This window comes from Dietzia sp. Alg238-R159 (assembly GCF_900537145.1).
GTDB classification, from domain to species: domain Bacteria; phylum Actinomycetota; class Actinomycetes; order Mycobacteriales; family Mycobacteriaceae; genus Dietzia; species Dietzia kunjamensis.
Genome location: NZ_UNRI01000001.1, coordinates 342,714 through 1,010,848, shown reverse-complemented (window position 1 = coordinate 1,010,848; position 668,135 = coordinate 342,714). Strand labels below are relative to the sequence as shown.

General features: G+C 71.0%; 621 protein-coding genes, 8 tRNA genes, 1 rRNA gene, 12 pseudogenes and 1 riboswitch (1 of these 643 only partly in view). Of the genes and pseudogenes, 236 read left to right on the top strand and 406 right to left on the bottom strand.

The features are described 5' to 3' along the window. The 21 genes from G6R20_RS04730 to infC all read right to left on the bottom strand — a co-directional run. A 16S ribosomal RNA gene (locus G6R20_RS04730) occupies positions 1-113 on the bottom strand; the annotation flags it as partial. A gap of 546 nt (positions 114-659) precedes the next feature. After that, positions 660-1,931: a tyrosine--tRNA ligase gene (tyrS, locus tag G6R20_RS04725; protein WP_163375670.1), complete on the bottom strand. Its 1,272-nt coding sequence runs from the start codon at positions 1,929-1,931 to the stop codon at positions 660-662. A gap of 15 nt (positions 1,932-1,946) precedes the next feature. Next, a complete protein-coding gene (locus G6R20_RS04720; protein ID WP_119193437.1) occupies positions 1,947-2,573 on the bottom strand; it encodes a DNA-3-methyladenine glycosylase in 627 nt (208 codons plus the stop codon). A gap of 56 nt (positions 2,574-2,629) precedes the next feature. Beyond that, the gene (locus tag G6R20_RS04715; protein WP_067714095.1) at positions 2,630-2,851 is read right to left on the bottom strand and encodes a Trm112 family protein; all 222 of its coding nucleotides are present in this window, start codon (positions 2,849-2,851) and stop codon (positions 2,630-2,632) included. Positions 2,852-2,856: 5 nt separating this feature from the next. Then, positions 2,857-4,296 (bottom strand): argininosuccinate lyase, encoded by a 1,440-nt coding sequence (gene argH / locus G6R20_RS04710; protein ID WP_163375669.1) that lies wholly within the window; start codon positions 4,294-4,296, stop codon positions 2,857-2,859. Next, entirely contained in the window at positions 4,293-5,492 is a 1,200-nt protein-coding gene (locus G6R20_RS04705; RefSeq protein ID WP_067714089.1) for an argininosuccinate synthase, read from the bottom strand. Before G6R20_RS04705 ends, argH begins: the two co-directional genes overlap by 4 nt. A 57-nt stretch (positions 5,493-5,549) precedes the next feature. Further along, the gene (locus G6R20_RS04700; RefSeq protein WP_082923787.1) at positions 5,550-6,047 is read right to left on the bottom strand and encodes an arginine repressor; all 498 of its coding nucleotides are present in this window, start codon (positions 6,045-6,047) and stop codon (positions 5,550-5,552) included. Continuing rightward, a complete protein-coding gene (argF, locus tag G6R20_RS04695) occupies positions 6,044-7,021 on the bottom strand; it encodes an ornithine carbamoyltransferase (protein WP_119193436.1) in 978 nt (325 codons plus the stop codon). The genes G6R20_RS04700 and argF overlap by 4 nt, the downstream gene beginning before the upstream one ends. Then, positions 7,018-8,259 (bottom strand): acetylornithine transaminase, encoded by a 1,242-nt coding sequence (locus G6R20_RS04690; RefSeq protein ID WP_132063237.1) that lies wholly within the window; start codon positions 8,257-8,259, stop codon positions 7,018-7,020. The genes argF and G6R20_RS04690 overlap by 4 nt, the downstream gene beginning before the upstream one ends. Then, on the bottom strand, positions 8,256-9,191 hold the full coding sequence (gene argB / locus G6R20_RS04685) for an acetylglutamate kinase (RefSeq protein WP_067714080.1): 936 nt from the start codon (positions 9,189-9,191) through the stop codon (positions 8,256-8,258). The genes G6R20_RS04690 and argB overlap by 4 nt, the downstream gene beginning before the upstream one ends. A 1-nt stretch (position 9,192) precedes the next feature. Further along, on the bottom strand, positions 9,193-9,669 hold the full coding sequence (locus G6R20_RS04680) for a hypothetical protein (protein WP_069390102.1): 477 nt from the start codon (positions 9,667-9,669) through the stop codon (positions 9,193-9,195). Continuing rightward, positions 9,666-10,703, bottom strand: a complete 1,038-nt coding sequence (argC, locus tag G6R20_RS04675) for an N-acetyl-gamma-glutamyl-phosphate reductase (protein ID WP_096905562.1) — start codon at positions 10,701-10,703, stop codon at positions 9,666-9,668. Before argC ends, G6R20_RS04680 begins: the two co-directional genes overlap by 4 nt. A 112-nt stretch (positions 10,704-10,815) precedes the next feature. Further along, entirely contained in the window at positions 10,816-11,595 is a 780-nt protein-coding gene (locus G6R20_RS04670) for a DUF2786 domain-containing protein (protein ID WP_163375668.1), read from the bottom strand. Positions 11,596-11,686: 91 nt separating this feature from the next. Next, positions 11,687-12,526: a bifunctional hydroxymethylpyrimidine kinase/phosphomethylpyrimidine kinase gene (thiD, locus tag G6R20_RS04665; protein WP_067714077.1), complete on the bottom strand. Its 840-nt coding sequence runs from the start codon at positions 12,524-12,526 to the stop codon at positions 11,687-11,689. Next, positions 12,519-15,038 (bottom strand): phenylalanine--tRNA ligase subunit beta, encoded by a 2,520-nt coding sequence (gene pheT / locus G6R20_RS04660; RefSeq protein ID WP_163375667.1) that lies wholly within the window; start codon positions 15,036-15,038, stop codon positions 12,519-12,521. The genes thiD and pheT overlap by 8 nt, the downstream gene beginning before the upstream one ends. A gap of 43 nt (positions 15,039-15,081) precedes the next feature. After that, complete coding sequence (gene pheS, locus G6R20_RS04655) at positions 15,082-16,131, bottom strand: phenylalanine--tRNA ligase subunit alpha (RefSeq protein ID WP_163375666.1); 1,050 nt, start codon at positions 16,129-16,131, stop codon at positions 15,082-15,084. A gap of 119 nt (positions 16,132-16,250) precedes the next feature. Beyond that, on the bottom strand, positions 16,251-17,912 hold the full coding sequence (locus tag G6R20_RS04650) for an ABC-F family ATP-binding cassette domain-containing protein (RefSeq protein WP_096905564.1): 1,662 nt from the start codon (positions 17,910-17,912) through the stop codon (positions 16,251-16,253). Next, positions 17,909-18,772 (bottom strand): RNA methyltransferase, encoded by an 864-nt coding sequence (locus G6R20_RS04645; protein WP_067714052.1) that lies wholly within the window; start codon positions 18,770-18,772, stop codon positions 17,909-17,911. Before G6R20_RS04645 ends, G6R20_RS04650 begins: the two co-directional genes overlap by 4 nt. Positions 18,773-18,782: 10 nt before the next feature. Next, on the bottom strand, positions 18,783-19,163 hold the full coding sequence (rplT, locus tag G6R20_RS04640) for a 50S ribosomal protein L20 (protein ID WP_007630820.1): 381 nt from the start codon (positions 19,161-19,163) through the stop codon (positions 18,783-18,785). 69 nt (positions 19,164-19,232) lie between these two features. Then, a complete protein-coding gene (rpmI, locus tag G6R20_RS04635; RefSeq protein WP_007630819.1) occupies positions 19,233-19,427 on the bottom strand; it encodes a 50S ribosomal protein L35 in 195 nt (64 codons plus the stop codon). Positions 19,428-19,519: 92 nt separating this feature from the next. Next, complete coding sequence (gene infC, locus G6R20_RS04630; RefSeq protein WP_082923789.1) at positions 19,520-20,104, bottom strand: translation initiation factor IF-3; 585 nt, start codon at positions 20,102-20,104, stop codon at positions 19,520-19,522. A gap of 353 nt (positions 20,105-20,457) precedes the next feature. On the opposite strand from infC, the gene G6R20_RS04625 reads away from it, so the two are divergent. Further along, positions 20,458-20,859: a DUF1844 domain-containing protein gene (locus tag G6R20_RS04625; protein WP_163375665.1), complete on the top strand. Its 402-nt coding sequence runs from the start codon at positions 20,458-20,460 to the stop codon at positions 20,857-20,859. Positions 20,860-20,952: 93 nt separating this feature from the next. On the opposite strand, the gene uvrA is transcribed toward G6R20_RS04625, so the two are convergent. Then, positions 20,953-24,033 carry an excinuclease ABC subunit UvrA gene (gene uvrA, locus G6R20_RS04620; RefSeq protein WP_163375664.1) on the bottom strand — a complete coding sequence of 1,027 codons (3,081 nt, stop codon included), beginning with the start codon at positions 24,031-24,033 and terminating at the stop codon, positions 20,953-20,955. Positions 24,034-24,181: 148 nt separating this feature from the next. Here uvrA and G6R20_RS04615 point away from each other — a divergent pair, with 148 nt between their 5' ends. From G6R20_RS04615 to G6R20_RS04600, 4 genes are all read left to right on the top strand, one after another. Next, positions 24,182-24,883 carry an MBL fold metallo-hydrolase gene (locus tag G6R20_RS04615; RefSeq protein ID WP_096905567.1) on the top strand — a complete coding sequence of 234 codons (702 nt, stop codon included), beginning with the start codon at positions 24,182-24,184 and terminating at the stop codon, positions 24,881-24,883. A 195-nt stretch (positions 24,884-25,078) separates the two neighbouring features. Next, complete coding sequence (locus G6R20_RS04610) at positions 25,079-26,146, top strand: DoxX family protein (RefSeq protein WP_096905568.1); 1,068 nt, start codon at positions 25,079-25,081, stop codon at positions 26,144-26,146. Between the two features lie 167 nt (positions 26,147-26,313). Next, positions 26,314-28,707 carry an ATP-binding domain-containing protein gene (locus G6R20_RS04605; RefSeq protein WP_163375663.1) on the top strand — a complete coding sequence of 798 codons (2,394 nt, stop codon included), beginning with the start codon at positions 26,314-26,316 and terminating at the stop codon, positions 28,705-28,707. Beyond that, a complete protein-coding gene (locus G6R20_RS04600; RefSeq protein WP_240341260.1) occupies positions 28,704-29,123 on the top strand; it encodes a DUF732 domain-containing protein in 420 nt (139 codons plus the stop codon). The genes G6R20_RS04605 and G6R20_RS04600 overlap by 4 nt, the downstream gene beginning before the upstream one ends. Before the next feature lie 39 nt (positions 29,124-29,162). Here the strand turns inward: G6R20_RS04600 and G6R20_RS04595 are convergent, their stop codons facing one another. Both G6R20_RS04595 and uvrB read right to left on the bottom strand, forming a co-directional pair. Then, positions 29,163-29,612, bottom strand: coding sequence for a universal stress protein (locus G6R20_RS04595; protein WP_069390259.1), 450 nt, complete (start codon positions 29,610-29,612; stop codon positions 29,163-29,165). Between the two features lie 90 nt (positions 29,613-29,702). Then, entirely contained in the window at positions 29,703-31,832 is a 2,130-nt protein-coding gene (gene uvrB, locus G6R20_RS04590; protein ID WP_120285892.1) for an excinuclease ABC subunit UvrB, read from the bottom strand. 126 nt (positions 31,833-31,958) lie between these two features. On the opposite strand from uvrB, the gene G6R20_RS04585 reads away from it, so the two are divergent. Next, positions 31,959-33,383 (top strand): DUF4185 domain-containing protein, encoded by a 1,425-nt coding sequence (locus tag G6R20_RS04585; RefSeq protein ID WP_119191808.1) that lies wholly within the window; start codon positions 31,959-31,961, stop codon positions 33,381-33,383. A gap of 1 nt (position 33,384) precedes the next feature. Then, positions 33,385-34,941, top strand: a complete 1,557-nt coding sequence (locus tag G6R20_RS04580; RefSeq protein WP_119191809.1) for a DUF4185 domain-containing protein — start codon at positions 33,385-33,387, stop codon at positions 34,939-34,941. A 43-nt stretch (positions 34,942-34,984) separates the two neighbouring features. Here the strand turns inward: G6R20_RS04580 and coaE are convergent, their stop codons facing one another. Further along, entirely contained in the window at positions 34,985-36,073 is a 1,089-nt protein-coding gene (gene coaE, locus G6R20_RS04575) for a dephospho-CoA kinase (RefSeq protein ID WP_096905573.1), read from the bottom strand. Positions 36,074-36,174: 101 nt separating this feature from the next. Here coaE and G6R20_RS04570 point away from each other — a divergent pair, with 101 nt between their 5' ends. Next, complete coding sequence (locus G6R20_RS04570; RefSeq protein ID WP_143337688.1) at positions 36,175-37,728, top strand: DUF4185 domain-containing protein; 1,554 nt, start codon at positions 36,175-36,177, stop codon at positions 37,726-37,728. Between the two features lie 358 nt (positions 37,729-38,086). Here the strand turns inward: G6R20_RS04570 and rpsA are convergent, their stop codons facing one another. Next, positions 38,087-39,562, bottom strand: a complete 1,476-nt coding sequence (rpsA, locus tag G6R20_RS04565; RefSeq protein WP_067714021.1) for a 30S ribosomal protein S1 — start codon at positions 39,560-39,562, stop codon at positions 38,087-38,089. A gap of 142 nt (positions 39,563-39,704) precedes the next feature. Here rpsA and G6R20_RS04560 point away from each other — a divergent pair, with 142 nt between their 5' ends. After that, positions 39,705-40,457, top strand: coding sequence for a class I SAM-dependent methyltransferase (locus tag G6R20_RS04560; protein ID WP_235027857.1), 753 nt, complete (start codon positions 39,705-39,707; stop codon positions 40,455-40,457). Positions 40,458-40,486: 29 nt separating this feature from the next. On the opposite strand, the gene G6R20_RS04555 is transcribed toward G6R20_RS04560, so the two are convergent. The 4 genes from G6R20_RS04555 to polA form a co-directional block, all read right to left on the bottom strand. Next, positions 40,487-41,248 carry an amino acid ABC transporter ATP-binding protein gene (locus G6R20_RS04555; protein WP_119191810.1) on the bottom strand — a complete coding sequence of 254 codons (762 nt, stop codon included), beginning with the start codon at positions 41,246-41,248 and terminating at the stop codon, positions 40,487-40,489. Then, positions 41,245-42,228: an amino acid ABC transporter permease gene (locus tag G6R20_RS04550; protein WP_119191811.1), complete on the bottom strand. Its 984-nt coding sequence runs from the start codon at positions 42,226-42,228 to the stop codon at positions 41,245-41,247. The genes G6R20_RS04555 and G6R20_RS04550 overlap by 4 nt, the downstream gene beginning before the upstream one ends. An 11-nt stretch (positions 42,229-42,239) precedes the next feature. Next, positions 42,240-43,142 carry an ABC transporter substrate-binding protein gene (locus G6R20_RS04545; protein ID WP_119191812.1) on the bottom strand — a complete coding sequence of 301 codons (903 nt, stop codon included), beginning with the start codon at positions 43,140-43,142 and terminating at the stop codon, positions 42,240-42,242. A gap of 86 nt (positions 43,143-43,228) precedes the next feature. After that, on the bottom strand, positions 43,229-46,021 hold the full coding sequence (gene polA / locus G6R20_RS04540; protein WP_163375662.1) for a DNA polymerase I: 2,793 nt from the start codon (positions 46,019-46,021) through the stop codon (positions 43,229-43,231). Between the two features lie 79 nt (positions 46,022-46,100). Between polA and G6R20_RS04535 the strand changes: the two genes are divergently transcribed. The 3 genes from G6R20_RS04535 (at position 46,101) to G6R20_RS04525 (ending at position 48,618) form a co-directional block, all read left to right on the top strand. Continuing rightward, positions 46,101-46,177 (top strand) — tRNA-Leu (locus G6R20_RS04535). Positions 46,178-46,324: 147 nt separating this feature from the next. Further along, the gene (locus G6R20_RS04530; protein ID WP_163375661.1) at positions 46,325-46,795 is read left to right on the top strand and encodes a MarR family transcriptional regulator; all 471 of its coding nucleotides are present in this window, start codon (positions 46,325-46,327) and stop codon (positions 46,793-46,795) included. Beyond that, entirely contained in the window at positions 46,792-48,618 is a 1,827-nt protein-coding gene (locus tag G6R20_RS04525; protein WP_240341259.1) for an MDR family MFS transporter, read from the top strand. The genes G6R20_RS04530 and G6R20_RS04525 overlap by 4 nt, the downstream gene beginning before the upstream one ends. Before the next feature lie 67 nt (positions 48,619-48,685). On the opposite strand, the gene G6R20_RS04520 is transcribed toward G6R20_RS04525, so the two are convergent. From G6R20_RS04520 to G6R20_RS04395, 26 genes are all read right to left on the bottom strand, one after another. Then, positions 48,686-49,135, bottom strand: coding sequence for an SRPBCC family protein (locus G6R20_RS04520; RefSeq protein ID WP_163375660.1), 450 nt, complete (start codon positions 49,133-49,135; stop codon positions 48,686-48,688). A gap of 81 nt (positions 49,136-49,216) precedes the next feature. Then, positions 49,217-51,964 carry a cation-translocating P-type ATPase gene (locus G6R20_RS04515; protein ID WP_163375659.1) on the bottom strand — a complete coding sequence of 916 codons (2,748 nt, stop codon included), beginning with the start codon at positions 51,962-51,964 and terminating at the stop codon, positions 49,217-49,219. A gap of 66 nt (positions 51,965-52,030) precedes the next feature. Continuing rightward, the gene (locus tag G6R20_RS04510) at positions 52,031-52,690 is read right to left on the bottom strand and encodes an MBL fold metallo-hydrolase (protein WP_205475720.1); all 660 of its coding nucleotides are present in this window, start codon (positions 52,688-52,690) and stop codon (positions 52,031-52,033) included. Next, complete coding sequence (locus tag G6R20_RS04505) at positions 52,687-53,772, bottom strand: S-(hydroxymethyl)mycothiol dehydrogenase (protein WP_163375658.1); 1,086 nt, start codon at positions 53,770-53,772, stop codon at positions 52,687-52,689. Before G6R20_RS04505 ends, G6R20_RS04510 begins: the two co-directional genes overlap by 4 nt. 139 nt (positions 53,773-53,911) lie before the next feature. After that, positions 53,912-54,625, bottom strand: coding sequence for a M23 family metallopeptidase (locus G6R20_RS04500; protein WP_163375657.1), 714 nt, complete (start codon positions 54,623-54,625; stop codon positions 53,912-53,914). 206 nt (positions 54,626-54,831) lie between these two features. Further along, a complete protein-coding gene (gene pyk, locus G6R20_RS04495) occupies positions 54,832-56,250 on the bottom strand; it encodes a pyruvate kinase (RefSeq protein ID WP_163375656.1) in 1,419 nt (472 codons plus the stop codon). Between the two features lie 46 nt (positions 56,251-56,296). Next, the gene (gene lgt / locus G6R20_RS04490; protein WP_163375655.1) at positions 56,297-57,205 is read right to left on the bottom strand and encodes a prolipoprotein diacylglyceryl transferase; all 909 of its coding nucleotides are present in this window, start codon (positions 57,203-57,205) and stop codon (positions 56,297-56,299) included. Next, positions 57,202-57,993, bottom strand: a complete 792-nt coding sequence (trpA, locus tag G6R20_RS04485; protein ID WP_163375654.1) for a tryptophan synthase subunit alpha — start codon at positions 57,991-57,993, stop codon at positions 57,202-57,204. The genes lgt and trpA overlap by 4 nt, the downstream gene beginning before the upstream one ends. Next, on the bottom strand, positions 57,990-59,285 hold the full coding sequence (trpB, locus tag G6R20_RS04480; RefSeq protein ID WP_163375733.1) for a tryptophan synthase subunit beta: 1,296 nt from the start codon (positions 59,283-59,285) through the stop codon (positions 57,990-57,992). The genes trpA and trpB overlap by 4 nt, the downstream gene beginning before the upstream one ends. A 66-nt stretch (positions 59,286-59,351) precedes the next feature. Further along, positions 59,352-60,164, bottom strand: a complete 813-nt coding sequence (trpC, locus tag G6R20_RS04475) for an indole-3-glycerol phosphate synthase TrpC (RefSeq protein ID WP_163375653.1) — start codon at positions 60,162-60,164, stop codon at positions 59,352-59,354. A gap of 95 nt (positions 60,165-60,259) precedes the next feature. After that, the gene (locus G6R20_RS04470) at positions 60,260-60,907 is read right to left on the bottom strand and encodes a TIGR02234 family membrane protein (RefSeq protein ID WP_240341258.1); all 648 of its coding nucleotides are present in this window, start codon (positions 60,905-60,907) and stop codon (positions 60,260-60,262) included. Next, positions 60,904-62,445 (bottom strand): anthranilate synthase component I, encoded by a 1,542-nt coding sequence (locus G6R20_RS04465; protein WP_163375652.1) that lies wholly within the window; start codon positions 62,443-62,445, stop codon positions 60,904-60,906. The genes G6R20_RS04470 and G6R20_RS04465 overlap by 4 nt, the downstream gene beginning before the upstream one ends. After that, positions 62,442-62,621, bottom strand: coding sequence for a tautomerase family protein (locus tag G6R20_RS04460; RefSeq protein ID WP_163375651.1), 180 nt, complete (start codon positions 62,619-62,621; stop codon positions 62,442-62,444). Before G6R20_RS04460 ends, G6R20_RS04465 begins: the two co-directional genes overlap by 4 nt. Before the next feature lie 5 nt (positions 62,622-62,626). After that, positions 62,627-62,980, bottom strand: coding sequence for a phosphoribosyl-AMP cyclohydrolase (gene hisI, locus G6R20_RS04455; RefSeq protein WP_163375650.1), 354 nt, complete (start codon positions 62,978-62,980; stop codon positions 62,627-62,629). Beyond that, positions 62,977-63,750 (bottom strand): imidazole glycerol phosphate synthase subunit HisF, encoded by a 774-nt coding sequence (gene hisF / locus G6R20_RS04450; protein ID WP_163375649.1) that lies wholly within the window; start codon positions 63,748-63,750, stop codon positions 62,977-62,979. Before hisF ends, hisI begins: the two co-directional genes overlap by 4 nt. Before the next feature lie 7 nt (positions 63,751-63,757). After that, positions 63,758-64,672 (bottom strand): inositol monophosphatase family protein, encoded by a 915-nt coding sequence (locus G6R20_RS04445; protein ID WP_163375648.1) that lies wholly within the window; start codon positions 64,670-64,672, stop codon positions 63,758-63,760. A gap of 66 nt (positions 64,673-64,738) precedes the next feature. After that, positions 64,739-65,494 (bottom strand): bifunctional 1-(5-phosphoribosyl)-5-((5-phosphoribosylamino)methylideneamino)imidazole-4-carboxamide isomerase/phosphoribosylanthranilate isomerase PriA, encoded by a 756-nt coding sequence (gene priA, locus G6R20_RS04440; protein WP_163375647.1) that lies wholly within the window; start codon positions 65,492-65,494, stop codon positions 64,739-64,741. After that, positions 65,494-65,745 carry a hypothetical protein gene (locus G6R20_RS04435; protein ID WP_163375646.1) on the bottom strand — a complete coding sequence of 84 codons (252 nt, stop codon included), beginning with the start codon at positions 65,743-65,745 and terminating at the stop codon, positions 65,494-65,496. The genes priA and G6R20_RS04435 overlap by 1 nt, the downstream gene beginning before the upstream one ends. A 22-nt stretch (positions 65,746-65,767) precedes the next feature. Continuing rightward, positions 65,768-66,436, bottom strand: a complete 669-nt coding sequence (gene hisH, locus G6R20_RS04430; RefSeq protein ID WP_163375645.1) for an imidazole glycerol phosphate synthase subunit HisH — start codon at positions 66,434-66,436, stop codon at positions 65,768-65,770. Beyond that, a complete protein-coding gene (locus G6R20_RS04425; protein WP_163375644.1) occupies positions 66,433-67,680 on the bottom strand; it encodes an MFS transporter in 1,248 nt (415 codons plus the stop codon). Before G6R20_RS04425 ends, hisH begins: the two co-directional genes overlap by 4 nt. Positions 67,681-67,687: 7 nt before the next feature. Next, on the bottom strand, positions 67,688-68,311 hold the full coding sequence (hisB, locus tag G6R20_RS04420) for an imidazoleglycerol-phosphate dehydratase HisB (protein ID WP_163375643.1): 624 nt from the start codon (positions 68,309-68,311) through the stop codon (positions 67,688-67,690). Further along, complete coding sequence (locus G6R20_RS04415; protein ID WP_163375642.1) at positions 68,308-69,447, bottom strand: histidinol-phosphate transaminase; 1,140 nt, start codon at positions 69,445-69,447, stop codon at positions 68,308-68,310. Before G6R20_RS04415 ends, hisB begins: the two co-directional genes overlap by 4 nt. Then, positions 69,444-70,784: a histidinol dehydrogenase gene (hisD, locus tag G6R20_RS04410; protein ID WP_159148056.1), complete on the bottom strand. Its 1,341-nt coding sequence runs from the start codon at positions 70,782-70,784 to the stop codon at positions 69,444-69,446. Before hisD ends, G6R20_RS04415 begins: the two co-directional genes overlap by 4 nt. 20 nt (positions 70,785-70,804) lie before the next feature. Further along, positions 70,805-71,035, bottom strand: coding sequence for a hypothetical protein (locus tag G6R20_RS04405; RefSeq protein WP_119191832.1), 231 nt, complete (start codon positions 71,033-71,035; stop codon positions 70,805-70,807). A gap of 29 nt (positions 71,036-71,064) precedes the next feature. Next, positions 71,065-72,000 carry a hypothetical protein gene (locus G6R20_RS04400; protein WP_163375641.1) on the bottom strand — a complete coding sequence of 312 codons (936 nt, stop codon included), beginning with the start codon at positions 71,998-72,000 and terminating at the stop codon, positions 71,065-71,067. Beyond that, complete coding sequence (locus tag G6R20_RS04395; RefSeq protein ID WP_163375640.1) at positions 72,000-72,626, bottom strand: hypothetical protein; 627 nt, start codon at positions 72,624-72,626, stop codon at positions 72,000-72,002. Before G6R20_RS04395 ends, G6R20_RS04400 begins: the two co-directional genes overlap by 1 nt. A gap of 230 nt (positions 72,627-72,856) precedes the next feature. On the opposite strand from G6R20_RS04395, the gene G6R20_RS04390 reads away from it, so the two are divergent. Next, the gene (locus G6R20_RS04390) at positions 72,857-74,377 is read left to right on the top strand and encodes a lamin tail domain-containing protein (protein ID WP_163375639.1); all 1,521 of its coding nucleotides are present in this window, start codon (positions 72,857-72,859) and stop codon (positions 74,375-74,377) included. Positions 74,378-74,499: 122 nt separating this feature from the next. Then, a complete protein-coding gene (locus G6R20_RS04385) occupies positions 74,500-74,958 on the top strand; it encodes an Hsp20/alpha crystallin family protein (protein WP_119191836.1) in 459 nt (152 codons plus the stop codon). Positions 74,959-75,041: 83 nt separating this feature from the next. Here G6R20_RS04385 and G6R20_RS04380 read toward each other — a convergent pair whose 3' ends face one another. From G6R20_RS04380 to G6R20_RS04370, 3 genes are read right to left on the bottom strand one after another with little or no spacing between them, the layout of a single operon-like run. After that, the gene (locus G6R20_RS04380) at positions 75,042-76,652 is read right to left on the bottom strand and encodes an NERD domain-containing protein (protein WP_163375638.1); all 1,611 of its coding nucleotides are present in this window, start codon (positions 76,650-76,652) and stop codon (positions 75,042-75,044) included. A 59-nt stretch (positions 76,653-76,711) separates the two neighbouring features. Beyond that, positions 76,712-77,401 (bottom strand): class I SAM-dependent methyltransferase, encoded by a 690-nt coding sequence (locus tag G6R20_RS04375; protein ID WP_163375637.1) that lies wholly within the window; start codon positions 77,399-77,401, stop codon positions 76,712-76,714. After that, positions 77,385-78,338, bottom strand: coding sequence for an NAD(P)/FAD-dependent oxidoreductase (locus tag G6R20_RS04370; protein WP_163375636.1), 954 nt, complete (start codon positions 78,336-78,338; stop codon positions 77,385-77,387). The genes G6R20_RS04375 and G6R20_RS04370 overlap by 17 nt, the downstream gene beginning before the upstream one ends. Positions 78,339-78,447: 109 nt before the next feature. Here G6R20_RS04370 and G6R20_RS04365 point away from each other — a divergent pair, with 109 nt between their 5' ends. Continuing rightward, a complete protein-coding gene (locus G6R20_RS04365; RefSeq protein ID WP_120285857.1) occupies positions 78,448-79,032 on the top strand; it encodes an XRE family transcriptional regulator in 585 nt (194 codons plus the stop codon). A 100-nt stretch (positions 79,033-79,132) separates the two neighbouring features. Here G6R20_RS04365 and G6R20_RS04360 read toward each other — a convergent pair whose 3' ends face one another. Then, positions 79,133-80,392 carry a hypothetical protein gene (locus tag G6R20_RS04360; RefSeq protein WP_163375635.1) on the bottom strand — a complete coding sequence of 420 codons (1,260 nt, stop codon included), beginning with the start codon at positions 80,390-80,392 and terminating at the stop codon, positions 79,133-79,135. A gap of 164 nt (positions 80,393-80,556) precedes the next feature. Between G6R20_RS04360 and G6R20_RS04355 the strand changes: the two genes are divergently transcribed. Genes G6R20_RS04355 through G6R20_RS04320 form a run of 8 tightly spaced genes read left to right on the top strand, consistent with a single transcriptional unit; the run spans position 80,557 to position 89,964 of the window. Then, positions 80,557-81,144 carry a biotin transporter BioY gene (locus G6R20_RS04355; protein WP_067713928.1) on the top strand — a complete coding sequence of 196 codons (588 nt, stop codon included), beginning with the start codon at positions 80,557-80,559 and terminating at the stop codon, positions 81,142-81,144. Then, positions 81,141-81,845: an ABC transporter ATP-binding protein gene (locus tag G6R20_RS04350; RefSeq protein WP_159148818.1), complete on the top strand. Its 705-nt coding sequence runs from the start codon at positions 81,141-81,143 to the stop codon at positions 81,843-81,845. The genes G6R20_RS04355 and G6R20_RS04350 overlap by 4 nt, the downstream gene beginning before the upstream one ends. Further along, positions 81,846-82,445 carry an energy-coupling factor transporter transmembrane protein EcfT gene (locus tag G6R20_RS04345; protein ID WP_163375634.1) on the top strand — a complete coding sequence of 200 codons (600 nt, stop codon included), beginning with the start codon at positions 81,846-81,848 and terminating at the stop codon, positions 82,443-82,445. It begins immediately after the preceding gene. A 58-nt stretch (positions 82,446-82,503) separates the two neighbouring features. Next, positions 82,504-83,991, top strand: coding sequence for a DUF3375 domain-containing protein (locus G6R20_RS04340; protein WP_163375633.1), 1,488 nt, complete (start codon positions 82,504-82,506; stop codon positions 83,989-83,991). Continuing rightward, positions 83,991-84,680, top strand: a complete 690-nt coding sequence (locus G6R20_RS04335; RefSeq protein WP_163375632.1) for a DUF4194 domain-containing protein — start codon at positions 83,991-83,993, stop codon at positions 84,678-84,680. Before G6R20_RS04340 ends, G6R20_RS04335 begins: the two co-directional genes overlap by 1 nt. Beyond that, on the top strand, positions 84,677-87,997 hold the full coding sequence (locus G6R20_RS04330) for an ATP-binding protein (RefSeq protein WP_163375631.1): 3,321 nt from the start codon (positions 84,677-84,679) through the stop codon (positions 87,995-87,997). The genes G6R20_RS04335 and G6R20_RS04330 overlap by 4 nt, the downstream gene beginning before the upstream one ends. Before the next feature lies 1 nt (position 87,998). Beyond that, entirely contained in the window at positions 87,999-89,204 is a 1,206-nt protein-coding gene (locus G6R20_RS04325) for a Wadjet anti-phage system protein JetD domain-containing protein (RefSeq protein WP_119191846.1), read from the top strand. 16 nt (positions 89,205-89,220) lie between these two features. Beyond that, positions 89,221-89,964 carry a phosphodiesterase gene (locus G6R20_RS04320; protein ID WP_067713922.1) on the top strand — a complete coding sequence of 248 codons (744 nt, stop codon included), beginning with the start codon at positions 89,221-89,223 and terminating at the stop codon, positions 89,962-89,964. Positions 89,965-89,970: 6 nt separating this feature from the next. On the opposite strand, the gene G6R20_RS04315 is transcribed toward G6R20_RS04320, so the two are convergent. Genes G6R20_RS04315 through G6R20_RS04295 form a run of 5 tightly spaced genes read right to left on the bottom strand, consistent with a single transcriptional unit; the run spans position 89,971 to position 95,123 of the window. Beyond that, complete coding sequence (locus G6R20_RS04315) at positions 89,971-90,909, bottom strand: siderophore-interacting protein (RefSeq protein WP_096905605.1); 939 nt, start codon at positions 90,907-90,909, stop codon at positions 89,971-89,973. Beyond that, positions 90,906-91,787, bottom strand: a complete 882-nt coding sequence (locus G6R20_RS04310; protein WP_096905606.1) for an ABC transporter ATP-binding protein — start codon at positions 91,785-91,787, stop codon at positions 90,906-90,908. Before G6R20_RS04310 ends, G6R20_RS04315 begins: the two co-directional genes overlap by 4 nt. Continuing rightward, complete coding sequence (locus G6R20_RS04305) at positions 91,787-92,878, bottom strand: iron ABC transporter permease (RefSeq protein ID WP_240341257.1); 1,092 nt, start codon at positions 92,876-92,878, stop codon at positions 91,787-91,789. The genes G6R20_RS04310 and G6R20_RS04305 overlap by 1 nt, the downstream gene beginning before the upstream one ends. Then, positions 92,875-94,011: an iron ABC transporter permease gene (locus G6R20_RS04300; protein WP_163375630.1), complete on the bottom strand. Its 1,137-nt coding sequence runs from the start codon at positions 94,009-94,011 to the stop codon at positions 92,875-92,877. Before G6R20_RS04300 ends, G6R20_RS04305 begins: the two co-directional genes overlap by 4 nt. Positions 94,012-94,016: 5 nt before the next feature. Then, complete coding sequence (locus G6R20_RS04295) at positions 94,017-95,123, bottom strand: iron-siderophore ABC transporter substrate-binding protein (protein WP_163375629.1); 1,107 nt, start codon at positions 95,121-95,123, stop codon at positions 94,017-94,019. Positions 95,124-95,377: 254 nt separating this feature from the next. Here G6R20_RS04295 and G6R20_RS04290 point away from each other — a divergent pair, with 254 nt between their 5' ends. From G6R20_RS04290 to G6R20_RS04275, 5 genes and pseudogenes are all read left to right on the top strand, one after another. Further along, positions 95,378-96,934: a pyridoxal-dependent decarboxylase gene (locus G6R20_RS04290; RefSeq protein WP_163375628.1), complete on the top strand. Its 1,557-nt coding sequence runs from the start codon at positions 95,378-95,380 to the stop codon at positions 96,932-96,934. Next, entirely contained in the window at positions 96,931-98,322 is a 1,392-nt protein-coding gene (locus G6R20_RS04285) for a SidA/IucD/PvdA family monooxygenase (protein WP_163375627.1), read from the top strand. Before G6R20_RS04290 ends, G6R20_RS04285 begins: the two co-directional genes overlap by 4 nt. Continuing rightward, positions 98,319-98,555 (top strand): annotated as a pseudogene (locus G6R20_RS19100) (hypothetical protein); the annotation flags it as partial. The gene G6R20_RS04285 and the pseudogene G6R20_RS19100, both read left to right, overlap by 4 nt. A 25-nt stretch (positions 98,556-98,580) precedes the next feature. Continuing rightward, positions 98,581-100,911: a GNAT family N-acetyltransferase gene (locus tag G6R20_RS04280; protein WP_240341256.1), complete on the top strand. Its 2,331-nt coding sequence runs from the start codon at positions 98,581-98,583 to the stop codon at positions 100,909-100,911. After that, the gene (locus G6R20_RS04275) at positions 100,908-101,294 is read left to right on the top strand and encodes an MmcQ/YjbR family DNA-binding protein (RefSeq protein WP_163375626.1); all 387 of its coding nucleotides are present in this window, start codon (positions 100,908-100,910) and stop codon (positions 101,292-101,294) included. Before G6R20_RS04280 ends, G6R20_RS04275 begins: the two co-directional genes overlap by 4 nt. Before the next feature lie 94 nt (positions 101,295-101,388). On the opposite strand, the gene G6R20_RS04270 is transcribed toward G6R20_RS04275, so the two are convergent. After that, positions 101,389-101,907 carry a hypothetical protein gene (locus G6R20_RS04270; RefSeq protein WP_163375625.1) on the bottom strand — a complete coding sequence of 173 codons (519 nt, stop codon included), beginning with the start codon at positions 101,905-101,907 and terminating at the stop codon, positions 101,389-101,391. A gap of 375 nt (positions 101,908-102,282) precedes the next feature. Here G6R20_RS04270 and G6R20_RS04265 point away from each other — a divergent pair, with 375 nt between their 5' ends. Next, positions 102,283-104,019, top strand: a complete 1,737-nt coding sequence (locus G6R20_RS04265) for an HNH endonuclease signature motif containing protein (protein ID WP_163375624.1) — start codon at positions 102,283-102,285, stop codon at positions 104,017-104,019. 68 nt (positions 104,020-104,087) lie between these two features. Here G6R20_RS04265 and G6R20_RS04260 read toward each other — a convergent pair whose 3' ends face one another. The 4 genes from G6R20_RS04260 to G6R20_RS04245 all read right to left on the bottom strand — a co-directional run bounded on the left by G6R20_RS04260 (position 104,088) and on the right by G6R20_RS04245 (position 111,488). Next, complete coding sequence (locus G6R20_RS04260) at positions 104,088-104,843, bottom strand: SDR family oxidoreductase (RefSeq protein WP_069389274.1); 756 nt, start codon at positions 104,841-104,843, stop codon at positions 104,088-104,090. After that, positions 104,840-105,715, bottom strand: coding sequence for a DNA-formamidopyrimidine glycosylase family protein (locus G6R20_RS04255; protein ID WP_069389275.1), 876 nt, complete (start codon positions 105,713-105,715; stop codon positions 104,840-104,842). The genes G6R20_RS04260 and G6R20_RS04255 overlap by 4 nt, the downstream gene beginning before the upstream one ends. A 3-nt stretch (positions 105,716-105,718) precedes the next feature. Then, on the bottom strand, positions 105,719-106,630 hold the full coding sequence (locus tag G6R20_RS04250) for a cation diffusion facilitator family transporter (RefSeq protein WP_163375623.1): 912 nt from the start codon (positions 106,628-106,630) through the stop codon (positions 105,719-105,721). 94 nt (positions 106,631-106,724) lie between these two features. Further along, entirely contained in the window at positions 106,725-111,488 is a 4,764-nt protein-coding gene (locus G6R20_RS04245) for an ATP-dependent helicase (protein ID WP_163375622.1), read from the bottom strand. 66 nt (positions 111,489-111,554) lie between these two features. Here G6R20_RS04245 and G6R20_RS04240 point away from each other — a divergent pair, with 66 nt between their 5' ends. From G6R20_RS04240 to G6R20_RS04230, 3 genes are read left to right on the top strand one after another with little or no spacing between them, the layout of a single operon-like run. Then, positions 111,555-112,304, top strand: a complete 750-nt coding sequence (locus G6R20_RS04240; protein ID WP_163375621.1) for a 3'(2'),5'-bisphosphate nucleotidase CysQ — start codon at positions 111,555-111,557, stop codon at positions 112,302-112,304. 28 nt (positions 112,305-112,332) lie between these two features. Next, complete coding sequence (locus tag G6R20_RS04235; RefSeq protein WP_163375620.1) at positions 112,333-113,133, top strand: thymidylate synthase; 801 nt, start codon at positions 112,333-112,335, stop codon at positions 113,131-113,133. 17 nt (positions 113,134-113,150) lie between these two features. Then, complete coding sequence (locus G6R20_RS04230) at positions 113,151-113,666, top strand: dihydrofolate reductase (RefSeq protein ID WP_163375619.1); 516 nt, start codon at positions 113,151-113,153, stop codon at positions 113,664-113,666. On the opposite strand, the gene G6R20_RS04225 is transcribed toward G6R20_RS04230, so the two are convergent. The 14 genes from G6R20_RS04225 to mftA form a co-directional block, all read right to left on the bottom strand. Continuing rightward, positions 113,663-114,301, bottom strand: coding sequence for a DUF1707 domain-containing protein (locus G6R20_RS04225; RefSeq protein WP_163375618.1), 639 nt, complete (start codon positions 114,299-114,301; stop codon positions 113,663-113,665). The two genes, G6R20_RS04230 and G6R20_RS04225, sit on opposite strands and share 4 nt — an antisense overlap. A gap of 13 nt (positions 114,302-114,314) precedes the next feature. Beyond that, a complete protein-coding gene (locus G6R20_RS04220) occupies positions 114,315-114,701 on the bottom strand; it encodes a DUF302 domain-containing protein (RefSeq protein ID WP_163375617.1) in 387 nt (128 codons plus the stop codon). 88 nt (positions 114,702-114,789) lie between these two features. Next, complete coding sequence (locus G6R20_RS04215; RefSeq protein ID WP_007631132.1) at positions 114,790-115,050, bottom strand: metal-sensitive transcriptional regulator; 261 nt, start codon at positions 115,048-115,050, stop codon at positions 114,790-114,792. A gap of 209 nt (positions 115,051-115,259) precedes the next feature. Next, a complete protein-coding gene (locus tag G6R20_RS04210; RefSeq protein WP_163375616.1) occupies positions 115,260-116,381 on the bottom strand; it encodes an NDMA-dependent alcohol dehydrogenase in 1,122 nt (373 codons plus the stop codon). A 159-nt stretch (positions 116,382-116,540) separates the two neighbouring features. Continuing rightward, positions 116,541-116,924 (bottom strand): thioredoxin, encoded by a 384-nt coding sequence (trxA, locus tag G6R20_RS04205; protein ID WP_069388609.1) that lies wholly within the window; start codon positions 116,922-116,924, stop codon positions 116,541-116,543. 181 nt (positions 116,925-117,105) lie between these two features. Continuing rightward, complete coding sequence (locus G6R20_RS04200) at positions 117,106-118,023, bottom strand: alpha/beta hydrolase (protein WP_163375615.1); 918 nt, start codon at positions 118,021-118,023, stop codon at positions 117,106-117,108. A 57-nt stretch (positions 118,024-118,080) separates the two neighbouring features. Continuing rightward, positions 118,081-119,352 carry a mycofactocin system GMC family oxidoreductase MftG gene (gene mftG, locus G6R20_RS04195; RefSeq protein ID WP_240341255.1) on the bottom strand — a complete coding sequence of 424 codons (1,272 nt, stop codon included), beginning with the start codon at positions 119,350-119,352 and terminating at the stop codon, positions 118,081-118,083. After that, a complete protein-coding gene (gene mftF / locus G6R20_RS04190; protein WP_163375614.1) occupies positions 119,349-120,836 on the bottom strand; it encodes a mycofactocin biosynthesis glycosyltransferase MftF in 1,488 nt (495 codons plus the stop codon). Before mftF ends, mftG begins: the two co-directional genes overlap by 4 nt. Continuing rightward, entirely contained in the window at positions 120,833-121,522 is a 690-nt protein-coding gene (mftE, locus tag G6R20_RS04185; protein WP_163375613.1) for a mycofactocin biosynthesis peptidyl-dipeptidase MftE, read from the bottom strand. Before mftE ends, mftF begins: the two co-directional genes overlap by 4 nt. Positions 121,523-121,528: 6 nt before the next feature. Then, the gene (locus G6R20_RS04180; RefSeq protein ID WP_067716570.1) at positions 121,529-122,344 is read right to left on the bottom strand and encodes a mycofactocin-coupled SDR family oxidoreductase; all 816 of its coding nucleotides are present in this window, start codon (positions 122,342-122,344) and stop codon (positions 121,529-121,531) included. A 34-nt stretch (positions 122,345-122,378) separates the two neighbouring features. Continuing rightward, a complete protein-coding gene (gene mftD, locus G6R20_RS04175; RefSeq protein WP_067716572.1) occupies positions 122,379-123,602 on the bottom strand; it encodes a pre-mycofactocin synthase MftD in 1,224 nt (407 codons plus the stop codon). 102 nt (positions 123,603-123,704) lie between these two features. Further along, on the bottom strand, positions 123,705-124,961 hold the full coding sequence (mftC, locus tag G6R20_RS04170; RefSeq protein WP_119193248.1) for a mycofactocin radical SAM maturase: 1,257 nt from the start codon (positions 124,959-124,961) through the stop codon (positions 123,705-123,707). Continuing rightward, entirely contained in the window at positions 124,958-125,284 is a 327-nt protein-coding gene (gene mftB, locus G6R20_RS04165) for a mycofactocin biosynthesis chaperone MftB (protein ID WP_067716578.1), read from the bottom strand. The genes mftC and mftB overlap by 4 nt, the downstream gene beginning before the upstream one ends. Before the next feature lies 1 nt (position 125,285). Continuing rightward, complete coding sequence (gene mftA / locus G6R20_RS04160) at positions 125,286-125,372, bottom strand: mycofactocin precursor MftA (protein WP_067716580.1); 87 nt, start codon at positions 125,370-125,372, stop codon at positions 125,286-125,288. Positions 125,373-125,485: 113 nt separating this feature from the next. On the opposite strand from mftA, the gene mftR reads away from it, so the two are divergent. Both mftR and G6R20_RS04150 read left to right on the top strand, forming a co-directional pair. Further along, positions 125,486-126,124 (top strand): mycofactocin system transcriptional regulator, encoded by a 639-nt coding sequence (gene mftR / locus G6R20_RS04155; RefSeq protein ID WP_240341254.1) that lies wholly within the window; start codon positions 125,486-125,488, stop codon positions 126,122-126,124. Between the two features lie 26 nt (positions 126,125-126,150). Beyond that, positions 126,151-126,663: a hotdog fold domain-containing protein gene (locus G6R20_RS04150; RefSeq protein WP_163375612.1), complete on the top strand. Its 513-nt coding sequence runs from the start codon at positions 126,151-126,153 to the stop codon at positions 126,661-126,663. Between the two features lie 51 nt (positions 126,664-126,714). Here G6R20_RS04150 and G6R20_RS04145 read toward each other — a convergent pair whose 3' ends face one another. Then, positions 126,715-127,581 carry an ABC transporter permease gene (locus tag G6R20_RS04145; protein ID WP_069390277.1) on the bottom strand — a complete coding sequence of 289 codons (867 nt, stop codon included), beginning with the start codon at positions 127,579-127,581 and terminating at the stop codon, positions 126,715-126,717. Continuing rightward, positions 127,578-128,570, bottom strand: coding sequence for an ATP-binding cassette domain-containing protein (locus G6R20_RS04140; protein WP_069390276.1), 993 nt, complete (start codon positions 128,568-128,570; stop codon positions 127,578-127,580). The genes G6R20_RS04145 and G6R20_RS04140 overlap by 4 nt, the downstream gene beginning before the upstream one ends. Before the next feature lie 134 nt (positions 128,571-128,704). Between G6R20_RS04140 and G6R20_RS04135 the strand changes: the two genes are divergently transcribed. Together G6R20_RS04135 and G6R20_RS04130 are read left to right on the top strand one after the other, a co-directional pair. Next, entirely contained in the window at positions 128,705-129,100 is a 396-nt protein-coding gene (locus G6R20_RS04135; RefSeq protein ID WP_069390275.1) for a VOC family protein, read from the top strand. 109 nt (positions 129,101-129,209) lie between these two features. After that, positions 129,210-130,031: a CoA ester lyase gene (locus tag G6R20_RS04130; protein WP_082923926.1), complete on the top strand. Its 822-nt coding sequence runs from the start codon at positions 129,210-129,212 to the stop codon at positions 130,029-130,031. 84 nt (positions 130,032-130,115) lie between these two features. Here the strand turns inward: G6R20_RS04130 and G6R20_RS04125 are convergent, their stop codons facing one another. The 5 genes and pseudogenes from G6R20_RS04125 to eccCa form a co-directional block, all read right to left on the bottom strand. After that, on the bottom strand, positions 130,116-131,474 hold the full coding sequence (locus G6R20_RS04125; RefSeq protein ID WP_067716599.1) for an NAD-dependent succinate-semialdehyde dehydrogenase: 1,359 nt from the start codon (positions 131,472-131,474) through the stop codon (positions 130,116-130,118). A 165-nt stretch (positions 131,475-131,639) separates the two neighbouring features. Beyond that, a complete protein-coding gene (locus G6R20_RS04120; protein WP_067716601.1) occupies positions 131,640-131,933 on the bottom strand; it encodes a WXG100 family type VII secretion target in 294 nt (97 codons plus the stop codon). A gap of 43 nt (positions 131,934-131,976) precedes the next feature. Then, entirely contained in the window at positions 131,977-132,297 is a 321-nt protein-coding gene (locus tag G6R20_RS04115) for a WXG100 family type VII secretion target (protein WP_067716986.1), read from the bottom strand. Between the two features lie 153 nt (positions 132,298-132,450). Then, positions 132,451-133,272, bottom strand: coding sequence for a hypothetical protein (locus G6R20_RS04110; protein ID WP_069390274.1), 822 nt, complete (start codon positions 133,270-133,272; stop codon positions 132,451-132,453). Next, positions 133,269-137,343: pseudogene (gene eccCa, locus G6R20_RS04105) on the bottom strand (type VII secretion protein EccCa). The gene G6R20_RS04110 and the pseudogene eccCa overlap by 4 nt, the downstream one beginning before the upstream one ends. A gap of 187 nt (positions 137,344-137,530) precedes the next feature. Between eccCa and eccD the strand changes: the two are divergent. Together eccD and mycP are read left to right on the top strand one after the other, a co-directional pair. Beyond that, on the top strand, positions 137,531-139,048 hold the full coding sequence (gene eccD / locus G6R20_RS04100; protein ID WP_163375611.1) for a type VII secretion integral membrane protein EccD: 1,518 nt from the start codon (positions 137,531-137,533) through the stop codon (positions 139,046-139,048). Then, the gene (gene mycP, locus G6R20_RS04095; RefSeq protein WP_163375610.1) at positions 139,045-140,475 is read left to right on the top strand and encodes a type VII secretion-associated serine protease mycosin; all 1,431 of its coding nucleotides are present in this window, start codon (positions 139,045-139,047) and stop codon (positions 140,473-140,475) included. Before eccD ends, mycP begins: the two co-directional genes overlap by 4 nt. A gap of 9 nt (positions 140,476-140,484) precedes the next feature. Here mycP and eccB read toward each other — a convergent pair whose 3' ends face one another. Further along, on the bottom strand, positions 140,485-141,927 hold the full coding sequence (eccB, locus tag G6R20_RS04090) for a type VII secretion protein EccB (RefSeq protein ID WP_163375609.1): 1,443 nt from the start codon (positions 141,925-141,927) through the stop codon (positions 140,485-140,487). Between the two features lie 148 nt (positions 141,928-142,075). On the opposite strand from eccB, the gene G6R20_RS04085 reads away from it, so the two are divergent. Beyond that, on the top strand, positions 142,076-143,740 hold the full coding sequence (locus G6R20_RS04085) for a type VII secretion protein EccE (protein ID WP_096907069.1): 1,665 nt from the start codon (positions 142,076-142,078) through the stop codon (positions 143,738-143,740). Here the strand turns inward: G6R20_RS04085 and G6R20_RS04080 are convergent. Beyond that, entirely contained in the window at positions 143,694-144,779 is a 1,086-nt protein-coding gene (locus G6R20_RS04080) for a DUF695 domain-containing protein (protein ID WP_096907068.1), read from the bottom strand. The genes G6R20_RS04085 and G6R20_RS04080 overlap by 47 nt on opposite strands. 164 nt (positions 144,780-144,943) lie before the next feature. Here G6R20_RS04080 and G6R20_RS04075 point away from each other — a divergent pair, with 164 nt between their 5' ends. Then, positions 144,944-146,104, top strand: a complete 1,161-nt coding sequence (locus G6R20_RS04075) for an NAD(P)H-binding protein (RefSeq protein WP_096907067.1) — start codon at positions 144,944-144,946, stop codon at positions 146,102-146,104. Beyond that, positions 146,101-146,820, top strand: coding sequence for a CPBP family intramembrane glutamic endopeptidase (locus G6R20_RS04070; protein ID WP_240341253.1), 720 nt, complete (start codon positions 146,101-146,103; stop codon positions 146,818-146,820). The genes G6R20_RS04075 and G6R20_RS04070 overlap by 4 nt, the downstream gene beginning before the upstream one ends. Here G6R20_RS04070 and truA read toward each other — a convergent pair. Further along, entirely contained in the window at positions 146,817-147,755 is a 939-nt protein-coding gene (gene truA / locus G6R20_RS04065; RefSeq protein WP_163375608.1) for a tRNA pseudouridine(38-40) synthase TruA, read from the bottom strand. The genes G6R20_RS04070 and truA overlap by 4 nt on opposite strands. A 77-nt stretch (positions 147,756-147,832) precedes the next feature. Here truA and G6R20_RS04060 point away from each other — a divergent pair, with 77 nt between their 5' ends. Then, positions 147,833-148,774, top strand: coding sequence for an SGNH/GDSL hydrolase family protein (locus tag G6R20_RS04060; RefSeq protein ID WP_096907065.1), 942 nt, complete (start codon positions 147,833-147,835; stop codon positions 148,772-148,774). A gap of 140 nt (positions 148,775-148,914) precedes the next feature. On the opposite strand, the gene rplQ is transcribed toward G6R20_RS04060, so the two are convergent. The 31 genes from rplQ to rpsJ form a co-directional block, all read right to left on the bottom strand. Then, positions 148,915-149,511, bottom strand: coding sequence for a 50S ribosomal protein L17 (gene rplQ / locus G6R20_RS04055; RefSeq protein ID WP_067716624.1), 597 nt, complete (start codon positions 149,509-149,511; stop codon positions 148,915-148,917). A 34-nt stretch (positions 149,512-149,545) separates the two neighbouring features. Then, the gene (locus tag G6R20_RS04050) at positions 149,546-150,580 is read right to left on the bottom strand and encodes a DNA-directed RNA polymerase subunit alpha (RefSeq protein WP_067716627.1); all 1,035 of its coding nucleotides are present in this window, start codon (positions 150,578-150,580) and stop codon (positions 149,546-149,548) included. A gap of 106 nt (positions 150,581-150,686) precedes the next feature. Continuing rightward, a complete protein-coding gene (gene rpsD / locus G6R20_RS04045; protein ID WP_067716630.1) occupies positions 150,687-151,292 on the bottom strand; it encodes a 30S ribosomal protein S4 in 606 nt (201 codons plus the stop codon). A gap of 22 nt (positions 151,293-151,314) precedes the next feature. Continuing rightward, a complete protein-coding gene (rpsK, locus tag G6R20_RS04040) occupies positions 151,315-151,722 on the bottom strand; it encodes a 30S ribosomal protein S11 (protein ID WP_067716633.1) in 408 nt (135 codons plus the stop codon). Next, complete coding sequence (gene rpsM / locus G6R20_RS04035) at positions 151,722-152,090, bottom strand: 30S ribosomal protein S13 (RefSeq protein ID WP_067716635.1); 369 nt, start codon at positions 152,088-152,090, stop codon at positions 151,722-151,724. The genes rpsK and rpsM overlap by 1 nt, the downstream gene beginning before the upstream one ends. Before the next feature lie 166 nt (positions 152,091-152,256). Next, entirely contained in the window at positions 152,257-152,478 is a 222-nt protein-coding gene (gene infA, locus G6R20_RS04030; protein ID WP_005140011.1) for a translation initiation factor IF-1, read from the bottom strand. A gap of 171 nt (positions 152,479-152,649) precedes the next feature. Next, entirely contained in the window at positions 152,650-153,930 is a 1,281-nt protein-coding gene (locus tag G6R20_RS04025; RefSeq protein ID WP_163375607.1) for a lipase family protein, read from the bottom strand. Positions 153,931-154,049: 119 nt separating this feature from the next. After that, a complete protein-coding gene (gene map / locus G6R20_RS04020; RefSeq protein ID WP_163375606.1) occupies positions 154,050-154,853 on the bottom strand; it encodes a type I methionyl aminopeptidase in 804 nt (267 codons plus the stop codon). 8 nt (positions 154,854-154,861) lie between these two features. Next, on the bottom strand, positions 154,862-155,407 hold the full coding sequence (locus tag G6R20_RS04015; RefSeq protein ID WP_069388736.1) for an adenylate kinase: 546 nt from the start codon (positions 155,405-155,407) through the stop codon (positions 154,862-154,864). A gap of 48 nt (positions 155,408-155,455) precedes the next feature. Then, positions 155,456-156,778, bottom strand: a complete 1,323-nt coding sequence (gene secY / locus G6R20_RS04010) for a preprotein translocase subunit SecY (protein ID WP_067716644.1) — start codon at positions 156,776-156,778, stop codon at positions 155,456-155,458. Between the two features lie 205 nt (positions 156,779-156,983). Continuing rightward, positions 156,984-157,433, bottom strand: coding sequence for a 50S ribosomal protein L15 (rplO, locus tag G6R20_RS04005; protein ID WP_067716646.1), 450 nt, complete (start codon positions 157,431-157,433; stop codon positions 156,984-156,986). A 2-nt stretch (positions 157,434-157,435) separates the two neighbouring features. Then, on the bottom strand, positions 157,436-157,618 hold the full coding sequence (rpmD, locus tag G6R20_RS04000; RefSeq protein ID WP_067716649.1) for a 50S ribosomal protein L30: 183 nt from the start codon (positions 157,616-157,618) through the stop codon (positions 157,436-157,438). Between the two features lie 2 nt (positions 157,619-157,620). After that, positions 157,621-158,277, bottom strand: a complete 657-nt coding sequence (gene rpsE / locus G6R20_RS03995; RefSeq protein WP_067716652.1) for a 30S ribosomal protein S5 — start codon at positions 158,275-158,277, stop codon at positions 157,621-157,623. 43 nt (positions 158,278-158,320) lie between these two features. Continuing rightward, positions 158,321-158,716 (bottom strand): 50S ribosomal protein L18, encoded by a 396-nt coding sequence (gene rplR / locus G6R20_RS03990; protein WP_067716997.1) that lies wholly within the window; start codon positions 158,714-158,716, stop codon positions 158,321-158,323. Between the two features lie 2 nt (positions 158,717-158,718). Beyond that, positions 158,719-159,255: a 50S ribosomal protein L6 gene (gene rplF / locus G6R20_RS03985; protein WP_067716654.1), complete on the bottom strand. Its 537-nt coding sequence runs from the start codon at positions 159,253-159,255 to the stop codon at positions 158,719-158,721. Positions 159,256-159,267: 12 nt separating this feature from the next. Next, positions 159,268-159,666: a 30S ribosomal protein S8 gene (gene rpsH / locus G6R20_RS03980; RefSeq protein ID WP_067716657.1), complete on the bottom strand. Its 399-nt coding sequence runs from the start codon at positions 159,664-159,666 to the stop codon at positions 159,268-159,270. A 273-nt stretch (positions 159,667-159,939) separates the two neighbouring features. Next, positions 159,940-160,512 (bottom strand): 50S ribosomal protein L5, encoded by a 573-nt coding sequence (gene rplE / locus G6R20_RS03975; RefSeq protein WP_067716660.1) that lies wholly within the window; start codon positions 160,510-160,512, stop codon positions 159,940-159,942. A gap of 2 nt (positions 160,513-160,514) precedes the next feature. Beyond that, positions 160,515-160,829, bottom strand: a complete 315-nt coding sequence (rplX, locus tag G6R20_RS03970) for a 50S ribosomal protein L24 (protein WP_007628110.1) — start codon at positions 160,827-160,829, stop codon at positions 160,515-160,517. 1 nt (position 160,830) lies between these two features. Beyond that, entirely contained in the window at positions 160,831-161,199 is a 369-nt protein-coding gene (gene rplN / locus G6R20_RS03965; protein WP_007628112.1) for a 50S ribosomal protein L14, read from the bottom strand. Positions 161,200-161,342: 143 nt separating this feature from the next. After that, positions 161,343-162,398 (bottom strand): alpha/beta hydrolase family protein, encoded by a 1,056-nt coding sequence (locus G6R20_RS03960; protein WP_240341252.1) that lies wholly within the window; start codon positions 162,396-162,398, stop codon positions 161,343-161,345. 526 nt (positions 162,399-162,924) lie between these two features. Next, entirely contained in the window at positions 162,925-163,221 is a 297-nt protein-coding gene (gene rpsQ, locus G6R20_RS03955; protein ID WP_172812145.1) for a 30S ribosomal protein S17, read from the bottom strand. Further along, complete coding sequence (rpmC, locus tag G6R20_RS03950; RefSeq protein WP_017838199.1) at positions 163,218-163,448, bottom strand: 50S ribosomal protein L29; 231 nt, start codon at positions 163,446-163,448, stop codon at positions 163,218-163,220. The genes rpsQ and rpmC overlap by 4 nt, the downstream gene beginning before the upstream one ends. Further along, positions 163,448-163,864, bottom strand: a complete 417-nt coding sequence (gene rplP / locus G6R20_RS03945; protein WP_010541175.1) for a 50S ribosomal protein L16 — start codon at positions 163,862-163,864, stop codon at positions 163,448-163,450. Before rplP ends, rpmC begins: the two co-directional genes overlap by 1 nt. A gap of 2 nt (positions 163,865-163,866) precedes the next feature. Beyond that, positions 163,867-164,700 carry a 30S ribosomal protein S3 gene (gene rpsC / locus G6R20_RS03940; RefSeq protein ID WP_067716670.1) on the bottom strand — a complete coding sequence of 278 codons (834 nt, stop codon included), beginning with the start codon at positions 164,698-164,700 and terminating at the stop codon, positions 163,867-163,869. Next, positions 164,701-165,138, bottom strand: a complete 438-nt coding sequence (gene rplV, locus G6R20_RS03935) for a 50S ribosomal protein L22 (protein ID WP_163375605.1) — start codon at positions 165,136-165,138, stop codon at positions 164,701-164,703. Further along, complete coding sequence (rpsS, locus tag G6R20_RS03930; protein ID WP_007628126.1) at positions 165,135-165,416, bottom strand: 30S ribosomal protein S19; 282 nt, start codon at positions 165,414-165,416, stop codon at positions 165,135-165,137. Before rpsS ends, rplV begins: the two co-directional genes overlap by 4 nt. Positions 165,417-165,430: 14 nt before the next feature. After that, entirely contained in the window at positions 165,431-166,267 is an 837-nt protein-coding gene (gene rplB / locus G6R20_RS03925) for a 50S ribosomal protein L2 (RefSeq protein ID WP_067716676.1), read from the bottom strand. 31 nt (positions 166,268-166,298) lie between these two features. Then, positions 166,299-166,601, bottom strand: coding sequence for a 50S ribosomal protein L23 (gene rplW / locus G6R20_RS03920; protein ID WP_067716678.1), 303 nt, complete (start codon positions 166,599-166,601; stop codon positions 166,299-166,301). Beyond that, a complete protein-coding gene (gene rplD, locus G6R20_RS03915; protein ID WP_067716681.1) occupies positions 166,598-167,287 on the bottom strand; it encodes a 50S ribosomal protein L4 in 690 nt (229 codons plus the stop codon). The genes rplW and rplD overlap by 4 nt, the downstream gene beginning before the upstream one ends. Beyond that, positions 167,284-167,949 carry a 50S ribosomal protein L3 gene (gene rplC, locus G6R20_RS03910; RefSeq protein WP_067716684.1) on the bottom strand — a complete coding sequence of 222 codons (666 nt, stop codon included), beginning with the start codon at positions 167,947-167,949 and terminating at the stop codon, positions 167,284-167,286. The genes rplD and rplC overlap by 4 nt, the downstream gene beginning before the upstream one ends. A 52-nt stretch (positions 167,950-168,001) precedes the next feature. Then, on the bottom strand, positions 168,002-168,307 hold the full coding sequence (rpsJ, locus tag G6R20_RS03905) for a 30S ribosomal protein S10 (RefSeq protein WP_003938093.1): 306 nt from the start codon (positions 168,305-168,307) through the stop codon (positions 168,002-168,004). Between the two features lie 552 nt (positions 168,308-168,859). Here rpsJ and G6R20_RS03900 point away from each other — a divergent pair. Beyond that, positions 168,860-169,132: a hypothetical protein gene (locus tag G6R20_RS03900; RefSeq protein ID WP_069388740.1), complete on the top strand. Its 273-nt coding sequence runs from the start codon at positions 168,860-168,862 to the stop codon at positions 169,130-169,132. Positions 169,133-169,311: 179 nt separating this feature from the next. Here G6R20_RS03900 and tuf read toward each other — a convergent pair whose 3' ends face one another. The 13 genes from tuf to G6R20_RS03835 all read right to left on the bottom strand — a co-directional run bounded on the left by tuf (position 169,312) and on the right by G6R20_RS03835 (position 185,372). Further along, positions 169,312-170,502 carry an elongation factor Tu gene (tuf, locus tag G6R20_RS03895; RefSeq protein ID WP_067716691.1) on the bottom strand — a complete coding sequence of 397 codons (1,191 nt, stop codon included), beginning with the start codon at positions 170,500-170,502 and terminating at the stop codon, positions 169,312-169,314. A 175-nt stretch (positions 170,503-170,677) separates the two neighbouring features. Further along, a complete protein-coding gene (gene fusA / locus G6R20_RS03890) occupies positions 170,678-172,789 on the bottom strand; it encodes an elongation factor G (RefSeq protein WP_067716694.1) in 2,112 nt (703 codons plus the stop codon). Between the two features lie 195 nt (positions 172,790-172,984). After that, positions 172,985-173,455: a 30S ribosomal protein S7 gene (gene rpsG / locus G6R20_RS03885; protein WP_067716696.1), complete on the bottom strand. Its 471-nt coding sequence runs from the start codon at positions 173,453-173,455 to the stop codon at positions 172,985-172,987. Continuing rightward, entirely contained in the window at positions 173,455-173,826 is a 372-nt protein-coding gene (rpsL, locus tag G6R20_RS03880; RefSeq protein ID WP_010541164.1) for a 30S ribosomal protein S12, read from the bottom strand. The genes rpsG and rpsL overlap by 1 nt, the downstream gene beginning before the upstream one ends. A 199-nt stretch (positions 173,827-174,025) precedes the next feature. Then, positions 174,026-174,676, bottom strand: a complete 651-nt coding sequence (locus G6R20_RS03875) for a TetR/AcrR family transcriptional regulator (protein ID WP_067716699.1) — start codon at positions 174,674-174,676, stop codon at positions 174,026-174,028. 11 nt (positions 174,677-174,687) lie between these two features. Beyond that, positions 174,688-175,821 (bottom strand): NDMA-dependent alcohol dehydrogenase, encoded by a 1,134-nt coding sequence (locus G6R20_RS03870; RefSeq protein ID WP_069388741.1) that lies wholly within the window; start codon positions 175,819-175,821, stop codon positions 174,688-174,690. A 78-nt stretch (positions 175,822-175,899) separates the two neighbouring features. Next, positions 175,900-176,697 carry an enoyl-CoA hydratase family protein gene (locus G6R20_RS03865; RefSeq protein WP_069388742.1) on the bottom strand — a complete coding sequence of 266 codons (798 nt, stop codon included), beginning with the start codon at positions 176,695-176,697 and terminating at the stop codon, positions 175,900-175,902. 1 nt (position 176,698) lies between these two features. Continuing rightward, complete coding sequence (locus G6R20_RS03860; protein ID WP_119193299.1) at positions 176,699-177,880, bottom strand: acyl-CoA dehydrogenase family protein; 1,182 nt, start codon at positions 177,878-177,880, stop codon at positions 176,699-176,701. Next, positions 177,877-179,928 (bottom strand): biotin carboxylase N-terminal domain-containing protein, encoded by a 2,052-nt coding sequence (locus G6R20_RS03855; RefSeq protein WP_069388744.1) that lies wholly within the window; start codon positions 179,926-179,928, stop codon positions 177,877-177,879. Before G6R20_RS03855 ends, G6R20_RS03860 begins: the two co-directional genes overlap by 4 nt. Before the next feature lie 11 nt (positions 179,929-179,939). Further along, positions 179,940-181,538 (bottom strand): carboxyl transferase domain-containing protein, encoded by a 1,599-nt coding sequence (locus tag G6R20_RS03850; protein ID WP_067716709.1) that lies wholly within the window; start codon positions 181,536-181,538, stop codon positions 179,940-179,942. Further along, complete coding sequence (locus G6R20_RS03845; protein WP_082923930.1) at positions 181,535-182,737, bottom strand: acyl-CoA dehydrogenase family protein; 1,203 nt, start codon at positions 182,735-182,737, stop codon at positions 181,535-181,537. Before G6R20_RS03845 ends, G6R20_RS03850 begins: the two co-directional genes overlap by 4 nt. After that, positions 182,734-184,557 carry an acyclic terpene utilization AtuA family protein gene (locus tag G6R20_RS03840; RefSeq protein WP_067716712.1) on the bottom strand — a complete coding sequence of 608 codons (1,824 nt, stop codon included), beginning with the start codon at positions 184,555-184,557 and terminating at the stop codon, positions 182,734-182,736. Before G6R20_RS03840 ends, G6R20_RS03845 begins: the two co-directional genes overlap by 4 nt. Continuing rightward, positions 184,554-185,372 (bottom strand): TIGR03084 family metal-binding protein, encoded by an 819-nt coding sequence (locus G6R20_RS03835; RefSeq protein WP_067716716.1) that lies wholly within the window; start codon positions 185,370-185,372, stop codon positions 184,554-184,556. Before G6R20_RS03835 ends, G6R20_RS03840 begins: the two co-directional genes overlap by 4 nt. 135 nt (positions 185,373-185,507) lie before the next feature. Between G6R20_RS03835 and G6R20_RS03830 the strand changes: the two genes are divergently transcribed. Continuing rightward, positions 185,508-187,115 (top strand): class I adenylate-forming enzyme family protein, encoded by a 1,608-nt coding sequence (locus tag G6R20_RS03830; RefSeq protein WP_083249509.1) that lies wholly within the window; start codon positions 185,508-185,510, stop codon positions 187,113-187,115. Positions 187,116-187,125: 10 nt separating this feature from the next. On the opposite strand, the gene G6R20_RS03825 is transcribed toward G6R20_RS03830, so the two are convergent. Both G6R20_RS03825 and G6R20_RS03820 read right to left on the bottom strand, forming a co-directional pair. After that, positions 187,126-188,535 (bottom strand): acyclic terpene utilization AtuA family protein, encoded by a 1,410-nt coding sequence (locus tag G6R20_RS03825; RefSeq protein WP_067716721.1) that lies wholly within the window; start codon positions 188,533-188,535, stop codon positions 187,126-187,128. Positions 188,536-188,571: 36 nt separating this feature from the next. After that, positions 188,572-190,122 (bottom strand): succinate CoA transferase, encoded by a 1,551-nt coding sequence (locus G6R20_RS03820; RefSeq protein ID WP_163375604.1) that lies wholly within the window; start codon positions 190,120-190,122, stop codon positions 188,572-188,574. Between the two features lie 158 nt (positions 190,123-190,280). Between G6R20_RS03820 and G6R20_RS03815 the strand changes: the two genes are divergently transcribed. Further along, the gene (locus G6R20_RS03815; protein WP_163375603.1) at positions 190,281-190,787 is read left to right on the top strand and encodes a MarR family transcriptional regulator; all 507 of its coding nucleotides are present in this window, start codon (positions 190,281-190,283) and stop codon (positions 190,785-190,787) included. Positions 190,788-190,935: 148 nt separating this feature from the next. Here G6R20_RS03815 and G6R20_RS03810 read toward each other — a convergent pair whose 3' ends face one another. The 11 genes and pseudogenes from G6R20_RS03810 to G6R20_RS03760 form a co-directional block, all read right to left on the bottom strand. Next, positions 190,936-192,369, bottom strand: a complete 1,434-nt coding sequence (locus G6R20_RS03810) for an MFS transporter (protein WP_163375602.1) — start codon at positions 192,367-192,369, stop codon at positions 190,936-190,938. Positions 192,370-192,506: 137 nt separating this feature from the next. Beyond that, positions 192,507-193,478, bottom strand: coding sequence for an NAD-dependent epimerase/dehydratase family protein (locus G6R20_RS03805; RefSeq protein WP_163375601.1), 972 nt, complete (start codon positions 193,476-193,478; stop codon positions 192,507-192,509). Beyond that, complete coding sequence (locus G6R20_RS03800) at positions 193,475-194,560, bottom strand: glycosyltransferase family 9 protein (protein ID WP_240341251.1); 1,086 nt, start codon at positions 194,558-194,560, stop codon at positions 193,475-193,477. Before G6R20_RS03800 ends, G6R20_RS03805 begins: the two co-directional genes overlap by 4 nt. Then, the gene (locus G6R20_RS03795; RefSeq protein ID WP_163375600.1) at positions 194,550-195,923 is read right to left on the bottom strand and encodes a PfkB family carbohydrate kinase; all 1,374 of its coding nucleotides are present in this window, start codon (positions 195,921-195,923) and stop codon (positions 194,550-194,552) included. Before G6R20_RS03795 ends, G6R20_RS03800 begins: the two co-directional genes overlap by 11 nt. After that, entirely contained in the window at positions 195,913-197,742 is a 1,830-nt protein-coding gene (locus G6R20_RS03790; protein ID WP_163375599.1) for a glycosyltransferase, read from the bottom strand. Before G6R20_RS03790 ends, G6R20_RS03795 begins: the two co-directional genes overlap by 11 nt. Continuing rightward, a complete protein-coding gene (locus tag G6R20_RS03785) occupies positions 197,739-198,710 on the bottom strand; it encodes a glycosyltransferase (RefSeq protein ID WP_163375598.1) in 972 nt (323 codons plus the stop codon). The genes G6R20_RS03790 and G6R20_RS03785 overlap by 4 nt, the downstream gene beginning before the upstream one ends. After that, positions 198,698-199,795, bottom strand: coding sequence for a glycosyltransferase family 9 protein (locus tag G6R20_RS03780; protein WP_163375597.1), 1,098 nt, complete (start codon positions 199,793-199,795; stop codon positions 198,698-198,700). The genes G6R20_RS03785 and G6R20_RS03780 overlap by 13 nt, the downstream gene beginning before the upstream one ends. Further along, entirely contained in the window at positions 199,795-201,414 is a 1,620-nt protein-coding gene (locus tag G6R20_RS03775) for an HAD-IIIA family hydrolase (protein ID WP_163375596.1), read from the bottom strand. Before G6R20_RS03775 ends, G6R20_RS03780 begins: the two co-directional genes overlap by 1 nt. After that, positions 201,411-203,049 (bottom strand): annotated as a pseudogene (locus G6R20_RS03770) (carbamoyltransferase C-terminal domain-containing protein). Before G6R20_RS03770 ends, G6R20_RS03775 begins: the two are co-directional and overlap by 4 nt. A 52-nt stretch (positions 203,050-203,101) precedes the next feature. After that, positions 203,102-204,022, bottom strand: coding sequence for a glycosyltransferase (locus G6R20_RS03765; protein WP_240341250.1), 921 nt, complete (start codon positions 204,020-204,022; stop codon positions 203,102-203,104). Beyond that, positions 204,019-204,879, bottom strand: a complete 861-nt coding sequence (locus G6R20_RS03760; RefSeq protein ID WP_163375595.1) for a glycosyltransferase — start codon at positions 204,877-204,879, stop codon at positions 204,019-204,021. The genes G6R20_RS03765 and G6R20_RS03760 overlap by 4 nt, the downstream gene beginning before the upstream one ends. A 65-nt stretch (positions 204,880-204,944) precedes the next feature. Between G6R20_RS03760 and G6R20_RS03755 the strand changes: the two genes are divergently transcribed. Both G6R20_RS03755 and G6R20_RS03750 read left to right on the top strand, forming a co-directional pair. Then, a complete protein-coding gene (locus G6R20_RS03755) occupies positions 204,945-205,865 on the top strand; it encodes a polysaccharide pyruvyl transferase family protein (protein ID WP_163375594.1) in 921 nt (306 codons plus the stop codon). A gap of 51 nt (positions 205,866-205,916) precedes the next feature. After that, entirely contained in the window at positions 205,917-207,224 is a 1,308-nt protein-coding gene (locus tag G6R20_RS03750) for a cytochrome P450 (protein ID WP_163375593.1), read from the top strand. A gap of 48 nt (positions 207,225-207,272) precedes the next feature. Here G6R20_RS03750 and G6R20_RS03745 read toward each other — a convergent pair whose 3' ends face one another. The 4 genes from G6R20_RS03745 to G6R20_RS03730 are packed head-to-tail and all read right to left on the bottom strand — an operon-like array spanning position 207,273 to position 211,778. After that, positions 207,273-208,136, bottom strand: a complete 864-nt coding sequence (locus G6R20_RS03745; RefSeq protein WP_163375592.1) for a LuxR C-terminal-related transcriptional regulator — start codon at positions 208,134-208,136, stop codon at positions 207,273-207,275. 25 nt (positions 208,137-208,161) lie between these two features. Further along, positions 208,162-209,058, bottom strand: coding sequence for a 3-hydroxyisobutyrate dehydrogenase (gene mmsB / locus G6R20_RS03740; protein WP_163375591.1), 897 nt, complete (start codon positions 209,056-209,058; stop codon positions 208,162-208,164). Between the two features lie 2 nt (positions 209,059-209,060). After that, positions 209,061-210,224 carry an acyl-CoA dehydrogenase family protein gene (locus tag G6R20_RS03735; protein WP_163375590.1) on the bottom strand — a complete coding sequence of 388 codons (1,164 nt, stop codon included), beginning with the start codon at positions 210,222-210,224 and terminating at the stop codon, positions 209,061-209,063. A gap of 27 nt (positions 210,225-210,251) precedes the next feature. Then, positions 210,252-211,778, bottom strand: coding sequence for a CoA-acylating methylmalonate-semialdehyde dehydrogenase (locus G6R20_RS03730; RefSeq protein ID WP_069388529.1), 1,527 nt, complete (start codon positions 211,776-211,778; stop codon positions 210,252-210,254). A gap of 206 nt (positions 211,779-211,984) precedes the next feature. Between G6R20_RS03730 and G6R20_RS03725 the strand changes: the two genes are divergently transcribed. After that, the gene (locus tag G6R20_RS03725) at positions 211,985-213,721 is read left to right on the top strand and encodes an AMP-binding protein (protein WP_163375589.1); all 1,737 of its coding nucleotides are present in this window, start codon (positions 211,985-211,987) and stop codon (positions 213,719-213,721) included. 111 nt (positions 213,722-213,832) lie between these two features. Here G6R20_RS03725 and G6R20_RS03720 read toward each other — a convergent pair whose 3' ends face one another. The 3 genes from G6R20_RS03720 to G6R20_RS03710 are packed head-to-tail and all read right to left on the bottom strand — an operon-like array spanning position 213,833 to position 217,477. Further along, positions 213,833-214,708, bottom strand: coding sequence for an SDR family oxidoreductase (locus G6R20_RS03720; RefSeq protein WP_132063012.1), 876 nt, complete (start codon positions 214,706-214,708; stop codon positions 213,833-213,835). Next, on the bottom strand, positions 214,705-216,345 hold the full coding sequence (locus tag G6R20_RS03715; protein WP_163375588.1) for an AMP-binding protein: 1,641 nt from the start codon (positions 216,343-216,345) through the stop codon (positions 214,705-214,707). The genes G6R20_RS03720 and G6R20_RS03715 overlap by 4 nt, the downstream gene beginning before the upstream one ends. A 58-nt stretch (positions 216,346-216,403) precedes the next feature. Further along, positions 216,404-217,477 (bottom strand): hypothetical protein, encoded by a 1,074-nt coding sequence (locus tag G6R20_RS03710; RefSeq protein ID WP_240341249.1) that lies wholly within the window; start codon positions 217,475-217,477, stop codon positions 216,404-216,406. On the opposite strand from G6R20_RS03710, the pseudogene G6R20_RS18630 reads away from it, so the two are divergent. After that, positions 217,465-217,557 (top strand): annotated as a pseudogene (locus G6R20_RS18630) (IS5/IS1182 family transposase); the annotation flags it as partial. The gene G6R20_RS03710 and the pseudogene G6R20_RS18630 sit on opposite strands and share 13 nt — an antisense overlap. A 126-nt stretch (positions 217,558-217,683) precedes the next feature. On the opposite strand, the gene G6R20_RS03705 reads toward G6R20_RS18630, so the two are convergent. The 7 genes and pseudogenes from G6R20_RS03705 to G6R20_RS03675 all read right to left on the bottom strand — a co-directional run bounded on the left by G6R20_RS03705 (position 217,684) and on the right by G6R20_RS03675 (position 223,109). After that, positions 217,684-218,259, bottom strand: a complete 576-nt coding sequence (locus G6R20_RS03705) for a nuclear transport factor 2 family protein (protein WP_067716750.1) — start codon at positions 218,257-218,259, stop codon at positions 217,684-217,686. Between the two features lies 1 nt (position 218,260). Further along, positions 218,261-218,494 (bottom strand): ferredoxin, encoded by a 234-nt coding sequence (locus G6R20_RS03700; RefSeq protein WP_067717007.1) that lies wholly within the window; start codon positions 218,492-218,494, stop codon positions 218,261-218,263. Between the two features lie 17 nt (positions 218,495-218,511). After that, positions 218,512-219,809: pseudogene (locus G6R20_RS03695) on the bottom strand (cytochrome P450). A gap of 92 nt (positions 219,810-219,901) precedes the next feature. Further along, positions 219,902-220,696: an SDR family oxidoreductase gene (locus G6R20_RS03690; RefSeq protein ID WP_069388926.1), complete on the bottom strand. Its 795-nt coding sequence runs from the start codon at positions 220,694-220,696 to the stop codon at positions 219,902-219,904. Next, positions 220,696-221,679 (bottom strand): annotated as a pseudogene (locus G6R20_RS03685) (cytochrome P450); the annotation flags it as partial. The pseudogene G6R20_RS03685 and the gene G6R20_RS03690, both read right to left, overlap by 1 nt. A gap of 612 nt (positions 221,680-222,291) precedes the next feature. Continuing rightward, positions 222,292-222,528, bottom strand: a pseudogene (locus G6R20_RS03680) (cytochrome P450); the annotation flags it as partial. An 8-nt stretch (positions 222,529-222,536) separates the two neighbouring features. Further along, entirely contained in the window at positions 222,537-223,109 is a 573-nt protein-coding gene (locus G6R20_RS03675) for a TetR family transcriptional regulator (protein WP_069389549.1), read from the bottom strand. Positions 223,110-223,261: 152 nt separating this feature from the next. On the opposite strand from G6R20_RS03675, the pseudogene G6R20_RS03670 reads away from it, so the two are divergent. The 5 genes and pseudogenes from G6R20_RS03670 (at position 223,262) to G6R20_RS03650 (ending at position 227,708) form a co-directional block, all read left to right on the top strand. Further along, positions 223,262-224,706 (top strand): annotated as a pseudogene (locus G6R20_RS03670) (aldehyde dehydrogenase). Positions 224,707-224,872: 166 nt separating this feature from the next. Continuing rightward, the gene (locus G6R20_RS03665) at positions 224,873-225,625 is read left to right on the top strand and encodes an SDR family oxidoreductase (RefSeq protein WP_163375587.1); all 753 of its coding nucleotides are present in this window, start codon (positions 224,873-224,875) and stop codon (positions 225,623-225,625) included. Next, a complete protein-coding gene (locus tag G6R20_RS03660; protein WP_163375586.1) occupies positions 225,622-226,629 on the top strand; it encodes an NAD(P)-dependent oxidoreductase in 1,008 nt (335 codons plus the stop codon). The genes G6R20_RS03665 and G6R20_RS03660 overlap by 4 nt, the downstream gene beginning before the upstream one ends. Then, a complete protein-coding gene (locus G6R20_RS03655) occupies positions 226,626-227,024 on the top strand; it encodes a carboxymuconolactone decarboxylase family protein (protein ID WP_240341248.1) in 399 nt (132 codons plus the stop codon). Before G6R20_RS03660 ends, G6R20_RS03655 begins: the two co-directional genes overlap by 4 nt. Before the next feature lie 24 nt (positions 227,025-227,048). Next, positions 227,049-227,708, top strand: a complete 660-nt coding sequence (locus G6R20_RS03650) for a class I SAM-dependent methyltransferase (RefSeq protein WP_163375585.1) — start codon at positions 227,049-227,051, stop codon at positions 227,706-227,708. 144 nt (positions 227,709-227,852) lie between these two features. Here the strand turns inward: G6R20_RS03650 and G6R20_RS03645 are convergent, their stop codons facing one another. Continuing rightward, positions 227,853-229,871, bottom strand: coding sequence for a VWA domain-containing protein (locus G6R20_RS03645; protein ID WP_163375584.1), 2,019 nt, complete (start codon positions 229,869-229,871; stop codon positions 227,853-227,855). 44 nt (positions 229,872-229,915) lie between these two features. Next, positions 229,916-231,313: a sigma 54-interacting transcriptional regulator gene (locus tag G6R20_RS03640; protein ID WP_067716772.1), complete on the bottom strand. Its 1,398-nt coding sequence runs from the start codon at positions 231,311-231,313 to the stop codon at positions 229,916-229,918. Positions 231,314-231,368: 55 nt separating this feature from the next. Here G6R20_RS03640 and G6R20_RS03635 point away from each other — a divergent pair, with 55 nt between their 5' ends. Continuing rightward, positions 231,369-231,785, top strand: coding sequence for a YccF domain-containing protein (locus tag G6R20_RS03635; protein WP_069389572.1), 417 nt, complete (start codon positions 231,369-231,371; stop codon positions 231,783-231,785). A gap of 53 nt (positions 231,786-231,838) precedes the next feature. Here the strand turns inward: G6R20_RS03635 and G6R20_RS03630 are convergent, their stop codons facing one another. The 23 genes from G6R20_RS03630 to rplJ form a co-directional block, all read right to left on the bottom strand. Then, entirely contained in the window at positions 231,839-232,294 is a 456-nt protein-coding gene (locus tag G6R20_RS03630) for a carboxymuconolactone decarboxylase family protein (protein WP_069389553.1), read from the bottom strand. A 1-nt stretch (position 232,295) separates the two neighbouring features. Continuing rightward, complete coding sequence (locus G6R20_RS03625) at positions 232,296-232,649, bottom strand: GNAT family N-acetyltransferase (protein WP_119192174.1); 354 nt, start codon at positions 232,647-232,649, stop codon at positions 232,296-232,298. A gap of 13 nt (positions 232,650-232,662) precedes the next feature. Continuing rightward, positions 232,663-233,709, bottom strand: coding sequence for a pirin family protein (locus G6R20_RS03620; protein ID WP_163375583.1), 1,047 nt, complete (start codon positions 233,707-233,709; stop codon positions 232,663-232,665). Beyond that, on the bottom strand, positions 233,706-234,599 hold the full coding sequence (locus tag G6R20_RS03615) for an SDR family NAD(P)-dependent oxidoreductase (protein WP_163375582.1): 894 nt from the start codon (positions 234,597-234,599) through the stop codon (positions 233,706-233,708). Before G6R20_RS03615 ends, G6R20_RS03620 begins: the two co-directional genes overlap by 4 nt. A gap of 59 nt (positions 234,600-234,658) precedes the next feature. Further along, complete coding sequence (locus tag G6R20_RS03610; RefSeq protein ID WP_069389557.1) at positions 234,659-235,516, bottom strand: LLM class F420-dependent oxidoreductase; 858 nt, start codon at positions 235,514-235,516, stop codon at positions 234,659-234,661. Between the two features lie 79 nt (positions 235,517-235,595). Next, a complete protein-coding gene (locus tag G6R20_RS03605) occupies positions 235,596-236,726 on the bottom strand; it encodes a prenyltransferase (protein ID WP_069389558.1) in 1,131 nt (376 codons plus the stop codon). Positions 236,727-236,732: 6 nt separating this feature from the next. Next, positions 236,733-237,452 (bottom strand): class I SAM-dependent methyltransferase, encoded by a 720-nt coding sequence (locus G6R20_RS03600; protein WP_119192178.1) that lies wholly within the window; start codon positions 237,450-237,452, stop codon positions 236,733-236,735. Beyond that, complete coding sequence (locus tag G6R20_RS03595) at positions 237,439-238,818, bottom strand: glycosyltransferase family 4 protein (RefSeq protein ID WP_119192179.1); 1,380 nt, start codon at positions 238,816-238,818, stop codon at positions 237,439-237,441. The genes G6R20_RS03600 and G6R20_RS03595 overlap by 14 nt, the downstream gene beginning before the upstream one ends. Before the next feature lie 200 nt (positions 238,819-239,018). Next, the gene (locus G6R20_RS03590; protein WP_069389560.1) at positions 239,019-242,978 is read right to left on the bottom strand and encodes a DNA-directed RNA polymerase subunit beta'; all 3,960 of its coding nucleotides are present in this window, start codon (positions 242,976-242,978) and stop codon (positions 239,019-239,021) included. Positions 242,979-243,102: 124 nt separating this feature from the next. Continuing rightward, the gene (locus G6R20_RS03585) at positions 243,103-246,609 is read right to left on the bottom strand and encodes a DNA-directed RNA polymerase subunit beta (protein WP_067716798.1); all 3,507 of its coding nucleotides are present in this window, start codon (positions 246,607-246,609) and stop codon (positions 243,103-243,105) included. A gap of 435 nt (positions 246,610-247,044) precedes the next feature. Continuing rightward, entirely contained in the window at positions 247,045-247,737 is a 693-nt protein-coding gene (locus G6R20_RS03580) for a hypothetical protein (protein WP_163375580.1), read from the bottom strand. 19 nt (positions 247,738-247,756) lie between these two features. Continuing rightward, a complete protein-coding gene (locus G6R20_RS03575) occupies positions 247,757-248,419 on the bottom strand; it encodes a hypothetical protein (RefSeq protein ID WP_187701019.1) in 663 nt (220 codons plus the stop codon). Positions 248,420-248,472: 53 nt separating this feature from the next. Then, complete coding sequence (locus tag G6R20_RS03570) at positions 248,473-249,717, bottom strand: MCE family protein (RefSeq protein WP_163375578.1); 1,245 nt, start codon at positions 249,715-249,717, stop codon at positions 248,473-248,475. Beyond that, positions 249,714-250,970, bottom strand: a complete 1,257-nt coding sequence (locus tag G6R20_RS03565; protein WP_163375577.1) for an MCE family protein — start codon at positions 250,968-250,970, stop codon at positions 249,714-249,716. Before G6R20_RS03565 ends, G6R20_RS03570 begins: the two co-directional genes overlap by 4 nt. Next, positions 250,967-252,196, bottom strand: a complete 1,230-nt coding sequence (locus G6R20_RS03560; protein ID WP_096907029.1) for an MCE family protein — start codon at positions 252,194-252,196, stop codon at positions 250,967-250,969. Before G6R20_RS03560 ends, G6R20_RS03565 begins: the two co-directional genes overlap by 4 nt. Next, the gene (locus G6R20_RS03555; RefSeq protein ID WP_163375576.1) at positions 252,196-253,218 is read right to left on the bottom strand and encodes an MCE family protein; all 1,023 of its coding nucleotides are present in this window, start codon (positions 253,216-253,218) and stop codon (positions 252,196-252,198) included. The genes G6R20_RS03560 and G6R20_RS03555 overlap by 1 nt, the downstream gene beginning before the upstream one ends. Continuing rightward, a complete protein-coding gene (locus G6R20_RS03550; RefSeq protein ID WP_063971831.1) occupies positions 253,215-254,306 on the bottom strand; it encodes an MCE family protein in 1,092 nt (363 codons plus the stop codon). Before G6R20_RS03550 ends, G6R20_RS03555 begins: the two co-directional genes overlap by 4 nt. Beyond that, positions 254,303-255,739: an MCE family protein gene (locus tag G6R20_RS03545; protein WP_159149058.1), complete on the bottom strand. Its 1,437-nt coding sequence runs from the start codon at positions 255,737-255,739 to the stop codon at positions 254,303-254,305. The genes G6R20_RS03550 and G6R20_RS03545 overlap by 4 nt, the downstream gene beginning before the upstream one ends. Next, the gene (locus G6R20_RS03540) at positions 255,736-256,593 is read right to left on the bottom strand and encodes an ABC transporter permease (protein ID WP_007631815.1); all 858 of its coding nucleotides are present in this window, start codon (positions 256,591-256,593) and stop codon (positions 255,736-255,738) included. The genes G6R20_RS03545 and G6R20_RS03540 overlap by 4 nt, the downstream gene beginning before the upstream one ends. Next, positions 256,593-257,381: an ABC transporter permease gene (locus tag G6R20_RS03535; RefSeq protein WP_205475716.1), complete on the bottom strand. Its 789-nt coding sequence runs from the start codon at positions 257,379-257,381 to the stop codon at positions 256,593-256,595. The genes G6R20_RS03540 and G6R20_RS03535 overlap by 1 nt, the downstream gene beginning before the upstream one ends. A 68-nt stretch (positions 257,382-257,449) precedes the next feature. After that, a complete protein-coding gene (locus G6R20_RS03530; RefSeq protein WP_096907023.1) occupies positions 257,450-258,550 on the bottom strand; it encodes an ATP-binding cassette domain-containing protein in 1,101 nt (366 codons plus the stop codon). Positions 258,551-258,766: 216 nt separating this feature from the next. Further along, positions 258,767-259,153: a 50S ribosomal protein L7/L12 gene (gene rplL / locus G6R20_RS03525; protein ID WP_007631805.1), complete on the bottom strand. Its 387-nt coding sequence runs from the start codon at positions 259,151-259,153 to the stop codon at positions 258,767-258,769. Positions 259,154-259,212: 59 nt separating this feature from the next. Then, entirely contained in the window at positions 259,213-259,725 is a 513-nt protein-coding gene (gene rplJ / locus G6R20_RS03520) for a 50S ribosomal protein L10 (protein ID WP_007631803.1), read from the bottom strand. Between the two features lie 345 nt (positions 259,726-260,070). On the opposite strand from rplJ, the gene G6R20_RS03515 reads away from it, so the two are divergent. Further along, positions 260,071-261,057 (top strand): diacylglycerol kinase family protein, encoded by a 987-nt coding sequence (locus G6R20_RS03515; RefSeq protein ID WP_119192185.1) that lies wholly within the window; start codon positions 260,071-260,073, stop codon positions 261,055-261,057. Positions 261,058-261,085: 28 nt separating this feature from the next. Here G6R20_RS03515 and G6R20_RS03510 read toward each other — a convergent pair whose 3' ends face one another. Beyond that, positions 261,086-261,676, bottom strand: coding sequence for a TetR/AcrR family transcriptional regulator (locus G6R20_RS03510; protein WP_119192186.1), 591 nt, complete (start codon positions 261,674-261,676; stop codon positions 261,086-261,088). A 39-nt stretch (positions 261,677-261,715) separates the two neighbouring features. Then, positions 261,716-262,558 carry a lipase gene (locus G6R20_RS03505; RefSeq protein WP_163375574.1) on the bottom strand — a complete coding sequence of 281 codons (843 nt, stop codon included), beginning with the start codon at positions 262,556-262,558 and terminating at the stop codon, positions 261,716-261,718. A 101-nt stretch (positions 262,559-262,659) separates the two neighbouring features. Between G6R20_RS03505 and G6R20_RS03500 the strand changes: the two genes are divergently transcribed. The 8 genes from G6R20_RS03500 to G6R20_RS03465 all read left to right on the top strand — a co-directional run bounded on the left by G6R20_RS03500 (position 262,660) and on the right by G6R20_RS03465 (position 273,038). Continuing rightward, positions 262,660-264,597 carry a multicopper oxidase domain-containing protein gene (locus tag G6R20_RS03500; protein ID WP_240341247.1) on the top strand — a complete coding sequence of 646 codons (1,938 nt, stop codon included), beginning with the start codon at positions 262,660-262,662 and terminating at the stop codon, positions 264,595-264,597. Continuing rightward, positions 264,597-265,763 (top strand): alpha/beta hydrolase, encoded by a 1,167-nt coding sequence (locus tag G6R20_RS03495; protein ID WP_163375573.1) that lies wholly within the window; start codon positions 264,597-264,599, stop codon positions 265,761-265,763. The genes G6R20_RS03500 and G6R20_RS03495 overlap by 1 nt, the downstream gene beginning before the upstream one ends. Continuing rightward, the gene (locus G6R20_RS03490; protein WP_163375572.1) at positions 265,760-267,082 is read left to right on the top strand and encodes an oxygenase MpaB family protein; all 1,323 of its coding nucleotides are present in this window, start codon (positions 265,760-265,762) and stop codon (positions 267,080-267,082) included. Before G6R20_RS03495 ends, G6R20_RS03490 begins: the two co-directional genes overlap by 4 nt. Positions 267,083-267,181: 99 nt before the next feature. Further along, positions 267,182-268,252, top strand: coding sequence for a lipocalin-like domain-containing protein (locus G6R20_RS03485; protein WP_163375571.1), 1,071 nt, complete (start codon positions 267,182-267,184; stop codon positions 268,250-268,252). Continuing rightward, entirely contained in the window at positions 268,249-269,574 is a 1,326-nt protein-coding gene (gene hmgA / locus G6R20_RS03480; RefSeq protein ID WP_163375570.1) for a homogentisate 1,2-dioxygenase, read from the top strand. Before G6R20_RS03485 ends, hmgA begins: the two co-directional genes overlap by 4 nt. Before the next feature lie 90 nt (positions 269,575-269,664). After that, positions 269,665-271,143: an aldehyde dehydrogenase family protein gene (locus G6R20_RS03475; RefSeq protein ID WP_163375569.1), complete on the top strand. Its 1,479-nt coding sequence runs from the start codon at positions 269,665-269,667 to the stop codon at positions 271,141-271,143. 94 nt (positions 271,144-271,237) lie between these two features. Next, positions 271,238-272,416, top strand: a complete 1,179-nt coding sequence (locus G6R20_RS03470; RefSeq protein WP_163375725.1) for a CoA transferase — start codon at positions 271,238-271,240, stop codon at positions 272,414-272,416. Continuing rightward, positions 272,406-273,038, top strand: coding sequence for a hypothetical protein (locus G6R20_RS03465; protein ID WP_163375568.1), 633 nt, complete (start codon positions 272,406-272,408; stop codon positions 273,036-273,038). The genes G6R20_RS03470 and G6R20_RS03465 overlap by 11 nt, the downstream gene beginning before the upstream one ends. 8 nt (positions 273,039-273,046) lie before the next feature. Here G6R20_RS03465 and G6R20_RS03460 read toward each other — a convergent pair whose 3' ends face one another. Beyond that, positions 273,047-273,982, bottom strand: a complete 936-nt coding sequence (locus tag G6R20_RS03460; RefSeq protein WP_163375567.1) for a hydroxymethylglutaryl-CoA lyase — start codon at positions 273,980-273,982, stop codon at positions 273,047-273,049. A gap of 41 nt (positions 273,983-274,023) precedes the next feature. Here G6R20_RS03460 and G6R20_RS03455 point away from each other — a divergent pair, with 41 nt between their 5' ends. Beyond that, entirely contained in the window at positions 274,024-274,518 is a 495-nt protein-coding gene (locus G6R20_RS03455) for a hypothetical protein (protein ID WP_163375566.1), read from the top strand. Positions 274,519-274,622: 104 nt separating this feature from the next. Here the strand turns inward: G6R20_RS03455 and G6R20_RS03450 are convergent, their stop codons facing one another. The 10 genes and pseudogenes from G6R20_RS03450 to hadA form a co-directional block, all read right to left on the bottom strand. Next, positions 274,623-275,945 carry an MlaD family protein gene (locus G6R20_RS03450; RefSeq protein WP_163375565.1) on the bottom strand — a complete coding sequence of 441 codons (1,323 nt, stop codon included), beginning with the start codon at positions 275,943-275,945 and terminating at the stop codon, positions 274,623-274,625. 17 nt (positions 275,946-275,962) lie between these two features. After that, positions 275,963-277,159: an MCE family protein gene (locus G6R20_RS03445; RefSeq protein WP_240341246.1), complete on the bottom strand. Its 1,197-nt coding sequence runs from the start codon at positions 277,157-277,159 to the stop codon at positions 275,963-275,965. After that, positions 277,156-277,935: an MCE family protein gene (locus G6R20_RS03440; RefSeq protein WP_163375564.1), complete on the bottom strand. Its 780-nt coding sequence runs from the start codon at positions 277,933-277,935 to the stop codon at positions 277,156-277,158. The genes G6R20_RS03445 and G6R20_RS03440 overlap by 4 nt, the downstream gene beginning before the upstream one ends. Before the next feature lie 472 nt (positions 277,936-278,407). Next, positions 278,408-279,136, bottom strand: a complete 729-nt coding sequence (gene rplA, locus G6R20_RS03435) for a 50S ribosomal protein L1 (protein ID WP_163375563.1) — start codon at positions 279,134-279,136, stop codon at positions 278,408-278,410. 91 nt (positions 279,137-279,227) lie between these two features. Next, positions 279,228-279,662, bottom strand: coding sequence for a 50S ribosomal protein L11 (rplK, locus tag G6R20_RS03430; protein ID WP_154830598.1), 435 nt, complete (start codon positions 279,660-279,662; stop codon positions 279,228-279,230). 250 nt (positions 279,663-279,912) lie between these two features. Then, on the bottom strand, positions 279,913-280,899 hold the full coding sequence (gene nusG / locus G6R20_RS03425) for a transcription termination/antitermination protein NusG (RefSeq protein ID WP_205475715.1): 987 nt from the start codon (positions 280,897-280,899) through the stop codon (positions 279,913-279,915). A 63-nt stretch (positions 280,900-280,962) separates the two neighbouring features. Then, positions 280,963-281,130 (bottom strand): annotated as a pseudogene (gene secE, locus G6R20_RS19095) (preprotein translocase subunit SecE); the annotation flags it as partial. Positions 281,131-281,340: 210 nt separating this feature from the next. Further along, positions 281,341-281,413 (bottom strand) — tRNA-Trp (locus G6R20_RS03415). Positions 281,414-281,577: 164 nt separating this feature from the next. Continuing rightward, positions 281,578-282,060, bottom strand: a complete 483-nt coding sequence (locus G6R20_RS03410; protein ID WP_163375561.1) for a MaoC/PaaZ C-terminal domain-containing protein — start codon at positions 282,058-282,060, stop codon at positions 281,578-281,580. Further along, positions 282,057-282,458: a (3R)-hydroxyacyl-ACP dehydratase subunit HadA gene (hadA, locus tag G6R20_RS03405; protein ID WP_096907011.1), complete on the bottom strand. Its 402-nt coding sequence runs from the start codon at positions 282,456-282,458 to the stop codon at positions 282,057-282,059. Before hadA ends, G6R20_RS03410 begins: the two co-directional genes overlap by 4 nt. 94 nt (positions 282,459-282,552) lie before the next feature. Here hadA and G6R20_RS03400 point away from each other — a divergent pair, with 94 nt between their 5' ends. The 6 genes from G6R20_RS03400 (at position 282,553) to G6R20_RS03375 (ending at position 289,175) form a co-directional block, all read left to right on the top strand. Then, positions 282,553-284,283, top strand: a complete 1,731-nt coding sequence (locus G6R20_RS03400; protein ID WP_240341245.1) for an acetolactate synthase — start codon at positions 282,553-282,555, stop codon at positions 284,281-284,283. Between the two features lie 6 nt (positions 284,284-284,289). Then, entirely contained in the window at positions 284,290-285,810 is a 1,521-nt protein-coding gene (locus tag G6R20_RS03395) for a molybdopterin-dependent oxidoreductase (RefSeq protein WP_067716827.1), read from the top strand. Between the two features lies 1 nt (position 285,811). Next, positions 285,812-286,075, top strand: coding sequence for a hypothetical protein (locus G6R20_RS03390; protein WP_067716829.1), 264 nt, complete (start codon positions 285,812-285,814; stop codon positions 286,073-286,075). A 12-nt stretch (positions 286,076-286,087) separates the two neighbouring features. After that, complete coding sequence (locus G6R20_RS03385) at positions 286,088-286,828, top strand: Crp/Fnr family transcriptional regulator (protein ID WP_082923936.1); 741 nt, start codon at positions 286,088-286,090, stop codon at positions 286,826-286,828. Between the two features lie 136 nt (positions 286,829-286,964). After that, the gene (locus G6R20_RS03380; RefSeq protein WP_067716832.1) at positions 286,965-287,201 is read left to right on the top strand and encodes a heavy-metal-associated domain-containing protein; all 237 of its coding nucleotides are present in this window, start codon (positions 286,965-286,967) and stop codon (positions 287,199-287,201) included. 48 nt (positions 287,202-287,249) lie between these two features. Further along, positions 287,250-289,175 carry a cation-translocating P-type ATPase gene (locus G6R20_RS03375; protein WP_240341276.1) on the top strand — a complete coding sequence of 642 codons (1,926 nt, stop codon included), beginning with the start codon at positions 287,250-287,252 and terminating at the stop codon, positions 289,173-289,175. Between the two features lie 76 nt (positions 289,176-289,251). On the opposite strand, the gene G6R20_RS03370 is transcribed toward G6R20_RS03375, so the two are convergent. Next, positions 289,252-289,325: transfer RNA gene (locus tag G6R20_RS03370), tRNA-Met, on the bottom strand. A 42-nt stretch (positions 289,326-289,367) separates the two neighbouring features. Beyond that, a tRNA-Thr gene (locus G6R20_RS03365) sits at positions 289,368-289,440 on the bottom strand. A gap of 131 nt (positions 289,441-289,571) precedes the next feature. On the opposite strand from G6R20_RS03365, the gene G6R20_RS03360 reads away from it, so the two are divergent. Next, positions 289,572-290,306: a glycosyltransferase family 2 protein gene (locus tag G6R20_RS03360; RefSeq protein WP_163375559.1), complete on the top strand. Its 735-nt coding sequence runs from the start codon at positions 289,572-289,574 to the stop codon at positions 290,304-290,306. A 42-nt stretch (positions 290,307-290,348) separates the two neighbouring features. Here the strand turns inward: G6R20_RS03360 and G6R20_RS03355 are convergent, their stop codons facing one another. The 6 genes from G6R20_RS03355 to G6R20_RS03330 form a co-directional block, all read right to left on the bottom strand. Continuing rightward, positions 290,349-291,647 carry a prenyltransferase gene (locus G6R20_RS03355; protein WP_346010022.1) on the bottom strand — a complete coding sequence of 433 codons (1,299 nt, stop codon included), beginning with the start codon at positions 291,645-291,647 and terminating at the stop codon, positions 290,349-290,351. Continuing rightward, the gene (locus tag G6R20_RS03350; RefSeq protein ID WP_240341244.1) at positions 291,644-292,081 is read right to left on the bottom strand and encodes a lycopene cyclase domain-containing protein; all 438 of its coding nucleotides are present in this window, start codon (positions 292,079-292,081) and stop codon (positions 291,644-291,646) included. Before G6R20_RS03350 ends, G6R20_RS03355 begins: the two co-directional genes overlap by 4 nt. After that, positions 292,078-293,760, bottom strand: coding sequence for a phytoene desaturase family protein (gene crtI, locus G6R20_RS03345; protein WP_163375558.1), 1,683 nt, complete (start codon positions 293,758-293,760; stop codon positions 292,078-292,080). The genes G6R20_RS03350 and crtI overlap by 4 nt, the downstream gene beginning before the upstream one ends. After that, on the bottom strand, positions 293,757-294,650 hold the full coding sequence (locus G6R20_RS03340) for a squalene/phytoene synthase family protein (RefSeq protein WP_163375557.1): 894 nt from the start codon (positions 294,648-294,650) through the stop codon (positions 293,757-293,759). The genes crtI and G6R20_RS03340 overlap by 4 nt, the downstream gene beginning before the upstream one ends. After that, positions 294,647-295,681 carry a polyprenyl synthetase family protein gene (locus tag G6R20_RS03335; RefSeq protein ID WP_240341243.1) on the bottom strand — a complete coding sequence of 345 codons (1,035 nt, stop codon included), beginning with the start codon at positions 295,679-295,681 and terminating at the stop codon, positions 294,647-294,649. Before G6R20_RS03335 ends, G6R20_RS03340 begins: the two co-directional genes overlap by 4 nt. 198 nt (positions 295,682-295,879) lie before the next feature. Continuing rightward, positions 295,880-295,961 (bottom strand) — tRNA-Tyr (locus G6R20_RS03330). A gap of 193 nt (positions 295,962-296,154) precedes the next feature. On the opposite strand from G6R20_RS03330, the gene G6R20_RS03325 reads away from it, so the two are divergent. Genes G6R20_RS03325 through G6R20_RS03310 form a run of 4 tightly spaced genes read left to right on the top strand, consistent with a single transcriptional unit; the run spans position 296,155 to position 299,455 of the window. Next, a complete protein-coding gene (locus tag G6R20_RS03325; RefSeq protein ID WP_067716850.1) occupies positions 296,155-296,649 on the top strand; it encodes a YajQ family cyclic di-GMP-binding protein in 495 nt (164 codons plus the stop codon). A 34-nt stretch (positions 296,650-296,683) separates the two neighbouring features. Then, on the top strand, positions 296,684-297,445 hold the full coding sequence (gene modA / locus G6R20_RS03320; protein WP_240341242.1) for a molybdate ABC transporter substrate-binding protein: 762 nt from the start codon (positions 296,684-296,686) through the stop codon (positions 297,443-297,445). Between the two features lie 53 nt (positions 297,446-297,498). Further along, positions 297,499-298,236 carry an ABC transporter permease gene (locus tag G6R20_RS03315; RefSeq protein WP_240341274.1) on the top strand — a complete coding sequence of 246 codons (738 nt, stop codon included), beginning with the start codon at positions 297,499-297,501 and terminating at the stop codon, positions 298,234-298,236. Then, positions 298,229-299,455, top strand: coding sequence for an ABC transporter ATP-binding protein (locus tag G6R20_RS03310; RefSeq protein ID WP_163375554.1), 1,227 nt, complete (start codon positions 298,229-298,231; stop codon positions 299,453-299,455). The genes G6R20_RS03315 and G6R20_RS03310 overlap by 8 nt, the downstream gene beginning before the upstream one ends. Positions 299,456-299,626: 171 nt before the next feature. Here the strand turns inward: G6R20_RS03310 and G6R20_RS03305 are convergent, their stop codons facing one another. Further along, entirely contained in the window at positions 299,627-300,673 is a 1,047-nt protein-coding gene (locus tag G6R20_RS03305) for a polyprenyl synthetase family protein (protein WP_132063049.1), read from the bottom strand. A 145-nt stretch (positions 300,674-300,818) separates the two neighbouring features. On the opposite strand from G6R20_RS03305, the gene G6R20_RS03300 reads away from it, so the two are divergent. Further along, positions 300,819-302,129 carry a geranylgeranyl reductase family protein gene (locus G6R20_RS03300; RefSeq protein ID WP_163375553.1) on the top strand — a complete coding sequence of 437 codons (1,311 nt, stop codon included), beginning with the start codon at positions 300,819-300,821 and terminating at the stop codon, positions 302,127-302,129. Positions 302,130-302,195: 66 nt separating this feature from the next. On the opposite strand, the gene G6R20_RS03295 is transcribed toward G6R20_RS03300, so the two are convergent. The 5 genes and pseudogenes from G6R20_RS03295 to G6R20_RS03275 all read right to left on the bottom strand — a co-directional run bounded on the left by G6R20_RS03295 (position 302,196) and on the right by G6R20_RS03275 (position 307,544). Further along, positions 302,196-302,885, bottom strand: coding sequence for a demethylmenaquinone methyltransferase (locus tag G6R20_RS03295; RefSeq protein ID WP_163375552.1), 690 nt, complete (start codon positions 302,883-302,885; stop codon positions 302,196-302,198). Positions 302,886-303,072: 187 nt separating this feature from the next. Next, positions 303,073-304,263: pseudogene (locus tag G6R20_RS03290) on the bottom strand (glycosyltransferase family 1 protein); the annotation flags it as partial. 37 nt (positions 304,264-304,300) lie between these two features. Then, positions 304,301-304,786, bottom strand: coding sequence for a DUF3592 domain-containing protein (locus tag G6R20_RS03285; protein WP_163375550.1), 486 nt, complete (start codon positions 304,784-304,786; stop codon positions 304,301-304,303). After that, positions 304,783-306,534, bottom strand: a complete 1,752-nt coding sequence (menD, locus tag G6R20_RS03280) for a 2-succinyl-5-enolpyruvyl-6-hydroxy-3-cyclohexene-1-carboxylic-acid synthase (RefSeq protein WP_163375549.1) — start codon at positions 306,532-306,534, stop codon at positions 304,783-304,785. The genes G6R20_RS03285 and menD overlap by 4 nt, the downstream gene beginning before the upstream one ends. Positions 306,535-306,545: 11 nt before the next feature. After that, positions 306,546-307,544: a YafY family protein gene (locus tag G6R20_RS03275; protein WP_163375548.1), complete on the bottom strand. Its 999-nt coding sequence runs from the start codon at positions 307,542-307,544 to the stop codon at positions 306,546-306,548. Between the two features lie 107 nt (positions 307,545-307,651). Between G6R20_RS03275 and G6R20_RS03270 the strand changes: the two genes are divergently transcribed. Both G6R20_RS03270 and G6R20_RS03265 read left to right on the top strand, forming a co-directional pair. Beyond that, positions 307,652-308,209: a DinB family protein gene (locus G6R20_RS03270; RefSeq protein WP_163375719.1), complete on the top strand. Its 558-nt coding sequence runs from the start codon at positions 307,652-307,654 to the stop codon at positions 308,207-308,209. 80 nt (positions 308,210-308,289) lie between these two features. After that, positions 308,290-308,907 carry a DUF664 domain-containing protein gene (locus G6R20_RS03265; protein ID WP_163375547.1) on the top strand — a complete coding sequence of 206 codons (618 nt, stop codon included), beginning with the start codon at positions 308,290-308,292 and terminating at the stop codon, positions 308,905-308,907. Between the two features lie 71 nt (positions 308,908-308,978). Here G6R20_RS03265 and G6R20_RS03260 read toward each other — a convergent pair whose 3' ends face one another. Then, positions 308,979-310,469 carry a WS/DGAT domain-containing protein gene (locus G6R20_RS03260; protein WP_163375546.1) on the bottom strand — a complete coding sequence of 497 codons (1,491 nt, stop codon included), beginning with the start codon at positions 310,467-310,469 and terminating at the stop codon, positions 308,979-308,981. A 159-nt stretch (positions 310,470-310,628) separates the two neighbouring features. On the opposite strand from G6R20_RS03260, the gene G6R20_RS03255 reads away from it, so the two are divergent. Together G6R20_RS03255 and G6R20_RS03250 are read left to right on the top strand one after the other, a co-directional pair. Continuing rightward, positions 310,629-311,219 (top strand): flavin reductase family protein, encoded by a 591-nt coding sequence (locus G6R20_RS03255; RefSeq protein ID WP_163375545.1) that lies wholly within the window; start codon positions 310,629-310,631, stop codon positions 311,217-311,219. Between the two features lie 467 nt (positions 311,220-311,686). Further along, positions 311,687-312,643 carry a hypothetical protein gene (locus G6R20_RS03250; RefSeq protein ID WP_163375544.1) on the top strand — a complete coding sequence of 319 codons (957 nt, stop codon included), beginning with the start codon at positions 311,687-311,689 and terminating at the stop codon, positions 312,641-312,643. 283 nt (positions 312,644-312,926) lie between these two features. Here the strand turns inward: G6R20_RS03250 and G6R20_RS03245 are convergent, their stop codons facing one another. Continuing rightward, the gene (locus G6R20_RS03245; RefSeq protein WP_132063065.1) at positions 312,927-314,021 is read right to left on the bottom strand and encodes an o-succinylbenzoate synthase; all 1,095 of its coding nucleotides are present in this window, start codon (positions 314,019-314,021) and stop codon (positions 312,927-312,929) included. A 23-nt stretch (positions 314,022-314,044) separates the two neighbouring features. Here G6R20_RS03245 and G6R20_RS03240 point away from each other — a divergent pair, with 23 nt between their 5' ends. From G6R20_RS03240 to G6R20_RS03215, 6 genes are all read left to right on the top strand, one after another. Beyond that, positions 314,045-315,031, top strand: a complete 987-nt coding sequence (locus tag G6R20_RS03240) for a 1,4-dihydroxy-2-naphthoyl-CoA synthase (RefSeq protein WP_069390162.1) — start codon at positions 314,045-314,047, stop codon at positions 315,029-315,031. A gap of 36 nt (positions 315,032-315,067) precedes the next feature. After that, positions 315,068-317,500, top strand: a complete 2,433-nt coding sequence (locus G6R20_RS03235; RefSeq protein WP_132063067.1) for a DEAD/DEAH box helicase family protein — start codon at positions 315,068-315,070, stop codon at positions 317,498-317,500. A gap of 84 nt (positions 317,501-317,584) precedes the next feature. After that, on the top strand, positions 317,585-318,184 hold the full coding sequence (locus tag G6R20_RS03230; RefSeq protein ID WP_067716886.1) for a type IV toxin-antitoxin system AbiEi family antitoxin domain-containing protein: 600 nt from the start codon (positions 317,585-317,587) through the stop codon (positions 318,182-318,184). Further along, positions 318,177-319,037, top strand: coding sequence for a nucleotidyl transferase AbiEii/AbiGii toxin family protein (locus tag G6R20_RS03225; protein ID WP_163375543.1), 861 nt, complete (start codon positions 318,177-318,179; stop codon positions 319,035-319,037). Before G6R20_RS03230 ends, G6R20_RS03225 begins: the two co-directional genes overlap by 8 nt. Beyond that, positions 319,034-320,524, top strand: a complete 1,491-nt coding sequence (locus tag G6R20_RS03220) for an N-6 DNA methylase (protein ID WP_067716891.1) — start codon at positions 319,034-319,036, stop codon at positions 320,522-320,524. The genes G6R20_RS03225 and G6R20_RS03220 overlap by 4 nt, the downstream gene beginning before the upstream one ends. After that, the gene (locus G6R20_RS03215) at positions 320,521-321,675 is read left to right on the top strand and encodes a restriction endonuclease subunit S (protein ID WP_132063071.1); all 1,155 of its coding nucleotides are present in this window, start codon (positions 320,521-320,523) and stop codon (positions 321,673-321,675) included. Before G6R20_RS03220 ends, G6R20_RS03215 begins: the two co-directional genes overlap by 4 nt. On the opposite strand, the gene radC is transcribed toward G6R20_RS03215, so the two are convergent. Beyond that, complete coding sequence (radC, locus tag G6R20_RS03210; protein WP_067716893.1) at positions 321,659-322,327, bottom strand: DNA repair protein RadC; 669 nt, start codon at positions 322,325-322,327, stop codon at positions 321,659-321,661. The genes G6R20_RS03215 and radC overlap by 17 nt on opposite strands. Before the next feature lie 452 nt (positions 322,328-322,779). Here radC and G6R20_RS03205 point away from each other — a divergent pair, with 452 nt between their 5' ends. Together G6R20_RS03205 and G6R20_RS03200 are read left to right on the top strand one after the other, a co-directional pair. Continuing rightward, positions 322,780-324,048 (top strand): AMP-binding protein, encoded by a 1,269-nt coding sequence (locus G6R20_RS03205; RefSeq protein WP_132063073.1) that lies wholly within the window; start codon positions 322,780-322,782, stop codon positions 324,046-324,048. Further along, complete coding sequence (locus G6R20_RS03200) at positions 324,045-325,004, top strand: 1,4-dihydroxy-2-naphthoate polyprenyltransferase (RefSeq protein ID WP_227022222.1); 960 nt, start codon at positions 324,045-324,047, stop codon at positions 325,002-325,004. Before G6R20_RS03205 ends, G6R20_RS03200 begins: the two co-directional genes overlap by 4 nt. 178 nt (positions 325,005-325,182) lie before the next feature. Here the strand turns inward: G6R20_RS03200 and G6R20_RS18450 are convergent, their stop codons facing one another. The 4 genes from G6R20_RS18450 to G6R20_RS03180 all read right to left on the bottom strand — a co-directional run bounded on the left by G6R20_RS18450 (position 325,183) and on the right by G6R20_RS03180 (position 329,632). Continuing rightward, positions 325,183-325,818: a hypothetical protein gene (locus G6R20_RS18450; protein ID WP_067716899.1), complete on the bottom strand. Its 636-nt coding sequence runs from the start codon at positions 325,816-325,818 to the stop codon at positions 325,183-325,185. Between the two features lie 150 nt (positions 325,819-325,968). After that, on the bottom strand, positions 325,969-327,321 hold the full coding sequence (locus G6R20_RS03190; RefSeq protein WP_167492394.1) for a hypothetical protein: 1,353 nt from the start codon (positions 327,319-327,321) through the stop codon (positions 325,969-325,971). Between the two features lie 271 nt (positions 327,322-327,592). Next, a complete protein-coding gene (locus tag G6R20_RS03185) occupies positions 327,593-328,435 on the bottom strand; it encodes a hypothetical protein (RefSeq protein WP_163375542.1) in 843 nt (280 codons plus the stop codon). Positions 328,436-328,570: 135 nt separating this feature from the next. Next, positions 328,571-329,632, bottom strand: a complete 1,062-nt coding sequence (locus G6R20_RS03180) for a hypothetical protein (RefSeq protein WP_163375541.1) — start codon at positions 329,630-329,632, stop codon at positions 328,571-328,573. 174 nt (positions 329,633-329,806) lie between these two features. On the opposite strand from G6R20_RS03180, the gene G6R20_RS03175 reads away from it, so the two are divergent. The 3 genes from G6R20_RS03175 to G6R20_RS03165 all read left to right on the top strand — a co-directional run bounded on the left by G6R20_RS03175 (position 329,807) and on the right by G6R20_RS03165 (position 334,134). Further along, positions 329,807-330,562, top strand: coding sequence for an ABC transporter ATP-binding protein (locus G6R20_RS03175; RefSeq protein WP_163375540.1), 756 nt, complete (start codon positions 329,807-329,809; stop codon positions 330,560-330,562). Beyond that, a complete protein-coding gene (locus G6R20_RS03170) occupies positions 330,559-333,159 on the top strand; it encodes an ABC transporter permease (RefSeq protein ID WP_163375539.1) in 2,601 nt (866 codons plus the stop codon). The genes G6R20_RS03175 and G6R20_RS03170 overlap by 4 nt, the downstream gene beginning before the upstream one ends. A 93-nt stretch (positions 333,160-333,252) precedes the next feature. Then, on the top strand, positions 333,253-334,134 hold the full coding sequence (locus G6R20_RS03165; protein WP_205475714.1) for a hypothetical protein: 882 nt from the start codon (positions 333,253-333,255) through the stop codon (positions 334,132-334,134). 58 nt (positions 334,135-334,192) lie between these two features. Here the strand turns inward: G6R20_RS03165 and G6R20_RS03160 are convergent, their stop codons facing one another. Then, positions 334,193-334,543: a DUF4229 domain-containing protein gene (locus G6R20_RS03160; protein ID WP_082923944.1), complete on the bottom strand. Its 351-nt coding sequence runs from the start codon at positions 334,541-334,543 to the stop codon at positions 334,193-334,195. Positions 334,544-334,582: 39 nt separating this feature from the next. Between G6R20_RS03160 and G6R20_RS18445 the strand changes: the two genes are divergently transcribed. Continuing rightward, positions 334,583-334,744, top strand: coding sequence for a hypothetical protein (locus G6R20_RS18445; protein WP_167457827.1), 162 nt, complete (start codon positions 334,583-334,585; stop codon positions 334,742-334,744). A gap of 72 nt (positions 334,745-334,816) precedes the next feature. Here G6R20_RS18445 and G6R20_RS03155 read toward each other — a convergent pair whose 3' ends face one another. The 6 genes from G6R20_RS03155 to G6R20_RS03135 all read right to left on the bottom strand — a co-directional run bounded on the left by G6R20_RS03155 (position 334,817) and on the right by G6R20_RS03135 (position 338,617). Then, entirely contained in the window at positions 334,817-335,341 is a 525-nt protein-coding gene (locus G6R20_RS03155) for a protein-tyrosine-phosphatase (protein WP_067716922.1), read from the bottom strand. A 27-nt stretch (positions 335,342-335,368) separates the two neighbouring features. Next, a complete protein-coding gene (locus G6R20_RS03150; protein ID WP_067716924.1) occupies positions 335,369-336,145 on the bottom strand; it encodes an enoyl-CoA hydratase in 777 nt (258 codons plus the stop codon). A gap of 179 nt (positions 336,146-336,324) precedes the next feature. Continuing rightward, positions 336,325-336,459, bottom strand: coding sequence for a hypothetical protein (locus tag G6R20_RS18975; protein WP_256385633.1), 135 nt, complete (start codon positions 336,457-336,459; stop codon positions 336,325-336,327). 55 nt (positions 336,460-336,514) lie between these two features. Continuing rightward, the gene (gene rfbC / locus G6R20_RS03145; protein WP_067716927.1) at positions 336,515-337,174 is read right to left on the bottom strand and encodes a dTDP-4-dehydrorhamnose 3,5-epimerase; all 660 of its coding nucleotides are present in this window, start codon (positions 337,172-337,174) and stop codon (positions 336,515-336,517) included. A gap of 64 nt (positions 337,175-337,238) precedes the next feature. Beyond that, the gene (locus tag G6R20_RS03140; RefSeq protein ID WP_163375538.1) at positions 337,239-337,790 is read right to left on the bottom strand and encodes an LpqN/LpqT family lipoprotein; all 552 of its coding nucleotides are present in this window, start codon (positions 337,788-337,790) and stop codon (positions 337,239-337,241) included. A gap of 20 nt (positions 337,791-337,810) precedes the next feature. After that, positions 337,811-338,617 (bottom strand): SDR family oxidoreductase, encoded by an 807-nt coding sequence (locus G6R20_RS03135; protein WP_082923945.1) that lies wholly within the window; start codon positions 338,615-338,617, stop codon positions 337,811-337,813. A gap of 247 nt (positions 338,618-338,864) precedes the next feature. On the opposite strand from G6R20_RS03135, the gene G6R20_RS03130 reads away from it, so the two are divergent. Next, complete coding sequence (locus G6R20_RS03130; protein ID WP_067716932.1) at positions 338,865-339,692, top strand: oxygenase MpaB family protein; 828 nt, start codon at positions 338,865-338,867, stop codon at positions 339,690-339,692. Between the two features lie 36 nt (positions 339,693-339,728). Here the strand turns inward: G6R20_RS03130 and G6R20_RS03125 are convergent, their stop codons facing one another. The 7 genes from G6R20_RS03125 to G6R20_RS03095 all read right to left on the bottom strand — a co-directional run bounded on the left by G6R20_RS03125 (position 339,729) and on the right by G6R20_RS03095 (position 346,322). After that, entirely contained in the window at positions 339,729-340,292 is a 564-nt protein-coding gene (locus tag G6R20_RS03125) for a YdcF family protein (protein ID WP_067716934.1), read from the bottom strand. After that, complete coding sequence (rfbD, locus tag G6R20_RS03120; protein ID WP_172812144.1) at positions 340,289-341,275, bottom strand: dTDP-4-dehydrorhamnose reductase; 987 nt, start codon at positions 341,273-341,275, stop codon at positions 340,289-340,291. The genes G6R20_RS03125 and rfbD overlap by 4 nt, the downstream gene beginning before the upstream one ends. Continuing rightward, positions 341,272-342,153, bottom strand: coding sequence for a glucose-1-phosphate thymidylyltransferase RfbA (gene rfbA / locus G6R20_RS03115; protein ID WP_120284220.1), 882 nt, complete (start codon positions 342,151-342,153; stop codon positions 341,272-341,274). Before rfbA ends, rfbD begins: the two co-directional genes overlap by 4 nt. Then, positions 342,150-343,202: a dTDP-glucose 4,6-dehydratase gene (rfbB, locus tag G6R20_RS03110; RefSeq protein ID WP_163375537.1), complete on the bottom strand. Its 1,053-nt coding sequence runs from the start codon at positions 343,200-343,202 to the stop codon at positions 342,150-342,152. The genes rfbA and rfbB overlap by 4 nt, the downstream gene beginning before the upstream one ends. A 10-nt stretch (positions 343,203-343,212) precedes the next feature. Next, positions 343,213-344,097, bottom strand: coding sequence for a hypothetical protein (locus G6R20_RS03105; RefSeq protein WP_163375536.1), 885 nt, complete (start codon positions 344,095-344,097; stop codon positions 343,213-343,215). A gap of 29 nt (positions 344,098-344,126) precedes the next feature. After that, positions 344,127-345,170, bottom strand: coding sequence for a YihY/virulence factor BrkB family protein (locus G6R20_RS03100; RefSeq protein WP_240341241.1), 1,044 nt, complete (start codon positions 345,168-345,170; stop codon positions 344,127-344,129). A 78-nt stretch (positions 345,171-345,248) separates the two neighbouring features. After that, positions 345,249-346,322: a YihY/virulence factor BrkB family protein gene (locus G6R20_RS03095; RefSeq protein ID WP_163375535.1), complete on the bottom strand. Its 1,074-nt coding sequence runs from the start codon at positions 346,320-346,322 to the stop codon at positions 345,249-345,251. A 168-nt stretch (positions 346,323-346,490) separates the two neighbouring features. On the opposite strand from G6R20_RS03095, the gene G6R20_RS03090 reads away from it, so the two are divergent. Both G6R20_RS03090 and G6R20_RS03085 read left to right on the top strand, forming a co-directional pair. After that, positions 346,491-346,886, top strand: coding sequence for a hypothetical protein (locus tag G6R20_RS03090; RefSeq protein WP_119192591.1), 396 nt, complete (start codon positions 346,491-346,493; stop codon positions 346,884-346,886). A gap of 213 nt (positions 346,887-347,099) precedes the next feature. Next, positions 347,100-348,224 carry an NAD-dependent epimerase/dehydratase family protein gene (locus G6R20_RS03085; protein WP_240341240.1) on the top strand — a complete coding sequence of 375 codons (1,125 nt, stop codon included), beginning with the start codon at positions 347,100-347,102 and terminating at the stop codon, positions 348,222-348,224. Positions 348,225-348,276: 52 nt separating this feature from the next. Here G6R20_RS03085 and G6R20_RS03080 read toward each other — a convergent pair whose 3' ends face one another. Further along, positions 348,277-349,104 (bottom strand): 3'(2'),5'-bisphosphate nucleotidase CysQ, encoded by an 828-nt coding sequence (locus tag G6R20_RS03080; protein WP_163375534.1) that lies wholly within the window; start codon positions 349,102-349,104, stop codon positions 348,277-348,279. A gap of 43 nt (positions 349,105-349,147) precedes the next feature. Beyond that, positions 349,148-349,363: a hypothetical protein gene (locus tag G6R20_RS03075; protein ID WP_067716955.1), complete on the bottom strand. Its 216-nt coding sequence runs from the start codon at positions 349,361-349,363 to the stop codon at positions 349,148-349,150. Between the two features lie 249 nt (positions 349,364-349,612). On the opposite strand from G6R20_RS03075, the gene G6R20_RS03070 reads away from it, so the two are divergent. Together G6R20_RS03070 and G6R20_RS03065 are read left to right on the top strand one after the other, a co-directional pair. Beyond that, the gene (locus tag G6R20_RS03070) at positions 349,613-350,554 is read left to right on the top strand and encodes a sulfite exporter TauE/SafE family protein (protein ID WP_240341272.1); all 942 of its coding nucleotides are present in this window, start codon (positions 349,613-349,615) and stop codon (positions 350,552-350,554) included. Between the two features lie 46 nt (positions 350,555-350,600). Next, complete coding sequence (locus G6R20_RS03065; RefSeq protein WP_163375533.1) at positions 350,601-351,083, top strand: Rrf2 family transcriptional regulator; 483 nt, start codon at positions 350,601-350,603, stop codon at positions 351,081-351,083. Between the two features lie 40 nt (positions 351,084-351,123). On the opposite strand, the gene G6R20_RS03060 is transcribed toward G6R20_RS03065, so the two are convergent. The 4 genes from G6R20_RS03060 to cysD form a co-directional block, all read right to left on the bottom strand. Then, positions 351,124-352,392: a cation:proton antiporter gene (locus tag G6R20_RS03060; protein WP_240341239.1), complete on the bottom strand. Its 1,269-nt coding sequence runs from the start codon at positions 352,390-352,392 to the stop codon at positions 351,124-351,126. An 81-nt stretch (positions 352,393-352,473) separates the two neighbouring features. After that, a complete protein-coding gene (locus G6R20_RS03055) occupies positions 352,474-353,391 on the bottom strand; it encodes a sulfite exporter TauE/SafE family protein (protein ID WP_163375532.1) in 918 nt (305 codons plus the stop codon). A 4-nt stretch (positions 353,392-353,395) separates the two neighbouring features. After that, a complete protein-coding gene (gene cysN / locus G6R20_RS03050) occupies positions 353,396-355,324 on the bottom strand; it encodes a sulfate adenylyltransferase subunit CysN (protein WP_163375531.1) in 1,929 nt (642 codons plus the stop codon). Further along, complete coding sequence (cysD, locus tag G6R20_RS03045; protein ID WP_067716962.1) at positions 355,324-356,241, bottom strand: sulfate adenylyltransferase subunit CysD; 918 nt, start codon at positions 356,239-356,241, stop codon at positions 355,324-355,326. Before cysD ends, cysN begins: the two co-directional genes overlap by 1 nt. A gap of 165 nt (positions 356,242-356,406) precedes the next feature. Here cysD and G6R20_RS03040 point away from each other — a divergent pair, with 165 nt between their 5' ends. The 4 genes from G6R20_RS03040 (at position 356,407) to G6R20_RS03025 (ending at position 362,131) form a co-directional block, all read left to right on the top strand. After that, entirely contained in the window at positions 356,407-357,345 is a 939-nt protein-coding gene (locus G6R20_RS03040; RefSeq protein ID WP_163375530.1) for a helix-turn-helix domain-containing protein, read from the top strand. 161 nt (positions 357,346-357,506) lie between these two features. Beyond that, positions 357,507-359,213 (top strand): helix-turn-helix domain-containing protein, encoded by a 1,707-nt coding sequence (locus G6R20_RS03035; protein WP_163375529.1) that lies wholly within the window; start codon positions 357,507-357,509, stop codon positions 359,211-359,213. Between the two features lie 156 nt (positions 359,214-359,369). Further along, the gene (locus G6R20_RS03030; protein WP_163375528.1) at positions 359,370-360,899 is read left to right on the top strand and encodes an aldehyde dehydrogenase family protein; all 1,530 of its coding nucleotides are present in this window, start codon (positions 359,370-359,372) and stop codon (positions 360,897-360,899) included. Positions 360,900-361,018: 119 nt separating this feature from the next. Beyond that, positions 361,019-362,131: an NDMA-dependent alcohol dehydrogenase gene (locus G6R20_RS03025; protein WP_163375527.1), complete on the top strand. Its 1,113-nt coding sequence runs from the start codon at positions 361,019-361,021 to the stop codon at positions 362,129-362,131. A gap of 505 nt (positions 362,132-362,636) precedes the next feature. On the opposite strand, the gene G6R20_RS03020 is transcribed toward G6R20_RS03025, so the two are convergent. Then, positions 362,637-363,560, bottom strand: coding sequence for an SDR family oxidoreductase (locus tag G6R20_RS03020; RefSeq protein WP_163375526.1), 924 nt, complete (start codon positions 363,558-363,560; stop codon positions 362,637-362,639). Between the two features lie 133 nt (positions 363,561-363,693). Between G6R20_RS03020 and G6R20_RS03015 the strand changes: the two genes are divergently transcribed. After that, entirely contained in the window at positions 363,694-363,918 is a 225-nt protein-coding gene (locus tag G6R20_RS03015; RefSeq protein ID WP_067716967.1) for a hypothetical protein, read from the top strand. A 73-nt stretch (positions 363,919-363,991) separates the two neighbouring features. Here the strand turns inward: G6R20_RS03015 and G6R20_RS03010 are convergent, their stop codons facing one another. From G6R20_RS03010 to G6R20_RS03000, 3 genes are all read right to left on the bottom strand, one after another. Next, a complete protein-coding gene (locus G6R20_RS03010) occupies positions 363,992-364,462 on the bottom strand; it encodes a hypothetical protein (RefSeq protein WP_163375525.1) in 471 nt (156 codons plus the stop codon). 75 nt (positions 364,463-364,537) lie between these two features. Then, positions 364,538-364,903 (bottom strand): hypothetical protein, encoded by a 366-nt coding sequence (locus G6R20_RS03005; RefSeq protein ID WP_163375524.1) that lies wholly within the window; start codon positions 364,901-364,903, stop codon positions 364,538-364,540. A gap of 53 nt (positions 364,904-364,956) precedes the next feature. Then, a complete protein-coding gene (locus G6R20_RS03000; protein ID WP_163375523.1) occupies positions 364,957-365,721 on the bottom strand; it encodes a 3-oxoacyl-ACP reductase in 765 nt (254 codons plus the stop codon). A gap of 85 nt (positions 365,722-365,806) precedes the next feature. Then, positions 365,807-365,904: riboswitch (TPP riboswitch) on the bottom strand. Positions 365,905-365,915: 11 nt separating this feature from the next. On the opposite strand from G6R20_RS03000, the gene G6R20_RS02995 reads away from it, so the two are divergent. Then, positions 365,916-366,104 carry a hypothetical protein gene (locus G6R20_RS02995; RefSeq protein ID WP_205475712.1) on the top strand — a complete coding sequence of 63 codons (189 nt, stop codon included), beginning with the start codon at positions 365,916-365,918 and terminating at the stop codon, positions 366,102-366,104. 57 nt (positions 366,105-366,161) lie between these two features. Here the strand turns inward: G6R20_RS02995 and G6R20_RS02990 are convergent. Then, positions 366,162-366,424, bottom strand: a pseudogene (locus G6R20_RS02990) (glucose-6-phosphate dehydrogenase (coenzyme-F420)); the annotation flags it as partial. 17 nt (positions 366,425-366,441) lie between these two features. Between G6R20_RS02990 and G6R20_RS02985 the strand changes: the two are divergent. Then, positions 366,442-366,840 carry a hypothetical protein gene (locus G6R20_RS02985; RefSeq protein ID WP_163375714.1) on the top strand — a complete coding sequence of 133 codons (399 nt, stop codon included), beginning with the start codon at positions 366,442-366,444 and terminating at the stop codon, positions 366,838-366,840. Here G6R20_RS02985 and G6R20_RS02980 read toward each other — a convergent pair. Together G6R20_RS02980 and G6R20_RS02975 are read right to left on the bottom strand one after the other, a co-directional pair. Then, positions 366,837-367,313: an SRPBCC family protein gene (locus tag G6R20_RS02980; protein WP_096906955.1), complete on the bottom strand. Its 477-nt coding sequence runs from the start codon at positions 367,311-367,313 to the stop codon at positions 366,837-366,839. The two genes, G6R20_RS02985 and G6R20_RS02980, sit on opposite strands and share 4 nt — an antisense overlap. A gap of 79 nt (positions 367,314-367,392) precedes the next feature. Continuing rightward, positions 367,393-367,587: a hypothetical protein gene (locus G6R20_RS02975; RefSeq protein ID WP_067718194.1), complete on the bottom strand. Its 195-nt coding sequence runs from the start codon at positions 367,585-367,587 to the stop codon at positions 367,393-367,395. A 59-nt stretch (positions 367,588-367,646) separates the two neighbouring features. Between G6R20_RS02975 and G6R20_RS02970 the strand changes: the two genes are divergently transcribed. Next, positions 367,647-367,946, top strand: a complete 300-nt coding sequence (locus tag G6R20_RS02970; RefSeq protein WP_163375522.1) for an EthD family reductase — start codon at positions 367,647-367,649, stop codon at positions 367,944-367,946. A 22-nt stretch (positions 367,947-367,968) separates the two neighbouring features. Here G6R20_RS02970 and G6R20_RS02965 read toward each other — a convergent pair whose 3' ends face one another. Further along, positions 367,969-368,370 carry a hypothetical protein gene (locus G6R20_RS02965; protein ID WP_163375521.1) on the bottom strand — a complete coding sequence of 134 codons (402 nt, stop codon included), beginning with the start codon at positions 368,368-368,370 and terminating at the stop codon, positions 367,969-367,971. A gap of 21 nt (positions 368,371-368,391) precedes the next feature. On the opposite strand from G6R20_RS02965, the gene G6R20_RS02960 reads away from it, so the two are divergent. From G6R20_RS02960 to G6R20_RS02950, 3 genes are read left to right on the top strand one after another with little or no spacing between them, the layout of a single operon-like run. After that, entirely contained in the window at positions 368,392-369,348 is a 957-nt protein-coding gene (locus tag G6R20_RS02960) for an aspartate dehydrogenase domain-containing protein (RefSeq protein ID WP_163375520.1), read from the top strand. 32 nt (positions 369,349-369,380) lie between these two features. Then, entirely contained in the window at positions 369,381-369,647 is a 267-nt protein-coding gene (locus G6R20_RS02955; protein ID WP_067716453.1) for a hypothetical protein, read from the top strand. A 4-nt stretch (positions 369,648-369,651) separates the two neighbouring features. After that, the gene (locus tag G6R20_RS02950) at positions 369,652-370,836 is read left to right on the top strand and encodes an FAD-dependent oxidoreductase (protein WP_163375519.1); all 1,185 of its coding nucleotides are present in this window, start codon (positions 369,652-369,654) and stop codon (positions 370,834-370,836) included. 25 nt (positions 370,837-370,861) lie between these two features. On the opposite strand, the gene G6R20_RS02945 is transcribed toward G6R20_RS02950, so the two are convergent. Next, positions 370,862-373,165 (bottom strand): arylsulfatase, encoded by a 2,304-nt coding sequence (locus G6R20_RS02945; RefSeq protein WP_205475729.1) that lies wholly within the window; start codon positions 373,163-373,165, stop codon positions 370,862-370,864. 86 nt (positions 373,166-373,251) lie between these two features. Next, positions 373,252-374,151 carry a TauD/TfdA family dioxygenase gene (locus G6R20_RS02940; RefSeq protein ID WP_163375517.1) on the bottom strand — a complete coding sequence of 300 codons (900 nt, stop codon included), beginning with the start codon at positions 374,149-374,151 and terminating at the stop codon, positions 373,252-373,254. Positions 374,152-374,264: 113 nt separating this feature from the next. Here G6R20_RS02940 and G6R20_RS02935 point away from each other — a divergent pair, with 113 nt between their 5' ends. Further along, complete coding sequence (locus G6R20_RS02935; RefSeq protein ID WP_119192604.1) at positions 374,265-374,849, top strand: helix-turn-helix domain-containing protein; 585 nt, start codon at positions 374,265-374,267, stop codon at positions 374,847-374,849. Further along, complete coding sequence (locus G6R20_RS02930; RefSeq protein ID WP_163375516.1) at positions 374,846-375,814, top strand: formylglycine-generating enzyme family protein; 969 nt, start codon at positions 374,846-374,848, stop codon at positions 375,812-375,814. Before G6R20_RS02935 ends, G6R20_RS02930 begins: the two co-directional genes overlap by 4 nt. On the opposite strand, the gene G6R20_RS02925 is transcribed toward G6R20_RS02930, so the two are convergent. Together G6R20_RS02925 and G6R20_RS02920 are read right to left on the bottom strand one after the other, a co-directional pair. Then, positions 375,770-376,474: a TetR family transcriptional regulator gene (locus G6R20_RS02925; RefSeq protein WP_163375515.1), complete on the bottom strand. Its 705-nt coding sequence runs from the start codon at positions 376,472-376,474 to the stop codon at positions 375,770-375,772. The genes G6R20_RS02930 and G6R20_RS02925 overlap by 45 nt on opposite strands. A gap of 69 nt (positions 376,475-376,543) precedes the next feature. After that, positions 376,544-377,026, bottom strand: coding sequence for an ABC transporter permease (locus G6R20_RS02920; RefSeq protein ID WP_240341270.1), 483 nt, complete (start codon positions 377,024-377,026; stop codon positions 376,544-376,546). 60 nt (positions 377,027-377,086) lie between these two features. Here G6R20_RS02920 and G6R20_RS02915 point away from each other — a divergent pair, with 60 nt between their 5' ends. Together G6R20_RS02915 and G6R20_RS02910 are read left to right on the top strand one after the other, a co-directional pair. Further along, the gene (locus G6R20_RS02915) at positions 377,087-377,509 is read left to right on the top strand and encodes a hypothetical protein (RefSeq protein ID WP_205475711.1); all 423 of its coding nucleotides are present in this window, start codon (positions 377,087-377,089) and stop codon (positions 377,507-377,509) included. Between the two features lie 149 nt (positions 377,510-377,658). Beyond that, the gene (locus tag G6R20_RS02910; protein WP_163375514.1) at positions 377,659-379,260 is read left to right on the top strand and encodes an ABC transporter substrate-binding protein; all 1,602 of its coding nucleotides are present in this window, start codon (positions 377,659-377,661) and stop codon (positions 379,258-379,260) included. A gap of 130 nt (positions 379,261-379,390) precedes the next feature. On the opposite strand, the gene G6R20_RS02905 is transcribed toward G6R20_RS02910, so the two are convergent. The 10 genes from G6R20_RS02905 to G6R20_RS02860 form a co-directional block, all read right to left on the bottom strand. After that, positions 379,391-381,661, bottom strand: coding sequence for a S9 family peptidase (locus G6R20_RS02905; protein ID WP_132064008.1), 2,271 nt, complete (start codon positions 381,659-381,661; stop codon positions 379,391-379,393). Further along, complete coding sequence (locus tag G6R20_RS02900) at positions 381,658-382,551, bottom strand: phosphoribosylaminoimidazolesuccinocarboxamide synthase (protein WP_159148578.1); 894 nt, start codon at positions 382,549-382,551, stop codon at positions 381,658-381,660. Before G6R20_RS02900 ends, G6R20_RS02905 begins: the two co-directional genes overlap by 4 nt. A gap of 70 nt (positions 382,552-382,621) precedes the next feature. Then, the gene (locus tag G6R20_RS02895) at positions 382,622-383,485 is read right to left on the bottom strand and encodes an alpha/beta hydrolase (RefSeq protein WP_132064009.1); all 864 of its coding nucleotides are present in this window, start codon (positions 383,483-383,485) and stop codon (positions 382,622-382,624) included. Positions 383,486-383,553: 68 nt separating this feature from the next. Next, on the bottom strand, positions 383,554-383,751 hold the full coding sequence (locus G6R20_RS02890) for a hypothetical protein (RefSeq protein WP_132064010.1): 198 nt from the start codon (positions 383,749-383,751) through the stop codon (positions 383,554-383,556). Between the two features lie 99 nt (positions 383,752-383,850). Further along, positions 383,851-385,290, bottom strand: a complete 1,440-nt coding sequence (purB, locus tag G6R20_RS02885) for an adenylosuccinate lyase (RefSeq protein WP_163375513.1) — start codon at positions 385,288-385,290, stop codon at positions 383,851-383,853. 22 nt (positions 385,291-385,312) lie between these two features. After that, complete coding sequence (locus G6R20_RS02880; protein ID WP_156776009.1) at positions 385,313-385,456, bottom strand: hypothetical protein; 144 nt, start codon at positions 385,454-385,456, stop codon at positions 385,313-385,315. Positions 385,457-385,523: 67 nt separating this feature from the next. Further along, positions 385,524-386,699 carry an aminotransferase class I/II-fold pyridoxal phosphate-dependent enzyme gene (locus tag G6R20_RS02875; protein WP_163375512.1) on the bottom strand — a complete coding sequence of 392 codons (1,176 nt, stop codon included), beginning with the start codon at positions 386,697-386,699 and terminating at the stop codon, positions 385,524-385,526. 29 nt (positions 386,700-386,728) lie between these two features. Next, on the bottom strand, positions 386,729-388,414 hold the full coding sequence (locus tag G6R20_RS02870; RefSeq protein WP_240341238.1) for a DASS family sodium-coupled anion symporter: 1,686 nt from the start codon (positions 388,412-388,414) through the stop codon (positions 386,729-386,731). Positions 388,415-388,503: 89 nt separating this feature from the next. Further along, complete coding sequence (locus tag G6R20_RS02865; RefSeq protein ID WP_163375511.1) at positions 388,504-389,979, bottom strand: family 43 glycosylhydrolase; 1,476 nt, start codon at positions 389,977-389,979, stop codon at positions 388,504-388,506. Positions 389,980-390,093: 114 nt separating this feature from the next. Beyond that, positions 390,094-391,725, bottom strand: a complete 1,632-nt coding sequence (locus tag G6R20_RS02860) for an AMP-binding protein (protein ID WP_163375510.1) — start codon at positions 391,723-391,725, stop codon at positions 390,094-390,096. A 164-nt stretch (positions 391,726-391,889) separates the two neighbouring features. Here G6R20_RS02860 and G6R20_RS02855 point away from each other — a divergent pair, with 164 nt between their 5' ends. Both G6R20_RS02855 and idi read left to right on the top strand, forming a co-directional pair. After that, complete coding sequence (locus G6R20_RS02855; RefSeq protein ID WP_163375509.1) at positions 391,890-393,041, top strand: acyl-CoA dehydrogenase family protein; 1,152 nt, start codon at positions 391,890-391,892, stop codon at positions 393,039-393,041. Positions 393,042-393,124: 83 nt separating this feature from the next. After that, positions 393,125-393,709: an isopentenyl-diphosphate Delta-isomerase gene (idi, locus tag G6R20_RS02850; protein ID WP_163375508.1), complete on the top strand. Its 585-nt coding sequence runs from the start codon at positions 393,125-393,127 to the stop codon at positions 393,707-393,709. Between the two features lie 14 nt (positions 393,710-393,723). On the opposite strand, the gene purD is transcribed toward idi, so the two are convergent. Both purD and G6R20_RS02840 read right to left on the bottom strand, forming a co-directional pair. Then, positions 393,724-394,980, bottom strand: coding sequence for a phosphoribosylamine--glycine ligase (gene purD, locus G6R20_RS02845; RefSeq protein ID WP_119191921.1), 1,257 nt, complete (start codon positions 394,978-394,980; stop codon positions 393,724-393,726). 58 nt (positions 394,981-395,038) lie between these two features. Then, positions 395,039-395,743: a TetR family transcriptional regulator gene (locus G6R20_RS02840; RefSeq protein WP_194307179.1), complete on the bottom strand. Its 705-nt coding sequence runs from the start codon at positions 395,741-395,743 to the stop codon at positions 395,039-395,041. 126 nt (positions 395,744-395,869) lie between these two features. Here G6R20_RS02840 and G6R20_RS02835 point away from each other — a divergent pair, with 126 nt between their 5' ends. Beyond that, positions 395,870-396,298 carry an HIT family protein gene (locus tag G6R20_RS02835; protein ID WP_067711927.1) on the top strand — a complete coding sequence of 143 codons (429 nt, stop codon included), beginning with the start codon at positions 395,870-395,872 and terminating at the stop codon, positions 396,296-396,298. 60 nt (positions 396,299-396,358) lie between these two features. Here the strand turns inward: G6R20_RS02835 and G6R20_RS02830 are convergent, their stop codons facing one another. The 3 genes from G6R20_RS02830 to G6R20_RS02820 all read right to left on the bottom strand — a co-directional run bounded on the left by G6R20_RS02830 (position 396,359) and on the right by G6R20_RS02820 (position 397,393). Next, the gene (locus G6R20_RS02830; RefSeq protein WP_227022412.1) at positions 396,359-396,751 is read right to left on the bottom strand and encodes a nuclear transport factor 2 family protein; all 393 of its coding nucleotides are present in this window, start codon (positions 396,749-396,751) and stop codon (positions 396,359-396,361) included. A 16-nt stretch (positions 396,752-396,767) separates the two neighbouring features. Beyond that, the gene (locus G6R20_RS02825) at positions 396,768-397,142 is read right to left on the bottom strand and encodes a nuclear transport factor 2 family protein (RefSeq protein ID WP_132064016.1); all 375 of its coding nucleotides are present in this window, start codon (positions 397,140-397,142) and stop codon (positions 396,768-396,770) included. Positions 397,143-397,320: 178 nt separating this feature from the next. Further along, a tRNA-Thr gene (locus G6R20_RS02820) sits at positions 397,321-397,393 on the bottom strand. Between the two features lie 77 nt (positions 397,394-397,470). Between G6R20_RS02820 and G6R20_RS02815 the strand changes: the two genes are divergently transcribed. The 3 genes from G6R20_RS02815 (at position 397,471) to G6R20_RS02805 (ending at position 400,589) form a co-directional block, all read left to right on the top strand. Beyond that, positions 397,471-398,853, top strand: coding sequence for a threonine/serine exporter family protein (locus tag G6R20_RS02815; RefSeq protein ID WP_235027713.1), 1,383 nt, complete (start codon positions 397,471-397,473; stop codon positions 398,851-398,853). Between the two features lie 70 nt (positions 398,854-398,923). Beyond that, a complete protein-coding gene (locus tag G6R20_RS02810) occupies positions 398,924-399,106 on the top strand; it encodes a hypothetical protein (RefSeq protein ID WP_067711921.1) in 183 nt (60 codons plus the stop codon). Positions 399,107-399,140: 34 nt separating this feature from the next. Beyond that, entirely contained in the window at positions 399,141-400,589 is a 1,449-nt protein-coding gene (locus G6R20_RS02805) for a trehalose-6-phosphate synthase (RefSeq protein ID WP_159147686.1), read from the top strand. A gap of 81 nt (positions 400,590-400,670) precedes the next feature. Here the strand turns inward: G6R20_RS02805 and G6R20_RS02800 are convergent, their stop codons facing one another. From G6R20_RS02800 to G6R20_RS02745, 12 genes are all read right to left on the bottom strand, one after another. After that, entirely contained in the window at positions 400,671-401,444 is a 774-nt protein-coding gene (locus G6R20_RS02800) for a hypothetical protein (protein WP_067711917.1), read from the bottom strand. Then, positions 401,441-401,983 (bottom strand): hypothetical protein, encoded by a 543-nt coding sequence (locus G6R20_RS02795; RefSeq protein WP_067711915.1) that lies wholly within the window; start codon positions 401,981-401,983, stop codon positions 401,441-401,443. The genes G6R20_RS02800 and G6R20_RS02795 overlap by 4 nt, the downstream gene beginning before the upstream one ends. Further along, a complete protein-coding gene (locus G6R20_RS02790) occupies positions 401,983-403,401 on the bottom strand; it encodes an MlaD family protein (protein WP_067711912.1) in 1,419 nt (472 codons plus the stop codon). The genes G6R20_RS02795 and G6R20_RS02790 overlap by 1 nt, the downstream gene beginning before the upstream one ends. Then, complete coding sequence (locus G6R20_RS02785; RefSeq protein WP_067711909.1) at positions 403,398-404,603, bottom strand: MCE family protein; 1,206 nt, start codon at positions 404,601-404,603, stop codon at positions 403,398-403,400. The genes G6R20_RS02790 and G6R20_RS02785 overlap by 4 nt, the downstream gene beginning before the upstream one ends. Further along, the gene (locus G6R20_RS02780) at positions 404,604-405,869 is read right to left on the bottom strand and encodes an MCE family protein (protein WP_067711906.1); all 1,266 of its coding nucleotides are present in this window, start codon (positions 405,867-405,869) and stop codon (positions 404,604-404,606) included. Beyond that, entirely contained in the window at positions 405,866-407,014 is a 1,149-nt protein-coding gene (locus tag G6R20_RS02775) for an MCE family protein (RefSeq protein ID WP_067711903.1), read from the bottom strand. Before G6R20_RS02775 ends, G6R20_RS02780 begins: the two co-directional genes overlap by 4 nt. Further along, entirely contained in the window at positions 407,007-408,062 is a 1,056-nt protein-coding gene (locus G6R20_RS02770; protein ID WP_159148560.1) for an MCE family protein, read from the bottom strand. Before G6R20_RS02770 ends, G6R20_RS02775 begins: the two co-directional genes overlap by 8 nt. Next, complete coding sequence (locus G6R20_RS02765; protein WP_067711900.1) at positions 408,059-409,297, bottom strand: MCE family protein; 1,239 nt, start codon at positions 409,295-409,297, stop codon at positions 408,059-408,061. Before G6R20_RS02765 ends, G6R20_RS02770 begins: the two co-directional genes overlap by 4 nt. Positions 409,298-409,306: 9 nt before the next feature. Beyond that, positions 409,307-410,158 (bottom strand): ABC transporter permease, encoded by an 852-nt coding sequence (locus G6R20_RS02760; RefSeq protein WP_067711897.1) that lies wholly within the window; start codon positions 410,156-410,158, stop codon positions 409,307-409,309. A gap of 1 nt (position 410,159) precedes the next feature. Further along, complete coding sequence (locus G6R20_RS02755) at positions 410,160-410,924, bottom strand: ABC transporter permease (RefSeq protein WP_067711895.1); 765 nt, start codon at positions 410,922-410,924, stop codon at positions 410,160-410,162. Positions 410,925-411,159: 235 nt separating this feature from the next. Next, entirely contained in the window at positions 411,160-412,077 is a 918-nt protein-coding gene (locus G6R20_RS02750; protein ID WP_163375507.1) for a 3-oxoacyl-ACP reductase, read from the bottom strand. Positions 412,078-412,085: 8 nt separating this feature from the next. Next, positions 412,086-412,280 (bottom strand): ferredoxin, encoded by a 195-nt coding sequence (locus G6R20_RS02745; protein ID WP_067712138.1) that lies wholly within the window; start codon positions 412,278-412,280, stop codon positions 412,086-412,088. A 107-nt stretch (positions 412,281-412,387) separates the two neighbouring features. On the opposite strand from G6R20_RS02745, the gene G6R20_RS02740 reads away from it, so the two are divergent. From G6R20_RS02740 to G6R20_RS02725, 4 genes are read left to right on the top strand one after another with little or no spacing between them, the layout of a single operon-like run. After that, on the top strand, positions 412,388-413,650 hold the full coding sequence (locus G6R20_RS02740) for an acyl-CoA dehydrogenase family protein (protein ID WP_096906017.1): 1,263 nt from the start codon (positions 412,388-412,390) through the stop codon (positions 413,648-413,650). 1 nt (position 413,651) lies between these two features. Continuing rightward, the gene (locus G6R20_RS02735) at positions 413,652-414,722 is read left to right on the top strand and encodes an acyl-CoA dehydrogenase (protein WP_163375506.1); all 1,071 of its coding nucleotides are present in this window, start codon (positions 413,652-413,654) and stop codon (positions 414,720-414,722) included. Continuing rightward, a complete protein-coding gene (locus G6R20_RS02730) occupies positions 414,719-416,395 on the top strand; it encodes an AMP-binding protein (protein WP_163375505.1) in 1,677 nt (558 codons plus the stop codon). Before G6R20_RS02735 ends, G6R20_RS02730 begins: the two co-directional genes overlap by 4 nt. Positions 416,396-416,416: 21 nt before the next feature. Beyond that, on the top strand, positions 416,417-417,148 hold the full coding sequence (locus tag G6R20_RS02725; protein ID WP_181694273.1) for a hemolysin III family protein: 732 nt from the start codon (positions 416,417-416,419) through the stop codon (positions 417,146-417,148). 128 nt (positions 417,149-417,276) lie between these two features. On the opposite strand, the gene G6R20_RS02720 is transcribed toward G6R20_RS02725, so the two are convergent. Beyond that, on the bottom strand, positions 417,277-418,383 hold the full coding sequence (locus G6R20_RS02720) for a nitronate monooxygenase family protein (RefSeq protein ID WP_173674834.1): 1,107 nt from the start codon (positions 418,381-418,383) through the stop codon (positions 417,277-417,279). 2 nt (positions 418,384-418,385) lie between these two features. Then, entirely contained in the window at positions 418,386-420,023 is a 1,638-nt protein-coding gene (locus tag G6R20_RS02715; protein ID WP_163375504.1) for an acyl-CoA synthetase, read from the bottom strand. A gap of 82 nt (positions 420,024-420,105) precedes the next feature. Between G6R20_RS02715 and G6R20_RS02710 the strand changes: the two genes are divergently transcribed. From G6R20_RS02710 to G6R20_RS02690, 5 genes are all read left to right on the top strand, one after another. Next, complete coding sequence (locus G6R20_RS02710; protein ID WP_163375503.1) at positions 420,106-420,912, top strand: crotonase/enoyl-CoA hydratase family protein; 807 nt, start codon at positions 420,106-420,108, stop codon at positions 420,910-420,912. A 92-nt stretch (positions 420,913-421,004) separates the two neighbouring features. After that, positions 421,005-421,358 (top strand): response regulator, encoded by a 354-nt coding sequence (locus G6R20_RS02705; RefSeq protein WP_205475710.1) that lies wholly within the window; start codon positions 421,005-421,007, stop codon positions 421,356-421,358. A gap of 16 nt (positions 421,359-421,374) precedes the next feature. Further along, entirely contained in the window at positions 421,375-422,619 is a 1,245-nt protein-coding gene (locus tag G6R20_RS02700) for a HEAT repeat domain-containing protein (RefSeq protein ID WP_163375501.1), read from the top strand. Beyond that, the gene (locus tag G6R20_RS02695) at positions 422,616-424,058 is read left to right on the top strand and encodes a glycosyltransferase family 2 protein (RefSeq protein WP_163375500.1); all 1,443 of its coding nucleotides are present in this window, start codon (positions 422,616-422,618) and stop codon (positions 424,056-424,058) included. Before G6R20_RS02700 ends, G6R20_RS02695 begins: the two co-directional genes overlap by 4 nt. Further along, a complete protein-coding gene (locus tag G6R20_RS02690) occupies positions 424,055-425,659 on the top strand; it encodes a HAMP domain-containing sensor histidine kinase (protein ID WP_159148064.1) in 1,605 nt (534 codons plus the stop codon). The genes G6R20_RS02695 and G6R20_RS02690 overlap by 4 nt, the downstream gene beginning before the upstream one ends. Here the strand turns inward: G6R20_RS02690 and G6R20_RS02685 are convergent. Both G6R20_RS02685 and G6R20_RS02680 read right to left on the bottom strand, forming a co-directional pair. Further along, positions 425,649-427,109: an aldehyde dehydrogenase family protein gene (locus tag G6R20_RS02685; protein ID WP_163375499.1), complete on the bottom strand. Its 1,461-nt coding sequence runs from the start codon at positions 427,107-427,109 to the stop codon at positions 425,649-425,651. The genes G6R20_RS02690 and G6R20_RS02685 overlap by 11 nt on opposite strands. Positions 427,110-427,182: 73 nt before the next feature. Next, positions 427,183-428,787 (bottom strand): acyl-CoA synthetase, encoded by a 1,605-nt coding sequence (locus G6R20_RS02680; RefSeq protein ID WP_205475708.1) that lies wholly within the window; start codon positions 428,785-428,787, stop codon positions 427,183-427,185. Between the two features lie 94 nt (positions 428,788-428,881). Between G6R20_RS02680 and G6R20_RS02675 the strand changes: the two genes are divergently transcribed. Both G6R20_RS02675 and G6R20_RS02670 read left to right on the top strand, forming a co-directional pair. After that, positions 428,882-429,685 carry a DUF1707 domain-containing protein gene (locus G6R20_RS02675; RefSeq protein ID WP_163375498.1) on the top strand — a complete coding sequence of 268 codons (804 nt, stop codon included), beginning with the start codon at positions 428,882-428,884 and terminating at the stop codon, positions 429,683-429,685. Continuing rightward, positions 429,682-430,617, top strand: coding sequence for a DUF1707 domain-containing protein (locus tag G6R20_RS02670; RefSeq protein ID WP_163375497.1), 936 nt, complete (start codon positions 429,682-429,684; stop codon positions 430,615-430,617). Before G6R20_RS02675 ends, G6R20_RS02670 begins: the two co-directional genes overlap by 4 nt. Positions 430,618-430,636: 19 nt before the next feature. On the opposite strand, the gene G6R20_RS02665 is transcribed toward G6R20_RS02670, so the two are convergent. Continuing rightward, positions 430,637-431,671 carry an LLM class F420-dependent oxidoreductase gene (locus tag G6R20_RS02665; protein WP_163375496.1) on the bottom strand — a complete coding sequence of 345 codons (1,035 nt, stop codon included), beginning with the start codon at positions 431,669-431,671 and terminating at the stop codon, positions 430,637-430,639. 105 nt (positions 431,672-431,776) lie between these two features. On the opposite strand from G6R20_RS02665, the gene G6R20_RS02660 reads away from it, so the two are divergent. From G6R20_RS02660 to G6R20_RS02640, 5 genes are read left to right on the top strand one after another with little or no spacing between them, the layout of a single operon-like run. Then, positions 431,777-432,796: an OB-fold nucleic acid binding domain-containing protein gene (locus G6R20_RS02660; RefSeq protein WP_240341237.1), complete on the top strand. Its 1,020-nt coding sequence runs from the start codon at positions 431,777-431,779 to the stop codon at positions 432,794-432,796. A 12-nt stretch (positions 432,797-432,808) separates the two neighbouring features. Further along, entirely contained in the window at positions 432,809-433,870 is a 1,062-nt protein-coding gene (locus G6R20_RS02655; RefSeq protein WP_163375495.1) for a thiolase domain-containing protein, read from the top strand. Further along, on the top strand, positions 433,867-435,075 hold the full coding sequence (locus tag G6R20_RS02650) for a thiolase domain-containing protein (protein ID WP_163375494.1): 1,209 nt from the start codon (positions 433,867-433,869) through the stop codon (positions 435,073-435,075). Before G6R20_RS02655 ends, G6R20_RS02650 begins: the two co-directional genes overlap by 4 nt. Beyond that, complete coding sequence (locus G6R20_RS02645; RefSeq protein WP_163375493.1) at positions 435,072-435,590, top strand: nuclear transport factor 2 family protein; 519 nt, start codon at positions 435,072-435,074, stop codon at positions 435,588-435,590. Before G6R20_RS02650 ends, G6R20_RS02645 begins: the two co-directional genes overlap by 4 nt. A gap of 1 nt (position 435,591) precedes the next feature. After that, complete coding sequence (locus tag G6R20_RS02640) at positions 435,592-436,497, top strand: TIGR03619 family F420-dependent LLM class oxidoreductase (RefSeq protein WP_163375492.1); 906 nt, start codon at positions 435,592-435,594, stop codon at positions 436,495-436,497. A gap of 31 nt (positions 436,498-436,528) precedes the next feature. On the opposite strand, the gene G6R20_RS02635 is transcribed toward G6R20_RS02640, so the two are convergent. Then, positions 436,529-437,545: an alpha/beta hydrolase gene (locus tag G6R20_RS02635; RefSeq protein ID WP_163375491.1), complete on the bottom strand. Its 1,017-nt coding sequence runs from the start codon at positions 437,543-437,545 to the stop codon at positions 436,529-436,531. Positions 437,546-437,731: 186 nt separating this feature from the next. Further along, positions 437,732-438,976: a cytochrome P450 gene (locus tag G6R20_RS02630; protein WP_096906029.1), complete on the bottom strand. Its 1,245-nt coding sequence runs from the start codon at positions 438,974-438,976 to the stop codon at positions 437,732-437,734. A 243-nt stretch (positions 438,977-439,219) separates the two neighbouring features. Here G6R20_RS02630 and G6R20_RS02625 point away from each other — a divergent pair, with 243 nt between their 5' ends. From G6R20_RS02625 to G6R20_RS02610, 4 genes are all read left to right on the top strand, one after another. After that, positions 439,220-440,386, top strand: coding sequence for a steroid 3-ketoacyl-CoA thiolase (locus G6R20_RS02625; protein ID WP_163375490.1), 1,167 nt, complete (start codon positions 439,220-439,222; stop codon positions 440,384-440,386). A gap of 1 nt (position 440,387) precedes the next feature. After that, on the top strand, positions 440,388-440,972 hold the full coding sequence (locus G6R20_RS02620; protein ID WP_096906030.1) for a GNAT family N-acetyltransferase: 585 nt from the start codon (positions 440,388-440,390) through the stop codon (positions 440,970-440,972). A gap of 68 nt (positions 440,973-441,040) precedes the next feature. Further along, a complete protein-coding gene (locus tag G6R20_RS02615) occupies positions 441,041-441,478 on the top strand; it encodes a nitroreductase family deazaflavin-dependent oxidoreductase (protein WP_275898233.1) in 438 nt (145 codons plus the stop codon). Positions 441,479-441,782: 304 nt separating this feature from the next. Next, positions 441,783-443,222, top strand: coding sequence for a hypothetical protein (locus tag G6R20_RS02610; RefSeq protein WP_163375489.1), 1,440 nt, complete (start codon positions 441,783-441,785; stop codon positions 443,220-443,222). A 79-nt stretch (positions 443,223-443,301) separates the two neighbouring features. Here G6R20_RS02610 and G6R20_RS02605 read toward each other — a convergent pair whose 3' ends face one another. Both G6R20_RS02605 and G6R20_RS02600 read right to left on the bottom strand, forming a co-directional pair. Further along, complete coding sequence (locus G6R20_RS02605) at positions 443,302-444,219, bottom strand: SDR family oxidoreductase (protein WP_120284548.1); 918 nt, start codon at positions 444,217-444,219, stop codon at positions 443,302-443,304. 25 nt (positions 444,220-444,244) lie between these two features. Beyond that, a complete protein-coding gene (locus G6R20_RS02600) occupies positions 444,245-445,018 on the bottom strand; it encodes an SDR family oxidoreductase (RefSeq protein WP_163375488.1) in 774 nt (257 codons plus the stop codon). A gap of 76 nt (positions 445,019-445,094) precedes the next feature. Here G6R20_RS02600 and G6R20_RS02595 point away from each other — a divergent pair, with 76 nt between their 5' ends. The 5 genes from G6R20_RS02595 (at position 445,095) to G6R20_RS02575 (ending at position 449,496) form a co-directional block, all read left to right on the top strand. Further along, complete coding sequence (locus G6R20_RS02595) at positions 445,095-445,889, top strand: enoyl-CoA hydratase family protein (protein WP_109148489.1); 795 nt, start codon at positions 445,095-445,097, stop codon at positions 445,887-445,889. Then, positions 445,886-446,815, top strand: coding sequence for a CoA transferase subunit A (locus tag G6R20_RS02590; protein ID WP_163375487.1), 930 nt, complete (start codon positions 445,886-445,888; stop codon positions 446,813-446,815). The genes G6R20_RS02595 and G6R20_RS02590 overlap by 4 nt, the downstream gene beginning before the upstream one ends. Next, complete coding sequence (locus tag G6R20_RS02585) at positions 446,815-447,600, top strand: CoA-transferase (protein ID WP_163375486.1); 786 nt, start codon at positions 446,815-446,817, stop codon at positions 447,598-447,600. The genes G6R20_RS02590 and G6R20_RS02585 overlap by 1 nt, the downstream gene beginning before the upstream one ends. Further along, positions 447,597-448,679 (top strand): nitronate monooxygenase, encoded by a 1,083-nt coding sequence (locus G6R20_RS02580; RefSeq protein WP_067711823.1) that lies wholly within the window; start codon positions 447,597-447,599, stop codon positions 448,677-448,679. The genes G6R20_RS02585 and G6R20_RS02580 overlap by 4 nt, the downstream gene beginning before the upstream one ends. A gap of 154 nt (positions 448,680-448,833) precedes the next feature. Next, a complete protein-coding gene (locus G6R20_RS02575; RefSeq protein WP_163375485.1) occupies positions 448,834-449,496 on the top strand; it encodes a hypothetical protein in 663 nt (220 codons plus the stop codon). Between the two features lie 88 nt (positions 449,497-449,584). On the opposite strand, the gene G6R20_RS02570 is transcribed toward G6R20_RS02575, so the two are convergent. From G6R20_RS02570 to G6R20_RS02555, 4 genes are all read right to left on the bottom strand, one after another. Then, positions 449,585-450,754, bottom strand: coding sequence for an acetyl-CoA C-acetyltransferase (locus G6R20_RS02570; RefSeq protein WP_096906037.1), 1,170 nt, complete (start codon positions 450,752-450,754; stop codon positions 449,585-449,587). Positions 450,755-450,781: 27 nt separating this feature from the next. Then, positions 450,782-451,363, bottom strand: a complete 582-nt coding sequence (locus G6R20_RS02565; protein ID WP_163375484.1) for a TetR/AcrR family transcriptional regulator — start codon at positions 451,361-451,363, stop codon at positions 450,782-450,784. A 109-nt stretch (positions 451,364-451,472) separates the two neighbouring features. Next, the gene (locus G6R20_RS02560) at positions 451,473-451,643 is read right to left on the bottom strand and encodes a hypothetical protein (RefSeq protein WP_163375483.1); all 171 of its coding nucleotides are present in this window, start codon (positions 451,641-451,643) and stop codon (positions 451,473-451,475) included. A gap of 21 nt (positions 451,644-451,664) precedes the next feature. Beyond that, a complete protein-coding gene (locus tag G6R20_RS02555) occupies positions 451,665-451,844 on the bottom strand; it encodes a hypothetical protein (protein WP_067711812.1) in 180 nt (59 codons plus the stop codon). Positions 451,845-451,995: 151 nt separating this feature from the next. On the opposite strand from G6R20_RS02555, the gene G6R20_RS02550 reads away from it, so the two are divergent. Beyond that, a complete protein-coding gene (locus G6R20_RS02550) occupies positions 451,996-452,826 on the top strand; it encodes a hypothetical protein (protein WP_163375482.1) in 831 nt (276 codons plus the stop codon). Between the two features lie 12 nt (positions 452,827-452,838). Here G6R20_RS02550 and G6R20_RS02545 read toward each other — a convergent pair whose 3' ends face one another. Both G6R20_RS02545 and G6R20_RS02540 read right to left on the bottom strand, forming a co-directional pair. Beyond that, positions 452,839-453,645, bottom strand: a complete 807-nt coding sequence (locus G6R20_RS02545) for an SDR family oxidoreductase (protein ID WP_163375481.1) — start codon at positions 453,643-453,645, stop codon at positions 452,839-452,841. Further along, positions 453,642-454,889 (bottom strand): acyl-CoA dehydrogenase family protein, encoded by a 1,248-nt coding sequence (locus G6R20_RS02540; RefSeq protein ID WP_154828939.1) that lies wholly within the window; start codon positions 454,887-454,889, stop codon positions 453,642-453,644. The genes G6R20_RS02545 and G6R20_RS02540 overlap by 4 nt, the downstream gene beginning before the upstream one ends. A gap of 78 nt (positions 454,890-454,967) precedes the next feature. Here G6R20_RS02540 and G6R20_RS02535 point away from each other — a divergent pair, with 78 nt between their 5' ends. The 3 genes from G6R20_RS02535 to G6R20_RS02525 are packed head-to-tail and all read left to right on the top strand — an operon-like array spanning position 454,968 to position 458,252. Continuing rightward, complete coding sequence (locus G6R20_RS02535) at positions 454,968-455,822, top strand: mycofactocin-coupled SDR family oxidoreductase (RefSeq protein ID WP_061227410.1); 855 nt, start codon at positions 454,968-454,970, stop codon at positions 455,820-455,822. A 40-nt stretch (positions 455,823-455,862) separates the two neighbouring features. After that, the gene (locus tag G6R20_RS02530) at positions 455,863-457,488 is read left to right on the top strand and encodes an AMP-binding protein (RefSeq protein WP_163375480.1); all 1,626 of its coding nucleotides are present in this window, start codon (positions 455,863-455,865) and stop codon (positions 457,486-457,488) included. Then, on the top strand, positions 457,485-458,252 hold the full coding sequence (locus G6R20_RS02525; RefSeq protein ID WP_163375479.1) for an SDR family oxidoreductase: 768 nt from the start codon (positions 457,485-457,487) through the stop codon (positions 458,250-458,252). The genes G6R20_RS02530 and G6R20_RS02525 overlap by 4 nt, the downstream gene beginning before the upstream one ends. 33 nt (positions 458,253-458,285) lie before the next feature. On the opposite strand, the gene G6R20_RS02520 is transcribed toward G6R20_RS02525, so the two are convergent. Beyond that, entirely contained in the window at positions 458,286-459,071 is a 786-nt protein-coding gene (locus G6R20_RS02520; protein ID WP_163375478.1) for a vWA domain-containing protein, read from the bottom strand. Positions 459,072-459,328: 257 nt separating this feature from the next. Between G6R20_RS02520 and G6R20_RS02515 the strand changes: the two genes are divergently transcribed. Genes G6R20_RS02515 through G6R20_RS02495 form a run of 5 tightly spaced genes read left to right on the top strand, consistent with a single transcriptional unit; the run spans position 459,329 to position 464,499 of the window. After that, entirely contained in the window at positions 459,329-460,276 is a 948-nt protein-coding gene (locus tag G6R20_RS02515) for an enoyl-CoA hydratase (protein WP_154828948.1), read from the top strand. 4 nt (positions 460,277-460,280) lie between these two features. After that, positions 460,281-461,450 (top strand): acyl-CoA dehydrogenase family protein, encoded by a 1,170-nt coding sequence (locus G6R20_RS02510; protein WP_163375477.1) that lies wholly within the window; start codon positions 460,281-460,283, stop codon positions 461,448-461,450. Between the two features lie 18 nt (positions 461,451-461,468). Further along, positions 461,469-462,494 (top strand): acyl-CoA dehydrogenase family protein, encoded by a 1,026-nt coding sequence (locus tag G6R20_RS02505; RefSeq protein WP_163375476.1) that lies wholly within the window; start codon positions 461,469-461,471, stop codon positions 462,492-462,494. Then, complete coding sequence (locus G6R20_RS02500) at positions 462,491-463,654, top strand: acyl-CoA dehydrogenase family protein (protein WP_163375475.1); 1,164 nt, start codon at positions 462,491-462,493, stop codon at positions 463,652-463,654. The genes G6R20_RS02505 and G6R20_RS02500 overlap by 4 nt, the downstream gene beginning before the upstream one ends. A 23-nt stretch (positions 463,655-463,677) precedes the next feature. Beyond that, positions 463,678-464,499, top strand: coding sequence for an inositol monophosphatase family protein (locus G6R20_RS02495; protein WP_163375474.1), 822 nt, complete (start codon positions 463,678-463,680; stop codon positions 464,497-464,499). Here the strand turns inward: G6R20_RS02495 and G6R20_RS02490 are convergent. The 5 genes from G6R20_RS02490 to hsaA are packed head-to-tail and all read right to left on the bottom strand — an operon-like array spanning position 464,496 to position 469,624. Then, positions 464,496-465,692, bottom strand: a complete 1,197-nt coding sequence (locus tag G6R20_RS02490) for a sulfotransferase (protein WP_163375473.1) — start codon at positions 465,690-465,692, stop codon at positions 464,496-464,498. The genes G6R20_RS02495 and G6R20_RS02490 overlap by 4 nt on opposite strands. Continuing rightward, positions 465,689-466,873 (bottom strand): hypothetical protein, encoded by a 1,185-nt coding sequence (locus G6R20_RS02485; protein WP_163375472.1) that lies wholly within the window; start codon positions 466,871-466,873, stop codon positions 465,689-465,691. Before G6R20_RS02485 ends, G6R20_RS02490 begins: the two co-directional genes overlap by 4 nt. Then, complete coding sequence (gene hsaB, locus G6R20_RS02480; protein ID WP_159147715.1) at positions 466,870-467,454, bottom strand: 3-hydroxy-9,10-secoandrosta-1,3,5(10)-triene-9,17-dione monooxygenase reductase subunit; 585 nt, start codon at positions 467,452-467,454, stop codon at positions 466,870-466,872. Before hsaB ends, G6R20_RS02485 begins: the two co-directional genes overlap by 4 nt. Before the next feature lie 60 nt (positions 467,455-467,514). Beyond that, a complete protein-coding gene (hsaC, locus tag G6R20_RS02475) occupies positions 467,515-468,417 on the bottom strand; it encodes an iron-dependent extradiol dioxygenase HsaC (RefSeq protein WP_154828961.1) in 903 nt (300 codons plus the stop codon). 31 nt (positions 468,418-468,448) lie between these two features. After that, entirely contained in the window at positions 468,449-469,624 is a 1,176-nt protein-coding gene (gene hsaA / locus G6R20_RS02470) for a 3-hydroxy-9,10-secoandrosta-1,3,5(10)-triene-9,17-dione monooxygenase oxygenase subunit (RefSeq protein WP_119192656.1), read from the bottom strand. 187 nt (positions 469,625-469,811) lie between these two features. Here hsaA and G6R20_RS02465 point away from each other — a divergent pair, with 187 nt between their 5' ends. From G6R20_RS02465 to G6R20_RS02450, 4 genes are all read left to right on the top strand, one after another. Next, on the top strand, positions 469,812-471,035 hold the full coding sequence (locus tag G6R20_RS02465; protein ID WP_119192655.1) for a Rieske 2Fe-2S domain-containing protein: 1,224 nt from the start codon (positions 469,812-469,814) through the stop codon (positions 471,033-471,035). Further along, entirely contained in the window at positions 471,035-471,430 is a 396-nt protein-coding gene (locus tag G6R20_RS02460) for a hypothetical protein (RefSeq protein WP_119192654.1), read from the top strand. Before G6R20_RS02465 ends, G6R20_RS02460 begins: the two co-directional genes overlap by 1 nt. 115 nt (positions 471,431-471,545) lie before the next feature. Further along, entirely contained in the window at positions 471,546-472,607 is a 1,062-nt protein-coding gene (locus G6R20_RS02455; protein WP_119192653.1) for a ferredoxin--NADP reductase, read from the top strand. A gap of 40 nt (positions 472,608-472,647) precedes the next feature. Next, complete coding sequence (locus tag G6R20_RS02450) at positions 472,648-473,166, top strand: flavodoxin domain-containing protein (RefSeq protein ID WP_119192652.1); 519 nt, start codon at positions 472,648-472,650, stop codon at positions 473,164-473,166. 60 nt (positions 473,167-473,226) lie between these two features. Here the strand turns inward: G6R20_RS02450 and dmpG are convergent, their stop codons facing one another. From dmpG to G6R20_RS02435, 3 genes are all read right to left on the bottom strand, one after another. Further along, positions 473,227-474,291, bottom strand: a complete 1,065-nt coding sequence (gene dmpG / locus G6R20_RS02445) for a 4-hydroxy-2-oxovalerate aldolase (RefSeq protein WP_159147725.1) — start codon at positions 474,289-474,291, stop codon at positions 473,227-473,229. Positions 474,292-474,296: 5 nt separating this feature from the next. Next, entirely contained in the window at positions 474,297-475,214 is a 918-nt protein-coding gene (locus G6R20_RS02440) for an acetaldehyde dehydrogenase (acetylating) (RefSeq protein ID WP_163375471.1), read from the bottom strand. 89 nt (positions 475,215-475,303) lie between these two features. Beyond that, positions 475,304-476,851: an HNH endonuclease signature motif containing protein gene (locus G6R20_RS02435; protein WP_163375470.1), complete on the bottom strand. Its 1,548-nt coding sequence runs from the start codon at positions 476,849-476,851 to the stop codon at positions 475,304-475,306. 113 nt (positions 476,852-476,964) lie between these two features. On the opposite strand from G6R20_RS02435, the gene G6R20_RS02430 reads away from it, so the two are divergent. Further along, positions 476,965-477,729, top strand: a complete 765-nt coding sequence (locus G6R20_RS02430; RefSeq protein WP_096906066.1) for an IclR family transcriptional regulator — start codon at positions 476,965-476,967, stop codon at positions 477,727-477,729. Here G6R20_RS02430 and G6R20_RS02425 read toward each other — a convergent pair. Next, positions 477,726-478,511: a 2-keto-4-pentenoate hydratase gene (locus G6R20_RS02425; RefSeq protein WP_159147564.1), complete on the bottom strand. Its 786-nt coding sequence runs from the start codon at positions 478,509-478,511 to the stop codon at positions 477,726-477,728. The genes G6R20_RS02430 and G6R20_RS02425 overlap by 4 nt on opposite strands. Before the next feature lie 51 nt (positions 478,512-478,562). Here G6R20_RS02425 and kstD point away from each other — a divergent pair, with 51 nt between their 5' ends. Further along, entirely contained in the window at positions 478,563-480,293 is a 1,731-nt protein-coding gene (gene kstD / locus G6R20_RS02420; protein ID WP_096906068.1) for a 3-oxosteroid 1-dehydrogenase, read from the top strand. A 1-nt stretch (position 480,294) separates the two neighbouring features. Further along, entirely contained in the window at positions 480,295-481,155 is an 861-nt protein-coding gene (locus tag G6R20_RS02415; protein WP_096906069.1) for a MaoC/PaaZ C-terminal domain-containing protein, read from the top strand. A 19-nt stretch (positions 481,156-481,174) separates the two neighbouring features. On the opposite strand, the gene G6R20_RS02410 is transcribed toward G6R20_RS02415, so the two are convergent. Genes G6R20_RS02410 through G6R20_RS02400 form a run of 3 tightly spaced genes read right to left on the bottom strand, consistent with a single transcriptional unit; the run spans position 481,175 to position 482,821 of the window. After that, a complete protein-coding gene (locus tag G6R20_RS02410) occupies positions 481,175-482,218 on the bottom strand; it encodes an LLM class F420-dependent oxidoreductase (protein WP_119192647.1) in 1,044 nt (347 codons plus the stop codon). Positions 482,219-482,228: 10 nt separating this feature from the next. Continuing rightward, entirely contained in the window at positions 482,229-482,573 is a 345-nt protein-coding gene (locus G6R20_RS02405; protein WP_119192646.1) for a hypothetical protein, read from the bottom strand. Further along, positions 482,570-482,821 (bottom strand): hypothetical protein, encoded by a 252-nt coding sequence (locus G6R20_RS02400; protein ID WP_119192645.1) that lies wholly within the window; start codon positions 482,819-482,821, stop codon positions 482,570-482,572. The genes G6R20_RS02405 and G6R20_RS02400 overlap by 4 nt, the downstream gene beginning before the upstream one ends. A 34-nt stretch (positions 482,822-482,855) precedes the next feature. On the opposite strand from G6R20_RS02400, the gene treS reads away from it, so the two are divergent. Both treS and G6R20_RS02390 read left to right on the top strand, forming a co-directional pair. Further along, positions 482,856-484,655 (top strand): maltose alpha-D-glucosyltransferase, encoded by a 1,800-nt coding sequence (treS, locus tag G6R20_RS02395; protein ID WP_163375469.1) that lies wholly within the window; start codon positions 482,856-482,858, stop codon positions 484,653-484,655. After that, positions 484,652-486,037 (top strand): hypothetical protein, encoded by a 1,386-nt coding sequence (locus G6R20_RS02390; protein WP_163375468.1) that lies wholly within the window; start codon positions 484,652-484,654, stop codon positions 486,035-486,037. The genes treS and G6R20_RS02390 overlap by 4 nt, the downstream gene beginning before the upstream one ends. Positions 486,038-486,098: 61 nt before the next feature. Here G6R20_RS02390 and G6R20_RS02385 read toward each other — a convergent pair whose 3' ends face one another. Continuing rightward, positions 486,099-487,751, bottom strand: coding sequence for an AMP-binding protein (locus tag G6R20_RS02385; RefSeq protein WP_163375467.1), 1,653 nt, complete (start codon positions 487,749-487,751; stop codon positions 486,099-486,101). Positions 487,752-487,941: 190 nt separating this feature from the next. Here G6R20_RS02385 and G6R20_RS02380 point away from each other — a divergent pair, with 190 nt between their 5' ends. After that, positions 487,942-489,024, top strand: a complete 1,083-nt coding sequence (locus G6R20_RS02380) for an alpha/beta hydrolase (protein WP_163375466.1) — start codon at positions 487,942-487,944, stop codon at positions 489,022-489,024. A gap of 51 nt (positions 489,025-489,075) precedes the next feature. On the opposite strand, the gene G6R20_RS02375 is transcribed toward G6R20_RS02380, so the two are convergent. The 6 genes and pseudogenes from G6R20_RS02375 to G6R20_RS02355 all read right to left on the bottom strand — a co-directional run bounded on the left by G6R20_RS02375 (position 489,076) and on the right by G6R20_RS02355 (position 496,401). Next, positions 489,076-490,248 (bottom strand): lipid-transfer protein, encoded by a 1,173-nt coding sequence (locus tag G6R20_RS02375; protein WP_163375465.1) that lies wholly within the window; start codon positions 490,246-490,248, stop codon positions 489,076-489,078. After that, positions 490,248-490,685, bottom strand: coding sequence for a MaoC family dehydratase (locus tag G6R20_RS02370; RefSeq protein WP_120284621.1), 438 nt, complete (start codon positions 490,683-490,685; stop codon positions 490,248-490,250). Before G6R20_RS02370 ends, G6R20_RS02375 begins: the two co-directional genes overlap by 1 nt. Next, a complete protein-coding gene (locus G6R20_RS02365) occupies positions 490,682-491,791 on the bottom strand; it encodes a bifunctional MaoC family dehydratase N-terminal/OB-fold nucleic acid binding domain-containing protein (protein ID WP_163375464.1) in 1,110 nt (369 codons plus the stop codon). Before G6R20_RS02365 ends, G6R20_RS02370 begins: the two co-directional genes overlap by 4 nt. Before the next feature lie 33 nt (positions 491,792-491,824). Then, positions 491,825-492,988 carry an acyl-CoA dehydrogenase family protein gene (locus G6R20_RS19090; protein WP_325768604.1) on the bottom strand — a complete coding sequence of 388 codons (1,164 nt, stop codon included), beginning with the start codon at positions 492,986-492,988 and terminating at the stop codon, positions 491,825-491,827. A 105-nt stretch (positions 492,989-493,093) separates the two neighbouring features. Beyond that, a pseudogene (locus tag G6R20_RS19085) lies at positions 493,094-494,074 on the bottom strand (acyl-CoA dehydrogenase family protein); the annotation flags it as partial. 155 nt (positions 494,075-494,229) lie between these two features. Further along, positions 494,230-496,401, bottom strand: a complete 2,172-nt coding sequence (locus tag G6R20_RS02355) for an acyl-CoA dehydrogenase (RefSeq protein ID WP_159147962.1) — start codon at positions 496,399-496,401, stop codon at positions 494,230-494,232. A 202-nt stretch (positions 496,402-496,603) separates the two neighbouring features. On the opposite strand from G6R20_RS02355, the gene kstR reads away from it, so the two are divergent. After that, entirely contained in the window at positions 496,604-497,341 is a 738-nt protein-coding gene (kstR, locus tag G6R20_RS02350; protein ID WP_159147960.1) for a cholesterol catabolism transcriptional regulator KstR, read from the top strand. 168 nt (positions 497,342-497,509) lie between these two features. Here kstR and G6R20_RS02345 read toward each other — a convergent pair whose 3' ends face one another. Beyond that, complete coding sequence (locus G6R20_RS02345; RefSeq protein ID WP_159147952.1) at positions 497,510-498,748, bottom strand: Glu/Leu/Phe/Val dehydrogenase dimerization domain-containing protein; 1,239 nt, start codon at positions 498,746-498,748, stop codon at positions 497,510-497,512. Positions 498,749-498,901: 153 nt separating this feature from the next. Here G6R20_RS02345 and G6R20_RS02340 point away from each other — a divergent pair, with 153 nt between their 5' ends. After that, on the top strand, positions 498,902-499,813 hold the full coding sequence (locus G6R20_RS02340; RefSeq protein WP_067711690.1) for a LysR family transcriptional regulator: 912 nt from the start codon (positions 498,902-498,904) through the stop codon (positions 499,811-499,813). 56 nt (positions 499,814-499,869) lie between these two features. Here the strand turns inward: G6R20_RS02340 and thpD are convergent, their stop codons facing one another. Both thpD and G6R20_RS02330 read right to left on the bottom strand, forming a co-directional pair. After that, positions 499,870-500,733 (bottom strand): ectoine hydroxylase, encoded by an 864-nt coding sequence (gene thpD / locus G6R20_RS02335; RefSeq protein WP_159147950.1) that lies wholly within the window; start codon positions 500,731-500,733, stop codon positions 499,870-499,872. Positions 500,734-500,844: 111 nt separating this feature from the next. Continuing rightward, positions 500,845-501,849 carry a D-2-hydroxyacid dehydrogenase gene (locus G6R20_RS02330; protein ID WP_096906083.1) on the bottom strand — a complete coding sequence of 335 codons (1,005 nt, stop codon included), beginning with the start codon at positions 501,847-501,849 and terminating at the stop codon, positions 500,845-500,847. Positions 501,850-501,936: 87 nt separating this feature from the next. On the opposite strand from G6R20_RS02330, the gene G6R20_RS02325 reads away from it, so the two are divergent. The 3 genes from G6R20_RS02325 to G6R20_RS02315 are packed head-to-tail and all read left to right on the top strand — an operon-like array spanning position 501,937 to position 507,730. Then, positions 501,937-503,226, top strand: coding sequence for an aspartate aminotransferase family protein (locus G6R20_RS02325; protein ID WP_096906084.1), 1,290 nt, complete (start codon positions 501,937-501,939; stop codon positions 503,224-503,226). Next, the gene (locus G6R20_RS02320) at positions 503,223-506,270 is read left to right on the top strand and encodes an FAD-binding and (Fe-S)-binding domain-containing protein (protein WP_240341236.1); all 3,048 of its coding nucleotides are present in this window, start codon (positions 503,223-503,225) and stop codon (positions 506,268-506,270) included. Before G6R20_RS02325 ends, G6R20_RS02320 begins: the two co-directional genes overlap by 4 nt. Further along, positions 506,267-507,730, top strand: a complete 1,464-nt coding sequence (locus G6R20_RS02315) for an NAD-dependent succinate-semialdehyde dehydrogenase (RefSeq protein ID WP_163375461.1) — start codon at positions 506,267-506,269, stop codon at positions 507,728-507,730. The genes G6R20_RS02320 and G6R20_RS02315 overlap by 4 nt, the downstream gene beginning before the upstream one ends. A gap of 33 nt (positions 507,731-507,763) precedes the next feature. Here G6R20_RS02315 and G6R20_RS02310 read toward each other — a convergent pair whose 3' ends face one another. Further along, positions 507,764-508,036, bottom strand: coding sequence for a WhiB family transcriptional regulator (locus G6R20_RS02310; protein ID WP_240341269.1), 273 nt, complete (start codon positions 508,034-508,036; stop codon positions 507,764-507,766). A gap of 97 nt (positions 508,037-508,133) precedes the next feature. On the opposite strand from G6R20_RS02310, the gene G6R20_RS02305 reads away from it, so the two are divergent. Next, a complete protein-coding gene (locus G6R20_RS02305; protein WP_096906087.1) occupies positions 508,134-508,748 on the top strand; it encodes a response regulator transcription factor in 615 nt (204 codons plus the stop codon). A 29-nt stretch (positions 508,749-508,777) separates the two neighbouring features. Here G6R20_RS02305 and G6R20_RS02300 read toward each other — a convergent pair whose 3' ends face one another. The 6 genes from G6R20_RS02300 to ehuB all read right to left on the bottom strand — a co-directional run bounded on the left by G6R20_RS02300 (position 508,778) and on the right by ehuB (position 514,069). Further along, the gene (locus tag G6R20_RS02300; protein WP_069388851.1) at positions 508,778-509,446 is read right to left on the bottom strand and encodes a GntR family transcriptional regulator; all 669 of its coding nucleotides are present in this window, start codon (positions 509,444-509,446) and stop codon (positions 508,778-508,780) included. After that, positions 509,443-510,918, bottom strand: a complete 1,476-nt coding sequence (locus G6R20_RS02295; protein ID WP_163375460.1) for an amidase — start codon at positions 510,916-510,918, stop codon at positions 509,443-509,445. Before G6R20_RS02295 ends, G6R20_RS02300 begins: the two co-directional genes overlap by 4 nt. Positions 510,919-511,004: 86 nt before the next feature. Then, positions 511,005-511,766, bottom strand: coding sequence for an ectoine/hydroxyectoine ABC transporter ATP-binding protein EhuA (gene ehuA / locus G6R20_RS02290; protein ID WP_163375708.1), 762 nt, complete (start codon positions 511,764-511,766; stop codon positions 511,005-511,007). 49 nt (positions 511,767-511,815) lie between these two features. Then, positions 511,816-512,460, bottom strand: a complete 645-nt coding sequence (gene ehuD, locus G6R20_RS02285; RefSeq protein ID WP_069388849.1) for an ectoine/hydroxyectoine ABC transporter permease subunit EhuD — start codon at positions 512,458-512,460, stop codon at positions 511,816-511,818. Next, complete coding sequence (ehuC, locus tag G6R20_RS02280) at positions 512,457-513,188, bottom strand: ectoine/hydroxyectoine ABC transporter permease subunit EhuC (RefSeq protein WP_067711660.1); 732 nt, start codon at positions 513,186-513,188, stop codon at positions 512,457-512,459. Before ehuC ends, ehuD begins: the two co-directional genes overlap by 4 nt. Positions 513,189-513,217: 29 nt before the next feature. After that, the gene (gene ehuB, locus G6R20_RS02275; protein ID WP_205475706.1) at positions 513,218-514,069 is read right to left on the bottom strand and encodes an ectoine/hydroxyectoine ABC transporter substrate-binding protein EhuB; all 852 of its coding nucleotides are present in this window, start codon (positions 514,067-514,069) and stop codon (positions 513,218-513,220) included. Between the two features lie 229 nt (positions 514,070-514,298). On the opposite strand from ehuB, the gene otsB reads away from it, so the two are divergent. The 5 genes from otsB (at position 514,299) to G6R20_RS02250 (ending at position 519,000) form a co-directional block, all read left to right on the top strand. After that, on the top strand, positions 514,299-515,057 hold the full coding sequence (otsB, locus tag G6R20_RS02270) for a trehalose-phosphatase (protein WP_132062723.1): 759 nt from the start codon (positions 514,299-514,301) through the stop codon (positions 515,055-515,057). A gap of 83 nt (positions 515,058-515,140) precedes the next feature. Beyond that, positions 515,141-516,178: a zinc ABC transporter substrate-binding protein gene (locus G6R20_RS02265; protein ID WP_163375459.1), complete on the top strand. Its 1,038-nt coding sequence runs from the start codon at positions 515,141-515,143 to the stop codon at positions 516,176-516,178. A gap of 52 nt (positions 516,179-516,230) precedes the next feature. After that, complete coding sequence (locus G6R20_RS02260; protein ID WP_240341268.1) at positions 516,231-517,070, top strand: ATP-binding cassette domain-containing protein; 840 nt, start codon at positions 516,231-516,233, stop codon at positions 517,068-517,070. Further along, on the top strand, positions 517,070-517,918 hold the full coding sequence (locus G6R20_RS02255; RefSeq protein WP_096906094.1) for a metal ABC transporter permease: 849 nt from the start codon (positions 517,070-517,072) through the stop codon (positions 517,916-517,918). Before G6R20_RS02260 ends, G6R20_RS02255 begins: the two co-directional genes overlap by 1 nt. After that, positions 517,915-519,000 carry a phosphotransferase gene (locus G6R20_RS02250; RefSeq protein ID WP_163375457.1) on the top strand — a complete coding sequence of 362 codons (1,086 nt, stop codon included), beginning with the start codon at positions 517,915-517,917 and terminating at the stop codon, positions 518,998-519,000. The genes G6R20_RS02255 and G6R20_RS02250 overlap by 4 nt, the downstream gene beginning before the upstream one ends. Positions 519,001-519,293: 293 nt before the next feature. Here the strand turns inward: G6R20_RS02250 and rlmB are convergent, their stop codons facing one another. Genes rlmB through G6R20_RS02225 form a run of 5 tightly spaced genes read right to left on the bottom strand, consistent with a single transcriptional unit; the run spans position 519,294 to position 523,510 of the window. Then, entirely contained in the window at positions 519,294-520,262 is a 969-nt protein-coding gene (gene rlmB / locus G6R20_RS02245) for a 23S rRNA (guanosine(2251)-2'-O)-methyltransferase RlmB (RefSeq protein WP_069390413.1), read from the bottom strand. 1 nt (position 520,263) lies between these two features. Further along, positions 520,264-521,700 carry a cysteine--tRNA ligase gene (gene cysS / locus G6R20_RS02240; protein ID WP_163375456.1) on the bottom strand — a complete coding sequence of 479 codons (1,437 nt, stop codon included), beginning with the start codon at positions 521,698-521,700 and terminating at the stop codon, positions 520,264-520,266. 28 nt (positions 521,701-521,728) lie between these two features. Further along, a complete protein-coding gene (ispF, locus tag G6R20_RS02235; RefSeq protein WP_069390411.1) occupies positions 521,729-522,211 on the bottom strand; it encodes a 2-C-methyl-D-erythritol 2,4-cyclodiphosphate synthase in 483 nt (160 codons plus the stop codon). Further along, complete coding sequence (gene ispD / locus G6R20_RS02230; RefSeq protein WP_235027740.1) at positions 522,208-522,999, bottom strand: 2-C-methyl-D-erythritol 4-phosphate cytidylyltransferase; 792 nt, start codon at positions 522,997-522,999, stop codon at positions 522,208-522,210. The genes ispF and ispD overlap by 4 nt, the downstream gene beginning before the upstream one ends. A 16-nt stretch (positions 523,000-523,015) precedes the next feature. Next, positions 523,016-523,510 carry a CarD family transcriptional regulator gene (locus G6R20_RS02225; protein ID WP_067711635.1) on the bottom strand — a complete coding sequence of 165 codons (495 nt, stop codon included), beginning with the start codon at positions 523,508-523,510 and terminating at the stop codon, positions 523,016-523,018. Between the two features lie 197 nt (positions 523,511-523,707). Here G6R20_RS02225 and G6R20_RS02220 point away from each other — a divergent pair, with 197 nt between their 5' ends. Next, positions 523,708-524,280 (top strand): hypothetical protein, encoded by a 573-nt coding sequence (locus G6R20_RS02220; protein ID WP_067711632.1) that lies wholly within the window; start codon positions 523,708-523,710, stop codon positions 524,278-524,280. A 52-nt stretch (positions 524,281-524,332) separates the two neighbouring features. Beyond that, complete coding sequence (gene disA / locus G6R20_RS02215; protein WP_067711629.1) at positions 524,333-525,391, top strand: DNA integrity scanning diadenylate cyclase DisA; 1,059 nt, start codon at positions 524,333-524,335, stop codon at positions 525,389-525,391. A 49-nt stretch (positions 525,392-525,440) separates the two neighbouring features. Here disA and G6R20_RS02210 read toward each other — a convergent pair whose 3' ends face one another. Then, positions 525,441-526,100: a hypothetical protein gene (locus G6R20_RS02210; RefSeq protein ID WP_119193387.1), complete on the bottom strand. Its 660-nt coding sequence runs from the start codon at positions 526,098-526,100 to the stop codon at positions 525,441-525,443. 99 nt (positions 526,101-526,199) lie between these two features. Next, positions 526,200-526,853, bottom strand: coding sequence for a carbonic anhydrase (locus G6R20_RS02205; protein ID WP_119193388.1), 654 nt, complete (start codon positions 526,851-526,853; stop codon positions 526,200-526,202). A gap of 38 nt (positions 526,854-526,891) precedes the next feature. Here G6R20_RS02205 and G6R20_RS02200 point away from each other — a divergent pair, with 38 nt between their 5' ends. Both G6R20_RS02200 and G6R20_RS02195 read left to right on the top strand, forming a co-directional pair. Continuing rightward, positions 526,892-527,761 carry an A/G-specific adenine glycosylase gene (locus tag G6R20_RS02200; RefSeq protein WP_163375455.1) on the top strand — a complete coding sequence of 290 codons (870 nt, stop codon included), beginning with the start codon at positions 526,892-526,894 and terminating at the stop codon, positions 527,759-527,761. 23 nt (positions 527,762-527,784) lie between these two features. Next, on the top strand, positions 527,785-528,093 hold the full coding sequence (locus G6R20_RS02195) for an antibiotic biosynthesis monooxygenase (RefSeq protein ID WP_067711618.1): 309 nt from the start codon (positions 527,785-527,787) through the stop codon (positions 528,091-528,093). Between the two features lie 162 nt (positions 528,094-528,255). Here G6R20_RS02195 and G6R20_RS02190 read toward each other — a convergent pair whose 3' ends face one another. After that, on the bottom strand, positions 528,256-530,910 hold the full coding sequence (locus G6R20_RS02190) for an ATP-dependent Clp protease ATP-binding subunit (protein ID WP_069389253.1): 2,655 nt from the start codon (positions 530,908-530,910) through the stop codon (positions 528,256-528,258). A gap of 217 nt (positions 530,911-531,127) precedes the next feature. On the opposite strand from G6R20_RS02190, the gene hrpB reads away from it, so the two are divergent. The 3 genes from hrpB (at position 531,128) to G6R20_RS02175 (ending at position 535,065) form a co-directional block, all read left to right on the top strand. Further along, a complete protein-coding gene (hrpB, locus tag G6R20_RS02185) occupies positions 531,128-533,743 on the top strand; it encodes an ATP-dependent helicase HrpB (protein ID WP_163375454.1) in 2,616 nt (871 codons plus the stop codon). Positions 533,744-533,838: 95 nt separating this feature from the next. Continuing rightward, on the top strand, positions 533,839-534,390 hold the full coding sequence (locus tag G6R20_RS02180; protein ID WP_069389613.1) for a hypothetical protein: 552 nt from the start codon (positions 533,839-533,841) through the stop codon (positions 534,388-534,390). 216 nt (positions 534,391-534,606) lie between these two features. After that, positions 534,607-535,065 (top strand): hypothetical protein, encoded by a 459-nt coding sequence (locus G6R20_RS02175; RefSeq protein ID WP_240341235.1) that lies wholly within the window; start codon positions 534,607-534,609, stop codon positions 535,063-535,065. Between the two features lie 10 nt (positions 535,066-535,075). On the opposite strand, the gene G6R20_RS02170 is transcribed toward G6R20_RS02175, so the two are convergent. Further along, on the bottom strand, positions 535,076-535,708 hold the full coding sequence (locus G6R20_RS02170; protein WP_143337705.1) for a L,D-transpeptidase: 633 nt from the start codon (positions 535,706-535,708) through the stop codon (positions 535,076-535,078). Positions 535,709-535,866: 158 nt separating this feature from the next. On the opposite strand from G6R20_RS02170, the gene G6R20_RS02165 reads away from it, so the two are divergent. Continuing rightward, complete coding sequence (locus tag G6R20_RS02165) at positions 535,867-536,604, top strand: L,D-transpeptidase (protein ID WP_096906101.1); 738 nt, start codon at positions 535,867-535,869, stop codon at positions 536,602-536,604. A 70-nt stretch (positions 536,605-536,674) separates the two neighbouring features. Next, complete coding sequence (locus tag G6R20_RS02160) at positions 536,675-537,322, top strand: DUF1801 domain-containing protein (RefSeq protein ID WP_096907355.1); 648 nt, start codon at positions 536,675-536,677, stop codon at positions 537,320-537,322. Positions 537,323-537,371: 49 nt separating this feature from the next. On the opposite strand, the gene lysS is transcribed toward G6R20_RS02160, so the two are convergent. The 3 genes from lysS to G6R20_RS02145 all read right to left on the bottom strand — a co-directional run bounded on the left by lysS (position 537,372) and on the right by G6R20_RS02145 (position 540,506). Next, positions 537,372-539,006: a lysine--tRNA ligase gene (lysS, locus tag G6R20_RS02155; protein WP_163375453.1), complete on the bottom strand. Its 1,635-nt coding sequence runs from the start codon at positions 539,004-539,006 to the stop codon at positions 537,372-537,374. Between the two features lie 62 nt (positions 539,007-539,068). After that, positions 539,069-540,001 (bottom strand): glutaminase A, encoded by a 933-nt coding sequence (glsA, locus tag G6R20_RS02150; RefSeq protein ID WP_069388838.1) that lies wholly within the window; start codon positions 539,999-540,001, stop codon positions 539,069-539,071. A 49-nt stretch (positions 540,002-540,050) separates the two neighbouring features. Further along, the gene (locus G6R20_RS02145; protein ID WP_163375452.1) at positions 540,051-540,506 is read right to left on the bottom strand and encodes a rhodanese-like domain-containing protein; all 456 of its coding nucleotides are present in this window, start codon (positions 540,504-540,506) and stop codon (positions 540,051-540,053) included. Between the two features lie 289 nt (positions 540,507-540,795). Here G6R20_RS02145 and ygiD point away from each other — a divergent pair, with 289 nt between their 5' ends. Beyond that, the gene (ygiD, locus tag G6R20_RS02140; protein WP_069388836.1) at positions 540,796-541,596 is read left to right on the top strand and encodes a 4,5-DOPA dioxygenase extradiol; all 801 of its coding nucleotides are present in this window, start codon (positions 540,796-540,798) and stop codon (positions 541,594-541,596) included. A gap of 251 nt (positions 541,597-541,847) precedes the next feature. Here ygiD and G6R20_RS02135 read toward each other — a convergent pair whose 3' ends face one another. From G6R20_RS02135 to ftsH, 11 genes are all read right to left on the bottom strand, one after another. Then, positions 541,848-542,618: a type III pantothenate kinase gene (locus G6R20_RS02135; RefSeq protein WP_067711588.1), complete on the bottom strand. Its 771-nt coding sequence runs from the start codon at positions 542,616-542,618 to the stop codon at positions 541,848-541,850. Positions 542,619-542,634: 16 nt separating this feature from the next. Further along, on the bottom strand, positions 542,635-543,060 hold the full coding sequence (gene panD / locus G6R20_RS02130; RefSeq protein WP_067711586.1) for an aspartate 1-decarboxylase: 426 nt from the start codon (positions 543,058-543,060) through the stop codon (positions 542,635-542,637). Next, positions 543,061-544,047: a pantoate--beta-alanine ligase gene (panC, locus tag G6R20_RS02125; protein ID WP_069388835.1), complete on the bottom strand. Its 987-nt coding sequence runs from the start codon at positions 544,045-544,047 to the stop codon at positions 543,061-543,063. Further along, positions 544,044-544,997, bottom strand: coding sequence for a DUF2520 domain-containing protein (locus G6R20_RS02120; protein ID WP_069388834.1), 954 nt, complete (start codon positions 544,995-544,997; stop codon positions 544,044-544,046). The genes panC and G6R20_RS02120 overlap by 4 nt, the downstream gene beginning before the upstream one ends. Before the next feature lie 159 nt (positions 544,998-545,156). Further along, positions 545,157-546,401, bottom strand: a complete 1,245-nt coding sequence (locus G6R20_RS02115) for a DUF6779 domain-containing protein (protein ID WP_205475705.1) — start codon at positions 546,399-546,401, stop codon at positions 545,157-545,159. Positions 546,402-546,501: 100 nt separating this feature from the next. Next, positions 546,502-546,978, bottom strand: a complete 477-nt coding sequence (locus G6R20_RS02110) for a DUF3180 domain-containing protein (RefSeq protein ID WP_163375451.1) — start codon at positions 546,976-546,978, stop codon at positions 546,502-546,504. After that, the gene (gene folK / locus G6R20_RS02105) at positions 546,975-547,505 is read right to left on the bottom strand and encodes a 2-amino-4-hydroxy-6-hydroxymethyldihydropteridine diphosphokinase (protein ID WP_205475700.1); all 531 of its coding nucleotides are present in this window, start codon (positions 547,503-547,505) and stop codon (positions 546,975-546,977) included. Before folK ends, G6R20_RS02110 begins: the two co-directional genes overlap by 4 nt. Further along, positions 547,502-547,909, bottom strand: a complete 408-nt coding sequence (gene folB, locus G6R20_RS02100; protein ID WP_069389588.1) for a dihydroneopterin aldolase — start codon at positions 547,907-547,909, stop codon at positions 547,502-547,504. The genes folK and folB overlap by 4 nt, the downstream gene beginning before the upstream one ends. Then, on the bottom strand, positions 547,909-548,727 hold the full coding sequence (folP, locus tag G6R20_RS02095; protein WP_163375706.1) for a dihydropteroate synthase: 819 nt from the start codon (positions 548,725-548,727) through the stop codon (positions 547,909-547,911). Before folP ends, folB begins: the two co-directional genes overlap by 1 nt. Before the next feature lie 41 nt (positions 548,728-548,768). Then, positions 548,769-549,392 carry a GTP cyclohydrolase I FolE gene (folE, locus tag G6R20_RS02090; RefSeq protein WP_069389722.1) on the bottom strand — a complete coding sequence of 208 codons (624 nt, stop codon included), beginning with the start codon at positions 549,390-549,392 and terminating at the stop codon, positions 548,769-548,771. A gap of 34 nt (positions 549,393-549,426) precedes the next feature. Continuing rightward, positions 549,427-551,958: an ATP-dependent zinc metalloprotease FtsH gene (gene ftsH / locus G6R20_RS02085; RefSeq protein ID WP_163375450.1), complete on the bottom strand. Its 2,532-nt coding sequence runs from the start codon at positions 551,956-551,958 to the stop codon at positions 549,427-549,429. Positions 551,959-552,104: 146 nt separating this feature from the next. Between ftsH and G6R20_RS02080 the strand changes: the two genes are divergently transcribed. Beyond that, positions 552,105-553,439: an amidase family protein gene (locus G6R20_RS02080; RefSeq protein ID WP_275898229.1), complete on the top strand. Its 1,335-nt coding sequence runs from the start codon at positions 552,105-552,107 to the stop codon at positions 553,437-553,439. Between the two features lie 38 nt (positions 553,440-553,477). Here G6R20_RS02080 and G6R20_RS02075 read toward each other — a convergent pair whose 3' ends face one another. From G6R20_RS02075 to dacB, 6 genes are all read right to left on the bottom strand, one after another. Next, the gene (locus G6R20_RS02075) at positions 553,478-553,714 is read right to left on the bottom strand and encodes a DUF1059 domain-containing protein (protein ID WP_069389306.1); all 237 of its coding nucleotides are present in this window, start codon (positions 553,712-553,714) and stop codon (positions 553,478-553,480) included. An 87-nt stretch (positions 553,715-553,801) separates the two neighbouring features. Next, entirely contained in the window at positions 553,802-554,638 is an 837-nt protein-coding gene (locus G6R20_RS02070) for a sigma-70 family RNA polymerase sigma factor (RefSeq protein WP_119192895.1), read from the bottom strand. Positions 554,639-554,646: 8 nt separating this feature from the next. Next, entirely contained in the window at positions 554,647-556,188 is a 1,542-nt protein-coding gene (locus G6R20_RS02065; protein ID WP_069389308.1) for an acyl-CoA synthetase, read from the bottom strand. A gap of 70 nt (positions 556,189-556,258) precedes the next feature. Then, a complete protein-coding gene (gene hpt / locus G6R20_RS02060; protein WP_067711558.1) occupies positions 556,259-556,816 on the bottom strand; it encodes a hypoxanthine phosphoribosyltransferase in 558 nt (185 codons plus the stop codon). Further along, positions 556,817-557,788 (bottom strand): tRNA lysidine(34) synthetase TilS, encoded by a 972-nt coding sequence (tilS, locus tag G6R20_RS02055; RefSeq protein WP_163375704.1) that lies wholly within the window; start codon positions 557,786-557,788, stop codon positions 556,817-556,819. 73 nt (positions 557,789-557,861) lie between these two features. After that, on the bottom strand, positions 557,862-559,256 hold the full coding sequence (gene dacB, locus G6R20_RS02050; RefSeq protein WP_240341233.1) for a D-alanyl-D-alanine carboxypeptidase/D-alanyl-D-alanine-endopeptidase: 1,395 nt from the start codon (positions 559,254-559,256) through the stop codon (positions 557,862-557,864). 218 nt (positions 559,257-559,474) lie between these two features. Here dacB and G6R20_RS02045 point away from each other — a divergent pair, with 218 nt between their 5' ends. Further along, on the top strand, positions 559,475-559,987 hold the full coding sequence (locus tag G6R20_RS02045; RefSeq protein WP_067711556.1) for an inorganic diphosphatase: 513 nt from the start codon (positions 559,475-559,477) through the stop codon (positions 559,985-559,987). A 207-nt stretch (positions 559,988-560,194) separates the two neighbouring features. Here G6R20_RS02045 and G6R20_RS02040 read toward each other — a convergent pair whose 3' ends face one another. From G6R20_RS02040 to G6R20_RS02030, 3 genes are all read right to left on the bottom strand, one after another. Beyond that, positions 560,195-561,058 (bottom strand): crotonase/enoyl-CoA hydratase family protein, encoded by an 864-nt coding sequence (locus tag G6R20_RS02040; protein ID WP_082923654.1) that lies wholly within the window; start codon positions 561,056-561,058, stop codon positions 560,195-560,197. A 23-nt stretch (positions 561,059-561,081) separates the two neighbouring features. Next, positions 561,082-561,303: a PspC domain-containing protein gene (locus G6R20_RS02035; protein WP_067711554.1), complete on the bottom strand. Its 222-nt coding sequence runs from the start codon at positions 561,301-561,303 to the stop codon at positions 561,082-561,084. Between the two features lie 146 nt (positions 561,304-561,449). Continuing rightward, positions 561,450-562,322, bottom strand: coding sequence for an SDR family oxidoreductase (locus tag G6R20_RS02030; protein WP_163375449.1), 873 nt, complete (start codon positions 562,320-562,322; stop codon positions 561,450-561,452). Between the two features lie 67 nt (positions 562,323-562,389). On the opposite strand from G6R20_RS02030, the gene G6R20_RS02025 reads away from it, so the two are divergent. Then, positions 562,390-566,238: a Pls/PosA family non-ribosomal peptide synthetase gene (locus G6R20_RS02025; protein WP_163375448.1), complete on the top strand. Its 3,849-nt coding sequence runs from the start codon at positions 562,390-562,392 to the stop codon at positions 566,236-566,238. A 13-nt stretch (positions 566,239-566,251) separates the two neighbouring features. Here G6R20_RS02025 and G6R20_RS02020 read toward each other — a convergent pair whose 3' ends face one another. Together G6R20_RS02020 and G6R20_RS02015 are read right to left on the bottom strand one after the other, a co-directional pair. Continuing rightward, positions 566,252-566,662, bottom strand: a complete 411-nt coding sequence (locus G6R20_RS02020; RefSeq protein ID WP_240341232.1) for a transcriptional regulator — start codon at positions 566,660-566,662, stop codon at positions 566,252-566,254. Beyond that, positions 566,659-567,108: a hypothetical protein gene (locus G6R20_RS02015; RefSeq protein ID WP_163375447.1), complete on the bottom strand. Its 450-nt coding sequence runs from the start codon at positions 567,106-567,108 to the stop codon at positions 566,659-566,661. The genes G6R20_RS02020 and G6R20_RS02015 overlap by 4 nt, the downstream gene beginning before the upstream one ends. A 166-nt stretch (positions 567,109-567,274) precedes the next feature. Here G6R20_RS02015 and G6R20_RS02010 point away from each other — a divergent pair, with 166 nt between their 5' ends. From G6R20_RS02010 to G6R20_RS02000, 3 genes are read left to right on the top strand one after another with little or no spacing between them, the layout of a single operon-like run. Beyond that, positions 567,275-568,672 (top strand): M1 family metallopeptidase, encoded by a 1,398-nt coding sequence (locus tag G6R20_RS02010; protein WP_240341267.1) that lies wholly within the window; start codon positions 567,275-567,277, stop codon positions 568,670-568,672. Then, positions 568,650-569,951: a polysaccharide biosynthesis protein gene (locus G6R20_RS02005; protein WP_163375445.1), complete on the top strand. Its 1,302-nt coding sequence runs from the start codon at positions 568,650-568,652 to the stop codon at positions 569,949-569,951. Before G6R20_RS02010 ends, G6R20_RS02005 begins: the two co-directional genes overlap by 23 nt. After that, positions 569,948-571,924: an arabinofuranosyltransferase gene (locus tag G6R20_RS02000; RefSeq protein ID WP_163375444.1), complete on the top strand. Its 1,977-nt coding sequence runs from the start codon at positions 569,948-569,950 to the stop codon at positions 571,922-571,924. Before G6R20_RS02005 ends, G6R20_RS02000 begins: the two co-directional genes overlap by 4 nt. 59 nt (positions 571,925-571,983) lie before the next feature. Here the strand turns inward: G6R20_RS02000 and G6R20_RS01995 are convergent, their stop codons facing one another. Both G6R20_RS01995 and G6R20_RS01990 read right to left on the bottom strand, forming a co-directional pair. After that, entirely contained in the window at positions 571,984-572,331 is a 348-nt protein-coding gene (locus tag G6R20_RS01995; RefSeq protein ID WP_163375443.1) for a hypothetical protein, read from the bottom strand. Between the two features lie 7 nt (positions 572,332-572,338). Next, positions 572,339-573,235, bottom strand: coding sequence for a glycosyltransferase family 2 protein (locus tag G6R20_RS01990; RefSeq protein ID WP_119192901.1), 897 nt, complete (start codon positions 573,233-573,235; stop codon positions 572,339-572,341). Positions 573,236-573,298: 63 nt separating this feature from the next. Here G6R20_RS01990 and G6R20_RS01985 point away from each other — a divergent pair, with 63 nt between their 5' ends. Genes G6R20_RS01985 through G6R20_RS01965 form a run of 5 tightly spaced genes read left to right on the top strand, consistent with a single transcriptional unit; the run spans position 573,299 to position 577,251 of the window. Continuing rightward, positions 573,299-574,051, top strand: a complete 753-nt coding sequence (locus G6R20_RS01985) for a glycosyltransferase family 2 protein (RefSeq protein ID WP_163375442.1) — start codon at positions 573,299-573,301, stop codon at positions 574,049-574,051. Next, positions 574,048-574,437, top strand: coding sequence for a DUF2304 domain-containing protein (locus G6R20_RS01980; RefSeq protein WP_069389183.1), 390 nt, complete (start codon positions 574,048-574,050; stop codon positions 574,435-574,437). Before G6R20_RS01985 ends, G6R20_RS01980 begins: the two co-directional genes overlap by 4 nt. Before the next feature lie 8 nt (positions 574,438-574,445). Next, positions 574,446-574,787, top strand: coding sequence for a hypothetical protein (locus tag G6R20_RS01975; protein ID WP_119192903.1), 342 nt, complete (start codon positions 574,446-574,448; stop codon positions 574,785-574,787). After that, on the top strand, positions 574,784-576,448 hold the full coding sequence (locus G6R20_RS01970) for an alpha/beta hydrolase (protein WP_163375441.1): 1,665 nt from the start codon (positions 574,784-574,786) through the stop codon (positions 576,446-576,448). Before G6R20_RS01975 ends, G6R20_RS01970 begins: the two co-directional genes overlap by 4 nt. 11 nt (positions 576,449-576,459) lie before the next feature. After that, complete coding sequence (locus G6R20_RS01965; protein WP_163375440.1) at positions 576,460-577,251, top strand: hypothetical protein; 792 nt, start codon at positions 576,460-576,462, stop codon at positions 577,249-577,251. Positions 577,252-577,272: 21 nt separating this feature from the next. On the opposite strand, the gene G6R20_RS01960 is transcribed toward G6R20_RS01965, so the two are convergent. From G6R20_RS01960 to G6R20_RS01950, 3 genes are all read right to left on the bottom strand, one after another. After that, complete coding sequence (locus G6R20_RS01960) at positions 577,273-578,211, bottom strand: SDR family NAD(P)-dependent oxidoreductase (RefSeq protein ID WP_119193525.1); 939 nt, start codon at positions 578,209-578,211, stop codon at positions 577,273-577,275. Between the two features lie 93 nt (positions 578,212-578,304). Continuing rightward, the gene (locus tag G6R20_RS01955) at positions 578,305-580,488 is read right to left on the bottom strand and encodes a DUF6541 family protein (protein ID WP_205475698.1); all 2,184 of its coding nucleotides are present in this window, start codon (positions 580,486-580,488) and stop codon (positions 578,305-578,307) included. Positions 580,489-580,624: 136 nt separating this feature from the next. Continuing rightward, a complete protein-coding gene (locus tag G6R20_RS01950) occupies positions 580,625-582,619 on the bottom strand; it encodes a hypothetical protein (protein ID WP_240341231.1) in 1,995 nt (664 codons plus the stop codon). Between the two features lie 374 nt (positions 582,620-582,993). Between G6R20_RS01950 and G6R20_RS19080 the strand changes: the two genes are divergently transcribed. Continuing rightward, positions 582,994-583,839, top strand: a complete 846-nt coding sequence (locus G6R20_RS19080; protein ID WP_163375439.1) for an HNH endonuclease family protein — start codon at positions 582,994-582,996, stop codon at positions 583,837-583,839. A gap of 45 nt (positions 583,840-583,884) precedes the next feature. On the opposite strand, the gene G6R20_RS01940 is transcribed toward G6R20_RS19080, so the two are convergent. The 6 genes from G6R20_RS01940 to G6R20_RS01915 form a co-directional block, all read right to left on the bottom strand. Further along, positions 583,885-584,757, bottom strand: coding sequence for a hypothetical protein (locus tag G6R20_RS01940; RefSeq protein ID WP_067711504.1), 873 nt, complete (start codon positions 584,755-584,757; stop codon positions 583,885-583,887). A 73-nt stretch (positions 584,758-584,830) separates the two neighbouring features. Then, positions 584,831-585,919 carry an acyl-CoA dehydrogenase family protein gene (locus G6R20_RS01935; protein ID WP_346010028.1) on the bottom strand — a complete coding sequence of 363 codons (1,089 nt, stop codon included), beginning with the start codon at positions 585,917-585,919 and terminating at the stop codon, positions 584,831-584,833. Between the two features lie 92 nt (positions 585,920-586,011). Next, positions 586,012-587,175 carry an acyl-CoA dehydrogenase family protein gene (locus tag G6R20_RS01930; RefSeq protein WP_163375437.1) on the bottom strand — a complete coding sequence of 388 codons (1,164 nt, stop codon included), beginning with the start codon at positions 587,173-587,175 and terminating at the stop codon, positions 586,012-586,014. An 8-nt stretch (positions 587,176-587,183) separates the two neighbouring features. After that, positions 587,184-587,987, bottom strand: a complete 804-nt coding sequence (locus G6R20_RS01925) for a crotonase/enoyl-CoA hydratase family protein (protein WP_163375436.1) — start codon at positions 587,985-587,987, stop codon at positions 587,184-587,186. A 202-nt stretch (positions 587,988-588,189) separates the two neighbouring features. After that, positions 588,190-588,265 (bottom strand) — tRNA-Thr (locus G6R20_RS01920). A gap of 75 nt (positions 588,266-588,340) precedes the next feature. Next, on the bottom strand, positions 588,341-589,555 hold the full coding sequence (locus tag G6R20_RS01915; protein WP_163375699.1) for a DNA polymerase III subunit delta': 1,215 nt from the start codon (positions 589,553-589,555) through the stop codon (positions 588,341-588,343). A gap of 73 nt (positions 589,556-589,628) precedes the next feature. On the opposite strand from G6R20_RS01915, the gene G6R20_RS01910 reads away from it, so the two are divergent. After that, complete coding sequence (locus G6R20_RS01910; protein ID WP_163375435.1) at positions 589,629-591,200, top strand: adenylate/guanylate cyclase domain-containing protein; 1,572 nt, start codon at positions 589,629-589,631, stop codon at positions 591,198-591,200. A gap of 10 nt (positions 591,201-591,210) precedes the next feature. Here the strand turns inward: G6R20_RS01910 and topA are convergent, their stop codons facing one another. Next, complete coding sequence (topA, locus tag G6R20_RS01905) at positions 591,211-594,189, bottom strand: type I DNA topoisomerase (RefSeq protein WP_163375434.1); 2,979 nt, start codon at positions 594,187-594,189, stop codon at positions 591,211-591,213. A gap of 135 nt (positions 594,190-594,324) precedes the next feature. Then, positions 594,325-596,028 (bottom strand): alpha/beta fold hydrolase, encoded by a 1,704-nt coding sequence (locus tag G6R20_RS01900; RefSeq protein WP_163375433.1) that lies wholly within the window; start codon positions 596,026-596,028, stop codon positions 594,325-594,327. A 243-nt stretch (positions 596,029-596,271) separates the two neighbouring features. Between G6R20_RS01900 and G6R20_RS01895 the strand changes: the two genes are divergently transcribed. Together G6R20_RS01895 and G6R20_RS01890 are read left to right on the top strand one after the other, a co-directional pair. Further along, on the top strand, positions 596,272-598,275 hold the full coding sequence (locus G6R20_RS01895; RefSeq protein WP_163375432.1) for a 2-oxoacid:acceptor oxidoreductase subunit alpha: 2,004 nt from the start codon (positions 596,272-596,274) through the stop codon (positions 598,273-598,275). A 24-nt stretch (positions 598,276-598,299) separates the two neighbouring features. Further along, positions 598,300-599,370 carry a 2-oxoacid:ferredoxin oxidoreductase subunit beta gene (locus G6R20_RS01890; protein WP_163375431.1) on the top strand — a complete coding sequence of 357 codons (1,071 nt, stop codon included), beginning with the start codon at positions 598,300-598,302 and terminating at the stop codon, positions 599,368-599,370. Positions 599,371-599,437: 67 nt separating this feature from the next. Here the strand turns inward: G6R20_RS01890 and G6R20_RS01885 are convergent, their stop codons facing one another. The 3 genes from G6R20_RS01885 to G6R20_RS01875 form a co-directional block, all read right to left on the bottom strand. Beyond that, positions 599,438-600,223, bottom strand: a complete 786-nt coding sequence (locus tag G6R20_RS01885) for an NRDE family protein (protein WP_163375430.1) — start codon at positions 600,221-600,223, stop codon at positions 599,438-599,440. Positions 600,224-600,370: 147 nt separating this feature from the next. Further along, positions 600,371-600,976 carry a hypothetical protein gene (locus G6R20_RS01880; RefSeq protein WP_205475696.1) on the bottom strand — a complete coding sequence of 202 codons (606 nt, stop codon included), beginning with the start codon at positions 600,974-600,976 and terminating at the stop codon, positions 600,371-600,373. A gap of 88 nt (positions 600,977-601,064) precedes the next feature. Then, positions 601,065-601,268 (bottom strand): cold-shock protein, encoded by a 204-nt coding sequence (locus tag G6R20_RS01875; RefSeq protein ID WP_067711447.1) that lies wholly within the window; start codon positions 601,266-601,268, stop codon positions 601,065-601,067. A 199-nt stretch (positions 601,269-601,467) separates the two neighbouring features. On the opposite strand from G6R20_RS01875, the gene G6R20_RS01870 reads away from it, so the two are divergent. Next, positions 601,468-603,840, top strand: coding sequence for a DEAD/DEAH box helicase (locus G6R20_RS01870; RefSeq protein WP_163375428.1), 2,373 nt, complete (start codon positions 601,468-601,470; stop codon positions 603,838-603,840). A gap of 4 nt (positions 603,841-603,844) precedes the next feature. Here the strand turns inward: G6R20_RS01870 and G6R20_RS01865 are convergent, their stop codons facing one another. From G6R20_RS01865 to G6R20_RS01835, 7 genes are all read right to left on the bottom strand, one after another. Further along, positions 603,845-604,213 carry an Rv3654c family TadE-like protein gene (locus G6R20_RS01865; RefSeq protein ID WP_346010019.1) on the bottom strand — a complete coding sequence of 123 codons (369 nt, stop codon included), beginning with the start codon at positions 604,211-604,213 and terminating at the stop codon, positions 603,845-603,847. 32 nt (positions 604,214-604,245) lie between these two features. Beyond that, on the bottom strand, positions 604,246-604,605 hold the full coding sequence (locus G6R20_RS01860) for a TadE family type IV pilus minor pilin (protein ID WP_163375427.1): 360 nt from the start codon (positions 604,603-604,605) through the stop codon (positions 604,246-604,248). Then, the gene (locus G6R20_RS01855) at positions 604,605-604,805 is read right to left on the bottom strand and encodes a DUF4244 domain-containing protein (protein WP_096907364.1); all 201 of its coding nucleotides are present in this window, start codon (positions 604,803-604,805) and stop codon (positions 604,605-604,607) included. The genes G6R20_RS01860 and G6R20_RS01855 overlap by 1 nt, the downstream gene beginning before the upstream one ends. 153 nt (positions 604,806-604,958) lie before the next feature. Further along, the gene (locus tag G6R20_RS01850; RefSeq protein ID WP_163375425.1) at positions 604,959-605,621 is read right to left on the bottom strand and encodes a type II secretion system F family protein; all 663 of its coding nucleotides are present in this window, start codon (positions 605,619-605,621) and stop codon (positions 604,959-604,961) included. After that, the gene (locus tag G6R20_RS01845; protein WP_163375424.1) at positions 605,618-606,493 is read right to left on the bottom strand and encodes a type II secretion system F family protein; all 876 of its coding nucleotides are present in this window, start codon (positions 606,491-606,493) and stop codon (positions 605,618-605,620) included. The genes G6R20_RS01850 and G6R20_RS01845 overlap by 4 nt, the downstream gene beginning before the upstream one ends. After that, a complete protein-coding gene (locus tag G6R20_RS01840) occupies positions 606,490-607,674 on the bottom strand; it encodes a TadA family conjugal transfer-associated ATPase (RefSeq protein ID WP_163375423.1) in 1,185 nt (394 codons plus the stop codon). The genes G6R20_RS01845 and G6R20_RS01840 overlap by 4 nt, the downstream gene beginning before the upstream one ends. Beyond that, on the bottom strand, positions 607,664-608,677 hold the full coding sequence (locus G6R20_RS01835) for a chromosome partitioning protein (RefSeq protein WP_163375422.1): 1,014 nt from the start codon (positions 608,675-608,677) through the stop codon (positions 607,664-607,666). Before G6R20_RS01835 ends, G6R20_RS01840 begins: the two co-directional genes overlap by 11 nt. A 317-nt stretch (positions 608,678-608,994) precedes the next feature. Here G6R20_RS01835 and G6R20_RS01830 point away from each other — a divergent pair, with 317 nt between their 5' ends. Then, positions 608,995-609,828: an HAD-IB family hydrolase gene (locus G6R20_RS01830; protein WP_163375421.1), complete on the top strand. Its 834-nt coding sequence runs from the start codon at positions 608,995-608,997 to the stop codon at positions 609,826-609,828. A gap of 462 nt (positions 609,829-610,290) precedes the next feature. Here G6R20_RS01830 and G6R20_RS01825 read toward each other — a convergent pair whose 3' ends face one another. Beyond that, positions 610,291-611,049 carry an oxidoreductase gene (locus G6R20_RS01825; protein ID WP_163375420.1) on the bottom strand — a complete coding sequence of 253 codons (759 nt, stop codon included), beginning with the start codon at positions 611,047-611,049 and terminating at the stop codon, positions 610,291-610,293. 143 nt (positions 611,050-611,192) lie between these two features. Here G6R20_RS01825 and G6R20_RS01820 point away from each other — a divergent pair, with 143 nt between their 5' ends. The 4 genes from G6R20_RS01820 to G6R20_RS01805 all read left to right on the top strand — a co-directional run bounded on the left by G6R20_RS01820 (position 611,193) and on the right by G6R20_RS01805 (position 615,722). Next, a complete protein-coding gene (locus G6R20_RS01820) occupies positions 611,193-612,038 on the top strand; it encodes a PRC-barrel domain-containing protein (protein ID WP_163375419.1) in 846 nt (281 codons plus the stop codon). A 155-nt stretch (positions 612,039-612,193) separates the two neighbouring features. Then, on the top strand, positions 612,194-614,161 hold the full coding sequence (acs, locus tag G6R20_RS01815) for an acetate--CoA ligase (RefSeq protein WP_119193268.1): 1,968 nt from the start codon (positions 612,194-612,196) through the stop codon (positions 614,159-614,161). Between the two features lie 80 nt (positions 614,162-614,241). Next, positions 614,242-614,757 (top strand): phage holin family protein, encoded by a 516-nt coding sequence (locus G6R20_RS01810; protein WP_067711418.1) that lies wholly within the window; start codon positions 614,242-614,244, stop codon positions 614,755-614,757. Further along, positions 614,751-615,722, top strand: coding sequence for an alpha/beta hydrolase (locus G6R20_RS01805; protein ID WP_346010027.1), 972 nt, complete (start codon positions 614,751-614,753; stop codon positions 615,720-615,722). The genes G6R20_RS01810 and G6R20_RS01805 overlap by 7 nt, the downstream gene beginning before the upstream one ends. Positions 615,723-615,762: 40 nt before the next feature. Here G6R20_RS01805 and G6R20_RS01800 read toward each other — a convergent pair whose 3' ends face one another. Genes G6R20_RS01800 through nth form a run of 4 tightly spaced genes read right to left on the bottom strand, consistent with a single transcriptional unit; the run spans position 615,763 to position 619,383 of the window. After that, complete coding sequence (locus G6R20_RS01800; protein WP_067711414.1) at positions 615,763-616,962, bottom strand: MarP family serine protease; 1,200 nt, start codon at positions 616,960-616,962, stop codon at positions 615,763-615,765. Further along, positions 616,959-617,930 carry a CoA pyrophosphatase gene (locus G6R20_RS01795; protein ID WP_240341229.1) on the bottom strand — a complete coding sequence of 324 codons (972 nt, stop codon included), beginning with the start codon at positions 617,928-617,930 and terminating at the stop codon, positions 616,959-616,961. Before G6R20_RS01795 ends, G6R20_RS01800 begins: the two co-directional genes overlap by 4 nt. Further along, the gene (locus tag G6R20_RS01790; RefSeq protein ID WP_163375418.1) at positions 617,927-618,595 is read right to left on the bottom strand and encodes a redoxin family protein; all 669 of its coding nucleotides are present in this window, start codon (positions 618,593-618,595) and stop codon (positions 617,927-617,929) included. Before G6R20_RS01790 ends, G6R20_RS01795 begins: the two co-directional genes overlap by 4 nt. Then, on the bottom strand, positions 618,592-619,383 hold the full coding sequence (nth, locus tag G6R20_RS01785; protein ID WP_240341228.1) for an endonuclease III: 792 nt from the start codon (positions 619,381-619,383) through the stop codon (positions 618,592-618,594). The genes G6R20_RS01790 and nth overlap by 4 nt, the downstream gene beginning before the upstream one ends. Positions 619,384-619,707: 324 nt before the next feature. On the opposite strand from nth, the gene G6R20_RS01780 reads away from it, so the two are divergent. Further along, complete coding sequence (locus G6R20_RS01780) at positions 619,708-620,412, top strand: Crp/Fnr family transcriptional regulator (protein WP_096906152.1); 705 nt, start codon at positions 619,708-619,710, stop codon at positions 620,410-620,412. A gap of 150 nt (positions 620,413-620,562) precedes the next feature. Here G6R20_RS01780 and G6R20_RS01775 read toward each other — a convergent pair whose 3' ends face one another. The 4 genes from G6R20_RS01775 to G6R20_RS01760 form a co-directional block, all read right to left on the bottom strand. Next, positions 620,563-621,537 (bottom strand): hypothetical protein, encoded by a 975-nt coding sequence (locus G6R20_RS01775; protein ID WP_163375417.1) that lies wholly within the window; start codon positions 621,535-621,537, stop codon positions 620,563-620,565. A 275-nt stretch (positions 621,538-621,812) separates the two neighbouring features. Next, the gene (locus G6R20_RS01770) at positions 621,813-622,685 is read right to left on the bottom strand and encodes an MBL fold metallo-hydrolase (protein ID WP_163375416.1); all 873 of its coding nucleotides are present in this window, start codon (positions 622,683-622,685) and stop codon (positions 621,813-621,815) included. Positions 622,686-622,690: 5 nt separating this feature from the next. Continuing rightward, positions 622,691-623,170 (bottom strand): RidA family protein, encoded by a 480-nt coding sequence (locus tag G6R20_RS01765; RefSeq protein ID WP_096906155.1) that lies wholly within the window; start codon positions 623,168-623,170, stop codon positions 622,691-622,693. Further along, positions 623,170-623,340 (bottom strand): DUF4177 domain-containing protein, encoded by a 171-nt coding sequence (locus tag G6R20_RS01760; protein ID WP_096906156.1) that lies wholly within the window; start codon positions 623,338-623,340, stop codon positions 623,170-623,172. Before G6R20_RS01760 ends, G6R20_RS01765 begins: the two co-directional genes overlap by 1 nt. A 66-nt stretch (positions 623,341-623,406) precedes the next feature. Between G6R20_RS01760 and G6R20_RS01755 the strand changes: the two genes are divergently transcribed. Together G6R20_RS01755 and G6R20_RS01750 are read left to right on the top strand one after the other, a co-directional pair. Then, positions 623,407-624,462 carry an ArsA-related P-loop ATPase gene (locus tag G6R20_RS01755; RefSeq protein ID WP_096907367.1) on the top strand — a complete coding sequence of 352 codons (1,056 nt, stop codon included), beginning with the start codon at positions 623,407-623,409 and terminating at the stop codon, positions 624,460-624,462. Position 624,463: 1 nt separating this feature from the next. Next, on the top strand, positions 624,464-625,573 hold the full coding sequence (locus tag G6R20_RS01750; RefSeq protein WP_067716252.1) for an ArsA-related P-loop ATPase: 1,110 nt from the start codon (positions 624,464-624,466) through the stop codon (positions 625,571-625,573). An 89-nt stretch (positions 625,574-625,662) separates the two neighbouring features. Here G6R20_RS01750 and G6R20_RS01745 read toward each other — a convergent pair whose 3' ends face one another. Next, entirely contained in the window at positions 625,663-626,040 is a 378-nt protein-coding gene (locus tag G6R20_RS01745; protein WP_187352252.1) for a WhiB family transcriptional regulator, read from the bottom strand. A 268-nt stretch (positions 626,041-626,308) separates the two neighbouring features. Here G6R20_RS01745 and G6R20_RS01740 point away from each other — a divergent pair, with 268 nt between their 5' ends. From G6R20_RS01740 to G6R20_RS01725, 4 genes are all read left to right on the top strand, one after another. Continuing rightward, on the top strand, positions 626,309-628,690 hold the full coding sequence (locus G6R20_RS01740) for a transglycosylase domain-containing protein (RefSeq protein WP_163375693.1): 2,382 nt from the start codon (positions 626,309-626,311) through the stop codon (positions 628,688-628,690). 28 nt (positions 628,691-628,718) lie between these two features. Next, the gene (locus G6R20_RS01735; RefSeq protein WP_069389392.1) at positions 628,719-629,702 is read left to right on the top strand and encodes a metallophosphoesterase; all 984 of its coding nucleotides are present in this window, start codon (positions 628,719-628,721) and stop codon (positions 629,700-629,702) included. A 52-nt stretch (positions 629,703-629,754) separates the two neighbouring features. After that, a tRNA-Pro gene (locus tag G6R20_RS01730) sits at positions 629,755-629,828 on the top strand. A gap of 160 nt (positions 629,829-629,988) precedes the next feature. Continuing rightward, the gene (locus tag G6R20_RS01725) at positions 629,989-632,082 is read left to right on the top strand and encodes an acyl-CoA dehydrogenase (RefSeq protein WP_096906158.1); all 2,094 of its coding nucleotides are present in this window, start codon (positions 629,989-629,991) and stop codon (positions 632,080-632,082) included. Between the two features lie 111 nt (positions 632,083-632,193). Here the strand turns inward: G6R20_RS01725 and G6R20_RS01720 are convergent, their stop codons facing one another. Further along, entirely contained in the window at positions 632,194-633,651 is a 1,458-nt protein-coding gene (locus tag G6R20_RS01720; protein ID WP_163375415.1) for a hypothetical protein, read from the bottom strand. A 137-nt stretch (positions 633,652-633,788) separates the two neighbouring features. Between G6R20_RS01720 and mbhE the strand changes: the two genes are divergently transcribed. From mbhE to G6R20_RS01675, 9 genes are all read left to right on the top strand, one after another. After that, a complete protein-coding gene (gene mbhE / locus G6R20_RS01715) occupies positions 633,789-636,863 on the top strand; it encodes a hydrogen gas-evolving membrane-bound hydrogenase subunit E (protein ID WP_163375414.1) in 3,075 nt (1,024 codons plus the stop codon). Next, positions 636,860-637,192, top strand: a complete 333-nt coding sequence (locus G6R20_RS01710) for a cation:proton antiporter subunit C (RefSeq protein WP_067716236.1) — start codon at positions 636,860-636,862, stop codon at positions 637,190-637,192. Before mbhE ends, G6R20_RS01710 begins: the two co-directional genes overlap by 4 nt. Beyond that, positions 637,189-638,781: a proton-conducting transporter membrane subunit gene (locus G6R20_RS01705; protein ID WP_069390352.1), complete on the top strand. Its 1,593-nt coding sequence runs from the start codon at positions 637,189-637,191 to the stop codon at positions 638,779-638,781. The genes G6R20_RS01710 and G6R20_RS01705 overlap by 4 nt, the downstream gene beginning before the upstream one ends. Beyond that, the gene (locus tag G6R20_RS01700; protein ID WP_163375413.1) at positions 638,778-639,110 is read left to right on the top strand and encodes a Na+/H+ antiporter subunit E; all 333 of its coding nucleotides are present in this window, start codon (positions 638,778-638,780) and stop codon (positions 639,108-639,110) included. The genes G6R20_RS01705 and G6R20_RS01700 overlap by 4 nt, the downstream gene beginning before the upstream one ends. Then, positions 639,107-639,379: a monovalent cation/H+ antiporter complex subunit F gene (locus G6R20_RS01695; protein ID WP_067716228.1), complete on the top strand. Its 273-nt coding sequence runs from the start codon at positions 639,107-639,109 to the stop codon at positions 639,377-639,379. The genes G6R20_RS01700 and G6R20_RS01695 overlap by 4 nt, the downstream gene beginning before the upstream one ends. A gap of 5 nt (positions 639,380-639,384) precedes the next feature. Then, positions 639,385-639,741, top strand: a complete 357-nt coding sequence (locus G6R20_RS01690) for a monovalent cation/H(+) antiporter subunit G (RefSeq protein WP_067716225.1) — start codon at positions 639,385-639,387, stop codon at positions 639,739-639,741. After that, complete coding sequence (gene mgtE, locus G6R20_RS01685; protein ID WP_163375412.1) at positions 639,738-641,123, top strand: magnesium transporter; 1,386 nt, start codon at positions 639,738-639,740, stop codon at positions 641,121-641,123. Before G6R20_RS01690 ends, mgtE begins: the two co-directional genes overlap by 4 nt. Positions 641,124-641,293: 170 nt before the next feature. Next, entirely contained in the window at positions 641,294-642,424 is a 1,131-nt protein-coding gene (locus G6R20_RS01680) for a TIGR03857 family LLM class F420-dependent oxidoreductase (protein WP_163375411.1), read from the top strand. Further along, a complete protein-coding gene (locus G6R20_RS01675) occupies positions 642,417-643,478 on the top strand; it encodes a phosphotransferase (protein WP_069390347.1) in 1,062 nt (353 codons plus the stop codon). The genes G6R20_RS01680 and G6R20_RS01675 overlap by 8 nt, the downstream gene beginning before the upstream one ends. A 118-nt stretch (positions 643,479-643,596) precedes the next feature. Here G6R20_RS01675 and G6R20_RS01670 read toward each other — a convergent pair whose 3' ends face one another. Next, a complete protein-coding gene (locus tag G6R20_RS01670) occupies positions 643,597-645,123 on the bottom strand; it encodes a catalase (RefSeq protein ID WP_082923904.1) in 1,527 nt (508 codons plus the stop codon). A gap of 69 nt (positions 645,124-645,192) precedes the next feature. Continuing rightward, positions 645,193-645,633, bottom strand: coding sequence for a Fur family transcriptional regulator (locus G6R20_RS01665; RefSeq protein WP_069390346.1), 441 nt, complete (start codon positions 645,631-645,633; stop codon positions 645,193-645,195). 225 nt (positions 645,634-645,858) lie between these two features. On the opposite strand from G6R20_RS01665, the gene G6R20_RS01660 reads away from it, so the two are divergent. Then, complete coding sequence (locus G6R20_RS01660) at positions 645,859-646,713, top strand: universal stress protein (protein WP_067716215.1); 855 nt, start codon at positions 645,859-645,861, stop codon at positions 646,711-646,713. Positions 646,714-646,940: 227 nt separating this feature from the next. Here the strand turns inward: G6R20_RS01660 and G6R20_RS01655 are convergent, their stop codons facing one another. After that, a complete protein-coding gene (locus G6R20_RS01655; protein ID WP_240341227.1) occupies positions 646,941-648,599 on the bottom strand; it encodes a hypothetical protein in 1,659 nt (552 codons plus the stop codon). 114 nt (positions 648,600-648,713) lie between these two features. Here G6R20_RS01655 and G6R20_RS01650 point away from each other — a divergent pair, with 114 nt between their 5' ends. Together G6R20_RS01650 and G6R20_RS18440 are read left to right on the top strand one after the other, a co-directional pair. Then, positions 648,714-649,634 carry a class E sortase gene (locus G6R20_RS01650; protein WP_163375410.1) on the top strand — a complete coding sequence of 307 codons (921 nt, stop codon included), beginning with the start codon at positions 648,714-648,716 and terminating at the stop codon, positions 649,632-649,634. A 4-nt stretch (positions 649,635-649,638) separates the two neighbouring features. Beyond that, a complete protein-coding gene (locus tag G6R20_RS18440; RefSeq protein WP_172812140.1) occupies positions 649,639-649,791 on the top strand; it encodes a hypothetical protein in 153 nt (50 codons plus the stop codon). Between the two features lie 57 nt (positions 649,792-649,848). On the opposite strand, the gene G6R20_RS01645 is transcribed toward G6R20_RS18440, so the two are convergent. Beyond that, the gene (locus G6R20_RS01645; RefSeq protein ID WP_240341226.1) at positions 649,849-650,640 is read right to left on the bottom strand and encodes a SurA N-terminal domain-containing protein; all 792 of its coding nucleotides are present in this window, start codon (positions 650,638-650,640) and stop codon (positions 649,849-649,851) included. Positions 650,641-650,789: 149 nt separating this feature from the next. Then, on the bottom strand, positions 650,790-651,929 hold the full coding sequence (locus G6R20_RS01640) for a hypothetical protein (RefSeq protein ID WP_163375409.1): 1,140 nt from the start codon (positions 651,927-651,929) through the stop codon (positions 650,790-650,792). 106 nt (positions 651,930-652,035) lie between these two features. On the opposite strand from G6R20_RS01640, the gene G6R20_RS01635 reads away from it, so the two are divergent. After that, positions 652,036-653,685: an MFS transporter gene (locus tag G6R20_RS01635; RefSeq protein WP_067716266.1), complete on the top strand. Its 1,650-nt coding sequence runs from the start codon at positions 652,036-652,038 to the stop codon at positions 653,683-653,685. A gap of 50 nt (positions 653,686-653,735) precedes the next feature. Here G6R20_RS01635 and G6R20_RS01630 read toward each other — a convergent pair whose 3' ends face one another. After that, positions 653,736-654,068 carry a cupin domain-containing protein gene (locus tag G6R20_RS01630; RefSeq protein ID WP_067716210.1) on the bottom strand — a complete coding sequence of 111 codons (333 nt, stop codon included), beginning with the start codon at positions 654,066-654,068 and terminating at the stop codon, positions 653,736-653,738. A 74-nt stretch (positions 654,069-654,142) separates the two neighbouring features. After that, the gene (locus G6R20_RS01625) at positions 654,143-656,206 is read right to left on the bottom strand and encodes an NADPH-dependent 2,4-dienoyl-CoA reductase (RefSeq protein WP_163375408.1); all 2,064 of its coding nucleotides are present in this window, start codon (positions 656,204-656,206) and stop codon (positions 654,143-654,145) included. A gap of 332 nt (positions 656,207-656,538) precedes the next feature. Between G6R20_RS01625 and G6R20_RS01620 the strand changes: the two genes are divergently transcribed. The 3 genes from G6R20_RS01620 to G6R20_RS01610 all read left to right on the top strand — a co-directional run bounded on the left by G6R20_RS01620 (position 656,539) and on the right by G6R20_RS01610 (position 658,720). After that, on the top strand, positions 656,539-657,090 hold the full coding sequence (locus tag G6R20_RS01620) for a CAP domain-containing protein (RefSeq protein WP_067716204.1): 552 nt from the start codon (positions 656,539-656,541) through the stop codon (positions 657,088-657,090). Positions 657,091-657,343: 253 nt separating this feature from the next. After that, a complete protein-coding gene (locus G6R20_RS01615) occupies positions 657,344-657,988 on the top strand; it encodes a CAP domain-containing protein (protein ID WP_163375407.1) in 645 nt (214 codons plus the stop codon). Positions 657,989-658,150: 162 nt separating this feature from the next. Beyond that, positions 658,151-658,720 (top strand): CAP domain-containing protein, encoded by a 570-nt coding sequence (locus G6R20_RS01610; RefSeq protein ID WP_163375406.1) that lies wholly within the window; start codon positions 658,151-658,153, stop codon positions 658,718-658,720. A gap of 43 nt (positions 658,721-658,763) precedes the next feature. On the opposite strand, the gene G6R20_RS01605 is transcribed toward G6R20_RS01610, so the two are convergent. Then, positions 658,764-659,300 (bottom strand): TetR family transcriptional regulator, encoded by a 537-nt coding sequence (locus tag G6R20_RS01605; protein ID WP_119193052.1) that lies wholly within the window; start codon positions 659,298-659,300, stop codon positions 658,764-658,766. 106 nt (positions 659,301-659,406) lie between these two features. Here G6R20_RS01605 and bioB point away from each other — a divergent pair, with 106 nt between their 5' ends. The 4 genes from bioB to G6R20_RS01585 all read left to right on the top strand — a co-directional run bounded on the left by bioB (position 659,407) and on the right by G6R20_RS01585 (position 663,938). Then, entirely contained in the window at positions 659,407-660,558 is a 1,152-nt protein-coding gene (gene bioB / locus G6R20_RS01600) for a biotin synthase BioB (RefSeq protein ID WP_163375405.1), read from the top strand. Between the two features lie 91 nt (positions 660,559-660,649). Next, positions 660,650-661,954: an adenosylmethionine--8-amino-7-oxononanoate transaminase gene (locus tag G6R20_RS01595; RefSeq protein WP_163375690.1), complete on the top strand. Its 1,305-nt coding sequence runs from the start codon at positions 660,650-660,652 to the stop codon at positions 661,952-661,954. Further along, positions 661,951-663,150, top strand: coding sequence for an 8-amino-7-oxononanoate synthase (locus G6R20_RS01590; protein ID WP_163375404.1), 1,200 nt, complete (start codon positions 661,951-661,953; stop codon positions 663,148-663,150). Before G6R20_RS01595 ends, G6R20_RS01590 begins: the two co-directional genes overlap by 4 nt. After that, complete coding sequence (locus G6R20_RS01585; RefSeq protein ID WP_163375403.1) at positions 663,147-663,938, top strand: dethiobiotin synthase; 792 nt, start codon at positions 663,147-663,149, stop codon at positions 663,936-663,938. The genes G6R20_RS01590 and G6R20_RS01585 overlap by 4 nt, the downstream gene beginning before the upstream one ends. On the opposite strand, the gene G6R20_RS01580 is transcribed toward G6R20_RS01585, so the two are convergent. After that, complete coding sequence (locus tag G6R20_RS01580; protein ID WP_163375402.1) at positions 663,916-664,854, bottom strand: acyl-ACP thioesterase domain-containing protein; 939 nt, start codon at positions 664,852-664,854, stop codon at positions 663,916-663,918. The genes G6R20_RS01585 and G6R20_RS01580 overlap by 23 nt on opposite strands. Positions 664,855-665,055: 201 nt before the next feature. Here G6R20_RS01580 and G6R20_RS01575 point away from each other — a divergent pair, with 201 nt between their 5' ends. From G6R20_RS01575 to G6R20_RS01565, 3 genes are all read left to right on the top strand, one after another. Beyond that, positions 665,056-665,865 (top strand): phosphatase PAP2 family protein, encoded by an 810-nt coding sequence (locus tag G6R20_RS01575; RefSeq protein ID WP_163375401.1) that lies wholly within the window; start codon positions 665,056-665,058, stop codon positions 665,863-665,865. A gap of 110 nt (positions 665,866-665,975) precedes the next feature. Continuing rightward, positions 665,976-666,164 carry an antitoxin VbhA family protein gene (locus tag G6R20_RS01570; protein WP_067716182.1) on the top strand — a complete coding sequence of 63 codons (189 nt, stop codon included), beginning with the start codon at positions 665,976-665,978 and terminating at the stop codon, positions 666,162-666,164. 16 nt (positions 666,165-666,180) lie between these two features. Then, on the top strand, positions 666,181-666,885 hold the full coding sequence (locus G6R20_RS01565; protein WP_119193054.1) for a Fic family protein: 705 nt from the start codon (positions 666,181-666,183) through the stop codon (positions 666,883-666,885). 53 nt (positions 666,886-666,938) lie between these two features. Here the strand turns inward: G6R20_RS01565 and G6R20_RS01560 are convergent, their stop codons facing one another. Continuing rightward, positions 666,939-667,289: a metalloregulator ArsR/SmtB family transcription factor gene (locus G6R20_RS01560; RefSeq protein WP_069390034.1), complete on the bottom strand. Its 351-nt coding sequence runs from the start codon at positions 667,287-667,289 to the stop codon at positions 666,939-666,941. A gap of 97 nt (positions 667,290-667,386) precedes the next feature. On the opposite strand from G6R20_RS01560, the gene arsB reads away from it, so the two are divergent. Further along, positions 667,387-668,135: the 5' portion of an ACR3 family arsenite efflux transporter gene (gene arsB, locus G6R20_RS01555; protein WP_163375400.1), read on the top strand. Its footprint extends 364 nt past the window's final position; 749 of the gene's 1,113 nt are visible here — the first part of the coding sequence; its start codon is at positions 667,387-667,389; the stop codon falls past the right edge of the window.

Here is a 668,135-nt window from a genome sequence, read left to right as displayed (position 1 = left end):
GTTACTCACCCGTTCGCCACTCGTGTACCCCCGAAGGGGCCTTACCGTTCGACTTGCATGTGTTAAGCACGCCGCCAGCGTTCGTCCTGAGCCAGGATCAAACTCTCCATAAAAGCTTCTCAGCACTACGAAAAGCACAATCCAAGCAAAAACAAACCAAAAACTGGCTGTTCAAACAAAAACGCGACCCCCACGACAGGGATGTGAAAGGGTCGCAACCAAACAAAAAATTTGGCACTATCACAAACAAAACACACTGTTGAGTTCTCAAACAACACCCACACACCGTCTCCACGGGGCTGTTCGCCTCGCTTCACCCGGGGTGATCTCCGCTGCCCTCCCGAGGAGGGCAACTCCACCAGCGTAACAGGCCTACGTTCCGATTCACAATCCGGTCGCTTTCCCGCCTCGCGGCGCCGCAGCCACTCTCTCGAGGGCAACTTCTCTATCCTAGCTATCCGGTCGCACCGAGTCAAACCGGCGAGATCTTCCTGCTGTTCGGAGCCCGTCTCCTCGGCGTCCCCGGCTTCTCGGCCCGGGCCGCTCTCGGCGACTTCCAATAAGCTACGCAGACGTGAACGGAAACGCAAACCCGCAGGTAGACCCCCGGAAATGCCAAAGGCGCCGGGTTCACCGGCGCCTTCAACGATCTTCCAGACTCAGTGAATCCTGACCCCGGCGAAGTTCTTCTTCCCCCGGCGGAGCACCAGCCATGAACCATGGAGGAGATCGGGGGCCGTCGGCGTCCATTCCGGATCCGAGACGCGCTCGTTGTTGACGTACGCGCCGCCCTCCCCGATCGCACGCCGCGCCGCCCCCCTGCTGTCGCAGAGACCGGAGGCCACCAGGAGATCGACGATCGTGGCGGGCTCACCGTGAGCGATCTCGACAGCGCCGGCATCCTCCAGCGACGCCGCGAGCGTCGCCTCGTCGAGGCCGGCCAACTCTCCCCTGCCGAAGAGTGCCTGCGCTGCGGCCTGGACGGACTCGGTCGCGGCGACCCCGTGCACCAGGGTGGTCATCTCCTCGGCGAGTCGCTTCTGCGCGGCCCGCATGTGCGGCTTCTCCCGGGTGAGTTCCTCGAGCTCGTCGATCTCCTCCCTACCGAGGAAGGAGAACCACCGCAGGTACCGCACCACATCGGCATCGGCGGTGTTGAGGAAGTACTGGTACCAGGTGTACGGGCTCGTCATCGCGGGATCGAGCCACAGACTCCCGCCTCCGGTCGACTTCCCGAACTTCTTCCCGTCCGATGAGGTCACCAGGGGAACGGTCATCGCGTGCACGGATTCCCCGTCGACCCGGCGGTTCAGATCGACACCGCCGACGATGTTGCCCCACTGATCGGACCCCCCGAGCTGCAGCGTGCACCCCATGTTGCGGCGCAACTGCAGGAAGTCGTTGGCCTGCAGGAGCATGTACGAGAACTCGGTGAAGGAGATCCCCTCCCCCTCCAGCCGACGCTTGACCGTGTCCCGACCCAGCATCGTGTTCAGCGAGAAGTGCTTGCCGACGTCGCGGAGGAACTCGATCACCGTCATGTGGCCGGTCCACTGCATGTTGTTGACGACCCGCGCCCCCGCGGGCCCCTCGGTGAGGTCGACGAACCGCTCGAGCTGACCGGCGATCCGTTCGGTCCACTCCGCCACGGTGTCGGACGTGTTCATGACCCGCTCCCCCACGTCGCGGGGGTCACCGATCATGCCGGTGGCACCGCCTGCCAGAACGATCGGCCGGTGTCCGGCCAACTGGAACCGGCGCAGGGTCAGTAGCGGGATGAGGTGACCGGCGTGCAGGCTCGGCCCGGTCGGGTCGAACCCGCAGTAGAGCGACACGGCGCCCTCGTCGAGGTGCGCCCGGAGCGCGTCGAGATCGGTCGACTGGGCGATCAGCCCGCGCCACTGCAGTTCATCGAGGATGTTGTTGGTCACGACGGACATTGTCCCTCACTCGGCGTGTCCGGCCACCACGGGGCGGGTCAGCTGCGGGGCCCGTGGGCTGCGTCGGTACGCGGAGACCTCCCGCGCGCCGGCCACCCAGAACCTCCACGGGCGGTCCGCTTCGCGGGAGACCCCGACCCTCGGACCGGACCTGATGTGGTGGCCGGGGAGCGGGTCCGGGCGGAAGTGGACCGACGACGACGAGTCGAGCACGTCGATGCCCCTCATCGTGAGGTCGATGCCCAGGGTGCTGCCGAGATTGCCGGGTCCGCGGGCGGCCCGCTCGGCCGGGACGCCGGGCCGGCGGGAGTCCACGATCTCGTGGCCGCCGGCGATGCGGGCCGCCCGGAGCAGTACTCCCCCGCCCTCCCCGGCGGGCCGGCACGTGATGTTCACGCACTGGTGGATCCCGTGGCTCAGGTAGACGTACAGATGACCGGCGTCCCCGAACATGACCTCGTTCCGGGGGGTGGGGCCCGGCCAGGTGTGAGCGGCCGCGTCGGGAAAGCGGGATTCCGGTGGCCCGCCGTAGGCCTCGACCTCCATGATCCTCACCGAGACCGCGCCGTGGGTCAGGATCCCTCCGAGCAGAGCCCGGGCCGCGGTGTCAGGCGATGACTCCCGCAGCAGCAACCGGAACCGATCGGTATCGGTGCCGACGGCGGGGCCTGTCCGGTCGTCCGGGGAACTCACCCCTCGGTGCCTCCACCTGCCAGGGCGACCAGCTCTGCGTGCTCGGCGTCGTCCACCTGCCGGGATTCGTCGACCAGCAGCACGGGGATGCCGTCGTCGATCCGGTAGGCCCGGCGCAGACGCGGGTTGTACAGCGTCTCCGATCCCGCGAGCAGGAGCGGGCCCTTGTCCTCGGGGCAGGCGAGGATCTCGAGCAGACGTGCGTCGATGACGGACATGGCGCTCACCCTACCCAGCCCGCGAACTCGTCGCGGATCTCGCCCAGCCGCCTGCGCTGCGCGGCCACCGCCTCGCCCGCGGTGCCGCCCCGGGCGTTCCTCGACGCGATCGAACCGGTGACGGTGAGGACCTCGCGCACCTCGGGCGTCAGCGCGGGGTCCACGGCCGCCAACTCGTCGTCGTCCAACTCGTCGAGCCCCACACCGCGGTTCTCGGCCACACGGACGCACTCCCCCGCCGCCTCGTGGGCGACCCGGAACGGGACGCCCTGCCGGACCATCCACTCCGCGATGTCGGTGGCCAGGGTGAACCCGGCGGGAGCGAGCTCGGCGAGCCGCTCCGGATGGAACTCCAGAGTGGCCACGAGACCGGCCATGGCCGGCAGCAACAGATCCAGCTGCGCCACCGAGTCGAAGACCGGTTCCTTGTCCTCCTGCAGATCGCGGTTGTAGGCCAGCGGTTGCGCCTTGAGGGTCGCCAGCAGGCCGGTCAGGTTACCGATCAGTCGACCGGTCTTCCCGCGCATCAACTCCGCCACGTCAGGGTTCTTCTTCTGCGGCATGATCGAGCTGCCCGTCGACCACTCGTCCGCCAACGTCACGTACCCGAACTCGGGCGTGGACCAGGCGATGATCTCCTCCGCCAGGCGGGACAGGTCGACCGCGATCTGCGCCAGCACGTACGACGCCTCGGCGGCGAAATCGCGGGAGCTCGTGGCGTCGATCGAGTTGTCGGCCGCCCGGTCGAAACCGAGCTCGGCGGCGATCGCGTCCGGGTCCAACCCCAACGACGACCCCGCCAGCGCACCCGATCCGTACGGCGACACCGCCAGACGACGGTCGAGATCACGGATCCTGTCCAGATCGCGCAGCAACGGCTGGGCGTGCGCGAGCAACTGGTGGGCGAGCAGGACCGGCTGCGCGGCCTGGAAGTGCGTCTTGCCCGGCATCACCGTCTCGGGGTGGGCGTCCGCCTGGCCGACGAGCGAGTCGACCACATCGAGGACCCCCGCCGCGACCGCCCGCACGGCGTCGCGGAGCCACATGCGGAACAGGGTCGCCACCTGGTCGTTGCGCGACCGGCCCGCTCGCAGCCGGCCCCCCACCTCGGGCCCCACCCGCTCGATCAGGCCGCGCTCGAGGGCGCCGTGCACGTCCTCATCGGACTCCGCCGGGACGAACGCCCCCGAATCGACGTCCGCGGCGAGGCGATCCAACCCGTCGAGCATGGCGTCCAGGTCGGGACCGGTGAGCAGACCCGCACGGTGCAGAACCCGGGCGTGGGCCTTGGACGCGCGGATGTCGTACGGGGCCAGCTCCCAGTCGAAGTGGGTGGACTTGCTCAGCGCGGCCATGGCCTCCGACGGCCCGCCGGAGAACCGACCTCCCCACAGGGAGCCCGTGTTGGTGCCGTGGCGCCCGGAGTCGCCCTGCTCCGCACTCACAGGCCGAGGTCCCGCTTGGCGGCGATCTTGGAGCTCAGGCCGTGCAGGTTGACGAAGCCCTTCGCGTAGCTCTGGTCGAACGAGTCGCCCTCGTCGTAGGTGGCGAGGTTGAAGTCGTAGAGCGAGGAGTCGGAACGACGGCCGTTGACGGTGATCGAGCCGCCGTGCAGGACCATCCGGATGTCGCCCGACACGTGCTGCTGCGTGTTGTCGATGAAGGCGTCCAGGGCGTACTTGAGCGGCGAGAACCACAGACCGTCGTAGACCGCGTTGGACCAGGTGTCGGACACGCCGGACTTGTACCGGGCGAGCTCACGCTCGAGGGTGACGTCCTCGAGTGCCTTATGGGCGGTGATGAGGATCATGGCGCCCGGCGCCTCGTAGACCTCGCGACTCTTGATGCCCACCAGGCGGTCCTCGACCATGTCGAGGCGCCCGACGCCCTGCGCGCCGCCGCGACGGTTGAGCTCCTCGATCGCTTCGAGCACGCTCACCTTGCGGCCGTCGATCGCGACCGGCACGCCCTCGGAGAAGGTCACCGTGACCTCGTCGGGGGCGGCGAAGTTGATGGTCGGGTCCTCGGTGTAGTCGTAGACGTCCTTGGTCGGGGCGTTCCACAGATCCTCGAGGAAGCCCGTTTCCACCGCACGGCCCCAGACGTTCTGGTCGATGGAGAACGGCGACTTCTTGGTGACGTTGATCGGGATCTCGTTCCGCTCGGCGAACTCGATGGCCTTCTCACGGGTCCAGGCGTAGTCACGGACCGGCGCGATCACGTCGAGGTCCGGCGCGAGCGCCCCGAAACCGACCTCGAAGCGGACCTGGTCGTTGCCCTTACCCGTGCAGCCGTGCGCCACGGAGGTCCCGCCGTGCATCTTGGCCGCGGTGACCAGGTGCTTGACGATGAGCGGACGCGAGATCGCCGAGACCAGCGGGTACTCGCGCATGTACAGGCCGTTGGCCTTGATCGTGGGAGCGCAGTAGTCATCGGCGAACTCGTCGCGGGCGTCCACGACCACCGACTCCACGGCTCCGCAGTCCAGCGCGCGCTGCCGGATGACGTCCATGTCCTCACCACCCTGACCGAGGTCGATGGCGACGGCGACGACCTCGGCACCGGTCTCCTGACCGATCCAGCTGATGGCGACGGAGGTATCGAGTCCGCCGGAGTAGGCGAGGACGACGCGATCGGACATGGTGTTCTCCTTGATGTGTGGGGTCTGTTCGGGGTGGTTCGGTGTGCGCGGGGCCGGTCAGATCTGGCGCCGTGCCAGTCCGGCCAGTCGGTCGGCGAGTTCAGCTCCGGTGACGGGTTCGCGGGCCATCACGAATATGGTGTCATCCCCCGCGATGGTCCCGACGACGTCATCCAGATTGGCCCGGTCGAGGGCACTGGCGAGGAAGTTGGCCGCCCCGGGAGGAGTGCGCAGGACCGCGATGTTGGCACTGTGGTCGGCGGACACGAGCAGGTCCGCGATCAGCCTGCCCAGGCGGTCCGTCCCACCGGGGATTCCCGGCACGTGGCTGCCGTCCTCGGGGATCACGTAGCGGCCGGCGCCTCCGTCGGCGGCGCGGAGCTTCACGGCGCCGAGTTCGTCCAGGTCCCGGCTGAGGGTAGCCACCGCCACGGCGATACCCTCCTGCGCCAACGCCTCGGCGAGCTCGGTCTGACTGCGCACCGGTCGGCGACGCAGGATCTCCGTGATCCGGGCGTGCCGGGCCGTCCTGCTGACGCTGCCGACGGCGGTCACGATCGCTCCAGTAGCCAGACCAGAAGCGCCTTCTGGGCGTGGAGTCGGTTCTCGGCCTCGTCGAAGACTCGGCTGTGGGGGCCGTCGATCACCTCGGCGGCGATCTCCTTGTCCCGGTAGGCGGGCAGGCAGTGCAGCACGATGACGTCGTCCGAGGCCCTGGCCACCGACGCCCGGTCCAGCTGGTAGTCGGCGAGGTCCCGCAGTCGCTGCGTGGCCGAGTCCTCCATGCCCATCGAGACCCAGGTGTCGGTGATGAGGACGTCGGCGCCGTCGACAGCCCGGTCGACGTCCGTCGTGATGGTCACCGAACCACCGGTCTCCGCGGCGATCCGCTCGGCGTCGGCGACCACCTGACCGGTGGGTTGATACCCCTCGGGGGCCGCGATGGTGATGTGCATACCCGCGGTCGCGAACCCGAGGAGGTAGGAGTGGCCCATATTGTTGGCCCCGTCCCCCAGGTACACCGCCCGGAGTCCCTCGGTGCGGCCGAAGTTCTCCCGGATGGTGAGCAGGTCGGCCAGGATCTGGCACGGATGGAACTCGTCGCTCAGGGCGTTGACGACGGGAACGTCCGCGTGGGCGGCGAGTTCTACGAGGCCGTCCTGGGAGTAGGTGCGCCACACGATCGCCTCGACGTAGCGCGACATCACCCGGGCGGTGTCGGAGAGGGTCTCCCCCTTGCCCATCTGGGTGGAGCCGGACTCGACGACGATGGCGTTCCCGCCCAGTTCCGCGATCCCGGCGTCGAACGAGAACCGGGTGCGGGTGGAGGTCTTGTCGAAGATGACCGCGACAGACCGCGGGCCCTCCAGGGGTCGGGCGGAGAACGGCTCGGCCTTGAGCTTCAACCCGAGGTCCAGGACTTCGGCCTGCTCGGCGGGGCTGAGGTCGTCGTCGCGGAGGAAGTGACGGACCGCAGGGGTGGAGGTCGCGGTCGACGCGGTCGATGAGCTGACGGTCGGGCCGGTCATGACGAGGACTCCTTCTGGGCTGCGATGGTGGACGACGCGGTGTCGAGGATCCCGGGCAGCGCGGACACGAACTCGGCGACCTGCTGTTCGGTGAGGATGAGCGGTGGTGCGAGGCGGACCACGTCCGCCGTGGTGGCACCCACCAGGTACCCGGCTCCGCGCGCCGCCTCCTCCACCGCCTTGGCGGCGGGCGCGGTGAGCACGATCCCGAGCAGGAGGCCCCGTCCACGCACGTGGTCGACCAGTGGGTGGTCGAGGCACTCGATCTCGGCGGCGATGATCTTGCCGAGGCGGTCGACGTGTGCCACGAGGTCATCGGACTCGATCGTGTCGAGTACGGCGAGAGCGGCGGCGCACGAGATCGGGTTACCGCCGAAGGTGGTGCCGTGCTGCCCGGCGGTGAGTAGTTCGCCCGCGGCGCCGACGCCGAGGCACGCGCCGATCGGCAGGCCACCACCGAGCCCCTTCGCGAGGGTGATCACGTCGGGCACGACCCCGGCCTTGCGGCAGGCGAACATCGCACCGGTACGGGCGATCCCCGTCTGGACCTCGTCCACGATCATGAGGACGCCGTGCTCGGTGCACAGGGCGCGCACGTCGGCGAGGAACCCCTCGGGGGGCTCGACGACGCCGCCCTCGCCCTGGAGCGGCTCGATGATGACGGCGGCCGTCTCGCCCGGAGCCAGCTCCACCAGCGTGGTCAGGGCGTCGATGTCGCCGTAGGGGAAGAACTCGACCCCGGGTGGCATGGGCTCGAACGGCGCGCGCTTGGCGGGCTGGCCCGTCATCGCCAACGCCCCCATCGTCCGTCCGTGGAAGCCGTTCTCCGCTGCCAGGATGCGGGACCGGCCCGTCCGGCGGGCGATCTTGAACGCGGCCTCGTTGGCCTCGGCTCCCGAGTTGCAGAAGAAGGCCCGTACCGGCTGGTCCACCGCCAAGAGGGACTCGAGGCGTTCGGCCAGCTCGACCACCCTGGGGTGGACGTACAGATTGGAGATGTGCCCGAGTTCGGCGACCTGGCGACTGACCGCGTCGACCACGGCCGGGTGGCCGTGTCCGAGGGAGTTCACGGCGATCCCGCCGAGCAGGTCGACGTACTCACGACCGTCGGCGCCCGTGAGCGTCGCGCCACTGCCCGAGACCAGCTCGAGCGGCGGGGTGCCGTAGTTGCGCATCAGCGCGTCGTCCCACCGCGCGGTGAGGGTCGGGGTGTCGGTGACGGTGTGCGTGTCGTTCATTTCTCGACTCCTGCCGGCGACCTGGTTTCGTGGTGGCCCTCGGTGACCATCGTCCCGATGCCCCCTTCGGTGAGGATCTCGAGCAACACCGAGTGTTCGACGCGGCCGTCGATGACGTGGGCTGCGTGCACCCCGCCCCGGACCGCCCGCAGACAGGCCTCCATCTTGGGAACCATCCCGCTCTCGAGGGACGGGAGGAGCCGCTCGAGTGGTTCGGTACCGAGATGCGTCACGAGGGACGAGCGGTCCGGCCAGTCGGTGTACAGCCCCTCGACGTCGGTCAGGACGATCAGCTTCTCCGCACCCAGGGCCGCTGCGAGCGCCCCGGCCGCGGAGTCGGCGTTGATGTTGTGCACGGTTCCGTCGGAGTCGGGCGCGATGGTCGACACGACGGGGATCCTGCCCGCCTCGATGAGGTCGAGGACGGCCCGCGGGTCGACGGACTGCACATCGCCGACCAGGCCGATGTCGGTGGGTTCCCCGTCGACCATCGCTGTCCGGCGAACCGCGGTGAACAGTCCCGCGTCCTCTCCGGAGATCCCGACCGCGTAGGGGCCGTGGGCGTTGATCAGACCGACGAGCTCGCGTCCGACCTGGCCGAACAGCACCATGCGGACGATGTCCATGACCTCGGGGGTGGTGACCCGGAACCCGCCGCGGAACTCGCCCTCCATGCCCAGACGACCGAGCATGGAGGTGATCTGCGGCCCGCCCCCGTGGACCACCACGGGCTTGAGCCCGCAGGTGCGCAGGAACACCATGTCCGCCGCGAAAGCCGCTTTGAGGTCGTCGTCCACCATGGCGTTACCGCCGTACTTGACCACGACGATCTTGTCGTGGAACTTCTGCAGCCACGGCAGCGCCTCGGCGAGCACGTGCGCGCGGACGAACGGCGTCAGCTGCGTGGAGCCGTCGTTCATCTCGGTGGTCATGTCAGGCCTCTCCGGGCTGGTCGGGAATGGTCAGGGCGAGTCGGACGTCCGCGCCACCGCGGTGTCGGAAACGGAACTCGGCTCCGTCCGCCGTCGGTGCGGGTTCCGGCCACGGCGCGTGATCGGTGTCAGGCCGGAAGACGAGCACCTCGATCGGGCCGGCCTCGACACCCGATCTCGAGCTGACGAACCGGGCGACGTTCTCGGCGACCTCGTGCGCGGCCGTGAAGTCCGCGCCGGGGTCTCCGACGCCGGGGCCGTCGAGCAGGACGACCGCGCGGGTGGACGGGATCTCGGCGCTCAGGGTGCTCCACCGCAGTTCCACCGCGTCCGCCCCGTCACCGTGGACGTTGAGGATGCCGGTCGAGCCGGCGGGGGCGACCCAGAACATCGCATGGGTTCCCTCCGGGGCCCACCACATCTCGAGACCGTGGACCCGGCCTCTGGAGGTGGCGCCCGCCAGGGCGTCCGCGGTCACGGGGCCAGGCCGACGGTGCTGAGTCCGGCGGTCTCGGGGAGTCCGAGCGCGAGGTTCATCGACTGGATCGCGCCCCCGGCGGTGCCCTTGGCGAGGTTGTCGATCGCCGCGGTGAACACCGCGCGGCCGGCGCGCTCGTCGACCTCGATGCCGAGTTGCACCGCATTGGATCCGAGCACGGAGGCGGTCATGGGCTGCACGCCCGCGGGCAGGACGTGGACGAACGGCTCGTCTCCGAACGCCTCGGCGTACACCGCCCGGAGCTCCCCGGCGGTCGCGGTCGTGGGCGCCACCGCGGTGGTGAGGATGCCGCGGGCCATGGGGGCGAGAACCGGGGTGAAGCTCACCGACACCTCCGCGTCGGTGACCGCACGAAGGTTCTGGGTGATCTCGGGCGTGTGCCGGTGGGTGGTCACGCCGTACGCCTTGGCCGAGCCCATGACCTCCGCGGCGAGCATCGGGACCTTGGCGGCCTTGCCTGCGCCCGACGCTCCGGTCACGGAGACGATCGTGATGGCGGAGGCGTCGACGAGGCCGGCCGCGACGGCCGGGAACAGCGCGAGCGTGGCGCCCGTGGGGAAGCACCCCGGGACCGCGACGCGGCGGGTGGACCGCAGCGCCTCACGCGCCCCGGGGAGCTCCGGGAGACCGTACGGCCAGGTACCGGAGTGCTCGGAGCCGTAGTACGCCGTCCAGTCCTCTGCGTCCACCAGTCGGAAGTCCGCCCCGAGGTCGACGACGAGGACGTCCGGCCCCAGTTGCTCGGCGATCGCCGCGGAATGCCCGTGGGGCAACCCCAGCACCACGACGTCGTGGCCTTCGAGCGTCTCCGCCTCGGTCTCCGCGAGGGCGCGGTCGGCGAGGGGCAGCAGGTGCGGGTGGTGCTCCCCGAGCGTCTGTCCGGCGCTCGACCCGGCGGCGAGCGTGCCGATCTTTAACTCCCCCGCCGCATAGGACGGGTGCCCGAGTAGGAGTCGGAGGAATTCCCCGCCCGCGTAACCCGAAGCACCTGCGACCGCCACCGTGATTGCCATACGCACGAGTATGCACCACTTTGCAATGTTTTGCATCTCCCCCGGCGAGCCGCGCCCCTTGCCCCGCCCCCCGCCGTCCGACGCCCCGCCGCCCGGCGCCCCGCGTGCGGGGTCAGGCCCCGATCTGCCGGCGGCCGCCCGTGAAGCGGCGCTGGCCGAGATCCACCGAGCCACCGACCCGACGCCCCTCCTCGATCCCGGACGTACCGACCCGCCTGCGGGCACCGCGGACGGCGGTCGGGAAGCGCCGACGGAGTTCGGTCTCCGCCCGCTGCGAGTCGGACCGCAGGACGAGCCCGGCGCCCGCGGCGTCCCGGCTCTCGGCCACCGCGCCCCGCTCGGCGGCCTCCAGTCTCCGCCCCACCTCGAAGGCGAAACCGGTCATGAACGACTTGCGGTGGGTGACCGCGGAGACACCCGGGGAGGGCCGCTGTCTGGCCGCTGCGGCGAGCATGACCCCGGTGAGGGCCCCGGCGAGCATGCCCACCCGCTCGACGTGGCGGCGAACCCCCACGATGTGCACGACCCGGGTGCCGTCGCCGCGGGCGGACGTGACGGCCCGGCAGTGCATCGCGGCGGCGAGGGCGGCCACCAGTCCCACCTGGTCGGGTTGATAGCTCCCGGAGATCACGTGGTCGATGACCGCCACCTCGGCGGCGGTATCCGGACCGGTCCGCGCGAGCGCCTCGTCGACGCCGTACTTGGCGAGCAGGGCGTAGGCACGCTCGAGCAGGACCTCGGCCTCGGGCGTGCCCGCCACGCTCTCGGCTTTGGCGAAGAGTTTGCGGACCCTGTCCAACGCCTTCTCTGACGAGGGGGGCCCGGCGCCCTCGTGCCCGTCCTGCGATCGGGTCTGCGAGGTGTTGTGGGAGGTGTTGTGGGAGGTGTTCACTGTCTGCTCCTGATCGTCTCGGCCGTTCGGCGGAACCGATACTCGCACAGGTGTACGACACAGTCGGTGCGGACGGCCGCGCCGTCCCAGGTCAGCGGTGCAGGAACCAAGTGTGGTCGAGCGGGCCGGAACCGCGGCCGACCTCCAGGGTGAGACCGCCGTGGAGGGCCCCGTCGATCCACGGGCGGACGCGGCGGTAGGCCGCCTCCCAGTCCCTCTCCCCCACCCGCGCGGTGGCCAGCGCCGAGGACAACGAACACCCGGTGCCGTGCGTGTGCGGGGTGTCGACGCGGACGAACGGCAGACGCAGCGTCGTGCGTCGGTCCCCCTCGGACTCCACCAGCACGTCCTCCGCACTGCCGTCGTCCAGATCGCCCGTGGTGGCGAGCACCGCGCAGCCGGTCTGCTCGTGCACGAGCTCGGCCTGCCCGACGATCGTCTCGATGTGCTCCGCGGGCTCGCCGCCACACAGCACCGCGAGTTCGGGGACATTGGGCGTCACCAGGTCCGCCAGCGGGACGAGGTCCCGCAGCATCCGCGCCGCGTCCTCACTGGCCAGCCGGCCTCCGGTGGTGGCCACCATCACCGGGTCGAGGACGACGTGGGGTGGACGACGACGACGAAGCCAGTCGCCGACCGCCTCCACCAGAGCGGCCTCACCGAGCATGCCGATCTTGACGGCGTCGATCGTCACGTCATTGGCGACGGCGTCGAGCTGGGCGATCACGTCGTCGACGGGCACGGCGTGCACCCCGGTCACCCCGACGGTGTTCTGGATCGTGACCGCGGTGACGGCACCCATTCCGTACCCGCCCATCGCGGCGACGGCCTTGGTGTCGGCGAGCAGCCCGGCGCCGCCGGACGGGTCCGTGCCCGCGATGCACAGGACCCGCGGCACCCGTGCACCGGCGGGGCGTCGGCCGTCAGCCACGCAGGCTCGCCCCCACGGCCTTCTCCGCCGCCTCGACGGCGGCCGTGCGCCATGCGCTCGCCTCGTCCTCCGTGAGGGTGCGGTCGTCGGCACGGAACGTCAACGCGTAGGCGAGGGACTTACGCCCGTCCCCGAGCTGGGCGCCGGTGTAGACGTCGAACAGTCGCGCGCTCTCGAGCAGCTCCCCGCCTCCCGAGCGGAGTGCAGCCTCGACCTGCGCAGCGGGCACGGCCACGTCCACGACGAGCGCCACATCCTGGTTCACGGGCGGGAACGGCGAGATGGTCGGGGCCGGCAGCACCTCCCGGGCGCCGATCGCGTTGAGGTCCAGTTCGACCGCGCACGTGCGCGCCGGGAGCCCGAGCCGCTCGCACGCCGCGGGGTGTAGCTCACCGGCGTGACCGACCACCACGATCTCACCCGGCCCGGCGTCGCGGTCGCCACCATCGACCAGGACCTCCACGCAGCGACCCGGGTGCCACGGTGCGCGCTCGGCCGCCCGCACCTCGACCTCGGCCCCGAGGGCCCGCCCGACGATCCTCGCCGCCTCCACCGCGTCGAGGGCGTCGGCCTCCCGGCCGGGGCCGAAGTGCCCGCCCGGCTCGCGCCTACCGGTGTAGAGGGCTGCCACGTGGAACGGCTGGTCGGGCAGCGACGCCGCCAGGCTGTCCCGCTCCTGCGGGGTCGGCTCCCGATCGACCGGCAGTATGTCGACCCCGGACGTCGTCGGCGTCCGGAAGGACACCTGCGCGACCGAGAAGAGCGCGAGGTCGCGGGCCCCGCGCGTGATGTTCCGGCGGGCGATCTCGGCCAGCGAGGGCAGCAGCGTGGTGGCCAGATGAGCCTTGTCGCTCTCGAGGGGATTGACCACGGCCATGGTGCTGCGGCGCTCGTCGTCGTCGTCAAGTCCCATGGCGTCGAACACCGACGGGTCACAGAACGGCGACGTGAGCACCTCGACGTGCCCGGCCGCCGCCAGGGCGTGCCCCACGGCACGGCGGCCGCGCTGGAACGCGGTGAGTCCGCGACCGGCGGGCGCGGTGGGCAGCACCGACGGGATGTTCTCCAGTCCCTCCAGGCGAAGCACCTCCTCGACCAGATCCGCGGGCAGGGTCAGGTCGGGGCGCCATGCCGGGGCGGTCACCTCCAGCAACACAGCGTCATCGCCGGCGACGGTGCACCCGATCTGCTCCAGACGGCGGCGCGTGGTCCCCGCCGGATACCCGACCCCCGCCACCCGCGAGGGGCGCTCGGGACCGAACGCGATCGTCGGCATCACGGGCGCCGAGCCGACGTCCGTGAGAGAGGCCTCCACGGAGCCACCCGTGATCTCGGCGAGCAGGGTGGCCGCGCGGTCCAACGCCGCGATCGACGCGGCGGCGTCGACCCCACGCTCGTAACGCTTGCCCGCCTCGCTGGGGAGCTTGTGGCGGCGGATGGTCCGGAACACCGCGAGGGTGTCCCACACGGCGGCCTCGAGCAGGACGTCGGTCGTGTCGTCGGAGACCTCCGTGCTCGCACCGCCCATGACGCCCGCCAACGAGATCGGGCCGCGGTCGTCGCAGATGACGACGTCCTCGGGATCGAGCGTGCGCTCGACGTCGTCGAGGGTCGTGAGGGCCTCCCCCGCGCGAGCCCGACGGACGACGAGCCCGCCCTGCAGGCGCCCCGCGTCGAACGCGTGCATGGGATGACCCAGCTCGAGCATGACGTAGTTGGTGACGTCGACGGCCGGGGAGATCGGCCGCACGCCCGAGAGCAGCAGGCGGCGCGCCATCCACCACGGGGTCCGCGCGGACGGGTCGACTCCGGTGACCCGGCGCAGGGCGAACCGCTGGGCACCGGACTCGGCGGTCACCTCGAGCGGCCAGGCCTCCTTCTCCGACGGCAGCCCGAGCTCGACCGCCGGGTCGGCGAAATCCAGGTCGAACCCGCACGCCAGCTCGCGGGCCAGACCACGGGCCGACAGGCAGTAGCCACGGTCCGGCGTCACGTTGAGTTCGATCACGGTGTCCCGCTCGCCGGCACCCGCGGCCAACACCGGGCCGGCGGGGTCCCCGGGCTCGGCGGTGCCCTCGGCGAGGACGATGATCCCGCTGTGGTCGGAGCCGATCCCCAGCTCGGAGGCCGAACAGATCATGCCCTCACTCGGCTTGCCGTAGGTCTTGCGCTTGCCGATCTCGAACCCGCCCGGCAGGACGGTGCCCGGTAGGGCGACGACGACCAGGTCGCCTTCCGCGAAGTTGCGGGCGCCGCACACGATCTGCTGCGGCTCGTCACCGCCCACGTCGACCAGACAGAAGCGGATGGGTTTCTTGAAGCCCTCCAGCTCCTCGATGGTGCTGACACGGCCGATGGTGAGCGGGCCGTCGATCTCGGGCAACTGCTCCGGTTCACCCTCCACCTCGAGGCCGACGCGCACGAAACCGGCGTCGAGCTCGGCCGGGCTGACGGACCAGCCGTCGTTGGCCCGCTGCAGGATCTCGGTCAGCCAGGACTGCGCAATTCGCACTGTGGGGTCCTTCGTCTTCTGGGGTGGGGGTGGATGCGGCGGGTCAGGAGCGGATGCCGAACGGCAGGGAGAAGCGAACGTCGCCCTCCACCATGTCGCGCATGTCGGACAGGCCGTTGCGGAACTGCAGGGTGCGCTCCAGGCCCATGCCGAACGCGAAGCCCGAGTACTCCTCGGGGTCGATGCCGCAGGCCGTCAGCACGTTGGGGTGCACCATTCCGCAGCCGCCCCACTCGACCCAGCCGGCGCCGCCCTTCTTGCGCGGGAACCACACGTCGACCTCGGCGGAGGGCTCGGTGAACGGGAAGTAGTTGGGCCGCATCCGGGTGCGGGTCTCCGGACCGAACAGGGCGCGGGCGAACGCGTCGAGCGCGCCGCGCAGGTGCGCCATGGTCAGCCCCTTGTCGATCGCCAGGCCCTCGACCTGGTGGAACACCGGGGTGTGGGTGGCGTCGAGTTCATCGGTGCGGAACGTGCGGCCCGGGCAGGCCACGTAGATCGGCGGTTCCCGGTCGAGCATGGTGCGGATCTGCACCGGCGAGGTGTGGGTGCGCAACACCTGCCGGCTGCCCTCGGGCGCGATGTGGAAGGTGTCCTGGAGGGTGCGCGCCGGGTGGTCGGGAAGGAAGTTGAGCGCATCGAAGTTGTAGTGCTCCGCCTCGACCTCGGGCCCCTCGGTGATCTCCCACCCCATTGCGACGAACACGTCCGCGACCTGCTCGGTGATGATCGTGATGGGGTGCTGCGCGCCCACCGGCGCGCGCCCCGACGGGACCGTCAGGTCGAGCGTCTCGGCCACGAGGACGGCGGCGTCCCGCTCGGCCTGCAGTTCGGCCAGGCGGGAGTCATACGCCTGCTGGACCCGGGTCCGTGCCACGTTGACGGCCTTGCCCGCGGACGCCTTCTGCTCCTTGGGGAGAGAGCCGAGGGTACGACGACCCAGGGCGATGGGGCTGCGGTCACCGAGGTGCGCCGTCTTGGCGGCGGCCAGCGCCTCGAGATCCGCCGCGGCGGCGAACGCGGCCTCGGCGTCCGCGGAGTACCGCGCCAGCGACTCCTCGTCGATCTGGACCTCGCCTGTGTCTTCGCTCACCGGTGCCCTCGTCCTCCCCGTCACGGCGGACTTCCGTCGACCGCCCCGCATCGGGGCCAAGACTAGTCGATCCCCGGTTCCGCCCCCGCTCCCCCCGGCGATGGCCGGGGGGAGCCGCGTCAGTGTCGTTCCCGCACCGACCCGGCGTCGACCAGCAGCTCGCGGGTCGCGCGGAAGGCGTCCCGCATCCGCCGGTCGTGGGTGATGAGCAGGACCGTGCCGCCGAACGCGTCCACGGCCTGCTCGAGTTGCTCGATCGCCGGCAGGTCCAGATGGTTGGTCGGCTCGTCCAGCACCAGCAGGTTCACCCCGCGCTGCTGCAGGAGGGCCAGCGCGGCACGGGTCCGCTCCCCCGGTGACAGTGACGCGCAGGCGCGGGCGACGTGCTCTCCACCGAGCCCGAACTTGGCGAGCAGGGTGCGGGCCTCGGTGGGGTCGAGGCCGGCCGGGTCGGCGGCGACGCAGAACGTGTCCAGCAGCGGGTCCGGCCCGCCGAACTCCGTCCGTGCCTGGTCCACCGTCCCGGGCTGGACCCCCGACCCGACGGTCGCGCGGCCCGAGTCGACCGCCCGCTCCCCGGTGATCGCGGCGAGCAGCGTGGTCTTGCCCGAGCCGTTGGAGCCGCTGATGAGGATTCGGTCCCCGGCATCGATCTGCAGGGTCACCGGGCCGAGGACGAAGTCGCCGCGGCGCACGACGGCCTCGGCGAGCACGGCCACCACGGAACCGGAGCGGGGCGCCGTCGCGATCTCCATCTGGAGCTCCCACTCCTTGCGCGGTTCGGCGACCACCTCGAGGCGTTCCATCGCCCGCTCGGACTGGGAGATCTTGGCGGCCTGCTTCTCGGAGCGCTGGCCCGCCCGGTTCCGGATGTGCTTGTCGCGCTCCGCGTCCTTTCCGCCGGTCTTGCGCATCGTGTTGCGCACGCCCTTGTCCAGCCAGGATTTCTGTGTCTGCACGCGGTCCTTCAGCTGATCGACCCGGCCCGCGTACTCCTCGTAGGCGTCGCGGGCCCGTTGCCGTGCCAGCGCCCGTTCGGCGAGGTATGCCTCGTAGCCGCCGTCGAAGACGGCGATCTGCTGCTGGGCCGAGTCCAGTTCGACGATGCCGGTGACGCACCTGGCCAGGAACTCGCGGTCGTGGCTGACCACCACCATCGGGCGCCGTTCGGCCTGCATGAAATCCTCGAGGACGGCCAACCCCGCCAGGTCGAGGTCGTTGGTGGGCTCGTCCAGCAGCAGGATGTCGTACTGGCTGAGCAGCACGGCGCCGAGGTTCACGCGGGCGGCCTGCCCTCCCGACAGCGCCGACATCGGCAGGTCCGGGACCGTGTCGTCCAGCCCCAGCCGGGCTGCGGTGACGGGGATCCGCTCGTCGAGGTCGCCACCGCCGAGCGCCAACCAGCGCTCCAGGGCGTCCCCGTAGGCGTCGGCGGCCGAGTCGGAATCCGCCATCTGCCCTGCCAGCGCGTTCATCCGCTCGAGCGCGTCCGCGACGCCGGTGACGCGGTGCAGGAAGTCGCGGACCACCTCGTCGTCGTCGCGCTCCACCTCCTGTCGGAGGAGCCCGACCGTGGCGTCCGGCGGGCTGAGGGTGAGCTGTCCCGTCATCTCGGCGACGGGGTCGCCGGCCAGCGCGTGGAGGAGAGTGGACTTTCCGGCGCCGTTAGGTCCGGTGAGGCCCCAGACGTCTCCGGGTTCGACGACGAGGTCGAGCCCGTCGAACAGGGTCCGCGCCCCGCGGGTGGCGCCGAATCCGCGGGCGGTGAGGGTCGCGGTCATGATCCCGCCAGCAGCCGGGCGCTCGTGTGGAGGCAGATGGAGGCGGCGGTGACGATGTTCAGGCTCTCGGCCCTTCCACGGATGGGGATACGGACGCGGAGATCCGCGCGCGCGGCGAGGTGCTCGGGCACCCCGTGGGCCTCGTTGCCGAAGATCCACGCGGTCGGCTCGGCGAGGGCCTCGTCCGCCCGCTCGACGTCCACTTCGCCGTGGGCATCGGCGACCGCCACCTGCAGTCCCGCCCGGTGCGCCCGGTCGATCAGGTGGTCCTCGGCGATCCGCCGCACGACCGGGAGATGGAACAGGCTGCCGGCGGACGCCCGGACCGCCTTGGGGTTCTCCGGGTCGGCCGCCCCCTCGGTGAGCCAGACCGCGTCGGCCCCGAGCGCGTCCGCGACGCGGACCAGGGTGCCGACGTTGCCGGGTTCGGACAGCGCCTGGCCGACGGCGACCAACCGGGGCTGCGGTTCGGTCCCGGACGCGGGCCCGTCGGCGACGGGATCCCCGGTCGCCGTGCGCGCCACGGCGCGGCACAACGCGACGATGCCCGTGGGGGTGACCGTGTCCGAGAGTCCCTTCAGGGCCCGGTCGGTCGCCACGGACACCGGGATCCCGGCGGAACGGGCCGCGTCGACCAGGCCGGCGAACCGGTCGAGTGCGTCGGCGGTGCAGAAGATCTCGACCGCGACGCCGGTGGCCACCGCCGCCTCGACCGAGTTGGTCCCCTCGGCGAGGAACCGGCCGGCCTCACGCCTGGCGGCGGCGCGGTGGAGCTTGGATGCGGAAACGACCCGCGGGGTCCGTTCGGTGAACGGATCCGCGGGTCGTCCCGTGCCCTGTGCGGGCGGAGTGTTCGTCAATTCGCGGGTGTCAGGCAGCCGGAGCGTTGACGTCGGCCGGCAGCGCCTTGCGCGCGACCTCGACCAGCGCCGTGAAGGCGGCCGGGTCGGTGACGGCGAGGTCCGCGAGGACCTTGCGGTCGACCTCGACGCCGGCGAGCTTGAGGCCCTGGACGAAGCGGTTGTACGTCATGTCGTTGGCGCGGGCCGCGGCGTTGATGCGGGAGATCCACAGCTTGCGGAAGTCGCCCTTGCGCGCACGACGATCGCGGTAGCTGTAGGTCATCGAGTGGAGCATCTGCTCCTTAGCCTTGCGGTACAGCCGCGAGCGCTGTCCGCGGTAGCCCTTGGTGGACTCGAGTACGGTCCGACGCTTCTTCTGGGCGTTGACTGCCCTCTTCACGCGTGCCACTGATCAATCCTCACTGGTTTGGGTCGGTCGCTCGTGGGCGACCGGAAGTTTCTTCGAAGGTGGGAGGGCTCAGAGCCCGAGAAGCCGCTTGATGCGGGGGACGTCGGCCGGGGCGACATCCGTACGGCCGTCGAGGCGACGGGTGCGCTTGGTGGGCTTCTTCTCCATGATGTGGCGACGGTTGGCCTGCTGGCGGACCAGCTTGCCGGTTCCGGTCTTCCGGAAGCGCTTGGCGGTGCCCTTGTGGGTCTTCATCTTCGGCATGATCGGTCTTCCTCACATGGTTCGTCCCGGAAGGCCCGGTGGGACCTCGGGTGTGCGGACGTCGGGCGTCCGTGGTCTGGGCGGCGGAGGGCCTATTCGGAAGCGGGGTCCGTGACCTTGGACTCCTGCGCCTTGGCGCGGGTCTTGGCGCCCTTGTGGGGGGCGACGACCATGGTCATGTTGCGGCCGTCCTGCTTGGCGCTGGTCTCCACGTATCCGTACTCGGTGATGTCGTCCGCCAGGCGCTGGAGCAGACGGAAGCCCAGCTCGGGACGGGACTGCTCACGTCCGCGGAACATGATCGTGACCTTGACCTTGGAGCCCTTCTCCAGGAAACGGACGACGTTCCCCTTCTTGGTCTCGTAGTCGTGGGTATCGATCTTCGGACGAAGCTTCTGCTCCTTGACCACGGTCTGCTGCTGGTTCTTCCGCGACTCGCGCTCTTTCTGCGCCGCCTCGTACTTGAACTTTCCGTAGTCCATGATCTTGCAGACCGGCGGGCGCGCGGTGGGCGCGACCTCGACGAGGTCCAGATCGGCCTCCAGGGCCAGACGAAGTGCATCCTCGACGCGAACGATCCCCACCTGCTCGCCCCCGGGGCCGACGAGTCGGACTTCGGGGACACGGATTCGTTCGTTGATACGTGCTTCGGCGCTGATGGGCCCTCCTCGGTAGATGGTGCTCTGTCACGACCACTGGCGCGGTCGCGCATCCGCCCTCGAGGGACCCCGGGCCGCACCGGGTACACCGGTGAAACCGAGAAGGCCCCACGGCAGGGATGCCGGGGGCCTCTCACTCCTCACCCGTCGACGACGAGACGTCCGCGATCGCTCGCGGCCCCTCGTCGGGGTGGTGACCATCAAACTGCCTTCCGGCGTCGGATGGTGGGAGATCGGGCTCCTCTTGGACGATGGAACCCACTACGTAGTGGGTTCCCACAGTCGAGAGTTGACTGTACCAGTAGCCGGCGTTGCCCCCAAACCGGTGGCTGGCGACACGATATCGACCGGTCCGTGGGACAGTGTTCGGCATGACCACCGACCAGCCCGCCTCCACCGACCAGGCCGCCGCCGAGAACCTGCTCGAGGGGCACCTCGACGCCCGCGAGGTCGAGGTCGTCGATCTGGCGGACGTCTCCGCACAGGAGATCATCTTCCGTTCGATCGTCGTCCTCATGAGTGCCGCTGCCGAGAAACTGGGGCTCTCCGACGACGACCCCTCTGCCAGCCCGCGGTTGGATCTCGACGAGTCCCGCAAACTCATCACGGCCCTCGCCGGCCTGGTGGCCGGGTCGGCCGAATACCTGGGGCCGCAGGCCCGGGTCGTCAAGGACGGCCTACAGGGGCTGCAGCGCGCGTTCCGCGAGGCCAGCGCGTACCCCGATGAGCCCGGCGAGGGCCCCGGCGAGAAGTTCACCGGCCCTGTCTACTGACCGCGCCGCCTCCTGACCGCGCCGCCTCCTGACGGCGCCGCGCTGACCCGACGGGCCCCGGCCCGGGGATTGCCGCCCCGGGCCGGGAAGCCGTCAGCGTAGGGCGCGCGCCTTACGCGCTGCCTTCGCAGCGGTCTTCTTGGCCGTCGCGGACGCCGCTGACCCCGCCTCGGCGGTCTTCTCGGCCTGCTTCTTCGAGGACTGGTTCGTCGTGGCGACAGCCTTCTTCGTCGGTGACTTCCTCGCCGACGCCTTCTTCCCCGTCGTCTGCTCGGTGACCTCGGTCGCAGTCGGGGCCTCGGCCTCCCCGTCGGCCACGCCGGGGAGCACTTCGGCAAGGAAACGGCCGGTGTGGCTCCCGGGTACGGTCGCCACCTGCTCCGGGGTGCCTTCAGCCACGACCGAGCCGCCCCCGGCACCGCCCTCGGGCCCCATGTCGATAACCCAGTCGGCGCTCTTGATCACGTCGAGGTTGTGCTCGATCACGATGACCGTGTTGCCCTTGTCCACCAACCCCTGGATGACCAACAGCAGTTTGGTGATGTCCTCGAAGTGCAGACCGGTGGTCGGCTCGTCGAGGATGTACACCGTCCGCCCGCTCGAGCGCTTCTGCAGTTCGGCGGCCAGTTTGACGCGCTGGGCCTCACCACCCGAGAGGGTCGGGGCGGGCTGACCCAACCGCACGTATCCGAGCCCCACCTCGGTGAGGGTCTGGAGGTAGCGATGGATCGAGGTGATCGGTTCGAAGAACTCGCTCGCCTCCTCGATGGGCATGTCCAGCACCTCGGCGATGGTCTTGCCCTTGTAGTGCACTTCTAGGGTCTCGCGGTTGTACCGCGCCCCGTGGCACACCTCGCACGGCACGTAGACGTCCGGCAGGAAGTTCATCTCGATCTTCAACGTCCCGTCACCCTGGCAGGCCTCGCAGCGCCCACCCTTGACATTGAACGAGAACCGGCCCTGCTTGTACCCGCGGACCTTGGCCTCGGTGGTGGCGGCGAAGAGGGTGCGGATCTTGTCGAACACGCCGGTGTAGGTGGCGGGGTTGGAGCGCGGGGTACGACCGATCGGCGACTGGTCCACCTGGACGAGCTTGTCGAACCCGTCCACGCCGTCGATCCGGGAGTGCCGGCCGGGCACCTGCCGGGCCCGGTTGAGCTGATTGGCCAGCGAGGTCGCGAGGATGTCGTTGACCAGAGTGGACTTGCCCGAGCCGGAGACGCCGGTGACCGCGCACAGCACGCCGCCGGGGAAGACCACGTCGACGTTCTTGAGGTTGTTCTCCCGGGCGCCCTTCACGTGCAGACGCTTGTCGGGGCTCGGAGCGCGCCGCTTGTCCGGGATGGCGATCTGACGACGCCCGGCGAGGTAGTCGCCGGTCAGCGATTCGGAGGCAGCCAGGAGCCCCTCGTAGTCGCCCGAGTGCACGACCCGGCCCCCGTGCTCACCGGCGAGCGGCCCGATGTCGACGATCCAGTCCGCCGAGCGGATGGTGTCCTCGTCGTGCTCCACCACCAGGAGCGTGTTGCCGAGGTCGCGCAGCCGGACGAGGGTGTCGATCAGTCGCCGGTTGTCCCGCTGGTGCAGGCCGATGGACGGCTCGTCCAGGACGTAGAGGACGCCCGCGAGGCCCGACCCGATCTGCGTGGCCAGGCGGATCCGCTGGGCCTCGCCGCCCGACAGGCTGCCGGCGACGCGGTCGAGCGACAGATAGTCCAGCCCCACGTCGAGCAGGAAGCCCATCCGTGCCTGGATCTCCTTGAGGACACGACCGGCGATCATTGCCTGGCGCGGGTCGAGTTCGAGCCCGTCCAGGAACGCAGCGCAGTCCTCCACGGACATACGGCTGATGTCGGCGATCGAGCGCTCCATGCCCCCGGGCCCGGCGAGGGTGACGGCGAGGATCTCCGGCTTGAGCCTCGTGCCGTCGCATCCCGGGCACGGGACCTCGCGCATGTAGCCCTGGTAGCGCTCCTTCTGCGATTCCGATTCGGTCTGGTCCAGGCGACGCTTGAGGAACGACATCACGCCCTCGAACTTCGCGTCGTAGGTCCGGACGCGGCCGAACCGATTGCGGTACTGTACCCGGACCTTGGTGGGGGCGCCCCCCATCACGGCCTTGCGCACCTTCGCGGGCAGGTCCTGCCACGGGGTGCGGAGGTCGAAGCCCATGTCCCCGGCCAGGCCGGTCAGCAACTGCTGGAAATAGTCGGCGCTCTGGCCACCCGACCATGGTGCGATCGCGCCGTCGGCGAGAGACCGCTCGGGGTCCGGGACGACCAGGTCCGGATCCACCTCCAGGTGGGAACCGAGACCGTCGCACACGGGGCAGGCCCCGTAGGGGTTGTTGAACGAGAACGCGCGGGGCTCCATGTCGTCCAGCGCGATCGGGTGCCCGTTCGGGCAGGCCATGTGCTCGGAGAACCTGCGGTGCCGGGCGGGATCGGAGTCGTCGAGGTCGACGTACTCGATCACGATCACGCCATCCGCCAGCCCCAGGGCGGTCTCCACGGAGTCGGTGAGCCGCTGCCGTGAGGACGGCTTCGCCGCCAGCCGGTCCACGACCACCTCGATGTCGTGCTTCTCCTGCTTCTTCAGGACGGGCGGCTCGGCGAGCGTGTGCAGCTCTCCGTCCACCCGCACGCGGCTGTAACCGTCGGCGGCGAGCTGGGCGAAGAGGTCGACGAACTCACCCTTGCGTGTCCGGACGACGGGGGCGAGCACCTGGAACCGTGCACCCTCCTCGCCCTCCAGGATCTGGTCGACGATCTGCTGTGGGGTCTGGCGGGAGATCACCTCCCCACAGGTGGGACAGTGCGGGACCCCGGCGCGGGCGTAGAGCAGGCGCAGATAGTCGTGCACCTCGGTGATGGTGCCGACGGTCGAGCGGGGATTGCGGTTGGTCGACTTCTGGTCGATCGACACGGCCGGGGACAGTCCCTCGATGAAGTCGACGTCCGGCTTGTCCATCTGCCCGAGGAACATCCTGGCGTAGGAGGACAGCGACTCGACGTAGCGGCGCTGGCCCTCGGCGAAGATGGTGTCGAACGCCAGCGAGGACTTGCCGGACCCTGACAGTCCGGTGAACACGATCAGCGAATCGCGGGGGACGTCGATGTCCACGCCCTTGAGGTTGTGCTCCCGTGCGCCGCGGACGACCAGACGGTCCACCATGGGTTCTCCTTCCGAGTCGGGAGGCCGCCACGTCTCCGTGGCGAAAGCCGCACCTGCCGCATGGCTGCCGTTCCCGCAGACGAAGGTACCAACGTAGTACGACACGCTTCCGGCCACCGACCGCGCCCGACGTCGGTAGCCTGCCGTTATGTCGAATCCCACCGAGTCACTACCCGACCGCATCACCCTCACCGAGGGCTACTCCGGCCGTACCGGAGGCCGACTGACCGGCGAGCGCTGGACCGTGGGCCCCGCCCGACTGACCAAGATCTCGGTCGGCGAGATGGACAACAACGTCTACGTGATCGAGTCGACCGCGACGGGCGACGTACTGCTCGTCGACGCCGCCAACGACGCGCCGCAGCTGATCTCCCATCTGAGGGACCGCGCACCCGGGGTCAAGGAGGTGCTCACCACGCACCTCCACGCCGATCACTGGATCGGTCTCGCCGAGACGGTCGCCGCCCTCGGCCTGACCACCATCGCCTCCCCCGGCGACGCCGGGGGCATCGACGTCCCCACCGACCGACATGTCGCGCACGGGGACGAGCTCGTGGTCGGCGACCTCCGGCTGGCGGTGATCGGCCTGCGGGGTCACACTCCGGACGGCATCGCACTCGTCCTGCGCACCGACGCGGGCACCCACCTGTTCTCCGGGGACTCCCTCTTCCCCGGCGGCCCCGGGAAGACCGGTTCGGAAGCCGACTTCGCCTCGCTGATGGACGACCTCGAGGCCCGGGTCTTCGACGTCCTCGATGACGACGTCGTGGTCCATCCCGGACACGGGGACGACACCACCATCGGTGCCGAGCGATCGCATCTGGGCGAGTGGCGGGAGCGCGGGTGGTGACCGCGACGGGGGTCCTGTCCCCGTCGCCCTGTGGGCCGACATCCAATCGTTATCAAACCGCCACCGTGTGCGATCGCCGCAGCACACTCCCCCGGTGACGGTCCGTCGACGGGTAGCCCCGGATCGCGACCGGAGGCGCCCTCACCGGGTTCGGACTAGGTTCGACCACGCACTCCCACCTATCCAGGAGGAACGATGATCCGACGACTCGCACGACCCATGCTCGCCACGGTGTTCGTCATCGACGGCGTTGAGACGCTTCGCAATCCGCAGGCCCATGTCGCCGACGCGGCGCCGCTCGTCGACAAGGCCACCCCGCTGATGGAGAAGGGCGAGCAGGCGGTGAACGACACGGTCTCCGCATCGGTGCCGCCCGTCCCCAAGGACACCGAGACGCTCGTCAAGGCGCTCGCCGGGGTCAAGATCGGCGCGGGCGTCCTGTTCGCGCTGGGCAAGGCCCCCCGCCTTTCGGCGCTCGCGCTCACCGCCGCCCACGTGCCCTCGACCGTCAGCCGCCACGCGTTCTGGATGGAGTCCGACAAGGACGCCCGCAGTCGCAAGACCACCGGTCTGGCGACCGACGTGGCGCTCCTAGGCGGGCTCATCCTCGCCTCGGTCGACACCGCCGGACAGCCCGGGGTGGCCTGGCGCGCCCGGAAGGCCGGCGACAAGATGGCCGCGAAGCTGCCCGGGGCGAAGGCCGAGTCCGCGGCCGCCGGTGCGGCGCTCGCCGGTGTCGCACACACCGTGGCCGATCAGGCGCGTGGCGCGGCGGACGCCGTGCGCGACAAGGCTCCCGAGGTGGCCGACACCGTGCGGGCGAAGGCCCCGGAGGTCGCCGATCAGGTGCGTGACCAGGCGTCCGGCTTCGCTGGGGTCGTGCGTGACACCGCGCCGGTGGTCGCCGCTCGCGTGCGGGATCGCGCGGCCACCGCCCGGGAGCAGGCCGCCCCGATCGCCGCGCAGGTCCGCGAGCAGGCGGGCGCCGCGGCCCACGCAGCGGCCGACGAGGCCCGGCCCTACACCGCGCAGGTCCGCGACCAGGCCGGTGTCGCCACCCGACTCGCCGCGGTCCGGGCCGAGGAGGCCCGCAAGGCCGCGCAGGCCAAGAAGAAGGACGCCCGCAAGAAGGCGACCCGCGCCGGCAAGGACGCCAGGAAGAAGTCCGCCCGGTTCGAGAAGGAGGCGGGCAAGAAGGCCTCCGAGGCCAAGAAGATGACGGACGAGGTCCGCGCGAAGGCCGCCGACGTCATCCGTCCCTGACGACCGGGGCGGGCCACCGCCCCCGGACTACCGCCGGCGGCCACACCGCCTCCCGACGACCCCGCCCCCACCCGGGCGGGGTCGTCGTCGTCTGAGCACCCGTCGCGGTTCCCGGTAGCCTGGTCATCCTGCCCGAACCGACCACGCAGACCCCGGAAGGAGCGCCCGTGACGGGACACGACGCCGTCGACGAGGAACAACGTCACCTCGGCCGCCTCCTCGACCGCCTCGAGGAGTTGCGGGCGGACACGCGTGCGCGCCTGGACGCCGTCCTGCGCGGGTCGGGCGGCACCCCGCAGGCGCGGTCGGAACGGGAGTCGTTCGCCCGGCTCTACACCTCCGAGCTCGCGGCGTTCAGCGCCGCCAACTTGGGCCTGTACTTCGGCCGGTTGGACATGGGGGACGGCGAGGTACGTCGGATCGGGCGCGTGGGTCTCCGCGACGACGACGACGACCTCACGACGCTGCTCCTCGACTGGCGCGCCGACCACAGCCGGCCCTTCTACCTGGCGACGACCGCCCGGCCGGAGGGCGCTCACCGGCGCCGCCACCTGCGGACGATCGGTCGCCGGGTGATCGGGATCCACGACGAGTACCTCACGGCCCCGCAAGACGGTGAGGTCCCCGAGGACCACGACGACGTGGTGGGCGAGTCCGCCCTGCTCGAGGCGCTGGACACCGCCCGTTCCGCCCACATGACGGACATCGTGGCCACCATCCAGCGGGAGCAGGACGAGATCATCCGCAACCCGCACTCCGGCGTCCTGGTGGTCCAGGGCGGCCCGGGTACCGGAAAGACCGCCGTGGCGCTGCACCGCGCCGCCTACCTCCTCTACACGCACCGGCAGCGGTTGGACCGCAGCGGTGTGCTCATCGTCGGACCCAATGCGCGGTTCCTCGACTACATCGCGCGCGTGCTGCCGTCCCTCGGCGAGTCGGGGGTGGTCCTGCGGACGCTCGCCGATCTCTATCCGGGCGTCCGGGCGACCGGACCGGAGACACTGCGCGGCGAGGAGGTCAAGGGCTCCGGCGAGATGGTGGGAATCCTCAAGGCCGCGGTGCGGGCCCGCCAGCTCGCCCCGGAGGCCGACGTCGTGGTGCGGGTCGAGGGACACGAACTGACACTGACCCCGGCGACGGTGCGGGCGGCGAGAGGGCGCGGACGGATGACCCGGCGACCCCACAACCAGTCCCGCGACGCGTTCGCGACGCGGATCATCGACGCCCTCACCGAGCAGTACGTCTCCGCACTCACCGACCCGGTCGGGCGGGCGGAGGACGAGGCATGGTCACCGGACGGCGACGGTGTCGGCGACCTCGGCGACGCCGCCCGCCCCCTGTTGGACGCGGATGACCGCGCGGAACTCCGCCGGGAGGTCGAGGCCTCCCGCGAGGTCGCCGAGGCGATCGACGGGTGGTGGCCGGTGCTACGGCCCGAGCAACTCCTCGCCGACCTGCTGTCGAGCCGCGACCGGATCGCCGAGGCGGCGGGTGACTACGTCGCGGAGGACCAGGATGCGCTCTTCCGGGAAAACGGCGCCGCGTTCTCGGTGGCGGATGTACCGCTGCTGGACGAGCTCGCCGAACTCCTCGGCGAGGACCCGACCGCCGATGGCAGTGAGGCGGACCGCGCGTGGGCGGAGCAGGTCCGACAGGCGGAGGAGGCTCTCGAGATCCTCACGGGTTCGGCCGTGCAGGACATCGAGGACGACCTCGATCCGGAGGTGCTCATGGCCTACGACGTCGTCGACGCCGAGTCCCTGGCCCGCCGTCACAGCGAGGACTCCGATCTCACCGTGGGCGACCGGGCCGGCGCGGACCGGACGTGGGCGTTCGGGCACGTGATCGTCGACGAGGCGCAGGAGCTGTCCACCATGGCGTGGCGGGTGCTCATGCGCCGCTCCCCCAACCGGTGGATGACCCTCGTCGGTGACGTCGCCCAGACCTCGAGCCCGGCGGGCATCGACTCGTGGGCCGATGCCCTGTCGCCGTATGTGGACGACCGGTGGGTGCTGTCCGAGCTGACCGTGAACTACCGCACCCCGGAGACGATCTCCGCCGTGGCGGAGCTGCTGCTCGCCGAGATCGACCCGGCCGCGTCGTCGCCGCGGACGGTGCGCGCGGGGCGACGGCCGGTCGCGTGGCTCGAGCCGGACGGTCGGTCGGTGGCGCAGGCGGTCGCCGAGGAGGTCGCGGCGGTGCCGTCGGAGCGGGCGGTGGCGGTGCTGCTGCCCGATCCCGGCGGCGACGAGGACTCCCGAGGAGACGACGACGAGCTCGGCGGTGTCGGCTATCCCGCGGTCCACGAGGCTGCCGAACTGGCCCGGCCGGGCACATCGGTGTTGCCGCTGGCGTTGGCCAAGGGGCTGGAGTTCGACGTGGTCGTGGTGGTGGACCCCGAACGCGTCCTGGCGCGCTCGCCCCAGGGGATGCAGGACCTGTACGTCGGCGCCACCCGGGCGACACAGGAACTCATCCTGGTCCAGCCCGGCGGCTTCGGCCCGCTACTCTCGGGTATACGGGACCGTCTCGATGACAGCGCACAGGAGCCCACCGCATGACCCACACCCGATCCCGCGTGCTGGCGGCCTCGGCCCTCATCGCGGTCGCGGCGGCCGGCGGGTGCGGCACCCGGGCGGAGGCCCCGGTCGACAGCGTGTCCGCCGTCGCGGAGCCCCGACCCGTGACCTCCGCACAGACCGCGGCCCGGGACAGGCCCGACCCGCGCACCGACGACGAGCAGGAGTTCCTCGCAGAACTGTCCGGATTCGGCCTCCCCACCGAGATGACCGCCGTCACCACCATCGAGGTGGGCGCCGGCATCTGCGGGGGGATCGCCGACGGCGCGGACGACGAGACGATCCTCGAACGAATCCGCCCGCTCACCAGCGCGATCGCGGCGCAGGACCCGGACCTCGACACCGCCGAGGTGGGTCGGGCGATCGTCGATGCGAGCCGGACCCACCTCTGCCACTGACCCCGGCGGCCGGGTGGGGCGCCGGGTTCGGCGCGCGGTCTAGGTGGTGTGGACGATGAGCACGTCGCAGGTCGCGCGTCGTGCGGCGTCGGCGGGTACGGACCCGAGCAGCCGGCCCGTCAGGGAGTTGAGTCCCTTGTTGCCCACCACGAGGAGGTCGGCCCCCACGTCGTCGGCCAGCTTGATGAGCGATTCGACGGGCGCCCCCTTCACGGTGCGCGCCTCGATCTTGGTCGCTCCGGCCTTCTGGGCCCGGTCCCTGGCGCCGCGGACGATGTCCTCGGCAGGATTGTCCCCGCGGATCTGGTAGGCGTCGTCACCGAGCTGATCCGCGGCCTGGCTGACCGAACGCGGATCGGCGGGCACGTAGGCGCAGGCGATCACGAGGTCCGCCGAGGCGTCGGCGGCCAGCTGCGCGGCGCGATCGACGGCGCGGTAGGACGACTCGGAACCGTCGGTTCCCACCACCACTCTGGTGTAGGCGCTCATTTGCTTCCTCTCCTAGGGAACACGTTTCACCCAGAGTAGTCCGAGGACGCCGCCGACGGGCGGGGTAAACGCGGGAAAAAGCGGCCCAGGTTAGTCGACCCCGGCCTCACGCATCCCCTTGAGTTCCTTACGCAGTTCGGCGATCTCGTCCCGGAGCCTCCCCGCAAGCTCGAATCTCAGGTCGGTGGCCGCGGACATCATCTGCTCGGTCATCTCCTCGATGAGCTTCTCCAGCTCCTTTCGGGGTCGCGCCGACCCGTCGGCCGCCCGGGCGCCCACGAGCTCCGGTCGTGCCCTGGGATCCGCGTCGTCCCCGTGTTCCTCTCCGACCCGGTCGAGGATGTCGGCGATCTTCCTGCGGAGCGGCTGCGGGTCGATGCCGTGCTCGGTGTTGTACGCGACCTGCTTCTCACGCCTGCGATCGGTCTCGTCGATGGCCTGCCGCATGGCCTCGGTGACCGAGTCCGCGTACATGTGGACCTCACCGGAGACGTTGCGGGCCGCACGGCCGATTGTCTGGATGAGCGAGGTGGCCGAGCGGAGGAAACCCTGCTTGTCGGCGTCCAGGATCGCCACGAGCGAGACCTCCGGCAGGTCCAGTCCCTCCCGGAGCAAGTTGATGCCGACCAGGACGTCGTACTCCCCGCGCCGGAGATCCCGGAGCAGCTCCACCCGCTGGAGGGTGTCGATCTCCGAGTGGAGGTACCGAACCCGTATCCCCAACTCGAGCAGGTAGTCCGTGAGGTCCTCCGACATCTTCTTGGTCAGCGTGGTCACCAACACCCGCTCGTCGCGTTCGGCGCGCTGACGGATCTCCCCGATCAGGTCGTCGATCTGCCCCTTGGTGGGCTTGACCACGATCTTCGGGTCGACGAGCCCGGTCGGCCGGATGACCTGTTCGACGAACTCCCCACCGGCGCGCCCCATCTCGTAGGGGCCGGGCGTGGCGGAGAGGTAGACGGTCTGACCCACCCGGCCGGAGAACTCCTCCCAGGTCAGGGGACGGTTGTCCAGGGCGGACGGCAGGCGGAACCCGAAGTCGACGAGATTGCGTTTGCGGGAGGCGTCGCCCTCGTACATGGCGCCGATCTGCGGCACGGTCACGTGGGACTCGTCGATCACCGTGAGGAAGTCCTCGGGGAAGTAGTCGATGAGCGTGGCCGGCGAACTGCCCGCCGGCCGACCGTCGATGTGCCGCGAGTAGTTCTCGATACCGGAGCAGAAGCCCACCTGCTGCATCATCTCGATGTCGTAGGACGTCCTCATGCGCAGCCGCTGCGCCTCGAGCAGTTTGCCCTGGTTCTCCAGCTCCGCCAGGCGCTCCTCCAGCTCGGCCTCGATGGAGGCGATCGCCTTGGCCATCCTCTCGGGACCGGCGACGTAGTGGGTGGCCGGGAAGATCCGCACCTCGTCGACCCTGCGCACGACGTCACCGGTCAGCGGGTGGATGTAGTACAGCGCGTCGATCTCGTCCCCGAAGAACTCGATGCGAACAGCGAGTTCCTCGTAGGTGGGGATGATGTCGACGGTGTCGCCCTTCGCCCGGAACGTGCCCCGGGTCATGGACACGTCGTTGCGCTCGTACTGGACATCCACGAGCAGCCGGAGCAACTGGTCGCGGTCGACCTCCTGCCCGACGGCCAGCGCCACCGACCTGTCGAGGTAGGACTGGGGTGTGCCGAGACCGTAGATGCACGAGACCGAACTGACGACGACGACGTCGCGCCTGGACAACAGGGACGACGTCGCGGAGTGCCGGAGCCTCTCCACGTCGTCGTTGATGGACGAGTCCTTCTCGATGAAGGTGTCCGTCTGGGCGATATACGCCTCCGGTTGGTAGTAGTCGTAGTAGGAGACGAAGTACTCGACCGCGTTGTTGGGCAGCATCTCGCGCAACTCGTTGGCCAGCTGCGCGGCGAGCGTCTTGTTGGGCGCCATCACCAGGGTCGGCCGCTGCACCTTCTCGATGAGCCAGGCGGTGGTCGCCGACTTGCCGGTGCCGGTCGCACCGAGCAGTACGACGTCGCGCTCCCCGCGTGCGAGGCGTTCGGTCAGTTCCGCGATCGCCGTGGGCTGGTCGCCCGACGGGGTGAACTCACTGACGACCTCGAAGCGGGTCGCACTTCGTTCGACATCGCCGATCGGTCGGAACTCCGAGTACGAGAGCACTGTCGGGTCGGCGGGGACCCCGTCGTCGGGGATCTCTGTCGCGAAAGCCATACCACCAGCGTACGAGCAGCCGTTCACCCCCGCCCACCGGTGTCGCCGCAGCGGATGTCAGGGGTGCCAACTACCGTAGGAGTGAGCAGCCCCTCACCGTCCCTGTCATGTCGTCTGGAGAACCCCATGGCCCGCAGCCCACTTCGTCGTCGTACCGCCCGCCCTGACGACGCGCGTCGGCCGATCACGGCGGTCGCCGCCGCCTCTCTCGCGGCGGGGGCCCTCACCCTCCTCGCACCGGTCGCCACGGCCGCACCGTGTGACCCGTGGCCCCCGGCCGGCGGCACCGCGGGCGGGTCGGGCTCCCTCTCGGGGTCTCTGGGGGCGCCCACGTCCGCGCCCGCCACCCCGTGGGCCGACGGCGGGAACGGGTACATCCCGGTTCTCCGGGGCCGGACCACCACGGTCGAGTTGCTGACGGGACCCACCAGCCCCAACGACACGGTAGACAGATTCGGCATCTCCGGCACCGACCTGGGAATCCTCTGGGACAACGGCGACGCCTCGGATCCGCAGATGATGATGGCCCTCGGGGACACGATGGGCGACTGTGACGAGCCCGGTGACCAGTGGCGCAGCAACATCCTCTTCCGATCCGGCGACCGCACACTGAACGACGGGATGCGCATCACCGACGCGCCGATGGAGCGGCCCGGGATGGCGAAGTCGATCCTCCCCCGCACCGGCCACCCCGACGAGACCACGGTGATCCCCACCGCCGGCGTCGAGGTGGGCGGCACCCAGTACCTGCGGTACATGTCCGTTGAACGGTGGGGCTCGCCCGGCGAGTGGACCACCAACTACTCCGCTCTCGCCCGGTCGACGGACAACGGCGAGAACTGGGTCCCCGTACGCGATACCGCCCGGCGGGGTACCGCACCGATGCCCCTCCCGGTCGACCTGGGCCCGGAGTCCACCACCCACACCGCCGGGCAGATGAGCGCGTTCCTCAAGCACGACGGGTACGTCTACGAGTACCTCACACCGTCCGGTCGGAGCGGGTCCGCACGGCTCGCGCGGGTCCCCGAGAACCGGATCGAGGAGATGGCGGCCTACCGCTTCTGGGACGGCGGCGACTGGGTCGTCGATCACCGCGACGCCGTGCCGGTGCTCGGCGCTCCGACGGTCAACTCGGCCGTGAGCGAGTTGTCGGTGTCCTGGAGTGCGCACCTGGGTCGCTTCATCGCGTTGTACAACAACCGCGCCAACAACATCGTCATGGCCCAGTCCGCCACCCCTTGGGGCCCGTGGTCGGGTGAGGACATCCTGCTCTCGTACCAGCACGTCCCGACCCTCTACGGCGCCTTCGTCCACCCGTGGAGCCCCGCCGTGGAGACTCGCGGCGAGGACCTGTACTTCACCATGTCCACCTGGGACGCCTACAACGTCTTCCTCATGAGGACCGACCTCACCCAGATCCCGCCGCGGACCCTTCCCGACGCCCGGTCGCGGATGCGGACGACCGACGACAGCTGGACCCGCAACACCCCGGACCCGGCGGACACCGGCGAGACCGTCCTGGTCGAGCGTCGGCCCATCCCGGAGGCGTGACATGACCCGACCTCTCCCCCGCCGCCTGAGCTCGGTCGTCGTCGCGTCGATCACGGCCGCCGCGTCGGTCGTGACCCTCGGCACGGTCGGAGCCGGAACCGCCGCTGCCGGCCCGTGCAGCGAGATGTTCGGCAACTTCGGTTCCCTGCTGGAGAACCGGACCGGGGCCGGTATGGGCACCGGTTCCCTCGGTTCGCTCGGGTCCTCCGGTGGCTCCGGGTCGCTGGGCTCCGCCTCCCGCGCGCTGGGCTCCGCCGACCGTTCGGGATCGCTGGTCCAGCAGTTGGAGACCGGCTCCCTGGGCAACGGTTTATCCGGCTCGCTCGATCCGATGATCGGGTCGGTCTACGGGATGCCCCCGTGGATCACCGGAGAGGAGGGCACGGTACCCGTCCTGCGTGGACCCACCCGGTTCGAACAGCTCGTCACCGGGCCCACGAGTCCCGGCGATTCCGTCAACCGGTTCGGCGTGGCCGGAACGGACCTGGGCATCATGTGGGACAACGGTGATCCCGCCGACCCACAGGTCCTGATGGCGTTCGGCGACACGATGGGCGACTGCACGGTGCCCGGCAACCAGTGGCGTTCCAACGTCCTGTTCCGCTCCGCCGACACCGATCTGACCGATGGCATCACCATCGATTCCGCCGCCATGGGAACCGACGGTCTCGCCAAGTCGCTGGTCCCGCGGTCGGGGCTGCCCGGTGAGGTCACGATCATCCCGACCTCGGGCATCTCCGTCGAGGGTGTCCAGTACCTGCGGTTCATGTCCGTGGCCCACTGGGGCCAACCCGGATCGTGGACCACCAACTACTCGGGGATGGCGTACTCGACGGACAACGGCGAGAACTGGGCCGTCGTCCCCTCTCTGGCCCGCCCCATCACCGACACGGTCCCCCTCGGCGCCGGAGCCCCGGCCGTGGATCCTGCGTGGCGCGGCTCCCAGATGAGCTCGTTCCTCAAGACGGACACGCACCTGTACGAGTACCTCACCCCCTCCGGGCGACAGGGCGGGGCGGTCGTCGCACGCGTTCCGCTCGCCGGTTCCCCGACCGCGGACGAGCTCGACGGATCCGCCACCCCGCCCGCCGCGGGCGTCCTCGCCCCCGAGGCGTACGAGTACTGGAACGGCTCGGCATGGGTGTCCGATGTCGGCGCCGCCGAGCGGGTCCTGCCCGCCCCGGCGAGCGAGATATCGACCATGTACAACGAGTACCTCGGGAAGTACACCGCGATGTACTCACAGGGGTACGACTCGGTGGTCCTCCGCACCGCCGACCGCCCCGAGGGGCCGTGGAGTTCCGCCACCACGCTGGTGGACTATTCGGTGCTGCCCGGCGTCTACGGGGCGTTCATGCACCCGTGGGCGCAGGGCGAGGACCTCTACTACCTCGTCACCACCTGGAACGCCTACAACGTCTTCCTCGTGCGCACCCGGCTGTCGGAGGTGTTCCCCGACCCGAACCTGCGCCGGGCCAGCTCTCAGCCGGCGCCGACCGAGGTCGTGCGACAGGTGCCGGTCTCCGAGCTGGTCGACGGGGTGGTCCCGACCGAGTGAGACCCGGCCGGGGGCGGGGCTGCGGACCCGCCCCCGGTCGGCGCTACCGCCCCCGCAGCACGGCCTCGCTCAGGGTGCGCTCCCACTGACGCGTCTCCTCGCGGTCCGCGCGACGCAGGATCTCCGCGTACTCGGCCCGTGCGTCGGGGTCCGCGCCGATCACCTCGGCCATGAGTAGCGAGAACTCGTGCTCGGGGTCGTCCTCTGCCAGGATCGACACCTCCAGCGGCCTGGCGGGGTCGCACCAGTGCAGCAACGGCCGTTCGCTCGACCGATCACGCACGTATCCCGCCTCGGTGAGCGTGCGCAGGGCGACCTCGACCGCTGCCGCGTCCCGCACCGTCACCTGCAGATCGATGACGTCGGGCGCGTCCAGTCCCTCGACCGCGGTCGGACCGACGTGGTCGATCCGGGTGGCGATCTTCCCCACCACGTGACGCAGGCGCCCGCACGCCCGCTCCGCCTCGCCTGCCCACTCGGGCCGGAACGGGACGACGGTGCGGTCGCCCACCACGGGGGTCCCGGTGCGCAGGTTGTGCTCGAACGGGCGGAGGCGGACCTCGACCAGGGCGCTGGTGAGGTCCACGGCGGTCTGCCGGTCCCCGGAGTTGTCGATCACCACGTCCGCGGCGGCCCGGCGGGCCTCATCGGTGGCCTGCCTCGACATGCGGGCGCGGGCGTCGTCCTCCGGCATCCCCCGGAACTCCACCAACCGCTGCAACCGGATCTCCTCCGGGGTGTCTACGACGATCACCAGGTGGTAGCCGGGTGTCATCCCGCCCTCCACGAGGAGCGGCATGTCGTGCACGACGATCGCGTCCTCCGGCGCCGAGCCGAACAGCTCGGCGGTCCGCTCCCCGATCAGCGGATGGGTGATGGCGTTGAGGGCCGCGGTCCGCTCCGCGTCGACGAAGGCGCGGGCGGCGAGGGCGGCGCGGTCGAGTGCACCGTCCGGCCCCAGGATGTCCTCGCCGAATTCGGCGACGAGCATCGCCAACCCGGGGGAACCCGGTTCGACGACCTCGCGGGCGATGAGGTCCGCGTCCACGATCACCGCCCCCGCCTCCGCGAGCACCGCCGTCACCGTCGACTTGCCGGCACCGATCCCACCGGTCAGACCCACCATCAGCATGACGTGGAGTCTAGGTGACCGAAAGGCGTGCCGGTCCGAGCGACGTAGGTAAGGTCTCACGTGTGAACCGGATTAACTCTGTGCCACGTCTGCTCTCTGCGTTGCCTCTCGTTGTAGCACTGGCGATCACGGTGGCTCCCGCCCACGCAGCCGCCCAGTCCGCAGACTCCACGGGTTCCACCAGTTTCACCGGTTCCTCCGGGTCGACCGGATCGACCGGGTCCTCGGGCTCGACAGGCTCACTGCTCGGCGAGAGCGGTCCTTGCAACAGCTTCTTCGGGAACATCCCCCCGGGTTCCCTCGGCCCCTTCCCCGTCACCGGATCGCTCGCGAACGCGACCAACTCGGTGCTCGACGCCACCGCATCCTCGGTTCGCCGATTCCCCCGATGGGTCACCGGGGCCGACGGCACCATCCCGGTCCTCAAGGGCGCCACGTCCGTACGCCAGCTGGTTACCGGGCCGACCAGCCCCGCGAAGACCGACGAGCTGTACGACATCCACGGCACAGACCTCGGGATCACCTTCACCCACGATGGCGAGACCATGGCCCTGTTCGGCGACACCTTCGGAGACTGCACTCCCACAGACAACCAGTGGCGCTCCAACGTCATGCTCGCCACCGCCGGCGGGAGCCCCGAGAACGGGATGGACGTCCTCAGGGCGGTCCCCTCCGATCCACAAGGGAAGGCCACGGCACTCGTCCAGGGTGCGCACCAGTCCAACGGGGCCGGCGAGGTCACCGTCATCCCGACCGCCGCGATCAGCACCGGTGATGACATGTACATGCGGGTCATGTCCGTGCGGGACTGGAACGCGCCTGGCGGCTGGAACACCAACTACTCCGCACTGGTGAAGTCCACGGACGACGGCGAATCGTGGACGGTGCTCACCGAGACGATGCGGCGCGTCACGGATTTCACCGGATGGAACCCGACAGTTCAGTTCGAACCCGCTCCGGACAGCGAGACCCTGCCGCCGGTGGACGGAGACCGCTGGTACGGGGCGCAGATGAGTGCGTTCCTCCTCGACGCTGGTCATCTCTATGAGTACGTGACCCCGTCCGGTCGTCAGGGTCCTGCGATGCTCACTCGGGTTCCGATCGGGCAGATCGAGGACCCCGCCGCGTACGAGTGGTACGCGGGTCCAGGCGCGGGCTGGACCGACGAGCCGACCGGGTACGACGTCATCCCGGCACGCGTCGAGGAACTCTCGGTACAGTACAACGAGCACCTGGACAAGTACATCGCCGTGACGCCCTCGCCGACGGGCGTCGTCTCCATGCGGGTGTCGGAGAGCCCCTGGGGACCGTGGTCCGAGCCCCAGACCATCGTCGATCGAAGCATGTTCCCGAACGGCTACGCCCCGATGATCCATCCCTTCACCACGGACAACGACAGCCGGTACCTGTACTACACGCTCTCCACCTGGGACGCGTACAACGTCTTCCTACTTCGCACCGACCTCGACGAGTTCGACTTCGCCGCTCCGGACGCGGACCCCCGGACCACCGTGGAGTCCCGTGTCACGGTCAGTACTGCGGCGGAGTCCGGAGCCATCGACGACCGCGGTGTGATCGACGAGGAGCGCCTCGAGGAGATCGCGGAGGTCGAGCCCGCCGTCGCCGAGCCGATCGTCGAACCGCCCGGTCGTTGATCGATCGCTGCGCGCCACTCCCGCGTGTCGGGCACACCCCCGCCGACGCCCGTGAGTCCTCGGGGATGCGAGGCAGGGTGGTCACCGCCCCGATCTCACCCGCTCCGACATCCACCGCGATGACCCCGGGAGCGGGACGGTCGGTGCGGGCGGCCTCCTCGCCCCCGGCATGACGCGCCACCAGCCAAACCCGGGAGCTCGCATCGCCAAGGGTGCTCACCCGTCCGGCGCGCAAGGCGGCACTTCCGCACTGCGCACGTCACAGACCGGCCACCGCCACCGGAGCGCACCGGGGATAGACGGAGCGGCCCCGCACCGGATACCGGTGCGGGGCCGCTCTCAGATGCCTACTGTGCGATCACTCGCCTCCGGCGAGCTTCGCGCGCAGGGCGGCCAGCTGCTCGTCCGAGGCCAGCGAACCGCCGGTGGACTCGGCCGGAGCGGCCTCCGCCGCAGCCGGACGCGACGACGGGGTGGACTCCGACGAGTAGTTGGTCGGGGCGGCCTCGGCGGCCTCCGCAGCAGCGGCCCGACCCTTCTCGATCTGGGCCGTGTGCATCTTGTGGCGACGCTCGGCCTCCGCGTAGCGGTTCTCCCACTCCTCGCGCTGCTTCTCGAAGCCCTCGAGCCACTCGTTGGTCTCGGGATCGAAGCCCTCGGGGAAGATGTAGTTGCCGGCCTCGTCGTAGCTGTCGGCCATGCCGTACTTCGACGGGTCGAACTCCTCAGCATAGTCCTCGTCCGCCTGCTTGAGCGAGAGCGAGATACGACGACGGTCGAGGTCGATGTCGATGACCTTGACCATGGCGTCGTCGTTGACCGTGACGACCTGGTCCGGGACCTCGACGTGGCGCTCGGCCAGCTCCGAGATGTGGACCAGGCCCTCGATGCCCTCGTCGACACGCACGAAGGCGCCGAACGGCACGAGCTTGGTGACCTTGCCCGGGACGATCTGACCGATCGCGTGGGTCCGGGCGAAGTGCCGCCACGGATCCTCCTGCGTGGCCTTGAGCGACAGCGAGACGCGCTCGCGGTCCAGGTCGACGTCGAGGACCTCGACGGTGACCTCCTGGCCCACCTCGACGACCTCGGACGGGTGATCGATGTGCTTCCAGGACAGCTCGGAGACGTGGACGAGACCGTCGACCCCGCCGAGGTCCACGAAGGCACCGAAGTTGACGATCGAGGACACGACGCCCTTGCGGACCTGGCCCTTCTGCAGCTGGTGCAGGAACTCGGAGCGCACGGCCGACTGGGTCTGCTCGAGCCATGCACGGCGCGAGAGCACCACGTTGTTGCGGTTCTTGTCCAGCTCGATGATCTTGGCCTCGAGCTCCTGACCCACATAGGGCAGGAGGTCACGGACGCGGCGCATCTCCACCAGCGAGGCGGGGAGGAAGCCACGGAGACCGATGTCGAGGATGAGGCCACCCTTGACGACCTCGATGACGGTGCCCTTGACGGCCTCGTCCTTCTCCTTGAGCTCCTCGATCGTGCCCCAGGCGCGCTCGTACTGTGCGCGCTTCTTGGACAGGATCAGACGGCCGTCCTTGTCCTCCTTGGTCAGGACCAGGGCCTCGACCTCATCGCCCACCTCGACGACCTCACCCGGGTCGACATCGTGCTTGATGGAGAGCTCGCGCGAGGGGATAACGCCCTCGGTCTTGTAGCCGATGTCGAGCAGGACCTCGTCACGATCGACCTTGACGATCGTGCCCTCGACGATGTCACCATCGTTGAAGTACTTGATCGTGGCGTCGATGGCGGCGAGGAAGTCCTCAGCGGAGCCGATGTCGTTGACGGCTACCTGCGGGGACGTGGTGTTGGTGGTCATATGGTGGGGTGCTCCGGAGTGGATAGGAATCGTAGCGGACGGGAAGAAAGCGAGCGCGTACGCACGCGACCGTCAACTGTACGCTTCACACGTGACGTCCACAAACCCCCCAGGACATGGAGAGTCGGTCCGAGCCTCACGGATGTGGTGGGACTCGGAGGCGACGGATTACCACCATCACCACGGCGAGTTCCTCGGCGCCCACTCCGCCGACGGCGAGTTCGTCTGGTGCCCCGAGGGCCTGCACGAAGGTGACTGGCACCTGCTCGGTGACCTGGAGGGCCGCGACGTGCTCGAGATCGGGTCGGGGTCGGCTCCGTGCTCCCGGTGGATCGCCGGCCGGGGCGCCCGTGCCGTGGCCGTCGACCTCTCGGCCGGGATGCTCCGTGTGGGGGCTGAGGCTGCGAGCCGGGCGACGGGCCCGGCGGCGACCGTACCCCTGATCCAGGCCGACGCCGGCCGGCTGCCGTTCGCGGACGGCAGTTTCGATGTCGCGTTTTCGGCGTTCGGAGCCATCCCGTTCGTGGCGGACTCCGCGGGCGTGATGGCGGAGGCGGCGCGCGTCCTGCGACCGGGCGGCCGGTTCGTCTTCTCGGTCAACCACCCCATGCGGTGGATCTTCCGCGACGATCCGGGCCCGGAGGGTCTACTGGCCGTGTTCCCCTACTTCGACCGCTCGCCGTACACCGAGTACGACGACGGCGAGCTGACCTATGTCGAGCACCACAGGACGGTGGGCGACCGGATCCGCGAACTGGTCGCCGCCGGGTTCGTGGTGCAGGACCTCATCGAGCCGGAGTGGCCGGAGTGGCTGGACCGGGAGTGGGGGCAATGGAGCCCGCTGCGTGGCGGGATCTTCCCCGGCACGGCGATCTTCGTGGCCACGCTCTCCTGACCCACCCTCTCGCCGGACCCGCCCCGGCGTCACAGGATCTTGGACAGGAAGTCCTTGGTCCGTTGGTGGGACGGCGAGGTGAGAACGTCCGCGGGTGTGCCGGACTCCACCACGACACCGTCGTCCATGAACGCCACCGTGTCGGCGACCTCCCGGGCGAACCCCATCTCGTGGGTGACCACGACCATGGTCATCCCCGCGTCCGCGAGATCGCGCATCACGCCGAGGACCTCCCCGACCAGCTCGGGGTCGAGGGCCGAGGTCGGCTCGTCGAACAGCATCAGTTTGGGGTCCATGGCCAGGGCCCGGGCGATCGCCACGCGCTGCTGCTGCCCGCCGGACAGCTGGGCCGGGTAGGCATCGGCCTTGGCGGCGAGACCCACCTTCGCGAGCAGGCCGCGGGCCCGCTCGGTGGCCTCCCCACGCGACTGGCCCTTGACCAACATCGGCGCCTCGATGACGTTCTCGAGGGCGGTGCGGTGGAGGAACAGATTGAAGTGCTGGAACACCATGCCGATGTCCCGTCGCTGGCGGGCGGCCTGCTTCGGGGAGATCTCGTAGAGCTTGTCACCCTTCTCCCGGTAGCCCACCAGCTCGCCGTCGACGTAGAGCCTGCCGGCGTCGACCCGCTCCAGGTGGTTGATGCACCGGAGGAAGGTGGACTTGCCCGATCCGGAGGGCCCCACCAGGCACAGCACCTCACCGGCGGCGACCTCGAGGTCGATGCCCTTGAGGACGCGCAGCGACCCGAAGTTTTTACAGACCTGCTCGGCCCTGACCATCGACGTCATGCCAGCCCTCCCGACTGATCGGTGCCCTTGACAGCGGCGAGGGCGGACGGCGTGAGCCCGTCCGCATCGGCGAGTGCGCGCAGTTGCCGGCCGGTGAGCCTCCGGGTGGCGCCGCGGGAGAAGCGCTTCTCGAGGTAGTGCTGACCCACCATGAGCACGCTGGTGATGACCAGGTACCACGTGGCGGCCACCAGCAGCAGCGGGATGGGCTGGAAGTTGACGCCGGAGATGTCGCGCGCCTGCCCGTAGAGCTCACCGGAGAACGGGATCGCCACGACGAGTGAGGTGGTCTTGAGCATCGAGATGAACTCGTTGCCCGTCGGCGGGATGATGACCCGCATCGCCTGCGGCAGGATGGTCCGACGCATCGTCTGGCCCCACGTCATCCCCAGCGCGGTCGAGGCCTCGGCCTGCCCCTCGGGAACCGACGAGATGCCCGCGCGGACGATCTCCGCCATGTACGCGGCCTCGTTCATGGCCAGGCCCACCACGGCCAGCCAGAACGCCGAGTACAGGACCATCGTGTCGTCGAACCGGACGAACTGCAGGTCGGTGAACGGGATCCCGAACTGTATCTGGCGGTACAGGGTGAAGATCAGGCCCCAGAACAGCAGCTGCACGTAGATCGGCGTCCCGCGGAAGATCCACAAGTACACCCAGGCGACTGCTTTGAGCACGGGGTTGCTGCTCATCCGCATCACCGAGAGGATAACGCCGAGAACCACGGCGAGGATCATCGACAGCAGCGTCAGCGCGATCGTGTAGAACACGGCCATGCCGAACCTGGTGTCGAACAGGTAGCGGGCGTAGGTGTCCCACCCGTAGGCCGGGTTGGTCGCCGCGCCCCAGATGAACAGGAACACCAGGACCAGTACGACGGTCGCCGACACCCAGCGCCACGGGTGCCGGAGAGGCACCGCCCGGATCGGTTCCGGGGCCTCCGCCGCGGGGGCGTCCGCCCCCTTCTGCGCGGTACTCACCTACCGGTCACTCAGCCCTTCCGGATCTCGGCGTCATCGATGAGACCGGCCTCGAGGCCCCAGTTCTGGGCGATCGTCTCGAAGTCGCCGGTCTCGATGAGCTTGTCGGCGGCAGCCTCGAGGGCGGCGGCGAGTTCCGAGTCCTTGCGGACGGGCCAGCCGTAGGGGGCGGAGTCGAACACATCGCCGACGAGCTGCATCTTGCCCTCGGACTGCTTGACCGCGTAGGCGGAGATGGGCGAGTCGGCGGACATCGCGTCGACCTTGCCGAGCGCCACGGCGGTCGAGGCCTCGTCCTGGGAATCGAATTGGATCTTCTCGATCGCGGGCTTCCCGGCCGCGACGCAGGCCTCGCTGCGGGCGGGCACGTCCTCCTGGTCGGAGACCGTGGTCCGCTGGACGGCGACGTTCAGGCCGCAGGCGTCATCGGGGTCGACGTCGTTGCCGGCGGCGGCTGCCCACTGGATGCCGGCCTCGAAGTAGGTGACGAAGTCGACGGTCTGGAGCCGCTCGTCGTTGACGGTGAACGACGAGGCTCCCATGTCCATGGTGCCGCCCTCGATCGCCGGGATGATCTTCTCGAAGTCGGACTCGCGGAACTCCGCGCGAAGCCCCATCAGCTGGGCGGCGGCGGTCAATACGTCAATGTCGAAGCCGACGATCTCGCCGCTCTCGTTCTTGAACTCGTTGGGCGCGTACGGCGGATTGGTGCCGATCACGATGGCGCCCTTGTCCCGGATCTCGGCCGGGACGAGCGCGGCGATCTCCTCGTCGGTCTCGAGAGACACCTCGTCACGAGGCTCCCCGGAGTCCTGCGGTCCCTCGGTGTTGGTGGTGCAACCGGTCAGCGCGAGGGCCGCGGTGGCGGTCAGGACCATGGCGGCGCGCAGTCCGCGCCGGGAGGTGAGCGTCATGGGGTGCCCTTTCAGGCGTCGTGGAGCCGAATCTGAAATGAACTTAGGGTACAGGTCGGCTGCCGCCCGGGAGGTCAACGGGACGCTCAGTGCGCCGCCGAGTCCCAGTCCGGACCGGTTCCGGTCGAGACATCCAACGGGACGTCGAGCTCGATGGCCGAGTACATGCGGTCCACGACCAGGTCCCGGACCTCGTCGAGTTCGCCCTCCGCCACCTCGAGCACGAGTTCGTCGTGGACCTGGAGCAGAAGGCGGCTCTTCAGCCGCCGTTCGGTGAGGTCCGCGTCGACCTTGAGCATGGCCGCCTTGATGATGTCGGCGGCCGTGCCCTGGATGGGTGCGTTGAGCGCGGCACGTTCGGCGTTCTCCCGCTTGAGCCGGTTGTCCGAGTTGAGCTCGGGCAGGTAGCGACGCCGCCCGAACAGTGTCTCCGTGTAGCCGTCTCGGCGGGCCTGTTCGACCACTGCGCGCAGGTAGTCGCGCACGCCGCCGAAGCGGGAAAAGTAGGCCTCCATCTGATCCTTGGCCTCACCCTGGCTGATCCCGAGCTGGGCGGCGAGGCCGAACGCGCTGAGCCCGTAGGCCAGCCCGTAGCTCATGGCCTTGACCCGGCGACGGAGCTCCGGGGTCACCTCGTCGATCGGCACGCCGAACGCGCGCGAGCCGACGAACGAGTGCAGGTCCTCCCCTGTCCGGAACGCCTCGATGAGCCCGGCGTCGCCGGACAGGTGTGCCATCACCCGCATCTCGATCTGGCTGTAGTCGGCGGTGAGAAGACAGTCGTAGCCCTCACCCACGACGAACGATTCGCGGATTCGTCGACCGTCCTCGGTGCGCACGGGGATGTTCTGCAGATTGGGGTCCGTCGAGGAAAGCCGGCCGGTCGCGGCCACGGTCTGGTTGAACGTGGTGTGGATACGCCCGTCGTCACCGATGGTCTTGATGAGCCCCTCGACCGTCGTCCGCATCTTGGTGGTCTCGCGGTGCAGCAGCAGTGCCTCGAGGAACGCCCGACCCGGGGTGTCCCCCGTCTCCTTGGCGAGCAGTTCCTCGAGGGCCTTGGCGTCGGTCGTGTACCCGGTCTTGGTCTTCTTGGTCTTGGGCATACCGAGGGTCTCGAACAGCACCACCTGGAGCTGCTTGGGTGAGCCCAGGTTGATCTGTTCCCCGCCGATCGCGGCGTAGGCCGCGTCGGCAGCCTGCCGACCGCGGTCGGCGAAGTCGTCCCGCAGCCCGTCCAGGGCGCCACCGTCCACCGCGATGCCGATCGACTCCATCCGCGCCAGCACCGGTACGAGCGGCAGTTCCATCTCGGCCATCAGGCGCGCCCCGTGCACCTGCTCCAGTTCCACGTCCAGCCGCTCCGCGAGATCGACCACCGCGCGGGCGCGGGTCGCGGCGGCGTCGGCGTTCTTCTGTTCCGCCTCGGCGTCATCGACCTCGTCGAGCAGGGACAGTTGCTTGTCCCCCACCTCCGCCTCGGGCAGTTCGCGCCGCAGGTGACGCTGGAACAGTTCCGCCAGGCCGTAACTGCGCTGGCCGGGCCGCACCAGGTAGGCCGCCAGGGCCACGTCCATGGTCACCCCGCCCAACCGGAACTCGCGCCCCATCAGCGCGTGGGTGGCCGCCTTGGCGTCGTGGACCGCCTTGTGCACCGCGTCGTCGGCCAGCCAGTCCCGGAGGGCCTGCTCGTCGTCGGGTCCGAGTGTCGCCAGATCGAGGTGCCCGGAGGCGCCGCCGGCGGCGGCGATGGTGATCGTCTGCGCGTCGCCCGCGCCGGGTCGGGAGGGTCCGACGACGACGAGGCCGTGCCGCTGCCCGGCCGGCGCATGGGCTGCGAGCCAGTCGGAGACCTCGCCGGCGTGCAGGACCGAGGCCTGCTCCAGTTCCACCTCCGCTGCCGGCGCGGGGGAACCCTCCGGCAGGAACGCCGTGAGGAATCGATCGCGAGCCTGCGGCCCGAACTCCAGCCGGTCGAACAGTGCGTTGACGTCAGCGCGCTCCGGGGTCGCCCGGACGAGGTCGCCGATCCCGACGCCGAGGTCCAGGTCGCGGGTGAGCTCGGTGATCCGGCGGTTGAGCTGGACCTGGGGTAGGTGCTCGCGGAAGCTCTCTCCGACCTTGCCCTTGATCTCGTCCGCGTGCGCGATGAGTTCGGAGAGGGTGCCGTACTGGGTGATCCACTTGGCGGCGGTCTTGTCGCCGACCTTGGGCACACCCGGGAGGTTGTCTGAGGTGTCGCCCCGCAGCGCGGCGACGTCCGGGTACTGGGTGGGCGTCACCCCGTATTTCGCCTCGACCGATTCGGGCGTGAACCGGGCGAGTTCGGAGACGCCCTTGACCGGATAGAGGACGGTGACCTCGTCCGTCACCAGTTGCAGGGCGTCGCGGTCCCCGGTGCAGATCAGCGTCTCGGCGACGCCCGCGTGGGTGGCGAGGGTGGCGATGATGTCGTCGGCCTCGTGCCCTTCCAGGGACAGGGTCCGCACGCCCAGTGCCGCCAGCGCCTCCTGGATGAGCTCGACCTGCCCCTTGAACTCCTCGGGCGCGGCCGAACGGGTCGACTTGTACTCCGGGTACTCCGCCGTGCGGTGCAGCGTCGCCCGCGAGACGTCGAACGCCACGGCCAGATGCGTGGGCTCCTCCTCGGTCACCAGGTTGGCCACCATCGACAGGAAGCCGTACACGGCGTTGGTGTGTTGGCCGGAGGCCGTGGAGAAGTTCTCTGCCGGCAGCGCGTAGAACGCGCGGAACGCGAGCGAGTGCCCGTCCAGGAGCAGCAGGCGGGTCGGCCCCTCCCCCGCGGTGGCCCCGGAAGCGGCGCCGGGTCCGGTGCCGGGGGTGGTGCTGGCTTCTGCGGTCTTACTCGTGGTGCTCACAGGGCCACTCTAGGGTGGGCGTCGGACAGAAGCTCATCGGTCGTCGGTTAGACTTCCGGACCAGCGGTTCGCCGCGTTCGCCCCCGTAGCCCAATTGGCAGAGGCAACGGATTCAAAACCCGTCCAGTGTCGGTTCGAGTCCGACCGGGGGCACCACATCCCGAGCGAGGTCGGACCCGCTCGCGTTCCCCTCATCACGCTTCACCGCCCTCTCCCCTCCACCCCGCAGCCCACCCGGTGGCGCGATGGTGCGCTCCGCGCGTAATGTTTGCTTGCTGCAAGCAACCGAAGCGAGGGGTGGGCATGCCGATAGACGCGGAACGCGGCGGGCGAGTGGTGGTGGACCTGTCGCGGGTGGTCAAACTCCTTCGTGCGGTGAACCTCTCGGTCCCCAGCTACGACGAGGCCGTCGAACCGACCGCCCATCCGCTCCTGTTCGCCATCCATGACGGCCCCGCCCGGGTCACCGATCTGGCCGCGCGGATCCACACCGACGTGTCGGTGGTGAGCCGCCAGGTCAGCCAGCTCGAGAGCCGCGGCCTCATCACCAAGGTCCCCGACCCCGATGACGGGCGCGCCAGCCTCGTCACGCTCACCTCCGCGGGCGCCGAGCTCATCTCCCGGGTCCTCGACAGCAGCGGGGAGTGGATGGCCGGCCTCCTCCGGGACTGGACACCGGACCAGGCGGACACCTTCATCTCGGACCTGCGCCGACTCGCCGATTCCCTCCACACCGAACTCTGCTCCCTCACGTCCGCCGAGGAGAGCCGATGACCACCGCCAAGACCTCCACGGCGCTCGCAGGCGAGGACGGCGAGTTCACGCACCGTCAGATCCTCGTGATCCTCGCCGGGCTCATGTCCGCGATGTTCCTGGCCAGCCTGGATCAGACGATCGTGAGCACCGCGATCCGGACCATCGCCGACGACCTCCAGGGCCTCGACGCCCAGGCATGGGTCACCACCGCCTATCTCATGACGTCCACGATCTCGACGCCCCTGTACGGCAAGCTCTCGGACATCTACGGACGCAAGCCGTTCTTCGTGATCGGCATCGTGATCTTCGTGTTCGGCTCTTTGCTGTGCACGCTCGCCACCTCGATGTACATGCTCGCCGTCTTCCGCGGCATCCAGGGACTGGGTGCCGGCGCACTGATGTCCCTGGCGCTCGCGATCATCGGCGACATCATCCCGCCCCGTGACCGCGCCAAGTACCAGGGCTACATGCTGGCGGTCTTCGCGTCGTCGTCGGTCCTCGGGCCGGTGATCGGCGGGTTCTTCGCCGGGGCGGACACGATCTTCGGCATCGACGGGTGGCGCTGGATCTTCCTCATCAACATCCCCATCGGCGCGGTGGCGCTGACCCTCGTGATGATCACCCTCAACGTCAAGAACGTCCGGGTCGATCATCGCGTGGACTGGGCGGGGGCCGCCGCGATCGTCGTCGGTCTGGTACCTCTCCTGCTGGTGGCCGAGCAGGGCAACACCTGGGGGTGGGGTTCCACCGCCGCCCTCGGCTGCTACGTCGTCGGGCTGGCCGGCATCGGGCTCTTCCTCCTCGTCGAGGCCCGCGCGGGCGACCAGGCCCTCATCCCGCTCCGCCTGTTCCGCGACCGCACCTTCGCGATCGTCACGGTCGGCGGCGTGATCGTGGGTATGGCCATGTTCGGCGGCATGATGACGCTGCCGCTGTACATGCAGATCGTGCACGGCGCCGACCCCATGGAGTCCGGGCTCATGATGCTCCCGCTGGTCGCGGGGATGATGGGTGCCTCGATCGTGTCGGGCCAGCTCATCTCCAGGACCGGCCGTGTCCGCGAGTTCCCGATATTCGGAACGGCGGTGGCCGCTGCCGGCCTGTTCCTGCTGTGGACGATCGATGCCGACACGTCGCTGACGCTGGTGATGGTCTACATGCTGGTGCTGGGCATCGGGCTCGGCAACTGCATGCAGCCGCTCACCCTCATAGTCCAGAACGCCGTGAGTCCCCGCGAGATCGGAGTGGCCACCGCCTCGGCGACCTTCTTCCGCCAACTCGGCGGTACCGCCGGCGTCGCGGTGTTCCTGTCCATCCTGTTCAGCCGCGTCGGCGGCTCCATCTCCGGCCAACTCGAGCAGGCCGCCGCCGACGGTAGTCTCGCCCGCGGCGTTCAGGAGGGCCTCACCGATCCCGCACTGCAGCGGGATCCCGACGCGTACGGGATCGTCCGGGCCCTCGCCGACCCCACCACCGGCGCGGGGGCACTGGAGACGGTCACCAAGGATTCCTCGGTGATCAACCGGCTTCCCGAGCTGGTGGCGCATCCCTTCGAGCAGGGTTACGCGCTGAGCATGTCCGAGATCTACCTGGTGGCCGGCATCCTCGCCGTGGCCGCCTCGGTGATCCTGGCGTTCATGCCGCAGATCGTGCTCCGGACCGGCTCCGCGCAGGCCGAGGCCGCCCGCGAGGCGGCCGCCGCGGCCGCGCCCACGGGGACCGACGCCGACGCCGCCGAGGCCGCCACCGGAACCGACGCGTCACCGACCCCGACGGGAAAGGGGACGACGACGAGGACCGCCCCGGCGGATCGATCGCGGTCGGCCGAGCGAACGGACTGAGCCCGGTCGGCTGGGCTGAGCCCGGTCGGCTGGGCTGAGCTCGAGCGGGCGGACGGAGCCCGGTCGGCTATCCCTCGACGTCGTCCTTGAGGTTGGTCAGCAGGGCGTGCTGGATGCGCTTGAGACCGGCCGGAGCGAAGGTCCGCTCGAAGAAGCCGCCGACACCCCCGGCGCCGTCCCACGACGTCGTCATCTCGACGAGCGAGCCCCCTGTCGCCTCGCGCACCGTGTAGGTGGTGGCCATGGACGAATTCTCGTCTTCTTCCACCAGCGACCAGTGGGCGGCGGCGTCATCCACGGTGACGTTGGCCTTGACGTCCCGGTTGCGCTTCTTGGTGGCCTGGAGATTCCAGGCGGCGACGGTGCCGTCTCCCTGCCCGCCCTGGATCAGACGGTAGGCGCTGAACTGCTCGGGTTGGATGCGGGGGCGGACCTGCGCGTAATCGGCGATCGCCGCGCTCACGGCCTCGACGGGCGCCTCGATGACGATGGTGTTGCTGGCGGTGACCCTGGCCATGATGATGACTCCTCCTCGTCGGTCCGACCGTGTCGCGCCCGCTACCTGACGCGGTGGTGGCGGCGCCCTCGGGTGGGCGCGTCAGACCACGTCCATCCTGCCCGACACACCGGCCCGTCGCGTACGCCATCTCGCGCCGGCCTTGCGCAGTTCCTCCAGCCAGAGGATCGACGACGCCACCGCGGTGGCCAGCAGCCATTCGTCGGCGCGGAGCGAGGTGGTGTCGAAGACGCCCTGCAGGAACGGCACCTGGACCACCGCGATCAGCAGCAGCGGCACCGCGCCCAGCGCGACCCAGATCGGGGCGTTGTGCGCCATGTCGCGAGAGAACACCGAGCCGTGGTCGGATCGAACATTCATCAGGTTGAACACCTGGAAGAAGACGAACGTCGCGTACGCCAACGTGGTGGCGAACAGCGGTTCCCCTGCTCGATCGGGGAACACCGCCTCGGCGGACGCCAGCACGAGCAGGGTACCCACGGCCATCACGACGCCCAGCCAGAGGATCCGCACCAAGCGCGTCAGAGTGAGGATCTGTTCGCCGGCCGGACGCGGAGGCCTGCGCATGGCATCCTTCTCCACCGGCTCGACACCCAGGGCCATCGCCGGCGGGCCGTCCATGACGATGTTGACCAACAAGACCTGCAGCGCGGTGAACGGCACCGTCGCCAGCCCCAACAGACCACTCGCCAAGAAGACGATCACGAACGCCCACGCGGTGGTGAGCTGGAACTTCACGAACTTGACGATGTTGTCGTAGATCCCCCGCCCCTGCCGCACCGCGGAGACGATCGTCGAGAAGTTGTCGTCGGTGAGCACCATGTCCGCCGCGCCCTTGGACACGTCGGTACCGGTGATCCCCATGGCGATCCCGATGTCGGCCTGACGCAGGGCGGGCGCATCGTTCACACCGTCTCCCGTCATCGCCACCACGTCCCCGTCAGCCTGGAGGGCCCGCACCATCCGGATCTTGTGCTCGGGGGTCACGCGGGCCAGCACGCCGAGGCGAGCGGCCCGGGCGGACAGCTCCTCGGCGTCGATGCGGTCCAGTTCGACACCGCTCACCGCCTCCCCGCCGATACCGAGGTCGCGGGCGATGGCCGAGGCCGTGACCAGGTGGTCTCCGGTGATCATGTGCACCGAGATGCCCGCCTGGTGGGCGATGCGTATCGACTCGGCGGCGCGTGGCCGCGGTGGGTCGACGATCCCCAGCACCGCGAGCACTGTCAGGTCGCGGACCTCGCCGAGCAGAGAGTCCTCGTCGGGTGGTCCGTCACCGTCGCCGAAAGGCCGGGCGGCCACGAGCAGCGTGCGCAGGCCGGACGCGGCGAGCCCCTCCGTGTCCGCGCGCAACGCTCCACGCCGCTCGTCGTCGAGCTCCACCGCCGTCGCCCCGTCCCAGACGTGCGTGGCGCGAGGCAGGACGGCACCGGTGGCACCCTTGACGTGGAGGACGAGGTCTCCACCCGGTGCGCGGTTGACCGTCGCCATGAACTTGTACGCCGAGTCGAACGGGACCTGGGCCACCCGCGGACGGGCGGCGCGCAGCCCCTCGACGTCGATCCCGCACTTGGTCGCCGCCACCAACAGTGCGCCCTCGGTCGGATCTCCGACCAGTCGCCCGTCGTCGATGATCGCGTCGTTGCACAGCGACATTGCCACCGCGGCCCGCCTCAGGTCCGGTACGACGTCCGGGTCGGACGAGAGGACGGCCCCGGACCCGCCGTATCCGGTCCCGGTCACGGAGTATGACCCGCCACCCGCGACGATCCGCGTCACGGTCATCTCGTTGAGGGTCAGGGTGCCGGTCTTGTCCGTGGCGATGTGACTCGTCGACCCGAGGGTCTCGACGGCTGCGAGGTTCTTGATGATCGCGCCCTCACGGGCGAGGCGAGAGGCACCCATGGCGAGCGTGAACGCCACGACCGCCGTGAGCCCCTCCGGAATCGTGGCCACGGCCAGGGAGACCGCGGACAGGAGCATGTCCTCCCAGGTCTGACCACGGACGAGCCCGATCACCAGGACCAGGCCCACCACGACCAGTGCGATCGCGGTGAGGACGCGCGCGAGCGCCCCGATCCGCTTCTGCAGCGGGGTCTGCCCGGGCGCCGCCCCGCTGAGCAGGTCGGCGATAGCGCCCATCTCGGTGTGTTCGCCGGTGCCGGTCACCACCAGGCGGGCCCGGCCGCGGGTGACCTCCGTGTTCATGAACACCATGCTCGAGCGGTCGCCCAGCGGTGCATCGACGTCCTCCACCGCCTGAGGGGACTTGTCGACGGGGACCGACTCCCCTGTCAACGACGACTCGGCCACCTGCACCCTCGACCCGGCGAGCACCCTGCCGTCGGCGGGCACACGGTCCCCGGATTCCACCACCACGATGTCGCCCGGCACGAGATCGCTGCTGTCGACCTCGATCTCCACGCCGTCCCGCACGACCCGACTGCGGGGAACCGACATGTCGCGCAACGCCGCGAGACCGGCCTCCGCGCGGGTCTCCTGGACGTAGTTGAGGATCGTGTTGAGCACTACCACCAGCAGGATGACCACCGGGGTCTCCCACTCCCGGGAGACCCCCGCGCTCACCACCGCTGCCACTGCGAGCACGAGGATCATCGGGTCCGCCAACAGCCTCGCCACCCGCCGCAACGCGGACACCGGCGCGGCGTCGGGCATCGTGTTGGGCCCGTGCCCGGCCAGGCGCTCCCCCGCCTCGGTACTGCTGAGCCCGCCCGGGCCCGTTCCGAGACGGGAGAGCACCTCCTCCGGCGGGAGGGCGTGCCACGGCGTGGGTGTACCGGACTCCGCTGCCGACCTCGTCGTCGTCATCTCCCCGGTCCTCCCACCCCACCGGCCCGGGCCGCACCGGTCCGGGTCGCGACCACCACCGCGGTGTCAGTGCCCGCGGGCGATCCACTCCTCCAGGTGCGGGGACTCGTCCCCGACCTTCGTCCCGTCACCGTGGCCGGTGTGCACCAAGGTCTCCGCGGGCAGCGTGAGGATGCGCTCGCGGATGGAGGTGATGATGGTCGGGAAATCCGAGTACGACCGGCCCGTCGCGCCCGGACCGCCGGAGAACAGGGTGTCGCCGGAGAACAGCACGCCCGCCTCGGGAACGTGGAACACGCAGGATCCCGGTGAGTGCCCCGGCGTGTTCATCACCTCGACGCGGGTACCCGCGATCTCGAGCCGCTGCCCGTCCTCCAGATCACCGTGGGAGACCGTGGGATGGGTCTCGTCCCACAGCATCTGATCACCCGGGTGCACCAGGATCGGCGCATCCAACTTCTCCGACAGCTCCGGTGCCACGGTGATGTGGTCGTTGTGGGCGTGCGAGCACAGGATGCCCTTGACCTTGCGGCCCGCCACCGCATCGATGATCGGCTGCGCGGAGTGGGCCGCGTCGATCACGAACACCTCGGAGTCGTCCCCGAGGATCCAGATGTTGTTGTCCACCTCCCACTCGCCGCCGTCGAGCGCGAAGATCCCGCTCGTCACGACCTTCTCGATACGCAGACCACCGGCAGTGCCGGCGCTGGTGTGGATCTCGCTCACAACGTCACCACCGATCGGAGGACGGACCCGGACTTCATGGCGTCGAACGCCGCCTCGACGGCGTCGATGCCGATTCGCTCGGTGACGAACTTCTCCAGCGGGAGTCGACCCTGCAGGTGCAGGTCGACGAGCATCGGGAAATCACGCTCGGGCAGGCAGTCGCCGTACCAGGACGACTTGAGCGAACCACCGCGGCCGAAGAAGTCCAGCAGCGGCAACTCCAACCTCATCTCCGGCGTGGGCACGCCCACCAGGACCACGGTCCCGGCGAGATCCCGCGCGTAGAAGGCCTGCTCGTACGTCTCCGGCCGACCGACGGCGTCGATCACGACGTCGGCCCCGAAGCCACCCGTGAGCTCCTGGATCGCGGCCACCGGATCGGTCGAGGTCGAGTTGACCGCGTGGGTCGCCCCGAAGTCCTTCGCCCACTCGAGCTTGGTGTCGTCGATGTCCACCGCGATGATCGTCGACGCGCCCGCGAGCCGGGCGCCCACGACCGCGGCGACGCCGACGCCACCACAGCCGATGACGGCGACGGACTGACCGCGGCTGACCTGACCGGTGTTGACGGCCGCACCGAGGCCGGCCATGACGCCGCAGCCGAGCAGCCCCGCCACGGCCGGGTCGGCGGCCGGGTCGACCTTGGTGCACTGACCCTCGTGGACGAGGGTCTTGTCGATGAACGCGCCGATCCCCAGGGCGGGGGTGAGCTCGGTGCCGTCCGTCAGCGTCATCTTCTGCGAAGCGTTGTGGGTGGCGAAGCAGTACTGCTGCTGACCCCTCTTGCATGCCCGGCACTCGCCGCACACGGCGCGCCAGTTGAGGACGACGAAGTCGCCCTCCGCCACGTGCGTGACCCGATCCCCGATGGTCTCGACGATGCCCGCGGCCTCGTGGCCGAGCAGGAACGGGTACTCGTCGTTGATCCCGCCGTCCCGGTACGCCAGGTCCGTATGGCAGACGCCGCACGCCTGCACCCGCACGATCACATCGTTCGGTCCGGGATCGGGGACGACGACGTCGACCAACTCGACCTCGGACCCCTTGCTGCGGGCGATGACGCCCTTGACGGTCTGCGACATGGATCGCCTCTCGACTGTTGGTGGATTCTCTCGACCCACTGTGTCAGAAACGCCCGACACGTGGCCGGACAACGCGGCGCGCCCCGCCTCCTCGAGGGGAGACGGGGCGCGACGTGCGTGGCGGGTGGCCGGCGACCGATCAGACGGCGACGCCGTTGGCGCGCAGCCACGGCACGGGATCGATCCACTGGCCGGCCGGGTTGCGGACGCCGAAGTGCAGGTGCGGACCGGTGGAGTAGCCGCGGTTGCCGACCGTTCCGATGACCTGGCCGGCGTTGACGCGCTGGCCGACCGCGACGTAGTTCTTGTCGTTGTGGCCGTACTCGAGCAGGTGCCCGTCGTCGGTCTGGATGCGGATCCACAGACCGTAACCGGAGGCCGGGCCGGCCGCGACGACGGTGCCGGACTTGGCGGCGAACATCGGGGTGCCGATCGGCGCACCGAAGTCCGTGCCGTTGTGGAAGGTGCCCCAGCGGGGGCCGAAGCCGGAGGTGATGGGCCCGTAGGTCGGGGCGTGGCCGCCGCCGATCGCCGGGATACCGAGCGAGCCGAAGACGGCCGGGTCGATGGCGTACTCGCGCAGCTGGTCCTCGGTCAAGCCGATTCCCTGGATGACGCCCTGCGCCATCTCGGCGAGCTGGTCCGCGTTGACGTCCGCGGACTGGGCGGAGGCGACGGGGGCCGCGGCCATGGCCAGGCCTCCCGAGAGGGCGGCGCCCGCGACGGTGCCGGCCACGATGCGGCCCATGTGGGTCGAGCGGGCCGCGCGGTGGCGCCCGGCGGTCGCGCCGGAGCCCTCGACACCGAGTCGATCGGCGAGCTCGGCGAAGGGAATGCGAGTGGCGTCGGACATCAGGGAACCTCAGAGACTGGAAAGCGGGTGAAGCAGGGACGTGACCGGCTTCCCCGGTCGACTCCAAGAAGGTAACAGAAGTGTCTCGGCCCTGTCACGTCAAAAGCACGAAAGAATACGAAAGCGCCGGTGAGCGGGGTGCTCACCGGCGCCGCGACTTCGTTACCTGACGGTGATCAGGCGAAGTCGGTGTCGCAGTTGCTACTTCAGTGGTCGACCTCGCCCATCCGGTGGACGAGGATGAAGTTGGTCGATCCCTCGACGCCCGGCACGTTCCCCGCGACGAGCACGATCAGGTCGTCCTCGTTGTACCCGTCGAGCGGGAGCAGCATCTCGTCGGTCACCTTGACGATCTCGGCGGTCTCGGTGATGCGGTCGGTGAGGAAGGTCTCGGTCCCCCACGTCAGGGCGAGCTGACTACGGATACGCGGATCGCTGGTGATCGCGATGAGCGGAAGGTGGCTGTGCAGCCGGGCCAGCCGCCGCACCGTGTCCCCGGTCGAGGTGACCGCGACGAGCGCCTTCGCCCCCAGCCGCTCACCGATCTCCCGGGCCGAGGCCGAGATGACACCCCTCTTGGTCCGCGGGACGTGCACCAGTTCGGGCGCGGCCGTGGAGTCCGACTCCACCGCGAGCGCGATCGACGACATGGTCCGCACGGTCTCGATCGGGTACTTGCCCACCGAGGTCTCGCCCGACAGCATCACCGCGTCCGCCCCGTCGAGGACGGCGTTCGCCACATCGGACGCCTCGGCCCGGGTGGGCCGGGAGTTCGTGATCATCGACTCGAGCATCTGGGTGGCCACGATCACCGGCTTCGCGTTCTCGCGCGCGATCTGGATGGCGCGCTTCTGGACCAGCGGCACCTCCTGCAGCGGCAGCTCCACACCCAGATCACCCCGGGCCACCATGATGGCGTCGAACGCCAGGACGATCGACTCGAGGTTCTTGACGGCCTCCGGCTTCTCGAGCTTGGCGATGACGGGCACGTGGATCCCCATCTCGTCCATCACCTCGTGCACGAGTTCGACGTCCGCCGGCGACCGCACGAACGACAGGGCGATGAAGTCCACCCCCAGGTCGAGGGCGAAACGCAGGTCGGCGATGTCCTTCTCGCTCAACGCGGGGACGGAGACGTTCATCCCGGGGAGGGAGACGCCCTTGTTGTTGGAGACCGTGCCGCCCTCGGTGACGACACAGTGGACGTCGTCCCCGTCGACCTGTTCGACGGTGAGTCCGATGTTGCCGTCGTCGACCAGCAGCCGATCGCCCGGGCGGGCGTCGTTCGCCAGCCCCTTGTAGGTGGTGGAGACGCGGTCCTTGGTGCCCTCCACCTCCGCGACGGTGATGACGACACGGTCACCCTCGACCCACTCGTGCTTGCCCTCGATGAAGCGGCCGAGTCGGATCTTGGGGCCCTGCAGGTCCGCGAGGACGCCGACGGCCCTGCCGGACTCGTCGGAGGCCTTGCGGACCCACCGGTAGTTGGCCTCGTGGTCGGCGTGCTCTCCGTGGCTGAAGTTGAGGCGGGCGACATCCATCCCCGCGTCGACCAGCTCGCGGATTCCCTCCTCGGAGGCGACGGCGGGACCCAGGGTGCAGACGATCTTGGTACGACGATTCACTCCACCCAATCTAGTCCCCTCGACCGGCCGCCCGGTTAACCCGAGGTCAACGACCGGCCAACGGGGGTGCGTCGCCGGCGGAACCGCCCGATGCCGTGTCGTCCACACCGTCGTCGGGGGCCCGCAGCTCGGACGGCTCCTCGCGACCGCGGCGCGCCCGCCAGAGGTACACCAGTGCGCCGAGCATGACGACCAGCGAGACGATGGTGTTGATGCGCAGTCCGAACACCTCGGTGGCGGCGTCCGCGCGCAGCAGCTCCACCCAGAAGCGTCCGAAGCAGTACAACGCCACGTAGAGCGCGAAGAGCCGACCGTGGCCGAGTCGGAACCGTCTGTCGACGAGCACCAACACGAGCGCGACCAACACGTTCCACAGGAGTTCGTACAGGAACGTCGGATGGACGGTCGCCAGGACCTGGCCGGTCGACCGCCCGATGGTCTCGGAATACCCGTAGGACTCGTCGTAACGCTGGTAGATCTCCAGCGCCCAGGGCACGTCCGTCTCGCGACCGTAGAGTTCCTGGTTGAAGTAGTTGCCGAGTCGGCCGATCCCCTGCGCCAGCACGACGCCGGGCGCGATCGAGTCGCCCAGGGCGCCCAGTGCCCGGATCCCCTGTTGGCGCAGCCCGATGTAGGCGCCGAGAGCACCGAATGCGACGGCACCCCAGATCCCCAGGCCGCCGTCCCAGATCTTCAGCGCATCAACCGGGTTGCGCCCCTCCCCGAAGTACCGGTACCAATCCGTGGCGACGTGGTACACGCGGCCGCCGATCAGACCGAACGGGATGGCCCACAGTGCCGTGTCGAGCACGACCCCGGCGCGACCCCCGCGGGCGACCCAGCGCTTCTCTCCCCACCAGATGGCGATGACGATGCCGAGGATGATCCACAGGGCGTACGCGCGCAGAGGGAACGGCCCGAGCTCCCACACCCCCTGGGGAGGGCTGGGGATCACGAGCCCGCCCCGGGACGACGGACGCCCTCCGCCAGCTCGGCGGTCAGTCGCCTCAGGGAGTCCAGTCCCTCGGTCGCCGCCGTGATGAGCGCCGACCCGACGATCACGCCGTCGGCGTAGGAGGCGATCTCGGCCGCCTGGTCGCCGTTGCGGACCCCGAGTCCGACCCCGCAGGCGAGGTCGGAGACCTCGCGGACGCGCTCGGTGAGGATCCGGGGCGCGTCCGAGACGACGTCGCGGGCGCCGGTGACCCCCATGACCGCCTGGACGTAGACGAAACCGCCCGTGTGGGAGAGCGTCATCGCGAGGCGCTCGGGGGTCGACGACGGGGCGACGAGGAACACCCGGTCGATGCCGTGGGCGTCCGACGCGGCGATCCAGTCGTCGGCCTCGTCCGGGATGAGGTCCGGCGTGATGACGCCGGTCCCGCCGGCGGCGGCGAGGTCCGCCGCGAAACGGTCGACGCCGTACTGCAGCACCGGGTTCCAATACGTCATCACCACGGGCACCGCCCCGGCCTCGGCGACGGCGCGTACCACCTCGAAGGTGTCCGCGACGCGGAACCCGGCCTCGAGTGCGGTGTCGGCGGCGGCCTGGATGGTCGGCCCGTCCATCATGGGGTCGGAATAGGGGATGCCGACCTCGACGATGTCGCACCCGCCCTCGACCATCGCGCGCACGGCGTCGATCGATCCCTCGACAGTCGGGTAGCCGGCCGGGTAGTACCCGATGAGTGCGGCCCGGTTCTCGCCCCGGCACCGCTCGAACACGTCACTGAGAACGCTCATCCCTCGACTCCCCCGTCCGCGTACTCGCCCTCGCCGTCGTCGGCGCCCTGGCTCGAATCCACCCCGGCCTCGGGCGGGGTCCCCCCGTCCAACAGGCCGAACCACCGGGCGGCGGTGTCGACGTCCTTGTCGCCACGACCCGAGACGTTGACCAGGATCAGCCCCACGCCCTCCGCGGCGAGCTGCGCGGCGCCGGCGATCGCGTGAGCCGACTCGATCGCGGGGATGATGCCCTCGGTGCGGCACAACTGTGCGAACGCATCCATGGCCTGGGTATCCGTGATCGGGCGGTACTCGGCCCGCCCGATCTCGGCCAGGCGCGAATGCTCGGGCCCGACACCCGGGTAGTCCAGGCCGGCCGAGATCGAGTGGGACTCGATCGTCTGCCCGTCGGTGTCCTGCATGAGATGGGCGTACGACCCCTGGAAGACGCCCGGTGTACCGGCGTTGACGGTCGCCGCGGTACGTCCGGACTCCACGCCGTCGCCCCCGGCCTCGCAGCCGACGAGACGGACCGACTCGTCCCCGAGGAACGGGTGGAACAGGCCGATCGCGTTGGAGCCGCCGCCGACGCACGCCACGGCGGCGTCCGGCAGGCGCCCGGCCTGCTCGAGGATCTGCACCCGGGCCTCCGCACCGACGATGCGCTGGAAGTCGCGGACCATGGTCGGGAAGGGGTGCGGCCCGGCCGCGGTACCGAAGGCATAGTAGGTGTCGTCCGCGTGGGCGACCCAGTCCCGCATGGCCTCGTTGATCGCGTCCTTGAGTGTGGCCGAGCCGATCTCCACGGCCTCCACCTCGGCACCGAGCAGGCGCATCCGGGCGACGTTGAGCGCCTGCCTGCGCACGTCCACCGCGCCCATGTAGACCTTGCACTCCAGGCCGAGGAGGGCGCAGGCGGTGGCGGTGGCCACACCGTGTTGGCCGGCACCGGTCTCCGCGATCACCCGCTTCTTGCCCATCCGCTGCGCGAGCAGCGCCTGGCCGAGGACGTTGTTGATCTTGTGGGAGCCCGTGTGGTTGAGATCCTCACGCTTGAGGAAGACCCGCGCACCGATCTCCGCACCGAACCGCTTCGCCTCGTACAACGGCGACGGCCGGCCCGAGTAGTGACGCTGCAGCCGGTCGAGCTCGTCGAGGTAGTCCTCGTCGGCCCTGGCCTTGGCATAGGCGTCGGTCACCTCGTCGACCACCGCCATCAGCGCCTCGGGGACGTACCGGCCGCCGAACGGCCCCCAGTGGCCCCGTTGGTCGGGCTCATGTCCGGTGGTGGACCGGAGCACCTCTCCCATGGTGGGCAGTGACGGAAAATCCTTGGAGTTCACGCCCCCAGTCTGCCGGAAGCCCGCGGCCCCGGCCTAGCGGGGTCCTTGCGGGCAGGACGGGTGGGCACCGGCCGTGGCCAGGGCGTTGCAGGCCGCCCGCGGGTCGCCCTGCGTCACCAGTCCCTCGCCCACGAGCACGGCGTCCGCCCCGACGCTGGCGTACGCCAGGAGGTCCGAGGCGTCCCGGACCCCGGACTCGGCGATCTTGACGACGTCGGACGGAAGCCCCGGCGCGATCCTGGAGAACACGTCCCTGTCGACCTCGAGTGTCTTGAGGTTGCGGGCGTTGACACCGATGACCGTGGCGCCGGCTTCCAGCGCGCGGTCGGCCTCCTCCTCGGTATGGACCTCCACCAGAGCCGTCATACCCAACGACTCCGTGCGATCGAGGAGCGACACCAGGGCGTCCTGCTCGAGCGCGGCCACGATCAGCAGGATCAGATCCGCGCCGTGCGCCCGCGCCTCGTGGATCTGGTATGGCCCCACCACGAAGTCCTTCCGCAGGACCGGGATGTCGACCGCGCGTCGGACCGCGTCGAGATCTGCCAGGCTGCCGTGGAAACGGCGCTCCTCGGTGAGGCACGAGATGATGCGCGCCCCGCCCTCCTCGTACATCCGGGCAAGGACCGCGGGGTCGGGGATCTCGGCCAGGGCACCCTTGGACGGGCTGGCCCTCTTGACCTCGGCGATGACGCCCACTCCGGGGTCGCGCAGCACCTTGAGCGCGTCGAGTGGGTCCGGCGCCGACTGGGCCGCCTGCTTCACCGCCGCCATATCGATGACGGCCTCACGGGCCGCGACGTCCTCACGGACCCCGTCGAGAATCGAGTCGAGCACGGTACCCACCGTGACCTCCCTCTGCAGTCGTAGGGCGGAAAGTGTGATCGAGATCAACAATAGAGGTCCCGGCCGGGGTTCCCGAATCGGGACCCCCGACCCGGTCAGCCGGTCGGATCCCGTCCGTCGTCCAGTTCCTGCCACAGATCCCGCCCGGCGTCGTCCTCCGGGCCCGGTCCGGTCGCCGCACTCTCCCGCCGGGCCGCCGGGGTCACGTACCGGTCGTCGCGGCGCACCGGACGGGCCGGATTGACGAGGACGACGATCCCCGCCGCCAGCAGGGCGACGGCCCCCGCGCCGGTGATCACGGGTCCCGCGGGCCGGGTCGACAACTCGATGATCTCCGACCACTGCGGGATCGCCTCCGCGCCCTCGGAACCCGGCCCGGCATCGGTCCGGGCCAGGCCCTCGTCACTCGTGATCACCGAGTGGACCCGGTCGGCGTCGACCTCCCCCACCGACATCACCATCAGGCCCCCGGCGGCCACGCCGAGAAGTGCGATGACGGCGCCCACCGCGCGGGCGGCGGCGCCGCGGACCAGAGCCACCGCGGCGACCGCCGCCAGGGCGCCCAGCGCGAGCGGGACGAGAGCGGGTTGCCAGTCCGCGCCGGTCAGGGCCCGCCGAGCCTGTCCCGATTGGTCGTTGAAGGCCTCCACGTCGAGCCACACCATCCGCGAGGCGACCCACAGCAGGGCCGCCCCCACGAGCAACAGGACGACCGGAACCAGGAGACGGGAGCGCTGGGTCACCGGCTCCGCCCCGCGTCGCGCAGCGTCTCCGCGGCGGCGACGGCCCGCAGGACCGCCATCGCCTTGTTGCGGCACTCGGCATCCTCCGAGGTCGCCACCGAGTCGGCGACGATCCCGGCACCCGCTTGGACATAGGCCGTGCCGTCCTTGATCACTGCCGACCGGATCGCGATGGCCTGGTCGGTGTTTCCGGCGAAGTCGACGTAGCCCACCACTCCCCCGTAGACGCCGCGTCGCGTGTCCTCGAGGTCCTCGATGATCTGCAGCGCACGGGGCTTGGGCGACCCGGACAGCGTGCCCGCCGGGAAACACGCGGTCACCGCGTCGATGCCGGTCTGCCCCTCGGCCAGTCGACCGGTCACCGTCGACACCAGGTGCATGACGTGGCTGTAGCGCTCGACCTGACGGAACTCCGTCACCTCCACCGTGCCCGGCACGCAGACCCGGCCGAGGTCGTTGCGGCCGAGATCGACCAGCATCAGATGTTCGGCGTTCTCCTTGGCGTCGTCCACCAGGTCCTTGCCGAGCAGGATGTCGTGCTCGTCGTCGTCGCCCCTCGGCCTGGTCCCCGCGATCGGATGGGTCGTCGCCACACCGTCCTTGACGGTCACCAACGCCTCGGGGCTCGATCCCACGATGGTGAAGGCGGTCCCGCCGAAACCGTCCTCCCCGCTCCCGTCCGGGATCGTCATGAGGAACATGTACGGGCTCGGGTTGGTGGTGCGCAGGATCCGATAGACGTCCCGCGGGGAGGCCTGGGTGTCGACCTCGAACCGCTGACTGAGGACCACCTGGAAGGCCTCGCCCGAGTAGATCTGTTCGATGATGTCTGCGACCCGCGAGTGGTAGGTCTCCTCATCCGTGCAGCGACGTACGTCTGGAGCCGGGGTGTCGAACACGCTCACCCCGCCCGCGCCGGGCGCGGCGAGTCGCGCCGTCATGGAGTCGACCCGGGCCACCGCGTCCGCGTAGGCCTCACCGACCCGCTCGTCGCTGCCGTCCCAGTTCACCGCATTGGCGATGAGATGGATCCGGCCCTCGTGATGGTCGAAGGCCGCCAGGTCAGTGGCGAGCAGCTGGACGAGCTCCGGCACCTGCAGGTCGTCCACCGTGTCCGGTTCGATCCGCTCGAGTCGACGCACGATGTCGTACCCGAGGTAACCCACCATCCCCGACGTCAACGGGGGCAGACCCGGGATCTGATCGGTCCGCAACAGGTCGAGTGTCCTCCGGAGCGCGTCCAGCGGGTCACCGCCGGTGGGCGCACCCGCCGGCACGTGGCCCCACCACGTGGCCTCCCCCGCGTCGTCGACGGTCAGCGCGGCGGCCGCGCCACAACCGATGAAGGACCACCGCGACCAGGAGCGTCCGTGCTCGGCCGACTCCAGGAGGAAGGTGCCCGGCCGGTCCCCGGCGAGCTTGATGTACGCGGACAGCGGCGTCTCGGAGTCCGCCAGGACCGTGCGCACCACCGGCACGACCCGGTGCCCCGCGGCGAGCGCGCGGAACTGTTCGAACGTCGTGGTCTCGGTGCTCATCCGAGGGCCTTGCCGCCGATCCCGAAGGAATCACGCGGCATGTCGTTGACGTGGACCCACACTTTCGCCGGGTCCTTGCCCGAGGCCTCCGCGTACGCGGCCGTGACGGCCTCGATGACGCGGGCCTTGTCCGCCGCGGCCATCCCGTCGAGCTGGTTGATCTGGATGAAGGGCACGCCGATCAGTCCTCTCCGAGCAGGGTTGCGGTGTCGAAACAGCTGGTGGTGCCGTTGTGGCAGGCCGCCCCGGTCTGGTCGACGTGGAGCAGGACGGCGTCGCCGTCGCAATCGATCTCCACACGACGCACGTGCTGGACGTGGCCGGAGGTCTCCCCCTTGACCCACCGCTGACCCCGCGAGCGGGAGTAGTACACACCCCGCCGGGTCGCCAGGGTCTCGGCGAGGGCCGCGTCGTCCATCCACGCCATCATGAGCACCCGGCCCGAGGTGGCGTCCTGCACGACCGCGGCGACCAGCCCGTCGACGTTGCGGGACAGCCGCTCGGCGATGGAACGGTCCAGGACGTGAGTGCTCATCGGACCGTGATCCCCTCGGCCGCGAGCGCCGACTTCACATCACCGATGGTCATCTCACCGAAGTGGAAGACACTGGCGGCGAGGACGGCGTCGGCCCCGGCGTGGACCGCCGGAGCGAAGTGCTCCACCGCGCCGGCCCCGCCCGAGGCGATGACGGGGATGGACACGGCCTCACGGACCGCCCGCACCATCGCCAGGTCGAAACCCGCCTTGGTGCCGTCGGCGTCCATCGAGTTGAGCAGGATCTCACCCACACCGAGGTCCTGGCCCCGCCTGGCCCACTCGACGGCGTCGATCCCGGTCCCACGACGACCGCCGTGGGTGGTGACCTCCCAGCCGGACGGGGTGGGCTCGGACCCCTCGGGCACGGTGCGCGCGTCCACCGACAGGACGATGCACTGCGAGCCGAAGCGGCGACTGAGCTCGCCGAGGAGCTCGGGACGGGCGATCGCGGCGGTGTTGACGCTGACCTTGTCCGCACCCGCCCGCAGGAGCTGGTTGACGTCCTCCTCGGTCCGCACCCCACCTCCGACGGTGAGCGGGATGAAGATCTGCTCGGCGGTGCGCCTGACCACGTCGATCATGGTGCTGCGTCCCGACGACGACGCGGTGACGTCGAGGAAGGTGAGTTCGTCGGCACCCTGCTCGTCGTAGGCGGCCGCCAGTTCGACGGGATCTCCCGCATCCCGGAGGTCGAGGAAGTTGACGCCCTTGACCACGCGGCCGGCGTCCACGTCGAGACACGGGATGACCCTGGTTGCGAGTGTCATGACCCGGTCACCGCCCGTTCTGGAGCCACGGACGGGGGCTCTCGGGTTCCGGAGTGGCGCGACGTCGCCCCGCCTCGAAGAAGTTGCTCGGCTCGCCGAGCTGTCGGATGGTGTCGAGGACCTCGGCGTGGGCCCGCGGGCCCGCGACGAGGATGGACTGGGAGTCGGTGGACCAGGGCTCCCCCGCGAGGTCCGTGACCACACCACCCGCGGCGCGGACGTGGGAGGCGCCGGCCGCGTTGTCCCAGGCGAGGTTGCCGAAGCTGACCGCGGCGGACAGCCTGCCCGACGCGACGAACGACAGATCGACCCCGGTGGAGCCGAACTTCCGGGTCCGTGCGGCGTCGAGCGTGAGCTGCTCGAAGACCTCGCGTCGATAGGCCGGCGGGTAGGTCGTACGCGCACCGGTGTTGAGCGACCCCAGTCCCAGGGCGACGTCGCGGATGGAGACGTCGGGGATCCGTGCGACCTCCTCACCGTTCTCCTTGAGCGGTCCGCCCGCGACGGAGGTGAACGTCAACCCCAGCAGCGGCAGCCACGTCAGGCCGAGCACCGGCTGGCGCTCGTGGACCAGCGAGACCAGGATGCCGGCGGTGGGGATACCGAGGGAGTAGTTGGCGGTGCCGTCGACGGGGTCGACGACCCACAGGGTGCCCTCGTTCACGGGCGGACCGCCGTACTCCTCGCCGTGCACCTCGAGCCCGGTCCCCTCCCGCAGCGCCTCCGAGATCCGGCGCTCCAGCTCCAGGTCCAGTTCGGTGGCGAAGTCGTTGCGCGAGCCCTTGTTCTGGATGCCCTGCGCCCCCACCCCCTCGACGAAGCGGGGCGTCACCTCATCGAGGACGCGCGTCGCCAGCGCGAGGGCCTCGGCCGGGTCGACGGGGAGGTCCGTCGGCAGGGTGTTTCCGGTCTGATCGTCCATCTCGGGCCTCCTGCTCGAGGTCATGCGGGGTCGGGAAGCTGCCAGGGGGGTGACGGCGTCGTGGAGTCAGCGGCGGCTGACGGCGGCGAGCGCCTCGGGGAGGGTGAACCTGCCCGCGTAGAGGGCCTTGCCCACGATCGCCCCCTCCACGCCCTGTGGCACCAGCGAGGCGATGGCCTCGAGATCCGCGACCGACGAGACGCCGCCCGACGCCACCACGGGGGCGTTGGTGGCCGCGCACACTTGCGAGAGCATCTCCAGGTTGGGTCCGTTGAGCATGCCGTCCTTGGAGACGTCGGTGACGACGTACCGGGCGCAGCCGTCCTTGTCCAGACGTTCGAGGACCTCCCAGAGGTTGCCACCGTCGGAAACCCATCCACGACCGCGCAACCTGGGCTCGCCGTCGACCACCCGCACATCGAGGCCCACCGCGATGCGGTCACCGTGACGGGCGATGGCCGAGGCACACCACTCCGGGTTCTCCAGCGCGGCCGTCCCGAGGTTCACGCGGGCGCACCCGGTGGCCAGGGCGGCCTCGAGCGAGTCGTCGTCGCGGATACCACCGGACATCTCGACCCTGACGTCGAGCGCCCCCACGACCTCGGCGAGCAGGTCCCGGTTCGACCCCCGACCGAAAGCGGCGTCGAGATCCACCAGGTGGACCCATTCCGCGCCGTCCCGCTGCCACTGCAGAGCCGCGTCCAGCGGGGCACCGTAGGACGTCTCGGTCCCGGCCTCCCCCTGGACGAGACGGACGGCCTGACCGTCGGCGACGTCGACGGCGGGAAGGAGTTCGAGGTAATTGGCGTTGGTCACGGCCATCAGCCTAGTCCGTCGTCACCGGCGTGCTCCGCCTGCCCGCCGGGCTCCTCGCCGTACTCGGCGCGGATCGCGCGATCGGTGATGCGGTTGGACACCAGGCCCATCGCGACGATCGACAGGATCACGCCGACCAGCGCGACGAGAGCCTTGCCGGCCGGCGGCACGGGCAGGAGGGCCACCGCGAGCGCGGTCAGGGCGAGACCCGACACCCCCGCCCCCGCGACTCCCAGGGCGAGCTGGGCGAAGGACACCGGGGCGGGGTCCCGAGAGCCGTCAACGGCGGACAGAACGAATCCAGTTCTCGAGCAGATGCAGTCCGGCATCGCCCGACTTCTCGGGGTGGAACTGGGTGGCGGACAAGGGCCCGTTCTCCACCGCGGCGATGAACCTCGTGCCGTGTTCGGCCCAGGTGACGTCCGGGGCACGGAGGTGGTCCGACGGCTCCATCTCCCAGCGCTGCACGCCGTACGAGTGGACGAAGTAGAAGCGTTCGTCAGCGGGCATGCCCGCGAACAACACCGATTCCGACGGCGCCTCGACGGTGTTCCACCCCATGTGCGGCAGCACGGGTGCGTCCAGCCTCTCCACCACGCCGGGCCACTCACCGCATCCGGGAACACCGGGCGAACCCTCGTGCTCACCGTCCGAGAACTCGGTGCCCCGATCGAACATGACCTGCATTCCCACGCAGATCCCCAGAACGGGGCGACCACCGGCGAGACGCTCTCCGATGATCCGCGGTCCCTTGACCGCCTCGAGGCCCTTCATGCACGCCGCGAACGCGCCGACCCCGGGGACGACCAACGCCTCGGCCTCGGTGGCGACGCGGGGGTCCGACGTGAGTTCGACCCGGGCGCCGACCCGCTCGAGCGCACGATGCGCCGAACGCAGGTTTCCGGAGCCGTAGTCCAGGAGTGCCACCCGCGTCGCCGAATTCGTCATTGGTCCACCTTATCGCCGGGGTCGTTCGGGGTCAGATCGCGCGTGGGTCTCGTACGCCGGGCACCCACCGCCGCAGGGCCGCCCACCGCGAGGACGACCCCCGCCGCGACGGTGAACAGCACGACGTAGCCGAAGCCCGCGAGCCCGCCCATGACCACGGAGCCGAGACCGGTTCCGGCGTCGAAGGAGATGTTCCACGACGCGGACGCCGTCCCCAGTCGCGAGCGCGGCATCCGCTCGAACGACGCCACCAGGGCCTCGTTCTGTACAGCACCGAACCCGAGGCCGAAGACGACGGTCGGGACGAGGAACCACCACGGGTTCACCTCCATCGTCAACAACCCGGCGATGCCGAGCATTCCGAGTGCCGCGACACCGAGGCCCGGCCAGACCAGCGACCCCGGGCCACGCCGGTCCGAGATGAGGCCGGCGACGGTGCGTCCGACGATGACACCGACGCCCAGCAGTCCGAGCCCGACGCCGGCGACGACAGCGCCGCTACCGGAGACCAGGGAATCCAACGCCGGCGACAGGAACGACGCCGCCGCCCCGTAGGGCAGGGTCACCGCCACCATGACGAGGAACGGGCCCGCGAGGAGGAGCACGACCTGCTTGGTACCGAGCGTCGACCGGTCCGTCTCCCCCGGTGGGCTCGGGTAGACGTGGGGCAGTCGCGCCGCGGCGACCAGGCCGACGACGCCGAACGCGGTGGCGGCCCAGGCCACCGTCGGCAGCCCGAGGAGGTCGAGCAGCCACAGTCCGACCGGCAGGAAGATCGCTTCGGAGATGCCCACGGCGAGACCGATCAGCGACGTGGCCCGACCGAGCATGCCGGGCGGGGCGAGCTCGGCCACGAGGGCGGAACCGGCGACGGTCATCATGCCGAACCCCGCACCGCGCACGCCGCTGATCGCCAACACCGCGATCGGGTTGTCGGAGAGGGCGAGCAGTCCCGAGGGCAGTCCGAGCAGGGAGCTGCCGATCCCCAGGACCCAGCGATAACCGATCGCACTCGTGACACGCGGGGTGGCGAGCTGGAACAGGACGGTCACCGTCATGAACACGCCGGTGGTGGCGCCGGCCACGAACTCGGTGCCGCCTCCGCGGACAACGGCGAGCGGTACCACCGGCAGCAGGAGGGAGAAGCCCCCGAACGCGAGCAGGACCAGGACGAACGCGGCCGCGACGCCGGGGGTGCGGGCCAGCGTCGAGAACGCCCCCGGCGTGGCGACGCGCGGGGTCACGCCGGCATCACAGCGCGCCCTTTGTCGACGGGATTCCGGTGATCCTCGGATCCGGTTCGACGGCTGCGCGCAGCGCCCGCGCCACCGCCTTGTACTCGGCCTCGGTGATGTGGTGCGGATCGCGGCCGTAGTGCACGCGGACATGCAGCGCGATCCGGGCGTTGTAGGCGAGGGTCTCGAACACGTGGCGGTTGAGGACCGTGCCGTAGGGCGCGCTGGCATGGCCGATGACCACGTATCCGATCATCAACTCCGGCTCACCGGTGTGCACGAAGTAGGGCCGCCCGGAGACGTCGACGACGGCCTCCGCGAGAGTCTCGTCCATCGGCAGCGAGCACTGGCCGAAGCGTCGGATGCCGCGCTTGTCGCCGAGGGCCTGCGCGAGGGCCTGCCCCAGGACGATCGACGTGTCCTCCACCGTGTGGTGTGCCTCGATCTCGCTGTCACCCGTCGCGCGCACGGTGAGGTCGAAGGCGCCGTGTTGGCCGAAGGCCGTGAGCATGTGGTCGAAGAACGGCACCCCGGTCGAGATGTCGGTCCGGCCGGTCCCGTCGAGGTCGATCTCCACGACGATCGACGACTCCTTGGTCGTCCTCTCGACCCGTCCCCGCCGCGCGGTCTGTTCACTCATCGCTTCTCCTCGGTTCCGGTCTCGATCTCCTCGGCCGCCAGTGCGGCGCTCACCTGCAACAGCTGATCGTTCTCGTGCTCGAGCCCGATGGTCGCACGAAGTCGACCCGGGATGCCCACGTCGCGGATCAGGACGCCCGCGTCCAGGTATCGCTGCCAGGCGCGCCCCGCGTCGACGAACGGCCCGTAGAGCACGAAGTTGGCCTCACTGGGAAGTACCTCGTACCCCTGTTCCTCCAGCCCGGCGGTGACGCGCTTGCGTTCCTCGGCGAGGAGCGCGACGGAGGCGAGTGTCTCGTCGGCGTGCCGGAGAGCTGCCCGGGCGGCGGCCTGCGCGATCATCGACAGGTGGTACGGCAGCCGCACGAGCAACACCGCCTCGACGAAGGACGGGTCGGCCGCGAAGTACCCGAGCCTGCCGCCGGCGAAGGCGAACGCCTTGCTCATCGTCCGCGACACGACGAGCGTGGCCGGGTAGTCGGCGAGCAGGGTGCAGGCGCTCGGGGAGGGCGAGAACTCCGCGTACGCCTCGTCCACCACCACGATGCCGGGCGCGGCGTCGAGCAGGCGGCGCAGGTCGTCGAGGTCGACCACGTGCCCTGTGGGGTTGTTGGGCGTGGTGACGAACACGACGTCCGGCCGGTGCTCCCCTATTGCCGCCACCGCGGCGTCGATGTCGATGGACAGGTCGGGCCCGCGGTCCACCGGGATCCACTCGGTGTCGGTACCGGCCGCGAGGATCGGGTGCATCGAGTAGCTGGGGACGAAGCCCATGGCGCTGCGCCCGGGCCCGCCGAACGCCTGCAGGAGCTGCTGCAGGATCTCGTTGGACCCGTTGGCGGCCCACACCATGTCGGTGTCGAGGTCCGCGCCGGTCTGCCGGGTCAGGTACGCGGCGAGATCACCCCGCAACGCGACGGCGTCACGGTCGGGATAGCGGTTGAGGTCTTCGGCGGCAGCGGCGACGGCGCCGGCGATGCCGGCGACCAGTTCCGCGCTGGGCGGGTGTGGGTTCTCGTTTGTGTTGAGCTGTACGGGGACCTCGAGTTGCGGGGCCCCGTAGGCGCTCTGGCCGCGGAGATTCTCCCGCAGCGGGAGGGCGCCGAGCCCGACTCCGGGACGTGGGGAATCGGTCATCGTCCGTCCTCTCCCGTGCCGAGGTCCTCGAACCGGGCCCGTACGGCCTCACCGTGCGCGGGCAGCCGCTCGGCGTCAGCGAGTGCGACTACGGTCGGCGCGATCTCCTTGAGGGCGGCCTGGTCGTAGTCGACGACATGGATTCCCCGGAGGAAGGTCTGCACGCTCAACCCCGACGAGTGTCGCGCCGTGCCGGACGTGGGCAGGACGTGGTTAGACCCCGCCGCGTAGTCCCCGAGCGGGACGGGCGAGTAGGCGCCCACGAAGATCGCGCCGGCGTTGCGCACGCGGGCGGCGTCGGCCGCGGAATCGCGGGTCTGGACCTCGAGGTGCTCGGCCGCGTAGGCGTCGACCACCCGCAGGCCGGCCTCGATATCGTCCACCAGGACGATGCCCGACTGCGGCCCCTCGAGCGCCTCGCGCACCCGGTCCGAGTTGAGGGTCACCTCGTAGCGCGCCTCGATCTCACGGTCCACGGCGTCCGCCAACGTTTCGGAGTGGGTGACCAGGACGCTCGCAGCGTTCGGGTCGTGCTCCGCCTGGCTGATGAGGTCGTACGCGACGTGGACCGGGTCGGCGGTGTCATCCGCGAGGATGGCGATCTCGGTGGGGCCCGCCTCGGAGTCGATGCCCACGACGCTGCGGCACAGGCGCTTGGCGGCGGTGACGTACACGTTGCCGGGGCCGGTGACCATGTCGACGGGCTCGAGAACGGAGTCATCCGTGTCCTGACCGCCGTAGGCGAGCAACGCCACGGCCTGGGCACCACCCACCGCCCAGACCTCCTCAACCCCGAGCAGTGAGCACGCGGCGAGAATGGTCGGGTGCGGCCAGCCACCGAAATCCGCCTGGGGCGGAGAGGCCACTGCCAGCGACCCGACCCCGGCGACCTGAGCCGGCACGACGTTCATGATCACGCTGGAGGGGTAGACGGCTTTACCGCCGGGAACGTAGAGGCCCACGCGTTCGACCGGCACCCAGCGCTCGGTGACGAACCCCCCGGGGGCGACCTCGGTGACGGTGTCACCGCGGCGCTGCGCGGAGTGGACGATGCGAGCACGACGGATCGCCTCCGACAGCGCGGCCCGGATGTCCGGGTCCAACTCGTCGACCGCCCGGGCGATGACCTCGGCCGGAACCCGGACCGACGCCGGACGGACCGAATCGAACGTCTCGCCGTACTCGAGTGCCGCCGGGGCCCCGTGCTCGCGGATCGCCTCGACCACCGGGCGGACGGTGTCGACGACAGAGTCGACGTCGGCGGCGCCGCGCGGGAGGGTGCGACGCAACTCGGCGGTGCCGAGACTGCGACCGCGCAGGTCGATGCGGGAGAGCATGGTGTGGCCTTTCCTTCGGGTCACGGGACGGCGACCACCCGGTCGACGGCCCTGACCCAGTCTAGGTGCGGCTGCCACGGCGACATCGTCACGCCACCCTCGCGGGTGTTGCCGGACCCGGCCTCCGCGTAAGGGCCCTGGTCGACCGCGCCGGGATTCGCCTGCTGTCGATACTGCTCACCCGCAAGCACTACGAGGTCGGGAGCGACGAACCGACAGGCGACCTTGTCTTCTTTCGTGTCGGTCGCCACGGTCGTGACAAGGCTCCCGCACGTGCGGGTCAGCAGGCTCCGCCCGGGATCGAGGGCAGCAGCGGCGCGAGGGCGTCCGCCATCGTCGACAGGTCCGCCGTCCCGGCCTCGAAGGACGGAGCATCGACCGCTATCGCGACGGCCACGTCCCCTCCGGCGCCCGGCACGATCCCGAACTGGCGGACCAGGTATCCGCCGCTCTCCCCCGGGCCCCAGCCGCCTTTGGACCGGGCCCCGGGGATCCGACCGAGACCCCAGCGCTGATCGGGCGAGACCTGGCCCATGAGCTCCAGGACCCGCCCGGCGGACCGCACGCAGGGCAGCCGACCACCGAAGCGGGCCTGATCGGTCAGCGCCCACCGGGTCTGACCGAAGACCGAATACTCCGCACGGGCCCGGACCGCCGGCACCTGTGTGGTGACGTCCCCGCCGTCGACCAGGACCGCCCCCACGGCCGAGGCCGCGGCGGTTCCGCCGCCGAGCGCGTTCCACAGCTGCTCGGCGGCCTGGTTGTCCGAGAGAGTGATCGCGGTGGCCGCATTCTCGAGCGCCTGCGGGTCGGTGCGGGCCACCGCGACGGCCAGCGGGACCTTGATGGTCGACCACGCCACACCCGTCCTCCACTCGCCCGCCGTCTGAACGTCCCCTCCGCCGACCGGCGACACGGCGATACCGGCGGTGCCGGACACCCCTTCGACAACCGAGGACAGGTCGATCGGCGCGCTCGGTGCCGGCGGGACGGCGGTGGGGGCCGCCGGCGGGGTGTCCGCGCGGACCTCCGGCGCTCCGACCCCGCCCTGCACGGGTGGCGGTGGCGCCCCGGTCACGGTGGCCACCGTCTCGGTGACGACCAGGACGGCCCGCTGCGCACCATCGGTCGCGCCGAGGGGGGAGCAGGCCCCCGCCGCGGCCGCTGTCGCGGCCGTGGCCGCCACGACCGCGCGCCTCCAGCGTAGCGGCACCATCAGTAGATGTAGACCACGGCGTTGTTGCCGCCGGTGCAGGTCACCACGTCTCCACCGGAACACGACATGGTGTATACCTCGCCGGTCACCGGACTGTAGGCGTCCAGGACCATCGGCGCGCCGTTGCCACCCGCCAGCAGGTATTCCGCCCACACGGACAGGGCGAACTCGCAGGAGGTGGCATTCGAACCCACCGCCGATCGCGAGTAGGCACCGTCTTCCGCGTTGGAGCATTCATACGAGCCGGACGGCGACGCCGGTCGCGCCGGTTGCACCGGTTGAGCGGGTCGAGCGGGTTGGACGGTGGGCTGGGCCGGGGACTCCGGCGCGGTGGCTGTCACCGAGACGGTGGAGGTCACCGGCGCTGCCGAGTCCTGTGTGAACCTCGGCACCACCAGGAAGACCGTGGCGATGACCAGCCCGATCAGGAGCATGGCACCGACGGTCAGGGCCACGATCGCGACCGGGGACATCCCCTGCTTACGTGGCGGGGCGCCGTAGTCCCCGTAGCCGCTCGATCCGTAGCCGCCGGCACCGTACCCGCCCGTTCCGTGCCCTGGCTGCTGGACGGCCCTGAACTCCGACGTGGGCGGCCCGTCCCATCCGGGGGGAGGATTCTGTGTCATGTCGCAGCTCCAGTCACCGGATCCGGCAGTCGCAGGATCCTAATCTGAAGGTGAGTTTATCGAGATACCCCGGTTTGACGAGGGTATATCGGGCCGACCACCCCACGTTCGGGAACGGCCTGTCAGGGAGTGTTCAGCTCCCCGCCATGATCCGGCAAGCCCCCGGGCACGGGACACTCGTACGGTTCCGTGGTCACTCACCCGCGCCTGAAGCCCAGGAAAGGCCACACATGCGCTCACGCACCCTCCTCTCCGGTGCCCTCTCGACACTCCTCGCCGCCGGTGCAACGGTCGGACTGCCCACGGTCTCCGCCGCCGCACCCGCACCCGCGGCGACCGCCGCGGACATCGTCATCAACGAGGTCGAGTCCAACGGCGACCCGGTCGGTGACTGGGTCGAGCTCGCCAACCTCGACACCGATCAGGACCTCGACATCTCCGGCTGGACGCTCATCGACGGCGACCCCACGCACGACCCGATCGTGTTCCCCTCCGGTACCACCATTGAGTCCGGCGGTTACCGGTCCTTCTACACGGACGTGGACCCGGATTACTTCGGGCTGGGCGGGAACGACTCGGTGACCCTGCGCAACGCCGACGGCAACCTGGTCGATTCCACGACCTGGTCCGGCCACGCGGCCGTCACCTGGGGTCGCATCCCCGACATGACGGGCGACTTCGCCGTCACCGGCGAGTCCACCCGCGACGCGCGGAATGTCGCGGCGGTCGCGCAGGAGCCGATCGTGACGTCTCTGTGGCCCTTCGACCCCCTGACCGTCTCCCCGGCCGCCCTCGGTGGCGATTTCGCCGAGGACGACATGTCCGGGGTCGACATCGCGGCCGACGGCACCGCGTACGTCGTGAACAACGGCACCGGCGCGCTCTACGTCCTCGACTACGACCGCGCAGCAGGCACGTACTCGCTCGCGCGGACCTTCGTGCTCCGGTACCCCGACGGCTCGGGGCTGCCCGACGCCGAGGGCGTGACCGTGGGCTCGGACGGCGCGATCTACGTGGCCACCGAGCGCAACAACAACGCCGGCGGCACCAGCCGCCCGTCGGTCCTGCGCTTCGACCTCCCCGCCGACCGCGACTCCGGCACGCTCGCCGCCACCGATGAGTACTCCCTCTCCTCCCTCACCGGGCAGGTCGGCGCGAACGGCGGCCTCGAAGCCATTGAGTTCCTCCCCGAAGCATGGGGAGGTGCGTTCGCCGTGGGTGTCGAGGGCACGGGCAAGGTCCATTTCGTCCAGTTCGGCGAGGCCGGAGCGGTCACGGAGTTGCAGACCTTCACGTCGCCGTTCCAGGGTGTGATGGCGCTCGATCACGACGAAACGTCCGGCACCCTCCGGGTCCTCTGCGACGAGGTCTGCGAGGGGCGCTCGATCGAGATGACCTTCGACGGGACCGGGTTCGTCACCGACGGCACTCTCTACGCCCGCCCGGCCGGGATGGCCAACCTCGCCAACGAGGGCTTCGCCGCCCACCGCGAGACCGTCGAGTGCACCGTCGGTGACGCTCAGGGAATCGCCGAGCGGGTCCGATTCCTGTGGGCCGACGACGCCGCCGCCGACGGTGCCGGCCTCCGCACGGCCGTCACCGCGCCCGGGGAGTGCCTGGAGGGTGACGACGACGAGGACGGCGGCCTGCTCGACCCGGGCGCCCTGCTCGGTTCGCTCGAGGGCCTCGGGATCGACACCGGTTCGGTCGCCGATCTGCTTCCGGCACTGCCCGCCCTCCCAGTGGGTTGAGCCCAGAGGACTCAATCAAGAAATCTGGCCTGAGTCGGGAATACTCAACTACGACCCGCGGTTGAACCGAGTGCGACCCGGAGATGCCGGGAGCGCCCCGACCAGTCCTGAAGGAGACCATCATGGCCACCAGCACCCGTTTCGATCCGTTCCGTGAGCTCGATCGCCTCCTGGGCGAGGGGCTCCGCAGCGCCACCGCCTCGACTTCCCTACCGATGGACCTCTACAAGGAGGGCGATCGCTTCGTCGGGCTCATCGATATGCCGGGGGTCGACCCCTCCACCATCGACATCGACGTGGAGGACCGCACCCTCACCGTCCGCGCCGAGCGGCGGGCGCCTGCCGAGGGTGACGCCCAGTGGCTCATGCACGAGCGGCAGTCGGGGACCTTCGCCCGGCAGCTCGCCATGGGCAAGGGCCTGGCGACCGACAAGATCGAGGCCGACTACACCGACGGGGTCCTGCGCCTGGTGATCCCCGTGGCCGAAGAGGCCCAGCCGCGCAAGATCGCCGTCTCGCACGGCAACCAGAGGTCCGAACAGGCCGAGCTCGTCGAGGGCGAGACCGACCTCGGGAGCTGATCCACCACTCCGTCGCGCCCCGGCCGCCCCGGCCGCCCCGGCCTCCCCTCGAGGCCGGGGCGGCCGGTGTCGTCCGCGAGAGCTCAGGTGTCGATCTCCCCCACCACCACGAGTACGTCCGTCGCCCGAGACAGCCCCACGTAGATGCGCTCGCGGAGGCGGTCGATGCCCTCGTAGCTGTTGCACACCAGGACCACGGCGCGTCGTTCGAGACCCTTGAAGCCGAGGACGTGACCGTAGAAGATGTCCTCGCCGTCCCAGAACGTCTCCCAGTAGGCGTCGTTGCCGTCCTCCTGGAGCTCGACCTGCATGGGGTGACGCGAGCCGATGGTCAGCAACGCCACGTCGCGGGGCTCCCACCCCTCGTCGAGCAGTCGCATCGCCTCGTCGTCTCCCACCGCGACGGGATCGGCGCCCTCCGGCACCTCCACGTAACGGACGGCGGGACCGGTGCCGCCGCGCAACTCCATGCGCTGACCCACCAGCGGCATGAACGCGCTGGCGATCTGCCGCGTATTGCGCAGGTTGTGGTCCAGCACGAGCGGTACGAGGTCCACGGGCGGGCGGCCGGCACGCTCGAACACTCTCTGGCCCGCGTCGCCGACGATCATGAGCCGACCGTTCTCCCTGTCGCGCAGCGCTCCGACGACCGGCTGCCACCAACTGTCGGCGAAGTCCTGGGCCTCGTCGACGATCACGGCGTCGAATCGCTTGCCGTCGGGCAGTTCGTCTGCCAGGTCGGACATCAACCCGGGCAGATCCTCCTCCCACCACCGCACCGTCTCCGTGGACCGAATCCGCTCGTCCGGGCCCACCGGCGCGCCCCACTCGACGCCCAGGGCGTGGAACTCACCGACGTACGCGGGTCGTTCCCGGCGCTTCCATCCGCTGGTGACCCGCTTGAGGTAGCTGGCCAGCCCGTGCGAGTAGCAGATCAATGCGACGCGCTGCCCGTCCCTTGACAACCGTCGAGCCTGTTCCAGCGCCAGATAGGTCTTACCGCTGCCCGCGCCGCCCCGGATCTCCACCCGCGGCAGGGCGTCGACCGCCCGCAGGAGCACCGACTGTTCACGGGTGAGCGCGTCGGCGATGTCGGCGTTCTCGGCCGCGCGGGCCACCACGTCGCGCTGGGGTAGCCCCCGACCTCCGAGGATCTCGGACAGCCGGTCGACGGTGTCCGCGGACAGGAACGGACGGTCAGCCGGGCCCGAGTCACGGGCCAACCGGAAAGCGATCATCGCGAGGTCGTCGAGCTGATCGCGGTCCACGATCCGGTCGCGCGGGATCTCCGGCATCGCGAAGTCCGCGGGGATCGAGGCGTTCGGGAACACCAGCATGTGGGTCCAGCGCTGGAGCTGATCCGGCCACCGCGGATCCTCACTGACGTACCCGCGCAACGCGTAGAGGGCGTCGCGGCACTGGGCGACCGGGTCGATGGTGACCTTCTTGGTGCCGCTGCCCTGAACCCACCGGCCGTCCTCGATCGCGATCTGCCCGGCCTTGACCTCGATCGCCACGATCCCCGCGCCGGGCATCGCCACGAGGATGTCGACCTCGTGTTCCTTCTCGTATGTGGACACCCGCTGACCCACGACGATCAGGCTGTCGTCGGAGAGCTGGTCGCGGAGGAGGTCGACCACCTTCTCCTCGGTGGGATGTCCGTAGACGGGGTGAGCGGGGATGACACGGGCCATGTATAAGAACTACCTTCGCCACCGTCGCGCGGGTCGGCCACACGCCGCGACCCACCGCCTCAGGGCCTCCTGGTGGCTGTGACGACGACGTCGTGGACCGTCACGGGCGCGCCGCCGCGGCCCGGCATCTCGCGCGAGGTTTCCTCGGCCGCGACGATCTCCCACCGGTCGGCCTCGAGCCGCGCGGTGACGGACGCCGCGGTGACACCGGCCTCTGCCGGCGGATGGGCGCCGCGATCGTGCCCGGCGTGGGTCACGTGCCCGCCGTGCCGCCCATGCCCGGCGTCGTTCAGGTGCCCGACGATGAGCAGCGTGCCGCGAGGGGCGACCCAGCTGGCGAGCCGCTCGTAGAAGTCCAGCTGCGGAATCGCCGGGTTGGCATAATAGGTGGTGACCAGGTCGTACCGCGCCGGAGGCTCCCAAGCCGAGAGGTCCGCCTCCACCCACGACACCCGGCCGGACAGCCCGAGCTCCGCCGAGCGCCGGGCGGCGATCGTCAACGCCTCCGCGGCGATGTCCGCCCCGGTGACCTGCCAGCCCTGCGAGGCCAGCCAGAGCGCTTCGGTCCCGGCGCCGCAGCCCGCCTCGAGCGCGGTCCCGGGGACGAGGCGGGAGACCTCCCGGATCAGGTGCGGGTTCGGGGGGTTCGCGGCCATCGCGGCCGGGCGGTCACCGTCGTCGTCTCCGACGCTGCCGCCGGCACCCGCCCAGATGTCGTCCCAGTAGGCGCGGTCAAACTCGTGTGCCATCGCGCACCTCGATCGCCTTCTCGAGGTCGGCCATGATCAGCGAGGCGTTGATCTGCTGCGCGGCGCGGGCCCCCTGGGCGGCGGCGGCTCCGACCTGCGCCATGAGATCGGCGCAGTTGCCCGCGGCCCACACCCCCGGCACCGGGGTGGTGCCCATCTCGTCGGTCGGGATGACCGTGCCGACCGGGTGATCGACCGCCTCCAGACCGATGGCCGCATACGGCTCGACCCCGACCGTCAACCGGGTGGCCACCACCACGGCGTCCAGATCGATCACCTCGTCGTCGTCGACCTCCACGCCGACCACCCGCCCACCGTCGGCCGCCACTCCCGAGATCCTTCGCTCCTCGATCGGGATGCCCAGGGCGGCCAGGGAGACCCGGTCCTGCTCGTCGATCGGGCGACCGCCGCTGAAGTACGTGATGTCCCGGCTCCACTGGTGGAACAGCATGGCCTGGTGCGCGGACATCGGATGGGTCCCCAGGATGCCGATCCGCTGGTCGCGCACCTCCCAACCGTGGCAATACGGGCAGTGCAGGACGCCGCGCCCCCACTGCTCGCGGACCCCGGGGATGTCGGGGAGTTCATCGCTCACCCCGGTCGCGATGAGCAGTGTGCGGGTGGGCAGCACCGAACCGTTGCGCAGGATGACGTCGAAGCCGTGCGCGGCCGTGCGGGTGTCCACGACCTCGCCGTCGATGACCTCGCCGTCGTACCGTCCGACCTCCGCGCGGCCTCGCGCGAGCAGGTCCGACGGGCTCACCCCGTCCAGGGCGAGCAGCCCGTGGACACCCTCGGCGGGAGCGTTGCGCGGCTCGCCGGCGTCCACCACCGTCACCCGACGGCGGGCGCGGGCCGACGTCAGCGCGGCGCTCAGGCCGGCCGCCCCGCCACCGACCACCACCACATCCCGCAGTTCCCGATCGTCCGAGTCCATCTGTCGACCTCCGCTCTCCGGGCCACCGGTTCCGGGCCTCGTCCCCCTCGACGATGGTCCCTTCACCCAGATGTCGCAACTAACCTTGCCGCTCTGGCAAACTCGGGGCATGACCGATCCGACCGCCCGCACCCTCGACGCGGTGGGTTCGCGGCTGAGGGCCCTCCGGCAACGCCGCGACCTCACCCTGACCGCCCTGGCGGAGTCCACCGGCATCTCCACCAGCACGCTGTCGCGACTCGAGTCCGGGCAGCGCCGACCCACCCTCGAACTGCTGCTGCCGCTGGCGCGGGCACACGGCGTCACCCTGGATCAGCTCGTCGACGCCCCGCCGACCGGTGACCCGCGGGTGACGCTGCAGCCGATCGCCACCGACCACGGCGCGACCGTGATCCCGTTGTCGCGCCGACCGGGTGGGATCCAGGCGTACAAGTTCGTGCTCCCCACGGGGAGTGACGACGACGAGCCCCACCTCCACGTCCACGAGGGCTACGACTGGGTGTTCGTCCTGGACGGCAGGCTCCGACTGGTCCTCGGCGAGCACGATCTCGTCCTCACGCCGGGCGAGGCGGCCGAGTTCGACACCCGCACCCCGCACTGGTTCGGCGCCACGAGCGCCGGCCCGGTGGAGTTCCTCAGCCTGGTGGGCCGGCAGGGCGAGCGGGCGCACATCCGGGCGGCACCGGCCCGGTGATCTTCGCGACACGATGTCAGCATCGTGTCGGGCACGAGGGCGAGGGGCGGTTCCGAGCAGGCGAGTCGGTCGCCCTGCCGGGAGTTGTGATCGCCCTCCCCTACCGCCCCGGGACGACCGCCCACCCCGTGGTCATCTGACCGGCGAACTCCGGCAGACGCACCAGGATCCGGTTCTGCTCGGCACGGGGACGGAAACCCACGTCGAGATACCGCGGCGCCTCGTCGGGGCGGTCGCGGACGAGCGAGCGGTACGCCGGCACCAGGTCCTGTTCGATGTACTCCCACCGGGGTACGCGGTCGGCCCAGTTGAAGGCCGGGAGCGGCGTGTGGGCGACCACCGGCTGACCGCCCACCTCCGCGCGGACCGAGAGTGGTCGGAACTGCCCCAGCGTGCGGGCGCCCGGGATGTCGGGCGCCCCGCCGACGGTGGTGATGTAGGTGAGAACCCGGCCGACGTCGCCGCGACCGGAGGCGGTGGCATCCCACTGGTCGGCGATGATCTGGTTCTGCTCCCGGGACGCCATCCGCAGCAGCGCCTCGGACAGGCCGTCGGGGGATCCCTCGTCGAGCATCCGCCAGGATTCCAGCGCATAGTCGTCGTACGCACCTCCCGCGGCGAGTTCCTCGACCGCGGGCAGGCCCCCCGCGGCGTAGGCCTGGTGCACCGGGATCATGTCCGTGAATATGTGCCGCTGCATGACGAGGAGTCGGTGCAGGTACCAGTCCACGTCGGGTTGCCGCAGTGTGGGGCCGACCGTGGCCAGCAGCCGGACGTCGCGCGGCATCTCGCGGGCCACCTCCCACGGCAGCCCGGCCATCGCTCCCCCGACCCCGCGCCCCGCCTCGTACACCCCGGGAACGGTGAGCACCCCGCCGACGTCGTCGAGGTCCCAGAACCCGGCGGCGAACGACATCCCCGCGAGCCCGGCCATCCCGGCCCACCAGTACCCGTCGTGGGAGTTGTACAGGCGCAGGTAGTTGACGTACACCTTGTCGACCGTGTCGAGGTTAGCCGCCAACCCCCGGGCGGGTTCCCACTGCTCCAGGTCGATGTCGGCGTTCTCCGCCCCCACCGCCAACCAGTACTGGCGCGCCAGGGTCGAGTACCTCTCCGGAGCGACACGGGCCGCCCTCACGACGTCGAGCGCGGCCCGGAGCTCGGCCACGTCGGTGGTCATCCCGGTGGAGACGCCGCCCGCCATTTCGCCGTCGGCGTTGTCGGCCGGGACATCGAGGTAGACCGAATACGGCGTGGCACCGGCGGTCGTCCGCGAGTGGACGACGGACACCACCGTGAGCATGAGAGCGGCGAGCAGTGCGACGGTGAGGGCTCCGAATCCGTCTGGTGCTCGACCCATGACGCACCCCCCCACTCGCCCGACTGTGATCTGGGTCACTTTATGCGGCATCCCTCCGGCCGGCGACCGCACGCGCCGGAGCCCGATGAGGCCATCCGACGTGACACGCGCGACAATGGACCGGATCAGGCTGTCGAGCAGCACCCGCGGAGCCAAGGAGTCCAGTGAGCACCACCGTCGACCGGGCCCCGGCCCGTAGCGCCACCCGAGACCTCGCCCAGATCGCGGTGTTCGCCGCTCTCATCGTGGTGCTGGGCCTGCCCGGCCAGATCAGCATCGGTTCGGCGGGTGTGCCCATCACCCTGCAGACGCTCGGCGTGATGCTCGCCGGCTCACTGCTCGGCTGGCGCAAGGGCGCCCTGTCGGTGCTCGCGGTCATGGTCATCGGTCTCGCGCTGCCCGTCCTCGCGGGCGGCCGCACGACCCTGACCTCGCTGGCCGGCCCCACCGCGGGCTTCCTCATCGGCTGGATCCCGGCGGTGATCGTGATCGGTCTGCTCACCGCGTGGATCATGCCGCGCTACCGGCTCGTCCCGGGACTGCTCATCAACATCCTCGGCGGCATCGTCGTCATCTATGCCGTCGGGGTGGCCGGCATGTTGCTCCGCACCGAACTGACGCTCGGCGGTGCGATCGCCGCCAACACGGTGTTCCTGCCGGGTGACCTCGTCAAGGCGGTCGTCACGGCGATCGTCGCGACGCAGGTCCACAAGGCACGTCCCGGCCTGATCGCGCCGCTGCGCCGGAAGTGACCAGCACGGAGATCCGCTTCGACGGGGTCGGCCACACCTACGGTGACCGGACCGTCCTCGCCGACGTCGACCTGACCCTCACCGAGCGACGCATCGGGATCGTCGGCGTCAACGGCGGCGGCAAGTCGACGCTCGCTCGGATGATCAACGGTCTCGTGGTCCCCACCACCGGGACGGTCACCGTCGACGGCCTCGACACCCGCCGCAAGGGCGCGGCGATCCGCCGCCGTGTGGGCTTCTGCTTCACCGATCCGGACACCCAGATCGTCATGCCGACCGTGGAGGAGGACGTCGACTTCTCCCTGCGCCGGTCGGGTCTGAACCGGGAGGAGCGACGACGACGAGTCGCGCAGGTGCTCGAGACCTACGGCCTGGCCGGCCATGCCGAACATCCGTGCCACCTCCTCTCCGGGGGCCAGAAGCAGTTGCTGGCCCTGGCCGCGGTGTTGGTGATCGAACCCGCCGTGGTGGTCGCCGACGAGCCCACGACCCTGCTGGATCTGCGCAACCGGGCGCTGGTCGCCGAGACGTTCGCCGGGTTGGAGCAGCAGCTCGTGGTGGTGACGCACGACCTGGACCTCGTCGCCGACTTCGACCGCGTGCTGGTCGTCGACGGCGGTCGCGTCGTGATCGACGACGCCCCCCGCCCCGCGCTGGCGGGCTACCGGCGGATCGCGCTGGATTCGGGGCCGGGGGCCTAGGTGTTCGCCACCTATCAACCGGGGAACTCGCTCCTGCACCGACTGCCGGCGGGGTGGAAGATCCTGCTGGTGTGCGTGCTCATCCTCGTCGCCACCCTGGCGATACGCGAGCCCTGGCACGTGCTGCCCGCCCTGGGGGTGACCGCGGTCCTCTACGCGATCGGACGGATCCGTCCGCGAGCGGCGTGGGACCAGGTCCGCCCGGTGCTGCCGATGCTCGTCGCGATCCTGGTACTCCAGTGGATCGTCGCCGACCTCGACACCGCCCTGCGGGTCTGCGGCGCCCTGCTGGTCGCCATCACCGTGGCGGGCCTCGTCGCCCTGACCACGCGGGTCTCGGACATGCTCGACGCCGTCACGCGGGCCGCCCAGCCGCTGCGGCACGTCGGTGTCTCACCGGACCGGATCGCACTGGTGTTGGTACTGACCATCCGCGCCATCCCCCTGCTCGCGCGTCGGCTTCGCCAGGTCACCGAGGCCCGCAAGGCCCGTGGCCTGGGCATGTCGATCCGCGCGCTCGTCGTGCCGACCGTGCTCGGCGCCCTCACCACCGCCGACCAGTTGGGCGACTCGTTGGCCGCCCGGGGCGTGGACGACTGATCACCTCCGGCGCCACCTCAGGACGAGTGGTGTCGGTGTCGCGTGCCACCATGAACTCGTGTCCGCACTCGCGCGCTACCTCGCGTTCTCCCGCCTCGGCGCCGAGTCGCCTGCTCTGGCGCTGCTGCGGAGCCAGCTGTGGCCGTTGATCGTCGCGGTACTGAGTGAGGTGTTCGAGGGATCGTCCAGGCGTGTCCCCTCGTCCGAGTTCTACGAGTTCCTGGACCGGACACTGACCGCCGTACGCGATGTCGGCACGGAGGCCCCCGGCACTGCACAGTCCTATGTGCGTACCTGGGTGGACGCCGGATGGATGCTCCGCCGGCCGGGGACTGCCGCGACGGGTGAGACGCTCGAGCCCACCCAGGCCGCGCTGGTGGTGATGGACTTCCTGGACGGCTTGCAGACGCCACGGCGCGGGCTGACCGTGTCCCGGGTGGAGACACTCACCCGGCAGTTGGAGGATCTCGCCCGCGAGACCGATCCTTCGGTCCAGGGCAGATTGGCCGCCCTCCACCGCGAACGGGACCGTATCGATGCCGCCATCGCCCGTGTGGAGGAGGGTGAGGTGGATCTCGCGGGCCCGGAACGGGTCGCGGAGAAGGTGTCGGAGATCCTTCGGGGGGCGGACGACATCCCCGCGGACTTCGCCCGCGTCCGCGCTGAATTCGACTCACTCAACCAGGATCTTCGACGTCGTCTCCTCGACCAGGACGGTGCCCGCGGCGACGTCCTCGACGCAGTCTTCGGCGGGGTCGACCTCATCGGTGACTCCGAGGCCGGCCGTAGCTTCTCGTCCTTCTACTCGGTACTGCTCGATCCCGAGCGCTCCGCCTCCGTCGACACCTGGATCGACGACATCCTGAGTCGGCAGCAGGTCACGGACCTTCCGGCGCCCGCCCGACGCGGCCTCCGCGGACTGTTCGATGAGATGGAGACCGCTGGCGCCGAAGTCAACGGGGTGCTCACCTCTCTGTCACGCAGCCTGCGACACTTCGTCACCACCGACGCCTACGTGGAGCACCGGCGGATGCTGGCCCTCATCCGGTCCGCTCGCGCCTCCGCGGCCGAGGCCAGCACCGCACGGGCCGTACGGCCGAACACTAGGATGTCCGTGCCGCTGCGCCGGATCGGCATGTCGGTCCGCTCGGTCGGGGCGCTTCGCCTGCGGAACCCGGGCGAGGAACGAGTTGCCACGGAGGTCACGCACCACGACGAGGGGTCGGCGGACCTCGGAGCGCTCACCGCTCTCGTACGCGCCTCGGAGATCGACGAGACCGAGCTTCGCGCGCACGTGCGCGACGTGGTGACGAGGCGTGGCCCGTCATCGATTGCCACGATTCTGAGCGAACACCCGGCCACCCAGGGAGTCGCCAGTATCGTCGGGCTGGTGAATCTGGCCATGGCCAGACGGTCCACGGCCCCTCCCGGTGAGGCGGCTGCGACCGAAACCGTCAGGTGGACTAGTGGCTCCGATGCCGTCCGCAGCGCCCGGATCCCCACACTGGTCTTCACGGCCGATCACGTACTGGAGGACGACCTGTGATGACCCCCGACGTGGGCGGCTCCGACGTTCCACCCGACATCGAACAGGTCGAGCAGGGATTGTGGCCCGGCGATACCGGGACGCTGTCCTTCGCCTCCCGACGAGCGCTGGCCAGGCTGCTCACCGGCCCGCTGGTCCACGCCCACCGCCAACCGGAGATCTGGGCGGCAGTGATCTCCGACGAGCCCGCCCTCCGGTCGCGGCTGGCGGACGTGTTCCTCGACCTCGTGCTGGACCACGACGCCGGGATCGCGTTCACCCGGCAGGTCGACACCGGCGGCCGGGTCGAGGTTCCCGCTGTGCTGCGAACGGAGACTCTGTCCCATATGGACACCGTCCTGCTCCTGCACCTGCGGTCCGAATTGTCGGTGGCGCAGCCGGGCGAGCGGGTGATCGTGGATCGAGAGGACGTCGCCGAACAGATCGACGTCTATCGCTCGGTCATCGACTCGGACCGGACCCGGTACACGCGCAAGTTCGACGCCTCCTGGAATCGGCTCAAGTCCTACTCGCTGCTGTCCGACACCGAAACCGAGAACCGCGCGGAGGTCTCCCCCGTGCTCCGTCACCTGTTCGACGCCGACGTGGTCGCAGGGATCCGCGAAGAGTACCGTGCCCTGATCGAGGCGCGCGACGGGTCTGACGACCAGGACGAGACGTTGTTCGACGACGACGAGGGGCATCAATGATGACTGAGGCTCTGCAGCTGTCCGGCGCGCCCGAACACCCCGCCCAGATGCGGCTGTCGCGGATCCAGGTGTGCAACTGGGGAACTCTCGACGGCTACCACGACGTGAAGGTGCCCAGGAAAGGATTCCTCGTCACCGGCGGGTCCGGCTCCGGCAAGTCCACCCTCATCGACGCCGTCTCCGCCGTACTCGTGCCGCCGGCGAACCTGCGGTTCAACGCCGCCGCCCAAGAGGAAGCCGGGCGGGGCTCGGGACGGACCCTGGTGTCCTATATCCGCGGTGCCTGGCGGCGGGGTGCCGACGCCGAGTCGGGTGACCTCGCGTCGGTCTACCTGCGGCCCAAGGCCACGTTCTCTGCGATCGCCCTGACCTACTCGGACGGCACGGGGCACAGCGTCACCCTGCTTCTGATGCTCTACCTCCGCTCCGGAGACAACTCCGCGACCGGGGTCAAGCGTCTGCACGGGATCGGCGAACACCCGTCCGACCAGCCGCTCGAGCTCCCGGACCTGTTCGGTTACCTCCGCAGCGGTATCGACAAGCGCGCGCTGAAACGCGAGATGTCGCACGTGCGGTTCCACGACAGCTACTCCGCGTTCGCGTCAGCGTTCCGGCGCCGCCTCGGCATCGCCTCCGAGTCGGCCCAGCTCCTACTGCACCGGACCCTGTCCGCGAAGTCCCTGTCCAGCCTCGACCAGCTCTTCCGCGACTTCATGCTGGACGTCCCGGGCACCTTCGCCGTCGCGGACCGCGCGGTGGAGCAGTTCGCGGAGCTTCGCCAGGCGCACCGGTCGGTCGTCGACGTCCGCGACCAGATCGCGCACCTCAGTCCGCTGGCGGATCTCAAGGTGTCGAGAGACCGGTTCCGAGACCGGGCCGCCGAGCTGCACGCCGAGAGCGAGTCCTTCCCCGCGGTCCAGGCCGCCGTCACGACGGAGCTGGTCGAGGAGGAACTCCGCGCAGCCCGTGGGGCACTGGTGGCCGCGGAGGCCACCGTGGCCTCCGCCCGCGACCGTCTCGACGCGGAGCGGCTGATGACCGAGGATCTCCGCGCCCGGCTCAGGGGCAGCGCCGGCGCTGGCCGCGACGAGCTCGCCCGAGAGCTGGGCCACGCCCGCGACCGCGCCGCCGACATCTCGGCACGGCGCGAGCGGGCCGCGGCGGACCTCGGGCGCCTCGGAGCGTCTCTCCCGTCAACCGCCGAGGACTTCGCGGAATTGCTCGCGGATCTCGAGCGGGAGGAGGCGGACCAGGAGGCCGAGCGGGAACGCGACCGAGCGACCCTGCGCGACGTGGCCGGTTCTCTCAACGAAGAGCAACGCTCGCTGGACCTGGCGCAGGCGCAGCTGACCGCTCTCCTCCGTCACCGGTCGAACATCGACTCCCGGTTGTTGGCCGCCCGGGAGCTCATCTGCGAGGCCGCGGGCGTCAGCGCCCGCGAGCTACCCTTCGCGGGCGAGCTCCTCGACGTGCCGCCCGAGCATTCCCGCTGGCGGCCCGCCATCGAGCGGGTCCTGTCCGGATTCGCCCGCACGATGCTCGTCCCCGATCACCTGTACGTCCGGGTCGCCGCCGCAGTCGACTCGATCCACCTCGGGGCACGTCTGGTGTACGAGGTGGTCGACCACGGCGACGACTCCGCGGCGCGGCGCAGCGGGCCGGACAGTCTGGTCCGGAAGGTCCGGCCGGCCCGCGGGCCGTTTCTTCACTGGCTCAACCGCCGGCTCGCCACAGAGTTCGACGTCGCCTGCGTACAGACCGCGGCCGAGCTACAGGACCACCCCAGGGCCGTCACTCTGAACGGCCTGATCCGGCGCGGCGCCAGGTACGAGAAGGACGACCGGCGGCGGATCGACGACCCGGCGGCCTTCCAGCTGGGCAGCATGGACGATGCCAAGGTCGAGGCCCTCACCGCGCTCCGCGACGAGATCTCGGCACGTATCGAGGCTCATGAGCGCCGGTGGAGCACGCTCGACACCCGCGACGCCGAACGTCGCGCCCGCGGTCGCGCGGCCTCCGCACTCATGGGGCTGCGGTGGGAGGACATCGACTCGACGACCGCGCAGCAGCGCGCCGAGGCCGCCCACGATCGTCTGGAGCGGTGGCGTCAGGAGCACCCCGAGGTCGCCGAGATGGAACGTGCACTGCGTACTGCCGAGGAGGACCAGACGCGCGCCCAGGACCACTACGACTCCGCTACCGGCCACCGTGCCGTGGCCGCGAGCATCGTGGTGGCCCTGGAGAACCGGCTCGCCGAGCTCGCCCGTCAGGCCATATCCGAGCTCGACGAGGCGGCGGCCCGCCGGATCCGCGAACGGCTGTCGACCGCGACCCGCCGCCTGAACGCGGACAACGTCCAGGACATCTGCCAGCTCACCGAGCGCGCGATCGCCACCGAGCAGGCGTCCACTGCGGCGGATCTGCAACGTGTCACGCGACGGATCGACACGATCCTCGCCTCGTACCTGGAACTCTGGCCGGCGAAGAAGTCGGACCTCAGGCCGGATTCGGAGTTCGTCGGCGAAGCCGTCGAGTGGCTCGTCCAGCTGCGGCGCGACCGACTGGCCGAGTTCGAGGACCGCTTCCTGGGGCTCATCGGTGACATGCAGACCCGCAACCTGGGTGAGCTCGCCCGCCGCATCCGCCGCGCACGCTCGGAGATCGAGACCAAGATCGGGCCCGTCAACGACTCCCTGCGACGGTCCGAGTTCCAATCCGGCCGGTGGCTGCAGATCCAGGTACGCGATCGACGCTCCGCGACCGTCACGGACTTCCTCGGTGATCTCGAGAAGGCGGTGTCCGGTGCCCTCGACAAGCGAACCGTCGACGCCGCCGAGGCCGGTTTCGCGGTCATGTCCAGGATCCTGGACCGACTCGGTTCGGCCGAGGCGGGCGACCAGCACTGGAGGAAGACGGTGCTCGACACGAGGCGGCACGTGGGCTTCATCGGCGTCGAGGTCGACGAGTCCGGGGCAGCCACCAACTACCACGACTCGTCCTCGGGGCTCTCGGGCGGACAGGCCCAGAAGCTGGTGTTCTTCTGCCTCGCCGCCGCGCTGCGGTTCCAGCTGGCGGAGGTCGACGACGACGTGCCCCGCTACGGGACCGTCGTCCTGGACGAGGCGTTCGACCGGGCCGACCCCGACTACACCCGGCGCGCGATGGACGTGTTCACCGACTTCGGGTTCCACATGGTCCTGGCGACCCCGCTCAAGCTGCTCCAGACCCTGGAGCCATATATCGGGGGCCTGGTAGTGGTGGGGAACGAGGACGGCAGTCGGTCCCGGATCGAACGAGTCACCTGGGACCGGGGCTGACATGACCGCCCGGACGTCGCCACGTTCACCCGACGACCTCGTACGTGCCTGCGCCACCCGATTCAACCGCCGCTACCGCGATTGGATCGCGCACCCTGGTGAGGGAACCGCCGACGTCGTTCGCGTCACCACCGCGGCCCCTACCGCGACGCGAGCCGCCGAGGACCCCTCCCGCACCTCGGAGTGGATCGAGAGGTGGCGGGACGTCGAATCCGGCTGCGACGGTCCCGATGTGCGCGTCACCTGGGCGGACCGCCGACTGCCCGGGTTCGGGCTGGTCGCCCTCCCCCAGAGCGCCGAGGTCCGAGGCGCCGACGCGATCGCTCGGATCGCCGGGCAGTCCGACCGATGGAAGGAATTACGCCGCCGGGCCGGAGACGTGCTGAAGCTCGGTCCCGACCCCGAAGCGCTCGGGCGTGCCGCGGCCGCCACGGCCCCCCTCTGGGAGAAGCTTGCCGACCGGGACATGGAGCGACTGCTCGCCGTGTGTCGATGGGTGCTCGAGCATCCCACCGAGGGGCTGCGAGCTCGCGAAGTCGCGGTTCCCGGCGTCGACACCAAGTGGATCGAAACCCGCATCAGTCTGGTCGAGCAGCTCGTCGACGCCGCCCGGTCGGGTCGCGACAGCGCAGCGCACGACGAATCGACGATCGTCTCCGGGCTGGGACTCAAACGCTCCGACCTCCGCGTCCGGATGCGGATCCTCGACCCCGCGATCCCCTTTCCGCTGCGCGATGTGGAGAGCCCGGTCGATCAGCTGGCCGAGCTCTGGAACGACGGAACGGGACCGCAACACCTCGTCGTCGTCGAGAATCTCACCACGTTCCTCGCCCTCCCGCCTCTACCCGGCGCCGTCGCACTGTTCGGGCGGGGATTCGCAGTCGACGCTGTCGCAGCGCTGCCCTGGGCCCTGACCGCTCGCATCATCTACTGGGGCGACCTCGATTCGCACGGGTTCGCGATCCTCGACCGACTCAGACACCACGCCCCCGACGCGGTTAGTGCACTCATGGATGTCGACACGTTCTCCGCCTGGCGACAGTTCGCCGTGACCGACCCCAGGCCCACCCGTGCTGCGCCCACGCGGCTCACCCCGGACGAATCCGCTGCGCTCGAGGAATTGACAATCGCCGGGGACCTCCGACTCGAGCAGGAACGAATCCCCTGGGACTGGGCCATATCGCACCTCCGCGCAGCCTGGGAGTGACCCGTATCGTGGGGCCATGTCCCGACGCACCCGGAATGCCGGCCGCGACGACGCCGCAGCGAGCTCTCCAGCCGAGCCTTCTTCCCCCCGGTCCTCCGCTCTCGTGCCCACCACGACGGAGTCGAAGGAGGTCGCGCTGCGCTCGGCCCCGCTGTCCAGCCTGGCCGGGTCCGCGTTCGGCGCCGTGGCCGCGGTGGCGCGACTCGCGCGCCCGAAGGCGCTGCACCCCAAGGGTGTGATCGCCGAGGCCACGCTGAGCGTGACCGGGGTCGGTCGCACGGGGTCGTCCCTGCTGGACGTGACGGGCCGCTGGCCGGCGACGATCCGGTTCTCCCGCGCGGTGGGGCTGCCGGACGCGGTGCCCGATATCGGCGGGATGGCCGTCCGCATCCACGCCGAGAGGCCGGTGGACATCCTGCTGGCCAGCACCGGCACGGGCCCGCTGAGCCGGTACGTCCTCACCACGGGCTGGCGCACGATGGGCCGCACCATGACGTCCATGTTCCCGGTGCTCATCGCCGGTCGCCCGCTCCTCCTGGCCGCGATCCCCACCGGCGACGGCGGCACGTGGACCCTGCAGCACGCCACACCGCTCGGCAAGTGGAAGACGCTGGGCCGGATCACGGTGGACTCGTGGGAGGACGACGACGAGAACCTCCACTTCGATCCGATCGGGAACCGTCTGCCCGGGTCGCGCTACCCGAATGTCCTCAGGGCGCTGCGGGACCCGTCGTACCCGCCCGCCGACCGCGGCGCCTAGGGCCGATCAGCACTCCGCGGCGCCGCGCCGCCAGTACCCCATGAACGCCACGGCCTCCTTGGGCACCCCGGCGGCGTCCACGGCGAGGCGGCGCATGGCACGGACGAGCCCCGCCTCTCCGGCGAGGAATACATACGGCTGGCCGGCGGAGACGGCGGTCGCCGGCTGCCACTCGCGCTCCGCGGGTCGGCGCCCACCCAGGACGGTCCGCACGCACTCGTCGCCGAGGTCCAGCACGCCCGCCAGCCGACGGGCCACCGCGGTGCCGGGCTCCCCCTCCCTCGGCAGCACCGTGACGAAGTCGGGAGCACTCTCTGCCAATGCCACGGCATCGCGGTGGGTGGGCACCTCAACGATGATCTGTACCCGACGCCGCGTCACCGAGCCGGCTGTGGCCCGTTCCGCGGCGAGTTCCTCGGCGATCGCCAGCAGCGCCGGCGCGGCGGTCTCGTCACCGGCGCACACGACACGCTCGGCGCGGCCGGGCGCCCAGGCCGCCCACGGCGCGTGCCCGCGCCCGGGTCCGGCGATGTGCACGGTGTCGCCCGGACGTACGGACCGCGCCCAGGCGGATCCCGGCCCCTCGTCGCCCCCGGGGTGGACAACCATGTCCACCGTCAGTGCGGGAACATGTTCCCCGTCCAGTTCGACGGTGTCCGCGCGGCGGACGGTGTAGGTGCGCATCCAGCCACGTTCGGCCTCGGGCAGAGCGAGCCAGTCGCGGATCGCGTCGGCGTCGGGGATCGCTCCGCCGCCACCCGGCGGGGGCACGATGACCTTGATGTAGGCATCCCGGACGGTGCCCGGGTCGACCACGTCGGCGGACCACCGCAACAGGCCGGGCCCGGCCACCACGAGGCGGACGAACGACTCCCCCAGCAGACGGGCGTCGATGACGCGGGTCTCCGAGACGACGATCGGTGCCTCTACGGCTATAGCGGTCATGTGGTCCCCTTTCGTCGTCCCCGGGGCAGCACCACGGGGTGGCCGGTGGCCGGATCGGTGATGATGTCGGCGTCCAGGTCGAACACGCGACGCAAGGTCTCCTGGGTGATCACCTGATCGGGCGGGCCCGCGGCGACCACGCCGCCTTCGGCGACCGCCACCAGGTGATCGGCCACCCGCGCGGCCAGGCTGAGTTCGTGCAGCACCGCCACCACGGTGCGGCGGCCGGTGCCGTGGTCGCGGTGGCCGGCCGGCAGCGGCAGGTCGCGTACGAGATCCAGGACGTCGAGCTGGTGCGCCAGGTCGAGGAACGAGCACGGTTCGTCGAGCAGGAGGGTGGGAGTGGCCTGGGCCAGAACGAGTGCGACCCAGACGCGTTGCCGTTGGCCGCCGGACAGCTCGTCGACCCGCCGGTGGGCGAATTCGGCGGTGCCGGTCATCGCCAGCGCCTCGGCGACGGCCGTGTCGTCGTCGTCGCCCCCTCCCCACCACCGACGGTGTGGGTGCCGGCCGCGCGCGACGAGCTCGGCCACGGTGAGTCCCTCCGGCACCAGCGGGGACTGCGGCAGGAACGCCACGGACCGCGCGTGCTCGCGGGCACGGACCTCGGACAACAGATGGCCGTCGGTCTCGATCGACCCGGACAGCGGGCGCAGCTGACGCCCCAGGGCCCGCAGGATCGTGGACTTGCCACAGCCGTTGGCACCGATGAGCACGGTGGTCCGTCCCGCGGGGAGGTCCAGGTCGAGGTCGCGGATAACCGGGGCGGCACCGTAGCCCAGGGTCAGGCCGCGCAAGCGGAAGGCCGGTTCGGGTTCGGGGCCGAGGTCCATGGGCAGGGCCGGGGTCACGGACGCGACGGGCGCGGGGATGCTCATCAGGCCGCCTTTCTCGAACGCAGGAGGATCCACAGCATGGCGGGGGCGCCCAGTGCGCCGGTCACCACGCCGGTGGGCAGGTCGACCGTCCCCAACGCCTCTGAGGCCACGATGTCCGCGGCCACGACGATCACGGCCCCGGTCAACGCGGCCGCCCCGATGCGTGGGCGTCCGCGGCCGAGCGCAGCGGCGACGGGAGTGGACAGCAGGGCGACGAAGGCGAGCGGGCCGGCCACCGCCGTCGCGGCGGCGGCGAGCAGACTCCCCACCCCCAGAGCGGCAGCACGGGCGGGGACCGGGCGGGACCCGAGGCCGACGGCGAGCTCGGGCCCCAGCTCGGCGGGCCGGAGCGCGGCGTGCAGCCACATCCCCGGCGGGAGCAGGACCACCAGCGCGACGGCGAGCCAGGCGATGCGCTCCCCCGACGCCCCGGACAGCGACCCGACGGTCCACACGGCCGCTTCCTGGGCTCCGGTCAGCGGAAGTCGGGCGATGAGCTGGGTGACCACCGCGGTGCCGAGGGCGGCAACGGCCACACCGCCGAGCAGGAAGCGTTGGCCGACGATCCCGGTGCGCCGGCCGGCGGAGGCCGCCAGGACGATCGCGAGCGCGACGGCGGAGCCCAGCAGCGCGGCGGGTACGACCCCCACGCCGCGCAGCCCCCACAGCGCCATCCCGGCCACGGCCCCGGCGGAGGCGCCGTGGGAGATCCCGAGAATGTCGGGGCTGGCCAGGGGATTGCCGAGGACGCGTCGGAACAGCGCGCCGGACGCGCCGAACGCCAGGCCGGCGAGCGCACCGAGGACCGCACGCGGCAGCTTGTCCTCCATCACCACGAACGTGGCGCCGGGGATCGTCGCCCCGCCGAGGATGGCGATGAAGTCGGGGATGGTCACCGTGTAGCGACCCAGCAGCACGCGAACCGCCATCACCGTCACCAGCGCGACCGCGAGGCCGACGACGACGAGGCCCGCATGCCTGCGGCGGCGGGACGACAGGTGGCTGACGATCTGCTCGGTCTCGGCGAGCTCGGTGTGGGTCGAGGCGCCACTGGCGGGGCCGGCCGTTCGGTCGAGGACGTCGGGGCTCACGAGCCGCCCACCCCCCGGTTCGCGCGGAGCAGGGCGATGAGGAACGGCACACCGATCGCCACGGTCATCACCCCGACGGCGATCTCCCCGGGCGGGGCGACCACACGCCCGACCGTGTCCGCGAACAGCAGGACCACCGGCCCCACGATCACTGACAGGCCCAGGACGACGCGGTTGCCCACCCCCACCAGCCGCCGCAGCAGGTGCGGCACGAGCAGTCCGAGGAAGGCGATGGGGCCGGCGAGCGCGGTAGCGACCCCGGACAGGATCACCACACCTGCCAGAACCACGGCGCGCCCGACGACGGGTCCCACTCCCAGCCCGCGGGCCAGGTCGTCGCCGAGCGCGAGGGCGTCGAGGGTGGCCGCGCCGGCCAGGACGAGGGCGAGCCCCAGCAGGATGAACGGCGCGGCGGCACCGATCTCGGGTGCGGACGCGCGGGCCACCGAGCCCAGGCCCCAGAAGCGGAACCGGTCGAGGACCCCGGGAAGGGCGATGACCAGCGAGGAGGTCACCGCGGTACACCCTGCGGTGACGGCGGCCCCGGCGAGGACGAGTCCGGTGCCCGAGTCGGCTCCGAGTCGGCCGGCGCCGACCACCAGCATGCCCGCGGCCAGGGAACCGACGACCGCGAACAACGCGACGGCGGACGGGCCGGCGGCCGGCGCGAGGGCCAGCCCCAGCACCACGCCGAGCGCGGCGCCCGCGGTGAGCCCGAGCAGGCCCGGGTCGCCGAGCGGATTGCGGGTGGCGCCCTGGAGCCCGGCGCCCGCCACAGCAAGCGCGGCCCCCACGAGGATCGCGGTGATCGTGCGGGGAACCCGGGCGGCCACCACCACCTCGTCCATCCCGGTACCCGAACCGGGGGCGAGGGTGGCCATGAGGTCACCGGCGAACACCTGCGACGGGAGCGCCGCCAACACCGACCACACCACCGTCGGGTCGACGGATCGCGCTCCCACGAACAGCGAGAGTGCCACGCCCGCGACGAGCAACGTCGACGAGGCCACCGTGCCGATCACGACACGGTGGCGCCGCTGCACGGTCGGTACGGCCGGCACCGCCGACCCACCCGCCGACCCGCCCGCCGGGAGGACAGGCGGGTCGGCGGTGCTCGTCGCGGGGCTGGTCACGCTTCTCAGGCCTGCTCTGCCGCCGCGATGATGTCGGGCACGACGTTCTCCAGCGCCCACGGCAGGCTCAGCGGCGACGAGGCGGAGATCGAGAGCACCTGCTGCTCGTCGGTCTGGACGACCATCCGCCCGGCCTCGACCGCGGGGATGCGCCCGAGCAGCGGGTCGGACTCGATGGCCTCGCGGACCTCCGGGGAGGTGGCGTAGGTGACGAGGATGTCGGACACCAGCTCGTCGGCGCGCTCGGGTGACCAGGTCACCGCGAACTCCTCGGGCGAGCCGCTCGAGGCCTCGGCGACGACCGGCGCCTGGACCATCCCGAGCTGCTCGAGGAAGCGGGGGCGGTTGTCGACGTCGGTGAAGGCGTAGATCTTCTCCGCCGCGTCGGGGTCGACGGTGCCGTAGATGAAGGTCGTGTCGCGGATTCCCGGGTTGTCCGAGGCGACCTGATCGATCTGCCCCTCGACGTCCGTGATGAGCTCCTCGGCGGCCTCGGAACGACCGAGGGCCTCGCCGATCAGCCGGGTTGAGTCCTGCCACGCGGTGCCGAACGCGACGTCGCCCTCCGGCATCGCGATGGTGGGGGCGATCTTCGAGAGGGTCTCGTACTCCTCTGCGGTCATCCCGGAGTAGACACCCAGGATGAGATCCGGCTCGAGGGCGGCGATCGCCTCGGTGTTGATTCCGTCGGTCTCGGAGTACAGCGTCGGCATGTCACCGCCGACCTCCTCCAGCTCCGCGTCGAACCAGTCGGTGGACCCGTTCGCGTTGGCGCCGAACGAGTTGCGGGGCATCCCCACCGGAACCACGCCCAACGCCAGGGAGACGTCGGCGTTGACCCAGGAGATGGTGGCCACCCGCTGGGGCGCCTCCGGGATCTCGGTCTCGCCGTAGGCGTGCGCGATGGTGCGGGGGAACTCGCCCTGCCGCTCGACCTCGCCTCCCGCGCCGGCGTCCCCGCCGTCGCCGACGGCGCCGGTCGAGCACCCGGCCAGCACGGCCAGGAGCGCCGCGAAGGCCGCGAGGGCCACGAGGACCGCCCGGGCCCGAGGGAGCGCGGGGCCGTCAGGTCCGTCGAGCGTCAGCCGGGATCGTGTAGCGGGTGCGGTCATGGGGTCTCCGTCTGGTGTGGAACGTCGCCCGGCCCGAAACCGACCCAGGCGACTTAGGCTTGGCTTACCTTGGTGGGCGTCACCGTAGCGGGAGCCGGACCCTCAACGCAACAGCTACGTCAAAGATTTCCACTTCACCTGTCCCGCAACGTGATTCATGTCACTCTGCTGTTGTTTAGGCAAGCCTACCCTGCATAGCGTTCGGTCGCGCCACTGTCCCCGAGTAGGTCGGAGTACCCGTGAACGATCCATTGTTGAGCAGCCGGAACCGGGAGGCCCACGCCGCCGCCCTGGCTGCCGCGACCGCCGAGGTGAGCCGGTATCTCGACGGTCGGACCACGCCGCGCTCGTCCGCGTCGCCCTCGACGTTGGAAGCGCAGACCGCCGCCGTCGATCTCGCCGCACCGCTGGGCACGCTGGACAGGGCACTCGAGGAGGTCCGGGAGCTCTACCTCGACCACGCCGTCGGCTACCACCACCCGCGCTACCTCGCCCACCTCAACTGCCCGATCACCATCCCGGCGGTCGCCGCCGAGGCACTCGCGACATCGGTCAATACGGCTGTGGAGACCTGGGACCAGGGAGCGTCGGCGTGTCTGATCGAACAGAGGCTCATCGACTGGGTCACCGGGCTCATCGGTTTCGACGCCAGTGATCTCAACGCCATTGCTTTCGACGCCAGTGATCTCGACGCCACCCACCGCCCGGACGGCGTCTTCACCACCGGCGGTACCGCCTCCAACCTGCAGGGCCTGTTCACCGCCCGCGAGGACCGCCTCTCCCGACACGGCCCCGGGCGCCGGGGGGCGGAGCGGGACACGGACCGCGGCGCCCGACTGACCCGCCTGCGCATCGTCACCGGCGAACACGCCCACCTCAGCGTGGTCAAGGCGGCCCGCCTGCTGGGACTCTCGCCGGATGCGGTCATCACCCTGCCCGGAGACGGCGACCGGATGGACCCCGCGACCCTGGACCGCACCCTGTCCGCGCTGGCCGACGCCGGGGACGAGGTCGCGGCCGTCGTCGCGCTGGCCGGCACGACCGACCACGGCGCGATCGACCCGCTGCGGGCGGTCGGTGGGGTCTGTCGCGACCACGACGTCTGGCTACACGTGGACGCCGCGTACGGCGGCGGGCTCCTGGTCTCCCCGACGCGCCGGGGCCTGCTCGACGGGATCGAGCTCGCCGACTCGGTGACCGTGGACTTCCACAAGACGTTCTTCCTGCCGGTGGCCGCCTCGGCGCTGCTGCTGCGCGACGGTTCGGGCTTCCGCCACTCCACCGTGAGCGCCGACTACCTCAACCCCACCGACGGCGACGACCACGCCGTGGACAAGTCCCTGCAGACCACCCGCCGTTTCGACGCCCTCAAACTGTGGATGACGCTCCGCGTGCTGGGCGCTGACGGAATCGGCCGTCTGCTCGACGAGGCGATCGACGTGGCCGCCCGGATCGGCCGGACGATCGAGGCCGACCCGGAATTCGAGTTGGTGCGGCGCCCCGCCCTGTCGACGGTGCTCTTCCGGCCCCGGCCCGCGGTGACCGCGCCCGACCGTCCCGTCACCGACAGCGCACTCACTGACGACGAGGCCGACGCCCTCGTGCGCCCCGTCCGCGACGCGCTGTTCGCGGAGGGGCGCTCGCTCGTCGCGTCGACGGTCGTGGACGGCCGGCCCTGTCTCAAGCTGACGGTCCTCGATCCGAACCTCGAAGACGAGGACGTGGCCGTCGTGCTGACGGACGTCCGCGACGCCGCTCGCTACCTCGCCGAGGGGATACGCGAGGCCACGACCGCGGGGGTGCTGACGTGAGCACTGACCTGGGCTCCTCCCGTGTGCACGACCTGCTCGGCGTCGGTATCGGCCCGTTCAACCTGGGCCTGGCGTGCCTGGCCGAGCCGCTGGGTCTGGACGCGGTGTTCCTCGATTCCCGCGACGGTTTCGCCTGGCACCACGGACTCATGTTCGACGACGCGACCATCCAGGTGCCGTTCCTCGCCGACCTGGTCACGTTGGCGGACCCGACCTCGCCGTATTCGTTCCTCGCCTACCTCAAGCAGGTCGGGCGTCTGTACCCGTTCTACATCCGTGAGAATTTCCAGCCGCTGCGCGCCGAATACGACGCCTACTGCCGGTGGGCTGCCGAGCGGGTGCGCGGCCTGCGCTGGGGGCGGGAGGTGGTCGACGTCCGACGGGAAGACCAGGGACGAGAGGGACCGGGCGACGACGACGAGGCCCCCGTCTACCGTGTCACCGCCCTCACCCGCGAGGGCACCGAGACCTATCGCGCCCGCCACCTGGTGCTGGGGATCGGCACGACCCCGTGGTCGCCGATCGACACGGGACTGCTCGACGGTGGCGGCACGGTGGCTCTCCACGCCTCCGACTACCTGCACCGGCGGGAGGACCTGCTCTCGCTGGGGTCGGTGACCGTGGTGGGCAGTGGCCAATCGGCCGCGGAGATCTACCACGACCTGCTCTCCGCCGCCGCCGGCGACGGGCCGCGCGTCGACTGGCTGACGCGCTCGCCGCGGTTCTTCCCGATGGAGTACACCAAGCTCACACTCGAGATGACCTCGCCCGAGTACATCGACCATTTCCACGACCTGCCCCCGGACCAGCGCGACCGGATGCTGCGCGAGCAGCGTTCGTTGTACAAGGGCATCGACGCCGAGTTGATCAACCAGATCCATGATCTGCTCTACCGCCGTTCGGTCCAGGGCCTGGACACCGGGCTGCTGGCCGCCGCCACGGCCCTCGACGGTGCCCGCCGGGAGGCCGACCCCGCCACCGGCACCGGCCCCGCCACCGCCTCCGGCGCTGCCCTGCGCCTGGACCTGCACTGCACCGACACCGGCAGGCAGTGGACCCATCACACGGAGGGACTCGTCCTCGCGACGGGCTACTCCCCCACGCCGCCGCGGTTCCTCGACGGGATCGCCGAGGAGATCGACAGGGACGGCCGCGGGCGCTACCGGGTGGCCCGTGATCACACCGTCGACCGCGCACACTCCTTCATCCATGTCCAGAACGCGGAGGAACACACCCACGGGCTCACCGCCCCGGACCTGGGCATGGGAGCGATGCGCAACAGCATCATCCTGCGCGGGATCTGCGGCCGCGAGGTCTACCCGATCGAGTCGTCGATCGCGTTCCAGCAGTTCGGCGCCCCGACCGCCCGGCACCAGGAGGCACGATGAACACCACCGCCCCCACCCACACCAGCACCGTCCACACCGGCACCGTCCACACACCCGCCGGGTTGGTCACCCTGGAACCACTGGCCCTCGACCACGACACCGTCCGCACCCTGCACGCATGGCTCGACCATCCCGGTTCCGCCTACTGGGGTATGCGGGGTACCACCCCGGCGCAGGTCGAGGAGTTCCTCACCGACTGGTCGGCGAGCCCGCACCGGTCGGTGCACATGGTGCGCATCGACGGTCTACGTGTGGGCCTTGCCGTGTTCTACGACCCTGCCGTCGTCGAAACTCGACGGCCGGTACCCGCACGAGCCGGGCGACCTCGGGATGCACCTGCTCGTCGCGCCCACCCGCACGCCGGTCCCCGGCACGTCCGCGGCCGTGATGGGGGCCATCTGCTCGACCGCGTTCGAGGTGCCGCTGTTCGGCGCCCCGGCCCGCCGGGTGGTGGTGGAGCCCGACATCCGGAACACCGCCGTGCACCGGCTCAACGCCCGCGCCGGCTTCCGCGAGGACGGCCCCGTCGACCTGCCCGACAAGACGGCGCTGCTCTCCATCTGTAGTGCCGAGGCGTTCCGCGAGTCGGAGATCGGCCGGACGGCGACGCCGGTCTCGTCGTCGTCACCCCCGGTCACACCGCCACCCCACGCCCACCTCACCGGTCACGCCATGCGCCGCGCGCACCGCCACCTCTGCGCCAAGGCGCTGGCCGAGTTCTCCCACGAGCGGCTCCTCGCGCCCACCCGCTCCACTCACACCGGCGTCGGCCCGGACACCTACGAAGTGCGCGCCGGCGGCGAACGGTGGACGTTCCGCGCGCGGGTGCTGCCGTTGGAGCACTGGGCAATCGACGAGGCCTCGCTGCGCCGCGAGGTCGACGGTGTCCCGGCCGAGCCGGACGCGCAGGAGCTGATCCTCACCCTCGCGCCGCACCTGGGGATCCCCGGGTCGCTCGTGGGCATCTACCTGGAGGAGATCGCGGCCACGCTCGGCTCGGCGGCGTTCTGCCTGCATCACCGCGATCGCCCCGCACAACAGCTGGCGGAGGCGGGCCTGCAGGAGGTCGAGGGCGCGATGACCGAGGGTCATCCCGGGTTCGTCGCCAACAACGGCCGCGTGGGCCTGGGTCTGTCCGACCGTCACCGTTACACGCCCGAAGCCCCGTCGACCGTCCGGCTGGTGTGGCTGGCAGCCCGCCGCGGCCTGAGCCACCTGGCCACCGTCACGGGCCTCGACGAGCGCGACCACTACGCGCGCGAGTTCGGCACCGAGGCGCTCGTACGGTGCGATGACCGGCTGCGCTCACTGGGCCTCGACCCCGCCGACTACCGCCTCCTGCCCGTACACCCCTGGCAGTGGCAGCACGAGGTCGCGGTGGCGTTCGCCCCCGATCTCGCGCGCCACGACCTGGTCCACCTGGGCGAATCCGACAGCGAGTACCGGCCACAGCAGTCCGTCCGCACCTTCTTCGACGTGACCCACCCCGAGCGCGGCTACGTCAAGACCGCCCTCGCCGTGCAGAACATGGGGTTCACCCGCGGCCTGTCGCCGAAGTACATGCGCGACACCCCGGCCGTCAACGACTGGGTGGCCGGGGTCGTCGCCTCGGATCCGGTGTTGCGCGCGCTGGATTTCCAGATCCTGCGGGAGGTCGCCGCCGTGGGCTACACCGGCGACGCCTACCACCGGGCGGCCGCGGCCGGGATCTCGGACGAGGGGCCGCACACCAAGATGATCGCGGCCCTGTGGCGCGAGAGCCCCGTTTCGCGGCTGGCCCCCGGAGAACGTGCCGTCACGCTGGCCTCGATGCTGCACGTGGACCTGCACGGGCGGTCCCTCGCCGTCGAGCACCTCGAGCGGTCGGGCCTGGACGCCCGCACCTGGCTCCGGGCGCTGCTCGACGCCTACGTGCTGCCCGTCGCGAGGTGCCTGCTCGTGCACGGGCTGGTCTTCATGCCGCACGGTGAGAACGTGATCGTGGTGATGGGCCCCGACCACACCGTGCGCCGGGCGCTGTTCAAGGACATCGGCGAGGAGGTCGCCGTGGTGCGTGACCGGCCTCTGCCCTCTGGGCTCGAGCGGATCCGCCACGTGGTGGACGCGGAGACAGCCGCACTGAGCGTCCACACCGACGTCATGGACGGGGTGCTGCGCCACCTCGCCTCGATCCTCGACGTCGCCGGGGTGCTCGAGGCGGATCAGTTCTGGGACGAGACGCGGCAGTGCCTGGAGACCCTGGCTCCCGGCGGCGGCCGCGGCGGCGAGGGTCGCGGCGGCGAGGGGCACAACGGCGAGGACCACGACGGCGGGGACTACGACGGCCGGGTGCACGACGGCGAGGTGCACCGTCCCACCTGGGAGGCGCTGTTCGCTCCGCGGTTCAAGCACTCGTGTCTCAACCGCCTGCAGTTGCGTAATACGCGGCAGATGGTCGACCTGACCGATCAGGCCGGGTCATTGCAGTTCGCGGGGACGCTCGCCAACCCGCTCGTCTCCCGGCTGGTCCGGGACGACGACACGCCGGGCGAACCGCAGCGTCCCCCTCGCCCGGGCGCAGAGCCGGCGACGGTAGCGTCGACGGCATGAACGGACGGGAACTCCAGAAGTGCGCGGCGATGCGCGCCCGCGAACTGCCCGCGTCGACTCTGGAGTTCCCGTTCGGGCCGGACTTCGATGTGTTCAAGGTCCGCGGGAAGATGTTCATGTTCCACGCGGTCGTCAACGGCGAGGGTCAGGTGATCCTCAAGGCACTGCCGTCGGACTCAATGGCCCTGCGCGATGCGCACGCCGACATCACGCCCGGGTACCACATGAACAAGCGGCATTGGATCTCGCTGCACCCCGGCGGCACGCTGACCGCGGACATGGTTTCCGAGCTGGTCACCGAGTCCTACCGACTCGTGGTGTCGGGCCTACCCCTGGCGCAGCAGCCCGTCGAACCGCACGCCTTCGGGCGCCAGCAGCGTTAGGTAGGCCGACGCCCACCACCCGGATCGACCCCGCCCCTTAGCCAGGGCCTTGGGGTTGGAGTCCGGGCGCGGGGCGCGGGGCGCGGAAGCCGCCTCAGTTCTCCGGAGTCAGCGCGGCCTCGGAGACAGAACCCAGTCGATCACCCACGGACCCCTCCACCGACTCTGTGGCGGACCCGGTGTCAATCTGATCCTCGAGCGACGCGCCGACCAGCGGCACGCCGGACACCACCGCGCCGACGGAACCCTGGACGTCTCCCTCGAGCAGCGCATCCGCCGACTCGGCGACCGGGTTGAGGACCATGCAGATGACTCCCACCGGAACCTGCAACGGCACGCCCATCAGGTTGGCGGCAGCGCCGGCCGCCGAACCGAGATTGCACACGAGGGTGGCGGTGGAACCCAGCGGTCCGGAGGCGTAACCGGGCAGAGAACCTGTAACGGAACCGGGCAGCAGCTCGCCAGCCTCGCCGAGATAGCCCCCCTCGGTCTCCGATGCTCCCGGGAGGGAGTCGGAGCCGGTGGCTTCCGAAGTCTGGGCGGCGGCGGCCCCCGTAGAGAAGACGAGGAGCGCGGCGGCCACGGCTCCGGCACAGGTGATGGTCTTGGTCATGGAACGCCTCCGAGTTTGGGTCTACGGGGCATCCACCCCAAGCAATCAAGAAGAGTGGATCATACATTTCGCTGAAATGGGCGATCGGTGATTGCAATTCAATGGATAGGCCAGAAGCGGAAAAAACCCTTGCTTGTTCGAATGCGTGTGCGTATCATAGAACACAGATTCGATACCAGGTAGCCGGACGGTCAGGGGGTGGAGCACATGGGCGGAAACGCAGACGCCGCGGCCGGTGGCCCGTCCCCGTTTGGTGGCTCGCCCTCGTCTGGTGGCTCGCCCTCGTCTGGTGGCTCGCCCTCGTTTGGTGGCGGCGCCGGTTCCGCGGCGCCCGTGTCGCTGTCGGGGTTGCGGGCGGCGGCGCGGGAGGGGTGGATGGGCGAGAATCGTGCGGCGGCGCGCCGGTTCGTGGCCTGTTACGAGTTGTTTGTCGAATGCCAGCGTCGGGAGGAGTCCGGGGCGGGCGGCGGTGAGTGTCGGCCCGGTCATGCGGTRCTCGATCCGATCGATGTCGCGGCCGGGTACGTGGTGTCGGCGATGGCGATCTCGACGGGCCGGGCCGAACGGATGATCACCTTCGCCCTCGATCTGCACCTGCGGTATCCGGCGATCCTGTCCGCGATGGCGCAGGGGCGGCTGGATCTGCAGGCTGCGAATATCCTGGCCTCGCAGATGGCCACCGTCCACGTCGATGTGCTCGAGGCGGTGCAGCGGCAGGTCGTCGAGGAGTATCTCGCCGCGATCGAGGGCGGGGTGCGCCTTGGTGAGAAAGCCATCCGCGGCAACGTCGATGCGATCATCGCCCGCTACGACGCGAACGGGATCCGCTTGCGCCGTCAGGAAGCGGCCCGCACCCGCGGGGTGCGGTTCCATAAGGGCGTCGATGGCATGTCCAGTGTCTCGGCGATCCTGGCCACCGAGGAAGCAGCCGTCCTGGCAGAGGCCCTCGACCAGCGCGTGAAAGACCACAAGTACGCCGACGCCCAAGCCGCCGCCAACACCCAAGCCGAGACCGACACCGCGGGCGCTGGGACTGGCGGCGCGACCACTGGCCACGGCACTGGCGCTGATGAGGTTGAGGATTACTCGATCGCCGAGCGTCGCGCCGACGCCCTGATGTCCCTGGTGTGCGGCGATCCCGGCCTAGCCGGCACCCCGGCCCGCCCCGGCCGGCCCGGCGCGCCGGGTGCCGGGGTGGCGTTGCGGCCGAAGGTCACCGTCATCGCCACCGGCAACACCGCCCGCGACGCCGGCGGCGCCCGAGTGGAGTTCACCCGCACCGGCCAGGCCGCCCTGCAGGCCCTGCTCGACATGCTCGCCACCAGCGACGGAGCCACCTTCGAGCCCATCGATCCGCGCATCGGGGCCGCCGATGACGCCCGCGCCGCCCTGAAATACCGGCCCGGTGCCCAGTTGGCCCGCCGGATCCGGCTGCGCGATGGCACCTGTCGCCACCCCGGCTGTGCGATCCCGGCCGAGGCCTGTGATCTGGATCATGTGGTGCCGTTCGATCAGGCCGACCCCCAGCGGGGCGGGCACACCATCGAGGGCAACCTCGCCGCAATGTGCCGGCGCCATCACCGGTTCAAGACCTTCTCGGACTGGATCTACGACCTGCAGCCCGACGGCACCCTGCTGGTGCGCACCCCGGACGGTTCGACCATGCTCACCCGACCCTCCGGCCCACTGGCCGAGTACCGGCGTGAACAGGCCCGCGCCGAGACCGAGGCGTGGACCCGGCAGCAACGCCGCAGCCCCGGGCCCACCGGTGACGAGAAGGCCGACGCGGAGCCGACGTTCTGGTCGCGCCGCGCGGCCCGCCACCGCACCGAACGCCGCAACGCCGAACGCGCCCGCACCTTTGACCCCACCCCACCCGCGCCCGGCACGGGGACGGGCACCGGGAACGGCACGAGCACAGGCGGCGCCGGTTCCAGCGCCGCCGCGGCCGAGGACGCCACGCCCGAGAAAGCCACCCCCGCCAGCGCCACCCCTGAGAGCGCCAGCCGCTGGTGGGCCCGCAACAAGCCCCACCACAGCGACATCGAAAAAGGCATCCGCGCCCTACTCCACGAACGCCTCGACGAACTCATCGACCCGCCACCCTTCTGACACCACGAGGGCCGCGCCGGGCATGACGGCGCGGCCCTCGTCGGCGCCCGGGTGGGGCCACCAGTGGGTCAGACGAAGCGGCGGCTGATCTTCTCGGGCAGGAGCGTGAGCAGCGGCCCGATCGCCTTCCACGGCTTGGCGGGAACCAGCGCGCGGGTGGGCTCGGCGTCGATCGTCTTGACCAGCGCGTCGACGCCCTCGTCGAACTCGGTCATCAACGCGGTCTTCACCGACCGGTTGATGTCCGTGCGGATATACCCCGGGAGAATGTCCGTCACCTTGATCCGGCTGCCCGCACTGTCCAGCTCGGCGTAGAGACCCTGCGCCAGGGCCGAGACGAACGCCTTGGTCGCGCCGTAGGTGTTCTGCGCCTTCGGCATGCCGCGCAACGAACTCACCGACGAGATGAACACCAGGTGCCCCTCACCCCGGGTGAAGAGCCGCTCCATCGCCGCCTCGGCCTGGTTCAGCGTCCCCACCACGTTCACCATGGCGGTCTCCCGGTTGGCGTGTGCCTTCCCCGTGCCGATCGAGGCGCCCTTGCCCAGCCCGGCGTTGAGTACGAACCGGTCGATGCCGCCGAGCTCGGCGTCCAGCTCGCCGAACACCCGCTCCACCGCGTCACCGTCAGCCACATCGAGCTCGCGGACCGCCACCGTGATCGAGGGATTCGCCGCCAGCAGTTCGGCTCGGAGCTCCTCCAGGCGGTCCAGGCGCCGCGCGCACAGCGCGAGGTTCTTCTCCTGCGCGGCCCAGCGGCGGGCCATTCCCTCCCCGAGGCCAGAGCTGGCACCGGTGATCAGAATCGTTTTGCGGTCGGTCACGAGTTCTCCTCCGTTGGCGATGCGCCCAGTGTGGCACGACGCGGCTGGCAGGACGGGCAACGGTAGGCGATGCGATCCAGGGAGTCGCTCGGTTCGTCCGGGTCCGCGAGTCCTCCGAGACGGAACGTCTCCACCTCGGTCCCGCACCGGCGGCACGGCTTGCCGTCGCGGCCGTACACCCACAGCTCGCGCCCGCGCCGGGTGTCGCCGGTCGTCACCCGGACTGTGCGGTCGGCGTTGGCCACCAGCATCCGCCGCGCCAGTGTGACCATCGCACGGAGGTCCGGCACGACCTCGACCGGATCCCGCGGGTCCACCCCGCGCAGGAAACACAGCTCCGCCCGGTAGACGGTCCCGATCCCGGCCAGATTGCGCTGGTCGAGCAACGCCTCGCCGATCGTACGAGTGGGTCGCTCGCTGATCCTCCGCACGACCTCGTCTGTGCTCGTCACCGGGTCCCAATCCGCGCTGAGGAGATCGGGCCCGAGGTGGCTGACGGCGCGGTCGGCCTCGGCGGGGGTCAGTGCGCGGAGCAGTCCGAGTTCCGTGCCCACCACCTCGACGTCACCGGCACGCAGGAGCAGCCGGACGGTGTGCGCGGGGAACCGCCACCGGTCCCCCGCACGCAGGACGTGGATGCGGCCCTCCATCTTGAGGTGGATGTGGAGGGTGACGGGGTCACGGCCCTCATCGTCGGGGCCGACGACGACGAAGAGGTGCTTCCCCCGGGACCGGGCCGTCACCACCGACCTGCCCGCGAGATCGACGGCGGCGAATCTCGGTACACGGAGCTCGCTCCTGTCCAGGGTGCGGCCGGCGAGGGCCTCGCGGACCCGCGCCGCAGCCCGGTGCACCGAATCACCCTCGGGCACGGTTCACCACCCCAGTTCGCGGCAACCGACGACCCCGGCGGTCTCGATCTGCACCGTCACGTGCTCGATCCCGTGCTCTTCCAGGAGGACGCGCCGAGCCTCGCCGAGCACCTCTGAGTGATCTGCGACCGGGTCGACCACCAGGTGCACGGTACCCACGTCCATTCCCGAGGTCAGTGTCCACAGGTGCAGGTCATGGACCTCCTCGACGTCACGCAGGGCTCCGAGCTGGGCCTCCACCTCCACCGGATCGACGCCGGCGGGCGCGTGCTGGGCGAGGACGGCGACCACCTGCCGTCCGAGCGCCACCGCCCGCACCACGATGAACACGGCGATCGCCACCGCGACCACCAGATCCCACACCGTCGACCCGGTCGCCCGCATGAGCAGCGCCGCCACGATCACCCCGACGGAGCCTGCCGCATCGGCGAGCACCTCGAGGTACGCGCCACGCACTGCCAGGCTTTCGCCGGACCCGCCGCGCAACAACAGCAGGGAGATGACGTTGACCACGAGCCCGAGCGCGCCGACGACGAGCATCGTCCCGGCGTCGACGGAGGAGTCGGAGCCGAGCCGACCGACCGCCTCGATCAGGACGTACACGCCCATGCCGAGCATGATGAGCACCGCCAGGCCGGAGGCGAAGATCTCCACGCGGTAGTGGCCGAACGTCCGGCGGCCTGATGCGTCGGGCCTGGTGGCGACCACCGTGGCCAGGAGGGCCGCGCCAAGTGCCACCACGTCCGCGCCCATGTGGCCGGCGTCGGAGAGGAGGGCGAGGGAGCCGGAGACCAGGCCGGCGACCAGTTCGACCCCGAAGAACGCCGCCGTCAGGGCGAACGCACCCCCGAGGCGCGCCCGGTATCGCCCACCGGCGTGGCCGGAGGGACGACCATGGGAATGGCCCGCACCCATTCGACAACACCCCTTCCAACACATGCACTAATGCGCATACTCTAACTATTCGCCGCGGCCGACTCAAGATTTGGCCAACTCAAGATTCGGACGTTCAGCGGCGGATCCGCAGCCCCTTGGGAGTGATGCCGAAACCGGCGGCCTCGAACGCCGCGGCATGGGACGAGGTGTGGACGGGCTCGCCACCGAGGGTGGTGACGGTGAGCGCGCCGACCGCGCCGGACTTCACGGTTCCGGCGAGCGCCGTCGCAGCGGCCGGGACGGCACCGGCGCGGTCGTCGAGGACCAGCACGGTTCGCCCGCCGCGTTCGACGAACAGCACACACACGCCGTCGACCAGCACCACCAGAGCTCCCGCCTTGCGACCGGGGCGGTGTCCGGACCCGTTCCCCGTGCCCTCGCCACCCGCGGCCCCGTCACCGGTCGTGCGTGCGGAGGGCCAGGGCAGAGCCGCCCCGTAGGGGTTGGCGGGGTCGGTCGCGGCGAGGACCCGAACGGCGGGCTCGTCCGCACCGGATGGCCAGTGGGCGTCGTCCGCGGTGTCGTCGAACGTCCGCAGCCGGTCGATGGTGTTGCCGGCGGCGAACTGGGCGGCTCCGAGGCCGTCGACGAAGTACCCGCGCCGACAGCGGCCCGAGTCCTCCATCTGCGCCAGTACCTTGTACACGGCCGCGAACCCGCCGGGGATCTCCTCGGCCTCCACCGCGCCCCGGGTGACCACACCATGACGCAGTAGCAATGTCTCGGCCCAGGCGTGAGCACGCAGCGTCGCGTCGGTGACCGGCTCCGGCACCAGCGACCAGCGGCCGGCGAGCACGGGGGGCGTCCTCGTCCCCGCGGCGACGGCGCCGTTCAGTTGGGCCATGGTCGTCCTGCCCAGCCGGGCACGGCGGGGCCGGGCGAAGGTCCGGGACGAACGGTGCGCGGTCCCCGACCCCGACGAACCACCGCCGGCCAACACCGCGCGCAGCGGCGCGAGGGTGTCATTGGTGACCACCCCGTCCCACACGAGGTCCCACAGTGCGTCGCGGACCGCGGCCTCGGTGATGGGTGGCACGGGGTCGGTGGGCACGGGGTCTGTAGGCGCGGTGTCGGTGGGCACGGTGTCGGCCGCGTCTTTCACCTTGGCGACGATGTCGCGGTAGAACAGGGCGCCGCCGCGCAGGGAATCGACGACGGCGAGGTGGACCGGCCCCTCCGGCTGCGGTCGATCGAGGGGCAGGGTCGCACCGGCCGAATCCGCCGGGTGCAGGGAGACCCAGCCGTCGCGTGAGCCCGCCCGACCGCGCCCGCTCCAGATGACCTCTCCCCCGGCCAGGAGTTCGTCGAGCATCGTCGGCGAGTAGTCCCGCACCCGGGGCGCCAGGATCAGCGGTTCGAGAGCGGAGGCGGGCAGCGCGAGGCCGTCGAGTTGCTCGATCACGGCGAGAACCCCGTCCACGCCTGACTCGGCGCCTGACTCGGCGCCGGCCGCTGTGCCCGCACCTGCTCCGCTGCCGAGGCTCTGCCAGCCGGGCAGGAAGCGACCCAGCGCGGAGTGCGAGACCGGCTCGATCTGCGAGCGCAGTGCGGCCAGCGAGCGGCGACGGATGTGCCGTAGGACCTCGGCGTCGCACCACTCGGGGCCCGTCGCGCCCGGACGGAACTCGCCGGCCATCAGCACCCCGGAGGACGTGAGTCGATCGAGAACGCCGCGGGCGACGGCCACCCCGAGCCCGAAACGCTCGGCGACCGCGTCGACGGTGAACGGGCCGTGGGTACGCGCATAGCGCCTGATGAGCTCACCGAGCGGGTCGGTGACATCGCCGAGGAACGCCGACGGCACCCCGGGCGGCGGAGGGACACCCAGTCCATCGCGGAGCCGGGACACGTCTTCGACGCCGGCCCACCACGTCCGGCCGGAATGTTCGACGGTGACCACGCGCCACGCCTCGGCCAGGGACGCGAGCCAGGCGGGGGCGGCGTCGGGGTCGGCGGACCGGTCCGCGACCTCCTCCACCGTGAGCGGGCCGAGAAGCCGCAGGAGATCGACCACGGCCTCGGCGTCTCGGGCCGCGCGATCGGGCTCGAGGTGCTGCAGCCGCCGTTCGATCGAGTCCAGGACCTCGATGTCGAGCAGCTCGCGCAACTCGACGCGACCGAGGAGCTGCCCGAGCAGCGACGGGTCGATCGCAAGCGCCGCCGCCCGTTTCTCCGCCAACGGGGAGTCGCCCTCGTAGAGGAATGCCCCGACGTAGTCGAACAGCAGCGACTGCGCGAACGGCGAGGCACTGGGTGTGTCCACCTCGACGATCCGCACGGTCCGCGACTCGATCTCGGTCAGGATCCGCTCGAGCGCGGGGACGTCGTAGACGTCCTGCAGACACTCGCGCACCGCCTCGAGGATCATCGGGAAGTCCGGGTAGCGGCGCGCGACGTCGAGCAACTGCGCCGACTTCTGCCGCTGCTGCCACAATGGCGCCCGCCGGCCGGGGTCGAGCCGAGGGAACAGCAGGGCGCGCGCGGAACACTCACGGAAGCGGGAGGCGAACAGTGCGGACCCGCCAACGTGCCGGGTGACCAGGTCCACCGCCTCCTCGGCCCCGATGGCGAACGTCTCGGCTCCCGGGCGTGCGCTCACCTCGCCGTCGTCGCCCATGTCCGGTACCCGGAGGATGATGCCGTCGTCGGACACCACCGGCACCGCGTCGAATCCGTGCGCGGCGGCGAGCCGGGCGCGCACGGCCTCCGCCCACGGCCAGTGCACCCGCGCCCCGAACGGCGAGTGGAGCACCACCCGCCAGTCGCCGACCTCGTCACGGAAACGCTCCACGACGAGCGTGGTGTCACTGGGTACATGACCGGTGGCCTCGCGCTGTTCGGTCAGGAAGCGCCGGAGATTGGTCGCGGCGTTGGCGTCCAGGCCGGCGGCGTCCAGCCGGGCGGTGGCCTCCGCGTCCGTGCCGCCCCCGACCTCCCGCAGGAAACCGCCCAGCGCGCGGCCGAGCTCGGCGGGCCGACCCTGGTCGTCACCGAGCCAGAACGGCAGCCGACCGGTGCCGCCGGGCGCGGGGGTGACCAGCACCCGGTCGTGGGTGATCTCCTCGACGCGCCAGCTCGAGGCCCCGAGCGCGAACACGTCACCGACGCGGGACTCGTAGACCATCTCCTCGTCCAGCTCCCCGACGCGGGTGGCCTTCTCCCCCACCATGAACACGCCGAACAGTCCTCGGTCCGGGATCGTGCCGCCCGAGGTGACGGCCAGCCGCTGGGCGCCGGGGCGGCCGGTGAGCGTCCCCGCGTCGCGGTCCCAGACCAGGCGCGGACGCAGTTCCGCGAAGTCGGCCGAGGGGTACTTGCCGGCGAGCATGTCCAGCGTGGCCTCGAACGCCGACCGCGGCAGCCCCTGGTAGGGAGCGGTGCGCCGGACGGCCGAGAACCACTCCTCCACGTCGATCGACTCCAGCGCACACGCCGCCACCGTCTGCTGGGCCAGGACGTCGAGGGGGTTGCCGACGACCGACAACTCCTCGATCGCACCGGCGAGCATGCGCTCGACGGTCACGGCGCTGTGGACCAGGTCCGCACGATGCTTGGGGAACACCACCGCCCGGGAGACCTCACCGACCTGGTGACCGGCACGGCCGACGCGCTGCAGCCCCGACGCCACCGACGGCGGTGACTCGACCTGCACCACCAGGTCCACCGACCCCATGTCGATGCCCAACTCGAGGGACGAGGTGGCCACCACCGCCCGGAGCCGGCCCGACTTCAACGCGTCCTCGATGAGCGCCCGGCGCTCCTTGGACACCGACCCGTGGTGCGCCATCGCCAATTCCGGCGGTGCGCCCCGCGTGACCTCCGAGGGCACCATCACCTGCGCGGGCGGCCGGGCCGGGGGTTCGGGCAGCGACCCGGGGTCGGTGCCCTCCGCGTAGATCTCGTTGAGTCGGGCGGTGAGCCGTTCGGCCAGGCGACGGGAGTTGACGAAGACGATCGTCGAGCGGTGCGCGGTGACCAGGTCCACCAACTGCCGCTCGACGTGTGGCCAGATCGATCCCTGCCCCGGCGTGCCCGGTGGCGCGGAGACATCCGGGGCGGCCGAGGACAGGTCGGTCATGTCCTCCACCGGGACCCGCACGGACAGCTCGAAGCTCTTGTCCGACCGCGGCGCCACCACGGTGACCGGGCGCTCACCCGCCAGGAAGCGGGCCACCTCGGAGTGCGGCCGGACCGTCGCCGACAACCCCACCCGCTGCGCGGGCGCGTCGAGCAGCTCGTCCAGACGCTCGAGGCTCAGCGCGAGGTGCGCCCCGCGTTTGCTGCCGGCGACCGCGTGGATCTCGTCGATGATGACCGTGTCCACGTCCGTCAGGGTCTCGCGGGCGGCCGAGGTCAGGAGCAGGAACAGCGACTCGGGCGTGGTGACCAGGATGTGCGGTGGCCTGGCCCGCTGGCGGCGTCGCTCGTCCGGCGGGGTGTCACCGGTCCGGATCCCCACGGTCACCTCCGGCGTCTCCGTGCCCAGCGCCGCGGCCTCCCGGGCGATCCCCGCCAGCGGAGCCCGGAGGTTGCGCTCGACGTCCACGGCCAGCGCCTTGAGGGGGGAGATGTAGAGGACACGGGTGCCGGGGCCGGACGCGCGGGCACTCCCGGCCGCACTGCCCGGGTCGGGTTCGGCCGGGCCCAGGAGCAGTCCGTCGAGCGCGGCGAGGAACGCCGACAGCGTCTTGCCCGAGCCCGTCGGTGCGACGACCAGGGTGTGGGCGCCCCCGGCGAGGGCCGCCCACGCACCGGACTGCGCGGCGGTGGGCGCGCCGAACGCACCACGGAACCAGGAGGCGGTGGCCGGGTGGAACCGGTCCAGGGCGACGGACATGAACACATGATGTCGTACGGCTACGACACACGCCGTGACACGGACGTGGCTCCGTAGAGTGTGCCCATGCGCGATCTCGACGACCACGACCTGGCTTCCCACCTCGCCACCGGCATCGGGGACATCGTCCGGGGCACCCGCGCGGGCGGCCTGCTGCACGGACGTTCGCTCGCGCGTGTGGCGAACGACGTCGCCGAGGACTGGACCGGCGAGGTACTCGCCGTGCACCGACCGGACGACGGGATCCTCTCGGAGGGGGTCGCCGACGATCGCAGCCGCCTCGCCAGGTCACGGGTGTGGATCATCGACGTGATCGACGGCACCAAGGAGTTCTCCACCGGCCGGTCGGACTGGTCGGTCCACGTCGCGCTCGTCGTCGACGGCCGGCCCACCGTCGCCGCCGTCGGACTCCCCGACGCGGGCCGGGTGTTCCGGTCAGACCAGGTCGACTACGTCGACGGCCCGAGTTCGGGGGCCATGGTGATCAGTCGAAACAACCCGCCCGCCGGGATCCACGAGGTCGCCGACGAGCTCGGGCTGCACGTGCGGCCGATGGGGTCGGCCGGCGCCAAGATGCTCTCCGTCCTGCTCGGGGACGCCGACGTCTACCTCCACGCCGGCGGGCAGAACGAGTGGGACCAGGCGGCGCCCGTCGGCGTGGCGCTCGCCGCCGGCCTGCACGCCTCCCGGATCGACGGGTCGCCCCTCGAGTTCAACAAGTCGGACACCTACTCCCCGGACATCCTCGTGTGCCGCCCCGACCTCACGGAGAAGGTGCTGGCCGTCACGGCGGGGCACCCGGTCTGGACGGCGTGACCGGACCGCTTGAGTAGACTTCAGCCCCATGACCGTCCCCACCCCGTACGAGGACCTGCTCCGGTTGGTCCTGGAGCAGGGCACCCCCAAGGCGGACCGCACCGGCACGGGCACACGCAGCCTGTTCGGCCACCAGCTGCGCTACGACCTCGCGCAGGGGTTTCCGCTGATCACCACCAAGCGCGTGCACTTCAAGTCAGTGGCCTACGAGCTGCTGTGGTTCCTGCGCGGCGACTCGAACATCGGGTGGCTGCGCGAGAACGGTGTGACGATCTGGGACGAGTGGGCGGACTCCGACGGCGAGCTGGGGCCCGTCTACGGGGTGCAGTGGCGCTCGTGGCCGACCCCCGACGGCGCTCACATCGACCAGATCGCCGCGGCGGTGGAGTTGCTGAGGACCGACCCGGACTCGCGGCGCAACATCGTCTCCGCGTGGAACGTCAGCGAGTTGTCGGAGATGGCCCTGCCGCCCTGCCACCTGCTGTTCCAGTTCTACGTGGCCGACGGCAAGCTCAGCTGTCAGCTGTACCAGCGCAGCGCCGACCTCTTCCTGGGCGTGCCGTTCAACATCGCCTCCTATTCCCTGCTCACCCACATGATTGCGCAGCAGGTGGGTCTCGAAGTGGGTGAGTTCATCTGGACCGGCGGCGACTGTCACATCTACGACAACCACGTCGAGCAGGTCCGCACACAGCTCTCGCGGGAGCCGTACCCCTACCCCGAGCTGCGGCTGAACCGCGCCCCGTCGATCTTCGACTACACCTTCGAGGATTTCGAGGTCGTCGGCTACGAGCACCACCCGGGCATCAAGGCCCCGGTCGCGGTCTGATCCGGCGGACGACTGCGGTGACCGTGCGGATGGTGTGGGCGCAGGCCCGCGGCGGGGTGATCGGTGACGGCCGAGACATGCCGTGGCACATCCCCGAGGACCTCGCGTTCTTCAAGCAGGCCACCGTCGGGCGTCCCGTGGTGATGGGCCGCGCGACGTGGGACTCGATCCCGGAGCGGTTGCGCCCCCTGCCCGGCCGTCGCAACGTCGTGTGCACGCGGGACGCCGACTGGTCGGCCGACGGCGCGGAACGCGCCGGGTCCGTGGAGCGCGCCCTGGAACTCGCGGGCCCGGAGGCCGCGGTGATGGGCGGCGGCCAGATCTACGCCGCGGCGCTGTCCGCCGCGGACGAGTGTCTGGTGACCGAGATCGACGCCGAGGCGCCGGGCACCGTGCTGGCGCCCGAACTGGACGACGCCTGGGAATTGGTCGAGGTCGGCGAATGGATCACCGATCCACGGAGTCGGGTCGAGGGGTACGACGACGAGGTGCGGCACCGGCACACCGTGTGGCGTCGCCGGAGAATCTCCTAGAACCACTTCCAGGTCTTGGGGATCTTCTCCCCCGCGGCGAGGATCTTGATCTTCGTGCCCGCCATGAACCCGTTGATCTCGATGTCCAGGTGGGGACCGCCGTGGACGTCGTAGCGCCCCTCGTCGATCTTCAGCTCGCTCATGGTCCGGTTGCCGGTGATCGACACCGAGACCCCGGGCGGGAGAAGGATCTTGGCGTTGGCGCCCCACAGATCCAGTTGGAGGTGGGTGCGCGGGCGGTCGACGACGGCCTCTCGGGCGTCGAGGTAGATCTCACCCAGCCACGACGTCAGTCGGTAGTCGTCCGGCAGCATCCAGCGGCCCTCGCGCTTGAGGGTGTCGAAGACGGAGGTCCTCTTCTGGCTCTCGTCCACGGTGATCGCACTGCCGGGACGGGTGGCCGGCGGCGCGGAATGCACCGGGCCGACCGGCGCCGGTCGGGCGTGCTGTGCCGGGCCGGGCCGGTCGGCGGGGAGACCGCTCAGCGCCACCTCGAGTTCCGCGGGGCAGGTCGCGGCCCAGATCTTGGCCGCTCGGTCCGAGAACTCGGCGAGCGACAACTCACCTCGCCCCACCATCGCCTCGAGGCGCCGCTGGGCCAGGGTCCGTGGGTCGTTGTCCTGCTCCGGGCTCATGCCCCCAGGTTACTCAGCGCGTGAGGTCCTTCATCATCGAGCGCATGTCGGTGGTCAGTTCGTCGGCGAGGTCCTGCAGGCCACCGGAGACGACCTGCGAGAGGAGATCCGGGTTCTGGGCCTCGATCACGCAGCCGCCGCCGGACTCGCGGATCACCACATTGCACGGGATCATCAGGGCGACGTCCTTGCTCACGTCGAACGCCTTCCCCGCGAACCCGGGATTGCAGGCGCCGAGGATGAGGACACGCTCGATGTCCTTGTCGATCTTGTTCTTCAGGGTGGCCGTGAGGTCGATCTCGTGGAGGATCCCGAACCCGCGGTCGGCGAGCGCGGCCCGGGTCGCCTCCACCGCCTCGTCGAACTCCATCTCCGTGAACGTGCCGATTCCGATGTCCATGTCGACTACCTCCGGTGTCGTCGGTTCTGTTCTTGTCGGATCTGGTCTCCGGTGTCGTCCCCCAGCCTGCCACGGGGCCGACCGGTGGTCAGGCGAGCGAGAGGAACAGCTTCTCGAGCTCGGGCAGGTCGACCCCGTCCGCGCCGGGCTCGCCGTCGCGGGTGATGCACTCCTGGATGTTCTCGCTGATGATCTTGAACCCCGCACGGTCCAGTGCCTTGGACACCGCCGCGAGTTGGGTGACGATCTCCTTGCACGAGCGTTCCTGCTCGACCATGTCGATCACCGCGTTGAGCTGGCCGCGCGCGCGGCGCAACCTGTTGAGGACCTGCTGCCTGGGCTCGGACACTGCTTTTGCGGACACAGCTTTGTCGGACACAGCTTTGTCGGACACTGCCCGCTCGGATTCTGACATCGTCGTCCCTCTCGTGGATCACTGATGGTCTCGAATGATGAAGGCGGACTGACGCGAGACCCCCGTGGGTCCACCGGATGCCTCCAGTGTACCCGCGGGGGTATATTTTCGCGAGTGCCGGTTCGGTCCGGCCCAGCTGACGGTCAGTCGTCGTGGACGATGATCCCGCGGACCATGCCCTCGCCGCCGCGCTCCATGATCTCGTAGCCCTCGTTGACCTGGTCGAGGGTGAAGCGGTGCGTGATGAGCTCGTCCAGCTTGAGCTGCTTCTCGTCCCACAGGCGCAGGATGTTGGGGATGTCGTGGAAGGCGTTGGCGGAGCCGAAGAGCGAGCCCTTGATGACCTTCTCGTACTGCGAGACGAACAGGCCGGGCAGGGAGATCGACTGGTTGTCGAGGCCACCCATCGAGGTGAGTACGACGACGCCGCGCTTGCCGACCATGTCGGTCGCGTCGGCGGTGACCTTCGCGTCGGCCACGCCGATGGTGATGATGGCCTTCTCCGCCATCGTGCCCCAGGTCAGACCCGGCAGCTCGGCCTTGGCCTCCTCGACGTCCGTGTAGACGTGGGTGGCGCCGAACTCCTTGGCCTTGGCCAGCTTGGACTCGTCGGTGTCGATGGCGAGGATGAACCGGGCGCCCGCGTGCTTGGCGCCCTGGATGGCGTTGATGCCGATGCCACCGATACCGAACACGACGACGGTGTCGCCGGCCCGGACGTCGGCGGAGTAGACGGCGGAACCCCAGCCGGTGGTGACGCCACAACCCACCAGGGCCGCGACCTCGAAGGGTATCCAGTCCTGGACCTTGACCACCGAGTTCATGTTGGCCACGGTGTACTGCGAGAACGTACCCAGGGTGCACATGGCACCGGCGGTCTCGCCGTTGTCCAGTGCGAACGGGTAGCGGCCGTCGGCCATCTCACCGATGGTGCCGTTGAGGCCACCGTCGCAGAGGTTGGTCATCCCGCGCGCGCAGGCCGAACACTTGCCACAGGCGGGGATGAACGACCCCACCACGTGGTCGCCGGGCTGAACGTGGGTGACGCCGTCACCGACCGCCTCGACGACGCCCGCACCCTCGTGGCCGCCGACGATCGGCAGGCGACCCGGCAGGTCGCCGCTGGTGATGTGCAGGTCCGAGTGGCAGAGGCCGGCGACCTTCCACTTGACGAGCACCTCGCCGAAGTTGGGTCCGTCGAGCTCGGCCTCGACGATCTCGAACGGCTTGCCGAGCTCTCGGGCGATGGCGGCCTTGGTCTTCATTGAACTCCCTCCGGGCGCGACGGGGTGAAGCCCGCCACTGGAACGTGTTCTAGCAACGTTAGCCCCATGGGTGAAACCTGTGGGGTGGTTACTGGAACGTGTTCCGGTGGGACCTCGCCGCCGCCGTCGTCCCGTCAGTTCAGTGGGCCGGCCCGCCGATCAGGGCTGCGCGTCGCCCTGCTGCGCCTGCGCGTCCTCGACGGCCTTGCGGACCTCGTCCATGTCGAGCCCCTTGATCTGCTCGACCAGGTCGTCCAGCGCCTGCTCCGGGATGGCGCCCGAGTGGCGGAACACCGCGATTCCCTCGCGGAACGCCATGAGCGTCGGGATGGATTGGATCTGCAGCATCGCTCCGAGCTGCTGCTCTGCGTCGGTGTCCACCTTGGCGAAGGTCAGCTCGGGGTTCTTGCCCGAGACCTTCTCGTAGACCGGACCGAACGCCTTGCACGGGCCACACCACTCGGCCCAGAAGTCCACCAGGACGATGTCGTTCTCGGTGACGGTCTTCTCGAACTCGGCGGTCGTGATGTCGACGGTGCTCATACGAATGCCCTCCTAGCGCGGACGGGGCGACTCTCGTCCCGTCTCGTTACGCCGCCAGCCTACGGACAGCCCGCGCCGGCGACGACCTTCCGCGACAATCCATACCTATGGGGGTATGAATACCGCGCGTAGTCAGTGACAACGTCGCCGGAGGCGGGTTATTCCCCGCTCCCCCCGGACCTCACGCCTCCCGGCGGGGCGGCGAGTCGAGGACCTCGGCGAGGAACTTCTCCAGCTGGTCGAGGAAGACCGCGTTGTCGTCTCCCGCGACCATGTGTCCGGCGTCGGGCACCTCCATGGTGTACGCGTGCGGGAGCAGCTCGCGCAGGTGTCGCACCGACTCGTCACTGACGATGTCCGACGCCGAGCCCCGGATCAGCAGGGTCGGCTGGGTGATGTGCGGGACGAGGTCCTCGAAAAAGGCGTTGCCGAGTTCCGCGTTGACGGCCGAGGCACCGCCGGCGAAGCGGGGGTCCCAGTGCCAGTGCCACCGTCCGTCCTCTCGCAGCCGGAGGTTCTTGCGCAGGCCCTCGGGATTCGGCGGCCGCTTGCGCTGCGGCTGGTAGGCGGCGATCGCGTCGGCGGCCTCCTCGAGACTGGCGAACCCGTCGAACCCGGAGCGCATGAACTCCCCGACCCGCTCGACCCCCTTGGCTTCGAGCTTCGGGGTGACGTCCACCAGGACGAGCGCACGGGCGACGTCCTTGCCGGTGCCCAGCGAGAGCATCGCGGTCATCCCGCCGAGGGACGCGCCGACGATCACCGGGCGTCGGGAGGGGAACCGCTCGGCGACGATCGCCTCGAGGTCCGCGGCCAGCCGGTGGATGTCGTAGTCACCCTCCGGATCCCAGTCGCTGTCCCCGTGACCGCGGGCGTCCATCGCGGTGACCCTGTACCCCTCCCCCGACAGCCGGCGGGCGGCGCGGCTCCACGCGTGACGGGTCTGCGCACCCCCGTGCAGCATGAGGATCTCCTCGACCGGGTCGAGTGAGTCACCCGCCGGATCCACCGGCTCCCACACCTCGCCGACCAGCGTGACACCGCCGTCGCGTTCCACCGTGAACTGCCGCGGTTCGCAGATCGTCTCGGTACTCGACATGTACGGGCCTCCCGGGATGGCGCCCACCCCATCGGTGGAACGTGTTCTCGTGCCGTTCTACCACGCCCGCTCGGCGATCACCCGCGTAGCAAGGTCCTCGGCCACCGCGAGGACCGTGTAGTACGGGCCGCACCGCGGCAGCGAGGGCAGCGCCGACGCATCGGCCACCCGCAGCCCCTGCACCCCCAGGACTCCTCCGGAGTCGTCGAGCACCTCCCCGATCCGCGCGGTGCCGGCCAGGTGCTGCGAGGTCGAGACCGTGACGTCCCCGTCCAGGCCCATCCGCTCCGCCACCATCGCGGCGGCCCCGGCGAGGACGGCCGAGTCGTGCGGATCGTCGGGCAGGTGCACGGTCCCGTCGTCGCCGATCCGGCCACGACCGACCGGGTTCATCAGTGCGACCCCGATCCGGTGCGGCGCCGGCCCCAGGCCGGGGATGACGTGGTGCAGGGGGACGGCGTAGGGACGGATCTCGACCTCGGCCTCCGCGGCAAGCTGCAGTCGGACGACATGGGAGAGCAGGGGCGGCAGCCCCCCGGGTGTGGCCGGGCCGGGGCTCGGGTACCGGTCCCGACCCGACAGGACGTCCGCGGGCAGGTCCAGCAGCAGCTCCGGATGCTCCTGCACCCCGTGGCCGACCGGGTGTCCGGTGGACGGTCCGATCCCGGACCCCGTCAGCAGGGCGGCCGTCCCGATCGCCCCCGCACACAGCACCACCTGTCGGGCACCGATCTCCTCGTCGTCGTCGAGCACCACGCCGTCACACCGTCCGGCGACGCGCCCGCCCTCCCACCGGAGCGACCGAACCTGCGCCCCGGTGCGCACCCGGGCCCCCGCGCCGGACGGGTCCCAGGCGTCGAACGCGGTCACGCGCCGCGGGCCCCGGCGCGCCTGGCCGATCGCGGACACGCGGCCGGGGAACGCGGCGGCCACCCGCGCGGCGACCGACCCCATCGGCGCCAGGCCGGGTCGGAGGCGCTCGGCGGCGCGGGCCAGTCCCGCCGCGTACCGCCGCGGCCAGTCCGGACCCCACTCCGCGAGGTCCGCCGGTCGCGCCGGGGCGCAGTAGCCCCCGTTGACCGCTCCGGACCCGCCGAGGGTGCGGCCGCGGGGCAGGTCGAGAGTCGCCTCGCCGAGAGTGGCGCGATGGCGGGCGACGACCTGCGACCCTGGTCCCACGTCGAGCAGGCCCGCGCGCGGCGAGGCGCTCGCGGTGCCGGACTCAAGCAGGAGGACGTCGGCACCGGCCTCGGCGAGGCGGCGGGCCATCACGCAGCCGGCCGGGCCCGCACCGACCACCACCACGTCGGCCCGCGCGCCGCCGCTCACCGCGTGACGTCCGGTCGCAGTGCGTCGAGCGAGCGCGCGGCCCACGCCGACCGCCACACGCCGACACCGTAGGCCAGGTCGTCGAGGCGATGGAGCAGGACGTGCCCGAGGGGCTCGTCGATCGGCAGCCGTCCGGGTTCCCGGGCGGTCCACCAGTGCCAGAGGCCCTCGGCCACCGCCGCGGTGAGGAGACGGTGGCGCAGCCCGCGTGCCACCTGGGAACGGGACATGGCGGTGGCGGCGAGCGCGGCCGCCGTGACCGGCCAATACGGGCGAAGTAGTGCCTGCGGGAGCTGACGGACCGACGCCCCGGCGCCCCGGGCGACCAACCCGGCGGCCGCGCGACCGTCCCCGGTGAGGCCGCGGGTCCGCCACCACGACCTCCCGATCGCACCGGCCGCGAGCAGCGACCCCACCGGCGTGGCGCTCCACACCCCGATCGCCACGGCGAGGGACCACGGTGCGGCCACCGCGGGCGCCACGGCGGCCCCGTGGCGGTCGGCGAGCGGCGCCGCTCCACGCCCGTAGAACGCGCGCCGCGCCACCACCGCGCCGAGCGAGGTGCGATGCCGGTGGGCCACGCGGGCGGCCGGCTCGTAGCGGAGATGGATTCCCGCGGCATCGGTGCGCCAGCACAGGTCCACGTCCTCGGCGACGTGCATGCGTTCGTCGAACGGGCCGATTCCCCCGCCCTCGGGAGGGGGCGGCAACCGGTCGGGTCGTACCGCGAGCGCCGCGCTGGGGACGTACGCCACCCGTGTGCGGGGTCGGACCCTCGCCGGCTCGGGGCCCATGTCCAACGCGGAGCGGGCCGTCTCGTACCCGCGTACCCAGAACCGCCCCGGTTCGGCGGCCACGATGCGGGGCGCGACCGCGGCGACCCGGGGGTCGTCGAGGCGGGCGAGCAGGACGTCGAGCCACCCGGGCAGCGGGATCACATCGGCGTCGAGGTAGACCACCACCTGCGCCCCGGCCCCGACGGCCGCGGCGGTGCCCGCGTTGCGGGCGGCGGCGGGTCCCCTCGACTCATCGTGGCGCAGGACCGTGGTGGCGGCCGGGGTGACGGAGGTGGTCAGGGAGGCGGAGGTGGTCAGAGAGTCGGAGGTGGTCAGGGGCGGCGTGGAGCCGTCGTCGACGACGACGAGGTGCAGTCCGCGGGCGAGTTCCGGCTCGAGCGCCTTCGAGAGCGCGGCGACCCCGGCGGCGTCGTCACGGACGGGGACCACCACCGCGACGGCCGCCAGCGGACGGGTGCCCGTCGCGGTGCCGGCGGGGTGGGCCATCCCCCGGTCGGTGAGGGCACGCGCGAGGGCCGCACCCGCGGGAGTGTCGGTGGCGACCGTCTCGCCGCCGTCCAGGAGAGCCGACACGGCCGGCGACGGCGTGATCAGGGTGACCGGGTCGCCACCCAGCACCCGCACGACGTCGCCACGGCGCAACACCCGGGTGCGACGATCGAGCAGAACGTGGGGGACCTCGCTCATCGCAGCATCCCGTCCTCCCCCGGCCGCCAGCGTCCGAGGCGGCCGCGGGCGTCGGCGAGCAGCGCCTCCCACAGGCGCCGGCCCTCGTCGGCGGAGGCGGTGGTGGGGTCGCCCAGCACCCCGTTCGGGCTCACCGCCGCGACGCCACCCTCGCGGAGGGCGGGCAGGATCCGCGGCAACGGTTCGACACAGCCGGGCGCGGCGAGGTCGACCCGGACGAGGTCGGGGTGCAGATGCAGCAGGAGCGAGGTCTCGGCGTGACCGGCGTGGGTGTCCGTGGGGTCCTCGCTGGTGCGGCAGGGCAGCCAGGCGGCGTCGCGGCCCTCGTAGCGGAGCCGGGGTACCGCGACGCGCAGTGCGTCGATGTTGCCTCCGTGCCCGTTGACCACGACGAGCCGGTCCGCCCAGGCGCTCACCGACCGGCCGAGCTCGATGATCGTCCCGGCGAGGGCCTCGGTGCCGATCGACACGGTCCAGTCAAACGCCTGGTGCTCCCCGCTCGCACCGTAGGCGAGGCCGGGGAGCACACGGACGTCACCGGGGGCGAGGGCGCGGGCGGTCGCGGTGGCCAGGAGGGTGTCCGTCTCCGGCGGCAGGTGCGGGCCGTGTTGCTCGGTCGCCCCGAGAGGCAGCACCGCGACCACTCCCGCACCGGCCCGGCCGGTCGCGCCGATCGCGCCCGTCACGTCGGGTCAGACCTTGATCGCGCCCATGTCGACGGTGAAGGTCGAGGCGGTGATGGTCCGCGAGGCGTCCGAGGCGAGGAACATCACCGAGTCCGAGATGTCGTCGGTGGTGGCCATGCCCATCCCCAGGATCGGCGTGAAGTGCGGCAGGAACTGCGGCATGGTGTTGAACACCTCGAGCGCGTCGGGGTCCTCCGCGCCCATCGGCGTCTGGACACCGTAGGGGTGGATCGTGTTGACCCGGATACCGTGCTCGCCGAGCTCCTTCGCCGCGGTCTGGGCCAGGCCCACCACGCCGTACTTGGACGCCGAGTAGGGCGACTGCACCGGCATGGCCTTGAGACCGGCCACCGAGCTCACCAGGATGATCGACCCGCCGTTACCGGCGGAGAGCATGTGCGGGATCGCCGCACGCAGCGTCTTCCAGTACCCCGTGAGGTTGATGTCGAGGGTGTCCTGCCACTGCTGCTCGTCGAGCTCCCAGACCTTGCCCCAGTTGCAGATGCCCGCGTTGGCGATCACCACGTCCAGGCGGCCACCGAAGCGCTCCACGCCGCGGGCCACGAGGGCCTGCTGGAACGCCAGGTCGCGGACGTCACCGACCTCGGCGAGGATCTCCCCTCCCTCGGCCTCCACGCGCTCGATGGTGGTGGCCAGGTCGTCCTCGGTGGCGGCCCGGTACTTCACGTACTCGGACGGCGAGTCACACAGGTCCAGGCCGATGATCCTGGCGCCCTCGCGCGCGAAGCGGATCGCGTGCTTGCGGCCCTGGCCGCGGGCCACACCGGTGATGTAGACGACCTTGCCGTCGAAATCTCCCATTACAGGGGGGGTCCTTCTCTTCCGTGGTGGTGGGTCAGACGCCGAGACGGCGCATGAAGTCGTCGGGGATGACGTAGTCGTCGCGGTTCAGCTCGGAGATCGAGGACTTGCTCAGCCCGATGAGGCTCGAGTCGAGTCCGGAACGCATGATGTCGAGGACGTTCTCCACTCCCGCCTGGCCGTTGGCCCCGAGCCCCCACAGGTACGCGCGACCGATCATCACGGCCCGGGCACCGAGCGCGAGTGCCTTGGCCACGTCCGAACCGCGACGGATGCCGCCGTCGAGCAGGACCTCTACCTGATCGCCCACCTCGTCGGCGATCGGCGCGAGGCACCGGATGGACGCCGGGGTGGCGTCGAGGTTGTTGCCGCCGTGGTTGGAGACGGAGATCGCGGTGACCCCGGCGTCGACGGCCCGCTTGGCGTCGTCGACCCGGGTGATGCCCTTGAGCATGACCGGTCCGTCGTAGTTCTCCACGACCCAGGCGATGTCCTCCCACGTGGCCGGCGGGGTGCCCATCCACTCGCCGTAGGCACCGAAGAACGTCGGGCCCATCTCGCCCTTGCCCACCAGGTTGGGGGTCGTCAGATCGGGGAACCGCTTGTTGACCACCACGTCGCGGGCCCATTCGGCGGCCCAGCGGGGACGCACGGCGATCTGCGGGGCGAGGGTGATCATGGCCCTGGCGTCGAGCTTCTCCGGGATGGCCGGGCTGCCCCAGTCACGGCCCATCGAGAACGACCAGTCGGTGGTGAGGATGACGCCCGCCGCCCCGGCGGCCTTGGCGCGCTCCAGCCGCTCCAGCACCTTCTCCTTGCCGCCGAGCCAGTACACCTGGAAGAAGGTCTGCGGGTTGGCCGCGATGACCTCCTCGATCGGCTTGGACGCGAACGAGCTCAGTCCCATCGCCGTGCCGCGGGCGGCCGCGGCGCGGGCCACGTCCACCTCGCCGTCCGGCGTGACGGCCTGGACGCCGGTCGGCGAGATCATCACCGGCAGGCTGATGGGCTGGCCCATCACCGTGGTGGCCATCTCGCGGTCCTGCTTGGCGCCGATCACGTGGGGCTTGGGCTCGAGCTCGGTGAAGGCGTCCATGTTGTCGCGGATGGTCACCCCCGCTTCGCTTCCGCCGACGAGCGCCATGTACACGCTCTTGGGCAGCTTCTTCTTCGCGCGGCGCTGGGCCTCCGCGACCGACTCGAACCACGGGTTCTGGCGCCAGGGGTTGGCCTCGGCGATCTTCGACAGGCGGGACACGGTGGTGGGTGCTCCTTCTAGGGGGTTCGTCCGGGCTAGCGGGGTTCGTCCGGGCCAGCGGGGTTCGTGGGGGCTAGCGGGGTTCGTTTGGGCGGGCCGGTTTCAGATCGGGGACTCGTCGCACAGGCTGGTGGGCCGGCGCGGTGGTGTCGTGACGAGGGTCAGCGGCACCGGGCCGGTGGGCTGCTTACGCGCCGCGAGTCCCATGGGCCGGGTGTGGTCCTGCGACGGGTCGGGGATGCTGCGCTCAGCCGCGAGCAGTCCCTCTCCGTACCCCTGGACGCACTCGGGGTCCGGGCCGTCCATCGGCAGCCCGGTGAAGAACTTGGCCGCCATGCAGCCACCCCGGCAACTGTCATAGAAGTCGCAGGACGCACACGCCCCGGCCGACTGCGGCTCGCGCAGCTCACGGAACAACTCCGAGGTCTGCCACACCGTCTCGAACCCGCCGTCGGCGACGACGTTGCCGGCGAGGAACTCCTCGTGGATGGCGAACGGACAGGCGTAGACGTCGCCGATCGGGTCGATCAGGCACACCACACGGCCGGCACCGCACAGGTTGAGCCCGGGAAGCGAGCCCTGGCCTTCACCGAACGCCGACAGGTGGAAGAAGCTGTCACCCGTGAGCACGTCGGAGCCGTTCGCGACCAGCCAGTCGTACAGGTCCCTCTGCTGCTCGGGCAGCGGGTGCAGGTCGTCCCACACGTCGGCGCCGCGGCCCGACGGGCGCAGGCGGGTGATGCGCAGGGTCGCGTCGTACTTGTCGGCCAGCGCCTTGAACTCGTCCAGCTGGGTGACGTTCTCGCGCGTCACCACCACCGAGATCTTGGCGTCGGTGAAGCCGGCGTCCTTGAGGTTCTGCAGCGCACGGCAGGCCATGTCGAAGGACCCCGGGCCGCGGACCGCGTCGTTGACCTCCGCGGTCGCACCGTCGATGGAGATCTGGACGTCCACGTAGTCGCTCGCGGCCAGGCGCCTGGCGACCTTCTCGTCGATACGGACACCGTTGGTGGAGAACTTCACGCCCACCTGGTGGCTGGTGGCGTAGTCGACCAGCTCCCAGAAATCGGAGCGGACCGTCGGCTCGCCTCCGCCGATGTTGACGTAGAAGACCTGCATCTTCTGCAGCTCGTCGATGATCGCCTTGCACTGCTCGGTGCTGAGCTCGCGCGGGTCACGGCGACCGGAGGAGCTCAGGCAGTGCACGCAGGCGAGGTTGCAGGCGTAGGTGAGTTCCCAGGTCAGGCAGATCGGCGCGTCGAGCCCGCGCTCGAACTGGTCGACGAGGCGGCCGACGGGCGCCGGAGCAGTGGTGGTCGCGGTGGACGCCGTTGCGGGACGGTCGAGCATGCTGGTCATGAGGTCTCCTCGATCATGCGCGAGGCGGCGAGCTGGCCGAGCGCGTGCAGGTACAGCCGCGCTGTCGCCGGATCATCGATCGACACCCCGGCGGCGGCACAGGCGGCGCGCGCAGTGGGGTGGTCGGCGAGGGTGCGGACCACCTCGACGATGGTCGGCGACTTGAGGAAGCTGAGCTTGCGGGTGTGGAAGTGGTAGAGCAGTGCCCCGAACGGCTCGGGCCGGAGCGCCACCCCGGGGTGCAGGCGCCAGCCGGCGTCGAGGTCGAATTCCGCCGGGGCGGCTGACTGCTCGGCGTCGGCCGGCGCTGCTGCGGAGGTCATCTCAGTAGACCCCACACATGCCGTCGATGGAGACCTCCTCGATGAGGGCCTCCTCCAGCACGACCTCGGTGTTCTGCGTGTTCTCCATGACGTGTCCTCTCGTCTGGCACTCCGGCGACATCCCACCGGTTTCCGGTGAGATCTGCATCATATTGGCACTTAGTGCCAGTGGCAAGGGTCACTCATCTAGGCTCTCGTGTCATGGGAATGCCGGAACTGCCCGGAACCGGGACACAGCCCCCGGGACGTCGGCCGTCGACCACGCGCGCCTCCATCGTCGACGTGGCCCTCGACCTGTTCGCCCGGCAGGGCTACGACGCGACCAGCGTCGACCAGATCGCCGAGGCCGCGCACATCTCCCGCCGCACGCTGTTCCGCTATTTCCCCGGCAAGGCCGCCATCGCCTGGGGCGAGTTCGACGAGCAGATCGACCTCATGCTGGAGTACCTCGCCGACGTGCCCGAGCAGACGCCACTGCGCGACGCCCTCGCCGACGCACTCATCGCGTTCAACACGTTCCCCCGCGAGCAGACGGAGGCGCACCGACTACGGATGCGCCTCCTGCTCGGCGTGGACGAACTGCAGGCGCACTCGACCCTCGTGTACGCCGACTGGCGCCGGGCCGTGGCCGGGTTCGTCGCCGCCAGGCTCGGCCAGGCGGTGGACGATCTCGTGCCCGCCGCGACCGCGCACGCCGCGCTGGGGATCGGGCTGTCGGCCTACCGCCTGTGGGTGGCCGAGCCCGGAGCCGACCAGGATCGCCTCCACGAGCTCCTGCGTCACGGGACACAGATCCTCGCCCGAGAGGACGCGTTCGAGCCCAGTGGGCGACCGCGCTGAACTTACCGGCGGGTAACCTCGTCGTCGTGACCGACTCCGACACCTCCCCCACCCACCACGCCGACACCTCCACCTACCGGCTGTGGAAGACCGCCACCCGGCTCCCGTTCGGCTCCCGCCTGTTCAGCGCGGCGGTGAGCCTCAAGGCCCCGTACTTCCGCACGGCGTACCCGCACGTCGTCGAACTCCGACCGGGCCGCTGCGTCGTCCGCGGACCCGGCTGGTGGGGCAACCGCAACCACATCGGCACCTTCCACGTGATCGCGGCGTGCAACCTCGCCGAGATGGCCATGGGCATGCTCGCCGGGGCCACGGTTCCCACCACCCACCGATGGATCCCCGTCGGGATGAACGTGCGCTACCCCGCCATGTCGACCGGCGGCATGACCGTCACCGCCGAGTGGACGGACATGCCGGACTTCTCGACTTTCACCAGCGGACAGGACGTCGAGGTCCCGCTGACGTTCGTCGACGACGCCGGGGTCGAGCCCATCACCGGCTCGATCACCATCCGCGTCTCGCCCGGGAAGAAGCGCTGAGACGGTACCGGCTCTCCCGTCGGCGGGCTCGTCGGCGGGCTGACCGGCGCGCTAATCGCGGGTGCGGGCGTCGAAGGCCTTGATCGCTATCGGGGCGATCACCACCGTCAGGCCGACGATCCACAACAGTGACGCCAGCACCGGGTGCTGCAACGGCAGGGCGGCGTCCGGACCGACCGCCGGAGCGTTCCCCCAGAGCTCACGCATCGCCTGCACGACCGAGGAGAGCGGGTTCCACTCCGCGATCGCCCGCAACCACACGGGCATCGACTCCGGCGGGGCGAAGGTGTTGGCGACGAACGTGATGGGGAACGTCGTGGTGAACATGACGCCGTTCACCGCCTCGATCGTCTTGAGCCTCGAGCCCACGACGATGCCGATCCAGATCATGACGAAGCCGAAGCCCAGCAGGATGAGGTACCCCAGCAGCGCGTCGAGGAGCCCGCTGCGGATCCTCCACCCCACGATGAGGCCCGTCAGCGACATGACGACCACGCCGATCGAGGAGTGGATGAGGCTGGACGCACTGCGCGCGATGAGGATCGACGATCGCTGGATGGGCAGCGTCCGGAAGCGGTCGATGATCCCCTTGTTGAGGTCGTTGCACAGCCCGGAGGCCACGACGAACGACGAGAACGCCATGGTCTGCGCCATGATCCCCGGCAGCAGCCACTCCCGGTAGTCCCCGCTGCCCGCCACGGCGATCGCACCGCCGAAGACGAACGCGAACAGCAGGACGAACATCACCGGCTGGATGGTGACGTCGGCGAGGTTCTCCGGCTGGCGCCTGATGTGGAAGAGGTTGCGGCGCACCAGCGCGGAGATCTGCCGGCCGAACGAGGGCCCGTCGGGACGGACCGGGACGGAGAAGTGCTCCCGCTCGGGGGACGTGGTGGCGGGGTCGGCGACGGTGCTCATACCCGGGTCTCCTGATCGGTGGTGTCGGTCTGCGGGTCCTCCGCTTTGCGGCCCGTGAGGGAGAGGAAGACGTCGTCGAGGCTCGGCCGTTGCAGGCCGATGTCGTCGAGCTCGATACCCGCCTCGGTGAAGTCCGCCGCGATCGCGGCCAGGGCCGAGACCCCCTCCGACGGCGCGGTGAGACGGCGCGCGTCCCGGTCGACGTGCAGATCCTCGATGCGCCCCGCCAGGACGCGGGCGGCCTCGTCCACGTCGTCCGGTCGGGACACCGTCACCACCAGGCTCGCCGCGCCCGAACGGTCCTTGAGCTGCAACGGCGTCCCGTCGGCGATGACGCTGCCGTGGTCGATGACGATCACCCGGTCGGCCAGCTGGTCGGCCTCGTCGAGGTACTGCGTGGTCAGCAGCAACGTCGTGCCGTCCCGCACGAGGCCCCGCAGGACGTCCCATAGTTCATTGCGCGACCGCGGGTCGAGCCCCGTGGTCGGCTCGTCCAGGAACAACACGGGCGGGGCGGCGACGAGGCTCGCCGCGAGGTCGAGCCGACGCCGCATTCCGCCGGAGTAGCTCTTCGCGACCCTGGTGGCGGCGTCGGCCAGGGAGAACTTCTCGAGCAGTTCGTCCGCGCGCGCCTTGACCGCCCTCTTGGGCAGGCCGTAGAGGTCGCCGATGAGGCGGAGGTTCTCGCGCCCGGTGAGCAACTCGTCCACCGTCGCCGACTGGGCCGTCAGCCCCATCGCCTTGCGGACCTGCGCCGGCTCACGCAGCACATCGTGCCCGGCGACCCGGGCGGTTCCCGAGGTCGGCGGGCTCAGCGTGGTCATCATCCGGATGGTGGTCGTCTTGCCGGAGCCGTTGGGGCCGAGCAGCCCGAGGACGGTTCCGGTGGGGACCGTGAACGAGATGTCGTCCACGGCGGTGAAATCACCGAAGCGCTTCACGAGGTGCTCTGCTTCTATCGCAGGCGCGGAGGAGGATCGGGTGCTCACCTAGAAAGGGTGTCCCCCGCCCGCGTCCGAGTCAACACTCACCGCTCGCTTTGCGGACAGTTCCTGTCAGCAATGGGCTCCGGCGGGCCCCGGAGCGGATGCCGACGGACGCCTGCCGACCTACCGTGGGGAGTATGCCGCGCATCACAGTGACCTCCGTCCACGTCGACGACCAGACCCGCGCACTGGCCTTCTACACAGAGGTCCTGGGCTTCGTGATCAAGCACGATCTCCCGGCCGGGGACTTCCGCTGGCTGACGGTGGTGGACCCGGGCGACCCGGGTGGCACGCAGCTGCTGCTCGAGCCCGACCAGCACCCGGCGGCGCGCGCGTACGCCACCGCCCTGCACGCCGACGGCATCCCGGCCGCGCAGTTCGAGGTGGACGACATCCACCGGGCCCACGACGAACTGAAGGAGCGGGGCGCCCGGATCGTGCAACCCCCCACCGAGATGGGCCCGGTGTGGGCACTGGTCCTCGACGACACCTGCGGCAACCTGATCCAGCTGGTCACCGCACCCGCGATGTGAGAGTCGTTCCCGCATGCGCCCGCCGGGGGCGCCCGGCGTATCGTGGGGAGGTTGCCAGCGCGATCGTCGCCGCCTCACGACCAAAGGATGACCGGAACCCATGAGCCCCATGTCGACCATCCCACCGACCATCGCCCGTTCGTGGCTGCTGCTGCCCGCGGACAAGTCCGAGCGCTTCGACGCCGCCGTCAACTCGGAGATGGACGTGGTGGTCCTCGACGTGGAAGACGGGTGTCGGCAGTCCGAGAAGGAACGGGCCCGTCGTGAGGTCCGTCAGTGGCTCGAGGCCGGGAACCACGCGTGGATCCGCATCAACGACGTCCGGTCCCCCGAATGGGAGAAGGACCTCATGGCGCTCGGGCACTGCCCCGGGCTGGACGGCGTGATGCTGGCCAAGACCGAGAACGCCGAGCACGTCTCCCTCACTGCCGCGCGTCTGGCCGAGAACACCCCGATCGTCGCGCTGGTGGAGTCGGCCGACGGTCTCGCCCAGGCCGCCGAGATCGCCAAGTCCGAGCAGGTGGTGCGGCTGGCGTTCGGCGTCGGTGACTTCCGTCGCGACACGGGCATCGGGTCGTCGCAGATCGCACTGGCGTACACGCGCTCGCAGTTCGTGGTGGCCAGCCGGATCGCGCGCGTGGCCCCGCCCATCGACGGGCCGACCATCTCCAATGACACGCAGGTCCTCAAGGACGCCGCCGAGCACGCGGTCGAGATGGGCATGACCGGCAAGCTGTGCCTCCGCGTGGACCAGGCCCCCTACATCAACGAGGTTCTCTCCCCCTCCGCGGCCGACGTCTCGTGGGCCGAGTCCGTGATCGATGAGCTCGGTCCCGGCGGTGAGCGCGCCCGCGACGGCGCCGACCTGCCGCGCCTGGCCCGGGCCCAGAAGATCGCGCGACTCGCGCAGGCGTACGCCGGGGCTCGCTGACGCGACCTCGCGCGCGAACAGGGCCCCGGCTGCGTTGTGCAGCCGGGGCCCTGTCGTCGTTCGCGGGGTGGGCGTGTTGCCGGGTCAGTGCACCCGCTGGAGCCGGACGTTGGCGAACTCGGTCAGTCCCCAGCGGCCGAGCTCGCGGCCGTAGCCCGAACGCTTGACGCCGCCGAACGGCAGGCCGGGCATCGTCGTGCCGTGTTCGTTGACGTAGGCCATCCCCACCTCGAGCCGCTCGGCCACCTCGGAGGCGCGGTCGACGTCGGTTCCCCACACCGAGCCGGACAGACCGAACGGGGTGTCGTTGGCGATCCGCACGGCCTCGTCGACGGAGTCGTAGCCGTACACCATGGCGACGGGGCCGAAGATCTCCTCGCGGTAGGCGTCCATCTCCGGGGTGATGTCGGTGAGGACGGCGGGCTGCATGAATGCGCCGGGGCGATCGATCGCCGCGCCGCCCGTGACGAGCGTCGCCCCCTGCTCCGCGGCGCGCTGGACCTGCTCGACCACGCCGTCGCGCGCGTCCTCGGAGGACAGCGGGCCCAGCTCGGTGCCCTCGTCGGCGGCGGGCCCGACGGCCAGTTCCTCGTAGAGGTTCTTCAGCCGCCCGACGAAGTCGTCCTTCATCTGCGCGGGCACGAAGATCCGCTTGGGCGAGTTGCAGGCCTGCCCGCAGTTCGACAGCCGCGCCCGGCCCACGGTCTCGACCAGTTCGTCGAGGTCGTCGGCGTCCAGGACGACGAGCGGGTCCGAGCCGCCGAGCTCCAGGACGCTGGGCTTGAGGTTCTTCGCGGCGACGGTGGCCACCGCGGCGCCGGCGCCCTCGCTGCCGGTGAGGGAGACGCCCTTGATCCTGGGGTCGGCGATCATCTCGGCCACCGTGTCACTGGAGGCGTACACGTTGACGTAGGCGTCCTCGGGGAGGCCGGCTCCGCGCTGGACCTTCTCGATCGCCGCCGACGAGCGGGCGCAGATGCTCGCGTGCTTGAGCACGATGGTGTTGCCCAGCAGCAGGTTGGGCGCCGCGAACCGGGCCACCTGGTAGTAGGGGTAGTTCCACGGCATGATGCCGACCAGCGGGCCGACCGGCTCGTAGGTCACCCGGTTGAGGCGGGCGTCCGGCACATCGAGGGTGTCGGACTCGAGCAGCGCGGGACCGTGCTCGCCGTACCAGCGGTAGATCGACGCCGCGAGGGCCACCTCGCCGCGGGCCTGCGCGGGGAGCTTGCCCATCTCGGTGGTGATCGCCTTGCCGAGCTCCTCTTGGTGCTCCTCGAAGGCGTCGGCGATCGCCAGGAGGATCCGTGCCCGCTCGGACACCTCCGTCGCGCGCCAGGCGGTGAACCCCTCGGTGACGGTGCTCAGGATGGCGTCGACGTCCTCGGTCTGCTCGTACTCGCGGTCGGTCCGGCCGGTCGACGGATCGTGCGTGACGTACATGCGGTCCCCCTTCGTGTGGCGTTCTCCACGTGGCGTTCACCGGGATCGTTCCCGGGTCGTGCCGCGACGGTAGGACGCCCGCGGGCCGGACGCATCCGGTCGACACGCCACGACCCCGCCGTCGTCGCGGGACGTCGGCGGGGTCGGGGTGCCCGTCGAGCCGGTTCAGCCCCAGCCCTGGGCGGCGCGACGATCGGCGTCGGCCATACCCTGATTGCCCTGGCCGGCGGCGCGGGAGATCTCGGCGAGCATCGACTGGAGCGCGGCCGCGGCCTGATCCCAGTCGTTCTGGTGCGCCTGGTAGGCGACGGCGGCGTCGCCCTCCCACTCGGCGACCAGCGGTGCGAGGTAGGCCTTGAGATCGTCGAGAGTGGTGCGCAGGTTGACCGAGGCCTGCGTGACCTGGCCGACGAGTGCCTCGATCGGGCCGTGGTTGTAGGTGATCTGTCCTGAGGTCATGGGGGTACCCTTCCGGTGCTGGCGGTGCTGGCGGTGCTGGTGGTCAGAGGTTGAGAGGCCCGGCGGCGCCGGCGCGGTTGATGAGCGCGGCCGAATCCTGGTCCGCTGCGTCGAACGATGTGCTGTTGGTGCGCATCGTCTCCGAGATCCCCGCCAGCGCGGTGTTGAGCTTGGTGCTCTGCTGCTGCCATTCGGTCATGATCTGGGTGAAGCGGGCCTGCGCGGCGCCCCTCCACACCGAGCCGCCGAGTTGGGACACCGAGTCCCGCACGGTGCCGAGCAGGCGGTCGATCTCCAGGTTCACGTCGTCGACCCTCCTGGCCGCGGTGTCCATGGTCCCGATGTGGGTGTTGAACCCGGTCATCTCGTCCTCCACTGTGGTCGGTGCGGAATCCCCTTCTGGGTCCGTCACAGTGTTCGACGCGCCCGTGGGGCGGTTCGGTTCCGCAGGATCGGTAAAAACTCGTCCGTCCCGCTCGTGTCCGGGCCGCCCGCGCGGTCCGGTCACGCGACCCGGTCACGCGGTCGCGTACAGGCGCCACGCCGCCTCGACCGGTGAGATCGCGGGGACCACGAAGGACAGCAGTCGGGCCCGGTCGCAGGCGTCCACGACGCGCTCGGCGAGGCGACCGCGCACCAGCACCTCGGTCGACCCGGTGCCCGCCTCACGCCGGCGACGGCGCACCTCGGCGACGGCGTCGAGGACCCGCGGCACCTCATCGTCGACCGCGGTGTCGCGACAGGGGTCCCGCCGGTGCACCACGGCCCGGTCGACGAGTACGAGTCCGCCACGGGTCCGCTCGACGAGTCCCACGGTGGTCCGCGTGCGGCAGGACTCCACGCAGAGCGCCCACCGTGCGGAGGACGACGGCAGGGCCTCGGCGGTGACCAGCGCGGACCTGACCACGTGGGCGGTGACCCCCGCGCCGTGGGCGGCGCCGACGAGCCGCGTGGTGCGGCTGGTCCCCCAGTCGGTGGGTACGACCAGCACCACGGCGTCGCCCTCGCGGGCCCCTCCCCACCGCAGTGCCCGGGTCACGGGGGCACCGAGGAGTTCTGAGACCGGGACCGACAGGCCCGCGACCTCGACGCGGTCACGGTGGGCGTGCGCGACCGGATCGGCCAGGCAGCGGTCCGGGAAGCGGCCGGCGGCGACCTCCACGCGGGCGGAGCACTCGAGGCGATCGCCCCCCGGCGGGAGCGCCGAGCCGTCCAACCCGGCGAGCACCGATGCCGGAGCGACCACCGGGGACAGCACCGCGGAGGCGGACGCCGCCGCCACCGTCAGCCCCGAGCAGGACAGGTCGACGGCCAGGGTCGCCGCCCGCGTGTCGGTCACACCTCGCCGCCCTGTCCCGGCTCGGACAGGGCGGTCTGCACCAGCCGGACGCCGCCGTCGCGGGTGATGAGTCGGCCCCGGCCCGCCGGCAGCGGCCACGGCCGGATACCGCCGAGCAGTGGGCCCTCCTCCCGACTGCCGGACATGAGGAACCCGGCCCCGCCGAGATCCCGGATGCGGGCGACGAACGGGTCGAACATCGCCCGCGACGCCCCGGCGCTGCGCCGTGCCAGGACCACCGTCAGACCGATGTCGCGGGCGTGGGGCAGGAACCGGGTGAGCGGTTGCAGCGGGTTGCCCCCGCCGGTGATGACCAGATCGAGGTCGTCGACGAGCAGGTGGATCCGCGGGCCGCTCCACCACGACCGCGCCCGCAGTTCCTCCGGGGTGACGTCGGCGCCCGGCATGCGCTCGTCGAGGACGCGGACGAGGTGCTCGACCATCGGGGCCAGGGCGGTCTCGGTGGGCGCGTACCCCGCGAGGTGGTCTCCCTTGATCTCGCCGAGCATGGTGCGTCGGTAGTCGACCACGATGAGTCTGGCGTGCTCGGGGCCGTTTCCGGCCACCAGTCCGCGAGCCAGCGACCGCAGCAGCGAGGTCTTGCCGCATTCGGAGTCACCGAGTACCAGCATCAGCGGGTCGCCCTCGAGGTCGGCGTAGACCGCCGTGAGGTCGGCCTCGTCCACCCCGAGCGGGACCCGGGTGCGGCGTCCGTCCGGGCCGGGGCGCGACAGACTCGCCAGCTGCGAGTACGGGAGCACCTCCGGTAGCATCCGGACCGGCGCCGCGGCGACGTCGCCCACCCGCGCCCGCCACCTGCGCGCGAGATGGCGGGACGCCTCGGCGGTCGCGTCGGCCATGCCGTCCGCGTCGACCCGCCCGTCGAGGCGGGGCTGGTGGACGAGCATGTGGTGACGGTCCGGCGTGAGCCCGCGGCCCGGGGCGGCGGGCACGGTCATCGCGGCCCGCCGATCGATCATCGAGTCGGTGGGATCCCCCAGTCGCAGTTCGACCCGGGTGCCGAGGGCGTCACGCAACGCCGGTCGGAGGTCCGCCCACCTGGACGCGGACAGCACCACGTGGATCCCGTAGGACAGCCCGTCCGCGGCCAGCCCCAGCACGGTCTGCTCGAGATCCTCGAACTCGGTGCGCAGGGCCTGCCAGCCGTCGATCACCAGGAGCACGTCGGGGTACTCCGCCACAGGGCGGCCGTCCCGGTCGACCACCCGGCGCCGCGCCTGGTCGACGGAGGCCACGCCGTCCTCGCGGAACGCGGTCTCGCGGCGACGGCGCTCGGCGTCCACCTCGGCGATCGTGCGGCGGATCTTCTCGTCCTCACCACGACGGGCGACCCCGCCGACGTGGGGCAGGTCCGCGACCGACTGCAGCGCCCCGCCACCCAGGTCCACGACGTACACCGACAGGCGGCCGGGGTCGTTCGTGGCCGCCGCGGACAGCACGAGCGTGCACAGCGTGGTCGACTTGCCGGATCGCGTCCCGCCCACCACGGCGACGTTGCCGTCCGCCCCAGAGGTCCGCGTGCCAGATGGCGCGGCGCTGTTCGAACGGCAGGTCCACCTCGGCCAGCGGGAACCTCAGGCGGGCCGGCCGACCGGCCGTCGGGGTCGCTCCGGAGCCCTCGGGTCCGGCCCCGGCGCGCTCGTCCGTCGGTTCGGTACCCACCGCGGCGTCGAGCGGCGCCCCCTCCCCGAGCGGCGCCAGCCACACCTCGTGCGCGGGCCTGCCGTGCCCGGCGAGTCGCCCCACCAGGACCTCGAGGAGGCTCGCGGACCCGTCGGCGGGCCCCTCGTCCGCGGCGCCGGAGGACGGGCGCGCCTCGTCGTCGACCCCGGACGCCGCCGGAGTAGGGGCCGGCACGGGCATGTACCAGGACGTGAACGGGCGGACCGCCGCGCGGGCGACCGGTGCGGCCACCGACGACCCGTCGAGTCGGCGGTCCTTCCGGTACGGCCCGGAGACGAAGGCGGCGTCGAAGCGCACCGGGTCGCCGGCGTCCACTTTGAGGTACCCGACGCCCGGGGTGGCGGGGAGGTGGTAGGCATCGGTGACCCCGAGAACCGTGCGCGACTCGGTGGCGGAGAACGTCTTGAGCGCGATCCGGTAGGACAGGTGGCTGTCCAACCCGCGCAGCCGCCCCTCCTCGAGCCGCTGCGACGCGAGAAGCAGGTGGATGTGCAGGCTGCGGCCCAGGCGACCGATGGTGAGGAACAGTTCCGCGAACTCGGGTTTGGACGACAGGAGTTCCGAGAACTCGTCGACCACGATCACCAGCGCCGGGAGCGGTTCGAGCGGGGCTCCTTTGGCACGGGCGGCCTCGTACTGGCCGACGCCTCCGTAGTTGCCCGCGGCACGCAGCACCTCCTGGCGGCGGGTGAGCTCGCCCTCGAGCGCGTCGCGCATCCGGTCGACCATGGTGATCTCGGCCTGGAGGTTGGTGATGACGGCGGCGACGTGCGCGAGCGACTCCAGCCCGAGGAACGTGGCACCGCCCTTGAAGTCCACCAGGACGAGGTTGAGCGAGTCCGGGTCGTGGGTGGCGACCAGGCCCAGCACGAGGGTGCGCAGGAACTCGGACTTCCCCGAACCCGTCGCGCCGATGCACAGACCGTGCGGTCCCATGCCTCCGTGCGCGGCCTCCTTGAGGTCCAACTCGACGGGGGCACCGTCCGGGCTGACCCCCACCGGCACGCGCAGCCGGTCGCGTTCGCCGCGCCGCCGCCACGCCACCGCGGGATCGACCTGAGTGGCCACGCCGATGCCCAGCAGGTCCGGAAGCCCGGGCGCGCGGCGGGTCGTGGTGGAGCCGTCGGCGTGGGTCACCGTGTCGGCGGGTCGGTACCGGGACAGGGCCATGGCCAACCGCTCGGCCTCCGGCGGGCTCATCGCGTCGACCCGAGCGATGTCCTCGTCCCCGGCCTCGGTGCGAACGCGGGCCACTCGGTCGTCGTCGACTCGGATGCACAGGCCGCGGCGCAGCGCGAGGTCGCGCAGCTGCCCCGCGCGGCTGCCGGAGACCTCCAGCACCGTGACCCCGTCCAGACCGTGCTCCGCCAGGAGACGTTCGGCGCCGGTGACGCCCACACCGTCGACGACGACGACGAGGTGCGCCCGTCCCGACACGACCGGGGCACTCGGCGAGAACGCCGCACGGTCGGAGATGTCCGTCCCCAGCATCGACTCCACCCCGGCGAGCGAGAACTCGGTGAGCCGGACCCCCCCGCCGCCGTCGGTGTAGTCGGGGTGTTCGTGGTGCGGGAGCCACTTGAGCCACTCCCAGGCCTCACGGGCGTCGCCCTCACTCGCGGCGACCGCGACCCGGACCCGGTCGGGCCCGTGGGCCACGACGAGCCCGGCGATCATCGCGCGTACCGCGGAACGCACCACCTCCACCTCACCGTCGAGCGACAGCGCGGCGAACGCGCGCAGCTCCAGCGCCACGGGCAGGTCGTCGACCACCGAGTGCACGCGGACGAAGCGGCGCATGCTCACCACCGAGACCGGTTCCAGGTCGTCGACCGGCCCGGTGTCGGGCGCGTCCAGCCGGGTCGCCAGTGCCTGACGGCCCGGGCCCACCCGGATGGTGAGGTCCTCGGGATCCGACTCGTCGCGTTCCCACATCCGGGGGGTGCCCACCAACGCGGGTAGCTCCACCGGATCCGGGTGACGCCACAGGGCGGCGGCGCGCTGGGCGGACGCGGTCGCCCGCACGGTGTCGCGGGTCTGGCCGAGGTAGCGAAGGTAGTCCTTCCGCAGTTCGTCGGTCTCGGAGGTCTTGTTTCCGCCGCCCAGCGTCCCCGCGAGCATGCCGACGGCGGAGACCGCCATCATCACCGGGAAGAGCATGAACATGGGATTGCGCATCATGCTGGTGCGCATCATCACCACGACCATGCCGCCCACCGCCACCACCAGCACGATCGGCAGGATGATCTGGACGAGGGGCCGGGGCGTGGGCCGGGGCAGTGCGGGCGGTGCCTGCAACGCCAGCTCCCCGCCGGGCATCGCCGGCGCGTCGAGCTTCTCCGCACGGGTGAACACCACATCACCCATGAACGTCACCCGTGCACGTCACCAGTGATCGATCCCTTCGCTCCCGCCGGGCGTCACCCCGCCGCCGGGAGATGGCGTCCCCACGAGCGCCCGTCCGACCCGACAATATCGGCGTATCGGATGGCGATGTTAGGGCAGTACACGTCCTGACGGGGACACCATCCGGGCGGGATCGGGAGGATCTGGAGTGTCGCAACGCAGTGGGATCCGGGAGGCCGCGGCGGGCGTCGAACCCCTGGACCAGCGTCGGGTGTCGATCGTGTGCCGCTCCACCCGGGTGGACCTGAGTCTGCCCGCCCACCTCGAGTTGGTCGCGGTGATCCCCGAGGTCGTGGACCTGATCCGGGAGCACATCCGCGCGGTCGCCGGTCCGGCCTCCGGCGTCGATGTCGACGCCCGGATGGGCGGCGACACCGGCGGGTCCTGGCAGCTCTCCCGACTCGCCGGCGGGCCCCTGGCGGTCTCGGAGACGCTCGCGCAGCAGCGGGTGCACGACGGGGAGATCCTCGTCCTCGACCACCGCCCCGTCCCGACGCCGGCGCCGCTCTTCGACGACGTCCTGCAGGGTCTCACCGAACCGGACGTGGCTCGCTCCCCCACCTGGGACCGGCGCGACGCGGTCACCACCGCGACCGCGACGGCGGCGGTGGTGGCGGCTGCGGCCACGGTGGCGCTGGTGCGCCAGTGGACGACCGGAGGCGGGCCCGCGGTCCCCCTGGTCGCGCTCCTGGCCGCCCTGCTCGGCCTGGCGGCCGTGGTGGCTCTGCGCCGCACCCCGGCGCCCGGCGCGGCCCACGCGGTCGCGGGGGCGTGCGCGGTCGGGTTCACCGTGCTGGCCGGCGCCACCGTCGGGGGCCCGCCCGGCGGGGCCGGCCACCTCGTGGGCGGGCTGGCCGCCGGAGCGGTCCTCGCGGGCGTCCTCCGGTGGACCGTGTTCCGCCCGGGTCCGCACACGTACGCCACGGGCGCCGGTTACCTGGCCGCGGCCGTCTCACTGGCGGCCGGGGCGGTCGGCTCGACGGTGGTCGCCACGACCCGCGTCCCGGCCGCGGCGGCGGGAGCCGGGGCCGTCCTCGTCGCGCTCGTGTTGCTCACCGCCGCGCCGCGGATCGCGGTCTGGGCCGCCCGGATCCCCATCCCGCCCGTGCCCGCCCCCGGCGAGGACGTCGAGGCCGGGGACCTCGAGGAGATCGACCACGACGTGCGGGGCCGGGCCGGCGGGCCCCTGCCGACCCCGGACGTGCTGCGGCACCGGTTCCACACCTCGCGCTCATGGCTCACCGGCCTGCTGGCGGCGGCGGGGGCGGTCTGCACCATCGGGTCGCTCACGTCCCTGACCGGGAACGCCGGTGCGACCCGCTGGGCGGCACCGCTCGCATTGGTCCTCATCGTCGTCCTGGTGCTGCGCGGCCTCGGCTACGCGGACCGCGTACACACCGCCGTGCTGCTCGCGTCCGCGCTCGTCCTCACCGCCGGGGTACTGGTGGGCGCGGGGATCACCGTCGCGTCCCCGGTGGGCGTGGTGGTGCCGGCGGCCGTCGCGGTGGCGGCGGCGGTCGTGGTGGCCGCCTCGGTGGTACCCCACGTCGACCTCTCGCCCGCCGCCCTGCGGGCCGTGGGCGTGATCGAGGCGATCGGGATCTGCGTGGTCGTCCCCCTCGCCGTGGGCGCGATGGAGGTCTACTCGCTCGTCCGGCAGCGATGAGGATCCGACGCACCTCCGACACGAGCGGGGGCGGGCCCGGGTCCCGCGCCGCGCACAGTGCAGCCGCGCCCGGGGCCGCCGCCGTACTGCTGGTCGCCGTCCTCGCCGGGCCGCTCTCCGGGGCGCCCGTCGCGGCCGCACTGGAGCCCCCGGCGATCGATGGACCGGTCCCGGCGGCCACCGGGCTCGACGCCGGCCCCCTGCGCCTGGACGGCCCCTGCCGGACCACCGCGGCCTTCCTCGATCCCGGGGTGTCGCCCCCGTCCGCCACGGCGGCCGAGCTGGGCGGGGCCTGGATCCACGGCCGCGGCGAGGGGCAGGTCGTGGCCGTGATCGACACCGGCGTCAACCCCGGTCCACGCCTTCCCCGGGTACGGGGCGCCGGCGACGTGGTCCCCGGTCGCGACGGCACCGAGGACTGCGACGCACACGGCACCCTGGTGGCGGGAGTGCTCGCCGCCACCGAGGACGAGACCGGACACTCGGGGGTCGCGCCCGGGGTCGAGATCGTCTCCATCCGCCAGTCCAGCAGCGTTCTGCGCCCCGAGGCCCGTGACCGGAGCCGCGGACCGGACGGCCCGACCGTCGGTGCCGGGGTCGGCACGCTGTCCTCCCTGGCCCGCGCGATCCGGGCCGCCGTCGATGCGGGCGCGGACGTCATCAACATCTCCGAGGTGGCGTGCGTGCCGGCCGGCACGGTGCTCGCCGACGCGACCCTCGGCGGCGCGATCCGCTATGCCGCCGTGGACCACGACGTGGTGCTGGTCGCCGCCGCCGGCAACGTCGGCGACGCGTGCGGGGACCAGAACCCCGGTGCCGCCGACCCCTCGGTTCCGGGCGACGACGGCTGGGGCGACGTGGTCACCGTCGCCTCCCCCGCCTGGTACGACGAGCACGTCCTCACCGTCGCCGGCGTCGACGCCGACGGCGCCCCCGCCGACTTCTCCCTGCGCGGCCCGTGGGTGGACGTCGCCGCGCCGGCAGTGGGCCTGCGGTCCGTCGGTGCGGACGGGGCCGGGGTGTCCGACGTCGTGGTGGCCGGGGACGGGTCGCGCACGCCCGTCACCGGGACCAGCTTCGCCGCGCCGTTCGTCGCCGGCACCGCCGCGTTGGTCCGGCAGGCCCACCCCGGGCTCACGGCACGCCAGGTGATCGCGCGGATCGAGAACACCGCGATCCCCGCCGCCGGCGGGCACGACTTCGCGGTGGGGCACGGAGTGGTCGACCCCGTGGCGGCGGTGACGGGGGTTCGCAGGATCGGACGCCCCGCGCCCGCGACCACCGCGATCGCCGCACCCCCGGCCGAGCCGGGCCCTCCGGGTGCCGGCGTCGGCGCGGCCGTGGCGGCGGGTTCTCTCGCTCTGGGAACGATCGCCCTCGTCGTCGTCCTACTCCGGCCCCGCGACGACCGGGACACCCGGGCCTGACCCCGCGGGTCACCCGGCCGCGGTGGCCTGTCCCACGACCTCCGCGTCGACACCGTCGCGAGCGACCAGCGCCGCCCCGCGATCCAGGCGCGGCCCGGCCGGGAGCCGGTCGAGGACACCCCCGTCCACCGGCACCGGCGTCCCGCCCAGTCCCAGCATGGCGGCGGTCGGGGCGTCGGGGACGTCGAACCTCACGCCGGTGTCGGAGACGATGGTCGTCACGGCACTGCGTGTGGTCGTGCCGCGGCCCGTCGCCGCCACCAGTAGCCCGCCACCCGGGATTCCCACCGCGTCCACCGCGGGCCCGCCCCCGTCGGCCCCGGCCACCTCCCGCACGTCGCCCGGGCCCGGGGCGGTCGCCCCCGCCACGAGCGTGACGCGACGCGTGGCGGAGTCCCTGCTGCCCCCGTCGCGGACGCACAGCACCGGTGAGCCGGCGGTGTCCAACACCGTCGGGCGCCGGCCCGGGAACGCCTCGGTGTCCAGCGCGACCGACCTCGGCACACCCATTCGGTCCGGCGGCACCCTGACGACCGACCCGACCGTCGACGTCGACCGGATGACGTCCGCCAGCACGGGCCCCACCTCCTGTACCCCGTCCGCCAGAGCCACGTGGGTGCGCGTGCCGGTGGCCGTGTCGACGGTGAACACCTGCCCGATCCGGAGCCCGTCCAGGCCGTAGTCCACCGGCTCACCGGCCATGTCGATCACCGGGCGACGCACCGGGTCGACCTCGGGCAGCGGATCCACCAGCGCCGCCGTGACCGGGCGCGGGTCGACCCCGGCCAGGCCGAGGATCGACAGCAGGTCCCCGTCCTCCAGATCGATCCGCGCGCGGGTGCCGTCGCGCAACAGCCAGCCGGTCCCGTCCTGATCGGCCAACACGACCTCGTCGGCGCCCGTGTCCCGGCCCGGCCCGGCCTCCTCGCGGGCGACGATGCTCGTGGCCGTGACGCGCGGGCGTCCGCGCTCGGCGTCGGCCACCTCGTCACACACCGTCCACGACACGGCGGCCGCGGCACCGGCGTCGCGGTGGGCGGGCAACGCGGACGGTGCCCCGGGGATGCCGAGCAGTCCGCCCCGCGGCGTGCCCGCGACGTCGGAGTCGCGCACGGTGCGGGGCTCCGCGGGCTCACCCAGAACGAGCCGCGCCGACGCGAGATTGTGGACGGGGTGGACGGTCTCGCCGGCGCGGACGTACATCTGACCGGAGTCCCGTCCCACCATGATCGTCGTGGCGCCGACGTCCGGGGCGGGGTCGAGCAGCGCCAGCACCGCGGCCCCGGCGACCCCGATGACGGCGCCGACCACACCCACCGTCAGTCCGGTGGTCTGGCGTTTGAGGGGGTCGTGCAGCATCCGGACATCGCGGGCGACCACGGCATGCCGGGCCCGGCGGGTGAGGAAACGGTGTCCGTCCACCTGCGCCCTGGTCGTCGGTTTGAGCGGCACGGCCCCGGCTCCCTCCCCCGATGTGACACCACCGCGACCGGGGGCACCGGGGGTAGGGTACGCCACGATCCGGCCCCCGTGGCCGGTCTTCCGAGGCCGCCGACCGGGCGCGGCCGGGGTGTCGCGGGCGTCGCGGAGGGGCGGGGATATGACGGCGGTTCCGACCTTCGCGGGACTGTCGGCCGTCCTCCTCACGACACTCGTGCTCACCGTGGTGTGTCCGCCGTCCTGGCAACCATGGGTGCAGTTCCTCGTGGCCGCGCTGGTGGCCGCCGTGATCACCGCGCGGCGCGCTGGGCGGCCACTGGTGGCGCGCGAGCGGGCCCCGCGGCGGCGGTCCGTGGACGTGGTGGACCTCGTCGCCCCCGACCGATCGACCGTTGGGTGCGTCGAGGGTGACCGGGTCGTCACCACGGCCGTCGAGATCTCGGCTGGCGCGCTCGTGGCCACCGAGGTGGGGCACGACGACCCGGCCGACCACCGCGGCGTCCGCCTGCCCCTGGCCGTCGTGGCGCGACAACTCGACCAGGGTGGGGTGGTCCTGGAGGGGATCGACGTGGTGGTCGACGGTCGCCGTGCGGCGGACGGCGACGACGGCGAGGTCTACGACTCCCTGGTCGGGCCGCTGGCTCTGATCTCGCACCGGCGCGTGCACCTCCTGGTGCGGTTCGATCTGGCCCGGCTGGCGACGGGGACGGGTTCTGCCTCGTGGACCGCGGGAGCGGGCGCCTTGCTGGAGCAGGTGGTCGCGGTGGCCACGGAGCGGCTGCGGCGCGCACTGGTCCACCACGGGGTGCCGTGCCGCGTCCTCGACGCCGCCGAGCTCGCCGAGGTCTACCTGGACGCCGAGGCCGACCCGGGGCCCGGGACGGGGCTGGTGGTCCGGCCGTCGGCGGATCCACGGGCCGTGATCGACGGGCTCACCGCCGTCCGGGCGGCCCGCCTCACCGAGGTCGTCCGGTTGCGACGGGTGGAGGGGCGCGACGACGTGGTGGACATGGTCACCACGGTGGGCCTGGCCGGGGTGTCGGAGCGGGGGGTGGCGGGTGGGATCCCGCCGACCGCCACCGCCGCCTGCCACCCGCTCCCGTCGGGGCGGGTGTCGCCCGTACCCGGCGAGACCCTGCCCGATGCGATCGCCGGATCCCTCGCCCGGCGGGCGGTCGACGATCTCTCCGACCTCGCTCCGCCCGCCCACGGCTGCGGCCAGATCCTCGGCGCGACCCGCACCGGCGCCGCAGCCGCCATCCAGCTCGCCGGCCCCCACCTGCGGTCGGTGCTGCTCGCCGCCCGGCCCGCCGTCTGCCGGCAGGTCGCGTTCCGCGCGGTCGCGGCCGGGTACCGGGTGGCCGTGGTGACCGATGTCCCCGACCGGTGGAGCCCGCTGACCGCGATCGGTGACGAGACCCGCTACCGGATCGTCGACCCCGATTCCTCCGACGTGGGTGCCCCTGTCGACGCCGTGATGTGGGACGTCGACGGCCCGCTGACGGAGGGCAGGATCGACGCGCTCGCCGGGCCGGGCGGCCCGGATGTCACCCCGCCCACCGTCATCCGGGTGGACGCCGACTGGGAGCTGCGCGGCACCAGCCGCCTGTCCTCGGCCGCCGCGACACCCGATCTCGTCCTGGACGGTCGGATCGACGGGTGGATCTCCGTGGAGCCGCGGGACGGCGAACCCCGCCGCGTCTCGGTCGTGGCGGGGCCGGGCGAGGACCCGTTCGTCGGGCCGCTCGCGTCACCGGACGGTAGCGCGACAGACGGTCTCACACCCTCAGGTGCTGCACCTTCCGCCACCCCGGATCATCGGTGACGGTGACGGACACCTCGCCCTGGTCCCACCCGGACGCGGCCACCCGCAGCTGCTCGTGCGCCGGGGTGGTGGAGTCCACGTAGAAGTGCAGGAGGCGACGGCCGTCGCAGCTCTCCGCTCCGACGCATTCCCCGTTGCCCTCGAGGCGCTCGACCAGGTGGTCCTCCAGGTCCCGTAGGCCCGGCAGGGACAGGGACCCGGGCAACCCGCCGTCCTCTACATCCGTATACGGGACGTGGACCGCGACGTGGCGGTCGAACTCCGGCGCCGACAGCGCGACCAGCGGGACCCGGACCACGGCCACGAGCGGTCCGCGGCCCGTCTCCCCGTGGAGGATCTGCCACGCCGGGTCGCCCAGCTCATCGGTGTTGTCCGCCGCGAGCTCGCAGAGGATCTCCGGCAGTTCCCAGAGCGGGACCGCCTCGATGCCGGGCGCGGTGGCGTTGGCCCGGATCAGTCCGACCCAGGTCTCCACCTGCTCCTCTCCGCACAGCGCGTCCAGCAGCAGGTATGCGGCGATCCCCAGGTCCGCGCCGGACAGCCCGGTGAACGCCGGGTGGTGCACGGTGACGTCGGCGCGGGACAGGCCCAGGTCCACCACCACCTCCGCCTGGTCGAAATCCAGCCGGTGGTCCCGGAAGTACATCGCGCAGCCCCGCACGGGCTCGCGCAGGTCGGCGAAGGACCACGACTCATCGGCGTCCGGCGCCGCCGCCAGCCACCGGCGCGCGGCACCACGCAGCTCGGGGACCCCGGCCGCGGTAACGGTGAGGCGGTGCGGTCCGCCCTCACGAGCCGGGACGAACTCCCACGACAGTCGCGGGTCGATGGCCTCGATGAGCGAGGTGATCTCCGGAACCACCCGGCGGGCGTCACCCGAGTCGAGCGCTGCCGTCGCGCGGCGCCTGCCGCCCTCGGCCCACCATCGCCAGAAGGTGGTCACGGCCCGGTCCGACCGCAGCCGGGCCGTCTCGACACGGACGCCGGAGAAGTCCAGCGACCGCGAGAGCTGCCGGGGTCGCGCCGCTCGAATCGCCATCTGTTCTCCTCCCGTCACCGCGGTCCTCGTGAACATGTCTCCACCCCAGTATCCGGATAACCCGACGATCGTGCCCGCGCCGACACACCCGCCGGGTGCCGAGCGGGCACTCCCGGGGCCTGAAGCGGGTGCGCCTGCGCGCCCACGCTGGCAGTGTCGTGGGTATGACCACCCCACATGATCTGGCCCGGCTCTCCTCCGGTACGCCCGAGGGCACGGAGCCGACGCGGCGGCCCGGCCCGCAGCTCCGTCCCGGCCACGACGGCCGGAGCGGCCCGCGGGTGCTCGTGATCGGCGCGACCGGGTACATCGGGTCGCGTCTCGTTCCCCGGCTACTGGCCGACGGCGCCGAGGTATCCGTGCTGGCCCGGACGCCGAAGCGCCTCGACGACGTGCCGTGGCGCGACGAGGTGACCATCCACTCCGGCGGCCTCGGGGACGCCGACGCGCTGCGCTCCGCCCTGCGCGACGTCGACGTCGCCTGTCACCTCGTGCACTCGATGGGTGACTCCAAGGACTTCGAGCGGGAGGAGCACGAGACCACCGAGGCGTTCGTCCGGGCCGCCGAGGAGGCGGGCATCGAGCGCATCGTCCACCTGTCCGGCCTCCACCCGGAGGACGAGACGGACCTCTCCCCGCACCTGCGCTCCCGAGCCGACGTCGCCCGGATCATGCTGGAGTCCACCGTTCCCGCGCTCGTGATCCAGGCCGGTGTCGTGATCGGGTCGGGCTCCGCCTCGTTCGAGATGATCCGCCACCTCACCACCCGCTTGCCGGGGATGGTCACGCCCAAGTGGGTCAGCAACCGGATCCAACCCATCGCCGTGCGCGACGTGGTGCACTACCTCGCCGCGGCCACCACGGTGCCCCTGGAGGGCGACCTCGCCCGCGGACGGGCCATCGACGTGGGCGGCCCGGACGTGCTGACGTACGGCCAGATGATGCAGATCTACGCCGAGGAGGCCGGCCTGCGCCGCCGCCTCATGGTCCCGGTCCCCGTCCTCACGCCCAAGCTGTCCTCCCTGTGGATGGGACTGGTCACCCCGCTCGAGCCCGGCCTGGCCAAGCCCCTGGTGGAGTCGCTGCGCTGCGAGGCCGTGGTGCTGGTCGACGACGCCGACGAGGTGCTCGGACCCCCACCCGGCGGGCGGACCAGCTACCGGGACGCGCTTCGCGAGGCCCTGCGTGTCCCCCACGGCCCGGCCCGCCCGCCGCTGTGGGACGGGGCCGACCCGCTGGACGATCCCGCGCGCCTGCTGCCCTCGGACGCCGACTGGGCCGGGGTCCGCCCGCCCACCATCGGGCGTGTGCGCGGCGGGCGATGAGCGACCAGCGAGAGGCGCCCGCCTCGCCCACCCACCGGTACCTGCGGGCGCTGCGATCGGGCGAGATGGACACCGCGCCCTCGCGGCCGGGCCGGAGGCGTGTCCTCGTCGTCGTCGTCACCCTCGTCGTCGGCGCGGCGGTGAACGCGTGGGCGCTACGGATACCCGCCGGCGACGCCATGTTCTACCCCGCCACCGCACTGCTGGCCGCGGTGTGGCTCGGCGGGGCGTTCGCCTCCGGGCCGATCCGGGTGGGCTGCGAGCCGTACCGGCCCCGCCGGCCCGTCCTGTCGTCGGTGCTCACCGCCGCCGCGCTCGCCGTGGTGTTCTGCCTCGGCGGGCTCGTGGTGGCGAGGATCGAGCCGCTGCGCGACCCCGTCGACGCCCTGCTCGACCACGCCACCGTGGGCAACCTCGTCCTGGTGGCACTCCTCACCGCGGTCAACGGCGTCGCCGAGGAGTGCTTCCACCGCGGCGCCGTGTACTCGGCCGTCGCCAACCTGCGGCCCATCCTCACGACGACGGTGATCTACGCGACCGTCACCGCCACCGCGGGGATCCCACTCCTCGTCCTCGCGGCCGTCATCCTGGGACTGGTCACCGCCGTCCAGCGGCGGGCCACCGGCGGAGTGCTGGGCCCGGCGATCACCCACGTGGCGTGGTCGATGGTCATGCTGTTCGCCCTGGGCCCGATCCTCGACGCGGCGCCGGTCTAGTCCCCACAGCAGCCCGCGCCGGACCCCGTCCCGGACGCCGCGCCCGGCCCGGCTCCGTCATCGGTGCCCGCCGCCCCGCCCAGCCCCGGCCGCACCTCGCGGGTGACGAGGTTGCGCGCCGCCAGGTCGTCGTCAGCCGGGTAGTCCACCCCCACCAGGGCGAGTCCGCACGCCGGCGCGACCGGAACCGCGGATGACCGCTCGGTCTCGGTGAGCAGCCCGCTGATCCAGTCGGGGCTGCGCCGGCCCTCCCCCACGGCCATCACGGCGCCCACGAGGCTGCGCACCATCGACCAGCAGAACGCGTCCGCACTCACCGACGCCGTCCACACCTCGGCGGCCCCCGGCGCGTCCTCGCCGCGCGGGTCCGGCTCGGCACGCCAGTCGAAGCGTTGCAGCTCACGGATGGTGGTGGCGCCCTCCCGGCGACGGCAGAACGCGGCGAAGTCGTGTAGCCCCAGCAGCCGTTCGGACGCGTCGCGGACCGCGTCGAGGTCGGCGCCGCGCTGCCAGGCGGCGGTGTCGCGGGCGCGGGTCGGCTCGGGCCCCCACGGCGCCGTGGTGAGGCGGTACTCGTAGTGCCGGCGCAGCGCGGAGAACCGGGCGTCGAACGCGTCCGGGACCCACCGGGCGTCCATCACCGCGATGTCCGCCGGCAGTAGCCGCGCGAGCCGACACACGAGCGCCTCGGGGCGTCCCTCCAGCGAGCGCTGGTCCAGCCACTGCGGGTCCACGTCGAGATGGCACACCTGCGCTCGCGCGTGCACCCCGGCGTCGGTGCGACCGGCGACCGTGAGGACGACGGGATTGCGCAGGATCTTCGCGAGTTCGGCCTCGAGCACCCCGCACACGGTCCTCAGCCCGGGCTGGCGCGCCCAGCCGGAGAAATCGGTGCCGTCGTAGGCGACGTCCAGGCGGATCCGGCGAATGCTCACGGCCTACAGACGCTAGACCACCGCCGCGCGTGCCCGCCACACCGCCCGCCGCGGGCCGTTCCGGCACGATGGGGACCATGTCCACGTCCCCGTCCCCGTCCCCTTACCGCGCCGCGCTCCTCGCCGTCGGCGCGGCCGTCGCCCTCGCCCTGTCCTCCTGTGCCCCCGGCGACGACGACGAGGCCCCGCCCGCCGCGGCCGGTGCCGCCGCCACCGGCACCACCACCACCGACACCACCAGTACCGACACCGCCAGCGAGGCCGGGCCGGCGATCGGGAGATACGTGGCGCTGGGCGACTCGTTCGCCGCCCTGGGCCCGACCGGCGCCCCCACGAGCGGGCCGGCGGGGTGCCTGCGTTCGTCGCTCAACTACCCGTCGGTGCTCGCCGAGCAGCTGGACGTCGCCGAGTTCGTGGACGTCACGTGTGGCGGCGCGAGGACCGTGGACATGACGGTGCCCCAGATCGCGCAGACACCACCGCAGTTCGATGCCCTCACCGCGGACACCGACCTGGTGACGCTCTCCATCGGCGGCAACGACATCGGGTTCGGCGCGATCGCCGGGTGCGTGGTGCAGACGCCCAGGGCCACCGACGGGGCGCCGTGTCGCGAGCGGTTGGACGCGGGGGTCTCGTCGTCACTCGAGGGGCTCGGGGCCCGTCTCGACGCGGTCCACGCCGGGATCCGGGAGCGGTCCCCCGCGGCCCGCATCGTGGTGACCGCGTACATGCCACTCGTACCGCCGGACGGCGGCTGCGACTTCACCGAACGCGTCAGCCCCGGCGACGTCACCTGGACGCGGGCCGTCACCGACCGGGTCAACAGCGCGGTGACCGACGCGGCCGTCCGGGCCGGCGCCGAGATCGTCGTCCCCGACGACGCCGGGGAACGCCACGCCTGCGCCCCGGCGGACGAGCGGTACACCAGCTTCACCGGTGCGGAGACCGGCTCGCATCCGATGCACCCGACCGCGGCCGGCCAGCGCGCGATGGCCGCGGCGGTGGCAGACAGACTCTGACCCCACCGCGCCTGTGCGCCCGCGCCTGGAATCCCGATCCCACGCGCCGATCCCACGCGGCCACCCCGGATCGACGACGAGGGCCCCGCCACCGCGTGATGCGGTGGCGGGGCCCTGACGGCGTGATCCGATGCTGGCGATCAGGCCTTGTCGGCGTCCTCGCCCTCGGCGTGCGTGGTGTCCTCGGACACGGCCTCGGCGGTCTCTTCCGCGGCGTCGACCTGTGCGTCGTCGGCGGCCTCGACCTGATCGGCGATCGGGCTGTTGGCCTCGGCCTCGGCCGTGACGTCGTCGGTGGACTCCGCGGGGGCCGCGGCCGGCGCGGTGGCCGCCTTGGACGCCGCGGCGCGGGTGGCGCGCGAGGCCTCGGCGGAGGCGAGCTCCTCGGTGACGAGCGCGATCATCGCCATGGGCGCGTTGTCGCCCTTGCGGTTCTCGAGCTTGACGATCCGGGTGTAGCCACCGTCGCGGTTCGCGACCCGGGGGCCGATCTCGGCGAACAGCTTGTGCAGGACGTCCTTGTCGCGGATGACCTTGGCGGCCTCACGACGGTCGGCCAGCGTGCCACGACGCGCCTTGGTGATGAGCTTCTCCGCGTAGGGGCGCAGCAGCTTCGCCTTGGTCTCCGTGGTGCGGATCGCGTCGTGCTCGAACAGCTGGGTGGCCAGGTTCGAGAGGATGAGCCGCTGGTGGGCGGCGGATCCGCCGAGGCGGGCGCCCTTCTTGGGCTTGGGCATCAGATTCTCCTAGGAATGGTGTTCCGGGCGCTCGTCAGAGCTGCTCGGTCTCGGCGTAATCCTCGCCGCCCTCGTCGGTCCACGTGCCGGTCTCGGCGTCGTAGCCGGCGACCGAGGCGGGATCGAATCCGGGGGGCGCGTCCTTGAGGGACAGGCCCAGCTCCACGAGCTTGACCTTGACCTCGTCGATCGACTTCTGTCCGAAGTTCCGGATGTCGAGCAGGTCCGACTCACTGCGGGCCACGAGCTCGCCCACGGTGTGGACGCCCTCGCGCTTGAGGCAGTTGTAGGACCGGACCGACAGGTCCAGGTCGTCGATCGGCATACCGTAGGCGGCGATGTGGTCGGCCTCGGCCGGGCTCGGCCCGATCTCGATGCCCTCCGCCTCGTCGTTGAGCTCACGGGCGAGGCCGAAGAGCTCGACGAGGGTCTTGCCGGCGGACGCCAGGGCGTCCCGGGCGGTCATCGAGTTCTTGGTCTCGACGTCCAGGACCAGACGGTCGAAGTCGGTGCGCTGGTGCACACGGGTAGCCTCGACCTTGTAGGTCACCTTGAGCACGGGCGAGTAGATCGAGTCGACCGGGATCCGGCCGATCTCGTGGCCCGCGTCCTTGTTGAGCCCGGCGGGAACGTAGCCGCGGCCACGCTCGACGACCAGCTCGATCTCCAGCCGACCCTTCTCGTTGAGGGTGGCGATGTGCAGGTCCGGGTTGTGCACCTCGACGCCGGAGGGCGGGACGATGTCACCGGCGGTGACGGCTCCCGGACCCTGCTTCTTGAGGTACATGGTGACCGGCTCGTCCTCGACGGACGAGACGACCAGGCCCTTGAGGTTGAGGATGATGTCGGTGACATCCTCCTTCACGCCAGGCACGGTGGTGAACTCGTGCAGGACGCCCTCGATGCGGATGCTGGTCACGGCCGCGCCCGGGATGGACGACAGCAGCGTGCGCCGCAGCGAGTTGCCGATGGTGTAGCCGAAACCGGGCTCGAGGGGCTCGAGCACGAACCGCGAGCGGTTCTCGGAGACGACCTCCTCGGTGAGGGTGGGCCGCTGGGAGATGAGCATGTGCTACCTCTTTCGATTCTCGACGCCCGCTATTTGACGCCGTGGGAACCCACCGTCGCCGGGCGGGCCGCGGTGTGCGGCCCGCCCGGCGACGAGGGGGGACAGATCACTTCGAGTAGAGCTCGACGATCAACTGCTCCTGCAGCGGCACATCGATCTGCGCGCGCTCGGGGAGCTGGTGGACGAGGACCCGCAGGGTCGTCGGGACGACCTGCAGCCACGCCGGGACGGGACGCTCGCCGAGGGTCTCCTGGGCGATCTCGAACCAGTCCATCTTGGTGGACTTGGGACGGACGTCGACGATGTCGTACTGCGAGACCCGGTAGCTCGGGATGGTGACCTTCTGGTCGTTGACCAGGAAGTGACCGTGGGCCACGAGCTGACGGGCCTGGCGACGCGTCCGCGCGAGACCCGCGCGGTACACGACGTTGTCCAGTCGCGACTCGAGGATCTGCAGGAGGTTCTCACCGGTCTTGCCGGCGCGGCGGTTCGCCTCCTCGTAGTAACGACGGAACTGCTTCTCCATCACGCCGTAGGTGAAGCGGGCCTTCTGCTTCTCCTGCAGCTGGGTGCGGTACTCGGACTCCTTGATCCGCGCGCGGCCGTGGTGACCGGGCGGGAAGGGCCGACGCTCGAATGCGGTGTCTCCACCCACGAGGTCCACGCCCAGACGGCGGGACTTGCGGGTGACGGGGCCGGTGTAACGTGCCATGATTTAGTGCGTTCCTTCCGGCTCAGACTCGACGCCGCTTGGGCGGACGACAGCCGTTGTGGGGCTGGGGGGTGACATCGGAGATCGTGCCCACCTCGAGGCCGGCGGCCTGGAGCGAGCGGATCGCGGTCTCACGTCCCGAGCCGGGGCCCTTGACGAACACGTCGACCTTCTTGACGCCGTGCTCCTGCGCCTTGCGGGCCGCGTTCTCGGCGGCGAGCTGGGCGGCGAAGGGCGTCGACTTGCGCGAGCCCTTGAAGCCGACGTGGCCGGAGGACGCCCATGCGAGGACGCCACCGGACGGGTCGGTGATCGAGACGATCGTGTTGTTGAACGTGCTCTTGATGTGGGCCTGGCCCAGGGGCACGTTCTTCTTTTCCTTGCGACGGCCCGTCTTCTTGGGGCCCGCAGCGCGTGACTTGGGGGGCATTACTTCTTCTTTCCGGCGACGGTCTTCTTCGGACCCTTACGGGTACGGGCGTTGGTCTTGGTGCGCTGTCCACGGACCGGCAGGCCACGGCGGTGGCGCAGGCCCTGGTAGCTACCGATCTCGATCTTCCGGCGGATGTCGCCCTGGACCTCGCGGCGGAGGTCACCCTCTACCTTGTAGTTGCCCTCGATATCGTCACGAAGGACGGTCAACTGCTCGTCGGTGAGGTCCTTGGTGCGCAGATCCGGGCTGATGCCCGTACGCCCCAGGATCTCCAGCGACCGGGTGCGACCGATGCCGAAAATGTAGGTGAGCGCGATCTCCATGCGCTTGTCGCGCGGGAGATCAACGCCGGCTAGACGTGCCATGTGGCGTTTCTCTTTCGTCGTGCGGTAGGTCTGCTCCCCGACCGTCCCCGTTGTCGGATGGTCATCTCACGATGAGCAACCGTCCGGGGCCCCGGCCTCCGCTTCCGAGGGTGTGATCCCGCCGGCCCCTGTGGGGCTCGGCGGCTGGTGCGGGGAGTTGAGCGTCTTACTTGTACCGGTAGACGATCCGGCCGCGGGTCAGGTCGTAGGGCGAGAGCTCCACGACCACGCGGTCCTCGGGGAGGATGCGGATGTAGTGCTGCCGCATCTTCCCACTGATGTGTGCGAGGACCTTGTGCCCGTTCTCGAGTTCGATGCGGAACATTGCGTTCGGCAACGGCTCAACGACACGGCCCTCGACCTCGATGGCTCCGTCTTTCTTTGCCATGCTGGTTACGGTCCTCCACGATTCCCCGGGTGACGTCTACCGGATTGTCGGTGCACTGGTGGGCACACCGACGTATAAGCCTACGTCAGGTGATCGATCTGCGCCAATCGGGCACCGACAGGGCCCTCGCCGCCCGCTCGGCGTCCCCTCGGCGGTCCCGGTGACCGACGGTCAGACGTAGCAGGCCCGCCCCGCGGGCACCCCGTCGAAGCGCTGCTGGAGCCAGTTCATCGCAGCGGGCAGTTTCTCCACCGCGCCCATGAGGTGCTCCGGCGCGAGTCCCGGCTCCCACGTCAGCGGCGCGCCCTCTCGGCAGTACCGCTTGGCGGTCTCCTCCGCGTCCCAGAACGGCACGAGCGGGTCGGTCCCGGAATGCCACATGAACACCGGGACCCGGGGCACGTCCGGGCTCTGACGGATGCTGTTCTCCGCGAACGCCCGCATCAGCCCCTCCTCTGCCAGGAGGTCGCCTCCCCGGAGGACCATCGGGACGGACCGGAACGCCCCGACCGTCAACAGGGTCGCGGTGCAGCGCCCCTTCAGCTGGCTGTAGAGCGCCCACCCGTCCGGCGTGAGCTTCTCCTCGAGCCGGATCGCCTCCGGGTACTCCCGCGCCATGCCGACAGCCGCGGCGAACGCCAGGCCGAACGCCGGGTGCGGCCAGTTGCCGACCATCCGCGCCATCGTGGTCATGTCGGTCGGGACACCGCCCTGCGCCACCCCGACCAGATTCACGTCCGGGGCGTAGTCGTCGTGCAGGAGCGACACCCACGCGCTCGCGATGCCGCCCCCGGAGTAGCCGAGGGCGCCGAACCGGCTGTGCCTGGAATCGAAGCGGGGGTCGTCCCGCACCGCACGCATCCCGTCCAACACGATCCGGCCCGACAACTGACCGCCGGGATAGGCGACCTTCGGACCGAGGTGGTCCGGGATGATGACCGTCCATCCCTGGTCCAGACGCGTCCGCAGGAAGACCATCGCGTTGTCCTGCACGGTCTCCAGCGTCGGGTGGACGAGGGTCTCGGTGGGCGCGCATCGCTGTCCGAGCGCATTGAGGTAGTGCTGGTAGCTCAACACCGGACCGTCGGGGCGGGCGTGGTGCGGCCGGACGACCGTCGCGGTGGCCAGTAGCGGCCGATCGCGGGAGTCGGTCGACCGGTAGGCGATCTCGGTGACCCGGTATCCGAGGAACGCCGGCATGGTCACGTCCCGGGAGTTGATCACCTCACCGAGAGGGGCGTCCGCGAGGTGTTGCGGATCCGCGTGATAGAACGGCCCCGGCTGGGGATCCGCCTCTATCGACCCCGCGCCCCCCTCCATCACCGACTGGGCGGTGGAGGGGGCGACGCCCGGGCCCGAGATGTGGACGAGGGCGACAGCGAGCGTCACGACCAGCGCGACGGCTCCCCGTACGACTGAGCGACGCGCGACGGACTCCTGCTCAGCGAGCATGCCGGGACCTTTCGAAGCATATGTTCACTACCGGCACACACTGTAACCCGGTGTGGGCGACCGTCAGCGGTCGACCCGCTCCGATCCCCCGGAGTGGCGACCCCGGTCGCGGTGCGTCCTCAGCTGCGCGGGCGGGGCGTGAGGATCCGGGGGCCGTCCGCCGTCACGGCGACCGTGTGTTCCCAGTGCGCCGCCGGCGACCCGTCGACGGTGACGACCGTCCAGTCATCGGACAGGGTCCGGGTGTCGGTCTCACCGCCCAGCACGAGCATCGGCTCGACCGCCAGGACCGAACCCTCCTGCAGCCGGGGGCCGCGTCCGGGCTTGCCCTCGTTGGCGAGGAACGGCCATTCGTGCATTTCGCGGCCGATCCCGTGGCCCCCGAAACCGTCGACGATGCCCAGGCTGACGCCGTGACGCTCCTCCGCCCTCCGCGTCGCCACCTCGAGGGCGTGCGAGACGTCGGTGAGTTTGTTCCCGGGCAGCATCGCCAGGATGCCCTCGTCGAGGACCTCCCGCGTGGCGTCGTTGAGGGTCGCGACCTCCGGGGCGAGAGTCCCCACCCCGAACGACCACGCGGAGTCCCCGTGCCACCCGTCGAGGATGGCGCCGCAGTCGACGGAGACGAGGTCCCCGTCCCCCAGGACGGTGTCGGGCCCGGGGATCCCGTGCACCACGACGTCGTTGACCGAGGAGCAGATCGATCCCGGGAACCCCTCGTACCCCTTGAAGGACGGCACGGCCCCGGCGTCCCGGATCAGTTGCTCGACGACCTCGTCGAGGTCACCGGTAGTGGCACCCGGGACAGCGGCCTCACGGGCGGCGATCAACGCCCGTCCGACGATACGACCGGCCGCCTCCATGGCGTCCAACTCACCCGGGGTACGCGCGGTGACCACGCCCTTGCGGGACCGTCCGAACACGGCGGGCGTCAGCGACCCAGCGCGGCGAGCGCGCGTGCGTTGATCTCGTCGACCTCACCGACGGCGTCGATGCTCTTGACCTCACCGGCGTAGTACTCGAGCAGCGGGGCCGTCTCCGATCGGTAGACCGACATGCGGTTCCGGATGACGTCCTCGGTGTCGTCCTCGCGCCCACGGGCGAGCATGCGCTTGACCACGGTGTCGTCGTCGACCTTGAACTCCAGGACCGCGTCGAGGGTGTGGCCGGCCTCGCCGAGCATCTCCTTGAGCGCGTCCGCCTGCGCTGCACTGCGGGGGTATCCGTCCAGGAGGAAGCCCTCGGTGGCGTCGGGCTCGGCGATGCGCGCGGCGACCATGCGGTTCGTCACCTCGGCGGGGACGAGGTTGCCGGCGTCGATGTAGCTCTTGGCCTCCTTCCCGAGGTCGGTGCCCTGGGAGATGTTGGCGCGGAACAGATCACCGGTCGAGATGTGTGGGACGCCGAGCTTCTCCGAGAGCAGAGCAGCCTGGGTGCCCTTGCCGGCTCCGGGAGGGCCGAGGAGGACGAGACGCATGGTGGGGACCAGCCTTTCTACAGTTGGTGTGCTCGGACGAGGCCGCGCCTACTTGAGGAAGCCCTCGTAGTTGCGCTGCATCAGCTGCGCCTCGACCTGCTTCACGGTATCGAGGCCCACGGAGACCATGATGAGCACAGCGGTGCCGCCGAACGGCATGTTCTGCAGATCTCCACCCCCGCTGCCCATGTCGAGGAAGACGTTGGGGAGTACCGCGATCAGACCGAGGTACAGCGAACCGAACAGCAGGATCCGGTTGAGGACATAGCCCAGGTATTCGGCCGTCGGGCGGCCCGGGCGGATGCCCGGGATGAACCCGCCGTACTTCTTCATGTTCTCGGCCTGCTCCATCGGGTCGAACTGGATGGCCACGTAGAAGTACGCGAAGAAGATGATGAGGGCGAAGTACAGGAGGATGTAGCCCCAGCTGGAGGGGTTCTGCAGGTACTGCATGACGTACCGCTGCCAGAACCCGTCGCTCGACGGCTCGGGCCCCTGGATCAGCTGGGTGATGAGGATCGGCACGTACATCAGCGACGACGCGAAGATCACCGGGATGACGCCGGCCTGGTTGACCTTGAGCGGCAGGTAGGTGGAGGTGCCGCCGTACTGGCGACGGCCGACCATGCGCTTGGCGTACTGGACGGGGATCCGGCGCTGACCCTGCTCGACGAAAACGACGGCGACGACGATGAGGACGACCGCGAACATGACGGCCGCGAACTTCATGGTCGACGAGTTCTGGTAGATGTTCACGCCCTCGGCCGGGATGCGGGACGCGATGCCGGCGAAGATGAGCAGCGACATCCCGTTACCGACGCCACGGTCGGTGATCAGTTCGCCGAACCACATGACGAGTGCGGCGCCCGCGGTCATGACGATGACGATGGTGAGCAGCGTGAGGATGTTGTCGTCCATCAGGACGGACTGGCCGTTGCCGAGGAGCTGCCCCCGGTCGGCCAGCGCGACGATGCCGGCGGACTGCAGGACGGCGAGCGCGATGGTGAGATAACGCGTGTACTGTGTCATCTTCGCCTGGCCGGACTGCCCCTCCTTCTTCAACTGCTCGAAGTACGGGATCACCACCGTGAGCAGCTGGACGATGATGCTCGCGGTGATGAAGGGCATGATGCCGATCGCGAAGACCGACAACTGCAGCAGGGCGCCACCGGAGAAGAGGTTCACCAGGGAGAACAACTGTGCGTTGTCCCCGGTCATCGCCGTGTCGAGCAGACCCCGGAGCTTGGGGTAGTCGACGCCGGGCGACGGGATCTGCGCGCCGATCCGGTAGAGGATGATGATCCCCAGGGTGAAGAAGATCTTCTTCCTCAGGTCCCGGTCCTTGATCGCGGACGCGAGTGCGGAGAGCACATGTCCTCCTGGTCGTGGTCGGCCGTTGGCCGCCGGTCGTCGAAAGCAGATGCGCCGGGGGAAGTCGGGCCGACCTTCCGGCGGGCGCCGACCCCGAAACGCACAACGGGAAAACTCTATCAAGACGAGCGCAGGGGCCGGATCCGAGACTCTCGGACCCGACCCCTGCACCCGTCATCGACCCGTGAACGGGCCGGGCGGGGTATCAGGCCCCGGCCTCCGACACGCTTCCGCCGGCGGCCTCGATCTTGCTCTTGGCCGAGGCGGAGACCTTGTCGGCGGTCACGGTGACGGCCACGGAGATGTCCCCGTCGCCCAGCACCTTGACCGGCTGGTTCTTCCGGACCGCGCCCGCGGCCACGAGCTCGGACACGCCGACCTCGCCACCCTGCGGGAACAGCCGCTGGATGTCGGACACGTTGACGACCTGGAAGACGACCTTGTTGCGGTTCTTGAAGCCCTTGAGCTTCGGGAGCCGCATGTGGATCGGCATCTGGCCGCCCTCGAACGCCGCGGGGACGTTCTTACGCGCCTTGGTGCCCTTGGTACCGCGGCCGGCGGTCTTGCCGCGCTTGCCGCCCTCGCCGCGACCCACACGGATCTTCTCGGCGTGCGACCCGGGAGCCGGGCGCAGGTGATGCAACTTGATAGTCATTCTCACTCCGTCTCTTCGACCACGACGAGGTGGTTCACGACGTTGATGAGACCCCGGGTCTGCGCGTTGTCCTCACGCACGACCGTCTTCCGGATGCCCTTGAGGCCGAGCGTACGCAGGGAGTCCCGCTGGTTCTTCTTGGTCCCCACGGTCCCGCGGACCTGGGTGATCTTGAGGCTAGCCATGATCAGGCCCCCTGTCCGGCACGCGCACGGAGCATGCCCGCGGGCGCGACGTCCTCGATCGGCAGGCCGCGACGAGCCGCGACCTCCTCGGGACGATGCAGACCCTTGAGCGCCGCCACGGTCGCGTGGACCACGTTGATGGCGTTGTCCGACCCCAGAGACTTGCACAGGATGTCGTTGACTCCGGCACACTCGAGCACCGCGCGAGCGGCGCCACCGGCGATGACACCGGTACCCGGCGAGGCGGGGCGGAGCATGACGACGCCGGCAGCAGCCTCACCCTGGATCGGGTGGGGGATGGTGGAGGCGATGAGCGGAACGCGGAAGAAGTTCTTCCGTGCCTCCTCCGATCCCTTCTGGATCGCCGCCGGCACCTCCTTGGCCTTGCCGTACCCGACGCCGACCATGCCGTTGCCGTCACCCAGGATCACCAGGGCGGTGAAGCTGAAGCGCCGACCACCCTTGACGACCTTGGAGACACGGTTGATGGTGACGACGCGCTCGATGTACTGCGACTTCTCCTCGTCGCGGCCGCGACGATCGTCGCGACCCCGGCCACGACCGCGGTCTCCGCCGCGGCCCTGGGCGTTGTCGGTGGTGGTCTTGTTGTCTGCGGCGGGGCCGTTGCTTCCGCCGTCACGACGCTGACGTCCCGGCATCAGACGGTCCTTCCGTTAGCGAACAGTGCAGTGGTGTTGGTCATCAGAACTCCAGCCCACCCTCGCGGGCGGCGTCGGCGAGGGACGCGATCCGGCCGTGGTACTTGTTGCCACCACGGTCGAACACGACGGCGTCGATGCCGGCGGCCTTGGCGCGCTCGGCCAGGAGCTGGCCGACCTTCGCGCTGCGGGCCTTCTTGTCGCCCTCGAGGGAGCGCACATCCGCCTCGATGGTGGAGGCTGCGGCCAGCGTGTGGCCGGCCAGATCGTCGATGATCTGGGCGTGGATGTGACGCGAGGACCGGTTGACGACCAACCGCGGACGCTCCGGCGTACCGGAGACCTTCTTGCGGAGTCGGTAATGGCGCCGGGCGCGACCCTCGCGACGTGCGGTGGAGACATCGGTGCCCAGCGGTGAACGCTTCTTGGTGCTGCTCATGATCACTTACCCGTCTTTCCGACCTTGCGACGGACCTGTTCGCCGGCGTAGCGGATGCCCTTGCCCTTGTACGGGTCGTGCTTCCGCAGTCGCTTGATGTTGGCGGCGATCTGGCCCACCTGCTGCTTGTCGATCCCGGAGATCGAGAACTTGGTCGCACCGTCGACGGCGAACGTGATGCCGTCGGGAGCGGTGACCGGAACCGGATGCGAGTAGCCCAGGGCGAATTCGAGATCCTGGCCCTTGGCCACGACGCGGTAACCGACGCCGAAGATCTCCATGTCCTGCTTGTAGCCCTCGGTGACGCCGACGATCATGTTGTTGACCAGCGAGCGGGACAGGCCGTGCAGTGACCGGTTGTCGCGGTGGTCGTCGGGACGGTTCACCGTGACGGTGCCGTCCTCGATCGAGACCGAGATCGCCCCGGGCAGAACCTGCGAGAGCTCGCCCTTGGGACCCTTGACGGTGACGGTCTGGCCGTCGACCCTGATGTCGACACCGGACGGGACGGTGATCGGAGCCTTGCCGATACGTGACATTTCTCGCCCCCCTTACCAGACGTGGGCGAGGACTTCCCCGCCCACCTTCTTGTTGTTCGCCTGGCGGTCCGTGAGCAGACCCTGGGACGTCGAGATGATCGCGACGCCCAGGCCACCGAGGACCTTGGGCAGTTCGGTGGACTTGGCGTACACGCGCAGACCCGGCTTCGAGATGCGCTTGATGCCCTGGATGCTGCGCTGGCGCGAGGGGCCGTACTTGAGGTCGATGGTGAGCTTCTTGCCCACCTCTGCGTCCTCGACGTTGTAGCCCGCGATGTAACCCTCCTGCTGGAGGATGGCAGCGATGTTGCCCTTGAGCTTCGAATGCGGCATCGACACGGTGTCGTGGTACGCCGAATTGGCGTTACGCACACGCGTCAGCATGTCCGCGATGGGATCGGTCATCGACATGGATGGACCATGTTCCTTTCTCGTAACGGTTCCCATGCAACACGTCCCGTACGGCGACCTGTGGGCCGCCCACGTGACGTCGTGGGCCTATCACGAAGAGTGCGAATGTTCTCTTGTATGGGATCCGGCGCCCCTCGGGGCATCCCGGTGTTCCCGCCGCGGCCGGTGCTCTTCTCACCGGGGCGCGACCAGACGACTGGGCCGTCTGCCCGCCGCCGGGGAACCGCGATGCGGTGCCCCGGCGGGGACGGCCGGTCCGGCCGGTGGAGGAGGTCAGTCCTCCTTGAAGGGGAATCCGAGCTGCTTGAGCAGTGCCCGGCCCTCTTCGTCGTTCGTTGCGGTCGTGACGACCGTGATGTCCATGCCCCGGGGGCGGTCGACCTTGTCGACATCGATCTCGTAGAACATCGTCTGCTCGTTGAGGCCGAACGTGTAGTTGCCGTGGCCGTCGAACTGCTTGCCCGAGAGTCCGCGGAAGTCACGGATACGCGGGAGCGCGACGGTCGTCAGGCGATCGAGGAACTCCCACATGCGGTCGCCGCGCAGGGTGACGCGCGCACCGATCGGCATGCCCTCACGCAGCTTGAACTGTGCGATGGACTTGCGGGCCCGACGGACCTCCGGCTTCTGGCCGGTGATCAGCGTGAGGTCGTTGATGGCGCCGTTGATAAGCTTGGCGTCGCGGGCGGCGTCACCGACACCCATGTTGACGACGACCTTCGCGACGCCCGGGATCTGCATGACGTTGGCGTACTCGAACGTCTCGTTGAGTGCCGGCCGGATCTCGCTGCGGTACTTGTCCTTGAGGCGAGGGGTGTACCCGGAGGGAAGAGCGGTCTCAGTCATGGTCACAGGTCCTTCCCGGTCTTGCGCGAGACACGGACGCGCTTGCCGTTCTCGTCGGTGCGGATTCCGACCCGGGTCGGGGTGCCGTCGGCGTCCACGACCATCACGTTGGACACGTGGATCGGGGCCTCCTGGGTGACGATGCCGCCCGAGGAGGCGCCGCGCTCGGCAGCCGAGTTGGAGGTGTGCTTTTTGATGCGGTTGACGCCCTCGACGAGGACCTTCTCCTGAGCCGGGAAAGCCTGGATGACCTTGCCCTTGGCGCCCTTGTCCTTACCGGAGATGACCAGCACCGTGTCGCCCTTGTGAACCTTCATGTCAGAGCACCTCCGGAGCCAGCGATACGATCCGCATGAACTTCTTGTCGCGCAGTTCGCGGCCGACGGGCCCGAAGATGCGCGTTCCGCGCGGATCGTTGTCGTTCTTGATGATGACGGCGGCGTTCTCGTCGAACTTGATGTACGAGCCGTCCGGGCGACGGCGCTCCTTGGCGGTGCGCACGATGACGGCCTTGACGACCTCACCCTTCTTGACGTTGCCACCGGGGATGGCGTCCTTGACGGTGGCGACGATGATGTCGCCCACGCCTGCGTAGCGGCGCTTGGAACCGCCGAGAACGCGGATGCAGAGAATCTCCTTGGCACCCGTGTTGTCGGCGACCTTCAGCCGCGACTCCTGCTGGATCATGGTTCTCCTGACCAGGTCTGTTCAATGTGTGCCGGATACCGACCCGACACACGCGGTCATGCCACCCGTCGACACGTCGAGACGTGCCAGGTCGGGCAACTGGTCCAGTGTAGGGTGCGCATGCACCGGGACCCAAATCCCGGTCAGCTACCGCTCGAACCGGCCGATCCGGATCCACGCAGGGAACCCGTCGAACCGCTCGATCCCGATGAGCCGGCAGCGCTAGCCCCGGAGTCCGCCACTCCCCCCGTCGTCCTCCGCCCGTTGGGCGCGGCGTCGGGCAGTCCGGAGAGGACGTGATCCATCCCCGGCCGCATCTCGGTGACGAAGACCGGCCAGTTGTGGATCCCGGAGGGCATGTAGTTCATCCTCAGGTCGACCCCGGGAACCGAGGCGAGCGCGGCCTCGAGTGCACGGGTGCTCTCGTAGGAGCCCTTCTCGAGGACATGTCCGTCGATGAGCACGAGTTCGTTGCTGCCGAAGCGGCCGAGCTCGCTGGAACCCACCAGCCCGGTCGCGGCGCTGAGGTAGACCGCCTTGCCCTCGAGCCCGGAGGGGTCCGCCACGGTGTCGTGCTCCACCCACTCCCGGGACCCGCGCGGCCCCCACATGTTGGTGACGTCCCCGTGGCGAGCGGCCACGGTGAGTCGCGCGTACTGGTAGCCGAGCTCGTCGGTGGTCGAATAGGCGCCGCTGATACCGGCGGCGCCTCCGAACATCTCGTTCCTGTTGGCCAGATGAAGCGCCGCGGACGCCCCCATCGACACGCCCATGACCCCCCAGCTCCCGTTGTGGGCGAGCGGCCCCGCGGCCCCGGGTAAACCGGCCTCGAGCAGCGGCGGCAACTCCTCGGTGAGGAACGTCTCCCAGTTGTTGGGGCCCAGGACGGGATCGTCCGCCTGCCAGTCGGACCACATCGACGCCGGGCCGCCCGTCGGAACGATCACGTTCACCGCGCGGTCGCGCAGCGCGGGATCGCCCCAGCCCATACCCGTGCTCCACCCGGACGGGACCTCGGAACCGACGCCGTCGAGGAAGTACACGTTGGGCGCGTCGACGCCCGCCGGGGCGCGGTAGACCTCGACGCGGACCGTCCGTTGCATGGATTCAGACGTCACGGTCCACACCTCGGCGCGACGATCGACCGCCTCCGTCGACGCCGGGAAGAGAGGCTCGATCCGCTGCACGGTGGAGGACACGATGGACCCGTCCCGTGTCGCGCGGGGCCCGGCCGGGGGTTGGGAGCTTCCCGGACGGGGGAAATCGCTGGAACCGATGGCGCCGACGGATCCGAGGACGGACGTGACCGGGATCGGGGCACCGAGCTGGGTCGACGCGGCGATACTGAGCGATGGTGCGCCCAACAGGCTCCCGGGCGCCACGCTGGGAACGAGGGATCCCGAATCGACTGACCCCGGGCCCGTGCTCTGGGCGCCGGCGACGGGAAGCCCCGTGGCCGTCGTAGTGATCACGACCGCGCCGATCGCGAGCGCACTCAGACCACGACGGCGATCGCCCCGCCCACTCCCCCGTCGGCCGAAATGTGGTTCGTTCCCCATATGACGATCCTGTCCTCTCGGCCAGCGTCGGACGCTGACACACTACTCAAAATTCGTTACACCACGGTGATCCGTTACATTCGGCCGTCCCGTGCGCCCCCGCAACGCGAGACGGCCCGGCCCCGGAGTCCCGGGGCCGGGCCGTTCGCATATGTCGAGTGGGGGCTTACTTGGCCCGCTCGAGCACCTCGACGAGGCGATACCGCTTGGAGGCGGACAGCGGGCGGGTCTCCATGATCCGCACGCGGTCGCCGACTCCGGCGGTGTTGGTCTCGTCGTGGGCCTTGACCCGCTCGGTACGGCGCATGATCTTGCCGTACAGCGGGTGCTTCACGCGGTCCTCGAGCTCGACGATGATGGTCTTCTCCATCTTGTCGGACACGACGTACCCGATGCGCACCTTGCGGCTGTTGCGCTCGGTGTTCTCGTTGGACTCAGTCACAACTGCTTCCTTGTCACTCACTTGGCATCACCCGGCGCCGCCGACAGACCGAGCTCGCGCTCGCGAATGACGGTGTAGATGCGAGCGATGTCGTGGCGGACGACACGCAGGCGACGGTTGTTGGTCAGCTGACCGGTGGCCATCTGGAAGCGCAGGTTGAACAGCTCTTCCTTGGCCTCACGCAGACGCGCGGTCAGCGCATCCGCATCGAGCTCACGCAGCTCGGGGGCGGTGGTTCCACTAGCCATCAGAACTGCTCCTCCCGGGTCACGATGCGGGTCTTGCACGGGAGCTTGTGCTGCGCGCGGCGAAGGGCCTCGCGAGCGGTCTCCTCGTTCGGGTACGACATCTCGAACAGGATGCGGCCCGGCTTGACATTGGCCACCCACCACTCGACCGAGCCCTTACCGGAACCCATCCGCACCTCGGCGGGCTTCTTGGTCAGGGGACGATCCGGATAGATGTTGATCCACACCTTGCCACCACGCTTGATGTGGCGGTTGATGGCGATACGTGCGGACTCGATCTGACGGTTGGTGACGTAGGCCGGCTCGAGAGCCTGGATGCCGTAGTCACCGAAGGTCACCTTGGTACCACCCTTTGCCCCGCCCTTACGGCCGGGGTGGTGCTGCTTGCGGTGCTTGACGCGCTTGGGGATAAGCACTGTCACGCCTCCCTGGTCTGGTTCTGCGGTGCCTCGGCAGGAGCCTCGGCGGCCGAGCCGGAACCGGCGCGGCCGGTCTCGGTGCTGGTCGCAGTGGTGCCCTGGGCCCCGGAGCGACGCGGACGACCGGCGCCACGCTCGCGGCGGGGACCGCGGTCGGCACCGCCACGGTTGCTGGACTGGGCGTACTGGTCGGACTCGCGACGGCCGCCGACCACGTCACCCTTGTAGATCCACACCTTGACACCGATACGACCGAAGGTCGTCTTGGCCTCGTAGGTGCCGTAGTCGATCTCGGCACGCAGGGTGTGCAGGGGGACGCGCCCCTCGTGGTAGCGCTCCGAACGGGACATCTCGGCACCGCCGAGACGACCCGAACAGACCACCTTGATGCCCTTGACCTGGGGCTGACGCATGGCCGACTGGATGCCCTTGCGCATCGCGCGACGGAACGCCACACGATTCGAGAGCTGCTCGGCGATCCCCTGGGCGACGAGCTGGGCGTCGGCCTCGGTGTTCTTGATCTCGAGGATGTTGAGGTGGACCTGCTTGGCGGTGAGCTTCTCGAGCTCCCCGCGAAGACGGTCCGCCTCGGCGCCCCGACGGCCGATCACGATGCCCGGGCGGGCCGTGTGAATGTCCACGTGGACCCGGTCACGGGTCCGCGAGATGTCGACCCCGGAGATACCGGCCCGCTCCATGCCCTTGGACAGGAGCTGACGGATCTTGATGTCCTCGGCGACGTAGTCGGCGTACTGCTTGTCGGCGAACCACTTGGACGTCCAGTCCGAGGTGATGCCGAGACGGAAGCCGTGCGGCTGGATCTTCTGTCCCATTTAGCGGGCACCTCCCTGGTTGCGACGCGCCCGACCGGAGCCGGTCTTCTCGGGCACGCTGGTCACCTCGATGGTGATGTGGCTCGTACGCTTACGCACGCGGAACGCACGACCCTGGGCACGCGGGCGGAAACGCTTGAGGGTCGGCCCCTCGTCGGCGTAGCCCGCCGTGACCACGAGGGTCCGGGGGTCCAGGTCGAGGTTGTTCTCGGCGTTGGCCATCGCCGAGGCGAGGACCTTGGCGACCGGCTCGCTGGCGGCCTGCGGGGCGAACCGCAGCGTGTTCAGCGCGTCGGCGGCGTCCTTGCCGCGGATGAGGTCGATCACACGACGCGCCTTCATGGGCGTGACGCGGACGAACTTGGCGGTGGCACGCGCGGAGAGCTTCTGCTCGGCCGTCGCCGTGCCGTCGTCGGTCTTCTTCGTATCAGTGCTCATCGACGCTTACTCTTCCGATCGTCCTTGATGTGCCCCTTGAACGTGCGCGTCGGCGCGAACTCGCCGAGCTTGTGACCCACCATCGAGTCGGACACGAACACGGGCACATGCTTGCGGCCGTCATGGACGGCGAACGTGTGGCCGATGAAATCGGGCAGGATCGTCGAGCGCCGCGACCAGGTCTTGATGACCTGATGCGTGCCCTTGTCGTTCTGCACGTCCACCTTCGCGAGGAGGTGTTCGTCGACGAACGGACCCTTCTTGAGACTACGAGGCATCCTAGTTTCCCTCCTTAACGCTTCTTACCGGTGCGACGGCGACGGACGATCATGCTGTCACTCGCCTTGTTGGGCTTGCGGGTCCGGCCCTCGGGCTGGCCCCACGGGCTGACGGGGTGACGTCCACCGGACGTCTTACCCTCGCCACCACCATGCGGGTGGTCGACGGGGTTCATGACCACGCCACGGACGGTCGGGCGAACGCCCTTCCACCGCATGCGGCCGGCCTTACCCCAGTTGATGTTGGCCTGCTCGGCGTTGCCGACCTCGCCGATCGTGGCGCGGCACCGCACGTCGACCCGGCGGATCTCACCGGAGGGCATGCGGAGGGAGGCGTAGGTCCCCTCCTTACCGAGCAGCTGGATGCCGGCGCCGGCGGCGCGGGCCATCTTGGCGCCGCCGCCCGGACGGAGCTCCACCGCGTGCACCACGGTGCCTGCGGGGATGTTCCGGAGCGGGAGGTTGTTGCCGGTCTTGATGTCGGCGCCTGCACCCGACTCGACCTTCATGCCCTGCTTCAGGTTGCGCGGGGCGAGGATGTACCGCTTCTCCCCGTCGGCGTAGTGCAGGAGGGCGATGTTGGCGGTGCGGTTCGGGTCGTACTCGATGTGCGCGACGGTGGCGAGCACGCCGTCCTTGTCATTACGACGGAAGTCGATGACGCGGTACTGGCGCTTGTGGCCACCGCCCTTGTGGCGGCTGGTGATACGGCCGTGACCGTTGCGGCCGCCGGTCTTGCTCAGCGGGCGCAGCAGCGACTTCTCGGGCGTCGAGCGGGTGATCTCGGCGAAGTCCGAGACGCTCGAGCCGCGACGACCGGGGGTCGTGGGCTTGTACTTGCGGATAGCCATGAGGTTCTCTCGTCCTTAACTCTTCCCGCCGTCAGGCGGTCAGACCCGGGATCTCGATGGGCTTGCTGTCGGCCGCGAGGGTCACGATGGCGCGCTTGGTGCTCTTGCGCTGTCCGTACCCGGTGCGGGTGCGCTTGCGCTTGCCCTGACGGTTGGCGGTGTTCACGGACTCAACGGTGACGCCGAAGATCTCCTGGATGGCGATCTTGATCTGCGTCTTGTTGGCGCCCGGGGCGACCTGGAACGTGTACACGCCCTGCTCGAGCAGGCCGTAGGCCTTCTCGGAGACGACCGGGGCGAGGATCACGTCCCGGGGATCGGCGACGGTGCTCACTTGTCGGCCTCCTTCGCTGCCTTGCCGGCGAACGCACGGCTCGCCTGCGTGACGAACGCGTCCAGAGCCTCGACCGAGAACACGACGTCGTCAGCGTGGAGCACGTCGTAGGTGTTGAGCTGATCCGGAGCGATCGGATGGACGTGATCGAGGTTGGCCACGGAACGCCATGCGGCGACGTCCTCACGACCGACGACGATCAGGATCTTCTTGCGGTCGGACAGGGTGCCCAGGAAGTCGCGGACACCGGCCGTCGACGGCTTCTGTCCCTCGACGAACTCGGTCACCACGTGGAGGCGATCGGCCGAGACCCGGTCGGAGAGGGCACCGCGGAGCGCGGCGGCCTTCATCTTCTTGGGGGTGCGCTGCGAGTAGTCACGCGGCTTCGGGCCGTGGACGGTGCCGCCGCCGGTGTAGGCGGGGGCGCGGGTCGAACCCTGACGGGCGCGGCCGGTGCCCTTCTGGCGGAACGGCTTGCGGCCGCCGCCGCGGACCTCGCCACGGGTCTTGGTCGAGTGCGTGCCCTGACGCGCCGCGGCGAGCTGAGCCACCACGACCTGGTGCATCAGGGGCAGGTTGGGCTCGACGCCGAAGATCTCGGCGGGGAGCTCGACCGAACCGTCGGTCTTGCCCGCCGGGGTACGGACGTCCAGCTTGAGGTTCACGGTGTTCTCCGTGGTGGTCATGCGCGCGCACCGCCCTTCACTGCGGAACGGACCATCACAAGGCCGCCGTTACGACCCGGGATGGCTCCCTTGATGAGGAGGACGCCGGCCTCGGCGTCCACCTTGTGGACCTTGAGGTTCATGGTGGTCACGCGATCGTTGCCCATGCGGCCGGCCATCGACTTGCCCTTGAAGACGCGGCCCGGGGTCGATGCCCCGCCGATGGAACCCGGCTTGCGGTGTACGGCCTGCGTACCGTGCGAGGCACCCTGGCCGGCGAAGCCGTAGCGCTTCATGGTACCGGCGAAGCCCTTGCCCTTGGAGGTGCCGGTGACGTCGACGAACGCGCCGTCCTCGAACACGTCGGCGCCGATCTCCTGGCCGATCTCGAACCCGGCGGCCTGCTCGGCGTTGTCGAGTCGGATCTCGGCGAGGTGACGACGGGGGGTGACCCCGGCCTTATCGAACTGGCCGGCCACCGGCTTGGTGACCTTGCGGGGGTCGATCGCGCCGAACGCGATCTGGACGGCGTCGTAGCCGTCGGTCTCTTGGGTACGGATCCCGGTCACGACGCACGGCCCGGCCTTGACGACGGTAACCGGAACCACCCGGTTGTTCTCGTCGAAGACCTGGGTCATGCCGAGCTTGGCGCCCAGGATTCCCTTGATCTCGGTGTTAGTCATCTGTTCACTGTCTCCGCTGCACGTTGCTTGCTGACCGCTACGCGGTCGGAGGTCACTGGATGTTGACGTCGACGCTGGCAGGCAGGTCGATACGCATGAGAGCGTCCACGGTCTTCGGCGTGGGGTCGAGAATGTCGATCAACCGCTTGTGGGTACGCATCTCGAAGTGCTCACGCGAATCCTTGTACTTGTGCGGCGAGCGGATGACGCAGTAGACGTTCTTCTCGGTGGGCAGCGGCACGGGACCGACGACACGAGCACCCGTACGGGTCACCGTCTCGACGATCTTGCGGGCCGAGGCGTCGATAGCTTCATGGTCGTAGGCCTTGAGCCGGATGCGGATCTTTTGTCCCGCCACTTCGTCCTCTTCTCCTCCCGCCCGTGAGGGCGGCTGTCGTAAGCGCCCTCGCTGCGCGGGGACACTGTGTGTTCGCTTGTCATGTGTGACACCGTCAGACCGTCTACCACCCGGTCCCGTGCATCGGTGCTCCATCGTGGAGGACCCCGCCGCGCGCCCACGGGCATGACACGACTACGAGACCTCCAGAGGACGGAGTGCCACATCGCTCGCGCGAGGCGAGGATGACGGCGGACCGATCCGCTGCCGCTGTTGACGTGTCACGACGCGTCCACGCGGTCGGGCGTGTCGCCCTCCCGCTTTTCCGGCGGGTGATCACTCACCCGCCCCGGTCGTGCTCGCCCGACCAACCCGACTCTCCCCGGGGCCCATCGGGCCCATACGGGATCGCCGCCTTGTCCGGGCAACTTGACCAGTATGCAGTACATCGGCCGGAAGGGCAAAATCCCGGACGCCCCGGCGTCCTCGGGTGCGTCACGGACCCCGGCACGACGACCGGGTACTTCGGTAGCGTCGGGAAGACCAGAGTCCACACGCGGAGGAGACCACATCGTGAACAGCAGACGCGAGCCGCGGGACCCCGCCGCCTACAAACGGGACAGGCGGCAGGCGGTCCTGCGCCACCATCCGGACGCGGGCGGCGATCCCGATGAACTCTTCCGGGCACTCGCGGAAGTCGACCGCCGGCACGGGGTATCCGGTCCCGGGTACGACGCGCACGGCGCGAGTGCCGAACAGGTCGCCGCCGTCGCCGCGGCCGCGCTCGCCGGGGTCGCCGCGGTGGGGTTGTCGATCGCGATGACAATCCTCGGTCGTCGCAGGTAGTTCGGTCGCCGCAGGTAGCTCGCTCGTCGCACGAAACTCGGTCGCCTCAGATAAACCGGTCGTCCACTCCCCCGGGCACGCGTGAACCACCGCGAAATGCGGGAAGGGCGCCCCACCTGACGGTGGGGCGCCCTTCCTCGATCGACCCGGGGAATCACCCGGACCGAGCGGTCAGTGGATCACTTGATGATCTTGGTGACCTGTCCGGCGCCGACGGTGCGGCCACCCTCGCGGATCGCGAAGCGCAGGCCCTCATCCATGGCGACCGGCTGGATGAGCTCGACGCTCATCTCGGTGTTGTCGCCCGGCATGACCATCTCGGTGCCCTCGGGGAGGGTCACGACGCCGGTCACGTCCGTGGTACGGAAGTAGAACTGCGGGCGGTAGTTGTTGAAGAACGGCGTGTGACGGCCGCCCTCGTCCTTGGACAGGATGTACGCCTGGCCCTCGAACGTGGTGTGCGGGGTGTAGGCGCCCGGCTTGATGACGACCTGGCCACGCTCGACGTCCTCGCGCTTGAGACCACGGACGAGCAGACCGACGTTGTCGCCGGCCTCGCCGTAGTCGAGCAGCTTACGGAACATCTCGATGCCCGTGATGGTGGTCTTGGTGGCCTTCTCCTTGATGCCGATGAGCTCGACATCCTCGTTCACGTTGATCTGGCCACGCTCGATACGACCGGTGACGACGGTGCCACGACCGGTGATCGTGAAGACATCCTCGACGGGCATGAGGAACGGCTTGTCGGTCTCACGCTCGGGATCCGGGACGGAGTCGTCGCAGGCCTGCATGAGGTCGACGATGGCCTGGACCCACTTCGGGTCACCCTCGAGCGCCTTGAGCGCCGAGATGTGGACGACCGGAGCGTCCTCGTCGAAGTCCTGCGACGCCAGCAGCTCGCGGACCTCCATCTCGACGAGCTCGAGGATCTCCTCGTCGTCGACCATGTCGCACTTGTTCAGGGCGACGAGGATGTAGGGCACACCGACCTGACGGGCGAGCAGCACGTGCTCACGGGTCTGCGGCATGGGGCCGTCGGTGGCCGCCACGACGAGGATCGCGCCGTCCATCTGGGCGGCACCGGTGATCATGTTCTTGATGTAGTCGGCGTGACCGGGGGCGTCGACGTGCGCGTAGTGGCGCTTCTCGGTCTGGTACTCGACGTGGGAGATGTTGATCGTGATACCACGAGCCTTCTCCTCCGGCGCCTTGTCGATCTCGTCGAACGCGAACGCGTCGTTGAGGTCGGGGTAGGTGTCCGCCAGAACCTTGGTGATGGCCGCGGTGGTGGTGGTCTTGCCGTGGTCGACGTGACCGATGGTGCCGATGTTTACGTGCGGTTTGGTCCGCTCGAACTTCGCCTTCGCCACTTGGTGTCCTCCTGGACTGGTCTGTCCCCACCTGGAGGTGGGCACTGCTTTGTGTGGGATCTGATCTTACTCATCGTGCCGTGTTGAGCACGAACCGGCGGCCACCCGGAGGTTCGACCGTGCGCCGCCGGCATCGGCCCCACCCCGCCTGACGGCGGGGCGGGACCAGTACCGGTTACTCGCCGGTCGCCTTGGCGATGATCTCCTTGGCCACGCCCGCCGGAACCTCGGCGTAGTGGGAGAAGACCATCGAGTAGTTGGCCCGGCCCTGCGTCTTCGACCGGAGGTCGCCGACGTAGCCGAACATCTCGGAGAGCGGCACGTGGGCCTTGACGACGCGGGCGCCGGAGCGCTCCTCCATCGCCTGGATCTGGCCGCGGCGGGAGTTGATGTCGCCGATGACGTCACCCATGTAGTCCTCGGGCGTGACGACCTCCACGGCCATCAGCGGCTCCAGGATCACGGGCTGGCACTTACGGGCGGCCTCCTTGAAGGCCATGGAGCCCGCGACCTTGAACGCCATCTCGGACGAGTCGACCTCGTGGTACGCGCCGTCGACGAGCGTCGCCTTGACGTTGACCATCGGGTAGCCGGCGAGGATGCCGTACTGCATGGCGTCCTTGATGCCGGCGTCCACGGAGGGGATGTACTCCTTGGGCACGCGGCCACCGGTGACCTTGTCGCTGAACTCGTAGGTCTCGCCGGCTTCGACGGCCTCCTGGTCCAGCGGGCCGAGCGCGATCTGCACCTTCGCGAACTGACCGGAACCACCGGTCTGCTTCTTGTGGGTGTAGTCGAACTTGTCGATCGAGCCCTTGATGGTCTCGCGGTACGCGACCTGCGGCTTGCCGACGTTGGCCTCGACCTTGAACTCGCGCTTCATCCGGTCGACGAGCACGTCCAGGTGGAGCTCGCCCATTCCGCCGATGACGGTCTGCCCGGTCTCCTCGTCCAGCCGCACGGAGAACGTCGGATCCTCACGGGCCAGCTTCTGGATGGCCGTGCCGAGCTTCTCCTGGTCGGCCTTGGTCTTGGGCTCGATGGAGACGTCGATGACCGGGTCCGGGAAGGTCATGGACTCGAGGATGACCTGGTTGTTCAGGTCACACAGTGTGTCACCCGTCGTGGTGTCCTTCAGCCCGATGAACGCGTAGATGTGGCCGGCGACGGCCTCCTCCACGGGCATCTCCTTGTTGGCGTGCATCTGGAAGAGCTTGCCGACGCGCTCCTTCTTCCCCTTGGTCGCGTTCTGCACCTGGGTGCTCGGGTCGATGCGGCCCGAGTAGACACGGACGAAGGTCAGCTCTCCGAAGAACGGGTGCACGGCGATCTTGAACGCGAGCGCCGCGAACGGCTCGTCCTTGGACGGCTTGCGGAGGATCTCCGTCTCCTCGTCCCCGACCTTGTGGCCGTGGACCTCGCCGACGTCCAGCGGGTTGGGGAGGTAGGCGATGACGGCGTCGAGCAGCGGCTGGATGCCCTTGTTCTTGTACGCCGAACCACACAGCACCGGGTAGATCTCGGCGTTGACGACCATCTTGCGGATCGCCGCCTGGATCTCGTCCTTCGTCAGCTCCTCGCCACCGAAATACTTCTCCATCAGCGCCTCGTCGCTCTCGGCGACGGTCTCGAGGAGCTTCTCGCGGTACTCCTCGGCCTTCTCCTGCAGGTCGGCCGGGATGTCCTGCACCTGCGCCTCGGTGCCGATGTCGGTCTTGCCCGGCCAGACGAGCGCCTTCATCTCGACGAGGTCGACGACACCGTCGAACTCGTCCTCGGCGCCGATCGGGAGCTGCAGGACCAGCGGCTTCGCGCCGAGACGGTCGACGATGGTCTGGACCGTGTAGAAGAAGTCCGCGCCCATCTTGTCCATCTTGTTGACGAAGCAGATGCGGGGCACATCGTACTTCTCGGCCTGACGCCAGACCTGCTCGGACTGGGGCTCGACGCCCTCCTTGCCGTCGAAGACGGCGACGGCGCCGTCCAGGACGCGCAGGGACCGCTCCACCTCGACGGTGAAGTCGACGTGGCCCGGGGTGTCGATGATGTTGATCTGGTTGTTGGACCAGAAACAGGTGACGGCGGCGGACGTGATCGTGATGCCGCGCTCTTTCTCCTGCTCCATCCAGTCGGTGGTCGACGCACCGTCGTGCGTCTCGCCTGCCTTGCGGTTGACACCCGTGTAGAACAGGATGCGCTCGGTGACGGTGGTCTTACCGGCGTCGATGTGCGCCATGATGCCGATGTTGCGGACCTTGTTGAGGTCGGTCAGCACGTCCTGTGCCACGGATTCTCCCGAATGTGAGTCGTCGGTGGCCCGTGCGGTCGCTGTCGACCGTCCGAACCGGGTCGGTAGTGCTGCCGGTACCTGCACGCGGGGCGTGAGGTACGGGCCTTGATCAATGATGCCACCCGGCGGGTGACAACGGGACCCTGGCCGGGGGGACGTGGATACCCACGCCCCGGCCCGGGTCCCGACGCGTCACCAGCGGTAGTGAGCGAACGCCCGGTTTGCCTCGGCCATCTTGTGGGTGTCCTCGCGGCGCTTGACCGCGGCACCCAGACCGTTGGAGGCGTCCAGGATCTCGTTGGCCAGACGCTCGACCATCGTGTTCTCACGACGCTGCCGGGAGAACGTCACCAGCCAGCGCATCGCCAGGGTCGTCGAACGACCGGGGCGGACCTCGACGGGCACCTGGTAGGTGGCGCCGCCGACACGACGGGAGCGGACCTCGAGAGCCGGCTTGACGTTGTCGAGCGCCTTCTTGAGGGTGATGACCGGATCGGTTCCGGTCTTCTCGCGGCAGATCTCCAGCGCGGAGTAGACGATGCGCTCGGCGGTCGTCTTCTTGCCGTCGAGGAGGATCTTGTTCACGAGCTGGGTGACCAGCGGCGACCCGTAGACCGGGTCGTTGATCAGCTGGCGCTTGGGGGCGGGACCCTTACGAGGCATTACTTCTCCTTCTTGGCGCCGTAGCGGGAGCGGGCCTGCTTGCGGTCCTTCACACCCTGGGTGTCGAGCGAGCCGCGGATGATCTTGTAGCGCACACCCGGGAGGTCCTTCACACGCCCGCCACGCACGAGCACCATGGAGTGCTCCTGCAGGTTGTGGCCCTCACCGGGGATGTAGGCGGAGACCTCGATACCGGTGGTCAGGCGCACACGGGCGACCTTACGGAGCGCGGAGTTCGGCTTCTTGGGGGTCGTGGTGTACACACGGGTGCACACGCCACGACGCTGAGGCGAACCCTTGAGGGCAGCCGTCGACGTCGCCGACTTCTTGTCCTGGCGGCCCTTGCGGACCAGCTGGTTGATGGTTGGCATGAACCGACTTTCTCTAGCTGGCGGCCTCCACGGGGGCGACCACCGGTCACTGGGACGTTGCTCGTATCCGGACTCTCGCGCGCCTGTCGCCGCGCACGGCCGACCATGTCAGCCGCTCTCGCTGGCCTACCGGGCACGATCGTCCAGCTCGCGCACTGCGAGCACGATGGTGAAGCCTAACCGCCGGGGGATGCAGCGGTCAAAATGGGCCGGTCGCGGCATCTCCCGCGGGCGGGGCTCCGGCCGCATCGAGGACCGTGTCCAGGGTATGGGCCCAGAATCTCACGATCTTGTCACGTCGCGCCGAGTCGTCGGACAGGACGTCCGCGAGCCCCAGCCCCCTAGCGAGGTCCAGGGTGGTCTGGAGTGCGCGCCGGATTCGCGCGTCACCCGGATCGCGACCCAGGGCGGCCGCGGCGATGGACAGGACCTCACGGGACATGTGGTTCTCGAGCGGGAGCACGCGGTCCCTGAGGGCCGGGTCTGAGGCCGCCGCGGTCCATACGTGGAGCGCGGCCTTGAACAGGTCGGACGTGTAGTGCCCGACTATGAGCCGGACCACCGCGACCGTTCGCTCGGGTCCGGGCTCGGGAAGGTCGAGGCCCACGGTCCGGACGTCCTCGAGTCGCTGTTCGATCATGTGCCCGAGCGCGGCGGTGATGAGGTCCTCGCGCGTCGGGAAGTGGTGCTGGGCGGCGCCCCGTGAGACGCCGGCGGCGGCGGCCACCGCACCCACGGTGGTCGCCGCCCAGCCCTGCGTCGCGAGGAGGTCGATCGAGGCACCGAGCAGACGCTCCCGCGTGATACGGCTCCTGTCCTGCTTGGGGGCGCGCTGCTCGGGTGCCGTCATGTGTCCTCCTGTTACCAGTCCTGCTCGTCGTAGATGATCACACCGCGGATGTTCTTGCCGTCGCGCATGTCCTGGTACCCCTGGTTGATCTCCTCGAGCCGGTACGTCTTGGTGACGAGCTCGTCCAGTTTGAGGTTCCCGGCGCGGTACTGGTGCAGCAGGTGCGGGATCTGCTTGCGCGGGCCGGTGCCACCGAAGATGGCGCCCTGGAGGGTCTTCTGCTGCATCGCCAGGTCCATGATTGACACCTGGGCGTCGACGGCCATCATGTCCCCCAGGCCCACCACGACACACCGGCGGCCCTTGCCCGTGAGGAGCAGACCGGGGAGCAGGTCTTTGCCCTCGACCACGCCCATCGTGAGGATGACCAGATCGGCCATCCGACCCCAGCTGATCTCTCCGACCAGTGCCATCGCCTCGTCCATGGAGCTGCAGGTGTGGGTGGCCCCGAACTCCTTGGCCTTCTCGCGCTTGAACTCGACCGGGTCGACGGCGACGATCGCGCGAGCTCCCGCGGCAGCCGCGCCCTGCACCGAGTTGATGCCGATGCCGCCGACGCCCACTACGACGACGATGTCGCCTTCCTTCGCCCCACCGATCTCGGTGGCCGATCCCCAGCCCGTGGCGACGCCGCAGCCCAGCAGGGCGGCCTTGTCGAGCGGGATGTCCTTCTCGATCTTGACGACGGAGGACTGGTGGACGGTCACGTACGGCGAGAATGTCCCGAGAACACACATCGAGGCGACCGGCTCGCCCGCGGTGGTGTGGACCCGGTAGGTGTCATCGCTGATCGCGCGGCCGGTCAGCAGGCCGGCACCGTTGTCACAGAGGTTCTGGAGCCCCTCTGCGCAGGGCGGGCAGGTGCCACAGGCGGGAATGAACGCCAGGACGACGTGGTCACCCTCCTCGATCCCGGTGACGCCCTCACCGACCTTGGTGACGACACCGGCACCCTCGTGTCCGCCGAGGATGGGGTAGGTCTCGAACTGCAGGTCGCCGGTGAGGAGGTGCTCGTCCGAATGGCAGAGGCCCGATGCGGCCAACTTGACCTGGACCTCACCGACCCTGGGATCGCCCAGATCGACCTCGACGACCTCCCAGCCGTCCTGCTTGGGCTCCCTGATGATGGCGGCCTTGGTACGCATGCATGTACTCCTAGTGTGAAGGGGTGATGTGGCGCTGGTGATGTGGCTCTGGTCACGTGACCAGCGCCACATCCCACGCTACTCCGTGTCGGTCGCCCAGGAGGGCTGTCTGCGTTCCAGGAACGCGGTCATTCCCTCGGCGACCTCGGGGGTCGTGAACAGACGGGCGGTGACTCCCGCCAGCTCCTCCCCACGCGCTTCGAGCTCGGCGAGCACGGGCGCCGCGAGCAGGGCCTTGTTCTCCTCGAGCCCCTGGGGTGAGCAGGGCCGGAAGGCGGCCACAAGCTCGCCGACCGCACCCTGGACATCTTCGACCGAATCGGAGAGCAACCCGATCCGCAGCGCGTGCCCGGAGTCGAACTTCTCCCCCGTCAGCAGGGCTCGAGCGAGGTCCCTCGAGTTCACGCGTGCGGCCAGGGGCACGGAGATCATCGCGGCCGCCAGTCCGAGGCGGACCTCGGTGAGCGCGAAGGACGAGGACGGACCGGCGATCGCGAAATCGCAGGCCGACACCAGACCCATTCCGCCCGCGCGTACGTGGCCGTCGACCGCGGCGATCACCGGCTTCGGGTGGGAGAGGATCGCGGACAGCACGCCCAGGAAGATCCGGGTCCGCTCGGCGGCCTGCTCTTCGGGGCTCCCCTGGTTCGCGGACGCCTCGGACAGATCCGCACCGGCGCAGAACGTCCCGCCGGCGTGCCCGAGGACGACGACGCGGGCGGTGTCGTCCCCGGCGGCCCGGTCGAGCGCCGCGTGGAGTTGCTCGATCAGGGGGGTCGAGAGGGCGTTGCGGTTGTGTTGCGAGTCCAGGGTGAGGCGGGCTGCGCCCCCATGGACCTCGTAGTGCACCAGCGTCTGGTCTTCCACCGCGCTCACCTCAGTAGCTCTTCGGCAGCCCGAGCGAGTGCTGGGCCACGTAGTTGAGGATCATCTCCCGACTGACCGGGGCGATACGGGGCAGACGCGACGCGGCGAGCATGCCGGCCAGTCCGTACTCGACCGACAGACCGTTGCCACCGAGGGTCTGGATGGCCTGGTCCACGGTGCGGGCCGAGACCTCACCGGAGGCGTACTTCGCCATGTTGGCGGCCTCGCCGGCCAGGTCGTCCCTGCCGGCGTCCACCAGGGCCGCGGCCTTGCGCATCATCAACCGCGCCAGCTCGAGTTCGATCTTGCATTGCGCCAGCGGGTGTGACACGCCCTGGTGGGCGCCGATCGGGGTCTTCCACACCTGCCGCTCGTTGGCGTACTTGGTCGCCCGGTCCATGGCGAAACGGGCGATGCCCACAGCCATGCCCGAGGCCATGATGCGCTCCGGGTTGAGACCGGCGAAGAGCATGAGCAGCGCCGTGTCGCCGTCGCCGATGAGCGCCTCGGCCGGCAGCCGGACATCGTCGAAGTACAGCTGGAACTGCCGCTCGGGGGTCCGCACCTCGGTGGGGATGTGCGTCTTGGCGAGGCCCGGGGCGTCCGTGGGCACCATCAACAAGGCCGGCTGGAGCTTGCCGCTGGTCGCGCCCTCGAGGCGGGCGACGACGAGGATGGCGTCGGCCTGGTCGACACCGGAGATGTAGGTCTTCTGCCCGCTGAGCAGGAAATCGGAGCCGTCGCGGCGGGCCGTGGTGGTGATCGCGTGCGAGTTGGACCCGGCGTCGGGCTCGGTGATCGCGAAGGAGGTGATGGTCTCACCGGAGGCGATGCCCGGCAGCCACCTCTTCTTCTGCTCCTCGGTGCCGAAGCGCGAGATGATCGTGCCGTTGATGGCCGGCGAGACGACCATCATGAGCAGGCCGGCGCCCGCCGCGGAGAGCTCCTCCTCCACGATGGCGAGCTCGGTCATCCCGGCTCCGCCGCCACCGTACTCCGCCGGCAGGTTCACGCCGAGCAGGCCGAGCTTGCCGGCCTCGGTCCACAACTCGTTGGTGGTCTCGCCGGTGTCGGACTTGTCCCGCATGTACTCGATGCCGTACCGCGAGCCCAGCTCGAAGGCCACCTGGCGGAGCTGCGTCTGCTCCTCCGTGTCGATGACGGGATTGGGGATCTGTGAGATGTCGGTCATCGTGATCGGTCCTGTTCGGTGTCGGTGTCGGTGTCGAGATCGGAGAGGACGGCGAGGACCGTTCCCGATTCGACCTGTGTGCCGACCTCCACGGGGAGCTCGGCGACGATGCCGTCGACGGCGGCGGCGATGGTGTGTTCCATCTTCATGGCCTCCATCCAGAGCAACGGCTGTCCGGCGGTGACGGTGTCGCCGACGGCGACCGCGACGCGGATGACCGCGCCCGGCATAGGTGCGAGCAGCGACCCCGCGGCGACCTCGGCGGCGGGGTCGGTATAGCGCGGCGGCTCGACGAGTGAGACGGGACCGAGCGGGGAGTCGACCTCGACGACGGTGTCCGCACCCGGGGTCTCGTAGCGGGCCACGGTGAAGACGCGACGCACTCCCCTGACCTCGAAGACGGCGGAGTCGGGGGCCACCGCCTCGACGGTGACGATCCCGGCGAGGTCTCCGTCCGGGCGGGCGCCGGAACGCTCGCGGATGTAGGCCACCTCGAACTCGTCCTCACCGTGGCGGAACGTCCGCTTCTGCAGCGTGCGCCCGACGTTTCGGAACCCGGCCTGGGCCAGCGCCACCGGTCCGGCGAGGTGGTCGGCGGTTCCGGAGACCACCGCCGCGGCCAGCGCGGAGATCGCGACGGCCTCGGGGCCGGCGAGCGGCGCGGCGAGCGACTCGGCGCCGTGGTCGTCGAGGAACGTCGTCGACAGGTTGCCGGCGATGAACTCCGGGTGCCGGAGCACGCGGACGAGTTGGGCGCGGTTGGTGACCAGACCGTGGACCCGCGCACGAGCCAGGGCACCGGCGAGGGAGGCACAGGCCTCAGCGCGCGTGCGGCCGTAGGAGATGACCTTGGCGAGCATCGGGTCGTAGTGCACTCCGATGAGGGCACCGTCGGCGCCCGGCTCGACGCCGCTGTCCAGCCGGATTCCCGGGCGGTGGGGGCCCTCGAAGCTCGAGGAGACCCCGCGGACGTCGAGCGCCCAGAGGGTTCCCGACCCCGGCGTGTAGTCGCCTGCGGGATCCTCTGCGTAGAGGCGGGCCTCCAGTGACCAGCCGTGGGTGGCCGGTGGCTCCGCGGACGGCAGCGGCAGGCCCGCCGCCACGTCGAACTGCAGGGCGACCAGATCGAGTCCGGTGGTGGCCTCGGTGACCGGGTGCTCCACCTGGAGGCGGGTGTTCATCTCGAGGAAGAAGAACTCGCCGTCGTCGGTGGCCAGGAACTCGACCGTGCCGGCGCCGGTGTACCCGATCGCGGAGGCGGCGTCGCGGGCTGCCTTGTAGAGCGCCTCCCGCATTCCCGGAGTCCGCTCGACGAGGGGACTGGGGGCCTCCTCGATGACCTTCTGGTGGCGGCGCTGGATGGAACACTCGCGCTCCCCCACCGCCCAGACGGTGCCGTGCGAGTCGGCCATGATCTGGACCTCGATGTGACGTCCACGCTCGAGGTAGCGCTCGCAGAACACCGCGTCGTCGCCGAAGGCGGACTTCGCCTCGCGCTGCGCGCCTTCGATCTCGTCGTGCAGCGAGTCGAGGGTGCGGACGATCCGCATGCCGCGACCTCCGCCACCGGCGGACGCCTTGACGAGCACCGGGAGCATGTCCTCGGTGAGGTCGGCGGGCTCGAGGTCGGTGAGCATCGGCACGCCGGCCTCGCCCATAATCTTCTTGGCCTCGATCTTGGAGCCCATGGCCTCGATGGCCGCGACCGGCGGGCCGACCCAGGTCAGGCCCGCGTCGATCACGTCGCGGGCGAACCCGGCGTTCTCAGACAGGAACCCGTATCCGGGGTGGATGGCGTCGGCGCCGGCCGCCTCGGCCGCGGCGATGACCAGATCACCGCGCAGGTAGGTCTCGGCGGGGGTGTTGCCGGGCAGGCGGACGGCGGCGTCGGCCTCGCGGGTGTGGGGCGCCTCGGCATCGGCGTCGGAGAACACGGCGACAGTGGTCATGCCGAGTAACCGCGCGGTGTGGTGGACGCGTCGGGCGATCTCGCCGCGGTTGGCCACCAGGACTGAAGTGATCGGAGTCGGGATTGATGAATTCTCCATGATTTCGTTCCTCACATCCGGAAGACGCCGAAGCGGTCGGTTCCGGCGACTTCTCCGGAGTGGATCGCGGACAGGCTGAGGCCCAGCACCGTCCGGGTGTCGCGGGGGTCGATGACGCCGTCGTCGTAGAGCATCCCCGACAGGAAGGCGGGCAGGGACTCCTTCTCGATCTGGTCGGCGATCGCAGTCTTGAGTCCGTCGATGGTCTCCTGGTCCATCTCCTGACCGCGGGCGGCGCTGGCGGCCGCGGCGACGGAGGTGACCACGTCGGCGAGCTGCTGCCCACCCATGACGGCGGACTTGGCGCTGGGCCAGGTGTAGAGGAACCGGGGGTCGAACGCGCGGCCACACATGCCGTAGTGGCCGGCACCGTAGGAGGCGGCCGTGATGAGCGACAGGTGCGGGACCTCGGAGTTGGAGACCGCGTTGATCATCATCGCGCCGTGCTTGATGATGCCGCCGCGCTCGTACTCCGACCCGACCATGTAGCCGGTGGTGTTGTGCATGAACAGCAGGGGTGTGTCGTATCGATTGGCCAGCTCGATGAACTGGGTTGCCTTCTGGGCCTCCTCGCTGAACAGCACGCCGCGCGCGTTGGCGATGATCCCGACCGGGTAACCGTGGAGCTCGGCCCAACCGGTGACGAGACTCGCGCCGTACAGCGGCTTGAACTCGTCGAAGACCGAGCCGTCGACGATCCGGGCGATGATCTCGCGCGGGTCGAACGGGATCCTGAGGTCCTCCGGGACGATCCCGAGCAGCTCGTCGGTGCCGTACAGCGGCTCCGCGACCTGGGCACGCGGGGCGCGCCCGGCCTTGGTCCAGTTGAGACGGCGGACGATACCCCGGGTCAAGCGGGCAGCGTCGGCCTCGTCCACCGCCAGGTGGTCGGCCAGGCCGGAGACTCGGGCGTGCATGTCGGCGCCACCGAGGGTCTCCTCGTCGGCGATCTCACCGGTGGCGGCCTTGACCAGCGGCGGGCCGGCGAGGAAGACCTTGGAACGTTCCTCGATCATGACGACGTGATCGCTCATGCCGGGCACGTACGCGCCACCGGCGGTGGAGTTTCCGTAGACCACGGCGATGGTGGGGATGCCGGCCTTGGACAGGCGGGTCAGGTCGCGGAAGAGCGCGCCGCCGGGGACGAACACCTCCTTCTGCGTGGGCAGGTCGGCGCCACCGGACTCCACGAGGCTGATGACCGGGATCCGGTTCTTCATGGCCACGTCGTTGAGACGGAGGACCTTGCGCAGCGTCCACGGGTTGGAGGTGCCGCCCTTGACCGTCGGATCGTTGGCGATGAGCAGGCACTCGACGCCCTCGACCACACCGATCCCGGCCACCACGGAGGCACCGGTCTGGAAGTCGGAGCCCCACGCGGCGAGCGCGCACAACTCCAGGAACGGGGACTCCGGGTCGAGGATCATGTCGATCCGCTCGCGGGCGGTGAACTTGCCGCGCTCGCGGTGGCGGGCGACCTTGCGCTCGCCACCGCCGGACAGTGCCGGCTCGAGATCCGTGGCGAGCTGGTCGAGCTTGCCCTCCATGGCCTGCCTCGCGGCACCGAACTCGGCGCTGGTGGTGTCCAGTGTGGAACGGAGGATTGTCATGCCGTGAACCCCAAACGTCGTCCGGCGAGGGTGGTCAGGATCTCGGTCGTGCCGCCCCCGATGCCCAGGAGCCGGACATCGCGGTACTGGCGGCTGACCTCGGACTCCGACATGAAGCCGAGTCCTCCGAACAGCTGCACCGCCTGGTTGGCGACCCATTCGGCGCACTCGACGGCGGTGTTCTTGGCGAAGCAGACCTCGGCGATGGCGTCCTGCCCCGACACCGCCAGGTTCACACAGTGGTGCGTGTAGGTGCGGGCGAGATCGATCCGACGGGCCATCTCGGTGACCGTGTTCTGCACGCCCTGCCGGGACAGCAGCGGGCGTCCGAAGGTCTCCCGCTCGCGGACCCAGTCCAGCGTGAGATCGAGGCAGCGCTGTGCCTGGGAGTATCCCTGGGCGGCCAGCGCGGCGCGCTCGCCGACGAAGCCGATCCCGATCTGCGCGAAGCCGTCGTTCTCCGCGCCGACGAGGTTCTCCACCGGCACCCGACAGTCGGTGAACGTCAGCTCGGCGGTGTCGGAGGCGCGCCAGCCGAGCTTGTCGAGCGGCGCCGAGATGTGGAAGCCCGGGGTGTCCGTGGGGATGACGAGCAGGCTCACACCGGCGGCGCCCTTGAGCTCCTCGCCGCCGGTACGGACGGCGGCGACGACGAAGTCGGCGCGCGTCGCGGAGGTGATGTACGTCTTGGCACCGTTGACGACGTAGTGATCGCCGTCCCGCCGGGCCGTGGTGGTGAGGTGGCCGACGTCCGATCCGCCACCGGGTTCGGTGATGGCCAGGGAGCCGATCATCTCGCCGGCGAGGGTGGGCTTGACCCAGCGCTCGATCTGTTCCGGGGTGCCGGACTGGGCCAGGTGCGGGATCGCGATGCCGCAGGTGAAGAGTGACGCGAACACGCCGCCGGACACTCCGGCCTCGTGCAGCGCCTCGCACACGATCATCGAATCGATCGCGTCGCCGCCACCGCCGCCGACCTCCTCGGGGAACGAGACCCCGAGCAGTCCCAGCTCGCCTGCCTTGCGGTGGAGCTCGCGCGGGATCGAGCCCGCGGCCTCCCACTCGTCGAGGTGGGGCAGGATCTCCCGCTCGGCGAAGCGGGTCGTGGCCTCGCGCAGCGCGAGACGCTCCTCGGAGTACCAGGGGTCGCCTGGCACATGGGGTGGGACGGCGGGGACGGTACGGCGTGGGATGGTCACTCGTTCTCCTTCGCTTGGGCCGGTGCGGCGGTCACGGGGGCGTTGATGTGGTCGGGGATGTCGACGACCCGGGAGCGGAGCCACTCCGCCAGGCCCTTGGCCTGCGGGTCCCAGCGGTAACCGTGCGCCACGCCCTTGCCGAGCAGTCCGTCGATGACGAAGTTGACCGCGCCCAGCTTCGGCAGCTCATAGCGCTCGATCGGCAACTCCGCGGCCTCGGGCAGGAGGCGTCTCAGCTCGTCGACGGTGAGGGTGTCTCGCATCCAGGCGTAGGCCTCGGCGTCACCGGCCCACAGTCCGATGTTGGCGGTGCCGCCCTTGTCGCCGGAGCGGGCCCCGAGGACGTCGCCCAGCGGGCGCCGGCGGGTCGACCCCGTCACCGGCACTGCGGAAACGAGCGGGTTGCCGTCGGCGTCCAGTCCGTCGGAGGCGTGGCCGTCGCCCATCTCCTCCGTCCTGGCGGGGGGGTCGATGTCGACCCGGGTCCCGTCGGGCAGGACCGCGATGTGCGGCACCTCGTTTTGGTCCAGGTAGGCGGGGATGTACACGCCGTACGGTCCCCCGCGGCCGGGCGGCGCGCTGGGGGTGGCGCCCGGATAGCTGGACAAGGTCATGGCGACCGCGGCATCGGAGAACGCTCGACCGACCACGTCGGAGTCCGGGTCCCAGGCGACGATGGTCATCAGCGCGGTCGCGGCGGCCTGGGTGTCGGCGTCGGGGTGGTCGGTGCGGTGCAGGCGGAAGTCCAGCTGCGCCGGCTCGCGCTCGAGCCCGGCCAGGAGCTGGCGCTCGACCAGGGCCGCCTTGTCCTCGATGTCCAAGCCCGTGAGCAGGAACGTGATCTCGTTGCGGAAGCCGCCGAGGCAGGTGACGGACACCTTGGTGGTGGGCGGTGCCGTCTCGCCCACGACGCCGGAGATCCGGACGCGGTCGGCACCCTCCTGCTCGAGCACGGCGGTGTCGAGTCGGGTGACGACGTCGGGTCCGCCGTAGCGCGCGCCGGTCACCTCGTAGAGCAGCTGCGAGGTGACGGTGCCGACGGTGACCGCGCCCCCGGTTCCCGCATGCTTGGTGATGACGGAGGTGCCGTCGGCGGCGATCTCGGCGATCGGGAAGCCGGGCTTCACCGGGTCGGCGATCTCGCCGCGGTTGAAGAAGGCGTAGTTTCCGCCGGTGGCCTGCGTGCCGCACTCGATGACGTGGCCCGCGGCGGTGGCGCCGGCGAGTGCGTCCAGGTCGTCGCGTCCCCAACCGAAGTGACTGATCGCCGGGCCGACGATCACGGACGCGTCCGTGACGCGGCCGGTGACCACGATGTCGGCCCCCGCGTCGAGGCACCGTGCGATGCCGAAGGCGCCCAGGTAGGCGTTGGCCGTGACCGGGAACCCGGCGTCCTCTGGGACGTCGAGCTCCCCGATCCGGGCGATGAGGTCGTCGCCCTCGACGTGGGCGACCTTCGCCGGCAGACCCTGCCGATCCGCGAGTTGGCGGATGGCGTCGGCCAGCGCGGCCGGGTTGACCCCACCCGCGTTGGCCACGATCTTGACGTTCTTCTCGAGTGCCAGAGCGAGGCAGTCCTCGAGCTGGCGCAGGAAGGTCTTGGCGTAACCGAGCTCGGCGCTCTTCATCCGGTCGCGGCCGAGGATGAGCATGGTCAGCTCGGCCAGGTAGTCACCGGTGAGGACGTCGAGTTCGCCGCCGGAGAGCATCTCGCGCATCGCGGAGATGCGGTCGCCGTAGAACCCGGACATGTTGCCGACGCGCAGTGGCGCGGGGGTGGACGGTCCGGGGGTGGACGGCGTGGACGTGGACGAGGTCATGCTCGTGCTCCCTTCTCACGGCCGCTGCCGGGGAGTCCGGCGAACGCCTGGGCGATGCGGAGCCATCCCAGCGCGTCCTCGCCGTCCGCCTCCAGAGCGGTGTCGTCGAGGTGCACACGCTGGGTGACCAGCAGACAGAAGTCGAGGATCGGGCCCGTGACCCGCTGCTCGGCGTCGGCGGGGCCGAACTCGAGGACGGTGCCGTCGGCCTGTGTGAGGGCGACGTGGACCTCGGAGGCGGGTGCCTCCAGCCCGTTCATCATGTAGGCGAACGCGCGGGTCTTCCAGCCCAGACGGGCGACGTGCGGGAGGGCGCCGAGGAAAGCCGGGTCGGTGTCGACGCCCACGCCCAGGGCGTCCGCGACGTCCACGCCGTGCGCCCAGGTCTCCATGATCCGGGCGGTGGTCATGGACTTGGACCGCATGGGCGGGCCGAACCACGGGATCTTCTCCCCCGGGTCGGCGGCCTTGAGCGCGTCGGCGAGTTCGCCCCGGGCGAGGCGCCAGCGCGCGAGGACCTCGTCGCGACCGGTGGCGGCGATCTCGGCCGCGCCGGCGTCGACGAAGCCTGTGGGGTCTGACGAGGCCTTGTCCACCACGGCCTGGAAGGCTTCCGCGTCGCGGATGGCGGTGACGGAGACCTCGTCGGTCCAGGCCAGGTGGGCGATCTGCATCGCGACGTCCCAGCCCTCGGCCGGGGTATCGGTGTTCCAGCGATCGGCCCCGACGGTCTCGACGAGCTCGTCCACCCGGGCGTTGAGTGCGGCGAGGGCCGCGTGCGGATCCTCCGTCTCGGAGGGCTGGGGCTTGGTCATGGCGAGAACGATCCCACCTCCCCACGAATAAAGCAAGCGTGCTTGCTTGCTTTTGTCCGCCACCCCTGGAAGTCTTTGCCGTGGTGATCCCCGTCACTTCTGATGCGGGAGGCCCCGACCCCTTACGGAGACACCGTGCGACTAGATCTGACCGGGATCGACCCCGTCGACCACGCCCTGGCCCGCCGCTGCTCGGTGGGTGACCTCCCCACCCGGGCGGCGGCCACGTTCGCGGGCCGGACCGCCCTCACGGACGACGCGGGATCGTGGACGTATCTCGAGCTCGAGGCCGTGTCCAACCGGTTCGCCCACGGGTTGACCGCGCACGGGATCGAGGCGGAGGAACCGGTCGCGCTCCTGTCGATGAACTGCCGCGAGTTCGTCGCCACCTACTTCGGGACGGCCAAGGCGGGGATGGTCTCGCTGCCCATCAACCTCCTGTCCGGGTTGGACAACATCGAGCACGCCCTGACCGACTCGGGGACCCGCATCCTCGTGGTCCACGGTTCACTCGCGGAATTGGTGATGGGAGCGGTCGCCGCCATTCCCGCGATCCGCACCGTCGTCGTCGTCGGAGGCGTGCCCGACGGCCTGGAGGCCCCCGCCGACGGTCCCGCGCTGATCGGGTGGGACGACCTCCTGGCCGACGACGACACCAATCCCGACACGGTGATCGGCGACCGCCAGGTCGTGCAGTGCCTCTACTCTTCCGGGACCACCTCACGCCCCAAGGGCGTCCTCACCTCGCACCTCGCGGTGACCATGGCCGCGCTCGGCAACGGGGCCGTCTTCGGCCTCAACTGGGGAGCCGAGGCCTCGGTCACGGTCTGCCCGCTCCCCCTCTTCCACACCGCCGGCCTCAACGGGGTCCTGTTGTCCGCCGTCACCATGGGCGCGACCGTCCACCTCCTGCCGGGCTTCGACCCGGTCCAATACGCCGACACGGTCGCCCGGGTCCACGCCACCCACCTGGTCGGCCTGCCTCTCATGCTGGAGGCCCTCGCCGACGGCAGGGACCGCGGCCTCGACCTGTCCTCGATCCGGTTCCTGCTCTACGCCATGGCCCCGATGTCCGAGGAGATGCGCAGACGCCTGGAGTCCGCGCTCCCGGACGCCAGGATGGCGCTGGCCTCGGGGATGAGCGAGTGCACCCCGGCCACCGTGATGCAGTGGCCCGAGCTCAATCCGGACAAGTCCGACTCCTGGGGTTACCCCACCCCGATCGCGGAGAACCGGATCAGCGAACCGGGCGGTGCCGAGCTCATGCCCGTCGGCCAGGAAGGCGAGATCGTCTACCGCGGACCGACGGTGATGGAGGGCTACTGGAACAACCCCGAGGCCAACGCCGCGGCGTTCGTGGGCGGCCGCCTGCACTCCGGCGATCTGGGGCGTATCGACCGGGAGGGGGTCGTGTGGTTCGCCGACCGCGTCAAGGACATCGTCAAGTCCGGCGGCGAGAACGTCTCCTCGATGCACGTGGAGCGGGTCCTCATGGACCACCCGCACGTCGCCGAGGTCGCCTGCGTCGGGCGCCCGGACCCCAAGTGGGGCGAGCTCGTGGTCGCAGTCGTGGTGCCCGCCGAGGGCGCACCGGCCGAGGACGATCTCAAGGGCTCGGTCATGGAGTTCGGCGCGGAGCGGCTCTCCCCCTCGCACCGGCCGCGCGACGTCGTGGTGGTCGACTCCATCCCCCGCACGGCGACCGGGAAGATCCGAAAGGCCGAGCTGCGGGCGGCGCAATGACAGGGCGGGGTCAGGGGCCGACCTCGAGGAGCTCGCCGGGGATCTCCAGGCGGGCCGCCGTGAGGTCGGCTCCGAGCCCGGGCCGCAGCACCTCGCCCCGTGGCGGGCGGGCCACGAGATTGACCGCCCGGAGATTGGGCAGCAGGTAGCGCCGGATGTCCATACCGTCGAGACCCGGGATGAGTTCACGGATCCGCTCGACGGTGAGCTCCCCGGCCAACCAGGCGAACGCCGAGTCGTCCCATGTCCACACCGCGATGTTGACCCCGCGGCCGACCACCCCGCGTCGCACACTCGCGACCGAGCCCAGGACGGCGGTGACGGGCTCCCCGCCCGGGACGGCGCCCGGAGTCCACGGGGTCGGTAACTCCCCCGGCCCGATGGGCGCGGTCTCGACCGGCACCGGGACCGTGACGCGGGCGCCGTCGGGCATGACCACGGAGTGCCCCGTCTCCCCCTGCGCCAGGGGGCGGGCGACCCGCACGGGACGCCGGTCGCCACCGGTACCCCGTGTCATGGCGACCACCGCCACGACCGGCGGGGCCGGTTCACCACGGGCACCGCTGATCCGGACCCGGTCGGTGCCCTCCTGCGCAAGCCTGAGGGAGTCGAGCCGCAGCACCACGTCGGGCGCCGCGTACCGCGCCCCGGCGACGCCGTCGAGGAGCTGATCGGTGACGGTCCCGACGGTGACCGACCCGAAGGCCGAGGGATGGCGCGTGACGACCGCGCACCCGTCGTCGGCGATCTCCGCGATGGGGTAACCCCCGGTGACCGGATCGGTGGTGCGGGTGACATCGGTCGTGGAGTCGACGACCCCCGTCGCGCCGGGGCCACCGGAGAGCACGTGCCCCACCGCGACCGATCCGGCGAGGGAGTCCAGGGCGGACGGCGTCCAGCCGTGGTGGGCCGCCGCGGCGCCGGCGACGAGGGCCTCGCGACTGACGCGCCCGGTGACGACGACGACGGCGCCGGCCGCCAACGCCCGGGAGATGCCGAACGCCCCGTGACGCACCGTCGCGACATCGGCCCCACCGAGACCGAGTTCGGTCGTCCGGTCCGTCACGTCACCGGCATCGACGCAGGCCACTGCCAGGTCCAGACCCGCGTCCCGGGCGACGGACCGCAATTCGGCGGCGAGGCCCTCGGGGTCCAGTGCGCCCGCGTTGGTGACGATCCGCACGCCCCCGGCGCCGAGCTGCCCGAGACACTCGCCGATCTGGACCAGCGCCGCCCGTTCGTAACCCGGTCCGCCCGCGGACCGCTGCTCGGCCAGATCGAGCATCGCCTCGTCGGAGAGCATGTCGAGCGCGAGCACGTCCAGCGCCGCGGCCGCGAGGAACTCGGCCGTCGCCGTGGCACGGTCTGCCCGCGACGCCGAGACGTTACCTATGCGCAGGGGGCTCTGGGTGCTCGTCATCGATCCTCGGACTCCTAGTCGATCTGGGGCGGACGCCTACCCCAGCATGCTCCCCGTGGCAGCGAGGCGCGTGTGGAACGAGAAGGCGTCCTCGAGGATATGTGGCGTGTTGCCGGCACCCGGACGGGCCTCGGCCCGATCGAGGTAGTCGTGCAGAAGTGGTCGGAAGACGGGGTCCGCGCACCGGTCCACGATGAGACGCGACCTCTTGCGTGGGCTCAATGCGCGCAGGTCGGCGAGGCCGTGCTCGGTGACGATCACCTGGACGTCGTGCTCGGTGTGGTCGACGTGCGGGACCATCGGCACGATCGCCGAGACCGCCCCGTCCTTGGCCGTTGACGGGCTGAGGAACATCGACACGTATCCGTTACGCGTGAAGTCACCGGACCCGCCGATGCCGTTCATGATGCGGGTCCCGCCCACGTGGGTGGAGTTGACGTTGCCGTAGACGTCCGCCTCGAGCATGCCGTTCATGCCGACGATCCCCAGCCGCCGGACGATCTCCGGGTGGTTGCTGATCTCCTGCGGGCGCAACGTGATGTGGTCGCGGTAGAGGTCGAAGTTGTCCACCAGTTCCGTCAGTCCGTCCGCGGACAACGCCAGCGCGGTGGCCGAGGCGTGGGCGACCGTGCCCTCCCGGATGAGCTGGAGCATCGAGTCCTGGATGACCTCGGAGTAGCAGCTCAGGTCCGAGAACGACCCCGCCGCCAGTCCGGCCAGGACGGCGTTGGCCACATTGCCGATCCCGGCCTGCAACGGGAGGAGGCTCCCCGCGGGCATCCGACCGGACGCGACCTCGTGGTGGAAGAACTCCAGCACGTGGCCCGCGATCGCGTTGCTCACCTCGTCGGGCTTGGTCAGAGCGCTGGCGGAGTCCCGCTGATCGGTGGGCACCACCGCGATGACCTTGGCCGGGTCCACCTCGAGCAGGGGCTGACCGATCCGGTCGTCGGCCCGCGAGAGCAGGATCGGCCTGCGATGCGGCGGGAGCGCCGTGCCGTAGTAGACGTCGTGGATGCCCTCGACGCCCTCCGGGATCCAGGAGTTCACCTCGAGGATCACCTTGTCGGCCACGTCGAGCCACGTCTTGCTGTTACCCACCGACATCGCCGGGACGAGTCCGCCGTCCTCCGTGATGGCCGCGACCTCCACCACCGCGACGTCCACGTCGCCGTAATGGCCCTGCCACACCTGCTGGGCCACGTGAGAGAGGTGGACGTCCACGTAGTCCATCTCGCCCGAGTTGATCTTGCCGCGGGCGGTGGGCTCGCTCTGGTACGGCATCCGCAGCGCGATGCCGTCGACCTCGGCGAGCATCGCCTCGGCCTCGTTCGCCACCGACGCGCCGGTGAGCAGGTTGACACTGAAGTCACCACCGGCCGCCCGGACGGCGCGGATCCGGTCCGCGAGCGCAGGGGCGAACGCTTTCGGGGTGCCCGCGCTGGCGAAACCGCTGATCGCCACCGTGTCGCCGTCGGCGATCCGCTCCACCGCGGAGGCTGCGTCGGTGACCAGTCCCCGGAAATGGGGATGGCGGATGCGTGAGGGGTCGCAGGCGGTGCCCCGCATATGGACGGAGGTGCTCATACGCGGAGCCTATCGCCGGTGTCGGAAATTCCATTTTCGACGAAGACGTGATCACCCCCACTCGGTGCCGCTCCGATCTCCGCAGGTCTCCGGTCGGACGGGGTCCGGGCGGATAGACTCGGCCGTTCAACCCCGCCGCGTCCGCCAGGAGTGAACCCTTGTCCCCCAGGACCGCACCGATCCCCGACCGCATCGACCAGGCGCGCGCCAACTGGGAGCGCGAGGGGTGGGCGGACGCTGCCCAGGGGATGACGGTCGTGACCTCGGTGATGCGGGCCCACCAGATCCTGTTGGCCCGGGTCGAGGAGACCCTGCGACCGTGGAACCTGTCGTTCCCCCGCTACGAGCTCCTCCGACTGCTCGCCTTCTCCCGTTCGGGAGCGCTGCCCATCACCAAGGCCTCCGAGCGCCTCCAGGTCCACGTCACCAGCGTCACCAGCGCGATGAAGCGTCTTCTCGACGCCGGGCTGGTGGAGCGACGGCCGCACCCCACGGACGGGCGGACGACCCTGGTGGAGATCACCGACGACGGCAGGCGCGTAGTGGCCGAGGCCACCGCCGCACTCAACGCCGGGGTGTTCGCCGACCCGGGGATGGAGCAGGAGGAACAGGTGGCGCTCATCGAGGCCATCGCGTCCCTGCGCCGGTCCGCCGGCGACTTCTGACCGCTCCCCTACAGGGCGGGTCCACACACGACGGGCAGGTCCACACACGACACCGCGCCCGGCCCCCTCTCGGGTGGGGCCGGGCGCGGCTGTTCAGGGGAGGGAGTGTCCCGGGGCCGTGAGCGCCTGGGCATCCGTCAGGTGTGGATCAGGGCACCTCGGCGGCGAGGGTGCGGTCCTCGGTCATCTCGGCATCCGCGTTCATCACGTTCTTGCTCGACTCCGTCATGGCCACCACGCACAGCATGGACATGGCGGACAGCAACGAGAGCATGATCCCGACGCCGAGGGTGTTGCCCGCGGCGACCATCGCGGCGGCGGCCAGTGGCGGCAGTGCGCCACCGAGGATGCCGGCGAGGTTGTAGCCGAGGCCGGCGCCGGTGTAGCGGTACCGGGCCTGGAACAACTCCGGCAGGAGTGCGCCGGCCGGGCCGTAGGCGATGCCGAAGATGATGAGCGTGACGAAGAGGACGATGGCGAACGCGATCGGCGACCCGGTGTCGAGGATCGGGAACACGAACAGCGCCCAGACCACGGCCAGCGCCACCGAGGTGCCGATGACCTTCTTGCGGCCGATCCGGTCGGAGTACATGGCCGAGATCGCGATCGCGGCGCCGAAGATCAGGGCGGCGATCATGCCCATACCCAGGACGAACGGGCGGGTGTGCTCGAGGTTCTTGGTGGCGTAGTTCGTGAGGAACGAGGTGCCCATGTAGAAGAGGGAGAACAGCGAGGTGAGCGCGCCACCGGCGATGAGGATCTCCTTCCACTGGTAGCGGAGCGCATCAGCGAACGGCAGGGTCTTGGGTGCCGCGTCCTCGGAGGCCAGGGCCCGGTCCTGCTTGAAGACCGGGGTCTCCTCGATGGAGATGCGGATCCACAGGCCGATGAGCACCAGCACGGCGGACAGCAGGAACGGGATACGCCAGCCGTACTGCATGAACGGGCTGCTGACGTCAGAACTGTCGCCGGCGACCAGCGAGAAGATGAGGAACGTGCCCGAGGAGAGGAAGAACGCGAAGGCGACGCCCAGCTGCGGCCACATCCCCATCATCCCGCGCTTACCCTCCGGCGCGTACTCGGCCGTGAGCAGGGTCGCCCCGGCCCACTCGCCGCCGACCGCGAAGCCCTGGAAGAAGCGGCAGACCACGAGGAGCGTCGGGGCCCAGATGCCGATGCCACCCTCGAACATTCCGAAGGCCCCGGTGCCGTACCCGGGGAGCAGGCCGATGAACACGGTGGCGATGCCCATGATGAACAGCGTCCACACCAGGGTGCGCTTACGACCGATGCGGTCTCCGAAGTGACCGAAGAGGGCGGCACCGACCGGGCGGGCGAAGAACGCCACCGCGAACGTCGCGAAGGACGAGAGCGTCGCGGCCGCGGCGTCCTGGCCCGGGAAGAACAGAGTGGGGAACACGAGCGCGGCGGCCGTGCCATAGATGAAGAAGTCGTACCACTCGATCGTCGTTCCGATCGAGGAGGCCGCCGCCACCTTCGCGAGCGAGGTCTTCTTGGGCTCCGGTGTCAGGGGCGACGACGGTGGCGTCGCATTCCCTGCGGGGAGGTTCGTGGCAGTCAAGTCAGGCTCCAGTCCTGTGGGGCCGGGTGGGGCCCGGCGCGGTGCGTGATCCCCGACGGATGAACGTCGATTGAGGGAAAGATATGTGACTGGCACCACACCCGGTACACCCGAAAGTGGATGGGGGGTGATGTGGATCACGACCGCGGTGCTGCGACCTCCCGTGCTGACCTGTTCCTGAACCACTCGACAGTGCGCCCGAGGCCGTCGGCCCACGACACCTCCGGTGCCCAGCCCAGCGCCTCTGTTGCCAGTCCGGTGTCCGGGCGCCTCACCTGGGGATCGTCCACCGGGCGATCGATGAATCGCACCCGCGATGCCGATCCGACGGCGTCTATGACATCGCGCGCGATCCCCAGTACCTCCAGTTCGTTGGGGTTGCCTATGTTCATCGGCCCCGCATGCCCCGACTCCGCCAACGCCAGGATCCCGCGCACGAGATCGTCGACGAAGCACACCGACCGGGTCTGGGAGCCGTCACCGGCCACGGTCAGGTCCTCGCCGCGGAGCGCCTGGCGGATGAAGGTCGGGATCGCCCGGCCGTCGTGCGGGCGCATACGCGGGCCGAAGGTGTTGAAGATGCGCACGATCGCCGTGTCGACGCCGTGGGTGGTGCGGTAGGCCTCGGTGAGGGCTTCCGCGTACCGCTTGGCCTCGTCGTACACCCCTCGCGGGCCCACCGGGTTGACGTTGCCCCAGTACGTCTCGGGTTGGGGGTGCACGAGCGGGTCGCCGTACACCTCGGAGGTGGAGGCCAGGACGAACCGGGCGCCCTTGTCGCGGGCCAGGCCGAGGGCGTTGTGCGTTCCCTGTGATCCCACCCGGAGCGTGTGGATGGGCAACTTGAGGTAGTCGATCGGCGACGCCGGGGACGCGAAGTGCAGGACGAGGTCGACCTTCCCCGGGACGTGGACGTAGTCCGTCACGTCGCGCTCCATGAGCTGGAAGCCGGTGTCGGCGGCCAGGTGTGCGAGGTTGTCCGGGGTCCCGGTGAGGAAGTTGTCCAGCGCGACGACCTCGACGCCGCGGCGGCGGAGTTCGGTGCACAGGTGGCTGCCGAGGAATCCGGCGCCTCCGGTGACGACGGCCCTGTCGATGGTTCGGGTCATGCTGTGGTCCTCCCCGTGTCGTGGCTAAGTAGGTCGAAAGCGGAGCTCAGCACCTCGTCGGTCCCCACCGCGTCCAGGCGGGGGTCGACGACGCCGCCGTGGGGATCACCCCAGGTGTCGGCGTCCGGGTCGCCGTGCCACAGGACGCGGTGCAGGTGCGGGTCGATGAGCGGCCCCCACCAACGCGGCGGGACGGGGCCGAAGAGGACCACCGACGGGCTGGCGAGAGCCGTGGCCAGGTGCGCGATGCCGGTGTCCCCGCTGAGGACGAGTGCGGCGCCTCCCACGAGGTCGGTCAGTGCGTCGAGGTCCAGCGCTCCCCCGGCGTCGGTCGCCATGGGAGTCGACGCGGCGACCTCGGCCGTCAACGCGGATTCGTCTGCCGAGCCGGTGACCACCACCCGGTGCCCGACGTCGGCCAGGGCACGCGTGACGACCGCCCACCGCTCGACCGGCCATCGACGCGACGGTGCGGCGGCGCCGGGGTGGACGACGACACACCCGTCGGACGCCCCGCCGGAGGGCCGGTCATGGCGATCGGCGGGATCGGCCGGGTCCGCGAGGCGGAGATCCTCGGGCCCGCACGGTCCGCCGGCGTCGCTCACCAGCCGGCACCAGCGGTGGACCTCGTGCTCGTCACGACGCCAGGGCGGGCCGGTGTGCCCCACCTCGGGGCAGTCGAACCCGATGAGGCGGCCGGGGTCCGTGGCGGTGAGCAGGCCGCGACTGGCCGGGCCGTTGCCGTGCAGGTCCACCGCGATCTGTCCTCCGCCGATCGGGCCGAGGTGCACCAGACCGGGGGTCGGCAGGACGGAATCGACGACGCCCAGACGGGCGAGCCAACCGCCGACCCCGGCGGGGGCCGCCAGGACGAGCCGGGACCCCGGCGCCAGCCGCCGCAGCCCCCGCAGGGGCGCTATGCCGGTGAGTGCGTCCCCCATGCCGAGCGCCCGGAGGGCGAGGACATCTCCGGGACCGATGTCCTCCGGTCGCACCGCCCACGGTTCCCCGCGGGAGGTGTCGACTCGAGTGGGCATCCCGGCCGCCCGGAGGGCCTCGGCGGAGTAGGGCTCAGCCGGCATCGCTGATCCGATCGAGGATCGAGGTGGTGGACCGCCCGGAGAGGAGCGGGAGGATCTCCACCCGGCCTCCCCAGCCGTGGACGAGCGGGGCCTCGGGCAGGTCGGCCACGCGGTAGTCACCGCCTTTGACCCACACGTCGGGCCGCAGAGCGTCCAGTGCCTGACGCGGGTCGTCGTCGTCGAACACCACCACCGCGTCCACACTCGCCAGCGCTTCGAGCAGGGCGCGTCGGTCGGTGAGCGGGTTGACGGGTCGACCGGTGCCCTTGAGCCTGCGTACGGAGGCGTCGGAGTTGAGCAGGACCACCAGCAGGTCGCCCAGCTCGCGGGCGGCGCGCAGGTACTGTGCGTGCCCGGCGTGCAGGACGTCGAAGCAGCCGCCGGTCGCGACGATCACCCCGCCCGCCTCGCGGGTGCGGGCGATGCGGTGGGCGAAGCCGTCGAGGGGGCTCGGGGCCGGTTGGTTGCCGCGGCCGCGGAATCCGGAGGCGCCGCCTTCGGCAACCCACCGGGAGGCGTCGGCCACGGCCCGGGCCGCCGCGGTGGCCGCCGACTCCCGCCGGCTCAGCGATGCGGCGATCGACGCCGCGACGCGGTCACCGGCACCGCACGGGTCGCCGGCCTCGCGCCCGCCCGACGGTATCTGCCGCACCTCCTCCCCTTCCGCCAGCCAGGCACCGTCGGCGCCGACGGTGATGACCACGGCGCGGGCGTCCCAGGCCCGGCGGAGGGTCCGGGCGAGGTCTCCCGGCCGTGCCGGGTCGATCTCCACGCCGAGGGCGACCGCCGCGTCGAGGGCTTCGGCCAGGTTCGGGGTCACCACCGCGCACCCGGGCACGGGCGGCCCACCGCGCGGGTGCGGGTCCCAGACGACGTCACCGTCGCGGGCGGCCTGTTCGAGCCCGGCGCGGACCGCCGGGTCGAGGGTGGTCCCCGCCCCGTAGTCGCTGACGAGCACGACCGCCCCGGACAGCGCGTCCGCCAGCTGGTCCGGGTCGATGTCCCGCGGGGAGGCCGGCCCACCGTCGTCCACCCGGAGCAGCGTCTGGCCGCCGGCACGGATGCGCGTCTTGGTCCGGGTGCCGCCCTCGTGCCCCAGGGCGCGGACTTCGATGTCGGCGAGTTCGGACCGCAGCGTCTCCCCTGCGGCGTCGTCCGCCAACGGCGCGACGAGCCGGACTCGTGGCACCCTGTCGATCCGCGCGCACATCAGCGCCGCCAGCCCGGCGCCGCCGGGACTCACGAACGTGTGGTCGGCGTCGACGACGGGGACCGGGGCGTCGGGGCACAGCCTGGATGACGTGCCCTCGAGATCACGGTCGAGGACGACGTCTCCGACGACGGCAACGGGGTCAGCGTGCATTATCCACTCCTCGACGCCGGGGCAGCCGCGCGTCGACGGCAGCCGCGAGGGCGTGCAGGAGCACCAGGTGGCACTCCTGGATCAGCGCGGTGTTGCAGGAGGCGACCCGGATCGTCTCGTCGCAGACCTCCTCGAGCAGGCTGGGCGCGCCTCCGGTCAGCGCCCACGTGATGACCCCGCGTTCGCGCGCCCGGCGGGCCGCTGCGATGACGTTGTCACTGGTCCCGCTCGTGGACAGCAGCACGAGGATGTCTCCCGGTGATGCGTGCGCCTCGACCTGGCGGGCGAAGACCTCCTCGTAGCCGTAGTCGTTGCCGATGGCCGTGATCCCGGACAGGTCCGAGGTCAGGGCGATCGCCGAGACGGGGCGCCGGTCGTCGACGAAGCGCCCGACGAACTCGGCCGTGAAGTGTTGCGCCTCGGCGGCGCTGCCGCCGTTGCCGGCGGCCAGGAGGCGGCCGCCGTCGAGCAGGCGCGCGGTGAGCCGGCTCGCCCACCGGTCGAGGGTGGGGCCGTGCCGGGCGACGTCGTCGAGGGCGGAATGCAGTCCCGCGAGATGCGATTCGAGCCACCCGCTGGCCGGTGTGGCGTCCCCCGCGGCGCGCGGGCCGGCCGTCCTCGCGGCGTCCGCGTAGGCGTCGAGGGTCGCGTCCACGACGCCCTCCCAGGAGAAGAGGTCCCGGGCACGGCGGCGTGCGGCGACGCCCATGGCCTCCGCGCGATCGCGGTCGTCGAGCAGTTCGGTCACCGCGCGGGTGACGGCCGCCTGGTCGCCGGGTGGGACGAGCAGTCCGGTGACCCCGTCGGCGACGGAGTCGAGCAATCCGCCCACGGCGGTGCCCACGAGGGGGCGGCCGCAGGCCATGGCCTCGAGCGGGACCATCCCGAAGGGCTCGTACCACGGGGTCACCACCACGACGTCCGCGGAGGCGAGCAGCGCCGCGGCGTCCCGGCGGCCGAGCCGCCCGGTGAAGGTCACCCGGTCGTCGACCCCGAGTTCTCGGGCGAGCGCCTGCAGCCGCACGGCCTCGGGGTCGCGGTCCAGGTCACCGCGGTCCGCTCCGCCGGCCACGACGAGGTCGGCGTCGGGGATCGAGGTGAGCGTGCGGATGGCGTGGTCGATGCCCTTGCGCGGGACCATCCTCCCGAGGGAGACGATCCGTCGGTATCCGTCGCGTCGCGGCGGCAGGCCGTCCGCGCGGGTGTGGTGGGCGTCGGGGTGGAAGAGGTCGAGGTCGACGCCGCAGGGGATGACGTGGATCCGGTCGGGGTCGGTGCCGAGGTCGACGAGCTCGCGGCGTTCGTCGCGGCAGCTGGCGGTGACGGCGTCGGCGCCTGTCGCGAGCGCGACCTCGTCGGCGAGTCGACCGGGCGGGCTGGTGTCGGCCGAACCCTGGTGACGCCGTTTGACCACGCCGAGGGCGTGAAAAGTCTGGAGGAAAGGCACATCGACCGTCTGCCGGGCCCGCTGGACGGCCAGCCCGGACATCCAGAAGTGGGCGTGGGCGACGTCGGGGACGCCCTCGGCGAGCCAGTGCCCGGCGAGCGCACGCCCGAACTCGTCCATGTGGGGGGCCAGTTCGTCCTTGGGCAGCGGGGCCGGCGGGCCGGCGGTGACGTGGACCAGGTGCACGCGGTCAGCGAGAGGGATCGTCTCGGGTGCCGAGCCCGACTCTCTACGGGTGTACACGGTGACGTCGTGGCCGCGCGCGCCGAGCCCGGTGGCCAGTTCGGCGACGTAGACGTTCTGCCCGCCCGCGTCCTCTCCCCCGAGTGCGGCCAGGGGGCTCGCATGTTCCGAAACCAGGGCGATCCTCATGTCGTCACCTCCTGCAGGACGGTGTCCCAGTCCGCCAGGAAGCGGCCGAGTCCGTAGTGACGCAGTGCGTGCTCGCGGGCGGCGGCACCCGCCGCCGCGGCGGCGTCGCGGTCGTGTAGCCATTCCCGGGCGCGCGCGAGTAGTTCGTCGGGGTCGTTGCTGAGCAGGCCGGCTTCGGGCGGAACCGCGCGGGGCGCCTCGGTGGTGCTCAGCGCCAGGACCGGCATGCCGAGCGTCATGGCCTCGAGCAGGGCCAGGCCGAGGCTGGTCCACCGGTAGGGGTGGAAGTAGGCGCGGTGGCGGCCGAGCGTGCGGTGCAGTTCGGCCTGGGGCGGGTTCTCGTGCAGCGTCGGCGCGAGGTGCGGGGCGAGCTCCGCGAGCTCGCCCATCCCCATCCCGTAGACGTGGAGGGGGACGTGACGTCCGAGGTCCACGACGAGGTCGGTGCCGGCGATGCGGCCACGGCGTACCGGTTCGTTGACGACGACGGCGAGGCTGTCGTCCTCCCCCGTCCACGACCGCCCCGGGTCCACGATGCCGTGCTCGACGACGCGGGTCGGCGCGGATCCGCAGTCCCACATCATGCGGTTGAAGCGGGTGACGTGGACGACGGGCACCCGGTCCTGGCCGGCCATCGGGTGACGGGAGGTGACCGCGTGCTCGCGGGGGGTGTCGTGTTCGACGTAGACGGCCGGCACGTCGACGCCGGCCCGCAGGCCCGTCCAGTCGCGCAGCAGGTCTATCTCGTGTGGGCGTTGCAGGACCACCACGTCGATCCCGCCGTCCGAGGCCTGCGCACGCAGTTGATCCGGTCCGAGTTCGGAGACCGGGGCGGGCCAGTCCCACGTCCGGGCGCGGCCACGGCCGTCGGGGCCCCGGTCCGGCAGCAGCGGCACGAGATACTCGTGGGCCCCCTGGACGAAGGACGTGGTCCAGGAGCCGTGGACGTGCCAGATCAGGATGCGCATCGGGACCTCCTCACGGTGGCGAGTTCGGTGACGGCGGCGACCACCTCGTCCGGCGGGACGCTCGTCAGACACGGGTGCCCGTCGACCGGGCACTCGCGGGCGCGGGTTCCCCGGCACGGCGCGTGTTGGTCACCGAGGAGGCGCACGGGTACCCCCCAGGGGGCCCACCGCTCCGCGGGGACGACCGGGGAGAACAGGGAGACGACGGGGGTGCCGACCGCCGCGGCGAGGTGGGCGGGCCCGGTGTTGCCGACGACGACCGCGGCCGCATGCTCGAGCACCGCGGCAAGCTGCGCGAGGTCGGTGCGCCCGGCGAGGTCGACGACGCCACCGCCGGTGCCGTGGGATTCGTCGACGCCTCCGGTGCCGTGGGTTCCGCCCGCGCACGCGGCGAGGGTCTGCGCGACCAGCTCGCGTTCGCCGGGGCCTCCGGTGACGGCGACGAGGTACCCGGCGTCGCGCAGTGCGGCGACGATACGGCCGGCGTGGGCGGGTGTGAGGGACCGGGCGGGGACGGAGGCGCCGGGGTGGACGACGACGAGGTCGCGCCCGTCGCCCGGGAGCAATGCGGTCACGTCGGGGAGCGGATGTCGCACGGCGAGGCCGGGGATCTCGGCGGGGCGCGGGGCCCCGGCCGCGACGGCGATCTCCACGGCGGCCTCGACCTCGTGCCCGCCGCCGGGCGGGTCCTCGCGGCGGACGCGCACGTCGAGCAACGAACCGGGATAGTCCACGCTGGCGGCGGCGATGAACGGCACCCCTGCCAGCCGCAGCAGGAGCGCCATCGGCAGGGGGCTCTGGTGGAAGGAGGTGAACACCACCGCGCGGTCGTATCTCCCGGACGCGATCCGGTCGACCAGTCCGGCGGTGGCGGTGCGGTCGACCGGCGGCGGGCGGAACCCCGACCACGGGGCGTCGTGGACCAGCACGTCGGATACCACCGGGAGGAGCCCGGCGGCCGCGAGGCCCTGGGAGGAGACCAGCAGGTCGACCGCGTCACCGGTCCCGGCGAGCATGGTCAGGGCGGGGCCGCAGAGGAGCACGTCGCCGTCGGAGTCGAGCCGGACCGCCAGGATGCGCCCCATCAGTGCAGCACCTCGTCCACCGCCGTCACGAGGTCGGGGACGGCACGCGGGGCGTCCCGGACCTCCTCCCGGCGGGTGACCGGGGTCGGCACGAGGACCGGTCGGGCGCCCGCCGCGAGCGCCGCCTCGACGTCGGCGCCGATGTCCCCGATCACCACGCAGTGCCGCGGGTCGACGCCGAGGTCGGCGGCGGCGCGGGTGATGAGGCCGGGTTCGGGCTTGCGGCAGCCGCACCCGTCCCCCGGCCCGTGCGGGCAGTACCGCCACGTGTCCATCCCGCCGAGGAGCTCGTCGACCCGGGCGTTGACCGCGCGGACCGCCGCCTCGTCGAGCAGTCCGCGGGCGACGCCGGACTGATTGGAGACCACGCCCACGGGCAGGCCGGCCGCGCGGGCCCGGTCGACGGCCTCGCGGGCGCCGGGCATGAGCGCGACTTCCGCCGGGTCGCCGTTGTAGGGCACGTCCCGCACGAGGGTGCCGTCGCGGTCGAACAGCACGGCGCGGGGCGTCGGCGGCCACGGCGTGGCGTCCCGGTGGCGCCGCCACCCGTCGATCCGGTGGCGGACGGCCGCGAACGGGATGGTGAGCGAGGTCGGGACCATCCGGCGCACCTCGGCGCGGAACTCGGGGTAGCCGGGGCGGGGGCCGGGTCCGAGTCGGATGGCCAGGAAGCGGGCGGTGAGGCCGGCCCACGCCAGGGCACCGACGCCGGCCACCGCGCCGGCCACGCGGGCGGTACCGGTCGCGCCGCGTGCCGCGGGCCTGCTCGAGGATCCTGCGCCGGGCACGGCACGCGCCCACGCGCTCGCGGCGAACGCCGTGGCGACGCCGCTGGCCGCGACGAGCGCCCCGGACACGGTGGCCACGTGATAGCCGAATCCGCCGCCCGGGGCCTGTGCCACCTCACGCCAGCGCGGCCCGTGCAGCCTCCGCATGAGGGCGTCGTCGGCGTTGCCCGCCTGCAGGCGCAGGCTCACCCCGTCGTCGGCCGGGCGCACGGGGTGGATGATGTGCCGCGCGCCGCGGGTGAGCGACCAGCCCGCGCGCCGCACCCGGAGCGCGAGGTCGGCGTCCTCGCGGAAGGCGCGGGGGAACCGCTCGTCGAAGCCCGCCACCTGCTCGAGGGCCGCGCGACGGTAGGCCATGTCCGCGGTCGCCCAGTCGGCGCCCTCGAGCGCGGCGACGTTGCGTTCCCAGTCCGTGGGCGGGCGGTCGGTCGGTCGCGGGACGCGGATCGACCCCTGCGTGGCGCCCGTGTCGGAGCCGCACGCCGTCAGATCGTCCACGAGTCCCACCAGCCATCCGTCGGGCAGGATCACGTCGTCGTCGAGGAAGGAGATCCACGTCGGATCCGTCTCGTGGGTGGCCTGCCACCCACGGTTTCGTGCGGCCGCGGGCCCGCGTCCGTAGCCGCGGACCACGCGCAGCGGCCAGTCGACGCCCGGCAGGCTCGCCGTCAACGGGTCGACGGTTCCCGGCCGGTCGTCGACGAGCACCACCTCCGCGGGCGCGGGATGGGAGTCGTCGGTCCGCTGGGTCGCCAGGGAGTCGAGCATCGCCTGTAGGCACGGACGGCTGATGGTGGGCACGACGACCGCCCAGCGGGGCGCGTGGCTCATGCGTCACCGCCGGTGACGAAGTCCGCCCGCCGCACGAGGTGCGGCCCGAGCACCAGCGCCGCCACCGGCGCCGACCCGAACAGCTCGAGGGCGTCGCGGGGATCGTCGACCATCGGTCGGCCCGCCGTGTTCAGGCTCGTGTTGATCAGCACCGGAACGCCGGTCAGGGCCTCGAAGGCGCGCAGCAGGGCGGCGACGCGGGGGTGTCGGAGTCGGAGACGGTCTGGACCCGCGCGGTGCCGTCGGTGTGGACGACCGCCGGCAGCTTCTCCCGCCACTCCGGCCGCACCGTGTGCACGAAGAGCATGTACGGGCTGGGCAGCGGGCCGTCGGTGACGATCTCCGCGGCACGCTCCGCCAGGATCATGGGGGCCACGGGTCGGAACTGCTCACGGCCCTTGACGTCATTGAGTCGCTCGACGTTCTCCGCCCGCGTCGGATTGGCCAGCAGGGACCTGCGCCCCAGCGCCCGCGGACCGAACTCACTACGCCCGTCGAACCACGCGATCACGCCGTCGTCCGCCAGCAGGTCGGCCACCTCGACCGTGAGATCATCCGGGGTGGTGAAGGGCACGCGGGCCGCGGTCAGCCACTGCGCCAGCTCGTCGTCGTCCCATCCCCGTCCCGCCGCCGGGTCCACGGCACCCGCGGCGAGGTCGTCGTGCTCGCGCGCCAGGTGCAGCGCCGCCCCAGGGCGGTGCCGGAGTCGCCGGACGCCGGTTGGACCCACACCTCGTCGAACGGGCCGTCGCGCCAGATCCTCGTGTTGGCCACGCAGTTCAGCGCGGTGCCGCCTGCCATCGTGAGTACCCGCTCCCCCGTCTGCCGGTGGAGCCACCGGGCGTTCGCGACGAGCACCTCCTCGACACCCGCCTGCACCGACGCGGCGAGGTCGGCGTGCGCGCCACCCCAGGTGCCGTCGTCGACGCGGCGGGGCGCGAACCGCTCCCACTCCGGGGCGCGCGCGGTGAAACCGCCGTCAGGATTCGCGTGGAGGCTCTCGCGCAGCTCCGGCAGGAAACGCGGCTCGCCGTACGAGGCCAGCGCCATCACCTTGAACTCGTCGCTCGAGCGCCGGAATCCCAGGTGCTCGGTGAGCGACTCGTAGAACAGGCCCAGCGAATCGGGCAGCTCCTGGCGGTGGCAGATCTCCAGTTCACCGTCACGGTAGTGTCCCGCCAGCTGCGAGTGCCGTTCGCCGCGACCGTCGTTGACGAGGACCGCGCACGTGCGGTACGGGCCGGCAAGGGCGGCGGAGGCGGCGTGCGCGACGTGGTGTTCGACGAACCGCACCCGGTCCGCGGGCAGACCGGGCAGCGCCTCGGCGAGGAAGTCGGGCGCTCGCCGCACGTAGTCCAGTCGGACGCAGTCAAAGGGGTCGTCGGGCTGCAGTTCGGCCAGCGCGGGGTCGAAGGCGTACCCCACCGCGTCGAGGTCGGCCAGCGTGAGGCCGGCCTCCTCGAGGCACCAGCGCATCGACAACTCCGGCAGCTCCCACGCGGAGAACGGCACCGGACGCTTGGCGTGCTTGCGGCGGGAGAACCGTTCCTCCTCGGCGGCGGCGACCACCCGTCCGTCGACGACGAGAGCGGCGGACGAATCGTGGAAGGTGGCATTGACTCCCAGAACGATCATGGCGCGACCATAGACCCGGATGGGGGGAAGTGGCCACCGTTCAGCCGGTTGCTCAGCTGGTGTATCGCCGCGCCGCGCTGGACTTCTGGCTCACCTCGAGCGCGCGGAAACGTGCCTCGACGTGCGGTGGGAGTACCCGACGTTCGCGCGCGACCCAGGGCGCGCCACGGAGCGCGTCCAGCACGCCGGCCGCCGTCACACGGTCTCTCGGGGCGTCCGCGAGAATGTCGCGGCTACGCCTGAGCGCGGCGGGCAGGGGTCGGCGCAGCCACGTGAACCACAGGGTGTTGCGGATCCCGTGGCGCCGCCGCAGGTGGGGATCGCGCAACACCGACGCCCGGTGGTGGACGGTCATCGACGCCAGGTAGCACAGCTCCCAGCCCGCGGCGGCGAGGTCCGCCGCGAGCAGTTCCTCCTCCCCGCCCAGCCAGAGGCGCTCGTGGAAGCCCCCGGCCTCCCGGTAGGCCTCGGCCCGGACGATGCTCGCCCCCGCGAGGAAGCTGCCCAGTGCCGGCCCGGGGAGCCAGTCCGGGCCACGGACCGGCGAGTTCTCCAGCTCCGGAACGATCGGATCGTCCTCACCGCCCGGCTCCACGACGATCCGCGCGGTGACCACGCCCAGCCGCGGGTGGGCGTCGAGGGCGTCCGCTCCGTCGCGCAGCGAGCCGGGGTCCCACCACGTGTCGTCGTCGCAGAATGCGACGTAGGGAGTGGTCGCCGCCTCCACGCCCAGGTTGCGCCCGACGGCGCCGAGGTTGGTGGGGCTCACGATGAGCCGCACGTCGGGGTGGCGGCGGGTGATCGCGTCGGCGGTTCCGTCGGTGGACCCGTTGTCGACGACGATGACCTCCGGACGCTCGGGGAGCCCCGCCAGACGGTCCAGGGCGGCGAGCGCCTCGTCGCGGCGGTTCCAGGTGATCATCACCACGCTCACCCTCGGGTCCCGGTCGTTCGACTCCGCTGCACTGCTCACGCGTCTCTCCTCTCCTCGTCGTCCGCGGCGCGCAGCCGGTCCCGCGCGGCCACGGTGCGCTCCCCCACCACCCGGCGCCCGGCGAGCGCGGCGCGGACCCTCGGCACGGCGCCGAGGAGCCCTCTCCGCCCGTCCGCGGTGCGCATCCCGTCCACGACCTCGCCCGCGACCGCGCCCGCCGGCAACCGCAGGAGCGCCGTGAGCACGCGGCTGCGGGTGAGGCCGGCCCGACGGATCCCCGGTGCGTCCCTCACCGGTGACGGGTGGTGGTGCGCCACGAGCTCCGGCACATGGCAGATCTGCCAGCCCGCGTCGTGCAGGTCGAGCGCGACCCGCTCCTCCTCTCCCGGGAAGCGGATGACGTCGTCGAACCCGCCCACCCCGAGGAACGCCTCGCGCCGGACGATGGCCCCGCAGCCGACGAAACCCAGCAGGCCGGGGCCCGGGGCGTCCGGTGCGGTGCCCAGCGGTGAGTCGGCGAGGACGGCGTTGATCGGGTCCGGCTCGTCGCCCGGTCCCACGAGGATGGTGCCCGCGGCCAGACCGAGGCGCGGGTACTCGGCGAACAGCCGCACCGCCCGTTCGAGCGAGCCCGGCTCCCACCACGAGTCGTCGTCGGCGAACGCGACGATCTCGGTCCGCGCCGCCCGGGCGCCGACGGTGCGGGCCCGCGCGGCGAGGTTCTCCGGGGACGCGATGACCCGGACGTGGTCGCCCGCTGCGCGGCACACCTGCACCGAGTCGTCGTCCGAGGCGTTGTCCACGACGATCACGGGGGCGTCGTGGCAGGGCAGGGTGGCCCGGAGGTCCTCGCGGCGGTTCCTCGACGCCACCACGACGGTCACGTTGGTGTTCACCGGTCCGAGGCTAGCCCGACGAGGCGATGCTGGCGGGCCGGCTCCGCATCGGGCAGGCTCGGGGCGTGCGCGTACTCATCGTCGGTTGGTCCAGTCCACTGCACGGCGAGGCCACGGCCGGTGACGTCCTGGCGATGGAGGCGGTGGCCCGTCGACTCACCGCCGAGGGGATCGGTCACGACACCGCCTGGAGTGCGGTGATGTGCCCGCCCGGCGGCCTCCGCCTCGACGACGTCGACCCGACCCGCTACACCCACGTGCTGTTCGTGTGCGGCCCCGCCAGCGGCGATCCCGCGGCCGAGATGCTGGACCGTTTCCCCCACTGCCGCCGGATCGCGGTGGGGGTCAGCGTCGTGGACCACGCCGATCCGGTGCTCACCCGGCTCGACGCCGTGATCGCCCGCGACGCCCCCGGTATCGCTGCGCGACCCGACCTGGCCGCGCACGTCTCGTCACCACGGGTGCCCGTCGTCGGGGTCTATCTGACCGGCGGTCAACAGGAGTACGGCGATCGCCGCCGCCACGAGGCCGTGGTCGACGCGCTCACCGACTGGCTGGGTGGCCTGGACGCCGCGCTGCTGCCGCTGGAGACCCGACTCGACCCCCGCGACTGGCGCCTGCCCTCGACGCCCGGCCAGGTGTCCTCGGTGATCGCCCGGCTGGACGCCGTGGTGACGATGCGGATGCACGGGCTCGTCCTGGCCCTCCGGGCCGGGGTCCCCGCACTGGCCATCGACCCGATCAGCGGTGGCGGCAAGGTGTCCGCGCAGGCGACGGCGTGGGAGTGGCCGGCGGTCATCGGCTCCGACGACCTCGACGCGGGTGCGCCCGGCGCTCGCCTCGTCGACCACTGGTGGCGGTGGTGCCTGTCCACCGAGGGCCGGTCGGCGGCCCGGGCACGGATGGGCGACCGACCGCCCGTCGGCATGCTCGACGAGCTGATGACGGTGTTGGCACCGGGACCGGAAGCGCACCGCCGCGAGTGACCCTAGGGTGGCGGGCTATACGCCGACCACGAGACCGAAGGAGCGCGCCCGATGCCCCGACCCACCGCACGAGTGATCAGCGACCAGTCCCTCGACTTCCTCCGGTCCGGGTATCTCTTCGCCTCGCGGGTGCGGCAGCGGGCGGGGGTCTCCCCCGAGTCGCAGGCCCCCGTACGGCTGCGGCTCATGGGACGCAGCGCCGTTCTCCTGCGGGGCGTGGAGGGCGTGCGGAACTTCTACGACTCGGACAAGGTCGAGCGCAAGGGCGCCATGCCCGGGTTCATCCGGTTCCCCCTCTTCGGACCGGGCGCCGTCCACGGACTCGACGGCCGCGCGCACGAGGTACGCAAGAACGCACTCGCCGACATGGCCTACGACGACGAGCGCGCCGCACGGTTCTCCGAGCTGGTCGCCGATGAGCTCGAGGCGATGCTCGGCGACTGGGCGCGCAGCGGGACCGGCACGGTGTACGGCGACACCTCCACGGCGTTCGGTCGGGCGGCGTTCCGCTGGGCGGGCCTACCGCTCACCCCGGCGGAGGCCGATCGCCGGGCCCGGCAGATGAGCAGGCTCCTCGACACGTTCGGAAAGGTCGCGACCAACCCGATCGCCGAGCTCGAGCGCATCCGGCTGGACCGCTGGGCCACCGGCCTGATCCGCGCGGTGCGGGTGGGCGGACTGCGCGCGGAACCCGACTCGGTCCTGGCGGCCATGGCCGACCTGCGGGACCCCGACGGCGCTGCAGTCGACGACCGGACCGCCGCCGTGGAACTGCAGAACCTCACCCGCCCGACGGTGGCGGTGGCGCGATTCGCCGCGTTCGCGGCTGTGGCACTGACGGAGAATCCCGGGTGGGCCGCACGGATCCGGGGGGCCTCATCGGCCGCGGGCCGGCTCTCCGACATCCCGGAGGCCGTCGCCTTTGCCCATGAGGTCCGGCGGGTCTACCCGTTCGTACCGATGCTGCCGGCGATGGCCACCTCGGACTTCGAGGTGCACGGATGCCCGGTGCACAGAGGCGAACGGGTCCTGTTGGATCTCCTCGGCACCGACACTGATCCCGATCACTGGGACGACGCCACGACGTTCGACCCCGAGAGGTTCATGGGGGTCAATGACGTCGAGCAGCTCGAGGCGTTCATCCCGCAGGGCGGGGCCGGCGTCCGCACCGGCCACCGCTGTCCCGGCGAGAAGCTCGCTGTCGCCGCCCTGTCCGCCGCCGTGGCGGCACTGTCCCGACCGGAGGTGCGCATCAGTCGGGATCCCGACGACCTCACCTTCCCGTGGACGCAGATGCTCACCCGTCCCGCGACAGGTGTCCGGGTGACGTGGCAGGACCCGGAGTCCGCGACGGGGTGACCTCCCGGTGTGGACCACTGTTCCGGACCACCGGCCTGCCGGGGCGCCTCAGGGCAGGACGCCGAGGAGCCGGGCACGCGCGACGGACTCCATCCGCGACCGCGTACCGAGCTTGGTCCCGATGTTGCGCAGATACGCCTTGATGGTCTCCGGGGACAGCGACAGCCGCGCCCCCACCTCCGCATTCGAGCAACCGAGCGCCACCTGGGCCAGCACGTCGATCTCGCGCGGGGAGAGCACCGACTTGGCGGGCACCGGGATGTCCCCGGCTTCGGGAGACCGACCCACGCCGGCGAGGGCGGACCCGGCGGCCAGGAGACGGTCGCGCAGTGCCGGGTCGCCCAGCTCAGCGGCGATCGCCCGTAGCTCTCCGTGGAGGACCCGCAGCTGCTCGCGGTCCGCGGCCTCGAAGCCGACGGGGTGCTCCGCGGCGGCGAGGTCCGCCATCCGCAGCCGTCGGTCGACCTCGTCCCTGACCTGGAACTCCGCGGCGAGGTCCGAGGCGACCGAGTTGAACGTCCTGGCGACGTGGTCGCCGAGCTGGGTGGCCACGCGCGCCGACCCGTAGAGGATCGTCCGCGCGACGCCCGAGACCATCACCGGCACCGAGATGATGGCCCGCAGTCCCTCCTGCTCCACCGCATCGGCGTAGTCGCGGGTGATGCTCGAGCAGTCCTCGTAGTCGCGGACCGTGGCGGGACGCCCCGACGCCATGACGTGCCCACCGAGCCCCCGGCCCTTGGCCACGGCCAGACCCTGCATCGAGTTCGTGCGCACGCCGATGAAGCGGGTGAGCTTCGCCGTCTCGCCGTCGGCCTGCCCCGCGAACACGATCGGCAGCGCGGACTCCTGCCGCGCGCGGCGCAGGGCTCCGAGGACGGCGTCCGAATCACTGGGTCGAAGGGTGGTCATGGTCAGCTCCCGAGAGTGGAGACGGTCAGCTCCGCGCGGAATCGCGGATGCTGGTGATGATGGCGCTGAAGTCCTTGCCACCGTTGTCCTGCGCGAACTCGTCGTACAGGGCCGCGGCCGCCGCACCGAGCGGCGCGACCGTACCGGTGCTCTCCAGCGCGGCCAGGGCCAGTCCCAGATCCTTGTTCATCAGGGCCGTGGCGAAGCCGGGCGTGAAGTCGTTGTTCGCCGGGGAGGTGGGCACCGGGCCGGGCACGGGGCAGTTGGTGTGCAGGGCCCAGCTGTTGCCGGTCGCCCCGGTGACGACGTCGTACAGGGCCTGGTGCTCGAGCCCCAGCCGCTCCGCGAGCACGAACGCCTCGCCGATCGCGATCTGGTGGACGGCCAGCACCATGTTGTTGCAGACCTTGGCGGCCTGGCCGGCCCCCGCGGCGCCGCAGTGGATGACCTTGCCCGCCATGGGCTCGAGCACCGGCTGCGCCGCGGCGAAGGCCTCGTCCTCCCCGCCCACCATGAACGCCAGCGTCCCCGCGGTCGCGCCCTTCACCCCGCCCGAGACCGGGGCGTCCACCTGGAGCATCCCCGCCTCGACGGCCTTGGCGTGCACCGCCCGGGCGTCGTCGACCGAGATGGTGGACGAGTCGATGAACAACGTCCCCTTCCCCGCCGAGGGCAGCACCTCGGAGTAGGTGGAGGTGACCAGCGCGCCGTTGGGGAGCATCGTGATGACGACCGCGGCACCACGGACCGCCTCGGCCGGCGTCCCGCACACGGTCACACCGGCCGAACGCGCGGCCTCCTGCGCGGCGGGAACCGGGTCGAAACCGCGGACCTCGTGGCCGGCACCGACGAGGTTGGCCGCCATGGGACCGCCCATGTTGCCCAGGCCGAGGAAAGCGACGGTCGGCAGTTCGTTGGTCATTCCTACGCTCCCAGTCCGCGCGCGGCGACGGCCCTGCCGACGACGACGCGCATGATCTCGTTCGTGCCCTCAAGGATGCGGTGCACCCGCAGATCCCGCACGATCTTCTCGATTCCGTATTCGGATAGATACCCGTAGCCGCCGAACAGCTGCAGCGACCGGTCGGCGATGTCGAAGCACCGGTCGGTGACGAACAGCTTCGCCATGGCACACAGCTCGACGTGGTCCGGCTCCTTGGCGTCCAGCGCCGCGGCGGCGCGCCACAGCAGGAGCCGACTGGCCTCCAGTTCGGTGGCCATCTCGGCCAGGGTGAACCGGATGGTCGGCTCGTCGATGAGCGCACCGCCGAACGCCTCGCGGTCCCGCACATGTGCCACGGCCCGCGAGTACGCCTCCTGGGCCCCGCCCAGCGAGCAGGCGGCGATGTTGATGCGCCCGCCGTTGAGTCCACGCATCGCGATGGTGAAGCCGAGCCCCTCCCCGCCGGTGTCCGCGCCGCCGATGAGATTGGCGGCCGGAACCCGGACGCTTTCCATGATCACCTGCGCCGTCGGCTGGGCGTTCCAGCCCATCTTCCGCTCGTCGGGGCCGAAGCTCAGCCCGTCCGAGTCGGCCGGGACCAGAAACGCCGAGATGCCCTTGGGGCCGGCCTCCCCGGTCCGGGCCATCACCAGGTAGACGTCCGACTGGCCGCCCCCGGAGATGAACTGCTTGGTGCCGCTGAGCACGTAGTGGTCACCGTCGCGGACCGCCTTGGTGCGCAGCGCCGCCGCGTCCGACCCGGCGCCCGGCTCGGTGAGGCAGTAGCTGGCGAACTTCTCGAGCGAGGCCAGCTCGGGGATCCACTGCCGGCGCTGCTCGTCGGTGCCGAACTCGTCGACCATCCACACGCACATGTTGTGGATGGACAGGTACGCCGCCACCGACGGGCACCCGCGCGCGAGCTGCTCGAAGATCCGCACGCCGTCCAGTCGACGCATCCCGCTGCCCCCGACCTCCTCGGAGACATAGATCGCGCCCATGCCCATCCCGGCAGCCTCGCGGAGGACGTCCTTGGGGAAGTGGTGGGTCTCGTCCCACTCCTGCGCCCTGGGACCGATCCGCTTGTCCGAGAAGTCGCGTGCGGCGTCGACGATGACCTTGTCGTCGTCATCAAGGGTGAACATGGGTGTTCCTCTCCTGGGGCGAGCCGGTCAGTCCATCGTGGGGATGTTGAAGTCGGCCCCGTCCTTGATGCCCGACGGCCAGCGCTGCGTGACGGTCTTGACCTTGGAGTAGAACTTGATCGACTCCGGGCCGTGCTGGTTGAGGTCGCCGAATCCGGACTTCTTCCAGCCACCGAAGGTGTGGTACGCGATCGGGACCGGGATCGGCACGTTGACGCCGACCATGCCGACCTCGACGCGGGAGACGAACTCACGGGCGGCGTCGCCGTCGCGGGTGAAGATCGCCACGCCGTTGCCGTACTCGTGGTCGTTGGGCAGGCTCAGCGCCTCCTCGAAGTCCTTGGCGTGGACCACCACGAGGACGGGGCCGAAGATCTCGTCGGTGTAGACGCTCATGTCCGGGGTCACCTTGTCCATGAGCGTCGGGCCCACGTAGTAGCCCTCGGAGATGTCCTCACCGTTGAACTCGCCGGTGTAGGCACCCACACCGCGACCGTCGACGAGGAGCTCGGCGCCGGCCTTCTCGCCCTGATCGATGTAGTCCAGAACGCGGGCCTTGGACTCGGGGGTCACCAGCGGGCCGTAGTCGGACTGCGGGTCGTGGCTGTGACCGACCTTGAGCTCCTTGACCTTGGGCAGCAGCTTCTCGAGCAGCGCCTCGGCCGTGCCCTCGCCGACGGGGACGGCCACGGAGATGGCCATGCAGCGCTCGCCGGCGGAGCCGAAACCGGCTCCGACCAGGGCGTCCGCGACCTGGTCCATGTCGGCGTCCGGCATGATGATCGCGTGGTTCTTGGCGCCGCCGAAGCACTGCGCGCGCTTGCCGGTGCGGGCGGCGCTGGAGTAGATGTACTGCGCGATCGGGGTGGACCCGACGAAGCCGACGGCCTGGATCGTGTCGTTGTCGAGGATCGCGTCCACGGCCTCCTTGTCGCCGTGCACGACCTGGAAGATGCCGTCCGGCAGGCCCGCCTCGGTGAACAGCTCGGCCAGGCGCACCGGCACGGAAGGGTCCCGCTCGGAGGGCTTGAGGACGAAGGCGTTGCCGCACGCGATGGCCGGGCCGGCCTTCCACAGCGGGATCATGGCCGGGAAGTTGAACGGGGTGATGCCGGCGACGACGCCCAGCGGCTGGCGCATGGAGTAGACGTCCACGCCGGTGCCCGCGTTCTCGGTGAACTCGCCCTTGAGCAGGTGCGGGATGCCGATCGCGAACTCAACGACCTCGAGGCCGCGCTGAATGTCGCCCTTGGCGTCCGGCGTGGTCTTGCCGTGCTCGATCGCGAGCAGCTCGGCGAGCTCGTCCATGTTCTGGTTGACCAGGTCCACGAACCGCATGAGCACGCGGGCGCGCTTCTGCGGGTTCTGCGCGGCCCACGCCTTCTGCGCGGCGGCTGCCTTGGCGATGACGTCGTCGACCTCGGCCGTGGTGGCCAGTGGTACGACCGCCTGCGCCTTGCCCGTGCTGGGGTTGAGCACCTCCTGGCTCCGCCCCCCGGTGGCCGCGACCCGCGCGCCGTTGATGTAGTGCTCGACCTGCCTGAGATCCGACATGGACGTCCCTTCCTCAGTGGGGCGGCGCGCGTCTGAGCCCGCTCACCCCTGTCCCGTGATGCCCATCACCATATACTTGCAACTCCTAGTAATCCATAGCCGGGCCCCGGTCGACCCCGGACCCTCCCCTTTCGGGTGTACCGCCAGCCCTCGCGGCAGCCCTACTGTGAGCTGACTCACTCATACGTTCCGTCGAAGGAGCATCCATGCCCCCGCTGCCCACCGAGGCCACCGTCCGGTTCCGCGCCGCCCGCGACTTCCTCCAGGCACACGCGCTGGACTACGACGCCGCGCGGGACGGATTCGCCTGGCCCGAGCTCGACGAGTGGAACTGGGCACTGAACTGGTTCGACGTCCAGGCCGAGGGGAACGACGACCCCGCCCTGTGGATCGTCGAGGAGAACGACGGCGGCGGCGCCCCCACCGAGGCCAAGTACTCGTTCGAGGAGATGCGGGTCCGGTCCGACCAGACGGCCAACTGGCTGCGTGAGCGGGGCGTCGAGCCCGGCGACCGCATCCTGCTCATGCTGGCCAACCAGGTGGAGCTGTGGGACGTCATGCTGGCGGTGATCAAGCTCGGTGCCGTGGTCATCCCCGCCACCACGCTGCTCGCCGAGGGCGACCTGCGGGACCGCATCGCGCGCGGCGGCATCAAGCACGTCATCGCGCGCGGCGAGCTGGCCGAACGGTTCGCCGACATCTCCGGCGACTACCAGCGCATCTCGGTCGGCGGGGACGAGCGGGGCGGCACGCCGGAGGGCTGGACCGACCTGGCCGGAGCGATGGACGCCTCCCCCGACTTCGAACCGACCCACACCACCCACGCCGACGACACCCTGCTCCTGTACTTCACCTCCGGCACCACGAGCAAGCCCAAGCTCGTCGAGCACACGCACGCCTCCTACCCGGCGGGCCACCTGTCGACCATGTACTGGATCGGCCTCCAGCCCGGCGACGTCCACCTCAACGTCTCCTCCCCCGGCTGGGCCAAGCACGCCTGGTCGAACGTCTTCACCCCGTGGATCGCGGGGTCGTGCGTGTTCATCTACAACTACTCGCGCTTCGACGCCGCGGCGATGATGCGCGAGATGGACCGCTGCGGCGTGACGAGCCTGTGCTGCCCCCCGACCGTGTGGCGGATGCTCATCCAGGCCGACCTGACCCAGCTGCAGGTCCCGCCCCGCCTGGCGGTGGGCGCGGGCGAGCCGCTCAACCCCGAGGTCATCGGCCGGGTCCGGGACGCGTGGGGGGTGACGATCCGCGACGGGTTCGGCCAGACCGAGACCACCGTGCAGATCGCCAACACCCCGGGCCAGCCCATCAAGGACGGCTCGATGGGCCGCCCGTGCCCCGGCTTCGACGTGGTGCTGGTCGACCCGGCCACCGGTCGGGAGCTCGCCGGCGACGGCGCGGAGGGCGAGATCTGCCTGCGCCTCGACCCCCGCCCGCTTGGACTGATGGTCGGTTACCACGGTGATGCCGAGCGCACCGACGCCGCCTACGCGGACGGCTTCTACCACACCGGCGACGTGGGGTCCCGCGACGCGGAGGGCTACATCACCTACGTCGGGCGCACCGACGACGTGTTCAAGTCCTCCGACTACCGGATCTCGCCGTTCGAGCTGGAATCGGTGCTGCTCGAGCACCCGGCCGTCGCCGAGGCCGCCGTCGTCCCCTCCCCTGACCCGGTGCGGCTGAGCGTGCCCAAGGCCTTCGTCGTCCTGGCCGGCGGCTGGGAGCCCACCGAGGCCACGGCGCGCGAGATCTTCGAGTACTCGCGCACCCACCTGGCCGGCTACAAGCGGGTCCGGCGCCTGCAGTTCACCGACCTGCCCAAGACAATCTCCGGCAAGATCAGGCGGGTGGAGCTGCGCCGCGGCGAGGTCGACAACGGTCCGTCGGTGGACTTCCCCGGTGAGTTCCGCGAGGACGCACTGCGCTGACGGTGGACGCCGTCCGGGGCGTGCGAGGACGGGCGACGACGACGAGGTGGTCGTCCCCGTCCGGTGCGCGGTCCGCGGGCGGCCGCCACGCGACGCGGGTCCCGAGGCGGCTCACGTCCGGAGGAAGCCGTCGATCTCCTCGGGCGTCCACGGCGCATGCGAGTGGAAATCGCGGTACGCCAGGATCTGCGCCTCCGGCGTGGGGAATCGTCCGACGAAGCCGCCCGATCCGGCGAAGACGCCCCCGGTGATCCCCGCGGAGAGGTCGGAGACGAGATAGGTGTAGAGGGGTGCGACGTACTCCGGGCCCGCCGGGTCCAGTGCCCCGGCCACACTCAGCTCGTCGAGCATTCCCCGGCGCCCCAGGTCCCGGATCTGCTCCTCGTAGGCCTCACCACTGGACAGACGGGTGCGCGCGCCGGGGCACACGACGTTCGCCCGGACCCCGTGCTCGGCCAGTTCCGCCGCGATCGCCATGGTGAGTGAGGTGACGGCGCCCTTGCCGGCCGAGTAGCCGGTCCCGCCGTAGTCGCCCTTCCAGGCGAACGACGACGTGGTGACGATCGCACCCGTTCCCGCCTCCACCAGGTGTGGCGCGAAGACGCGACACGGGGCGAACACCGTGCCCAGGTGGGCGTCGATGAGGTCGGCGAAATCGGCGTGGGACACCGTGAGGATCGACGACCCCGCCGGTTCGGGCACCCCGGCGCACGTGATGAGCCCGCCCACGACCGAGTCCCCCTCCCTCGCCCGGGCGAGCAGCTCCTCGGCGACGGCGGGCTCGTGCGCCGACCCGGCGACGCCGCGGATCCGGCCGGTCGACCGTGCCGCGAGGTCGTCGACCTGCTCGGCCAGCGCCCGTGGATCCCGGCCGTTGAGCACGACGTCCGCACCCCGGGCCGCCAGGTCCTCGGCCACCGCGGACCCGATCCCGCGCGAGGATCCGGTGACGGCGTACGCCCGCCCGCCCAGGTGGAGCGCGGTCACTGCCGGCGGTCGTGGTCGGGTCCGCGGGCGGCGAGGGTCCGCTTGGCCCACCCGTAGTCCGTCTTGCTGCTGGGGTGCCGCTCCACCTTGTCGACGACCCAGAACGCGACCGGGATCTTGAACCCCGCCAGGGTCGCGCGCAGCGCCTCCTCCAGGGCCGCGAAGTCCCCGGTGTGGCCGTCATCCCACTGGAGCACCGCCCCGACCCGGTGGCCGAACCGCTCGTCCGTCACGCCCAGCGCCACGGCGTCCTGCACGCCCTCGGCTGCCTTGAGCGCCGACTCGACCTCCTCGGCGAAGATCTTCTCGCCACCGGAGTTGATCACCTGGCTGCCCCGGCCGAGCATGATGATCGTGTCCGGGCCGTCGTACCTGCCGCGATCGCCGGTGAAGACCCGCCGGGTCCCGGCGATCTCGCGGAACGTCTCCGCCGACTTGGCGGCGTCCTTGTAGTAGCCACTGGGCTGGTAGCCGGCCTTGACGATCCAGCCGATCTCGGTGGAGTCGTCGGGCAGCGGCTCGTCGAAGTCGTCCACCAGTTGCAGGCCGCTGCCCCGGGGGATGCGGGGGCCGTGGTCTGCGAACAGGGACCCGTCGTCGACGTTCGCCCTCGTCACGACTCCCAGGCCGCCGAAGCCGCTCTCGGACGACCCGAACGCGTCCATGATCATGAGATCGGGGCGTAGCTCGAAGAGTTCGGCCTTGACCGACGGCGAGAACAAGGCCGCACCGGAGCTGACCATGAACACGCTCGAGGTGTCGGCACCGGTGTTGCGCATCCGTTCGAGCATCGGCCGCACCATGGCGTCGCCGGCGAGGACGACGATCTGGATCTTCTCGCTCTCGATCTCCTCGAGCACGTCGGGCGCCCGGAAGTGCGGCAGGTAGTGGCACGTGCCCCCGGAGAACAGCGCGGTGAACGAGGGCATGAGCCCGGAGGTGTGGATGAGCGGGAGCAGCACGAGATAGCGTGCGGGGTCCCCGCCCAGTCCGGCACGGGACTGGTGGTACTCGTCGGGCACCGGCTCCCCGGTGTAGTAATCACTGCCGCCGCCGAGGCTGCGCCACAGGTCCTCCTGCCGCCACATCACGCCCTTCGGCTTGCCGGTGGTACCGCCCGTGAAGACGAGGAACAGGTCGTCCGCACTGCGTTCCACCGGTGCCCGGTCCGGCGAGGCCGCGGCGAGGAGCTCCCGGGCGTCGAGCGTGCCGGACGGCAGCTCCCCCGCCCCGGATCCGTCCTCGACCACGATGAGGTGACGCAGCCGCTCCGCGTCCCCGACCGCACCCGCCACCGCCGGGGTGAACTCGCGATGGAAGACCAGGGCGCAGGAGTCGGAGTAGTCGTACAGGTACCCCAGCTCGGATCCCGCGTAGCGGTAGTTGATGCTGACGGGCACGGCGCGGAGTTTGAGGACGCCGAGGAACAGCGCGATGCAGTCCACCCCGTTGCGCAGGTGGATCGCCACGTGATCGCCGGGACCCACCCCCCGGGAGGCCAGCCCGTCCGCCCACCGGTTGGCCTCGGCCTCCAGGTCCGCGTACGTGAGCCGGCGGTCGTCCTCCACCACCGCGAGCCGGTCGCGTCCGTACGCGTCGACCGCCTGCTCGAAGAGATCTGCCAGGGTGTGTGCCATTACGGGGTCCTCCGGGGCGGGCTACTCGGGTGGAGCGGACTCGTCGGGTGGGGTCGGCTCAGACGGGCGTGATGGGGAGCGGGGTGCGGGTGGGCCCGAAGGTGAACGCCGCGCCGGTGCTGATGCGGGTGACGGCGGCCTCCTCGCCCTCCGTGGCCGGCTCGTCGCCCAACCGCAGGACCGCCTCCACGTGCGAGCCGTCCGTCGGGACTCGCTCCACTGTCCAGTGCGGGTCGACGGCCTGCGCGGCGGCGGCGAGGGGCCGAAGGCCGTCCCGGGCGAGCAGCGGAAGCCAGGTGTCGTCGGCGAACCCGTCGGCCGCGGTGTCCCAGCGGACCGTCAGCTCGGTGCCGTCTGCGGACACCTCCGACGAGAAGCCGGTGTAGGCGGTCGGCCCGGCCATCGGGTGCAGGTCGAGCACGGTGGCGAGGCCGAGCGTGTCGGGGCCCACGCCCAGGACCTCGCGGATCCGTCCCGCCGCGACACCGGCGATGCCGGTGGCCTGATAGGCGAGGAGCCGGTCGGCGGTCTCGGTGTCCGACCGACGCCGCACCGACTGGTGGAAGCCCACTGCGAGCAGGTGCATCTGGAGATAGACCTCGCGGGTGATCCGGATGAGTGCGGCAGAGGTGAACTCGGAGAAGACCAGGTCCGTCAGCAGCGGTCCCGCATAGTCGTCGCGCGGGCCCTCGCCGGCGGTGTCCCGGGGCGCCGGGGGGTCGAACCGGAAGCCGATGATCCGGCTGGACGCGGACTCGAGCGCGGGTCCGGGCACCGGGAACGGCTCGCCGTCCGGGTCGATCCGCACCCGCCAGTGGCAGTGCGGGGTGCGGCCCTCCGGGGCGCGGAGCGGGCGGTGGATGGGTTCGACGACCGCGAGCGGGTTGGTGGCCAGCGCGGTGGCGGGAAAGGTGGGGTCCTCGATGTCGTGGCACATGGTGGTGACCAGCCGGTCCCCCATCGGCTCGACGTCCATGAGGGCGCCGCAGTGGTCCAGCCAGAACTCACCGTTGTCGTGGTCGGTCACCGAGTACCGGAAGTCCATGAACTCCGGCGGGGCGCCGACGTCCAGTTGGAAGCCCTTGAAGATCTCGGCGACCCCGTCGCCGGTGATCGACAGTGCGTCCTTCATGCGGCGGGCGTAGTGGGGACTGGCGGCCTGCCATTCCTCGATCGCCACGTCCCTCATGCCGTCGACGCCGAACTCGCCGAGCAGGGCGGGCATGCCGGCCCGATCGATGAGCTGGCCGACGAGCAGCAGGTCGGGCAGGAGCCGGGCGAGCGTGGCGTGGTCGAGGGCCTCGAGGGGATCGCGTGGCGAGGAGTTGCTCACGGGACTCAGACCTCGTCCGGGGAGGAGACGGGCCACAGCGGTGCCGGGCCGTCCTCGATGCGGTACCAGCCCGCCGGCTTGTCTCCGGCCGCCTCGAACCGCTGCTTCATGGAGTCGGTCAGGACGTCCGCCTCGTACATGCGCATGAACAGGTCGACGACGTTGCCGAAGTCGAAGAAGTCGCGGTGCCACGCCCACTGCTGGTTGCCGTTGTAGAGGAACCAGGATCCGCCGAACCCGTGGACCTCGTACGGCTCGCCCGTCCTGGGGTCGACGGTGTCGCGGGCGATCTGCTTCCACAGGCACAACACGTCCCCGGTCTCCGGGTCGATGATCGTGCGGACGTACGGGTACTCCCAGCCGTCGAGACCGGCCATCTCCTGCCCGAGCGCGATGTCGCGGATCTCGTCGCGGCCGACCGCCATGAAGTCGTCCTTGGTGCCGTAGTTCCACCCGTAGGTGGCGTCCTCGGCGTAGAAGTCGGCCAGCGGCGTCCAGTCCTTGTTGCGCTCGCACACCGCGTTGGCCTCGATCCAGCGCTCCACGAACTCGGCGATCTCGGCGCGGTCGTATCGGGTCACGTCACTCGCTCCTGGGGCTTTCCTGCGTCGGGGCTGGGGTGTCGACCAGGCGCAGCGCCTGTGTCGGGCAGTACTTGACGGCGGCCTTGACGGCCTCGAGTTGGCTGGCGGGTATCCGGCCCCGCTTGGCCCGTACCTTCGCCTCGGGCCCCTTGGGCACCGTGAACCACTCGGGCGCCTCGGCCTGGCACTCGGCGTGGGCCTGGCACAGGTCGAAGTCGACCTCGACCCGCATCGGCGACTCCCCGCCCATCAGCGACGCCTCCTCCGGTAGCGGACGGTGCACGGCTGGGCCAGCTGGACGACCATCTTCGAGTGGTCGTTGTGGTAGCTCTCCGCCGGCTGGGCGAGCTCGAACTCGAACTCCCGCAACAGGACCGAGAAGATGGCCTTGATCTGCAGCTGGGCGAATGCCGCCCCCACGCAGCGGTGCCGGCCGGCACCAAAGGGGATCCAGGTCCAGCGGTTGACGATGTCCTCCTGCCGCGGTTCCGCGTAGCGGTCCGGGTCGAACGCATCCGCGTCGGGGAAGTCCACCGGCAGCCGGTTGGACACCGCCGGCGAGGCGGCGACGGTCTGGCCGGCGTGGACGACGTAGTCCCCGATCCGCACGTCCTCCTGGGCGACGCGCATGAGGATGATGATCGGCGGGTGCAGCCGCAGCGTCTCCTTGAGGGCGTTCTCCACCTTGGGCATCTGCCGCAGCGCGCCGAAGCTGTACTCGGCACTGTCCGCGTAGACCTCGTCGAGTTCCGCCACGACCTGCGAGAGGTACTCGGGATGATTGAGCAGTTCGATGAGCAGCCAGGCGCTCGTCCCCGAGGTCGTGTGGTGCCCGGCGAACATCATCGAGATGAAGATGCCGGTGACCTCGTCCGGGGTGAACCGGTGCGTGCCGTCGTCGTTCTTCACCGAGACCAGCACGTCGAGAAGGTCCCGGTCCTCCTTGTCGGCGGGCGGGTTGGCGACGCGGTCGTCCATGATCGCCGAGACGAGTTCGACCAGCCCGGCGCGGGCCGCGTCACGCTTGCGGAACGCGGGGATGTCGGCGTAGGCGTCGATGTAGGCGTGGGGGTCGGTCCCCTGTTCCAGGTCGTGGTACAGGTGGGCGAACCGGGAATCGATCTGCTCGCGGAACTTGGGGCCGATGAGGCACGCCGACGAGGTGTAGATGGTGAGTTCGGAGAACCACTCGAGCAGGTCGATCTCGCCCTCGTCGCCCCACTCGGCCACCATGCGCTGGACCTCGTGCGGGATGGTGACGGCGTGCTGGCGCATGTGGTCACCGCGCAGGGCGGTGTTGTGGAGCATCTCCGAGCGGCGCTCGGGGCTGGCGTCGAAGACGACGCCCTCACCGAACACCGGGGTCATGAAGGGGTAGGCGGCCGCCTGGTCCAGCGCCTCGTCGGGGGCCCGGAAGAACGCCTCGTTCGCGGCGGCACCCGAGGCCAGGCAGATGTCGCGGTCGGCGATCCGGAACACGCCCAGGTCGCCGCACTCCTGTCGGACCCGCAAGACAGGCTGATCGGGTCGGTGCGCAACTCGTCCATGTGGCCGAGTTCGCCCTCTCCGCCGGACACGCGCTGCGGCTCGTCCAGGCCCGAGAAGTCGGTGGGCTCGTCTGTGGAACTGTCGATGCTGGTCACGAGTAGTCCTCCTCGATGGGGGCCTCCGGCTGGATCTCCAGCTCGGTGAATTGGGCGCCGCGGGGCATGGACACCATGGCGGTGACCCCGCACGCGAGGTCGGCGGGTTTGCACATCCGGGGATGACGACCGAATCCGTGCCTCACCCATTCATTGATGACGGCCTCGGCCGTGTCCTGGTCGAAGTCCGTGCCCATCTCGGTCATCACCGGACCGGGCCGGACCACGCCGAGCCGCACCCCGGTGCCCTCGAGCTCCCGGCGGGCCTGCTTGGCCATGGTCTCCAGTCCGGCCTTGGCCGCCACGTACGCGCCGGAGCGAGGCCGGGCCGTGTAGGCCACGTCGGAGCCGATGAGCACGACGTCCCCGCGGCGGCGGTCGATCATGCCGGGCAGTACCGCGTGCAGCAGGCGGTGGACGGCGAGCAGGTGGATGTCGATTTGGGCGGCGAAGTCGTCCGGGTCCATCTCCCAGACCCGTGCCATCTTCAGGCTCCCGGCGCTGGAGATGAGCACCTCTGCGGGGCCGTACGCATCGGCAGCCGCGACGACGAACCCGGCGACGGAGTCGGCGTCGGCGACATCGACCTCCCGGGCCGTGGCCTCGCCCCCGGCCTCGCGGATGGTGCGCACCAGGTCGTCGAGCCGATCCGCGCGGCGCGCGCCCACGACGACCGGGTGCCCGACTGCCGCGAGAGACTCGGCACTCGCGCGGCCGATGCCCGAGGAGGCGCCGGTGACCAGGGCGGGACGTTCGGAGGCGTCCGGGTGGGACGGGAACCGCAGGCTCATCAGCGCGCCACCTCGACCCGCATGGGCAGATGGGCGAAGCCGCGGACGTTGGAGGAGTGGACGCGCTCGGCCCCGGGGAGCAGTTCGTAGCCGGTGATCGTGCGGGCGATCGTGTCCAGCGCGATGCGGCCCTCGAGCCGGGCGAGGTGCGCCCCCAGACAGAAGTGGGGTCCCTGACCGAAACTCAGGCTCGCCGTGGTGTCCCGCGCGAGATCGAAGGCGTCGCCGCGGTCGAAGACCTCCTCGTCGCGGTTCGCGGACCCGATGAGCAACAGGACCTTCTGGTCGGCGGGGATGGTGACACCCCGGATCGTGGCGGGCTCGGTGGTGGTGCGCAGGACCATCTGACTCGAGGTGTCGAAGCGCAGCGTCTCCTCCACCCAGGCCGGCGCCAGGGCGGGATCGTCGAGCACGGCCCGCGACTGGCCGGGGTGCTCGTGGCCCCAGAACAGGGCGTTGGCCAGAAGCTTGGTCGTGGTCTCGTTGCCGGCCACCACCATGAGGAACAGGAAGGACAGGATCTCGTCGTCGTCCAGCTTCTCGCCGTCGATCTCGGCGTCGAGCAGCGCGGAGGTGAGGTCCCCGGTCCGGGCGGTACGACGCTCGGCGACCATCCCCTGGTAGTAGGTGATGAGGTCGAGCGCGGCCACCATGGAGTCCTCCGGCACGTCCTGCACGCCCTCCTCGCGGTGCATGACGAGGTCGGCCAGCCGACGCAGTTCGGCCCGGTCGACCTCCGGTACGCCCATGAGATCCGAGATGACGTCCATGGGCAGCTTGCCCGCGTAGTCGTCGACGAAGTCGATGGTCTCCCCGTCGCGGGACCGGGCCAGGCACTCGTCCCAGTGCTGCCGCGAGATCCTCGAGATCCCCTCGGACAGGGCGTCCACGCGCCTGGAGGTGAACCCCTTGCTCACCAGTTTGCGCAGGCGGGCGTGGCGGGGATCGTCCATCGCGAGGAAGGACATCGTCTTGTAGGCGTGTTAGGAACGCCTTTCGGAAAGCGCCGTTCTGACGATCGGATAGCGCGCGTATGAGCATCCGGTAGCGGACCCGCAGAGATTTCGCCCGGCTCGCGCACATACGACCGGTGCCCGCCGTTCCAAGGCGAACGCACGGGCCGCGCGCGACACCGGGTCCGGGTTGGTGCCCGCTTCTTGATCCTCACCGACCGGACGGGCAGGTCAGGATGCACCGCTCTGAGTGAGTCACACGCCATCTCCGTGGGGTTCAATGACGTGCTGCTCGTCCCCCGGGAATTGGATGGCCATCCCGGGAGCTAAGACGCCCTGCAACCCCAGTTCACAACTGTTAGCTGCTGGCGGCGTATTGGGGGCAGTCAGGCTGGCGGCGCTCCGCCAACTGGGCGGGGGACTTGGTCAAGTACGCGGCGTCGGTGTTAGAAGGAGCGGCACCGGTTCGGCCTGCCCTACGCGATCAAGAGACGTCCGTGTTGTCACCGCCCGGGCCCTGGCGAGCAGGGGGGAACAGGGAGTCTGGCGGGTGGCACTTGCCGCCATCGAGGCGCTATCCGGTAGCCGTCCGAACGCTATCCGATCGTCAGAACCGTGCTATCCGAAGCACGTCCCAAACAAGGCGTGCGGCCCGTACGCGGCGGGGTCCAGCGAGACCCCCATGGCGTTGGAGAACACGTCCGGCGCGCGGAACGCCTCGCGGACGTCCGCGTGCCTGCTCAGCGCCCAGAAGTCGAGGTCCGGGTTGTTGTAGACGGGCGCCTCGGCGCGGAGACGGGCGTAGAACGGGTAGGGATCCTCGTGCACCGCGTAGTCGTACGGGCTGAACACGAGCGGAGCGGGCGTCGCGGTGGTCATCTCGGGCGTCACCTCAGGATCAGTCGTGCTGCGGATTCGATCGCGTCTGCCATGTCCGAGTAGGAGCCGTAGCCCATGCCCGCCCGGACGAGTGCCCCGGCGTAGACCATCTCCAGCGCCTGGACCACCTCGTCGTCGTTCCGCTCCCCCAACGCCGCCACGAGGCGACGTCGGATATCGGCGCCGATCCGTACCCGCAGGTGGGAGACCTCGGGGTCGTCGCCCAACAGGGCGGCGGTGACGGCCGACGACAGTTCCGGCTCGTCGGCGAGGAGGAGCGCGACGTCGCGCAACACGGCGACCACCCGGTCGGCGGCGGAGCCACCGTCGGCGGCCTCGGTCACGTGGTCGTCCAGACGGCGCCAGAACACCTCCGCGATGAGGTGGCCCTTGGAGGAGAAGTACGTGTAGGCGGTCGCCGGTGCGACGCCGGCCCTGGCGGCCACGGCACGGACGGCCAGGCCTCCCGGACCCTTCTCCCGCAGCACCTCGACCGCCGCGCTGGTCAGGCGGTCGACGGTCTCGGCCTGCTGGGCGTTGAGCCTGCGCCGCGTCGATTCGAACCGAAGATCACTGGACATGTGTCTGGACAGTACACCACCGTCCGGACTATCGTCTAGACAGCTGTCCAGCCACTCTGGATCGATCCACCTCGGCATCGATCCACCGCTGAATCGACCCACCACGACGGAAGGCTCCGAAGTGACGACGAGCATCGCCGACACCGCCCCCCCTGCTGATCGGCGGTGAGCTGCGACCCGCGACCGGGGGCGCCACGTTCGACGTCCTCAACCCGGCCACCGAGGAGGTCATCGGCCGGGCCGCCGACGCCGGGCGCGAGGACATGGACGCGGCCATCGCCGCCGCGCGCACCGCGTTCGACACCACCGACTGGTCCTGGGACCACGCGTTCCGTGCGCGGTGCCTGCGCCAGCTCCGCGACGCACTTCAGGGACACATCGAGGAGCTGCGGGCACTGACCATCGCCGAGGTCGGCGCGCCCCACATGTTCACGACCGGCCCCCAGCTGGAGGGGCCCGTCGCGGACCTGGGCTGGCTCGCCGACCTGGTGGAGGCCTACGAGTGGGTCACCGAACTAGGGGAGTCCGAGATCATGGGCGTGCGCTCCAACCGCTCGACCCGGCCCGAGGCGATCGGCGTCGTCGGGGCCATCACCCCGTGGAACTTCCCCAACCAGATCAACTTCGCCAAGATCGGCCCCGCGCTGGCCGCCGGCTGCACCGTGGTGCTCAAGCCCGCCCCCGACACCCCGCTCATCGCCGCGGCCGTGGCCCGGATCGCCGCCGAGGAGACGGACATCCCCGCCGGCGTACTCAACGTGGTGTCGTCGTCCGACCACGGCCTCGGCGAACAGCTGACCACCGATCCTCGCGTCGACCTGGTCTCCTTCACCGGATCCACCGCGACCGGCAAGAAGATCATGGCCGCCGCCGCCGAGACGCTGAAGAAGGTCTTCCTCGAACTCGGCGGCAAGTCCGCCGCGGTCGTGCTGGACGACGCCGACCTGAACTCGGCGTGCTTCATGACCGCCCTCAACGCGTGTACGCACGCCGGCCAGGGTTGTGCGCTGACCACCCGCCTCGTCGTGCCCCGCGAGAGGTACGACGAGGCGGTCGAGGCGGCCAAGGGCGCCATGGCGGCATTCGCCCCGAAGGACCCCAACGACCCGGGTGCCTTCTGCGGCCCGGTCATCTCCGCGGTCCAGCGCGAGCGCATCGAGGGCTACATCGCCCTGGCGCGCCAGGAGGGCGGGACCATCGAGATCGGCGGCGGTCGCCCCACCGGCGAGGGCATGGAGCGCGGGTTCTGGGTGGAGCCGACCCTCACTCCGGTCTCGACAACTCGGCACGCGTGGCGCAGGAGGAGATCTTCGGCCCCGTCCTGGTGGTCATCCCCCACGATGGCGACTCCGATGCGATCCGGATCGCCAACGACTCCCCGTACGGCCTGTCCGGAGCCGTGTGGGGCACCGACCCCGAGCGGATCGAGAAGGTCGTGGCCGGCATTCGCACCGGCACCCTCGGCGTCAACGGCGGCCAGTGGTACGGCGCCGACGTGCCCTTCGGCGGGTACAAGCAGTCCGGCATCGGCCGCGAGAGGGGCCGCGAGGGCTTCGAGGAGTACCTCGAGATCAAGTCCGTGGCCACCCCGGCCTGAGGCCCCGGACAGCCCCGGACAGCCCCGGACAGCACCGGAGAGCACCGGAGAGCCCGGGCACCCGGCACCACTGGCCCGGCACCTGGCCCCACACCACTCACCAGCACCACTCACCAGCACCACCCCATCCAGCATCACCACGCCGACAGGAAGAGACACACACGACATGGGACGTTTCGACGGTAGGACCGCCATCGTGACCGGAGCCGCCGGCGGCAACGGCGAGGAGTACGCCAAGGCCCTCGCGGCCGAGGGCGCGAACGTGGTGGTCGCCGACGTGTCGACCGAGAACGGGGAGCGCGTCGCCGCGGACATCGTCGCCGCGGGCGGCCGGGCGGTCTTCCAGCACACGGACGTCTCGGACCCCGACTCGGCCAACGCCTGTGCCGAGGCCGCGGTCGAGGAGTTCGGCCGCCTGGACATCCTGGTCAACAACGCCGCGATCTTCGGCGGCATGAAGCTCGACTTCCTCATCACCGCGCCGTGGGACTACTACGAGAAGTTCATGTCGGTGAACCTCAACGGTCAGCTGCTCATGGTCCGCGCCTGCTGGGAGAAGATGGCCGCCGCCGGCGGTGGCGCGATCGTCAACCAGTCCTCCACCGCGGCGTGGCTGTACTCGGGCTTCTACGGCCTGGCCAAGGTCGGCGTCAACGGCCTCACCCAGCAGCTCGCCACCGAGCTGGGCGGCTCGAACATCCGCATCAACGCCATCGCTCCCGGGCCGATCGACACCGAGGCCAACCGCTCCTCGACCCCGCAGTCGATCGTCAAGGAGATGGTCGACAAGCTGCCCATCAAGCGCATGGGTCAGCCGGAGGACCTGGTGGGGATGCTGCTGTTCCTGCTGTCGGACGAGGCGTCGTGGATCACCGGGCAGATCTTCAACGTCGACGGCGGACAGATCATCCGGTCATGAGCGGGCATCCGATCACGAGCGACCCGGCCCCGGCCCCCGAACAGAAGCCCGCCCTGCGGATCGGCCCCGGCGGTCCCGGCGACTCCCCCGCCCCGGTCGGGTTCATCGGCCTGGGCAACATGGGTGCGCCGATCGCGAAGCGCCTCCTGGCCTGGCCGGGCGGACTCGTGGTGTGCGACGTGCGCCCGGAGACGACCGAGCCGTTCGTCGCCGAGGGCGCCACCGCCGCCGCCACCGGTGCCGAGGTCGCCCGCACGGCGCGCCTGGTGTCGGTGACGGTGCTGGACGACGCCCAGGTGCGTGACGTCGTCGACGGACCCGAGGGGATCCTGCGCACCGCCGCACCGGGGACCGTGATCGCGGTCCACTCCCCCATCGCCGACTCGACGGCTGTTGAGCTGGCCGAGGTGTGTGCGGCGGCCGGCGTCCACCTGGTGGACGCGCCGGTGTCGGGTGGCGCGCAGGGGGCGGAATCGGGTCAGCTCGCCGTGATGGTCGGTGCGCCGCGCGAGGTCTTGCTGTGGGCGGGCATGCCCGTGCACGCCGGGGAGGTGGGTGCGGGCACGCGGATGAAGCTGGCCCGCAACCTCCTGCACTTCATCTCGTTCACCGCCACCGCCGAGGCCTCCCGGCTGGCCGAGGCCGCGGGCATCGACATCGCGAAACTGGGCCGGGTGGTCCGCCACACCGACGCCATCACCGGCGGCGCCGGGGCCGTGATGCTGCGGGACACCACCGCGCCGATCGCCACCGACGACTTCTGGCACGGCGTGTTCACCCACGTCCGTGGCCTGGGAGAGAAGGACCTGTCCCTCGCCCTGGGCCTGGCCGACCGGCTGGGCGTGGACCTGCCCCTGGGCACCATCGCGCTGCGCGACCTGGGCACCGGGTTCGGTGTCGGGCCGGGTGAGCTCGCCCGCCGCGCGGACGTCCGCGCGTCCGACGGCGTGTCCGGCGATGCGGGCGGGACCGGACGAGACCACGACGACGAGGAGAACCGATGAGCGACGCCGCGGACGCCGGGATGAGCCCGGAGCGCGAGCACGGTCTGGCCATGATGACCGAGGTGTACGGCTTCGAGATGTCCGACGGGCCGGGTGATTATTTCGCCGAGACCGCGGACCACCTGTTCGGCAGGATCTGGTCCCGCCCGGGCCTGAGTCACCGCGATCGCCGGTTGCTGCTCCTGGGGGCGCTGACGGCCCAGGGCAACACCGACATCGCGGACATCCAGGTGGGGGCGGCGTTGGGGAACGACGAGCTGACGCCCGAGGAACTGGAGGAGATCGTGGTGTTCCTCTGCTACTACGCGGGCTGGCCCAACGGGACCAAACTCGGCAACGTGGTGGGCCCGCACGTGGCGCGTGCCCGCAAGGCCGCCCGCCGCGCCGAGAGCTGAGGGGCGGGCGCTAGGTTGAAACCCATGACCGCACCCGAGATCGAACCCGCGCTGCTCGCCGTAGCGCTCGCCGCCCCCGGCTTCATGCCGCTGGAGGAGGGCATCACCCTGTACGACATTGCCTGCGAGTTCCTGGGCGACGGTGTGGGAGTGGAGATCGGCACCTACTGTGGCCGCTCTACCGTGTTCCTCGGCGCGGCCGCCCGCGTGACCGGCGGCAGCATCGTCACCGTCGACCACCATCGGGGCTCCGAGGAGCACCAGCCCGGCTGGGAATACCACGACACCTCGCTGGTGGACCCGCACACCGGCCGCCTGGAGACCCTCGGCGCGTTCCGCCACACCATGTGGGACGCCCGACTCGATGACGTGGTGACCGCCGCGGTGGGCACGTCGACCCAGGTGGCCCGCGTCTGGGGCAAGCCCGCGTCGTTCGTCTTCATCGACGGAGGCCACTCCTCCGAGGCGGCGCAGGCCGACTATGAGGGCTGGGCACCATGGGTCGAGATCGGCGGGGCGCTGCTGATCCACGACGTGTTCCCGAACCCGGAGGACGGCGGCCGTCCCCCGTACGAGATCTATTGCCGCGCGCTCGAGTCGGGCCAGTTCACCGAGGTCCGGGCCGTGGACTCGCTGCGCGTGCTGCGCCGCGGCTCCGGCGAGGTCGGCGCGCCGATGCCCTGAGCCCCGCACGCCCTTTACCCGCACCTCCAAGGATCCGCTACCCGGAATCCGGATCCGCTACCCCGATTCGAGTAGCGGATCCGGATTCGGAGTAGCGGATTTCGTGGTTCGCGGAGAGCCGGGGCGGGGCAGCGGCGGGGTGGGTCACACCGCCCAGCGGCCGCCGGCGCTCCACGGGTCGCCGGGTGAGGGCCGGCCGCGCCGTGAGTGCAGGAACCGCCCGACCACGGCCGCGCCCAGGTCGTCGACGTCCGGCGCCACCACCGTGCCGTCGACCCTCCGGGCCAGCGCGTCGAGGAACCGGGACAGACCCGGGTCGTCGCCCAGCCGGAAGAAGGTCGTCTGCGCCCCGGTGCGGGCGACCCGGTCCAACTCGTCGACGGTGATCCGGATGGTCTCAGGGTCCGGCGGGTAGGCGAACCACGGCTCCCCGCCGCTGAGCAGATGGGCGGTGGGTTCGCCGTCGGTGACGATGAGCAACACCGGCTGCATCGTCGGGTGCTCACGGAAGTACCGCCCGGCGAGCAGGAGCGCATGATGCAGGTTCGTGCCGGCCTCGTACTGCGCGTCCAGGGAGAGCAGGTCCTCCACGGTCCGGGTCTGGGCGAAGCGGCCGAACGAGATGAGCTGCAGCCGGTCCTGCCGGAAACGGGTGCTCACCAGGTGGTGGAGGGCCAGGGCCGTACGCTTCATCGGGACCCACCGCCCCTCCATGGCCATGGAGAACGACGTGTCCACCAGCAGCGCCACTGCGGCCTGGGTCCGCGCCTCGGTCTCCCTGACCTCGATGTCCTCGGGCAGGAGCCGGATCCCCGCACCCGTCTCGCCCCCCTCCGCGGCGATCCGGGAGATCGCATTGCCCACGGTCCTCGGCACGTCCCAGGACTCGACGTCACCGAACTCCCAGACCCGGCTCGACCCCGTCTGCTCCCCCGCGGCCCCCGACAGCCTGGTCTCGCGCGCGCCGGTCCGGCCGGACAACCGCTGCGCGGCGTCGCGGAGCAGTGACCTCCCGAGTTTGCGCAGCGCGGCCGGGGAGAGTCGGAGGTCCCCGTCCGGTCGGCGACTGAGGTAACCGGACTCGCGCATCTGCTGCTCGAGCCGCGACAGCGTCTGCACGGACACCGCCGCCTCGCGACCGAGATGGCGGGCCACCGCCTCCAGGTCGAGTTCGGACAGCGGGGACCTGTCGCTCCGGGAGAGCTGTTCGGCCAGCCGATCGAGGTCCCCGAGTTCGGCCATGGCCGCGGTCCCCTCGGACATCCCCAGCCCCTCGGAGCCCTCGAAGTCCTCCGAGCCGTCCCAGTCCTCGCCCGGACGCAGCGACTGCAGCAGCCCGTCCAACCGGCCCAGCTGCTCCATCAACTCGGGCGAACCGAACGCCTGCTGCGACAGGGCCATGAGCTCCTCCCGCTGCTCCGGCGTCATCGAGCGCATCATCCGCTGGGCCGCGGCCGCCCGCGCGGCGAGGGTGTCGATCAACTCCTCGACGTCCTTCGGCTGCTCCGGGAACGCGTCGGAGTGCTTGTCCATGAACTCACGGAAGTCCTCGGGGGTGTCCTCTCCGCGGGCGTGCTTGTCGAGCAGTTCGGTCAGGTCCGACAGCATCTCCGACACCGCCGCCCGGTCGGCGTCGGTCGCGTTCTCCAGCGCCTGTTTCATCCCGGCGAATCGGGCGTCGAGCACCTCGGCGCCCATGAGGTCCTGGATGCGGCGGTACGCCTCGCGGGCGTCGGACGAGGCCCAGTCGTAGTCCTTGAGTTCCCCGACCGCGGCGGCCGGCGAGTCGGGCAGGTTCTCGATGGTCATCTCCCGCAGGGTGCGGTCCATCGGATCCATGGCGGTGTCGCGGGCGAGCTGTCCCCGCTCGGCGAGCAGCGCCTCGTCGAGCAGCCGGGAGACCTCCTCGAGGGTGCCGCCCAGGTGGTTCCGTTGCAGCAGTTCGCGGCGTCGACGCTGGATGCGTCCGGCCAGCTCGTCGAGGCCTGTCTGGTCGCGGCCGCCGGTGCGGAGGAACTCCCGCATGGACTGCTCCGGGGAGTACCCGGCCATGACGCCCTCGGAGACCGCGTCGAGCGCCTCGGACAGGTCGAGCGGGGGCGCGAGGGGGTCCGGCCCGCCGATGTAGCGCCCGTAGCGGGCGCGGGGCTCTGGTCGCGACATCGCGCACCTCCTGCTCCGGCGGCACCAGGCCGCCGCAGATGATGTCAGCCGTAGACGGCGGCGCCGTCCCCGGTCTCCTTGGACAGACGCCGTGAGAGGTAGAGCCCCTCCAGCGCCAGTTCGATCCCGCCGGCCCGCTGGCCGACGTTGGACGCCCCGACCCTGTCGGCGATCTCATCGTAGAGCCCCGGTTCGGACAGCTCGGGCAGGGCTGCGAGGAATTCGGCGGCGGTGACGCTCGCGCCGGTCGTGAGGGTCACCGACCCGTCGAACGCGTCGACCAGCGGGGTCATGTCGATCCCCCGGAACAGTCCGCGGACGACGTCCACCGTGGCGATGCGCAGCAGGTACCGCAGGATCTCGGTCTCGCGCCCCTCCTCGCCGGGCTCGAACTCGATCTTGCCGCGCAGGACCTCGACGGCGGCGTCCACGTCGACGAGCCGTGCCACGGACTCACCCGGGTCGTCGGCACCCCGCACGGCCGCCCGCCGACGGGCCGCCGCCGCGACGGTCTCCGCGCCGGCGATGGCGAAGCGGGCGGAGACGCCGGAGGCCTGGTTGATCGAGTCGGAGGTGCGCAGCTCGCGCGTGAACCGGGCGAGCAGTTCCATCAGCGGGTCCGGCACCTCGGCGGTCAGCTCGGCTTCCTGCCGCACGACCTCGATCTCGTCGGCCAGGTCGAGCGGGTAGTGGGTCCGGATCTCGGCGCCGAACCGGTCCTTGAGCGGAGTGATGATCCGACCGCGGTTGGTGTAGTCCTCCGGGTTGGCCGAGGCCACCACCAGCACGTCCAGAGGGAGGCGCAGGACGTAGCCGCGGATCTGGACGTCCCGCTCCTCCATGACGTTGAGCAGCGCCACCTGGATCCGCTCGGCCAGGTCGGGCAGCTCGTTGAGGGCCACGATCCCGCGGTTCGCGCGCGGCACCAACCCGTAGTGGATGGTCTCCGGGTCACCCAGTCGGCGGCCCTCGGCCACCCTCATGGGATCCACGTCGCCGATCATGTCGGCGACGGAGGTGTCCGGGGTGGACAGCTTCTCCACGTAGCGCTCGTCACGGTGGCGCCACTGCACGGGCAGCGCATCGCCCTCACGGGCGATCCGCTCGCGCGTGGGTCCGGTGATCGGCGCGAGCGGGTCCTCGCCCAGCTCGGACCCGGCCACGACGGGCGACCACTCGTCCAGCAACCCGACGAGCGTGCGCAGCAGACGGGTCTTGCCCTGCCCCCGTTCGCCGAGGAGGACGATGTCGTGGCCGGCGATGATCGCCCGCTCGACCTGAGGGATCACCGTCGTGTCGAAGCCGTGCATGCCGGGCCACGGATCGCGTCCGGCGGCCAGGGCCGCGAGCAGGTTCTCGCGCAGCTCCTCCCGGAGGGTGCGGCTGGTGTATCCGGCGGCGCGCAGCTCGCCGAGAGTCTTGACGTTCGGCTTATCGCTCACACCGCCCACCGTAGCCCTGCGATGCCACTTCCGCTTCCGGCATAGGGTGGGCACCATGCGTGCAGTGCTGACCCTCGTCCTCAACATCATCTGGCTGCTGACCGCGGGCATCTGGCTGTTCCTCGGCTACGTGCTGGCCGGGATCCTCGCCTGCATCCTCATCATCACGATCCCGTTCGGGGTCGCGAGTTTCCGGATCGCCGCCTACGTGCTGTGGCCGTTCGGCCGGGAGGTCGTCGACCGGGGCCGTCCCGGCGGGGTGAGCACGGTCGCCAACGTCATCTGGTTCCTGGTGGCCGGACTGTGGCTGGCGATCGGCCACGTCGCCACGGCCGTCGCACAGGCCGTGACGATCATCGGCCTGCCCCTGGCGTGGGCCAACCTCAAGCTCATCCCGGTCACGTGCTTCCCGTTCGGCAAGGAGATCGTCCGCTCCGACCGGGCGGCGATGGTGCCGGTCGCCACCCGCTGACCGCCCGGTCGCCACCAGCTGACCACGCACCCCCGCACCGCGGCCGGGCCCGGTCAGTCCTCGATCGCCGGCTGGTGGTGGCTGGCGATCGACACCCGGTTGAAGGCGTTGATCAGCACGATCGTCCACTCGAGCGCCGAGAGCTGCTCGTCGGAGAAGTGGTCGGCGGCGGCTGCGATCGCGGCGGCACGTTCCTCGGCGTCGTCCAGCCGGGTCAGCGTCTCGGCCAGTCGTAGTGCCGCCCTCTCCTGGTCACCGAAGGCGTCGATCTCCCGCCACGCGGGCAGCAGGTCGAGCCGGTCCTGGGAGACCCCGGCCTTGCGGGCCGCCGGCACGTGGGTGGCCAGGCAGGCCGCGCAGCCGTTGAGCTGCGAGACGCGCACGTTGACCAGTTCGAGCAGCGACTCCTCCAGCCCGGCCTCGCCGGAGGCCTCCCGCGAGGCGACGGCGGTGCGGACGAACCGCTTGTAGACCTCGCGCTGGGTGCGGTCCAACTGCGGAACCCCCATGTCAGCCCTCCCCGCCGAATCGCGCCCGGTCGGCGTCCGTGGCCTCCCGGTACGCGCCGGCGAACTCGTCCGCGTTCTTGCCGAGGAAACCCTCCACCATCGAACACACCGGCACGATGGTGATCCCCTCCTCGCGCGTGGCCTCCACCGCGCCGCGCACGAGTGCGGTGCCGATGCCCCGGCCACCGAACTGCTCGTCGACCACGGTGTGGTGGAAGACGCGCTCGCCGGCGTGGTCGCGGAAATTGGCGTGGCCGGCGACCTCGCCGGAGGCGTCCCGGACCTCGAACGCCTCGGTGGAGTCGGCTCGGTCCACGGTCACGGTCGCGCCGGTCTTGTCAATGTACTCGGTCATCTGCGGTGTCCTCTCACATCGGGGTCGACTGCGCGCGCGGGTCCGGGTTGACCCGCGGTTTGAGGGTGGTGGTGGGCAGGGTGGGCGCGGGCAGCCGGGTCAGCCCCCGCGGGTCGTGGCCGATGTAGCCGTCCACGCGTCCGAAGCGCTCCGATCCGGCCTCCCACTGCTCGCGGTAGCCCGCGATCTCGTCGTGGGTCCGGCCGATGAAGTTCCACCACATGATGATGTCCTCCTCGAACGGGGTGCCACCGATGAGGACCGCCCGCCCGGCGGTGGTGCCGGTGTTGCAGATCGTCAGGGTGGTCTCGCCGACGCCGGTGTACGCGAGATGGCTGACCTCGACGTCGACGCCCTCGAGGGTCAGATCACCGGAGTCGACGAGCAGCCCGTGCTCGAAGGCCGGGTCGACGTCCAGTCGCAGTTCGCCGCCGGGGTCGAGCCGGAGCTCCGCGGCGACGAGGGGGGTGTAGGTGGTGACCGACGACGACGAGCCCAGCAGCGACCCCATGAACACCCGCGCCGATCCGCCGGCGAATCCGACGGGGTCGGGCACGTGGTGGTCGAACCTGCGGCCGCTGCTCTCGCGGTGTTCCTCGGGTAGCACGGTCCACAGCTGCACGCCGTGCAGGACGGTGGTGTCCTGGGTCGAGACCTCGGTGTGGCAGATGCCTGCGCCGGAGGTCATGAGGTTGACCTCCCCCGGGCGCACCACAGCATGGTTGTCCCCGGAGTCGTGATGGGTGACGCTGCCCTCGAAGAGCCAGCTCACGGTCTGCAGGCCGGTGTGCGGATGCGAGGGCACGTCCATGCCGCCGGTGGCCGAGACGTCATCCGGTCCGTAGTGGTCGACAAAACAGAAGGCGCCGATGAGCGAGCGCTGGCGCTGCGGCAGCGTCCGGCGGACCGTCATCGCCCGCGGCCCGCCCAGGGGCACCTCGCGGGAGGTGATGATCTCCACGGCGGCCGCGCCGGGTTGTGCGTCCTCCGAACGGGGCCCGCCCGGCGCACCGCCGGCCTCGCACTCGACCTCGGGCGGGTCGGGGTCGAGGTTGCTCATTCGACGACCTCGCTCATCTCGGCCCGGGCGTCGACGGCCTCGCGGCGCAGCTCCAGCTTCTTGGCGTTGATCTTCCCGCCCAGCGCCAGGACGAGCGCCTTGTCCACGACCGCCACCGGCAGGTGGTCCAAGAGACGTCGGCCGAGGTCCCATCGCACGGCGTAGCGGCGACGGCGGCGCGCGGTGGTGCCGGCGGTCCACACCGCCTCGGCGAGGACGGACGGGTCGGTGGCCTTGTCGTCCTCACCGGCGGCCATCTCCCCCATCACCGCGGCCATCGCGGCGAACGGCGAACCGGGGGCGGTCGATTCCTGGAAGCGCCGCCGGATCGAGGCGGTCATCCCGGTGCGGAACGGACCCGGTTGGACGAGCACGACGTCCAGGCCGAGGAACATCAGCTCGCGCCGCAGCGCGTCACCGTAGGCCTCGATCGCGTGCTTGCTCATGGCGTAGGCGCCGTTCATCGGCATGCCGTGCTGGGGGCCGGTCTCGGAGCTGATGAGGACCACCCTCCCGCGGGTCTCCCGGAGCAGGTCCCACAGTGCGTGGACGGTGCGCACGGTGCCCATGACGTTGACATCCAGGACCTGCTGCACCCGGTCCGGATCGGTCTCGGCCAGCGGCCCGATCCCGAGGACGCCCGCGAACGTGACGAGCGCGTCGAGGCGACCGTGCTCGCGTCGGACCCGGTCGGCCAGCGCGGTGAGCGAGGTGGAGTCGGTGACGTCCGCGGCGTGGGACGTGATGCGGTCACCGCCGGGCGGTGCCTGGAGGTCGACGGCCACGACGTGCCAGCCCCGCGAGGCGTAGAGCGCGGTGGTGGCCGCCCCGAGGCCGCCCCCGGCTCCGGTGACGACGACGACGGGGGCGGCGGGCGCGCTGGTGTCCATACCCTGACGGTACCGGCGTGCGGAGTCCCGGTGGGGCTGTCCAGGTGGCCCCGCCCGCCTCAGACCAGGGCGTTGAGGCCGAGTTTGCCGGCGAGGCGGTCGATGTAGGCCAGGACCTCGTCCTCGGTCCGATCCGGGGTTCCGTAGACGAGCTCGTGGACGCCGAGCTCGCGGTAGGCGTCGATCTTCTCGTGATCCGGTTTCCCGTCGAGGACCACGATGTAGGGCTCGCCCTCCCGACCTGCCTCGGCCCACAGTTCCCGCAGCGTCCGTACGCTGCCGGCGATGTCCTGGGAGATCGGGGTGGTCATCCAGCCGTCGGCGCTGCGGCAGATCCACCTGAGGTTCTTCTCGGTGCCGGCCGCTCCCACGAGGGTGAGCGGGCCGGGAGTGCGGGCGGTCTTGGGCCAGGCCCAGCTGGGACCGAAGTCCACGAACTCACCGTGGTACTCGGCCTCGTCGTGCGTCCACAGCTCCCGCATGGCCTCGAGGTACTCGCGGAGCATGGTGCGCCGACGCTTCGGCGGCACGTTGTGGTCGGCCATCTCGTCCAGATTCCAGCCGTACCCCACGCCGAGCACGGTGCGCCCGTCGGAGAGGTGGTCGACCGACGCGATGGTCTTGGCCAACGTGACGGGGTCGCTCTCCACCGGGATGGACACGGCGGTCCCGAGACGGATGGTCGACGTGACCGCCGCGGCGGCGCCGAGGGCGACCCACGGGTCCAGGGTGCGGCTGTACCGCTCATCGGGGAGCTCGGCGCCGCCGGTGCCCGGGTGCGCGGCCTCGCGCCGCACCGGGATGTGCGTGTGCTCGGGAACGTAGAACGCGGAGAACCCGGCCCGCTCGGCGGCCACGGCGGCCGTGGTCGGCCGGATGCCCCGGTCACTGGTGAACAGGGTCAGTCCGAATTCCATGCGTTCTCCCTCGTGCGCAGCGTCGACCCGCCGCCTGACACCTGATCAGACAGGTGTCCAGCGGCGGTGTCGCCACAGACTAGCGCACGACTGCGGCGGGTGGGCAGACCTCGCCCGCCACGCAGTCGGCCGGATCCCCCGGCTGGGACTGCAGACGCTGCATGGTGTGGTGCGAGACGTAGCGGAAGATCTCGTTGCCCGGGGTGGTGCGAGATAGGGCGTCCGCCGCCAGCAACATGACGGCCGCGGTCCATGTGCTCAGCTCGACCGGCCACCGCTTGCCGTCGGCGAAGACGAGTCCGGTCCAGTAGGAGCCGTCGGTGTCCCGCAGGTGCTGCATGTTGGTGAACTGCGCGAGCGCCTGCTCGTGTCGCCCGGCCGCCTCCAGGGCGAGGACCAGCTCGCACGTCTCGGCCCCGGTGACCCACGGCCGGTGGTCGACGCAGCGGATGCCCAGGCCGTCCACCACGAAGTCGTCCCACCGGGAGTCGAGCCGCGCCTGTGCCTGGTCCCCCACCATCACACCGGCCAGGACCGGGTAGTACCAGTCCATGGAGAACTCGTCCTTGGGTGTGAAGAGCTCGGGGTGGGCGCGCAGCGCATGGCCCAGCCGGTCGGCGGCGGCGTCCCAGTCCGGCGCGCTCCCGCCGAGTTCCTCGGCGATCGCGACGCCGCAGCGCAGCGCGTGGTGGATGCTGGACGAGCCGGTGACCAGCGCCTCCTCGCAGAAGCCCTCGGGTCCGGCGCCCCACCACATCTGCCCCTCGGGACCCTGGAAGGTCAGCACCAGGTCGAGTGCCCGGCGCACCATCGGCCACATCGACTCGAGGAACCCGGGCCTGGCGCTCACCAGGTGGTGGTGCCACACGCCCACCGCGACGTACGCGCAGAAGTTGGAATCGATGTCACCGTCGGCGACGTGGTCGTCCTGCCACTTCATCGGCCACGACCCGTCGCCCCGCTGGGTGTCCCGGAGGAACCCGTACGCCCTCTCGGCGGCCTCCCACTGACCCGCGACGGACAGGCCCATCGCCGATTCCACGTGATCCCAGGGGTCGGTGTGACCGCCGGTAAACCACGGGATCTCACCGTTGGGTTTCTGGACGGAGGCGAGCCACTCGCCGGTGGCGCGGACCGCGTCGGCGTCGAGGACCCCGGGCACGGCGGGGACCGGACGTTGGCTGGTGACTCCGGTGTTGGGCGTCTGCACGGACGATCAGGCCTCCACGGGCTTACGCAGGTAGAATACGATGGACTTGCCCATCACCGGGTTGAGCACCTTCTCGGCGGTGCGGGTGATCCAGGGCCCCTTCATCAGGTCCCATACGAGCAGCTTGTGGTACGCCTTCGGCAACGGGTGGTCGTCGTTCTCCGTGCCCACCGCGCACTTGAGCCACCAGTACGGGGCGTGCAGCGCGTGGGCGAACCCGGTGCCGGTGACCTCCAGGCCCGCCGCGCGGAGCTTGAACCCCAACTCCTCGGCGGTGTAGATCCGGCAGTGCCCACCCGGGTTGGAGTGGTAGGCGTCGGACAGCTTCCAGCAGAGCTTCTCCGGCCACTCACGCGGCACGGTCACCGCGGCGACGCCGCCCGGCTTGAGGATCCGCACCAGTTCGGCGATGGCCTTGGTGTCCTCCGGGACGTGTTCGAGCACCTCGGAGATGAGCACCAGATCGAAGGTCGCGTCCTCGTACGGCATGTTGAGCGCGTCCCCGGTGACGGCCTCCCCCTTCGAGGTGGGCAGCCCCTCGCCCTCGGCCTCCATGGCGGCGAGCATGTCGGAGACCTGCTGCATCTCGTCGGCGTTCTGGTCGAACGCCGTGACGTCCGCGCCACGCCGGTAGAGCTCGAAGGTGTGACGACCGAGGCCGGCCCCCACGTCGATGGCTCGCATACCGGGGGTGACCCCGAGACGGTCGAAATCAGCGGTCAGCATGCGCGTCCTCCTGCTCACGGATGGTGTACTCACCGGACTCCGGGAGCACCTCGGGCACGTCATCGGTGACGTGCTCGTCGATCTCGGTCTGATCCGGCCCGAGGACCGGCCCGGCCGTCAGGTCCGGCAGCGCGTCGCCGCGGACCCGGGCGATAGCGGCCTCGTAGACCTCGACGGTCCGGCGGGCGACGGCGGCCCAGCTGTAACGCTCCATGACCCGTGCACGGCCGCCCTGAGAGAGGCGTTGCCGCTCGGCCGGGTCGGACAGCAGCGCGCTGATCTCACGGGCCAGCGCGTCGACGTCGCCCGGCTCGACCAGGCGGGCCGCCGAGTCGTCCGTGCCGACTACCTCCGGCAGCGCGCCGGCACGCGTCGCGACGAGAGCGCAGCCGCTGGACATGGCCTCCACCGCAGGCAGGGAGAATCCCTCGTACATACTCGGCACGACCGCGATCTCGGCCGACCCGACGAGATCGGCGAGCTCGTCGTCGTCGACCCCGGACACCAGGTCCACCGCGTCCCTCAGGCCCAGCTTGTCGAGCAGCCTGGCAGCCTCGCCCTTGCGCTTGAGCTTGGACACCAGCGTCAGGCGCACGCCCGGGTGCTCCTCGCGGACCCTGGCCAGCGCGCGCAACAGGACCGGCACGCCCTTGAGCGGCTGATCGGCACTGGCCACGCAGACCAGGCGGCCGGGCTCGCGCACGCGACGATGGTGGAACCGGTCGGTGTCCACGCCCAGCGGGATGGTGACGATGCGAACCGGATCGACACCGAAGTCGGTGGCGATGTCATCGGCGGAGTTGCTGGAGACCGTGATGATCTCCTGCAGCTTGCGGGAGACCCGCATCTGCATGCCCAGGAACCCGAACCAGCGCCACGTGGTGATCTTCTTGCGCAGCGGGGCCTCCTTCATGGCCAGCGCGCGATCCCGCGTGATGGGGTGGTGCACCGTGGCCACGACGGGGAAACCCGCCTTCTCCAGGTCCAGCAGGCCGGATCCCAGGCACTGGTTGTCGTGCACCACGTCGAAGTCGTCCAGACGCTCCCGGAGTGTGCGCGCGGCCCGCATGCTGAACGTCCGCGGCTCCGGGAACCCAGCGGTCCACATGGTGACCACCTCGAGCACGTCGATGAGGTCGCGGATCTCCCGCGGGTGCGGGGTACGGAACGGGTTCGCGTCGTTGTAGAGGTCCAGACTCGGGACCTCGGTGAGCGTGGGGCCCGGGTCGAGTTCCGGGTAGGGCTGACCGGAGAACACCTCGACCGTGTGTCCGAGTGCCGCCAACTCGCGGCTGAGGTGACGGACGTAGACGCCCTGGCCCCCGCCGTGCGGCTTGCTCCGGTACGAGAGCAGCGCGATCCGCACCGTCGATCGCCTCCTTCATGGTCGTCGGCCCGCCGTCGGCGAGTGTCGCGGGCCGCGACGGGCACATCGGGAAAGTCTAGAACACGTTCGCCCCGGTCCCACACACGGCCGGACGAACGCACCGGACCCCCGGCGCGAGAGGCGCTCGGGGGTCCGGTGTCGGTGTCACTCCACGGTCGGTTAGTCGCCGTGGGGCCTGCTCAGTAGCCCAGGTCGTCCAGGCGGACCGAGGCGCCGGTGGCGTCCCCGAACCCGTCCTCGGGACCGTAGAAACCATCGCCGTAGTCCGGGATGGAGTACGCGGCGGCGCGGGCCTCCTCGGTGGGCTCGACCGTCGAGTTCCGGTAGCGGTTGATACCGGTACCCGCCGGGATGAGCTTACCGATGATGACGTTCTCCTTGAGGCCCACGAGCTTGTCCGACCGCTTGTTGATGGCGGCGTCGGTGAGCACGCGGGTGGTCTCCTGGAAGGAGGCAGCCGAGAGCCACGAGTCCGTGGCCAGCGAGGCCTTGGTGATGCCCATGAGGACCGGACGCGCCGAGGCCGGCGAGCCGCCCTCGGTGAGCACGCGGCGGTTCTCCGCCGTGAGCTCGGCACGCTCCACGAGCGCACCGGGCAGGAACTCGGTGCTGTTCGAGTCGTTGATCGCGACTCGACGCATCATCTGACGGACGATGACCTCGAGGTGCTTGTCGTGGATCGACACACCCTGCGCACGGTAGACCTTCTGCACCTCGTCGACGAGGAACTTCTGGACACCGTTGGGGCCGAGGATGGCCAGCACCTCGTGCGGATCGGCCGGGCCCTCGAGGAGGGCCTGCCCGCGCTCGAGGTGATCGCCGTCCGCGATCGGGCGGGAGGAGCCGTCCTCCAGCTCGATATGGGCCAGGCCTTGGCGCTTCGACAGCTTCTCGTAGACGATCTCGTCCGCACCGTTGTCCGGCACGATCGTGATCGTGTAGAAGCGCTCCTCCTCCTCGAGACGGATCCGGCCCGCCTCCTCGGCGATCGGCGCCTTGCCCTTTGGAACACGAGCCTCGAAGAGCTCCTGCACGCGCGGGAGACCGCCGGTGATGTCGTCACCGACGCCACCCTGGTGGAAGGTACGCATCGTCAGCTGGGTGCCCGGCTCACCGATCGACTGGGCGGCGACGATGCCGACGGCCTCGCCGATGTCCACCAGGAGACCGGTGGCCATCGAGCGGCCGTAGCAGGTCGCACAGACGCCGGTACCGGTGGTGCAGGTGAGGACCGACCGGACCTTGACCTTCTCGATGCCGGCGACGATCAGCGCCTCGATGTTCGGGTCACCGAGGTCGGTGCCCGCGGCGACGATCACGTTGCCGTCGGCGTCGAGCGCGTCCTCCGCGAGCGTCCGGGCGAACGTCGAGGTCTCGACGTGCTCGTCGCGCTCGAGGGACCCGGTCGGGCTGCCGTGGACGTCCATCACCGGGCGGGCGATGGTCGTCTCGACACCCTTCGACGTCCCACAGTCGGTCTCGCGCACGATGACGTCCTGCGAGACGTCGACGAGACGACGGGTGAGGTAACCCGAGTCGGCGGTACGCAGGGCGGTGTCGGCCAGACCCTTACGGGCGCCGTGCGTGTTCATGAAGTACTCGAGCACGGTCAGGCCCTCGCGGAACGAGGACTTGATCGGCTGCGGGATGAACTCGCCGTTCGGACGCGTCACCAGACCCTTCATGCCCGCGAGCGAGCGGATCTGGGTCATGTTGCCCGCCGCGCCCGACTTCACGATCGTCGGGATCGGGTTGGAGTCCGGGTAGTTCTCCTCCATGGCCTGACCGATCTCGTCGGTGGCCTCCTGCCAGAGCTTGACCAGGTCCGACTTGCGCTCCTCGTCGGTGATCTTGCCGAGGTCGTACTGCGACTCCAGGCGCGCGGCCTTCGCGTCGTACGAGGCGAGGATCTCCTTTTTGGCCGGCGGGACCAGCACGTCGGACATGGCGATGGTGACACCCGAGCGGGTGGCCCAGTAGAAACCGGTGTCCTTGAGCTTGTCCACCGTCTGCGCCACGACGATCATCGGGTAGCGCTCGGCCAGGTCGTTGATGATGACGGCCTGACGCTTCTTGGGCATCTGCTCGTTGACGAACGGGTAGTCCGCCGGGAGCAGTTCGTTGAACATCACGCGACCGAGGGTGGTCACGGTCAGCCACTCCTGGCCCTGCGTCCAGCCCTCGGGGAACTGCTCGGCCTCGACGTCGGTCGACGGACGCTGGTGCGTCAGTCGGACCTGGATCGGGGCGTGGATGTCCAGCACGCCGAGGTCGACGGCCATGATGGCTTCCGACGGCGTCGAGTACACGCCCACGGCGGGGGTGTCCTCGGAGGCCGGGACGTACGAGCCGGTCGCACCCTCGTCCAGACGGGTGAGGTAGTACAGGCCGGTCACCATGTCCAGACGCGGCATGGCGAGCGGACGACCCGACGCCGGCGACAGGATGTTGTTCGAGGCGAGCATGAGGATGCGCGCCTCGGCCTGCGCCTCCGCGGACAGCGGGAGGTGCACGGCCATCTGGTCACCGTCGAAGTCGGCGTTGAAGGCCTCACACACGAGCGGGTGCAGCTGGATGGCCTTGCCCTCGACGAGCTGCGGCTCGAACGCCTGGATGCCGAGGCGGTGCAGCGTGGGCGCACGGTTGAGCATCACCGGGTGTTCGGCGATGACCTCTTCGAGCACGTCCCACACCTGGTCGCGCTGACGCTCGACCATGCGCTTGGCGGACTTGATGTTCTGCGCGTGGTTGAGGTCCACCAGACGCTTCATGACGAAGGGCTTGAACAGCTCGAGCGCCATCAGCTTGGGCAGACCACACTGGTGCAGCTGCAGCTGTGGGCCCACGACGATCACAGAACGACCGGAGTAGTCGACGCGCTTGCCGAGCAGGTTCTGACGGAACCGGCCCTGCTTGCCCTTGAGCAGATCCGAGAGCGACTTGAGCGGGCGGTTGCCCGGGCCCGTGACGGGCCGGCCACGCCGGCCGTTGTCGAACAGCGCGTCGACGGACTCCTGCAGCATCCGCTTCTCGTTGTTGACGATGATCTCGGGGGCGCCGAGATCCATCAGCCGCTTGAGGCGGTTGTTGCGGTTGATCACGCGACGGTAGAGGTCGTTGAGGTCCGAGGTGGCGAAGCGGCCACCGTCGAGCTGGACCATCGGACGCAGCTCCGGTGGGATCACCGGGACGGCCCCGAGGACCATCGCGGCCGGGTGGTTGCCCGACTGCAGGAACGCGGAGACGACCTTGAGGCGCTTCAGGGCGCGGATCTTCTTCTGACCCTTGCCGTTGCGGATGATCTCCCGCAGCGACTCGGCCTCGGCGGCCAGGTCGAAGTTCAGCAGCAGCGCCTGGATCGCCTCGGCGCCCATGCCGCCCTCGAAGTACTCGCCGAAACGGTCCTCGAGCTCGCGGTAGATGCCCTCGTCGACGATGATCTGGTTGACGTCGAGCTTGGTGAAGGTGGTCCAGATCTCGTCGAGACGGTCCAGCTCGCGCTGGGCCGACTCGCGGATCTTCTTCATCTCCTTCTCGCCGCCGTCCTTCACCTTGCGGCGCTGGTCGGCCTTGGCACCCTCGGCCTCGAGCTCGGCGAGATCGGCTTCGAGCTTCCGCGCGCGGGCCTCGATGTCGGAGTCCCGCTCGTCCTCGATGATCTTGCGCTCCTCGAGGACCTGGGCCTCGAGGGTGCTGAGCTCGTTGTGACGCAGCTCGGTGTCGACGCCGGTGATGACGTAGGCGGCGAAGTAGATGATCTTGTCGAGGTCCTTGGGCGCCAGGTCCAGCAGGTAACCCAGGCGCGACGGGACGCCCTTGAAGTACCAGATGTGGGTGACGGGCGCGGCCAGCTCGATGTGGCCCATGCGCTCGCGGCGGACCTTGGCACGGGTCACCTCGACGCCGCAGCGCTCACAGATGATCCCCTTGAAGCGCACGCGCTTGTACTTGCCGCAGTAGCACTCCCAGTCCCGGGTGGGGCCGAAGATCTTCTCGCAGAACAGGCCCTCCTTCTCCGGCTTGAGGGTGCGGTAGTTGATGGTCTCCGGCTTCTTGACCTCGCCGTAGGACCAGTTACGGATGTCCTCGGCCGTCGCGAGGCTGATGACCAGCTCGTCGAAGTAGTTGACGTCCTGCACGTAGGCGTCCTTTCCCGGGTGGGATGATGGCGGGCCCTCGCGGGGTGGGGCCGGGGGCCCGCCGTGGTGGAACTGAATTCTTCGGGTGCGGGGCGGGCGACAGGGCTGCCGCCCGCCCGCCTACTTACTGCGCCAGCTCGTCGGCCGCCGAGGACTCGTCGCGCGAGAGGTTGATCCCCAGGTTCGCGGCGGTGCGGTCGAGATCGTCGTCGTCGCCCTCACCCAGGGAGACAGCCTGGCCGTCGCTGGAGAGCACCTCCACGTTGAGGCACAGCGACTGCAGCTCCTTGAGAAGCACCTTGAAGGACTCCGGGATACCCGGCTCCGGGATGTTCTCGCCCTTGACGATCGCCTCGTAGACCTTCACGCGGCCCACGACGTCGTCGGACTTGATCGTCAGCAGCTCCTGCAGCGTGTACGCCGCGCCGTAGGCCTGCATCGCCCAGCACTCCATCTCACCGAATCGCTGGCCACCGAACTGGGCCTTACCGCCGAGCGGCTGCTGGGTGATCATCGAGTACGGACCGGTCGAACGCGCGTGGATCTTGTCATCCACGAGGTGGTGCAACTTGAGGATGTACATGTAGCCCACGGACACCGGGTACGGGAAGGGCTCGCCGGAGCGACCGTCGAAGAGGGTCGCCTTGCCGTCGGCCTGCACCATGCGCTCGCCGTCACGGTTCGGCAGGGTGCAGCCGAGCAGACCGGTGATCTCCGTGTCCGCCGCGCCGTCGAAGACGGGCGTGGCCGTGTTGGTGCCGGCCTCGACGCTGTGGATCTCCTCCGGCAGCTTGGTCGCCCAGTCGGGCAGGGAGCCGTCCGCCTCACGCGGGACCTCCCAGCCGGCCTTGGCCAGCCAGCCGAGGTGGGTCTCCATGATCTGACCGATGTTCATACGACGCGGGACGCCGTGCGTGTTGAGGATGATGTCCACCGGCGTGCCGTCGGGCATGAACGGCATGTCCTCGGCGGGGAGGATCTTGCCGATGACGCCCTTGTTGCCGTGTCGACCGGCGAGCTTGTCGCCGTCCTGGATCTTGCGCTTCTGCGCGACGTACACGCGCACCAGCTCGTTGACGCCGGGGGGCAGGTCGTCGTCGTCGTCCCGAGAGAAGACGCGGACGCCGATGACCTTGCCGGACTCACCGTGGGGCACCTTGAGCGAGGTGTCGCGCACCTCGCGCGCCTTCTCCCCGAAGATGGCGCGCAGCAGGCGCTCTTCCGGGGTCAGCTCGGTCTCACCCTTCGGGGTGACCTTGCCGACGAGGACGTCGCCGTCACGGACCTCGGCGCCGATGCGCACGATGCCGCGGTCGTCGAGGTCCGCCAGGACCTCGTCGGAGACGTTGGGGATGTCCCTGGTGATCTCCTCGGCGCCCAGCTTGGTGTCGCGGGCGTCGATCTCGTGCTCCTCGATGTGGATGGACGTGAGCACGTCCTCCTCCACCAGGCGCTGCGAGAGGATGATCGCGTCCTCGTAGTTGTGGCCCTCCCACGGCATGATCGCGACGAGCAGGTTCTTGCCCAGCGCCATCTCGCCGTTCTCGGTGCAGGGGCCGTCGGCCAGGACCTGGCCGACCTCGACGCGGTCACCCTCGTCGACGATCGGACGCTGGTTGGAGCAGGTGCCCTGGTTCGAGCGCGCGAACTTCGACAGGCGGTAGGTCTGACGCCCGCCGTCGTCGTCCATCACGGTGATGAAGTCGGCCGAGACCTCCTCCACCATGCCCGGGGCGGTGTTGACGACCACGTCGCCGGCGTCCACGGCCGCGCGCAGCTCCATGCCGGTGCCGACGAGCGGCGCCTCGGAACGCACGAGCGGCACGGACTGCCGCTGCATGTTCGCGCCCATCAGGGCACGGTTGGCGTCATCGTGCTCGAGGAACGGGATCATCGCGGTGGCCACGGAGACCATCTGTCGCGGCGAGACGTCCATGTAGTCGACATCGCCCGGCTCGACCATCTCGACATCACCGTGCTTCTTGCGCACGAGGATGCGGTCCTCGACGAAGCGGCCGTCGGCGTCGATCTCCGAGTTGGCCTGCGCGACGACGTAGCGGTCCTCCTCGTCGGCGGTGAGGTAGTCCACCTGATCGGTGACGACGCCCTCGTAGACGCGGCGGTACGGGGTCTCGATGAAACCGAACGGGTTGACCCGCGCGTACACCGAGAGCGAACCGATCAGACCGATGTTCGGACCCTCGGGGGTCTCGATCGGGCACATGCGGCCGTAGTGCGAGGCGTGCACGTCGCGGACCTCGAGCCCGGCGCGCTCACGCGACAGACCACCGGGGCCCAACGCGGACAGACGACGCTTGTGGGTCAGACCCGACAGCGGGTTGTTCTGGTCCATGAACTGCGACATCTGGGAGGTTCCGAAGAACTCCTTGAGCGCCGCCGTGATGGGCCGGATGTTGATCAGCGACTGCGGGGTGATCGCCTCGGAGTCCTGTGTGGTCATGCGCTCGCGGACGACACGCTCCATGCGGGACAGGCCGACGCGGACCTGGTTCTGGATGAGCTCGCCGACGGTACGCAGACGACGGTTGCCGAAGTGGTCGATGTCGTCGACCTCGACCGGCACCTCGCGGCCACCGGCCACCTGCATCGACTCCTCGCCCGCGTGGAGGCGCACGAGGTACTCGATGGTGGCGGCGATGTCCTCGCGGGTGAGCGTCGTGGTGGCGTCACCCTCGGGGTCGGGCAGACCGAGCTTGCGGTTGACCTTGTAACGACCGACGCGGGCCAGGTCGTAGCGCTTCTCCTTAAAGAACAGGTTCTCCAGGAGCGCCTCCGCGGACTCGCGGGTCGGCGGCTCGCCCGGGCGCAGCTTGCGGTAGATCTCGAGCAGGGCCTGGTCGGTGTCCTCGACCGTGTCCTTCTCGAGCGTGGACATCATGATCTCCGAGAAGCCGTAACGCTCCTTGATCTCGGTGGTCGTCCACCCGAGGGCCTTGAGCAGGACGGTGACCGACTGGCGACGCTTGCGGTCGATGCGGACGCCGACGGTGTCGCGCTTGTCGACGTCGAACTCGAGCCACGCGCCACGCGACGGGATGACCTTGACGGAGTGGACGTCCCTCTCCGTGGACTTGTCACGCGAGCGATCGAAGTACACGCCCGGCGACCGGACGAGCTGGGAGACGACGACCCGCTCGGTGCCGTTGATGATGAACGTGCCCTTGTCGGTCATCATGGGGAAATCACCCATGAAGACCGTCTGGGACTTGATCTCACCGGTCTCGGTGTTCTCGAACTCGGCCGTGACGAACAGGGGCGCCTCGTAGGTGCGATCCTTTTCGCGGCAGTCCTCGAGGGACGCCTTGACCTCTTCGAAGTAGGGCTCCGAGAACGAGAGCGACATTGATCCGGAGAAGTCCTCGATCGGGGAGATCTCCTTGAGGATGGACTCCAGGCCTCCCTCGAGGTTCGTGGTACCGCGCGAGGCGGCCCTCTCTTGCCACTCCTCCGAGCCGATGAACCACTCGAACGACTCCGTCTGGAGGTCGAGCAGCCCCGGGACCGGCAACGGCTCGGAGAGTTTCGCGAACGAAACCCTCCGGGGCGCACCGGGAACGGTGGAGACTGACGTGGTCTGGCGGGAGACTGCCAAGATGGGTCCTTCCAGCACCTCACGTGATCACCACGGGCGGTGACCACAGATGTATCTGCGAGCGGTCCGCCGACGGGTATCCGCCCAGGTCCGCCGCGATATCGAGGGCTCGGAAAGCACCCGGTGGAACCGGGAGTGAGCCGTCACGGACGGACGGGAGGGCAAATAGCAGCCAGCGCAACGACCTAATCTAGCGGAAGGCGGCGACAAAGTCCAGCCTTCAACGGAGTGTCCCCCGGAGGCTGGTCACGTGCGTGGTGCGGCGTCCGTCTCTGCGCTGGTTGCCCTCGTGGCTCTCGCCTCATCGGCCCCCGGTCGGGACGTCGCACCCGGACCGTGTCGCACTCAACCTCTACGGCACTCGCCCGATGCCCCTAAAGGGTGACGGGTGAAAGCACTTTCGTCAAGGATCTGGCACGGTCGGTTGCCGGATCGGTTCCCGACCAGTCCTCGTCAGGAGGGCAGATCCGGGATCCTCGACAGTTTCCACACGCCGTCGATCTTGTCCAGACCGACGAGATAGGTGCCGCTGGTACTTCCCGCAGCCGCGCCGTCCCTGGTCATCGACACATCCTGGACCAGCAACACCTCGGCCTTGTCGCCCTGCAGGTAGGCGAGACCGGCCTCGCGGACCTCTGCGTCGACGCTCGTCGCGGACTGCTCGTAGCTGTCACGCAACGCGGGCCAGTTCTCGTCCAGCTCGTTCACGAGTTCCGGGGTGAGGAACTCACCCAGGGAATCGTGGTACTCGTCGAGGGTCTCGTGGTCGATCGCCACGAGCCGCTGGACGTTGGTCGTCGCCGCCGAGAGGACCTCCTCGGTGGCCTCGCGGTCGACGAACGCCCGGTTGTCCACGTCGACCCCGGGTTCCGTCGCCAAGAACGTGCCGACGGCCCCGGCGACCAGCCCCACCGCTATGGCGGAGTACGCGATCGTGCGACCGCCGGGCCGACGGCCGGCATGCCGCTCCCCGCGATCCGCCCGGGTTCCGGTGCCGCCCACCTCGTCGTCGTCGTCGTCTCGTCCGTCCCACGTCGTGGGGCGCGCGGCGCTCCCGCCCTCGGATCGGGTCTGTCCGGCGTGTCCGGCCAGGCGCCTACGCGGCGCCGGAGTGACCGACTTCTGTGTCCTCTTGATCGGTGGCATCAGCGACAGTCGTCCTTCGTCATCGTCCGGCGGAGGTGGTCGGCGCGGGGGTCGACTCCTCCTCTGTGGCCGGGTCGTCCTGTTCCTCCGGCGCGTCGAGTTCCTGCACGGACCGGCTGGACTCGCCCACCGGGACCGTCACGCCCACCTGGTTGACCGCGTCGGCCTTCCAGGTGCCGTCCTCTCGCGTCAGGTCCACGCGCATCGCCTGACGGCCGGTGATGTCATCCTGGCCCTCCCGCTCGGAGTGGGCGGTGAACACCACCAGGACGGCGGCGTCGCCGGCCTCGAGGTCCAGGGTCTCGACAGCGGTGTGCGAGACCGTGGCCGTGGTGACCGCCTTCTGCTCCACGACGCGCGTCCGCACATCGTCGGCCCACTGCTCCTGCTCGGTGAGGAACTCGCCGGTCGAGGCCTCTGCCAGCTGCTCCAGCGAATCGTCGACGTTCCGGTGGTCGAAGCTGAACGCGTTGATGATCACCTGGGCGGCGACGTCGGCGGCCGCCTCGCGCTCGGACGCCACCTCCTGTGCCGACCGCGCCTGGGCGTAACGCACCCCGAACACCCCCAACGTCGCCAGCCCCGCCACGAGGATGATCGCCGCGAGGACCACCAGCCATCTCGGCACGGTCCCCGTCCCCGCGGGGCGGCGCGCGCCCCCCTCCGTTCCCTGCGAACTCATGGCGGCGACGCTACCGGACCCGCCGTCCGCCGGGTCGCCGCCCGGCCGCGCGGTCACCGGGGAATCAGCCCCTGCAGGACCGCGAGCTGCGTGGCCGCCACGGACAGGTTGGCCTTGTCGGGGTCGATCTTGGGCTTGGTGTCCCACGGCTGCGGCATGTCCGGGTGCGCGTACTCCACCCGGTCGGCACCGCGGACCGCGGTGGGGCTGCCGAAGGGCACGGTGCACTGCGCGTCGTAGTTGGGCGGGAAGTTCTGTTCCTGCCAGTCGAAGGACGGGTCCTGCGCCTTCATCTGGTCGATGATCTCCCACGTACCTTCGTACCCCTGCGTACACGCTGGTGGGTTGTTCGTCTCGAGGGACAGACCGAAGTGGATGGTCCCGTCCCCAGGAGCGACGGACATCCCGCCGGCGGCCAGTGCCGGCAACAGCTGCAGGAGCACCTTGAACGACGGCGCCAGTGGATCTATTGTCTTCATCGTCGCCGACAGGTTCCGCACGGCTCCAGAGAGCGGGGCGCCGGAGTTCTCCACCAGATAGCGGGTCTCGTCGGCGAACTCCGGTCCCGTGGTGATCAGCCGTTCCAGGTCGGAGTCCGAGTCACGCAACGCCTCGGTGACCGTCCTGAGATCGCGGGAGAAACTGACGATCTCGCCGGACTGGTCGGCCTGCGTCTCCAGGACGGTCGCCCCGTCGCGGATCAGCGTCTGCAACTGCGGCATGGTGCGGATACCGGACTCGGAAATGCGGATGAGGGAGTCCGAGAGTCGCTCCAGTTGGGGTCCCCGGCCCTGGAACGCCTTGCCGAGTTCGTCGACGGTCACCTCGAGATCGTCCAAGGGGACCGATCGGGAAAGGTCGTCGACGGAGGCCAGCAGGTTCTCGACGGGTACCGGCAACGCCTCACTTCCGGCGGAGACCACGTCCCCGTCCTCGAGATACGGCGCCGAGCTGCTGTTGGGTCGCAAGTCCACGTACTGCTCTCCGATGGCGGAGCGGTTGGCGACCACGGCCTCGGTGTCCGCCGGGATGTCGGGGGCGCTCGAGTCGAGGTCGAGCTCGACTCGCACACCGTCGTCGGTGAGCGAGAGCTCGCCCACCCGTCCGATCGCCGTGCCGCGGTAGTTGACGGCCGCGTTGGTGAACACCCCGCCGGTCTCGGGTAGGTCCAGATAGACCTGGTACTGGCCGATCCCGAACAGCGAAGGTAAGCGAACGTAGTTGGCACCTACATAGGTGATCCCGACCGCGGCGATCACACAGAAGGCGATGAGCTGGGTGCGGAGTGTCTTGCTCATCGGTTTCCTGGCTCTCCTGGTTCGGGCAGGTAGTTCTCGGAGAACTCCGAGACTCCTGGTGCGGGTTTGGGCACCACCGCCCGGTCCATGACCGGCGGGACCGGCAGGAGCGGCAGCACGATGGTCGTCCGCCGGTCCGGGCCGTTGTCGCCGACCCACGGGTTCTGCGGGTCCACGACGTAGGGCCCGCTCGTGGTGTTCGGACGGCGAACCACTGGTTCGCCCTGATTCGCCCCCAGATTCCGGAGCGTCTCAGAGATCGTCGCGTCCACGGAGAGAAAGATGTTGGCCGCGCCGCCGACAGTCGCCGGGATAGACGAGTCCGGGAACGGGAAGGTGGGGACGAAACCGATCAGATCGATGAGTTCCGGAGTCGACTCGCCAAGGGACTGCAGCACAGGGCGCAGCGCCCGCAGGTCAGCGATGAGGTCCTCCCTGCTGGTGAGCAGGATTTCCGAGCCGACCTGGCCCAGTGTGTCGACCCGGCGCAGCATCTCCACGAACTGCGAGCGCTGCTCCTCGAGCACCGCCACCCCGGCGGGCAGCTCGTCGAGCGCCGCCTCGATCTGCTGGCGCTGATCGTTAGCACGCGACGTCATGAGGTTCACGCCCTCGAGGGCTTCGGTGATGCTGTCGCGCTGCCGGTTCAGGCCCCCGATGAGCTCCTCCGCCGATCGCAGGGTCCGGGTGAGATCCTCCTCGCGGCCGTCGGTGACTTTGCGCAGTTCGGCCACGATCGGTTGCAGTTGGTCCACGCCGCCGCCGTTGAGCAACAGCGACAGCGCGCCGAGAACCTGCTCGATGTCGGTAGCCGTGCGGGTGTCCGAACTGGCGATGACGTCACCGCCGGACAGCTCTCCGGTGGGCGGCTCGTCCTCCGGCGGGCTGAGCTGCACGAACTTCTCGCCAAGGAGATTGGTCTGCTGGATCGAGGCCTCGACGTTGGCGGGGAGCTCCATGTCGCCGCGGAGGACGATGTCCACCTCTGCGGTCCACCCGTCCTCCGCCAGCGAGATACCGGACACGCGACCGGCGTCAAGACCATTGACCTTGACCGACGACTGCAGGACCAGGTCCAACACATCGTCGAAGCGGACGGCCACGTGCATGGGGTCCTCACCCAGGTCCGCGCCACCCGGCAGAGTGTAGTCCTCCAGATTCAACGAGCACCCCGCCGCGACGGCGGCCACGAGCGCGCTGGCACCGACCGCGCGGACGGCGCGACCGAGGATGGGCGTGGTCGGCCGGATCATCCCCGTCCCCCTTCCGAGGCGGGCGTCATCGGCCACCCGCGATTGCCCTGGACCGTCCCGGGAACCGGGACAGACTGATTCATCTCGCCAGCGAGGATGCCCAACGGCAGATCCGGGTTCGACGCTTGTAGATCGGCGTTGCGCTGCGGCGCGAGAGCCTCGCAGGCCTCGATATCGGCGCGCCGGAGGTTGTCGAGTTCGGCCAGCATCTGGTCCCCGGGGTTCAGGCGGCCAAGTGTCATGAGCTGGCACAGGACGCCGGCCGGGTCCTGCAACTCCGGGATGCCGAGACGTAAGGACAACAGCCCGGCCTCGGGGTCGTAGGCGCCGATGAGGTTGGACAGAGCCAACGGAGCAGTCTTGAGGATCTCCTCGATGTCGCCCCTCTGGTCCGCGGTGATCTGACTGAGTCTCACCAAACGGTCCGCATTGCTGCGGATCACGTCCTGGTTGTCCCGCACGACACGCGCGACGTCCGCGAGGGCGTAGCTCAGTTCGGCGAGGGCGCCCTGGAGGTCCTCGCGCTGACCAGCGACAGTCTGGTTGAAGGTCGACATCTGGGAGTTGAACTGCCTCACCTGGGCATCGTTCTGCGCGAGCATCGTGACGAACGACTGCAGATTGACCACGGTCTCGCTGATGTCCTGACTCGAATCCGCCAGCGTCGTCGCGGCCTGCGACAACTCGTCGATCGACCGCCCGAGTGCGGCACCGTTGCCTCCGAGCGTGTCCGCGGACGCGGTGACGAACCGGTCGAGAGCGCCGTCCTTGTTGGCACCCTCCGGGCCGAGAGCATCGGTCAGTTCCTCCACCGAGGCGTAGAGCTTGTCCACCTCGACCGGTGTCGCGGTCCGCTCGAGGGGGATGTGCGCGCCCGATTCCATCTTGGGGCCGCCTGAGTAGGCGGGCAGTAGTTGGACGTTACGGTCAGGGACGACCGAGGGCGTCACCTGGACCGCCTTGGCGTCCGCCGGGACGTCCACGCCCCGGCGGACGTGGAACTCGACCTCGACGGTCTCCCCCATCGGGGTCACCTTGTCGACGGAACCCACCGTGACCCCCAGGATCCGGACATCGGAGCCCTCCGATATTCCGACGGCTGTCGGGAAGGTGGCGGTGATGCTGGTGCGTCCGAACCCCGTGACGGCGAGGAAAATCACAGTCACGGCGGCCACGACGACGACGAGCAGCAGCCCGACGAACGAGTACGGCATCTTCTTGTGCATCAGTTGATCCCACTCTGTCTGGCCGGCGCGCGGGCGCCGGGATAGAAGGGCGGCTCAGGAATACCCGGCGGGACGAGGTTGGTGACCACGGTGTCGAACCATCTGCCCGAGCCCAGAATGTTGGAGTACAGCCGATAGAAGGGCCCGAGGTTGTGGATGGATGCCCTCAGCTCTTCCTCGTGGTCGGTCAACACCGCCAGGGCGGAGTCGAGACTATCCAGGGTCGGCTTGAACTCGGCCTCGTTCTCCGCGACGAACCGGCGGAGTTCGATCGACAGTCCGCGCGTGGAGGCCAACACCAGCTTGAGACTCTCGGCGCGGTCGTTGAGTTCGCCCAACAACTGTCCGGTGCCGATGATCAGGCGCCGGAAGTCGTCATTACGGTCCGCCACGATCTGGGAGCTCGTACGCGTGGCCTCGAGTAGGTTCCGCAATTCGGCGTCCCGGCTGGACACGGTCTGCGACAGACGCGCCAGGCCGTCGACCGCCCCCCGGAACTCCTCGGGCGACGCCTGCATCGTATCGGTGAGGGTGTCCAGGCTCGCTGCCAATTTGGCGTCATCGATCTCGTCGAGCGTCTCCGCTGCGGAGGAGAAAGCTGTGACCACGTCGTACGGGGCCACCGTCCGCTCAAGCGGGATCGGCTCCGACGTGTCGAGTTCCCCGGTTCCCGCCGGGCTCAGCGCGAGGTACTTCTGGCCGAGCACGGTCTTGAGTTGGATGCTCGCCCGGGTGTCGTCGCCGAGCCAGGCGTCCTTGGCCCGGAAGCCCACGGCCACCTTGTCGCCGTCGAGCGCCACGTCGGTCACGACGCCAACCTTGACGCCGGCCACGCGGACCTCGCTACCGTCCGCTAGCCCGGCGGCCTCGGAAAAGTAGGCTGTGTATTTGGGTCCCGCCCCGACGATCGGTAGCGCGTCGAGTCTGAACGACACGGCGGTCAGGGCGAGGATCACCAGGACCCCGATCGCTCCGATGGTGGCGTTGCTGAACCTCGGCTCGTTCGCACTGCGCTTGCTCATGGGATTCCCCCTGCGTGGCACCGGGGCGCGACGTTCGTGTACACCGGCTGATTGATCGTGGGACCGCCGCTCGGAAGAAGGTTGGGCACGTTGGTGCCTGGGCCGTGCACCACGTCGAGTCCACAGAGATAGAACTGGAGCCAGGACCCGAACGAACCCATCCTGATGAGGTTGTCGGTCTTGCGCGGCAGGTTGATGAGAACCTCGCTGAGCGTGTCGCGGTTCGTCGTGATCTGGTCGGTGACCACCTTGAGGTGGTCGAGCGAATCCGTCACGGCGGGCCGCGTGGCGGTGACGATGTTCTCCGCCGACGAGGTCAGATCCGCCATCGAGTCGAGCGAACTGCCGATAGCGTCGCGCTCGTCGGCGAGTCCCTCGACGAGTTGCCTGGTGGTCACCACGAGCTGCTGGAACTGCACGTCCCGCTCGTTGATGGTCTCGAGGACCCGGGTGAGGTTGTCGATGACTTCGCCGATCACCTGATCCCGATCGGCCAGGTGGTTGGTCAGCTCACCAGTCTGGCGGACCAGGCTCGTCACGGTGCCGCCCTCCCCTTGCAGTACCCGCACCAGCGAGTCGGCGAGCGCGTTGACGTCCTCCGGCTGCAGGGTCGTGAAGAGCGGGCGGAAACCGTTGAACAGCGCCGTGAGATCGACCGCGGGCGAGGTCTTCTCGATTCCGATCGTGCTCCCTTCCTCCAGGGCCGATTGGACGGGTCCGGGCTCCCGGGAGATGTTCAGGTACCGCTGGCCGATCATGTTCCGGAACCGCAGTGCCAGGTGCACGTTGGCCGGCAGCGTGCGGTCGCCGGCCAGGGTGAAGTCCACCTTAGCCAGGTCGCGTTCGTGGATCTCCATCCCGGTGATGTTGCCCACCACGACGCCGGCTATCCGGACGTCGTCGCCCTCCTCCAGCATGGTCACGTCGGAGAAGATCGCAGAGTACTCCGTACCTTCCGCCCGGGTGCCGCCCCTGATGGTCACGGCGAGGACCGAACTGAGCAGCACTGTGACCACGATGAAGACCACCAGTTTGACGAATGACCCCAGCAGGCCGCCACGGAATAGGGCCTTCAGTTTGGCGTTCATCGGAAACCGACCTCCGTTCCGCGAAGCGCCGGGGCGCCGATCTGGCCGATCCAGGCAGGGATCTCCTGCGCGCCGCGCGAGGACGCGACCCCCAGGACGGTTCGGACGGTGTCGGTCTCCAGCGGCGAGCCGGCGTAGGCCATAGCCACCACGTCGGTGTCCTGACCCGCGGTCACGGTTGACGGAAACGGCATATTGGGCTGCTCGGGCACCGCCCGCCCGGGAGCCGGGGGAACCGAGCCACGGTTACGGAGTGCCGGAACCGGCCCGTCCCGGAGAAGCGGATTGGGCAGAGTCGGGATGAACGCGGGCCCCGGATTGCGGGTGGGGATCTGGTAGCTCCCGTCGGCGATCGCCCCGCCGGGGGCCCCACCGAAGTAGAACGGCTCCTGCGCCGGGTCGTAACAGCGGGGACCGCGGGTGTCGAAGAACCGCGGCTCGTCCTGGTTGGGCACGTAACGCCCTCTGGGATTGACGAGCTCGAGCGTCACCCGGATGGCGGGGTGCTCGGTGCCCACGCCCAGGATGGCATCGGACCGGTCCAGAAGTGTCATGAAATTCCCCACCGAGCACGGCAGTGCTGGCGAATACTCAGCCAGGTACTCCAGGGAGGTGCGCGAGTCCACCGCCAGGGAGATGAGGTCGTTGCGGTTAGCGGCGAGGAAACCGGTGAGGACCTCGGACGATTCGCTGATCCGCCGCAGTCCGTCGGCGATGTCGGGGCGGCGCTGGACCACCGTGTCGCCGGTGGTGCGCAGAGCGTCCAGAGCGTTGATGAGATCAGGCAGCGCCTCGGAATAGGTCTGGGAGAATGTCGCCAGATCCTCCAGCCCGGATTCCAGAGCGGGCAACTCCTGGTTGATGCCGTCGAACACCTGTCCGATCTCGACCAGGCTGGCGCCGATCTCGTCCCCACGGCCTGACAACGCCTGGTTGATCGCGCCGAGCGTGCCCGCCAGTTTCTCCGGCGGGACCGCCTCGAGAACGGGGAGTAGCCCGTCCAGGACGCGCCCCAACTCGATCGCGTTGCCGCGGGTGTCCTGCTCGATGGTCGCTCCCGGTTCGAGCGTCCCCACGGGCTGATCGGGGAACCCCAGGTCGACGAACCGCTCACCGAACAACGTCTTGGGGAGCAGGCGGCCACTGACGTTGGCCGGCAGTTGTTCGATGAGCGCCGGGTCGAACTCCATGTTGACCTGCACGCGGTCCCCGTCGGGTTCGACACCGGAGACGCGGCCCACGAGGACACCGCGCGCCTTGACGTCGGCGTCGTTCGGCAGCGCGAACGCCATGTCGTCGGTGTACAGGGTGACGCCGTCCGAGTCGGTGAAGGCGCGGTTGTAGATCGCGATGGTGGTCCCGACGAACGCCAGGACGATAATGATGAAAAGGGCGGCCAGCAACCGCTTGGAGAGTACGGAGAGCTCGTTCATCCCGCCACCCGCACCGTCGTGGTCGTGCCCCAAAGTGCCAGTCCGACGAAGAAGTTCAGGATCGCCACCACGACGATCGTGGTGCGGACAGCGCGCCCCACCGCCACGCCGACGCCGGCCGGGCCCCCGGACGCGGTGTAGCCGTAGTAGCAGTGGATCATCACCAGCACGAAGGCGAAGATGATCACCTTGATGAAGGAGTAGATCACGTCTTCCGGAGGCAGGAACAGATGGAAGTAGTGGTCGAACGACCCTGTGGACTGTCCTTGAATCATGGTGTTGACTCCCCGCGTGGCGAGGTATGACGAGAGCAGACCCACGACGTAGAGCGGAATGACGGCGATGAACCCGGCGATGACCCGAGTGGTGACGAGGTACGGCACGCTCGGAATCGCCATGACCTCCAAGGCGTCGATCTCCTCGGAGATCCGCATGGCACCGAGCTGGGCGGTGAAACCGCAGCCGACGGTTGCGGACAGGGCGAGTGACGCCACGACGGGCGCGACCTCACGGGTGTTGACGTAGGCGGACAGGAACCCGGTGAGGACCGAGCTGCCGATCTGGTCGAGGGCTGCGTACCCCTGCAGGCCGACGACGACCCCGGTGAACCCGCTCATCATGACGATGACGCCGATGGTTCCACCGAGCACCGCCAGGGTGCCGACGCCGAAGGTCACTTCCGCGATCAGACGCAACACCTCGTGCCGGTAGTGGACGATCGTCTGGGGAATCCAGCGGATAGCCCTCAGGTGGAAGGCGAGCTGGTCACCCAGGGAGTCGAACGAGTTGACCGGGCCACGGACGAGGGCCCTCAGCCGGGCCCGCGTGGGTCCGACATCGGTATGGATCGCCATTACGACCCCTTCGGGGGAACGATCTGCAGGTACATCGCCGTGAGGATGAGGTTGGCGAAGAACAGCAGGAGGAATGTGAGGACCACGCCCAGGTTGACGGCGTCGCCGACCCCCTTGGGTCCGCCCTTGGGGTTCATCCCGCAGTACGAGGCGACCACGCCGGCGATGAGTCCGAAGATCAGGGCCTTGATCGAGGACATGATGAAGTCGGGCAGCTGGGCGAGGGCACCGAACGACATCAGGTAGGCGCCCGGTGTGCCGCCCTGCAGCATGATGTTGAACACGTAACCGCCGGAGATCCCGACGATGGAGACGAGTCCGTTCAGGAGCAGAGCGACGAGCATCATGCCGAGCACCCGGGGGACGACGAGCCTCTGGATGGGGTCGATCCCCAGGACGCGCATCGCGTCGAGCTCCTCGCGGATGGTCCGGGCACCGAGGTCGGCGGCCACCGCCGAACCGGCGGCGCCCGCGATCAGCAGTGAGGTCACCAGCGGCGCACCCTGTTGGACGACGGCGAGGACGCCGGTGGCCCCCGTGTAGGCCTCGGCGCCGAGCTGCTGGACGAGCGACCCGGTCTGCATCGCCACGACGGCCCCGAACGGGATCGCCACCAGTGCCGACGGGAGGATCGTCACCGAGGCGATGAACCAGGACTGCTCTATGAACTCACGGAACTGGAACGGTCGCCTGAAGACCCCTCGTAGCACGTCGAGGAACAGTCGGAATACCTCGCCGGCCCCGCCCACCGCGGCCCGGAAGCCTCCTCCGACATCGGCCGGTGACATACCGGCCCGTCCTTCTGGATGCTGGGTCGTACTCTCCGCCATCAAATCCCCCCGGTTCGGTCGACGCGTCAGTTCTCGTCGGACCCGTAGTGCTCGTCCACTCCGGACGAGTTGGAGCCCGCGTCCGACTGCGACGAGGTGGCCCCTGCAGGCGCCGACGCGGCGACCTTACCGTTGCCGTGACCGCGAGAGGCCCATTCCTCGCGGATGGCCTGCTGCGCACCCTCCGGCAGCGTGTCGAGCATCTCGGCCACCCTCTCCTCACGCCGGACCTCACCCTTGCGCTCCGGGCTGCCCGGAGTCGGCTGCATCTGCGGCGGCACTCCCTTGAGCTCGTCCTCGCCCGGGGATCCGTCGTTGTGCCCGGCCTCCGCATGCTTCATCTCCTCGCGCATCTGCGCGTCGTCCTTCTCCTCGGACATACCGATGGGACCGAGCTTGGAGCCGCGCAGGAACTGGCGGACGGACGGTTCCTCGCTGGTGAGCAGCACCTCGCGGGGTCCGAACATCACGAGCTTCTTGCGGTAGAGCATTCCGAGGTTGTCCGGCACGGTGCGGGCGAGGTTGATGTTGTGCGTGACGATGAGGATCGTCGCGTCGATCTGGGCGTTGATGTCGATGAGCAGCTGAGCCAGGTAGGTGGTGCGGACCGGGTCGAGACCCGAGTCGGGCTCGTCGACGAGGATGATCTCCGGGTCCAGCACCAGGGCGCGGGCCAGGCCTGCGCGCTTACGCATACCGCCGGATATCTCGCCGGGCAGTTTGCCCTCCGCCCCGGTGAGACCGGTGAGCTCGAGCTTCTCCATGACGATGTCACGGATCTCACTCTCCGACTTCTTCGTGTGCTCGCGCAGCGGGAACGCGACGTTGTCGTAGAGGTCCATGGACCCGAACAGTGCGCCGTCCTGGAACAGGACGCCGAACAGCTTGCGGATCTCGTAGAGCTCCTTGGCGGTGCACTGCAGGATGTCGGTGCCGTCGATGATGATCTTGCCGCGCTCCGGGCGCAGCAGCCCGATAAGGGACTTGAGGAACACCGACTTGCCGGTACCCGACGGACCGAGCAGCGCACTGACCTCGCCCTCGGGAAGGGTGAACGTGACGTCCTCCCAGATCTTCTGCGAACCGAAGGACTTGGTCAGACCCTCGACGGAAACCTCGACACCCACGTCAACCACTCCTCACTGCGGCCCTGATCTGTGGCCACGGTCACTGTAAACTACCGCTCCGGAGGCGTGCTTTGTTACATCCCGACCAAAAGTGTTCCGCTACCGCAGCCGGAGAGCAGGCGGGCGTGGGGAAATGGCGCGAGTGGAACGCAAATGGGACAGGGACGGCCCGGCGATATCGCCGGGCCGTCCCTGGTGAAGCGGTGGTGCGTCAGATCACTTGAGGGTGACCGTCGCGCCGGCCTCCTCGAGCTTGGTCTTGGCGGCCTCGGCGGCCTCCTTGTCGACCTTCTCGACGATCGCCTTGGGGGCGGACTCGACGAGATCCTTGGCCTCCTTGAGGCCCAGGCCCGACACGAGCTCGCGCACGACCTTGATGACGCCGATCTTCTTGTCGCCGGCCGACTCGAGGACGACATCGAACTCGTCCTGCTCGGCGGCGGCCTCGCCACCGGCAGCCGGGGCGCCGGCAGCGGCGACGGCGACCGGAGCGGCCGCGGTGACCTCGAAGGTGTCCTCGAAGAGCTTCACGAACTCGGAGAGCTCCAGAAGAGTCATCTCCTTGAAGGCCTCGAGCAGCTCGTCGTTGCTGAGCTTCGCCATGGTGGCGTCCTTTCTGTTGGTCCCGGTGCCGTCAGACGGCCCGGAAGCATGTGGGGTTATCAGTTCTTCTTGTCCTCGAGCGCCGCGAACAGACGTGCCAGCTGCGAAGCGGGCGCGTTGAACAGGCCGGCGGCCTTGGTCTGGTTACCCTTGAGGGCACCGGCCATCTTCGCGAGCAGGACCTCGCGGGACTCGAGATCGGCGATCTTGTCGAGTTCGGTGGCGGACAGCGGTGAGCCGTCCATGACACCGCCCTTGATGACGAGCGCCTTGTTGTCCTTGGCGAAGTTCTTGAGCGCCTTGGCGGCGTCCACGACCTCACCGGTGACGAACGCGATGGCGGTGGGACCGGACAGGAGGTCATCGAGACCCTCGACTCCGGCTTCCTCAGCCGCACGCTTGACCAGGGTGTTCTTGGCCACGGTGTACGTGGCCGCGTCACCCAGCGTCTTGCGCAGTTCGGTGACCTGCGGGACGGAGAGTCCGCGGTACTCGGTGACCACGGCGGTCGTGGAGTTCTGGAAGTGCTGCTTGATCTCCTCGACGGCCTGGACCTTTGCGGGCTTTGCCATGTTTCGCCTCCTTTCTGCATCATCTCGCCCGAGAAAACACGAACGCCCCGTGCGCAGGTGGCACGGGGCGTGGAGGAGCTGGCACGGGCCCCTGGGGACCCACGGCACATCCGACGCTGACCGGTGTTCTCCTGCGCGGGCCGTCCGGGCGCTCCCGGACCCTTCGACCACCCCCGGCGGGAGCGGCGACCTGCGGTCTTCGGTGAAACTTGATCAGGTGCCCGAGAGCAGAGCTCCCAGGCGTTCAAACTTCGGACCCAAGGATATAGGCGGCCGCCGTCGCATACCAAATCCGCCCGGGGGCGACGAATGGCGGGCCGGTCGGCTTTCTGACACATTGGTGCGGTGTCCCCAGCCCCGTCTCGCCTCGCCGTCGTCTACAACCCCACCAAGGTCGGAATCGACGAGGTCCGCCGCCTCGCCGAGGAGCGGGCGTCCAGGCACGGGTGGACGGATCCCGTCTTCTACGAGACCACCGAGGAGGACCCGGGCACCGGTCAGGCGGCACGGGCGGCCGCCGACGGTGTCGGACTGGTGATCGCGTGCGGCGGCGACGGCACCGTACGGTCGGTGGCGCAGGGCCTGCTCGGCACCTCGGTGCCGATGGGAGTCGTCCCCCTGGGAACCGGGAACCTGCTCGCCCGCAACCTCGACGTCCCGTTGGACGATGTCGACCGTGCGTTGCGTGTCGCCATGAGCGGTCGGAGCCGCGCGATCGACCTCGGCGAGGTCCACTACACCGACGGCGACGGCGTGTCCCACGATGACGTGTTCCTCGTGATGCTCGGCGCCGGGATGGACGCCGACATGATCGCGGGCACCGACGACAAACTGAAGGCACGGGTGGGCTGGCTCGCGTACGTCGGCGCGTTCGCCAACACGCTGTTGCGCGGCCACCGGATCCGGGTCGAGTACGCCCTCGACGACGGATCGCCGATCCAGACCCGCGCGCGCACCCTCCTGGTGGCCAACTGCGGGATGCTGCAGGCGGGGATGGTGCTGTTGCCCGACGCCGTCATCGACGACGGACTCCTGGACGTTCTCGCTCTGCGCGCCAAGGGCCCTCTCGGGTGGGCGCAGGCGGGTGCGGTGCTGGCCCATCACACGTTCCAGCACCGGCTCAAGCCGATACTGCGGAGGAACTCCACCCCGGAGAGCGGGAAAGAAGAGCATCGGACCCGGCCACTGGATTTCCGCCAGGGCGTGAGGATCACCGCCCGCGTGTTGGAGAAACCGGCCGCGTTCCAGATCGACGGCGAGGACTGCGGCACCGTGACCGAGTTCTCGGCGCGGATCAAGCGGAGGGGGCTCACGGTCCGGGTGGCGGTCTGACCCGCGCTCCCCGACCTGGCCCCGGAGGTCAGGTCTCGGGCTTCACCAGCAGCGCCAGCACGTCGTGGATCTCCTCCACGGTGGGCACGGGCAGCGCTGAGCGCCCGTAGACGAACCCGATGCCGGCGTACACCAAGACGCCGGCGCGGATCCTCGCCCCCCGTTCGGAGAACCCGAGTTCGACGAACGCGTCGTGGACCACCCGCAGGATGCGTTGGTCCAGTTCGGCAACCGCCTCGGCGACGGTCTCGTCCGCCCTGGCCCATTCGCGGATCGCGGCCTCCCCCTCCCAGGCGCGGGATTCCACGAGCATCGCGCTCATGGTCTCCAGCCGTGCGTCGGGTGGCATCTCCTCCATGGTGACCAGACCACGGGCGGCGTCCATCTCCTGCGAGAAGTAGAGCCTGGCGATGGCGGCCATGAGCGCGTCGAAGTCGGCGAAATGCCAGTAGAAGCTACCCTTCGTGACGCCGAAGTCGGCGCACAGTCTGCTGATCTTGACCGCGGACCTGCCCTCGGTCATGAGCAGGTCCAACCCGGCGCGGGCCCAGTCCTCCGCCGAGAGGCGCCCCGTGCGCGGACCGGTCGGCCGGGCGGACCACGTCGACCCCTGGGTCATCGGCCCGCCGCACCGTGTCGTGTCGTCATCGTCGTCAGCCTACGTCGGACCCAGAGCCTCCACGACCAGACCGCGTGAGTCCGGGTCCCGCCCGAGCTCGCCGTGCCACACGGGCCGGCCGCCCGCGAACGGCCGGACGACCCGCACCTCCGTGCCGGGCGGGGACTGTTCCAGCGGTGGGTGCACGAGCAGGTCGACCGTCGAGACGATGTCGGTATAGACCACCCCGCGCGTCCGGAGGCCGTCCGCGTGGAGCCGGACCAGCAGGTCCGAGCCACGTACGGCCTCCCGACACCCCTCGCAGATCGGGTCCATCCAGGTGCGTTCCCAGGCGAGGACCGCGTCGTAGGTCCCCAGTGCGCGGCTGAGGTTCTCGACGTCGGCGATCCCCAGCACGTTGGTTCCGTTCCACACCGGCCCCACCGTGACCAGGGCACTGATCGGCGGCTCGGCCCGGCCGGTGCGTCCGACGGCGAGTTGGACGGCGCGCTGGGCCACGAGTCCGCCGACCCCCTTGGCCACCACCGCCACAGGCTCCTGCGACGGCGCGGTGGCGATCCCGGGAACGGGCACGGCCGCGCCAGCATCCGCATCGGCGCTCGCGGATATCCAACCCCTGTCGCGGGCGAGGTCGACCGCTGCCGCGTCCACGCCGGTCAGACCTCCGACGGGGAGCGGGACGTCACCCGGCCGGGGGCGTCCCCAGTCGACGGCGACGGGGCACCACCCGGCCGACCGGAGGTCATCGGCGAGCAGGTCCCAGTCCCCTGCTGTCCCCGCCAGGTCGTGGACCAGTAGCACCTCGGGGCCCGTGCACGCCCGGCGCCCCATTGTCGCCGTGTCCGCCGTCGCCGGTGGTGACCCCGCGTGAAGCAGTGCCACGCACACGGTTATCACCCTCAGGAGTCGGCTCATGTCCCGTCGGGCCATCTCTCCCCCGGTCGCTCGGTGAACCCCGCCTCCAAACCATACCGTAGGGTACTGTGACTCGCGTCATAGCAACGGGAGGTCTCATGGTCGGGTTCGGTGGCGGCGCTCGGGGGCCCGTGGTGACGCGGCGGCGATTACTCGGCACCGCAGCCGGGGTGGCGGGCACGGGACTGGTCGGCGCATCCGCCACCCGCGCGCAGGTCGGCCCGGGTTCGCTCGGCGCGGGTTCGCGCGGCCCGAGCCCGCTGTTGTTCCACTCGCCCGCCCTCGAGGCCTACGTGGACGAGCTCCCACGCCCGGATGTCCTGCGGGGTGAGTCGTTAGAGCTCGCCGCACGGACGGGCACCCACCGGTTCCACCGGGATCTCCCGCCGACGATGACCCTGGGTTACGGCGCGGCCGGTTACCTGGGTCCGGTGATCGAGGCACACGCCGGAGTGCGGACGACGCTGACCTACCGCAATGAGATCTCAGCCCACCCACACGCCGCGGACATCGACGCGAGCCTGCACGGACTGTCGGAGTCGGTGCGTACCCGGGTACCCACGTCGCTACACCTGCACGGCGGGGTCACCGAGCCCGCCAGCGATGGCCACCCGGAGCAGTCGTCCCTCCCCGGGCAGGGCCACGTCCACCACTTCGACAACCGGCAGGAGGCGGCCGGGCTCTGGTACCACGACCACGCCATGGCCATCACCCGCCTCAACGTCTACGGCGGTCTCGCGGGCGGCTACCTCCTACGCGACCGGTTCGACACCGGACGTCCCGACAATCCGCTGGGACTGCCCGCCGGCGAGTTCGAGATCCCGCTCGTCCTGCAGGAGAAGATCGTCCGCCCGGACGGCGCGGCGTCCATGCGCTCCACCCCGATCGTCCCGGAAGGGCACTGGGAAGGCGGGGCGGTGGGCGACGTCGGACTGGTCAACGGGGTGATCTGGCCGAGTGCGGAGGTCGCCCGCGGGCTCTACCGGCTGCGCATGGTCAACGCCGCATCGTTCAGCAACTGGATGCTGCACCTGTCCCGGCCGCTGGCCATGTGGGTGATCGGGATGGAGGGCGGCCTGCTCGCCGCGCCCGCCAGGGTGGACGGATTCCGGCTGGGCCCGGGTGAACGGGCGGACGTGCTCGTCGATTTCTCGGGTCTCGCGCCAGGCGAGACCGTGGAGCTGCTCAATTCGGAGGAGGCCGCTCCCCAGGCCGCCCAGATCGGAGCGGTGAAGCTCGGGAGTCTCATGCGGTTCCGGGCCACGAACGCCAGGGGCCACACGGGACCCGTCCCGTCGACCCTGCGCGGCGGCACCGGCCAGCCCCCGGCACTCGCGCCGGTCACCCGCGCACCGGCGGTGCGCAACGTCTCTCTGAGCCAGCCCAGCGACATTCGGATTCCACCGTCGATGATGAGTCTGAACAACCTGCGGTGGTCCAGTGAGCAGATCGAGATGCCACGCCAGGGGTCGGTGGAGATGTGGAACATCGTCAACGCCACCCCGGATCCGCACCCGATCCATATCCACCTGGTGCACTTCCGGGTGCTGTCCCGCCAGGCGGTCGACACCATCGCGATGTGTCTGCGGCAGCCCCAACCTCCCACCGGGATCAAGTGGACACCGGACCCCGATCCCTTCGTGGTGGGACCCGTCCGTGCGCCCGAGCCGTGGGAGACGGGGATGAAGGACACCGTCATCGCCGACCCCAACTCCGTGACCAGGGTCCTGGTCCACTTCCCGACCGCCGACGACCTCGGATTCGACCCCGACGCGACCTTCCCGGCAGCGGTGTCCCTCGGCGGACACGAGGCCGGGGGACACGGAAACGTGCACGCCCACGGAGCGGAACCGCGGGTTGACCGCCTCGGAGGCGATTACATCGGGTCCGTCGCTCCCCCGGCAGCCCACCACCGCAAGGACACGCTGCAGGGATACGTCTGGCACTGCCACATCCTCGACCACGAGGACCACGACATGATGCTCCGCTACAGGACGGTGACCTGATGCCAGCCGAGACCACTCCCACCGAGAGCCAGAGCCGGCCCGTCGACCACTTCCAACGGATCCCCTATCAACCGGCCACCGACGGCCGGATCGAGATGCACTCCGGACTGTCGCGCCACTACCCGACACTGCACGCCAACCTCGTGGAGCTCCCGGGATCCTCCCGTCGCCGTGGAGTCATCATGTGCCACCCGGCGTCGAACTTCCTCAGCCATTTCCTGCTCGCCGCCCTCGCACGGGCGGGCCAGCCCGCGATGGGCCTCAACACCCGGTACGCCAACAACGAACCCGCACTGCTCATGGAGCGGGCGGCGGCGGACCTGGGCACCGGCATCCGGTGGATGCGTGAGGAGCTGGGTTTCGAGGAGATCGTCCTCTTGGGCTTCTCCGGCGGGGGCTCACTGGCGACGTTCCACCAGTCGCGCGCCGACGGCGTCGAGGCCGCCGACGCGCTGATGCTGGTCGGTGCGCACCCCGGCCGGGCACGGGTCCTGAGTCACTGGATCGACCCGGCGGTGACCGATGAGGACGACCCCTGGTCGGTGGACCCGGAGCTGGACCTGTTCGCCCCCGGCCGCACCGCGCCGTTCGACCCGGAATGGGTGGCGCGCTACCGCGCGGCGCAGGCGGAGCGGATGCGCCGGATCGACCGACGGGCCGTCGAGGCCCTCGCGCGTCTCGAGAAGGACGGCGGATCCGACCGCGGGTTCGTGGTCCACCGGACCACTGCCGACCCCCGCTTCCTCGACCTCACCCTGGATCCCAGCGATCGCGAGGCGGGATCGATGTACGGCGATCCGAAGGCGGCCAACACCGCGGCCGGCGGGCTCGCCCGCTTCGTCACCGCCCGCAGCTGGCTGAGTACCTGGAGCCCGGAACACACCGCCGCCGACGCCCTCTCCGACCTGCCCCGCATCACGGAACCGACCCTCGTCGTGAGTCTGCTCGGCGACCAGGCCGCGTTCGCCGAGGACTCCCGGCTCATGGCCGCCTGTTCGGCGGACCCCGAGGTCGAGTTGGTGGAGATGCGCCACCTCAACCACTACCTGGTCGACCAGCCGGACGGCCTCGACCGTGTCATCGCCGGGCTCCTCGGGTGGATGGACGGAAGGCTCGGTCGCTCACCCGCACCCCACACCGCGCAGGACGAGGAAGGACTGTCATGACCAGAACCAGCCACGACTCCGTGACCATCGACGTGGGCGACGAGGTCGGCATCCACTCCGACCGGGCCGCCGTGCCCGACGGCGTCCGCTGCCCCACCCGGTTCGCCTACTGGGAGGGCCGCGAGAACCCCGCGTTCCGTCGCCTGCGCTCCGCGATACTCAGGGTGACCGGGTTCGACCTCCTGCCCACCGACGAGCAGGCGGCCGCCGTCTGCGAGGACCTGTTCTCCGGCGATCCCGTCGCAGAGCGGTTCGTCGACGAGGTGTACCACGGCGAGACGGGGCCCGAGGAGACCAGGCGGATGCTCGACCGGGCCCTCGCGGACGGCATCGACTCGCTCGACGACGTGCCGGACTCCATGCGGGAGCTGTTCGCGGAGTTCGAGACCGTCCCGGACTGGGTCGACCCGGCCCTGATCGAGGAGGGCGCCAGGATCTGGCGGCGCTGGGGGACCATGCTGTTCAGCTTCGCCGGCGCCGAGACCCTGGAGATCTACACGGAGTCGGCGGTGGCCACCCCCTTGTCGTTGGCGGGCGGGTACGCCGGGGACAACGCCCTACGGCGCTTCCTCGAGACCTGCCGGTTCTGGATCGACGTGTCCGAACCGGGGGCGCTGCTCCGACCCGGCTCGCAGGGTCGGGCCACGGCGATGAAGGTCCGGGTCATGCACGTCTCGGTCCGCTCACGGGTCGCCTCGCACGGAGAGTGGGACATCGAGAAGTGGGGGCTGCCGATCAGCCAGTCCTACATGGTGCTCACGCTCATCGCCGGCTCCGTCACCCCGGGGTTCGGTCTCTGGGCGCTCGGCTACCAGACCAGCCTGCGCGAGATCCGGGCCCTGATCCACTTCCAGAAGTACATGGGCCACCTGCTCGGGGTGCGGATGCGGTGGTACCCGGAGACCATCGCCGACAGCGTCCGCATGCTGCTGATGGCGATGCTCTCCCGTTCCCACGACTCGGGGGGACACGGGCGCGAACTCATCGAGTCCTACCCGCAGGCGTTCGCACCCCGCGAGGGCCACACCGGCCTGCAACGCCTCCGTGAGCACTACAACTTCCGGATCAACTCGGTCTACTCGGCGATGTTCATGGCCCCGGGCACACGCCGGAAGTACCGGATGCCCGCCGCGCTGCCGTGGGCGCTCATCCCGGTGGCCCGGTTCCCGCTCATCGCCGCCGTCGAGTTCGCCCGGCGGGTGCCTCCCGTCGGCCGGGTGCACGAGCGCGTCATGTGCTGGCACCGCGAGAACTGGTACCGCGCACAGATGGCCGGCCGCGAGGCCGCATTCGATGCCTCCGGCGCCCTGCGGCGCTGATCCCGTGGCCCGGTGCCGACCGGACCCGAACCGGCCCCGGTGCCGGCCCCGGCCCACCGATTCCCCTGCTCCCCTGCTCCCCGACCGAGAGAGATCCCCATGACCCTCCTGCAAGGCCCGTCCCTGAACATCGTCGAGGCGTGGAACGGTCCCGGTCGCCGGGACGGTCACCTCACGGACGTGGTGCCCGCGGACAATGCCGCCCACCTCGACTCCGACAAGCAGGCGTTCGAGCACTGGTACTTCGACGCCCACCTCGACGACGGCCGGATCGTGGTGGTCATGCTGCAGAGCCGCGAGCTCGTCCGGCGCCGACCCGGTGTGGAGATCCACCTCTACTCCCCGGACGGTCAGCGGAGGGAGTCCAACCGACACCACTCCGACGCCGAGCTCAGCGTCTCCACCGAGAAGGTCGACGTCGCGATCGCCCACCACAGTGCGGTCCTGGTCGACGAGGTGGACGGTCTGCCCGTCTACCGGGTGAAGGCCGAGCAGGACGGCATCGGCGTGGACCTGACCTTCCATGCGGAGGTGCCGCCGTGGATGCCCGGTCGCGGCCGCACCAGTTACACGGACCGGGAGTACTTCGCCTGGTGCGTGGGCGCGCCCCGGGCCCGGGTCGAGGGCACCGTCAGCGTCGACGGCCGTGCCGAGCAGGTGAGCGGCCGCGGGTACCACGACCACAACTGGGGCGTCGGGGACATGAAGCGCATCATCTCCAAGTGGTACTGGGGGCGCCTCTACACCGACGAGATCTCTCTGGTCTACGCCATGGTGCAGACCACCGGGCGCTACGGCTCCCACTGGTCCCAGCCGATCATGGTGGCCCGGGGGCGCGAGGTCGTGCTGTCCGAGGGCGAGGTGGACATCACCGAGGGGCCGGCGGTGTTCGACGCCGTCGCCGACCGCTCGTACCCGTCGTTCCTGCGCCTCGAGGTCCCGGGGAAGATCGACCTCACCCTCACCGTGCGGGAGATCGTCCACGCACACGATCTGCTCTCCGATGTTCCGGTGGTGGGTCGCCCGCCACTGAACAAGCTGGTCAAGAAGGCCGTCGGGCACCCGGGATACTTCCGGTTCCGCTCCGACTTCGACCTCACCGTGACCATCGACGGTAGGCAGGAGACCCACACCGGACAGACCCTCCACGAGATGGTCGCGCTGTCGTGAGCCCCGACAGCACCTCAGCCTCGGGCGTCCCGCGACTCGACTACCTGCACGGTTTCGCCGGCCACCACCAGACGGAGGCCGAACCGGGCGCGCTGCCACGTCGCCAGAACTCGCCGCAGCGCGCCCCCCTCGGCCTCTACGCGGAGCAGCACTCCGGCACCGCCTTCACAGAGCCGCGGGCGGTCACGCGCCGCACCTGGAGCTACCGCATCCGGCCGTCGGTCGCCCACACCGCCTTCCGCCGGCGCGCCGGGCTCGACGGCTGGCAGGCCGCACCCTCGGCCGCGGGGATCGCCTCCCCCAACCGGCTGCGCTGGAACCCGCCGCCGGTGCCCGCCCCGGGGGTCGACTTCCTCGACGGGATCCAGACCTACGGGACCTGCGGCGACGTCGGACAGCGCACCGGCGTGGGCATCCACTGGTACGCGGCCTCGGCGTCGATGACCGACCGCTACATGGTCGATGCCGACGGCGAGCTGCTCATCGTGCCGCAGGCCGGGCCGATCATGCTGCTCACCGAGTTCGGACGGCTCGTGGTCTCCCCCGGCGAGTTCGCCGTGATCTGCCGGGGCGTGCGGTTCCGCGTCGACCTGCTCGGTGAGACCGCCTCGGGTTACGTGCTGGAGAACTACGGTGCCGCACTGACCCTGCCCGACCTCGGCCCGATCGGCGCGAACGGCCTGGCCGACGCCCGCCACTTCCGCTACCCCACCGCCTGGTACGAGGACCGTGAGGACCCCGTCGAGCTGTGGCAGCGGTTCGGGGGTCGCTGGTGGTCGGTCGAGCTGGACCACTCCCCGCTCGACGTGGTGGCCTGGCACGGCAACCACGCCGCGTACGTGTTCGACCTCGACGACTTCTGCCCCCTCAACACCGCGCTGTGGGATCACCCGGACCCGTCCGTGTTCACGGTCCTGACCTCACCGGGTCCGTTCGAGGGGCAGGCGAATGCCGACTTCGCGGTGTTCGGCGACCGCTGGGTCGTGGCCGAGGACACCTACCGGCCTCCGCACTTCCACCGCAACCAGATGTCCGAGTTCATGGGGCTGGTCCGCGGCTCCCACGACTCCAAGGCCGAGGGATTCGTCCCGGGCGGGGCGTCACTGCACAACCAGTGGTCCGCGCACGGTGCCGACCGCGAGACCTTCGAGATGGCCGGCGAGGCGGACCTGGTGCCGCAGAAGCTCACCGGCTCGCTGCCCTTCATGTTCGAGACCAGGTTGGCCCTGGCGGTGACCGACTCCGCCATGGTCGCCGGCCACCGTCAACCCGACTACGACTCGTCGTGGACCGGGATAGAGCGTCGCTTCCGCCGCGGATGACCTCGCCGTCGTCGTCGAAGTCGTCACCACCCCGACCCACCCGTCCCGCCACCACCTCGTTCCACCACCACCCTCTATAGGAGTAAAGCAATGACCGCGACGTTCCCCGAAGTAGCACCTCTGACCCTCCCCGACACCGGGCTACGCATCGGCGGCCGGGCCGTCGCCCCCGCCGCCGGCGGGACCCTCGACGCGGTCAACCCGGCCACCGAGGAGCGGATCACCGGACTCGCGGCCGGCACCGCCGTGGACGTGGACCGGGCCGTCGCCGCCGCCCGGGAGTCGTTCGAGTCCGGGGTGTGGTCGCGCATGCCCGGTGCCGAACGGGGGCGGATCCTCATGCGCGCCGCCGACCTCATCGAGGAGCACGCGGGCGAGCTGTCCACCCTCGAGACCACGGAGATGGGCAAGCTCTACCTGCACACCGTCGGTGGGGACATCCCCGCCGCCGCCGGGGTGTTCCGCCACTACGCCGGCTCCGCCGACAAGATCTACGGCCAGAGCGCGCAACTGCCGAACGTCGGCGACCAGCGTCGGTTCGGGTTCACCCTGCGCCAGCCCCTCGGGGTGGTCGGCGCGATCACGCCGTGGAACAACCCCACCGTGGTGGCATCGTGGAAGGTCGCCCCGGCCCTCGCCGCCGGGTGTTCGGTGGTGCTCAAGCCCGCCGAGGACGCCTCACTGGCCCCGCTCCGCCTGGCCGATCTGCTCGCCGAGGCCGGAGTGCCGGACGGGGTGTTCAACGTGGTCACCGGTACCGGGGAGACCGCCGGCGCCGCGTTGGCCGCACACCCGGGCGTGGACAAGATCACCTTCACCGGTAGCCCGCGCGTGGGGCGTCAGATCCAGATGCTGGCCGGGGACAGGTTCCGCAAGGTCACGCTCGAGCTGGGCGGCAAGGCCCCGCAGCTCGTCTTCGGCGACGCGGACCTGGAGTCGGCCATGCCGTGGATCGCGATGGGCAATTTCTACCACCAGGGCCAGGTCTGCGCGGCCGGCACCCGCGTGGTGGTGCACGAGTCGATCGCCGATCAGGTGGTCGAGGGACTGGCGGAGTTCGCGCGGTCCTCGGTGGTGGGCGACCCGTTCGATCCCGCGAGCACACAGGGCACGATCGTCAGCCGGCGCCAGTTCGACCGGATCATGGGGTACATCGACGCGGGCCGGGCGGAGGGCGCGGACCTCGTCACGGGCGGTGGCCGGGTCGGCGACCGCGGCTACTTCATCGAGCCGACCGTGTTCCGCGGCGACAACTCGCTGACGATCGCCCGCGAGGAGATCTTCGGCCCCGTTGCCACGGTCATCACCTTCTCCGACACCGACGAGGCCGTGCGCATCGCCAATGACACCCCCTACGGGCTCAACGCGTTCATCTTCTCGCGCGACCTGTCCACCGTGCACTCGGTGATCCCGCAGCTGCGGGTGGGTACGGTCTGGGTCAACGGCTGGGGCGTGCCGGACCCGTCGCTGCCCTGGGGCGGCCGCGAGGCCAGCGGCATCGGGCGCGAGCTCGGGGTGAGCGGCCTGGAGGCCTTCACCGAGGAGAAGACCGTGCACCTAGGGTTCTGAGAACACCGACCCGCGGGACGAGGAGGCACCGGACGTGACAAAGGGTGTGGGCGAACAGGACGCGGAGCAGGCGCGGACGGGCCCGTTGGCCGGGATGCTCGTGCTGGAACTGGGCACCCTCATCGCCGGGCCGTTCGCCGGCCGTCTCCTCGGGGACATGGGCGCCCGGGTCATCAAGATCGAGGATCCCGGGCGCCCGGACCCGCTGCGCACGTGGGGCCAGGGCGAGCGTGACGGTCGTCGCCACTTCTGGACCGTCCACGCCCGCAACAAGGAGTCCGTCACCCTGGACCTGCGCAGCGAGGACGGCGCCGCGCTCTTCCTGGACCTGGTGGCCCGGGCCGACGTGATGGTGGAGAACTTCCGCCCCGGCACGCTGGAGAAGTGGGGGCTGGGCCCGGACCGGCTGCACGAGGTCAACCCGGGTCTGGTGATCGGGCGGGTGTCGGGCTACGGGCAGACCGGGCCGCAGGCCACCCGCGCCGGGTACGCCTCAGTCGCCGAGGGCGTGTCGGGCCTGCGACACCTCAACGGTTTCCCAGACATGCCCCCGCCGCGCATGGCCCTGTCGATCGGCGACACCCTCGGGGGCATGTTCGCCGTCCAGGGGATCCTCGCCGCGCTGCTGGCCCGCACCACCACCGGCCGCGGCCAGGTGGTCGACGTCGCGCTGACCGAGTCGTGCCTGGCGGTGCAGGAGTCGGTGATCCCCGACTATGACGCCGCCGGGGTCGTGCGCGGCCCGTCCGGAACCCGACTGGAGGGCATCGCGCCGTCCAACCTGTACCGCGCCGCCGACGGGCCGTGGGTGATCATCGCCGCCAACCAGGACACCGTGTTCCGTCGGCTGTGCGCCGCGATGGGGCGTCCCGACCTGGCGGAGGATCCCCGCTTCGTCGACCACTCCGCGCGCGGGGTGCACCAGGACGAGATCGACGCGATCATCGCCGACTGGGCCGCCGAGCGCACCGCCGAGCAGATACGCGAGACCCTCGAGGCCGCCGGCGTGGTGGTGGGCCCGGTCAACACCGTCGCGGACGTGGTGCGCGACGAGCAGTTCCTCGCCCGCGACATGATCGTGCCGCACACCGTGCCGGGCGTCGACGACACCGTGCTCGGCCCCGGCGTGGTGCCCGTCCTCGGCGACACCCCGGGTTCGGTCCGGCGCGGTGGGACGCCGGAGCCCGGCTTCGACAACGCCGCCGTCTACCGCGACCTGCTCGGCATCGACGCGGATCGCCTGTCCGACCTGGCCGCCCGCGGTGTCATCTGATCCGCCGCGCGGAGCGGCCGGGAGGCGTCCGGCGCTGACGACCGTGCTGCTGGTGGCCCTGGTGCTCGCCGCCGCGATCGCCGTGGCCGTGCCTACGTCGTCGGTGTGGGCGCGCCGCGCCGCCGACGCTGACCGCGCGCGCCTGACCTCCGCTGCCACCGAGGTCGCCGTACTGCTGTCGTCACTGTCCACCGGCGACGCCGAGGCCTCCCTGGATCGGCTCACCGCCCTGGGTACCGGCCGGTTCCGCGAGGAGGTGACCGGACGACGGGCGGAGGTGCTACGCCTTGTCGACGACGACGAGGTGCGCTCCAGCGCGCGGGTGGTCGCTTCCGGGGTCGAGCAGGACGTGGCCGTCCGCGGCATCCTCGACGGTGGGCTCGTCGACAGCGGGGACGAACCCGCACGGGCTCGCCTGCTGGTGGCGGTCCGGTCCGAGGTGAGCAACACGCGGACCGAGGCCGCGCACGCGGGATCCGAGGCGCGCGGCGATGCCGGTGCCGACGACGTCGACGACACCGGTGAGGGCGACCGTGCCGGTGAGCGGCTGTGGCGCTGGCGGATCGAGGCCGTGATCGAGGACGGCCGCGCCGTTGTGGCCTCGGCCGAGGTGGCGGTGTGAGGGCGAGGTCAGCCCCGGGGCAGGGTCCAGTCGAACTCGCGGCCGTTGCCGTGCGCACCGGCCGAGGCCCGCGACCGCGAATCCTCGCCGAGCTCGCCCAGCATGCGATCGGATGCTGCGACCAGCTCGTGGAACCGGCCGGGGTCCAACCAGTCGGGGCGCAGGGCGAACAGCACGTCCTCGGTGGCCGTGTTCCCGGACGCGCCGGGGGCGAACGGGCAGCCCCCGAGGCCGCCGAGCGCCGCGTCCACCATGCGCGCTCCCGCGTCCACGGCGGCGAGGGTGTTGGCCACGCCCATCCCCCACGTGTCGTGGCCGTGGAAGACGATCCGGCGGTCACCGGCCGGCTCGACAGCGGCGGCGACGAGGTCGCCCACCTGCCGTGGGTGCGCCTGGCCGAGGGTGTCTGCCAACACCACGTCGACGGTGCCCTCGCCGCGCGGGTCGGCGACCAGCTCGAGCACGCGCGCCGGATCGACCGGCCCGGTGATCGGGCAGGTGAACGTGGTCGCCAGGCAGAGCTGGACGGTGCCGCCCACCGCCGCGGCGGCCTCGACGGCCTCCGGGAGTGCGTCCATGCTGGTCGCGGTGTCGCGGCCGATGTTGGCCGTGTTGTGCTCGTCGGTCACCGACAGGCAGTACTGGAACCGGCGGACGCCGGCGTCCGCGGCCCGGCGGACGTGGCCCGGGGTCGCGACCCACACCCAGCAGCGGTCGCGGTCGGACTCCTCGAGGGCGCCGACGACGTCGAGGGTGTCCGCCAGTGCCGGGACGAGGTCCGGCCGGGCCATGGACCCCACCTCGAGCTCCGGGACCCCGAGGCCGAGCAGGGTCCGCACGAGCTCGACCTTGGAGGTGGTGGACAGCCTGCCGTCGGTGAGCTGGAGCCCGTCGCGCAGGGCGACGTCGCGGACGGCGACGGAACTCATCGGGTGCGTGGTCATGGGGTCATCCTCCCGTATCGGCGTGCGGCGGGGGGCCTGACATGTCGGTCGGCGGCACGGTGAGCCGCGCGCGGGTCAGGACCGTCCTGGTCGTGCTGCTGGTGGTGCTGGCGGTCGCCGCGGTCGGCCTGACCGTGGTCGACCGACGGGCCGCGGAACGGCAGCGGCTGGCCGCCGGTGCGGTGGCCGCGGCGGAGGCCGCCTCGCTGGCGGTCCTGGACTACCGGCCCGAGACCGTGGCCGAGGACCTCGCCGCCGCCGAGCCACTCCTGGCCCCGCCGTTCCTCGACCACTTCCGCGAGCAGAGCCGGCAGGTCACCGTGCCGCGCAGCACCGCCGGTCAGGTGGCCTCCTCGGCGCGTTCGGCGGGCTCGGCTCTCGCGGGGCTGGACGGGGACGACGCGCTCGTCGTCGTCTTTCTGGACCGCCACACGATCGGCGCCGACGGCATCCCCCATGTACTCCAGACCGTGGTCGAGGTGGGGCTGATCCGCGACGGGGACCGGTGGCTTGTCTCGGGGTTCACGCCGCGCTGACCCCGGCGACGGCGCGCTCCTCCGCGGGGGTCGCACCTGGGGCTCGCACATCCGGGGCGTGTACAACCGGGGTCGGCGTCACCGGCGCGGACATCGACGCCGGCTCACCGGGGCGGGGACAGCAGATCACCGACGTCCACCGGGCCGGTCGGACGGTCGAACGCCGAGACCCCCGCGCCGGCGGTGGGATACACACCGGTGCCCCGGTCGTACGAGCGCGGCGTGGCGACCACGGAGACCCCCGCGGCCCCGGCCTTCTCCCGGCACAGCGTGACCGTGGCGGCACGGACCCCGGGGTACTCCATGCACGGCATGTTGCGGGCGCCCCGCACCGCGACGGGCGAGTCCTCCGGCACCTTGCAGTACAGGTCGCGGGGCGTCTCGGGCACGTCGAGCTCGGTCGGCGAACGCCGCTGGTCGGCCGGCAGGAATCCCGTGGTGCACGGCGGCGGGTCGTTGTAGCTGTTGACGAAGAAGGTGTTCTGTGCGGGCATCGCGTCACCGGAGTTGGGCAGCGCGGCCGACTGGGTGGAGTCCATGATGGCCGGGAACAGCACGAGGATCTGCTCGATCGACGGCGTGTACACGGCCGCGACCTGCTCGACGGTCACCAGGTTGGACAGCAGCAGCGGCCACGTCGGCGACAGTTCCTGGAAGGCCCTGATCGTCTCGCCCGCCGCGGCCGGCGCCCCGGCGATCACCCCGCGCAGCGCCGGGTCGGCGGCGGCCACGTCGCCCGCCACGCGGTCCACCGCCGCGGCCCACTCGCGCACGTCCGGCGACGACGCGGCCTGCGCCTCGAGCAGCGGCGCCGTCTGCCGGAGCAACGCCGCCCACTGCTCGCGATCGCGTCCGGCGCCCTCGGCCAGCAGGGTGAGCGCGTCGACGGAGGAGGACAGATCGCGTCCCGCGCCGCCGACGCCGCGCGAGGCCTCGTCGACGAGTGAGGTCAGTCGCGCCGGGCCCACCGAGTCCAGGGTGGCCTCGAGAAGGTCCACGGTCTCGGACACCGACACCGGCAGGCGGACCCGGTCGGCGCTGATGACGTCGCCGTCGGAGAGGTGGGGGCCGCCGGGCGTCTCGGGGACCAGGTCGACGATGAGCTCCCCCACCGCCGACATCGCGCCGACGTACGCCGTCGCGTCGGCGGGGATCCGCGCGTCGCCGTCGATCAGCAGCGTCGCCCGCGCGCCGGCCGGGATCATCTCCAGGTGACGCACGCGCCCCACCTCGACCCCGCGGTAGAGGACGTTGGCCCGTGGGTACAGCCCGGACGCGTCGCGCATCTCCAGCGTGACCTCCATGCGGCCCCAGCCGAGGTGCTGTGGGATGCGGGCGAACGAGAACACCACCAGCACGAACGCCACGGTGCCGACGAGCACGAACGCCAGCAGCTTGAGCGCCATCGTGCGGTCGGCGCCGCTCATCCCCCGCCAGCCCCGCCTCATGCGCCGGCCTCCCCTGCGGGGGCGGGCGCGGCCTCGGGCGACGGCGGCGCCGGGTGCGGGGGCGACTGCGGCGGGGGTGGCGGGGGCGGGGCGAGCACGTCGCCGAGCCCGTCGCGGGCCGGCTCCACGGGTGGGGCGGGTACGCCCAGGATGGTGTCGAGCGAGGCCAGCGACCCCTCGAACGGTGTGCCGATGAGCAGCGCGGTGTCCAGGACCGGCAGCCGAAGGTCGAGGATGACCGTGCCGTTGGCGTAGTCCCCGCGCACCGCGTTGCGGTAGGTGTCCAGCGGGAACGGGAAGGTGGCCAGGTAGCGCAGGGACTCGGTGAGCGAGTCCCCCGAATCCGCCAGTCCCTGCAGGACGGGGTCGAGGGACTCCAGACCGGCACGGAGGTCACCGCCGGAGGCCTCGACGACACGGCCCGCGGTCGCGGTGACGGTGTCCACCGCGCGGGTGGCCTCGACGAGCCGCTGCCGCCGCTGCGCGAGGACCTGGAGTGCGGGCCCGAGGTCGGCGACCCCGCCCTCCACCTCGTCGCTGCGCACCGCGAGTTCGGTCGAGAGCCCCTCCAGTGCCTCCAACGCCTCCACGATGTCCTCCTTCTGCGCCTCGAGCCCGGTGAGCAGCTCGCTGAGGCGTCCCACCACCGCCCGGACCTCGTCGGTGCGGCCGGTCATCGCGACGTCGAGTTCCCCGAAGACCTCCGCCGCCTGGGCCAGGCCGCTGCCGCCGAGTGCCGCCGCGAGCGTGGCCAGCGTCTGCTCGGTGGTGGGGTACCCGCCGCTGCGTTCCACCGGGACGAGGTCGCCGTCGGACAGCGTGCCCTCGGCGGGTTCGCCCGGAGGTGCCGACAGCTCGAGGTGGGACGCACCGAGGAGACTGCTCTGCCCCACCCGGGCCGTGGCGTTGCGCGGCAGGCGGACCTCCCCGTCGAGGTCGATCGTCACCTCGGCGAACCCCGGGCCGAGGCCGATGTCGGCGATGCGGCCCACCGTCACGTCGCCGACCCGGACACGGGCATTGCGGTCCAGGGTGGTGGCGTCGGCGAGCTGCACCGTCACCGAGTAGCCGTCCGGCCCGCCCCCGGCCGTCCCGGGCAGCGGGAGACTGTTGGGCCCCTTCCAGTCGCAACCGCTCATCGTCGTCGTCGACACGACCAGCAGCGCCGCGCCCACGGCGCGCCGCCCGGTCACCGGACGCCCTCGGTGAGCAGGTCGATCACGCCGACGCGACCGTCCGCCGGGCCGGCGGGGGTCGGGGACGCGTCGGCGGGGGTCGCGAGGGCGGGAGCCGGCCGCAGGTGGTCGTGGGTGTAGTCGAGCTGGTGCGGCAGCGCCCCGACGCCGCGGCTGGGATTGATCGCCACGGGCGGGTAGTCCACCGCCAGCGCGGTGAGCGTGGGGCCGAGCAGTCGCACGCACTCCTCGGAGGCGGTGTGCACGTCGGTCTCCTCTGCAGCGGCCAGAGCGGAGCAGATGAACTGCATCGGGTTCGCGAAGTCGGTCAGCGCGAGGGACGAGATCACCGCGTTCTGCGACGGCTGGTAGATCCCCTGCAGGTTCGACAGCGCGGTGGGTGCGACGTGCAGGATCTGGGCGATGTCGTCGCGCTGCTCGGCCAGCACCGTCAGCAGGTCGGTGGTCGTCCGGGCGGTTTCGATGCCCACCTGCCGGTTGTCGCGGACGAAGTCGCGGACCTCGTCGACTGCCAGGTCGAGCTCGGTGAGCGCCGGGCCGATCTCCCCCCGGCCGCGGGACACCGAGACGGTCACCGCCGCCATCACCTCGTTGAAGGTGGTGATCTGCTCGCCGGAACCCTCCATCGCGGCGGTGAAGGCCTCGAGGTTGCGGACGGTGGCGAAGAGGTCGTCGCGGCCGTCGGAGACGGTCTGCAGCGCCGCGCTGAGCTGACGGACCGTGTCGCGGACGTCGTCACCGCGATCGTCGAGCACCTCGTCCGCGGCGGCCACCGCGGGTGGTCCGGTCGACCCCGATCGTGGCCCCCTCCGGTAGCGGGGCGGGCGTGCCGACGGCGACCGCGTGACCCAACCATACCCAGGGGAATTGTCGAGCGGGTGGGAGGTCACAGTGTGCTCCGGGCTGCCGTACCGCGCGTGCGAACGCGAGGGAATCCGTGCCCGCGGCCGCTCGTTGCGATGGCGTCTCGCCCTCGCCGCAGCCCCATCTCGCCCACAGCCGCGCACGAACATGGCGTCTCGCACGCCCCGAAGTGAAGGCGAGACGCCATCGCGAGGAGCGGCTGCGTGGGGGGCGGGCATGCCAACACGCGAGACGCCATCGGGAGGAGCGGCTGCGGACCGGGAGGCCGGGCGGCCGGGCGGCCGGCGGCACCAGGCATGCCGGGAAATGCGGGAAGGCCCCGCGTCCGGATAACCGGTCGCGGGGCCTTCAGCCGAGCTGGTGGCGTCTCAGCCGAGCAGATCAGCTCGCTGCGGAGTCGGAACCCGCCTCGAGGAGCTTGGAGATCGCCGACGGATCGACCGGGATGCCGGGGCCGGTCGTCGTGGAGATGGTGACCTTCTGCATGTAGCGGCCCTTGGAGGAGGACGGCTTGAGGCGCATGACCTCGTCGACCGCGGCCTGGTAGTTCTCCGTGAGCTGCTCCGTGGAGAAGGAGGCCTTGCCCACGATGAAGTGCAGGTTGTTGGCCTTGTCGGTGCGGAAGGTGATCTTGCCGCCCTTGATGTCGCCCACGGCCTTGGTCACGTCCATCGTGACGGTGCCCGTCTTGGGGTTGGGCATGAGGCCACGCGGGCCGAGCACGCGGGCCACACGGCCGACCTTGGCCATCTGGTCCGGGGTGGCGATCGCGGCGTCGAAGTCGAGCCAGCCGCCCTGGATGCGCTCGATGAGGTCCTCGGAGCCAACGACGTCGGCGCCGGCGGCCTCGGCCTCGGTGGCCTTCTCGCCCGCGGCGAAGACGATGACGCGGGCGGTCTTACCGGTACCGTGCGGAAGGTTCACGGTGCCACGGACCATCTGGTCCGCCTTGCGGGAGTCGACGCCAAGTCGCATGGCGACCTCGACGGTGGCATCCATCTTCGTCGAGCCGGTCTCCTTGGCCAGGGCCAGGGCGTCCAGAGGCGAGTACAGCTTGGTGCGGTCGACCTTCTCAGCTGCGGCCTTGAAGGCCTTGCTGTTCTTGCTCATGTCAGTTCCATTCCTGCCGCGTCTTCACGCGCGACGGTCGGGTGTGGTGCGGGCCTGAGCTGCCCTCCCACAGATGTTCGGGGGGTGGAGGTCAGGCCTCGACCGTGATGCCCATGGAACGGGCGGTGCCGGCGATGATCTTCGCGGCCTGGTCGATGTCGCTGGCGTTGAGGTCCTCCATCTTGGTCTGCGCGATCTCGCGGACCTGGTCCATGGAGACCTTGCCGACCTTGGCGGAGTGCGGGGTGCCGGAGCCCTTCTGCAGGCCGGCGGCCTTGAGCAGGAGCTTGGCGGCCGGCGGCGTCTTCAGCTTGAAGTCGAACGACCGGTCCTCGTAGACCGTGATCTCGACCGGCACGACGTTTCCGCGCTGGTTCTCGGTGGCGGCGTTGTAGGCCTTGCAGAACTCCATGATGTTGACACCATGGGCACCCAGAGCCGGACCGACCGGCGGGGCCGGGTTGGCTGCGCCGGCCTGGATCTGGAGCTTGATGAGCCCTGAGACCTTCTTCTTCTTCGGAGGCATCGTCTTCCTCAGTCTTCCTGATTCTTCGACTGGATCTCGGCTCCGCGCTGTACACGCGGGAGGCCGACTGTCGTGTGCGCCCGCCTCCCCTGCATGACCCCCGGAAGGGCACGCGGGAACACAGGCGCAACCTTGGAGAGTCTACGCGCGCGGCCGGTCGGAACCCTAATCGCCGACACCGGCCATGCTGACAGACGAGCGACCCGCCCCACGCCGGGCGCGGGACGGGTCGTCGTGGGAGTTCTGCGGGTCAGTCGATCTTCTCGACCTGGGTAAAGCCGAGCTCCACCGGCGTCTCGCGACCGAAGATCGACACGAGGACCTTGAGCTTCTGCGCGGCCGGATCGACCTCGGAGATGGACGCGGGCAGCGTGGCGAACGGGCCGTCCATGACGGTGACCGACTCGCCGACCTCGAACTCCACCTCGACGGCCTGCGGGGCGAAGCCCTGGTCGTCGGCGGTGCCCGCGGCGGCGGACTTCTTCTCCGGCTTGGGGGCCAGGAACTTGGCCACGTCGCTCAGCGAGAGCGGGGTGGGCTTGCCGGCGGCGCCACCGGTCGCGCTGACGAACCCGGTCACGCCCGGGGTGTTGCGCACGACGCCCCAGGACTCGTCGTCGAGTTCCATCCGCACCAGCACGTAGCCGGGCAGGACCTTGCGGTTGGCGACCTTCTTCTGGCCGTTCTTGACCTCGGTGAACTCCTCGACCGGGACCTCGACCTGGAAGATCTTGTCCTCGGCACCGAGGGTCACGGCGCGGGTCTCGAGGTTGGCCTTCACCTTGTTCTCGTAGCCGGCGTAGGAGTGGATGACGAACCAGTCGCCGGGAAGCTTGCGCAGCTGACGCTTGAAGGCGATGATCGGGTCGATCGCGGGCGCGGCCGCCTCGTCGGCCGCGGCCGCCTCCTCGGCCGGAGCCCCCTCGGGCTCCTCGTCGGAGGTCTCGAGCGCGGACTCGGCGAGCTCGTCCTCCGCAGCGGTCTCGTCGCCCTCGGGGACGGTCTCACCCTCGACGTCCTCGTCGAGCTCGGTCTCGACCGCGTCGGTGGCGGCGTCCTGGTCCAGCTCGGCGCCTGCCGCGACGGTGTCGGCGGCGTCAGCCTCGGTGTCGGCGTCGATGGTGTCGGCGTCGATGGTGTCGGCGGGGTCCGCAGCCGTGTCACCGAGCACCGCGTCCGCCTCGCTCGCGGCCTGCTCGGCGCCCTCGGCCTCGGGGCTCTGATCGATGTCGCTCACGGAAATGCGGTCCTCTCGAAGTTCGGCGGTCCGGATCACGCCCCGGACCCCAGCGGCAGGTCTCTAGCGGTCGAAGACGAGCTCGACGAGCTTGCCCGCGCCGAAGTCGACGCCCGAGACCAGCGCGGTCATGAAGATGAGGAACAGGAACACCACGATGGTGTAGGTGACCATCTGGTTGCGCGTGGGCCAGATGACCTTGCGCAGCTCCTCGACGACCTGCCCGATGTACTGGAACGGGTTCGTGCGGGCGGTCCGCGTGTCCTCCGGCTTGTCCGCGTCCGTACGGACCCGTCCGGCCAAGGCGGTGTCGCCGCGCCCCGCCTTGCCGGTGGGGACGGCGGCAGCGGCGTCGGAATCGCGGACGCCGCTGACGTCGACGTCGTCGTCGCGATCCTGGCTCACGCGGCTACCTCCGGGTCGTCTGGTGTGCGGTAAGTGCAGGGGCGACAGGACTTGAACCTGCAACCTGCGGTTTTGGAGACCGCTGCTCTGCCAATTGAGCTACGCCCCTTCGGCCGGTCTCCCGGCCACCCGTGCCCTCCCGCGCCTGCGGGCCGCACGAACGCCTCGACTCTACAGTGTCGGCGACTGCCTGGCGGCAGCGCGGTCCGCGACCGCGTTCGGTCGGGCGTCCCAGTGTACGACAGGCGGCCGGTGGCCCGAAATCGTCCGGCGTCACCCCGCGAGCGAGACCGTGACGATCGCCTTGCCGAACACCTTCGACCCGCCACAGGTCACGGCGAGCGCGACGTCCGCGGTCGAGCCGTCCTCGGCCACCTTCCTCACCGACCCCGCCACCTCGAGCCGGGCGGGTTCGTCGGCGGGGACGACCACGGGCCCGGCGAACCGGAACGAAGTCGCCACCACGCGGTCGGCTCCCCCGGCCCACTCGGCCACGACCCCGATCGCCAGCGCGGAGGTGAGCATCCCGTGCGCCACGACCCCGGGCAGACCGAGCGCCTGCGCCGCGGCGTCGTCCAGGTGGATGGGGTTGTGGTCCCCCGACGCCTCGGCGTAGCGCCGCAGGTCGTCCCGCGAGATCGGCAGGGTCCGGGACGGCAGGACCTCCCCGGCGGCAGTGGTCCTCGTCGTCGTCACGTCCTGCGCGGCCGCGCCTCGCGCGGCCGCGCCCTGCCCATGCACCTCCCGCCCGGTCATGCCTCCACCTCCGCGGTGAGCAACGCACTGGTCAGAGTCTGGACGGGCTCGCCGGCGGCGTCGCGCAGCACGGTGTCGAACCCGATCATCCGCCCGCCGCGCGCCGACCGCACCCCGGTGACCGTGGCGGTGGCGGTGAGGACGTCGCCGACACGGATCGGCCGGTGATGCTCGCTGGACTGCGCGGTGTGGAGGGTCCGCGCCAGGTCGATGCGCAGGGCGGGGTGCTCCATCACCGCGCGTTGGACCGGGGCGGTCAGCGCGGCCGCGAGGGTGGCGGGGACCTGGCCGGTCGGCGCGCCCACCGCCTCGGCGAAGCGCGCCACCACCGCGTCGGTGACCGTGACCGGATCCCCGACGACGACGACGACGAGGTCATCAGCGTTGTCTGTGCTCACAGGCGCCGACGCTACCCGAGGGCGAGTCCGCCGAACCGCTGACACGACCCGTCCGCGCCTCCTACGGTGGGGGCAGTCGAGCAGGGAGTGCGATGTGAGCCACGACGAGCCGGCCCCGCAGGCCGAAACGACGCCGGTGGAGGGCCGGCCGGTGGAGGGGCACGGCGGATCCCACGCCACGGCCGTCGCCGCCGCGCACGGCGTGCGGACGATGTTCACCCTCTCCGGGGCGCACGTGTTCCCCATGTACGACGCCGCGGAGAAGGAGGACCACGGCGTGGCACTGCTCGACGTGCGGCACGAGCAGACGGCCGCATTCGCCGCCGAGGCCACCGGCAAGCTCACCCGCTCGCCCGGCCTGGCCGTCCTCACCGCCGGTCCGGGGGTGACCAACGGCGTGTCCGCGCTGGCGCAGGCCTCGTTCTCCGGCGCCCCGATGGTGGTCCTCGGCGGGCGCGCGCCGGCCGGCCGCTGGGGCACCGGCAGCCTGCAGGAGTTCGACCACGTCCCGGTGGTGCGGTCGGTGACCGTGTCCGCCGAGACCGCCCGCGACACGGCCGATATCGCCGCCGCCACCCACCGCGCGTTCACCGCCGCCCGCACCGCGCACCGCGGGCCGGCGTTCCTCGACGTGCACATGGACCACTTCTTCGACCGGTGCGACTCCGTCCGGCCCGGACCGGGGCGGGCCGGCGACGGCTCCCCCGCCGCCGCGCCGGACCGCTCCCCCGACACCGACGCCGTCGACCGGATCGCCGACCTGCTCGTCGGCGCCGAGCGTCCCGTGCTGGTGCTGGGCTCCGACGTGTGGGCAGATCGCGGCGAAGACGCAGCGCTGCGGTGCGTCGAGTCGCTGGGCCTGCCCGTCATCCCCAACGGCATGGGCCGCGGGATCGTCCCGGCCGGGCACCGGCTACTGGTGACCAAGGCGCGCGGGACGGCGTTCGGCGCGGCCGACGTGGTGCTCGTCGTGGGCACGCCCCTGGACTTCCGGCTCGGCTACGGGGTGTTCGGCGGCAAGGAGGGCGCGACGCCGGCGAAAGTGGTGCACATCGCGGACTCCCCCGGGCAACTCGGCCACCACGCGTCACCGGCCGTGGCCACCGCGGGCGACCTGGGGCTCGTGCTGGACGCGGTCGTCGAGGCCGTACAGCGCCGATCGCGGGCGGCGCGCCCGGACTGGTCGACCTGGGCGACCACGCTGCGGGAGAAGGCCGATGCCACCCACGCCGCCGACCTGCAGCTCCTGGGCGCCTCGGCCGACCCCGTCCATCCCGCGCGGATCTACGGCGAGCTGCTGCCGCGCCTGGCCGAGGACGCCGTGGTGATCGGCGACGGCGGCGACTTCGTCTCCTATGCCGGCAAGTTCATCGAACCCGCCCGGCCGGGCAACTGGCTGGACCCCGGCCCGTTCGGGTGCCTCGGCGCGGGACTGGGCGCGGCCATCGCGGCCCGCATCGCCCGACCGTCCAGTCAGGTGGTCCTGCTGCTGGGCGACGGTGCTGCGGGGTTCTCCCTCATCGACGTGGACACCCTCGTCCGGCACCGACTGCCCGTGGTGATGGTGATGGGCAACAACGGGGCGTGGGGCCTGGAGAAGGGCCCCATGCAGATGCTCTACGGCTACGACGTGATCGCCGACCTCGCGCCGCGGACTCGCTACGACGAGGTGGTGAAGGCCCTCGGCGGGGCCGGCGAGATGGTCACTGATCCCGCGCAGATCGGCCCGGCGCTGGACCGGGCGTTCGCCAGCGGCGTGCCGTACCTGGTGAACGTGATAACCGATGTAGAGGCCATGTATCCCCGCTCGACATTTGGAGTCTGAACTGACGTGATCAACCCTGATTTCCCGCTGTGGCTACGGGCCTCCCACCTGATCAACTTCATCCTGATCGGCATGTTGCTCCGCTCGGGCTGGGAGATCCTGTCCTCGATGCCTCGACTGTGGTGGCGCAACGACTGCAAGCCCGGGACCGAGTGGTTGCGCTTCACCCGCCGGAAACTGCCACGGGAGGAGGGCGTGTACACCTCCCTGATGGACGAGAAATCCCTGTCACCGTTGATCGGCCTACCGGGTCGGGAGAACATCGGGCTGGGCCGGCACTGGCACGGGATCTCGGTGATGCTGTGGGTGCTCAACGGCCTGGTGTACGTGGTGCTGCTGTTCGCGACCGGACTGTGGCGCCGCATCATCCCCACCTCGTGGAGCGTGTTCGGCGAGGCGTGGGAGTCGATCCGGATGTACCTCGGGTTCCGGGCTCCGGCGATCGAACACTTCGACCCGTATGACGCCGCACAGATGCTGGCTTACACCGCCGTCATCTTCGTCCTCGCTCCGCTGCTCATCCTCACCGGCGTGGCCATGGCGCCGGCGGTGCGCTCGCGGTTCCCCTGGTACGTCAAGCTCTGGGGCGGCCACCAGGGCGCCCGGTCGCTGCACTTCATCCTCATGGTGCTCATCTCCGCGTTCATCGTCATGCATGTCGGGCTGGTGTTCCTGGTGCACGCCGAGCACAACGTCGTGCACATGGTGTTCGGCACCACCGACACGGCACGATCCGCCCAGGCCTTCACCATCACGATCGCCACCGTCGTGGCCGTGGTCCTGTTCTGGATCGCCCTGAGTTACTGGTCGCTGGCCGACCGCGCCCGGGCGCAGCGGTTCACCGCCGGGGTGTCCGAGATCGGCCGCCGCCTCTTCCTCAACCGGATGCGACCGCGGATGGGGCGGCAGAACACCTACACCGACGACGACATCTCCGAGTTCCACTGGACCAACGGCCTGCCGCCCACCGAGGACGAGTCGCCGGAGTGGGTCGAGGCTCGCGACGATGCCTGGCGCGGCTATTCCTTGACCATCGGCGACGACCTCTCGGGCGCCGAGAAGACCCTGGCCCTGGACGAGCTCACGGAGCTGCCGCGCACCTCTTATGTAGCGGTGCACACCTGCATGCAGGGCTGGTCCGCCACGTCCCGGTGGACCGGCGTACGACTGCGGGATCTGCTCGAGGTCCTCGGCCCCCAGCCGGAGGGAGCCCACTACGTGCTGATCGACTCCTACGGTCTGGCCCAGAAGATGTATGACAACCGGCCGCGGGAGCCGTTCTACGCGGTACTCGACCTCGACACGGTCTACGAGGACGACACGATTCTGGCCTACGAGCGCAACGGAACCCCTCTCGAGACGCACCTCGGCGCCCCCGCCCGCCTGCGGGTGGAGTCAAACCACGGCTACAAGCACGTCAAGTGGGTGCGCTCGATCCGGTGGATAGCCGACTACGCGGAGTACGGTGACGGCCGAGGCGGGACCCGCGAGGATTCCGCGCTGCAGGCGTTCAACGGAAGGATCTGACGTGTCCCACATCGTCTCGTGCCGCTTCGAGGTCAGCGGCGTCCGGAACGACAGGGACGTCAAGAAGGCCCTCCAGGCGCTCTACGACATCTTCGCCGAGCACGGACTGGGCCAGGCGACCTTCGAACTCACCGGGGCCGAACACGCGCAGCTGTACGTCAAACACCCGGACACGGTCCGCCCGGACCCGGCGATCATCGAGAAGGCCCTCGCCCGCGCGGGAGACTTCCGGGTGGTCTCTACCCATCTGCACTCCTCGAACTGAATCGCTGCACCGATGTCCCGAAACCCGGTTCGGCGCAACTGCGCACACCCGCACTCCTGCTCGGACGAGACCCGGCTGCGGGTACTAGCCGATGCCCCACTGACCCGGGAGCTCTCACCTGATGACCGGCGCGACCTCAACGGGCACCTGACCGCCTGGTCCTGGGCCGAGGGCGATCCGATGGTGCTCGCCGGGGATGAAATCCCCGGTTCGTATCTCGTCGTCTCCGGCCGCGCGCGGGTTACCCGGGACACCGCCGATGGCCGGGAGCTCACCGTGGACATCGCCGCCCCCGGAGACACCGTGGGGCCGTTGCACACGGAGGCTGCCGTCGCGACCGAGTCCGCCTGGGCGATGGAGACGACCTGTGCGCTCTTCCTGCCCGCTCACGCGCTGGCGGAGGTGGTCGGCGACCACCCGAGCCTCGCCCTGGGCCTGATCCGAATGCAACAGGATCGGCTCGCGCAGGCCCGGGAACAGGAGATCGGGCACACCACGCAGTCGGTGGAGCAGCGGGTCGGCTCGACGCTGCGGCACCTCGACCGCAAGCTCGGAAGCCTCCAGCGGGACGGCTCGAGTCTCCTCCAGGTCCGACTGCGCCGCGACGACATTGCGGGGATGGCCGGCACCACAGTGGAATCCGCCTCGCGCGCGATGGCGCGGATGAAGAAGGCGGGCGTCATCGACTCCGGCCGCGAATGGGTCTCGGTCCTCGACCGCGCCGCACTCGAGAGGCTGATCGCGGGCGATTAACTGGTCGGCGCCGCTTTCCCGTTGATTGATTGGCGTCAAGGAAGTCTTCTCCGGTTGCTCCTAGGTTCGGAGATGCACGTAAGGAACGTGCACCGTTCCCCCGAGGAACAGCAACCGTAGAGGAGCTGGGATCACCATGAGTGTCCGCGAACAGGTCAAGAGCATCGTTCTGCGTTCGGATGAATTCTCGTGCCCGTCGTGCATCGCGAAGATCGAGAACAAGTTGAACGGTTTGGACGGTGTCGAGTCCGCGGAGGTCAAGTTCGCCTCCGGACGAGTACTGGTCGACTACGACCCCGCGAAGGTCTCGGTACGTGATCTCGTCGCAGCGGTCGCCGAGGTCGGCTACGCGGTCAAGCCGTCGGCGTTCTGACGCGACGACACCGACCGCACGACGGCGACCGAAGGAGACAGGACAATGCTGAAATCATGGAAGACCTGGGGCGTGGTGGCGGCCTCCGGCCTGCTCATCGTCGCCTCGTGGCTCGTCGGCCGACTCACCTCGGCCGACGCGGTGGCGGACGGATTGATGATCATCGCCGCTCTCGTGGCCGGCTACCGGATCGCCGTCTCGGCGGTTCAGGCGCTTCGGATCCGGATGATCTCGATCGATCTGCTGGTCGTGGTCGCCGCCGTCGGGGCCATGTTCATCGACAACTACTGGGAGTCTGCGGCGGTCACTTTCCTCTTCGCCCTCGGCAAGGCCCTGGAGAAGGCGACTCTCAACCGCACTCGCCGGGCCCTGTCCGACCTCGTCGACTCGGCGCCCGAGACCGCCACCATCCTTCGCGACGGCGAGCCGGAGACCGTCGAGGTCTGGGAACTCGAACCCGGCGACCTCGTGCTGGTGCGCAACGGGGAGCAGGTCCCCGTCGACGGCCGGGTGCTCTCCGGCAACGGCGGCGTGGACGAGGCCACCATCACCGGCGAGTCCGTCCCGGCCGAGAAGTCCGAGGGCTCCGAGGTGTTCGCCGGCACCTGGCTACGGTCGGGAGTCCTGCGTATCGAGGCCGTCGGCATCGGTGCCGACACCACCCTCGCCCGGATCGTCCACCGGGTGGAGGACGCCCAGGACGACAAGGCCCGCACCCAGACCTTCATGGAACGGTTCTCGACCTGGTACACCCCCGCCGTGATGATCTCGGCGCTGGTGGTGGCCCTGATCCCCTGGTCGTTGGTCGCCACCATGGGCAACATAGAGCTCGCGCTCACCCTCCTGGTGATCGGCTGCCCCGGCGCCCTCGTGATCTCGATCCCCGTGTCGATCGTCGCCGGGATCGGCCGCTCCGCCAAGGACGGTGTTCTCATCAAGGGCGGCGAGTACCTCGAGAGTGCGGCCCGGGTCGACGCGGTCGTCGTCGACAAGACCGGCACCCTCACCAACGGTCGGCCGGTCCTGACCGACGTGGACGTGCTCGACGACGACTATTCGCGTGAGGACGTCCTGAGGCTGGCCGCCCGAGCCGAGACCGCGTCCGAGCATCCGCTCGCCGAGGCGATCATCTCGGGTGCCCGGGAGGCGGGACTGGAGATCGACCTGGTCGAAGCGGCCGAGCCCGTCGCCGGCAAGGGCATCCGCGCCGAGGTGGATGGCCGAGTGGTCGCGGTGGGCTCCGCGGATCTACTCGACCACCGGCCTGACAACGCACGGATCCTCGAACTCAACGACCAGGGCAGGACCGCGATGTTCGTCGGGGTCGACGGACGGGCGGTCGGGATCGTCGCCGTCGCCGACACCATCCGTGACGACGCCCCGGCAGCGGTCAGGGCACTGCACGACGCTGGGATCAGGGTCGTCATTGCGACCGGCGATGCCCAGCGGGTGGCCCGCAATGTCGGCGCCGAACTCGGGGTCGACGAGATCCGTGCCGAGCTCATGCCGGAGGACAAGGTCGAGATCGTGCGCGAGCTGCAGTCCCGCGGCCACACCGTGGCCATGGTCGGTGACGGGGTCAACGACACCCCTGCGTTGGCACTGGCCGACATCGGGGTGGCGATGGGAGCCGCCGGCTCGCCGGCCGCGATCGAAACCGCCGACATCGCGTTGATGGCGGACAGGCTCCCGCGGCTGCCGTACGCGCTCTCCCTGGCCAAGCGGACCGTCCGCACCATGCGACTCAACATCGCCATCGCCCTGGTGACCGTTGCCGCGCTTCTTGCCGGGCTGTTCCTCGGGGGCGTGACCATGTCGATCGGGATGCTGGTCCACGAGGTGTCCGTTCTCGCGGTGATCGCGATCGCGATGCTCCTCCTGCGGCCGACCCTCGAGAAGGACGGAACCGGGATCCCGGGACACGCGGGGGACCTCGTCCTCGGGACCGGAGCACGGGACGTGAGCCGGGTGTGATCAGACCCTGATGCCGTAGGAGTCGAGAAGACGACGAAGGCCGCCCGCGGCGAGCGGGCGGCCTTCGTGTTGAGAGTACCGGTGGGGGGACTCGATCCCCCGACCTCACGATTATGAGTCGTGCGCTCTAACCAGCTGAGCTACACCGGCATGCCCTGCCAGTCGGACGATCGAGCCGCCCCGCACAGTGCGAGCCCCCTGTCGGAATCGAACCGACGACCTTTTCCTTACCATGGAAACGCTCTGCCGACTGAGCTAAGGGGGCGGGCCGCGCTTCGCTGTTGGTCACCCAACCGCTTGGCGCGTAAGCCTTTAGCAGATTACACACACGGCCGAACGCGGCACAAATCGCCCGGTGGGGCGCTGTCCCGCCGGGCCCGCTGGCAGGATGGCCGGGTGCGCATCTCCGTGGTGATCCCCGTCCTCGACGACGCCCGCGAACTCGAGGGCGCCCTGGCTTCCCTCGCCACACAGACGCGGCTGCCCGACGAGGTCGTGGTGGTGGACAACGGGTGCTCGGACGACAGCGTCGCGGTGGCATTGGCCGCGGATGCGCGGATCGGGGTCCGGGTGGCCGTCGAGCCCGTGCGGGGCATCCCCGCAGCGGCCGCGGCAGGCTACGACTCCGCGACGGGCGACATCATCGCCCGACTCGACGCCGACTCCCGGCCCGGACCCGGGTGGCTCGCCCGGATCGAGGCCGCGTTCACCGCCGATCCCGAACTCGTGGCCATCTCCGGCCCAGGCGAGTTCATCGGCTTGGAGGGGTGGCGGGCCCGCGCCGCGAAGCGGCTCTACATGGACGCGTTCTTCGTCTCCGTCGGCGCCGCCATGGCCCACCCCGTCCTGTTCGGCTCGAACCTGGCGATGCGCCGCAGCGCCTGGGAGCGGGTGCGCGACGGGGTCAACCGCACCGACCCGGAACTCCACGACGACATCGACCTGTCGTTCCAGTTCGGCGCCAACGACCGCCTGTTGGTCGACCGTTCCCTGACCGTGGGGATCTCGGCCCGACCCTTCGACGACCCCGCGGCCATGCGGCGACGCTTCTCGCGGGCATTCCGGACGATCTTCCTCAACTGGCGGTCGAGCCCGCCGTCGCGGCGGTGGCTGGAGCGCGTCCAGCGCTGACCCGGCCCGGTCGGCCGAATCAGCCGGTGAGGCGGCGCGGGCTCACGCCCAGACGAGCACCGACCAGAGGATGAGCTGCGTGACGCAGAAGCCGGCCAGCATGTTGAGCACCAGGAAGCGCTTCCAGCCCTCGTTGGTCGCCTCGGCGGTGGCGTCGGTGACCCGCGTGTAGGCGGCCACCGTGGCGAGGTACGGCAGGATCGCGAACGCCGCCCCCGACGCCGGCCACGGCGCGGCGATCAGCAGCACCAGCACCGCCGCGGCGTAGCAGGCCAGCGCGAACCACACGGCTGCCCGGGCACCGAGCACGGTGGCGACCGATTTCAGGCCGGCCTCGCGGTCGAAGCGCACGTCCTGCACGGCGCCGAACGCCTGGGACGCCGCGCCCCACAGCATGAACGCGATGAGGCACGCCCACACCCCGCCGCCGAGGTCCGCGCCGGCGATGGTCCACCCGACGATCGCCGGCGAGACGAAGTGGAACGCCGAGGTGACGGAGTCCACGAACGGGATCTCCTTGAACCGCAGTCCCTTGGCGCTGTAGGCGATCACCGCGAACGCACTCGCCGCCAGCCACAGCGACGACTCGAGCGTCCCGACCACGACGAGGTAGGCCAGGAACGGCACGGTCGTGACGGCCGAGGCCACGAGCGTCGCCGTGTGGCGCGACCGCTCGAGGACCGACCCCTCCACGCCGCCCTTGCGGGGGTTGCGCAGGTCCGACTCGTAGTCGAAGACGTCGTTGATCCCGTACATCGCGAGGTTGTACGGCACCAGGAAGAAGAGCGTGCCGATCACGCCCAGCAGGTCGAACCCGCCCGTGGCCAGGAAGTACGCCAGCGCGAACGGGGCGGCGGTGTTCACCCACGAGACCGGGCGGGACGACCAGAACAGGGTGGTGAGCAGACCCGGTGTCGCGGGCCGCTCGGGGGTGCGGACCTTGTCGTCGTCGTCCCCCGGTTCCGGGGTGCCCGCCAGCGCCGCGTCCCCCCGGCCCGACACCGTCGGGCTGCCCGCCACGGCACCGGCCCGCGGCCGGGCGGTGAGCACGAACCACACCGAGGGCATGAACACGGCCACGGCGACGGCGTAGGCGAAGTCCTCGATGGGGGCCACGCCCAGGCGGATGCCGCTGGTCAGCGCATCATCGTAGGCCACGAGTCCGGCCGAGATCATGATGTTGTCGAAGATCGCCGTGAGGACGAGCAGCACCACGAGCGAGCCGCCGACCCCGATCAGCCAGCGTCGGCGGTCAGCCCCGCGCAGGCGCCACAGCGCGATGAGGGCGGCTGCGACCACCGGGATGGCCATGGTGGCGTTGATGGTCGAGTAGATGCTCACGGCCGCGCCCCCGCCCCGTCGTTCTGGGCTCCGCCGTTCTGGGCCCCGTCGTTCTGGGCGCCGCCGTTCTGTGCGCCGCCTGACCGTGCGCCGCCGGACCGCGCGCCCCGCCGCCGCGAGACATGCTCGACGGCCGTGACCACGCCCGTCGCGCACACCAACGCGAGGTGCGACAGGAACGCGAGGAACACGACCTCCTCGAGCGGGATCTCCGGCGCGACCAGCAGGCCGGTCATGAAGTCGGTCTGGCCGCGGAAGAACACCCCGCTGCGCACCCCGAGGACGTCCCACGTGAGCAGCAGCGCCACCGCCGCGGTCACGGAGAGTGCAGTCGCGGCCGGGGCGCGGAACGCCGCGAGCTTCCAGCGGTGGTCGATGACGAGGATGCCGGCGAACGAGATGACCTGGACCGCCAGGTAGGCCAGCCCGATCACCTCGCCGACACCGGGTCGCCGCCGGCGGGTCCGCCGGACGCGGGCCTGTCGAACACCGTGCCCCCGCCGGGCTCGGCCACGGGCGCGGTACCCGTGTCGCCGCGCACGTGCTTGAGGATCAGCTCGGCGCTGATGAGGCACATCGGCAGTCCGATCCCGGGGATGGTCGACGCGCCGGCGTAGTACAACCCGTCGACGTGCGTGCTGACGTTGCGGGTGCGGAAGAACGCGCTCTGCGCCAGCGTGTGCGCGGGCCCGAGGGCCGTGCCGCGCCACGCGCCGAGGTCGTCCTCGAGATCGGCGGGGGCGATGGTGCGCCGCACGACGATCCGCTCGGCCAGGTCGTCGATGCCGGTCCAGTCGGCGATCTGGGCGATGGCCCGGTCGGCGGCCGCCTCGATCGCGGCGTCCCCCGCGCCGTCCACGCCGCCGTGGCCCAGCGAGGGGTCCGCGGGGATGGGCACCAGGACGAAGAGGTTCTCGTGGCCCTCCGGGGCGATGCCCGCGTCCGGGTCGGTGTCGGTGGCACTGGGGCGGCAGACGTAGAGCGACGCCGGGTCCGGGATGTGGGGCGACTCGCCGAAGATGGCGTCGAACCCCTCCTCCCACCGGTCGGTGAACAGCAGCGTGTGATGGGCCAGCTGCGGGAGCTCACCACGCACCCCGAGCAGCATGAGCAGTGCTCCGGGCCCGGGGGTACGCGAGTCCCAGTAGGACTGTGGGTAGGTGCGGAGGTGCTCGGGGAGCCACCGGGTCTCGAGGTGGTGGAGGTCCGCGGCCCCGACGACGAGGCCGGCCGGCAGCGTCCGCTCCGTCCCGGCCCGGTCGCGCACCCGGACGCCCCTGATCTGCGCCTTCGACCGGCGGGACCCGCGCGCGCGGGCGCCCTCGGATGTGGTGACCAGTTCGATCGCCTCGGTGCCCGTGTGGATGACCACACCCTGCTGCTCGGCGACCCTGCGGACCGCGGCGATCACCTCGGTGAACCCTCCGCGCGGGTAGAGGACACCGTCAGTGAGGTCGAGGTGGCTCATGAGGTGGTAGATCGACGGCGCCAGGTACGGCGAGGACCCGAGGAACACCGCGGGGTAGCCGAGGATCTGCTGGATGCGGCGGTCGCTGAACCGGCGGGCCACGAACGAGTGCAGCGGCTGGACGAGGCGGGCCACCAGCGAACCGGCCCGGGCCACCACGTCGGGGCGCACCAGGGCCGCGTACGAGGTGAAGTTGGTGTAGAGGAACCGCTTGAGCGCGAGGTCGTAGGTCGTCCGCGCCGAGTCGAGGTACCTGCCCAGCACGCGACCGGCGCCCGGCTCGAGCGACTCGAACAAGGCGGTCGAGGCCGCGCGATCCGAGCGGATGTCGACCGACTCGGGGCGGTTCTCGAAGTACACGCGGTACCCGGGGTCCAGGCGCACCAGGTCCAGCTGCTCGTCGGCGGAGGTACCGCAGAGGCGGAAGAAGTGGTCGAACACCTCCGGCATGAGGTACCAGGAGGGGCCGGTGTCGAAGCGGAACCCGCCCGCCGACCAGCTGCCCGCGCGCCCGCCGACGGAGTCGGTGGCCTCGACGAGCGTGACGTCGCGCCCCTCGTGGGCCAGCAACGCGGCGGTCGCCAGGCCGGCGATGCCGCCGCCCACCACGACGACGGGCCCGTCCGGGGCCTGCCGGCGGCTCATCGGGCCACCGCCCCACCGCGCGCGGCACCGGGGCGGGCGCCGGACCGGCCGCGCCCGGCTGCAGCGCGGCCGATCACCGCGAGCTTCACCGGATCGGGCACCCGCACCCGGCCCGCGCTCACCCCGGATGCCCCGGCCGCCCGTAGGCGATCGTTGAGCTCGGCGAACAGGTCGTGGGCTGCGGCCACCGCCAGGCGGTCGCGGCCCGGGATCCGGTTGATCGCCGCCCGCGCGATGCGCAGGTCCGCGTCCACGTCAGCGGCCAACTCGCGTACGTCCTTCTCCGTCAGTGCCCGCGGGTCACGGCCCGGCAGGTAGTTGCGACCGAGTTCCGTGAAGTCTTCCCGGATGTCCCGGAGGAAGTTCACCTTCTGGAACGCCGCTCCGAGTGCGCGCGCTCCGGCGGCCATCTCGTCGTCGTCACCCAGTCCCCCACCGGCGAACGTCCGCAGGCACATCTCCCCGATGACCTCCGCCGACCCGTGGATGTACCGACGCAGCGACTCCTCGGTGTGTTCGGTGACGTCGATGTCGGCCTCCATCGAGTCGTAGAACGGATCCACCAGGCGCGCGTCGATCCCGAACCGACGCGCGGTGTCGGCGAAGGCGTGCGTCACCGGATCGGGGTCCAGCCCGCGCTCGATCGCGCGGTGCGTCCGGCGGCGCGCCTCGGCGATGAGCTCGCGCGCGGCGACCGGGTCGTCCATCGCGCCGTCGACGACCTCGTCCCCGACCCGCGCCCACGCGTAGATCGCGGCGACGTGCGGGCGGGTGGCGGGCGCGAGCAGTCGGCAGGCCAGTGCGAACGACGTGGAGTACCGGCGCAGGATCACCTCGCTGCACCGGCGGGCGGCGTCGGTGAACTCCGCGTGGGGGCTCTGCTGGGTCATCGGGTCCTCTCCAGGGCGGTGGCCAGGTGGGGGCCGAGCGCGGCCCGGACGTCGTGCGGCACGGCCGGGGAGTCCAGCGCGGCGCGGGCGGCGGTGATGAGGTCCTCGGCGATGCCTACCGCGTGCTCGCGGGCGCCGCACTCGCGTAGTAGCTCGCGCGCGGTGTCGGGGTCGGGCGTGTGGCCGTTCATCGTCGCGGGGTCGGCGGCCGGACGGCCGAGGGCGGCGTCGATACGCGGCCAGGCCTCGGTGGTGGCGGCGTGGGCCAGCAGGACGGTCGGTGCGCGCCGGAGCAGGTCGCCCTCGTTGGACTTGCCGGTCACGGCCGGATCCCCGAACACGCCCAGCACGTCGTCGATCACCTGGTAGGCGGTCCCCAGGTGGCGGCCGGCCTCACGCAGCGGGGGGATGACCTCGTCGGGCGCGCCGCCGAGCATCGCGCCCAGCACGAGGGGCAGGCACACGGAGTAGGCGGCGGTCTTGGCCGCGCCGATCGCCAGCGCCCGCTCGCGGTCGGCGGGCTCGCGCTCGACACAGCCGTGGACGTCCGCGTACTCCCCGGCGATCGACGCGACGACCGCGCCCTGCACCTCGTCGAGTACACGGTGCAGCAGCGGCGCCGGCACGGGCAGGCGGGCGAAGTCGGCCATCGCGGCCACGAGCAGCAGGTCGCCGCCGAGCAGCCCGCCGACCTGTCCGAGGTGCCCGGCGGCCTCGGTCCCGATCCCCGCGGCGGTGGCCCGCGCGGTGGTGCGGCCCTGCAGGTTGGGCTGGCCGCGGCGCTGGTCGTCCCCGTCCGCCAGGTCGTCGTGGACGAGGAACGCCTCGTGCAGCAATTCCAGAGCCTGGCCCGCGGCGGCCCGCACGGCCTCGTCGGCGCCCCCGGAGGTGGTGTACACGGCGTCGAAGAGCGCGGAGCGCATCCCCTTGCCGGAGCGGGTGGTCCGCCCGAGGTCATCGGCCCAGTCGTCCACTGCGGAACCCAGGCCGGCCGGCAGGTCGCCGGCCGTCATCCGATGTGCGGCGGTCATCGAAAGGAGTGTCATGTCCGGTGGTTCGGAGCCGGGGCCGTCGTGGATACGTCTCACCTCGATTCTTCTCGACGAGATGCGGCGTGACAGGTCGTGAGGTCGTGACCCTGGGGACCGCGGGTGGTCATATTTTCACGGATTCCCGGGCGACAAGTCCCGAAATGCACGAAGACCCCCGCTTGTGGCAGGGGTCTCGCGTGCCAGATGATGGATTCGAACCAACGTAGGCTAAGCCGACGGATTTACAATCCGCTCCCTTTGGCCGCTCGGGCAATCTGGCGTGCACCTCAAGGGCGCTACGACACGATACAACGCCTGTGACCCCTGGTGCCAAATCGGGGTGCTCAGGGGTGGTGCGGCGGCGGCCTCCCGGCCCCGCCCGAGGCCGCCTCGAGCCCTGGCCGTGGCGGCCTCGCGCCCCGGCCGTGGCGGGTAGCCTGACCGGGACATCCCCCAACGACAGGAGTACGTCCATGGCCTCGGAGTCCTCGTTCGACATCGTCTCGGAGTTCGACCGCCAGGAGGTGGACAACGCCCTGAACCAGGCCGCCAAGGAGCTGGGCACCCGCTACGACTTCCGCGGGACCGACGCGAGCATCGAGTGGAAGGGCGAGGACGCGGTGGAGATCGTCGCGAACTCCGAGGACCGCGTGCTGGCCGCCAAGGACGTCTTCGTGGAGAAGTTGGTGCGCCGCGGGCTGAGCATGAAGGCGCTCGAGGTGGGCGACCCGATGCCGTCGGGCAAGTCGTTCCGCCTGGTCGGCTCGCTCAAGCAGGGCATCGACAAGGAGAACGCCAAGAAGATCACCAAGCTGCTGCGCGACGAGGGCCCCAAGGGCGTCAAGGCGCAGATCCAGGGCGAGGAGATCCGTGTGTCGTCCAAGAAGCGCGACGACCTGCAGGAGTGCATCTCGCTGCTCAAGGGTGCCGACTTCGAGGTCGCGCTGCAGTTCACCAACTACCGCTGACCCGCCGACGGTGCCGTTCCGCATAGGCGGGGGTGTGCGTCGGCTCCGCGCCGCCGCGCTGGTCGCCGCCGTGGGCCTGTCCTCGCTGGTGGGGTGTGCGTCCGGGGGCGACGACGACGAGGTCGCGCAGCAGCTGACCGTCTTCGCCGCCGCGTCGCTCAGCGGGGCGTTCACCGAGATCGCCGAGGACTTCGAGGCGACGCATCCCGGGGTGTCGATCCGGCTGGGTTTCGACGGCTCCTCCGGTCTGGTGGACCAGCTGGCCGGCGGCGCCCCGGTGGACGTGTTCGCCTCCGCCGATGTCCGGACGATGGACCGCGCCGTCGCCGAGGGGCTGGTCGCCGGCGAGCCGACGCCGCTGGCCACCAACGTGCTCACCCTCATCACCCCGCCCGGCAATCCGGCGGGGATCACGGGTCTCGACGACTCGCTGGACGGCGCACGACTCGTGGTGTGCGCGGCCGTCGTGCCGTGTGGTGCGGCGGCCCGCACGCTGGCGGACACCGCGGGGATCGACCTGGCCCCGGTGAGCGAGGAGTCCACCGTCACCGACGTGCGCGGCAAGGTCACCTCCGGCGAGGCAGACGCGGGGATCGTCTACGCCACCGACGCCCGCGCCGTCGCCGACCGTGTCGAGCGGGTCCCGATCGCCGGTGCCGACGCTGTGCCGAACGTCTACCCGGTGGCCGTTCTCGACCGCGCCGCGGATGCCGAGATGGCCCGGCGGTTCGTCGGGGCCGTCACCGGCCCCGAGGGTCGCGCGGTCCTCGCCGAGTACGGTTTCGGCCCGCCGTGACCCGGCCCCCGCTCCCCCGCTGGCTGCTCGCGGCCGCGGTGCTCGCCGTCCTGCTGGCGGCCCTGCCCCTGGCAGGCCTCGCCGCGCGCGTCCCGTGGGCGCGGGTTCCCGAACTCCTCGCCTCGGAGGCCGCCCGCGACGCCCTGCTGCTGAGCCTGCGGACGTGCGCGCTCTCCACTGTCCTGTGCATCCTGCTCGGCACCCCGCTGGCGGTGGTGCTGTCCCGCAGCAGTGGGCCGCTGGCGGCACTGGCCCGGACGGTCACCGCGCTGCCCATGGTCCTTCCCCCGGTCGTGGCCGGCCTGGCCCTGCTCATCACGCTCGGGCGCACCGGCGTCGTGGGACAGCACCTGTCCGTGCTGGGCATCGAGATCGGGTTCACGACCGCGGCCGTGGTGATCGCGCAGACGTTCGTGGCGATGCCGTTCCTGGTGGTGGCGCTCGAGGGCGCACTGCGCTCGGTGGACTCCGGCCTCGAGCGGACCGCCGCCTCACTGGGCGCCTCCCCGACCCGGGTCCTGACGACCGTGACGTTGCCGCTGGTCCTGCCGGCCCTCGTCGCCGGCGCGACCATGTCGTTCGCCCGCGCTCTCGGGGAGTTCGGCGCCACCCTGACCTTCGCCGGTTCCCTGCAGGGCACCACGCGCACCCTGCCGCTGGAGATCTACCTCAGCCGGGAGGCGGACACCGAGACCGCCCTCGCCCTGGCCGTGGTGCTCATCGCGGTGGCCGCCGCGCTCATGGCGGTCTCCGCGCTCGTCGCCCGCAGGGCGGTGGTGGGCCGTGGCTGACCACCCCGCCGCGTCGCACGCCGCCCCCGCGCCCGGCCCCGCCGAATCACACCCCGTCACCTCGCACCCCGCCGCCGAGCTGGCCTGCCGGGTCGCCGCCCGCGACGTCGACCTCCACCTCAGCGTCCCCGCAGGCCGCCGACTCGCGATCGTCGGGCCCAACGGGGCGGGTAAGTCCACGGCTCTGTCGCTGCTCGCCGGGCACCTGCGGCCCGACTCGGGCGAGGTCCGGCTCCACGGCCGCGTCGTCGGCTCGCCCCGCACCCACCTGCCCGCCCACCGCCGCCGCGTGGTGTCGCTCGAGCAGCGTCCCGGGCTACTGCCCCACCTGTCGGCCGTGGACAACGTCGCGTACGGCCCGCGGGCCCGTGGCGTCCGCAGGCGGGTCGCACTCGACCGTGCCCGCACCGAGCTCGAGGCGGTGGGCTGCGCCGACCTCGCCGACCGCAGGCCGCACGAGTTGTCCGGCGGGCAGGCGCAGCGCGTCGCCCTGGCCCGGGCCCTCGCCGTGGATCCGGAGCTCGTTCTGCTCGATGAGCCGCTGGCCGCCCTCGACGTGGAGGTCGCCCCCGCGATCCGGCGTCTCCTCGCTGATCGGCTCACCGGGCGGGCCGTGGTCCTGGTGACCCATGATCCTCTGGACCTGTGGGCGCTGGCCGACGATGTCGTCGTCGTCGCCTCCGGCCGCGTCACCCAGTCCGGCACGGTCGAAGAGGTCCTGGCCCGGCCCGCGTCCGACTTCGCCGCGCGCCTGGCCGGCGTCTCACTGGTCGAGGGGATCGTCGGCGACGACGACCTGCGCACCCCCGGCGGCGACCTCGTCTCGGGGGTCCGCGCGATCGCGGCGCCGGGATGGCGGCCGGGGGCGCGGGCGGTGGCGACCGTCGACCCGCGGGCGGTGGCCGTCCACGTCGATCCCGCACCCACCGGCTCCACGCAGGCCCCGACTTCGGCTCCGGCCACCACGAGCCCGATGCCGACCCCGACCCCGGCATCCGCGCACGCGCCTGCCGCGAGCACGCGGAACTCCTGGCCCGCGCGGGTGGTCTCACTGGCTCCCGCCGGGGCGCTGACGCGGGTGTCGGCGGAACTCCGGGACGGTCAGCGGGTCGATGCCGAGATCACGAGCCGCTCGGCCGCCGAACTCGAGCTCGCCCCGGGTTCGCCCGTGATCCTCGTGGTCAAGGCGGCCCAGGTCGCCCTCTACCCGCGCCGCTGACCGGCCTTCGCCGGCCCGAGCCACTGCCCGCAATGGCAGCCCTCTCGAACACAGGCGCCCCCCGCGATGGCGTCTCGCCTGCACCGAAGCGTGCGCGAGACGCCATGGTCGCGTGCGACTGTCGTCGGGCCACACAGGCGCCCGTGCGGCTGCCGGGTCGTTGGGGGAAGGTCAGCCGACGCGGTCGACGGTGAAACGCACGAGCCGACGCAGCGCCTCGTTCGCCGGGCCGGCGGGCAGCACGTCGAGCTCGGTCATGGCGTCATCGACGTACTTCTCGAGCGTGGCCCGCGCGCGCCGCATACCGTCGGACGCGCGCAGCAACTCGAGGGCTTCCGCCACCTCCGCGTCATCGGTGAGCGGCTCGGCGAGCAGCTCGCGCAGGCGTGCACTGTCCGAGGAGCCGGCCTCCATGGCGTAGATCATCGGCAGGGTGTGGACGCCCTCGCGCAAGTCCGTACCGGGCGTCTTGCCCGACTCGGTGGACGGCGAGGCGATGTCGATGATGTCGTCGGCGATCTGGAACGCGATCCCCACGGCGTCACCGAGGCGGCGCAGGCTGCCGATCTGCTCGGCGGTCGCCCCCGAGTACTCGCCGCCGAACTGGGCGGCCGCGGCGATGAGCGAGCCGGTCTTCTCCCAGATCACCCGCAGGTAGTGCTCGGCGGCACCCTCGTCACGACCGCCGACGCCCGGGCCGACGGTCTCGCGCATCTGCCCGGTGACCAGCTCGGCGAACGTCTGGGCGATGAGCTGCACGGCCTCGGGTCCGAGGTCGGCCAGGAGCATCGAGGAGTGGGCGAAGAGGAAGTCGCCGGCGAGGATCGCGGTGGAGTTGTCCCAGCGGCTGTTGGCCGACTCGACACCGCGGCGCATGGCGGCCTCGTCCATGACGTCGTCGTGGTACAGCGTGGCCAGGTGGATCATCTCGCACACCACGGCGGCCTTGACGAGCCGCTCGCGGTCGGGCGCGGGGCCCAGCGAGCCCGAGAGAAGGGTGACGACGGGCCGGAACCGCTTGCCGCCGGCGGTGACGAGGTGCAGTGCGACCTCGGAGAGGAAGTCCTCGCCGGTCTGGAGTCGGCTGACGAGCAGCTTCTCGACCTCGTCGAGCCGTTCGCGCAGGTCGGCTGCGAGGTCGGCGTCGCCGACGTCCACGCCCGCCACCGTGTGGTCGGTCGCCGTCTCCGCGGTGCCGGTCACTGAATCGCTCGACATCCCCACTCGTCCTCGTCGCCTGGTGAAGGGTCGGCGTGGCCCGCCCTTCCCGACAGACTACGGTCCCGCGTCGCGGGCGGTGGCACCCCACCCCGCCCGAGGTCCCGGCGACCGCCGCCCCCGTCGACCTGCCACCATGGAGCACATGGAGTCAGGTATGGGCCTTCCCGCGTCGACGGACGTCCTCGTGGTGGGCTGCGGCCCCGCCGGTTCGGCGACCGCGACGTGGTTGGCGCGTGCTGGTCGCGAGGTCACGGTGCTCGACGCGGCACTGTTCCCGCGCGACAAGACCTGCGGCGACGGGCTCACGCCCCGGGCGATGTTGGAGGTCGACCGGCTGGGTCTCGGCGGGTGGGCGCGGGACCGCATCACCATCCGCGGGCTCGAGCTGCGGGGCTTCGGCCACTCCCGGCGGGTGCCGTGGCCGGCCGGTGAGCACGGTGGGACCGGGTCGGCGGTGCGACGGACGGTGTTCGATGACCGGCTCCGGCAGGCGGCCGTGGACGCGGGCGCCGTGGTGCATGGCGGCGTGCGCGTGACCGGCGTGGAGAGGGGCGACGACGGCGAGGTGACCGCTGTCCGGACCGAGGGCGGTCGCGTGGAGTGCCGAACCCTCGTGGTGGCCGATGGCGTGCGGTCGCCGGTGGGCCGACTGCTCGGCCGGACCTGGCATCGCGACACGGTGTACGCCGTGGCCGCGCGCTCCTACGTCCGGTCCGGGCGTCATGATCATCCGTGGATCGGCTCCGATCTCGAACTCCGAGACGAGGCGGGCGCCATCCAGCCCGGCTACGGCTGGGTGTTCCCGCTGGGTGACGGCGAGGTCAACCTCGGGGTGGGTGCGCTGGCGACCTCGGCGCGGCCGGCGAACGTCGCGGTCAAGGAGCTACTGCAGCACTACGCCCGTAGCGTCCGTGGCGACTGGGGCCTGGCCGGCGAGCCGAGGGCGGTGACGTCCGCGTTGTTACCGATGGGCGGGGCGGTCTCGACGGTCGCCGGTCCCAACTGGGCGGCGGTCGGCGACGCCGCGGCGTGCGTGAACCCGCTCAACGGTGAGGGGATCGACTACGCGCTCGAGGGCGGCCGCCTGCTCGCGGAGTTGATCCTGGCGGGAGCGGGTGTCGGCCGAGGAGGCCCGGGCTCGAGAGCGGGCGCGGCCGGTTCGCCCTCGGGCGCCACCTCCGGTGACCTGACGCATGCGTGGCCCGCGGTGCTCCGCGAGACCTACGGCGAGTCGTTCGCGATCGCCCGCGACGCCGCGCGCCTGCTCACCTATCCGAAGTTCCTGCCGCTGGCAGGACCGGTCGGGATGCGTTCGCAGGCGCTGATGACCGCGGCGGTGCGGTGCATGTCCAACACGGTCGCCGATTCGGACCGCGATGTGGTGGCCCGCGGCTGGCGGGCAGCGGGGTCGATCGCCCGCAGGCTGGACCGTCGGCCCCTCTTCGCCGACTGACCCGCCGGGCCTCCGCTTCGGCGGCGGGTGCGTGTGCGGCGGCGGTCGGATCAGGCCGCGCCGGAGTCAGGCGGGGCGGCGCGCCAGGTGGATGGCCGCGATGCCGCCGGTGAGGTTGGTGACGCTGCCGCGCTCCCAGCCGCTGGCCTCGATGATCTGGAGCAGTGCGTGCTGGTCCGGCCAGTCGCGGATGGACTCGGCGAGGTAGACGTACGCGTCCGGGTTGGACGAGACGCTGGTGGCGATCTTCGGCAGCGCCCGCATGAGGTAGTTCATGTACAGCGCGCGGAAGGGCGGGAACACGGGCGTGGAGAACTCCACCACGGCCAGTCGCCCTCCGGGCCTGACGACGCGGGCCATCTCCCGCAGTCCGGCAGCGGTGTCCTGCACGTTGCGCAGCCCGAAGCTGATGGTGGCGGCGTCGAAGGAGTCGTCGGCGAACGGCAGCTTCATGGCGTCGCCCGCGACCTTGGGCACGTCCCGGCCGGCGCCCGCCCGCAGCATTCCCAGCGAGAAGTCCGCGGCCACGCACCACGCGCCGGACTTGGCGAGCTCGACGGTCGACACGGCGGTGCCGGCGGCCAGGTCGAGGATCCGCTCCCCGGGGCGCGGCGCGAGCAACGAGCGGGCCCGCCGCCGCCACACGCGGTCCATGCCCCCGGAGAGGACGGTGTTGGTCAGGTCGTAGCGCTTGGCGACACCGTCGAACATCGACGCGACGTCGCGGGGCTGCTTGTCGAGATTGGCGCGGGACACGCCGTCGACGCTACCCGCCCCCGGCGCGCGTGGCCGATCAGGCCACCACACGTGGGGCTCGGCTCCCGCCCACACCACGCGCGTTGGTCCGGTCGACCCCGATCGTGCGCGCGCCACCCCTGCCCACGCCGACCCTGCCCATGCCACCCCTGCCCACGCCGACCCTGCCCGAATCGGACCGGGCGCCCGCCGCCGCGTAGTGGTCGAAGAGTTGGGCGCAGATCGCGTCCCAGGTGCGACCGAGGACGGTGGCGCGGGCGCCGGCGGCCAGTCGCTCGTGGTCGGCGAGCACCGCGTCCACGGCCGGCGACACCTCGGCGGCGTACCGGCGCGGGTCGAGCAGGACGCCGTTGACCCCGGTCTGCACGAGGTCGCGGGGCCCGCCCTGGTCCGGGCCGACGACGGGTACGCCGGACGCCTGCGCCTCCTGGATGGACTGGCAGAACGTCTCGAACTCACCGGGGTGGCAGAACACGTCCATCGTGGCGTAGGCCTGCCCGAGCCGGTCGCCGTGGAGTTCGCCGGTGAAGATCGCGTGGGGCATGGCGGCCTGGAGTGCGGGGCGGTCGGGGCCGTCTCCGACGACGACGAGGTGGAGGTCTCCCCCCGGGCCCGACCGGTCGGCCAGCGACTGAAGGCGCTCGACGTGCTTTTCCGGGGCGAGCCTGCCGACGAATCCCACGACGGGCCGCCCCTGCGGGGACCACAGCGCGTGCAGGGCCGCACTGCGCCGGGAGGGCGAGAAGCGCTCGGTGTCGACGCCCCGCCCCCACCGGTACAGGCGCGGGATCCCGTGGGCCGCGAGATCCTCCATCGCGGCGGTCGACGGGGCGAGGGTGCGGTCGCAGCTCGCGTGGATGGCCCGGGTCCAGGTCCAGGCCGCATCGGCGACGACACCGATCCCGTAGGCATCGGCGAACCCGGCCACGTCGGTCTGGTAGACGGCCACCGAGGGCACGTCCAGGGCGCGGGCCGCGGCGGCACCGGCGGCACCGAGCACGAACGGCGACGCCAGGTGCACCACGTCGGGGCCGAAGTCGCGCAGGGCGCCGAACACGCTCGGGCTGGGTGCGCCGACCGGCAGGGAGGACACCACCGGCACCCTCACCGCGGTGACCCGGTGGACGGGATAGCCCAGGTGGTGGTCGGGGCCGCTCGCGTCTGCCCCGTACCCGCCGAGCAGTGGTGCGACCGCACTGACCAGCGGGTGCGCCCGGACGGCACCGGCGGCGCCCTGCCAGAAGCCGACCTGTCCGGAGGGGGCCACCACCAGACAGTCGTGCCCGTGCCGACGCGCGTACTCCAGCACGCGCAGGACGGAATTGGTGACGCCGTTGACGTTCGGCAAGAACGATTCGGTGACGATGGCTACGCGCACGACCCCACTGTCGCCGGGCCGGGACACGGGCCGGTGATCAGCGAGAAACGGTGCGTCGAACTCGTGGTGCCGCCCGGTGAACCCTCGGTGACGCGGCGGCGTAGGCGAGCGCCGCCAACGGGACGACCACGGCGGGCACGGACAGGGCGGGCACGACGGCGACGGTCCAGCTGCGTCCCGAGACCCGCACCAGATCGGGGTTCGCGCGCCGGAACTCGACCTGCACCCGCTGCCCCTTGACGAGCCCGGTCGGGTAGAACACGCCGGTCACCGGTCGGACGGTCCGCCCGCCGCCGGCGTCGAACTCCACGGCGGCCCGCCGATCGGTGACCTCGGTGACCAGCGCCGTGGCGCTGCCCATGTCCCGGTCGATCCGCTGGTCGTTGATGAAGCACGCCAGCACGAGGAGCACGGCTGTGAGCAGTGAGAACACTCCCGCGGTCACGGCCACCACCCGCACGCCCCACCGGATACGGCGAGCGCGACGGATCTGCCGGGCAGAGACCGGGGCCGTCGCGGTCACCCGTCCGCCACGGCTTCCGAGCGCAGGGCCGCGTGGAGGTCGCGCAATCCCTGCCGGTCGGTCGCGACGCGCACCACCCGCAGACCCTCGGGCACGATGTCGCGGTGCCCGTTCGGGAACGCGGGCTGCGCGAGCAGGGCCTCGAGTCCGGCCGGGTCGGTGTCGGTGAAGGGCACCCCGGCGCCCGCGCACAGGGCGCCCAGGTCGGCGCCGTGCGGGGTGCCGAAGACGCGCTCGAAGTCGGCGGCCAGGCGGGGGTCCCCCTGTTCGAGCAGGGAGAAGATGCCACCACCGTCGTCGTCGGCCACGACGATCGTCAGGTCGTCGGGGTGGCGCTCCCGCGGCCCGAGCAGTAGGCCGGACACGTCGTGCAGGAAGGTCAGGTCGCCCAGCAACGCGACGGTCCGCCCCGGCGCCGACAACGCGACCCCGATCGCGGTGGAGACCGTGCCGTCGATCCCCGACGCCCCGCGGTTGGCGTACATCGCCACGTCCGGGTCGAGCGGGCCCACGAACGACAGGTCCCGCACGGCATTGGAGGCACCCACCACGAGGTTGTCCCCGGCCCGGACGCCGCGGGCCACGGCACGCGCCACGTGCAGTCCCGTCGGCGCGCCGGTCTCGAGATGCCGGTCCAGCAGCCGGTCCACGGCGGCGCGGGCGTGGGCGTCGGCGCGGGCCGTGGTCTCGGTCCATTCGGGGTCCACGCCCCACCCGGTGAGGACGGAGTCGGCGAGCTCGGCGGCGCTACCGGTGGGGTTGGGCGAGCGCGGGCCGGCGTCGAGGATCACGAGGTCGACGTCCGGGTCCGCCAGCAACCGCGTGACGGCGCGGTGCAGCGTCGGCCGGCCGGTGACCACCACCTGCTCGGGCCGCAGCGCCGGGATCGCCAGCGGGTGCACCGGGTGCAGCGGGACGGGGGCGCCGGGCTCGGCCACCGTCGGCACCGCCACCAGCCCCGACACCGGTGCCGCCCCGACCCCCGAGACGACCAACGTGGGCCGCGTGAGATCCACCGCCACGGCCGAATCGGCGGGCGCCGAGTCGACCCCCGCCCCCGCTCGCTGCACCCACGGACGACCGTCCGCACGCCCCTCCGGCAGACGACCGGTCTCCGGGCCGCCGCCGACCTCGTCGTCGTCGTACCCCGGTGCGTCTCCCGCGAGGGTGAAATCCTCGTCGCCCTCGCCCGGCACGAGCGGCTCGCGGAACGCGATGTCGACCTGCACCGGACCCGGGTCGGCCGCCGCGGTGGCGGTGAGGATGGCCCGGCCGATCGCGCTGCGCCAGTGCCGGTGCTCGGACTCGGGGTCCCCGGCCGCGCCGAGCTCGACGACCGCGCGCGCGTGCGGGCCGAACAATCCCACCTGGTCGATGGTCTGATTGGCACCCGTACCGCGCAGTTCGGGCGGCCGGTTGGCCGTGAGCGCGAGGATCGGCACGCCCGAGTGGGCCGCCTCCACCATCGCCGGATGGAGGTTGGCCACCGCGGTGCCGGACGTGACGACGACGGGGACCGGCCGCCTCGACCCCAGCGCGAGCCCCAGCGCGGTGAACCCGGCGGCGCGTTCGTCGATCCGCACGTGCAGGGCGAGCCGGCCGGACCGCTCGGCGGCGGCCAACGCCAGGGCCAACGGAGCGCTGCGCGATCCCGGGCACAGGACCACGTCGGTGATCCCGTGGCGGACCAACTCGTCGACGAGGACACGGGCCTGCGCGGTGCTCGGGTTGCTCACGGTGGGGTTCATCGCCCCCCAGCCTAGTCGGGGGACGTGCCCGGGTCGGCCGCATGCGCGAGCCGCCCGGCCAACCCCGCCAGCCGCTCCCGCAGCCCGTCCGGCGACTCCACGGCGAACGGGCCCGGCAACCGCGCGAGGTACCAGGCCAGCGCGTCGAGGTCGGCGGCCCCGGTCTCCAGCCGGCAGGCCGGGCCGTCCGGATGATCCTCGGCGCGCAGCTCGGTGACCGTGCCGTAGGTGGGCGGGAACTGCTCGACCACCTCCGCCGCGGGTGCGAACACCACCACCCGGGCCAGGTGTTGGTACGGCGCCGCGGTCACCGCGTGCTGCACGTGCGCGGCCGGATCGGGCACGTCGGGGCGGGGGGTGAAGCGCCAGCGGCTGCGGTGGACGGCCCGGATGCGATCGAGGCGGAAGGTGCGCCAGTCCGCGCGGTCGAGGTCGTAGGACAGCAGGTACCAGCGCCGGCCCAGCACGACGATCCGGTACGGCTCCACCCGACGCTCGGTGTCGCGGCCCGCGCGGTCGCGGTACTCCAGTCGCACCTGCTCGGTGCCGCGGACCGCGTGGCCCAGGTCGATGAGCAGATCCGGCTCCACCGGGGTGTCCGAGCCGGGGACCGCGACCATCGACTCGGTGACGTCGGCGACCCGCTCGCGCAACCGGCCGGGCATGACCTGGTCCAGTTTGGTCAGGGCGCGCAGCGCGTGTTCGCCGACGCCCGCCACCGCGCCGCCCGCGGCCAGCCGCAGGGCGATCGCCACCGCCACGGCCTCGCGGTCGTCGAGCAACAGCGGCGGCAGTCGTCGGCCCGAGCCCAACCTGTACCCGCCACCCGCGCCCCGCTCAGATTCCACCGGATACCCCAGGTCACGGAGCCGGTCGACATCACGGCGGATGGACCGCGTGGTCACCCCCAGCTCGGCCGCCAGCTCGTCGCCCGTCCACACCGATCGCCGCTGCAGCAGGTCGAGCAGGCCCAGCACGCGCTGGGTGGTGGGCATCCTGTCCTCGGTCATGCCAGCAGTGTCCCACCCTCAGCGGACCGATCCTGTCCGGATGGGCTGACACGCTGGGCGGACACCACCACCGTCAGGAGATCACCGTGACCGCCACGACCCGCCCCATCGACTGGACAGCCCAGCTCGTCGACCAACTCGACTTCCACTGGAACGGCCAACTGCGGCCTCGCCTGGAGGGCATGACCGACGACGAATACCACTTCTCCCCCGCCGCCGACGAGCGCACCTGGGACGTCCGACCCCGTGGGACCGGCACCGCGCCCATGCAGGGCGGCGAGGGCGAGTACACCATCGACTTCGAGTTCCCGGAGCCGGTGCCCGCCCCGCTGACGACCATCGCGTGGCGGATCGGCCACGTCGTCGTCGGCGTCCTCGGCGCCCGGTGGCACTCCCACTTCGGCGGACCGCCCCACGACTACATGACCCACACCTACGCCGGTGACGCCGCGGGCGGACTCGCCCAACTCGATCGCACCTACGCGGGCTGGATGGAGGGCGTGCGGGCGCTCGACGCCGAGGCCCTGGCCGCCCCCGTGGGCGAGGCCGAGGGCCCGTGGGCCGAGTACTCCATGGCTGCCCTGGTCCTGCACATCAACCGTGAGGTCATCCACCACGGTGCCGAGATGTGCCTGCTCCGCGACCTGTACGCCCACACCCACTGACACGGCGGCGCCGCCGTCGTTCCCGACCGACGCCGTCGTCCTGCTGCCCGCCACGAACACCCGACACACGAGGAGTCGTCATGCCCCTGTTCCCCGCCACCCGCGACACCGAGCGAGAGAACCTGCTCGAATGGATCGACGCCGAACTGGTCAACGCCCGGTCGATCGTCCACGGCCTCACCGGCGACCAGCTGCGCGCCTGCCCCCTGCCCACCAGCGAACTGACGCTGGGCTGGCTCATCCTGCACATCGGCGAGGTCGCCGAGAGCTGGACGGCCCGCGCCGCCGCCGCGCCCGACGCGCCCGCGACCGGGCGGTCGCTGCCGGAGGCGTTCGCCTGGGCCGCGACCGTCAACCGGGTCGACCCCGACGCCACCGCCGAGGAGATCCTCGCCGAATTCGACCGGCGGCACTCCGCCGCCCTCGACAACCTCCGGACGTGCGACCTCGACGCCCCGGTGCCGGTACCCGCCGAGATGCCGTGGTTCCCGCCCGGCCAGCCGTCGTTCAACGGACGCTGGGCGGCGATGCACGCGCTGAACGAGATCGCCCGCCACTCCGGACACGCCGACATCCTGCGCGAGGCGATCGACAGCCGGACGATGTACGAGCTGATCGCCGAGGACCAGGGCATCGACATGTCCTACATCGGAGCCTGGTTCGCCGCGCACCCGGAGGTGCCGGCCCCGCAGTGGTGACCGGCGGAGTGGTGACCGGCGCCGGGGTGGCCGGCGGCGGGGTGGCCGGCACTCGGTGGCCGGCGGCGGGCTCAGTCCTCGTCGTACCAGCCGTCGAACGTGGTGAACTGGCCCTCGATCATCCCGGCGACCGCTCCCGGTTCGGGGATGAGCTCGGCGTCGGTGGCGATGCCCACGGACACCGTGCCGTCGTAGCTGAAAATGCAGATCCCCAACGCCTGGTCGCCGCTCATCGGCACCCACCCGAGCATCCCCGACACCGGCGTGCCGGCCAGCGAGACGGTGGAGACGGGCCCGGGCACCGAGGTCAGCTGGCCGACGGTCTTGTTGGCGAACAGGTCGATCACCGCGTGCGCCACCGGGCCGGGCGTGACGGCCACAGTGAGCATGGTGGCGAAGTTGACGTGCGGCTCGAGGGAATAGCGCACCCGCGTCATCGACGTGGTGATCGCCTCGATGAGCTCGTCGGTGTCGTCGACCCACAACGGGAGTCTCATGAGGATGAGCGTGATGTGGTTACCCAGTTCCTCCGGCAACTCGTCACCGACCGGGGAGACCGCCATCGGCACCATGAGATTGATGTCGGAGACCCGCCGGTCGCCCTGGGTGTCGAGGTACTTGGTGAGCGCCTTGGACACGGCGGCCAGCATCACGGTGGTGACGGTCGTGTCGTGCACCTTCGCCACCCGCTTGACCGCCGCCAGGTCGAGCCCCGCGATCCAGGAGACCTTCTTCTCCGCGTGCGCCTTTCCGCTCCAGGACAGTTCGGGGGATCGCGGCTCGAACAGCAGACGGAAGACGCCCCGGTAGGTGTTGGCGGTCCGGTTCTCCGCGTTGATGTTGTCCGTCAACGACTCCACGACGCGCGTCGGGACCCGCGTCAGTGACCGACCGGGTGCCGCGACGTCCCGCGCCAGGCGGGCCAGCGTCAGCGGGAACCGGACTGTGGCGCCGGTCAGCCCCCGGGCGATCCCCCACGAGTCCTTGGCCAGTCCGGCACCGGCCCCGGTGACCGCCCCGAGGAGGCCACCGCCGGAGGGCGCGAGATCCCGGCCGACGCTGGGCAGGGACGAGTCGTCCTCGTGGTCGCACAGACCCAGCACGAGCTGGGTGAGCCGGATCCCGTCGACGACGCCGTGCTGGACGCGGAACAGGATCAGCGCCCCCTCCTGCTCGCCCTCGTGCCCGTGGTAGCCCTCGATGTACTCGGCCCGCCACAGAGGTTGCCCCTTCGGCAGCTGCACCGCCATCTGCTCGGCGATGTAGGCCTCGGCCTCGGCGCGACCGCCCGGCTCGGGAAGCCTGCTGCGCACGAGGTGGTTGGAGATGTCGTAGTCGGGGTCGTCGACCCAATACCAGCGGCGGCCCCGGCGGACCGGGGTGCGGTGGAACACCGGGTGGGCCTCGACCATCCGCGTCTGGATGGCCCGGGTGACCTCGTCCCAGTCGGGGATCTCGGCGAACCACACCAGACAGTTGATGTACATGAGGTTGTCCGGGCGGTCCATGAGCAGCCACAGCTGGTCGCGCAGGGGGATCCGGACCCCGTCGTTCGCCGCCATAGCCCCGGCTCCTCTCGCTCGCCGACCACTCACCGCCGACCACTCTCCGCCGACTGCTCACTGTTGCACCCGTCGATTCGTCCCCACGCTAGAGCAGCGTTGACATGCACCACCGGGCTATGACCGAAGCGACAACGCACACGGCGGCACAATGGGCGGATGCGCGTCGTTCACACCCCGGATGATCCCCCGGCCAAGGGCATGTACGCCCTGCTCACCGCCTCGATCACACCCCGCCCGATCGCGTGGGTGTCGACGATCTCGGTCGACGGGGTGCCCAACCTCGCGCCGTATTCTTTCTTCACCGTCGCCTGCGCCGACCCGGCGATCCTGTCCGTGACCTCGATCGGACGAAAGGACACCTACCGCAATGTCGTGGACACGGGCGAGTTCGTGGTGAACATCGGCACCGAGTCGCTGATGGAGGTCATGAACGCCACCTCGGCGCCCGTCGGCCCGGAGGTCGACGAGTTCGAGATGCAGGGGCTGACCGCCGACCTCTCGGACGTCGTCGCGCCGCCGCGGGTCGCCGAGGCGCCGATCGCGTTCGAGTGCGTGCGCCATGACGTGATCGACCTGGGCACCAGCGCGATGCTGCTCGGACGCGTGGTGAGCGTGACGATCGATGACGAGACGCTCGCCGACGACGGTCTGCCCGACTTCGGATCCCTGCTGCCGCCGTCGCGGTTGGGCCGCCACCAGTGGGGGTACGCCCCGCGCACGCGCGAACTGCCCCGGCCGAGGAGGTGAGTGGGTCCCGGAGGTGACCGGTCCCGCGTCCGGCCGCGCCTCCAGCAGCAGCCCGTGCGTCGGCCGCCCTTGCGGCGCCCGCCCCAGTCGCACTAGCCCTGTCGCAGTAGCTCTGCCGCAGCTGCCCCTGTTGCAGCCGCCCCTGTTGCAGCCGCCCCTGACCATGGCGTCTCGCGTGCACCGCGGTGTGGGCGGGACGCCATGGTGGCACGCGGCTGGGCCGCGCGGCTGGGGCACGCGGCTGGGCCGCGCGGCTGGGCCGCGCGGCTGGGGCGCGGGCGGTGCATAGCCGGTCAAGTAGCCGACAGTCCGTCAAGTAGCCGACAGTCCGCCGAACTCCTTCCGACGCGTCTGCCCATGACCGCCCGCGCCCCGGAATCCACAACCCCGGCCATCTCCACAGGCCGAGCTGGAAGCGGCCCCCGCTGCGGCGATCCCCGCCTCCCCCAGCGCAATACTGCCTGGACATGAGCACCGATCACTCCCGCCCAGTCGTCATGTCCGCAGCCGAACTCCTCGCGCGCGGGTACAGCCGCCGAGCACGAGAACACGCCGAACGAACGGGTCAGCTCTACCGCGTTCGCCACGGCGTCTACGCGCTCGCATCGGACGTCCCCACCGGCCCCGACCAGGCCGAGGCAATCCTCGAGATGCGCTCGCGGGCCGCGGCGGGGAGCATCAGCCCGGGGACTGCGATGTCCCACACGTCGGCCCTCGTGTTGCACGGCCTCCCCGTCCACGGAATGGATACCCGGCGGGTCACCACCACCAGGCACCGCCCCGGGAGCGGGAGCAGGCGCAGGAAGAACACGATCTGCCACAATCTCGATCTCGCCGACGTCGTGACCGAGGTGGACGGGATCCCGGTGACGACCCCGGCGCGGACGATCGTCGACGTCGCGCGGTCGAGTCCCTTCACCGGCGCGGTGTGTGCGGCGGACGAGGCGTTGCGTCGCAATCTGTGCAGCTCGGGCGACCTGGCGTCAGAGCTCGAGGCAGCTGCCGGCAGGGTCGGCATCGCGAGGGCCCGGGCGGTGGTGGCGTTCGCCGATCCGGGCGCCCAGTCTGTCCTCGAATCGGTCAGCAGGGTCACCATCAGCCGCGCCGGTCTGCCGATGCCGCAACTCCAGCGGGAGTTCATCTTCCCGGACGGGACCTCGACCTTCGTAGACATGTACTGGGAAGAATGGGGGCTCGTCGGCGAGGCCGACGGGTCGGGGAAGTACGGGATCGACGACGGCGAGGGGTCCGTCCGCCAGAAGCTGCGCGACGAGAAGAAGCGGCAGAACAACATCGAAGCACTGGGCAACATCTTCCGGCGTTGGCAGTGGGAGGACTATCTGCGCGGCAGGATCGTGCCCATCATCCGCGAGGCGATGAGGATCCAGAATTCCCTCGGACGGGGCCCGGGCCGCGCAGCGTGACCTCGGGCCAGCGCCCGGCGCCCCCGCCCCCACCGATGGCGTCTCGCTCCCGGGCAAGGCGTCTCGCTTCCGGACCTGGCGTCTCGCGCCCGGCGCGGCGTCGAAATCCCCCGCCAGCCGCTCCTGGATCTGGCGTCGTGCTCCTGCCGTTGTCCGCGATGGGCGTCCCCGCGCCTGGCCATGGCGTCTCGCCCTCCCCGCGGTGCGTGCGAGACGCCATGGCCAGGCGCGGCTGCGGCGGGGCGGCTGCGGCGGAGCGGCGGGGCAGCTGCGGCGGGGCCGCTCAGAGAAGTTCGTAGCAGCGGCGGATCCGGTCCAGCCACCAGTCGCGGACCTCACCGCTCACACGCAGGCCCTCCAGTCTCGCCGGGTCCGGCGCCACCGGGCGGACCGGGAGACAGCCGTCCTCGAGGGCGAACGTGCCCGGTTCGACCACGTCCTCGACGAAGAACCCGCCGGTGCCCAGACCTGCGGCGGGAATCGCGTTGTCGTCGTCGGGTCCGGGACGGCCACGCCCGGCACCACCGGGCATCGCGGCTGCCGCGGAGACCCCCGCGGCGACGCCCACCGCCGAGTCGAGGGCGCTGGACACGGTGACCGGCACCCCGAGCTCTGCGGCCACCGCGAGCAGGCAACGCGGCCCGCCCAGCGGCGCGACCTTGACCACCGCCCGGTCGGCGCCGCCCGCCCGCACGACGCGCAGGGGGTCGGAGGCGCGGCGGATGGACTCGTCGGCGGCGACGTCCACGTGCACCCCGTCGGCGGCCAGGCGCTCCCGCAGTTGCACCAGTTCCTCGACGGTGGCGCAGGGCTGCTCGGCGTACTCCAGGCCCGGCCCGTCCAGTGAGACCGGGCCGGTGCCGGGGGCCCGCGCGACGTCGTCCGCACGCACCGCCTGGTCCAGCACCCGGATCGCGTGGGCGGCCTCGGCGACCGACCACGCCCCGTTGGCGTCCACCCGGACGCGCGCGCCGGGGCGGGCCTGGAGGACGGCGGCGACGCGGGCGACGTCGTCGACGAGCTGCTGCCCGGACTCGGCCACCTTGACCTTGACCGTCATACAGCCCGGGAAGCGGTCGAGGATCGCCGCGACGTCCCCGGCCGCGACCGCCGGGACCGTGGCGTTGACCGGGACCCGGGAACGCAGGGCCGGCGGCGGGCCCTGCCACGCCATCTCCAGCGCGGAGGCCAGCCAGTGGGCGGACTCCGCATCGTCGTACTCTCCGAACGGGCCGAACTCGCCCCACCCGGCGGGGCCATCGATCAGCGCGACCTCACGCTCGGTGACGCCGCGGAACCGCACCCTCATCGGCAGGGCCACCACGTGCACGCGGGCGAGCAGATCGTCGATCGACTCGGGGCCCGGTACGGATGTCATGGCTCCACGCTAACGTCGAACCCATGACCGAGAGCAGCGCACCGCAGGACCAGGCCACCGGAAACCCGTTCGACCCGTCGCAGTGGCGGGAGGTCGAGGGCTTCCGGAACGGGGAGGACCTGACCGACCTGACCTACCACCGCCACGTGGGCGAGGGCCGTGTCAACGGGATCGTGCGGATCGCGTTCGATCGCCCCGACGTGCGCAACGCGTTCCGCCCGCACACCGTGGACGAGCTGTACCGCGTCTTCGACCACGCGCGCCGCTCCCCCGACGTCGGCACCATCCTGTTCACCGGCAACGGGCCCAGCACTCGCGACGGCGGGTGGGCGTTCTGCTCGGGTGGCGACCAACGGATCCGTGGCCGGTCCGGATACCAGTACTCGACCGAGCACGACTCGGACGTCGCCGGCGCCACGGCCGACAAAGTCGACGAGGCGCGCGTCAAGGCCGAGGGCGGGCGGCTGCACATCCTCGAGGTTCAGCGGCTCATCCGCACCATGCCGAAGGTCGTGATCTGCCTGGTCAACGGGTGGGCGGCCGGCGGTGGGCACTCGCTGCACGTGGTGAGCGACCTGACCCTGGCCTCCCGCGAGCACGCCCGGTTCAAGCAGACCGACGCCGACGTGGGCTCCTTCGACGCCGGCTACGGCAGCGCCTACCTGGCCAAGCAGGTGGGCCAGAAGTTCGCGCGCGAGATCTTCTTCCTCGGCCAGGCGTACACGGCCGAGGAGATGTTCCACATGGGTGCCGTCAACCGGGTGGTGGACCACGCCGAGTTGGAGAACACCGCCATCGAGTGGGCGCGGCAGATCAACGGCAAGTCGCCCACCGCGCAGCGGATGCTCAAGTTCGCGTTCAACCTCACCGACGACGGACTCATGGGCCAGCAGGTGTTCGCCGGTGAGGCCACGCGGCTGGCGTACATGACCGACGAGGCGGTGGAGGGCCGCGACGCGTTCCTCGAGAAGCGCGAGCCCAACTGGGACGACTACCCGTACTACTACTGAGCAGGCGGCGACACGAGCCGCGGATACAGTGCTCACATGACGAGTAAACAGCGCGGTCCACTGGAGCGCGACACATGTCGCGACCTCGTGGTGCCCGCCCTCCGCACGGCTGGCTGGGCGGCAGAGGCGATCACGCCGGAGTATGCGCTCGCTCAGACGATGCGAACAGGGCCGGATGGCACGGTCCAGGCGCTCCCCGGTCGGCGCGTGGATTATGTTCTCGAGATCGCCCCGGGTCAGCCGGTCGCAGTCGTCGAAGCCAAGCGTGCGTACCGCTCGGCTCGAGATGGGCTCCAACAGGCACTCGATTACGCCAAGAAGCTCGAGGTCCCCCTCGCCATCGCGACGAACGGGTCCGAGATCATCGTCCATGACCGCTCGGCCGGGACTGAACGGAAGGTGGACGGATTCCCCACGCCTGTCGAGGCGTGGGACTCCTACCGCACATTCATGAAGCTCGAAGGGCCGGAGGCCGACCTCCTCCTCGAGCCACTCAGTAGGAGGAAGGTCTCGACTGACGGAACGATCCACGAACCCCGCTACTACCAGGCGCTGGCGATCAGCGCGGTCCTCCGGGCGATCGCCCGAGGTGATCAGCGGATCCTGCTCCTCATGGCCACTGGCACGGGCAAGACGTTCACCGCCATGCAGATCGTCGCCAAAATTCTCGGATACCAGGAGAAAGTGCGGCCCGAGGAAAACTACAGGGTGCTCTACCTGGCCGACCGGGACGTGCTCCTCACTCAGCCGATGCGTAACGACTTCGGTCCGGCCTTCGGCAACGAGCGGCTGCAACGTGTCCGGCTGGGCGCCGACCAGAGCGGGGAGCTGTACTTCGCGAGCTACCAGGCGCTGCACCAGGGGGCTGCCGGTGAGGAACTCCTCGAGCAGTTTCCCCGAGACTTCTTCGACCTCGTCATTGTCGACGAGTGCCATCGCGGAAGTGCCACCGCCAACTCCCGATGGCGCGGCACCCTCAACCACTTCGCCTCAGCGATCCACCTCGGACTCACTGCCACTCCGCGCGACGACACGGTCCACAGCTACGAGTATTTCGGCAACCCGGTCTATCGCTACTCCCTCCGCGACGGGATCGAGGACGGCTACCTCGCCCCCTACCGAATTCGGCGGGTGATCCTCGACGCCGACGCAGAGGGCTGGACGCCCGACCCCGGGCAGCGGGATCTCTACGGACGCGAGATACCTGCGGGGGTGTACACCACTCGCGACTACGAGCGCGCCCTCTCACTCCTGCCTCGCACCAAGGCCATGGCCCACCACCTGTCCGGGCTACTTCGGCAGAACCCTGAGCACAAGGCGATCGTCTTCTGTGTGAGCACGCAGCATGCCGACGACGTTCGGTCCGCACTCGTCGTCGAGAACCCGGACCTCGTCCGCGCGGATCCTGAATGGGTCGTCCGGATCGTCGGCGTGGAGGAGGAGAAGGCGCGTCTACTCGAGGCGTTCTGCGACACGGAGTCGGCGTCGCCCGTCGTCGCCACCACCTCCCGGCTCCTGTCCACCGGCGTTGACGTTCCCGACCTGCGGTACGTCGTGATCTTCCGACCGGTGGGCTCGTCCATCGAGTTCAAGCAGATCGTCGGCCGAGGCACCAGGCTCTTCCCCGAGGGCGGAAAATCGGTATTCGAGGTGGTCGACTACGTCGGTGCCTCTCAGCATTTCAGTGACCCGGACTTCGACGGCACGCCCCCCGACATCACGATAGAGACGACGGACGGCAGTGGCGACGTCGTCGAATCGATTTCCGAGCCCGGTAGCGACTCGACCGGAACCGGCGCCCCCGCCCCCGCGCCCGCCGACCCGACGCTGAACGAGCCCGAACCCGAGTTTCGGACCGAGGACCCTGACGACGTCGACAACCCCGGCGGGACCAGAGAGCCCCGAACTACTTACGTCGTGGTCGACGGCGTCGTGACGGTGACCTCGGAGGCGGCGATGGTGATCGACAGGTCGACCGGCGAGCCACGGATGGTCGAGGTACGGACTGTGGTCGAGGGCACCATGTCCGGTTACGGGGACGCCGCCTCGCTCGGCACGCTGTGGGCGGACGAGTCCACCCGCCATGAGATCCTCGAGTCCCTGGCGGGGCGGGGAATCGACCTTGACGGACTCAGGGCACTTGCAGACGAGTCGGGTTCCGACTTGTTCGACGTGCTGCTCTCGATGGCGTTCCAGACGCCGGTCCGGACCCGGGCCGAGCGGGCCCGCCGTGCACGGGAATCGCACGCCGAGGAGATCCGCGCCCAGAGCGAGGCCGGCCGAGCCGTTCTCGTCGGGCTCCTCCAGCGGTACGAGGAATTCGGCATCGACGACATCTCGATGCGCACCGTCCGGCTCCGGCCGATCTCTAACGCGGGGAGCATTACCGAGATCGCCAGTGCGATGGGCGGCCCAGACGCCCTGCGCGAGGCAGTTCGCCAGGTTCCCGACTGGCTATATGGCGCCTAGCTACATAGTAACTTTAGTTTTGCGCATAAGTGCATGGTATAACTATATGGTTCTTTGATTTCGCGCTGATGGTAGGCTCATTGCATGACCGCCTCCTCGCTCGACCTACGCCGCCGCCTACACGCGGTCGCGTTCGGTCAGGCGGGCTATTTCTCGTCCGCCCAGGCCGTAGAGGCCGGGTACTCGCACCAGGCGCAGAAGTACCACGTGGACGCCGGGAACTGGACCAGGGTCGACCGTGGCATCTTCCGACTCCCCGACTGGCCGCCTAGTCCCGAGGACGAGTATGTCCGGTGGACCCTGTGGAGCCGGGGTCGCGGAGTTGTCTCGCACGAGTCGGCTCTTCGCGCCCACAGCCTCTCAGACGCCAACCCGGCGCGCCTGCACTTGACGGTGCCCCCGGGGTTCCGCGCCCAGGACGATTTCGTGGTCACCCACATCGGTGAGCTCGATCCAGCCGACCGAATCGATTACCACGGGTGGTCGGTCACCTCGATCCCACGCACTCTCGCCGACGTCGCGGGGACCGAATCAGTTTCGCAGGAAATCGTCGACGACGCGGTCCGTGGCGCCCTCGCCGGCGGGAACACCACGGAGCGCCGACTCCGCCGCCTCGCGCACGACCTGCCCGCCGTCGCCGCACTCCGTCTCGAGCGCGCGTTGGGAACCGTGGCCCGTGACTGACGCCCGCGCCCGGAGCGTCAATCACCGGCTGCGCAACCTCGCCGCCGAGCACCGAGTTGATCCGCTCCGCCTACGCAACCGCGTGCTCTTCCAGCTCGTCCTGCGGCGTCTCGCGGCCGACCGTCGCTGGGTCCTCAAGGGCGGATTCGCCTTGGAGACCCGTCTCTGGCTTGACGCCCGCAGCACCAAGGACCTCGACCTGGCTCGACTCAGCGCCGGATCTCCCGACGCCGACGAGCTGCACGACCTCCTCGACGAGGCATTGGACCACGATCCGGGAGACGGCTTCCGTCTAGTCGCGCGGGCGCCCCGGCCCGTCCGCGCGGAGGACGAGCTTCCCACCACGTGGCGGGTGGTGATCGAGGCCTATCTCGGTTCGACCGAGTTTGGGGTCGTCACTCTCGACGTCGTCACCGCCGACCACCTTGACGACGACGAGGTGGAGCACCTGCTCGTCGAACCGCTCCTGCTGGGCGAGCCGTTCACCGTTCCCGCCGTGGACGTAGACCGGCACGCAGCCGAGAAGCTGCATGCCTACTCGCGGATCTACGCGCACAACCGCCCGTCGTCCCGAGTCAAAGACCTCGTCGACCTCGCATTGCTCCTAGACCGTGGCCTCGTCGATCCGACGCGGTTGGGTGTGCGACTCACCGCGGTCTTCACCGATCGTGACGGCGAGGCGCCGCCGGCCGACCTCGAACCACCGCCCGGGTCGTGGGCCGAGCCGTTCGCCGCGATGGCGGCTGATCTCGGGCTCACCCACCCCGACCACGCCTCCGCGTTCCGCACCGTCCGCGAGACGTACCTGACCGCACTGTCCCGCATGCCCCCGACCGAGAAAGACCTCCCATGAGCGCCCGCGTCACCGCGAAGGAACCCACCACCCAGGCCCGGCTCCAGTCGGTCATCAAGACCTCCCGGCAGATCATGCGCAAAGACGCGGGGCTGAACGGCGAGTTGGACCGCCTGCCCCAGCTGGCGTGGCTGTTGTTCCTCAAAGCCTTCGACGACCTCGAAGAGGAGCGCGCGCTGGTCAACGAGGCCTACGAGCCCGCACTCCCCCAGGCGCTCCGCTGGTCCACCTGGGCGCACGAGAAGTCCGTCACCGGCGACCCCCTGATCGCCTTCATAAACGAGCGGTTGATTCCACACCTGCGCACCGTCCACGGATCGGGTCGGCCAGGGGACCCCCACGACACGCTGGGGCACGTCTTCGCCGACGTTCGGAACCGGATGCAGTCCGGGCACCTTCTCCGGCAGCTGGTCGACCAGGTGGACAAGATCAGCTTCACCTCCCGTGACGAGGTGCACACCATGGCCATGTTCTACGAGACCATGCTCAAGGAGATGCGGGACGCCGCCGGTGACTCCGGCGAGTTCTACACCCCGCGTCCGGTGATCAGGTTCGTGGTGGACCAGGTCGACCCGAGGCCCGGCGAGAAGGTCCTCGACCCAGCGTGCGGGACGGGCGGGTTTCTCTCCGAGGCCTACCGGCACATGACCGCCGGGGACGTCTCGGCCGCCGATCACGAGAAGGTCTCCGCCGGGTTGCGCGGGATCGAGAAGAAAGGCTTGCCCTACCTGCTGTGCCAGATGAACCTCCTGCTCCACGGCGTGGATCGGCCCAACGTCACCGAGGGCAACGCTCTCATCCACCCGCTTTCTGAGGTCAAGCGGGACGGCGTGGACGTGGTGGTGACCAACCCACCGTTCGGTGGCGAGGAGGAGCGGCTGATTCTCGAGAACTTCCCCACCACCTTCCGCACGGCCGAGACGGTGTGGCTCTTCTTGCAGTCCGTCATGGCTCGCATCGAGAAGAGCCCGCGCGGGCGATGCGGGATCGTCGTGCCCAACTCGGTGCTCTTCGACACCGGCGTGGGTGGGCGAATCAAGAAGGACCTTATGACGCGGTTCAACCTGCACACCGTGGTCCGCCTCCCCAACGGCGTCTTTGCTCCGTATACCCTCATCCCCTCGAACATCCTGTTCTTCGAGAAGGGCGGGCAGGGCCCCGTGTGGTTCTACGAGGTGCCGCCGCCGGAGGGGCGCAAGAACTACACCAAGACCAAGCCCATGCGCTACGAGGAGTTCGAGACCTGCCAGCGGTGGTGGGGCGGCGCGAGCCGCGAGGGCAGAGTCGAGAACGAACAGGCGTGGAAGGTCGATTACGCAGATATCGAGGCCGGCGGATTCAACCTCGACCTACACAACCCCCACCGCCCCGACGCGCTGGACCAGCGGCCTCCCGCCGAGCTGATTGCCGATTTGATCCAAACGGAGAAGGAACTCCTGGCGGTCTATGAGGAAATGCAGGCGGCCATCGCGGAGTTCGAGCTGTGAAGGTCGATTGGGTGCCGCTTGGGGAGGTTGCCTCCCTCCGCCGATCTCCTGTCGACGTCGACCCGACAGCTTCCTATCGCGAGATCGGGATTCGGTCCTTCGGCAAGGGTTGCTTCATCAAGGAGCCGGTATCCGGCACCGAGATCGGCGACAAGAAGATTTTTCAGATCAAGTCCGGCGATCTGCTATTCAGCAATGTCTTCGCATGGGAGGGCGCGGTCGCAGTTTCCGACGAGCGACACGAGGATCTAGTTGGCTCGCACCGTTTCATGACGTGGGAATGCACCCCAGAGAGGGCGAGCGCAGAGTTTCTCCGTGACTATTTCCTCTCCGATCGCGGGCTCGCGGAACTTAGGAAGGCATCTCCGGGCTCCGCCGGACGCAATAAGACACTGTCGATCAAGAACCTCGAGCGCCTGAGAGTTCCCCTCCCCTCGCTCGCCGAACAGACCCGAATCGCCGAGCACCTGAGACAAATCGGACGCGAACACAAGAGCACCACTCGCCAAGATCCCTCGAGAGTCGCACTCGACTCGACCTTGTCCGCGTGGTTGGGCCAGCTTCCTGCGGCACCACTTGGCGAGCTGATTGAGTTCGCTCCAAAGCCAAGAAAGGTCGACAGTGCCGATGAAGTGCAGTTCGTACCTATGGCAGCAGTCGACCCTATTACAGGAACTATCACCAATGCTGAGGTGAAGTCTCGCGGCGAAGTCGGAACCGGCTACAGGCAGTTCATTCCTGGTGATGTGATATTCGCCCGGATCACACCGTGCATGCAGAACGGCAACTGCGCGATATACGTAGACGAGCTGGGTCGCACCGGATACGGGTCTTCCGAGTTCTTTGTCCTCCGCGCTTCTTCACCGGAATTTGCAGAGTGGGTGTGGCGCGTCCTCAGAACTGAGTGGTTTACATCGCAGGCAAGAAGGGCCTTCACTGGTACCGCCGGACAACAGCGCGTTCCCGCCGATTTTGTGAAGACTGTTGCCTTTCCTCTGCCGGGCGACGATGAGCTCGCGGGCGCAATCGAACGGATTCGCACCATCCAGGAGCTTCGCCTCACGTCAGCAAGTCTCCACGGCAAGCGCAACGAGCTCGCCGTCGCCGTCCTGCCCGCCGCCCGGAACGAGATCTTCACCGCGATGCACTGACGCTCCGCCACGCCTCGCCGGCCACCACCACGTGGTCAAGGAACCGAAGTCCCACCTCCTCCGCGGCGGACCGGATCCGGTCGGTGGCGGCGCGGTCGGCGGCACTCGGAGTGGGATCCCCCGCCGGGTGATTGTGCGCGAGCGCCAAGGCGGCCCCATCGTGACGCAACGCGACGGCCAACACTTCACGGATCGGCAGGCTCGTCGTCGTCGACCCTCCCCGCGCCACGGACTCCACACGCGTCACCCGGTTGCGGCCGTCGGCCACCACCACCAGGACCTCCTCGCGCGTGGCAGAGCCGATCAAGGGGATGGCGACGGTAGCAATATCAGCCGACGAGCCGAGGATTCGCCCCTCGGCCGGGCCCTGGACGCGGCCGGCGAGTGCGAACGCGGCCACGATCCTGCATGCCTTGGCCGGGCCAATCCCGGGCAACCGGCCGAGGTCCGCCGCGGTGGCCCGGGCCAGTCCGGCGAGCGAGCCGAACTCTGCCACGAGCCGCGTGGCCAGGGCGACCGCGTTCTGCCCCGCTACACCAGAGCCGACATGGATGGCGATCAGTTCGGTGTCGCTGAGAGCCGACGGGCCGAATCGCACAAGCCGCTCACGAGGGAGGTCGTGGGCGGGGAGATCCCTGAACGGGGTGGCCATGGCACCGACCGTAGGTAGCCGGCCACCGAAGCGTCCACCCCTTGAAGCGCTCTGTGGAAAAGGTCGACAACCATCCACAGGACTATGACTATGACTCCGACCCGACTGTGCGGGCACTAAGACGCCCGGCGGGTCGTCGCGCATCCGGAGCGCAAGTCTGGGGTTGTCGCCGAGCGCGGCGGCCATACGGCGCCCTTCCCACCGGACCGCGGGGGCTGGCCGCGACCGGGGTCATCGGCGCAGCGGACGGCGGCGGGGCCAGACGCGAGTCCCGGCTCGCGAGCACCCTATGTAGGGCCCAAATGCCACAGCATCGGCTCAGGCGTGGACATCGCGATGGGCATCTGCGGGCGCTCGACAGTCAGTCCGGGCTACGCGGCGCAACGGCGTAGTGGCGCGGCTCGCGACGGAGTGGCTCGGAGGGGCACAGCCGCGGATAGGGTCTGCAGACCATGGCCAAACCCCGCGACACGCGCGCCTGCCGCGAACTGCGCACCCTGCCCGTCCCCGGCGGCCCGGCGGTCGCCGAGGTGTTCCCGGCACTCGCGCGGATGCTCGCCGACCGCGGGCCGGCGCTGCTGCCGGTGCCGGCCGACGACCCGGTGCGCTCCCGGATCCTCGTCGACAGCCAGCGCCCCGGCGACCCGATCGACGACCGCACCGCCCTGGTGGTGAGCACCTCCGGGTCGACCGGAACACCCAAGGGCGCGATGCTCTCCGCCGCCGCGCTCGCCGCCTCCGCCGAATCGACCGACGCCGTCCTCGGGGGGCCCGGGCGGTGGCTGCTCGCGCTACCCGCGCACCACATCGCCGGGCTGCAGGTGATCCTGCGGTCGCTGCGCGCCGGGCACGAGCCGGTCGTGATGGACGTGATCCGTGGGTTCGACCCCGCGTCCCTGCCCGACGCCGTGGCCGCGTGCCGCGCGGGCACCACGGCCGAGGCCGCGGCCGCGGGCGGTGCCGGGGAGTTCGGCGCCGGGGGCGGCAGCTCGGTAGCGGCCCGCGCCTACACCTCGCTCGTGCCGGGTCAGCTGGCCAAGGTCCTCGACGACGGCCCGCCCGACGCCGTGGCCGCGCTCGCCGAGCTCGACGCGGTCCTGCTCGGCGGGGCCGCGGCCGCACCGGAGCTGCTCGCCCGCGCCGCGGACGCCGGCATCCGGGTGGTCCGGACCTACGGCATGAGCGAGACCGCGGGCGGATGTGTGTACGACGGCGCCCCGCTCCCGGGGGTGACGGTGGAGGTCGACGACGACGAGGGCCGCGTCTGGCTGGCCGGCCCGCAGCTCGCGTCGGGGTACAGGAACGCACCGGATCACCCCGCGTTCGCCCGGGCGGGATGGTTCCGCACCGACGATGCCGGGACGCTCGACCCCGGGGGCGGGCTCCGGATCCTCGGCAGGGTCGACGAGGCGTTGAGCGTCGGTGGGCTCACGCTCCTCCCACAGACCGTGGAGGATGCACTCCGCACGCATCCTGCGGTGGTCGACGTCGTCGTCGTCGGGATCCCGGACGAACGGCTCGGGACCAGGCCCGTCGCGGCGGTCACGCTCCGCTCCTCCGCGTCGCCGGACGACCTGCGCGCACACGTGGCCGCGTCTCTGGGGGCGCACTCGGCCCCTGCGATCGTCGCCGTGCTGGACGCGTTGCCCATGCTGCCGGGCGGCAAGGTGGACCGACGCGGCGTCGCCGCGGGCTTCCTCGATGGGACAATCGGGGCATGAGCCGCGAGACCGATCCCGTCATCCACCGCGAGACCCCTCCCGCCAGCGACGCCGACGCCGCCACCACCGAGCCCGGGGGCGCCACGTTCTCCCACTGGCTCGAGGGCGCCCGCCCCCGCACCTGGCCCAACGCGTTCGCCCCGGTGCTCGTCGGCTCGGCGGCCGCGGCGCTCGCGGGCGGGTTCGTGTGGTGGCAGGCGCTCCTGGCGCTCGTGGTGGCGTGGTCGTTCATCGTGGGGGTCAACTACGCCAACGACTACTCGGACGGCATCCGCGGCACCGACGACGACCGCGTGGGCCCGCTGCGACTGGTGGGCTCGGGACTGGCACGGCCGGCGACGGTCAAGCGCGCCGCGTTCGGGTTCCTCGGGCTGGGCGGGCTCGCCGGGCTGGTGCTCAGTGCGACGTCGGCACCGTGGCTGATCCTGGTCGGGGTGGCCTGCATCCTGGCGGCCTGGTTCTACACGGGCGGCAGGACCCCGTACGGGTACCGCGGGTTCGGCGAGGTCGCGGTGTTCGTGTTCTTCGGTCTGGTCGCCGTGATCGGTACGCAGTTCACGCAGCTCGGGTCGGTCACCTGGTACGCGGTGGTCGCGGCCGTGGCGGTGGGGAGCTTCTCGTGCGCGGTGAACCTCACCAACAACCTGCGGGACATCCCCTCGGACGCCGAGTCCGGCAAGATCACGCTGGCCGTGCGCCTGGGCGATTCGCGGACCCGCGGCCTGCACGCGGTGCTGGAACTGCTGGTCCCGCTGCTGGCGACGCTCGCCCTGATCCCGGCGACGCCCTGGGCGCTGCTGGGGCTGCTGGCGTTGCCGGTGGCGTGGAAGGCCAACGCGCCGGTGCGCGCACGGGCGATCGGTGCCGGACTCATCCCCGCGCTGACGATGGCCGGGATGGCGATGCTCGCGTGGAGCGTGCTGGTCAGCGCCGGGTTCGTGATCGCCTCGCTCTGACCCGGCGGTGCGCGTTCACCCCGGCGGTCCGCTGAGGCCCGGCGACGAGCCCCCGCGCGCCCGGCGCGGTACAGACGACGGCGGCCGGTCCCCCACCTCGGGGACCGGCCGCCGTCGATGTACGTGCGGACTTCGTGCCGGATGTACTGAGTGCCGAATGTAGTGAGTGCCGGGTGGACTACTTGCCGAGTGAGCCCTCGGGCACGGCGTTCCAGGCGGACTGGATCCCGTTGTTGAGGGCCAGGGCGGCACCGCGGAGGGCGTCCTTGACCTGCTCGGGCACCGGCAGCGTGTCGATGTCGGCGATGGTGATCGTGCCGGGCGCCGGAGGGGCCACCGGCGCGGCCACGGGTGCCGGAGCCGGGGCCGGGGCCTGCGCGGGACGCGGTGCCGGGGCGCCGCCGCCACCGGTACCGCCGGTGGTCCCGCCCGCACCGCCGGTGACGGTGACCGTGGTCGTCTCGGTGCGTACCGGGACGCCGAAGATGAAGGCGGTCGCCACGGGCTCGTACACGCCCGCGACGGTGGGGGTGCCCCTGATCGCGGTGGTGGCCGGATCGTAGGACAGCCCGGGCGGCAGGCCTCGGAACTGGATCGAGGCGCCGGGGGGCGGAGTGACGTAGTCGCTGACCCGCCGCTCCATGTACTCGCCGACGCGCAGCGTCAGGGACGGCAGGGCCGCGGGTGCCACGTCGGTGGCCTCGACGACCAGGGGCGCGTGGTCGGGCGCCTCCGCCTGGCCGGACGCGACCCCGACCGCGGCCATGGCGGCGAGTGCGAGGGAGGAGGCGACGACAGGACGGGAGATATGCATACACGCCTTTCGGTGGTTACCGCCGCGAGATCACGACCGCCCCACGGTAACCCAGGAATGCACCACACCCCGGGGCCATCTCACGAAGTGAGACGACCCCGGGGTGGAGGTGGTCACCGGCGACCTACCCGGCCGCCGGGAGCCTGTAGATCAGCCGCGACCGTTGGCGACCGTCGGCCCGGGGGCCTGGACCCTGTTCGGGGCGCCGGCGGCGACAGTCGGCGCACCAGCGGCCACGGTCGGGGCGACCGACCCGGAGGAGCCACCGTTGCCGGTGTCGCTCGATCCGCCGGTGGTGGTGCCGCCCGTGGTGGTCGAACCCGGCAGGGCAGGCAGGATCGCGGTGGAGCCCGGGATCGAGGAGCCGCCGCCCAGCGCGAGGCTGAGGCCGGCGATGCCGAGGAGGGCGGCGCCCGTCAGCGCCAGCCCGGGGGCCAGCGCCCCGAGGGAACCGGTGTCCGCGGGGAAGGACGAACCCGGGACGGTGATCTCGCCGCCGCCGGTCAGGTCCCCACCGGTGACGATCTCGGCGCCGGTCTGGGTTCCGCCGGTGGTGGTGGAACCGGGGATCGTCGAGCCGGTCGTCTCGGTGTCGCCGTCGGTGGTCGAGCCGGTCTGGGCGCCCGAGTCGATCAGGGAACCGAGCGGGGCCAGCGGGCCCAGGCTCTGGGTGTCCAGGCCGCCGGTGGCATCGCCGGTCGCCTCCCCGGTGGCGGTGGAGCCCGGGGTGCCGAGCGAGCCGTTGACCGGGGTCTCGGTGCCGGGGGCGTCGGTGTCCGGCACGTCCGGGGTCTCCGGTGCGCCGTTCGACAGGCTGCCGAGGCCGAGCCCACCGTTGGCCGCGCTGCCGAGCGGGCCGGTCGGCGCATCCGGGGCGTCCGGGTTCTCGGGGGTGACTCCGCCCTGACCCGTCGAGCCTGCGGCGAGCTCGGCAACGGAACCGGCGTCGCCGCCGAGGGAGGAGACGATGCCCGCCACGGCGCCGAGGATCGCGTCCGTGCCGTCGGAGCCCGTGGTGATCTGGCCACCGGCCTGCGCCTCGCCGCCCAGGCTGCCCTCGACTGCGGCCGTCCCCTCGCCCGAGGCGCCGGCCGGCGCGGAACCATTGGCGTTGTTGATCGTCAGGGTGACGGGAATCGTGACTAGTCCGCCCATGCCCCGACCGGTCACCTGAATGGTGTACACGCCCGGAGTGGTCACCGCGCCCGAGATGCGGCCGTTGCCGTCATACTCCAGCCCTTCCGGAAGTCCGGTGACGTCCTCAATGACGAACCCGGCCGACTGGGTGGCCTGGACCAGCGTCCCGGCGTCGAAGGAGAACTCCGCGCCAGCGTTGAACGATGGGGCAGCCACGGCGACCGTCTGGATGTCGCTACGGACGGTGGGCGCATCGGGAGCGGCGATGACCATTCCGCCCACGAGCGCGACCGCTGCTGCGGCTGCGACGGGGGCGGCAAGGCGACCCCGGACGATACGACGAGGACGGGCGAGGCGAGCACGCATCGGCTGGTTCCTTCCGGAGGGGTTCAGATCGCTCACTCCGCGGAACGGGAGGGCAGACCATTACGAGTGCCACTCTAACCACATGCACACCACCTGTCTACTCTCGTCACATAAGTCACTTAATTCTCATAAGCCACACTAGTCACACACCCTCCCGGGTATCCCGTTAAGCCTGGAACCGTATCCGACGCGCTCGTGCACGACCTCGTCGAAAATCACGGCGGCCCGGCCCCTGTATCGGGGCCGGGCCGCAGGAGACCGAGAGGCGGGGTCAGGCGCCGGGGACCGGGACCGAGGTCGCGAGCGCCGCCTCACCGGCATCCGCGTCGTCCGGGTCGCCACCGTCCCGGTTCGCACCGTCGGTGCTCGCATCGTCGGAGGCGGCGATCGAAGTTCCGGTTCCGGCCTCGTCGGCGGAGGTCGTGGTGGTGGCCGGGGCGGACGTGGTGGAGCTGGCGGTGGCCGTGCCGGTGACCGTGCTGACAGGATTGCCGTCACCGTCGACGATCACCGTGACCGGCGGCGGGACCATCTCGCCGCCGAAGACCAGCGAGCACAGCCCCTCGCTGAGCGAGCCGGCCTCGCCGACGAGCGCCGACCCGCGCCCCTCCCCCGCGACCACGTCGAGCAGATTCGGGAAGGAATCCAGCGCCGAGGTGATCAGATCCATGACGCCGGTGGGGACGCCGTCGATCCCCAGCAGCGGGGAGAACTTGGCGACCGAGCCGCCCAGGGCGGGCAGCTCGCAGACCTCATCGGTCTCGGGCGCGAGGTCACCGACGCTGGTGTCGTCCCCACTGCCGGAGTCGAGGCTGCCGGAGTCGAGACTTCCCGGCGAACCGCCACCGAGCGAACCCGAATCGGCACCCTCACCGTCAGCTCCGCCCTCACCGTCGACTCCGCCCTCGCCGGAGGCGTCGTTCGAGGCGCCCTCGGACCCTCCGGCGAGGCTGGACGCGTCGGGGTCGCCCCCCTCGAGACTGCCGAGCGAGATGCTGCCGGACGTGGTCTCACCGGGGAGGGCACCGTCGTCCTGCGCGTTGACGACGGGGACGGACAGGGCGACCAGCGCGAGTGCAGCGGCGGCGGCGGTGACGACCTTGCGGGTGAACATGTGTGATGGACCCTCTTCGACGGCGACGGACGTAATCGAGCCACTGCGCCCCACAGGGCCGCCCGAGGTCGACAGGGGGACTCTATCGCCCCGACCCGCGCCCCGTGGGGACATTGCCCGGGGGCGCGGGGAGGGTCACTGCCCGAGGCTGCCCGCGCCGGTCGTGAGCAGACCCAGCAGCGCGGCGGGGCCGTCGCCCGGAACAGCCGCACCGGTCGTCGCCCCGTCCGTGGTGGCATCGCCGCCCGCAGTGGTCGTCGCCCCGCCCGTGGCGGTCTCTCCACCGGTCAGGCCGCCGAGCAGCGACGGAGAGATCGTGCAGAGGATCTGGCCCACCGAGCCGAGGCTCTCGACCGACCCGCCCTCGCCGAGCACGGACGGGAGCAGGTTGACGACCGTGTTGAGCAGAACCATCACGAGTCCGGCCGATTCGGCGTCGTCGCCACCGGTCACCAGGGGCAGCAGCTGAGCCAGCGAGGCACCGTCCATCTGCCCGCCCCCGACGACCGCGCACAGATCCGGGGGGGCGCCGACCTCGTCGTCGTCCCCGGTCGTCTCACCGTCGCCGGCGCCCGTTCCGTCACCCTCATCGCCGGCGAGGGTGTCGTCCTCGGCGGTCGGATCACCGGGGACCGCCGAGAGCGTGGGGTCGGACTGCGTGGCGGTCGTCGTGGTCTCGGTCGTCGCGGTCTCGTCCGTGGTGGTCGCCGTGGTTGCGGCCGGGCTCGTGATGGCCGGGCTCGTCGTCGCCTCCTCGTCCTCCGACGGGGCACCCGCGCCGTCGGTGACGGTGATGGCGACCTTCTCCGACTGCGAGATCCCCGAGTTGGAGACGGTGACGAGCACCTCGTACTCGCCCGCGCGGGTGGGCGTGCCGGAGATGACCCAGCCGTTCTGGGTCAGACCGTCGGGCAGGCCGGTGACCTGCACCGTCGTCCCGGGCGGGATGGTGCCGCCGGCGGCCTGGGCGACCACGGGCTCGAGGTCGAGGTTGACCGCCGTACCGAGCGGGAGCTCCTGCGCACCGGCCTGGCCGGTCGCGTTCTGGGTCAGCTGGATGTCGCCGGCGTCGACGGCGGCGGGCGCGCCCACCGCCGCGACGGTGCCACCGCCGACCACGGCGAGCGCGGCCAGGGCGCCACCGAGGGCGAGGGAGCGGGAACGGGGGGCGGTGCGGTGGATGCGTCGCTGGAACATGAGGTCACCTTGTCGTCCGGGAGCTGGGCACGACCGGGTCCGGCCCAGTCACACACGTACCATACGTCACACAAGTCACATGGGCCACAGGCGCGACGCCGTGTCGGACCGGGTCTCCCCAACCGGGATCCCTACACTCACCTCCGGACGCCACGCCGCGACGGAAGGACCCACGTGACCCCACCCCCCGAGATCGCGATCCGGGCCCACGGCCTGCGCAAGACCTATTCCCACGGGCGGGTGAGGGTGAACGCGCTGGACGGCGTGGACGTGGCGATCGACAAAGGGCGCTGGACCGCGGTCATGGGCCCGTCAGGCAGCGGAAAGTCCACCCTCATGCACTGCCTGGCCGGCCTGGACACCCCCGACCACGGCACGGTGTCGATCGGATCGACCGAGATCACCCGCCTGGGTGACGCGGGACGGACCCGGCTGCGACGCGCCCGCGTCGGCTTCGTGTTCCAGTCCTTCAACCTCGTCCCGGCGCTCTCGGTACGCGAGAACATCGCGCTCCCCGTGCGGATGGCGCTGCGTCGCCCGGACCGGTCGCGCCTCGACTCGCTGGTCGGCGAGCTCGGGATCGGCGACCTGCTGAAGCGGCGCCCGCACGAACTGTCCGGCGGGCAGCAGCAGCGGGTGGCCATCGCCCGCGCCCTCCTGCCGCGCCCAGACGTGGTGTTCGCCGACGAGCCGACCGGCAACCTCGACTCCGAGTCCGGCGAGTCGGTGCTGGGACTGCTCGGCGCGTGTGTCCGCGAGGCCGGCCAGACCGTCGTCATGGTCACCCACGACGCGCACGCCGCCGCACACACCGACACCGTGGTGGTACTGGCGGACGGACGGATCGCCGACGAGGTCCCCTCCCCCACCCCCGAGGCGGTCCACACCGCCATGCGCGCGCTCACCGGCAGCCGGCCGGCCACCGCGTGAGCCCCCACCTGGTCCTGGGTCAGCTCCGCGCGCACGCGGGCCGCTACCTGGGCACCATCCTGGCGATCGCCGTGGCCGTCGGCTTCGTCCTGGCATCCGTGGGCGTGCTGCGCACGATGACCGCCAGCGCCGACGCGACCTTCGGGATGCGGTACGCGGACACCGCCGTGCTCGTGCAGAACCTCGGTGACCGCACCTCCGCCGGCACCGATGCCGCGCGCGAGGAGGTGGCGGAGGCCCAGCGGCTCGGTCTGGAGGCCATCGCCACCACCCCGGGGGTACGGGCCGTCACCGTGGACGCGCGGACCTACGTGCGGGTCCGCGTCGAGGGACGCGCCCAACAGGTGACGACGACAACGGCACTCGCCACCGACGACGGTCTGCGCTGGCAACCGCTGGCCGACGGGCGGCTCCCTGAGGTGCCCGGAGAAGTCGCGATCCGCAGTGACGCGGACCTTCCTCTCGGCGCCACGTTCGAGGTGCTGCCGAGAGCCGACGGCGATCCCGCCGTCGTCACGGTGGTCGGGTTGTTCGACCTGTCAGGGCAACCGGACATGAACTCGGCGTTCCCGCTCTACACCGTCGACGCCCAGGTACAACAGTGGGCGCCGAACGGGGCCGGCGGCGATGTCCGCGTGGCCGGCGACGGCACGGTGCCAGACGCGGCGCTGGCGGCGGAGATCGAGCAGCGACTGGACCCGATCCCGGGCACGTCCGGCGTCGAGGTGTCCACCGGCGCGGCCGAGGCAAACGCCCTCGCGGAATCCTTCATCGGCAGTCGAGACGTCTACACGCGCGCCCTGCTGGCCTTCACCGTGCTGGCCGTCGCGGTGGCCGCCCTGGTCATCGGCACGACCTTCGCGGTGGTGTTCGCCGCACGCGTACGGGAGACCGCGCTGCTGCGCTGCCTGGGTGCCTCACGGCTGCAGTTGCGGCTCTCCGGGATGGCCGAGGCCCTGGTCGTCGGTGTGTCGGCCACCGCGGCGGGGTTGGTGCTGGGCCGGTTCGCGGTGTCGCTCGCGGCCCGCGAGGCTCCGAGACTCGGGGTGACGATCCCCCTGCAGGAGGTGAGCGTCCCCGGATCCGCCTACCTCCTCGCCGCCGCGGTGGGCGTGGGAGTCACCCTCACCACCGCTGCCCCACCACTGTTGCGGGCGACCTCCGGCAGCCCACTGGAGGCGCTGCGTCCGGCCGACGTACGGCCCGACCCTTGGTGGCGGCGACTGGCGATGGTCGCGGTGGGCGCCGCGGTCGCGGTCTTCGGCTGGCACTCGATGTCAGCGGCCGTCGAGGCGGGGGACGTCGTCGACGCCGGCGCGTGGGGTGTTCTGGCGTTCCTGGGGGTGCTGGCCGTGGCCGCCGGCGCCCTGCCGACCCTGCTGGGGGCGCTCGGCAGCGTCGTGGGGGTGTTGCTCGGCCCGGTGGGCCTACTCGGCGCACGGAACACCGCCCGCAGTCCGCGCCGCACCGCCGCGACTTCCGCGGCCGTTCTGGTGGGCGTGACGCTCACCGCGACGATGGTGACCGGCATCGCCCTGCTCGGACCGGCGATCCAGGCCAGACTCGTCGACCGCGTCCCGCTGGACATCGCCGTGACCGCATCGAGCGGCGACACCCTGCCCGAGGGACTGCCGGGGACGCTGGCGGAGCTCCCGGGCGTGGACGAGTCCCTGGTCGTGACCGACATGTACGCGGAGGGCCCCGGGGGAAAGCGCACGGTCCTCAGGGTCGCCGACCCGGAGCGGGTCGGCGACGTGATGCGCCGCGACGTCGTATTGCCCGGGCCCGGGGAGATCGTGCTCCCGGAGTCCTCCCCCGTGGCCGCCGGTGCCCGCGACGGCGAGACCGTCCGGTTCACCTTCTTCTCCGACGACGACGGTCGCGACCTGGTCGTGCGTCGGACGAGCGATCAGTGGGCCCTGGCCGCGACCGGGAGCGTGCCGGCCTGGCCCGTGGCGCAGTTGCCCGACGGGTCCCCGTGGCCGGAGGGCGTGGAGGTGCCCACCCAGTTCGTCCCACGCACCGAGGTCTGGCTGCGCATGGATGACTCCCTGGCCGGTCAGCAACTCGAGTCGGCACTGCAGGGCGTGCGTTCCGCCGTCGTGGACGCCGCGCCCGATGCGGCCGTGACCGAGAGCTTCGCCTCCCGCGAGCAGATCGCCACCTCTGTCCGGACCGTCCTCACCTCCAGCTCGTTGTTGCTGGCGGTGGCGGTCGCACTGGCCCTGGTGGGGGTCGCCAACACGCTCACGCTGGCGGTCCGGGAACGGACCCGGGAGATCACCCTGCTCAGAGGCGTCGGGGTCACCCGCTTCGGCGTGTGGCTCATGTTGATCCTGGAGACCGCGCTGGTGGCGGCCTGCGCCGCAGCCCTGGGTGTGGTGCTGGGGGCGGCCTTCGGCACGGCCGGGGCGGCCGCGCTGACGGGGACCGGTTCCGGCGCTGGAGGAATCTTCTCCGGCCTCGCCGGGGTCCGTAACGATGGCGTACCCGTGGCCGATCTGGTGATGGTGGGGTTCGGGGGCGTCCTCGCGGCTGTCCTCGCCGCCGCCGTCGCCTCCGTCGGGGCGGTCCGATCCCGGGTCGCGTCGGACTAGATGCTCGCGCTTCCCGACCGTCCTCCGGGGTGAAAAAGATTCCACCCCGTCCGTCCGGTAGCCATCCTTTGACAGAACTGAGACACTATCGTTATGAGAACTCGGGTGCTCCTCGTCGCCGGCGCAACAGCGCTGGTGGCCGCGTCCTGCGCGCAGCCGGAGCCACAGGTGCTCTCCGAGGCTCCGCGCTCCGCGTCCGCTACGGAGGTCGCATCGCCGACCACCACCGAGCGTGACGAGCAGCCCGGGAAGTTCATCGCGCGATGTGCGACCGAGGCCGACGGCGGGACGCCCGGCCTGACCATCTTCACCGACGGGTCGCAGAACGTCACCGATCACTGCCTGAGCAGGTACTACATCGGGGTCCAGCCCGCCCCCGGGGCGCTGTACGTCCCCGACGAGGAGGCCGGTACCTACGCGCCTCCCAGCGAGACCGCGCCCGTCGAGACGACGGGCGAACAGTGGACGCCCGCCCAGCCACGGACCGATATCGGGTTCGAGGATGATCAGGAGCTCCTCGGCGACGGGGAGACGACCGAGAATCCGGATGAGCCGGGCACCGAGGATCCCGACACGGACGATCCGGATACCCCGACGAGCCCGACCGACGGGACGTCGCCCACCTCGCCCACGACGCCGCCCACGACCGAGCCGGGCGGTACCGAGCCCGTCGTGACGGATCCGACCACTCCCGGGACCAGCACTCCCGGCACCACCGAACCCGGCGACACCACCCCCACGGGGACCGGCTCGTCCGAGCAGCCGACGACGGTGCCCACCGTGACCGAGGCGCCGCAGGAACCGCAGCCGGGCCCGCTGACATCCGTGATGTCCGCCGCCCCGTCCGGCTCGGTCGGCCCGTCGGGTTCAGTCGGCCCGTCGGGATCGGAGACCCCCGCCGAGTCGGGGACGTCAGTGGGGGTTCCCGCGTTCCGCTGGCCCGGCTCGTTCTGGCCTGGCGGCCCGCAGAGCTGACCCCGCAGAGGCGAGTTACCCGACCGGACGGACGTGACGCCCGGCCGGGTGCCGGAAGTCAGGCCTCGTTCATCCGACGGCGTAGGTCCTCGCGCTTCTCCCGACGTCTGGCGTCGACCGCCGCGATATCGGAGTTGATCTGCGCGCGCATCCGACTGAACAGCACCATCGACAGGGGCAACGCGATCAACACGGAGATGATCGCGGCGACGAGCACCGGGACCTGCACACCGGCCAGGCTGCCGATCCCGATGATGAGCAGCGTCAACGCCACCACCAGCAGGAGTCGGACGACGGTGTAGACGACCATGTTGCGGGCCAGTCGCGCTCCGGGCGCGGACCCCTCCGGTGTGGCCGCCGGGCTGGCCGTCCCCTCCGCGGGGTGTGTTGTCTCGTCTCGCTCGCTCATGGTCCCCAGGATACGTATCGTGGTGGGAAGGAGGTTCGAGTGATCTGGCTGTTCGCACTCATCGGAGTGGTGACCGTGGCGATCCTGCTGTGGCGGGCCTTCGGGCCCGGGTCACGGCCGGCTCCCCCACGGGTGATCGCCCCGGACGACGACCCTGATTTCCTACGGGATCTGGACCGTCGCAAACCGCTGGACCCCTGACGTCGGCTGCGCACGGGTCCGAGCGCAGCCCTGCCCGATGCAGCTCTGCCCTGCCAGGTATCGCCGGCCGGGTCAGCTGCGTGACAGCAGGCGGACGATGGAGTCCACGGCGTCGCTGATCTGCGCCCCCGTGCGGTCGAACACCTCGGGCTCCCGTCCGATCGGGTCCTCCACGTCGAGCGCGGGATCGTCGGTGTCGATGCCCAACCTCGCCCGCGACAGGCCCGCGAGAGTGACGGACTCGTCGGAGTCGGCGAGCCGGGCGGCCTCCAGGATCGTGTAGGTCTTCTTCCACAGCAACGGCGCCAGTTCCTGTACGGCATCCCGGTGTGACCGGGTCGCGGTGAGGACGAGGTCGCGTCCGGTCAGCAGACGTGCGGTGAGCAGTCGCGACGCGAAACCGGCCCCGTCCCCCCCGTACCCCCGCAGCACCCGCAGGCTCTCGCGATGGATCTCCACGCCATTGGCCGCCCGCGTCCCCGCGGAGTCGACCGCCACGTCGAGTCCGGCCGCCGCGGCGCGCGCGGCCAACAGACGCTCGGCCAGCGGCGACCGACACATGTTGCCCGTACAGACCGTCATCACCGAGATCGCCATGGCGACGATCCTAGTGCGCGCTACGCCTCACTCCCCGCGCCACTGCGGGGCGCGCTTCTCGAGGAATGCGGACATGCCCTCCTGGGCGTCGCAGGTGACGGCGTTGGTGGCCATCGTCTCGGCCATCTCGCGGTACGCCTCGTCCTGGGGCAGATCGATCTGCCGGTAGAAGGCCTGCTTGCCGATCTCCAGGGTCAGGGGGCTCGCGTCGGCGATCTGCAGTGCCAGCTCGTCCACGCGGGAACGCAGGTGATCGGCGGGCACCGCCTCGTTGATCAGACCCCAGTCCACCGCGGTGGCCGCGTCGATCGTCTCGCCGGTCAGCAGCATCTGCATGGCCCGCTTGCGTCCGATGGAACGGGAGACCGCCACCATGGGGGTCGAGCAGAACAGGCCGATCTTCACGCCCGGGGTGCCGAAACGCGCGGTGTCGACCGCCACGGCCAGATCGCAGGTGGCGACGAGTTGGCAGCCGGCGGCGATCGCGTGGCCCTGCACCTCGGCGATGACCGGCTGCCGGATCGCCTGGATGGTCTCCATGAGCTGCACGCACGTGGTGAAGACCTCGCGCTCCTGCGTGAGGGTGCGGTCGACCATTTCACTGATCTCGTGCCCGGCGGACAGCGCGGGGCCGGACCCGGTGAGCACGACGACCCCACAGTCCGGATCGTCACCGAGGTCGCGGATCGCCGCCGTCGCCTCCCGCATCATCTGCAGGGAGAGCGGGTTGCGACGCTCGGGCCGATCGAGTGTGACGCGGGCGATCGGGCCGCTGCGCTCGACGAGGACGAAGGGGGTGCTCATGGGGCCTCCGGAGGGGATGAGGGGCTAGCCTCCCCTGGTTCTACCCCGCGGCGCCGGTCGACGGGCCGGGACGGGGCCGGGGCGCCCCCACCGGGGCGTGGCGAGGGGCGTGGCGCTCCCCTCTGGTCACCCCGGGCCCCGGGCCGGGCCCGGCTCGGACCGGACCGGACCGGACCGGGTCAGTTCGCGGCGGCCTCGTGCGTGCCGTCGCACCACTGCTCGGCGGGGACGGTGTCCTTGACCTGGTCGACATGCTGACCGCAGCCGTCCCACGTGGTCTTGCCGCAGACGGGGCAGGTGACCGGGTAACACATAAGAATCTCCTCAGATCCGACGTCATACCCTAGGGGGTATACCCGTAAGGGTATGTCAGTTCTCGTCCGGCCGCCACTCGGCGTCGACCCTGGGTGTGGCCTCACGCAGTCGTTCGACGTGGGCCCGGCACTCCTCCCACTGCGGGAGCCGGCCCGCGGCGGCGACGTCGAGCAGGCTCGGGGCGTCGCGGTCGCGCTCGCTCATGACGTGCTCGATCGAGGTGCCGTCGAGGGCCGATCCGGGCCAGTCGATCGCGATCTTGGGATCGAAGGCGTCGATGACGTGCTCGGCCCCGGGCCGCCAGCCCTCCGAACAGAAGTACATCACCGTGGATTGCGGCTCGAGGGTCAGGAAGCCGTGCGCCACGCCCTCGGGGATGTAGATCGCCCGCTGCTCAACGGAGTCCAGGATGACCCCGGCCCACTCACCGAAGGTCGGCGAGCCCACGCGGACGTCCACGACCACGTCGAACACCGTGCCGGACGGGCACAGCACGTACTTGGCCTGACCGGGCGGGACCTCGGCGAAGTGCAGGCCGCGCAGGACCCCCTCCCCCGAGACCGACACGTTGACCTGCGCGAGATCGAAACGGTGGCCGGTCATCCGACGGAAGGTCTCGTGGGTGAACGCCTCGTGGAACACCCCGCGGTCGTCAGAGATCTGCCGGGGGGTGATCTCCCACGCCCCCGACACGCTGAGCTCGCGTAGCTGCACTCCGGTCCCGCCTTCCCGTTGTCTATCGATCCCGGTCGCCCCCGGCGCCCGGGTGACGACCACCCTAGCCGCGCATGGCGTCCACGATCTGCGCTGCCGTCCACTCGCCGATCAGCAGGCAGCCCATGGCGTCGTCGTGGACGGAGGCGTCCTCGTCCCAGCCGGTGACGACGAACTGGAAGATGTAGGTGGCCTCATCGTCGCTCCATCCCACGATCAGACTCGAGGTCGCCATCCGGCCCGGATCGGCCGTGTACATGCCCCGCAGGTAGCGGTAGACGCTGCGGACGGCGCCGGCGGACTCGTCCCCTTCACCGGCGACCTGCTCGAGCAGTGTCCAGTCGGGCAGTGCGTCGGCGGTGGCGACGATCATCTCGACCGCCTGCTCGGTGTCCATCGCGGGCGCGACACGGGCGCAGGTGGCCACCGCGTTGGGTGAGAACCCGTCACGGTGCGCACCCGGGTCCACGTAGATCACCGCGGACGGCTCGGGCGATTCGATGCGCTGCCACGGCGGGCTGTCCACCCAGGTCAGCGGCTGTGCGGCCACGGCCATCGGTGGGCTCGCCTCGAGAATGCGACCGGTCGACGCGCAGTACTCCTGGATAGAGGTCATGTCCGGGTCCCCGCGCCCCGTCAGCCCTGTAGTCCCGCGCCGACGATGTGCGCGCCACCGTCGACGACGAGGGTCTGCCCGGTCATCCAGTGCGCGTCATCGGACAGCAGGAAAGCCACGGGACCGGCGATGTCGTCGGGCACCCCCAGTCGCCCGGCCGGCAGCGCCGCGGACATGGCCTCCTCGCGGCCGGAATACAGCGCCTCGGCGAACCTGGTCTTGACCACGCCCGGGGCGACGGCGTTGACGCGCACGGCGGGTCCGACCTCTACGGCGAGCTCCTGGGTCAGCCGCATGACCAACGCCTTGGTGGCGCCGTACCAGCCGATCCCCGGCGACGGTGCCAGGCCGGCGATGGAGGCGATGTTGACGACAGCGCCGCCGCGCTCGCCGAGGCCCGAGTGGTAGACCTTCTGCGTCCAGGACAAGGTGCCGAGGGCGTTGACCTCAGTGATCTTGCGGGCCGCGGCGAGGTCGATGTCCACCGTGCGGCCGAATGCCGGGTTGATCCCGGTGTTGTTGACCAGCAGGTCGATGGGCCCGAACGACTCTTCGGCCCGGGCCACGACCTCACGCTGGTGGTCCTCGTCGTCGCTCTTGCCCGCCACCGCCAGCACCCGCTCCGGTGTGCCGAGATCGGCGACGGCGTCGTCGAGCCCCTCCTGGCCGCGCGCCGTGATGACCACCGACGCGCCTTCCGCGAGCAGGCGACGGGCGATGCCCAGGCCGATCCCGCGGCTCGCGCCGGTGACGAGCGCGGTGCGGCCGGCGAAGCGGTCCGGGACGACGGGGCCGGTCCGGGGGGCGGGCAGGGGGGTAGCGGTCACAGCCGTCTCCTTGCGAGTGTCGGAATGCGTCTGGCGTGCGTCGCCCAGCCTAGAGGCCATGTCGGTGTGCCAGGCCGCGCCGGGGCCTCACGGCATCTCCTCAGCGGACCCTCCGGCTTTCCTTCACTACGGCGCCGCCGGGCGCTAGAGTTCGTCACAGGTCCCATCCGGCCGCCCCCTCGGGCGGCTCCACTACCCCGGGGTGTGCATGTCACCACTAATTCCACGCGCTGGCGCGGACTCACCCGTGTGCTCGATCCTCGATATCCCGGGCCCGCGGTGGTTCACGGCGAGCGATCCCATCTGGCGGGTCCACGGCGACGTGTCCACCCCGATCGGCATCACGACCGGTCTGCTCATGCTCGCCGCCGACCCCGCCTACTCCGCCGTGATGGTCGCGTGCGGTGCGGACGCCGAGCCGTGGACGATGGACGACTACCTGCACGACCTCGTGGAGATCTCGACGTTCGGCACGGTCGACGACGCCATGGTGACCATCGAGCACGCCCGCCGTGACCACAATTCGTTCTCCGGCACCACCGAGTACGGCGACTACTTCTACGGCTCCGACCCCGGGCTGATCGAGTGGTCGCAGGCCGCCATGACGTGGGCCCTGCTCGTCGCCTTCCAGCGCTTCTCGGGGCGTCCCCTGTCCCCCGCCGAATCCGACCGGTACGTCTACCAGTGGGCGGGCCTCGCGCGGCTCCACGGTGCCCGCAGTTTCCCCTCGACCGTCCGCGAACTCGAGCAGCTCCTGCGCAGGTCCCGCGGCCGCGCCCGGCCCACCGATGCCGGTCGCCGCGCCGCGAGGAAGCTCAGGGAGGACGCCCGCGCCTGCCCCGGGGTCACGGAGAATTCGGTGATCGCGCACCGGTCGTGCACGACGGTCGTGGACGCCGCGGCGAGCCTGGTGCCGTCGGAGGTGCGCCGCGCGCTGGATCTCCCGCACCGTCCGATGGACCGCGCGGCCGTGTTCGGGAGGATCACCAGAGCGCACCAGGGCCTGTCCTCGCCGCGGCTCACGACCCGGGCGCCCATCGCGGCCCCGTCGGCGATGCGGGCCCGGACCGCCTGAGCCCCGCCTCGCGCGGAACACCCCGGCCGCCCGGGGTCACCAGTGGCCGTTGACGCGGCCCTTGATCCATCCGGCGGCCTCCCACACCAGATGAACCGGCAGCATCCCGCGGTCGAGCCGCTCGACGGGCACCATCCGCACGTCCAGCCCGGTGGCGCTGCGCATCCATGTCCCCGCCCGGAGGGTGTGGGGCCGGTTGGTCACCACCAGGATCCGGTCCCACCCGCGCGCCCGCGCGATCGAGGCGACCGCCTGCGCCTCGCCCCAGGTGGTGCGCGGGTCGGGCGAGAAGCACACAACTTCTGCGCCCGAGGGTCGCGCGATTCCGGTGCACAGTCGCCGGGCCACCGTCTCGGAGTTGCCGCCGGGGTTGCTCACGAGCAGCGTGTCGGCGTACCCGGCCTCCACGAGGTCCCGGGCGTACAGGTGGCGACCGTCGTCGGCGCCGGCGAGCATCACCACGGCGTCGGCGCGGACGGGCTCGTCGGCGCGCGGCTGCAGCAGGAACGCGCCCCACGCGGTGAGGGCGAGCGCGGCGACGGCGGCGGCCGCCACCGCGGCGCTCCCGGCCGCGAGCACTGTGCGGCGGGTCCGGTTCACGACCCGGGCCCGGGGAGGCTGCCCCGCTCCCGCTGTCGCTGGGCGATCCAGCCCTCGTGGGCGATCGCGCGGACGAGATCCTGCGTCCAGTCGTCCATCGGCTCCAGCCCGACGGCACGCCACGAGGCATCGGAGAGCACGGAGAAGGCCGGCCTCGGGGCCGGGCGTGGGTACTCCTCGGTGGTGCAGGGTCGCACCCGTTCGGGATCCGCGCCGAACCACGTGAACACCGCCCGGGCGAGGTCGAACCACGTCGCGCGGCCTCCCCCTGCCAGGTGCAGGGTCAGGCCCCGCGCGTCGAACTCGCCCCAGGCCTCCCCGCCGACGAGGCCGAGCAGTTGATCGGCCAGCGGCGCCGTGTAGGTGGGCGAACCCCACTGGTCGTCCACCACCGAGAGGGTGTCCCGCTCGCGCTCGAGGCGGACCATGGTGTCGACGAAGTCCGAGCCGCGCAGCCCCTGCCCGTGGCGCACGGGGCCGGTGTACACCCACGCGGTGCGGACGATCGTCGTCTCGGGGTACACCGCCAGCGCCGCCCGTTCCCCCGCGAGTTTGGTGCGCCCGTACGCGGTCACCGGCGCGGTCGGGTCGTGCGGCTCGAGCGCCGGAGCGGTGGCCGGGTCTCCCCCGCCGGGGACCTCGCCCGAGAAGACGTAGTCGGTGCTGATGTGGACCAGCCGGATCCCGCGGTCGCGGCACGCCACGGCCAGCGATTCCACGCCGTCGGCGTTGACCGCGTGCGCGGTGACCTCGTCGGCCTCCGCGCCATCGACGTCGGTGTACGCGGCCGCGTTGATCACGACCTCCGGTGCGTGACGGTCCAGGGCGGAGGCGATCGAGGCCGGGTCGGTGAGGTCGAGCTCGTCGCGGCCCACCGCGACCGCGCCACCGCCGAGCTGACGCCTCGATTGCCTGTCCAGGTAGTGCCCGAGCTGTCCGCGACCGCCCGTCGCGAGGATCCGCGGCCACCGGCCGGCGGTCACAGGCTGCGCCCCTTCTCGCGGCGCAGAATGTCCAGAAGGTACAGGCCGTACCCCGATTTGCGCAGGTCGTGGGCGTGGACGGTGAGCTCGTCGTCGTCGATATATCCCATCCGCCATGCCACCTCCTCCGGGCAGCCGATCTTCAGGCCCTGCCGGTCCTCGATCGTGCGGACGTAGTTGCCCGCGTCGAGTAGGGAGTCGTGCGTACCCGTGTCCAGCCACGCCGTGCCCCGTGGCAGCACCTCCACCTGCAGTCGGCCCTCGCGCAGGTAGTGCCGGTTGATGTCGGTGATTTCGTACTCGCCGCGCGCGGACCTGCCGAGCCCGCGCGCCACGTCCACCACGTCGGCGCTATAGAAGTAGAGGCCGGGGACGGCGAAATCGGAGGACGGGTCCTCTGGCTTCTCCTCCAGGCTGATCGCGCGGCCGTCGGCGTCGAAGTCGATCACCCCGTACTCGCTCGGATTGGAGACGCGGTAGGCGAACACGGCGCCACCCTCGGGCTCGACGAAGCGCCGCAGCTGCGTGCCCATGCCCGGTCCGTAGAAAATGTTGTCGCCCAGGATCAACGCCACCGACTCGTCGCCGATGTGCTCGGCACCCAGCACGAACGCCTGCGCCAGCCCCTCCGGCGCCGCCTGCTCCACATAGCTCAGGGCGATGCCGAACTGGCTGCCGTCGCCCAGCAGCCGGCGGAACTGCGGAGCGTCCTGGGGGGTCGTGATGATGAGGATCTCCCGGATCCCCGCCAGCATGAGCGTGGACAGCGGGTAGTAGATCATCGGCTTGTCGTACACCGGCATCAACTGCTTGCTCGTCGCCAGGGTGAGCGGGCTCAACCGGGTGCCGCTGCCGCCGGCCAGGACGATGCCCTTCACAGCACCGTCTCCGTCCGCGCGTACTTCGCTTCGACGCGCTCCTTGACCGGCTCCCACCAGTCGCGATGGGTGGCGTACCACTCGATCGTATGCCGCAAGCCCTCGCGCAGGTCGGTGTGCCGCGGCTCCCAGCCCAGTTCCTCCCGGGTGGCGGTGGCGTCGATGGCGTAGCGCAGGTCGTGGCCCGGCCGGTCGGTGACGTGGTCGAAACCGGGGTCTCCCCCCGTGCCGGCCCCACGTCCCCCGCCGCTGCCGGCGACCCCCATGAGTTCGCAGATCATCTGCATCACCTGCAGGTTCGAATGCTCGCCGTCCGCGCCGATGAGGTACGTCCGGCCGGGCTCGCCCGCGGCCAGGATGCGCAGGACCGCCGCGTTGTGGTCGGCGACATGGATCCAGTCCCGCACATTGGCCCCACTGCCGTAGAGGCGGGGCCGGCGACCGTCGAGGATGTTGGTGATCTGACGCGGGATGAACTTCTCGACGTGCTGGAACGGCCCGTAGTTGTTCGAGCAGTTGCTGATGGTGGCCCGCACCCCGAAACTGCGGACCCACGCGCGCACGAGCATGTCGGCCCCGGCCTTGGTGGCCGAATACGGGCTCGACGGGTTGTACGCAGTGTCCGGGGTGAACTTGGCCGGATCGCCGAGCTGCAGGTCCCCGTAGACCTCGTCCGTCGACACGTGGTGCAGGCGCACGTCATGCCGCCGACACGCCTCGAGCACGGCGTAGGTGCCGACGATGTTGGAGTGCAGGAAGGGCCACGGGGTGGCCAGCGAATTGTCGTTGTGGCTCTCCGCGGCGAAGTGCACCACGGCGTCGTCCGGCCCCGTCAGCTCGGAGACCAGCCGGTCGGTGACCGCCGGGTCCGCGCAGTCCGCCTCGACCAACTCCACCCGCTCGTCGGGCAGTCCGGCCAGGTTGGCGCGGTTGGCGGCGTACGTCATGGAATCCAGCACCGTGACGTGGGCGTCCGGGTACTCGCGGACCGCGGTGTGGACGAAGTTGGCGCCGATGAACCCGGCTCCCCCGGTGACGACGAGGCGCATGGGCTCAACCCTACCGCCCGGTGTCGCCGTCGCCCGAGGGCTCGTCGCCTGCCGCCTCCCACCGTCGCTTGATCGCCCTCGACCGCCGCGAGTGCCTCACCGCCAGCACCGCGATCACGACGCCCGCCACGAGCGGCACCCACACCTTGCTGTATTCGAGCATGAACTCGATCCAACCGGGAATGGTGACCGCCGGCAGGTCGAACGACGGCAGGGTGATGTCGGGCCACGGAATGCTCGGCAGGGAGATGCCCGGCCACGGGAGGTCGATGTCCGGGAGCCGCTCGAGGATCCACTCGACGACCGGTTCGAGGACCCGGCCGATCAGCGGCAGTAGGACGAGCACGGCGATGGCCCACCCGGACCGGCCCAGACCGGCCGCGACGGGATAGGCCACGCGCTTCCACGGCGAGGCCGCGATCACGTCCTGCCTCGCCTCCGCCGCAGAGCCCGGCGGTGGATCGAAGTGGACGACGTCCCTGCCCTCGCGGAAGACCACCTGCCGCACAGCGGTGTCCGTGATGCTGGTCCGTACCTGCACTCGCGGGCCGGAGACGGCCGCGGTGCTGTGCTCGCCCGGCTCGGGCGGGTCCGCGTCGAGCGAGAGCTTCGTGTCACTGATCTGCCGCGCCCTGGCCACGGTCGCCCCGTCCCTCAGGAGCGCGCAGGCAGGGCTCTGCAGTGGCGAGGGCCCTGCCGTCTCCCCCTCGGGTTTGCGCCGGAGGGGGTAACCGGGGTCGACCGCGTGCACCTCGTCGGGTCGGCCGACAGCGAGCTCGAGCCTGCCGTACTGCGGGTGGTCCAGCCGCCAGATCTCCGGTCGCGCGGCGGGGGTGGGGCCGTCGAGCACGCCCTCTGCGGGTTCCGGTTCAGGGTCTCGGTCTCGATCAGCCACTGCCGCGACCCTACCCTGCCTCCCGGGCGCTACTTCTGCGCGTCGGCGGGCTCGGTGTCTACAGGTTCGGTGCCGGCGTCCTCACGCCGCAGCTCGCGGTACGCGGCGAGCATCCTGGCGCGGCGACGGCTGTGCGCGTCATAGGCCGAGCGGTCGCGCGGGGTCACCCGGACCGCCTCCTCTGCGGGGATCCCGGCGCGCAGCTGCCGCACGCGCAGTACCTCCGCGTCCAGGCGGGCGCCGTACACCACCGCCATGTTGACCAGCCACAACCACAGCAGGAACACGATCACCCCGGCGAGCGGCCCGTACACCTCATTGAAGTTGCCGAACCGGGAGACGAAATAGCCGAACCCCGCCGTGGCCCCTCCGATGATCGCCAGGGCCGCCACCGCCCCGAGCGACACCCAGTGGATCTTGCGTCCCGTGACGTTCGGTGCGAACCGGTAGAGAATCGCCAATGCGAGGATCGCCGAGACCAGCCCCGCCGGCCATTTGGCGATCTCCCACGCCGCCAGCGCCGTGTCCCCCAGTCCGATCCAGCCGCCTACCGTCTCCGCCACCGGCCCGGTGAACACCAGCGCCAGCCCGCCGACCGCCACCAGGAGGATGAGCAGGGCGGTCAGCAGGACCCCGGCGGGCAACAGCCGCCACAGCGGACGCCCCTCCTCCACCCCGAAGACCGCGTTGATCGCGCGACCGAGCGCCCAGACATACCGCGAGGCCGACGCCAACGCCACCACCGTGCCGACGATCAGCGCGGTCCCGGCGGCAGGCGTGGTCACCAGCGTCTCTATCGGTCCGCGCACCGGGTCCAGGATCTCCGGCGGGGCGACGTCCGAGAGCATGCCCATGACCGCGTCGACAGTCCGGTCACCCTGACCGAACACGCCCAGAAGTGAGACCACGACCAGGATCGCCGGGAACAGCGAGAGCACCCCGTAGAAGGTCAGCGACCCGGCGAGGTCGGGTCCCCGATCACGCAGGAACTCCGACACCGACCGCGTGAATACCATCCCGACGGTGCGCAACCGTCTGCGACCAATCGCGAAGGGCCCGCCCGGAGTGCTCATGCACCGATTGTGTCCTCTCGGGCTCAGCGTGCGGCGGACGCCGCGCCCACCGGCGATCCCGTCGGAGCCGGGCGGTGGTCAGTCGCCGTGGCGGGCCTGCTCGACCTGGGCCTCACGTCGGACGTCTGCAGCCTCGTCGATGGCCTTCTGCTGCTTCTCGGCCGCCTTGTCGCTGGCAGTGGTGTCGCGCGGCGGGAGCTGGATGGTCTCCTCGGCGTGCATGCCCGCCTGGAGCTCACGGGCGCGCTCCATCTCGGCGTCCACCTCGGCACCGAACAGGAAGGCGTTGTTGGTGATCCACAGCCAGAGCAGGAAGACGATGACGCCGGCCAGCGAACCGTAGGTCGCGTTGTAGCTGCCGAAGTTGGACACGTAGAAGAAGAAGCCGACGGTCGCGAGGCCCCACACCACCAGCGCGACCACCGCGCCGAGCGAGATCCAGCGGAACTTGGGCTGCTTCACGTTGGGGGCGAACCCGTAGAGGACCGCGAGGATGACGACGACGATGAGGACCAGCGCCGGCCACTTGGCGATGCCCCAGACGGTGACCGCCGTCGAGCCGAGACCGATGAGATCCCCCACCCACTCGGCGATCGGCCCGCTGACGACCAACATGACGCCGGCCAGGGCGACCAGGATCAGCAGCACGGCGGTGAGAAGGATCATCAGGGGCTTGAGCTTCCAGAAGGGGCGTCCCTCCTCGACCTCGTAGATGCGGTTCATGGCGCGACCGAAGGCGCCCACGTATCCGGAGGCCGTCCAGAGCGCGCCGAGAATACCGGTGATCAGGGCGATCCCGGCGGCCGGAGTGTTGACCAGTCCCTCGATCGGCCCGCGGAGTTCGTTGAGGGTCTGCTCCGGTACCGAACCCTCGACGAGGCCCATCACCGCGTCGACCGTGGCCTGCCCCTGGCCGAACACACCGAGCAGCGAGACCACGGCGAGAAGCGCCGGGAACAACGAGAGAACGGCGAAGTAGGTGAGCGACGCCGCGAGGTCGGTGCAGTTGTCCTTGGAGAACTCCCCCGCGGCGCGTTTGAGGCCGACTTTCCAGGCTCCGCCGGTGAGCTTGGTGGGCGACTCGGGCTTGCCGGTGTCGGGGTCGGCATCCGTGTGGGGCTTGTCGGTAATGTCGCGGCTGCTCGTACTCATACCAAGCACCTTTCCACCACCGGGCCTCCCCCGCATCCGGCCCGGCCGTCCCCCCGCGGGATTACGGACGCCGCTCTGTGCGTTACCCTCTTTGATGTCACGTCACCAAAGTGTCGTATCAACAACTTCGATTTCGTCGACCGTCACCGCACCAGAGGGAGAAACACAGTGAGTCTGTCCAACGCCATCCTCCGTGGAGTCACCGGGGCCTTCGTCCTCAACTCCGGCCTGAGCAAGCGCGGCATGCCGACCGAGGCCGCCCAGGGTCTACAGGGCTTCGCCGCGACGGGAGTGCCCGCCGTGAACAACATGGATCCCGATTCCTTCGGCAAGTTCGTCGCCTACTCCGAGATCGGCATCGGCGCCGCCCTCCTCACCCCGGTCGTGCCCCGCCAGATCGCCGGCGCCGCCCTCGGCGTCTTCTCCGCCGGCCTGCTCGCGATGTACTTCCGCAACCCCACCATGACCGAGGCCGACGGCATCCGCCCCAGCCAGGAGGGCATGTCCCTGGCCAAGGACGCGTTCATGGCCGCCATCGCCGGCGCACTGGTCACCGACCGGTAGCCTCCCCCGCCGGCGGGCACGAGCCCCCACGGCGCCCGGCCCTGCCGGCGCTACGGCACCCGGCCCTGCCGGCGGGACGGCCCGGTCCCGCAGCACGCGGGGCCGGGCCGCTCGCGTTCCCGACACACGCGCGTTCCCGGCACATGCGCGGACACCTGCCACACGCACCCCGGACCGGATGCGCGGCCCACGCGGGTCGCCGACCATGGTGCGATGACGCAGAACCCGGAATCCGATACCCCGGCCCGCCGGATGCGGATAGTCGTCACCGGTGCCAGCGGCAACGTCGGCACCCCGCTCGTGCGCCGTCTGCTCTCCGACGGGCACGACGTGGTGGGACTGTGCCGCCGGATCCCCCCGGCCACGCCGCCCTACGACGGCGCGCGGTGGCATCGGGTGGACCTGTCGTACGCCCGCGCGGAGGACCTGGTGGAGGTCTTCCGCGGCGCGGACGCGGTGATCCACCTGGCCTGGGGCTTCCAACCGACCCGCGACGTCGACCACCACCGCCGACTGGGCGTCGGGGGGACCGCCGCGGTCGTCACCGCCTGCCGTCTGGCGGGAGTGCCGCATCTCGTGCACCAGTCCTCCGTGGGCGCCTACGCCCCGGTGTCCGACGGCGGCCCCGGGGTGTCCGTGGACACTCGCGTCAGTGAGGGCGCCGAGCTGGGTGGCGTTCCGACCGCCGCCTACAACCACCACAAGACCGCCGCCGAGCACCTGCTCGACCAGCATGAGCGCGAACATCCGGGAACTCCGACGATCGCCCGCATGCGGGCCGCGTTCATCGTGCACGGCGAGGCCGCCTCGGGCCTGGTGCGCTACTTCAGCCCCGCCTTCGCACCGGTCCGGCTGATCCGGGCCCTGCCGGTCCTGCCCGTGGACCGTCGCCTCACCGTCCCCCTGGTCCACGGCGACGACATGGCCTCGGCACTCGCCGCCGCGGCCACGACCGGCGCGCAGGGCGCGTTCAACATCGCGGCCGAACCGCCCGTCATGCGCGACATGATCGCCCGCGAGCTCGGTGCCGTTCCGGTCGGGCTCCCGTTCGGGATCCTGCGGAGGTTGGTGCACGTCAGCTGGCTGCTCCGCCTCCAGCCGCTCAGCATCGGCTGGGTGGACCTCGCGTTCGGCGTCCCACTCATGCACACCACCCGGGCCCGCGCGGAGCTCGGCTGGCACCCCACGGTCGCGGCCGACGAGGCCCTGCGCGAGATCGTCGACGCCATCGCCGCCGGACGGGCCGGGACGTCCCCGCCCCTGCGCCCGCGGACCCTGCGGGACGCGCTGGCCTCACTGCGCCGCGGCGGCCCCGTCGACGTCAGGCGCCTCCCCTGACAGACGCGGGCCCGCCGTTGACGACCGTCCGCACAGGCCCGCCGCGTCGTGACTAGCGGTTCGCGGCGCCCTCGTCCGCGATCGCACCGAGGATCGCGTCCGCCAGGTCGGCGCGGCACACGACGAGGTCCGGCAGGTAGGTGTCGGACACGTTGTACTCCAGCGGGGTGCCGTCGATCCGCACCGCGACGAACCCACGGGCCAACGCCACCCCGGCCGGCGCCGCGGAGTCCCACTGGTATTGCCCGCCGGCGTGGATGTAGGCGTCCGCCTCACCGCGGACGACGGCCGCCGTCTTGGCCCCGGCCGACCCCAGCGGCACGAGATCCCCGCCCACCGCCTCGGCGACCGCATCCGCGAATCGAGGCGGACGGGAGGCCGAGAGGACGATCCGCGGTCGGGAGCCCGTTCGCGGGGGAAGAAGGCCACCCCCGTCGACCCCGCCGTTGCCCACGGGTGCGGCGTAGACCTCGTCGTCGTCGACCCCCGACACCACTCCGAGCGCCGGGAGCCCGACCGCCGCGGCGGTGAGTCGCGCCAACGCCGGGTCCCCCGCGCGCTCCCACAGGGCGACGTGGACGGCCCAGTCCGGCCGGTCGCCGAGGCCGTACTCGCGGGTGCCGTCGACGGGGTCGATGATCCACACGCGGTCGGCGTCCACCCGGGCGAGATCGTCGGCGGACTCCTCCGACAGGACCGCGTCGTCCGGGCGCGCGGCGGCGAGCCGTTCGAGGAGCAGCGTGTTGGCGCGGCGGTCGCCGATATCGCCGAGCTCCCGTCCGGTGGGGCCGGAGGAGCGCAGGTCCACCAGCAGTCTCCCGGCCTCGATGGCGAGGTCGACGGCGAGTTGCTGGTCCGGGGTACGTGTGGCGGCGGTCATGCCCCCAGCCTAGGAGGCGCACTCCGGGCGCGGCGCGGGACGCCTACCGACGGCGCGACCGCAGCCCCCGGCGCCGGCCACTCCCGTACTGGCGGACGACGCGGGCGGGCTCGTCCGGACACCGGTGCGCGTCGGCCGCGACCCGGGCCGCGCCCCGGGACGGCAGGACACCGCTGCGGGCGTCGCAGCGGTGACAGCCCCAGACCGCGCCGTCGGCCGTCTCCTCGACGTAGCACTGCCGCTGTCCGACCTCGTTCATCGTTCCCCCCGGGAGAAACTGCGCCAACCTCCAGCCGGCACATAGATCGCTATTGTGTCATAAATTTTTACTACTGGACAACGAAAACATCACTGCGCCCGGCGCCCCACCTCAGCGATGCCCGATCCCGTCCTGGACGGGCGATCGAATCGCACCCGGCCCTCACTGGACAGGTCGGTCTAGACAGTGCCCCTTCCTTATGTCTACTGTACTGATCGACTTAATCGATTCACTATTCGAGGGATGCTCGTGAAGACACTCATCGTGCTCGGCGTCGTCGGCGCCATCGCCCAACTCATCGACGGGTCTCTGGGCATGGCCTACGGCGTCACGTCCACGACGCTGCTGGTCGCGGCCGGTATCGCGCCCGCCGCCGCATCGGCGTCCGTGCACTTCGCGGAGATCGGCACCACCCTCGCCTCCGGCGTCTCCCACCACCGACTCGGCAACGTCGACTGGCGGATCGTGCGCATCCTCGCGGTGCCGGGCGCGATCGGGGCGTTCGCCGGTGCCACCCTGCTGTCCAGCCTCCCCGCCGACGTCGCCAAGCCCGTCGTGGGGGCGATCCTGCTCAGCCTGGGCCTGTACGTCCTCTACCGGTTCCTCGCACTCGGCGGCCGTCGCCCCGAGTTCCGCGGGCGGGTCCGCACCGGGTTCCTCGTCCCACTCGGACTGGTCGGCGGCACCCTCGACTCCCTCGGCGGCGGTGGCTGGGGCCCGGTCGGCACCACCTCCCTGCTGTCCTCGGGCCGGGTCGAGCCGCGCAAGGTCGTGGGCTCCATCGACACCTCCGAGTTCGTCGTGGCCGTCGGCGGATCGCTCGGCTTCCTCGTGGGCCTGGGCGCCGCCGGCATCAACTGGGGTTACGCGCTGGCGCTGCTGGTGGGAGGTGTGCTCGTCGCACCGCTCGCGGCGTGGCTCGTCAAGCACCTGCCCGCCCGGGTGCTCGGCACGGCGGCCGGCGGCCTGATCGTCGTCACCAACTCCCGCACCCTGCTGGTGTGGGCCGAGGTGCCCTCGTCGGCGACCACCCCGATCCTGCTGGCCCTGGTCACCGTGTGGATCGGCCTGGTCACGTGGGCCGTGATCGCCGAGCGGAGGGCCTCCGGCGGCGACGACGACGAGGCCGGCATCGACCCGGCCGGTCCCGCCCCTGCCGCGGCCGCCGAATCCGCCCCGGCGCAACGCTGATCCGGGCCGACGCCCGGTGAGGCGGCCCCTCTGGGAGACTGTCGGCATGAGGGTGACCGCCAAGTCCGACTATGCGTTGCGCGCACTCGTCGAACTCGCGGCGGCACAGCTCGCCAGCCCCGACGACGATCCCCGCGACAATCCGCTGAGCGCCGAAGAGCTGGGGCGGCGTCAGGACATCCCGCACGGGTTCCTCCAGGCGATCCTGTCGGATCTGCGGCGGGCCGGGATCGTGACCAGTCGCCGGGGCAAGACGGGCGGATGGTTCCTCGGCCGGGAGGCGGGGGACATCTCGGTCGCCGATGTCCTGCGAGCCGTCGACGGCCCCCTGGTGAGCGTCTACGACGTCCGCCCGGAGTCGGTGGTCTACAACGACCGTGCCGCGATCCTGCAGCACGTGTGGATCGCCTCGCGCGCGGCCCTGCGCCGGGTCATGGACGCCGTGACGATCGCCGACCTGGCCGCCGGGCACCTGCCGGGCGAGGTCCACGAGTTGACCCTCGACACCGACGCGTGGGAGCCCCGCTAGTCGGACGCCGGTTCCGCCGCCCGGTCCGCTCCCGCCGGACTCAGGTCGCCTGCTCGCGCCCGCGGTGGCGGTCGAGCCAGGCCACGGCGGGAGACGCCGCCGCGCCGTGCAGGACGATGGAGGCGACGATGACCAGCGACACCGCGGGCCAGAGTGACCAGCCGTCATCCTTCGAGAAGTAGCCCATCGCGTAGCAGAGATAGAACAGTGACCCGACGCCCCGGACACCGAAGGCGGCGACGAAAAGTCGCTCGGGGCGCCGCAGCTTGCGATCGCCCAGCAGAGCGATCCAGGCGGTGAGCGGCCTGATCACGAACAGGACCCCGGCCGCCACCGCGGCGTGCGACCACTCCAACCGGAAGACCGCATCCGAGATGAACGACGCCCCGATCACCAGCAGGATCAGAAGCGTGAGCAGATGCTCGGTGAACTCGATGAACTCGTGAGCCCGGGCGTGCTTCTCGTCGTGACGCTCCGCCGCGCGGACGCCCAGCGCCGCGCAGAACACCGCCAGGAATCCCCATCCGCCCACGAGTTCGCCGACACCGTATGCCAGGAGCAACGTGGCCACCGCGGCCGCGGGTTCGGCATATCCGACGAGGCGGTGCTCCCCGATGCGGACCCGGTAGAGGGCCGCCCCCACCAGCCGGCCGATGACCCACCCGGCCACGGCCCCGATGACGGTCTTGCCGACCAGATCCCACGCCAGCCAGGTCCAGACCCACTCGCTCGGCGCGCCCTTGGTGGCCAGGAAGATCGCCAGGTAGACGAACGGGAACGCCAGCGCGTCGTTGAGGCCAGCCTCCGAGGTGAGGGTGAAGCGCGCCTCGTCGTGCTCGTCGTCAACCTTCTCCCCCGACCCGTGACCGGGGCCCTCCACCTGCACGTCGGAGGCCAGCACCGGATCGGTCGGGGCGAGGACGGCACCGAGCAGCACCGCGACCGCGGGTGTCACCCCCAGCACCCACCACCCCAGGACCGCGACCCCGGCGATGGACAGCGGCATCCCGATGGCGAGCAGGCGCCAGGTGGTGCTCCAGCCTCGGAAGGTGAGTTGACGGTCGAGCGCCAGGCCGACGCCGAACAGCGCGACGATGACGGTGATCTCCGCCATCCGCTCGGCGAGCTCCGCGTGCTCGATGACGTCGACGAGCTGCGACTCGTTGGGCATGAGCCAGCCGATGAGCATGCCCACGGCCACCACGACGATCGGCGCGGACAGGACCCGCTCGCGGAGCAGTCGCGGAAGGAGTGAGCCGACGAGTAACGCCGCCCCGATGACCGCGAACATGAGGTCGGTGTTGGCCACCGCAGGAGTGTGGCCCCACGGGGGGTCGACGCGCCACCGGAACACGAGCCCTCCCGAGAAGCGGAGGCGGTCGCGGCCCCGTCAGGTGCGGGCGACCGTCGGCTCCGCGTGCTCGTCGCGGTGCACCGAGAACCGGCGCACCAGCACCCTCCACACCAGCGGCCCGGCCACGACGAGCACCAGGGTGATCACGCCGATCAGCGCCGGCGGGGCGCCCAGCATCGCCGAGGCGGTCACGGCCAGCACGATCGTGATGCCCCGGCGGATGAGCCCCTGCGGGACGCGGCTGGCGAACTTCGAGCCGAAGAACGTGCCGACCGCCCCACCGATCAACAACGGGACCAGCAGGTTCCAGTCGACGCCGGTGACCAGGACGTGCCCGATCGCCGCCGCGATCACCAGTGGGACCGCCTGCACCAGGTCGGTGCCCACCAGCCGCAACGCCGCCAGGGTCGGGTAGAGCAGCATGATGCACATCATGATGACGGTGCCCGAGCCGACCGACGTGATGCCGACCATCAGGCCGCCGATCACGCCGACCAGCAGGGTGATCAGCGGCTTGACCGGCGGGTCGGGGTCATCGCCGGTGCGGATGCGCCCGGACATCTCGAAGAACGCCCGTAGGAAGTAGGCGGTGGACGCCACGATCAGCGTCGCACCGATGGCCTTCTTCAGCAGCCCCTGTACGTCGTCGGCGCCGATGGCGTGGACGAGCCACGCCCCGAGGTAGGCCGTCGGCACGGATCCCAGGATGAGCCAGAACGCGATCTTGAGGTTGGGTTTCCCGTGCCGCCAGTGCACGCCCGCGCCGATGACCTTGTTGACCGCGTTGACCACCAGGTCGTTGGCGACCGCCGCCGTCGGCGGGATGCCCACGAGGATGAGCGCCGGCGTCATCAGGGCGCCGCCGCCCATCCCCGTCAGACCGATCACCACGCCGATGACGGCGCTGACGACCAGCAGCCCCAGCGAATCGTAGGTCCAGAGGGCCTCGGGCACCGGCTCAGATTCCCAGGATGGAGCTGAGGATCCGCTGCGCGACCTCTTCCGCGGTCCCGTCCTCGGGGCGGATGTGCAGGTCGGGGGTCAGCGGCGGCTCGTACGGAGCCGACACCCCGGTGAACTCCGGGATCTCGCCGGACCGGGCCTTGGCGTACAAGCCCTTGGGGTCACGGGCCTCGCACTCGGCCAGCGGGGTGTCCACGAAGACCTCGGTGAACGGCAGGTCGGCCTTGGCGTGGACCTCGCGCGCCGCGTCGCGGTCGGCGCGCATGGGCGAGATGAGAGAACAGACGACGACGACGCCGGCGTCCGCGAACAGCGCCGCGACCTCCGCGGTGCGGCGGATGTTCTCGGCGCGATCGGCGGCCGAGAACCCGAGGTCGGCGTTGAGGCCGTGCCGCAGGTTGTCGCCGTCGAGGATGTAGGCGGGGTGCCCGGACTCGATGAGCAGCCGCTCCACCTCGGAGGCGATCGTGGACTTGCCCGAGCCCGACAGGCCGGTGAGCCACAGCGTGCGGCCCTGCCCCCGGTCCCCGCGCTGGACGGCCCCGGCGTGCCAGACCACGTTGGACCCCGTGGTGGCGGGCCCGATGATCATGCCCGCGCCCACGGTGTTGCCGGTGATCTCGTCGACCATGATGAACGCACCGGTGTCGCGGTTGCGCCGGTACGGGTCGTACATCAGCGGGGTCTGCGTGCGCAGTCCGATGCGGCCGATCTCGTTGAGGTCGAGCTCTGTGGAATCCGGGTCGCGGTGCAGGGTGTTGACGTCGAGCCGGTACTCCATCCCCGTGACGATCGCCTTGGTGTCTCGGGTTGTGTGCTTGATGACGTAGCGCTTGTTCTGCTGCAGCGTGGTGGCGTCGTCGAACCAGCAGACCATCGCCTCGAGTTCGGTGCCCTGGTGCGGACGGTTGCCCGGACGGGCGATCATCTCGCCGCGGACGATGTCGATCTCGTCGTTCAGTGCGATCGTCACGGCGGCGGGCGCGGCGGCCTCGTCCAGCTCCGCCCCGCCCGGGCCCCAGATCGCCTTGACCGTGGACTGCCGACCGGACGGCATGACCACCACGTCGTCGTCGACCTTGATGATGCCGCCCGCGACGGTGCCGGCGAACGAGCGGTGATCCAGGCCGTCGGCGCGCTGGGGACGGATCACGTACTGGACCGGGAACCGGACGTCGGTGAGGTTGCGGTCCGAGGCGATGTGCACGTTCTCGAGGTGGTCCAGCAGCGCCGGCCCGGTGTACCAGGGCATGGCCTCCGAGCGGTCGACCACATTGTCGCCCTTGAGCGCGGACAGCGGCACGAACGTGACGTCGTGGACCTCGAGCTTGGCGGCGAAGTCGGTGAACTCGGTCCGGATGGCCTCGAAGGTGACCTCGTCGTAGTCGATGAGGTCCATCTTGTTCACGGCCACGACCAGGCGCGGGATGCCCAGCAGTGCGGAGAGGAACGCGTGGCGGCGCGTCTGCTCTAGCACGCCCTTGCGGGCGTCGACGAGGATGATCGCCACGTCGGCGGTGGAGGCGCCGGTGACCATGTTGCGCGTGTACTGCACGTGGCCCGGGGTGTCGGCGATGATGAACTTGCGCCGCGGGGTCGAGAAGTAGCGGTACGCCACGTCGATCGTGATGCCCTGCTCCCGCTCGGACCGGAGCCCGTCGGTGAGCAGCGCGAGGTCGGTGTACTCGTCGCCCCGCTTGGCGGAGGTGGCCTCGATGGAGGCCAGCTGGTCCTCGAAGATGCCCTTGGAGTCGAACAGCAGCCGGCCGATCAGGGTCGACTTGCCGTCGTCGACGGAGCCGGCGGTGGCGATGCGCAGCAACTGGGCCTGGTCGGACATGGTGTGGCCGGTCTCCACGGTGGCGGCCTCGGGGTTCGGGACCGCGGTGGTGGGGGCCGAACCGGCGGTGGTCGGGGTGCTCATCAGAAGTAGCCCTCCTTCTTGCGGTCTTCCATGCCGGCCTCGGAGATCCGGTCGTCGGCGCGGGTCGCGCCGCGCTCGGTGACGCGAGTGCCCGCGACCTCGGCGACGACGGCGGCGTTGTCGGCGGCGTCGGACTCGACGCAGCCGGTGCAGGTGGCGTCGCCGACGGTGCGGAAGCGGACCAGTTCGGTGCGGGCCTCCTCGCCGGGCAGCGTCTCGAGGAACCGGGTGTTGGCCAGGAGCATGCCGTCGCGCTCGATGACCTCACGCTCGTGGGCGTAGTAGATCGGCGGCAGGTCGATGTCCTCGCGCTCGATGTACTGCCAGATGTCCAGCTCCGTCCAGTTGGACAGCGGGAAGACGCGGATGTGCTCGCCCTTGCGGTGGTTGCCGTTGTAGAGCTTCCACAGCTCCGGGCGCTGCGCGCGGGGGTCCCAGGCGCCGAACGCGTCACGGAACGAGAAGACGCGCTCCTTGGCGCGGGCCTTCTCCTCGTCGCGGCGGGCACCGCCGAAGACCGCGTCGAAGCGGTTCTCCTGGATGCCGCGCAGGAGGGCGGTGGTCTGCAGCCGGTTGCGGCTGGTGCCCGGACCGGTCTCCTCGACCACGCGGCCGGCGTCGATGTCGTCCTGGACGTGGGAGACGAGCAGCTGGACGCCGGTCTCCGCCACGACCCGGTCGCGGTACTCGATCACCTCGTCGAAGTTGTGTCCCGTGTCCACGTGCATGAGCGGGAACGGCATCGGCGCGGGCCAGAAGGCCTTGCGGGCGAGGTGGAACATCACCACCGAGTCCTTGCCGCCGGAGAAGAGCATCCCCGGGCGTTCGAACTGCGCGGCTACCTCGCGAAAGATGTGGACGGACTCCGCCTCGAGCGCGTCGAGATGCGAGAGCGTCACCGCCGACCTCGTCGTCATGCGACCTCCAGTGTCGTGGACCGTCCGGGGTACCGGGCGGCTGACGGCAGACAGATCTGTCTGCCACGGGCATCCGCACCATCGTGCGCCCGCCGAGCCGCGATATGCACCTCGGCGAGGGCATCTGGCATGCCCCTGTCGAATAACAGGCATACCCTGTCGACTATGCGACACGAACCGACCCATCGGGCGCTCTCGGTGATCGAGGCCCTCGCGAACGACGGCCCTCCCCTGCCCCTGGCCGAGCTCGCGCGCGTCGCCGGCGCCAGCCGGTCGACCCTCCACGCGGTGCTCTCCGAGATGGAGTCCCAGGCCTGGGCGGAGAAGGTCGGCGGCGGGTGGCGTGCCGGGCCGAGACTGCGCGAGGTGGGCACGGCGCTGGCCGCCGAGGTCGATCTCGTCCGGGCGGCCCGCGAGCCCCTCGAGGCCCTGGCCGACGCCACCGGCATCGCCGCCGTGGTCTTTGAGCTCCGCGACGGGATGGCCGAGGTCGTGGACTCGGTCGGTGCCGGCATGCGCACCGCCTCCCGGGAAGCCATGCCCGTCGGTCATGTGGTCCCGGTGCGTGCGCCCTTCGCCCGCGAACTGGCGGCCCGCCTCCCCGTGGTCGAGCAGCGCCGCTGGGTCGCCGACTCCGCGGGGCTCACCCCCGCCGCACGGGATCGACTCGAGACTGTCCTGCCGCAGATCGCGCGACGCGGGTGGTCGATCGAGCGACTGACCCCCGCACGACGCGAACTACTCCGGATGGCCGACTCCCTCGAGGCGTCCGGGATCGGTGCCCTGGTCCGTGACCGCGTGTCCGAACTGTTCGTGGAGCTGTCGGAACTCGACGTGACCAACGCGGAGCTCGACGCCGCCGCGGACCTGGCGGTGGCCTCGATCGCGGCACCGGTCCTGCGTGCGGACGGCCGCGCGATCGGATCGGTGGCCGTCGCCCCGGGCCGACGCATGACCGGTCGGGCCGTCGCCCGTGCCACCCGGGCGGTCAGCGCGTGCGCCGACTCGGTCTCCGCCCGGCTGGCCTCGCGCCCGGGCCGCGCCCCCGCCGTCGGCCTGCCCCCGCACCTCGTCCACCCGGCGCACGCGGCGCGCCACCCCTGAGCCCGGACCCGCCTGCCGCCGCCCCCACACCCGCCCGACCCCGCCCGACCCTCGCGGGCGCGACGACCTCCCGACCAACCGCCCACTACCGGGGGCATCACGCACGCCGCCGCGTCCGTATGGTGTAGATCACACACCCCCCGACCGGCCGGAGGCGCCCTGTGACCCAGACCGTCCGCCCCTCCTCCCCTGCCCCCGGTGAGGACCACATCGATCTGTCCTGGCGCAGATCCGCATCGTGCGGACTCACCCCGAAGAGCGCCCGGCCCGGGGCTCCCGACCCACGCGCCTCCCGCTCCCACCGGCTCGCGGAGGCCGCCCGTCCGGTCATGGACGACCTGGACGAGGTCCTCAAGGACACCGGGGCGATGCTCCTGCTCGCCGACCGTGAGGGTCGGGTCATCCGCTCGGTGCGCGACAACGCCCGGATCTCCCGCATGCTGCTGCGGCGAGGGGTCGACGACGGGGCGACGCTGACCGAGGACGCGGTGGGCAACAACGGAATCGGCACGGCCCTCGAGACCCGCGCCGGGGTGTTCATCCACGGCGAGCAACACTTCGCCGAGGTCCTGCGCGACTTCGCCTGTTACGGGCACCCGATCATCGACCCGCTCACGCGACGCCTGGTCGGCGCGGTGGATCTGACGGGTATGAGCGCCGACGCCTCCCGCATGTTCGCGCCGTTCGTACGGAAGATCGTCGCGGACATCGAGGCCCGCTACGTCGACACCGCCCGTGCCGACGACCGCGAACTGTGGCACCGCTTCGTCGAACGCACCCGCACCTCCGACACCGCGACCTGCGCGTTCGGCGACGAGGTCGTACTGGCCTCGCACTCGAGCCTGGAACGGCTGGACTCCCGCGACCTCGGCAGGCTCCGGCGCCTGGTCGACCGGGACGAGCTGGGCGACTCCGTGGAGCTGTCGGTGGGTACGGTCGGGGTGCTCTCGAGCCGTGTCGGCCGCCGTGGGCACCTGCTCGACCTGGTGTTCCCGGACCAACAGCACCCGGCCGTGCCCGTCCTGGGCAGCACCCGGCCTGCCTCCACTGCCGCCATGGCCGCGTCCACCCCGGGGAGGTCGGCGATGCCCGCCGCGTCCACGCCCGGCTCTTCCAGCGGGGCCACCGGGCGGGCCCACGCCGTGGTCGGCCCCTCCGGGTCGGGACGATCGACGACGGCGCGGGACATCGCCGGCCCGGGCGCCCTGCACGTCCGTCTCGCGGAAGCCGACAGCGCGGACGCCGCGTGGATCGGGCTCGTGGTGCCCGCCCTACGTGACCAGGGCGATCAGGGCAGGCCGCTGGTCCTGGACGACATCGACCTCCTCGACGACGCCGACCTGCGCCGCCTGGCAGCACGCCTACGGTCGGCGGGGGCCGCCCTCGTCGTCGTCACCAGTCGCGAGGACCCCCGCGCGGCGGTGACGGAGGCACTGGACGCGTGCGGGGCGCGGACCGTCCTGCGGCCGTTGCACGAACGGGGGGCCGAGAGCGCCGAGATCGTCGCCCGGATGGTGGCGGAGCTGGCCGCGGAGAACGGGTTGGGCCCGACCGTGCCCACGGCGCGGTTCACGGACGCCGTCTGCGCCCTGGACCTGCCCAACGGACTGATCTCCCTGCGGTCGATCCTGAGCGAGTGCCTCACCGGGTCCGGGCGCAGGGGGTCGACGACCCTCGACGTGGACTCACTGCCGTCCCGCGCCCGCACCGGACGCCCACCCCGGGCCGGGGAGCTGGCGAGAGGCGAGTATGACGCGATCGTCGCCGCCCTGGCCGGATGCGACGGCGTCCGGTCGCGCGCCGCCAGACGGCTGGGCATCAGCAGGACCACCCTGTACGCCCGGATGCGCGAGTTCGGCTTGTCCTGACGGGCGGGCGTCGTCCCGGCGTTGTCCCGGCGTCGTCGATGCTGTCGGTGTTGTGCATGTTGTCCAGAATCTGAACACTCCGCCGGGCCGGACCGACCCCATGATGGGTTGTGACCGGCTTCACATCTGAGCCGGTCGGAATTCTTGGAGGACACAATGACCGGCACACTCTCCCGGGACACCGGCGCCACCACCCAGGTCGACGAGCGGCTCGGCACCGAGGCCCGCGACTTCCTCGGCCGCCCGCACCAGCTCTTCATCGACGGGCAGTGGGTCGACGCCGCCGACGGCCGCACCTTCGGCACCTACGACCCCGCCACCGGCGCCGAGATCACCCAGGTCGCCCACGGCGGGCCCGAGGACGTCAACCGGGCCGTGGCCGCCGCACGCCGCGCATTCGACGACGGCGCCTGGGCCACGATGAAGCCCAACCAGCGCGAGCAGATCCTCTGGCGCATCGGCGACCTGCTGGACGCCAAGGCCGAGCTGTTCGGCCAGATCGAGGCGCTGGACAACGGCAAGTCCGTGGCGATCGCGACCGCCGTCGACGTGGCATGGGCTGCGGACGTGTTCCGCTACTACGCCGGCTGGTCCACCAAGATCGAGGGCTCCACCGTCAACGTGTCGATGCCGTTCGCCGGCGACAAGCAGTTCCACGCCTACACCCAGCGCGTCCCCGTGGGCGTGTGCGGGCAGATCATCCCCTGGAACTTCCCCCTGCTCATGGCGGCGTGGAAGCTCGCACCCGCCCTGGCCACCGGCAACACGCTGGTGCTCAAGCCAGCCGAGCAGACGCCGCTGACCGCGCTGCTGCTGGGCGAGGTCATCGCCGAGGCCGGGGTTCCCGACGGCGTGGTCAACATCGTCACCGGCTTCGGCGACGCCGGCGCGGCCATCTCGGCCCACGACGACGTGGACAAGGTGGCCTTCACCGGCTCCACCGAGGTCGGGAAGCTGATCGTCGACGCCGCCAAGGGCAACCTCAAGAAGGTCTCCCTCGAGCTGGGCGGCAAGAGCGCCAACATCGTCTTCGCCGACTGCGACTTCGAGGCCGCCGTCGCCGGGTCCGTGGCCGCGTGGATGTTCAACCACGGGCAGGCCTGCACCGCCGGCACCCGCCTGTACGTCGAGGACTCCATCTACGAGGAGTTCACGCAGGCTGTTGCCGACGCCGCCGCCCAGGCCACCATCGGGCACGGCCTGGACCCCGCCACCGAACTCGGCCCGCTCGTCGACCAGGACCAGTTCGACAAGGTCTCCTACTACCTACGAGCCGGGATCGAGGACGGCGGACGCGCTCTGACCGGTGGCGGCCGACACGGTGACACCGGCTACTTCGTTCAACCGACCGTCTTCGTGGACGTCGAACCCGACCACCGGGTGGTCACGGACGAGATCTTCGGCCCCGTCGTCTCGGCCCTGCGGTTCACCGACATCGACGACGCGGTCCGGCAGGCCAACGACTCGATCTACGGCCTCGCCGCGGGCGTCTGGACGAAGGACATCTCCAAGGCCCACAAGGTCGCCAGCCGTCTGCACGCCGGCTCGGTCTGGGTCAACCAGTACAACGGCTTCGACACCGCCATGCCGTTCGGCGGGTTCAAGCAGTCCGGATGGGGCCGCGAACTGGGCCAGGGTGCGCTGGACCTCTACACCCAGACCAGGTCGGTCAACATCCAGCTCTGAGTGATCGAGCTCTGAGTGATCGAGCTCCACGAACCGGGACCCGGCGTCCCCGTGCCCCCTCCGGGGACGTCGGCGACTCCCCTCTCTTCCCACCCTGCACTACCTGAAAGGAACACGCCGTGAAGACCAAAGCAGCAGTACTGTTCGACCTCCACAAGCCGTTCGAGATCATCGAGCTCGACCTGGACGATCCCGGCCCCGGTGAGGTGTTGATCAAGTACACGGCCGCGGGCCTGTGCCACTCCGACCTGCACCTGTCCGACGGCTCACTCCCGCCGCGCTTCCCGATCGTCGGCGGGCACGAGGGAGCCGGCGTCATCGAAGCCGTGGGCGTGGGCGTCACCAAGGTCAAGCCGGGCGACCACGTGGTGTGCTCGTTCATCCCCAACTGCGGGACCTGCCGCTACTGCTCGACCGGGCGGCAGAACCTCTGCGACATGGGCGCGACGATCCTCGAGGGCCATATGCCCGACGGGACCTTCCGCTTCCACTCGGACGGCAAGGACTTCGGTGCGATGTGCATGCTCGGTACGTTCTCCGAGCGCTCGGTGATCTCGCAGCACTCGGTGGTCAAGGTCGACGACTGGCTGCCGCTCGACAAGGCCGTCCTGGTGGGCTGCGGCGTGCCGTCGGGCTGGGGCACCGCCACCTACGCCGGAAACGTGCGCCAGGGCGACACCGTGGTGATCTACGGAATCGGCGGCCTGGGCATCAACGCCGTCCAGGGCGCCGTCCACTCCGGTGCCCGCCACGTGGTCGTGGTGGATCCCGTTCAGTTCAAGCGCGACGAGGCGTTGAAGTTCGGCGCCACCCACGCCTTCGCCGACGCCGCCGAGGCCCACGCCGAGGTCGAGAAGCTGACCTGGGGACAGATGGCGGACCAGGCGCTCATCCTGGTGGGCACCGTCGACGAGCAGGTCGTCTCGAGCGCCTTCGACGTGATCGGCAAGGGCGGCACCGTCGTGATCACCGGCCTGGGCAACATGACCGACAAGACCGTCCAGGTCAGTGGCACGATGATGGCCCTGTTCGGCAAGACCATCACGGGCACCCTGTTCGGTTCTGCCAACCCGCAGTACGACATCGTCAAGCTCCTGCGGCTGTACGACGAGGGCAAGCTCAAGCTGGACGAGCTCATCACCACGACCTACACGCTCGACCAGGTGAACGAGGGGTACCAGGACCTGCAGGACGGCAAGATCATGCGCGGGGTGATCATCCACGACACCTGATCCGGCGGTAGGACCCATAGACCGGAGTCGGTCGGGCCGGGCGGGACGGCGCACCCGCCCTCCCCATCCGACCGACTCCTCCCCCCCGGCGCGCGCCGCCCTCCCCCCTGGGCGGCGCGCGTCGGTGCGTCAGCTGGCAGTCGCTCCTCCAGAAGTCCGGCAGCCGCCCCCGCACACGCCCGGCATCCGCTCCCGCCGATGGCGCCTCGCCCCCTCCGCTGCTCAACCAGCCCACAGCCGCCCCTGCAGATGCCCGGCAGCCGCTCCCGCCGATGGCGCCTCGCCCCCTCCGCTGCTCAACCAGCCCACAGCCGCCCCTGCAGATGCCCGGCAGCCGCTCCCGCCGATGGCGTCTCGCCCCCTCCGCTGCTCAACCAGCCCACAGCCGCCCCTCACGATGGCGCCTCGCCCGCTCTTCGGTGTGTGCGAGACGCCATCCCGGCGAGCGGCCGCGTTTCGCCCGCGCATCGTGACAGGCGAGACGCCATCCCGGCGAGCGGCTGCGTCAGGGTGTGGGCGCGCCGCCGGTCACCGAGAGCGTGTTGCCGGTCGTGTACGACGACTCCTCGGAGGCCAGATATACGTACGCGCCGGCCATCTCGACCGGCTGCCCGGGTCGGCCGAGCGGGTTCTTCTGCCCGTGGTACGGCAACTCCTCGGCCTTCTTTCCCCCGCTCACCTGCAACGCCGTCCAGAACGGGCCCGGCGCCACCGAGTTCACACGGATCCCGCGCGGCGCAAGTTGCTGTGCGAGCGACTTGGACATGGTGTTCACGGCCGCCCGCGAGGTGGCGTAGTCCACCAGGCCAGCTGACGGGGTGTACGCCTGCACCGACGAGGTGAAGATGACGCTCGCACCGGGCTGCAGGTGTGGCAGCGCCTCCTGCATCATCCAGAACGGGGCGTTCACATTGACGTTCATCGTCTCCGCCCACTGATCGGAGGACAGGTCCTCGAGTTTCTCGACGAAGGTCTGCCGTGCGGCGTTCAGCACCAGCACGTCGATCCCGCCGAGGCCGGCCACGGCGTCGCGGACGATGCCCCGCGCGGTGGGCTCGTCCCCGACATCGCCTGGCAGGAGCACACACGTCCGACCCGCCCCGCGGACGAGTTCGGCCACCTCGTCGGCGTCGGACTGCTCGGAGGGCAGGTAGCCGATCGCCACGTCGGCCCCCTCGCGCGCGAACGCGATGGCGACCGCCCGACCGATCCCGGAGTCCCCGCCGGTGATGAGGGCGCGCCGACCGGTCAGACGACCGTGCCCGACATACGACGCCTCACCGTGGTCGGCAGGGGGCAAGAGCTCGGAGGCCAGCCCCGGGGCGGGTTGCGACTGCATCGGGATCTCCACCTGGAACTTGGTGGTGGGATCGACCGGAGCCGCGGAGCTCTGCTGGCCGGAGGGGGTAGCGGTGGGGTCGGTGCTCATCTGTGGCCTCCTGGATCGACTGTCCGGATCGAAGGTACGCGCCACGGGCGGCCGCCCGTCCGGATGCGAGTCGGCGCCGAATCCCCCACACTGCGGAAGAGAACTCAGCTTCCCACGAGACGAAGGAGCACGCATGCCCCGTTACCGCGTGATTGACCCCGAGCAGAACGTGATCGACGAGAAGGAGTTCGCCGACGACACCAAGGCCTACGACTGGTTCAAGACGGTCGAGGTCCCGGAAGACTCGCTCGGCTACGCCATGGAGGTCGACATGGACGGCAAGTGGACGCGATTCGAGATCAATGACGGTGGCACCAACACCTCCCCCGCGGCCGACGAGGGCACCGGCATCGCCTGAGCCCACCCCCGCGGACACCGCTACTCCGCCTGCCCGTCACCCGCCACGCGTGGGTGGGGCGAGGCGGAGTCGCTCATTTCGGCCGACCCGCGCGGTGGACGCGTTCGCGGAGGGCGAGCATCAGTGAGTCCATGCGCGCGGTCTCCTCGAGCAGGTCCGGGACCGCATCAGGGGGGCCGGAGCGGTTGTCGAGGCAGGCGGTGTTCGCCCGCTCCAGCAACGCGGCGAACTCCGGATCGGCGTCGGTGCGGTCCCTGACGTCGGGATAGGTGCCCTCGAGCGGGGTACCGATCCCGAGCGTGGGCCGGAGCGCGTACCACCGATCGAGGGTCTCGGTCAGCGCCTCCAGCGCCAGGAAGTAGGAACGCCGGGCTGAATCCACCGCGCGCTCGGCGGTGAGCTGGACCGGGTCGGAACCCCGCCGTAGCCGCCGGCGGCGGGACAGATCCTCCAGCCCGGACCGCGCGAGCCAGCCGGTCGCCGCGACCCAGGCGGCGAGCCCGGCGATCACCGTGAGCAGCACCAACGCGAGGATCAGGGGCATACCGTCACCGCCCCACGGCCGATGCGCCGAGCCGCCGAGCCCCAGGCCCCGACCGCAGCCCCGACCCCGGGGCCGTCATGATCCCACCAGTGCGTGCAGGACGAGCGTCAGCGGCACGGACAGCAGTACCGCCGCCGAGATGCCGGCCCCGATCAGTTTCCCCAGGCCCGCCCAGCGGAGCTCCGAGCATTCCGCCTCGACGGCGGCCGGTGATAGCGGCGCCGCGAGCCGACCGGCCGCGGACGCCCGCGCCTCCGCGACGGTCGGCCAGGTCGCGGGCACGTGGGCGTGGGGGTCGTCGCCGAGCTCGGCTGCGGCGACAAGGGCACGCTGGTCGTCCCACTCGGTCAGTCGCTGGTCGAGTTCGGCCACCGCCGCCTCGGCCTCCTCGATCCGCCGGCCCTCGGCCGTTCGCGAGGCGGTGACCGAGGGCAGTTCCATTCCTCCAGCTTCCCCCACCCGAGCTCGCCCGGGCAAGGGTGACCGCCGCGCCGTCAGCCCTTGACCAACCCGCCGTCCACGATGAGGTTCTGCCCGGTCACGGCCCGTGCCCACGGGGAGGCGAAGAACAGCACCGCGTCGGCGAGTTCGGCGGGGGTGATCGCGCGCCGTAGCGGCGTCCCGGAGGCGATGACGTCGAACACCTCTTCAGGTGTAGCGGCGCTGGCGTCGGTGGTGCGCAGCAGGCCACCGGAGACCATGTTGACCGTGATGCCGTCCGGCCCGAGGTCGGTGGCCAGGGTGCGGGTCAGCGAGAGCGCGGCGGCCTTGGCTGCGGTGTAGTCGTGGTACGGCACCACCGGGTGCTGGAACAGGTTGGTGCCGATGGTGACGATCCGCCCGAACCCGGCTTCCCGCATCCCCGGGAGCGCGGCCTGGGTGGTGGCGAGGGTGCCCTTGACCGCGCCACGCAGCTGCGAGTCGAAGTCCTCCCAGGTGAGGGTCTCCGGCCGCGGCCTGGCGTCGCCGTTGAACTGGAAGTCGACCAAGGCGTTGTTGACCACCGTGCTGATCGGCCGACCGAAGTGCGTGCGGGCCGCGTCGACGAGGGCGCGTACCTCGTCGTCGTCGGTCACGTCAGCGCGTAGTGCGACGGCGCGGTCCTCGCCGAGCTCACGGACGAGGTCGGCGGCGGCGGCCTCGCTGCGTCGGTAGTTGACGACGACGAGGGCGCCCTCGCGGGAGAAGGCGCGGATGATCTCCACGCCGAGTCCGCGGGCTCCGCCGGTGACCAGGACGACCTGCTCGTTGATACGCATGCCACTCGCTTCCCGGTGGTTCCTCACGGGGAGCGCGATGCGTACCTGCCCGCCGCGCGATGACCGCACGAGAGGCGACGACGCCCGGCGACGCGCACGACATCCCTCCGCTGGAACTACCCAGTTCAGGTTCGACGGGTGTGTTCTCAGCCGCCCGGATGGGCGGCACCCCGTGTCGAGTGCGAGCCTAGTCATTGGAATCCTCGTGGTTCGACGGCGGTCAGGTGATCGTCTGCTCGTACGGCGCCTCGAGCCCGGTGCCGTGGCGCTGGGTGCGCGACGAGTTCCGGCGGCTCGACGACCGGCGCCTGATCGGCCTGACCTTCGCGGGCGGGCCCTGGTCGCGGTTCGCGGCGGCGCCGCTGCTGCTCACCCGGGCCTGAGCCCGGGGTGAGCGGCCGGGCGGGCGGCCGGGAGGGTCACCTGCCCGCCCGCGGCGCCTACGCGAGGCGACGCAGTCGCGGTTCGAGGTCGGAATTGAAGAGGTCGAGGAAGCGTTTCTGATCGTGGCCGGGGGCGTGGAAGACCAGGTGGTTCAGGCCCGCGTCGACGTATTTTTGACCTGCTCGACGGCCTCGTCGGGGTCCGAGGCGACAATCCACCGCTGGGCGACCTGCTCGATCGGCAACTCATCCGCGAGGCGCTCCATCTCGCGCGGAGAATCCACCGAGTGCTTCTGCTCCGGTGTCAACGACAGCGGGGCCCCTGCTCGTGAGCAACATGTTCGCCCAGTCCCGGGTGCTGGCTTTCGGCCGGACCGACGCCGAGTTGCGCGCCGACGGCATCGAGGCCGCTCTCCTCCCTCACCGGGTGATGCCCGGAAACCGTCCCTCGACGACGATCCTCGCGCCCTCGCTGTCCCCCGGCGTCCTCGGGCAGCGCATCGCCCTGTACGAACACGTCGTCTTTGTCCAGGGGGCGATCTGGAACATCAACGCCTTCGACCAGTGGGGAGTCGAACTGGGGAAGAAGCAGGCCCGCGACCTCTACCCGGCACTCGCCTCCGACGAAGCCAGTGGTGCCGACTCCAGTGGTGCCGACACGGATTCCTCCACAGCGGCCCTCATCGCCCGCTACCGGGCCGCACGCGGCCGTGACCGGGCGACGGACCGTGGTTAACCCGCGGTCTCGTACTTCGCGGCCAGGCGCGAGAGCGTCTCGGTGATGCCGGACGCGTTCTGGTCGGCGACGCCGATCTTCTCGAAGACCTTGCCGATCTTCGAGGGCCGGGGATCGAAGCACTCGGTGACCTCGGTACGCCCATCCGCGGTCGGGGTGAACTCCCAGCGCCAGCGGTGGCCCGCGGGGTGCGCCCACTCGATGACCTTCTGGTCGGGCGTGTCGATGTACTCGGTGACCGTGCTGGTGATGCGGTACGGGACGCCGTACATGCGCATCGAGGTGGTGAACTTGGCGCCCTCGGACAGGGTTGACGGCCCCTTGACGTTGCTCTTGACGGTCCCCGAACCGTCGACGAGCCCGTGCTTGCGCGGGTCGGTGACGAGCCCGAACAGCTCCTCGGCGGGGGCGTTGACAGTGACGCTGCGGGCGACGACGCGGGGGCCGCGGTCGACGGTGGTGATGGCGGTCATGGCAGATCGGTCCTTCCGGAGTTCGCGGGATCGGATCACACCACGATAGGGCCGCAGCCGGTACCGCGGTGGCCTGTGATCAGTGCGCGGTGGGCGTGGGTCCGTGAGCAGTTCGTCGTGCCACGTCACGCCACAGTTCGGCGACACTCCCCACGACCACACCGATGCCTGCGCCCATCACCATCCAGGTGGCCAGGTTCGGGGCGCCGGCGATCACGACTCCGAGGACTCGCCTGACGGACCGGGCCCGTGGCGCCGTGGTCTGCGGCATCATCACCGCTACGACACCCCACGGCCGGCCATCGGGCCGGACACCCCTCGGAAGGATGCACATTGATCGCCCTCACCGTTCTGTACCCCACGCCCGACGACGTCGAGAAGTTCGACGAGTACTACATCGGCACCCACATCCCCCTGGCCCACAAGGTGCCCGGCCTCGCCGACGCCAAGGTCACGCGCTTCCTGCCCGGCCCGGATGGATCGGCCCCCGAGTTCCACCTGATGGCCCAGTTGTTCTTCGCGGACGCCGAGGAGATGGGAGCGTCGATGGCCACCGAGGAGGGGCGGGCACTGGTGGCGGACGCCGCCAACCTCGGCGTCACCCCGTCCATGCTCGTCGGCAGCACCGAGTAGTCGGTAGCACCGGGACACAGCCTCACCGGACCTCCGCCACTCCCCACGCCCCCAACCAGATCGCCTTGAGGGACGCCAGCATCCGGGCGGACTCGGCTTCGGCGGGCTTGAGCGACCGGTCCTGGTAGAAGGCCATGACGATCATGTCCGTCAGCCTGTCGACGATCGCCCCGTGGTCATCGGACAACGGGGCGATTAGCCCGGCCTCCGAGTCCTGCCCCATCTGCTCCGAGAGGCGGGCGTTCAACCCCGTCACCAACTCGGTCCAGCGGGACCTCACCTCGTCGTCGTATCCGGTCGCCTGTACTCCGGCCACCATCACCTGGTCGTGTTCCACCCACGCGGCGTAGGACTGGCCGAAGAGCCGGTCGAAGTAGTCGGAGTGCGATTCCCCGGCCCGCCGGTGGCGGTCCTGGCTGATCAAAGTAGGTACGGTGGCCTCACCATGACCCCTCCGCGCTCCCCCTCGCCCGACCCGGCCGGTTCCGCGGCGAGCCCGGTCGATGTGACCGGCTCAGCCGATCAGGCCGCGCGCACCCGGCCGCTGGTGGTCGCCGTGATCGGTGCCGGCGCGATCGGCAGCGCGGTCATCGAGGCACTCGAGCGGGGCGACGTCCCCGGGGCCAGGCTCGGCGATGTGCTCCGCTCCCGCAGCACGGACGAGGAGATCACCGACGCCATCGAGGCGGCCGACGTGGTCGTCGAGGCCGGGAGCGTCGAGGCCGCCGAGGAGTTCATCCCGCGCGTGACGGCCGCCGGCAGGGACATGATCGTGTGCTCCTGCGGGGTGTTCGCCCGCCACTCGGACCCCCGCGAGCTCCTCGCCCGCGGGCTCGCCTCCGGTCGCGTACTCGTCCCCGCCGGGGCGGTGGGCGGACTCGACGTCCTCTCGGCGGCCGCACTCGCGGGCACCGACGACGCACACCTGCGGCACCACACCATCAAGAGCCCGGCCGCGCTGGACGCCGACGAGCAGCTCACCGAGCGACGGGAGGTGTTCCGCGGGTCCGCCCGCGAGGCCGCGCTGGCGTTCCCGCTCACCTCCAACGCCTCGGTCGCGCTCGCGCTCGCCACGCTGGGATTGGACCGGACCGAGGTGGTCGTCGTCGCCGACCCGGAGGTCCGGCGCACCCGCCACGTCGTGGAGTGGGTCTCGCCGATGGGTCGCTACGAGCTGCAGTTCGAGAACGCCGTGGACCCCGACTCCGGCGGCCGCACCTCGGCGATCACCGCGTGGTCGGTCGCGGAGGTCCTCGCGTCACTCACGGCGGGCACGGGGCCGGGCGTGGTGGTGCTCGGCCAGAACCCGGGCCGCGGTTCGCGTCGCGAGGCGAAAGACCGGCCGGTGACAGACCGGCCGGTGACAGGCCGACCGGTGGAAGCTCGACCGCCGAGCCCCTAGCGTGTGGGTCCCAGTCAACGAGAGGTGCGATTATGACCAACGCCCGACCGTCAGACCCTGATCCCGCCCAGAGCCCGGACGTGGATGACACCGGTTCCGCCCCTGCCGGGGTGACCCCGGACTCCGACTCGACCTCGTTGCAGTCGGACAGCGCGGCCCGGAAGCAGGCCCCCACGGAGCGGCAGAGTCCGACTCCCCAGCCGGGACGCACGAGTCCCGTCGTGTGGATAGTGGTCATCGCCATCGTCGTCCTCCTCCTGGTGGTCGGCCTCGTCGGCTACGCGTTCGAGGTGTTCTAGAGCCATGCCCGCCGCGTTCGATACCGTGATCGTCGGGGCAGGCAATGCCGGGGTCTCCCTGGCGGCCCGCCTCAGGCGCGATGGCGTGGGCGGCATCGCGCTCATCGACCCCAGCCCGGTGCACCGCTACCGGCCGATGCTGAACTACGCCGCGGCCGGGCAGGCGCGCATGTCCCGCTACGAGCGGGCCATGGCGACCGTGGTCCCGGACGGGGTCGAACTCGTGCCGCACGCGGCCACCCGAGTCGATCCCGACGCCCGGACCGTCACCCTCGACAGCGGGGCGTCCGTCAGCTATCGCGACCTGGTGTTGTGCCCCGGTCTCACCCCGCACTGGGAGGAGATTCCGGGACTGCAGGAGGCCTACGTCGACGGCTGGGCGGTGTCCGCCCACGTGCCCGAGTACGCCGGTCGGGCATGTGCTGCCCTCGTGCGTGAACGTGAGGGCACCGTGGTGTTCTCGGTTCCGCCCGAGCCGGCATCCTGCGGCGGGACGGTGCTCAAGGCGATGTTCCTGGCGTGCGACCGGTGGCGGCGGGCCGAGGTGCTCGACCGGATCGACGTGCACCTGGTGACCCCGTTCGGCGGACTGCTCGGACTGGAGAAGATCGACTCCCGATTGCAGCCGTTCATCGAGGACTACGGCATCACGGTGCACGCCGACACTCGGGTGACCGCCGTGGACCACGCCGCCCGGACCGTCTCGCTCGACGGCCCCGCCCCGGTGACCCTCGAGCACGTCAACCTCGCCTACGTCACCCCGGACAGCCGCGCACCGCGATTCGTCGCCGACTCGGGCCTGGCGACGGGCGACGCCGCCACGCTCGTCGAGGTGGACCCCCGCACCCTGCGCCACACGCGCCACGAGACGGTGTGGGGACTGGGGGACGCCGCGACCGTGGACACCCGCCCGTCCGGTGGCGCGTTGCGCGACCAGGTCGCGGTGGTGGCCGACAACCTGCGCGCCGCCCGCGACGGTGGGCCGCTGAAGGAGTACGACGGCTACACGGTCATCCCCGTGGCCGTGAGCAGGGGCCGACTGGTGCTCGACGAGCACGACCGGGACGGCCGGCCGGCCCCGTCGGTGCCGGGGATCGACCTCTCCGCCCCGCGACGGATGACGTACGCGTTCGACCGGTTCGTCCAGCCCGTCGTGTACTTCCGCAAGCTCCTGCGCGGCCGGGTCTGACCCGGCGACCGGTCCGTCGCCGAGGTCAGTGGGTGGCCAGTTCGATCTCGTCCCGTCGCGCCTGCGGGAGTTCACTGCCGCGACCGAGATCCACCTGCACGTGGTGGAGCGTGGCGCCGCGGACCGGGAACGGTCCCTCGTACGCGGTGCTCACCGCGCTCCCCCGGCTGCGCCCGATGTCGAAGGTCTCGTTCATGCTGAACATCGCGGGGGCCGTCACGGCGATCCGCCCGTGCCCCACCTGCTCACCGTCGACGAGCAGGCGCAGGTCCGCGCCCGCCGCGATCCCTCCGTCGTAGGCGAACTCGAGCTCGACGATGCGCGCACCCGCGGCGAGCGGTTCGCTGCCGGCTGCCCGGCCGTGGTGGCGACCGAAGAAGTTGTACTCGAAGACGGGCACCCCGTCGACGATGTACAGCGTCATGCCACCGAAGCGGCCGCCCAGGCTGAGCAGCACACCCTCGCAGGACCCGGCCGCGGGGGAATCGCCTCCGTGGACCTCCAGCGCCGCCGTGAGACGGAACGCACGGTTGAGCAGCTTGGGCGCGGCCTTCTCGTTGAGCCCGTCCATGTGCGGGTACAGGGTGATCGACGAGCGGCCGCCCATGGGGTGGGGTGGGCGGTTGTCGACGCCGGCCTGGCGTCCCACGGTGCTGTCGTCCAGCGGCAGGACGTCGTACCGCGCGGCCTCGGCGATGAACTTCATCGTCAACCGCTCGAGGATCTCGGGGTGCTCTGCGGCTAGGTCACGGGACTGCGACCAGTCCGCGCGGGTGTCGTAGAGCTCCCATGTACTGTCCGCCAGCGGCGTGAGGTCGACGCCGGAGGTGGCCATCAGCCAGGGCGCCCGTTGCGCGGTCACGGCGGTCCACCCGTGGTCGTAGATCCCGCGGTTGCCGAAGATCTCGAAGTACTGGGTGGTGTGCCGGTCCGGGGCGTCGGGCTGGTCGAAGGTGTAGGTCATGCCCACCCCCTCCAACGGCTTCTGCGCCACGCCGTCCACGGTGTGCGGCATCGGCAGGCCCGCGGCCTCGAGGATGGTGGGGGCGATGTCCACGCAGTGGTGCCACTGGTGGCGCAACCTGCCCGGCTCGGCGATCCGGCCCGGCCAGTGCGCGACGAGGGCGTTCCGGGTCCCGCCGTAGTGGGAGGCGACCTGTTTGGCCCACTGGTAGGGGGTGTTCAGCGCCAGCGCCCAGGACGACGGGAAGTGCGGGTACGAGTCGGGGCCGCCGAGATCGTCCCACTTGGCCAGCAGTTCCTCGGTGGTCGAGGGCAGCCCGTTGAGTCCGGCGAGGTAGTTGAACGCGCCCAGCCGGCCGCCCTCCGTGGAGGCGCCGTTGTCCCCGACCATGTACAGGACCAGGGTGTTCTCCAGCGCACCCGTCGAGTCGAGATGGTCGATGAGTCGCCCCACCTGGTCATCGGTGTGCTCGAGGAACCCGGCGTACAGCTCCATGAGTCGGGCGGCGACCTTCTTCTCGTCGTCGTCGAGCTCGTCCCAGTGCGGCAGACCGGGCGCCCATGGTCCGAGCTCGGTGTCCTCGGGGACCACTCCCAGTTCCTTCTGGCGCGCCAGGGTCCGCTCACGCAGGGCGTCCCAGCCGTCGTCGAACTCGCCGACGTACCGGTCGCGATAGGACTCGGGGACGTGCAGCGGCGCGTGGACCGCGCCCAGCGGCAGGTAGCAGAACCACGGCATGTCGGGGGCCACGGCGGAGACGTTCTCGACCCACTGGACGGCGTGGTCCACCAGGTCCTCGGTGAGGTGGTATCCCTCCTCCGGCGTCCGGGGCGGGTCCACCTGTCGACGCCCGTCGTAGAGGACCGGGGTGAAGTGGTCCGCCTCGGCGCCCAGGAACCCGTAGAACGTGTCGAACCCCTCCTCGGTGGGCCAGCGGTCGAACGGCCCGGCGGCCGTGGTCTCCCACGGCGGGGTCTGGTGCATCTTGCCGAACGCGCCGGTGGCGTAGCCGTTGCCGCGCAGCACCCGGGCGATGGTGGCCGCCGAGTCGGGCCGCATGCCCGTGTATCCGGGTGCGCGGGTGCTCATCTCGGCGATCACGCCCATCCCCACGCTGTGGTGGTTGCGCCCCGTGAGGGTCGCGGCGCGGGTCGGCGAGCACAGCGCGGTGGTGTGGAACCGCGTGTACCCCGCCCCGTCGTGGTTGAGGCGCTCGATGGTCGGGGTGCGGCAGGGGCCCCCGAACGCCGAGGACGTGCCGAACCCCACGTCGTCGAGCATCACCAGCAGGACGTTGGGCGCCCCCTGCGGTGGGCGGATCTGCTCGACGCCGGGGAACCCGTCCTGCTGGTCGCGGCGGTCCATCTCGGCGGGCACCCGACCGGCGAGCCGCCGCACGGGCAGGACGTGACGGTCGAGACCGGCCTCGGGGAACGCGTCGTCTGACGGGCTCATGCCGGCACGTCCCCGACGATGGCGACGCGCTCCATGACCCGACGATGGGGGAAGTAGTCGCTGCACGCGTAGTGCTGGGTGGCCCGGTTGTCCCAGAACGCCACCGTGCCCGGGGCCCAACGCAGGCGTGCCTGGAAGTCGGGCATCTTGACCTGGTCGAGCAGGCGCCGCAACAACTCCCTGCCCTCGACCGGGTCCATGCCGTCGATACCGGTGGTGAACAGGCTGTTGACGAACAGGAGTCGGCGGCCGGTCTCGGGGTGCGTGCGGACCACCGGATGGTGCTGCGGCGGGTAGCGCTTCTGCATCTCGGCGAGCTTGTCGGGGGACATGCTCCGGCCGAACGACGGCGTGAAGTCGTGTGTGGCCGTCAGCCCGTCGATCCGCTTCTTGATCTCGTCCGGCAGCGCGTCGTAGGCGTTGCCCATGTCCGACCACAGGGTGTCGCCGCCGGCATCGGGGACCCGGATCGCCCGCAGCACCGACCCCATGGGGGGCCGGTCCTGCCAGGTGACGTCCACGTGCCAGATGTTCTCCATGCCCGGGTTGTCCTGTCCGCGGTCGAACCTCACGACCTCGGGGATCTCCCCCTGGTCGAGGAGCGGGTGGACCTCCAGGTCGCCCCAGTGGGCGGCGAAGTCGCGGTGCTGGTTGGCGGTGACGTGCTGTTGGTCGCGGAAGAAGAGCACCTTCCTCTCGAGCAGCGCGGTCTTGAGTTCGGAGATCTGCTCGGGTGACGGGGCGGCGATGTCGACGCCCTCGACGTCCGCTCCGATGAACGGGGTGACGGGCCGCACGCCGATGTGATGGTAGGTGGCGGGCGGGGCATCGTCGGCCGTCAGCCGCATCCGCTTGGGGCCGAACTCGATGTCGTGATCGCCGATCGTGACCTGCATGGGGGTTCCTTCCGTGGCCGGTGGGCCTGGTCGAGGGGACGACGCGCGAGGCGTAGACATCTGTCTACAGCGTGCTCAACCGTGACTGTAGACGATCGTCTACAGTGGCGTCCATGGATCTCCCCGAATCGGATCGCCCCGTCGGACGAGACGCAGTACGCCGCGCCGTTCTCGGCACCGCCCGCCGGATCTTCGCGGCCCGCGGGCCACGGGCGCCCCTGCGCCTGGTGGCCGAAGCCGCGGGGGTGAACCTCGGCCTCATCCACCGACACATCGGGAACAAGGACGACCTGTTGTCGGCGGTGCTCGAGGACGGCCTGCGGCACGGCACCGCCCGGGTGGGAGACCACGACGATGCCGGCCGGGCCGTCCACTCCATGCTCACCGGAGCCGTCGAGAACCCGGATTTCAGCCGCCTGTTGGTGTGGCTGTCCCTGGATCCGGACGCCGTGTCGCGGCCGCTGATCGACGCCTCGGTCCGGCCCGCCGGCGCGGTGTCCCGCATGACCGATCCCCCGCCGGCCGGCGAACTGCATCTCGCGCTCGCCCTCACGGTGATCTATGCCTGGCCGGTTCTGCGCGACCAGATCCTCGACGTCCTGGACGTCGGAGCCGCCGACCGCGAGGACGTCGACACGCGGATGGCGGAACTCCTGTCCGAGGTGGTCACGGGCCGGGGAGCCGGGGAAGGACGATGACGACGACGAGGGCCTGCTGCGCACCGGGCGCCCCGCCCCCTCCCGACGGGCCGAACCTGCGGGGCCCGCGGTCCCCGGGCCGTGGAGCCGACCGTCCCCGCCGGCAGGTCCTGATTCCCGGCGGGACGTCGGTGATGGGCGACCACTTCGACGAGGGGTACCCCGACGACGGGGAGCTACCCCTGCACGAGGTGAGCCTGCGCTCGTTCCGGATGGACGAGTGCGCCGTCACCAACGCCCAGTTCGCCAGGTTCTGCAAGGACACCGGGTACGTGACCGACGCGGAGGACCTCGGCGTCTCGCCGGTGTTCCATCTCGCCGTGGAGGCCGACCCGGCCGACGTCCTCCACCACCTGGATTCCACGCCGTGGTGGGTGGCCGTGCGGGGAGCCGACTGGCGCCACCCCGGCGGGCGCCGGTCCTCGATCACCGCTGTGCAGAACCACCCGGTCGTGCACGCGTCCTGGAACGACGCGACGGCCTACTGCGAATGGGCGGGGGCCCGCCTGCCCACCGAGGCGGAGTGGGAGTACGCGGCACGGGGCGGCCTCGCCGGGGCCCGCTTCCCGTGGGGCGACGAGCTGACCCCGCGTGGTCGGTGGGGTCTCAATGTGTGGCAGGGACGGTTCCCCTCCCACAACACGCTCGACGACGGCCACCTGACGACCGCCCCGGTACGCGCGTTCCGGCCGAACGGATACGGCCTGCACCAGATGGTCGGCAACGTGTGGGAATGGTGCGCCGACGTGTTCGACCCCGGCTACTACGCGGTCTCGCCCCGAGAGGATCCCCGCGGTCCGCGCCCCGACGGGAGCCCGGGCGACGAGACGTGGCGCGTGATGCGGGGAGGTTCCTACCTGTGCCACGAGTCGTACTGCCACCGATACCGGGTGGCGGCCCGATCCGCGAACACCGCCGGTTCAGCTACTGCCAACCTCGGCTTCCGGTGCGTCCGCGACGTGTGACTCCCCTGGTCCGACCCCTGCACGCAGCGCGGCCTCGACCATGTCGTAGAGATGGGCGACGACCTTGTCGAAGTCGGCGTTGACCACGGCGTTCCGGGCGTCCCGACGGTCCTCGTAAACGGCCAGTGCACCGGTGAACATCTGGGTGGCCAGGTCGATACGTTCGAACGCCACCCGCCGCGGCAGGTGGGAGAGCACATCGATGAGGCGCACCACCACGTCGTCGGTCGCGGTGCGCAACTGCGCCTCCGGGATCCCGGGGGCCATGACAGGTCCGACCCGCTGCAGGAACCGTGCGTAATAGGTGGACTCGGGCTGGGACCGGAGCAGCTCGACGATCGGCTCGAACAGCACCCGCACGAGAGTCGCGAGGTCGGTGCCCAGGCCCTGCTCGTCGATCTCCGCCAACCGCTGCCGGCGATCGACGTCGAGGGCGGCCAGCCGGCGCCGCAGCACCTGCAGGATGAGACCGTCGCGGCTGCCGAAGTGGTACTGCACCGCGGAGTTGTTGCGTTGCCCGGCGGCGGTGGCGACGTCGCGCATCGAGACCCGGTCCAGACCGCTCTCGCTGATCAGTTGCTCGGCGATCTCGAGCATCGCCGTCTTGGCGTCCTTCGCCTGGGCGGCTCCCTCGACCGAGGGTTCATTCGTCGGGTCCATCGGGCCCCTTCCTCCGGCTTGATTGAACACGTGCCCGTACCGCCGCCGGACCGGGCCGGTCGGCGTCGATCAGATCTTGGCCGCTCCGGGGCTCCACTTGCGGCCGGCGGCCTCGCCCAGCTGGTTGAAGCTCAACACCGTGAGGAACAGGACGATGGCGGGAATCCCCACCAGTCCGGGGTACCTCTCGAAATCGGACTGACCGGCGCTGATCATGTTGCCCCACGTCGGTTCGGGCCGAGGAATGCTCAGCCCCAGGTAGCTCAGCGAGGCCTCCGCGACGATCAGCACCGCCACGAGCATGAAACTGTAGGACAGCACCGGCGCCACGATGTTGGGGGCCACCTCGCGCAGCATGATGCGGGTCTCGCCCGCACCGAGCGACCGGGCAGCGGTGACGAACTCGCGGCCGGCGAAGCTCATCGCGTTGGCGCGGACGAGCCGTGCGTACGACGGCACCACCATGATCCCCAGCGCCAAGGTGACGTTGATCAGGGTCGGCTCGAGGACCGTGACGATCGCGATGAGCACGATGAGCGACGGGAACGCCAGCAGGACGTCGCTGATGATGGAGACGAGCCTGTCGACCCAGCCGCCCTTGTCGAGGCCGGCGTGGTCGCCAAGGCGCTTCTGGACGCGGCCGGGTTCAACGTCCAGATCGAGAACGCCCCGGTCTCCCAGGTCACCGCGCGGCAGTTCACCGGTGACTACGAGATCGTGATCGGCGGCCTGGCCACCTCGGACGCCGACCCGGCGTCCACGTTCGCCAGCGCATTCACCCCGACCGGCGCGACCAACCTCACGGGCATCGACGACCCCGAGCTCACCGCCGCGGTCAACGAGCTCAAGGCCGCCGCCGACCTCGACGCCCAGAAGGAGGCGATGACCCGCCTGCAGGAGGTCTTCAACGAGGTGCAGCCGTTCACCGTGATGGCCGACGCCGAGCAGTACGTGGCCGTCTCCGACACGGTCGGCGGACTCACCCCGACCCTGTCCTCGACCGTCCTGTACGACGGGGCGTTCGTGAAGGAGTGATCACTCCCCCGCGGTCCTGACGGGCCGCGCCCGAACCACACAGACGTGCCCCGGGCTCCCGCCCACCGGTGAGAGCCCGGGGCATCTCTGTGCCGGAAACACCCACGGCGAGCCGACCGGCCCGCCGCCCCTCACGATCAGGAGAACAGATGACCCGCGCCACCAGCGCCCTGGCCGTCCTCGCCGCGACCACCCTCGCGCTCACCGCATGCGGAGGAGGCGGAGCCGATCCCACCGTCTCGGCCTCCGGCGCCACCGCCCCGGACCAGTCCGAGCGCTGCACCGCCGACCGCGTCGGCGGCACCATCACCATGGGCGAGTACGCGATGCTCCCCTCGTTCGCGCCCGGCCAGGGCCAGTTCGGTGTCCGCGGGGCCACCGAGTCCGCGGCCGTCTACGACCGCCTCATGCGGTGGAACCCCGAGGCCGCCGAGTTCGAGCCCAAGCTGGCCGAGTCGCTCGAGGCGAATGACGACAACACCGTGTGGACGCTCACGCTCCGCGACGGCGTCACCTTCTCCAACGGCGATCCGCTCACCGCCGAGGACGTCGCGTTCACGATCGACCTCCACAAGGACCCGAAGACCGTCTCCAACGCGATGACCGACGCGATGCAGGTGGAGCAGGCCCGCGTGGTGGACCCGCTGACCGTCGAGTTCACGCTGACCGAACCGTGGGCCGGCTTCCCGATCCTGCTGGCCGGGACCGCGGGCGAGGTGATCCCCAAGGACGCCTACGAGGCCGCGGACCCCGCCCGGTGGGCCCGCAACCCGATCGGTGCCGGCGCGTTCACGGTCTCCGAGTACATCCCGGACCAGGAGCTGGTGCTGGAGCCCAACCCGGACTACTACGGCGGTCCCGTCTGCCCCACCCTCGAGTTCATCCGCATCCCCGGCTCCCAGGGCACCTACGAGGCGTTCCAGACCGGCGAGGTCCAGGTCGGGTTCCTGCGGGGCGCCAAGACCGTCACCGCCGCCCAGGACGCCGGCGACCGGGGCTTCGAGACCATCACCAGCGCCGGCTCCATCGTCAACCTCAACGCCGGTAACGCCGGATACGACGGCGTCCTCACCGACGAGCGGGCCCGTCAGGCGTTCGCCATGGCGCTCGACCGGGAGCTCATCGATCAGCGCCTCACCGGCGGTCTCGGCCAGCCCACGTCCTCCATCATCGCGGAGTCCTCACGCTTCTACGACGGGCAGCAGGGGCCCGAGTTCGACGTCGAGCAGGCCACCGCCCTCATCGACGAGGTCAAGGCCGACCGTCCGGACTGGAACGGCGAGCTCACCCTGCTCGTGGCGGACAGCCCGGAGAACATGGAGTCCGGCGTGGCGGTGAAGGCGCTGCTCGACGCGGCGGGCTTCAACGTCACCATCCAGAGCCAGCCGGTCGCGCAGGTCGTGGCCCGCCAGTTCACCGGCGACTACGAGGCCGTCATCGGCGGGCTGTCCCCCTCGGACGCCGACCCGGCCTCCACCTTCGCCAGCGCCATGACCCCCGGTGGCTCACTCAACATCCCGGGCGTCGACGACCCCGAGCTCACGAAGGCCGTGACCGCGTTCAAGGCCGCCGGCGACCTCGAGGCGCAGAAGGCCGCGGCGACCGACCTGCAGGAGGTCTACAACCGGGTCGTGCCGTTCGCCGTTATGGCCAATGCGCAGGAGTACGTGGTGGTCGACGACTCCGTCAAGGGCGTCTCGCCGAGCCTCTACTCCACGATGTTCTTCGACGGGGCGTTCGTCCAGGAGTAATCGCGCGGCCCGCCCGCCTCTCGAACACCGACGGCCCCGGATCCCGGAGACATCTCCACGGGATCCGGGGCCGCGGGCTGTCCGGGGTAGCGCGAGGCGGGGTGGGGCGGGCCGGGCGGGCCGGGCGGGTCTAGCCTGCGCCCGCCGTGCGGAGGGTCCACGCGTACTCGAACGCGGTCTGACGCCACCGCTCGTAGCGCCCGGACACTCCCCCGTGACCCGCGCTCATCTCGCAGCGCAGCAGCACCGGCCGGTCCGCCGAGTTGGCCGACGGGGACACCGCCCGCAGCCTGGCCACCCACTTGGCGGGCTCCACGTACAGCACCCGGGTGTCGTTGAGCGAGGTCACCGCGAGGATGGCCGGATAGTCCTTGGCCTCGATGTTCTCGTACGGGGCGTACGAGGCCATGTAGTCGTAGACCTCCTCGGAGTGCAGCGGATCGCCCCACTCGTCCCACTCGATCACCGTCAGCGGCAGCTCCGGCATGAGGATCGAGGTGAGCGGGTCGACGAACGGCACCACGGCCTGGATGCCCACGAACAACTCGGGGGCCAGGTTCGCGACCGCCCCCATCAGTAGTCCACCGGCACTGCCGCCCTCGGCGACCAGCCGGTCCGGGGAGGTGAGCCCGGAGTCGACCAGGTGTCGCGCACAGTCGACGAAGTCGGTAAAGGTGTTGCGCTTCGTGTGCGTCTTGCCGTTCTCGTACCAGAGCCGACCCATCTCACCGCCGCCCCGCACGTGCGCCACGGCGAAGGCCATCCCCCGGTCGAGCAGCGAGAGCCTCGCCACCGAGAACGCGGGATCGATACTGGTCTCGTACGAGCCGTAGCCGTACAGCAGCGTCGGCACCTGCTCGCCGGCATCGACGCGGGCGGCGGTGCCGGTGGACATCACCAGCGAGATCGGCACCCGGGTGCCGTCCGCGGCCGTCGCCCAGTCGCGTCGCTGGACGTAGCCGCTCGGGTCGTACCCGCCGAGCACCTCCTGCTCACGCAGCAGCGTCCGCTCCCCCGAGGCGAGGTCGAGCGAGTAGACCCGGCCCGGCGTGACGAACGAACCGAAGCCGAACCGCAGGACCGGCGAGTCCCACTCCGGGTTGGACCCCGGACCGGAGGTGTACAGCTCCTCGTCGAACTCGACGGGCTCGAACCGCCCGTACGCCTCGACTCCCGCCGTGGACCCCTGCTCGAGCGGCATCAGCGCGAACCGCGGCAGCGCCGCTTCGCGGTACCCCAGCACCAGCACGCGCGCGAAGGCGTCCACGCCCTCCACCCGGACGTCGTCGCGGTGGGCCACCAGCGTGCGCAGATCCCGCAGCTCGCCCTCGATCGGACCGACAGGCGCCTCGACCACCTCGTAGTTCGGGGCGCCGTCGTTGTGGGTGATGATGAACCGGTCCTCGCCACCGACGACCGCGTGCTCGACGTCGTACTCGACGCCCTCCTGCCGCGGCCGGACGCACCAGAACTCGCCGGCGGGATCGTTCGAGTCCAGGCACCACACCTCGGTGGTGATCTTGGACCCCGCCGCTATCTGCAGGAACTTCTCGCTGCGTGTCTCGCCGACCCCGATCCAGTAGGACTCGTCGGGCTCGTGGAAGACCTTGTCGTCGTCGTCCCTCGTCGTGCCCAGCCGGTGACGCCACACCGTGTCCGGTCGCCAGGCGTCATCGACGGTGACGTAGAAGACGTACCGGCCATCGCGGGACCAGGTCACGCCGGCGGCGATCCCGGAGATCTCCTCGTCCGGGGCCGTGTAGTCCGGGTCGAGCGAGCGGAAGCGCAGCGTGTACCGCTCGTCGCCCTCGGTATCGGTGGCCCACGCCAGTGCGCGGCCGTCGTGGCTGACCGAGAACGCGCCCAGCGCGAAGTAGTCGTGACCCTCCGCCTCGGCGTTTCCGTCGAGGAGCAACTGCTCACCCGGCAACTCCACGCCCGGGGAGACCTCGGGCGGAACCCAGCCCGCAGGGTCCGACGGGTCGTCGACGAACTGCTGCGGGACCGGGACCCGACAGTGCCTGGCGTACGAGCGGCCCTCCTCGGTGCGCGAGAAGTACCACCAGCCGCTGGCGCGCACCGGAACCGACATGTCGGTCTCCTTGACGCGGGAGCGGATCTCCTCGTAGACCTCGTCCTCCAGGGGTTTGAGGTCGGCGGTCATCGCATCGGTGTAGGCGTTCTCCGCCTCGAGGTAGGCACGGGTCGCGGGAGCGTCCTTGTCGCGCAACCACTCGTAGTCGTCGACGAAGACGCGGCCGTGGTGCTCGCGACGGAAGGGACGGCGCTCGGCCTGCGGCGGCGTGGGCGTCTGCCCCGTGGTGGTGGCTGTGGTGGCGGTCGCGGCGGCGGCGGTGTCGGTGGCTGCGGTGTCGGTGTCGGTCGTCTCGGTGGAGCTCACGCTGCGTCGCCCCCGATCCAGTCGGCGAACGAGCGGCCCGAGATGCGCTCGTAGGCCTCGATGTAGCGCGCCCGGGTCGCGTCCACGACCTCCTGCGGCAGAGCCGGTGGCGGGGTGTCGGCATCGGAGTTCCAGCCCGCCTCCGGGCCCGTCAACCAGTTCCGCACGTACTGCTTGTCGAAGCTCGGTTGCACACGGCCCGGCGAATACTCGTCAGCGGGCCAGTAGCGCGATGAGTCCGGGGTGAGCACCTCGTCGGCCAGGATCAGCTCCCCGTCGACCAGGCCGAACTCGAACTTGGTGTCGGCCAGCAGCACTCCGCGCTCGGCCGCCATCTCCGCGGCCCGCGCGTAGACGTCCAGCGTCGCCGTACGCAGCTGCTCGGCCAGCTCGGCCCCGACGATCCCGCTGAGCTGATCGAACGAGATGTTCTCGTCGTGATCCCCCACCGCCGCCTTGGTGGCCGGGGTGAAGATCGGCTCGGGCAGTCGGCTGGCCTCGACCAGGCCCCCGGGCAGCTCGATGCCACACACGGTCCCCGACTCCCGGTACTCGGTCATCCCCGACCCGGTCAGGTAACCGCGGGCCACACACTCGGCCGGAACCATGTCGAGTCGACGGACCACCATCGCGCGGCCGAGCACCTCGAGCGGGATGCGCTCGTCGTCCAGCGTCCCGGCCAGGTGGTTGGGCACGTCGAGGGCGTCGAAGAAGTAGGCGCTCATCGCGGTGAGCACGCGGCCCTTGTCCGGGATGGGCGTGCCGAGGACGTGGTCGTAGGCGGAGATGCGGTCGGTGGCCACCAGGAGGAGCGTCTCACCGTCGATCTCGTACAGCTCGCGGACCTTTCCGGAGACGAGATGGCGGTAAGAGGAGAGATCGGGTCGCATGACGGCCAGCGTAGCCGGACGCCCACGTCCCGAGTCGAGACCGTCGGCCCCCACCCGTGGTTGGTCGGACTCAGCCCAGTCGGGCCTCGAGCCACTCCCCCAACGCCGCGTACGCGTCCTCGGCGCACAGGTCGTTGAACAGCTCGTGGAGGCCGCCCTCGAACTCCCGGTAGGTGATCTCCGGGCGCGGGTCGTGGTCCGAACCGGCGATCTGCGCGAAGCGCCGCGCGCCCGACGGGTAGGTGATGGTGTCGGCCGAGCCGTTGAGGATCAGCGTCGGCAACCGCAGTGCCGGCGACCGCTCGATGAACTTGAGGCCGCCGGCGAGCATCGTCCCCGCCGTCACCGCGGGCACGCCCTTGTGGTGGACCAGCGGATCCGAGGTGTAGTCCTCGACGTACTCGGGCACTCGGGAGATGTCGTGCGGGTCGAGCTTCTCCACCGGCAGGAACGGCAGGAGACGAGCGATCACGGGCGCCGCCACGCGCAGCGGTGCCGGTGTCCCCTCGCCCACGACGAGCCCGGGCGAGGAGAGGATGAGGCCCTTGAGGTCCCACGGCCGCCGGAGCGCGGACTCCCCCGCGATCAACCCGCCCATCGAATGCCCCATCAGCAGCCGGGGCAGGGACTCGGCCCCGCCGCCCTCGGCGGACCGGCTCCACTCCACCACCGCGTCACGCACCGCGAGGTTGTCGCGGATGTGCGTCTCTATCGACACCTTGGCGCGGGGCCCGGGAGCCGTGCCGTGGCCGCGCAGATCGTAGGAGGCAACACTGATCCCCCGGTCGGTGAGGAAGCGGATCGTCCGCCCGTACCGGCCGGAGTGCTCGGCGAAGCCGTGCACGAGCAGCAGCAACGCCCGGGGCTGGTCAGCGTGGTGCAGGGTCGCCTGCAGGCCGGAGGTGCCGGGGACGGGGATGGGGGTCTGGCGCATGCTGCACAGACTAGTGCCAGCCCGCCCGGGGCCGAGGCCGATCGCCTGGGGCCGATCGGGCAAAGGCCTCAGATCCCGAGCTGGTCCAAGATGAGGCTGCCGGCGCCGAGCGGCATCAGAGAGAACGCGATCGGAACGTAGAACTGCTGCATGAACGCCCCCGGGTCGATCCCGACGGCCGAACTGGCGGTGGCGAACCCGGCCTGGATCATCCCGAACACGTCGTACAGTGCGCCCCCGAGGGAGCCGCTGGGCCTCGTGACCATGCTGTGGTCCTTCCCTGTCACTCGGCGACGGGAGGGCCCCGCCTCCGTCGGTGTACAGGACTTATCGGGCGGGGGGCCCGGCGAGTTACGGACAGGCTGTCAGAGGATCGAACCCGGCGCGTAGCCGGCCGCCTCCGGGTGGCGGGCCACGAGCGCCTCGACGCGGGCGGCGACCGCGTCGACCTGGTCGCCGGCAGCGCCGACGAACGCGGCACGATCCGCGAGCGCCTCCTCGAGCGCGGCGCGATCCAGCGGCAGCCGGTCGTCGGCGGCGAGCCGGTCCAGCAGATCGGGTTCGCGGCCCTCCTCGCGCATGGCCAGCGCCACCGCCACCGCGTTGGACTTGATCGCCTCGTGGGCGACCTCGCGGCCGACCCCGGCGCGCACCGCGGCCATGAGGACCTTCGTGGTGGCGAGGAACGGCAGGTAGCGCTGGAGCTCCTTGTCGATCACGGCCGGGTAGGCGCCGAACTCGTCGAGCACGGTGAGGAACGTCTCGAACATGCCGTCCAGGGCGAAGAACGCATCCGGCAGCGCGACACGACGCACCACGGAGCAGAAGACGTCGCCCTCGTTCCACTGCGCGCCCGCGAGTTCGGCGGCCATGGAGCCGTAACCGCGGAGCACGACCTGCAGACCGTTCACGCGCTCGCAGGAGCGGGTGTTCATCTTGTGCGGCATCGCGGACGAGCCGACCTGGCCGGGCTGGAAGCCCTCGGTGACCAGCTCGTGCCCGGCCATGAGCCGGATGGTCTGCGCCAACGACGACGGGCCGGCGCCGAGCTGGACGAGCGCCGAGACGACCTCGTGGTCCAACGACCGCGGGTAGACCTGGCCCACCGAGTCGAAGGTGCGGGCGAAGCCGAGATGCTCGGCGATCCGCCCCTCGAGCTCGGCCAGCTTGGCGGCGTCGCCACCGAGGAGGTCGAGCATGTCCTGCGCCGTGCCCATCGGGCCCTTGATGCCGCGCAGGGGGTACCGCTCGAGCAACGACTCCACGCGCTCCAACGCCACCAGCAGTTCGTCGGCCGCGGAGGCGAAACGCTTGCCCAGCGTGGTGGCCTGCGCGGCGACGTTGTGGCTGCGCCCGGCCATCACGGTGTCGCGGTGGGCGACGGCGTGCTCGGCCAGACGCCGGACCGCGGCGGCGCCCTGGTCGCGGACGAGCTCGAGTGACCGCACCACCTGGAGCTGCTCGACGTTCTCGGTGAGGTCCCGGCTCGTCATGCCCTTGTGGATGTGCTCGTGGCCGGCGAGGGCGTTGAACTCCTCGATGCGGGCCTTGACGTCGTGCCGGGTGACGCGCTCGCGCTCGGCGATCGAGCCGAGGTCGACGCGGTCGATCACCGCCTCGTAGGCCTCGATCACCCCGTCGGGGACGTCGATGCCCAGGTCGCGTTGTGCGCGCAGCACCGCGATCCACAGCTGCCGCTCGAGCACGATCTTGTGCTCGGCGGACCACAGCGTGGCCAGGTCGGCGCTCGCGTAGCGCGAGGCGAGGACGTTGGAGATGCGGGGCTTGCTGCTCTGGGCGGTCACGCCCCCCAGTATCGCAGCCCGGTCAGGAGATCATCGAGCCGCCGGTGGACCCGGCCAGGATCTCCCGGGCGTTGAGGTAGACCTGCTCCACCGTGAGCGGAGCCTGCGCCAGCAGCCACGGCCGGGTGACGTAGACGATGGCGGTGATGATCTCGGCGGAACCCATGCGCCGACCGTAGCGCTCCGCGGGCGCCGGCGGGGCCGTACATCACAGCCGCCCGCGGGGCCGGTACCTACGGGGCGAGCACGGCCTCCAGCCGGTCCATCGCCTCGGCGATCTCCTCGGTGCCGCCGGCGAAGCTCAGCCGGACGGTGTGGCCACCGTCGACGGTGTCGAAGTCGACGCCCGGCGTCAACGCGACCCCTGTTCGCTCGAGGACCTCCGCGCACCACGCCACCGAGTCGTCGGTCCAGCGTGAGACGTCGAAGTACGCGTAGAAGGCGCCGTCCGGAGGGGCGATCTCCCCCACGCCCAGCTCGCCCAGTCTGCGCAGGACCAGGTCGCGGTTTCGGGCGTACCGCTGGACGTGCCCGTCCAGCTCGGCGGCAGCGGCTTCGGTGAACGCGGCGACGGCGGCGAACTGGGCATCGGCGGGCGGACAGATGGTGAGGTTGCCGATCAGACGGTCCACGGGGTCACGCAGGTACTCCGGCAACAGCATCCAGCCGATCCGCCAGCCGGTCATGGAAAAGTACTTGGACACCGAGCCCATCACCACGGCTTCGCGGCTGGTCTGCCACGCGCTCGCGCACTCCCGGCCGTAGGTGACGCCGTGGTAGATCTCGTCGCTGACGAGCAGCGTGCCGTGGGCCTCGCACCAGCGCGCGAGGGCCTCGAGTTCGCCCGCGTCGATGATCGTGCCGGTGGGGTTCGCCGGGCTCGCCACGATGAGGCCGGCGGGCGCGTGGCCCAGTTCCGCCGTGACCGCCTCGAGCTGCGCGACCGTGGGTTGGTACCGGGTCTCGTGGCCGCAGGCGATCTCGTGGACCCGGCAGCCCAGGGCCTGGAGGGTGTTGCGGTAGGCGGGGTAGCCGGGGCGTGCCATCACGACGGTGTCGCCGGGGTCGAACGCGGCGAGGAACAGCACGGTGAAGCCGCCGGAGGACCCGGTGGTGACGACGACGTCGTCGGCCGTCACGTCCACCCCGTCCCGCCGCCGGCGGTACCCCGCGATCGCCTCGCGGAGCGGGCGGATGCCCAGCGCCTCGGTGTATCCGAGGATCTCGGTGTCCAGGGCGTGGCGGGCGGCGGCGAGTACCGGGCCGGGGGCCGGGGTCGAGGGCTGGCCCGCGCACAGCGAGATGACGTCGCCGTGGGTCTCCTGCCGGCGGGCGGCGGCGGCGAGGACGCTCATGACGTGGAAGGGCTCGACGGCCGAGCGGCGGGAGGGTTCGCGTGCGACGGGCATGCCCCGACGCTAGCGGGCCGGTCAGACGATCAGACGGTCAGCCCGAACACCCACACCAACAGCGTCATGGTGACCGCGGTGATGGCGATCAACCCGATCAGGTTGAGCCAGATCCCGCCGCGGATCATCTGGCCGATGGTCACGTATCCCGAGCCGTAGGCGATCGCGTTGGGCGGGGTCGCCACCGGGAGCATGAAGGCGCAGGTGGCGGCGAGCGCGACCGGGACGGCCAGGATCATCGGATCCAGGTCCAGGCCGAGGGCGACGCCGCCGGCCACCGGCAGGAACGTGGCGGCGGTGGCGGTGTTGCTCGTCAGCTCGGTGAGGAACAGGACCCCGGCGGCCGCGACGAGCACCAGCGCGACGGTCGGCAGCGCGTCCAGCGCCGACGCCTGCTCGCCGATCCACCCGGTGAGTCCGGAACCTGAGAACTGCGCGGACAGCGCCAGTCCGCCGCCGAACAGCAGCAGCACGCCCCACGGCAGTCCCAGCGCGGCGTCCCAGGTGAGCAGCCGCACCCCGCGCTCGGTGCCGGCCGGCAGCAGGAACAGCAGCAGTCCGGCAGTGAGCGCGATCCCGGCGTCCGAGATCGGCGGGTCCTCCCACACCAGCGGCACGGCCACCCAGGCCACGGCCGCCGCGACGAACACCGCCAGGACGCGCCGTTCGCCCGACGAGGTCGGGCCGAGCCTGCGCAGTTCGTCGTCGAACAGTGCCCGACCGCCGGGGATCCGCTCGATCTCGGGACGGAACAGCACCTTGGTGAGGAGGAACCACGTGATCACGAGCATGACCACCGCCAGCGGCAGTCCGACCAGCATCCAGCGACCGAAACCCAGGACGATGTCGTGCTCGCGCTCCAGATAGCCGGCGAGAAGGGTGTTGGGCGGGGTGCCGATGATGGTCGCCAGCGACCCGACCGACGCCGCGTAGGCGATGCCCAGCATCAGCGCGGTGCCGAAGTTCGACCGGATCACGGCCTGCTTCACCTGATCGGAACGCGGATCGGACGAGGAGTCCATCCGGGGGATCGCGTCCTCGTCGTCGTTCCGACCGGCGCCGTCCCCACCGGCACGGTCCTTCCCACCGAGCTCGGAGGCGAGCATCAGCACCGACACCCCGATCGGGAGCATCATCACCGCCGTGGCCGTGTTGGACACCCACATACTCAGGAAAGCGGTGGCGATCATGAACCCGGCGACCACCCGGGTCGACCGGGTACCCATCGCGCGCACGGTGAGCAGGGCGATCCGCCGGTGCAGGTTCCAGCGCTGCATGGCGATCGCGATGAGGAAGCCGCCCATGAACAGGAAGATGATGTTGTTGCCGTACTCGGCGCCCACGTCGTTGACCGAGACGTCCTGACCCAGGACGGGGAAGACGATGAGCGGCACCAGCGCGGTGGCCGGGATGGGGATGCACTCGGTCATCCACCAGATGCCGAGCAGGACCGCCACCGCCGCGGTGAGGCGCGCGTTGTGTTCGAGATCGCCCGGCATGACCAGGTACACGAGCACGGCCGCCGCCAGCCCGGCGACGGTGCCGATCACGCTGCGGATGAACTCGCCCCGCGGCACCGCGGGGTCGAGCTCGCCGGGTGACTTCTGGTCGACCTCCATCCCACGGTCGCGGTCCGGCTCCAGACCCCTCAGGTGTGGTGCCATCACGATCCTGCGGTCGTCGGTGCCGCCCGCGTCCGTGCCCCCGCCGGTCATGGCCCGCTCCCTCCGCCGGTCACCCCGACGCCTCCCAGCGGGGTGCTCTGGCGATCACGGTAACCCCGGGACGGCGGCCTCACATCCGATCAGGAGCCGGTCGATCCGATCGGGGCGGATCCGAGTGCGCCCGATCCGAGTGACAGGGTTCCGTCCGGGGCGACCTCGAGGCCGAACACCGCCAGTTCCTCCGCCACACCGCCGTCCGCGGCACCGATCGAGATGACCAGTTCGTGGCGGCCCGGGGCGAGCGGTGCGGGCGGCCGGAGCGTCAGCGGGCGGTCCACCGACGCCCCGGCGCCCACGCTCACCGGGACGGCCGGCAGGTCCCCGGTGCCGGTCACGATCGGCAGTGCGAGCCGCCGCTTGTCCGGGCCGGTGATGGTGGCCCGGACCTCGCCGGAATAGGCGGTTCCGGTGGAGGCGACCCGCACCGCGAGGTCGATCACCTCGTCGTCGTCGGCGGCGGTGCCGTCGTCGCCCGGTCGCAGTGCGGCCTGCCCCACCGCGGTGAGTCGGACGGGGAGCGCGACCACCGGATCGGCGGGCCGCGCCTCCGACGGCGTGCCGTCCCCGACGACCGGCCAGCCGCCCACCCAGTCCAGACGGTCGAGCATGAGGTAGCGCCGCTGCACGCCGCTGGGCAGCACCGCGTTGCCGCGGGGCGCGGCGTGGTAGAGCATCCAGTCCCCGCCGGCGTCGTCGGTGGCCACGTCCACGTGCCCCGGGCCCACCCAGTCGGTGTCGCCGCGCAGGATGACGTCACCGGGAAGGGGCTCGCCCGGCGCCTGCACCAACGGGCGCCCGGTCCTGTCCTCGTACGGCCCGAACAGCCCGTCGGCGCGGCCGCCCAGCACGCGGTACTGCGAGGCCTCCCCGTCGCAGCACAGCCCGGCGCTGGTGAACAGGTGCGTGCGCCCCTGACGGGTGACCACGGCCGGGGCCTCCACGCCGGTGCCGGCGACGAGCACGGGGTCGCCGTCCAGCACCGTGCCGGTGGCGTTCATCGGCACCGCGTGGATGCCCTCGAAGTTCCCCATGAGCATGACCGGGCCCGCGTCGGTGACCACTACCTCGGGGTCCATGGGATCCAGGTCCTGATACGGCTCCGGGGCGCCGTGGCAGACGATCGGCGCCGGATCGTGCGTCCACGGGCCGTCGACGCCCGGCGCGGTGGCCCGGCCGATACAGGGTGCTGCGCCCCCGGTCGTGTAGTACATGACGGCGCCCGTCGCGGTGATGTGGACGTCGGGCGCCCACAGGAACGAACCGGGCGGGGCCCACGCGGGCCGGGCGGCGAACGCGTCGCCCACGTACTCCCACTCCACCAGGTCGAAGGACCGGAAGTGCGGGATGAGGCGGGACCCGGCGCCGTCGCCCCAGTCGTCCGAGGTCGCGTGGACGTGGAACGCCCCGTCGGCGCCGCGCTGCACGGAGGGGTCGGGGGCGACCGAGGAGATCACCGGGTTGGCCGCCGCCGTCGCCGCGGTGGTCGCCGAGGCGAGAGGGACGACGACGACGAGCGCCGCGGACACGAGAGCACGGGCAGCCGCGGCCGGTTTCATGTGCTGAGGGTAGACCCGCCACGGGGTGTGTGAACCCCGTTCACCGCGTTCGGCCGGGGCGGATCCGGCGGTGGCAGCGTGCGGCGCGGGCCGCCTCAGGCCTGTCCGGCGCGCTCAGGCCCGTCCGGCGCGCTCCTTGCGCAGCAGGAACCGCTGGATCTTGCCCGACGGGGTCTTGGGCAGCTCGCGGACGAAGTGGATCCGGCGCGGGAAGGCGTGGGCGGCGAACTCCGTCTTGACCCACTTCTGTAGGCCGGACTCGGCCTCCGGGCCACCCTCCACGCCGTCGCGCAGGACCACGTACGCCTCGAGGACCTCCCCGGCCAGGTCGTCGGGGACGCCGATGACCGCCGACTCGAGCACGTCCGGGTGCTTGGCCAGGACGGACTCCACGTCGAACGGGCCGATGCGGTACCCGGACATGATGATCACGTCGTCGTCGCGGCTCGAGAAGTAGAAGTGGCCGTCCGCGTCGAGCTTGGCGGCGTCGCCGGTGTAGTACCAGCGCCCGTCCGCGCTGAAGCGCTCGGCGGTCTTCTCCGGGGCCTGGTGGTAGCCGGTGAACCACATCAGGGGGCTGGCGGGGACGTCGATCGCCACGCGGCCCAGCTCGCCCACGGGGGCGGGCTCGTCGTAGTCCGCGGCGAGCACGGTGCACGACCAGCCCGGCAGCGGCACGCCCATGGAGCCCGGGCGCACGTCCTCACGCAGCGAGTCGTGCCACGGGTTGATGATGAACATCCCGTGCTCGGTCTGGCCGTACTGGTCGCGCACCTCGACGCCGAACTGCTCGGTCGACCACTCGATCACCTCGGGGGTGAGCGGCTCACCGGCGGCCGAGGCTCGGCGGAGCGTGACGTCGGCCGGCGCGATGTCCCGCTTGGCCCGCATGGTGCGGTACACGGTCGGCGCGGCCGCGAAGTTGGTGACGTGGAAGTACTGCAGGACCGCGAACGCCAGCTCCGGGCTGTAGCGGGCGTGCAGCAGCAGGCTCCGACGGCCGACCGCCAGCGGGCCGAGGATGCCGTAGTAGAGGCCGTACGCCCAGCCCGGGTCGGCACCGTTCCAGAACACGTCGTCGGCCCGCACGTCCAGGCCCGTCTCGATGTACTGGTGGAACGCGGCCAGGGCGCGCACCGGCACGACGACGCCCTTCGGGGTGCCGGTGGTGCCGGAGGTGAACAGCATGACCAGGCCGGCGTCCGGACCGGTGACCGCCGCGGCGAGGCAGGGCTGCTGGGCGGCGGTGATCGTGGCCAGGTCGAGGTCGCCGTCTCGGGCCTCGGGGCAGTCCGCCAGGCCGGCGACGACCACCGGGACGGCGACGCTCTCGAGCTTTCCGCGCTGGTCCGCGTCGGAGACGACCACCTTGGCGTCGCCACCGGTGAGACGCATCTCGATGGCCGGCCACGCGAACGCGGTGAACAGCGGCATGTGGACGGCACCGAGTCGCCAGATCCCCATGAGGGTGAACACCAGGTCCGCGGACTTGGACATCAGCGTGGCCACCCGGTCGCCCTCGCCCACGCCGAGCTCGGCCAGCGCCGCGGCGACCTTCTCGCTCTCGGTCCGCAGCTCGCCGTAGGTGATGTCCCGCCCGGACAGGTCGGCGTCGATGACGGTGAAGGCGACCGCCTCGGGGTCGTGGCGGTCGCACAGGAACTCCGCGGCGCTCGCACCGGGGACGTCGTAGATTTCAAGCAACTGCTCCGGCGACAGGGGCGTGGACGCGGTGTTCTCGGTCATACCGCCAGATTGTGGCGCACGTGAACCACGACGCACCAGCAGCACCCACCAACGGGCACCCCCACTATCGGGGCTGGGCGTGCCGCGTCCCGGCGGTGCACTCTAATGGGAGCCGACCGACCCCGGGGACCGCACGGTCCCCCACCCGCACCCGGAGGACCCCCATGGCCGTGGACCGCCTGCTCCCCAGCGACGAGGCGTACGAACTGCTCGAGATGACGCGTTCCGTCGCGGATAAACTCCTCGAGCCGATCGCCGCCGAGCACGAGCGGAACCACACCTACCCCCAGGGCCTGTTCGCCCAGCTCGGCGAGGTCGGGCTGCTGGGCCTGCCCTACCCGGAGGAGTTCGGCGGCGGCGACCAGCCCTACGAAGTGTACCTCCAGGTGTTGGAGGAGCTCGGCGCCCGCTGGGCGGCCGTCGCCGTGGCGACCAGCGTGCACGGCCTGTCCTGCTTCCCGCTCGCCACCGCCGGGACCGACGAGCAGAAGGCCGAGTGGTTGCCGGGAATGCTCGCCGGCGAGCAGATCGGCGCGTACTCGCTGTCCGAGCCGCAGGCCGGGTCGGACGCCGCCGCCCTGCGGTGCCGCGCGGAGCGGGAGGGCGACGGCCCGGGCTCCGTGTTCGTCGTCAACGGCACCAAGTCGTGGATCACCCACGGCGGGATCGCGGACGTCTACAACACCTTCGTCCGCACCAGCGAGGGCTCCCGTGGGATCTCGTGCCTGCTCATTCCGCGCGAGACCGAGGGCCTGCACTTCGGCAAGCCCGAGGACAAGATGGGCCTCAACGGCGTCCCCACCACCACCGCCTCGTACGAGGGCGCCCGGGTCGACGCGGACCGCCTGCTCGGCGCGGAGGGCGACGGCCTGCGCATCGCGTTCTCGGCCCTGGACTCCGGCCGCCTCGGGATCGCCGCGGTGGCCACCGGCATCGCCCAGCGCGCCCTCGACGACGCGGTCGCCTATGCCCGCGAGCGCGAGGCGTTCGGCAAGACGATCATCGGCCACCAGGGGCTGGGCTTCCTCCTCGCCGACATGGCCGCCGCGGTGGCCTCGGCCCGCGCCTCCTACCTCGACGCCGCCCGCCGCAAGGACGCCGGCCGCCCGTACTCGCGGGAGGCCTCGATCGCCAAGCTCACCGCCACCGACGCCGCCATGAAGGTGACGACCGACGCGGTGCAGGTCCTGGGCGGTGTGGGTTACACCCGCGAGTTCCCGGTCGAGCGGTACATGCGCGAGGCCAAGATCACCCAGATCTTCGAGGGCACCAACCAGATCCAGCGGCTGGTGATCGCCCGCAGCCTCGCGGGCTGATCGACTGCCGGCGGCGCCCCGCGCGGCGGCCCTCCGGCTGCGCGCGGCGGCCGGGCCCGCCGGAAATGCCTAGGCTGGGCGGCATGTCCTCCCCTTCCGAGCCCCCCGCCACCGCCGGGTCCCGCGCCGCCGGGTCGCCGTCCGTGCCGACCGAGCTCGTCGTCCTCCTCGACGACGACGCCAACCCGATCGGTACCGCCGACAAGGCCACGGTCCACACCACGGATACGCTGCTGCACCTGGCGTTCTCGTGCCATGTCGTCGACGACGAGGGGCACGTGCTCCTCACCCGGAGAGCTCTGGACAAGCGGACCTGGCCCGGTATCTGGACGAACTCGTTCTGCGGCCACCCCGGTCCGGGCGAGGATCCGGTCGAGGCGATAGTCCGGCGGGCCGAGCAGGAGCTCGGAACCCGAGTGGACTCGATCGAACCCGCGGTACCGGACTTCCGCTATCGGGCCGTCGACGACTCGGGAATCGTCGAGAACGAGATCTGTCCGGTGTTCACCGCCCGCATCCGCGCCGAGGTGAACCCGCGGGCCGACGAGGTGTGCGCGCACCACTGGGCCCGTCCGGCGGATGTCCGCACCTCGGTCGACGCCACCCCGTTCGCCTTCAGCCCGTGGTTGGTCGCGCAGGTGCCCCGGATGGAGCTCTACTCGCGCTGATCGCGCGGGGCGCGTCAGCCGGGGAGGCTGATGCGCCCCTCCTCGGCGGCCTGGCCGATGTCCCGGCGGAAATGCCCGCCGCCGAGCTCGATGCCGTCGAGGATCCGGTAGGCCTCGGCCCGGGCCGCTGTCAGGTCCGCCCCCGTGCCCACGACCGACAGGACCCGGCCCCCGGCGGAGACGAGCCGGCCCTCCGCGTCGCGGGCCGTGCCGGCGTGGAGCACGCCCGGCTGTTCGGCGCCTTCGATGAGGTCACCGCGCCGCGGCGTCGCCGGGTAGTGCTCGGCTGCCAGGACCACGGTCACGGCGGCGCCGTCACGCCACACCAGCGGCGGTAGGTCGGCCAGTCGGCCGGTGGCCACGGAGTGCAGGGTCTCGCCCAGCGGCGACTCGAGCAGCGCCAGCACGGCCTGTGTCTCCGGGTCGCCGAAGCGGCAGTTGAACTCCACGACCTCGGGCCCGGACGAGGTGATCGCCAGCCCCGCGTACAGCAGGCCTGAGAAGCCGCAGCCACGGGCGACCATCTCGCGGGCCACCGGCTCGCACACCTCCGTGACGATCCGGTCGACCATTCCCTGCGGCAACCACGGCAGCGGCGTGTAGGCGCCCATCCCGCCGGTGTTGGGACCGCGATCGCCCTCGCCGACCCGCTTGTGGTCCTGGGCGGGCAGCAACGGCACGACGGTCTCGCCGTCGACCAGGCAGAACAGGGAGACCTCCGGGCCATCGAGGAACGACTCCAACAGCACCGGGTGCCCGTCGTCGAGACAGGCGAGAGCGTGCGCCCGGGCCGCGTTGCGATCGGGTGTCACGACGACCCCCTTGCCGGCGGCCAACCCGTCGTCCTTGACCACCCAGGTCGGTCCGAACCGGTCGAGTGCGTCGTCGAGGTCGGCGGGCGAGTCCACGATCTCGGCGCGCGCGGTCTTCACACCCGCAGCCGCCATGACGTCCTTGGCGAACGCCTTGGACCCCTCGATGCGGGCGGCCTCGGCGGACGGGCCGAACACCGGGATCCCGGCCTCGCGCAGGGCGTCGGCGACGCCCGCGACCAGGGGCACCTCGGGACCGATGACGACCAGTCCGGCGTCGAGCCTACGGGCCAGGGCCGTCACGGCCGCCGGATCGGTCACCGCGAGTTCGTGGCACTGCGCCTGCACCATGCCGGGGTTGCCCGGCGCCGCGTGCAACTCCGTCACCGCGGGATCCGCGGCGAGGGCGACGAGGAGGGCGTGCTCACGGGCACCGGAACCGATCACGAGAATGCGCACGACGACCACAGTAGCCCGGCCGCCGCGCCGGGTTGGCCCGGCCCGGAACGAACGGGCCCTAGACCCCTGCGTCGGCGGTGATGTCGGCGGCGGGGAACGCCGCGTCGCGGGCCCGCAGCGCCTCGTCGGTGAGCAGGTCCGTCATACACAGATCAATGGTCCGTGCGGTCGACCGTGCGGCGTCCGGGGTCCGCATCGGGCGGATCCCGAACATCGCCTGGGCGCTGAGGCCGTCGATCGCCGCCCACAGCGGCAGCTCGTCGTTCATGACGACCCCGGGCCGGAACGCCCCCGCCTCGATCCCGCGCTCGACGATCGCCTGCAATTCCACATTGATGGCATCGGCGTGCGCGGCGACGGTCTCCGACGGGCCCAGGTTCTCCATCATCGTGCGGGCCCACGCAGGCTCGTCGATCGAGAACTCCACCACGGCGAGAGCCGCTTCGCGCAGCTCGCGGTAGGCGGCGAGGACCGGATCGGACACCGCACCGCCGACGGCCGCGGCCGCCACGCGACCGACCAGCTCGACGAACCCGCGGGCCGCGACCTCCTCGACGAGCTGCTGCCGATTCGCGAAATGGCGGTACGCCGCGGTGGCGGACACCCCGATGTGCGGGGCGATCTCGCGGAGGATGATCGCCTTCTCCCCCGAGACCCTCGCGCGCGCGGTCGCCTCCTGGATGATGGCGTTGCGCAGATCGCCGTGGTGGTAGGCCTTCTTCTTCACCGCGCCCTCTGCCGTCGCAATACCTGCCTCGACCATGTCGATGCTCCTTCGCGTGTGTAGAGAGGACGGGGGCCACCCGGCGGGTAGCGGATACATCCATTAGACCACTTTTCGCCAGTCTGCCACCTGAGGCCATCGCCCCCGATACGTAGGCTGGGGTCCATGTCGACCGTTTTCAGCAAGATCATCGCCGGTGAACTGCCGGGCCGGTTCGTCTGGAAGGACCCCGAGGTGGTCGCCTTCCTCACCATCGCACCGGTCGCGCCCGGCCACACGCTGGTCGTCCCGCGCGCGGAGGTCGATCGGTGGACCGATCTCGAGCCCGCGCTGCTGACCCGGCTCAACGAGGTCGCACAGGCCGTCGGCAAGGCGGTCGTGGGAGGCCTCGGTGCGGCGCGCGCCGGGTATCTCATCGCCGGCTTCGAGGTGCCGCACACCCACATCCACATCTTCCCCGCCGACGACATGTCCGGATTCGACCTGTCGCTGGCGGACCCCGACGCGCCCGCCGAGGAGTCCGACGCGGCGGCCGAGACCATCCGGCGGTCGCTGCGCGAACTGGGCTACGGGGAGTTCGTCCCGGAGGCCTGAACCCGGGGCCGTCCGCCCCGGGTCGGCGGTCGGCCGCCGGCGCCGGGCCCTGCCCGATCGTCAGTGTCCGAGCGCCCGGGTGACGTCCTGCATGTCCTGATAGTCGGTCCACGCCGCGACGAGACCGTCGCGGAGCGCGAAGAACGAGCCGACCTCCACCTTCAGGGCGACCCCACCGATGGTGAGGTGTGTGGTCCGGTTGAGCGCCGCCACATCGCCCGAGCCCAGTACGTGGTGGATGTCCACGCTGACGTCGGTCGAGACATCCTGGTTGAACTCGATCACATGGCGCAGGCCCTCGTGTCCCCGGACGGTCTGCGTGCCCTCGATCGTGAGAACGACGTCCGGCGTGCACCATGACTGCGCGGTCTCGACGTCCCCCGCGAACGCCGCCTCGACCAGCGCCCTGACCACTTCCCGGGGATCCACCTCCCCGGCTCCGCGTTCGCTCACGGCATCCGCCTCCCCGTTAGCCGACGATCTCGTCGATCGCGTGCATGCTCTTGTAGTCTGCCCACCGCGTGACCACCCCGTCCGCCACTTCCACGAAGGAACAACCGCGGATCTCGATCCCGCCGCTGGGCAGGGTGTACCGCTCGAGGCGGCGCAGCGCGACGACCCCCTCGGATTCCAGGATCTCCCCCTCCACCCCGATGGTGAGGAAACCGGCCAGTCGGGAGAGGTCGGACACGATGTCGCGGACACCATCGTGCCCCTCGTAGCGCCTGACCTGGCCTGTCGTATAGACGATCGACGGAGAAGACAGTGCGATGGTCCGCTCGGCGTCGCCCGAGGCGAGGGCGGCCATCCACGCAGTGGCGATCTCTGTTGCGGACTGCGTCATCTCGGCGGCGCCCTTCTGGCGACGGGAATGTTGAGAACATTCTACTCATCAGTAGACGGAAGCTAACAATGATCACTGAACTGGGGGTCCCGCTCGGGGCCGCATCCCGCGGCCACCACCGACGGCCCGACACTTGGCGTGCCCTCAGCTTCCGGCTCGAACGCCGACGCCACTCGAGAGCTGGAGACGAGACTTGAACTCGCAACCGCCCGATTACAAGTCGGGTGCGCTACCAATTGCGCCACTCCAGCACGGGCGGCGACACCGCCGCGGCCCGCCAGTCATCCTAACCCGGCCACCGTCGGGGCTCTTGACTACGGTGTGCACCGTGGAGACCCGCGACGCACCGGCACCGCTCACCCGACCACTGGCGTGGATGGGACTGCGCAAGTCCGCCATGGACCTTGCGGTCGAGCCCCCGCTGTCCCCCATGGCGCCGGTCGACCTCGACGACGACGGCGCCGTCACCGACGTCCTCAACCTCGCCCTCGAGATCGGCGGGATCCTGCTGTCCTCCGGCGAGGGCGCCGCGGACACCGTCGCCCAGGCCGAGTCCGTGGCGGCGGCGTTCGGCCTGCCGGGCGCGACCGTGGAGGTCACCTTCACGTCGCTGACCATCGGGGTCAACCGACGTCGCGGCCGACCGCCGATCTCGGTCATCCGGGTGGTCAACTACCGCACCGTCGACATGACACGGGTGACCCGCGTCTCCCGCCTCATCGACCTCATCGTGCGCCGCCAGCTCACCGTCGACCAGGCCGCCGCCGAGGTCGAGACGATCGTGGCCTCCCCACACCCGCACTCCTTCCGCGTCGCGGTCCTGGGGTGGGCGATGCTGGGGTGCGCGGTCGTCATCCAGCTCGGGGGCAGCCCGCTGGCCGGCCTCATCTCCATGGTCTCGACGTTCGCCCTGATGTACGCCAACCGCTACCTGGACCGCCACCGACTCCCGAGCTTCTTCCAGCAGGTCGTGGGCGGGTTCATCGCGGCCGCGTGGGCCCTCGCCGCCTACGTCGCCGTGAGCAACAACTTCATCGAGGTCCAACCGTCCCAGCTGGTCGCGGCCGGCATCATCGTGCTGCTCGCCGGGCTCACCCTCGTCGGCGCCATCGAGGACGCCATCACCGGATTCCCGGTGACCTCCGCCGGGCGAGCGGTCGAGACGTTGGTCATGACAGGCGGGGTCCTGGGCGGGATCACGATCGCGCTCGCCGCGTTCGAACGCCTCGGCATGTCCCCACCCCCGATCGACCCGGCCATCGCCGGCAACGCCGCGGTCCACATCGCGGTGTTCGCCGCGGGCGTGGGCGCCGCCGGGTTCGCCGTGGCGAGCTATGCGACGGTGCGCGCGACCTGGCTCGCCGCCGCCGTCGGCGCGATAGGGATGCTCATCTTCCAGGCAGTCATGGCCACCGGACTGGGAGTGGTGGTGGGGTCCGCCCTCGCCGCCTGCACGATGGGCCTGATCGGCGGCATCCTCGCCCGTATCGCCACCGTCCCGCCGTTGGTGGTGACCATCGCCGGCATCACGCCGTTCCTGCCGGGCCTGTCGGTGTACCGCGGCCTGTCGGCGCTGACGAGCGACCAGACGGGTATCGGTCTGGGCCTGATGTTCCAGGCGTTGGCGATCGCGGTGGCACTGGCCGCCGGGATCGTGTTCGGTGAGTGGGTGACCCGCAATCTGCGCCGGTCGGCGGCCGCGGACGGGTGACGTAGGATCGGCAGCGGACGATGTCGCCCGAACAGGGCGCGCGCCCCCCACCGATCACAGGAGGACACCGATGGCATCCGCCGCCGCCAGCAAAGAACCCGAGCTCGACGACCTGGAGCCGGTCGCGGACGAGACCGCCGACATGGCCCGCAAGGTCGTGGCCTCGTACTCGGCCGACGCCGACGAGTGCCGGATGCTCCTCGACATGCTGGGGATCGGTCCGGAGCCGCAGGTGACGGCGGACGCCGAGTAACCAGACCACAGCGATCCACGCGAGGGGACAACCGATGACGAGCGGTACCGGGCAGACGTCCACCGGAGCAGGTGCCGACTTCGTCGTCGTCGCCAATCGTCTCCCCGTGGACCTCGTCATCGACCGGGACGGTACCGAACACTGGAAAGCCAGCCCAGGTGGCCTCGTCACTGCGCTGGAGTCCATCCTCAAGGCCAACGACGGCGCGTGGGTGGGGTGGCCCGGCGTCCCCGACGCCGCCCCCGAACCGTTCGACGCGGACGGCATCCGCCTCCACTCGGTCACCCTGTCCGCCCAGGACGTCGAGCTCTACTACGAGGGTTTCTCCAACGCCACCCTCTGGCCGTTGTTCCACGACGTGGTGGTGCCGGCCGAGTACCACCGCGAGTGGTGGAACGCCTACCGCGAGATCAACACCCGTTTCGCCGAGGCCACCGCGGAGGCCGCCGCCGAGGGCGCCACCGTCTGGGTGCAGGACTACCAGTTGTTGCTGGTGCCCTGTCTGCTGCGCGAGTTGCGCCCCGACCTGACCATCGGGTTCTTCCTCCACATCCCGTTCCCGCCCGTCGAACTGTTCATGCAGCTGCCGTGGCGCACCGAGCTGGTCGAGGGCATGCTCGGCGCCGACCTGGTGGGTTTCCACCTGCCCGGCGGGGCGGACAACTTCCGGATCCTCGCCAACCGCCTGCGCGGCTACCCGTCCGTCCGATTGCGGTCGACGCGGGGCCGCGCCTCCGAGATCCGGGTGGACGACCGCATGGTGCGGGTCGGCGCGTTCCCCATCTCCATCGACTCCGCGGCCGTGGACGCCACCGCCCGCACGCGCGAGACCCAGGCCCGCGCCGCCCGCCTGCGCGAGGAGTTGGGGTCGCCGCGGGTCCTGATGTTGGGCGTGGACCGTCTGGACTACACCAAGGGCATCGACGTCCGCCTGCGCGCGCTGGAGGAACTGTTCGAGGAGGGGCGCCTGGAGCCCGCCGACGTGACCCTCCTCCAGCTGGCCACGCCGAGCCGCGAGCGGGTCGAGCAGTACCAGATCATGCGGTCGCGGATCGAGGAGTCGGTGGGCCGCATCAACGGCACGTTCGGCGAGATCGGGCACCCCGTGGTGACCTACATCCACCGGCCCGTCCCCAAGACGGAACTGGCGGCGTTCTACGCGGCCGCCGACGTCATGCTGGTGACGCCCGTGCGGGACGGCATGAACCTGGTGGCCAAGGAGTACGTGGCCTCGTGCACCGATGGCGAGGGCGCCCTGGTGCTCAGCGAGTTCGCCGGCGCCGCCGCGGAGCTACGCCAGGCGTACCTGTGCAACCCGCACGATCTCGACGGGGTCAAGGACGCCATCATGGCCGCGGTCGACGACTCCCCCGATGACCGACGTCGCCGTATGCGGTCACTGCGTCGGCAGGTGTTGAGCAATGACGTCCACGCGTGGGCCCGCCGGTTCTTCAACACCCTCGACGCCACCTCGGACGACTAGGACCCCGTCCGCCCCGGGCGGCGCCCCATACCCGGGCGTCGGCCGGCGGTCAGAGCGCTTCCGGGTCAGAGCGCGTCCGGGTCAGAGCGCGTTGAGCTCGGCGAGCTTCCACGTCCCATCCTGGCGGACCATGTCCACGCTCAGCCGTGAGGCCGAACTGGCCGCCTCGGGCGCGTCCTTGGTGGAGACCATCCGGTTGAGCATGACCAGCACGGTGACGCGCTCGGCGTCCGTCACCTCCTGCGGCGCGGCGGCGGCGACGGTCGCGTAGACGGTGGCCTCCTGCTGCTTGGCGGCGGAGGAGACGGTCGGCATGGACTGTTCGACGAACTCCGACAGTGCCGGGTCGGCGAGCCGCTCCCGTACCGCTCCGAGGTCCGCGTCCACCGTCCGGTGGTCGTAGGTGAACATCTGGGTGGTGATCTCGCGAGCCGCGTCGGTGGCCGCCCGGGGCGCGGCCGCGATCTGTTCCTCGATCGCCGTCGCCTCGCGGGCCTCGACGTACTGCCACGTGGCCAGGCCGGTGACGACGACGAGGACCGCCGACACCAGCGCCAGGGCGGTGATCAGGGTGCGCCGACGGGCCGGGTCGATCGGTTCCCGGGACGCCGGCGACGGCGAGGGGGTCGAGGTGGCCGGCCGGGCGGTCGCGCCGCCGGCGGTGTCCTCGTCCGATCGTGGGTCGGCGGTCTCGGTGCGGGGCATGGCCTCCATGCCCTCGAACAGCCCACCGGCCCGTGCGGCCTCGAGGGCACGCTCGCGGGCGGCGTCGGCCTTGCGCTGGGCGCGGGCCGCGCGTTCGGCCTCGCGCTGGGCGCGACGGGTGGCGCGGATGTCGGAGTCGGGAGTGGTCATGGGATGAAGTTCACCCCCGTGACCTTCATCTCGCCGTCGTCGTGTCGGTTCACGGTCACGCGCACACGGTACTGGCGGTCCTGGTCCTCATCGGACTTCGGGTTGCCGATGGTCTGGTCGATCGCCATGATCACCTCGGCCCGGTCGGGGTAGGAGTGCTCGACGGCGGCGGCGGACACCACACCGTCGGCGACGACATTGGTGGTCTTGACGACGTCCTCGTACGAATCGCGGCGAGGCGCGAACTGCTCCGAGAAATCGCCGTCGATCAGGCCGACGATCTCGTCGACGTCCTCCGACAGCGTCTCCTGCCTGATGGTCATGAGCTTGGTCATCACAGTCGTCGCGAAGTCACGGTACGAGGCGTCCAGTTCGGTCGCGGAGGCCCGGTCGGCGCGCACGGAGGCCGCCGAGTTCCGCTCACCCAGCCACAGCGACGTCGCGACGACGGCGGCCACGAGGCAGACCGCCGCGACCACCGCGGTCACGGTGAGCCAGGGGCGCCCACGGTCGGCGGGGTTGTCGTCCGGCTGTGGCACTAGGTCACTCCGTTCGTGAGGATGTCGGCCAGGTCGGCGTCCGCCGAGAGTCGTCCGGCATCACCGAGATTGAGCTGACGGTACGTCTTGCCGTCGGCGCCCAGGTATTCGCCCGTCGACGGGTCGTACATCGCGGCCGACGTGCGGATCTCCTGTTCACCGGTGTCGGACGACGGCACAACGTTCCACCCGTTCGGGTTGTTCCCGGGCGGACCGACCTCGCTCGTGTCCGGGGGGTTGATCCCCTCGGGCTGGTAGTCGTTCGCCGCGCACTCGGCGGGCGACGCCGCCCGCCGACCGGGATACTCCATGCACGGCAGGTTGCGGGCTCCACGGACGGTCGTCTGGGAGTCCTTGGGGACCTTGCAGTAGATGCCGTTCATCAGCGGGGGCACGGACAGGTCGGCGGGCGACCGCCGCTGGTCCGCCGGCAAGAAGCCGGTGGTGCACGGCGGGGTCTCGTTGATCTGGAGGTTGAAATCCACCTTGATCTCACCGGTGTCCTTGGCGCCGTTGATCGCGGTGATGAGCGAGGACACCAGGGCCGGGTAGATCACGAGCAACTGCTCGATGGAGCGGTTGTAGACCACGCCAACCTCGCCGACGCTCACCAGGTTGGCGACCAGCACCGGCATGGTCGGCTGCAGATCGTTGAGGACCCTGGTCGCCCGGGCCAGCGAGTCCGGGCCGCGCTGGATGATCGAGGTCAGCTGGGGCTCGTTGACCCGGAGCTGATCGGTCAGGTCTGCGAGGTTCCGGGTCCAGGCACGGATCGAGTCCGATGAGCGCAGCTGCGAGTCCAGGACCGGCTCGGCGTCGGCGATCAGCTGGCGGGTGGCCCCGGTGTTGCGCTGGGCCTCCTCAAGGAGGAGCTGCGCGGAGTCCAGGAACTGCTGGAGCTCCCGCTCGGAACCGTTGAACGCGTCGAACGACTCAGAGATGACGCGGCGCATCTTGCCGTCGTCGATCGACGCCATGAGCACCGTGGCCTGGTCCAGGACGGGGCCGATCCCCTGGGGCATGTCGACCCGGTCCTCGCCGAGCACGGTGCCGTCGGCCATCTCGCCGACGGGCTCGCCCTCAGGCACTAACTCGACGAACTGCTCTCCGACCGCGGAGACACTCCGGATCTGCGCACGCACGTTCTCGGGGACCTCCGCCCGCGTGTCGAAGTGCAGTTCGGCCACGACGTGACCGGGCTTGAGGGTGACCGCGTCGACCCTCCCGATCACATTGCCCAGGTAGGAGACGTTGGCGTTCTTGTAGAGCCCACCGGTGTCCGGCATCTGCAGTGCGACATCGGTGCGCTGCCAGCCGAACGCAGTCGGCAGCTTGAGGTACGAGACCGACATCACCGAGAGGGAGAGAACCGTCACCACGGCGAAGATGGTCAGCTGGATTCGCACGAACCGGGTCATCGGGGGGCCTCCTCGGTCGGGGCACCGGATTCCGGCTCAGGCGGCAGTTCGGCGAACGGCTCCTCGCCCGAGTGCTCCAGCCGCGGGATCTCAAGGGAGAACGGGTTCGCGCCGGCCAGCGGATTGGGCGCGAGGCCCACATAGCCCTCGAGGCCGGCCATACGGTTGCCGAACTCGGTGCCCAGGAGGAAGGTCTCCGACAGACGCGGCATCGTCGTGTCGGCGTGGATGTACAGGTTGGCGTAGTCGCCGCGGAGGAAGTTGTCGATGCCCGCCTGCGGGAACGGGAACGTGATGAGCACGCTCAGCGCCCGGGTCAGGTCGCGCCCGGCGTTGGCTAGCGAGTCGAGGACCGGCGTGATGTCGCGGAGGTTGTCCACCAGGTTCTGTCCACCACCGGCGTCGATCACCTGGTTGGCCTTGTTGCCGAAATCCCCGAGCGAGACCATTGCTGTGGTCAGCTCCTGCTTCTGGTCGTTGATCAGCGCGACGGCCTCGGGCATCTGACCCAGCGCCTTGGCCAGGGTGTCGTTCTGCTCGTTGATCTGCCGCGAGAGCCGGTCCAGACCGTCCATGGCCGCGATGATGTCGGCCCGCTGCTGGTCGAGACCACTGACGGTGGTCTCCAGCTGGGAGATGACCTCCTTGGCCTCGAACTGGCGACCGTCCAACGCGGTGTTGAGCTCGCGGGAGATGGTCTCGAACTGGGCCAGTCCGCCGTTGGTGAGGACCACCGACAGCGCCGACAGCGTCTGCTCGGTGGTCGGGTACACACCGGCGCGGGCCAACGGGATGACGTCCCCGTCGGAGAGCGAGCCCTCGGGTTCGCCGTCCGGGGGCGGGAAGATCTCGAGATGTTGCGACCCCAGGAGGCTGGTCTGCCCGATCTTCGCATGCGCGTTGGCCGGGAGCCGGACATCCTCGTTGAGCGAGACCGTGACGATCGCCGTGTAGTCCTCCACCTGCATGTCCGTGATCGATCCGACGTTGACGTCGTTCACTCGGACCGGGGAGTTGCGGGTGATGGTGGTGACGTTGGGCATCTCAAGGGTGATCTCGTACGCACCCTCGCCCCTGCCCTGCGCACCGGGTAGCGGCAGGGAGTTGAGACCCTCCCAGGTGCATCCGGCACCGGAGAGCAGCACGACGGCGCCGAGTGCACCTGCCGTCAGAATTCGGCCACTGGGTCGGTTGCGGAACATCTACGCATCTCCCGTCACGAGCAAGGTGTCGGTGAGGTTGTCGCCCTTGTTGACCACGTTGATCAGCGGGTCGGGCCGGTCGGAGACCGGCTGCACACCCGGTGGGGTCTGCGTCCCTGGCTTCTGCGAGTCCCAGATCTGTTGGGGCTCCGCGGTGGGCGTGATCGGCGGGGTGACCGCGCCGTATGGGTAGTTGGAGGCGAGCGAGTTGAACAGCGGGCCCATGTACTGGGCGCACAGCTGTGCGTCGGATTCGGCGGTGTTGTTGGCCAGGCCCGCGATCGCACCGCAGATGAAGTTGGTCGGGTTGGCCATCTGGTTCATGGTCAACACCCCGGTGAGGACGCCCTGGTACGGCCGGTAGATGTTGTAGAAGTTGGCCATGGCGGTGGGGCCCACGTGGAGCACTCCCTCCAGCTCGGCCCGCCGGTCGCGCACCACCTCGGTCGCCTGGCCGAGCTTGTCGACAGCAGTGGTCACGCGTTCCCCGTTGTTGTCAAGGAACCGGTTGATGTCGGTCACCGCCAGGTCGAGATCGCTCAGCGCCGCATCGATGTTGCCCGTCTGGTCTCCGAGCACCTGCGACACGCTGGCCAGCCTCCCCCCGAAGGACACGATCTGCTCCTCGCTCTGTGAGAGCGCGGTGACGAACAGTTGCAGGTTCTTGAGGGTGGTGAAGAGGTTCTCTCGCCCGTCCGAGAGCAGCGCCATGGTCTGCGAGACCTCGTTGAGGGCGTCGCGGACCTCCGCACCGTTGCCGTCGAGCATCGCGTCGGCCGAGTCGACGAACTCGCCGAGCGGGCCCGTCTCCTCGTCACCAACGGGACTGAGGGCGGTGGACAGCTTCATGAGCTGCTCCTTGACCCCGTCCCATTCCACCGGGATCGCGGTGCGCTCGACGGGGATCGTGCCGCCGTCCGGCATCTCCTCGCCGCCCGTGAAGGCGGGGGTGATCTGGATGAACCGCTCGGCCACGAGGGACTGTGCCACGAGCAACGCGGTGGCGTCGGCGGGGACCGGGACGTCCCGGTCGACCTTCATCGTGACCTTGGACCTGCCGTCCTCGGAGGTGATCTCGGAGATCCGTCCGACACGCACCCCGAGCACCCGGACGGTGTCGTCCTCGTAGACGCCACGGGTGGATTCGAAAAAGGCGATGATCGTCTTGGTCCGGGTGGAGAAGAACCACACCGTGGCAATCACGAGGAGGACGACGACGACGAGGGCCACGACCTTGGACAGTGTGGACGAGAACAGTCGACTCATCGGGGCAACCTCTTCTCGCCCCAGCCGGGGTGCTCGTCCATCAGGGTCAGACCCGGTACGGCCGGCAGCGTCGGCTCGCGCACCAGTCCGGGCTCGGGCTGGACGCGGTCGTCGATGAGAGGCATGAGGTCGCGCAGGATGGTCTGCTGGTAATGACCGATCGACAAGTTGGATATGTAGGCGTTGAACCACGGTCCGGACGCCACGGCCTCGCTCAGCGCCGTGGAGAACGGCACGATCCGGCGCAGCCCCAGATCGATGTCCTCTTTGTTGCGGATCAACAGATCCGACACCTGCTCCAACTTGTCCAGGGCGGGTCCGAGCTGTGCCTCGTTGTCCTGGACCACCCCCGAGAGCTGCCGGGCGAGTTCGTCGATGTTGACAATCAACTCGCTGAGGGCCCTTCGCCGGAGGTCGAGCTGGGTGAACAGCACGTTGCCGTCCACCATGAGCTGGTTGATCTGGTCACTTCGCTGCCCGAGAATGTCGGTGGTCCCCGCGGCCTTGTCGAGGAGCTGCCGTACGCCCTCGTCACGCTCGTTGAGAGAGCGCGAGAGCCTGGTGATCCCGTCCAGCGCTCCCCTGATCTCAGGCGAGGACCCCTCCATGGTCTCGGCGAGCACGGTCAGCGCCTCGTCGACCTTGTCCGTGTTCATTGCCTCGACGGTGTTGCTGAGGTCGCCAAGCGCGGCGGTGAGCGAGTACGGGACCGAGGTCCGCTCGAGCGGGATGATGTTGGCGGGGAGCTCGCCCTGGCCGTCAGAGAAGACCCCGAGCGCACGCCGGCCGAGGATCGAGTCGGTCTTGATCTGGGCGGAGGTGTCCGCGCCGAGCGCGACGTCGGTGTCGATGTCGAAGCGGACCCTGACCCTGTCCCCGTCGAGCTCGATCTTCCGCACCGAACCGACCCTCATCCCGGCCACCTGCACCTCGTCACCGGTGTTGAGCCCGGCTGCGTCGGCCACGTACGCCGTGGCGTTCCGCAGCCCGTTGACGAAGGGGATCCGGTCGTAGTTCAGCGAGATCGCCATCAACGCCACGGCCCCCACGGCTCCCCAGACACCGATCGTCTTGGGGTCGCGGTCGCGGAACCGGAGCTGTCCTCGGGGCGCCTTCGGCGGGGTCCCGTCTATTGTGTCACTCATCGGGGAACGCACACCGTCCCGTCGTCTGCTCGTACTGGGGCAGGTACACGCCCCTGCCGGTCACGGGGTTGGTGACCTGCACGATCACACCACAGAGATAGAACTGGAAGAAGCTGCCGTACACGCCCAAGCGCCCCATCTTCTCGAAGTCGGACGGGAGCCGGTTGATCACGTTCTCGACGAACGGCTCGTCCTCGTTGATGAGTGTCGCCACCCGGTCGATCTGGGCGACGTCCTCGCGCAGGGCCGGGCGGACGTCGGACAGGAGTGTGGTCATGTTGGCGCTGGCGTCGTTGAGGCGTTCGACGGACTCGCCTATCGGCTCGGAGTTCGCCGACAGACCAGAGACGAGCTGCTGGAGGTCGTCGACGATCGAATCGACGTTGGACTGGTTGTCCGCCACCGTGGTGAGCACCCCGTTGAGATTGGTGATGATGTCTCCGATGAGCTGGTCCCGATCAGCCAGTGTCTGAGTGAGGGACGACGTCGAGGCGAGCAGGTCCTGCACGGTTCCGGCCTCGCCCTGGAATACCTTGACGATCGATTCCGACAGCTGGTTCACCTGGCCGGGGTCGAGTGCCCTGAACAACGGACGGAACCCGCCGAGCAACGCGTCGAGGTCCAGAGCCGGGGAGGTCTGCGAGATCGGCAGCGTCTCGCCCGCCTCGAGCGGAGACTGATCCCCCTCCCCCCGGTTGAGTTCCAGATAGCGGTCCCCGGTCAGGTTCTCGTACCGCACCATCGCCTCGGTGCTAGCGTGCACGACCTGGTTCCCGGCCACGGAGAACCGGACCGCGGCTGTGTTCCCGTCCGCCAGTGCGATCCGGTCGACGCGGCCCACCTCCACTCCCGCGATGCGCACCTTATCCCCAGACTCCAGCCCCGAGACGTCGGTGAACTCGGCATTGTACTTCTCGGACGCGCCGGAGCGGTACTCGCTGAAGACCATGACCAGACCGGCCAGGACCAGCACCATCACCGTGGTGAAGATCGCCAGCTTGATCAGGGTGAGACGGGCGTTTCGCGCTGCCGAGCGCCCGGCGGTCACGGGGCCTCCCCGTCCATGCCGAGCATGACCTGCAGCAGCGTCGGGGGCGCGGGACGACCAGGCTCGGTGGGCCGCAACGGGCCGAACAGCGGGGCGGGGCGAGTGGTGAACACGTCGGGCATGCCCTCCACGGGGTTCGAGCCGGTGTCGGTGACGACGAACGGGGCGTGGACCTCCGGGTCCGGGAACGGGAGGCCGTAACAGTTGGGTCCGGTGCTGGCGTTGACCTTCGGCAGGTCCTTGGGGTACTCGTACGCTCGCGCCCCCTGCTGCCACCCCGACTTGAATACCAGGCCGGGCTGGTCCTCGCCGCCGAAGGCTGAGTTGGCGCCCTCGACGCCCTGGTTCAGGCCCACGATCAGACAGGTGAGCATGGGGTGGTACTCCGCCAGCAGGCTGGTCGAGGCACGCAGGTCCGAGAGCGTCTTGACGAATTCGTTGCCGTTCTCGGACAGCAGGCGCTTGCCGGTCTCGCCCGTGCCGATCGCAGAGACCAGCAATTGTTCGAACCGCGCCTGGTTGTTGACGACGTTGGCGCCGACATCGGTGCCGGAGTCGAGCAGGCGCATGATGTCGGGGGTGACGTCGGCGTAGAGGTTGGCCACCCGCGACCCCTTGGCCAGGTCCCTCTGGAGGGTGTCGATCTGCGGGTTGATCTCTTGCAGGTAGTCGCCCAAGTCGGTGATCGTGCGCCCCACCTGTTCACCGCGCCCGTCGACCGCCCCGGAGACCGCGCCGAGGGTGGCGTTGAGCTTCTCCGGCTCGATCGCGATGAGCAGGTCGGTCAGGTCCTGGAACAGTGTGTTGACCTCGGCGGTGACATTGGACGCCTCGACGACGGTGCCCGCGGCCAGCGGCGTCGGGTCCGGCCGCATCGGGGACTCGAAGTCGACGGACTTCGCACCGAACACTGTGTTGGATCCGATCGTCACCGGGGAGTTGGCGGGGATGGCCTCCAGCGCCGCGGGATCGACCTCGATCTCGATCGTCGCCCCGCCGAACTCTTGGCGGATGTCCTTGACGTTGCCGATCTCCACACCGCGGGCGCGCACCTTGGCGTCGGCCTCCATGACCAGACCGGCGCGATCACTGCGGACGGTCAACGGCACCCGGCTGTCGAAGACCCTCGCGAACATCAGGAGGGAGAGCGCGATCACCACGACGATGAAGAGCGCCAGCACCGTCGCCGCGATGCGCTTGGGCACCGTATCGCTCTGACTCACAGTTCTCGCCACGTCCGCCTCCTATCCTGACAGGTTGAAGTTGCCGTCTCCGCCGTAGATCGCGAGGGAGAAGAGAAGGGTTACGGTCACCACCGCGATGAGCGAGGTGCGGACGGCGTTGCCCACGGCCGAGCCGACGCCGGCGGGACCGCCGGCGGCGTTGTAGCCGTAGTAGGTGTGGATGAGCATGATCGCGATGGCCATCGCGATGGCCTGAACGAAGGACCACAGGATGTCCGTGGGGATGAGGAACGTCGAGAAGTAGTGGTCATAGACGCCGCCGGACTGACCATAGATCTGCACGGTCGCGAACCGGCTCGCCAGGAACGAGGCGATGACGGCGAGCGAGTACAACGGCACCACGGCGATCATCCCGGCGACGATCCGGGTGGAGACCAGGTAGGTGATCGAGTCGATCGCCATGACCTCCAGCGCGTCGATCTCCTCGGACACCCGCATCGCCCCGAGCTGGGCCGTCGCGCCGGCACCGATGGTGGCGGCCAACCCGATGCCAGCGATCACGGGTGCGGCGATGCGGACGTTGATGAACGCCGCGAAGAAGCCGGTGAGCGCTTCGACCCCGACGTCGGTGAGCGAGGAGAAGCCCTGGACCGCGATCACGCCGCCGGTGGCGAGGGTGAGGAACCCGACGATCACCACTGTGCCGCCGATCATCGCCAGCGCACCCGTTCCCATGGCGATCTCGGCGATGAGCCGCAGTGTCTCCTTCGGGTACTGGGTGAGCGCCCGCGGCGTGGCCAGCAGTGCTCGCCAAAAGAACAGGGCGATGCCGCCGAAGTCGTCGGCCCTGCCGACGGTGTGGTGCCGGGCCCGCGCGAGATGCGGGAACCGGGTGGTCTCGATGACGGCCACCTCACGCCCCCAGGACCTTGACGCCGACCGCCGTGAGCACGGTGTTGACGACGAACAGGGCCATAAAGGCGAAGACGACGGTCTCGTTCACAGCGCTGCCCACCTCTTTCGGCCCGCCCCGGACGTAGAGGCCCTTGTAGCAGGCCACGAGCCCGGCCAGCATGCCGAACATGCCGGCCTTGATCTGCGCCAGGATGAGCTCACCCAGGCCCGTGAGCAGGGTGATCCCGTCTACGAAGGCGCCCGGGTTGACGCCCTGCAGAAGAACCGAGAAGAGGAAACCGCCGAGGATGCCGATCGTGCACACCAGGCCGTTGAGCAGCAGCGCCACGAAGGTGGACGCGGCGACCCGGGGGACGACCAGGCGCTTGACCGGGTCGATCCCGAGGACCTCCATCGCGTCGATCTCTTCGCGGATGGTGCGGGCCCCGAGGTCCGCGCAGATGGCGGTGGCCCCGGCCCCCGCCACGATGAGGACCGTGACCATGGGACCGACCTGGGTGACGGCGCCGAGCGCGGCCCCCGCCCCCGACAGATCGGCCGCACCGATCTCGCGGAGCAGGATGTTGAGCGTGAAGCTCACCAGGACGGTGAACGGGATCGCCACCAGGATGGTGGCCATCATGGAGACCCTGGCGATGAACCAGGACTGTTCGACGAACTCCCGGCCCTGCCGCACGATCGACGGGAAGGACACGAACGTGTCGAGACTCATGGCGACGAAATCGCCGACTCCCTTAAGCGGCGCATCGAGAACTCTCGCCATATCGCCCCCCTCCTGTCTTCTTTCATCCCCCGGTCACACCAAACTGAACAAGTGACCGGTTCATCGTGACCCAGATTACATAGTAGCTAGAACACGTTCTATCTGACAAGGGCTTCCCCATCCCCCCGACCGGTGCCCCTGCCAGCTCGCGTCGGGGGAATCTAACACGCCCGACACACCAATAAGTCGTCCCCGGCGCGATCGACGTCGATCACGCCGGGGACGGGCCCGCCACTCAGAGCTTCATGATCTCCGCAGCGGAGAAGGACTTGCCCTCCGGGCGTCCTGACCAGTGCCCGGAGATCGCATCCGCGAACTCGCGACGGTCCCATACGCCACCCTCCGCGTCGAACCTCTTCTCCACGACGGGCGCCTCCACGAGCGCCACCATCCCGCCGTATACCACGAACAGCTGACCGGTGACGTGCGCAGCAGCGGGCGAGGCCAGGTAGGACACGAGGTCCGCGACCCGGTCCGGCGAGAGCGGATCCGGCCCCTCGGAGGAGTCCCAGGGCTCGAAGACCGCCTCCGTCATCCCGGTGCGACCGCGAGGGGCGATAGCATTGGCGGTGCAGCCGATGCGCTCCAGCACCCGCGACGCGGACAGCGTCAGCGCGGTGATCGCGGCCTTGGCCGCGCCGTAGTTGGCCTGGCCGGGCGGGCCGAAGAGCCCCGCCTCCGACGAGGTGTTGATGAGCCGGCCGTAGACCGGCCCCCCGGACTTCTTGCTCTCCGCGCGCCAGTGGGCGGCCGCATTGCGGGTGAGCAGGAAGTGACCGCGCAGATGCACCTTCACGACCGCGTCGAAATCCTCGTCGGAGAGGTTGAACAGCATCTTGTCGCGCGTGATCCCGGCATTGTTGACCACCACGTGCAGCCCGCCGAGTCTGAGTGCCTCGGCCACCATGGCGTCCGCGGTCTCCCGCTCGGAGACATCGCCCACGACGAGTGCCGCCTTGGCTCCGGCCGCCTCGATGTCCGCGATCACCGCATCTGCTGCTTCACCGGCGCGGATGTCGTTGATGACCACCGCGGCCGCGCCCGACCTGGCGAGCTCGACCGCCTCGGCCGCGCCGAGACCCGAGCCGGACCCGGTGACCACGGCGACGCGCCCGTCGAGTGAGAGGTCCGCGTCGAGATTCTCCCGACCCATCCCCGCGGTCACTCCGCGGCCTTCAGCGCGGCCATCGGGCACTTCTCCACAGCCTTGAGTGCGCGCTTCTGCAGGTCCTCGGGGACCTCGTCGACGATCACACGCACGACCTCGTCGTCGTCGTTCAGCTCGAAGACCTTCGGCGCCAGGCCGACGCACACGGCCTGCCCCTCGCAGCGGTCGGGATCGACTTCAATCCTCATGCCGTCCTCCTCGGTCGCACCCACGGCCACCATGGCCGCGAGATGGTTGGGTACTATGTGAGACACGACACTAGAACGTGTTCCACTCACCGATGAGCTTAGGGCATATGGACATCACCTACACCACCGACCAGGAACGTCTGCGCGGGGAGTTGCGCGAGTATTTCTCGGCACTGATGACCCCTGAACGACGCGAGGCCTTCACCTCCACCACCGGCGAGTACGGGCACGGCGACGCGTACCGCGAGATCGTCGCGGAGATGGGCCGAGACGGCTGGCTGACACTGGGGTGGCCCGAAGAATTCGGCGGGAAGAACCGGCCGATGATCGAGCAGCTCATCTTCACCGACGAGGCCGCGATCGCCGGCGTCCCGGTGCCGTTCCTCACCATCAACTCCGTGGCGCCCACCATCATGGCGTTCGGCTCCGACGAGCAGAAGAACTACTTCCTGCCCCGGATCAGCCGCGGTGAGCTGCACTTCGGCATCGGCTACTCCGAGCCGGACTCCGGCACCGACCTCGCGTCGCTCCGCACGCGGGCGGTCCGCGAGCCCGGGACCGGTGAGCACGAGGGCGGCGAGGTCTACCGGATCAACGGTCAGAAGATGTGGACGTCGCTGGTGGCGTACGCCGACTGGATCTGGCTGGCCGCGCGCACCGATCCGGACGCCAAGCGCCACAAGGGCATCTCCATGATCATGGTGCCCACCGACGCCGAAGGCTTCTCGTGGACCCCGGTCCACACGATGGCCGGCCCGGACACCAGTGCCACCTATTACCAGGACGTGGTGGTCCCGGCGAGCAACCTCGTGGGCCCCGAGCACGGCGGCTGGCCGCTCATGACCAACCAGCTCAACCACGAGCGCGTCGCCCTGACCTCGGCGGGGCCGCTGCAGGCCTCACTGCGGCAGGTCGTGCAGTGGGCGCGCACCACCCGCTCGGCGGACGTCGGCATGCCCGGGGACGGCACCGTCATGGACAACGAGTGGGTGCGGACCCACCTGGCCCGCGTCCACGCGATGGCCGAGTACCTGGCCCTGCGCAACTGGGAGATCGTCTCCGCGGACACCGCCGCGCCCACCCGCATCGCCGCGTCGGCGACCAAGGTGTACGGGACCGAGACGGCGTGCGAGGCCTACCGGTTGCTCATGGAGGTCCTCGGATCGAGCGGCTACCAGCGCTCCCACTCCCCGACCGCCGCCCTGCACGGGCGCATCGAGCGCCTCCACCGATCGGCGCTCATCCTCACCTTCGGGGGCGGCACCAACGAGGTGCAGCGCGACATCATCGCCACCGCCGGATTGGGGCTGCCCCCGGCGCCACGTGTCGCCCCCGCGCCGTCCGCCAGCACCGCCCGGAAGGAGCGCTGACATGGATTTCTCCGTCGACGACACCACCGCGGAGCTGACCGCCCTCGTCCGGGACATGGGCGAGCGTCTGGTCACCGACGACTCCCTGCGAGAACTCGACGCCCGGTTCGGCCCCGGCACCGAGTCCGGCGGAACCGACCGCGGGACCGCCCGGTTCCACGCCCGCTACTGGGAGGAACTGGTCCGGGCCGGCGTCCCGGCCGCCCTCGCCCCGGAGTCGCTCGGCGGCGCCGGACTGGGGGTGATCGGCGAGGCCCTGGTCCTACGCGAGTTGGGTCGGGTTGTCGCCCCGGTCCCCCTGTCCCCCGCGATCCGCGCGGCCCACCTGCTCGAGGCGGCCGGGCAGACCGACCGCGCCACCGCCGTGGCGGAGGGGCGCGAGATCGCCGCTGTCGCCGACGGCTGGTCCGGCTCCGCACCGGAGGTGGACTGGGCGCCGATCGCCGATGTGATCGTCCGGTCTTCGGCCGACGGCCTACACGTGACTGACGGCGCGGCGGTCACCGTGGAACGCACGGTCCCCGTCGACTACTCGTGCAGCGGGCTCGTCACCGGTGACCCCGGTGCCGCCACCGCGCTCGCCGCCGGGGCGCTCGAGTTCGATGCCCTGCGCCGCCGCGTCCACCTTGCCGCCCACCAGTGGGGCGTGATCGAGGCCGCGCTCGAGCGCACCGCAGCGTACGCGAGCACCCGCCACCAGTTCGGTCGCCCCATCGGCACGTTCCAGGCCGTCGCCGCCCGCCTGGCGGACGGGTCCATCGACGTCGACGCCGTCCGGTTGAGCACCCTGCGCGCCGCCTACGAACTCGACGCCTGTAGCGGCGACCCCGGCCCGACCGCACACGCGGCGGTGGCCTCCGCCCACTTCTGGGCCTGCGACGCCGGCCACCGCCTCGCCCACACCGCCGTGCACGTCCACGGCGGCGTCGGGCTGGACCGCTCCGAGCCCGCCCACCGCTACTTCCTCGCCGCGAAGGCCGACGAGTTCCGCCTCGGCGGCGCCACCCGGCAACTGCTCGACCTGGGCGACGTGCTGGCCACCGCGGGCGACCCCTGGGAGTACTCGGCGTGAGCGGCGCGGTGAAGACGATCGCGGACGTCGCCGCCCAGCCGTTCACCTCCGTCGCCGACGCGGTGCACGCCCTGTCCGCCGTCGGCGACCGCGGAATCTGGTCCGAAGGCCGGCTCACGCCCTGGTCGGAGGCCGTCGGTGCGGTGGCCGTGCGGATCGCGGCGCTACGGGAACTGATGACCTCGTCGTCGTCATCGTCGTCGTCGTCACCACCGGCACGTCCCCACGTCGGCCTCCTCCTGGCCGGCACGCCCGAGTACCTCCACCTGCTCGGCGCGGCGGCATGCTCGGAGCTCGTCGTGGCCGGGCTCAACCCCACGCGGCGCGGCGAGGCCCTGATCCGGGACGCCGCGCTCGCCGACTGCGCGCTCATCCTCACGGACACCGACAACGCCGCACTGCTCGACGGGCTCGACCCCGGCGTGCCCGTGGTCTCCGTCGACTCCCCCGAGTGGACCGCGCTATTGGAGCGCCACGCCGACGCGGCGCTCCCCGAGGTGGCGGACGTGCCAGCCGGCCCCGACGACCTGGTCGCGCTGGTGTTCACCTCGGGCACGAGCGGCGACCCCAAGGCCGTCCGGATCACGCAGAGCAAGATCTCCGTGCCCGGCCGCATGCTCGCCGAGAGGTTCGGGATCGGCGCGGACGACTGCGTGTACAGCGCGATGCCGCTGTTCCACTCCAACGCCGTGATGGTGGCGTGGCCGATCGCCCTGTACTCCGGATGCTCGATCGCCCTGCGGCGTCGCTTCTCCGCCTCCAACTGGCTCGACGACGTCCGGCGACACGGATGCACCTTCGCCAACTACGTCGGCGCGCCGCTCTCCTACATCCTGGCCACCCCCGAGCGGCCCGATGACGCCGACAACCCCATGCGTGTGGTCTACGGCAACGAGGCCCCGGCCGACGTGCGCCGCGAGTTCGCCCGACGCTTCGGCGTCACCGTGGTGGACGGGTTCGGTTCCAGCGAGGGCGGCATCTCCGTCACCCGTACGCCCGGGACCCCCGACGCCGCGCTCGGTCCACTGCCGGACGGGGTGCGGATCGTCGACCCGGAGTCCGGGGACGAGTGCCCCCGCGCCCGCTTCGACGACGCCGGTGTCCTGCTCAACGCCGACGAGTCCGTGGGTGAGATGGTCGCCGACGGGCCGGGCCTGTTCTCCGGGTATTACGGCGACCCCGCCGCCGACGCCGAGAGGATGCGCGGCGGCCGGTTCCACTCCGGCGACCTCGCGTACGTCGACGACGACGGATGGGTCTACTTCGCGGGCCGGTCCGGTGGCTGGATGCGCGTGGACGGGGAGAACCTGGCGGCGGCTCCGATCGAACGCGTACTGCGGCGACACCCCGATGTGGCCGAGGTCGGCGTGTACGCCGTGCCGGCGGAGACGGTGCGGGGCCCGGCCGTCATCGGCGACGCCGTCGCCGCGGCGGTGGTGCCTCGCGAGGGTGCAGAAGCCTCGGCCCTGGCGGGCGGGTTCGGTGATTTCCTCGCCGCCCAACCCGACCTCGGGCCCAAGCAGTGGCCGTCGCTGCTCCGGATGACCGCCGCGCTACCACGGACGGCCAGCTTCAAGTTCCGGGCCCGCGACCTCAGCTCGCTGGGCGCCGAATCGGCCGGGGACAGGGTCTGGGTCCGCGCCGACGGTGCGGGGGCCTTCACCCCCGGGTGAGGTCGTCGGTAGGTTTGGCGTGTGGACCACGCCGTGAACCCCGACCTGCAGCATCCCGCCGGCGACGGCATCAACGCCGATGCCGTCGCCGCCGACGACGACTTCGGTATCTCCGCGCCCGTTCCGCCCAAACCGCTGCTGCGGGGGTGGATTCACGCCGGCACCCTACCCGTCGCGATCGCGCTGGGCGTCGTGCTCACCGTGCTCGCCGAGGGGACCGCGCTGACCTGGGCCTGCGCCGTGTTCCTGGCGACCTCGACCCTGCTGTTCGGGATCTCGGCCCTGTATCACCGGGTGAACTGGGGGCCACGCGCCGCAGCCCTGATGCGCCGTCTGGACCACTCCAACATCTTCCTGCTCATCGCCGGGACGTACACCCCCATGACGGTGGCGGCACTCGAGCCCCCGACCACCCAGATCCTGTTGACACTCGTGTGGTCGGGCGCCCTGCTGGGGATCCTGTTCCGCCTGTTCTGGCTGTCCGCGCCGCGCTGGCTGTACGTCGTCCTGTACATCGGCCTCGGCTGGACCGCGGTGTGGTTCGCCGGCGACCTCATCACCGCCAACCTCGCGGCCGTCATCCTGGTCATGGTCGGTGGCGTCGCCTACACCGGCGGCGCGGTGGTCTACGGCCTCAAGCGACCCGACCCGGCCCCCGGCGTCTTCGGTTTCCACGAGGTGTTCCACACGTGCACCGTGATCGCGTTCGCCTGCCACTGGGCCGCGATGCTGCTGTTCGTCCTGACCAGCTGATGACCTGCTGACGACCTGACGGCCGAGAATCCGCTATCCCGATTCCCGATCTGCTACCCGAATTGGGCTGGCGGATCCGGAATCGGAGTAGCGGATCTGGCCGATGACGGCGAGACGGGCCCGTCCGGTCAGGCCAGGGTCGCGCGCAGTCGCTCGACGGCGGCCTCGTACTCGGCGACGATCTGCGCCATCGTCTCGGCCACGGGCACCACGCCCTCGAGGGAGCCGATGATCTGTCCTGCCGGCATGGCCACGACCTCGGGATCCTGCGCCTCGGAGATCCGCTGGTGAGCCTCCGCGACGAGGATGTTCTGCAGCGGCATGGGCAGCGGGTCCGGCGCGTCGGCGGCGGCCCATGCCTCGGTCCACTTGCTCTTGAGCAACCGCGCGGGCTTGCCCGAATAGATGCGCGTGCGGACGGTGTCGCGGCTGGTCGCGGCCACGAGTGCCTTCTGCATGGCCTGCGACCCGCCGTCCTCGGCGTACTCGGCGGCCGTGAGCCAGCGCGATCCCATCCAGGCGCCCTGCGCGCCCATCCCGATCACGGACGCGACCTGGGTCCCGTCGCCGATGCCACCGGCGGCCAGCACCGGGGCCCGGCCGTCGAGGGCCTTGACGATCTCGGGGACCAGCACCATCGTCGCGACGTCGCCGGTGTGACCTCCCGCCTCGCCGCCCTGGGCGATCACGATGTCCACTCCGTTGTCGACGTGGGCCAGGGCGTGCTTGGTGGCGCCCGCCAGCGCGGCGACCTTCATCCCGTTCTCGTGGGCGAGGTCGATGATGTGCTTCGGCGGCGAGCCCAAGGCGTTGGCGATGAGCACCGGCCGGTGCTTGAGGGACATCTCCACATGCGACTGGGCCACCGAGTGCAGCCACCCGATCACCCCTGCGTTGTGCTCGGCGTCATCGCCGAGCGGCGGGACGCCGAGGTCGTCGAGGACCCGCGAGACGAACGACTTGTGCTCCTCGGGGATCATCGCGGCGATGTCCTCCGGGCTCCCCTCGGTGGGGACCTTGTTGGGCATGACGATGTCCACCCCGTAGGGCTTGCCGTCGGTGTTCTCGTCCATCCAGGTGAGCACCTCGTCGAGCTCCGCGGCGTCGTTGTACCGAACGCACCCGAGCACGCCCATGCCGCCGGCACGGGTCACGGCGGCCGCGACGGCCTTGGACGGGGTGAACGCGAAGACCGGGTACTCGATCCCGAACTCCTCCGTGAGGGAAGTGCGAATGCTCACTTGCTGATCTCCTGGCTGTCGTCTGCGGGGCGGGACGCGGCGATGTCCGCGGCCCACCGGTAGTCGGGCTTGCCCGCGGGATTGCGCTTGACCGAGTTCTCGACCCAGACCGCGCGCGGGCACTTGTAGCGGGCGATCTCCGTGCGCGCGTGCTCGTTGATCTCCTCGATGGGCGGGCACTTGCCGTCCCGGGTGTGCAGCACGGCGGCGACCTTCTGCCCCATCCGCTCGTCGGGGACGCCGATCACCAGCGCGTCGAACACGTCGGGGTGCGTCTTGAGGGCCGCCTCGACCTCCTCCGGGTGCACCTTCTCGCCGCCGGTGTTGATGGACACCGAGCCGCGGCCGAGCATCGTGACGGTGCCGTCGGACTCGACCCGGGCGTCGTCGCCGGGGATGGAGTAGCGCTTGCCGTTGTATGTCTTGAACGTCGCCGCGGTCTTGGCCTCGTCCTTGTAGTACCCCAGCGGGATGTGACCGGTCCGGGCCACCTTGCCGATGACATCCGACCCGGGCTGGATCTCGTTGCCGTCGTCGTCGAGGACCGTGGTCTCGCCGTCGATCTTCACGCGCGGACCGCCGGTGTGGGTCTTGCCCTTCTCCGCCAGGGCGATGCCCGAGAAGCCCGTCTCGGAGGAACCGATGGAGTCCGAGATCATCGCGTTCGGGAAGGCCTCGATGAACTGATCCTTGACCGAGGGCGAGAAGAGGGCGGCGGAGGACCCGATGTAGAAGAGTGACGAGGGATCGTACTTCTCCGGATCCCACGCCTCGATCATCGGACGCGCCATCGCGTCACCGGTGATGAACATCAGGTTGATCTTGCGGTCGGTGACCGTCTGCCAGATCGTCTCCGCGTCGAATTCCGGGATGAGCACACTCGTGTGCCCGGCGAACAGGGCCATGAGGATCGCCCACTGGGCTCCGCCGTGGATGAGCGGCGGCAGCGCGGCCCGGACCAGGACCCCGCCGTCGACGGCCTTGTTAGCCAGCTCCCACTCGTCGGCGACCCGCTCCCCCGTGAGGAAATCGATGCCACCGCCCAGGACCATGAACACGTCCTCCTGGCGCCACATGACGCCCTTCGGCGAACCCGTGGTGCCACCCGTGTACAGCATGTAGATGTCGTCGTTCGAGCGCTCGCCGAAGTCCCGCTCCGGGGACTGCGCCGCCAGGGCGTCCTCGTAGTGCGCCACGGAGACGCTCTCGGGGACCACCGGGTCCGGTCCGTCGGTCCCGTCCTCGAACACCAGGCAGTGCCGGACCCCCGGGGTCCTGGGCAGGGCCTCGGCCAGGGTCTGCGAGTACCGCCGCTCGTGGATCACCGCGACGGCGTCGGAATTGTCGAGGAGGTACTCGAGCTCGGCAGGGACGTAGCGGAAATTCACGTTGACCATGACCGCGCGGATTTTGAAGATCGCCACCATGGCCTCGACGGCCTCGATGGTGTTGCGGCTGTACACCGCGACCTTGTCATCGGGCCCCACCCCCACCGACTGCAGGTGGTGGGCGAGTCTGTTGGCACGGTCCTCGAACTCCCGGAAGCTGAGCTCACGATCACCTTGGACGAGCACGAGCCGGTCGGGGACACGGTCCACGCTGTGTTCTACGAGATCTCCGATGGTGTACGCCATGACCCCAAACTAGAACGTGTTACCTTCCCGTGGTGTGGGTTACATCGAACCCGGCATAAAGAAATCCTCCAGGAGGCCCCAGATGACCAGCGTCGCGACGCCCGAGGACCAGCATCTGCTCACCGAGCGGCGTGGGCACGTCCTGATCGTCACCATGAACCGCCCCGAGGCCAGGAACGCCCTGTCGGGGCCGATGATGCGGGGCATGGAGGCCGCCTGGGATCTGGTGGACTCCGACCCCGACATCCGGGCGTGCATCCTCACCGGCGCGGGCGGGTTCTTCTGCGCGGGCGCCGACCTCAAGGCCATGAACTCCGACGCCCCGGGGGACAAGTTCGCCGGCGGCGGCTGGGATCTCACGACGCTCCCGGCCCTGCTCAAGGGCCGCCGGCTGAGCAAGCCGCTCATCGCCGCGGTCGAGGGGCCGGCCATCGCGGGCGGGACCGAGATCCTGCAGGGCACCGACATCCGCGTCGCCGGACGGTCCGCGAAGTTCGGTGTCTCCGAGGCGCGGTGGGGCCTGTACCCGCTCGGCGGTTCGGCGGTCCGGCTCGTGCGCCAGATCCCGTACACCGTCGCGATGGAGGTCCTCATGACGGGCCGCCACCTCACCGCGGAGGAGGCCGAGCGTTTCGGGCTCATCGGCCACGTGGTCGACGACGGATCGGCCCTCGACAAGGCCCTGGAGATCGCCGACCTCATCGCCGCGAACGGTCCGCTGGCGGTCCGGGGGATGATCGAGACCATCCGTCGCACCGAGGGCATGCACGAGGAGGAGGCCTTCCGCGTCGACGCCGAGGTGGGCGGGCGGGTCTTCGCCTCCGCCGACGCGAAGGAGGGCCCGCGGGCGTTCGCCGAGAAGCGCACGCCCGAGTTCCGGGGGGAATGACCTCGCCCCGTCGGGTCTGTCGATAAAGTCGGCACGACGACCAGAGAACAGAGGGGCGGGGCGAACCAGTGACAGGACCAGGGCCGCGGGTCGTGATCGCCGACGACGACGACGACATCCGTGAGCTCGTCGCCTTCAAGCTCGACAACGCGGGATACGAGATCCGCACCGCCCGCGACGGGGTGGAGGCCCTCGAGGCGATCACGAGCTTCGCCCCGTCACTGGCCATCCTCGACATCATGATGCCCGGCCTGTCCGGGCTCGACGTCCTCCGTCGCCTGCGGGACGGTGAGGGCCCGAAGGACTGCCGCGTCCTGCTGCTCACCGCCCGAGCCCGGGATGCCGAGGTCGACGCGGGGTTCGCGGCGGGCGCCGACGACTACGTCATCAAACCCTTCAGCCCCCGGGAGCTCCTCCGCCGGGTCGACGCGCTGCTCGGCCGGTAGAACCGCGGACCGCCCGGTGCTCCTCTCGTACGACGACCCCTCGCCCTCCCTGCTCGACGACGTCGCGCCCGAGGTCGCGTCCGGCGTCCTCACCACATCGCTGTGGATCCTGGTCGCCTCCATCGCCGTGCTGATCCTCGTGATGGTGTGGGCTCACGCGGCGCGGATCAGCCGCGGTCGTCGCGTCGAGCGCATCCTGCGGCCGATCCGGCCGCGACTGCTCGCGCTCGCCGCGGACGAGGAGCCGGAGGGCGAGCCCCCCGGGAGGCTGAGCCGATACCGGGCGCGGGTGGTCGACCGCGCGGTACTCGACCTGCTCGGCAAGGTCCGTGGCGGTGCCGTCACCGCGCTGGTCGACATCCTCGACGGGCACGGCACCGTCGACGGTGCACTCCGCGGTGTCCGCTCGTTGTCGGCCACCACCAGGGCCCGCTCGGCACAGGTGCTCGGGGCGACGCGGCGGCCCGAGCACGCGGCCCCCCTGGCGGGGCTGCTCACGGACCGCGACCGCGCCGTGCGTTCGACCGCCGTGCGCGCCCTCGGGGTGCTCGGTGACGCGACCTACGCCGACGCGGTGTTGCGCGCGGTGCGCGAGGTCGGGGGCATCTCCGGGGTGCCCTCCCACGTCGCCGCGGACGCCCTGTTGGCCATGGGCGACGACGTCCGCGAGGCGGTGCGGCGCGGTCTCGACGACCCGGACCCCGGTGTGCGGTACGTCGCCGCCACCGTCGCGGCCCGCGGCGGTATGGCCTCCCTGCTGCCCCGCATCCTGCACCTGTTCCGCACCGACCGGGACGAGCGGGTACGTGCGGCCGCCGCGCGCACGCTCGGGATGATCGGGGACGGCCGGGTCATCGACGATCTCGGGCGGGCCCTCGGGGCCCACGAGTCGGCGACCGTGCGACTGGCCACCGCCACCGCCCTCGGTGAACTGGGCGCCCCGGCCGCGATCCCGCCCCTTCGGACCGTTCTGGCCGATCCCGACCGGAGACTGGCCGAGGTGGCCGCCGGCGCGCTCGCCTCCCTCGGCCGGAGGGGCGAGGCCGTCCTCGTCGACGCCCTGGAACGCGGCACCATCCCGTCGGAGATCTCCGTCCGGGACACCTCAGTGGTGTCGGAGGACGACCTGGCCGCACTCGCCTCGCTGGGGGCGGTGACCGCCTTCGGAATCCGGGAGCGCAGGCCCGACCTGTACGACCTCGCCACGAGTGCTCGGCGGGCCGGCGAACTCACCCATCACGACGAGGAGCCCACCCCGTGATCGAGACACTCCGCGTGGCGATCGCGACGCTGCTGGATCTGATCGCCTGGCCCATCCTCTTCTACTTCCTGCTCATCAACTCCTCGTACCTGGTGCTCGTGATCGCCGCTGCCGTGGACTTCCGGAGCACGCGTCGTCGTCGTCGTCATTCCGGTCGTGTCGAACGTCTCGGCAGCCACACGGCGCCGGGGGTCTCCGTGGTCGTCCCTGCCTACAACGAGGAGGCCGGTATCGTCGAGGCCGCCCGGTCACTCCTCGGACTGCGTTACCACCGCCACGAGGTGATCGTCGTCAACGACGGGTCCTCCGACGGCACCCTGCGCGTCCTCACGGAGGCGTTCGACCTGGTCCGGGCGGACCGCGAGGTGCCCCACGACGTCCCGACCCGACAGGTGCCCCGCGGGCTCTACGTGCCACGCGACGGGTACACCCGGCTCACGGTCATCGACAAACCCAACTCGGGGCGCTCTGACTCCATCAACGTCGGGATCAACACCGCGGTGGAGGACCTCATCATCTGCGTCGACGGCGACTCGCTGTTGGACCCCGACGCCCTGCTCATCGTCACCGAACCGTTCGCAGACGACCCGCTCCGCACCGCTGCCACCGGCGGTGTCGTGCGGGTCGCCAACGGCTGCACGATCCGATCCGGACAGATCGTCGACGTCAGAATGCCACGTAATCTCCTCGCCCAGATCCAGGCGCTCGAGTATCTGCGGTCGTTCTTCCTGGGCCGGTCAGGATGGTCCAAGCTGCGGGCGCTGATCCTCATCTCCGGCGCCTTCGGCTGTTTCCGACGCGACCTGCTCGTGGAGGTCGGGGGACTCGACCCCGACTCCATCGGCGAGGACTTCGAGCTCGTCATGCGTCTCCACCGCCTGCTCCGCGAGCGCGATCAGGACTACCAGGTGACGTTCGTGCCCGAACCGGTGTGCTGGACAGAGGTGCCGGAGACCCTGAAGGTTCTCGGCAAGCAACGCGCGCGATGGCACCGCGGGCTCTGGGAGACGTTGGTCAAACACCGCGTGATGTTCGGCAATCCGCGATACGGACGGGCCGGCACGCTCGCCGTCCCCTACTACTGGGCTTTCGAACTGTTCGCGCCCCTCATCGAGGCGGTCGGCCTGGTGCTCATGGTCCTGGGGTTCGTCCTGGGCCTGGTCAATCCCACCACCTTCTGGTTGTTCCTCGCCGTGGCCTACGGGTATGCGATCGTCGTCGCACTCACCGCAGCCGCCGTAGACGAGGTGTACTTCTCTCGTTACCACCGGTTCGGGAGCATGCTCTCCCTCATCGCCTCGTCGGTCCTCGAGAACATCGGCTACCGCCAGCTCCACGTCATCTGGCGCCTCCGGGGCTGGTGGCAGGCGCTGCGCGGGAGCGAGCAGCAGTGGGGCGTCATGACGCGCCGCGGCTTCTCCACGGAGGGGGCGTCGTGACGGAAGCAGCGACGACCCCGGATTCCGGACGACCCGCCGAGAAGGTCTCCGAGGTCCTGCGCCGCAAGAGCCGCAGCATGCTCGTCCTCGTGGTGGTGATCGCGCTGCTGGGGCCCACCCTCCTGCTGGTCCAGTTCTACTTCTCCCAGCGCACCAGCTCCATCTATACCCCCGTCGTCGACACCACCAGCCGGTTGGTGATCGCGATGCGCTGGGCCCAGTCGGATCTGCGGATGGATCGCGCGTACGGCCTTCCCGGCGCGGAGGACAGGTTGCGGGTACTCGAGACGGACTCGCGGGAGGCACTGACCGAGCTGCAGCGTCTGGTCGGCGACGACGACGTCTTCTCCCCCGCCCTCGGTAAGCTCACTTCCGCTTCCGAGTCGTGGTGGCGCTACGCCGAGGCGGTCGTCGGGACGACACCCGACCTGCCACCCGGGTCGACCCCGATCAGCCAACAGGAGACCATCGACGCGGTCATGGACTTCACGGCGATGGTCACCGCCGCCGACACGCTGCTCTCCGCGGCCATGGACAAGCGGGCGGAGATGCGCACCTGGCGGACGGTCACGCTGTGGAGCGAGTCCGCGCTGACCTTCGTGATCATCTTCCTGGCCTCCACCGCGATCATCCGTGACACCCGCCGGACCGCCCGGACGATCGTCGACCCCATCGAGAAACTCGCCGACGTGGCCCGGAACGACACCGAGGGCGGACGAGGGGCCCGCGCCCGCACCGACGAGGGCCCGACGGAGGTCCGCGCGCTCGCCGCGGCGTTCAACGTGCTGTTGGACGCCAGAGATGACTACGAGGCGGGCCGGGAGGAGCACGTCCGCAGGCTCGAGGAACTGGACCGGCAGAAGGACGACTTCGTCTCGACGGTGAGCCATGAACTCCGGACGCCGTTGGCCTCGATCATCGGCTACACCGAGATGCTCTGCGACGGCGACGGCGGCGACCTCACTCCCGCCCAGCACCGCCTGGTCTCGGTGGTCCAGCGCAACGCGGACCGGCTCAAGGGACTGATCGAGGACCTGCTCACGCTCAGCCGGATCGAGGCCAGGGGTCTCGACATCGACCACGACCGGCTCCGCCTCGACGCCGTGGTGGGCCACGTCCTCGAGTCGCTCGGACCCGTGGCCGCCCGCGCCGGGCTCACTCTCGCGGAGCGGGTCGAGCAGGCCGAGGTCACGGGCGACTCGCTGCAGCTCGAGCGGGCGGTGACCAACCTGGTGAGCAACGCCATCAAGTTCACCCCGGAGGGCGGATCGGTCACCGTGACCCTCACCGCGGAGGACGACGTGGCGACCGTCTCCGTTGCCGACACCGGCATCGGCATCCCCGAGGCCGAGCACGAGCACCTGGGGACACGGTTCTTCCGGTCGAGCACCGCCCAGCGTGGGTCGATCCCCGGGACCGGGCTGGGATTGAGCATCGTCCAGGCGATCGCCGAGGGTCACGACGGCGGCCTGGATTTCGACTCGGCGGAGGGCGAGGGCACCACCTTCCGGCTGACCGTGCCGCTGCACCACGTCAGCGCCCCCGGGGACCGCGGCCTGGGACGCAGCGGCCTCGGGGGCGGGCCCCCCGCTACAGCTTGAGCCGTGTCCGTACCTGCATCGCCCTCAGGTATCCCGAGGCCATCCGCTGCTTGTCCTTGGTGAACGGCGGCACCATCATCTCCGAGACGTTGTAGGCGAACGAGTGGTGCGCGACCGCCCGCTCGTGGGTGAACGTCCGGAAGCCGTAGTGGCCGTGGTACCCGCCCATCCCCGAGTTGCCGACGCCGCCGAACGGGATGGCGGACGAGGCCATGCCGATCCCGAAGTCGTTGCCGTAGATGTTGCCGGAGCGGGTGCGGTCGGCGACGGTCTCGAAGCGGTCGTTTCGGTCCCCGTACCAGTACAGGACGAGCGGGCTGGGCCGGTCGTTGACGTAGCGGATCGCCTCGTCGAGGCCCCTGTAGCCGAATACCGTGAGGACGGGGCCGAACACCTCCTCGGAGTCGATCTCCATGTCCGGGGTCACGCCGGTGAGCAGGGTGGGCGCGATCTTGCGGCCGACCGGGTCGGGCAGCCGTTCGCCGGCCGGCGCGGCGTCGCGTTTGCCGGCGCCCTTCCCCACCGCGTCGTCGATCAGCCCGACGATCCGCTCGTAGTTCGAGGTGTTGACGGTCGCCGTGTACTCGGGGTTGCCGACGATGGCCGGGAGGGTGGTGCGCCACTGGTCGAGCACGGTGTCGCAGAACGCGTCCAGTCGGTCCTCGGGGACGAACACGTAGTCGGGGCACATGCACACCTGACCGCCGTTGACGAGGCGGGAGGACGCGATGCTGCGCGCAGCCCGGTCGATATCGGCACTGCTGTCGACGAGGACCGGGTTCTTGCCGCCCAGTTCGAGGGTGACGGGGGTGAGGTTCTCCGCGGCGTCCTTGGCGACGGACTTGCCGACCCCGGGCGAGCCGGTGAAGAACAGGTGGTCGAAGGGCAGGACCGAGAAGTCCGAACCACGGCCGTGTTCGGGTCCGGCGATCGCGAGTTCGTCGACGGCGAAATACTCCGGTGCCAGCCGGCACAGGGCCTCGGTGGTGTGCGCGGTGACCGAGGACGGCCGGATCATCACCCGGTTGCCGGCGCCGAGGGCGGAACCGGCGGGCACGATCGTGAGGTACAGCGGGAAGTTCCACGGTCCGATGATGCCGACGACCCCCTTGGGGTCGTGTCGGACCTGTTGGGTGAAGCCCACCGCCTCCAGGGCTCGGGACACGCGCGTGGGGCGCATCCACTTCTTGATGTTGCCGCGCTGGTGGTCCAGGTCGGGGATGGAGGAGGCGATGTCGGTGAGGGTGGAGAAGGTCTCCGGCCGGGAGCCGTAGTCCTCGCGCATCGCCTCGGTGAGGTCGGCGGCGTTGTCCAGGACGAGGCTTTTGAGGCGCAGGATCCGGTCCCGGCGGATCTTCACGCCCGGCTGGGGATCGGCGAGGAACGCCTGTTGTTGCCGCTCGAGGATCTGCGCGAGCGTGAGATCGCGCGCGGTGGGGGTTCTGGTCATGCGTCCAGGGTAGAACGCGTTCTCGACGCGCGTCGGGGATCCGACGACGACGAGGGCCCGCCCCTGCCCAGACCTACTTCGCGTCCGCCCAGTACGGATACTTCAGCGTGCGCTTCATCAGTTTCCCGTTGGCCTGGCGGGGCAGCTCGTCCACCACATCGATCGACCGCGGCATCTTGAACTTCGCCAGCCGACCGGACAGGTCCTCGAGGATGTGTGCCTTGAGCTCGTCGGACTCGGGGTAGCCCTCGGCCAGTTCGATGACGGCCTTGACCTCCTCACCCCAGTCCTTGTGCGGGATACCGAACACGGCGGCGTCGCGGACCGCCTCGTGGCGGGTCATCTCCGACTCGATCTCTGCCGGGTAGATGTTCACGCCGCCGGAGATGATCATGTCGTTCTTGCGGTCGCACAGGAACAGGTAGCCGTCTTCGTCCACGTAGCCGATGTCGCCCATGGTGAAGAGCTCGCCGACGTAGGTCTTCGCGGTCTTCTCCTTGTCCTGGTGGTACTCGAACTTCGACCCGTGCATCTGCAGGTACACATTGCCGATCTCGCCGGTGGGCAGCTCGTTGCCGTCGTCGTCGAGGATCTTCAGGGTGGTGGTCTTCCACGGCCGCCCCACGCTGCCGGGCTTGCGCAGCCATTCCTCGCCGGTGATGGTGCACCCACCGCCCTCGGTCCCGGCGTAGTACTCGGTCAGGACCGGGCCCCACCAGTCGAGCATGGCCTGCTTGACGTGCTTGGGGCACGGCGCGGCGCCGTGGACGATCGTGCGCAGGCTGGACACGTCGTACTTCGCGCGCACATCCTCCGGCAGCTCCAGCAGCCGCGAGAACTGCGTCGGCACCATGTGCGACTGGGTGACGCCGTGGGCGTCGATGAGTCGCAGCATCTCCTCGGGCGTCCACTTGTCCATGAGCACCACGGCCTGGCCCAGATTGAGCGAGATGGTGACGAAGTTGAGCACGGCCGTGTGGTAGAGCGGCGAGCCACAGATGTGGACGTTGTCCGGCGCCTGGATGTCGAAGCCGGCGAAGAAGTAGTAGTTGGGGACCGTCACTTGATCCGGCGAGGCGCCGGTGAGGGGGCGCCGCACGCCCTTGGGGCGGCCGGTGGTGCCGGAGGTGTACAGCATGGGGCCGCCGAGGGTCCGCGACGACGGCAAGGGGTCCTCCCCCGCGGCTGGGACCGTGAGCTCAGGCAGCGGACGGAATCCGGGAACCTCACCGATGGCGTAGCAGCGGGCGGGGTCGAGCCCGGCCTCCCCGGCGGCTGCGGTCGCGACGTCGGCGAACCGGGTGTCCGCGATGAACACCGTCGATCCCGAATTCTCGAGGATGTACGCCACCTCGGGGCCGGTCAGGTGCCAGTTCGCCGGGGCCACGTAGAGCCCGATCTCCATGGCCGCGTAGTAGACCTCGAGGAATTCAATGCTGTTCGGCGCCAGCAGGACGATGCAGTCACCGGTCTCCAGTCCGAGCTCGCGCAGACCCCGGGCGTAGCCGTGGGCGGCGTCGGCGAGCTGGCCGAAGGTGACCTGCCGACCGCCCGCCTCGATTACGGCGATGCGGTCCGGATCCGCCTCGGCGATCCGGTAGACGCTGGTCACGTGCTCGCCGGTCCGCGGATCCAGGATTCCGGCGTCGGCGGGGACGGAAGGCGTGGGTGCACTCATGACCCCATAGTAGAACGTGTTCTATCGCGATGGCGGGCTTTCCCGGCGACCGTGACCAGACCACGGCGAGCCGCCGGTGGTTACCCTCCTGCCCATGGCGCAGCATCGGATCCGCGCGAGCGACCCCCAGCGCGTCGCGGCGTGGGAGCAGCTCGACGCCGCCGCTGCAGATGGGCGCCTCGCCCCCCTGGATCACCTTCACCTCGGGTGGCAGGTGCGGTCGAGCGGATACGTCGATGAACTCCGGGCGATCCTCGCGGACCTGCCGGCCCCGGCCCGGTCGCCTTCCGAGGTGGCGGGCACCCGCTCCACTCCGGTCGCCCGGTCCCGCCGCGCGCCACGCGACCCGCTCGACACCGCCAAGTTGGTCGGCGCCTCGACCGTGGCGGGGCTCGCCCTTGTCGCCGGCGGGGTCCTCGCGCTGCGAGACGGTGCGTTCGCCGGCCTCGTCGGCGGCACCGAGGACACGATCACCTCGAGCAGCGTCGATGAGGTCATCTCGTCTGCGCGTGCGAGGTTCGGCGACGCTCGTGTGGCCTCGCTCGACATCAGGGGCGACTACGCCCTCCTCCTCATCGAGGATCCGGCGGACCCCGGGGCGGTCGACTCGTGGCGACGCGACGACCTGGGCGAGTGGGCCGCCGAAGGGGAGGCTTTCCGCCCCGTTGACGACCTCTCCGTTGCAATGGAGTCCATCGATGTACCGGCCGCCCTGGAGGCGGCTCGGGCCTCCGCGGCGGAGAACGGGCTCTCGGACGCAGATCTCGTGGGGATCGACGTGGGCCCGGACGCGCTCGCCCAGCCCACATACGAGATCACCGTGGGTCGTGAGGGTGACCGCGGGCACATAGTGGTGGGGCACGACAGGATCGTGAGAGAAGTCGGCGTCCCCCGATGAGCGCACCGCCCCCGCCCCCCGGTGGGCCCGCCCCGGAGCCGGCCACCGAGGACCGCAGGCGAGCCGTGTGGCAGATCCTGGACAACGCCTACACGGACGGCCGGATCGGCCCCCTCGAACATGGCGAGCGCAGCCGCGACGCCGCCCTGTCGACCACCCGCGACGACCTCGACTCACTGGTGGCCGACCTCAACAGGCGCTTGTTCGAACTGGAGGTACGCAGCCGGGGCCTGTCAGCCGACACCCCGCTCTCGGTACGGCGGACCAACGCGCGCGAGCGGATCGTCGCGAAGCGACCGCCCGGGCCTTCGACGCGGGGGCCGGCGGGGCGCAGGCGCCTGGCGAGCGGACTGCTGCGCGCGGTCCTGGCCAGCGCATTGGCCGTCGGCCTCATCGCCGGCCTGGACCACCTCGCCGGGAACACACCCTCCCCGGCCGGCGACACGGTGGACCGCCCAGCCTCCGTCGAGGTGATCCGCACGGCACCGGGACCACTGCTCACCGCCGAAGGGGTGACCCGCGTCATCGATGCCGCACGCGACCAGCTCGACGACCCCACCGTGGAGCGGCTCGTCATCGAAGGCGACACCGCGCACCTGAGCCGCCCCGATCCGGACGATGCGGAGGCGACGCTGCACCACACCTTCCACGGTCGATGGCGGGACGGGATCACCAGCCGGCTGCCCGCGTCGCCCGGTTTCCCTGTGGCCACGGTGGACGCGGAGACCGTGCTGTTCGCGATCGAGGCGACGCCCGCCCTGTTGGGAGCGCCCGGGGCGGTTCCGGACAGGGTGGTGATCTCCCCGGGTTCACCCCCCTCCGGCTCCGGGCCCCCGCCCGTCTACGCGGTCAGAGTCTCGCTCACGGACCGACCCGGCTGGGTCACGGTCGGCCCCGGTCGCGAGATCCTGGAGGTCGGCGACGGCGGTTGACCCCCGGGACCGGCCCACGTCAGTCGATGAACTGCGCGATCGTCTCGATCTCCTCGACCGACCGGGCGGTCACCACGAGCATGGTGATGCCCGCGGCCTCCCACTCGGCGATCTGCGACCGCACCGAGTCGGCATCACCGATGATCGCGGTGGCCTCGACCATCTCGTCCGGGACCGCGGCGGTGGCCTCGTCCTTGCGGCCGGAGCGAAACAGTTCGGTGATGCGGTCCACGTCGTCGCCGAAGCCCATGCGACGGAACGCCTCGGCGTGGAAGTTCTTCTCCTCGGCGCCCATGCCGCCCGCGTACAGGGCGGTGAACGGCTTGTACGCGTCGAGGACGCCGCGGCGGTCGTCCGTCACGTGGAGCTGGCACAGGAAAGCCACCTCGAAGTCCTCGCGGGTGCGGCGCGCCCCGGGTCGGGCGAACCCCTCGTCGAGCCACGCGTTGAACTCGTGGGCGGTGCGCGGCGAGGCCAGGAAGCCCAGCCAGCCGTCGGCGATCTCTGCGGCCAGGGCCACGTTCTTGGGCCCCTCGGCGCCCAGCCAGATCGGCACGTCCTCGCGCAGTGGATGCAGGATCGGCTTGAGCGGCTTGCCGAATCCGGAGGCGTCGTCGCCCTGATAGGGCAGGGCGTACGCGGGGCCGTCTGAGGTGACGGGCGCCTCGCGGCGCAGGACCTGGCGGATGATGTCGATGTACTCGCGGGTCCGCGCCAGCGGCTTGGCGAACGGCTGGCCGTACCACCCCTCCACCACCTGCGGCCCGGACACACCCAGCCCCAGAGCGAAGCGTCCGCCCGACAGGTGATCGAGGGTCATGGTGCTCATGGCGGTGGCCGTGGGCGTCCGCGCGGAGAGCTGCACGACGGCCGTCGACAGCCGGATGCGCTCGGTGAGCGAGCCGTACCAGGCCAGCGGCGTGAAGGCGTCCGAACCCCAGGCCTCGGCGGTGAAGACGGTGTCGAAGCCCGCCCTGTCCGCCGCCACCACGAGGTCGGCATGGTTGGTGGGCGGCTGGGCGCCCCAGTATCCGAGCTGCAACGCGAATTTCATGGACACCAGTGTGACCCACACCTCTCCGCGGCGGGGGCGGCGACCCGGATCAGCGTGTCGGGGAAACTCACACACCGGCCGGTGGAACGTGTTCTACTTGTGCGCGTGACATCCAGAGAGATCGTTGTCGATATCACCCCACCGGACGAGCCCGTGCTCTCGGCGTCCCTGGCCCCGTCGTTCGACTACACACGGTCGACCGGCCCCGTGCTGGGAGCGTTCTTCACCGGCCTACGCGAGCGACGCCTGGTCGGTAACCGCGATTCCCGCGGCACCGTGCACCTGCCGCCGGTCGAGTTCGACCCCCACACACGCCGGGCCCTCACGGAATCCGTGGAAGTGGGATCCGGTTCCGCGATCGAGGGCCTCGTCGTCGCATGGACCTGGGTTCCCGCTCCCACCGAGGTCAACCCGCTCGACACCCCGTTCGCGTGGGCGCTCGTGCGGTTCGACGGCGCGGACACCGCCATGCTCCTGCCGCTGGCCGCCGACGGCCCCGACGCGGTGAGCACCGGGATGCGTGTCCGCCTGCGGTGGGCCGCCGAGCGCACCGGCACCATCCACGACATCGCGTGCGTGGTCCCCGCCGACGCGCCGGGTGACACCGGAGGCGACGACGACGAGGTCCCGCGGTCCGAGTCCGAGCCCGTCACCATCGTGGTGACGCCGATCGGACTGTCGGTCACCCACACGGCCGGACCCGCCGAGAGCGAGTACCTGCGCGCGATCGTGCAGGGCAAGGTGCTGGGGCGGCGCCGCTCCAACGGCCCCGAGGTCTACGTGCCCCCGCGTGACTACTGCCCGTCCGACGGCGTGGCCATGGGCGAGTACGTGGAGGTCTCCGACATCGGCACGGTGACCACGTTCGGCATCGTCAACGTGCCGTTCGCCGGCCAGGAGATCAAGCCCCCGTACGTCACCGCCTACATCCTGCTCGACGGCTCCGACGTCCCCATCCAGCACCTGGTGCTGGGCTGCGAGGCGTCCGAGGTGCGGATGGGGATGCGCGTGCGCGCTGTGTGGACGCCCGAGTCCGAACGGCCCGCCTCGATGAAGGCCATCGCCCACTTCGAGCCCACCGGCGATCCCGACGCCGATCCCGACACCTATGCCGATCACCTGTAGAGGACACCACCCGTGACCCCCAACGCTCCCCGGGACGTGGCCGTCGTCGGATTCGCCCACGCCCGCCACACCGAGTCCACCTTCGGCACCACCAACGGTGTCGAGATGCTCGCCCCCGTCTTCGCCGAGTGCTACCGGCAGACCGGACTGGACCGCACCGACATCGACTTCTGGTGCTCCGGCTCGTCCGACTACCTGGCCGGCCGCGCCTTCTCGTTCATCTCCGCCGTCGACTCCATCGGCGCGGTCCCCCCGATCTCCGAGTCGCACATCGAGATGGACGCCGCATGGGCGTTCTTCGAGGCCTACCTCAAGATCGCCTCCGGCCAGGCCGACACGGCCCTCGTCTACGGGTTCGGCAAGGCCTCGGCCAGCACCGACCTCGACACCGCCCTGGCGCTGCAACTCGACCCCTACACCGTCGCCCCGCTGTGGCCCGGCCGGCACCACGTCGCCGCCCTGCAGGCCCGCGCCGGCATCGACGCCGGCCGGTGGTCCGAGGCCGAGATGGCCGCCGTCGCCGCCCGCGCCACCGGCCGCGACGAGACGGACCTTCTCGCCGAGCCGTACGTGGCCGACCCGCTGCGTCAGCACGACTGCCCTCCCGTCACCGATGGCGCCGGCGCCATCATCCTCGCCTCCGCCGACCGGGCCCGTGAGCTGGTCGACACCCCGGCGTACATCACCGGGATGGAGCACATCGCCGACTCCGCGGAGTTCGGCGCCCGCGACCTGACAGACTCCCCGTCCGCACGCGCCGCCGCCGTCCGCGCGACCGGTTCGTCCGGGAACCGCCCCGACCTCGGCGGTGTCTCGGTGGCCGAGCTCCACACCCAATACACCCACCAGGAGCTCCTCCTGCGCGGTGCGCTGGGCATCTCCGACGACGTCGCCGTCACCCCGTCCGGCGGCTCGCTGCTCGCCGACCCGCTGTTCTCCGCGGGGCTCGAGCGCATCGGCTACGCCGCTCACAGCATCTGGGAGGGCCGCTCCGAGCGCGCGCTCGCCCACGCCACCAGTGGCCACCTGCTGCAGCAGAACCTCATCTGCCTCCTGGAAGGACGCACCGCATGAGCGCTCCCGCATCCGGAACCCACGGCTCCGGTCTGCCCGCCGCCGTCCTCGGGACCGGCCAGACCCACCACGTCGCCCGCCGCACCGACGTCTCCATGGCCGGGCTCTGCCGCGAGGCCATCGATGCCGCCATGATCGACGCCGGGGTCGGCTGGGACGACATCGACGCCGTGATCGTCGGCAAGGCCCCCGACCTTTTCGAGGGCGTCATGATGCCCGAACTGATGATGGCCGACGCTCTCGGCGCCGTCGGCAAACCGCTGCTGCGCGTCCACACGGCCGGGTCCGTCGGCGGCTCGACCGCTGTCGTCGCCGCGTCCCACGTCCAGTCCGGCCGCTACCGCCGGGTCCTCGCCGTGGCGTGGGAGAAGCAGTCCGAATCCAACGCCATGTGGGCGCTCAGCCTGCCGGTCCCGTTCACCGCACCCGTCGGGGCCGGCGCGGGCGGCTACTTCGCCCCCCACGTGCGCTCCTACATCCGCAAGACCGGAGCCCCCGAGCACGTGGGCGCGATGGTCGCGGTGAAGGACCGCCTCAACGGCTCGGTCAACCCGCACGCCCACCTCAAGCAGCCCGACATCTCCGTGGACAAGGTGCTCCAGGGACAGATGCTCTGGGACCCCATCCGGTTCGACGAGACCTGCCCCTCCTCCGACGGCGCGTGCGCGATCGTCATCGGCGACGCCGAGGCGGCCGAGGCGGTGGAGTCCGCCGGCCGACAGGTCGCGTGGGTCCACGCCACCGCGCTGCGTACTGAGCCGGGAACCTTCGCCGGTCGCGACTACGCCAACCCCCAAGCCAGCCGCGACGCCGCCGCCGCCCTGTGGGCCGAGGCCGGGATAACCAACCCGGCCGAGGAGATCGACGCGGCCGAGATCTACGTGCCGTTCTCCTGGTTCGAGCCCATGTGGTTGGAGAGCCTCGGTTTCTGCGCGGAGGGCGAGGGGTGGCGCATGACCGAGTCCGGCGCCACCGCGCGCGACGGCTCCCTGCCGGTCAACCCGTCCGGCGGCGTGCTGTGCTCGAATCCCATCGGCGCGTCCGGCATGCTCCGCTTCGCCGAGGCCGCCCGCCAGGTGATGAACCGGGCGGACGAGCACCAGATCCCCGGCGCGCGCAAGGCCCTGGGCCACGCCTACGGCGGCGGGTCCCAGTACTTCTCCATGTGGGTCGTGGGGACCGACCGTCCGGAGCGTCACTCATGAGCAACCCCTATCTGGACGCCAACGGGCAGTACCGCCCGCTCGAGATGAGCGACGCAGCGCTGGCGAGTCCCGCCTACACCGCCGCGCGCCGCTCGTGGGCCGCGACCAACGCCGGCGATCGCGACGCGTGGATCGCCGGCTGGAATCCCGAGGGCACCATCGAGGATCCCGTGGGACCGTCGATGTTCGACGCCGAGGGCATCGGCCACACCGGCACCCAGCGGCTCCTGGAATTCTGGGAGAAGGCCGTGGCCACCCCGGATCACATCGAGTTCCGGTTCGACCGCGGGATCGCCGCGGGCGACGAACTCCTCTGCGTCGGCACCATGCGCACCCACATGGGCACCAGCATCATGGAGATCGACATCGCCGTGGACTACCGCGTCGACGCCCAAGGCCGGCTCGTGAACCTTCGTGCCTTCTGGGAACAGGACGTGGCCATGGTCTCAGGACTGCGTCCGCTGACCGACGACGACCGGGCGGCCATCACCGGTGCCGTCACGAAGGACGCCTGACATGGCACGCGTAGCGGACGTCGAGTTCTCCGTCCCCGTCTCCTTCTCCCCCGTCGACCAGTACCTCGACATCGCACGCGGCGCCGAGGCCGCGGGCATCGACCGGATTGTCCTGCCCGACTCGCTGTTCCACCCGCGGCGTCAGGACAAGGACTACCCGTACACGCCGGACGGCTCCCGGATGTGGGACGAGAACACCGAATGGGTGGAGCCGCTCATCGCCTGCGCCGCGATGGGTGGCGCGACCTCCCGGATCCGCTTCTGCCCGCAGGTGCTCAAGGTGGGCCCGCGCAACCCCCTGCTGCTCACCCGGCAGGTGGGTTCGGTCGCGTTGCTCACCGGCAACCGGCTGGACCTCGGCGTGGGCATCGGCTGGGACCCCAACGAGTTCGAATGGTGCGGCGCGCCGTTCAAGGGCCGCGGCAAACGCACCGACGAGTCGCTGGCCATACTGCGTGAGGGTCTGCGCGGCCAGTGGATGGAGTTCCACGGCGACCACTTCGACTTCGACGAGCTCATTTTCACCCCGGCGCCGTCCGAGCAGGTCCCCTTCTACGTGGGTGGCCACACCGAGATCGCGCTCAAGCGCGCCGCCCGCGTCGGCCAGGGCTGGACCAGCGCGATGATGGGGTTCGACGACATCGGCGCCACCGTGACCCGCCTGGGCGAGCTGCTCGAGGAGCAGGGGCGCTCGCTGGCCGATCGCGGCGACGGCAAGCGATTCGCCATCCAGGTGGTGTGCCTGGACCGCTACGGCTCGAAGGGCTTCGCCGAGCTGGCGGAGGCCGGCGTCACCGACATCATCGTCATGCCGTGGCTGATCGAGGGCCACGGGTACGACTGCACGGCCGAGCAGAAGATCGAGTCGATCGCCCGCTTCGGCGAGAAGTACGGCCTCACGCCCTAGTTGCACGGGGCGCTTCGGCGCGTGATGCCCCTCAGGCGGGCAGGTGCGCAGCGACGTCGTCCAGGCAGGCGAGGATCTCCCGGTGCGTGTCCTGCGTGGCCTCGAGGTGCATGAGGTGTCCCGCCGGCGCCGTGATCGCGCGGACCATCCGCACGTCGTCGTGGTAGCGGTCGAGCTTGGTCAACGGGTCGCGGCCGTGGAAGCCCTCGAGGTCCGGGTCGTGCTCGGAATAGAGGAAATAGAAGGGCACGGGATTGGTCTGCCGCTCGAACTCCTGTCGCGCGTTCCAGCTGACGTCCATCGCCCGGTACCACTGCAGTGGCCCCGCGAACCCGGTGCGCGCGTACTCCTCCTCGTAGGTGTCCATCTCCTCGACCGACAGCCACGGCCACGGCAGCGGTGGCGCCTCGGGCAGCGCGTCGAGATAGGTGGAGCCGGGCGGATGCTGCCACACGTCGAGGTAGTGATAATCCGCCGACAATGCCCAGAAGACGCGGGTGAGGAATTCACGCTCGCGCCCCGCCAGGTCGGCCTCGGCCACACCGGGCTGCGCGAAGTAGTGCAGGTGGAGGAAGTGCTTCCGCGCCATCATCGCCGACCCCTCCAGGGGCGGGACCGACCCGGCGGTGCTCATGAACGGGTTCTCCATCCCGATCACCGCGCGGACCCGCCCGGGTTCGAGGTGGCACGTGTCGTAGGCGACGCCGGCGCCGAAGTCGAAGCCCACCAGTACCACCCGGCCCGCGTCCTCGGCATCGCAGACGGCCACCACGTCGTCGACGACCTCGCGCGGGGCGTACGCCGCGACGTCCGTGGGCGCGTCCGACCCACCCATCCCGCGCAGATCGGGGGCGATGACCCGCCAACCCGCCGCGGTCAGGTCGGGGATCAGGCGGTGCCACGTGAACCAGAAGTGCGGGAAACCGTGCAGGAGGACCACGGTCCCGGGGCCGTCGCCGGTCGGCGCCGTGGCGGACCGGGGGTCGGGGTCGGCGACCACGTAGTGCAGTCGGACGCCGTCACGGTCGACGGTGCGGTGGTCGATCATGGTGATCACCTTGCCTGTTCGATGGGGCCGACGGGATCGGTTCGGGGTGTGTGCGAGGTCGGACGACGACGCCGACGACGACAAGGTCACCCCTCCCCCGAGACGAGAGCCCCGGCCCGGCCTGCGGAACAGGCGGGACCGGGGCTGACCGGCCGGGGGCCGGGTCTGGCTGCTCGCTGTGTCAGGTCAGTGCATGACCGGGCATTTGAAGTCGACCTTCCAGTCCTGGATGGCGTTGAGCCAGCCCGAACGCAGACGCGTCGAGTCCCCCAGCGAGGTGATGTCCGGCATGTGATCGGCGATCGCGTTGAAGATCAGCTCGATCTGCAGCTTGGCCAGGTTGGCGCCGATGCAGTAGTGCGGGCCGTTACCGCCGAACGTCAGGTGCGGGTTCGGGTCGCGGGTGATGTCGAACGTGAACGGATCGGAGAAGACGTCCTCGTCGAAGTTCGCCGAGCCGTACATGATCGCGGCACGGTCACCCTTCTTCATGGTCACCCCGCCGATCTCCACATCCTCGGTGGCGGTGCGCTGGAACGAGGTGATCGGGGAGGCCCACCGCAGGATCTCGTCGTAGGCGGTCGCCGGGCGCTCGCGCTTGAACAGCTCCCACTGGTCGGGGTTCTCGAGGAACGCGATCATCCCGTGGGTCGTGGCGTTGCGGGTGGTCTCGTTGCCCGCCACCGCGAGCAGGACCACGAACCAGCCGAACTCGTCGGAGGTGAGCTTCTCGCCGTCGACATCGGCCTGGATGAGCTTGGTGACCAGGTCGTCACGGGGGTCGGTCTCGCGCTTGGTGGCCAGCTCCTGGGCGTAGGAGAGCACCATGGCGTTGGCCATCTGCGACTCCTCGACCTTGCCGGGGACGTCGTAGCTGGTCATCTGGTTGGACCACTCGAAGATCTGGTGACGGTCCTCCAGCGGGATGCCGATGAGCTCGGCGATCGCCTGGAGCGGGAGCTCGGAGGCGACGTCGACGATGAAGTCGCCGCTGCCCTTCGCCGCCGCGGTCTCGACGATGTTCTTGGCCTTCTCGGCGAGGTGCTCGCGCATCTTCTCGATGTTGCGCGGGGTGAACCCCTTCGAGATGATCCGCCGGTACTTCTTGTGCTCCTCGCCGTCCTGGTTGATGAACAGCAGGCGGGTGAGCTCGACGATCTCCCGCTCGGTGCCGGGGGCGAAGCGCGGGATGGCGGTGTTCTCGAAGGTGGAGAAGACCTCGTTGGTCCGGCGCGAGATCTCCTTGACGTCCTCGTGCTTGGTGACGACCCAGTAGCCGTCGTCGTCGAAACCGTCGACCCCGGGGTCCTTGGCGCACCACCAGATCGGCTCGGTCCGGCGGAGGTGGGCCCACTCGGGATGCGGTAGGCGCTTCTCGTAGAGCTCCGGATCCGTGAAATCGAACCCCTCGGGAATGGTGACTGGCTGCACTGGCACTCCTTGACCACGTCTGATTGCGTCTCGTGCTCGAACGGCGCCGGGACATCTCTGCCCTCACCCCGCAATGTAATCTAGAACACGTTATAGGCACCATACTGGAACACGTTCACTTCTGGGTCGTCGTTCCTGATCGCCCGGAGCGCCCGGTCGCCCCCCGCACCGCGAACTCGGAATCCCCCGCCGGGTGACGTAAACTAGAACTCGTTCTAACCTTGCTTCCAAAGGAGCGCATCCATGGGAAATCCCGTCATCGTCGAGGCCGTCCGGACCCCGATCGGAAAGGCTCGCGGCGCACTGTCGGGCCTGCACCCCGCGCACCTGCTGGGGGCCTCGCAGAAGGAGGTCATCCGGCGCGCCGGGATCGACGCCGCGCTCGTCGAGCAGGTCGTCGGAGGGTGCGTCACCCAGGCCGGCGCCCAGGGGAACAACGTCACCCGCGGCGCCTGGCTCGCGTCGGGACTGCCGTGGCAGACGGCGTGCACGACCATCGACTGCCAGTGCTCGTCCGCGCAGCAGGCCAATCACTTCATCGCCAACCTCATCCACGCGGGGGCGATGGACGTCGGGATCGCGTGCGGCGTCGAGTCGATGAGCTGGATCGCGCTGCGCGCCGCCGTCGGCGACGGCTCCAACGGGATGCCGCGCCCGGACGACTGGGACGTCGACCTGCCCGACCAGTTCACCGCGGCCGACCGGATCGCGAAGCGCCGCGGGTTGAGCCGCTCCGACCTCGAGGAACTGGGTGTCCGGTCCCAGGCCAACGCGAAGCGCGCGTGGGAGGAGTGCCGCTTCGATCGCGAGACCTTCGCCGTCGACGCCCCCGAGCGCCTCAAGGACGGCACCTACACCGGCGAGACGGTGACGGTCACCCGCGACCAGGGGCTGCGCGACACCACCGCCGAGGCGCTGGCGTCCCTCAAGCCCGTCATGGAGGGCGGACTGCACACCGCCGGCACCTCCAGTCAGATGTCCGACGGCTCGGCCGCCGTCCTGCTCATGGATGAGGACGTCGCCCGTGCGCACGGACTGAAGCCGCGGGCACGGATCCTCCACCAGGCACTCGTGGGCGGCGAGCCCGAGTACCACCTCGACGGCCCCGTCCAGGCCACCCAGCGGGTACTCGACCGCTCCGGCATGTCGATCTCGGACTTCGATCTCTTCGAATGCAACGAGGCGTTCGCCTCCGTGCTCCTAAGCTGGGCGCAGGTGCACGGGCCCGACATGGACAAGGTCAACGTCAACGGAGGGGCCATCGCGATCGGCCACCCCGTCGGCAGCACCGGGTCGCGGCTCATCACCACCGCCCTGCACGAGCTCGAGCGCACGGACGGCGAACGCGCCCTCATCACGATGTGCGCGGGAGGCGCCCAGGCCTCGGCGAGCATCATCGAGAGGATCTGACATGAGCAACGCCATCGAGACGGCCGCGAACCGCCGGCGGGAGGTCTTCGCCGCCGTGTCGTCGGCCGACGGCCCCGAGGACGCGGTCCGCGCCATCGCGAGCCTGCTATCGGTGTCCCCCGACGAGGCGGGCGAGGTCCTGCGGGCCCCACTCGAGGCGTTCGCCGGCTCCCCCTCCGGAGGGCCGGCCGGAGGGGCCGGACAGGGCTTCACCCTCCGGCCCTTCACCGAGTCCGAGGAGCACACGTCCCTCTATCACGCACGCTCGTCCGATGAGACGTCCGCGACCGGCGGGACCTGGGACCGGGAGAAGACCGAGCAGGAGTTGCGGAACGGTCTGGACCGTATCGAGGCCGAGTCGGCGATGTGGTTCGTAGCGGTCGACACCGACCGTGACGCGCCCATCGGGCTCGTCTTCGGTGAGCAGATCGACAACGGCGACGTCGATGTGGCCATCTGGATCCGCCCCGAGGAGCGCAAGAAGGGCTTCGGGCTCCGGTCGCTCAAGGAGAGCCGCCGCGAACTCGCCGCGTTCTTCCCCGGCAAGCACCTGATCGTCCGTGCACCGATGGCCGGTAACCGGTGAGCGGAGCCGGTCCCGGCCCCACACCCGAGACCGGCGTCGACGACCCGCGGCGGGGCGCGCCGTGGGTCGTGGGCGTCATCAAGGTGATGTCGCGGGTCAACACGTGGGCGTACCGGGTGTCCGGCGGGCGGATCGGCGGCTCCTGGCGAGTGGGTTCCGCACTGCGGGCCCCGGTGCCCGTGTGCCTCGTGACGACGACCGGCCGCAAGTCCGGCGAGCCGCGGACGGTGCCGCTGCTCCACCTCCCAGACGGGGACCGGGTCCTGCTCGTCGCTTCACAGGGCGGCCTCCCCAAGCATCCCCAGTGGTACTACAACGTGCTGGCCGACCCGAACGTCACCGTCCAGGTGGGTCGCCGTCGTCGCGCGATGACGGCGAGGGAGGCGACCCCGTCCGAGCGCGCCGAGTTGTGGCCCAGGCTCGTCGAGCGCTACGCGGACTTCGCCGACTACCAGGCCAACACCAGCCGGGTTATCCCGGTCATCATCTGCGAACCGCGGGACTGACCACCGCGACCGGCCGAGGCCGGGGCTCCCGACCGGGAGTCCCGGCCTCAGCTGATTCTTCGATGGAGTGTCTCTTCTCTGGTTCGCACGGCGCCGGTGACCCGCTCCTGCGGCTTCACACTGCGGCGTTCTCACGTGGGAGAATAACATTTTCGCCACTCTGGTCACTTCATTAACATCTTCTGAGAAGGGCGTTGACACCAGCGCTTTCTTAGAGGATTCTCATCGAAGTGAAATGGTGTGGCCGGCGACCTCGTGGTCGACACGGTTCCCAGGAAACCGCAATGACCCGAGAGGACCTTCCGTGAACAAATCAACCAGGGCCGCAGCCGTCGCTGCCACCGCGGCGCTCGCCATCTCCGGCGCGACCGGTATCGCCAACGCCCAGAGCGCCCTCCCCGACCTGGGGATCATCGGCGACCTGCTCGACCCGTTCACCGGCTCCGCCGGTGACCTCGCCGGCGGATCGTCCGGCCTGAACCCGCTCGAAGGCTCTTCGACCCCTCCGGGATCGAGCGACTTCCCCGCTCTCAGCTCCGAGCCACTCGGTGGATCGTCGACGTTCGACTCGTCCGAGCTACCCGAACTCAGCTCGGAACCGCTCGGAGGCTCGGCGACCTTCGACTCATCCGAGCTACCCGAACTCAGCTCCGAACCCCTCGGCGGCTCCGCGGCCCTCCCCGAGACCCTGACCGGGTCACTCGGGACCGTTCCGCTGTCCTCCGATCTCCTCGGCGGTTCCGCGGCGCTGCCCGCGTCGTCCGAACTCCCGCCGCTGTCCACCAACCTGCTCGGCGGCTCCGCGGACTTCCAGTCCACCGAGGCCGGCTCCACCGATATGGCACCACTGTCGACCAACCTGCTCGGCGGCTCGGCGGAATTCGGTTCGTCCGACCTCGCGCCGCTCGTGGGCTCTGAGGAGATGGCCCCGCTGTCCACCAACCTGCTCGGCGGCTCCGCCGAGTTCGGTTCGTCCGACCTCGAGCCTCTGACCGGTTCCGACGGCATGGGTTCCACCGGCATGTCGCCGCTGTCCACCGAACTCAACCTCCTCGGAGGCTCCGCGGAACTGCCCCCGCTGTCCGCCAACTTCCCGGACGGTTCGACCGAGGGCATCGGCGGCTCTGCGGAGCTCGTCGGTGAGGGCATCGCCGGCTCGCTGAACAACGGGTCCGCCAACCAGCTCGCCGGGTCGGTGGAGAGCAACTCCGCCGACCCGATCATCGGCTCGATCGCCGAGGGCGGCATCCTCCCGGCGCTGTCCGGTTCCATCTCGGAGACCTCCGGATCCCTCTCGGGCAACGGCGGATCGACGGGTCAGAGCTCCGATCTGATCACGGGATCGACCGGTGGCAGCGCCGAGGTCATCACCGGTTCGTTCGGTGAACTCACCGAGGTCAACGGCTCGCTCACCGCGCTCACCGGGTCTCTCGAGAACGGCTCCATGCAGGGCACCTTCTCGACCAACCTGGGTTCGGAGATGGGCGCACTCGCCTCCCTCGAGAGCTTCGCCAGCCTCGGCGAGAGCGGCACGGGGAGCCTGCTCCCGGTCCTCGCCCTGGGCGCGTCCGCCGGAGGTGGCGCCATGGTCGCGACGGCCGCCGCGAACGGGACTCTCGCTCTCCCGCCGCTGCCCGGCCTACCGCCGCTGCCGACCGTCTGCGACCTCCCGCAGGCCCAGGTCGACCAGTTGGCCGGCCTCGGTTCCGTCGACGCGCAGCAGTGCCCGGAGCCCGGCGCCTGACCTCGCCTGCCCCAACCGGCTCGCGAAACGAGGAACCCCGCACCATCACGGTGCGGGGTTCCTTGTTGTCGTGGCGGAGTCAGCGAGCGCCGTAGACCGGCACCGGGGTGGGCGACTCGTCGAGCAGACGGGGCACGACCGACCCCAGCTCGGCGGGATCCCACTTGGCACCCTTGTCCTCGGACGCGGCACGCTGCCACCCGTCGCAGACGGTGACCTTGCCGCCCTCGACCTCGAACACGCGGCCGGTCACCTGCGCCGACTCCTCGGAGCCCAGCCACACGACCAGCGGCGAGATGTTGGCCGGGTCCATGGCATCGAAGGACCCGTCCTCGGGCGCGGCCATCTGCGAGGCCATTCCCTCCCCCGCGGAGGTGGTCATGCGGGTCCGCGCGGCCGGAGCGATTGCGTTGGCGGTGACCCCGTAGCCCTTCATCTCGGCGGCGGTCTGGATGGTCAGCAGCGCGATGCCGGCCTTGGCCGTGGCGTAGTTGCCCTGTCCTACCGATCCGAACAGTCCGGCGCCGGACGAGGTGTTGATGACCCGGGCCTGGCGCGGGCGACCGGCCTTGGACTCGGCGCGCCAGTACTCGGCGGCGTGCCGCAGCGGGGCGAAGTGGCCCTTGAGGTGGACGTTGATCACGTTGTCCCAGTCCTGCTCCCCCATACCGACGAGCATCTTGTCGCGCAGGAAGCCGGCATTGTTCACCAGGACGTCGAGTCCACCGAAGGTGTCGATGGCCTGCTGGACGAGCTCGCGGGCCCCCTCCCACGAGGAGATGTCGTTCCCGTTGACCACGGCGTCGCCGCCGGCGGCCTTGATCTCCGCGACGACCTGCTCGGCCGGGGACTCCCCGACGTTCGATCCGTCCAGGCCCGCCCCGAGGTCGTTGACCACGACCTTGGCGCCCTCGGCGGCGAAGGCCAGCGCGTGTTCGCGGCCGATCCCGCGGCCGGCGCCGGTGACGATGACGACGCGTCCGTCGCAGATTCCCATGGTTGTTCTCCTTGTTCGTGGGTGGTCAGTGCTTGTTGTCGGCGGTGGACGCCGAGAGGAACGCGGGCTTCTCGCCGCCGCCGTGGACCAGCAACTCGGCCCCGGTGATGTACGCGGCCAGGGGCGAGGCCAGGAATGCTGCGGCCTGGCCGACGTCCCGCGGGTCCGCCATCCGGCCCATCGGGATCGTCGCGTCGACGGCCGCCACGCCGTCGGAGTCCCCGTAGTGCATCTCGGCCAGCTCGGTTTTGACCGGGCCCACCACCACGGAGTTGATCCGGACCGCGGGCGCCCACTCCACCGCGAGTGACTGCGTGAGCGAGTCGACGCCCGCCTTTGCGGCGCCGTACGACGCGGTGCCGGGCGAGGGCCGGTGCCCGGAGACGGACGAGATGTTGATGATCGCCCCACCGGTCGGCTGCATGACCCGGTTGGCCTCCTGCGCCACGGTCAACGCCGACAGCAGGTTGAGGGCGACGATCTTGGCGTGGAAGTTGGCGCTGGCCTCCGCCGCCAGGGCGAACGGTGCGCCCCCGGCGTTGTTCACCACCACGTCGAGCCGCCCGTGGTCGGCGACGATGCCGTCGATCATCGCGCGCACCGCCTCGGCGTCGCGGAGATCGACGGAGTGGAACTCCAGGTCGGCCACGTCGGAGCCTTCATCGGCGGGCCGGCGCGCGCAGGTGACGACCACCGCGCCGGCCTCCCGGAAGACCGTGCTGATGCCGGCGCCCACGCCGCGTACGCCCCCCGTGACGAGGACGACCTTCCCCGCCAGACCCAGATCGATGTTCGTCATGCGTGCTAGCCTACCAAGCAAGCGTTTGGTTAGTCACTGTGCCGTCCCGGACGGCAGTGGCGTGGGAAGGAGCTCCATGGGCATCAACGTCGACAAGGGCGCAGACGGGATAGCCACCGTCACGGTCGACTACCCACCTGTCAACGCCATCCCGTCCGCGGGATGGTTCGAACTCGGGGAGCAGATCCTCGCCGCGGGCCGCGACCCCGACGTCCACGTCGTGATCCTCCGGGCCGAGGGCCGGGGATTCAACGCGGGCGTCGACATCAAGGAGATGCAGGACTTCGAGGGGTTCGACCACCTGCTGGCCGCCAACCGCGGCTGCTACGTCGCGTTCAACGCCGTCTACGAGTGCGCGGTCCCCGTGATCGCCGCGGTGAACGGGTTCTGCGTGGGCGGCGGGATCGGACTGGTGGGCAACGCCGACTGCATCGTCGCCTCCGACGATGCGGTGTTCGGCCTGCCCGAGGTGGACAGGGGGGCGCTCGGCGCCGCCACGCACCTGGCCCGGATGGTCCCCCCGCACATGATGCGCACCCTGTATTTCACGTCGCGCAACGTCACGGCGCAGCAGCTCCACTCGTGGGGCACCGTCTACAACGTGGTCCCCCGCGACCAGCTGGACGCCGCGGCACGCGACCTCGCGGAGACCATCGCGGCCAAGGACACGCGGGTCATCCGGGCGGCCAAGGAAGCCATCAACCACATCGACCCGGTCGACGTGAAGTCCTCGTATCGCATGGAGCAGGGTTTCACGTTCGAACTCAACCTCGCCGGCGTGGCCGACGAGCACCGCGACGAGTTCGTCAAGACGGGCCAGAACTTGGACAAACGAGACAAGCGATCCGAGAGGACGGGCGAGAACAAGTGAGCAGCACCCCCACCCCGCGCGACAAGCGCACGAGCCTGGACGAGGCCGTCTCGCGCCTCTCCAGCGGCATGACGATCGGCATCGGCGGCTGGGGTTCCCGACGCAAGCCGATGGCGCTGGTCCGCGCGATCCTGCGCCGCGAGGACCTCACCGACCTCACCGTCATCACCTACGGCGGCCCGGACCTCGGCCTGCTGTGCTCGGCCGGCAAGGTCTCCAAGGCCTACTACGGCTTCGTCACCCTGGACTCGGCCCCGTTCTACGACCCCTGGTTCGCAGCGCGCCGCACCGAGGGTTCGATCATCTCCCGCGAGATGGACGAGGGCATGGTTCGCGCGGGCCTCACCGCCGCCGCGCAGCGCCTGCCGTTCCTGCCGACCCGCGCAGGCCTCGGTTCGGACGTCTTCCGGTTCTGGGGCGACGAACTCAAGACCGTCGACTCGCCGTACCAGGTCGACGGCAAGACCGAGACCCTGGTCGCGATGCCCGCCCTGCGCATGGATGCCGCGCTGATCCACCTGGACAAGGCGGACAAACACGGCAACGCCGCGTTCACCGGCGCCGACGGGTACTTCGACGATCTCTACGCCATGGCCGCGGACACCGTCCTGCTCGAGACCGACGAGATCGTCGATTCCGCGGACGCCCTGATGAACGAGGTCGGCCCGCAGCGCATGCTGCTCAGCCGCATGTTCGTCGACACCGTCTCCGAGGCCCCGAACGGCGCCCACTTCACGTTCGCGGGTGGCTACGGCCGCGACGAGGCGTTCCAGAAGCACTACGCCACGTCCGCGAAGGATGAGACGTCGTGGAAGGCGTTCGTCGACGAGTTCCTGTCCGGGTCCGAGGAGGACTACCAGAAGGCCGTCACCGCGTTCGCGGAGAAGACCGCTGCCGAGAAGGCCGCCCAGAAGGGAGCCAAGTGATGTCCGACGTCACCACCGAGTCCGCCACCACTCAGTCCATCAGCAGGGCCGAATACTGCGCTGTCGCCTGCGCGGAGATCTTCGCCGGCGCCGGTGAGATCTTCGCCTCCCCCATGACCCCGATGGCCACCATCGGCGCGCGTCTGGCCCGGCTCACGACCGAGCCGGACCTGCTCATCACCGACGGCGAGTACCGATTCCTCGGCCAGACCCCGCCGCTGGGCAAAACCATCGACTTCGAGGGGTACATCCCGTTCCCCCGCGTGTTCGACGTCCTGCAGGCCGGCACCCGCCACGTGGTGATGGGCGCCAACCAGATCGACCGCTTCGGCAACCAGAACCTCTCCGCGTTCGGTGACGACGTGCAGAAGCCCACCCGCCAGATGTTCGGCCTGCGCGGGGCGCCCGGCAACTCGATCAACCACGCCACCAGCTATTGGGTGGGCAAGCACTCCTCCCGGGTCTTCGCGGCGAAGGTCGACGTCGTCTGCGGCGTCGGTTACGACCGCTACACCGAGGGTGACCCCGCCTTCCGTTACCACCACATCCACCGGGTGGTCTCCAACCTGGGCGTGTTCGACTTCGGCGGCGCCGACCGCAGCATGCGTGCGGTCAGCCTGCACCCCGGCGTCACGGCCGACGAGGTCGCCGAGAACACGGGCTTCGAGATCGAGGGCCTGGCCGACGCCGCGGTCACCCGCGCCCCCTCGGACGAGGAGCTGCGCATCATCCGCGAGGTGCTGGACCCGCGCGGGTTCCGCGACCGCGAGGTGCCGGCCGCATGAACGCGCCGACACTGTCCACGGCCTTCACCGAGCTCGTCGGTGTCGAGTACCCGATCGTCCAGACGGGCATGGGCTGGGTCTCCGGACCCGAGCTGACCGCGGCCACGGCCAACGCCGGCGGACTGGGGATCATCGCCTCGGCCACCATGACCTACGCCGAGCTCGAGGACGCCATCGTGCGGACCAAGAAGCTCACTTCCAAGCCCTTCGGCGTCAACCTCCGGGCCGACGCCGAGGACGCCGCCGAGCGGTGCGAGCTGATGATCCGCCACGGGGTGAAGGTCGCGTCGTTCGCCCTCGCGCCCAAGCCGGAGCTGATCGCCCGGCTGAAGGAGAACGGCCTCGTCGTCGTCCCCTCCATCGGCGCGGCCAAGCACGCCGTCAAGGTCGCCTCCTGGGGCGCCGACGCGGTGATCGTCCAGGGCGGTGAGGGCGGTGGACATACCGGCCAGGTCGCCACCACCCTGCTCCTCCCCAGCGTCATCGACGCCCTCGGCGGCGCCGGCAACACCTCGATCCCCGTGGTCGCCGGCGGCGGTTTCTTCGACGGCCGCGGACTGGTCGCGGCACTGTCCTACGGCGCCGCCGGCGTCGCGATGGGCACCCGCTTCCTGCTCACCAGCGACTCGCAGGTGCCCGACGCCGTGAAGAAGCAGTACCTCGAGCGTGGGCTCCAGGACACCGTCGTCTCCACCCGTGTCGACGGGATGCCGCACCGCGTCCTGCGCACCGGCCTGGTCAACGCCCTCGAATCGGGCAGCCCCCTCAAGGGCATGGCCGCCGCCGTCCAGAACGCCAATAAGTTCAAGTCCATGACCGGGATGAAGTGGCAGCAGCTCGCCAAGGACGGCCTCAACATGAGGAAGGCGTCCGACCGGACGTGGCAGCAGATCGTCATGGCCGCCAACACCCCGATGCTGCTCAAGGCCGGGCTGGTCGAGGGCAACACCGAGGCCGGAGTCCTGGCCTCCGGACAGGTCGTGGGCATGATCGACGACCTGCCGAGCTGTGACGAACTGATCCAACGGATCATGACCCAGGCTCACGAACGCCTGGACGCGCTCCGCGAACTCGGCTGAGACACCACCGGACGGACGCCCCCACCTGTGTTCACAACAGGTGGGGGCGTTCGTCATCGATAATCCCCACGTGTGGCGAACTCTTGGCTTATCCTTAGACAGTTCACATATCAGGCGGGCTCGGCCCGTCCCATCCCCTCCGGAGGAACCCCTCATGTCCCGTACTGCTCTCCGTACCGCCGCCGCCCTCGGCGCGGCCACCGCACTGACCATCGCCGGCGCAGGCGTCGCGGCCGCGACCACCGCCGACTCGTCTGTCGACGGCAACACGGTCTCGGTGACCTTTACGCTGGACGGGGGCTTCATCGACGGAGACGCCTGCGGTGCGCTTCTCGCGCCGACCTCGACGGCCGCCACCCTCGCGGGTCAGCTCGCGACCGCCACCGACACGAATCTCCTGGCCACTCTGCAGAACATCAGTGAGGCCCCCGGAGTGGAACTCCTCAAGGCCAACGGCTCCCCGGCCGTTCTGCTGGGGACCTTCGCCGACATCGGCGTGAACTCGGCCACCGTGTCCGCCACCGTCGACTCCAACGTCTACGCGCTGGTCACCTACTGCTCGTCCGATGACGCGCCCGGGGTCAACCCGTTCCTCCTCGTCGGCGATCCGGTCGAGGCCGTTATGGGCAGTGTCGCCACCGGCAGCGAGGGTGACCTGCTCGGCACTGCGTCCGCGATGCTCGGGGAGGCCGACGGCGAGGCCGGTGGCGGCCTCGGCCTCGACACCCTCTCGTCCGCGCTCGGCGGCGAGGCCGAGGGCGAACTCGACCTGGCCGTCCTGTCCTCCGCGCTCGGCGAGACCGACGCCGCCAACTGACCCCTCACCGCGTCGGCCCGCCGGCGCATGGGACGGGCCCCGCACCGGCTGGTGCGGGGCCCGTCCCGTCGTTCGGGGGTCGTCGCCGTCAGGCGTCCAGGCGCTCGATGATCGTGACGTTGGCGGTGCCGCCGCCCTCACACATGGTCTGCAGGCCGTAGCGGCCGCCGGTGCGCTCGAGCTCGTTCAGCAGGGTCGCGAACAGTTTGGCCCCCGTGGCGCCGAGCGGGTGGCCCAGCGCGATGCCGCCACCGTTGGGGTTGACGCGTGCCGGATCCGCGCCGGTCTCCTTGATCCACGCCAGGACGACGGGGGCGAAGGCCTCGTTGATCTCCACCACGTCGATGTCGTCGATCGTCAGGCCGGTCTTGGCCAGCGCGTGCTTGGTCGCCGGGATGGGCGCGGAGAGCATCATCACCGGGTCGTCACCGCGGACGGTGAGGTGGTGGATGCGGGCGCGCGGCGTCAGTCCGTACTTCTCGACGGCCTCGGCGGAGGCGAGCAGCCCGGCGGAGGCGCCGTCACAGATCTGCGAGGCGACAGCGGCGGTGAGTGAGCCGCCCTCGGCCAGCACGGGCAGCGAAGCCATCTTCTCGAGGGTGGTCTCGCGCGTGGTCTCATCGGCCTCGAGGCCGGCCATCGGGACGTACTCGCCGGCGAACCGCCCCTCGGCGATCGCGGCGCGGGCGCGGGCGTGGGACTGCAGTGCCCACTCCTCCATCTCCCGGCGGGAGATGTCCCACTTGTCGGCCATCATCTGGGCGCCGTTGAACTGCGAGATCTCCTGCGAGCCGAAGCGCTCGACCCAGCCGGTGGAACCGGTGAACGGGTCGTCGAATCCGTACTCGCGCCCGGCGAGCATGGCCGACGAGATGGGCAGTGCGCTCATGTTCTGCACCCCGCCGAACAGGATCACGTCCTGGGTGCCGGACCAGATGGCCTGTGCGCCGAAGTGGATGGCCTGCTGGCTGGACCCGCACTGGCGGTCCACGGTGGTGCCCGGGACGCCCAGGGGCATCCCGGCGGCGAGCCAGGCGGAGCGAGCGATGTTGCCGGCCTGGGGGCCGATGGTGTCGACGCAGCCGAAGATGACGTCGTCGACGACCTCCGGGTCGATACCGGTGCGTTCGACGACCGCCTTGATGACGTGCGCGCCCAGGTCGGCCGGATGCTGTCCGGACAGGCTGCCGCCGCGCTTGCCGACGGGCGTGCGGACGGCGTCGATAACGTAGGCCTCGCGGCCGGTCACGCTGGTCATGTGTCTCCTCGGGAAGGGGTGGGAAGGTCAGCCGACGGCCAGGCCGTCGAGCACGATGTTGAGGTATTGGTCCGCGATGGCCGCGTGATCGTTCTCGTCGTCGGGCCGGTACCACCGCACGGCGACCCACACCGTGTCGCGCAGGAAGCGGTAGGTGAGACGCACGTCGAGGTCACCGCGGAAGTCGCCGGACTCCATCCCCCGGGTGAGCACGTCGGTCCACATCTCGCGGAACTCGGTGTTGCGCTCACGGAGGTAGTCGAATCGCGGGTTGCCGCGCAGGTGCTTGAGTTCGTCCTGGTAGATGGCGACCTCGTCGCGGTTGCGGTGGATGGCCTCGAACGAGGCGCGGACCAGCTGTTCCAGGGTCTCCCGCGGGCCGAGGCCGGCCTCCACGATCCGACGGTATTCGCCGAAGAGTGCGTCGAGGAACCCGCGGAGGATCTCGTCGACGATCGCCTCTTTGGACGAGAAGTGGTGGTAGAGGCTCCCCGAGAGGATGCCCGCGGCGTCGGCGATGTCGCGGACGGTGGTCGCACGCAGGCCGCGTTCGGCGAAGAGCCCTGCCGCGATCGACAGGAGCTCCTCACGTCTGGTCGTGCTGGTCATAACCCGAGGATACCAACCAAGCACTTGCTAGGTAGAGGTTCGGTCCTCCCCCGCGTCACCGGGCCCCCGGAAAGGTCCCCGGGGGCTCGGCCACTGTCGCGCGGTCGGGTCAGGAACCGAAACCCAGGAGGACGTACTCCAGGGTCGCGATGAGCGCCCCGGGGATGTTGAGGACCCCGTGGACGATGTCGCCGAGGGAGCCGGCCGGCAGGGAGGGGGCGAGGCCGTCGACCGATCCGTCGATCGTCTCGTGGAGGTCGTGCAGTGAGCCACTGAGCATGGTGTTCTCCGTTCGGTCGGATCAGGCGGGGCCGTGGGAGCCGAAGCCCCAGAACAGGTTGGACGAGCCGTAGAGCAGGGCTGCGGGCAGCTTGAGCACGCCACCGATAACGTTGCCGGCCGATCCGGCCGGAACGATGCCGTCCACGGATCCCCACAGGTCGTCAGCGAGCCCTCCGAGCACGCCGCTGAGGTCAATCACTCTTCATCTCCGATGGTCGAGGGGGTTGACGACACTCAGCTTAGTGAGGCCCCCGACCGCCCGCGGGGCAGTCCCCCGGATTGCCACGCGGGCGCCGGGCGCGGCGCACGGGCGCCGCCGCCCCGCCCACCTCGCCGCTAGACTCCGGCGCATGCGGACCACCTCAGCACTGACCTCCCGCCCCTGTCGCACCCGTGCCCTCGTGGCGTCGGCGGTGCTCGGCCTGACGCTGGGGCTGGGCGCGTGCGCGACCGGGGAGGGGAACGACGACGAGGGCGGCACCGCCACCGCCACCGCCGCGGCCGAGTCAGCCGAACCGGCGGGGTCGGCAGCGTCGTCGGAGTCCGCAGTGTCGTCGGAGCCCGCCGATCCGGGGTCGACCCCGCCGCCCGGCAAGGTCGAGCAGCTCGTCCTCACCGCCGAGGACGCCCCGGAGGTCGGGCTGCAACCCGTCCCCGCGGATGAGATCGCCGGCGGGATGGACGCGCTCGGCGCGTTCACGTCAGATGTCCGCGTCGAGCCGGAGCAGTGCGCGGACATCAGTCAGGACGGGCTGGGTGCGCAGTCGGAGCCGGACGCGATGGCGATCCAGGCCGGCCAGGTCGGGGGCACCTCGTTCGCGGTGGCCGTGACCCGGGTGACCGACGGCCTGGCCGCGCGTGCGCAGCAGATCCAGGACTGCCCGGTCATGACGGTCGCGTTCCCGCTCCAGGGTGAGGAGATGATCACCGAGGCGCAGAACTCGCTGCTGGAGGTCGACGCCCCGGAGGGGGTCGAGGACTTCGCGGCCGTGGTCCAGGACAACTCGATGACCATGATGGGGCAGTCCATCCGGACGTCGAACGTGATGATCACGGGCGTCGTCCGCGGGCTCGGCATCTCCGTCACGGCGTCCGGCACCGACGGGCCGATCTCCAACGAGGCCCGGGACACCGCCCTCGAGCTCTTCGCAGCGCAGGCGGAGAAGGTCCGGACCGCCTGATGCCGCTGCCCGTCAGGCGCGCTGCGAGGAGATGGAGACGACCTCGCCCGTGAGGTAGGTCGTGTAGTCGCTTGCGAGCATGGCGATGGTCGCGGCGACCTCCCACACGTCGGCGGCCCGCCCGAACGCCTCCTTCGAGGCGAGCTCGTCGAGCAGCTCGGACGAGGCCGACTTCTCGAGGAACTTGTGCCGCGCGATCGACGGGGCGATCGCATTGATGCGCACGCCGAAGTCCGCGCCCTCGATCGCGGAGCAGCGGGTCAGCGCCATGACGCCGGCCTTGGCGGCGGCGTAGTGGGCCTGCGCCCGCTGCGCGCGCCAGCCCAGCACCGAGGCGTTGTTGACGATCACGCCGTTGTGCTCCGCGTCGCGGAAGTACCGCAGCGCCGCGCGCGTCGCGCGGAAGGTGCCGTTCAGGGTGATGTCGAGGACACGGTCCCAGTCCTCGTCGGTCATGTCGACGAGTTCGGTCTCGCCGCCGAGTCCGGCGTTGTTGATGAGCACGTCGATCCGGCCCAGCTTCTCCGCGGCACCGGCGATCAGCGCGTCGACGTCGGCGGTCGACTGGACGTTGCAGGTCAGCGACTCGATCTGCTGGTCCGGAAACTCGGCGGCGAGCGCGTCGCGGGCCTCGTTCATGCGGCGTTCGTGGAAGTCAGAGACCAGGACGTCGGCGCCCTCGAGCGCCGCGCGTCGGGCCGCCGAGAAGCCGATCCCGGTTCCGGCCGCCGCGGTCACCACGACCTTCTTTCCCTTGAGCAGTCCGTGTCCGGGGGTCTCCTCAGGGACGACGGCGAGGGGGGATTTCTGCTCGGTCATGACGGCCTTGCCTCTCGGGGTAGTCCGAGCACGCGCTCGGAGATGATGTTGCGCTGGATCTCGTTCGATCCGCCGTAGATGGTGTCGGAGCGGGTGAACAGGAAGAGCCGCTGCCACTGCGCGAGCTCGAGGTTCTCGGGGTCGCGGAGGTCGTTGGGCGCTCCCTCGGAGGTGTGGGTGGGACCGGTGAGGGACTGTGCCCCCTGCACCTCCATCGCGAGCTCGCCGAGGTCGCGGTGCCAGTTGGCCCACAGCAGCTTCGCGGCGGAGGCGTTGCCACCGGAGGAGTCGCGCTCGGCGAGGGTCCGCAGCGCGTGGGCACGGATCACCTTGAGCCCGATCCACGCGCGGGTGATGCGCTCGCGCACGGCGGGCACCTCGGCGCTGCCGTTCGCGCGGGCCATCGCGACGATCTCGTCGAGTTCGCGGGCGAAGCCGACCTGCTGGCCCAGGGTGGAGACCCCCCGCTCGAACTCGAGCAGGGTCATGGCCACCTTCCAGCCGTCGCCCCGCTCCCCCACGATCATGCCGGCGTCGGTGACCGCATCGTCGAAGAAGACCTCGTTGAACTCGGAGGTCCCTGTCAGTTGCTGGATCGGGCGAATCTCCACACCCGGCTGGTCGAGCGGGACCAGGAGGAAACTCAGTCCCTTGTGCCGGCTCGTACCCGCTTCCGTGCGGGCCACCACGAACACCCACTGACTGAGGTGCGCGAGCGAGGTCCACACCTTCTGCCCGTTGAGGTGCCACCTGCCGTCATCCCCGAGTTCGGCGGTCGTCGAGACGTTGGCCAGGTCGGACCCGGCGCCGGGCTCGGAGTACCCCTGAGCCCACAGTTCGGTGACGTCGATGATCCGCGGCAGGAATCGGTCCTTCTGCTCCCGGGTCCCGTGGGCGATCAGGGTCGGGCCGAGGAGCGTCTCACCGAGGTGGGACACCCGCGCCGGGGCGTCCGCCTTGGCGTACTCCTCGTGGAACCGCACCTGCTGGCTCAGCGACGCACCGCGCCCGCCGTGCTCGACCGGCCAGCCGACGCAGGTCCACCCCGCCGCCGCCATGTGCCGCTCCCAGGCGAGGCGTTGCGGGAAGAACTCGTGTTCGCTGCCGGGGCCGCCGACGCCCTTGATCTCGGCGAACTCGCCGACGAGGTTGGCATCCAACCAGGTGCGGAACTCCGCCGCGAACTCGTCGTCGGTCATCTCCGACGCGGGCGTGCACTTCTCGGGTGCCGAACTCTCGGTCATACGCCCACACTACCAAGCACTTGCTTGGTTTGCCGGAACCGCCCTCCGCCCACGCCGGGATCGGTTTGGATGACGCCCATGAACTCCCCGTCTCAGCCCCTGTCCGGCAAGGTCGCCTTCATCACCGGCGCCGCGCGCGCCCAGGGCCGGGCCCATGCGGTCCGCCTCGCCTCGGAGGGCGCGGACCTCGTCGTCGTCGACGTCTGCGCGCCGGTGTCCGGGTCCGCCACCTATCCCGCACCCACGCCGGACGACCTGGCCGAGACCGTCCGCCTCGTGGAGGAGACCGGCCGGCGCGCGATCTCGGCGGTCCTCGACATCCGCGACCTGGGCGCGCTGCAGGATCTCGTCGCCCGCACGATCTCCACCTTCGGACGGTTGGACATCCTGGTCGCCAATGCCGCCGTGCTCAGCTGGGGGCGACTGTGGGAGATGCCGGAGGACGACTGGGACACGGTCATCGGCGTCAACCTCAGCGGCACGTGGCGGACGATCCGTGCGGCGGTGCCGGCGATGATCGAGGCGGGAAACGGCGGCTCGATCATCATCGTCAGCTCGTCCGCGGGCCTCAAGGCGACGCCCGGGAACGGGCACTACTCGGCCTCGAAGGCCGGCCTGGTGGCGTTGACCAACGCCCTCGCACTCGAGGTGGGCGAGTTCGGCATCCGCGTCAACTCGATCCACCCCTACTCGGTGGACACGCCGATGATCGATCCCGAGGGCATGGCCGACCTCTTCGGCCGCTTCCCGTCGTTCCTCCACAGCTTCTCGCCGATGCCCCTGAAGAACGCCCGCGTGGACGGCGCGAGCACGCTCGCCGACTTCATGCCGCCCGAGGAGGTCTCCGAGGTGGTCTCCTACCTCGCCGGCGACGGTTCGCGGTCGATCTCCGGCGTCCAGCTCACGGTCGACCGGGGAGCGCTCAAGTACTGACGCCGCCCAAACCAAGCACTTGCTTGGTAGGGTGCAGGCCATGAGCACCACCGTGGAGACCACCCCCGCCGCCCTGCGTCGCGCGGCCCGGTCGTGGCCGGAGCGCGAGGCGATCGTCGACGTGCAGCCCGGCCAGGACACCCGCTGGACGTGGGCCCACCTGCTCGACGAGGTCCGCCGGTTCGCCGCCGGCCTCGTCTCGCGCGGGCTCGCCCCCGGTGACCGCGTGGTGATCTGGGCGCCCAACACCCGCCACTGGGTGGTCGCGGCGCTGGGCGTGCAGTTCGCGGGAGGCACCGTCGTCCCCGCGAACACGCGCTACACCGGGAGCGAGACGCTGGAGATCATCCAGCGCACCCACGCGGTGGCGGCCGTGGTCGCGGGGACGTTCCTCGGCACCGAGCGGATCGTCGACCTCGTCGACGCCGCCGGGGCCACCGACGCCACCGGGGCCACCGGGGCCGCCGCCGGCCCGCTCGCAGCGGCCACCTCCCTGCGCACGATCGTGCGCATCCCCCTCGACGCCGGCGACACGGTCCCCGCGGGGGCCGGCGCCGCCGGGGGCGTCGACGTCGTGGACTTCGACGACCTCCGCGCGCTGGCCACCGAGGAGCTGCTCGCCGCCGCGGACGCGCGCGCCGACGCGGTGACCGGGGACGACGTGGCCGACATCCTTTTCACCTCCGGTACCACCGGCAAGAGCAAGGGTGTGGTGGCCCTGCACCGTCAGACCGTCGCGGGTTCGCGCGCGTGGGGCGGCAACAACGGGCTCACGGAGCGCGACGGGTACCTCATCGTCAACCCGTTCTTCCACAGCTTCGGCTACAAGGCCGGCTTCCTGACGTGCGTGCTGTTCGGCGTGACGATCGTCCCCCTGGCCGTCTACTCGACCACCGAGACCATGCGGTTGATCCGGGACGAGAAGGTCACGATCCTCACCGGGGCACCGACGATCTTCCAGACACTGCTCGACGACCCCACCCGTGTCGACTACGACCTGTCGTCGCTGCGGGTGGCGGTGACCGGCGCCTCGGTGGTGCCGGTGGTGCTCATCGAGCGGATGCAGTCCGACCTGGGGCTGGAGACGGTGATCACCGCGTACGGCCAGACGGAGACGATGGGCTTCATCACCACCACCCGCACCGGTGACGACGACGTCACGGTGTCCACCACGTGCGGCCGCGCCTACCCGGGCATGGAGATCCGCATCGGCGAGCACGGCGAGATCCTCACCCGCGGCGAGATGGTCATGCAGGGCTACCTCGACGACCCCGAGAACACGGCCAAGACCATCGACCCGGACGGCTGGCTGCACACCGGCGACGTCGGCGAGATCGGCGCCGACGGCAACCTGCGCATCACCGACCGGCTCAAGGACATGTACATCAACGGCGGGTTCAACGTCTATCCCGCCGAGATCGAGCAGACCCTGGCCCGCCTGGACGGAGTGGTGGAGACCGCCGTGATCGGTGTCCCGGACGATCGGATGGGCGAGGTCGGCAAGGCGTTCATCGTCCGCCGCGAGGGCTCGACCCTCACCGAGCAGGACGTGCTGGACTTCTGCTCCGAGCACCTGGCCAACTTCAAGCGGCCGCGCACGGTCGCGTTCGTCGACTCCCTTCCGCGCAACGCCTCGGGCAAGATCGTCAAGACCGAGCTGCGATGAGTCCCGGCGCCGTCCTGGTCACCGGCGCCTCCGGTGGGATCGGCGGAGCGGTCGCCCGACGGCTCGCGGACGAGTTCCCCGACGCGCCCCTGGTCCTCGGCTACCGCTCGACCGAGCCCGAGGACCTGGCGCGGGAACTGGGGGCGGAAGCCGTGCGCCTGGCGCCAGGCCACGCCGACGGTGACGGCGACGGGAACGACGACGACGAGGTGGCCTCGGTGATCGACGGGATCGCCTCCCGACACGGCGGAATCCGCGTGCTGGCCCACTGCGCCGGTCCGCACGTGCCCATGGTGCACCTGTCCCGGATCGCACCGTCCGAGTTCCGTCGACAGCTCGAGGACGACGCGGTCGGGTTCTTCGCGATCGTGCGCCCCGCGCTGGAGCACCTGCGTGCGGTGGCGGGCAACGTCGTCGTCGTCACCACTGCGGCCACCACCCGCTATCCGGTGCGCGACGGACTGTCCGCCGCCCCCAAGGGCGCGGTCGAGCAGCTCGTCCGGGGCCTGGCGGCCGAGGAGGGGCGCTTCGGCGTGCGGGTGAACTGCGTGGGCCCGGGGATGCTCACCGACGGCATGGCCTCCCGGCTCATCGCCTCCGGCGACCTCGACGAGCGGGCGCTCGAGGTCACGCGCGGCAACATCCCCCTGCGACGCTTCGGCACGGCCGCCGACATCGCCGAGGCCGTGGCGTTCCTGGCGTCGGACCGCGCCGGGTTCATCTCGGGCCAGAAGCTCGACGTGGACGGCGGCTACGGGGTCTGATCCCCGCAGCCGCCGCCCCGGGCCGGCAACTACTCAGTTGCCCGCGCTGCCAAACAGATTCTCCAGCGAGCCCTCGAGTGAACCGAACAGGCCACCGTCGCCCTCGTCGATCACATCGACGGTGTCCTTGATCGCCTCCGCGATGTCCTCGATGTCCTCGACCGGGACCGTCGCTCCGCCGGTCTCCTCGGCGATCCTCGCGAACTGCGCGGTGAGTTCCCCGTCCGCCGAGACGACGAAGATCGGGACCCTGTTGCCGGTGGCCATCGGACTGACCGCGGCGGCCGCGACTGCGGCCGGGGCGCAGTACGGATTGTCGGTCGCGGTCCCGTTGGCCAGTGCGATGATGCGATCCGCAGTCAAGTCGGTGACCGGCTCCGGGTCCTTGGCGGGAGCGTCCCCGACCGCGATGATCGCCTTGACCGAGGACGAGTTCCAGGCCTGGCACAACGACAGGGCGATCCCGGAGTAGACCGACTCCGGCCAGTCCCCACCGCCGTCGACACCCAATCCGTCGAGGCCCCCGCGGAACGTGGGCAGGTTCGTCGTCAGATCGGTGACGGTCCGAGCCTGGAACGGATCGCCCGCGTCGCGGTACTCGACCAACCCGACCCGGGTGCCGGCCGACTCCGACGCCAGATCGGTCGCGAGATCGTCGACCGCGATCTTGGTCTGCTCGATGTAGGGGGCCATCGACCCCGTGGTGTCGATGGCGAACATGAGATCGCGGGCGCCGGATTGTGCCGCCGCGGTGGCGGTGACGCTGGTGAGGGTGGCGAGTGCGGCAGCGCTTGCTACCCGAAAGAGAGTGGTACGCATGGGCTTTGTCCTTCCTAGGACGTCTTCTCGAAGTCGCCCGAACGGGTCGTCCACCTCGAACGCTAGGCCCGTCACACCGGGTCGTCTGTCGTACGAATCTATGATTTTCCTCATAACATGCGTCAAACTCTTGTCGCCTCCTGCGGTTGATGCTAGGGCCGCAAAGTTGGCGAATGCCGCCGGACCGCAGTGGTGGTCGACAGGGTTCGATGTAGACTCCCAACCAAGCACTTGCTAGGTAAGGAGAGACCCAGGTCATGACCGATGCACCCATCCCCCCGGTCCTCGGGGTCGACGACCTCGGGCCGGACACGCAGCCCGTGGCCTACGAGGTCACCGACGGCACCGCGTACGTCACCCTCAACCGACCGGACTTCCGCAACGCGCAGAACTCGGTGATGACGTACTCGCTGGACAACGCGTTCATCAAGGCCGTCGAGGACGATGCGGTCAAGGTGATCGTCCTGCGGGCCAACGGCAGGCACTTCTCGGCGGGCCACGACATCGGCACGCCCGAGCGCGACCACCACGTCCGGTACCCCAACCGCGCAGCGCTCTGGTGGGACCACACCACCCGCGGCGGCGGCGACCGGCGCCTGGCCCGCGAGAGCGAGGTCTACGTCCAGATGTGCCGCCGGTGGCGGGAGATCCCCAAGCCGATGATCGCCCAGGTACACGGCGCGTGCATCGCCGGCGGGCTCATGCTGGCGTGGATCTGCGACTTCATCGTGGCCTCCGACGACGCCTTCTTCTCCGACCCCGTGGTGAAGATGGGCATCCCCGGCGTCGAGTACTTCGCCCACGCCTTCGTGCTGGGCCCGCGCCGCGCCAAGGAGATCCTCTACACCGGTCGTAGGTTCGGCGCCGCCGAGGCGCTGGAGTGGGGAATGCTCAACCACGTCGTGCCCCGCGAGGAGCTGCAGGCCAAGGTCGACTCGATCGCCGAGGAGATCAAGGCCATGCCGGCGTTCGGTCTGACGCTGGCCAAGAAGGTCATCAACTCGAACGAGGACCAGATGGGGTTGCAGACCTCCCTGGACACCGCATTCGGCTGGCACATGTTCGCGCACTCCGCCAACGCCGAGCCGGACGACACCGACTCGTTCTCCGCCTCCCTGGGCGGTATGGACGCGCGCTCGATGCGCGACAGCGCGAACACCGGCTCGACGGGCGGCGCCGCCCCGACCGGCGAGAAGAAGGACTGACGCCGTGGATCTGGATCTGGACGCATCGACCCGCGAGTTCCGGCTCGAGGTGCGGCAGTGGCTCGAGGCCAACGTGCCCACCGAGCCGCTGCCCCACATGGACACCCGCGAGGGCTTCGACGCCCACCGCCGGTGGGAGGCGACGATGGCAGACGCCCGCATGTCGGTCGTGTCGTGGCCGGAGGAGTTCGGCGGCCGCGACTGCGGGCTGGTCAACTGGGTAGTCTTCGAGGAGGAGTACTTCCGCGCCGGAGCCCCGCTGCGGGTGAGCCAGAACGGCATCTTCCTGCTGGCCCCGACCCTGTTCGACCACGCCTCCCCCGAGCAGCTGGCCCACATCATGCCGCGCATGGCCCGGGCAGACGACATCTGGGCGCAGGCCTGGTCCGAGCCCGAGGCCGGCTCCGACCTGGCGTCACTGCGCTCGACCGCCAAGCGCGTCGACGGCGGCTGGGTCCTCAACGGGCAGAAGGTGTGGTCCACCCGCGCGTCGTTCGCCGACAAGGGCTTCGGCCTGTTCCGCACGGACCCGGACGAACCCCGCCACAAGGGCCTGACCTACTTCATGTTCGACCTGCGGGCCGAGGGCGTCACCGTGCGCCCGATCGATCAGCTCGACGGGCTGCCGGGCTTCGCCGAACTGTTCCTCGAGGACGTCTTCGTGCCCGACGACCCGGCGAACCCCGCCGAGTCCGGCGTGATCGGCGAGGTCAACCAGGGCTGGAAGGTGGCCATGTCCACCGCCAACAACGAGCGAGGCCTGTCGCTGCGCTCCCCCGGACGGTTCCTCGCCACGACCGACCGGCTGCTCGACCTGTGGGGCACCGCCGAGGCCGACCTCGACGACCGCACCCGTGGGTCCCTGGCGGACCGCGTCGTGGACGCGTGGATCGGGTCGCGCGCCTACGAACTGAGCACCTGGAACACGGTCACGAAACTCACCGGCGGCGCCAACCTCGGTTTCGAGTCCTCGATCAACAAGGTCTTCTGGTCGGACTGGGACATCGCGACCCACGAGACCGCCCTGGACGTCCTCGGCACCGCCGGCGAGCTTGCCGGTGAGCAGTGGATGGACGGCTACCTGTTCGCCCTCGCCGGCCCCATCTACGCGGGCACCAACGAGGTCCAGAAGAACATCATCGCCGAGCGACTCCTCGGCCTCCCGCGCGGCTGAGAAGGCGGTTTTCTGAACATGCAGTTCGCACTCGATCCCGAGATTATCGACTTCGCCGGCAGCATCGACTCCCTGCTGGCCAAGTCCGACATGCCCGCGGTGATCCGCTCGTGGGCCGCCGGTGACACGGCCCCCGGCACCGCCGTGTGGGGCCGCGTCGCCGAGACGGGCGCCGCCGCCCTGCTCATCGACGAGGCCGCCGGCGGCGCCGGCGCCACCGCGGTCGAGGCCGTGGCCGCGCTCGAGGTCCTGGGCCGCCACGCGGTGCCGGGTCCCGTCGTGGAGACCGTCATGGTGGCGCCCCGTATCGCCGCCGCCCTCGGCGGGGACTCCGACGCCGGGGACGTGGCCGGGGAGATCGCCGGCGGGGCGCTGGCCTCCGTCGCCGCGCCCGGGGTCTCCCCGTTCGCCCCCGACGCCCACGTCGCCGGGTACCTGTGGGTCGTCGACGACGACGAGGTGTTCACCGCCTCCGCCGGCGAGACCCGTCGGTCGGTCGACCGGGCCCGCACGGTGGCCACCCCCACCATGGGTGCCCGCGCGGCCGCGGTGAGCACGACCGACCTCGTCAACCACGGCGCCCTCGGCACCGCGGCCCAGCTCCAGGGCCTCGGGCAGGCCATGCTCACGATGAGCGTCGACTACGCCACGCAGCGCAAGCAGTACGGCAAGCTCATCGGCGAGTACCAGGCTCTCAAGCACCAGCTCGCCGAGGTCGCGATCGCGCTGGAGATGGCCCGCCCGCTGCTGTGGGCCGGCGCGCTGGCGATCGCCGAGAACCCCGGCGACCCCGACGCCGCGGTCCGCGACGTCTCCGCCGCCCGCGTGGCCGTGGCGGACGCCGCCTACCTGGCCGCCCGCACGGCACTGCAGGTGCACGGCGCGATCGGCTACACGCTGGAGCACGACCTGGGCCTGTGGCTGACCAAGACCCGCGCCCTGCAGACGGCGTGGGGCACCCAGAGCTACCACCGCGGTCGGGTGCTGGACTCACTGCGCGGCGGCGTTGCCGGGGCCGCGGGGGCCGCGGGGGCCACCCGGTGACCGCGCCCGCCACCCCGGCGACCGCCACCCCCGGTGTCGATACCGAGGAGCAGGCCGCGTTGCGGCAGTCCGTGGCCGCGCTGCTGGAGAAGAAGTCCGACTCCGCGGCCGTGCGCGCCGCGTTCTCCTCCGACGACGGGTACGACCCCGCACTGTGGGCGACGCTGGTCGACCAGATCGGGGCCGCCGCCCTGTCGATCCCCGAGGAGCACGACGGCGCCGGGGCCACCTGGCTGGAGACCCACCTGGTGTGCGAGGAGCTGGGCCGGCGGCTCACGCCGTCGCCGATGCTCGGCTCGGCCGTCCTCGCCGCCCAGGCCGTGCTGGCCACCGGCGACGACGCGGCGTGCGCACGCCTCCTGCCCGGCATCGCCGCCGGCGAGCAGGCCGCACTGTGCTGGGCCGGGCTCGACGGCTGGGCCACCCCGGGAGTCCGGGCGCAGGTCACCGACGCCGACGTTGCGACCCTGAACGGCACCGCCCACCACGTGCTCGGCGCGGATACCGCCACCACGCTGCTCGTCGTGGCGGTCGCCGGAGACGAGGTCGGCCTGTTCGAGTTGCCCGCCGACGCGGCCGGCGTCACCGTGACCCGCGTGCCGGTGATGGACCCCACCCGCACCCTGGCACGCGTGGAGTTCGACGGGGCCGCGGCCACCGCGATCCCCACCCGTCCGAGCTTCCTGTCCCGCCTGCGCGCCGCCGGGTGGGCCGCACTGTCGGCCGAGCAGGTCGGTGCCGCCCGCGCCGTGCTGGACGCCACCGTGCAGTACACGCAGGAGCGCAAGCAGTTCGGCCGGGTCATCGGGTCGTTCCAGGCGCTCAAGCACCGGATGGCCGACATGTACGTCAAGGTCGAGACCGCCCGGTCGCTGTCCTACTCCGCCGCCGCCTCCGTCGCCGAGGCACAGGGGCTCGGCGACGGGCCCGCCGCCGACGAGGCTGCCTACGCCGCGGAGATCGAGGCCGCTGCGGCCAAGGTCTACTGTTCCGAGGCCCTGCAGTGGATCGCCGGGGAGTCGATCCAGCTCCACGGGGGCGTCGGCATCACCTGGGAGTACGACGCCCACCTGTACTTCAAGCGGGCACACGGGACCGCGCAACTGCTCGGACAACCGCACGAACTCCTCGCCGCTCTGGAGGTCGCGGCGGGCCTGTAGCCGGGGCCACTAGAATCAGCCACATGAGCCCCTTCCCCGCGCACGGACGGACCAACGACCAGCGGTCGGCCGAGGACCTCGCGGCCCAGGCCGGTCGCCTGCTCACCGACCTGCGGGTCTCACGGGTGGCGCCGGAGGATCTCGGTGCGTTCGCGGAGGCCGAGGCACAGTCCGTCATCATCGACCGGCTGGCCGTGGCGAGGCCCGGCGACCTCGTCTTCGGCGAGTGGGACCCCGACTCCCGCGCCCGGTTGGAGGCCGACCGCGTGTGGTTCATCGATCCCCTCGACGGGGTGCGCTCCTACGTGACCGAGGGCCGTCCCGACTGGGCCGTCCACGTGGCGCTGTGGGAGAAGGACCCCGAGGGGGTCGGGGGTATCACCGCGTGCGCGATCGCGATGCCCGCCTACGGTCGGGTCCTCACGGGACGCGGCGCCACCACCTATCAGCCCACGTCGATCATCCGCGGCCCCCGGCCCGGACCGCTGGTGCCGCCCCGCGAGGACGACCGCCTGCGCATCGCCGTCTCCGAGGCCGAGCCGCCCGCGTTCGCCGAGGAACTCGCCGAGGAGCTCGACGCCTCCCTGGTCCACCTCGGATCCGGCGGCGGCAAGACCGCCACCGTGCTCGAGGGCGAGTGCGACGCGTACATCCACACCAGCGGCCATCACCAGTGGGACTCCGCTGCGACAGTCGGCGTGGTGCAGCAGCGCGGTCTGCACGCCAGCGCACTGGACGGCTCCGAACTGATCTACAACACCGAGCAGATCGAGTTCCCGGACCTGCTGGTGTGCACGCAGGACGTGGCCGAGACGATCATCGACGCGGTCCGCCGGTACCTCTAGCGCTCCAGGCCGCGGTAGCCGGCGAACCGCTCCGCGATCAGGTCCTCGCTGAGCCCGTAGTCGGCGAGCGTGTAGCGGTGCGCGGGGGCGCGGTCGCCGGACAGGCTCTTGTCGTTCTCGGCCACCACGGCCGCGCGCACGTCCTCCGGAAGCTCAGCGCCGACGGCGGCGTAGACGCGCTCCACCACGCCGGCCGGGTCGGCCAGCAGTTCATGGTGGTCGACGTCGACGAACGTCGCCCGTGACTTCGGGTCCGCCTCGTGCCGCGCGCGGGCGGCGTCGAAGGTCTCGACGCCCCGCGCCCAGAAGTCCAACTGTGACTCACCTATGTACTCCGGGGTGAACCGCGTGGACCATTCCGCGGCGGTCTTGTGCGCGAGCGAGCACATCGACGCCATTGACTTGCGCGGATCGCGATGCGTCTGCACCACGACCGCGTCGGGGTAGACCTCGAGCAACGCGTCGAGGGCGAACAGGTGACTCGGGTTCTTGAGCACCCAGCGTCGCTCGGGATCATTCGCCCCGATGAGCTGGAGGTTCCGCTTGTGCCGCCGGTACGCGGGCACCCAGTCGGCGCCGGCCAGCCACTGCGAGTAGCCGTCGAGCCGGGCCAGGCACTCGTACGACGCCGACGTGAGCGACTGCCGCAGCAACTGCCAGCACTCCTCGAGGTCGTCCGCGGAGATGTAGTGCACGCCGCCGTAGTCGGGGTTCTCCGCCATGAAGCCGGAGTACAGGTCCCGTAGACCGACGTAGGCGGGGTCGTCCTCCCACTTCTCGCGCGGCGGCCGCGGCTGCGGCACCTCGGTCAACCACAGTTCGAGCCCCTGGTTGGCGGGGTCCGCGCCCAGGAGCCGGTGCAGCGCCGTGGTGCCGGTGCGGGGCAACCCGGTGACGACGACGGGCCGCTCGATCGCCACCTCCGGCCCGGCCGGGTCCGCTGAGAATCCCGCGTTCGCCAGCAACCGGGCGGTGAGCGCGCTCTTGAGGACCGACCGCCAGTACTTGCTGCCGGCCGGGGTCAGGCCCGCGTCGGAGTGCAGGGAGTCCAGCAGGATCCCCAGCGCCTCACGGTGCCCGTCCTCGCCGTCGGCGAAGTCCTCGAGTCCGACCGTGCGCGAGGCACTGGCGTGCAGGTCCTCGACGGTGCCGACATGCACACGGTCCGTGTCGCCTCCGGCCGAGACGGTCATGAGAGCCCCCTCCGGGCGAACGCGTCCTGACGGGCGGCGATCCGCTCGCGCCACTGCCCCGGCGTCACCCGCAACTCCTCGTACCCGGGCACCTCGTCGGCGAGCCGCTCGAACGGCACCACCTTCACGGTGGGGCCCAGCTCCGGTGTGATGGGATCTCCCACCCGCTGCCAACGGAACTGCATGATGCCCTCGCGGCGGCCCAGCGTCTCGACCCAGTTGGCCAGCCCCGGGTCGCGCCCGGAGACCACCAGATGGATCAGTCCGTCGGAGGTGACGTGCGCCTGGTCGGCGGTGAGACTGGTCTGGTGGTGCACGTACTCCAGCGAGGCGTACCACATGCTGCCCAGCTGGAAGCCCTGGTAGGGCACCCCGGCGACGGGCACAGAGATCACCATGGCCTCCTCCGGACCGAGCTCGAAGACGCCCGCGGACGAGAACTGCGTGGTGAGCCCACCCGGCGTCTGCCGCGGTTCGTTCAGCGTGTTGCGGGCCTGGTCGCCGAAGAACCACTCCGGGAACGCCAGCCACGTCCGCAGCCGCCCGACGAGCGCCTCGGCGAGTTTGGCGTAGAACTTCTCCTGCCCGGCGAGCGTCACCGGCTCCGGTGCGGTGCCGACCGTGTCGAGTCTGCGGATGATCGCCGACCCGGCCTCCTCACGGCTCCAGTCGGAGTACACCTCGCGGACCGCGATCATGGACGATCCCGGGTGGAGCACCACGTAGCCGGCGTCGCCCTCGTCGTCGTCGTACCTCGCCGGTCCCAATCGGAAGCGATACCGGCCGTCGGCGTCGATCTCCAAGGCACGGTCGTCGAACGCCGCGTGCGACGCGGCGCGCTCGTCGGCCGAATACGTCCCGGCCATGACCTGGAACGACAGGTCCGCGGTGGTACCGCGCCGACCCTCGATCTCGTACTCGGCGCCGTCGGTGAGGTTGGCGTAGAAGTACAGCGTGTCCGGGTTGTCCAGGCCCATCTTGGTGTACGGGCCCGTGGCCTGGAACAGCTGTGGGTGACTTCGCCCGCGGTGCTGGCCGGTCTCGATGGCCCCCCGGATGGTCCCCAGCAGGTAGTCCAGGCCCTCCGCGACGTCCTCCTCGGTGTGGACGTGCGGCGCCGAGCGGATGATCTCCTCCGCCTCCGCCAGCGCACCCGCCAGCGGTCCCGTCACGCCGCTCACAGCCACGTGTAGGAGTCGGCGGAGGTGATGAAGTTCTCCAGCTCCTCCTGCTCGGGCGTCGGATCGACCACGTCCTCCTCGATGCTGAGGTAGGCACCGCGGTAGAACAGCAGCGGGCGGATGTCGCGCTTGGTCGGGCCGAGGTTGTCGACCCGTCCCAGCACGATCCAGTGATCGCCGCCGTCGAGGACCTGGTCGATCTCGCAGTCCAACCACGCCATGACGCCGTCGATCACCGGCGACCCCAGCGGGCTGGGCGACCAGTCGATCTGCGCGAACTTGTCGTCACCGCGGCGGCCGAACGTCGAGGAGACGTCCTCCTGGTCCTCGGACAGGATGTTCACCACGAACCGTCCCGCCTTCTCGATCCCCTTCCACGAACCCGAGGTCTTCATCGGGCAGAACAGCACCAACGGCGGCTCGAGCGACAGGGCCGAGAACGACTGGCAGGCGAAACCCACCGGCTTGTCGTCCTCGACAGCGGTGATGACGGTGATCCCCGTACAGAACTGTCCCAGTGCGTCACGCAGTTCACGGCTGCTGAAGGACTGGCCCTCCGGGCTCTCGTCGGTGCTGCTCATGTGGGTCGTCCTCCCTGGACTTTCGGCTCGTGAACTGTCTGCAAGGCCCAGCCTAGGCGGCTACTTGAACCCGACGGAGAAGTCGTGACCCCACAGGCTCACGGCCGTCGACTCACGCGCCACCCATTTCTCGTCGTCCTCGACCTGCACGCCCTCACAGCCGTACTCGCAGTCGAAGCCTCCGGGCGTCTTCATGTAGAAGCTCAGCATCTTGTCGTTGACGTGCCGGCCGAGCGAGGCCGACATCCTCACCTTCTTACGCGTCGCCCGGTCCAGCGCCAGCCCCACGTCGTCCGCGGTACCGACCTCGACCATCAGGTGGATGATCCCGGTCGGGTTGGGGAACGGGGTGAACGCCAGCGAGTGGTGCCGCGGGTTGCAGCCGAGGAACCGCAGCCACGCGGGCTCGCCGTCGGCCGGTCGGCCCACGATCTCCGGCGGCAGGCTCATCGAGTCACGCAGCGTGAACCCCAGGACGTCACGGTAGAACTCGAGCGCCGCGGTCTCGTCCGGGGTGGACAGGACGATGTGGCCCGCACCCTGGTCGCCGGTGACGAACTCGTGCCCGTACGGCGTCGGGATGCGACGGTGCTGCAGCGCGATGGTGTGGTAGATCTCCAGCGTGAACCCGGCCGGGTCCTGACAGGTGATCAGCCCCCGCACCTTGCGGTCGCGCGCCACCTCGGCCGGGGCGTCCTCCCAGGGCACACCGGCCGCGTCGAGGCGCCGCTTGACGTCCTCGAACTCGCCCTCGTTCGCACACTCCCAGCCCACCGCGGAGAGCGTGTCCTCCTCGCCGGGGACGATGATCCACCGGTGCGGATGATCGTCCATGCGGAAGTAGAGCGACTCGGGATCATCGCCCGATCCCACCACGAAACCCAGCACCTTCGTGCCGTACTCGTGCCAGGCGGCCATGTCCGTGGCGAAGACCCGGACATACCCGAAATTGCTGATCGCCATAATTGCCAGTCCTTTCGATCCGTGAGGCGGATCAGACCATCGAGTCGGTGACCTTTTCGCCGAACTCGTTCTGCCCATACATGATGTACGCCTTGGTGGCCTCGTTGGCGGCGTGGACCCGCCCGGCGTTGGCATCCCGCCAGAATCGCTGGATCGGCGAGGTCTCCTCCAGGGCGCGGGCCCCGGAGTTCTGGAACAGCAGACCGATGGCGTCGATCGACCGCTGCGTGGCCCGGACCTGGTCGCGGCGGGCGCGCGTGCGGAGCTCCATGTCCGGGTACCCGCCGGCGGTGATGATGTCCTGCTCCTCGCGCACGTTGCGCATGAGCTGCAGCCACGCCGCGTCGATGTCACCGGCCGCCTCGGCCAGGCGCACCTTGGCGAACGGATCGTCCTTGACCGCGGTGCCGAACGCGGCGCGCACGCGCTCACGCTGGTGCCCGCGGTGCACCTCGTAGCAGCCGAACGCCATGCCGACGATCGGCGTCGAGATGGTGGTGGGGTGGATGGTGCCCCACGGCATCTTGTAGATGGGGTTGGTGTTGACCTCGAGCCCGGGGCTCTTGGTGGCCGCCATGAGACCGAAGGACAGTACGCGGTGCTCCGGGATGAGTGCGTCCTTGACCAGGATGTCGTTGGAGCCGGTGCCCTTGAGCCCGGCGACGTGCCAGACATCGAGGATCTCGTACTGGGACTTCTCGACCAGGAACGTGCAGAAGTCGACCATCTTGCCGTTGTCGTCGAGCACCGGGCCGCCCACGAAGACCCAGTCGGCGTGGTCGGAACCCGAGGACCAGGACCACTTGCCGTTGAGCACCAACCCGTCGGCGGTCTTCTTCGCCGCACCCATCGGCGCGTACGAGGACGAGATCCGCACCGTCGGGTCCTCGCCCCACACGTCCTCCTGCGCCTGCTGCGGGAAGAGCGCGAGGTGCCAGTTGTGGATACCGAGGATGCTCGCGCACCACCCGGTGGACGGGCACGCCGTCGCGATGGTCTTGACAGCGGTGTAGAAGGTCTCCATGTCCGCCTCGTACCCGCCCCACTGGGCTGGCTGGCACAGCTTGAAGAAGCCGGCCTCGTCGAGTTCCGCGATGTTCTGGGGATGGACCTTGCGCAGGTCCTCCGTCTCCTGGGCCCGCTCGGCGAAACCGGGCAGCAGAGCCGTGATGCGGTCGATGACCTCGTGGGAGGCGTACTCGCTCATGTGAACCTCTCTGGCGTTCGTGGGGGTGATGCGGACTAGACTAGAACACGTTACAGTTTTGCACCAGGCAACCGCCGCCGAGCAAGAGCTTCTGGCACCCTGTGCCAGCACTTACGCACCCTGGTTGTGGCCTGCCCGCCCATTCTATAACCTGTTCTCATCCGGCTCACGCCCCTCAGGAGGAATCATGACCGCACCCGGCTCAGCCCCCGGAGCCGTCCGCGAGATCGATACCGGCAAGGCCCGGGATCGATATGCACGCGGCTGGCACTGCATCGGCACCGTCAAGGAGTTCTCCGACGGCAAGCCCCACTCCATCCACGCCTTCGGCACCAAACTCGTGGTGTGGGCCGACGACGAGGGCGAGATCAAGGTCCTCGACGCGTACTGCCGCCACCTGGGCGGCGACCTGTCCGACGGCTCGATCAAGGACGGCAACATCGCGTGCCCGTTCCACGACTGGCGCTGGGGTGGCGACGGCAAGTGCAAGGGCATCCCCTACGCCAAGCGCGTTCCCCTGCGCGCCAAGACCCGCGCGTGGATCACCAACGTCCAGTCCGGCCAGGTCTTCGTCTGGCACGACCACGAGGGCAACCCGCCCCTCGAGGAGGACGCCATCCCGGTGATCGCCGAGTACGACACCGGTGAGTGGACCGACTGGGAGTGGAACCGCCTCGTCATCGAGGGCTCCAACTGCATGGAGATCGTCGACAACGTCGTCGACATGGCCCACTTCTACTACATCCACTTCGCGTTCCCGACGTACTTCAAGAACGTCTTCGAGGGCCAGACGGCGACCCAGTACCTCAACACCAAGGGCCGTCCGGACCACGACCCGTCCGGCGGCAAGTACGGCGACACCCTCCTGGAGTCCGAGGCCTCGTACTTCGGCCCCGCGTACATGATCAACCCCCTCAAGCAGATGTACGGCGACTTCGTCACCGACGCGATCCTCATCAACTGCCACTACCCGATCGACCAGAACTCGTTCGTGCTCATGTACGGACTCTCGGTGAAGAAGCCGCAGGGCTTCGACGACGAGACGTCGGCGAAGATGGCGGCGAAGATCGCGACCTTCTTCGGCGAGGGCTTCCTCCAGGACGTCCGGATCTGGCAGCGCAAGTCCTCGATCGCCAACCCCCTCCTCTGCGAGGAGGACGGCCCCGTCTACCAGCTCCGCCGCTGGTACGAGCAGTTCTACGTGGACCGCGACAAGGTCGAGCCCGAGATGCAGGAGCGTTTCGAGTTCGAGGTCGACACCACCGCGGCCAACCAGTACTGGGAGAGCGAGGTCGCCGAGAACATGCGCAAGCAGGCGGCGGGCGAGGCGGAGATCTCCGACGAGCAGACCCAGTACACCGGCATGGCCGAGGTCGCCGGCGAGGCGGGCGCGGCCCCGTCGAAGAACTGATGTTCAAGAAGAACGATTCGCGGCGCGCGCCCACCTGGGACGAGACCGACCCGGCGCGCGCCGCGCGGCTCCACGAGTACACCGACCTGGATCGCGAGACCTACACGCGGGCCGGCTTCCAGCCCGTCGAGTGCCGCAGGTGTGGCACCAGCGTGGCCGTGCGCAAGAACAGCGAGAAGCACACCTCGATCCAGTGGACGGAGGGCGGCGACCGCAACTGCCCCGTCCTCAACGAGTGGCGCGAGGGTGGTGCACGGCCCGATGGCGAGGACACGTGCCCCCGGATGCTCGCGAGCATCCGCTACGCCTACGCCGAGGGTCTGCTGACCATCGCCGAGGGCGTCGACCCGGCCGACGACGAGCACATGGTGAACCCGCTCTACGTCCCCGAGTAACACCCCGACGGCCGGCGACTTCCCCGAGGCGAGAACAGCCCGGAGGAGGTCGCCGTCGTCTGGGACAGTGCACTGAAACCCGTCCGCGCGTATCCAAGCGATAGGCTCCCGATCCATGACCGAAACTCCCCCGCTCGGCTCCTTCGTGCGCGAGCTCACGATCGCCGAGGTGATCGAGGAGACCGCCGACGCCAAGTCGATCGTCTTCGATATCCCCGCCGGCTGCGAGGACGACTTCCGGTACACCCCCGGACAGTTCCTCACCCTGCGAGTCCCCAGTGAGCGGACCGGATCCGTCGCGCGCTGCTACTCCCTGTCGAGCTCCCCCACCGAGGACGCCCGGCTCAAGGTGACCGTCAAGCGCACGATCGACGGATACGGGTCCAACTGGCTGTGCGACAACGTCGAGGCCGGTATGAGCATGCACGTGCTCGCCCCGTCCGGCATCTTCACGCCCAAGAATCTCGACCAGGACTTCATCCTCCTGGCCGCGGGTTCGGGCGTGACCCCCGTGATGTCGATCCTCAAGTCGGCCCTCGCCCAGGGCACCGGCCACATCGTCATGGTCTATGCGAACCGCGACGAGAAGTCGGTCATCTTCAAGGACGAGCTGCAGAAGCTCCAGCGGGAGAACCCGGACCGCCTCACCGTTCTCCACTGGCTCGAGTCGGTCTCCGGCATCCCCACCGCGGAGATGATCGGCAACCTGCTCCAGCCCGTCGCGACCAAGCGACACTCCTACATCTGCGGTCCGGCGCCGTTCATGGAGACCGTCAAGGACGGGCTCCGCCGCTCGGGCGCCGACATGCACCTCATCCACACCGAGGTGTTCTCCTCGATCGAGGGCGACCCGTTCGCCGAGATCGTCATCGACGAGTCGGCCGACGAGGACGGCGCAGGCCCGGCGACCGCGATCGTCGAACTCGACGACGAGGTCCACGAGGTCTCCTGGCCCCGCAAGACCCCGCTCCTCGACGTCCTGCTCTCCAAGGGGATCAAGGCACCGTTCTCCTGCCGGAAGGGCGAGTGCTCGGCGTGCGCCTGCATCCTCAAGTCCGGCGAGGTCGAGATGATGCACAACGGGATCCTCGACCCCGAGGAAGTGGAAGAGGGATACGTCCTGAGCTGCCAACTCCTCCCCAAGACCGACCGCGTCGAGGTGTCGTACTCCGAGTGAGCCCGCTCGGAATCGAGCCGGGGCTGGCAGACTCGGTGGCGTGACCAGCCCCGTCGTCGCCTTCACCTCCAGGTACGGCTCCACCCGGCGCTACGCCACCGCGCTCGGGAGGCGACTCGGCACGCCCGCGGTCGAGCTCGCCGACCTCGCCCCCGCATCCGACGCCGACCCGCTGATCCTGCTCGCGCCCGTCTACGCGACCCGGATCCTCGGGCGACGTCGGATCATCCGGGCGATCCGCTCGGCTCCCGGGAGGGTCGCCCTCGTCGTCGTCGCGATCTCCCCCGCGGACGACCCCGGGCGCGGCTCCCTCTCAGCCCGCCTGATCACCGCCACCGGCCGGGCCGTCACCACCTTCCACGTCCGAGGGGATCTCGACCCCGCCCGGCTCAACTGGGTCGACCGCACCCTCATGGCCGCGCTCCGCCGCCAGTTGCGCAGGACCCCCGACACGCCCGCCGCGCGGATGCTGTTGTCCGGCGAGCCCCTGCACTTCGTCGACGAGACGGCCCTCGACCCGGTCGTGGCCTGGGCGGACGGCGGCGACACCGCCCCCTGAACCGCCAGCAGCCGCGCATTCCGGGGGTCATCCGGGGCGCGCGGCTGCAGGCCGGGAGGATCAGGCGTTCGCACGCTCCTTCTGGATCTCCAGCGCGATGTCGATGAGCTGGTCCTCCTGGCCGCCCACGAGTCGACGCTCACCGGCGCGGAGGAGGATCTCCGAGGCCGGCACGTCGTACCGCTGCGCGTGGCCCTCGGCGTGCTTCATGAAAGACGAGTAGCAGCCGGCGTAGCCGAGCATCATGGCCTGGCGGTCGACGACGCACTCGCTCGGCATGAGCGGACGCACCACGTCCTCCGCGGCGTCGGCGATCTTGAAGAAGTCGACGCCGGTGGTGATGCCGAGCTTGTCGCACACGCCGACCAGTGCCTCGACGGGCGTGTTGCCCGCGCCGGCGCCGAACCGACGGGTGGAGCCGTCGATTTGCTGGGCGCCCGCGCGGATGGCCATGATGGAGTTGCCCACGCCGATGTCGAGGTTCTCGTGGCCGTGGAAGCCGACCTGGGCGTCGTCACCGAGCTCGGCGACGAGAGCCGAGACGCGGTCGGAGACCTGGTCCATCACCAGGGCGCCGGCGGAGTCGACGATGTAGACGCACTGGCAGCCGGCGTCGGCCATGATCCGCGCCTGCCCCGCCAGCACCTCGGGCGGCTGGGTGTGCGCCATCATGAGGAAGCCGACGGTCTCCAGGCCGAGGTCGCGCGCGTACCCGAAGTGCTGGATGGAGACGTCGGCCTCCGTGCAGTGGGTGGCCACGCGGCAGATCGACCCGCCGTTGTCCCGGGCCTGGAGGATGTCGTCCTTGATACCCAGGCCGGGCAGCGTGAGGAACGCGATCTTGGCCTGCTTTGCGGTCTCGGCCGCGACCTTGATGAGGTCCTGGTCGTACGACTTGGCGAAGCCGTAGTTGAAGGAGGCGCCGCCGAGGCCGTCGCCGTGGGTGACCTCGATGACCGGGACGCCGGCGCCGTCGAGCGCGGCGACGACGTTGCGAACGTCCTCGACGGAGAACTGGTGCCGCTTGTGGTGCGAACCGTCGCGGAGCGAGGAGTCGGTGATGCGGATGTCGAGCTCGGCGCTATAGGCGCGGGCGTGGGCGTTGTGCGGGTTGGTCGTATCCATGTCTGTCACACTCCGAGCTTGGTCTTGGCGATATCCTCGCCGACCTTGGTGGCGGCGGCGGTCATGATGTCGAGGTTGCCGGCGTACGGCGGCAGGAAGTCTCCGGCGCCCTCGACCTCGACGAAGATCGCGACGCGGGCCATACCGCCGGTGATCTCGGTGGGAGGGTCGAACTGCGGCTCCTGGAGTAGGCGGTAACCCGGCACGTACTCCTGGATCTCCTTCTCCCGCGTGCGGATGGCGGTGGTGATGAGGTCGTGGTCCGCATCCTCGGGGATGGCGCAGAAGATCGTGTCGCGCATGATCATCGGCGGCTCGGCCGGGTTGAGGATGATGATGGCCTTGCCGCGCTTGGCGCCGCCGACCTGCTCGATCGCCAACTTGGTGGTCTCGGTGAACTCGTCGATGTTGGCGCGGGTGCCCGGGCCGGCCGACTCGGAGGACACGGAGGCGACGATCTCGGCGTATACCACGGGCACAACCGAGGACACGGCGTGGACCATCGGGATGGTGGCCTGGCCGCCGCAGGTGACCATGTTGTGGTTGGGGGCGTCGACGTGCTCGTGGAGGTTCGCCGGCGGGATGACCATCGGGCCGACCGCGGCCGGGGTGAGGTCGATGGCGATGATGCCGGCCTCTTCGTACTTGGGCGCGTAGGCCTTGTGCACGTACGCGCTGGTGGCCTCGAACAGCAGGTCGGGCTTCTCGCCACCGGCCTCGATGGAGGTGAGCAGTTCGTCGGCGCCGCCCGCCATGCAGGTGAGGCCGTGGTCGGCGGCGCGCTTCATGCCCTCGGACTCGGCGTCGATGCCGATCATCCATTTGGGCTCGATGTACTCGCTGCGCTCGAGCTTGTACATGAGGTCGGCTCCGATGTTGCCGGACCCCACGATCGCGGCGGTGAGCTTGGTCTTGTCTGTCATGACGGAAGTGTCGCGCGGGCGGGCTCGCGGGACAACAGGTTGTGCCACTCAGTGAAATCGCGGCACTCCAGGGCGGTGCACGCCGGCACTCAGGCCGGCCGTGCGCGCGCCCGGGCCGCGCCCGGAGGGTTCGTGAGGTGACCGTCTGCGCTGATGAGCCGGTCGGCGAAGGCGTTCCACTCGCGTTCCCGTATGGCGTCGCGCGCACGGGCCAAGGGGCCCTTGGGTCTGGTGCGGTGTTGGTGTCCGGTGTCGGTGAGGATGATCAGTTCGCCGAGTGGGCCGGGCCTGTAGGCGTTGGTCCCGAACGTCTTCTCCCGGTGGTGTTTCCGACACAGGCAGACGAGGTTCCACTCGGTGGTCGGCCCGCCGAGTTCGGGATCCTTCGTGTTGAACGCGATCACATGGTCCACGTCACAGTCCTCCGCGGGAACCGAACACCCCGGATGTCGGCAGGTGCCGTCGCGCATGCGGATGCGCTCCGCCATCGCGGGGGTGATCAGGTAGCGCAGGGCGTGTTCCGGGGAGTCGAGCACGCCGGGGGCGGGGTCGACGAGTTCGAACCGCACGCGTGCGTCGGCGCCCTCCAGCAACTGCTGGCACAACCAGGAGTAACTGCTGTATGCGCCGTGCACGAATTCCACGCGGTTGGGCAGCCCCTGCGCGGCCGCGGCGATCACGCTCACCCGGATCGGCCGGCCGGCTGCGGCGGCGTTACCGAGCGACGGCCTGGGCATGTCCGCACCCACGGTGACCTCACCCAGCTCGATCGATCCGTCGTCCCCCGGGCCGGAGTCCGTCCCGCCGGCGTCGGCGGGCGCCGGGGCCGGGGCGGGCGCCGGGGCGTACACGGCGAGGGAGGCGAGAGCGTCGGCACGCAGCTGATCCAGCGTGCCGGGCACCCCGTCTCCGGAGGCAGCGCGGGCGTCGGTCTCGATACGTCCCCGCAGCAACTCCGCATCGGCCAGAGGCAGCTTCGCCCACATCGAGGCCATCCCGTCCCGGCCCGACCGGAACCGGACCGTACGCGTGAGCGCCGCCCGGGCCCGGGCATCCTCGGCGCCCTCCGGGTCGAGCCGGCCGACGGCCTCATCGATCCGGCCGTCCACCGAATTGCGAGTCGGCCGGTCACCGCCGTCCAGGTCGTCGACGATGCCCGCCACGACCTCGTCCTCCACGTCCGAGACGATCGAGTCGGGCACCTCGGCCAGCTTGCAGGCGATGTCGATGGCGAGCTGCTCGGGAACGACCCCGCGCTCCACCGAGGCCCGCAGTCGCGCGAGCCGCGAATGGATCTGGACCCCGGCGGTGACCAGACGCGCGGCGTGCCAGCACGTGAGCTGACAGGCCGCCACGAGATGGTCACGAGCCCTGGATTGCGGGTCCAACCGTGCGTATGCCGAACGTGCACGAGCACCGCTCCCGGCGACCCCTTCGGTGCGGTCGACGCCCGTGCCGACCTCATCCGCCCGGGACATCTGCTCGACCAGGGCCGCTGCCGCCTCCAGCCGGGTCGCACCTGCCCGGTTCTGCGCCAGGGTCGCGGCCCGTGCCGCCTCGCTCACCTCCGTCGAGTCGAGCCCGCCCAGGGATTCCGGAACCGCGAACAGTGACTTCGTCGTCGACAATTCCCCCACCCCCCTCGCGCTCGATTTAGAACTTGTGTTCGACAGTACGGCACTGCAGGCGTTAGCGCAAGCGTTCGATCCGCCCGGCCTCCGGTGTCCGACCCGCGCGCTACACTCACCGCATGACCGAGCCCCCCTCTTCTCCCGTCGACCGCGCCTTCGAGGTGCTACGCGTGACGGCGGGCGGGACAGGGATGACGCTCAGTGAGATCGCGCGCGAGACCGGGCTGGCCAAGTCCACGACGCTGCGCCTCCTGGCCGCGCTCGAGCGCAACGACGCGGTGACGAGGATCGGGCAGCGCTACCGGCTGGGGCCGTTGGTGCACGAGCTGGACCCGATCCCGGTCTCGCCGGCGTACGAGCGGATCCGCCGGGTGCTCACACCGTTTCTCGCGCACCTCTTCGAGGCCACGCGCGCGACCGTTCACCTGGCCACCCTGCACGGCGACGAGGTGGTCTACCTCAACAAGTTGCACGGGCCGCGGCCGATCCCGTCGCCGTCGCGGATCGGCGGCGGCCTGCCGGCGTACTGCACAGGGGTGGGAAAGGCGATGCTGGCGTTCGACGAGGCAGCGGCCGAGCGCGTGGCGCAGGAGCCGTTGGTCGAGTGGACGGACACCACTGTGACCTCCCCCGACGCCCTGGCGGTGGAGCTCGCCGAGATACGACGGAGGAGACGCGCGATCGACCGCGCCGAGCTCACGCCCGGCCTGTACTGCGTGGCGGCGCCGGTGTTCGACGACGACGACGAGGAGCGCGCAGGCGGGACGCGGGCCGTCGCCGCGTTGTCCGCCAGCGCGGCGGACGAGAGCGCGCTGGCCCGGCTCGAGCCGCTGGTCACCCGCGTCGCCGCGGCGGCCGGTCGCGCGCTGGCCGCGGACGGTTAGCGGAAGTCCATGGTGACGTCGCCAAGCCCGGCGAACTCGGCGCGGAAGCTGTCGCCCGGGGCGGCGTCCATCGCGCGGATCGCGGTGCCCGGCAGGATCACGTCACCCTTGCGCAGACGGACACCGAACTTGGCGACCGTCGACGCGAGCCACCCGACCGAGTTGAGCGGGTTACCGAGCACCGCGTCGGAACGCCCGGACGCGAGGAACTCGCCGTTCTTGTAGAGGGTCGCGTCGATCGCCGCGACGTCGATGTCCGCGAGCCGGACCCGCTGCTCGCCCACCACGTAGCCACACGACGAGGCGTTGTCCGCGATCGTGTCGGGCAGTGTGATCTTCCAGTCCCGGATGCGGGAGTCGATCAACTCGATCGAGGGGACGACCCACTCGATCGCCGCGGCGGCCTCCTCCTGGGAACATCCCTCCGGCGGGATGTCGGCGCCCAGGATGAAGCCGACCTCCACCTCGACCCGCGGGAAGCAGAACCGGGCCGCCTCGATCGCGGTGCCCTCGGGGTATTCCATCGTGTCGAGCAGATGCCCGTAGTCGGGCTCGTCGACGCCCATCATCTCCTGCATCACCTTGGACGCCAGGCCCACCTTGTGGCCGGTCACCACCGCGCCGGCATCGAGCCTGCGGCGGATGTTGACCAGCTGGATCTCGAAGGCGTCGTCCGGGGTCATGCCAGGATGGTCGTCGGTCAGCGGCGCGATCGGCGCGACGTCCGACTCGGCGTCCCAGAGTCGCTGGGCAAGTGTGGCGCGGGTCTCCTCGTTGAGCATGAGGGGGATGCTACCTGGGCCGTCTGGCGCCACGGCGCTCAGTTCTATAACGTGTTCTACATGGCAGACCAGGAATTCGACGTCGTCGTCGTCGGCAGCGGTGGAGCAGGCATGACGGCCGCCCTCGCTGCAGCAAAGAAGGGCCTCAGCGTGGTCCTCGTAGAGAAGGCCCCGCACTACGGAGGCTCCACCGCGCGCTCCGGCGGCGGCGTGTGGATCCCTAACAACTCCGTGCTCCGACGCGACGGCGTCCTGGACACCCCGGAGGCGGCCCGCACGTACCTCCGCTCGATCATCGGCGACGCGGTGGAGCCCGAGAAGATCGACACCTACGTCGACCGCGGTCCCGAGGTCCTGGACTTCGTCCTCGCCAACAGCCCCCTGCGGTTGGAGTGGGTCAAGGACTACTCCGACTACTACCCCGAGGCTCCCGGTGGGCGTCTCGGCGGCCGGTCCGTCGAGCCCAAGCCGTTCGACCTCCGCCAGCTCGGGTCCGAGGCCGACAAGCTGGAGCCGGGCTACGCCAAGGCGCCGGTCAACATGGTGGTGATGCAGTCCGACTACCGCTGGCTCAACCTCCTCCAGCGTCCGCACACCAAGGGCATCAGGCGTTCGATCCGGGTCGCCCTCCGGATGTTCCTCGCCAAGGCGCGCGGGCAGAACTCGGTGGGGATGGGTCGCGCGCTCATCGCCGCGATGCGCAAGGGCCTGCTCGACGCCGGCGTTCCGGTGTGGCTCGAGACCCCCATGACCGGCCTGGTCACCGAGGGTTCGGGCACCCAGGAGCGCGTCGTGGGCATCACCGTCACCCGCGGCGGCGAGGAGGTGACCCTCCGTGCGCGACTCGGCGTGGTGATCGGGTCCGGTGGCTTCGAGCACAACCAGGAGATGCGCGACAAGTACCAGCGTCAGCCCATCCCCACCTCGTGGACGGTCGGGGCCGCGGCCAACACCGGTGAGGGCATCGAGTACATGGAGAAGACCGGCGCCTCACTGTCCTTCATGGAGGACGCTTGGTGGGGTCCGACGATCCTGCTGCCGCGCGGCCCCTGGTTCGCGCTGGCCGAGCGCTCGCTGCCGTGCTCGTTCATGGTCAACTCCCGTGGTGAGCGGTTCATGAACGAGTCGCTGCCCTACGTCGAGGCCGGCCACAAGATGTACGGAGGCGAGTTCGGGCAGGCGCCCGCCGGGCAGGAGGGAACCCCCGGCGAGAACGTCCCGGCCTGGATCATCTTCGACCAGGAGTACAAGAACCGGTACCTCTTCGCCGGCCTCCAGGCCAAGCAGCCGCTGCCCCGGAAGTGGCTCGAGACGGAGAACTTCCACAAGGCGGACACCCTCGCCGAGCTCGCCGGCCTCATCGGCGTGCCGGCGGAGGCGCTCGAGCGGACCGCCGAGAAGTTCAACGGCTTCGCCGCCAAGGGCGTCGACGAGGACTTCAGCCGCGGCGAGTCGGGGTACGACCACTACTACGGCGACCCGACCAACAAGCCCAACCCGAGCCTCGGCCCGGTCCGCAAGGCGCCGTTCTACGCCGCCAAGATGGTCCCGGGCGACCTCGGCACCAAGGGCGGTGCGAACACCGACGTCCACGGCCGGGTCCTGCGCGAGGACGGCTCCGTGATCGAGGGACTCTACGCCGCGGGCAACGCCTCCTCGCCGGTCATGGGCCACACCTACGCCGGCCCGGGCGCCACCATCGGCCCCGCGATGGTCTTCGGCTACCTCGCCGTGGAGAACATGCTGGCCTCCGCCCCCACCACCGCCAAGACAGGAGTCTGACGTGCCGATCGACCTCGACAAGGCCCTCGGGGCCGAGCTGCCCTCGCAGGAGTTCTCCTGGACCGCCTCCGACGTGGCGCTCTACGCCCTGTCCGTGGGCGCGGCCGCCGACCCGATGGACACCACCGGTCTGGAGTACGTTCACGACACGGCGCCCAAGGTGCTGCCGTCGTTCGCCACCGTCGCCGCGACGATGAACGTCACCGAGGCCCCCCGCGTGTCCTTCCCGGGCGTGGAGATCGACCTGGCCAAAGTTGTCCACGGCAGCCAGTCGGTGAGACTGCACCGGCCCATCCCGGCGGCCGGAACGGCGACGACGACGACGACGATCGCCGAGATCCAGGACAAGGGCTCGGCCGCGGTGATCATCCAGGAGTCCGAGACGGTCTCCGCCGACGGTGAGAAGCTGTGGACCTCGCGCTCGGGCATCTTCGCCCGGGGCGAGGGTGGCTTCGGCGGCGATCGCGGGACCTCCGAGAAGGTCGAGTACCCCGAGCGGGAGGCCGACCACACGATCGAGGTGGCCACGCTCCCCCAGCAGGCGCTGTTCTACCGCCTCTGCGGCGACCGCAACCCGCTGCACTCCGATCCCGCGTTCGCCGAGGCGGCCGGGTTCCCCCGCCCGATCCTCCACGGCCTGTGCTCGTACGGCCTGGTCCTGCGGGCGGTCGTGGATCAGGTGCTCGGCGGCGACGTGGCGCGCGTCGGCGGCTACGGAGTCACCTTCGGCGGAATCTTCTTCCCCGGCGAGACCATGCGCATCCGGGTGTGGGAGGAGGGCTCGCGACTGCTCGTGGCGGCGACCGTCGCCGAGCGCGACGACGCCCCCGTGCTGAAGAACGTGGTGGTCGACCTCGCCTGACCGGCGCTGGTGGAGCGGCTCAGCAGAGCTCGCGGAACTGCTCCACCAGCCGGAGGCGACCCGGGGCGTCGAGCGCCATCGGGGTGACGGTGAGTGTGGTGGCGCCGGCCTCGCGGAACGCCTCGACGCGCTCGGCCACGTACCCCGCCGGGCCGATGAGAGAGACCGAACGGACCAGTTCGTCGGGCACGGCCGCGGCGGCCTCGTCTTTCTTGCCGTCCAGGTAGAGGTCCTGGATACGGGCGGCCTCGGCCTCGTAGCCGTAGCGGCAGGCGAGCTCGTTGTAGAAGTTCTTGCCGCGCGCACCCATGCCGCCGATGTAGAGGGCCAGGTGCGGGCGCACGAAGTCCAGGTACCCGGGGACCTCGTTCTCCTCGCAGATCGCCAGCGCGGGCCCCGCGTAGACCTCGAGCTCGCCCAGTGACGGATCGCGCTTCTCCCGGCCCCTGGCCAACGCGTCACCCCACGCCACATCCGCCTTCTCGGGATGGAAGAAGATCGGCTGCCAGCCGTTCGCGATCTCGGCCGCGAGCTCGACGTTCTTGGGGCCCAGGGCGGCGAGGATGATCGGGATGTCCTCGCGCACCGGGTGGTTGATGAGCTTGAGCGGCTTGCCCAGGCCGGTGCCCTGATCGGCGGGCAGGGGGATCTGGTACTTCTTGCCGTCGTGGACGACCTTCTCTCGGCGCCACACCTTCCGGCAGATCTCGATGATCTCGCGCGTGCGGGCCAGTGGCGCGTCGTACTTCACGCCGTGGAAACCCTCGACGACCTGCGGTCCGGAGGCGCCCAGACCGAGGGTGAAGCGACCGTCTGAGACGTAGTCCAGGCCCGCCGCGGTCATCGCGGTGAGCGTGGGCGTGCGGGTGTAGATCTGCAGGATGCCCGAGGCCAGCTCCATGGTGGACGTCTTGGCCGCGAGGTAGCCGAGCTGGCTGACCGCGTCGAACGAGTAGGCCTCGGGGACGAACGCGATGTCCAGTCCCGCCCGCTCGAGGTCGGCGGCCTCCGCGGCCGTCTCGGCGAATCCGCCGCTGTAGTTGAGAGCCATTCCGATGCGCATGCGCGCAACGCTACCGGGGGGTCCGGTCGCCGCGGATCGCCACGTCGAGCTCGCTCCCGATCCGCACGAACACCCCGACCCGCCGACGCAGCGGCGTATCGGTGCGTTCGTAGCCCACCAGCCGCATCCGCGCGTCGGAGGCGACCTCCAGGACGGTGTGCTCGGGCAGGTCGACGTCGGAGGTGGGGACGACGACGAGGTCGGCGGTCCCCAGCATCCGGGCCAGTCGCAGTCGGCGCGTCGGTTCGTCCCCCCGGCGACGCAGCCACCGGCGCACCGCGACCACACAGGCCGCGATCCCCCACGCGACGAGTGGGAGCAGCGCCACGAGCGTGAGCACCCAGCCGGGGCTCACCGCCGCACCGCCACGCGGGTGAACCGCATCGGGTCCAGCCAGAGGCCCCGCTGCACGAGTGCCTGCGTGCCCCCCACCGGTTCCAGGCCCCTGGACCGGGCCGCCGCGTAGACGACCGACCGGGGTAGCCGTAGCTCCCAGGGGCGGATGACCACCTCGTCGTCGTCACCGTCGAGCCGCACCGCGAGCGCACGGGCGCGCCGACCGTGCCGGCCCCGATACCACCGCGCCGGGTCGATTTTCCGCATGCAACGGATCGTACGGGGCCGTAGGCTCGCCCCCATGGCACCGAAGCCCGGCCTTCAGTCCGAGTCACACCCCGCCGATCCCCGTGCTGCCGAGGCGGAGCTCACCGACGACGGGCACGTCGTCGAGCCCAGCGCGGACGACTACCGTCACGCCACCGAACTCGAGATCAACCACGACTGGTACAAGTCCGCAGTGTTCTACGAGGTCCTGGTGCGGGCCTTCTACGATTCCGACGGCAACGGCACCGGCGATCTGCGCGGGCTCATCGAGAAGCTCGACTACCTCGAATGGCTCGGCGTGGACTGCCTGTGGCTGCCGCCGTTCTACGACTCGCCGCTGCGCGACGGCGGGTACGACATCCGCGACTTCCGCACCGTGCTGCCGGAGTTCGGCACCGTCGAGGACTTCGTGGAGCTCCTCGAGCAGGCGCACAGCCGGGGTATCCGGGTGATCACCGACCTGGTCATGAACCACACCTCCGACACCCACGCGTGGTTCCAGGAGTCCCGAGCGGACCCGACGGGCCCGTACGGCGACTTCTACGTCTGGTCGGACGATGACGCCCGGTACCCGGAGGCCCGCATCATCTTCGTCGACACCGAGTCGTCCAACTGGACCTACGACCCGGTGCGCGGACAGTTCTACTGGCACCGCTTCTTCTCCCACCAGCCCGACCTCAACTACGACATCCCCGAGGTCCAGGAGGCGATGATCGACGTCCTGCGCTTCTGGCTGGACCTGGGCATCGACGGGTTCCGCCTGGACGCCGTGCCGTACCTGTTCGAGCGCGACGGCACCAACTGCGAGAACCTGCCCGAGACCCACGAGTTCCTCCGCAAGTGCCGGGCCGTGGTCGAGGAGGAGTTTCCCGGGCGTGTGCTGCTGGCCGAGGCCAACCAGTGGCCCGAGGACGTGGTGGACTACTTCGGCGAGTCCGAGGTGGGCGACGAGTGCCACATGGCGTTCCACTTCCCGCTGATGCCTCGGATCTTCATGGCGGTGCGGCGGCAGTCCAGGTTCCCCGTCACCGAGATCCTCGCCCAGACCCCGGACATCCCGTCGTCGGCGCAGTGGGCGATCTTCCTGCGCAACCACGACGAGCTGACGCTCGAGATGGTCACCGACGAGGAACGCGACTACATGTACGCCGAGTACGCCAAGGACCCGCGGATGAAGGCGAACATCGGCATCCGCCGGCGCCTGGCCCCGCTGCTCGACGGCGACACCAACCAGCTCGAGCTGTTCACCGCGCTGCTGTTGAGCCTGCCCGGGTCGCCGATGCTGTACTACGGCGACGAGATCGGCATGGGCGACAACATCTGGCTCGGCGACCGTGACGCCGTCCGCACCCCGATGCAGTGGAGCCCCGACCGCAACGCCGGTTTCTCCCGCTGCGACCCGGGCAGGCTGTACCTGCCGGCGATCATGGACCCGCAGTACGGCTACCAGGGCGTCAACGTGGAGGCGCAGATGAACTCCACCGCCAGCCTGCTGCACTGGACGCGGCGCATGATCCACGTCCGCAAGAGCCACCCGGCGTTCGGGCTGGGCGAGTTCACCGACCTCGGCGGGTCCAACCCGTCGATCCTGTCCTACCTGCGCTCGCTGGATTCCGACGGCACGGGCACCGACGTGATCCTGTGCGTCAACAACCTGTCGCGGTTCCCGCAGGCGGTGCGCCTGGACCTGGCGGAGCACGCTGGTCGTCAGCCCGTCGAGCTGACCGGCGGGGTGCCGTTCCCGGAGATCGACGCCGACCCGTACCAGCTCACGCTGCCCGGGTACGGCTTCTACTGGCTCGAACTGCGCAGCCCGGAGGAGGGACCGAGATGAGTATCTCCCCGGTCGACGACGACACCCTGGCCCGACTGCTCACCGACTGGCTACCCGAGCAGCGGTGGTTCGCCGGCAAGGGGCTGGAACTCACCGGAGTGCGGATCACCCGGCGCGAGGTGTTCCTGGACGATCCCGGGGTCCTGGTCGAGCACCTGCTGGTGGATCTCGAGGTGGACGGTCGGCCCCAGCGCTACCAGGTGCCGATCGCGACCGCGGCCGAGTTGCCGGGTGACCGACGGGCGTTCCCGTTGACCCCGGAGGGCGCCTCCCCCGTGATCTACGACGGACTGCGCGACCCCCGCGGCACCGAGTCCCTGCTCCGCCACCTGGCCGGGCAGGACGAGGTCGGCGGGCTGCGGTTCCGACTGGTCCCCAGCGCCACGCTGCCCGAGCCCACGTGGGGGCGGCTGCTGGAGGGTGAGCAGTCCAACTCGTCGCTGGTGTACGGCGACGACCTCATGGTCAAGGTGTTCCGGCTGGTCCAGCCGGGCGTGAACCCCGACGTGGAGCTGCACGCCGCGCTGGCCGACCGGGAGTGCCCGGCGGTGGCGGCGCTGCGGGGATGGGTGGAGTTGGACGACGACGACACCGCCGCCGGCGACACCGGGGCCGGGCCCACCACTCTCGCCATGGCCCAGGAGTTCATGGCCGGGGCGGCGGACGGGTGGGCGATGGCCACGGCGAGCGTGCGTGACCTGTTCGCCGAGGCCGACCTGCTCGCCGAGGAGGTCGGCACCGACTTCGCCGACGAGAGCTTCCGGCTGGGCGCCGCCGTCGCGCAGGTGCACGAGGACCTGGCGGCGGCGACCGGGGTGAGCACCCGGGACGGCACCGATCTGGTGGCGTCGATGCGGGCCCGCCTGGATGCCGCGGTGGCGGAGGTGCCGGAGCTGGCGGAATTCGCCGACGCGGCCCGGGCGGTGTTCGACGAGGTGGCGGGATCCGGCCCGGTGCGGGTGCACCGCATCCACGGCGACCTGCACCTCGGCCAGACGCTGCGGGCCCCGGACCGGTGGATCGTCATCGACTTCGAGGGCGAGCCGGCCGCGCCCCTCGCCGAGCGACGGGTGGCCGACGCCCCCGCCCGCGACGTGGCCGGGATCCTGCGCAGTCTCGACTACGCGGCACAGCACACCCTGGTCGGTGTGGAGGACCGGCAGCTGCGGTTCCGGGCCCGCGAGTGGCGCGACCGCAACGTCGACGCCTTCTGCGCGGGGTACGCCGAGGTCGGTGACTCCGACCCGCGCGAGACCGGTGCGCTGCTACGGGCCTACACGCTCGACAAGGCGCTGTACGAGGTCGTCTACGAGACGCGGAACCGACCCGGCTGGGTCGCCGTGCCGATGGGCGCGGTGCGGCGCATCCTCACCGCGGACTGACACGCCTGTCGCCCACCCGGCCGGTCGGGCGGGTGGGCGACAGGGGCGACACCGTGAGGCGTCAGTTGCTCGAGATCCGCTCCTTGGCCCACTTGTAGTCGGCCTTGCCCGCGGGCGAGCGCCGGATCTCGGGGACGTCGACGATCACCTTGGGGACCTTGTAGTTCGCCAGGGACTCGCGCAGGAACGCCGAGAGCTCCTCCTGCTCGGCCGACATGCCCTCGCGGAACGACACCACCGCGGCGACCTTCTGGCCGTACCGCTCGTCGGGAGCACCGGCGACCAGCGCGTCGTGGACGGCCGGGTGCGCCTTGAGCGCCTGCTCGACCTCCTCCGGGAACACCTTCTCGCCACCGGTGTTGATGCAACCCGAGCCGCGGCCCAGGAAGACGATGGTCCCGTCCTCGCGGATCTGGCCCATGTCACCGAGCACCGCCACCCGCTGGCCACCGACCTCCGGGAAGGTCTTGGCGGTCTTCTCCGGGTCGTTCCAGTAGCCGAGGGGGACGTGCCCGCGGCGCACGATGTAGCCGATCTCGTCCGAACCCGGCGCGATCGGGTTGTTCGACTCGTCGATGAGGCCGAGGCGCGGGGTGGGGGCCAGGAGCATCTCACCCTGCTCGTTGAGGTTCATCTCGCCGTCGTTGCCGGTCTCGGACGCGCCGAAGTTGTCGCGGATGATGACGTTCGGGAACGCCTCGATCAGCCGGTCGCGGGAGGTCTTGGACCAGATGCCGCCGCCGGACGCGACCATGAACATGGCGCTGAAGTCCTTGGTCTCCTTGGCCGCGAGCAGAGCGTCGGTGATCGGGACCGCCATGCCGTCGCCGACGAACATCAGCAGCTGGGCCTTGTACTCGGCGGTCGCGTCCACGATCACCTCGGCGTCGAAGTCGCGGAACATGACCAGGTGGCCGCCCAGGTTGACGAAGGTCAGCAGGGTGAACAGGCCGGCGCCGTGCATGAGCGGGGCCGAGATGACGATCTTGAAACCGCCCTCGGGCGAGACGTTGTCCGCGACCTCCTGCGGGCTGTGCCGCTTGTCGCCGTACGGGTTACCGCCGGACAGGCACGCGTAATAGTAGTCCGACATGTGCCACTGGACGCCCTTGGGGAACCCGGTGGTGCCGCCCGTGTAGACGATCCAGTGGTCGTCGCCGCGCACGGGCTCGAAGTCGCGCTCCGCGGACTGTCCCGGCAGCTCGGCGTCCACGTCGACGACCGTCAGGCCGTTCTCGGCGCAGGCGTCGGCGAGGACCTGCGGGACGCCACCCACGACGAGGACCGTGCGGGCGGTCTCGAGCTTGGGCACGGCGGCGGCCATGGTCTCCGCGAACTCCGCGTCGACCAGGACGGCGACCGACTGCGAGTCGTTGAACAGGTAGACCAGCTCGGCCGGGGTGTAGCGGTAGTTGACGTTGATCCCGGCCACCCGGATCTTCATGGCCGCGACGATGGCCGCCATGTGCTCGGCGCTGTTCTTCATGTACAGCGCGATATGGCTCTGCGGCTCCGCACCGTGGGCCTTGAGGAGATGACCCATCCGGTTGGCGAGCTCGTCGATCTGACGGTAGGTGTAGTCGACCCCGTCCATCGTGAGCAGGAGGTTGTCCGGGATCTTGTCGGCCACGGCCTCGAAGACGGCGGCCTCGTTCATCTCCGGATTGGTCCCGGCGAGGGGATCGGTGGACTGGTCGGCTGCTGCATCAGTCATCGGGCGGGTCCTTTGCACGCGGGGGCTAACTGTGTCGTCTCTCACATTGTGACCTGAACTTGTTCTCGTGTCCAGACGCGGGTCTGACCTGCGCTGATTTCAGATTGCTGGAACAGGTTCTATTCACTATAGGCGGCCGCACCGGCAGGTCGCTGCAGCGGTGGGGCCGGGGAGGGCCTACATTGCGAACATGAGCGGATCACGGTCCAGAAATCCCGGCCCGCCGTACGACGGCGGTCTCCGGCTGCCGCGTTCGACGGGGTCGGGTGACGTGCCGCAGGATGGCCGTCGCTCGTCGGCGCGGGAGGCCGACCGGCCCTCGCGGCGGAGCGGCCCGACCCTGCACGGCCCGTCCGAGCAGGGAACTCTGCGGTCCCGCGGGCTCGCGGGAGGGCTGCGGATGTTCGTCCGCCCGGCGCTGGACAGGATGCCCTCGACGGACGTCTCGCTCGGCCGCCTGCGTGCGCTGACCTCCGGCGCCGGGCGGGCGGCCGCCCTGGAGAGCACCAACGACTGGTCCGGGGACGGGCCCGTGCCCGGCCTCTGGGTGGGCCGCAAACGCTTCTTCGACTCGGACAAGGTCATCTACCACATCCACGGGGGTGGCTTCACGTTCGGATCGCCGTGGTCGCACAAGGCCCTGGCGTCGAGGATCGCCAGCGAGACCGGCGTCCCCGTGTTCCTGCCGGACTACCGACTCGCCCCGGAGCACCCGCACCCGGCGGCCACCGAGGACACGATCGCCGGGTGGGAGTGGCTGCTGGAGATGGGCTTCCCGGCCGAGAACATCGTGGTCGCCGGAGATTCCGCGGGGGGCAATCTGGCGATGCAGCTGGTCGCCCACCTCGAGCGGACCGGGGCGGCGATGCCCGCCGGCGTCGTCCTTCTCTCCCCGTGGGTCGACCTGGACTTCACCGACATGACCGCGCGGGACCGGGCGCGCAAGGACCCCTTCCTCGCGCTGGGCCTGGCCGAACTGTGTCGTCGCCAGTACGCACCGGGTGTGGACACGGACGATCCGGCGATCTCCCCCATCAACTACGAGCCCTCGCCCGACTGGCCGCCGTTCCTCATCCAGTGCGGCGGCGAGGAGATCTTCCGCGGGGGCATCGAGGCGATGGCCGAGAACTTCGCCGAACACGGGGTGCGTCACGAGTTCCAGCTGTGGCCCCACCAGTTCCACGTGTTCCAGGTCTTCCACCCCCTCGTCCCCGAGGCGAAGATCGCGGTGCGGGACATCGGATCGTTCGTGCGCGGCTGCCTGCGGGGCTGAGCCACTCGGGCCGGCCACGCCCGAGGGCGGCAGTCAGCCCCGAGGCCGCTGTCAGACGGTGAGCACCAGGCCCGAGGTGGGCACGCCGGTGCCCGCGGTGACGACGAGCTTCTCGGCGCCGGGGACCTGGTTGACCGAGTCACCGCGGAGCTGACGGACGCCCTCGGCGATGCCGTTCATCCCGTGGATGTAGGCCTCCCCGAGCTGGCCGCCGTGGGTGTTGAGCGGGAGCCGTCCGCCCACCTCGAGCGCGCCGGGCTCGCGGACGAAGTCCTTGGCCTCACCGCGACCGCAGAAGCCCAGCTCCTCGAGCTGCATGAGGACGTACGGGGTGAAGTGGTCGTAGAGGACGGCCATGTCCATGTCGTCCGGACGCAGCCCGGACTGCGCCCACAGCTGGTCACCGACGATGCCCATCTCCGGCAGTCCCGCGAGCTCGGGGCGGTAGTACGAGGTCATGATGTACTGGTCCGGCCCGGACCCGGACGCCGCCGCCGCGATCGACACCGGCCGGTTCGGCAGGTCACGGGCCCGCTCGGGCGTGGTCACCACGATCGCCTGACCGCCGTCGGACTCCTGGCAGCAGTCCAGCAGGTGCAGCGGCTCGGCGATGTACCGCGAGTTCTGGTGGTCGGCCAACGTGATCGGCTTGCCGTGGAAGAACGCGGCGGGATTGGTCGCGGCGTGCTTGCGGTCGACCACCGCGACCCGGCCGAAGTCCTCGCTCGTGGCGCCGTACTCGTGCATGTAGCGCTGCGCGACCATGGCCACGAACCCGGCCGGGGTGGACAGGCCGTGCGGGTAGGAGAAGGCGTTGTCCGTGCCGGAGGAGTTGACCTGCTGCACCAGCGCCGTGTTGACCTGGCCGAAGCGCATCCCGGAGCGCTCGTTGAACGCGCGGTAGCAGACCACGACCTCGGCCACGCCGGTCGCCACGGCCATCGCGGCCTGCTGCACGGTCGCGCAGGCGGCGCCGCCGCCGTAGTGGATGCGGGAGAAGAAGTTGAGGCTGCCGATCGCGGCGGCCCGGGCCACCGCGATCTCGGTGTTGGTGTCCATGGTGAACGACACCAGGCCGTCGACGTCCGAGGGCTGCAGCCCGGCGTCGGCGACGGCCGCCTGCACGGCCTCGGCGGCCAGCCGCAGCTCGGAGCGGCCGGAGTCCTTGGAGAAGTCGGTGGCGCCGATGCCGACGATCGCCGCCTTGTCTGAGAGAGAGCTCATCAGGCCGGGTCTCCGTTCATGTAGAGGGTGGCCGTGGAGGTGACGTGCGCGCCCAGCGAGTCGGTGCCGACGATCTTCAGCGTGACCAGCCCGTCGTCGTCGACCCCGGTCACCTCGCCGGTGAGGGTGAGGGAGTCGTAGGCGTACCAGGGCACGCCCAGGCGCAGCTTGATGGACGTGATGCGGGCGCGCTGGCCCGCCCAGTCGGTGACGAACCGCTGCACCAGACCGGTGTCGGTGAGGATGTTGACGAAGATGTCCTTGGACCCCTTGGCGTGGGCCAGGTCGCGGTCGTGGTGGACGTCCTGGAAGTCCCGCGTCGCCAGGGCGGACGCCACGATGAACGTCGGTGTGCCCTCGATGGTCAACTCGGGGAGCCGGTCCCCCACCGCCACGGCGGGCGGGGTGGCCGGACAGACGGTACGGTTCTCGCTCACTTGACGGCCCCTTCGGTCCTTGCGGGTGACCCCGCGGATTCCTGACGGTCGACAGGGCGTGCGCCGGCCGGGCGCCAGGCGTACAGCGTCCACGGCTCGGTGCCGAACGCGGCGTCGGCGGAGGAGTCGCCGGGCATGTCGAGGAACTCCACCTCGACCTCCATGCCGATCCGGACCTCCGCCGGCTCGATGTCGCGCAGCTCGCCGAGCATGCGCACTCCCTCCTCCAGCTCCACCAGCGCGATGACGAACGGGAACCTGGTGCGGCCCGGCACGCGCGGGGCGTGATGGACCACGAAGCTGTACACGGCGCCGCGGCCGGAGGAGACCACGTAGTCGGTCTGCTCGGACTTGTCCTTCCACAGCGCCGGGACGGGCGGGTGCTGCAACGAGCCGTCCTCGCGGGTCTGGATGCGCAGCTCGTGGGCGGCGACGCCGGCCCAGAAGAACTGCGTGTCGTGCGAGACCGACGGGCGCAGGACCTTGCCCACCACCAGGTCGTCGGTGGCCGAGCCGGAGCTGGCCACGATCTGGTCGGCGGCCGCCGGCGCGGGCTCGGCGGGCGCCGGCTCGGGCTCGGCGGGCTTCGCCGCGGGGCGGAACTTGAGGATGCGGAAGTCCATCTCCGCGACGACCTCGTCACCGACGCGCCAGTAGTTGCGGGTGGTGAAGAACCAGCCCTCCCCCAGGCCCGTGGTCTTGGGGCCGACCACGTCCACCAGGACGGACTCGATGGTCACCTCCTCGCCCGGGCGGGTGTATCGGTGGTAGGTGGAGTCGCAGTTGGTCGCGACGACCGAGGTGAAGCCCTCGGCGTCGAGGAGGTCGGTCATCCGACCCAGCGGGTCGTCGGCCTCACGGGTCTTCCCGAGCCCGCGCATGGTCCACACCTGCGCCATGGCCGGCGGTGCGACCGGTCCGCCGTGTCCGGCCGCGCGTGCGGCCTCCTCGGAGGAGTAGATGGGGTTGGTGTCACCGATCGCCTCGGTCCAGTTCCGGATCATCGGCGTGTTGATCGGGTCGCGGCCCGCACGGCGGGCGCTCCCGCCGGCGGCGCGGACCTCCTCGGCGGCGGCGAGGATACGGGCGGCCTGCTCGTCACTCATGGGTACCTTCTCGGTGGATCAGGGGGATGGTCTCTAGCGGGCGGTGCGTGGCATGCCGAGGCCACCCATGCAGGTCAGTTCGCGCATGACCTCGTTGACACCGCCGCCGAAGGTGATCACCACGTTGCGCTTGTTCATCATGTCGAACCAGCGCTGCAGCGCCGCGGTGTCGGGATCGGTGGGGTCGCCGAAACGGCCGAGCAGCTCCTCGACGATCCGGCCGACGTGCTGGATCTCCTCGGTGGAGAACACCTTCGAGGCCGCGGAGTCGCCCATCGACGGGTTCTCGCCCATCGAGGAGACCTTCCAGTTGAGCAGCTCGTTGAGCCGGACGATCGCGAAGATCTCCGCGAGTCCGCGCCGCACCTCGGGCCGGTCCAGGTGGCGGACCCCGTCCGGGCCCGTGCCGCGGGCCCAGGCGGCCAGCTCGTCGTAGTACCCGCCCGGACGCCCGGACGGCGCGAGCATGACGCGCTCGTGGTTGAGCTGGGTGGTGAGCATCTTCCAGCCGCCGTCGACCTCGCCCACCACCATGTCCGCCGGGACGCGCACGTCCGAGTAGTAGGTGGCGTTGACGTGATGGGCGCCGTCGCAGGTGATGATCGGGGTGAACGAGAAGCCGGGGTCGGTGGTGTCGACGATGAAGATCGTCAGCCCGCGATGGCGCGAGTCCGGGGTCCCGGTGCGGGCGGCCAACCAGATGTAGTCGGCGTGGTGGCCGCCGGTGGTCCACATCTTCTGACCGTTGATGATCCAGTCGCCGGTGGCCTCGTCACGCCTCGCGGTCGTGCGCAGGGCGGCCAGGTCGGTGCCGGCGTCGGGCTCGGAGTAGCCGATCGCGAAGTGGATCGACCCGTCGAGGATGCCGGGGAGGAACTTCGCCTTCTGCGCTTCGCTGCCGTACTTCTGCAGGGTCGGACCCACGGTCTGCAGCGTCACCGACGGCAGCGGCACGTCCGCACGCGTGGCCTCGTTGGTGAAGATCTGCTGCTCGATGTGGCCGAAGCCCTTGCCGCCGTACTCGGCGGGCCAGCCCACGCCCAGCCAGCCGTCGCGGCCCATGCGCGTGATGATCTCGGCGTAGGTGTCGCCGTGACGGGTGGTGGCGATGTCCGCCGCCTCCTCCGGCGAGATGAGCGTCGAGAAGTACTCGCGCAGCTCTGCCTGGAGTGCGCGCTGCTCGGGCGTGAGGTCGATGAACGCGCCGTCGGCGTCGGCCGGGGTGGCGTCCGCGGCGGGGGCGGCACCGCCCGTCTCGATCCTGTCGACCGGGTCCGCGGCGAGCGCGGCACCGAGCGCGTCGAGGTGCAGCTGTGCGCCGCCGACGAACCGGGCCAGGTCCTTGACCGCCGAGGCGTACCGGAACATGGGGTAGGTGACGTCCACGCCCACGCCGCCGTGCAGGTGGTGCAGGATCTGGACGGCCCGCGGGCCCTCGGCCGCCAGCCAGTAGGCGCCGATCGTGGGGTCGGACTCGTAGCGGTCCCCGGACCCGGCCACCCCCTCGGAGATCCGCCAGGACACCGACTGCGCGATCACGTGGAGCGTCTGCGAGACGATGTACACGTCCGCGAGCTCCTGCTGGACCGCCTGGAACGACCCCAGCGCCTTGCCGAACTGCTGACGTTCCTTGAGGTAGCCGGCCGTCATCTCCAGCGCGCCGCCGACGAGACCGTCCCCGTGCGCGATACAGGCGGACAGGACGAGACGTCGGAACACCTCGAGGACGGGTTCCGATCCCGAGCCGCGCAGCACGTCGTCGTCGTCGACCCCGGTGGCCTCGAACCGCATCGCGTACTCGGGCACCCCCAGGGAGCCGAGGGTGGGCGTCAGGGTGACGCCCGGGGCGTCGGGGGCGACGACGACGAGTGCGGCGCCCCCGGACGTGGACACCGGCACGAGGACCGAACGGGCCTGGGCCGCGTACCGCACCGACGTGGCGGTCCCGGTGAGCTTCCCACCCTCGAGCCGCACGGTGGGCTCGAGCGGCAGTGGGCGTCCGGGCTCGGCGACGGCGGCGGTGAGGATGCGGCCGTCCTCGATGCCCTCGAGAAGCCGGGCCTGCTGGTCGGGGGTGCCCAGCGCGACGATCGGCGCCACGCCGAAGCCCAGGGTCTCCAGGACGGGGATCACCACTCCGGCGCGGCCGACCTCCTCGAGCACCACCGCGATGTCGGCGGGCGTGAGGTCGTCCCCGCCGAGGGCGGAGGGCAGGCCCAGGGAGAGCAGACCGGACTCGGCGAACGCCGCCCACAGTCGCTCGTCGAAGCCGGCGTCGTCCACGCCGCGGCTGGGTAGCGCGGTGAGCAGTTCCTCGGCCGGGGCGGCCGTCGACAGTGCGCCGGCCACCGCCTCGGCGACGGCAGCCTGGGTCTCGGTACGGGTGAAGTCCACGGGGGTCAGTCCTTAATCGGGAGGGGGTCGGTCACGTGCTCGAACTAGTCCCTGGGCAGGCCGAGGATGCGCTCGCCGACGACGTTGAGCAGGACCTGCTCGGTGCCACCGGCGATCGACAGGCAGCGGACCATGAGGAACTTGCGTCCCTGCTCGGTGAATTCGACGCCGCCGGTGCCGGTGAGCTGCAGACCGAACTCGGCGATGTCCTGACGGTGGCGCACACCCACGATCTTGCGGACCGAGGACTCGGCGCCCGGGCCCGAGCCGGCGAGGCTGCGCAGCGCGGTGCGCAGGTCGAGGAGGTTTCCGACGACGCCGTCGGCGACGTGCTTGCCGAACTCGTCGAGCACGAGCGCGTCGTCGGCCACACCGGCTGCGTTGATCAGCCCGATGATCTCCTCCGCAGCGTCGCCGAGCGACGAGCCGCCGCCCATGGCCACGCGCTCGTTGGCCAGGGTGGTGCGGGCGATCTTCCAGCCGTCGTTGACCGTGCCCACCTGGAACTCGTCGGGGACGAAGAGGTCCTCGAGGTAGACCTCGTTGAACAACGCCTCACCGGTGATCTCGCGCAGGGGTCGCGTGCGGATGCCCTCGGAGCGCATGTCCACGAGGAAGTACGTGATGCCCTTGTGCTTGGGGGCGTCGGAGTCCGTCCGGGCCAGGCACATCGCCCAGTCGGCCTCGCGGGCCAGGGAGGTCCACACCTTCTGTCCGTTGAGCTTCCAGCCGCCGTCGACCTTCTCGGCGGTGGTGCGCAGGGCGGCCAGGTCGGAGCCGGCGCCGGGCTCGGAGAACAGCTGACACCACCTGATCTTCCCGGCCATCGTGTCGCGCACCAGCAGATCGGCGTGCTCGGGGGCGGCCTGCAGGATGGTCGGCACCGCCCAGCCGCCGATCGTGATGTCGTGGCGGGTGACTCCGGCGGCCTCGAGTTCCTCGTCGATGAGCAGCTGCTCGGCCGGGCCCGCGCCCAGGCCCCACGGCTCGGGCAGGTGCGGCATGAACAGGCCCGTGTCGGCGAGGGCACGCTTGCGCTCGTCACCCTCGACCGCCGCGACCGTCGCCACCAACGCGCGGATGTCCTCCCGCTTGGCGTCCAGCCCGTCGATCTCGGACAGGTCGATGTCGAGGTGGCGGCGCCTGCCCGACAGCGTGAGCTCGGCCAGGGATCGCCGCCAGCGGGCGGAGCCGCCGATCGCCTGGCGCAGTGCGCCCGCCCGCCGCATGTAGAAGTGGGCGTCGTGCTCGAAGGTGAAGCCGATGCCGCCGAGGATCTGGATGCAGTCCTGGGAGTTGCGCACGGCGTTGTCGAAGGCCAGCGCCCCGGCGACCGCGGCGGCGACGGGCAGCTCCGAGTCGCCGGCGAGCAGGTCCTCCGCGGCCGCGGCGGCGTCCCACGCCAGCGCACGGACCTGCTCGGTGCGGCACAGCATGTCGGCGGCGAGGTGCTTGATGGACTGGAACGAGCCGATCGTGCGGCCGAACTGCTCGCGGATCTTGGCGTAGTCCACCGCGGTGGCGAGCGTGTAGTCGGCGACGCCCGCGGCCTCGGCGGCGGCCAGGGTGACGAACAGCTGGTGGACGTGTGCGGTGGTGACGCCCTCGAGGACGCGGTCGGCCGGGATCGTCACGCCCTGCAGGCTGACGTGGCCGATCGACGCCGAGATGTCGTACGGGGTCGCCGGGGTGACGGTGAGCCCCGGCGTGCCCGCCTCGAGAAGCGCCCAGCGGGTGGCGCCGTCCACCTCGACGGGCAGCAGCAACCCTCCGCCGGGGGTGCCGCCGTAGGCGACGCCGGGATCACCGGTGATCTCCCCCGACCCGTCCAAGGTCGCGGTGCCGATGCCCAGGCACACCCCGACGGGCAGGCCGCCCTCGGCGATCGTCTCACCCAGCGCGTTGGCGACGGCTCCGCCTGCGCGCGAGACCAGGACACCGGTCAGCGCGGTGGACAGGACCGGGCCGGGCGCCATTTTCGCCGCGGCCTCCTCGAGCATGCACGCCAGGTCGACGATCTCGGCGCCGGCGCCACCGTGCTCCTCCGCGATGGCGACGCCGAACAGCCCCAGCTCGGCGAGTCGGGGCCACACGGCCTTCCAGGCTTCCGGATCCTTCTCCTGAACGCGTACCGTGGCCACGGGATCGGCGGACTTCGCCCAGGCCTTGATCGAGTTCTGGATCTCGGTCTGATCCGGGGTGGTGGCGATACTCACTGCTGGGCTCCTCGGGCGCGACGGGATTTCCGTACTCGGCGCGGGCCCGCTGACCCGCGCGCTCCACGCCATAATAGAACGTGTTCTAGGTATCGTGTTCTAGAATGCACCAGAAGGGTCCCCGACGCACACCCGGGTCCCGCCCCAGCCCGCCGGGATGCCCCGCCGACCCGATCCGACCAGCGCAGAAGGTTTCGCCTCCATGACCAAGAGCTCAGCCGGGACCCGTACCGCCGCCGCGCCGGACCCCGCCGCCCGGAGCGACGAGCCCACCACGTCGTCGCAACGCGAGCGCCGTCGGCGGATCCTGGACGCGACCCTCGCCCTGGCCGCCAAGGGCGGCTACGAGGCCGTGCAGATGCGTGCCGTCGCCGAGAAGGCCGAGGTCGCGGTGGGCACCCTCTACCGGTACTTCCCGTCCAAGGTGCACCTGCTGGTCTCGGCGCTCGCCCGTGAGTTCCGTCGGCTCGACCAGCGCACCGAGCGGTCAGCCCCGCCCGGCGACACCGCGCAGGAGCGGATGAAGGTCGTGGTGGAGATGATCACCAAGTCCATGCAGCGCGACCCGAACCTCACCGAGGCGATGACGCGCGCCTTCATGTTCGCCGACGCCTCCGTGGCCAACGAGGTCGAGGAGGTCGGCTTCTACATGGACCGGATCCTCGGCCGCGCGATGGCCCAGGGCACCCCGGACGAGGTGCAGCTCTCGATCGCCCGGGTCGTCTCCGACGTGTGGATGTCCAACCTCGTGTCGTGGCTGACCCGCAGGTCGTCGGCCGCCGAGGTCGCCACCAGGCTCGGTCTCACCATCGATCTGCTGCTGGGCAGCGACGACTCTCCCCGCCGGGCCCGGATGCACACCGCGATCGGCAACGGCCACGACACAGACTCGGACTCCGACCCCGGCGAGATCGGAGAGGGCAGAGACTCAGCCGTCTGACAACCCGCCCAGAGCGGCACCGCAACCGCTCCCGCGGCTGGCGTCCCGCTCCCGCGCCTGACCGCCAAGACGGCCGCCGCTCCCGAAGATGGCGTCTCGCCTGCCCATCGGGGCACGCGAGACGCCATGTCGAGGGGCGACGGGCCCGGGCGGTTGCGTAGGGGGCGGTCAGGGCACGACGACCGGCGGCACCGTCCGGACCGGCCCGGAGACGTCGGCGATCCACCGCAGCGGGCCCCGGCTCGGATCCCAGCCGGTGAGCAGGTCGGCGACCTTGGCGGTCATCTCGCGGCCCAGGCGGAGGAACGAACTCTCCGGCTGGTCGTCGACCTCCCCGAGGATCAACCACCACGCCCAGGCGACGGCCCCGGCGTTGGCGACGAAGTCCGGCAGCACCGCGATCCCGCGGGCCGTGAGGTCGAGTTCCGCGTCGGCCGTGGTGGCGGCGTTGGCCGCCTCGACCACGATCGGTGCGGTGACCTCGGTGCAGTTGTCCGCGGTGATGGCGTACGAGACGGCGGCGGGCACGAGCACGTCCACGTCCATGCCGAGGATCCGGTCGCGGTCCAGCCGCTGCACCCGGGCGGGGACGGCCGAGCGGTCGATCTCCCCGAAGCGGTCGCGGGTCGCCAGCAGCGCCGGGACGTCGAGTCCCGCCGGGTCGTAGAGGGTGCCGGCGGCGTCGGCCAGTGCGACGACGCGCATGCCGGCCTCGTGGAGGTACCACGCGGCGCCGCCCCCCATCGTGCCCACGCCCTGGACGGCCACCGAGGTGCGCTCGATGTCCCAGCCCCGGACGTACGCCGCCGCGAGGCACGCCTGCGCGACCCCGTAGCCACCGATCACATCGCCGAGCAGCCCGCCCGGAACCCCGGCGTTCAGCCCGCGGAAGATCCGGTCGGCGGTGGCGGCGGGATCGGCCGACCGCTCGATCGCCGCGTGATAGGACTGCCGCATCCCCAGTCGGGCGAACACCTCGTCGATCAGGTGCTGCGGGACGCCCAGATCCTCGGCGGTGACCCAGTGTCGGTCGAGGAACGGCCGCATGGCCTCGCAGAACCGGCCGAGCACGTCGATGGCGCGGGGGTCCTTGGGGTCGAAGTCGATGCCGCCCTTGGCCCCGCCGATGGGCAGGTCGAACGCCGCCGTCTTGCGGGTCATTCCGCGGGCCAGGTCCTCGACCTCGCGGAGAGTGCACCCGGCGCGCATACGGGTCCCGCCGGTGGCCAGACCGCCGACGAGGGTGTCGACCACGAGGTAACCCCGCGCCCCGGTCTCGTCGTCCTCCCAGTGCAGTCGCAGGTAGGGCTCACGGCTCGATCGGCTCGCGCTCTCCGGAGCGGCGGGCACGGTCTGGGGGGCTGACCCGGTATGACCGGTGGTGCCCGGGATCTCGATGGACGTCATGGTGCTCGCCTCCTCGGCGACCTCGTCCGCCGGCGGGTCCGGCGGGGATGTCCCCAGCATGCGAGCATGCGTCCCGGGGGTCCAGCGAGACTTCGTGGACCTGACCGTTCACTTTTCCTGCACGATGCGGCCGCGCGCTCCTACGCTCGGGGAATGGAGCCGTCACTGCACCGGCTACGGCTGCTCGCCGAGTTGGAGCGCCGCAGCACCGTCACCGCGGTCGCGGCCGCGCTGGGGTACACCGTCTCGGCCGTGTCGCAGCAACTCTCGTTGCTCGAGCGGGAGGCGGGGACCCCGCTGTTCGAGAAGCGGGGTCGCGGGCTCGCGCTGACCGAGGCGGGGCTCATACTGGCCGGGCACGCGCGGACGATCCTGTCCGCCGTGGAGGACGCCGGTCACGCCATGGAATCGGCCCGTGCGGGCGTCGGCACGAACCTCACCGCCGGGGTGTGGGCGTCGGTGGCCGTCACGCTGCTGCCCGCCGGGATGCGGATCCTGGCGCGCGACCACCCGGGCATCGTGGTGCGGACCCGGGAGCTCGCCCCGGAGGACACCACCGGCGCGGTCCGGGACGGCTCGCTCGATCTGTCGTTCGTGCTGGACTACTCCAGCTACGTGATGGCGGACGTGACCGACCTGGTGCGGGTGCCCATCGCGAGGGAGTCTCTGCACGCGGTCGTCCCCCGCGGCTTCGTGGACTCGACCCGACTGTCGCTGGCCGACCTCTCCGGGGCGCCGTGGGTCGTCGCGCACCCGCGGTCGCACTTCGGTCGCGCGGTGCGGATCGCCTGTCGCGAGGCGGGGTTCGAACCCGACGTGCGGCACGAGGCGGGCGAGCAGTCCACGGCGCTGTCCCTGGTCGCCGCGGGCCTCGGGGTCACCCTGGCCTCCGACCTCGGGCTGAGCACCTTCGGCGCGGACGTGGAGGTGATTCCCCTGACCGACGAGCTCACCAGGACGGTGTCGATCACCTATCGCCGTCGGGACGCCCGGCGGCGACCACTGCAGGCGTTCGTCGAGGCGTTCACCGACGGCGCGCGCGAGGTCGGCCTGGACCCCGCCTGACTCCGGCGCACCGATGCCGGGTCCCGCACCCGCGGGGCCCGGCACCGGTGTCCGGCTCAGGGCCGGCGCGCGAGGAAGTCCGGCCGCGGCGGGGTGCCCGCGAACGGCTCGGTCAACTCGTTCTCCACACTGTTGAACACGATGAACACGTTCGCCCGGGGCAGCGGCGTGATGTTGCCGCCCGAGGCGTGCAGGGCGTTGCAGTCGAACATCGTCATCGATCCCGCCCCGCCCGTGAGCACGTCGAGACCGTGGCGCTCGTACATCTCGGAGATGTGCTCCTCGGACGGGACGCCGATCTTCGGCGACGTCGAGACGAGCGATTCCTTGTAGTAGTTCTCCGGAGTCTCACCCGCGCACTGCACGTAGTACTTGTGCGTGCCCGGCATGATCATCAGGGGCCCGTTGTAGGTCTCGTTGGGTGTGAGCGCCAGGGAGGCGCTGCACGCACGCGGCCGGGGCATGCCGTCCTCGGCGTGCCAGGTCTCGAAGTCCGAGTGCCAGTAGAAGGCGCCTCCGGCGAAACCGGGCTTGTAGTTGAGCCGGCTCTGGTGGACGTAGACGTCCGAGCCGAGGATCTGCCGGGCCAGGTCGATCGCGCCGGATCGCTCGACCGCCTCCCACACGACCTCACTCAGGTCGTGGACGTCGAAGATCGAACGAACGGCCTCGCTGCCGGCCTCGCGGATGATCCGGGGATCGCCGGCCATCCGCGGATCCGATCCGATGCGGTCGATCTCGGCCAGGCAGCCGTCGATCCGCTGCCGGTCGAGAGCGCCCTCACGCTGGACATAACCTCGCTCGCCGAACTGGAGGACCTCGGGATCCTCGCTGCGTCCCCACAGGACGGGGTCACGGCGCTCGACGATCTCCGGTCGCCCGCTCACGCGGGACTGGTAGTCATCTACGGCAATGGTCATTACGACTCCTTTCTCTCCTCAGCCTGAAAACCCCGGCTGACTCGGGAAAAGCGAGGGGTGCCACCCCTCGCGGAGCCGACCGTATCCGTCGAGATGACCACGGACAACCGCTCAGCCGCTGACGTATCCTCGACCTTTATCCACAATCGGGCCGGGGGTCCCGCCGCCGACCCACGTGCGCAGGTGGTCGAGGAACTGCCCGGACAGTGTGTCCCGCCACCCCACGACGTCGCCGGACATGTGGGGACTGATGTGCGCGCCGTCGAGGGTCCAGAGCACGTCACCGTCGGGGAGGGGTTCGACGACGAGGACGTCCAGGTGCGCCGAGAGCCTGCCCGTCCCGATCTCGCGCGTGAGGGCCTCCTGATCGACCAGCTCTCCGCGACCGACGTTCACCACGTGGGCGCCGTCGGGCAGGGCGGCCAGTTCCGCGGGGCCGAGCAGCCCCCGGGTCGCGTCGGTCAGCGGCGCCACCATGACGAGATGGTCCACGTCGCCGAGATGCTCGGACAGGTGCGCGGAATCCAGGACGCGGCCGAAGTCCTCGTCGTCGTCGCGCGGTCGACGTCCGGCCCCGCTGACGTCGAGCCCGACCGCCCGCAGTAGCCGCGCGGTGGCCCGTCCGATACCGCCGGTGCCCACCACCAGGGCGCGCCGGCCGGCCACCCGGGTGGTCTCGCGGTGGCGCCACCGACCCGCGCGCTGCAGCGCCTCGGTCTCGTGGAGCCGTTTGTCGTGGGCCAGGACGCAGGCCAGGACGTACTCGGCGATCGGCCCGTCGAAGACCCCGCGGGCGTTGGTGACCAGCACGTCGGAGTCGCGCAGCTCGTCGAAGAGGAGCTTGTCCACCCCGGCGGCGGCCACGTGGACCCACCGCAGCGCGTCGGCGGCGTGCCAGGCGGAGGCCAGGGCGTCGGAGAAGATGTCCCACACCAGCAGGATCTCGGCCCCGGGCAGAGCCTGCGCGAGGGTGTCGGCCGTGCACTCGCGCACGTCGGCGAGCTCGCGGATCAGCGCGAGGGTGGTGGGGGGCTCGACGCCGTCCGCGGTGAGGACGACGACGGTCGGCCGGGTGCCCGGGTCGTGGTTGCCCGGGTCGCGGTGCGGCTGCGTCATGGCCCCACCGTAACGCGCCGGCCCTCACGCGAACCAGGATCGTCGGATTGTTGACAATCGACCGTGGCGCGCCACACACTGGCACCCATGACCGCGCACCTGTCGCCCCATCTCAAGCAGGCCACGCCCGTCGTGGTGGACCACGCCCTCGGCTCGTGGATCCACGGCACCGACGGCCGCGACTACCTGGACTTCACGACCGGCATCGGCGTGACCAGCACCGGCCACTGCCACCCCGCCGTGGTCGCCGCGGCACGCGAGCAGTGCGGGAAGATCATCCACGCGCAGTACACGACCGTCATGCACCAGCCGCTGTTGGAGCTCACCGAGAAGCTGGGCGAGCACCTGCCCGAGGGGATCGACTCGGTCTTCTACGCCAACTCCGGATCCGAGGCAGTCGAGGCCGCGGTCCGGCTGGCCCGCATGGCCACCGGCCGGCCCAACATCGTCACCGTCCAGGGCGGCTTCCACGGCCGCACCGTCGCCGCCGCCAGCCTCACCACCGCGGGCACCCGCTTCTCCGCCGGGTTCTCCCCGCTCATGGGTGGAGTCGTGATGACCCCGTTCCCGCACGCCCTGCGCCACGGGTGGACGGAGGACGACGCGATCGACTTCGCGCTGGCCGAGCTCGACTACCTCATGGCCACCCGGGTCGACGCCCGCGAGATCGCGGCCTTCCTGATCGAACCCGTGCTGGGCGACGGCGGGTACATGGCCACTCCCCCGCGCTACCTGGAGGGACTGCGCGAGCGCGCCGACCGGACCGGCGCGCTGCTGATCCTCGACGAGGTCCAGGCCGGCATCGGGCGCACCGGCCGGTTCTGGGGTCACCAGCACACCGACGGGCTCGTGCCGGACATCATCATCACCGCCAAGGGCATCGCCTCGGGCTTCCCCATCTCCGCGATCGCCGCACCCTCCGCCCTCATGGCCAAGGCCTGGCCGGGGTCGCAGGGCGGCACCTACGGCGGCAACGCGGTCGCCGCGGCGGCCGGGGTCGCCACCCTCGGCGTGGTCGAGCGCGAAGGCCTGGTGGACAACGCCGCCGCCCGCGGAACCCAGCTTCTCGACGGGCTCCGGCGTACCCTCGGCGACGTGGGCGAGATCTGCGACATCCGCGGGACCGGGCTCATGCTGGGCGTCGAGTTCGGCGACGCAGGCGCGCCCGCCGGCAGCTCCGGTGCGCTCGAGGCCGCCCGCCTGGCCGCGGCGGTGCAGCAGGCGTGCATCGACGAGGACCTGCTCACCCTGACCTGCGGCCCGACCGGTTCGGTCGTGCGCCTCATCCCCGCGCTGGTGGTGACCGCCGACGAGGTGGACGCTGGTGTCGAGCGCTTCACCCGCGCCGTGCACCGGGTGTGCGACGGGGCGGCGTGACCTCCCACGTCGCACCGGACGCCCCCGGGCGGGCGCTCGTCGGCGCGCTCGTGGACGCGGGTCTGGCGCCCGAGTCGGACCCCCGCCGGATCGCCGAGTACTCCTACGACGCCTCGAACTACCGGGTCGTGCCCGCCGCCGTGCTGTTCCCGCGGTCGGAGAGCGAGGTCGCCGCCGCCCTGGCCGTGTGTCACCGGCTCGGGGTTCCCGCGACCGCCCGTGGCGGCGGCACGTCGATGGCCGGGAACGCGATCGGCACCGGCCTGGTCCTGGACCTGTCCCGGCACATGAACCGGGTCCTCGAGGTGGACGAGGCGGCGGGGACCGTCACCGCCGAGGCCGGCACCGTGCTCACGGCCCTGCGCGAGGCCGTCCACGCCGCCACGGGCGACCGCCTGACCTTCGCCCCGGACCCCTCGAGCCAGTCCCGCGCCTGCCTGGGCGGCGCGATCGGCAACGACGCGTGCGGCAACCACTCCGTGCGCCACGGCCGGACCGCCGACCACGTCGAGGCGCTGCGGATCGTCACCGCCGACGGACTGCGCCTCACCGCCACCCGCAGCGGCGTCGAGGCCACCGATCCGGCCGACGCGCCCGCCGCCGCCCGCGCCGAGCACCTCACCACACGGTTGCAGGACCTGACCGCCGACCACCTGGCCGCCATCCGCACCGAACTCGGCCGCCTCCCCCGCCAGGTGTCCGGCTACCACCTGCGTCACCTGCTGCCCGAGGAGGGCTTCGACGTGGCGCGGTCCCTCGTGGGCTCCGAGGGCACGTGCGCGATCGTCACCGCCGCGACCGTGCGGGCCGTCCCCCGTTCCGCGCGCACCGGGCTGGCGGTCGTGGGGTACGCCGACGTGGTGGACGCTGCGCGGGACGTGCCAGCCATCCTGCGACACCGCCCCACAGCCGTAGAGGGTATCGACGAGGTGATCGTCGCGACGATGCGGCAGCGCCGCGGGGCCGACTCGGTCGCCGAGATGCCGCGCGGCCACGCGTGGCTGTTCGTGGAACTCGATGACGACGGGAGTGACGACGACGGGGGCGACGACGACGGGGGTGACGACGACGAGGCCGGCGCCGGCGGTCGTGGGCTCGACGCCCGGGTGGCCGAACTGGCCGACGAGCTGACGCGGGACGGCCACGCTCTCGAGGTCCTCGTCGTGACCGATCCCGTGGCCCGCGCGGACCTGTGGCGCGTGCGTGAGGACGGCGCCGGGCTGAGCTCGAGACTGACCGATCCGGCGACGGGCGCGACCATCGAGTCCTGGCCCGGCTGGGAGGACTCCGCCGTCGCCCCCGAGCGGCTCGCCGACTACCTCGCCGACTTCCGCGACCTACTGGCCCGGCACGAGCTCACGGGCGTCATGTACGGGCACTTCGGGGCGGGCTGTATGCACATCCGGATCAGTTTCGACCTGCGCTCGGACGCGGGCAGGTCCGTCATGCGCGAGTTCTGCACCGACGCCGCCCACCTCGTGGTGCGGCACGGCGGGTCGCTGTCCGGGGAGCACGGCGACGGCCGTGCCCGCTCCGAACTGCTGCCGGTGATGTACTCGCCCGAGATGCTGGACGCCTTCGCCCGCTTCGCCGGGGTCTGGGACCCGGCGGGGATCCTCGCCCCGGGCGGCCTGACCGCCACCCGGCCCCTCGACGCCGATCTGGCCCTGGCCGGGGTGGGCCGACGCGACCTGGGCCTGCTCACCTCGCCGGACGGCGCCCACCCGGTCCAGGCCTGCATCGGCGTGGGCCGCTGTCGCACCACCTCCGGCGGTGTGATGTGCCCGTCCTTCCGGGCCACCGGGGACGAGAAGGACTCCACCCGCGGTCGGGCCCGCGTCCTGCAGGAGGTGGTCCGCGGCACCCTGCCGATCGACGACCCGGCCGTCGAGGAGTCGCTCGAACTGTGCCTCGCGTGCAAGGCGTGCTCCTCGGACTGCCCGACCGGCGTCGACATGGCCACCTTCAAGTCCGAGGCCCTGCACCGTCGCTACACGCGTCGAGTGCGACCGACGGCCCACTACTCGCTGGGCCTGCTCCCGCTGTGGCTCCGCGGCACCGTCCGCGCGGCCGGGCCGATCAACGCCCTGCTGGGAACCCGCGCCGGCCGCGCCGCGGCGCGGATCGGGGGTCTGAACACCGAGCGCACCCTGCCCCGCTTCGCGTCCGCCCGGCAGCTGCGCGACGAGCTCGCCCGGGTACCGGAGAGCGTCTGGACCGTCCGCGAACCGGCACCGGGGCGCACCTCCGCAGAGGTCGTGCTGTTCCTCGACTCGTTCACCCGCGGACTGCGCCCCGCGGTCGCCGGCGCCGCCGCCCGCGTGCTGGGCGGCACGCACACCTCCGTCGCCTGCACAGCCGACCAGTGCTGCGGGTTGACCCACGTCACCACCGGCCGACTCGATGCCGCACGCCGCACCATGACCTCGACCGCGCGCCGCCTCGACGCGATCCGCGGGCCGGGTGGGGAGGAGGTCCCCGTCGTCGTCGTCGAACCCTCCTGCGCCGCCACCCTGCGCGAGGACCTCCCCCGCCTGCTCGCCGACACCCCCCACGCGGACGCCGCCCGCCGCGTGGCCGCCCGTGTCCGGTCCTCCGCCGACCACCTCGGCCGGCTCGCCGCCGAGGGCCGCGCCCCCGCGTGGCCCGGCGGCGCGCCCCCGGACCGCGTCACCGTCCAGACCCACTGTCACGAGTACGCGACCTTCGGCAACCGCGTCCAACGCGCCACGCTCACCGCCCTCGGCGTGGGCTCGGTCCGCGAGGCGACCGGCTGCTGCGGCGTCGCCGGCGACTTCGGCTTCACCGCCGGCCACGAGACCGTCACCGCGGCCGTCGCCGAACTAGCCCTCGCCCCCGCCCTGCGCGCCGACACCGACGCCCCCGTCCTCACCGACGGGTTCTCGTGCGCCACCCAGGTCGACCACCTCGGCGCCGGCGACCCCACCACGGGACCCGGCCGCACCGGCCGCCACCTGTTCGAACTGCTCGACCCCGACCCCCGTCCCGACCCCCGCCCCGCACCCACCAGGAGGCCCACATGACCCGCTCCGCAGCCGACATCATCAGCGCCCTCGGGACCGGCATCCACGTCGACGGGGCCTGGCGCGACGCCGCCTCCGGCGCGACGTTCGACGTGGTCAACCCCGCGACCGGTGACGCGATCGCGACCATCGCCGACGGCGGGGCCAGTGATGCCGCCGCCGCGATCGAGGCCGCCGGCCGCACCCAACCGGAGTGGGCGGACGTCCCCGCCCGCGAGCGGGCCGAGATCCTGCGCCGGGCCTACGAGCTGCTCATCGAGCGCGCCGACGAGGTGGCGCTGCTCATGACCACCGAGATGGGCAAGCCGCTCGCCGAGGCGCGGGGCGAGGTCACCTACGGGGCCGAGTTCTTCCGCTGGTTCTCCGAGGAGGCCTGCCGCATCCGCGGCGACGCCCGCCGTTCCCCCGACGGCAAGACCCGGCTCATGGTCACCCACGAGCCCGTGGGACCGTGCATCCTCATCACCCCGTGGAACTTCCCCCTGGCCATGGCCACCCGCAAGATCGGACCCGCCATCGCCGCCGGCTGCACCATGGTCTTCAAGCCCGCCAACCTCACGCCACTGACCTCGCTGTACGTGGTGGACCTCCTGCGCGAGGCGGGGCTGCCCGACGGCGTCCTCAACGTGGTGTGCACGACCGACGCCGGCGGCGTGGTGGAGCCGTGGATCGACTCCGGCATCGCCCGCAAGCTGTCCTTCACCGGATCCACGCCCGTCGGCCGCACGCTCCTCGAGCAGTGCGCGCGCGGGGTGCTGCGCACCTCCATGGAGCTCGGCGGCAACGCGCCGTTCGTGGTCTGCGAGGACGCGGACATGGACACCGCCGTGGCCGCCGCGATGGCCGCCAAGATGCGCAACATGGGCGAGGCCTGCACGTCGGCCAACCGGATCCTCGTGCACCGCTCGGTCCTCGACGAGTTCGGTCGGCGCCTGACCGAGAAGATGTCCGCCCTGACCGTGGGTGACGGCACCACCGAGGGCACCGACGTGGGCCCGCTGGTCGAGGAGAAGGCCGTCACCAAGGTCGTGGACCTGGTCGACGACGCCGTCGAGCGCGGGGCCGAGGTGCTGACCGGCGGTTCGCGCCTGGAGGGCCCCGGCTACTTCTACCCGCCCACCGTGCTCACCGGTGTCACCCCGGACGCCGAGCTGATGTCGACCGAGATCTTCGGCCCCGTCGCCGCCCTCGTACCGTTCGACACCGACGACGAGGCCGTGACACTGGCCAACGACACCGAGTTCGGCCTGGTCTCGTACGTGATGACCGAGAACCTCGACCGCGCCATGACCATGTCCGAGCGGCTCCAGGCCGGCATGGTCGGCATCAACGTCGGCGTGGTGTCCAACCCGGCCGCCCCGTTCGGCGGCATCAAGCAGTCCGGGCTGGGGCGCGAGGGCGGGCTCAGCGGGATCGAAGAGTTCGTCGAGACCAAGTTGGTCGCGATCCCCGTGCGCTGAGCCGACCCGAACCGAGCCGACCCGCTGGCTCCCCTAGCCGGTGCGCACGCGGCCGGCCCGGCGGTGACGCTCGGCCTCGGTCATCCCGCCCCACACGCCGTACAGCTCACGCTGGGCCATCGCGTGCTGACGGCACGCGTCGATGACGGGACACTGCGCGCAGAGCTTCTTGGCGGCGGCCTCCTTGCGGCGCCGCGTCGACTTGGCCTCGTCCTCCGAGTTGTAGAAGAGGTCCGGGATCTCGCGGCACATCCCGGAGTCGGCCCACGCCCACCGATCGTCGAGTCTGGTCATCGCTGTCTGCATCATGGTTCCCCTCGCCGTCCGGTCCAGCTTCCGATGTCCCCGGGGGATTCGGCACACCCCCAGGGGTGGGATGGGTCACAACTGCTAATGTCCCTTCATGAAGGTCCGGGTCTCGGTGGTCAACGACTACTCGCTGGTCGTCGCCGGCGTGGAGGCCCTGCTGGGTCCGTACGCCGACCGGGTGCACGTGGTGCCGACCCATCACGCGACCGACGTCGCCACGCCGGTCGACGTCGCCCTGTTCGACACCTTCGGCTCCGGCCCCGGGTGGCAGCAGCGGTGCGCCGAACTCGCCCGTGACCCGCAGATCGGCGCGGTGGCGGTCTACTCGTTCATCACCGATCCGAAGGCCGTCGACGAGGCGCTGGCGGCCGGGGCCCGGGGTTTTCTCGCCAAGTCCCTGATCGGGGACGAGCTGGTCAGCGGTATCGAACGCATCGCTGCCGGTGAGCGCGTCACGGTGATCGACCGGGAGGACTCCGGGCCGGCCGCGCCGTGGCCCACTGGCGGTGTGGGCCTGACCCCCCGGGAGGCGGAGATGTTGGCGCTCATCACCCAGGGCCGGTCGAACGAGGAGATCACCGCGGCCTGCTACCTGTCGATCAACACCGTGAAGTCCTACATCCGGGACGCCTACCGCAAGATCGGGGTGACGACCCGGCCGCAGGCCGTGGCGTGGGCACTGCGGAACGGCCTCGGGTCGAGCCACTGAGCTCCGTGCCCTGACCGCCGTCCCCCGAGCTACGCGCCCTCGCTGACCCTGGCCAGCCCGTCCCGCATGTGGTCGACGAGCAACGTCCGGGCCCGGAGTCGGTCGCCCGAGCGCACCGCGTCCGCGATCGCGCGGTGCTCCGTGAGCCTGGACGCGGCGTCGGTATAGGTGCTGCGCATCGCGTGGAGGCACATACTCGTCTCCACCACCACGGTCTCGTGCACCCGCGACAACCGCGGGCTCCGCGCGGCCTCCACCAGCGCGTGGTGGAAGTCCAGATCCGCCGCCACCATGGCCGCAGACCGGGGTTCGTCGGCCAGCGCCGCCATGGCGTCGACGGCCGCGTCGAGGGCGTCGGCAGTGGCCTCCCCCAGACCCAGATCGAGCACCCGCTCCAGAGCACCGGTCTCGATGGTCGTCCGCAGCAGGTACATGTCCTCGACGGCGTCGGGCGTCAGGTCGGCGACGAACAGTCCGCGATTGCGGTGCGAGACGAGCAACCCCTCCTGGGTGAGCCGCTGCATCGCCTCGCGCAGCGGGCCGCGACTCACGCCGAGCGAGCGTGCGAGAGCGGCCTCGCCCAGTTGTGTCCCGGGGGCCAGCGAGCCGTCCGCGATGCCCCTCCGCAGAGCGCGCGCGATGAGAGACGGCGTCGACTCCTGGACGACGGGTTCCAGTCCCGCGGTCGAGTCGATCACGGCCGACCGTCCCCCGGACGCCCCGCCGCGTGGACCCGCGGGGTGGGCACGACCTGACCGAGCGCGGCTTCGAGTGCGGCACCGACCCGGACCACCAGTCGGTCCTCGAACCGCGCACCCACCACCTGCAGCCCCACCGGGAGGCCCGCGTCGGTCGTCCCGCAGGGGACGCTCAGCGCCGGCTGCTGGGTCATGTTGAACGGATAGGTGTACGGCGTCCACGACGTCCAGTCGGGACTGTGCCAGCCCGGCGGCACGTCCGATCCCGCCGCGAAGGCGGCGATCGGCGTGGTGGGCGTGATGAGTATGTCGTGGGCACGGTGGAAGTCGGCCATCCGCGCGCCCAGGGCCATCCGCACCGCGACGGCGTCGAGATAGTCGGCGGCGGAGTAGTCGTGGTACCGGCCCAGCGCCTCGCGCATCGACGGGTCGACGTGGTCGACGGCGCCCGGCCCGTGGGGCGCGAGGACCGCGGCGAGACCGGCGAACCACAGGACGTGGAACGCGTCGACCGGATCGGTGATCCCGGGGTCGACCGTCTCGACCCGCGCCCCCAACGATTCCAGCACGGCGACCGCGCGTCCGACCTCCCGCTCGACCTCCGGGTCGGTGGTGCCGAAACCGAGGTCGGGGCTGTACGCGACGCGCAGTCCCTCGAGTGGGCGGTCCCCGCGTGAGCCGTCGACGGCCGCGGCGAGGTACCCGCCCGGACCGGGGGTCGTCGCGCGCGCCGGCACCGCCGACCAGTCGCGGGGATCCGGACGCAGGAGGGTGTCCATGAACGCGGCCGTGTCGGCGACCGTGCGGGTCATCGGCCCGGCGTGCGCGAGCGTGCCGAACGGGCTGGACGGGAACATAGGGATCACGCCGTAGGTGGGCTTGAGCGCCACGATCCCGCAGAACGCGGCGGGGATGCGCACCGACCCGCCACCGTCGGTGCCCAGCGCGAGCTGGCCGAGCCCGGCGGCGACCGCGGCCGCCGCCCCGCCGCTGGATCCGCCCGGGGTGAGGCCCGGGTCGTGCGGATTACGGGTGATCCCGGTGAGCGTGTTGTCCGTGACCCCCTTCCACGCGAACTCCGGGGTGGTGGTCTTGCCGATCACCACGCACCCGGCCTCACCGACCGCCGATGTGACGGGGGCGTCGTCGGGCCACGAGGCGGGATCGGACGCACCGGGCTTGTCGGCCAGGAGGCGGGACCCCCGGAGCGTCGGGACGCCGCGGGTGTAGAAGATGTCCTTGATCGTGGTGGGGACGCCGTCCAGCGGGCTCAGCGGTTCACCACGGTGGTACCGCTCCTCGGACGACCGCGCGGCCGTCAGCGTCGCGTCACGATCGACGTGACAGAAGGCGTTGATCTCGCCGTCGACCCGATCGATCGCGGTGAGCACCTCCTCGGCGGCATCGACCGGGGAGAGTTCGCCCCGGCGGTAGCCGTCGGCCAGTTCGAGGGCCGTGTGCGACAGGGTCATCGGCGCGCCTTCCATGGAACCGTCTGATTGTCGACAATCCTACAGGCGGCCGGGTCACGGTCAAGCGTCACGCCACACGGGGCGGGTCACCGTTCGAGGACGGCCTTGAGGAACGTGCGTGTCCGGTCCTGCTTGGGATCGGTGAAGATGGCCTCGGGGGTGCCCTCCTCCACGATCGTGCCCTGATCGAACACCAGCACGCGGTCGGCCACGTCGCGGGCGAACCCCATCTCGTGGGTCACGATGAGCATCGTGATGTCGGTGGACTCGGCGATCATCCGCAGCACCCCGAGCACGTCGGCGACCAGCTCTGGATCGAGAGCTGAGGTGACCTCGTCGAGGAGCAGGATATCGGGATCCATCGCCAGCGCCCGGGCGATGGCGACCCGCTGCTGCTGCCCGCCCGACAGCGTGGTCGGGTGGGCGTTCTCCTTGTCCGCGAGACCGACCGTGTCGAGGAGCTCACGTGCCCGCTCCACCGCCTCCCCCTTGGACCGCCCCAGGACGTGGATCTGCGCCTCGGTGATGTTCTCGAGCACCGTCATGTTGGGGAACAGGTTGAACTGCTGGAACACCATCCCGATCTTCGAGCGGACGGCGCGCAGGTGCTTCTGGGAGGCCTTGACCAGCGTGTCGCCCTTGAATTGGTGCGTCAGGGGTTCGCCCTCCACCCAGATCACGCCGTCGTTCGCCTCCTCGAGGGTCATCAGCAGGCGCAGGATCGTCGTCTTGCCCGACCCGCTGGGGCCGATCAGCGCGACCCGCTCGCCCCGCCGCACGGTGAAGTCGAGGTGGTCCAGGACCACGTGGTCGCCGAACTGCTTGACCACCTTCTCGAACACCACCATCGGCGACTCGCCGCCTGTCGGCGTGCTCGGCCGCGTCGGCGCGCTGGGGTCAGTAGACAAGGGACTTCTCCAGTCTCCGGATGAGGATCGAGGTCGGGTAGCTCGCGAGCAGGAAGATCACCCCGGCGAGGGTGATCGGCTCGAGGTACTGGAAGTTGCGGGCGCCGTACTGCTGCGCGGCGGTCACCATCTCCACCACCGTGATCGCGAACAGGAACGGGGTGTCCTTGAACAGGGAGATCGCGTAGTTCCCTAGCGCCGGGACCGTGTTGCGGATCGCCTGGGGCAGGACGACGGCACGCCAGGTGCGCCCCGCGGGGAGTGACAGTGCCCGGGCGGCCTCCCACTGCCCGGTCGGGACCGCGTCGATGCCCGCGCGGTACACCTCCGCCATATAGGTCGCGTAGTGCACGCCGATCACGGCGATGCCGATCTGCAGCGCGGTGAACTGCGGGAGCAGGAAGTACGCGAACAACAGTTGGACGACGAGCGGGGTCAGGCGGATGAACTCGGTGACCAGGCGCAGGGGCACGGTGATCACGGCGGGCGCGGCGCGACGCACCATCGCGACGACCAGTCCCAGCACCGCGGCGATGAGGAAGCCGACGACGGTGGCCAGCAGGGTGATCCGGAACCCCTCCAGCAGGATCGGGATGCTCTCGATGGCGCGTTCCCAGCTCCAATCGACGCTCATCGGCCCACCCCCACTGCCTCGTTGACCCGTTCGGGTCGCAGGCTGAGCACCTCACGGAGCGACGGCCCCGCCCCCAGTCGGGACTTCGCCCGGACCTCGAGGAGATTCATGAACAGGGTGAGGACGTACGCGATGACGAAGTAGAGGATCAGCCCGACGCCGAAGGCGAACACCGTATCGCCGGTCACCCGGCGCAGCTCCCCGATGTGGAAGGTCAGGTCCTGCAGCAGGATGAAGCTGGCCAGGGCACTCCCCTTGAGGAGCTGGACCAGGAGGTTGTTCAGCGGCGGGATCATCTGCACCCACGCCTGCGGGAAGACGACCTTGGACATGCGATGCCAGGGCGAGAAGTTGAGGGCGACCGCGGCCTCCTTCTGCGGGGTCGGGACGGCGGCCAGCGAACCACGGACCACCTCGGCGGCGTACGCGCCGTAGTTGAGTCCCAGCGCCAGGATTCCGCAGAAGAGCGGATCGAGTTCGTAGCCGAGCAGCGGCAGCACGAAGAACAGCCAGAACAGCTGCACCAGCAACGAGGTGCCCCGGAAGAACTCGACGATCGTCCTCGACACCCCGCGGATCACCATGAGGCGGGACCCGGCCGCCACGCCGAGGACCAGCGCCATGGCGAAGCCCAGCGCCGCACCGCCCAGTGTCAGATAGATGGTGGTGACGATGCCTTCCTGGAAGCGGGGCCACGCCTCCAGGAAGGCCTCGATGTTACTTTCCACGGTCGTTCGTCACCGGACTCCGTGCACCGTCACTCGCCGGCGCAGAGGTCGGCGGTCGTCAGCGCGGGGTCGGGGAGCTCCCCCTCGGTGAACCCGAACTCACCCACGATGGAGAGGTACTTCTCCGGATCGGAGGTGATCTTGGCCAGTTCCTCGTTGTAGGCGTCGAGGAGCTCCTGGTCGTCGGTGCGGAACACGGTACCGCCCGCGCCGACCTGCGGCTCGCCGTTGATCTCCGCGACGAACGACTCGGTCACCTCGACGGGGGCGTCGGGGTTGTTGTTCTTCATCCAGTTCAGCGAGATGCCGGTCAGGGCGAAGACGTCGGCGCGCCCGGAGGTGACGGCGTCCATCCCGTCCTGGGGGGTGGCGACCTGCATGCTGTCGATACCCAGCTCGGAGGCGTAGTCGGACTCGATCGCGCCCGTCATCGTCGCGAGCCGCGCACCGCTCTCGGCGACGGACTGCATGTCCGTGAGGTTCATCGGGTTGCCCTCCTCGACCATGAGGGCGGTGGTGTAGTTGAACTCGGGCTCGCTGAACGCGGCCTGCTCGCAGCGCTCCGGGAGGATCGACATGCCCGCGCTCACCACATCGAAGCGGTTGGCCTGGAGACCGGGGATGAGGGCACCGAAGTCCGCGTTCACGCCCTCGACGGTGTCGATGCCCAGATTCCCGAAGATCTCGCGGTGGAGGGCGACCGTGGCGCCGGTGAGCTCGCCGTTCTCCTGGAACGAGTAGGGCGCCTCGCCGGCGAAGCCGACCGTCACGCTGCCGCGGTCCTGCAGGGTCTCCAGCAGACTCGAGTCGTCGTCGGAATTCGTCGAGGTACAGCCCGTGAGCCCCAGGCCGATCACCGCGGCGGCGGCGATCACGCTCATCGGACGACGGCGTACGGATGTCCTAAGCACTGATGGTGCCATGGTCTTCTCACCTTCCGGTCGCGGTCGGACACTGGGCGCACCCGGTGCCCGATCCTCTGCGCTCACCGGTACGTCCTTCCGACGCCCGACTTCAGCCTTTGAGTCTCCTTAACGTAACACGCGTCACATGGCGTGCCGGGCGCTTTCGCGGTGCCCGGGTCCGGGCGGCGCGCCTATCCTGACGTCCATGACCACCGCCGAGACCCTGGACGAGGCGCTGCGCCGCGCCGCCGACGCCCCCACCCTCGTGGTGGCGTGCGACTACGACGGCACGCTCGCCCCGTTCGTCGACGACCCCACAAAGGCCGTGCCCGCCCCCGGTGCCGCGGACGCCCTGGCGAGACTGGCGGGGCTGCCCCGGACCACCGTCGCCCTGCTGTCCGGCCGTAACCGCGCGGCGCTGGCGGAGGTGAGCGGCGCCGACGCCCCGGTGGTCCTGGTGGGCAGCCACGGGTCGGAGTGGGAGGGTGGTTTCGACTCCCCCCTCGACGACGACGAGGTGGCGCTGCTGTCCCGGGTGCGGTCCGCCCTCGAGGAGATCGTCTCCCGCACCCCCGGGGCGCACGTCGAGACCAAGCCGACGGCCGCCGTCCTGCACGTCCGCCCGGTGGCCGATCCCGCGGAGCGGGACCGCGCGCAGGCCGAGGCGATGGCCGGGCCGGCCGCACTCGACGGGGTGTTCGTCACCGAGGGCAAGAACGTCGTGGAGATCGCCGTGCGGGAGGCGAGCAAGGGCGCGGCCATCGAGACGATGGTCGAGCAAACCGGAGCGGAGGTGGCGCTGTTCATCGGCGACGACGTCACCGATGAGCGCGGCTTCGCGCGCCTGCGACCGCAGGACGTCGGCGTCAAGGTCGGCGAGGGCGAGACGGCGGCCGCGCACCGCGTCGCGGACATCCCCGCCGTCGTGGAGCTGCTCGACACTCTCGCCGATCTGCGGGGCTGACACCCCCGGATGTACACGCTCGCCGCGTCGCGGATCTACACTTAACGACAACGGTTCCCATTACTACGAGAGTGGTCCACGCGATGTCGTCCTCCTCACCCGCCCGCACCTCCCCCGCCCGCACGCCCCGCGCGCTGGCCCTCGCCGCGGCCGCCCTCCTGGGCGGGGGCGTGCTCACCGCCTGCGGCACCGACGGCGACGCCGGCACGGGCGACGACGGGCCGACCGTCGTCGCCTCGACGACCGTCTACGCGGACATCGCCGAGCAGGTCGCCGGCGACAACGCCTCGGTGGAGTCGGTGATCTCCGACCCGGCCGCCGACCCGCACTCCTACGAGGCCAGCCCTGCCGATGCCGCCGCGGTCGCGGGCGCCGACCTGGTCGTCTACAACGGCGCCGGTTACGACGCGTTCGTGGACATGGCGCTGGACAACGCCGGGGATGTGCCCGTCGTGCGGGGGGTCGACGAGTTCGAGCGGGTCACCAGCGCCTCGGTGGACGGGCACGACCACGCGGAGGAGGACCACGCGGACGGCGACGACCATGCCGACGGCGACCACTCGCACGAGGCGGCCGAGAACGAACACGTGTGGTTCAGCCTGCCCACCGCCGCCGCCGTGGCCGAGCGGGTGGCCGAGGAACTCGCCGCGATCGACTCCGGCAACGCCGAGCAGTACCGCGACAACGCCCGCGCCTTCGCCGACGCCCTGACCCCGCTCGAGGCGCGGCTCGACGAGATCCACGACCGCGGCCACTTCCCCTACGCCCAGACCGAGCGGGTCGGCGCGCACCTGTTCGAGGCCGCGCACCTGACCGACCTGACGCCGCGCGGGTTCCTCGCCTCCGTCGAGGACGACACCGACCCGTCCGCCGCCGACCTCGCCGCCATGCTCGACCTGCTGGCCGAGCGACGGGTCGCGTTCCTGGCCTTCAACACCCAGACCGAGACCTCCGTGACCGCCCGCGTCCGCGACGCGGCCGAGGACGCCGACCTCGTCGTCGTCGACCTCACCGAGACCCTCCCCGAGGGCGCCGACTACATCGGCTGGATGACGGGGATCGTCGACGACCTCTCCGGCGCACTGGCCGACGCGACCCCGGTGGGCGACGGTGGCCACTGAACCCGGGTCGGGCCACGCCCGCGGCGCCCCCGGCCCCGGACCGGTCGTCGCGCTGCAGGGCGTGACGGTCTCCCGCGGCGGCCGCACCCTCATCCGCGACCTCGACCTGGAGATCGCCCCCGGCGAGTTCGTGGCCGTCCTCGGACCCAACGGCGCCGGCAAGACCACCCTGCTCAAGGTGCTGCTCGGCGAACACCGGCCCGCCTCCGGCACCGTCCTCGTCGACGGTCGCGCCCCCGGCGACCGCGGCACCCACCTCGGCTACGTACCGCAACAGCGCGCCTTCGACCCCGGCATCACCCTGCGCGGACGCGACCTCGTGTCCCTCGGGATCGACGGCACCCGCTGGGGCCCCGGTTGGCCGTCACGGCGCGCCGGAAAGCGGCGCATCGTCGACGACGCCCTCACCAGGCTCGCGGCCGGAAAGCTCGCCGACAAGCCACTCGGCCGGATGTCCGGCGGCGAGCAACAACGCGTGCGGGTCGCCCAGGCCATCGCGTGCGACCCGTGCGTCATGCTCTGTGACGAACCGCTGCTCAGCCTCGACCTCACCGGTCAACGCACCGTCGCCTCCGTACTCGACCACCGACGCCGCGAGCACGACACCGCGGTCGTGTTCGTCACCCACGAGATCAACCCGGTGCTGCCGATGGTCGACCGGATCGTCTACCTGGTCGACGGCCGGCACCGCATCGGCACCCCGGACGAGGTCTTCACCACCGAGGTCATGTCCGAGCTGTACTCCTCCCCCGTCGAGGTCCTGCGCGTGCGCGGACAGATCATCGTGGTGGGCGACACCCAGCACCTCGTCGCAGAACCCTGGTCGAGCGGGCACCACCACCACGATGACGACGCCGCAGGCGGCCACGACCACGGACATGGAGCGCACTGATGGACCGACTGCTCGAGATCCTCGGGTCCATCGCCGACACCGAGACCACCGCGTACCTGCTGGAGCAGGACTTCGTGCTCTACGGCCTTGCCGCGATCGCACTGCTCGGCCTGCTCTCCGGTGCGATCGGGCCGTTCATCGTGATGCGGCAGATGTCGTTCTCCGTGCACGGCGCCAGCGAGCTCGCCCTCACCGGCGCAGCCGCCGCGCTGCTGTTCGGGCTCAACCTGGGGCTGGGCGCCGTCCTGGGGTCGGTGATCGCTGCACTGATGTTCGGTCTGATGGGCTCCCGGGCGTCCCAGCGCGACAGTTCGATCGGCGTGGTCATGGCGTTCGGACTCGGCCTGGCCGTGTTGTTCATCCATCTCTACCCCGGCCGCTCGGGGACGAGCTTCTCCCTGCTCACCGGGCAGATCGTGGGAGTGTCCGAGCACGGGCTGGTGCAGATGGCGGTGGTCGCGGCCATCATCGTGGGCGCGCTGATCGTGCTGTACCGGCCACTGGTGTTCTCGTCGGCCGACCCCGAGGTCGCCGAGGCGCGGGGCGTCCCGGTGCGGGCCATCAACATGGTCTTCGCCGTGCTCGTGGGGCTGGCCGCCGCGCAGGCCGTGCAGGTCGTCGGCGCACTGTTGGTCCTGTCCCTGCTCATCACGCCCGCCGCCGCCGCAGCCGCCGTCACCTCCAGCCCGCTGCGGGCGATCGGGCTGACGATCCTGTTCGCCGAGATCGCGGCCGTCGGGGGGATGCTGCTCTCCCTCGCGCCGGGCGTGCCGGTCTCGGTGTTCGTCACCACGATCTCGTTCGTCATCTACCTCTCGTGCCGCGGTGTCGCGGCGGTGCGGCGATGACCGCGGGTGCCGGGCCGGACGGTGCCGGGCCGGACGGTGCTGGGCCGGACGGTACTGGGGCGGACGGTGCTGCCGTAGCGCCCGACGATGCCGCCGAACTCGAGGCCATTCGCGCCGCCTACCCCACCCTGACCTGGGACTCCGCCGAGCGGATCGACGAGGGCTGGGACCACGTCGTGATGATCTGCCGCGGGTGCTCCGGGGCGGATGCGCACGGCCACCGCGAACTGGTGTTCCGGTTCCCCGCCGATGACCAGGCCCTCGCGCAGCTGCCGACCGAGATCGCGGTCCTCGATCACCTGGCGGGACGCGTCGACGCCGCGCTCCCCCACTACTCCCACGTACCCGCGCACGGCCGCTTCGCCGGGTACCCGCTGGTGCGCGGGCAGCGCCTCACCCCGGAGCTGTTCGACAGCCTGCCCGCCACCGAGAGGACGACACTCGCCGCCCAACTCGGCGCGCTGCTGGCCGCGCTGCACATCCAGGACACCTCGGCGCCCCCGATCGACCGGGTGCCCCACTCCTACCAGCCGGAGAACCTGGACTTCGTCCGCGGGATCGTGCACAACAACCTGCCGGCGGTGTTCACCGACGCCGAGATGGCCACGGCCAGGGAGATCTGCGACGAGGTCGGGGCGCTGCAGTCCACCCTCCTACCGCGGGTGCTGCTGCACAACGACGTCTACGTCCGACACCTGTACTGGGACCGCGGTCAGGCGGCCGGGCAAGCGGCCGGCGGGCTCGGCAGGGCCGGTGGGGTCAGTGGGCCCGGCAGGCTCGGCGGACCCGGCAGGCTCGGCGGACCCGGCAGGCTCGGCCTCATCGACTTCACCGACATGTGCCTGGGCGACCCGGCCGTCGACTTCGCCGAGCTGTACGAATACGGCCCGCGCTTCGTCGAGGACGTGCTGGCCCACTACACCGGGCGGGCCGACGAGACCTTCCTCGACCGGGCGTGGACCTACCAGCGGTTCGCCGCGCTCTACATGATCGCCGGCCACCTGTACTACGGGGTGGAGTCCTGGGAGCACGCCCGGTCGGCGTTCGACCGGTGCCGCTCCCCGCGCCGGCCGCGGGCCTGACACCCTCCGCGGGACGGTCCCTGCGCCCGACCTGCGCCCGCATCTACAGCCGCTCCCGCGCCTGGCGTCTCGCTCACGCGCCTGCTCAGCCAGCCCACAGCCGCTCGTCGGCATGGCGTCTCGCGCGCGCACCGGGGCAGGCCAGACGCCATGCCGGCGAGCGAACGTTCAGGCGCGCGTGCGAGACGCCAGGCGCGGTAGCGGATGCCGCGGACCAGCGCGCTGGCGGGCCGGGCGAACCAGCGGACCAGCGGGCCAGCGGGCCGGGCGGACCGGGCTCCCGCCTCGGCGGGTCAGCGCTTGACGCGCCGCTGCCGCGCGAACTCCGAGAGCACCACGCCCGCCGCCACCGAGGCGTTGAGGCTCTCGACCTCGGACGCGATCGGGATGGACAGGATCGAGTCACAGTTCTCGCGGACGAGGCGGGACAGGCCCTTGCCCTCGGAACCCACGACGATGACCGTGGGACCGGTGCCGTCGTAGTCGTCCAACGAGACGTCGCCCCCGGCGTCCAGGCCGACGAGCTGCGCGCCCTGCTTGGCCCAGTCGAGCAGCGTCCGGTTGAGGTTGGTCGCCTTGGCCACGGGCAGGCGGGCCGCGGCGCCGGCCGAGGTGCGCCACGCCACCGCGGTGATGGACGCGCTGCGCCGCTCGGGGATCAGCACGCCGTGCCCACCGAAGGCCGCGACCGACCGGATGACGGCGCCGAGGTTGCGAGTGTCGGTGATGTTGTCGAGCGCCACCAGCAGGGCCGGCTTCGAGGAGTGCATGGCACTCTGGATGAGGTCGTCCGGGTCGGCGTACTCGTAGGGAGGAACCTGGAGACCGATCCCCTGGTGCATGCCGTTGGAGGTCATCCGGTCGAGATCGTGGCGGGGCACCTCGAGGATCGAGATCCCCTTGTCGGCGGCGAACCGCACGGCCTCGGTGAGCCGCTCGTCGTTGTCGGCCCCCACGGCCACGAACAACGCCGTCGCCGGGACTCCGGCGCGCAGGCACTCCACGACCGGGTTGCGGCCCACCACGAGTTCGGGCCCGTCGGCCTTCTTCTGGGCGTACTGGCGGCGCTGCTGGGCACCGTCCGACTTGCGCGACGCGGCCTTGGCCTTGCGGTGCGCCGGGTGGTAGGTCCGGTCCTCGGCCTTGGGGGTGGCGCCGCGCGCCTCGAGCCCGCGACGGCGCTGGCCGCCGGAGCCGACGACCTGTCCCTTCTTGGTGCCGGATTTGCGGATCGCTCCGCGCCGGCTCGAATTGCCCGCCATGTCAGTCCTTCCGGTTGGCGAGCGACCACTTCTGGCCGTCCGCTGTGTCGGCCACCTCGATACCCGCCGTGACCAGTCGGTCACGGATGGCGTCGGCGGTGGCGAAGTCCTTGTTCGCCCGCGCGTCGGCGCGGGCCTCGAGTTCTGCGCGCACAAGGAGATCGAGTGCTGTCAACGCCGCGTCCTCCCCACCCCCGGCGGAGGTCCACTGCGGGTCCAGCGGGTCGACGCCCAGCACCGCGGCCATCGCCCGGACGGACGACGCCGCCGCGAGCGCCGCGTCGAGATCCCCCGACGACAACGCGGTGTTGCCGGCGCGGACCCGGCCGTGGATCTCCGCCAGCGCGGCGGGGACCCCGAGATCGTCGTCCATCGCGGCGGCGAACGCGTCGGTCCACTCGCCGACCGGGACGTCGCCCCCCGGTGCCGTTCCCGACCCGATGGCCTCGTTCACCCGGTGCACGAGCGCCTCGATCCGGCGATAGGCCGCGGCCGCCTCCTGCAGTGCCTCGGGAGAGTATTCCAGCATCGACCGGTAATGCGCACTTCCGAGGTAGTAGCGCAGTTCCACGGGGCGGACGGCGGTGAGGATGTTGGGCACGCTGAGCACGTTGCCCAGTGACTTGCTCATCTTCTCGCCGGCCATCGTCACCCAGCCGTTGTGCAGCCAGAAGCGGGCGAACCCGTCGCCGGCGGCGTGGGACTGGGCCGCCTCGTTCTCGTGGTGCGGGAACTGCAGGTCCAGCCCACCGCCGTGGATGTCGAAGGTGTGACCGAGGTACCAGGTGGCCATGGCCGAGCACTCGAGGTGCCACCCGGGCCTGCCGTCGCCCCACGGGGTGGGCCAGGCGGGCTCGCCGGGCTTGGCGGCCTTCCACAGGGCGAAGTCCCGCGTGTCGCGCTTACCGCGCAGGTCGGCGGACTCGCCCTGGTCGACCTCGTCGAGTCGGTGTCCGGACAGGTGCCCGTAGTCGCCCTCGGGCGCGGCCGACCAGGCGGCGACGTCGAAGTAGACGCTGCCCTCGGCCGGATACGCGAAACCCCGCTCGATGAGCCTCTCCATGTAGTCGATCATCTGGGTCACGTGCCCGGTCGCGCGTGGCTCGGTGGACGGCGGCAGCACGCCGAGCGCGTCGTAGGCGCGGGTGAACTCGCGCTCGTGGGTGGCCGCCCATTCCCACCACGGGCGCCCGTTCTCGGCGGCCTTGGTGAGGATCTTGTCGTCGATGTCGGTGACGTTGCGCACGAACGCCACGTCGTAGCCGCATCCGAGGAGCCAGCGGCGCAGGATGTCGAACGCGACGCCGGAGCGGACGTGGCCGATGTGCGGGACCGACTGGGGGGTGGCTCCACAGAGGTAGACGGACGCGTGCCCTTCCCGGACGGGGGTGAACTCCCTCAGGGAGCGGGCGGCGGTGTCGTACAGATGGAGCGTCACGGGTGCCGAGTCTACCGGTGTCGGGCCGTCAGGCCCGGTACACCAGTGCCGTGGCCACGGCGGAGACCCCCTCACCGCGGCCGGTGAAGCCCATGCCGTCGGTGGTGGTGGCGGAGACGGAGACCGGGGCGCCGATGATCTCGGACAATCGCTGCTCGGCCTCGGTACGGCGCGGCCCCATCTTGGGCCGGTTGCCCACCATCTGCACGGCGGCGTTGCCGATCACCCACCCGTGCTCGTCCAGCTCGGCCACCGCTTCCCGCAGCAGGCGCTCGCCCGAGACGTCGTCGTACTCGGGTCGTCCGGTGCCCACCAGCGCGCCGAGGTCGCCGAGGCCCGCCGCCGAGAGCAGGGCGTCGACCAGGGAGTGGGCGACCACGTCCCCGTCGGAGTGCCCCTCGCACCCGTTGTCCTCGGGGAAGTGCAGACACGCCATCATGCAGCGCTTTCCGGGCTCCACGCGGTGGGCGTCGGTGCCGATCCCCACGCGGGGGATGACGGGTCCGGTCACGGGTCCTCCTGGATTCGGCCCGCGGGGACGGGGGGCGCCGAGCCGGGACGGGATCCGGCGAGTTCCGTCAGCGCGCGGGCATGGTCGGTGGCGGTGGTGATCTTGAACGCGAGCGCGTCTCCCTCGACGGTCGCGACCCGTTGCCCGATCCGTTCGACCAGGCCGGCGTCGTCGGTGGCGATGTCCCCGGCCGCGTCATAGGCGGCGAGCAGGACGTCGGGAGCGAATCCCTGGGGTGTCTGGACGGCGCGCAGCCCGGAACGGTCGGGGGTGCCCACGACGTAGCCGTCGACGTCGACCTGTTTGACGGTGTCGACGACCGGGAGCACCGGCACCACGGCGACCTCGCCGGAGCGCACGGCCTCGACGACGCGCCGCGTCGGTGCGGCGGGGGTGAGGCACCGCGCCGCGTCGTGCACCAGCAGGACGTCGTACACCGCCGCGCCGGCATCACCGTGGGTGGCGGTCAGCGCCGCGAGCCCGTTGCGCACGGAGTCGGTGCGCTCCGCGCCGCCGGTGGCGACGACGACGAGGTGGTCATCGTTCCGGAGTCGGGCGAGCATCGACTCGGCTTCCCGGACGCGGTCCGACGGGACCACCACCACCACATCGTCGACGGCCCCCGAGTCCAGCAGGCCGGCGACGGCCCGCTCCAGCATCGTCCGGCCGTGGAGTTCGACGAAGGCCTTGGGCAGTCCCGCGCCGAGCCGGAGCCCGGAACCGGCCGCGGGAACGACGGCGGCCACCCTGCCCGTGGGGGCGGGGTGGCCGTCCGGACCGTGTCCGATCACTCCGACGGTCGCGTCACGCCGGTGCGGCGGAGCCGAGGACCTCACCGAGGAGGGCGTCAGCGCGTTCCTCGTCCGAGCGCTCGGCGAGCGCGAGCTCGCCGACGAGCACCTGGCGCGCCTTGGCGAGCATGCGCTTCTCGCCCGCGGACAGGCCACGATCGAGATCGCGGCGCCAGAGGTCGCGCACGACCTCGGCGACCTTGTTGACGTCACCGGAGGCGAGCTTCTCGCCGTTGGCCTTGTAACGACGCGACCAGTTGGTGGGCTCCTCCGCGTGCTCGGTGCGCAGGACCTCGAAGACCTTGTCCAGGCCCGCCTGGTCCACCACGTCGCGAACGCCCACGTACTCGGCGTTCTCGGCCGGTACCTTCACCGTGAGGTCGCCCTGTGAAACCTTGAGGACGAGGTATTCCTTCTCGGTGCCCTTGACCGTCCGCATCTCGATCGCCTGGATGGTGGCGGCGCCGTGATGCGGGTAGACGACGGTGTCGCCGACCTTGAACTCCATGAGTGGCTTTCCCCTTTCGACCGCCCTATCTTAGCACGCCCTCAGTGCAGGCGTTTTCCGTTTGCGCAGGTCAGCAACGTGTACAGGCTGACGAGGGAATCCCACGGGTGTGAGGGGGCCACTCTGACGCCGGTCTGGACGGGCCGTGGACTACGATGAGACCGGCCTGAGAGACGACCATCCCCGAGGAGCCTGACGTGACTTCACCGAACACCGGCCTGCGCCGCACCGCGCTCGTAGTCCTGGCCGTGGGCGCCGCCCTCGGGGCGTCGGCCTGCAGCGCCGGCCAGGTCTCCCAGACCGCCAACCAGGTCGCCGCGGTCGACGGTGGACGGGGTTCCGCGGGCGACCTGCACGTCAACGACCTGCAGGTGGTCGTCCCCGAGAACGGTGGCGAGGCCCGCGTCGGATTCGTCGCCTCGTTCACCGGCTACGGCCTCGGCGAGGCCGTCTCCCTCGATCAGGTCGAGATCGACGGCACCCCGGTCCAGCTCGGCGAGACCCGGCCGCTGCAGCGTGGCTGCACGATCGTCGTCGACGCGACCGAAGGCGCAGAGCCCGCCCCCGCACCGGAGGGCGTCTGCGTCGAGCAGACCACCGCGACCCTCCCCTCGGCCGACGACCTCGACGTCGGGGTCTCCGTGCCCGCCACCGTGAGCTTCTCCAACGGCGACCGGATCGAGACCGAGGCCGCCGTCGTGGGCGAGCTCGTCGAGGCCGGCGAGTACACCCGTCCGACGGAGTACGCCGGCGAGTCCGAGGAGCACTGACACGTCCGCCCTCTCCGCCCGCTCGGCCGACGGTTCACCGGTCGACCCCGACATGCGGGCCGTCCTGCGGCGACTCGCCCCGGGCACCCCGCTGCGTGACGCACTCGACCGGATCCGCCGTAGCGGCACCGGGGGGCTCGTGGTGCTCGGTGACGATCCCGCCGTCCGGGCCATCTGCGACGGCGGTGTCGACCTCGACGTCGAGTTCGCGCCCGCCCGACTGCGGGAACTGAGCAAGATGGACGGCGCCGTGGTGCTGTCCACCGATGGCTCCCGGATCACCCGCGCCAACGTCCACCTGGTCCCCGACCCGTCACTGCCGGCCGTCGAGACGGGCACCCGTCATCGCGCCGCCGAGCGCACGGCGCTGCACACCGGCGTCCCCACGGTGGCCGTGTCGGCGTCGATGACCACGGTGACCGTCTACGCCGGCGGACTGGCCCGGGTGCTGGCCGACCCGGTGGTCCTGCTGGCCCGGGCCGACCAGACGGTCGCCACGATGGAGCGGCACGGCGCCCGCACCGCCCGTGCCCGCGCCCGGCTCGACCGGGCGGAGATGGGTGACTACGCCTCGGTGCGCGACGTCGTGACCATGGCCCAGCGCCTGCTCAGGCTCGAACGCCTGGGCGCCGAACTCGCCGAGCTCACGGTGGAGATGGGCGAATACGGGCGCCAGACAACCCTGCAGCTCGAGGAACTGCTCTCCGACACCCCCGATGAACTGTGGGGCCTGGTCGCGGACCACCTCCGCGTGGAGGCCGTCGACGGCGATGCACGCCCGATACCGACACCCGAGCAGGTCACCGCCGGGCTCGAGCGACTGGCCGCGTTGACCGACGCCGACCTGCTCCTGCCCGCGCCCGTCGCGCGCTGCCTGGGGCTACCGGCCGAGCCCGAGGACCTGGACGAGCACGTCACCGCCCGCGGACACCGCATGCTCGCGCACATCCCTCGCCTGCGGCCGGTGCAGATCACGGCGCTGGTCGAACGTTTCGGATCGGTGCCCGCACTGCTGGCGGCCGAGCAGTCGGACTTCGCCGACGTCGAGGGCGTCGGCGCGCTGTGGGCCCGCCACGTCCGGCAGCGCCTCACCGGCCTGGGCACCGGCTGACGACCACCGCGGCGCCCCATCGCTCGGCGCGGGCCCGGTCAGGACCCGGTCACGACTCGGGGGCCTCGACCACGTTGAAGGTGGAGGCCGGGCTGAAGACGTTCCCGACCAGTGCGTACACCTGGTAGGCGCCGACCTCGACTGGCGTCCGGTCCGACTCGGAACACGCGCCCTCGGCGGACCGTCGGCCGGTCCAGTCGATCTGACGCGGCTCCGGCTCATCGGGGCGCAGCTCGACCTGGTCCTCCTCGCGCGGCGTGGTGCAGTCGATGCTCGACCACACCTTGGAGTTGTCGTCGAGCCGGTAGACCTCGAACGACAGCGGCGCCTCCGACAGGTCCCGGTCGCACGTGGTGTCCGAGACGTTGACGATGTTGACGAAGAAGCGCACGTCGGAGCCCACGGGCACGTTGGGCTCGGCCGACCACACGTCCAGACGGAGATCCTCGTCGGCGCACCGGCCCCGCGAGGCGCCTCCGTCGTCGTCCCGCTCGGTGGTCGCGGAGGTGGACGTCTCCGAGGTCTCGACGGCCCCGGTCGTGCCGTTCTCCCCGCCCGCGGCGGTCTCCTGGGTGTCGGTCCCGCTGTCGCGGGAGGCGAGGAACAGCGCGAGCACCACCACGACCACGGCGATGACGGCGACGACGACCGCGGCGACGCGGCGACGCACATAGACTTCGCGCGGTAGGGGGCCCTGGGGTTCCTGCACGGGTCCAACTCTAGAGCCGCGCGGGTGCCCCACCTGCCCGTCGGCGCGGCGTGTCCCTCAGACCGGGTGGCCGCCGGGCCGCCGGGCCGCCGGAGGGCGTCAGATGGCGACCATCTCCTCACCGGGGCCGTGGGGGACGTCCTCGACCTCGCCCAGGACGCTGCGCAGGTAGGCGCGGCCGTCGGAGAGCTTGTAGGTCACGCCGACGATCGCGAGTTCGCCGTTGTCGATCCGCTCGCTGATGATCTTGGAACGCTGCTCGAGCAGCTCACCCGTCTCGAGCACGTGGCGCGCCTCGAAATCGTCGATGCCGCTGAGCCCCTCGCGACGCCCGTTGAGGATCGACGGGGACACCTTCTCCACCACGTCCCGGAGGAAGCCGGGCGGGATCTCCCCGGTCGCCAGCGCGTCCACGGTCGCCTTGACCGCGCCGCAGCTGTCATGGCCGAGCACCACGATCAGAGGAGTGTCCAGCACGTGGACCGCGTACTCGATCGACCCGAGCACCGCGGTGTCGATGATATGGCCTGCGGTGCGGATGACGAAGAGGTCACCGAGCCCCTGATCGAAGATGATCTCGGCCGCGACCCGGGAGTCCGAACACCCGAACAGGACCGCCTTCGGGTGCTGCGCGGCGACGAGCTGCTCGCGACGCTGGGTATTCTGGCTGGGATGACGCATCTCGCAATCGACGAAGCGGTGGTTGCCGTCACGGAGCGAGGCCCATGCGCTGATCGGGTTGGTATGAGGCATGGCTCATATTGTGCCCCGCCGACCCCGGAAGACTCGCGTTGACCTCTCTCGACACCTCCGCACTCCTCTCCTGGTTCGCCCGCGCCGGCCGCCCGCTGCCGTGGCGCGGTGGGCAGGTCGGCGCATGGGAGATCCTGCTCTGCGAGGTCATGAGCCAGCAGACCCCCGTCGCCCGGGTCGAGCCCGTCTGGCGGGCCTGGCTCGACCGCTGGCCCGGCCCCGCGGAACTCGCGGCGGCCGCCCCGGCCGACGTGATCCGCATGTGGGGCAAGCTCGGCTACCCCCGCCGCGCGCTACGGCTCCGCGAGTGCGCCCTCGCCGTCGTCGACCTCCACGACGGCCGGGTCCCCCACGACGTCAACCAGCTGCTCGCGCTGCCGGGCGTCGGCGACTACACCGCGCGCGCGGTCGCCTGCTTCGCCTACGGGCGGCGAGTCCCCGTGGTCGACACCAACGTCCGCCGGGTCGTCGCACGCGCCGTGCGCGGCGTCGCGGAGGCGGGGCCCCCGTCGACGCGACGCGACCTGGCCGCCGTCGAGGCGCTGCTGCCGGACGACCGCGAGCGAGCCGTGGCGTTCTCCGTGGCCGTCATGGAGCTCGGTGCGCTGGTGTGCACGGCCCGGGCCCCCCGCTGCGACGACTGCCCCCTCGCCCCCACCTGCGCGTGGCTGGCCGCGGGCCGACCCGAGTGGGACGGCCCGCGGCGCAAGGTGCAGACGTTCGCCGGCACCGACCGGCAGGTGCGGGGGCTGCTGCTGGACGTCCTGCGCGACGGCGACGGTACCGCCGCCCGCAGCGCCCTGGACGCGGTGTGGCCCGACGCGACCCAGCGCGACCGGGCACTGGACTCGCTGCTCGGCGACGGGCTCGTCGTCCGCGTCGGCGAGCACTACTCACTTCCCGCGTAGGCCCGCCTGGGTAGGCTCGGCCCATGGCCGTCGTGAAGATCAATGCCCTGAACGTCCCGCCGCAGGCCGGCGCCGAGCTCGAGCGCCGCTTCTCCGAGCGGGCGCACACCGTCGAGAACTCGCCCGGATTCCTCGGTTTCCAGCTGCTGCGCCCCACCGGCGGCGAGACCCGCTACTTCGTGGTGACCACCTGGGAGGACGAGGAGTCCTTTGCCGCGTGGCGCGACGGGGACGCCCGGGCCGCCCACGCCGGCGAGCACGGCAAGCCCGTCGCCGAGGGCGCGAACCTGCTGGAGTTCGACGTCGTGATGGACGTCAAGCCCTCCGCCTGACACCCTCCGCCTGACCCCCTCCGCCTGACCCCCTCCGCCTGACACAGCCGCCCCGTTCCCGAGCGGGGAGAACGAGAACGACCCCCGCCTCGTGGCGGGGGTCGTTCTCTGCGTCAGCCGCTCGGGCTCTGCGTCAGCCGCTCGGGGCGGACCGGCACCGGATCAGGTGGTGGCGGGAGCCGCCCCGCCGCCGGAACCCGAGGGCCCGCCGGTGGAGCCGCCACCGAAGCCACCGGAGGTCGGCGGCAGCGAGTCACCCGGGCCGGCCTCGCCGGTGGGCGCGACACTCGCCGTGATCTCCTCGCCCTCGCGGTCCGCGGGGGCGTCGGGACGCGGGGCGCCCGAGAAGGTGAACTTCGCGTCCTCGGTCTTGTCGGACTCACCGTCCCAGCCCTCGACGTCGACCGTGACCAGCTCGCCGGCCGCGACCTCGCCGAAGAGGATCTTCTCCGAGAGCGTGTCCTCGATCTCGCGCTGGATGGTGCGACGCAGCGGCCGCGCACCCAGGACCGGGTCGAAGCCCCGCTTGGCCAGCAGCTGCTTGGCCCGATCGGTGACCTCGATGGTCATGTCCTTGGCCTTGAGCGCCACGCCCACACGGCTGACCATGAGGTCGACCATCTGGACGATCTGCTCCTGCGTGAGCTGGTGGAACACGACGATCTCGTCGATACGGTTGAGGAACTCCGGGCGGAAGTGCTTCTTCAGCTCGTCGTTGACCTTCTGCTTCATCCGCTCGTAGGCGTCCTCGGTGTTGTCGGAGGACTGGAAGCCCATCCCGACGGCCTTGGAGATGTCCCTGGTCCCGAGGTTCGAGGTGAAGATCAGCACGGTGTTCTTGAAGTCCACCATGCGTCCCTGACCGTCGGTGAGACGGCCGTCCTCCAGCACCTGGAGAAGGGTGTTGTAGATCTCGGAGTGGGCCTTCTCGATCTCGTCGAACAGGACCACCGAGAACGGCTTGCGCCGCACCTTCTCCGTGAGCTGGCCACCCTCCTCGTAACCGACGTACCCGGGGGGCGCGCCGAAGAGCCGCGAGGCGGTGAAGCGGTCGTGGTACTCACCCATGTCGATCTGGATGAGCGCGTCGTCCTCGCCGAACAGGAAGTTCGCCAGGGCCTTGGACAGCTCCGTCTTACCGACACCGGACGGGCCGGCGAAGATGAACGAGCCCGAGGGGCGCTTGGGGTCCTTGAGCCCCGCACGCGTGCGGCGGATCGCCCGCGAGACCGCCTTGATGGCGTCCTCCTGGCCGATGATCCGCTTGTGCAGCTCGTCCTCCATGCGGAGCAGACGGGTGGTCTCCTCCTCGGTGAGCTTGAAGACGGGGATACCGGTCCAGTTGCCCAGGATCTCGGCGATCTGCTCCTCGTCGACCACGGCGGCCACGTCCATGTCGCCCGCGCGCCACTGCTTCTCGCGCTCGGCACGCTCGGCGATGAGCTTCTTCTCCGTGTCCCGCAGTCCGGCGGCCTTCTCGAAGTCCTGCGCGTCGATCGCGGACTCCTTCTCACGGCGCGCGTCGGCGATCTTCTCGTCGAACTCGCGCAGGTCCGGCGGCGCGGTCATCCGCTTGATGCGCATGCGAGCACCGGCCTCGTCGATGAGGTCGATGGCCTTGTCCGGCAGGAAGCGGTCGTTGATGTAGCGATCCGCCAGCTGGGCCGCCGCGGCCAGGGCCGAATCCGTGATGGTGACCCGATGGTGGGCCTCGTAGCGGTCCCGGAGTCCCTTGAGGATCTCGATGGACAGCTCGACGCTCGGCTCGGGCACCTGCACCGGCTGGAAACGACGCTCGAGCGCCGCGTCCTTCTCGATGTGCTTGCGGTACTCCTCGAGCGTGGTGGCACCGATGGTCTGCAGCTCACCGCGGGCCAGCTTGGGCTTGAGGATCGACGCCGCGTCGATCGCGCCCTCGGCGGCACCGGCCCCGACGAGGGTGTGGATCTCGTCGATGAACAGGATGATGTCGCCGCGCTGGTTGATCTCCTTGAGGACCTTCTTCAGGCGTTCCTCGAAGTCACCGCGGTACCGGGACCCGGCCACGAGCGAGCCGAGGTCCAGCGAGTACAGCTGCTTGTCCTTGAGGGTCTCGGGGACCTCGTTGTTGACGATGGCCTGCGCCAGGCCCTCGACGACGGCGGTCTTGCCCACGCCGGGCTCACCGATGAGCACCGGGTTGTTCTTGGTGCGCCGGGAGAGCACCTGCATGATGCGCTCCACCTCCTTGGCGCGACCGACGACCGGGTCGAGCTTGCCCTCCATGGCGGCCTGGGTGAGGTTGCGACCGAACTGGTCCAGGACCGTCGACGACGACGGGGTCCCGGCCTCGCGACCACCGGAGCCCGCGGGCGTGCCCGAGGCCTCGGCCTCCTTGCCCTGGTACCCGGACAGCAGCTGGATGACCTGCTGGCGCACCCGCGTGAGGTCCGCGCCGAGCTTGACCAGCACCTGGGCGGCGACGCCCTCGCCCTCACGGATGAGGCCGAGCAGGATGTGCTCGGTGCCGATGTAGTTGTGGCCGAGCTGCAGCGCCTCGCGCAGGCTCAGCTCCAGGACCTTCTTGGCCCGCGGCGTGAACGGGATGTGCCCGCTGGGCGCCTGCTGGCCCTGGCCGATGATCTCCTCGACCTGACTCCGCACCGCTTCCAGCGAGATCCCGAGGGACTCGAGGGCCTTGGCGGCCACTCCCTCGCCCTCATGGATGAGACCCAGCAGGATGTGCTCGGTGCCGATGTAATTGTGGTTGAGCATCCTGGCCTCTTCCTGGGCCAGGACGACGACGCGACGCGCGCGGTCGGTAAACCGTTCGAACATCGTGCTACCTCACATTCCTCGGTTTTTCACCACTGTAGTGGCCGGTTCTGACGCTCTGCACCGCAGGAGCAGCACGAGGCCCGTCACCAGTGTTCAACGCGGCAGGTCGGGGAACGATTGCATGATCGTGTACGCCGTCAGCGAACGCCCCGCAACGGGCCGGATCCCCGGCCACTAGGGTCGTCGCCATGAGCTACGCGATCGGCGGCCGGGCGCCGTGAGCGCGTTCGATCTCGACCGCATCGGCCGCGGGCTGCCGTTCACCCGCGCCCTGCCCGCCCTGCTGGACGCCCTCGCCACGGCGGGCACCGCGGTGGTCCAGGCACCGCCCGGCACCGGCAAGACGACACTCGTCCCGCCCGCGGTCGCCGACGCGGTGTCGGGGCGGGTCGTCGTCACCCAGCCCCGACGGGTCGCCGCCCGCTCGGCCGCCCGGCGGCTTGCCGCGCTCACGGGGACCGGGACCGGTGACGTGGCGGGCTACACGGTCCGTGGGGACTCGCGTGTCGGCAGGGACACCCTCGTCGAGTTCGTGACGCCGGGGGTGCTGGTGCGCCGACTGCTCGCCGATCCCGACCTGCCCGGTGTCGGGGCCGTGGTGCTCGACGAGGTCCACGAACGCGACGTCGAGTCCGACCTGGCCTTCGCACTGCTGTGTGAGGTGCGGCAGCTGCGCGACGATCTGCCGGTGGTGGCGATGTCCGCGACGGTGGAGGCAGGGCGCTTCGCCCGGCTGCTCGGCGGCGGGACCGCGGCCGGGGACACCGCGGCGCCGGTCGTCGACGTCCCTGCGGAACTGCACCCACTGGAGATCCGGTACGCCCCGCCGCCGGCGGCCCGCCTGGACGCCCGCGGGGTCACCGACGCCTTCCTGGACCATGTGGCCGCGGTGACGGCGCGCGAGGTCGCCGCGAGTGGCGTCGACGCACTGGTGTTCCTGCCGGGTGTGCGCGAGATCGAGCGGGTCGTGCGCGCGCTGTCGGGGAGGTCGGGCGACGCGGTCGAGGTCCTGCCGCTGCACGGCGGGCTGGACGCCGCTGCGCAGGACCGGGCGGTCTCGGGTTCCGGGAGACGGACCGGGCCGGGCGACGCGGTGCTGCCGCGGATCGTGGTGTCGACCGACCTGGCGGAGTCCTCGCTGACGGTGCCCGGGGTACGACTGGTGGTGGACGCGTGCCTCAGCCGCGAACCGCGCCGGGACACCGCGCGGGACATGACCGGGCTGGTGACGGTCTCGGCGTCGCGGGACTCGTGCGTCCAGCGCTCCGGACGGGCCGCCCGGCTCGGCCCCGGCGTGGCGGTGCGCTGCCTGACGGAGCAGGAGTACTCGCACCTGCCCGACCACCGCACCCCGGCGATCGCGACGTCCGACCTGACGACGTTCGCGCTCGATGTGGCCTGCTGGGGTGCTCCCCGCGGCGAGGGGCTGGCGCTGCCCGATCCGCCGCCGTCGGGGGAGATCGCCCGCGCCGAGGCGGTGCTGCACGGCCTGGGCGGGGTCGACGACGACGGCCGCGTGACCGACCGCGGGCGCGACCTGGCACGGGTGCCGGCCGATCCGCGTCACGCCCGGGCGCTGCTCGACGGCGCGGGGCTCGTCGGGGCGACGACGGCCGCCGAGGTGGTCGCGATGCTGGCCTCGGGTCGGCGCTCGCCCGGCGGTGACCTGGTCGCGGACCTGCGGGCACTGCGGTCGGGACGCGCGCCGGACGCCTCGTCGTGGGAGCGGGAGGTCCGCCGCCTCGAGCGGATCGTGCGGGGCGACCGCGGTGCCAGCCGGGCCGACGGCCGGGGCGGGAACGGCGGGCGCGGGAACGGCGGGAGCGGCCAGCCGGGAGGAGGGATCCCGCTGGCGGACGCCGTCGGGACGGTCGTGGCGCTCGCCCACCCGGACCGCGTCGCGCGCCGACGCGGCGACCAGTACACCTTCGCCTCCGGGACCGGCGCGGTGGTGCCGCCGGGTTCCGCACTGGCGGGCCACGAGTGGCTCGCGGTCGCCGAGGTCGGGCGTGCCTCCGGGCGTGCGGCGGGAGAGGCCGGCGCGGTGATCCGCGCGGGCGCCGCCGTGGACCGACCGGCTGCGGAACGTGCGGCGTCACACCTCCTCGACGACGACGAGACGGCCGTCTTCGACCGTGGTTCGGTGGCGGGGCGGCGCATCCGGCGGCTCGGCGCGATCGAGCTCTCCTCCACACCGGTCCGGACCTCGCCCGCGGCCGCCGGGCGGGCGGTGGCGGCGGCGGTCCGGGCCGGCGGACTCGCCGCGCTGGGTCCCGACGACGACGCGGTCCGGCTGTGGCGCCGTCTCGGGCTCGCGCACCGGGAGCTCGGCCCGCCGTGGCCGGACGTGTCCGCCGACGGGCTGGCGGAGCGGCTGGACGACTGGCTCGGCCCAGAGATCGACGCCCTCGCCCACGGTTCCCGGCTGGCGGGACGAGACCTCGGCCCGGCGCTGCGCCGACTGCTGCCCTGGCCCGAGGCCGGTCGGTTCGATGAGCTGGTGCCCGACCGCCTGCAGGTGCCCTCCTCGTCGTCGTACCGCGTCGATTACCCCGAGGTCGGCTCCGATGACCCGCCGGTGCTGGCGGTGAAGTTGCAGGAGTGCTTCGGCTGGACCACCTCCCCCCGCGTCTGCGACGGCCGGGTGCCCGTGACCGTCCACCTGCTCTCGCCCGCCGGCCGGCCGCTCGCGGTGACACGGGACCTGGCGTTCTTCTGGCGCGAGGCCTATCCCGGGGTGCGCGCGGAGATGCGGGGGCGGTACCCCAGACACCCGTGGCCGGAGGATCCCATGTCCGCCGAGCCGACACGCCGGACGAACCGCCGGCGATGACCGGCGGTGGTGATCGGCGGTGGATCCCCGGGCGACCCAGGACTAAGATGTGACGTAAACCACAAGCGCACATTCGTGCCGGAAGGGTGATCGACATGACCGCGTACACGCCTCGCGCGCCCCACCGCGAGGACCGCTCCGAGACGTCCCCCTCCCGCGACGGGCTCATCCCGCACGTGCGGAACCGGATCGGTGCCCTCATCGCGGTGGCGGGCCTCGGAGCGGCACTGCTCAGCCTCTACCTCCCGTGGCTCTCCACCGACGGGGGCGGACAGATCACGGCGATCGGCATCACCGAGATCATCGACGTCCGCGGCGTCGCTCCGGTCCTCTTCCTCGGGCTGGTCCTGATGTCCTTCCTGGTGGCGGTGACCACGGTGACCCGACTCGGCGCCTTCGCCTACGCGAGCGCGATCGTGGCGCTGGCCGTGCTCGCCGCCCACCTCGCATTCGTGTGGACGCTCGGCTCCTCCACCGGCAGCGCGGACCCGATCCTGGCGGGGCTGCCGTCCGACGCATCCGTGACGTTCGGCCCCTACGTGGCCGCGCTGGGGTTCGTCCTCGTGTTCGCCGGGTCCGTATGGGCGGCCCGCGCCGCCGACTACCTCTTCCCGGACGTCGAGGCGGGGCGACACCTCCGCGACTGAGCGACACCGGCCGACGCGGGCCCGCCGCATCGGGTGGATGCACTGACGGTTCGGGCATATCATCAGGTCAGGACCACACAGGCGGCCCGGCGTCGCCGAAAGGCGATCCTCATGGCCGCGTACACACCTCCCCCACCCCACCGGATCCCCCTCCCCACGAGGACCCCCACCCGGACCAAGGTCATATCCCGCGGACGGAGTCGACTCTGCGCACTGGTGGAGGTCGGAGGCCTGGCCGTCGCCCTGCTCAGCCTCTACCTGCCCTGGTTGAGCACCGGGCGGGGCGAGCAGATCACCGCGCTGGGGATCACCGACCTCATCGACGTCCGCAGCGTGGCACCCGTGCTCTACCTGGGCCTGGTGGGAATGCTCCTGTTGGTGGCGGCGACCGCGGTGACGCGACTGGGCGCGTTCGCACTGGCCGCCGCGGTGGTGGCGGCGGGCGCCCTGGTCGGACACCTCGCGTTCGTGTGGATCCTCATCGCCTCCACGGGGGAGGCGGAACCCATGCTGTCCGGCCTGCCGGCGGACGCGTCGGTCACCTTCGGGCCCTACGTGGCGGCCCTGGGCTTCGTCACGGTGGCGGCGGTGTCGGCGTGGGCCGCCTTCACCGCCGAGTACGTCCACCCCGACCCCGGTTCGGGCCACCGGACGATGGACGCGCGGGTGATCTAGTACGGGTGATCTAGAAGACCACCACCGTGTCGCCGACCTGCAGCCGATCGAAGAAGGTGGCGGCCGCGGGCTGGTCCAGGCGGATGCAGCCGTGCGACTCGACCGTGGGGTCGCCCTCGTGGAACGCGATCCCCCCGACGAAGTACACCGCGTAGGGCATGGGCGCGTTGTCGAACAACCGGCTCACCTCGTGCCGCACCTTTCGCGTGACCTGATAGGTCCCCCTGGGGGTCTCCCAACCGGCCATGCCGTGGGACATCCGCACCGGCCCGTAGCTCAGACGCTCCCCGGACTGCAGCCACGCCCGGTTCCCGTCCAGGTCCACACACGCCGCCGCGGTACGCGGGCACGGGCTCTGCGGGGTCGGGTCCGGAGGCGGAGGCGGGGCGGGCTGCGGTGAGCGGGCCTGGGACGGGGCGAGACCGGGTGGCGGGGCGATGCCGGCGGCGGCGAGCGAGCCGCCCACCGAGGTCCGCACCTGCTCCTCCGCCTGCGCCGAGCCCGCCTGTGCCTGGTCCACCACCTGCTGCACCTCTGCCGGGAGGCCGACCGGTAACTGCGCGGACGCCACCGGGGCCGCCCCTCCGACGGCGATCAGCGCGGCGGCCACCACCGCTCCCGCGCGCGATAAGAGTGTGTCCATCCCCGGATTATCGCCCACCCGGATCGCCCGGACGTGCGACTCGCAATCACGTTCCGGTCTCGTCCCCACGGACGGACCCGCGGCGGGAGGGTGCCGAGCGGGGCCCGGGAGTTCGCGGGCCGGCTGACCCGCGGGCGGGGAATGGATAGGGTCGCGGCATGGCCTCTCGGAGTAGTACCACCGGCCGGGTTCGCCTGCTGGCACTCGGCGCCGCCGCGCTGCTCGGCGCCTCCGCCGCCGGGACCGCGTCCGGGGTGTCGCCCTCGGCCACCCCGCCCGCCGACGCCGCCGGTGTCACGGAGACGGACACCCGGATCGTGACCGATGCGCCCCCGCAGCCGGTGGCCGTCGACGAGCAGATGGTCCGCTCGGTCGCCCACCGGGTCCTGGAGGAACAGGGGCGGCCGGCCCACCTGACCGACGTGGACCTCGTCGCCCGCGACGTGCTGGCCGGCGGCCCCGTCGAGGCCGGAGAGGTGGACGAACTGACGCGTCAGACCCTGCTCGGGAACGGTCCCGGCGCCCCGGACACCGTCGGCGAACCCGCGCCATCCCGGTGCCCACCGACCGCCCGGGCGTGCGTCGACGTCGACGGCAAGCGGGCCTGGATGGTCGACGACGGGGAGATCACCTACGGTCCCGTCCCCGTGACCACCGGCATGCCCGGCTACGAGACCGCGCGGGGCGCGCACCGGATCCTGCGGCACGTGCGCCACGACCACAGCCGGGTCTTCGACTCCCCGATGCCGTACTCGACCTACTTCACCGTGGACGGCATGGCATTCCACCAGGGTCGGCTGGACGAACCGTCCCACGGGTGCGTCCACCTGGGCCAGCAGGCGGCCGCACACTTCTTCGAGCAACTGAGGGTCGGAGACGAGATCGTCGCATTCTGACCACGGGGCGGGGCGATCGTTGTGCACCTGAGCCTGGCCCGGCTGTGCGTGTCGGTCTAGCGTCGTGGGCATGACAGGTCCCCCGCTGCCGCTGCCACGGCTCTCGGCCCCGGCGACGCGCGCCCTGGCCACCGCGGGAATCACCGACCTGCGGCACCTCGACGGCACCCCGGAGAAAGACGTCCTCGCGCTCCACGGGGTGGGACCGTCCCAGCTCGGCGTCCTGCGCGAGGCGCTGACCGCCGCCGGGCTCGCCTTCTCCGCCCCCGTGTCCCGGCCCGCGGCCACCGGCCGCAACGACAACACCACGCTACTACCCACCGGGGCGCCGCCGAGGCAATGGATCGAGGGCCTTCCCACCGCTCGGCGCGTCGACGACGGCCTGCGACTGCTCGCGATGTTCGACGAGATCACCGGGGAGCCGGCCTCGATGTGGGCCGGTTCGATCGTCGGATACGGACACAGCCACTACGTCTACGACAGCGGCCGGGAGGGCGACACCTTCGTGGTGGGCTTCAGCCCGAGGTCGTCGGCGACATCCCTCTACGGGCTCCTGGGCGGGCCGGACGAGGAGGAGCAACTGGCCCGACTCGGCCCCCACAAGAGCGGAAAGGGCTGCCTCTACGTGACCAGGCTCGACCGGATCGACGCCCGCGCGCTGCGCGACATGGTCGAGTCCGCGTGGGGCCGGCGGGCGGCCGGCGCGGGGGCGCCTTGACCGGCGACCCGAGCGCCGGCCGGGCCGCAGCCCCACCCGGCCGCCGCCGTCAGTCGCGCGGCAGCGGCTTGACCATCGGGAACAGGATGGTCTCGCGGATGCCCAGGCCGGTCAACGCCATGAGCAGTCGGTCGATCCCCATCCCGAGCCCGGTGGTCGGCGGCATGCCCTGCTCCATCGCGGCGAGGAACTCCTCGTCGAGCACCATCGCCTCGTCGTCACCCGCCGCCGCGAGCCGTGCCTGGTCCTCGAAGCGCTGACGCTGGATGACGGGATCGACGAGCTCCGAGTAGCCGGTCGCCAGCTCGAATCCGCGGACGTACAGGTCCCACTTCTCCGTGACCCCGCGGTCGGTGCGGTGATCGCGGGTCAACGGCGAGGTCTCCACGGGGAAGTCCCGCACGAAGACCGGTCCGTCGAGCTGATCGCCGCACAGGTGCTCCCAGAGCTCCTCGACGAGCTTGCCGTGCAGCCACCCCTGGCCACTGGGGACCTCGAGACCGACCTTCCCCGCCAGTTCGGTGAGCTCGTCGACCGTCGAGTCGACCGTGACGGGGTCCTCGTCGTCGTCCCCCACCACCCCGGGGTGCTTGGCGCGCAGCGCCTCGTTGAGGGACGGGTACATCCGCATCTCGCGCCACTGCCCGCCGAGGTCGTACTCGGTGCCGTCGGCGAGCGTGACCGTCGTGGAGCCGAACACCGCGTGCGCGACCTCCTGGATGACCTCGCGGATCATCGTGGCCGAGGTGTCGTAGTCGCCGTAGGCCTGATAGGTCTCGAGCATCGCGAACTCGGGACTGTGCGAGGAGTCCACGCCCTCGTTGCGGAAGTTGCGGTTGATCTCGAAGACCCGCTCGATCCCGCCCACCACGCACCGCTTGAGGAACAGCTCGGGGGCGATGCGCAGGTAGAGGTCCAGATCGAGCGCGTTGGAATGCGTGATGAACGGCCGTGCCGCCGCGCCGCCGTGCAGCGTCTGCAGCATCGGCGTCTCCACCTCGAGGAAGCCGCGCTTCTCCAGGGCGTCACGCAGGGCGCGGACCACCTTGATGCGGGTGATGGCATTGCGGCGGGCGGCGTCCCGCATGATCAGGTCGGTGTAGCGCTGGCGGACGCGGGTGTCCTCGCTCAGCTCCTTGTGCGCCACCGGCAGCGGGCGCAGCGACTTGGCCGCCAGCACCCAGGAATCGGCCATGACGGACAGCTCACCGCGCTTGGACCGGACCACCCGGCCGGTCACCGAGACATGGTCACCGAGGTCGACGTCCTGCTTCCACGCGTCGAGACGCTCCTGGCCGACGGCTGCCAGCGAGAGCATCACCTGCAGCTGCGGGGTGAGCGGTCCCACCTCCCCCTCCGCCACCGGGGCGGACAGGTCCGCCGACGGGTCGAGACCGTCCTGCAGGCGCACGAAGCACAGCTTGCCCGTGTTGCGGATGAACAGGACCCGGCCCGCCACCGAGACTCGGGCGTCGGTCTCCTCACCCGGCTCCAGCGCGAGGAAGCGGGGGTCCGAGGTGATCTCGGCGAGCCCGTGGGTACGGGGGACCTCCACCGGGTAGGCCTGCGCCCCGGAGTCGAGGATGCGCTGCCGCTTGTCGCGGCGGATGCGCAGCTGCTCAGGGGTGTCGTCGGCGGGCTCACCGGTGGCGGCCCCGGGCGCGGCGGGAGTCGAATCGGTCACGACTGTCGAGGATAGTCGTGACCGGCCCGGGGACCGAACCCGTGGGCTGCGACCCGTCGGCCTCAGGCCATGTCGAGGACGTGCAGCTCCAGTCGGTCGGACAGCGCCTCGATCGCGGCGGCGGCGCGCACACTGTTGCCGTGCTCGTCCAACCGGGGCGAGTACGCGGCCACCCCGAGCCGGCCGGGCACCACCGCGAACAGGCACCCCGAGACGCCGCTCTTGGCGGGCAGACCCACCTGGTAGACCCAGTCCCCGGCCGCGTCGTACATGCCGCACGTGAACATCACACTGTTGGCGTAGCGCACCGCCCGTCGACCCAGGACCTGCTCGCCGTCACCCGGCAGCCGCCCGCCGCCCGCGAACATCGCGGCCATGTGCGCCAGCTCGCGGGTGTCCACCCGGATCGCGCACTGCCGGCCGTACCCGGACACCACCTGGTGGGGGTCGTCGGCCAGGGTGCCCTCCTCCGCCAGCAGATGCGCGAGCGCCTGGTTCCGGTGGGCGCTCCGGGACTCGATGTCGATGATCTGCTGGTCGACCTCGACCTCCCGGCCCACGAGGCGGGAGAACATCACGCGGATCTGTTCGAAACGGGTGTCCTCGTCGTCGTCCTCCTCCCCCACCAGCGCGTGCGCGGCCAGCGCGCCGGCGTTGACGAGGGCGTTGGGGGCGCGGCCGGTGCCGGCCTCGAGGGAGATCTCGTTGAACGGGTCCCCGGAGGGTTCCACCCCGATCCGCTTCGCGACCACGTCGACGCCCTTCTGGTCCAGCGCGAGCGCGTAGACGAACGGTTTGGAGGCGGACTGCAGGTCGAAGAGCGTCTCGTCATCGCCGGCCGAGACGACGTGGCCGTCCAGGTCGCAGACCGCCAGCGCGAGGGCGTCGGGGTGGGGGTGCTCGTAGTCGCCGAGGTGGGGGACGACGTCGCCGGAGACGTCCTCCCGGACCTCGTCGAGGATCTCGGCCAGCAGGTCTGCGGAGATGTCCGTCATGGTGCGACCGTACCGGCGCCGGCGTGCCGACGCCCCCGGTCGACCAAGCTCAGTGTGCCGAAATGGCCGAGCGCTCCCGCAGCAGGTGGTCGGCCCCGGAGAGCAGGGCCAGCGCCCGGGCGGCCCGGAGTGCGTCGTGGCCGCCGTCCACCGCGCGGACACCGCGGACGCCACGCGAATGGAGCTCCAGGACGAACAGTTCGGCGTCGAGGCCGTCGTCGCTGACGAGGACGACCGCCCTGCCGTCGGTGACGGCGGAGAGCGGCGCGGCCGATCGGGGGTCGAGCAGATCGACGACGGGCCGGGCCTCCACGGCGACGGCGCCCGCGAGCACCCCCTGGCGCTCACGCTGGGCCCGGGACCGGATGTCGACGACGAGGGCGCCCGCACGGACCGCCGCGGGGTAGTCGCCGGCGGCGAGGGTGGTCGAGACGCCCGTGCTGGACGACGTCGCCGTGGCGGGGGTTCCCGCAGTGGCGGAGGTGGTGCTGAAGCTGGTGGTCATGCCGGTGCTCCCGGAAGAGGTGAAGGCGGCTGGGGCGTGGCGGGGGCCTGCCGGTCGGGGACACCTGTGCTGGACGCGCGCGGAGGCCACCGGACCGGCTGGGGGCATTCGTCGCGTTGTCATGCGGCCATAGTAGACAGACCGGTCTATCTACCGCAAGGGCCGCCCGCGCGCGCGGGGCCGGCGCACGGGGTGGGCGCACGGGGCCGGCGCACGGGGCCGGCGTGGCGGTCGACACTGGCGCCCGGCCGGGTAGTTGATGCATCATGTATGTGAGAGAAGGAGAACCATGACCGCCTCGCCCCCCTCGACCGCCCGTCAACCCGCCGTCTTCATCGGCCACGGCGTTCCCCTCAACGCCCTCGAGGAGAACGAGTGGACCCGCCAGTGGGCCGCCCTCGGCGCATCCCTGCCCGAGCGGCCGCGGGCCGTACTGGCCGTGTCGGCGCACTGGTACGTAGGCGCCACGGCGGTCACCGCGATGTCGGCGCCGCGCACCATCCACGACTTCTACGGCTTCCCCCGCGAGCTCAACGAGTTCGAGTACCCCGCCGCGGGCGCCCCGGAGCTCGCGGCCGAGGTGGCCGAGGCCGTCAAGCCCACCTGGGTCGGCGCCGACCAGGACTCCTGGGGCCTCGACCACGGGACGTGGTCCGTCCTCACGCACGTGTTCCCCGACGCCGACGTGCCGGTGGCGCAGTTGTCGGTGGACGCGTCCAAGCCGGCGGGTTACCACTTCGACCTGGGCACCCGGCTGGCCGCCCTGCGGGATTCGGGCGTCCTCGTGCTGGCCAGCGGCAACGTGGTGCACAACCTCGCGGCGGTGGACCCGTCGCTCGGCGACGCGGGCACCGACTGGGCCCACAGGTTCGACGACCACGCACGGGAACTGCTCACCACGCGCCCCGAGGACGCCCTCGCGCTGACCGAGCACCCGGACGCCCGGCTGGCCGTGCCCACGGCGGACCACTTCCTGCCGCTGCTGTACACGGCGGGAATGGCGGCGGGCTCCAGCGAGACGCTCGACGCGTTCACCAGGGGCTACGCCTGGGGTTCGGTCTCCATGACCAGCTACCGCTCGGCGGCCTGAGCCCGGAGCCCCGGGCCCGGCCACCCTCCCGCGTCCGGCGGCCGGGCGGGCCTGAGCCACGGCCCCGGCATCCGCTCGGCCGCCTGCTCGCCCCCGACAGTCGCCTCTCTCGACGGCGTCTCGCGCGCCCCGCGGTGCAGGCCAGACGCCATCGCTGCGGGCGGCTGCGTTTCCGGCGGACAGGGGCGCGAGCGGGAGTCCATGCGCGGGAGCCCCTGCGTGTGAGGGAGAACCTCGGCGAGCTGCTCAGCTCAGGAATTGCGCTCGAACACCAACCGCAGACCCTCCAGCGCCAGTTCGGGCTCGACGTCGGTGATGGTCCGGGATTCCTCCGCCACGACGTCCGCGCGCAGCCCCGTGAGGACGACGGAGGCGTCGGCGAGCTCGGGGACGTCGGTGCGCAGCCGGTCCACGAGTGCGTCGATCTGGCCGGCGAACCCGATCACGATGCCGGCCTGAAGTGCCGCGACGGTGTTCTTGCCCAGGGCTCCCTTCGGCCGCACGACCTCGATCTTGCGCAGGGCGGCGGCGCGCTCGGCGAGGGCGTCGACGGAGATGTCGATGCCGGGCGCGATCGCCCCACCGAGCAGCTCGCCGCGGGCGGAGACGGCGTCGACGGTGGTCGCCGTGTCGACGTCGACGACGACGACGGGCCCCTCGAACAGCGTGTGGGCGGCCAACGCGTTGACCACGCGGTCCGAGCCCACCTCCCGCGGGTTGTCGACCTTGAGCGGCACCCCGGTCTTCACCCCGGGCGCGACCACGACGGCCGGAAGTCCCGGCCAGTAGTCGGCGGCCATCCGGCGCAGTTCCCCGGTGACAGACGGGACCACGGACATCGCGGAGATTCCGGTGAGCTGCTGCGCGCAGTCCCCCAGCAGGCCGCGGATGGTCAGGGCGAGTTCGTCCGAGGTCACCGCCGGTGACGTGCGCATACTCCAGGTGCGCACGAGCGGCCCGCCGCCCGGGGGGAAGATGCCGAGCCGGATGTGGGTGTTGCCGACGTCGACGGTGAGCAGCATCTTCTGTCCGCGCTGCCTAGACGGCGGCGGGCTCCGGCACGCGGGGGTTCTTCAGACCCGAACCCTCGGGCACGTCCGCGGGGTCGGTGCCCTCGGTGAGCATGCGGTTGTCGCCGTCGACGAACACCACGCGGGGGGAGTAGGCCCGCGCCTCGGCGTCGGACATCTGGGCGTAGGCGATGATGATGACCAGGTCGCCGGGGTGCACGAGGTGGGCGGCGGCGCCGTTGATGCTGATCACGCCGGAGCCGCGCTCGCCGGTGATGGCGTAGGTGGTCAGGCGGGCGCCGTTGTCGATGTCGACGATGTCGATCTGCTGGCCCTCGAGCAGGTCGGCGGCATCCATGAGGTCGGCGTCGATCGTGCAGGAGCCGACGTAGTGCAGGTCAGCCTGGGTGACGGTGGCACGGTGGATCTTGGAGTGGAGCATGGTGCGCTGCATCTACTGGCCTTCCTCGAGGTCTCGGGCCATCTCGGCCTGTTGGGCGGCGACGGTGGCCTCGGCGGCGGCGACGAAGCCGGTGCCGATCGCCACGCCGACGTTGTCGATGAGTCTGGTGGTCCCGATGCGGGCCGCGACGAGGAGCCTGCCGGGACCCTCCTCCGGCGGTTCCCCGAGGTCCCCGGCGCGCAGCTCGAGGTAGTCGATCGTGATCTGCGGCCGCTCGTCCAGGACCGCGCGGGCGGCGTCGACGACGGCCCGGCGCCCGCCCTTCGCGGCGAACGTCCCCGCCACGAGGGCGGCGTTGAGGACGGTGGCCAGTTCCCGCTCCTCGGCGGACAGGTAGCGGTTGCGGGAGCTCATCGCCAGCCCGTCCGACTCCCGGATGGTCGGGACGCCGACCACACGCACGTCCATGTCCAGGTCCGCCACCATCTGGCGGATGAGCACCAACTGCTGGTAGTCCTTCTCCCCGAAGAACGCCTGGTGGGGGGAGACGATGTTGAACAACTTGTTCACCACGGTGAGCATCCCGGCGAAGTGGCCGGGTCGCGCGGCCCCGTCGAGGATCTCACCGGTCGGGCCGGGCTGCACCGTCGTGCGGGGGCCGTCCGGGTACATTGTGGCCGCGCTGGGCGCGAAGACGAGTTCCACGCCGGCGTCGGCGAGCCGGGCCACGTCCTCGTCGAGGGTGCGTGGGTAGGCATCGAGGTCCTCGCCGGGCCCGAACTGCAGCGGGTTGACGAAGATCGACACCACCACGACCGACCCCGGCGTGCGGCGGGCCGCCTCGACCAGCGCGAGATGCCCCTCGTGGAGGGCGCCCATGGTGGGGACGAACGTGATCTGCTTGCCGACCTTGCGCAGCGACTCGGTGACCGCGCGCAGCGAGGACGGGTCGTGGTGGATGGTCAGCTCACCCCGGTTGTATCCGGTGTTCGGGCGACCGGGGACCGCGGTCCGGACCGCGAAGGTGGCGGGGGTCATCGAAGCTGCTCCGTGAGGTCGGGGGCCAAGAGGTCGGTCACGTCGGCTCCGGCCCCGACGCGGTCGGCGGTGCGCAACGCGAGCGCCCGGTAGCCGGCGGCGATTCCCCCGTCGACGTCCTCGAGGGCATCGAGGTGGCGGGAGACCGTGACGGCGTCACCGCGCATCACCGGACCGGTCAGGGCCGAGTCCCCGGAGGCCAGGACGTTGTCGAGGGCGGCCCGCAGGAGCGGCTCCAGGGTGCGGCGCGCGAGCGCCTCCGCGTCCTGCCCGAGCATGCCGTCGGGATCGCCCTCGACTCCGCCCCCGGGCAGGACGGCGAACGACGCGGCGAGCGCCTCGGCGGCGTCGTTGACGAGGGTGACGAGGTGGTTGGCGCCGTGCGCGAGGGCCGCGTGGTAGAGGGCCCGATGGGATTCGGCGACGGTGACGGGCAGGCCACCGGTCTCCATGACCAGCATCTGGCCGACGACCAGTCCGATCTCGTCCGGGGAGGTGAGCGCCCACGAGCACCCCTCCATGCGGTCGATATCGGCCGCTCCCCCGGTGAAGGTCATGGCCGGGTGCGCGGCGACGACCACGGCACCGGCGTCGGCGGCGGGGCGCAGGACTTCCGCGCCCACTGCGCCGGCCACGTGGACGACGATGTGGCCCGGACGGAAGGCGTTCACGTCGGCGAGCTCGGCCACGACCCCGGGCAGGGCCGAGTCCGGCACCGCGAGGATGAGGAGTTCGCCCGCCGCCGCCGCGCCGGCGGGATCGGTGATGCGGGCCTCGGGGAGGCGGCGGGCAGCGAGGTCCCGCGACTGCGACGAGCGTGCGACGAGGGCGGAGACGACGTGTCCCCGCCGCTCGAGCGCGGCGCCCACAGCGGTGCCCACGCGACCCGCGGACACGAGGCCGATGGACAGGCGGGCAGGGGGTGTTCCGGTGACGCCGTGGTCGGACATCTCAGGGTGCTCCAGTGCTCGATCCGTTCCAGGCCCACTCACTGATGGTGGGTCCCGGACATCTCGCAGGCGAGAGTAGTCGCGGCTGCGGCCACGAGCAGCATCAAGTGTCGTACTTCACACAACCGATGCGAGGGGCGGCGCCACCGTCGGCGCGGCTCAGTCCTCCGCGCGACGGCGGCGGCGGCCCGATGTGGATTCGGACCCCTCCCCCAGCCGCGCCATGAGTTCTGCCACCGACAGACCCGAGCCCTCGCCGTGGCGACTCGGCGAAGCCGACTCGGTGGCCGGGGCCTGCGTCGACTGCGACCGCGGCTGCGTGGCCGTCTCGCCGGCCGTGGCGGGCGACTCGTGTGTGCCGGCCTTCTCGGAGGGGGACGACTCGTGCTTGCCTGCCTTCTCCGAGGAGCCGGACGCGGCCGCGCCCCCGGACGCCACCGGGGATCCCGACGCGGCGGTCTTGTCCGACGTGGCGCCCTCGACGGCCGACGCCGCGGGCCGGGAGCTCGTGCTCGTGCTCGTATTCGCGGGCGTACGCGCGGGCTCGGGCGAGCTGGCGGGCTCGGGCCGTGCCTGCGGTCGCGAGGTGGCGCCGGAGCCGAAGCCGGAGCTGCTGCCGGCGCTGCTGCCGGCAGCGGAACGCGCATCGCGCGCGCCGGACGTGGGGCGCACCGCCGGGCGACGGGGGTCCCCCGCCGGCGTGTCGGACCGGGACTCCCGATCGGAGACCGGGGTCAGTCGCTCGGTGCGCTCGGTGCTCGGGGTGACGTCCGGACCGACGCCGGAGGCCGATGATGCGGGGGACCGCGTCGCGCCGGAAGCGGAACGGGGACCCGCGACCGGGCCGGAGTCCGATCCCGGGGCACGCCGACGGGGCGCCACCCGCTCGGACGGGACGGACGGCAGCGACGATCCCGCACCCAGCTGCCCGGCGGGACCGAGCCCACCGACCGCGAAGCGGTCCTCGGGGAGACTGACGCCCAGTGCGCCGAGCTGCTCGCGCAGCGCCGCGATCTCTTGCCTCAGTGCGACGATCGAGTCACTGGTCTCGGCGCGCACCGAGGCCCGCAGGTCCCGCTCCACGACGAGCTCGTGCTCCCGGCGGGCGGAGATCTCCCTCTCGAGCTGCAGTTCGTAGACGGTGTGCAGGTCGCGGACCCGGGCGGCCTCGGTGGCGGCCTGCCGCCGGTACCGGGCGACGAGGAACGCGCCGATGAACGCGGCCCACAGTGCGGAGAGTGTCCCGATGCGCATCCAGACCGGGTTGTCGGAGAAAACCATCACGACCGTGGCGATGATCGCCAGGAGGAGCAGCACCCCCAGGGCGATGTTCGCCAGTCCACGATCGTCGCCTCGCGCGGGGCGAGCTGACCGGGGCTTGTCCATCGCGCCGTCGGAACTCATGCCCCGCATGATACGCGGAGAATCACGGGTCACACGGGTAACCAGCGCGTGTCTGCAGTAACGGGGGCGGGCATGAGAGGACCGGTCCGGCTCGGGCCCCTCAGGCGGGGTCGGGGAGGCCGCCGTTCTCGTCGTCGTCGGGGGGCGTCTCACACGCCGATTCGAGGAAGAGTCCCGCCGCCACCAACACCGCGCCGGACACCAGGACAGCGACTGATGCGGGCAGCTCCGCGCCCGCCACCGCGAGGTCGCCGAGCCGTGACAGGAAGTACAGCGTCAGCCCGGCCCCTGCCCCGGCGCCCGCTGCGCCGAGCACGGCGGAGGCCTGTCCGAGAGCGGCGCTGCGGGCGATGGTGAGCGGGTGCATCTGGCTGCGGTCCTGCCCGACGCCGCCGTCGGAGATCGCGGCGCGGATCCGCAGGGACAGCAGCACGTCGACCACCGCGATCGCCACGAGGGTCACCCAGCCGAAGCCGATCGGGGTCACAGCGCCGAGGTAGGACCCGGTGAGAACGTAGGCGGCCACCGCCGCGACGAGCGCCACCAGGACGAGGGTGGACTTCGCGACACGCGTCATGTCACTCCCCCCGGGCCGCGGGGCGCCAACGGATCGGGCAGCCGGCGCATCGCGGCGACGTCCCCGGGATCGAGCGCGTCGAGACACTCCCGGACCGGCACCCCGTCCAGCCGGGCGGCCGGGTCGATCTCCAGCCACGGGACCATCACGAAGGCCCGCTCGGCCGCGCGGGGGTGCGGCAGCGTGAGCCTCGGGTCGTCGGACGCCACCGGCTCACCGCCCAGCTCGGCGGTCACCACGTCCACGTCGAGGGTGCGCGGACCCCAGCGCACCTCGCGGGTCCGGCCTGCGGCCCTCTCGCGGGCGAAACCCCACTCGAGGACGTCGGTCGGGGAACCGGGATGGTCGACGACGAGGACGGCGTTGAGGAAGTCGTCCTGCTCGACGCCGCCCCACGGCGGGGTGGCGTACACCGACGAGACCGCGCGCAGGATGCCGTCCGCGGCCGCGGCGTCGACGACCCCCCGCAGCAGCGAGAGAGCGTCCCCCTGGTTGCCGCCGATCGACAGCACCGCCCGGCAGCTCACCGCGCTCCCCCCGCGGCGCTCCCGCCCGCGCGCGAGCGGTGGGCCACGACGGCGACGTCGGCGAACTCCGCCGGGATCGGCGCCTGGGGCTTGTGCAGGGTCACCTCCACCGCGTCCGCACCAGGGGCCATCTCCATGATCCCGTCGGCGATCCTCGAGGCGACGGTCTCGATGAGGTCGAGCGATGGTCCGGCCACCACATCACGGGCGAACAGGGCCAGCGCCCCGTAGTCGACGGTGTCGGCCAGGTCGTCGGACGCGGCGGCGGCCGTGAAGTCGGTCCACAGGACGAGGTCGACCAGGAAGTCCTGGCCGTCCCGCTTCTCGTGCTCGAAGACCCCGTGCGTGCCGCGCACCTTCAGGCCCCGCAGTTCGATCCGGTCGAGTTCGCTGCGATCCGCCATCAGTTCACCCCCGCCCGTCCGGCCGCCCACGCGGCGGCCACCCTCACCGCGTCCGCACTGGGGCCCACGTCATGGACCCGGACCGCCCACGCGCCGGCGGCGGCGGAGAGCGACGTGATCGCGGCCGTCGCCGGATCGCGGCCCGCCACCTCGCGCGGTCGGGCGTCCGATCCGGGCAGCAGCGACCCGAGGAACCGTTTGCGGGACGCGGCGACGAGTACCGGGAACCCCAGCTCGATCAGTCGGTCCAGCCCGTGCAGCAGCGCCCAGTTGTCGTCGGCGTCCTTGGCGAAGCCGAGGCCCGGGTCGAGCACGATGCCGGCGGCGTCGACCCCCGCGGCGATCGCGGCGTCGGCGCGGCGGGCCAGGTGGTCGCGCACCGCACCCACGACGTCCCCGCCGTAGTCGGATCGGCCTCCCGCGCCGGCGCGGTACTCGTCCGGAGACACCCAGTGCATGAGGATGACGGACGCTCGGTGCTCGGCCACGACCCTCAACATGTCGGGGTCGGCGAGCCCGCCCGAGACGTCGTTGACGATCGCGGCGCCCTCCTCGAGGGCACGCGACGCCACCCCGGCGCGCATCGTGTCAACCGAGACCGGCGCGAGGCCGGACACCGCACGAACCAGCGGGACGACCCGCTGCTCCTCGTCCGACTCCTCGACGCGGAGGGCGCCGGGCCGGGTGGACTCCCCACCGATGTCGATGAGGTCGGCGCCGTCGGAGACCATGCGTCGGGCGTGCGCGACGGCATCGTGATGCGCGAGGTGGCGCCCACCGTCGGAGAAGGAATCGGCCGTGACGTTGAGGACGCCCATCACCGCGCACCGGTCCGGGCGGGGCAGCAGACCGGGCGCGCTCACGTCCCGCGCAGGAGGCCGAGCGCCTCCGCCCTGGTGGAAGCGTTGGTCCGCATGTTGCCGCGGACGGCCGAGGTGGTGGTGACCGCCCCCGCCTTCCGGATCCCCCGCATCGACATGCACAGGTGCTCGCACTCGATCACCACGAGCACGCCCGAGGGCGCGAGCCTGTCGACCAGCGCGTCGGCGACCTGACTGGTGAGCCGTTCCTGGACCTGGGGCCGCTTGGCGTAGAGATCCACCAGTCTGGCGAGCTTGCTCAGACCGGTGACCGCCCCGGACTGTCCCGGGATGTAGCCGATGTGGGCGACGCCGTGGAAGGGCACCAGGTGGTGTTCGCAGGTCGAGTAGATGGGAATGTCCCGCACCAACACGAGCTCGCGGTGGTCCTCGTCGAAGGTCCTGGACAGCACCTCCGACGGGTCTGTGTACAGCCCGGAGAAGACCTCGCGGTAGGCCCTGGCCACCCGCGCGGGTGTGTCCTGCAGCCCCTCGCGCTCCGGGTCCTCGCCCACGGCGATCAACAGCTCGCGGACCGCGGCCTCGGCGCGCTCGGCATCGAAGACCCGCCCCGTGGGGAGCGACCGGGCATCGGCGGCGGGTATGTGGTCAGGCGTCGTCATTCATTCCTCTTCTCGCACGGAGTCGACCGTGCGGTCAGTCCTCACGTTCCCACGGCGCACGCCAGTCGGCGTCCTTGTCCTCACGGCGGTGCGAACCGCGGTCCACGACGCCCGGGATCGACCCGCCGGACGCGTCGCCGTCACCGCCGTCGCCCACCGCCGACCACGCCCGGGTCGGGGCCTCGGACGGCCCCTCGCTCCGACCGGCCCGTTCCGGACCGTCAGCGCTCCCGGATCCGTCCGTGCCCCCGGTTCCGTTGGTGCTCCCGGAGCCGTCGTTCCTCTGCAGGCCCTCGGGCACGGCCGGCAGGCGGGTGGTCTCGGCCCCGCTCGGCCCCCGGTCACCGTGGTGCGCGGGCTGACGCGGGGGCCAGCCCGGCGCCGACCAGCCCGGGGGCGGCGGCGTGCCGTAGGCCGGGATACCGGTCGGACGTTGCCCGCCGCCGGCGGTCGCGCCGCGGCCCGAACCGCCACCGGGCATCCCCACAGGGGCGCCCACGCCGTTGCGGTCACCCCCGTGGTCGCCGGGGCCGTCCGCCTCGCCCGGATCACGGTCGTCCTCGGCGTCGCGGCCGGCCGGGAGGACCGGCATGGCGAACGGATCGGTCACCGGCGGGGGCCACGGCTCGCCACGCTCCCTGGCCAGTTCCCCCGGGGTCTTGATGGGCGGACGGGCCGACGGGATGCGTCCACCGAAGTCGTCGAACTCGGTGATCCGCGGCCGCTTGACCACGTCGGCGAACAGCCTCTCGAGGTCGTCCTGCCGCAGGGTCTCCTTCTCGAGGAGCTCGCCCGCGACCGCGTCGAGGATGTCGCGGTTGGACTCGAGGACCTGCCAGGCCTCGGTGTGGGCGGAGTCGATGATGCGGCGCACCTCGTCGTCGATGATCTTGGCGACCTCGGGCGAGTACTCCCCCGCCGCGGAACCGCCGCGGCCGAGGAACGGGTCCCCGCCCTCGCCGCCGTACTTCACCGCACCGAGCTTCGCGCTCATGCCGTACTCGGCGACCATCGTCCGCGCGATCCGGGTGGCCTGCTCGATATCCGAGCTGGCGCCCGAGGTGGGCTCGCCGAAGACGTACTCCTCGGCAGCGCGGCCACCCATCGCCATGACGACGCGGGCGATCATGTCCGCCCGGGTCATCAAGGACTTGTCGTCCTCGGGGACCACCAGTGCGTGACCACCGGTGCGCCCACGCGCGAGGATGGTGACCTTGTGGACGGGCTCGAGGTCCTCCATCGCCCACGCCGCCAGCGCGTGGCCGGACTCGTGGTACGCGGTGACCTTCTTCTCGTGCTCGCTGATCACACGGTGCTTGCGGCGGGGTCCGCCCACCACCCGGTCGGTGGCCTCCTCGAGGATGTCGATGTCGATCTCGTCGCGACCCAGCCGGGCCGCGAGCAGGGCGCCCTCGTTGAGCACGTTGGCCAGGTCCGCGCCCGACATCCCGATCGTGCGCCTGGCAAGCGAGGTCATGTTGACGTTCTCGGCCAGCGGCTTGCCCGCGGAGTGGACGGCGAGGATCGCCTCGCGACCCTTGAGGTCGGGATTGGTCACCGGGACCTGGCGGTCGAAACGCCCCGGCCGTAGCAACGCCGGGTCGAGGACGTCCGGACGGTTGGTCGCGGCGATCATGATGACGGTCTCGCGCTCGCTGAACCCGTCCATCTCGACCAGCAGCTGGTTGAGCGTCTGCTCACGCTCGTCGTGGCCGCCGCCGGTGCCCGAGCCACGGTGCCGACCCACCGCGTCGATCTCGTCGACGAACACGATGCAGGGCGCGTTCTGCTTGGCCTTCTCGAACAGGTCGCGCACCCGCGAGGCGCCGACACCGACGAACATCTCGACGAAATCCGAACCCGAGATCGAGTAGAACGGCACCCCGGCCTCACCCGCGACCGCGCGGGCCAGCAGGGTCTTGCCCGTTCCGGGCGGGCCGTAGAGCAGCACACCGCGCGGGATCTTGGCGCCGAGACGCTCGTAGCGCGCCGGGTTCTGGAGGAAGTCCTTGATCTCGTTGAGTTCCTCGACCGCCTCGTCCTCGCCCGCGACGTCGGTGAACGTGGTCTGGGGCATGTCCTTGGTGAACTCCACGGCGCGCGACTTGCCCACGCCGAACAGTCCGCCCTTGCCGCCCTGCATGCGGGACATGAAGTAGAACAGCAACCCGAACAGGATGAGCATCGGCAGCAGGAACGAGAGCATCTGCGACAGGAAACCCTGCTGGTTGACCGCGGTGTCGTACTTCTCCGGCTCCGCCGCGGCCACCCGGTCGAAGACCTGGTCCGCCGCCCGCTCCGGGTACTTGGCGAGGAGCTTGTCGGTCTCGTCCGCTCCGTCCTCCGGGGCGATCGGGGTCTCGAGCGTGAGCCGGAGCTGCTGCTCCCGGTCCTCGATCAGCGCCTCTTTCACGTTCCCCGCGTCGACCTGCGCCAACGCCACCGACGTGTCGACCTCGGCGTAGTCACGGTCATCTCCTGTGAAGAACGAGAAGCCGACGATCGCCAGGATGATCACGCCCGCGATCGCGACGTTGCGGAAGACGGTATTGCTCTTGCGTTCCATTCGGTCCTCGTGTGGAAGGACGGCCCAGCCGGTCGACGGGCCCGGTCGTGCATCCGACTTCGTCGGTATCGCCCCAGGCTACCCGCCGAGCGGGGCCTCCCACCGTGATGATCGCCATGGGCGGACACCGCCGGGGTCGTACGATCATGGCCGTGACCACCGACCCCCTCTCCGCCGCCGAGACCGCCGAGGCCGTACGCACCGGTGCCGTCGGCGCGCTGGCCACCCTCGACGCGGCTTTCGACCGGGTGGGCGACCTCGACCCCTCGCTGCACGCCTTCACCTCCCTGCTGCGGGCGGACGGCCGCGCGGCCGGGGCCGCCGTCGACGCCGCGAGCCCGGCCGACCGTGCGGCACTGCCCCTGGCCGGGGTATCGCTGGCCGTCAAGAGCACCGTCACCCTGGACAACCCGGTCGTCGCCCCCCTGCTGGCCGCGGGCGCGGTGCCGGTGGGCATCACCGCGGCGCCCCAGCTGTGCGCCTGGGGGATGACCGACTCCGACGCCCACGGGATCACCCGCAACCCGCGCGACCTCGCCCTGTCCGCCGGCGGGTCCTCCGGGGGGTCCGCGGCGGCGGTGGCCTCGGGCATGGTCCCGCTCGCGGTGGGCGACGACGGGATGGGGTCCCTGCGCATCCCCGCCGCGGCGTGCGGGATCGTCACCATCAAGCCGGGGCCCGGTGTCGTCCCCACCCGCCTGGCCGGCGACAACTGGGGCGGCCTGGCCGAATCCGGTCCGCTGGCCAGGACCGTCGGCGACGTCGCGCTGGCCCTGTCGGTGATGGCCGGTCGTCCGGAACTCGCGGACGTCGGACCCGTCCCCGGCGGGACGCGTATCGGCATGTCCGTGGCCAGCCCGATCCGGCTGGGCCGCGATCTGGTGCGCATCCACGCGCCCTGGACGCGCGCGGCCCGGGAGGCCGCGGAGGTGCTGCGGGGGGCCGACCTCGTCGTCGTCGACACCACCCTGCCCTCCCCCACCGACCCCGTGCTCTATCTTGCGCGCTGGACCACCGGCGTCGCACGGGCGGCGGAGGACGAGAACCTGCCCCTGTCCGCGATGGAGCGACGCACCCGGCACCACGCACTGCTCGGCCGGACGGTCTTCCGTCGCGGCGGCGCGGGAGACGGGGACACCCGCTGGAACCGTGGCGTGGAGACGCTCCGCGCGGAGGTCGAACGGGCGATGGACTCGGCGGGGATCGACGTGTGGCTCACCCCGTCGCTGGCGGACGTGCCACCCGAGGCGACCGACTGGCACCGACGCTCCTGGGGCCGATCATTGTGGGCGTCGATGAGGTTCTCCCCGTTCACCCCGCTGGCCAACGTGCTCGGTTGGCCCGCCGTGTCCGTCCCGTGCGGCACCACCCACACCCCCCTCGGCCGGGTCCTGCCCACCTCGGTCCAGCTCGTCGGGCGGCCCGGTTCGGAGGCGACGCTGCTCGCGCTGGCGGCGGTGATCGAGAGCGGCGGTCGCTGACACCGGCCGGCAGGGGCGGGTCGGCGGGCCGCGTGGCGTCAGTCCTCCGGCAGGTCGGCGAACCTCTTCTTGACGTCCCGGTACCACCCGAGTGACTGCCGCGGCCGCCGCCACCGGCTCTTCATGTCCTCGCGCGCCGGCACGTGGGCGTCGTCGCCGGCCCCGACGCGCTCCTTGAGGTGGGCGTCCTGGGCGTTGATCACGTCGTCCGCGGTGTCACCGCGGTGCGGCAGATCGCAGGGGCCACCCAGGTCCTTGCAGGTCATGGTCTTCATGGGGTCGATCCTCCCTGTCCGGGCGACACCGGAGCGCGTCGCCTCACCTTGATGACGAGCAGGCGGCCGGAAGTGTGACCGCCCCGCTCATCTCGGCTCGCCGTCGCTGCGGCGGCGGATCGCGGCGAGCACGTCCGGGTCCGCACGGAAGTCGATGCGGCTGACCACGCCGCCGGCGATCCGGAAGTCGAACGCCACCCGGGCCACGCCGCGATCGAACCACGCCGCGCCCGGCCGCCCGTGGACGAACACCGGCAACGCCGCGGCGGCGGCCCCGTCGAAGAACTCCGCCACCGCGTCGCGGCCCTCGATGCCGACCGGGGTACCGAGACTGACGGCGATCGGATCACCGACCACCACCACGTCCGGCGCGAGGAGACCGAGCAGCCGGGTGAACTCGCCGTTGCGCGCGGCGTCGAGGAAGGCGTCGACGACGACCCAGTCCGCCTTCCGGGCGCCGGGACCCGCTCCCGCGAGCTTCGCACGCGCCCTCGACGCCTGTTTGCGGGCCGCGGCCGGTGAGCAGTCCAGCACGTCGGCGATCGTGGCGAAGTCGACCGAGAACGAGTCGTGCAGCACGAACACCACCCGCTCGGCCGGGGCGAGTCGGTCGAGCACGACGTGCAGCGCCGCGCCCATGGAATCCGCGAGGAGCACCTCCTCGGACGGGCCCGGCTCCGGCGCCGGCCTGTCGACGGGCTCCGTCGGGGGCGGGACGACGGCCTTGAGCCGGTCCAGGCAGAGGCGGGTCACCACGGTGGTGAGCCAGGCCGGGAGTGAGTCGACCGCCCGCGTGTCGGCCCGCGCCAGCCGGAGCCACGCCTGCTGCACCACGTCCTCGGCCTCCGCCGGGTCGCCGAGCACGCGCGCGGCGATCCGGACGAGCCGGGGGCGTTCACTCTCGAATTCGGAGGTGCGGTCCATACCCCTCGCTAGGCGCTCGTGTACTGCTGCACGATCCGGCGCTTGACCAGCTTGCCGGTGGGGGTGCGGGGCAGTTCGTCCACGAAGTCCAGGCCCCGCGGGATCTTGAAGTCGGAGATCCTCCCGCGCAGGGCGCCGAGGATCTCGTCGGCGAGGCCGGGGTCGCCCGCACGGTCGGCGGCCGGTACCACCACGGCGTGCACCCTCTCGCCCATCTCCTCGTCCGGGATCCCGATCACGGCGACGTCCTCGACCGCCGGGTGCAGGACCAGGGCGTTCTCGATCTCCTGCGGGTAGATGTTCACCCCGCCCGAGATGATGGTGAACGCCTTGCGGTCGGTGAGGTAGAGGAAGCGGTCCTCGTCGAGGTAGCCCACGTCGCCGAAGGTGGACCAGTTGGGGTGCTCGGGGTGGAAGACGGACGCCGTCTTCTCCGGGTCACCGTGGTACGAGAAGGTGCCCTCGTCCTGCTGCCAGTAGATGGTGCCGATCTCGCCGGTGGGCACCTCGTTGCCCTCCTCGTCGCAGATGTGCGCGATGCCCTTGAGCCCGTCGCGACCCACCGAACCGGGGCGTTCGAGCGCCTCCTGCGAGTTGATGAACGTGATGCCCATGCCCTCGGTGGCCGAGTAGTACTCGTGGACCACCGGGCCCCACCACTCGATCATCCGTCGTTTGACCTCGGGCGGGCACGGCGCGGCGGCGTGGATCGCGTGGGTCATGCTGGACACGTCGTAGCGCGCCCGCGTCTCCTCCGGCAGCTTGAGCATGCGCACGAACATCGTCGGCACCCACTGCGAGTGCGTCACCCGGTACTCCTGGATGAGCCGCAGCGCCTCCTCCGCGTCGAAGCGGTCCATGAGGATCACGGTCCCGCCGACGGAGTTGACCACGCCGCAGAACCGCAGCGGGGCCGCGTGGTACAGCGGTGCCGGGCACAGGTAGACGCTGTCGGCGTCGAAGGCGTACAGGAAGCTGAACACCGGCGTGTAGCTGTCCGGCACCTCGTCGATCTGCCCTTCGGGCGGGTCGACGCGCACGCCCTTCGGCCGGCCGGTCGTGCCGGAGGAGTAGAGGAAGTCGTGGCCGCGGGGCTGGTCGGCGGGCGGCTCGGTCGACCTGCCCTCGAGCAGCGTCCGGTAGTCCTCGAACCCCTCCAGCGCGCCGCCGAACACCACGCGGTGCTCCACGCCCGGATGCGCCTCCGGGGAGACGTCGACGTGGTCGGCGACCGGGGCGGAGACGAACAGCGCCCGGGCCCCGCAGTCGCCGATGATGTACGACGACTCGTCCGCAGTGAGGTGGTGGTTGATGGCCGCGATGTACAGGCCGCAGCGCAGCGCCCCCCAGTAGATCTCCAGCATCTCCAGGGTGTTGTCCGAGACCACGGCGATCGTGTCGCCGGGACGCAGCCCCCAGTCGTCGGTCAGGAGATGCGCGAGCTGCGCGGAACGCGCCTCGAGCTGGGCGTACGTGATCTGCTCCCCCGTCGCCGGGCGGATGGCCGCGGGCTTGTCGGGAGTGGTGGCGGCGAAGGTTCCTGGAAACATGCTGCCAGACTAACCGCTGAACGTGATCTGGATCACGAATCAGACAGATACGTGTCCAGCAGTCGTCGCGTCAGGAGTACATGCGCGGGTGCAGCCTGCCGATGTACGGCAGATCGCGGTAGCGCTCGGCGAAGTCGAGGCCGTAGCCCACGACGAACTCGTTGGGGATGTCGAACCCGATCTCGAGGATGTCCAGGTCCGCCTTCACCGCGTCGGGCTTGCGCAGCAGGGTGACGATCTCCAGCGACCGCGGGTTGCGGGTGCGCAGGTTGCGCATGAGCCAGGACAGGGTCAGCCCGGAGTCGATGATGTCCTCGACGATGATCACGTCACGGTCGGCGATGTCGCGGTCGAGGTCCTTGAGGATCCGCACCACACCGGAGGAACTGGTGGAGGAGCCGTACGAGCTGACGGCCATGAACTCCATCTCGGACGGGATGGGCAGGGCCCGGGCGAAGTCGGAGACGAAGATCGCGGCGCCCTTGAGGACGGCGACCAGCACGACCTCCTTCTCGACGTCCGCGTAGCGCTCGCCGACGGTGGCGGCCATCTCGGCGATCCGCTCGCGGATCGACTCCTCGTCGAGCAGGACCGATTCGATCTCGTCCGCGTACTTGTCCGTGGTCATCTACGTCCCCGCTCCGCTCGCCCGGTCGTTCTCCAGGACCACCTTTCCACGTCGGCGCCGGGCGACCAACCTGGCCGAGGGCCCCGCCCCACCCGCGCCCGCGGGCCCGGTGCCACCGACCGCCACCCCGCCCTGCCCGCGCCAGTCGGTGACGAGCGCGGCCACCGCCGTCAGGTGCGCGTACGCGGGTGAGGTGACTCCCCGCGCCAGCAGCCAGCGGCGCAGGACCCGGGTCAGCACGGCCGTCGACAGGGGTTCCAGCCGGCTCACCTCCAGGGCGCCGTCGTCGCCGACGGGCACGGCCGCCGCGAGACGCTCCAGCTCGTCGTCGTCGACCCCCAGCAGTGACGCGGTGCGCGCCAACCCCTCCGCGACACCGCCACCCAGCACGTCCTCGAGCAGCGGCAGGACCTCGTGCCGCAGGCGCACCCGGGTGAACGCCGGGTCGGTGTTGTGCGGGTCCTCCCAGAACCCCAGGCCGAGGTCGCGGCACGCGGCGCGGGTGTCGGCGGCGCGGACCCCCAGCAGCGGGCGCCCCCACGGTGCGTCCCACGGCGCCATCCCGCGCAGCGAGCGGGCGCCGGAGCCGCGGCCCAGCCCCAGCAGGACGGTCTCGGCCTGGTCGTCGAGGGTGTGGGCGAGCAGCACGGGCCGTCCGCGGCGCGCGGTGTCGAGCGCGGTGTAGCGCGCCGCGCGGGCGGCGGCCTCGGGGCCGGAACCCCTCTGATCCACGACGACGACGAGGACCTCCGCCTCTGCGCCGAGCCCGCGGGCCGCGGCGGCCGCGTCCCGGGCCACCTGATCCGACCCCTCCTGCAGACCGTGGTCCACCACGAGGGCGGTCACGGCGACGAACTCGACGGCGGCCGCGGCGGTCAGCGCCAGCGAGTCCGCTCCCCCGGACAGTCCGACGCACACCTCGTCACCGAGCTCGGGGTGGGCGCGGCGGAACGCCCGCAGCGCCGCGCGCACGGTCCAGGCCGGGCCGGTCCAGGCCGGGCCGGGCCGGTCCCCACCGGTCCGGGCGGGGTGCCGGCGAGCGGGGTCAGCGGCAGCCACAGGCGCTGATCTCGGCGGCGATCCGGTCGAGGACCGGGCGCGCGACGGCGGGGTCGGTGCCGGAGGACAGCAGGGCGAAGCTCATGGTGCGGCCGTCGGTGCTGGTCACCGAGCCCGCCAGGGTGCTCGTCCCGGCGAGGGTGCCGGTCTTGGCGCGCACCCAGCCGGCGCCGGCGGCGGCGGGGCCGGTGAACCGGTCGACCAGCGTCCCCGACCCGGCGGCCACGGGCAGGGTGTCGAGCAGGTCGCGCATCTCGCGGGTCGCGTCGGGTGCGGAGGCGGTGCGCAGGACGTCGGTGAGCACGGCCGCCGAGATGCGGTTGCCGTTGCTCATGCCGGAGCAGTCGTCCAGGCGCACCCCGGACATGTCGAGGCCACGGTCGGTGAGCGTGTCGAGCACGGCGGCGGTCCCGGCGGCGAAGTCGACCGGATCGTCCGGGTCGCGGTCCAGCGCCACCTCGCGGCAGATCGCCTCGGCCAGCACGTTGTCGGAGTGCACGAGCATCGAGCGGAGGCGATCGGTGAGCTCCGCCGACGACACCCTGCCCAGCTCATCGGTCGTCTCCACCGGGTCGGAGGCGACCCGCACGCGCTCCGGGTCCACGCCCAGTTCGCGGGCCAGGGCCCTCCCGGCCGCGAGGGCGGGTTCGGTCGTGCGGGGCGAGTACTCGTCGGCCGGATCGAGGCGGCCGGAGTCGAGCATCCACGCCTCGATGGGCGCGATGTTGCCGGCCGGGATCTCCGACGGGGGCCAGCCGGGGCCCAGCCGCGGCCCGGTGTACGGGCCCGGGTCCACGACGATGCGCGCCGGGGCGAGCCCGGCGTCGCGGACGACGTCGGCGGCCTGTGTGAGCGTGGCCGCGCCGGGGAAGAGCGGACCGGGCTCGGCGCCGCCGGACATGGTGGGGTCGCCGCCGGGGACCACGACGAGCGTGTCCGGTTCGGCGCCGCGGGCGAGGACCGTGTCGACGCGGGTGTCGCCGGGCAGTCTGCTCAGCGCGGCGACCGCGGTGAGCAGCTTGGTCGTGGACGCGGGGACCTTGGCGTCGCGAGGGCGGCGCTCCCACAGGACCTGTCCGGTCGCGTCGTCGACCACGCTGGCGGTGAGGTCGCCGACCGCCGGGGACGCCGCGAGGGGGCCGAGGATCTCCTCGAGGGCGGCGGGGTCCGGCAGGGGCGCCGAGTCGTCCGCCGCGTGCAGTCCGGGGTTCAGCTCCGCCGTGGTCTGCGCGGGGGCGCCGACGACCGCGCGGACGTCGTCCTCCACGTCGGTGAACAGCGCCGCCGCGACGAGCCCGGCGACCAGGAGTACGACGACGACGAACACGACCCCCGCCCGCCACACGAGCCCACGCCCGCGCCACACTCCGCGCTCGGTCACTCGTGCCAACCCTCCCGGACGCTGTCGCCTCCACTGTCACCGCCACCGGTCGCCACCGGCGGCTGCCGACGCTACCCTCGCCTGCCGTGCGTCGGACCCACGCTAGCGGCCCGCGTGACGGCGGCCACCCCCGGCGCCGGGGCCGCCTACTAGAATCGGCCCGGATTGTCCGGGAGAGCCGACCCGGGTCCGGAGAATGACGATTTGTGAGGTAGCCCGTGACCGTCGAAGTGACCATCGAGATCCCCAAGGGTTCGCGTAACAAGTACGAGATCCACCACGAGACCGGCAAGATCTATCTCGACCGTTTCCTCTTCACCTCGATGGGCTACCCGGCCGACTACGGCTACATCGACAAGACCCTCGCCGACGACGGTGACCCCTGTGACGCCCTGGTCCTGCTCGACGAGTCCGTCTTCCCCGGCGTGATCGTCAAGTCGCGCGTCGTGGGCGTCTACACCATGTCCGACGAGGCCGGTGGCGACGACAAGCTGCTGTGCGTCCCCGCCCTGGATCCGCGCTGGGAGCACATCCAGGACGTCGACGATGTCCCGGACTTCGAGCTCAAGGCGATCGAGCACTTCTTCCTGCACTACAAGGACCTCGAGCCGGGCAAGCACGTCACCCCGGGCGAGTGGCGGGACAAGGCCCATGGCGAGAAGCTCATCGCCGAGGGCCTCGAGAACTTCACCGAGCACCCCGAGGAGAAGGCCGAGCCCTTCCGCGGCTGACGCCGTCTGGCCCGGCACCGGACGCGTGCCGGGCCGTGCCGGGCCGTGCCGTGCCGTGCCGTGCCGTGCCGTGCCGTGCCGTGCCGGGACGCCGAGAAGAGCATTTCGCTCGTGTCGCCCGAGTAGCGATGTGCGAAACACTCTTCTCGGCGGGGCTGGCTCCTCTGTGGGGCGCTCCTTTGTGGGGCGCTCCTCTGTGGGGCGCGGTCAGCGGCCGGTGTACCGCGCCTCGCGCTTCTCCAGCGTCGAGCCGATGGCCTCCATCATGTCCGCCGAGGCCAGGAAGCCGGCGTTCCACGTCGCGACGTAACGGTTGGACTCGTAGATCGGCCCCTCGATCGCCCGGTTGAGGACCTCGCGGGTACCGCGGACCACCAGTGGCGGGTTGTCCGCGATCTCGGCGGCCGTGGCGTGGGCCGAGTCCAGCACCCCGGCGGCGTCGTCGGCGACGTGCGTGACCAGGCCGTAGCGCAGCGCGGTCTCCGCGTCGATGTCGCGCCCGGTCAGCGCCAGCTCGCGGGTCAGCCCGGAGCCGATGATGTACGGCAGGCGCCCGAGCGAGCCCATGTCGGCGACGATGCCCACCTTGACCTCGCGGACCGAGTAGCTCGAGTCCGCCGAACCGTGGCGGACGTCGCAGGCCGAGATGAGGTCCATGCCGCCGCCGATGCAGCGGCCCTGGATCGCGGCGACGGTGGGCGTCCTGGCCGACGCGACGGCGTCGACGGCGCGGCGCATGTTCTCCACGAAGTCCAGGATGCGCTCGTTACGCGAGGCGTCCGGGGTCGTGTCCTCGGGCAGGAACTCCATGAACTGCGGCATCATCGCCATCAGGTCCAGGCCGTACGTGAAGTTGCGGCCCTCGCCGGCGAGCACGACGGCGCGGACCCCGGGGTCGGCGTCGAGCTCGGCCATCACGCGGGGCATCTCGGCCCAGAAGTCCGGGCCCATCGCGTTGTTGCGCCCCGGGCCGATCAGCGTCACCTGGGCGACGTGCGGGTGACGGGCACCCTTCTCGATACGGACGGAGGCGTACTCGCCGGGAGCGGCTGAGGTGTCTGGAGTGCTCATGGCCCCAGCCTGCCACGGGCCCCTCAGGCGCGGACTCGCGAGGCACGGGAATCGGGCATGACGAACCACAGGATCACGTAGATGAGCAGCTGCGGACCCGGCAGCAGGATCGAGGCAACGAACAGGAGGCGGACCAACGCCGGGTCCAGCCCGAAGTAGTCGGCGAGCCCACCGCACACGCCGCCGATCCAGCGGTCCTCCGACCGCATCAGTCGCTTGGGCCCGGAATCTGGGGAATAGGTCATGACGTCACACCTCGTCGTCGTCGGGAAAGGGGGATCGGGGACCTCTCCCCGGTGACCTCCACTCTCCTCCCCGAGCACCCGCTCCACATCGGGGAAAGACCCGATTCTGAGACCCTGATCCGGCGTCGGGGTGCGGTCCGCCCGGTTCAGGTGTGGAACTCGCCGCAGTCCACGGTCAGGGTCTGGCCCGTGACCGCCGAGGCGGCGTCGGAGAGCAGGAACAGCACCGGGTCGACGATCTCGCGCTCGGAGGGCAGGCGCCGCAGATCCATCTTCTCGGCGGTGTGGGCGTAGACGTCGTCGACCGTGCCGCCGTACTTGGTGGCCAGGTGCTCGAAGTACGCCTTGAGCGTCTCGCCGTAGATGTACCCGGGCGCCACGGTGTTGACGCGGATGCCCCGCGGGCCGAGCTCGGTGGCCAGGGAATGGCCCAGCGCGACGAGGGCGGTCTTGGCGATCTTGTAGCCCGCGTAGCGCTCGCGGGAGTGGTGGATCACCGCTGAGGCCATCATGACGACGGACGCGCTGGCGGGGGCCGCGCCTGTGGCGGAGTCGGCGGCGGCAGCGGAGCCGGCTGCGGTGCCGGTGGCGGGAGCGGTGCCGGTGGCAGGAGCGGCGCCGGCCTCGAGCAGCGGGGTGAACTCCTGCGTGGTGCGCAGGGCGCCGAGCACCGACAGGTCGATCCCGCGGGAGATCTGGTCGTGGTCTGTCTGCGCGAGCGGCTTCATGCTGGGCACCGCGAACGCGCTGTAGACCAGACCGTGCACCGCATCGGTGTGACCCTCCACCGTCTCCCGCAACGCTCGCACCGACTCCGGGTCGGTGGCGTCCACGGCCGCGGCGATCGCGCTTCCGCCAGCCGCACGGACCTCCTCGGCGATCTCGACGACCCGCGACTCCGTGCGGGCGGCGACGACCACCGTCGCCCCCTGTGCGGCGGCCTGCAGGGCGAGCGTGCGGCCGAATCCCGGACCCGCTCCCACGATCACGATGGTCTTGTTGCTGAGGTTCTCTGTCATCCGCCTCACTTAACCAGCCCCGGGTGACCGCGGCGGGCAGTTCACCTACGCGGGATACGATCCGAGGGTGGCCACCATTCCCGAGCAGTATCTTCGCAGCTCACACGCCGCGGAACCCCGGACACTCCTCGACGTGTTCGACGCCGCGGCGACCCGCCACCCGGACGCGCCGTGCATCGACGACGGCACCCGCGTCCTGAGCTACGACGAGGTGGCGCGGACGATCCACACCTCCGCCCGGTGGATGCACGACCAGGGCGTCGTCGCCGGCGACCGGGTCGGCATCCACATGCCCACGGGCTCCGCGGACCTCTACCTGGCCATCCTCAGCACCCTCGCCGCCGGCGCGGCGTACGTTCCCGTCGACGTGGACGACCCCGCCGAGCGCGCCGAGTTGGTGTTCGGTCAGGCGCAGGTCGCGGCCGTCTACGCCGCCGACGGGATGCTCGTCACCGACCCCGACCGATCCGCCGACCCCACGCGGCACCGCGGCCCGACGGTCGACGACGACTGCTGGATCATCTTCACCTCCGGCACCACCGGCCTGCCCAAGGGTGTGGCCGTGACGCATCGCAGCGCCGCGGCGTTCGTCGACGCCGAGTCCCGGCTCTTTCTGCAGGGCGCGCCGCTGGGCCCCGGCGACCGCGTGTTGGCGGGATTGTCCGTGGCGTTCGACGCCTCCTGCGAGGAGATGTGGCTGGCCTGGGCCCACGGGGCATGCCTGGTGCCCGCGCCGCGGTCGGTGGTCAAGTCCGGCCTCGACCTGGGCCCGTGGCTGCGGGACCGCCGGATCACCGTCATCTCCACGGTGCCGACCCTGGCCTCGATGTGGCCCGATTCGATGCTCCGCGACATCCGGATGGTGATCCTCGGCGGCGAGGCGTGCCCGCCCGAGCTGGCCGAACGCCTGGTCGGCGAGGGGCGCGAGGTGTGGAACACCTACGGCCCCACCGAGGCGACCGTCGTCGCCTGCGCCGCCCCGCTCGACGGCCGCGGTGAGGTGTCGATCGGGCTGCCGTTGGACGGATGGGACCTCGCGGTGGTCGATGCCGCGGGCCATCCGGTGGGCTACGGGGAATCCGGGGAACTCGTGATCGGCGGCGTCGGCCTGGCGCGATACCTGGACCCCGAGAAGGACGCCGAGAAGTACGCGCCGATGGAGACACTCGGATGGGACCGGGCCTACCGCTCCGGCGACGTGGTCCGGCTCGAGGCCGACGGCCTCTACTTCAACGGCCGGGTCGACGACCAGGTCAAGATCGGCGGCCGTCGGCTCGAGCTGGGCGAGGTCGACACCGCCGTGTCCGCCCTGCCCGGGGTGAGCGCCGGCGCCGCCGCCGTGAAGAAGACCGACGCGGGCCAGCCCGTGCTCGTGGCGTACCTCGTGGCCGAGCAGCCCGACCAGTTCGACCTGCCCGGCGCGGCCGGCCTCCTGCGCGAGCACCTGCCCGCCGGCGTGGTCCCGCGCCTGGCCCTGGTCGACGAGCTGCCGACCCGCACCTCCGGCAAGGTCGACCGCGCCGCCCTGCCGTGGCCGCTGGCCCAGACGTCGGCCGCCGAGTCGGAACTCGACGGCATCGAGGCGTGGGTCGCCGAACTGTGGTCGGCCGCCCTCGGGGCCGACGTCTCCGGGGTCGACGAGGACTTCTTCGCCCTCGGGGGCGGTTCGCTCGCCGCCGCGCACGTGGTGGCCCGCGTCCGGGAACGCTTCCCCGCGGTGACCGTCGGCGACATCTACGACCGCTCGCGCCTGGGCGACTTCGCCGGGTACCTCGACGAACTCGAACCGGAAGCCGAGGTCGAACCGCGGTACGTCCGACCCGTCGGCCGCGGCGCGCAGCTCCTGCAGGTGCTCGCCACGATCCCGCTGCTCACCATGACCGGCCTGCAGTGGCTCACCTGGGTGGGTATCGCCAACAACGTCGCCGTCGGCCTCGGGCTGCCCTGGGCGCGGCCGGTGTCGTGGTGGGTGCTCGGGATCATGGTGGTTCTGCTCCTGCTGCCCGCCGGCCGCATGCTGGTCACCGCCGTCCTGTGCCGGGTGCTCACCGCCGGCGTGGCCCCGGGGACGTACCCGCGGGCGGGGTCGGTGCACCTGCGGATCTGGGCCGCCGAGCGGTTGGTCGAGGTCTCCGGGGCCGCCAATCTCGAGGGCGCCGGGTGGCTCACCCCCTTCGCGCGGTTGCTGGGGGCGCAGATCGGCCACGGTGTGGACATGCACACCCTCCCGCCGGTCACCGGCCTGCTCCGGGTGGGCGACGGGGCCTCGATCGAACCCGAGGTGGACCTGGCCGGGTACTGGATCGACGGCGACCTCGTGCACGTGGGCTCCGTGGAGATCGGCGAGAACGCGGTGGTGGGCGCCCGGTCCACCCTGCTGCCCGGCGCGGTGGTGGGCCGCGGGGCCCACGTGGAGATCGGGTCCGCAGTGGTCGGCACGGTCAAGGCCGGTAAGCGCTACGCCGGCTCCCCCGCGCTCAAGCGCGGCAAGCGTGGGTCGAGTTGGCCGGCCGAGCCCGCGCCCCACAACCGGTTCTGGAGCCTGGTCTACCAGTTCTCCGCCGTCGCGCTCGGTGCGATGCCGCTGGCGGCCCTGTTCGCGGGCCTCGCGCTGGTGGCCTGGGGAGCCCGCGGCGCGGGCGGCCCGGGCGAGATGGCCCTGCTCGCCGCTCTGTGGTCGGTCCCCGCCACCCTCCTCGCGCTCGCACTCTTCGCCGTGGCCACCCTCGGGGCGGTCCGGCTGCTGTCGATCGGCCTGGACCCGGGCTTCCACCCGGTCCACTCGCGGATCGCCTGGCAGGCCTGGTGCAGCGAGCGCCTCATGGACGCCGCCCGGAACTGGCTCTACCCGCTCTACGCGTCCATGCTCACCCCGGTATGGTTGCGCCTGCTGGGAGCCAGGATCGGCAAGGACGTCGAGGCCTCGACCGTGCTGCTCATCCCCGCGCTCACCACCGTCCGCGACGGGGCGTTCCTCGCCGACGACACCATGGTCGCACCGTACGAACTGGGCTCCGGATGGATGCGTCTGGAGCACGCCCAGGTCGGCAAGCGCGCCTTCCTCGGCAACTCCGGGATCGCCTCCGCCGGGCGGAAGGTGCCCGCGCGCGGCCTGGTCGCCGTGCTCTCGTCCGCCCCGCAGAAGGCCAAGAAGGGCACCTCGTGGCTGGGGTCGCCGCCGCAGAAACTCCCTCGCGCCGTCGCCGACACCGACGACGTCCGCACCTACCAGCCGCCGCGACGCCTCAAGGTCGCCCGGGCGGCGTGGGAGACCCTGCGACTGGTCCCCGTCTGGATGTCGTTCCTGCTGCTGGTGAGCGTCCTGGTGGTGATGCAGGAGATCCACCTGGAGTGGGGCTTCGGCGTGGCGGCACTGACCTCCGGGCTGACGCTCGCCTACGCGGGTCTGGTCGCCCTGGTGGTCGCCGCGCTGGCCAAGTGGATCCTCGTGGGCCGGATCCGCGCGGGCGAGCAGCCGCTGTGGTCGTCGTTCGTGTGGCGCAACGAGGTCGCCGACTCGTTCATCGAGTTGCTCGCCGCGCCGTGGATGGCCCGGCCCGCGTCGGGCACCCCGGTGATGAACGCGATGCTGCGCCTGCTGGGCTCACGGATCGGCCGAGGCGTGTGGTGCGAGTCGTACTGGCTGCCCGAGGCGGACCTGATCTCCCTCGGGGACGGCGCCACCATCAACCGCGGGTGCGTGGTCCAGACCCACCTGTTCCACGACCGCATCATGCAGATCGACCGGGTGACGATCGAGGCCGGCGCCACGCTGGGGTGCCACTGCGTCGCGCTGCCGGCGTCGTCGATCGGTGACGGCTCGACCGTCGGCCCGGCCTCGCTGGTGATGCGCGGCGACCGCATCCCGCCCGGCACCCGCTGGCAGGGCAATCCGATCGCACCCTGGCGAGGGTGAACCGGTGGGCGGGTCAGCCGCCGGCGATGGCCCGCAGCGCCGCCAGGTGGGACTCGTAGGCCCTGCGTCCGTCGCGGGTGAGCGACAACCACGTCCGCGGTCGCTTGCCGACGTACCCCTTGCTGACCTTGACGTATCCGGCCTTCTCCAGCACCGATGCCTGCTTGGACAGTGTCGAGTCGGTGACCTCGACCGCGTCGCGGATGGTGGCGAAATCCGCGTAGTCGACGCCGGCCAGGGCCGCGACGATGGAGAAGCGGACGGGCGCGTGGATGACCTCGTCCAACCGGTGGCGGGCGTGCCCTCCCGATCCGCCGCCCGCCCCCGGGGCGGAGCCCCCCGATGCAGCCGGGGTGCTCGTCGTCGTCTCGTCGCCCGTCATATGACCGCCCGTCGTCTCGCCGCCCATCTTCTCTCCGCTCACCGCTCGGATCCCCGCCGGTCGATGATCGCGGCGGCCACCAGGCCGGGCAGGGCGACGAGCAGCACGCCGAGGAGGTACCACCAGGCGGTGAGCCCGATCGTGGTGCGGATGACGTTGAGGCCGGTGACGACGACGAGGATCATCACCCCCGATCCCGCGACGCCCCACGTGTAGGTCCGTCCCGATCCGCGGGGGCCCGCCTTGATCGCGCGTCGCTGCCAGAAGATCGCCACGGAGAGCAGCAGTACGTACGGCACGAGCGCCCAGTTGGAGAACATGAGCGCGACTGTCCCGATCCCCATCAGAAGCGAGATGGCCGCGGCGAACGCCGCGAACAGGCGGGCGTCGTGCCGGGAGCTGACCGGTGGGCGCCCCTCGGCCTCGGCGAGCATGCGGGCGGCCTCCGCTCGATCGACCTCGCCGGTGCTGGAGTTCTGCGGGTCCATGGGTCTGCCTTCCGTCGGTGCCCCGGGGGAGTTTCCGCCGCGGAGTGGTATTGAGAGTAGACAAGTACTTTCCCGTTTGGCAACTACTTTCTCGGGATCGGCCACGTCTCGCGTCGTGAAGGGCGTCGCCGGACGCGGGTCCTCTAGACTCGCGCAGGTCATGGAATTGAAGGCAGTGAAGTCAGACCTCGTCGCCAGGATCGCGTCCCCACGCACGCCGTCGGGCGACGATCCGGTCGACCCCTACCTGCCCGGCGCGGGCAACCACGGATATCGCGTCACGCGCTACGAGCTGGACCTGAGCTACAAGGTGAGCCCCAACAACCTCCGTGGCGAGGCGGTGATCACCGCGACCGCCACAGAGCCGCTGGAGACGATCCGGCTCGACCTCTCCCCACACCTGACCGTGTCCAAGGTGCTCCTCGACGGGGGCCGCGTCACCCGCTTCACCCGGCCCGGCGGCAAGCTCTCGATCACCCCCGCCGAACCGCTCGCCGTGGGATCCGCGTTCACCCTGACCATCCGCTACTCCGGCAACCCGAAGCCGATCCGTGGGCCGTGGGGCGAGGTGGGCTGGGAGGAACTGACCGACGGGGTCCTGGTCGCGGGCCAGCCCAACGGTGCCGCCAGCTGGTTCCCCTGCGACGACCACCCCTCGGCGAAGGCCCCGTTCCGCATCAGGCTCACCACCGACTCGCCGTACCGCGCCGTCGTCACCGGCACGCTGGTCGGCAAGAAGCGCAGTGGCAGCACGACCGCCTGGGACTTCGACCTCCCGCACCCCACCTCCCCCTACCTGGTGACCGTCAACCTCGGGCAGTACGACCACCTCGAGGCCACCGACGGGCCGGTGCCGTTCCACGCCTTCGTCCCCGCCGACCTCAAGCGGGGATTCCGGCAGGCCTTCGCCCGGCAACTCGAGATGATCACCGTGTTCTCCGATCTCTTCGGCCCGTACCCGTTCGACAGCTACAAGGTCGTGGTGACCGACGACGAACTCGAGATCCCGCTCGAGGCGATGGGCATGTCGACGTTCGGACGCAACACGTGTGAAGCCGCGGGCCGGCCGGACTCGGACGAGCGACTCATCGCCCACGAGCTGGCCCACCAGTGGTTCGGCAACGCCGTCACCATCGCCGAGTGGAAGCACATCTGGCTGCACGAGGGGTTCGCCTGCTACGCCGAGTGGCTGTGGACCGAGTTCTCCGGCGGCGCCGACGCCGGCAGTCACGCACTGCGCTACTACTCCAAGCTGCAGAACTCCCCGCAGGACCTCCTCCTGTCGGACCCCGGCCCCGAGGACATGTTCGACGACCGCGTCTACAAGCGCGGCGCCCTGACCCTGCACGCCCTGCGCCTGACGATCGGCGACGACCGCTTCTTCGACCTCCTCCGCACGTGGGTGGCGACGTACTCCGGTAGCACCGTCACCACCGACGACTTCCTCCACCTGGCCGCCGACCACTCCCCCGTCGACCTGCGGCCGCTGTGGAACGCCTGGCTGTTCTCCGAGCCCCTGCCGCCGACCCTCGGTATGCCCGATGACGACACCGGCAGCCACTGAGCCGACACCCACCACCGGCCGGTCGGCCGCGGGCGGGATGCGGGCACTGACGCTGGCGACCCTGTTCGCCGCGGCCTCCGGGTACCTGGTGATGCTCGTCGCCGGCCGCGCACTCGGCCCGGCAGACTATCCGTTGTTCGCCACCTACTGGGGAGCGTTCTTCGCCCTCGGCGGCGTCGCCAACGGGCTGATGCAGGAGGTCACCCGCGCCGTCCGCTCGGCCCGCGGGGGTGGGACCGGCACGGTCGGCGCGCGGCCGCCGCGGTCGGCCGTCCGGTTGCTGCCGACCGGGCTCACGCTGGGCCTGGTCCTTGCGGCCGCGGTGGCCGTGAGCGCACCGGCCTGGCCCGCGCTGGGCCTGCCCACGTTCTCCGGCGTCGGCGTCGCCATCATGGCGTTCGGCATCCTCGGCTTCACCCTCCAGGCCGCCACCGCGGGCGCCCTGTCGGGAACCGAACGCTGGGGCCTGTACGCGGTCCTGCTCACCGTCGACGCGGCGCTGCGCCTGGCCGTGGCGGGCGTCGCGTGGTGGCTCGGCGACGCCGGTCTCGGATTCGCCGTGGCCACGGTCGCAGGCGCCGTCACGTGGGCGCTGCTCATCGCCCTGTCCCCCGCCACCCGCGACGCGCTGGCCTCCGCCGTCGACGCCGGCCGCCGGCGCTTCTGGCGCAACACCGGGGCAGCCATGCTCGCCTCCGCCGGCACCTCGGCCTTGGTGACCGGGTTCCCGCTGTTCGTCACCGCCACCGTCCGCGCGGACGATCCGGCCCCACTCGTCGGCGCGGTGATCCTCGCCATCACCCTGACCCGCGCGCCGTTGCTCGTGCCGCTCACCAGTTTCCAGAGCGCGATCATCGTCTACTTCGTCCAGCGCCGCGCCCGCGGACCGCGGTCGCTGGCCGCCCCCCTCGGCCTGGTGACGGCGGTGGGAATCGTGGGAGCAGGGGCCGCGTGGCTGGTCGGCCCGTGGCTGATCCGCGTGTTGTTCGGCGGCGACTTCGAACTGCCCGGTGCGGTGCTGGCCGCCCTGACCGCCGCGTCGGTGGGCACCGCCGCCCTGATGGTGACAGGCAACGCGGCGCTGGCCTTCGACCGCCACCTCCTCTACAACGCCGGGTGGTGGGTCGCGGTCGTCGCCGCGGCGGCCCTCCTCGTCGCCGTGCCCGGACCACTCGACGTGCGCGCCGCGATCGCGCTCCTCGCCGGCCCCGGCATCGGGGTCGCGGTCCACGTCACCGGCCTGGCCGTGACCGCGCGCCGCCCGGAAACCGACGCATGACCGACGTCCGTCTGCTCGCCCGCCGGGGCGGCGAACTCCTCGCCGCCCTCCTGGTCGCGGCCGTGGTCGGTGCCCTCACGTTCGCTGGAGTCGACGCGCTGCCGTTCGTCGAACCCAGCTGGCTGCCCGAGACCTTCGGCGCGACCCTCGCCGCGGGGGTCGTCATCCTCGCCGGGTGGCTGTTGCTGCGCAGGGCCACTGGCGGCCGGGCCCTGTGGCTGCTCGGAACCGCCGGGCCGGCTTTCCTGGCCTCCTCCCACCTCGGACTGCTGCTGAACGGCACGCCGCACTACCTGTTCGGCCTCGGCGGCGACCAGCTCAACCGCGTCGCCTACGTCACCCGCTTCGCCGACTCCCCCGCCCTCGCCGACCCCTTCTACGCCGACGCCGCGCCCTTCTACCCGCCACAGTGGTTCTGGGTGGGCGGGCAGCTGTCCCGGATCACGGGCATCGACGGCTGGGAGTTCTACAAGCCGTACGCCATCGTCACCATGGCCATCGCCGGCGCGATCGCGTTCGTGGCCTGGCGATGGCTCGTCCCCGCGCGGCTTGCCGTCGTGTTCGGTCTCGTCACCTCGGTCATCGGCGGGCACACCAACGCCTACGAGCCCTACTCGTGGATCCTCATCTGCCTGCTCCCGCAGGTCGTCGTGGCGACGTTCCTCCTCTGCGAACGGGTGGCCGCCGCAGCCGGATCCCGGACGAGCCGCGGACCCACGTGGCCGCTGGTCGCGACGATCGGCCTCTACCTCGGCTGGGCTGCGCTGGGCTACACCCTCATCGCGGGTGTCGCGGCGCTGATGGTGGGCCTCGTCGTCGTCATCCATTCCTGGCGGTACCGCGCCGATCGTGCGGTGGTCCTCGCCCTGCTCGGCCGCCTGGCCGCCATGGCGGCGATCTCCGCGGTGATCGCACTGTTGTTCTGGCACCGATTCCTGCTGGCCGCCCTCGGCGGCGCGGACACCGAACCCTCGGTGGCCAACGACTTCGCGCCCGAGATCGCCTCGCGGTGGCCGCTGCCGATGCTCGAGGTGTCCGCCGTCGGGCTACTGTGCCTGATCGGCGTGGTGTGGCTGGTCGTCACCGTCTGGCCCGATGGAGCCGGCCGGGCCTCCGAGCGCGCGGCGGCGACGTTGCGAACGCGGATCGGCACCGAGCACGACACGGACCACGTCGCCGACACCGACGCCGACGGCCCTCTCCCCCCGGCCGATCGACGGCTCGTCCTCGCACAGGCCCTGGGCCTCACGGCGGTGACCGTCCTCGGGTGGTACGTGCTCTCGGGGCTGCGGGCGGTCACCGGCAGCACGCTGCTGCCGTTCCGGATGATCCCGATCATCACCCTCGTCCTCGCCCTGGCGGGCGTGGTCGGCGCGCTGACGCTGGCCCGGTGGGCCGTGCGGACCTCTCCCGACCGGTCCCGTGGCCGCGTCACCGCCGCGGCGGTGGTGGTCGCGGGCCTCGCTGCCGTCCAGATGGTGCAGCACGTCTCCGGGGAGGATGCGGAGTTCGCCGCCGAAGCCCGCGGGTTCCCCGCGGTGCCCCGCGACGTGCTGGACGCAGTGGACGACATGACCGGCGACCGGGCACCCTCGGACCTCGTCCTGCTGACCTCGGATCCGACCCTCTACGCCTACCGGCCGTACTTCTCGTTCCAGGCGCCGGCCCAGGCGTACGCCACGCCCGCCGGCCGGTACGAGGAGCGCCTCGACGAGATCCGGAGCTGGGCGGACACCGAGACCCCCGGAGAGCTGACCGCCGCGCTGGACTCGAGTGAGTTCCGCAGCCCCGACGTTCTGGTCCTCACCCGCGAGGGGTCCCGCCGCTGGGTTTTCCCCGCGATCGTCAACCAGATGCCCCGGGTCCAGAACAACGCGCGCGAGGAGATCGTCTTCCGGCCGCGGCAGTTCGACGATCCCGCCCGCTTCGACGTCCGAGAGGTGGGGTCGCGGATGGTGATCGTGCAACGCTGAGGCCCCGGCGGGCGCGCCGGGGAGCACGGGCCCACCCGGGCCCCGGCAGCAGAGACCCGCTATGCCCTCCGCAGCGATGCCTGCGCCGGGAACGGCACGACGATCTCGCGGCCCACGTCCTCCACCGCGTCGGTGAGCGCGGTGGTCAGCACGATGCGGTCGTCGTAGACGTGGGCGATGCGGACCTCGGTGTCACGCCCGTCGTCGTGGACGACGTACCGGTCCATGAGGAAGCGGAGGCCGACCCGCTCGAGCGCGGCCTCCGCCTCGTGCCAGTCGTCGACCGGGCCCATCGGCCGGCCCAGCCTGTCGATCGGCACGAGCGCCGGCTCGGCGACCGTCATGTCGATCCAGCCGACCACCTCGCCGTCGTCGCGACGGTGCGGGATCCACGTCTCGGGGATCACCCGTGTGTCAGAACTTGCGGAACGTGTGCCCGAGCAGCTTCTTGCCGCCCTCGGTCAGCTTGCCGGCCCTGGCCGCGGTCGGGATCAGCGACAGCGCGTTGAGCCGCGAGGTGACGTGCAGGCGCGCGGCCCGCTCGGCGCTCTTCCAGCCGCGGGCGGCGAACGCGTCGGCCTCACCGGCGAAGAAGCGGGCCTCCTCGTCGAACCGCCGACCGTCGAGGGCGCGGACCGACGAGTCCGACGCCGAGTGCCGGCGGTAGAGGAACGCCAGCGTGGGGTCGTAGATCATGTGGCCGCCCCCGGTGATGACGTCAACCAGCAGCGCGAGGTCCTGCACCACGTCCAGACCCTCACGGAACCCGATCCGCTTGACCCACTCGGAGTTCCACGCCAGCGACGGGAAGTAGGTCCAGTTGCCGTGCATGAGCGAGGTCATGAGCTTCTCGCCGTGCAGCACGGTGCGGCCCTGCGCCTTGGGCTGGGTGAACGCCTTCACCGAGTCGGACAGCCCCCGGACGGGCGCGCCGTGCTCGTCGATGACGCTGACCCCCACCTCCATCACGGCGGCGTCCGGCACGGCGGCGAACCCGTCGGCCACGACCTGCAGGTAGTTGGGCAGCATGATGTCGTCGGCGCCCATCACCACGACGACCGGCGCGGTGACCATCCCGAGGCACTTGCGGTAGTTGCCGTTGGCGCCGAGGTTGGTCTCGTTCTTCTCGTAGGTCACCCGCTCGTCGCGCGCGGTGATCTCGCCCATGTAGCGGGCCGGTTCCGGATCCGGGTAGCCGTCGTCCACCACGACCAACCGGAAATCGCGGTAGCTCTGCGCCAGGACACTGTCCACGGCCTTCTTGAAGTGGTCGACGTCCCCGTAGTAGGGGAGCATCACGTCGATGGCCATCAGGGGAACCGCCGTCCTTCTCGTCACCGGATTGTCCGTCCGGTCGCATAGTATCGACCTCCGATGAGCAGTGACAGTGAGCAGCACCCAGGCGGCGACTCGGCGGGCCGGAACGAGGACGTCCGAAACCACGACGTGTGGCTGATCGTCCCGTGCTTCAACGAGGGCACCGTGATCGAGGAGGTGCTCCGTTCGGCGCGTGGGACGTTCCCCAACATCGTGGCGGTGGACGACGGTTCGGCGGACAACTCGGCGACGGCGATCCACCGCGCGGGTGCGTACCTGGTCCGCCACCCGGTGAACCTGGGCCAGGGCGCGGCCATCCAGACCGGCGTGGAGTATGCCCGCGCCCAGCCGGGGGCCCGGTACTTCGTCACCTTCGACGCCGACGGGCAGCACCAGGTCAAGGACGTGCTGGCCATGGTGGAGCGGGTGCGCTCCGAGCCGGTGGACATCGTCGTGGGCACGCGCTTCGGGCGCCCCCGCCGCGACGACGACCAGGTGCCGCTGATCAAGCGTCTCGTGTTGCGGACCGTGGTGCTGCTGAGCCCGCGCACCCGGCGGCTGGGTCTGACCGACGCCCACAACGGTCTGCGCGTGTTCAACCGTCGCGTCGCGGAGGACCTCAACCTCCGGATGAACGGGATGAGCCACGCCAGCGAGTTCGTGGAGCTCATGGACGGTCGCGGCTGGCGGGTGGCCGAGCAGCCGGTCGACATCCTGTACACCGAGTACTCGATGTCCAAGGGCCAGTCGCTGCTCAACGGCATCAACATCCTCTCCGACGGGTTCGTGGGACGGAGGCTGCCCCGATGATCAAGGTCCTGCTCCTGCTGGCCGGCGCCGCGCTGGTCGTGTTCTTCCTGGCCAACCGCCGCAAGGCGCGCGCGAAGGCCGGGGTGAAGATCGGCTTCGTGCTGTTCGTCGTGTTCATGGTCTACGCCGTGATCCGGCCCGATGACCTCACCGTGGTCGCCAACGCGCTCGGGGTCCAGCGCGGCACCGACCTGGTGCTGTACGCGCTGGTCATGGGCTTCGCGTTCGTGACGGTGTCCACCTATGTGCGTTTCCGCGAGCAGGAACTGCGGTACTCGCGCCTGGCGCGGACGATCGCGTTACAGAACGCGGTGCGGCCCGATGACAAGGTCGACGCGGTGGTCATGAAGCCGGCCCCGGACGACGACGACCCGATGCGGTCCTGACCGCAGCCGTGGACGGGGGCGCGAACGAGGACGTCCGCGGCGAGGCCGCGCGCCTGCGACGCCGCCTCGGGGTGGCGCGCGGACGACTCGACGCGCTCCTCCAGGCCGCTGGCGACCCGGGAACGGGCGGGGTGGGAGACGCCGCCGGTGGGGACTCCGCAGCGCGCGGGGGTCTCGCCCGGATCGACGACGACGACGAGGTCCGCGCCCTCCTGCGCCCCGCAGCCGATCGGATCGCGCGCCTGCTCGAGCTGACCGACGGCCTCGCGGACGGCACGCTGTCCGAGGCGTCGGCTGGCGACGCGGCCCGGGCGGTCGCCGACACCCAGCCGTTCCGGCGGCCGCGGTGACCGGCGCACTGCCGGAGACCCCGCCGCCGGCCCGGGTGATCCGGTTACTCGACCTGGCCGCCGGCCTCGTCTCGGCGCGGGATGCCCTGGCGACCGCGCGCGACGCGCTCCTCACCTCCACGACCCGCTCCCCCGCCCTGGACGCGCTGGCCGACGCCGTCGGCGGCGAGGCCCGCGGCCTGACCGAGATCCTGGCGGGCGTGTACCGGCTGGTCGAGCTCGCCGAGGACTCCTGGGACGACCTCGACGGGCCGGACCCGCTTCCCGAGCCCGGGCGCGCGGCCCTGAGGGCGACGCTGGACCGGGCGGTGGACAACGCGTTGGCCGACCTGGCCAGGCTCGCCGGGGTCGCGGCGGGTGGGCCGGACGTCGCGGGTGGGCCGGACGTCGCGGGCGGGCCGGGCGGATCCCGCGGGCTCGACACCGCCGCGACCGTCGCCGCCTGGGACCCGGACCCGGCCGAACCCGATCCTGCCGACCCGGCCGATGTGTATGCGACGGTCGAGCACATGCCCGTCGCCGACCGTCGACTCCTCGCGCTGGCCGAGCCGAAGGCCGTGGGCGGGACGTACGGCGTGCCCTGGCCGGTGCGGGCCCGCGCCAACGCGGTGGCCGTGCGCGCCGCGCTCCACCGCGAACAGCTGGCGGGTACGCCGTGGAGTCCGCGCATCGGGCGTCTGGAGACGATGGCGCGGCGTGATGCTCGTCGTCGTCGTCGTTCCTTCCCGGCGTTCTCACCGCGCCGCGGTGGGCGGATGATCGAGGGGGTGGGCGAGCTCGGCCCGGAGACCGAGGCGGTGGCGGTGTACGTGCCCGGCACCGGCACCAACCTGGACATGTCCCACGTCAACACCGACGTCGCGGTGGACCTCGTCGAGGCGGGCGGCGGGCGACTGGCCGTGGTGACGTTCCTCGACGGCGAGTTCCCGCAAGACATCATGGCCGATGCCGGCGATCCCCGGTTCGCCGACGCCATGGCGCCGCGCCTGGTCCGCTTCTGTCGCGAGGTGGACAGGGTCATGGAGATCGAGTGCCCCGGCGCGGCGCTGACCGTGGTGGGGCACTCGTACGGCGGGCGGATCGTGGGCACCGCCGAACGGCTCGGCCTGCGCGCCGACCGGGTGATCTACGCCGAGTCGCCCGATCTCGGGGTGGGCGTCGCCGGGCCGTCGGACTGGCGCGCCCCCGGACCGGTGCGCAGGTACTCCCTCACCGCACCGGGCGACCCCGTGGAACTACTGCAGATCCGGTTCGGCCTACGACAGCGCGGGTCGCACTCCGACCTGGGCGGCGGCGCCGTCCGACTCGACACCGGCTACTTCGCCGACGGCACGCCCGTCTACGGCACGCGCGGTCACGGCGGCGTGTTCGACCGGGACTGCGGGGCGTTCCGGGCGATGCTCGCCGTGATGCTCGGCGGGCAGGTGCCCCTGTGGCGTGAACGGCGGATCCGGGCGCGCCACACCGGCGTGGACCGCGGTCAGGAGGGGCGGGTCCTGCCCGTCCTGCGCCGACATGCCGTGGGCCTGTTGCTCCGTCGCGATCAGGACCCCTACGGCGAGGCGGCCGTGCTCTGGGAGGGGCCTGAGCGACTGACGACGGTTCCACCGGCGACGCGCGCGGCGAGGGAAGAGGTTGGCGTTCCCACGGACGCTGTCTGATACTGGGGCCCATGGCTTCGCTCGACACCCGGTTCACCCCACCGTCCCTCACCACCGTGGGGATGGGCGCCCTGGGCGTCCTGTCGGTCGGGTTGATCTCCGCCGGCCTCTGGTACGACTCCCACCGCAGCGCCGAGGCCGTCGAGCGGGCCCGCGCGCAGGTCGAATCCGCGCAGACCACCGGGCCCACCACCGAGCCGATCGCGAGCACCACCTCGGAGAACAGCACCGAGTCGAGCACCGAGGAACCCACCAGCGAGGAGTCGACCGAGGTCTCCGAGGAGACCGAGCCCGCCGACGACCGGGCCGAACAGGCGGTCGCCCCGGTGGCCCCCGTGACCAGCGTGCCGACCGTCGCGCCGGTTCCGCGGGCCGCCGCCGTCCAGCCGGTCCGTCAGGCGCCGGTTGTCCCGGTCGCGCCCGCGGCCCCCGCCCCGGTGGCGCCCGCTGCGCCGGCGGCGCCCGCGGAGGGCGACGGTGTCGCCGGTGGCGGAGCCGAGGGCGGCACCGCGGGTGACGCCACGGGCGGCGCGGACGACGCCGGTCAGGGCGAGGGAGAACTCGAGGTCACCGCGCCCGACGGCGCCCGGCCCGCGCCCGGATTCCCGGACCTGCTCCGCCCGTTCCTGCCCCGGCCGAACTTCGCCCCGCAGCAGGACACCGTCGGCGCCGCGGCCGTGGGCGCCGACGCGGTCGGGACCGCCGGCGCCGCCGAGGCCGACGGCGACGCGGGTGAGGACGGAACTGCTCGCGCCGACGGCGACGCGCGCGCCGACGGCACCGCCGGCGCCGACGAGAACTAGCGCGTCAGTCGCGGAAGGACGTCAGTCGCGGAAGTAGTCGACCGTCCGGGCGACGCCCTCGCGGATCGTCACCCGCGGCGTCCAGCCGAGTACCTCGGCAGCGCGCTCGGCATCGAGGGCCGAGCGAGCGACATCCCCCAGGCGGGCGGGGGCGTACTCGGGATCGTCAGCGGCCCCCGCGGCCTCGGCGACCAGGGTGTGCAGCCCACGGTCGGTGGTCTCCACGCCGGTGCCCACGTTGAAGCGCAGCCCCGCCGCGGCCGGGACCTCGGCGGCGCGGACGAAGGCGTCCACCACGTCGTCGACGAACACATAGTCGCGCGTGTTGCCGCCGTCGCCGAACACGCGCGTGGGCTGACCGGCCAGCAACCGCTGGGAGAAGATCGCCACGACCCCGGCCTCGCCGTGCGGGTCCTGCCGCGGCCCGTACACGTTGGCCGGCGCGACGCCCGCCCACTCGATCCCGTACAGGCGCGAGAACATCTCCAGGTAGATCTCACCGGCCACCTTGCCGGCGGCGTACGGGCTCAGCGGGTCCACCGGTCGGGTCTCGGCGACGGGCAGCTCGGTCACGGGCCCGTAGATGGACCCGCCTGAGGAGGTGAAGACGATTCTGCGCACCCCGACCTTGCGGGCCGCCTCGGCCAGCCGGACGGTGCCGACGACGTTGACCTGGGCGTCGTGGACCGGATCCTCCACCGACAGGCGCACGTCGATCTGCGCGGCCAGGTGGAAGATGACCTCGGGCCGGGCGGCGGCCACCACGTCCTCGATGGCGGGGTCGGTCAGGTCGAGCTCCCGGAACTCGAACCGGTCACCGGCCTCACGGGCCGCCGCCAGGTTCTCGAGCCGCCCCCGGGACAGGTTGTCCACCACGGTCACGTCATGGCCCTCACCCAGCAGCCTGTCCACCAGGGTCGACCCGATGAACCCGGCCCCTCCCGTCACCAACGCGCGCATGTGATGCCCATCCCCTCGTCTGCGACGACACCGCCGCGGCTCCCTCACCTTCAGGCCCGTGCACAGGATACGACCGTGGGACCGGTGGCGAGGTCACTCCGGCCCGTATGTCCCGGCCGCCCGGGTGAGCGGGGACCGCCGCTCGGGCGGGAACGGGGAGTCCTCCACCATCTGCGCCAGTTCGGCGTCGGTGAACGCGTCCCGCACCGCGTAGATCCGCACCTGCGACTCGGCGTACACCTTGACCAAGCCGGGCGTGCCGTCGAGGCGCAGCAGATGCTCGTTGGGCTTCTGGAACCCCCAGTAGTTGGGCGGGCTCACGTACACGTACGTCACACCGAGCTCCGCCAACGCGCGGTCGACGCGGGGGTTCACGCCGGCCTCGTCCATCCGGAAGAACAGATAGGTGGTCAGCGGGGTCGTGGAACCGGGTTGGAGGTAGTGCCGCGAGGTCGAGGGCAACCCGTCGGTGGCGTACATCCAGCCCGAGCCCTCGTCGGGATTGGTATAGATGAGACCCGAGTAGGCCTGCGGCTGCTCGGACAGCCAGCGGAAGGCGCGCAGGTCGTGCTCGTCGACCATGCGGTTCCACCGCTGGTTCACCCCGGCCGCGACCGCGTACTCGGGCGAGGCCTGCACCACCCAGGACCCCACCCCCACCAGGGCGGCCAGCGCCACGGCCACCCGGGCGAGCCGGACGCCGCCGCCGTCCGGGTCGGTGAGGGGATCGACCAGCCTGCCCAACCATCCCGCCAGCGCCTGGACGGTCGCCCCGACGCCCACACCCACCGCCGCGGCCACGACCACGGCCAGCACCACCCCGATCCGGCGGGGGTCGTTGTAGTAGATGCTGCCGATCCCGCGGAGTACACCGCCGGTCCAGTTGCCGAACACGCTCATCGAGTTGACGCACACCACCAACAGCCCGCCCCACAGCAGCAGCGGCCAGAACACCTTGCGGCGCAGCATCACCACCAGGCCCAGCGCGGCCACGGACAACAGCACCCACCGCACGCCCCAATCCTGGACGTGGCGCACCTGCAGGGCTACCGCCTTGCCCCAGGTGGCGGCGCGGTCGGCGTCGATCTGGAACTCGAAGGCCGAGATGTCGTCGGCCTCCTCGGACACCGTGAGCACCTGCGGCAACAGCGTGAGCACCCCGGCGAGCCCGATGCCGGCCAACACCACGACGTCGCGCACACGGCCGCGGACCGGCCGCCACAGCCCGTCGAACAGCCACCAGAACAGCACGAACACGGCCGCGGTGACCATGGCCGACGGATGGACGCCGCCGATGCCGACCAGCCCGAGCGCGGCGGCGGGAATGAGCCGCCGATCGGCCAGGGCCGCCACCACGACCGCGGCCCCCAGGCCGGCCATGCCGTTGGCCACGGCCGACGGGGTGGCGGCCACCATCACCTCGACGAACGGCAGACCTGGGAACAGCGGGGTGGCCATCGCGGCCACGGCCGCCGAGGTGGCCACCACGGGCCGGGAGAACCGGCGGTGGGTGATCAGCCACGCCAAGGCCGCCACGCCCAGCGGGAACACGAGGGCGACACTGCCGATCTGCACGAGGTTGTACGTCTCGACGGCGCCGATCCCCCGCAGGCCCATGACCAGGGCGGCGATCGAGTGCCACGTGCTCGGGTAGTAGAGGGTCGCGCCGTTCTCCGGGTAACGCAGCTCCCCGGCGAGGTCGGGCGACGCCACGCCGAGGTCATGGATGAAGCGGATGTAGTTGGCGTGCCAGTGGGCGTCCCAGCCCTGGAAGATGTTCGCCGTGCCGCCGGGGGTCGCCGAGAGTTCGGTGAGGATCATCTGGCCGATCAGCCAGGCGCTCGTCAGTATCGCCGCGCCCGGCAGCAGCCACCACCACGAGCGCCGCCCGGGCCGACCGTCCACCCGGCCGGGGCGCTCGACCCCAGCGGTCCCGCGACCCCTGCGGAGTCGGCCGACCCGGCCGGTTCGGCGGCGCCGGCGACGGCGTCGCCCGTCCGCCGGCGTGGCGTCGCGGCCTCGTCGTCGTCGCCACACCCATGTCGCCCCGGTGATCAGCAGCCCCACCACGCCGACCACCGCGGCGGTCGCGGCCGTGGCGACCACGTAGGCGCCGAGCGACCACGGCACCCCGACCCGGCCGTAGACGTAGCCGGCGATCGCGGCGATCCCGAACGAGACCGGGATCGACGTGCCCAGCGCGAGACGCAGGGGCAGTTGCGCGGCGGCGCCCACGATCGCGCCGGGCACCACCAGGAGCGCGGTGAGGGTCATCATGACCAACGCGATGTCGATGACCCGCCTCCGTTCCTGGACCTGTCCGTGTTCTGGCCCTGTCCGTGTCCGTGTCCCTCTCGGCGTCCGTGGGCCCGCCGTCCGACCCGCCCATTATGGTCCACCGGGCCGTGGAACCTCAGCGCGGCACGAGTACGCCGACCGGTCCGCTGCCCACGCACAGCTGGGAGGCGCCCCCGCCCGGGGAGACGGTCAGGCCCGTCCCCCCGCCCTCGAGGCGGACGTACACCGTCCCCGGCCCGGCCTGGACGGGGGCCGTCACCTCGTCGCCGTCATCGAGACGGACCGCGACGTGACCGTCGGCGTCCGCGAGGAGGTGGAGCCGCACCACCCAGTCGCGCCCGAGCAGCGGACCGTCCAGGGCGATCCGGGCGCCGTCCGGACCGACCCGGTGGCCGCAGCCGGGCACCGGCCCCTGCGGGATGGTGCGGCCCGGGACCACGTCGGCGGGATGCAGCGCCCCGTGCGCGTCGATCGCCACCGGGTCGCGGGTCCAGGCCCCGATCGGCGGTAGCCCGGGCACCCCGGCGAGCAGCGCGGACAGCCGGTTGGCGGGCGTCGTCAGGGGGAGCAGCACCTCGAGCGGGACCTCCTTGTCGAGCAGGGGCTCGGTGCGCTCGCGCAGCGCCGCGAGTAGCGGCTCGGTGTAGTCGCGGGACGGCTGCTCCGACCACACCTGGCGGTACGAGACGGTCGAGACGGCGGAGGAGGCGAGCAGCGCGACCAGGCCGAGCGCGCCCGCCATCGGCAACCAGGTCCCCGCGCGGCCGATCCGCGGGGCGGGGTCCCCCTCGGGCGCGGCGCGCTCCCCGGGCGCGGCGTCCTGCCGGCGCGGGGCGTCCTGCCGGCGCCGGGCGTCCTGCCGGCGCGGTGCGGCGATCGCCAGAGCGGCGGCCGCAGCCAGCACCACCGGCAGTTCGGAGTGGTACCGGAGGGTCTGCACGATCTCCGTCGCGGTGTCCGGGCCGGTGCGCCCCACCGCGACCAGGACCACCGTCACCATCGGGTACAGCGCAGCGGCCACCCAGATCGCACCGGTGCGCCGCCGGGTGAAAACGGACCACGCCAGGACCGCCGCGACCGCCAGGGCGCCCACGACGACGGCCATCGTCGACGGGTCTGCCATCGGGGGTCCCGGGTGCCAGCGCTCCCAGCTCCACGGTCCCCCGCCCAGCGTCGGCACCACCGCCAGCCGGTAGGTGTGGTCCACCAGGTCGACGAATCCGGGCCCCGGGCTCCCGGCGCCGGTGCCGCCGGTGTCGTCCCCGCCCTCGGTCCCGGCCGGGAACCCGCCCGACGATCCTCCCCCGAGACGGCCGACGACGACGAGGAACACCGCCCCCCACACCACGACGATCGCGGCCAGTGCCGACCAGGCCCAGCGGGTCCGACGCCACAGGGCCCGCAGCTCACTGCGTGTTCCGCCGCCCGTCCACCACGACCCCAGCAGCACCGCCGCGGCCACCACCGGGATGATGAGCGCCTTCTCGACGAACAGCAACCCCAGAGCCGTGGCCACCGCGGCACCCACGGCATGGCGTCGGCGACCCGAGCGAGCGAGCAGGATTATCGACGCCACCGTCCACGCCATCGCGGCGGCGAGCGGCAGCGCGTTGAGGGCGGCCGCCCACCACGTGGCCGACGGCAGGCCGAGCGGGATCGCGAGCGTGGCCACGAGTGGGACCAGCAGGATCGCCCGGCCGGCCAGCAGGACCCACAGCATCCGGGCGAGCGCGGCGCCCGCGACCAGCTGGAGCAGCGCGATCTGTACCAGCGGCACGCGGAAGTCCAGCGGCGCGACGTGCGCCGCGACCCAGGTCAGGGCCATCGCGCCGGGCATGAGGTGACCGTCGTGGTCCGCGAACAGGAACGCGGGATCCGGGAACGCCTGCGCGGCCGCCCTGCCGTGCAGGAGGAGATCGTCCCAGTAGAACCAGCCCGCCGCGGCGACCCAGGTGCGCACCGCCGTGGCCGCCACCACCAGCGCGCAGGCCGCCAGGACGAGCCGACCGCGATCCGTCGGCCGGGCCCGCGCGGGAACGTCGGGCGTGCCCGGGGTGCGGTCGTCGGGCGTGCCCGGGGTGGGTCGGCGGCTGGACGTGGCGGGGGGCATCGCGGGCCACGCTAGTCGGCCCGGCGGGAGCGCACGTGCACTCCCCTGAGTGGCAGGGCGCTCGGGAACGATGGCCGCTACGCCTGCGCCCCCGCAGACCCGCATCGCCGCGCATCCGGTCCCGCCCCACGCATCCGCTCCCGCGCCTGGCGTCTCGCTCGCGCGGCTGCACGCCCGGGCGACAGCCGCACGTCAACATGGCGTCTCGCCTGCCCCGAAGCGGGTGCGAGACGCCACCCCGGGGAGCGGCTGCGATGCAGGTGTACGGGCGCCACGACCATCATGGGCACAGTCGCGCCCGTGGGGGCGCTCCGGCCTGCGACGATGCTCGGCCGCGGGCGGGGGTGTCGGAGGCCCTCGATAGGGTGCCCCGCATGAGTTCCGGAACCCCTCGTGCAATCGGTGCCGTCGTCCTCGGGGTGGCCGTGCTGGCCGGGATCGGCTGGTGCGCCGAACCCGAGGAGGGCGCCCCGGGCACGGTCGGCGCCCCGGGCACGGTCGGCACTCCCCCGACATCGACGGTCGACCCGGAGGGGAACACCTCGCCGTCGTCGCCGGTGGAACCCCCGCCCGTCGACGCGCAGCCGGCGCCCCCCGCCGAGCCCGCGCCCCCGGTCGACCCCGACGCCGGCCCACCCGGAGATCCCCTGGTCGCGGCGGCCCTCGGGGCCCTGCCGCAACTCGAGGTCAAGGGCCGGGCACCAAAGACGGGGTACGACCGCGACCTGTTCGGGCAGTCGTGGACCGACGACGTGTCCGTGGAGTTCGGACGCAACGGCTGCGACACTCGCAACGACATCCTCCAGCGCGACCTGCAGGACATCACCTTCCGGCCCGGCACGCGGGACTGCGTGGTCCTCACCGGCGTCCTGGAGGGGCCGTACACCGGGGAGCGGATTGACTTCGTCCGCGGGCAGGACACGTCATCGGAGGTTCAGATCGACCACGTGGTGGCGATGTCGGACGCGTGGCAGAAGGGCGCACAGCAACTCACCGAGGAGCAGCGGCGTGACTTCGCCAACGACCCGCTCAACCTGTTGGCCGTGGCAGGGTGGGCGAATCAGCAGAAGGGCGACGGCGACACCGCCACCTGGCTGCCGCCCCGTCGCGAGTTCCGGTGCTCGTACGTCTCGCGCCAGGTGCTGGTCAAGGACCGGTACGGCCTGTGGGTGACGCCGGCCGAGCGCGACGCGATGGACCGGGTCCTGGCCGGCTGCTGAGCCGCCGCGGCGCACCGCGACCGGGCAGGGCGCACCGCGGCCGGGTCAGAAGTCGAAGAAGCCGCCGCCGTCGCCGCCGAACAGGCCGCCGTCGAAGAAGCCCCCGCCGCCGTCTCCCCCGCCGTCGCCTCCGAACAGGCCACCGTCGAAGAAGCCTCCGCCGTCGCCTCCGCCATCGCCGCCGTCCCCGCCCATGAGTCCGCCGTCGAAGAACCCCTCGCCGCCGTCGCCGCCGCCCATGTCACTGACGTCGGCGCCGCCCTCGCCCACCCCGGACGCGAAGTCCTCACCGGAGTACCCGATGCCCGACATGCCGGCGAACATCATGTTGAACATCATCATCGAGCCCATCATCCACACGCCCGTGGTCAGGGCCGACGCCCACCAGGGCTCCGAGTACCAGCCGGCCGGGACCGGTCGACCGGCCACGACGCCACCCGGGTAGTAGTGCGGGGTCTCGTCGCTCGGATCGGTCGCGGCCTTCATCGTCCGGCCCTCGACGTCGACCTCGCGGTCCTCCGTCACACGGCCGGCGCGGTCCTGTCCGGGGGTCTTGGGCAGCTCAGGGCCCGGGTCCAGGCCCATCGCCGAGCGCGCGGCGCGTACGTAGTACAGGCCCTCCAGCGCGGTGTCCTTGGCCAGCTGCGCCTGCACCGGGGTGCGGGCGTTCTCCAACTCGGAGACCGCCGCGGTGTAGCGCTCCGACGCGTCGGCCATGGCCTGCTTGGACGCCTCGTCGGTGCCGTCCAGGTTGAACACCTGGCCCCCGAGACGCTCGACCCACCGGGCCGCCTCGGCCCGGTAGTCCGCGAGGTTGTGATTGTGCTGCGCCTCCAGCTGGGTCTGGCCCTTGTTCTGACTGCGGGAGACCACAGCGACGGCCACCGCGATCACTGCGGCGATGAGGAGGAATTCCACGACACGACCTTTCTCGGTACTGGTGTCGAGGGTACCGAGATCGCGGCCCGTGGCGCGCGGTCCGGCCCGGGGCTCAGCGGTCCCGCGAGGGCCCGGGGTGCGCCCGGGTCACGCGGTCGAGCCACGCCGCCGCCGCACCGTCGATCGGGGTGCCCTCGACGACCATCGGCCACGCCCCGTCCATCCCGCCGGCCACGGCCGCGTCGGCGAGCAGGGACTCCCAGAACGTGGCCGAGCCGAACTCCCCGCGCCACTGCAGGGCGGGCAGGGTCAGGCGGTGCAGGGTGTGCTCGTGGGTCGTGCCCATCGCGCCGTGGACCTGGTGGGCGTTGCGGACGGCCACCGCCAGGGCCTGCGAGACCACGCTGCGCGCCACGGCCACCCGGAATCCGGACAGCGGCCCGCCGAGGTCGGTGGTGAGGGCGTCCGCGACGGCCTGGTCGACCGCCGCGCGCGCGAGAACCGTCTCCGCGGCGATGTCGACGACGAGGTTCTGCACCGACTGGAACCGGGACAGTGGCCGGCCGAACTGATTCCGCTGGGTCGTGTGCGCGACGGCCGAGTCGAGCATCCCCTCGGCCGCGCCCACGCACTGCACCGACCTGGCCAGTGCTCCCCGCAGGACGGCGGCCTCGACAGCGGCGGTGTCGACCGCGGTCCACGTCGCGTCCACCGGCGGGCTCACGTCGGCCAGCGGGACCGCGGACACCCCGCGGACGGCCGCGACGCCGGTTCGGCCTGTCGGCACCTCGGCGAGCTCGTACCCGCCGGCCGGGTGCCCGCCCACCTCGTCGTCGTCTTCCCCTCCGGCCCGTCGGACGAACAGGACCGTGTCGGTGCCACCCGCCCAGGCCACGCGCCGCGCGAGGCCGTCGGGGCCGATCACCGCGAGTGTCGCCGTCGCCGTGGTGGCGTCGTCGAGCGCGGCGGCGCGACGAAGGGGCCCGACGACGAGGTCGGTCTCGGCGTAGGGGACGGCCACCCCCGCGGCCGCGGACAGGCGGAGCAGAGCAGCCGCCTCGGCCCAGCCGGCGCCGCTCCCGCCGCCGACCTCGGGGGCGGTGAGCCGGGCGAGCCCCACCTCGACCAGGCTCTGCCACACCGCAGCTGGGTCGGGTTCCACGTCGGCGCCGTTGTGCACGGCGAGGACGTCGCCCATCATCGTGAGCAGGTCCTCGTCGACACCCGGGTCGGCGGTCGCGGCGTGCTGGTCGGCCTGGTCCGCAGACGCGGCGTGCTGGTCGGTGGCGTCGCTCATCGCATCCCCAGTGCTCGCGCGATCACGCCGCGCAGGATCTCGTTGGTCCCGCCGCGGAGCGTGAAACCGGGGCGTTGGTGGAGTCCCGCCCGCAGCAGGTCCGTCAGTTCGGCCGCAGCCGGGTCGTCACCGGCCGCGAACTCGTCGCCGAGGCCCGCGGAGACCGCATCCACGAGATCGCCCTCGGTGGTGGTGCCCAACAGTTTGACCAGCGCGGCGGCGGTGTCCGCGGGCTCGCCCCGCTGGAGGGACCCGGCGATGTTCTGGCTGAGCGCGTGCAGACCGGCCATCCGGGCCACGGACCGACCGAGGTCGGCGCGCGGGGGCAGTGCCCCCGCGACGACCGCCCCGATCTCGGCGGCGAACACCCGGAAGGAGGACAGGAACCGCTCGGGACCACTCCTCTCGAAGGCCAACTCCGAGTTGACCTGCTCCCAACCGTGGCCGAGGGTGCCGAAGACCATCGAGTCGGGCACGAACACCTCATCGAGGACGACCTCGTTGAAGTGGTGATCGCCCGAGAGCGACACGATCGGGCGGATGGTGACGCCCTCGCTGCGCAGATCGACGATGAACTGGCTCAGACCCGCGTGGCGGTTCGACGTGTCCAGCGGCTCGGTGCGGCACAGGGCGATGAAGGCCTCGGCGTGCTGCGCCCCGGACGTCCACACCTTGGTCCCGGTGATCGACCAGCCACCGTCGACCCGGACGCCCTTCGTCCGCACGCTCGCGAGATCGGACCCCGAGTCCGGCTCGCTCATCCCGATGCCGAAGCAGCACTCGCCCGCGGCGATCCGCGGCAGGTACTCGCGCTTCTGTTCCTCGGTCCCGTACCGCAGCAGTGACGGCGCGATCTGACGGTCGGCGACCCACTGCGCCGCGACGGGCGCGCCCACGGAAAGCAGTTCCTCGGTCACGACGAAGCGTTCGAGGAAGGTGCGCCCGCGGCCTCCGTACTCGGTGGGGATCGTCATCCCCACCCAGCCGCGCTCGGCCAACCGGCGGGTGAAGTCCTCGTCCCACCTCGTCAGCCACGTGTCGATCCACGGGGTGAGGCGGCCTGCGGCGATCTCGCCGGCGAGAAAGTCCCGCACCTCGGCCCGCAGGGTGGTCATCTCCTCCGACGCCAGGGTGGTCGGTGGGGCGATTCGTGACGACATCGGACCCGCTAGCGACCGGTGTAGGTGCCGGGGCGCTTCTCACCGAACGCGGCGAGAGCCTCGCGGTGATCCTCGGTGTGATGGGCGAGCGCCTGCATCGTCGCCGAGAGCTCGAGCAGCGACTCCAGCGACTGGTGCTGGGATTCGCGCAGGAGGCGCTTGGCCATCCGCACCGCGTGCGGCGGGTTCTTGGCCACCCGGGCCGCCAGCTCGCGGGCGGCGTCCATCAGCCCCTCGTGCTCGACCACCCGGTTGATCAGGCCCCACTCGGCGGCCTGCTCGGCCGTGACCCGGTCCCCGGTCAGGGCCATCTCGGCGGCTCTCGCCGGGCCGATCGCCTTGGTGAGCAGCCAGGCACCCCCGTCGCCGGGGATGATGCCCAGCTGGACGAAGCTCTCCGCGAACCACGCCTTGGTGGACGCGACCCGCAGGTCACACATCACGGCGAGGTCGCACCCCGCTCCCACCGCCGGCCCGTTGACCGCGGCGACCACCGGCACCTCGCAGCGGTACAGCGCGCGCGGGATGCGCTGGATGCCCTGGCGGTACCCGTCGCGGAGCTCGTACGGGCTACCGCCGAACATGCCGGCCCGGTCCACCATGTCCTTGACGTTGCCGCCCGCGGAGAACGCCGATCCCGCCCCGGTGAGCACGACCGCCCGCACATCGTGGTCCGCGTTGACCACCGCCACCCGCTCACAGATCGCGTCGACGATGGCCGGATCCGAGATGGGGTTACGGACGTCGGGCAGGTTGAGCGTCCACGTCTCGATGTGGTCGGCTCGCTCGACGAGCAGGGGCGTTGAGGCCATGAGGCTTCTTCCTGGGTAGCGGGATCGGCGTTGTCGTTCGGACGGTCCAATGTCGGACCATCTCGATCGGTACCCGACTGTATCCAGTGGCCCCGGTCGCCGTCGCCGTTCGCCGACGCCTCCCCTCCGCTCGGCGCCGCGGCCGGGAGACGACGAACCCCCGCCTCTGAGTACCGGAGACGGGGGTTCGTGGAGTTTCTGGTGGAGCCGCGTGTCGGAATCGAACCGACGACCTTTTCATTACGAGTGAAATGCTCTACCGACTGAGCTAACGCGGCGAGCCCTTGTGGGGCGTCGCAACTATATCCGACCGACCCCCGTCGCCGGAAAACGACCCGCCCCCGCCCCGGTTGTCAGCCCAGCGCGGCGCGGATCGCTCCCACCATGGCCGAGACCGCGAACTTGGGTTTGACGTTGACTTCGATCGCCGCCCGGCACTCCTGGATCGCCTCGATCGCGCGGAGGATCGCCGCGGCCGGGTAATGCCCGCCGAGCCTCGCCGCCTCCTCCGCCTTGTCCGGATGGACCGGGTCGACCTCGCGGGCGCCGAGCGCCGACATGAGCGCATCCCGGTAGAACCCCGCCAGGTCGACCAGCGCGAGGTCCAGTGAGTCGCGGGTGGACCGGGTCCGTCGCGACTTCTGGGCCTTCTCGAGTTCCTTGACCGCGCCCGTCGCACCCCGCCCGGCCGACGCGGTGCCCTTGCCGGTGCCGCCCGCGCCCAGCGCGGTGCGCAGCTCCTCGACCTCGCGCTCGTCGGATTCACTGTTGCGGGCCACCGCCTCCTGCTCCGCGGCGCTGACGAGCCGGTCCGCGAGAGGGAACGCCCGGCCCGGATTGTGCATGACCATGGGCAGCTGGAGGACGACGTCCCGCCGCTCCCGGGTCGCCTCGTCGGTCGCCAGCCACCGGGCACGACCCACGTGGCCCGAGGAGACCGACGCCGCCCACCGGGCCAGATCGGGGTCTATCGGGTCCCCGCCGGCGAGCAGCGCACGCTCGACCGCCGCCGCGTCCGGCTGACGCAGCGCGACGTTCCGCGAGCGCGACCGCAGGGTCACCATGATGTCCATCGGGTCGGTGGTCGGCGAGCACAGGAGGAACACGGTCCGACTGGGCGGCTCCTCCACCACCTTGAGCAGGGCGTTCCCGGACTGCTCGGTGAGCCTGTCCGCCTCCTCGACCACCACGATCTGCCAGCGCCCGGTGCCGGGGCGGCTCGCCGCGCGGTGGATGGTCTCCTTGACGTCCTTGAGCAGGATGTTGACGCCCTGCGGGGCGAGCAGGTGCACGTCCGCGTGGGTGCCGGCCAGCACCGTGTGGCATGCCCGGCACTCCCCGCAGCCCACCACGCCCGGGTCCTCGCACTGCAGGGCGGCGGCGAACGCCAAGGCCGCCACGCTGCGGCCGCTGCCCGGCGGACCGGTGAACAGCCACGCGTGGACCATCCGGGCGTCCGAGGCATCCCACCCCTGTCCCGGCACGCGGGCACGAGCGGCCGTGGCGGCAGCGGTCAGCTCCGCCACGACGTCGGCCTGTCCGGCCAACCGATCGAACACCCCGGGCATGGTCCCCACCTTATCCCCGTCCACCGACACACCTACGTTCCCGGCATCACCGGTGCGAACTAGGCTGGGGCCGATGGAACGATGGGTCAGGTTGTTCAGGTGGCTGTGGGCCACCCCCTGGCCCGTCTATGCCCTGACGATGGTGCAGGCCAACATCATCGGCGCGGTCTTCGTGTTCTCGTTCCTGCGCTTCGTCCTGCCGATGGACCGGTTCCTCGACCTCGACCAGTTCCGCTTCCTCAACCAGTATCTGTTCATCGGCTATCTCGTGCTGGCCTTCCTGGGCGGCGTCATCGCCTCGACGCTGCTCCTCCTGCCCGTGCTACGGGTCGACCGGTCGGGGGCGGACTTCGACGGCGCCATCCGCCGCCGCACCCTGCGCCTGCCGTTCCACCAGGCGCTCATCTCGGGGGCCATGTGGGTGACCGGGACGCTGCTGTTCGTCGCCGTCAACGTGGGCCACTCCCCCAGGTTGGCTCTCATCGTGGCGGTGACCAGCCTGCTCGGCGGCAGCACCACCTGCCTGATCTCCTACCTCCAGGCCGAGCGGATCATGCGACCGATCACGGTCCGCGCCCTGTCCAGGGGCGTGCCGGCGAGCCGCCATGTCCCCGGCGTGCGTCGCCGGATCTTCCTCGGCTGGTCACTGACCACGGTCATCCCCATCGCCGGGATCCTGCTCATCCTCACCGGCCACTGGTTCGGCCTGTTCGGCGACGACCCCGGTCTGATCCTCGTCGCCCTCGCGGTGCTGGCGAGTGTCGCCGTGATCGCCGGCGCGATCGGCATGGGGCTGGTCTCGGACTCGATCGCCGACCCGGTGCGCGAGATGCAGGCGGGCGTCAGTCGCGTCAAGCAGGGCGATCTCGAGACCCGCGTGACGATCTACGACTCCTCGGAGATCGGCCAGCTCGCCCAGGGGTTCAACGAGATGGTCACGGGCCTGCAGGAACGTGAGGCCATCCAGGACCTCTTCGGTCGCTACGTGGGTGAGGACGTCGCACGCAACGCGCTCGAGCGCGGCACCGAACTGGGCGGGCAGGAACGCCAGGTCGCGGTGCTGTTCGTCGACCTCACCGGCTCGACGGAGTTCGCTGCGGCCCACGAGCCGGCCGAGGTGGTCTCCGTGCTCAACGACTTCTTCCGGATCGCCGTCGAGTCCGTCGACACCAACGGCGGGTACATCAACAAGTTCCAGGGCGACGCCCTGCTCGCTGTCTTCGGGGCGCCGCTGGAGATCGAGAACGAGGCCGGTCGCGCGCTGCGGGCCGCGCGCGCGCTGCAGAGCCGACTCGCGGACCTGGCCCCGCTCACGGCGGGGATCGGCGTCTCCTACGGCACCGTCATCGCCGGACACATCGGCCACGCCAAGCGGTTCGAGTACACGGTCATCGGCGACCCGGTCAACGAGGCCGCCCGCCTCACCACGCTGGCCAAGATGGAGCAGGGACACGTCCTGGCCTCGGCAGCCACGATCCACCGGGCCGACGCCCCCGAGGCGGCACGCTGGGTGCTGGGCCGCAGCGTCGAACTGCGCGGCCGGGGCATCATGACCCAGCTCGCCCGACCCCTGCGTCCCACCCTCGCGGACCGGTGGCAGGCCGGCTCCGTGGCGTTGCGCCCGGCCGACGACCCAGCGCACTGACCGGCGGGCCTCAGCGTCGCGACGCGGCCGTCTTCTTCGCCGGCGCCTTGCGGGCCGGGGCCTTCTTCGCGGGCGCCTTCTTCGGCGGCGACTTGGCGCGCCGCTCCGAGAGCAACTCGGAGGCGCGGGCGTCGGTGAGGCTCTCCACGGTGTCGCCCTTGCGCAGGGAGGCGTTGGACTCGCCGTCGGTCACGTACGGGCCGAAGCGACCGTCCTTGACCAACATCTGCTTGCCGGAGACCTCGTCGACCCCCATCTCACGCAGCGCCTTGGGGGCGGCGGCCTGCCGGCCCCGACGCTTGGGTTCGGAGTAGATCTTCACCGCGTCCTCGAGCGTCACCGTGAACACCGCGTCCTCCGACTCGAGGGTGCGGGAGTCGGTGCCCTTCTTGAGGTACGGCCCGTAGCGGCCGAGCTGGGCGGTGATCTCCTCACCGCTGGTGGGGTCGACGCCCACCACGCGGGGCAGCGACAGGAGCTTGAGCGCGTCCTCCAGCGTGACCGTCGCCGGCTCCATGGACTGCATCAGCGACCCGGTCCGGGGCTTCGGCCCGGTGGGGCTGTCGGCCTCCTTCTTCGCCCGGCGGGTCACGGCGGCCTTGGCCTTGGTCGCGGCCTTCTTGGCCTCGGCCCTGGCGTCGTCGTCCTTGGCGGCGGCGATCGCGGCGTCGCGCTCGGCGTCGATCCGCTTCTTCTCCGCATCGGCGTCGGCGAGCACCTTCTTGGCCCAGACCGCCTTCTCGGCGTCGGTGGCCTCGGGGAGCTTCTCGGTGACGTAGGGGCCGTAGCGCCCGTCCTTGACGACGATCTCGTGTCCGGTCTCGGGGTCCACGCCCAGCGGGCGACCGTCCTGGGGGGTCGAGAAGAGCTTCTCGGCCACCTCGAGTGTGAGCTCGTCCGGGCTCATCCCCTCGGGCAGGTTGGCACGCTGGGACTCTTCGGCGCCGTCCTCGCCGGCGACCATGCGCTCGAGATACGGACCGTAGCGACCGACCCGGACGTGCACCGGGCGGCCCTCGGAGTCGTCGAACACCCGGATCGAGTTGATGCTGCGGGCGTCGATCGCCTCGAGGTTGACGTCGACGAGGTTCTTCAGCCCCACGGCGTAGTTGGCCTTGTCCTCGTCGCCGGAGCCCTCGGCGGCACCGAAGTAGAAGCGCCGCAGCCAGTCGTCCCGGTTCTCGCGGCCCTCGGCGATCGCGTCGAGTTCGTCCTCCATCAGCGAGGTGAAGTCGTAGTCGACGAGCCGGCCGAAGTTCTGCTCGAGCAGTCCGACCACGGCGAAGGCGACCCAGCTGGGGACCAGTGCGTTGCCGCGGACGTAGACGTATCCCCGGTCCTGGATGGTGCGGATGATGCTGGCGTAGGTCGACGGGCGGCCGATGCCCATCTCCTCCATCGCCTTGACCAGGCTCGCCTCGGTGTAGCGGGCGGGCGGGCTGGTGGTGTGCCCGTCGGCGACCAGGTCGGTGCCGGTGAGCTGCTGTCCTTCGTCGAGACGGGGCAGGCGCCGCTCGGCGTCGTCCGCCATCTGCTTCTCCGAGCCCTCGGCCGGATCATCGGTCGCCTCGACGTAGGCCTTGAGGAAGCCGGGGAACGTGATGGTGCGGCCCGAGGCGGCGAAGGTGGCGCGCTCGTAGCCGGAGGCGTTGTCGCCGGCGTCACCGCTGATGCGGATGCTGACGGTCGTGCCGCGCGCGTCGGCCATCTGGGACGCGACGGTGCGCTGCCAGATGAGCTCGTAGAGCCGGTATTCCTCGGCGTCGAGCGCACTGTGGAGCTGCCCGGGGGTGGCGAAGGTCTCGCCGGCTGGCCGGATGGCCTCGTGGGCCTCCTGCGAGTTCTTGACCTTCCGGGTGTACTGCCTCGGCGTGGGTGAGACGTAGTCGCTGCCGTACAGCTCCGTGGCCTGAGCGCGGGCGGCCGCGATGCCGCCCTCGGACAGGGTCGTGGAGTCGGTACGCATGTAGGTGATGTAGCCGTTCTCGTACAGTCGCTGCGCGATCCGCATGGTGCGCTCGGACGTGTACCGCAGCTTGCGGCCGGCCTCCTGCTGGAGGGTGGAGGTCATGAACGGCGCGTAGGGGCGCCGTGTGTACGGCTTGGACTCGACGGAGTCGACGACGAAGTCGGCACCGGTCAGCGCGTCGGCCAGCGCCCGGGCCGCCGGTTCGGCGAGGACGACGGAGTCCTTGGCCGCGCCGGTGGACTTCAGACGCCCGTCCTGGCCGAAGTCGCGGCCCTGCGCGACCCGGGCGCCGTCGACGGCGGAGAGGCGGGCGGTGAAGCTGCGGGGTTCACCGGCGTCCCCGCCGGCGGATCCCTTCGTTGCCAGGGTCGCGGTGATGTCCCAGTAGTCCGCGGCGACGAACGCCATGCGCTCGCGCTCACGCTCGACGATCACCCGGGTGGCCACCGACTGCACGCGGCCGGCGGACAGCCGCGGCATGACCTTCTTCCACAGCACCGGGGAGACCTCGTAGCCGTAGAGGCGGTCGAGGATCCGGCGGGTCTCCTGGGCGTCGACGAGGTCGGTGTCGAGCTCGCGCGTGTTCTCGGCGGCGGCGAGGATGGCGGGCTTGGTGATCTCGTGGAACACCATCCGCTTGACCGGCACCGTGGGTTTGAGGACCTCGAGCAGGTGCCAGGCGATCGCCTCGCCCTCACGGTCGGGGTCTGTCGCCAGCAGGAGCTGGTCCACGCCGGCGAGTTCCTTCTTGAGCTCGGCGACCTTCTTCTTCTTGTCGGCGCTGACGACGTAGATCGGTTCGAAGTCGTCGTCCGGGTTCACCCCGAGCCGCGCCCACGGCTCCTTCTTGTACTTGGCCGGGATGTCGGCCGCGCCCTTGGGCAGGTCGCGGATGTGTCCGACCGACGCCTCGACCACGTAGTCGGACCCCAGGTAGGGCTGGATCTTGCGTGCCTTGGTGGCGGACTCGACGATCACCAGGCTCCGCTTGCCGCCCGATGCTGCCTTCTTGCTCGCCACTGGAGTGCTCCCAACCTGCGCTGATTCCGTCGCCGACGCCCTTCACCGACCACCGGTCCCGGCTACGGTACGCGTGCCGGGGCCCTTCTATAGGAATTCATACCAGGCGGGATGCCCTCCACGAGAACCGTCGAGTCACCCCTCCGGCACCCACGGTGGGCTTCCCGGCGCGGGGCGCGGGGTGTCCAGATACTGCCCGGGTTCCGCCTGACCGGTCTCGAGATACCGCAGGACGATCTCGTCGACCGCCTCGTTGCCGGTGTCGAAATGGCAGTGCACGGTGCCCCGGATCCGGACGAGTGTGCCTCCCGTCGCGTCGGCGGTGGCCGGACCGAACATGCCCGGGGTGTTGGGGTCGTGGTCGGCCTGGAGGATCAGGGGCGGCGCGGCCATCTCGCGCGCCTCGATACGCGGCGGGACCGCAGAGGGCGGGTAGAGGCAGTATCGGGTCTGCTCGGTCAACGCCCACACGTCCTCGTTGGTGCTACCCGCCGGGTCGCTGCTGCCGATCAGGGCCGGGGCCAGCAGGTTCGTCCGGGGCGCCGCGGTCTCGTTGCAGTTGATGATCTTCAGGTAGGTGGCCTGGTCGGACGTCACCGGGGGCCGGCCGGTGCGCTCCTCGGTCTCATCCTCGATCCGCTCGTCCAGCTCCTCCGGTGTCTCGACGTCGGGCGCCGTGCCGTGCACCTTCGCCGAGATCGCCCAGGCGATGTCGGGCCAGGCATCGGGGGCCCGACTGTAGAAGTCGAGCACCCGGAAGTAGCCGACGGCGTCGTCCGGCGTCGAGTCGAACCCGCCGGTGGACGCGACGGCGGCGTTCTCCGCCCGCACCGACCCGGTGTTGAGGGCGTCGAGGGAGCCCGCCGCCAACGATCCGGTGGGCACCGACCCCGGGGCGTCATCGCCCGGCACGGCGGGGGGCGGCAGGAACCGGCCCGCGGCCGCCCCCTCCGACAGGTCCAGCTCGTGGATCCGCCGGTACACCTTCAGGGCGGTGTCCCCCAACGCGTAGACGTCGTCGTGCTCGGCGATCCACGCGAGGACGTGGTCCCGGGCCTGGTGCCGGTTGGCCGCCTGCAGCCGGTGGAACTCGTACCACCACGTCTCGGACGGTCCGACCGAGGAGTCCAGCACCATCCGGTCGAGGCTCTGCGGGAACAGGGTCTGGTACACCATCCCGATGGCGGTGCCGTAGGAGTACCCGAGGAAGGAGATGCGCTCCAGGCCCATGCGTTCGCGGACCACCTCGTGGTCGCGCACGACGTTCTCCGTGGTGATGGACCGCACGAACTCCGGGTCGGTGGCCATGCACCGCGCGGCCAGCTCGTTCAGGTCGTCGTCGTCGGGGTCGGAACGGTCCGGGGCCTCCACCTCCGGCCCGGGGAGACACTCGAGCGCGCCCGATCCCGCCAGGCCCCGGGGCTGCACGATCACCAGATCGTGCGTGCGGCGGATCTCGTCGACGGCGGAGTCGTCGTCCCTGTCGAGTGCGGTGTACCAGAGGGTGCGGGCGTCGCCTCCCGGCCCGCCGGGGTTGGAGAACAGTGCCCCCTGTCGGTCGCCCGTGGCGGTGATCCTGCGGACCTCGATCCCCACGGTGCGACCGTCGGGGTCGGCGTGGTCGACGGGGACCGTGACGGAGGCGCACAGGACGTCGGGGCGGGGCAGTCGGTGGAGGACGTCGGCCGCCGACTCCGCGGGGCACGGGGTCCAGGTCACGACGTCAACCCCCGTCAGGGTGGAGGTGGGTGCGGGCGTGGCCGGGGCGACGGGCGGTAGTACGACGACGACGAGGGCTGCGGCCGCGGACGCGACCAGGCGTCGTGAGAAGTGGGGCATGATGACGAGTTTTTCATCTCTGCTGCGTTCCGGGGAGTTTTCCTGCGGGGGGACCGCCCGACTGGCAGGAATAGACAGATCGGTCTAGGCTCCGTGTAGACGCCACGACGTGGAACTGGAACCTGTTACAGTCCGAGAACACGATCGCGGCCGTGGGCTGCGCCGAAATCGGCGTACCGTCGATGGCTGAACGGGAGCCGCGACTCGCCCCGACTCATGACGACTTTCTGGAGGTCAGCACCGGTGGGCAATGCGTCCAAGACCAAGCTGGACAAGGTGGTCATCCGCATTGCGGGTGACTCGGGTGACGGCATGCAGCTCGCCGGTGACCAGTTCACCTCCGAGGCGGCCGCCTTCGGTAACGACCTCGCGACCCAGCCCAACTACCCGGCCGAGATCCGCGCTCCCCAGGGCACGATCCACGGTGTCTCGAGCTTCCAGATCCAGATCGCGGACTACGACATCCTCACCGCCGGCGACCGTCCCGACGTGCTGGTGGCGATGAACCCGGCGGCGCTCAAGGCCAACATCGAGGACCTGCCCTCGGGCGGCATCCTCATCGTCAACTCCGACGAGTTCACCAAGCGCAACCTCACCAAGGTCGGGTACGAGTCCAACCCCCTCGGGTCGCCGGCCTTCGAGGCGTTCCAGGTGCACGAGGTCGCGATGAGCACACTGACGATCGGTGCCGTCGAGTCGGTCGACCTCGGCAAGAAGGACGCCGAGCGCTGCAAGAACATGTTCGCCCTGGGGCTGCTCACGTGGATGTACGGGCGCACGGTCGACTCGATCGAGAACTTCCTCAAGGACAAGTTCGGCAAGAAGCCGACCATTCTCGAGGCCAACATCCTCGCCCTGCACGCGGGCTGGAACTACGGCGAGACCACCGAGGCCTTCGCCTCGGAGTACGAGATCGCCCCGGCCAAGCTGCCCGAGGGCCGCTACCGTCAGGTCACCGGCAACACGGCGATGGCCTACGGCCTGGTCACCGCGGGCCGCTCCGCCGACATGCCCGTCTTCCTGGGCACCTACCCCATCACCCCTGCCTCGGACATCCTTCACGAGCTGAGCAAGCTCAAGCAGTTCGACGTCACGACCTTCCAGGCCGAGGACGAGATCGCCGGCGTCGCCGCGGCACTGGGCGCCTCCTACGGCGGAACCCTCGGTGTCACGTCCACCTCCGGTCCCGGTCTGGCCCTCAAGTCCGAGGCCATCGGCCTGGCCGTGATGACCGAGCTGCCGCTGGTGGTCATCGACGTCCAGCGTGGCGGCCCCTCGACGGGCCTGCCGACCAAGACCGAGCAGTCCGACCTGTTGCAGGCCCTGTTCGGCCGCAACGGCGAGTCCCCCGTCGCGGTGATCGCCCCGCAGTCCCCCGCGGACTGCTTCGAGATCGCCCGCGAGGCGGCCCGGATCGCGGTCACCTACCGCACCCCGGTCATCGTGCTGTCCGACGGCGCGATCGCCAACGGCTCCGAGCCGTGGCTGCTGCCCGACGTCGCCGCCCTGCCGGCGATCGAGAAGAACCTCGCCACGGCCCCCGAGGGCGAGGGCGAGGGCGACGACGGCACGCCCGCCTCCGAGTACCTCCCCTACGCCCGTGACCCGGAGACCCTGGCGCGCGACTGGGCCATCCCGGGCGAGCCCGGACTCGAGCACCGCATCGGCGGACTGGAGAAGGCCAACGGCACCGGAAACATCTCCTACACCGCCGACAACCACGACCTCATGACCCGGACCAGGGCCCTGAAGATCGCGCTCATCGACGTGCCCGACCTCGAGGTCGACGACCCGTCCGGTGAGGCCGACGTGCTGGTGGTGGGCTGGGGTTCGTCCTACGGGCCCATCGGCGAGGCCGTACGCCGCGCCCGCGCGAACGGCCACCGCGTGGCCCGCGCCCACGTGCGTCACCTCAACCCGCTGCCGCACAACATCGGTGAGGTGCTCGAGCAGTACCGCCGGATCCTCGTCCCGGAGATGAACCTGGGACAGCTCGCCATGCTGCTCAAGGCCCGCTTCCCCGCCGACATCCAGCCCATCACCAAGGTGCACGGCATGGCGTTCTCGGCCGAGGAGCTGCAGACCGCCATCGAGTCCGAGTTCGCCGGCCGCCTCACCCACACCGAGCACGACAAGTACCGCCTGGCGCTCGACGGGGTCATCACCACCACCGGCGAGCCCGCGGCCCGCAACCGGCGGATCGGGCACACCGCCACCGGCACCACCACCGCCAACCGAACCCGCTGACCTGCGAGCGAGGAGAGGAACCCCATGACCACCACTGAATCCGGCCTCGTCGGCAGCGAACTGCCGCTCGACGCGTTGGCGTCCGTGCCCAAGACGGATGCTCCGCAGAAGCCCAAGGACTACACCTCCGACCAGGAGGTGCGCTGGTGCCCCGGCTGTGGCGACTACGTCATCCTGGCCACCATCCGGGCCCTGCTGCCCAAGCTCGGGCTCAAGCGGGAGAACATCACCTTCATCTCCGGCATCGGCTGCTCGAGCCGTTTCCCGTACTACCTCGAGACGTACGGGATGCACTCGATCCACGGCCGTGCCCCGGCCATCGCGACCGGCCTGGCCACCGCACGCCCCGACCAGTCAGTCTGGGTCGTCACCGGTGACGGCGACGCCATGTCCATCGGCGGCAACCACCTGATCCACACGCTGCGCCGCAACGTGAACCTGAACATCCTCATGTTCAACAACCGGATCTACGGGCTGACCAAGGGCCAGTACTCGCCCACCTCCGAGCCCGGCAAGGTCACCAAGTCCAGCCCGATGGGGTCGCTGGACCACCCGTTCAACACCCTGTCGCTGGCGATCGGCGCCCAGGGCACCTTCATTGCCCGCGCCCTGGACTCCGACCGCAAGGGCCTAACCGAGGTCCTCGACGCGGCCGCACGCCACCGCGGCACGAGCTTCGTGGAGATCCTGCAGGACTGCCCGATCTTCAACGACGGCTCCTTCGACCTGCTCCGCAAGGAGGACGCCGGGGACCACCTCATCCCCGTGCGCCACGGCGAGAAGATCATCTTTGGTGACGACGGCCAGCACTGCGTCGTGCGCCGCGGTTTCTCCCTCGCGGTGGCCGCGACCGCCGACGTGGACGAGGCCGACATCGTCGTCCACGACGCCCACGCCGACGACCCGACCTACGCTCACGCCCTGGCCAACCTGTCCAGCCAGGACCTCGAGTACACGGTCACCGGCATCATCCGGCAGGTCCGCCGCGACACCTACGACGACCTCGCCCGCGGCCAGGTCGCCGCCGCCAAGGAGACCTCACCCACGGACCTGCAGGCGCTGCTCGACGGCAGCAACACCTGGACCGTCGGCTAGGACCGAAGGCACCACCCGCGCCGCGTCAGCGGCGTCGGAGCAATCGTCCACGGGGACGGTCACCGGCTCAGATCCGCCTGGTGACCGTCCCCGCGATGCGTCCTCGGGCGTCCCACGTGCGCTCGACCACGTCGGCCACCCCGTGCTGGTCGATGCGCACGGCGGTGGTCGACCGGGTGCCGTACCGCCGGCCGATGCGGACGAACCTCGACGACAGCCGCCACTCGTGCGTCAGCGGCACGCCCGTGCGCGGCATCCTCCACGGTGTCGCCGGGCGACGATCGGCCAACACGTCCAGCAGCTTTCCGGACCAGTCCGGGCCCGTCATGACGTCGGTGCCCATGAGCGCTCTGACGTCGTGGACCGCGCCCACCACCTTGGGCCAGGGGGTGTCCAACGAGGCGTTCGACAGTCCGTGGACGCCGGTCCCGAGCGCCACCGGGCCGCGGGTGGAGCGGTTGGACGCCCACCACATCCGGTCGAGGTCGCCGGCCAGGAGGTTGACGCCCCCGTAGCGATCGAGGTCGTCGACGACGTGGTGGGCGAACTCCGCGACGGGCACCGGCCCGGTGAGCGCGTCGATGGGCAGCTCGCCGCGGGAGGCGGCTGCGGGGAGCACCGGTCCGGGCTCGCGCACGTTGGTCACCGCCGAGAACCGTCCGCCCGGGGCCACCGCGAGCCAGGTCCCGCCCGCGGTGACGTCCCGGCCGGCGACGATGCCGCCGGCTCCACCGGCGTCGGCGGTCCACTCGTGCAACGGCTCGGTGGGCCGGCTCAGGACCTCGTCACGGTTGGCCACCACGATCAGCGGGTAGTGGGGGTGGACCCGACGGGCGACGACCAACATGCACATACCCCCACGGTACTTCGGGCGGCGTCGGCGCAGCGCAGGGCCGACGTCCGGCGCAGCGCAGGGCCGACGTCCGGCGCAGCGCAGGGCCGACGTCCGGTGCAGCGCAGGGCCGACGTCCGGCGCGACGGCGCCAGATGTGATGCCCAGCTAGCCGGGCCAGTGCTGCGGCGGGACCCCGGCGGGCGCGGGCCCGATGCTCTGCGCCAGACGCGCGCGGGCCCGGGCCGTCCCGAGCCGCAGCAGCGGCCCGCCACCCTTGGAGCCGACGTAGGTGGTCCGGACCCCGACGCGGTCCAGCGCCGCGCGCAGGGCGTCCCGTCGAGGCGCATGGTGCTCCATCGCGGCGTCGATGCCCAGCTCGACCGCTCCCCCGTCGGTGACGTGGCCGGCGGTGAGCACCCAGACGCGCAGCGCACCGGCGGAGGGCGTCCACCCCTCGGGCACCGCGGTGACCGCGCCCCGCCGCCAGCGGCGCACCACCGGTGCCAGGGCCGGGGTCCGCGCGGTCGACACCGTGCAGCGGCCGGCCGCTCCCGCCTCGCCGTCCGGGCCCGCCTCCGAGCGGATCGGATCGAGCCCCGCCTCCGCCAGGAGGGACTCCAGCGCGTCCGCCCGCCAGGCCGCGTCGAGGACCACCGAGACCTGCGCGAGCTCGCCCGCGAGGGTGGACTGACCCCGGGCGGCCAATGCGCCCTCCAGGTCCGAGGGCTCGGGGACGTGGTCGTCCGCGGCGAAGAACGACAGCTGCGTCACGGACCAGAGCCTACGGCCGACCCCCGACACATCGCGAGGCCCCCACCGCGCGTGCGGTGGGGGCCTCGCCGAGATCGAGCGGAGCGCCTCAGATGGCGCGGACCTCCTGGGCCTGCGGCCCCTTCTGGCCCTCGCCGACCTCGAACTCGACGCGCTGGTTCTCCTCGAGCGACTTGAAGCCCGAGCCCTCGATGGAGGAGTAGTGGACGAAGAGGTCGGCCGAACCGTCCTCAGGGGCGATGAACCCGTAGCCCTTCTCCGCGTTGAACCACTTGACGGTGCCCTGTGCCATTTTTGATGTGTTCCTTTTCCGTACTGCCAGGTGCGACTCGCGGGATGGCCACGCGTGTCGGGCCGGCGCCCCCGACCACGGGGTTCCCGTGGACGATGATGACGACCGGGTCCAGTACATCACGACCGCGGCGCGAGGAGAACAGATCCGGGGCAGGCCGATCCGGCGCGCGGGGTGATCAGCCCTCTACGGTCGAGGGGTGACGACCTACGGACGCGAACTCCTCGGCCACCTGCTCGAGCAGCTGCCGGCCGGGGCGTCGCCGCTCACGCACGCCGTCGACCTGCCGGCGCGCGAGGCCCGGCACGCCGACTGGCCGGCCTGGGCGCACCCCGGTCTGGTGGACGAGCTGCGTGGCCGCGGGGTCGAGCGCCCGTGGGCCCACCAGGTGGCCACCGCCGAGCACGCACACGCGGGCCGGAACGTGGTGGTCGCGACGGGGACGGCGTCCGGCAAGTCCCTCGGCTACCAGCTGCCCGCACTCAGCGCGCTCGCCGCGGACCCGGGCGCCTGCGTGCTCTACCTGGCCCCGACCAAGGCACTCGGGCAGGACCAGCTGTCGTCCGTCATCTCGCTGGTGGACGCCGTGCCCGAGCTCTCCCACGTGGCACCTGCGTCCTACGACGGCGACACCCCGACCGACGCCCGGCCGTGGATCCGGGAGAACTCCCGGTGGATCGTCACCAATCCCGACATGCTCCACCTGTCACTTCTCGGCCGGGCCCGCCAGTGGACACGGATCCTGCGGGGGCTCCGCTTCGTCGTCGTCGACGAGTGTCACTCCTACCGGGGGGTGTTCGGCTCCAACGTCGCCCTCGTCCTGCGCCGGCTCGACCGTCTCGCGCGGGCGCTCGGCGCCGCACCGACCTACATCCTGGCCTCCGCCACCACCTCCGACGCCGGCGTCGCCGCGACCACGCTGGTCGGGCGCGAGTGCGTGGAGGTCACCGAGGACGCCTCCCCGCAGGGCGGACGGACCGTCGCACTGTGGGAACCACCGCTGATGGAGGGCCTGTCCGGGGAGCACGGCGCGCCGGTCCGGCGGCCCGCCCCGGTCGAGGCCTCCACCCTCATGGCCTCCCTCGTCGCGGAGGGCGCGCGGACCCTGACCTTCGTCCGGTCGCGGGCCGGAGCCGAGTCGACCGCGTTGCGGGCCCGCGATCGGCTCGCCTCCGAACACGGGGAACGCGGCCGCGAGCTGGCCGGACGGATCGCCGCCTACCGCGCCGGCTACCTCGCCGACGACCGCCGCGAACTCGAACGCGGCCTCGCCGACGGCGAGTTGGTGGGCGTGGCCTCGACCTCGGCGCTCGAACTGGGCGTGGACATCTCCGGGCTCGACGCCGTGGTCAGCGCCGGCTTCCCGGGCACGATCGCCTCGTTCTGGCAGCAGGCCGGACGCGCCGGACGCCGAGGACAGGGCGCCCTGGTGATGCTGGTCGCGCGCGACGACCCGCTCGACACCTACCTCGTCCACCACCCCGAGGCGCTGCTCGGCCGCCCGGTCGAGGCCACCGTCACCGACCCGCGCAACCCAGTCCTGCTGGCCGGGCAACTGAGGTGCGCCGTGAGCGAGCGGCCCATGTCGCACGACGAGGCCCGCGCGTGGGGCGCGACCGACGTGCTGGAGCGGCTCGCCGCCGACGGGTTGGTGCGGCGCCGACCGGCCGGCTGGTACCCGGCCGCCGACGACCACACCCCGCACGCCGAGGTCGATATCCGCGGCACCGGCGGGGCGGAGGTGGTGATCGTCGACGCCGTGGACGGCCGCATGCTCGGCACGATCGACTCCGTCCGGGCCCGCTCCCAGGTCCACCCGGGAGCGCTCTACCTGCACCAGGGTGAGTCGTTCGTCGTGGACGAGCTGAACCTCGAGGACGGCCTGGCACTGTGCCACCCCGAGGTGCCGGAGTGGACGTCCAGCGCACGTGAGCAGGTGTCGATCGACCTGGTCGAGACCCTGGAGTCGGTACCCGCCGGTCCCGTCACCCTCTCGCTGGCCGACGTGGAGGTGACCACCCGCGTGACCGGCTACCAGCGGCGGCTGCGTGGCGGCGAGATCCTCGACGTCACCCCACTGGACCTGCCCGAGACCACACTGGCCACGCGCGCCGTGGTCTACACGCTCACCCCGCAGTTGCTGCGGGTCGCCGGGCTGGAGGAGGCGGACTGGCCGGGGGCGCTGCACGCGGCCGAGCACGCGGCGATCGGGCTGCTGCCGCTGGTCGCGACGTGCGACCGCTGGGACATCGGCGGCGTGTCGACCGCCCTGCACCCGGACACCGGGCTGCCCACGGTGTTCGTCTACGACGGCTACTCCGGCGGGGCGGGCTTCGCCGAACGCGGGTTCCGGCGCGCCTCCGCATGGCTCGGCGCGACGCTGGCCGCGATCCGCTCCTGCGAATGCGAATCCGGGTGCCCGTCCTGCATCCAGTCCCCCAAGTGCGGCAACGGCAACGACCCACTGTCCAAGCCGGGCGCGATCGCGCTGCTCACCGAGGTTGTGGGACAGCTGGGTGACGTGGGTGCCGGGGAGCCCGCGCCGGCCGGGCCCGCCGCCGGTCCCCGCTGACCCGTCAGGCCGGCCCCGCCCGGGCCACCGCCGAGCCCGACCGCACGCCGAACACCCCGAGATCCACGCGCACCTCGGCGCGGGCCACGACGTCGTGGCCGTCGACCCGGCAGACCGACAACTCCGCACTGTTGGCGGCCGCGATCCCGGCCGCCGCGGCACACGCGTCCTGCCCCGCGCGCAGGGCGTGCGCGCCGGCCAACGCGGCCAGGTCCGCGGCGGCCCGGGCCGCATGCGCGGCCACCGCGGCCCGTCCCACCAGGAGAACCGCCACCGTCAGTGCCAGAACCGCGGCGACGGCGAAGGCGGTCATGACGGTCATGGCGCCCTCGTCGTCGTCGACCACCCGCCGCCACCCCGGCGAACGGGGCACGGCCGCACCGGATCGGTCAGGTACGGGTCGCGTCATCCCACCACCCCCGGCTCGGTCCGCGCGACCGCCCGGCCACGGAGCTCCACACCGGGCAGGCCCCGCGCCGGGACCACGACCACGGCCGTGACGAACGACCCGCCGCCGTCCACCGACACCTCCGCCCCGGGAGCCACCGCCCGTCCGGCCGCGACCCCGTCGCCCGGGCCCGCCATCGCCGCCACCCGGGCGGCCTCCCGCGCCGCGTCGACCACCCGGATCTGCGTGAGCGCCGCGCCGGCCCCGGCGGCGGCGACGCCGAACACCAGCACCAGGGAGGCGATGCCGAGGGCCGCCTCCACGGTCACCGACCCGTCGTCGCGGGCCGACGCGGTCCGGAGCCGCCGCAGCGCCATCACACCGAGGTGTTGAGGGCCTGTTCGATGATCCCGCCGAGCGCATCGGGGATCGAGTCGCCGCTGACCACGGTGTAGAGCACCGCGCCGAACGCGGCGGCGGCGATCGTCCCCACGGCGTACTCGACCGTCGACATGCCGGCGTCCGGTCTGGTCACGGCGCTGAACCGTCGAGCCAGGGCGGCACGGGCCCGGGCTATCGGCGCGGCGGAGACCGCTGGCGTGCGGGCGGCGTTCTCGGTGGCGTTCCGGGCGATGGGGTGGGTGGTGAGGTGGGTGTTCATCTGGGTTCTCCTTCTTCGGTGACCGGGGCGGCGTCTCCGCCCCGGAATCGGTGTGGCCGACGGGTCCGCTCACGGCAGGACCCCCGGCAGCATCCCGTCGGCCAGGCCCACGACGACGGGGAGGACTCCCAGGCAGACGAACGCCGGGAGGAAACACAGGCCGAGCGGGCCGGCGACCATGACGGCGGCCCGCTCGGCCCGGGCGGTGGCATCGGCGTCCGCCTCCGAGCGCAACCGGTCGGCGGCGTGTCCGAGCGCGGCCAGTACCGACCCGCCCCCGTCGGTCGCGCGGGCCAGCACCGGCGCGATCGGGGCCAGCCGGGCGGCGTCCGGGACCTCCCGCCACGCCTCTGCCGGTGCGGCCCCCAGCCGCATCCGCGCCGCGGCCGCCCGCAACGGACGCGCCGACGCGGGCTCGGGGTGGTCGACGGCGTCGGCGACCGCGGCCAGTGCGTCGGGCACGGGCAGACCGGACTGCAACGCAACCGCCAGCAGGTCCACCAGCTGGGCCAGGGCTCCGGTGTCGGCGCTGGTGGGGCCGCGGCGCGTGATCGTGGCCAGGGCGCGGGCGGCCACCTTCGAGGGGAGGCTGCCGCCGGGTCGATCGCTGTCGCGCGCCCGGGGTGTCGATCCCTCGGCACCGACCGGGAGGGCGTCCGCCCTGTCGGCGGCCCGCGGGCGCCACGGCGCCACGCACAGCGCGGCGGCGAGCAGGAGGACGGCCGCGGTCATCGGGCGGCACCGCCCGCGATGCGGTCGGTCCACAGGAGTCCGGCGGCCAGCAGGATCGCCCCGGCCAGGCACAACCCGCCGCCCAGGGCGCCGCTGCCCAGGACCCCCAGCGGGTCGGCGCCGAAGCCGGACCCCAGGAGCACGCCCAGTCCGGGGAGCGCGGTGAGGATGACGGAGGTGGCTCGGGGTCCGGCGAGGGTGGCGTCCACGCGCAACGCCCGCTGCCGCCGCGAGGCCACGTCGGCCCGCAGTCCGTCCACGACGTCGGCGAGCTCCACCCCGTGTCGGGTGGCGAGGAGCCAGGCGCCGGCGAGTTCCCCGGCGACCCGGTCCCCGTCCGGGCCGTCGCCTCCGGCGGGTCGCAGGGCTGCCGCGACGTCGCCGCCCAGGCGGGCGTGTGACCCCGCCGCGGCGAGGATCCCGGCCACCCGCGGGTCGTGCGCGGCCGCGGCGTCGGCGGCCTGCCCGAGGGCGCCTCCCGGCCCGGCGCCGGCGCGCAGGGCCGAGGAGGTGTCGTCGAGCGCGCGCTCCCACGCCCCCAGTCTCGCGAGGCGCTGTCGGCGTTCGGTGGCCCGCCCGTGCAGGTCGGCCGCGGTGCCGCCCAGCACGGCGGCCGCGCAGGCGTGGATCGGGCCCGCCGCCACGAGAGCCACGGTGCCCGCGGCGACGGGCCACAGCACGCCGGTCGGCACCTGCGCGAGGGCGTACCGCAGCCGGGCCACGCCCGCGCCGCCCGCCTGCCCCGCACCGCCCGCCTGCCCCGCACCGCCGGGATGCCGCGCACCGCCGACCCCGAGCGCGCGTACCCGGCCGGCCGCGATCCCGCCCGGCCACACCAGCAGCGCGGCGGCGAGGAGCACCGCGGCCGTCATGAGACCCTCGCCCCGAGCACCGCGTCCAGGCCCGCGCGGCCGGGAACCGCCCCACCGTCGGCGCGCCAGGCCGGGTCCACGACGATCCCGTGCGCCTCGCGCCGCACCACCCCGATCGAGTCGACGCCCCGCCGCCCGTCGGGCAGCCGGCGCATCCCCACCACCACCCGCAGGGACGCCGCGACCTGTGCGGACAGGGCCGCCCTGTCGAGTCCGCCCAGCGCGCCGAGCGCCTCCAGCCGGGCGGGCAGTTCCGTGGGCGAGTTGGCGTGGACGGTGCCGGCGCTGCCGTCGTGGCCGGTGTTCAGCGCGGCCAGCAGGTCGGCGACCTCGCCGCCACGCACCTCCCCCACCGCGATCCGGTCCGGTCGCATGCGCAGTGCCTGCCGGACCAGGTCGGCCATGGTCACCTGTCCGGCGCCCTCGACGTTCCCGTGCCGCACCACCAGGCGCACCACGTGCGGGTGCGCGGGCCGCAGCTCGGGGGAATCCTCGACGCACAGCAGCCGCTCGGTCGCCGGGACCAGCCCCAACAGCGCCGCGAGCATGGTGGTCTTGCCGGAACCGGTCCCGCCCACCACGAGGTAGCCCACCCGGGCGTCGACGAGTCCGCGCAGCAGCGACTCCGCACCGGCGGGCACCGTCCCCGCCTCCACCAGCCGGTCGAAGGTCACCTGGGCCGGCCGCGACACACGCAGCGACAGGCAGGTCCCGTCCACGGCCACCGGCGGCAGCACCGCGTGCAGTCGCCACGCCATCCCGTCGCGGGAGCGCACCACGCCGTCGGCCCAGGGTCGGGCGTCGTCGAGCCGCTGACCCGCCCGCCCGGCAAGGCGTACCGCGAGCGCCCGCAGCTCGGCCTCGGTGGGTACGACGACGTCCGTCTCCTCCAGGCCGCGCCCGCGGTCCACCAGTGCCGGCCCCGGCCCGTCGACCACGACATCGGTGACCCCGGCGCTCGCCAGCAGCGCCTCGAGCGGCCCGGCCCCGGCCAGGTGCTCGCGGACCAATCGCGCTGTACGCAGCAGGTCGAGGTGGCCGTGCAGCACCCCGGACTCGGCCCGCACCGCGCGGACCACCTCGTCCGGCTCGGGCTCCACGCCCAGGCCGGCGAGCCGCGCGCGCACCCTGTCGACGAGGTCGGCCGGCGGTGCGACCACCGCCGGATCGTCACCGTTCATCGAGGTCCACCTGCTCCAGCAGTGCGTCGGCGAGCGCGGCCAGTCGTCGCACCCGGCCCGCCCGTCCGCGATGGAGCGCTGCCGCCAGCTCACCGGCGCCCGCCGCGCGGCGGACCGCCCGGATCTCCGGCAGGACGTGCCAGTTCCTCGCCCCGGCCACGTCGGCGACGTCGGCGGCGTGCAGGGGGTCGCCGCGTCCGGTCCTGATGACCAGGACCACGCCCGGGTGGTCGCGCACCGCGTTCCCGGCGGCGACAGCGCCCTGGAGGTCGGCCCTGGTGACGACGACGACGAGGTCCGCACCGGCGAACACCGGCCCGCCGTCGGCGAGCCCACCGCGATCGCTCACCACGAGTCCCCCGGCCGACCGGTGGGCCTGCACCGCTCCCGGGGCGCCGTCGAGGGCGCGGACAGGGTCGGCCACGACCGGTCCACTCCTGGACCGCGCCAGGACGCCGAGTCCGGGCAGGGCCTCGGGCACCGCACCCCACAGGGCCTCCGGATCAGGTCCGCCCAGGTCGGCGCGCACGTCCTCGACCCGTAGCCCGGGCCGCTCCTCGACGCCCAGCACCAGATCGACGCCGGTGCCGTGCGGGTCCGCCTCGACCAGCAGGGTCTGGAGGGACGGCGCAGCCCGAACCGCCAGCGCCGCCGCGAGGGTGCTGGCCCCGCAGCCGCCCACCGCGCCGGCGACCACGATCAGCGGACCCGACCGCGTACGCACCGGCGCGAGCAGCGCACCCACGAGATCGCCGGTGCCGGACGGCAGGCGGACCACCTCGTCGTCGTCGCCCCGGTCGCGGTCAGACCCCACCCGCACGACGCGTGAACCACCGGAACTCACGGCGGCGTCCGCGCGATCGGTGACCACCACCTCGGAGTGGTTCCCGGCCCGGGTGTCCGTGTCCAGGGCGAGTGCGGCCAGGACGGCACGCACGTCGGCGTCCAGATCGGGGTCGGCGACGTCCACCGCGACGGACCGCGCTCTCGTAGTCGTGTTCACGGGGCTCAGCCTCGCGCACCCACCCGCCCGTCGACCGCTCCGCGGAGGCCCACGGCGGCCCGCCTGTGGAGGGGGGCGGGGCTGTGGACAACGTGCCGCGGGGAAAGCTCGCGAGGGCACTGTGCGGTGGGCGCTTCGGCAGCTGTCCGGTACAGCCGAGCCCGCGAAATGCGAGAGACCGCGGCAGGGGGTGCCGCGGTCTCTCAGAAGTGTCAGTTCTCGGGGGGATGAACTGAGCACCTTAGGGGGATGCCCATCACGGGCACCGTCAGTATCGCCCATCTGCGTGGCCAGCACAAGAACCGTATCGTTGGGGCGTGTCCGCCCCACGCCCACCGGGCCCCAGGATGTCGCACCGCCCTCGCCGGGTCGCTGCGTTCTTCGACCTGGACAAGACGATCATCGCGACCTCCTCGGTGTTCGCGTTCAACAAGTCGTTCCTCGGCGAGGGACTGCTGTCGCGACGGTCGGTGATCGATCTGGCCTACACGCAGCTGGCGTTCAGCCTGTCCGACGCCGACGACGAGCAGATGCAGAAGGTGCGTCAGGCCATGGCGACCGCCACCAAGGGGTGGTCTCCCGAGCAGGTCGAGCGGATCGTCACCGAGGGACTCAAGGAGACCGTCTCCCCGACCGTGTACGCCGAGGCCCAGGAGTTGCTCGCCGAGCACCGCGCACTGGGCCACGACCTGGTGATCGTGTCCGCCTCGGGCGAGGAGTTGGTGGCGCCGATCGCCCGGATGCTCGGGGTGGACCACTACGCCGGAACGCGGATGAACCGGGACGCCGACGGTCGCTACGGCGGATCGATCGAGTTCTACTGCCAGGGCCCCGGCAAGGCGGAGGCGATCAGCGCGTTCGCGGAGCGCTACGGCTACGACCTCGAGGCGAGCTACGCCTACTCGGACTCCTCCACTGACCTGCCCATGCTCGACATGGTCGGCCACCCGACGGTCATCAACCCCGACCGCGCACTGCGGCGCGAGGCGCTGGAGCGGGGCTGGCCGATCCTGACGTTCGAGAACCCCACTCCGCTGCTGCCCACGCTCGAACGGGCGACCGGGCCGATCGTCGGGGTGGCGGCCATCGTCCTGGCCGTGGGGTCCGCCACCGTGTCGTTCGTCCGGGCCGCGCGACACGCTGGGCGGTAGCGCGGCCCATCGGGTGCGCGTGGCGATGGGGCGGACCCGAACGGTGCGTCGCCAACACCTCATCATCGGCGTCGGCGACGGGCACGGGCGATAGCCGGACTCCCCTACGAGTTCCCGAGTTCCTTGTGCGATCCCACCATCGCCCCGGGCCGGTCGCAGGCGGCATGCTCAGGGCACGGTGTTGAAGACGCCAGGACCGGGACGGAAGAGAAGTCACGGCCCCCCGCCCTCCTCACCGTCATCGACATTCGGAAACCCACGCGACGGATAACGCCCGAGAGGCAACACCAGCCGTGGGTCCGCGCCAGCCGTCACCGACGGTTGTCCCGGGCCGGCGACACGGCGGACCACAGGACGCTTGGTACCCGGATCTCTCGATGGACCGCAGTGAATTGGCGGGTCGACTCCGGTCGGCCCGCCATTCGCGCGCGCTCGGCCCGTTCGGCCACCGGCGCGCTCCGCTTAGCCCCCGGCTGCGTCGGCGATCGACGTCGCCTCGCGCGCGCCCGCCTCCATGGCTCTACAGCAATGGAGGAGCCATTCGGTCACGCCCTCCTCTGTTCCGCTCATGTAGCCCTGCAGGGCGGCCCCGTGTGCCTCCGGGTCCCGATAGAAGGTCACCTCGGGCACGCCCAGGCAATGGGGGTCGAGCCCGGTCGACACCCCGACCAGGCGGAACGCCGCCCGGGCGACGATCCCGTCCGCGGACCCGAACGGTCGCAGGCCGGAGAGTTCGCCGAGGACGACCGCGGCGAGGACGGGCGCCGGCGCGCGGGTGCCTCCGGTGACCAACTCGGCGAGGCCCTGGAGACGCTCGGCGACTCCCTCCTCCGGGCGCGGCCGACCGAGTGCCTGCGGGTCCACCCCGGGCCCGGACGCCGCGAGGAGGTGCAGATGGGCGAGTTCCTGGAGGGGCGAGCGGGTCCACACCGACACGGCGCGGTCGAGCGACTCGCCCGTCAGTTCCCCGGCCACGCGCAGCGCTGCCGAGAGCACCTCGTCCTGCTCGCCGTCGGTGTCCAGGCGGACGGACGCGCCCTCGACGCCGGCCGATGCGCGGGCACCCCGCAACACCGATTCGGCGGCGGTGGTGGGCCATCCGCGGCGGTTGGCGGGGTGTCGGTGCACCGAGGCGAGGGCGGCCCGGGCGGCGTCCGCGGCCTCGGCCACACTGGGCAGGGCGAGGAGCGGGGCGAGCGGGTCGGGGGCGGTGGAGGTCACGGGTCGAGGTTACCGACCCGGCGCGAATCGGCCGACACAGGTGATTTTCAGCTGCCTCAACCGGTGTCGAGCTGGTGTAATCAGCCCAATCCGTCGGGGCACGCGCCCGGCTCAGCCCCTACACCTCGATCCCGGAGGCCCTCGTGAATCTCAAGGACCAGCTCGACGCGCTGCTCGACGCGACCGCCTTCGACTCGACCGGGGCCAAGGTCGGCGCCGTGCGCCAGATCTACGTGGACGATGCCAGCGGCAAGGCCACGTTCGCGACCGTCGCCACCGGGATCTTCTCCGCCGACGCGATCGTCCCGCTCCACGGCGCGCGACTCCTCGACGACGAACTCCATGTCGACCACTCCCGCGCCGTCATCCGCGATTCCCCGCGCCCCGACAACACCGAGGACGCCCTCACGCCGGAGCAGGAGGCCAGGTTGCTGGAGTACTACGGCATCGAGACCCCCACGCGGCTTCGCGGAACCGCCGCGTCCGGGCCCGGGACGGCGACCGTGGAGTCGGCGCCGAGCGGCGGAAAGGAGCCGAGCGCGGGCGAGACGGCAGGCGCCGGGAAGGCCGAGGGCACCGGCAAGGCCGAGGGCACCGGCAAGGCCGAGGGCGTCGGCAAGACAGCCGTCGCCGACAAGACGGACACGCCGGCGGGTGCGGGCAAGGCGGACAGCGCCCGGACGACCAGCGGCACGCCGGCGAGCGGGGGCAGGGCCGCGGTCGGTGCCAGCGCAGAGGGAACGGGCACGTCGCCGGGCACCGGCGCGCCGCGCCGGCCGGCTACCCCACCCGCATCGACCGGGACCACGGCACCGACGGGCGCGACGTCGGAGAGCGGGAACGAGTCGACGACGACGAGCTCCGCGACCTCATCCTCGTCGACCGACACCCCGGAGCCCGCGAAGTCCTCCGGCCCGGGGCCCGCCACGCCCGCCGGGCCACCGTCCGACGGCGGCTCCACGAAGAGCGAGAACACCCCTCGCGAGTGAACGGGATCGGGCAGGCCTCCCCCGACCTCCCCCCGACGGGCGGGATCCCGAACACGGCGCGTCGCATGTGACTACGCTCACACATATCGGTCCGGTCGCTTCCGCCGTGACGATCCCGGCCGTCCGTGAAATCTGATCCCGAGAGAGAGCCGCTGATGACCGCTCCCGAGCACGACCAGTCCTTCGCTCCCGACCCCGACTTCGCCGCGCAGGCCAATGCGCAGGCCGACCTCTACGACAGCGCCTCGAGCGACCGTCTCGCCTTCTGGGAGGAGCAGGCTCGCCGACTCGACTGGGACACCGAGTGGACCGAGGTGCTGGACTGGTCCGACGCCCCGGTCGCCAAGTGGTTCGTGGGCGGCAAGCTCAACGTGGCCTACAACTGTGTCGACCGCCACGTGGAGGCCGGCAACGGCGATCGTGTGGCCATCCACTGGATCGGTGAGCCCGGCGACGACGCACGCGACATCACCTACGCCGAACTCAAGGACGAGGTCAGCCGGGCGGCCAACTACCTCAGCTCGCTCGGCCTCGTCGCCGGCGACCGCGTGGCCATCTACATGCCCCTGCTGCCCGAGGTCTACATCGCGATGCTCGCGTGTGCCCGCCTGGGCCTGACCCACTCCGTGGTGTTCGCCGGATTCTCACCGAACGCGCTGCGCTCCCGCATCGACGACGCGGAGGCCAAGCTCGTCATCACCGCCGACGGACAGTTCCGGCGCGGTAAGCCCGCACCGCTGAAGGCCGGGGTCGACGACGCGCTCTCCGGAAACGGCGTCGATGCCGACGGCGACGCCGAGTCCGTGCAGAACGTACTCGTGGTCCGCCGGACCGGTCTCGACGTGGACTGGACCGACGGCCGTGACGTCTGGTGGGACGAGGCGATGTCCGAGCAGTCCACCGAGCACACGCCGGAGGCCTTCGACTCGGAGCACCCGCTGTTCCTGCTGTACACCTCGGGCACGACCGGCAAACCCAAGGGCATCGTCCACACCTCGGGCGGGTACCTCACCCAGTCCGCGTACACCCACCACAACGTCTTCGACCACAAGCCCGGCGAGGACGTCTACTGGTGCACCGCGGACGTCGGCTGGGTCACCGGCCACACCTACGGCGTGTACGCCCCACTGGCCAACGGCGCCGAGTGCATCGTCTACGAGGGAACCCCCAACTCGCCCGACGAGCACCGCCACTTCCAGATCATCGAGAAGTACGGCGTCACGATCTACTACTCCGCGCCGACCCTGATCCGGACGTTCATGAAGTGGGGCAACGAGATCCCGGCCGCGCACGACCTGTCCTCAATCCGCCTGCTCGGTTCGGTCGGCGAGCCGATCAACCCGGAGGCGTGGCGCTGGTACCGCGAGAACATCGGCGGCGGCAAGGCTCCCATCGTCGACACCTGGTGGCAGACCGAGACCGGCGCGATCATGATCTCCCCGCTCCCGGGCGTCACCGAGACCAAGCCCGGTTCCGCCATGCGGCCGCTGCCCGGTATCGAGGTCGCCATCGTGGACGGCGACGCCAAGGAGGTCGCGACGGACGAGCAGGGCTTCCTCGTGATCACCGAGCCGTGGCCGGCCATGCTCCGCGGCATCTGGGGCGACATGGAGCGCTATCGCGACACCTACTGGTCCCGGTTCGCCGAGGAGGGCTACTACTTCGCCGGTGACGGCGCCAAGTGGGATGCCGACGGCGCCCTGTGGGTCCTCGGCCGCGTCGACGACGTCATGAACATCTCCGGTCACCGCATCTCGACCTCCGAGGTCGAATCGGCCCTCGTCGGCCACCGCGCGGTGGCCGAGGCCGCCGTCGTCGGTGCCAACGACGAGACCACCGGCCAGGCGATCGTCGCGTACGTGATCCTGCGGGGCAACGTGGACGCCGAGGAGGATCGTCAGAAGCTCATCGACGAGCTGCGGGCCGAGGTGTCGCGGGAGATCTCCCCGATCGCCAAGCCCCGCGACATCACGATCGTGCCCGAGCTGCCCAAGACGCGGTCCGGCAAGATCATGCGTCGCCTGCTCAAGGACATGGCCGAGGGCCGCGACGGCGGCGACACCTCGACCCTGTCGGATCCGACGATCATGGACCAGATCCGCGAGAAGGGCACGCGCGGCTGACGGGTAGCGGGTGAACACCGCCACGTGACGTGGCACGATGGACGACGGTGCATCCGTCGCCGGACTATGGAGGAACAACCGTGAGCCACGCCCAGGGAACGCACAAGCCGACCGAGGCCTCGATCCCCCTGCATGACGCTGACTCGATCGGCCGTGGCGACGCCAGTATCGGCACCCTGGTCAAGAACGCCACGACGCAGGTGTCGACACTGGTCCGTGCCGAGATCGAGCTGGCGAAGACCGAGGTCACCGAGCAGGTGAAGAAGGCCGCGACCGGGTCCGGCTTCTTCGTCGCGGCCCTCGTCCTGCTGCTGATGTCCTTCTTCCCGTTCGTGTTCATGTGGGCCAAGCTCATCTCGATGTGGTTCGGCACCAAGACCTGGGACTGGATGGGCTTCCTCATCGTGTTCGTCGTCCTGGTCCTGCTCGCGGCGGTGTTCGGGCTACTCGGCTACCGCAAGGTCAAAAAGATCCGGAAGCCGCAGCGCACCATCGACTCGGTGTCGGACCTGAAGCTGGCCATGCCCAAGGGCAACGAGCCCCGGCCCGGCACGGTGCGTGTCACCGAGACGCCCTTGCCCGCGTCGAAATCCTGAGAACTCCCGCTCACCGGCCGCCCGACCCGTCGATCGTCAGGATCGACGGGTCGTGGCGGCATCGTGACGTCTCGGCCAACGGCATCCGCCTGCACATCGCCGAGGCGCTGCCGGCCGACACCCCGCCGGGCCGACTCCCCCCTCTGGTCCTCCTGATCCACGGTCTCAGTGGAATCTGGTGGACGATGCGGGCGCCCATGCTCGCGCTGGCCGACGCCGGGTTCCATGCCGTTGCCGTCGATCTCCGGGGCCACGGCGACTCGGACAAGCCGCCGCGCGGTTACGACGGGTGGACCCTGGCCGCGGACATGACCAACCTCATCCGGGCCCTCGGTCACTCCTCGGCGGTGGTCGTCGGCCAGGGCGAGGGCGGATTCATCGCATGGACCGCCGCCTACCGCCGGCCACGCGCGGTGCGGGGCCTCGTCGTCGTCGGCTCTCCCCACCCGGTCGCCACCCGGCGCGCCGCACTGCTCGACCGCTCCCAACGTCGCGCGCTGGTGCCTCGCCTGCTCGCGGACCAGGCGCCGCGGTTGCCCGAGCGGCACCTCACCCGCGACGGCGCCGCAGTGGTCGAGGAGATGCTCCGCCGTCGATCCGGGCCCACGTGGCCCGACACGGAGGACTTCCGCGAATCCGCCGACCTGCTCAGGCGGTCCATGCTCATCCCGAAGGTCGCCCACCTGACCCTGGAGAGCCGCCGCTGGATGGTGCGGAGCCAGTTCCGTCCGGACGGCCGCGACTTCCGCCGCGCGGTCTCGGGCGTCCTGCCGCAGCCCGTGCTGGGGATCAGTGGGACCGAGGACCGGTTCATCCTGCCAGCCACCGTCCGCGCGTCCTCGGCGTGGGCGCGCGACTTCACCACCGAACTGGTCCCGGGGGCCGGGCACTATCCCGCGATGGAGGCCCCGGACGCCACGTCCCGGCTGATCGTGGACTTCGCGCGGCGCGTCACCCCGCTCTGAGCCGCCGGGACTCCGACCCGCCGACCGGGCCCCGCGGTGATCAGCTGGGCAGCCCCACGCACCGCCCCGTCGAGACCGACTCCTGCGCATCGACCGCGAGCTGGAGCTGCGGCAGCACCTGCTCCACGGTCAGCGCGTACCCGGTGTCCGCGGCGTCCATCGCGGCGCCGAACACCACGCCGGCGACCTGCCCCTGCGGGGTGACCAGCGGTCCGCCGGAATTGCCCTCGCGAACGGAGCCCCGCAGGATGTACACCTCGCGCTCGACGGTCTGCTCGCGGTAGATGTCCGGGCCGCGCAGGGTCACACGCTCGCGGATCCGCGCCGCGTCCGGACGGTAGGGCCCGTTGCCCGGGTAGCCCACGACGATCGCGTCGTCGCCGGTGCGGGCACGGTTCTCGGCGAAGGGAAGAACCGGAGCGTCCAGCCCGTCCACGCGCAGCACCGCGATATCCACGCGGGGGTCGTAGACCACCACCTCGGCGTCCAGCTCGTCATCACCGGACACCACGGTCGCCGACTCGGTGCCCGCCACGACGTGCGCGTTGGTCATCACGAGCCCCGGTGCGGCCACGAACCCCGACCCCTCCAGCGCGCGGCTGCAGGACTCGGCCCGGCCGCGGATCTTCAGCACGGACGGCTGTACGCGGGCCACCACCTCGGAGCCTGCGAGGACCGGATCGGGCGGTGGGACCTCCTGCATCGGGGTGGTGCCGAACGGTCCGAGGATGTCCGGGAATCCGGTGGTGCCGAGGACCGAGGTGAACGTCGCGGGGATCCGTTGCAGCTGTTCGGGGGCGACGTCGTCGATCTTGGCCAGCACGGACGACCCCCGCACCGCCTTGCCCAGCCCGGGTCCCTCCTGCGCGGCGATGGGCACCGCGACCAGCCAGGCCACGAGCAGCATGGCAGCGGACTGGAGGACGGCGCCCACCGTGCTGTCGAGGAGTCGTGCACCGGATCCGGCGATGTAGCGCCTGGCGGCGCGGCCGATCGTGACGCCGGCGACCTGCCCGATGATCACCATCACCGCGATGATCGCCAGCCCCGCGGACAGCCTGCCGAACGGCGAGTCGATCTCCCGCACGAGGTGCGGGGCCACCAGCAGGCCGGAGGTCGCGCCGATGCCCACCCCGAGCAACGCGAAGCCCGACGCGGCGGCCCCGTTGATCCAGCCCGAGATCGCCGCGGCCGCGGCGAGTGCGAACAGTGCAAGGTCGAGCCATTGCGAGCCCGTCACCGGTACCCCCTCCGAGGATTGTCCGCGGGCAGGTCGAGCGACTCCTCGCCGTCGGCGGGCTGCTCGCCGTCCCCGGCCAGCTCGCCGTCGGCGGCCGTGGCACCGGCGACGGCGCCGTCGGCGGCGCGCGCGCTCAGCCCGGGGACGCCGGCGACGGTGCGATCGGCCAGTGGGTCCGCGGATTCGCGGCGGGCCTCCTCGGCCGACATGCGGTGCTGCTCCCCGTTCGCGGACGCGGCCAGGGTCTTCTCGAGGTCCCGGATGTCGGACGTGTCCCAGTCCAGGTCCCATCCGGCGGAGTGGAACATCGCGGCGAGGATGCCGGCGGTGAAGCCCCACACGACGAGGTCGTCGTGCTGGAACGCCGGGCCGGTCCACCCGGTGGTGTGCCGGAGCAGGAATCGGTTGGCGGGATCGAGCAGCTCGTCGACCGGCACGGTCATCACGCGCGCGGTCTCCCCCGGGTCCACGACGTCGACCTCCATCGGCTCCCGCCAGTATCCGAGCACCGGTGCGACGGAGTAGTTCGAGACCGGGATGTACAGCTCTGGGAGCACCGCGAGCACGTCCACCCCGTGGGGGTCGAGGCCGGTCTCCTCCCACGCCTCACGCAGTGCGGCCTCCACCGGGCCGCTGTCCGTGTCGTCGACGCCGCCGCCGGGGAACGAGATCTGACCCGAGTGGCTGCGCAGCGTGGGGGCTCGGTGGGTGAGCAGGACGCGGGCATCGCTGGGCGGCTGGGGGCCGGGCGCGTCCTCCGAGCCGGAGAACAGCACCAGGACGGCGGCGTCGCGGTGCGGCCGGCCGACCTCGTTGGGACCGCGGTCCTCGGGCGGGCGCCGTCTCGGCAGCAACCCGTCGAAGCTGCCGTCGGTGCACGCCGTCATGAGGGGGTCCATCCAAGCGGGGTGCGGGACGCCGGTGACGTCGCCGGGCCGGGGCACGGGCCCGTTCGCGGGGTTGCTCACGCGGTCACCCCCAGGTGCTCGGCAACGGCGTCGAGCACGTCCTGCTCACTGTCCATGGGTTGGACCAGCACGTGCGCGACCGTCCCGTCGGCGCGGACGAACAGCGTCAGGGGCAGGACGGGAGGCGCGCCGAGCACGGTCGGCAGCTCCTCGTCCTGGTCCGAGACCGAGATCAGGTCCTCGATGCCCAGCGCGGCGAGGGTGTCGAACCCCTTGGTCTCGGACGGGTCGGTGTGCGAGAGCACCACCTTCACCTTGTCCCCGAGGGTGGCCTGCGCGTCACGGATGGCGGGCAGCTCACGGCGGCACGGTTCGCACCAGTAGGCCCACATGTTGACCACCATGGGCGTGCCGGCCTGGATCTTGCCGAGCGTGGTGGTGGAGCCGTCGCCCATGCAGCGCACCATCAGTCCGGCGACGGGGCCGGTGGTGGTGGCGGGCACGGCGCTGTCGCGGCAGGCGGGGAGCCCGGCCTCGGCGCGGACCGCGGGGTCCACGACGGTGCGCGGCTCGTCCGCGGGCGGGGCGCCCACGGGAGGTGCGGTGGGGGCGGCGGTCGGGTCGCCGGACCCGTCGTCGGTGTCACCGAACGTGGAGAGAAGTGCGACGACGACGCCGATCATCGCCACGAGAGCGACCAGCGACCACCGGGCTGAGGCGCTCACGCGTGGTCCCCCAGTCCTACCAGTTCCAGCAGGTGGTCGCGCTCGGGTCCCGCCACGAGGCGGGCGGCGGCGACCGGGTCGAGCGGGCCGGCCTCGCCCGCGGACGGGCAGTCGTCGGCCAGCACACACGCCCCACAGGCCGCGGTCCGGGCGTGGCACACCCGGCGACCGTGGAAGATGATCCGGTGGCTCGCGTCGGTCCAGGAGGCCCGCGGCAGCATGCGCGACACCTCGCGCTCGATGCGGACGGCGTCCGTGGCCTCAGTCCACTTCCAGCGGTTCACCAACCGGATGAAGTGGGTGTCGACCGGCAGGCCCGGGATCCCGAATGCGTTGCCCAACACCACGTTGGCCGTCTTCCGTCCGAATCCCGGGAGGGTGACCAGGTCCTCGAGCCGCTGCGGCACCTCGCCGTCGTACCTCTCCACGAGCGCCGCGCCCAGGCCCTGGATGCTCCGCGCCTTGTTGCGGTAGAAACCCGTCGGCCGGATGAACTCCTCCAGCTCCTCACGGTCCGCCCCCGCGTAGTCGGCGGCGGTCCGGTAGCGCGCGAACAGTGCCGGCGTGACCTCGTTGACCCGCTTGTCCGTGCACTGTGCGGACAGGATCGTCGCCACGCTCAGCTCGAGCGGATCGGTGAAGTCGAGCTCGCAGTAGACGTGCGGGAACGCCTCCTCGAGGCGACGGAGCATGCGTCTCGCGCGCCGGGTGCGCCCGAGGTCGGTCTCCACCCCCCTCGCGGCCACCCCTCGTCTGCGGCGCTTCACGGCTGGAGCTGGGTCGGGCATGAGTCCACAGTACGGCTCGGCGCCCCGACGGCGCGGAACCGCCGCCCCGGGTGCGTGTGCGTCCCGCGGTCCGGGGGTGGATAATCGGACAGATGCAGGGAATCCTCGTCGTCCTGGTGCCGGTCCTCCTCGCCGGATTCGCACTACTCATGGACCGTTTCGAGAACGCGATCCTCGACGAACCCGAACAGATCGACGTCTGAACCATCCCGCTGATCGCGCGTCGCCACCACCTCCGACGCGCTTACGACTACAGTGGTTTTCGCCACACGCACGCCATGGCACGGACACGCATGTCCGCGCCCGAACGGAGGGTCACAGACTGTGACGATTGATCGCCGCACGGACCAGTCTGCCGACGACGTCCTCACCAGAGCCGGAATCTTCCAGGGCGTGGAGCCGGCAGCGGTCTCCGCCCTGCGTTCCGACCTGACCAGCGAGGAGTACTCGAAGGGTGACGTGATCATCCGCGAGGGCGAGCAGGGCGACAGCCTGTACATCGTCACCTCCGGCAAGGTGAAGCTCTCCCGGAAGGCCCCCGACGGTCGCGAGAACCTGCTCTCCATCCTCGGGCCGTCCGACATGTTCGGTGAGCTCTCCATCTTCGACCCCGGCCCGCGTACCTCGTCGGCCGTGTGTGTCACCGACGTGTCCGTGCAGGCCATGGACCGCTCGGCCCTCAAGCGCTGGATCGCCGAGCGTCCGGAGATCTCCGACCAGCTGCTGCGCGTGCTGGCCCGCCGCCTGCGCCGCACCAACAACAACCTCGCCGACCTCATCTTCACCGACGTGCCCGGCCGCGTGGCCAAGGCCCTGCTGCAGCTCGCGCAGCGCTTCGGCACGCAGGAGGGCGGCAACATCCGCGTGACGCACGACCTCACGCAGGAGGAGATCGCCCAGCTCGTCGGCGCCTCCCGCGAGACGGTGAACAAGGCGCTGGCCGAGTTCGCGCACCGCGGCTGGCTGCGGCTCGAGGGCAAGAGCGTCATCATCTCCGACACCGAGCGGCTGGCCCGCCGCGCCCGCTGACGCCCCAGCCCCGGCCCCGGCCCCGGCTGCAGACCCAGCCCCAGCCCCCGCCCCGAAATCCGCTACCCGTAATAGGGATCCGCTAGTCCAATCCGACCAGCCGATCCCTATTCCGAGTAGCGGATTCTTGGTTGCCGGCGGGCGACGCTCTTACGCCGCGCGGCCGAGTCCGAGTTGCTCCTGCCGACGCATCGCGTCCTTCACCCGCCGGACGATCACGTCCGGACGCCGCAGGTCATCCCATACCCAGCGAATCACCACGTAGCCGGCATCTTCCAGATCGCGCTGCCTCTGGCGTTCACGGCTCAGTGCTTCCCGTATCTCCTGCGGGCTGTTCCCGTATTTGCCGAAGCCGTCCGCCTCGCCGATGAGCCTCCATTCTCGCCAGTAGAAGTCCACGCGGAACCGCTTGCCGCTCCGGCCCGACAGCCACACCTGCATCTCGGGCTGCGGGAGACCCGCGAACACCAGGATCAGCCGTATCAACGATTCCAGAACCGATTCCGCCAACCCGCATGTCAGCTCCGGCAGCGCCCGCGCGCGCCCGACACCCGTGCGCCCCTTAGCCAGACCCGCCTCGTCCTGGAGCTCTGGGCGCGACAACATGCCTCGGCGGATGGCCTGATCGGCAGCAGCCACGCCGCTCTCCAGGCTCACCGTCCGTGCGACGTCGATGATCGTCCTGGCGGGAGAGGTCAACTGGATGCCGTCGACGAGTCTGGTCGCCCCCTCCACGGGCAGGGTGAAACACACGAGCGCCGAACTGCGCCGCGTTCCGCCGCCCTCGCGCGGCCGGGTGGCGGTGGGTCGGCCCAAGGGGATCCCGTGGAGCGGCAGCCCGTAGAGCGCGAGGGCGGAGCCGTGCGACATCACCGTCCCGGGTTCCACGGCGAGCGCGGCCGCCCGAGTTCGTTCGAGGAACTCCCGCTCCCTGAGGACGTAGTCGGGCCCGCTCCCGGCGGGCGCCGCTTCCGGCTCGTGGGCGTAGACGCCGGACCGCACCCGCCGTAGCGTTCCGGCGCCGATCCGCCTGTTGATCTCATCGTGGTCCAGGCCGCTGCGGGCGAGCTGCGCGAACGTCGAGAGAAAGGGACTGTCGTGGTCGTCTGTCTTTGATGCACCCATGTTCGGCAGTCTCGCCCACGCCGACACGCGCACTCCCGCCGTGACCTGCGATATGCAGGCAGCCTGTGGAGAAATCCTCCCTGTGGACAATCTCCCCCGCGTCCCCGCGCCCCCACCCGAATCCGCTAGCCGGAATCCGGATCGGCGACTCCAAGTGGACTAGCCGATCCCTATTCGGACTAGCCGATTTTCGCGAATGGTCGGACCCGGCGGGCGTTGCGGGCGGGTCAGGCGTCGCGGGCGGGGCGGGGCGGGCTGGTCAGGTCGCGGGCGGATCAGGCGTCGGCGGCGCCACCCGTGCCCCCCGTGTCCAGGCGGTCGAGGTAGCGCAGCGCGACCTTGGTGGACTGCTCGGCCACCTTGAGCAGGAACGGCGTCACGCCGCGGTAGATGTGCTGCGTGATCGCCTCGGCCGAGGCGTCGCGCCCCAACTCGGCCCGGGCGGCGATGATCTGGTCGAGTCGATCGCGCCGGTGCCGACCGAGTACCTGGGCCGCGCGGCCGGTGTTCTCCACGTCGGGCCCGTGCCCCGGGATGCCGATCACCCCGTCGGCCCGCGCCGCGAGGAGATCCATGCTGCCCAGGTAGTCACCGAGATCACCGTCGGTCGAGTCCAGCACCGTCGAATCCCGGCCGAGGATCGTGTCCCCGAGGACCACGCAGTCCGGCGGAGCAGTGAACCCGGTGCCCGCGGCCCGCACCTCGAGACTGATCGAGTCGGCCGTGTGCCCCGGGGTGCCGAGCACGATGATGTCCAGGCCGGCGGCGTGGATCACCTCGTCGTCGTCACCGCCCGTCACCAACGGCGCGGCGTCCCGGCAGAACCGCTCCTCCACGGCCCTGACGGGGGCGGAGGTGAATCCGCGCAGGTGATCGATGCCGTCGGTGTGGTCGCCGTGACGATGGGTGACGACGACGAGCTCGATCTCTCCCACGATGGCCGCGATCCGCTCGGCGTGCGCGAGGTCGTCGGGCCCGGGGTCCACCACCACGCAGGTGTGCGACCCCGGGGCCCGCAGGATGACGGTGTTGGTCCCTTCGAATGTCATCTCGGAGGGGTTGTCGCAGAGGATGACCCCGGACAGCTCCGTGACGGGTCGGAGGGTCTCGTACGCCGGGAAGGTGATCGGGGCCAGGCCTGCGGACATCGCGGCTATCCCTCGACCTCGACCACGAGCTCGACCTCGACGGGTGCGTTCAGCGGCAGCTCGGACACACCGACCGCCGACCGGGCGTGGACGCCGGCGTCGCCGAAGATCTCACCGAGCACGTCGGAGGCGCCGTTGAGGACACCCGGCTGCCCGCTGAAGCCGGGCGCGGAGGCGACGAACCCGACCACCTTGACGACCTTCACCACCGAATCGATCCCGACGAGCCCGTCGACGGCCGCCAGCGCGTTGAGGGCGCAGGTGCGGGCCAGCTCGGCGGCCTGCTCGGCGGTGACCTCGGCCCCCACCTTGCCCGTGGCCGCCAGGGCGCCGTCGACCATGGGCAACTGCCCGGAGGTGTACACGAACGCGCCGGTACGTACTGCCGGGACGTAGTTGGCGACCGGCGGGACGACCGTCGGCAGCTCCAGACCCAGCTGGTCGAGCTTGCGGGTCCAGTAGCCGGCGGTCTCGGTCTCGGGCATCAGAGCTGTCGCTTCATGTAGGCGACGTGCTGCTCACCCGTGGGACCGGGCAGAACGGAGACCAGCTCCCAGCCGTCGCCTCCCCACTGGTCGAGGATCTGCTTGGTGGCGTGCGTCAGCAGCGGGACCGTCACGTACTCGAACCGGGCTGCTCCAGTGGATTCGCTCATGTGCCCCACTCTAGGTAAGTCACGAGCGCCCCGCGCGCGGTGGTGTGAGCGCTTAGTGTGGAACGCATGCCGTCCACGATGAGTCCAGGTACGCGGTCGACACGATCGACCATCGCCGACGAGCTGTCCACCGGGTGGTCCGACAGCTCCGAACGGGCGGAGTTGCACTACGTCTCGGGGAAGGGCGGCACCGGCAAGACGACCGTCGCCACCTCCCTCGCACTGGCGCTGGCCTCCACCGGTAAGCGGGTCCTGCTGGTGGAGGTGGAGGAACGTCAGGGCATCGCCCGGATCTTCGACCGCGCCCCCCTGCCCTACCGCGAGGAACTCGTGGCCAGGGTCGACGGCGGCGGCAAGGTGTTCGCGCTGGCGATCGACATCGAGGCCGCGATGCTCGACTACCTCGACACCTTCTACCGCCTCGGGGTGGTGGGCAAGGTGATGAAGTCGGTCGGTGCGATCGAATTCGCGACCACGATCGCGCCCGGGCTCAAGGACGTCCTGCTCACCGGCAAGATCTATGAGGTCGTCGCGCGCGAGCACGCCAAGCGTGAGGTCGTCTACGACGCCGTGGTGGTCGACGCCCCGCCCACGGGCCGGATCGGCAAGTTCCTCGACGTCACCACCGCGATGGCAGACCTCGCCGGCGGGGGCGGGCCCATCCGCCGCCAGGCGGAGGCCGTGGCCGAGCTGGTCCACTCCACCCGCACGGTCGTGCACCTGGTGACGCTGTTGGAGTCACTGCCGGTGCAGGAGACCATCGAGGCGATCGCCGAACTCAAGAGCCATGGACTGCGGGTCGGCCAGGTGATCATCAACCGCGCGGAAACCCGTCACCTCGACGACGAGGCGCTGCGGCGGATCGCCGAGGAGGACATCGACGCCGAGGCGGTCGCGGACGGCCTCGACGCGACCGGCGTGGAGGTCGACGACGAGGGACTGCAGGGCCTGCTGGTGCAGGCGATCGAGCACGCCCGCGTGGCCCGCGGTCAACTTCGCGCCGGCGAGACGCTCACCTCCGCCGCCTGCCCCACCCTCGTGCTGCCGGCGCTGCCCAACGGGGTGGAGGTCGCGGACCTCTACGACCTCGCCTCCGCCCTCGTCGACCAGGGAGTCCACTGACATGACACGCCGCCTCGACATCACCGCCATGCTCACCGACCCCGCCACCCGGGTGGTGGTGTGCACCGGCGCCGGCGGCGTGGGCAAGACGACCACCGCCGCGGCGGTCGCCCTGCGGGCCGCCGAACTCGGCCGCGACACGGTCGTGTTGACCATCGACCCGGCCCGTCGCCTCGCGCAGGCCCTCGGCATCGACGAGTTGTCCAACGAACCCTCCCCCGTGGACCTCGGGCAGGAGAAATCCGCCGCCGGCGGGTCACTGCACGCGATGATGCTGGACATGCGCCGCACGTTCGACGAACTGGTGGTGGCCAACACCACGGAGGCCAAGGCCCGGGACATCCTGGACAACCGCTTCTACAAGACGATGGTCACCTCCTTCGCGGGGACCCAGGAGTACATGGCCATGGAGAAGTTGGGGCAGCTCCTCGACGACTCCGCGTGGGACCTCGTCGTCGTCGACACTCCCCCGTCGCGCAACGCACTGGACTTCCTCGACGCACCGCGCCGCCTCGGCGCGTTCCTCGACAGTCGGCTCATGCGGTTGCTCTCCACGCCCGGCCGCGGGGTCGGACGCCTGGTGACCGGCGCGATGAGCACCGCGATGCGCGGCGTGTCCACGGTGGTGGGGTCCTCGATGCTCAAGGACGCCTCCGAGATGGTGGTGGCGCTGGACTCCACGTTCGGCGGGTTCTCCACCCGCGCGTCCCGGACCCAGGCGATCCTGCGCCGCAAGGGCACGGAGTTCCTGGTGGTCTCCTCCGCGGAGCGGCCCGCCCTGCGCGAGGCCGCGTTCTTCGCCGAGCGACTGTCCGAGGAGAAGATGCCGCTGGCGGGGGTCGTGGTCAACCGCACCCATCCGCGACTGACCGACCTGAGCGCCGAACAGGCCTGCGCGGCCGCCGACCGCCTGGCCGGGGAGAACCCGGAGGCCGAGGCGGTGCTGCGCATCCACGCCGACCGGGCGGGCACCGCCAAGCAGGAGGTCCGACTGCTCGAGTCGTTCACCGACACCCACCCGGACGTGCGGATCGTCGGCGTGCCCTCACTGCCGTTCGAGATCTCCAACCTGGAGGCACTGCGGTCGGTGGGCGACCAACTCTGCGGCTGACGGATACGAGCGCGGCCCGCGGCGGGTGCCGCGGGCCGCGCTCGAGGTGTCCGGGCCTCGACTCGCCAGGACTCGGTAGACCTCAGGACTCAGTAGACCGCGGTGTGCCGCTCGATCTGCTGCGCGAAGAAGTCTGCCCAGGAACGGACCTCGGGGTGCTGCTTGAGCAGGGCGCGGCGCTGACGCTCGGTCATACCGCCCCAGACACCGAACTCGACGCGGTTGTCGAGTGCGTCGGCCCGGCACTGCAGGAGGACCGGGCAGTGCCGGCAGATGGACGCGGCCTTACGCTGCGCCGCGCCGCGGACGAACAGCTCGTCCGGATCGATGTCCTTGCACCGGGCCTGGGCCACCCATTCCTGGCGACCCTCCCCGATGATGATCTCCTCGGAGCCGAGGGGGTTGCCGGCACCGGGGCGGACCCCGTGGTCGGAGGAGTGGGTGGTCCCGGGGAGGGTGGACGTCATCGAAATACCCCTAGCGTGAGTGGAGTCGTGGACGGGTTCACCGCGCACGTCTCCGGCCTTCTGAGCCCGCCCGACGCGGCGGACTCACTGTGTCGGCGGGCGTTCGCACCTGGGATTCGTGTATCGCGATCCCATTCCGGTCCGATCCGTCCCGCGTTCCCCCATATTGTTACCGCAGTCACACAACAGAAGTAAAGAGTCGACACATGATCGCCGCGCGACGGGTGGTCCCGGAGGGGTGGTCACGTACCCTGTGCGTGTGTCGGCTATGAGTTCGCTGGGAAAGCTGGTCGCGACGTGTGTCGCCGCCGGGGTGGTCACGGCGGGGTCTCTGTTCCCGATCGCGGGGGCAGCGGGGCTGGCATCCAACAAGATGGCCGACACGTTGGCCGGGACGTCCGCGGACCTCATCAAGGGTGACCTGCCGTCGATCTCCACGGTGACCGACTCCGCCGGCGCCCCCATCGCGTGGCTGTACGACCAGCAGCGCGTGCCGGTGCCCAGCGAGGAGATCTCGCAGCAGATGAAGCTTGCGATCATCGCCATCGAGGACCGCCGGTTCGCGGACCACAACGGCGTCGACTGGCGGGGCACCGTCCGCGCGGCCCTGACCAACGCCACCTCCGGCGAGGTCGAGCAGGGCGCGTCGACGATCGACCAGCAGCTGGTCAAGAACTACCAGTTCCTCGTCTCCGCCGAGAACGACGCGGAGCGTCGCGCCGCGGTCGAGACCACGCCCGCGCGCAAGATCAAAGAGATCCGGATGGCGCTCACCCTCGACGGGGAGTTGAGCAAGGACGAGATCCTCACCAAGTACCTCAACCTGATCTCGTTCGGCAACGGCACGTTCGGCGTCCAGACCGCGGCACAGACCTACTTCGGCGTCGACGCCCGCGACCTCAGCGTCCCCCAGGCGGCGATGCTCGCGGGCATGGTGCAGTCCACCAGTCGGTTCGACCCGTACACCAACCCCGAGGGCACCACGCAGCGCCGCAACACCGTCATCGACACGATGGTCCAGACCGGCGCCATCACCCCGGCGGAGGGCGAGTCCTACGCGGCCGAACCGCTGGGTGTGCTCGAGCGACCGAACCCGCTGCCCCGGGGGTGCATCACCGCCGGTGACAGCGGATTCTTCTGCGACTACGTCCTCCAGTACCTCGAGGAGAACGGCCTGAGTCGGGACATGGTGGAGCAGGGCGGGTACACGATCCGCACCACCCTTGACGAGACCGTGCAGTCGAACGTCCAGCGCTCGGTCGACACGTACGGCAACCCGACCGCCCAGGGCGTAGCCGAGGTCATGAGCGTCGTCCGGCCCGGCAAGGACGCCCACAAGGTCGTCGCGATGGCCTCCAGTCGCCAGTACGGACTCGAACTGGGCGACAGCCAGACTGTGCAACCGCAGCCGTTCTCGCTGGTCGGTGACGGCGGGGGCTCGGTCTTCAAGGTCTTCACCGTCGCCGCCGCCATGGAGAAGGGCATGGGCACCAACACGAGGCTCCCGGTGCCGCGTCGCGTCCAGGTCTCCGGACTCGGCGCCGGTGGCGCCGCCGGGTGCCCGCCCGCACAGTACTGCGTGGAGAACGCCGGCTCGTACCCCTCTTCCTTGTCCGTGACCGACGCCCTCGCGCAGTCGCCCAACACGACGTTCGTGAATCTCATCAAGGACGTGGGCGTCTCGCCCACCGTCGACATGGCGGTCCGCCTCGGCATGCGTTCCTACGACCGTAAGGGCACCGCGCCCGGAGGCGACTCGATCAGCGAGTTCGTCAAGAAGAACAACCTCGGCTCGTTCACCCTCGGGCCCACCGCCGTCAACGCGCTGGAACTGTCCAACGTCGGCGCCACCATCGCCTCCGGCGGCGTCTGGTGTCCCCCCAGTCCCATCGAGTCGATCACCGACCGCACCGGCGCACCCGTCGAGCTGAACGAGCCGGAGTGCGAGCAGGTGGTCGAGGAAGGGCTCGCCGACACCCTCGCCGTCGCCATGTCCAAGGACCACGTGAGCGGCGGCACGGCGGCCGGCGCCGCATCGGGCGCCGGGTGGAGCCTGCCGATGTCCGGCAAGACGGGAACATCCGAGGCCAACCGGTCCTCCGCGTTCCTGGGCTTCACCAACAACTACGCGGCGGCCGTCTACGCGTTCAACGACGGCACCACCACCACCGAGCTGTGCACCAGCCCCCTGCGCCAGTGCTCGTACGGCAACCTCTTCGGTGGCCTCGAGCCGGCACAGACCTGGTTCTCGGCCTTCTCCCCGATCGCCGACATCTACGGCCCGCTCCGACTGCCCGCACCCGATCCCGCCTACCAGGCCGGGACCAGCGGGGCCGCCGCCCCGGACGTCGCGGGCATGAGCCAGTCCGCCGCGACGTCGCTGCTCACCAACGCCGGGTTCGTCGTCAACACGCAGTTCGTCTCCGGCACGGGCCGCCCGTACGGCACCGTCATCGGCGTCGACGGCAGCACCGGCATCCCCGGGTCCCAGCTCACCCTCCGCGTCTCCGACGGATCGGGCGGCGGCGGGGGCGGGGGCACCGGCGCGCAGGGGCAGGGCGCCTCCGGCCCGGGGGCGCCGGTCGGGGACGAACCCATCGTGCTCAACGTGCCGGGCCTGGCCCCCATCACCATCTCGCCGCCGCGGTGACCCCGCCCGGCGTCGGTAGTCTGGACTGATGTCACGCCCTTCACGCAAGACCCGGGTTTCGACGACCTCCCCCGCCCGCGCGGCGGCCGTCCTCGCCGGGGCGGTCGTGGCGGGAACCGTGTACGCCACGGGCTGGGAGCGCAACGCCTTCACGCTGCGCCGCCACTCCCTGCCGCTGCTCGCGCCCGGCTCGCGGCCCCTGACGATCCTCCACGTCTCGGACCTGCACATGATGCCCGGCCAGAAGCGTAAGCAGCAGTTCGTCAACTCGCTGGCGGAGTTGGAGCCCGACCTGGTCGTCAACACCGGCGACAACCTCTCCGACGCCCGGGCCGTGCCCTCCGTGGTCCAGGCCCTCGGGCCACTGCTCGACCGGCCCGGGGCGTTCGTGTTCGGCTCCAACGACTACTACGCCCCGGTCCCCAAGAGCCCGCTGCCGTACATCGGGATAGGCCGCCAGAAACACTCGGCCGTCCCGTTGCCGTGGCGGGATCTCAGGGCCGCCTTCACCGAGCGGGGCTGGGTCGACGCCACCCACCAGCGCGCCGAGATCGCGGTCGACGGCCGTAGCGTGCTCGTCGCCGGTGTCGACGACCCCCACATCGGACGGGACCACTACAACGAGATCGCCGGACCCGCCGGGCCCGCCTTCGACCTGCGGATCGGGTTGCTGCACTCCCCGGAGCCACGCGTGCTGGACCGGTTCGACGCCGACGGGTACGACCTCGCGCTCGCGGGGCACACCCACGGTGGTCAACTCTGCCTCCCCACCGGCGCGATCGTCACCAACTGCGGCATCGACCGCTCGCGGGCCCAGGGTCTGTCCGCGTGGGGCCGGAACCTGGTGCTGCACGTCTCCGCCGGCCTGGGCACCTCTCCGTACGTGCCGGTTCGGACGTTCTGCCGCCCGGAGGCGACCCTGCTGGAACTGGTCGCCGCCCCCGGTGGTGGCGGCGAGGGATCCGAGGTCCCGGTGACCCCGCAACGGGTGAAGGTGCCCCTGCCGGCCTGACCCGGTTTCGCGATTCCGGCGGCGGGGCGCTAGAGTATCCCTCGTTGTCGACCGGGGTGTGGCGCAGCTTGGTAGCGCGCTTCGTTCGGGACGAAGAGGCCGTGGGTTCAAATCCCGCCACCCCGACAATGCGAGGGCCCGGATCACGTCGGTGATCCGGGCCCTCGGTCTTTTCGTGCCCTCGGCCAGTTCGTGCCGTGCCCTCGGGTTCCCCCTGCCGTGGTGCCGCCGACGTGGGGCCGCTCTTCCGGTGCACAGCGGCGCGGACTCTCCGTAGAGTCGTGTCATGACCTCCGAGACCGACGTCCAGAACGCCGCCGCCGCAGGGGACAGTGCACCCGGGACCGGCCCGGCCGTGCACCCGAACTACGGCCGCATCACCACCACCGGGGCGGGGGACGCGGTCCTCGCGGCCTCGCTGCAGAAGGTCCTCGACGGGACCTGGGCCGATGCCCGCGAGTTCACGCGCGAGGCCATGACCCCGGACATGCTCAACCCGATCGGGCTGGGCATGGAGGAGCATCGCGACCATGTACTGGCGCAGCTCCAGCGCCTGGCCGACTCCGGGATGCCCAAGCTGGGGTTCCGCGAGGAGGACGGTGGGACCGGTGTCACCGGCGGGGCGTTGACGTCCTTTGAGATGCTCGGCCACCTCGACCTGTCCCTCATGGTCAAGGCCGGCGTCCAGTGGGGCCTGTTCGGCGGCGCGATCGCCAACCTCGGCGACTCCGAGACCCGTAAGAAGTACCTGCCGGACGTCATGTCCCTGGACCTGCTCGGCTGCTTCGCCATGACCGAGGTCGGCGGCGGCTCGGACGTGCAGAACCTGGAGACGACGGCGACGTTCGATCGTGAGACCGGCGAGTTCGTCGTCAACACCCCCACGCCCAGCGCGGAGAAGGCCTACATCGGCAACGCCGCCCGCGACGGCCGGATGGCCGCCGTGTTCGCCCAGCTGATCACGACCGCGGACGACGGCGGGGAACTCCGCCACGGTGTCCACTGCCTGCTCGTGCCGATCCGCGACGAGGCCGGTAACGACCTGCCGGGGGTGCGCACCTCCGACCACGGCCCCAAGGGCGGCCTCGCGGGCGTGGACAACGGCAAGATCTGGTTCGACGACGTGCGGGTCCCGCGGGAGGCGCTGCTCGACCGCTTCGGCGCCGTCGACGCCGACGGGGAGTACTCCTCCCCCATCGATTCGGTGGGCGCCCGATTCTTCACCATGCTCGGCACGCTCATCCGCGGTCGGGTGTCGGTGGGAGCGGCGGCGGGCGCGTCCGCGCGCACCGCGCTGGCGCTGGCCGTGCGGTACTCGCTGGTCCGCCGGCAGTTCGACCACCCGGAGACCGGCAAGGGCATCCCGCTGCTGGAGTACCGCGAGCACCAGCGTCGGCTCATGCCACGGGTCGCCCGCGCGTACGCGTTCGCGTGCGCCCAGAACGCCATCATCCTCGAACTGGACGAGTTCGAGAAGAACCCGGAGGCCTTCGACGAGGTCCGTCGCCGCGAGATGGAGACCCACGCCGCGGGCATCAAGGCCTCGGTCACCGCGTTCGCCAACGACACGATCATCGAGGCCCGCCTGGCCTGCGGCGGCGCCGGCTACATGGCGGAGAACCTGCTCACGGAGATGCGCAAGGACTGCGACGTCTTCTCGACCTTCGAGGGCGACAACGTGGTGCTCACCCAGTTGGTGGGCAAGGAGCTCCTGAGCTCCTACGCCGCGGACTTCGGCGACATGGACCAGCGCGAGACCGTCGCGTTCGCGCTGAGCACGGCCGTCGACGTGGTGCAGGAGAAGGCCCGCGCCTCCACCCTGTGGCAGAAGCTCGTCGACGCCGTGACGGACCGCGAGCACACCGACCTGCTCGATCGCGGCAACCAGCTCCAGCTCCTCGTCGACCGCGAGGAGCACCTGCTGGAGACGGTCGCGCGCCGGCTGCGTAAGGCGCAGGGCCAGGACGGTTCGGCGGCGTTCAAGGTCTTCAACTCGGCGCAGGATCATCTCCTGCAGGCCGGTCGCGCCCACATGGACAGCTGGGTGTTCGCCCGCTTCGCCGAGGCCGTGGAGGCCTGCGAGGACCCGGAGGCCAGGGAGGTCCTCGGGATGTTGTGCGACCTGTACGTGCTCGACATCGTGGACGGCGACAAGGGCTGGTTCCTCGAGCACAACCGTCTGACGACCGAGCGGACGAAGGCGGCCACCGCGGCCCGCAACCGTCTCTGCACCAAGTTGGCCGGCCGGGCGCGCACGCTGGTCGACGCCTTCGCGATCCCCGAGTTCGTCTTCAGCGTCCCCATGCTCACCGACGGCGGCGTGGACGCGATCACCGACGAGCCCTCCGACGAACACGAGGTCGTCGGCCTGGCCGACTGACCTCGCGCGACCCCTTCATCCCGAAGAGCGTTCCGCACACGTTTCCCGAGAGGGAGGCGTGCGGAACGCTCTTCTCGTCGGCGCGGGAGCGGGTCCGCCTCGGCGCGACGTCTACCGGCGGGCGCGGGGCCGCCCGGCGACGATCACCGCCAGAAGCGAGAACACCGCGACCGCCAGCAGGACCGCCGCGCCGGTCCAGGCGACGGAGGCGGGCCCGGACAGGAGCACGGCGTCGAGCGCCGCGGTGGCCTGCCCGGTCGTGGTCGCCGAGGTGACGGTGACGATCGCCGAGGGCGCACCGCCGGCGACCCACACCCACCACGCCGCGCCGGCCGACGCGGCGGCGAGGATCACCGCCGTGATCCGACCGGGCCACGGGCCGAGCACCGCGACGAGGGCGCGCCACAGGGCGGAGGAGGCGACGACGACGAGGGCGACGAGAGCCACGGCGGCAGTAGCCCCGCCCGCGGTGGGGCCGTCGGCGGTGGCCAGCGCCCACGCGGACAGGCTCGCGGTGAGCAGGGTCAGCGCGAGAACCGACTCGGCGATCGACGAGCCGGGCCGGCGGACGAGCTGGACGAGCAGTGCTCCGAGCATCGCTGCGGCGGCGACGCCGAGGATCCCGGCGGAGGTGCGGCGCTCGGAGTCGTCGGCGGCCGCGGCGGCCTCCAGCCCGGCGTCGCCCTGCTCGACGGCCAGGGCCCGCCCGGTCTTGCCGATGGACTCCTGGGTGCGGCCGGCGGAGTCGGCGACGCTGGCCGCACCGTCGCGGAGCGTGTCGGCTCCCGTGGCGAGCTCGCCCGCGCCGCCGGCGAGTTCGCGGGCGCCACGGGTGGCGGAGTAGACGCCGTCGCGCAGCTCGGCGCCCGGGGCGGAGAGTTGGCGGGCGAGTTCCGCCGCGCCGGAGTCGAGCTGGTCGAGGTTGCTCAGCGTGTTCTGGTCGAGGCCCTGGGTGGCCAGCTGGTCGCGGAGCCCGGTCAGGGCGTTGCGCGCCTGGACGACCTCCGGGGCGTCGCCCTGCAGCCGCGACAGGGCGTCCTCGATCGCGGTGGAGACCTGCCCCTGGATCACGGCGACCCCGCGGACCGCACCCACGACCTGACGGACGCCGCCCGCGACCTCCTCGGCCCCGGATCCGGCCTGCCCCATCCCCGCCTGCAACTGCTCCATGCCCGTGGCCAGCTCCGCGGAGCCGTCGCGCAGCTGCCCGGCGCCGTCGGCGAGTTCGGTCGTCCCGGAGCGCAACTGCTCCGCTCCGGCGACCGTGAACGACGAGTTGGCCGACGCCTCCGCCAGCGCCGAACGCAGGGGCCCGCCGGCGCCGGGGGCGGCGTCCTCCTGCTGGGGGGTCGGCCCGACCACCGCCCACAGTGCGGCCAGGACGAGGGGCAGGACGATCAGCGCCAGGCCCAGCAGCCGCCGCGCGGGTCCCCCGCGGGCGGCGCCGACCTCGTGGCCCGGGGCGTCCGGCGCGTCCGGGGGGTCTGATCGAGGGGAGGTGCCGGGGTCGGTGACGGGCAGGATGTCGGTGTGCGGCGAGGTCTCAGAGGGGGCGTCCGAGGAGGTCATGGCCGGATCGTAGCCCCCTGGAACCGGTGTTCCCGCAGGTCACTCGGCATGCCCCCGCATCGGTGTCCGTGGCTGTTGATAAACTTCCGTGGAAACCTTCGCACCCCTCGTTACCCGCTGCCGCGCAGGAAGGAGCCATGAGCCCCGTCCTCGCGATCGCTGCTGCAGGTCTGGCCACCCTGCTCGCGTGGCCGCTCACACGGTGGTTGGGCCGGGGCGCGGGATGGCCGCTCGCGGCGCTCTACCTACTGGGGGCGTTCGCGCTGCTGGGGCCGCTCTCGCTGGCCCTGTCGGGGAGGCCCACCGAGGTCGTACGCATCCCCTGGGTGCCCGCCCGCGACTGGACCCTGGACCTGTTCGCGGACCCCACGGGCCTGCTCTTCGCGATGCTCGCGTTGGTGATCGGCGCGATCGTGTTGATCTATTCGTCGTCGTATCTCTCCGGCGGCGGTGACCACGGGCACGGGCGTCGGCACGCCCGCGGGCGGCGCCCACAGCACTACGGCTTCTACCAGCTCATGACCCTGTTCACGGTCTCCATGCTGGGGCTCGTCCTCACGGACTCGATGGTGCTGCTCTACGTGTGCTGGGAGCTCACGTCCCTGGCGTCGTTCGCGTTGATCGCCAACTCGGGCCGCCCTGCCTACGCCGCCGCGCTGCGCACCCTCACGGTGACCGTCGTCGGTGGCCTCGTGCTGCTGGGCGCGCTCGTGGCCATGTGGTTGCGCACCGACACCACCTCCATCTCGGAGGCCCTCGCGCACGACGTGTGGTCCACCGACCCCGGCTTCACCGCAGCGATCGCGGTCGCCGTGGCGGTGGCCGCGTTCACCAAGTCCGCCCAGTTCCCGTTCCACTTCTGGCTGCCGGACGCGATGGCGGCGGCGACCCCGGTGAGCGCGTACCTGCACGCCGCGGCCGTGGTCAAGGCCGGGATCTTCCTGTTCATGCGGTTCTCCCCGGCCTTCCACGACGTGCCGGTGTGGAACGCACTGCTCGTGTCCGTGGGCATGGGAACCGCCGTGATGGCGGCCGTGTTCGCCCTGCAGAAGACCGACCTCAAGCAGCTCATGGCCTATTCCACCGTGAGCCAGCTGGGGTGGATCACCGCGGCGATCGGCGTGGGGACGCAGGAGGCGCTCGCCGCCGCCGCACTGCACACCGTCGCCCACGCCCTGTTCAAGTCCGGACTGTTCATGCTGGTCGGCGTGGTCGACCACGAGGCGGGGGCCCGCGACATCCGCGACCTCGGCCCGCTGTGGCGCCGCATGCCGTGGACGTTCGGCGCCACCGTGCTCGGCGCGGGCGCCATGGCCGCCGTGCCGCCCACCCTGGGCTTCGTGTCCAAGGAGTCCATGCTCATCGCGTTCGGCGACGTCGCCGGCGGGAACACGGTGGCGGTGACCGCCCTGCTGACCGCCGCCGTGATCGGGGCGATCCTCACCTTCCTCTACTGCGCCCGGATCGTGCTGGGCGGCTTCCTCGGCGTCTACCGCGACCCGGCCCGGCCGGCGGCCGACCCCGGCCGGGTCCACGAGGCACCGGTCCGGCTCTGGCTGCCCGCGGCCCTGCCCGCCGCGATCGGGTTGCCGCTGGCGCTCGTGGTCTGGGTCTTCGACGTGCCGATGTCCGCGGTCGCCGAGGCCGCGGCCGGGCCGTTCGGCTGGCCCCCGAACGAGCCGGGCACCGCCGTCGTCTACGGCACCGCTCCCGCCGGGACGATCGACGACCTGACCTACGAGGCCCACTTCGTCCTGTGGCACGGGCTGACCCTCGAGGTCGGGCTCACCGCCCTGATCCTCGTCGTCGGTGCCCTGCTGGCCTGGAAGCGCACGCCGATCGACCGCGCACTCGACCGGGAGCTGCTCCCCTTCACGGGCGCCTCCGTCCTCGAGGGCCTGACGTCGGCGGCGACGCGCGCCGGCCGCGCGCTGGTCCGTCCCACCGCGTCGGACTCCCCCGCCCGGCACGCCGGCGCCCTGCTGGCGGTACTGAGCGTCTACGCGGTCGGGATCGGCGGATGGGCCCTGGCGACGGGCAGTTCGATCCCCCCGCGCGTCGGCGGGCTCGAGAACGCGATCGACGTCGTGTTGCTCCTCGTGGTCGCGGTGGGCGTGCTGGGACTGTGCGTCACGCGCTCGCGCCTGTCGGCCGCGGTGCTGCTGTCGGCCGTCGGGATCGCCGTGACCATCCAGATCTTCGGCCTCGGCGCGCCCGACGTCGGACTGACCCAGCTGCTGGTCGAGGCGCTCACGATCATCGTGTTCGTGCTCGTCCTGAGGCGGTTGCCCCGCGACTTCATCACCGCCTCCCGCCCGAGGAACACCGCCGCCATCGTGCTGGCCGTCCTCACCGGCATCACAACCACCATCGGTGTGCTGGTCTTCACCGGGCGCCGGGAACGCTCCCCGATCGGCGTGTACCTGCTGGAGAACGGCCCCGAGATCACCGGCGGGAGCAACATCGTCAACACGATCCTCGTGGAGTTCCGCGCTCTCGACACCTTCGGCGAGGTGGCCGTGCTCGGCGTGGCCGGCATCGCGATCCTCGGCGTCCTCGGCTCGGTCCGGGCCACCGCCCAGACCATGGATCCCGAGTCCGTCCGCGAGACCCTGCCCGGTTCCGCGAAGAGCACCGGCACGGCCGCGGAGGCGTTGGAGGACGCCGCCCGCAACACCGTGCCGTTGAAGCTGCTCGCACGGGGCGTGACGCCGGTCCTCGCCGTGGTCTCCGTGATGCTGCTGTGGCGTGGCCACAACGAGCCCGGCGGCGGTTTCATCGCCGCCCTGGTCGCGGCGTGCGCATTCGCGCTGGTCTACCTGGCCCGCGAGTCGGATCGCCCCGTGAGCCGACCCTCCACCCCGGTCGCGCTCATCGGCGGGGGGCTGGTGGTCGCCGGACTCACCGGGATCGGCGGCTACGCGCTCGGGCAGTTCCTCCAGCCCGCCAACGGGTACTTCCTGGGCCAGCGCCTCTCCAGTGCCCTCATCTTCGACCTCGGGGTCTACGCCGGCGTCCTCGGACTGGTCATGACCGCGTTCAACACGCTCGGCGCGGGCCGCGCCCCCGCAGAGGTCGTCTCCGGCCCCGACGCGCCGGACACCGGCCGCCGGAAGTCAGGCCCGCGGAAAACCAGTGGTGGGGCCGGTACCGGCGTAACCGGGGGCACCCCGGGGACTCGTCGCGGAACCGACGAGGAGGTCGCCCGGTGACCATCGCGATCATGATCGGCGTCCTCACCGCGGGCGGCGTCTACCTGATGATGCAGCGCGGCATGGTCCGTGTCGTGTTCGGTCTCGCGCTCATCAGCCACGCGGTCAACCTCACGTTGCTCAGCGCTGGCGTGGCGGCCTGGCGGGCCGAGCCACTCGCCGACGTCAACGCAGTCGACGTGTCCGCCGACCCGCTCCCCCAGGCGTTCGTCCTCACCGCGATCGTCATCACGCTCGCGGTGACCGTGTTCATGCTCTCGCTCGCGGTGGTGAGCCGCGACGACGACACCCACAACGTCCCGCCCACCGGTGAGGAGTACGCGTCGTGACCGCCCTGCTCCTGCCCCTGCTGGCAGCCATTCCCGTGATGGCGGCCGCCGTGACGGCGATCCTGCCGTCCCGGCAGGCCGGCCGTCTCGTGGCGCTGGCGGTCCCGGCGGCCACCGCGGTCGCCGGGGTCGTGCTCCTCGTACTGCACCGGTCCGAACCGGTGATCGCCGCCTCGGTGGGCGGCTTCGTGCCGGGCGTCGCGATCCCCTTCGTCTCCGACTCGTTCGCCGCGCTCATGCTGGTCACCACCGGTGTGGTGGCGTTGATGTCCCTGGTGTTCTGTGACCAGACCGGGGAGTTCGGCCGGAGCCGCTACTTCGCCCCGCTGGCCCTGCTGCTGCTCGCCGGCGCCAACGGCGCCCTGCTCACCGGCGACCTGTTCAACCTCTTCGTCTTCGTCGAGGTCATGCTGCTGCCCTCGTACGCCCTCATCGCCATGACCGGTACGTGGCGCCGCCTCGGCGTGGGCCGGTTGTTCGTCGTGATCAACCTCCTCACCTCCACGCTGCTGCTCGCGGGCGTCGGCTTCGTGTACGGCACCGCCGGAAGCGTCAACCTCGCCGTGCTCGCGGGAGCGGCACAGGAGGACGGCCGGGTCGCCGCCGCCCTGGGTGTGGTGCTCATGGCCCTGTGCATCAAGGCCGGCGCCGTACCCGTCCACGGGTGGCTGCCCCGCGCCTACCCCGGCACCTCCGCCGGGGTCATGGCGCTGTTCTCCGCGCTGCACACCAAGGTGGCTCTCTACGCGGTCATCCGGATCTGGGCCACCGCCTTCGACCTCGATCCGGCATGGGGCCGCGTCCTGTTGGTCGTGGCGCTGGTGACCGCGCTGTGGGGTGCCGTCGCCTCGGCGTCCCCCGTCGGCGCCCGCGAGATCCTCGCCTGGCAGATGGTCTCCGGGGTCGGCGTCATCCTCGCCGCGCTGGCGGTCGCGCAGGCCCCCGGCGGTGCGATCGTCTACATGATCCACCACATGGTCACCATCGGGGCGCTCGTGATGCTGATCGGTGCCGCCGAGCACGTCTACCGCAGCGGACAGCTGGGTGGGCTGTCGGGCCTCTGGTACCGCGAACGTCCGCTGGGGGTGCTGCTGGTGCTCGCCATCGCGGCCCTCGTCGGACTGCCGCCCACCTCGGGGCTGACCGGCAAACTCGAGGTCGTGACCGCCGCCCTGGGGACGGGTGGCGCATGGGGAGTCGCCACCGTCGTCGTCGTCCTGGTCTCCTCCCTCATCGGGCTCGTGGCCATGCTCCGGTTGTGGCGCGGCATCATGTGGGGCGGACCCGCGCCCCGTCCCGGCGATGACGACGGTGACAGCGACGAGCGCCAGCAGTGGGTTGACGAGCACGGCGACGACGATGACGACGACGACAACGACGTTCGCCCGTCTCCGCGCGTGCCGGCGCGCCTGCTCGTGCCCGGGGGCGTACTCGCGGCCCTGTCGGTGGCCATCTTCCTGGGGTACGGGGCGATCGCCCCGGAGGTGGACCGGGCGGTGGCCGGCCTCGTCGACACCGACGCGTACGTCTCGGCCGTGCTCGACGGCCCCGATGCGATGACAGACTCGACGATCGGGGGACGCTCGTGATCCGCCGGGTACTCCGCGCCCCGGTCGTCCTGGGGTGGTTGCTGTGGAACGTCGTGCTGTCGTCGGTGGCCCTGGCCAAGGAGGCCGTCACCCCCGGACCGATCGGCACCCCGGTGCTGGTGCGCTACCCCATGCGCTGCCGCACCGACGTGGAGATCACGGCCCTGGCCTGGGCGATCACCGTCACACCGGGAACACTGGTGACGGTCATCGGTGACGACGAGATGTGGGTCCACGTGGTGCTCGGCGGGCCCCGGGAGGAGATGATCGAGTTGCTCGGTCAGACCGAGGACCGGGTGCTGTCCGTTCTGCGAGGTGATGACCGATGAGCCCGCTGTTGACGGTGCTACTGGCCGTGTCGACCGTGATCGTCGTCGCGAGCATGGTGGTGGCGGCGGTCCGCGCGGTACGCGGACCGGGCGATGCCAACCGTGCCGTCATGGCTGATCTGAGTTACTTCTGCGCGGTGGCACTGTTCGTGCTGTTCGTGATCCGTCAGGGATCTGCGGTGGCACTGGACGTGGTGATGCTCGGATCGCTCATCGGTGTGCTCTCGACCGTCGCCCTCGCGCGGTTGCTCTCCCGAGGACAGCGGTGACGGGGATGGAGGGCTCGATGATCGCGGACCTGGTGATCGGTGTACTGGCGCTGCTCGGGTCGCTGTGCTTCCTGGTGGCCGCTGTGACGATGTCCCGGGCCGGCGACGCGCTGACCCGGATCAACATCCTGTCCGTGGCGACCGGCCTGGGGATGATGCTGTTCATCTTCTCGGCCTACGGGCACGAGCTGAGATCCGGGTTCTCCTGGGCGCAGCTGCTCATGGCGTTGGTGGCCCTGGGAGCGACGGTGGTGGTGACGACGGTCGCCTCCATGACGCTCGCCCGCGCCGCCTACCGGGCAGACGGCAGACTCGACCCGTTGACCGCGTATGACGACATCGCCGAGGAGACCGGGACATGACCGGGCCGGGTGACGCGCGCGACGGCCGGGACCAGACCCTGCGTGATCCGGCCGACGCCGCCCGACGGATCGATTCCCTGATCGACAGCGGTGACCTGCGCACGGCCTCCGACATGGTCGAGGAGATGCCGCCCTGGCTGATCGTCGACGTCCTCGAGCGCAGCGGCGCCAAGGACCGGGCCGTGCTGTTCCGGTTGCTGTCCAAGAGCACCGCGCTGGTGGTCTTCGAGGCCCTCGACCCGCCGCTGCAGTCCGAGCTGATCCGCGCCCTGCACACGGACCGCGTCAGCCAGATCTTCACCGACCTCGACCCCGACGACCGGGCCGGGCTGATCGACGAACTCCCGGCGCGCGTGGCCACCCGGCTCATGCGGGAACTCGACCACGACGAGCAGGCCCTCACCGCAGCGGTGCTCGACTACCCGGTCGGCTCGGTCGGTCGGCGGATGAGCCCGGAGTTCATCTCCACCCACCCCGACGTCACCGCCGGCGAGACCCTCGACCGTGTGCGCCAGCGGATCGACGAGGCCGAGACGATCTACGGCATCCCGGTGACCGACGACCAGCGTCGCCTGGTGGGGATCGTGGGCCTGCGCGCGATCATGCGCGCCGAGCCGGGGACACCGGTCCGCGACCTGATGAACGACGCGATCACCGCGCGGGCACGCGAATCCGCCGAGACCGCCGCGCGAAGGTCAGCGGAGGAGCGCCTCATCGTGATGCCGGTCGTCGACGACGAGGGCCGGCTGGTCGGGATCCTCACGTTCGACGACGCCCTGCGGATCCTCGAGGACGCCGAGACCGAGGACACCGCGCGCGCCGGTGGTGCGGAACCGCTGCGCGCGCCCTACCTCGCGACCCCGGTGCGATCGCTGGTGCGGTCGCGCGTGGTGTGGCTGCTGGTCCTCGCCCTCGGCGCCGCGCTCACCGTCCAGGTGCTCGAGGTGTTCGAGGGGACGATCGAGCAGGTGGTGGCACTGTCACTGTTCGTGCCGCTCATCATCGGCACCGGCGGCAACACCGGAAACCAGGCGGCCACCACGGTGACCCGCGCGCTCGCGCTGGGGGACGTGCGTCCCCGGGATGGGCTGCGCGTACTGGCCCAGGAGGTGCGGACGGGGTTCACGCTGGGTCTGGTCCTCGGCGGGGTCGGGGCGCTGGCCGCGGGACTGATCTACGGCACCGATCTGGGACTCGTGATCGGGTTGACGCTGCTGGTGTTGTGCACCGTCGCGGCGACCGTGGGCGGTCTGATGCCGCTCCTCGCGCAGGCCGTCCGCGCCGACCCGGCCGTCTTCTCCAACCCGTTCATCACGACGTTCGTCGACGCCACCGGGTTGATCGTCTACTTCCTCATCGCGCGGGCGGTCCTGGGCCTGTAGGCGGAACTCCCCGGCGCGCTGCGGTGCGCTGCGCTGCGTCGCCGACCCGCGACACCGTAGGGCGACCGAGCCGGCGGAGCGAGGGAACCGCCGCTGCCGGACACCACGTGGCGCTAGGGTGACACATGTCACATCCGGCCCGTCCGGAGTCCCTCGCCCCGAAGGTGCCCATGGCCGACGAAGCCGCCGCCCGACCGCCTGCCGCTCCCCCCGCCCTCATGCCCGAGCTCGCCTGCTACGGGCTGGCCGGACACAGCGCCTCCCCGGCGGATCTCATCGCCGAGGCCGCGCGGGCCGAGGAACTGGGCCTGGGATCGATCCTGCTGTCCGAGAGGTTCGCACTCAAGGACGCCGCGGTGATGGCGGGCGCGGCGGTCGCGGCGACCACCCGGATCGGAGTGGGCACCGCCGCGACCAACCACAACACCCGCCACCCGCTGGTCACCGCGACCATGGCGACGACCCTGCACCGGATGTCCGGCGGACGCTACGCCTTCGGCCTGGGCCGGGGCATCCCCCTGCTCTTCGACATCATGGGTCTACCGCACGTGACGTCGGCGCAGCTCGAGGACGCGATCGGCATCTACCGCACGCTGTGGGGCGGTGAGGCCGTCATCGGTCACGACGGCCCGGCCGGCAGCTACCCGTACCTGATGCAGGACGCGTCGTTCGACGAGGACATCCCGGTGCTGATGATGGCGATGGGCGACAACCAGCTGCGGCTGGCTGGGCGGATCGCCGACGGCGTCGTGCTCCACACCTTCATGTCGGATGCGGCGGTGCAGCGCTGCGTCCGCCTGGTCCGGGAGTCCGCGGAGCAGGCCGGCCGCGACCCCGCGGGCGTGCGGATCTGGTCGGTGATGGCGACCATCGAGCACTCGCTGGACGAGACGGCGCGGTTGCGCAAGCTCGTCGGGCGACTGGCCACCTACCTCACCGGCTACGGCGAGGTCCTGGTGCGGGTGAACGGGTGGGACCCGGCGGGGCTCGAGGCGTTCCGCTCGGACGAGCGACTGTCCTCCCATTCCGGCGCGCTCGACGCCACCGACGATCTCGACCTCCTGCGCCACGCCCGCGAGGTCCTGCCCGACGAGTGGCTCGCCACGGCCGCCGTCGGCAGCGCCGCGCAGTGCGCCGACCGGATCGAGGGTCAGCTCGCGCTCGGCGCCGACTCGGTGGTCCTGCACGGTGCCACTCCCGACGAGCTCGCCCCGGTGCTCACCGAGTGGCGCGGGCGCCGGGACCCCGACCGCTTCGCCCACCTCGAGCCCAATCCCGGAAGGATCTCCCGTCATGACTAGTGTCGCGTCGAACCCGCAGGTGGTCTGTACGCCGGAGGAGGTCACCGCGCCGTGGCTGTCGCAGGCCCTGGGCACCGAGGTCCGGTCGGTGCGGACGGAGCTGGTCGGCACCGGTCAGATCGGATGCGGCCTGCTCGCCCACGTCGACGGCGACGGGCTCCCGCCGACGCTGTTCGTGAAACTGCCGAACCCCGACGAGGGCATGCGGCCGCTGTTGCACGGCGTGTACCGGACCGAGGTGCTGTTCTATCGTGACCTCGCGCCGACCGTGGCCGTGCGGGTCCCGCGGGTCCGGTTCGCCGCACTCGGCGAGCGGGAGGGCGAGTTCACGCTCATCCTCGACGACGTCACCCCGCTCGTCCAGGGCGACCAGCTCGCCGGGCTGACGATCGACCAGGCCCGCGACTGCGCCGTCAACCTCGCGGGACTCCACGGCCCGCGCTGGTGCGACCCCACGCTCCGGAGCATCGAGGGCCTCGCGGCGCCGACGGTCGAGGACAACGTCACTCTCCAGGAGCTCGGCGGGCCGGCGCTGGAGGCGTTCCTCTCCGAACTCGGGGGAAGACTCGACGACGACGAGCGCCGCATCATGGCGGAGATCGCCCCGCTGATCGCCCGGTGGGCCAACGGGCGGGCCGAGCGGTTCGCGCTCCTGCACGCCGACTACCGGGCCGACAACATGCTGGTGGACCCGGCCGGGAACCGTCCCTCGCTGGCCTGCGACTGGCAGACGCTCGCGGTGGGCCTGCCCGGGCGTGACCTGGGCGGATTCCTCGGTTCGAGCCTCACCGTGGACGACCGGCGGGCCGCCGAGCGCGACATCGTGGCGGACTACCACCGGGCCCTGCTGGGTCACGGTGTCACCGACTACTCCGCCGACGCCTGTTGGGACGACTACGTCTACGGCCTGCTGCAGACGCCGGTGCTGGGGATCTTCGGCTGGATGTACGGCACCCGGACGGATCGGGGTGACGAGATGTTCGCCCTGCTGATGCGGCGGGCGTGCCGCGCCATCGCGGATCACGACGCGCTGGCGGTGGCCCGGGCCGGCTGACCGACGACGACACAACGAAATCCGCTACCCCGCCCCCGGATTCGCTAGTCCAATCGGAGTAGCGGATCCGTAGGGGGAGTAGCGGATGTCGGCCTGCTACTGGCCTGCTACCGGGGTGTCACTCCTGCAGCGTGTGGTTGCCGCGGGGGCTCGCCTCGACGCCCGCCTTGACGGCCTCGCAGAGGCCCTGGTCGACGGCGGCCCAGTAGGCATAGACGCGGTCGAGCAGCTCGGTCTCCGACGGGTCGATCGCCGAGACGTGACCGGCGATGTTGGCCGCCAGCCGCTCGCGGGCGGCGTCGTCGAGGACCTCGCGGTACAGGATTGAGGCCTGGACCGAGTCGGTGTCCTCGGCGTGCGGGCTCACGTCGCCGCGGTGGATGTCCGAGCCCTTGGTGTCCCAGGCGCCGATGTCGAACGCCTTGGACGCGTCGGCGGTCGGACCACCCAGCGAGTTGGGGTGGTACTCGGCCTGCGCGGGGTGCGGGTACTCGTACTGCATGGCGCCCTCCTTGGAGTAGGAGTTCACCGGAGACAGCGGACGGTTGACCGGCACCTGCTGGTAGTTGGCGCCGATGCGGTAGCGCTGGATGTCCGGGTAGGCGAAGACGCGGCCGAGCAGCATCTTGTCGGGCGAGAAGCCGATGCCCTTGACGATGTTGGTCGGCGCGAACGCGGCCTGCTCGATCTGCGCGTGGTGGTTCTGCGGGTTGCGGTTCAGCGTCATGGTGCCGACCTTGCGCAGCGGGTAGTCCTTCTGCGACCACGTCTTGGTGAGGTCGAAGGGGTTGTACTTGTACCCGTCCGCCTCGTCGACCGGCATGACCTGGACGTGAAGGTCCCAGGACGGGAAGTCACCGTTCTTGATGGACTCGAACAGGTCCTGACGGTGGTAGTCAGCGTTCTCGCCGGCCAACTTGTCGGCCTCGGCCTGCGTGAGGAAGTCGATGCCCTGGTTGGTCTTGAAGTGGAACTTGACCCAGTGGCGGACGCCGGCGGCGTTGATGAACTGGTAGGTGTGCGAGCCGAACCCGTCCATGTGGCGCCAGGTCTTGGGGATGCCGCGGTCGCCCATGAGCCAGGTCACCTGGTGGGTGGACTCGGGGCTCAGGGTCCAGAAGTCCCACTGCATGGCGTGGTTGCGCAGGCCGGAGGCGTTCTTGCGGCGCTGCGAGTGGATGAAGTCCGGGAACTTCATCGCATCGCGGATGAAGAAGATCGGCGTGTTGTTGCCGACCATGTCGTAGTTGCCCTCTTCGGTGTAGAACTTCAGGGCGAAGCCACGCGGGTCGCGCCAGGTGTCCGGGCTGCCCTTCTCACCGGCGACGGTGGAGAAGCGGGCGAGCATCGGGGTCTTGACGCCCTTCTGGAACAGGCCGGCACAGGTGATGTCCGAGATGTCCTCGGTGGTCTCGAACTCGCCGAACGCGCCCGAGCCCTTGGCGTGGGGCAGGCGCTCCGGGACGTTCTCCCGGTTGAAGTGGGCGAGCTTCTCGATGAGGTGGAAGTCGTGGATCGGCTGCGGACCCTGCGGGCCGACCTGGGCGCTGAACTCGTCGTGCGGGACGGGCTGGCCACTGTCGGTGGTGGTGTGGGAGTTCGGCTGGAAGTCGCGCACGCCGCGGTCTGCGGGATGAATGGTCACGTCAGTTGCTCCTCGAGATGGGGTGTGGAGTAGAAGGTGCGGAGTAGTGGTGTGGTCCAGGCCTCAGTATCAGACACGCGAGGCCTGCCCTGCCCGGCATTCGGGGCAAGTTCCCCAGTAGTTGACCTCTGCTTCATCGATCTCGAAGCCGTGGTCCCGGTCGGCGGTGAGGCAGGGGGCGTGTCCGACCGCGCATTCGACGTCCTCGATGCGCCCACACTTCCGGCACACGAGGTGGTGGTGGTTGTCCCCCGTCCGACGCTCGTACAGCGCCGGGGAGCCGGCGGGTTCGATGCGGCGCATGAGGCCGACGTCGGTGCACACGCGCAGCGCGTCGTAGACGGTCTGCGTGGACACCGCGCCCAGCCGTTCCCTGACGAGAGTCGCGACGTCCTCCGCCGCGATGTGGGGACGACCGGCGACGACGGCGAGGACCGCCAGCCGCGGCGAGGTGACCCTCAACCCGGCGTCGCGGAGCGCTGCCCCCTGGTCCTCGGTTGCTGTCGTCATGGGCATCACCCTAGCCCACTTTCTGGAACAGGTCCAGAAAAAGACGGGTTCTGATCTAGGAATCCCTCCGGCCGACCCGGCACGCCTCCGGGGTCCGCGAAGCACGGGCGACCGTCGACGGGCTGCGACTAGGCTGGATCCTGCACCAGGACCCCCGACCCCGGATCGCCGTCACCGCACCGCGGCGGCCCTGACGCCGTGCCCCCGAACCTCCAGGAGGAACCCATGTCGGAGACCACCACCGGACCGGTCGTGTGCGGGTACGACGGTTCGCGTGACGCCCGCAGAGCCGTGGCCTGGGCGGCCGCCTGGGCCCGCGACCACGGCACGTCACTCGAGGTGATCTCCGCCGACCGGGCGGTGGGCCGCGTCGTGGCGTTCGACGAGACCGCCCGCGCGAACGTCGAGGGCGCGATGCGCGACCAGCTCGCCGACCTCACCGCCGACGTGCCGACCACCCACCGGGTGATCGCGGACAGTCCCGTCAGCGCGCTGGTCGGGGTCGGCCGCGACGCCTCGGCGATCGTCGTGGGCAGCCGCGGCCTCACCGCGCGCGAGGACTTCGCGATGGGGTCGACCTCCGCCGGCGTCGTCGAGCACGCGACCTGCCCGGTCCTCGTCATCACCCCGCGGACGCCCGAGAGCCCCACCGGGGGCCCGGTCGTCCTGGCCGCCGACGGTTCGGCGGCGAGTGACCCCGCCGTGGCGTTCGCGTTCGCCGAGGCCGAGCGCCGGGGTGTCACCCTGCGCGCCGTGCACTCGGTGGAGGTGCCCAGATTGCCGGGCACGTCACTGTTCGACCTCGATCAGCTGGCCGAGAGCGTGCTCGCCGAGGACGAGAAGGACATCCTCGACTCCCTCGCCCCGCACGAGGCCCGCCACCCGGAGGTCAGCGTCGAGCTCATCCTCGTCGTCGGCGAGCCCGCCGTCACGGTCGCTGACGAGGCCACGGGGGCGTCACTGCTGGTCACCGGCTCGCGTGGCCACGGCGGATTCGCCGGATTGCTGCTCGGGTCGGTCAGCCGCCGCCTGCTCCAGACAGCGCCGTGCGCGGTCGCGGTCGTCCGCCCCGCCGACTGACCCCCGCCGCCTGACCCACCCACCGCCTGCCCCCACCCGCCGACAAGAGGATTTCGCGTGTATCGCCCGAGAGCGGCCGCGCGTTTTCCTCTTGTCGGCGGCAGGGTCGGCTTGTCGGCGGCAGGGTCGGCTTGTCGGCGGGTGCGCGGGTGCGCGGGTGCGCGGCTCCGCGGGTGCGSGGGKGGGSGGGTGGGCGGGCGTGCGTTGCAGCGGTCGCGCGATCGGCGTCAGGCGGGGCCGATGCGGAGCATGCGCGTGAGGGTGGGTTGCCACATCACGCCGGGCGCGTCGCCGCGGGAGGCGATGGTGCCGGTGAGCTCCATCGGTTCGTCCAGCGGGGCGTGGCCGAGGAAGCTGCGGGCCACCTCGCGGCCGGTCTCCACATCGGTCGAGGTCACGTCGACGGGCCCGAACTTCTGCGCCAGACCCTGATCGAGCGCCGAGGCGAGCCCCGGGTCGGTCGCGGAGCCGGGCGCGGACAACACTCGGGGCGGGCCGTAGGCCAGCGCGTGGATCTGCCCGTCGCCGGTGGTGAGCTTCGGCAGCGACGCCGTCCGGGACAGCGAGGTCCACGCGCGCGAGCACGCGTCGTCTCCGGCGCCGACGCCGACGCCGTCCGGTCCCCCGGCCCCGTCGGATCGCACGTCGATTCGGGTCATCCCGCCCGTGTACGGCGCCGACGGGGGCACCGCGGGACCGTCGACGGCGAACGGCGGGTATTCGAACCCGTACGTGTTGACCAGCACCAGCGCGTTTCCGGTCGCGATGATCGAGTTCTCGGTGGCCGAGGGCCCGTCGATGAGGACCCCGTCGGTGGCGGCCGAGTCGGGCCGCAAGGTCGTGGCGAACGCGGGCATCCGGCACAGCTGCGACCCGTCGTCGCGGCGCAGGACGATCAGCTCGGGGTGCTCGGCGTCGTCGGTGATAGCCACGAGCGAGTCGCCGGGCCCGAAGTAGGTGGGCGTGGTCCCCGACCCGTGGGCGAGCAGGCCCGGTTTCCGCGCCTGCCCCACCTCGTAGCCGCGCCGCCAGCGCACGCTCGGCGTCCCGTCCTCGGAGCTGTCGATCTCGTAGAGGGCGCGGGTGGTGATCACCGATGCGCCGCCGGGCCGGACCGTCAGCCCGTTGGAGATCTTCTCCCCTGCCGGCAGGGCGAGACTGCGGAGCTCGTCGTCGTCGCCCCCGGGCCGCACGGTCCCCACCACCCCGCCGGAGGTGGCGAACCACACCCGCCCGTCGAAGGCGGGCATGAGGCCGGTGACCGCGTCACCGGCCGGGACGGCCCGGGAGAGATCGGCCAGGACGTCGACCGTCATGCGCCACGGGCCGGCGTCCGTGCGCTCGTGCCCGACGGCCAACAGCCTGCGGTTGCCGTCCGCGACCACCACCCGGTCCTGCTCGTCGAGGTATCCGTAGACCCCGCCGAGCAGCGCCCCCTTGGCCAACTGCACCTCCGCCAGGACTGCCGCGGTGTCGGGGTGGAACAACTTGACCGTCGGCGCGAGCGGGGTGGGCGGGGCGAGTCCGACGTACGAGGTGCACAGGGCGACCGGGAGGCCGTCGGTGCCGACGAAGACGGTCGAGCAGGTGGCTCCGGTGAGTGCTGACGCGACTGCCGGGTTCGTGCCGGGACCGCGGCCGGGCAGGGTGTCGGTCGAGGCCGCGTCACCGTGGACCGTGGCCGTGCCCGCGGGGCCGAGCCCGGGCGGGGAGGCCGCCTGCGGCGCGGCGACGGCGGGCGCCGACGGTGCTTGCGCGGTGGCAGACGCGGGCAGCAGGACCGCGCCGGTGCCGAGGCCGACGACCAACGCCGCAGCCGAGACCGCCCGGGCGGCCGAGACCCTCCGGGCAACCCGGACCGTCGCCGCCGGGGGCTTCCGTCTCATCGAGCGCATGGGGTTGATTCCATCACCGCCGGGGCCGCGGTGTCCCCGGATCCCGTCGTGAGACCATTCCAGCGTGGCGCCGAGGCACGGGCATGCACCGGGGTGGTCGAGCAGATGAGCCGACCCCCCGCCCCGTCGCGCACACCGGCCCGCAGCGCAGCCGGCGACTCCCGCCGCGCGCCCAGCGAGCCCCGCCGGGCACCCGCCGAGCCCCGCCGCGCACCGGGCGTCGGCCAGATCCTCGGCGAACTGCTGCTCACCGTGGGTGCGGTCCTCCTGCTGTACGTGTTCTACGAGGCGTTCTGGACGAACCTCGCCTCCGGGCGACTGCAAGCTGAGGCCGCCGCCGGGCTCGAGGAGAAGTGGGGCGACGGTCCCGGCCCCGGCGCGAGCGGCCCCGGCGCAGCCGGTCGGCCCGCCCGCGACCCGGTCCCGCCGCCCGTGCCGACGCTCGGCGACCCCTTCGCCCGGATCCACCTGCCGACGCTCGGCCCAGACGCGGTCTACGCGGTGGTGGAGGGGACGCGCGCCGAGGACCTGCGCACCGGGCCGGGCCACTACCCCGGAACCCAGCTGCCCGGCGAGCCGGGCAACGCCGCGCTCGCGGGCCACCGCAACGGCTCCGGCGCCGTCTTCGAGCACCTCGACCGGCTGGACTCGTGCGATGCGATCGTCATCGAGACCGAGACACAGTGGCAGACCTACCGGCTCCTGCCGGTGGAGCCCGGCGGCGCGGATCGGCTCGCAGCCGCGCGCGAGTGCCTCACCCCGCAGCAGGCCGACCGCGTCGCCGTCGGCGACTACGCCCACGTCCCGGGCCGGCACATCACGACCCCCGACGCGGTCGAGGTGATCGCCCCGGTCCCCGGCGTGGCGGGCGCGCCCGCGGACGACGCGACCGAGGCCCCCGAGCGCCTGCTCACCCTGACCACCTGCCACCCGATGTACAGCAACGCCGAGCGGCTCATCGTGCACGCCGCCCTCGTGGAGACCACCGCGAAGACCGACGGCCGCCCGGCCGCCCTGGAGGAATGAGCCGATGTACGCCTACCTGTGGCGATCCCTGCCCGGCCCGCGGCCGGTCAAGGTCGCGCTCGTCCTCATCCTGCTGACGGCCGTGTTCCTGCTGCTCATGGAGGTCGTGTTCCCGTGGGTGGCGCAGCAGCTGCCGCACACCGACGTCACCGTATAGACAGAACCGCCGCGCAGTCGCCGTGACCGTGGCGGCGACGTCACCGCGGCGGGCCCCCTAGATGTGGACGGTCACGTCCGCATCCGCGCGGAGCTTCTGCGACAGCTCCTCCATCGCGCCGGCCTCCTTCTCGGCCCGCACCTGCTCCTCGACCTGGCCGCGGACCTGCTCCAGCGGCGGCAGCCCGCCACCGCCGGCCGCGCCGCCGCCGGACATCGCCTGCTGCTGCGCGACCTGCTCGTAGGCGGCCTGCACCTCGGCGTCGGTCGCCTCGAACTCCCCGTACTCGTCGATGATCAGCTTCTGGACGCGCAACTGCTTGTCGATCTGGTCCAGCACGGCGTCGCGGTCCAGGCCCTGCCCGCCCATCGCCTCGACGAACTCGTCGGTGCTGACCTGGTTGCGCTCGGCGAACACGGCCAACTCGGCCTGGATCTCCTCATCGGAAACCTCGATCCCCCGAGTGCCGGCCTCCTGCGTGAGCAGTTCGGTGCCGATCAACCCGTCGGTGGTCAGCTCCTTGAGCTGGGCCTCGTCGACGGGCTGGCCGGACATCTGGGCCTGCATGCTCATCTGCTGGTACTGGTTCTCGAACACCGACAGGAACTCGTCGCGTGAGATCTCGGTGCCGTTCACCTCGGCCACCGGGTCGGGGATGTCGGAGGTGTCGGGCCCGTCCGCGGACTGCTCGCCCTCCTGCCCGGGCTCGGTCGCCTGTTCGGACTGTCCGGCCGCTGCCTGCGTCTCCGCGGCGCCGCCCTCGTCGTCGTCGCCCCCGGCGCCGCACCCCGCGACCACCAGTACGAGTCCTGCGGCGGCGACCGCCGACCTCCACGTTCGTGTGCGCACTCGATCTCCTGACGTTGACGTGTGCGTGAAGCCGCGACGCTACACATCCGAGTTGAGCGGGAGCTGTGCACGAGACGCCAGCGGGTGCGGGCAGCGCGCCGTCACGCGCCGCCCGCACCCACGTCGGCGTCGGGGGCCGGCGTCGGGGGTCAGAATCGGAGGATCGCGCCCTCCGCCACGTCCTTCGGCAGGGAGTCCACCACGACCACCGATCCGGACGTGGCCAGGACCTGACCGACCGCGGTGTCCAGATCGTCGGGGCCGTGCTCGGCGGTGCAGCGGCGACGGGTGAGCAGCAGCGTCTCGACGCGTCCCTCGCGGGCGGCGTGCAGGATGTCCGACCCGCCACCGGCCAGTGCGCGACCGGCGCCGATCGCGTCACCGAAGCGTTCCGCGACCGCGTCGGACTGCCGTTGCATCGCCGGCCGGACCACCGCCCACGCGCGCTCGTGCAATTCGGCGGGCGACAGGGCGTCCGGGTTGCCGGCGGCCACCTCGTCCACCAGGTGTTCGTAGTTCAGGTACCCGCGGAACTGCGGGAGATGCTCGGTCACCGCCGCCAGGACGACGGGCCGCCGATCGTTGGGGCGCAGCGCCTCCTGCAGTCCCTTCGCGATCTGCCGCAGGAACTTCTCCCGCTGCACGTCCCCGACCTCGGCGCCCGTGCCGTGACTGTGCACCATCCCCCCGCCGGCCCTGTTCGCCCCGGGGCCGGCGCCGGCGGCCCCGCTGAACCGCTGCTGCTGGTGCGAGGGCGGCTGGATATCGCCGGCCATGTCGTCGATCGAGGACGGGATCGAGCCCAGGTCGAGCTCGCGGATAGTCGAGGCGGTGCCCTCGAGCAGGCGGACCTTGTTCTGACTGCCGGCGAGGACCAGGAACTCGCCGTCACCGACCGCGGCCGGCACGATCGGCCGGACGGCGAACCGGTTGCTCACGTGGACCGCCTCGGCGACGTCCGTGGACAGGCGGTACGCGCGCCAGAACCCCTTCGACGCGAACAGCGCGAGACCGTCGGACAGGCGCTGCCAGTACGCGTCGTCCTCCAACAGGGCGACCAGCGGGCCGAGGATCTCGTCGGACTCCTCCTGGGCCACGCCGTGCGCCTTGAGTCGGGTCTCGGCGTCCTTGATGAGCGACTTGGCGCGGATGGGGTTCTCGCGGACCTCTGCCCCGGCCCGGGCCGTGGGCAGGAAGATCGACACGGCCCGGCCGCTGGCGGTGCCCAGCTCGGCGAGGTCGGTCAAGGGGATCGGATCGACTTCTGCGGTGCGGGTGACATCAGCCATGACCCGACGCTACTGACCGCAGCGGCGCACGGGTAGGTCGTGACAGGGTTGTTGCGCGCCCGTGACCTTCGGGCCCGGGGCGTCCGCCGTGGATACCATCGCGGAAGTGACCGATGCGCCCGTGACCCCCGCGACGACCCGGCCGGTCAGCACCGCCCGGGTCCTCACCACCCTGATGGTCCCGATGTTCATGGCGCTGCTCGCGCTGTCCGTGATCAACGTGGCGCTGCCGGTGATCGGCACCGCGCTGGACTCGGATTCGCAGGGCCTGCAATGGGTGGTGTCCGGGTACGCGCTCGCGTTCGGGCTACTGCTCGTGCCGTCGGGGCGGCTGGGCGACGCGACCGGGCGCAAGCGCCTGTTCCTGGCGGGCGTGGCGGTGTTCGTGGGCGGTGCGGTGGTCGCCGGGTTCGCCCAGTCGATCGAGATGCTCAACCTGGCGCGCCTCATCCAGGGTGTGGGCTCGGGGATGCTCAACCCGCAGACGTTCGGCCTCATCCAGAAGTACTTCAGCGGCGGGGCGCGGGCGCGCGCGTTCGCCACGCTGGCCACGACGGTCTCCGTCGCCACCGCCTCCGGGCCGCTCGTCGGCGGGGTGCTCATCGAGGTCCTCGGCGACGACCTCGGCTGGCGCGCGATGTTCCTGGTCAATGTGCCGCTCGGCGTGCTGGCGCTGGTGTTGGGGTGGCGCTGGTTGCCCGACGACCGCCGCCTCCCGCCCGGCGAGGCGGGGCCCGACGTGGGCGGGTCCGCCGCGCGCGCCGGCGCCATGGCGCGGCTCGCCGCGCAGGGTGACGGTGGAGCGCGGGGTGATGAGGCCGCACGTAGGGGTGAAGCGGCACGTGGGGGTGAGAGTGGATACGACGACGAGGCCAGCCGCGCATCCAGGATCGCGGCCGCCGTGAACGCAGGCCTGCCGAGGCCTCGGCACCGGGGCCGGCGGGATCGCCTGGACCTCGACCCGGTCGGCATCGTTCTGCTCGGCGTGGCCGTGCTGTCGCTGATGCTGCCGTTCCTGACCCGTGGCGGGAACCTCGCCTACTGGGCCCTGGTGCCGGTGGGGCTGGGCCTCATGGCCGCGTTCGTCTGGTGGGAGCGGCGGTACGAGCGGATCGGGCGGCCTCCGCTGGTCAACCCGGACATCTTCCGGGATCCCGCGTTCCGCAACGGCATGGTCATCGTGTCGATCTACTTCGTGGGCGGCACGAGCCTGTGGATCGTCATGCCGATGTACCTGCAGTTCCACCTGGGTTACGCGCCCATCGATTCCGCGTTCGTCAGCCTGCCCGCTTCTGTGCTCGCGGCCATCTCGGCACAGGTGGCGGGGCGGTTCGTGCTCCAGCTCGGGCGGCGGATGGTCATCGGCGGCTTCTGCCTGACGATCACCGCGCTGCTCACGTTCATCCTGCTCGCGGGCGTGGTGGACTCCGGGGCGGTGAGCTATCTGATTTTCATGGTTCCCGCCGCGATGATGGGCACCGCGCAGGGCATGACCATCTCCCCCAACCAGACGCTCACCCTGCGCGCGGTGGATCCCGAATACGGTGGGGTCGCCGGCAGCATCATCTCGCTGGGCCAGCGCATGGGTACCGCGGTGGGCACGGCGATGGTGCCGGGCGTGCTGTTCTGGATCGTCGAAGAACGGGACGACTGGCTGCTCGCGTTCCGGGTGGCGCTCGGCGTGATCGCGGTGTTGGCCGCGGGCGCGTTGGCGTTCAGCATCGTCGACCGCCGCCGCGAAGTGCGCTGCGGCTGACCGGCCTCGGCCCTCACCGCTGACCGCCGTGTGCCCGGCCGGTATGGGTGCTACCCGATTTTTGCCACTGTCAGGAGGACGACCGAGTCCTCTTCAGCCTCGAGTCCGTGCCGACTGTCGGGGATCCGGAGCAGGTCCCCCGGTGAGCCGTTCCACGCGTCATTCTCGACAGTGAGCGACACCCTGCCCTGGAGGACGTAGACGGTGGCCTCCCCGGGGTTGTTGTGCTCGGTCAGGGCCGTTCCGGCGGTCAGCGCGATGAGCGTCTGGCGCATGACGTGCTCATGGCCGCCGAACACCGTGTCCGCACTGCGGCCACTCGTCGACTGTTGCGCGGTTGCCAACAGATTCCGCCCGAGCGCGGTCAGGGAGTTCTTCTTCATGTGGGTTCTCCTGTCTCCTACGACCCACTGTGCCAAGAGGGCGCAGGGTCCGTTGACGGAATGGCCCACTCGGATCACAAGGTTGCTGCCAGCTCCACGCCCTGCTTGATGGCGCGCTTCGCGTCGAGTTCGGCGGCCACGTCCGCGCCGCCGATCACGTGGACCCGTCCGTTCACCCCGCCGCCCAGCTGATCGGCCACCCCCACCAGGTCGCGCACCGATTCCTGGCCCGCACACACCACGACCGAGTCCACGCGCACGAGCTGCGGACGGCCGTCGGCGTCGAGGATGTGCAGCCCGTCGTCGTCGACCTTCACGTAGGTCACCCCTGTGTGCTTCCGCACGCCGCCGGCCTCGAGCTCGGCGCGGTGCACCCAGCCGGTGGTCTTGCCCAGGCCCCGGCCGATGCGGGAGGTCTTGCGCTGGAGCAGGTGCACCTCGTGGGCCGGCTCGGCGTGCACGGCAGTGCCCAGTCCCGCGCGCTCGAGCGCCGGATCGGTCACGCCCCAGTGGCGCCGCCACGCCTCCACATCCGTGGAGTGGCCGCTCGGTTCGCGGCCGTCGACGGCGATCCCGGGCCCGCCCGCCAGCAGGAACTGCGAGACGTCCACGCCGATGCCACCGGCGCCGATCACCGCGACCCGGCGGCCGGGGGTACGCGCGCCGGTGAGCAGCTCGGGATAGGTCATGACCATGGGGTGATCGGCGCCGGGGACCGTGATCTCGCGCGGCCGCACCCCGGTGGCGATCACCACGTGATCGAAGCCCGCGAGATCGTCCGGGTGGGCGCGGCGGCCGAGGTGCACCGGCACGCCGAGGACGTCCAGGCGCCGGCTGAAGTAGGCGATCGACGCCGCGAACTCCTCCTTACCCGGCACGCGCATCGCGTAGCGGAACTGCCCGCCGAGCTCGTCCTCCGCCTCGAAGACCTCCACCGCGAGCCCGCGGGACGCGGCGGCCTCGGCGCACGCCAGCCCCGCGGGTCCCGCGCCGACCACCGCCACCCGACGCCGGGTGGGGGCCACGGTGAGCAGGAGCTCGGTTTCGCGGCCGGCGCGCGGATTGACCAGGCAGGAGGCACGTTTGTTGGCGAAGGTGTGGTCGAGGCAGGCCTGGTTGCAGGCGATGCAGATGTTGATCTCGTCGGCCCGCCCCTCGGCGACCTTGGCGGCGAACGCCGGGTCCGCCAGCAGCGGCCGCGCCATGGACACCAGGTCCGCCTGACCGCGGGCGATGATCTGCTCCGCGATGTCCGGGGTGTTGATGCGGTTGGACGCGATCACCGGGACACCGACGGTCTGCTTGAGCCGGGCCGTGAGGTCGACGAACGCGGCCCGCGGCACGGAGGTGACGATGGTGGGGATGCGGGACTCGTGCCAGCCGATGCCGGTGTTGAACACGTCGACACCAACGGCCTCGAGGCGCTGCGCGAGTTCGGCGGTCTCCTCCCACGACTGGCCGCCGTCGACCAGGTCGAGCAGGCTGATCCGGTACTGCAGCAGGAAGTCGCGGCCCACCTCGGCGCGGATGCGGCGCACGATCTCCTCTGGCAGCCGCATCCGCCTGCTCGCGGTGCCGCCCCACGAGTCGGTGCGGTCGTTGGTCCGGGCGGCGAGGAACTGGTTGATGAGGTAGCCCTCGGAGCCCATGATCTCGATGCCGTCGTACCCCGCGCGCCGGGCCAGGCGGGCGGCGCGGACCCAGTCGTCGATCGTCCGCTCGACACCCCGGGCGCTCAGGGCGCGCGCTTTGAACATGCTGATCGGCGATTTGGTCGACGCGGCCGAGCGGACGAACGGCTGGTATCCGTAGCGGCCGGCGTGGAGGACCTGCAGGAGGATGTGGGCGCCCTCGGCATGGACGGCGTCGGTGAGGCCGCGGTGCTTGTCGGCCATCCGGCGCGAGGCCATCATCGACCCGGCCGGCAGCAGCCACCCCTCCACGTTGGGCGAGTACCCGCCGGTGACCATGAGGGCGGCCCCGCCGCGCGCCCTCTCGGCGAAGTAGGCGGTGAGCTCGGGCAGGTGCTTCGAGCGGTCCTCCAACCCGGTGTGCATGGACCCCATGACCACGCGGTTGCGCAGGGTGAGATGCCCGACGGCGAGGGGACTGAGGAGGTGAGAGTGACTGTGGCCCATGGGGGCTGATTCTGCCCGGTATCCGGTCGCCCGACCCCGCCGTAGAGGAATTTTCGCTCACCGGGGCGTCCGGACCGCCCGTGGCGATGCGGGCCGATCAGGGGCACGCCCGAACATCGATCCGGAGGCGTCGCACGCCTTACTGGACGAACGTCTGTGTGACGGGTCAGCAACTTGGGCGCCTGACCTGCAGTTTTGAGGGTGCACAAAATTGTGTCGCGGGGGTCGATAATGCGGCGATCTCGAAGAACTGACCTTATCCTCAGATTCGTGGCTTCCCTCGGTCACATGTCCTCCCCCGACGTTCCCCCAACCCCTCAGGAATCCCCTCAATGCGAACCATCGTCAGGCGGCGCATCGGCGCCGTCGCCGCCGCTGCCGCCACCTTCCTCGCCCTGGCCGCCCCCGTCACCGCCGCCCAGTCGCTCCAGTTCACCGTTGGCGCGCCCGCCCCCTGTGAGCAGGCGACCCCGGCGGAGACCGAGCAGGTGATCGCGGACATCCACGAGTACACCAACCGCGAGCGCGTCTCCCGCGGCCTCAACCCCGTCACGCGCCTCGCCAGCCTGGACCGGATCGCCCAGGACTGGAGCGAGCAGATGGCCAGCGTGGACAAGATGACCCACAACCCGCAGATCGAGACGCTGATGGAGATCACCTACGACGGATCTCCGCTGAGTGACGGGGACTGGAAGAGTTACGGCGAGAACGTGCTGCAGAACTGGTGCGGCGCCTCGGGCGAGGCGCTCGTCCAGCAGTGGATGAACTCGCTTCCGCACCGCCTCAACCTACTCAACCCGTTGCACACCCACCTCGGTGTGGGCGTGGAGGTCGCCGACAGCCGGAAGTTGTACTCCACCCAGAACTTCGCCCGACTGACCTGACCCCCGCGGCCCCCTCGGTCGTCGCCCCCTCCTACGGCGCCCCCACCCCCGGTCCACACCGGCGGCGGGGGCGCCGTCGTGTCGGCGCCGTCTCGCGCGCCGCCATACGAATGGGAATCGCATCGGTGTAACGCATGTGACTAGAGTGACGACAGAGGCAGGAGTGAACCGGCTCGGGTGGCACCGTCCGATCCGGCACACGCTCCACACGCAGGCCACGGCGCGAGCCGCGGCCCGAGGAAAGGACCATCGCGTGCGTCATCCCCTTCGTTCCGCCGTCGCCACCGGCGCGGCCGCCCTCCTGCTGGCCTCCGGCACGGGCACGGCGGCCGCGCAGGGCTCACTGGAGCTCGCGCTGCCGTTCTTCGCCACCATCCCCGGCCTGGCCTCCCTCACCCCGGACGCCCCCGGGGCACGCTCCGCCCCGGCGGCCGACCCGGCTGCCGCGGCCGCGGACGATCTGCTGCCCGAGGAGATCAGGCTGATGGCGTTCGAGGGCAGCGTGGTGGCCGCCGTCAACGAGGCCCGCCTCGTGGTGGGCGCCGACCGGCTCGTCACCGACCCCCGACTCGAGGCGTCAGCCCGCGAGCGGGCCGCCCAGCTCGCCGCGGGCGACCCCACGACCGGCGAGGTGACCGTCCCCGCGGATGCGCGAGTCGACGCCGATACTCCCGGCGCGGACGCTCCCGGCGAGGCCGCGGACGTCGACCAGTCCGGCGACCGCACCGTTCTCGCGCTGCCCGCCGGCGCGACCCCGCAGAAGGCACTCTCGGCCCTGCTCTCCGACACCGGCATGCGCGAGCGGATGCTGGACGGCCGGTTCGTCCGGGTGGGCGTGGGCGTGGCCACCGCCGAGGACGGCACCGTGCACGTGGTGCAGGACTTCGCCCGCGACTGACTGCCGGACGATCGTCCAGCGGGGGTGGGGTGGATAACGCCCCTCCCCTGCTCACGGTGGTTACGGGGTGATGACGGCTGGCTTAGGGCTGGAGCCGGTTCCTACCGTTGCGCTCGGCGACCCGACAGTCGGGTCCCCAGCACCCGAAAGTTACCGACACTCGTGACCCGAGCCCTCCAGCACCTGCGTCGTGGCCTGATCCTGGCCGCCGCGGCTTCCGCCACCCTCGCCCTGAACGCGGCCCCGCAGGCCTCGGCCCAGGCGCCGCAGATCCAGCTGCCCCAGATCCACCTCCCGGGCCTGACGATCGGTTTCGCCAACCCCGCCCCCGCCGGCACCGCGCCGACGATCGACCCCGCCTCCGCCGAGTACCGGGCCCAGCTCGAGGGCGCCACCAACGCCGCCCGCACCGCACACGGCCTCGCCCCTCTCGCCGTCAACGGCGGCCTCACCGCGGTGGCCACCAACTGGAGCGGCACGCAGGCCGCGCAGAACCGCATGTTCCACAACCCGGACGTGGGCGCGCAGATCCCCGCCAGGTGGGGCCACTACGGCGAGAACGTGCTGCAGAACTACGCGCACGCCACCCCGCAGCAGCTGGTGGACCAGTGGATGGCCTCCCCCGGCCACCGCGTGAACCTGCTCAACCCGGGCCACACCTCGATGGGCGTCGGCGCCGCGGTGGCCGCGGACGGCAAGCTCTATGCCACCCAGGTCTTCGCCCGCTACTGAAGCGCCCAGCCCCCGCCCCGGACGCTCTTCTCGATGGGAGTCGTCAGGCCTGGACGCCGGCGAGCATCGCGTCGAGACCCTGCCGGAAGCGCCGATCGAACTCGACCGTCGGCGTCGCGGGGTCGGCGACCGTGAGGTTGTGGTGGGTCTGTTCCTCCAGGCTCAGGCCCACCACGTAGCCCGTCAGGGCCGTGGTCAACCCCGGCGCGCGGCCCTCGAGTCCGTGGCGGGAGCACGCCGCCTCGACCACCTCGGCGACCGGATTCACCGCACCCGCCGCCAGACCCAGCGCCACGATCTCGGCGCCGTCCGGAACGCCCGTGACGGCCGCGCGCAGCGCCTGACCCACCGCCCGTAGTTCGTCGGCGGCCGAGTTCCCCTCCCCGACGGGACCCATCGTCGCCAGGATGCGCTCCGCGACGACCGTGAGCAGCGCCTGCTTGGACGGAACGTGCCAGTACAGCGCGCTCGGTTGGACCCCCAGCCGGGTCGCCAACGTGCGCATCGACATGCCGGGTAGCCCCGACTCGCGGAGCAGTTCCAGGGCGGTGTCGACGACCGCCGTCTTTGTCAGGGCCACGGGCGCCGATCCTACCGGCCGACACAACCCTCTCCTGAACGCTGTACAAGTCGACGACCGTGCGCTAGCTTGAACGGCGTTCAATGAACGGCGTTCAGGAGGAACCATGGCCATCACGACCCCCCGCTGGCACGAGCTCGCGGATCACGTACTCGACGGCGGAGTCGTCACCGCGGCGGACGCCCTCGCCGTGCTCCGGTCCCCGGACTCCGAGCTCATGGAGGTGGTCGCGGCCGCGTCCCGGCTGCGGTTCCAGCACTTCGGCAACAAGGTCAAGGTCAACTACCTGGTCAACCTCAAGAGCGGCCTGTGCCCGGAGGACTGCTTCTACTGCTCGCAGCGGCTCAACTCCACCGCCGGCATCCTGCGCTACACCTGGCTCAACACCGAGGAGGCCGTCACCGCGGCCAAGGCGGGCATCGCGGCCGGCGCCTCCCGAGTGTGCCTGGTCGCCAGCGGCACCGGCCCCAGCAATCGCGAGGTCGGCAAGGTCTCCGACATCATCGAGGCCATCAAGTCCGACACCCCGGGCGTCGAGGTGTGCGCCTGCCTGGGCGCACTGAAGGACGGCCAGGCCGAGAAGCTGTGCTCCAGCGGCGCCGACGCCTACAACCACAACCTCAACACGGCCGAGAGCCACTACGAGGACATCTGCACCACCCACACCTACGCCGACCGTGAGCACACCGTCGCCCAGGCCCACGGCGCCGGACTCTCGGCGTGCTCAGGCTTCATCGCGGGCATGGGCGAGACGCACGAACAGCTCGTCGAGCTCGCCTTCGACCTGCGCGCCAAGGACGTCGACTCGATTCCGGTCAACTTCCTGCTGCCCTTCGACGGCACCCCGCTCGAGGGCGTGGACACCCTCAACCCGCGCGACTGCCTGCGCATCCTCGCTATGGTTCGGTTCGTCGCCCCCGACACCGAGATCCGGATGGCCGCTGGCCGCGAGCGCCACCTCGGCTACCTCCAGGGCATGGGCCTCTACGTGGCCAACTCGCTCTTCCTGGGCGACTACCTCACCAGCGAGGGCCAGCCCGGCGGCGAGGACCTGCAGATGATCGCCGACGCCGGCCTCGAGGTCCTCCAGATGGACCACCCGGCCGCAGCCAACGGGGACCAGGCCACGGTGGACACCACCGCGCACGCGTCCGCGACCGCCGCCGGGCCGGCCACGCCCGCCGTCGCCACCGGGCGGGACCAGAAGGTGGCCATCCGCACCCGCGGGGCCGGCACCAGCGAGCCCGCGAACGCCTGACATGTCCGCCTCGGTCCACTCTCCCGGTGCCCGGGACCTCGTCGTCGTCGACACTCCCTCCTCCCCCTCCACCCCGGACGACGCCGCGGCGATGCTGGCCGCCGACGCCGAACAGGCCGCCACCACCGCGCTGCTCGCCGCCGACGCCGAGCACGTCTGGCACCCCTACGGTGGGTTCCCGGCGAGCACGCCGCCGCTGCCGGTCGTCTCCGCCTCGGGGGTCCGGCTGCGGCTGGCGGACGGGCGCGAGCTCATCGACGGCATGAGCTCGTGGTGGGCGGCCATCCACGGCTACCGGCACCCGCACCTCGACGCGGCCGCGCACCGGCAGGTCGACACGATGAGCCACGTGATGTTCGGCGGGCTCACGCACGCACCGGCCGTCGAACTGGCGACCCGGCTCGCCCGCATGTCGCCGGGCGAGCTGACCAAGGTGTTCCTCACGGACTCGGGCTCTGTATCCGTAGAGGTGGCCGCGAAGATGGCGATCCAGTACCAGCGTTCGCTCGGCCGCCCCGAACGCACCCGGCTGGCGACGTGGCGCGGCGGCTATCACGGCGACACCCTGTCGCCCATGAGCGTGTGCGACCCCGACGGCGGCATGCACTCGATGTGGCGCGGCGTGGTGGCCGAGCAGGTCTTCGCGCCCGCCCCGCCCGCCGACTACGACCCCGCTTACGTCGCGGAGCTCGAGCGGGTGATCCGTGGGAGCGCCGACGAGCTGGCGGGGATCATCGTCGAGCCGGTGGTCCAGGGCGCGGGCGGGATGCGCTTCCACCACCCCGGTTACCTGCGCGACCTGCGCCGGTTGGCCGACGAGACGGGCATGCTGCTCGTCTTCGACGAGATCGCCACCGGCTTCGGCCGCACCGGCGAGCTGTGGGCCGCCGACCACGCGGGCGTCGCACCGGACGTGATGTGCGTGGGCAAGGCCCTGACCGGCGGGTATCTCACCCTCGCCGCGACACTCACCACCGACCGGGTGGCCGAGGTCATCAGCGCCGGCGAGGCGGGGGGCCTGGCGCACGGGCCGACGTTCATGGGCAATCCGCTGGCGTGCGCGGTGGCGTGCGCGTCGTTGGACCTGGTGGAGGCGGGCGGGTGGCGGCGCGATGTGCCGCGCATCGAGGCGCGCCTGCGCCACGGGCTGGCGCCCGCGCTCGACGTGCCCGGTGTGGTCGACGTGCGGGTGTTGGGGGCAATCGGCGTGATCCAGCTGACCGAGCCGGTGGAGATGACGACGACGACAACAGCCATCACCTCGCACGGCGTGTGGCTACGCCCCTTCCGGGATCTCATCTACACGATGCCGCCATACACCTCTACGGATGACGAGATCGATCGGATCTGTGCGGCGGCGGTGGCCGGGGCTGCAGCGGCGGGAGCGGGCCGATGACCATGCAGACATCCCCCGCCCTGGACTGGCTCGACGACGCCGCCGCCGACCGGGCCGCCCGGCATGTGCGGCGGGTGCTGGCCCCACGCGCGGCCGATGACGGCGTGATCGACCTCGCCTCCAACGACTACCTCGGGCTGGGTCGGCACCCCGAGGTCGTGGACGCCGCCGTGGCAGCGACGCGCCGTTGGGGTGCGGGCGCGACGGGATCACGCCTGGTCACGGGCACGACGGAGGAGCATCTGGCGCTCGAGGACGAGCTCGCCGAGTTCACTGGCAAGCCCGCCGCGCTGGTCTTCTCCTCCGGGTACACCGCCAACCTCGGAGCCGTGGTGGCGCTGTCCGGGCGGGGATCGCTCATCGTCTCCGACGGCGGCTCGCACGCGTCGTTGGTGGACGCGTGCCGGCTCGCGAGGGCGCGTGTCGTCGTCGTCGACCGGGGTGACGTCGCGGCGGCGGCACGCGCCCTGGCCGAGCGCACCGAGGAGCGCGCGCTGGTCGTTACCGACTCGGTGTACAGCGCCGACGGTGAGCTGGCTCCCCTGCTCGCGCTGCACGGGGCGAGCCGCGCGCACGGCGCGGTCCTGCTGGTCGACGAGGCCCACGGCCTCGGCGTGCGCGGGAGCGGCGAGGACGGCAGCGACGGGCGCGGTCTCGTGCACGAACTGGGCTTGAGCAGGCACGAGGACGTGGTGATCACGGCGACGCTGTCCAAGGCGCTCGGGTCGCAGGGCGGGGTGGTCCTGGCGTCCGAGCGGGTGCGCCAGCACCTCATCAGCAGCGCGCGCACCTTCATCTTCGACACCGGCCTCGCCCCCGCCGCGGTCGGCGCGGCCCGCGCCGCTCTCGGCGTCCTGCGCCGCGACCCCGCGCTCGCCTCGCGCGTGGTGGAGGTGGCCGAGCACCTGGCCGCGGTCACCGGCGCCGAGCAACCACGCTCGGCGGTGGTGTCGGTGGTCCTCAGCGACCCCGCCCGCGCGGTCTCCGCCGCCGGCAGGTGCCTCGAGCTGGGCGTCCGGGTGGGGTGCTTCCGCCCGCCGTCGGTTCCCGAGGGCACCGCGCGGCTGCGCCTCACCGCCAGGGCAGACCTCTCCGACGCCGACCTCGCGCGGGCGAGCGACGTGCTGGCGCAGGTGTTGGGCGAGCACGGGCACCCGGTTGGCACGGCCACGCGGCTCGAGGGGGCCCGCGCATGACCGCCGCGCCCGCCCCGGTGCCGATCGTCATCACCGGCACCGGCACCGACGTGGGCAAGACCGTCGCCACCGCCGCGCTGGCCGCCCACGGCCTGGCGGAGGGCCTGGACGTGGGGATCTGCAAGCCGATCCAGACGGGACTGGGCCCGGGCGAGCCGGGCGACGCCCACGAGGCCGCGCGCCTGTCCGGGGTGCGGCGGGTGCTGGAGGTCCGTCGGCTGCCCGATCCGCTGGCGCCCGAGACCGCCGCCCGCGTCGCCGGCCTGCCGCAGTCCACGCTGCCCGAGTTGATCGATCCGATCCGCGCGTGGCTCCGCGCCGACGGCGGGTCGGCGTCCGACGCCGCGGCGACTTCCGGACCTGCAAGCGGCCGCCTGGATCTGGTCGAGGGCGCCGGCGGCGTGCTCGTCCGGCTCGGTACCGACCTCACCGTCCTCGACCTCGCCCGGTCGCTCGACGCCCCGGTCATCGTGGTCGCGAGGGCCGGACTGGGCACGCTGTCGGACACCGAGCTCACCGTCCGCGCGATCGAGGCGGCGGGTCTGCGGTGCGCGGGGATCGTCATCGGGTCCTGGCCGGCCGATCCGGACCTCGCCGAGCGCTGCAACCTCGAGGATCTGCCCCGCCTGACCGGGGTTCCGGTGCTCGGCCGGGTGCCCGCGGGTGCAGGGGCGCTGTCGCAGGCCGAGTTCGGGCGGCGCGCACCGGGGTGGTTCGAGTCGGGGCCGGTGACCGCCCTCCGGCGGGACGACCCCAGCGCGCAGGTCACTCCTGCGGTCGGTACCTGACGGAGGCGGTGGGGCTGGCGGAGGCGGGGCTGGCGGAGGCGGGGCTGGCGGAGGCGGGGCTGGCGGAGGCGGCGGGAATCGGGGTGACGAGAACGGCGGCAGCCACGATGCCGTCGACCATCAACCACAGCTCGAGCCGGTCCCCCGCGCGTCGGCGGCGGACGGTCATCGTCGCCCCCTGTGTCACCGGGCGGAGGTACTCGATGACGACCCGGTGACGGCGCTGCAGCAGGTCTGCGTGCTGCTGGAGCTCGTCTTCGACCACCGCCAGATACGCGGCGTTGTTGACATGCTGCAGCGGGTCGAAGTCGGTGCTGCGCAGGAGGTGCGGCCTGTCCTGCGGCTCGCCGGGCCGCTCAGGTGGGCAGCCCTGCGTCAGGCCGGCCCACCGGAGGCGGTGGATGTCGGTGGTGCCGGCCAGGCTGGCCATGCCGGAGTCGCTGATCCGGGCGGGCAACCCGGCCGCGGTGACGTTGATCCAGAACGCCTCGGTCTCCACCAGCCCGCCTCGGCGAGTCGGGGGGCCGGGTGCCGCGGTGCCGGGTGCTGGCATGCCGTCGGGGTCCTCAGGGTTCTCGGAGTCCTCGACGGTCAGCCGCACGCGCATGTTCGCCCACCGGCTGGACAGGCCGGAGCACCACCGCTGGAGTCCGACGGTGGCCGGCCACGAGATCGGTTCGATCACGTCGATCACAGTTCGGCGCACGATCCAGAACGGGTCGGTCCGGGCATGACCGGTGGCGTCGAGGTTGTCCGCGGCGATGTCCTGGAGGTAGCGGGCGACGCTGTCCAGCCGGAGCCTGCGCTGGGGATCGACGTCGCCCGTCCGCACCCGACGGCGAGTGGAGAATCCCGCCTCCGGCGAGGGCGGCGGTTCAAGGGCGTGCAGTGACGCACCGCGACCGAGATCGTCCATTCGAGGGACCCCTTCCACACCATCGAGCACCACAGCTCGCCGGCCACCGGGCACACAGAGCGGCGGACCGCTGTGCGGGTGAGCTCGGGCGGTGGTGGGAGCAGAGTACCGATCAACGGGCCGTGGCGGGAGCACTCGCTCGCGCCGATCCGGGCTCGTCCGATCCGCGTGCTCTCGGTGAACCTCCCTAGGCTGGTCAGCGTGACGTCTGACAACACCGGCCCAGAAGCCGACCCGGAAGTCGAGCCGGTGGCCGACCGGGGAACCGACCGGGACGGGAACCCCGTCGGCCGGAGCCTGGCACGCAGATCGGTGTCGGCTCTCGCGGTGGCCGGGCTCGCCTTCTTCGTCCCACTCCTGTTCTTCGTCCTGCTCGCGGAGGACGTGGCCGAGCAGGAGATCTTCCCCTTCGACCGACCGGTGATGCTGTGGCTCCATTCGGTGTCGACCCCCTCGCTCACGGCGGTGATGGAGGCGGTGACGCTGCTCGGGGGGATCGTCGTGGTCCCGGTGGCTGCGACCGGAGCGGCGGTGGCACTGTGGTGCCGCGGCTCCCGGCGGAACGCCACGCTGCTGGCGGCGGCGGTCGTTGGATCGACACTGCTCAACACCGCGCTCAAATCGGTATTCCAACGGTCCCGCCCCGATTTCTGGGAACACCTCGTCACGGAGAACTCCTACTCGTTCCCGAGCGGCCATGCGATGGCCAGCATGGCGCTCGCGGCGGTGCTAGTGGTCCTGGCCTGGGGAACGCGGTGGAGGTGGAGGGCCGTGGTCGCGGGGGCGGTGTACGTGCTCGCCGTCGGGATCTCGCGGATGTACCTGGGAGTCCACTACCCGAGCGACGTGATCGCGGGCTGGTGTGTATCCGTGCTGTGGGTCGCGGTGGTCGTCGTGGTCCTGGATCGCATCGTCACGAATCGCATCGTCACGGATCGCATCGAGGCGTGGCGCCACCGGCGGGGCGGCGGCACCGACCGGCTCGCCCGAACACCTCGTCGGGAGCGCTGAGTGCCGGCCCCCCATCACCGGCGAGGTCTCGCCGCACAGTTCGGGTCACAGATGCCCTCTAGTGCCGCTGAGCAGGTAGTATCGGCTGCACGTCGACGCAAGGAGACTGTGTGGCCACCCGCATCCGCCCGACCACCGACCAGGCACTCGCAGGAGCGGCCGCCGGCCATCGCATGGCCGGCATGGAGCCCTCACCCGAGGCCCTCGAGATCACCCGCCGGTTCGCCGACGGGCTCCTCACCCGCGACCGGGCTCTCGCCGAGATCCGCGCCGCGGTGCGTGAGCGCACCGCTCCCTGACGCTGCCCTCACGCCCATGAACCCCCGAGATCCGTACAAGGAACCCTCGGGGGTTCTGCGTAACCGGCTGGGCATCTCCGACCCCGCCGAGCTGGCGGAATACGAGCGCGACCTGGCCTTCTTCCGGGTCGTGGAACTGGAACTCAGCCCGCTGGAGGGTCGGTTCGACTTCGAGCACCTCCGCGCGATCCACCGCTACATCCTCCAGGACATCTTCGACTGGGCCGGCGAGCTCCGCACCGTCGACACCCGCGCCCTCGGCATCCCTCATGCCCGCCCGCAGTTCCTGCCCGACGAGCTCGACCGGGTCTTCCGGCAGATCGCCACCCGACCGCCCAGCACCACCGACCCCGACGCGGCCACCGACACCATCGCCGAGCACTGGTCCGAGCTCACCCTCGTACACCCGTTCCGCGACGGGAACAGCCGCACGCAGCGAGTCTTCTTCGACCAGATGTTCCGCCACGCCGGGTGGGCCGTCAACTGGGCCGGCATCGACGCCTCAGCGGCCCACGCCGCCCGCCACATGTCGGTGTACGGGCGACCGGACTACCTCGCCGACCAGCTCAGACACGCCGTCCATCCGGCCACCGAGCTCGCCGAGGGCCGCCTGGCCACCACCCTGGGCAACCGCTCGCTGCTCGACTCCTCCGCGCACTTCCGCGCCATGCGCGAGCACCACAGGGCCGCGGTCATCACGCCCTACGGTCGCACTGGGTAACCGACTGTCGACCGGGCTACCCACCGGGCTCCCCACCGCGTTGTCGCGCCCGGTCAGGACAGGTCGAGGAAGCTACGCAGGTCGTCGAACGACTCGCGCACCACCGAGTAGTGCGCCCACTTGCCGCGCTGCTCGCGGACCAGCAACCCGGCCTCGACGAGCTTCTTGAGATGGTGGCTGATCGTGGGCTGGCTGATGTCGACCACCTCGAGGAGGTCGCACGCGCACACCGAGTCACACCCCTGCGCCGCGATGTGCGACAGGAGGCGCAGCCGCATCGGGTCCGCGAGCGCCTTGAGTCGCGCCGACATCCGCTCGGCGGTGGGAGCATCCACCGGCCCCGCCGACATCGAGCAACACGCGTCCTGCTCCGGCGCCGACAGGCCGGGTTCCACTGTTGTCATCGTCCACCTCACCTGCCCCCGAAGATACATTGACACTTACCGATATGTCAGCCTAGCCTCCCCATAGACAATCATCGATCTAAGGACGTTCCCCCGGATGAGCACCATGATGACCGGGCCCGGCGTGGCACCGGTCGCCAAGAAGATGTCGTTCCTCGACCGCTGGCTGGCCCTCTGGATCCTCACGGCGATGGCCGTCGGGCTACTGCTCGGACGGTTCGTCCCCGGCCTCGACCGGGCGCTGGACTCGGTGAAGATCGGCGGGATCTCCGTCCCGATCGCCATCGGGCTCCTGGTGATGATGTACCCGGTCCTCGCGAAGGTCCGTTACGACGAGACCCACCGGGTCACCGGTGACCGGAAACTGCTCACGCTGTCGCTGTTCCTCAACTGGATCGCCGGTCCGGCGTTCATGTTCACCCTCGCGTGGGTCTTCCTACCCGACCTGCCGGAGTTCCGTACCGGGCTGATCATCGTGGGCCTGGCCCGCTGCATCGCCATGGTGTTCATCTGGAACGACCTGGCCTGCGGGGACCGGGAGGCCGCCGCGGTGCTTGTGGCGATCAACTCGGTGTTCCAGGTCGTGGCGTTCGGCGCCCTGGGCTGGTTCTACCTCCAGCTCCTGCCCTCCTGGCTGAGGCTGGAGACCACGACGGCCGAGTTCTCGGTGTGGGCGATCGTGCTCTCGGTGCTGGTGTTCCTCGGCATCCCGCTGTTGGCCGGCTTCCTCACCCGAGTGTTCGGCGAGCGGGCCAAGGGCCGGGAGTGGTACGAGGAGACGTTCCTCCCCCGGATCGGCCCGTGGGCCCTGTACGGGCTGCTGTTCACGATCGTGTTGCTGTTCGC

Bases quoted from the DNA above. Each gene is read 5' to 3' on its own strand.
- G6R20_RS04715 (WP_067714095.1), bottom strand. From the start codon at position 2,851: ATGTCCGTCATCGACGCACGTCTGCTCGAGATCCTCGCCTGCCCCGAG.
- G6R20_RS04705 (WP_067714089.1), bottom strand. From the start codon at position 5,492: ATGTCCGATCGCGTCGTCCTCGCCTACTCCGGCGGACTCGATACCTCC.
- argF (WP_119193436.1), bottom strand. From the start codon at position 7,021: ATGACCGGCCCGACCGTCAGCTCATCGACCGCGTCGACCGCGACCTCC.
- G6R20_RS04690 (WP_132063237.1), bottom strand. From the start codon at position 8,259: ATGAACGACACGCACACCGTCACCGACACCCCGACCCTCACCGCGCGG.
- argB (WP_067714080.1), bottom strand. From the start codon at position 9,191: ATGACCACCGAGATGAACGACGGCTCCACGCAGCTGACGCCGTTCGTC.
- argC (WP_096905562.1), bottom strand. From the start codon at position 10,703: ATGGCAATCACGGTGGCGGTCGCAGGTGCTTCGGGTTACGCGGGCGGG.
- G6R20_RS04650 (WP_096905564.1), bottom strand. From the start codon at position 17,912: ATGACCGCGACCCTCACCGCCCGCGGATTCGGCGCCACCCGCGGGGCG.
- rpmI (WP_007630819.1), bottom strand. From the start codon at position 19,427: ATGCCGAAGATGAAGACCCACAAGGGCACCGCCAAGCGCTTCCGGAAG.
- G6R20_RS04625 (WP_163375665.1), top strand. From the start codon at position 20,458: ATGACCACCGACCAGCCCGCCTCCACCGACCAGGCCGCCGCCGAGAAC.
- uvrA (WP_163375664.1), bottom strand. From the start codon at position 24,033: ATGGTGGACCGTCTGGTCGTCCGCGGCGCACGGGAGCACAACCTCAAG.
- G6R20_RS04615 (WP_096905567.1), top strand. From the start codon at position 24,182: ATGTCGAATCCCACCGAGTCACTACCCGACCGCATCACCCTCACCGAG.
- G6R20_RS04610 (WP_096905568.1), top strand. From the start codon at position 25,079: ATGATCCGACGACTCGCACGACCCATGCTCGCCACGGTGTTCGTCATC.
- G6R20_RS04600 (WP_240341260.1), top strand. From the start codon at position 28,704: ATGACCCACACCCGATCCCGCGTGCTGGCGGCCTCGGCCCTCATCGCG.
- G6R20_RS04595 (WP_069390259.1), bottom strand. From the start codon at position 29,612: ATGAGCGCCTACACCAGAGTGGTGGTGGGAACCGACGGTTCCGAGTCG.
- uvrB (WP_120285892.1), bottom strand. From the start codon at position 31,832: ATGGCTTTCGCGACAGAGATCCCCGACGACGGGGTCCCCGCCGACCCG.
- G6R20_RS04585 (WP_119191808.1), top strand. From the start codon at position 31,959: ATGGCCCGCAGCCCACTTCGTCGTCGTACCGCCCGCCCTGACGACGCG.
- G6R20_RS04580 (WP_119191809.1), top strand. From the start codon at position 33,385: ATGACCCGACCTCTCCCCCGCCGCCTGAGCTCGGTCGTCGTCGCGTCG.
- coaE (WP_096905573.1), bottom strand. From the start codon at position 36,073: ATGCTGATGGTGGGTCTGACCGGTGGGATCGGTGCCGGCAAGTCGACG.
- rpsA (WP_067714021.1), bottom strand. From the start codon at position 39,562: ATGACCACCAACACCACGTCCCCGCAGGTAGCCGTCAACGACATCGGC.
- G6R20_RS04560 (WP_235027857.1), top strand. From the start codon at position 39,705: ATGTGGTGGGACTCGGAGGCGACGGATTACCACCATCACCACGGCGAG.
- G6R20_RS04555 (WP_119191810.1), bottom strand. From the start codon at position 41,248: ATGACGTCGATGGTCAGGGCCGAGCAGGTCTGTAAAAACTTCGGGTCG.
- G6R20_RS04545 (WP_119191812.1), bottom strand. From the start codon at position 43,142: ATGACGCTCACCTCCCGGCGCGGACTGCGCGCCGCCATGGTCCTGACC.
- G6R20_RS04530 (WP_163375661.1), top strand. From the start codon at position 46,325: ATGCCGATAGACGCGGAACGCGGCGGGCGAGTGGTGGTGGACCTGTCG.
- G6R20_RS04525 (WP_240341259.1), top strand. From the start codon at position 46,792: ATGACCACCGCCAAGACCTCCACGGCGCTCGCAGGCGAGGACGGCGAG.
- G6R20_RS04520 (WP_163375660.1), bottom strand. From the start codon at position 49,135: ATGGCCAGGGTCACCGCCAGCAACACCATCGTCATCGAGGCGCCCGTC.
- G6R20_RS04515 (WP_163375659.1), bottom strand. From the start codon at position 51,964: ATGACGACGACGAGGTCGGCAGCGGAGTCCGGTACACCCACGCCGTGG.
- G6R20_RS04505 (WP_163375658.1), bottom strand. From the start codon at position 53,772: ATGTCGCAGACCGTCAAGGGCGTCATCGCCCGCAGCAAGGGGTCCGAG.
- G6R20_RS04500 (WP_163375657.1), bottom strand. From the start codon at position 54,625: ATGTCCGACGCCACTCGCATTCCCTTCGCCGAGCTCGCCGATCGACTC.
- trpA (WP_163375654.1), bottom strand. From the start codon at position 57,993: ATGAGCGTTCTCAGTGACGTGTTCGAGCGGTGCCGGGGCGAGAACCGG.
- trpB (WP_163375733.1), bottom strand. From the start codon at position 59,285: ATGGGAGAGGTGCTCCGGTCCACCACCGGACATGAGCCCGACCAACGG.
- G6R20_RS04465 (WP_163375652.1), bottom strand. From the start codon at position 62,445: ATGAGCACCGAGACCACGACGTTCGAACAGTTCCGCGCGCTCGCCGCG.
- hisI (WP_163375650.1), bottom strand. From the start codon at position 62,980: ATGAGCACTCACGTCCTGGACCGTTCCATCGCCGAGCGGCTGTCCCGC.
- hisF (WP_163375649.1), bottom strand. From the start codon at position 63,750: ATGACACTCGCAACCAGGGTCATCCCGTGTCTCGACGTGGACGCCGGC.
- G6R20_RS04445 (WP_163375648.1), bottom strand. From the start codon at position 64,672: ATGGACGATCAGACCGGAAACACCCTGCCGACGGACCTCCCCGTCGAC.
- priA (WP_163375647.1), bottom strand. From the start codon at position 65,494: ATGGCCGTGACCAACGCCAATTACCTCGAACTCCTTCCCGCCGTCGAC.
- hisH (WP_163375645.1), bottom strand. From the start codon at position 66,436: ATGACGAATTCGGCGACGCGGGTGGCACTCCTGGACTACGGCTCCGGA.
- hisB (WP_163375643.1), bottom strand. From the start codon at position 68,311: ATGAGTGAACAGACCGCGCGGCGGGGACGGGTCGAGAGGACGACCAAG.
- G6R20_RS04415 (WP_163375642.1), bottom strand. From the start codon at position 69,447: ATGACCGATTCCCCACGTCCCGGAGTCGGGCTCGGCGCCCTCCCGCTG.
- hisD (WP_159148056.1), bottom strand. From the start codon at position 70,784: ATGCTCTCCCGCATCGACCTGCGCGGTCGCAGTCTCGGCACCGCCGAG.
- G6R20_RS04400 (WP_163375641.1), bottom strand. From the start codon at position 72,000: ATGGTGCCGCTACGCTGGAGGCGCGCGGTCGTGGCGGCCACGGCCGCG.
- G6R20_RS04395 (WP_163375640.1), bottom strand. From the start codon at position 72,626: ATGACACAGAATCCTCCCCCCGGATGGGACGGGCCGCCCACGTCGGAG.
- G6R20_RS04390 (WP_163375639.1), top strand. From the start codon at position 72,857: ATGCGCTCACGCACCCTCCTCTCCGGTGCCCTCTCGACACTCCTCGCC.
- G6R20_RS04385 (WP_119191836.1), top strand. From the start codon at position 74,500: ATGGCCACCAGCACCCGTTTCGATCCGTTCCGTGAGCTCGATCGCCTC.
- G6R20_RS04380 (WP_163375638.1), bottom strand. From the start codon at position 76,652: ATGGCCCGTGTCATCCCCGCTCACCCCGTCTACGGACATCCCACCGAG.
- G6R20_RS04375 (WP_163375637.1), bottom strand. From the start codon at position 77,401: ATGGCACACGAGTTTGACCGCGCCTACTGGGACGACATCTGGGCGGGT.
- G6R20_RS04370 (WP_163375636.1), bottom strand. From the start codon at position 78,338: ATGGACTCGGACGATCGGGAACTGCGGGATGTGGTGGTGGTCGGTGGC.
- G6R20_RS04365 (WP_120285857.1), top strand. From the start codon at position 78,448: ATGACCGATCCGACCGCCCGCACCCTCGACGCGGTGGGTTCGCGGCTG.
- G6R20_RS04360 (WP_163375635.1), bottom strand. From the start codon at position 80,392: ATGGGTCGAGCACCAGACGGATTCGGAGCCCTCACCGTCGCACTGCTC.
- G6R20_RS04335 (WP_163375632.1), top strand. From the start codon at position 83,991: ATGACCCCCGACGTGGGCGGCTCCGACGTTCCACCCGACATCGAACAG.
- G6R20_RS04330 (WP_163375631.1), top strand. From the start codon at position 84,677: ATGATGACTGAGGCTCTGCAGCTGTCCGGCGCGCCCGAACACCCCGCC.
- G6R20_RS04325 (WP_119191846.1), top strand. From the start codon at position 87,999: ATGACCGCCCGGACGTCGCCACGTTCACCCGACGACCTCGTACGTGCC.
- G6R20_RS04320 (WP_067713922.1), top strand. From the start codon at position 89,221: ATGTCCCGACGCACCCGGAATGCCGGCCGCGACGACGCCGCAGCGAGC.
- G6R20_RS04315 (WP_096905605.1), bottom strand. From the start codon at position 90,909: ATGACCGCTATAGCCGTAGAGGCACCGATCGTCGTCTCGGAGACCCGC.
- G6R20_RS04310 (WP_096905606.1), bottom strand. From the start codon at position 91,787: ATGAGCATCCCCGCGCCCGTCGCGTCCGTGACCCCGGCCCTGCCCATG.
- G6R20_RS04295 (WP_163375629.1), bottom strand. From the start codon at position 95,123: ATGACCGCACCCGCTACACGATCCCGGCTGACGCTCGACGGACCTGAC.
- G6R20_RS04275 (WP_163375626.1), top strand. From the start codon at position 100,908: ATGAACGGACGGGAACTCCAGAAGTGCGCGGCGATGCGCGCCCGCGAA.
- G6R20_RS04270 (WP_163375625.1), bottom strand. From the start codon at position 101,907: ATGACCAAGACCATCACCTGTGCCGGAGCCGTGGCCGCCGCGCTCCTC.
- G6R20_RS04250 (WP_163375623.1), bottom strand. From the start codon at position 106,630: ATGGGTGCGGGCCATTCCCATGGTCGTCCCTCCGGCCACGCCGGTGGG.
- G6R20_RS04245 (WP_163375622.1), bottom strand. From the start codon at position 111,488: ATGTCCGTCGCCCTGGACCGGTTCCACCCGGCCACCGCCTCCTGGTTC.
- G6R20_RS04240 (WP_163375621.1), top strand. From the start codon at position 111,555: ATGCGCGATCTCGACGACCACGACCTGGCTTCCCACCTCGCCACCGGC.
- G6R20_RS04235 (WP_163375620.1), top strand. From the start codon at position 112,333: ATGACCGTCCCCACCCCGTACGAGGACCTGCTCCGGTTGGTCCTGGAG.
- G6R20_RS04225 (WP_163375618.1), bottom strand. From the start codon at position 114,301: ATGAGCCCGGAGCAGGACAACGACCCACGGACCCTGGCCCAGCGGCGC.
- G6R20_RS04220 (WP_163375617.1), bottom strand. From the start codon at position 114,701: ATGGACATCGGAATCGGCACGTTCACGGAGATGGAGTTCGACGAGGCG.
- G6R20_RS04210 (WP_163375616.1), bottom strand. From the start codon at position 116,381: ATGAAGACCAAGGCCGCCATCGCCCGAGAGCTCGGCAAGCCGTTCGAG.
- trxA (WP_069388609.1), bottom strand. From the start codon at position 116,924: ATGAGCACCGTCGACATCACGACCGCCGAGTTCGAGAAGACCGTCACC.
- G6R20_RS04200 (WP_163375615.1), bottom strand. From the start codon at position 118,023: ATGTCGAGTACCGAGACGATCTGCGAACCGCGGCAGTTCACGGTGGAA.
- mftF (WP_163375614.1), bottom strand. From the start codon at position 120,836: ATGAGCGAGGTCCCCCACGTTCTGCTCGATCGTCGCACCCGGGTGTTG.
- G6R20_RS04180 (WP_067716570.1), bottom strand. From the start codon at position 122,344: ATGGGAGATTTCGACGGCAAGGTCGTCTACATCACCGGTGTGGCCCGC.
- mftC (WP_119193248.1), bottom strand. From the start codon at position 124,961: ATGACCAGCATGCTCGACCGTCCCGCAACGGCGTCCACCGCGACCACC.
- mftB (WP_067716578.1), bottom strand. From the start codon at position 125,284: ATGACCTCCGCAGCAGCGCCGGCCGACGCCGAGCAGTCAGCCGCCCCG.
- mftA (WP_067716580.1), bottom strand. From the start codon at position 125,372: ATGGAGAACACGCAGAACACCGAGGTCGTGCTGGAGGAGGCCCTCATC.
- mftR (WP_240341254.1), top strand. From the start codon at position 125,486: ATGGGAATGCCGGAACTGCCCGGAACCGGGACACAGCCCCCGGGACGT.
- G6R20_RS04145 (WP_069390277.1), bottom strand. From the start codon at position 127,581: ATGAGCACCGTCGCCGACCCCGCCACCACGTCCCCCGAGCGGGAGCAC.
- G6R20_RS04135 (WP_069390275.1), top strand. From the start codon at position 128,705: ATGCCGCGCATCACAGTGACCTCCGTCCACGTCGACGACCAGACCCGC.
- G6R20_RS04130 (WP_082923926.1), top strand. From the start codon at position 129,210: ATGTCGACCATCCCACCGACCATCGCCCGTTCGTGGCTGCTGCTGCCC.
- G6R20_RS04125 (WP_067716599.1), bottom strand. From the start codon at position 131,474: ATGTACGTCACGCACGATCCGTCGACCGGCCGGACCGACCGCGAGTAC.
- G6R20_RS04120 (WP_067716601.1), bottom strand. From the start codon at position 131,933: ATGACCTCAGGACAGATCACCTACAACCACGGCCCGATCGAGGCACTC.
- G6R20_RS04115 (WP_067716986.1), bottom strand. From the start codon at position 132,297: ATGACCGGGTTCAACACCCACATCGGGACCATGGACACCGCGGCCAGG.
- mycP (WP_163375610.1), top strand. From the start codon at position 139,045: ATGAGGATCCGACGCACCTCCGACACGAGCGGGGGCGGGCCCGGGTCC.
- G6R20_RS04085 (WP_096907069.1), top strand. From the start codon at position 142,076: ATGACGGCGGTTCCGACCTTCGCGGGACTGTCGGCCGTCCTCCTCACG.
- G6R20_RS04080 (WP_096907068.1), bottom strand. From the start codon at position 144,779: ATGGCGATTCGAGCGGCGCGACCCCGGCAGCTCTCGCGGTCGCTGGAC.
- G6R20_RS04075 (WP_096907067.1), top strand. From the start codon at position 144,944: ATGACCACCCCACATGATCTGGCCCGGCTCTCCTCCGGTACGCCCGAG.
- G6R20_RS04070 (WP_240341253.1), top strand. From the start codon at position 146,101: ATGAGCGACCAGCGAGAGGCGCCCGCCTCGCCCACCCACCGGTACCTG.
- G6R20_RS04060 (WP_096907065.1), top strand. From the start codon at position 147,833: ATGTCCACGTCCCCGTCCCCGTCCCCTTACCGCGCCGCGCTCCTCGCC.
- rplQ (WP_067716624.1), bottom strand. From the start codon at position 149,511: ATGCCCAAGCCCAAGAAGGGCGCCCGCCTCGGCGGATCCGCCGCCCAC.
- G6R20_RS04050 (WP_067716627.1), bottom strand. From the start codon at position 150,580: ATGCTCATCTCCCAGCGGCCCACCCTCACCGAGGAGGTCGTCTCCGAG.
- rpsD (WP_067716630.1), bottom strand. From the start codon at position 151,292: ATGGCACGTTACACCGGCCCCGTCACCCGCAAGTCCCGCCGTCTGGGC.
- rpsK (WP_067716633.1), bottom strand. From the start codon at position 151,722: ATGCCCCCCAAGTCACGCGCTGCGGGCCCCAAGAAGACGGGCCGTCGC.
- rpsM (WP_067716635.1), bottom strand. From the start codon at position 152,090: ATGGCACGTCTAGCCGGCGTTGATCTCCCGCGCGACAAGCGCATGGAG.
- infA (WP_005140011.1), bottom strand. From the start codon at position 152,478: ATGGCAAAGAAAGACGGAGCCATCGAGGTCGAGGGCCGTGTCGTTGAG.
- G6R20_RS04025 (WP_163375607.1), bottom strand. From the start codon at position 153,930: ATGCTCGCTGAGCAGGAGTCCGTCGCGCGTCGCTCAGTCGTACGGGGA.
- G6R20_RS04015 (WP_069388736.1), bottom strand. From the start codon at position 155,407: ATGCGTCTCGTCCTCCTCGGCCCTCCCGGAGCCGGCAAGGGCACCCAG.
- rplO (WP_067716646.1), bottom strand. From the start codon at position 157,433: ATGACTATCAAGTTGCATCACCTGCGCCCGGCTCCCGGGTCGCACGCC.
- rpmD (WP_067716649.1), bottom strand. From the start codon at position 157,618: ATGGCTAGCCTCAAGATCACCCAGGTCCGCGGGACCGTGGGGACCAAG.
- rpsE (WP_067716652.1), bottom strand. From the start codon at position 158,277: ATGCCGGGACGTCAGCGTCGTGACGGCGGAAGCAACGGCCCCGCCGCA.
- rplR (WP_067716997.1), bottom strand. From the start codon at position 158,716: ATGAGCAGCACCAAGAAGCGTTCACCGCTGGGCACCGATGTCTCCACC.
- rplF (WP_067716654.1), bottom strand. From the start codon at position 159,255: ATGTCACGTATCGGCAAGGCTCCGATCACCGTCCCGTCCGGTGTCGAC.
- rpsH (WP_067716657.1), bottom strand. From the start codon at position 159,666: ATGTCGATGACCGATCCCATCGCGGACATGCTGACGCGTGTGCGTAAC.
- rplE (WP_067716660.1), bottom strand. From the start codon at position 160,512: ATGACTGAGACCGCTCTTCCCTCCGGGTACACCCCTCGCCTCAAGGAC.
- rplX (WP_007628110.1), bottom strand. From the start codon at position 160,829: ATGAAGGTTCACAAGGGCGACACGGTGCTGGTCATCTCCGGTAAGGAC.
- rplN (WP_007628112.1), bottom strand. From the start codon at position 161,199: ATGATCCAGCAGGAGTCGCGGCTGAAGGTCGCCGACAACACGGGTGCC.
- rpmC (WP_017838199.1), bottom strand. From the start codon at position 163,448: ATGGCTAGTGGAACCACCGCCCCCGAGCTGCGTGAGCTCGATGCGGAT.
- rpsC (WP_067716670.1), bottom strand. From the start codon at position 164,700: ATGGGACAGAAGATCCAGCCGCACGGCTTCCGTCTCGGCATCACCTCG.
- rplV (WP_163375605.1), bottom strand. From the start codon at position 165,138: ATGAGCACTGATACGAAGAAGACCGACGACGGCACGGCGACGGCCGAG.
- rpsS (WP_007628126.1), bottom strand. From the start codon at position 165,416: ATGCCTCGTAGTCTCAAGAAGGGTCCGTTCGTCGACGAACACCTCCTC.
- rplB (WP_067716676.1), bottom strand. From the start codon at position 166,267: ATGGCTATCCGCAAGTACAAGCCCACGACCCCCGGTCGTCGCGGCTCG.
- rplD (WP_067716681.1), bottom strand. From the start codon at position 167,287: ATGACCACCACGGAGAACACCGTGAACCTCAAGCTGGACGTCCGTACC.
- rplC (WP_067716684.1), bottom strand. From the start codon at position 167,949: ATGACTAACACCGAGATCAAGGGAATCCTGGGCGCCAAGCTCGGCATG.
- rpsG (WP_067716696.1), bottom strand. From the start codon at position 173,455: ATGCCTCGTAAGGGTCCCGCCCCCAAGCGCCAGCTGATCAACGACCCG.
- rpsL (WP_010541164.1), bottom strand. From the start codon at position 173,826: ATGCCAACCATCAACCAGCTGGTCCGCAAGGGCCGCCAGGACAAGAAG.
- G6R20_RS03875 (WP_067716699.1), bottom strand. From the start codon at position 174,676: ATGACGGCACCCGAGCAGCGCGCCCCCAAGCAGGACAGGAGCCGTATC.
- G6R20_RS03870 (WP_069388741.1), bottom strand. From the start codon at position 175,821: ATGCGTACCAAGGCCGCCATCATCAGGGAGCCCAAGCAGGACGGCTGG.
- G6R20_RS03860 (WP_119193299.1), bottom strand. From the start codon at position 177,880: ATGACCGACATCTCACAGATCCCCAATCCCGTCATCGACACGGAGGAG.
- G6R20_RS03855 (WP_069388744.1), bottom strand. From the start codon at position 179,928: ATGGAGAATTCATCAATCCCGACTCCGATCACTTCAGTCCTGGTGGCC.
- G6R20_RS03850 (WP_067716709.1), bottom strand. From the start codon at position 181,538: ATGACAATCCTCCGTTCCACACTGGACACCACCAGCGCCGAGTTCGGT.
- G6R20_RS03840 (WP_067716712.1), bottom strand. From the start codon at position 184,557: ATGACCTCGTCCACGTCCACGCCGTCCACCCCCGGACCGTCCACCCCC.
- G6R20_RS03835 (WP_067716716.1), bottom strand. From the start codon at position 185,372: ATGACCAAGCCCCAGCCCTCCGAGACGGAGGATCCGCACGCGGCCCTC.
- G6R20_RS03825 (WP_067716721.1), bottom strand. From the start codon at position 188,535: ATGACGAGCACCCAGAGCCCCCTGCGCATAGGTAACGTCTCGGCGTCG.
- G6R20_RS03820 (WP_163375604.1), bottom strand. From the start codon at position 190,122: ATGAGCACCTCCGTCCATATGCGGGGCACCGCCTGCGACCCCTCACGC.
- G6R20_RS03805 (WP_163375601.1), bottom strand. From the start codon at position 193,478: ATGACCCGAACCATCGACAGGGCCGTCGTCACCGGAGGCGCCGGATTC.
- G6R20_RS03800 (WP_240341251.1), bottom strand. From the start codon at position 194,560: ATGCCGGCTGAGCCCTACTCCGCCGAGGCCCTCCGGGCGGCCGGGATG.
- G6R20_RS03795 (WP_163375600.1), bottom strand. From the start codon at position 195,923: ATGCACGCTGACCCCGTTGCCGTCGTCGGAGACGTCGTCCTCGACCGT.
- G6R20_RS03790 (WP_163375599.1), bottom strand. From the start codon at position 197,742: ATGAGGATCGCCCTGGTTTCGGAACATGCGAGCCCCCTGGCCGCACTC.
- G6R20_RS03785 (WP_163375598.1), bottom strand. From the start codon at position 198,710: ATGCGCATCCTGATCTGGCACGTCCACGGCTCCTGGACCACGTCCTTC.
- G6R20_RS03780 (WP_163375597.1), bottom strand. From the start codon at position 199,795: ATGGGGCGCATCCTGGCGGTCCGGCTCGACTCCGACGGCGACGTGCTC.
- G6R20_RS03775 (WP_163375596.1), bottom strand. From the start codon at position 201,414: ATGAGCCACGCGCCCCGCTGGGCGGTCGTCGTGCCCACCATCAGCCGT.
- G6R20_RS03750 (WP_163375593.1), top strand. From the start codon at position 205,917: ATGCCCCGACCCACCGCACGAGTGATCAGCGACCAGTCCCTCGACTTC.
- G6R20_RS03745 (WP_163375592.1), bottom strand. From the start codon at position 208,136: ATGACCACCCTTCGACCCAGTGATTCGGACGCCGTCCTCGGAGCCCTG.
- mmsB (WP_163375591.1), bottom strand. From the start codon at position 209,058: ATGACCAACGAACTGCCGACCGTCGCTTTCCTCGGCCTGGGCAACATG.
- G6R20_RS03735 (WP_163375590.1), bottom strand. From the start codon at position 210,224: ATGTTCACCCTTGATGACGACGACAAGGTCATCGTCGACGCCGCACGC.
- G6R20_RS03730 (WP_069388529.1), bottom strand. From the start codon at position 211,778: ATGTCGGATCTCAGGCAGGTCGAGCACTACATCAACGGCGCGCGGGTC.
- G6R20_RS03725 (WP_163375589.1), top strand. From the start codon at position 211,985: ATGCCCCCGCTGCCCACCGAGGCCACCGTCCGGTTCCGCGCCGCCCGC.
- G6R20_RS03715 (WP_163375588.1), bottom strand. From the start codon at position 216,345: ATGGCACACACCCTGGCAGATCTCTTCGAGCAGGCGGTCGACGCGTAC.
- G6R20_RS03710 (WP_240341249.1), bottom strand. From the start codon at position 217,477: ATGAAGGACGCACTGTCGATCACCGGCGACGGGGTCGCCGAGATCTTC.
- G6R20_RS03700 (WP_067717007.1), bottom strand. From the start codon at position 218,494: ATGCGGGTCGAGGTCGACTTCGACCTGTGCCAGGCCCACGCCGAGTGC.
- G6R20_RS03690 (WP_069388926.1), bottom strand. From the start codon at position 220,696: ATGAGCCTGCGGTTCCCGTCCCACCCGGACGCCTCCGAACGTCCCGCC.
- G6R20_RS03675 (WP_069389549.1), bottom strand. From the start codon at position 223,109: ATGTCCAGTGATCTTCGGTTCGAATCGACGCGGCGCAGGCTCAACGCC.
- G6R20_RS03665 (WP_163375587.1), top strand. From the start codon at position 224,873: ATGGGACGTTTCGACGGTAGGACCGCCATCGTGACCGGAGCCGCCGGC.
- G6R20_RS03660 (WP_163375586.1), top strand. From the start codon at position 225,622: ATGAGCGGGCATCCGATCACGAGCGACCCGGCCCCGGCCCCCGAACAG.
- G6R20_RS03655 (WP_240341248.1), top strand. From the start codon at position 226,626: ATGAGCGACGCCGCGGACGCCGGGATGAGCCCGGAGCGCGAGCACGGT.
- G6R20_RS03650 (WP_163375585.1), top strand. From the start codon at position 227,049: ATGACCGCACCCGAGATCGAACCCGCGCTGCTCGCCGTAGCGCTCGCC.
- G6R20_RS03645 (WP_163375584.1), bottom strand. From the start codon at position 229,871: ATGTCGCGACCAGAGCCCCGCGCCCGCTACGGGCGCTACATCGGCGGG.
- G6R20_RS03635 (WP_069389572.1), top strand. From the start codon at position 231,369: ATGCGTGCAGTGCTGACCCTCGTCCTCAACATCATCTGGCTGCTGACC.
- G6R20_RS03630 (WP_069389553.1), bottom strand. From the start codon at position 232,294: ATGGGGGTTCCGCAGTTGGACCGCACCCAGCGCGAGGTCTACAAGCGG.
- G6R20_RS03625 (WP_119192174.1), bottom strand. From the start codon at position 232,649: ATGACCGAGTACATTGACAAGACCGGCGCGACCGTGACCGTGGACCGA.
- G6R20_RS03620 (WP_163375583.1), bottom strand. From the start codon at position 233,709: ATGAGCAACCTCGACCCCGACCCGCCCGAGGTCGAGTGCGAGGCCGGC.
- G6R20_RS03615 (WP_163375582.1), bottom strand. From the start codon at position 234,599: ATGGACACCAGCGCGCCCGCCGCCCCCGTCGTCGTCGTCACCGGAGCC.
- G6R20_RS03610 (WP_069389557.1), bottom strand. From the start codon at position 235,516: ATGGAATTCGGACTGACCCTGTTCACCAGTGACCGGGGCATCCGGCCG.
- G6R20_RS03600 (WP_119192178.1), bottom strand. From the start codon at position 237,452: ATGCTGACCGCTGATTTCGACCGTCTCGGGGTCACCCCCGGTATGCGA.
- G6R20_RS03580 (WP_163375580.1), bottom strand. From the start codon at position 247,737: ATGCCACCGATCAAGAGGACACAGAAGTCGGTCACTCCGGCGCCGCGT.
- G6R20_RS03575 (WP_187701019.1), bottom strand. From the start codon at position 248,419: ATGAGTTCGCAGGGAACGGAGGGGGGCGCGCGCCGCCCCGCGGGGACG.
- G6R20_RS03570 (WP_163375578.1), bottom strand. From the start codon at position 249,717: ATGAGCAAGACACTCCGCACCCAGCTCATCGCCTTCTGTGTGATCGCC.
- G6R20_RS03565 (WP_163375577.1), bottom strand. From the start codon at position 250,970: ATGATCCGGCCGACCACGCCCATCCTCGGTCGCGCCGTCCGCGCGGTC.
- G6R20_RS03560 (WP_096907029.1), bottom strand. From the start codon at position 252,196: ATGCACAAGAAGATGCCGTACTCGTTCGTCGGGCTGCTGCTCGTCGTC.
- G6R20_RS03555 (WP_163375576.1), bottom strand. From the start codon at position 253,218: ATGAGCAAGCGCAGTGCGAACGAGCCGAGGTTCAGCAACGCCACCATC.
- G6R20_RS03550 (WP_063971831.1), bottom strand. From the start codon at position 254,306: ATGAACGCCAAACTGAAGGCCCTATTCCGTGGCGGCCTGCTGGGGTCA.
- G6R20_RS03545 (WP_159149058.1), bottom strand. From the start codon at position 255,739: ATGAACGAGCTCTCCGTACTCTCCAAGCGGTTGCTGGCCGCCCTTTTC.
- G6R20_RS03540 (WP_007631815.1), bottom strand. From the start codon at position 256,593: ATGGCGATCCATACCGATGTCGGACCCACGCGGGCCCGGCTGAGGGCC.
- G6R20_RS03535 (WP_205475716.1), bottom strand. From the start codon at position 257,381: ATGTCACCGGCCGATGTCGGAGGAGGCTTCCGGGCCGCGGTGGGCGGG.
- rplL (WP_007631805.1), bottom strand. From the start codon at position 259,153: ATGGCGAAGCTCAGCAACGACGAGCTGCTCGAGGCCTTCAAGGAGATG.
- rplJ (WP_007631803.1), bottom strand. From the start codon at position 259,725: ATGGCAAAGCCCGCAAAGGTCCAGGCCGTCGAGGAGATCAAGCAGCAC.
- G6R20_RS03510 (WP_119192186.1), bottom strand. From the start codon at position 261,676: ATGACCCAGGGGTCGACGTGGTCCGCCCGGCCGACCGGTCCGCGCACG.
- G6R20_RS03495 (WP_163375573.1), top strand. From the start codon at position 264,597: ATGCCAGCCGAGACCACTCCCACCGAGAGCCAGAGCCGGCCCGTCGAC.
- G6R20_RS03490 (WP_163375572.1), top strand. From the start codon at position 265,760: ATGACCAGAACCAGCCACGACTCCGTGACCATCGACGTGGGCGACGAG.
- G6R20_RS03485 (WP_163375571.1), top strand. From the start codon at position 267,182: ATGACCCTCCTGCAAGGCCCGTCCCTGAACATCGTCGAGGCGTGGAAC.
- G6R20_RS03475 (WP_163375569.1), top strand. From the start codon at position 269,665: ATGACCGCGACGTTCCCCGAAGTAGCACCTCTGACCCTCCCCGACACC.
- G6R20_RS03470 (WP_163375725.1), top strand. From the start codon at position 271,238: ATGCTCGTGCTGGAACTGGGCACCCTCATCGCCGGGCCGTTCGCCGGC.
- G6R20_RS03460 (WP_163375567.1), bottom strand. From the start codon at position 273,982: ATGACCACGCACCCGATGAGTTCCGTCGCCGTCCGCGACGTCGCCCTG.
- G6R20_RS03455 (WP_163375566.1), top strand. From the start codon at position 274,024: ATGTCGGTCGGCGGCACGGTGAGCCGCGCGCGGGTCAGGACCGTCCTG.
- G6R20_RS03450 (WP_163375565.1), bottom strand. From the start codon at position 275,945: ATGAGCGGCGCCGACCGCACGATGGCGCTCAAGCTGCTGGCGTTCGTG.
- rplA (WP_163375563.1), bottom strand. From the start codon at position 279,136: ATGAGCAAGAACAGCAAGGCCTTCAAGGCCGCAGCTGAGAAGGTCGAC.
- rplK (WP_154830598.1), bottom strand. From the start codon at position 279,662: ATGCCTCCGAAGAAGAAGAAGGTCTCAGGGCTCATCAAGCTCCAGATC.
- G6R20_RS03410 (WP_163375561.1), bottom strand. From the start codon at position 282,060: ATGACCGGGCGGGAGGTGCATGGGCAGGGCGCGGCCGCGCGAGGCGCG.
- G6R20_RS03385 (WP_082923936.1), top strand. From the start codon at position 286,088: ATGTCCCGAAACCCGGTTCGGCGCAACTGCGCACACCCGCACTCCTGC.
- G6R20_RS03380 (WP_067716832.1), top strand. From the start codon at position 286,965: ATGAGTGTCCGCGAACAGGTCAAGAGCATCGTTCTGCGTTCGGATGAA.
- crtI (WP_163375558.1), bottom strand. From the start codon at position 293,760: ATGAGCCGCCGGCAGGCCCCGGACGGGCCCGTCGTCGTGGTGGGCGGC.
- G6R20_RS03340 (WP_163375557.1), bottom strand. From the start codon at position 294,650: ATGACCCAGCAGAGCCCCCACGCGGAGTTCACCGACGCCGCCCGCCGG.
- G6R20_RS03335 (WP_240341243.1), bottom strand. From the start codon at position 295,681: ATGACCGCCGCACATCGGATGACGGCCGGCGACCTGCCGGCCGGCCTG.
- G6R20_RS03325 (WP_067716850.1), top strand. From the start codon at position 296,155: ATGGCCTCGGAGTCCTCGTTCGACATCGTCTCGGAGTTCGACCGCCAG.
- G6R20_RS03305 (WP_132063049.1), bottom strand. From the start codon at position 300,673: ATGTCGAGCGATTCAGTGACCGGCACCGCGGAGACGGCGACCGACCAC.
- G6R20_RS03300 (WP_163375553.1), top strand. From the start codon at position 300,819: ATGGAGTCAGGTATGGGCCTTCCCGCGTCGACGGACGTCCTCGTGGTG.
- menD (WP_163375549.1), bottom strand. From the start codon at position 306,534: ATGAACCCCACCGTGAGCAACCCGAGCACCGCGCAGGCCCGTGTCCTC.
- G6R20_RS03275 (WP_163375548.1), bottom strand. From the start codon at position 307,544: ATGACCGAGGACAGGATGCCCACCACCCAGCGCGTGCTGGGCCTGCTC.
- G6R20_RS03265 (WP_163375547.1), top strand. From the start codon at position 308,290: ATGCCCCTGTTCCCCGCCACCCGCGACACCGAGCGAGAGAACCTGCTC.
- G6R20_RS03260 (WP_163375546.1), bottom strand. From the start codon at position 310,469: ATGGCGGCGAACGACGGGGTCCGGATCCCCCTGCGCGACCAGCTGTGG.
- G6R20_RS03255 (WP_163375545.1), top strand. From the start codon at position 310,629: ATGCGCGTCGTTCACACCCCGGATGATCCCCCGGCCAAGGGCATGTAC.
- G6R20_RS03250 (WP_163375544.1), top strand. From the start codon at position 311,687: ATGAGCACCGATCACTCCCGCCCAGTCGTCATGTCCGCAGCCGAACTC.
- G6R20_RS03245 (WP_132063065.1), bottom strand. From the start codon at position 314,021: ATGACATCCGTACCGGGCCCCGAGTCGATCGACGATCTGCTCGCCCGC.
- G6R20_RS03240 (WP_069390162.1), top strand. From the start codon at position 314,045: ATGACCGAGAGCAGCGCACCGCAGGACCAGGCCACCGGAAACCCGTTC.
- G6R20_RS03235 (WP_132063067.1), top strand. From the start codon at position 315,068: ATGACGAGTAAACAGCGCGGTCCACTGGAGCGCGACACATGTCGCGAC.
- G6R20_RS03230 (WP_067716886.1), top strand. From the start codon at position 317,585: ATGACCGCCTCCTCGCTCGACCTACGCCGCCGCCTACACGCGGTCGCG.
- G6R20_RS03220 (WP_067716891.1), top strand. From the start codon at position 319,034: ATGAGCGCCCGCGTCACCGCGAAGGAACCCACCACCCAGGCCCGGCTC.
- radC (WP_067716893.1), bottom strand. From the start codon at position 322,327: ATGGCCACCCCGTTCAGGGATCTCCCCGCCCACGACCTCCCTCGTGAG.
- G6R20_RS03205 (WP_132063073.1), top strand. From the start codon at position 322,780: ATGGCCAAACCCCGCGACACGCGCGCCTGCCGCGAACTGCGCACCCTG.
- G6R20_RS03200 (WP_227022222.1), top strand. From the start codon at position 324,045: ATGAGCCGCGAGACCGATCCCGTCATCCACCGCGAGACCCCTCCCGCC.
- G6R20_RS18450 (WP_067716899.1), bottom strand. From the start codon at position 325,818: ATGCATATCTCCCGTCCTGTCGTCGCCTCCTCCCTCGCACTCGCCGCC.
- G6R20_RS03190 (WP_167492394.1), bottom strand. From the start codon at position 327,321: ATGCGTGCTCGCCTCGCCCGTCCTCGTCGTATCGTCCGGGGTCGCCTT.
- G6R20_RS03185 (WP_163375542.1), bottom strand. From the start codon at position 328,435: ATGTTCACCCGCAAGGTCGTCACCGCCGCCGCCGCTGCACTCGCGCTG.
- G6R20_RS03180 (WP_163375541.1), bottom strand. From the start codon at position 329,632: ATGTTCCAGCGACGCATCCACCGCACCGCCCCCCGTTCCCGCTCCCTC.
- G6R20_RS03165 (WP_205475714.1), top strand. From the start codon at position 333,253: ATGAGAACTCGGGTGCTCCTCGTCGCCGGCGCAACAGCGCTGGTGGCC.
- G6R20_RS03160 (WP_082923944.1), bottom strand. From the start codon at position 334,543: ATGAGCGAGCGAGACGAGACAACACACCCCGCGGAGGGGACGGCCAGC.
- G6R20_RS03155 (WP_067716922.1), bottom strand. From the start codon at position 335,341: ATGGCGATCTCGGTGATGACGGTCTGTACGGGCAACATGTGTCGGTCG.
- G6R20_RS03150 (WP_067716924.1), bottom strand. From the start codon at position 336,145: ATGAGCACCCCCTTCGTCCTCGTCGAGCGCAGCGGCCCGATCGCCCGC.
- G6R20_RS18975 (WP_256385633.1), bottom strand. From the start codon at position 336,459: ATGTGTTACCCGGTCACCTGCCCCGTCTGCGGCAAGACCACGTGGGAC.
- G6R20_RS03140 (WP_163375538.1), bottom strand. From the start codon at position 337,790: ATGACCTCTATCCAGGAGTACTGCGCGTCGACCGGTCGCATTCTCGAG.
- rfbB (WP_163375537.1), bottom strand. From the start codon at position 343,202: ATGCGCCTCGTCGTCACCGGGGGAGCCGGGTTCATCGGCGCCAACTTC.
- G6R20_RS03100 (WP_240341241.1), bottom strand. From the start codon at position 345,170: ATGAGCACTCCGGGCGGGCCCTTCGCGATTGGTCGCAGACGGTTGCGC.
- G6R20_RS03095 (WP_163375535.1), bottom strand. From the start codon at position 346,322: ATGAGTACGAGCAGCCGCGACATTACCGACAAGCCCCACACGGATGCC.
- G6R20_RS03085 (WP_240341240.1), top strand. From the start codon at position 347,100: ATGACGCAGAACCCGGAATCCGATACCCCGGCCCGCCGGATGCGGATA.
- G6R20_RS03080 (WP_163375534.1), bottom strand. From the start codon at position 349,104: ATGACCGCCGCCACACGTACCCCGGACCAGCAACTCGCCGTCGACCTC.
- G6R20_RS03075 (WP_067716955.1), bottom strand. From the start codon at position 349,363: ATGAACGAGGTCGGACAGCGGCAGTGCTACGTCGAGGAGACGGCCGAC.
- G6R20_RS03065 (WP_163375533.1), top strand. From the start codon at position 350,601: ATGAGGGTGACCGCCAAGTCCGACTATGCGTTGCGCGCACTCGTCGAA.
- cysN (WP_163375531.1), bottom strand. From the start codon at position 355,324: ATGAGCACCCCGACCACCGCCGGTTCGGCCCCCACCACCGCGGTCCCG.
- cysD (WP_067716962.1), bottom strand. From the start codon at position 356,241: ATGACGACGAGGTCGGCGGTGACGCTCTCGCATCTCGACGCGCTCGAG.
- G6R20_RS03040 (WP_163375530.1), top strand. From the start codon at position 356,407: ATGCGACACGAACCGACCCATCGGGCGCTCTCGGTGATCGAGGCCCTC.
- G6R20_RS03030 (WP_163375528.1), top strand. From the start codon at position 359,370: ATGACCGGCACACTCTCCCGGGACACCGGCGCCACCACCCAGGTCGAC.
- G6R20_RS03020 (WP_163375526.1), bottom strand. From the start codon at position 363,560: ATGAGCACCGACCCCACCGCTACCCCCTCCGGCCAGCAGAGCTCCGCG.
- G6R20_RS03015 (WP_067716967.1), top strand. From the start codon at position 363,694: ATGCCCCGTTACCGCGTGATTGACCCCGAGCAGAACGTGATCGACGAG.
- G6R20_RS03010 (WP_163375525.1), bottom strand. From the start codon at position 364,462: ATGCCCCTGATCCTCGCGTTGGTGCTGCTCACGGTGATCGCCGGGCTC.
- G6R20_RS03005 (WP_163375524.1), bottom strand. From the start codon at position 364,903: ATGGAACTGCCCTCGGTCACCGCCTCGCGAACGGCCGAGGGCCGGCGG.
- G6R20_RS03000 (WP_163375523.1), bottom strand. From the start codon at position 365,721: ATGCGTATCAACGAGCAGGTCGTCCTGGTCACCGGCGGAGCCCGCGGA.
- G6R20_RS02985 (WP_163375714.1), top strand. From the start codon at position 366,442: ATGTTCGCCCAGTCCCGGGTGCTGGCTTTCGGCCGGACCGACGCCGAG.
- G6R20_RS02980 (WP_096906955.1), bottom strand. From the start codon at position 367,313: ATGACCGCCATCACCACCGTCGACCGCGGCCCCCGCGTCGTCGCCCGC.
- G6R20_RS02975 (WP_067718194.1), bottom strand. From the start codon at position 367,587: ATGATGCCGCAGACCACGGCGCCACGGGCCCGGTCCGTCAGGCGAGTC.
- G6R20_RS02960 (WP_163375520.1), top strand. From the start codon at position 368,392: ATGACCCCTCCGCGCTCCCCCTCGCCCGACCCGGCCGGTTCCGCGGCG.
- G6R20_RS02955 (WP_067716453.1), top strand. From the start codon at position 369,381: ATGACCAACGCCCGACCGTCAGACCCTGATCCCGCCCAGAGCCCGGAC.
- G6R20_RS02950 (WP_163375519.1), top strand. From the start codon at position 369,652: ATGCCCGCCGCGTTCGATACCGTGATCGTCGGGGCAGGCAATGCCGGG.
- G6R20_RS02945 (WP_205475729.1), bottom strand. From the start codon at position 373,165: ATGGACCGCCGCGACCAGCAGGACGGGTTCCCCGGCGTCGAGCAGATC.
- G6R20_RS02940 (WP_163375517.1), bottom strand. From the start codon at position 374,151: ATGCAGGTCACGATCGGCGATCACGACATCGAGTTCGGCCCCAAGCGG.
- G6R20_RS02935 (WP_119192604.1), top strand. From the start codon at position 374,265: ATGGATCTCCCCGAATCGGATCGCCCCGTCGGACGAGACGCAGTACGC.
- G6R20_RS02930 (WP_163375516.1), top strand. From the start codon at position 374,846: ATGACGACGACGAGGGCCTGCTGCGCACCGGGCGCCCCGCCCCCTCCC.
- G6R20_RS02925 (WP_163375515.1), bottom strand. From the start codon at position 376,474: ATGGACCCGACGAATGAACCCTCGGTCGAGGGAGCCGCCCAGGCGAAG.
- G6R20_RS02910 (WP_163375514.1), top strand. From the start codon at position 377,659: ATGACCCGCGCCACCAGCGCCCTGGCCGTCCTCGCCGCGACCACCCTC.
- G6R20_RS02900 (WP_159148578.1), bottom strand. From the start codon at position 382,551: ATGCGACCCGATCTCTCCTCTTACCGCCATCTCGTCTCCGGAAAGGTC.
- G6R20_RS02895 (WP_132064009.1), bottom strand. From the start codon at position 383,485: ATGCGCCAGACCCCCATCCCCGTCCCCGGCACCTCCGGCCTGCAGGCG.
- G6R20_RS02890 (WP_132064010.1), bottom strand. From the start codon at position 383,751: ATGGTCACGAGGCCCAGCGGCTCCCTCGGGGGCGCACTGTACGACGTG.
- G6R20_RS02880 (WP_156776009.1), bottom strand. From the start codon at position 385,456: ATGGGTTCCGCCGAGATCATCACCGCCATCGTCTACGTCACCCGGCCG.
- G6R20_RS02875 (WP_163375512.1), bottom strand. From the start codon at position 386,699: ATGCCCGTCGCACGCGAACCCTCCCGCCGCTCGGCCGTCGAGCCCTTC.
- G6R20_RS02870 (WP_240341238.1), bottom strand. From the start codon at position 388,414: ATGACCGGCGGGGGCACGGACGCGGGCGGCACCGACGACCGCAGGATC.
- G6R20_RS02865 (WP_163375511.1), bottom strand. From the start codon at position 389,979: ATGAAACCGGCCGCGGCTGCCCGTGCTCTCGTGTCCGCGGCGCTCGTC.
- G6R20_RS02860 (WP_163375510.1), bottom strand. From the start codon at position 391,725: ATGACCGAGAACACCGCGTCCACGCCCCTGTCGCCGGAGCAGTTGCTT.
- G6R20_RS02855 (WP_163375509.1), top strand. From the start codon at position 391,890: ATGGCCGTGGACCGCCTGCTCCCCAGCGACGAGGCGTACGAACTGCTC.
- idi (WP_163375508.1), top strand. From the start codon at position 393,125: ATGTCCTCCCCTTCCGAGCCCCCCGCCACCGCCGGGTCCCGCGCCGCC.
- G6R20_RS02840 (WP_194307179.1), bottom strand. From the start codon at position 395,743: ATGGTCGAGGCAGGTATTGCGACGGCAGAGGGCGCGGTGAAGAAGAAG.
- G6R20_RS02835 (WP_067711927.1), top strand. From the start codon at position 395,870: ATGTCGACCGTTTTCAGCAAGATCATCGCCGGTGAACTGCCGGGCCGG.
- G6R20_RS02825 (WP_132064016.1), bottom strand. From the start codon at position 397,142: ATGACGCAGTCCGCAACAGAGATCGCCACTGCGTGGATGGCCGCCCTC.
- G6R20_RS02810 (WP_067711921.1), top strand. From the start codon at position 398,924: ATGGCATCCGCCGCCGCCAGCAAAGAACCCGAGCTCGACGACCTGGAG.
- G6R20_RS02805 (WP_159147686.1), top strand. From the start codon at position 399,141: ATGACGAGCGGTACCGGGCAGACGTCCACCGGAGCAGGTGCCGACTTC.
- G6R20_RS02800 (WP_067711917.1), bottom strand. From the start codon at position 401,444: ATGACCACTCCCGACTCCGACATCCGCGCCACCCGTCGCGCCCAGCGC.
- G6R20_RS02790 (WP_067711912.1), bottom strand. From the start codon at position 403,401: ATGACCCGGTTCGTGCGAATCCAGCTGACCATCTTCGCCGTGGTGACG.
- G6R20_RS02785 (WP_067711909.1), bottom strand. From the start codon at position 404,603: ATGTTCCGCAACCGACCCAGTGGCCGAATTCTGACGGCAGGTGCACTC.
- G6R20_RS02780 (WP_067711906.1), bottom strand. From the start codon at position 405,869: ATGAGTCGACTGTTCTCGTCCACACTGTCCAAGGTCGTGGCCCTCGTC.
- G6R20_RS02775 (WP_067711903.1), bottom strand. From the start codon at position 407,014: ATGAGTGACACAATAGACGGGACCCCGCCGAAGGCGCCCCGAGGACAG.
- G6R20_RS02755 (WP_067711895.1), bottom strand. From the start codon at position 410,924: ATGGCGAGAGTTCTCGATGCGCCGCTTAAGGGAGTCGGCGATTTCGTC.
- G6R20_RS02750 (WP_163375507.1), bottom strand. From the start codon at position 412,077: ATGGGTCGGGAGAATCTCGACGCGGACCTCTCACTCGACGGGCGCGTC.
- G6R20_RS02745 (WP_067712138.1), bottom strand. From the start codon at position 412,280: ATGAGGATTGAAGTCGATCCCGACCGCTGCGAGGGGCAGGCCGTGTGC.
- G6R20_RS02740 (WP_096906017.1), top strand. From the start codon at position 412,388: ATGGACATCACCTACACCACCGACCAGGAACGTCTGCGCGGGGAGTTG.
- G6R20_RS02735 (WP_163375506.1), top strand. From the start codon at position 413,652: ATGGATTTCTCCGTCGACGACACCACCGCGGAGCTGACCGCCCTCGTC.
- G6R20_RS02715 (WP_163375504.1), bottom strand. From the start codon at position 420,023: ATGGCGTACACCATCGGAGATCTCGTAGAACACAGCGTGGACCGTGTC.
- G6R20_RS02710 (WP_163375503.1), top strand. From the start codon at position 420,106: ATGACCAGCGTCGCGACGCCCGAGGACCAGCATCTGCTCACCGAGCGG.
- G6R20_RS02685 (WP_163375499.1), bottom strand. From the start codon at position 427,109: ATGACCAGAACCCCCACCGCGCGCGATCTCACGCTCGCGCAGATCCTC.
- G6R20_RS02680 (WP_205475708.1), bottom strand. From the start codon at position 428,787: ATGAGTGCACCCACGCCTTCCGTCCCCGCCGACGCCGGAATCCTGGAT.
- G6R20_RS02675 (WP_163375498.1), top strand. From the start codon at position 428,882: ATGGCGCAGCATCGGATCCGCGCGAGCGACCCCCAGCGCGTCGCGGCG.
- G6R20_RS02670 (WP_163375497.1), top strand. From the start codon at position 429,682: ATGAGCGCACCGCCCCCGCCCCCCGGTGGGCCCGCCCCGGAGCCGGCC.
- G6R20_RS02665 (WP_163375496.1), bottom strand. From the start codon at position 431,671: ATGAAATTCGCGTTGCAGCTCGGATACTGGGGCGCCCAGCCGCCCACC.
- G6R20_RS02650 (WP_163375494.1), top strand. From the start codon at position 433,867: ATGAGCGCTCCCGCATCCGGAACCCACGGCTCCGGTCTGCCCGCCGCC.
- G6R20_RS02645 (WP_163375493.1), top strand. From the start codon at position 435,072: ATGAGCAACCCCTATCTGGACGCCAACGGGCAGTACCGCCCGCTCGAG.
- G6R20_RS02640 (WP_163375492.1), top strand. From the start codon at position 435,592: ATGGCACGCGTAGCGGACGTCGAGTTCTCCGTCCCCGTCTCCTTCTCC.
- G6R20_RS02635 (WP_163375491.1), bottom strand. From the start codon at position 437,545: ATGATCGACCACCGCACCGTCGACCGTGACGGCGTCCGACTGCACTAC.
- G6R20_RS02625 (WP_163375490.1), top strand. From the start codon at position 439,220: ATGGGAAATCCCGTCATCGTCGAGGCCGTCCGGACCCCGATCGGAAAG.
- G6R20_RS02620 (WP_096906030.1), top strand. From the start codon at position 440,388: ATGAGCAACGCCATCGAGACGGCCGCGAACCGCCGGCGGGAGGTCTTC.
- G6R20_RS02605 (WP_120284548.1), bottom strand. From the start codon at position 444,219: ATGGGAATCTGCGACGGACGCGTCGTCATCGTCACCGGCGCCGGCCGC.
- G6R20_RS02600 (WP_163375488.1), bottom strand. From the start codon at position 445,018: ATGACGAACATCGATCTGGGTCTGGCGGGGAAGGTCGTCCTCGTCACG.
- G6R20_RS02595 (WP_109148489.1), top strand. From the start codon at position 445,095: ATGGGCATCAACGTCGACAAGGGCGCAGACGGGATAGCCACCGTCACG.
- G6R20_RS02585 (WP_163375486.1), top strand. From the start codon at position 446,815: ATGTCCGACGTCACCACCGAGTCCGCCACCACTCAGTCCATCAGCAGG.
- G6R20_RS02580 (WP_067711823.1), top strand. From the start codon at position 447,597: ATGAACGCGCCGACACTGTCCACGGCCTTCACCGAGCTCGTCGGTGTC.
- G6R20_RS02575 (WP_163375485.1), top strand. From the start codon at position 448,834: ATGTCCCGTACTGCTCTCCGTACCGCCGCCGCCCTCGGCGCGGCCACC.
- G6R20_RS02570 (WP_096906037.1), bottom strand. From the start codon at position 450,754: ATGACCAGCGTGACCGGCCGCGAGGCCTACGTTATCGACGCCGTCCGC.
- G6R20_RS02565 (WP_163375484.1), bottom strand. From the start codon at position 451,363: ATGACCAGCACGACCAGACGTGAGGAGCTCCTGTCGATCGCGGCAGGG.
- G6R20_RS02560 (WP_163375483.1), bottom strand. From the start codon at position 451,643: ATGCTCAGTGGCTCACTGCACGACCTCCACGAGACGATCGACGGATCG.
- G6R20_RS02550 (WP_163375482.1), top strand. From the start codon at position 451,996: ATGCGGACCACCTCAGCACTGACCTCCCGCCCCTGTCGCACCCGTGCC.
- G6R20_RS02545 (WP_163375481.1), bottom strand. From the start codon at position 453,645: ATGACCGAGCAGAAATCCCCCCTCGCCGTCGTCCCTGAGGAGACCCCC.
- G6R20_RS02540 (WP_154828939.1), bottom strand. From the start codon at position 454,889: ATGACCGAGAGTTCGGCACCCGAGAAGTGCACGCCCGCGTCGGAGATG.
- G6R20_RS02535 (WP_061227410.1), top strand. From the start codon at position 454,968: ATGAACTCCCCGTCTCAGCCCCTGTCCGGCAAGGTCGCCTTCATCACC.
- G6R20_RS02530 (WP_163375480.1), top strand. From the start codon at position 455,863: ATGAGCACCACCGTGGAGACCACCCCCGCCGCCCTGCGTCGCGCGGCC.
- G6R20_RS02525 (WP_163375479.1), top strand. From the start codon at position 457,485: ATGAGTCCCGGCGCCGTCCTGGTCACCGGCGCCTCCGGTGGGATCGGC.
- G6R20_RS02520 (WP_163375478.1), bottom strand. From the start codon at position 459,071: ATGCGTACCACTCTCTTTCGGGTAGCAAGCGCTGCCGCACTCGCCACC.
- G6R20_RS02515 (WP_154828948.1), top strand. From the start codon at position 459,329: ATGACCGATGCACCCATCCCCCCGGTCCTCGGGGTCGACGACCTCGGG.
- G6R20_RS02505 (WP_163375476.1), top strand. From the start codon at position 461,469: ATGCAGTTCGCACTCGATCCCGAGATTATCGACTTCGCCGGCAGCATC.
- G6R20_RS02495 (WP_163375474.1), top strand. From the start codon at position 463,678: ATGAGCCCCTTCCCCGCGCACGGACGGACCAACGACCAGCGGTCGGCC.
- G6R20_RS02490 (WP_163375473.1), bottom strand. From the start codon at position 465,692: ATGACCGTCTCGGCCGGAGGCGACACGGACCGTGTGCATGTCGGCACC.
- hsaB (WP_159147715.1), bottom strand. From the start codon at position 467,454: ATGAGCAGCACCGACGAGAGCCCGGAGGGCCAGTCCTTCAGCAGCCGT.
- hsaC (WP_154828961.1), bottom strand. From the start codon at position 468,417: ATGGCGATCAGCAATTTCGGGTATGTCCGGGTCTTCGCCACGGACATG.
- hsaA (WP_119192656.1), bottom strand. From the start codon at position 469,624: ATGAGCGAGTACGCCTCCCACGAGGTCATCGACCGCATCACGGCTCTG.
- G6R20_RS02465 (WP_119192655.1), top strand. From the start codon at position 469,812: ATGACCGCACCCGGCTCAGCCCCCGGAGCCGTCCGCGAGATCGATACC.
- G6R20_RS02460 (WP_119192654.1), top strand. From the start codon at position 471,035: ATGTTCAAGAAGAACGATTCGCGGCGCGCGCCCACCTGGGACGAGACC.
- G6R20_RS02455 (WP_119192653.1), top strand. From the start codon at position 471,546: ATGACCGAAACTCCCCCGCTCGGCTCCTTCGTGCGCGAGCTCACGATC.
- dmpG (WP_159147725.1), bottom strand. From the start codon at position 474,291: ATGGATACGACCAACCCGCACAACGCCCACGCCCGCGCCTATAGCGCC.
- G6R20_RS02440 (WP_163375471.1), bottom strand. From the start codon at position 475,214: ATGACAGACAAGACCAAGCTCACCGCCGCGATCGTGGGGTCCGGCAAC.
- G6R20_RS02430 (WP_096906066.1), top strand. From the start codon at position 476,965: ATGACCGAGCCCCCCTCTTCTCCCGTCGACCGCGCCTTCGAGGTGCTA.
- G6R20_RS02425 (WP_159147564.1), bottom strand. From the start codon at position 478,511: ATGCTCAACGAGGAGACCCGCGCCACACTTGCCCAGCGACTCTGGGAC.
- G6R20_RS02410 (WP_119192647.1), bottom strand. From the start codon at position 482,218: ATGCGCATCGGAATGGCTCTCAACTACAGCGGCGGATTCGCCGAGACG.
- G6R20_RS02400 (WP_119192645.1), bottom strand. From the start codon at position 482,821: ATGCGGAAAATCGACCCGGCGCGGTGGTATCGGGGCCGGCACGGTCGG.
- treS (WP_163375469.1), top strand. From the start codon at position 482,856: ATGGCACCGAAGCCCGGCCTTCAGTCCGAGTCACACCCCGCCGATCCC.
- G6R20_RS02390 (WP_163375468.1), top strand. From the start codon at position 484,652: ATGAGTATCTCCCCGGTCGACGACGACACCCTGGCCCGACTGCTCACC.
- G6R20_RS02385 (WP_163375467.1), bottom strand. From the start codon at position 487,751: ATGACTGATGCAGCAGCCGACCAGTCCACCGATCCCCTCGCCGGGACC.
- G6R20_RS02380 (WP_163375466.1), top strand. From the start codon at position 487,942: ATGAGCGGATCACGGTCCAGAAATCCCGGCCCGCCGTACGACGGCGGT.
- G6R20_RS02375 (WP_163375465.1), bottom strand. From the start codon at position 490,248: ATGAGCTCTCTCTCAGACAAGGCGGCGATCGTCGGCATCGGCGCCACC.
- G6R20_RS02365 (WP_163375464.1), bottom strand. From the start codon at position 491,791: ATGAGTGACGAGCAGGCCGCCCGTATCCTCGCCGCCGCCGAGGAGGTC.
- kstR (WP_159147960.1), top strand. From the start codon at position 496,604: ATGACCAAGAGCTCAGCCGGGACCCGTACCGCCGCCGCGCCGGACCCC.
- G6R20_RS02345 (WP_159147952.1), bottom strand. From the start codon at position 498,748: ATGACGTCCATCGAGATCCCGGGCACCACCGGTCATACCGGGTCAGCC.
- G6R20_RS02340 (WP_067711690.1), top strand. From the start codon at position 498,902: ATGGAGCCGTCACTGCACCGGCTACGGCTGCTCGCCGAGTTGGAGCGC.
- thpD (WP_159147950.1), bottom strand. From the start codon at position 500,733: ATGACCATTGCCGTAGATGACTACCAGTCCCGCGTGAGCGGGCGACCG.
- G6R20_RS02330 (WP_096906083.1), bottom strand. From the start codon at position 501,849: ATGACGCAGCCGCACCGCGACCCGGGCAACCACGACCCGGGCACCCGG.
- G6R20_RS02325 (WP_096906084.1), top strand. From the start codon at position 501,937: ATGACCGCGCACCTGTCGCCCCATCTCAAGCAGGCCACGCCCGTCGTG.
- G6R20_RS02315 (WP_163375461.1), top strand. From the start codon at position 506,267: ATGACCCGCTCCGCAGCCGACATCATCAGCGCCCTCGGGACCGGCATC.
- G6R20_RS02310 (WP_240341269.1), bottom strand. From the start codon at position 508,036: ATGCAGACAGCGATGACCAGACTCGACGATCGGTGGGCGTGGGCCGAC.
- G6R20_RS02305 (WP_096906087.1), top strand. From the start codon at position 508,134: ATGAAGGTCCGGGTCTCGGTGGTCAACGACTACTCGCTGGTCGTCGCC.
- G6R20_RS02295 (WP_163375460.1), bottom strand. From the start codon at position 510,918: ATGACCCTGTCGCACACGGCCCTCGAACTGGCCGACGGCTACCGCCGG.
- ehuA (WP_163375708.1), bottom strand. From the start codon at position 511,766: ATGGTGGTGTTCGAGAAGGTGGTCAAGCAGTTCGGCGACCACGTGGTC.
- ehuD (WP_069388849.1), bottom strand. From the start codon at position 512,460: ATGAGCGTCGATTGGAGCTGGGAACGCGCCATCGAGAGCATCCCGATC.
- ehuB (WP_205475706.1), bottom strand. From the start codon at position 514,069: ATGAGCGTGATCGCCGCCGCCGCGGTGATCGGCCTGGGGCTCACGGGC.
- otsB (WP_132062723.1), top strand. From the start codon at position 514,299: ATGACCACCGCCGAGACCCTGGACGAGGCGCTGCGCCGCGCCGCCGAC.
- G6R20_RS02265 (WP_163375459.1), top strand. From the start codon at position 515,141: ATGTCGTCCTCCTCACCCGCCCGCACCTCCCCCGCCCGCACGCCCCGC.
- G6R20_RS02255 (WP_096906094.1), top strand. From the start codon at position 517,070: ATGGACCGACTGCTCGAGATCCTCGGGTCCATCGCCGACACCGAGACC.
- G6R20_RS02250 (WP_163375457.1), top strand. From the start codon at position 517,915: ATGACCGCGGGTGCCGGGCCGGACGGTGCCGGGCCGGACGGTGCTGGG.
- rlmB (WP_069390413.1), bottom strand. From the start codon at position 520,262: ATGGCGGGCAATTCGAGCCGGCGCGGAGCGATCCGCAAATCCGGCACC.
- G6R20_RS02225 (WP_067711635.1), bottom strand. From the start codon at position 523,510: ATGGAGTTCAAGGTCGGCGACACCGTCGTCTACCCGCATCACGGCGCC.
- disA (WP_067711629.1), top strand. From the start codon at position 524,333: ATGCGGGCCGTCCTGCGGCGACTCGCCCCGGGCACCCCGCTGCGTGAC.
- G6R20_RS02205 (WP_119193388.1), bottom strand. From the start codon at position 526,853: ATGCCTCATACCAACCCGATCAGCGCATGGGCCTCGCTCCGTGACGGC.
- G6R20_RS02195 (WP_067711618.1), top strand. From the start codon at position 527,785: ATGGCCGTCGTGAAGATCAATGCCCTGAACGTCCCGCCGCAGGCCGGC.
- G6R20_RS02190 (WP_069389253.1), bottom strand. From the start codon at position 530,910: ATGTTCGAACGGTTTACCGACCGCGCGCGTCGCGTCGTCGTCCTGGCC.
- G6R20_RS02180 (WP_069389613.1), top strand. From the start codon at position 533,839: ATGACCGCGTACACGCCTCGCGCGCCCCACCGCGAGGACCGCTCCGAG.
- G6R20_RS02170 (WP_143337705.1), bottom strand. From the start codon at position 535,708: ATGGACACACTCTTATCGCGCGCGGGAGCGGTGGTGGCCGCCGCGCTG.
- G6R20_RS02165 (WP_096906101.1), top strand. From the start codon at position 535,867: ATGGCCTCTCGGAGTAGTACCACCGGCCGGGTTCGCCTGCTGGCACTC.
- G6R20_RS02160 (WP_096907355.1), top strand. From the start codon at position 536,675: ATGACAGGTCCCCCGCTGCCGCTGCCACGGCTCTCGGCCCCGGCGACG.
- glsA (WP_069388838.1), bottom strand. From the start codon at position 540,001: ATGACGGACATCTCCGCAGACCTGCTGGCCGAGATCCTCGACGAGGTC.
- G6R20_RS02145 (WP_163375452.1), bottom strand. From the start codon at position 540,506: ATGACCACCAGCTTCAGCACCACCTCCGCCACTGCGGGAACCCCCGCC.
- ygiD (WP_069388836.1), top strand. From the start codon at position 540,796: ATGACCGCCTCGCCCCCCTCGACCGCCCGTCAACCCGCCGTCTTCATC.
- G6R20_RS02135 (WP_067711588.1), bottom strand. From the start codon at position 542,618: ATGCTGCTCACCGTCGACGTCGGCAACACCCACATCCGGCTCGGCATC.
- panD (WP_067711586.1), bottom strand. From the start codon at position 543,060: ATGCAGCGCACCATGCTCCACTCCAAGATCCACCGTGCCACCGTCACC.
- panC (WP_069388835.1), bottom strand. From the start codon at position 544,047: ATGACCCCCGCCACCTTCGCGGTCCGGACCGCGGTCCCCGGTCGCCCG.
- G6R20_RS02120 (WP_069388834.1), bottom strand. From the start codon at position 544,997: ATGTCCGACCACGGCGTCACCGGAACACCCCCTGCCCGCCTGTCCATC.
- G6R20_RS02115 (WP_205475705.1), bottom strand. From the start codon at position 546,401: ATGAGTTCCGACGGCGCGATGGACAAGCCCCGGTCAGCTCGCCCCGCG.
- G6R20_RS02110 (WP_163375451.1), bottom strand. From the start codon at position 546,978: ATGACGCGTGTCGCGAAGTCCACCCTCGTCCTGGTGGCGCTCGTCGCG.
- folB (WP_069389588.1), bottom strand. From the start codon at position 547,909: ATGGCGGATCGCAGCGAACTCGACCGGATCGAACTGCGGGGCCTGAAG.
- folP (WP_163375706.1), bottom strand. From the start codon at position 548,727: ATGGGCGTCCTCAACGTCACGGCCGATTCCTTCTCCGACGGTGGGCGC.
- folE (WP_069389722.1), bottom strand. From the start codon at position 549,392: ATGACGACGCCTGACCACATACCCGCCGCCGATGCCCGGTCGCTCCCC.
- ftsH (WP_163375450.1), bottom strand. From the start codon at position 551,958: ATGGAACGCAAGAGCAATACCGTCTTCCGCAACGTCGCGATCGCGGGC.
- G6R20_RS02080 (WP_275898229.1), top strand. From the start codon at position 552,105: ATGGCCGTGACCACCGACCCCCTCTCCGCCGCCGAGACCGCCGAGGCC.
- G6R20_RS02075 (WP_069389306.1), bottom strand. From the start codon at position 553,714: ATGAAGACCATGACCTGCAAGGACCTGGGTGGCCCCTGCGATCTGCCG.
- G6R20_RS02070 (WP_119192895.1), bottom strand. From the start codon at position 554,638: ATGGACCGCACCTCCGAATTCGAGAGTGAACGCCCCCGGCTCGTCCGG.
- G6R20_RS02065 (WP_069389308.1), bottom strand. From the start codon at position 556,188: ATGTTTCCAGGAACCTTCGCCGCCACCACTCCCGACAAGCCCGCGGCC.
- hpt (WP_067711558.1), bottom strand. From the start codon at position 556,816: ATGACCACGGACAAGTACGCGGACGAGATCGAATCGGTCCTGCTCGAC.
- G6R20_RS02040 (WP_082923654.1), bottom strand. From the start codon at position 561,058: ATGAGCACTCCAGACACCTCAGCCGCTCCCGGCGAGTACGCCTCCGTC.
- G6R20_RS02035 (WP_067711554.1), bottom strand. From the start codon at position 561,303: ATGACCTATTCCCCAGATTCCGGGCCCAAGCGACTGATGCGGTCGGAG.
- G6R20_RS02030 (WP_163375449.1), bottom strand. From the start codon at position 562,322: ATGACAGAGAACCTCAGCAACAAGACCATCGTGATCGTGGGAGCGGGT.
- G6R20_RS02015 (WP_163375447.1), bottom strand. From the start codon at position 567,108: ATGGACCCGCAGAACTCCAGCACCGGCGAGGTCGATCGAGCGGAGGCC.
- G6R20_RS02005 (WP_163375445.1), top strand. From the start codon at position 568,650: ATGACGACACCGGCAGCCACTGAGCCGACACCCACCACCGGCCGGTCG.
- G6R20_RS02000 (WP_163375444.1), top strand. From the start codon at position 569,948: ATGACCGACGTCCGTCTGCTCGCCCGCCGGGGCGGCGAACTCCTCGCC.
- G6R20_RS01990 (WP_119192901.1), bottom strand. From the start codon at position 573,235: ATGGCCATCGACGTGATGCTCCCCTACTACGGGGACGTCGACCACTTC.
- G6R20_RS01985 (WP_163375442.1), top strand. From the start codon at position 573,299: ATGAGCAGTGACAGTGAGCAGCACCCAGGCGGCGACTCGGCGGGCCGG.
- G6R20_RS01980 (WP_069389183.1), top strand. From the start codon at position 574,048: ATGATCAAGGTCCTGCTCCTGCTGGCCGGCGCCGCGCTGGTCGTGTTC.
- G6R20_RS01965 (WP_163375440.1), top strand. From the start codon at position 576,460: ATGGCTTCGCTCGACACCCGGTTCACCCCACCGTCCCTCACCACCGTG.
- G6R20_RS01960 (WP_119193525.1), bottom strand. From the start codon at position 578,211: ATGCGCGCGTTGGTGACGGGAGGGGCCGGGTTCATCGGGTCGACCCTG.
- G6R20_RS01955 (WP_205475698.1), bottom strand. From the start codon at position 580,488: ATGATGACCCTCACCGCGCTCCTGGTGGTGCCCGGCGCGATCGTGGGC.
- G6R20_RS01950 (WP_240341231.1), bottom strand. From the start codon at position 582,619: ATGCCCCCCGCCACGTCCAGCCGCCGACCCACCCCGGGCACGCCCGAC.
- G6R20_RS19080 (WP_163375439.1), top strand. From the start codon at position 582,994: ATGAGTTCCGGAACCCCTCGTGCAATCGGTGCCGTCGTCCTCGGGGTG.
- G6R20_RS01935 (WP_346010028.1), bottom strand. From the start codon at position 585,919: ATGATGGGCGACGTCCTCGCCGTGCACAACGGCGCCGACGTGGAACCC.
- G6R20_RS01930 (WP_163375437.1), bottom strand. From the start codon at position 587,175: ATGTCGTCACGAATCGCCCCACCGACCACCCTGGCGTCGGAGGAGATG.
- G6R20_RS01925 (WP_163375436.1), bottom strand. From the start codon at position 587,987: ATGGCCTCAACGCCCCTGCTCGTCGAGCGAGCCGACCACATCGAGACG.
- G6R20_RS01915 (WP_163375699.1), bottom strand. From the start codon at position 589,555: ATGCCCGGGGTGTTCGATCGGTTGGCCGGACAGGCCGACGTCGTGGCG.
- G6R20_RS01910 (WP_163375435.1), top strand. From the start codon at position 589,629: ATGGAACGATGGGTCAGGTTGTTCAGGTGGCTGTGGGCCACCCCCTGG.
- G6R20_RS01900 (WP_163375433.1), bottom strand. From the start codon at position 596,028: ATGCCCCACTTCTCACGACGCCTGGTCGCGTCCGCGGCCGCAGCCCTC.
- G6R20_RS01890 (WP_163375431.1), top strand. From the start codon at position 598,300: ATGACCACCACTGAATCCGGCCTCGTCGGCAGCGAACTGCCGCTCGAC.
- G6R20_RS01885 (WP_163375430.1), bottom strand. From the start codon at position 600,223: ATGTGCATGTTGGTCGTCGCCCGTCGGGTCCACCCCCACTACCCGCTG.
- G6R20_RS01875 (WP_067711447.1), bottom strand. From the start codon at position 601,268: ATGGCACAGGGCACCGTCAAGTGGTTCAACGCGGAGAAGGGCTACGGG.
- G6R20_RS01860 (WP_163375427.1), bottom strand. From the start codon at position 604,605: ATGGCGCTGCGGCGGCTCCGGACCGCGTCGGCCCGCGACGACGGGTCG.
- G6R20_RS01850 (WP_163375425.1), bottom strand. From the start codon at position 605,621: ATGACCGCGGCCGTCCTCCTGCTCGCCGCCGCGCTGTGCGTGGCGCCG.
- G6R20_RS01845 (WP_163375424.1), bottom strand. From the start codon at position 606,493: ATGACGGCCGCGGTGCTCCTCGCCGCCGCGCTGCTGGTGTGGCCGGGC.
- G6R20_RS01840 (WP_163375423.1), bottom strand. From the start codon at position 607,674: ATGAACGGTGACGATCCGGCGGTGGTCGCACCGCCGGCCGACCTCGTC.
- acs (WP_119193268.1), top strand. From the start codon at position 612,194: ATGACCGCTCCCGAGCACGACCAGTCCTTCGCTCCCGACCCCGACTTC.
- nth (WP_240341228.1), bottom strand. From the start codon at position 619,383: ATGCCCGACCCAGCTCCAGCCGTGAAGCGCCGCAGACGAGGGGTGGCC.
- G6R20_RS01775 (WP_163375417.1), bottom strand. From the start codon at position 621,537: ATGGGTGCATCAAAGACAGACGACCACGACAGTCCCTTTCTCTCGACG.
- G6R20_RS01770 (WP_163375416.1), bottom strand. From the start codon at position 622,685: ATGTCCGCAGGCCTGGCCCCGATCACCTTCCCGGCGTACGAGACCCTC.
- G6R20_RS01765 (WP_096906155.1), bottom strand. From the start codon at position 623,170: ATGCCCGAGACCGAGACCGCCGGCTACTGGACCCGCAAGCTCGACCAG.
- G6R20_RS01760 (WP_096906156.1), bottom strand. From the start codon at position 623,340: ATGAGCGAATCCACTGGAGCAGCCCGGTTCGAGTACGTGACGGTCCCG.
- G6R20_RS01755 (WP_096907367.1), top strand. From the start codon at position 623,407: ATGCCGTCCACGATGAGTCCAGGTACGCGGTCGACACGATCGACCATC.
- G6R20_RS01750 (WP_067716252.1), top strand. From the start codon at position 624,464: ATGACACGCCGCCTCGACATCACCGCCATGCTCACCGACCCCGCCACC.
- G6R20_RS01745 (WP_187352252.1), bottom strand. From the start codon at position 626,040: ATGACGTCCACCCTCCCCGGGACCACCCACTCCTCCGACCACGGGGTC.
- G6R20_RS01740 (WP_163375693.1), top strand. From the start codon at position 626,309: ATGAGTTCGCTGGGAAAGCTGGTCGCGACGTGTGTCGCCGCCGGGGTG.
- G6R20_RS01735 (WP_069389392.1), top strand. From the start codon at position 628,719: ATGTCACGCCCTTCACGCAAGACCCGGGTTTCGACGACCTCCCCCGCC.
- G6R20_RS01725 (WP_096906158.1), top strand. From the start codon at position 629,989: ATGACCTCCGAGACCGACGTCCAGAACGCCGCCGCCGCAGGGGACAGT.
- G6R20_RS01720 (WP_163375415.1), bottom strand. From the start codon at position 633,651: ATGACCTCCTCGGACGCCCCCTCTGAGACCTCGCCGCACACCGACATC.
- mbhE (WP_163375414.1), top strand. From the start codon at position 633,789: ATGAGCCCCGTCCTCGCGATCGCTGCTGCAGGTCTGGCCACCCTGCTC.
- G6R20_RS01695 (WP_067716228.1), top strand. From the start codon at position 639,107: ATGAGCCCGCTGTTGACGGTGCTACTGGCCGTGTCGACCGTGATCGTC.
- G6R20_RS01690 (WP_067716225.1), top strand. From the start codon at position 639,385: ATGGAGGGCTCGATGATCGCGGACCTGGTGATCGGTGTACTGGCGCTG.
- mgtE (WP_163375412.1), top strand. From the start codon at position 639,738: ATGACCGGGCCGGGTGACGCGCGCGACGGCCGGGACCAGACCCTGCGT.
- G6R20_RS01680 (WP_163375411.1), top strand. From the start codon at position 641,294: ATGGCCGACGAAGCCGCCGCCCGACCGCCTGCCGCTCCCCCCGCCCTC.
- G6R20_RS01675 (WP_069390347.1), top strand. From the start codon at position 642,417: ATGACTAGTGTCGCGTCGAACCCGCAGGTGGTCTGTACGCCGGAGGAG.
- G6R20_RS01665 (WP_069390346.1), bottom strand. From the start codon at position 645,633: ATGACGACAGCAACCGAGGACCAGGGGGCAGCGCTCCGCGACGCCGGG.
- G6R20_RS01660 (WP_067716215.1), top strand. From the start codon at position 645,859: ATGTCGGAGACCACCACCGGACCGGTCGTGTGCGGGTACGACGGTTCG.
- G6R20_RS01655 (WP_240341227.1), bottom strand. From the start codon at position 648,599: ATGAGACGGAAGCCCCCGGCGGCGACGGTCCGGGTTGCCCGGAGGGTC.
- G6R20_RS01650 (WP_163375410.1), top strand. From the start codon at position 648,714: ATGAGCCGACCCCCCGCCCCGTCGCGCACACCGGCCCGCAGCGCAGCC.
- G6R20_RS18440 (WP_172812140.1), top strand. From the start codon at position 649,639: ATGTACGCCTACCTGTGGCGATCCCTGCCCGGCCCGCGGCCGGTCAAG.
- G6R20_RS01640 (WP_163375409.1), bottom strand. From the start codon at position 651,929: ATGGCTGATGTCACCCGCACCGCAGAAGTCGATCCGATCCCCTTGACC.
- G6R20_RS01630 (WP_067716210.1), bottom strand. From the start codon at position 654,068: ATGAAGAAGAACTCCCTGACCGCGCTCGGGCGGAATCTGTTGGCAACC.
- G6R20_RS01625 (WP_163375408.1), bottom strand. From the start codon at position 656,206: ATGGGCCACAGTCACTCTCACCTCCTCAGTCCCCTCGCCGTCGGGCAT.
- G6R20_RS01620 (WP_067716204.1), top strand. From the start codon at position 656,539: ATGCGAACCATCGTCAGGCGGCGCATCGGCGCCGTCGCCGCCGCTGCC.
- bioB (WP_163375405.1), top strand. From the start codon at position 659,407: ATGGCCATCACGACCCCCCGCTGGCACGAGCTCGCGGATCACGTACTC.
- G6R20_RS01595 (WP_163375690.1), top strand. From the start codon at position 660,650: ATGCTGGCCGCCGACGCCGAACAGGCCGCCACCACCGCGCTGCTCGCC.
- G6R20_RS01590 (WP_163375404.1), top strand. From the start codon at position 661,951: ATGACCATGCAGACATCCCCCGCCCTGGACTGGCTCGACGACGCCGCC.
- G6R20_RS01585 (WP_163375403.1), top strand. From the start codon at position 663,147: ATGACCGCCGCGCCCGCCCCGGTGCCGATCGTCATCACCGGCACCGGC.
- G6R20_RS01580 (WP_163375402.1), bottom strand. From the start codon at position 664,854: ATGGACGATCTCGGTCGCGGTGCGTCACTGCACGCCCTTGAACCGCCG.
- G6R20_RS01565 (WP_119193054.1), top strand. From the start codon at position 666,181: ATGAACCCCCGAGATCCGTACAAGGAACCCTCGGGGGTTCTGCGTAAC.
- G6R20_RS01560 (WP_069390034.1), bottom strand. From the start codon at position 667,289: ATGACAACAGTGGAACCCGGCCTGTCGGCGCCGGAGCAGGACGCGTGT.